Genomic DNA, 903793 nt, shown 5'->3' with positions numbered 1-903793 from the left:
GATCTATCTCATCCCGGGCCGCGGCGACACGCTGCGGATCAACGGCCGCGCGCGGCTCGTGCGGGAGGCGCCGTTCTTCGACGACATGATCGTGAAGGGCAGCAGGCCGAAGCTCGCGCTGGTCGTCGACATCGACGAGATCTTCCACCACTGCCAGAAGGCCTTCATGCGGTCGAAGCTGTGGTCGCCGGAGACCTGGACCCCCGACGCGATGCCGTCGCGGGCGGCGATCGCGAAGACCTTCGAGCGGCCGGAGGAGAGCATGGCCGACCTCGAGGCGTACTACGCCCCTGCCGCGTACTCGGCCGGTCTGTACTGAGGCTGGATGCGCGTGAAGGCCCCCTTCCCGCGGCTCAGCCGAGGGAAGGGGGCCTTCACGCGCGGCGGCTGGTTGCTGGATCGTTGAACGATCTGGCACTATCGGCGGGGTGCCTGCACCCACCGGAGCCCAGCATCTCGCCGACGCGCTGACCGCTCTGGGGACCGAAGTCGTCTTCGGTCTCCCCGGGGTGCACAACCTGCCGTTATGGGAGGCGCTGGCCGATACGGACATCCGGCTCGTCGGGGTTCGGCACGAGCAGACGGCCGGGTACGCGGCCGACGGGTACGCCCGCGCCACGGGGAAGCTCGGGGTCGCGCTGGTGACCACCGGACCGGGCGCGGCGAACACGCTCGCCGCGGTCGGCGAGGCCATGGCGTCGGCGGCGCCGGTGCTGATCATCGCGACCGACATCCCGTCCACGCTGCGGCGGCCCGGCGTGGTCCGCGGCGTCCTGCACGAGACGTCGGATCAGCAGGCGATGTTCGCGCCGGTCACCAAGGCCGGGTTCACCGTCACGAGTGCCGACCAGGTCGCCGCCACCCTCCACCGCGCGGCCCGGCTCGCGCTCCAGCCGCAGAGCGGGCCGGTCTACCTCGGCATCCCCACCGACTTCCTGTCCGAGCGGACGCCCGCGCGCCGTCCGCCGCGTTCGCACGCCCGGCCGTCCGAGATCCCGGATCTCAGCGAGGCCGAAGCCCTGCTCGCCGCCGCCGACCGGCCGCTGATCTGGGCGGGCGGCGGCGCGTTGCGTGCCGAGGCGGGTGAGGCGATCGGGAAACTCGCCGAACGGCTGGCCGCGCCGGTGCTCACCACGTTCGGCGCCCGCGGGCTCCTGTCGGTCGATCATCCTTGTCTCGCCCCGAATCCGGTGCACGCGCCCGAGGTCGGCGCGCTGTGGGACGAGGCCGACGTCGTCCTCGCCATCGGCACCGACTTCGACGGGCTGATGACGCAGAACTGGCTGATGCCGAAGCCGAAGAAGCTCATCGCGATCAACGTCGACCCGGACGACGCGGCCAAGAACTACCAGCCGGACATCACGCTGGTCGGCGACGCCCGGGTGCTCGTCGAGGCGCTGAAGGTCGAGGAACGGTCCGGGATCGCGGCGCTCGTCGGCAGGCTCGCCAAGGTTTCCGCCCGGGTCCGGCAGCGGATCAAGGAGGAGGAGCCGCAGGCCGCGGACCTTCTGTCCACTTTGGACGAGGTGCTGCCGCCCGACGCGGTCGTGGTCGCGGACATGTGCGTCGCGGGGTACTGGATCGGCGGGTTCCACCGGGTCCGCGCGCCGCGCAAGCTCGCGTATCCGATGGGCTGGGGCACGCTCGGCTACGGTTTCCCCGCCGCGCTCGGTGCCGCTGCCGCGAGCGGCGGGCGCGCGATCTGTGTCACCGGTGACGGCGGGTTCCTCTTCGGCTGCGGTGATCTCCACACGCTGGCACAGGAACAGTTGCCGGTCACGACGATCGTCGTCGACGACGGCGGGTACGGGATGCTTCGCTACGACCAGGATCGCGCCGGGCTGCCGCGACGCGGCGTCGACTGGGACAGCCCCGATTTCGTCGGCCTGGCGAGGTCTTTCGGTGTGCACGCGGATCGCGTCTCCGGGTTCGGGCGGGCGTTCCGGCGGCTGCTCGGCGAGTTCGTCGAGTCCGACGAGCCAAACGTGCTGGTCGTGCGCGCGAAGATGGCGCCGCCGCTCAACACCTCGCCTCGCTGGTACCGCAAGGAATCCCCGTGACCGGGCTTCGGGTCGGCGTGGACATCGGGGGTACGTTCACCGATCTCTGCGTACTCGACGAAACCGGGGTCGTCGCCGTCGGCAAGGTGCTGACCACCCACGACGAGCCCGCCCGCGCGGTGGAGGAAGGTCTCAAACGGACACTCGCCGACGCCGGGCTGGACGCGGCCGACGTCGAGCAGTTCGTGCACGGCACCACGCTGGTCACGAACGCGCTGATCGAGCGCAAGGGAGCCCGCACCGCGCTGCTCGCGACCGCCGGTTTCCGTGACGTGCTGGAGATGCGCCGCGAGCACCGGTACGAACTGTACGACCTGCTCATCGAACTTCCCACCCCGTTGATCCCGCGTCATCTGCGGTTCGACGTCCCCGAGCGAATCCTCGCCGACGGTTCTGTCCACACAGGACTTGATGAGGAGTACGTCGCGCGGCTCGGCCGAGAGCTCGACGCTCGGGGGATCGACGCCGTGGCGATCTGTTTCCTGCACGCCTTCACGAATCCCGCACACGAACGACGCGCCGCCGAGGTGCTCTCGGAGGTGGCGCCCCGGTTACGCGTCGCGCTGTCGAGCGAGGTCGTCCCCGAGATCCGCGAGTTCGAACGCGCGTCCACCACGGTCGCGAACGTCTATGTCCAGGACCTCACCGAGCGCTATCTGCGTGACCTGGAACGGCGCCTGCACGAGGCAGGTGTGCGGCCATCGCCGCACATCATGCTGTCCAATGGCGGTATCGCGACCGTCGACACCGCCGCCCGCTATCCGATCCGCATCCTCGAATCCGGCCCGGCCGGTGGCGCGCTGGCCGCGTCCGCGATCGGCGCCGCGGCCGGTGTCGAGGATCTGCTGGCCTTCGACATGGGTGGCACGACGGCGAAACTGTGCATGATCTCCGGTGGCGCGCCGCTGGTGACGCACGAGTTCGAAGTGGACCGGAAGTACCGGCTGCTGCCGGGATCCGGGCTGCCGGTCAAGGTTCCGGTCACCGACATGATCGAGATCGGCGTCGGCGGCGGCTCGATCGCGCGTATCGACGCGCTCGGCCTGCTCACCGTCGGCCCGGATTCGGCGGGGTCCGAGCCCGGCCCGGTCTGCTACGGACGAGGCGGCATCGAGCCGACCGTGACCGACGCCGACCTCGTACTCGGCTATCTGGACCCGGGGTACTTCCTCGGTGGCGGAATGACTTTGGACGCCGAGGGGGCACGCGAGGCGATCCGCTCGAAGATCGCGGGACCGCTCGGCGTCAGCGTCGAAGAGGCCGCTTGGGGCATCCACACCAGCGTCAACGAGGACATGGCCAACGCCGCCCGCGTCCACGCCGTCGAACGCGGCAAGGATCCGGCGAAGCTGCCGATGTTCACCTTCGGCGGCGCCGGGCCGGTGCACGGCGTCGGTGTGGCGCGGGCGCTCGGCGCACCCGAGGTGGTCGCGCCGCCCGCCGCCGGGGTGCTGAGCGCGGCGGGATTCCTCACCGCGCCCCTGGCGTTCGATTTCGTCCGTTCGGCGCGCTCGGCGGTACTCGATCTTTCCTGGGAGCAGGTCGACGCGCTGTTCGCCGAGATGGAGGCCGAGGGTGCGGAACTACTGCGGAAGTCCGGTGTGGACGGTTCCGAGGTGACGCATCGCCGGATCGCCGAGATGCGCTACTCCGGGCAAGGCTACGAGATCCGCGTGCCGGTCGAGCAAGGGAACTGGCCGGAGTCGCTCATCGGCGCGTTCACCGAGACCTATCGGACGTTGTACCGGCGGACCGGGCCGGACGTCGCCATCGAGGTGCTCAACTGGCGGGTCGTCTCCAGCGGGCCGGCGCCCGAGGTCACGCTGAAGCTCGCGGGCGCCGAGGCCGAGGGCGACGCGCGCAAGGGGAGCCGCCCGGCCTACTTTCCCGCCGAAGGTGGATTTGTCGACACGGCGGTGTTCGACCGGTACCGGCTCGAACCGGGCGATCGTGTCGACGGGCCGGCCATCGTGGAGGAACGGGAGTCCACTGTGGTCGTACCGCCCAGGGCTCGCTGTGTCGTCGGCGAAGACGCCAGTCTGGTGGTGACGGTATGAGCGTCGACCCGATCCTGGTGGGATTGCTGGGAAACCGGCTGCACTCCATCCTGGCCGAACAGCAGAACGCGCTCGTCAACACGGCGTTCTCGTCCGTGGTGCGGGAGTCGCTCGACCTCGCCTGTGCGGTGTTCGACTCGCGCGGCGAGATGATCGGCCAGTCCGTCGGCGGGACCCCCGGCCACATCAACGCGATGGCGACCGGGATGCACCATTTCGTCGCCGCGTACCCGCCGGAGACCTTGGTGGCGGGCGACGTCCTGCTCACCAACGACCCGTGGCAGACCGCCGGACAGATCAACGACATCACCGTCGCGACGCCGGTGTTCCTGCGGGGCAGGCTGGTCGCCTGGTTCGCTTCCTGTTGCCACGCCCCGGACATCGGCGGTCGACTGGTCTCGGCCGAGGCGCACGAGGTCTTCGAAGAGGGGCTGCGCCTGCCGATCATGAAGTTCCTCCGCGGGGGCGAGGTCAACGCGGATCTCGAACTGCTGATCCGCGCGAACGTCCGTACCCCGGAGGAGACCATCGGCGATCTGTACGCCCAGGTCACCGGGAACGAGGTCGGCGCAGCCAGCCTGGTGCGGCTGCTGGAGGAATTCGGTCTCGATTCGCTGGACGAAGTCGCCGCGGAGATCATGAACCGCTCCGAACGGGCGTTGCGCGACGCGCTGGCTGAGCTGCCGGACGGCACGTATACGAGTGAATTGGCGACAGACGGCTTCGACGACGAAGAGATCGTCCTGAAGGTCGCGGTGACCATCGACGGCGAAGACATCCACCTCGACTTCGCGGGATCGTCGCCGCAGAGCCGTCGCGGGATCAACGTCGTCCTGAACTACACCAGGGCGTATGCGTCGTTCGCGGTCAAGGCGGCCATTTCGCCGGAGGTGCCGCACAACGCGGGTTCGTTCCGGCCGGTGCACGTCACCGCGCCGGAGGGATCGGTGCTCAACTGCACGCCGCCCGCGCCGGTCGCGTCGCGGCATCTGATCGGGCATTTCCTGCCGTCGCTGCTGATGACCGCCTTGCCCGGTAACGCCTTGGCGCACAGCGCGGACGCATTGTGGATGACGATCTGGCGCGGGACCGACACCGAGGGCCGCGAGTTCATGCTCAACGTCTTCCAGACCGGCGGGATCGGTGCTCGGTCCACAAAGGATGGACTGAACACCACGGGATTCCCGAGCGGCCTGCGCTCGACGCCGACGGAGGTCATCGAGACGATGGCTCCGCTGATCCAGCGGGAACGGGTGCTGCGCACGGACTCGGGCGGCGCCGGGAAGTGGCGCGGCGGCCTCGGTCAATGCACGACCATGACCGCCCGTGGCGAGATCTCGTGGAGTGTCAACGGGAACGTCGACCGGGTGCGTCGTCCGGCGTCCGGTGTGGACTCCGGGCACGACGGGGCGGCCGGCCGGTTCGAGCTGGCCCGCGGCGCCCTGCCGTCGAAAAGCCGGGTGAACCTGCGGCCGGACGACGTGGTGAACGTGGACCTGCCGGGCGGTGGCGGTTTCGGTGACCCGGGGGAGCGGGCCGTCGACGCCGTGCTCGCCGACGTCGTCGACGGCTACGTCTCGGTGGAAGCGGCGCGCGAACTGTACGGCGTCGAGGTCACCTATCACGGAGATCCTGAGGCGCTGGTGCGTCTTCCGGAGGACTACACAGCGGTTTCGCTACGAGGGAGGAAATGAGCATGGGTCGGCTGGCAGGCAAGGTCGCGGTCGTCTTCGGGGGAGCGAGGGGTATCGGGCTCGCCACCGTGAAGGAGTTCGTCGCCGAGGGCGCGACCGTGTTCTCCAGTGACATCCGCGAGCCCGGGGAATCCGTCGAAGGGGCGCGGCACTCCCTTGTGGACGCGACCGACGAAGGACAGGTCGACGAGTTCGTGCGCGGCGTGGTCGCCGAAACCGGCCGGGTCGACGTGCTGTTCAACAACGTCGGCATCCACCTCGGGAAACCCTTGGCCGACACCACGTTGGCGGAATTCGACAACATCTTCGCGCTGAACGTGCGGGCCGCCTTCCTCGGCACGCGGGCGGTACTGCCGCACATGATCGCGAACAAGGCGGGCAGCATCGTCACGACGTCGTCCAACGGCGGCGTGATGGGCCGCCCCGGCGACCCGGTGTACAACGCCACCAAACACGCGCTGGTCGGCATGATGAAGTCGATCGCGGTCGCGCACGCGCACCAGGGGATCCGGGCGAACACGATCAACCCGGGCGCGATCGACACGGACATGCTGCGCGGCACGCTCGCGTCGCCGGAGGACTTCGAGGCCAAACAACACCAGCTGGTCGCGAGCACACCCGCCGGACGGGTCGGCGAGGCGTGGGAGGTCGCGAAGGCCGTGGTCTTCCTGGCGAGCGACGAATCCCGGTTCGTCAACGGCGTCGCGCTCCCGATCGACGGCGCGAAGGCCGCCGGTGCCATGCCGGGCAACCGGTACAGTCTCGACTTCGAACTCGGCGTCAGGTAACGCCGTGTCCACCTCTGCCGCCGAGGAGACGCTGGCCCGCGACAGACCCTTGCTCGAACGAAGCGGGACCGCGGAACGGGTCGCCGAGATCCTGCGTCAGCGCATCACCGAAGGCGTCTTCCCGCCGGGGTCGAGGCTTTCCGAACCGTCGATCAGTGCTGCGCTGGGCGTCTCGCGCAACACCCTGCGCGAGTCCTTCCAGCTGCTGGCGCACGAACGGCTCGCGGTGCACGAGCTCAACCGCGGTGTGTTCGTCCGCGAGCTGACCGCGCAGGACATCTCGGATCTGTACGTCATGCGACGGGTCACCGAATGCGGTGCGCTGCGGCGCGCGTCGGAACTGTCCACTGTGGATCTTTCGGCCGTCGCGGCCGCCGTGCGGGATGGCCGTGCCGCGGCCGACGAAGGCGACTGGCAGGCCGTCGGGACCGCGAGTATCGCGTTCCATCAGGCGGTGGGCGATCTGGCGGGCAGCGAGCGGGTCAGCACGACGATGCGCCAGGTATTGGCGGAGACGCGGCTCTTCTTCGTGCTGGCCGAGAACACGCGCGCGTTCTTCGAGCCGTTCCTGGAGCGGCACGAGCGGATCCTGCGGGATCTGGAGCGGGGACGTTTCGGGCCCGCCGAGACCGCGCTGGAGAAGTACTTGCGGGAGGCGGAGAAGCAGCTTCTGGCCGCTTATGAGCGCCGGGACGCGTGAGCGGCAGGAACGCTAGGAAAGGACCGTTCCTTGCAAAATTTGCAAGGAACGGTCCTTTCCTAGCACGCGTAGGGGCCAAGGGCTGCCATAAGTACCTACTGAACGCGGTGGCGGTTGGCCGAAGGTCCGTGAAGGCCTCCTTGCCTACCCTGAAGGTAGGGAAGGAGGCCTTCCCGGACTGCAAGGGCGAGCCTTAGCAGCGCAGCGTGGCGCCCGCCCAGTCCGCGTGGTCGGAGTCGACCCCGTCACCGCCGTCCGTCACGACCAGATCGAGCACCTGAACCCCGCTCAACGGCACGGAAAGCTTCTCCGCCGCCTGACCGCGCTTGAGCACACCGGTGTTCGCCAGCCGCTTGCCGTCGCCGACGACCTCGAAAGCCACACTGCCGCCGGCCTTCTCGTCGTCGACCCCGACAAACGACGTGAACGACGCGCATCCGCCGCCGAGGTAGACCCGGACCTTCGACGGCGCGTGGACGCCCAGCCCGTCGTCGTAGGTCACCCCGCCGATGCTCATGCGATGGCCGTCGCCCGCTTTCGATTCACCGTTGCTGGTCCCGCGTTCCACCGGGCCGTAGCCGTTGTCCGCCGTCATGAACACCGCCTTCGACAGGGCGTTCGTCCCGGCGGCGGGCGGTTTCACGACGGGGGCGCTTCCGTCCACGGACAACGACCGCGTGCCCCAGGACGTCCGGTAGCCGAACCGGCCGGAGACCTCGACCCGGTCGCCGCCGGGGGACGACGGCCGCACCGTCCACGTTCGTTCCCATGACTTCCCCGGCGCGACGGCGGGAATCCGCGCTTCGGTGGCACCGTCGGGTTTCCATCCCGCGCCGACCGCCAGCCTCACCACACCCGACCGGACCGGTGTCCGGCCGTCGTTGAACACCCGCAGTGTCGTGGTGAACGGCTTGTCGACGGCCGCGTATTCGGGTGAGGTCAAGGAAAGCGTCGTATGCGGCGCGGCGTTCGGCTGGTTCGACGGCCAGACGCGGAACACCGCGGAGCCGTGGCTCGGCAGCCCGGCACGCAAGGTACCGGCGGATTCGGTCTCCGCGCCGGTCCACAGATCCCGGACCCGGTAGCCCGACGCCGCCGGGGCGCCGATCTCGGCGGCGGTGGCGGACAGGGTCGCCGGTGCGCCGCCGCGATTGAACAGCACGACGACGTTCGAGCCGTCGGACATCGGTTTGGCCCAGACCTCGGTGTCACCGTCGTCGCGGATCTTGCGGCCCTGCTTGCCGCCCCAGTCCTGATCGACGGCGAGAAGATCCTTGTTCGTCAAGATCTTCTTGGTCGCCTCCGACATCGAGCGCAGGTCGTTGCCCGCCAGCAGTGGCGCGTTGAGCAGTGACCAGAGCGCGAAGTGGGAGCGGTATTCCGTGTCGGTCATGCCGCCGTTGCCCACTTCGAGCATGTCCGGATCGTTCCAGCCACCCGGCCCGGCATAGCCTTCCAGGCCGACCTGCTGGTCGAGGAGGTTGGTCATACTCGACCAGGAGTCGCTGATGTCGCCGGTGGTGCGCCACAACTGCGCCCCCGCGCTCTTGCCCCACTCCCACGGCTTGTTCTCACCCCATTCGCACAGGGCGTAGACGATCGGGCGGCCGGTCTTCTTCAGTGCCTCGCCCATTTTCGTGTACCGCTCCAGCGCGGGGCGGCCTTGGTTGTGGCAGTTGTCGTACTTGAGGTAGTCGACTCCCCAGTCCGCGAACGTCTGCGCATCGACCTCTTCGTGGTCGAGCGAACCGGGCATGGTCCGCGCGCAGGTTTCCGTGCCGGCGCTGGTGTAGATGCCGAGTTTCAGGCCCTTCCCGTGCACGTAGTCGGCCAATGCCTTGATACCGCTGGGAAAGCGCGTCCGGTGTGGTGCGTACTTCCCGTCGGGGGTGCGGTTCTTCTCGGCCCAGCAGTCGTCGATGTTGACGTACTGGTAGCCCGCCGCCTTCATCCCGGACGAGACCATCGCGTCCGCGGTCTCCCGGATCAGCTCTTCGGTGATGTCGCACCCGAACTTGTTCCAGCTGTTCCATCCCATCGGCGGGGTCGCGACCGGTGGTGGGCTCTCGGCGGCGGCCGCCGCCGGAACGACGCAGAGGGCGGTGAGCGTGCAGGCGGCGACGAACGTGCCGGCGAGACGACGCATAAGTTCCTCCCAGAATGCTCAACTTTGAACAAATTCACTCATCAAACAACAGGATCGCTCGACGCCGGTCAAGAGCCGAAGGGATGGTGTTGGAGATTCACCGGCGGCCGCCGCGACAAGCCGGACAGATCCGGAGCGCGAACTGTGCACGATGGAGTGTTCGCGTCCCGGCCGGATCCGGGTGAGGATGGGGGCACGAGCACGAGGAGGAAGATCATGGTTTCGTCGGCGTCCGCGCGCAATCCGCTGTGGCACCCCTTCGCGGACATGGGAGCGGTCGACGGCGACCGGCTCGTCATCACCCGCGGTGAGGGTTCCTACGTCTGGGACGACGAGGGCAAGCGGTATTTCGACGCGACCGCGTCACTCTGGTACGCGAACTTCGGGCACGGCCGCGAGGAGATCGCGCAGGCCGTCGCGGACCAGTTGCGGACGCTCGATTCGTACAACCTGTTCGGCTACAACGCCAACGAGCCCGCGCTGAAGCTCGCCGAGCGTGTTTCCGCGCTGGCACCCGAACCGGGCTCGAAGGTCTTCTTCGGATCGGGCGGCGGTGACGTCATCGACACCGCGGTCAAGATCGCCCGTTCGTATTTCGCGCACACCGGGCGGCCGGAGAAGGTGCACGTCATCGGCCGGGTGCAGGGCTACCACGGCACCCACGGTTTCGGCACGGCCGTCGGCGGCATCGCGGCCAACGCGGCGGGCTTCGGGCCACTGCCCGGCGACATCTCGCACGTGCCCTACGACAGCGCCGAAGCGCTCGAAGCGGAGATCCTGCGGGTCGGCGCGGAGCGGGTCGCGGCCTTCTTCTGCGAACCGGTGATCGGCGCGGGCGGCGTCCTCCTTCCGCCGGACGGGTACATCGAGACGGTCGCCGAGATCTGCCGCAAACACGACGTGCTGTTCGTCGCGGACTGCGTGATCGCCGCGTTCGGGCGGCTCGGCACCTGGTTCGGGATCGACCGGTGGGCGGTGAAACCGGACATGATCACGACCGCGAAGGGCATCACCGGCGGGACGATCCCGCTGGGCGCGCTGGTCGTCGCGCCCCGGGTGGCCGAGCCGTTCTTCACCGGCGCGCCGGGTGCGCCGGTGCTGCGGCACGGCGCGACCTACGCCGGGCATCCGGTGGCCTGCGCCGCGGGGAACGCGACGCTGGACATCTACGAGCGCGACGGGCTCATCCCGCGCGGGCGGGAACTGGAGAAGCCGTTGGCGGACGCGCTTTCCGGGCTGGCCTCGCATCCGCTGGTCGAAGAAGTACGGGCCGGGCTGGGCTTCCTCGGCGCGGTCGAACTGAAGGCGGACGTCGTCGCGGCGAACCCCGGTGCGGCGAACCGGCTGCAGCGGCTGGCGCGGGACGAAGGCGTCCTCGTGCGGAACCTGGCCAAGGGGATCGCGGTGTCGCCGCCGCTGATCGCCGGGGAGACCGAGCTCGACCTGCTCGCGACGGCCTTGCCTCGCGCACTGGACAAGCTCGCCTAACCGGCTTCGGCCGCGGAACCGTTCTCGTCCGTACGGAGGAAGCCGGCGACCTGTTCGAGGGCGTCGGCCGCCTCCGGCAGGAACGACCAGAACAGATGGAACACGTGCGTGCTGACCGGGTACAGGTCGAAGCGCACGTCGAGCCCCTGCCCGCGGGCGTGGTCGACGAACCGGCGCGTCTCGGGCAGGGTCACGTCTTCGGTACCGCACTGGACGAGCAACGGCGGCAGCACGGACAGATCGGCCTCGAAGATGTTCAGCAGAGGATCCGTCGCCGGATGGTCGCGGACGTAGAGCGAGAACCACCGGGCGACCGGGCCGTCGCCGCCGGGCGGATTCACCACGTCCAGCGCCGGGCACAGCAGTACCGCCCTGCCCGGCTGGGGAAGTCTTTCCTTCGCCAGCCTGAGCATGAGGGAAACGGCCAGACCGCCGCCGGCCGAATCGCCGGTGATGGTCAGCTGTTCCGGGTCCGTGCCCTGGCCGAGCAGCCAGCGGTACGCGCGGAGCGCGTCGTCCACCGCGGCGGGGAAGGGATGCTCCGGCGCGAGCCGGTAGTCCGGCACCAGGACGGCGGCGCCGGTCGCCGCCGCCAGCGCACCGGCCAGCGGGCGGTAACCGAACGCCGAGCCCGCGATGTACCCGCCGCCGTGCAGATGCAGCACGGTCGGCCGGGGACCCTGCCCGGGCGCGACCACCAGTGAGGACACCCCGTCCGCCTGGACCGGCCTCACCACGGTGCCCTCCGGGATGGGCAGCTGCGCGTTGAACGCTTCGAAGGCTTCGCGCATCGCCGCGAGACCGTTCGCGCCGTCCTCCACGACCGAATTCCACAGCAGCGTGACCCGCGCGTTCACCTCGCCACCGACCGAGCGGGTGAGGGCGATGGCGTCGTCCATGTCGGACAGCAGCGGGAGGGTGGCACCGAGCAGCGCCTCACCGGCGAGGGTGAGTTCGACGCGATGGGTCGAACGGCGCAGCAGCTGACAACCGATCAGGCTTTCCAGCGCTTTGATCTGGCGGCTGAGGGCGGGCTGGGAGACGAACAGCCGGTTCGCGGCGCGGCTGAAGTTGAGCTCGTCGGCGACCGCGACGAACGCCCGGAGGTGCTTGAGCTCGATCGCGTCGGCGGCCGAAGGCATACCCAGCAGCCGCGGCCCGGCGGGACGTTCGGACATGGCGTCGAGTATCCCCGCCGGTACGCGCGGGGGTGATGCGTTCCGCGCAAGACGGCGATGCGGGATCGGTCTTTCCCTTCCCCGCCTCACCCGTGACAGGGTTGTTCATGGCCGAAAGAGCAGGTCAGCGCGTTGCGGGACTGCGCATGCGGAGCGGTGTGGCGCGGGTGCACTGGCCTTCCGTGCGGCGTGCCGCCCCGCCGTTAGTGCTCTGGTTCGCCCCTGGCGGAGCCGGGGCCGAACGGGTCGCGGCCTGCGGGGCGGTGGTCATCGCCGCCGGAGTGCCCGCGTTCCCGGCGGCGCGGGCGGTGCTGGAGTGGGCCGCGGCCCATCCCCGGAGCCTGGGGGCCGATCCGGGTCCGGTGGTGATCGCGGGGGACGGACCGGGGGCCGAACTGGCCGCACGGGTCGCGAAATACGCACGGGAGCAGGGCTGGCCGCCGGTCCGCGAAGTCGGCGGCGGCCCGGGCGGCATCGCCGCTCACCTCGAAGAAGTGAAACGAAGCGTGGAGGAATGACATGAGCAAGGTCTTCACCGGCCTCGCCGTCTCGGTGGACGGCTACATCAGCGGGAAGCGCCCCGAGGGCGCCGACGAGTTCGGAAGCGGTCTCGGCGACGCGCCGACACTGTTCGACTGGTACTTCGACGGCGACACCCCGAGCCAGGTGTTCGACGGGTTCAAGCTGAGCGAACCGAGCGCGCGGTTCTTCGACTCCATCGCGAGCCGGGTCGGTGCGATCGTCGTCGGGCACACCACCTACGAGCACTCCAGCCGGTTCGGCGGCGGAAGCCCGCATCCGACCGCGCCGATGGTCCTGCTCAGCAACCGGCCCGTGCCCGAAGCGGGTGACGGACAGACCGTGATCACCACCGGTGTCGAGGACGCCATCGCCGCGGCGCGGGAGATCGCCGGCAGCAAGGACGTCGGCCTGATGGGCGGCGGACTGGTCAGCTCCGCGCTGGCGGCCGGGCTGGTCGACGAGGTGATCCTCCACCAGGTGCCCATCCTGCTCGGGGGCGGCAGGAGGTTCTTCCACGAACTCCCGGAACACGTGGAACTCCGTCTGCTGCAAGCGGTTCCGGCTCCCGGCGTGACCCACCTGCACTACGGCGTCGGCCGATGATCCTCGTCACCGGAGGGCTGGGCATGATCGGCGCCCACACCGCCCGCGCGCTCACCGACCTCGGTCACGACGTCGTGGTCACCGCCCATCGCCGCACCGGCGTCCCCTCGTTCCTCGAAGGCCGGGTCATCGTCGAATCCCTCGACGTCACCGACCGGGACGCGTTCCTGGCACTGGCCGATCGCCACGACATCGGCGACATCGTCCATCTCGCCGGAAGCATCCCCGGCGACGACCCGTCCGGCTTCTTCCGCGCAGACACCACGGCCCTGCTCAACGCCCTGGACGCCGCCCGCGCGTGGGGCGTCCGCAGGTTCGCCGTCGCCGGTAGTCTCGGCGTCTACATCGGACAGACCGTTTCGCCGTGGCACGAGGAACTCGCCCTGCCCACCGTGGAGCTGCCGCATCCGATCGTCGCCTTCAAGAAGGCCGTGGAGCCGATCACCACCCACGCTCTGGCCGGCAGCGGCGTGCAGCCGGTGGTGCTCCGGATCGGGAGTATCTGGGGTCCGCTGATGGATCCGGAATCGCCGTTCAACCCCCTCCCGCCGTACATCAGCGCTGTGCTGCGCGGCGAGCGGCCGTCGCCACTGAACGCGGACGACGGGGGCGACAGCTGCTACGCGCCCGACGCGGGGCGCGCGATCGCTTCGCTGATGGACGCGGAAACCTTGCGGTACACCACGTACAACGTGTCCCGCGGACGGCCGTTCGTGCATCGCGAGCTCGTGGACGCGCTGGAGGCGATCACGCCGGGACTCCGGCTCGATCTCCGGCCGGGTGGGCTGACGGGGCCTCATCTCGACATCTCGCGGCTGGTCGAGGACACCGGCTTCGAACCGGGCTTCGACGTCGCGGCCGCTGTCGCCGACTATGTCGCTTGGCGGGGGGAGTAACCCGCGGTGACCATCGGGCCTCGTGAGTGGCAAGGACGGTTCCTTGCCACTCACGAGGGCCTTGACGCGCACGAGGGCCGCGCGCTCGGTCATGAAGGGCACAGCCGACGGGACCAGGTCCCTTCATGACACCCCCAGTGGCGGGCCCTCGTGGGCCCGCCTCAGGAGAGGCAGAGTTCGTTGCCTTCCGGGTCCGCGATCGTGATCCACTCGGCGGGACCCTGCTTGCCGCGGTGCAGGAACGTCGCACCGCGTGCGGTCAGCCGCTCGAGCTCGGCCTCGATCTTGTCCGCCCCCATCCGGATGTCGAGGTGCAGGCGGTTCTTGACCGTCTTCCCCTCCGGCACCAGCTGGAAGAGGAACCGCTGCTTCGTCTCGGGATGGACGATCGCCGCGCCGTCCTTCCAGACCAGGACACCGTTGTGCGTGGTGGTCGCCTCTGCCGGGGCATACCCCTTGGCGACCATCTCGCGGATGAACTCCTCGTTGCTCGCCTCGACCTGCCAGCCGAGCATCTCGGCCCACCAGTCGGCGAGGTCGTGCGGTCGAGCGGAGTCCACGGTCACCTGGAAGTCATACGCCATACCGGCACATTAACGACCCGCCCCGACAATTCCGGGCGCTCATGCCCGCTGACCACGGTGAACCGCCATTTGTCGACCCCGCCGCCGATGATCTCGGCGTAGCGGCGTGCGCCGTCCGCGTTCGCGAAGCGCACCTGCTGCCCGTTGGTGAGATGGGTGATCTTGACCGCCATCCGTGCCTCCCTGAAGTCCGGTGCCGGCCCGCGGAGCTTCCCCCTCCGGGGCCGGCGCGGACAGTAGAACACATGTTCGACGACCGTCGCCAACCCAACCCCCCGCGCGGGTCATCGCCGGCGCCGGGTGGTCGTGAGTGGCGTTTCAATGAGTGGTCAAACCGGCGATCAGGTCGTGAACCAGTTCCGCGGCCTGTGCTCGCGCCTGGTCGGGCTCGTCGGTCTCGGCGACGACCAGTGCCAGCTCGGTCAGTGCTCCGTAGAAGGCGGCCGCGACCAGCTTGGCTGGATGTGGCCGGATCCGGGAGGTGGCGAGCATCGCCTGGACCGTGTCGTCGACCAAGCCGCCCAGATGCTTCTGATCGAGTTCGCGCCACCGGCGCCAGCCGAGCGCGATCGGCCCCTGCAAGAGCACGACGTGGCGGTACCGGGGCTCGGCGCAGACGGCCAGGAATTCCGTGACTCCGCGTTCAGTGCGCTCGACCGGGTCCTCGGACGAGGCGATCGCGGTCCGGATGCGGCCCGCCGCCCGGTGTTCCAGCTCGTCCACGACCGCCTCGAACAGTCCGCGTTTGCCGTCGAAGTGGTGGTACAGCGCCCCGCGCGTCAGGCCCGCGGCGCGGACGAGCTCCTCCGCGGAGAGGCTCGCGTACTCGTGTTCGGCGAACAGGCGCAGGCCGGTGTCGAACAAGGTCTGGCGGGTGTGTTCCGCGTACTTCACGCGCACCGATTCCATTCGCCATGACTATCACATACACTCCGAATGTCAGATACACGTTGTATGAAGGTGGTGGCGATGGAGCGGTCGGTGGATGTCGTGGTGGTCGGAGCGGGGATCGCGGGCCTGGTCGCCGCACGTGATCTCGCCCGGACCGGGGCCGAGGTGCTGGTGCTGGAGGCGCGTGACCGAGTGGGCGGCAGGCTGCTGAACGACGAGCTCCCCGGCGGCGGCCCCATCGAGGTGGGCGGCCAGTGGGTGGGGCCGGGGCAGCACGAGGTGCTCGCGCTGATCGGCGAGCTGGGACTGAGCACCTATCCCACGTATGACACGGGCAGGCGCATCGCCGAGTTCGCCGGGCGCCGGGCCGAGTACACGGGGCGGATCCCGCGCCTGGGACCCGTGGCACTGGCCGACATCGGCCAGACTCAGCTACGGCTGGACCGTCTGGCGCGACAGGTGCCGACGGCGGAGCCGTGGCTGGCGAAGCGGGCAGCGGAACTGGACGGCCAGACCTTGGCGACCTGGCTGCGGCGGACCGCCCGCACCTCGGCGGGACGGTCGTTCTTCCGGGTGATCACCGAGGCGTTGTTCTCCGCCGAGCCCGAGGATCTTTCCGCGTTGTGGGTGGCCTGCTATCTCGGCGCCGGAGGCGGGCTGGACTCGATGATCGACACGGCGGGCGGCGCGCAGCAGGACCGGGTCGTCGGCGGTACGCAGCGCATCGCGCTCGCGCTCGCCGACGAACTCGGTGACCGCGTCGTCCTCGGCGCGGCGGTGACCGACATCGACTGGGAGAGTTCGGGAGTCCGGGTACGGGCGGGCGCCACGACCGTCCGCGCCCGCCACGCCGTGGTCGCGGTGCCACCGACGCTCGCGGCGCGCCTGCGGTTCACCCCCGGCCTGCCCGGCGATCGCGACCAACTAGTCCAGCGTATGCCGATGGGACGGGTGATCAAGGTCAACGTCGTCTACGACGAGCCTTTCTGGCGCGAAAAAGGGTTGAGCGGTCAGGCGAACAGCGACCGTCGCTCGCTGGGCACGGTGTTCGACAACACTCCGCACGGCGGATCGCCCGCGGTGCTCGTCGGCTTCCTCGAAGGGCGGCACGCCGACGCCGGCGCGCGGCTGGACCCCGCGGACCGCCGTGCCCTGGTCCTCGACGACCTCGCCGGGTATTTCGGGCCACGGGCCAGGAGGCCGATCGCGTACCTGGAACGTGACTGGGCGGAGGAGGAGTTCAGCCGCGGCTGCTACGGCGCGTTCACCACACCCGGCACCCTCACCCGTTTCGGTCCGGCCTTGCGCGCGCCGGTCGGGCCGTTGCACTGGGCGGGCACCGAAACCGCCACGCGCTGGGCGGGTTACATCGACGGCGCCGCCGAATCCGGGCATCGCGTCGCCCGCGAAATCGCCTCCGCGCCCGGATGAGCCGCGGTGGTCACCGCCGCATGGTCACCCGAGGCCACGCGTCCAGGCCGCGGGCGATTTCGTGGGCGCGGATGGCCCGAAGGCCCTCCGTGAGGCTCCTTTCGTCGAGTGTCGTGAAGCCGAGCCGGGCGTAGTACGGCGCGTTCCACGGCACCTCGGCGTACGTCGTCAGCGTCAGTCCGGCGAGGCCTTCTCGCGAGGCCCACTCCGCGGCGTGTTCGATCAGCCGCCGCCCGAGACCCCGGCGCGCGTGATCGGGATGGACGGACACCTGCTCGATATGCCCGTGACCGTCGACGACCTCGGCGAGCAGGTACGCCACCGGGCCGTCGCCGGCGTCCCAGACCCAGGCCCGGCCGTCACGCTGGAAGGCCGTGAGGTCCGCGATCGAGGGCGGATCGTCGTCGGCGATCGCGGCCATGCCGAGCGCGCGGAACGGTTCGCCCGCGGCGCGTTCGATGTCCTGGAGCGCGGGCAGGTCTTCGGGAATGGCGAGTCGGATCACGGATCGAGTTGTACCCGCCGGGCTGAGCGGCCGCGCGCGAATTACCGCGAGGGGGACTCGCGTGATCAGGAGGCGAACACGCGTGATTGAACGGCGAACTCGCGTGATTGGAGGGCGAACTCGCGTGATCAGAGGGCGAACGACGAAACGGCGCGATGGATCCGGCTCGCGTACGACTGGAGCGCGACGATGGCGGCCCGTTTCGCGTCGTCGCCGATCCGGGTCGCGGGGGCGGCCAAGGTGAGCACCGCGGGCCGGTGCCCGGTGCTCGGGATCGGCACCGAACACGACCAGACGCCGTCGTCCAGTTCGCCCCAGCTCACCGAATACCGGTTCGCCCCGGCGCGTTTGACCTCTTCCCGGACGCTCGGGCCGCGGCGCTGGACGATCGACGAAAGCCGTCTTTCGCGTTCGCCCTCCGGCAGCATGGCGAGCAGCATCTTGCCCGAGGCGCCGGTGCCGAGCGGGACGGAATGCCCCGGCTGGAAGGTGAACCGCATCGCGCGTTCGCATTCGACCTGGTCCGCGCAGACCGCGGAGTCGCCGAAATGCTGGAACAGCAGCACCGTCTCGCCGAGGTCGCGGGCCGCCTCCTCCATCGACGGCCGGGCGAGGCGGGCGAGATCGTTGGCCAGTTGCGCTGCCCGCGCGAGCGGCATCACCTGGCTCGTCACGTGATAGCGCCCCGTCTTGCCCTCCTCCAGGAGTTGGAGTTCCTTCAGCAGTGCCACATAGCGGTACGTCGTGGCGACCGGGGTGCCGATCCTCGCGGCCAGTTCGGCGACGCTCGCGTCCCAGCGGCGTTCGGAAAAGGAGAGCAGCAGCTGCAGTACCTTGCGTGAACTGCTGGCGCCGGGGGTGCGTTTCGGCGGGGCGGTGGTGTCCAGGGATCGTGCGGCAGGCGTCATCTCGACCTCTCGCCGGAGAATCACGAAGAGTCAAGAAAGTAGCACATTGTGTGAATTGCCGACCAGGGACTTTGGTCCACGAACAAGCGGACTTCTTGCTAGGTTCGGACCATGGAAAAGCCATTGACGGGCAAGATCGCGTTGGTCGCCGGGGCGACTCGCGGGGCCGGTCGGGGAATAGCGGTCCAGCTCGGTGCCGCGGGCGCGACCGTTTACGTGACCGGCCGCAGTACCGGTTCCCGGCGCTCGGAAATGAATCGCCCGGAGACGATCGAGGAGACGGCGGCGCTCGTCGACGAGGCCGGCGGGCACGGGATCGCGATCGGTGTGGACCATTTGGAGGCGGACCAGGTCCGCGAACTGGTGGAACGGATCGACGCCGAACAGGGCGCACTGCACGTGCTGGTCAACGACATCTACGGCGCGCCCATCGAATGGGACAAGACGGTCTGGGAGTCCACTTTGGACGTCGGGCTGCGGACGCTGCGACTCGCGATCGACACGCATGCGATCACCAGCCATTTCGCGCTTCCGCTCATGATCAGGAATCCGGGCGCGCTGGTCGTCGAGGTCAACGACGGCACCACCGAGTACAACTCGGAGAACTACCGCGTTTCGTTCTTCTACGATCTCGCCAAGACCGCGGTGAACCGGATGGCGTTCGCGCTCGGGCATGAATTGGCACCGCATGGCGGTACCGCGGTGGCCGTCACGCCGGGCTGGTTGCGTTCCGAAGCGATGCTCGACGCTTATCGGGTGACGGAAGAGAATTGGCGCGACGCGACGAAGGTGCAACCGCACTTCGCCATTTCTGAAAGCCCCGCGTTCGTTGGCAGGGCGGTCGCGGCGCTGGCCGGTGACGCGGAAGTCGCCCGGTGGAACGGGAAATCGATGTCCAGTGGCGAATTGGCGAAGGAATACGGATTCACCGACCTCGACGGCAGCAGGCCCGACTGCTGGCGTTATCTCGTCGAAGTCCAGGATCCCGGTCTGCCCGCGGACGTCACCGGCTATCGCTGAGCATCACGGCGAAGGAAGGGCGTGAGCAGGCCGGGCGCGGCGCGCTCCGCCATCGCCAGTCCGGCCGATTCGCCGACGTCGACCACCTGGTAGCCGCCCTTGCCCGCCGCGATCGGGGCCGTCACGGTGATCAATCCGGCGCGGCGCTGGAAGAACGAGCGGCTGACGACGATGCCGGTGACGCCCTCACGCCGGATCGCCACCGTCGCCCGCGCGAGCGAACCGGACCGGCTGACCAGGTACCGCCCGACGATGGCGTGGCCGAGGTTGCGGTAGCGGTCCCAGCCCACCAGCGCGGCGAACGGCACCAGGCCGAGCGCGACCTGCCACATCCACGACGGCAGGAAATCGATCCACGCCAGCCCGAACAGCACCGCCGCGAGCAGCAGCACGCCGCCGATCGCGCGGGTGAGCCGCCTCGTCAGCGCCCGTCGCGGATGCCGGTTCAGCGGCACGGTGGCCGGGTCGAAGTTCTCGCGCAGCACCTCGGCGGCGACCTCGTGGACCCGGCCGACGGGCGCGGGCGGCAGCAGGAGCCCGCCGCCCTTGTCCCCGCCCTTGCCCTCGCGCAGCCCGCCCGCGATCGCGGTGAGCCGCGCCCCGCCCGCGATCCGCAACGGCAGCGGCTCCTTCACCTCGACGCCGCGAAGCCGTTCTTCTTCGATGGACACCGAACGCGTGGTGATCAGCCCGCGCCGGACGTGCAGGGTGCCCTCGGATTCCCTGGTGAGCTTGAAGTTCCAGAACGAGAGCACGTAGCCGCCGACGGACAGCAGCGAGACGACCACGAGCAGGCCGACCGCCGCGACGACCACGATCAGCCACACCGCCGTGTTCGCCAGATCGTCCAGGAGGTCCCGCAGCGGTCCGACGTTCTCCGGGGCGATGTCCAGCTGGTGCGCGAAATGCCAGACCGCGGCGAACACCGCGCCCACCACGGCGAGGCCGGACAGCGTGAACGGCGCGTACCGCACCCACTTCCGGTCGACCTCCGCCACGACCTGTTCCGGGGGTGCCGCCTCGGCTTCCGGAGAGATCTCCTTGCGGTGCAACAGCACCGTGCGCAGGCGGTGCGCCTCGGCCTGGCTGACCGCGTCGAGCACCAGCTGGTCGTTGCCCGAGCCCTGCGCCACCGAATGCCGTCCGGTGCCGATGCGCGCGGCGCTGAGGGAGAACAAACGGTGCTTCGGTTCCGACGTGACGTCGACCGTGCGGATCCGGTCCAGCGGGATCGCGCGATGTTTGCGCAGCAGCAGCCCCGTGGTCCATTCCACCTGGCCGTCCGCGACGCGGTACCGCGACGTGAGGACATGCGAGACGCCGACGAACACGGTCAGGGCGGTGACGCCCAGCCCGAACCATTCCCAGCCGTTGCCCCGGCCGAGGATCACCGTCCCGATCAGCACCGGCAGCGATTTGACGACGTCGAGGACGGGGCGGATCAGCAGCATCCGCCGGTCGAGCCGGTGCCACTGGCCGACCTCGGCGTCCGGCGGTGCCTCCGTGCTCATGTCGCGTCACCCGGAGTGGCCTGCGTGGTCCTGGTGAGTTCCGCGGCCAGCGCGAGCGCCTGGGTGTGGTCGAGACCGGAGATCTTGACCGGGCCCGCGGCCGACGCCGTCGTCACGGTGATCTTCGCCAGCCGGAACAGCTGCTCGACCGGGTCGCGTTCGATGTCGACGGTCTGGATCCGCGAGATCGGCGCGATCCGCCAGTCCTGTTTGAGCCAGCCTTCCTGCGTGTACACGGCCTCGCCGGTGACCTCCCAGCGGTGGATCCGGTACCGCCACTGCGGCATGACCAGCAGATGCAGGGGTGCGAGCACGCAGGAGATCGTCAGTGTCACCGTGAGCCACGTCGGCGCGTCGTCGCTCGTGAGCACGAACACGGCTTGCGCCGCGACGAGGATCACCCAGCCGACCGCGGCCCACACCGTCCAGTAGCCGATGGCGCGCCTGCTCACCCGATTGGCGGGTGGGCGCAGGCCGAGGGTCTCTTCCGTCACCCCTCCACCCTGCACCACCTCGGTGTGGACCGCCCACGACACCTGTCACGGACCGATAGGATTTCGGCCACGGCCGGCGGAATGGATACCCCCTATCGGGGCGTTGCCACCCGTAGACGGTTGCACGCACGAAACCTGGAGGATCTGGTGGCGCTGGACCCGGAAGACCTGTACGAGGTGGACTCGGACGTCCCTGACCTCGGCGGGGCCGTGCTCCTGCACTACTTCGACGGCTTCATGGACGCGGGCTCGGCGGGCAAACTCGTCGCCGAGCAGCTCCTGAACTCCTCCGAGCACCGCGTGATCGCGCGGTTCGACGTCGACCGGCTCATCGACTACCGCTCGCGGCGCCCGGCGATGACCTACTCCATCGACCACTGGGAGGCCTACGACGCCCCCGAACTGGTCGTCCACCTGCTGCACGACGCCGACGGCGTGCCGTTCCTGCTGCTCACCGGGCCGGAACCGGACCACGACTGGGAGCGGTTCTGCGCGGCCGTCCGCGGCCTGGTCGAGCGCTGGAACGTCCGGCTCACCACCGGTTTCCACGGCATCCCGATGGGCGCGCCGCACACCCGCCCGCTCGGCGTGACCGCGCACGCGACGCGGAACGAACTGGTCGGCGAACACCGCCCGCTGCCCAACCGGATGCAGGTGCCGGGGAGCATCGCCGGGCTGCTGGAGTTCCGCTTCGGCGAGTGGGGGCACGACGCTTCCGGGTTCGCGGCGCACGTGCCGCACTACCTGGCGGACTCGACGTACCCGAGCGCCGCGCTGAACCTGCTGGGCGCCGTGGCCGCGGCGACCGGGCTGAACCTGCCGGACGGGGAGCTGCGGGAGGCATCGCACGAGGCGGAGGCCGAGATCGCCCGCCAGGTCGCCGGCTCGGAGAAGGTCGCCGACGTGGTGCGGGCGCTGGAACAGCAGTACGACACGTTCATGGAGGCGTCGGGCAAGGAAAGCCTGCTCGCGGAGTCGGTCGAGCACATGCCGACCGCCGAGGAGCTGGGCAACCAGTTCGAGCGGTTCCTGGCCGAGCAGAACGGCGGGGACTCGCCGGAGCGCTGAGTCACGCTCGTGAAGTACCGGCGACCGCGCGTGAAGGCCGAGTCCGTGAAGGCCTCCTTGCCTACCTTCAGGGTAGGGAAGGAGGCCTTCACGGACCTGCGGCCGACTGCCACCACATTCAGTAGTCGACGGCGACCATCACCCTCGAATGCGCCGGCCGCTCGATCTCGTCGACCAGCGCGACCGCGAGATCCGCGTACGAGAACGGCTTCGCGTCCTCCGCGCGCGGCAGCACCCGGTGGTCCCCGCTGCGGTACACGCCCGTGCGCTCGGCGTGTTCGTCGAGGAACACCGGCGGTGGCGCGACGATCACCCAGTCGAGCTCATCACCGGACGTACGGAAGACCTCCAGCTCCGCCGTGTGCCCGAGCGAGAACTCGCGGTGCTCGGGCGGCACACCCGGCTGATCGTGCAGGGCGACGCCCGGTTCGATCTCCAGCGCCGTTCCGATACCGACGACGACCAGTCTCGCGACCCCGGCGCGCCCGAGGCCGTCGATCAGCGCGTGCGCGGCGGCCGGGTAGTACTCGCGTGACGGGAGGTCCGCGCGGTAGACGGAACTGATCGCGGCGTCGTGTCCGGCGGCGGCCTTCGCGACGTCGTCCGCGACGGTGACGTCGGCGGCGATCAGGGTGACGTTGTCCCCGGCGAGATCCGCGTGGCGGCCGGGATCCCGGACGGCGGCGGTGACCTGGTGCCCGCGGCTCACGGCTTCGGCGACGGCACGGCGCCCTCCGCGCCCGCCCGCCCCGAAGATGACGATGCTGCTCATCGCGCTCCTTTTCTCGTGCCGGTACCCGGGTACCGGCGGCGAACGCGATGCTAGGAGCGGACCCCTCGGTTACCGCAACGAAACCGGGGCGCGGGATGTTCTGGTCCCGTTCACTCGAACGGTGCTGGTGTATCGTCCCGGAATGCGTCACCTGGTACCCCATTCAGCCCTGAAGACCTTGGGCCGTTCGGCCCGCGGAACGTTCGGCCGGGGCCTGCACCGGCTCGCCCGGCGATTCCATGATCCCTATACGGCGGAACTGGAACGGATCGCCGCGGAATTGCGGGCGGAGATCGTCCGGCAGGGGGACCGCTGTTTCGACCGGATCGTCGAGTTCGAAATCCGGAGCCGTCGCGACATCATCTACGCGGGCGATCAGGACGCGGCCCGCGACAGCAACCGGTTCGCCCGCGAGCACCTGACCGGGACCAAACACTTCGCCCGTCCACAGGAGACTCTCGCGTACGCGCTTTCCCTTGCCCCGTCAGGGGGAATGGCCCTCGAATTCGGCGTCGCGAGCGGGAACACGCTGCGCGTGATCGCCAAGGCCCGTGGCGGCGTCGAGACCTACGGGTTCGACTGGTTCCAGGGCCTGCCGGAGAACTGGCTCAATGGCATGCCCGCCGGTTCGTTCGCGCGCGACGACCTGCCGGACGTCCCCGGCGCCGAACTCGTCGTCGGCCTTTTCGCCGACACGCTTCCCGGCTTTCTCGAGCGGCATGAGGGCGTCGTCGATTTCCTGCATGTGGACGGTGATCTGTACAGCTCGGCGAAAACGGTGCTCGACCTGGTGGGGCCACGTCTGCGGGCCGGCAGTATCGTGCACTTCGACGAGTTCTTCAATTACCCCGGCTGGCAGCGGCACGAGCACCGGGCGTGGCTGGAATACGTCGAGCGCACCGGTGTCGAATTCGAATACGTGGCCTACACCTATGCCGACAATCAGGTCACCGTGCGGATCGCCTAAAGCAGTTCGCGCACTTCGATAGTTCCGATCGCGGCCCACGGGTGGGTCTTCGCCGCTTCGAGGGCTTGTCCGCGGCTCTCGCATTCGAGGATGGCGATGCCGCCGATCTGCTCCTTCGTCTCGGCGAAGGGACCGTCGGTGAGCAGTGCCTCGCCTCCCCGGACGCGGACGGTCGTCGCCGACTCGGGCGGGTGCAGGCCCATCCCTTCGACGCGCAGGCCGCGCCGCGTCAATTCCCCGGACCAGGCGCGGCAGGGTTCGGTGATGTCGGTGTCGAGCCCTTCGTCGCCGACGGTTCCGCCGAGCATGAGCAGGTAGCGCATCGGTCCTCCTAGTCGGTCAGTCCGTCTTCGTACGCGCGCAACGTGTCGATGAACGTCCGGCGCTCGGCCGGGCTCAGCGGCGCGAGCGCCTTCTGCCAGGCGCGGGCACCCTGCGCGAGCCAGCCGTCGATCGCGGGCCGCATCCGTTCGGTGATGGCGACGATCCGGCGACGCCGGTCTGCTTCGTCCTCACGCCGGTCGAGCACGTGCTTCTTGCTCAGTTCGCCGACCATCAGGCTCACCGTGGTCGGGGCGACCTCGAGCCGTTCGGCCAGTTCGTTCACCGTCATCGGTCCGTCGAAGAGCAGGTACGACAACAGCGACAGGTGCCGCGGCGCCAGTGACAGCGACTGGAGTTCTTCGGGGATCTTGATCCGCTTCGCCCGCCCGACCATCCGCGGCATGAGCAGCAGCAAGGCCCGCACGGCGTCGTCGACTTCCATGTCCTCGGTTGACACCGGCCACCCTCCTGGATACCTTTGCGAACAAAGAGGCTTTGTTTGCAAAGCAAAATAGCTTTCGTCCTGATGCTACCTGGGGAGTTCCGTTGCTGATGACCACCGCGGACGCCGAATCGGGGCGTCCTCGCACCACTCGCGTCGCTTGCCGTCCATCCGGAAGCCGGTATCTGGTGTACGCGCCCGACGACGCTTCGCCTTGGTATCGCGACCTTCTCGCCAGTCCACAAGCGACACTCGAGATCGACGGGATGCCCCATGCCGCGCGTGCCGTGCCCCTCGAAGGCGGGGAACGCGGGTTCGCGTTGCACCTGCTGGAAGTCGATGCCGCCCGTGGCCGTGCGATCGCCGATCAGCTGCTCGTTCATCACGGCGAACTCAGGAAGACCTTGGCGGCCGCGCGGGCCGAACTCGACGGCGGGCCGGTCGCGGACCGGTCGGGCCTGCGGCGCGAACTGCTCGGCCATTGCGTGACCTTCTGCAACGACCTGCGCATGCACCATCTCCGCGAGGACGGCGCTTTCACCGCGATCGAGAAGGCCCATCCCGGGCTCGCGCCGGCGCTGAAGCGGTTGCGTCAGGAACACGAAACCGTGTCCCGCGCGCTGCTCGATCTCGACGCGTTGCTTCAGGGCGAGGGAGATCCCGGCAGTGTGCGCGAGAAGTTCGACCGGGTCGTGAGTGGACTTGAGGAGCACTTCGCCTACGAGGAGGCGAACCTGCTCCCCGCGCTCCGCGGTGAGGCTACTCCGTGCGGGTGAGCGCGTCAGGCCACCTGGCGGGAAACACCGGTAACGAATGTCCGTTCCTGGGCGACTGATCGTTGTCCGCTCCGATCGGCGCGACGCTCCTGACCCCGGGAATGTGAGATCCGATGAAGCTTCGAAGAACCACACTTCTGTCTCTTGCAGCCGCCGCGGCCACGATCGCGCTCGCCGTGCCGGCTCCCGCCTACGCGGAGACGCCCACCAGTTCGGTGGTGGTCTCCCCGACTACCGTCCAACGTGGACAGACGTTCACCGTCGAGCATTCGCTGTACAACGCGCTGACGGACGCGGCGATCGAAGGCGGCGCGGCGACGCTGTACGCCGCCGAAATCCCGCTCACCGAGATCGCCGAGGTCGTCTCGTGTCCCGGCGCGCTCAGCTGCAGTTCGCATGTCGTCAGCATTCGCGGCGGCGTCGGGGACGTGGCTCCCGGCGACAGCCGCAAGGTGACGTTCACCCTGCGCATCAAGGACACCGCCCCGCTCGGCCCGGTGACCCTGCGGCACCAGTTCCTCGGCGAGAACTACAGTTTCGAGACCTTCGACGGTCCCGTCCTGACCATCACCGGCGGCACCACCGCGGCCGATCTCGGGGTCACGCTGACCGCGTCCCCGCGCGGGATCCTGACCTCGTCGATCGACTACACGGTCAAGGTCACGAACGCGGGCCCGGGCGCGGCGTCCGGGATCCGGGTGGTGTCGACCCTCGGCAACGGGCTGCGTTTCACCGGCTCGCCGGCCTGCTCGAACCCGAGCGGCACCAAGGTCGTCAATTGTGACTTCTCGTCGCTCGCGTCCGGAGCCAGTGCGACGGCGAAGTTCTCGGTGGCCGCGGGGCTGTTGAGCATCGGACCGGTCAAGACGACCGCGAAGATCACGCAGAGTTCCGTCGCCGATCCGAACGCGGCCAACGACACCGCGTCGGCGACCTGCACGGCGATCACCGGACTTCTGCTCACCTGCTGAATCACTCCGTTCGGCACCCGCTCGTGAGCGGGTGCCGAACGGCGTCAGCGCAGGCGTTCGGCGCGAGCGTGGAGATAACGCTGGTGTGGCAGGCCGGTCGCCAGCCGCGCGGCGTCCACATAGGACTCGATGGCTTCGGCGGTGTCCCCGGTCATCTCGAGCAGATGCGCGCGGGCGGCGTGGAACCGATGGTCGCCGGAGATCCGGTCGCCGAGTTCTTCCAACGCCGCCAACCCTTCTCGTGGCCCGCGGGCCATCCCGACGGCCACGGCGTGATTGAGCGCCACCACGGGATTGTCGGAGAGCCGCAGCAGGACTTCGTACAGCGCCTCGATCTGCGGCCAGTCGGTCTCCTCGGCGCTCGGCGCCTCGTCGTGCAGCGCGGCGATCGCCGCTTGGATCTGGAACTGCCCGGTCGGCCCGTTCGGCAGCGCTTCGGACAGCAGCGCGATGCCCTCGGCGACGTACCCGGCGTTCCACCGGCCCCGGTCCTGTTCGGACATCGGGATCGGCGCGCCGTCCGGCCCCGTCCTCGCCGGACGGCGCGCGTCGGTGAGCAGCATCAGCGCGAGCAGGCCGGTGGCCTCGCCGTCGTCCGGCACCAGCCGGTGGACGATCCTCGCCAGCCGGATGGCTTCGGCGGAAAGATCGCTCCGCACCAGATCGGGGCCGGACGTGCTGGCGTAACCCTCGTTGAAGATCAGGTACAGCACATGGAGCACCGCGTCGAGCCGTCCCGGTCCCGTCGGCAGCGCGAACGGGACGCCGCTCGCCTTGATACCCGCCTTCGCGCGGCTGATCCGCCGGGTCATCGTCGCCTCGGGGACCAGGAACGCGCGCGCGATCTCCGCCGTCGTGAGACCGCCGACCGCCCGCAGCGTCAGCGCGATCTGCGACGCGGGCGAGAGAGACGGGTGGCAGCACAGGAAGAGCAGGACGAGCGTGTCGTCCGCGGACGTGACGTGCTCTTCCGGCAACCTCCACTGGAAGACGGTGTCCTCGCGACGACGCCGCGCCTGTTCGGCGCGGAGCAGATCGGTCAGCCGCCGTGAGGCGACGGTGATGAGCCACGCGCGCGGATCGTCGGGCCGCCCTTCGGCCGGCCATCGCGTCGCGGCGGCGAGAAGCGCCTCCTGGGTCGCGTCCTCCGCCAGGTCGAAGTGACCGTAGCGGCGGACGACGGCGCCGAGGACCTGCGGCGAAAGCTCGCGCAGCAGGTCTTCGACGCCGCTGTCCGGCACCTAGAGCTCCAGCTCTTCGAAGCTGTCGGCGCACGGCCGGATGTCGACGTACCAGTCGCGGCCGAGGTCGCTGCCCTCCGGATGCGGGGTGTTCGCCAGCTGGGCCGCGATCTCGGTCGCGCGGTCGTAGCTCGCGCAGTCGACGGTCGTGTACCCGACCAGGACCTCCTGCGTCTCGGCATACGGCCCGTCCGTGACCACGGGGGCGCCGTCGCGCAGGGAGACGCGGCGGGCGTGCGCAGGCTGGGAGAGGCCCTGCGCGTCGACGAACTCACCGGATTCGACCAGGTCGTTGTTCCACTTGCCCATGAACTCGTGCAGGGCCTTGACCTCGTCGGCGCTCCAGGTGCCCCCGATGTCGGCGAGGTCCTTCTGCGACCCGAACATCATGATCATGTACTTCACGGTTGTCTCCTCTCGGCCGGCACCCTTCCGGTGCCTTCTGCCGGGGACGTCGAAGCCGCCGGACAGGACCGGACACCGTTCGCCACGAATTCTCCCTCAACCGCGGTCGGCCGCCGTGTTCATCGCGTCGGCCGGTTCCAGGGTTCGCCCGCCGGTGATCTTGGCGTAGAGGTGCGCGCCGCCGAGGACCGGCGGATACTTCGGCGGGTTCCCGGGGGACTGGCAGGTCGGGAGGCATTCGAACCGGGCGTCGTGATCGCCGTCGAAGAAGAAGGCCACGCTGCGCCGTCGTGACGGTCCCGGCCCGGACGGCGGCACGACCCGGTGCAGCGTCGAACGCCAGCGGTCGTTCGTCCACTGCGCGGTGAGGTCCCCGAGGTTCACGACGAGCGCGTCTTCGGCGGGGATCACGTCGTGCCAGGCGCCGTCGGGGCCGTGGATCTGCAGGCCGGGGACAGGATCGGCGTAGAGCACGGTGACGATGCCGTAGTCGGTGTGCGCGCCGAGCCGCATCTGCCCGGGCAAGGGTTCGGGTGCTCCGGCGCGGCGCTCGAAGTGATTCACCCGCAAGGTGCGTGTCGGATGCCGGGTGTACGCGCCGAGGTAGCCGTCGGGAAGGCCGAGCGCCGTCTCGAAGATGTCCAGCAGCACGCGCGCGACGCGGTGGGCTTCGTCGGCGTACTCGGTGAGCGCGGGACGCAGGGTCTCGGGCAGCTCAGGCCAGATGTTGGGGACGAAGAAGCCGTACGGGTCTTCGCCGTCGATGTGCTCCGCGCCGATGACGAACGATTCCGACAGGTCGGGCGGCGTCGTCTCGCCGAGGCTGTACGCCAGCCCTTCGGTGCCTTCGGCCGCGTACCCGCGATCCGAGGCGCGGTCGGCGGGCGCGGAACGGAGCTTCTCCTCGACAGGGAGCGCGAAGAAGGCCGCCGTCGCTTCGCACATGGCGTCGATCGTCGTCCGCGGGATGCCGTGCCCGACGACCTGCAGGAACCCCACCCGCGTCAACGCCTCGTCGACGGTGTGCGCGAGCTTCGCGCGGTCGCCGTCGTGCCAGCTGCTCAGATCGACCGTCGGTACGAGAGTCATACCGCGACGGTAACCAGTGATCACTCCACGAGAAAGGCGGCGACGCCGGGAACCGAAGACGACCTTTCGACGACTTGTGGGGCTGAATCGTGCGGCCCGGCGAGCGGAGAGAGATGCACTGGTACGAGGACGACGACCTGTGGGTCGGCTTCGCGGACGTGATGTTCCCGCCCAGCCGGGCCGAAGAGGCCGAACGCCTGACGGCCACGTCACCGCTGCTCGAAGTCGCAGACGGCGCGAAGGTGCTCGACCTGGCCTGCGGCCCGGCGATCCACGTCGTCCCGCTCGCCAGGAGGGGTGCCGACGTGACCGGCGTCGACCTCAGCCCGGCGATGCTCGAACGCGCGCGCGAGGCCTGCGAAAACGCGGGAGTCGCCGCGAAGCTGATCCAGGCCGACATGCTCGAGTACACCGAGCCCGGCGCGTACGACCTGATCATCAACATGTACACGTCGTTCGGCTACTTCACCGAGCCCGGTGACAACCTCACTGTGCTGCGAAACGCCTACGCCAGCCTCGCGCCCGGCGGCAGGCTGCTGGTCGACGTGCTCGGCAAGGAGGTGCTGGCCGGCTGGGTCGGGCGGCCGAAGGCGGTCGACGTCGACGGCGGGACGGTGTTCATGCGCGACACCATCCTCGACGACTGGACCCGCCTCGAAACCGAATGGACCCTGGTGCGCGGCGGCGAGGCGAAGCGGGCGTCGATCCGCTCCTTCTTGTACAGCGCCGCGGAACTGAAGGCGCTGTTCGAGACCGCGGGCTTCACCGGCGTCGAATGCTTCGGCGACTTCGACGGCTCGCCGTACGACAACCACGCGCGCCGCCTGATCGTGCGTGGTGAACGTGCCTGAACCGCTCCGCCTCTTCGCGGAACCGGAAGACGAGACCTCACGCCCGCTCCGGCTCACCGGCCCGGTGCTCCTGCTCTCGGCAGCCCTCGTGCTCTCGCTGATCGCGGGCATCGCACTCGGCCCGACCACCGTCGCGCTCGCGGATGTCCTGCGCTACCTGGGAAAGGCGATCACCGGCGGCACCATCACCGGCGACGAGGTCACCGGGTACTCGATCGTCTGGCAGGTCCGCACGCCGCGGGTGCTGCTGGCGGCCGTGGTCGGCGCCGGGCTCGCGGTGGTCGGGGTGGCCGTGCAGGCGCTGGTCCGCAACGCCCTCGCCGATCCGTTCGTGCTGGGGATCTCCTCGGGTGCCTCGGTCGGCGCCGCCGCCGTGGTCGTGTTCGGCCTGTTCGCCGGGCTCGGCGTGCTGGCGCTGTCGACGGCCGCGTTCCTCGGCGCGCTCGGCGCGACCGCGCTGGTGTATCTGGCCGCCCGGAGCAAATTCGGGCTGACGCCGTTGCGGCTCGTGCTCACCGGGGTCGCGCTCACGTATGCCTTCCAGGCTGTGATGAGCGTGCTCGTCTACCTCTCGCCGAACGGCCAGGCCGCCCAGACCGTGCTGTTCTGGCTGCTCGGCAGCCTCGGCTCGGCGACGTGGGCGTCCCTGCCGCTGGCCGCGCTCGGCGTGGCCGTCGCGGTCGTGGTCCTGCTGCGCTACGGCACCGCGCTCGACGTCCTGTCCATGGGCGACGAGACCGCGATGAGCCTCGGTACCGACGCGGCCGCCTTGCGCCGCTGGCTCTTCCTGCTCACCGCGGTGGTCACCGGGTTGCTCGTGGCGGTCAGCGGTTCGATCGGCTTCGTCGGGCTGGTCCTGCCGCATGTGGTGCGGATGATCGCCGGTTCGGGGCACCGCCGGGTGCTGGCGCTCGCGCCGCTGGTGGGCGCCGTCTTCCTGGTGTGGGTCGATCTGCTGGCCCGCACGCTCGTCGCCCCCGAGGAACTGCCGCTCGGCGTGATCACCGCGTTGATCGGCGTGCCGGTGTTCCTCGTCGTGATGCGGCGCCGCGGCTACACGTTCGGAGGTCGCTGATGCTGTCGTTGCGCGAACTTTCCGTCGAGGTGGCCGGGACGACGTTGATCCGCGAACTGCGTTTGGACGTCGGCGCGGGCGAGGTCGTCGGCCTGCTCGGCCCCAACGGCAGCGGCAAGTCGACGGCGTTGCGCTGTGTCTATCGCGCGCTGGCCCCGTCCGGCGGCGCGGTCCTGCTCGACGGGACCGACATCGCGGAGCAGGGTCTGCGCGACACCGCCCGCCGGATCGCCGCGCTCACCCAGGACAGCCGGGCGGATCTCGACTTCACCGTCGAAGAGGTCGTCGCGCTCGGCCGTTCGCCGCATCAGCGCGGCAACCTCCGGCTTTCGGCCCGTGAACGCGCGCTGTGCCGGGAAGCGTTGCGGCGCATGGACATCACCCATCTCGCGCAGCGCGGTGTGCTGACGCTTTCGGGCGGCGAACGGCAGCGGGTCCTGGTGGCGAGGGCGCTCGTCCAGGAACCGGAGGTGCTGGTCCTCGACGAGCCGACCAATCATCTCGACGTCCGTCACCAGGTGGAGCTGCTGAAGTTCCTGCGTGGCTGCGGGCTCACCGTGCTCGTCGCGCTGCACGATCTCAACCTCGCCTCCGCCGTCTGTCACCGGATCGCGTTGCTGCGCGCCGGATCGCTCGCCGCCTGCGGCACGCCGTCCGAAGTGCTCACGCCGGAAACGGTCCACGCCGTCTTCGGCGTCGAGGTCACCCAGGTGACCCATCCCGTGACCGGCGCCCTCCAACTGCTCTACGACCTTCCCGCCGACGAAACCGAGGGGATCTCACGATGAAGCCGTCCAGGGTGACCGCGCTCTTCGCCGCGGCACTGCTCCTGAGCGCCTGCGGTGCCCAGGTCGAGGCAGGGCCGACCGCGCAGGCACAGGCCACGGTGACCAACTGCGGTGCGCAGGTCACCTTCCCGGCGCCGCAACGTCCGGTGGCCTACGACGTTTCCGGTGCCGAGAAGCTGTTCGCGCTCGGGCTCGCCGGCCGGATGCGCGGCTACGTGATGAATTCGCTCGGCGACCCGTCGATCGCCGGTTCGCCGTGGAAGGACGACTACGCCAAGGTCGAACGGCTCGGCACCTCGCGGGTCACCCGCGAGATCCTGGTGAACGCCAAGGCGGACTGGGTGATCGCGGGCTGGAACTCCGGGTTCAGCGAGGAACGCGGCATCACGCCGAAACTGCTGGAGCAGGTCGGCATCCGCAGCTACCTGCACACCGAGACCTGCTGGGAGTACCCCACCGCGAAGTCGGAGGTGACGCCGCTCGAAGCGCTCTACACCGACCTGCGCAACCTCGGTGACATCTTCGGCGTCCGTCAGCGGGCCGACGACCTGGTCGCCGAACTCAAGGGGCGCTTCGACAAGGTCCGCGCCGGAGCGCCGAAATCGCCGCCCGCCAAGGTGTTCGTCTACGACTCCGGCACCGATCAGCCCTTCACCGCCGGGAAACACGCCGCTCCCAACGACATCATCGAGGCCGCGGGCGGGACGAACGTCTTCCGCGAGCTGCAGGACGGCTGGGGAAGTGTGGGCTGGGAAGCGGTGGTGAAGGCCGAACCCGAGGTGATCGTCGTCGTGGATTACGCCGACCGGCCCGCGCAGGACAAGATCGCGTTCGTGAAATCCTCGCCACAGCTGAAGAACACCCCCGCCGTGCGCGACAACCGGTTCCACGTGATCTCCTACGGCGATCTCGTGAGCGGCCCGCGTAACGCCGCGGGCGCCGAGTCGCTGGCCGCGTACCTGCGCTCGATCGGCCGGTGACCGCGATGACCGCGCTGGTCCACGAACACGTCACCGACGCGATCAAGACGCCGTCGCTGATCCGGCTCGAACCGAACGTCGTGCTGATCCGCTTCGAAACACTGAAGGTCTACGCCGCACTCGGCGCGGTCCGGTCGCTGCTCGCCGACGGAACCGTCCGAAAGGGACAGACGCTGATCGACAGCTCCAGCGGGATCTACGCGCTCGCGCTGGCGATGGCCTGTCACCGCTACGGCCTGCGCTGCCATATCGTCGCGTCCACCACCGTCGACCTCACGATGCGTTCGCAGCTGGAGATCCTCGGTGCGACGGTGGATCAGATGCCGCCGTCGGACGACCTCCGCCTCGACCAGCGGCGCCGGGTCGCGCGCGTGCGCGAACTGCTGGACCGGCATCCGGACATGCACTGGATGCGCCAGTACCACGATCCCGTGCACTACCTGGGGTATGCCGAGGTCGCCGACCTCGTCGCCCGCGTCCTGCCGTCCGGGCCGCTCACCGTCGTCGGCAGCGTGGGCACCGGCGCGTCGACCGGAGGGATCGCGCGCTCGTTGCGCGAACGCGATCCGGACGTCCGGCTGACCGGCGTCCAGCCTTTCGGCAGTGTCACCTTCGGCAGCGAACGGTTCACCGATCCGGACGCGATCATCGCGGGGATCGGCTCGGCCATCCCGTTCGACAACGTCGACCACGAGCTGTACGACCGGATCCACTGGCTGGACTTCGTGCACGCCATGGCCGCGACCGTCGGCCTGATGCGCGAGCACGCCGTGTTCGCCGGGCTGTCCACCGGGGCCGCGTACCTCGTCGCGGGCTGGGAGGCGGCGCGGAACCCCGACCGGACGCATGTCGTGATCGGTGCCGACACCGGACATCGGTATACGGCAAGGGTTTTCTCCCGGCATCGGGAGGCCGTCGACCCGGCTACGCTCGCGCCGCGTGAGATCGCGTCGCTGGACGACCTCGCCCTGCCGTGGGCGGCCATGGACTGGCGGCGGCGCCGCTTCGGGAAACCCTCACTGCCGTTGTACCGGAAGGAGCGGGCGTCGTGACCGTCGTCCTGTTGGAAGCACTCACCTTCGGCCTGGGCAGGCTGGCCGACGCGGCGGCGGAGTCCGGGCGGAAGCTGGTGCTGTTCACCGGAAACCGCGACATCTACCGCTACGAACTCGGCACGCTGGGGCCGGACAGGGTCGAGGTCGTCGACATCGACACCACCGACATCGAGGCCTGCGAAACCGCGTTGCGCGCCATCCCGGACCTCGCCGGGATCATCAACTCGACGGACACCTGGGCGCTGCCGGGCGCGGAACTCACCGCCCGGCTCGGCCTGCCCGGTCCGGACGCGGCCGCCGTCCGGGTGCTGCGGGACAAGGGTGCGGTGCGTGATCTGCTGTACGAACACGGGCTCTCCCGCGGCAGGCCGGTACCCGTCATGGTCGCCGAAGAGCTCGGATTTCCGTTGGTGGTCAAGGACTCTTCGGGAACGTCGTCCCGTGGGGTGTGGCTCGTCCGCGATCAGGCCGAACTCGACCGGGCGAGGCTGGAGGCGAAGGAAACGCCGCTCAAGGGGCATCCGATCGCCGAACCGTATTTCGCCGGACCGCTCTACAGCGCGGAAACCGTCACCTGGCAGGGAAGGACCCGGCTGCTCGGGATCCTCTCCCGCCAGCTTTCGCCGGAACCCGTCCGGCGGGAGGAAGCGGCGGCGTTCCCGGTGGCCTTCCCCGAGGCCGAGTACGCCGAGTTGGCCGACTGGATCGGCCGGGTGCTCAAGGCGGCCGGACACGAGCAGGGATTCGCGCACACCGAGTTCGTGCTCACCGCAGACGGCCCGGAGGTCGTCGAGATCAACATCCGGATCGGCGGGGCGATGCTCGGCGAGGCGTTGTGCCGGTCGCTGGGCACCAACGTCTACTCCGCGATGATCGCCATGGCGCTGGGCGAGGAACCCGCCCTGCTCACCCGCAAGATCGGGGGAGGCCCGGGGATCGGGTTCGTCCTGGCGTATCCGGCCGTGGAGGGCGTGCTGAAGGGCTGGTCGGGGCTCGGCAGGTTGCCCGCGCTGCCCGGTGCGCCGGAGTGGTATCCGACGGCGAGCCCTGGCGACGAGATCCGGCATCTCGCGGATCAGCGGTCGTGCACCGGGATCGTCCTCGCCGAAGGGCCGACGGCGGAACTCGCGCTGCATCGCGCGCTGGCCGCGGCGGGCGGGATCACGCCGGAGATCGATTCTTGAGAGTTCTCTCAGATGGATAGTTCTACTTTCTGTTTTGGAAAGTGAGACTATCCATCTGGAGGAAACTGTGGGCGAAGCAGTGGGCAGGCGTGCGGTGCTCGGGGGTGCGGCGGCGGCCGGTGTCGCGATGCTGGCCGCGAACACCGCCACCGCGGGGGAAGACCGGCGGCGGTTCGCGGGCAAGGTCGTGATCGTCACCGGGGCGACGTCGGGGATCGGCCGTGCGGCGGCCGTCGCCTTCGCCGCGGCCGGAGCCAGGGTCGGCTTCTGCGGCAGGCGGGAAGAACTCGGCCGTGAGGTCGAGCGGGAGATCCGCCGCGCGGGAGGGGAGGCGACCTACTTCCGGGCGGACGTCCGGGTTCCCGAACAGGTTCAGGCCTTTGTGGACGGTGCCGTCCGCCGGTACGGCAGGCTCGACATCGCGTTCAACAACGCCGGGATCCACCTCGGCAAACCGCTGCACGAGATCTCCGTCGACGAATGGGAGGACGTGCAGCGCACCAACGCGCGGGGCGTGTTCCTCTCGATCAAACACGAGGTGCCGCATCTGCTGAAGGCGGGCGGTGGGGTGATCGTCTGCACCGCTTCGGCGCAGGCCGACCAGACCAGGCCAGGGCACGCCGCCTACACGTCGAGCAAACGCGCCGTGCAGGGGCTCGTGCGTGCGGCCGCGCTGGATTACGGGGCGAAGGGGATCCGGGTGCTGTCGATCGAGCCGGGGACGATCGACACGCGGCTGGTGCGGCCGCCGGGCATTCCGGACGATGCGTGGGCACGGTTCAAGAAGGCTTGGGGACCGTTGAACGTCCATGGCCTGCCGAGGATGGGCGAGGCGGCGGACATCGCTTCGGCCGTTCTCGCTTTGGCGTCACCGGATTTCGGCTACCTGACCGGGACTTCCGTCCTCGTCGACGGGGGTTTGAACACCGGGCGGCCGATGGTGATGCCGCCCGGCTTCACGACGCCTTAGTGCGGAGCCGCGCACTTCTTGGCCTCCGCGGCGGCGGCCATCAGGTCCTGCGTGTCGATTTTGAGCGCGGGCATGAGGTCGGGGGTTTCCGTGATCGGCTTCTGCGTGGCGTCCATCGCCTGGATGGCCGCGTCCATGGCCGCGCTGTTCCCGGACTTCTCCAACCGCTGCTTGCCCGTGTTCGCCGCGTCCCTCGCGGCGGTGTACTGGTCCACAAGGGACTTCCGCACCGTGTCGCCGCCGGGAATCGGCGACGGGGGCAGCGCGGTCAGTTCGTCGACGGCCTTGCCCGCGAAGCCCGCGCGGATCCCGAGTTCTTCCTTCAGCGCGTTGCGGGTCACTTCGGTCCCCGATCGCTGCTTGCTCGCGTAATCGTTGGAAGCCTTCATGTAGCCGTATATCGCGCCGCACATCCCGTCGAGCCAGGCGACGGTCTTGGCGTCCGGCCCGGCGGGCGCTTTCGACGCCGAGGACGGCGGGGTGACGGTGACCGTCGCGGGTGGCTCCCCGGAGCAGGCCGTCGTCACGAACAGTGCCAGGACGATGAGCAGAAGTTTCGTCTTCATGGAATCCCCTCCGGGGTGAACACGCGCCGGAGGGGCGGAGGGTTGCCTCAGCCGCAGCCGCCCATGATTCTGGCCAGTTCGGCGGGCTCCAGCGGGGGCTCCGGCAACGGGTTCGCGGCGGGTGCCCGCATCCCGTCGAACAGCAGCGCGAGATGACGTCGCCAGACCTCCGGCCGGACCGTCGCGGTCGCTTCCACGGTGCGCGCGATCCCCCAGGTCACGAAGGCCATGTCCTCGAGGGTGAAGTCTTCGCGCAGGGCGCCGCTCTCCTTGGCGCGTTCGACGATCCGGGTCATGAGTTCGTAGCCGCGTTCGAGGTCTTCGGCCTGCGGTGGCCGCGTCGAGGCCAGTTCGTTGTAGCCGCGGTCGGCGGCCTGCAGTTCGCAGACCCGTTCGACGAACGACGTCAAGCCGGTCCAGGCGTCGTCGAGGGAGAGCGCGTGTTCGGCCAGCTTCGCGACGGTCTCGGTCCGGTCGGCGAACACGGCGTTCACCAGATCCGCGCGCTGCGGGAAGTGGTTGTACAGCGTGCCGATGCTGACACCGGCGGTCTTGGCGATCTCTTCGAGCGCGACGTCGAGGCCGCGTGCCGCGTAGAGCCCCCTGGCCGCCTCGATCAGCAGGTCGCGGTTGCGCCGGGCGTCCTTCCGCAGGGGTTTGGTCATGACCGCATCGTAGTCAAGTTGAAGGTGGCCTCAAGTTGTGTGTACCTTCGAAGAAGTTGAGGGCATCCTCAACTTAACCTGGGAGGACAGATGACCAAGACGCTCGCGATCTTCGGCGCCGGGCCGGTGCTGGGACTTTCGCTCGCCCGCCGGTTCGGCCGTGAGGGCTTCCGGATCGCCCTCGTCGCGCGTACCACCGAGAACCTCGACGCGCTCGTCGCCGAACTCGCCCGCGACGGCGTCGAGGCGAGCGGGTTCGTCGCCGATGTCTACGAGCCGGCTCAGATCGCCGCCGCCGTCACCGCCATCGGCCGGATCGACGCGGTCGCGTTCAATCCCGGCGGCGGGACCACGGGGGAGGGCATCGTGCCGGTGCTCGACGTGGATCCGGAGAACCTGCGGCTCATCCTCGACCGGTTCCTGGTGTCCGCGGTGGCGCTGGTGCGGGCCGTGCTGCCCGCCATGACCGAGCGCGGCGACGGCGCGATCCTGTTCACCGCCGGGCAATCCGGCCGGTACCCGGCGCCCTTCCTCGGCAACGTGGGGATGGCGCAGGCCGGGCTGCGGAACTACTTCCTCAATCTGAACGCGGTGCTCGCGGAGAAGGGGATCTACGCCGGGGCCGTCAACGTCGGCGCGCTGATCGAGGGCAGCGTGCCGCATCGGACGATCACCGCGAGCCCGTTGGACTTCGAGCCCGAGGTGATCCATCCGGACGTCTTCGCCGACGCCTTCTGGAAGCTTTACGAGACGCGCGAAGCTCCTGAAGCACTCGTCGGGTCTTTCGGGAGGTGACTTACTTCTCGACGGCGTAAGCCTCGATCTCGACCTTCATCTTCGGGTCGAGCAACGCCGACACCTCGACCATGGTGGCCGCGGGCAGCACGTCGGCGAAGGCTTCGCGGTGCGCCCGCGCGACCAGGTCGGCGTCCTTGATGTCGGTGACGTAGGTGACCGTGCGCACCACCGCGGCGAGACTCGAACCGGCCTCTTTCAACGCCGTCTCGATGAGCGACAGCACGGCCGAAGCCTGCTCGTACGCGTCGCCCGAGCGTTCCGGCTCGCGCGCCGTCGTCCCGGAAACGTGGATGTGCTCGCCGACGCGCACCGCCCGGCTGTAGCCGAAGACCGGCTCGTAGTCCCCGCCGGAGGAGATGTTCACCCGTTCAGTCATGACCGAACGAAAGCACAGGCGGTCCCGCGCCGGAACACCGGGACGGGACCGCCTGCTTTCACTGCTCTTCCTTGTCCTCCGGCGGCTTCTCGTTCGCGGCCGGCGGGATGGCCTTCGTCAGCTCGACGACGGTCTTCCCAGCCATGCCCGACGCGCCGTAGGTCGGGTCGCTGAGGATCTTGAGGCCCTTTTCGAGCTTGTCGAGCGCGTCCGCGGCCTTGGGGAACCTCGTTTTCAGGTCGCCGACCGGGAAGCTGTTCCAGTAGTCGAACCGCTTCAGGATGTCCGCCGCCCCGTCCACCCCTTCCAGTTCCTTCGCCAGCTTCTCGCGCACGATCCGGAGGGGTATGTCGCCGAGCTTCTCCGGCTTGGGCTTCGGAGCGTCGGGCTTCGGGGCGTCCGGGGTGGTGTCGCCCGGCTTCGGGGGCGGGCCTTCGATCGGCTTCTTGCCGCCGGGCATCGGCGTACCACCGGCGGGTTTCGGCTTGGGCAGCTTGATCTTGCCGCCGCCGAGCGTCAACTTGACGACGTCGTCGGCCGCGCCGCGGGTCTTCGCCAGGATCTTGAGCATCTCGGCGAGCTTCTTGGCGACGTCGGCGATCTGCTTGGCGATCTTGGCGATCGCCACCCCGACCGTGGTCATGATGGAGGTGATCGCCGCGATGATCGAACCGCCGAAGGTGACCGGCGCCAGTGCCACCGCCACGATCGCCGCCTTGAGGATGCCCGCCAGCGTCATGGCGATGATGTCGCGGACGATGCCGCGGACCGCGCCGATGACGGCACCGGCGATCCCCATCTGCTTGCCCGCGAATTCGATGTATCCGGCGAGCGCGTCGATCTGGGCGGCGACGCCCTCCATGTCGGCGCGAAAAGTGTCGGCGGCCTCGCCGTCCCACTTCTCCATGAACTTGGTGGTGGCGGCCCCGTGCTCCTTCGACCACTCCCGCACTTCGGCGGCCTCTTTGTAGATCGCCGTCTTGGCCGCCTCGATGCCCTTCGGGTCTCCCAGCAGGAAGTCCAACGGCCAGCGGAAGATGACGATGTGCTCGATCAGCCAGCCGATCCCGGCGGTGAGCAGCGAGCCGATCGGATCGGCGACCATGCCGAGGATCTCGATCGCCATCCCCGCCGAGGCCAGTCCGATGCTGAGGCTGTCCCCTTCGTCGACGGCCTTCTTCAGCGAGAACGCGGAATCGAAGAAGCCCGCGCCCGTGGTGTCGCCGCTGCCCGCGAGGAAGTTGTTCTTCTCGTCCTTGAAGTCGCTGGCCTTGGTGCCGGTGTTGTTCCCGAAATCGCCGCGGTGGTACTCGTCGCTCACTTGACCTTCACCTCGTCGATCCCCTTGCCGGCTTCGGTGATCAGCCTCTCGGTCTCCTGCTCGTTGGCGTTGTACTGCTTCGCCGCCTCACGCAACCTGTCCGAGAACTCCTGCACGTTCTCCGAGTACTTGTTCAGGTGGTCCCGCGCCTTCCCGCAGTGCATGCTCGCGCCGGCGCCGTAGATCTGGCCGCCGAAGATGCCGAAGATGCCGGGGTCCGCCACGCAACTGCCCACCATGTCGGCGCTCGCGCGCAGCGCGTCCTCGAGCCTGTCGAGGTGACCGGCGAACTCGGTCATGGTCTCCGTCTTGACACCGAATCCGGTCACCACGGGCTCATTTCGTCGTCGTCGGGGGAAGCCGGTCGCCGGGTTCGCGGCGCCGGGGGGTTCGGGGGCCGCACGGGACGGCCGGGCTGCGGCGGCATCGGGGGACCCGCCTGCGGAGGTGGCGGCGGCCGGTACCCCGCCTGAGGACGCGGCGGCTCGTCGTGCGCCTCGGGGGCCCACTTGTCCTGCTCCGGGTTCTCCGGGGCGCCTTCCTCGTCCTCCACCTTCGGCAGGAACGTGCGGACCAACTGGGCGGCTTCGTCTTCGCCGTTGATCTCGGTGTAGGACTCCGTGACCTTCTCGACGGTCTTGCGCTGGGCCTGGCGCACCGTCTGCATGACCAGCGAGGAGAGCCGCGCCGGTCCCAGGGAGGTGGCCCGGTTGCCGAACTCGATGGCGCTCAGCGAGCCGTTGGCCTCGACCGTCACCGTCACCGAGCCGTCGGGAGAGGTCACCGTGGACGCCGAGGCGGTGAACGCGGCCGTCAGGGCTTGGGCCTTCTCCTCGAGTTTCTTGGCCTCTCGCTCCAGAAGGAGTGCGAAGTCCTCACCTGCGTCGAAATTGGGTTGCATGCGTCGCCTTGGCTCGAGAGGGATGGGGCACGAAAATGCGAGAGGTCGCGAGGTGGATCGCCCGTATCGTTACCACCGGGCGGACGGCCGGACAAGCCCGATGATCAGAGAGTGCCCGAAAGTGCCGCAGGGGTGGCGGATCGGGGCAGGCCATGGAAAGCGGACCGATCGTGCGGGACGCGGATCGCGACGACGTCATGGCCGTCTGCCGCTTCGGTGAGGAGCACGTCCGGGCCCACGCGCCGTTGATCGGCGACGAAGAGGCCGCCCGGCAGGTGCGGATGTGGTGGAACACGACGAACATCGCCGGCGCCGTCGCCCTCGGCGCGGTTGTGATCGCCGAGGACGACGGGCGGCTGGCCGGCGTCGGGCAGCGCGACCTCGAAGGTGGTGAGCCCGTGATCCGCAAGCTGTACACGCTTCCTCGGTATCGCGGATTGGACTCGCGGTTGCTCGAAGTCCTCATCGGACGGTCGGCCGCGGACACCGGCCGGGTGTACGCCGAGCATCCGGTGGCTGACGAACGCGCGGGCGCCTTCTTCGAGCGCGAGGGTTTCACGGTGGAGCGGATCGAGCCGGGCGGCGTCGTCCGGCGGGTCCGGGCCCGCCCCGCTACCGGTTTTCGGCCGCCTTCTTGAGGTCCTTCAGCCAGATTTCGAGGCCCTGCCCGAGCATCGCGGTGGAGCCGGGCACGTCCTTGTCGACCTGCGGGCCGGTGTGGCTCTCCTCGGTGCGGACGATGACGCCGCCGGGCACCTTGACGAAGTTCCAGACGTGGACGCCGTCGATGTGCATACCGCCGGGGCCGTCGAGCGGGCCGGTCCAGCGGAGGCATTTGCCGGGCTGGAGTTGCCGGACGGTGGAAACGATGGTCACGTCGCCGGGCGGGTACGGCATGCCGGGCGGGACGGGGATGGTCCACTGGAAGCGGGAATGCTTGCGCAGCGGGCCGTCGTCCAGTCGCTTCATGGTGACGGGGATGGCCGGGTTCTGCCAGGACGGCCAGGCCTCCACGTCGGTCTGCAGGTTCCAGATGGTGCGCAGTGGCGCCTTGACGAAGGTCTCGGTCCGGTAGTGCACCTTGGCCGACCGGTCGATGCCTTTTCCTTGGCAGGTAAGCGAAGCCGGTCTGGTGTGGTGGGCGGGGGCGGCCTGGGCCGGTGCCGTGACGCCGAGGACGCCGGCGATGACCAGTGGGGCCGTGAGCAGGGCCGCGCGCTTGCCGAACATGGCTTCTCCTTCGCTTCTGTTGTTATCGCTTGTTGCGATAGTTAGAGGCTATAGCGAAGTCGCCGTGAACGTCAAGCACGAAAGTGAGAGGGTCTAACCGAAGGCGGGGTCGTTAGCCGGACCGAAGGCGGAACTCGCGTGTTCCGCGCCCAATCACGCGAGTTCCGTCTCCGATCACGCGAGATCGCCCGGGGATCACAGCCATTCCGCGTCGGTGGCGATGCGGATCGCGTGCACCCGGTTGCGCGCGTTGAGCTTCGTGACGATCGCGGCCAGATAGTTCCGGACCGTGCCGGGGGACAGGAACAGTTCGGCCGCGATGTCGGCGACGGTGCGCCCGCGCGCGGTCACCCGCAGGATCTCGATCTCGCGGGTGGTGAGCGGGCAGTCCTCGGTTTCCCAAGCGGCGAGCGCCAATTCGCCGTCGATCACCCGCCGGCCGATCGCGACCGACCGCACCGCGTTGGCGAGCTTGTCCGACGGCGCGTCCTTGAGCATGAAGCCGTTGACCTTCGCGTCCAGCGCGCGCCGGACCGTGCCGGGACGGCCGAGGCTGGTGAGGATCAGCGTATGGCAGCCGGGCAGGCTTTCGCGGATCTCCATGGCCGCGGTCAAACCGTCCTTGCCCGGTAGATCGATGTCGATGACCGCGACATCGGGCTGGACGGATTTCGCCGTCGGAAGGATCTGGTCACCCGCGGCGACTTGGGCGACCACTTCGATATCGGATTCCATGTTCAGCAGGGCGACGAGCGCCCCGCGAACCATGTGCATATCTTCGGCAAGCAGCACTTTGATCACCACGAAGCACCTCGCACCCCAGTTCAGTGGCTCCGTCGTCATCCTACGGGATTCGCACCCCCTGCGGTGCTGCCGAAAAGCTTCAGAGCACGTCCAGCTCGCGCGGCCACTCGACGGGTTCCCTGCTGAGCCCGAGCAACTCGAACTCCGAACGCGCCCAATCGATCCGCACCCGGATCGCCAGCGCGGGCGCCACGGTCAACAGGAAACGGCCCGGACCGCCGCCGACTTTGAAAACGCCGTAGGTCAGGAACGCGGATCCGTCGCAGACGGCGAACAACGCGGTGAAAATCTTCGCGCGTTCGCTTTCCGGAATCGAATCCAGCCATTCCAGCCCGCCGGTCAGCACCAGCCGCACCGCCATCCGACCCTCCTCGCCGCACCGGCTTCCAGCATGGTCGCCGCCGCGGGTATCGGGCGTCTCGTATCCTGCGCCGAACGCGAAGAAGGGGACGCCCCGCACGGGACGTCCCCTTCGACGAAGAGCCGGAGCTCAGCCGGCCTGCTGGTAACGCTTGAGGTACTCGCCGGTCAGTGAGCTCTCCGCGGTCAGGAGTTTCTCGGGCGGGCCGGTGAAGACGATCTCGCCGCCGTTCTTGCCGCCGCCGGGTCCGAGGTCGATCACCCAGTCCGCCTGTTCGATCACCGCCAGGTTGTGCTCGATCACCACCACCGTGTTGCCCGCGTCGACCATGCCGTTGAGCAGGCCCAGCAGCATGTCGATGTCGGTCATGTGCAGACCGGTGGTCGGCTCGTCGAGGATGTAGACGTTGCCACCGCCGGAAAGCCGGTCCGCCAGCTTGATCCGCTGACGTTCACCGCCGGACAGCGTGCTGAGCGCCTGACCCAGCCCGAGATACCCGAGCCCGGTCTCGATCAGCGCGTTCACCTTCGCCAGCACCGGGGCCTCGGTGAAGTACTCCGCCGCCTGCTCCGCGGACAGCTCCAGCACGTCGGCGATCGACTTGCCCCGCAGCTTGTGCGCGAGCACCTCGTCCTTGAACCGGCGCCCGTCGCAGCTTTCGCAATGCGTCGTGATCGGGTCCATATAGGACACTTCGGTGATCAGCACGCCGCGGCCCTGGCATTCCTCGCAGGCGCCCTGGGAGTTGAAGCTGAACAACGCCGCGTTCGCGCCGCTCGCCTTCGCGAAGAGTTTGCGCACCGGGTCCATCAGGCCGAGGTACGTCGCCGGAGTCGAGCGGGACGACGCCGCGATCGGTGTCTGGTCCACGAAGATCGCGTCCGGATGCGCCTCGCGGAAGACACCGGAGATCAACGAGCTCTTGCCCGAACCCGCGACACCGGTGACGGCGGTGAGCACGCCGGTCGGGATGTCGACCGACACGTTCTTCAGGTTGTGCAGTGAAGCCCGCTTGATCGGCAGCTTCCCCTTGGGACGGCGCGGATCCTCCTTGACGACACCCGATCGGGCCAGCCCGGCCCCGGTCAGCGTCTTGCCTGCCCGCAGCTGCCGGTAAGTTCCCTGGAAGACGACCTCGCCGCCGTGCACACCGGCGCGCGGCCCGATCTCGACGATGTGATCGGCGATCTCGATGACGTCCGGGTCGTGCTCGACCACGAGGATCGTGTTCCCCTTGTCCCGCAACGCCCGCAGCAGATCGTTGAGCCGTCCGACATCGCGGGGGTGAAGGCCGACGCTGGGCTCGTCGAAGATGTAGGTCAGCCCGGTCAGGTCGCTGCCCAGGTGCTTGACCAGCTTGAGCCGCTGCCCCTCACCGCCGGACAGCGAGGTCGTCGCCCGGTCCAGCGAAAGGTAGCCGAGGCCGATCGCCTCGATACGTTCGAGCGCGGCCAGCACGCCCTGCGCCATCGCGGCGGTCTGCTTGTCCTTGATGGACTTGATCAGCTCGATCAGATCGGTGATCTGCAGCTCGCACCACTGCGCGATGTTCTTGCCCGCCAGCTTGGTCGCCAGCGCAGCCTCGCTCAGCCGTCCGCCGCGGCAGGCCGGGCAAGGCCCCTCGGTGATGAACTTCTCCGCCTGGGCACGGGTCTTCTCGCTCATCGACCCGGTGTCACGCTTGAGATGGCGGCGGGTGAAGTTCGCGACCAGGCCCTCGAACGTCAGCGTCTGCGTCTTGCCGTTCTTGAAGGTGAGCTGGACCTTGCCCTCCTTGCCGTGCAGGAGGGTGTCCATCTCCTTGGCGGTGTACTTGTTGAGCTTCTTGGCCGGGTTGATGGCGTCGTGGTTGGCGTAGAACTGCCAGCCGGGGCTGCCGACCGGATAGCCCGGCACCAGGATCGCGCCCTCGTCGAGCGACTTCGTCATGTCGAGCATCAGCTCGGGGTCCGGGCGCAGCGCGCGGCCGATGCCCTCGCAGTCGGGGCACATCCCGTTGGGGTCGTTGAACGAATACAGCGAGGGATTGCCCGCGCTCGGCTTTCCCTGCCTGGAGAACAACACCCGCAGCAGCGGGTGGATGTCGGCGACCGTGCCGACCGTCGAGCGCGCGTTCCCGCCGAGCGGGCGCTGGTCGACGATCACCGGGGTGGTCAGGTTCTCGATGCCGTCCACGTGCGGTCGTTCGTGTTTGGGCAGCTGGTTGCGGATGAACCAGGGGAAGGTGGCGTTCAGTTGACGCTGCGCCTCGACGGCGATCGTGTCGAACACGACGGAGGACTTCCCGGAACCCGAAACCCCGACGAAAACCGTGATCTGGTTCTTCGGGAGCTCGAGTGAGACGTCCTTCAGGTTGTTCTCGTGAGCGCCGGTGACGCGGATTCCCTCACCCGCCGGTTGCTTGGTCTTGCGGGCTGCGGCAGTCACAGAATTTCCTTTCCTCGCCGGTGCGCGAATGATCGCGCCTGCTCACCAGTATCGCAGCGCCACCGAATACCCGGTAGTCGATTCGTGTGTGATCGGGCCATGTTCTCGTCACGACGAAAACATGAAATTTTCACGGTCCCGGTGAATTCGTCAGGCGCGGGTGTAGACGGCGCCGATGACGCCGGTTTTCAGCGCGTTCGAGCGCGTCAGCTTCAGCGGGATCTCCTTGTCCGTTCCTTCGAACAGTTTCGCGCCCTCGCCTGCCACCAGCGGCATGATGTTGAGTGCCAGTTCGTCCAGGAGTCCTTCGGCGAGCAGCCATTGGACGAGTCTCGGGCTTCCGGGCACCCGGATCGTCTTACCGGGCGCTTCCTTCAGCCGGGTGATCTCGCCGGCGATGTCACCGGTGATCAGACTCGTGTCCGGCCAGGTCAACGTCGCTTCGTCCAGCGTCGAAGAAACGACGTATTTGTGCGTGCCGTTGAGGAACGCCGCCATCGGGTTGCTGTCACCCTGCGGCTTCCACATCTGTTCGAAAGCGACGTACGTGTCCTTGCCCATCAGAATGGCGTCCGAGGCGGCGAGGCTCTCGGCGATTCCTTCGCTCATCTCGTCGGACCAGTATTGGCCCATCCAGCGGTCCGGCCGTTCGGCCACCCCGTCCAGGGACATGAACAATCCGGCGGCGATTTCGCGCATGACGAACTCCTTCGTTGTCCGGGGCCCGTGGTCAGGCCGCGGGCCGATCTTCCCACCGTCGCGCGCGACGCTCCAAGGGATCGAGCACACCGGAAGAAGTCCAGCGGACCGGCAGCGCGGACAATGCGCGCATCGTCGGAGAGACGGTCCATTCCAGGGAATCCTCGGGTACGGCGAGGCGGAGTTCCGGCGCGCGACGGGAAAGCGCGCGCAGTGCCGACTGGATCTCGACCCGCGCGAGGTGGGCGCCGATGCAATGGTGCGTCCCGTGCCCGAACGACAGATGCCTGCCGTTCCGGTCCATCGCGAACCGGTCCGGATCGGCGAAGACGTCCTCGTCGCGGTTGACCACCGGCAGCAGCGCGGTCATCAGGTCGCCGGGCTCGATCCGCGTGCCGGCGATGGTGACTTCCTCCGTCGCGACGCGTGTCATGCTGAAGTTCACCGCGGGGCTGTACCGGAGCGTTTCCTCGACGGCCGCGTCCAGCAGCGCCGGGTCCGCGTCCAGCGAAGCCAGCAGGCCCGGCCGGGAGATCAGGCAGAGCACCGCGTTGGCGATCTGCGCGGCCGCCAGCGCGTGCCCGTCGAAGAACAGTGACGCCGCCAGCCCCGTCAGTTCCGTTTCGTCCAGGGCGCCGTTGCGGTGTGCCTCGATGAGCTCGGCCATCAGCCCGGACGGCGGGTCCTCGGTGTCGGCGAGCATCATCGCGACCTCGTCGTGCAACAGCAGTTCGCCTTGGTAGACGGCGGATCGCGGGGAACCCGGCTTGCCGAGTCGCGCGTTCGCGCGTTTGCGGACGGCTTCGCGCCGCGACGGCGGAACGCCCAGCAGTTCTGCCTGTGCGGTGAAGGTCAGCGGGGCGCAGAAGTCGGCGATCAGATCCGCGGTGGGATCCGTGTCGATCAGCCTGTCGAGCAGCCCGGCGGCGGTGGTTTCGACGTACTCGCGCAGCTGTTCCGCACGGCGGGCGGAGAACGCGCCGCCGATCAGCTTCCGGATCCGGGTGTGCCTCGGCGGGTCCAGGTCGGTCACCGACATCCGGGTGGCCGGTCCGCGCGGATGGGTCGTCTCGGCCAGCACGGCGCGGCTGAACCGCTTGTCGCGCAGGAAATCGCGCGTTTCGGAGTAGCCGCTCACCAGCCATTCACGGCGTCCGTCGCGCTGTCGTGAACCGAACGGGCAGCCGTCGGGGATGTCGTCCCCGACGAGCTGCCGTCGCTGCCGTCCTTCGGCGAAGTCCGAGCCTCCGCGACCCCCTGTTACGTCGCCCATCGGGTCCATCCTCCGATCATTGATTCCGTGCGGGCACGCGCAGCGCGAGCAGGCAGACCGCGACCGAGGCCATGGACAACGCCGCGATGGCGACCCGCAGGTCGGTGCGCCCGGCGATCTGGCCGACCACCGCCGGGCCGAGCAAGAGGCCGACACTGGCCAGTGACGCCGCCGAGCCGATCACCGCGCCGCGGTCCTCCGCGGACGCGCCGCGTCCGATCAGCCCGTAGACGGTGGGTGTCGACACCGAGATCGCGCCACCCACCACGGCGGTGCCGAGCAGGCCGTGCACCGGCGCGTCGGCCATCGAAAGCATCAGCACGCCCACCCCGGAAAGCGCGCCGGAGGTGAGCAGTACCAGGCGATCCGACGCGCGGCCGGACAGCCAGTGCCCACCGAACCGGCCCAGCGCCATCCCGGCGGCGAAGATGCCGGGAGCGGCCGCCGAGATCCCGACCGGCGCGCGGGTGATGTCGGCCAGGAACACCGCGCTCCATTGCTGGACGCCGCTTTCCACGACCATCGCCAGCGCCGCCAGCAGGCACAGCAGCAGGACCGCCGGGCCGAGCCGCAGGCGCCGTCCCGGTTCGCGGCTCTGGCGGACCAGCCGTCCCGGCACGGAATTCCTCGCCGCGATCGCGCCGAGGACGACCAGCGCCGAAAGCGTCAGCGCGATCGCTTCGGCGGGTACTCCCGCCGTCCTGGCCGCCCCGGTGCCGAGACTGCACGTCAACAGGCCGATGCTGAACAACGCGTGCGCGCGGTTCATCACGCGGGGCCCGTCGCCCGCTTCGGCGGACGCCGCCAGTGCGACCACGACGACATTGCAGGCACCCGAACCGAATCCGAACAATCCCAGGGTCAGGAACAAGGCCGGAACGGATCCGGCCAATGCCGGTGTCGGCGCGATGAGCGCGAATCCGGCGAAGGTCGAGACCGCGACCGGGCCGCCGAACCGGTCGAGCAACCGGCCGATCGCGAACATCGCGGGCATCGCCGCGAGTGCGCCGATCAGCAACGCGGCGCCCAATTGCGCCTCACCGGCGCCGGTGGCGTTGCGAACGTCCGGCAACATCGAAAGGTACGGGCCCCACAATGCGCCGTACGCGGCGAATCCCGCGAAGACCGTGCCGGTCCGCGGAGCTGCGGTGATGACGGCGACCATGAGACGTGACGGTCCTTTCCGTGCTGATCAGCGGAATTTCGCCGAGAGGCGGACATTCGCAGGTTAGCAGCGGTATTCGGGAACGGGCCACGATTATTTACCGCATTTATGGAGAAGGACGCCGGAGCGTGTCGTCGGTATTCTCGGCGAAGGTGCGGTTTTTTCAGGCTGGGACAATCATCCCAAAAATGAAGAATTCATACCCGGAAGGTTAACCATTCACTGCTCCCACGCCGCACTTCCTCGCATGATGTAACCGCACGAGAGTGTCTCCGTTGTGAGGAACAGGAAGGTAGTGCGTCATGTTGCAGAACGTCGAACCCGCGACCGCGTCGAGGGCCGGCCCGGGGCCGCGGGGGACCGAGACTGAATTCGCGATCCACGCCGAAGGGCTGGTGAAACGGTTCGGCGAGACGACCGCGCTCGACGGGGTCGATTTGACCGTCCGTTCGGGCACCGTGCTCGGCGTCCTCGGGCCGAACGGCGCCGGGAAGACCACCACGGTCCGGATCCTGTCCACGCTGGTGACGCCGGACGAGGGCCACGCCACCGTGGCCGGGTACGACATCGAAAAAGACGCCCACCAGGTGCGGCAGCTGATCGGCTTGACCGGGCAGTACGCGTCGGTCGACGAAAGCCTGACCGGCGTGGAGAACCTGCTGCTGATCGGGCGGCTGCTCGGCTTTTCGCGGCGGGCGGCCAAGGCCCGCGCGCACGAGCTCCTGGAGCGGTTCTCCCTCACCGAGGCGGGCGGCCGCGCCGCGAAGGGCTACTCGGGCGGTATGCGCCGTCGTCTCGACCTGGCCGCCAGCCTGGTCGGGGACGCGCGTCTGCTGTTCCTGGACGAGCCCACCACCGGTCTCGACCCGCGCAGCAGGCTCGAGCTGTGGGACGTCGTGCGCGGACTGGTCGCCGACGGCGTCACGGTGCTGCTGACCACGCAGTACCTGGAGGAGGCCGACGCGCTCGCCGACGAGATCGTGGTCGTCGACCACGGCAAGGTGATCGCCAAGGGCACTCCGGACGAGCTCAAGGCCAGCACGGGCGCCCAGCGCTTGACGGTGCGCGGTGCCCAGACGGGCGACCTCGAGAAGGTCGTGCGGCTGGTCGGCGAGATCGCCGGCGCGACGCCGGACGTCTCGGGCCAGGTCGTCAGCGTCCCGGTCACCGACCCGGCGGCGCTGCCCGGCGCGGTCCGGCGGCTGGAGGAGGCGGGCATCGTCATCGGCGAGCTGTCCCTGCGCAGCTCCAGCCTGGACGAGGTGTTCCTGAGCCTGACCGGACGTCCGGCCGAGGAGCCCGCCGAAGAGACCGAGGAGGAGATCCGATGACCGCCGCGACGACGACGCTGCCCCCGCGGCAGTTGTCGACCAGGGTCGGGTTCTTCCAGGGCATCTCGCAGATGTTCACGCTGGCTTGGCGCAGCACGGTTTCGGTCAAGCACGAGCCGAAGCAGCTGGCCGACATCAGTTTCCAGCCGATCATCTTCACGCTGCTGTTCACCTTCGTGTTCGGTGGCGCGATCTCCGGCGACCGGAACGCGTATCTGCAGTTCATGATCCCGGGCATGCTGGTGATGAGCATGCTGTTCGCGACCATCAACGTCGGCATCGGCCTCAACACCGACCTGTCCCAGGGCGTGTTCGACCGGTTCCGGTCGTTGCCGATCGCGCGCTGGGCACCGCTGGCCGGCCGGATCATCGGCGACCAGTTCAAGCAGGTCTGGTCCGTGCTGCTGGTGGTCGGGGTCGGGCTGCTGCTCGGCTTCCGGCCGGAGAAGGGCTTCCTCGGCGTGCTCGCGGCCGGGTTGCTGCTGCTGGTGTTCGCGATCGCGTTCTCCTGGGTGCCCACGCTGGTGGGGGTCGCCGCCGACCAGGCGGAGAAGGTCCAGGTGTTCGCGTTCGCGGTGATCCTGCCGCTGAACTTCGTCAGCGGCGTGTTCGCGCCGGTCGAGACGATGCCGTCCTGGCTGCAGGCGTTCGCCGAGGTCAGCCCGGTGGCGATCCTGCTCAAGGCGTGCCGCGGACTGATGAACGGCGGCGCCGGGGTCACCTCGGCGGTGATCTGGTCCCTGGTCTGGGCGGCCGTGATCGCGATCGTGTTCGGGGCGCTTTCGGTCCGTGCCCTGAAGAAGCGGATCTGAGCAATCGCCGCTCGATCACCGGAGCCGTGACGCGTGCGCGCGCCACGGCTTCGGTGTTTCGGGGGCCCGACCCGGGGAGCGCCGATGGACGAACTGGACTACAACACCTGTAACGCCACCTTCCGCAGCCTGACCGACCAGCAACGGCTGATGGTCGAGGAGACGTCGAGACTGATCGGTGCGGACGCCGATCTCGAACTGACGTCGTACGGCTGCGGGTTCGGCATGTTCGAACTGGAGCTCATCGCGCGGGTGCCGCGGAGAACGGTGTGGTTCCAAGGCATCGACACCAATCGCGAAGCGGTCGAACGACTGTGCGCGCGGCTGTCGGGGCTGCCGAAGGTCCGGGGCCATCGTGTCTTGACGGCGAGCATGGCCGACGTCGCCGACCTCCGGATCACGCCGACCGAGTACGGCCTGTTCGTCCAGTCGTTGTGCTACCTCGGCGCGGACGAGGGCATGGCGGTGCTGAAGGAAGCGCGGAACCGGCACCGGCGGCTGATCGTCGCGGTGCCCCCGCTGAACCGGCTGAACGGCCCCTTCGCGGAATCCCTCGCGCGGCAGGGCATCGCGCGTCCGCTGTTCGCGCAGACGCTGGCGGAGGAACTGACGCGGTTCGGCGTCGAGTTCCGGTCCGTCACGGTGGACGCGGAGATCACGGTGCCGGTTTCCGAGCCGGCGCACCGTCTTCTGGAGTTCCTGACCTTCGCGCGGCATTCGCCTTGGCGCGGCGGGACCGGGCGGGCGGAACTGCTCGACGCGGTCGCCGGGATGGGCACGGTTTCCGCGGGGCGGGTGCGGATCCCGCATCCGGTCGAGGTTTTCAGCATCGGTTAGGTGCGCGGTGTCGCTACTCGCGACCTGCCGGACGGTGCGGAGGTGTTGCGAAAGCCACTTTCGCAACGTCTCGCCAAGCAGCCGACGGGGGCGGTGAAGGCCTCCTTCCCTACTTTCAGGGTAGGGAAGGAGGCCTTCACGGACTCACTATGCGCCACCCCACCCACCGCGCCCAATGTGGCATCGGGGACACCAGACGTCCCCAATGCCACATTGGGCGCACAGCCGAAACCACCCGAAACGCCACTCACGACCCACCGGACAGGGCGGAACCCGGGCCCTGAGGAGGGGAGGCCCGGGTTCCGAATGGGGGAGGGATCAGACAGTGCCCGGCTTCGGCAGCTGCTGCTTCGCCGGAGTGTTCTGATAGGACGCCAGCTGCCACGCGCCGTCCCGCTTGACGACCGTCCACGAGGCACGGATCGACTGGGAGTCGGCGACCTCGGTCTCGCCGGGGCCGAGCACGCCGCCCTGCGTGATCAGGACACCGGAGTCCGGGGTGAAGAAGCGGATCTCCAGCGGACGCCCGGTGACCTGGGTGCCCTTGTAGTTGCCCGCGAAGGATTCCACCAGGAACGTCCGGATGTCGTCGCGGCCCTTCTTGAAGACACCGGGGAGGATCATCGTGCCGTCCTCGGTGAAGACGCCGGCGAAGGCGTCGGCGTCGTGGTACGCCCACGCGGCGATCACCTTCTGGGTCAGCGCCGCGATCGCCGCCTGGTCCGCGGCCGTGCCGGTTTCGGTCGTGGTCATCGGAGGATCCTCCTAGATGTAGAGGGTGTTGGGCTCGAGCCCGCAGAGCACGCGGCCGTACAGCTCGGTGTTGGTGTTGGGGTGCATCAGCGCGTGGAGGTTGACCGCGGCGACGTCGCGGGCGATGCGCTGGATCGGGATGCCGTGGTAGATCGACGAACCACCGGAGGCGGCCGCGAGGATGTCGATGCCTTCCTTGGCGCGGCGGACCACGGCGCCGAGGTCGGCCCGCGCGATCGCGCGTTCCTCGAGTTTCCACGGGGTTCCGTCCTCGGTCTTCGTGTCGACCAAAGTGGACAGACGGTGCGCGTGGAACTCGGCCTCGTCGATCTTCAGTGCCGATTCGGCCACCTGGTGGTGCGTGATCGGCGCCTCGCGCTGGGAATCGTAGGCGGTGTAAGTGATCTTGCGGTCCGGCAGGCGCTTGAGGAAGGTGTCCTGCGCGCTCCGCGCCATCCCGACCAGCGTGCCCACCGAAGACGCCGAGGCGACCGGGAGCAGCGGCGCCCGGTAGATCGAGGCCGAAGCCCCGCCCTGACCTTCCAGCACCGCCGGCAGCGGGAGCACCCGCTCCGCGGGGATGAAGACGTCCTGCGCCACCGTCGACACGGAGCCGGTGCCGCGCAGGCCCGAGGTGTCCCAGTCGTCCACGATCAGCAGATCCGAGATCGGCACCAGCGCCATGATCGGGTACGGCTCGCCCTCCGGCGGCACGAGGATCGCGATGATCTCCTGCCACTGCGCGTGCAGGGCCCCGCTGATGAAGCCCCACTTGCCGTTCACCACGACCCCGCCGTCGACCGGCGCGGCCATCGCGGATGGGCTCAGCGTCCCGCAGACGCGCACGTCCGGGGTGGCGAACACCTCGTCCTGCACCGCCTCCGGGAATTGGCAGGCCATCCAGGTCGGGATCCAGTACACCGAGGCCACCCAGGAGGTCGAGCCGTCGGCCCGGCCGATCTCGGTGGCGACGTCGACCAGGGTGCGGGTGTCGGCCTCGTAGCCGCCGTAACGCTTGGGGCGGCGCAACTTGAAGACGCCGGCCTCGGCCAGTGCTTCGATGGATTCCTCGTGCACCCGACGGTTCTGTTCCTGCCAGGCCGAGTGCTTCTTCAGTGCGGGTGCCAGTTCGGCCACGCGGCGAACCAGTTCCTCCCGCGTCGGAACATCGGTGCTCGACACCTTGACCTCCTAGATCGTCGACTGGTCCAGCTTCGCAGCGGGCGGACGGCGAGGCGTCTTCCCGTTTGCCGGTGCGTCAGGCTGCCGCACGTTCGGAGGTGCGGCCGGGGAAATCCACCACGTTCCGGCCGTCGCGGCGGGCGAACCAGGTCGCCAGCGGCGCCGCCATCGCGGTCGAGACCAGCGCCATGATCACCAGCATGGTGAACAGCGTCGGGGACAGCACGCCGAGGTCGAGCCCGATGTTGAGCACCACCAGTTCGGTCAGGCCGCGGCAGTTCATGAGCGCGCCCACCTGCAGCGACCGGTTCCAGTTCTCGCCGACCGCCCGCGCGGCCAGCGCCGAGCCGCCGAATTTGCCCGCGACGGCCACGAGCAGGATCGCGCCGCACCAGAGCCACGCGCCGCCACCGGAAAGCAGGCCGAGGTCGGTGCGCAATCCGCTGTAGGCGAAGAACAACGGCAGCATCAACGCCGTCGTCAGCCCGCCGGCCTTGTCGTGCAGCCAGGTCGCCATCGGGTTGTCCCGTGGGAACACCACGCCGAACACGAACGCGCCGAACATCGCGTGCACGCCGATCCACTCGGTCGCCATGGCGCACACCAGCACCCCGACCACCGAAAGCGGCGCGACCCGGTGCAGCCGTGCCGCCGAAGCCCCGGCCACGAACTTCCGCAGCAGGGGCCGGATCACCAGGCCGAGCAGCGCGACGAACGCCGCGGTGAGCACGACCGTCAGCACCACGCCGACCAGCGAGGACGCCGTGGTCAGCGCGATCACCAGTGCCAGCAGGCTCCACGCGGTCACGTCGTCGACCACCGCGCACGTCAGCGTCACCACGCCGATCTCGCTGCGGAAGAGCCCGATCTCGTGCAGGATCCGCACCAGCACCGGCAACGCCGTGATGCTCATCGACACCCCGAAGAACAACGCGAACGGCAGGAATCCGCCGCCTGTCCCGAACCGGGTGTAGGCGAACAGCGCGAGCCCGACGCCGAGCAGGAACGGCAGCGCGATGCTGACGTGACTGACGACCAGCGCGAGCCGTCCGCGGCCGCGCAACAGCCTGGTGTTCAGTTCCAGCCCGGCGAGGAACACGAAGAAGATCACGCCGAGCTGCGCCACGACGTTCAGTTGCGGCACCGCCGCCTTCGGGATCAGCACGGCCGCGCCAGATGGCCACAACGCGCCGAGCACCGACGGGCCGAGCAGGATGCCCGCGGTGATCTCGCCGATCACCGCGGGCTGCCCGATCCGCTGGGCGAGCCAGCCCACCACCTTGCAGGCGACGACCACCACGGCGATCGCCAGCAGGAGCTGGGCCAGCGAAGGCCCGGTCGCCGCCTTCGCGGCGGCCGCCCCCGCCCCGCCTTCGCCCTGCCCCAGCAGGATGATCGCGATCACGACCGGGACCACGACCAGTCCTATGTAGACCATCAGCGCCCGGCGGCCGGGACGGCGTTCGATCTCCACCATGCCCCTTCCGTTCAGGGTTCGGTGACGTTCGCGACCAGGTCGTCGAGATTGATCTTCAACAGCGGGTGCTTGCCCGACAGTCCGGAGATCAGCGTGACGAAGTCGGTGCTCGGCGCGTGGAGCTGCTCCGGGTCGACGATTTCCTGCGCGAGGTCGTAGTAGTACTCCTTGTACTTCGTCCGGTCGTAGAACCGCTCGACGAAATTGCGGATCTCGTCGAAGAACGCGCGGTAGTTCCCGGCGTACCGGTCGAGCGCCTTCTCCTCGATGGCCGGGTGCTCCAGGATCCGATTGACTACTTTGGACAGTGAGCTGCCGGCCAGCGTGGCCAGCGCGACCCCGGTGGAGAACAGCGGGTCGACGAACGCGGCCGCGTCGCCGACGAGCACCCAGCCGTCGCCGTAGAAGGTTTCGTTGGTGTAGGACCAGTCCCGCGCCGTGCGGTACCCGGCGTGCTGGCGGGCGTTGGCCAGCAGCCCCTTGAGCCGGGTGGTCTTGTCCCGCTCGCGTAGGAACAGCTGCTCCAGCGACTGGTCGTCGGCGTTCGCGAGATCCGATTTGGTCACGTAGCCGACGCTCATCGTGCCCTTGTCGATCGGGATGCCCCAGAACCAGCCGTCGGCGGTGCCTTCGATGAGGATGTTGGTCCACTCGTCACCGGGCAGCCGGTCGCAGTTGTCGTAGTAGGTCCAGACCGCGACGTTGCGGAGCTCGTTGTGCCAGGTGATGTCGCTGAACTTCCGGCCGATCACCCGTGACTGGCCGGACGCGTCGACGACCAGCGAGGCGCTGGCCTCGTAGTCGCCCGCCGAACCGCGCAGGGTGAACCGGACGCCCGTGACGCGGCCGGTGTCGGACTGGATCACGTCCTTGACCGTCGTCTCCTCCACGACGTACGCGCCGAGCTCACGGGCGCGGTCGAGGATCAGCGTGTCCAGGTCGGCGCGGCGCGTGTGGTAGGCGTAGGTGCCTTCCGCGGCCTTCATGAACGAGAAGTTCCAAGGCACGTCCCGGTTTCCCCACACCAGGCTGCCGCCGTACTTGCGCTCGAAGCCGCGCGCCTCCATGCGGTCGAGCAGGTCCAGCTCCTGCAACGGGCGCATGCCGACCGGGATCAGGGATTCGCCGATGTGGTAGCGGGGAAAGCGTTCGCGTTCGAGGACCAGGACCGTACGCCCCTCCTTCGCGAGGAGACCGGCGCAGGTCGCGCCCGCCGGGCCGCCGCCGATGACGATGACGTCGAACCGCTCGGGCATACCGTGGAGCGTGGCTGACATGAGAAACCCTTCCTGGGCCGATGGAGGAGTGGAGGCGCTCACGCGCGCCGGATGCCGATGTGCGGCTCGTAGCTCAGGTACAGCCCGTTGATCGCCTTTTCGGGCTTCTCCGGAGCCTGCTTGTGCTCGTGGACGCGGTTGAGGTTGTCCAACGGGTTGTGCTTGCCGCTCTCCTCGCCGAGCAGGTGACCCTGGATCCGGCGGTAGACCTCTTCGGTGTCCTCGAGGTCGGCGATACCGGTGACGAACCGGTCGAACGCCGCCTGCACGTCCATCCCTTCCCAGTCCTTTTCGGACAGTTGCTGGGCGCGGAAGAAGTGGTGCTCCTTGCCGCGGTAGCTCTCGTAGAAGGTGGACACCAGCACCAGCAGCCGCTCATAGGCACGGCGGTAGACGACTTCGTAGAAGTCCCAGGCCTCGCGCTCGTCGATCTCGCCGCGGATCACGCTGCTGATCGCGGCGGTGCCGATCAGGGCGCTGTAGGTGCCCAGATGCACACCGGTCGACAGCAGGGGGTCGAGGAAGCAGGCGGCGTCGCCGGCGAGCAGGAAACCGGGGCCCTGGAACCGCTCGGCCGCGTACGAATAGTCCTGCTCGACCTTGACCTCGGTGACCTGCTCGGCCTCGATGAGCAGCTGCTGTATCGCCGGGCAGTCGCCGATCGCCTTGTGGTACACCGGGTCCACGCCGCCGAGTTCGTTGCGCGCGGCGTTGAAGGAGTCCCTCCCGGTGACCAGCCCGACGCTCATCGTGCCGTCGGGCAACGGGATCCCCCAGAACCACCCGTCGCCGACCGAGGCGACCGTGATCGCGCCGCTCGGCCCGCGGTCGAGCTGCTTCGCGTCCTTCCAGTACGACCAGGCGGCCACGTTGCGGAAGACGTTGTGGAACTTGCGGTTCTTCAGGTACTTGGTGGCCATCACGCCGCCGCGGCCGGACGCGTCGACGAGGTAGTCGAACTCGATCCGTCCGCTGTTGGCCGGGTTCTTCGCTTCGGCCCAGTGCGCCGCGACCGGGCGGTCGCCGTCGAAGTCGAGCTTCTTCACCGCGATGCCCTCGGTGACGTCGACGCCGACCTCGCGCGCGTGGTCGAGGAGGATCTTGTCGAAGTCGGCGCGGATGACCTGCCACGCGCTGGTGCTGCCGTCGCGGCCGTGCGGCCGGAAGCGCACCTCCCATTCCTCGGGACCCCAGAAGTAGTAGGCGCCGCCCTTGGGCTGGAACCCGGCCGCGGCGATCTTGTCCCAGACCCCGAGCCGCTCCAGGATCGGACGGCACGAAGGCAGCAGCGATTCGCCGATGTGATAGCGCGGGAAGTGCTCCCGCTCGAGCAGAGTGACCTCGAAGCCCTCTTTGGCCAGAAGCCCGGCAGCGGTGGATCCCGCCGGTCCACCGCCGATCACGAGGATCTGGGTCGATGCGCGCATGACACCTCTCCAACTACGCCGACAGCCGGAATTACCTGCCCGAAGCTAACAACCGCGAATGGAGATCCACTCAAGAACCGGTTGCCCTGTAACGCTTTCCCGAAAAAGCAGTCGAAGAGACGCTGCCGGCCGGAAGGCGGACGACGATTCTTCCCGTGTCGGACTCCGACGGCCCGGCCGAAGACCTATTGGAGGAATCCCGCGATGGGCGAATACCTTGGCGAACGCGCCGTCGTGCTCGGCGGCGGCATGGCCGGCCTGCTGACCGCCCGCGTACTTTCGGAACGCTACCGCTCCGTCGTGATCGTCGAGCGTGACACGATCGTCGGCGTCACCGGCACCCGCCGCGGCGTGCCGCAGGCGCATCACGCGCACGCGCTGCTCGCACGCGGCCAGCAGATCCTCGAAGACCTGTTCCCCGGCCTGCAGGCCGAGCTGACCGCCGACGGCATCCCGAGCGGTGACCTGTCCGGCAGCCTGCGCTGGTACTTCAACGGGAAACGCCTGCAGCAGAAGGAATCCGGCCTGCTCAGTGTGTCCGCGACCCGCCCGGAGCTCGAAGAGCACGTCCGCGGTCGGGTCGTCGCATTGCCGAACGTCGAGGTCCGGGAGCGCACGGTGATCCAGTCGCTGGTCGCGACCGGCGACCACTCGCGCGTCACCGGTGTCCGTGTGACCGGTGAAGACGCCGAGCCCGAGACGCTGCTCGCCGACCTCATCGTCGACGCCACCGGCCGCGGCAGCCGCTCGTCGGTGTGGCTGGAGGAACTCGGCTACGAGCGCCCGGCCGAGGAGAAGATCAAGATCGACCTCGCCTACACCTCGCGGCTGTTCGAGCTGGACACCGATCCGTTCGGCGACGACCTGGCGATCAACCCGGTCGCCTCGCCCGCCAACCCGCGCGGCGCGTTCTTCGTGAACCTGCCGGGGAATGTGGCCCTGCTGTCGCAGACGGGCCTGCTCGGGGATCACCCGCCGCGTGACGCCAAGGGTTTCCTCGAGTTCGCCAAAACGCTGGACGCGCCCGAGATCTATCGGGCCGTGCGCAACGCGAAGCCGATCAGCGAGATCGCCAGTTTCAAGGTGCCCGCCAGTGTCCGCCGCCGGTTCGACAAGCTGCGTCGCTTCCCCGAGGGCCTGCTCGTGATCGGGGACGGAGTCTGCGCGTTCAACCCGGTGTACGGCCAGGGCATGACCGTCGCGGCCATGGAGGCCGCGCAGCTGGGCACGCATCTCGACGCGGGCGGCGTGCGCCCGCTGCGGTTCTTCAAGGAGATCAGCCCGATCATCGACGTGCCGTGGGACATCTCGGCGGGCGGTGACCTCGCCTTCCCCGGTGTCGAGGGCCCGCGTCCGCTGAAGGTCAAGATGGGCAACGCCTACATGGCGAAGCTGCACTCCGCGGCGACCGTCGACGGCCGGTTCACCGAGGCGTTCTTCCGGGCCGCCGGCCTGGTCGACCCGCCGACCGCGCTGATGCGGCCGAGCCTGGTGGTCGGTGTGCTGCGCACCGCGCGCCGGGTCAAGGCGGCCGCACCTCTCGCCCCCACGGCCACGATCGGTCAGGCACCGCCCGCGTCCGACGACCTCGCGGCCTGAGCACCAAGGAGCCATGGTCATGAACGAACCCGTCGGCAAACGCGCGGTGGTGATCGGCGGCAGCGTCGCCGGCACCCTGGCGGCGAGAGTGCTTTCCGAGTTCTATCGCGAGGTCGTGGTCGTCGACCGCGACGAGGTGCTGGGCGTGGACAAACCGCGGCGCGGCACCCCGCACACCTGGCACGCGCACGGACTGCACGCGCGCGGCTACTTCATCCTCGAAGAGCTGTTCCCGAACCTGCTCGGCGAACTGCGGGACTCCGGGATCCCGGTCGGCGATCTCGCGCGGATGAAGTGGTACTTCAACGGGAAGCAGGTCGAACCGGCCGACAGCGGGCTGCCGTCGATCACCGCGCTGCGCCCGGTGCTGGAGCATCATCTGCGCATGCGCACCGCGGCGCTGCCGAACGTCACCTACCGCGAACGCACCGACGTCCACGGCCTGCTCGCCACGCGTGCGGGCAACCGGATCGTCGGGGTCCGCGTGCAGGCGCGCGACGGCTCGGCGGAGGAACGGCTCGGCGCGGACCTGGTCGTCGACGCCTCCGGCCGCGGTTCGCGGACACCGGTGTGGCTGGAGGAGCTGGGCTTCGAGCGACCGTCCGAGGAACGCGTGAAGATCGGGCTGGCCTACACCACGCGGATGTTCCGCAAACGGCCGGAGATGTTCGACGGCTGGCAGTCGATCAACCCGGTCGCCTCACCCGAGCATCCGCGGGGCGCGTTCTTCGGGCAGGTGAACGAGAACGAGTGCATCCTTTCGCTCACCGGGATCCTCGGCGACCACCCGCCGACCGACGCGCGCGGCTACCTCGACTACGTGAAGTCGTTGCCCGCCCCGGAAATCTACGAAGCGGTGAAGGACGCGCAGCCGTTGATCGAGCCGGTGACGTTCAAGTTCCCGGCGAGCTCGCGGCGGCGCTACGAACGGCTCAAGCGGTTCCCGGAGCGGCTGTTCGTGCTCGGTGACGCGTTCTGCAGTTTCAACCCGGTGTACGGCCAGGGAATGACCGTCGCGTCGATGGAGGCGATGGCGCTGCGAGCACATCTTTCGCGACGGTCCGAACCGGACTCGCGGCGGTTCCTGCGGGAGATCGGCAAGGTCGTCGACAACCCGTGGGAGATCTCGACCAGCGGCGACCTCGACTTCCCCGGCGCGGAAGGGAAACGGACGCTCAAGGTCAAGATGGGCAACGCGTACATGGCGAAACTCCAGTACGCGGCGACGATCGATCCGGACATCACGGCGGCGTTCATGCGCGTGGCCGGGCTGATCGATCCGCCGACCGCGCTGATGAAACCGGGCCTGATGCTGAAGGTGCTGCGGGCCAACCGGCGACGTCCCGCTCCTCGGGCGACGGTGACCGAGTTGCCGCGTGCCGACCGGGAATCACGCGCTGCCTGAATAACCTCGTGAGTGGCAAGGACGGTTAGAACCGTCCTTGCCACTCACGAGGTTTCTTTCTTTTCCTCCGCAACAAGCGAGATGCGTCTGTCGGCCCTTCCGGCTGATCATTGAGGTGTCAATGACCATTTCCCTGGCGGTGGGAGAGAAATTCATGCGCAAGTTCAAGAAGGTCATGACCGCGCTGGCCGCGGTCGCGGCGGTGGTACTGCTGGGGGGAACGGCGACGGGGGCGGCGGCGAACACGGGGTGGAGACAATCGGACGCCGCGCTCGCCCGCTCCCTGCCGGGTGGGTTCCAAAGCTCCTACGCCGACGTCAACGGTGTCCGCCTGCATTACGTCGCCGGGGGTTCCGGCAGCCCGGTGGTGCTGCTTCCCGGCTGGCCGCAGACCTGGTGGGCGTTCCACAAGGTGATGCCGGCGCTGGCCGAGCGCCATCGCGTGATCGCCGTCGACCTGCGGGGGATGGGCGGCTCGTCGAAGCCGCAGTCGGGCTACGACAAGGAGACGCTGGCCGCCGACATCCACGCGCTGCTCGCCAAGCTCGGGTACGCGAAGGCGGATCTGGTCGGCCACGACATCGGCGCGATGGTCGCGCACAGCTACGGGATCAAGTACCCGCAGGCGGTCGGGAAACTGGCGCTGATGGACGTGGTCGCGCCCGACAAGAGCCTCTACCAGCTGCCTTTGCTGCCCAGCGCGCCCGGTCAGTTCTCGCCGTGGTGGTGGACGTTCAACCAGCTGCAAGGCTTGCCGGAGCAGCTCGTCTCCGGCCGCTCGCGGTACGTCGTGGACACGATGATCGATCAGCTCTCGGTGGTGCCGTCGGCGGTCGACGACTTCGACCGGAACGTCTACGCGCGGGCCTACTACACGCGTGAGGCCGTCCGGGCCGGGAACGGCTGGTACCGGACGCTGAACCAGGACATCGCGGCCGGCTCGGCGTACGGGAAGCTGACCATGCCGGTGCTGGGCCTCGCCGGTGAGTTCAATCACCAGTACTTCGTCCAGGTGATGCCGTCGAAGGCGGTGGATCCGCAGGTGGTCAAGATCGCCGGGGCCGGGCATTACCTTTCCGAGGAACAGCCCGCCCAGGTCATCGGCGCGCTGACGAAGTTCCTGGGCTGAAACCGAAGGCCACGTGGCTTGCGTCGACCTCGGACGGGTCTTGAGCCCGGCCATGCCCCAGTGTCCACTGTGGTCACCTCTCGGCGGCTGAATGTCCGATTAATGACGCCATGGGCGATTCTTTCGAGGGGTCGTGAGTGGTAAAGGTCGTTCTAGCCCTCTTTGCCACTCACGACCCCCACCTACAACTGGGCACAGTGCCCAAATCAGGCAACGCGATCCGGACTGACGTCCCTTGTGGACAGTCGTGCCCCGGTCCGCTACCGGTGACCTTGTCCGGCTTGACTGATCAGACCGGCATCCGCTAAAGATCACCTTGAGTCACATGGTAGTGGGTTCTATTGAGCGGCAAGGCAAAGTGGCGTGGTCGCGGACGGGTCGCTGGTGGGGTGAAGGCTCCCTTCGCCGCGTCTGATGCAGTGAAGGGAGCCTTCATCCCGGTCACTCACCCGCGCCGTCCACCTCGCCTCCGGCGTCCGTGTCGCGAAAGCTGGGCATCGGTGGCAAGCGGCGCGCCGAAGACTCCATCACGCCACCTTTGACGTTTCCCTCAATATCAACTCAAGCGATGTGGCATCGGGCTGAAACCGCCTCCCGATACTGCCTTTCGGGGCAGTATTGGAGGCGTCCGGGAAGAGCCGCCGATGGGATTCTGCGAAAAGGAAAGTCCTGGAATTCCCAGCCTATCGGGAAAAGGTGGCTAAAATGAAGGTTGGTGTTACCGGTGGCACCGGGTTCATCGGGCGCTACGTCTGCGAGGAGCTCGCCGCACGAGGGCATACGCCGGTCGTGTTCGACCATCGTGGCGAGGGGGACGGCGGGCCGTGGGAGGTCATGCTGGGCGACATCCGCGACGCGACGGCGCTGACCGAGCTCGCCGCGCACTGCGACGGGATCATCCACCTGGCGGCCGTGCTGGGCACCCAGGAGACGATCACCAATCCGCGGCCCGCGGTGGAGACCAACGTCATGGGCGGCCTGAACTTCCTCGAGGCCGTCGCCCAGTACGACCTGCCCGGCGTGTACATCTGCGTCGGCAACCACTGGATGAACAACAGCTATTCGATTTCCAAGACGACGGTCGAGCGATTCGTCCGCATGTTCAACGCCGACCGCGGCACCCGCGTGAACTGCGTCCGCGCGGTGAACGCCTACGGCCCGCGCCAGAAGGCCGCGCCGCCGTTCGCCGCGGGGAAGGTCCGCAAGATCACCCCGGCGCTGATCTGCCGGGCGCTGTCCGGGATGCCGGTGGAGCTCTACGGCGGCGGACGGCAGATCTCGGACATGGTGTGGGTCGGCGACGTCGCCCGCACGCTGGTGGCGTCCCTGGAGGCCGCCGCCGAGGGCCGGGTGCTGGAGAACACGGTCGAGATCGGGCCGGCCGAGTCGGTCACCATCCGCGAGGTGGCGGAGCTGGTGATCGACCTGTGCGAGCAGCGCGGGCACTCGCGGGTGGGCATCACCGATCTGCCCATGCGGCCGGGTGAGACGCCGAACACGCCGGTCACGGCCGACGTCTCGACCCTGCTTTCCGTCGGCATCGAGCCGGAATCCCTTGTGACGCTGGAAGAAGGCATGGCGAAGACGGTGGACTGGTACCTCGAGCACCGCGGTACCGCCTGGGACGTCCCGGGGCCCGGTCTTCGCGCCGCCTGAGCGCTAGTGCCCTTCGCAACGTCCAGGCCCTGAAGCGCGTGAAGGCCTCCTTCCCTCGGCTCAGCCGAGGGAAGGAGGCCTTCACGCGCTCCAAGGCGAGTGGTGGGCGGGCTGAAGGCTCCCTTCGCCGCATCAGATGCGGCGAAGGAAGCCTTCAGCCCACTCGACATGTCGCGAAAGCCACTTTCGGGACATCACACGTCGCGAAAGTGGCTTTCGCGACACACGCCCGGCCATGAGCCTCACCGGAAGCGCGTGAAGGCCCCCTTCCCCCGGCTCAGCCGAGGAAAGGGGGCCTTCACGCGCGAAAGCGAACCGTCAGGGCTTATGCGCCTTCAGGATCAGCGAAACACCGCGCCGCGAGCGGGTCGGCAGGTAGCGCTCGGCCGTGACGATCGCGGTCAGGGCCCGGTTGACCAGCCAGGGCGTGTGCTCGTTGAGTTCGTTGCCGCGCGCCGTGCGCCGCCGCAGCGCCACCACCGGCCGCAGCAGGACGTTCCAGCTCCACAGCTCCTCGACGACGAAGCCGGCGTCCTCCATGACCTTCCTCAGCGAAGCCCGGTCGTACCGCCGCACGTGGTGCACCGCGACGTCGTGCGCCGACCACAGGTCCATTCCGGACGGGACGCTGATCAGCGCGGAGCCGCCGGGCCGCAGCACCCGGAACAGCTCCGCCGCGGCCTGGTCGTCCTCCTGGATGTGTTCGAGGATTTCGAAAGCCACCACCAGATCGAACGACGAGGACGGCAGCGGCAGGTCACGGGCGTCGGCGTGGATCGCGTCGAGACCGCGTGAGCGCGCGATCTCGACGGCGTTCTCGTCGTAGTCCGTGGCGACGACGTCCCAGCCGCGCGAGCGCAGCACCCGCGTGTTGCCGCCGCCCGCCGCGCCGATGTCGAGCGCGCGGCCGGGCGGCCCGAGCCGCTTCAGTTCGTCGGCGAGCAGATGCCGCTTTTCCCGGAACCACCAGTGGCGGTCCTCCATCTCGGTGATCCGGGCGACGTCCTCCGTCTTCACCGGCTCTCCTTCCGATGCCGGGCGAACACCCAGCGGTCGAGGGCCACGAACCGCAGCAGCGTCATCAGCCCGTAGGCGACGATGAGCACGAGCAGTTCGACGACCGGCCCCGAGCCGGGGGCCATGAGATGCAGCCCGGTCACGGCCAGCGTGGTCAGCAGATACGTGGTGGCGAACAGGATCGCGGCCCGCGTGTGCAGGCCGAGCCGGTGCCCGCCGCCGCGGTTGAACGTCCAGCGCCGGTTCGCCTCGGTGTTGGCCACCCCGACGAGCACCAGCGCGACCAGGTTCGCCCCCGCCGGCGTCAGCGGGACACGCAACGGGAGATACAGAAGCGTGTACAGCACTGTCGAAATGACACCGATCACCGCGAACCCGAGGAATTTCGCGAGGGTCGCGGCCCGCGGCTCGGCGAGCACGGCGTCCGGATGGGTGGCGCGCAACTGCGGGATCTCCGGCACGTCCACCCGTCCTTTCCCGGCGGCGATCGCCCGGCCCACGCGGACCAGGCCCTTCAGGTTCCCCATCGCGGTCTGGGTGACCTTGACCCGCGAATCGACGTCCTCGACCCAGTCCAGCGGCACCTCGTGCACCCGCAGCCCGTTGTGCTCGGCCAGCATCAGCATCTCGGTGTCGAAGAACCAGTGGTCGTCCTCGACCGCCTCCAGCAGCCCGGTCACCGCGTCGCGACGGGCCGCCTTGAAACCGGCCGAGGTGTCCGTGCTGCGCAGCCCGAACACGTGCCGCGTGATCGCGTTGTAGGTACGGGACACGATCTCGCGTTTGAGGCTGCGGCGGATCCGCGAGCCGCGGCCGAGCCTGGTCCCGATGGTGATCTCGCAGTGCCCGCTGACCAGCGGTGCGATCAGGGGGAGCAGGCTTTCCAGTCCGGTCGAGAGATCGACGTCCATGTAGGCGACGATGTCGGCGGTACTCGACCCCCACGTCGCCTTGATCGCCGCGCCCCGGCCGCGGACCGGGATCCGCCGCGCGGAGATGCGCGGATTCCCCTCGGCCAGCCCGGTGGCGATCTCCCAGGTCCGGTCGGTGCTGCCGTTGTCGGCGATGGTGATCGACCAGGGGAACGGGAAGTCGTCGCCGAGGAACGCGCTCAGCGTGGTGATGCAGCCCAGCAGGGCGCGTTCCTCGTTGAGCACCGGGATCACGATCTCGACGGTCGCCGTCGTGCGGCTTCCCGGTGCGACGCGGGGTGCCGCGGTGAGTTCAGCCGTCATGGCGCATCACGCTCCCGGCTTGCAGTCGAACAGGGCGGAGGTGAAGCCCATCCACGGGTTGGCGGTGTAGGCGGGCGGCGGGATCCGCACGCAGTTGCGCACCACCCAGTCCTTGCGGGCCAGCGCCGTCGGGCTGTCGTAGGCGAACCCGCCGAACAGGACGTACCTCAGCTGTCCACTGTGGACAGCGTCGGCGAGCCCGTCGGCGGTCGGCATCGGCATGGTGCCGACGAAACCGCCCATCGGCATCACGGACAGGCCCGCCCGGATGTAGGGCGAGGCACCGGTGCCGCCGACCGTCGCCACATCGAAGCGTTCGCCGCGTTTGTTGGCCTTGAGGAAGGCGAGAAGCTTCGGGTCGGCGTCGGACGGCATCATCTGGAACATGATCGGCGGGGGCAGCGGCATGGCCTGCCCGCCGGACGCGCCGGGTTTCGGGCCGCCCGCCATCAGCTTGGTCAGGTCGATGCCGGTCGAGAGCGCGTTCGGGTTCGGCCCGGCGAGGGGGTTGAAGTTCTGGAACATCGCCGTGCGGGGATCCGTCGGCGGGTGGAAGGCCGGCGCCGCCCACGCGACCGGCCCGGCCAGCAGCGCGACCCCGGCCACGGCGCCGGTCACGACGGCGAACTTCCCGGTGCGGCGCACGAGCACCAGCACCGCGGCGGCGACGGCGGCGATCGCGACGACGGGCCGCAGCCACGGCACGTAATCGCTGGAACGGTTCATCAGCACGAACGCCCAGGCGCCGGTGGCGAGCAGACCGACCGGCAGCGCCCACGTGAAGCGGCGATCCGTCCAGGCGAGGTGCAGGCCGGCGCCGGCGATCGCGGCGATGGCGGGTGCCAGGATGCTCGTGTAGTACGGGTGGATGCTCTGCGAGAAGCTGAGTGCCCCGGCGAAGAGGACGAGCCAGCCGCCCCACAGCAGCCACCCCGCGCGTGCCTTGTCGGTGCGCGGCGCGCGGCCCGCGGCGACCAGGCCGACGACGAGCAGCAGCACGGCCAGCGGCAGCAGCCACGAGATCTGGCCGCCGATCAGGTCGTTGAACAACCGGAAGACGCCGGTGTCGCCGCCCTGGTCGACCGGCGTGACCTTGCCGTCGGGCAGGACGGGCAGCTCGGCGGAATTCCCGGCCTTCGCGGCGTCCGTGCGGTCGAAGAGGTTGTAGGACCAGACCATCTGCCACACCGAGTTCGACGTGCTGCCGTCCATGTACGGGCGGGAGCCCGCGGGGGTCAGCCCGACGATCAGCATCCAGATCGACGAAACCGCGGCGGTGACCGCTCCGGCGCCGAGCAGATGCAGCACCCGGCGTCCCGGCGAGGCCGGCGCGGCGACGAGGTAGACGATCCCGAGCACCGGGAGGATGGCCAGTGCCATGGCGAGCTTGATGTGGAAGCCGAGTCCGACGAGCGCGGCGGTGAGCAGCAGCCAGCGCGGGGACGCCTTCTCCAGCGCGCGCCAGAAGGCGTAGGTCGCCACGAGCAGCGTCAGGATCAGCGTCGAGTCGGGCAGGTTGACCCGGGTGCCCGCGATCGTGATCGGGGTCGCGGCGAGCAGCACCGCGGCCAGCGCCGCGGGCGCGTGCCCGGCCCACCGGCGTACGAGCACGAACAGCACGTACACCGAGACGGCTCCGGCGATGACGCCGGGCAGCAGCAGCGCCCAGGTCTCGTAACCGAAGACACGGACGGAAAGCGCCTGCAGCCAGAGCGCACCGGGTGCCTTGTCGACGCTCATGAACCCGGCGGGATCGTAGGCGCCGTAAAGGAAGTTGTGCCAGTTCGCGGCCATGCTGCGCACCGCGGCGGCATACGCGTAGTGCGCGGCGTTCCCGCCGATACCCCACCCGTAGGCGACGCCGGCGACGAGCGCGCTCAGGACGGCGATGCGCTTGGCGGCCAGTGCCGACAACCCCGTCTTGGTCTTCTTCTTCGGCGTCCGCGCGGTCGGGGCGGCGGCCCGTGGCGGGGCGCTCGTGACCGGGGTGCCTAGGTCTTGGGACACGTTCTACTCCCTTCCCAGGAATAGGAGATGACGCGGCTCACGGACGTGAGATACGCACCGCGAATTCGTGATCGTCTCAAAAAGTGTCGCACCACGGTTTCGCGCACGTCTTATCCCAGCCTGCTGGTTTGGGGGATCGGTCCTTTGAGGACAGTCTTCAGCGAAGGCGGACGGGAAGGGATTCGAGGCCGTGCATCACCATGCTGACGCGCCAGCGGAGACTTTCCGCGGGGACGGCCGCGCGCAGTTCCGGGAACCGGGTGAGCAGCGCGGACAGCGCGATCCCGCCTTCGAGCCGGGCCATCGGCGCGCCGAGACAATGGTGGATTCCGTGTCCGAAGGCGAGCTGGGGGTTGTCCGCGCGGTCGAGCGCCAAGGCGTCCGCGCCGGGGAATCGAGCGGGGTCGCGATTGGCGGCCAGCAACGACACGATGACCAGCGAACCGGCCGGGATCGTCACGCCGCCGAGCTCGATTTCCTCGTTGGCGTAACGCATCGCCGCGTGCACCGGGCTCTCGTAGCGCAGGAATTCCTCGACCGCGGCGGGCATCCCGTCCGGGTTCGCGCGCAACACGGCGAGCTGTGCCGGGTTCTCGAGCAGGGCGAGGGTGGCGTTGCCGATGAGGTGGACGGTGGTCTCGTGCCCCGCGATGAGCAGGAGGAAGACCATCGACGTCAGCTCGTGTTCGGTGAGCCGGTCGTCGCCGTCGTGCACCGTGACGAGCGCGGAAAGCAGGTCCGTGCCGGGATTCGCGCGCTTCTCGGCGAGGAGTTTCCTGACATAGCGCAGCATTTCGGCGGCGGCCGCGTCGAGTTCGTCGACGGGCAGCGCGCTGGCGGTGAGGATCTCGGTCCAGCCGTGGAAGGCGCCCGCCTCGTCCTCCGGCACGCCGAGCATCTCCGTGAGGATGCGGATCGGCAGCGGGAGGGCGAGCGCCTTGATCAGGTCGACCTCGTCGAAATCGGCCACGGCGTCGAGGAGTTCGGCCGTGATGGCCTCGATTCTGGGGCGCAGCTGGGCGATCCGGCGCACGGTGAACGCGGCGGACACCAGCTTCCTGAGCCTGGTGTGATCCGGTGGATCGAGGTTCAGCATATGTGTGTTCATGCCGAGCCGGACGTCCTCGGACAGCCCGCGCCGATCGCCGACGGCGCCGGTGCGGCCGCTCAGCCCGGGATGCGCGAGCGCCTGGCGGACCTCGGCGTAGCCGCTCACCAGCCAGCCGGCGGTACCGGAGGAGAGGGTGATCCTGCGGACCGGGCCGCTTTCGCGCAGTGCGGCGTAGGCGGCGTGCCTTTCTGGCGCGCCCCCGAACAGGAAATCGGAGCTGGAAGAGGTCACCGAATCAGGTTCCCGTGCGCGCCCTCGCGCCTTCTTCTCCTGACTTGCCCGCCGCCTATGAATTACGCACGAAGCGCGCGAGTTTATTGCACGTTTTTTCTTGCGGCCTACTCGAAAACTGCTCGAAGAAATGGTTGACGATCTACGTTCGATGATCGTAACGTTGTTACCAGGACGCCGGGGGGCAACGGAACCCGCGCCTGGTGAAGTCGGAAAATTCCCAGCAATGAATCGGAGTTGATTACTGTGTCCGCAAAGCTTGCCGCCAAGTTCGCCGGTTCCGCCATCGCCGCCCTCGGCCTGATGGCCGTCGTCGCGCCGGGTGCCTCGGCCGCCGCGGCCGTGACGGTCACGCCGTCGTCGGGGCTCTCGGACGGTGCGGTGGTCCAGGTGACCGGAACCGGGCTGACGCCGGGCGCGACCTATCGCGTCGGCGAATGCGCCCAGGACGCGGCGGGGCAGTTCCCTTGCAGCCCTTCGCAGCAGTCGCTGGTCGCTGACGCGGCCGGCAAGATCTCGGCCTCGGTCACGGTGCGGAAGAACTTCACCGGCGTGCTGCCCGACGGCAGCAGCTACGGCGCGGTGGACTGCACGGCCATCACCTGCGTCGTCGGCCTCGGTGACGCCGCCGGCAACGGCGGCGGCGTGATCATCAGCTTCAGCTGACGCTGACGCGAAAGCGGCGATGAAGGAATTGGGACGTCGCGTGTCCCAATTCCTTCATCGCCGGGTAAGCCTACTTCAGATGTCGCAAACGCGGAACTCGCGTGATTGGAGGCGCATCTCGCGTGATTGGAGACGGAACACACGAGTTACGCCGCCAATCACGCGAGTTCCGGCTTCAATCACGTGAGTCACGCCGACGAGCACGGAACTTCAGAGTGTTTCCGCGAGAAGCCCCCGCTTACGCAGCAGTGGCATGACGCCTTCCCCGAAGGTGTAGGCCTCTTCGAGATGCGGCTGCGCGGAAAGGATCAGGTGGTCCAGGCCGAGGGCGTGGTACTCCTCGATCCGTTCGGCCACTTCCTCGTGGCTGCCCACCAGCGCCGTGCCGACGCCGGGGCGCACCAGGCCGTAGCCCGCCCAGACGTTGGGGTGGATCTCCAGCGAGTCGGTGCGGCCGGCGTGCAGGGCCGCCATCCGCCGCTGGCCCTCGGATTCGGTGGCGGCGAAACGTTCCTGTGCCTGCCGGATCCGGGCCGGGTCCATCCCGGCGAGCAGCTGGTCGGCCACCTTCCACGCTTCGGCCGAGGTGTCGCGGCTGATCACGTGGAAGCGCGTGCCGAAGCGCAGCGAACGTCCCAGTGCTTCCGCGCGTTCCCGCGACCGGGCGAGGTGCGACGCCATCGCCGACGGCGTTTCGCCCCACATCAGCAGCACGTCCGCCTGCGCGGCCGCGACCTCCAGCGCGGCCGACGAAGAACCGCCGAGGAACAGGGTCGGCCGCACCGGATGCGGCCGCGCGACCATCCCGGCCTGCAACGTGTAATGCGTGCCGGAGAAGTCGAAGCGCGAACCCGGCCAAGCCTGCCGGAAGACGTCCATGAACTCTCCGGTGCGCGCGTACCGCTGGTCGTGGTCGAGCCAGTCGCCGTAGCGGCGCTGCTCGTCGGGGTCCCCGCCGGTCACGATGTTCAGCAGCAGCCGCGAACCGGAGACGCGCTGGAAGGTCGCCGCGGTCTGCGCGGCCAGCAGCGGCGAGATGAACCCCGGCCGCAGCGCGATCATGAATTTCACCGAACGCGTCGCACCCACGAGCGCCGAGGCGACGACCCACGGGTCCTCGCAGAACAACCCGAACGGCGTGAGCATCCCGGTGAACCCGAAGCGGTCCGCGGCGAGCGCGACCTGGGTCAGGTATTCGAGGTCCGGTTCGCGGCGGGCGCCGGGGGCCGCGACGCCGTCGGCGGTCTTGGCGATCTCCCGTCCGTCGCCGTGTGACGGCAGGAACCAGTGCAGTTGCAGGCTCATGAGTGCTCCCCGAACAGTGAGTGCGCGATCGCTTCCAACGGTCCCGGGGCGAGTTCCGCCTCCAGCCACAGCGCGCGCCGGAACCAGCGGTGCAGCGGGAATTCCCAGGTGACGCCCATTCCGCCGCAGACCTGGATCGCCGTCTCGCAGACGGTGATCGCCGCGCGGCCCGCGGCGTGGGCGGCGCACGCGACGGCTTCCGCGGTGGGGGCGGCAGCGGCGCGGTAGGCCAGCGAACGCGCGAGCTCGACCTCGGCGTACCCGTCGGCGAGCTGCTGGCTCACCGCCTGGAACGAACCGATGGGGCGCTCGAACTGCGACCGCGTCTTCGCGTGGTCGACGGCGATCGCCAGCGCCCGGTCGGCGACGCCGATGGCCTCGCCCGCGAGCAGCGTGGTCGCCCGGCTCCGGATCGCGGTGAGCAGCGGTGCGGCGGAAGGCGGCCCGACCAGCAGCCTGCCCTCGGCGCCGGCCAGCGCGACGTCCGACGTCGCCCGGAGCGGATCTACGCCGTCGCGCGCGGAAACCGAAGCGGCAGCGGGACTGACGCCGAACAGCGCCACCCCGGCCGGGGTGCGAGCAGCGACCACGAGCTCCGCGGCGACGTCGGCGTGCAGGACGGCCTGCACCGCGCCGTCTAGCCGCCAGCCGTCGTCGCGGCGGGTCGCGCGGCAGGTGCCGGAGCCGTCGGCGAGCGTCGCCGGGCCCGGCCGTTCGACGCCGGCCGTCTGGTACACCGGCAGGGTGAGCCCGGCGGTGGCGAACCAGGGGACCGGATGCAGGGCGCGCCCGCCTTCTTCGGCCAGCAGGACGAGTTCGGCCAGGCCGAGGTCCGGATCCAGCCAGCCTTGCCGGACCAGCTCCGGCCAGGCGGCGAGGTCCTGCCCGCCGTCGTCGGCCAGCGACGCGATCCTCTCGAAGCCGTACGTGTCCTCGAGGTAGGTGCGGGCGGCGGCCTTGAGCCCGGCTTGATCCTCCGTCAACGCGAAGTCCATCGATGGCCCCTATCGTGTTTTCGGCAGGCCCAGGACCCGCTCCGCGACGATCCCGCGAAGGATCTCCGACGTCCCGCCCTCGATGCTGTTGGCCCGGCTGCGCAACCGCTGGTGCTGCCAGTAGCCGCCCCAGAAGGCGTCGGTCCCGTCGGCCGCCGCGCCCGTGCCCAGCAGCCGCAGGGCGAGCGCGCTCACCCGCTGGTTCGCCTGCGACCAGCGCAGTTTCAGGATCGAGCTCTCCGGTCCCGGCTCGCCGGTCCGCTCCATCGCGGCCAGCGCGCGGTAGCCGGTGAACCGCAGGCCCTGCAGGTCGACGTACAGCTCGGCGATTTCGGCACGGACCCGGGGGTCGGTGTCGCCGCCGCACGCCTTGGCGGTCTTGATCAGCCTGTCGAGCTGCACGGCCAGCCGCGCGGTGAGGGTGATGCCGAACGTCCCGCGTTCGTGCGCGAGGGTGGTCAGCGCGACCCGCCAGCCCTGTCCCGGCTCGCCGAGTACGCGGTGGTCGGGGATTTCGACACCGCCCAGCAGGATCTGGTTGAAGTCGGTGTCGCCGGAAAGCTGACGCAGCGGCCGCACCTCGACACCGGGTGCGCGCATGTCGAGCAGGAAACAGGTCAGGCCGCGGTGTTTGGCCGCGTCCGGATCGGTGCGGGCGAGCAGCAGGCAATGGTCGGCCAAATGGGCGTAGGAGGACCAGACCTTTTCGCCGTCGACGACGTAGCCGCCCTCGACGCGGCGGGCCCGGGTGCGCACCGAGGCGAGATCCGAACCGGCGTCCGGCTCGGAGAAGCCCTGGCAGAAGATCGTTTCCCCGGAAAGGATCCGGGGGAGGTGCTCGGCCTTCTGCGCGTCCGTTCCATAGTGGACGATCGCGGGGCCGACCATGCCGAGGCCGATCACCCCGGCGTGGTCCGGCGCCTCGGCCAGCGCGCTCTCCTCGGCGTAGATCGCTTGGTACGACGGGGAAAGGCCGCGTCCGCCGTGTTCGGCGGGCCAGGTCAGACCGGCGTATCCGGCCGCGTGCAACGCCTTGCTCCAGGCGCGCAGTTCGTCGGCGGACCACGTACGAGGCGCGCTCGGCGTGGCTTCGGGTAACTGTTCGGCGAGCCAGGCTTTCAGGCCCGCCCGGAACGCCGCTTGATCTTCGCTGTCGTCCAGCCGCATGTACGCACCATAGCCAGCGCCGATGATCGTGAGGGGGTACGCGAACCATTCCCGCAACTACGGAGAACCCCCGGTCGGCACCGCAATCCGAGAGACGTTCCCCCGTCGTGGGCAGCACCACGATGGTGGAGCCGGGCACCGCGTCCGGTGGAGAGGCAGGTACCCGCGTGGCCGCGCTGAACGACCGGACCCCGGTCATCGTCTCCGCCGTCCGCACCCCGCTCGGCAAACGCGGCGGGGTGCTCGCCGGGCTCAAGGCCGTCGAGCTGATGCGGCACGTCCAGCTGGAGGTCATCGCCCGCGCCGGCATCGAACCCGGCGACGTCGAGCAGATCATCGGCGGCTGCGTGACCCAGTCCGGAGAGCAGAGCCTCAACGTCACCCGCAACGCCTGGCTCAACTCCGGCCACGACCCGGCCGTCGGCTGCTCCACAGTGGACGTTTCCTGTGGCTCGGCCCAGCAGGCCAACCACCTGATCTCCGCGCTGATCGCCGCGGACGCCATCGACACCGGGATCGCCTGCGGTGTCGAGTCGATGAGCCGGGTGCCGATCGGGACGAACCTCTACCAGGGGCCAGGGCACTACAAGACTTCCGACTACCCGTGGGAAGACCCGCCGAAGGCACAGTTCGGCGGCGCCGAGCGGATCGCCGCGCGGGAGGGCATCGGCCGCGCGGACGCCGACGACTACGGCCTCCTTTCCCAGCAGCGGGCGGCGCGAGCGTGGGCGGACGGCCGGTTCGATCGCGAGGTCTCCCCGGTCGGTTCGGTCACTCGCGACGAAGGCGTCCGCGACACCACGCTCGAAGGGCTCGCCGCGTTGCGCCCCAACGTCGAGGGGGCCGTGCACACCGCCGGATCGACTTCGCAGATCTCCGACGGGGCGGCCGCCATCCTCTGGATGTCGTACGGGAAGGCCCGCGCGCTGGGCTTGACCCCGCGGGCGCGGCTGGTCGGCCAGGTCGTCACCGGCGCGGATCCGTACTACCTGCTCGACGGGCCCGTGGTCGCCACCGAACGGGTGCTGCGCAAGACCGGTCGCCGACTGTCCGATGTGGACATCTGCGAGGTGAACGAGGCGTTCGCCGGGGTGGTGCTGAACTGGGCCAAGGCACACGGAGCGGATATCGATCGCGTCAACGTCAACGGCGGCGCCATCGCGCTCGGCCACCCCCTCGGCGCGACCGGGACCCGGCTGCTGGTGACGGCGCTGCACGAACTCGAACGCACCGACACCTCGACCGCGCTGATCACCATGTGCTGCGGCGGTTCGCTCGGCACCGCCTCACTGCTGGAAAGGCTTTGACCATGCGCGAAGAAGACTTCTTCCGCCGGGCGCGCGCCGGTTCGGTCGGCCCGCTGGAAGGCGTGCGCGTCCTGGACGTGACCAAGGTCTGGTCCGGCCCGCTCGCCACCTGTGTCATGGCGGACATGGGTGCGGACGTCGTCCGCGTCGAGCTCGCCGACGGCCACGACGGCGAGGTGCCGCCGAACATCCCCGGCACCGGCCTGTCGTGGTTCCGGGAAACCGTGCACCGCAACAAACGCAGCGCGGGGCTGGATCTGCGTGACGACGCCGACCGCGCCCGGTTCCTGGAACTGGTGGCGCACGCGGACATCGTGGTCGAGAACTACAAGCCCGGCACGCTGGACGGCTGGGGTGCCGGCTACGAGGCCTGCCGCGCGGCGCGCGAGGACATCGTGTTCGTGTCGGTGTCCGGTTTCGGGCAGTACGGCCCGAAATCGCATCTGCCCGCCTACGATCCCGCGATCCAGGCCGCGGCGGGCTGGATGTCGCTCAACGGTATTCCCGAAGGCCCACCGGTGCGTGCGCCGACGTTCCTCGCCGACGAACTGGCGGGCCTGCACGCGGCGATCGGCGGCCTCGCCGCGCTGACACACCGGAACCGGACCGGCGAGGGACAGCACGTCGACGTGTCCATGGTGGACTGTCTGCTCGCCAGCAGCAGCGGATTGCCGACGCTGGCGGCGACGGGCGCTCCGCCGCAGCGGGTCGGCAACGAGACGGATTTCGTCGTCCCGGCCAACGTCTACGCGTGCGCCGACGGCCATCTGTACCTCGCCGTCGCCATCAACCGGCATTGGCGCGCGCTCGCCGAGATCATCGGCAGGCCGGAGCTCGGCCGCGCCGAGGGATTCGGCACGGCGCCCGAACGGCTGGCCAACCGGGACGCGGTCAACGCGATCGTCGCGGGCTGGTGCGCGGGACGTCCGCTGGCCGAGGCGCTCGAAGTGCTGAACGGTCGCGGTCTCGTCGCCGCACCGGTGCGCACGCTCACCGAAGCCGTCGCCGACGAACACGTCAAGGCGCGGGCGATGCTGCAGGAAACGGTGCTGAGCAACGGATCCGTCGCACCGATCGTCGGGCCCGCGGTGAAGTTCTCCCGTACTCCGACGAAGGTCCGTCGTGGTGCGCCGCGACCGGGCGCGGATACCGAAGAAGTGCTTTCGGAGCTCGCGGCAAACGATGAGAAGAACAGTTTGCGCCGCGCTTCATAAAATGAAAACAAAGTGTGCTGGAAAACGAGGAGGCGTCGTGGCGGAGCACCACCGGGCCCTGATCACCGGGGCTTCACGAGGGATCGGCCGGGCCGTGGCGCTGCGGCTGGCCCAGGAGGGCTACGCCGTCGCCGGCTGTTTTTCGAAAGCGAGCGCGGCGTCGGCGGAAACCGAAGAGGACATCGCCGCGATCGGCGTTCCCTCCTATTTCGCGGAATGCGATGTCACCGATTCCGAAGCCGTCGAGCGATTCGTGAAGGACGCCGAAGAGAAGCTCGGCACGATCGATCTGCTGGTCAACAACGCCGGTATCACCAAGGACAGCCCGCTGGTGCTCGCCAACGCCGAGGACTGGCACGCGGTGCTCGACACGAATCTCACCGGCACCTGGAACTTCTGTCGCGCCATGGCCTTCCGGTTCATGAAGAACCGCGGCGGCGTCGTGGTCAACATGTCCTCGGTCGCCGGCGTCTACGGCCACGCGGGCCAGACCGCCTACTCCGCCAGCAAGGCCGGGATCATCGGCTTCAGCAAGTCGCTGGCCAAGGAGGTCGCCGGGCACGGCGTGCGGGTCAACGTCGTCGCGCCCGGTTTCATCGAGACCGACATGACCGGCGCCCTCGGCGACAAGCAGCGCGCCAAGGCGCTGACCCAGATCCCGGTCAAGCGGTTCGGCACCGGGGAGGACGTCGCCGAACTGGTCGCGTTCCTGGTCTCCGACCGCGCCTCCTACATCACCGGACAGGTGCTGCAGGTCGACGGGGGGATCACGCTGTGACCGGGCTTCCCGACTACGCCGCGCCGTTGCGGGCGGTCGACCTGCTGGACGTCCGTGCGTGCGGGGACGACCTCGAACTTCTCGCCCAGATCACCGTGGACGGCAAGGAACCCAACCTGCGCGGGCATTTCCCCGGCCAGGCCGTGTACCCCGGCATCTTCGTCATCGAAACGCTGGAACAGGCGATGCGCGAGGCCGCGAACGCCCGCCTGCGCACCGTCCGGTCCGTCCGCTTCCTCGCCCCGGTGCTCGACGGCGACCGCATGGTCCTCACGGCCACCGCGAAGCGCACCGAGGACGGCTGGGACGTCACCGGGAAGGCCGCCCTCGGCGAGACGACGACGGCGAAGATCCGGGCCACCTTCGAAGAGGAGGCGGAATGACCGAGCACCACGACATCCGGGTCCTGCTCCCGCAGCGGTATCCGCTGCTGCTGGTCGACCGAGTGCTGGAGCTGGTCCCCGGCGAGTCGATCGTGACGATCAAGGCGGTCACCGGCACCGAGCCGTGCTACGCGGGGATTCCCGACGGCGCGCCGCCGAGCCGGTACGACTACCCGAAGTCGCTGATGATCGAGTCGTTCGGGCAGAGCGCCGCGCTGCTCTGGCTCGACGGCCGCGCGCCGGTCGAAGACGACGACACGACGTTGATGTTCATCGGTGCCCGTGACTATCGGTTCACGGGTGCCGCCCGCCCTGGTGACGTGCTCCGCCACGAGGTCCGCCTGGAGTCGGTGCTGGCCGACACGGCCTTCGCCACCGGCCGGACCTGGGCCGGGGATCGCCTGATCGCCACCGTCACCACCCTGACCGCGACGCGGCGCCCTGTGCGGCCCGCGGCGTGAGAACCGCACGGGACAACGAAACCGGAGGATCGTCATGACGCAGACCGACACCCAGCTCGAGGAGCTCCGCGAGCTGGTCGCCGAGGTGCTCGAGCTCGAGCCCGAGGAACTCGAGGACAACGGGGACTTCATCGACGACTACGAGGCCGACTCCCTGCGCGCCATCGAGATCCTCGCCCGGATCGACAAGCAGTACAAGATCGAGATCCCGCAGGCCGAACTGCCCGAGCTGCGCACGCTCAAGGCGGTCAACGACGCCCTGATCCGGCACTCCGTCAAGAAGGGATGAACCGTGGCCCGCGTTGTCGTTACCGGGGTCGGCCCGGTGTCGAGCATCGGGATCGGGATCGCCGCGTTCGCCGAGGCGCTCCGCACCGGCCGATCCGGGATCTCGCCCATCACCAGCTTCGACCCGGCCGGGTTCCCGCACCGGAACGCGGGTGAGGTCCAGACCTTCGATCCGGGTGCCCAGCTCCGCCGGGTCGACCCGGCGAGCTGGGGCCGGTCCAGCCAGTTCGCGGCGAGCGCCGCGCGGCTGGCGGTGGCCGACGCCCGGCTCGACCTGACGTCGGTGTCGCCGGGGCGTGCCCACGCGATCATGGGCACCACCAGCGGTGAGTCCGCGGTCGCGGAGGCGCTCACCGAACAGATCATCGACGGCGGATTCGCCGCGCAGGACCCCGCCCTGCTGACCCAGCTGCCCGCCAACCGGCTGGCGAACGCGGTCAGCGAGGAACTGGAGCTCTCCGGGGAGTCGCTGACCATCGCGACCGCCTGCTCGGCGAGCAACTACGCGATCGGCTACGCCTACGACCTGCTGGCCGGTGGCGAGGCCGACGTCGTCTTCGCCGGCGGCGCCGATTCGGTGTGCCGCTGGGCGCACGCCGGTTTCTACCGGCTCGGCGCGCTGGCGAAGGACGCCTGCACCCCGTTCGACAAGGACCGCGCCGGCATCCTGACTGGCGAGGGCGGTGCCGTGCTCGCACTGGAGACCTTGGAGCACGCCACGAAACGGGGCGCCACGATCTACGCGGAACTGCTCGGGTACGGCGTCAACTGCGACGCCATCCACCCGGTCACGCCGGACGCGCCGACGGTCGCGGAATGCATGCGCATCGCGCACCGCAATTCCGGGATCTCACCGTCCGATGTGGACTACATCTGCGCGCACGGTACCGGCACGCAGGTGAACGACCTGGTCGAGAGCAAGGCCGTGCTCGAGGTCTTCGGCGAGCGGCCGCCGCCGATCAGCTCCATCAAGTCGATGCTCGGCCACACCATGGGCGCGGCCTGCGGGTTCGGGGCGATCGCCTCGACCATCGCGATCGACCGCGGATTCCTGCCGCCCACGGTCAACTGGACCACCGAAGACCCGGAACTGGGCGTCGACCCGGTGCCGAACGCGGCCCGGCAGGCGAACGTTCGGGTGGTCCAGAACGACGGTTTCGCCTTCGGTGGCAACAACGCCATCGTGATGTTGGGAGCGCCAGAATGAGCGGTGTGGTGGTGACCGGCTGGAGCGCGCTGACCTCCGCAGGCGTCGGCGTGGACGCGCTGGCGAAGCGGCTCGAACTGGCCGAGGCCGGTCAAGTCCATAAGGGCCAGGAGATCGGCGATCTCTACGAAGAGCCGTTACCGGCGGCGAATGGGCACTTCCTGCCGAGTTTCAGCCCGCGGGAACATCTGGGACGCAAGGGAACCAGCACCTTCGACCGGGCCACCGGGCTCGCCGTGGTGTGCTGCCAGGAGGCGCTGCGCGAGGCCGGGGTCACCCTCGACGACGAGGTCCGGCCGCGGATCGGTGTGGTGCTCGGGACTTCGCTGGGCAGCTTCAAGTCCACCAGCGACTACACACGCGAGACCCTCGTGCAGGAGAAGCCGTACCTGGTCAACCCGATGCTGTTCCCGAACACGGTGATGAACTGCGCCGCCGGGCAGGTCGCCATCCGGTTCGGCCTGCGCGGGGTGAACACCACCATCGCGGGCGGCACGCTCGGTTTCCTGAACGCCCTGCGCTACGCCGGCAACGCCATCGACCGCGGCCATGTCGACGTCGTGGTCGCCGGCGCGGTGGAGGAGTTCACGCCGCACCGCGCGTGGTCGACACAGCTGACCGGGGCGACCGAGGTCGTCGCCGCCGGTGAGGCTGCCGGGATGTTCGTGCTCGCCAAGGAAGACACGCCGGAATGGGCGGGTACGCGGCAGCGCGCCGGTGTCCTCGCGGTCGCCACGGCGTACGGGCCGGGCGGTGGGGATGCCGCCGAGACCGCGCTCGCGGGATGTGTGCACCGGGTGCTGGCGAAGGCGGGCGCGGATCCGTCCGAAGTGTCCACTGTGTACACAGGCGAGGCCGACGACGATGACCGGCGTGAGTACGGCCCGATCGTCCGGGCACTAGGCCACCGTCCGGAGCGGGTCATGGTCAAACGGCTGTTCGGCGAATGCGACGCGGCTTCGGGTGCGGTGGCGCTCGGTGTCCTGCTCGCCGAAGAGCGCGATGCCCGGCCCGGCGGGCTTTGCCTGCTCACCGCGCGGGGCGCGGACGGCGCTGTCGGCGCCGCCATCGTGAGGAGGTACGCCGATGGCGGTCCTGATCGTGGGTAGCGCGGTGCGCACCTGCCTCGGTTCGGGAGCGGAGACGTTCGAGGGCCTGCTTCGCGGCGCCTGCGGCGTCTCACCGCTCCGGTACGGCGATCCGGAAAAGCTGAATGTCGCCTACGGCTACCACGCCGACCTGGCCGACGAGCCGTTCCGCGCGGGACGGCTTCTCGGCGAGTGCCTGGAGGAAGCCGTCGCACAGTCCGGTGTGGACACCGCCACCCAGCGGGTCGCCGTCCTCGTCGGCACGGGACTGCGTGAGCTGTCCGCGGTGGAACGGCTGGCGCTCACCGGGGAGACCGTGCCCGCCGATCGGCTGGACTTCGCCGACGTCGTGGCCGCGGCACTGCCCGGCGTCACGGACGTGACCACCGTCGTCAACGCGTGCAGCGCGGGCGGCCACGTGCTCGCGCTCGCGCAGGATCTGCTGGAACTGGGCGAATGCGACGCCGTCGTGGTCGCCGCCGCCGACGCGATGACGCGGTCGATGCTCGCCATGATCGGCCGGGTGGCCGAGGAACCGACCGAGCGGGTGCGCCCGTTCGACCGCGACCGCACCGGCGTGCTCCTCGGCGAGGGCGCGGCGGTGCTCGTCGTCGTGCCCGAGACCTGGGCGGGCCAGGCGCTCGGCAAGGTCACCGCGACCGGCCTCTCCTGCGACGCCTACCACGCCACGGCGCCGGACATCGAGGGCATCGCCCGCGCGATGTCCGACGCCTACACGCGGGCCGGTCGCATACCGTCCGATGTGGACGTGGTGGTGGCACACGCGACCGGCACGGCGCTCAACGACCCGGTCGAATGCGACGCGCTGCGCAAGGTCGTCCTCGGCGGCGGTGGGAACCCGTTCGTCACCGCGGTCAAGGGCGCCACGGGGCACACCTCCGGCAGCGCCGCGTTGGTCAATGTGGACGTCGCGCTGCGGATCTTCGCCTCCGGCGAGATACCCGCGGTCACCGGCCTTTCCGAGCCGCTCGACGAGGCGACCGGCCTGCGCCTGGTCATCGGCGAAGCGGTCGCCACCAGGCCGGAACTGGTACAGGTCAACGCGTTCGGCTTCGGCGGGGTCAACGCCGTCACACTGCTGGAGCGGGCATGACCGGCCGCGAGAGGGAGACCCGCCTGCTCCTCACGGGCTGGAGCCTGCACCTGCCGGGGATCGCGGAGTTCGACGGCGCGCCGCCGGAGAAGGCCGCCACCGTACTCGGACGGAAAGGCCTGCTGTACAAGGAACCCTCGACCCGTTTGGCGTTGTGCGCGGTCCATCGCGCCCTTGGCTGGGAGCCGGGGCAGCGGGCCACCGGACCGATCGAAACCGGCACCGCGGTGGTCGCGTGCAGCAACCTCGGCAACGTCGAGACGGTCGCGAAGGTCACGCGCGCGGTCGAGGCGGAAGGCGGCCGGGCGGTGAGCGTGCTCGACGCGCCCAACGTCTCGCCGAACGTCGTGGCCAGCACGGTCGCGCTGTGGTTCGGCTTCGGCGGGCCGAACCTGATGCTGTGTTCCGGCAGTACGGCCGGGTACGCCGGCCTGCGGATGGCGAGCCTGCTGCTGCGCTCCGGCCGGGCCACGCGGGTGGTGCTCGTCGGGGCCGAGCCCGACGACGAGATCGCCTCGATCCTGCACGACGGGCCGCTGCGCGCGGGGAGCGCGTGCGCGATCCTCGAGCCCTGGCGCGAAAACTCCGGGCACGTCGTGGTCGACGTCGCCCCAAGCGAGGCCGTGCGGCGCACGGTCGGCCCCGGTGGCTTCGACGTCAAGGAACGGTGGGGCGACTTCTACGGCGCGCACGGGGTCGTGGAGCTCGCGCTCGCCGCCCACCTCGCCGTCACGGAAGGCGAAGGCCGCGTGGGCATCGGCCCGCGGCGTCCGGACGGCGGGCCGTCGGTCACCGTCACCGAGCAGAGCGATGAGATGGGGTTCCGGTGAACGGTTCGGCGGTGAAGGCGCACACGATCGCGCCCGGCAGGCCCGGTGCGCCGCTGGTGCTGTTCGCGCACGGGATGGAAGGCCACTGGAAGAGCTGGACGCCACTGGCCGCGCATCTCGATCAGGGCTACCGGATCGTTTCGCTGGAGCTGCCGTGGAAGGCGGGCAACGACTTCCGCTGGCGCAACCGCTCCTTCGGCAAATGGCTCGGCGACGGACTGGACATGGTCGGCGCCACCCCGGACGTCCTCGTGGCGCATTCGTTCGGCGCCAACGCCGCGCTGGAGCTGATGTGCGCGCTCGACCCGCGCGTCGGTTCGTCGGTGGCGTTGTTCTGCCCCTTCTACCGCCTGCCCCGCTACGAGGTGACCTGGCGGATGTTCGAACGCTCACGCGAGACGTTCACCGCCCACGTCGGCGAGGGTGTCCGCGCCCGGCTCGGCAAACGAGCGGCCTCGCTGGACCCCGAGGTCGTCGACGGCATGGTCAAGATCGCGCTGAACCGGGCCGGCCCGCTCGGCTTCGCGGCGGTGTTCGACCGCTACGCCGCGAGCGCCGACCTCCAGCTCGGCAACGTCGAGATCCCGACGAAGGTGCTGGTCGGCGGCCTGGACCCGACGCTGCCCGCCGAATCCGCGCGCGCCCTCGCCGACGGTATGCCGGGCGCGACGCTGCACACGCTCGACCGCGGTGACCACTTCTTCCACGTCCGCTACGCCCGGTACGCCGCGGCCGAGGTGACCGGCCTCGTCGAAGACGTCCGGACCCTTCCGAAGGTAGGTGAACTCCGATGACCGCAGTCCTGCGGCCAAGCCGGACCGTCACGCACGGCCGCCCCGCGTTCGAGGGCGCCAACATCCGCACCTGGATCGGTTTCAAGCACTTCATGTACCTGGTCGAGCAGGGTGTCCTGCAGTGGCTGCGCGACCAGGGCACGAGCGCGCGCGACCTCTTCCTGGAGCACGGTCTCGGCGCGGAGATCGTGGACTGCTCGGTGCAACTGCCCGCGGTGCTGGAACTCGACGACGAGGTCGAGGTCGAGGTCACGCCCGGCCGCGGCGACAAGCTGAACGTGCAGCTCTCGGTGGTCCGCGGCGGCGAGAAGGTCACCGTGCTGCGCGGCAAGGTCACCGTCGCACTCGTCCGCGAGCGGGCCGCCGACACCCGGGCCGCCGCCCCGGAGGCCTTGGCACACCTGGAGGTCCCGGCGCTGGAGTCCACTGTGGAGCGGCTTGCGATTCCCGGCGGGGAGACCGCCGAATCAGTGCTGACCGCGTCGCCGGGCGCGTTCCTGTGGTCGTGGCGAGCCCCGTACTTCTACTGCCACTACTCCGACCGCGTCCAGCACTCCGGGTTCGTCCGGACGCTGGAGGAGGTCGTCGACCGGTACCTGGCCGACCGCGGCATCTCCGTCGGCCGCATGCTGTCCGAACGCGCCTGGATCCCGGTCGTCTCCCGCGCCCGCGTGCGGCTGCTGGAGGACGCGCGGATGGAGGAGACGGTGCACACCGTCTTCACCGTCACCGACATCCTGCGCGGCGTCATGTTCGACGGCCGCATGGACTGCTATGTCCAACGTGGACAGGAGCTCGTCCCGGTCGCCACCGCCCAGATCCTGCACGGCTACGCCATCGCGGCCGGGCCGGGCGCGGGCGGCATGGCCGAACTGGACGAGGGTGTCGTGCACGCGCTGATCGGGGACCGGACGTGAGCCGGCCCGCCAAGCTGTACTTCTCGCTGCGCAGCCCGTACAGCTGGCTCGCGATCAACAAGCTGCGCGACGAGGTACCCGGCGCCCTCGAACAGCTGGAGTGCTACCCGTACTGGGATCCGGACACGGTGACCGGCGCCGGTCTCGACGAGCGTGGCGGCGAGTTCCACTACGTGCAGATGAGCCGTGCGAAGCATCTGTACATGCTGATGGACACCAAACGGATCGCCGAGGCGCAGGGCCGCAAGATGGCCTGGCCGATCGACATCGAGCCGTGGTGGGAGCTGCCGCATCTGGCGTGGCTGCGGGCACGCCGCGAGGGTGTCGAGTGGCCGTTCTACGACGCGCTGAACGAGGCGCGCTGGGGCCGCGGCGACAACATCTGCGAGCCGGACATCGTGCGCGCGGCGGCCGAGCAGGCTGGGCTCGATCCGGAGCTGGCCGTCGGCGCGGTCGACGACCCGGAGATCCGCGCCGAGGGCGTCGACTGTCTCTACCAGGCCTATCTCGACGACATCTTCGGTATCCCCTACTTCAAATGGGGCCGCCACCGCTACTGGGGATTCGACCGGCTGGACGGTTTCCTCGGGGTCTGGCGGCCGACGGTGCGAGAGGAGCGTGCGGCGTGAGCGAGGACCAGGAGGCCACGGTCACGGAGCTGCTCACCGATCAGTGGTACGGCGTGCCCGCCGAACTGCTCGACGAGGGCGCCGCCTACGACTGGGACAGTCCGGGCGGCTGCGGATGAGGACCGTCGAAGAGGAACGGCTCTACCGCAAACAACGACTGGCGGCGACCATGCGGCTGTTCGCGGTACGCGGTTTCGACGAGGGCGCGGGCGGGCACGTGACCGCCCGCGACCCCGGCGACCCGGACCGGTTCTGGATCAATCCGTTCGGTGTCCACTTCGGACACGTGCGGGTCAGCGATCTGCTGCTGGTCGACAGCCGGGGCGAGATCGTCGAGGGCGACGGGCGGATCAACCCGGCCGGGTTCGTCATCCATTCGCACGTCCACGCCGCGCGGCCCGACGTCGTCGCGGTCGCGCACGCGCATTCCACCTACGGGCGCGCGTGGGCGGCGCTCGGCCGCAAACTCGACCCGATCACCCAGGACGCGTGCGCGTTCTACGAGGACCACGAGGTCTTCGACGAATTCGGCGGCGTGGTGCTGGATTCCGACGAGGGCAAACGGATCGCGGTCCGGCTCGGCACCGGCAAGGCGGTGATCCTGCGCAATCACGGGCTGCTCACGGTCGGCGGCACGGTGCAGGAGGCCGCCTGGTGGTTCACCACCATGGACAGCTCGTGTCACGTGCAGTTGCTCGCGGAGGCGGCCGGGAATCCGGTGAAGATCGAGCCCGAGGTCGCGCGGCACACCGCGTCGACCATCGGGACGCCGGGGATGGGGCGGCTCAATTTCCGGCCGTTGTACGCCGATCTCGTGCGGCGCCAACCGGATTTGCTCGACTGAGGGGAAGGTCATGCCGGCTCTACTGAACGACTACATCGCCGAGGGCGGTGCCGGGACCGCGATCGTCGACGAGGCGGGCGCGGTCGGCTGGCGCCTGCTGGGGGAGCGGGTGAACCGCTGGATCGCCCTGCTGCGGGACCGCGGGCTCGGCGAGGGAGACCGGCTGGCCTGTGTACTCGGCAACCGCCGGGAGACCTTCGAGGTCCTCTTGGCGTGCCTGCATTCCGGGATCACCGTGGTGCCGATCAACTGGCACCTCACCGATCCCGAGATCGCCTACATCGTCTCGGATTCCGGCAGCAAGGCCCTGGTCGTCGAGCCGTCGTACGCCGAAACGTCGGGCCGCGCGGTGGCCCGGTTCACCGGGGAATGCACGACGCTGCTGGTCACCGGCTCCGCGGCCGAGTCCGGGTTCGAAGCGGTGGAACCGTTGCTGGCCCTGATGTCCGCGGCCGAGCCGGAAGGACAGACCTGCGGCGCCACGATGTTGTACACGTCGGGGACCACCGGGGCGCCGAAAGGCGTGGTGAACGGACTGTTCGTGGTCGGCGCGCCGTTCTCCAGGGTGGCGAAGCTGACGCGGTACGCGCACGTCGTCCTCGACGTCCCGTCGCGCGAACGGTGCCTGCTCGACGGGCCCTGGTACCACTCGTCCCAGTTGTTCTTCTCGCTGCTCGGGCTCCTGCTGGGCTCGACACTGGTGATCCGCCGGTCCTTCGATCCCGAGTCCACTTTGGACATCATCGACCGGGAGCGGATCACCGCCGCGCATCTGGTGCCGACCCAGTTCATCCGCCTGCTGCGGCTGCCGGACGAGGTCCGCGCGCGGTTCTCGGGGGAGAGCCTCGGTCGCGTGTGGCACGGCGGCGGACCGTGCTCGCCGGACGTCAAACGCCGGATGATCGACTGGTGGGGCCCCGTCCTGACGGAGTACTACGGCGCCACCGAGGGCGGCGCCGTCACGCTCACCGGCTCTCGCGACTGGCTCGCGCATCCCGGCAGCGTCGGCAAAGCCGTACCCCCGAACGAGATCGTGATCTTCGGCGAGGACGGCACTCCCCAACCGCCAGGCGCCACCGGGCAGGTGTTCGTTCGCCGGGTCAAAGGGCAGAGCTTCTCGTATCACAACGCCCCGGAGAAGACGCGGTCCGCGCATCTGGAGCCGGGCACCTTCACCTTCGGCGACGTCGGCCATCTCGACGAGGACGGTTTCCTCTATCTCACCGGGCGCGCGCAGGACATGATCGTCTCCGGCGGGGTGAACGTCTATCCGGCCGAGATCGAAGCCGTGCTGATCAACCATCCCGCGGTCCAGGACGTCGCGGTCATCGGCGTCCCCGACGACGAGTTCGGCGAGCGTGTCGCAGCCGTCGTCGAGGTCACCGCCGACGCGCCCGAAGACCTGTTCGCCGTGCTGGACCCGTTCTGCCGCAAGTCTTTGGCGGGGTTCAAGACACCGAGGTCGTACCACGTCATCCCGCGGCTGCCCCGTGAAGCGACCGGCAAACTTCGCAAGGACGTGCTGCGCAAGAGTTTCGCGGCGATCGGGATCGAGCGGCCCGACATCGCGCATCCCGCGACGTTCGCCGAAGGCGTGCCGCACGCGGAGTTCGCCCGCCGCCGGGAGACCGAACCGGTGGCGTGGACCCCGGAACCGTTGCTGACCAGGCATTCCAGTGCCGGCAGCACCACTCAGCGCGGCTCCGGGTATTGGGCGGTGACCCGGTACGACGACGTCTACTCGGTGTCGCGGCGCCCGGAGGAGTTCTCTTCCGCGGCCAAGGGCGCCTTCCTGCCCGACCCACGCACCCCTGGCGATCTCAAGCAGACCCGACAGCTGCTGGTCAGCATGGACGGCCCCGAGCACGTCCGGATCCGCCGTCTGGTCGCGACGGTGTTCACCCCCAAATCCGTCCGCGGGCTGAGCGACAGCATCGCCGGGCACGCCCGGCGGCTGGTGGAGAAGGTCACTGACGGCCAGGAGTTCGACGCCGTCGCCGACTTCGCCGCCGAGCTGCCGCTCCTGGTCCTCTGCGACCTGCTCGGGTTCCCGCCGGAGGACCGGCACCTGCTCTACCGCTGGAGCAACGCGCTGGTCGGCTTCGACGACCCGGAGTTCGGTGGCGGCGACGTCGAGGCCTACCGCCGGACGTTCGCGGAGGCGTTCGCCTACGCGATGAAGCTCGGCCTGAACCGGCGCGAAACCCCGGCCGACGACCTGATCAGCCGCCTGGTCAACGCCGAAGTCGACGGCAAACGCCTGTCGGACCGGGAGTTCTGCAGCTTCTGGCTGCTGCTGGTGGTCGCGGGCAACGAGACCACCCGGCACCTGATCTCCGGTTCGCTGGAGGCACTGGTGAACAACCCGGCCGAGCGCGACCGGCTGGTGTCCGGTGAGGTGCCGGTGGCCACCGCGGTCGACGAGCTGATCCGCTGGGTCACGCCGATCATGCAGTTCCGCCGCACCGCCGTGCGGGACACCGAGATCGCCGGGCAGCCGGTCGCCGAGGGCGACAAGGTCGTCGTCTACTACACCTCGGCCAACCGCGACCCGGCCGTGTTCACCGACCCGGACCGCCTCGACCTCGGCCGCGACCCCAATCCGCACCTGTCCTTCGGTATCGGCCCGCATTTCTGCCTAGGCGCGCATCTGGCCCGGCTGGAGATGTCGACGCTGCTGACCGAACTGCTGCCACACCTGTCCAGCTTGCGCCTGACCGGGCCGGTGACCCGGCTCGAGTCGAACTTCGTCAACGGCGCCAAGTCCATGCCCGCCCGCTTCGTGTCCGTGGGTGAACCCGCGTCCGCGATCGACGTCGGCAGGGCGCGACCTGGTCTTTCAGGTCGCGCAGGTGGTGAAGGCGCCCTGCCACCGCGATAGCGGGGCCTTCGGCCGGGCGGGTTCACGTACATGGTCACTTTCCGGACAGAACCTCAGCTCCGCCAACGAGTTCTTCGGATGAGTCCACGAGAAAGGGAGGCCGTCGTGCCCTCGAAACCTGTCCAGCCGAGCCGCGCGGGAACGGTGCCCTGGCCCGCCGACCTCGTCGAGCGTTACGTCGCCGAAGGCCACTGGAAGGGCCAGGCGCTCGCGTCGCGTTTCGTGGCCGCCGCCGACGCGACCCCGGACGTCGAGGCACTGACCGACGGCGACTTCCGGCTGACCTACGCCGAACTCCTGTCCCGTGTGGACGGTGCCGCGCAGCGGCTGCGGGCGCTGGGACTCCGGCCCGACGACCGGCTCCTGGTCCAGCTGCCCAACGGCTGGGAGTTCGTCGTGCTGACGCTGGCGTGCTTCCGGCTCGGCGTGATCCCGGTGATGGCGCTGATCCAGCACCGCAGGCACGAACTGTCCTACCTTGCCGAGCTGTCCGAGGCGCGCGCGATCGCCGTGCCGGACCGGGTGAAGGACTTCGACCACCAGGAGCTGGCGGCCGGGATCGCCGCCGGTGCCGAGACCATCGAGCACGTCATCGTCGCCGGTGACGTCCGCGACGGGCACGTGGACCTGCGTGCGCTGTGCGCCCCGGCTTCGGATCCGGCCGCCGCGCGCGCCGAACTGGACGCGCTGACGCCCGACCCGCGATCGGTCGCGCTGCTGATCCTTTCCGGTGGCACCACGGGTCTGCCGAAGCTCATCGCACGCACTCACGACGACTACGCCTGCTATGTCGACGGATCCGCCGACGCGTTCGGCTTCGACGCGTCGTCGGTGTATCTCGCCGTACTGCCGTTCGGGCACAACTACCCGCTGAGCGCGATCCTCGGCGTGCTGTGGGCGGGCGGCCGGGTGGTCGTCTCGCCGTCGCCGTCCCCTCGGGACTCGCTGGGCGCGATCGAAGCCGAACGCGCGACGGTGACGTCGGTGGTGCCGGCGATCGTGGTGCGCTGGCTCGAATACCGCGAAGCCGACAAGCACCACGACCTGTCCTCGTTCAAGGTGCTGACGCTGGGCGCCGCGCGGCTGCAGGATCAGCTGGTCCGCCAGATCAGCTCGGTGTTCGGTTGCACCCTGCAGCAGGGGTACGGGATGGCGGAGGGGCTCACCAACCTCACCCGGCTGGACGACCCGTTCGACATCACCTGCGACACCCAGGGGCGTCCGATCAACCCCGCCGACGAGCTGCGCGTCGTCGACCCCGACGGGAACTCGGTCCCGCCGGACGAGCAGGGCGAGCTGATCACCCGCGGCCCGTACACGATCCGCGGCTACTACCGCGCGCCCGAACACAACGAGCGCGCCTTCACCCCGGACGGCTGGTACCGCACGGGTGACGTCGTGCGGCTGCGCCCGGACGGCTACGTCGTCGTCGAAGGGCGTACCAAGGACGTGATCAACCGAGGCGGCGAGAAGATCGCGGCCGAGGAGGTCGAATCCTTCGCCTATCAGCTGGATTCGGTGGAGATGGCGGCCTCGGTCGCGATGCCGGACCCGGTGCTCGGAGAGCGCGGCTGCCTCTACGTCGTGCCGACGCCCGGCACCTCCGTCGCGCTGCAGGACGTCATCGACGTCATGGAGACGGCGGGGGTCGCCCGGTTCAAACTCCCCGAACGGCTGGTGATCGTCGACGCGATGCCGCGCACCCCGATCGGCAAGATCGACAAGAAGGTGCTGCGGGCCGACATCGCGCGACGGCTCGAAGAAGAAGCCGCCTGACACCTGCTCGTGAGTGGTAAGGACGGTTCTAACCCTCCTTGCCACTCACGAGCTTTTTTCACGCCGCGCATTCTCGCAGAATGGAATAAGACGAGCCCGTCCCCACAATGCGAACCTTGCAGTGCAGCCGGTTTCCGGCCCGGGTTCCGCCGCGTGACGTGGAAATGCTCGAACGCGGTTCACCCCCATCGCTTTGGGAGAAAGGACGCACAATGAGCGTTACCGCAACGCGGCAAGGCGGGCCGCCCGCAGCCGCGGAAAAGCCGGCCAAACAACGCTATCTGGCCGTCGACGGCCTGCGCGGAGTCTGCGCGCTGGCCCTGCTCTTCACACATGTCGCGATGATCGCGGGGGTGCTGGGCACCAAGGAACTCGGCGGCACGATCGCGTCGACCAGCGCCGTCGGCGGGTTCTTCACCGGTGGCCTGCAGATCTTCGCGGGCGTCTTCTTCGTGCTCACGGGCATGTTCGTCTACCAGGGGTTCGCGAAGTCGGTCATCAACGGAACCCCGCGCAAACGCGAAGGCACCGTCATCCGCCGTGTGCTGCGCCTGCTCCCCGCGTACTACGTGATGTACTTCGTGGTCCTCATCGCGCTGAACCTCCAGCAGATCGACAGTGTGTGGGACGTCTTCCGGCCGTTGGCGTTGCTGCACATCTACGACTGGGACGGCTGGAGCAACGGCATGGAGATCACCTGGACCGTGCCGGACATGGCGCAGTTCTACCTCCTGCTGCCGCTGCTGGCCTGGGCGACTTTCAAGTTCGCCTCCCGCGGCAAGACCGCGCGGGCGCGGGCGTACCGGATGATGCTCCCCGTGCCGCTGCTGTTCGCCGCCGGTGTCGCCTGGCTGCTGTACTCGCAGATGAACGGCCTCGGTACCCGTGCGCTGTTCTGGTACCCGATGGGCCTGATGCCGGAGGTCGCGATCGGCATGGTCATCGCGATCTGGCTGGAGTTGCAGAAGGCCTCGCCGAACGAGGCGCCCAAGCTGCTCACCTTCGCCGGCCGCCACCGCGTCCTGTTCCTGGGCATCGCGCTGACCTGCCTGCTGATCAACTGTGCCCGTCCCGGCAGCGAGATCGGCATGGACGACTACTACAGTCTCACCGCGCTAGGGATCTTCTACGGCCTGTTGGCCATTCTCTCGGCGAGCTTGTTGCTTTCGATGGTCGCGCCCGGACCCGAGTCGCGCCTGATCCGCGCCGTGTTCACCAACCGGGTGATCCTGTTCATCGGCAAGATCTCCTACGGCGTCTACCTGTGGCAGTTCGCGGTGATGCATTTCTACCTGCAGAAGCCGAACGCGTACTTCAACGGCGAGCCGATGCCGCTGATGCTGATCCGCGCCGGTACCGGCTTCTGGGAACTGCAGCTGGTCACCCTGGTCGGCACGATCATCCTGTCGACGATCTCGTACTACGTGCTGGAACGTCCGTTGATGAACTGGGGTGAGCGGGTGATCAAGCGCCGTGCCGCCCGCAAGGCCGCGGCCGCGCTGCCGCGGCCGCGTGAGGAATCGGTTCCGGTCTAGTCCCTTGCTCCTCGATCCGCCGGCCTGGTGTCCGCCACAAGCGGACGCCAGGCCGTTCCAGCATGGAGGTTCGCCGTGTCGTTTTCCGCGCCCTTGAAGGGTTTCCAAGCCCGGCTCCCCGGATCCGGCCCGGTCGTCGAGACGGTTCTCGACCGGCTGCGGATGCTGGAAGCCGACGTCGGTGGCGGGCCGCCGGGTCCGTTCGGCCTGAGCGGGCCGGGTATCTCGGTCGAGGCCGGCCTGCGCGGGCCGTTCTCGGAGAATCTCGTGCAGGCGGGCTGCGGGATCATGGCGGTGCACGGACGGTCGGAGGCGCGGCCGCGGCCGCTGGGTGTCGACTACGTTTCGATCCTCACCGGGATCGCCACCGTCCAGGGCATGCTGGCCGCGACTTTGGCCCAACTGCGCGGAAACCCCGTGTCCCGCATCGAGCTCGACGCGGACGGCGTCGCGTTGCTCGCCGCCGGGCAGTACATCGCCGCGGCCACCGCGGACGAGGACCCCGAAGGCTACGAGGACCTGCCGTCGACGGCGCGGCCACCGTTCGTCTCCGCCGACGGGATCGCGTTCGAGGTCGAGTCCTTCAGCGGCGAGGCCTGGCAAGCATTCTGGGCCTCTTTGGGGACACCGCAGCGGGCGGTCGCCCGTGGCTGGCGGCCGTTCCTCCTCCGTTACGAGCGCGCGTCGGCGGTGCTCCCGCGTGAGCTGCACGAGGCGGCCGAGTCCACCTCGTTCGAGGAGATCCGCGCGATCGCGGCCGCGACCGGAATGCACGTCTGTCCTGTTCGGACGGTCGCCGAGCGACGCGCGGATCCGGATGCGGGCTTGCCCCCGTGGACACTCCGCGCCGGGCGGGCGGCGCCGCCGGGATCCGCCGCCGACGCCGGTCTGCCGCTCGCCGGCGTCCACGTCGTCGAATCGACCCGCCGGGTGCAGGGCCCGCTGGCGACCCGGCTGCTGTCGATGCTCGGCGCGACCGTCACCCGGATCGAACCGCCGGGCGGCGATCCGTTGCGGGGGATGCCGCCGATGGCGGGGGACTGCTCGGCGAAGTTCCGTGTGCTCAACGACGGCAAGCGGATCGCCGAGATCGACTTCAAAGCGGCCGCGGGCCGCGACGAGGTCATGGATCTGATCCGCGACGCCGACGTGTTCCTGCACAACTGGGCACCGGGCAAGGACGTCGAACTCGGCCTGGACGCGACCGCCATGCACGCGGTGAACCCCGGACTGGTCTACGCGGCCGCCTGCGGCTGGGGCGACGCGCTGGGGAAACGGCCGCCCGCCGGTACGGATTACATGGTCCAGGCCTACTCCGGGGTGGCCGACGCGCTGACGCCCGCCGGCGAACCGCCGCGCCCGACTTTGATGATCATGGTGGACATCGCGGGCGGATTCGTTTCGGCGGAGGGGATCCTGGCCGCGCTGGTGGCCCGTCAGCGCACCGGCCGGGGCGGCTCGGTCACGACGTCACTGCTCGCCGCGGCCGACGCCCTCCTGCGTGAGCTGTCACCCGCCGCCGTCGATGGCGTCTTCGCCGCGGCCGACGGGCTGCTGGCGATCGTGACCGAAGACGTCGAGGCGCTGTGCGCGAAGCTGGACATTCCCGTGCCCCCGAGGGAAGAACTGCCGGACGCGATCACCAAGGCGCTGGGCACCCGGCCGGTGGCGGACTGGGAAAGCGGGCTGGGCTCGATCGCGGTGCCCGTCCGGCGCGATCTGGGCGGCCTCGTCTCGCGCCATCCCGGGCGGTTCGAACGGAACGGCTGCGCGATCGCCCTTTCGCCGTGGAACTTCGAAGGAGCTTCGTGATGAGTGGGAACACGCTGGGAGTGCTGGGCTCCGACGTCAAAGTGGGGCTGGCCGACGGCACGAAGATCGCCTACGCCAACCTGGACTACGCGGCCAGCGCGCCCTGCCTGCGCGAAGTGGCCGACGTCGTGGGAGAACTGCTCCCGCTCTACGCCAGCGTGCACCGGGGCGCGGGCGCGCTTTCGCGGCTGTGCACGGAAAAGTACGAACTCGCCCGCGTTTCCGTCGCCGCGTTCCTCGGCTGCCGCGCCGACGACGTGGTCGTGTTCACCCGCAACACCACCGACGCGCTGAACCTCCTGGCCCACGCCGTGCCGTCGGACACCCTGGTCGTCACGTTCGAAGGCGAACACCACGCGAACCTCTTGCCGTGGAACGACGTCGTCCGGCTCCCGGCGCCTTCGTCCCCGGCGGGAGCGGTTTCCGCCGTCGAGGCGGCGCTCACCGCGCGGGCCGCCGGACGCCCGGTCCTGCTGGCCGTCACCGGCGCGTCCAACGTGACCGGCGAGGTCTGGCCGCTCGCCGAACTGGCCGCCACCGCCCACCGTTTCGGTGCCCGCATCGCGGTCGACGCCGCCCAGCTCGCGCCGCACCGGCGGATCGACGTCGCCGCGCTCGGCCTCGACTACGTGGCTTTCTCCGGCCACAAGCTGTACGCCCCGTTCGGCGTCGGCGTACTCGCGGGCCGGGCCGACTGGCTGGACCGCGCGCGGCCGTACCTCGCGGGTGGCGGGGCCACCGCCCACGTCGGCGACGGACCCGGCGACGTCGACTGGGCGGCAGGCGCCGCACGACACGAGGCGGGCTCCCCGAACGTCATCGGCGCCGTGGCGCTGGCGACGGCGTGCGATGCGCTCGCGGCGGCGGACCTGGACACACTCCGAGCCGAAGAGGACGCGCTGACGACCCGGCTGCACGACGGCCTGGCGAAGATCCCCGCGGTCCGGATCCTGGGCGGCGGCTGGCCGGACAGGCTGGGCATCGTGTCGTTCACCGTCGACGGCGTCGAGACGCGCGCCGTGTCCACCCGGCTGGCCGAGGAGTTCGGCATCGGTGTGCGCGACGGCCTGTTCTGCGCCCACCCGTTCACCCGGCGGCTGCTGGACCAGGCGGGCGCGACCGCGCGGACGGCGGTGCGCGCGAGCATCGGTATCGGCACGACTCCCGAGCACATCGACCGCCTGATCGCCGGTGTCCGGGTCATCGCCGGATCCTGAGCGCCGGACTCGATAGGGTACGCGTCATGATCGAGGCGAGAGACGTGGCCGATGCTCTCTCTGTTCACGGGGTCATCGGCTGGTATCGCATCGCCGTGGGTCGAAGTGTCCTGAGCGGTCTCGTCAGCCCGCCGATGATCGTGTGGCGCTATCTTGAGCCGTCCGCGGCCGTTCGGAGAGGTATTTCCGAATGTGTGGAAGGGTTTTCCGGTGCGGTGGAGTGGGTGTTCAATTGCGAGTCCCGAAACTGGACACTGATGCCGGCCAAGGTTCGTGACGCCTACGCGAAGGCTGATCCGACCTACGTCAACGTCTTGGCGGATCTGGCTGCGTCCGACCAGGATTTCTGCTTGGCGGCCAATGCCGAGCTTGTCTCTCTGCTGAACTCGATAAAAAGTATCGAGTCCGATTCAGGGCGCTGGGTGTGAACGATCTGAGCACCGCTCACCGGGCTGTTGAGATGTGCGACCTTCCGTTGCTTCGTGAACTCCTCGACGGCGGCGCCGACATCCACGAAGAGCACGGCGGCCTCACGCTGCTGCACCATGCCATCGACGTCGAGATCGACAGTCACGCGCAGACGGGCGAGCCGCTGCACGTGGACGTGACGGCTTACTTGCTGGCGCGAGGAGCGGACCCGAAGCGCCGTTCTGATGGCGGTCGTGGCGTCAGCGCCGAGCACATGGCCTTCGTAGACGGTCATTGGCTGGCATCGGCCCTCTTCGAGGCGTGGGCGGCCAGGCCCTGATGAGAAGTCGTGAAGATCGCCATGACGGGTGCTGAATACGCCGTCACTCTCGGCGATTTTCGACAAGGTTGCTTACCGGTAGGCGGGGCGCGGGTCTGCCGAGTCATATTTCCTGCGGCGCCCGATCAGGCATGTCGTGGGCCCGCCGCCATTCTCGGGTGGCTCGCGCTTCGGATCACCTTGAGGCGACGGCGCCTGCCGCAGCTGAGGTAACCGTCGGCACATGTCGACGAGAGTCGGTGCTCGAACAACCTCAAGAGGCAATGTTCGACCGATGTGAGCGAACAGCTGAAAACGCTGTTCAGAAGTGTGCCCTCGGCAGGATTCGAACCTGCGACACCTGCCTCCGGAGGGCAGTGCTCTATCCCCTGAGCTACGAGGGCGTTGCCGCCTGAGCGACGTTGGAAGCTTAGCGCATGTCCCCGCGGGCTCTCGCGAGTGGTGGTCGTTAACCGGCGTGATGCCCGACGAGGCGGCCAGGGGCCCCTCTGACCAGGTCTTTCGCAAGAGCGAGCCGGCAGGCATCGGAAATGCGTAGCGTTGGTGGCATCGACGAACTGGGAGGACCTGGTGATCGAACCGTTCGAGGTGAGGATCCCCGAATCCGACATCGAAGACCTGCGCACCCGGCTGCGCGCGACGCGCTGGCCCGAGCCTGCCACTGTCGACGACTGGGAACAGGGTGTCCCGCTGGAGTTCGCGCGGGAGTTGTGCCGGTATTGGGCGGAGGACTACGACTTCGGATTGGCCGCCCGGGTCAACGCTTTCCCGGGCTTCAAGACCACTGTGGACGGTCTCGGGATCCACTTCCTGCACGTTCGCTCGCCGGAGCCGGACGCGACACCGCTCGTGCTCACGCACGGCTGGCCGGGTTCGGTCGTGGAGTTCCTCGACGTGCTCGGGCCGCTGACCGATCCCGCCGCGCACGGAGGCGATCCCGCGGACGCGTTCCACGTCGTGGCGCCGTCGCTGCCGGGGTTCGGCTGGAGTGACAAACCGTCGTCGACGGGGTGGAACGTCGAGCGCATCGCCCTGGCCTGGGACGAGCTGATGGGGCGGCTCGGGTACGAGCGGTACGCCGCGCAGGGCGGCGACTGGGGTGCCGGGGTGACGAACATGCTCGCCAAGGTGGCCCCGGAGCGGCTGATCGGCGTCCACGTGAACATGGCGGGCGTCCCGTACGACGGGTCCGTTCTCGGCGATCCGACGGCGGAGGAGAGGGCGGCGATCGGCGATCTGGCGCGGTTCCGCGCCGTCGGATCGGCGTACGCGCAACAGCAGGCGACGCGTCCGCAGACGGTGGGCTACGGGCTCACCGACTCGCCGGTCGCGCAGGCCGCGTGGATCGCCGAGAAGTTCTGGGAGTGGACCGACAACGACGGCTCGCCGGAGAGCGCGCTGTCGTGGCGGCAGATGCTCGACGCGATCTCCGTCTACTGGTTCACCGCGACGGCGGCCTCATCGGCGCGGATCTACTGGGAGAACAAGGAGCGGGACGTCAGCCCCGTTGAAGTTCCTTCGGGTATCTCCATCTTCCCCCGCGAGATCATCCGGCCGTCCCGGCGCTGGGCGGAGCTGCGCTACACCGATCTTCGCTGGTACGAGGTGCTGGCCGAGGGCGGCCACTTCGCCGCGTTCGAGCAGCCCGAGGCCTTCGTCGGGCAGTTGCGGGGGTTCTTCCGGTCGCTTCGGTAGCGGTGCGTGGCGGTTTCAGGTTTCGGGAAGGCCCTCCTGGGGGATGGCTTCCTTGTGTGGCTTAAGACAGGGTGAACTTAGGCTCACCTGTATTGCACATATGCGCATGTGACAATATATTCGGCCTGTCGACTTCACGAGAGGCGGAGCAATGGGTCACGGGCACGGGCATGGGACGGCCGCGCCGTCGAGCGCGTCAGGCCGCTACCTCAAGAGCCTGACGATCGCGCTGGTCATCGGCGCCGGCTTCATGGTCATGGAGTTCATCGTCGGGTTCGCCACCGGCTCGCTCGCGCTCATCTCCGACGCCGCCCACATGTTCACCGACGTCCTCGGCGTCGGCATGGCACTGGCGGCCATCCTGCTCGCCCGCCGCAGCGGCCCGACGCTCACCAGGACGTTCGGCTTCTACCGCGCCGAAGTGCTCGCGGCGCTGGGCAACGCCATCCTGCTGTTCGGCGTTGCGGGGTACGTCCTGGTCGAGGCCATCGGCCGGATCAGCGACCCGCCCGCCGTGCCCGGCCTGCCTGTCCTGCTGGCCGCGGCCGCGGGCCTCGTCGCCAACATCGTCTCCTTCATGATCCTGCGCAAGGGCGCGGAAGAGAGCATCAACGTCCGGGGCGCGTACCTCGAAGTCCTCGCCGACCTGATCGGCTCGGTCGGCGTGCTGCTGAGCGGCGCGATCACGCTGCTGACCGGCTGGCGCTACGCCGACCCGATCATCGGTGTCGCGATCGGCCTGTTCGTCCTGCCCCGCACCTACGCCCTCGCCCGGCGCGCGCTGCGGATCCTGTTCCAGCACGCGCCCAAGGGCGTCGACGTCGCCGGGATCCAGGCCGAACTCGGCGGGCTGAAGGGTGTCGAGGACGTCCACGACCTGCACGTCTGGACGCTGACTTCGGGGATGGAGGTCGCTTCGGCGCACCTCACCATCGCACCGACCGTCGAGCAGGCCGAGGTGCTCACCGAGGCCCAGAACCTCCTGGCGAACCGCTACTCGATCGAGCACGCGACCCTGCAGATAGAAGTGCCCCAGTGCGCTAAACGCTGCCAGGAGCTGTCCTGGTAACCACGCATTTCGTCCTCTGAATGCGGTAGTCGGCAAAGCGAACTACCGCATTCAGAGGACGAAATGCGTCAGGCGGGGAGGGGAGCGGCGCCGCGCTCCTGGAGCAGGCCCTTCATGAGGGTCATTTCCGCGCCCTGCGAAACGAGCATGCTCTGCGTCAGCGACTTCACGTCGGCGATCGACGTGTGGTCGTAGCCGTACTGAGCCATCTCCGTTCCGCCCATGTGGTGCCGGAGCATCAGCTGCAGGAAGAAGACGTCCATCTCCTTGCCGGTCAGCGACCGCAGTTTGGCGAGTTCGGCCGACGTCGCCATCCCCGGCATCGGGGCGCCGTTCGACGGCTTCATGTCGGCGCCACCGTGCCCGCCGTGACCGGCCATCGGCTCGGTCATCCAGGTCATGTAGGCGCCGGTCGTCTGCTCGGGCTGGCCCCACAGACCGAGCCAGCCCTTCATCCGGCCGACCTGGCCGGTCTGCGTGCGCTCGATGTCGAACGCGAGGGTCTTGATCGCCGGATCGGTCGTGTGGTCCCGCGCCCAGCCCGCCATGGTGACGGCCTGGAGGTGGTGCACCGACATGTCCTGCGCGAAGCCGACCTCGACCGATCCCGTGCCCGGGGTCTTCTGCTCCGGCTCGGAGTCGATCAGCCTGGTCGTCAGCGCGCCGAGGCCGAAGCCGAGGATCAGCATGACGACCAGGGCGGCCCCGATCACCAGCCATCGGCTCTTGGCCGACCGTGAGACTTCTTCCTGGAGATCGGGGTCCACTTGGCTCACTACTTGCTCGCGGGCGCCGAGGGCTGGGTGGCGGGCGCGGACGGCACGCCGCTCTGACCGGCGCCGGGCTGGTCCTGCTGCGTGCCCGCGGTGCCCTTGTAGTCCATCGGCTTCGCGCCCGGCCCCGGCGGGGTCGGGTCGAAGTCGCCCGGCTCGATCTGCGCGTCACAGGTGGCGTCACGCTCGGGGTACGCGCCGTACGGGTTGGTGCGCAGGGCGGCGATGAACTGGTCGATCCGCTCGTCGGAGGCGGAGTCCAGCTTCAGCTGGTGGCCCCAGGACTGCAGCGAGATCGGCTTGTCCAGGTTCGGGTACGGCGACATCACCGTGTACGGCTTGCCCTCGACGCGCACCTTCAGCAGGTCGAGCGCCTCACCGGAGATCTGCGCCGGGTTGTAGGCGATCCAGACCGCGCCGTGTTCGAGACCGTGGACCATGTTCTCGTTGCGGACGGCCTTCTCGTAGACGACGCCGTTGCACGCGGCCCAGGCCTGGTCGTGCGGGCCACCGAAGGGCGGGGTCTTGTCGTAGGCGACGCGCTCGGCGGCCGTGACGTGCACGGAACCCTCGTAGGTGGCCGTGGTCACGCCCGGGATCCGCTTCGACGGGTCCGGGTCCTGCTGAGAGGGGGCGAAGGCGGCCGCGGCCTCTTCGCGGGTCTTCTGCTCACGCTTGGGCGCCGAAGCGACCATGTAATAGGTGACCACCGAGGCAGCCAGGACGACGATCGCGACGACGGCGATGATCGTGCCCCAGGGCGTGCCCTTCTTGGACACGACGGAACTACGGGCGGCCTTCATCGCGTTCTTCGACGACGCGCCCTTTTTTCTGGTTGTCCCGTTAGCCATGGCTCCTGCGTTCTCCGAAGGGGGTGGTCCCTGCGCGGGCCAGTGTAGAGACCGCGCGTCTGATCACCGTGAACAGTTCGAAGATCACCGGCTTGGCTCACACCTTCCGGCGGTCGCTGCGAAGCCCGGACCAGGTCACACCTAGAATTCCGCGAGTGACTCCCGCAGCTCTCGCCGACCTGGTCCGTAACTCCGCCGTGCAGGTTCTCACCGCGCGCGGCCTCGACGATTCCGTGCTGCCGGAGAAGGTGACGATCGAGCGTCCCCGCAATCCCGAGCACGGCGATTACGCGACCAACCTGGCGTTGCAGGTGGCCAAGAAGGCGGGCATGAAGCCCCGCGACTTCGCCGACGCGCTGGCCGAGGCGCTCTCGGCCACCGACGGCATCGACTCGGCCGAGGTCGCCGGGCCGGGCTTCCTCAACCTGCGGCTCGCCGCCGACGCGCAGGGTCAGATCGTCCAGCAGGTGCTCGACGCCGGCGAGAAGTACGGCCTCGGCGACGCGCTGGCGGGCGTCAAGATCAACCTCGAGTTCGTTTCGGCGAACCCGACCGGCCCGATCCACCTCGGCGGCACCCGCTGGGCCGCGGTCGGCGACGCGCTGGGCCGCGTGCTGTCCGCGCAGGGCGGCCTGGTCACCCGGGAGTACTACTTCAACGACCACGGCGCGCAGATCGACCGCTTCGTCCGCTCGCTGATCGCCGCCGCCAAGGGCGAGCCCGCCCCCGAGGACGGCTACGCGGGCGGCTACATCAACGACATCGCCGCCGAGGTCATCCGGCAGGAGCCGAGCGCGCTGTCGCTGCCCGACGACGAGCGGGCCGAGACCTTCCGCCGGGTCGGCATCGAGCTCATGTTCTCCGAGATCAAGCAGAGCCTGCACGATTTCGGCACCGATTTCGACGTCTACTTCCACGAGAACTCGCTGCACGAGTCCGGCGCCGTGGCGGCCTCGGTCCAGCAGCTGAAGGACTCCGGGAACCTGTACTTCGAGGACGGCGCCTGGTGGCTCAAGTCCAAGGAGCACGGCGACGACAAGGACCGCGTCGTCATCAAGAAGGACGGCAACCCGGCCTACATCGCCGGTGACCTCGCCTACTTCCAGGACAAGCGCAAACGCGGTTTCGACCTGTGCATCTACATGCTCGGCGCGGACCACCACGGCTACATCGCCCGGCTCAAGGCCGCCGCGGCCGCCTTCGGTGACGACCCCGCCGTCGTCGAGGTGCTGATCGGCCAGATGGTCAACCTGGTCTCCGAGGGCAAACCGGTCCGGATGAGCAAGCGCGCCGGCACCGTGATCACCATGGAGGACCTCGTCGGCACCGTCGGGGTGGACGCGGCGCGCTACGAGCTGATCCGCTACTCCGTCGATTCCACTTTGGACATCGACCTGGACCTGCTGCGCAAGCATTCCAACGACAACCCGGTCTACTACGTCCAGTACGCCCACGCGCGGCTGGCCTCGTTGCAGCGCAACGCCGCCGATCTCGGGCTGAAATCCGATGGCGCCGTCGACTTCGGACTGCTTACGCTGCCCGCCGAGGGCGATCTGATCCGCACGATCGGCGAATTCCCGACCGTCCTCCGCCGGGCCGCACAGCTGCGCGAACCGCACCGCGTCGCCCGGTACCTCGAAGAGCTCGCCGGCGCGTACCACAAGTTCTACACGGTCGGCCGTGTTCTTCCCCAGGGCGACGAGGAGGCCACCCCCCTCACGTTCGCCCGGCTCGCGCTGTGCCAGGCCGCCCGCCAGGTGCTGGCGAACGGCCTCAACGTGCTCGGTGTCTCTGCTCCGGAACGGATGTAACCCAGAATGGCTCACCCCGCGGGCCCCCGCCACGCCGACGTCTACCCCCACGCCGACGCCTCCGGTTTCCCGCCGTCGAGTCCGGAAGAACTCGACAGGCTGTACCCGAAAGTCTGGCCCCGCAACACTTTCCGCGGCGGTGACGGCGTCGTCCGCATCGCGGGTGTCGACGTCCGCGAACTCGCCGAGAAGTACGGCACGCCGCTGTTCGTCGTCGACGAGGCCGACTTCAAGTCCCGGTGCGCCGACTACGCCGAGGCGTTCGACGACCCGGCGCTCGTGCACTACGCGTCCAAGGCGTTCCTGTCCATCGAGATCGCCCGCTGGGTGGCCGAACAGGGGCTGAGCCTGGACGTCTGCAGCGGCGGCGAACTCGCCGTGGCGCAGCGCGCGAACTTCCCGGCCGAGCGGATCACCTTCCACGGCAACAACAAGGCGCTGTGGGAACTGGAAGCCGCCGTCGAAGCCGGCGTCGGCACGGTCGTGGTCGACTCCTACTACGAGATCGCGCGGCTGGCCGACGTCGCCGCCCGGCACGACATCGTGCAGAACGTCCTCATCCGGGTCACCGTCGGCGTCGAGGCGCACACCCACGAATTCATCGCGACCGCGCACGAGGACCAGAAGTTCGGTTTCTCGCTGGCCTCCGGTGACGCGGCCGAGGCCGTGCGCCGGGTGCTCAACGCGCCTTCGCTCAAGCTGATCGGCCTGCACAGCCACATCGGTTCGCAGATCTTCGACGCCGACGGTTTCGAGGTCGCGGCCCGCCGCGTGGTCGGCCTGCTGGCCGAACTCGGCAAGGAGCACGGCCCCGAACTGCTCGACCAGCTGTCGATCGTCGACCTCGGCGGTGGTTTCGGTATCGCCTACACCGACAAGGACAACCCGCCGCCGCCCGCGCAGATGATCACGCAGATCCGCGAGATCGTCCGCAAGGAATGCGAGTACGCGGGCCTTCCGGTGCCGAAGATCGCCGGTGAGCCCGGCCGCGCCATCGCCGGTCCCGGCACGATCACGCTGTACGAGGTCGGCACCATCAAGGACGTCTCGCTCGGCGACAAGGCCGCCCGGCGTTACGTCAGCGTCGACGGCGGGATGAGCGACAACATCCGCACCGCCCTCTACGACGCGGTGTACGACTGCCGTCTCGTATCCCGGTCGGCCGACGACGACGGGGACGGCCAGGTGGGTGCCGCGCTGTCCCGGGTCGTGGGAAAACACTGTGAGTCCGGCGACATCGTCGTCCGTGACTGCTGGCTCCCCGACACCCTTGCTCCCGGCGACCTGCTCGCCGTGGCGGCCACCGGGGCGTACTGCTACTCGATGGCCAGCGGGTACAACCGGCAGCCGCGGCCCGCGGTGGTGGCCGTGCGCAACGGCAGCGCCCGCGTGCTGCTGCGGCGGGAGACGACGGACGACATGCTGCGCCTGGAGGTCTAGCAAGTGTCTACTGTAGACGGACGCGTGATCAGGGTCGCCCTGCTCGGCTGCGGGACGGTCGGTGGCGAGGTCGTCCGGCTGCTCACCGAGCAGGCCGGGGAGCTCGCCGCCAGGGCGGGCGCCAGGGTGGAGCTGGCCGGGATCGCGGTGCGGCGCCCCGACAAGCACCCCGAGCTGCCGCCGGAGCTGGTGACGTCCGACGTGACGAAGCTCGTGACCTCCCCGGACGTCGACGTCGTCGTCGAACTGGTCGGCGGCATCGAGCCGGTGCGGCAGTGGCTGCTCGACGCGCTCAAGGCCGGGAAGTCCGTTGTCACGGCGAACAAAGCGCTGCTGGCCGAGCATTCCGCGGAACTGTTCGAGGCCGCCGACGCGGCAGGCGTCGACCTCTATTTCGAGGCCGCCGTGGCCGGGGCGATCCCGCTGCTGCGCCCGCTGCGCGAATCGCTGGCCGGTGACCGCATCACCCGCGTGATGGGCATCGTCAACGGCACCACCAACTACATCCTTTCCGCGATGGACTCCACCGGCGCCGGCTACGCGGAAACGCTGGAAGAGGCCAGCAGGCTCGGATACGCCGAGGCGGACCCGACGGCCGACGTCGACGGCTACGACGCCGCGTCCAAGGCCGCGATCCTCGCCTCGCTCGCGTTCCACACCCGCGTGACCGCGTCCGACGTGCACCGCGAGGGCATCGCCGACGTCACCGCGTCGGATCTTGCCGCGGCGAAGGTGCTGGGCCGCACGGTGAAACTGCTCGCCATCTGCGAGCGCGTCACCGCCGACGACGGCACCGAATCCGTTTCGGCGCGCGTGCATCCGGTGATGATCCCGCGCGGTCACCAGCTCGCCGGGGTCGGCGGCGCGTACAACGCCGTCTACGTCGAGGCCGACGCCGCCGGTGAGCTCATGTTCTACGGTCAGGGCGCCGGTGGCGCGCCGACCGCGAGTGCCGTGCTCGGCGACCTCGTCGCGGTGGCTCGAAACCGGGTCGTCGGCGGCCGTGGCCCGCGCGAATCCGCGCATGCCGCGCTCCCGGTCAGGCCGATGGGCCAGACGCCGACGCGGTACCACGTCAGTCTCGACGTGGCCGATCGAGCGGGCGTCCTCGCCCAGGTGGCCCAGGCGTTCGCCGGGCACGGTGTCAGCATCGCCGCCGTGCGCCAGCGCGACGCGAACGACACGGCCAGCCTGGTCGTGGTCACCCACCTGGCGCCGGACGCGGCATTGCGGTCCACTGTGGACGACATTGCCGAACTCGATGTGGTGAACCAGGTCGTCAGTGTGATGCGTGTGGAAGGCGAAGACCAGTGATTCCCCAACCATGGCCAGGAATCATCCAGGCTTACCCCGACCGGATCCCGGTCCCGTCCGGCGCGAAGGTGATCACGCTCGGCGAAGGCAACACCCCGCTGCTGCCCGCGCCGCATCTCTCGGAACTCACCGGCTGCGAGGTCCACCTCAAGGTCGAAGGCGCGAACCCCACCGGGTCGTTCAAGGACCGCGGGATGACCGTGGCCATCACGCACGCGCTCGCCAGCGGGCTCAAGGCGGTCATCTGCGCCTCCACCGGCAACACCTCCGCCTCGGCCGCGGCGTACGCGGCCCGCGCCGGGCTCACCTGCGCGGTGCTCGTCCCGCAGGGCAAGATCGCGATGGGCAAACTCGCCCAGGCCGTGCTGCACGGCGCGCGGATCCTGCAGGTGGACGGCAACTTCGACGACTGCCTCGAACTGGCGCAGAAAACCGCGATCGACTACCCGGTGACCTTGGTCAACTCGGTCAACCCGGTGCGTATCGCCGGCCAGAAGTCGGCCGCGTTCGAGATCTGCGACGTGCTCGGCCGGGCACCGGACATCCACTGCCTGCCGGTCGGCAACGCGGGCAACATCACCGCCTACTGGGCCGGATATTCCGAGTACGCGGGCGACGGTGTGGTGAAGAACACCCCTCGCATGTTCGGTTTCCAGGCGGCGGGTGCCGCGCCGCTGGTGCACGGCGAGCCGGTGGCCGATCCGGACACGATCGCGACCGCCATCCGCATCGGCAGCCCCGCTTCCTGGGACGGCGCGATGAAGGCGAAGAACGCGTCCGCCGGGCTGTTCGAGGCGATCACCGACGAGAAGATCCTCGAGGCGTACCGGCTGCTGGCCCGCAAGGAAGGCGTGTTCGTGGAGCCAGCCTCGGCGACCAGCGTCGCGGGCCTGCTCGCGACGTCCGCGGACGGCCGCCTGCCGAAGGGCTCGACCGTTGTGTGCACCGTCACGGGGCACGGTCTGAAGGATCCGGCCACGGCGCTGGAGGGCAATGTCGAGGTCGAGCCGCTCGCCGTCGACCCGACCGCCGTCGCCGCCGCGCTGGACCTGCGATGACCCTGCTCAAGATCAAGGTCCCGGCGTCTTCGGCGAACCTCGGCCCGGGGTTCGACGCGCTCGGCCTGGCGCTCGCGCTGTACGACCGCGTCGAACTCCAGATCACCGACGCCGGGCTCAAGATCGAGGTGACCGACGTCGGCGCGGGCGGCGTGGACGACGTCCCGACCGACGAATCGCATCTGGTCGTGCGGGCCTTCCGGCGCGGTTGCGAGCACCTCGGTCTCCGGCCGCCCGGCGTGCACCTGCGCTGTTTCAACGCCATCCCGCACGCCCGCGGCCTCGGCTCGTCCGCGTCCGCCGTGGTGACCGGGGTCGCGGCGGCGTACGCGCTGGCTGAGAAGCCCCTGGACGACGACGCCCTCCAGCTGGCGGCCGAGTTCGAGGGACACGCCGACAACGCCGCGGCGAGCCTGCTGGGCGGCTTCGTGGTGGCGTGGAACGAGGGCGAGCGGTTCCGCGCCGAACGGCTCCAGCCGCATCACGACATCCGGCCCGTGGTCGCCGTCCCGGCGCTGCGGTCCTCGACCGACGCCACCCGCGGGCTCCTGCCCGAGCGGGTCCCGCACGCCGACGCGGCGTTCACGGCCGGTCGCGCGGCGCTCGCGGTGCACGCGCTGACCGCGCGCCCCGACCTGTTGCTCTCCGCGACCGAAGATCGGCTCCATCAGCATTACCGCGCGTCCGCGTACCCGGCGAGCAGCGAATTGGTGCGCGCGCTGCGGGCCGAAGGGGTGGCCGCGGCCATCTCCGGGGCCGGTCCGACGGTGCTCGCCTTGACGACCGAGGGAATACTCCCAGCGGGCGTCGACGTTACGTCTTTCGACGTCACCGAGCTGCCGATCGATCCGGGCGGCGTTCAGGTTGCGGCTCAGTAAAGCCTCGGTCACATGCCGGAGCCCCGCCCCGCCACGCGGGGGGTGGTTGTTGCACCGGACCGTGGCGCGGTCTACCCTCGGGGGCGTTCGATCACCGTGCGTTTCCGCACCCGGTGCCGGTCCAGGTGACCAGTGTCATCCTTGGCCCGCATCCTTCGTTGATCCGCCAGTTCCGTACACCGCCTGGCAAGCGGGGAGTAGCGGATGGACGCAGGCGGGTTCCCGGTTCCGGCGGTGCCGAATTCCGCTTCCTCCGTTTGGAGGACGCAAATCCCTGTGCTGGAGGCCTTCTAGCTGTGTTCAACACGGCCGAGGAGCTGATCGCCCGTATCGGGGGCCAATTACGCCGTTTCGCAATCGGACGCGAGCGGCGGTCCGCTGATCCACCTGGAGGCGTGGATCGGTCAGGAAGGACATTTGTGAGCAACACCGATCTTTTGAGCGACGTCGAAGGTGGCGCCGCCGAGTCGAACGGCGTCGTCGCTCCCAAGCGCACGGTCGGCGGATTGACCGGCAAGACCGTCGCCGAACTGCGCTCGATCGCTGGGGACCTTGGCATCGGCGAGACGACGGGCATGCGCAAGGGCGATCTGATCGCGGCCATCCGCGAGCGCCAGGGCAAGACCAAGCGCAAGACCCCCGCCGCGGCGAGCGAAACGCTTCCGCTCGAGGGGATCGACGCACCGCGCAAGGCCCCAAAGGCCGAAGCGCCCAAGACCGAGGCCCCGAAGCAGGAGGCCCCGAAGGCGGAAGCCGCTCCGGCCGAGGCTCCTCGTGCGGAGAAGGCCGAGAAGGTTTCGGAGAACGGCTCCGCGCCCGCCGCCGAGCGGCCCGCGCAGCAGGACAACGGAGCGCCGCAGGACGGCCAGCCGCAGCAGGAAGAGGGCGGCCGCAGCCGTCGTCGCCGCGGCTCCAACCGCGCCGCGGGTTCGCCCGAGCAGGGCGGCCAGCAGCGTGAGCGCGGCGACCGTGGCGACCGCGGCGAGCGGGGCGACCGCGGTGACCAGGGCGGCAACCGTCAGGGCAACCGCGACGGCCGTGGCCAGGACAACCGCCAGCGCAACCAGCAGGGCGGCGGCCAGGACAACAGCCAGCGCCAGGGCCAGGGCCCGCAGGGTGACGACGACGAGGAAGGCGGCCGTCGCGGCCGTCGCTTCCGCGACCGTCGCCGCCGGGGTTCCGGCGGTGGCCGCGAACAGGGCGGTTCGCCCGACACCGAGATCCGCGAGGACGACGTCCTGCTGCCCGTCGCGGGCATCCTGGACGTGCTCGACAACTACGCGTTCGTGCGTACCTCGGGCTACCTCGCCGGGCCGAACGACGTGTACGTCTCGCTTTCGCTGGTCCGCAAGTACGGCCTGCGCCGCGGTGACGCCATCACCGGTGTCGTGCGCCAGCCGCGTGACGGCGAGCAGCAGCGGCAGAAGTTCAACCCGCTGGTGCGCGTCGACTCGATCAACGGCCTGGAGCCGGACGAGTCCAAGCGCCGTCCGGAGTTCACCAAACTGACCCCGCTGTACCCGAACGAGCGGCTGCGCCTCGAGACCGAGCCGCACAAGCTCACCACCCGCGTCATCGACCTGGTGATGCCGGTCGGCAAGGGGCAGCGTGCGCTGATCGTTTCGCCGCCGAAGGCCGGCAAGACGACGATCATGCAGGACATCGCGAACGCGATCTCGACGAACAACCCCGAGTGCCACCTGATGGTCGTGCTCGTGGACGAGCGTCCCGAAGAGGTCACCGACATGCAGCGGTCGGTGAAGGGTGAGGTCATCGCCTCGACCTTCGACCGCCCGCCGTCCGACCACACCTCGGTCGCGGAGCTGGCCATCGAGCGGGCGAAGCGCCTGGTCGAGATGGGCCACGACGTCGTCGTGCTGCTCGACTCGATCACCCGTCTGGGCCGTGCGTACAACCTGGCGGCCCCGGCGTCCGGCCGGATCCTCTCCGGTGGTGTCGACTCGACGGCGCTGTTCCCGCCGAAGCGGTTCCTCGGCGCGGCGCGCAACATCGAGAACGGCGGCTCGCTGACGATCTTCGCCACGACGATGGTCGAGACCGGTTCCACCGGTGACACGGTCATCTTCGAAGAGTTCAAGGGCACCGCGAACGCGGACCTCAAGCTCGACCGGAAGATCGCCGAGCGGCGCGTCTTCCCCGCGGTGGACATCAACCCGTCCGGTACCCGCAAGGAAGACCTGCTGCTCTCGCCGGACGAGCTCGCGGTCACCCACAAGCTGCACCGGGTGCTGCACGCGCTGGACTCGCAGCAGGCCATCGACCTGCTGATCTCGCGCCTGCGCAAGACGAAGACCAACATCGAGTTCCTCATGCAGGTCTCGAAGACGGCCCTCGGCTCGAACGACGACGACTGAGCTTCGTAGCTGAACCGAAGGGGCCCTTCACGCATCCGATGCGTGAAGGGCCTCTTCGCTGCGTCTGATGGGGGAAGCATGGCTTCGATGCCGGGGCGGATCGTCGTGTATGGGGTCACCGGTTCGGGCAAGACGACGTTGGCGCGAAAGCTGGCCGGGCGGACCGGGCTACCTTGGCATTCGGTCGACGACGATCTCGCCTGGCAGCCGGGTTGGGTGCCCGTGCCCGACGACGAGCAACGACGCCGGATCACCGCGCTGGTCGCGGGGGAGCGCTGGATCATCGACGGCATGTTCGCCAAATGGCGAGACATCGCGTTGCCCCGCGCCGAATTGATCGTGGCTCTGGACTATCCGCGCCGGGTTTCGCTGAGCCGTCTGGTGCGCCGGACCGTGGTGCGTTGCGTCACCCGTCGCCGGATCTGCAACGGCAACGTCGAAACGCTGCGGGGCATGCTCTCCGGCGACTCGATCATCTTGTGGCACTTCCGCTCGTTCGCGCGCAAACGGCGCACGATCCGCGGCTGGACCGCTGATCCCGGGGTGCCGGTGGTGCGGCTGACTTCGCCGCGCGCAACCGAACGCTGGCTGGCCCTCGTGAGTGGTAATCGACGTGAGATGGGCGATCATGCGTGATCAGGCGGCGATCACGCGTGATCAGAGACGGATCTCGCGTGATCAGGCGGCGTTCACGGTGTTCGCCGCCTGATCACGCGAGTTACGTCTTCGCTCACCGTCCCGCTCGGGCACGATCCCGCCCCCAGATGCGCGTGAAGGCCCCCTTTCCTCGGCTCAGCCGAGGAAAGGGGGCCTTCACGCGCTGTCGGGGCGCCTCAGCTCACGAGATCAGCGGTGCGGAACGGCCGCGGGGGTCCAGCCGCGGTAGTTGTTGAAGTAGTGCACGCTCGACGCGTGGCCGATCTTGCCGCCGATGCTGGAGGCGTAGATCCCGCCGGAGCCGTCGGCGATGCCGACGTGACCCCACTGGCTGATGTTCCAGTACACGAAGGAGCCCTTCGGCGGCGTCCCGGTCGTGTGCTTCGGGCTCGCGCCGTTCCAGTGCGCGTTGGCCGAGGCCCAGACACCGGTCGTCCCGTACGCGTTCTCGACGGCCTTCTCGCAGAGGCCCTGGTACGCGGTCGAGCCGGCGTGGTTCTTGAACCACTGGACGGCGCCGGCGGGCGTGCCGTCACCGGCACCCTGGATGGCCAGGTCGCCCTCGGGCACGGTGGTGAACGTTCCCGCCGCCGGGTTGATGTCGGCGGCGGTGATGGTGGCGCCCGCTTCGGGGGCGGCCGGAGCGGCCCCGGCGACCGGAGCCACGGCGAGGGCCGCGATGGCCAGCGCGGCGACGGACGCCGGCTTCGCCACCTTGGCGAGGATGGTGCGCATGATCAGTACCTCCTGTTGAGGAATTACCAACAGTGAGGACGGTCCCGTGATCAAGTACAAATTTCGTACAACTCAACGTCGATAGTTGATAACTCAACGTGTTGGAATATGCGGGGGCAGGGGTGCGTTGACGCCACTGCCAGCACATCTGGCAAAATCACCCGCTGAAGTCCGGCACCGGTTCACCCCGCTCGGGGACCCGGGGCCAACGAGAGAGGACACCATGAAAAGCGGTATTCACCCCGAGTACGTCGTCACGCACGTGAACTGTGACTGTGGCAACGAATTCACCACGCGCAGCACCAAGACCTCCGGCAACCTCCACGTCGAGATCTGCTCGAACTGCCACCCGTTCTACACCGGCAAGCAGAAGCTCATGGACACCGGCGGCCGCGTCGCGCGCTTCGAGGCTCGCTACGGCAAGCGCAAGAAGGCCGAAGACGCCAAGTAGCTTGAACGACGGCGCCTACCCGCATGTCCGGGTAGGCGCCGTTTTCTTTGGTGTTACAGCCTTGGTTCTTTTGTCCGGGTCCGTTGAGAGGTGGAGTGGTGGATTCGAGTTCGCTGAAGGGTCTGCTCGAAGAGCACGCCCAGCTGGAAGAGCAGCTGGCCGACCCGTCCGTGCACGCCGACCAGGCGCGCGCCCGCAAGCTCGGCCGCCGGTACGCGGAGCTGAGCCCGGTCGTCAAGACGGTCCGTGAGCTCGACACCGCCCGCGACGACCTCGAGACGGCGAAGGAACTGGCTGCGGAAGACGCCGCTTTCGCGGCCGAGGCCGAGGAGATCTCCGCCAAGATCCCCGTGCTCGAAGCCAAGCTCACCGAACTGCTCCTGCCGCGCGACCCGTACGACGGCTCCGACGTGGTCATGGAGATCAAATCGGGTGAAGGCGGCGAGGAGTCGGCGCTGTTCGCCGGCGACCTGCTGCGCATGTACCTGCGCTACGCCGAGCGTCACGGCTGGAAGGCCGAGGTGCTCGACTCGGTCGACTCGGACCTCGGCGGCTTCAAGGACGTCACCGTGTCCATCAAGAGCCGGTCGGCCGAGGCCGACGGCGTCTGGGCGCGGCTGAAGTTCGAGGGCGGGGTGCACCGCGTGCAGCGCGTGCCCGCCACCGAATCGCAGGGCCGGATCCACACCTCCGCCTCGGGCGTGCTCATCTACCCCGAACCCGAGGACGTCGAGGTCGAGATCGACCCCAACGACCTGCGGATCGACGTCTACCGTTCGTCCGGCCCCGGCGGCCAGAGCGTGAACACGACCGACTCGGCCGTGCGGATCACGCATATCCCCACCGGCGTGGTCGTCTCGTGTCAGAACGAGAAGTCGCAGATCCAGAACCGCGCCCGCGCCCTGCAGGTGCTCCAGGCCCGCCTCCAGGCGATCGCCGAGGAGGAGGCCGCCGCGAAGGCGTCGGACGCGCGCCGTTCGCAGGTCCGCACCGTCGACCGCTCCGAGCGGGTCCGCACGTACAACTTCGCCGAGAACCGCATCGCCGACCACCGGGTGAACTACAAGGCGTACAACCTGGACCAGGTCCTCGACGGCGACCTCGACGGCGTGCTGGACGCGCTCATCACCGCGGACCGCGAGGAGCGGCTCGCCGCCCACGCGGGCTGATCTGCGCCGTCCTAAGGAATCTCGAAGTTCTTGGAAACCGACAGCAAATAGTCGCCTGGCCGTACTCCCAGGTCCTTTTCGTCGAATCTGCTGAACATCGCCGTCACCGCTGTGCCGGCGACACGAATCACGGACTGGCGATCGATGAGGTACGGCTCCTCGATCGAGTACCCGACATGGGCATCGTCGAGGGCGGCCCGGAACTCGTGTTTGGTCACGGTCGACTCGTGCGGCCCGCCCTTGGGTGTCAACGGTGACGGCACGGAAAAGGTGTGCCCTGGCCATGTTTCGAGTTTGATGGACGAAACCCGGTCGCGGGTGACGTCCAAAGACAGGCTGTCCCAGCGGTAGGGATATCCATCGGCTTTGCCGCCGAGCAGACGGATCGCCGGATGGGGATGACCCGGACCCAGCACGGCGGAGGCCGCTGCCAACGTCATACCGCCGTGGATCGGCCCGACGCGGCCGGTGCCGGCGAACTCGATCAGCAGGTCCATCATGCCGCGATATTAGCCAGCCGGGGCGGGTATCAGCCCGGCTCGGTGTAGAACGGATCGTCCTCCAGCGCGGTGTGGATCGCCCGGACCGACATGCTCACGTGCGAAAGCCTGTCGGTCACCTCGTGCGTCACCCGGCTGAGCGCTTCTTCGCCGCTTTCCCCGGCGAGAGCGGGAAAAGCCGACAGCAGCACCGCTTCGCACGGCCCCGCGTCCGTGCTGATCCGGACCAGCGACGCCGAAAGGTCGGTCGCGGGGCGGCCGCACAGGTCCACGGCCAGCCGCAGGTCGCCGGTGGGGACGTAGAGATGCACCCGTGAAATGACATCGGTTTCCGCCCGCGGGGTGAAATCGTGCCTGGTGACGTACGCGGGTTCGCGGGGATCAGTGCCGCCGACGGACGCCATCAGCGAATAGAGCGTGAATCCGTCCGCCGGGATGTCGTAGGCATCGTAGCTACCGTATTGCCCGGTCTTCGGTGTGCCGTGTATTTCGAAGAATTCCGCATTCAGGCCGAAGTGGAAAAGCGCGGGTACCGCGGCGCGATGCAGTGTTTCGGCGGGATCTTCGCCGTCGGCCGGCGGCGTGCGATAGCCGACGGAGACCAGGTATCCCGTCCAGCCGCCTTCCGGGTCCGCCCGGCAGATCTCCAGCTCGGTGGCCTCGAACTCGCCGATGAGACGTTCGCCCAGCGCGGCGGCCGCGGCGAAATCCTCGGTTTCGATATTCGCCGATATCCGCGTGACGACTGTCGTTTCCCGGAGATCCATGACTGTTTCTTGAGCCCTTCGGCGCGTACGGGTTCGTTCAGCCTACGGGTGGCGGGGAGCGGCGTCCGATCGGGCCTGTCGTCGATTCCCGGCTTCCGCTACGGTCCCTGGTCGATAAGGGGAACCCGTCCCGGGAGAACACGAATGGAAAGATCGTTTCCGGCGACCCGGAAACGTGTTCCGCGAGCTCTCGTTCTCGTCGCCGGAACGGGACTGCTGAGCGCGGCCGTCGTCGCGAGGATCGGCCGGTTCGGGTTCAACCCGACCGACCAGGGCTTCGTGCTCGCCCAGGTGTGGCGGGTCCTGCACGGCGAGATCCCGCAGGTTGATTTCCTCGGGCCGAGACCGTTCGGTTCGGCCTATCTGCATCTGATCGATCATCTCGTGCCCGCGCCGCTGATGATCGGCTCGGGTTTCGTGATGATGGTGCAGCTGACCGTCGCCACGGTCGCCCTGGCCGCGTTCCTGACCGGGACATCGCCGCTGGACTGGGGCCCGACGCGGCTCGGACTGGTCTTCACCGCCGTCCTGGTCGGCCTGAACACGTATCCGGTGATGGCCTGGCACACCGTCGACGGTGTCTTCCTGGTCGCGGTCGGCTGGTGGCTGCTCGACGGCGGGCTGCGCTCGGGCTCGCGATGGCGGCGTCTGTCCGGCCTGTTCTGCCTCGGGTTCGCGGTGATCGTCAAGCAGAGTTTCCTGTTCGCGGTCCCGATCGGGGTGCTGATCCTGCTGTTCCACCCCGCCGCAGCGCCGAGAAAGGTGCCACGTCTGCTGGGTGACCTCTTGATGCTCGGCGCGGCGCCGTTGCTGTACTTCGGCATGGTCACCGCCGCCGGAGGCCTGCGGTCGGCGATCACGCAACTCTCCAGCGGCACTCAGACCTGGGGTGAAGGCCTTTTCCGGTTCTGGACGGCGGAATTCGCGGGCCGGGCGGACCCGCGGACGTATTTCGTCCCGGTGCTGCTCGGGATATGCGTGCTGGCCGTGGCGTGGTCGGCCCGCGACCAGTTCGGCGAGCCGGGCCGGTGGCTCCGTGGCGCGACGGGCTTGTGCGTCGTGGCGGTCGTGGTGTTCGTCGTGGCCGACGGCGGCTTCGAGCACGCGGGTGGCTGGCCGGTCACCCTGCTGTGGCTCTTCCTGGCCGCCGCCGTGCTCGACGCCGTCGTCCGAAGACGGTTGCCCTGGCGGTATCTGGCGGTCGCCGCGCTCGGCTGGATGGCCAGCCTGTCCTGGGGTTACCCGCTTCCCGGCCTGCTGGCCGGGATCTTCGCGCTGGGAGTGCTGGACGCGGTGCCGCCGCCGCGTCCGTCCGAGTCCGCGGGCGGGGTCTTCGCCGCGGCCGCGTTCGTGCTCGCCGGGTTGCTGCTGATGTCCGCGCACGACAAGGCGCCGTACGCGGACCGGCCGCAGGGCGAACTGACGAAGGATCTCGGGGACATCGCCCCGGCGCTGCGCGGCGTCCGCACGAATCCCAGCGTGTACACCTACGTCGCCCAGATCCGGGGCTGCCTCGACCGTTATCCGGCGTCGAAGGTCGCGGTCCTGCCGGACAATCCGTTCGTCGCCCCGATCTTCGAGGTCCGCAACCCGTTCCCGCTGGACTGGCCGTTGCCGATGGAACTCACCGGCGACAGTCCGGAAAGGATGGTGGAGGCGGCGGAAAACCTTGCCCGCGAAGGGGATTACCTTGTGCTCTTCCAGACAGTGAAAGCCGTTTCGCTGACCGCGGGCGCGCCGGTCCCCGAAGCAGTCGGCCCGGACGCGCGGACGGTCGCCTACACCGGCGTGGAAAAGCGGATCCAGGACGAGCTCACGGGCGCGAGGGTCGCGTGCGGCAGCTTCGCCGGATTCTGGGAACCGGCGCGTTGATGCTTCAGGCGGAGATGGACGCCGTCTCCGGCTCGCGTTCCTCGGCCGCCGGCGGTTCTTCCTTGCGCTTCGGCAGGAACGAGAGCGCGGCGAAGGCGGCGGCGAGCAGGGTCGGGTAGATCGTCAGCTGCTGGTGCTTGACGTTCTCGATGCCTTCCGCGAGGCCGGACACCAGGATCTGGCCCATCGCGAAGAGCAGGTACATGAGCACCACGATGCCGACGTCGCGGCGTCCGGTGCGGTTCCGGAAGGCGCGGAGCCCCGCCCATCCGATGAGCAGCCAGATCGGCAGCAGGGCGAACAACCCCAGCGGCGCGAGCCAGCCGGTGATCCCGGACAGGACCGGGATCCGGTACTCCTTGGCGAGCGGCGGCTGCCCGGCGTGCTCACCGAAGCTGCCGAGGTTCGGCACCCGCGCGGTCAACGTCTCCTGCGCGGACCGGTGCAGCATCTCGACGACGCGCACCGGGTGGTCGAGGTAGTACTGGGCGACGTTGCGGCGGCTGATCTTGTCGCGGTACTTCGCGTACTCGGGGTCGCGCCAGGCCGCGTTCGCGCTCCACCAGCCCGTGCCGACGTACTTCGCGAACTCGGGCGGGAGGCCCAGTGCGGCGAGGTCACCGGTGGTGTCGTGTTTCCCGTCCACGATCCCGTTGAACACGACGTGGTACATGTTGGCCTCGCGGTACTCCGCGTTGGCCGAGTCGCCTGCCCCCTGCACCAGCGCGGTACCGGTGCCGACGACGGCGAGCACGGCCAGCGGCAGCGCCCACCTGGCCAGGCCGCGGCTGCCTTCCGGCCGGACGAACAGCAGCGCGAGCGCGAACAGCGGGATCAGCAGCAGCGTCTGCGACTTCGCGTTGATCCCGATCATCGCGCCGAGCACGGTGACCGCGGCACCGGTGTAGCGCCAGGGCCCGGTGCGGTGCATGAGCAGGAGCCCGCCGGCGAGCAGGAGCATCCCGACGAAGGCGGCGCCCTCGCTCAGCACGGAGGCGAAGTACCCGAAGAAGGCCGAGTCCGCCGCGACCAGCAGCAGCGCGGCCGTGGCGATGACACTGTTCCGGACCGAAAGGCGCAGGCCGGCGACGATCGCGGCGATCCCGCCCGCGACCAGCAGACAGCCCAGCACACCCAGTACCAGCAGGTTCAGGATCGCGGACGAGCCGAGTAACTGCCCGATCCCACTGGCGATCTTGTCGATCCAGCTCTGACTGGAGATGTACTCGCTGTTGCAGGCCGGGGCGGGGCCGTAGGAGAAACGGACGAAGTATTCCGAAGGCCGGTCGAGCTCGCGAGCGCCGAGCTGGCACAGAATGCGCCAGCCGTCGCCGTTGTCCGCCATGCCGATCGGACGTGGCACCAGGAAACGGACGAGGAGCACCCCGAGCGCGGCGAAAAACACGCCCAGGGTCAGTCGGATTTCCCGGATCTTCACCCGCGTCACCTTAGAAGATTCCGCAGGGTGATCAGTTCGTACCCTCTCTAACACTTGCGGAGAGGAACTTCTGGATCACGCCGAGCCATTCGTCGCGGGCCTCGACGCCGATGCCGTGCCCGGACTCGATCTCGACCAGTTCGGCGCCGGGGATCCCGGCCGCGAGTTCACGGGAATGGGCGGGCGGGGCGAGCCCGTCGAGTGTCGTGGCGATGACGAGCGTGGGGACCGAGATCCCGGCCAGCTCGGCACGGGTGTCGACGCTCGCGACGAGGCCGACGTGTTCGGGACTCCCTTCCGGGATGAATTCGGCGAGACCTTCGATGGCGGCTTCGAGTTCCGAAGGCGACAGCGCGTTCAGGTGCTTTTCGCCGGTGGCGGCGAAGGTGAGGAACTTCGCCAGCAGCTTCCGGTCACCGCCCAGCAGCTCGCGCCAGATGTCGACGGCCAGCAGGAGCCGGTTGTCCGGTTTCGTGAACCCGGCGGTCAGGATGAGCCCGGTGACCCGATCGGGGTGCCGGGTGGCCGCGCGGACGGCGACTCCGGTGCCGAGCGAGTAGCCGAGGATCGCGAAGCGTTCGAGGCCGGCGTCGACGGCGATGGAGACCAGCTCGTCCGCGACGGAGTCGAGGTCCAGCGGCTCGCTGCTGCGCGGTGTGGCTCCGGAACCGGGGTAGTCGGGGCCGACGACGGTGTGGGTGCGGGCGAGGTCGTCGAGGATGCTCCCGAAGTTGCCCTCGACGCCGCCGCCACCGCCGTGGGCGAGCAGCAGGCCGGGACCGGAACCGCGAACGATGTGCGCGAAATGATTCGTCATGCCGGCGACGTTAGGTACTGACATCGATGTGAAGGTCAAACTCGGATGACGGGGGTCACATGCTGATCGGCGAGCTGTCCCGGCGGACCGGCGTGAGCCAGCGGCTGCTGCGCTACTACGAGGAGCAGGGGCTGCTGGTTTCGCGGCGCGATTCCAACTGCTACCGCACCTTCGACGATGACGCGGTCACCACGGTGCGGCAGATCCGCGCGCTCCTCGCGGCCGGGCTGAGCACGCACGTCATCGCCAAGATGCTCCCGTGCGCCACGGGTGAACCGCTCGAGCTGGACATGTGCCCGACCGTGGTGGCGGAGATCCGCCGCGAACTGGCCGAAATGGACGACCGCATCGACACGCTCCGGCAGCGGCGCGGGACACTGGCCGGATATCTCACCGTCGACGCGTAGGAGAACAGTTGGACGCCCTGGCCAGATTCGGCTTCGAACTGGGTGTGCTCAAGCGGATCCGGCGGGCCGGATGGTGGCAGGCCGGCGTCCGCGATCCCGAATCGGTGGCCGAGCACACCACGCGGGTCGCGCAGCTGGCCGGCCTCCTGGCGGCCGAGGGCGGCGCGGATCCGGCGAGAGCGGCGTATCTCGCGCTGTGGCACGACACGCAGGAGACGCGGACGGGCGACCTCCCGCACACGATCAAGGGTTTCGTCGAGAAGCCGGATCCGCGGGCGATCACCGCCGCGCAGACGTCGGCACTGCCCGGTGCCGCGCGTGACTCGGTGCGTGACGCCGTCGACGAGTACGAGTCCGCCGAAAGCCCCGAAGCGCTCTACGCGCGCGACGCGGACAAGCTCGAAATGCTGCTTCAGGCCGTCGAGTACCGCGACATCGGTGTACGGAACGTGGACGAATGGATCGCTTCGGCGACGAAGAGCCTTCAGACCGACCTAGCGCGGCGGGTGGCCGAAGCGGCGCTGACGTTGTCCTCGCTCTCGTGGCGGGTGCGCTGAAAGGAATCGATACCCTGAGCCCGCGTGTATCGACCCCGGCACGCGTGCCTCGTGTGTCAGGCTTGACTCTGTGAAGGAACACCAGTGAACCGGCAGCCGTTGCGCCTCGCCATCATGGAAGCGACCCGCATCCTCACCGAGGCCGGAGTGGCGTCACCGCGTTCGGACGCGGAACTGATCGCCTCCCACGTCCTCGGTGTCGATCGCGGCCGCCTGCCGATGGTGCCGCTGGTGGACCCGCCGGTCATCGACGCGATCGGCCAGCTCGTGAACCAGCGGGCCAAACGGATCCCGCTGCAGTACCTCACCGGCTGGGCCGCGCTCGGTGACATCACGGTCAACGTCGGCGCCGGGGTGTTCGTCCCGCGCCCGGAGACCGAGCTGCTCCTGGAATGGGGCCTCAAACTGCTGCACGGGCGCGAGTACCCGGTGGTGGTCGATCTGTGCACCGGCTCGGGCGCGCTGGCGCTGGCCGTGCAGCACGCGCGGCCGGACGCGGTCGTCTACGCCGTGGACATCGACGCGCAGGCCCTCGCGTGGGCCCGGCACAACGCCGACGTCCACGCCGACGCGGGGGACACGCCCATCCGGCTGTACTCCGGCGACGTGGCGGACAGCACGATGTTCGCCGAACTCGACGGGCTCGTCGACCTGGTCCTGTGCAACCCGCCGTACGTCCCGGAAGGCACGCCGGTGCCGGCGGAGGTCGCCGAGCACGACCCGCCGCGGGCGGTGTTCGCCGAGGAGAGCGGGCTGGCGGTGATCCGGCACGCGATCGCGGCCGCCGCACGTCTGCTGCGGCCCACCGGCGGGATGGCGATCGAGCACGACGACACGCACGGTTCCGCCGTCCCGGCGCTCGTGCGGGCGCGGCGGGTGCTCACGGACGTGCAGGGTCACCTCGACCTCGCCGGACGCCCGCGTTTCGTGACCGCCCTGCGCGTCTCCTAACCCCCGCGTTTCGTCCTCTGAATGCGGTGGTTCGTGGTGCGAACCACCGCATTCAGAGGACGAAACGCGGGATGGAGCAGCCGGATAGTTAGCGAGACTCACGACTTCCGGCGGTGCCCAGGACAAAGCCCACCTCCTAACGTCGATCACGGCCGCCTCATCGGCGGTCCGACTGGGAGGTGTACCCCGATGCGATCGTCTCTCCGACGAGCCCCACTCAGAACACTCGCCGTCCTCGCCACCGTCGCGCTACTGCCGGGTCTGGTCGCCCAGCCCGCGTCCGCCGCGGCGCCGGTCCGAGGCTGGCCCGCCGCGATCGACGGGTCGACCTGGGAGAACCAGGACCACATGACGTGGGACGACTACCGCAAACCGCCCGGCACCAACTGGGCCGATCCGGCGCTGAAGCCGACCAAGCGGATGTTCAAGGGTGCCGTGGTGCTCGCGGACTACCCGGATCAGGAATTCGCCGTCACGCAGCCCCCGCGTTCGACGGTGTTCGGCAACCCCGGCCCCGCCGCGAGCAACATCCCGCGCGCCGAAGTCGCGAAGTTCTACCAGGACTTCCTCAACAAGCCGCAGGCGCTCAACCAGGGCCACACGATCAACGAGTACTGGATGGAGGACTCCGGCGGCAGGCTGGGCGTCGAACTGACCGCGTTCGGCCCGTACCGCCTGCCCGGCAAGTCCTTCGAATACGGCATGGAATTCCAGCCCGACGCGTGTCCGCCGGGCGCGAACTGCAAACGTGACCTGCGCGCCGACGCGGGCGCCGCCTGGCGGGCGGACGTGGGCGACGTGTCCAAGCAGTTCGACTTCGTCTTCTATCTTTCCGCCGGCCAGGACGAGAGCTCGACCTGGCAGGAATTCGGCGTGATGAAGTTCGGCGAGAAGGAGAACGTCCCCGACGCGTTCGGCCCCGGCGTCGCCGGGATGCCGAACGCCGCGTCCACCCGCTACGTCCCGTGGACGTCGTGGAAATCCGCGGCGAGCATCTGGCCGAACGCGGTCACCGGCTCCTCGACCCAGGCGGAAAGCTCGGGCCAGGGCGTCTACGCGCACGAGTTCAGCCACATCCTCGGCATCGGCGACAACTACAACAACCCCTTCGGAAACCCGCCGTCCCGTACCTACACCGGACCGTGGGAAATGATGTCGCGCGGCAGCTTCAACGGCCCCGGCGGACCGCACACCCGCTGGCAGATCCCGGCGACGCAGGGCGGCTCGATGGGCTCGCACCACATGCTGCGCACCAAGATAAAGCTCGACATCATCGACCCCGAAGACGTCCTGAAACTCGACCGGAACTCCCTCGCCAAGACCGGCCCGGTTTCGGCCAGGATCACGGCGCGTTCGGTCCTGCCGGGACAGGGCGCCTACAGCGGTATCAACATCGCGCTCACCGGCGGGGACCTTTCGCCGAAATGCGATCGCTCGAAGGATCCGTTCTGCGACGGCGGCGGCTACAACAACTACACCGTCGAGGTCGTCGACCGGATGGGCAGCGATTCCTTCGCTCCCGATTCCGGTGTCCTCATCGCGAAGACGAAGAACCAGGACAACGCGCCGTTCGAATGGATCGTGGACGCGAACCCGGCCGACATCGGCATGACCGACTACAAGAAGCCGGACGGCACCCCGGTGCCGATCCCGATCGGCGACTACCGCCAGCTCAACGACGCCGCGTTCAAGGCGGGCACCGGCTCCGCGAGCAAGTACGAGTACACCGACGAGGCGAACAGGCTGAAGTTCCTCGTCTCCGACGTCGAGCGCGACCGCAAGGGCGTGCTGTCCTACGTCATCACGGTGGCTTCGCTCGACGGCTCCGGCTCGCAGGCCAGGGGCGTTTCGCTGTGGCCGTCGGCCCCGGCGTTCGCCAAGCAGGGGCTCGCGACCTGCTCGTTCCCGGTGTTCAACACGGGCGACGCGAAGGGCGCGGCGGCGCCGTTCAACACCGACACCTACCGCCTGAGCGCGTCCACCAGTGCGAAGGGCTGGGAGGTGCGGCTGCCGAACGAGCTGTCCACCGTCCCGTTCGGTGGCCGGTCTTCGGCGACCGCGCACGCCAAGCGGGCCGCGGGCGGTGACCACGTCGCGCACATCAAGCTGACGGCGACGTCGATCGCGGACCCGGCGAAGACGGCGACGTCGGTCTGTACCGCTTTCGCGTTCTGACGGGAGCTCCGGATGTCATGAAAGGGCCGTTCAGGACGGAAAACGTCCTGAACGGCCCTTTCATGACACTGGGCCTGGCTGGGTACCACGGGTTGCGCACCTGAAGCCGAGTACATGAAGGCCTCCTTCCTTGCGCCAGGCGCAAGGAAGGAGGCCTTCATGTACTCGGGAAGGTGTGAAGGGCGAGTTTCCTCGGCTGAGCCGAGGGAAGGGGGCCTTCGCGCGCAGTCACTGTGACTGCTGGGGCTGCTGTCGCAGGTGCACCGCATGTGGCGATCCTGAAGGTAGTGAAGGCCTCCTTCACTACCTTCAGGGTAGGCAAGGAGGCCTTCACGACCGCCCCGGCCGAGAACACCCGGCCGAGACGGGCACCTTTGGCGAGCCCCGCCACACCGCAGCGCTACGCTCACTGGCCATGAGCGCGGTGTACGACTGCAGCAAGCACGAATCCCGGGCCGACGGGCTCGCCGCGGCGGCGAGCGCGGTGCGCTCCAGCCGTCTGGTCGTCCTCCCGACCGACACGGTCTACGGCATCGGCGCGGACGCCTTCGACGGCGGCGCCGTCCAGTCCCTCCTGCGGGCCAAGCACCGCGGCCCCGACATGCCGGTCGGTGTCCTGGTCGGCTCCTGGTCCACTGTGGACGGACTCGTGCTCGGCACACCCCCGCAGGCCCGCGCGCTCATCGAGGCCTTCTGGCCCGGCGACCTCTCGATCATCCTCCCGCACGCCCCGAGCCTGCAGTGGGATCTCGGCCAGTCACGCGGAACGGTGATGCTCCGGATGCCGCTGCACCCGGTCGCGCTGGAACTGCTGCGCGACGTCGGCCCGATGGCGGTTTCGAGCGCGAACGTGTCCGGCCGTCCGCCCGCGACCACCGCGCAGGAAGCGGTCGATCAGCTCGGTGACAGCGTCGCGGTGTACCTCGACGGCGGCTCGTCCGGCGAGCCCGTTCCGTCCACGATGGTCGATCTCACCGGCGACGACCCGGTCATCCTGCGGGAGGGCGCGGTCAGCCGCGCCGCCGTCGCGGAAGTACTGGGTGTGCCCGCGGAGTCACTGGCCTAGGACCGTCGGCCGCCGTATCCCCCGCACGCGGTAGCGTGTTCGAGTGACTTGGACCTCGGCGGCGTAACGCACCATGCCTCCTACGCAAGGCCTCCCGATCCGGGAGTACATCCTCGTCGCCCTCACCGCGGCGGCCGTGACCTTCCTGCTCACCGGTGTCGTGCGCCGGGTCGCCATCCGGATCGGCGCGATCGCCAACCCGCGGGCCCGCGACGTCCACGTCACCCCGATCCCGCGGATGGGCGGTATCGGCATCTTCCTCGGTGTCGCCGCCGCGATGGGGCTCGCGCACCAGCTGCCCGCGCTGAGCCGCGGCTTCGACTTCTCCTTCGACTCGCTGGGCGTCCTGCTCGCCGCGGGCGTGATCTCCCTGATCGGCGCGCTCGACGACCGGTTCGAACTCGACGCCTGGACGAAACTGGCGGGCCAGGTCATGTGCGCCGGGATCCTGGTGATCTTCGGTGTGCAGTGGGTGTCGTTCTGGGTGCCGTGGGGCGGCGGTGGCGATTCCTTCGGCCAGGTGCTGGTGCTGGACAAGAACCAGGGCGCGCTGCTGACCGTCGTCCTGGTGGTCGTCATGGTCAACGCGATGAACTTCGTCGACGGTCTCGACGGTCTCGCCGGCGGCCTCGGCTTCATCGCCGCCGCGGCGACCTGTTCCTTCTCGCTCGGCCTGCTCGATTCCTCGGGCGGCGATGTCGGCGCGTATCCGCCCGCCCTCATCGCCGCCACGCTCGCGGGGGCCTGTCTCGGCTTCCTGCCGTACAACTTCCAGCCCGCGAAGATCTTCATGGGCGATTCGGGCTCGATGATGATCGGTCTGATGCTGGCCGGCGCGACGACGTCCGCGTCGGGCCGCGTGCCGTACCCGCAGTTCAGCGGAAAGGACGCGCTCGCGCTGCTCTCGCCGCTCGTGGTGGTCGCCGCGGTGCTGTTCGTGCCGCTGCTCGACCTGATCATGGCGGTCATCCGCCGCACCCGCCGCGGCGAGAGCCCGTTCGCGGCGGACAAGATGCACCTGCACCACCGCCTGCTGGAGATCGGCCACTCCCAGCGCCGTGCGGTGCTGCTCATCTACTTGTGGGCGGGACTGCTCGCGTTCGGCGCCGTTTCGGTGACGCTCTTCGACAGTGTCGCGGTTTTCTGGATTGTCGGATTCGGCTTCCTGCTGGCGACCCTGGTGTCGATCGTGCCGAGACTGCGGTCGCGGAACCGGACTGCCTGAAGGCCCGCATCGGCGCGGGCCTACACTGGCGGGCTGAGACGACCAGGGAGTTTTCTGTGAGCGAGACCGAGAAGACCGTCGAGGCGGAGGAGAACCCCCACGCCAAGGTGGTTCTGCAGGCGGCCAACGCGATGACGAAGGCCTCCTTGATCGCGACACCGCCCGTCGTCCTGGTCTGTGTGGTGCTCTTCACCGTCCTCAATGGACTCCCAGGCCTCGTCGGGGCGGCCATCGGCGGCGTGCTCGCCATCCTGTCCTCCCTCGCGACCATGGGCCTGATGCGCTTCAGCGCGGGCATGGACCCGATGTTCGTGATGGTGATCGCCCTCGGTGGCTACGTGCTCAAGATCCTCGTGCTGTTCGGGGCGCTGACCCTGCTGCGCGGGTGGTCCGACCTGCACCCGATGTCGCTGGGCATCACGATGATCGCGGCCATCCTCGTGTCCGCCGCCGCGGAGTTCATGGCCTTCCGCAAGACCAAGATCCCGACGATCATCCCGGCTTCCCGCTGATTTCGGGACCCAGGTCCTGACCTGGGACGGGACCTAGGTCCTCGGCCGATCAGGGGCAATGTAGTACGCCTGTACGGCCCGTCGGAACCTGCTGATATGGTCCGCGTATGGGCGGCGGCCTCGGCTGCCGGCTCCTGATGACGAACCCCGAACAGCAGTGTGGCGACGGTGTTGAATCGTCCCTCGTTACCCGCTGGTAGGCGTCTGTCTCCCGGGAGCACTGCATCGAGAATCCTCGTGTGCGGAACGTGAAACCATGTTCAGCACATCGTGGGGTGGCCGCCTCCGACGGCCCGATACGTGTCGGGTACGTTAAGTCCAGATCGTGACGATTCCCCCGGCGGAGTGAACGCCGGCCGGGAGAACCGGAAGGAGCCCAGTGGGCGCGCTGGTACTAGCCGAGGGTGCGGAGTTCACGCCGCCTGGCGTCAAAGACTTCAACCTGCCGCCGTTGTTCGGCTCCGGCTATTGGTTGAGCTTCACCAAGCCGATGTTGCTGGTGGTCATCTCCCTGATCATCATCGTCACCTACTTCATGGTGTCGTCGCGCCGGCTCAAGGTTGTCCCCACCAAGGGGCAGTTCATCGCCGAAAGCATTTACAACTTCGGCCGCAACAACATCGCGCGCGAGCAGATCGGCTCGGCCGACTTCAAGCCGTTCATTCCGCTGGTACTGGGACTGTTCAGCTTCGTGCTGGTGAACAACCTGTTCGGGATCATCCCGTTCTTCCAGTTCCCGACGATGGCCCGAGTCGGTTTCCCCGTCGCTCTCGCGTTCCTCGTTGTTTACCCGGTGTACCACTACGTCGGGTTCAAGCGCCACGGCTTCAAGGGTTACCTGAAGAAGGAACTGGCGCCGGCCGGAATTCCCGGATTCGTTCTGCCGCTGTACTCCACCATCGAGTTCGCGCAGAAGTTCTTCATCGCGCCGGCCACGCTGGCGATCCGGGTCTTCGCCGCGATGTTCGCCGGGCACCTCATCATCATGGTCTTCACGCTCGGCGGGAGCTTCCTGCTGACCGAAGGCGAAGGCGCCGTGAAGATCGTGTCGCCGATCGCGTTCCTTTTCGCGATCGCGATGACCTTCCTGGAGGCTTTCATCCAGGTCCTGCAGGCATACATTTTCGCACTGCTGTCCGCAGGGTACATCGGCGCCGCGCTGGCGTCGGAGCACTGAGAAACACCAAAAGCCCCCGATCCGCGTGAGTCGCGCGGACCGAGTTTGAAGGGAAACGCACGTGAGCAACATCGTTCTGGCGCAGGCTGCCGAGGCCGCTGTCGACATCAACCCGGGTCTCGCCGCCATCGGTTACGGTCTCGGTGCCATCGGCCCCGGTATCGGTGTGGGTCTGATCTTCGCCGCCGTCATCAACGGCACCGCCCGCCAGCCGGAGGCGCAGGGCAAGCTGCAGGGCATCGCCTTCTCGACCTTCGTGCTGACCGAGGTGCTGGCGCTGATCGGTATCGTCATCTACTTCCTCGCCTCCTGAGTTAGTTCCGCTCATCGCTTAAGGAGACGTTGTGCTGAAGACCGAATTGGTGTTGGCCGCGGGAGACGCGCCCAACCCGATCGTGCCGCACGTTCCCGAGCTCATCCTCGGGTTCATCGCCTTCCTTCTGCTGCTGTTCGTTCTGAAGAAGTACGTCGTCCCGCGTTTCGAGGCGACTTACGAAGAGCGGACCAAGCTGATCGAGGGTGGCATCGAGCGGGCCGAAAAGGCTCAGGCCGAAGCCGAAGAAAACCTTGCGCAGTACAAGGCGCAGCTGGCGGAAGCCCGTTCCGAGGCCGCGAAGATCCGCGACGACGCCCGGCTCGAAGCCGAGCAGATCAAGGCGGAGCTGCGGGCCGAGGCCGAAGCCGAGTCCCAGCGCATCGTCGCCCAGGGTCAGGCTCAGCTGCAGGCCCAGAAGGCGCAGATCATCGCCGAACTGCGCGCCGAACTCGGCCGTAACTCCGTCGAGCTGGCCAGCCGCATCGTCGGCGAGTCGCTCGCGGACGACGCGCGCCGCCACGGCACCGTGGACCGGTTCCTTGCCGAGCTGGAGACCGCTGGTGCCTCCAACGGAGCGGGGAAGTAGACCAGAATGACGCTGCATGCTGCGAGCCGTGAAGCGCTCGACCTCGCCGAGAAGCGTCTCGGCGAGGTTCTGGCCGAAGCGGGTACGGACCCGGCGACGGTCGGCGACGAGCTGCTTTCGGTCGTCGCCCTGCTGGACCGGGAGATCGGCCTGCGCCGGGCCGTCGCCGACGGTTCGGCCTCGTCCGAAGCCCGGATCGGCCTCGCCCGCGGGATCCTCGCGGGCAAGGTTTCCGAACCGGCCCTGCAGGTGCTCGACTCCGTGGCGGGCAGCCGCTGGTCGAGCCCGCGCGAACTGACCGACGGGCTCGAGGCCCTCGGCCGCTCGGCGCTGCTCACCAGTGCGGAGAAGTCCGGGAACATCGACGCTGTCGAAGACCAGCTGTTCCGGGTCAGCCGTATCGTCGCGGGTGAGCCGGAGCTCGAACGGGCACTGTCCGACCTGACCGCTCCCGCCGAGGCGAAGCGGACCCTGGTCCGCACGCTGTTCGCCGACAAGGTGGACGTGGTCACCGAGACCCTCGTCGAGCAGGTCGTCCTGCGCGCCAAGGGCCGCGGGGTCGGCAACGCCCTCGAGGAGCTGGTCCAGCTGGCCGCGGAACGCCGTGAGCGCTCGGTCGCCCGGGTGACCAGCGCGAGCGCGCTTTCCGACGAACAGCAGGCTCGGCTGAGCGAGAAGCTCAACGCCCTTTACGGGCGGCAGCTCGCGCTGCACGTCGAGGTCGACCCGTCACTCGGCGGCGGACTCGTCGTCCGCGTCGGCGACGAGGTCATCGACGGCAGCACCGCGGGGCGGATCGACGCCCTGCGTCGCCGGCTGGCCGGCTGAACCCACAACAACGACTTTGCACACTGGCACGAACGAAGCGAGAGCGGGAACGAAATGGCGGAGCTGACGATCTCCTCGGATGAGATCCGTAGCGCGATCGAGAACTACGTCTCGAGTTACGCCCCGGACGTGAGCCGGGAAGAGGTTGGCGTCGTCGTCGACGCCGGTGACGGTATCGCCCACATCGAGGGTCTTCCCTCGGCGATGGCCAACGAGCTGCTCGAGTTCCCCGGCGGGGTCCTCGGCGTGGCGCTGAACCTGGACGCGCGCTCCATCGGTGCCGCGATCCTCGGTGACTTCGAGACCGTCGTCGAAGGTCAGGAAGTCAAGCGGACCGGTCAGGTCCTCTCGGTTCCGGTCGGCGAGGGCTACCTCGGCCGCGTCGTGAACCCCCTGGGCGCCCCGATCGACGGCCTCGGCGAGATCGAGACCACCGAGCGTCGCCCGCTGGAGGTCAAGGCCGCTTCGGTGGTCGAGCGCCAGCCGGTGGCCGAGCCGCTGCAGACCGGTATCACCGCGATCGACGCGATGACCCCGATCGGCCGTGGCCAGCGCCAGCTGATCATCGGTGACCGCAAGACCGGCAAGACGGCCGTCGCGGTGGACACGATCATCAACCAGAAGGCCAACTGGGAGACCGGCGACCCGAAGAAGCAGGTTCGCTGCATCTACGTCGCGGTCGGCCAGAAGGGCTCCACGATCGCCGCGGTCAAGAAGTCCCTCGAGGACGCCGGCGCGATGGAGTACACCACCATCGTCGCGGCCCCCGCGTCGGACTCCGCCGGCTTCAAGTGGATCGCGCCGTACACCGGCTCGGCCATCGGCCAGCACTGGATGTACGAGGGCAAGCACGTCCTCATCGTGTTCGACGACCTGACCAAGCAGGCCGACGCCTACCGCGCGATCTCGCTGCTGCTGCGTCGCCCGCCGGGCCGTGAAGCCTTCCCCGGCGACGTCTTCTACTTGCACTCCCGCCTCCTCGAGCGTTGCGCGAAGCTCTCGGACGAGCTGGGCGCGGGCTCGCTGACCGGTCTCCCGATCATCGAGACCAAGGCGAACGACGTGTCGGCCTACATCCCGACCAACGTCATCTCGATCACCGACGGTCAGTGCTTCTTCCAGTCGGACCTGTTCAACGCCGGTCAGCGCCCGGCCATCGACGTGGGTATCTCGGTTTCCCGCGTGGGTGGTGCCGCGCAGGTCAAGGCGATGAAGGACGTTTCGGGTTCGCTCCGTATCGACCTGTCGCAGTACCGCGAGCTGGAGGCCTTCGCGGCCTTCGCTTCGGACCTCGACGACGCGTCGAAGGCGCAGCTCGAGCGTGGTGCCCGCCTGTACGAGGTGCTCAAGCAGCCGCAGTACTCGCCGATGCCGGTCGAGGAGCAGGTCGTCACCGTGTACCTCGGTACCAACGGCCACTTCGACACGGTCCCGACCGAGGACGTGCGTCGCTTCCGTGACGAGTTCGTCGACTCCGCGCGCCGCAAGCACGGCGAGCTCCTCAAGGACATCCGCGAGTCGGGCAAGTTCTCCAAGGAGACCGCCGAAGGGCTGGTCGACGCGGTGAACGAGTTCAAGAAGGAGTTCACCACCGCCGAGGGCAAGAGCCTCGTCGAGGTCTCCGACGCGATGGACGCCGAGAAGGTCGGGCAGGAGACCGTCAAGGTCAACAAGCCCGCCCCGAAGAAGTGAGCTGATAGCTCATGGCCGCACAACTCCGAGAACTCCGGTCGCGTATCAAGGCGACCAAGTCCATCGGCAAGATCACCAAGGCGATGGAGCTCATCGCCACCGCGCGCATCACCAAGGCGCGGGCGAAGGTCGCGGCGTCCCGGCCCTATTCGGACGAGATCACGAACGTGCTCTCGGCCCTGGCCGGCGCCTCGGCCAACCTCGACCACCCGCTGCTGGTCGAGCGTCCGAACCCGAAGCGCGCGGCGGTCCTCGTGATCACCAGCGACAAGGGTCAGTGCGGTGGATACAACTCCAACGTGCTGAAGGCGACCGAGGAGCTCCTCACGCTGCTGCGTGAGCAGGGCAAGGAGCCGGTGCTGTACGTGACCGGCAACAAGGGCCTGAGCTACTACCGGTTCCGTGGCCGCGACGTGGCCGAAAGCTGGACGGGCTTCTCCGACCAGCCCGGTTACGTCAACGCCGCCGAAGCCGGTGAGCTCATCGTCGAGTCGTTCCTGAACGGCGCCGACGACGAGGCCGGCAACGCCGACGGCATCCTGGGTGTCGACGAGATCCACGTCGTCTACACCGAGTTCGTCTCGATGCTCACCCAGCGTCCGGTCGCCAAGCGCGTCGCGCCGCTCGAGGTCGAGTACACCGAGGGCGAAGAGGAGAAGCCCGAGAGCTTGCTCCCGAGCTACGAGTTCGAGCCCAGCGCCGAGAAGCTGCTCGCCGCGTTGCTGCCGAAGTACATCAACACGCGGCTCTTCGCGGCGATGCTCGAGTCGGCGGCGTCCGAACTCGCGGCCCGCCGCACCGCGATGAAGGCGGCGTCGGACAACGCGAACGAACTGGTGAACACGCTGACGCGGGAGGCGAACCAGGCCCGCCAGGCGCAGATCACCCAGGAGATCTCCGAAATCGTCGGTGGGGCGAACGCTCTCACCGCAGCAGGAAGTGATGACTGATGACCAGTACTGAAGCCCGTGCCAAGGGGCGCATCGTCTCGGTGACCGGCCCGGTCGTCGACGTCGAATTCCCGCGCGGTTCCGTTCCCGACCAGTTCAACGCGCTCAAGGTCGAAATCGAGTTCGAGCAGCTGCGCAAGACGGTGACGCTCGAGGTCGCCAGCCACCTCGGTGACAACCTCGTCCGCACCATTTCGCTCCAGCCGCAGGACGGTCTCGTCCGTGGCGCCGAGGTCACCGACACCGGCGGCCCCATCACCGTCCCGGTCGGCGACAAGGTGAAGGGTCACGTCTACAACGCGCTCGGCGAGTGCCTGGACGAGCCCGGCTACGGCGACGACCTCGAGCGTTGGGGCATCCACCGCAACCCGCCGTCCTTCGACCAGCTCGAAGGCAAGACGGAGATGCTGGAGACCGGCCTCAAGGTCGTCGACCTGCTGACCCCGTACGTGCAGGGTGGCAAGATCGGCCTGTTCGGCGGTGCCGGCGTCGGCAAGACGGTGCTCATCAAGGAGATGATCACCCGTGTCGCCCGGAACTTCGGTGGTACCTCGGTGTTCGCCGGTGTCGGCGAGCGCACCCGTGAGGGCAACGACCTCTTCCTGGAGATGTCCGAGGACGGCGTCATCAACGACACCGCCCTCGTCTTCGGTCAGATGGACGAGCCGCCGGGCACCCGTATGCGGGTCGCGCTGTCCGCGCTGACCATGGCGGAGTACTTCCGCGATGTGCAGAACCAGGACGTGCTGCTCTTCATCGACAACATCTTCCGGTTCACCCAGGCCGGTTCCGAGGTGTCGACCCTGCTGGGCCGCATGCCTTCGGCCGTGGGTTACCAGCCGACGCTGGCCGACGAGATGGGTCAGCTCCAGGAGCGGATCACCTCGACCCGTGGTCGTTCGATCACCTCGATGCAGGCGATCTACGTCCCCGCGGACGACTACACCGACCCGGCACCGGCGACGACGTTCGCCCACCTGGACGCCACCACCGAGCTTTCGCGGTCGGTGTTCCAGAAGGGCATCTTCCCGGCGGTGGACCCGCTGGCGTCGACGTCGACCATTCTCGACCCGGCCATCGTCGGTGAGGACCACTACCGCGTGGCCTCCGAGGTCATCCGGATCCTGCAGAAGTACAAGGAGCTGCAGGACATCATCGCGATCCTCGGTATGGACGAGCTCTCGGAAGAGGACAAGCTGACCGTTCAGCGCGCGCGCCGCATCGAGCGGTTCCTGTCGCAGAACATGCTGGTCGCCGAGGCGTTCACGCAGATCCCGGGCTCGACCGTGCCGCTGTCGGAGACCATCGAGTCGTTCGACCGCATCACCAAGGGCGACTTCGACCACTACCCGGAGCAGGCGTTCCTGGGTATCGGTGGCCTCGAAGACCTCGAGAAGAAGTACAAGGAAATCACCAAGAAGTGATGTTCCGATGAGCGGCGGGATCAGTGTCTACTGTGGACGCTGGTCCCGTCGTTCGCATACCGGAACCTTTGACTATTACACTCGGTGCCAGCACCTGAGGTGAAGGGAAGCTACGTGGCTGAGATTTCTGTCGAGCTGGTAGCCGTCGAGCGCCGTCTCTGGTCCGGTACCGCCACGTTCGTGGTGGCGCAGACCACCGAGGGCGAGATCGGCATCATGGCCGGTCACGAGCCGGTTCTGGGCCAGCTCGTCGAGGGTGGTGTCGTGAAGGTGACGACCACGGACGGCGAGACCGTGACCGCCGCGGTGCACGGCGGGTTCCTGTCGGTCACCGCGACCGGCGTGAGCATCCTCGCCGAGAGCGCGGAGCTTTCGGACGAGATCGACGTCGACGCGGCCAAGAAGGCGCTGACCGGCGAAGACGAGCAAGAGCGGGCTAGGGCGACCGCCCAGCTTCGCGCGGCCGGTCAGTCAGTCTGACCGGGCGAAGGACAGGGGCCGGGCCGTGGAAATCGCCGTGGGTGTTCTCGGGGCCCTGACCGTCCTGGCCGTTCTCGCGGCCTGGTATTCGTTGCGGTGGGTCCGGATGCGCCGCGGTGGCGGCGTGAGCGTCGCGCTGCGGTGGCGTCCGGACGAGGCGCGGTCCAGCTGGCATCTGGGGCTGGGCCGCTACGAGGGCGAGAAGTTCGTCTGGTTCCGCGTCTGGAGCCTGCGGACGGGCCCGGATCGCGTGTTCGAGCGCGAAAGCATGGAGATCGCGGACCGGCGTGACCCCTCCGGCACGGAGGCGTACGCCGTCCCCGAAGGTTCGATCGTCCTGCGGTGCGAGTCCGCCAAACAGGAGGCGATCGAGATCGCGATGGGTCCCGGTGCCCTCACCGGCTTCCTGTCCTGGCTGGAGTCGGCCCCGCCGGGCCGTCGCCTCCCGCGCGCTTCCTGATCACCCGTGTCGTCCGTCTGATCACGCGAGTCCCGCGTCTGATCACGCGAGTTCGCCGTTCGGGCACGCCGTATGCTCACGCCGTGACCATCGTCGACATCCCCGGTTCGAAGTCGATCACCGCCCGAGGCCTGTTCCTCGCGGCCGCCGCCCACGGGACGACCGTGCTGAGCAGGCCGCTGCGTTCGGACGACTCCGAGGGCTTCGCCGAGGGCCTCCTCAAGCTCGGCTATCAGGTCTCCCGCGCTCCCGGCGAGTGGACGATCGAGGGCAGGCCCGAGGGCCCCGCCGTCGACAGCGCCGACGTCTTCTGCCGTGACGGCGCCACCACCGCGCGGTTCCTGCCGGCACTGGCCGCCGCCGGCCACGGCACCTTCCGGTTCGACGCCTCCGAGCAGATGCGCGCCCGGCCGCTGGGGCCGCTCACCGACGCGTTGCTGGAGCTGGGCGTCGACCTGACCTTCGAAGGCTCGCCGGGACACCATCCGCTGGTCGTGCGGGCCGCCGGGATCAAGGGCGGCGAGCTGACGCTGGACGCGGGGCTGTCGTCGCAGTTCCTGACCGCCTTGCTGCTGGTGGGTCCCTTGACCGCCGAGGGCCTCCGGATCACCGTCACGGACCTCGTTTCGGTGCCCTACGTCGAGATCACCATCGCGATGATGCGGCGCTTCGGCGTCGAGGTCGTCCGCGACGGTGACACGTTCGTCGTGCCGCCCACGCCGTATCAGGGCTGTCGCTACGAAGTCGAGCCCGACGCTTCGACGTCCAGCTACTTCTTCGCGGCGGCGGCTTTGACCGGTCGCTCGGTGACCGTGCCGGGGCTCGGCGAAGGCGCTCTGCAAGGGGATCTGGCCTTCGTCGAGGTCCTGCGACAGATGGGCGCGGACGTCGAAGTCGGCCCGGACGCCGTGACCGTGACCGGAACGGGTGGCCTGCGCGGGGTCACGGTGAACATGCGCGACATCTCCGACACCGTGCCGACGCTCGCGGCCATCGCTCCGTTCGCGGACGGGCCGGTGCGGATCGAGGACGTCTACAACACGCGCATCAAGGAATGCGACCGGCTGGCGGCGTGCGAGGAGAACCTGCGCGCGATGGGCATCTCGGTGGAGACGGGGCGGGATTGGATCGAGATCCAGCCCGGCGTGCCGGCGGGGGCCTTGGTGAAATGCCGCCGGGACCACCGGATCGCGATGGCGTTCAGTGTCACGGGGCTGCGGACGCCGGGGATCACGCTGGACGACCCCGGTTGCGTGAAGAAGACCTTTCCCGGTTTCCACGAAGCCCTCGCTTCGCTCCGAACCTCCTGGGGCATTTAGTCCTCTGAATGCGGCATTTCTACCGGGCCTCGGACGTGATCCACGTCTATTCTCGGTCCATGACTCAGAGCGAGGACACGAACCGCTGGAGCCACCTTCCCGAGTCCGTGTCCCTGGAGGACACGATCACGATGAAGGCGATCGACCCGGGCAAGGACGGCACGCCCGACGTCGACCTCGAGCGCTATTGGGCGGCACAGGAACAGGGCTGAACGTGAGCTGAAGGGCGCGACGAAAGCGTCCTTCAGCTCGCCCCGCCCGGCTGCCACAGGATGTCGCCGTCCGGATTCGCCAGCCGCGACAGGATGAACAGCAGGTCCGAAAGCCGGTTCAGGTACTTGATCGCCAGCTGGTTCGTCGTGGCCTGCTCCGCCTCGAACAGCGCCCAGCCGGACCGCTCGGCCCGCCGCGCGACCGTGCGGGCCTGATGCAGAAACGCCGCCCCCGGGGTACCGCCCGGCAGGATGAACGACGTCAGCTTCGGCACGCGCTCGTTGAACTCGTCGCACCAGCCTTCCAGCCGTTCGATGTACCGCTCGGTGATGCGCAGCGGCTCGTACGGCGGGTTCTCCACGATCGGCGCGCACAGATCCGCGCCGACGTCGAAGAGATCGTTCTGCACCGCACGCAGCACCCGCGTGATCTCCTCGGGAAGCGCGCCCATCGCGAGCGCGAGCCCGATGACGGAGTTGGCTTCGTCGACGTCGGCGTACGCGCCAAGGCGGGGCGAGGTCTTCGGCACGCGGGAGCCGTCGCCGAGCGCCGTGGTGCCGTTGTCGCCGACCTTCGTGTACACGCGGTTGATGCGAACGACCATGAAGCCGACTCTACCGGCCCGGCGTAAGGCAAATCCGGGCGAGAGGGCATGATTGGCGCCCATGAGCGAGCACTTCGACGTGCACGGCGGAGCACGGCTGGTCGGCGAGGTCGACGTGGTCGGGGCCAAGAACAGCGTCCTGAAACTGATGGCCGCGGCCCTGCTGGCCGAGGGTACGACGACCATCACGAACTGCCCCCAGATCCTGGACGTCCCCCTGATGGGCGACGTCCTGCGCAGTGTCGGCTGCGAGGTCGTCATCGACGGCGACACCGCCAAGATCACCACCCCGGCCGAGCTGTCGCACCGGGCCGATTCGGCCGCGATGGGCAAGCTGCGCGCGTCGGTGTGCGTGCTGGGTCCGCTGGTCGGACGGCTCAAGCAGGCCGTCGTGGCGCTGCCGGGCGGCGACGCCATCGGTTCGCGGCCGCTGGACATGCACCAGAACGGACTGCGCAAGCTGGGCGCCACCAGCACCATCGAGCACGGCTGCGTCGTGGCGAAGGCCGACGGGCTGCGCGGCGCGCAGATCTGGCTGGACTTCCCGAGCGTCGGCGCCACCGAGAACATCCTGATGGCCGCCGTGCTCGCCGAGGGCACCACGGTCATCGACAACGCCGCGCGCGAACCCGAGATCGTCGACATCTGCACGATGCTGACCGAGATGGGCGCGAAGGTCGAAGGCGCGGGCACCTCGACCCTCACCGTCGAGGGCGTCGAGAAGCTGCACCCCACCGAGCACCGCGTGATCGGTGACCGGATCGTCGGCGCGACCTGGGCGTTCGCCGCCGCGATGACCCGGGGCGACCTGACCGTCCGCGGCGTCAACCCGCACTACCTCGACCTGGTCCTCGACAAGCTCCGCCTGGCGGGTGCCGAGGTCGAGACGTTCGACGACAAGGGCTTCCGCATCGTCCAGAACGAGCGCCCGAAGGCCGTCGACTGGGTGACGCTGCCGTACCCCGGTTTCGCGACCGACCTGCAGCCGTTCGCGGTGGCGCTGTCCGCGGTCTCCGAGGGCACCTCGATGATCACGGAGAACATCTACGAAGCCCGATTCCGGTTCATCGAAGAGATGATGCGGCTTTCCGGCGACGCGCGCACCGACGGGCACCACGCCGTCGTCCGCGGCGTGGAGAAGCTTTCGAGCGCTCCGGTGTGGGCCGCGGACATCCGCGCCGGCGCCGGGCTGGTGCTGGCCGGGCTGTGCGCGGACGGCGTCACCGAGGTCTGGGACGTCTTCCACATCGACCGCGGTTACCCGCATTTCGTGGAGAACCTGAACCGGCTCGGTGCCCGCATCGAGCGCGTCGCGGGCGAACCCGAGCGGGCTTGACGGATTTGCGCGTGAAGGCCTCCTTCCCTCGGCTGAGCCGAGGGAAGGAGGCCTTCACGCGCGATCAGGGCAGGGCGACGAACGGCGCGAGGAAGTCACGCGACGTCGGCGAGTCCAGCCGGTAGGTGACATTGGTGGCGTAGCAGGGCCCGTCACCGGTGATGGTCGTCGACACGAGGACACGCTTGCCGTCGATCGTGGCGAAGTTCGGCCCGCCGGAGTCGCCGTAGCAGGCGCCGCCGTTGCCCTGCGGCGCCGTCATCGCCAGCCGCACCCACGTGTTGTTCAGCGCGTTGAAGGTGACCGGCGCCTTCATCCGGACGCCGCCGCCGGGATGCGTGTGCCCGCCCGGCCCGTTCACGGCTTCCTGCGTGCCGTAGCCGGCGACCACGAACGGCGTCGAGTTCAGCCCCTGCGGGCCGAGCTTGTCGAGCTGACCGGCGCTGGGCAGCTTCGCGGGAGTGAAGCTCCAGCGTGCGGCGACCTGCTTCGCGGGCAGCTGGACGACGGCGATGTCGTGCGAGTCGGCGGAGTTGCCGGGGTAGCCGGGCTCGCTGTGCGCGACACCCTCGACGGCGACGGCCTTGGCGACCGCCGCCGGGTCGCCGGGGTACTTCTTCGCGGCCGCGTCGAGACCCGCTTGCACGTCCTGGTCGAGCGAGACGAAGAACCGCACGTTGGCGGGCCAGTCGGTGGTGCAGTGCGCGGCGGTGAGGAAGGTGTCGGCGTCCACCATGGTGCCGGAGCACACCCAGTCGACCCGGTCCGGTGTGGCGGGGTCGCCGTCGTTGTCCCAGGTGGCGACGAGGGCGCCGACCTCGGTGCGCTCGGGCGCGGGGGTCGCGTTGTAGGAGTTGATCGCGGTCGCGGCGGTGGCGCCGCCCAGCAGCAGGGCGGCGGCCATCGCCGTGACGGTGGCGGCGGGGGTGAACCTCACGAACGGCCTCCTCGGCTAGGTGCTTCTGGAGACGGGATTCAACGTGGTGGACGCCGGAAAGTCACCCGCCGAAAGTAGTCATGCGTCCCGGCGCCGCCGCGTTCCCGCGTAGACCGCGGCACCGCCCGCGGCCAGCGAACCCAGCCCGGTCAGCAGTACGGGTTCGAGATCGAAACCGGTCTTGGCCAGTGCGGGCGAGCTTGCCACCGCGACGTCGGCGCGGGGCGCGGCGGCCGGGGCGACGGCCGCCACCGGCACGACCGCGGGAGGGACGGCTTCCGCGCGTGGTCCCCCGGGCGGGGGAGTCTCGACCGGCGGCTTCGTGGCGGGCGGCGTCCGGTCCGGCACGCAGGCGGTGTGCGCGGGATTGCCGCGTCCGACACCGTGGTTGCGGTCGCATTCGTAGCCCGCGTTCGCGTCGGAGCCTCCGGGTAGCTGCCCGCGAGGGTTCTTGTTGTCGGCCTTGCCGACGCAACCGGCGCACGGTTTGCCGACAGCTTCGCCACCGCCGTTGCCGTTGGCCGACGGCGAACCGTCCCGGGTGGAGTCGTACGGCCCGTGCTTGTTCGCGCCGTGCCCGGAGAAGTCCGCTTTGGACGGTGGCTGCGGTTTGGTGGTGTCCTGCGCGTGTCCGGGCGGGGCGCCGGAGTTGCGGCGCTCGCCGGCGTTCGCGGGGCCCGCGCCGAGGAGAATGAGGGAGAAGGCGGCTCCGGCGAGAACGCCGTAGGTCTTCTTGTTCATCGAAGCCTCCTTGAAGTCGCGCCATTGCGACATCCGGAGTATCGCGTGAACGACCGAAGGGGTTACTCCAATACGAGCGCGGCGCCGAAGCCGACCAGCGCGGTGCCGGTGACGCCGTCGAGTGCGCGGCGCACCTTGCGGCGTTCCAGCCAGGTCCGCACGCGGTGCACGAAGAACAGCAGCAGGAGTTGGGCGACCGTGCCCGCGGCCGCGATCGTGTACGCCAGGAGCAGCGCGTCCCCGGTGCCGGTGACGCCCGGGGTGAGGAACTGCGGCAGCACCGACAGGTACAGCACGAGGACCTTCGGGTTGGTGACGTTGGAGAGGAAGCCCTCCCGCCAGCGGCGGAATCCGCTCCGCCGGGCGGCGGCGGTCTCGGCGAGCTTGTCGTAATCGCCGCAGAAGGCGCCGACGAGGGCCCGGACGCCGAGGTAGCAGAGGTACGCCGCGCCGGCCCATTTCACGGCTTCGAACACCGGCCGCGAGTTCATGATGACCGCGCCGAGACCGAGCGCGGCCGCGGTCGCCTGCGCGAGATTCGCCGCGCCGACGCCGAAACAGGCCCAACCTCCGCCGCGGACACCGCCGGACAGCGCGTTCTTCAGCACCACCATGTTGTCCGGGCCGGGGACGAGCGCGAGCGCCAGCATCATCAGCGCGAACCCGCTGTAGACACCCCAGGTCATGACTCGAACACCAAAGCCGCGCCGAAGCCGACCAGCGCCGTCCCGGTGACGCCGTCGAGCGCCCGCCGGACCTTGCGGCGTTCCAGCCAGGTCCGCACGCGGTGCACGAAGAACAACAGCGTCAGCAGCCAGATCGCGCCCAGCACGGCGACGGTGTACGCGAGCAGCAGCGCGTGCCACGCCGACGTCGTCACCGGGTCGAGGAACTGCGGCAGCACTGACAGGTACAGCACGAGCACCTTCGGGTTGGTGATGTTGGACAGGAAGCCTTCGCGGAAGCGGCGGAACCCGCTCGACCGTTGCTGCTTCACCGCCGTGACACCGGAGTAGTCACCCCGCCACGCGCCGCGCAACGCCTGGAAACCGAGGAAGACCAGGTACGCGGCGCCGACCCATTTGAGCGTCACGAACACCGGCTGCGACTGCGCGATCACGACACCGAGGCCGAGCGCGGCGGCGGTGCCCTGGACGGCGTTGGCCACGAAGATCCCGGCCGTGGTGAGGAAACCGCCGCGGGTGCCGCCGGACAGCGAGTTCTTGAGCATCACCATCGTGTCCGGCCCCGGCGCGAGGACGATCAGGACGACGATGACCAGATAGCTGCTGTACGAACTCCACGTCACGGTCACCCACGCTAGACGCCCGGGGCGGGGCGAGTCTCGCGGATTTCGGTCACAGTCCACGGCGCCGCTGGGCCGGGTGGGTCGTGAGTGGCGTTTCGGGTTCTAACCCGAAACGCCACTCACGACCACCTGTACCGAAGACGCGCCAGGTTCGTTCGGCCCGCTGGGCGACCGACGAACGGACACTGCTCGCCCGTCCCCCGGACGGGTAGTGTGCCGTGGCATGCATGAGGGGCAGATCGACCTCCTTCCAGGCGAACGGGTCATCTGGGCCGGGCAGCCGGTGCGCAGGCCCCTCTTCAATCCCGGCGACTACTTCAACGTCCCTGTCGGCCTCCTCTGGCTCGGCGCCGTCACGGTGTTCTTCGCGGCCAACCACGACACGGCGTTCCACACGGCCGCGTGGGTCGTGCTCACCGTCGCGGGCGTCCTGCATCTCGCCGGCAGGCCGCTGATCCGCTACCTCCGGCTCGCCTCGACCACGTACGCCGTGACGGACGGCCGGGTCATCGCGACCAGTTCGCTCGTCCGCCGCAAGGAGGAGTCCGCGGCGCTGGCCGGCCTCGCGGATCCCGTCGTCACCCCCGGGCCGGGCAAGACCGGGACGATCACCTTCGGCAGGCTCGGCGTGCTCGCGTGGGCGTCGGCGAACTTCGGCGCCGGCACCGGGAAGGACCGGAAGCCGCCGGTCATCCTGGTGGGCGTCAGCGACGTGGCGAAGGTCCGGGAGAAGCTGGCGAAAGCCGTCGAAGAGGCACGGACCCGAAACCCTTAGCGGCCACAACACCTTCACAACATTTCCGGGTGGTCCCGGATGTGAATCTCTCCGCGTTGGCACGGATTCCCGACAGGAGAGAGAGAAATGCGCAAGCTTTGGAGCAGCACCCTCGCCCTGCTCGCCGCGGGTGGGCTGTCCGTCACCGTCTCCCCGGCGATCGCGGAGGCGGCGCCGCCCAACTTCAGGATCGGCATCCAGCTGGCCGACAACGGCGGCCGGGGCGGATTCGGGGTCGAGCAGTTCACCGGATTCGCCAACTTCGGCACCAGCGTGTCCCAGTGGGCCGGGGACAGCAACAACTTCGACCCGGACGGCGCCAGGATCGATCTCAATCCCGCGTTCGGCGGTGGTCAGCTGAACCAGATCGACTTCCGGATCGGCGGGCAGGCCCGCGACGGCGGCCGGGAGCTCGGTCCGGTCACCTACACCCCGTGGGCGAGCCAGGGCGGTGGCACGACCGACCTGATCACCGACAGCAACTCCTTCGACCCGGACCAGTACCGGCTGTTCCTGGAGACGCGTCCGCTGCCGCCCGGCGTCCAGATCACCGACCTGCGCCTGTCCATCCTGGCCGTCGACCGCGGCGAGCCGGAGGGCGTGCCCACCTTCACCCGGTGGGCGAGCCAGGGCGGGGGCCAGAGCGACTTCGCCCTGGACGCCAACGCCTTCGACCCGGACGGGTTCCGCATCGGGCTCGAAGTCGTCTGATCCCGGTGCTCGGGTCCCGTGTCGTCCACCGGGGCCCGGGCACCTTCCAGCCGGAAGAATGACCCGACTGTGTTCGATTCAACTGCGCATCGCATGTTACCGGCCGGTACACTCAGGCGGTCGTCCAGCGCCGGAGGTATGCCGTGCCCTATCCCACGGACCGTGAACGGGACCGCCCCTGGGTGATGCGGACCTACGCGGGCCACTCGTCCGCGGCCGCGTCCAACGAGCTGTACCGCCGTAACCTCGCGAAGGGGCAGACCGGCCTCTCGGTCGCCTTCGACTTGCCGACGCAGACCGGTTACGACCCGGATCACCAGCTGTCCAAGGGCGAGGTCGGCAAGGTCGGCGTCCCGGTCTCGCATATCGGCGACATGCGGCGCCTCTTCGACGGCATCCCGCTCGCCGAGGCCAACACGTCGATGACGATCAACGCGCCCGCCATGTGGCTGCTGGCGCTCTACGTCTCCGTGGCGCGCGAGCAGGCCGAAGCCGAGGGCCGTGACGTGGACGAGGTGCTGGCGAAGCTCACCGGCACCACGCAGAACGACATCATCAAGGAATACCTCTCCCGCGGCACCTACATCTTCCCGCCGGGCCCGAGTCTCCGCCTGATCACCGACATGATCGCGTGGACCGTGCACCACGTGCCGAAGTGGAACCCGATCAACATCTGCAGCTACCACCTGCAGGAAGCCGGTGCGACGCCGACGCAAGAGGTCGCGTACGCGTTGTGCACCGCCATCGCCGTCCTCGACGCGGTCCGCGATTCGGGCCAGGTCGAGCAGGCCGACATGGCCAAGGTCGTCGCGCGGATCTCGTTCTTCGTCAACGCCGGGGTGCGGTTCGTCGAAGAGATGTCGAAGATGCGCGCGTTCACCGCGCTCTGGGACGAGATCACGCGGGATCGTTACGGCGTCACGGATCCCAAGGCGCGGCGGCTGCGCTACGGCGTGCAGGTCAACTCGCTGGGCCTGACCGAGGCGCAGCCGGAGAACAATGTCCAGCGCATCGTGCTGGAGATGCTCGCGGTCTCCCTTTCCCGCGGTGCCAGGGCCCGCGCGATCCAGCTGCCCGCGTGGAACGAGGCGCTCGGCCTGCCCCGGCCGTGGGATCAGCAGTGGGCGCTGCGGATGCAGCAGGTGCTGGCGTTCGAGACCGATCTGCTGGAGTACGAGGACATCTTCGACGGCTCGCACGTCATCCAGGCCAAGGTCGACGAGATCATGACGGGCGCGCGCGAGGAGATCGCGCGGGTGCAGGATCTGGGCGGCGCGGTGGCGGCCGTCGAGAGCGGCTACATGAAGTCGCAGCTCGTCGCTTCGCTCGCGGAGTACCGGCGTGGCATGGAGAACGGCGAGCGGATCCTGGTCGGGGTCAACAAGTTCGAGACCACCGAGCCGTCCCCCTTGCAGGCCGAAGGCGCGAAGGCGATCGAAACGATCGACCCCGCCGTCGAGAAGCAAGCGGTCACCGCGATCGAGGAATGGCGGACGCACCGCGACAACGCGGCCGTCGAGTCGGCGCTGGAGAAGCTGAAGTCCGTCGCGAAGACGTCGCAGAACCTGTTCGAGGCCACCATCGAGTGCGCTCGCGCCGGGGTCACCACTGGTGAATGGTCGGGTGCGCTGCGCGAGGTGTTCGGCGAATACCGTGCTCCCACCGGGGTTTCCGCGTCGGCGGCCGCGGGCGAGGGCAACGAGGAGATCCGCCGCGTCCGTGACCGGATCAAGGCGACGAACACCGAAATCGGTGAACGGCTGCGGATCCTGGTCGGCAAACCCGGTCTCGACGGGCATTCCAACGGCGCCGAGCAGGTGGCCGTCCGGGCGCGTGACGTCGGTTTCGAGGTGGTGTACCAGGGCATCCGGCTCACGCCGGAACAGATCGTCGCGGCCGCCGTCCAGGAGGGCGTGCACGTGGTCGGGCTTTCGGTGCTCTCGGGTTCGCATCTCGAGGTCGTGCCGCAGGTCGTGGACGGTTTGCGGGCCGCGGGCGCGGGCGACATCCCGGTCATCGTCGGCGGCATCATCCCGCCCGACGACGAGAAGCTCCTGCTGGAGCGCGGAATCGCGCGGGTGTTCACGCCGAAGGACTACGAACTCACCGACATCATGGACGGAATTGTCGGATTGGTACGGGAGCGCCACGGTCTGAGCACCTAAAGTCACCGTAAATCTCGGTACCGTAACAGCGGATGGTTCGTCACCCGCTCACACTGCTCGCGTCTGGGTACCCACCTACGTTTCGATTAAACCGATTAATCGAAAAGAGGTGCCGCGATGGTGCACGGCGAATGGTCGAGGCGAGAGTTCTTCCGGCGGTCGGCGGTACTGGGAGCGGTGACGATCGGCGGCCCGGTGCTGTTGTCCGCGTGCACGTCGACGTCTTCCGGTGACGCCCTGCAGGCCGCCAAGGACGCGAAGAAGATCAAGATCGGGATCGCGAACGAAGCGCCGTACGGTTTCACCGACCAATCCGGCAAGGTCACCGGTGAGGCGCCGGAGGTCGCACGCGCGGTCTTCAAGGCCATGGGCATCGACAACGTGGAAGCCGAAGCGGTCTCCTTCGACCAGCTGATCCCCGCGCTCAACGCCAGGAAGTACGACATCGTCGCGGCCGGGATGAACATCAAGAAGGAACGGTGCGACGCGGCGGCCTTCTCGATCCCCGACTACTCGGCACTGACCGCTTTGCTGGTACCCAAGGGAAATCCGCAGCAGGTGCTGAAGTTCGAGGACATCGCGGCGAAGAAGGTCAAGGTAGCCGTGCTCTCCGCGGCCGTGGAAAAGGGATACGCCACCGACTCCGGCGTCGCCGAGGACCAGATCGTCACCCTCGACTCGCAGGACAACATGCTCCGCGCGGTCACCGACGGCCGGGTCTACTGCGCCGCGCTGACCGACATCTCCCTCAAGGACGTCTTGGCGAAGAGCCCGGGCGCAGCGGCCGAGGTGACGCCGGGCTTCGATCCGATCAAGGACGGCAAACCGGTCGTCTCCGCCGGCGCGTTCGTCTTCCGCAAGGACGACAACCCGTTGCGCGAGGCCTTCAACGCCGAGCTCAAGAAGCTGCACGACAGCGGCGAATGGACCAAGATCGTGACGCCGTTCGGGTTCTCGGCGGACAACCTGCCGAAGGCCGACGTCACCACCGAGAAACTCTGCGCGGTGTAGGTGGGGCTGACGTCATGTCGTCGTCGGTATCGCATATCATCACGACCGTCCTCAGTGGACTGACCGCGACCGTCACCGCCGCCGTCGGCGGGATCGCGCTCACCGTGGTGCTCTCCCTGATCGCCGGGCTCGCGCTGGGCTCGCCGTCCCGGACGGTGCGGGGGATTGCCCGTGTCTACGTCGAGATCTTCCGCGGCACCTCGGAAGTCGTCCAGCTGTTCTGGCTGTACTTCGTGCTGCCGGTGCTGGTCGGCTTCCAGCTGGTGCCGATGTTCGCCGGGATCCTGGTGCTGGGCCTCAACCACGGGGCGTACGGCGCGGAAATCGTCCGTGGCGCGGTGAATTCGGTGCCTCGCGCGCAGTTCGAGGGCGCCGTCGCGCTCAACCTGACGCCCGCCCAGCGGATGCGGCGGGTGATCCTGCCGCAGGCGTTCGCGGAAATGCTGCCACCGTTCAACAATCTCTTCATCCAGTTGCTGAAGAGCACCGCGCTGCTTTCGTTCATCGCCGTCCCGGAGATGGCGCGGCAAGGTGAACTGCTGCGGCCGGTGTTCGGCGCCGAGCTCGGCTGGATCTACGGCACCGAACTCGTGCTCTATCTCCTGCTCGCGTTGCTGATCACCAGCGGGATGCGGCTGCTGGAACGGATCGCCGCGCGACGCCTCGGCCGGGCCCCGGCCGAGATGACGGCCACCGCGGGAGGTGTGTGATGGACTGGAGCTGGGAATCCGCCGCGAATTCGGTTCCCCTTCTGCTGGAAGGGCTTCTCGTCACCGTCGAGATCACTCTGCTGGCCTCGGTGGTCGCGTACGTGCTCGGCCTGGTGTTCGCGCTGATCCGCCGGACGGGGATTCCCGTGCTGTCCCAGGCGATTCTGCTGTTCATCGAGTTCGTCCGCAGTACGCCCTTGCTGATCCAGGTGTTCGTGCTCTACTACGTGATCCAGCCGGTGGGCGGGATGACGTTGTCCCCGTTCGCCACCGGGGTCATCGCGCTCGGCGTGCATTACGCGACGTACGCGGCCGAGGTCTACCGCGCCGGGATCGAGGCCGTCCCGAAAGGACAGTGGGAGGCCACGACCGCGCTGAACCTGCCGAAGTCGCGGGTGTGGACCGCGGTGGTGCTGCCGCAGGCCGTGCCCAGGGTGCTGCCCGCGCTCGGCAATTACACGATCTCGATGTTCAAGGAAACCCCGTTGTTGCTGGCGATCGGCGTCGTCGACGTCCTGGCGAGGGCGAAGGAGGTCGGTGCCGACACGTTCCGCGTCACCGAGCCGTACACCCTGGCCGGGGTGCTGTTCCTGCTGGTGAGTCTGCCGGCTTCGATTCTGGTGAGAAGGTTGGAGCGACGTGCCGCCCACAGTTGATTCCCCGATGATCCGGTTCTCGCAGGTGGTCAAGTCCTATGGCGACCACGTGGTGTTGAGGGACCTCGATTTCACCGTCGCGCCGGGGGAGTTCGTCTCGCTGATCGGGCCGAGCGGATCCGGCAAGACGACGATCCTGCGGCTGTTGATGACGCTGGAGAAGGTCGACGGCGGCACCATCGAGGTCTGCGGTGACTACCTGAGTCACATGAAGCGCGGTGAAAAGCTGGTGCCCGCGGACGAGAAGCACCTGCGGGAAGCGCGCAAGCGGATCGGCATGGTGTTCCAGCAGTTCAACCTGTTCCCGAACATGAACGTGCTGCGCAACATCACCGAAGCGCCGATCCACTCGCTCGGCGTCTCGCGGGACGAGGCCGAGGCGCGGGCCGTCGAACTGCTGGAGATGGTGGGGCTCGCCGACAAGAAGGACGCGCACCCCACCCGGCTTTCCGGTGGCCAGCAACAGCGCGTCGCGATCGCCCGCGCGCTCGCGATGCGGCCGGACGTGCTGCTGCTGGACGAGGTGACTTCGGCGCTCGACCCGGAACTGGTGGCCGACGTCCTGCGCGTGCTGCGCGAGATCGCGGCGTCCACCGACATCACGATCCTTTGTGTCACGCACGAAATGCAGTTCGCGCGGGACGTTTCGGACCGGGTGATGATGTTCGACGAGGGGCAGGTGCTGGAGGACGCCGCGCCGGACAAGCTGTTCAACGATCCGGAGCACGACCGGACGCGGCGGTTCCTCAAAGCGGTGATCGACCGGGCGTGAGGCTCGCGCTCACTGGAGCGCGCTCAAGATCTCCTTCGTCGAGGTGACCGTGGCGAATCCGCCTCCGTGCAGGTTCGTCGCGGTCGCCCGGTACAGCTCGTCCGCGGTCAGGACGCCGCCGTCCGGCCCGGCGAGGTCGAAGGTGAACGTGGCGTCGAGCGCGAAAGTCACGTCGTAGCCGAGGTTCCCGCCGACCCGCGCGGTGGTCTCGCAGCAGAAGTTCGTCTGGATCCCGGCGAGCACGAACGAGCTGATGCCGCGCGTCTTCAGCCAGCCGTCGAGATCGATGTCGCCGTGGAAGGCCGAGTTGACCTTCTTGCCGAACACCAGATCCGCGCGCACGCCGTCGAGTTCCGGTTTGAAGTGGTTGCCCTCCTGGCCGGGCCGCAGCGACGAGCCGGGTTTCACGGAGTCGTGGTGCACCAGCACGATCGGCAGCCCGCGCTCCTGCCAGGCGTCGACGAGCGCCTTGATGTTGGCCTCCGCGCCGGGGTTGTTGCGCGGGCCCCAGACGGGCCGGTCGAAGCCGCGCTGGACGTCGATCACGATCAAGGCCTTGGTTTCAGTGGTCATGGCCTCGAGTCTCGTGCTCGGAGCGACCGCCGAGGGAGTGGCAGAAGACGCGCGATGCGGTACTTTCCTGCCATGCGAACCGTGGGTGTGCTCCTCCTGCCGGGCAGCCGGTCCTTCGATCTGGGCGTGATCGGCGAGGTCTGGGGCGTGGACCGGACCGACAGCGGCATCGGCCCCTTCGAGGTCCGGCTCTGCGCGTCCGGCCGCGGAAGGGTCGCCATCCACCCGTTCGGCCAGGTCGAGGCGACGCATGGGCTGAGCGGGCTGGCGGGCTGCGATCTCGTCCTCGTGCCCGGCCGGGTCGATCCGCACGCCGGGGTGCCCGCGGCCGCCGTCGCCGTGCTACGCAAGGCGCACCGGGCCGGGATCACCGTGGCGTCGCTGTGCTCCGGTGCCTTCACCCTCGCGGCGGCCGGGCTGCTCGGCGGCCGGTCCGTCACCACGCACTGGCGGCTGTTGGACGACCTCGAAACCGCCGCTCGCGACGCGGTCGTCCAGCGGGACGTCCTGTTCACCGACGAGGGTGACGTCCTGACCTCCGCCGGGGTGGTCGGCGGGCTGGATCTCTGCCTGCACCTGGTGCGCCGCGACCACGGCGCCGACGTCGCGGCCGCCCTCGCCCGGCGGCTCGTGATGCCGCCGGCGCGGGAAGGCGGCCAGCGGCAGTACGTCGACAACCCGTTGCCGCCCAAGCCGTCGCGGCCCAGCGTTTCGTCCACAATGGACTGGGCGCTGGAGCGTATAGCCGACGACATCGGCGTCGACGACCTAGTCGGGCACGCCGGGCTGAGTGAGCGGACCTTCCATCGCGAGTTCGCCGCGGCCACCGGTGTCACTCCGGGACGCTGGCTGCGCGCGCAGCGGGTGCGGCTCGCGCGGCGGCTGCTGGAGACCACCGAGCTGCCGGTCGAGCGGGTCGCGCAGCGGTCCGGCCTCGGCACCGCCGCCAACCTGCGGCGACGGCTCCGTGCCGACGTCGGCGTCGGGCCCGATTCGTATCGCCGGACGTTCCGGTCGGTTACCGTCGAAGCATGGCCGAGTACGAGCACATCCTCGTGAAGCGGGACGGCGACACCGTCACGATCACCATGAACCGCGCCGCCCGGCGGAACTCGCTGTCCGCCGACCACCTCGCCGAGCTGCTCGCGGCGTTCCGCGAGGCGGGGGACACCGACGCCACCGGCATCGTCCTGGCCGGCGCCGGGCCGGTGTTCTCGGCGGGGCACGACTTCGGCGACGTCGCCGCCCGCGACCTGATGGGCGTGCGCGAGCTGCTGCGGCTGTGCACGGACCTGATGGGCACGATGCAGTCCGTGCCGCAGGTGGTCGTCGCGCGGGTGCACGGGCTCGCGACCGCGGCGGGCTGCCAGCTGGTGGCGTCGTGCGACCTCGCCGTCGCCGCGGAATCCGCCGGGTTCGCCCTGCCCGGCGGCAAGGGCGGCTGGTTCTGCCACACGCCAGCCGTGCCGGTCGCCCGCGCGATCGGGCGGAAACGGCTGATGGAGCTGGCGCTCACCGGCGACGTCGTCGACGCCGCGACCGCGCTGGACTGGGGGCTGGTGAACCGCGTGGTCCCGGACGACTCGCTCGACGAGGCCGTCGCTTCGCTGCTGGGACGTGCGACGCGGGGCAGCCGGGCGAGCAAGGCGATGGGCAAGCAGACCCTCTACGCGCAGCTGGACCAGCCCGAGGCCGACGCCTACGCGCTCGCGCTGGAGGTGATGGCTTCGGCCTCGCAGCTGCCCGGCGCCCGCGAGGGGATGGCGGCGTTCCTGGAGAAGCGCTCCCCGGTGTGGCCGGACTGAGCGGCCGTCACAGCACGCGTTCGCGCACGAGCAACAGCGCGTAGGCCGCCAGCGTCTGCGCGTCGGTGATGTCGCCCGCGGCGATCATCTTCTCGAACTCGTCGAGGTCGAACCACGCCGTCCGCATGTCCTGCTCCTCGACCTCGCGCTGGGCTTCACTCTGCGTGAGGTCGGTGGCCAGGAAGACGCGCCCGCGCTGGCTCGACATCCCGGCGGCGACGTCCGTCACGCCGAGTTCGGCCATCGAGCCCGCGATCAGGCCGGTCTCCTCGCGCAGCTCGCGCGCGGCCAGTTCGAGCGGCGGGACGTCGGCCAGTTCGGGTGCGGTGCCCATCGGAAACTCCCAGCGCCGCAGCCCGAGCGGGTAGCGGAACTGCTCGACCAGGTGAAACCTCGCCCCGTCGAAGGGGATCACGACGGCGCAGGTGGGTTTGTCGACGACCGCGTAGATCCCCTCGGAACCATCGAGCCGCCGGACGTCGTCCTCGCGCAGGGTCATCCAGTTGTTCCGGTACACCTCACGCGAGCTGACACGCTGAACGGGGTCCATGCGCACAGTATCGCCGTGCTTGTCCTACCCTCGCGGGGTGCGCCTTGTGATCGCTCGCTGCCAGGTCGACTACGCCGGCCGTCTGACCGCCCATCTGCCGATGGCCACCCGGCTGCTGCTCGTGAAGGCCGACGGCTCGGTGTCCGTGCACTCGGACGACCGCGCCTACAAGCCGCTGAACTGGATGAGCCCGCCGTGCTGGCTGATCGAGGACGGCAAGCTGTGGATCGTCGAGAACAAGCAGGGGGAGAAGCTCGTCATCACGATCGACGAGATCTTCCACGACCACGCCCAGGAACTCGGCGCGGAGCCGGGCCTGCAGAAGGACGGCGTCGAGGCGCACCTGCAGGAACTGCTCGCCGAGCACATCAAGACCCTCGGTGACGGCTACACCCTGGTGCGGCGGGAGTTCCCGACCGCGATCGGCCCGGTCGACATCATGGCCCGCGACGCCGACGGGGCGAGTGTCGCCGTCGAGATCAAACGGCGCGGCGAGATCGACGGTGTCGAGCAGCTGACGCGGTACCTCGAACTGCTCAACCGCGACCCGCTGCTGGCGCCGGTGCAGGGCGTGTTCGCGGCGCAGGTCATCAAACCGCAGGCGCGGGTGCTGGCCGAGGACCGGGGGATCCGGTGCCTCACGCTGGACTACGACGCGCTGCGCGGCATCGAGTCGGACGAGTTCCGCCTGTTCTGAGCGTTCCCCCCCTCGCGTTTAGTCCTCTGGATGCGGTAGTTGCGCGCGCAACTACCGCATCCAGAGGACTAAACGCGGCAGGTTCGGGCACTGAACAGCCGATACCGAATCGAGTCCATGATTCGGGTATCTGCATTCTTTCTCGCGCCACAGAATGCCCTAAAGGGCGGCGGGAAATTAACGAACTCGCGTTCTCCCGCAAAAGAACCAGCTACTTCCGGGCCATTCGGGTGAACGCCGGATTCCTCGGTCTCGCGCTGTGTCACACTCGATTTCCGCGAGGGGTACCACCGACATCCGGTGGTCGCGGGGTCCAGAGGTGAAGTGCCATGGCTGATTCTCCGAAGTGTGTCGATCTGGTGCTGGAAGGCGGCGGCGTCAAAGGCATCGGGTTGCTGGGCGCGGTGCTGGAGTTGCACGAAGCCGGTTATTCGTTTCCCCGGATCGCCGGGACGAGCGCCGGTGCGATCGTGGCGGCACTGGTCGCCGCTTATCAGAAGGCCGGGAAGGATCTCGGCGGTCTGGAAGCGGTGATGAATGACATGGACTGCCGCCGTTTCCAGGATCAGTCCCTCTTCGACAAGGTCACCGGTCCGATCGGTGACGGCGTGGATCTGCTCCTGCACGACGGGATGCACTCCGGCGACTATCTCGCGGAATGGCTCACCCCGTTGCTGGAAGACGTCGGCGTGCGTACTTTCGCCGATCTCGCCATCGACGATCCGGAAAGTACTTTGCTTCCGTACCAACGGTATTCCCTCGTCGTCCACGTCAGTGACCTGACGCGCCGCGTGCTCGTCCGGCTGCCTTGGGATTATTCCCAGTACGGCCGAGACCCCGGTGCGGAGAAGATCGTCGACGCGGTCCGCGCGTCCATGTCCATCCCGCTGTACTTCCGGCCGGTGCAGTTCGCCGTCCGTCCCGAGGGCACCGTCACCTGGGTCGACGGCGGGCTGCTGTCGAACTTCCCGATCACCGTCTTCGACCGGACAGACACGAAGAAGCCGCGCTGGCCGACCTGGGGTGTGAAGCTTTCCGGGGAACCGGTGGGCGGCAGGGACAAACCGGTGAAGAGCGCGTTGCGGATCGCCATCGGTTCGCTCGAAACCCTGCTCTCGGACTGGAATCGTTACCGGTTGCACGAGGAGGGTGTGAACCGGCGGACGGTGTACGTCGACACGACCGGGGTTTCCGCCGTCGACTTCGGGCTCGGCGAAGAGGAGAAGAAGCGCCTCTTCGAAAGCGGGCGGGAGGCCGCGCGGCGGTTCCTGGAAAAGATCGTGCCGCAATGAACTCGCCGGCGGTATTCCGGTGGGATGAGGGATAGGAGGATCCCATGCGTTATCGCCCGATCGGTAGTGACCCGGCGGACGGCCGACTCGGCCGGTTCGTCCCGGACGACTGGCGCCACGTCGAGCGCTATCCGCTGACCGCGCTGGCCACCGAGGACCGGCCCACCCGGTCGCCGGTCGTCATCGGTGTCAACTGGTACAAGGAATTCGACGTACCGGAGAAGGACGAGAAGTCCGGCGAATTCTTCGTCGCGAAGGGTGGCGCGAAATCGCTCACCAGGATTCGCGGCGGGCATTGCGTCTGCCTCGAACCCGGTGAGTCGACCGACGGCGAAAAGCAATACGCCTTCTACGACCAGGGCCGGGAAGGCGCGTGCGTCGGCTTCGGCTGGTCGCGCTGCATGTCGATGTTCAACGGCGACCTCTACGCCGCGCGGTGGCTGTGGGACCAGGCGAAGATGCGCGACGAATGGGACGAGACCAACCCCGGCGACAACAACGGCACCTCGTGCCGTGCCGCCGCCGAGGTCCTGCTCGAACTGGGGCACGTCCCGTGGTCGGAGACCTACGCCGACGACGATCACGTCAAGCGGGCCGCCTACACACCCGACGTGAAGAACGGCATCCAGGCGTATCGCTGGGCGAAGTCGGTCGACGAGGTGCACGAGGTCCTCGGCAACCCGCGTGCCGACGAACTCGGCGCCGTGCCGTTCCTCAACTCGTGGGGTCCGGGCTACCCGCACCGCACGTACATGCCGGACGACGTCCTCGCCCGGTTGATCAAGGAGGACGGCGAAGTGGGCCTGCCCACGGACCGGTAAACCCCCGCCGGTCACGGGAGAGGGCCGTTCTCGGCGGAAACGCCGGGAGCGGCCCTTTTTCGCGCCCTTTTCCCGGCGCCGCAACACTTCCACAACATCCCCACTGACGACGGCGGGCACCATCGGCCTCGGTGAAAGGGGAATGAAATGGCCACATCCCATCTCGCTCGCCGCCGGCGGGCGACTGTCTCGGTCTTCTTGGCCGGGGCGACGGTGCTCGCGAGCGCCCTCGCCGCCCCGGCGTCGGCCTCCAGTCACCGGGAAGCCCCGCTGATCTCGGGCGACCCGGCGGTGGACAACACCGACGTGTACGCGTTCGTCAGCCCTGACAAGCCGGACACCGTGACCCTGATCGCGAACTGGTATCCGTTCGAAGAACCCAATGGGGGACCGAACTTCTACCCGTGGGCCACGGACGCGAACCACGACATCAACATCGACAACAACGGTGACGCGAAAGCGGACCTGACCTACCGGTGGACCTTCCGCACCGAAGACCGGCGCGGGAACGACACCTTCCTCTACAACGACGACCCGGTCACTTCGCTCGACGACGAGGACCTGTTGTTCCGCCAGTTCTACACGCTCTCGGTGATCGACCGGGGGACCGGGCGGACGACGAACCTGGTCACCAACGGCAGGGTCGCGCCGTCGAACGTCGGCCCGGCGTCGATGCCGAACTACGGCGTGCTCCGGAACCAGGCGATCACCCCGGTCCCCGGTGGCGGGCAGACGTTCGCCGGGCAGGCCGACGACCCGTTCTTCCTGGATCTGCGGATCTTCGACCTGCTCTACGGGAAGAACCTGTCCGAGGTCGGGCAGGACACGCTGGCCGGCTTCAACGTGAACACCGTGGCGTTGCAGCTGCCCAAGAGCGCGCTGACCCTCGGGGGCAATCCGGCCAGGAACCCGGTGATCGGGGTCTGGAGCGACACCGAACGCAAGACGATCACGCTGCGCACCCCCGGTGCGGAGCGGGCGCTCGGCGCCGACGTCCAGGTTTCGCGCCTGGGCAACCCGCTGGTGAACGAGGTCGTCGTGCCCGCCGGGCTGAAGGACCGGTTCAACTCGCTCCTGCCGGAGCAGGACCGGACGGTGCCCGCGCTGGTGAACAGGGTGACCAACCCGGAGGTGCCGGACCTCGTCCAGCGGATCTACGGCATCCCCGCGCCGGCCAAACCCCGCGACGATCTGACGGAGATCTTCCTGACCGGGATCACCACGAAATCCGGTGACAAGATCAACCTGGATCTCAACTCGCAGCTGAACAACGCCGACGTCAACCCGGCGCGGTTCGCGCCGTCGGAGCAGCTGCGGCTGAACACGTCGATCCCGGTCACCGCGCAGCCCAACCGGCTCGGTGTCCTCGGCGGCGACCTCCAAGGGTTCCCGAACGGCCGGCGGCTGGCCGACGACGCCCTCGACATCAGCGTCCAGGCGCTGGAAGGCGCGGCGGTCAGCGGCATCGTCAAAGCACTCGCGGCCGGCGACCGGGTGGACCGGAACGACGTCCCGTTCGGCGCGGTGTTCCCGTACGTCGCCCTGCCGAACAACAAGGCGGTCAACTCGACCGTCCGGTGATCCCCCTCCCCTCGGTGGCCGCCGCCGACCCCCGGCGGCGGCCACCACCCCCGACTCCGCGGAAGGCGGACCCGATGTCCCACGACGTCCCCGAAAACACGACAGGTATCCGATTCGGGAAGCGCACTCGCCGGTTCGCGCTCCTGGCGCTCTTCGGCGCGAGCCTGCTCGCCGTGGGTGTCGCCGCGTTGATCCCGCCCGAACCCGTCCTCAGCGAAGCGCCGCAGGGCAGTCTGAGCACTCTCGACCGGGAGGTCCGGACGGCGGAAGCCAAGCTCGCGAAACATGAGCAGGATCCGCGGACCTGGGCCGAACTCGGTGCCGCCTATGTCGAAGTAGCCCGGGTCAAGGCCGACCCGGCCTACTTTCCGAAGGCCGAGGAGGCGTTGCGGAAGTCGTTGCGACAGCAGCCCGACGGCAACGGGATCGCCTTGGCGGGCATGGGCGCGCTCGCCAACGCGCGGCACGACTTCGCCGGCGCTCGCGACTGGGGCGAGAAGGCGAAGGCCGTGCTGCCGGACAACGCCGAGATCCACGGCGTGCTCAACGACGCCTACACCCAGCTCGGGGACACGGCCGCGGCCACCGCCGCGTTGCAGAGGATGCTCGACCTGAAGCCTGGCGTCGCCTCGTTCACCCGCGCCGCCTACGAATTCGAAATACACGGTCGCGTCGACGACGCCCGGCACGCGCTCGATCGCGCGCTGGCGGACGCCGTCGATCCCCACGACGTCGCGTTCGTCCGCAACCTGCTCGGCGAACTCGCCTTCGACAACGGGGATCTCGACACCGCGCAGCTGCATTTCGACGCGGGCCAGCGCGCGGTGCCACAGGAAACCTCGCTCCAGCAAGGAAAGGCCAAGGTCGCGGCGGCACGCGGGCAGACCGCCAAGGCGCTCGCCGGCTATCAGGATCTCGTGGCCCGTCAGCCGAACGTGGGGAATCTGCGTGAGTACGCCCTGCTGCTGTCGACGTCGGGGGCACCGGAATCCGCCGCACGTCAGTACGAGCTCTTCGAGGAGCAGCGACGTCTCGAAGTCGCCTCCGGTGCGAACGTCGATCTCGAAGCGTCCTTGGTGGCCGCGGACCGCGGCGATGCCGTGCAGGCACTCCGGTTCGCGCAGGCGGAATGGGAACGCAGGCAACCCGTGTTCGTCGCCGACGCCATGGCGTGGGCACTGCACCTCAACGGCCGGAACGCCGAAGCCCTCACCTTCGCCGACCGTGCGGCGGGCACCGGCTGGCGCAGCGCCTCGTTCGCCTACCACCGCGGCATGATCCTCGCCGCGCTCGGACGGCCGGGCGAAGCCGTCAACGCACTCGCCGAAGCGCTGCGCATCAACCCGAACTTCTCCTTGACCGACGCGCGGACGGCACGCACCACGCTGGCGAACCTCGGCGGTGCCGGATGAGTCCGCGACGGCGGGAACACGACCGGAAAGGTGGCAGGCCCATGCGCAATCTGCCCACTGAAAGGGTTCCGCGCCGGTTGCGCGGAGCCGCACTGAGCACGCTGGTCTTCCTCGCCGTCGTCGTGGCGTGCTCCGAGACGGGGTCCGACACCGGGCCACGGTTCGACGACGAGACCACCGACGGCGTCGTGACCGAATTGACCTGTATGAAGCATCAGCCGCGGGCGCCGGGCCCCCGCTACACCGACGACTCGATCCGGCGCACCGACGAGACCCTCGCCCTGCTTCGCTACTACACCGCGAACGGGGCCAAACCGTACTGCGACGGCAACGACGTCACCGACATCGATCGCCAATGGATCGACGTGTACCTCGCACTGGGCGCGGACGAGGAAAAGGTGAAACGTCCCTGACCGCGCCTCGACCGGACAGGAATTGTCAAGAATCGCCCCGAAACAGACACTTCAGGGCGGTCGGCGCCCACCCGTACTGCCGTTCCTGAATCCATGCAGTATGGTCCGCGATTGACGCGATACCGGCGTTTCTCGTGGACATTTTCAACATGGAGGTGGGTCGGTTGCACGTGCTGGCCGATGCGAACCTGCGGCTCGACGCAAGTCCGATCGACTACGTCCTGCTCGCCTTCTATTTCGCGCTGGTGCTCGGCATCGGGTACATGGCGCGGAGGTCGGTCTCGAGCAGCCTCGACTTCTTCCTCTCGGGTCGGTCACTGCCCGCCTGGGTCACCGGTCTCGCCTTCATTTCGGCGAACCTCGGCGCGGTCGAGATCATGGGCATGTCGGCCAACGGCGTGCTCTACGGCCTGCCGACCGTGCACTACTTCTGGATCGGCGCGATCCCGGCGATGCTGTTCCTCGGCATCGTGATGATGCCGTTCTACTACGGCTCGAAGGTCCGCAGTGTCCCGGAGTTCATGCTCCGCCGGTTCGGCAAACCCGCCCACCTGGTCAACGGCATCAGCTTCGCGAGCGCGCAGATCCTCATCGCGGGCGCGAACCTGTTCCTGCTCGCCAGCGTGGTGAACCTCCTGCTCGGCTGGCCGCTGTGGGTGTCGATCATCGTCGCGGCCGCGGTCGTGCTCTCCTACACCGCGCTCGGCGGTCTCTCCGCCGCGATCTACAACGAGGTCCTGCAGTTCTTCGTGATCGTCGCGGCCCTGCTCCCGCTGACCATCGTCGGCCTGGTGAAGGTCGGCGGCTGGCAGGGCCTGGTCGACAAGGTCACCGCGAGCCCCGGCGGCGACGCGCAGCTGCACTCGTGGCCGGGTGACAACCTCACCGGCTTCGGCAACAGCTTCCTGTCGATCCTCGGTCTCGTCTTCGGTCTCGGTTTCGTGCTGTCCTTCGGCTACTGGACCACGAACTTCGTCGAGGTCCAGCGCGCGATGGCGTCGAAGAGCATGTCGGCCGCGCGGCGGACGCCGATCATCGGCGCCTTCCCGAAGATGCTGGTCCCGTTCATCGTGATCATCCCCGGCATGATCGCCGCGGTCACCGTCTCCGAGTACGTCCAGGACAAGCAGGTCCTGCTCGACGGCGGTGACGCGCCCAGCGGCGTGACGGCGAACAACGCGATCCTGCTGCTCATGCGCGACCTGCTGCCCAACGGCATGCTCGGCGTCGCGCTCGCCGGTCTGCTCGCCTCGTTCATGGCCGGGATGGCCGCGAACCTGAGCTCGTTCAACACCGTGTTCACCTACGACATCTGGCAGTCGTACGTGAAGAAGAACGAGTCGGACGGCTACTACCTCCGGCTCGGCCGCCTGGTCACCGCCATCGGCACCGTGCTCGCCATCGGCACCGCGTTCATCGCGTCGAACTCCGGGAACATCCTGACCTACCTGCAGGACCTGTTCTCCTTCTTCAACGCGCCGCTGTTCGCCACCTTCATCCTCGGCATGTTCTGGAAGCGGATGACGCCGACCGCGGGCTGGGTCGGCCTGGTGTCCGGTACCGCCTCGGCGATCACCGTGTGGCTGCTGTCGCAGGCCGGGGTCCTCGGGCTCACCGGGCAGGGCATCAGCTTCGTGGCCGCGGGTACGGCGTTCGTCGTGGACATCGCGGTCAGTGTCGCGGTCTCGCTCGCCACCGCGCCGAAGCCGGAGGCCCAGCTGGTCGGCCTCGTCTACTCCCTCACCCCGAAGGAGTCGCTGAAGCACGACGAGACGGGCGACGACGCGGGCTGGTACCGCAAGCCGGGCCTGCTCGCGGGCATCGTGCTGATTCTGACCATCGCGCTCAACATCATCTTCTAGGAGGCCGGAGATGGCTGCTTCGCAAGCTCCCAAGAAGGCCGGCGTCTTCGACATCCGGCTGATCATCGCCCTGCTCATCGGCGGTTACGGGCTGGTGCTCACGATCATGGGCATCGGCTTCACCACCGAGGAGGAGCTGGCCAAGGCCGCCGACGTCAACATCAACCTGTGGGCGGGTATCGGCATGCTGGTGTTCGCGGCGTTGTTCGTGCTGTGGGCGAAGCTGCGGCCCATCGTGGTGCCGCCGAGCACCGACGGCGAGAGCGGCGAATAGGCGGGTTGTCCGGACAGCGGCGAGGGGCTCCGGCTACCGTGCATCTCGTGCTGCTCAACGCTCGACGTCGCCGGATCGCGTCCGTGCTGGCCCTGGTCATCGCACTGGGCGTGCTCTCGGCCTGCGGTCAGAACCTCGGCAAGTCCAACTTCGCCCGCACCACCGTCGCCGCCGAACCCGGCTCCGGCACCGGCTCGGTGCCCGACGGGGACATCAACGATCCGGCGGTCACCCCCGCGGTGCTGCGCACGGTCGACCCGTGCGGGCTGGTGAGCAAGGAGGTCATGAGCGGCCTCGGCACGCCGGAGGACCCGACGGCGAATCTCAGCTCCTTCGGCACCTGCCGGGCGAAGGCCGTGGACGCCGGAGGCAAGACCCTCACGGTGAGGGTCGAGATCGGCGCGTCGACCTACTCCTCGATCAACGGCGTCACCGTTTCGACGGTCGACGGGCTGCCGCAGATCGAGCGGAAGGACAAGGACGGGAAGAGCTGCGACGTCGGCATCATGACCCTGCGCAAGCCCGAGCGCGGGATCAACTTCTCGGTCACCTACGACGGCGGCGACCCGTGCGCGACAGGCCGTGCGGTGGCCGCGAAGGCAGTGAAGAGCCTGCACGCGTCACCGGCGAAGTACCCGGCGGTGCCAGGCACGCTCACCGCGGTCGACCCGTGCACCGCCGCCGACACCGCCGTCCTCAACGAGGTGGTGCCGCACGGCGCCGCCACGCTGAACTCCTTCCATTTCTGCGATTGGACGCCGGGGTCCAACCCGAGGATCTCGATCGGCTTCCGCCGCTCCCTTCCGCCGGCGGAACGCGACGGGAACAAGAAGATCGACATCGACGGCGTCGCCGTGTACCAGAAGGTCGGCAGCGGCAGCGACGCCGAGTGCAAGCTCGAGTGGCAGCACAGGCCGTGGGCGGACGACGAGGTCGAAATCGTCAGCGTCGACTACAAGAACTACGACGAGAAGAAGGACGAAGCGGCGTCGTGCGGCAAGGCGGCCAAGGTCGCCAAATCGGTGATCTCCAAGCTGCCGAAGCCCTGACGCTGGCGGCATCCGGCCGGGAGAGGTAGGAAGGGGGCACCCCACCCGCCGACGTGCCGGAGGCCACCTTGAAGAAGATCATCAACGACCCGAAGACGGTGGTCGCGGAATCGTTGCGCGGACTCGCCGCGGCGCACGCGGACGTCCTGCGCGTGGAGGACGACCCGGCGATCGTGGTGCGCGTGGACGCGCCACTGACGGGCAAGGTCGCGGTGATCTCCGGCGGCGGTTCCGGGCACGAGCCGCTGCACGGCGGCTTCGTCGGGCAGGGCATGCTCGCCGCCGCCGTCCCGGGCGCCGTGTTCACCTCGCCGACGCCGGACGCCGTGGAAGCCGCGGTCAAGGCGACCACCGGGGACGCGGGCGCGCTGCTGATCGTGAAGAACTACACCGGCGACGTGCTCAACTTCGAGACCGCCGGCGAACTCGCCGCCGCCGAAGGGCTGGACGTGCGCAGCGTGGTCATCGACGACGACGTCGCGGTCAAGGACTCCACCTACACCGCCGGCCGTCGAGGCGTCGGCGGCACGGTGCTGCTGGAGAAGATCACCGGCGCCGCGGCCGAACGGGGCGACACCCTCGACGCGGTGGAGGCCTTGGCGCGCAAGGTGATCGGCCAGGTCCGGTCGATCGGGGTCGCGCTCACCGCGCCGACCGTGCCGCACGCGGGCGAGCCGAGTTTCGACCTCGCCGACGACGAGATCGAGTTCGGCATCGGTATCCACGGCGAGCCCGGTATCGAGCGGACCGCCGTGACGACGGCCGACGAACTCGTCGCGCGCATGGTCGAAGCGGTGGTCACGGACCTGCCCTTCGCCGAGGGCGACAAGGTCCTGCTGTTCACGAACTCGATGGGCGGGACCCCGCTGGTCGAGCTGTACCTCGCCCACGGGATCGCCGAGCGGCTGCTGGCCGAGCGTGGGATCGTGGTCGAACGGCGGCTGGTGGGGCCGTACATCACCAGCCTCGAGATGCAGGGGATGAGCCTGACGTTGCTGAAACTGGACGACGAGCTGACCGAGTTGTGGGACGCGCCGGTGAACACCCCGGCCCTGAGGTGGGGAGTCTGATGGCCTGCACCGCCGAGACGCTCGCCGCCGCCTTGCGGGCGGCGGCCGCGGTGATCGCCGAGCATCGTGCCGAACTGGTCGACCTCGACCGCGCGATCGGCGACGCCGACCACGGCGAGAACATGGACCGGGGCTTCACCGCCATCGTGTCCGCTTTGGACTCCGCCACGCCAGAGACCCCCGCCGCGGTCGCGAAACTCGCCGCCACGACGCTGATCTCGAAGGTCGGCGGCGCGGCGGGCCCGTTGTACGGCACGGCTTTCCTGCGCGCGTCGGTCAAACTGGGCGACGCGGCCGAAGTGGACGGTCCGCTGCTGGTCGAGGCCCTGCGCGCGGCGCTCGAAGGAGTGCAGGCGCGCGGCAAGGCCGTCGGGGGAGACGCGACCATGGTCGACGCCCTGATCCCCGCCGTCTCCGCCGCAGAAGGGGCCTCCCGCGACGGTGTCGCGGCGATCCTGGCCGCGGCCGCCGACGCCGCGGACAAGGGTGCCGAGTCCACTGTGGACCTCGTACCGCGCAAGGGCCGCGCGTCGTACCTCGGCGAGCGGGCGAAGGGGCATATGGATCCCGGTGCCCGCTCGACGGCGCTGCTGCTGCGAGCCTTCGCGGAGGCCGCCAAGTGAGCGTCGGAATCGTGCTCGTCTCCCACAGCGCCAAACTCGCCGAAGGACTCGCGGAACTCGCCGCGCAGATGGCGCCGGACGTCACCATCGCGGCGGCGGGTGGCCTGGCCGACGGCGGGATCGGAACGGACTACGACGAGGTCGTCGCCGCGACGCAGCGCGCCGATTCGGGATCGGGCGTCGTCCTGCTGTACGACCTCGGCAGCGCGCAGATGACCGCGGAACTGGCGGTCGAATCGCTCGCCGACCCGTCGGCCGCGGTCGTCGTGGACGCGCCGCTGGTCGAAGGCGCGATCGCCGCCGCCGTCGCGGCGCAGGGCGGGGCGGACCGCAAGGCCGTCGCCGAAGCGGCCGCCTCGGCGGGAGCACCCCCGGACCTGACGTTCGACGGAGGCGCTCAGGACGGCGAGAGCAGTGTCGAACTCACGCTGCGGAACGACGTCGGGCTGCACGCGCGGCCGGCCGCGGTACTGGTGCGCAGCATCGCGGGGCTGGACGCGCAGGTCACCGTGCGGCTGGGCGACGAGACCGCGGACGCCAACAGCGTGCTCGCGCTGATGGCGCTCGGCGCGCGCCAGGGCGACCGGATCGAGGTCCGCGCGAAGGGGGCGCAGGCCGACGAAGCGCTCGCCAAGGTCAAGGATCTGGTGGAGCAGAACTTCGGCGAGTGAGCTGGGCTCTTAGCGCGTGAAGGCCTCCTTCCCTCGGCTCAGCCGAGGGAAGGAGGCCTTCACGCACATCGGCGCCCGGGTGGTAGCAAAGGTCCCTTGATCCGGCCATCGCCGCCGGAGGAAAAGCGTCCCCCGGTCCTCGTCCGCGAGTGACACTTACTCGATTCGGAGGGTGACAGCCGCTGCTTTCCGCGCCCCGGCATGGCACGATCGGAGAAACTACCAGCGAGTAACCTCCGGAGGCCGGTTGTGGCGCGGGAAATCTCGAGTGTGGGAGTCATCGGTCTCGGCACCATGGGCGCCGGGATCGCCGAGGTGCTCGCGCGGAGCGGCGTATCCGTCGTCGCGGTGGAGATCGACGACGACGGCGTCCACCGCGGCCGGGGTCATCTGGAGCATTCGACCGAACGGGCGGTGTCCGGCGGCAAGCTCGACGCCGACGGCCGGAGCGCGCTCCTGGACCGGATCCGGTACACCACGTCGCTGGCGGAGTTGTCCGATGTGGACCTGGTGATCGAGGCGATCCCGGAGAACCTCGAAGCGAAATCCGACGTGTTCGCGCAGCTGGACAAGATCACCGGCCCGGACACGATCTTCGTCTCGAACACCTCCTCGCTGTCGATCACCGAGATCGGCGTGCACACCGCGCGGCCGGGCAAGGTCGTCGGGATGCACTTCTTCAACCCGGCGCCGATCCTCAAGCTGGTCGAGATCGTCCGCACCGTCGTCACCGAACCCGACGTGGTCACCGACGTCGTCGCGTTCGCCGAACGGCTCGGCAAGACCCCGGTGGTGATCGGAGACCGCGCCGGGTTCATCGCCAACGCCCTGCTTTTCGGCTATCTCAACCACGCCGTGCGGATGTACGAGCAGCGCTACGCCACCCGTGAGGACCTCGACGCGGCGATGCGGTTCGGCTGCGGATATCCCATGGGGCCCTTGGCCTTGCTCGACCTCATCGGGCTGGACACCGCGTACGAGATCCTCGACACGATGTACCACCAGTCGCGTAATCGGCTGCACGCGCCGGCGCCGCTGCTCAAGCAGATGATCACCGCCGGGCTGCTCGGCCGCAAGACCGGCCGGGGTTTCTACACCTACGACGAGCCCGATTCGCCGACGGTGACTGACGCGGTCACGAAGTCCACAGTAGACACTGCGGCGCCCCGTGAGGTGCGCAAGGTCGGCGTCGTCGGGACCGGCACCATGGCGACGGGCATCGTCGAGGTGTTCGCGAAACGCGGCTACGAGGTCATCCTGCGCGCCCGGAGCGCGGAGAAGGCCGCGGCGTCGGTCGCGCGGGTGAAGAAGTCGCTGGACAAGGCCGTCGTCAAGGGCAAGCTGTCCGAAGAGGACGCAGCCGCCGCGCTCGGCCGGATCTCGCCCGCCGTGGAGTTCGAGGAACTGGCCGATGTCGACCTCGTCGTCGAGGCGGTGGCCGAAGACCTGGCTGTCAAGCAGGCCGTCTTCGCCGCGCTCGACGACGTCGTGAAACCGGGCGCGGTCCTGGCGACCACCACGTCCTCGCTGCCGGTCATCGAATGCGCGGCCGCCACGTCGCGCCCTTCCGACGTGGTCGGCGTGCACTTCTTCAACCCGGCGCCGGTGATGAAACTCGTCGAGGTCGTCTCCACCATCGCCACCGCTCCCGACGTGATCGCGACCGTCGACGCCGTCTGCGCGGCCGTCGGCAAGCACCCCGTGCACTGCGGCGACCGGGCCGGGTTCATCGTCAACGCGCTGCTGTTCCCGTACCTGAACGACGCGGTGAAGATGCTCGAAGCGCACTACGCGGAGGCCGACGACATCGACACCGCGATGAAGGTGGGTTGCGGGCTGCCGATGGGTCCCTTCGAGCTGCTCGACGTCGTCGGACTGGACGTTTCGCTGGCGATCCAGCGGACGCTGTACAACGAGTTCCGCGAAGAGGGCTTCGCGCCGGCGCCGCTGCTGGAGCACCTCGTGACCGCCGGTCGGCTCGGCCGCAAGACCGGGAAGGGGTTCAAGGACTACTCGGCGCGGTAACTTGGATGCCATGCCGGTTTCCGCGGGGGTCAGGAAACGGATCAAGGAACTCCTCGATCCGGACGACGAGATCCATTACGTGTTCCCGGCCGACGTCTTCGGCAGCACCAACCCCGGAGTGTTCTTCGCGGTGACCCGCAAGACGATCACGGTCCTGACCACCGGGTACCTGAGCCGGAAGACGCCGAAACGCGTCGTCGCGACGACGTTGCGGAACCATCGGATCGGGCCGGTCGACACCTCGACCGTCCCGTGGTTCAAGTTCAACGGCGTCGACTACGAGATCGACGACGAGTACATCGCCGTCGTGCACGCCGCCGACGCCGAGATCATGCGGGCAAAACCTGAAGATCCGCTGCCGGACCTCTAAGCTCCCGGGAGTGCGTCAGCTCACATACGACGGGGTGCCCATCCCCGGCCTGAACGACCTGGTCCGGACGGCCATCCGGCTGCACCCCGCGCCGGGATTGCCCCGTCCGGACGAAAGCCACTTCGGCGGCCCGCTGCTCTGGCCGTCGGACGAGCCATGGCCGGAGTGCCCGGTGACCTGGCCGCCGGACCCCGACGCGTCCGACGACGCGTGGCCGGCCGGGCATCCGCTCGACGAGCCGGTCCCGGCGATGGTCGGCGCGGCGCAGTTCTTCCGCGACGACTTCCCGGAGCTGCCCTTCCCGGAGGGCACCGACGTACTGCAGATCCTGTTCTGCCCGCTCGAGCATGACAATCCGTACCACCGCGGCCCCGCCGTCCGGCTGGTGTGGCGCGATTCCGCCGAGGTGGGGGACATCGCGGAGCCGCCGCCCGCACCCGAGGACGCCCAGGACGCCTACCTGCCGGAACCCTGCGTCTTCGAACCGTGCTCGATCGACGAGCTGCCGCGTCTCTGCGACTTCCCGCCGGAGACCCGCACCGCGCTCGGCATCCCCGAAGGCGCGAGCGAAGACCCCGACGGCTGGCCCGAGCTGGACCACTACGCGAAGATCGGCGGCTGGACGGCCTGGCACGCGGCCGGTCGTGTCGACCTGGACTGCCGGGAATGCGGTGCCGAGCTGAGACAGACGCTCGCGCTGGCCACGGAGGAACACGAGGTCGGCTGCGGCTGCGGGGTCGACGACGACGAACCGGCGTGCTGGGCGTTCGGCGACCGGGGAGTGCTGAACATCTTCACCTGCCCCACCGATCCGCGGCATCCGTTCAAGGTCCGGATCGCCTGATCAGCCGGGTGGTAGCAAAGGTCCCCCGCTCCAGTGCTGGAAGACGAGGTTCGTGTGCACCCGGGCGACCTCGTCGCGGGCGGTCAGTTCGTCGAGCACCAGCCGTTGCAGCTCGGTCGCCGAAGCGGTGGCGACATGCGCGAGGAAGTCGTCCGGGCCGGTCAGGTGGTAGACGGCGCGGACCTCGGGCAACGCCAGCAGATGCTCGACGAACGAATCGACCAGCGCGCGCCGGTGCGGGCGGACCTGCACGAACAGGAGCGCCTCCAGTGGGCGGCCGAGTTTGGCCGCGTCCACCTCGGCGCGCTGGCCGATGATCACCCCGAGCTCGCGCAACCGGTTGACGCGGTCGAGACAGGTCGAGGGTGCGACGCCGACTTCGGCCGCCAGATCCTTGTTCGAGATCCGGGCGTCGTTCTGCAAGAGCCGCAGAATTCGAAGATCAACCGTACTCAGTTCGACGGAATCCGACATCGGCGAATGATATCCGAGGATATTGCGGCCGTTCCGGAGAAAATCGCACCATCTGGAGTATGACCGCAACGCTGCGCACCCGAGCCGTCCACGCCGGCCGTGACGATCTCACGGACCTCGGCGTCCACGCCGCTCCGCTCGACCTGTCCACGACCTACCCGTCGCGGGACAGCGTCGAGGAGGCGGGCCGCATCGACGAATTCGCCGCCTCGGGCTCGCTGTCCGGGCTCCCGGTCTACGGGCGGCTGAGCAACCCGACCGTCGAGCGTTTCGAGAAGGCGCTGGCCGAACTCGAAGGGTTCGAAGACGCCGTCGCGTTCGCCACCGGCATGGCCGCGGTCTCGGCTTCGCTGCTCGCCGCCGTCGCACAGGGCAAGCGGCACGTCGTCGCCGTCCGGCCGGTCTACGGCTGCACCGACCACATGCTCACGTCCGGGCTGCTCGGGACCGAGGTGACCTGGGCCGATCCGGAGGACGTCGCCTCGGCGCTGCGTCCCGACACCGGGCTGGTGCTGCTCGAGACCCCCGCGAACCCGACCCTGCGCGAGGTCGACATCGCCGAGATCGTCCGCGCCGCAGGCGAGGTCCCGGTGCTGGTCGACAACACCTTCGCGACCCCCGTGCTCCAGCGACCAGGACGGCACGGCGCCCGGTTCGTCCTGCACAGCGCGACCAAGTTCCTCGGCGGGCACGGCGACGTCATGGGCGGCGTGGTGGCTTGCAGCGCCGAAGACGCGGGGATGCTCCGGCAGATCCGCTTCGCCACCGGAGGCGTGCTGCACCCGCTCGCCGGGTACATGCTGCTTCGCGGTCTCTCGACCCTTCCGCTGCGCGTCAACGCGGCGTCCGCGACGGCCGCCGAACTCGTCGAGCGGCTTCGCGGCCACGCGAACGTGAGCGCCGTGCACTACCCGGCCGTCGGTGGTCCGCTGATCGCGTTCGAGGTCGACGGCGATCCGCACGCGCTCATCGGCGCGGTCCGGCTGATCACCCCGGCCGTCAGCCTCGGGAGTGTGGATTCGCTCATCCAGCATCCAGCCTCGATCAGCCACCGGATCGTCGCCGAGGACGACCGGCGCGGCGCGGGGGTCACCGACCGGCTCATCCGCATGTCGGTGGGGCTGGAGGACGTCGAGGACCTGTGGCATGACCTGGATCAAGCACTCAAAGCTTGCTGAGTTCTGCGATCGTCATCACCGGGATGTCGACAAATCGTCCGACCTGGCTAACCTGGTCGGGTGAAAGATCTGGTCTCGTCCTGGGTGGAATCTTCGGCTCGTAGCACGCTTTCCCGGCTGCACCAGCAGATCGGTGTGGCCGGGCTCGCGGCCGCGGCGGCCGTGCCCGGGCTGTCCGCCGTCTTCGATCAGCACTCCGCCGCGGTCCGCGACATCCTCGCGGTCGGGGTCGAAGGCTCGGCGGCGGTGGCCGGGGTCGTCCTGCTCGCCGGCTACACGCGCGGGCTGCTCGACGAGGCGAAGGCCAAGGGCTGGACGTTCCGTGCTCCGGCCGATCTGACCGCGTGGACCACCAGCGACTGGGTGACCGCGCGGCTGGTCGGCGTGTGTTCGCTGGCCGCCTCGATGGACGACCGGCGGACCCAGCCGACCGGGAACGGGTAGGGCGGCCGGACGCCCCACCCGCTCCCGTGGAAGGTCAGCGGTACTCCGGCGGAGGGGGCATGTTTCCACCGGGGGGCCGCTGGCCGGGATCCTGGTGCTGCGGCACCTGACCCTGGCTGGGCGGGAACTGCTGGTGCTGCGTCGGCGCGTTCGGGTTCGCGGCGTGATGCCCGGCGGACACCGGCTGGCTGACCGCCGTCCGCTCCGTCGGCACCTCACCCGAGCGGCCCGCGTCCTCGCGACCACGCTGGTAGGCCTCGGCCTGCGCCTTCGCGGCGGGGATCTCCGCCTCGGCCCGGCCGAGCCACGTCTCCCAGCGCTGCTGCATCGGCTTGATGAGACCACCGCCGACACCGACGACGGCGATACCGCCGACCGTGGCGAGCACGGTGATCAGCACCGGCATCGTGACCGCGGTGGCCACGCCGATCTGGTTCAGCGCGGCGATCGCGCCGAGGCCCCAGATGAACACCGAGGCGATGGTGGCGAGCACCTTGCCGTAGGAGACACCGCCGAGGGCGTTCCCGATCAGATCCTTGACCGCCTTGGCGACCGCGCCGGCGATCACCACGATGACGATCGCGACGATGGCACGCGGCAGCCACGCGACGATGTCGTTGAGCAGCGCGCTCACCGGGTTCGGGCCGAACACGCCGAACGCGAACTGCAGGGCGATCAGCAGGATCGCGTAATAGACGATCTTGCTGATGATGCTCGACGCGTCGAACTGGCTGCGCGCGAGCATCTGCTTGAAGCCCCCGCGTTCGAGAAGCCGGTTGAACCCGACCTTCTCGAGCACCATGCTCACGGCCTTCGAGAGCGCCTTGGCGATCAGCCAGCCGATGAACAGGATGACCAGGAACGCGAGCAGTTTCGGGACGAAGGTGGCGACCGAACTCCAGGCGCTCGACACGCCCTGACCGAAGTCGACGGCCGCCAGTGCTGATGTGGCCACTGGACTTTCTCCCTTCCCACCACTGGAGCTTCCAGACTGGTGGGAAGGGGGTACCCGCCATTCGGGCGATCACACGTTACGCCACCCGAACGGGTGGGTCAGCCGCAGCAGCCTCCGCCGCAGCAACCGCCTCCACCTGCGGGAACAGGGGCCGGACCGGAAGCGGACCCGGTCAGCGCGACGGTCGTCAGCAGCTTGACGGTGTCCTGGTGGCCCTCGGGGCACGGCGCGGGCGCACCGGACTCGCTCATCGGCCGCAGCAGTTCGAAGGTTCCGGCGCATTCGCGGCAGCGGTAGGCGTAGGTCGGCATTCCGGCATTATCCCATCTCCTTCCGGCCGCCGGGATGGCAAGCTGGCCGGGTGGAACTGCCTGTCGCGGCGCATGTGCCGCATCTCGGCCAAGTCGTCCCGTCCGTGCTTTCCGCCCTCGGCGCCGAGGGGTTCGCCAATTCGCTGAGCCTGGCGGAGGCGTCCAGCGCCTGTGTCCTGCTGATCGACGGTCTCGGCTGGGAGCTGCTGGCCGAGCACCCCGCCGACGCGCCGGTGCTCACCCAGCTGGCGAAGTCGCCGCTGCGGGTCGGTTTCCCGGCGACGACGGCGGCCGGGCTCGGCGCGATCGGCACCGGCCTGGCGTCGGGGGAGCACGGCCTGGTCGGGTACAGCTTCGAGGTGCCGGGCACCGGAGTCCTGAACGCGTTGCGCTGGAGCAGCCACGTGGACGGCGGCGATCTCCGCGGGGCTCTGCCGCCGCGCGAGGTGCAGCCGCTGCCGACGACGTTCGAACGCGCGGCGGCCGCCGGGATCACGACCAGCGTGGTGTCTTCGGCGAAGTTCGCCGACACCGCGCTCACCCGGGCGACGCAGTCCGGCGCGCGCTATGTGGGCGTCCACGCGCTCGGCGACCTCGCCGCCTGCGTCCTGCACTGTCTCGAAGCGCGGCCGGCGTTCTGCTGGGGCTATCACAGCGAACTCGACATGATGGGCCATATCTACGGGCCCGGTTCGGCGCCGTGGCGGATGCAGCTGCGGCAGGTCGACCGGCTCGTGGAGTCCCTTGTGGACGGTCTACCGCCGGGCGCGCTCCTCACCGTCGTGGCCGACCACGGCATGGTGACCGTCGAGGGCGCGCTCGACATCGACGAGACACCCGCGCTGCTCGGCGGCGTCCGGGCCATCGGGGGCGAGGTCCGGGCGCGGCACGTCTACAGCGAAGCGGGCGCGGAGGCCGACGTCCTGGCGGCGTGGCGCGAGGTGATCGGAGACCGGGCTTGGATCCTCCCGCGCGACGAGGCCGTCGAGGCGGGCTGGTTCGGGCCGGTCTCCGATCGGGTCCGTCCGCGTATCGGCGACGTGGTCGTGGCGGCGAAGGGACGCTTCGGGCTCGTGCGGGAACTGGCGGAGGCCGTCGAGTCCTCTTTGGTAGGGCAGCACGGCTCGCTGACCCCCGCCGAGCAACTCGTCCCGTTGGTCCTCGCGCGCGGCTAGCCGCAGAATTCGGCGAACATCGCGCGCAACACGGCCGAGCGCGCGGTTTCGGAGGTCAGGTTCGTGGTGACGCCGACCGTGATCTGCCTGGTGCCGTCGGAAGTCCGCATGCTCCAGGTGTTGTAGCCGGGCACCGAACCGTTGAAGCCCCAAGCCTCCGGCGCGGCGCAGCCCTGCGGGAGCCGGAGCCGCATGACGCCGAGGCCCGAGTCGACCGCGGGAACGCCGCTGGGCACGGTTTTGCGCATCTCGGCCAGCTGCGCCGCGGGGAAGAGCCGTCCGGTGAACAGGGCGCCATAGAACCGGTTCAGATCGTCGGCGGTGGAGATCAGATTCCCGGAACCCCAGAACCGCGACATCTCGTAGTCGGTGACATCGGTCAGCGGCGCGTCGGGACCGTACAGCCGTTCGTAACCACGGGCGGCCGCGCGGTGGACGTAGGGATAGCGGTACGGGAGGGAGCTGTCCCGCATTCCCGCCTTGTCGAGAACCCGGCGCTGCAGCACGGAATTCAGCTCGTCGCCGGTGAGCTTTTCGACGAGTTTCCCGAGTACGGCGTAATTGGTGTTGGAGTACACCATGCCTTGACCGGGCGGGAAGGCCAGCGGTTTGCCCTCGGTCCCCAGCCGGATGGTCTCGTCCGGCGACTGGTGCCGCCAGCGGGTCGTGTCGATCTCCGGCAGGCTGTTCCACCGGTCGGTCGCGGGGATCCCGCTGGTGTGCTGCAGCAACTGGCGGACGGTGATCGGCTCGGTGTAGGGCAGCAGCCCGGGAAGGCGATCCTGGACGCGGTCGTCGAGGCCGACTTTGCCCTCGCCGGCCAGCTGCAGCACGGCGGTGGCGACCACGCTCTTGGTGATGCTGCCCGCCCGGAACCGGCCGCGGGGGTCCGGCGCGCCGCCCGTCGTGACGTCGCCGACGCCGCTCCGGCCGTACCAGCCGCCGTCCTGGTCGAGCACCGCGGCGTACGCGCCGGGCGCACCGGCGGCGACGGCGTCGTCCAGCGCCTTTTGCAGACCTTCCCTGGCGGGGGCGGCGACGGCCTGACCGGCCGCGAGTGTTCCGGAGAACAAGGCGGTGCCGGCGACGATCGCCGCCAAACCGCGAAACAGACGATTCATGCACCTGACGCTAGGAGGCGCCCAGCACCGGGACAGCCCCTAAAACCCCTGCTGTGCCCGGACTTCTCGCGAGCGACCCCCTAGGTGGGCTTCCTCGCCGAGAACTTCACGGAGCGCTTGGGTACGTGGTCGACCTCGATGTCGGTGAATCCGGCGTCGGTGAGCCGGGGCCAGATCGAGACCGGGTCGAGCGCGTTCATCGTGTCGCCGAGGTGGAGGAGCCGGAACGGCGCGTTCGCCAGGCTGTCGATCGCGCGCAGGACACCGCCGGGGCGGAGCACGCGGAACGCCTCGGCGAAGATCGAGTCCTGCAACGCCGTCGTCGGCACGTGGTGCAGCATCGTGAAGCAGACGACCGCGGAGAATTCGCCGTCCTCGAAGGGCATCGCCGCCCCGTCGCCCTGGACGATCCGCACCCGCCCGTCGAATTCCCGTTTGAGGAGGTCCGCGGACGCCTCGTCGATCTCGACGGCGGTGAGCCGGGGGACGAGCCCGGCGAGCGCGCGCGTGGTCGCGCCGAAGCCGGGCCCGATCTCCAGGACGGAGTCACCCAGGTCGAAACCGGCGACGTTGCCCGGCATCTCGGCGGCGACGGCCTTCGCCCACAGCGCGGAACTGCAGAGTTTGCGGTGCACCAGGTTCATCGGCATGCATCCGAAGCTAACGGTGACCGATAGGCGATAGGCTGCCAACCGATGTCGAATATCGGACTCCTGCCGCCGATGTCCACGGCGATGGTGCTCGGTGAGATGGACCTGCCCGCGGGCACCTGGCTCCCTTGGCACGAACACGACGGCCACCAGCTCGCCTGGGCGGCGCGGGGGATCCTGAGCGTGAACGTCGGCGAGCGGTACTGGGTGCTGCCGCCGACCCGGGCGCTCTGGATCCCGGCCGGGGTCGTCCACCGGACCGGCGCCACCGCGCAGACCGTGTTGCGGGGGATCTACGCCGCCCGGGACCGATGCCCGGTGCGCTGGCCCGAACCGACGCTCGTCGCCGTCCGTCCACTGCTGCGCGAACTGCTGGAGCACCTCGGGGCGGCCGACCTCGGCGACGACGCGCGCCGCCGGGCCGAGGCGGTCGCGTTCGACCTGCTCGAACCGGTGGACGTCGTGCCGATCACCGTGCCGATGCCGTCCGACGAACGTGCGCTGGCCGTCGCGCGGGCGGTGATCGCCGATCCTGCGGACCGCCGCGCCCTCGCCGATTTCGTCCGGCACGCGGGCGCGAGCGAACGCACGCTCGCGCGGCTGTTCCTCACCGAGTGCCGCACGACGTTCGGCGCGTGGCGGGTCCAGGCGCGCCTGCGCGCGTCACTGCCGCTGCTGGCCGAGGGCATGCCGCTGACCGCGGTCTCCCGCCGGATCGGCTATTCCTCGCCGAGCGCTTTCGTCGCCGCGTTCCGCCGCGCGGTCGGCGTGACGCCGGGCGCCTACTTCGGCGGCTGACTCCCCGAGTCACGCCTTCGATCACGCGTGTTCCGGCTTCGATCACGCGTGTTCCGGCTTCGATCACGCGTGATCGGCCGGACGTCACGCGTGATCCGGCGGACGACACGCCTGATGGAAGGCGGGACCGGGTGTGACCCTGCGCGCGTACGTCGGCGGCCGGCCGGGCCCGCCGTATACCGTTTCGGGCGTGCCACGACGTAACCGGCCCGAACGCGGTGGGCGCCCCGACCTCGGCGCGTCGACCGGCTGGGCGCGCTCCGAATCCGCCTCCGACGGCGAATGGCTGGTGCGCACCGTGCCCGGCGCGCAGGCCACCAAGGACTACCGCTGTCCCGGTTGCGACCACGAGATCCGGCAGGGGACCCCGCATGTGGTCGCCTGGCCCGCCGACGACACCGGCGGCGTCGCCGACCGCCGCCATTGGCACAAGGCGTGCTGGGGCGCGCGGTCCCGGCGAAGGCCAGGTCGTTGGTGACTCGGCCGCTGGTGAGCTTCAGCGCCGCAGGTGCAAGGAAGGTTCTCCCGCGAATTCCTCCTCCGTGTGGACCTTGAAACCGAGCCGCTCGGCGACCCGGATGGACGGTTTGTTGGACGCCATGATGTTGGCGATCACCGGGACGTCGGGGATCTCCCGCTCCGCCCACTCGACGACGGCGGCCGCCATCTCCGTCGCGTACCCCTTGCCCCAGGTGAACGGCCAGAAGCGGTACGCGAGGTTCAGCACGCGCTCGCCGTTCCATTCGTGATAGCGGACGCCGCCGAAACCGAGGATCGTCTCCGGATCGTCCGAAGCGGACACCGTGAGATAGCCGAACCCGTGCTCGGCCCACTGCTTCAGCCAAGCGTCGTACAGCTCGTTCGCACCCTCGACGGTGTGCGGCTCCGGGTTGAACCTGTTCGTCTCCGGATCGGCCTGCAGCGCGACGATGTTCTCGCGATCCGCCTCGCGCAGCCTCCGCAGCAGCAGCCTCTCCGTCTTGATCTCTGTCAGCACGGATCTGACGGTAGCGCCAGGGTGCGACAGAATTATCGCCATGAACGATCTCCCGCTGGTCCTGCTGCACGCCTTCCCCGTCGACGCCCGCATGTGGGACGCGGTCCGCGCGCCGCTCTCGGAACGTCTGCGGCTGATCACACCCGACCAGCGCGGCCTCGGCCGCAGCCCGCTGCCGGAAACGGACCGGGAGCCGGATCTGGACGACGCCGCCCGCGACGTGGTCGCGTTGCTCGACCGGCTGGAACTCGACAAGGTCGTCCTCGGCGGCTGCTCGATGGGCGGCTATTTGACGATGGCGGTGCTGCGCCTCGCGCCGGAACGGGTGGGCGGGCTCGTGTTCATCGACACGAAGGCGACCGCTGACACCCCCGAAGCCGCGCAGGCCCGGCACGACGTCGCGGCCCGGGTCGAAGCGGAGGGCACCGGCTGGATGCCCGAAGCCGTCACGCCCGGACTGCTCGCGGAGAAGGCGCGCCCGGAAGTGGTCGAACGGCTTCGGGAGCTGATCACGACACAGCCGCCGTCCGGGATCGCGTGGGCGGCGCGCGCGATGGCGGCCCGGCCCGATTCGCTCGAAACGCTGCGTTCGGCGGACGTGCCGGCGCTGGTCGTGGTCGGCGAAGAGGACGGCCTGACCCCGTTGGAAGCGGCGAACACGCTGGTGGAAACGCTGCCGGACGCGACGTTGGTGGTGCTGCCGGAGGCGGGACATCTGACGCCGCTGGAGGATCCGGCCGGAGTCGTCGAAGCGATCTTGGGCTGGTACCCCGCGTAAGAAAAGGTTCCCCTCGCCCCTTCAAAGGTATAGCGGACCCCTGGGCTTGCGGCAAGCCCCCATTCCCGGTCCACAATTCGTGCCTTCACGTTTTTGCCGAAGGGGGATTCCCATGCGTGTACTCCTGTCCACTATCGGGACGAGGGGTGAGGTGCAGCCGCTGGTGGCACTGGCGGTGCGATTGCGGGAACTGGGCCAGGAAGTCCGGCTTTGCGCGCCGCCTGATTTCCGTGAGTGGGCCGAAGGTCTCGGGATCTCCTTCGCGCCGTTGGGGCCGGAACTGCGGTCGACGGCGAAGCCGGATTCCGCGATGACCAAGGCGATGGCCACGCCGGAAGGGCGGCGCGCGATGGCCGAGGCCATGGTGGTGAACCAGTTCGAGACGATGCCGGACGTGGCCGAGGGATGCGACGCCGTCGTCGCGGGAATGGCCTTGAACATCGCCGCCCATTCGGTGGCCGAGCGAAAAGGGATTCCGTATTTCTTCACCGCTTACTGCCCGATAACGCTGCCTTCACTGCACCATCGTCCGCCCGTTTTCCCGGGATGGGCGCCGAAGAATCCCGACGCCGACATCCCGGCCTTATGGGCCGACGACGCGGAGCGGTGGAACGCGCAATGGGGCGACGTGCTCGACGCTCAGCGGAAACTGCTGGGCCTGCCGCCGGTCGACGACGTGCGCGGGCACATCTTCACCGAGCGTCCGTGGCTGGCCGCCGATCCGGTGCTGGCGCCGTGGCGGGGCCCGTCGGCGCTGGACGTCCACCAGACCGGTGCCTGGCTCCTACCGGATCACAGTCCGTTGTCGCCGGAGCTGGAGGCGTTCCTCGACGACGGGGAACCGCCGGTCTACTTCGGATTTGGGAGCATCCGCGCGCCGGAGGAGATCGCGAAGGCGATGATCGAGGCGGCGAGGGCGCACGGACGGCGGGCGATCGTGTTCCAGGGCTGGACCGGACTGGCGCTGATCGACGACGAACCCGACTGCATCGCAATCGGGGATGTCAATCAGCAGGCGCTCTTCCCGCGGGTCGCGGCCGTCGTGCATCACGGCGGTGCCGGCACGACCACGGCGGCGACCCGGGCCGGGGTGCCGCAGGTGCTGGTGCCGCAGATGTTCGACCAGCCGTACTTCGCCCAGCGGGTGCGGGATCTCGGGGTGGGGACGTCGATCACGGGGGAGCCCTCGGTCGAAGCGCTGACGCTCGCTTTGGGCGAGGTGCTTCGTCCCGAAGTCGCCTCCCGGGCCCGGCAGGTGGGCGGCGAGGTGCGGACGGACGGCGTCGATGTGGCGGCTGAGCTCCTGATGTCCGGCGTTTAGTCCTCTCGATGCGGTACTTGCGCGTGCAACGACCGCATTCAGAGGACTAAACGCGGGAGGAGAAGTAGCGCTCCAGGGCGGCTTCCGCCTCGCCGAGTCGTTCGGGGAACCGCTGCGCGATCACGAATCGCCACGGCACCTCGAACAACCGCCGCAACGCGATGAACGGCTCCAGCGACGAAGGCGCCACGTCCGCCGGGTACGCGTCCAAGGTCTCGCGCCCGGCCTCCGCGCAGAGCACGCCGAGGTCCCAGCCGAGCGGTCCGCGCCAGGTGTCCTCGAAGTCGAGCCAGCACGGCCCGGCCGCGGTCGCGACGACGTTCCCCCGATGGGCGTCTCCGTGCAGCGGCCGGGCCTCACCCTCCGGAAGCGCCGCCGCGACCCGTTCGAGTTCGTCGTACAGCCGGGGCGCCGCACCGCCCATGACCGCGCCATGCCGGTCGAGCAGCGTCCGGAGTTCGCGGACGGGCCCGAGGTCGGGCAGTTCACCGGGGTAGTCCGCGAGCGCCTCGTGCACCCGGGCGAGGGAAAGCGCCACCTCGCGCGGCGACAGCGTGTGGCCCGGCTCGTGCGGCGTGTAGTGCCAGAGAGTGACCGGCAGCCCGTTGGCGAAATGCGGTCCTGCCGGGGGATCCGTGGTCGGTGAGACGACGAGCACATCACGTTCCGTGAGGTGCCTCGACAGCTCGACGTCGCGCGCGAGCCAGTCCTCGGGCGACGATCGGGCGAGCCGGGTGGTGCCGGGCACCCGTGCCACCACCGGACCCAGTCTCACCAGCACGTTCGACTTGAAATGCAGGACATCGGGACTGCCGGTCGGCAGCCCGTACCGGTCACCGACGGCGAGCGCCGCGGCCACTCCCGCACGCGTGTGTTCGTCGGTCACGGCCCGATCTTGCCAGCCGGTGCGCGCGACTGTCGGTAGTGAGGGCTACGATCCCCACTAGCCGCCGGATTGGGTCCCGAACCCGCCCGGCGACCGCAAATTGACCACCACAAGGTTTGAGTGTTGGAGGCAGGAGTGACGGCCGTAGCCCCCAAGCCGATCGCCACGCGCCCGTATCCCGCGCGCGAGTCGGTTAAGGGTTCGTACCTGCTGCGGTTGTTCCGCACGACGGACCACAAGCAAATCGGCATCATGTACCTGGTCACGTCGTTCGCCTTCTTCATGGTGGGCGGCGCGATGGCGATGCTGATCCGCTCCGAGCTGGCGCGTCCCGGGCAGCAGTTCCTTTCGCAGGAGCAGTACAACCAGCTGTTCACCATGCACGGCACGATCATGCTGCTGCTGTACGCGACGCCGATCCTCTTCGGTTTCGCGAACTTCATCCTGCCGCTGCAGATCGGTTCGCCCGACGTCGCGTTCCCGCGGCTGAACGCGTTCTCGTACTGGCTGTACCTGTTCGGCGGCCTGATCGTGATGTCCGGCTTCCTGACCCCGGGTGGCGCCGCCGACTTCGGCTGGTTCGCCTACACCCCGCTGTCGGACGCCATCCACTCGCCCGGCGTCGGCGCCGACCTGTGGATCTCCGGTCTGGTCGTGTCCGGTCTCGGCACCATCCTCGGTGGCGTCAACATGATCACCACGGTGATCTGCCTGCGCGCCCCCGGTATGACGATGTACCGGATGCCGATCTTCACCTGGAACATCCTGGTCACCAGCATCCTGATCCTGCTGGCGTTCCCGATCCTGACCGCGGCCCTGATGGGCCTGCTGGCGGACCGGCATCTCGGGGCGCACGTGTTCGACCCCGCGAACGGCGGCGTGATCCTCTGGCAACACCTGTTCTGGTTCTTCGGCCATCCAGAGGTCTATATCGTCGCGCTACCGTTCTTCGGGATCGTGTCGGAGATCTTCCCGGTCTTCAGCCGCAAGCCGATCTTCGGTTACAAGGGCCTGGTCTGGGCGACGCTGGCGATCGCCGCGCTGTCGGTGGCCGTGTGGGCGCACCACATGTACGCGACCGGCGCCGTGCTGCTGCCGTTCTTCTCCTTCATGACCTTCCTGATCGCGGTCCCGACCGGCGTGAAGTTCTTCAACTGGATCGGCACGATGTGGAAGGGCCAGCTGTCCTTCGAGACGCCGATGATCTTCTCGATGGGCTTCATCGTCACGTTCCTCTTCGGCGGTTTGACCGGCATCATGCTGGCCGCGCCGGCGATCGACTTCCACGTGTCCGACAGCTACTTCGTCGTCGCGCACTTCCACTACGTGCTCTACGGCACGATCGTGTTCGCCACGTTCGCCGGGATCTACTTCTGGTTCCCGAAGATCACCGGCCGCATGATGGACGAGAAGCTCGGCAAGTGGCACTTCTGGACCACGTTCATCGGCTTCCACGCCACGTTCCTGGTGCAGCACTGGCTCGGCGCCGAAGGCATGCCGCGCCGGTACGCGGACTACCTGCAGTCCGACGGGTTCACGACGCTGAACACGATCTCCACGATCGGCGCGTACATCCTCGGTGCCTCGACGCTGCCGTTCATCTGGAACGTCTTCAAGAGCTACCGGTACGGCGAGATCGTCACGGTGGACGACCCGTGGGGCTACGGCAACTCGCTCGAATGGGCGACGTCCTGCCCGCCGCCGCGGCACAACTTCACCGAGCTGCCGCGGATCCGGTCCGAGCGTCCGGCGTTCGAACTGCACTACCCGCACATGATGGAGCGCATCCACAAGGAGGGTGAGATCGGCTTCTTCGGGAAGCAGAAGGTCAACACCCACCGGGCGCCGTCCCAGCTGCTCACCGAGGCGGCCATGCCGGGTGACCACTCCGAGGACAACTCCAGCGAGAAGTGACCCGATAAGCGGAAACGGCGCGTGCCTTGCCTCACACAGGGGTAAGGCACGCGCCTTTTTCATGGCCGGTTGAGGGAGACTGACCTTCGTGACGCAGACACCAGTTCTCATCACCACCACCGGACCCGACAAGCCGGGTGTGTCCTCGGTGCTGTTCGCCGTGCTGTCACGCCATGACGTGGACGTCCTCGACGTCGAGCAGGTCGTGATCCGCGGCCAGCTGGTGCTCGGCGTGCTCGCCGGCGTCTACCGCGACCCCGAAGGCCTGCAGGAGTACGTCGAGCAGGCGATGGCGTCGGTCGGGATGCAGGTCGAGGTGAAGATCGGCTCGGCCATCGGCGCCGACCCGTTCGCCATCGGCCAGAAGGACTCCACGCATGTCCTGCTGATGCTCGGCCGCCCGGTGACGGCGCGTGCGTTCTCCGACGTCGCGCGCCGGCTCGCCGCGCTGGACGTCAACATCGACTCGATCCGCAGTGTCGCCGACTACCCGGTGACCGGGCTGGAGCTGTACGCCTCGCTCGCCCAGGACACCCCGGAGGCCGACGCCGCGCTGCGCACCGCGCTCGCGGACGCCGCCGTCGAGGCCGGGATCGACATCTCGGTCGAGCGGGCCGGGCTCGCCCGCCGCGCCAAGCGCCTGGTGGTCTTCGACGTCGATTCCACCCTCATCCAGGGCGAGGTCATCGAGATGCTCGGCGCGCACGCCGGGGTCGAACCGCAGGTCCGCGAGATCACCGAGGCCGCGATGCGCGGCGAACTGAACTTCGGCGAGTCGCTGGAGCGCCGCGTCGCGCTGCTGGAAGGGCTGCCCGAAACGGTGCTGGACGAGGTCGCCGCGTCCATCGAACTCACCCCTGGCGCGCGCACGACCATCCGCACGCTGAAGCGGATGGGCTTCCGCTGCGGCGTCGTCTCGGGCGGGTTCACCAAGATCATCCAGTCCCTCGTGGACGACCTCGGCCTCGATTTCGCCGCCGCGAACGAACTCGAAGTGGTCGACGGCAAGCTCACCGGCCGGGTGGTCGGGGAGGTCGTCGACCGCGCGGGCAAGGCGAAGGCGCTTCGCCGCTTCGCCGACGAGTACGAGATCTCGCTGCAGCAGTGCGTCGCGGTCGGTGACGGGGCGAACGACATCGACATGCTGTCGGTCGCCGGGATGGGTGTCGCCTTCAACGCCAAGCCCGCGCTGCGCGAGGTCGCCGACACCGCGCTTTCCCACCCGTACCTCGACGCCGTGCTGTTCCTGCTCGGCGTCACCAGGGCCGAGATCGAGGCGGCCGACGCGGCCGACGGTCTCGAGCTTTCCCGGCCATGAGCGTGCTGGAGCCGCTGGCCGCGCGCTACGCCCATTGGCTCGGCCTCCCCGCGGAAAGCACGGTGGACACCTCGGACGAGGATCCCGCCGAGGTCCGCGCCATGCCGGTGATCCTGCGGATGGAACGGGCCGAACCGCCGTCGCGGACCGCGTTGCTGGAGGCCGCCGCGGCGGCCGCGGTCGCGGTCTGCCTCGACGAACGCGCGCTGCCGGGAGGCGACTGGCACGACCCGCTCAAGGCGTGGGTCGACGGCCGGATCCGCAAGGTCGCCCGGCGGGCGCGCGGTGCGCACTGGCAGGCGGTCCAGGAACTGCCGGGTATCACGGTCGAGGTCGACGGCGCCGAGGCGCGGGCGTTGCTGCCCGGCCGGGTCGTGGAGTCCCCGAAAGAGGTCTCGCGGCTGCAGATCTCCGGCAGCGAACTCCCCGCCGACGAGCCGGGGCCCGCGCCGGAGGGCCTCCCGCGGCTGCTGCTGAACCCCGAGGTCTCGATGACCGTCGGCAAGGGCGCCGCCCAGGTCGGGCACGCGACGATGATCCTGGCGTCGGTGCTGGACGAAGCCGAACTGGCCGCGTGGGCCGCGACCGGGTTCCGGTGTTCGGTGCGGACTCCGCCGGTGGCGACCTGGAAGGCACTCTGCCCGGTCGAGGATCCCGAAGGTTCGTGGCGTCGTGACGGGGTCGTCGCGGTCCGGGACGCCGGGTTCACCGAAGTAGATCCCGGAACCGTCACGGTCATAGCCCAAAGGGCTTAGCCTCCTATACTCCCCGCATGGGTGACCGGCTGATCGCCGGGCGCTATCGCTTGGAGGAGCGGATCGGCGCCGGGGGTATGGGCGTGGTCTGGCGTGCCACCGATCTGGACCTCGGGCGGGTCGTCGCCCTCAAGCGTTCGCAGGCGGGCGACAGCGGTCAGATCCGGCGCGAGGCGCGGATCGGCGCCGGCCTGCATCACCCGAACGTGGTCACCGTCTTCGACGCCGTGATCGACGGTGACGACCGCTGGCTGGTGATGGAGTACCTGCCCTCGCGCAGCCTAGCCGACGTCATCGACTCCGACGGGCCGCTGCCGCCCGGCAAGGTGGCCAAGATCGGTGTCCAGCTCGCCGCGGCGCTCGCGGCGATGCACGAAAAGGGCATGGTCCACCGCGACCTCAAACCGGGCAACGTCCTGGTGGCCGAAGACGGCACCGCGAAACTCACCGATCTGGGCATCGCGCAATGGGCGGAGGTGACCCGCACCGGCGGCGGTCTCGACGTCGGCACTCCGGGCTACGTCGCGCCCGAGATGGCCGAAGGGCGGCAGGCGGGCGCGGCGGCGGACGTGTTCTCGCTCGGCGCGACCCTGTTCGCCGCCGTCGAAGGCACCTCGGTGTGGGGCGACGCGAACGTGGGCCCGTTCGTGCAGCTCCGGCGGGCGACGGCGTACACCCTGGAGCCGATCCGGCGGGCGGGACCGCTGGCGCCCGCGCTGACCGAACTGCTGCGGCGCAGGCCGGCGGGCAGGCCGAACGCCGTCCGCGCCGCCGAACTGCTGTCCGAGGTCGCGGACGTCGACGGTCCCGTCCGGACGCGACGGTTCCGCGTGCCGAAACGCGCGCTCGCGATCGGTGCCGTCGTGGCGGTGCTGGTGCTGACCGGGGCGCTGTTCTTCGCCACCAGGGAGCCCGCGTCGATCGCGGCGGACCCGCCGTCCGAGCTGATCGGGGACCGGCGGACGGCGGATCCGTGCGCGCTGGTGGACCCGTCCGTGCTGAACCATCTCGGGACACCGGAACTGGACAGCGCCGGCGGCAACTTCAACGCGTGCGGTGTCCGGTTGCGCCTGAGTCCCGACGCCGAGGACGTCGTCGAAATCCGGCTCGAACTGACGACGCCGACATCACCTTTGCTGGACAAGCCGATGCCGGGCCAGCTGATCGTGCGCGAGGTGCCGAGCGACTCGGAGGACAAGTGCGCGCGGGGGATCCCGCTGCCGGACGGCAACCAGGTGTGGGTGCACGCCCGGCACATCAAGAACTGGCACGCGCATCTGTGCGACTACGTCGATCCGGTGGCCACGCACGCGGTGAGCGTGCTGAACCGGGAGCCGGTCGAGCGGCGTCCCGCGCCTTTCCCCGCCGGCTCGCTCGGAAGTCTCGACGCCTGCGCGCTGGGCGGGAACCTGCCGCAGGCGGTCGTCGGCGGCCCGGCGACGCCGGATCCGGTCTTCGGCAACTGGGAGTGTTACTGGAACCATCGGGAGACCGAGGTGACGGTCCGGTTCGAACGGGAGCGGGCGCCGTTCGAGGACGACGGCAGACGCGTCGCTCTCGGATCGCGGGAAGCCTTCGTCGAGATCTCCACCGAATGGAAGGCTTGCCAGGCGGAGATCCCGCACCGGGGTTTCACCGGCGACGGTCGTGCCATGATCGAAACGGTGGAGATCTACGTCGCGGACAAGGTCAAGCCGCCGCAGGAGATGTGCCCGGCCGCGGAACGGCTCGCCGGCGAGATCGCCCCGAGGCTGCCGCCCCTCTGAAAGGAAACACCGTGTCTTTGGAAGTCCAGCGCGACGGTGAGCACCGCTTCATCGGCCGCAACGAACGCGGTGCCGAGGTCGTGATCGGCCGCAAAGGTGCCGAGGGCGCCTTCTCTCCGGCCGAACTGCTGCAGATCGCGGCGGCGGGCTGCTCGGCCGTCACCGCCGAGAACCTCATCACGCGCCGGATCGGGGAGGACTCGAAGTTTCGCGTCGGCGTGACCGCGGACAGGCGCGAAGGTGCTTCGGAGCTCGATGCCGTCCACGTGGCTTTCGACGTCGACGTGTCCTCGCTGCCCGCCGCGGATCGAGAGGCGCTCGCGGCGGCGGTGGATCGCGCCATCGAGCGGCTGTGCACGGTGAGCCGGACGCTGAAGAAGGGCATCCCGGTCACGGAAAGCTTCCCCGTCGAGTAGCCGCCTCCGGATGCTATGAAAGGTCCTTTCCTTGCAAAATTTGCAAGGAAAGGACCTTTCATGGCACTCGGGCTCAGTGTTTGGCGGCGTGGCCTTCGGAGCTCCACACCACGTACGCCTCGTCGGCGTCGGTGGTCATGGCCTCGATGAACTTCTCGTTGTCGAAGCCGGGCAGCGTCTGCAGCCGCTCGATCAGCGCGTCGGCGGCCGGGTCGCCGCTGGGGATCGCGGTGCCCTTCCCGTCGGCGCCCGCGAGCATGAAGAAGACGTCTTCCTTCCACGGGCCTTCAGGGATCACTCTGACCACCACCGCGGACAGCTCGGACCACGTGACGGCTTCTTCGCTGCCATCCGCGAGCTGGCGCCGCACTCCGGTGTCATCGACGCTGACGGTCCGGGATTGTGCGTTGGGCGACTCCTGGGACAACCGGTTCTCCCTGTCTTCGGCGTTCCGTTAACGGTACTCGGCCGTGTTCCAGGCCACTCAGGCCGGGGCGGCCGCGTCGAGGCGGCGCAGCGCGTCGCGGGCGACCTTCGGGTCCATGGTCGGCCAGAACGGCGGCAGCGAGGCACGCAGGAATCCGCTGTAGCGGGCGGTGGCCAGCCGCGAATCCAGGATCGCCACCACCCCGCGATCGGTCACCGAACGGTGCAGCCGTCCGGTGCCCTGCGCGAGCAGCAGCGCGGCATGCGTGGCCGCGACGGTGAGGAATCCGTTGCCGCCCCTGGCTTCCACGGCCCGCTGCCGTGCCGACGAGACCGGATCGTCCGGGCGGGGGAACGGGATCCTGTCGACCACGACGAGCTGGAGCGACGGGCCGGGCACGTCGACGCCCTGCCACAGCGACAGCGTGCCGAACAGGCAGGTGCGTGCGTCCTCGGAGAACTTCTGCACCAGCAGGCCGGTGGCGTCGTCGCCCTGGCAGAGGATCGGCAGGTCGAGCCGCTCCCGCATCTCCTCGGTGGCCTGCTTCGCCGCGCGCATCGAGGAGAACAGGCCGAGCGTGCGCCCGCCCGCGGCCTCGATCAGCTCGGCCAGCTCGTCCATGGTCGAGGGCTGCAACCCGTCCCTGCCCGGCGGTGGCAGGTGTTTGGCCAGGTAGAGGATGCCGTTGCGTTTGTGGTCGAACGGCGAACCGACGTCGAGGCCGGTCCACTTCGGGCCGTCGGCGTCATCGCTGTCGGCGGGCGCGGCCTTGTCCGTCGCCGCGCCGGGTGCCTTCTCGACCCTGGCCCCGCCGGGCGGGAGACCCCACTGCCGGGCCATCGTGTCGAACGTGCCGCCCAACGTCAGTGTCGCCGAGGTGAGGATGGTGGTGTGCTGGTTGAAGACGCGCTCCCGCAGCAGGCCGGCGACACCGAGCGGAGCGACCTTCAGCGCGGGCGGACGCGGGTTCGTGGAGAAGCGGTCCCCGGTCAGCCAGACGACGTCACGCTGATGCGCCTTGTCGTCGTCGAAGGCTTCGAGCAGCCGGACGGCGGTGTCGTGGACCTCTTCGAGCAGTGAACGCGCCAGTTTGCGGGCCGTGGCCTCGTCGACGTCCTCCTTGCGGTCCTTGCCGAGCGAGGTGAGGCAACGGTGCGCGGCGTCGCGGACCGCGGGGATCGCGCCGGTGAGGGCCTGGGGCAGCGAGTCCATGCGGCCCGGGGGCAGGTCGTCGAGGATGAGGGCCAGCCCGTCGCTCGCCTCCAGCAGCTGATCGGCCACCTCGTCGTCGACCAGTTTCCCGCAGCGCCGGGCGGCGGCGGAGACCATGCCGCTGGTCAGCTCGCCGGTCGCCACGGAGGTCACGCGGTCCACCAGGTCGTGCGCCTCGTCGATGATCACCAGATCGTGCTCGGGCAGCACCTGATAACCCTGCAGCGCGTCGATCGCCAGCAGGGCGTGGTTGGTGATCACGACGTCGGCTTTGCCCGCCTCGGCGCGGGACCGCTCGGCGAAGCAGTCCGTGCCGATGGGACAGCGTGAAGCGCCCAGGCATTCCTTGGCGGTGACGGACACCTGGCGCCACGCCTGGTCCGAAACGCCGGGGACCAGCTCGTCGCGATCACCGGTTTCGGTGTCGGACGACCACTCCCGCAGCCGGGTGACCTCCTTGCCGAGCCGGGAGACGGCGAACGGGTCGAACAGTTGCTGGTCTTCCGGCTCGTCCGGGGCGCCGGAATCGAGCCGGTGGAGACAGAGGTAGTTACGGCGGCCCTTGAGGATCGCGAAGGTGGGCTCGCGGCCGAGGGGCTTCTTGAGCGCCTTCGCCAACCGGGGGAGATCCCTGTCGACGAGCTGGCGCTGCAGCGCGATGGTGGCCGTGGAGACCACGACCGTGGCCTCCTTCTCGACCGCGTGCCGGATCGCGGGGACGAGATAGGCCAACGACTTCCCGGTGCCTGTGCCCGCCTGGACGGCCAGATGCTCGCCGGTGCGGATGGCGCGGCCGACGGCGTCCGCCATCTTGACCTGGCCCTCGCGCTCGGCACCGCCCACGGACTCGACCGCGTGGGTCAGGAGTTCGAGGACACCGGGGAAATCAGCACGGGAGGGCACGGGACAAGACGATAGCCGGGGGCACCGTCAAGATCGTCCGCCCCGTGCGATGAAAGGTCCCTTCCTTGCGAAATTTGCGAGGAAGGGACCTTTCATTGCAGCTCGTGGAGCGGTGAAAGGACCGGTCACGACTCCTTGCTGAAGCGCGAGACCAGCGCCCAGGTGCCCGGAAGCAGCGCCGCCGCGACGGCGATCTTCAGCGCGTCTCCGATCAGGAACGGCACGACACCCTTGTCGAGCGCGGTCGACAGACCCATGCCGGTCGACGCCATCAGCCACGGCACACCGACCGAGTAGATGGCGAGGTTGCCGAGCACCATCGTCCCCGCCGTGCGCAGCGGCGTGCGGTCACCGCCGCGGCCGGCGAGCGCGCCCACCAGGGCGCCCGCGAGCACGAAGCCGACGATGTAGCCGGCGCTGGCGCCGAACAGACCCGAAGAACCGTTCTGGAACCAGCCGAACCCGGCCGCGCCGACGGCGAGGTACAGCGCCATCGACAGCGCGCCGCGCTTCCAGCCGAGCGCGGCGCCGACCAGCAGGGCGGCGAACGTCTGGCCGGTCATCGGCACCGGCGAGCCGGGGACCGGGATCAGGATCTGCGCGGCCACACCGGTCAGGGCGGCACCACCGGCGACCAGGACCGCGTCACGGACCAGTGCGCCGGGAACGAGGTCGGCGAGAACCGGGCGGGTGCCGGTCACGGACAGCGAAGACACTCAGACCTCCTATGAGTACACGAATGTGAACCGAGGTTAACGTCAGATGGCGGGGCGCGGACCGAATGTCGGGCACCTCACGATCCACTCGACCGGGTGGCATGACCCTGCACGGGACAGGCGGTTGGTGAAGGCTGCCGGATATGAGGAAACCCGTTTCGAGGCTGTTGTCGGTGACGATGCTGACCGGGGCGCTGGTGACGGGGGGACCGGCGATCGCGTCGGCCGGACCCGCGCCCGCGACGGCGGCCGCGTCGGTCGGTTCGCTCGACGTGGAGATCGGCGACCAGCACGTGGTCACCGGCGAGCTGGCGCCGTGCGACGTCGACGGCCCCTTGAACGCGAAGACCCAGGGCGGATCCACCGGCGACTTCGCCCGGTTCGGCGGCGGTGAGTCGCGCTGTGGCCGCAACGGCGCCGCGGCGATCGGCGAGGCGGCCGGGCGGCGCTTCGAGACCACCCTGCTCAAGCGGTTCGGCGGCCCGGTGATCAAGGTCCGCACGTTCCTGGCGAAATGCAGTACCACCGAGGACGGCAGCCTCGGCTACATCGAGTTCGGCGACGTCAGCGGGTTCACGCTGCCGGAGAACATCCCGCAGAACTACCGGCTGACCATCTCCGGCGGCAAGGGCGGGACGGCGCTGGCGTCGCTCACGGTCAACGAGACCGTCACGCCGACGCCGCCCGACGGCAGCCTCGTGACGCACATGCTGCACATCAAGCTGTTCCCGCAGGGCGGCGGACCGGCGAAGGGCGACATCTACCTCGGGACCGCGCGCTGCGACCCGTACGGCAAGAAGAAGCCCTGACACCCCGCATTTCGTCCTCTGGATGCGATCCTTGCACACGCAACTACCGCATCCAGAGGACGAAATGCGTCAGGTGCGCGAGACGTACTTCGCGGCCGCGGCGACGAACTCACTCGCCCGGGTGGCGAGATCGGTCAGCGAGCCACTCGAGGTGAGCGCGTCGCCGATCAGCGGCGTGGCGGCCGCGACGGCGATCGAACCCGACTCGAGGTACTTCGCGACTTCGGCCAGGTGGACGCCGCCCGTCGGGACGAGCGGGATGTCCGGCATCGGCGCCCGGATCGCCCGCAGGTAGGCGATCCCGCCGACGGCCGCGATCGGGAACACCTTCACCGCCGCCGCGCCGAGACGCCACGCCTGGTCGATCTCGGTCGGGGTCAGCGCTCCGCAGATCACCGGCAGCCCGCGTTCGTGTGCGCGCTCCATGACCAGCGGGTTCACCGTGGGCGTGACCAGGAACATCGCGCCCGCGTCCGCCGCTTTGTCCACATCGGACACTTCGCGCACGCTCCCGGCGCCGACGTACGCGTCGTCGCCGAGCTTCTTCCGGATGGTCGCGATGGCGTCCGTGGCGCCCGGCGTGGTCAACGCCGCTTCGAGTACCCGCACGCCCGCCGCGTGCAGCACCGTCGCGGCGTCGGCGAACCGGCTCGCGTCCGCGGCCCGCAGGATCGCGACGAGCCGGTTTTCGATCAAGGTGTCCTGAAGGTCGTGCTGGATCATGCGGCGGGGACCGGCGCCTTCCCGGTGTAGGTCACGCCCGCCTCGTCGAAGTCCTTGAGCGCGGCGTCGACCGTCGGCTGCGAACCGCCGACCGTGAGGTCGAGCAGCACCCGCACGGTGAAGCCCGCCTTCGCCGCGTCGAGCGCCGTCGCGCGGACGCAGAAGTCGGTTGCGATGCCGACGACGTCGACCTCGGTGACGTCGTGCTCCTTCAGCCACGCGTCGAGCGTCTTGCCGTCGCGCGCGTTGCCTTCGAAACCGGAGTACGCGGCGGTGTACTCGCCCTTGGAGAAGACCTCGCTGATCGGGACCACGTCGAGCGCGGGGTGGAACGACGCGCCGGAGGTGCCCGCGACGCAGTGCCGCGGCCAGCTGTCCTTGAAGTCCGGCGTCTCGCTGAAGTGGTCGCCCGGGTCGATGTGGTAGTCGCGAGTGGCGACGACGTGCGCGTAGCCACCCTCCGCGGCCTGCTTGGAGATCGCTTCGGCGGCGGCGGCGCCACCGGGCAGGCCGAGCGACCCGCCCTCGCAGAAGTCGTTCTGCACATCGACCACGATCAAGGCGGTCCCCATGTGTTGCTCCTGAGTCTCTTTAGACGAATACGGTCGGGATGGCGGGCTCCCCGTGCGAGAGCTTGAGGCCTTCCCACGGAAGGCTCACCAGCGCCCGCCGAAGCCGCTGGCGCGCGTCGTCCAGCGTGGGCAAATCATCCACCGTCCGGCCGCCCCGGACCAGCGGAATCTGCAATTCGTGGTCGTTCGGTCCCCGTTCCGGGACCGGCGAGGCGGCCGTCCAGATCACCTCTTCGACGGCGGTGCCGGTCTCTCGGTGCCGTCGCAGCGCGGATTTCCGCCCACCGCGGGATTCCTTGTGCGCGCTGCGCTTCGCGACCGGTTTGCCGTCGACCTCGACGAGCTTGTAGACCATCCCCGCGGTCGGCGCGCCGGAGCCGGTGACGACCGAGGTCCCGACGCCGTACGCGTCCACGGGTTCCGCCCGCAGTGCCGCGATCGCGTGTTCGTCGAGGTCGCCCGACACCACGATGCGGGTGTCCTTGGCGCCGAGGGCGTCCAGCTGCTCGCGGGCCTTGCGCGCCAGCGGGCCCACGTCGCCGGAGTCGATGCGGATAGCGCCGAGCTCGGTGCCCGCCACCCGGACGGCCGTTTCGATGCCCTTGGTGATGTCGTAGGTGTCCACCAGAAGGGTGGTGTCGGCGCCCATCTTGTCCACCTGCGCGCGGAACGCCTGCTCCTCGCTGTCGTGCAGCAACATGAACGCGTGCGCGACGGTGCCCCGCGTCGGGATGCCGTAGCGGCGCCCGGCTTCGAGGTTGGAGGTCGTGGCGAACCCGGCGAGATACGCGGCCCGCGCGGCGGCGACGGCGGCGTACTCGTGCGTGCGGCGGCCGCCCATCTCGATGATCGGCCTGCCGTGCGCGGCGCCAGACATCCGCGCCGCCGCGGACGCGATCGCGCTGTCGTGGTTGAGGATCGAGAGGATCAGCGTCTCCAGCACGACGGCCTCGCCGAAGGAACCGGTGACGGTCATGATCGGGGAGCCGGGAAAGTACAGCTCGCCCTCGGGGTAACCGTGGACGTCCCCCGAAAAGGAGTAGTCCGCGAGCCACGAAAGTGTGGCGTCGTCCACCACGGCCGTCGCTTCCAGCTGGCTCAGCTCGGCGTCGGTGAACCGGAAGTCCGCGATCGCGTCGAGGACCCGGCCGGTGCCCGCGACGACGCCGTAGCGGCGGCCGTCGGGCAGACGACGTGCGAAGACCTCGAAGACGCAAGGCCGGTCCGCCGTCCCGTCGGACAGGGCGCTGGCCAGCATGGTCAGCTCGTAGTGGTCGGTGAGCAGCGCGGTGCTGGCGCCAGTGGCCGCCTCGGGGAAACCCATGGCACCAGCCTATTCACCCACATGGCCGGACCTGCCAGCCCGTACCGGATCGGGCCCGTGACACCATGGAGTGCATGTCCACGCCTGTCGCATCCGAGCAGACGCAGGTTGATCCACAGGGAGTAGAAGTCGTCTCTGAGGACAAACCCTGGCGGACGGTCGTCTGGAACGATCCGGTGAACCTCATGTCGTACGTGACGTACGTGTTCCAGAAGCTGTTCGGTTACAGCCGGGACCACGCGACGAAGCTGATGCTCGACGTGCACCAGAAGGGCAAGGCGATCGTGTCCTCCGGTTCCAAGGAGAAGGTGGAGACCGACGTCGCGAAACTCCACGCGGCCGGCCTCTGGGCGACCATGGAGCAGCCTTCATGAACGGATGGCGCCGCAAGGGCGAGACCATCGTCGCCGGGTTCGAGCAGCAGGAGGCCGCGGTGCTGCGCGGTCTGGTCAGCCAGCTGGAGGACATGCTCACCGCGCGCGCCGAGGAGGCGCCGCAGGACGAGCTCGCCGAGCTGACCGGGATCCGCACCGGCCCCACCGAATCGCCGGACGACCCGGTGCTTTCGCGGCTGCTGCCGGACTTTCACAAGCTCGACCCGGACAACCCGACCCGCGAGGACATCGACTCGGCCGCCGCGATGCGGTCGATCCACGAGCCCGAGCTGCTGGACAAGAAGGTCGGCGTCGCGAAGATCGTGCTGGACACCCTGCCGCGTGACGGCGGGAACGTGCGGCTGACCTTCGAGCAGGCCGACGCGTGGCTGGGTGCGCTCAACGACGTCCGGCTGGCGCTGGGCACCGCGCTCGACGTCACCGAGGACATGCCCGACGAACTGCCCGAGGACGATCCGCGCGCGCCGCATCTCGGCGTCTACCACTGGCTGACCTGGGTGCAGGAGACCCTCATCCAGTCGCTGACGTCATGATCACCGACGTCCCCGGCGTGCTGGTCGGGCACCACGAGCGGGTCGGCGACGGCTGGGCGACCGGGACGACGGTCGTGCTGGTGCCCGGTGGCGCCGTCGGGGCCGTCGACCAGCGCGGCGGCGCGCCCGGCACGCGCGAGACCAACCTGCTGGAGCCGGAGAACCTGGTCCAGCACGTGAACGCGATCTGCCTGTCCGGCGGGAGCGCGTACGGACTGGCCGCCGCGGACGGCGTCATGCGGTGGCTCGCCGAGCGGAACCAGGGCATCCCGGTGGGGACCCAGCCGCACGAAGTGGTGCCCATCGTTCCCGCCGCGGTGTTGTTCGACCTGCCGCGCGGCGACTGGGGCAACCGTCCGGACGCTTCCTTCGGCTACGCGGCGTGCCAAGCGGCCAAGGACGGCCCGGTGCCGTCGGGGACCGTCGGTGCGGGCGCCGGGGCGAAGGCGGGATCACTCAAAGGTGGGATCGGGACGGCCTCGGAGAAGGTCGGCGAGTTCACCGTCGGCGTCGTCGCCGCCGTGAACGCCGCCGGCGAGGCCGTCGATCTCTCGACCGGCCGCGCCTACGCGGCGGATCACGAGGTCGACGGCGAGTTCGGCGTCCGCTGGCCCGACCGGCCCGGCGACGTCGAGGCGAAGGCCGCGGGGCTCAACACGACCATCGGCGTGGTCGCCGTCGACGCGGCACTGTCCAAGGCGGAGGCGCGACGGCTCGCGGTGGCCGCTCAGGACGGCCTCGCCAGGGCGGTGCGGCCCGCGCACACGATGTTCGACGGCGACACGGTGTTCGCGCTGGCGACCGGCGACCGGGAGCTTCCCGGGGGCGCGGGCCCCGTCGCGGCGGCGCGGCGCGCGCTGGTGCTGGACAAGCTGTGCTCGGCGGCCGCGCGGGTGTTCGGGCGGGCGATGGTGCACGGTGTGCTGTCCGCCACTTCGGCGGGGGACATGCGGGCGTACCGGGACGTCTGGCCCGAAGCGCTCACCTGACCCCGCGTTTCGTCCTCTGAATGCGGTCCTTGCGTGGGCGACTACCGCATTCAGAGGACGAAACGCGGGGGTGAGTGGCGGCAATCTCAGAGTATGGACCGGCTCTGTCCAGCACCTAAGATGGGCGACGTGCTCCGGATCCGCCGTGAACTCGTCGACGAGATCGTCGCCCATGCCCGTCGTGACCATCCCGATGAGGCGTGCGGGGTGATCGCCGGTCCCGAGGGATCGGACAGCCCCGAGCGGTACATCCCGATGCTGAACGCGGCGCGCTCGCCCACGTTCTACGAATTCGACTCGGGTGATCTGCTGAAGCTCTACCGCGAGATGGACGCCAACGACGAGGTGCCGGTGGTCATCTACCACTCGCACACCGCGACCGACGCCTATCCGTCCCGCACCGATGTCTCGTACGCCTCGGAACCCGACGCGCACTACGTGCTCGTTTCCACCAAGGACCCCGATTCGCATCAGTTCCGGTCGTACCGGATCGTGGACGGGGAGATCACCGAGGAGCCCGTCGAGATCATCGGCTGAACCCGCCCCGTCCGGGAATAACCCGGACCGGCCCGAACGTCTGCGTTGCAGAGAACCCACCGGAGGTAGAAAACCATGGCCGTGACCGTGTCCATCCCGACCATCCTGCGTACGCACACCGGCGGCGAGAAGTCCGTCGAGGCGACCGGCAAGACCGTGCTCGAGGTGATCGACGACATCGAGTCCCGCCACGGCGGCCTCAAGGCCCGCCTGGTCAAGGAAGAGAAGCTGCACCGCTTCGTCAACGTCTACGTCAACGACGAGGACGTCCGCTTCTCCGGTGGTCTCGAGGCCGAGGTCAAGGACGGCGACACCCTGACCATCCTGCCCGCCGTGGCCGGTGGCTGATCGATGGCTCGCTTCGAGTCGCTGCTCGACGCGCTCGGCGGCACCCCGCTGGTCGGCCTTCCCCGGCTTTCGCCCACCCACGACGTGCGGTTGTGGGCGAAGCTGGAGGATCGCAACCCGACCGGTTCGATCAAGGATCGCCCCGCGCTGGCGATGATCGAGGCCGCCGAGCGTGAAGGCACGCTCCGGCGCGGCTCCACGATCCTGGAGCCGACGTCGGGCAACACCGGGATCGCGCTCGCCATGGCCGCGAAGCTCAAGGGCTACGGCCTGGTGTGCGTGATGCCGGAGAACACCTCGACCGAGCGCAAGCAGCTGCTGCAGGCGTACGGCGCGCGGATCGTCTTCTCCCCGGCCGCCGGCGGGTCCAACGAGGCCGTGCGCCGGGCGAAGGAGCTCGCCGAGGCCAACCCGGACTGGGTCATGCTCTACCAGTACGGCAACCCGGCCAACGCCGACGCGCACTATCGCGGCACCGGGCCCGAACTGCTCAAGGACCTGCCGACGCTGACGCATTTCGTCGGCGGCCTCGGCACCACCGGCACGCTGGTCGGCGTCGGGCGCTACCTGCACGAGGCGAAGCCGGACGTGCAGATCATCGCGGCCGAGCCGCGCTACGGCGAGCTGGTCTACGGCCTGCGGAACCTCGACGAGGGTTTCGTGCCGGAGCTCTACGACGCCAGCGTGCTCAACGGCCGGTACTCCGTCGGCGCGTACGACGCGCTTCGCCGGACGCGTGAGCTGCTGGAGCACGAAGGCATCTTCGCGGGGATCTCGACCGGTGCCGTACTGCACGCCGCGCTGGCCGTCGCCGAGAAGGCCGCCGCCGCGGGGAAGCCCGCCGACGTGGCCTTCGTGGTCGCCGACGCGGGGTGGAAGTACCTCTCGACGGGCGCGTACTCCGGCTCGCTCGACGAAGCGGCCCAAAGGCTCGACGGGCAGCTCTGGGCCTGACCCCCTCTGCGCGCGCTATGAAAGGTCCTTTCCTTGCAAAATTTGCAAGGAAAGGACCTTTCATAGCGTTCGGGGGCAGGGCCAGCCGGGTGTCATGAAAGGGTCGTTCAGGACGGAAAACGTCCTGAACGACCCTTTCATGACATTTGGGGAGTGCCTCCAAACCGAGGCGGTCCGGCGCTGGCACGATGGCGGGCATGAAGGTCATCGGGTTGCTGGGCGGGATGAGCTGGGAATCGTCGGCCGAGTACTACCGGCTGGTGAACGAGCGCGTCCGTGAGCTGCGCGGCGGGTACCACTCCGCGCGCACCGTGCTGTACTCCGTGGACTTCGCCGAGATCGAAGCGATGCAGGCCGAGGGCCGCTGGGACGACGCCGGACGGGAACTGAACCGCGCCGCACGCGCTCTCGAAGCCGCCGGAGCGGATTTCGTCGTCCTCTGCACCAACACCATGCACAAGGTCGCCGACCGGCTCACCGACGGTCTGGACGCCCCGCTCCTGCATCTCGCCGACACGACGGCCGTCGCCATCAAGGCCGCGGGCATCAAACGCGTCGGGCTCCTGGGCACCGGTTTCACCATGGCCCAGCCGTTCTACCGCGAACGCCTCGCCGCGCACGGCCTCGACGTGCTCGTGCCGGACGAGGACGACCGCGAGACGGTGCACCGGGTCATCTACGACGATCTCGTCCACGGCGTGGTCACCGAGGAGTCCCGCGAGCGGTACCGGGAGGTCATCGCGAGACTCGTCGAGGCAGGCGCGGAAGGCGTTATCTACGGCTGCACCGAGATCGAACTGCTCGTCGGCCCGGAAGACAGCACGGTGCCCACCTTCCCCACGACGAGGCTGCACGCCGAAGCGGCCGTGGACTACGCGCTGGGCAAGGCCTCACTCCCTCCCGCGGTGTGACGTTCGTGCTGGGCGACGGCCTGCCGCCACAGCCTGTCCTGTTCTTCACCGGTGAATCCGCCGCGAGGTACGCCGAAGACGTCCTCGATGGCCGTCCACCACTCGGCCGGTGAGTCCAGCACGGTCTTGCCGCCCGGCAGACCGGTCAAGGTCAGCGCGCGCAGCGAGTCCACGCCGTCGGCGTCGCGCCGCTGCAGCACCAGCGTGCGGACGAATCCGGAATCCTCCGCCGTCGACAGCTCGACGTGCTTCTCGGCGAAGTCGGCCATCACGGCCGTCTCCGGGGCGAAATCCATCCCGACGAAACTGCCCTGCGGGTCGTGGTCGAGCCGCCAGCCGCCCGGCGTGACCTCCGAGGGCCGGATCCGGAACACCAGCGGGCCTTGTTTGTACTCGCCCTCACGCAGCGGGAGCGGCTCGTGGATGCCGTCTCCGAGCCCGACGTCGACCAGCCAGCCGACTTCGGGCGTCTCCGGCAGCCCGGTCACCTTCAGGGCCAGGTGGTTGAGGTGGATGCCTGCCTCCCCACCAGGCATCTGCGCTCCGCTCGGATGCCGGGTGACCTGGTAACCGAGCGCCCCCAGCAGGGCCGAGAACGCGCCGTTGAGGTGATAGCAGTAGCCGCCGCGGCCGGCGGCGATCCGGCCGAACGACACCGCCGGGTCCAGCGAGGTCACCCGGCCGAGCTGGACTTCCAGATCTTCGTACGGCACGCGCTCCACATGGGCCGCGTGCAGGCGGAAAAGGGCGTCGAGACTCGGCGGCTCGTGCTCGAGGCCGAGTCGCGCGAGGTAGGCGGGCACGTCGACGTGCTCGGAAGAAGGGAACCCCATGTGATCGACCGTAGCGGGCACCACCGACAAATCAGGGTTCTCACGGAGGCGACCCCGCCGATCCGCGTCGTAGCCTGGGGTGGTGACCACATTGCCTCCCCAGCCGGTCCCGGCGAGCGAGTCGTCCGGTACGGATCCGGCCAAACGCGTCCTGCCGCCGAACCCGAGGGCCGCCGCGATCGTGGCGCTCGCCTTCACCGCGCTGCTCTACCTGGTGGAGTTGGTCGACGTCGTGCTGCCGGCCGACCTCGATCAGAGCGGGGGCATCGTCGCCCGTGAGGTCTCCGATCTCGACGGCGTGCTCTGGGCGCCGCTGCTGCACGCGGGCTGGGGGCATCTGTTCTCCAACACCGTCCCGGTGCTGGTGTTCGCCTTTCTCGCGATGTCCGCGGGGATCGGCCGGTGGGTGCTGGTCACCGCGATCATCTGGGTGCTCTCCGGCCTCGGCGTCTGGCTGATCGCGCCGAGCGGCACGGTGACCGTCGGAGCGTCCGGCGTCGCGTTCGGCTGGCTCGCGTTCCTGCTGGTCAGGGGCATCTTCAACCGCGCCGTGGGGCAGATCCTGGTGGCCGTGGTGCTGCTGGGCATCTGGAGCGGGATGCTCTGGGGACTGCTTCCTGGTGACACGGGCATCTCCTGGCAGGGGCACCTGTTCGGCGCGCTTTCCGGGGTGTTCGCGGCCTGGTTGATGGCGCGGGCCGACAGGTCCCAGGCCAGGAAAGCGGCGGGCCCCGGTAGCCTCGCCGTGTGACCAAGCCGAGCGCCGACGCCCCGATCGGCGTCTTCGATTCCGGAGTGGGCGGGCTCACCGTCGCCAGGGCGATCCTGGAGCAGCTGCCCGGTGAGCAGCTGCGCTACGTCGGCGACACCGCCCGCAACCCGTACGGTCCGCTTCCCATCGCGACGGCACGCCAGTACGCGCTGGAAGCGCTGGACGACATCGTCGAAGGCGGGGTGAAGGCACTGGTCATCGCCTGCAACACCGCCTCGGCCGCCTGCCTTCGCGACGCGAGGGAGCGCTACGACGTCCCCGTGATCGAAGTCGTCCTCCCGGCCGCGCGCCGGGCCGTGTCCGCCACGCGTTCCGGGCGGATCGGCGTGATCGGCACCGAGGGCACCGTCCGGTCCCGCGCCTACGACGACGCCTTCAACGCCGCGCAGGACGTCGAGATCACCAGCGTCGCGTGCCCGCGGTTCGTGGACTTCGTCGAACGCGGGATCACCACCGGGCGCCAGGTGCTCGGGCTCGCGCAGGGCTATCTGGAACCACTGCTGGACGCGCAGGTCGACACGCTGGTCATGGGCTGCACGCACTACCCGTTGCTCTCCGGGGTGCTGCAGATCGTCATGGGCCAGGACGTCACGCTGGTGTCCAGCGCCGAGGAGACCGCGCGTGACCTCGTGCGCGTCCTCACCGAGGCCGATCTCCTCGCCGAGCGCGACACCCCGCCGCGGCACGAGTTCGTCGCCACCGGATCCGCCGAGCCGTTCACCAGACTCGCTCAGCGGTTCATGGGCTTCGCTCCGGGTGTGCTGGCTCCCACCAGCGCCTAAAACGCCGATTCCGTGCTTAAGGTGTCACAGTGCGTCTCACGATCCTCGGCTGCTCAGGCAGCATCCCCGGGCCCGACGCCGCCGCGTCCGGCTATCTGCTCGAGGCGGACGGGTTCGTCCTGGGGCTCGAACTCGGCAACGGGACGCTCGCCAGGCTGCAGGCCCTGCGCGACCCGTTCGACCTGGACGCGCTGATCCTTTCGCATCTCCACCCCGATCATTGCGCCGACGTCAGCGCGCTCACCGTGCTGCGCCGCTACCACCCGGCGCTGCCGTATCCGGCGAGGCCGCGACGGCTCCCGGTGTACGGGCCGTCGGACGTGCACGAGCGGCTCGCCCACGCGTACGCCGCGAACGAGGACGAGCGGGCGACCACCGATCTTTCCGACGTCTTCGCCTTCGACGCGCTGCGGTCGGAGCCGATGGAGATCGGGCCGTTCACGGTCACCGCGGTCCCCGTCGACCACCCGACCCCGGCGTTCGGCCTGCGGTTCGCGTACGGCGGCAAGACCCTCGCGTACACCGGTGACACGGGTGTCTGCGACAACCTGACCGATCTCGCCTGCGGCGTCGACGTCCTGCTGTCCGAAGCGTCGTGGACCGACTCGCCCGACCGGCCCGCCGGCGTCCATCTGTCCGGTAAGGAAGCGGGCGAGCTGGGACGCAAGGCCGGGGTGGGGCGGTTGCTGCTCACCCACGTCGCGCCCTGGACCGACCGGGACGCCGTCCTCGCCGAGGCGGCCGTCGCGTTCCCCGCGGCCGAGCTGGTCGAGCAGGGCGCCGTCTACGACCTCTGACGCGGGGTTCTAGAGTGGCGGCCGTGGCGAGAAAAGACGGCAGGAACGACGACCAGCTTCGCGACATCAAGATCACCCGCGGCTTTCAGCGGTGGCCGGCGGGATCGGTGTTGATCGAATTCGGCGACACCCGGGTGCTGTGCGCGGCGAGCGTCACCGAAGGCGTCCCCCGCTGGCGGGCGGGTTCCGGCCTCGGCTGGGTCACCGCCGAGTACGCGATGCTGCCGTCGGCGACCAACACCCGCAGCGACCGCGAATCCATCAAGGGCCGCGTCGGCGGCCGGACGCACGAGATCTCCCGGCTGATCGGCCGGTCCCTGCGCGCCTGCATCGACCTGGCGGCGTTGGGGGAGAACACGATCGTCATCGACTGCGACGTCATCCAGGCCGACGGCGGCACCCGCACGGCGGCGGTGACCGGCGGCTACGTCGCGCTCGCCGACGCCGTCACCTGGCTCGGCGCGGCGGGCCGCCTCGCCGACCCGCAGCCGCTTTCGTCTTCGGTGGCCGCGGTGAGCGTGGGCGTCGTCGACGGCCGGGTGCGCCTCGACCTGCCCTACGAAGAGGACTCGCGCGCGGAGGTCGACATGAACGTCGTCGCCACCGACGCGGGCACCCTCATCGAGGTGCAGGGCACCGGCGAGGGCGCGACCTTCGCGCGGTCCACTTTGGACACCATGCTGGACGTGGCGCTGGCGGGCTGCGAGGAACTGACCCGTCTGCAGACCGAAGCGCTCGCGTTGCCGTACCCCGGCGAACTCCCCGAGCCGCGCCCCGACAAGAAGAAGGGCGCCAAGTGACCAAGCTGCTCCTCGCCACCCGCAACGCGAAGAAGCTCGGCGAGCTCCGGCGCATCCTGGTGGCGGAGGGGATCGAGGGCGTCGAGGTCATCGGCCTCGCCGACGTCCCCGAGTTCCCCGAAGCACCCGAAACCGCTCCAGACTTCGAAGGCAACGCGCTCGCGAAGGCCCAGGACGCGGCCGCCGCGACCGGTCTCCCGGCCATCGCCGACGATTCGGGTATCACCGTCGACGCGCTCAACGGTATGCCGGGCGTGCTCTCGGCGCGCTGGTCGGGCAAGCACGGCGACGACGAGGCGAACCTGGACCTCGTGCTGGCACAGCTGTCCGACACCCCCGACGAGCGGATGGGCGCGGCTTTCGTCTGCGCGGCCGCGCTGGTCGTCCCCGGCGGCGACGAAACCGTGGTGCGCGGGGAATGGCGAGGCTCGCTGATCAGGGAACGCCGCGGTGCCAACGGATTCGGCTATGACCCGATCTTCGTGCCCGAAGGGGAGACGCGGACCTCGGCGGAGCTGGAACCGTCCGAAAAGGACGAAGCTTCGCACCGGGGGAAGGCGTTGCGGGCGTTGGTGGGGGAGCTGCGGAAGCTGGCCGGTTGAGTTGGTCGTGAGTGGCGTTTCGGGTTAGAACCCGAAACGCCACTCACGACGCTCACGCGAGCGAGAGGTCCCGCAGCAGCTTCGCGACGTGCCCGGTGGCCCGCACGTTGTACTGCGCCACCGCGATCTTGCCCTCGGGGTCGACGACGAACGTCGAGCGGATGACGCCCTCGTAGACCCTGCCGTAGTTCTTCTTCTCGCCGAAGGCGCTGTACGCCTTCAAGACCGTCTTCTCCTCGTCGGACAGCAGCGGGAACGTCAGCCCTTCCGCCTCGACGAACTTCGCCAGCTTCGCGGGCTTGTCGGGCGAGATGCCGAGCACCTGGTAGCCGGCGTCGTTGAGCTGCGCGAGGCTGTCCCGGAAGTCGCAGGCTTGCTTCGTGCAGCCCGGCGTGCCGGCGTTCGGGTAGAAGTACACGACGACCGACTTGCCGCGGAAGTCGCTGAGCTTGACGTCGTTGCCCTCGCTGTCGGGGAGGGTGAAGTCGGGCGCTTTGTCGCCGGGGGAAAGTCGCTGCTCGGTCATGACGCACACGGTAGCGAAACCGGCGGCGTCAGACCTTTCCGCAGTACTTCGCGGCGACGGGCTCCGCCGGGCTCGGCCGCACCTGCAGGCGCAGCTTCACCGGCCTGTCCGGAACGGCGAACGCCAGGTTCAGGTGGACCGACCGGCCGGGCGCCACGTCCTTGCCGGCGTCCGCGACGCCGTTGTAGCCCTGCACCGGGTCGACGACCTGTTTGACCGTCGCGGTCTCCCCGTCGACCTCGCCGGTCACGGACAGCCCGGAGAGCCGGTACGTGCCGTCGCCCGCGTTCGTCACCTCGATGCCGAAGGCCACCGCGCGCGGGCTCTGCGGATACGCCGACGCGCTGGGGCGGAACGACTTCGGCGCGGAAACGGAGATCGTGACGCCGGTCGCGAACCGGTGCGGGGCGCCGAACGCCAGGTCGCCTTCCGCGTGCGTCGCGGCCAAACCCTGCGCGGGGGCGTCCGCGCCGAGCACGGCGGCACCTTTTTCCGGTGCCGGGACCCCGCACGCGGCCGCCAGCATCAGCGAGCAGGCGGCGATGAAGAGCTTCGGGGTGCGCGGGGGCGCCATGTGCGGTTACTCCAGTCGGAGGTGCGGGTGGGCCGTTCGAGGTAGGTATTAGTGCCGAAGAGTCCAGAGTGACGGTCTTCCGCAGCCGAGAGGAGCGGCACGGCCGGGTTGAGGCGCACCTGGTGTACAGCCGTGGCCGATCCGTGATCGGAAGGGTACGGCTAGTGACAGCCGTCACCTCGATGGCACATCCGCGACGGGTCAGACGGCGAAGGCGAAGAACAGGATGAAGATCGCCAGACCGGACACCCAGGCCACGATCAGCCAGCCGAAATCGCGCATCGGATCGACCGCCCGGCTCTCCTCGCCCGGGACGTAGACGCCGCGCTCTTCGAACCAGTCCGCCCACCGGGTCAGCCAGCGAAAGGGGCTTCGAGACGCCATGGTGGTCACAGTACGGGCATGGGTGAGCCGCGTCAGCCACGGAGGGGCCGCCCGAAAGGGCGAATCGGACGAACCAGTTATCGCCCACTAGGCCCTTTTGTCCAACTGGTTCACCCGTCAGGCTGTAACGATGGCGCTGGGAATAGATATCTACAGTCGCTTTCAATCCGTTACCAATTGGCAGGCCGTCAAGGATCACGGCGTGACGTTCGTGTTCGTCAAGCTCAGTGACGGCGGAGGCCTCCCGAACGGCGGCCGCAACACCGGCGACGCGTTGGTGGCAGGGGCGAGGTCCGTGGGAATCCCGGTGGGGGGATATCACTACGCCCAGGCGAGTCCTTCGCCGGAGGCGCAGGCGGACGTGCTGATCGGGGAGGTCCGGCGACTCGGGGCGACCGGATGTGTCCCGATGCTCGACCTCGAGGACAACCCGCCGGGTTCGGGGACGCCGAACATCCCCGACTCGCGCAAGCGGGATTTCTCGATCAGATTCTGCAATCGCGTGGCCGGGCACGGCTTCCGGCCGGGCATCTACATGAACAACTCGCTCGCCAAGATGCTGCGTCCCGACCAGTTCGGCGTACGGGATCTCGTCATCTGGATCGCGCGCTACGGCGCGAAACCCGATCCGGCCGCCGGCCGCTACGACGTCCACCAGTATTCGGACGCCGGCCAGATCCCCGGTATCCGCGCGAGCGGTGTCGATCTCAACGAGTCCTACACGAACGCCCACTTGACCGGCGGCGGCGCCGCCCCGAAACGGAAGGCGACGACAGAACTCATGGAACGCAGGACCATTCCGGCAAGTCCCTCGACCACCTCCGTGCGGCTGTTCCTCTCCGGCAGCGAGACGGCCGCGATCATCGTCCGCCCGCGTGTCGACGGGGACGGTGTCACCGACGCGCCCGTGTGGCAGGGCAACATCTACGCCTGGGGCAGCGACAAGGTCGGCGTCGGCGGCAATCCCTTGCAGACGCCCGGATTCAACCCGAAGACGGTTTCGCACCGGCGGTACCACCTGCCGGGCGCGGTGTGGGCCGACTTCGAATACAGCTCGAACATGGAGTTCGAGATCGACATCGTCGGCTGAGGTCGGAGTACGAGACTGTGCGCCCGATGTGGCATTGGGGACGTCGGGCGTCCCCAATGCCACATCGGGCGCGCGGTGTAGTGGTGATCCCTCACCGGGCCGCGTCCCGGATGGCGTCCACGATGAACTGATATCCCGTGCACCGGCACAGATTCCCCGAGATCGCCTGCCGGATCTCGGCGTCCGTCGGGTCCGGGTTCTCCTTCAGCAACTCGGTCGCCGTCGCCAGCATCCCCGGCGTGCAGAAGCCGCACTGCAGCCCGTGGTGCTTCCGGAACGACTCCTGCAGCGGGTGCAGTTCGCCGTCCGACGCCAGCCCCTCGACCGTGACGATCTCCGATCCGTCCACCTGCACCGCCAGCAGGCAGCACGCACGCGCGCTCGCTCCGTCGAGGGTGATCGTGCACGAGCCGCAGACGCCGTGTTCGCAGCCGACGTGCACCCCGGTGAAACCCAGGTCGTGGCGCAGGAAATCGGCCAGCGTCCGCCGTGGTTCGCAGTCCGCGCGGTAGGTCCTGCCGTTCACCGTCAGGGTGACCGTGATCATGCGCCCTCCTTGGCTCGCGCCAGCGCCCGACGGGTGAGCACCGCGGCCATCTCGCGCCGGTAATCGGCCGGTGCGTGGAGGTCGCCGGGCGGATCGGTCGCCGCGGCGGTGAGATCCGCGGCGCGGGCGATCGCGTCGTCGGTCACCGGCCCGCCGATGAGCGTCTCTTCGGCGGCGGTGGCCCGGACCGGCGTCGGACCCGCGCCCGCGACGGCGATCCGCGCGGATTCGCAGATTTCGCCTGTCATCGTCACGATCGCGAAGACGGCGACCAGCGCGAGATCGCGACTTCGCCTGCTCAGTTCTTCGACGGCCCAGCCGCCTCGATGCGACGGCACCGAAATCCGCGTCAGCAACTCGCCCCGGCCCAACGCCGTCCGATGCGGGCCGAGGAAGAAATCCCGTGCCGCGACGGTCCGTTCCCCGGAGGAGCCGCGGACGGTGAGATCGGCGTCGAGCGCGACCATCACCGCGGGCAGTTCCGCGGCCGGATCGGCGTGCGCGAGACTGCCGCCGATCGTGCCCCGGTTCCGGATGGCCACGTGCCCCACGTGGCCGAGCGCGTCGGCGAGCAGGGGGACTTCGGACCGGACGACGGCCGACGTCTCGACCGCACGGTGCCGCGTGAGCGCGCCGATCTCCAGCCGCCCGTTCTCCCCGCGCAGAAAGGAAAGTTCCTCGAGCCGGTTGATGTCGACCACCAGCGACGGGCGCGCTTGACGCAGGTTCAGCAACGGCACGAGGCTCTGCCCGCCCGCCAGCACCCGCGCGTCCGGGGTGCCCAGCGCTTCGATGGCCTCGTCGAGCGACGAAGCCCGCAAGTACTCGAACGGCGCGGCCTTCACCGGGCCGCTCCCCGCTTCAGCGCGGCCAGCAGCCGTGGTGGCGTGATCGGCAGCGAGGTGATGTCCACGTCGTGTCCGCGCAGCGCGTCCTCGACGGCGTGCGCGATCGCCGCGCCGCCGCCGATCACGCCCGCTTCCCCCATTCCCTTGAACCCACCGGGAACGTGCTCGGCGGGAGTCGACATATGCGACACGGAGAACGGCGGGATCTCGGTCGCGGTCGGCAACAGATACCCGGTGAACGAAGTGGTCTCCATCCGCCCGTCGGCGCCGTAGACCAGTTCCTCGTACAGCGCCCCGCCGATCGCCTGCGCCGCGCCGCCGTGCAGTTGCCCGTCCACGATCGTCGGGTTGATGACGGTGCCGCAGTCGTGCGCGATCAGGTAGTCCAGCAGCGTCACGACGCCGGTCTCCTTGTCGACTTCGGCGAGGACGGCGGTGCAGCCGAACGAGGTCGCGACGTTGACCGGGTCGTAGACCTCGCGTTCCTCCAGCGTCGGCGCCTCGTCCTCGGGCCAGACGCCGTTCAGCCGCCGGTACGCCGCGTCACCGATCGCGGCGAGGGTGACCTGCCTGCCGGGTACGCCGTTCACCGCGACGACACCGTCCTGAATGGACAGATCGTCGGGGGATGCCTCCAGGATGTGCCCGGCCACCCGCAGGATCTTCGCCCGCAGCCGGGTCGACGCGTTCAGCACGGCCGCGCCGCCGACGGCCGCCCCTCGGCTCGCCGCCGTGCCGTAGCCGGTGTACGGACAGCTTTGGGTGTCCCCGGAGAGCACGGTGACGTGGTCGAGCGGGACGCCGAGGGTGTGCGCGGCCACCTGCGCCAGCGTCGTGTGGATGCCCTGCCCGATCGCGGACAGTCCGGTGTGGACGGTCACATGACCGGTCGAGTCGACCCGCACGACCTCCTCGTCGAAACCGGAATGTCCCAATCCGGCGAGGTTGATGATCCGGCTCGGCCCGAACCCGGTCAGTTCGTTGTGGAACGCGTACCCGATGCCGACGCCGTCTCCGCGACGTTCCGCCCACCCCGCGTCCTCGACGGCCTTCAGGCAAAGATCCAGGCAGTCCTCGTAGCGGCCGCTGTCGTAGACGAACACCGGGCCCTGATACGGAAACGCCTCCGGTGGGATGAAGTTCTTGCGCCGCACCGCGTGCGCGTCCATGCCGAGCCGTTTCGCCAGCTGCTCCACCAGATGTTCGTGCACGAAGTTCGCCTTCGGCAGCCCGTAACCGCGGAACGATCCGTACGGGGACCGGTTCGTCATCACGGCGACGAGGGTGAGTTCCGCGTTCGGGATGGCGTACGGCCCGGTCAGCAGGGCGGTCGTCGTCCAGCACGGGCTGGCGCCGACGGTCCCGAGCACGCCGCCGAGGACCCCGTACACGGTGGCGCGCAGGCCGGTGATCGTGCCGTCGTCCTTGGCCGCGAGTTCGACGTCGATCTTCTGCTCGCGCGAGTGCGCGTTCGCGACGAAGCTCTCCGCGCGGTCCTCGATGAGCTTGACCGGTTTCCCGGTGCGCCGCGAGAGGATCGCCGCGACAACCTCCTCGGCGTAGAAGTCGAACTTGTTCCCGAAGCCGCCGCCGACGTCGGGCGTGCGCACGCGGATCCGGTCCATCGAGAGCCCGAAGACCTCGCCGAACAGTTCACGCGCGAGGTTGGGCGCCTGCGTGGCGAGCCAGACGTCGAGCCGGTCGGTGAACGGGTCCCAGGTCGCCACCACGCCGCGCGTTTCGATCGGCGTGCCCATCTGGCGGGCGAAGCGGAACGACTCGGTGAGCACGACGTCCGCCTCGGCGAACGCGGTGGCCACGTCACCCATCGGGATGGTTCCGGTGCCGACGATGTTGTCGGGCCAGTCCTCGTAGAGCTTCGGCGCGTCGTCCGCCAACGCCTCTTCGAGCGTGCCGGCGGCCGGGAGTTCCTCGTACTCGACTTCGATCAGTTCCAGCGCGTCTTCGGCGGTCGCCCGGTCCTTCGCCGCGACGGCCGCGACGCCTTGGCCGTGGTAGCGCACCTTGCCGATGGCCAGGGCGTGGGTCTCCGGCGTCCGCATGTCCGGCAGATTCGACCAGATCACCGGTTGGGGTGTCTTCGTGATCGCCCGGACGTCCTCGCCGGTGATGACGGCGTACACGCCGGGATGGGCTTCCGCCGCCGTGGTGTCGATGCGCAGGATCCGCGCGTGCGGCAGGGGACTGCGGAGGACGGCGGCCTCCAGCATCCCCGGCAGCCGTACGTCGTCGATGTACTGCGCCCGTCCGGTCAGCAGGCGGACGTCCTCCTGCCGGGTCACGCTCGCGCCGATCAGCCCCATGGGCTCACTTTTCCGTACCGAGGGACCCTCGCGCATCGTGCACACGGGTCATGGCCTCCCGATCGGACACCGGGAGCCACTGCCGCTCCGGATCGAAGGGCCGGTACGCGGCGCGGACGTGCTCGATCAGCAGCGGCAGCGTGGGGTGCCGGTTGTCGTGCCGCCACAGCAGCGAGAACGGGTACACCGGCGTCGGGTCGACGAGCGGGATCTGGACGACGTCCGGATGCCAGGGCACGTGCATCTTCGCGCCGACGAAACCCAGCCGATCCTTCGACCCGCCGAGTACCTCGATGTGGTGTTCCAGCCCGAAGTTCGGGCCGTCGGTGTCGACCAGGATGCCGAACGCCGGGCACAGTTCCGCCCAGAACTCCGCCCACTCGCTGGCCCGTGCGTTGTAGGGCATCCAGGCGGTCAGTCCTTCGAGCTCCGCCATCGCCACCTTTCGCCGCCGCGCGAGCGGATGCCGCCGCCCGACCAGCAGGTTCGCCGGTTCCAGATAGGCGGGCGTGCGGCCGATCCCCGGGGACGGCGCCGTGCTGACGCGGGCGAACGCGGCGTCGACGGACTCGGGCGGCATCGACCGGCGCACCGCGCCCAGCCCTGGCGTGACGAGTTCCAGTTCGTCGTCGTGGTCGGCATGGAAGGCGCGGATGACCTCCATGGTCGCCAGCCGGGTGCCGAGGACGTCGACGCGCAGGGGACGTCGCCTGCCCTGAAGACGCTCGACGGCTTGATCGGCGAGGCTGATCAGCGCCCGGGCGTGCTTGAGGAACTCCTCGCCGTCTTCGGTCGGCTCGGCGCCACCGCGCGTTCGCGACAGCAGCCGCACGCCGAGATCGCTCTCGAGCTTCGCGACGCGTTTGGAGACCGCCTGCTGGCTCATGTCCAGCCGGATCGCGGCCTCGCTGAAGTACCGTTCCTCGGCCACCGCGACGAACGCGCGCACGGCGCCCAGATCCAGTTCCCTTCCCGGCATCACGCCGCGCTGCGCCGCTGCATCCTGAGCTGCCCGATCTCCGACACGTTCTTCATCAGTTCGGCGTTCACCCAGGCGACGGTGTGGGCGAAGGTCAGCCCGGCTTCCTCGCCGAACGGATAGGCGGAGGGCGCGTCGAGGTCCGCGTCGGTCAAGCGGTCCAGCCATTCCTCGCGAAGGCCGCGAAGCCAGGCGACGGCGGTTTCCGCGCCTGGCCAGACGATTTCCGTGCGCTCGCGCGGAGTCCGCCCGTTCGCGTGGTCCAGCGCGACGCTCCACCACCAGCCGATATGCCAGGTGAGCCAGGCGATCGTGGGGACCGGCACGGGATCGGGTTCGGCGTCCGCCCAGTCGGGTGTGCCGTCCGGCCGGATCGTCCAGCAGAGGGACGTGGGCTCCCAGAGGAAGTCGCCCGGCTCCAGGTCGGCGAGGTGGTACTCGAACAAGGACCAGGTCAGATCGAACTGCCAGCGGGACAGCTCCGAACGCGATGCGGGCACCCGCCGGATCCTCCCTTCAGGACACAATGGCCGCAACCGGTTTACCGTGCGGGCATGAGTCCCTATGTCGCGCAGCGGAACGGCCGGACGGCGACCGCCGAAGACCTGGCGCCGCTCGCCTTCGCCGGTTTCGCTCACTTCACGGCCATGCAGGTGCGTGACGGCCGGGTCCGCGGCTTCGACCTGCATCTGGATCGGCTCCGTACCGCTTCGCTGGAGCTGTTCGGCGACGCCCTGCCCGACGACCGGATCCGCTCTTACGTACGGATGGCGCTGAAGTCCGGACCCGCCGACGTCTCCCTCACCGTGACGATCCACCTGCCGGGTGATCTCGAAGTCCTGGTGCGCACCCGGCCCCCGGCTTCGGGTCCGGTGGGCCCGCTGGCGCTGACTGCCGTCGACCACGAGCGCGTCCTGCCCGCCCTCAAACACACCGGTGAGATGGCGAAGACCTACTTCCGGCGGCGGGCCGTCGCCGAAGGATGCGACGATGCGGCGTTCGTCGATCGACGGGGCAGGCTGAGCGAGGCGACGATCTGGAACCTCGCCTTCTTCGACGGCGATACGGTGGTGTGGCCCGACGCCGATCTGCTGGAGGGGACCACGATGGGCATCGTCCGGCGTCGGCTGGCGGTGCTCGGTGTGCCGCAACGGGTCCAGGAGGTCACGCTCGCCGGCCTGCCGGGGCTCGCGGGCGCGGTGGTCATGAACTCGTGGACGCCGGGGATCGCTGTGCACCGGATCGGCCCGGTGCCGCTGCCGGACGCGCCGTCGTTCGTGGAGGTGCTGCACCGGGCCTACGAAACAGAACCTCTTGTGCGACCTTGAAAGGAATGACGCCGATGAAGATCCTTGTGGTCGGTGCCACCGGGACGATCGGGGCCGCGGTCTCGTCGGCCCTCACCGCGCGCGGGCACACGGTGCTCGCCGCTTCCCGCTCGGGCGAAGTCAAAGTGGACGTCGAAGAGCCCACTACTGTCGACGCCCTCTTCGCCGCCGAGCCGGGTATCGAGCACGTCGTGTGCTGCGCGGGGAGCGGCTCGCTTGTCCCGGTCGACGGCGGCGCTGACGAAGAGTTCACCCAAGGCCTGCAAGGGAAACTGCTCGGGCAGGTGTTCCTGCTCCGGCACGCGATCCCGCATCTGCCGGACGGCGGATCGGTCACGCTGACCGCGGGCCGGATCCCGGAAACGTTGCGCGGCAGCGCTTTCGGCGTCCTGACCAACGCCGGTCTCGAAGCCTTCGTCGCCGCGGCGGCCCGCGAACTGCCGCGCGGACTCCGCGTCAATGCCGTCAGTCCCGGCTGGGTGCGCGAAACGCTCGCGGCGCTCGGTGAACCGGAAGGCGGCACCCCGGCGGCCGACGTCGCGAGAAGTTACGTCGAGGCCGTGGAGAACGCTGACCTCACCGGGAGGACGTTGGTGCCGTAAGTCGGTTGACCGCGCTGCCACAGTGGTCAGTCGTGACCACTCATGACAAGGACAGACAGGAATTCCTCCGGCTGGCCGGGCTGGCGACGCCGATGGCGCTGCGCGTCGCCGTGACGCTGGGACTGCCGGACCGGTTGTCCGGCGACGGCGCGACCGCCGTCGATCTGGCGGCGGAACTCGGCCAATCCCCGCTCGCGCTCGATCTGCTGCTGGGGCATCTGACGACGCTCGGCGTCCTCGAACGGACGTCGACCGGCTACCGCACCACCGAGTACGGGGCGAAACTCCGCGCCGACGCGGGCAACGGTCTCGCCGGACTGCTGGACATCAACGCCGCCGGCGGGCGGGGCGAACTGGCGTTCGTCGAACTCGCGCACAGCATCGCCACCGGCGAGGCGGGCTATGTCCGCCGCTACGGCCAGGATTTCTGGACTGATCTCGCCGAGAATCCGCATCTCCGGGAGACTTTCGACCGGCAGATGACCCAGCGGTACCTGACGCAGGTGCCGCGGTTCGTCACCGGTTTCGACTGGTCGCGCTTCGGCACGCTCGTCGACGTCGGCGGGGGCCACGGCAGCCTGCTCGCCGCGATCCTGAAGGCCAACCCCTCGATGCGCGGCCACCTGGTCGACCTCGCGCCCACCGCGGCCGCCGCCGAAGCGGAACTGCGCGAGCAAGGGCTCGGAGACCGGGTCGAGGTGAGCGCGGGCAGCTTCTTCGACCCGCTTCCGGCCGGGGCGGACGCCTATCTGTTGTCCGACATCCTCCACGACTGGGACGACGAGCACGCCCATCGCATCCTGGCCCGCTGTGCAGAGGCGGCCGGTGCCGGAAGCCGGGTCCTCGTCATCGAGGCGGTCGGCGGGCTCGGGGCCCAGACCGAGTGGGACCTGGTCATGCTCGTGCTTTACGGCGGCCGCGAGCGACGTCTCGACGAGCTTCGCGAGCTCGCCGCCGCGCACGGTCTGGTCTTCGACTCCGTCACCACCCTGACCGAGCAGCGCAGCCTGCTCGAGTTCCATCGCGAAGATATTCCTTGACAAGAATATTCTGCTGAGTGAATACTTCTCGGCATGGAGCAGATCGCAGCAGCATTGGGAGACGGAGCGAGGTGGCGCCTCGTCGAGCTTCTCGCCGAGCGGCCCCGGTCCGTCGGTGAGCTCGCCGAGCTGACCGGCCTGCGGCAACCGCAGACCACCAAGCACCTGCAGACCCTCGCGCGCGTCGGGCTCGTGACGGTGTTCCCGCTCGGGCAACGTCGCGTCTACGCGGTCGAAGCCGGCCCGCTGAAGGACCTCGAAGAGCGGCTGCGGACGCTGAGCACGACCATCGAGGCGAACGCGGGCGAGCGCGACGTCCTCACTCGCTATCAGGCCGCGATCAGCGCGGACACCGAGGCCGCGAAACAGGACCGGTGGGCGGACGGGCGGGCGTTCTCGTTCGACCGTCTGCTCGCCGCGTCGCGGAACGACGTCTGGCGGCATTGGACCGAGCCCGCGCTGCTCGCGTCCTGGTGGGCGCCGCCCTCGATGACCGTGACCGACTGCGTCATCGAGCCGTGGAGCGGTGGCAGGGCCGTGCTCGACTACCGCGACGCCGAAGGGCGCTACCGGTCCGCGGGGGAGGTCCGCGCCGCGACCGAACCCGAACATCTCGAGTTCGACCTCTCGGTGCTGGACGCCAAGGGGGACACCTTCTTCACCGGTCACTACGACCTGCATTTCACCGAGGCGCCGGGCGGGACCCGGCTCCGGCTCGACCTGCGCATCACCGAAACCACCGTCGAGGCCGTCCCCTTCATCGCCGGTATCGAAACCGGCTGGGGCCAGGTGCTCGACAACCTCGCGACAACGCTGACCCAGGAAAAGGACTGAACGACATGACGAACCACACCGGCCGCCGCGTCACCGCCAACATCAGCCTCACCCTCGACGGCCACTACAGCGGCCCCGGCGGTCCCGGCGACATGGGCGCGATCGTCTCGTACGCCACCACCGACGTCGCCCGCGCCCACCTCGGCCGCATCCACGAGACGGCGACCACCGCGGTGCTCGGCAGGCTGAACGCCGAAGGCTTCCTGGGCTTCTGGCCGACCATCGCCGCCGACGAGAACGCCGACCCCCGCGACCGCGCCTACGCGAAATGGCTCACGGACGCCGAAAAGGTGGTCTTCTCGACCACGCTGACCGAAGCGCCCTGGGACCGCGCCCGCGTCGTGAACGCCCCCGTCGCCGAGGTCATCGCCGACCTGAAGGCGAACGGGGAAGGCGACATCCTGGTCAACAGCAGCGCCAGCGTCATCAAGGCACTGCTCGCGGAGGACCTGCTTGACCGGCTGTACCTGATGATCTGCCCGGAGATCACCGGCGGCGGGCAGCGGCTGTTCGTCGACGGCCTGCCGGCTTCGAAGTGGGCGCTGGCTTATCAGGAGGTCGGGGAGCTGGGGGAGATGGCGCTGGTCTACGACCGGGTGCGCTGATCTCCGGGTCTCGTGAGTGGTTCTGCCCCGGGTTGCCGAGAAACGGCGACGCGTCCTGAGGGAGGCCAAGGGCAGCCGCCCCGTGTCCTGAAGGCCCCCTTTGAGACCTTCAACGTCTCAAAGGGGGCCTTCAGGACACGGGCGCGCCACTCGGTCGGTCGTCGTGGTTGGGTGGGCCCGGAGAGACTCGAACTCTCACTGGCACGGACCTAAACCGTGTGCCTCTGCCAATTGGGCTACGGGCCCCCAGTGCTGCCCCGAAATCGTAGCGTGCGACACGATCCGCGTTTCACGGCGTGGCCGGTGCCACGGTGAGGGGTGGCGTCCTCTAACGTGGGCTTCCAGCAAGTCCGTCGCGGCGAGGAGGACACGTGGCTCGCGATCCCGAGACCATCGAGCGTGAGATCGAGCAGGCCAGGAACGCGCTGGTGGCCACGCTCGACCAGCTGGGCACGAAGGCGAACCCCGCGAAGCTCGTGGATTCCGCGAAGACCGGTCTGCGCGCGAAGCTGGACGAGCCCAAGGTGAAGTACCCGCTCATCGGCGGGGCTGTGCTGATCGGCGTCCTGCTGATCCGCAAACTCCTGAAGTAGGTCTCAGGAGGTCTGGGCCGCCTTGGCGGGTGTCTTGGCCGGCTCGGACTTCTCCTTGGACTTCGCCTCGTCGACGGCCTTCGGGAGTTCCTTGCCCTGGGGCACCGGAGGCTTGCCCCCGGTCTTCTCCTTGGCCTTGCCGTTCGACGGCGGGGGAACCTCGAGCGGTTCGATCTCCGGGAGCGTCAGCCTCGCCGTCATGTAGGCGGCGGTGAACTCGAGTGCACTGCCGTTCAGCAGGTGCACCACGGTCGAATGTTCCGGCGGGGACAGTTTCTCGACCAGCTGGTCGGCCCGGTCCCGTGCCGCGATGATGCCCGGCGCGCGACCGGTCAGTTCCTTACCGGAGCCGCTGACCGTGACCTTCCAGTCGTCGTCCTCTTGGACGTACGACGCGGTGATCGGTTCGGTCATCCGCCTCACCCCTCTCCTCGCGAGCATGCGTCACTCAATGGACTTCGTCACGCCGCCGTCATGACGCCACTTTCGGGTGGTGGCGCCCCCTCCTGACGGAGGCCGCGACTGTCCATCAGACTTTCTACAGTGTCATCGATACAGTAGGACAACTCTGTGTCACAAGACACTGGCGGCAATGTGCTCTGAGTGACGACCGAATGGCCTAATGCACGAGCATCTTCACAGTCGTTTCAGCGGGCCCTCGACGACAGGCCTGACCAGAGGATGTCCATCGCGTATCCGGTCGCCGTTTCGGGGCTGACGTCCTCGTGCCGCTCGCACCAGATCGCGAGCCGTTCGCAAGCCCCGACGACGAACTCCGCGGACGCCTCGGCGCGGAGGTCGTCGGCCTGGTCGAGGTGGTCGCTCATCAGCGCGGCGATCAGGTCGGTCTGCTGGCGGCGGGTCTGCTCGATCTCGTCGGCGGCGCCGGTCCCGATCAGTGCCATCTCGTGGCGGAGCAGTGACCAGGCCTGCCGCCGTTCCCGGATGAAGACGAAGAACGCGAGCAGTCCGCGCCGCAGCGCGTCCTCGGCCGACGTCGCGCCGACGGTCGCCCGTTCGGTGACTTCGCGCAGGGCCGCCCGCGACTGCTGGATGCAGGCGAGCAGGAGCCCCTCTTTCGAGTTGAAGTACTCGTAGAGCATCGGCTTGGACACCCCGACGCGTTCCGCGATGTCGTCCATCGACGCCGCGCTGTAGCCGCGATCGGCGAAGACTTCTTCAGCGATTTCGATCATTTGCCGCATCCGCTCTGCTCGTGGCATGCGTTTGCGCTTCGCCGTCGTCACCACAACACTCTACCGAAGGTAACCTACTTCGAGTAAGGTGAACTCCCGGTAACAGGTAATACGAACGAGAGGTCGGGGTCATGGGCAACCGCACCGAGACCGGTGTCGTCATCGTCGGAACCGGCTTCTCCGGGTTGGGCATGGCCATCCAGCTGCGGAAAGAGGGCCGCGAGGACTTCGTCATCCTGGAGAAGGCCGACGACGTGGGCGGCACGTGGCGCGACAACACCTACCCCGGCTGCGCCTGCGACATCCCTTCGCATATGTACTCGTTCTCGTTCGAGCAGAACCCCGGCTGGTCCCGCGCGTACTCGCCGCAGCCCGAGATCTGGCAGTACATGCGCGACGTCGCCGCGAAGTACGACCTGCACCGCTTCATCCGCTTCGGCCAGGAGATGACCGGCGCCCGCTGGGACGCCGACGAGAACCGCTGGCACGTCGCCTCGAAGTCGGGCGACGAGTTCGTCGCGCCCGCGCTGGTCGCCGGCGTCGGCGCGCTGCATCTGCCGCAGATCCCGAAACTGCCCGGCATCGAGCGCTTCAAGGGCCGTGCGTTCCACTCGGCGCAGTGGGAGCACGACTACGACCTCACCGGCAAGCGGGTCGCCGTGGTCGGCACCGGCGCGAGCGCGATCCAGTTCGTGCCTCGGATCGCGAAGGACGTCGCCGAACTGACCCTCTTCCAGCGGACGCCACCGTGGATCATGCCGAAGCCGGACCGCGAGATACCTGAAGCGCTCCGGAAGACGTTCAGCTCGGTGCCGCTGCTGCAGCGTGCCTTCCGCGACGTTCTCTACTGGGGCCTCGAAGCCCGCGCGATCGGCTTCAACGGGCAGCCGTGGGTGATGAAGATCGGCCAGCGCATCGCGAAGCGCAACATCTTCAAGAGCGTCAAGGATCCCGAGCTGCGCCGGAAGCTGACGCCGGACTACACCATGGGCTGCAAGCGGGTCCTGATCTCCAACGACTACTACCCGGCGCTCGCCCGGGACAACGTCGACGTCGTCACCGACGGCGTGAAAGAGGTCCGCGAGCACAGCGTCGTCGACGGCGCCGGCGTCGAGCACGAGGTCGACGCGATCATCTACGGCACCGGATTCCACGTCACCGACGCCTTCGACGACCTGGAGATCATCGGCCGCGACGGGCGCAACCTCGGCAAGGAGTGGGCGACCGAGGGGATGCGGACCTATCAGGGCATCACCGTGTCCGGGTTTCCGAACCTGTTCTTCCTGCTCGGCCCGAACACCGGGCTGGGGCACAACTCCGTGGTGTTCATGATCGAGGCACAGATCTCGTACGTCGCGCAGGCGCTGCGGCTCGCGCGCGGCAAGGCGCTCGACCCGCGGCCGGAGGCGCAGGAGCGCTTCAACGACGAAATCCAGCGCAAACTCGCCAAGGGCATCTGGACCCAGGGCGGCTGCAAGAGCTGGTATCTCGACGCGAAGGGCGTCAACCGCACGATCTGGCCGGGCTTCACCTGGCGGTACTGGCTCGACACCCGCAAGGTGCGCCGCGAGGACTACGAACTCCTCGGCTGAGGAAAGGGGGAGGGTCCGTGAAAGCCAAGATGGGGGGCATGGCCTTCACGGACCGGGGAATGCCGCGCTCATGAGGGGTTGAGCCGGCGAAGCCTTCCGATGAGATCGACGGTGGGGATGCCGCACAGCTCGGCCATCCGTTCCAGCGCCGCGAAATCGAGGTGGACCTCGGCCGAGCCGTTGTCACCCGATCTCTTGAGCCGGTCGTCGGCCCACCGTCGCAGCGGGAGCAGTTCCTGCTGCTCGTCCTTGATCACCAGGCGCAGGTCGATCCGCACCCGGCCCGGTTCGTCCACGAACACGCGCCGATGCACCTTGGCCAGCAGATCCTGTGGCAGCTCGTCCATCGCGACGCACAGTTCGACCAGCCGCACCACGGAACAGTGCCGGGTGCCCAGCTCGTAGGTGGCCAGCGTCTGGAGCGAGATCTCGCTCTGCAGATGCTGGTTCAGTTCCTTGCGTGTCCAGCCACGTTTACGGCGGAGCTTGCGGAGCTCGTCTCCGAGTATCCGCTGATAGCTCTCAGCGTCGATCAGCACTCCCCATCCCCTGCCTTGCCAACCTTCTCCACCGCCCGTCCCGTGTGACAAAACCCGGGACGAGCGCGCTCACGTGTATGAAAGTCGGCAGGGCCGCCGCTCTTACGCGGTTTCGGGGGTGGTTTTCCCATCTATTTTGGCTTGTTGGGCCGAATGGGTGAACAAACCTGGCTCGAAGAGCGCGTCAGTTGACGCAGGGCACACCTTCGGCGGTGATCGGCTTCTCGTCGGACTGCTCGGGCGGCGGAGCCGCGGCCGACGAACCGGCGGCGTTCTGCGAGGAACCGGAGCCTTCGGCGCCGCTCGGCGCCTTGAAGTCCGAGCCGAGGAAGACCATCACGTGCCCGGCCTCGACGCTCTTGTCCTCTTGGACGGTCGGGTTGCCGCCGAGTGCGTCGGCGACCGCCTGGCCCGCCGCCTTCTCACCCTTGGCGACCCAGACCACCGTCTTCTTGCGCGCGCTGGCGGTGGCCGTGTCGCCCGCGGTGAAGCCCTTGTCGACGAGCTGCTTCAGCACCGACGAGGCCAGCCCGTCCCGGTTCGTGGAGTTGCGGACGTCGACCGTGGTCGCCTTGTTGGCCGACTCGGCGGGCGGCGCCTGCTGCTGTTCGCCGGGTTGCGGGCCCGCGAGCCCCTGGACGAAGCTCTTGACCTGTTTCGGGTCGACCTGGATGGCGACGCCGTCGTTCGGGGTCTTGTACTCGATGTTGACGATCGGGATCGTCCGGAACTCGAGCTGACCGCCGGTCAGGCTCTTCATCTGCTGCGCGAACCCGAAGACGTCCCAGTTCTGGTTGAGCACGACCGACTTCTTGATGGCCGTGATCAGGTCGTTGAGCTTGCCCGGGTTCGCGAGCGTGCCCGCCGAGAGCACCTTCCTCGCCATCCCGGCCATGAACACCTGCTGCCGGACGACCCGGTCGAGGTCGCCGCGCGGCAGGCCGTGCCGTTGCCGGACGAAGCCGAGCGCCTCGACGCCGGAGATGGTGTGCGGGCCCTTGGTGAACTTCGCGCCGGAGAACTGGTCGTTGACGTCGTCGTTGAGGCAGACGTCGACCCCGCCGATGGCCTGCGTGATCTCGCTGAAGCCCAGCAGGTTGATGGCGGCGTAGTTGTCGATGGTCGAGCCGGTCAGCTGCTCGACCGTCTTGATCAGCGTCTTCGCGCCGGCCTCGTTGGCCTTCTGGTCGAGTTCCTTCGGGTCGGAGACGCCGTCTTCCTGCAGCTTCTTGCGCTCGTCGAGCATCGCGCGGGCGTAGGCGGAGTTGATCTTGTGCTTGCCGAAGCCGCCGGGGATGTCGACGTAGGAGTCACGGGGGAGCGAGATCGCGACGGCCTTGGAGCCGTCGTTCGGGATGTGCACGAAGATCAGCGAGTCGGTGTTCAGCTCGCCGTCGGCCTGCCCGGCGCGCAGCTGGGCCAGCACTTCCTTCGACAGCGGGTTGCCCTGCGCGTCCGTGCGGCTGTCGAGGCCGACGAGCAGGATGTCGCGGGCGCCGTCCGCGGGTTTGTCGCCTTCGTCCGCGCCGATGCCGACGTTCGCGAAGGTCAGACCGTCCATCGCGGCCCACGCGTACCCGGTCAGGCCCATCACCAGCAACGACACGAGGCCGAGGGCGATCTTGGGGCCGCGGAACGACTTGCGCCGCGGGGCCGGGCGCCGGGGCGGCTGGCCCGCGGACTGCCGGGCAGGCACCGGGCGGGCTCCACGGGGCGGGGCCGGGCGGGAAGGAACGCGTCCGGGCGCGTCCTGCCTAGGCCGGGCGGGACGTCGATCCCCATGCCCATTCCGAGGCGGGTACTCCACGCGGTCTGCTCCTTCTGGTCGTTACCGGTTCGACGGTCTCTTCAAGGGACGCATGGTGCCTGTTGCGGGTTGTCGCAGGATTACACATCCCCCCGAAGATGTGGCACGCACCACCGGTTTCCTCTCAAGGGTACGGAAATCCCCTGGTCAGCGCCGTGTGGTTCAGGGAAGGACACGCCGGGCCGCGCGGGCGGGGACCAGCGTGGCGGCCGCCGCGAGCATCGCGACGACGATCGTCGCGACCGGCAGCGCGACGGAGGCGGCGCTCACCCGCTCGCCTTCGAGGGCGGTCATCAGGGGTGGCGCGCACGCGACCGCGCAGACCAGCCAGGTCCCGGTCATCCGGCTCGTGCCGTTGCGCACGGTGTGCAGCAGGTACACCCCGAGCAGCAGGTTGACCAGGCTCTGGACCGGTCCGAACCGGATCCCGAGGAGGTCGGCGTCGGCCGAGGCACCACCGAACCGGGTCAGCGCGAACCCGAACACGCCGAGCATCGAGTACGCCATGCCGACCGTCGCCGCCGCGCGGCAGAACACCATGGCCCGCAGACCCGGCTCGTCGACCGCCCGTTGCTGAGGCCCCGAATGCCGTTCGAACCACCAGAAGACGAGCACGGCGGGTACGGCGAGCAGGGCCATCGCGAGCAGGACCTTCGGGCGGGCCAGCCAGCTGAGCCCGTCCACGAACGGCCCCGGCAGGTAGACGACCGCCACGAGCAGCAGCATCGCGGAGAGGAAGCCGAGGTACAGGCTCATCGGGGCGCGCAGGACGAGACGCGCGGCCGCGGCGATCGCCGGACGTCCGCCGAGCCGGGCCAGCGGCCGGGCGAGCAGGCCGAGGAGCGCGAGCTGCACCAGGCCGAGCAGGAGCACGCCCCACGGCGGACCCGACAGCGCGGCCGGGGCGCCGGGACCGCCGAGCAGCATCGGTCCTTCGCCGCGGACGGCGACCGTGAGGCCCAGTCCGGCGGCGCCGGTGAACGCCGTCGCCACGAGGACGCCGCGTGACGGGCGGGCACCGGCGGCGTGGGCGAACGCCAGTTGCTGGACGAACAGCGCGAGGAACAACGTCTCCGCGTAGCGGGGGACGGCCGAGCCGGACCAGTGCGCGGCAGCCTCGCTCGCCAGGGTCAGCGCCAGCAGCCCGGCGACGGAGGCGGCCCGCGTCCGGTGATACAGCGCCAGCAGCGCCGGCGCGAGGACGACGGTGAGAAGGAAGACGCCGAGCAGCCAGAGCGGATGCAGCGCGATCCGCATGACCGTGGCGTTCGTGCCCGTCGGGATCCCCAGCACCTCCAGCGCGAGCGGGACGACCAGCGCGACCACGGCGAAGATCAGCGCCGGGCGCAGCAGCGGGCTCGCCCGGTCGGCGAGGTACTGCGGATAGCGGCCGCCGCTCGCGCGGATCGACCGCCAGCCCGCCTCGTTGATCCGGCCGACCGCGAAGAAGATGAGCGGACAGAGCTGGGCCAGCCAGGTGAACGGCCACAACGACCGCTCCGGCGCCCCCGCCCAGTGCGCGAGCGCGACGGCGGATTCGCCGAGCACCATGAGCGCGACCCCGGCGACGCCGAGCAACGCCCATCGGCCGACCGGGACGACCGGCCGCGGTTCGCGGGGGAGCGTGACGGCCGTCCGGCGGGTGCGGACCCAGCCGCGGAGGCGGAACACCAGCAGCGCGCCGATCACCAGCACGCCGACGATCATCGGGCCGAGCGGGTCGCCGACCGGCGGACCCCAGCGCTGATGCCAGGAGTTGAGCACCAGACCGGCGGTGTAGAGGGAGGCGACGACGTCGCACGTGCCGCGTGAGTCCATCGGGTTGAGGACGCAGGCGTTGTGCATGTCGGCTGAGAGCCGGTCGTCGAGCGACGCCCTCGCCTCCTGGCCGAGCGGGTGCCCCTTGCGTTCGGCGTAGCGGAGGATGTCGTAGCCCAGGTCATGGGCTTTGCAGGGAACCGCGTAGTCCCACTTGGTGTTGTCGTCACCCCAGGGCGCCGAGCAGCCGCCGTCGGTGTGGACGGCGCGCACGGTGCCGTCCCGCGCCGTCATCACCCCCGGGGTGATGCCGCTGACCGCGGTGAAATCGGCGGGGAGTTCGGCGATCACGTTCTCGACCGGGCCCGGCCGCACCAGCGCGTCGACCGCGTTCTGCGCGGCGAGGAGATCACCCGTCGGTGGGCCCTGGTCCGGCGGCGAAGCGGGCCGTGACGCGATCAGACCGAAACCGAACACCAGCACCGTGACCAGCAGTAACCAGCCCGACGTCGACCATGGCCGCCGGATCCGGGCAGGTCGAGCGGCGGCGTCGGCTGTCGCTGGCATGGGATCAAGGGTGCCATCCGCCGATCGGGGCCGACATCCGGATAACCCCCGGGTTCACCCACCGGGTGTCCCTGAGTCAGGTGGCGGGCCGGTCGACGTCCTGGGCGAAGCGCACCTGGTTCCGGCCGTTCTCCTTGGCCACGTAGACGGCGGCGTCGGAGGCGTGCAGGAGTTCTTCGAGGGATTCACCGTGACGAGGGAACAGTGCCGCCCCGATCGAGGTCGTGCGGCCCGAGATGGTCACTCGGCTGCCCCTTTTGTCGGTAGTCACTATATGCAGTTCGGCGATAGCGCTGCGCACTCGCTCGGCCGCGAGTTTGGCCGCCGTTTCGTCGATATCCGGCAGGAGTACGAGGAATTCCTCGCCACCGAACCGGCCGATGACGTCGGCGGGCCGGGTGACCTCGTCCAATTTCCGCGCCACATCGCGGAGGACGTCGTCGCCCGCCGGGTGTCCATATGTGTCGTTAATCCACTTGAAGTGGTCGAGATCAATCATCAGAAGTGCCAGGTTGTCGTCCGATCGGGCGGTCCTTCCGAGCGCCCGATCGGCCGACTCCGACCATCCGCGCATGTTGAGAACACCGGTTTTCGGGTCCGTCCGCGCGTCGTTTTGCAGTTGGTCGATCTCGGCGAGGCGATTGAACACCACCGTCACCACGGCCATCACGATCACCATCGGTGGCATGATCAACAGCAGTACCGCGGTGACCGCGCCGAGGCCGATCGTGATGGCTTCCAGCAGGTTGTCCGCCGCGTTGCCGAGCACGGTGGACAGTGACGGCCGCTTCGGCGAGCCGATCGCGAGGATGCCGCCGATGTAGGCGATCTGCACCGCTTCGAAGACCATCCCGGTGACGATCAGGACACCGAACTCGCCGAGGGTGTCCCAGCCGGAAATCCTTCCCCATTCATGCGGTCCGAACGCGGCGAAGGTGAGCGAGGCCAGTGTCACCGAAACGCCGTGCGTGACCGACGAGAACACGAAGTTGTGCGCTGGCCGCCGGGCGATGAACCAATGCTGGATCCGGACGATCGCGATGATGGAAAGCGTCAGCGAAAGCGGCAGGATGACCGCGGCCGGAAATGTCCAAACCGCGGTGAGGTCGATGAGGACGGTACGACTTCGATCGCGTCGTCTTTCTTCTTGACGCTGAGTGAGCTGAATATGTGCCGTGGCGCCGACGGCGAGAATGGCGAAACGAACCCAGTCGATTCTTCCCGGATTCGTGGAATTCATCGTCGCGACGACCATGATCGCGATTCCGATGGCCTCCATCGCGAAAAGGAACGCGATGAACCGCTTCGGCCGCTGCCACAGCGCCCACGCCCTGGGATCGTAGGGATGGCGCTCCGGCGGTCCGGCCTGGTCACCTTCCGGGCTTGCCTGCCCGCGTTCGGTCACCGGTACACCGCTGTCCGCGGCGGCCGCGGCCGTTGCGCCGTCAAGGTCGCCGGTGCCGTCACCGTGCTGGCGACGGTCGCCGGTCTCGGCTGGCAATTGCTACCTCTTTTCCGCCCGGACGGCACGGCTGAGTAATCTCACCGGTACCGACTGATACACCGTTCGTATTCCACGGCCGGTATCATCCCATCGCAACAGTTGTCCGACACCGGCAAGGGTGCCCGCGAACACGGACCGGAGGTGGCAATCGTGTCCCGTGATTTCTGATCTTGGCAGCTGAATGTTTTTCGAGACGCGTCGCGGAAGGGGTGACGGATAGTGTCCAGTCGTGACTTCTGAGCCCGGACAAGGTATTAGTTCGCAGCAACGAGGAGGCCGGGAGGTGTCGGACAGTGTCGAGCCGTGACTTCTGATCGAGTGTCGTTTCTTTTCGCCCACGTGGTGAAGGGCCGAGTGTGGAAGCAGTGTCGAGTGTGGATTCCTCATGACAGCAACGGTTCCGGGCTGGATCCGTTGATGTGGCCCCAGCTGAGCGCGACCAGTACGGCCAGCAGCAGGCCGACCACGCCTGCCAGCGCGATGGCCGAGGTCGCCGCCCCGAGCCGATCGGCGGCGAGCCCGCCGAGTCCCGCCCCTATTCCTTGAGCCACCCGCAATCCCGTGCGGTACACCCCACCCGCACCGCCCCGGAGTTCGTTCGGGACCCACGTGATGAACGTGGCGCTCACCGTGATCAGGTACGCCCCCGCGGCACCCGCCGCCGCCAGCAGGAGCAACGCCGGAATCAGCCCCGGCTTGAGCGCGAAGGCGATCAGGGCGACCATCGGTAGTGCCGCCAGCACGCCGAGCAGCTTCCTTCGTTGTTCCGCCGAGACGAATCGGGACAGCAGGAACGCCCCGATCACGAATCCCAGCGGATCGGCGGCCAGCAGCCAGCCGACGGCCTGTTTCCCCACACCCATCTCCGCGGCGAGCGGCGCGGCCAGCCCCTCGGGGATGACGGCCAGGCCGACCAGCCACGAGAACCAGATCAGCACCCGCAGATGGCGGTTGCCGAAGACCTGCTTCACCGCGCCGAACCAGCTGCCGTTGCCGTCGGACGCCGCCGCCCGCCGGGAAACCGAGAAGCGGACCACGGCCGCGCTCAGCAGGAACGTCGCGGCGTCCAGTGCCAGCGCCCAGCTCGCCCCGACGTGCGACACCAGCAGACCGCCGCCCGCCAGCCCGAGCAGCATCGCGGTGTTGGTCGAGATCCCCCGGATGTCCTGGCTCTTCAGATAGAGGTCGTCGTCGGTGAACACCTCGCGGGTCAGCGCGTTCTGCGCCGCGTTGCCGGGCGCGTTCGCGAGCCGGGCCAGCACCACTAGTCCGCACAACAGGGCGAGCGGGGTGCCGGGGATCGCCATGATCGCGATCAGCACGCCCTGGATCAGGGACGAGACGACGAGGACGGTGCGCCTCGGGTAGCGGTCGGCCAGCTGGGAGAGGCCGAGACCACCGGCGAGCGCGGGCAGGAAGGTCAGGGAGTAGACCACCGCGGACAGCAACGCGGAGCCGGTCCGGTCGTAGACGAGGATCGCCAGCGCCACGATGGTGAGCTGGTCGCCGATGAGGGACTGCACCTCGGCGAGCCAGAGTGCGCGGAACTCGCGGTTCGCCAGGGCGGCGGTCATCCGCGGCGCCGCGTTCATCTTCACTGCGTGACCACCTCCCCCCGATCGGGTGAACTTGCTTTCCTCGCATTCTTGCCTGCCGTGTTACGTGGTCAGCGAGGGAGTCACAGTTGCCGTCCCGCCGGACAACGTTCAGTATGCCTCCGGCTACAGCGAGACGAATAGAAGACCGGCCGATCCTTCCCCTGTTGGGCCGATCGGGCTACGCCGTCTGACCGGTGGGTGATGTCGGCCTGACTCGTCCGCGGGTATCTCCGCGCCGATCGCCCCGCCCTCGCTCGGCGCAGCCGGGCCGCCGTTCGCCGCCGCCGGAGGTCCGGCTGGGCCGAATGGTCCAACACTGAGTAGAGACCGGTCTGGAGGTGGAGGCCGGCTGGGTCAAAGGGGTGAAGGCGATGAACGGTTTGCTCGACGACAAGGCCGTCGTCGTGACCGGGGCGGGTCGGGGCCTCGGCGAGGCGTTCGCGGTGCACGTGGCGAGGGCGGGCGGGGCCGTCGTGGTGAACGACATCGACGCCGAACTCGCCGAACGGACGACGGAGAACATCCGCCGGTTCGGGGGCAGGGCGGTCGCCAGCGGTCACAGCGTCGCCGATCCGAAGCAGGCGCAGGAGATCGTGGACCTCTGTCTCGCGGAGTTCGGCGCTATCGACGGGCTGGTCAACAACGCGGGCCTGAACTACGAGGCGCTGCCGTGGGAGGACGACGTCGAGCAGGCCCGCGAACTGGTCGAAGTGAACGTCCTCGGCGTCATGTACACCGGGCTCGCCGCGATCAAGGCGATGGTTTCGCGGGGCACGCCCGGCTCGATCGTCAACATCTCGTCCGGGGCGTCGCTCGGGCAGCGCAAGCTCGGCGTGTACGCCGCCAGCAAGGGCGCCGTCGCTTCGCTGACCTACTCCTGGGCACTCGACCTGGAGGAGAGCGGCATCCGGGTGAACGCGGTCTGCCCGCTCGCGCACACCCGGATGGTGTGGAAATCCGAACGGTCGCTGCGGGCCTGCCCGCCGGACCGGACGCCGTCGCGGATCGCGCCGGTCGTGCTCTTCCTGCTCGGCTCCGGATCCGACGGGATCACCGGGCAGATGATCCGCTGCAACGGGCCGCAGCTGCACGTCATGGGCCAGCCGTATCTGAAGCAGCCCATCCTCGAGCGGCCGGTGTGGGACACCGAGACCGTGCAGCGCGCCTTCGACGAGGTCTTCAGCGCGCACCTGGAGAACTACGGCCTCGAAAAGCGTGTCCCGCCCCGGCTCCGCAAGTGGACGGAGTCGACCCGAACCGCGTGACACGCGTGATCAGACGGACGACACGCGTGATCAGAGACGGAACTCGCGTGATCAGGCGGCGAACTCACGTGATCGGAGACGGAACGCCTCCAATCACGCGAGTCTCGTCCCCGATCACGCGAGTTCGCCATCCAGTCACGCGTGTCGTCCGGTTTAGCCGATGACGAAGGGCAGCTTCGCGGCCAAGTCGCCGAGGGTGGCCTTCTCGGCGTCGGTCGCTTCGCGGCGTCCGGTGCCGACCAGGAGCGCATCGGTGTCGGAGAACGACTCGGGGAACTTCTCGCCGGTCCGCTCCTCCAGGATCCGCCGCGTCTCGGCGAGGCCGTCGGCGGCGGGGCCGTCGAGGTGCGGGAGATGCGCGACCAGGTCGAGGTGGTGCAGCGTCCACTCCAGGACGTACGCGGAAAGGAAGTCGCCCGCGGTCAGGACGATGTCGCGAGTGGCGACCCGGGCCGCCGGATCGGCGAGGGTGGCGGCCCGGCCGGCGGCGGAACCGACGTCGTCGAGGTGGAACTTGAGCAGCCGGGGCTCCTGATACGCGGCGGCGAGCCGCACGATCAGCGCGTCGAGGTCGTCCTCACCGGTGGGAGGTTCGTCGGAGACCTCCCAGTAGGTGACCGCGTCGCGCGTCGGTTCCGTGTCGGCGGGGGTGGCGAGGGTGATCAGCACGTCCTGGGCGTCGATCACGAGGTGACACGCCAGGTCCCGCACCAGCCAGCCGGCGCAACCGGACGGTTTGTCGAAGTCTTCGTCGGGGGTTTCGGCGACGGCGGCGAGCAGCGCCGCCCAAGATCGGGAAAAGAGATCCACGGCGGCAAGTTAGCAGCGGTCGCCGATCGGTCGCGACTCCTTTCGGCCCGGTGCGCGTGCAATGAACGGTCCTTTCCTTGCGAATTTCGCAAGGAAAGGACCGTTCCTGGCACGCGCGAGAGGTCAGGAGCCGGCGGCAGGGGCGGGTTCAGGGGTGGCGGCCGCGTACAGATCCGCGATGGTCGGCGCGTACCGGTCGTTGATGATCCGCCGCTTCAGTTTCAAAGTCGGCGTCACTTCGCCGGTTTCCGGCGTCCACGCCTTGGGGATCACGTGATACCGCTTGATCTGCTCGATCCTGGCCAGCCGCGCGTTCGCCGCCTCGACGGCCTTCTCGATCTCCGCGCGGACTTCGGCGTTGTCGGCGAGCGATTCGCCATCGGCGAGCTGGATGCCGTTCGCGGTCGCCCAGCCCGGCGCGATCTCGTCGTCGACGACGATCAGCGCCGTGACGTACGGCCGTTTCTCGCCGATCGCGACGGCCTGCCCGATCAGCGGGTGTTCCTTGAGCAGCCCTTCGATCTTCGTCGGGGCGATGTTCTTGCCGCTCGAGGTGATGATCAGTTCCTTCTTGCGGTCGGTGATCGTGACGAAACCGCGTTCGTCGATCGTCCCGATGTCGCCGGTGGCGAGCCAGCCGTCGGCGTCGACGTCCGGTTTGATCGTGCCGTCCGCCTGCAGGTAGCCGAGGAACACGATCGGGCCGCGGACGAGGAGTTCGCCGTCTTCGGCGACCTTCACCTCGATACCTTCCAGCGGGCGGCCGACCGAACCGGCCTTGAACGCCGTCGGCGTGTTCGACGTGACCGCGCCGGTGGTCTCGGAAAGTCCCCAGACCTCCTGGATCTCGACGCCGAGCCCGGCGATGAAGTACAGGATCTCCACCGGCAGCGCGGCGGCGCCGCTGGAGGCGACCTCGATCTGGTCGAGACCCAGCATCGCCCGCACCGGCGCGAGCGCGGCCGCGTCGGTCTGCGCGATCTTCTCCGCGAGTTCCGGCGGCACCTCCTTGCCGTCACTGCGCAGTTTGTAGCCCTGCTGCAGCAGTTCGTTCGCGCCGATCAGGCCGTTCCGCTTCTCCTCCGGCAGCGAGCCGAGCAGGTTTTTCAGGCCCGCCACCATCTTTTCCCACACGCGCGGGACACCGAAGAAGCTCTTCGGGTGCACCTGGCCCAGCGCGCCGACGACGCCCGTCGGATCGCCGACGGTGTGCACGTGCCCGGCCCACACGATCGGCATGTAGATCGACAGTTCCCGTTCGGCGATATGCGCGAGCGGCAGATACGCGATGTTCGTGGCGTGCATCGGGGAGTCGTGCAGCTTCTGGACGGCGACGGCCTGGTAGATCGCGTTGCGGTGCGACAGCACGACACCCTTGGGGTCGCCGGTGGTACCCGAGGTGTAGATCATCGACAGCGGGTCGTCCGGCGTGATCGCGGACCACGCCGTCTCGAACGCCTCCGGGTCGGCCGCGTGCGCTTCGGCGCCCGCCGCGCGAAGGTCGGCGAAGGACAGGAAACGCTTGTCGTCCTGGGGAATCACGGACGCGTCGAGCAGCACGACGTGCCGAAGCGCGGGCAGGTCGTCGAGGACCTGGGACCAGCGTTCGAGTTCGTCGGCACCGGCGAGGACGACGACGCCGGCGGCGCTGTGCCGGGCGACGAACCCGATCTGCTCCGGGCTCAGCGTCGCGTACGCGGTGCAGGGGATCGCGCCGAGATGGGCGGCGGCGAGGTCGGCGATCAGGTGCTCCGGGCTGCTCGGCGCCATGATCAGCATCCGGTCGCGGACGCCGAGCCCGAGACCGGCGAGCCCGCGGGACACCTCCGCGATGGCGGTGCGGAATTCGGCCCAGGTGAGGGTCGGCTTACCCTCGACGTCGAGTGACGTCACCGCCGGCAGGTCACCGAACTCCTGGGCGTTGCGGTGAAGCAGGGCGGGGATGGTCTGGCCTTCGATCTGCTCGGCGACGGTCGGCTGGGTGGTCAACGCTGGCCTCCTCGATGCTGCCTGATCAGGCACACTGTAAGGGCTGTCGGCAGTGCTGGATAGAGAATCGCGGCCACGGTTGCGCTACGCGAAATGTCCACCTTTTCCGTTTTCACCGCGTCAGCCCCGAACAAGGAGGAGCCTCGACGATGACCGGTTCGGCACGCGAGTTGATCGACGCGGTCCAGGCGGAACTCGCCCCCCGCGACGGCGAGAACAGGCTGGTCCCGGCGGTCGAAGCGGGCGAGGCGCCGCGGGCGGTCTTCGCCGCGATCGCCGAGGAGGAGTACCGGATCGTCCGCAGCGACTGGCGGAGTTTCCTGCACCTCGCCTCGCGTGCGGGGGAGCGGAACGCGAGGGAGTTCTTCGCGGCCTTGGCTTCGGGCGAGGGGCTGGCGCTCGGCAAGCTGGCGGCACTCGCGGAGGAATCGCCCGCTTTCGAGCCACGCGCGGGATGTCAGGCGTATCCGGCGTTCGTCGCCTGGCTGGCGCTCAACGGCGAACCGGCGGACGTCATCGTGGCGATCGTCGCGAACTTCGCCGCCTTCGGCCGGTACTGCGCCGCGATCGCCGCCGCGATGCGCGAGCGGTACGGCTTCGACGACGAGGCATGCGCCTTCTTCGATTTCTTCGGCGCGCCGTCGCCCGAGCTCGAAGACCTGGCCGTCCGTGCCGTGCAGGCCGCGCTCGACGTCGGTGAACTGTCCGAAAAGGACGCTCGGACGCACGCGCGGCTCTTCCAGTCGTACGAACTGGACTTCTGGAACACTCTCGCCGACGATGGTGGCCGTGACTGACCTCGTAGCCGAGGCCGCGGCGCTGGACGCGGCCGACCCCTTGGCGCACAAGCGAAACGACTTCGATCTCGACGCGGATGTCGCCTATTTCGACGGCAACTCGCTGGGCGCCCCGCCGAAGCACGTGGCCGGTCGGCTCGCCGCGGTCGTCCGCGAGCAATGGGGCGGACGGCTCATCCGGTCCTGGTCGGAGGGCTGGTGGGAGGCTCCGGTACGGGTCGGCGGGCGGATCGCGCCGCTGGTGGGCGCGGCGCCGGGTCAGGTCGTCGTGGCGGACTCGACGAGTGTGAACCTGTTCAAGGCGCTGGTCGCCGCCACCCGGCTCCAGCCAGGCCGCGACGAGATCCTCGTCGACGCCGACACCTTCCCGACCGACGGTTACATCGCCGACGAGGCCGCCCGGCTGACCGGGCGCACGGTGCGCCGGGTGGTCGCGGAGGACATGCCCGACCAGGTGAGCGAGCGGACGGCCGTCGCGCTGATCAACCACGTCGACTACGTCACCGGACGCGCGCACGACATGGCCGGGCTGACCGCGGCACTGCACCGCGCCGGGGCGCTGGCGCTCTGGGACCTCTGCCACAGTGTCGGCGCGCTGCCCGTCGAGCTGGACGCCACAGGCGTGGACCTCGCCGTCGGCTGCACCTACAAATTCCTGAACGGCGGCCCCGGCGCGCCCGCTTTCCTTTACGTGGCGGCGAAATGGTTGGACCGGTTCGACCAGCCGCTGGCGGGCTGGGCCGGCGACCGGGACCCGTTCGCGATGCGGGGCGCGTACGAGGCGCACGCCGGTATCGAGCGTGGCCGCGCGGGCACGCCCGACATGCTTTCGCTGCTCGCGCTCGACGCCGCCCTCGACGTCTGGGACGGCGTGGACCGCGGCGTGCTGCGGGAGAAGGGCCTCGCGCTCGGTGACTTCTTCTTCCGGTGCGCGGACGAGCTCCTCGACGGCGCGAAGATCCCGACCCCGCGCGGCCGGGACCGCGGGCACCAGATCTCGGTGATCGACGACGACGCGGCCGAGACGATGGCGGCCTTGATCGACCGCGGGGTGATCGGCGACTTCCGCCCGCCGAACGTGCTGAGGTTCGGGCTCGCGCCGCTCTACACCACGTACGGCGAGGTGCTCCGCGCCGTCACGACGCTGCGGGAGCTCCGCGGCTGAGCGCGGAGTGACACCCGGTGTGGTGAAAATGGTGAACCGCATTCGGAAATGGGTGGCAAATAGGTGATCGCCTCGCCCCGGTGGGGGAGAACGGGCGATCTTTCGCGAATCCGCTGTTAATCTCGACATTCGCTCTCGCCGCGAGTGTGACGTAGATCCTTCCCCTGTGGCGTAAGGAAAACCCGCGCCGCCCGTCTCACCCGTGAGGCGCGGGCCACGGCGCCTGGAGAAGGAGGGGATCGTGTCGTTCGCCTATGTCGTCGTCGCCGTGTTCGGTGTCGCCTCCGGTTTTCTGCTCAACGAATTCGGCTCCCGGTACCCGGTGGAGACGGTTCTCGTCGCGATCCTGATCTGCGGGGTGGCGACCCTGTGCTGGGCGGGCGTCCGGATGCTGCGGGAGGCGTCCGGACGGGTCGAGGCGCTCATCGACGACGAGCTCGGCCGCACCGAGGAAGATCATTTCGCCGAATCCCCGGTGATAAGCGTCGGCAATTCTGGATTCCGTGGCGCGAAGGGTGTTACGGCGGCGTTCCTCCGCGGTGATGTCGTTCGCAAACCGAACGGTATGTGGAGCCCTGGTCCGAAAGCGTGAGCGACGTCACGGCGAGTAGTTTTCGTCGACTTTTTCGCCGGGACGCGGACGCCGTGAGGTGTGACTTGATCGTGTCCGAAGAGTGCCGATCAAGCCCCTGCCTGCGCTAAACCGCCAGGTGATCTACTGGTGGGTCACTTAGCCGGGTGCCCCGTCCCACGTGGTGGACTTTCCTGGTCCGTCCGCCTCTTGTCAGCAGGTCACGGCCATATGCGACTACCCTTCGCGTCCGGACTTGACTCACCCGTTTGGGTCTCCTAGCGTCTTCGCGGGCGGAGCGGACCACGCTGTGTTGATCCGGCTATCGGATCCCGCGGGTATGAGATCCCCGGCGACCCGACACCAATAACTGCCGGAAGGAAAACGGACCACGGTGAAGCAGATTTCCCTTGGACGAGGCCGCGGCTCTTCGATTCGTTCGCGCGTTCTGACGATCGCGCTCATTCCGAGCATCGCGCTGATGCTGGTCGGTCTGGCGATCGGCGGGTACCTGATCTTCGACGCGGTCAATGGCCGTGACTACGCGCAGCGGATCCGTGACTCGGAAGCCCCTTCTCTCCCCTTCTTCGTCCAAGTACAGGAAGAGCGGCGCCTGGCGCTGCGCGAGCTCGCCGGCGACCGGTCGCAGCACGCCACGCTCACCGAGCAGCGCGCCAAGACCGACGCCGCCGCCCAGGGTGTCGCCGCGCATCTGCAGAAGTTCATCGGGGACTCGCCCGACAGCGTGCAGCGCAACATCGCCACGCTGAACGGGCTCCTCCAGAAGATGCCGCAGATCCGGCAGTCGGCCGATTCCGGCCAGCTTCCGCTGCTGGACGCCTTCACCTTCTACAACCAGATCCTCGACCAGTTCGTCGACGGTCTGACCGGGCTGGCCCAGGACGCGCCGAACGCCGAGAACGCGTATCAGCGGATCACGGCGGTCCCGCTGTTCACCGCGATCGACCAGATGCAGCGCGCGAACGCCCTCGCCGCCGCGGCCGTCGCGGGCGGCGGCTTCACCGACGAGACCTACCGCGCGTACGTCACGGAGGTCGGTTCCTACCGCTCGCAGCTGGAGTCGTCGGTCTCGCGGATGCTCCCGGACGTCAAGGCGAAGTTCGACCAGCTCGTCGCGAGTGATCCGTGGAAGGCCGTCAACACGGTCGAGAACACCTTCCTGCAGAACAGCAAGGCCACGCTCCCCATCCCCGAGCAGACGTGGCTGCAGGCCGCGCGCGGTGTCAGCGACGCGATGATGCGCGGCTTCGTCGAGCAGAGTGGTACGGCCACGACGCAGGCGGTCGACGACGCCGACCGGACGCTGATCACGTCGGCCATCGCCGCGGCCATCGCGCTGCTGGTGGCGATCGGCGTGTTCGTCATCGCCCTGCGGCTGTCGAACCGGCTCATCGGACGGCTGGCCCGGCTGCGCGAGGACACCCTCGACGTCGCCGAGATCCGGCTGCCGGAACTGGTGGACCGGGTGCGCGCGGGCGAACCCGTCGACCTCGACGACAAGGGTCACTTCCTCGACCACGGCGACGACGAGATCGGCCAGGTCGCCGAGGCCTTCAACAAGGCGCAGCAGACCGCCATCGCGGCCGCCGTCGAAGAGGCGAGGACCCGTGAAGGCACCAAGACGGTGTTCCTCAACATCGCGCACCGCAGCCAGGTCATCGTGCACCGCCAGCTCAAGGTGCTCGACCAGGCCGAGCGCAAGCAGGAGGACCCGGAGCAGCTGGACACGCTCTTCCAGCTGGACCACCTCTCCACCCGCGCCCGCCGCAACGCCGAGAACCTGATCATCCTCGGTGGCGGCCAGCCCGGCCGTCAGTGGCGCAAGCCGGTGACGCTCGCCGAGCTGACCCGCGGCGCCTCGGCCGAGACCGAGGACTTCGCCAGGGTGAAGACGGCGAAGATGCCCGCGATGGCGGTGCAGGGCCCGGTCGTCGGCGACCTCGTGCACCTGCTCGCGGAGCTGATCGACAACGCGACCTCGTTCTCGCCGCCGCAGTCGCGCGTCGAGCTGCGGGGCAACGTGGTCGGCAAGGGTGTCGTGATCGAGGTCGAGGACCAGGGCCTGGGTATCGAGCCCGAGCAGGCCGCCGAGCTGAACGCGATGTTGGCCGATCCGCCGGACTTCGGCATCATGGCGTTGTCAGCCGAGCCACGGCTGGGCCTGTTCGTGGTCGCGCGCCTCGCCGCACGGCACGGGATCTCCGTGCACCTGCGCGAATCCGCGTACGGCGGCACCAGGGCCATCGTGCTCGTCCGCACCGACCTGCTCGCGCCGGTCCCGTCTGATGAGCCGGAGGACGAGGTGGACCCCGAGAGCACCGAGGTGCCGGAGGCCGCGCCGCTGCTTCCGGGCCGTCGTGCCCGCCACCGCACCGAGTTCCCCGCGGAGCGGCCAGAGCTGCCCGTGCCGATGCCGGTCGCGCCGCAGCCCCAGGCTCAGCCGGGGCCGGAGCAGTCCGGAGGCGTTTTGCCGCCGCTGCCCCCGCGCCCGCCGCGCGTGCCCCGGCCGGAGACGCCGCGGCCCGAGCCGATCCGCCCGGAACCCGCGCGTGCCGAGGCCCGGCCGCAGCCGGTGCAGCCGCCGGCGTGGCCGCCCGCCGACACCCGGCCCCAGGACGGCCGTCCGCCGCAGACCCGGCGGCCCGGCCCCGAGGCGCCCGGCAGGCCACCGCTGCCGCAGCGCCGTCGTCAGGCGAACCTGGTCCCCCAGCTGATGGAGGACCGGCCAGCCGCCCAGCGCGAGGACGTCCGCGAGGACACCCCCGAGCTGGCCAGGAACCGGCTCGCCGCGTTCCAGCAGGGCACGCGCCGCGCCCGGGACACCGAACCCACCGACGACTACACCGACCTCGACATGTACGGAGATCGTGACTAGATGGCCAACGCGGGAGTCAGTGAACTCGACTGGTTGCTGGATGACCTGGTCAAGCGTGTCAGCGGGGCCGACAGGGCGGTAGTCCTGTCCTCCGACGGCCTGCTCATCGGACGGTCCGGGAACCTGTCGGAGCAGGACGGCGAGCACCTGTCCGCGGTCGCGTCGGCGTTCCAGAGCCTCGCTCGGGGCACGGGACGGCACTTCGGCGGCGGCAACGTCCGTCAGACCATGGTCGAGATGGACCACGCCTTCCTGTTCGTCACCGCGGCCGGCCGCGGCGCGTGCCTCGCGCTGCTGGCCAAGGAGGACGCGGACATGGGCCTCGTGGCCTACGAGATGAACCTGATGGTCAAGCGGGTCGGCGCGGTGCTCACCTCGGCGCCCCGCGCCGCGACTCCCACTTCGCCATGAGCGGGCGGCACGAGTCGTGGTTCGAGGAGGAGGCCGGGCCGCTGGTCCGGTCGTACGCCGTCACGGGCGGGCGCACCCGCTCGGACACGCTCGGCCTCGACCTGATCACCCTGGTGGTCGCCATGCGCTCCTCGCACGAGGTCGCGGGCTTCGAGCCGGAGTACGGGCGGATCCTCAACCTGTGCCAGAGACCGACGTCCGTCGCGGAGGTCGCCGCGCGTATCGATCTGCCGTTGCCGGTGGTGAAGGTGCTGCTGAGCGACCTCATCGAACAGAACCTCGTGCTGTTCCGCACCGCGACCCCGGTCACCGACACCCCCAACAAACACGTACTCCAGGCGGTTCTTGATGGCATCCGGAAACTCTGAGCCCCGGCGATCCTTGACCGCGAACGCGGTCAAGGTCCTCATCGCCGGCGGGTTCGGGGTCGGTAAGACCACGATGGTCGGTTCGGTCAGCGAGGTTCCCCCGCTGCGCACCGAGGAGGTCATCACCGCGGCGTCCGAGGGCGTCGACGACCTCACCGGTGTCGAGAAGAAGACGACCACCACGGTGGCGCTGGACTTCGGCCGCATCACCATCAACCCCGAGCTGATCCTGTACCTGTTCGGCACGCCCGGTCAGGACCGGTTCTGGTTCATGTGGGACGAGCTGGCCGAAGGCGCGCTCGGCGCCGTCGTGCTCGCCGACACCCGGCGGCTCGACAGCTGCTTCGCGGCCGTCGACTTCTTCGAGCGCCGCGGGCTGCCGTTCGTCGTCGCCGTCAACTGCTTCGACAACGCGTACCGCTACGGCACCGAGGAGGTCCGGCAGGCGCTCGACGTCGGCATGGACGTCCCGCTGCTGCTGTGCGACGCGCGGGAACGCGAATCGACGAAGCAAGTGCTGACCGTGCTGATGGAGCACGTGCTGGCGCTTTCGGACCTGGCCGCCGGGTTGCCGCAGGGCCGCTGACGCCCCTCCGGAGTGCTAGGAACGGTCCTTTCCTTGCAAATTTCGCAAGGAAAGGACCGTTCCTGGCATCGGCGGGTGTTCAGGACTTGCGGCGGCGGCGCAAGGTGTCGAGCGCGTAGGTGCCCGGCCCCACCACCGCGAACAGCAGGAAGATCCAGGAGTACAGCGCGGCCGTTTCGCCCTTGTTCTGCAACGGAAGCAGCGCGTCGGGCTGGTGGACGACGAAGTACGCGTACGCCATCGTGCCCGAGAGCAGGATCGCGACCGGGCGGGTGAACAGACCCGCCAGGACGAGCAGCGAACCGACCGTTTCGATCACCCCGGCGTACCAGCCCGGCCAGGTGCCGACCGGTACGGCGGCCTTGTCGAACAGGCCCATCTTCTGCAGACCGTGGCAGAGGAAGAGGAACGAGACCACGACGCGGACCACGGAGAGGGCCAGTCCCTGCCACTTCGGAGCGATCGGGCCAACCTCGGTGGTCGTGGCGGCGGCTGTCTGGGTCATGACGCATCCTTCCGGCTCAAGGTGGTCTAAACCATTGATGCGATTGAGGATGCCGGATACCCCCGTCGGTAGGGAACTTTCTTTCGGGGGGTAATTCCATGTTATGCCCTCATTTATTGACAGCGAATCGACAGGTACGCGATAAAAAGGCCCCTTTCCTGGAATCAATCCAGGAAAGGGGCCTCGCGATTCCCGTTCAGCGGCGGCGGCGCAGGGTGTCGAGGGCGTAGGTGCCCGGGCCGATCGCGGCGATCAGCAGGAAGATCCAGCAGTAGAGGGTCGACAGCTCGCCCATGTTCTGCAGCGGCAGCAGCCCTTCCGGCGCGTGCACGGTGAAGTAGGCGTAGGCCATGACGCCGGAGAGGAGCACCGCGACCGGCCGGGTGAACAGACCCACCAGCACCAGCGCGGCGCCGACGACCTCGATCACGCTGCCGTACCAGCCGGGCCAGGAACCGAGCTCGACCGAGCCGCCCGCGCCGTCGACGCCACCGAAGAAGCCGAATCCCTGCAAACCGTGGCAGAGGAAGAGGAACGAGACGACGATCCGGACGGCCGACTGGATCGCGCCCTGGGCCTTGGCGGCGCGCGAGGTGGTGGCGGTGGTGGTCTCGGCGGGGGTGATTGTCTGCGTCATGGTTCCGGTCCTTCCGGGAGTGTCTGTCGGGCGGCTTCTGACAACGCGTCGGACGGGATCGACGCGAATCGACATCCACGACGAAACTTTTTTCGCGGGCCGGTCACATCACCCGGTCGGAGCAAGGCCAGACTGGACGGCATGGCGGGTAAGACGAGTGCCGGGATCCTGCTCTTCCGCAGGTCGGGCGAGGTGACCGAGGTACTTCTCGGGCATATGGGCGGGCCGTTCTGGGCGAAGAAGGACGCGGGCGGCTGGTCGGTGCCCAAGGGCGAGTACGAGCCGGACGAGACGCCGGAGGCCGCCGCGCGGCGCGAGTTCCAGGAGGAGCTGGGGCTGCCGGCGCCGGAGGGGGAGTACCTCCCGCTCGGCGAGGTGAAGCAGTCCGGCGGCAAGGTCGTGACCGTCTGGGCGGTGGAGGGCGACCTCGACCCGGCTCAGGTCGTGCCGGGTGTCTTCGAGATGGAGTGGCCGCCGCGGTCGGGCCGGACGCAGGAGTTCCCGGAGGTCGACAGGGTCGCCTGGTTCGGGCTGGCCGACGCCGAGGAGAAGCTGCTCAAGGGGCAGCGCCCGTTCCTCGTCCGGCTGGGCGAGCTGCTCGACGGTTGAGCAGTCCGGCGCCGGTGACGCTTGGGCTGGGTGGGTCGTGAGTGGCGTTTCGGGTTAGAACCCGAAACGCCACTCACGACCACCTGTACCGACGACGGGCAGGGGCCTTCGTCCCTCAACGGCTGAGTAGCTCGCCCAGCGGTTTGTCGGCCAGCGAGCCCAGCACGAGGTCGGCGTGGTCGAAGTTCAGCACCGCGGTGATCGCGTTCGGCACGGCGACGCATTCGAGTCCGGCGGCCTTCGCCGCGGTGACGCCGTGCGGTGAGTCCTCGAACGCGATCGCCTCGGAAGCGGGCAGGTCCAGTGCGGCGAGGGCGGCCAGGTAGAGGTCCGGGCTCGGCTTCGCCTGGTGGAGGTCGCCGGTGAGCACGGCCTCGAACGCGTCCGCGAGGCCGAGCCGGTTCAGGTGGGTGGTGACCCAGTCGCCGGTTGAGCTGGACGCGATGGCCAGCCGCAGGCCCTGCTCCTTCGCGTCCGCGAGGTACTCCTCGACGCCGGGGCGCGGCCCCACGGTTTCCAGCAGTTCGGTGACCCTGGCGCGGACGCCGGTGCGGACCGCGACCCGGTCGAGGTTCTCGTCGTTCTTCTCCAGCAGTTCGAACATCGCGACGGCGGTGTTCTGCGTGCCGATCACGGTGTGCCAGACGTCGAGGGGGAGTTCGTCGCCGCGGGCGCGGAAGGTCTCCTGCCAGGCCACGAGGACGGCCGCCTCGGTGTCGACCAGCGTCCCGTCGAAGTCGAAGATCAATGCGCCGGTCATGGGACGAGTCTACGTCTTGACTCACTGAGTGGTACGGATTACCGTACGCATTCGTTAGGAAACTTACCAAACGAACAAGTGTACTCGAAGTGAACGCCGCGCACCCGTCCCTCTCAACCCGCCGCCAAGGATTCCCGGGGAGATCGATGTGAAGGCCCGAACCCGACTACTGCCACTAGGCGCGGCCGCCATCCTGTTGCCGACGCTGCTCAGCGGCAACGCGCAAGCCGCTGATGTCCTTTTGTCCCAAGGAAAACCTGTCCTCGTCTCCTCGGTGGAGTCGTCGTCCTACGGCGGCCCGCTCGCGGTCGACGGCAAGACGAGCACCCGCTGGGCGAGCGCCGAAGGCGTGGACCCGCAGTTCATCCGCATCGACCTCGGCGGCCCCTCGGCCATCAACCGGGTCAAGCTGAACTGGGAGGCCGCGTACGCCAGCGCGTATCGCCTGGAAGTCTCCAACGACGGCTCGGCGTGGACCACGATCAAGTCCGTCACCGGCGGCAACGGCGGGACCGACGATCTCACCGGGCTGTCCGGCCGCGGCCGGTATCTGCGCCTCGTCGGCACCAAACGCGCCACCAGTTACGGCTACTCCCTTTGGGAGATGCAGGTTTACGGAACGTCGGACTCGTCCGGCGACACGCAGGCGCCCACCGCGCCGACGAACCTCAAGGCCGGTTCGGTCACCGCGTCCACTGTGGACTTGACGTGGACCGGTTCGACGGACAACGTCGGCGTCAGCGGCTACGAGGTGCTGCGGAACGGTCAGGTCGTCGGCACAACTGAAAGCGCTTCCTACACCGACAGCGGGCTGAGCGCGTCGACCGCGTACACCTACACGGTCCGTGCGAAGGACGCCGCCGGCAACACCTCGGCGGCCAGCAACCAGGTGCAGGCGACCACGCAGGCGGGCGGCTCGTCGTTCGTGCTCGCCGCTTCCGGTGACATCGCCGAACAGTGCACCGCGTCCTCGTCCTCGTGCATCCACCCGAAGACCGCCGCGCTGGTCGGCCAGATGAACCCGGCCGCGGTGATCACCATGGGCGACAACCAGTACGACGACGCCCACATCGAGGATTTCACGAGCTACTTCGACAAGACCTGGGGCAAGTACAAGAGCATCATGCACCCGGTCCCCGGCAACCACGAGACCTACGACCACACCCCGCTGGGCGCCTACAAGCAGTACTTCGGCAAGATCGCGACGCCGAACGGGAAGACCTACTACAGCTGGGAAATGGGCAACTGGCACTTCGTCGCCATCGACAGCACGGAGTTCTCGCCCGGTCTGGCCGCGAACGCGATCAGCGACGAGCAGCTGAACTGGATCAAGCAGGACCTGAAGAGCAACACCAAGCCCTGCGTCGCCGCGTACTACCACCACCCGCGCTACACGTCGGGTGACCACGGCGACAACGACAAGATGGCGACGCTCTGGGAGACCATGGTCCAGAACAAGGTCGACCTGGTCCTCAACGGGCACGACCACCACTACGAGCGCTTCTACCCGCAGAACGCCGACGGCGACAAGGACGCGGCCGGTCCGGTGCAGATCATCGGCGGTGGCGGCGGGGCGACTCTCTACCCGGTCAAGACCGAACACCCGGCCACCGCGAAGGCGATCTCGACCTACGGCGTGCTCAAGCTGAACATGTCGGACAACGCCTTCTCGACCCAGCTGATCGGTCTCGACGGCAAGACGATCGACTCCTCTCCCACCTACACCTGCCACTGATTCCCGTGAGGAGGTGCCGCGTCGCGGCGCGGCACCTCCTTCCGGCGCTGGAGGTCTCCCATGTACATCGCCACCAGTAGGGGATCGGACGCCGCGGCGGATGTCCCGAAGAGCGGCGTCAAACGGGCCGTCACCGGGAACGTCGTCGCGCTCGGCCTGGTCAGCCTCGTCACCGACATCTCGTCGGAGATGGTGACCGCGGTCCTCCCGCTCTACCTCGTCCTCGGTCTCGGCCTGAGCCCGCTGCAGTTCGGTGTGCTCGACGGCCTCTATTCCGGTGTCACCGCCGTCGTCCGGCTCGTCGGCGGCCATCTCGCGGACCGCTGGCAGAAGCTCAAGGCGGTCGCCTGCTTCGGTTACGGGCTCTCGGCGCTGGGCAAGATCGGCCTGATGCTGGCGGGTTCGTCCACCGTCGCGATCGGCGCCGTGCTCGCGGCCGACCGCACCGGCAAAGGTGTCCGGACCGCCCCGCGCGACGCGCTGATCACCTTGAGCAGCGATCCCGAACACCTCGGCCGCGCGTTCGGCGTGCACCGCGCGATGGACACCTTCGGCGCGTTCCTCGGCCCGCTGGTCGCGATGGCCGTGCTCTGGCTCAGCCTGGGCAGCTACGACTCGGTGTTCTTCACGAGCTTCTGCATCGCCGCGATCGGCGTGATCATCCTGGTGGTGCTGGTCAAGGACCACCAGCCGAAGCCACGAGCCGAGCGGACCAAGGTCTCCTTGCGGGAGACGGCGGGCCTGATCCGGCAGGCGTCGTTCCGGCGGATCTGTGTCTGGGCGGCGCTGCTGGGCCTGGTCACCCTCAGCGACTCGTTCCTCTACCTCGTGCTGCAGCGCCGCTGGGAACTCGGCGCGGTCTTCTTTCCCTTGCTGCCCTTGGGAACCGCGGGGGTGTACCTGTTGCTCGCCGTTCCGTTCGGCAGGCTTTCGGACCGGATCGGCCGCTGGAAGGTGTTCCTCGGCGGGCACGTCGCACTGGTCGTCGCGCTGCTGGCGCTGCTCGGCCCGGTGGACGGCGGCATCCTCGCGGTGCTGGCGCTCGTGCTGCACGGTGTCTTCTACGCGGCCACCGACGGTGTCCTGATGGCCGCCGCCGGGCCGCTGCTGCCCGAACACCAGCGCGCGAGCGGGCTGGCGCTGGTGCAGACCGGGCAGGCGACGACGCGGATGCTCGCGTCCGTCCTTTTCGGACTCGCCTGGACCACCTGGGATCTGCACGCCGCGGTCCTGGTCGCCGCGGGCGCGCTGGCCGTGGTGGTCGTGGCGGCCGCCGTCCTCCGTCCGTTGCGGACCTACGCATGAGGGCGCGGATCCTGGGAGTGGCGGCGGCGGTCGTCGTCCTGATCGCGGCGGCCGTCGGCTACGGCGTCCTCTCCCGGGACCGCGGGCCGGCCGTCAACTCGGTCGCCGTCGTGACCGGGCAGCCGGTTTCGGTGCAGGCCAAGGGACAACTGCTGTTCCGCAACACCGCCGAAGGCCCCGACTTCGGCCATCTCGCCACCGTCCCGGCCGACCGTCCCGGCGAACCCCGGAAGGTGTCCGGCCTCAGCTGCGACCGGTTCGCCGCTTCGGCGGGGACGGTGCTCTGCCTGGCCGCGCAGCCGGGGGTGCTGCCGCCGATGACCGACGTCATCGTGCTGGACAAAGACCTCAAGGAGATCCGCCGGATCGAACTGCCCGGCACCCCCAGCCGCGGCCGGGTCTCGCCGGACGGGAAGCTCGCCTACTGGACGCTGTTCGTCAACGGGGATTCCTATGCGGAGACCGGGTTTTCGACCAGGGCGGGGATCTTCAACCTGACCACCGGGAAACTGACGAAGAGCATCGAGGAGATGGGGCTCCTGCTCGACGGCAAGCCGTACTACTCGTCCGACGTGAACTACTGGGGGATCACCTTCGCGCCCGACGGCAAGAAGTTCTACGCGACCGTGGGGACGAAGGGGAAGACGTACCTGGTCGAGGCGGACTACGAGAAGCTCGTCGCGAGGATGATCCGGGAGAACGTCGAATGCCCGTCGCTCTCGCCGGACGCGAAGCGGATCGCGTTCAAGAAGAAGGTCTCCGCCGATCTCGCGGCGCCGTGGCGGCTGGCCGTCCTCGATCTGGCCTCCGGCAAGGAGACCATGCTGGCCGAGACGCGGAGCGTGGACGACCAGGCGGCCTGGCTGGACGACCGGACCGTGGCGTACGGCGTGGACTCGGCGGTCTGGTCGGTGCCCGCGGACGGGAGCGGGGCGCCGCGGGAGCTGGTCGCGCAGGCCGCCTCACCTGCCGGTGTGTAGTGGGTCAAGTGGGTCGTGAGTGGCGTTTCGGGTTCTAACCCGAAACGCCACTCACGACCACCGGGTCGGGCACTTGGGGAAGGCCTTCACGCGCCGCCGTGGTGGTTGCTGGTGCAGGTGAGCTGCAGGTGTCGATCTCTGAAGGTAGTGAAGGCCTCCTTCACTACCTTCAGGGTAGGCAAGGAGGCCTTCACGGACCCGACCCGCGATCAGCCACAGCCAAAGTCCAGCAGGTACTCAAGGCCCCGGCCCGAAACGCCACTCACGACCCACCCAGGCCCATCGCGTCCGCCTGCTCCCGGAACACGTCGTAGGCGGCCGTCCCGAAGAGCACGAACCGCACCAGTTCCACCGAGCACGACCCGGCGGCGAGCGTGTTCGTCACGGTCTCGAGGGCGATTTCCGCCGCGGACTCGACGGGCCACCGGTAGATCCCGGTCGAGATCGCGGGGAACGCCACGGTGTGCGCGCCGAGGTCGGCGGCGACGTGCAGCGAGTTGCGGTGGCACGCCGCCAGCAATGCCGAACGGTCTTCGGAATCGGACCACACCGGCCCGACGGTGTGCACCACCCAGCGCGCCGGGAGGCGGCCCGCCGTGGTGGCGACCGCCTCTCCGGTCTTCAGCCCCTTGCCGTAGTGGCCCGCGCGCAGAGCCCGGCATTCGGTGAGGATCTCCGGCCCGCCGCGGCGGTGGATCGCGCCGTCCACCCCGCCGCCGCCGAGCAGTGACGAGTTCGCGGCGTTGACCACGACGTCGACCTGTTGTTCGGTGATGTCGCCTTCGACCAGTTCGATCATCGTGATCGCTCCGTCAGTCGGTGAAGTACTCGATCAGGATTGGGGCAACGGCCTTCGGCTTGAGCATATGCGTCTGGCCCTCAATCGTGCGGTGCTCGGCGCCGGGGACCGCCTTCGCCAGCGCGGCGACACCGTTGCGGACCCACGCAGGGCTCTTGCTGCCGTCCATGACCAGCGTCGGCACGGAAACGCTCGCCCAACGGCCTTCGGGCAGCGGGGTGCCGTCGTGCAGACCGTCGAACAGCGCGGCGTCGTAGCGCAGGGTCGGCGCGACCTTCTTCAGCTTCGGCCACGCGGGCATGAACTGCATCATGAAGACGACCGGCGCCGGGACGCGGACGCCTTCCCGCATGAAGGTCTTGATCGCGGCGCCAGGCTTTCCGGCGGCGATGGCCTTCTCCAGCCGCTCGTCGTAGTCGGCCGGGACCGGCGGGCGCGTGTCGTCGACGACCAGCGGGAATTCGTAGACCGCCAGTTTCGTGATCGGCAGCCCGGCCTTCGCGGCTTCGAGGGCGAGCGCGGCGCCGGACGAGATCCCGTAGACGTGGGCCGTCCCGCCCGCTTCCTTGATCAGTGCCGCGATGTCCTCGACTTCGCGGGCGACGGAAAACGGCGCGGTGTCGCCGCTCTCGCCGCGGCCGCGGCGGTCGTAGGTGTAGACGGTGAAGTGCGCGGCCAGTTCGGCGGCCAGCGGCTTGGCCGGGCCGAACTCGCGATGGCACATCGCGCCGTCGACCAGGATGACGGCGGGGCCGGAGCCGGTGCGGGTGTAGGCGATGGTGGTGCCGTCTTGCGAGGTCACGGTGCTCATGGCGGGAATTCTCCTGTAGTCGTTCAGCGGGTGGTGCGGAGGATGACGGCGGTGACCCAGCCCCAGGCCAGCATCACGGCGGCCCAGAAGGCGAGCATCACGACGGCGTTCGCGTTGCCGGAGCTCATCGTGGCGAAGGCGGCGAAGAACGCGATGCCGGTGGCGCGGGAGTAGACGGCCCAGCCGCGGTGGCCCTCACGGGAGAAGCGGCTCGCGAACACGAAGGTCGCGACGATCAGCGAGAGGAAACCGATCGAGCCGGCGGCCATGTGCAGGATGCCCGCGGTGCTGATGGTGGCGGGACCGGAACCGGCCGGGAAGCCGTTGCCCGGGTCGGCCTTGAAGACCGCGGCGAAGAGCAGGCTCACACCGAAGACGCCCAGCAGCCGTGGCCCCCACGTGCTGCCTCTGCCCGGTTCGAGCGTCCGGCTCAGGCCGACCGCCCCCGCGATCATCAGGACCCCGGTGACCAGGAAGTTCGTCACCTGGATCCAGCCGGCGTCGCCGTTGCTCAGCATGCTCGCCGGGTGCTTCGTCAGGTCGAAGCCGTCGCGCACGGCGGCCTGGGTGAGCGAGGTCAGGAAGTACAGCGGACCCGAGACGGCGCCGCAGGCGAGCAGGGCGCGGGCGGGAAGCGCGACGTGGGTCCGGGTGGCGGTGATGGTCATCGGGGTCTGCCTTTCGGGGCGGGGTGCGTTGGCACAACTCTCGCCCCGAAAGCCTCAGTTGTCAAGACAAAAAAATTTGTCGGTAGTGCCGATGGGACGCCGAGAGGTGTCGCAACGGGGTGGCTACTTGCCGTTTCGCAAGGTCAGGAGGGTGATCTCGCTCGGCGCGAAGACGCGCAGCGGCGGTCCCCAGAAGCCGGTGCCGCGGCTAGTGTAGAGCTGCGTGCGCTCGCCGTGGCGCGAAAGACCGGCCAGTACGGGCTGGTCGAGCCGGACCAGAAGGTGGAACGGCCAGATCTGGCCGCCGTGGGTGTGCCCGGAGATCTGGAGGTCGATACCGGCTTCCGCGGCCTGCTTGACCTGCTTCGGCTGGTGGGCGAGCAGGACGACCGGGGTGCTCGCGGCGACGCCGTCGAGCGCGGCGGGGAGGTCGGGGCCGTGGCCGGGCAGGCCGGAGGCGGCGCCGGTCGGGTCGTCGATCCCGGCGAAGACCAGTGTGTCGCCGCCCTGGTGGACGGGCAGATGCCGGTTGTGCAGCGGCTCCCAGCCGAGGTCGCGCATATGGTCGAGCCAGGCCTGCGCCTCGCCGAAGTACTCGTGGTTGCCGGTGATGTAGAACTTGCCGAGTTTCGCCCGCACCTTTCCGAGCGGCGCGACCTGCTCCCGCCGCTGGGCGACGGAACCGTCCGCGAGGTCACCCGCGTGGGCGACGACGTCGGCGTCGAGTTCGTTCACCACTTCGACGACCTTCTCCGACCACTTCGTCCGGTTCAGCGGGCCGAAATGGGTGTCGGTGATGATCGCGAAGCGGAGGCCGTCGAGCCCCGCGCCGAGGCGGGGGAGCACGACGTCGAGTTCCTTGAGCCTCGGTACGCGCCGGGCCTCGACCATCCCGTACGCCGCCAGCGCCGCGAAGACCACCAGCACGACGCCGGACACGATGCCCGCCGCACCGTCCACTCCGGACACGACGAGGATCAGCCGCAGCACGTTCCCGAGTACGGACAACGAGAACAGCAACCAGATCAGCCCGAGGGAGAGGTCGCCGATCTTCGCGGCGAGGTCGCGCTGCCAAGGGCCGTGGCCGAGGACCATGCACGCGGGCACGGCGACGGCCGCGACCGCGAACACGATCGTTCCGAGGACTTCGAGCGCGGCCGGGAGTTCGGGGGAGCCGATGATCGTCCACCACGGCACACCGAACAGGAGGGCGAGGACGGCGATCAACGCGGCGACGCGGACAAGGATGCGGGGCATGATGACGGCCAGACTAACAGCCCATTGGTCTCTACCGCCGTTTTCGCTGAGGGGCGTCTCAGGTACGTAGACGGACGTACGCGCGGTGTCGCTTCACGGCCGACGCTTTCCGCGTCGCCGCGGAAGACACTCGACGGCATGACTCGGACGATCGAACGCGTCGCCTATACGACCGGGGCGCTCCTGTTCCTCAGCGGTCTCGTGCACGCGGTCGTGCTGATCGCGTCCGGCGGTTCGTGGACCGGGCCGCTGTCGATGCGGAAGGCGGTCACGTTCGGCCTGTCCTTCGGGCTGACGTTGGTCACCGTCGCCTGGGCGACGTCGTACGTCGCGGTGCGGCCACGCGTGCGGAACACGCTGCTCGGCGTGTTCACGGGGGCGAGTGTCGTGGAGACGGTGCTGGTGAGCATGCAGGCCTGGCGCGGGGTCCCGTCGCACTTCAACTTCGAGACCGGCTTCGACAATGCCGTGTCGACGACGCTCGCGGCGGGCGGCGGCGTCATCATCCTGACGGCGGTGACCTTCACGGCCGCGGCGATGCGCGGAGAGGGCGAGACGACCGCGAGCATGCGGCTCGCGGTGCGGTTCGGGCTCGTCGCGCTGCTGGTGGCGCTGGGCGCGGGCGCGGCGATGATCGCGAGCGGCGTCGTCGAGGCGCGGGGCGGGAATCCGCAGCTCGCGTACACCACCGCCGGCGCGCTGAAGCCGCTGCACGCGGTGGCGATGCACGCGATCCTCATCGTGCCGGGGCTCGCCTGGCTGCTGCGGTTCGCGGACTGGACGGAACGGCGGCGCGTGCGGCTGGTGTGGGCGGCGATCGGTGCCTACTCGGTGCTGACCGCGGTGGTGGGACTGGAGTCGGTGACCGGGGTTTCGCCGCTGGCGGCTTCGCCGGTGGAGATGGTGACTTCGGGACTGGCTTTGGTGGTGCTGGGGCTTATCGGTGCAGCCGCTTTCCGTGAAGCGGTTCGGCGTTGGTCCCGGCTGCAATGAAAGGTCCTTTCCTTGCAAAATTTGCAAGGAAAGGACCTTTCATTGCACGCGCTATCGGCCCACGTAGGTGCGAAGGTGCCGCGCCGTGAGCGTGTCACCCGAAGCGACCAGATCGGCCGGAGTCCCGGTGAACACCACCTGGCCCCCGTCCGAACCTGCGCCCGGCCCGAGGTCGACGATCCAGTCCGCGTGCGCCATCACGGCCTGGTGGTGCTCGATGACCACCACCGTGTTCCCGTCGTCGACGAGCCGGTCGAGCAGCCCCAGCAACTGGTCGACGTCGGCGAGGTGCAGGCCGGTGGTCGGCTCGTCGAGGACGTAGGTCGCCGACTTCTCCGCCATCCGGATGGCGAGTTTGATCCGCTGCCGCTCCCCGCCGGACAGCGTCGTGAGCGGCTGCCCGAGCCCGAGGTAGCCGAGGCCGACGTCGGAAAGCCGGTCCAGGATCGTCCGCGCCTGCCCCGACGGGAAGAACTCGCGCGCCTCGGCGACGGGCATGGCGAGCACCTCGCTGATGTCCTTGCCCCGCAGTTTGTAGGTCAGGACTTCGGCGGTGAACCGCTTGCCCTCGCATTCCTCGCAGACCGTCGCCACCCCGGCCATCATCGCCAGGTCGGTGTAGATCAGCCCGATGCCCTTGCATTTCGGGCACGCGCCTTCGGAGTTCGCGCTGAACAGGGCCGCCTTGACGCCGTTGGCCTTGGCGAAGGCGGTGCGGATCGGGTCGAGCAGTCCGGTGTAGGTCGCCGGGTTGCTGCGCCGCGAGCCGCGGATGGCCGACTGGTCGAGCACCACCACGTCGTCCCTTGTGGACAGTGAACCGTGGATGAGCGAGCTCTTGCCCGAACCGGCGACCCCGGTGACCACGGTCAGCACGCCCAGCGGGATGTCGACGTCGACACCGCGCAGGTTGTGCCGGGTGGCGTTGCGGATCTCGATCTGCCCGCGAGCCGCGCGGACGTCCGTGCGCAGCCGGGCACGGTGGTCGAGGTGCCGTCCGGTCAGCGTGCCGGACGCCCGCAGGCCGGCGACGTCGCCGGTGTAGCAGATCTGCCCGCCGTTCGGGCCCGCGCCGGGGCCGAGGTCGACGACGTGGTCGGCGATCTCGATGGTCTCCGGTTTGTGCTCGACGACGAGCACCGTGTTCCCCTTGTCCTTCAACAGGAGCAGGAGACCGTTCATCCGCTGGATGTCGTGCGGGTGCAGCCCGACGGTCGGCTCGTCGAACACGTAGGTGACGTCGGTGAGGCTGGAACCCAGGTGCCGCACCATCTTCACGCGCTGCGCCTCACCGCCCGAAAGCGTCCCGGATTCGCGATCGAGGCTCAGGTAGCCGAGGCCGATCTCGACGAGCGAGTCGAGGGTGCCGCGCAGGGTCTGCATCAGCGGGCCCACCGACGGATCGTCGATCTTGCGGAGGAAATCGGCGAGATCGTTGATCTGCATCGACGAGCAGTCGGCGATGTTCAGCCCCTCGATCTTCGAGGACAGCGCCGCTTGGTTGAGCCGCGCGCCGTCGCACGCCGGGCATCGCCGGAACGTGATCGCCCTGTCCACGAAGGCCCGGATGTGCGGTTGCGTCGCTTCCTTGTCCTTCGACAGGAACAGCCGCTGCACCTTCACCAGCAGGCCCTCGTAGGTGGTGTTCAACCCGCCGAGCTTCATCTTGGTGGCGGGTTTGTGCATGAAGTCTTCCCACTGCTGCGGGGTGTAGTCCTTCAGCTTGACCGCCGGATCCACGAAACCGGACTCCGCCAGTCCCTTCCAGTACCAGCTGCCGGGCGCGAAGTTCGGGACGGTGATCGCCCCTTCGTCGAGCGAAAGCTCTTTGTCGACGAGCTGGTCGATGTCGATGCTGGAGACCTTCCCCAGCCCCTCGCAGTCGGGGCACATCCCCTCGGGGAGGTTGAAGCTGAACGCTCCCGACGTCCCGATATGCGGCTGTCCCAGCCTGCTGAAGACGATCCGCAGCATCGTGTGCGCGTCGGTCGCGGTGCCGACCGTGGAGCGGGAGTTGGCCCCCATCCGCTCCTGGTCGACGACGATCGCGGCGCTCAGGTTCCGCAGCGCGTCCACGTCCGGCCGTCCGACCGGGGCCATGAAGGACTGGATGAACGCGGTGTAGGTCTCGTTGATCAGCCGCTGCGACTCGGCGGCGATGGTGCCGAACACCAAGGACGACTTCCCCGACCCCGAGACACCGGTGAAGACGGTGAGGCGGCGTTTGGGGATGTCGACCGAGACGTCGGCGAGGTTGTTCTCTCTGGCTCCGCGCACCTGGATCATGTCGTGGCTGTCGGCGGCCGAAGGCATGGCTCTCCCCTGGTTGGAACTCTTTAGCCTGTAAAGTGAGGGTAGCAGAGGTTAGTTTATGCTGTAAGGAGTTGGCAAGTGGTCGTCTACGCGGCGCAGGGGGACCCTCGGCGGTCGATGGCACTGCTGTGGCGGACCGAGCCGCCGGACGCCGAGCGGCCCGGGCCCAAACCGGGGCTTTCGGTGGAGCTGATCGTCGACACCGCCATCGCCATCGCGGACGCGGAAGGCATGGCGGGCCTCTCGATGCGCGCGGTCGGGGACAGGCTCGGCCGGACGGCCATGGCGCTCTACACCTATGTCCCGAGCAAGAGCGAACTGGTCGATCTCATGTACGACAAGGCGCTCGCCGAGGTCTCGGTCGCTTACGACGGAGACGGCTGGCGTGCGGACGCCGCGCGCTGGGCCGAGGGTCTCTGGGACTTCTACCTGCGGCACCCCTGGGTCCTGCAGGTCTCGCAGGCGCGGCCGGTGCTCGGGCCGAACGAGTACGTCGTGCTGGAGGCGCTGGTGAAGATCCTGCGCCGGACCGGGTTGCGCCCGGCGGCGCTGCGACGGCTGGTCAGCGCGCTGTACTCGTGCGTGCGCGAGCCCGCCAGGACGGCTTCGGAGGCCAGGCTCGCCGAAAAGGTGACAGGGCAGTCCGACGACGATTGGTGGCATGCGAGGTCCGCGCATCTGAAGGAGGTCTCGCCGGACTTCGCCGAGCGATTCCCGACGCTGACCTGGATGGAGGCCGAGCAGGCGTTCCGCATGGAGGACGAAACGGTGTCCTACCTGGAGCAGGAGGCGAGGGAGGCCTTCGAGTTCTCGCTGTCCGTCCTGCTGGACGGAATCGAAGTCGCGACCAAAGCGGAGTAGCCTTCTCCGCATGCCCTCCGATTTCGCCTTGAAGACCATGAACGCCGTCCACCGCGTCATCCAGAAGGTCAGCGGCGGCCGCGCCGGCTGGCAGGTCGCCGGGATGACCGTGCTGGAACTGACCACCATCGGCCGCAAATCCGGCCAGCCGCGCACCGTCCTGCTGACCTCGCCGCTGCGCGAGGGCGACGCGTACGTCATCGTCGCCTCCCGCGGTGGCGACGACCAGCACCCGGCGTGGTTCCTCAACCTCCGCGACAACCCCGACGTCCAGGTCACGCTGAAGGGTGAGGCCCCGAAGCCGATGGTCGCGAGCGTCGCCGACGCCGATCTGCGCGCCCGCCTGTGGCCGAAGATCACCGCGGACTTCAAGAACTACGCGCAGTACCAGACCAAGACCGACCGGGAGATCCCCGTCGTCCTGCTCTCGCCCAAGGCGTAGCCCGGCATCCCCCGCACGGGCCGGGTCCATCGGCCCTACCGGCGAGTCGGTAAGCCGGGGACCGTGGACCTCGACGCAGAGGAACTACGAGAACGCGGGGATGCCGATGTCCGACTCCTTGGGTCTCGAAACGCTCGATCGCGAGCAGTGCCTGGCGCTGCTCGCGCGGGCCGGGCTCGGCCGGGTGGTGTTCACCTCCCGGGCCATGCCCGCCATCCAGCCGGCGCGGTTCGCGCTGCACCACGGCGCGATCGTGGTGCGGACGCCGTCACAGAGCGCGCTGTTCGCCGGGATACTCGACAGTGTGGTGGCGTTCGCCGTCGACGAGTTCGCCAAGGACCTGGGGACGGGCTGGTTCGTCACCGTCGTCGGCCGCGCCTCCGAGGTGCGCGACCCCCTGGTGATCGCCGAACTCGAGACCTTGCCGCTGGGCTGCTGGACCGGCCGGACGGACTCCCGGTATCTCCGGATCCCCATCGAGTCGGTAACCGGTCGAAGGATCCTCGGCGCTTGCAGTAACGAAGCACTGTCCGTGATCGACGCACCAGATGAGCGATCCGGGCGCGTTTGTCATTCCTGACCCCACTGCCCGGGGAGTTACTCCGGGACGGTGACGGCGGTGCGGCGGGTGAGTGCGGCGAGTGACGCCAAGGCGCCGAGGATTCTGGACGCGGTGGCGGGGATCGCCCACGATCTCAGCCTGTCCGACGTCCTGCGGCGGATGGTCGAATCCGCCTGCGAGCTGACGGGGGCGCCGTTCGGCGCGCTCAGCGTGCTCGATTCGGACGAGTTCATCCGCTTCGGGGAGGCCTGGGAGCGGCCGCCGTCCGACGACGACGCCCGCGTGGTGCCCATCCGGATGCGCGGCCGCATCTTCGGGATGCTGTACCTGGCCCGCAAACCGGACGGTGAGGAGTTCACCGAATCCGAGGACGACCTGCTCGTCGCGCTCACCGCGGCGGCCGGTGTGGTGATCGAGAACGCCGCGCTGTTCGACCAGGTGCAGCGGCGCGAGCGCTGGCTCGAAGCCTCGTACCACGTCACCGGCGCGCTCCTGACCGACCAGGATCTGACCGCGACCCTCCGCCTGATCGCCGAACGCGCCCGCGTCGTCGCGGGCGGGACCGCGGGCGCGGTGGCCCGGCCACGCGGCGACGGGCAACTGGTCTTCGAGATCGTCGAGCCGCCTGGTCCGGACTCGGACAAGCTCGCCGGTATCGCCGTGCCGACCGAGGGCACCGCGACCGGGATGGCGTTCACCACCGGAAAACCCGTCGTGGTCCGGGATTACGGCGAGAAGGTGGTCGAGTACCAGGGCGATCGCGGCGCCGTGATGCCCGCGGCGATCAAGGATCTCGACTCCACGGTCGCCGTCCCGCTGATCGTCGGCGAGGAGAAGCTCGGTGTCCTGCTGGTCGCGAAGTTCCGCGACCGGACCCCGTTCTCCGCCTACGACGTCCAGCTGGCCGAGACCTTCGCCGCGCACGCCGCGCTCGCGGTCGAGTTCGCCCGCGCGCAACAGGACAGGCAGCGGCTCGCCGTCTTCGAAGACCGCGACCGGATCGCCCGCGATCTGCACGACCTGGTGATCCAGCGGCTGTTCGCGATCGGGCTCGGGCTGGAGGGGCTCAGCAGGCTCGCGAGCGAACCCGCCGTCGCCGACCGGGTGACCGGCTTCGCGCACGAGATCGACCGCACCATCCGCGAGATCCGCAACAGCATCTTCTCCCTGCAGGAACCGGCCGAGGCGCAGGGCAGCCTCCGGTCGGAGCTGCTGCGGGTCGCGCTGGACGCGGGGTGCGCGTCGGAGCCCCGGGTCGGGTTCGACGGGCCGCTCGATTCCACCGTGCCGGACACGGTCCGCTCGGACCTCATCGCGACGCTGCGCGAAGCACTGTCCAATGTGGTCAGACATGCCGCGGCGACGACGGTCTCGGTCGACGTCGCGGTCGATCGCGACGGGCGGTGGCTCAAACTCTCGGTGGTGGACGACGGCGTCGGCATGCCCGCCGAACCCGGCCATCGCAGCGGGGTGGTGAACCTCGCCGAACGCGCGGCCCGGTGGAACGGGACGTTCCGCGTCGAGGCGCGGCCCGAAGGCGGCACGAGGCTCGACTGGTCGGTGGAACTGCCGGCCCGACAGGGGAGTGTGGGATGACGATTTCGGTGTTCCTGCTGGACGATCACGAACTCGTGCGCACCGGGCTCAAAACCGTTTTCGAGGCCGAGGACGATTTCACCGTGGTCGGCGAAGCGTCCACCGCCGCCGAGGCGTACGTGCGGATCCCCGCGGTCAAACCGCAGGTCGCGGTGCTCGACGTCCGGCTGCCGGACGGTGAGGGAGTGAGTGTCTGCCGGGAGATCCGGGCGTCCATCGACCCACCGCCCGCCTGCTTGATGCTGACGTCCTATTCGGACGACGACGCGTTGTTCGGCGCGATCATGGCGGGCGCGGCGGGTTACATGCTCAAGCAGGTCTCCGGGGGCGCGCTGGTCAAGGCCGTCCGCACGGTCGCCGCGGGCGGATCGCTCCTGGACAGCACGCTGACGGCGTCGGTGATGAACCGGCTGCGCGGCGAGACCGATGTCCCGGACCCGCGGTACGAACAGCTGAGCCCGCAGGAGCGGCGGGTGCTCGACCACATCGCCGACGGGCTGACCAACCGCCAGATCGCGGAAAAGCTGTACCTGGCGGAGAAGACGGTCAAGAACTACGTGTCGTCCCTGCTGCACAAGCTCGGCTTCGAACGGCGCACCGCCGCCGCCGTCTACGCGACCCAGCGCCGTAAGTCCTCTTCCTAGAAGAAGGTGAATCCACCGGCGAAATCGGGATCCTCGCGCAGCACACGGCGCAGTTCGTTGAGGGCGCGGTGCTGGGTGACGCGGACCGCGCCCGCGCTCGCCATGCCCAGCGCGCCCGCGGTCTCCTCGGCGCTGTATCCGTGGATCACGCGCAGCACCAGCACGTCGCGCTGCTTCGCCGAAAGAACCTCGAACAGCCGGGACAGCCGGCGGCCGCGATCCGCCCTCTCGACCTCTTCGAACGTCGGGTTCCACGGTCCGTCCTGTTCGGGCTCCGGATCGGGCACCGGCGCGGACGGGTCGCGCGCGAGGTTGCGGCGGATGTCGGCGACCTTGTGCGAGGCGATCCCGAAGACGTACGGCAGGAAGCTGTTGTCCTGGTAGCTGTAGCGCGGCAACGCGACGAGGACGGCCATCAGGACCTCCTGCGCGCAGTCCTCGGCGCCGGCGACGCCGCGTGTCGTCGCGCCCAGCCTCCCCGCGCAGTACCGGAACACGATCGGCCGCAGCAGGGCCAGCAGGCTCTCGACGGCCCGCCGGTCACCGCTGATCGCCGCACGGATCAGCTCGCCGTCCGGTTCCCCCGGCCGGGGTACGTAGGTGGGGCGCACTGCTTCGGACACCGTCATCACGCCGGATCGCCCGTTCTCGGCACGCTCCTGTGCGTTCCCATCATCCCCACCTCCCGAAAGCCCCCAGCCCTCTTTGGCCCTTCCGACGTTACGGAGCGCGCCCGCGCGTCACACCGGTATAGGAGCCCGGAGTAGTCGGGTCTTTGGACCCTGGTGGGCGCGGGGTATGGACTTTCGCCAGATTGGTCTAGACAATTAGCCCAGCGCGGCGGCAGGCCGCCCTTTCACGGAGGAATCGCGATGAGGCGTTCCAGATCGATGGCATTTCTGGCCGTTTTGGTGCTCACCTTCACCGGCCTGATCACCGGCGGTGGCACCGCGAACGCGGCCAACCTGCTCCTCAATCCCGGTTTCGAGGCGGGTTCGACCTCCGGCTGGTCCTGCGCGGCGGGCGCGGCCGTGAGCACACCGGTCCGTTCGGGCGGTTACGCCGTTTCGGTCACGCCCGGCTCGACGATCGGGAAATGCGCACAGACGGTATCCGTCCGGCCGAACACGACCTACGCGGTTTCGGCCTGGGTGAACGGGAACCCGGTGTACCTCGGCGTCACGGGCGGGCCGTCGACCTGGACCGCGGCGACCTCGTACACGCAGCTCTCGCTCTCGTTCACGACGTCGGCCACGCAGACGACGGCCGAGGTGTACGTCCACGGCTGGTACGGATCGGGCACCTTCTACGCGGACGACATCAGCCTCGACGGGCCCGGCGGTGGCACCCCCGGCGCGCCGCCGGCCCCGGGAAACCCGGCCGTCGGCACGGTGACGAACTCGTCGATCGCGCTCTCGTGGGGCGCCTCGGTGGGGACGGTGACCGGCTATCGCGTGTACGAGGGCGGGACCGTGGTCGCGACGGTGACCGGGACTTCGGCGACGATCTCGGGGCTGACGGCCTGTTCGTCGCACAACTACTCGGTGGCCGCGTACAACAGCGCGGGTGAATCGCCGAAGACCACCGAAGCGGGCGCCACGACCTCCGGGTGCGTCGACACCGGCCTGCCGAAACACGCGCTGATCGGCTACCTTCACGCGAGTTTCGCCAACGGGTCCGGCTACACGCGGATGGCCGACGTCCCGGCGGCGTGGGACATCATCAACCTGGCCTTCGGTGAGCCGACTTCGGTGACCTCCGGCGACATCCGCTTCACGCGGTGCCCGGTCGCGGAATGCCCGACCGTGGAAAGCGACGCGGACTTCATCGCCGCGATCCGCGCGAAGCAGGCGCAGGGCAAGAAGGTGCTGATCTCCATCGGCGGCCAGAACGGTCAGGTCCAGCTGACCACGACCGCGGCGCGCGACGCCTTCGTCAATTCGGTGTCCGCGATCATCGACCGGTACGGGCTGAACGGGCTCGACATCGACTTCGAGGGCCACTCGCTGTACCTCAACTCCGGCGACAACGATTTCCGCAATCCGACCACGCCGGTGATCGTCAATCTCATTTCGGCGTTGAAGACCCTGAAAGCCCGCTACGGTGCGGGATTCGTGCTGACGATGGCGCCGGAGACGTTCTTCGTGCAGACCGGATACCAGTACTACGGCGGCCTCGGCGGCGCCGACAACCGGACGGGTTCGTACCTGCCGGTGATCCACGCGATGCGGGACGCGCTGACCGTGCTGCACGTCCAGGACTACAACTCCGGACCGGTGATGGGCCTGGACAACCAGTACCACTTCATGGGCGGCGCGGATTTCCACATCGCGATGACCGACATGATCAAGGCGGGTTTCACGGTGTCGTCGACCGGATTCCGGTTCCCGGGGCTGCGGGAGGACCAGATCGCGTTCGGCCTGCCCGCCGCGGTGAGCGCGGGCAACGGGCACACCGCGCCGGCGGCGGTGCATTCGGCGCTGAACTGCCTGGTGAAGAACTCCGGATGCGGGTCGTATTCCTTGCGTGGCGGTGCTTCGCCGGCGCTGCGGGGGCTGATGACGTGGTCGATCAACTGGGACCGGTACTACGGATGGGAGTTCCAGAACGCCCATGAGCCGTTCCTGAACGCCTTGCCCTGATCCGCATTCAGAGGACTAAACGCGCCGCTTGTGGTCCCGCAAGTACGTGAAGGCCCCCTTCACTGCGCTAGACGCAGTGAAGGGGGCCTTCACGTACTCAGGCCTTGCGGGCGCCGCACCCGGAGCCCAGCGAAGGACGCCCGCATTTCGTCCTCTGAATGCGATCCTTGCGCGTGCAACGATCGCATTCAGAGGACGAAATGCGGGCACAAGGGAGCGGGCCCGCACCGTGCAGCATCGGTGCGGGCCCGCAGTTCGGGGAGCAAAGGGACGTCAGAAGCCCGCGGTGATCCGCGTGAAGTCCCAGTCGTTCTGTGCGATACCACTGCAGTTCTCGGCGACCCCGCCGTTCGGGCAGCCCCGGTCACGGTTGGTCGACCAGAACGCCAGCCTGGCGATCTTGTTGGTCTTCGACCAGTTCGTGATCCGGGTCCAGGTGTCGAGACTCGTGAGTTCCCGCTGGTCCGAAAGACCGTTCATCCCGCTGATGCCCAGGTGGGCGTACGCCGTGGCGTCGTTCCACCCGAAGGTCGACTGCAGCTTGTCCCGCAGACCGTTCGCGGCGTTGATCGTGTTGCCGTACATGTCCGCGCCGCCACCGAAGTCGAACGGCATGATCGTGTAGACGTCGATCCCGGCGTTCAGCGCCTTCGACTGGTCGATGAGCCGCTGACCCCAGGAGTTCGGGCCGGTGGTCGTCGTGCCGAAGGTGAGAATGGTCTGGATACCGGGGTTGTTCGCCTTCACGATCTTCAGCGCGTTCAGCACGCGGTCCTGCACGGTCGCGTTCTCGAATTCGTCGGTGTTCTCGATGTCGATGTCGATCGCCTTGAGACCGTAGGCGTCGATCACCTTCTGGTAAGCGCCGGCGAGCGCTTCCGGTGTCGAGCAGTTCGGGCCGAGCTTGTTGCCGCTCCACCCGCCGAAGGACGGCACGATCTGCCCGCCCGCGGCCTTGATCTGCGCGATCGCGTTCGCGTCGACACCGCCCTGCAGTGGACGGCTGCCGTCCCAAGCCGGGTTGCAGCCACCGGACGACAGGATGAACGCCATCGTGAACCATTTGATCCCGGTCGCGTTCATCACCGTCTGCGGGTTCGGCGGGCTTCCCCAGCCCATGTACAGATACGGCGCGCCACGGCCGCCGGGCAGCGGCGGGTTGCTCGTGGTGGTCGTCGGGGAGGTCGACGTCGATGTCGTGGTCGTGCTGGTGGGCGTGGTCTGCGTCGTGGTCGGGCCGCCACCGCCCGGATCGCACGAACCACCGTTGATCTTGCAGTTCGCCGGGGCGACGTAGCCGCCGGAGTACTTGACGTTGAACCCGAAACTGGTGCTGCCACCGTTGGAAAGGTTGCCGTTCCAGGTGTTCTTCACCGTCACGTGCTGTCCGGAGACCGAGTAGCTGCCGTCCCACAGCGAAGCGATCGAGTGCCCGGCCGGGAGGTCGAATTCGACCGTCCAGGCGGGAAGGCTCGATCCCGAGTTGTTGCTGATCGTGTACTTGCCCTCCCAGCCGGAGCCCCAATCGGAGCCCTTGCTGAAGGCGGCACCGACGCCGCCGGCCGCGGAGGCCGGCGCGATCACGAGGACCGCGCCGGCCGTTGCGGCAGCGGCGGACAGGCCGATGGCCTGGATCCAAGTCCGCTTAGCCACAGTCAACCTCTCAGTTCAGGCCATTGCGCATGGCCGTGACCAGTTCACCGTTCGAGGTGTCGCCACTGAGCTCCCAGAAGAACGCGCCGCCGAGACCCTGGTTCTTGGTCCAGCCCATCTTTCCGTTGATGGTGGCGGGAGTGTCGTAGCTCCACCAGTTGTTGCCGCACTTCGCGTACGCGGTACCCGCGATCGTGCCGGTCGACGGGCAGCTGTTCTTGAGGATCTTGTAGTCCTCGATACCCGCCTCGTACGTGCCCGGCGCCGCACCGGTCGCGGTGCCGCCCGGGGCGTCCTGGGTGACGCCGGTCCAGCCTCGGCCGTAGAAACCGATACCCAGCAACAGTTTGCTCGCCGGGACCCCCTTGGCCTTGAGCTTCTGGATGGCGTCGTCGGAGTTGAAGCCCTGCTGCGGGATGCCGGGGTAGGACGTCAGCGGCGAGTGCGGGGCCGTCGGGCCCTGCGCCGCCCAAGCGCCGAAGAAGTCGTACGTCATGACGTTGTACCAGTCGAAGTACGCCGAGGCGGGGCCGTAGTCGGCGGCGTCGATCTTGCCGCCGCTGCTGGCGTCCGCGGTGATCGCGGCGGTGACCAGGAACGAGGAGCCGAACTTGGTGCGCAGCGCCTGTGCCACGTTCTTGATCGCGGCGGGACCGCTGGTGTCACAGGTGAGACCGCAGGCGTTCGGGTACTCCCAGTCGATGTCGATGCCGTCGAAGACGTCGGCCCAGCGCGGGTCCTTGATCAGCTTGTAGCAGGATTCCGCGAAGGCGGTCGGGTTCTTCGACGCCTGGCCGAAGCCGCCGGACCAGGTCCAGCCACCGAACGACCACAGCACCTTCAGACCCGGGTACATCTTCTTCAGCTTGCGCAGCTGGTTGAAGTTACCGCGCAGCGCGCCCGCGTCCCACGTGTCCGCGACACCGTCCACACTGGACCCGGCGTCGTAGAACTTGTCGTAGTCGGCGTAGGTGTCGTCGTTCGCCGTGCAGGAACCGTTGGTGACGTTGCCGAACGCGTAGTTGATATGCGTCAGCTTGGCCGCGGAACCGGAAGTGTGAATGTTCTTCACGTGGTAGTTACGGCCGTAGACGCCCCACTGCACGAAGTAGCCGAGGTTCTTCTTCGCGCCCGGGTTCGGGTTCGAAGGCGTGGTGGTGGTCGGCGGGTTGCTCGTGCTGGTCGACGTCGGGGGATTGGACGTCGTGGTGGTCGGTGTGGTCGGCGTCGTGGTCGGGTTGCCGCCACCCGGGTCGCAGGAGCCGCCGTTGATCTTGCAGTTGGCGGGCGCGGTGTAGGTGCCGGAGTACTTGACGTTGAAGCCGAAGCTGGTCGAGCCACCGTTGGAAAGGTTGCCGTTCCAGGTGTTCTTGACGGTCACGTGCTGGCCGGAGACGGTGTAGCTGCCGTCCCACAGCGAAGCGATCGAGTGTCCCGCCGCGAGGTCGAACTCGAGGGTCCAGGAACTGAGGCTGGATCCCGAGTTGTTGGTGATCGTGTACTTGCCTTCCCAGCCGGACCCCCAGTCCGAGCCCTTGGTCAGGGTGGCTCCGACCCCGCCCGCCGCGTTCGCCGGGACGGTCACGAGACCGACCGCGAGCGCCGCGACGGCCGTGAACAGGCCGACCAGATGCCATCTTTTTCTCGACATTTCACTCCTTACAACCCGGTGCCGGGAAATGATCTTGGAGATGATTTCGTCAAAGGGAAATCGGCGACATCGCGTTGCCTCGGCCGAAACCGGGCAGGCGGGGATGAGTCTTCATCGACCACCTCCATGCGGAACGCTTTGTTGCGGGAGACGGTACGTGGTCTGGACCAATATGGGAAGCATCACTACGTAGAGTGGTGATTTTCCTGCTAACGGCCTAATACGTTCGACAGCGTTAATCGTTCACTGGTCCGCTGCCGTTCAGCGGCGGAACTCGTCCATTTCGCCGAGCCGGGCGATATTCGCGGATTCGTCGGGGTCGGGCAGGACGCCGGAAAGGAACACGTCGGTGATTTCGACGGCCACGTCGGGTGCGAGCCGCTTGAGGCTCAGGGCCAGCACGTTCGCGTCGTTCCACTTGCGCGCGCCCGCGGCGATCCAGGTGTCCCAGGCCAGCGCCGCGCGGACCCCGGGCACCTTGTTGGCCGCGATCGCCGTACCCGTCCCGGTCCAGCACATCACCACGCCGAAATCGGCCTCACCGTCCGCGACCGCCCGGCCCACCGCCGCACCGAGTTCCGGCCAGACGTCCGACGCCGCCGGGCGCAGCACCTCGTGGCCCGCCTCGGCGAGATACGCCTGGACGGCGTCCGTGGTGGCGTTCCGGTCGTCGGCGGCGAAGGCGATCCTCATGTCCGGATCGTAACGCCGCGTCGACAGGTGACGAACCCGAAGTCATGGGAGGATCTCGGCGTGGACTCGTCTGCGGAGGAGCACCAGGTCCAGCGTGACCAGGAGATCGCACGGACACGGATTCTCGAAACCGCCGCCCGCCTGATCGGCGAGGCAGGTTTCGCCCGGCTCAAGATCGGCATGATCTGCGCCAGGACCGGCTATCCCAGCGGCGTCGTCTACCAGTTGTTCGGCTCGAAGGAGACGCTGGTGCAGCGGCTCGTCGAGTTCGCGGCGGAGAAGTTCGCCGACGCCTTCAGTGCCGCCGTCGCCACACGGACCGGCGGGCTGACACCCAGCCCGATGGACATGCTGCGCGCCCTGCTGGACATCTTCTTCGAGCTGCTCACCGACATGCCGCCGCTGAACCGCGCGTTCGTGGTGCTCTGGACGGACGCGACCGTCGGCGATCCGGCGGTGCGGTCGGCGATGACCGAGGCCGATCGGCGCTACCGGTTCGCCATCGCGCAGACCGTCGCCGCCGGACTTGCGGACAGGTCCATCACCGGCGTCCGCGACCCGGACGCGTACGCGGCGGCGCTGGTGGGGCAGCTGCGGGGGATCGCCGTGGCCTCGATCATCGACCCCGGCGGAATCGATCTGCGGGCGGTCCGCGCGGAGATGGAGTACGCCGTGGACCGGCTCGCCTAAACGGTTTTGGCCAGCTCGGCCGCGCCGAAGGACACGTTGAACCGGTCGCACCAGATCGTCACGCTCGAATAGCGCGCCAGATCGGTGCCCGCCGGCAGCGTGTAGTTCTGGCTTCCCTTGTTGCCCTTGAGTTTCCCGGCGCTCACGTACGCGCCGTCGTCGAACACGGACCAGCCGTCCTTGCCGGGGAGCACCGGCGCGTCGGTGAGCCAGACCCGCAGATCCGGGCCGTTGCTCGTGTCGAGGTTTTCCAAGCGCAGCACCAGCGTTCCGTCGGCCGCGCGCAGGACCCGGACGTCACCGGTGGTCGCGTGCTCGTGGCTGATCAGCGTGCCGGTCGCCACGACCGTGGGCTCTTTCGGGGCGGGCGTGGCATTTCCGGTGGCTTGGGTGGTGGGCTGGGCCGTGGTCTCGGCGACGGGCAGCGCCTCCTGGACCGTCTCGTTCACCCAGAGCTTCCACGGCTGGAACCAGTAGAGGCCCGCGGCCACCGCCACCACCAGTCCGGCCGCCACGACGGCGAGTACCCGCTTGCGTTTCATGCGTTCATTCAACCTCGCGCGGGGCGAAGAGTGCGGTTACCGAACTCTTACGGGTCACGTCTGGGTTTCGGTGGCTTGACCGAGTTCTCGCCGCTTGACACGATTGCCGATCTGAAAAGGGCATATCGGACGGAGGCCCCTCGATGGGTTCGGCGATGTTTTCGATCCTCCTGCCGATAGCGCTGGCGCTCGTCATGTTCGGGCTGGGGCTGACCCTGACCGTCGGCGACTTCACGCGGGTGCTGAAGTACCCGAAGGCCGCCGTCATCGCGCTGGTGTGCCAGATGATCGTGCTGCCCGTGATCTGCGTCGGCCTCATCGTGCTGTTCGGGCTGGAAGGCGTGCTCGCGGTCGGCATGATGCTGCTCGTCGCGTCGCCCGGTGGCACGTCGGCGAATCTGTTCAGTCACCTCGCGGGCGGCGACGTCGCCCTCAACGTCACGCTCACGGCGATCAACTCCGTACTGGCCGTGTTCACCCTGCCGCTGGTGGTCGGCCTGTCGATGGCCGAATTCCTCGACGGCGGCGCCTCGGTCGGGCTCCAGCCCGCGAAGTTCGTGCAGGTCTTCGCGATCGTGCTGATCCCGGTCGTGCTCGGGATGGCGGTGCGGCACCGGTTCACCGCCTGGGCCGAGCGGATGCGCAAACCGGTCAAGATCGGCTCCGCCGTGGTGCTCGTGCTGGTGATCGCGGCCGCGATCGCGCAGGAGTTCCGGACGCTGGTGGACAACATCGGCACGCTCGGGCCGGTGGCGCTGGCGCTTTCCGTGCTCAGCCTCGCGATCGGGTACTACGTGCCGCGGCTGTTCCGGGTGGACCGCGGGCAGGCGATCGCGTCCGCCATGGAGATCGGCGTGCACAACGCCACCCTCGCGATCGCCGTGGCGTTCTCCGTGCTCGGCGACAAGGCGATGGCCGTGCCCGCCGGGGTCTACGGCGTGCTCATGTTCCTGCCCGCCGGGATCGCGGCCTTCCTGTTGTCCCGCAGCAGGGAGAGCGCGCCGGTCTGAGCTAGTTTGGGGCCGTGGCTCGTTCCCCCATCGGTGACATCCTCGACGTGAACGGCGTCGCCGTCCATGTGCGCCAGGACGGCGCCGGGCCGCCGGTGGTGTTGCTGCACGGGTATTGCGGGTCGGTGCACTGGTTCGACCGGCTCACCCTCGGCCTGTCCGCGACGCGGCACGTGATCCGGGTGGATCTGCTGGGGCACGGATGCACCGGTGGTTCCTCCGGGCTCGACGCGGTGTCGCAGGCGCGCATGGTCGCCGGTGTCCTCGATGCGCTGGGCGTCGAGGACGTTCTGGTCGCCGGTCACTCCTTCGGTGCGGATGTCGCCTTGGCGCTGGCCGAAATCTCGCCGCGGGTGGGTTCCGTGGTGTTGATCGGGCAGGCACCGGATTACAGCTACGCGTCGTTTCCGCCAGGGAGTTCGGTTCTGCTGCCGATGGTCAGCGCGCTCGTACGGCTCGTGGCTCACCGTCCGTGGGTGCGGTTCGCTTCGCGGTTCCGCCGAGCGGGCTCGTTCGACGATCCTTTGCAGGACTTGGCCGATCACGCGGTCACCTCGCCCGCGATGGCCCGGGTGGTACTCGTGGAACGCGCGCGACTGCTCGCATTTCGTCCTCTGGATGCGCAAGTGGCCGCCTTGGGGCTGCCGTGCCTAGTGATTCTCGGGCGCAGGGACCGCTTTTACGACTGTGACGAGACTTTCGCGCGGTATTCGGCGGTCGGGGCGCGGGTGGAGGTCGTCGAAGGCGCCGGGCATTCGCCGTTCTTGGAGCGGCCTGGCGAGGTCGCCCGGTTGCTTCGGGAGTTCAGCGGGTCGTGAGTGGCGTTTCGGGTTCTAACCCGAAACGCCACTCACGACCAACGCGCCCCAAGACCGGCTTGCCTCTTACGCGCTTGCGTCCCCGATCGCCTGATCCAGCACCGCCAGCCCCTCCGCCAGCTCGTCTTCGGTGGCCGTCAGCGGCGGAGCGATCCGGAAGACCCCGCCCATCCCCGGCAACTGCACGATGTTCATGTGCAGCCCCAATTCGAGGCAGCGCCGCGTGACCAGCGCGCCCAGTTCGTCGGAGCTCCGTTTCGTGGTGCGGTCCACGACGAGTTCCACGCCGACCAGCAGGCCCCGCCCCCGGATGTCGCCGACGACGGGATGACGGGCGGCGAGGTCGTCGAGGCCGCGGCGGAGGAAGGCGCCCAGTTCGGTGGCGCGTTCGTCGAGGCGGTCGCGGGTGAGGACGTCGAGCACGGTGTTCCCGACGGCCGCCACCAGCGGGTCCGCGACATGCGTGGTGAAGAACAGATAGCCGCGGTCGTGCGCCTCCTGCTCGATCTCCGCGCTGGTGATCACGGCGGCCAGCGGGAGTCCGGCGCCCAGCGTCTTGGACAGCGTGAGGATGTCGGGGACGACGCCGTCGCGTTCGAAGGCGTACCAGTTTCCCGTGCGGCACAAGCCGGTCTGCGCCTCGTCGAGGATCAGCAGCATCCCGCGTTCCCGGCATTTCTCTTGCAGGGCGGCGAAATAGCCCACCGGCGGTTCGATGATCCCGCCGGAGCTCAGGATCGGTTCGACGATGCACGCCGCCAGGCTGCCGACGGACTGGGCGTCGATCATCTCGAAAGCGAAGTCCAGCTGGCGTTTCCAGTCCAGTTCCCCGTCCGGGCCGAGGAAGTCGGGCCGGTAGGAGTTCGGCGCGGGAATGGCGAAGTTGCCGGGCGCGGTCGGGCCGTAACCCTTGCGGCCCGCGCTGTAGGTCGCGTTCGCCGCCGCTTGCGTCATCCCGTGCCACGACCGGGCGAACGACACGATCTCGTGCTTCCCGGTCACCAGTTTCGCCATCCGGATCGCGGCCTCGTTGGACTCCGCGCCGGTGGTCAGCAGCAGCGCCTTTTCCAGCGGCGACGGCAAGGTCTCGGCCAGCCGTCGCGCGAGGTCGACGACGGGGCGGCTCAGCATCCCGCTGAACAGGTGGTCCAGCGAGCCGATCTGCCGCCGCACGGTCTCGACGATCTCCGGATGCGAATGCCCGAGGATCGCGCTCATCTGCCCGGACGTGAAGTCGAGGATCCGCCGCCCGGACTCGGTGAACAGGTAGCTCCCGGCGGCGTGGTCGATGATCTCGCGGGTGAAGTCACCGGCCCCGGCGTAGCGCACGAGATGCCGGTCGGCGTCGGCCCAGAAACGGTCGGTGGTGGACAAGTCGGTGAGGGGAGCAGCCATGTTCCGACGGTAAGTCGGAGCCGAGCGACACGTCCAGCTCACGATTCCGGCTGTGCTGTTCGGCTGATCCGTACAACAATGGGTGCCATGCTCAACCCGTGGAGGCTCAGCCTGCTGAGCAGGCTCGACACGCTCGGCACCGTCCGCGCGGTCGCCAAGGCGGCCAACCTGAGCGCGTCGAGCGTTTCCCAGCAGCTCGCGGTGCTGGAGGCCGAAACCCGCACGCAACTGCTGGAACGCACCGGCCGCCGCGTCCGGCTGACCCCGGCCGGGCGCATGCTGGCCCGCCGAGCGCGAGCGATCCTCGACCACATGGACACCGTCGAAGCCGAGTTGCGCGGCCTCGGCGAGGGGCCCGCGGGGCACGTCCGCCTCGGTGCCTTCCAGAGCGCGATCCACACCATCGCCGTCCCCGCGGTGAACCGGCTGGCCCGTTCGCATCCGAGCCTCCAGATCGAACTGCTCGAACTCGAACCGCACGTCAGCATGCCCGCGCTCCGGGTCGGCGACGCCGACGTCATCGTCACGACCACGGATTTCGTCGAGCAACCGCTGGGGCCCGACATCGACCTGGTGCCGCTCGCGACCGACCCGATCGTGCTCGTCGTCCCGCCCGGCCATCCGGCCGCGGGCCGGGGTCCCGCCGACCTCGCCGCCTACGCGAGCGAGCCCTGGGCGTTCGACATCCCCCAGTCGTACATGGCGAACCTCGCGACCCGGCTCTGCCGCGAAGCCGGTTTCGAGCCCCGTGTGATCGCCCGGTTCAGCAACTACATGATGACCTTGCAGCACGTCGAGGCCGGGCTTTCGATCGCGCTCCTGCCCGGCCTCGCCGTCGACAAGCGGTACCGCGTCGCCACCCGCGAGCTCGCCACGCCGGTCGACCGTTCCATCACCGCGGCGATCAGGCGCGGGTCCGCGCCTCGCGCCGCGGTCGACCTGGTTCTCGAGGCGATCCGGAGTCATCCGGAACTGCCGCTGTGAACCCGTGCCGTCGCGCCACCAGCACCACGGCCAGCGTCGGCACGAGCAGCACCAGGACACTCCACGGGAACGACCCGGCGCCGAAACCGTCAAGGAGGACGCCGCCGGCGATCCCGCCGCCCGCCATCGCCGCGTTCCACAGGGTGACCAGCATGGCCTGCGCGATGTCCGCCGCGCCGCCCTTGTCACCCGCCCGCGCGGCGGCGGTCTGCAGCAGCGTCGGCACGCCACCCCAGCCGAGCCCCCACAGCGTCGCCGCGACGTAGACCAAGACCGGATTCCCGCCCAGCAGAGCCAAAAGCGTCGCACCGAGCGCCACGAGCACGGTGCCCGCGACGGTCAGCGCCCGCAGCCGCCGGTCGATGTGGACGCCGACGAGCCAGATGCTGACCATCGAAGCCACCCCGAACACCAGCAGGATCCGGTCGACCGCGCCGCCCATCGACACGTGTTCGAGGAAGGTGGCGATGTAGGTGTAGAGGATGTTGTGCGCCAGCACGAACGTCAGCGTCACGAACAGCACCGCGGCGACCCCGGGCACGGCGAGGGTCTTGCGCACCGGGAGCCTGCCGCTCTTGTCCTGTCCGGGGAAGTCGGGGACGCCCACCGCGATCCAGCCCAGCAGGCCGAGCGCGAGCACCGACATCAGCGAGAACGTCACCTGCCAGCCGAAGACACCGCCCAGGAACGTGCCGGCGGGGATGCCGAGCGAAAGCGCGAGCGGGATACCGGTCATCACGACGGCGATCGCCTTGCCCTGCACCGCTTCCGGCGCCAGCCGCCGGGCATAACCGGCCAGCAGCGCCCAGACCACGCCCGCCGCGATCCCGGCGACGAACCGCGCGCCGAGGGTCAGGGGATAGTTCGTGGACAGCGCCGTGACCGTGTTGGCGACGGCGAACCCGGCCACTCCGGCCAGGAGCAAACGTTTGCGGCGCCAGCCCGCGGTCGCGGCGGACAAGGGGATCGCGGTCAGTGCGGTGCCGATCGCGTACACCGTCACCAGCTGCCCGGTCGCCGCTTCGCCGACGCCGAGCCCGGCGCTCATCGCGGGCAGCACGCCGGCGGGCAGCGCCTCGGTCAGGACGGTGACGAACGCCGCCGTGGTCAACGCGAGCAGTGCGCCGAGCGGGAGTTTCGAAGTCATGCTCCGTATGCTCGAACCATCACATAGATGTGAAGGTCAAGTCGGCCGGAGTGAGGTGGCGCACATGCGGATCGGGGAGCTGGCGGAGCGGACGGGGACGTCGCGCCGTCTGCTGCGGTACTACGAGGAGCAGGGTCTCATCATCTCGGAACGGCTGGCGAACGGCTACCGCGACTACGCCGAGCCGTCGGTCGACCGGGTCATCCAGGTGCGCGGCCTGCTCGACGCCGGGCTGCCCACCAGGATCATCAAGCAGATCCTGCCGTGCCTGGACAAACCCCGGCAGATCTACTTCCCGGACGCGACCGCGGAGATGCTCCAGACCCTGGAGGCCGAGCGGGACCGGATGACCCGGCGGGCCGAATGCCTGCTCCGCAACCGGGACGCCATCACCGAGTACCTCGACGCCGTGCGCGCCTACGATCCCGCTTCCTGAGCCGGAGGGACTTTCCTCGCATCGGTCTTGACAGGGTGAGAAAGCGCTTTCAGGATGTGGTCAGGAAAGCGCTTTCAAAGGAGAACGGATGACCACGCGGAAACTCGGCGTCGTGATGAACGGCGTCACCGGGCGGATGGGCTATCGGCAGCACCTGGTGCGCTCGGTCCTGGCGATCAGGGAGGCCGGCGGGGTCGAGCTGGCCGACGGTTCGCGGGTCCAGCTGGAGCCGGTCCTGGTGGGGCGCAACGCGGACAAGCTCGAAGAGATCGCCACGCGGCACGGGCTGACCCGCTGGACCACCGACCTCGACGCCGCGCTCGGCGACGACGACCTCCCGCTCTACTTCGACGCGCAGCTGACCGCGGTCCGCGAGAAGTCGATCGTCCGCGCCATCGACGCGGGCAAGCACATCTACACCGAGAAGCCGGTGGCCGAATCGGTCGAAGGCGCCCTCGCGCTGGCGCGGCACGCCGAGGCGGCCGGGGTCAAGAACGGCGTCGTCCACGACAAGCTGTACCTGCCCGGTCTGCTCAAGCTGAAGCGCCTGATCGACAGCGGTTTCTTCGGCCGGATCCTCTCCGTGCGCGGCGAGTTCGGCTACTGGGTCTTCGAGGGCGACTGGCAGGCCGCGCAGCGCCCCAGCTGGAACTACCGCGCCGAAGACGGCGGCGGCATCGTCGTCGACATGTTCTGCCACTGGAACTACGTGCTGGAGAACCTCTTCGGCGCCGTCAGCGCCGTGACCGCGAAGGCCGTCACGCACATCCCGGAGCGCGTCGACGAGAAGGGCGACCGATACGCGGCCACGGCCGACGACTCCGCGTACGCGATCTTCGAGCTCGAAGGCGGGGTCATCGCCCAGCTCAACTCGTCCTGGTGCGTGCGGGTCCACCGCGACGAACTGGTGGAGTTCCAGGTCGACGGCACCAAGGGCAGCGCGGTCGCCGGTCTGCACAAATGCGTCATCCAGCCGAGGGAGGCCACGCCGAAGCCGGTGTGGAACCCGGACCTGGCGGAAACGCGGTCCTATCGGTCGCAGTGGCAGGAAGTGCCGGACAACGAGGACTTCGGCAACGGTTTCCGCGCGCAGTGGGAGCAGTTCATCCGCCACGTCGTGGACGACGCCCCGCACCCCTACGACTTCATGGCGGGGGTGCGCGGCATCAGGCTCGCGGAAGCGGGCCTCGAGTCCTCCCGCGAGGGCCGCCGGATCTCGCTGGGCTAACGCCCGAAGACCGCGCTCGGATCCTCGGCGATCAGCACCGAGATCTCCCGGATCTTGCGGTTCGTGTGCTGCGACGCCTCGGTGAGCCAGCGAAAGGCCTCATCGGCGTTCAGCTCCAGACGTGCCATCACGATTCCCTTCGCGGTGGCGATGGCGTCCCTGGTCTCCAACGCGGCGACCAGGGTCTCCGCCTGCCGTTCGGCGGCGGCCCAGCGGGACGCGGTCAGGATGATCGCCGAGATCGCCGAGGTGAACATCGCGACCAGGGCCGCCTCCACCGGATCGAAGGCGTTCTCCTGAAAACTCCAGACGTTGAGCGCGCCGGACAGCGGCTCGGACGCCCGCCGCCTGAAGTGCGACTCGTCCGGGACGAACAACGGGCAGGCCAGCGCGGTCCGCACGCCGAGCAGTTCGGCGGTGGCGGCGAAATCCGGCCAGCGTTCGGCCGCGTCGGCGTCCAGCAGGGTCCGCACGATCGTGCCGCTCTCGGCGGCCTTCAGGCACGGGCCTTCGTCCGCGCTGTACTGCGCCTTGTCCAGGGGGAGCAGGGACTCGTCGGTGGCGGCGACGGTGCTCGGCTCGCCGTCGGAGTACAGCGTCACCGTGGCCGCGTCCGCTCCGGGCAGCAGGCCGACCACCTTCTTCGCCACCCGTTCCAGCAACTCGTCACGGGGCTCGTCGAGCCGCATCGACTCCGTGAGCTCCCGCAACGCCGAAGCGGTGTCGCGAAACTGATCCATCGTGGCCCTTTCCCTCGGACGGCGGATTTCGCCGTCCACCAAGAACGTACTCGTTCCGGCTAGCCGGGCATTGGCCGATTCGGGCTAACCCGGGGCCGGTGGCCCGCCGGTTCGGTGGTCATCAGGCCTTCGCCGTGGGTGAGACCGGGCAGCTGCTGCTCGAACCGGGCGACCTCGCCCAGCGGCAGCACGCCCGTCAGTTCGGCCCGGTCACCGCGCACCACCGAACCGGTGACGAGCCCGCCGCACTCGACCAGCCTGGAGAGCGTCGCGGTCACCGAGTCCGCGGGCAGTTCCACCTCGACGCGGCTGACCGGTTCGAGCACCTCGGTCCCCGCCTCCCGCAGCGCTTCTTCCAGCACGAACGGGGTGACCTTGCGGAAGTCGCCCGCCGCGCTGACCGGGCTGAAGTACCCGGTGTGGGTGACGGTCACCACGCAGTCGATCACCTCCCGGCCGGACGGGCCCCGCCGCAGTGTCGCGTCGACGGTCTCTTCGATGGCCTTGTGGAACGCGAGCGGGAGGGAGCCGAGTTCGACGTCGAGGCCGAAGGTCAGGCCGGATCCGGGGGCGCCCGGGCCGACCCGTAGGCCGACCGTCGCGAAAAAGGGATTCCGCTTCTCCGTGATGAGCCACACCGCGTGCCCCGTGCCGATCGGCCGTTCGACGCACACCGGCCGGGTGAGGCTGAAGCCGACGTCGAGGCCGTGTTCAGTGGCGAGTGTGTCCGCGATGATCTCCTTCTGCACTTCGCCGTAGAGCCGCACCGAGATCTTGCGGGTCTCGTCGTCCTGCCGGACGGTGATCAGCGGATCCTGTTCCGCCAGCTCCTGCAGTGCGGTGAACACCGACGCCGTCTCGGCGGGGTCGGCCGGGACGACCTCGGTTTCCAAGGCGGGCGGGGGAAACTGTGGGGACACACCGTCGTCTTCGGGGACGCCGAGGAGGTCGCCGATCCGGATCTCCTTGAGCCCGGTGATCTTGGCGATCTGCCCGGCCCGCGCGCGGGCCTCGACGGTCTCGTCGCCGAGTTCGAAGACGCGCACCGCGCTCACCTTCGCCTCCGCCGTGACCGCCCCGCCAGGGCGATGGAACCGGACGTGGTCCCGGGCGCCGATCTCCCCGGAGAACACGCGGACATAGGCGATCTTCTCGTGTGCGCGGCCGCGTTCGATCTTGAACACGGCGGCGCGCAATCGGTCGTCCGGTGCGGATTTTCCAGCGCCACCAAGGAATTCACGGATACCCGAAGTCAGTTCGGCGATCCCTTCGCCGCTGCGTGCGGAGCCGAAGTAGACGGGGGAGACCGCACCGAGCCGGGTCTGGCGGACGACCTCGGCCCGGTAATCGTCGGCCGTCACGGCGTCTTCGAGATACGCGGCGAGGAAGGCGTCGCTGTGCTCGGCGAGCTGCTCGGCCTGCTCCGCCGACGGCGAGAGCGGCCGGACCTTCGCGGTCGCCGTGCCGAGGCCGTCGACCTCCGACATCGGCACGCAGGCGACGTCGAGGCGTTCGGCGAGGTCGGCCAGGAGGCCGTCGTCGCGGGCGCCCGCCCGATCGATCTTGTTGACGAAGATCAGCACGGGGATCCGCAGCCGCTTGAGGGCGCGCATGAGCACCCGGGTCTGCGCCTGCACGCCCTCGACGGCGGACACGACGAGGACGACGCCGTCGAGCACCCGCAGCGCGCGTTCGACCTCGGCGATGAAGTCCGGGTGGCCCGGGGTGTCGATCAGGTTGACGCGCAGGTCGCCGACGCGGAAGGACACGACGGCCGAGCGAATGGTGATGCCGCGACGGCGTTCCAGCTCCATCGTGTCGGTGCGGGTGTCCCCGGCGTCGACGCGGCCGAGGGTGCCGATGGCGCCGGTGTGATGGAGCAGGCGCTCCGTCAGGCTCGTCTTACCGGCGTCGACATGGGCGAGGATTCCGAGGTTCAGGTACTTCATGGATGAACGGCTCCAGGGCTGTCGAAAGGTCCATACGGCTCGGGGACTCGACAGCTCGGCGCACGCCGTTCTCCTTCTTTCCGGGAAAGCACCTGGTCGGGCCGGACGTTAGCAGCGTGTTTCCGGCCGGTCACGCGATTTAGCCCCGGCCGTTGACTTGCGGCGCCGCATGGGCTGTAATTCTTGAACATTTCAGCGCAAGAACATGACAAGAGTCAGGAAGATTCCGCTCAGTCCCCTCCCGGAACAGAGGAATGTCATGCGAACGAGGCGCCTTCTGACGTACGCCGCCCTGTCCCTTCTCCTGGCCCCACCCGCCGTGGCCGCGAGCGAAGCCCCGACGGCTTTCGCGGCCGCCGAAGCGGCCGACGCGACCTACACCGCCAGCAGTCAGCTGCCCGGTTACGCCGTCTCGAACGTCGGCGACGGGAACCAGGCCACCTACTGGGAAAGCACGAACAACCAGTTCCCGCAATGGATCCAGGCCGATCTCGGCGCGGCCACGAACATCGCCCGGCTCGTGCTCAAACTGCCTTCCGGCTGGGAAGCCCGCACTCAGACGTTCTCGGTGCAGGGCAGTGGGAACGGCGCGAGCTTCAGCGATCTCGTCCCGTCGGCGGGCCACCGGTTCGACCCGGCGACGGGCAACACCGTCACCCTCGACATCACTGGGAACACCCGCTTCGTGCGGCTGAACATCACCGCCAACACCGGCTGGCCGGCAGCCCAGCTCTCGGAGTTCGAAGTACACGGCCCGGCTGGCGGGGACACGCAGCCGCCGTCCGCGCCAGGGAACCTCGCCTATACCGAGCCGTCGAGCGGCAAGATCCGGCTCACGTGGTCGGCCTCGACGGACAACACGGGTGTCGCGGGCTACGACGTGTACGCCAACGGGCAGCTGCGAGGCAGTGTCGGCGGTGACGTCCTGAGCTACACCGACGACCAGCCGGACAGCGCGACCGTCGCGTATTCCGTGCGGGCCCGCGACGCGGCGGGGAACCAGTCGCCGAGCAGCGGCACGGTGACCAGGACGGGTACGCGCGCCGGAACGAATCTCGCGCTGGGGAAGCCGATCACGGCGTCTTCGGTGCAGCATTCCTACGTCGCGGCCAACGCCAACGACGACTCCGTGACCACCTATTTGGGAGGGGGCGGCGTATCCGAACCTGCTGACCGTGGCGCTGGGATCCAACGCCGACCTCGACCATGTCGTGGTCAAGCTCAACCCGGATCCGGCGTGGGCCCAGCGCACGCAGACGATCGCGGTCGAAGGGCGTGACCAGGGGGCGACCGCGTTCACCACGCTGGTGCCCGCGCAGACGTACACCTTCACCCCGTCGAGCGGCAACACCGTGACGATCCCGGTGAGTGGCCGCGCCGCCGACGTCCGGCTGCGGATCACCGCCAACTCCGGCGCACCCGGCGGTCAGGCCGCGGAATTCCAGGTCTTCGGTGTCCTAGCCCCGAATCCCGACCTCACGGTGTCGGGTGTCTCGTGGTCGCCGGCGAATCCGGTGGAGACCGACGCGATCACGGTGTCGGCGACCGTCCGCAACGCCGGGACCGCGGCGTCGGGCACTACGAACGTGAACCTCTACCTGGGCACGGCGAAGGTCGGCACGGCACCGGTCGGCGCGCTCGCCGCGGGAGCGTCGGCGACGGTCTCGGCGGATATCGGCACCCGGGAATCGGGCAGTCACCAGGTCACCGCGAAGGTCGACGAGACCAACGCCGTCGTCGAGCAGGACGAGGCCAACAACTCCTACACCGGCTCGACGGCGCTCGTCGTCAGCCCTGTCCAGAGTTCCGACCTCGTCGCGGCCACCGCCTGGTCGCCGAACAACCCGACGGCGGGCGGCAGCGTGACCTTTTCCACCACGGTGCGCAACCAGGGCACGGCCGCTTCGGCGGGTGGCGCCCACGGCGTCACGGTGACGATCACCGAACAGAGCGGCGCCGTCGTCAAGACGCTCAGCGGCTCGTACTCCGGCGCGATCGCCGCCGGGGCCACCGCGCCGCCGGTGAACGTTGGCACCTGGACGGCCGGGAACGGCCGGTACACGGTCAAGACCGTCGTCGCGAACGACGCCAACGAGGTGCCCGCCAAACAGGGCAACAACACGAGCACACAAGCGTTGTTCGTCGGCCGCGGCGCGAACATGCCCTACGACATGTACGAGGCCGAAGACGGCGTGATCGCGGGCGGCGCGTCCGTGATCGGCCCGAACCGGAAGATCGGCGATCTCGCGGGGGAGGCGTCGGGCCGCAAGGCGGTGACGCTGAACTCGACCGGGGCCTCGGTCGAATTCACCACCCGCGCGGCCACGAACACCCTGGTGACCCGGTTCTCGATGCCGGACGCCGCGGGTGGCGGCGGGCAGAACTCGACGCTGAACGTCTACGTCGACGGCACGTTCCTGAAGGCCATCGACCTGACTTCGCGCCATGCGTGGCTTTACGGCCCTGAGGCTTCTCCGCAGAACTCACCGGGAGCCGGTCCCGCGCGGCACATCTACGACGAGGCCAGCATCCTGCTCGGCACGACCGTTCCCGCCGGGCACAAGATCAAGCTGCAGAAGGACGCCGGCAACGGCTTGAACTACGCGATCGACTTCGTGAACTTCGAGCTGGCCACGGCGGCCGCGAACCCCGACCCGGCGCACTACGCCGTCCCGGCCGGATTCACCCAGCAGGATGTGCAGGCCGCGCTGGACAAGGTGCGTCAGGATCCGAGCCTCACCGGCGTCTTCCTGCCGCCGGGGCAATATCCGGTGACGAACAAGCTCACCGTGTACGGCAAGCCGGTCACGGTGCTCGGCGCCGGTCCGTGGTTCACGAAGTTCACCGCGCCCGCCGGGCAGGAGAACACCGACATCGGGTTCGACGCGCAGGCGAGCGCGAGCGGTTCGACGTTCCGCGGATTCGCCGTGTTCGGGAACTACACGTCCCGGATCGACGGGCCAGGCAAGGTCTTCAACTTCACGAACGTCACGAACATGACCATCGACGACATCTGGGTGGAGCACCAGATGTGTCTGCTGTGGGCGACCAATGTGGACAACACGACGGTGAAGAACTCGCGGATCCGCGACATGTTCGCCGACGGCGTCAACTTCACCAACGGCAGCACGGGAAACCGGGTGACCGACAACGAAGCCCGCTCCACCGGTGACGACAGTTTCGCGCTGTTCGCGGCAACGGACCTCAACGCGGGCAACCAGTACGACAACGTGTTCGAGAATCTGACCGTGCTGCTTCCGTGGCGCGCGGCCGGGCTGGCGGTGTACGGCGGGTACGGCAACACCTTCCGGAACCTGTACATCGCGGACACGTTGACGTACTCGGGGATCACGATCAGCTCTCTCGATTTCGGCTATCCGTTCCTCGGGTTCGGCCCGCAGCCGACGACCATCCAGAACGTCTCACTGGTCCGCACCGGTGGTCATTTCTGGGGGCAGCAGACGTTCCCCGCGATCTGGATGTTCTCCGCCTCCAAAGAGTTCCGGGGTATCCGAGTGTCCGATGTGGACATACAAAGCCCGACGTACAGCGGCATCATGTTCCAGACCAAGTACTCCGGAAGCCGTCCGGAGAACCCGGTCGAGGACACGGTGCTGACGAACGTGTCGATCACCGGAGCGCACCGCAGCGGTGACGAGTTCGACGCGAAGTCAGGGATCGGGATCTGGGCCAACGAGCAGCCGGAACCGGGTCAGGGGCCGGCCGTCGGTTCAGCGACGTTCTCCGGGCTCACCCTGAGCGACAACGCCGAAGACATCCGGAACACGACGAGCACGTTCACCATCAACCGCAGCTGAGTGCCCCAGCGCGTGAAGGCCTCCTTCCCTCGGCTCAGCCGAGGGAAGGAGGCCTTCACGCGCAACCGGCGGAACCGTCCGTTGCTGAAGTGCGGAATCCGTGCTTCACTCCTTGCCATGCCGTACCGACGGACTCCGAAGACGCAGGCCAGACTGGACTCGCAGCGAGGCGAGATCCTGGCCGCGGCCATCGCGCTCCTGGCCGAGACCGGCTACGCGGGCTGCTCGATGGCCGCGGTCGCCACTCAGGCGGGGGTGGGCACCGGCAGCGTGTACCGGCAGTTCCCGTCCAAGGCCGACCTCGTCGTCGAGGTCTTCCGCGAGGTCGTCTCGCGGGAGGTCGACGCCGTCGAGGCCGCCGCTTCCCAAGGCGACGTCCGCGAGCGGGTGGTCGCCGTGATCGAGACCTTCGCCGGGCGGGCGTTGAAGGCGCCGAGGCTGGCGTACGCGTTGCTCGCCGAGCCGGTCGACGCCGTGGTGGAGGCCGAGCGCCTGGTCTTCCGCCGCGCGTTCCGCGAGGTCATCGCCAGGAACATCGCCGACGGCGTGAAGCGGGGGCTGCTGCCGGCGCAGGACGCGGAGGCGACCGCCGCGGCACTGGTCGGCGCGGGCGCGGAGATGCTGGTCGGCCCGCTGGCCGGCGAGAGCGGCCCGGACACCATCCCGCACCTGGTCACCTTCACCCTTCGCGCGCTGGGAGGCTCCGATGGCGTTTGAGACGCTCACGTACCGCGTCCAAGACCGGAAGGCCTACCTGACCCTGAACCGCCCCGAGCGGCTCAACGCGATCAACGACGTCATGCCCGGCGAGATCCGGCAGGCCGTGGAACTGGCGAACGAGGACGACGCCGTCCGGGTGATCGTGGTGCGCGGCGAAGGCCGGTCGTTCTGCGCCGGCTACGACCTCAAACAGTTCGCCGAGGGCGACGCCGAAGGCCGCTGGAACCAGGGCCCGGTCTGGGATCCGATCAAGGACTACCGGGTGATGAAACGCAACACCGACGACTTCTTCAGCCTGTGGCGGTCGCTGAAACCCACCATCTGCCAGGTGCAAGGGCACGCGATCGCCGGCGGCAGCGACATCGCGCTCTCGTGCGACGTGCTGATCATGGCGACCGACGCCCGCCTCGGCTATCCGCCCGCCCGCGTCTGGGGCTGCCCGACGACCGCGATGTGGGTCTACCGCGCCGGGGCGCAGCGCGCGAAGCGGATGCTGCTCACCGGCGACACCATCGACGGCGCCACCGCGGCGGAATGGGGACTCGCGCTCGAGGCGGTGGAACCCGAAAGGCTCGAAACCGCCGTCGAGGAACTGGCCGACCGGATGGCCGGTGTGCCGACGAACCAGCTGGTGATGCAGAAGCTGATGATCAACCAGGCCTACGACAACATGGGCCTTTCCGGCACCCAGACACTCGCGACGCTGTTCGACGGCATCACCCGGCACAGCCCGGAAGGCCGTTGGTTCCGCGAGTTCGCCGAACGCGATGGTTTCCACGAGGCGGTGGCCTACCGGGATTCCGGACAGGTCATCCCGGACGGCGGCGGACCGCTGCCGGAGCACACGGATCCAAGGAGGTCGTCATGACCGCGAACACCGAAAGCGAACGGGTCGCCGAGCGTCTGCAGCGCTCCTCCGCGCGGCTCTCTTACGACCCGGACGTCGACGTCGACTGGCTGGCACCCTTGGTCGACGGCGCGTACGGCAAGACGCCGGAACGCTGTTCCTTGTACGGCACCGCGTTGTGGGACCGGCTCGACGACGGGCAGCGCGCCGAACTGAGCCGTCAGGAGGCCGCGGCCGCCGCCGCGTCGGGCATCTGGTTCGAGCTGATCCTCATGCAGGGCCTCGTCCGGCACGTCTACAACAGCGACCCGACGACCCACAACGCGCAGTACGCGCTCACCGAGATCGCCGACGAATGCCGCCACAGCACCATGTTCGCCCGCTCGATCGAGAAGAGCGGCGGTGTCGTCCGGCGTCCGAGCCGCACGGCGCACCGTGCGGGCAAGGTGTTCGGCGCGATCTGCGGTCCGGCGCTGCTGTTCGCCGGCGCCATCTACGTCGAAGAACTCGCCGACGGCATGCAACGCGAGATGATGCGTGACGACAGCCTGCAGCCGATGATCCGGATGATCTCCCGCATCCACGTGATCGAAGAGGCACGCCACATCAGCTTCGCCAAGGACGAACTGGGCCGGGCCTGGGCCCGTCACGGTCGCGTCGGCCGCGAACTGATCCGCTGGGCGATCGCCGGGATGGCCTACGTCGCGACGTCGGAGCTGTTGCACCCCAAGGCATACACCTCCGTCGGCCTCGACCCGCGCGAAGCCCGCCAGGTCGCCACCGCGAACCCGCACTGGCGCCGGACCAAGGCGGCGTGGGCGGCCAAGGCCGTCGACTACTTCACCGAGATCGGCCTCATCGGCGGCCCGAGCCGACGGCTCTGGCGTCGCGCCGGCGTCCTCGACTGAACGAACAGGAAGGCAACTCCATGTCCGCACGCACCGGCAAGCTCCTCGGCCTCGGCATCGCCGCGACCGGGCTCGCCCACTTCGCCGCTCCGGCCGCTTTCGAACCCGTGACGAAGATGGCCTTCGCCGACGACGTCCGCAACTGGACCTACCGCAACGGCGCCACCGAACTCGCCATCGGCCTGGCGATCGCGGCCCGCCCCACGCGGAAGGCAGGTGTCGCCGGGCTGGCCGTCTACGCCGGATGGCTGGGCAAGCGGGTGCTCACCCGGCGCTGACCTGAACCGGCACGCCTCGAGAACGAGGCGTGCCGGTGCCCGGTGATCAGGAGCCGGTCTGCTGCCTGATCCAGCTCAGGTGCTGGGCGATGCCGGTGTAGAGGGTGCTGGTGGCGCATTCGCCGCCGTTGTCGCCGGGGCCGTGGGTCTCGCCGACCAGCGTCCAGCGCCCGGTGGTGCCGACGACCGCCGGTCCGCCGGAATCACCGTGGCAGGCGGAATGCCCGCGGTCACCGGAGATGCAGACATCACCGGAACCGCCACCGCCGGCGTAGCAGGAGCTGCTGGGAAGCACCCGGAGGTCGATCTGGCGCAGCGTGGTCGGAGTGCTGCAGCTCGGCCAGCTGGTGCATCCCCAGCCGAGGAGCCGCGCGGTGGTGTTCGGCGCCGGGTTGCTCGTGGCCATCGCGACCGGGGTGGCGCGGACGGCCGTGGACAGGTGCATGAGGGTGAGGTCGGTGCCCGGCTTGTTGACCCGGCGGTCGATCCTGCCGACTTCGCCGCCGGAGTACTTGTTCGTCGAGCCGATCCGGCCCTGCGACGCGCCGCCGCAGTGGGTGGCCGTCACGATCCATTGGGGCGCGACGAGGCTGCCGCCGCAACCGTTGTTGAGCGAGACCATGAAACTGTAGGTCTCCGTGGCGGTGCCCCCGCCGATGATCGAGGGCTGGACGCCCGAATCCGTTTGGGCCTGTGCGATCCCGGGCGTGGACACCGCGAGTGCCGCCGCCAGGAACCCGAGAGCGATTGAAGCGATTTTCCGCATGGTTGCTCACCTTCGGGCGGCCGAGCCGCCTGGTGGTCGTGGGAGGAACGAGGGCGATGCCGGCCGCCCAAATGTTTCTCGCGACGGGAGAGCCGGAATACCTTCCTAGGTAGTAAGACGAAAGTCGCGGATCGTTCCGGCTGCACCCAGGCGCGCGGAACCCCGTTCTGCCTCAGCGTTTCCGTCACTGGCGGGCTTTCGCGATGGAAAGCCCGGAATGTTCACGGCCCGGACAGGGATCCGTCGAATAATGCTTTGGAATGGTTTCTCCGAATTGTCCGAAAGATCAGGGACATTCTCGAAAGGTGCGCACTCGAAGATTATGTGCGAAGTGCTTTATCGAGGTCGTCCGGCTCGACGCCGAGTTCGGCGCGGGCGATGTCCGGGTCGAGGACCATGGCGGTGGCGTGCAGTTCACTCCATTGCGCTGGGTCGAAACCGAGTGTGAATCCTTGGCGGCGTTGGCGGATCCCTGCCCAGCGGAGCAGCAGTTCGACGGCGCGGGGATGCAGTTTCCAGATGCGTTTCGGAGGGCGGCCGTTCGCGGTCGCGAGACGCGTGAAGAGATCTGCCCACGGGAGATTCGCCGTGACGAGCGGGTAGTTCCCGTTCGCGCGACGTTCCAAAGCGGCGACTGCCGCTCGCGCGGTCTGGGTGACGGTGACGACCGCGGTGGTGCCGGGGTAGGCGAGGATGTCCGCGTTGCCGACGGTCATGCTGCGCAGCATGGGTTCGAGAGGTGATTGCCTGCCCGGAGTCGTGCCCGCCACGTACGGAAGTTCGAGAATCGCCACCGAGGTTTCCGCGGTGACGGCAGCGCGGGCGCGCTCGGCTTGGTCGATTCTGCTCGAGATATACGCACTGCGTTCGGCCAACCGGAGTTTCGGCTGTTCGCGCTGGAGGGTGGCGTAGAAACTGCCGAGGATGACGGCGCGGTCGGTCTGCGCCCGGCAGCCGGCGGCGAGCAACCTGGCGACCGGTGCGACATTGGCATCGTGGAAGAACGCGGCGATGTCGGTGCCGTGCGGTGCGGCGACGGCGGCGGCCGATGCGACGACGATGCCCTGATGACCGGCGACGATCGCATCGAGTCGTTCCTCGGACAGGTCGGTGAGGTCCCCGAGTCGAACTGTCACCGCGTCGGGAAGGTTCGTAGGTGGCTGGCGGACCAGCACGGTGACGGTGTGCCCGCGCGCCAGTAGTTCGCGCACGACGTGCTGTCCGATGAAGCCGCTTCCGCCTGTTACCAGGACCTTCATAGGCCTTCCTTTCATCAGGTGAACCCGAGAACGATCTGGGCCAGCAAAGCCGACGTGAAGAAGGAACCAGCGAAAACGAGAAGCGTCACGACGACCGCGCGCCAGCTCAGGGTCCGCAGGATCCTCAACTGCCGGACGGTCACGCACAGACCGACGCAGCTGAGCACGGCGGTCGCCAGCGTCAGCAGGTCGACGGCGGACAGGACGCGCACCATGGTCGCCGACCACGGCAGTCCCGGAACGGTCAGCACGGCACCGACGAGCGCCGCCCACAGCACGGTCGGCACGAACCGGCCGGTCCGGTCGCCGAGCATCCGCACTCCGAAGGCGAGGGCCAACAGCAAGAGCATTCCCGGCGCCGCATGCCATCCCGCGGTGACGAGCAGAAGCACGGTCACGGCCAAGCCGGTCACCAGCCGAGAGGGCACGACCGTCGCCGCCGGCTCGGCGGTGTCCCCGGAGACCAGCCGATTCCGTACGGCGGTGGGGGAACGGTACAGCCGTTCCAGCACCGGAAGGACGATGAAAGCACCCAGCAGCACGGTGGTGATGTAGGTCAGGACGTCACTGGCCGTCGCCAGCGCGACGATGTCGTCCTGGGGCAGGTCGCGGGAGCCGTGCGCGAGCGAACCCGCGCAAGAGATCGTCATGCCCCCGCTGCCGACCCCGCAGGCCATCGCCAGCGCCGTGGAACTGAACAGCGGAATCGCCGAGCCGATGCCCGCGAGTGCCGAGAAGAACAGGGACCCGAAGAGTGTGCCGCTGATGTAAGTGGCGAGAACGCCGGAACCCTCCGGGCCGGAGATGCCGTACCGCTCGGTCACCAGGGCGATGCTGGGTTCGCGGCCGATGGAGAACGTGGCGCCGATACTCGCGCGGCCGAAGCCGAGCAGTAAGGCCGCAGGGAAGGCCAGCAGCGCCGTCCCCGCCTTTCCGAGGCTCTGCACGAGGATCGCCGGTCCGGCCTCGACGATCGTGGGGAGCGCCGTACCCAGGACGACTCCGGCACGCACCACGAAGACCACCGTCAGCAGTTGCAGGAGTTGCCCGGCGCAGGACCAGATCGGTGCGGCCGCCTCCGGACGCCGCCAGGACAGCGACAGGTTGAGGGCGACCGTGATCACGAAGGCGAAGAAAAGCGGAAGCAGGACGAGTGCGAACGAGCCGATCCGTAGTTCCAGCGCGCCCGCGTACTCGGTTCCCACAGTGACCAGCGCGCACAACGCGGTCACCCCGACGGCGACCGCCGTCCCGGCGTTCGATGATCTGGCCATGGCCGTCGTCCCCCTCCCGGAACCACCATGTCCGATGATCATGGCCTCTCGGTGGCTCCTTGGCCAGGACGGCCTGCCCTGTCTGCGGTTTTCCGCCCTGGCGCAAAAGTCTCGACCGGCCGGCTAGGCGGGCGGCAAGCTGTTCCCATGCCCGTGAAGGGCCAAGGGGAGGGGAACGATGATCCGGAAAACGATGCTCGTCGGCGGCGCGATGATCTCGGCGCTGGTACTGGGGACCTCGACCGCGGAGGCGGCGACCGGCTACACCATCTGGCAGGAAAAGGACTACGCGCAGTACGACACCGTCCGCGACGCCGCCGCGGTGTGCGACGAGGAGCAGGACGGCAACGGCGTCTACGCCCAGTACAACCAGAAGAACGGGACGAAGCTGACCATCGGCGACAGCAATGGTTCGAAGGTCGGCTGCGGCAACGCCACGATCCCGGACGTGACGTCCTTCCGGATCTGCGAGGACGACGCGGGGGACGACAGTTGCTCGCTGTGGCGGATCGTGCGCTGAGGGCTCAGCCCAGCAGCGCGGCACCCATCGGCGTGAGGTTGTGCAGCACCACGGCGCCGTGGCGCCGGCTGGCGATGAGCCCGGCGTCGCGGAGCACCGTGGTGTGCCGCGAAACCGCGGCCGCCGAAATGCCGAGCCGGTCGGCGAGTTCGCCGCTGGTGGGGCAGCCCGCGACCGCGTACAGGACGGCGGCGCGGGTCCGGCCGAGCAGGGTGGCCAGATGTTTCGGCAGGGGAGCGGGTTCGTGCTCGTGGGACACCGGGAAGACGAGGACCGGTGGAAGGTCGTCGTCGGCGAGCGCGACGGGGGTGTCCCAGCAGAAGTAGGAGGGGACGAGCCGGATACCGCGACCTTCGAGATGGAGGTCGCGGTCGACGGGGTAGCGCACGGTCAGGACCGGTGCCTCCCAACGGAAAGCGGGCCGGAGCGACTCGAGAAGACCGAGGGTTCCGCTTTCGACGGCGAGACGTGACCGCAAGGCGCGGTCGGTGTCGACCTGGGTCCGCACGTTCGTCCAATGTGGAGCGACCAGGGTGTCGTGGGCGATCCGGAGCGCCCCGGCGACCTGATCGAGCGCCGCGCTCGCACCGGCCGCCAGCCCCTGTGTCCAACCGGGCAGACGGTGGTGTTTCGCCATCAGCGCGACTTCGCGCCCGAGCCGATCCGCCGGCGTCCCACGGAGCGCGGACAGCCCCGCCTTCAGCCCGCACGCGGACTCGGCGGGGGTGAGAAAGTCCGGGAAGTACCGGGCAGGCGGCGCGATCGTCTGCAGGAACCGCACCGCGGCCCTGGCGTCACGCTCCCGCAGGCCTTCCCGCACCCGGCGCCGCCAGCGCGCGAAGGCGGGAATGCCGTCGAGCGTGAGCTTCTGCATGGCCAGCACCGTTTCCCACAGCGGATCCGGTGCGGCCGCGACGCGGACACGGGCCAGGTCACGGTCGGTGAAGTGAATACGAAGCATGACGCCTCCCCCATGGAGTCGTCATTCATTTATCACACTGGAGGGGAACATGAAGAGGATTCTGAGCAGGAACCTGCGGCGGGCGGCCACGGCGATCGCCGTGGCGTCGGCGGCGACACTGGCGTTCACGGGCACCGCCTCGGCCGCGACCGGCGCGGCCACCGCGTCCGGGAGCGAGGTGTACGGCTCGGCCAACTGGACCTGGACGTTCAGCGGCATGACGGGCATCAACATGGCCGTGCGGGACACGAAATGCGACGGCAACCCGGTCTACGTGTTCTTCGAGGCCGACCTCGGCATGGGGACCATCGACCCGACGCCGTACCGCTGGAACGAGAGCGGATGCGGCACCACGAGCTACTGGAGCAACCTGAAGTACAACTCGGGCACCAAGCTCAGCAGGGTCCGCGTCGTGACCTGCGTGGACGACGCGGGTTGGGACACCTGCTACCGGAGCGGATGGCAGTACAACCGCTGAGCCGTAGATCGAACCGGTGATGCCGACGGTGGCTCCTTCTCGTTGAGTCGCAGAAGGAGCCACCGTCGCTCACCGGTCGTTCACTTGAAGCGTCGTCGCCGACGATGAACTTCAACTAATCGGGTTTGACACCACTGATGACGCCATGGCGCTACGGTCGCGGGTCGGTCTACCAGTTACGGATGGATTCGAGGCCTTCGACGAGGTGTTCGCCTGCCCACGTGAGATCGCGTCCGAGTTCCTCCTCGGCGGTCTGCACGATGCCGGCTAGCGCGTCGATGAGTTCTTCGCGTTCCACTGTTTCGATGAAGGGATTCCGGCGATCCATGTGGTTGAAGGCCTCGCCGTACTCGCGCCCGAGCGAGTGCAGCCTCGCCAGCTGATCGGCCATCTCGGGGGCACGTAGTTCGGTCAGCACGGCACGACGGGTGGCCTTGTACTGGGCGACGGCCTTCTTGAAGCGAGCGGTACTGATGTTTTCGCGCCCATCCCAGTCACGCAGCGGATTGTCCCGATTCTCCGCGACCCATTCCGGCTTTCGTGGCGCGCGGATGTCCACGTCGGTGCCGTTGGGGATCTCCGTGCGCCAGGTCGCTCGCATGGCGGTGGCGTATTCGGCAGGCACGCTGGACAGGGACAGCGTCTCGAGGTGCGGAACACGCTCCGGGGTGAGCCGGTCCATGCTGGTCATGCCGAAGAGGTCCGAAATGGAGAGCCGCTGAAGCGCGGCGAGCCGGTTGAGGCTCTCGGCATTGGTCAATGTGCCGAGTTTCCCGTGCAGGGTCAGCCGTTTCAGGCCGGGATAGGCAGCGACCAGACGGGAGCAGTCGAAGGTGTCCGCGACGGCGATCGTCACGTCGTAGACGTCCCCGTCGAGGCCTGGGCGACCGCCGATCTCCTGACGGAAATCCTCGTCGCTGAACGTTCGGACGCCCGGGTCCACCCAGGAGTCGTGATTGCCGCCATCCCAGGAGCGCTGCAAGGCCAGTTGCAACCCGAGCCGCCACGCGGAGCCGTAGCTGTTGGAACCTTCCGTTCGCAGCAGCGGCCGGTTGCCGATCACCTTGTGGCTACGCGGAAGAACCCAGTTGAAATGGCAATGAGACAACTCGTTTTTCCAGCTGTGATGGGCCAGACGCAACGGCCTGAGATCACCCAGGTCCAGCAGCGACGTCGGCTCTCGACCTGACCAATCCAGATCCAGCACATCCACCTTCTTCCAGTCCGCATCGATGCCGGTGATCTGCCCGGCGGTCCATGCTCCAAGCGGGTCGGAGTACGCCGCGACAACGTCACCGACCACGATGGGCCGAGGAGGCGAGGAGAACGATCTGGCAGCCATGCGTAGAACCTACTGTTCCGCAGCTGCCCGCGACCTCTGGCGCAACCCCCCGGCACGGTATGCCCGGAGTGGCTCGGAGCGTCAGAGGCAAATGGCTCGACAGCGGTTCAAGCTGGTGAGCACACTGTCCCGGTGATCCGTTTCCACTTCCGGCTAAGGCCGCTGGCCGACGTGGAGACCTGGGGTGATCGCCACCCGCACTGGTTCGGTTTGACCGATGGCTGGTACTGGATCGACGTGAACGGACACAAACTGTTCCACCACCCGTCGAACACCGTTGCGGGAAAGCCTGCTCCAGTCGACTACTACGTCGCCCGGCTGTGGGAGGACCTTCTGGAAATGCTGCCGTCCGTGCTAGAACCCGTGCCCGCAGACCTCGTCGACCGCATGACCCGCGACCATGACGCCTGGTGCGAGGAAGCTGTCGAGGACGCGGAGGCAGCGCTCGACTGGTACAGCAGCCACTTCATGTACACCGGTTACCTCGCCACATCACCACGCGTCGTGTTGTGGCGGTCGATCGCCGACCAGGACATGATCACCGTCGACTGGCGGCACGCCGCCGAACACGGACTCGACTGCACTGTGCCAAGGCAAGGACAGGCAAGCGTCCCCACCGAGCTGTTCCTGCGCGCCATGGAGGAGTTAAACCGAGAGCTGATCGACGCGATGGGCCGGCGCATCACCGAGATCGAAGCCCGCGGGCCGAATCCAGACACCCACCTCGAACAGCTCCGCCAGGAACACCGGCAACGTTCACGATCCCTGGCCGCCACACTGCAGCATGTACCCGCGACGGACTGGACAGCCGTTCGCGAAGGTGTCGCGCGCATCTTCTCGACGCGAACTCCGAGGCCGTAGCCGCCCCGCCGCAGACTTCGCACACCGATCGTCCACGCTCGGGCTCCGATGCGACCACAATGGACGGTGAGTAAGTGGAAGGATTGCATCCACATAACACAAAGCCCCACGTTCTCGATACCGAAAACGTGGGGCTTGGGTGTGCGCCATCAGGGACTCGAACCCCGAACCCGCTGGTTAAGAGCCAGCTGCTCTGCCAATTGAGCTAATGGCGCCTGCTTGTCCCGCCGCTTTGGTGTTCCCCTCGGCGACGTGGAAAACATTAACACAGGGTGGCTGGGGCCCGTTTCAGGGGGGTCCCCTAACGCCGGGCCGGGACGTATTCGGCCATCCGGCCGCGAGCGTTGCGGCCGGTCAGGCAGACTATAGCCAGACGTAGGGGTTGGTACCACGCGAAACGGGCGGTGTGCATGAGGGTCTGGGGAGCGACGGGGCGGTCGCGGGTGGCTTTGGTGGCTTTGGTGGCCGGGTTCACTCTGGCCGGGTGCACCAGTACACCGTCGGGTGAACAGCCGTCGCCGGGTGGCGCCCCCGGGGGTTCGCAGCAGAGCGGAGCACCCGCGCCGGAGCCGAAGCCCGCCGTGATGACGCTGACCCCCGCGCAGGGAGCGGCGAACGTGGCGCCCGGCGAGCCGGTCACGGTGGCCGTCGCGGACGGCAAGGTGGGCGAGGTCAAACTGACCGGCGCCGACGGCAAGGTCGTCGCGGGCAAGCCGAAGGAAGACGGTTCGGGCTGGGAGTCGGCGGAGCCGCTCGGTTACGGCAAGAGCTACACCGTCACCGCGGCCGCGACCGGTACCGACGGCAAGCCGGTCACCGCGACCTCGACGTTCTCCACGGCCAAGCCCGGCCGCCAGATCGGCGTCTCGATCAACCTCGTCGAAGGGGAGACTGTCGGCGTCGGCCTGCCGTTGATCTTCACCTTCACCGGCAACGTGCCGGACAAGGCCGCGACCGAGAAGGCGCTGAAGATCGTCACCGAGCCGCCGACCGAGGGCGCGTTCCACTGGTTCGGCGAGAAGACCGTGATGTGGCGGCCCAAGGAGTACTTCAAGGCGGGCACCAAGATCTCGGTCAACGCCGCGATCTACGGCAAGAACCTCGGCAACAACACCTTCGGCCGTGAGGACAAGCCCGCCAAGGTGGTCGTGGGCGACAAGCTGGTCGCGACCGCGGACGGCGGCACGCACCAGATGAAGGTCGTGGTGAACGACCAAGAGGTCAAGCAGATGCCGATCTCGATGGGCAAGCCGTCGAGCAGCACCCCGGCCGGGACCTACACGGTGATGAGCGAGCACACCGGGTACACGATGGACTCCAGCACGTACGGCGTCCCGACGGACAGCAAGGCCGGCTACCGGACGTTCGTGAAGTACGCGGTGCGCATGTCGAACAGCGGCATCTTCTACCACTCGGCGCCGTGGTCGGTCGGATCGCAGGGCAAGCGGAACGTGAGCCACGGCTGCATCAACCTGTCGACCGAGAACGCGAAGTGGCTGATGGACACCTCCAAGAAGGGCGACATCATCACGGTCACCAACTCGGGCCCGCAGGTGCTGGAGCCGACCGACGGCTGGTCGGTCTGGCAGATGTCGTGGGACGACTGGAAGACCGGCGGCGACCGGAACTGACCTGTTCTTCATGAGGGTCCTGTCAGGACGGTTTTCGTCCTGACAGGACCCTCATGGCGTTCCGGGTGGCAAAGTGCCGTAGAAGTGCTCCCACTGCACCTCGCCGCTGGTCTTGTAGCGGCACTTCTGGGTGCCGGTGTCCCAGATCTTCTCCGGATCGCGGCGACACTTCTGATACTCGAGGTCGGCGAGGTACTTCTGGGACTGGGCCTTGGTGCAGTTCGGGTAGCCGGGCTCGCAACGCCAAGGTGACTTTGTGACCGAAGAAGTCGTCGGCTTGGGCGGGGTCACCGGCGGCGGCACCGAAGTCGACGGCGTCGCCGTCACGGTTGTGACCGGGGTCGGCGTGATCGCCGGTACGGGTACTTGGTTCGGCGGAGACGTCGTGCAGGCGCCGGCCACCACGAAGACTCCCAAGACCAGCCAGCGTCTCATGGCATCCTCCGCGCGAGTTCCTACCTGAACTCGTGCGAGCGCCACTCCGCGTTACCGATACTCGGATAAAGCGAAACCCCAGCCTGCCGGAAAACCGGCCGAACTGGGGTCGATGGGGTGAGCGACGGGTTTCGAACCCGCGACCTCCTGGACCACAACCAGGTGCTCTACCAGCTGAGCTACGCCCACCATCGCCGGGCTCGGGGAACCCCCCATCACCTCGGCCGCACTATATTAGCGTGCCCGTTTCCGGGGCTCGCAACGGGTTACCGTTCGTGGCGTTCCTGCACTTCAGCGGCCGCGGCCTTGGCCTGTTCGGTGGTCGGGCCGGGCTGCGGGACGAAGGCGACGCGACGGTAGTAGTCGAGCTCGCCGATGGATTCCTTGATGTCGGCGAGCGCGCGGTGCGCGAGGCCCTTCTCGGGCTTGGCGTAGTAGATCCGCGGGTACCAGCGCCGGACGAGTTCCTTCACCGACGAGACGTCGACCATGCGGTAGTGCAGGTGCGCGTCGAGCAGCGGCATGTCGCGGGTGATGAACCCGCGGTCGGTGGCGATGGAGTTGCCGGCGAGCGGGGCGACGTTGGCCTCGGGCACGTGCGCGCGGATGTACTCGAGCACGCGCTGCTCGGCTTCCTCCATGGTGACCGTGGAGCGCCGGACCTCTTCGGTGAGGCCGGAGCGGGCGTGCATTTCGCGGACGACCTCCGGCATTCCGTCGAGGGCTTCCTCGTCGGCGTGGATGACGATGTCGACGCCTTCACCGAGGACGTTGAGTTCGGCGTCGGTCACCAGCGCGGCTATTTCGATCAACGCGTCCTTGCCGAGGTCGAGCCCCGTCATCTCGCAGTCGATCCAGACTAGGCGGTCGTTCACCCCGAAACCCTAACCCGACCCGGGGATTCGTGGCGCGCGACGTGCGGGTTCGGCGCGTTGCTGGCACCGTGTGCATCCTCAGGTGAGTCATGTCACAGATCGGGGAGCGACAGTGGCCGAACAGGGTCCAGCCCAGGAGATCGCGCAGGGATATGTGAGCGACGGGGCGGCGGTGGAGCTCGGCGCCGTCGTGATCGACGGCAAGGCCGACGCCGGCGCGGCGGTCCGCCTGCCGCTGGCGACGCTGAACCGGCACGGGTTGGTCGCGGGCGCGACCGGTACCGGCAAGACGAAGACCTTGCAGCTGATCGCCGAGCAGCTGTCCGCCGCGGGAGTGCCGGTGGTGTTGGCGGACGTGAAGGGCGACCTGTCGGGACTCGCCGCGCAGGGCGAGAGCAACGACAAGATCGCCAAACGCGCGGAGGAACTGGGCGACTCCTGGGAGCCCGCCGCGTTCCCCGTGCAGTTCCTGTCACTCGGCACCGGCGGCAAGGGATCGCCGATCCGGGCGACGATCACGAGTTTCGGCCCGATCCTGCTGTCGAAGGTGCTGGGCCTCAACGAAACGCAGGAGTCGACGCTCGGCTTGATCTTCCACTGGGCCGATCAGCGCGGTTTGGCGCTGCTGGACACGAAGGACCTTCGCTCCGTCATCACGCACCTGACGAGTGACGAGGGCAAGGAAGACCTCAAGGGCATCGGCGGCGTCTCGGCCGCGACGGCCGGGGTGATCCTCCGGGCGCTGTCCAATCTGGAGGCTCAGGGCGGCGAGGACTTCTTCGGCGAACCCGAGCTGGACGTCCACGACCTGATGCGCGAGGCCGACGGCAAGGCGATGGTGACCTTGCTGGAGCTGGACAACCTCCAGTCGAAGCCCGCGCTGTTCTCGACGTTCCTCATGTGGCTGCTGGCCGAGTTGTTCGAGGAACTGCCCGAAGAAGGCGACCTCGACAAACCGAAGCTGGTGTTCTTCTTCGACGAGGCACACCTGCTGTTCAACGACGCGTCGAAGGCGTTCCTGGAGCGTATCGAGCAGACCGTGAAGCTGATCCGGTCGAAGGGCGTCGGCGTGTTCTTCTGCACGCAGCTTCCAACGGACATCCCGAACAACGTCCTGTCCCAGCTCGGCGCGCGGGTGCAGCACGCGTTGCGCGCGTTCACGCCCGAGGACCAGGCGGCGCTGACGAAGACGGTGAAGACGTACCCGAAGACGAAGCACTACGAGCTGGACTCGGCGCTGACGTCGCTCGGTATCGGCGAAGCGATCGTCACCGTCCTTTCCGAACGGGGCGCGCCGACGCCGGTCGCGTGGACCCGCCTGCGCGCGCCGCGTTCCAAGATGGGCTCCATCGGCGCCGAAGCGATCTCCGCGGCGACGACGTCTTCGGACCTGCACGCGAAGTACGCCGAGACGATCGACCGCGAGTCGGCCTACGAGAAGCTCGCCGCGAAGGTGGCCGCACCGCCTGCCGGTGAGGCTCCTCCGCCGCCTGAAGCCCCTGCTCCGAAGCCGGAGAAGCAGGAGCCGGGGATGGTGGAGCAGGCGATGAAGAACCCGGCGGTGAAGTCGTTCCTCCGCTCGGCGGCGAGCGCGCTCGGCCGGGAGATCACGCGCGGTCTGTTCGGGAACCGGCGGCGGTGAGGAATACCTGACGCGATCTGTCAGGTATGCGCGGCAGACTCGGTGCCATGACCAACAGCGCGACTGCGTCGTTCACCGTGGACGGCTGGGATCCCCAAGCCGCCGAGAAGGCCGAAGGCACCGAGTTCTCGAGGGTGCTCCTGACCAAGACGTTCACCGGCGACATCGAAGGCACCAGTGCCGTCGAGATGCTCACGGCGGTGAACGAGACGTCGTCGGCGTACGTCGCCTTCGAGCGGCTGGCCGTCTCCGTCGGCGGGCGCAAGGGTGGCTTCGTCCTGCATCACTCGGCGGGGGAGAACGGGCATCACCTGATCGTCTTGCCGGGCTCCGGCCACGGTGAGCTGACCGGCATCACCGGAACGGCGGAGATCGTCCAGGACGACGAGGGCAACCACACCTTCACCCTCACGTACGAACTCTGAAAGCCCGTGAAGGCCTCCTTGCTAAAGGAGGCCTTCACGGACTGTGCCTGCTGGGCCGCCCCCTGACAGCGGTCCAGACGGCGGGGTCAGCCGACGATCTGCTCGACGATCTTCTTCGCGTCGTTGATGGGGATCGCGAAACCGATGCCGATGCTGCCGGTCGAGGCCGGGTTGTACAGCGCCGAGTTGATGCCGATGACGTTCCCCTGCGCGTCCACCAGCGCGCCGCCCGAGTTGCCCTGGTTGATCGGGGCGTCGGTCTGGATCGCGGTGTAGCTCGGCCCGGCTTCGTTCGTGGTCCTGCTGTAGGGCGAGCGCCGTTCCTGGCCGCTGCTCAACTCGTCGAGCTTGCGGTTCAGCGCGCTCACGATCCCGGTGGTCACGGTGTTCTGGAGCCCACCGGGCGAACCGATCGCGACGACCTGCTGGCCGACGGCGAGCTTGCTGGAATCGCCGAGCGAGGCCGCGGTCAGCCCGCTCGCGTTCTTCGCCTGGAGCACGGCGATGTCGGCCTTCGTGTCGGCGCCGACCACGCTCGCCTTGTACTGCTTGCCGTCGGACAACGTGACGGTCACGTCTCCCTCGGCGTCCGCGACGACGTGGGCGTTGGTGAGGATGCGCCCGTCCGCCGTCAGGATGACGCCGGAGCCGACGGCCTCACCCTGCGCGGTGGTCACGTTCACCTGCACGACGCTCGGCGTCACCTTCGCGGCGACCCCGCTGACGTCACCCGAAGTGTTGTTCCCGACCAGTTGCCCGTTGGCGACCGCGGACGAACCCGTGCCCGACGCCGACGACGTGGAGCCGAGCCCCATGATCGCGGCGCCGCCGACCCCGCCGACGAGTGCGGCGGCGAGTGCCGTCGCGCTGACGAGGACGGCGACCCGGCCGCCCTTCTTGCGCGGTGGCGGGGTGACGAGTGGATTCGGCGCGGCCTGCCAAGGGGTGTAACCGGGGTACTGCTGCTGGTGCGGCGGCTGGTGCCCACCGGTTGAGGCGGGGCCTGGCCGACTCTCGTTCTCGGTCATGGAACAAGATTCGCGCCCGTACTTGTGAACCGCCTGTGGAATCCCCCTGTGCTTTCCTGAGAAGAATTACCTGAGAAAACTCAGTCGAAGAAGGCAGGCACGTCCAACGCTCCGCCTGAAGCCTCGAACTCGTCGTGCACTGCGGCGCGGAGTTTCGCGTCGGCCAGGTAGTCGACGGCCGTCAGCGCCAGCCCCAGCGCCCCGTCGACGACCGCGCGATCGCCGTCCGGGGAACCGGCCGCGGCCGCGAACTCCTTGGTGTGCAAGGCGGTCGTCGGTCCGGCGATGGCGATCATCGGGTGGATCGCGGGCATCCGGTACGAAAGGTTGCCGAGATCCGTCGAACCGGTGAGGAACTCGGGCACGATCCCCGGCGGCAGCGGTTTGCGGCCGGCGTCGACCTGATGCACCGACCAGCGTCCGGCGAGCGTGGTGTTGAACCGGATCGGCAGATACGCGGGCTGGGCGTCCCACCTGAGTTCGACTCCGCAGCCGGTCATCTCCGCCGCGCCGCGCGCGACCGCCGAAACCCGCTCGGCGAGGTCGCGCAGCGTGTCCGGCTGCGCGGACCGGAGATAGAACAGCAGCGCCGCGCGTTCGGGGACGACGTTCGGCCGTGCGCCGCCGTCGGTGAAGACGCCGTGGACACGGTCACTGGAGGGCAGATGCTGCCGAAGCGCCGCGACACCCTGGTACGCGGCGACGGCGGCGTCGAGCGCGTTGCGCCCCATGAACGGCTGAGCCGACGCGTGCGCGCCGACACCGTGGAACACCATTTCCAGCTGCCGCCTGCCGAGGAACGGGTGCATGGCGATGTCGTGGCTGAACGGGTGCAGCATGAGCACGGCGTCGATGTCGTCGAAAACACCGGCGCGGGCCATGGTCTCCTTGCCGCCACCGCCTTCCTCCGCCGGTGTGCCGATCAGTGAGACCCGGCCGCCCAGCCGTGCGGCGACCGCGGCCGCGCCGAGGAAGCCGCCCGCGCCGGCGGTGCAGATGACGTTGTGCCCGCAGCCGTGGCCGAGCCCCGGGAGCGCGTCGTATTCGGACAGGACCGCGATATGCGGGCCGCTGCCGGGGGTGCTCGCGACCAGGGCGGTGTCCAGTCCGCCCGCGCCGATCGTCACCTCGTGGCCGTGCCGCCGGAGCAGCTCGCCGAGCGCGCGGACCGAGCGGTGCTCGGCGAAACCCTCTTCGGGGTTAGCGTGCAGGTCTTGGCTCAACTCCACCAATTCCGCCCCCAGCGCGTCGATCTCGGCGACGACGGCGTCCCGTGTGGCGGCGTCCGCGCCGTCATGGGGCGAGCCGAGTGGTTCGGCCGCGGCGACGGCGTCCGCGGTCGCTTCGACCAGTGAACGGAGGTAGCTGTCGTCGGGCGGGATCGGCGAAGCGTGCTCAGAGCGGATCATTTCCGGATGTTAACTCCTAGCTCGCCCGTGACGATCTGCGTGACGCCGGAGTACCGCTCGTCGACGTGGTCGAAGCCGCGGCGGAACAGTTTCGCCGCGATCTCGCCGCGGTCGAACATCCGCTGTCCGCTCAGCCTGCCGAGGACGGTGTCCGCCAGCCGCATCGGCTGATCGCCGTGCCGGGCGCTCGTCAGCATCACCAGCGAGCCGCCGGGTTTCAGCACGCGAGCGAACGAATCCAAGGCGGCGTCCGGGTCGGCGAACATGTGCAGCGCGGCGAAACAGCAGACCGCGTCCACAGTGGAATCGTCCAGCGGCAGGTCGACGGCGTCGGCGCGCAGATACGTCACCGAAGCGGGATTGGGCGCGGCGAGCGCCTTCTCCAGCATGGTGACCGAACCGTCGAGGCCGATGGAGAGCCCGTCCGGGCCGACGGCCTCACCGAAGGCCCTCGTGAACCGGCCGGTGCCACAGGCGACGTCCAGCGCGACCTGCCCGGGGCGCAGGCCGAGCGCTTCGAGCGCGATGCGGACCTCGTCGGCCATGCTCGGGCCGTTCAGTCCTTTCGCGACCCTGCCCAGCGTCGGGCGCCAGTACCGCTCGTAGATCATCGGCACGGCGGAGGTGCGCATGAGCCGCTGTGCGAGCCCGGTCGGCGGCCCCGCTTGCGGGATTTCTCCCAGCAGATCAAGGAATCCCTCGCCCTCGCCGGTGGTCGTGATACCCGGCCGCAAGAGGCTCTTCAGACGTTCGCGTTGGTCCGGCATGGCTGCTCCCTTCACGGTGTCCACCCGAGAATCTGCCATGACCGGTCCGTTCGCGACATTCCCGCCGCCGCGACCCGAAACTGTCGGTGCCCGTCTCTAACGTCGGAGGGAGTCGCCGTTCCCCAGCCGAAGGAGCCCGAAAATGACCGGCTCGATCCTGCAGCACCCCGCGTCGACCACGCTTCGCATCCCGGTGCGCGGCCCGTTCGACCTCGACAAGTCCATCCGCTTCCTGACCGACTTCCCGCCCGCGTGCCGCGCGGACGCCGCCGCCGAGCCCGGCACCCTGCGCTTCGCCTTTCCCGCCGAAGCGGGTTGGGAGCATGTCGGTGCGGCCGTCAGACAGAGATCGCCCGGCACGATCGAGGTGGAGGTCTTCGCCGAAGAAGGGCTCGCCGTCGAGGTCGGCGCCCAGGTCCGGCGGATCCTCTCGGTGGACGTCGACGGCGTCGGCTTCGCCAAGATCGGCACGGCGGATCCGGTGGTGCGCCGCCTGCAGCGGGAGCATCCCGGGTTGCGCCCCGTGCTGTTCCATTCGCCCTATGAAGCGGCCTGCTGGGCGATCCTGAGCCATCGGACGCGGATGTCGCAGGCCGCCACCGTGAAAAGGCGGCTGGCCGAGGAGTTCGGCAGGCCGGTGGACGTCGGCGGGCAGGTTCTCAGGTCGTTCCCGGCGCCGGACGTGCTGGCCGGGCCCGAAGCCGGGCGCGGGCTCCCGGAGGTGAAGGCCGGGCGGTTGCGCGCGGTGGCCAACGCCGCCAAGGACGGTCTGCTCGACGCCGCGTACCTGCGTGCGATGCCGGTGCCGGACGCGTTGCGCTGGCTGCAGCTCTTGCCGGGGATCGGCCCGTTCTCGGCACAGCTGATCCTGATCCGGGGCGCCGGGCATCCCGACGTCTTCCCCACCGGCGAGCCGCGGTTGCAGGAGGCCATGCGGGCCGCGTACGACCTGCCGGAGGCTCCGCCCGAGGAGCTGGAGGAGCTTTCCGCGGTCTGGCGGCCGTTCCGCAGCTGGGTGGCCTTCGCCCTGCGCAACGCCCCGGAGTTTCGCACGCGGGGGATCGGAGGTTCCATGACCGCCTGACACGGGACATATCCGGCCTGTGGTGAGCTGGTGAGGTGAGCTCGTCTCCCGCCGAAACGGTTTCCGACATCGCCCAGTCCACTCCGCCCGGCACGATCACCCTGGTCACCGGTGGTCTCGCACTGCTCGTGGTGCTCTCGGGCAGGCCTTGGCGGCTCGCCCGCAACCTGATCACGCTCGTCCACGAGGCGGGCCACGCGCTGGCGGCGGTGCTGGTCGGACGACGGCTGCAGGGCATCAAGCTGCACTCGGACACCTCCGGCGTCACCGTCTCCCGCGGCAAACCGGAGGGGCCGGGGATGGCGTTCACCGCGCTGGCCGGGTATCCGGCGGCCGCGGTGCTCGGGCTGGTGTTCGCGGGGCTGCTCTCGTCGGACCTGATCACCGTCGTGCTGGTCGTGATGGCGCTGATGCTGCTGGGTGTGCTGGTGATGGTGCGCAACACCTACGGGGTGTTCACCGTGATCGCCAGCTCGGTGGTGCTCGGGCTGGTCGCGCTGGTGGCGCCGTCGTGGTTCCAGGCGATCTTCGTCTACCTGCTGACCTGGTTCCTGCTGTTCGGTGGTGTCCGGCCGGTGGTCGAGCTGCAGATCAAGCGGCGCCGGGGAGCGGCGAGGGATTCCGACGCCGACCAGCTCGGCAGGCTCACCGGGATGCCCGCGGTGCTGTGGGTGCTGGTGATGGCCGTCCTGACGGTGAGCTGTCTCTTCGCGGGCGGGTTGTGGCTGCTGGAGCCGACCGTCGCCTGACCGGGGCGGTACGGCAGACTGATGGCTCGTTCCGTGCGGAAGGAGTCAGCAGATGGACGAGGTCGCCAAGGCCGTCGAGGAATGCGCTCGATCGGCGAAACGGGCCGCGCCGTCGCTGGCCGCGGCCTCCCCGGAAGCGATCGACGCGGCGCTGAACGCCATGGCGGACAAGCTCGTCGAGCACGCCGACGTCGTGCTCGAGGCGAACCAGGCCGACATCGCCAAGGCGCGCGAAGACGGGATGAGCGCGGGCCTGCTCGACCGGCTCACCATCACCCCCGAGCGGCTGACCGGCATGGCCGAACAGCTCCGTCTCCTGGCGGGAGCGCCGCATCAGGAGCGGTCCGTCGACGTGTCCACTTTGGACGGAGGGCTGCGGCTGGTGGAGCGCCGCCGTCCGGTCGGCGTGATCGGGGCGAACTACGAGGCGCGCCCGAACGTCACGGTCGACGTCGCGTCGCAGCTGGTGAAGTCGCGCAACGGCGGCGTGCTCCGCACGGGCTCCGCCGCGCTCGGCTCGGCCCAGCGCCTGCGCGAGACCGTGATCGCCCCCGCGCTCTCCGAGGCGGGCATCGATCCGGACGTCATCCAGCTGGTGCCGCGCGCCGAACGGGAAGCGGCCTCCGCGCTGGTCCGGTTCCCCGCGCTCGTGCCGCTGGTCATCCTGCGCGGCAGCGGGGACAGCACCAGGGCGCTGGCCACCGAGGCGGCCGTCCACGGCGTCCGCACGCTGGCCCACGCCGACGGCGGCGGCGTGCTGTACATCGACGAAGCGGCCGACACCGACAAGGTGCGCGACCTGGTCTTCAACAGCCTCGACCGGCTCGGTGTCTGCAACCGGCTGAACCTGCTGCTGATCCACGAGGCCGCGCACGACCGCGTGTGGCCCGGCATCTCCGGCGCGCTGGCCGAACGCGGCGTCACGCCGTCGCTCGCCCCGCACGAGCACGCCATCGGCTACGAATGGGCGCTCGACTCCGACCGCGAAGCGACCGTCACCGTCGAGAAGGTCTCCGGCCTGCCCGAGGCGGCGGAGATCGCCAACGAGCGGACCTCGGGCCTGGCCGCCGGCATCGCGACCGAAAGCAGCGAAGCCGCCGACGCGTTCTTCGACGCGTACACCGGCACCGGCGTCTTCTGGAACGCCCCGACCCGGCTGCTCGATGGCTTCAAGCTCCTCGCCGTCCCCGAGACCGGCATCAACCTGGACAAGGTCCCCGGCCCGCGCGGCCCGGTCACCTACACCGACCTCTACGTGCGGCAATACGCCGTGCTGCCCGCCTGACCTCGCGCTGGTCGTGAGTGGCGTTTCGTGTTCTAACCCGAATCGCCACTCACGACCGGCTCGCTCGCGGAAGTGGTAGCAAAGGTCCCTTGCTCCCCTCGGCAGGGGATCAGCGCCGCCGGCGCTTCGACCGAGGCCGCGGCGGCAACGAGTCCGCGGTGGCGTCCTCGACCTCGTCCGAAGCGGGCGCCGGATCCGGAGTGGCGTCGGCCAGCCCCAGCATCTCCGCCGCGAGCTGCTGCGAAGACGCGAACACGCCCGAAGGCCGGTCCCGCGCCCGCCGCAGGGACGAAGGCCGCAGCCGGTTGTACCCGCGCACCGAAACCGGCCGCCGCGTGCGGACCTCGAACTGCGGGAACTCCGAGAGTTCGGTCGCGAGTTCCTTGTCCACCAGGATGGTGCCCGGCCGCGCGGTCGAGGTGAGGCGGGCGGCGAGGTTCACGACCGAGCCGTAGACGTCGCCGAAGCGGCTGAGGATCCGTCCCGACGCCAGGCCGGCGCGCACGGCGGGCAGGGTCTCGTCCGCGTCGGCGCGTTCGGACAGGGCGAGGGCGATCTCGGCGCCGTCGACGGCGGAATCGGCGACGAACAGCACCTCGTCGCCGATCATCTTCACGATCCGTCCGTGATGGTCGGCGATCACCTCGGTGGCGACGGATTCGAACCGGTCGAGGATGTCGGTGAGCTCGTCCTCGTCGACCTGCCTGGTCAGCCGGGTGTAGCCGACCATGTCGACGAAACCGACCACCTCGGTCCTGGCCTCGAGGTCCTCGTCCGGCATGGCCATCGCCCGGCCCGCGTAGGCCGCGAGGTGGCGGCGCCAGACGAACTCCTGCACCTTCTCGAGCTCGGGCAGCAGCCGTTCGACGAGCCGCCCGATCTGGCGTTCGCTGCTGCCGATCTCCTTGTTCTCGGTGATCATCGTCCACAGCATGTGGACCTGCCATTCCGCGAGCCGCGAAAGGTGCTGGCCCAGCGCGCGCGTCACGGCGAGCTCGATGCCCGGGTCGATCAGGCCCGAGTTCATCAGCTGGTCCGCCGTGCGGATCGCCTCGATGTCGGCGTCGGTGAAGACGACCTCGTCGTCATCGACGGTCGCGAAGCCCAGCGCACGCCAAAGCCGCCGAGAGCGTTCCTCGGGAACGCCTGCCTTCTCGGCGACTTCGAGCCGGGTGTATTTGCGTTTCCCGCCGAGCAGGATCCGTTCGAGACGCTGTTGCAGCGCGTCGGGCGAGATCTCGCCGGGTTCGGGCATCAGGTGGTGTGGACGATGAGCACGTCCACCCCGGACTTCCGCGCGACTTCGGACGGCACGGAGCCGAGGATGCGGCCCGCGAGCGTGTTCAGCCCGCGGTTGCCGACCACCAGCAGATCCGCGGAGCGCTCGGCGACGACCTTGCGCAGCGAGTCGACCGGGTCGCCGACCACCGCGGCGGTGTCGATGTTCTTGGCGCCGGCCTTCGCCGCCCGGTCGCGGGCGGACAGGAGGGTGTCCTCGGCCGGGGCCGAGCCCACCACCTGGTACGCCTCGTCACCGAGGACGTCCTGCGCCTTCTCCACGTCGCCCTTGTTGGCGGGGTAGTAGGCGCACACGATGACCAGGGTCGCTCCGGAGTCCCCGGCGACGCCCGCCGCCCGGTCGACCGCGGCGAACGAAGAATCCGAGCCGTCCGTGCCCACGACCACGGTCCGATATGCAGCCATCCGCAACCTCCACCGATCTGACAGCCCGCACCTGCGTGCGAGCAGCGACGATAACCGCTCGTCGGCGGCCCCGCAGGCCGTCGTGAGCACGGTCGGGTGAAAAGGTTACTCGCCAGTCGGTTTCTGCGCTGCCGCAGGTCGCGGTGAAGCCTTCGCGCCTGATGTGGCCTTCGGCACATCGGCCGTCCGGAGCTGCACGGTGGCTTCCGCGTCGGGCGACGGCTTCGCCTTCAGGTCCGCCGGGACATGCGGCTCGTCGCCGAGCACGTGCGTCGCCTCGGCGAGCGCGGTCCGCGCGGCGCGGACCTGCTCGGCCAGGCTGGAGCGCACCTTGCGGAGCGCTTCGACCCGTTCGGTGGCCTGCGTGATCCGCCGGTTGGACTCTTCGGTGGCCTGCCGGACGCGGCGGCGTGCCTCGTCGGCCGCCTCGGCGAGCCGGGCGTTGGCCTCGGTGATCGAGTCCTGCTTGCGCTTGTTGGCGTCGGCGACGGACTCGCGCTGACGGCGTTCGATGTCGGCCTTGGCCGCCGTCTCCTCTTCGAGTACCTTCGCGCGGATGGCGGCGGCGTCCTCGGTGGCCTCGCGGACACGGCGGGCGGCCTCGGCCTTGCTCGCGGCCTCCTGCTCGGCCAGCGCGTGCATGGCCTCGGTGCGCCGCGACGCCATCGCGATCTCGAAGTCCTCTTCGACCTGGGTGCGACGCTGCTGCGCCTCGGCGTCGAGCTTGTCGCGCTCGGCCTTCGCCTTGTCGGTGATGTCCTTCGCCTCGGCGCGGGCCTTCTCCAGCACGCCGCGGTGCTCGGCCTCCATCTCCTTGCGACGGAGGTCGAGCTCGTTGAGCAGCTGCTCGTAGCGGGCCCGCATGGCGCTCGCGTCGGTCTCGGCCTTGGCGCGGATGTGCCCGGCTTCGGCTTCCGCGCGCGCCTTGGTGTCGGCGGCCTCGTCCTGCGCGAGCCGCAACATCCGCTGCAGCCGCTCGGAAAGGCCTTCGACGCTCGTCGGCGGCTGGGCGAGCCTGTCGACCTGCCCGCGCAGATCCGCGATCTCGCCGCGCGCGATCTCCAGCTGCCGTGCCAGGTCGCCCGCCTGTGCGATGGCGGCATCGCGATCGGCGGTGAGCATCTTCAGATCGGCGTCAAGCCGTTCGAGATGTTCATCGACCTGTGCACGGCTGTAACCGCGCTTCGCCACGTCGAAGCCGGCTCCCAGCGGCACTAGCTCCCGTTCCTCGCCAAGGCTCATCCTTCTACCGTAGTCGAGCTGGAGTCACGGAAGGGTGAGCACCCACGCAACGCGCGGCGAAAGCGCGTTCTGGCGCGTTAAACGTTCCGGAAAGCGTTGATGCCGTCGATGTGCTTTTCGCGCAGCTCGTGGTTCCGGACACCCAGACCTTCTTCCGGCGCAAGGGCGAGCACGCCGACCTTGCCCTGATGCGCGTTGCGGTGGACGTCCAGCGCGGCCTGTCCGGTGTCCTCGAGCGCGTAGGTCTTCGACAGCGTCGGGTGGATCAGACCTTTCGCGATCAGCCGGTTCGCCTCCCACGACTCGCGGTAGTTCGCGAAGTGGCTGCCGACGATCCGCTTCAGGTTCATCCACAGGTAGCGGTTGTCGTACTGGTGCAGGTAGCCCGAAGTCGACGCGCACGTGACGATCGTGCCGCCCTTGCGCGCGGCGTAGACGGAAGCGCCGAAGGTTTCGCGGCCCGGGTGTTCGAAGACGATGTCCGGGTCCTCGCCGCCGGTCAGCTCGCGGATCTTCTTGCCGAACCGCTGCCACTCCTTCGGGTCCTGGTTGTGCTCGTCCTTCCAGAACTTGTAGCCCTCGGCGTTGCGATCGATGATCAGCTCCGCGCCGAGCTTCCGGCAGATCTCCGCCTTTTCCGGGCTGGAGACCACGCACACCGGGATGGCGCCGCCGTTGAGCGCGTACTGCGTCGCGTAGGAGCCGAGGCCACCCGAAGCACCCCAGATCAGGACGATGTCGCCCTGCTTCATGTCGGCGCCGTTGCGTGAGACGAGCTGGCGGTAGGCCGTGGAGTTCACCAGACCGGGGGAGGCGGCCTCTTCCCAGGTGAGGTGATCCGGCTTCGGCATCAGCTGGTTCGACTTCACGAGCGCGATCTCGGCGAGTCCGCCGAAGTTCGTCTCGAAACCCCAGATCCGCTGCTCGGAGTCGAGCATCGTGTCGTTGTGCCCGTCCGGGCCTTCGAGTTCCACGTTGAGGCAGTGCGCGACGACCTCGTCGCCCGGCTTCCAGTTGTGCACGCCGGGCCCGGTGCGCAGCACGACGCCGGACAGATCCGAGCCGACGACGTGATAGGGCAGGTCGTGGCGCTTCGACAGCGGCGAGAGCCGCCCGTAGCGCTCCAGGAACTTGAACGTCGAGACCGGTTCGAAGATCGACGTCCAGACGGTGTTGTAGTTGATCGCGCTCGCCATGACCGCGACCAGCGCCTCGCCCGGGCCGAGCTCCGGCACCGGGACCTCGTCCACGTGCAGCGATTTGCGCGGGTCCTTGTCCCGGCTTTCGAGGCCTTCGAACATGTCGGCCTCGTCCTTGTGCACGGTCACCCCGCGATAGGTCTCCGGCACGTCGAGCGACGCCACGGCGCCGAGGTCATCGTTCAGAATGGCCTGCTGGATCTCGCCGAGCTGCGACATCGAAACCTCCGCGATTGGGGTCATGGCGTTGGGGCCACAAATTACTCACGGGTAACCAAGTCCACAACTGTACGAGACGTGGAGCACGTCCACATCCCGAAGTGTTATCGACCGGTCTTGACCGGCCGGCCAACCAAGCGGACCATCGGACGTGGAGATCTCTCCGACCTGCAGGTTCAGCCGATATTCGGAGGTGAGCACGCATGAACGAACCCACGACGCGCCCTTGGACCCGTCCCCATGACTGGGCGGAGGTGGTCATCGGTGTCGTCGTCGCGCTTTCACCCCTCTGGATGACCACGGACAACACCGCCATGTGGACGCTCGTCGTCCTCGGCGCCCTGGTCGCCCTCGACGGTCTCGCGTCGCTTGCGATGCCTGGCATGGTCTACGGCGAAGGCATCCAGATCGTTCTGGGCGCGCTGCTGTTCATTTCGCCCTGGGTGATGGGATACGCCGACTTCATGGGCGCGTCCTGGACCGCTTGGATCGGTGGCGTCCTGACCGTGGTGGCCGGGGCGGCGGCGATGCCGATCGCCCAGGCGACGCACAGGACGGCGGGACAGCACTGACCCGGGAGGGAACGGCGTGAAAGAGGATTCGGCGAAACAGCGCATCCTGCGAGCCGCGGAGGCGCTCTTCGCCGAATCCGGTTTCGACGCCACGCCCACTTCGCGGATCGCGGAGCGGGCGGGCGTGCCGAAAGGCCTCGTGCACTACTACTTCCGGCGCAAGTCGGATCTGCTGGCCGCGCTGGTCGCCGAACTGCCCGACGCCCGGATCGAACCGGCCGTCGTGGTGGTCCCCGGCGACCTCGCGGGCAGCCTGCGCGGCCTCGTCGTGGAACTCGACAGGCGGTTCAACCGGTCGCTGGCGCTCTCACACCTGCTGTGGCGGGAAGCCGATACGCATCGCGCGGTCCGCGACGCGCTGGCCGAACGGTTCCAGCAGCTCGTCCGGCAGGTGAAGGCGGTGATCGTCGCCGCGACCGGCGGCAAACTCGCGATCGCCGACGTCGATTCCGCCTCGGGACTGCTGGCGCGGGCGGTCAGCCACCGTCACGCGACGGCGCGGCACACCGAGGACGGGGACCCCGCCGAGATCGACCGCGAGGTCCTCTTCATCGCCTCCGCGTTGACGCGGGGTCAGTGACCGTCCTTCGCGGGCTCGACCAGTTCCACCAGCACACCGCCGGCGTCCTTGGGGTGGACGAAGTTCACCCGGCTGTTGGACGTGCCGCGTTTCGCCTCGGCGTAGAGCAGCCGAAGCCCCTGTGCGCGCAGAGCTTCGGCCGCGGCGTCCACATCGGACACTCGGTACGCCAGCTGCTGCAGCCCGGGCCCGCTCTTCGCGAGGAACTTGCCGATCGCGGAATCCTCGCGCAACGGCGCGAGGAGCTGGATCGCGGTCTCGGTCCCGGCGGTGCCCGGCGCGCGCAGCATCGCCTCGCGGACACCCTGCTCCTCGTTGATCTCCTCGTGCGCGACCTCCAGGCCGAAATGCTCGGCGTGGAAGGCGATCGCGGCGTCGAGATCGGGTACCGCGATGCCGACGTGGTCGATGGCCGTCACGAACGGTTTCAGCGCCTGGTTCATGCAGAGCAGGATAGGTCCGCGGGCGGGCGGACCGGCGTGCGCCGCCTCACACTGGCTCCATCAAGAGGCCCGCGACCCGGGTATGGTCGCGAAGACCCCCTTTGCCCTTGCGCCGATGCTTGGAGGACGCCGTGTCCGGTTCCGTGATCCTGGGTGCCGCCCGTACACCGATCGGGCGATTGCTCGGTTCCCTGAAGGACTTCTCGGGCGCACAACTCGGCGGATTCGCCATCAAGGCGGCGCTGGAGCAGGCCGGTGTCTCCCCGGACGCGGTCCAGTACACGATCATGGGCCAGGTGCTCACCGCCGGCGCGGGCCAGATCCCGGCCCGTCAGGCCGCGGTCGCCGCCGGTATCCCGATGAGCGTCCCGGCGCTGACCATCAACAAGGTCTGCCTCTCCGGTCTCGACGCCATCGCGCTGGCCGACCAGCTCATCCGCGCGGGCGAGTTCGACCTGATCGTGGCCGGTGGCCAGGAGTCGATGACCCAGTCGCCGCATCTGCTGCCGAAGTCCCGCTCCGGGTTCAAGTACGGCGACACCACCCTCGTCGACCACATGGCCTACGACGGTCTGTTCTGCGCCTTCGACCAGGTCGCGATGGGCTCTTCGACGGAGAAGTACAACAGCCGCTACGGGCTCACCCGTGAGCAGCAGGACGAGTTCTCCGCGCGTTCGCACCAGCGTGCCGCCGCCGCGATCGCCGAGGGTCGCTTCGACGCCGAGATCGCGCCGGTGTCGATCCCGCAGCGCAAGGGCGACCCGGTCGTCTTCTCCCAGGACGAGGGCGTCCGTGCCGACACCACCGCCGAAGGCCTCGCGAAGCTGCGTCCCGCCTTCGCCTCCGACGGCACCATCACCGCGGGCTCGGCTTCTCAGATCTCCGACGGCGCGGCCGCGGTCATCGTCGCGAGCAAGGCCAAGGCCGAGGAGCTGGGCCTGACCCCGCTCGCCGAGATCGGCGCGCACGGTGTGGTCGCCGGTCCGGACGCCAGCCTGCACGAGCAGCCGTCGAACGCGATCCTGGCCGCGCTGGCCAAGGAGAAGCTGACCGCGGACGCGCTCGACCTCGTCGAGATCAACGAGGCGTTCGCCGCCGTCGGCCTGGTTTCGGCCGACAAGCTCGGGCTCGACCCGGAGAAGGTGAACGTCGACGGCGGTGCCATCGCCCTCGGTCACCCGATCGGCGCGTCCGGCGCGCGGCTCGCCGTGCACCTGGTGCACGAACTCCGCCGTCGCGGTGGCGGCCTCGGCGCGGCCGCCCTCTGTGGTGGTGGCGGCCAGGGCGACGCGCTGCTCATCCGCGTTCCGTAAAGCCGTTGCCGGTACAGCTGGACATCGACGAACTGGTCGGTCGCGCGCGGGACGGCGTCCCCCGCGCGATCGCCCGGTTGCTGTCGCTGGTCGAGGACGCCCATCCGCGGTTGCCCGAGGTCGCGGCGAAGCTGACGCCGCACACCGGGAACGCGCGGATCGTCGGCCTGACCGGGCCACCCGGTGTCGGCAAGTCGACATCGACTTCCGCGCTGCTCACGGCTTTGCGGGCGAAAGGCCTGCGCGTCGGCGTGCTGGCGATCGACCCGTCGTCGCCGTTCTCCGGCGGAGCGCTGCTCGGTGACCGGATCCGGATGACCGAGCACGCCACCGATCCCGGCGTTTTCATCCGGTCGATGGCGACGCGCGGTCATCTCGGCGGGTTGTCGTGGGCGACGCCGCAGGCCGTCCGGGTACTCGACGCGGCCGGGTTCGACGTCGTGCTGATCGAGACCGTGGGCGTCGGTCAGTCCGAAGTGGACGTCGTGAAACTGGCCTACACCACGGTGGTCCTGCTCGCGCCCGGGATGGGCGACGGGATCCAGGCGGCCAAGGCGGGCGTGCTGGAGATCGCGGACGTGTTCGTGGTCAACAAGGCCGACCGCGAGGGCGCGGACGCGACCGTGCACGACCTCAAGCAGATGATCTCCTTGGTACGCCGGGAGATCCGCGGTCCGAGCTGGCGTCAGCCGATCGTGCGAACGGTGGCCTCGCGCGGCGAAGGCGTCGAGGACGTCGTCCGCGCGCTCGACGAACACCACGATTGGCTGGTCCGGCGCGACGAACTGCCCCGCCGTCGTGCGGCGCGGGCCCGGGACGAGGTCGAGGCGATCGCCGTGCAGCGGCTGCGCGCGGAAATCGTCGACCTGCGTTCCGGGGACCGGCTCACCGAGTTGGCCGAACGCGTCGTCGCGCGGAAACTCGACCCGTTCGCGGCGGCCGAAGAACTCATCGGAGATCTTCGCGGCTCGTGAGGATCAGAGGATTTCGATGACGCGGACCTTCGGCGGCCGGTTCGGGAAACTGATGTCGGTCCACCGGTTGATGCGCACGTCGGCGCCATTGCTGTCGTAGTACATCAGGTCGTTGTTGCCGGTGTAGATCCGGTCGATCCACCAGCCGCCGAAACCGATCCGCCCGCGGTTGGCGTAGCAGTCGACGCTGCTGCTCCCGCCGAGATGCGACCAGATCTTCAGGAAGTTCTCCCCGTCGCGGCAAGGGATGTGGTCGATGGCGAACGAGGTGCCGGTCGGGACGAGCAGGCTGAACGTGGCGGCAGCGGCGGCCGCCACGGTCAGGACGCGCTTCTTGATCGAGAACACGGAATTCTCCTTTGGCCGTGGAAAAGGAGCCTGTGCTTCGAGCATCTCGATCACCGGTGGCGCATGTCAATTTCCCGGTACGCCGGGACAGGCAACTCTGGTCTTACGGGCAGCGGTCAGAATTCGACGTACATCTTGATGTCGCCGAAGTCGCTGTCGAGATTGTCCAGATGGGCGATCGCGTCCTCTTTCCAGACTTCGAGCTGATTCGTCTCGCCGTACGTGAGCTCTTCGCCGTCGGCCACCTTATGGGCGTACTTGGTGATCGTGACGGTCTGCCCACGGCAGAACTCGACCCGCTCCAGGAACCGGTCCGCCATGTCGGGATCGAAGACGCGGCCCATCCGGACGTAGCCGTTGTTGATGTGCTCCTCGCAGTAGAAGTGCGCAGCTGCCGAGGCGATCCACTCGGTCAGCGTCGGTTCGCGGGGCGGCCACTTCTCCCGGACGTGCGATTTGATCTCCCTGGCGAGGCGGATGACGCGGCGCCGTTCGAGGTCGCTCAGCCCGTCCTCCTTGCGGAAGTCGAGGATCATGTCGTCGACGACCTTGGCGAGCCTGAGCATGCGCGGTTTGTCGAGTTCGGCCGGTTTCTCCGGCGGCAGCCCCGCCATGACCCGCTCGTGCACGAGGACGTACTGCGTGTACGCGTACAGGAAGGTCAGGGCGTTCAGCTGCCATTGGTGTCGTTCGGCGATCTCCACGGCTTCGACCCTAACCGCGGACCTACTTCCGGACCTGTGTGAGCGCCGGGGATTCACCCTATGCTCTCTTCTTCGTCCACGGCTGGGAGGCAGGAACCGTGCAGAGGATCGCGAAGGTCTTTGTGGCAGTGCTGGGAGCCGGGCTGATGCTCGCGGCCGGCACCGGAACGGCGTCGGCGGAAGGCGCGCCGCCGAAGGTCACGAAGGGGCCGTGCCAGTACACGCAGACGCCGGAAGACCCGGCCGCGCGCCCGGTCCCGTTGCCGCCGGACCCCCGTCGTACGCCGGACCGGGGCAAGGTCCCGGTGCAGCTGAAGACTAACCAGGGCATCATCGATCTGACCCTCGATCGGGCGAAGGCGCCGTGCACGGTGCAGAGCTTCCTGCACCTGGCGAAGCACCGGTTCTACGACCGCACGACGTGTCACCGGCTGACCGCGTACCCGACGTTGAAGGTGCTGCAGTGCGGTGACCCGAGCGGCACCGGCGAGGGCGGCCCCGGCTACAAGTACAAGGACGAACTGCCCGTCGGCCTGCCGCCCGCGCCGACGGACCCGACCGGCGCGCGCAAGGTGTATTCGCGCGGCGTCCTCGCGATGGCCAACGCGGGCCCGGCGACGAACGGAAGCCAGTTCTTCGTGGTGTACGGCGACTCCGCGCTGCGGCCGAACTACACGATCTTCGGCACCGTCGGACACGAAGGCCTCGAAACCCTCGACGACGTCGCCGCCGGCGGCATCCAGCCGACTCCGGAGAACCCCGCCCCGGTCGACGGTGCCCCGGTGCTGAAGACCGACATCCTCCGCGCCCGCGCCTGGTTCTGCTGACCCCCACGCATTTAGTCCTCTGGATGCGGTGGTTGGCAGCGCGAACTACCGCATTCAGAGGACGAAACGCGGGGGTGGGGGCTAGGTGACCTCGAAGATGGCCTCGCGCAGGGCCTCGGTGGCGCCGCCGAAAGCGTGCTTCGCGGCGGCGCCGTACCCGATGATGAGCCCTTCGCGTTGCGGCTCGCCGATCCAGTAGCCGCTGAGCCCTTCGAGCCCGATCGCGCGACGGCGGCAGGCGGCCAGCACTTCCATCTCCCCCGGGACCTCGCCGGGGAACTGGAGCACCAGATGCAGTCCGGCGGAGATCCCTTGCGGCAGCACGGAATCCGGCAAAGCGGCGAGCAGCTTGTCCCGCCTGGAGCGGTACTCGATCCGGCAGCGGCGGATGTGCTGGTCGTACGCGCCCGATTCGATCAGTTCGGCCATCGCCAACTGGTCCACCAGCGCGGGCCGGGCCCCGCTCTCGGCCATCGCCGCGCGCACCGGTTCGACCAGGAACCGCGGCAGCACCATCCATCCCAGCCGTAGCGACGGCGCGAGCGTCTTACTCGTCGTGCCCACGTACACGACCCGTTCCGGCGCCAGCGCCTGCAACGCGCCGACCTGCTGGTGGTCGAACCGGAACTCGCCGTCGTAGTCGTCCTCGATGACGACGGCACCGGTTTCCTCCGCCCAGCGGGTGAGTTCCGCCCGTCGCTGAGGGGCGAGTGTGACGCCCAGCGGGTACTGGTGCGCCGGGGTGACCACCACCGCCGGACTGTCCAAAGAGGACACGGTGATCCCGTGATCGTCGACGGGGACGCCGACCACGCGGGGACCGTTGGCGGCGGCGATGTTCCGGTAGATGTGCAGTGACGGGTTCTCGAACGCGATCTCGCCCGCGCCGCGCGCGTGCAGGACCCGCGCCAGGATCGCGATCGCGTGCGAGAACCCGCAACACACCAGGATCCGCGCTGGGTCGGCGATCACGCCGCGGCTGCGGGCGAGATACGCGGCGAGCGTCTCCCGCAGTTCCGCCGCGCCGGATTCGGCCGTGTAGTCGAACGCGGTCATCGGCGCCTTGTGCAGCGCCCGCCGGGTCGCCGCGAGCCAGGCGGACCGGGGGAACGCCGACAGATTCGGCCTGCCGGGCCGCAGATCCCAGCGTGGTGCCGGGTCGCGGGGGACGGGCCTCGGCGCCGACGCGGGCAGCGCGCCCGCCGTCGCGACCCGGGTCGGCGCGCCCTGCGCCGTCCGCAGATAGCCCTCGGCGGCGAGATCGGCGTAGACGCGGGTGACCGTTCCCCTGGCGACGCCGAGGTCCTGCGCCAACGCCCTGGTCGAGGGCACCGCGGCGCCCGCCTGCCAGCGTCCTTCCCGGATGGCCGCGCGGATCGCCGTCGCGAGCCCGGTCCGGCCGCTTTCGGGGCGCCAGTCCAGGTGGACGTCTATTCCCGAACTGGACCATGATTCCGCCATGACACTGGACCATACTCGTGGGCCAGTCGCCGCTAGATTCGCAGTCATGACCGAGCGAATCCACGTGGGCAAACGAGTGCCCGAGATCTACCAGGCCATGGCGAAGCTCCAGGCCGAAGTCGAGAAGGCCGCCGCCAACGCCGGCGTCGACCAGAAGATCCTCGAACTGGTGAAGATGCGGTCGTCGCAGATCAACCACTGCGCGTTCTGCCTCGACATGCACTCCCACGACGCGTTGCAGATGGGCGAGTCGCCGCGGCGGCTGTTCGTGCTGCAGGGCTGGCGGGAGACCGAACTGTTCACCGAGCAGGAGCGTGCCGCGCTCGCGCTCACCGAGGCGATCACGAACGTCGCGACCCTGCACGACGTCCCGGACGACGTCTACGAAGAGGCCACGCGCGTCTTCACCGAGGAGCAGTACCGCGCCATCGTCTGGGAGGCGATCGCGATCAACAGCTGGAACCGGATGTGCGTGACCAGCCACGCGCCGCTGCCCGAGCGCGCCGAATGACCGCGGCGAGACTGCGGGAGCTGCACGTCGCGGGCGAGCCGCTCCTTCTGCCGAACGCGTGGGACGCGGACAGCGCACGTCTCGTGGAGGCCGCCGGGTTCCCGGTCGTGGCGACGAGTTCCTTCGCCGTGGCCAAGGTCCTCGGATACGAGGACGGGGAGGACGCGCCCGCCGACGAGATGTTCGCGGCGGCCGCGAGGATCGCGAGGGCGGTCTCGGTGCCGGTGACCGTCGACGCGGAAGGCGGGTACGGGCTCGAAGCGGGAGAACTCGCGGCGAGGCTGGCCGAGGTGGGCGCCGTCGGCTGCAATTACGAGGACACCGACCATGCCTCGGGCGGCGTCCTCCCGGTGGAGGCGCAGGCGGAACGGGTCGCGAAGTTGCGCGAGGCAGCCGGGGACGCGCTGGTGATCAACGCCCGCGTCGACGTCTTCCTCGGCGCGTCCGACGAGCGGGCCGTCCTGGGCGACGCGATCCTGCGGGCCAAGGCGTATCTGGAGGCCGGGGCGGACTGCGTCTACCCGATCATGGTGAAATCGCCCGAAGTACTGGGCGAGTTCGTGAAGGCGGTGGCACCGGGGGCGGTCAACGCCACTCCGATGCCTTCGGGCCCCGATCTCTCCGCGCTCGCCACACTGGGGGTGGCGCGGATCTCGTTGGGCACCGGGCTGTGGAAGTCGGCCAGGGCCGATCTCCGCGCGAAACTGGCCGAGCTGACAGCGGGGAAACTGCCGTACTGAGGGGAATGGGAACCGGGGCGGTGCGGCCGGGGGCGTTGGATGCCGGCCGCACCGCCCCGGCGACTAGTGGGCGACGGCTTTTTCGGCGCCCGCTCCGGTCAGGGACCGGACCTCCATCTCCGCGTACTTCTTCTGGTTGTGCTCCTTGGACAGCACGGTCCCGAGCCAGCCGAGGAAGAACGCCACGGGGATCGAGACGATGCCCGGGTTGTCCAGCGGGAACCAGTGGAAGTCGACGCCCTGGATCATCGAGGCGCTCTTCCCGGTCTTCGGATCGACCGGCTTGCCCGACACCGCCGGCGAGAACACGATCAGCACGATGCAGACCGCGAGACCGCCGTAGATGCTCCACAGCGCGCCTTGGGTGTTGAACCGCTTCCAGAACAGCGAGTACAGGATCGTTGGCAGGTTCGCCGACGCCGCCACCGCGAACGCGAGCGCCACCAGGAACGCGATGTTCTGCCCGTTGGCGAGGATGCCGCCGAGGATCGCGACCGCGCCGATCACCAGCGCGGTGAGCCGGGCGACCTTCACCTCCGAAGCCGGGGTCGCCTTGCCCTTCTTGATCACGTTGGCGTAGACGTCGTGCGCGAACGACGCCGACGCGGTGATCGTCAGCCCCGCGACCACGGCGAGGATCGTCGCGAACGCGATCGCCGCGATCAGGCCGAGCAGGATCGGTCCGCCGAGTTCGAGTGCCAGCAGCGGGGCAGCCGAGTTCACGCCACCGGGAGCGGCCTTGATCTTGTCCGCGCCGACCAGCGCGCCGGCACCGTAGCCGAGCACCAGGGTGAACAGGTAGAAGACGCCGATCAGACCGATCGCCCACACCACGGAACGACGGGCCTCCTTCGCCGTCGGCACCGTGTAGAAGCGCATCAGGACGTGCGGCAGACCCGCGGTACCGAGGACCAGCGCGATGCCGAGAGACAGGAAGTCGAGCTTCGTCGTGCCGGTCTTGCCGTACTGGTTGCCCGGCCCGAGCAGCGCCTCACCGGCCTTGCCCGCCTTGTCCACCGCGCCCTGCAGCAGCGAGGAGAGGTTGAAGCCGTACATGCCCAGCACCCACAGCGTCATCGCCAGCGCGCCGACGATGAGCAGCGCCGCCTTGATGATCTGGACCCAGGTGGTGCCCTTCATCCCGCCGATGAGCACGTAGGCGATCATGATGATGCCGACGATCACGATGATCGCGGCCTGCCCGGCCTTGCTCTCGATCCCGAGCAGCAGCGCGACGAGGCCACCGGCGCCCGCCATCTGCGCGAGCAGGTAGAAGAACGACACGGCGAGGGTGGACGTCGCCGCCGCGGCCCGCACCGGGCGCTGCTTCATCCGGAACGCCAGCACGTCGCCCATGGTGAACTTGCCGGTGTTGCGCAGCAGTTCCGCGACCAGCAGCAACGCCACCAGCCACGCCACCAGGAAGCCGATGGAGTACAGGAAGCCGTCGTAGCCGTAGACGGCGATCGCGCCCGCGATCCCGAGGAACGAAGCGGCGGACAGGTAGTCGCCCGCGATGGCGACGCCGTTCTGCGGACCGGTGAACGCGCGGCCCGCGGCGTAGTAGTCCGACGCGGTCTTCGTGTTGCGGCTCGCCCGGAACACGACGAACAGCGTGACCACCACGAACAGGCCGAAGATGGTGATGTTGAGTACGGGGCTGCTGCCCTCGACTCCGGCGGCGAGGGTCATTTGGCCTCACTCTCGATGTCCGTGCGGATCTTCTCCGCGATGGGGTCGAGTTTCTTGTTCGCGTAGCGGACGTAGAGCCCCGTGATCACGAAGGTCGAAACGAACTGCAGCAGACCGAAGACCAGGCCGACGGTGATGTTGCCGACCAGCTTCGTGCTCATGAAGCCGTGCGCGTAGTCGGCGAGCAGCACGTAGAGCAGGTACCAGAGGAGGAACAACGCCGAGACGGGGAAGACGAACCGGCGCAACCGAGCCCGCAGTTCCTTGAACTCCGCGCTGTCATGGGCTTTGTCCCAGTCCGTTTCCGGCGGACTGGGAGCGTTCGTTTCGGTACTCATCGTGCTCTCCTCGCACCGCGAATGTGTTCCGCGACACGTTAAGGAGAGGTCAAGGAGACCGGAACCTTCAGCGGTTCAAACGTCTGCCGAGACGACGAACGGTCGACGAACGGTGGTCGGACCACGACGAAGGGGCCTCGGCCGTGCGATCGTCCAGATGCAGCCGCAGCATGGCGGCCGTGGACCAGGCGGGAGGCCTGCCCCGCCAGGAAACCACGATCATTACGCCGAATGCCAGCGGAACCGACCAAGGCGCGGGCTGCGACACCAGGATCGCGGGCAGACCGCTCAGGCTGGGGACGAACAGGGCCACGAGGATCGAGCCCGAAGACGCGACGAGCCCGGCGAGGACACCGCTGATCGCGCCCGCGGCGGTGAGCCGGTTCCACCAGATGCCGAGCACCAGCAACGGGCAGAACGTCGACGCGGCCACGGTGAAACCCCAGGTGACGAGGACACCCGCGTCCAACCTGGCCGACGGCAACGCGAGCAGGACCATCACCGCCGCCGCTCCGAGCACCGACCAGCGCAGTCTCCGCAGGCCGCCGGGCGCGAGGTCGTGCGCGACCGCGCCGGAGATCACCAGCAGCAGCCCGAGCGACGTCGCCAGGAACGCGGCGAACGCGCCCGCGGTCAGCAGCCCGGTGAACAGCGATCCCGCCCAGCCGTCGTCGATCTGCGCCGGCAACGCGACGACGACCGTGTCCGTCGCGCCGGAGACGTACAGTTCGGGCACCAGCACCCGGCCGAAGACGCCGTAAACCCCTGGGAACAGGTAGAAGACGCCGAGCAGGGCGACGGTGATCGCCGCGGTCCGGCGGGCGGCGCGGCCGTCCGGGCTGGTGTGGAAGCGCATCAGGACATGGGGCAGACCCATCGTGCCGAGCATGGTGGCGATCAGGATCGCCCACGTGCCGAGCAGCGGATAGCCCTGGTCGCCGAGGTCGAGCAGCGGCCGTTGCCAGTCCGGCCCGCCCAGCGGGGCACCGCCCCGGACGGCGGGAACCGGGGTCCCCTCGGCGAATTCCAGGGTCTCGCCGCTCCTGGCCACCAGCTCGCCCGGCGGCACGACATGCTTTTCCGGTGTGAGCAGGGTGGTCGGCTCGCGCAGGGTCAGCGTCACGTCGATCTCGAAGGACAGCCGGGTGTCGCGGGCGAAGTGGCTGAATTCCACCGGATGCACCGAAGCCGACCGTTGCTCCGGGGACACCTGGGAGACCAGCCAGATCGCGGGAACGATGAACAGCAGCAGTTTCAGCACGAACTGGAAGGCCTGGACGTAGGTCGCCGCGCGCATCCCGCCGAGCGCCAACGTCGCGCTGACGGCGGTGCCCGCGATGACGACGCCGACCCAGTACGGCGTCCCGCCGACCGCGGTCAGCACCAGCCCCGCGGTGCGGAATTGCGGTACCAGGTAAAGGGTTCCGATCACGAGGACGACCACGGCGGCGAGGCGGCGCAAGGCGGGGGAGGCGAGCCGCGCTTCGGCGAAGTCCGGCACGGTGAGCGCGCCGGAGCGCCGCATCGGCGCCGCGACGAGCACCAGCATCGCGATGTAGCCGGCGGTGAACCCGACCGGATACCAGAGCGCGCCGATACCGTCCTTCACCACCAGCCCCGCGACGCCGAGGAACGACGCCGCGGACAGGTATTCGCCGGAGACCGCGGCGGAGTTGACCAAGGGCGAGATCCGGCGCGAGGCGACGAGGAAATCCGACGTCGTGCGCATGGCCGCGACCCCGCGCAACCCGATCAGCAGGGTGACCAGCACGACCGGGGCCACCGAGAGCGCCGCGACCACTACTCGTCCTCGATCTTTTCCGCCCGGCGCAACTGCCACCACGACAGCAGGGCCATGGCCGGATACGGGAGGATCGCGATCATCAGCCAGGACAGCGGGATACCCAGCAGCCGCACCGAATCCAGCCCGGGGAAGATCCCGAACACCAGCGGGAGCCCGAAGACCAGCCCGAACATCCCGGCCAGCGCGGGGAGTCCACGGCGACGCTGGGCCCGGTAGAGCGCGTCCGCGCGTTCGGCGTCGCTAGCCGCCAGCCGGGGGACCCGCCAGCGGCCGCGTTCCCGGGGCCGCGACCGCGCGAGCCGGGTCTGCGGGCTGGTGACCGCGACCCGTTTGACGCGGCTCACGGGCGGCCTCCCCGGCCCAGTTCACCGCGTTGCGCGGCGGCGAGCAGCCGGTCCCGCAGGTCGCGCGCGTGGCGGCGGCTCACCGGCACGTCGCCCGCCTCCGTATGCGCCAGCAGCCCGCCGGTGGTGTCGCTGCGCAGTTCGAGCACCGCGTCGACGGCGAGCAGGAAACCACGGTGGACACGGGTGAATCCCGTTCCCTCCCAATACTCTTCGAGCCGGGAGATCGGCATCCGCGTGACGTGGACGCCGGATTTCGTGTGCAGCCGGACGTAATCGCCGTGCGCCTCGACGAACTGGACGTCGTCGCGCCGGACGTACCGCGTGCGCCCGCCGGATTCCACCGGCAGTGCCGCCATCGCGTCCGGCGCGGGTTTCGGCTCGTCGGCCTGGTTGCCCGCCATCCGGACCACTTTGGACAGTGCGGCGGACAGCCGTTCCGCGCGGACCGGTTTGAGCAGGTAGTCGACCGCGCCGATACCGTACGCGGCCACGGCGTGCCCGTCGTGCGCGGTGACGAACACGATCACCGGCGGTTCGTTGAGCCGTGCCAGCAGGGAGGCGAGTTCGAGCCCGTCGAGCCCCGGCATGGAGATGTCGAGGAACACGGCGTCGAAATGACTGCCCTGCAACAGTTTGAGCGCGTTGACCGCGTCACCGGCGGCGACCACTTCGGCGACTTCCGGAGCCTCGCGCAGCAGGCTGCACAGCTCGTCGAGGGCGGGCGGGACGTCGTCGACCGCCAGCACCCGCAACCCGTTCGTCACGGCAGCACCCCCGGCTGGAATCGGGGCACCCGCACCACGACCCTGGTGCCCGCGCCGGTCTCGGTCTCCACCGTCAGGCCGTACCAGGGGCCGTAGACGCTGCGCAGCCTTCTGTCCACATTGGCCAGTCCGACGCCGCCGTCGTCGCCACGTCCGGCCAGGATCGCCGCCGCGCGTGCGGGGTCCATGCCGACACCGTCGTCCTCGACGCTGATCACGCAGTCGTTCCCTTCCGCCATTCCCTGAACCTGGATGAACCCCGCTTCGGCGCGTGGCTCGATCCCGTGCCGGATCGCGTTCTCCACCAGCGGTTCCAGCACGAGGTACGGCACCGCGACGGCCAGTACCTCCGGCGCGACGCGCACCTGCACGCGAAGTCGTTCGCCGAGTACGGCGCGCTGCAACGCCAAGTACGTCTCGATGGCGCGGAACTCCTCGGCGACCATCGTGTACTCGCCGTGCCGCGCGAGGCTGTAGCGCGTGTACTCGGCGAAATCGAGCATCAGATCGCGTGCGCGGTCCGGATCGGAGCGGACCAGCGAGGAGATCACGGTGAGCGCGTTGTAGACGAAATGCGGTGAGATCTCGGCCCGCAACGCCCGCAGTTCCGCCTCCGCGGCCTGCTCGGCGGAGGCCTCCAGCCTGCCGCGTTCGAGCGCGTGGACGACGAGTTCGACGGCTTGGCGGGCGACGGCGTTCGTGGTTTCGGTGACGAGGAGGACGCCGGCCAGTTCGTCGTGGACGTGCAGGGGCAGCGCCAGCAGTCCGGGTTCGGACACCGGCGTCTCAGAATGGAGCACCTCGTCGAGCGCCGCGACCACGACGTCGTCGGCGGCCGGTCGGCCCGACCAGATCAGCGAGCCGGAGAGGTCCGTCAGCCCGAGACCGGGGACGTCGAACAGCCGTCGGAGGCCGTGCGCCGCGTGGCGGGCGCGGGGCCCGGCGAGGCCGTCCATGAGGTCGTCGGAAACGCGCTGGGCGGCGGCGAGCACCGGCACCGGATCCGCGCTCGCGGCCGGACGCCAGGGCAGACGGGTGGTCATCCGGCCTCCTCCACGACGTCGGGGCCTAGATCCTAACGTCGGTGCGTGGTTTCGCCGGTTACGCTCCGGGCATGGTCCCCGGTGATGCGGTGATGGTGCGCCTGGACGTCGTGATGCGGCGGTTCGCGATGGCCGGTTTCGTGGTGTTCGGCGCCGGCGGCGTGGTGGCCGTCGTGCTGGCGTTGTTCTCCGGCTCGGTTTCCGGGGTGGTGTTCAGCCTGCTCAGCGTGGCCTTCGCGGGGCTGATCCTGCTCGCTCTCCGGAAGTCGGCGAACTCGTTGGTGATTTCCGCTGTGGGGTTCTCGGTCCCGGGCGTTTTCGAGGTCCGGTGGACCGAGGTGACCCGGCTGCGGGTGTACCGGGAGAAGCGGCGGGTGGGGCGGTGGATGCACTGGTGGCACTACCGGCTCGAGTGGACCGGGTCGGGGCCCGAAGTGTTGCTTGAGGACGGCGAGTACGCGTACGCGCTGGGGCACCTGGGTGTGGGCGCTGCGCTGTACGCGGCTCTGACGCGCTTCGCACCCGCTGGGGTGGTCGAGTTCGCCGAGTGAGCGCGCCCCGGATGTCATGAAAGGGCCGTTCAGGACGAAATGTGTCCTGAACGGCCCTTTCATGACATCCGGCTTAAGCGCGTCAGCAGCTCTGCTTGTAGAAGTACTGGGCGTTCGCGTCCATGTTCGCCTTGGTGATCGAGTGCAGCGAAGCGGTCAGGTTCCGCGTCACAGGCTTGCCCTCCAGCGCCGCGATGGCCTGCTGCACCCCCTGCTGCCCGATGGCGGCCGGGTCCTGCGCGATGAGGCCCTGATACTCGCCCTTCTTCAGGCCCTCGATCTCCGACGGCGAGGCGTCGAAACCGATCAGGTTGATCGCGCCGACCTTGCCCGCGTTCCGCAGACCGGTCGCGGCGCCCTCGCCGGTGTTGAGGTTGGTCGCGAAGATGCCGATCAGGTCCGGGGTGGACGCCAGCGCGGCGGTCACCTTGGACGCGGCCTGGTCGGGCTCGTTCTGGGTGAACTGCACGCCCGCCGACTTCAAGTTCGGGTAGTTCTTCAGCTCGTCCTCGAACCCCTTCGCGCGGGTGTTCGTGGTCGACGTGCCGGCGATGGTGTCGAGCACCAGCACCGAGCCGGTCTTGCCCGCGGCCAGTTCCGCCATCGTCTTCGCGGCGAGCTTGCCGCCCTCGGCGTTGTCCGACGAGATCGAGGACTCGGCCACGCTGGTGTCCTTCAGCGCGGTGTCGACCTCGATGATCTTCGAGCCGCGGTTCTTGACCTGCTGGATCGGCGCGAGCATCGCCTGCGCGTCGGTCGGCGCGATGAGCAGCGCGGCGGGCGGGTTGGAGCCCAGCGCGTTGACGAGCTGGGTCTGCATGGCCGCGTCGAACTTCTGCGGGGCCTGCGTGGTGAGCTCGTAGCCCGCCTTCTTGGCCTCGGCCTCGGCGCCGCACTGCATCGAGATGTAGAACGGCTCGGCCTGCACGCCCGGGATGAGCGACAGCTTCTTGTTGTTGGTCTTGGCGCCGGAGTCACCCGACGGCGCCTGGCCGACGGTGCCTCCGCCGCACGCGGTGAGCAGGAGGGCCGCGGAAACGGCGGCACCGGCGGCGAGCAGGGTCTTCTTCATGGGGATTGCACCTCTTTGTGCGTAGGGATCAGCGAGAATTGCGGCGACGACGGCGCCGCTGGTCGAACCAGACCGCGGCGATCAGCACCGCGCCGACCGCGATCATCTGCCAGAAGTCCTGGACCTGCGTGATGTTGAAGCCCTTCTTCAGCACGGCCGGGATGAACACGCCGATCACCGTGCCCAGCACCGAACCGACGCCGCCGAAGAGACTCGTCCCGCCCATCACCGTGGCGGCGATGGCGTTGAGGTTGTCGGTGGTGTGCGCCGAAATCGTCGTCGACGCGTAGTACGCCAGCGAGAGGAAGCCGGCGACACCGGCGAGGAAACCGGTGAGCGTGTACACCTTCAGCAGATGCGCGGTCACCCCGATGCCCGCCCGCCGCGCGCCCTCGGCGTTCGAGCCGACGGCGTAGGTGTAGCGACCGAATTTGGTGGTGTGCAACAACCAGGCGCCGATCAGCGTGATCACCACGGCCACCAGCACCAGGTTCGGCACGCCGCCGAACGACGTCCCGTAGCCGAGCGTCTTGTTGAGCTCGGTCGGCACGCTGCGCACGTCGGACCCGTTGTTCAGCAGGTACGCGGCGCCGAGCGCGGCACCCATCGTGCCGAGCGTGACGATCAGCGGCGGGATGTTCGCCACCGCGATCAGGAAACCGTTGATCAGGCCCCAGATCGTGCCCGCGACGACGGCCGCCACGAGTCCGGCGGTGATGACTCCCCACCCGGCCTTGGTCGCGTCGCCGTCCGGGCTCAGCGCCTCCATCGTCTTGCCCGCCACCATGCCCGCGAAGATCAGCACCGAACCGACCGAGAGGTCGATCCCGGAGGTGATGATCACGAACGTCATGCCGACCGAGAGCACCAGCAGCACCGACGTTTCGATGAGCAGGGTCTGGAAGGTGAACAGCGTCGCGAACTCGGCGGGCGCGATCGCGGTGAACACGATGATCAGCGCCAGCAGCACCAGCGCGATCCAGAACGTGTTGGCTCCGATCAGCCGTTGCCCGATCGAACGTTTGCCGAAGCCACCGTCCACAGAGGTCTGGATCTCGGGGCCTTTCTTCGTCGGAGTGGACACGGTCACGCCGCCTCCTCTTGTACGAGGGCGCCCGTCATCGCGGCGACCAGGTCTTCCAGTTTCGTGCCGTCGCCGGTGAACCGGGCGACGCGTTTGCCGAGCCGCAGCACCTCGATCCGGTCGGCCACCGACAGCACCTCGGGCATGTTGTGGCTGATCAGCACGACGGCGATGCCCTTGTCCCGCACCTTCTTGATCACGTCGAGCACGCGTTCGCGCTGCACGACGCCGAGCGCGGCCGTCGGTTCGTCCATGAACACGACCTTCGACGCCCAGACGACCGAGCGCGCGACGGCGACACTTTGCCGCTGGCCACCCGAAAGCGAGCCGATGGGGACATCGGTGCTCTGCAGGGTCACACCGAGCCGCTGGAACTCCTCCACGGCCTGGCGTTTCATCTCCTTCTTGTCCAGCATCCCGAGTTTGCCGAGGATCCCTTTGCGGTGGATCTCCCTGCCGAGGAACAGGTTCGCGGCGGGGTCGAGTTCCGGCGCGACCGCGAGATCCTGGTACACGGTCTCGATACCCATCCGCCGTGCCGTGGTGGGGGAGTCGAGCACCACCGCCGAGCCGTCGAGCAGGATGCTGCCCGACGTCGGCTGTTCCGCGCCGGACAGGCATTTGACCAAAGTGGACTTCCCGGCGCCGTTGTCGCCGATCAGCGCGGTGACCTCGCCGGCGCGGGCCTGGAAGGACGCGCCACGCAGCGCTTCCACCGAGCCGTAGCGTTTGACCAGGTTCTGTGCGTCGAGCAGGAGTTCGCTCACGATCGCTCCCTCTTCTCGGGTGCGGGCGGCCGGCAGCGGATGACCGTGAGCTCACCCTCCACAGTGGATTGACCGGCGTCGTGCGGTACCACGTACGTCTCGCCCTTGCGCAGCGCGTACTCGCCGCCGTGTTCGGTGCGGAGCGTGCCCGAACCGTCCATGATCACCAGTACCGCGAACGACGGGTCGAGTGACAACGTTGTCGACGTACCGGAAACGGCGGGGCGGAGCTGATCGGCACGGAAGAACGCGTCACTGCCGTCGGCGAGCAAGTCCACAGTGGACGCTTCGTCGCCCGCGGTGCGCTTGACGATCGAGCCGAGCCGTTCTTCGTCCCAGCCTGTGGTGTCCAGGGTTTCGATGGCGGTCTCGAAGCCGATCCCGAGGTGCGCCTTCTCCGGGTTCGCCAGGAAGTCCCGCCATTCCAGGGTGAGCGAGAAGTCGGTCGGCTGCTGGAGTTCGACGACGAACACGCCTTCGCCGATCGCGTGCGGCAGGCCCGCCGGGATGTAGACCGTGTCGCCGGGGGTGACCGCGACGCTGTTCAGCGCCTCGAGCATGGCGGGCGCGTCCTGAGTGCGGGCCCATTCGTTGACCGTCGCTTTGTCGACGGTCTCCTTGAAGCCGGGGTAGACGCGCGGGTCGTCGCCGTAGGTGCCGACCACGATCCACGCCTCGGTCTTGCCGAAGTGCGAGTCGAAATGCCGCTTCGCGAACGAGTCCGACGGGTGGAAGTGCACGGGCAGGCGCTGGCCCGCGTCGAGCAGTTTCACCAGCAGGCCGGTCGAATCGCCGAGCGCTTCGACGTGCTTGGCGCCGAGCCAGGCGGCCGGGTTCTCGCGGACGGCGTCGCGCAGCCAGACCCCGCTGGGCAGCTTGGTCAGGCCGTTGGTCTCCTGGCCGAACATCGTGGTGGCCGAGCCGACCCAGTCTTCGGGCCCGAATTTGGACTCCGACGGGGCGCCCCGCAACGCGGCGATGGCGTCGCCGCCGCGGTAGAACTGCGGCGGCTGGTTCGCCGGCAGGCGGATCGGTTCGAGGTGGCCGCTCATGAAGGCGCGACCTCCCCGGAACCGCGGGCTACGAGATGCACGGGCAGAACTACCTTTCTCGGTGCGGATTGATCTCCCTGTACCCGGGCGAACAGCAGTTCCGCGGCCGCCCGGCCCAGCGCGCTCACGTCGTGCGCGATCACGGAGACCGGCGGATCCAGCAGATCCGCCAGTTCGAAGTCGTCGAAGCTGATCATCGCGGGCCGCCGCTCGGCGTGGGCCAGCGCGCGCAGCAGGTGCACGGCGACCCGGTTGTTGCCCGCGACCACGGCGGTGGCCGGATTCGCGCCGGTGAGCAGCCGTTTCACGGCGTCGCCGACGCTCTCGGCGGTCGGCGTCCGCATCACGACGAGGCTGTCGTCGAAAGGGATCCCATTGCGCAGACAGCCTTCGCGGAACCCGCGCAGGCGTTCGCCCGCGGTGAAGATGTCGGGGCTGTCGGCGAGGAACGCGATCCGGCGGTGGCCGTGTTTCGCCAGGTGGGCGACCGCTTCGACGGTGCCGCCGATGTTGTCGACCAGCACCGTGTCGGCCATGATGTCGCCGGCGGGCCGGTCGAGGAACACCACTGGGGTGCCGGCGCGCATCTCGGGGACCAGATAGCCGTGCTGCATCCCGGCGGGGACGACGAGGATGCCGTCCACCCGGCGGGAGCAGAACTCCAGGACGAGTTCGCGTTCGCGGTCGGAGTTCTCCTCCGACGAACCGGTCAGCACCTGGCGCCCGAACGAGGTCGCGATCCGTTCCACGGCCCGGTTGAGCTCGGAGTAGAAGGGGTTGCCGACGTCTTCGACGATCAGGCCGATCGTCCCGGTCGTCGAGCCGCGCCGCAGGTTCCGCGCGCCGAGGTTGCGCCGGAACCCGAGCTGCTCGATCGCCGCCATGACGCGCTCCGCGGTGTCCGGATGGACGGCGGGCTCGTCGTTCACCACCCGCGAGACGGTCTTGATGCTCACGCCCGCGAGCCGGGCCACGTCACTCATCGTGGCCCGTCGGCCGGTTGTGCGGTGGCCGTTGTCCGGTCCGCTGGAAGACAACGTTGTCATAGTGGCCGGAATTGAACGCCAGCGACGCCGCCGTGTCAATGCCCGGTTCGTCCTGGGTCCGTTTTCCGAGTTCGAACCGTTACGGCCCGCCGGGTCGCTGTCCTGAATCGGACAGGGTTTGGCGGACCTCTTGACCAGGTGGTCCGTTCTTGTCGAAGGTGAGCAGGCAGCGACAACGTTGTCAGGAGGCGGCCTTTCCCATGCCTGCACGCACTTCGACCCGCGTCGCCGGGTTGCTCACCGCGCTGGTCGTTCCCGCCGGGCTGCTCACGCCCGTCGCGGCGGCGGCGCCCGGTGGCGACCCCGTGGACGCGGTCAACACCTTCATCGGCACCAAGGACGACGGCAACACCTTCCCCGGCGCTTCGGCCCCGTTCGGGATGACGCAGGTCAGTCCCATTTCCTCGCATTACGCCGGTTACCGCTACGACGACACCGCGATCCGCGGCTTCGGGCATTTCTTCCTGTCCGGGGCGGGCTGCTGGGAGCAGGGCGGCCTCGTGTCGACCCTGCCCACCACCGGCGCGGTCGGGCCCGGCGCGGCGTTCGACACCGCGAAACCCGAGACGTTCGACCACAAGAAGTACGCCTCGCCGTACACGCACGAGGGCGAGGTCGGGAAACCCGGCTACTACAAGGTGCGGCTCACCGGTTACGGCGGTGTCGACGCGGAGACCACCGCGACCACGCGGACCGGTGTCGAGCGGTACACCTTCGCGAAATCAGGCGACGCGAACGTTTTCGTCAACGTCGGGCAGGCCAACGACAAGGAACCCGTGACGGCGAGCCAGATCCGCGTCGTGGGCGACCGGACGGTCGAAGGAATGGTCGAGTCGCAGGCGTTCTGCGGCGGGAAGCCGTACAAGACCTGGTTCACCACGACGTTCGACAAGCCGTTCAAATCCTTCGGCACCTGGTCGCCGACGGGCGGCACGCCGGGCTCGAAGGAGTCCGCCGGTGGTGAAGGGCTGCGCGGCGCGTGGCTGACCTTCGGTGGCGGGCAGGTCACCGCGACGACGGCGATCTCCCATGTGGACGCTTCCGGCGCCAAGCTCAATTCGGCCTCGGAGAAGGCTCGTTCGTTCGACGCGGTCCGCGACGGTGCCCAGCGCGCCTGGCGCAAGGAACTGTCCTCAGTGGACATCAAGGGCGGTACGAAGGACGACCGCACGGTGTTCTACACCTCGCTGTACCACGCGCTGCTGCAACCGTTGACCGGCAACGACGCCGACGGCCGTTACCGCGGGTTCGACGACAAGATCCACCGCGCGCTGGGCTGGACGTATTACGAGTTCTTCTCGCTGTGGGACACCTATCGCACGCAGAACCAGCTGCTCGCGCTGCTGCGCCCGTCGCGGGCGAAGGACGTCGCGAAGTCGGTGCTCGCCATCCACGACCAGGGCGGCTGGCTGCCGCGCTGGGCGTACGCGAACCAGGAGACGAACACGATGACCGGCGATCCGGTCACCCCGTTCCTGGTCGACCTGTGGCGTTTCGGCGCGCTGTCCGGGCAGGAGCTCCGGGCGTACCAGGCACTTCTGCAGAACTCGCGGGAGATCCCGCCCGCGTCCTCGCCGTTCCAGGGCCGCTCGGGCAACGCGAGCTACCAGAAGGACGGATTCGTCCAGTACGACAAGGACTTCCCGAAGAAGGGGCAGGACACCGACCCGAACCACGGCGCTTCGGCCACGCTGGAATACGCGCTCGCGGACTGCTCGCTGTCCATCATGGCCGCCGGCCTCGGCAAGAAGGACGACGCGAAGGCCTTGGCGGACAAGGGTCGCAGTTATCGCACCCTGTGGGATTCTTCGATCAGCGATCGCGGCTTCACCGGTTTCTACCGCCCCAAGGTCGCCGGCGGGGACTGGTTCAGCCCGGCGGACAAGCCGTACACCCCACAGAGCCCGGACGGGTTCCACGAAGGCACGTCGTGGCAGTACCAGTGGCTGACGCAGCAGGACGTGCCCGGCCTCGTCGAGCGGATGGGCGGCAAGGAGAACGTCGGCAAGCGGCTCGACGACTTCTTCGCCTACGGGGATCTGGTCAAGGATCCGGCGAAGACCGTGCGCGAGGAATGGGTCGTCGGCCCGTACAACTACTACAACCAGTTCCGCTACAACCCGAACAACGAGCCGGATCTGCACTCGCCGTGGATGTACACGCTGACCGGGCAGCCGTGGAAGACCTCGGCCGTCGTCCGCGCTGCGCATACGTTGTTCACCAACGCGCCCAACGGTGTCACCGGCAACGACGACCTCGGGACCATGTCCGCGTGGTACGTCTTCAGCGCGCTGGGGCTCTATCCGGCGGTGCCGGGCACCGGTCAGTTCCTGCTGAACGCGCCGCGGTTCGAGAAGTCGGTGGTGCACTTGGAGAACGGCCGCGACATCACAATCAAGGCCGACGGCGCCGACGGGGCGAAGCTCCAGTACGTCCAGGGACTGGGATCCGGTTCGCAGCGGGCGTATGTCGGATTGGAACAGTTGACGCGCGGGACCACTGTGGACTTCAAGCTCACCGGCGATGTGGCCAAGGCCACCTGGGCGACCGGCCCGGAAGGGGCACCGAAATCGCCCTGCGCGGGGTGATCCGAGTGGTTTAGACCGGTTCGTACCGGGGGTCGTGAGCAGCATCACGACCCCCGGTGTTCCGGTGAGGGCCGTCACGCCTCACACTGGTATTACCACGTCCGACAGTGCTGTTGACGTTCTTGGCGAGTCCGCCTTGGACAGTGCTCGTCGGACGTAGTCATGTGTGCACACATAGTGGTGAGACCCCACAGGAGGAGAAAGTGTCCAGCAAGGCCGCTCTAGTATTCCGCGTGGCCGCGGTAGCCGAAGCCCTCTCCTGGGCCGGGCTGCTGGTCGGGATGTTCCTCAAGTACGCCGTCAAGCTCGGCGAGGGCGGCGTCCCCGTCCTCGGCATGGTGCACGGCGTCGTGTTCGTCCTCTACGTGCTGGTCTCCCTGTCCGTGGCGAAGCCGCTCGGCTGGCGCCCGAAGACCCTGATCCTCGCGCTGCTGTCCAGCATCCCGCCGCTGTTCACCTGGCTGTTCGAGTCCTGGGCGCTGCGCAACGGCAAGCTCGACGGCCCGCAGCGGCTGTCGCACGGTGGTGTCGGCCTGTTCGCGGCCAAGTCCGCGGAGCCCGCCGCCGTCTGATCCTTTAGCGCGTGAAGGCCCCCTTCCCTCGGCTCAGTCGAGGGAAGGGGGCCTTCACGTGCTTCCGGGGTTATTCGGTGAAGTCGCCGGTGGCCTTGCGGACCTTCGTGAGCAGGTCGGTCAGCTGCTCGGTCTGCTTGCCGGTGAGCCCGGTCAGCCCGAAGTCGATCTCGGTGACCGCCTTCGTGGCCTCTTCGCGGCGTGCGCGGCCTTCGTCGGTGATCTCGACCAGCGTGGTCCGGCGGTCCGTCGGATGCGGCACACGTTTGACCAAGCCGTCCTTCTCCAGCCGGTCGACGATGTTGGTGACGCTCGTCGGGTGCAGTTGCAGCCGCTCGCCCATCACGCGCATCGGCAGATGGGACGCGCGGGCGAAGGTCAGCAGGACCAGTGCCTCGTACCGGGCGAAGGTCAGCCCGTGCGGTTTGAGCGCGCCGTCCACCGCGGACTGGATGATCTGTTGCACGCGCATGATCCCGGTCACCGCGGCCATGGTTTCGGACGGCCCGATCCGGGCCTCCCACAGCTGCGCCGCGCGGGCGATCGGGTCGAACGGCAACGGACGGCTCATGGCGCTCGAAGTTACCAGCGGGTACCCGTGCCATGCCGCACCACCGGGTGTTATGCGTGGGAAAAGCGTCTGATTGAGGAGCAGAAGATGATCGTGGCCTTCAGTGTCAGCCCGTCCGCGGCCGAGGAGGACGGCGGGGTCAGCGAGGCGGTCGCCCGCGCGGTGAAAGTGGTCCGCGAGTCCGGACTGCCCAACTCCACCAACGCGATGTTCACGAACATCGAGGGCTCGTGGGACGAGGTGATGGACGTCGTCAAGCGGGCCGTCGAGGCCGCTGGCGAGGGATCGTCACGGGTCGGGCTGGTGCTCAAGGCCGACATCCGGCCGGGCTACGAAGGTCAGCTGACCGCGAAGGTGGAGCGCGTCGAGAAGCACCTGAGCGACTGAGTCAGGGGAGTGGCGGGGTGAACGAGACCAGCCACAGCTTGTCCTTGACCGCGACGGCCACCGGATAGCCGAACGAACGGCCGTCGCCGAGCTTCCCGCTCACGGTGGCCGAGGTCGGCGCGAGATCGTCCGGCGCGAATTTCACCGTGACGTCGTGGGCGCCGCGGCCCGCCAGCGTGTCGATATAGGACTTCGCGAAGTCGCCCGCCGACGCGGGCGGGTAGTCGATGAGTTCGGAGAGGGCCTCGACGTCGTGCTCGTTGAGTGCGGCGGTGAGGCCGTCCCGGAGCTGCCCGGGGCTGGCGACGCCGGGGTCGGGCTGGTGGGCGATGAGGACCGTGATGACGCTCACCCAGACGATGGCGATGCTGATCGCGACGGCCACGGTGGCCGTCCTGCGGGTCGGAATGTCGATCACCCCCTCGTGCGAGCCTGCCGGAACACCGGCGTCCTGCCAAGCGGGCAGCCGGGGGCATGCGGTGAAACGCTCGGGGATGCGTGCCAGGATGGAACCCGTGACACACCCACGCGGATCAGCATCGAAGACGGCGGCCCTCTCCGCCGCGCTTTCCGGCGCGGTCGACCTTTCCGCGCTCAAGGCGCGTGCCGAGGCGCCCCAGAAACAGCCTCCTGCCCCACCTCGTCCGGCGGACGGTGCCGCCCCCGCCGCGGGTGGTGCCGTGATCGACGTCACCGAGGCGACCTTCCAGACGGAGGTCGTCGAGCGCTCCTTGCAGCAGCTGGTGGTCGTCGATTTGTGGGCCGAATGGTGCGGCCCCTGCAAGCAGCTCAGCCCGGTGCTGGAGCGCCTCGCCGCCGAGTCCGGTGGCGCCTGGGTGCTCGCGAAGGTGGACGTCGACGCCAACCCGCGTATCGCGCAGCTCTTCGGCGCGCAGTCGATCCCGACGGTCATCGCCATCGGCGGCGGCCAGCCGGTCGACGCGTTCTCGGGTGCCCTGCCCGAACCCGAGATCCGCAAGTGGCTCGGTTCGCTGCTCGACGCGCTGCGCGACCGGCTTCCCGGCATCAAGGCGGCCGAGCAGAACGGCGGCGGTGTCGAGGTGCCGGAGGACCCGCGCTTCACCGAGGCGGAGGAGGCCTTCGAACGCGGTGACTTCGCCGCGGCGCAGGCGGCCTACGAGCGCATCCTGGACGTCGAACCGGCGAACGAGGAGGCCAAGACCGCACTCGCGCAGGTCAAGTTCACCGCCCGCGCCGAGGCCGCCGGCCCGGACGCGATCGCGAAGGCCGACGCCGACCCGGCCGACCTCGACGCCCAGCTCGCCGCCGCCGACCTCGAAGTCGCGGGGCAGCAGCCCGAAGCGGGCTTCGCGCGGTTGATCGCCGTCGTGCGGCGTACCGCGGGCGACGACCGCAACAAGGTGCGGGAGCACCTGGTGGCGCTGTTCGAACTGTTCGACTCGGCGGACGAGCGCGTCATGAAGGCGCGCCGGGATCTGGCGAGCGCGCTCTACTGAGCGTCGGCAACTCCCGAACGCCATGAAAGGTCCTTTCCTTGCAAATTTTGCAAGGAAAGGACCTTTCATGGCACTTCAGGGAGCGATGACCGGACCGTTCAGCCCGATCAGCCGTACTGCGTCGAGCACACCGACGAGCTCTCCAGGTAACCCTTCCGCAGCGCCTCGAGCCGCTCGAAACCGTTGTCCACCCGCTTGCCGTTGACGTCGGCCGAGACCAGGCTCTCCGGGCTCAGCAGGTCCGAGATGGCCTCGTCGAGGTCACCGGCCGAAAGCCGCAGTGTCGCGCCGGGCACGGTGCTGGCCTTCGCCCACGCGCCGACCAGGCAGGCGGTGCGCAGTCCCGCGTTCGCGTTGTCGATCGACGCGCCGACACCCTTCTGGATGCCCATCGCGTACCGGGACGCGATCTCCGAGAACGCGGCGAAGTCGCCCTTGCCCTCGCTGTGCCCGCTTTCCCATTCCGCCTGCTGGTCGACCGGCTGGGCGAGCTCGCGCAGCTTGGCCATGTCGATGCTGACGGTGTTGTTCGACGGGCAGTACGACGCGGGCGGGGTGCTGGGGCCGCCGGGGCAGCTGCCGTTGCCGTCCTCGGTGATCTCCGGGCCCGGCACGCCCGCGCCCTTGAAGGCCTCGTCGAGGCTCTTCTTCAGGATCCCGATGATCTCGGCGTCGAGTTTCTCGTCGCCCTTGCCCTTGTCACCCTTGTCGAACGGGCGCTCGGTGATCCGCGCCTTGATGTTCTCCTCGTTCATCGCGGCGCATTCCTTCGGACCCTTCTCGAACCCGACCTGGAACGCGTACGTGCGGTCGAACGCCGTGCCGTGCGCGCCCTGTTTGGTCGCGCTGGTGCCCGCCTGGTCGCGGATCAGGAACAGCGACGCCATGACCTGGTTGAGGCCTTCGGACGTGGAGACCCGGTAGTACTTGCTCTTGTCCTCGGCGACCCAGCGGAAGTAGCCGCCGGCGAAGCAGTCGGCCTGCTGTTCCTTGACGATCGACGGGGTGTTCTTCTTGATGCCCGCCTTCTCGGCGAGCCGGTACTGCACGGCGTGCCCGAGTTCGTGCGACAGCACGACGGCGCCCGCCATCTTCCCGAACCGCTCGCGCAGCATCGGCAGCAGCACGCCGCGGTCCCACGCCACCAGGTCACCCGGCGGGCAGTAGAACGCGTTGACGAGCTTCTTGACGCTCCCGCATTCGGTCTCTTCGTCGTCGGTCTTCGCGCTGTAGGACAGCAGCGACTTCAGCGGCTCGTACGGCTGCCCGAAATCGCGCGGCATGACCTCGGTCCAGTAGGCCTGCGAGTCGGCGATCGCGGCGATGGCCAGCTGGTCGTCTTCGGAGCCGTCCTCGTTGCGGACCTGCAGGTCCGGCTTCGGCGCGTTCGGCTTGAGCCCGCTCTCGAAATGCGTGATCGGCAGGCCGGCGACGTCACCGGCGCCCGGCTGGCTGCCTTGCTGACCGGTCGAGCTTCCCTTGTCGCTGCAAGCGCTCAGCCCGAGGGCCAGCACCGTCACGACCGCGATCAGAGCCGGGCGTTTGAAGCCCCGCGCTCCCCCTTGGATCATGTTCACTCGCTTGTCGTCAGGGCCCCGACCGGGCCGCGTACTCCGGCAAGCACGGACCCTACCCAGCGCTTATGGCCCGCGTGCAGGTAATCCCCGAAGTGGGTCTTGAGCGGGGCGGGGGCCCTGCCGATATGGTCGCTCCTCATGAGAGCAGTCCGCCGGTTCACCGTCCGCGCGAGCCTGCCGGAGTCGCTTTCCGGCCTCGGTGACCTCGCCACGAATCTGCGCTGGACCTGGCATCCACCCACCCGCGACCTGTTCGCGTCGATGGACGCGGAGCTGTTCAACCGCGTTCGCGATCCGCTGCGGATGCTCACCGCCCTGCCGCCCGCCCGGCTCGACGAACTCGCCGTGGACGACGCGTTCCTCGCCCACGCGCGCGAGGCGGTCGCGGATCTGGACCGGTATCTCGCCGAGCCGCGCTGGTATCAGAAGCAGGACGATCCCGATCTCCCGCCGGCCGTCGCGTACTTCTCGATGGAGTTCGGCGTCACCGAGGCGCTGCCGAACTACTCCGGCGGCCTCGGCGTGCTCGCCGGGGACCACCTCAAGGCGGCGTCGGACCTCGGCGTGCCGATGGTCGGCGTCGGGCTGCTCTACCGCGCCGGGTACTTCCGGCAGGCGCTGTCCCTCGACGGCTGGCAGGTCGAGCACTACCCGGTGATCGACCCCAACGCCTTCCCGCTGGAACTGCTGACCGACGGCGGCGAACCGGTGCTGGTCGACGTCGCGATGCCCGCCGGGCGCACGCTGCACGCGCAGATCTGGAAGGCCCGCGTCGGCCGGATCCCGCTGCTGCTGCTCGACACCGACACCGAGGCGAACGACGAAGACCTGCGCGCGGTCACCGACCGGCTGTACGGCGGCGACGCCGACCACCGCATCCGGCAGGAGATCCTGTCCGGGATCGGCGGCTTCCGCGCGGTGCGGCGCTACTGCGAGCTGACCGGGCATCCGCAGCCGAAGGTGTTCCACACCAACGAAGGCCACGCCGGATTCCTCGGGCTGGAGCGGGCCCGCGAGATCATCCAGGCCGACGGCCTCGCGTTCGACGAGGCGCTGCCCGCCGTCCGTGCCGGCACCGTGTTCACCACGCATACGCCGGTCAGCGCCGGGATCGACCGGTTCCCCGTCGACCTGGTCCAGCGGTACTTCACCGACGGCAGGCTGGTCCCGGACGTCGACCCGCGCCGCGTGCTCGCCCTCGGCGCGGAGGACAACCCCGGCCTGTTCAACATGGCGCATATGGGCTTGCGGCTGGCCCAGCGCGCGAACGGCGTCTCGGCCCTGCACGGCCGCGTCTCGCGGCGGATGTTCTCCCGGCTGTGGCCCGGGTTCGACTTCGACGAGGTGCCCGTCTCGTCGGTCACCAACGGCGTCCACGGGCCGACCTGGGTGGCCCGCGAGCTGAGCGCGCTGCTCGGGCGCGACCACGAGGAGCTGGGCCTCGACGGGGCACCGGGCAAGCCGTTGCGGGACGGCGTCACCGACGAGCAGCTGTGGGCGCTCCGGCGGGAGCTGCGCGAGAAGCTGGTCGCGGAGGTGCGTCGCCGGGTGCGGGCCGCGTGGATGCAGCGTGGGGCGTCCGCGCTCGAACTCGGGTGGACCGACACGGTCTTCGACCCGGACGTGCTGACCGTCGGTTTCGCGCGGCGCGTGCCGACGTACAAACGGCTCACGCTGATGCTGCGCGACCCGGATCGCCTGCGCGCGCTGCTGCTGGACAAGCGGCGCCCGATCCAGCTCGTCGTCGCGGGCAAATCGCATCCGGCCGACGAGGGCGGCAAGCAGCTGATCCAGCAGATCGTCCGGTTCGTCGACGATCCCGAGGTCCGGCGCCGCATCGTCTTCCTGCCGGACTACGACATGTCCATGGCGCGTTACCTCTACCGCGGCTGCGACGTCTGGCTGAACACGCCGGTGCGGCAGCTGGAGGCGTGCGGCACGTCGGGGATGAAATCCGCGCTCAACGGCGGTCTCAACCTGTCCATCCGCGACGGCTGGTGGGACGAGTGCTACGACGGCAGCAATGGCTGGGCGATCCCGACCGCGGACGGCGTCACCGACCCGCTGCGCCGCGACGAACTGGAGGCCGCGGCGCTCTACGACCTGCTGGGCCACCAGATCGCGCCGCTGTTCTACGACCGCGGTGCCGACGGCGTGCCCGGCGGCTGGCTGTCGATGGTGTGGCACACGCTGGAGACCCTCGGACCGCGTGTGCAGGCTTCGCGGATGGTGCGGGAGTACGTCGAATCGGGTTACCTGCCCGCCTCTCGGATGGTCGCCGAAGCCACGGGTGACGGCTACCGCGGCGCGTTGTCGCTGGCCGACTACCGGACGAAACTGGACGTTTCCTGGCCACGGGTGCGGATCTTCGACACCGAACTGCTCGTCGAGGATTCCGCGCCGATGGTCACCGGCACCGAGGTGACCATCCGGGCGCGGATCGACCTCGCCGGCCTGGAACCGTCCGAAGTGGACGTCCAGGCCGTCGTCGGGAAGGTGGGCGACGGGGACGAATTGAGCGACCCCGTCGCGGTCCCGATGTCGGGCGACGGTATCGGCGCGTTCTCGGCGCGGCTGAAACTGCCGCATCCGGGGTCGATCGGTTACACCGTCCGCGTGCTGCCGAAACACCGTCTGCTGGCCACGCCCGCGGAACTGGCCCGAGTCGTCCACGCTTAGGCCGGTACCGAACAAAAGAAACCTCCGATTCTCGATTTCCGCCGAACAATGCGGAACGGCCCGGTGAAATAGACTTTGCCGGGCCGATCGCGAATCGCGGAGGAATGGTGGCTTCGGCGAAGGAAACGAAAACATCGCGCAGGGCCAAGGACCGGCTGCACCATGTCCACGCCCGCGCCGGTATCCGGCAGGACGGCCTGCGCCGTGCGCTGGGGCCGGAACTGCGGGAAATCTGGGGGATCGCCGAGGACGCCGAGCCGGGCCGGGTGCGCGAAATCGTCCTGCTGCGGCTGAACCGCGTTCTCGAGCGGTTCGCCGACCCGCTCATGCCCGAGATCGTCTGGACCGCGTACAACCTCGGCGTGGACCCGGTGAACGGCGGGGCGGGCATGGTCGGCCGGATCCGGACGATGGTCGGCCGCGGCCGGGTCGCCGTCTCCGAGCGGACCTGCACCAGGCGGTTCTACGACTTCCTGGGGAGCGTCAAGAACAGCCTGGACGGCTTCCAGGAGGACCTCACCGGTGAGGATTTCAGGCTCGCTTCGCGATGGATAGCCGAGAACGTCCGTCCCGAGCGGGAGCGAAATCCCAGCGAGCCCGTGCCGTCGGTGATGCGGATGTTCCTCGACGGCACGGTATGCGGCCCGGCGGACGAGGCTGGCGCGCCGATCCCGGCCCGCCTCGGCGCGCACGGCGAGTGGCTCTGCGTCTTCACCGACGAACGGCTGCTGGCCGAGTACCGCGCGGTCACCGGAGCGGGCTGGGCCCGGATCCGGCACCGGACCGGCCGCGAGGTCGTGCTCGCCGCCGCCGGTCGCGACGCGGCGACGGGAGTGCTGGTCAACCCCAGGCCGACGCGCGGCGCCGGGATCCACGCCGCGCTCCCGCTCTCCCCGGACTCGATCGCGCGGCTCGCGGTCCGCCGCTAGGGAACGGCGGGCGTACCGCCTTCCCGGATCGGCAGGCCGGCCGAACGCCAGGCGCGGAACCCGCCTTCGAGATCGGTCGCGCCCGGCAGGCCGAGCCGCTGCAGATCCGCGGCGGCGAGACTCGACGAGTACCCCTCGTTGCACACGACGATCACCGTCGAATCCGGGTTCACCTGCGGCAGCCGCCATTCGCTGTCCGGCGCGAGCCGCCATTCGAGGTGGATCCGCTCGACGACCACCGAGTCCGGGATCTCACCCTCTTCGAGCCGGTTGACGTGCGGGCGGATGTCCACGATCAGGGCACCGTCGCGCTGCAGCCGCAGCGCCTGCTCGGGCGCCGCCCGGTCCAGTCCGGCCCGGGCGGTGGCCAGCAGTGTGTCGATGGCGCTCATCGGCCCAGTATCGGGGCCAGCGAGGGGATCTCGGCGGGGACGTCGGCGAGCGTGGCGTATTCGCGGGTCGCGACCAGCGGCGGCGAGTAGGCGTGGACGCTGGCGGCGGGCTCGGTGCCGATACCGGTCACCTGGTGCGCGCGGCCCGCGCCGAAGCCGATGCCCTCGCCCGCGACGTGCGTGCGGCGCCGGACCGGGCCGCCGGGGTAGCGGTACTCCTCGCCGAGTTCGCCCTGCAGCACGGTGAACGAGCCGGACGCGCCGCCGTGGTCGTGCGGTTTGGTCTGCTGGCCGGGCAGCCAGGACAGCAACCACAGTTCGACGCCGTCGGTCAGCGCGAGACGCGCCCACCAGCGGTGGTCGGCGTCGAAGCGCAGCAGGCCGCGCAGGCCCGAGGTCAGTTCGGTGGCGACGGTGGAGGTCAGGTCGGCCAGTTCCCGCGGTGTCCACAGCAGACGGTCGGGGTGCAGCAGTTCCGGCAGCAGCGGGTCGACCAGCTGCGGATGGATCTCGAAGTCCTGGCGCGGGGTGATGGACGTGGTCACGGTGACGCTCCTCGTGAGGGTTCGCGGGCTCGGAAAGCGGGGCCGAACGCGGCGCGACACGGGGTGCCGTCGGAAGAGCGGGGACTCAGCCGTGTCGCGCGGTGGTACACCCGCACGAGGCGACGAGGAGCAGGTCGATGGCCCGGCGGCGCCAGAACGAGCCCCCGATGACGGGGAAGGCGGCGGACACGGACCTGATCACGCGCTCGATGCTGCCACAGCGGCCGCGTCCGGGGCGCGTCGTCCCACTCCCTGGACCAGCCGCTTTCCCCCGACCGGCGGCCCGGTGCACACACGCGCGCGAGTGCGGACACAATGGGCGCGTGAGCGAGCCGATCCAGCCCAGCGAACTTGACGACCTCGTGGTGAGGATGACCGGTGTCGGGGTCCGCCGAACAGGCAACGACCTCCTCGCCGACCTCGATTGGACCGTGGAACTGGACGAGCGCTGGGTGGTGCTCGGCCCGAACGGCGCGGGCAAGACCACCCTGCTCCGGCTGGCCGCGGCCGAACTCCACCCGACCTCGGGAACGGTCGACCTGCTCGGCGACCGGATCGGCAAGGTCAACATCTTCGAGCTGCGCCCGCGGATCGGGTTCACCTCGGCCGCGATCGCCCAGCGTGTGCCGGGTGAGGAGCGCGTCGTCGACGTCGTGGTGAGCGCCGGGTACGCCGTCGTCGGCCGCTGGCGTGAGGAATACGACAGCCTCGACACCGACCGCGCACTCGAGCTCCTGGGCGCGCTCGGCATCGCGCACCTGGCCGAGCGCACCTTCGGCACGCTGTCGGAGGGCGAGCGCAAGCGGACCCTGATCGCGCGTTCGCTGATGACCGATCCGGAGATGCTGCTGCTCGACGAGCCCGCCGCGGGGCTCGACCTCGGCGGCCGCGAGGACCTCGTCGCCCGGCTTTCGGAGCTGGCCCTCGACCCGGAGGCGCCCGCCATGGTGCTCGTCACCCATCACGTGGAAGAAATCCCGCCGGGGTTCACCCACGCGTTGCTGCTGCGCGACGGCCGCGCGGTCGCGTCCGGACTCGTGGACGACGTCGTGACCAGCGACAACCTGTCCAAGACGTTCGATCAGGACCTGCTGCTCGAACGGTCCGGTGATCGCTTCTTCGCCCGTCGCCGCTGACGGGTCGTACTGACCGGTAGCCTGCAATCTGTCTTGGACGGTTAAGGAGGACGGCGTGGGAGAGTTCGTAAGTCTCGAGGTCGAAGGCGGGGTCGGCACGATCCGGCTGGACCGCCCGCCGGTCAACGCGCTGAACAACCAGGTGCAGGCCGAGCTGGCCGAGGCGGCCCGTGAGGCTTCCGAGCGCGACGACGTGCGCGCCGTGATCCTCTACGGCGGTGAGAAGACCTTCGCGGGTGGCGCGGACATCAAGGAGATGGCCGAGCGCACGTACCCCGAGATCGCGAAGTTCGGCGCCGCGCTGACGGCGTCGCTGGCCACCATCGCGAACATCCCGAAGCCGGTCGTCGCGGCCATCACCGGCTACGCGCTGGGCGGCGGCCTCGAACTCGCGCTGACCGCCGACCGCCGGATCGCCGGCGACAACGTCAAGGTCGGGCAGCCCGAGATCCAGCTCGGCGTCATCCCCGGCGCCGGCGGCACACAGCGCCTCGCGCGGCTCATCGGCCCGAGCAAGACCAAGGACCTCGTGTTCACCGGCCGGTTCGTGAAGGCCGAAGAGGCCCTCGCGCTGGGCATCCTCGACGAGGTCGTGGCGCCGGACGACGTCTACGCCGCCGCGCACAAGTGGGCCTCGCAGTTCGCGAACGGCCCGGCTGTCGCGCTTCGCGCCGCGAAGGCCGCCATCGACGGCGGTCTCGACACCGACCTCGCGAGCGGCCTCAAGCTCGAATCCCACCTCTTCGCCGCGCTCTGGGCGACCGAGGACCAGCGCAACGGCATGAAGTCGTTCATCGAAAACGGCCCCGGCAAGGCCACCTTCGAGGGGAAGTGACGCGATGACCCAGGTGAACGACCCGGCGCCGAATCCGCACGCCACCGCCGAAGAGGTCAAGGCCGCCTTCGACGACCCCAAGCTCGCCAACGTGCTCTACCACGACTGGGAAGCCGGGACCTACGACGAGAAGTGGTCCATCTCCTACGACGAGCGCTGCATCTCCTACGCGACGGACGTGTTCAACGCCGTCGCCGGTGAAGACGGCCAGCCGTACCCGACCGCGATGGAACTGGGCAGCGGCACCGGTTTCTTCCTGCTGAATCTGATGCAGGGCGGGGTGATCAAGAAGGGTTCGGTCACCGACCTCTCGCCGGGCATGGTGCAGGTCGCGCTGCGCAACGCCGAGAACCTCGGCCTCGACGTCGACGGCCGGGTCGCCGACGCGGAGCGGATCCCGTACGAGGACAACAGTTTCGACCTGGTCGTCGGGCACGCGGTGCTGCACCACATCCCGGACGTCCGCGCGGCGTTCGCCGAGGTGCTGCGGGTGCTGAAGCCGGGCGGCCGGTTCGTCTTCGCGGGCGAGCCGACGAAGGTCGGCGACTTCTACGCGCGCAAACTCGGCCAGATCACGTGGTACCTCACCACCAACCTGACCAAGATCCCGGTGCTGAACGGCTGGCGCCGTCCGCAGGAGGAACTCGACGAGTCCTCCCGCGCGGCCGCGCTGGAGGCCGTGGTCGACATCCACACCTTCGACCCGTCCGAACTCGAGTCGATGGCCCGCGGCGCGGGCGCGCAGGACGTCCGTGCGGTCACCGAGGAGTTCGCCGCGGCGCTGGCGGGCTGGCCGATCCGGACCTTCGAGGCCGCCGTGCCGCAGGAGAAGCTCACTCTGCGCTGGCGCCTGTTCGCGTACCGGCTGTGGCTGCGGCTGTCCGCATTGGACAAGAAGCTGCTCGCCAAGGTGCTGCCGCGCGAGCTGTTCTACAACGTGATGATCACCGGTACCAAGCGCTCGTAGGTTGCCGTACCACTTCACCCTCGATGACGTCGCCTTCCTGCGCTCCGGCGCGGGAAGCGCGGCGCTCGCCGAATGCTCGTCCTTGCCGCTGACCGACAAGACCCGCATCGCCGACGTCGCCGCCGTGCGCCGGATCGCCCCGGACCACGCGGCCGCGGTGCTGGAAACGGTGGTGCTGCGGCGGAAGTCGTCGGCCAAACTGGACTCCGCGGGTTCGTGGCTGTTCACCGGCGACGCCCTTCAGCAGGCCAGCGCCACACTGGTGGCCCGACACCGGGCTTCGCGGCTCGCCGGCCGCGACGTCCACGACGTGACGTGTTCGGTCGGCGCGGACCTGGTCGAGATCGCCCGTGTCGCTTCGAAGGCGCTGGGTTCGGATCTGGACGAGGTCCGGCTGGCGATGGCGCGGCACAATGCCGTCGAGGCCGGGGTTTCGCCCGCGTTGCTCCGGGCCGACGCGCTGCGGCCGGTCAGCCGGTCTTCGGTCGTCGTCGCCGACCCGGCTCGTCGTGACTCCGCCGGACGCCGGGCGTGGAAGCCCGCCGATTTCCTGCCACCGCTGGACGGTCTGGTCGAGGCGTATCCAGGCCGCGAACTCTCGGTGAAATGCGCGCCGGGTCTCGATTTCTCCATCGCGCCCTGGGCGGACGAGGTCGAATTGGTCTCTCTGGACGGTCAGGTCCGCGAGGCGTGCCTGTGGCGCGGCGTGGGTTCGACGGTGTCGCGCCGCGCGACGGTGTTGCGTTCGGACGGTGCACAGTGGACGGTCACCGACGCCGATCCCGACGAGATCCCCGTGCGCGAGCCGGGCGAATGGATCGTCGATCCCGACGGTGCCGTCGTCCGTGCCGGACTCGTGCGGCATTACGCCGCACGGCACGGTTTGTGGCAGCTCGACGAACGCATCGCGTACCTGACCGGCGACACTCCGCCGCCGGGAATCCGGGCGTTCCGGGTGTTCGAGCACGGACCGTACAGCGAGAAGAATCTTCGTGTACTGCTGAAAAAACATGATATCGGTCGATTGGAAATCCTCGTCCGAGGTCTCGACATAGACCCGGATGCCTTGCGGCGCAAGCTGAAACCTCGCGGAGGTGAAGAAGCTACTTTGGTTCTGACCAGAATCGGTCGTTCTGGAGTAGCGTTCCTTTGCCGCGCACAGCTGACGTGAGGAGCACTTCCATGAGCCGGTTCACCGGTCTGCTGAAACTGGCCGCCGCCGCGGCCGCCGGAGCCGTCCTCGCGGGCGGCGCCACCGCCGTCGCGAACACCGACGACGCCACCTGGCGGCGCGGTCACGAACCCGCGAACATCGGCCAGGTCAAACTCGACGTGAAGGCCTACTACGGCGATGTCGTCGGCAGCGACGGCAAGCACGGGTACTCCGAGGGCAGCCGGTTCGTCTCCGACACCAAGCGGCAGGTCGAGGACGCCAAGCGCTATCTCACGCGGCGGCTGGACCGCGGCGTGAAGAACCCCGCCGTCGTGTTCGACGTCGACGACACCGCCGAGGTCACCTACGGCTGGGAAGCGGACAACGACTTCGGCTTCGACCCGAAGAAGCAGCAGGAAGCGATCGACAAGGGCACGTTCGTCGCGAACAAGCCGGTGCTGGAGCTGGCGAACTGGGCCGCGCAGCGCGGCGTGAAGATCTACTTCCTGACCGGGCGCAACGAGTTCCAGGGCCCGCAGTCGCTCAAGAACCTCGCGAACGAGGGCTACCCGGCACCGGCGGGGGCGTTCTTCAAGCCGAAGACCACCGCGCCGGACTACCTGCCGTGCGGGCTGACCTGCACCACCGTCCAGTACAAGGCGGGCACGCGGAAGCACATCGCGTCGACCGGGGCGACCATCCTGGCCAACTTCGGCGACCAGTTCAGCGACCTCGAAGGCGGCTACGCCGAATTCCCGGTCAAGCTGCCGAATCCGATGTACTACCTGCCCTGACGGGAATATCCGCGCGTTCGGCGTCGCTGTGCCCCGTATGTCTGACAAAAAGGTGTTGAAGCCCAGCGCGGACCACCCGATCACGGTGGCGCCGAACGAGGCGCGAGTGGTCGTCACGATCGGCGGCAAGGTCGTGGCGGACAGCGCGAACGCGCTCACCCTGCGGGAGGCGAACTACCCGCCCGCGCAGTACATCCCGCGTGCCGACGTCGACTTCGACCTGCTGGAGCGGACGGACCACTCGACGTACTGCCCGTTCAAGGGCGACGCGTCGTACTACAGCATCCGCACCGGCGACGGCCTCGCCGAGAACGCCGTCTGGACCTACGAAGCGCCGCACGACGCGGTCGCCGAGATCAAGGACCACGTGGCGTTCTACCCGACGAAGGTCGACTCGATCGAAGAGCGCTGACCTTCACGGCAGCTGGTTGATCCGGTCCGCGTCGGCCGCGAGCGAGGTGTCGGACTCGATCCGCCAGGCCTCCAGGCCCGGCGCGTCCAGCAGCGCGTCGATCAGGGCCTCGTCACCCGCGACGAGGGTCGAATCGAAGTCGACCTCGGTGGCGACGCACCACGCGCGGTCGTCCGGCCAGAACAGGTTGGGCGACTGCGCCTCGAACCAGTTCGGCCGGGGCCGCCAGCCGAGTTCGGTCGCGGCCGTCAGCGGTCCGTGGAACAGCAGGTAATCCCGGCCGGGATGGCGCAGGCGAGGCGCGGCGAGGTGTTCGCGCGACAGCGTCGCCTCGTCGGCCCAGCCGTAGCCCTCCCAAAGGCAGAACCAGCCGTTCAGTGTGCTCGTGTGCCGGCCGAGCACGGCCAGCAGCGCGGTGAGGCTGTGTGACGGCAGCGAGCCGCGGTCCGGCGGGGAGCCCCGCCAGAGCGAGCCGGTGAGATTCACCGGATCCGGGGAGCCGACGAGCGCGTGCCACTGCATGGCGGCATGGGCCCGGCGTCCCGTCTCGGCCGCTGCCTCACGCCAGCTCGCCCAGCCGCCGCGATCACGCTCGGCGGGATGGCAGACACGCGCGTACGCGGCGTAGCCACGCGGAACCGTGCGGCCCGCCGCGCCGAACGCCCCACCGAGCCTGGGGGAGATCCACTCGGCGGGAGACGGGTCGAGCACCGGCAGCAGCACGACGGCAAGTCTTCAGCAAGATCAAGTGAAGCGCATCTTGTCGGTGGCCGGGGGCATACTGCCGGACGTGGGTGTTCCGCTGCGTCGACGGTCGGGTCGTTCGGTGTACCGCGAAAGCAGGCCGGTCGCGGCGGTGGCCGGCGTCGTCGAGAGCGTCTGGACGGGGTTGGTGGGCTGCCGTCGTCCGCTGAGGGTGTTCCCGGACGGCTGTGTCGATCTCGTGTGGGACGGGACGGTGCTGGCCGCGGTCACCACGGTGCGCGGGGTGCTGCGGCACGAGCTGCCTTCGGCGGTGTGGACCGCCGGGCTCCGCCTGCGGTGCGGCGTCGGTGGTGCGGTGCTGGGCCTGCCGATGACGGAGCTGCCCGCGGACGCCACCCCGTTGCGTGACCTGTGGGCCGCCCGGGCTCGTCGTGCGGAGTCCGAGTTGGCCGGATGCGGGACGCCCGGCGGGGCGCGGGCGGTGTTGGAGGCGTTGGTCGCCGAGAGGCTCCGGGACGTCGAGGTGGACGGGTTGTCGATCGCGGCCGCTCGCGCGTTGAGCGTGCCCGGCGCCCGCACCGATCGAGTGGCGGCTCGGCTGGGTGTGAGCGAGCGCGGTCTCCGGCGGCATGTCCGGCACGACGTCGGCGTCGGCCCCAAGGAGTTGCAGCGGGTGCTGCGCTTCCACGGGTTCCTGAAGCGGGTCGAGGCCGTGGCGCGCGACCACGCGTCGCTCGCCGACGTCGCCGCCGATGTGGGCTACGCGGATCAGTCCCATCTCGGGCGGGAATGCCGCCGTCTGTCGGGCGCTTCGCCCGGCGCGCTCGTGCGGTCCTGGACTGGCCGAAACGTTCCAGACCGAGGCGGCCCGTAGAGGCGAGGATCGGGAAGTGCTCGAACCTTTCCGCGTCACCATCGACATCCGTACGGACGATCTCGACCTCAACGGCCACGTCCGCGGCCCCGCCTACCTCGCGTACGCCGATCACGCCCGCTGGGAATGCGTGTGGGCGGCCGGGGTGGACCCGTTGGCTTTGAAGGCAGGGAACCTCGGCCCGGTCAACCTCGAAACGACGATCCGGTTCCGCCGCGAGCTTCGCGCCCGCGCGCGGATCGACGTGCTGACCCGGTTCGTCTGGGAGCCGGGCAAGGTGTCCCGGGTCGTCCAGGAGTTCGTGGCGCCGGACGGTGCCGTCGTGGCCGAGGTGGAAAGTGTCTCCGGACTGCTGGATCTCGAATCGCGGCGCTTGGTTCCGGATCCGGGACAGCATTGGCGGAAATACGCTTCACGGCCGGAGGTTCTCGGCTTGCGGTGACTGGGTCACCCGCTTTTCGTAGAGGCTGGTGGGCCATTTCGCTTCAGGTGGGTCCGCGACGTGCTCGAATCCCGCGCGCTCGTAGTACCCGCGCAAGGCGGGGTTGTCCCTCGTGGTCGCCACCCGGACGAAGGTCTTGTGGTGATCCGCGGCCTTCTCGCCGACCCAATCGACGATGCGGATCCCGAGCCCGGCCGCTTTCCGCGCCACCGCGAGGCGGCCCAGATAGTAGGCCGGTTCCGTGGTTTCGCCCCAGAGTTCGGGATCCGCCTCGGACACCGCACAGGTCGCGATCGGCCCGCCGGGTCCGACGATCAGCAGTGCCTCACTCGCCCGGATCTGATGCCGCACCGAATCCACGGGAAAGCGTTGCGGCCATTGGTGAAGCCCGCGCGCGGCCAGCCAGGCCGCGGCTTCGGTGAGGAGATCGAGGACGACGTCCTCCTCGCCCGTGCGGGCCGGGCGGATGGTGGCCTCCGGAGTGAGCGGCTCGGGACCGGCGAGGATCGGCATGTCTCGATGATGCCCCGGCGGTGGTTGGATGGCGGTCGTGGTCGACGAGAACCTCGTACGAAAGCTGATCGCGGCACAGTTCCCCGGGTGGGCCGGGCGGGCGATCGAACGCTGGCCCTCCGGTGGCACGGTCAACGCCATGTTCCGGCTGGGCGACGACCTGGTCGTGCGGTTGCCCCTGACCAAGAGCGGCGCGAAGGACGTCGCACTGGAACAGAAGTGGTTGCCCCGGATCGCACCGCGGCTGCCCACGCCGATCCCGGAGGTGCTCGGGGCAGGAGCGCCCGCCGACGGATACCCGTGGCCGTGGTCGGTTTACCGCTGGCTGCCGGGCGAAAACCCGCGCCCGGAAGTACTCCGCTCGCCCGTGCCGCTGGCCGAAGACCTGGCGGAATTCGTGCTGGCGATGCGCCGTGTCCCGCCGGTACCCACGCCTTCCCTCGCGCACCGCGGCGGACCGCTCGCGACGTTGGACGCGGAGACCCGGTCGGCGATCGAAAGCCTCCGCACGATTCCGGAAGAGAACGTCGACTGCGACGCCCTCCTTGCGCTTTGGGAGGAGGCTTTGCTGATCCCCGCGTGGGAGGAACCACCGGTGTGGCTGCACGCCGATCTGATGCCGGGCAATCTGCTGGTGGATGGTGGCCGCCTTTCCGCGGTGATCGACTTCGGCTGTATGGGTGTGGGCGATCCGGCCTGCGACCTGTTCCCGGCGTGGAACCTGTTGCCCGCCGACGCGAGAGACGTGTTCCGGGAGGCACTGGACGTGGACGACGCGACCTGGAGCCGCGGCCGCGCCCGGACGCTTTCGCAGGCGCTGATCGCACTGCCGTACTACCGCACGACCAACGAGGCCATGGCGGGGAACGCGCGGCACGTGATCCGGGCTGTGCTGGACGAGGTGGGGTGAACCACCGGCTTGCGGTGCGGTCACCCCGGCTCGCGGAGCTCGCTGCCGCCAGCGCGCCGGTCTGAGGTGGCTCAACATCGCGGCGGACCAGCAAGGCTTGGTATACGGGCGTTTACGGCCGAGGCCGTGGTTGCCCGGCTTCAGGTCGAGGGGTTGGCGTTGGATTAGGAGGGCCTGGACCCATCGGTGGGCAGGGGCGATCGCGGCCGGTTGTTCGGTCTCGGAAGCTTCACGGGGCGGCCTATGTCCTGAGGTGCATGGTGTTTCTCCTTGGTGTTCCGGTCGGGTCGAGGTAGGCGGGTGGGGTGAATTCGGGTAGTCCGTCTTGGGCGATCTGCACTTTCCATTCGCTGCGGTGGATCAGCCGGTGGTGTTTGGTGCAGAGCAGGACGAGGTTGTCGATTTTCGTTTCGCCGTGATGCCGCCAGAAAACAATGTGGTGGGCGGTGCAGCGCGGGACGGGCATGTCGCAGCCGGGGAAGGCGCAGCCTCCGTCGCGGAGGGTGAGTGCGTATTTCTGCGCCAACGACACAGTTCGTTTGGAGCGGCCGATGTCGAGGGGTTCGCCTGCGGTGCCGAGGACTCCGGGTCGGACGCGGGCGTCGCAGGCGAGGATGCGGGCGTCGGTGGCGCTGATCGGTCCGACGAGGTCGAGGTGGGCCTCGCCGACGTCCCGGATCAGGTCGTCATAGGACATGGTGATGAGGATGTGGGTGGCTTCCCCGGCCTGGCCGGGAAGATTCCGGCTGGTGGTTTTCAGTCTCACGTAGTCGGTGAAGGCGTCCCCGTAGCGTTCGTCCTGGCTGCGGGAGTCTCGGACTCCGTCGATGGCTTTGTGGGGTTTGGCCATCGGATCCAGGTCGGACTTCAGGCGGGCGTAGGTTTCCAGGTCCAGTCTCGCCTTGAGGCCGAGGGTGCCGTCGCGGTGCTTGACGAACCGTAGCTCCGGGCGGGTGTCTTTCGGGTCCTCGTTGCGGGGTTCTTTGCCGTCGGGGTCGAGTTCGTCCAGCAGGCGGCGTCCGGCGCGGGCGATTTGCCGTGGCCCCGCATGTCTGGCCAGTTCGACGAGGATCTTCTCCCCGGCCCGCACATCGTCCTCAGGAACACTGGACGGGATCCGGGCGAGAGTCTTGATGATCGCGTCGATCTGGCCACCACCGATCGCGCCCTCCGCAGCAGCCTCAGCCGTCAACGGCGCCAACGGTGGTTCGGGATCCCCGCCGATAGCGGGGCCGGGATGCAGGGCCAGGACCCGGTCGGCGCGGGCGGCGGCTTCCTTGTCCGACACCAAGAAGTCTTCGAGTATCAGCCCAGCCAGCGTCGAATGACCGCTGCAGCCCCGAATCCCGCGCGAGTTGATCTCGGCGAGGATCGCGTTCTGCTCGGCGTCCAGTTGGCGCTTAAGAACTTCGAGTTCCTGTTTACGTGCATGCAGCGTCGCCGTATCGACGCGCCACCACTCGGTGGACGTCTTCGGGGATGCATCGTCGCTGGACACAAGATCAATGCTACGCCGATTCGAACACCTGTGCTATCGCATGTTCAGACTATATCGAAAGATGTAGGGCGCCTAAAGGTAATGCGGAGGGCGTGGGTGGTTGCAATTAGTCGACTAAATGCGGCGGGGAGAGGGGCAAGGTAGGTGCGCGGCGTCTGGGACCCGTGCTAACGTCGTCGCTGAGCCCCGTATGGGCCTACGCATGGAGGTAGCGGCTACTCGGCCACTGGAGATCGGCACATGCCGTCTCGCACAATCACTCATCCCCACGTCGTGGGATGACGCCTCCATGCGGTGCGCCCGAATATCGGGCCCATGTGTGCTCCTCCGGTGACGGTTCCGCGCCCTCCTGTCGACACGGCGATGGGAAAGGAACACAGTGAGCTTCAACGACCAGGTGATCGAAGAATTCAGGCAGGGCAAGGGCGGCACGCTCGAGGGCTGGAAGCTGATCCTGCTCACCACCACCGGCGCCAAGACCGGTGAGCGGCGGACGAATCCGTTGGCGTATCTCGAAATCGACGACAAGACCGTCGTCGTCGCTTCGAACATGGGCGCGCCGGCGCATCCGGGCTGGTACCACAACATCCGGCGTGACCATCGGGTCACGATCGAGACGGAGACCGAGACTTACGAGGCCATCGCGTCCATCCCGCCCGCCGCGGAACGTGACGCGCTGTTCGCGAAGGTCGTCGCCGAAGAGCCGGGATTCGCCGAGTACCAAGCGAAAACGACGCGCGAGCTGCCTGTCGTGATTCTGCACCGGATCGACGACCGGGTGCGGGGGATGGGCGATTTCCTGGTGGAGGTCCACAAGTGGTTGCGGGAGGAGCTCAAGTCTCTGCGCGCCGGGGTGGAGGACATCGTGGCGGGCCGCGCCGACGCGCTCGTCATGGAGAAATCCTTGAAGGCGCACTGTGTTTCGTTCTGCGAGGCGCTGACCAAACATCACACCGGCGAGGACATGGGCGCGTTTCCCATTCTGGCACAACGGTTTCCCGCGCTCGCGCCGGCGTTGACGAAGCTCGGGGAAGATCACGTCGTCGTCGCGGCGACGCAGGAGCGGATCCGTGACCTCGTGGAGGGTTACGTGCACGGCGAGAGTGATCCGGCACGTTTGCGTGACGAGTTCGACGCCCTCGCGAGCAAGCTCGAAGCGCATTTCGCCTACGAAGAGCGAAGCGTCGTGGCCGCCCTCAATGTGACGATGACCGGCTGATCGGGGCGGACGCCCTGGGGTTTCGGCCCCGGGGCGTGTACCGTAAGTGGTGGCGACGCCATCGGCGTGACGCCGCGAGGCGGGCGGAAATCGTCCCCGGCCTCGCCGAAGACCGCGAAGTAGCGGTCCCCCTCGAAAGGTTTCACCGTCAAAACTCACAGCACGGACAGTGCGCTGTTCAGTCACCCGCTCGCAGCTCAGGACGAGCCCCACGAGCCGGCCATCCCCCAGGGCGAGCGATACATGGATCTTTTTCGCGAACCTTCTTACCCCGCACCGGAACCATCGGCCGACGTCGTTCGTTGAGCTGACAAGTCCAACGTTTTGGGTGTCGTGTCGTCCAGCACGCTCGCGCAGAATTCGTCGCGGGCATGCCTTCGTGCGCCGCGTCGTGCCTCAGGCTCCAGCAGCCGGCACATGCCTCGGCCATCGACAAGAAACGGCGACATGACCTCAGTTCTCAGACCCCCGGACAGTGAAGAGCGGCAGGCGCCGCAACCCCTCCTGTCGGGAGAGCAGTCCCGCACCGAAAACCTTCTCGTCAAGCTGTTCGCGGTGGTGCCCCTGGTGGCACTGGCCGCCTCCGTCCCCTTCGCGTGGGGCTGGGGCCTCGGCTGGGTGGACCTCGGCCTCGCCGCCGGGTTCTACTTCCTCACCGGCCTCGGCGTGACCATCGGATTCCACCGCTATTTCACACATGGCGCCTTCAAGGCCAATCGCGGCCTGCGGATCGCCCTCGCGGTCGCGGGCAGCATGGCCATGCAGGGCCCGGTCATCGGCTGGGTGGCCGACCACCGGCGGCATCACGCCTTCGCCGACCGCGAGGGTGACCCGCATTCCCCCTGGCGCTTCGGCACCACCCCGGCCGCGCTGGCTCGCGGCTTCTGGCACGCCCATATGGGCTGGCTGTTCGAACGTGAGAAGACCAACGCTCAACGGTTCGCCCCGGATCTGCTCACCGACCGTGACATCGCCCGGATCGATCGCCTGTTCCCGCTGCTGACCGTCGCGACCTTGCTCGCGCCGGCCGTCCTCGGCGGTGTGATCACCTTGTCCTGGTGGGGCGCGGTCACCGCCTTCTTCTGGGCGAGTCTCGTCCGGGTGGCGCTGCTGCACCACGTCACCTGGTCGGTGAACTCGCTGTGCCATCTGATCGGCGACCGCCCGTTCGCCGCCCGCGACAAGTCCGCCAACTTCTGGCCGCTCGCCATCGCCTCGATGGGCGAGTCCTGGCACAACTCGCACCACGCCGACCCGACCGGCGCCCGGCACGGCGTCCGCCGCGGCCAGCTCGACATCTCCGCACGGCTGATCTGGCTGTTCGAGAAAGCGGGCTGGGCGACGGACGTCCGGTGGCCGAAGGCCGACCGCCTCGGTCGCAAACTCAATCCCGGCCACTCGTTGTCGCTGCGCCGTCGTACGCAGCGAGCCTGAGCTGTCAGCGGATCGCGCCCGCGATGGCGTCGATCAGCTCCGGCCCGTCGGAGAACACCGGGTCGTTGTGATCCGCGCCGGGGACTTCGATCGTCCTGGCACCGGCGGCCTGGGCCACCTCCCGGCTCTGCTCGGCGGGGACGATCGAATCCTCGGCGCCGAACACGACGGTCACCGGCGCCTTCACACGGGCGACGGCGTCCGTCGTCGGGAACTCGTCCCGCAGCAGCCAGCGGACCGGCAGGAACGGGTAATGCCGTTGTCCGACCGACGCGAGGTCGACGAACGGCGAACGCAACACGAGCGCGGACGGCGGACGTTCGGTGGCCAATTCGGTGACGACCGCCGAGCCGAGGCTCTCGCCGAAGTAGATCAGCGGCGTTCCGGCCTCGCGTGTCAGGAAGTCCTGTGCGGCGCGGACGTCCAGCGCGAGCCCGTCCTCGGACGGCTCGCCGGGATTGCCCCCGTATCCGCGATAGTCCAGGAGCAGCACCGAGAGCCCGCGCGCGGTCAGCGCGCGGGCCAGCGGCGCGCGAAACGACCGGTTCCCGGCGTTGCCCGGCGCGACCAGTACGGCCGCTTTCGCGTCGGCGACCGGGAAGTACCAGCTTGCCAGGCTCAGCCCGTCCGCGGTGGTGAGCGTGATGTCCCCGCAACACCTTCTTGCGCACGCTCAAGCCTTCGTCGGGGGAAGGCCGAACCGTGCGAACAGGTCCGCGTCGAGGAACGAGGTGATGTCGCGGATCCGATCGTCACGAAGGGACAGCACGGTGATCGACCACGGGGTGTGCACGGCGTCCGCCGATTCGCCGAGGTAGCAGGCGACGGCGGGCTGCCCGTTGGCGGTGACGATCTCGGTGTGCCAGCTCGGGCACCGGCCGAGCGGGACCTCGGTGGCGAAGCCGGCGACCGCCTCGATACCGCTGTACCACTGCGCGAGCGGCGGCATGGACCAGGTGACGTCCTCCGTCAGCAGCGCCACGAGCGCGTCGGCGTCACCACGCTCCAGCGCGGAGGCGAAACCCGCGGCGATCTCGCGCGTCCGGGTGTCGTCGGGCCGACCGCCGGGCGGCGGGACCCTTTCCGCCACGATCGCCCGCGCGCGTTGCAGAGCGCTGTTCACCGCTGCCACCGAAGTGTCCATTATGGACGCGATTTCGGCGGCCGAGAAACCGAGGACGTCGAAGAGCACCAGAGCGGCGCGCTGGTTGCCCGGCAGGTGCTGCAGCGCGGCGACGAACGCGAGCTCGATGGCCTCACGCCGCTCGTACCGGGTCTCCGGGCCGTCGGGGTACGGGCCGAGCCACGCCACCTCGGTCAGCGGGGCGTGTTCGAGCACGACTCGCTCGCTCGACGGGCCGAGGTCCATCGGCAGCGCCCGTTTCCCGCGTGCCGCCGCGATGTCGAGGCAGGTGCGGGTGGCGATCGTGTAGAGCCAGGTGCGCATCGAGCTCCGGCCCTCGAACCGCTCCATCCCCCGCCAGGCCCGCAGAAGCGCGTCCTGCAGGGCGTCGTCGGCGTCGTGGGCCGAGCCCAGCAGGCGATAGCAGTGGGCGTGCAGCTCGCGCCGCAGCGGCTCGACGAGCCGATCGAACTCCGCGTCGTCGGTGCGCACGACGGCTACTTGGCGCGAAGCGCGGTGACGGCGGGGGAGAACATCGTCGTCTTGATCGCGGACAGCGTGCCGCGGTCCTTCCCGGCCAGCGGGCGGACGAGATCGGCCGCGTACTCCAGCAGCGCGGGTTTCTCGGCGACGGCGTCCACGAGCCCGAGGTCGCGCGCGTCGGTGCCGCCGAACCGTCGTCCGGTGGTCATCGACGCGATCGCGGCGGCGGGGGTGAGCTTGCCCTGGATCAACGCCGCCATCCCCGGCGTGAACGGGATGTTGATGTCCGCTTCGGGGAAGCAGAAGAACCCGCGATCCGCCCGCATCACCCGGAAGTCGTGCGCCATCGCCAGCATCGCCCCGGCGCCGAAGGCGTGTCCGTTGATCGCGGCGACCGTGTGCACGCCGAGGGTGAGTACGCGAGCCAACAGTTCGTGGACGTCGGCGACGTACTGCGCGGCCGTGGCGGGGTTGCTGGTGAGCCAGTCGAGGTCGAGGCCGTTGGAGTAGAACTTCCCGGAACCGACGGTCACCAGCACCGCCGGATCCGGATAGGCGACGACGGTGTCCAGTTGGGAATGCACGGTTTCCAGCCAGGACGGCGAGAACCGGTTCTCGTCGTCCCCGAGGTCCAGCAGGAACACCGGGGCGTCGTGGCGCAGAGTGGGCATGTCAGTCCTTCCGTGGGGGTGGGAGCAGGAGTATGGCGTGGACCGCGGCGGACAGCCGGGCCCGGGAGTCTTCGGAGATCGGCTCGCCCGCGGTGAACGCGCGGCGGAACAGGGCCGTCGGCAGGTCGACGACGCAGGTCGTCAGCACTTCGACCGCCTGAGCGTCCCGCCTGCTCCATAGCCGTTCGGCGAGCGTGACGAGAAGCCTGACCAGGCGTTTGTCGAGTGCGAGGAGCTCGCCGGCGAGATCTTCGGGGACCTGCGGGCCGAGCAGATGCTCCTTCTTGACGGTGATGAGCAGGCGGGCCGCTTCCGGACGGCGGTGGGCGAATTCCGCCGGTGCGTCCGCCGCGGCCGCGATCGCCGCGGCCGGGTCTTCCGCCTGATCGGCCAGCTCGGTCTGGAGGTCGAGAAAGGCGCTCGCCGCGCGGAGCCAGACGCGGGCCAGCAGCGCGCCGAGCGAGCCGAAAGCGTGGTAGATCGTCCCGTTGGACACGCCCGCGGCGGCCGCGAGGGAGCGCACGGTGACGCCCCGGGCGCCGACTTCGACGACGAGGCGCTCGGCCGCGTCGAGCAGCCGATCCAGGTCGTGCACGCGGGGCCGGGGCATGCGGCGAGGATAACAGAGCGCTTGCTCTAAAACGACGCGACCCTGTGACGTGCTTCACCTGGCGGGCTGTCACATCGGGCAGTTGGCCGGGGTCAACCCCGCGAACCACCGAGAAGCCAAGGAGAAACCGAAATGACCACCGCTTATGTCATCGTCACCGTCGTCGGAGCGTTCATGGCCGCGTTCTCGGCCGCCTCGATCTTCTTCCGCGCCAAGTGGGTCGTGCAGCCGCTGGCCGACTACGGCGTTCCGCGCGCCTGGTGGACCCCGCTCGGGGTCGCCAAAGCCGCGGGCGCGCTCGGCCTGATCGCCGGCCTGTGGGTGCCCGCGCTCGGCGTCGCGGCCGGGATCGGCCTGGTGCTCTACTTCACCGGCGCCGTGATCACCGTGCTCCGCGCGCACTGGCCGTCGCACGTCGCGTTCCCGCTGATGTACATGGCGCCTGTCGCCGCTTCGCTCGTGCTGGGTTTCGCGGCCTGATGTCAGGAGTCCGGGGACCACACCGCGAGTTCGGCGCCGCCGGGCTCGCGGAAGTGGAACCGGCGCCCGCCGGGGAACGAGAACGGCTCGACCGTGACGATGCCGCCCGCGGCCTCGACGGAAGCCCTCGCCTGTGCGAGGTCGTCGGTGCGGATCGTCACCAGCGGCGCGGCCGTCTGCTGCGCGGTGTCCTGCTGGAAGCCGAGCGAGACCACGCCGCCGCTCTGGACGTCGGTGTACGTCGGGCCGTACGCCGTCGCCGTCCAGCCGAAGGCCTTTTCGAAGAACCCGCTCGAGCCCGCCGCCGAACTCGACGGGAACTCGACGAAGTCGATTTCGTACATGGGCGCCGAAGCTACTCCGGCCCACCGACAAAAACCGCGTCAGACGCTGCGCAGCACCGAGACCACGACGCCGAGCACGCTCGCACGGTCCCCGTCGATGACCTCGTAGGCGGGGTTGCGCGGTTCGAGGTACACGTGGCCGTCGCGGCGGCGGTACACCTTGACCGTGGCCTCCTCGTCGATCATCGCGGCGACGATCTGGCCGGAGTGCGCCTCCTGCTGCTGCTTCACCACGACGATGTCGCCGTCGCAGATGGCCGCGTCGATCATCGAGTCACCGCGCACCCGCAGGCCGAAGACGTTGCCCCGCCCGGTGAGTTCACGCGGAAGGGTCATCACGTCGTCGACGTGCTCGACGGCGGAGATCGGCGTGCCCGCGGCGATGTCACCGACGACGGGGACCGGCACGGAGTCCTCTGTGGACTCCTTCGACGCGGTGCCGTGCAGGAAGGCGCGCACGTCGATGGGGCGCGAGATGGAGCTGCTGCGGCGGAGAAAACCCTTCTCCTCCAACGCCGCCAGATGCTTCGACACCGAGGACGTCGAGCGCAGCCCGACCGCTTCGCCGATCTCGCGCGTGCTCGGCGAGTAGCCGTACTCCACCACCCATTCGCGGATGGTCAGCAGGATCTTCTGCTGCCGCTCCGGCAGGGAAGCGGCTTCCTCGAACAGCTCAAGATCGTGGTAGGCGGTCATCAGCGGAATGGTAGTTCGTGCGGGCCGCCGCGATCGCCGCGGTGTCCCAGTGGAACGGCCGCCGCGCGACGTGGCCGATCGACGGCGGTCATCCGTCGTCGAGATCGGCCGGATGGCGGCACGGCCGGGCCGAAAGTCCGATCCCGCGAACATCTCCGCGAGGTTGACTCGATCGTATGAACACGAAGATCACCGCGGCGGTGCTCGCCGCCGCGACGGCCACCATCGCCCTGTCCGGCTGCGGGCTCAAGGAAGGTCTGACCGAAAAGGCGAACGGACACGTCAAGACGGTCAGTTACGCGACCGGCGCGGAGGGCAAGCGGGACAAGGACGCCCGGCTGCCGGACTGGGTGCCGGACGGGGCGGCGTCGGTCACCGAGGTCATCCGGACGACGGGTTCGGAGCGGCTCCTGAAGTTCACCGGCGGCACGCTGCCGGCGCTCTGCGTGCCGGGGGCGGCCGCGACACAGGCGGCCACGCTCGCCGCGCAGTGGTGGCCGCAGGGTCAGGAGGGCAGGACTGACAAGGTCTGCGGCGAATGGCACGTGCTGGTCCAGGGCTCCGACGTGTACGCGTTCAAGCCGGAGACACTGGTGAGCACGAGGTCTTGAGTCATTCCCCGGGCGTGAGCGCGTCGGCGCAGACGGCGAGGTCGTGCACCAGCCGTTCCCGGCCCGCTTCCGAAAACGGGGCGAGCATACGGTCCTGGACCTCGCGCACAAGACCGCTCGCGGCGCGGAGCTGCGCGCGTCCGGCGGGGGTGAGCGTGCTGGGCAGGGCGCGGCCTTGCGGCGCGGTCGACGGCCGGGTGACCAGTCCGCGGTCCTGCAGACCGCGCAGGACCAGGTTCATCGACTGCCGGGTGACGAACACGGCCCTGGCCAGTTCCGCGTTGGACAGCCCCGGTCGCTGCGAGAGCACTTCGAGGCAGGAGTACTGCGGCACGGTCAGATCGAGGGGGCGCAACGCGGTGTCCATCGCCGTCCGGAGCGCCGTCGCCGCCCGCTTCAGCAGGTATCCCGCCGATTGGTCCAGTGGTCCGACCGTCATGTCAGCATCATGACATAACAGCGCCTGTCAGACCGTGCCAGTGTCGTGTGCGGCGTCTGACAGGGGCCCCCGACACGCTCTGGAATGTCATTCCAGAAGCGACCGAGGGGTCACCATGAACACACCTGTCACGATCATCGGCGCCGGTCTCGGCGGGCTCACCCTGGCCAGGGTCCTGCACGTCCACGGCATCCCTTCCGACGTCTACGAAGCCGAAGCGTCGCCGACCTCACGCCTGCAGGGCGGGATGCTCGACATCCACGACTACAACGGCCAGCTCGCGCTCGAAGCCGCCGGGCTGATGGACGAGTTCCGCGGCATCGTCCTGGAGGGCCGTCAGGCGCTGCGGGTACTGGACCGGGACGGGACCGTCCTGTTCGAGCGGGGCGACGACGGCACGGGCGGCCGGCCCGAGGCGCAGCGCGGTGACCTGCGGCGGATGCTGCTCGATTCGCTCCCCGGAGGCACCGTCCACTGGGGACACAAGGTGGTCGGCGTCCGGACGCTCGGCGACGGCCGCCGCGAGGTGACCTTCGACGACGGCTCCACTGTCGTCACAGGTCTCCTGGTCGGCGCCGACGGGGCCTGGTCGCGGGTCCGGCCGCTGCTCACCGACGCCGTTCCCGAGTACTCCGGCACGTCGATCGTCGAGACCTACCTGTACGACGCGGACACCCGGCACGCCGCCGTGGCGAAGACGGTCGGCGGCGGATCGATGTTCGGGGCCGGGACCACGGAGGGCATCGGCATCAACGCCCACCGCGAAAGCGGCGACACCCTGCACGCCTACGTGGAACTCGGCAAGCCGTTGGCGTGGTTCGACGCCATCGACTTCTCCGACGCCGAAGCGGCCAAGGCGGCGATCGTGGCGGAGTTCGGCGACTGGTCGCCGGAGCTGACCGCGCTCATCACCGAAAGCGACATCGCGCCGATCCACCGCCCCGCCTTCACCCTGCCGTTCGGGCTGCGCTGGGAGCGCGTGCCCGGCGTGACCTTGCTCGGCGACGCCGCGCATCTCGCGCTGGCGAACGGCGAAGGAGCCAACCTGGCGATGCTCGACGGCGCCGAACTCGGCAAGGCGCTCGCCGCGCGTCCCGACGACGTCGAGGCCGCGCTCGCCGAGTACGAACAGGCCATGTTCGTGCGCTGCGAAACGCCGATCGAGGAGGACTTCCTGATCGAAAGCATCTTCGGCGAGGACGTTCCCGAGGTGCTGCTGAACATGTTCGAGGAGCGGAAGGGCTGAGTCAGGCCTTGCCGCCGGCGAGGGCCTCCAGGCCGCGGACGATCGTTTCCGCGCTGGGGGCCCGGTCCGGGGCGACGAGGTGCTGCAGCATCACGCCCGTGATGAGGGCGAACTGGACGGCGCCCGCCGCGTCGGCGTCGGTCGCGGACAGCCGCTCGCCGAGGACCTTGCGGGCCTCGTCCTGGGCGTCGGCGAGCCGTTCGCGCAGTTCCGGGAAGCGGATGGCCTGGGTGACGCTCTCCAGGACGGCGGTCCACAGGTCGCGCTGCTCGCCGAAGGAGTCGACGAGGCCCTGCCAAGTGGTGGTGAGCGAAGCGTCCTCCGGCTCGCGCAGGCGCTCGACCACTTCGGTGGACAGCTCGATCATGGCCTCGTTCATGAGGGCCTCTTTGGAACCGAAGTGGTACCCGATGGAGCCGAGGTTCGCTCCCGAGGCCGCGGTGATGTCCCGTGCGGTGGTGTGCGCGTAGCCGCGTTCGATCAGGCAGCGCTTGGCCCCGTCGAGGAGGTCCTCTCGTTGTCCCATACGGCGATCCTAGCGCCCCGCTGTGACAAGCGTCTTATACAAATGTATTATACAAATGTTCAAGACGCCTAGCAGCAAGGAAACCCGACGATGAATCGCTACGTCCTGGGCAACTTCGCCCCGGTCGCCGAAGAGATCACCGCCTTCGACCTGCCCGTCACCGGGAAGATCCCGGACGACCTCGACGGCCGCTACCTGCGGATCGGCCCGAACCCGCTCGGTCTCGAAGACGCGTCGGCGCACATCTGGACCCTCGGGGAGGGCATGGTCCACGGCGTGCGCCTGCGCGACGGCCGCGCCGAGTGGTACCGCAACCGCTGGGTCCGGTCGGCCTCCGTTGCCGACCGGCTCGGGGAACCGCGGCGCGGTCAGGTCGCCGACGAGCGCCTGGACTTCGCGCCGAACGTGCAGGTCGCGGGCCACGGCGGCCGCCTCTACGCGCTCATCGAAGGAGGTCTGGCCCCGTACGAGCTGACCGACGAACTCGACACCGTCGGTCCCGCCTCCCTCGGTGCGACCGAACAGGGTTTCTCCGCCAACGCGCACAGCAAGTACGACCACGCGACCGGCGAACTGCACTCGCTTGCCTTCCGGTACGGCGCGGATTTCGTGCAGCACATCGTGATCGGCCCCGACGGGCGCAACCGGAGCGTCACCGACATCAAGGCGCCCACGTTGCCGTACATGCACGACTTCGCGCTCACGGAGCACTACGTGGTGTTCTACGAGTCCCCGATGGTCTTCATGCCCGAGCGCCTGGCGACGGGCGTGCCGTTCGGCTGGAACCGGGAACTGCCGTCACGGCTGGGATTGCTGCCGAGGGCGGGCGGCACGGTGCGGTGGTTCGAGACCGCGCCCGTCATGGTCGGTCACACCCTGAACGCCTTCAAGGACAACGGAACCGTGGTGGTGGACGTGGTCGTGCATCCCCGGCCGATCGACTTCGCCGACGTCGGTGCCTCGAAGCCCGTGCTCGAACGCTGGACCGTGGATCTCGCGGCCGACCGGGCCACCCGCACACTGCTGCACGACCGTCCGCAGGACTTCCCTCGCCTCAACGGCCGGTTCGGCGGAAAGCCTTACCGCTACGGCTATTCGGCGGCGGCCGAGCTGTACGCCACCCCGAGCGCCGCGGAACCGGACCGCCCCGACGAGGGATTCAGCAGCGCCTTGCTGAAGCACGACCTCCTGGCCGGCGTCACCGAAGCCCACGAATTCGGCCGCGACGCGAGCGCGGGGGAGACCGTGTTCGTCCCGTCGGCCCGCGCGGCCGCGGAGGACGACGGCTACAACCTGGTCTACGTCCACGACCGCGAACGCGGTGCGGCGGACCTGGTGATCCTGGCGTCGCAGGATTTCACCGGCGAGCCTCTGGCGAGGGTTCACCTGCCCGCCCGTGTCCCCTTGGGACTGCACGGCAGCTGGATCCCCGCGGCCTGACGCCGATGGCTAATCTGGGGTGATGCTGACCGGTGCGCGCGAGGTCGAGGTGTTCGAGGCGGCCCGTGGCCGGTTGGAGGCGATCGCGTATCGCCTGCTGGGGTCGGCGAGCGACGCCGAGGACGCGGTGCAGGACACGTTCCTGCGCTGGCAGTCCGCCGACCGCGGGTACGTCGAGACGCCGGAGGCGTGGCTGACGAAGGTGCTCACCAACCTCTGCCTCAACCGGCTCACCTCGGCCCGGGCCCGGCGGGAAACCTATGTGGGCCAATGGCTTCCCGAGCCGGTCTTCGCGGGGGACCGGATGCTCGGTCCGTCCGACACCGTCGAGCAGCGCGAATCGGTCTCCATCGCGATGCTCACGCTGATGGAACGGCTCTCGGCCAAGGAACGCGTCGTGTACGTGCTGCGCGAGGCGTTCGGGTACTCCCACGCCGAGATCGCCGAGGTCCTCGACGTCACCGAGTCGAACTGCCAGCAGATCCACCGGCGGGCCAAGCAGCATCTGGCCGCCGACCGGCGCCGGGTGGAGGTCGACACGGCCGCGGCCCGCAAGATCGTCGAGGAGTTCCTCGCCGCGGCGCTCAGCGGCCGGACCGACGCGCTGGTGCGGCTGCTGGCCGACGACGCGATCAGCGTGGGCGACGGCGGCGGCGTGCTCTTCTCGCTGCCGCGGCCGATCACCGGCGCGGTCCGGGTGGCGAGGTTCCTGCGCGGCCTCTTCAAGCCGAGCGCCGCCAAATGGTCGTTGATCGGCGGCAAGCCCGAGCTGTTCTCCACCGTCGCCAACGGCGTTCCCGCGCTGGTGCTGATGGTGGAGGACAAGCTCGTCGGCGTCGTCTCCTTGGAGGTCACCGCCGACGGGATCGCCGCGGTCCACGCCCAGGTGAACCCCGCCAAGCTCGACCGCGCGGCGGGTCAGTGGGGCGTTTCCGAGCACGGGGAGCCACTCACCGTCCCCTGGTGACCCGGATCACAGTCCGCCGCTGTCAGGTTTCGTGTCGCTGCCCGGTTCAGGCAGCGAACACCGACCGGACAGGAGTGAGACCATGAAGCACCGAATCGTCGTTCTCGGAGCCGGATACGCCGGAGCCAACGCCGCCGGGCGGCTGGCCAAGCGGCTGCACCCCGCCGACACCGAGATCACCCTCGTCAACGCCGACCCCGAGTTCGTCGAGCGGGTCCGCATGCACCAGCTCGCGACCGGCCAGGACCTGAAGCCCCGTCTGCTGACCGACGTGTTCGCGGGTACGGGTGTCCGGGTGCGGACGGCGTGGGTCAGCGCGGTCGACACCGAACGCAAGACCGTCGCCCTCGACGACGGGGACATCGCCTACGACACGCTCGTCTACGCCCTCGGCAGCGCCGCCGCGGACAGCGGTGTCCCCGGCGTCGCCGAGCACGCCCACCACATCGACGGCAAGGGCTCAGCGCTGCGGCTGCGGGAACGTCTCGCCGACCTCGCCGCGGGCGGGACCGTGCTCGTCGTCGGCGGTGGTCTCACCGGCATCGAGGCCGTCACGGAAATCGCCGAAGCCAGGCCGGATCTCCAGGTCGCTCTCGCGGCCCGCAGCGGTCTCGGTGACTGGATGAGCGAGAAGGCCCGGCGTCACCTTCGCGGGACCTTCGAGAGGCTCGGCATCACCTTGTACGAGGACACCGACATCACGCGTGTGGGGCCGGACGGTGCGACGACCGCGGCCGGCCGCGGGATTCCCGCCCAGGTGACCGTCTGGACGGCCGGTTTCGCCGTCCATCCCATCGCCGCCGCCACGACACTGGACGTCTCCGCGACGGGACGGATCGTCGTCGACGACACGATGCGGTCGGTCTCGCATCCGGACGTCTACGCCGTCGGTGACGCCGCGCTCGCGACGGGTGTGAACGGGACGCCGCTGCGGATGTCCTGCGCCTCGGGCGTTCCCACGGCCTACCGCGCGGCCGACGCCATCGTCGCCGCCCTGACCGGAGGCTCGCTCCCCGAGAACAAGATCGGGTACACCGGCCAGTGCGTCAGCCTCGGCCGCCGCGACGCCGTCGTGCAGTGGGTGACCCCGGACGACCGGCCGAAGGACTCGGCGCTCACCGGTAAAACGGCCGCCCGGCTCAAGGAGATCATCTGCAAGGCCGCCGCCTGGAGCATCTCGCACCCGACGTCGATGCTTCCCGTGCGGCGCCGCCGCGTCGTCCGGGCCGAAGAACTCGCCGGCGTCTGACCATCCGCCCGCCGAACAAAAGGAACGATCATGATCCTGATCACCGGAGCGAACGGCGTCGTGGGACGTCAGGTGAAGAATGTCCTGCTGCGCCAAGGTATCGACGTCACCGCGATCACACGCGCCGATGGGGACCTGTTCAGTCCCGCCTGGATCGAACCGGCGCTGGAAGGTGTCGAAGCGATCCAGATCAGCCCGCGGGCGACCGGCCCCGGTCTCGAAGAGCTGCTGAAGCTGGCCGCCGGACGAGGGATGCGGCGGGTGGTGCTGCTGTCGGCCACCACCGTCGAGTACCCGGCCGGGGAGGCGCGGTTCGCCGCCCAGTTCAAGAAAGCCGAAGACCTCGTCACGCGCTCCGGTCTGGAGTGGACGGTCCTGCGCCTGGCGGATTTCGCCGCCAACGCGCTGGCCTGGGTACCCCAGCTCCAGGCGGGTGACGTGGTGCGCGGCGCGTACGGCCGCGCCGCCACCTCACCGATCCACGAAACCGACATCGCCGAGGTCGCCGCGCGAGCCCTTCTCGGCGACCTCCCGGCGGGGTCGGTGTCCACGCTGACCGGTCCGGGATCGGTCGACCAGCACGAGAAGGTGCGGCTCATCGGCGCGGCCGCCGGCCGGGCACTGTCCTTTCAGGAGCTTCCGCCCGAGCGGGTACGGCAGGGAATGCTCGCGCAGGGACTACCCGAGGAGGTCCCCGACCGCCTGCTCGGTTCCCTGGCCGACTACAGCGAACGCCCCGGGCCCACGACCACCACGGTGGAAGAACTCCTCGGACGGCCCGCGCTCACTTTCGCCGACTGGGCGCGCGACAACGCGCCGGCCTTTCAGGCCCAGCCGATCCGCTCGTAGAACGGCGTGATCCACGCCCGGAACCGATCACCGTGGGCTTCACGGGCGGCGGCCACGACGGCGTCCGGATCCTCGGACGGCGTCAGGCCCCGCCCCCGGAGCCACTCGACGAACAGCTCGTGCGAGCCGCTGTGGTCGTCGTCTTCCGCCCGGTAGTAGTAGGCCGAATCGTGGTCGACCATGATCTCGGCGTCGAAACCCAGCAGCCGCAGGAAATCCGTGAAGTCGCGGGCGACGACGTGCTCGCCGCCCTCGTCGCCGAAGACGACGACGGGTGCGAGGGCGAGGTCCGTTTCGTCGTCGGCTCGCCAGATGGCGTAAGTCGAGCCGCTCCCGTTCGCCTGGGCGAAGGGGATCAAGCGCGAGAGGAACGCGGGGTCGTCCAGCTCCTGGGGGAAGCTGCTCTTGTCGTCGTAGTCGTACAGCTCGAAACCGTCGGCGAGGTAGTCGCGGGTCGAGTCGTAGAGGTCCTTCAGCTCGTTCAGGACCGGAATCGGTGAGTACACGCGGTCACCTTATGTCGCGACGGGCCCCGGCGGCGTCGAATGCGGGCGCGAGGGGCGCGAGTGCGCCGCGGAGCAGGTCGGGCAGTGAGCCGGACGGCACGACGAGCCCGCCGGCCGAACTCGGCTGGAGCCACCGCTGGAGCGCGATCCGCACCGCCGCGGTCACGCTCGCCGCGAGCACATGGGCGACGTGCGGCGGGATGTCGTCCTGGCGTCGGGCGATCGCGTCGGCGAGGGGCAGTTCGAGCGCGCTGGTGGTGTCGGCGAAAGCCTCGCGCAGCGCCGGACGGGTGGTGATCAGCAACAGGGCGTCGCGTTGGTGCTCGCCCGGGTCGGTGTACTGCTCGACGATCGCCTCGATCACGGCGTCGGCGAGGCCTACTTCAGCGGGCTGGGCCGCGACCGCGGCCGCGATCCGCGCTTCCCGTTCGGCGGTGACGGCGGCGACGATGGCCTGTTCGCGGCTGGAGAAGTAGTTGTTGTAGGTCCGGGGCGAGACTCCGGCGGCTTCGGCGATGTCGTCGACGCGCACGTTTTCCGGGCCACGCTCCAGTGCCAGCCGCAGCGCCGCCTCGCGCAAGGTCTTCCGGGTGGCCTGCTTCTTCTGGTCGCGCAATCCGGTCACCGGCCGAGTATCCCAGCAAACTTGCGCGAACGCAAACTTGCGTGCACGCAAGTTTCTGCCTACTGTCGGGCACCACATTCCCCACACGAAAGGACCCAACCCATGCGTGCCAAAGGAATCGCCTACGACACCGGCTTCGTCCGGGGCGGCCGGATCTCCCGCGAGAACTTCGATCTCGACCTGGTGAAGCGCGAACTGGCCGTCATCCGTGACGATCTGCACTGCAACGCCGTGCATCTCGTCGGCGGCGATCCGGAGCGGCTGGAGCAGGCCGCTCACCTCGCCGCCGAACTAGGGCTGGAGGTCTGGTTCTCGCCCTACCCGCTGGAGCTGACGCCCGAGGAGATGTTGGCGTTGTTCACCGACTGCGCTCAGCGGGCGGAACGGGTCCGGCAGGCGGGAGCGGAGGTCGTGTTCGTCACCGGCGTCGAGCTGAGCCTCATGGACCACGGATTCCTGCCCGGTGCCGACATCACCGAGCGGCTCGAACGACTTTTCAGCAGGCCGGAGAGCCTGGGCGAGCGAACCGCGGAGGCGAGCGCCCGCCTCAACGACTTCCTCGGCGACGCCGTGGCGGCGGTCCGCCGGCACTTTCACGGGAAGGTCACCTACGCCTGCATCCCGTTCGAGCGGGTCGACTGGACCCTCTTCGACATCATGTCGGTCGAACTCATCCGGTCCGCGGAGGTGGCCGACCGATTCCAGGAAGGGGTGCGAGCCCTTGTGGCGCAAGGAAAACCGGTCGCGATCACCGGCTTCGGCACGGCCACCTGGCGCGGCGCCGGCGATCAGGCGCCGCGCAGCATGGAGATCGTCGAGCACGACGAGAACGGCGACCCGGTCCGGCTGAACGGGGACTACGACCGCGACGAGGCCGGTCAGGCCGCCTACTTGCGTGAGCTGTTGGAGATCTTCGACGCCGAAGGTGTCGACGGCGCCTTCGTCTACCTTTTCGCGCTCTCCAACTACCCGCACCGTCCCGACGACCCTCGCCGTGACTTGGACTTGGCCAGTCTCGGGATCGTCAAAGTCTTCGAAGACCGCGACGGTGACACTTATCCGGGCATGCCGTGGGAACCCAAGGCCGCGTTCAGCGCTCTCGCCGACTATTACCGTTCCTAGGCCGTCGGGCGGCCCGCTCCGGCGTAGTCGTCGCCCTGTTTCCGGTAGGTGTGCACCTGCACCGCCTGCCCGGTCTGCGGGGCGTCGATCATCTGCTGGTTCCCGATGTACAGCCCGACGTGGTGGATCTTCGTGTTCGGCTCGCCGTAGAAGATCAGGTCGCCCAGCTGGGGATCGGTCACCTTGTTCACGCTGTGGTACTGCGTGTGGGCGGTGCGCATGAGCTTGACGCCGGCGCTGGCGTACGCGGCCGTCGTCAGGCCGGAGCAGTCGAAACCGGGGTCGCCGCCGCCGGTGCCGTTGCCGCCCCAGACATACGGCAGCCCGATCTTGTCGATGGCGAAGTTGACCGCGCTCAAGGCGGCCGCGTTCGGCGGCTGCGGGTTCTGGCCGACCGTGCCGTAGACGTTCACCGTCGCGAGCGTGCGATGCATCAGCAGCGGCGCGGGTTGCAGCGTGCTCACGGCGTTCCACCACGTCTGGCCCTGGCCGAGGTCGCGGCCGCCCGCGCACAGGGCACGCCCGGCGGTGAGCGTGGCGTCGTCGATGTTCTGCGGGTCCGGTTTCCCGCCGCTGGCCGACGCCTTGAACCGGTCCCACACCGACGGCGTCAGCTGCAGCGGGCCGCTCGCGTTCGCCGACGAGACGACCTTGTTGTAGAAGTCGCGGACCTCGACCGCGCCGAGCGGTTTGGTCAGCACGCCGTCGGCGTTCAGTCCCGAGCCGGCGGCGCGGCCGTGATCGGAGGCGATCTTCCCGAGCGCGGCCAGCGTCACCCAGGAAAGGCGGCAGCCCGGGGTTTCCTTGCTCAGCGCTACGGTCGTCTTCGCGTACCCGGTCATCGCGCGCAGCGGGATGTCGAGCCAGCCGCTGGTCTTCGACACCCAGGCGTCGAACTCCTGCCCCATCTGCTGCGGGACCTTCGGCTGTTCCTTCGGCATCTCCGCCGGGGCGGACGACGACGGCGGCGGCGTGGGCGGGGCCGAGGACTCGACTGCGGCGGCCTCCGTCTTCGGCTCCTCCTTCGGCGCGAAGGTGATGGCGGCGACCAGTGCGGCACCCGCGACGACGACCGCGGCGATGATCACCGGGAGTCTGCGACGGCGCGAGGTTTCCTGCTCCATCACCGGCCTCCGGTGATCCGGCCGAGGACGAACTCGCGGAAGGCGTCGACATCGGTGGTCAGCGCGACGTCGATGGTGCGGCCGGGCACGGCCTGCGGATCGGTGCTTCGCAGCCTTCGCCGGTCTACCAGTGTCGCGCCTCGGGCGGGGCCGAAGCCGCACTCGACGTCCACGGGGTACGACTCGACGTCGAGGATGCCCGGCCTGATCGCCTCGGCCACCGCGACCGCGTCGTGCATGACCATCCCGGGGAGACCGAGGATCGGGGTGTAGTGCTCGACGTAGGTGGGCGTCAGCGCTTCGAGCGCCGCGCCGAGCGGCCCGGACGCGGCGAGTTTGCCGAGCCAGCCGGTGTCGACCGAGCATTGATGCGTGATGTCCAGCGGGACCAGCACCGTCGGGATGTCCTCGTCGACCAGCACCCGGCGCGCGGCCTCGGGATCGCTCCAGATGTTGAACTCGGCCGCGGTGGTGGAGTTCCCCTTGGTCACCCCGCCGCCCATGATGACGATCCGGCCGATCTTCTCGCGGATGTCCGGATGGGCGGCCAGCAGCAGCGCGATATTCGTCAGCGGGCCGATCGGGGCGATGGTCACCGGTTCGTCGGCGGCTTCCAGCAGATCCACCAGCAGGCGGACGGCGCCGCGTTCGTCGAGCGGGCGCTTCGCCTCCGGCAGGATCCCGGAGTGGCCGGACAGACCGTCCTCGCCGTGGACGAACCCGGCGGACTTGGCGTTGTCGTAGACCATCGGCCGCGCGGCACCGGCGGCGACGGGGACGTCGTCGCGGCCGAAGAGCTGGAGCAGGCGGCGGGCGTTGGCGGTGGTGTGGCTCAGCGGGACGTTGCCGAACACCGTGGTCACACCGAGCAGGTCGACGTCCTCGGATTGCGCGGCCAGCGCCAGCGCGAACGCGTCGTCGACCCCCGGGTCGGTGTCGATGATCAGCTTGGTGCCCATGCGCGTGCTCCCCTTTGCGGTCGGCGGCCTGTTCACAGGTTACGGTCACCGGTATGACGTCCATGTGGGGTGCGCCCGCGTTGTCGCGGCTCCGCGCCTGGGGCCAGGCCCGTCGTGATCCGCGTCAGGCGAAGTTCCTGACCAAGGACTCGCTGCGCTGGGTGCTGCGAAACCGCGCGTACACGCCTTGGTACCTCGTGCGCTACTGGCGGCTGCTGAAGTTCCGGATCGCGAACCCGCACATCATCCTGCGGGGGATGGTGTTCCTCGGCAAGGACGTCGAGATCCACTGCCGTCCCGGCTACGGGCGGCTGGAGATCGGCCGCTGGGTGCACATCGGCGACGGCAACGCGATCCGCTGCCACGAGGGCTCGCTGCGCATCGGCGACAAGGCCGTCTTCGGGCGGCAGAACGTGCTCAACGGCTACCTCGACATCGAACTCGGCGCGGCCACGCTCGTCGCCGACTGGGTGTACATCTGCGACTTCGACCACGTCACCACCGACATCACCGTCCCGATCAAGGATCAGGGCATCGTGAAGTCGCCGGTGCGGATCGGCCCGGACACCTGGATCGGCACCAAGGTCTCCGTGCTCAAGGGCACCCGCGTCGGCCGCGGCTGCGTCCTCGGCGCCCACGCCGTGGTGCGGGGCGAGATCCCGGACTACTCGATCGCCGTCGGCTCGCCGGCGCGCGTCGTCCGGAATCGCCAGGACGACTACGCCGCCGACGCCGCCCGCCGCGAAGCCGTCGCGGACATGGCGCGCAAGGCGAACAAGGCACTGCAGAAGACCCTGGGCGTCGACTCGTAACTCGCGTGATCGAGGACGTGACTCGCGTGATCAGAGACGTAACTCGCGTGATCGGAAGCGGCAGACACGAGTTACGCCTCTGATCACGCGAGTCACGCCTTCAAGCACGCGAGTTCGGCCTCTGATCACGCGAGAACTAGCCGCGCAGCTGTTCGCGGACCTCCATGAGCGCGAAGCCCAGGAGGTTCTGCCCGCGCCAGTAGTCGGGGCGGGTGGCGTTCTTGTCCTCGCGGGCGAGGCCGCTGCCCCAGACCAGGTCCATCCTGGACGCCTCGACGATCACCTTGTCGCCCGTGCCCAGCAGGAACTCGCGCTCCTCGGCGTGCTGACGGAACTTCTCGAGGTTCCCGTCGATGACGATGTCGAAGCGGTGCCGTTCCCACACCTCGGCGTCGAAACCGGAGACCTCGCGCCCGAGGATCTTGGCGGTCTTGGGATCCGGCGCCTGACGGATGTTCGCCGCCGCCTCGTGATCACCGAACAATTCCGCCTTGCTCGCCATCATGAAATGCTCGGCCGTCGGGTACCGCTCGCCGTCCACCACGAACGGCGCCAGCCACCACTGGCTCAGGCACGCCGCGTTGACCCGGCCGCTTTTGAGCGGGGTGTGGCCGTAGAAGAGCTGGTACTCGGGCTCCGCGCCACTGTGGACCAGCTCGCGCAACGCATCGAGACTCCGGACTCCGTCGACCTTGCTCACCATGGCGACCAGTGGACCACAGGCCACCGACAACCCTGTGACGCACCCACTGGACCACTCTCCGTCGTGGCCGGGGCCGGTCAGTACATTCAGCATTCGTGCAAGGGATCGAAACGGTGAGCGCCCGAACGGTCGAAGAGGCCGCCAAGCGATTGGCCGGGGTGGTGACCCGCACGCCGCTCGAACCGAACGAGCGGCTTTCGGCGCGGGTGGACGCCCGGGTCTGGCTCAAACGCGAAGACCTGCAGACCGTGCGCTCGTACAAGATCCGCGGCGCCTACAACTTCATCGTCCAGCTCGACGCGGAGCACCGCGAGCGCGGCGTCGTCTGCGCGAGCGCGGGCAACCACGCGCAGGGCGTCGCGTACGCGTGCCGCCGCCTCGGCGCGAACGGCCGCGTCTACGTCCCCGGCACGACTCCCCGGCAGAAGCGCGAGCGCATCGCGACGCTGGGTGGTTCGCATATCGAGGTCATCGTCGTCGGCGAGACCTACGAAGACGCCTTCAGTGCCGCGAAGCAGGACGCGGAGAGCACCGGCGCGACGCTGGTCCCCGCGTTCGACGCGCCGGAGACGGTCGCCGGTCAGGGCACGGTCGCGATGGAGGTCGTCGCGCAGCTCGGGTTCGTCCCGGACGTCATGGTGGTGCCGGTCGGCGGGGGCGGCCTGCTCGCGGGGATCGCCGCGTGGGCCGCGGAACGCGCGCCGGAGATGCGGATCGTCGGGGTCGAGCCGGCGGGCGCGACCTGTATGGCCGCCGCGCTGGCGGCGGGAGAGCCGGTGCGGCTCGAGAGCGTCGACACCTTCGTGGACGGTGCGGCGGTCGCGCTGGCCGGATCGGTGACGTATCCGCTGGTCCGCGACGGCGGTGTCGAGCTCACCGACGTCGCCGAGGGCGCGATCTGCACCGAGATGCTCGCGATGTACCAGTCGGACGGCGTGATCGCCGAACCCGCGGGTGCGCTCGCGACCGCCGCGCTCGGCACGACGGTGAAGATCGACCCCGGGCAGATCGTGGTGTGCGTCGTTTCCGGCGGCAACAACGACGTCAGCCGCTACGGCGAGGTGCTCGAACGGTCGTTGATCCACGAAGGACTGAAGCACTACTTCCTGGTGGGATTCCCGCAGGAGCCCGGCGCGCTGCGGCGGTTCCTCGACGAGGTCCTCGGGCCGGACGACGACATCACGCGGTTCGAGTACGTGAAGCGCAACAGCCGGGAGACCGGCCCGGCGCTGATCGGCGTCGAACTCGCGCGGCCCGGCGACCTTGAAGGCCTGCTGCACCGCTTGGAGGTCAGCCCGCTCCAAGTCGAGCGGGTGGAACCCGGCAGCCCGCTCTTCCACTTCCTGGTGTGACCCCCTCCCGCGTTTCGTCCTCTGAATGCGGTCCTTGCGCGTGCAACGAACGCATCCAGAGGACGAAACGCGGCTAGCGGAAGGCGGCCAGATGCGTCCGGGCCCAGGTCGCGAACGGTCGCGGCTCCCGTCCGGTGAGGTCCTGGACGGCACCCGTGACCTCGGAGTCGTCGAACTCGCCCTCGGCGAAGAAGCGGAAGAAGGCGTCGACGTACTTCGCCGGCATCTCCGCGCTCATCGTCACCCGCGCCTCGGCGTCCGAAAGCGGATCCAGGCGCAGCTCCCGCCCGAGCAGTTCGCTCAGGACGCGGAGCCGGTCGGCCGGCCGGAGCGAACCCGGACCGGTGATGGCGTACGCCCGGCCTTCGTGTCCCGGCGTGGTCAGCGATTCCGCGGCGACGGCGGCGATGTCGTACGGATCGATCGTCGCCACCGGCACGTTCGCGAACGGCTCGCGCACGACGTCCCCCGCGCGAAGCTGCGCGACCCAGTGGAGCGAATTCGACATGAACCCGCTCGGCCGCAGGAAGGTCCACGGCAGCTTCGAAGCACGCACCGCCGCCTCGGCCGCCATGTGCATCCCGGCGACGGCGTTGTCCGCGTGCCCGCCGACGACCGAACGGGACGACAACAGTGTCACCTGCTCGACACCCGCCTCCCGCATCACCGCGAGCGCGCCGGGCATGTCCTCGTAGCCGCCGAGCAGGAAGACCGCCCGGACACCGTCCAGCGCGGGTTTCAGGCTCCTGGCCTCGTTGAGATCGCCCACTACCGCTTCGACGCCGTCCGGCAACGGCCGCGGTGTGCGGACCAGCGCCCGGACGGGATGCCCGCCGCGCGCCAGGATTCCGGTCAGTTCCGAGCCGACGTTGCCGCCTGCCCCGGTCACCAAGATCATCCAGTTCTCCCCAGTGCGGTGGCCGCCGTCACACCGGCGGCCGTCGACGGCAACCCTGCCAGGGAGATCAGGACGGCTCAAGGCGCCTTCGGCACCGCCGGGTACGGGACGAAGGTGCTCGTGTTCTCGTCGACGGTGAGCTGCTTGCCGATCGTCGGGAACGCGCGCTGCGAACAGGCCGGACGTTCGCAGACTTTGCAACCCATGCCGATCGGCGTCGCCGCCGCGCGGTCGTCGAGGTCGAGCCCGGTCGAGTAGATCAGCCGTTTCGCGTGCCGCAGTTCGCAGCCGAGGCCGACGGTGAACGTCTTGCCGGGGCTGCCGTAGCCGCCGATGTTGCGCGACACCGTCCGCGCGACCCAGAAGTAGCTCTTGCCGTCGGGCAGGGTCGCGATCTGGGTGAGGATCTTGCCCGGCTGGGTGAACGCCTCGTAGATGTTCCACAGTGGACACGCGCCGCCGACGCGGGAGAAGTGGAAACCGGCCGCGGACTGGCGTTTCGACATGTTCCCCGCCCGGTCGACGCGCACGAACGAGAACGGCACGCCGCGGTTCTTCGGCCGCTGCAACGTCGAGAGCCGGTGGCAGACCGTCTCGAAGCCGACGCCGAAGTGGTCGCACAGCCGCTCGATGTCGTAGCGGAAGCGTTCCGCGGTCGACAGGAACGGTCCATAGGGGAGGATCAGCGCGCCCGCGAAGTAGTTCGCGAGCCCGACGCGGGCCAGCGAACGCGCGGCGGGCCCGGAGAACGCCCACGAATCGGCGAGTTCGGTGATCAGGTCGTCGTATTCGAGCAGGGCGATCTGCGAAGCCATCCGGAACGCCTGCTGCCCGACGCGCAGGCTCGGCGCCAGCCGCAGCACCCGCGGCCCGGGTTCGTACCGGTGCTGTTCGCCGTTGGCCTCGTCGATGCCTTCGCTCGTGACGTCGACGCCGTAGCGCTGGATCAGCGTTTCCTTCAGCGCCGCGAGCACCTGACCACGCTGGAGCGGGATGTCGTGCGCCATGCGTTCGGCGCGTTCGTCCAGCTCGGCGACGTAGTTCTCCCGCTCGTAGAAGAAGTCGCGGACCTCCTCGTGCGGCAAGGCGGTGGCGGCGCTTCCGTGCAGGCCCAGGCCGTTTTCGGTGGTCAGCGCGGCGGTGTTCTCGACGGCGTTGCGGTAGCTGCGGTGCAGTTTGACCAGTGCCTGGGCGATCGTCGGCAGGTTCGTGGCCAGGTCGTTGAGCTCGCTGTTCGTGACGTCCACGCCGAGGACCTCGTCGAGCAGCGCTTCCTTCACGTCCGCGACCAGCCGGGCGGTGTCGTTGTTCGCGAAGAACTCGGTGTCCACTCCGAACGCTTGCGTGATGCGAAGGAGCACCGGGACGGTCAGCGGCCGCGAATTGTGCTCGATCTGATTGAGGTAACTGGGTGAGATCTCCAGCACACGAGCCAGATCCGCCTGGCTCATCGACCGGCTTTCGCGCAGATGCCGCAGCTTCGCTCCGGCGAAGGTTTTGTCCACTGAGGCCTCTCTGTCCGCAAGGTTTCCGGGCCTGAACGATTCAGTGAACGGTCAAGCACGTGGATTTTCGCTCCGCTTGCGAACCTGCGATTCGCAACCTTTGCAAGATGCTACGGAAGCTTCGCAGAAATTGGCAAATTGGAGGCCTGGATCGGATTTCCCCAGTCATGTCAGGGTCGGATCAGGAAAGGCGATCACTCGCAAACTTCGCAACACCGGGAGAATCCGATGACTCAGCACGCGCAGCAGCTGGAGCAGGCGGCCGCCGAACTGGCCAAGCAGTGGGAGACCGACCCCCGCTGGGCGGGCGTGAAGCGGTCGTACTCCGCGGCTGACGTGGTCAAGCTGCGCGGCAGCGTGGTCGAGGAGCACACGCTCGCTCGCCGCGGCGCCGAGAAGCTGTGGGACCTCCTGCACACCGAGGACTACGTCCACTCGCTGGGCGCCCTGACCGGTAACCAGGCCGTGCAGCAGGTGCGCGCCGGCCTCAAGGCCATCTACCTGTCGGGCTGGCAGGTCGCCGCCGACGCCAACCTCTCCGGCCAGACCTACCCGGACCAGAGCCTCTACCCGGCCAACTCGGTGCCCGCCGTCGTCCGCCGCATCAACAACGCGCTGGGCCGCGCCGACCAGATCAACTGGGCCGAGGGCAACACCGACATCGACTGGTACGCCCCGATCGTCGCCGACGCCGAGGCCGGCTTCGGTGGCCCGCTCAACGCCTTCGAGCTCATGAAGGGCATGATCGCCGCCGGTGCCGCGGGTGTGCACTGGGAGGACCAGCTCGCTTCCGAGAAGAAGTGTGGTCACCTCGGTGGCAAGGTGCTCATCCCGACCAAGCAGCACGAGCGCACGCTGAACGCCGCCCGCCTCGCCGCGGACGTGCTGAACGTGCCGTCGCTGATCGTCGCCCGCACCGACGCCCAGGCCGCCACGCTGATCACCAGCGACGTCGACGAGCGTGACCGCAAGTACGTCACCGGCGAGCGCACCGCCGAGGGCTTCTACAACGTCACCAACGGCATCGACCCCTGCATCGACCGCGGTCTCGCCTACGCCGAGTACGCCGACCTGCTGTGGATGGAGACCTCCAAGCCGGACCTCGAGGTCGCCCGCCAGTTCGCCGAGGCGATCAAGGCGAAGTACCCGGACCAGATGCTGGCCTACAACTGCTCGCCGTCGTTCAACTGGAAGAAGCACCTGGACGACGCGACGATCGCGAAGTTCCAGCGCGAGCTCGGCCACATGGGCTACAAGTTCCAGTTCATCACCCTGGCCGGCTTCCACGCCCTGAACTACTCGATGTTCGACCTGGCGCACGGTTACGCCCGCGAAGGCATGACCGCCTACGTCGACCTGCAGGAGCGCGAGTTCGCTTCGGAGGAGCGCGGTTACACCGCCACGAAGCACCAGCGCGAGGTCGGCACCGGCTGGTTCGACAACGTCGCGACCGCGCTGAACCCGGAGAGCTCGACCACCGCGCTCGCCGGTTCCACCGAGGCCGAGCAGTTCTGATCCCTCGCAAGTAGGTGCCAGGTGGCGGTCTCCGGACTCCCAGCGGAGACCGCCACCTCCCATCCCCCTCTATCTCTCGCGAAGCCCAGCGGAGGCACACCATGGTTGAGAAGCTGAACTACCGGATCGACGTCTGCGGACCCGCCGGTGACCGGTTCGCCGAGATCCTCACCCCGGCCGCGCTGGACTTCGTGGCCAAACTGGACAACGCGTTCGCCGGCCGCCGCCGCGAACTGCTCGACGCGCGCCGCCTGCGCCGCGAGAAGCTGCAGTCCGGTGAGGAGCCGCTGGGCTTCCTGCCCGACACGCACGCGATCCGCGACGACAGCAGCTGGTCGGTCGCGCCGTCCGCGCCCGGTCTCGAAGACCGCCGCGTCGAGATCACCGGCCCGACCGACCGCAAGATGACGGTCAACGCGCTCAACTCCGGCGCGAAGGTCTGGCTCGCCGACTTCGAGGACGCGACCTCGCCGACCTGGCACAACGTGATCGACGGACAGCTCAACCTGTTCGACGCGATCCGCCGCAACATCGACTTCACCACCGAGGCCGGCAAGCGCTACACGATCGGCGACGACCCCGCGACGATCGTCGCCCGCCCCCGCGGCTGGCACCTGGTGGAGAAGCACATCCGCATCGACGGCCGCCCGGTTTCGGCGAGCCTGGTCGACTTCGGTCTCTACTTCTTCCACAACGCGCGCCAGCTGCTGGCCCGCGGCAGCGGCCCGTACTTCTACCTGCCGAAGCTCGAGAACCACCTCGAAGCGCGGCTGTGGAACGACGTCTTCCTGCTGGCGCAACGGGAACTCGGCATCCCGCGCGGCACGATCCGGGCCACCGTGCTGATCGAGACGATCACCGCCGCGTTCGAGATGGAGGAGATCCTCTACGAACTGCGCGAGCACGTCGCCGGGCTGAACGCCGGTCGCTGGGACTACATCTTCAGCGTCATCAAGAACTTCTCGTCGCACGGCGCGGACTTCGTGCTCCCGGACCGCGCGCAGGTGACGATGACCGTCCCGTTCATGCGGGCCTACACCGAACTGCTGGTGCGCACCTGCCACAAGCGCGGGGCGCACGCCATCGGCGGGATGGCCGCGTTCATCCCGAGCAAGGACCCGGAGATCAACGCGACCGCGCTGGAGAAGGTCCGCCAGGACAAGGAACGCGAGGCGAACGACGGTTTCGACGGCTCGTGGGTCGCGCACCCCGGCCTCGTCCCGGTCTGCCGCGAGGTGTTCGACAACGTCCTCGGCGGCTGGCCGAACCAGCTCGGCAAGCTCCGTGAAGACGTCGTCGTGACGGCCGAGGACCTGCTCGACGTCGCCAGCGCGGGCGGCGAGGTCACCGAAGCCGGTGTCCGCGCCAACATCAACGTCGCGCTGCGCTACATCGACGCTTGGCTGCGCGGCACCGGCGCGGCGGCGATCCACAACCTGATGGAGGACGCCGCCACCGCCGAGATCGCGCGCTGCCAGGTGTGGCAGTGGATCCGCAACGGCACGAAGCTCGAAGACGGCACCGCGCTCACCCGCGAACTCGCCGTGTCCTATTTGGACGAAGAGCTGGCGTCGGTGCGGGCCGAACTGGGCGAGGACACCCGGCTCGGCGACGCCTACGAGATCTTCACCGAGACCGCGCTGGGCGAGAAGCTGCCGAGCTTCCTCACCACCGGTGCGTACGCGCGATACCTGACCACGCACTGATCGAGGCTCCGGCCGCCCCTACCTGACGCGGGGCGGCCGGGTTCCACACCGGTTTGGGACGGTGTGGCCCAACGGGTCCGGTGGCGGAGGCTCCCCGCCACCGGACCCGCTTCACGCGCGCGCTCTTCCGGTAGCGCTGTCGGGCGTGCGCCTCGCCGCGGGGACCCCGCTCACCCCCACACCGCAGTGGGCGGGGTCTCCGCGGCTTCACTCACGCGAGTTCCGGCCCCGGGCACTCACAGGACCGGACGAATCGGTCACGGACCGCGATTAGGTAGGGGTACCTAGTGATACCCCCGTTGTTTCGGCGGCGGGTCGCGCGGATGCTCGGCGCCGGGCGGGAAATCCGCCCGTTTCCCCGAGGAGCCACCATGAAGAAGCAGTTGAGAACGCTCTTGGCCGCGACCTTCGCCGTCCTCGCCGTCGCCCTCGCCGCGCCCGCGGTGTCCGCTTCGGCCGGGGTCTCGGTGCAGCCGGACTGCGTCCGGCCCTGCCACTTCTGATCTTCGCCACCTAGAGCAGCCCCGGGGGTCGTGCCCCTCGCGACCCGCGACGCTCGTGAAGGGGGATCCGGGTCCCCCGACGCCCCGGATTCCCCTTCGCCCCCCCCGCATTCAGAGGACTAAATGCGACCCGCCGCGTTTAGTCCTCTGGATGCGATCAGGGCTCGAAGGCGTTGCCCGTCGCGATCTTCGGCCGCCCCAGTTCCACCGGCTCGGCGACGCGAGCCTTCCGGTAGACGGCCACGGTCGCCTCGGCGATCCGGCCCCAGTCGAAGTCCGCCGCCAGCCGCGACTGCGCGGTCAGCGCCCGCCGGGCGGCGGCGACCTCGTCGTCCAGCACCGCCTCGACCGCGTCCCCGAGGGCGTCGACGTCGCCGGGGCTGAACGCCAGGCCGGTCTCGCCGTCGACGACGACCTCGCCGAGCCCGCCCGCGGTCGAAGCCACCAGCGGCGCCTTCGCGGCGGCGGCCTCCAGCGCGACGATCCCGAACGGTTCGTAGCGGCTGGGCAGCACGACGGCGTCGGCCGCGGCCAGCACGGCGCGCAGTTCGCGGTCCGACAGGTGCCCGACGAAGTCGACCGCGCGCCGGATGCGCAGTTTCCGTGCCTGGTCGACCAGTTCCTCCAGATGCCGTCCCTTGCCGGCGACGACCAGCCGCGTCCCCGGTTTGGCGCGGCGGATCCGGGGGAGCGCGGCGAGCAGATCCTGCACGCCCTTCTCCCATTCCAGCCGTCCGAAGTAGAGCAGCAGCGGCGCGCCGGAGGGGCTGTAGACCTCGCGCGCGTGCGCGACCTCCTCCGCGGGCACCTGCCAGGTGCGTTCCTCGATGCCGTTGTGGATCACGGTGACCGCGTCAGCGTCGACCTCGAACAGATGCGCCACCTCGCGGCGCATGGCCTGCGAGCAGGTGATCAGCGCGTCCGAGCGGTTCGCGAGCCACCACTCGACGGAGTGCACCTGCTGGTTCAGCGGATGCGAGAGCCAGCCGGAGTGCCGTCCGGCCTCGGTGGCGTGGATCGTGCCGACCAGCGGCACCCGCGCGGCCTCCGCGATCGCGATCGCGGGATGGGTGACCAGCCAGTCGTGCGCGTGCACGACGTCCGGCTGCCAGCCGCGCAGCAGGTCGGTGGCGGCGCGGACCATCGCGTGCCCCATGGCCAGCGTCCACGCGACGAGGTCCCGTTCGAAGGTCACGTGCATCGGGTCTTCGGCGACCCGGATGATCCGGACGCCCTCGACCACGCGATCGGTCCTCGGATGGGTCTCGGCGTCGGTGCCCGCCGTGTGACGGCACAGGACGACCACGTCGTGCCCCTGCCGGGCGAGATGCCGGGCCAGGGCGTGGACGTGCCGTGCGAGTCCGCCGACGACCACGGGTGGGTACTCCCACGACAACATCAGCACGCGCATGGGTGGAGGTTACTCGTGAGTCGGTCGGCGCCGGGACGGGGCGATCACCCCCGCAGGTGACGCCGACCGAGGGCGACAGCGGCGGCGATCTTTGCCACCATCGGGTCGATGACGTCTTCGGTGAACGCGGCCGGACCGGCCTTCAAGACCGTCGAACCGGTGCTCTCGACGCCGTGGTCCGCGCAGGTCGGACCCGGCAACGCGCTGCCCGAGTACCCGCGTCCGAGGCTGGTCCGCGAACGCTGGCTGAACCTCAACGGCGTCTGGGAGTACGCGGGCAGCGGCGCGCCCCGCCGCGACGGGTACGGCGAGCGGATCCTGGTGCCGTTCCCACCGGAGTCGGCGCTCTCCGGCATCGGACGACGGGACGAAACCCTCTGGTATCGCAAGGTTTTCCACGTCCCGTCCGGCTGGGACGGTCAGCGGGTGCTGCTCCATTTCGGGGCCGTCGACCAGTCCGCGACGGTCTGGGTGAACAACCAGGAGGTGGCCGTCCACGAAGGCGGGTACACGGCCTTCAGCGCGGACATCACCGACGTCCTGCGCCCGTCGGGATCGCAGGAACTCACCGTCCGCGTGACGGATCGGACCGACGCCGCGACGCATCCCGTCGGCAAGCAGCGGAACGACCCGAAAGGGATCTTCTACACCGCCGCCTCGGGTATCTGGCAGACCGTCTGGCTGGAGCCGGTGCCGTCCGCGCATATCCGGGATCTGGCGCTGACCCCGGACCTCGATGGAGTGACGGTTGTGCCCAAGGTCACAGGCGGCGCCCGCGTGGAGATGATCGTCAGCGAACCCGGCGACGCGGAGGTGACACGCGTCGAAGGAGCCGTTGGGCGGCAGTTGCGCGCGGACGTGCCTTCGCCGCGCCTGTGGGCACCGGACGACCCTTATCTCTACGACCTCCGGGTCCGTTTGCTCGACGAGAGCGGCAACGTGCTCGACGTCGTCGAGTCCTACACCGGGCTCCGGACGATCGGGACGGTCGCCGACGCCCAGGGCAGGCCGCGGATCGCGCTCAACGGCCGGATCACCTTCCTCCACGGCCCGCTCGACCAGGGGTATTGGCCCGACGGGATCTACACCGCCCCCACCGACGAGGCGCTGCGCTTCGATCTGGAGAAGACCAAGGAACTCGGCTTCAACTTCGTCCGCAAGCACGTCAAGGTCGAGCCGGAACGCTGGTACCACTGGGCGGACAGGCTGGGTCTGCTCGTCTGGCAGGACATGCCGTCGCTGACCGTCTCCTTCGACGGTCCACCCGGGACGGCGCCGGACCCGGTCCCGGAGGCGCGGGCGCGGTTCGAAGCCGAGCTGACCGAGATGATCGAGCAGCTGCGCGGAGTGACGTCGATCGTCGGCTGGGTGCCGTTCAACGAGGGCTGGGGAGAGTTCGACACCGCGCGTATCGCGAAGCTGGTGAAGGACCTCGATCCGACCAGGCACGTCGTCGCGAACAGCGGGGTGAACTGCTGCTTCTCCCGGCCGGACACCGGCGCGGGTGACGTCCACGACGACCACACCTACGTCGGGCCGGGGAGCCCCGCGGTGAAGGACCACAGGGTGATCGTCGACGGCGAGTACGGCGGGCTCGGCCTCGTCGTCGACGGACATCGCTGGCCGGGAGAGCCGCAGGCCTACGAGATGACGCCGACCCCGGCAGAGCTGACCAAGCGCTATGCCGAGGTCAGCGGGCACCTCGAACGGATCGTCGCCGGAACCGGCCTTTCCGGCGCGATCTACACGCAGACCACCGACGTCGAGAACGAGGTCAACGGCCTGCTCACCTACGACCGGCGGGTGGTGAAGGCGGACGCGGAATCCGTCGCCACCCGCAATCGGGCGGTCATCGAGACGGGTCAGTCCGGCTGAGCCTCCACCGGGCCGCCGGAGTCACGGACCCGGACGGGCACTCCGAGCAGCTGAGAAGGCAGCTGCCCGGAGTCGTGACCGGGGGTCATCCACACGTCGATCGTGGGTGACCCCTCGGCCTCGCCCTGTCCGACCCCGACCACTCCGGGGACGTCGTCGAGCCACCGGGACGCCGTCACGAGGGCGGCATCGACATCGGATACGTCTTCGGCCACTACGGATGCACCTTGATCCCGAGCGAGGCCTCGACCAGCGTGATCCGGTTGACCACGGTGACCGACGGCGAACCGGCGAACAGCAGGCCGACCGCGTTCTCGCTGAGGTCCGCGACGAGGCTGCCGGAGTCGCCGCCCGCGGAGAAGGCCGTGGTCAGCAACTGCTGCGCGAACCTGGCCACCTTGCCGCCGCCGTAGTTGACGTCCACCGTCGCGTTGATGTTGGTGATCCGCCCGGTCGTCCAGTTCGTGGTCCGGCCGGTCTTCTGCACGAGGGTGCCGACCGCGGGGGCGACGTTCGTGCCCTTGAGGTCGCCGACCCAGTAGATCCGCCGGTCGAGGTCGTGGAACTGGCCTTCGGCGATGGCGGCGTCGACGAAGTTCAACGGGACCGGTTGCCCTGGCTGGATGAACTTGATCGGCACGAACCGGCTGAGCCTGGCGATGACGTCCGCGGGCGCGGTGCCGCCGTCGAACGGTCCCGGCTGCAGGATCGGGTCGCCGATGGCGGCGGCGTTCGAGTTCGCCAGGACGTGGTTGTTGGACAGGATGTAGTACCTGGGCGGAATCCCGGGCAACGCGGTGGCGTCGTACACCGCGGTTCCGTAGGTGCCCGCGGTGATCTTGAAGTGACCGACGCTCACGCCGCCGAAGGCCGGGCGGAACCGTTTGGCCAGGGTGAACGGGCCGACCTGTTGCTGTGCGAGCTCTTCGGGACGGCTGAGCGACGGCGTCGACGGCTCGTCGAGCAGACCGGGCAGCCCGTTGCCCTTCGTCGCGGTGAGGCTGCGGCCCGCCTGGAGTACGCCGACCTCCTGCACGTCGGTGGGAACACCGGAGACGGTCTGCGGGATGACGTCCTGCTTGCGGAGCAGGTCGCGGGGCAGCTTGGTCTCGACGAGAACCGTCAGAGCCTTCTCTTCGGTGTCCGTGCCTCCCGTCCACTTCGTACCGAGGGCGACCCCCACGACGTTCTGGCGGGCGAAGAGACTTTCTTCCTCGGATGCCTGTACTTCGGCCAGTGACTGGAATTCCTTCGGGATCATGTTGCTTTCGATCATGTCGGCCACACTTTTCTGGTTGTCGGCGTTGACGAAGTGCGGGACTCCCGACGAAAGAGTCTTCCCCTTCTGCGACTGGTGGCGCCATAGTGCAATCGGGTACGGCACTTCACGCTGAGCCGTCAGTATTTCCCTTGTGTGGCAAGGGTTTGTGATCGCTCCACCGGACATCGTCCCGGCGTCGCGGCCGTTGAGGGACTTTGGTCACCGATTCGCCGGAAAAGGAAACGGGCGGGCTCGCCGGATCACTCCGGCGGGCCCGCCCGTTCGCGAAAAGCGGTGATCAGCCGATCGCGGCGTCGATCGCCTTGGTGATCGTCTCGTCTTCGGGTTCGGTGCGCGGGCGGAATCGGCCCACCACTTCACCGGACGGGGCGACGAGGAACTTCTCGAAGTTCCACTGGACGTCGCCGGCGGCACCCTCCGCGTCGGCCGCCTTGGTCAGTTCGGCGTAGAGCGGGTGACGGCTTTCCCCGTTGACATCCAGCTTTTCGAACAGCGGGAACGAAACGCCGTACGTGGTCGAGCAGAAGGTCTGGATCTCCTCCGCGGTGCCCGGCTCCTGGCCCGCGAACTGGTTGCAGGGGAACCCGACGACGGAGAAACCCTTGTCCGCGTAGCGTTCCTGGAGCTTTTCGAGCCCGGTGTACTGCGGCGTCAGCCCGCATTTCGACGCCACGTTCACCACCAGCAGCGTCTTGCCTTCGAGCGCGCCGAGCGTCGTGTCCTCGCCCGCGAGCGTCTTCAGCGGGATGTCGTGGATCCCCATGATGCCCCTTTCGTCATTTCCTCAGCAGATCGCGCGCGTCGACGTGACCGAACGGCCCGTCGTCGCGCCGGAACGCGGCCGCGGTCTCCCGCGCGCGGTCGAGTGCCCCTTCCCGGAGCAGCCCGGCGAGCGTGTCGAACCGTTCCGTGTGCACTTTCGCCCGCCGCCGCGCGTAGTCGGCGGCGGAGTCCTTGGTGACCATGAACGCCCAGTCGCTCGAAAGCGCCAGCATCGCTTCGGCGACAGCCTGATCGCGGACGGAGTCGCGGGTCGTCGTGTCCATTCCGGCGACGAGGTCGAGCATCCGGTCCTGCAACGCGGTGTTGTCCCGCACCATGTCGGCGACCTGCTCGCCGTCCCAGACCCGCCAGTCCTTGCCCGAACCCCACGACGACGCCGGGAGATCGACCTTCCCGCCGAGGTGACCGGCTTCGAGCGCGCCCTTGAGCGTCGTGACGCGGACGCCCGCCTCGGGCAGCGCGCGCAGGACGCCTTCGAGCCACGCCGGGCCCTCGTGCCACCAGTGTCCGAACAGTTCCGTGTCGTACGCGGCGACGACGAGCGACTCGCGGCCGTGCTCGGCCTTGAGCGCACGCAGGCGGGCGACGACCGTGTCGACGAAGTCCTGGACGTGACCGCCGAGGGTGGCCGTCGCCATCGCCGGGTCGTACGGCGCCTTGTCCGGCGGCTCGACGGTCTTGCCGGTCACCCGCGAGGGTTTGAGGCCGACTTCGTGCGCCCAGGTGTGGAAGTCGCGATAGGCGGCGTGGCCGGGATAGCCGGCCTTCGGTGACCAGACGCGGTACGTGACTTCGAGATCGCGGCCGAAGCACACGACGTCGGAATCGCCGACGGTCCGCGCCGCCGAGGTGTCACCGTGCAGGGAAGGCCCGTCGACCATGAACCGCTGGACACCCGCGGCGGCGTATCCGGCCTCCATACCGGGCGCGTAGCCGCATTCGGGTGCCCAAATGCCTTCCGGACGTCGTCCGATCCGCAGCGCGGTGTCGGCCAGGCCTCCCCGCAGCATGAAGTCGCGGACCGCCGGGTCGAGCAGCGGCTGGAACGGATGCGCCAGCGGCCCGCCGAGCAGTTCGATCGTCCCGTTGTCCACAAAGGATCGGAGGATCGGGGAGAAACCGTGACGCCAGCGGGTTTCGAGCTCTTCGGATGCCTTGAGTGCCGTCCGGTACTCGCTCGCCGCGAGGTCGCGCAGCAGGGGATCGCCGCGCCACAGCGTGGACGCGTGCCAGGAGCGCAGCTGCCAGTGGCCGAGCCAGTCGTGGAAGGCGTCGATGCAGTACGGGTCGTCGAGCTGGGCGGCGAGGATCGGCGTCATCCCGAGGGTGAGGACGTCTTCGCGGCCCTCGTCGGCGAAGCGGCGCAGGAGATCGACCATCGGCAGATAGGAATGCGCCCACGCCTGGTAGAGCCATTCCTCGCCGACCGGCCAGGATCCGTGATGCGGCAGCCACGGCAGGTGGCTGTGCACGACGAGGCAGAACGTGCCCTCGTGGTCGCTCATCGGCGCACCGCCACGGCGACCAGGTCGAGGCTGGCGTCGAGGTCTTCGCCGTGGATCGCGAAGTCCGCGGCCTTGATGCCTTCGACGTCGGCGAGCAGTTCCGCCGGCCAGGTCGCCTGCCCGGGCAGCTGCCCCATGACGACGTCGAGCTGGGCGTCGATGATCGAGCCGCCGTACTTGGCGTCGAGCTTCGCCACGCCCTCGCCGTGGTGGAGCCCGTGCAGCGTCTCGACCTCGAAACCGGCGTCACGCAGCAGTCCGTCCAATTCGGACGGTGCGAGCTCCCTGGTGTGGAACGGGTTGAGCGGGGTGTCGCTGTCCGGGGTGAAGGTCAGCCGGTTGGGCGTGGTGACGATCAGCCGTCCGCCGGGGGAGAGCACGCGGCGGCATTCGGCGAGGAAGGCGCCCTGATCCCAGAGATGCTCGATCACCTGGAAGTTGGCGACGACGTCGACCGAGGCGTCCCGCAGCGGCAGGAACACCAGGTTCGCCCTCGCCACGCCGATGCCGGGGTAGCGGCGGGCGACGTGCTTGGTGGTGGGGACGTCGTAGTCGAGGGCGAGCACCCGCTCGGCGACGGTGGCGATGAGCCCGGCGCCGTAGCCCTCGCCGCAGCCGGCCTCCAAGACGGTCTTGCCTTCGCACAGCGGCAAGAGCTTGTGATACGCGGCCTCGTGGCGCCGGAACCAGTAATTCTCCTCGGCGATGCCCGGCACGGTGCGTTCACCGGTGAGGTGCAGCGCTTCGGCCCTGGTGGCTGGGGTGGTCACGCCGCGACCCTACCGGCCGGTCACTTCGGCCCGCGTGTCACGTTTCGCGGCGCCACGCAGTCCAGGAGGTATGCAACGGACAATCACCCGCGTACTGCTCGTCGTCTTCGGTCTCATCGAACTGCCCGTCGGGCTGTGGCCGCTGTTCAGCCCGGAGGGCTTCTACCGGGACTTCCCGGGATTCCGCACCGGCTGGGTGGCGATGGACGGCCCCTTCAACGAACACCTGATCCAGGACTTCGGCGGCCTCAACCTGGCGCTTTCCGCGATCCTGATCGGCGCCGCCGTGATCGGGACGACGGCCGTGGCCAGGTTGGCGGCGCTCGCCACCTTCTGCTTCGGGTTGCCGCATTTCCTCTACCACCTGGGCCACGTCTCGCATTTCGAGCCGGTGGACCAGGTGCTGATCATCGTGACGACGGCGCTGGGCGCGGTGCTCCCGGTGGTGCTGGCGCTGATCCCCTCGAAGCGGGCTACACCGGCGACACCGTGATGCCGATGGCACCGGGCCCGAGGTGGGCGCCGAGGATCATGCTGGCGTCCACCAGGGTGCTGTCGACCATATGCGGCAGCCGCGCCCGCAGCCGCCCGCCGATCTCGAGGTCGCGTTCGTCCGGGCCGAACCGGGTGATGGCGACCTCGACATCCTGGTCGCCCGCGCATTCCACCGCGAGGTCGACGAGTTTGTTGAGCGCCCGCCGCTGGCCCGGCACCCGGGTCAGCGGGGCGACCTCGCCGTTCTTCAGCGTCAGCAGGGGTTTGATCGAGAACGCGGAGCCGAGGAACGCCTGCGCCGCGCCGATCCGGCCGCCGCGGCGCAGGAACTCCAGCGTGTCGACGTAGAGGATCTCCCGGCTGCCGCGGAAACGGCGTTCGGCCGCGTCGATGACGCGGGTGGCCTGCCCGCCGGCGGCGGCGACCTTGGCCGCCGAGGTCGCCGCGAAACCCAGGCTCATCCCGGTGGTCCCGCTGTCGAGGACGTGCACCGGGATGTTCACCTGCTGGGCGGCCTCGCGGGCGGCGTTCACCGTCTCCGACATCCGTCCCGAGATGTGGACGCTGACGATCGCGGACGCGCCCTTGCTCGCGGCGTCCTGGAACGCCCAGAAGAACGCGGCGACCTCGGGCGGCGCCGTCTTCACCGGCGTCCCCGCCCGCAGATGGCCGATGATCTCCTCGCGGTCGTAGCGGTTCTCCTCGTCGAACTGCTCTCCGACCTGCAGTTGGACCTGAACGACGCCGATTCCCCAGCGTTCGGCGACCGGGGCGGGAAGGCAGGCGGTCGAGTCCGTGATCACGGCGACAGGGCCGGGCATGGAACGCATGGTGGGGCAGGTTATCCCTTCACCATCTCCGGGAGTACCCCGGAATACGGCCGTTCGGGTTAGTCGGCCGGTTACACTCACTTCCGGGTGAATTACCTGGACGATGGTCCCACTAAAACGTGCATCCAGGTGAATGAGGTCACCTCGGCGGGCCGCGGCGCTGAAATGGCCCTAATCTACCGGCCAGTAGAGCTGTTGCCCCGTGGCCGACGCCGGCCACTAACGGGAGGTCGAAGTAGACCCATGACGAACATCGTTGTCCTGGTCAAGCAGGTACCGGACACCTACTCGGAGCGGAAGCTCTCCGGTGCCGACAACACTCTTGACCGCGAATCCGCCGACGCCGTGCTCGACGAGATCAACGAGAAGGCCGTCGAAGAAGCACTGAAGATCAAGGAAGCCGGCGAGGGCGAGGTCACCGTCGTCTCGGTGGGTCCCGACCGCGCGACCGACGCGATCCGCAAGGCGCTGTCCATGGGCGCCGACAAGGCCATCCACGTCTCCGACGAGGCCCTGCACGGTTCCGACGCGATCGCCACCGCCAAGGTGCTGGCCGCCGCGATCTCGAAGGTCGAAGGCTTCGACCTGGTCATCACCGGTAACGAGGCCTCCGACGGCCGCGGTGGCGCCGTGCCGGCGATCATCGCCGAGCTGCTCGGCCTGCCGCAGCTGACCCACGTGAACGAGCTGACCGTCGAGGGCACCTCGATCAAGGCCGACCGCTACACCGAGGACGGCGTCACGCACCTCGAGGCGAACCTGCCCGCGGTGGTGAGCGTCGGCGAAAAGATCAACGAGCCGCGCTACCCCTCCTTCAAGGGCATCATGGCCGCCAAGAAGAAGCCGGTCGAGACGCTGACCGTCGCGGACCTGGGCGTCGACGCGGCCGAGGTCGGCCTCGGCAACGCGTGGTCGTCCGTGCTCGAAGCCTCCCCGAAGCCGCCGCGCACCGCCGGTGAGCGCGTCGAGGACGAGGGTGACGGCGGCAGCAAGGTGGCCGCCTACCTGGTCGCGCAGAAGCTCATCTGAGACAGGTTTCGAGGAGGAATAGGGAAATGGCTGAAGTACTCGTCCTCGTCGACCACGTCGACGGTGAAGTCAAGAAGGTCACGCTCGAGCTGCTGACCGCCGCTCGTGAACTGGGTGAGCCGTCCGCGGTCGTCGTCGGCCCGACCGGCACCGCCGCCAAGGCGAAGGAAGCCCTCGCCGCGCACGGCGCCGCCAAGGTGTACGTCGCCGAGGGCGACAACGCCACCGGCTTCCTGGTCACCCCGAAGGTGGACGTCCTCGCCGCGCTCGCGGAGCGGACCTCCCCGGCCGCCGTGCTCGTCGCGGCCAGCGCCGAGGGCAAGGAGGTGTCCGCTCGTGTCGCGGTCCGCCTCGGCTCCGGTCTGCTGTACGACGCCGTCGGCGTGAACGGCGACGGCAGCGTCGACCAGTCCATCTTCGGTGGCGCGTTCTCCGTGAAGTCCAAGTCCACCAAGGGTGTCCCGGTCATCTCGGTCCGCCCGGGCGCGGTCGAGGCCGCCCCGGCCGAGGGTGCGGCCGCCGAGGAGACCGTCGAGGTCCCCGCGGGCGACCCGGCGAAGTCCGCCAAGATCACCGGCGTCGAGCCGATCGTCGGCGGCGACCGGCCGGAGCTGACCGAGGCCTCGGTCGTCGTCTCCGGTGGCCGCGGTGTCGGCTCGGCCGACAAGTTCGACGTCGTCGAGGCGCTCGCCGACTCGCTCGGCGCCGCCGTCGGTGCTTCCCGCGCCGCCGTCGACTCGGGCTACTACCCGGCGCAGTTCCAGGTCGGCCAGACCGGTAAGACGGTCTCGCCGCAGCTGTACATCGCGCTGGGCATCTCGGGTGCGATCCAGCACCGCGCCGGTATGCAGACCTCGAAGACCATCATCGCGGTCAACAAGGACGCCGAGGCGCCGATCTTCGAGATCGCCGACTTCGGTGTGGTGGGCGACCTGTTCAACGTCGCGCCGCAGCTGACCGAAGAGGTCCAGAAGCGCAAGGGCTGAGTCCTTCGTTCGAAGCGGGGCCGTCCGGGATTTATTTCCCGGGCGGCCCCTTTCCCGTGACCGGGAAGTGACTTCCCAGCCTGAGAGAAGCCTGAGAACCCGCAATTAACGGAACGTGCACTAATCGGCCATCGGGCGCATTGTCGTTGGTACCCCTCCAGGGGTAGACCTGGGTCATGACGACGTCACAGCTCCTCGTCAGCACTGACCAGGCAGGTGTCGAACTCCCGGCCGACGCGCCGCGTTACTCCCTTCTCGTGGCGAACGGAAACGAAGAAGTCGTCGCCGCGCAACGCCTCCGCCACCGGGTGTTCGCCGAGGAAATGGGAGCGACGCTCAATTCCCCCGAACCCGGCCTCGACGTCGACTACTTCGACGAGTTCTGCGATCACCTCGTGGTGCGCGACGACAACACCGGCGAGATCGTGGGCACGTACCGGATGTTGCCGCCCGATCGGGCCGCGCGGGCGGGGAAACTGTATTCCGACAGCGAATTCGATCTCACCGCCCTGGATTCCCTGCGTCCTTCGCTGGTCGAGACGGGCCGCTCGTGCGTGCACCCCGACCACCGCAGCGGCGCCGTGGTGAGCCTCGTGTGGGCGGGGATCGGGCGCTACATGCTGCTGGCCGGGCACCGGTATCTCGCGGGCTGCGCGTCCGTGCCGCTGACGGACGGCGGGGTCTACGCGGCGGGCGTCTGGGATGTCCTGCGTGCCAAGCACTACGCGGATGAATCCCTTCGGGTGACGCCGCTGAACCCGTGGCTGAACGAGAAGATCGAGCGGCCCTCGCGTGCGATCCTTCCGCCGCTCATCAAGGGCTACACCCGCCTGGGCGCGAAGATCTACGGGCCGCCCGCGCTGGACGCGGATTTCGGCGTCGCGGACTTCTTCGTCCTGCTGGATCTGCACAACGTCGACGAGCGATACCTCAAGTTCTTCCTGGGAGAGCAGGGATGAGCCACGCCTGGATGCCGAAGTCGCCGTGCGGCGACGGCTGCCTGACCGAAGGGGCGCCGAAGGTGGCGTTCGGCCGGCGGGTCCTGCGGTTCACCGCCGCGATCGGCGTCATCTTCGGTGCCTTCCTGAGCGCGCCGCTGGTGCTCGTGTTGCGCGGCAAGCCCCGGGAACGGTTGGTGCGCCTGCTTTTCGCGGGGATCCTCCGCTCGTTCGGGGTGAAGCTGCGCGTGCTCGGCGACGAGCGGTTCCGCGCCGTGCCCGGCCGTGGCGCGCTCGTGGTGAACAACCACATCTCGTGGCTGGACATCATCGCGGTCAACGCCGTCCAGCCGATGCGTGCGCTCGCGAAGAAGGAGGTCGGCGCCTGGCCGGTGCTCGGCCTGCTGGTGCGCCGCGGCGGCAGCATCTTCCTCGACCGGGAGAATCTGCGGAGCCTCCCCGCGACGATGGACGAACTCGCCTCCGCGATGCGCGGTGGATCACTCGTCAGCGTGACCCCGGAAGGCACCACCTGGTGCGGTCTCGGCTCGGGCCGGTTCCGCCCGGCGACCTTCCAGGCCGCGATCGACGGCGGTGTCCCGGTGCGGCCGCTCGCGTTGCGGTTCCGGCTCGCCGACGGGCGGGAGACGACGCAGCCGGCGTTCATCGGGCCGGAGTCGCTCATCGCTTCACTGCGGCGGGTCGCGGCCCTGCGTGGTCTGGTGCTGGAGGTGCACGTGTGCCCGGAGATCGCGCCGGGCCGCGCTTCGGACCGGCGGGAACTGGCCGCGCTGGCGGAATCCGCGGTGCAGGCGGCTCTCGGGCGGGTGCAGATCCCGGCTCAGCGGCGCCGCCGCGCTCCGGTCGTCGCTCCCGCTCCCAAGGCGGTCTCGCAGTAACTCCCGGATGTCATGAAAGGGCCGTTCAGGACGTTTTCTGTCCTGAACGGCCCTTTCATGACATTCGCCGGTAGCCCGGCATCACTCCAGCGTCAGCGTGATCTTCCCGCCCGCGTGCCCGGTCGCGCTTTCCCGGTGCGCCGCGGCGGCATCGGCGAGCGCGTAACTCGAACCCAGCTTCAGCTTCAGCCCCCGCGCGACGAGATCCTCCAGCACCGCGGCGGTTTCCGAGCCGCCCGCCGAAAACTTCAGTCCCTGCGCGTAAGCCGCCGGGTCCGCGATGGTGATCAGCCGGTCGGGTGAGCCGAGCAGCTCGACGGAGTCACCCAGGACACCGAAACCGGCGGCGTCGAAGACCGCGTCGACGCCGTCCGGCGCGGCCGAGCGGACCCGCGCGAGCCAGCCGTCGCCGTACTGGACCGGCACCGCGCCGAGCGCCTTCACCTCGTCCAGCGACGAGGCCCCGGCGAGCCCGATGACCGTGGCGCCCAGCGCGACGGCGGCCTGCGTCGCGATCCGGCCGACCTGGCCGCTCGCACCGTGGATCACCACGGTTTCGCCCGGCTTGACCTCGAGTTCGCCCAGCACCCGCAACGCGGTTTCCCCGGCGATGGGCAGCGCGGCGGCTTCGGCCCACGAAAGCCCGGCGGGTTTGCGTATGACCGTGCTAGCCAGCGCGTACTCCGCGTACGTACCGGTCTCCGACCAGCCGAAGACCTCGTCCCCGACGGAGAAACCGGCACCTTCGCCCACCGCGTCCACCACGCCCGCCAGTTCCAGGCCGGGGATGTGCGGGAAGTCGACGGGCCGGACCTCGGCCATCGCGCCGGACCGGATCTTCCAGTCGATCGGGTTGACGCCGGCGGCCTTGACCGCCACCCGAACCTGGCCAGGGCCGGGCTCCGGCAGCGGGGCCTCGTCGAGCCGCAGGACGTCCGGTTCGCCGTACTGGGTGATGGTGATCGCTCGCATGTTCACTCCTGTTCGGATTTCTTCGCTGCGATCAGTCAACCGGCGCCCGTACCCCGCCCGAACCAGTCGGACGAGCAGTGTTCACTAGCCGGGAGAGCAGCGTCCCCGAGCCGGGACGCGCCTACTGTGGACTCATGGATCCGCTGCAAGTGCTGAGCCAGGTCGAGTACATGCTCGCCGCTCCGCGCCCCGAACTCCTGCCGCGTTTCTCGGCGACGGCCGCGACCGTCCTGCCGCATCGCGCCGCCGCGATGGAGACCGGTGACTGCTCGCGTCTGCCCGTCAAGGTCGACGGCGACCCGGAGATCACCGGCGCGGTCACGAGCGCGGAGCTTCAGCGGCTCGCCGCGCTCGGCGTGCCGGGCCAGGCCGTGGTGGCCGAGGACACGCTCGGCGGGAAGCACCGGAAACTCGTCGTCCTGACCTCGGCGCCGGTGATCGGCAAGGGCGCGATGATCGCGCTCGTCCCGACCGAGGACGAACCCGCCGAAAGCGCGCTCGCGTTCGTCGCCAAGCTGTGGGACATCGTCAGCGTGAACGCCGCCCAGCGCGCCACCGACCCCGAACCCGCCGTCCTGGAGAGCAACATCGCGGCGGCGACCGCCCGGGCGCGGGCGATCACCGATCTGGGGCAGACCCACGCCACCACCCTGACGTCGCTGCTTTCGGTGCTGCGGTCCCGCCGGCTCGGCGACGCCGCCGCCCGGCAGACCGCGACCGACCTCGCCGCGGCCGCGCTGGTCGAACTGCGCTCGATCGCCGACCGCGACCAGGAACTCTCGGCGGAACCGGCCACGGAGGCGTTCGGCATCCTCGTCACGCAGCTGGATCCCTTGGTGCGCCACAACGACGTGACCGTCGACCTCGCCGGGCCGGACGACGAACGGCCGCTCCCGCAGGACATCGCGCACACCGCCCGCACGGTCTCGCGAGGTCTGGTGCTCGCCGCGCTGGAGCGGGGCAGCACCCGCGTCCGGGCGTCCTGGCGGATCGACGGGCAGGACCTCCGCGTCACCGTGCGCGACGACGGCCCGGACGTCGCCCGCGCCGTCCCCGCCGCCGGTCTCACCGAGCGGATCACCCCGCTCGGCGGCCGCTGGGAGGTCGACGCCGTCCCGGACTGGGGCGCCACGATCACCGCCGTCCTGCCGCTGGGTGTGCGGGAGACGCCGGAACTGCGGCCGCTGGACCGGCTGAACCCGCGCGAACTGGAAGTCCTCGCCGGGATCGCGCGCGGGAAGCGGAACCGGCAGATCGCCGACGAGCTGGCCCTGACCGAGCACACGGTGAAGTTCCACGTGCGGAAGATCCTCGGGAAGCTGGAAGTCAGCTCGCGCGGCGAGGCCGCCGTGCTGGCGCGTGAGCTGCGCCTGGAGTCCGTCGGCGCTTGACCTCCACCGAACTGGAGGTTGCAGGCTCGTCGTATGACGATCACTGGGGGCAAGGCCGAGCCGAAGGGTGTGCTCTGGACACCGGAGCATCGCGTGACCACCATCGGGCTGCTGCTCATGGTCACGCTCATCGCGTTCGAAAGCATGGGCGTCGCCACCGCGATGCCGACGATGGTGGCCGACCTCGACGGTCTCGCGCTGTACGCCTGGCCGTTCACCACCTTCCTGGTGGCCAGCGTGGTCGCGACCGTCCTTTCCGGACGCCTCGGCGACCGCAAGGGCCCGGCGCCCGCGCTGCTCGCCGGAACCGCGCTGTTCGCCGCCGGACTGCTGGTCGCGGGGTTCGCGCACGACATGCCGCTGCTCCTGCTCGGCAGGGCGTTGCAGGGCTTCGGTTCCGGGCTCCTGCTGGTCTCGGTGTCCCTGCTGATCGCGCTCACCTTCACCGACCGGGAACGTCCGGTGATCTACGCGGCCAACGCCGCCGCGTGGGTGCTGCCCGCGGTGATCGGGCCGTCGGTCGCGGGCGTGGTGACCGTGAGCGTCGGCTGGCGCTGGGTGTTCCTGGGGCTGATCCCGCTGACCGGGATCGGGCTCGCCCTGCTGGTCGTCGTCACGCGCAAGCTGCCCCGGCACGTGCCCGCCGAGTCCGCGCGCCGCGCCGGGGTCGTGCCCGCGGTGGTCGCCGCCCTCGGCGTCGCCGCGCTCACCTGGGCGGCGCAGCATCCGTCCCTCGTGGCGCTGGCCTACGGCGGGGCCGGCCTGATCGCCCTCGCGTACGCGCTTAGCAAACTCCTGCCCGCCGGGACGCTGTCGTCGCGGCCGGGGTTGCCCACAGTGATCGCTTCACGCGCGTTGATCGCGGGCGCGTACGCCGGGATGGAGGCGTACCTGCCGCTCACGATGACCGAGGTCCACGGGTACAGCCCCGCGCTGGCCGGGCTGCCGCTGACGGTGACCGCGCTGGGCTGGTCGGCCGGGTCGATGCTGCAGGGCCGCATGCTCGACTGGTCGCGCGAGGCGTCCCTGAGGACCGGGTTCGCGCTGGTCGCGGCCGGTCTGGCGATCTTCGTCTTCGTCCCGCTGCCCTCGTTCCCCGGCTGGATGGCGTTCGTGGCGTCGGCGGTCGGCGGCTCCGGGATGGGCATCGCGATGCCCGCGATCTCGGTGCTGCTGCTCCGGTACTCGCCGGAGGCGGAACGCGGGTTCAACACCTCGGCGCTGCAGCTCGGCGACTGGGTCGGATCGGCCCTGACCATCGGTTTGGGTGGCGTTCTGCTCGCTTCGCTGGCTTCGGCGAAGGAGCCTTCGGTGGCGATCGTGGTGCTTTCGGTCGTGCTGACCGGCATCGCGTTGCTCGGGGTGCGGGTGACCGGCCGGTGGCCGTCGGATATGAGCGCCGCCACCCGCTGATGAGGGTGGGCTTGGTCACGCCCCGGAACGGGCTACCCTGAAGGATGCGATGACCTATCTCGACCACGCGGCGACCACCCCGATGTTGCCCGAAGCCGTAGCGGCGATGTCCGAGGCGCTGTCCACAGTGGGCAACGCCTCCGCGCTGCATTCCTCGGGACGCCGCGCCCGCCGCCGGGTCGAAGAAGCCCGCGAAGTGATCGCGGAGGCGCTGGGCGCCCGGCCGTCCGAGGTGATCTTCACCGCCGGTGGCACGGAGAGCGACAATCTCGCGGTCAAGGGCATCTTCTGGGCTCGCAACGGCGAGGACGCGCAGCGCCGCCGGGTGCTGTGCAGCACCGTCGAGCATCACGCCGTCCTCGAGTCCGTCGAGTGGCTGGAGCAGCACGCGGGCGCCGAGATCGGCTGGGTCGAGGTCGACGAGACGGGCCGGGTCACCCCGGAGTCGCTGCGCACCGCCATCGGCGACAGCCCGGAGACGGTCGCGCTGGTCACCGTGATGTGGGCGAACAACGAGGTCGGCACGGTCAACCCGATCGCCGGACTCGCCGCCGTCTGCGCCGAGCACGAGATCCCGCTGCACACCGACGCCGTCCAGGCCGTCGGCGCGGTGCCGGTCGACTTCGCCGAAAGCGGCGCCGCGGCGCTGACCCTCACCGCGCACAAGCTCGGCGGCCCGTACGGCGTCGGCGCGCTGCTGCTCGGGCGCGACACGGCGTGCGTGCCGGTGCTGCACGGTGGCGGCCAGGAGCGCAGCGTGCGCTCGGGCACGCTGGACGTCCCCGCGGTGATCGCGTTCGCGACGGCGGTGAAGGCCACGGTCGAGGGACGCGAGGAGTACGCGAAACGCGTCGCCGAACTGCGCGACGACCTGATCGAGGCGGTCCGGCGCGAGGTGCCGGACGTGGTGCTCAACGGTGGCGAGGGCGAGCGCCTGCCCACGCACGCCCACTTCACCTTCCCCGGGTGCGCGGGGGACAGCCTGTTGATGCTCTTGGACGCCAAGGGCATCGAATGCTCCACCGGATCGGCGTGCACGGCGGGTGTCGCGCAGCCGAGCCACGTGCTGCTGGCCATGGGTGCCGAACCCGCGGCCGCGCGCGGGTCGCTGCGGTTCTCGTTCGGGCATACCTCGGCACCGGAAGACGTTGAAGCGGTTTCGAGGGAGATCGCGGGCGTCGTCGACAGGGCGAGGCAGGCGGGACTCGCCGGAATGCGCAAGCAGACGCAGAAGCAAGAGGTGTGAGGAAGATGCGCGTACTGGCCGCGATGAGCGGGGGAGTGGACTCGGCGGTGGCCGCCGCGCGCGCCGTGGACGCCGGGCACGAGGTCGTCGGCGTGCACCTGGCGCTGTCGGCGAAGCCCGGCACGCTGCGCACCGGATCCCGTGGCTGCTGCACGATCGAGGACTCCGGCGACGCCCGGCGAGCCGCCGACATCCTCGGCATCCCGTTCTACATCTGGGATTTCGCCGAGCGCTTCACCGAAGAGGTCATCGAGACCTTCGTCGGCGAGTACGCCGCCGGCCGGACGCCGAACCCGTGCGTCACCTGCAACGAGAAGATCAAGTTCGAGGCGTTGCTGGACAAGGCGATGGCGCTCGGCTTCGACGCCGTCGCCACCGGGCACTACGCCCGTCTGTCCCTTGTGGACGGTGTACCGGAGCTGCGGCGCAGCGTCGACTCCGGCAAGGACCAGTCCTACGTGCTGGCGTCGCTCACCCCGGAGCAGCTGCGGCATTCGCTGTTCCCGCTGGGTGATTCGTGGAAGACCGACGTCCGCGCCGAGGCCGCGAGCCGTGGCCTGTCGGTGGCGAAGAAGCCGGACAGCCACGACATCTGCTTCATTCCCGACGGCGACACGAAGAGCTTCCTGGAGAAGCGGCTCGGGCAGCGTCCGGGGCAGCTCGTCGACGCGGAGACCGGCGCCGTGCTCGGTGAGCACACCGGTGTGCACGGTTTCACCGTCGGCCAGCGCAAGGGCCTCGGCATCGAGGCGCCGGCGCCGGACGGGCGACCGCGCTACGTGCTTTCGCTGGAGCCGGTTTCGGGCACCGTGAAGGTCGGTTCCGCGCGGGATCTCGGCGTGGACGTGATCGAGGCGGACCGCCCGATCTGGCCGAGCGAGCGGCCGCTGGACGGGCCCACGGAATGCGTCGTCCAGGTGCGCGCGCACGGCGGGATCGTCGAGGCCGTCGCGGAGGTTTCCGGCGACTCGGTCACCATTCAGCTGCGCGAGCCGCTGCGCGGCGTCGCTCCGGGGCAGGTCGTCGTGCTGTACCGCCCCGATGCCGCCGAAGGCGACCTCGTGCTCGGCAGCGCGAAGATCTCCGGAACCCGCTGACCGCCCGCATTTAGTCCTCTGGATGCGGTCCTTGCGCGTGCAACTACCGCATCCAGAGGACTAAATGCGGGGCGGGGGCTAGAACTTCAGCTTGAAGCCGGTGTGCGTCGCCTCGAAACCGAGGCGTTCGTAGAACCGGTGCGCGTCCTCGCGTTTCACGTCCGACGTCAGTTGCACGAGGGCGCAGCCCCGCCGCCGCGATTCGTCGATGGCCCACCTCAGCAGCTCGCCGCCGAGGCCGGAGCCGCGATGGCTCGACCGCACCCGGACGGCCTCGATCTGCCCGCGCAGCGCGCCTTTCCTGGCCAGGCCGGGAATGATCGACAGCTGGAGCGTGCCGACGGCCTCCCCGCCGTCGTCGGCGACGATCAGCAGTTGCGCCGGATCGGCGTCGATCTGCTCGAAAGCCTTCAGGTACGGCGTGAGGTCGTCGGCCGAATCACGGGTGCTGCCGATCTGGTCGTCGGCGAGCATCCCGACGATCGCCGCGACGTCTTCCCGGCGCGCTTGACGGATGATCATGACGCGTAGTGTCGCACCCCGTCGGTTTCGGTCGAGGTGAGTTTCCCTTGGGCCACCAGCAGATCCAGATGCGAACCGGTCTCGAGCACGGCGAGCATCTGGTTGAACGGGTCCATGTCGGGCAGCTTGCGCCGCTTGCGCGTCCAGCCCAGCCGCAGCGCGACCTCGTACGCCGTCGTGACGTCCGCGGTGATCTCGGCGCCCATGACTTCGAGCCGGTCGCGGTGGTGCTCCAGCAGTTCGTCCACGCGGGCGTGGACGCTGTCGGTGACGGGGCCGTGCGCCGGGAGCATGCGCCGGTCCGGCATCTCGCGCACCAGGCGCAGAGAGTCGAGGTAGTCGCTCAGCGGCAGTTCGGTGGGCACCGGCTGGAAGCCGATGGACGGCGTGATGTGCGGCAACACGTGGTCGCCGGAGAACACCAGCCCCGCCTCGTCGTCGACGAAGACGACGTGCCCATCCGTGTGGCCCGGCGTGTGCACGACGTCGAACTCGCGGCCGGGCACGATCGCGCGTTTCCCGGGGACGAGCCACTCGTCGGGCTGCTCCCACAGATGCGCCTCGGTGTGCCGGACGCCGCCGAAGGCCTTGGCGAGTTCCTCGACGACGGGGTCCGCGCCACACCGCTGGAGCAGGCCGACCTGCGCCTCCATCGGGAAGCGGTCCGGATCGCCGGAGCGCACCAGCGACGGCTCTTCCCGTTTCCCGAGCCCGAGTCTTCCGCCGAATTCGCGGCGCAGTTCCACGGCCAGCGTGTAGTGATCGCGATGCACGTGGGTGATCAGGAACTCGTCGATGTCGCCGAGATCCGCGCCGAGCGCCTTCAACCCGCGCGAAAGCCGTTCGCGCGCCGACTCCAGCGCCCAGCCCGAGTCCACGAGGACCAGGCGGGTGCCATCGGTGACGACGTAGACGTTGACCGCGCGCAGCGCGTCCTGCGGCAGGGGCAGCGGGATCCGGTGGACCCCCGGCGAAACCGTGTAGACGCCTGGCTCCGCCCAGTCCCGTTCGCCGTCTTCCGGCAACGGCTCCATGGTGACCTCCGTCCCGGACGCACTCCGGTGTGCCGCCCAGTCCCACCACTTTGTGCCGCCGGAAGCCGAGTGTCCACTTGAGCGGGGTGAGACCCCGGTCACTACGGATTCAGCGATCGTCCTGCTTCAGCGCGGTGTCGATCGTCAGCGCCGAAGCGACCACCATCGACGCCAGCGGATCCCGCAGCGGCCGGTGGATCTCGACGACGTAGTTGTCGGCGGTGGTGAACGCGGCCTTCACGAAACCGCCCCAGGTCTTGGTGATCCGCGCGATCTCGACGTCGGCGTGGTCCTTGATCACGAAGTTCCACGCCCGCCAGTTCTCCGCGAAGATCCCGCCCACCTTCTGGCCGTTCACCACGAAACCCAGCCGGATCTTGCCGAAGACGTTCTCCTGCACGATCTCCCCGATGGGGGAGTCGTCGGCCTTCGTCACCAGGAACCGGGATTTGAACACCTTCGCGGGCCGCGTCACCTTCAGCACGGTGCTGTGGTTCGCGTCGCGGATTTCGAAGCGGTGGGTCAGGAACTGGTCGTAGTTCGTGAGCAGCCGGATGGCCTTCTTCAACGTGCTCTGCCCGACCTGGACGACGCCGCCGAGGCGGTTGCCGTTCTGGTCGAACACGCCGAACTCGTTCGACATCTCGATGAGTTTCGCGCGCTGGTTGACCACCAGCACGGGTTCGGAGAACAGCGTTCCGCCGCCGACCACGCCGGTGGCCCGGCCTTGGGTCCCCCGTGCCGCCTGCGCCCGGATCTTGTTCGGGTCGTGCGCGCCTTCGATATCCAGCTCGATCATCTCGGCGTCGTGCGACGGCCGCGTGTTCGCGGTCCAGGCCTGCCCGTCCCACCACCGGTACACGCGGGGGTTCTGCTGGTCGGGATACCAGCCGGCGGGCTGTGGAGAGCTCGTCATGGCAGGTCAGCGTAATGCGCGCGGCGCCGTCTGGGGCTCGACGACGGCAATTGCGTCGAATGTCCGTGTCCTCCCGTGCCCCGCCGCCCCGCACACTCGGACCAAGGGGAGAATCCGGGTGTGAACGAACGACCCTGGCCCCCTGGCGCGGCCACCGCGATCGGTTCCCTGCCCGGTACCGATCCGGTCGAGGCCGCTTCGATCGTGTTCGGTGAACTGCCCGAATTCCCCTGTATGCCCGAACTTCCCGCTCGCGGCGTCGGCGCCGACATGATCGGCCGGACGGCGGCGTTGCTGGTCGACCTCGCCGTCGAGGTGGTGCCGAGCGGCTACCGCGTCACCGCCCGTCCCGGGCACGATCACCGCCGGGCCCTCGATCTGATGAACTGGGACCTCGACGCCGTCCAGGAGGCGCGGGAGAAGGCGGGTGCCGCGCCGCCAGCCTTCAAGATCCAGGTCGCCGGCCCGTGGACGCTGGCCGCGAACGTCGAACTCCCGCGCGGACACCGGGTCCTCACCGACAGGGGCGCGCTGCGTGACTTCGCCGCTTCGCTGCTCGATGGCTTGGCCGGGCACGTCGAGGAATTGAAATCGCGTATCGGCGCGCCCGTCGTGATCCAGTTCGACGAGCCGTCGCTGCCCGCGGTCCTCGCCGGTGATCTCCCGACGGCGTCCGGCTACGGCACCGTTCCCGCCGTGCCCGCGCCGGAAGCCCGCGAGCTGCTTTCGACGGTGATTTCGGGCGCGGAGCGCATCACCGGTCAGCCGGTCGCGGTGCACTGCTGCGCCGAAAAACCGCCGATCTCGTTGCTGCGCGCGGCGGGGGCGAAGGCGATCGCGTTCGACTTCGCCTTGCTGAAGGGCGCTTCGCCCGCGCTGCTCGACGAAATCGGCGAGACGCTGGACTCCGGCACGACGCTGATGCTCGGCCTCGTCCCCACCACCGACCCCGGCGTGCCGGTGGAACTGCGTGACGTGGTCTCGCCCGTCCTCAAGCTCGTCGACCGGCTCGGCTTCCGCCGCGAAATCCTCGCGGACCAGGTCGTGCCGACGTCGGCGTGCGGGCTCGCGGGTGCCACTCCCGAGTGGATGCGCCGCGCGCTCACGCTCAGCCGTGAGTCCGGCAAGGCTTTCACCGAACCGCCTGAGGGCTGGTGAGCGGCGCGGTAGCGTGCCCGTCATGCGTTTGTTCCGCCGTTCCCGTAAATCCGAGGACGTTCCCGACCCCCGTACCGCCTGGCCGGAGCAGCCGGTCCCCGAGGACGCGGCCGCCGCGGCGGCGAAGTTCTGGGAGGCGTGGTTCGCGCTCCTGCCGGAGGTCAGCGCCGCCCTCGGCGACCGTGAACCGCATCGGGTGGAACACGACCTCTGCACCATCGTCGAGGCACTGCATCCCCGGCTGCACTTCTCCCTCGATCGTGGGCACCGGGCGATCTACTCGCTGGTGCTGACCGGCCAGGAGGATCCGGAACTGCGCCCGTACACCGACGCGTGGAAGGCCGCGGCGCCGCCGGAGGACGCGATCTGGGAGTACCACGACTCCGTGCCGCCCGTCCCCGATCCGAGTGAAGTCACCGTCAACCTCGGCGAGACCCGCATCGCGCTCGCCGACGTCCGGGTGACCGCGAAGGTGGACGAATCAGCCGGACGGGTGGACGTGACCGTGTTCCATCCGCTGATCGAAGAGCTGGCGCCGGAGACCCGGACGACCATGACCTTCCTGCCGCTGGACGCCACGCTGGGTGAGCGTGTCGCGGCCGAACGCCTCGGCAAGGTCGAGCTGGTGACCGAGGCCCAGGACGGACAGCTGACCCTGCTCGAACTACGCGAAGTGGTCGGCGGACTCGGTTCACCGGAGCCCGGAAATGTCGGTACCCCCGACTAGGGTTACCCCCGTGAGCAGCGAACTTCCCGAAAACATCGAGCCGGCGCAGGACGTCACCGACGTGCCTGCCGACGTCCGTGAACGGCATGCCGAGCTGGCGGAGGAGATCCGCGGCCACCAGTTCCGGTACTACGTGCTGGATTCACCGATCGTGTCCGACGGTCAGTTCGACGAGCTGCTCAACGAACTCCAGGCCATCGAGGACGAGTATCCGGGGCTGGTGACGCCGGAGTCGCCGACGCAGAACGTCGGCGGCACGTTCTCCACCGAGTTCGTCGCGCACGACCACCTCGAGCGCATGCTCAGCCTCGACAACGTCTTCGACACCGAGGAGTTCGAGGCCTGGGTCGAGCGGGTCCAGAAGGAGATCGGCGCGACGAAGTACCTCGCCGAACTGAAGATCGACGGGCTCGCGATCAACCTGCTGTACGAGAACGGCCGCCTGACCCGCGCGCTGACCAGGGGTGACGGCCGCACCGGCGAGGACGTCACGCTCAACGTCCGCACGCTGGAACAGGTGCCGGAGCGGCTGACGGCGACGGACGAGTTCCCCGTGCCCGCCCTGGTCGAGGTCCGCGGCGAGGTGTTCTTCCGCGTCGAGGATTTCCTGGCGCTGAACGCGAAAATGGTCGAGGCGGGCAAGGATCCGTACGCGAACCCGCGCAACACGGCCGCCGGATCGTTGCGGCAGAAGGATCCCAAGATCACGAAGTCGCGCAACCTGCGGCTGATCTGCCACGGCCTCGGCAAACGCGAGGGTTTCGAGCCGAAACGCCAGTCCGAGGCGTACGACGCGCTCGCCGCGTGGGGCCTGCCGGTCTCGCCGCACAGCAAGGTGCTGACCTCCGGCAAGGAGCTGCTGGAGCACATCCAGTACTGGGGAGAGCACAGGCACGACGCCGAACACGAGATCGACGGCGTCGTCATCAAGGTCGACGAGGTCGCGCTGCAGCGCCGTCTCGGCACGACGTCGCGCGCGCCGCGCTGGGCGATCGCCTACAAGTACCCGCCGGAAGAGGCGATCACCACGCTCCTGGACATCCAGGTCAACGTCGGCCGCACCGGGCGGGTCACCCCGTTCGCGGTGATGGAGCCGGTGAAGGTGGCCGGATCCACGGTCGCGATGGCGACCCTGCACAACCAGGAGGAGGTCAAGCGCAAGGGCGTGCTGATCGGGGACAAGGTCGTCATCCGCAAGGCGGGCGACGTCATCCCCGAGGTGCTCGGCCCGGTCGCCGACGCGCGCACCGGTGAAGAGCGCGAGTTCGTCATGCCGTTGCGCTGCCCCAACTGCGACACCGAACTGGCGTACCAGAAGGAGGGCGACATCGACATCCGTTGCCCCAACGCGCAGTTCTGCCCGGCGCAGCGGAGGGAGCGGCTGTTCCACCTGGCGAGCCGGAACGTCTTCGACATCGAGGTGGTCGGGTACGAGGCCGCGGTGGCGCTGCTGGACGCCGGTGTCGTGCACGACGAGGGCGACATCTTCGACCTGGACGAGGAGAAGCTGCTCCAGGTCGAGCTGTTCCGCACCAAGGCGGGGGAGCTCTCGGCCAACGGGCGCAAACTGCTGGAGAACCTGGAAACCGTCAAGGATCGTCCACTGTGGAGGGTGATCGTCGGGCTGTCGATCCGGCATGTCGGCCCGACGGCCGCGCAGGCGCTGGCGCGGGAATTCGGTTCACTGGAACGGATCGAGAACGCCTCCGAAGAGGAGCTCGCCGCCGTCGACGGTGTCGGCCCGACCATCGTGCGGGCCGCGAAGGAATGGTTCGAGGTCGATTGGCACCGCGAGATCGTCGAGAAATGGCGTGCGGCGGGCGTGCGGATGGAGGAGGAGCGCGACGAGTCCGTCCCGCGCAACCTCGAAGGCCTGTCCATCGTCGTCACCGGCTCGCTGAACGACTACTCCCGCGACGAGGCCAAGGAGTTCATCATGGCCCGCGGCGGGAAGGCGGCCGGTTCAGTGTCGAAGAAGACGGCGTTCGTCGTCGTCGGCGACGCGCCGGGCTCGAAGTACGACAAGGCCGTCCAGCTGAAGGTGCCGGTGCTCGACGAGAACGGCTTCCGTGTGCTGCTGGAAGACGGGCCCGAGGCCGCCGCCGAGCTCGCGCTGCCGACCGGCGAGGAGGAGAGCGGTGAGTGACCTGGAGATCCGGCCCGCGCGGCCGGAGGAGCTGACGGCCGTCGGGGAGCTCACGCTGGCCGCGTACTCGGCGGAGCGGAACCTAGTCGACGGCGTGGGCTACGCGACCGAGTTGCTCGACGCCGCCCGGCGGGCGGAGCTGGCGGAACTGCTGGTCGCGGTGGAGGGGGACGGCACGCTCGTCGGCACCGTCACCATCGCGCACCCGGGGACGCCCTTCGCCGAGCTGTCCCGCGAGGGTGAACTGGAGTTCCGCATGCTCGGGGTGCTGCCCTCGGCGACCGGGCGCGGTATCGGCGAGGCGCTGACCAGGGCGGTCATCGCGCGGGCGCGGGAACTCGGCGCGGCCCGGGTGGTCCTGTGCAGCCTGGAGACGATGACGCGGGCCCACCGGCTCTACGAGCGGCTCGGCTTCGTGCGGCTGCCCGAGCGGGACTGGGAGCCGCATCCCGGGGTGACCCTGATCGCGTACCGCCTGGAGCTCGCCTAACCCCGCATTTAGTCCTCTGAATGCGGTACTTGCGCGTGCAACCACCGCATTCAGAGGACGAAATGCATGAGGTCAGCTGTCCAGAACGACGGCGACGATCCCGGCGAAATGCGCCAACCGCGCCACCTCGGCGGCCCGGAAGTTCGGCCCGCCCGGCCGCGCGACCAGCAGCGCCTTGCCCGGCTTCCCCAGCGGCGTCGCCGCGAGCTCGGTCCCCAGTTCCTTCCACGTCTCCGGCACCCACGCCTCTTCGGCGTCGAGGATGGTGGCGCGTTCCAGCGGCAGCCACGGCAGATCGGTGATCGGCGTTTCGGGAGCGGCATTGGACGACGCCAGCCGGATCGCGCCGGCCTCGGCGTGCTCGACGACGACGGCCCAGCCCGCCCGGATGATCCTCGGCACACCTTCGGCGAGGATCTCCAGCCCCGAAGCGGGCTTCGCAGCGATCTCCTCGACCAGTTCGAGCTCACGATGGGTGTCCAGCACCCCGGCGTACGGCCGGACGGCGTCGACCTCGACCCCGTCGACGCTTTCGGCGGCGGTGATCAGCGCGTCCGGCAGCCTGCCGGAGGGGATTTCGACGACGAGGTCGTCGATGGCGACACCGCCGCCCCGTTCGACGACGTCCACGCTCAGGATGTCGGCGCCGACGGTGCCGAGCGCGGTGGCGACCGCGCCGAGGGTCCCCGGGGTGTCCGGTAATTGGACCCGGATCAGGAACGACACACGCGCCCCTCTCGCCTCAGGCGTCCCAGCCTCGCCGTGGAACGCGCTACGCCGGGCGCCGATTGTGACAGACCGGACGAGGTAATGGGACCCGACGTCCGGGGCGCGGGATAACGAACCAGGCACTCCTTACCCGACATGGGAGCGCAGGCCGCGGCATAACCCAGTCGAGTCCGCCGACGCCGCCACCATAGACTTGCAGCTTCCGACAGAACCCGCACAGCACACCCCGGGAGTCACCCGCGTGCCCAACATTTCCCGCGACGAGGTCGCACACCTCGCCAAGCTGGCCAGGCTTGCCGTCACCGAAGAGGAGCTGGACGTCTTCGCAGGCCAGCTCGACCAGATCCTGGACTCGGTGGCCAAGGTGAGCGAGGTCGCAGGCGAGGACGTCCCGCCCACGTCGCACGCCGTGCCGCTGACCAACGTGTTCCGTGAGGACACGGTCCGACCGGGGCTGACCCAGCAGCAGGCGCTGGCCGGTGCGCCGGCCAGCGAAGAGGGTCGTTTCCGGGTGCCGCGGATTCTGGGAGAAGAACAGTGACCGAACTCATCAAGCTCACCGCCGCCGAGCTGGCGGAGAAGATCCAGTCCCGTGAGGTCTCGGCCGTCGAGGTCACCCAGGCCCACCTGGACCGGATCGCCGAGGTCGACGACCACATCCACGCGTTCCTGCACGTCGACACCGAGGGCGCGCTCGAAGCCGCCCGCGCGGTGGACGCCGACGTCGCCGAGGGCAAGGCGCCGAAGTCGGCCCTCGCCGGTGTCCCGCTGGCGCTCAAGGACGTGCTGACCACCAAGGGCATCCCGACCACGGTCGGTTCGAAGACCCTGGAGAACTGGCTCCCGCCGTACGACGCCACCGTGACGCGCAAGCTGCGCGAGGCCGGTGTCGTGGTGCTCGGCAAGACCAACATGGACGAGTTCGCGATGGGCTCCTCCACGGAGAACTCCGCGTTCGGCCCGACCCACAACCCGTGGGACCACGCCCGCATCCCGGGCGGTTCCGGCGGTGGCTCCTCGGCGTCGATCGCGGCGTTCGAGGCCGCGATCGCGATCGGCACCGACACCGGCGGCTCGATCCGCCAGCCCGGCGCGGTCACCGGCACCGTCGGCGTGAAGCCGACGTACGGCGGCGTCTCCCGCTACGGTCTCGTCGCCTTCTCCTCCTCACTCGACCAGGCCGGTCCCTGCGCGCGGACGGTGCTCGACGCCGCCTTGCTGCACGAGGTCATCGCCGGGTACGACCCGATGGACTCGACCTCGATCGACGCGCCGGTCCCGCCGGTGGTCGCCGCGGCCCGCCAGGGCCTGACCGGTGACCTCAAGGGCGTCCGCGTCGGCGTGGTGAAGGAATTCGCCGGCGACGGCTACCAGCCGGGCGTGTTGCGGTCGTTCGAGGCCGCCGTCGAGCAGCTGCGCGCGCTCGGCGCCGAGGTCGTCGAGGTCTCGTGCCCGAACTTCACCTACGCGCTGCCCGCGTACTACCTGATCGCGCCGAGCGAGTGCTCGTCGAACCTCGCCCGGTTCGACGCCATGCGCTACGGCCTGCGCGTGTCCGACGACGGCGCGCACAGCGCCGAAGAGGTCATGTCGCTGACCCGCGAGAAGGGGTTCGGTCCGGAGGTCAAGCGCCGCATCATGCTCGGCACCTACGCGCTTTCCTCGGGTTACTACGACGCGTACTACGGCTCGGCGCAGAAGGTCCGCACGCTCATCACGCGCGATTTCGAAGCCGCGTACGAAAAGGTGGACGTGCTGGTCTCGCCGACCACGCCGACCACGGCGTTCAAGATCGGCGAGCGCGTCGACGACCCGATGGCGATGTACCTGGCGGACCTCTGCACCATCCCGTCGAACCTCGCCGGCAACGCCGCGATGAGTGTCCCGAGTGGACTGTCGCATGAGGACGGCCTGCCGGTCGGCCTGCAGATCATGGCCCCGGCGATGGCCGACGACCGGCTGTACCGCGTCGGCGCCGCCTACGAGGTCGCGCGCGACGCCGCCAACGGTGGCTCGCTGGTGCACGAGGTTCCGGAGCTGGGAGGAAAGAAGTGACCGCCGTGGTTGAGTTGATGGACTACGCCGACGTCATCGAGCGGTTCGACCCGGTGCTGGGCCTCGAGGTGCACGTCGAGCTGAACACCAACACCAAGATGTTCTGCGGCTGCGCCAACGAGTTCGGCGGCGAGCCGAACACCAAGGTGTGCCCGACCTGTCTCGGCCTGCCCGGTTCGCTGCCGGTCGTGAACGGCAAGGCGGTCGAGGGCGCGATCCGCATCGGCCTCGCGCTCAACTGCGAGATCGCCGAATGGTGCCGCTTCGCCCGGAAGAACTACTTCTACCCGGACATGCCGAAGAACTTCCAGACGTCGCAGTACGACGAGCCGATCGCCTTCAACGGCTACCTCGACGTGACGCTGGACGACGGCGAGGTCGTGCGGGTCGAGATCGAGCGCGCGCACATGGAGGAGGACACCGGCAAGTCGCTGCACGTCGGCGGTGCCACCGGGCGGATCCACGGCGCCGAGCACTCGCTGCTCGACTACAACCGGGCCGGCGTGCCGCTGATCGAGATCGTCACCAAGCCGATCGAGCACACCGGCGGCCGTGCCCCCGAGGTCGCCCGCGCGTACGTGAGCGCCCTGCGGGATCTGCTGCGCGCGCTGGACGTTTCCGACGTCCGCATGGACCAGGGTTCCCTGCGCTGCGACGCGAACGTTTCGCTGATGGCCAAGGACGCGACCGAGTTCGGCACGCGCACCGAGACCAAGAACGTCAACTCGCTGCGCAGCGTCGAGCGCGCCGTGCGCTACGAGATGACCCGCCAGGCGGCGATCCTCGCCGAGGGCGGTTCCATCAAGCAGGAGACGCGGCACTTCCAGGAGGCCGACGGCACCACGTCGTCGGGCCGCACCAAGGAGACCGCCGAGGACTACCGGTACTTCCCGGAGCCCGACCTGGTCCCGATCGCGCCGTCGCGCGAATGGGTCGAGGAGCTGCGCAAGACGCTGCCCGAGATGCCGTCGGAGCGCCGCAAGCGCATCCAGCGGGAGTGGAACCTGACCGACGAGGCGCTGCGCGACCTGCTCAACGTCGGCGCGGTCGACCTGGTCGCCGCGACCGTCGAGGCGGGGGCGACGCCGGACGAGGCCCGCAGCTGGTGGGTCAACACGCTGGCGCAGGAGGCCAACTCCCGCGAGATCGAGCTGGCCGAGCTGGCGATCACCCCGGCGCAGCTGGCCGAGGTCATCGCGCTGGTCAACGCCGGTGAGCTGACCAACAAGCTGGCCAAGGAGGTCGTGCAGGGCGTGCTCGCCGGCGAGGGTTCGCCGTCCGAGGTCGTCGAGAAGCGCGGTCTGAAGGTCGTCTCCGACGACTCCGCGCTCATCGTGGCGGTCGACGAGGCGCTGGCCGCGCAGCCCGACGTCGCCGAGAAGATCCGCGGCGGCAAGGTGGCCGCGGCCGGGGCGATCGTCGGCGCGGTCATGAAGGCCACCAAGGGCCAGGCCGACGCCAAGCGCGTGCGCGAACTGATCGTCGAGCGAGTCGGTGCCTGATCTCGCTCTGAAGAAGGTCACCTGGCGTGAGTGGCTCGGCCTCGCGGCCGGGCTGCTCGCGCTGGTGGCCTTGTTCCTTCCGTGGACGACGTTGACCGCCTCGCGCCCGGAAATCGAAGACGTGCTGAGCACGTTGCCCGCCACCGACGTCACGCGCGACGCGTGGCGTTCGGGTTTCCTCGCTTGGGCGCCGGTGTTCCTCCTGTTCCTTCCCGGTCTCGCGGTCGTGCTGTTCGGCCGTGTCGACGCCGTCCGCCGGGCGGGCCTGCCGCATCTGTGGCTGATGGCGGCCATCGGCGCGCTGCTGCTGATGGTGCTCGGCTGGACCACCCTCGACTGGCAGTTCGACGCCGACCAGCGCGGGATCCTTTCCGCCGCCGGAATCGAGATCGGGACCGGCCTCGGCCGCTATCTCGGCCTGGTGGCCGCCGTGGTCTCCGTCGTCGTGGCGTTCTTCGACGTCCGGCGCCTGCGTGCCGAGACCCGCACCCGCCGTCCCTGAGTCCCCACCTCTCTCGCGTTTAGTCCTCTGAATGCGAAAGGGAGGGCGCTTGCGAACGCCTTGACATGTGACCATTTGGTCACCTATTTTGTCCCGCATGACCACTTCACGCAGGACGCTCGTCACCGTGCTCGTCGCAGTTCTCCTCGGCGCGCTGTTCACCGCCACGCCCGCGGCCGCCGGAGAGCGCCACCGGATCCACGAGGGCACCATCGACGGCGCCGACTATCTGGTCAAAGTGCCGAAACGCTGGAACGGCACGCTGGTGCTCTACAGCCACGGGCTCTACGTGGACCCGTGGGCGCCGAAGCAGATCATGCTGGCCACCAGACCCGAGACCGAGTCTTGGCTGCTGGACCAGGGTTACGCGCTGGCCGCGTCGAACTACAAGGGCACCTTCGGGCACGCGATCGAGGAGGCCCTGACCGATCAGATCGCGCTGCTCGATTGGTTCGAGGCCAACGTGGGCAAGCCGCGGCGGACCATCACGAGCGGAATGTCCATGGGCGCCGTGATCTCCCTGAAGCTGGCCGAGAACAACCCGGGCCGGTTCGACGGTGTCCTGGCGCAGTGCGGCGAGTACGACGCGCACGGCACGTGGAACAGCGCGCTGGACATGCTCTTCGCACTCAAGACGCTGCTGGCGCCGGACGCGGACATCGACCTGGTCCGGCCGCGTGATCCGCAGGGCGCGCAACCGGCACTCGAAGCCGTCGTGGCCGAAGCGCAGAAGACCGACGCGGGCCGGGCGCGGATCGCACTGGCCGGTGCGCTGGGCACCGTCCCGGGCTGGGCGCTCGCGCACGAGCCGGAGCCGACGGCGTCCGCCGACCGTCTCGCCCAGCAGGCGATGTGGGTCACCGGCGCCTATCTGTACGGCTACGGACCGGGCGCGCGTCCCGAAATCGAGCGCCGGGCAGGCGGGAACCCGTCGTCGAACACCGGGATCGACTACCGGCGTCAGCTCGTCCGGTCCGCCGGTCTCGACCTGGTGCGGCAGGCATACCGGACGGGCGGAGTGGATCTGGACGCCGACCTCGACCGGCTCGCCGCGGCTCCGCGGATTTCGGCGGATCCGAAGGCCCAGGCCTACATGCAGCGCTTCACCGTGGCGCGCGGCACCACGCCTTCACCCGTGCTGACCACGCACACCACCGGTGACGGCGGCGCCGTGGCGGGCCAGGCCCGGTGGTACGGCGACCAGGTCCGGCGCGACGGCGATCCCGCTCTGCTGCGGCAGACCTACGTCGGCCGGGGCGGTCACTGCTCGTTCAACGCGGCCGAGGAGATCGTCCTGCTGCGCACCCTGCTGTCCCGGGTGGACACCGGCCGCTGGCCGTCCACCGAACCGCACCGGCTCACCGCCGCGGCGAACGCGCTGGGCTCGGGCTACCGGCTCGTGCCGGAGCTCTTCGACCCGCAGGGCAAGGAAAAGGCGATGCCGCCGTCGTTCACCCGGTTCTTCCCGGCGCCTCACCCGCGGCCGTCCCGTTAAGGACCGCTCAGTCCTTGCCGCCCCCGCCGGAACTGGCCGACGGCGTGATGATGACGACGCGGTCGTCGCTCGAAACCGGGGAACCGCCGTCCTTGTTGACCGTTCCGGCGAGCGCGATCTGCGGGTTGACCATGCTCATCGCGGACAGCCTGCCGAAGGTCTTCGGCGGCTTGCCGACCTTGCCGTCCATGACGATGTTGGGCTTGCCGGTCACCGCCCCGTCCGGGGTGACCGGCAGGTTCTGCAGGTTGCCGGCGATGGACGTGGTGATCGAGAGATACCCGGTGGAGCCGACGAAATCCGCGCACCCCGCGACACCGGGTTTGTCGGTCCAGCTCCAGGCCGGGGTGGTCAGCGGCTGGCCGCCGCGAAGCCGGTACAGGACGTCCTTGTCGGCCAGCCGGTCGGTGAGCCACACGCGGGAACCGGCCTGGTCACGGCAGATCCCGCCGGGGGAGTGCACGCCGGTGGAGAAGACCGCGGAACCCGCCGTGGGGTTGCCCGGCGCCGGTTTGCCGGAGGTGTCGATGCGCAGCACCTTCCCGGCCAGCGACGCCGGATCGGCCGCGAGCCCGGGGTTCCCCGCGTCGCCGGTGGCGACCAGGAGCGCGCCCTTCGCGTCGGTGCCGATCGCGCCGCGGTTGCCGGTGGCCCCCTTGGGGATCCCGGTCAGCACCGGTTTCGGCGCCTGGCCCTTCGCCAGGCGGACGACCCGGTTGTCGGTCGGGGTGGTGATGTAGGCGAAGACGAGCTGGTCTTCGGCGAACCCGGGGGAGAGGGCGAGCGAGGTGAGGCCGCCGTCGCCGGAACCGTCCACGGGGACGGTCGCCCAGTCGGCCGGGTCCTTCTCCGCGGCGGCGAGCAGGATCCGGCCGCTCTTGCGTTCTCCGGCGAGCGCGCTCGGCGCGGTGCCGTCGCCGGGGATCGCGGCCACGGCGGCGACGGTGTCCAGGCAGGTGGCGATGACGGCCTTGTCGAAGTCCTTGCAGCCCTGCGGCGGCGGGACCGGCGTCGGCGCCTGGTTCGGCCCGTTTCCCCGGCCGGGACCGGCGTCGCCCGCTTCACCGCCCGGCCCGACCTGCGGCGGGACCTCGGGGGACGGCGGGTTGACCGGGGTGAACTTCTGCCCGGCGGCGGTGTTGTCGAATTCGGCGCAACCGGAGAGCATCAGGGCGCCGCAGGCCAGTATGGCCAGCGGCGCGGTCCATTTCCGCCGGTACCGGGTACGCACGGGCCCAGCCTAGGTGGGCGTACGTGAGCCACGGGTAAGAGCTCCTCGATACCGTGGTGATCATGACTGTGACCGTTCTCGTGCCCGACGAAGAGGGAGTGGCCGCGCTTTCGGAGATCGAGGGCGTGCGTCCGGTGGTGTACCGCCGCGGCGAGCCGGTGCCCGCCGAAGCCGCCGAGGCCGAGGTCCTCGTGACCGGCGAGGGGCCCAGCGAGGAACTCTGGCGCGAACTGCCGAACGTCAAACTCGTGCAGCTGCTGGCGGCGGGCGCCGAGGACTGGGTCGGCAAGGTGCCGGACGGTGTGCTGCTCTCGACCTGCCGCGGCGCGCACGGCGGGAGCTCGGCCGAGTGGGTCGTCGCGGTCCTCTTGACCATCTACCGGGACCTCGGCGGTTTCGCCGACGGCCACCGGCGGAAGCACTGGGAACGCCGGATCACCGACACCCTGCAGGGCAAGCGGGCACTCATCGTCGGCGCGGGCGACCTCGGCAGGCATTTGCGCCGACGGCTGGAGACGTTCGACGTGCGCTGCACGATGGTGGGCGCGACGGCCCGCGAGGGTGTCCACGGCAACGACGAACTCCCCGGGCTGCTGCCCGACCACGACATCACCGTTCTGATGGTGCCGCTCACGCCGCATACGCGGGGCATGGTCGACGCGGAGTTCCTGGCCGCGATGCCGGACGACGCGATCCTCGTCAACGTGTCGAGGGGGCCGGTCGTGGACACCGGCGCGCTCGTCGCGGAACTCGCGTCGGGACGGCTGCGCGCCGCCCTCGACGTCACCGACCCGGAGCCCCTGCCCGAGGGGCATCCGCTGTGGGACGTGCCGGGACTGCTGCTGACACCGCACGTCGCGGGCGCCGTGAGCGGGCGGCGGCAGCGTGCCTACGCGGTGGTGGTGCGGGAACTGAGCCACTATCTGGGCGGGGAGTTGCCGAAGAACCTGGTCCACGGCGAATACTGATCGGCGTGGCGAATCTTCATGTCGGCTGCGCGATGTGGACGCACAAGGCGTGGGCTGGCCGGTTCGTGCCGCGGTCGTCGCCCGCCGGGGAGCGCCTGCGGGCCTACGCCGGCTGGTGCAACGCGGTCGAGGGAAACACGACCTTCTACGCGACGCCCGCGAGGGAAACCGTCGAGACGTGGGCGCGGCAGACCGGTCCCGGTTTCCGGTTCGTGGTCAAGCTGCCCAAGGTCGTCACGCACGAGAAACGGCTCGCCGGGGTCGAGACCGAGATGCGGGCGTTCCTCGACGCGATCGAGCCCCTCGGCGAGCGGGCGGTCCTGTGGACCCAGCTGCCCGGCTCGTTCGGCCCGTCGGACGTCGACGCCCTCGGCCGCTTCCTGCGCCGTCTCCCCGCCGGTCTCCGGCGAGCCGTGGAGGTGCGTCACCCGGAGTTCTCCAGCGACACCCGCGCGACGGCGTTGCTGGAGACGGCGCTGGCCGGCGCTGGTGCCGAGTGGGTGCCGTTCGACACCACGGTCTTCTTCGCGAGTCCGCCGGTCAGCGAAGCCGAACAGGACGCCTGGGCGAAGAAACCCCGGCTACCGCGGCGGACGCGGGCGCTGACGGATCGGCCGATCGTCCGCTACCTGGGCCGCGACGCGACCGAAGTGACCGTCGAGGGATGGCAGCCGTGGACCGAGGTGGTCGCCGGATGGCTGCGGGAGGGCCGGTCGCCGACGGTCTTCGTGCACACCCCCGACAACGACGACGCGCCGGCGCTCGCCCGCCGCTTCCACGACGACGTGCGCGCCCTGGTACCCGGGCTCGACCCGCTGCCGGAGCCCGAACCGGTCGAGCCCGCGACCTTGTTCTGAGCCGCTCCGGCGGTTCGGTCGCCTGACGGGCCGGTTTCCCCTACCCTTCGCGCGTGAGCGATGACTATCAGACCAGCATGATCTCGGACGTGGCCGACGCCGACAGCGGCCCCGGCCCGGCGGAGACCAGGGGCGGGATCGATCTCGGTCTGCTCGTCCTGCGAGTGGTGCTCGGCGTGACGATGGGCGCGCACGGGCTCCAGCACCTCTTCGGCGCCTTCGGCGGCCCTGGGGTCGGTGGCTTCGCCAGGGCACTCGGCGAGCTCGGCTACACCAGCCAGACCACGTTGCTTTCGTGGATCACCGGGATCAGCGAGGTGGTCGGCGGCGCGCTCGTGCTGGTGGGCCTGTTCACCCCGATCGGCGCCGCCGCGCTGCTCGGGGTCTGCGCGAACATCGTCTACGTGAAGTTCGGCGGCGGGTTCTTCCAGAAGCAGGGGCAGGGCTTCGAGTTCGAACTCCTGCTGGCCGCGGCTTCGCTGACCGTCCTGCTCGCGGGCTCCGGGCGGATCGCGCTGGACGTCAACACCCCGTGGCGGAAGCGGCCGCTTTCGTTCGGGTTGATCGGGTTGCTCCTGTCGGCGGCCGCCTCGGTCGTGGTGATCGTCCTCTGCCGCTGACCGCTCGCATTTAGAGGACTAAATGCGCTCGTTGCGCATTTAGTCCTCTAAATGCATGCTTGTGGCCTACTTGTTCGGGTCCCGGACGGCGCCGGTGTCGGCCGAAGTCGCCATCCGCGCGTAGGCCCGCAGCGCGGCGGTGATCTTCCGGTCCCGCGAGACCGGCTGCCACGGCCGCTCGCTCGCCTCCATCTTCGCGCGCCGCTCGGCGAGCACGTCCTCGTCGACGAGCAGTTCGAGCCGCCGCTCGTGGACGTCGAGCAGGATCCGGTCGCCGTTCTGGACCAGGCCGATCGCCCCGCCCGCGGCGGCCTCGGGCGAGATGTGCCCGACCGAGATGCCCGACGAGCCGCCGGAGAACCGGCCGTCGGTGATCAGCGCGCATTTCTTGCCCAGCCCCGAGCCCTTGAGGAACGCCGTCGGGTGCAGCATCTCCTGCATCCCCGGGCCGCCCGCCGGGCCTTCGTAGCGGATCACCAGCACCTCGCCGGGCTGGATCTCCTTCTTGAGGATGGCCGAGACCGCCTCCTCCTGGCTCTCCAGCACCCGGGCCGGGCCCTCGAAATGCCACAGTTCCTCGTCGATACCCGCCGACTTGATCACGGCGCCGTTCTCGGCGAGGTTGCCGCGCAGGATCGCGAGCCCGCCGTCCTTGGTGTAGGCGTGCTCGACGTCGTGGATGCAGCCGCCGACGGCGTCGGTGTCCAAAGAGGACCAACGGTTCTCGGTGGAGAACGCCTCGGTGGTGCGGACCCCGCCCGGAGCGGCGTGGAACAGTTCGATCGCCCGCTCCGACGGCTCCTCCGCGCGGATGTCCCAAGTGGACAGCCACGACTCCAGATCCGGCGAGTGCACGGAGTGGACGTCGGTGTTCAGCAGCTCGCCGCGGTGCAGTTCGCCGAGGATGGCCGGGATTCCGCCTGCCCGGTGGACGTCCTCCATGTGGTAGTCCGAGTTCGGCGCGACCTTCGACAGGCACGGCACGCGGCGGCCGATGGCGTCGATGTCGTCGATGGTGAAGTCGACCTCGCCCTCCTGCGCGGCGGCGAGGATGTGCAGCACCGTGTTGGTCGAACCGCCCATCGCCATGTCGAGGGCCATCGCGTTCTCGAACGCCTTCTTCGACGCGATCGAGCGCGGGAGCACGGACTCGTCGTCCTGCTCGTACCAGCGCTTGCACAGCTCGACGACCGTGCGCCCGGCGTCCTCGAAGAGCGCCCGGCGGGCGGCGTGCGTGGCGAGGGTGGAGCCGTTGCCCGGCAGGGAGAGCCCGAGCGCCTCGGTGAGGCAGTTCATCGAGTTCGCGGTGAACATGCCCGAGCACGAACCACAGGTCGGGCAGGCCGAGCGCTCCACAATGGACAGTCCGTCTTCGTCGACCTCGCTGCTGGCCGACGCGGCGATCGCGGTGATGAGGTCGGTCGGCGCCTGCGCGACCCCGCCGACGACCACGGCCTTCCCGGCCTCCATCGGTCCACCCGAGACGAACACCACCGGGATGTTCAGCCGCATGGCGGCGTTCAGCATGCCCGGGGTGATCTTGTCGCAGTTGGAGATGCAGACCAGCGCGTCGGCCTGGTGCGCGTTCACCATGTACTCGACGGAGTCGGCGATGATCTCGCGCGAGGGCAGCGAGTAGAGCATTCCGCTGTGCCCCATGGCGATCCCGTCGTCGACGGCGATCGTGTGGAACTCGCGGGCGACACCGCCCGCCTCCTTCACCGCGCCGGCCACGATCTCGCCGAGGTCCTTGAGGTGCACGTGCCCCGGCACGAACTGGGTGTAGGAGTTCGCGATGGCGACGATCGGCTTGCCGAAGTCGCTGTCGGTCATTCCGGTGGCGCGCCAGAGCGAGCGCGCGCCCGCCGCGTTGCGGCCGTGGGTGGTGGTCCGGGAACGGAGTTGAGGCACGGCTGACTCCAAGGTTCGGGATGGGGACCAGGGCGAACGAGCGCCAAACTGGTCCTACCAATCCTACTCCCCGGAATCGTCGCGCTTTTCCGGAGCCTCGGCCAGGTCGTCGGTCAGCCCGGAGGGATCGGCCATCCGCCCCGCGCTGACCAGCGAGATCACCGGAAGATGGCGGGTGCGCACGGCGGGCAGGGCGACCTTGGTCTCGTCCTTCAGTACCGCCTGCACCTTCGCCTTGTCAGTGATGGCGAGGCCCTTGAGGGAGGTCCACGGCAGATCCTTCCGCCCGAACATCGTCCGCACCTCCAGTCCCTCGGCCGTCGCCGTCGTGCGGGTCCGGATGACGAACACCGCCAGCGCGATCGGGAAGAGGTAGAGCCACTGGAGATACGGCACGTCGCCGAACGCGACAGGCGTCACACAAACGACGAGGAAAGCGATCGCCAGCAATGCCGTGTTCGGGATTTTGAAGACGGCCTTGCGGTCCTCGTTCGCCTGTTCCCGCTGCTTTTCTTCTGCCACGTCAAAGATGGTGCACCGCCGCCTCCGCGGCCCCGAACGCGGGTCGCACCACGCGCCGAAGGTGTCCAGCATGCGGAATCGCCGTCCCGCAGAGTTGACACTCTTGACGGCGACCGGCTAGCTTCACTCTCGTGACAACGCAGACCGGCCTCGTACTTCCCAAGCGCGTCGACGCTTAGGGAAGTCTCCGCTGCGTCGACGCGCGACCCTCGTGCGACCACTCCGGTCGGCGGGGGTTTTTTGTTGCCTGGAACAATTTCACTGCCGAACCAGCCAATGAATACCCGAACGAGTGACTAGACAAGACGAGGCAAACAGCGATGACTAGTGCCACCTCGCGAGCTGATGCGAACTCCGGTACCACCGGTGCCCGACCCAAGCCGGCGCCGCCCGCCGGGACCCCGGTGCGGGTCACGGGCGCGCAGTCGCTCGTCCGCTCGCTCGAGGCGGTGGGCGCGGAGGTCGTGTTCGGTATTCCCGGCGGCACCATTCTCCCGGCGTACGACCCGCTGCTCGACTCGACGAAGGTCCGCCACGTCCTGGTCCGTCACGAACAGGGCGCCGGGCACGCCGCCACCGGGTACGCGCAGGCGACCGGCAAGGTCGGCGTGTGCATGGCCACCTCCGGTCCCGGCGCCACCAACCTGGTCACCCCGCTGGCCGACGCGAACATGGACTCGGTGCCCGTCGTCGCCATCACCGGCCAGCAGTCCCGCGCGCTGATCGGCACGGACGCCTTCCAGGAAGCCGACATCTGCGGCATCACGATGCCGATCACCAAGCACAACTTCCTGGTCACCGACCCGGCGGACATCCCGCGCACCATCGCGGAGGCGTTCCACCTCGCCTCGACCGGCCGTCCCGGCCCGGTCCTGGTGGACATCCCCAAGGACGTCCTGCAGGAGATGACCTCCTTCTCGTGGCCGACGGAGATGCGCCTGCCGGGCTACCGGCCCACGCTGCGCCCGCACGGCAAGCAGGTCCGCGAGGCCGCGCGGCTGATCAGCAAGTCGCGGCGCCCGGTCCTCTACGTCGGTGGCGGCGTGGTCAAGGCCGACGCCTCGCGCCAGCTGATGGAACTGGCCGAGCTGACCGGCATCCCCGTCGTCACCACGCTGATGGCGCGCGGCGCGTTCCCCGATTCGCACCCGCAGCACCTCGGCATGCCGGGGATGCACGGTTCGGTCGCCGCGGTCGCCGCGATGCAGCGGGCGGATCTGCTGATCGCCCTCGGCGCCCGCTTCGACGACCGCGTCACCGGGCAGCTGTCCTCGTTCGCGCCGGACGCCGCCGTCGTCCACGCCGACATCGACCCCGCCGAGATCTCCAAGAACCGCAAGGCGGACGTGCCGATCGTCGGCGACTGCGCGGAGATCATCACCGAGCTGATCGAGGCCGTCCGCGCCGAGACCGACAAGTCCGCGAAGCCGGACCTGAAGGACTGGTGGACGCAGGCGAGCGCCTGGCGCGACGACTACCCGGCCGGTTACGAGTGGCCCGAGGACGGGACGCTCTCGCCGCAGTACGTCATCGAGCGCATCGGTTCGCTCGTCGGCCCGGACGCGGTCTACACCGCGGGCGTCGGCCAGCACCAGATGTGGGCCGCGCAGTTCGTGAAGTACGAGAACCCGCGCACCTGGATCAACTCGGGCGGCCTCGGCACGATGGGCTTCGCCGTCCCCGCCGCGATGGGCGCCAAGTTCGGCGTGCCGGACAAGCAGGTCTGGGCAATCGACGGCGACGGCTGTTTCCAGATGACGAACCAGGAACTGGCCACCTGCGCCATCGAAGGCGCGCCGATCAAGGTCGCCGTCATCAACAACGGCAACCTGGGCATGGTCCGCCAGTGGCAGAACCTCTTCTACTCCGAGCGGTACTCCAACACCGATCTCGGTACCCACAAGCACCGCATCCCCGACTTCACCCTCCTCGCGGAGGCGCTCGGCTGCGCCGGGCTCCGCTGCGAGACCAAGGAGGACGTCGACGCCACCATCCGGCGCGCCATGGAGATCAACGACCGCCCCGTCGTGATCGATTTCGTGGTGGGGAAGGATGCCCAGGTGTGGCCCATGGTGGCCGCGGGCACCGGTAACGACGAAATCATGGCCGTGCGCGGGATCCGCCCGCTCTTCGACGACGACGAGGTCGCCGCGGAGGCGGAGCTGAACGCCGCGACAGAAGGAGACGCCCGATGAGCGTGCACACCCTGAGCGTTCTGGTCGAGAACAAGCCCGGTGTCCTCGCGCGGGTTTCCGGACTGTTCTCCCGGCGGGGTTTCAACATCGAATCCCTCGCCGTCGGGCCCACGGAGAATCCCGAGGTGTCCCGGATGACGATCGTGGTCGCCGTTGAGGAGCTACCGCTCGAACAGGTGACCAAGCAGCTCAACAAGCTGGTCAACGTCATCAAGATCGTGGAATTGGAAAAGTCCACAGCCGTGCAGCGTGAACTGCTGCTCGTGAAGGTCCGGGCCGACAACACCGTGCGCAGCCAGGTCCTCGAAACAGTGCAGTTGTTCCGCGCGAAGGTGGTGGACGTGTCTCCCGAGGCGCTCACCGTCGAAGCCACCGGGACCTCGGACAAGATCGGTGCCCTGCTCCGGATGCTGGAGCCCTATGGCATCCGTGAACTGGTCCAGTCCGGCATGGTCGCGGTCGGCCGGGGCTCCCGCTCGATCACCGCCACCTCCGCCCGCTAGAAATACTTTTGTAAGTCAGGAAAGGAAGTAGTACCCCTCATGGCAGTGGAAATCTTTTACGACGACGACGCGGACCTTTCGATCATCCAGGGTCGCAAGGTCGCCGTGATCGGCTACGGCAGCCAGGGCCACGCGCACTCGCTGAGCCTGCGCGACTCCGGCGTCGACGTCCGCATCGGCCTGCCCGAGGGCTCGAAGTCGCGGGCCAAGGCCGAGGAGCAGGGTCTCCGCGTGCTCACCCCGGCCGAGGCCAGCGCCGAAGCCGACCTGATCATGATCCTCGCGCCGGACACGAAGCAGCGCTTCATCTACGAGCAGGACATCGCGCCGAACCTCAAGGACGGCGACGCGCTCTTCTTCGGGCACGGCTTCAACATCCGCTACGACCTGATCAAGCCGCCGGCAGGCGTCGACGTCGCCATGGTCGCCCCGAAGGGCCCGGGCCACCTGGTCCGCCGCCAGTTCGTCGACGGCAAGGGCGTCCCGGCGCTCATCGCGGTCGAGCAGGACGCCTCCGGCAACGCGCAGGCGCTCGCGCTCTCGTACGCGGCCGCCATCGGTGGCGCCCGCGCCGGTGTCATCAAGACGACCTTCACCGAGGAGACCGAGACCGACCTCTTCGGCGAGCAGGCCGTGCTCTGCGGTGGCGCCTCCGCGCTGGTGCAGACCGGTTTCGAGGTGCTCACCGAGGCCGGCTACGCCCCGGAGATCGCCTACTTCGAGGTGCTGCACGAGCTGAAGCTGATCGTCGACCTCATGTACGAGGGCGGCATCGCGCGTCAGCGCTACTCGATCTCCGACACCGCCGAGTACGGCGACCTGACCCGCGGCCCGCGCGTCATCTCGCCGGCGGTCAAGGAAGAGATGAAGAAGATCCTCGGCGAGATCCAGGACGGCACGTTCGCCCGCGAATGGGTCGCCGAGGACGAGGCCGGGCGGCCGAACTTCACCAAGCTCGAGGAGCAGGGCAACCAGCACCCGATCGAGGAGACCGGCAAGAAGCTGCGCGACCTGATGTCGTGGGTGGACCGGCCGATCACCGAAACCGCCTAGTCGTGGGCTGAAGGGGCCCTTCACCGCATGCGATGTGGTGAAGGGCCCCTTCGTTTTGCGTACCGGAAAGCGATAGCGTGGGCACCATGAGTGAGCAGCCGGTGGACGACAAGGCGCATATCCGGCCCGATCTGGACTTGAGCGACGCGGTGTGGATCCGGGGTGAACCGGAAGGCGCGAACCTCAAGGACGCCGTCGAGTACGCGCTGGTGCCGCACGTCGACGGGGTCACCTACACCGCGATGCGCCGGGTCGTCGAACCCGACGGTCACCTGCTCGTGTTCACACCTACTGAATGGGACGCGTTCTTGAAAGGCGTGCGGGACGGCGAATTCGACCTGCCTGCCTAGACCGGATGCCCGGGGCCGCTTTCCCGTGGTCTGATCAGTCCGGGTAGTCCACGCTCATTCCCCGCAGGTTCGTGGTGTCCGCGGGACAGTTCACCTTCGATTCCTCGTTCCTGTTCGCCCACGGGCCGAAGTACCACTGGTAGGTGGGCCGGGTGTAAGTGCGGCACTCCGCCGCGGCTCGATGTGCGCGTTGAGTGCATTTCGACGAAACCGCCCAGGAACCTGTGCTCCGCCATACCTTGCAGTCGGGTGGGATGGCCTGGGTCGACGCGGATACGGCCGGTGCCGCCGTCACCAGAAGGCCGGCCGCGATCGCCATCGCCGCCGCGACCGGCCTTCCCGCGCGTGCCTTCGATCGGATTCTCTTCATCGAGTCCTCCCTCAAGGTGGTGAGTCCGGAGGATCCCGACTCACCACCGCGTTCACGCGCTTGCCGACGAGGTCGTTGCCGCCCGGCGGGCATGGTCACCCGGATGGAGCCGCCCCGTCCGGCTAGACCCGGGAAATCAGCTCGTCGAGCCGGCCGGTCGCGGCCGCGATGGCGAGATGGTCGGCGTAGTCGCGCGATTCGACGATCAGTCCGTCGCGTACGCGCAGCACGAAGATGTTGGAAACGCGGAATTCCGCGCTGCCGCCCGCAGTCCCCTGGTAGTCGAACTCGCCGATCACGACCTCGGGGTCGAGAGTCTCGTGGATCACCAGATCCCGGACCTGGAACCGGACCTTGCCCCGCTCTCCGAACTTGAAATGCTCACGCAGGTCTTCCCTCGATTTCAGGGTCTCCGCGCCGGGCAGAAACGGGTGCGTGACGTGGGTTTCCTCGGCGTAGAGCTCCGGCAAACCGGCCCAGTCGCCGTCCGCGACACCGTAGGCGAGCCGTTCGAAAACGCCGCGCGGGCTCTTCGGATCCGCCGTCGACGCCGGGCGCGGCGGCACCGGCGTGAGCTCGCGCTCCGCGGTTTCGAAGCCCTTCTTCAGCTTCTCCAGGCCATTCTGTGCCGCGATGAGCGGCAGGTAGTCGTGGTAGTCGCGTGAATGGACGATGAGCCCGTCGCGCACGCGGAGCAGCTGGATGCTGGCGATGTCGAAGGATTTCCCGGTGTCCAGCGCCTCGCCGACATTGCGGTATTCGGCGACGATCACCTCTGGGTCGGTTGTCCCGTGAATCAGGACATCCGCCCTGTCCATGCGCACGTTCAGGCCGCCGCCGAAGTTCTTCCGCAGGGTCTCGCGGCCCTCGTACCTGGACGGCACCGGTGGTCGCTGCGGATTTTCGACGATGGCGTCTTCGGCGTAGAGCGCGAAAATCTCGTCCCAGCGCCGGGCGGTGATGCGTTCGGAAAGCGCGTCGAAGACGTCGCGGGGTGTGGTCATGAGGGTCTCCCAGGAGGACATAAACGGAGTCTGTAGTCCGCCTTTGACGATACGGACTACAGACTCCACTTGTCCACCGGGTCATGCCACGACGGAGAGCACGACCTTCCCCGTGGTCTTGCCCGTCGCCACGAGTTCTTGGGCCTTCGCGGCTTCTTCCAGCGGGAACACCGTGTCGATGGTCGGCTTGAGCCGGCCGCTGTCGACGAGTTCGGCCAGCGCGAGCAGGCCGGTGCGGTCCGGTTCGGCGAGGGTGAACCCGGCGATGACTCCGGCGGCCTCGGCCAGTTCCGGCAGCCGCTCGTCGTTCGTGCGGGTGAGCTGGACGAGCCTTCCGCCGCGGCGCAACGTCTTGAGCGATCGGGGCCCGTACTCCAGGCCGATCGTGTCGAGCACGACGTCGACGTCGCGGACCTCGTCGGCGAAATCCGTCGTGCGGTAGTCGATGAGTTCGTCCGCGCCGAGACCGCGGAGGAACTCGTGTTTGGCCGCGCTGGCCGTCCCGATCACGTACGCGCCGCGCGCCTTGGCGATCTGGACCGCGAGATGTCCGACCCCGCCCGCCGCCGCGTGGATCAGGACCCGTTGCCCCGGCTGGAGATCCGCCGTGTCGACGAGGCTCTGCCAGACGGTCAGTCCCGCGAGCGGGACCGCGGCCGCGTGCACGTGGTCCAAAGTGGACGGTTTACGCGCGAAGTGACGGCTCGGCGCGGCGACGTATTCGGAGTACGCGCCCGCCTGGAACGGGAACGACGGCATGCCGAAGACCTCGTCGCCGGGGGAGAACAGGGAAGCGCCCGCGCCGACCTCCTCGACCACGCCGGACACGTCCCAGCCGAGGATGAACGGCGGATCACCCATCGGGCCGATGCCGCCGGTCTCGCGGGTCTTCCAGTCGACCGGGTTGACGCCGGCGGCGTGCACCCGGACCAGGATCTGGGTCGGGCCCGGGGTGGGTCTTTCGACGTCGACGAGTTCGAGGACTTCGGGGCCGCCCAGGCGGTTTTGGCTGATCGCTCGCATGGGTCCATTGTTCGGCGAGCGTCGTACTTTCGGCGAGGGTCCGGCGGGCCAGGGGGCGTCAGGATCGGGACACGCCTCTCGCGAGTGTCATGAAAGGGCCGTTCCTGACGTTTTTCGTCCTGAACGGCCCTTTCATGACACTCGGGTGACCGGCGGCCGTGCCATGAAAGGTCCTTTCCTTGCGAAATTTGCAAGGAAAGGACCTTTCATGGCGTACGAGGGGCCCCAAGGCTCAGGCGCCCCGCAGCACCGCAAGGATCTCGGTCTGCCCGAAGTGCTCGGCCCACCCCAAGGCCGACGACGAGTACAGCGAATCCTCCAGCGAAGGATCCGCCCCGACCTCCAGCAACGCCCGCACGGCGTCCACATGTCCGCCCTGCACGGCCAGGTGCAGCGCCGTGACGCCCTCCCCGTGCGACAGTCCGCCGAACGTCCCCCGGTGGTCGACCGAAGCACCCAGCTCCGCCAAGGTCTTGATCGCCGAAGCCTTCCCCTGGGCGGCGGCCCACGTCAGCGCCGTGCCCCGGTAGACGTCGGCGTCCACGCGGGCACCCCGCTCCACCAAGGTGCGCACGGCGGAAGACCGGTCGTTCCGCGCCGCCCACGAAAGCGCCTCGTCGACGATCTCGGCCGGATCGTCGCTCGGCCGCCATTCCGGGAAACCGCTGTGCGGCCGGTGGAATTCGCGATGCGTGCCCGCCGCGGGGGCGAGCGTGCCGTCCGGCGCGAGCAGTTCGTCGAGCAGGTCGGCGTGACCGAGCCCCGCCGCCACCCGGAGATTGCCGGGCGAGAGGCTGCGCGAAGCCAGCAGCTCCGCGGCCTCCCGATGGCCCCAGAACAGCGCGACCACCAGCGGTGTCCCGCCGTCGCCCCGGGCCGGGACGTCGATGGGGGCGCCCGCGTCGAGCAGCATCGTGACCAGCAGCGGCGATCCGACGTACCCGGCCTGGTGCAACGCCGTCCAGCCGTGCACGTTGGCGGACGCCGGATCGGCGCCGTGGTCGAGCAGGATCCGGCACAGCCGCTCGTCGCAGGTCGCGGCGGCCATGCCGAGCAGATCGTTCCCGTTCTTCCCGTGCGCGTGGACAAGCGTGGGCAGGTCGCCGATCAGGCGCGCGAGCCCCGCCAGGTCTCGCGCGTCGATCAGTTCCCGTGCGTTCTCGAAGGCGAGCTCAGCCGGTGACGTCACGCTCCCGCACGCTACCCCCGACCCCCGACAGAACCCGCCATTCGGCCAGCGGGATCCGTTCGTCCCCGGTCAGGACCTGCAGGCACACGTGGTCGGCCCCGGCGTCCAGATGTGCCTGGACCCGCGCGGAGATCTCGTCCTCCCCGACGGCGGCCAGCGCGTCCACCAGCTTGTCGGAGCCGTAGTCCGCCTCGGTGAATCCGAACCGCCGCAGATTCGCCTGATGGTGGGCCGCCAGCTCCAGGTACATCGACACGTGCCGCCGCGCGATCTCCCGGTCCGATCCCAGCACGACGGCCTGTTCGACGGCGAGGAACGCCGAAGGTCCGATGGCCTCCCGCGCCAGCGCGGTGTGCTCGACGGGGACGAAGTACGTATGCGCCCCATCGGTGCGTTCCGCGGCCAGGGCGAGCATCTTCGGTCCCAACGCGGCGAGCACACGCCGGCGTGGGGAGTCCGGTGTGGACAGTTCGGTCCCGTCCATCTCGTCGAGGTAGCCGCGCATCCCTTCCAGCGGTTTCGCGCCCGGGAGGTGTCCGCCGAGGCCGAGGACGAACCGGCCGGGATACGCCTCGGCGAGGGTCCGCTCGGCGGCGGCCGCCGCGACGGGTGCCCGATGCGAGAACCGCGCGATGCCGGTGGCGACGGTCAGCCGCGAGGTCGCCGCGAGCAGCAGACCCGCCTGGGTGAACGCCTCCCGGCCCAGGTACTCCCCGAACCACAACGTGTCGAAGCCGAGTTCCTCGACTTCCGCGGCCGCCTCGCGCACTTCGCCGATTTCCTTGCCGTCGAAAGAAAACGTCCAGATGCCGACGCTCACCGGATCACCGCCGTCAGTGCCGGGGCGAGCCGTTCCAGCTGGTCCACGATGGACTTGAGATCGTCCCCGACCGGATTGACGAGCACGGTGTCCGCGCCGGCATCGACGAGTTCCTTGAGCCGCCCGGCGATCCGCTCTTCGTCGCCCCACGCGGTCAGTCCGTCCACGAGCCGGTCGCTGACGTCGTCGATGTCCGCGTCGGTGTAGCCGAGCCGCTTCCAGCCCTTGAAATAGTGCGGGATGCCGTACTGCTTCATCAGCCCGATATCCCTCGCCACGCTCTTCCGCGCCTGCTCACGGTCGCCGAGCAGAACCGAATGGGTGGGGATGAGCAGCTTGTCCGGGCCGAGGATCTCGCGGGAATACGGCGTGTGCTCGAAGGGCTGGGCGAACGGATGCGCCCCGTCCGTGAGTTCCCGCGCGAGTTCGAGCATCTTCGGTCCGACGGCGGCCAGGACCCGCGGGAACGGGACCGGCGAAGGGAATTCTTCCGCCGCCGCGGACATGGCCGTGAGGTAGTCACGGGTCTGTTCGAGCGGCCGGTAGTCCGAGCCCGCCTTCTCCGCCTGGTACGAGTGCCCGATCCCGACGCCGAGCACGAACCGGCCGGGGAACGCCTGCGCGAGCGTCCGCCCGCCGCTGTGGGCGGTGTAGGCGGGCCGCGACCAGATGTTCGCGATCCCGGTGCCGACCACCACTCGCTCGGTGGCCGCGAGGGTGATGGCGCTGTAGGCGAACAATTCCCGGTTGCCGGGCCCCTCGCCACCCCAAACGGTGCGGTAACCCAGCTCTTCCAGGCGCCGGATCGCCCGCCGTTCTTCGTCGGGTGTCGGCGTGAACATGCCGACCGGCAGCCAGACACCCACCGGGCCCAGCCGCTCCCGGGTTTCTTCGATCAGGTCCATCACAGTCTCCCCAGCTAACATGAGGCAGCCTCCGCTTACGTGGTCCGACTATACGGAGGCTGCCTCCGATTTGTCGAGACTAGGCTCGGGAGCGCGATGGACACCGAGAAGAAGCCGCTGCGGGCGGACGCCCGGCGCAACTACGAGCGCCTCCTCGAAGAGGCGAGGCACGCCTTCGCCGCGAACGGCGTCGAGGCGTCGCTGGAGGAGATCGCGCGCCGGGCCGGAGTCGGGATCGGAACGCTCTACCGGCACTTCCCGACGCGGGAAGCGCTGGTCGAGACGGTGCTCCGCGAAGGCTTCGACGCGCAGGCCGAAGCGGCTCGCGAGCTGCTGGGCTCCTCGGAGCCGGTGGAGGCGTTGAAGGCCTGGTTCGCCGGGATGGGTGAACAGTCGGCGCGTTACCGGGGGCTGCCCGAGCTGATGGTCGACGTGCTCAACGACGAGACCTCGCCGCTGTACGCCTCCTGCCACGCGATGCGTGACCAGGTGTCCCAACTGGTGGAAAGGGCGAAGGCCTCGGGGGAGCTCCGGGCCGACGTCACAGTGCACGAATTACTGGTGCTGCTGCACGCGCTTTCCTGGGCCAGCGAACACCTTTCGGGTGACAAGGGCCTCGAACGGCTCCTCGATCTCGTTTTCGCGGGATTACGGGCGAGTTAACAATCCCCTGTCACCAGGTCTAAACTGCGGCGCAACCGGGCACAACGGCGTGACCGTCAACAGTGAGTCGCAGGCACAGACCAGATAGTGGGAGCCGTATCGTGACCAAGCCGAACAAGCCCGTCGTCCTCATCGCCGAGAAGCTCGCGCCCTCCGTGTTGAGCGTCTTCTCCGACGAGGTCGAGGTCCAGCATGTGGACGGCACGGACCGCCCCGCGCTGCTCGAAGCCGTGAAGACGGCGGACGCGCTGCTCGTGCGGTCCGCGACGAAGGTCGACGCCGAGGTCCTCGGCGCCACCACCTCGCTCAAGGTCGTCGCCCGCGCCGGCGTCGGGCTGGACAACGTCGAGGTCCCCGCCGCCACCGAACGCGGTGTGCTGGTGGTCAACGCGCCGACCTCGAACATCGTCTCCGCCGCCGAGCACGCCGTCGCGCTGCTGCTCGCCGTCGCCCGCCGGGTCCCGGCCGCGGACCAGAGCCTCCAGGGCGGTGCGTGGAAGCGCAGCGCCTACTCCGGCGTCGAGATCCAGGGCAAGACCATCGGTGTGGTCGGCCTCGGCAAGATCGGCCAGCTGTTCGCGCAGCGGCTCGCCGCGTTCGACACCAAGATCATCGCGTACGACCCCTACGTCTCGGCCGCCCGCGCCGCGCAGCTCGGCATCGAGCTGGTCACGCTGGACGAGCTGCTGGAGCGCGCCGACGCGATCTCCATCCACCTGCCGAAGACGCCGGAGACCAAGGGCCTCATCGGCGCCGAGGCGCTGAAGAAGACCAAGCAGGGCGTCATCATCGTCAACGCCGCGCGCGGTGGCCTCATCGACGAGCAGGCGCTGGCGGACGCCGTCAGCTCCGGCCACGTCGGTGGTGCCGGTATCGACGTGTTCGTCACCGAGCCCACCACCGAGAGCCCGCTGTTCGGCCTGCCGAACGTCGTCGTCACCCCGCACCTGGGCGCCTCGACCGCCGAGGCGCAGGACCGCGCGGGCACCGACGTCGCGAAGTCCGTGCTGCTCGCGCTGCGCGGCGACTTCGTGCCGGACGCGGTGAACGTCGCGGGCGGCGGCACGGTCGGCGAGCACGTCCGGCCGTACCTCTCGCTCACCCAGAAGCTCGGCACCGTGCTGACCGCGCTGAACCCGAAGGCCCCGGCCTCGGTCACCGTCGTGGTCAAGGGCGAGCTGGCCGCCGAGGACGTCAGCGTGCTGCCGCTCGCGGCCGAGCGCGGCGTGTTCTCCGGCGTCGTCGAGGACCAGGTCACCTTCGTGAACGCGCCGCGCGTCGCCGAAGAACTGGGCGTCCAGGTCGAACTGGTCACCGAGACCGAAAGCCCCAAATTCCGCAGCCTGGTCACCGTCCGCGCGGTCCACGCAGACGGCTCGACTCTTTCGGTGTCCGGTTCGGTCACCGGCAAGGACGAGGTCGAGAAGCTGGTCGAGGTCAACGGCCGTCACTTCGACCTGCGCGCCGAGGGCAACGTGCTGCTGCTCGAGTACCCGGACCGCCCGGGCATCATGGGCCGCGTCGGCACGCTGCTCGGCGAGGCGGGCCTCAACATCGAGGCCGCGCAGATCAGCCAGACCACCGACGGCGCGGACGCGGTCATGCTGCTGCGAGTCGACCGTTCCGTCGACTCGCACCTGCTGGAGCCGATCGGCGCCACCGTCGGCGCGCACACGATCCGCGCGGTCAACTTCGGCTGACCTGCGGGAATTGCACTGACGAAAGCCGCGTCCACGGACGCGGCTTTCGTTATGTGCCAACAAGTTGTTTGCGCTCTTCGCAAGTAGTCGACCACTCGCGAAGAGCAAGATTCAATAACGGTGAAAAATGCCTACTGAAGTCGGGCTGGTCCCCGGATAGGTTCTTCCGGCGAGGCCGAACCATCGCGCCGTCAAGGGCACGGCGCGGCGCCGGGGCTCACCGTCGGGGGTGTGTTCGAGCGGCAGGCAGGTTCCGAGTCGAGGCCTCGAGTGAGGGCACTTACTCATGAACAGATCCCGCGTACCCCGGTGGGCCATCCGCTCATCGGCCGCGGTCTTCGCCGCGTTGCTCGCGACGTCCGTGACCGGGGCGACCGCAGCCGCGCAGGATGTCCCCCTCGCGGACGGTGTCACACCGGCGAAGATCGACCGTAACGGATTCCAGGGGAAGGTCGAGCCGAAGCTCAAGGCCGCCCAAGGGCAGATCACCGCCTTCGTCGAGCTGGCCAAGCAGCCCGCCGTCGACGCCTTCAACGCCGAGCAGAACAAGGGCGCGGGCAAGGAAAAGGCGAAGAAGGCCGCGAAGGACGCCAAGGCCGCCGCGGCCGCGACGGTGAACTCCGTCGTCGGTCAGCTCAAGGCCGCCGACGCCGGCACCCAGCTGGTCACCCAGACCGCCAACGCGGTCGCCGGCGCGGTCGTCACGGCCGACGCGGCGAAGATCCGCGAGCTGGCGAAGCGGCCGGACGTCGTCTCGGTCAAGAAGGTGGTCCCCAAGACCCGCACCAACTCCAGCGCGGTCCAGCTGACCAACACGCTCGCGTCGTGGCAGCAGACCGGCCGCTACGGCGACGGTATCCGCGTCGGCGTGATCGACGACGGCATCGACTACACCCACGCCGACTTCGGCGGCCCGGGCACGGCCGAGGCCTACAACGCGATCAACCGCGACCAGGCCACCCCCGCCTTCCCGACCGACAAGGTCGTCGGCGGTATCGACCTGGTCGGCGACGCCTACGACTCGGGCAGCGACGACCCGGCCCTCAAGACCCCGAAGCCGGACCCCAACCCGCTCGCCTGCGGCCACCACGGCACGCACGTCGCGGGCACGGTCGCCGGTTTCGGTGTCGACGAAGCGGGCAAGACCTTCACGGGCGACTACAAGAAGCTCAACAAGAAGAAGATCGAAGCGATGCAGATCGGCCCGGGCACCGCGCCCAAGGCCCTCCTGTACGCCATCAAGGTCTTCGGCTGCGACGGCTCGACCAACGTCACCTCGCAGGCGCTCGACTGGTCGCTCGACCCGGACGGCGACGGCGACTTCACCGACCACCTCGACGTGGTGAACCTGTCGCTGGGCGGCGACTTCGCCACCCCGGATGACCCGGACTCGCTGTTCGTGCGCAAGATCGCCGCGAACAACGTCGTCCCGGTGTTCTCCGCGGGCAACGGCGGCGACCTCAACGACGTCGGCGGCGCGCCGGGCAACACACCCGAGGCGCTGACCGTCGCCAGCAGCCGTGACGCGTCCGTCCTCCGCGACGCCGTCGAAGCCGTCGCTCCCGACGGTGTCAAGGGTGCGAAGACCGGCCAGTTCAGCCAGAACTACGCGACCTACGACACGCTCGACGTCACCGCGCCGGTGGTCACGCTGTCGGCCGACAACGCCGCCGGCTGCAAGCCGTACTCCGAGGCCGACAAGGCCAAGGCCGCGGGCAAGATCGTGTTCCTCGAATGGGACGACAACGACGCGACCCGCGCCTGCGGTTCCGGCGCCCGGTCCAACAACGCGCAGGCGGCCGGTGCCAAGGGCGCGCTGTTCTCCTCGACGCTGGAGCACTTCTCGGCGGGTATCGCGGGCAACGCGGCCCTGCCGACGTTCCAGCTGACCGGCAGCGCGACCGCTTCGGTCCGCCCGGCGGTGGCCGCGGGCACGCTGCAGGTCCGGATGACCGGCAAGGGCCGCGTGTCCGTGCCGACCTTCGATCAGTCCATTGTGGACACCCCGAGTTCGTTCACCTCGCGTGGCGGGCGCGGCCCGGCCGTCAAGCCGGACGTCGCGGCGCCCGGTGACTCGATCTCGTCGGCGCTGGCGGGCAGTGGAGCGGGCCGCCTGGTCATCTCCGGGACGTCGATGGCGGCTCCGCACACCTCGGGTATCACCGCCCTGATCCGTCAGGCGCACCCGGACTGGTCGGTCGAGGAGGTCAAGGCCTCGGTCATCAACACCGCCGGCCACGACATCCACGACGCTTCGGGCCGCGTCTACGGTCCGCAGCGCGTCGGCAGCGGCCGGATCGACGCGAAGGCCGCGCTGGACAACCAGGTCCTGGCCTACGTCGTCGACAACCCCGGCTTCGTCTCGGTCAACTTCGGCGTCGTCGAAGCGGGCGGCCCGGTCACCCTGACCAAGACGGTCAAGGTGGTCAACAAGGGCATCAAGCCGGTCGAGTACTCGGTGGGCTACGAAGCCGTGAACGCGCTCCCCGGTGTCGAGTACACAGTGGACAAGCCGACGGTGAAGCTGAGCCCGCGCGGTATCGCGCTGGTGAAGGTGACCCTGAAGATCGCCGACCCCAAGGCGCTCCGCAAGGTCATGGACCCGACCATGGCGGCCACGCAGGTCGGCCTCGCCCGCCAGTTCGTGGCGGACGCCTCCGGCCGGATCGCGTTCACCCCGAAGAGCGGCACGACCGTTCCGCTGCGGCTCTCGGTGTACTCCGCGCCGAAGCCCGTCTCGTCCATCAACACCCCGGGCAACGTCAACTTCGGCGCCGGCCAGAACCAGGCCGTGCTGAACCTGACCGGCAAGGGCGTGGACCAGGGTTCCGGTGCGCAGCGGTACCGCTCGCTGATCAGCGTGCTCGAACTGCAGGCGGAATCCCCGCAGCTGCCCGAGTGCGACGGCGACGTCACCACCGACTGCACGCTGAACCAGACCGCCAAGGGCGCCGACCTGCGCTACATCGGCGCGGCGTCGACCGCTCCGCTGGCCAAGGCGCAGGGTGAGCCGGAGAACGCGTTGCTGGCCTTCGGTCTCACCACCTGGAGCGACCTGGCCAACCTGGGCAGCAACACCTCGCCGTTCGTGGACATCGACACCACGGGCGACGGGCAGCCGGACTTCGAGACCTATGTGACCAAGGTGACGTCGACCGACGTCCTCGTGGCGGTCACCGTGGCCCTGAAGCCGGGCTTCCCGCAGGTGGACATCCAGCCGATCAACGGCCAGCTCGGCGACGTCGACACGAACGTGTACGACACCAACGTCGTCGTGCTGCCGGTGAGCATCGCCGCGCTGGGGATCGACCCCAACGCCGCGTCGCACAAGATCAGCTACACCGTCGGGACCTCCGGTTTCTACGCGGCGCCGGGTGCGGACTCGTCGACGATCGACTACGTCGGCACGCCGCTTTCGTTCGACGCCTTGGCTCCCGCGTACACGGTCCAGGGCGGCGGCGACTCCGCGCTGGGCTACGTCGCGAAGCCGGGCACGGCGCTGGTGGTCAACCGCAACGCGGCCGCGCAGGACACCGTGCTGGGCCTGCTGGCGATCGAGCACCACAACGCCTCGGGCAACCGGGCGAACGTGGTGAAGATCCAGACGAACGCGGGTGGTGGCAACGCGGGTGTCGACCGGCCGGGCAACGGCGGGCGGCACACCGGACGTCAGCCGATCGGTGTGGGCTGACGCGATAGTGCGATAACCGGCGTTCGATGAGGTGAGGGACGCCCTGGCGGCATGCTTTGCGCCAGGGCGTCCCTTCTTGTTTTCACTCTTTCGGCTGTCTCGCTCTGTGGGAGGTTCCGGCATAAGGGTGGTGCGGCTACGGCTACCGGGCTACGGCCGGTAACCTTCCGCTGCTGGCGTTTTCTTGCGGATGGGCCATCCGGACTGCCGGTGGCCTGGTCTACGGAGGTGTGTGGATGCGGCTCGCGGTGATCCCAGGAGACGGGATCGGGCCCGAAGTGGTCTCCGAGGCGCTCAAGGTGCTCGGTGAGGTCGTACCGACGGCGGAGATCACGAACTACGACCTCGGCGCCGCCCGGTGGCACTCCACCGGCGAGCTGCTCCCGGAGTCGGTACTCGGTGAACTCCGTCAGCACGACGCGATCCTGCTGGGCGCGGTGGGCGACCCGACGGTGCCGAGCGGCATCCTGGAGCGTGGCCTGTTGCTGCGGCTCAGGTTCGAACTCGACCACCACGTGAACCTGCGCCCCGCCCGGTTGTACCCGGGGGTGCGTGGACCGCTCGCCGAGGCGGGCGAGATCGACATGGTTGTCGTGCGTGAAGGCACCGAAGGCCCGTACGCGGGCAATGGTGGCCTGCTGCGCAAGGACACCGAGAACGAGATCGCGACGGAGGTCAGCGTCAACACGGCGTTCGGCGTCCGGCGCGTGGTGACCGACGCGTTCAACCGGGCCGAGGCGCGGCCCCGCAAGCACCTGACGCTCCTGCACAAGACGAACGTGCTGGAGTACGCGGGCTCGCTGTGGTCGCGGATCGTCGAAGAGGTCTCGCTGGAGCACCCGGAGGTGACGGTCGCCTATTCCCATGTGGACGCCGCGACCATCCACCTGGTGACCGACCCGTCCCGGTTCGACGTCGTGGTGACGGACAACCTGTTCGGCGACATCATCACCGACCTGGCGGCCGCCGTGACCGGCGGCATCGGGCTGGCGGCGAGCGGGAACCTCGACATCACCCGGCGGAACCCGAGCATGTTCGAGCCGGTGCACGGCAGCGCGCCGGACATCGCCGGCCAGGGTCTCGCCGACCCGACCGCCGCGGTGCTCTCGGTCTCGCTGCTGCTGGACCACTTGGGACAGAAGGAAGCGGCGCGGCGGATCGAGGCCTCGGTGGCCTTCGACCTCGCGACCCGCGACCAGGCGTCGCCCGGTGCGACGCACGCGATCGGTGACCGGCTGGCGGCCCTGGTGTCGTCGAACGTGCGCCCGGTCACTCAGTAGTTCTTCTTGGGCTGAAGGGGCCCTTCGCCGCGTTTCACGCGGTGAAGGGCCCCTTCGCTGCGTTCGGTCTACCTGGACCGAACGGCGGCTGCGCGTGATCCGATGGACGACACGTGTGATCCGATGGACGACACGTGTGACCAGAGGGGCGACGCGTCCGCTGCGACGCCCCGCCGCGAGTCGTCCGTCCAGTCACGCGTGTCGTCCCTTGGCTCACGTGTGTCGTCCGTCCAGTCACGCGAGACCGCCAGTCGGTGTCCATGACGCCGCTGGCTCGCGCCATGAACGGTCCGTTCCTGGCAAATTTCGCCAGGAACGGACCGTTCATGGCATTCGGGGTCGCCGCGGGCTCCCAGAAAGTGGGAAGTCTCGCCCGGCTTGTGGACGCCTGGCGAAGCGTGTGCCATGATGCGTCCGTGACCTCCTGCACCATCATTATCGCCGAGCGCGCCGGGTAACAGCTCCACAAGAGCCCCCGGCGCGCAACCTCTCGCACCCATGCGGGAGGTTTTTTTGTTGCCTGAACACGCTTTGCCACCACCACGAGGAGATTCCCGTGACCCGCAAGGAGCCCGCCGATACACCGCTCGGCGACGCTTTCCACCTGTACGACACGACGTTGCGCGACGGCGCGCAGCGTGAGGGGATCTCCTACTCCGTCACGGACAAACTGGCGGTGGCGAGGCTGCTCGACGATCTCGGGGTCGGGTTCATCGAAGGCGGATGGCCGGGCGCGCTGCCCAAGGACACGGAATTCTTCGCCCGCGCCGCTTCGGGCGAGCTGAAACTCCGCCACGCCGCGCTCGTCGCGTTCGGCGCGACGCGGAAGGCGGGCACCAAGGCCGAGCAGGACCAGCAGGTGCGGGCCCTGCTCGACTCGCAGGCACCGGTGGTCACGCTCGTGGCCAAATCGGATCTGCGCCACATCGAACGCGCGTTGCGGGTCGACGTCGACGAGGCGTGCGAGATGGTGCGCGACACCGTCGCGTTCCTCGTCGGTGAAGGACGTCGCGTCTTCCTTGACGCGGAACACTTTTTCGACGGCTACGCGTTCTCCCCGGACACCGCGCTGAAGGTGCTCGACGCGGGAGTGAACGCGGGCGCCGACGTCGCCGTGCTGTGCGACACCAATGGCGGCCAACTGCCGCTCGGCCTCGCGGAAACCGTCCGTGAGGTCAAGGAAAGGACCGGATTCCGGCTCGGAATCCATTGTCAGGACGACACTTCCTGCGCGGTGGCGAATTCCGTCGCCGCCGTGCAGGCCGGCGTGACGCACGTCCAGTGCACCGCCAATGGTTACGGCGAGCGGGCGGGTAACGCCGATCTTTTCGCCGTGACAGGGAATTTGGTGACCAAGCTCGGAATGGAGGTCCTCCCGACCGGAGGCGCCGCCGAGCTCACCCGGGTCTCCCATGCCCTTGCCGAAATCGCGAACATCGCCCCCTACACCCACCAGGCTTACGTAGGGGCGTCGGCCTTCGCCCACAAGGCGGGACTGCACGCGAGCGCGATCAAGGTGGATCCGTTGCTGTACAACCACATCGATCCAGCTTCCGTCGGCAACGACATGCGGGTACTGGTCACCGAGATGGCCGGCAGGGCCAGCCTGGAGCTCAAGGGACGTGAGCTCGGGGTCGACCTTGCCGGCCAGCCCGAGGCGCTGACGAGCGCCGTGAAGAAGGTGAAACGCCTCGAATCCGAAGGCTGGTCCTTCGAAGCCGCGGACGCTTCACTGGAACTGCTGCTGCGGCGGGAGGTCGACGGCCCGCAGAGCGACGTCCTCGACGAACCGCCGTTCGAACTCGAGTCGTACCGGGTCGTCCTCGACCACCGGTCCGACGGTGAGGTCGTCTCCGAGGCGACGGTGAAGGTGCACGTCGCCGGGCAGCGCGTGATCGCGACCGCCGAGGGCAACGGCCCCGTGCACGCGCTCGACGCCGCCCTGCGCGAGGCGCTCAGCCCGCATCTGTCCTGGTTGGACAGTGTCGAGCTGGCCGACTACAAGGTGCGGATCCTGCCCGGCCATCCGGGCACCGACGCCGTCACCCGCGTGCTCGTCGAGACCAGCGACGGCGAGCGCGAGTGGACCACCGTCGGCGTGCACGGCAACATCGTCGAGGCGAGCTGGCTGGCGCTGTGCGACGCGCTCGTGCACAAGTCCCTCAGCGAGGGCCCGGCGTGAGGAGTCGTACAGTGGGGGAGTGCGTCTAGCCCGAATTGCTCATCCCGGCGGTGTCGCGTTCGCTTCGATCGAAGGGGACGGCGACGACGCCCAGGTACTGGAAATCGCCGAGCACCCCTTCGGCAACCCCAACTTCACCGGCAAACGCTGGCCGCTCGCCGACGTCCGGCTGCTCGCGCCGATCCTGCCGTCGAAGGTGATCGCGGTCGGCCGGAACTACGCCAAGCATGCGGCCGAGTTCGGCAACGAGGTCCCGCAGGACCCGATGCTGTTCATCAAGCCGTCGACCACGGTGATCGGGCCGAACGTGCCGATCCGCCGTCCGCGTGGTGTCGGCCGCGTCGACTTCGAGGGCGAACTGGCGATCGTCATCGGCCAGCCGGTCAAGAACGTGCCCGCCGCCCGTGCGGCGAGCGCGATCCTCGGCTACACCGTGGCGAACGACGTCAGCGCGCGTGACCTGCAGAAGTCCGACGGCCAGTGGGGCAGGGCGAAGGGCTTCGACACCTTCTGCCCGCTCGGCCCGTGGATCGAGACCTCGCTCGACGCGGCCGATCTCGCGCTCAAGTCCGAGGTGGACGGTGTGCTGAAGCAGGACGGCCGGACGTCGGACCTGGTGCACAAGATCCCCGAGCTGGTCGAATTCGTGTCCGGGGTGATGACCCTGCTGCCCGGTGACGTCATCCTGACCGGCACGCCCGAGGGCGTCGGCCCGATCGAGGACGGCCAGTCCGTGTCGATCACCATCGAGGGCATCGGCACCCTGACGAACCCGGTCCAGGACATCTGACCTCAAGTGTCATGAAAGGGTCGTTCAGGACGTTTTTCGTCCTGAACGACCCTTTCATGACATCTGGAATCTAGCTACCGGCCGGTTCCATCGCCCGCCGCGCGAAGGCCGGGGCGTGCCCGGGCCGCAGCCCCAGGCCCAGCAGCCGCGCGGGGATGTAGGACAGTGCGGGGAACCTGCTGAACAGCTTCACCATCGGCGCGGGCGGGCCGTTGCGCTTGCCCGCCATCACCGGCCCCATCACGTTCTTGTGCAGCATCCGCTGCAGCCCCTGCACCAGCATCGTGGGCGCGAGACGGCGCTTGCGGACCTTCGCCAGATCCGCCACCGACGGCCTCCCGCGGCGCAGCGGTTCGGCGAGCAGGGTGGCGGCCGCGACCGCGTCCTGCACCGCGAGGTTGATGCCCACCCCGCCGACCGGCGACATCGCGTGCGCCGCGTCACCGATGCACAGCAGCCCGTCGAGATGCCACTTCCGCAGCAGGTTCATCTTGACGTCGAGGAATTTGACGTCGTCCGTCGTCTTCAGCTCGTCCACGCGGTCGGCCAGTTCGGGCAGGATCGCGGCCACGTTCTCCCGGAACGCCTCGATGCCCTGGTCGCGCAGGTCCTGGCCCTTGGGGCTGAGGTAGGCGATCTGGAAGTAGCCCTTGCGGGGCAGCGGCACGGCGAAGCGGCGATCGCGCATCTTCGGGGTCAGCATGCCTTCGCGTTCGCCGTCCCGCCGCGAGATCCGGAACCACCACGCGTCGAACGGGATGGGGTAGTCCTTCGTCGTCAGCCCGGCCTCGCGGCGGGCCAGCGACCAGCGGCCGTCGGCGGCGATCACCAGGTCGGCGCGCAGTTCGCCGGTCTTCCCGTCGGCGTCGCGGTAGCAGACCCCGCTCACCCGGCCGTGTTCGAAGATCAGCCCGGTCATCTCGGTGCTCTGGCGCAGCGTGAACGTGGGTTCCTTCGTGCCGGCGTCGGCGAGCAGGTCCAGGAAGTCCCACTGCGGGACCATGGCGATGTACGGGTGCGCCACCTTCAGCCTGGTCAGGTCGGCGAGGCGCATCATCGTGCCGTCCTCGGCGGGGAAGCCGGCGTAGGCGATCTCGCTGTGCGGCAGGCTGAGGAATTTCTCGCTGAGGCCCAGCTCGTCCAGCAACGTCAACGTCGACGGGTGCACGGTGTCGCCGCGGAAGTCCCGCAGGAAGTCCTGGTGCTTCTCCAGCACGGTGACCTCGACCCCGGCCCTGGCCAGCAGCAATCCGGCGACCATCCCCGCGGGGCCACCGCCGACGACCACGCAGTTCGTACGTTCGTTCATCCGTCCCACCCCTTCGAACCCTTATTCATCACTTGTTGAATAAGCTCAGGATGCACCCCTCCGGCAGGCGCGTCAAGCGCCATCCGGGCGGATACGCTGTTCGGGGTATGGCCCAGGTCTCACCGGACCGTGTGAGCCGGCGGGCCCCGCGACGAGTGTCCAAAAAGGACTTGAGCGGTGCGCGACCGTCCCGGAAGGACGGCGATCACGGAAATGCCCTTGTGGACGGTCTCGTGACGTAAGCGGGACAAGGATTTCGTTGTCATCACAGGGTGTGCGCGCCGCGAATCGGATGGCGTGCCGCGTATCGACATTTCACCCGGCCGCCCGCGTTAGCCGTTGGCCGGTAACTAAAACACGTCATCTCACCAACTGGGAGTAGAGTGCCCGCGCCGGAACAGAGCAGCCTTAATCACCTCATCGGCAGAGTCGCGATCGCGCTGAGTGCCCTAGCCTCACTTGGTGGATTTCGCTCTCGTGCCCCGGACCTCGTCACGAACCACGCCGGACGCTCCGGACGGAGCCCCGTGGGAGCCGCCGGAGTTGCGATTGGTGTGCCTCGACATCGATGACACGTTGATCGACTGCACGGCGGCGATCCGCCTCAGCCTGAGCGCCCTCACCGGCCAGAACGACCTTTGGCCGCTGTGGGATCTCATCACCGAAGAGCATGTCGCGCTGGTGGTCGCGGGCGAAATCGATTACGCGACCATGCATTACAAGCGTACGGAATGTTTCCTCGCCGAGATCGGCATTTTGGCCGACGAAGAGCAGGTCAGCGGCTTCGAAAGACGCCGCCGTGAAATTCTCACTCGTTCGTGGCAATTGTTCGAAGATGTCCTCCCGTGCCTGGAATGGCTGCGGGCCGCCGGTGTTCTCGTCGCCGCGGTCACGAACGCCTCGGGCGCGCATCAGCGCAAGAAGATCGCCGACCTCGGCCTCGCCCGGTTCTTCGATCACGTGGCCATCGCCGGTGAACTCGGAGTAGCCAAACCCGACCCGGCGATGTTCCACTCGGTCTGCCTCGGCCTCGGCTGCGACCCGGCGCAGGCCGTCCACGTCGGCGACAAACTCGACACCGACGCCATCGGCGCACGCGACGCCGGCCTGGGGGCCGTCTGGCTCGACCGGGACGGCATCGCCGAGCGCGCCCCGGCGGGCGTGCACACCATCTCGGGCCTCGACGAGCTGCCTGAGCTGCTCGTTTCCGAGTTCGCGAAGCTCGGCGTGCCCGCTCAGCGCGCTAGTGAGACCCCCGCTTTCACGGTGCGGAACAGCGTGCTCTAGTATTCTTTCTCGTGCGGCACCGAGCCGGTCAAGATCGGAACGGTACCTCACTGGGGTATGGTGTAATTGGCAGCACGACTGGTTCTGGTCCAGTTAGTCTAGGTTCGAGTCCTGGTACCCCAGCTGGAGAACTCTCCGGAGTGAAACACAGAGTGACCCCCCTGCGAAGGCGGGAAACCCGGTCTGGTAAGTTTCTCCACAGCAACACAGCAGGTGAACAACTGAAAATCTCCTCCTGAAGGAGAAAATCCTAGCCCCCGTCGTCTAGCGGCCTAGGACGCCGGCCTCTCACGCCGGTAGCGTGGGTTCGAATCCCATCGGGGGTACCAGCAGCATCCATCCGAAAAGTCCCGATCGTAGCGGTCGGGACTTTTTGCATTTTCGGTGGGGCGCATCGGGTCGTTGTGCAGCGGCGTCGAAGCCGTCGAGATCCATTTTGGACACAACCAACCGGCGACGCGCCGGCCTTCCGCCTGAACGGCGCGCCGCATTCTCTACGTACCCTCACTTATCGCGTGCGGGCTGGTCACGGCCACCGTCCACGGAGATGCTGGAGAGGCTCAGGTACGGCGTCGAAGGGAAGAATGTGCCGGCCGTCGTCTCGCCCGCGTCCGTGGTTCGCGACAGCATCGTGGCCGCCGTCCTGGTCCGGATGAGCGCGGCCGCCGACATCGCGCCTTACCTGCGCGGGCCGGCGCTCGCGGTGGTGGTCCGGCTGACCCGGGAGGTGGTGTCGCGATGCGTCGACGCGCTGGATCCCGGTGCGGATCTCAGCGGGGGAGCGGACGCGCTGCACCCGGTGCCCGGGGAACCGGCGGCGGTCAGGGCGGTGCTGGCCCGTGTGCTGGGCACGTTCGCCTGGGAGCGGCTCGCCGAGGTCATCGGCCCGCACGACACGCCTCCGCACGCGGTGTGCCGCGCGGTCGAGTCGTTATTCGACTCGCTCGTCGAGCTGGGCCGGTCACACTGACGTAAGGGGCACCCGCGGTGGAGAAAGCGCTGGAGCAGGAGATCGCCAAGCCGTCGGCCTTCATCGTGGTCGAAGGTGAGCCCGGCTCCGGGCGGTCGAGCCTCCTCGATCGGGTCGCACGATCCGAAGGCCGGAACCGGACGGTGATCGAGGTCCGCTGCGCGCGAGAGCGCGATCCCGTGCCGCTGGCGCCGGTACTCGACGCGCTGGGAACCGCGGCGGGCGAATGGAGGGGGATGGCCGACCGTCTGTCGCCCCTCGCCGGGGTTCTTCACCCGCTGCTTCCGGAGCTGAGACCCGTACTGCCGGATCCGCTCGGGTCCGATCGTCACCTGGTGCACCGCGCGCTTCGTGAGCTGCTGACCTTGCCCGAACGCACGCTTCTGATCGTCGACGACGCGGACGAGGCGGACGAGGAAACCCAGGAGTTCCTCCGCTATCTGGCGTCCAGGCCGTCCGAACGGCTGGTCGTCCTGACGAGCTCTGCGATCCGGTTGCGGCAAGGCGAAGCCCGCGACTCGTGGTGGCCTCCCCGCGCCGGAGTGACGGCTCGGTTCACCCTGAAGCCGCTTCAGGTCGAGGACATCGCGGCGATGGCCGGTTCGCTGGAACTCGCCGAGCGGGTCCATCGCCGGACCGACGGCGTGGCCGCCGCGGTCACGGCGGTCCTGGAATCGGTCGCCGGACTTGACGCGCGGGCCGCGGTGAAACTTTCGGAGAAGGTCGTCCCCGGTGCTTGGGCGGCGGAACTCGCCGCGAGGTACGCCGTGCTGGACGAAGGCGCCGCGGCGATCGTGTCCGCCGCGGTGATCCTCGGGCGACCGGCGTGCGCCAAGACCCTCGCGGCCGTGGCCGGCTCGGACTGGGCCGGAATCGTCGACGACCTGCTTCAGGCGATGGCCGGGGGATTCCTGCGAGACCAGGGCAACGATCGTTATGCGGTGCGCAGTCCCTTGGTCGCCGACGCGGTCCATGCCGCCGTCCCGGGCCCTCGGCGGTACCGGCTGCACTCCAACGCCGCGCGGTTCCTCGCCGGCTCGGACGAACCGCGACCGGAAAGGATCGCGTACCACCACCGGGAGGCGGGTGAGCTCGACGAGTGGGCCCGGCGGGTCGCGGAATCCGTGGACCTGGCGACCGCCGAAGGCCGGCCGGAGGACGCCGTGCGTCTGCTCGAGGCCGCGCTCGGGGACGCGGCTCTTTCCCGTGCGAACAGGGAGGACTTCGCCGTCCGCCTCAGCAGGGAGACGGCGTACGGGCTGATCGGCGAAACCACTCTGCGGCTGCTGCGCACGGCGGCGCGCGAGTGGCCGATGAGCAAGGCCGCCCGCGGCGAGATCCGGATCAACCTCGGTCGTGTCCTCATCAATCAGGCCGGGCAGGTCGACGCAGGCCGTTCGGAGATCGAGCTGGCCATCACGGATCTCGCCGACCGGCGCCCGCTTCTCGCTCGCGGCTTGATCACCTTGGCGCTTCCGCACGTCGGGGCGGTTCCGGTCGAGGAGAACATGCGCCGGCTGGACGAGGCGGTGCAGGCCAGCAAGGGCACCCGTGACGTCGAACTGATCGCCGCGGTGACCGCGAACAGGGTTTCCGGTCGGATGCAGATCGCCGATCCCGGAGCTTGGCAGGACGTCGGTACGCTGCCGGCCTCGCCGCGGTCGGCCGAGGTGCGCAGGCAGGTCAGCCGGACCTACATCAACCTCGCCGACGCGGCCGCGTGGAACGGGTACTACCCCGTGGCGAGAACTTATCTGGCCACGGCCCGGAGGCTGATCCAGGACGAGGAACAGCCCTACTTGGAGGCGCTCGCCGCCGGGACGGACCTTCGGCTCGATGTCGCGATGGGGATCTGGCCGGAAGTGGAGACCGGCGTCCGCGAGTTGCTGGAGCGTGTCGGTGAGGGCAGTTCGCTCGCGGCGGAACCCTTGCTCGCGCTGGGCTGGCACCGGCTGGGCAACGGACGTCGCAAGGAGGCCTCACGGAACTTCGACGCCGCCTTCACACTCGCGGCGGGGAACGTGCCGCAGCAGGCTTCGGCGTTCGCCGGGCGGGTGACCGTCCTCCTCGCGGCCAAAGAACTTCCCACCGCCGCGCGGCTCGCGGAGAGCGGGCTCGAGACCATTCGCCGGAAGAACAACTGGGTCTGGGCGGCCGAACTCCTGCCGTCCGCCGTACGGGTTCTCGTCGCCCTGGCACAACACGAAGCGGCGACGCGGCTGGTGGACGAGTATCAGGAAGGGATCGCCGAGCGCGACGCGCCGCTCGCCCACGCCGCCGCCCTCTTCTGCCGAGGTCTGCTCGCCCGAAAACGACCGGGCGACGCGGCCGAATCGTTCGGCCGGGCGTCCCTGGCCTATCAGGCGTTGCCAAGGCCCTATGCCGCCGCTGTCGCGAGCGAACTCGCGGGTGAGTGTCACGCCGAACTCGGTGACCACCGGAAACTGCTGGGAGCGCTGACCTCCGCCGAAACCATTTACCGTTCTCTGAAATCCGCCGCGGATGCCCAGCGGTGCCGGCGGCTTCTGGCGCGCCACGACCCGACCACTCCGTCGAGGGGGCGTCGTGGATACGGGCAGTCCTTGTCGCCGCGCGAACTCGAGGTCGCGCGGCTTGCCGCGCAAAGCCTCAGTAACCGTGAGATCGCGGAACGGCTCTTCCTTTCCGCGAGGACGGTCGAAGTCCACATCGGCCGGGCGCTGACCAAGCTGGATCTGCCGTCGCGTGCGGTGCTCACCGAGGATCTGCTGCGCGAGCAGCGGGCCTGACCGTCACGAAAGAATGCCGATATCGCATCGTCGGGTATTCGGAATTTCATGAGGTCCCTTATTCAATGACACCACGGCACTGATCATAAAAATGTGCGCTTTTAATTGAGTATCCGGCCGGGTGTGGTACCTATTGTTCTTCGCCGATTGAGAACTCACTGTTGTCACAACGTGGTTGTGGCCACGTTCGCACTGTCTCCCCGGTGTCGATTCCCCTGCTTTCAGGAGTATTCAATGCGCGAAAATCTCCGACCCCGATGGGTGTCGGCCATCGCGGGCCTGTCGCTCGCCGTCTGCGCTTCGATGTCGGCGCTGCCCGCGGTCGCCTCGCCGGTAGGGCCCGCCGTCCAGGCCTGGGTGCCGGACGCCATTCCGGGCTCCTACCTCGTCACTTTCAAGGCATCGACGGTGACCACCGCCGATGCTCGCTCACTGGCGGCGGAGTACGGCGGACAGGTCACGCGCACCTATGACGCCGCGCTGCGCGGTTTCGCGGGCCGGATGACCGAGGCGCAGGCCCGGCGGCTCGCGACGGATCCTGCCGTCGCCTCGGTCGAGCCGGATTCCCTCGCGCGTGCCACGGACACCCAGAACGACCCCACCTGGGGCCTGGACCGGGTCGACCAGAAGGACCTGCCGCTCGACAAGAAGTACGACTACGCCAACAAAGGCGACGGTGCCACGGTCTACGTGCTCGACACCGGCACCGACTATCGCCAGTCGGAGTTCGGCGGCCGCGCGAGCAGTGGCTACGACTTCGTGGACAACGACAGCGACGCCTCGGACTGCCAAGGCCACGGCACACACGTCTCGGGAACCGTCGGCAGCACGACCTACGGGATCGCGAAAGGTGTGAAGATCGTCGCCGTCCGCGTGCTCGGCTGCAACGGCAGCGCGCCGTGGTCGACGATCGTGTCCGGTATCGACTGGGTCACCAAGAACGCCCGGAAACCCGCGGTGCTCACGATGAGCATCGGCGGCGGGGCGACCTCCACAGTGGACCAGGCGGTTCAAGGAGCGGTCCGGGCGGGTATCACCGTCACGGTCGCCGCGGGCAACGAGGGCCAGGACGCCTGCAACGTCTCGCCTGCCCGCACGCCCGAGGCGATCACGGTCGCCGCGAGCGACATCCAGGACAAGCGATCGATCTTCAACTCCTCGCAGTCCTCGAACTACGGGTCCTGCACCGACCTGTTCGGCCCGGGCAGCAACATCACGTCGACCCGCAACGGCGGCGGGACACAGCAGATGAGCGGCACCTCCATGGCCACCCCGCATGTCGCGGGCGCGGCCGCGCTCTACCTCACCGCGAACCCGTCCGCCACCCCGGCGCAGGTCACCAAGGCGCTGCTCGACAACGCCACGCCCGGCAAGATCTCCGACGCCAAGGGCTCGCCGAACAAGCTGCTGTACACCGGTTTCCTCGGCGGAACCCCGAATCCGCCGTCCTGCGCGGGTGGCACGAGCGCGGACGACGTCGCGATCCCTGACGCAGGCGACGCCGTGACCAGCACGGTGACCATCGGCTCCTGCGACGCCAAGGGAACTTCCGGCACATCGGTGGCAGTGGCGATCAAACACCCGTACTCGGCCGATCTGAAGATCGACCTCCTGACGCCCAGCGGCAAGGTCGTCAACCTCAAGCAGGCAGGCGGCGTGAGCACGATCGACCTCTCCAAGACCTACACCGTCGACACCTCGGGGGAAAGCCGCACCGGCGACTGGAAGTTGCGTGTCCAGGACGTCTACCGGTTCGACACCGGCGTGATCGACAACTTCGCCCTGACCTTCTGATTTCTCCCCTGTGAAAGGAACCACCGTGAAGAAGAAGAGAATCGTAGGCCTGCTGGCACTGGGTGTGGCGGCCCTGTCGATCCCCGTCCTGGGCGGCACCGCCGGCGCCGCTCCCCAGCCGACCGCGTCGGCGATCGCGCCCACCGGTGACGTCCGGATCCTCGACGGCGCCCACGCCCAGGGCATCGGCGGCGTACCCGCCTCGGTGAAGGACTACCCGTTCGCCATCGCGGCGTTGCGCGAAGGTGGCTCCCGGCCCAAGGGGCAGAGCTGCAGCGGTTCGGTCGTGGCACCGCGCAAGGTGATGGTCGCGGCACACTGCAAGGAACTGGCAGGCGAAAAGACGGTCCTTTATGGACTGGACGACCTGGTGAGCACGGGCGGCACCCAGCTCAAGGTCGTCGACTACCAACTCCACCCGAAGTTCACCCAGCCCTGGAACGGATACGACGTCGCGATCATCACCACCGACGCGGACATCCCGGTCCCCGCGGGCGGTTACGCGAAGGTCGCCACCTCGGCCGACACCGGCCTCGAAACGCCGGGCAAGGACGGTTTCAGCCTCGGATACGGCAAGAAGACCCAGAACGACAGCCCGCCCGACGTCACGCTGCAGAAGCTGACCCTGCCGATCGTCGACCCGAACCAGTGCACCGGGGTCGAGAACGGCGTCGACCCGAAGACGATGATCTGCGCCGGGTATTCCGACGGCCGCAAGACCGTGCTCCCCGGTGACAGCGGTGGTCCGTTCATCGTCAACGGCGTGGTCGTCGGCATCACGTCGTGGAGCCGCAGCGACTTCCGGTGGTACAGCGTCTACAGCCGCCTGAACAACGAGATGGGGGACTGGGTCAAGCAGCAGATCGGTGACGTGCCCAGCGGTGACAAGTTCACCCTCGCGGCGTCCCCCGGCGCGGTGAAGACCGACCCCGGCAAGTACGTTTCGACGTCGATCACGAGCAAGGAAGGCAAGAACGGCAGCGAGAACGTCGCGCTGAGCGCGTCCGGACTGCCCGACGGTGCCAAGGCGACCTTCCAGCCTTCGTCCATCATGTCCGGCGACACCGCGAAGCTCACGATCGAGACCGCGGCGGGAACGCCGGAGCGGGACTACACGATCACCGTGTCCGGCAAGGGGACGACCGACACCGCGACCACCACGCTGACGCTGACCGTCGGCAAGGGCGGCAGTGAGCCGGGCGACCTCAAGGTCACGGTCAACCCCGGCTCGGGGACCGCACGGGCGGGTCAGTTCGTGAACGCGACGGTCTCCGCGACCGGCGGCAGTGGCTCCATCACGCTGTCGGCGTCCGGCTCGGGGCTGCCGATCGCGCCGTTCTTCAACCCGCAAAGCATCTCCAGCGGCGGCAGCTCGACGATGCAGATCTTCGCGCCGTTCCAACCCGGTACCTACCCGATCACGGTGACGGCGAAGGACGGCGCCGGCAAGACGTCGACCGCCACCTACACGCTCACCGTCCAGTGATCGTTCTACCCACGGAGGTGATGTTCCATGCGTAACCACCGGAAATTGCTGCTGACCTTGGGCGCGTTGACCCCCTTGCTGGCACTGGGCATCGGAAACGCCGTCGCGGCCGAGGCCGAAGGCGTTGTGGTGCAGGCGAAACAGCATTACGCCGACCAGTACATCGTCGTGCTGAAGGACGGCGTCGCGACCGCGCAAGCGTCGGCGACCTCGTTGACCGGGCGTTTCGGCGGCGAGGTGCGGTCGACGTGGTCCGCGGCCCTGAACGGCTTCTCGGTGAAGAAGATGACCGAGCGGCAGGCGAGGCGGCTCGCGGCGGATCCGTCGGTCAAGGCCGTCTACCAGGACGGCACCGCCCGCGGCACCGACACGCAGACCAACCCCACGTGGGGCCTGGACCGCGTCGACCAGAAGTCCCTGCCGCTGGACAAGAAGTACACCTACAACAACAGCGGTGAGGGCGTCACCGCGTACGACCTCGACTCGGGCATCAACCCCGACAACCCCGAGTACGAAGGCCGGGCCAGTATCGGCAAGGACTTCATGGGAGGTGACGGCAAGGACTGCAACGGGCACGGCAGTCACACCGCGGGCACCATCGCGAGCAAGACCTACGGCGTCGCCAAGAAGGTCAAGATCGTCGGCCTCCGGGTGCTCGGATGCAACAACACCGGTCCGGATTCGGGCATCATCGACGCCGTCGACTGGGTGACCGCGAACGCGCGGAAACCGGCCGTGGCGAACATGAGCCTCACGATGGACGCGCCCGGCGTGGGTGACGACGCGCTCAAGAAGTCGATCGCGTCCGGTGTCGTCTACGGCGTCGCGTCCGGCAACGCGTCGACCGACGCCTGCAACACCAGCCCCGCCCGGGTTCCCGAAGCCATCACGGTGAACGCCACGGACTCCGGCGACAATCGTTCGTCGTTCTCGAACTACGGTTCGTGCACGGACATCTTCGCGCCGGGCAGCAACATCACGTCGCTGAGCCCGAACAGCGGGAGTTCGGCGGTGATGAGCGGGACGTCCATGGCGACGCCGCACGTCGTCGGCGCGGCCGCGCTCTACCTGGCGGCCAACCCGTCCGCGACGCCGAAACAGGTCCGGGACGCGCTGGTGAACAACGCGTCCGACGGGGTGGTCAAGAACCCCGGCAGCGGCTCGCTGAACAAGCTGCTGAACGTGTCGTTCATCGGTGGCGGAGGCCCGGAGCCGAAGTGCGGCGCCAAGTCGAACACCACCCCGGTGGCGATCCCGGACGCCGGTGCCGCGGTGACGAGCTCGGTGACCCAGGAAGGATGTGATGGCAAGGCGTCCTCGTCACTGCCGGTCAAGGTGGACATCAGCCACACCTACTCGGCCGACCTGACGGTGAGTCTCATCGGGCCCAGCGGCGCCACCTACCGGTTGAAGAAGGCAGGAGGGGTGGGCAGCCCCGCCGGTGTGCACGAGACCTACACGGTCGACGCCGCCACCGAGAACGCCAACGGCACCTGGAAGCTGAGCGTCCAGGACGTCTTCAAGTTCGACACCGGTTCGATCGACGGATTCACCATCACTTTCTGACCAGGTGGGGTGAGAGAGGTGGGGCCGGTCGCGAAGACCGGCCCCACCTCGAGGGTTGGAACGACCATTGCCACTCACGACCTTCGGGCAGGCCAGGCCTCGGTGACAAGTCAGGTCTCGTAGTACGTCTGCACTGGAACCAAGGCCCACACCACTTTCCCCGCTTGTTCGGGTCGAACACCCCATTCGAGCGAAAGGTGACCGACAAGGCGGAGACCATGGGTGTCCCGGCAGCTTTCCGGCCCCAGATCCCCGGCATCGGCCTGGTCATCGGTGACTTCGACCAGGATTCCCCGGGACTGTCTGGTGACTCGCAGTTCGCCGGGGTTGGTGGCGTGCACATAGGCGTTGGCCACCAGCTCGTCCACGACGAGCAGGAGCCCGCCCATCGGTTCTTGCTCGCTGCGACCGAAATTCAGGCGATCGGCCACCGTTGAGCGCACGCGGCGGAGCTCGGGACGTTGCGACAGGTCCAGCCTGAATTCCGCGGTCCAGGCGATCCGCTGGGTCAGCCGCTCGAGCTCGACGTCGATGTTCACCGAGAACAGCCGGTCGGGATCCTCGTCGTCGGCAAATCCTCGCGCCCCGTCCATCCCGCTCCTCAGTCGACTTCGTCGATCGAATTTCGAGGCTGCGGACGGCGTGGATGGGTCAGGGCGGCGAAATCACTCGATCGGTCGATCCCTGCGCCTCGCCGGCACGCCGCGCTTCCCGGTAGTCCGGATCACTCATCGTCCCCGGATCGCCGCGGATTCCGAGGTGGACGCCGCCGGGGCCTAGGTGCGCGCGAGTACCCGGTAGGGGCGCACGACCGCTTCGACGAACGCCGTGACCTGTTCGTCGACGTGCGCCTTTTCCTCGGCGTCGTTCTCGACGAGGAACAGGCGGTTGGCGATGTTCTTCTGTGCCTTCAGCAGTGCGAAGTCGTCCCTGCTGTACAGGGTGTCCGCGGCGTTGCTGGGCAGCCGATGCTCGTCGGACACTTCGAGACTGATCGACTGGCCCGTCACCGAGATCTTCGGTGGCTCGCCCCGTCTGGCCAGCCGGGCGGAGCGCTTGGTGTCGGAGGCGCGGACGTGGATGATCTGCGACGCCGCCAGGACCTTGTCGCCGAACACCTGGAGCGCTCCGATCGTGTCGGCCCTGGCGAACTCGACGATCGTGATCGGGTTGCTCCGGCGGTTTTCCCAGACCCGGTGGCCGAGCGTGTGCAGGGCGGGCCGGAGATCGTCCTCGCGCTCCACTTGGAACGCACCACCCTGCTGGGCGCTGAAGCCCGCACCGCGACCGTCGCCGAGGAGCATCAAGGCGTGGAGGAATTCTTCGAACGCGTAGACGTAGTCGTTCAGCTCGTCGACCTGCATCCGCCACCGCCGAAGCTCTTCGGCGAGCGCACGCCGGACCAGTGACTTGCCGGCACCCGGCAGGCCGGTGACGAAGACGACCGGCGCGCGGTGGCGGAACGCCAGATGCCGCAGGATCGCGTCCTCCGCCTTGGCGGGCAGCTGGTACGCCGCGCGCTGCTCCCGGATCCGGTCCGCGAGGCCGGAGTCGGGTCCGGCCAGGAGTTGCCCGGCCAGGAACGATTCGATGGGTTCGGATTCGCTCCACGTCTCGTCGAAGTGGCTGCGGAACACCTTGGCGGCGGAGATCTCGTCCAGCCGTTCGGGCCGGTCCTTCCCGCCGTTGCGGCGGTTGAGCACCGTGTGGTGTTCCGAACCGGAGAACAGGTGGTACGACAGGTGATCCGCGGTCAGCGCGCGGGACACGCGAACCTCGATGCCCGCTGCGAGCAGCTCGGCCCCGGCGGTCAGGGAGGCGGGCTCGGTCCGGGTGATCACGCGGACGCCGCGCCGGCCGTTGATCTGCGTCCACGATTCCTGGATCTCGACGAGCACCGGCGAGCCTTGCGCCGGCAGCAGATTCGGGACCAGTGCGTCGAGCCGGTCGACGTTGTCGTTCTTGGAGATGACGAGCATCTCCGCCAGGTAGTTCCGCCGGGTCATCCGCTGGGAGAGCCCGGTCGGCAGGCGGGTACGCCGCCACAGGAACCTGACGGTCGCCACGATGAGGGCGACGGACACACCGCTGGTCACGGGAACGAGGAGCTGACTCCAGTTCATCGGGTCACCTGTCCGCGGTGTTGTCGGAACGCCTAAGCCAAAGTTTAGGCGTACCGAACTTTCTTTTCAAGTACGACGGATTCTCCGAGGTGGCACAATATATCGGCTAGCGATATATTGTGCTCATGGCTGGTCGAACGATGACGGAGCAGGCGTTCTTCGTGCTCACCGCGCTGGTGGACACCCCGCGGCATGGGTACGGGATCGTCGGCGAGGTGAGCGGTCTTTCGGACGGCCGGGTGAAGCTGAAGGTCGGCACGCTGTACGGCGTGCTGGATCGGCTGGTCGCGGACGGTTTGGTCGAGCCGGATCGGGAGGAGGTCGCCAACGGGCGGCTCCGCCGGTACTACCGGCTGACCGAGGACGGCCGCACGGCGCTCGCGGCCGAGGTCCAACGGCAGGCTTCGAACGCCCGCGCCGCCTCGGAACGGCTGCGCGCGTGGCGGCCGGCGGACACCGGGGGCCTGGCGTGAACCGCCTGGAGGAGCGGTACCGGCGGGTGCTCCGGCTGCTCCCCGCCGCCTATCGTCAGGCGTGGGAGGAGGACATGGTCGCCACCTTCCTGCTCAGCGAGCTGCCGGAAGACGACGAGGAAGCGGAGTTTGCCGTCGACCACGGCAGGCCGAGCTGGCCGGAGGTGGCGAGCGTCGTGGCGCTGGCGGTCCGGCTGCGGCTGGGCGGTGACGGCGCGCCGCCCCGCTACCTCGTCTGGGGCGAGACGGTCCGGCGGCTGGCGCTGGTGGGGTTGCTCGTGCAGGCGGTGGCCGCGCTCGCCGGTATCGGGGCGTGGCTGTGGTCTCCCGGGATGACGAACGTGGTCGCCCCCGGCCAGGCGGCCGAGGTGCAGGCTCTTCTCGGCTTGCTGTGGGTGGCGGCCTATCTGTGCCTGGTGACCGGCCGGTGGCGCGTGGCACGGCTGTTCGCGGCGCTGGCGCTGGTCCGAGCCGTGGTCTTCTTCGGCGTGGATCTCGCGGCCGTCGAGGGCGCGTTCGGGCTGTCCTGGACCATCGGGCTCCTGCTGGACGCGCTGCCGGTGCTGGCTCTGGTCGCGTTCCATCGGCAGGCCCCGCCGGTGAAAACGCGGCCGTGGCTCGTCGCGCTGCCGGTCGGCGTCGCCCTCCTGACGGTCGCGCTGCTGCTCACCTACGTCACTGTTCCGGTGCTCGTGGACTGGCCGAGCGTGGTCTGCGCGGCCGTCTTCGCCGCCGCCGTCGTCTACTTGAGCGTGCCTCGCCTGGGGTGGCGACGTGCCACGGTGTCCTGGTCGACGGCGTTGGCCTTGCTCGCGCTCGCCGCCCTCGTGCAGCGTGTCGTGACGTTGCTGGACTACCTCCGGTTCGCCGCTCGCACCGAGGAACTGGACGTCATGATCACGATGGGCGCCGGGCAGGCCGTGGCGGTTCTGGCGATATCGGTGCCGCTCGCGGTGCTCGCCGCCAAGTCCGTGCGCGCGCTGCCGCCGGTCGCGGCCCGGTGATGCGGACGAAAGCCGCCGCCCTCGCCTACTTCCGTCGGCGTGGCCGTAAGAAGGTCTTCGGCGTGGTCCTCGGGAAACAGGTATACGTGCCACCGTGCGCCAGGTAGTGGTCGACGATCAGTCCGCCCGGTTCGGCCGGTGCGATGACGTTGTCGGGCACGTACCGACCGCCGAGATCGGCGCCGGACCGGTACCGGCCGTGCGTCAAGAGCCGGAGCAGGATCGCCGGTGGCTCTTGGCAAAGGGCGTAGGGGGCCGCGTTGACGGACAACGGTTTCCGTCCGCGTTCGTAACCCTGGAGCAGATGAGTGAGGCGACGGGACAGCCCTTCGACCTCGGCTCTCAGCCAGACTCGCGCCTCGGCGCTGTCATCTCCTTGCAGAGTCCGCGTCAGCAGCTCCGCGGCGACTTCGAGCCCGCGGCCCTGGCTGAACGCGATCAGGACGTGCTCGAGCCGAGCGGCCGCGTGGATGGGCAGTGAGGCATCGACGGCGAGCTTGCGCGCGAGCACCACACCCAGTACGACGCTCAGGCCGCCGCGGCCGGACGCCGTCTCGACCTGCTCGACGGGAATCGCCACCAGGCACGTCTCGACCTGGTTCCGGCGTTCGGCGAGCCCGGTGACGACGCAGGTGTGCTGCACGTCGGCGGCGAGGGACCCGGCCAAGCCGGTCACCCGGCGGAGGGTTTCGGGATTCCATTGACCGTGGTCGCCGGCGACCAGTTCGAACTGGGTGCCGCCGGCGAAGCCGAACACGACCGGATTCACGAACACCGGCATCACTCGCCTTCGCCGGTGACGAGGGATCTGGCGACACGGTCACGGAGATCTTGGATACCCCAACCACGTTTCGAGCTGCCGATGATGAACTGGAACGGGACTCCCGCGGTCTGGCAGTCCTTGCGCATGGCGCGGATGACCTCGCCGAAGGTCTGTTCCGCGTCCACCCTGACGGTTTCGCTGTTCGAGTCCCACGGGTCATGGCTGGAGAGAAGATCGAATTTCGTCAGGAACAGAACGACCAGGCGTGGTCTCAGGCGCTTGTCCCGCGCGCCCAGGATGGCTCGGGGGAAGTTGGCGTACCCTCGTTGCTCGACGACGAATTCATGATCGTAAGCGACATCGGTCGCCGTATTCTGGCGACGTGCCGAAATCACGAACACGATCACTCGTCGATTCCGGCGGCGTGATCTCCTGATGGAGTTGAGCATGCTCGCCGGATCCGATCCGGCGCCGTCGATGACGCACGGATCCATCGTGAACTCCCCGTACCGCACAGGCCGCAGGCTGGTGGACGTCGTGATGGCGGTGGTCGGCTTCGCGTCCGCCTTCGGGGCCATGTTGTCCCGCCATGCGGTCCAGAGGTCGGTCTTGCCGGCGCCGGGAAGGCCGGTCAGGAGCACATCGACCCGCCAGCGGTGCCGCCATCGATCGATTCCCTTGGCGAGCCAAGGAACGCTTACGATCGCGAGCAGGAGACCGAGGAGCGCGAGCCAGTTCTGACCGAGCCAGGAGACGAATCGGCTCCAGTCACTGACGCCGGCCGGGTTCGGGGCCGGGGGTGGTGCCGCGGCCGTGCTCCAGATGCCCGCCTTGTCCTTCTTGCCTTTGGCTTCAGCGGCTTTCTCCGCTTCCACCGGGGTGGCCGAAGTCAATTTGGCGCAGCCGAGCTCCAGGAGGTCGACACGAATGCTCGCGGTATCGGGGGTGCCCCCGAACTGCCATTTCCGGGCGCAGGCGATATCCACGTCCAGCCCGCCGACATCGATGATCTCGTCCTTGCTCGACTCGACGCGTACCACCCGGAGCTTGGTCGGGTCGTCGAGAGCATCGAATTGCACGTACGGCGGACGTGAAAGTTTCGACGGCGTCGGAGGCGCGGACGTCTCGGATGCGACGGCCGTCGACCGGTCAAGGGAACCCGTGAGGGAAAACAACAGCATGAGCAATACGGCGCATGCCGTACTCCTGTGCCCGGTGGCTTTCATCAACCGATGAGTCGAACGGCTCGGAGAGGTCGTTACGGATTTCGAAATCCCGCTTTCGCGTGCGGGCGGGGATGGTCTTCGTCGTTTCGTGGCCACGCGCGGACGGCCGTGACGAAGCCGATGACGCCGAGTGCGCCGAGGACGAGCCAGGTGACGGTGAATCCGGCGTCGGTGGCGAGCCGTCCGGCGATCGGGTAGGCGAGGAGCCAGCAGGCGTGGGAAAGGGAGAACCGGGCGGCGAAGATCGCGGGCCGGTCGGCGGGACGGCTGGATTTGCGCAGGACCCGGCCGACGGGGGTGAGGACGAGTCCGGTGCCGAGTCCGATGACGGCCCATACGACCGGCGCCGCGGCTCCATACTCCACTGTGGACAGTGCGATGGCGCCGGTCAGGCCGGCGAGCAGGGTTCCGCCGCCGGTGAGCATGACGGTGCGGTCGGGGATTCCGTCGAGTACGCGGGGGAGCAGGAGCGCGGCCAGGATGGTGCCGGCGCCGTTGGCCGCCAGGAGCAGGGCGACGTCGGACTGCGTGCCGCCGAGGGTGTCTCGGACGTAGTTCACGGTATTGACCATGATCACGGAGCCGGCCGCCGCGACCACCAGGTCGAGGCCGAGGGTGCCCCGCAGGCGCGGGGTCGCGACGTACATCTTGATCCCGGACATGGTGCGCTCCCAGGCCCCGCCGCGGTCGCCGCGCGCCGCGTCCGGGATCCGGGTGCTCAGCACCAGTGCGGCGGAGGCCGCGAAACCGAGCGAAGTACCGGTGAACAGCCAGTGGAAGGACACGAGACTGAGCACGGCGGCCGCCAGGAGCGGGCTGAGGAGGCTCTCCATCGTCGAGGCCAGCTGGGACAGCGACAGTGCCTTCGTGTAGTCGCGTTCGTCGGGAAGGAGATCGGGGAGTACGGCCTGGAACGCCGGGGTGAACGAGGCCGACGCCGACTGGAGGACCACGATCAGGACGTAGATCTGCCAGACCTGGTCGACGAAGGGCAGGGCGAGCACCACCAGCGCGCGGATCATGTCCAGGGTGACGAGGAGGAACCGGCGCGGCACCCGGTCGGCGTAGGCGACGGAGAGCGGAGCCACCGTGACGTAGGTGATCATCTTGATGGCCAGCGCGGTACCCAGGACGGCGCCCGCGTCGGACCCCGCCAAGTCGTAGGCCAGCAGCCCGAGCGCTACGGTCGTCAATCCAGTGCCGAACAGCGCGACCAGTTGCGCCCCGAACAGATGCCGATAGTCACGATGACCGAACAGCGACACGTTTCGCGGCTCCTCTCGTGTGGCCTCCTTTCCATGATAGGTGCTCATGTACGCACATGACGAATCAGGCGACCAGTGGTCCCAGCTGCCGCCGGACGACCAGGTCGAAGCCGCGTCCACGGCGTTGCGGATGCTCGCGGATCCCACCCGGATGCGGATGCTGTGGCTGATCAGCGGCGAGGAGTACGACGTCGCGTCACTGGCGGCCGCGGTGGACATCGCGCGTCCGGCGGTGTCCCAGCATCTGGCCAAGCTCAAACTGGCCGGATTGGTCACCCAGCGCAGGGACGGCCGCCGGATCCTCTACCGGGCGCGCGGCGGGCACGTCCGGCGTTTGCTGGCCGAGGTCATGAACGCGGCCGATCACCATCTCCACGGGATCCCCGACCACGACTGACCACAGTGGACGGTCCGGACGCGACGCGGTCCTTTTGCCCGCCGGATTCCGGCGGTATGGTCGGACGAAGGCGACCGCGGCTGTGGCGGGAGACGATTTGCTGGACATCATCGGTCTGAACGAAACCGACGTCGAGGTCTACGATGCCTTCGCCGGCACCGGTTCGCTGACCGTCGCCGAAATCCGGCAACGCACCGGGCTGCCGCGGCAACGGCTGCTCCGCGTGCTGGGCGCGCTGACGGAAAAAGGTTTACTCGTCAGGCTTCCCGGCCGCGCGGAGGCGTATTCGGCGGTGCGGCCGGAGATCGCGCTGGAGGCGATGCTCCGGCTGAAGGAACAGGAACTCGCGAGCGCGCGGCTTGTCGCCGACCGGTTGCGCGAGCGGTACCGTGCGACGTCCGGCGAACGGCCGGTCGATCTCATCGAGGTGATCCACGGCGACGCGCTGATCGCCGAGAGGGCCGATCAGCTGCTGCGGTCGGCCGAGCGGGAGGTCGCCTTCGTCGACAAACCGCCTTACGCGCAAACGCCGAGCGTCCTGCATCCCGCGGAACGCGATCTCCTCGGCCGGGGAGTGCGCTTTCGCGGGGTTTACGAGCGCAGCGCGCTGGAAATGCACGACCTGTCCTCCGATCTGGAGGCGGGCCTCGCGCTCGGTGAGGAGGCCCGCGTGGTCACCAGCGCCCCGCTCAAGATGATCGTGGTCGACCAGCGCGTCGGACTGGTGCCACTGCGGTCCGATCTCCCCGAGGTCGGCGCGGCCTTGGTGATCCACCCGTGCGCGTTGCTCGACGCGCTCGGCGCGGTCTTCGCTTTCCTTTGGCAGAGCGGGCTTCCGCTACGCCTGCCCGGTTCGGCCGAACTGGCGGACGTCGCACCTTCAGACGACGCCCGCCTGCTCGCCTTGCTGACCACCGGCCTGCCGGACCGGAGCATCGCCAAACAACTCGGCATGAGCTACCGGACCTTCCAGCGACGGCTTCGCGACCTCATGACCGCGCTCGGCGCGACCACCCGGTTCCAGGCCGGGCTTCAGGTCGCCACGCGGGGTTGGGTCACCTTGCCGTCGACCCAACCCCCGATCGACGACGACGTCAGCGAGCGCGCGGGTTCGCCTTCGCCACGTCCGTGAGCGCGTAGGCCCGCTGGACCGTCTGCGTCACGGTGTTGCCCGAGCTGTCCCGTGCTTCCGAGCGCAGCCAGACGAACCCGTCCGTCGCCGCGACTGGCGGGTGGGCCACCGTCACCGACCACAGCCCGTTCGCGCTCGGCCGGACGGTCGCCGCCGCCCACGTGCGCCCGCCGTCCGTCGACGCCGACACCTGCAGCCGCGTCACCGGTCCGCCGCCCCGCGCGCCGCTGTGCGAGCCGGCGGACACGTCGAAGGTGAACGGGCGCCCGGCCGGGGCGCGGCCGCCGAGATCCAGCGGCAACCGGTGGTCCAGCTGGATGAGCGGCTGGAAGGAACACGACTTGCCCGCGTTGTGGCAGGAGAAGCCGAGCGGTGCCGGAGCGTCCGACCGCGCCGAGGCGAACGTCCACGACGTGTCCGTCCTCGGGGCGTGCTGGAACAGCGCCCCGCTCGGGATGCCGACCTGCGCCGGACCGGGCATCACGTCGGTCACGTCCAGCCGGTAGGTGGCGGGAGCCGGTGCGAGCCGGAACTCCGGGATGAGCGCGAGCGGATCGTCCGCATTGGACCGCGGGATCTCGGTCCCGTCCCGGTACAACCGCGCCGTGGTCGCCGCGAAGTACCGCGCGTTCTCGTAGGGATTCGCGTAATGCCCGCCCGCCCCGGTCGTGCCGTCCAGCCACTGCAGGCCGGGGACGAACAGATCGGGATCCGTGCCGCCACGGCACATCGAGCACAGCACCGCCCAGCCGGAGGCCGTCGCCGGGTACCGGGCCGGGTGATCGGCGGGCAGTTCCACCGTGCCGCTGTGCAGTGGTGCGCGGAACCAGAACTCGTCAGGTCTCGACCGCTCGCCCGCGCGGTAGACGTTCTGCGCGTTCATGCTCAGCGCGGTGCGACGCCCCGCGGTGTCGTTGCCGGACAGGGTGACGACCCGTTTCCAGACCAGCCGATCGTCCGCCGGGCCGGTGTATTCGGTCCAGGAGCCGGGAACCGGGATCTTCGTGCCCTGCACCGCCTGTGTCTTCCACAGGCCGGTCGGGAAGGCGTACCAGTTCTTCTGGCCGGTCAGTCCCGGTTTTTCGGCCTGGTAACCGGTTTTCGTGGCGACCAAGGTCTTCCGGTCGACCCGCCGGACGAGCTCCTTCGGCACGCCGTTGGCGTCGAGATAGCTGAGGTTGTACATCGCGTCCGGAGCCGCGCGCACCAGCAAGCGCACCGAAACGGCACCGGCGGTCCGCAGCTTTTCGCCTTCGTCCCAGCCGAGGGACAAGGTCGGCACCACCGAGCTGCTGAGGCCCGGAACGCTCAGCGAGCCTGGCGAACCGGCGTAGGGGATCAACGCCGCCCCGCCCGCGGCGGACACCGCGCGTGCCGCGTTCGCGATGCCCGCGGAGACCGCGCTCACCGGATCCGGTGCCCCGGGCGGGACCGGAATCCTCACCAGGACGGCCTTTCCTCGGACGTCGAGACCGGTGAGATCACCCGCGCCGCCGAACACCACCGGCAGCGTTCGTTCACCGGGTGACTTCGCCGTCAACGTCGGCACGTCGTACGCCGGGTTCAGCAAGGCCGAGCCGCCACCGGCGATCCGCATCTCGACCGCGGTCTGGGACAGTGTCGCGCTGTCCTGCAACGAAATCGCACCCGCCGAGGTGGCGGCCGCAGGTGTCACGCGTACCTCCCAGCCCGCGCCCGAGGCAAGCCCGGCTTCGCCGACGTAACCGTTCACACCCGCTCCGCCGGGGATCACGCGCCGCAGCATCACCGTGCGGTCGCGAAGATCGGTGGGAGTGGGTGTGATCAGCCCCGCCGGGACGGCGCTCGCCGCGTTCAGCGCGATCTCCGCCGGGCCCGTGACGGCGACCTGCGTCGCGCTCATCGCCGACCAGCGGCGCACCGTCAGCCCGCGCTCCATCGCCCAGCCGAGCGCCGAATAGCGTCCGGCGGGCACGAGCACCCGGCCGACCCCGTCGACCAGGCCGATCTGCTGGCTGACCTGGTCGAGGAACGGGTCGTTGCGGTTACCCGCACCGGCCGCGTCGTCGATCAGCTGAGCCGACGCGGACTGGGCGGGCCCGCCCGCCGAGTCCCGGACCCGGATCGTCACCGGGAACAGTTCGGCCGCGTTGTAGGTGCTCACGGGCGTCCGCACCGCGTTGGTCCCGTCCGCGGTCGTGGCGACCACGGCGCCGCCGTAGACGCCCGCCGTTCCTTCGTTCGGGTTCACGGCGAGGTCGACGGTGGCACTCGACTTCGGTGGGATCGACAGATCCGTCTTCGCCAGGCGCATCCCGGTACCCGGCGCGGCGCCGCCGTCCCAAGGTCGCACGGTCAGCTTCAGGTTCAGGTTCAGCGGCTGGTCCCCGGTGTTGGTGTAGGACAGCTGCCGGACGACCTGTGCCGAGGCGTTGGTCGTCCGCTCGTTACGGCCGAAGCTCGCGACCGCGGTGCCGGTCGCCTTCTGCGACACGGCCCGCGCGACGTCGAGGAGTCCGGCGCCCTGCTCGAACCAGCGAAGGCCGACGTCCTTGGCCGTGGTGACGAGGGTGTTCTTCAGTGCCTGTCCGGTCAGTTCCGGGCGCTGCTGCAGCAGGATCGCCGCGGCGCCCGCCACGTGCGGAGTCGCCATCGAGGTGCCCGACGCGGCGGTGTAGGAGGCGTCCACCGGCTCGCCCAGCGTCGTGTCCGCGGCCCTGGCGGCGACGATCCCGACACCCGGCGCGGTGATCTCCGGCTTGACCGAGGCGTCCCGCAACCGCGGGCCGCGGCTGCTGAACCACGCGATCTTGTCCTCCCGGTCGACCGCCCCGACGGTGAGCGCGGACGTCGCCGCCCCCGGCGTCGTGACGGTTCGGTCGCCCGGTCCGGAATTCCCGGCCGCGACCACGAACAGCGTGCCGGACTTCGCCGAAAGCGAGTCGATCTGCTCGCTCATCGGGTCGGCCCCGTCGCTGACGCCGGCGCCGAGGCTGAGGTTCACGATCTTCGCGCCCTGCGCGACGGCCCAGTCGACCCCGGCCATCACCTGTGCGGTGTCACCCTCGCCGGAGGCGTCGAAAACCTTGGCCACCACCAGATTCGCGTCCGGCGCCACGCCTTTGTACCGGCCGCCCGAGGCCGCGCCGGTACCGGCGACGATCGACGCGACGTGCGTGCCGTGGCCGTGGCGGTCCACGACGTCGCCTTCCCCGCTGAAGTCCGCGGAGGCGACCGTCTTGCCCGCCAGGTCGGGATGGTTCTCGTCGATCCCGGTGTCCACCACCGCGACCGTGGTCCCCTTCCCGGTCCACCCGCCGCTCCACGCCGACGGCGCCCCGACCCGCGCGGTGCTCTTGTCCAGCGTCACCCGGACCTTCCTGTCCAGCCGGACTTGCGCGATCCCTTGGTTCAACACGGGTTTCCCACCCGCGTCGAACGCGACGAGCGAACGCCAGAATTCGCCCGTCCCCGCCTTCTTGACCTGAACTCCCACTCCGTTGGCCGTGACCAGCGGGGTGAGCCGCTGGGTCTGCGGAAGCGCCTTCGCCTTCGCGTCCAGAGTCCGGGCGGACAGCCCCGGCCGGTCGCCGTAACGCACGATGACGGGGATCGTGGTGCTCGTCGCGTCGTCACGCCGGTCGCCGACGAGCGTGGTGACGTTGAACAGCTCCGGGCTCAGCAATCCCTTGCCGACGAACGGAAGCGCGTCCGACGGATACACCATCAGCCCTTCGGCCGTGGTGGTGATCTGGAACGCCGGGCTCGGCCGGTCCGGCCGCACCGCCGGTTCGACCTGTGCGGTGCCGTGCCCGGCTCCGTCTCGTTCGTAGGTCACCACGTCGCCGGTGAGCAACGTGACGCGATGGACGTCCGGCCGCCCGGCGACGGGAGCGGGGCCGGATACGGCGGCGGTCGCGGCGGTCGCGATCACCGGCAGGGGGATGAGGGCGACCAGTGCGGAGGCCGCCAGGATCGCCACCGGGTGCCAGGGGTGTCTCGTCAGGTGAGGGGAACGGGGGAACATCGAGCCTCACTCTCCTCGGATAGTGAGAAGCGGCCGTGGGCACGGCCGCCGCGAAGATGGAGTTTCCCGAGGATGAGGCAGGAGTTCCCGGATGAACACAATTATCGTTGGCGGTATGTCGCCGTTGGCGAGATACCGCCAGGGAAGGGCCCGGACCGCCGACGGCGGCCCGGGCCCGGTCGAGAGACGGGTCGGTGCTGGGGGACTTACAGACCCGGGGTGCGCAGCTGCAGCGAGAAGTCCTGCCGGTTGTTGTCGGTGTCGGTGCTCAGGATGTTGCGGGTGTTCGCCGCGTTGAGCTGATCGGTGACGGCGTTCTCCGGGATCGCGGCCTGGCCTTCACGCGGGGTCACGACCGCGTTGCTGAAGGCCACACCGTCGATCTTCGCGCTCGCCATGTTCTGCAGCGAGAGGCCACCGGCGGTCGGGATGCCCTCGGCGCCGGTCAGCGTGAAGGGGATGACGTAGGTCTGGTCGACGATGGTGCCGGAGAAGTTCTGCCCGACCAGCACCGCGTACTGGCCCGCGTTGCCCTTCGGCTGCAGGATCGTGCCCGCCGGCAGGACGATCGTGTCGGTCACGACGTTCGACGGCGAGTAGATCCGGATCACGTAGCCGCTCACGTCCTGCGGCTGGTTCGAGACGTTGCGCAGCTCGATGAACTCGTCGAGCAGACCGTTCACGCCGCGGGTCGAAACCTCGTTGATGACCACGGTGGACGAGACGAGCGGGGCGGCCTCGGTGCCCTCGCTCTCGCCCGCCGCGTTCGCGACACCACCGGCCATACCCATCGCCAGCATCGCGAATACCGCCGAAGCGCCCAGAATTCGTCGCACGGGAAATTCCTTTCAGCTTGGTTTTCCGGGGGATTTTCCGTCGGACCGGAATCCTTTCCCGCCGGTGCCGACACCGACAATCATCCGAGAATCGGGGTGCCGCCGGGAAGGGGCCAGTTTTCCGGTACTTTCGCGTCACGCGATAATGCTCCGGCGCCGCCTTCTCGCGACCGCGGCGGCGAGTTCGAGCTCGCGGCTGGAGGTGTCCAGCACAGCGCTGAGCCACTGCCGCCAATAGGGACCGGGAATGCGTTTTCCCCGCTCCCAGCGGGAAATCTCTTCCCTGGTCACACTGTCGTTGCCGGAGCGGATGTGCAACCTCACGACCAGATCGCCTTGTGACCATCCTTTCGCGATTCGTTGTTCGGCGAGCAGTTCGCACAGCGGGGTCGCGTCCCCGCGTTCGCTGTTCGCGGTCACGACCGCACCTTTCTCGTGCTGGTGGAGTGCTTTCAGTCGGCCGGCCGTACGCAACCGAAGTCGGCCTTGTTGTTGTCGGTGTCGCGGCTGACGGCGTCCCTCGACTGGGCGAGCCCGGGGCAGGGGACGGCGGCCTGGTTCTCGCGGCAGGGCGACGACGGCGCCCATCCGACGCTGTCGGCCTTGGCCCCGCGCCGGTCCAGCAGCATCTCGCCGTCCCCGACGATCGCCTCGACGACCAGTTGCTGCGCCGTCCCGCCGAAACCCTGTGCGGTGATGAGGAAATGGTCACCGGCGGGGATCTCGCTCCCGGCGGGCATGGCGGCCAGTTCGACGGGCGTCGCCTCGCCCGTGCACGCCTGAACGGACCAGCCGCCGATGTCGAGGGTGGTGGCGCCGGTGTTGTGCAGGTCGATGTAGCCTGCCGGGCCGCCGAGCACCTCGTGGATCTTGGCCGACGAAGCCCGCACGGTGTCCGGGGCGGGGGTTCCGGCGAGCACGAGGAGCAGGAACAGGGAACCTGGCTTCGTCATGACAGCAACGCTAGAAAAACGATCTCGGTGCCACAGGATACGGCGGGTACCGAACCTCGTCCGGTCTCGGTACTCCCGGTACGCCGCTCGCCCGGCCGGGCTAGCCCCGGTACCCGTCCGCGGTGTGCAACTCGCCTTCGCGCTCGGTCGTCTCCAGGCGTGGCAACGGGTTTCCTCCTGGCCGGAAACGCAGCGCCCGGAACAGGTCGCGCCTGCTGCCGAAGCCCAGCTTCTGCAGGATCCGGCTGACGTAGTTCTTCACGGTCTGCGTCGCTAGGTGCAGTTCTTCGGCGATCTCGTCGTTCGACCACCGGTAGAGGATCAGCGCGAGGATCTCCTCCTCCCGTCTGGTCATCGCGCTCGCGTAGCGCACGGCCTCGGTGACCGCCGGCGGGGTTCCGCCCGCCTGTACGCAGACTCGCTGCCCGGCGAGCGTCGAGCGCACCGCCGACATCACCTGGCCGCCGCTGGCCGACTTGTGCACGAAGCTGTCCGCGCCCGCGTTCAGCGCCATGGCGATGGCCGATGGCGACGAATCACCGGCGAAGACCAGGACGGCCGCGCGTTCGAACTGTTCCTTCACGAACCGGCAGATCGCGGTCCCGGCGGGCTCACCCCAGATCGACAGCTCGGTGATGACCATGTCGGGATGGCTCTTTTCGCATTGCCACAACGCTTCCGGCTCGCTCGCGGCTTCGGCCACCGCCCCCACCCCCGCCGAATCCCGCAACAGCCTGCTGAGCGCGTATCTGATGAGGGGTTGATCGTCTACTACGAGCGTGGTGACGCGGTTCATGGTTCCCCTTGGGGTATCGACGGGCGCCCGGTGTGGCCCGGGCCGTGCGGTCGGCCCGGGCCGGGCGGCGCTCGCATTCGCCGAGAACAGGTTCGCTCGCTCGGGCGATCCGTCGAACCGACCGTCGCGGCGACGTCGGTACTCATTTTTCGCCGAATCCTCTTTCGTCGCGGTCCGGCAGTGATCTTCCCGCTTATCCGCGCGGGTGAGGACCAGCAATCGGGTGACAAGGGCGAAAAGCCGCCACGCGGGGCGCCGGATTTGGGCCGGACGGCGGAACGGGGATACAGATTCCGAACGCGCCGCACCGGACGCGTGGAAAGCCAGGATCCGGCGCCCGGCGTAACGGACTGGTTGATTTCGTTGGAAAACCCGATGGCGTCCGATATCGACTTCGTGAAGTCGTTTTCCGGGCTCGCTCCGGTGATTCACCGTGGGGCCATTGTGGATGGACCGGCCCCGGGTGCGACGCTGTAGGCCGTTGGTATGACAGAAAGGCAAGCCCGTCATGGACGACTCTTACCGCCTGGAAGCAGGCTCCCCGTCGGTCGACGACTACCTGCGGCTGCGCCGCGAGGCCGGTCTCAGCGAACCGCCGAGGGAACAGGCGGAGCGCGGGGTCGGCGGCGCCTGGACGTCGGTCCTGGTGATCCACCGGCCCACCGGTGAGACCGTCGGGATGGGCCGGGTGATCAGCGACGGCGGATGGTACTTCCACATCGTCGACATGGCCGTTCTGCCTACCCACCAGCGCCGCGGCATCGGGGACGCCGTCCTCGAGGCCCTTCTCGCGGCGATCGACGCCGCGGCGCCGGGTGCGTACGTCAATCTGCTCGGCGATCCACCCGGATGGCGGCTCTACGAACGCCACGGTTTCGTGGAGACCGCTCCCGGGACCATCGGCATGCGGCGCCGAAACGCCGGATAGCGCGTCCGGGAATCGTGCGCCGATATCGGTCGGGCGCGCTGGGCGAAATGGCCCTGCCGATTGCGCCTTTCACCGCGCGGTGGCGCGCATCCGGTAATTGCGGCGCACGCTGGTCCCCTTGCTCAGATCGGCGCCGTACACGTGCAAGGTGATGGCGACGGTGTCGCCCGCGTTGTGCACCTGGTGGATGTCGTCGGGCGGCGCGACGCCGCTCACCGACCCCGCCGGGCGTTGCCGCTGGGCCTTCCGGACCAGCCGATCGTCGTCGATGTCGAAGATGGTCTCGGTTTCGGTTCCTTGCAGGACAAGGAATGTGCACCACACCAGGTGATCGTGGATCTCGGTGAGCTGACCGGGCCGCCAGACCAGGGCGACGATCGAAAAGGCGGACTCGGCGTGCAGGGTGGTGCGGGTGTAGCCGTCGGGGGAGCCGGCGCGTTCCGCCGCGGTGAGCAGCTGCGGGGTCGGGCGGAGTTCGGTGAGAACATTCGCGACGGCTTGTGCGGTGACAAGGGGTTCGGATGGTCTCCCGGTACATTGGCTCAGACGTTTAATCAGCTCTGGGAGGCCGGGTCTGAGGGTGGTGACGGTCATTTTTCGTTCTCCCTTCTCGTCGCTTCTCATCGTGGTCCGCCGTCCGGGCGGCGTCCAATGACGACGTTCTTTCCTTGATATAGATATTCTTTATCCATGCTGAATTTGGTGCAGCTCACGGTGCTGGCGGCGGTCGCGCGGCACGGTTCGATGACCGCGGCGGCGAAGGAACTGCACTACACACAGCCCGCGGTGAGCCACCATCTCGCGAGGTTGGAGGCGGCGACGGGCGCCAAGCTGGTCCAGCGGATCGGCCGCGGCATCCGGCTCACTCCCGAAGGGGAACTGCTCGCCACCCGCGCCGCCGAGATCGTCGGCCGGGTCGAAGGCGCCGAAGCCGAGTTGGCGGCGCAGGTGGGCTTGCGCGCCGGGCGGGTCCGGATGGCGGGGTTCCAGTCGATTCTGAGCACGATCGTCCCCGACGCGGCCGCGACGCTGGCCCGCGCGCATCCCGGACTCGAACTGGGGCTGGTGGACGAACATCCGGGCGAGGCGCTGCGCATGCTGCGGGAGGGGAGGATCGACGTCGCCCTGATCTTCCGGTACGCGGACACGCCCCGTGAGGAGCAGGGGCTCCGGCTCGTGCACCTGCTGGAGGACCCGATCTATCTGCTCACCAGCGAACCGGGGCAGACCATCGCCGATCATCGTGACTCGACCTGGATCGGCGGCTGCACCCGCTGCCAGGACGAACTCGTCACGATCTGCGGGCGGGCCGGGTTCGCCCCGCGTATTTCGATGGTCAGCGACGACATCGTGGTCATGCAGGCGCTGGTCGCGGCCCGGATGGGCGTCACCACGCTGCCCCGGCTGGCGCTGCGCGCGCATCGGATGCCCGGGGTGCACGCCACCGAACTGGCCGAAGACCCTCGCCAGATCTACGCCGTCACCTACGGCGATCCGCCCGACCCTCCGGCTGCGGCGGCGCTGATCGACGCGCTTCAGGCCAGCATTCGGGCTTAGGGCGGGGTTTGACGCGCGTGAAGGCCTCCTTCGCTACCTTCAGGATCAGGTTTGTCGCTGGTCAAGTGGGCAACGGCGGCACTCGCCACGGTGGCCTGACTCCTTCTCGACTGTCCACAAGGGACTCTTCCGGGGTGAGAGTGCCCGATTTGGGCGTTTCGCAAAGGGGTCGTGAGTGGCAATGAGGGTTAGAACGACATTTACCACTCACGACCCCTCGGCATAATCACCCATTTCGCCATGAATGGGACATTCGGTCGCGGAGAAGTGACCACAGTGGACGGTTGGAGCCCGTTCGACTCCCGTCGACCAGGGCAATCAAGCGCTTGACCTGCGCTTACAGAACCCGCTCGACGAAAGCCCCCACGCCCAGCAACTTCCGGTCGTCCCCGACCAGCCCGTCGAGTGCCAGCCCGGCGGGAAGGCCGTCACGTGCGCGCCCCATCGGGACGGTCAGGCCGGGGAATCCCGCGATACTGCCGGGCTGGCAGTTGCGGATGAAGGTGGGGAACGTCGGCACCTCGCGCCCGCGGTGCACGAAGCTCCCGACGGCCGAGAAGTCCCGGGCCGTCGCCGGTGTGGTGGGGAAGGCCAGCGCGTCGATGCCGTTCTCGTCGAAGATCTTCGCGTAGGCGCGGCGCAAGGCGGGGCGGGTGGCGAGGGCCGCCTCGTAGACCGCGGGCTCGACGCCCGGCACGACCGCCTCGGCGAAGATCGCCCGGACGTCGGGTGCGGCGATCTCGCGGACGAGCCGCTCGAAGGAGACCTCGGGTACGTGCTCGGCGAGGTAAGACCGGAGTCCGACGCCTGCTTCGTGGATCACCAGCGGCATTCCCTGATCGACGACGAGTTCGGCGAGGGGCGTGTCGTCGAGCGGCACCAGGGTGACGCCTGCCGCGCCCAAGCGGGCGAGCGCGGCCTCCCAGAGTTCTTCGACGTCTTCGGACAGGTCGCCGGTCAGGAAACCGTGCGGCACACCCAGCCGGATCGACGTGCGCTCGCTCAGCGGTGCCGGCTCTTCCGCCGCGAGGACCGCGTCGAGGAGCGCGAGATCGGCGACCGTGCGGGCGATCGGTCCGGCCGTGTCCCGCGTGCTGCTCAGCGGTGTCATGCCGTCGGACGGGTACCGGCCCGTGGTCGGCCGGAAACCGCAAACCCCGTTGAGCGCGGCGGGAACCCGGGCCGAACCGCCGGTGTCGGTGCCCAGGCCGGCCGGCACGATGCCCGCCGCGACGGCGACCGCGGTCCCGCCGCTGCTGCCCCCGGCGAACCGCGACGGGTCGCACGCGTTGCGCAGCGGGCCGAGCGGCGTCGTGTCGCAGGTGATGCCGAGGGCGAGTTCGTGCATGGTCGCCTTGCCGACGACGACGGCGCCCGCGTCGGTCAGCCGCCGGACCACGGTCGCGTGCTCACGCGGAACGTGGTCCGCCAGCGCCGGGGTCCCTGCGGTGTTCGGCATCCCGGCGACGTGGATGTTGTCCTTGATCACCAACGGGATCCCGCTGAGCGGGCCCGCCTGCGCGGTCGCGTGATCGTGCGGCGCCAGATGACCGATCGCGTTGAGATGCCGCACTTCTTCCGCTCGCGCGCGGCTTTCCGAAGCGCTCCAGGGTCCACTCACGGCCGCCAGCCTAGCGTGACAAGGACCACAGTCATCGATAAAGACAATCATTTTCATTAAGCTGCGGCGCGCCACCTTCCCACGAGAAAGGTCGATCGTTCATGAGCTCCGGTCCCTCGCTGCACATACTCACGCGCTCGGATCTGCACAGCCTCGAACTCACCCCTGGCGAGGCGATCACGATGGTCGAAGACGGCTATCTGGCCTACGCGGCCGGGGCGTCGCGGAACCCGGCGAAGCTGATGGTGCCGATGCCGGACCCCGCGCGGGACGCCGTCGCGTACTCGATGCTCGGCTACGACGGTTCCCTCGAACAGGCCGCGTTCAAGACGAGCTACCGCCAGGGCAGCACGTCGGCCGAGAAGTACTACACGACCATCACCCTGTACGACGACACCACGGGCCTGCCGTTCGCGCTCATGGACTGCCACCGCGTCGGCGCCACCCGCACGCCCGCGAGCACCGCGTTGATCGCGCGGTCCTGCGCTCGGCCGGGCGCGCGATCCGCGCTCATGGTCGGCACCGGCGCGCAGGGGATCCGGACGCTGCCGTACCTGCTCACCGCCCTGCCGGAGCTGGAGCGGCTGCGGCTGTTCGGCACGCATCCCGACGGTCTTCGCGACAGCGTCGCCGCGCTGAAGGAGCGCTTCCCCGACCGCGAGGTCGAACTCGTCGACGACGTGGAGGCCGCGGCGCGCGAGTCCGACATCGTGGTCGCCGCGTCGGGCCGGGCGGCCCATCCGAAGATCCGCCTCGGCTGGCTGCCGCCGGGCGGGCTGCTGATCTCGGTCGCCAGCAAGGGAGTCCAGGAAGGCACGCTCGCCGAGGCCGACTACACGGTGGCCACCAGCGGCGCGCAGGTCGAGGTGACCGGGCAGCGGATGGCGGGTCCGGACGGCGTGTTCCGCATCGACGCCGAACTCCCGGAGATCCTCGCGGGCAAGGCCCCCGGCCGCCGCGGCGACGAAGACCGGGTGTTCGCCTTCAGCAGCGGCATGATCATCACCGACATCCCGGTGGCGCACGCGCTGGCCGCGCGAGCCATCGCCGCCGGCCGCGGCCGCGAGGTGGCCCTGTGGACCTGATCGACACCCTGTCCCCGCCCCTGCCCGCGCTCGAACGTCCCTGGGCGCACCGGTTGCGTGCCTCCGAGACGCTGTGGGAGATCGCCCGCGGTGTCGGCGGCGGCCCGTTCCACGTGATCCATCCGGCCACCTTCGCCGAGAACCTCGCGGGAATGGTCGGCGCGCTCGCCGCCGAACGTGTCGAAGGCACCGTCTACTACGGGAAGAAGGCGAACAAGGCGGCGGCGTGGCTGCGGGAGTGCACGCGTCCCGGTACGGGGGTCGATGTCGCGAGTGTGCCCGAACTGGTGCACGCGCTCGGAAACGGCCTGCGCGGCGACTCGATCGGGGTCACCGGCGCCGCCAAACCCGACGGACTCCTTTGGCTCGCCCTGCGGCATCGCTGTCTCATCGCGGTGGACGCGGCCGACGAGCTGGAACGCGTCGCCCGGCTCGCCACCGAACTGGGGGAGACCGCCGAAGTGCTGCTGCGGGTGCGGCCGCCGTCCGCGCCGGAGAGCCGGTTCGGTTTCGCGCCCGACGCGGTGAAAGCGGCGGTGCGACAGTGCGGCGGCCCGGTCGTCCTGCGGGGTTTCTCGTTCCACCTCGACGGCTACGACCCCGTGCCACGGGCGGAACTCGCCGCGTACCTGATCGATCTGTGCCGAGATGCCCGCGCGCTCGGGCATCCCGCGTCGAAGATCAGCGCGGGCGGCGGGATCGCCGTGTCCTATGTGGACGCCGGTGACTGGGCGCGGTTCGAATCCGGCAGGCACGACGGCTGGTTCCACGCCGGCCGCAATCCGGCCAGGACGTACCCGTACCACCAGGCGCCGACCGGGGCGGCGATGGTGACCGCGATCCTCCGGCACGGGATCGCCGGGAAGACACTGGCGGAGCGCCTGCGCGCGGCCGGGATCGAGCTGCTGCTCGAACCCGGCCGGGCCCTCGTCGACGGCGCCGGGTTCTCGGTGTTCCCGGTGCTGGGCTGCAAACCGGGCGGAGACCACCTGATCACCACGGTCGCGGGCCTGTCCATGAGCCTGTCCGAACAGTGGAAGGGCAGCGAGTTCCTGCCCGACCCGCTGCTCGTGCGCCGGGACGGGCCGGGCGGCACGCCGGTGCGGACCATCGTCGCCGGGTCGAGCTGCATGGAGTACGACGTGCTGACCTGGCGCGCGGTGGAGCTGCCCGCGCGGCCGAGGACCGGCGACCTGCTCGTGTACCCCAACACGGCCGGCTACCAGATGGACAAGAACGAGAGCGGTTTCCACCAGCTTCCGTTGCCGCCGAAAGTGGTGGTCGACGGCGATCGCTGGCATCTCGACACCGACCACCCGATCCAGGAGATCCGATGACGATCGTCCGGCGCGCGTCCGACCTGATCGGGAACACACCGCTGCTGGAGCTCGCGCGCACCGGCACCGGCACGCGCCTGCTGCTCAAACTCGACCACCTCAACCCCACCGGCTCGTGCAAGGTGCGCATGGCCAGGCAGATGATCGACGAGGCGGAGCTCGACGGACTCCTGCGGCCGGGCGGGCATATCGTCGAACCCACCTCCGGCAACACCGGGAACGGGCTCGCGCTGGTCGCGCTGGAACGCGGCTACCGGTTCACCGCCGTGGTCGATCACCACGCCGCCCGCGAGAAACTCGGCATGCTGCGCGCGCTCGGCGCGGAACTGGTGTTCGTCGACTGCCCGCCGGACGGCGGGGTCAGTTCGGTCCAGCGGCGGCGGGTGGCGGCCCGCATCGCCGCGGAAACCGGTGCCTACCATCCCGATCAGCACAACCATCCCGGCAACGGCAACGGCTACACCGGGCTGGCGCGGGAACTCCTCGAGCAACTCGGCGACGTCGACGTGCTCGTCGCGGCGATCGGCACGGGCGGCTCCCTGTGCGGTACGGCCCGCGCCCTGCGCGCGGCGGGTGCGGGCACCCACGCCGTGGCGGTCGAACCCATCGGCTCGATCATCTTCGGTGGCGCGCCGGGGATCTACCACCAGACCGGGGCGGGCAGCCCGGCCGGTTTCCCGATCGGGGACAACGTCGACCGGTCGGTGATCGGCGAAGCCCACCGCGTTTCCGACAGCGACGCGTTCGCCGGGGCCCGCGTCGTCGCCCGGCGCACCGGGGTGCTGGTCGGCGGGACCACCGGCGGCGCGATCCACGTCGCGCTGCGGCGGCTTTACGCGTATCCGGCCGGAAGTGTCGTCGTGGTGCTGTGCAACGACGCGGGGGAGAAGTACCTCGATTCGGTGTACGACGACGAGTGGCTGCGTGCCAGGGGTGTACTCGACGAACTGGCCCATCGCCGGATGGACCGCTGGTTCGCCACCTACGCCGAATCCGTGAAGGTCGCCACGCGCGACCGGGCGGGGCGCCGGACCCCGGTGGCGGTGGGCGGATGAGCACGGCGGTGACGACCCGCGGCTACCGGGCCCTCGTCGGGCTGGCCGCGCCGATCGCGGGGATCCAGCTGGCCCAGGTCGCGCTCACCAGCGTCGACCTGGCCATGCTCGGACTGCTCGGGGTGACCGCGGTGGCGGCGGGCGGGCTGGCGATCCTGCTCTACAACCAGATCCGCACCATGTGCGTCGGCATGGTCACCGGCGTCGGGAACCTCGTGGCGACGGCGGCCGGGGCCGGGGAACTCCGCACCGGCACCGGCGAACTCGACGAGCGGGCACGGGACGAGATCCGGTCGCTCCTGCGGTCGGCGCTGCTCGTCGCGACCCTGACCGCGGCGGTCGGCGCGGCCGTCCTTTGTGGACTCGCCGTCGCGCTGCCCTCGCTCGGCCAGAGACCGGAGATCGTGTCGCTCGCCGGTCCGATGATGTTCGCGCTGGCCGGCGGGCTGTTCCCGATGGTGTGGCTCAACGTGGTGCGCCAGTTCGCCGTCGGGTTGCGGCGTCCGGGTTCGCTCCTCGCCGTGACGCTGATGTCGATCGCGGTCAACGCCGGCCTCAACGCCGCCTTCATCTACGGGTGGGCGGGCCTGCCCGAGCTGGGCGTCGCCGGTATCGGCCTGGCGACGACGTTGGTCCAGTTCTTCACGCTCGCCGTGTTCGCCTCGGCCCTCCGGCGGGATCCGCAGTTGCGCCCCATGGTGTCGCTCGCGCTGTGGCGCGCGGATCGGGCGGTGGTCCGGCGCATCGTCCGGCACGGGACGCCGATCTGCTTCACCTACGGTTCGGAAGCGGCGATCACCTCGATCGCGACGATGCTGATGGGTGCCTTCGGCCCCGCGATGCTCGCCGCGTCGAACGTCGCGAACCAGCTCGCCTACATCGTCTACCAGGCCAACATCGGGCTGTCGCAGGGATCGTCCATTTTGGTCAGTCGCGCGGTCGCCCACGGGGACCGGGATCGCGCACCGGTGATCGCCCGCCAGGCGCTCACCCTCTCCTGGTCCTTGATGGCGGTGGTGGGCCTGGCATACCTGCTGGTGCCGCAGGTGCTGCTGTGGCCGTTCCTGCGCGACGAGACCGACGCGGTGGTGCTCGGCACGGCGTCGACCCTGCTGGTGTTCGCCATCGCGCAGCAGTACAGCAAGGGAACGCAGAACATCCTCGTCGGCCTGCTGCGCGGGCTCGGTGACACCGTTTCCGGCCTCCGTTGCACTCTCGTGGGGTACTGGGCGGTGGGCGTGCCCGCGATGTTCTTGTGCGCCTACGTGTTCGCCTGGGGCGGCTGGGGGGTCTGGGCCGGGCTGTGTCTCGGCTTCGCGGCGACCGCGATCCTGCTCGGACGGCGTTTCGCCGGTCAAGGAGCCGGTTCGGCGCGATAGCGGTCGATCCGGGCGAGCAGGTCGCGGGAGGCGGGATCGGCGTCTCCGCGCAGAAGTGCCGCCAGCGGCGCGAGCCGGTCCTTGGTGCGGGTGGAACCGAGGCCCCGCGCGAGGTCCAGCGCCTCGTCGCCGATGCGGACGGCTTCGTCGAAATCGCCTTGGAGCGCGTGGTTCTGCGCGAGCATGATCAGGGTGAGCGCGAGGCTGCGGGACATGTCGACGCCGTAGCCGTCGACGGCGTCGCGTAGCCGCGCGATCGCTTCTTCGCTGTGCCGCGCGGCGACCGTCCTGGCCAATTCGGTCAGGACGGTCCCGCGCATCGCGGCCATGTCCGTGGTGCCGAAGAAGGCTTCCCACGGTCGTGGCGCCGCCCAGGTGCCCGCGTTCTCGAACTCGCACTCCGCCCGCGCCAGGCTCGTGAGGGCGGCGCGCTCGTCGCCCGCCTTGGCCAGTGCCCACGCCTCGTTGACCGTCAGGATCGCTTGTGCCCGCAGGGAACCGCAGCGGTGGGCGGCGGCTTGGCCCTGACGGAGATGGTCCAGCCCGCCTTCGACGTCGTCGTGGTGCAGCGCCAGCCTGCCGAGGCGGTAACAGATGTTGGCCATGAGATCGTCGTTGCCCGCCGCGGCGGCGAGGCCGAGCGCGCGGTCGAACCGGAGCCGTGCCGGGACGGGGCGGCCGATGTCGAATTCCGTCCAGCCCAGCAGATTGTGCAGATCCGCGAGCACGGTCAGCAGCCGGGACCGGAGCCCGCCGGGGACGGCACCCCAATTGAGCAGCAGGCTGACCGACTTCACGACGTGCACCGCGTCGCGGGAAAAGGCGCCGCCCTGCCGGTAGTCCAACGCGCGCAGCGTATCGACCGCGTTTTCGAGACATTCGACGTCGGCGACACCGATCCGGCCGGTCGTTGTCATGAACTCACCTCACGCAAGTCATGGCTCGGTCCACGGCTACCCGGTGTCAGGGCGTTCGAAACCGGCCTTCACTCCCCGGGGTTCTTGATTTGACCCGTTCCAAAGACGCTCTTATCGTCCTTGGTGATGTCCGACTTCGAGGCACAGCTGCGAGCGGTTTCGTTGCGCGTGACGCGGCCTCGGCTGGCCGTGCTCGCGGCGCTGCGCGATCATCCGCATGTCGACACCGAAACGGTGATCACGCTGGTGCGGGCCGATCTGCCGACGGTCTCGCACCAGGCGGTGTACGACGTCCTGCGAGCGCTCACCGAAACCGGTCTGATCCGGCGGATCCAGCCCGCCGGCGCGCTCGCCCGTTACGAGACCCGGGTGGGGGACAACCATCACCATGTCGTGTGCCGTTCCTGCGGGGCGATCGCGGATGTCGATTGCGCCGTCGGCCATGCCCCCTGTCTCACCGCTTCGGGCGATCACGGATTCGTGATCGACGAGGCGGAGGTCGTCTACTGGGGCCTGTGCCCCGGCTGCGCGGCCGAACCTGTCCAGTGATGAATTCGCCTGCTCGGAAGGAAAGAAATGAGTGACAACCCGGAGAAGGGCTGCCCGGTGGCCCACGACTCCGTGACCGCGCACGGTAGCGAGAGCGAGAACCCGGCGATCGACTCGCCGACGCCCAAATCGGGCGGCCGCCCGCGCACCAACAAGGACTGGTGGCCCAACCAGCTCGACCTCTCGGTGCTGCACGCCCACTCGTCGAAGTCGAACCCGCTCGGCGCGGACTTCAGCTACGCCAAGGAATTCGCCAAACTCGACGTCGAGGCCCTCAAACGCGACATCACCGAGGTGCTCACCACTTCGCAGGACTGGTGGCCCGCCGACTTCGGCCACTACGGCGGCCTGATGATCCGGATGAGCTGGCACGCCGCGGGTACCTACCGCATCCACGACGGCCGAGGCGGCGCCGGTGACGGCGCGCAGCGGTTCGCCCCGCTCAACAGCTGGCCCGACAACGCCAACCTGGACAAGGCACGGCGGCTGCTGTGGCCGGTCAAGGAGAAGTACGGCCAGCAGATCTCGTGGGCCGACCTGCTCGTGCTCGCCGGGAACGTCGCGCTGGAGTCGATGGGGTTCAAGACGTTCGGCTTCGGTTTCGGCCGCGTGGACACCTGGGAGCCCGAGGAGATCTTCTGGGGTCCGGAAGACACCTGGCTGGGTGACGAGCGTTACGCGAGCGACACCGAGATGGTCCCCGACGTCGGCGCGACCGAGATGGGCCTCATCTACGTCAACCCCGAGGGTCCCCGCGGCAACGCGGACCCGGCCGCCGCGGCGCATTTCATCCGGGAGACCTTCGCCCGGATGGCGATGAACGACGAGGAGACCGTCGCGCTCATCGCCGGAGGCCACACCTTCGGCAAGACCCACGGCGCCGGTATCGCCGACGACCACGTCGGCCCGGAGCCCGAAGCCGCCCCGCTCGAGACGCAGGGCCTCGGCTGGCTGAGCACCCACGGCAGCGGCAAGGGCGCGGACACGATCACCAGTGGCCTCGAGGTGACGTGGACCGACAAGCCGACGCAGTGGAGCAACCGGTTCTTCGAGATCCTCTTCGGCTACGAATGGGAGCTCACCACCAGCCCCGGCGGCGCCAAGCAGTACGTCGCCAAGGACGCCGAGGCGATCATCCCGGACGCCCACGACCCGGCCAAGAAGCACAAGCCGACCATGCTCACCACGGATCTGGCGCTGCGCGTCGACCCGGAGTACGAGAAGATCTCGCGCCGCTTCCTGGAGAACCCGGACGACTTCGCGCTCGCGTTCGCCAAGGCCTGGTACAAACTGCTGCACCGCGACATGGGCCCGGTCAGCCGTTTCCTGGGGCCGTGGGTGCCCGAACCGCAGCTGTGGCAGGACCCGGTGCCGGACGTCGACCACGAACTCGTGGGGGACGCCGACATCGCCGCGCTCAAGACGAAGGTGCTCGAGTCCGGGCTCACGGTCGAGCAGCTGGTCCGCACGGCGTGGGCGTCCGCTGCGAGCTTCCGGTCCACCGACAAACGTGGCGGCGCCAACGGGGCCAGGATCCGCCTGGCGCCCCAGCGTGACTGGGAGGTCAACCGGCCGGAGGAGCTCGCGAGCGTGCTGGAGACCCTGGAGGGCATCCAGCGCGAATTCAACGACGCCGGTGGCGCCAAGATCTCGCTGGCCGACCTGATCGTGCTGGCGGGCACGGCCGCCGTCGAGAAGGCGGCGCGCGACGCGGGCGCCGACGTGACCGTGGCGTTCCACCCCGGCCGCACCGACGCCACCCAGGAGGACACCGACGTCGAGTCGTTCGCGCTGCTCGAACCGCGTGCCGACGGGTTCCGCAACCACCTGCGTCCCGAGGAGAAACTGCAGCCGGAGGTCCTGCTGGTCGAGCGCGCCTACATGCTCGACCTGACCGCGCCCGAGATGACCGTCCTCGTCGGCGGCCTGCGTGCGCTCGGGATCACCGCCGGCGACACCCGGCACGGCGTCTTCACCGACCGGCCCGGCGTGCTCACCAACGACTTCTTCACCAACCTCCTCTCGCCGGGCACCCGGTGGCAGGTGTCGGAGTCCGAGGAGAACGTGTACGAGATCCGCGACGCCGCCACGGACGCGGTGAAGTGGACGGCGACCGCGGTCGACCTCGTGTTTGGCTCCAACTCGCAGCTGAGGGCGCTTTCCGAGGTCTATGCGGGTCAGGCCGGGCGGGAGCGGTTCGTCGCGGACTTCGCCAAGGCGTGGACCAAGGTCATGGAACTGGACCGGTTCGACCTCGACTGACGCCGGTACAGCTGGACGTGACTCGCGTGAAGGCCTCCTTCCCTCGGCTCAGCCGAGGGAAGGAGGCCTTCACGCGCATCAAGGGGTGTCGAGTTCCGAATGCCGGCTGGCCAGGGTCTGGGCGACTTCGGCGAGTTTGACGTTGAGGTCCTGGGAGGTCCGGCGCAGCAGATCGAAGGCCTCGTCGGCGGTCAGGCCGCGACGTTGCATGAGGATCCCTTTCGCCTGCCCGATGACGTCGCGCGATTCGACGGCCCGCCGGAGATGGCTCGACTCCAGCTCCGCCCGGCTCACGGCGTTGGTGCTCGCCAGCGCGAGCGAGCCGTGCGTGGCCAGCAGGAGCGCGGAGTCCTGGGCTTGCGAGTCGAGGGCGCCGGGGCGGCGGCTGTAGATGTTCAGCGCGCCGGGCACCTTGGGCGGGGTCGCGTCGGGCATCAGCACGGTGGACAGGATCGCGGTGTAGCCGTGCCGCACGGCCGCCGCGGAGAAATCCGGCCACCGCTTCTCCGCCTTCAGATCCTCACTGCGGATGTAGCCGGGGCTTCCGCTGTCGGCCGCATCGACGCAGGGTCCCGTTCCGGCGCGATACTGCACCTCATCGAGCTCCAGCGCCACCTCGCCGGTGGAAACCGGGGTGTGGAAGGTCCCGTCCGGGGCACGCAGGGTGATCGACACCAGATCCGCGCCCGGGACCACCCGGTACGCGGCGGCGACGACCTGTTCGAGGACCTGGGCCGGTGTCGAGGCGGCCAGGAGCAGGCGCGTGAGTTCGACGAACTGGCCTGCCAGCGGGCCCGCCGAGGTGTACTCGCCGGAGCCGAATTCGTCCTTGTCGCGTTGCCACAGTCTTTCGTCCGCCATCAGCTGACCATCCCAGTCGGGTTCGATGTCCTTCGCCGGTTACCCGGTGGGGCCGCGGGCCAACCAGTGGATCGTCCTAAGTGGACGGTTCCACGCGCTTGCGAAGCAGGCAGAACACGTTTCCTTCGGGGTCGGCGAGCACGTGCCACGACTCCTCCCCGGTCTGTCCGACGTCGGCGGGCCGGGCCCCGGCGGCGAGCAGCCGCTCCAGCTCCGCGTCCTGGTCGCGGTCGGTGGGGTTCACGTCGATGTGCAGAGGGAGTTTGCCCGGTTTCGGATCGTCGCTGCGGCTCAGGATCAACGTCGGCTGCGGGCCGCCGAAACCGACGCCGGGCGGACCGATCTCGATGTCTTCGCCGTCCTTGCCGATCTCGACGTATCCGAGCACTTCGCACCAGAACGCCGCCATCCGGACCGGATCGGCGCAGTCGAGGATGAGTTCGGTGATACGGCAGGCCATACGGCCGAGGATAGCCCGGTTGAATCCGCGCGGAACGGGTATCCGGGTGCGTCGAGTTGACCCAGAACCGAGGAGGCGGCCGTGGCGGGCGACGTCGTGGACTTGATCATGCAGGACCACCGCGAGGTGGAGCGGCTGTTCGGCGAACTCGAGCGGCATCCCGAGAAACGGCCACTGCTCGTCCCGGTGCTCTCGTCGCTGCTCACCGCGCACAGCCGCGCCGAGGAGGCCGAGGTGTACCCGGCCGCCAAGGGCGAGGCGGACGAGGCCGAAGACGTCGCGCACGGCCAGAAGGAACACGCCGAAGCGGAGCAGTTGCTCGCGAAGCTGAACGAAACCGAGCCCGAATCGAAGCAGTTCGAGAAGGTGCTCTCCGACCTCGTCGAGGCCGTCACGCATCACGTGAAGGAAGAGGAATCCACCGTCCTGCCGAAGATGCGGCGCGAGCTGAACGAAGCCCGGCGACGCGAGCTGGGGGAGGCTTTCGTGAGCAGCCGGACCGCGCATCTCGGCGACCGTCCCGGTGAGGCCACCAAACGGGAGTTGCTGACCCAGGCGCGCAACGCGGGTGTGACGGGTGCTTCGAAGATGGACAAGGACCAGATCGCGCGCGAGGTGGCCAAGTCTTCCTGATCGCGACGGTTGCGGACCGGACCGTCCCCTTCTACCGTCGATGAATGGCGATCGACTCCGAAGCAGGGCAGGCCGCTCCTCTCGTCGTGGTCGAGGCGGCCCGCTCCGAAGACGCGATCACCGTCGAGGTGGCGGGTGACATCGACATTTCGACCAGCCCCCGGCTCCGGGCCGAGCTGTTCGAGTTGGTGGCGCACGGCCCCGGCACCGTGGTGGTCGACATGACCGGTGTCGGTTTCTGCGATTCGTCGGGGCTTTCCGTGCTGGTGCAACTGAACCGGCAGTGCCAGGAGTCCGGGGTGGACCTGCGTTTCGCGCCGTCCAAGGTCGTGCGCCGGGCCATCGAGCTCACCGGGCTCTCGCCGACGCTGAAGATGGCGGGCGACTAGCCGACGACGCGGACGGTGCCCAGCTCGGGATCCGCGGCGTCGTAGATGAACATGCCCGCCCGCACGCCGGTGTGGAGATAGTCGATGATCGCCTCGGTGAACACCTCGCCGGGAGCGATCGCCGGAACCCCTGGGGGATAAGGGCTGATCATCTCCGCGCTGACGCGTCCCTCGGCCTTGTCCAGTGGTACGTGTTCGGCCTCGGCGAAGAACGCGTCGCGCGGCAGCATCCGCATTTCCAGCGTCAAGTCCGCCCCGGAGGGCAGGTCGACCGGCGGGCGCCGCTCGAAGTCGTGGTCCGTCAGCCCGCGCAAACCGTGCAGCAGGGCGGAAACGGTGTCCTCGTCGTCGGCGTGGGTGATCTGCGTCGCGATCCGCCGGTGATCGGACAACCCCACGTGCAGGTGGCGTTCGGCGAGATGGTCCGCCGCCTGATAGCCGGTGATACCGAGCTCGGCGACGTCGATCACGATCTTGAGGGGATCGTGTTCGAAGGCGAGCGGGTGGAACTCCTCCGCCAGCGCGTGGAGACCGGAGATGCCTTCGATCTCTTCGCGTGCCCGCGTCGCCAGCGTCAGCGCCTTGCCCAACAGTTGTTCGCCGTGCTCGACCATCTGCCTGCGCCAGCCGTCGAGGGAGGCGAACAGCAGGGCGGAAGTGCTGGTGGTGCCCAGCAGGTCCTCCCTGGCTTTGAGCAGATCGGGTGACACGCGGTCACCCCGCAGGTGGAACACCGAGGCCTGCTCCAGCCCGCCGCCCATCTTGTGCGTGCTGGTGACGCACAGATCGGCTTCCCCGTCCATCGCCCAGGTCGGCAGGTCGTCGTGGAACGGGTAGTGCGCGCCCCACGCCTCGTCGACGATCAGCGGCTTGTCCGCGTCGTGCAGGGCACGGGCGACGCCCCGGATGTCGGCGCAGGTGCCGTAGTCGGTCGGCGTGATCAGCAGCATGCCTTTGACGTCGGGGGCCTCCGCCAGCGCCGCCTTGGTCTCTTCCGGGCCGGGCGGATGCGCCAGATGGTGCTCCTCGTCGTACCGGGGGCGCACCCAGACCGGATGCACCCCGCTGATCACCAGGCCGGCGACGACGGATTTGTGTGCGTTGCGCGACACCAGGAGCCGTTCGCCCGGGCCGGCGACGGCGAGCATGGCGCTTTTGACCGAAAGCGAACTCCCGCAGGTGGAGAAGAAGGTGTGCTCCGCGTCCACCGCGTCGGCCATCAGCTCCTGCGCCTGGCTGAGGATGCCGCGTGACATCCTGCGGTCGTCCAAACCGTTGAGGGTCAGCAGGTCCGACGCGAACGCGTCGCGGCCGAGCAGGTCCAGCACACGGGGATCGGCGCCCCGGCCCTGTTTGTGACCGGGCGGGGTGAAGGCCAGCCCGCCCGCGCGGCGGTAGGCCTCGATGGCTTCCAGTACCGGTGCGCGCGAGTGGTCCATCCTGCCTCCGATCAGCGGCCGAGGGCGTTCTGCAGTTCCTTCTTGGTCATACTGGAACGGCCTTTGATGTTGCGCTTCTTGGCCTCGTTGTAGAGCTGGTCCTTGGTCGGCCCGCCGGGACCCTTCCGGTTGCCGGACCGTTGCCCGCCGCGCTTCTGCGGGGAGGTGTCCTTGGTCGAGCTCTTGCTCGCCGTTTTCGATTCACCTGATTGCGCGCGGTTCTTGTTGACCGTTCGCGCCGCGATCTCCTCCGCGCGGCCGGTGCTCGCGCCGCGTTTCTTCTGCGACGACTTGATGTGCTCGTACTGACGTTCGCGTTTGTCGCTCCAGCTCTGTTCAGGCACGGCTCCTCCTTCGTCGTGACCTGCGGATACCCCTTTCGCGCGCCGGTGAATCGGAAGATCACCCGTCCAGGTCAGCGCGGCCCGGCCCGGCGGCGGATGTTTGCCCTGCCCACATCCCGGGTATCAGCTCGACAACGCACGTACGGACGTATGTCAGTCCACAAGGGACGGAGGTTAACTTCGATGAGCGCCCCGCTCCTCATGGAAGACGTCGACCGGACCGTCTCACAGGAGCCCATGCCGCCCGCTCCTCGGGACCGCCGAACGCGGCGGAAGGACGACTACTCGCATTGCCGCCCCTGGTTCGACGAATTGGCCGCGCTGCCCGACGGCCACCCGGACCGGCGGCGCCTGCGGGAGCGGCTGATCCTCGAACTGCTGCCGATCGCCGAGCACATCGCCGTCCGGTTCAGCGGACGCGGCCAGCCGCGGGAAGACCTGATCCAGGTGGCGCGGATCGGCCTGATGAAGGCCGTCGACCGGTTCGACCCCGCACAGGGCGGGGAGTTCCTGGCGTACGCGGTGCCCACGGTGATGGGCGAGGTACGGCGGTTCTTCCGCGACACCGGCTGGGCGGTGCACGTCCCGCGCGGGATGCAGGAACTGCGCACCCGGCTCACGCGGGCGACCACGGAACTGACCCAGACCCTCGGCCGCGCGCCGACCCCGTCCGAGCTCGCGGGGCATCTCGACGTGGACGTCGACACCGTCCGTGACGGCCTGCTCGCCGCGAACAGCTACCAGACCTCTTCTCTCGATCGGTCGGTCAACGACGGCGAGGGCTCCCTTCCCCTGTCCGACGTGATGGGGGAACTGGATTCCCGGTTCGAGCACATCGAGGACCGGCACACCGTGGTCCCGCTGCTCCAGCGGCTGCCGGAGCGGGAGCGGGCGATCGTCACGATGCGGTTCTTCGACGGGATGACCCAATCCCAGATCGCCGAACGTATCGGGATCTCGCAGATGCACGTTTCCCGCCTGCTCGCGAAGATCCTGCAGGATCTGCGCGGCAGTCTCAGCGGCTGAACAACGTTCCGAGACCCCGCCGGACCGGCGGGGTGCCCAGTGCGTGCAGTGCGTCCCAAAGGGTGACCGCGGTGGCCGTCAGCACGGGTTTGCCGAGGGCGGTTTCGAGGTCTTCGAGCAGGGGTGTCGTGTGCAACGCGGTTTCGGGGATCAGGACGGCTTCGGCGGCTTCATGGTCGGCTGCGGTCGCCAGGTCGGTGATCCGACGGCGATCCCAGGTGGCGAGGGCGCGGTCCGAAGGCGCGTCGGCGGACACCGAATGAACGGTCTCGATTCCGGCCTCGGCAAGGAAATCGACGAAAGACGCCGTCGTGTAGCGGTGATAGACCGACGCGATCGCCACCTGCTTGGTCCCGAGGTGGGCCAGCGCGGTGAGGTAGGCCAAGGAAGTGCTGCGCGCGGGCACGCTGAGTCGCTCGCTCAGCACGCTCGCCTGTTTACGCGCGCCGGCGAGGCCGCGCGTGAAACTGCAGCTGGAGCAGGCCCAGCTGACGACGTCCGGCGCCGTCCCGAACCGCGCGGCGGCCGCGAGCCTCTCCGGCGCACCGAGTTCGCGGACGGCTTCGTGCTTTTCGGCCGGATCGAGGTCGTCGACCCGGCCGATGTCCTCGCCCCACGGGACGTAGGCGAAGTCCACGGTGAGGTCCGGATCCAGTTTTCGGGCGCACGCGAGAAAATCGTCCTCGCCGCAGTCCCGCGTCGGGTACAGCAGGCCGATCACGGCTCACTCCTTCCGGGTCGACGCCCTTCGGAGGTACCCGACGCGAGCCGCCCTCACGCGGCGGGCACGGCGCGGAAATCCGGCGGGGTGAGCTGACCGACGCGATGGTCGTCCTCGCGGACGGCCTTGACGAAGCGCGCGACCTCGGCGGGCCGCGGCGTGGCGGACTTCCCGCCCAGGTAGCGGAGGACGATGAGGTCCTCGCCGGAATGGGTCTCGATCGCCACGGCCCAGCCGTGGACCTCGTCCCACAGCAGGGCGACATCGCGCTCCGGATGGGTGGCGAGCCGCTCGTCGAGCGCGACATACGCCGAGACCGGGTCGTCGATGTCCACGGTGCAGGACTCGAGGCCGATGCCGAGCACGTCGGTGACCTCGCCGAGATAGCCCCACACGGCGTCCCGGGTGTGCGGGTGGCGGACAGGCATGGTGAGCAACGAGGATTTTCCTTTCTTCCCCGGTCTCGTCCGGTGCGGGACCCGGCGGTCCCGCACCGGAGGCGGACACTCAGGCCTGGATCTCCTTGCGGTCGGACGTGGCGCCGGAGATTTCGATGCGCCGCGGCTTGGCCTTCTCGGCGATGGGGATGCGCAGGGTCAGCACGCCTGCTTCGTAACCGGCCGCGATGTGGTCGGTGTCGAGGGCGTCGCCGAGGAACAGCTGGCGCGAGAAGACGCCGAGCGGGCGCTCGGAAACCTGCATCTGCACGTCCTTGCCGGGCGTGGGCCGGCGCTCCGCCTTGACCGTCAGGACGTTGCGTTCGACGTCCAGTTCGATGGCGTCCGCGGCCACGCCGGGCAGGTCGAAGCAGACGACGAACTCGTCGCCGTCGCGGTAGGCGTCCATCGGCATGGTGGCCGGCTTGGACCAGGTCCCCGGGGTCGCGGCGCCGAACATCTGCTGGGTCAGCCGGTCGAACTCGCGGAACGGGTCGGTGCGCATCAACATCGGGTTCCACCTCCTGGGTTCGTTGTCTCTGGTGTCAACACGCACCACTGTTCTAACATGTCATCGAAACGATGACAACCACTGAGTCGTCGATGGGATGACAAAGATGAACGAAGACCCCGCCCGGACCGTGCGTGCGGTGCGCGATGTCGTGGTAGAGGCCCGCTCCGGCGTCTCGGACCCGGAGCGGCTGTTGGCGGCTTTGACGGCGCTGAGGGACGTACGCGAACAACTGGCCGCGTGGGAACCGGAGTTGATCGCGGCGGCACGCGCGGGCGGGACCAGCTGGACCGCGCTCGCCCCGGCCTTGGGGGTCGCGAGCCGTCAGGCCGCGGAACGGCGGTTCCTGCGGTTGCGGCCGTCCGTCAGTGGCGAGAGGACGGGCGAGGCGCGGGTCGACGCGGAACGGGACCGGCGCGCCGGCGACCGCGCGGTCGCGGAGTGGGCTCGCCGCAATTCGGCGATCCTGCGGCAACTCGCCGGACAGGCCGGCGCGCTGCCCGGGCTGGACGCCGAGGCGAGGGAAAGCGCGGACAGGCTGAGCGCCGTGCTCGGCGAGGACGACGTCACCGGCCTCCTCGCGCCGATGGCCGACCTGCGCGCCCGCTTGCCGCGCGAGCACAACGGATTCGCCGAACGGCTCGGGGAGATCGGCATGCACACCGAGCAGGTCCGGCGGGAGGCCGTCGACGACCGGCGGGATCGCCAATCTTCACGGTGACGTGGGTGTGAAACCGGTGCGGAGCGGGTATCCGCGGCCGTCCCTCGAGCGAGCCGGAGGTCTTCCGATGCTGGTCCGATCCGATTCCCCGCCGACGGCCGATGTCATCGGTCTGGCGCTGGAAGTGCTTGCCGCGCAAGGACTGCGTGGGGAGGCCGCCCGTGCGGCGCTCGACGCGATGGCGCGGGAACGGGGGCTGCCGGTCAAGCGGTGCGCGGCGCTCATCGTGGCGGCCGTCGACGGCCGGACGGGGTAGCCCGCCGACGCGTCCGAGGTGCGTGGGCTGAAGGCTCCCTTCGCCGCGTGTGATGCGACAAAAGGAGCCTTCGCCCCCGCCGTCCGGGTGGTCGTGAGTGGCGTTTCTGGTTAGGGCGAGTGCCTTAAGTGGCTACTGGATTTGGCCGTAGCTGATCGCGGGTCGGGTCCGTGAAGGAGGCCTTCACGCCTTTCCCAAGTACATGAAGGCCCCCTTCCTTGCGCCAGGCGCAAGGAAGGGGGCCTTCATGTACTTCAGGGACCAAGCCGGGCGGTCACGGCCAGTCCGCTACTGGCAGGCTTCGCAGTCCGGGTCGTCGATGCGGCAGGCGGCGCCGTCGGTGAGCGGGAAGTCGAAATCATCGAGTGCCGGGACGGCCAGAGCGGTCTCTTCCGGCGTGGCGGTGGCGGACATGTTTCTCCCTCGGTACGGAACTGGTCTCATCTCTCTGTAGCGCTGAAGATCGCCGGTCATTCCGTGACCCGCGCCACAACGCTCAGGCCGTCCGGAACAACGCCTCCGCGTCGTCCACCGCCTTCGCGAGGACATCCGCGCGCAACCCGGCGAGGATCGTGTCCATCTCACGCAGGCCCGCGCGCCGCAGCAGCCGTTTCTCGTTGGTGACCCACTCGCCGCGAGCCGCGAGGACGGCGTGCGCCGTCTCCATGGCGGCGGTGGCCAGCGCGCCTGCGACCTCCGTGGCCTGCCCGCGCGGGACGAAGGCGCCGCGGGTGTAGCGCAGCGTCAGTTCGGCGCGGCCCCGCCACATCTTCGGAGCCGTCTCCCGCAACGCTTCCGGGTAGTCCGGTCGCGGCAGGTCGCCGCGCAGCACGCGGTTGACCGCGAGTTCCGCGACGGGCAGGTAGCTCGGGACACCCGCGAGGTGGAACATCAGCGGCTCCCAGTGGAACCGGCCTTGCCGTGCTTCGGCGAGATGGTGCTCGACGGCATCCAGGTCGCGGTAGTGGACGTCGACCTGCCTGCCGTCGATCGTGAGCCAGGCGCCGCCGTTGAACACGCCGCCACCCCAAGCGCCGATTTCGGAGACTTCGCCGTCCCAGCCGACGGCGCGCAGATCGGCCGGGTCGAAGCCGCCGCGGTAGTAGACGGCGAAATCCCAGTCGCTGCCGGGGCCGTGGGTGTCCTGGGCGCGGGATCCGCCGAGCGTGACGGCTTGCACGGCGGGTAGCGCGGCGAGGCTGTCGGCCACGTGGGCAAGGAATGTGTCGTCGTTCATCGCGTGAAGATCGTAGGGCCGTGCCCCGCGGGGAAGCGACGGGTTTTGAGCGCGCGGGCCCGTGTCCGCCCCCGTACGCTCGAACGATGACGACGATCCCGGGAAGATTCCGCGCGCCGCTGGCGTTCCTCCCGTTCCTGGCGGCGGTCGCGGTGGTGGCGGTCGTCGGCGGGCTCGCCGCGTCCGGCGCCCGCTCTGTCTACAGTGGACTCGAATTGCCGTCGTTCGCGCCGCCCGCCTGGCTGTTCGGTCCGGTGTGGACGGTCCTGTACCTCGCGATCGCGGTGTCGGGCTGGCTGTACTGGAAATCCGGCGGCGACCGCCGGGCCTTGCTCTGGTACGCGGCACAACTGGTCCTGAACGCCGCTTGGACGCCGCTGTTCTTCGCGGCAGGCGCGTACGGTTTGGCACTGGTGGACATCGTCCTGCTCGACGTCGCGATCGTCGTCACCGCGCTGTACTTCCGCCGGTCTTCCTGGGTTTCGGCCGTATTACTGGTGCCGTATCTCGCCTGGACGCTGTACGCGACCGCGCTCACCGCCGCGATCGTCGTGCTCAACTGACTCCGATCGGCAAGGTGGCGGCCACTCCCTTGGCGTGCCTGCCGTCGAGCCGCTCCAGCGTGATCCCGCCCCGGCGCGCGGCGAGTTCCAGGTCCCGCACCGCGTGGTCCACCGCCTGAACCCCCGCGGCCGCGACCCGGATCGCGGCGCTGACGCGGGGTTCGGTCTCGGCGGCGCTTCGGCGGGCGGTCACGGCCAGGGTCACCGCGGACCCGGGGGCGGCGGCGAGCAGACGGCGTGACAGATCCGCCGCGAGCACCGGGGGAAGCGCGTCCCAGCCGTCGAGGCGGAAGGTCGCCTGGCTGATCGGCCCGCTGTGCCAGAACCGCCAGTCTTCGCGGATCCGCGCCCGGCCCGCCGTGACGTGCGCCAGCGACGCGAGCGTGCCGAGTACCTCGTTTTCGCTGAGCGCCCGCACCGGCAGGCCGTCGCGGCGAAGCTGCCGACGCACGCGCCTGACCGTGTTCCCGAGCGCCTGCCGCACGTCGGTGTCGCGGTGGACGTCGGCGGTGCGCAGTGCCTGCAGCGCGACCCAGCCTCGCGGAGGACGGGAGCGGTCCGCGCCGACGTGGTGGATGACCTGCGCGGCGACGTCCAGGGCCTGCTCGCGGGACGGCGGCGGCAGCAACATCGGCGGCGACGGCATCGGCTGCTCGCGGGCGGCGGATTTCGGTTGCAGCACGGCGGTGATCCCGTCGGCGCGGCTGACCATGAACACCGTCTCGTCGCCGATCTCGCCGGTGATCCCCGTCGCTTCCGGCGAAAGCAGGCCCAGCAGCGCCCGGCCCGCCTCGCCCGCTTGCCGGAGATCCCGGTCGCGGTCGCGGGCCAGGTAGCCCGACGCCGAACCGAGCCAGGCGTAGAGCCAGCGTCCGCGAATCCGCACGGCGGTCAGCGCGAGCACCACCACGGCGGCGGTGACCACCGCGGCCGCCAGCGGCCAGGGCCGTCCCGCCACCAGGACCAGCGCGACGAGGACGAGCTGCCAGCAGACGATCTGGGCCACGCCGATCCCGACCGGCCGTCCTTGCCGGCGTCCTCGGCCAGGCGACGGCGGCCGCGGCGGACCGGGCGCGGGGACGGGAACGGGCGCCGTCGCGGACCAGCGCGGTCGCTGCTCCGCCTGGCGAGCCGCCGTGAGCGCGGCCAGCGCGGCTTCACGGGCGGCTGCCCGCGCGGCGGGCGCGGCGTAGGCGAGCGGATCGGCCATGGCCCGGGCCGGCGGTGCGGCCGGGGCGATCCGGGGAAGCGGCGGGGGTGCCGCGGGGTACCGCCCGTCCGTCCTCGCCGCGCCGAGATCGGTCATCGTCCTGCCTCCTCCAACCGGGTCCGCTCAGCGTCCCCGGCGAACATGAGGTTTCGATGACACGGCGTCCGGGAGCGGCGAGACAGGCTGTTTCATCGAAATTTCATGGTCGCTCTCTAGCTTGATCGCGTGAACACCGACGAGCGGGGCACGAAGCGGTTCAGCGTGGTCGCCAGGACGAGAATGGCCGTGGCGCTGGTGGTCGCGGGCTGCCTGGCGCTGATCGGGCTGGCCGTGACCGGGCAGGCGGCGACGCCGGAACGGCTGGAGTTCGTCCAGGTCGGTCACTGGGTCTACAACGACGCCGCCCAGTCCGCGTTCCACGTCGACGGCTCGACGAACCGCGTCGACGCGCGCGCGGACGTGCCCGGCGCGAACGGCAGCCAGGTCGCGCAGGGGGACGGCTCCGGTTACGTGGTCGAGCGGAACCGCATCACGGAGTTCGACAAGGCGACGTTGAGCGTGGAGGAGTCCACGCCGCCGCCCGCGCCGGAAACGCCGTTCGTGATGGAGATCGCGGGTGGCCCGTACCTGGTCTACCGTAACGCCGGGCAGATCGTGCGACTCGGGGACCCGGCCGCGACAGTGCCCGCAGGGGGGCCACTGTCCCGGCCGGTCGCGACCACCGACGGGACGGTGTGGGCGCACCGCGTCGACAGCGGCGCGATCTGCGATCTGCCCAAGGGCGCCGCCGTCATGACCTGTCCCGCGCAGCTTCCGCCAGGGCACGGCGGCGGGCTCACCCTCGTCGGCGACCGGCCGGTCGTGCTCGACACCACCGGCGACAGCCTCCACCGCGTCGGCCCGGACGGGCTCGGCGACGGACTTCCGCTCGGTATCAAGCTTTCGCCGTCGGCACAGGTCGCCAACAGCGCCGTCGGCGACCGGCTGGCCATCGCCGACCCCGAGCGCAACCAGCTCCACCTCATCGACATCAGCGGCCTCGACCAGGACCGCCCCTCCGCGAAGCCGATTTCGGTCGAGCTCACCAAGGGAAGCCGGTTCAACGGCCCGCTCTCGTCCTCGAACGTCGTCGCCATGGTCGACGAGACCCGCGGCGAGGTGCTGACCTACGACGCCGCGGGCAAGCTCAAGTCCACCGCGAAGGTACCTGGCCAGGGCACGCCGCCGAGGCTCGCCAAGGGCGAGGACAACCGCATCTACGTCGACAGTTCCGACGGCTCGCACGTGCTGGTCGTCAACGGTGACGACGGCACGGTGGTCGACGTCGACGTCGACAAGGCGGCCAACACCCAGACCGCCGGCGCGCCGTCGGCCGATCCGGAACCGTCCGGCGACCAGCCCCCGCCCCAGCAGGACCAGCGACAGCAGGCGCCGCCGAACACCCAGCAGGCGCCCCCGCCGGTGGCGAAGGCGACGCCGCCCGGCGCGCCGAGGAAGCTGAGCGCGAGTTCGGGCGACGGCTCGATCAAGGTCTCGTGGAGCCCGGCGGCGGACAACGGCGCGCGGATCACCGCCTACCGCGTGTCCTGGACGGGCGGTTCGACCCGGGTGAGCGGATCGTCACGGGGAACCACGATTTCGGGGCTGACCAACGGAACCCCGTACGTGGTCACCGTGGTCGCGGAGAACTCGGCGGGCCTCGGGGTCGGTGCCAGCGCCAAGGCGGTCATCCCGGGACCCGTGAACAGGCCTGCCACGGCACCGGTCGTCACCGCGAACGCCACCGCCGCCGGCAAGGTTTCGGTGAGCTGGACCCAGCCCGACCTCCGGGGCGGCACGCTGGTGCACTACCTGGTGAGCGTGACGGGCAAGGGACAGCGCACGGTTTCGGCCACGTCCGCGGAGTTCACCGGGGTCACCGGCACCGCGACCGTCACGGTCCGCGCGGTGACGAAGTTCGGCTCGGGAGCGGCGATCAACGGCGCCGCCGGGAGCCGGAAGGTCACCGTGCCGGTGCCGTCGGACCCGCCGACCATCACCATCACCGGTGTCCGCGTCGGGACCACGGGACTGATCGTTTCGGTGAACGCCAACGGGAAGGGCGCGCCCGCGACCTGCCAGGCGGAGTTCAACGGCGCGATGTCGGCCTCGAAGTCCTGCTCGGGCGCCACCAGCTTGAACATCAATAATGTGGCCTATTTCGGCGCCATCACGGTGAACGCCACCATCAAGACCTCCGGGGGGACCGGCAAGGACAGCTGGACCGGCGTGCCCAGTGCGGGCGGTGGCGCCCCCGGTGGCTCGCTGATCTGGCTCGGCCCGATCGCGATGGTCGGCCTGCGCCGACGAAAGGAAAAGGAACTTCTGTGACGCTCACACCCAGGGTCGCCTTCGAGCAGATCGCCGAGAACGTGCAATCGGTGGTGCGCGGGAAACCGGAGGTCGTCCGGCTCACCGTGGCGGCGCTGTTCGCCGAAGGGCATCTGCTGATGGAGGACGTGCCCGGCGTCGGCAAGACGACGATCGCGCGCTGCGTCGCCGCCAGCATCGGCGGCCGGTGGAGCCGGATCCAGTTCACCCCCGACCTGCTGCCCGGCGACATCACCGGCGTGATGGTCTACCACCAGAACAACGAACGTTTCCAGTTCCACCCCGGCGGCATCTTCGCCAACGTGGTGCTCGCGGACGAGATCAACCGGGGCACGCCCAAGACGCAGGCCGCGCTGCTGGAGGTGATGGCCGAACGCCGGGTCACCGTGGATTCGGTCGGCCAGGCGGTGCCGAGGCCGTTCCTCGTGGTGGCCACGCAGAACCCGATCGAGCTGGAGGGCACCTACCGGCTGCCCGAAGCGCAGCTCGACCGGTTCCTCATGCGTATTTCGGTCGGCTACCCGGATCTGGAATCCGAGATGCGGGTGGTGATGGGGGATTGCGCCGGGGTCACGCCGGATGAGCTTAAGCCGGTGCTGGGCATCGCCGACGTCCAGTCGGTCATCGACGAGGTCCGCAAATCCCATCTGGCACCGGAGATCGTCAACTACGCGGTCCGGCTGGCCGCGGCCAGCCGATCGCATCCCGACGTCCGCTACGGCGCGAGCCCGCGCGGCAGTATCGCGCTGATCCGGGCGGCACAGGGACTCGCCGCCACCTTCGGCCGCGATTTCGTCACCCCGGACGACGTCAAGGACGTCGCGCATCCGGTGCTCGACCACCGGCTCGTGCTGACCCCCGACGCCGAACTCAACCAGCGGCGGACCGCGGACATCGTCGACGAACTCCTGGGCGCGACGGCCGCTCCCATGGCCGCGATGGGGAGGTAGGCGTGCGGCTCACCCGCCGCGGCGTCATCGTGCTGGCCTTCGCCGCCGGGTTCTACGCCCTCGGCGAGCTGGCCGGGTACACGTTTTTCCGTGCCTTCGCGGGGATCGCGGCCGGCGCGGTGCTGATCGCGCTGGCCACCACCAGGTTCCGGCCGAAGGTGGAGATCGGCCGGACCGTCCAGCCGGACCGGGTCGAACGCGGGAAACCCGCGCTGGCCTCGCTCGTCGTGCGCAACACCGATTCACGGCGGCACGGCGGTTTCGCCGCGGCGGACGGCATCGGCGGCGAGACGCACAGCCTGCGGGTCCGCCCGCTCGCGCCCGGCGCGGAGGCGACGTACCACTACGAGCTTCCGACGACGAAACGCGGGAAGCTCCGGGTCGGCCCGCTCGTCGTGCACCGGCCCGACCTGTTCGACCTCGCGCGCGGCGACCAGACCGTCGGGGATTCCGCGTGGTTGTGGGTGCATCCGCGACGGCACGCGGTACGCGCGGCGCAGGCCGGACATCCGCGCCACCACCACGAAGGCCCGATCACCGACCCGCCGCTGCGTGGTTCGGCGGATCTGCGCGCGGTGCGGGAGTACGTGGTCGGCGACGAGGTCCGGCATCTGCACTGGAAGGCGACCGCCAGGACCGGGCGGCTCATGGTGCGCGAATACGCCGACCCCGCCCAGCCCCGGTTCACCGCCGTGCTCGACACGCGGCCCGCGTCGATGAGCCCTGCCGTTTTCGAAGAAGCCGTCGAGGTGGCGGCCTCCCTGTTCTACGCGTCGGCGTCGGCGGGCCAGCACTGCCGTTTCATCACCTCCGCGGGCGCGGACACGCCGACCGACAGCGGGGTGCGCGCGGCGAGGACCCTGCTGGACGAACTCGCGCTCGTCACCCAGGACGCCGCGGACGACGCGCCGCTGCTGCCCTCGGCATTGGCCGCCGCCGAACGCCCTGGCGGGGTGCTGGTGCTGATCACCGGTCCCGACGCCGATCTCGGTCACGCCGCCCGCTGGCGGCCCGACACCGTGGTCCGGATCGGCGATCTCCGGCCGTCGGCGGGCTCCCGCGGCCTGATCGTCGCGGTCGACGCCGCCGGTGCCGCGGCACAGTGGAATTCCTTGGTGGGTAAGTCATGAGCGACCGGATCGCGGTCGCCGCGCTGCTCGCCGCGACCGGGATCGCCGGGCTGCTCTTCGCGCCCGTGTTCGGCTGGGCGGCGCTGCTCGTCCCGGTGCTCGTGGTCGTTCTCCTCGCGTACGGCTGCGCCGAGCTGACCGCGAAATTCCCCAAGCTGACCCCGTACCGGCCGCTGCTCGTCGCGCTGCTCGGCCTGCTCGGGCTGATCGAGACGGTGCTGACCTCGACCACGCTCGCCTTCCTGCCGACCGGCGATTCGCTGCGGGGGCTGGCGCGCGGCCTCACCGAAGGCTGGCGGCTCACGCTGCAGTCCACCTGGCCCGCGCGGCCGATCCCCGAACAGCTGTTGTTCGTGCCGCTTTCGGTGCTGATCGCCGTCGTGCTCGGGCTGGAACTGTTGCTGCGTCTCAAGAAGCCGCTCGTGGCGCTCGTGCCCAGCCTGGCCGTCGCCTGCCTCGCCCAGGCGTATCAGGCGTTGACGGGGGTTTTCGCGGTGGTCGCGGCACTGGGCTACGCGCTGCCCGCCGGGCTCCTGCTGTGGTCGGGTCGTCGGGTCCGGTCGGCGAGCCGGGCACCCGGTGGACCTCGGTTCTCCTGGCGGCTTACCGGCTCGGCGGTCTGGCCCGCACTGTCCACTGTGGTCGCCCTCGTCGCCGGTGCGGTCGCGCTCGCCGGGCTCGATCCGGCAGGCCGGGATCCGTTGACGCTCAAGGACACCCAGGCCGCGCCGCCGCCGAGGAGCCGGGTCGGCAACCCGCTGGACGAGATCGCCCAGCGGCTCATCCGGCCGGGCGAGGAGGTGTTCCGTTACCGCGGGGACACCCCGGTCGATCAGTGGCGCCTGATCGTGCTGAACGGTTTCGACGGGGCGAACTGGCTGTCCGACTCCCGGCTCCGGCGGCTCGGCGCGGGCCTCGAAGGCGCGCCCGGCGTGCGTGGCAGCGCGGAACTGAAGGTACGCGGGCTCTCCGGACCGTGGCTGCCGAGCCACCAGGATCTGACCGGTGTGGACGGTCTGACACCGTTGGTGGACGAGTCGGCGGGCACCTTGATGACGGAATCGCCGTCGACCGGTCAGGAACGCAACTACCGGCTCAGCTGGTCGTCACCCGAGGTCGATCTCGGTGCCGGGGAGATCGACCCGCGGGCGCCGCTCGGCGGGCTCGGCGCGGTGCCGCCCGACGTGGAGAACGTGGCGAAGGACGCCGTGCGCGGTCTGCGCCCGACGTTCCAGTCCGCCTTGCAGCTGGAACGCTTTCTCAGCACGAACTATCAGGTCGCGACGGGCACGGAGGAGCTGCCGACCGGACACGGCTGGCCGCAGCTGAGGCATTTCCTGCTGGAGAGCAAGCGGGGGACGAGCGAGCAGTTCGCCGCCGCGTACGTCGTCTTGGCGCGGATGAGCGGTATCCCGGCCCGGCTCGTCGTCGGGTTCCGGGGATCGGCCGAGACCGACGGCGGGATGCACGTCGTCCGCAACCGCGATGTCCTGGCGTGGCCCGAAGTCGCGGTCGCCGGAGCGGGCTGGGTGGCACTCGACCCGACCGCCGCGGCGGGCAAGGCGGAGCGGAGTCAGGCAGGCCCCGGCAAGGCGGTCGCCCGTGCGAGGGCGCAGCTGCCCGCCGAACAGCAACTGCGGCCGCCCCAGCTCCCACCGGGCACCCCCGCGGAATCCGGCGAGGATCAGAGCACCGAAGCGGGGATGAGCTGGTGGTGGCCGTCGCTCGTCGCCGCGATCGTCCTTTTCGGACTCCTGTGGCTCGTGGGGGTTCCGGCGGCGAAGGTCGTCCGGGCCCGGCGGCGGCGTCGCCGGTCCGGTGCCGAAGGCGTGCTCGGCGCGTGGGACGAGATCCGCGACCGGCTGCGCGCGCACGGCGTTCCGTTCCGGATCGGGATGACCCCGCGCGATCTCGCCGAATCGGCCGGATCGCTTGCCGGGGACGGGATCCGCGAGCCGGTCGCGCGGCTGGCCAAGGTACTGGACGTGACGCTGTGGTCCGGGGTCCCGGTGGGGGACGGTTCGGTCCGGCGGGCGTGGCAGGAGGTCGGCGAGGTACGGCGCGGGCTGGCCACCAGACCGTTCGCGGCTCGGGTGCTGGCGGCACTCGAGCCGCGGACCCTGGTGCCGATCCGCGGCCGGGGCCCTCGCGAGGGGTGAAGGCCTTCACGGACTACGGGTTGCAGCGGGCGCCGCGGATCGCGACCGGCTCGGTGGTGTAGATGTGCCGTCCGTCGGTCGCCCTCAGCTGGAAGCAGTACCGGCGCGCCGGGTCGACGGGGACGTCGAGACTGCGCTGACGGTGGGCGACGAGCTGTTTCGTCTCGAGCCGCTCGCCCGCCATGATCACGACGAAGTCCAGTTCGCCTTCCGCGGTCCAGGTCAGCTGCACGTGATCGCTCTGGTCCTGCGGCGGCGCGAGCGCCAGTTTGACGTCCGGCGCCGGCGCGGAAGCCGCCGCGGGAGAAGGGATCGCGGCCGCCACCGGAACGGCCTGCCCGCCGATCTCCGCCGGGCCGAGGACCAGCGGCAGCACGGCGAGCCCGGCGGCGAGCACGCCGCCGCCCGCCAGCGCGACGGGCTTCCAGGGAAACCCGCGTTCGGTTTTGAGCGGACCGCTGAACTCGCGGATCAGGGTGCGGCCACCCCGTGGCGGCGCCTGCACCACCTGGACGGGCGCCGGGGCCGCGTGGACCGGGGCGGCAGGTCGGTGGACCTGGGCGAAGTCGTCGAATTCGACCTCGACGTCTTCTTCTTCGCTTGGCAGGTCTGAGGAATCACCGGTGACGACCTCGCCACCGGGTCGGCTCAGTTTCGTGAACAGCCGTGCCAGCGACGCGACGTCCTGCGGCCGGTCGGCCGGTTCCTTGGCCAGCAACCGCAGGATCGTGGCGGCGAGTTCGCCGGGGACGGCCGGATCCTGGATCGGCGCGACCGGTTCCCGCAGCACCTGGAGGATGCGTTCGCCGGGCTGCTGCCCGGTGTGGCGGGGAAACGGAGGCGTCCCGGTCAGCGCGACGTAGAGCACCGCGCCGAGTCCATAAAGGTCGGACGCGGGGGAAAGCGTGTCGTCGCGCAGGGTTTCCGGCGCGGTGTACTCGACCGCGTACATCGGGTCGCGCGGGAATCGCCGCCGCAGGGCCACCCCGAAGTCGGCGAGCACGAACTCGCCGGACGCCCGGTACAACACGTTGTGCGGGTTCACGCCGCCGTGCAGGACGTCCGCGCCGTGCGCCGCGGCGAGCGCCGACGCGATCGCGGCGCCGAGGGCGAGCACGTCGGGAATTCCCAGCCGGGCACCGGAATCCAGCACACCGGCGAGTGAACCCGGGCACAGTTCGCGGCGGACACCGGACCGGCCGTCGGGATGGGTCAGGACGTCGTCGATCTGCAGGATCGAGCGCGTCGAGCGCACCGCCGCCAGCGCCTTCCGCTCGCGTTCGAGCCAAGCGGAGGTCTCGCGGTCGAAGGTGCCGGGGAACATCTTGATCGCGAAGTCGTTGCCCGTGGCGGGATCCTTGCCCGCGTACACGGTCGCGATGGGGCCCTGGGCGAGCAGCCCTGTCTCGATGCTCATGACCCCATTGTCGCGCAAGAAGTCCGGATCCGGAGTACTTTCACCGCGGCAGGTTCCTGCCGCCGGTGCCCGGCGGACCCGTCGCTGGCCGACCCTTTTCCCATGCAGACTGCCGGCCTGGTCAGGGTCACCATCACCACTCCGCACCGGCGCATCGACATGGCGCTGCCGGAACACGCGTCCGTCGCCGAAATCCTCCCCGGCCTGCTCGCGCGGGCGGGGGAGGGAATGGCCGACGACGGGGTCGCCGGCGGCGGCTGGCAGTTGCGCCGCGCCGACGGGACGGCCTTCGATCTGGACCGGACGCTGGGCGCGCACCGGGTCCGGGACGGGGAGATCCTCCATCTGACGCCGCGCCGCGCCGAATGGCCGGAGCCCGAGTACGACGACCTCGTGGACGCCATCGCCACCGGCTCCGGCCGCACCGGAAAGGCATGGGGGCCGCGGCACACGCGGCAGGCCGGGCTGGCCGTGGGCGCGGTGGCGATGTCGTTCGGTCTGCTCGCGGTCCTGCGCGCCGGTCCGCCGTGGACGTCACCGGCGGCCTGGGCGCTGGCGGTTTCCGCGCTGTTGCTGGCGTCGGGTGTGCTGCTCGCGCGGGCGCTGCGCGACGCCGGTGCCGGGGCGGTACTCGCCGCCGTCGCGCTCCCGTTCGCCTTCGCCGGCGGCGGTCTGCTGCTGGCGGGCGACGACCCGATCGGCGAGCTGTCCGCCGGTCACCTGTTGCTCGCGAGCGCGGCCTTGCTGCTCGCGGCCGTCGTCGGCCACCTGGGGGTGACCGCCGCGCCCGCCCTGTTCGCCGGAGCCGCCACCGTCGGCCTGCTCGGGGTGATCGGCGGCTGGCTGGCCACCTTCGACGACCTGGTGGGTTACCGGTCGGCGGCGGTGATCGGCGGTGGGGTGCTCGTGCTCTCGACCACGTTCGCGCCGCTGTCGCTGCGGCTCGGCCGGGTGCCGATGCCGGTGCTGCCGCGGTCGACCGCGGATCTGGTCCGCGACGATCCTCAGCCGCCGCTCGACCTCGTGCACGCCGCCGTCGCCAGAGCGGACGCGCTGCTCACCGGGATGCTGGGCGGGGCGGCGATCGTCGCCATGTACTGCCAGCTGCAGCTGATCCGCAGCGACAGCGAGGCCGCGGTCGTCCTCGTCGCCCTGCTCGCGGCCGGATTCCTGGTGCGGGCACGGTTGTATCCGATCCTGCGGCAACGGACGCCGATCCTGGTGGCCGGGATCTTCGGCGCCGGCTGCCTGCTGGCGGGCCCGCTCATGGCGGACCGCTCGCTGCTGCTCGTCCTGGCCGGGCCGCTTTCGTTGGCGGTGGCGGCGGGCGTGATCGCCTCCGGTGTCGTGCTGAGCACCCGCGCCGCCAACCCGTATCTCGGCCGGATCGCCGAGTACTTCGAGATCCTGGTGACGATCGCCGTCGTCCCGGTGGCGTGTTCGGTGCTCGGCCTGTACGGCTACGTGCGCGGACTGGGGGGCTGAACCCATGGCGTCCAAACGGGATCAGCTGCAGGCTTACCAATTCCTGGTGCAGCGCGCGATCTCCGCGCTCGTGACGAGAGAGACCGACCCGGAGCAGCCGCCGTTCCGCCGCCCGTCCGGCGCCGCTTTCGCCGGTGTCGCACTGGCGATCGTGGCGCTGGCGTGCGTCGGGGTCTACGGGATGATCGTGCCCGGCGGGAACAACGCGTGGCGCAAGAACGCCGCCGTCATCGTGGAGAAGGAGAGCGGGACGCGGTACGTCTACCTGGACGAACGGCTGCATCCCGTCGCGAACTACGCGTCCGCCCTGTTGTTGCTCGGCGAACACGGCACCACGGAACGGGTTTCGCGCGAGTCGCTCGCCGGAGTCCCGCGAGGGCCCCGGATCGGCATCGCCGACGCGCCGGACGGCTTGCCCGGCCCCGAAAAACTGCTCACCGGATCATGGTCGCTGTGTTCCGCGCCCGCGAGCGACCTGGCGGGCAGCCGGATCGAGGAATCGGTGCTGCTGGCCGGCGCCTCGCCGTCCGGCGGCGCGGAACTGGGCGACCAGGCGCTGCTGGTGGAATCGACGTCGACCGGCGACCGGTTCGTCGTGTGGCGCGGGCACCGGCACCGGATCACCGACTACGGCGCCGTCGGCACCGGCCTCGCGCTGACCGCCGAGCCGTGGGCGCGGGTCGGCCGGGCGTGGCTCGACGTGCTCCCGGAAGGCACGCCGATCGGCCCGCTGCCGGTGGCGGCGGCGGGCGAGGTGTCCACCGCGGTGCCGGGCCGGACCGACATCCGGAACGGCATGCTGCTGATGGTGCAGACCTCCGGTGGCGGGCAACAGCACTATCTGGCGGAACGGGACGCCCTGCGGCCGATCAGCGAACTGCAGTACGACGTCCAGCGCGCGAGCGCCCAGATGCTCGCCGCCTATCCCGGCGGTGAACCGAAAACCGTGCCGCTGCCGCCTTCGCTGGCGACCATGTCCCGGCAACTGGACCCCGTCCAGGCCGACGCGGGTGCCGCACCCGCCGCACGTCCGGCCATCGCGCGCCTGCGTGACCAGGACACCACCGTGTGCGCGACCTTCGGCGACGGTTCCGCGGCCCCTTCGCTGACCGTCGACCCCTCGATGCCGCCCGCGGATCCGATGTCCACCACCGCCCGCCGGACCGCCTCCGGAACCCCGCTCGCGGACCGCGTCCACGTGCCGCCCGGCAGCGCGATCGTCGTCGAAGCGATGCCCTCCCCTTCCGCGGCTGCCGGAACGCTCACCGTGGTGACCGACATGGGGCGCCGCTATCCGCTGGCTTCGCCCGATGTGCTGAAGATGCTGGGGTACCCGTCGGCGCGTCCGGTGCGGCTGCCCGCCGGTCTGGTGGCGCGGCTGCCCGACGGACCGAGTCTGGACCCGGCCGCCGCGCGGCGCCAGACCCTGGGCGGCTGACCGGATCCCCGTGTCCCGGCGCGTGACTCGCGTGCTTGAAGGCGGATCATGCGTGATTGCAGGCGGAACACACGATGCGGATCCAGTCTCAGCGTGTTCCGCCTCCAATCACGCGAGTTCGCTCCTCAATCACGCGAGTTCGCTCCTCAATCACGCCATGTGCCGGGAATTGAAACGACGTGAAGGCCCCCTTCGCTGCGTCTAGCGCAGTGAAGGGGGCCTTCACGTACAGCGGCTCAGCGGGGGTTCGTCCGCCACAGGTCTTCGTCCAGCATCTGTACGGAGCCGGACTCGGACTCACCCGGCCGCCGGCCGCGCGTCAGCGTGAACCCGGCGTCCGGGTTGCCGTTGGCCGCACGGCCGCGCAGCTTCGCCGGAACACCGTCGCTGCCGCCCGAGGACGCCCGGCGGCCGGACCCGTTCCGCCCGACCGGCTGGTCGCTCGACGACGGCCTGAGCGTGCTCGCCGTGTTCTGGCCACCGGCGTGCGGCGGCGCCATCGGTGACATCGGGCCTGTCGTCGCCTTCGTGGAGGACGAGCCCGCCGCTCCCGGCTGGATCTCGGAAGCCAGGCTGGGCGCCTTCTTGGTCCCGATCGGCTTTGCCGCCACCGGAAGACCCGTCCCGCCCGCCACGCCGATTCCGCCGAGCAGCCCCGTGGGAACCGGCGGCGCTCCCGAGCCCCCTGGCAATCCGCCGAGAGCGGGGACCGCTTCGGCCGCGGTCGGCAGCGGGGCGAGGCCGGCGAGCGAAACACCTGACGCGCCGTCGTAGCCGGGGATCTCCGGCACCGAGACGTCCGAGCCCGTCCCGCCGCTCCCGCCGCCGACACCGAGGGACTCGGCCAGCCCCTGTACTTCGGACAGCGCGTTCATGCCCGCTTCCGCGGCCTTGATGAAGTCGGCGGGTGAGTTTCCCTCGGTGGAGGCCTGCGGGGTCTCGGGCATCATGTGATCCGGTTGCTGGATCCCGGAAGCCGAAACGACCTTGAGCATGGACATGTCGAACTGTGCGCCGAGCGCGGTCATCCGTGCGCCCGAGGCCTGCTGGATGAGCGGAGCCGCCCAGGCGGTCAGCGGATTGGCGATCGCCGCCATGTACTGGCTGTGCAGCAACGACACTTCCTGCATCGTCTCCTGGATACCGCTCGCCAGCGTCGTCAGTGTCTCGGCCGGCTGAGCGAGATCGATCCGCTCGCCCCAGAACTGGAGTTCGGCGAGTGAGCGTTGCGCCTTTTCCTCGTGGGCGCGGCCCGCGTCGTCCTGCCAAGTCGGCGAAAGCTCGCCTACCCTGGTGTGCAATTCGGTCGACGCGCTTTCGATCCAGGCACGGGATTCGGTCCACATGCGAGCCGCGTCGGTGAGGACGGCGACATTGGCCTGCTCGGCGGTGATCATCGCCAGATGTGCCTCGATCGGCAGCAGGTTGTAGGGAACAGCCATGATCAGCTCCTCAAACCAGGTCCTGCGGGGCGCCGCCCGTGGACTGGTCGGCCGGTTTTTCGGTGGCGGTGGACGGTTGCTGTGCGGAGCCCGCGGTCTGCTTCACCAGATCGATGCCCTGCTTGAGCACCTTCGTGGCGGATGTGGCCAGTTCGAGCGCACTGGTGACGTCGGCCGCGCTGTAGGTGATCGCGGCGGTCTTGACCTTCGTCGAGTCGGTGACCATTTCCTCGGTCATCTTCGCCATGAACGCGGCCATGCTCGCGGTCGCGGCCTTGTCCAGCACTGACATCGCGATGCCTTCGAAGAGGCCGGTCAGATTCGGCGGTGTTCCCAGCCGGGCCAGGGACGGCGGCATCTCCGGTGCGGTGAGCTGACTCGAATAAGCGCTCATCGACTCGGTGTCCGCGTTGATTTGATCGGGCATCTACCCCTCCTCACTGTCCGGCGCGATAGCGCGGACCTGTGTCTTCCTGTTCGACCTGCCACAACTCTTCGTCGAGCAGCTGGACCGTGTCGTTTTCCCGGTCCCACCGGCGGGGTGCCGGAGCCGGTTCGGTGTGCCGTCCGGCCGGACGGCCACGTCCGGACCGGCCCAGCAGGGAAACCCCGGGGGGCGTACCGGTCTTGCGATCCCGGGACCGTCCGGTGGCGGCGTGCTCGGCGGCTCCGGGTTTGATCCCGTCGCCCGTCCTCGCCCCGCCGCGTTGTGGTTGCTGCTGTGCCGGCGGCATCGCGCCGGGAGCACCGGTCGCTCCGGTGCCGCCGGAACCCGCGGCGGATGAGGAAGCCACCGCCGGGAAGGCGGTGATGCCGAGGCCGCCGGGTGATGTCTGACCGAGCGACGTCGCCGGGGAAGGCACACCACCGGCTCCGCCCGCGGAAGCACCGACCGGGCCCACCCCGCCGCCGGCGAGGCTCGGCAGCCCCGCGCCGTCACCATCGAGCCGCGCGAGCCGGTCCGCGACTTCCGCAGGCGTCAGGGAATTCCCTGTGCCCAGCGGATCGAGCGGGCTGAGCGGCGTGGGGCTGGGGGAGTCCGTGCCGCCGCCCATCAGCTGTTGCGCCGACTGCATGACCTGACTCAGGGCGTCCAGCGCGCCGGGAGCCGCTTCGAGTGCGTCCTTGAGCGGATCCGTCGCCTCCGGGGCTTCTTCCTCAGTGGGACTGGGCTCCTGCGGCTGCGGGGAAGAAGGCGAGGGCGAGGCACTGGGAGAAGCGGCGCCGGAGACGGGGACGCCGTTCGTGGCCGGTCCGGGGTTTTCCTGCCCGGACGTCGCGGCGAGCGGGCCTTTCCAGGGATCACCCACGGCTTTCTTCATGGCGAGCGCCGTGTCCTCGTACAACGGGGCGAGCTTGGTGATCTCGTCGGCGATCTTCGTTTCGATCTCCTGCCGCTGTTTGCCCCGGTCCTCTTCGGACAGTCTGTTGTAGTGGTCGACCTGATCCTTCGCGAAGTTCTGGGCCGAGCAGAGCGCCAGATTCAGGGTGTTGATCTTGTCGAGCACCTCCGACGCGGAGGTCTGTTTCTGCGGTATCGGAAGCCCGATGGTCATCATCGAATTGACCATCCCGCTCGGGTCGGTCCATGTCCGCATGACGGCGATGTCCGTCGATACCCGGGCCATGAACTGGCGTCCGGCGGCGTCCGGCCACCGATCCTGGGTGACCAGCTGATTCGCCTGCTGGTGAAGAAGAGACGCCTGCCCGTCGATCCAGGCCCTCGCTTCACGCCACAGGTAGCCGGCGGCCACCAGCTTGGGGACGTGGGTATGCATCTCGGCCGTGAGTTGCCCGTACATTTCCTCGATGGAGGCCATCGGATCCCCTCAGCGTCCGGAGTGTGGCGTGACGAGGCGGGGATCGACCTTCGGGAGGTCTTCCGGGCGCTGCGAGACGAAGGTGTTCAAGATCTCCTGGCGGGCCGTCTCGTCGGCGCGAAGGTAGTTCGCCGCTGTTTGCTGGACAAAGGCGCTGTATGCCGCGAATCCTTGCTCAGCCTGCGTGATGAAGGTCTGGAGTTGCCGGATGGTCTCGCTTTCCGCGATGGTGAGATGCATGCAGAGGCTGTCCAGCCCGCCCGGGCACGGTGTCGACTCGCCGTCGCTCCGGGAAATGTTGCTGACCGGCGGCTTGTCGAGGCTCCCCATGATCCGGGACGCGAACTCCCGCATGGCGTCGGTGTCGCCGTTGATCTCGTCACCGCTCATCGTCACTCCTCACGTCGTTTTGAGGACAGGCAACCACTTCCGGGCGCCGGGCAGGGCGCGGCGACAGGAAGAGGTCACTCCCGCTGCGGGAGCCAGGCGAGTTGCACCAGCCCCTTCTGGCCGCGGCGGTCCACCAGCCAGCCCCGGCCCGGGGGCAGGACCTGCGCTCGCATGCCGCCCAGCAGCGGGCCTTCGTCACGGTCGCCGGACATCATCAGGCCGGGCGTGCCCACTTCCCGCAGCCTGCCGAGGAAAGGTTCGAACAGGCCGCGGCCCGCGCCACCGGTACGGCGGGCCAGCACCACGTGCAGTCCGATGTCCGAACCCTGCGCGGCCAGCGGCAGCAACGCCATGAGCGGATGCTCCTTGTGCGTGGCCACCATGTCGTAGTCGTCGACGAGCACGAAGATCTCCGGCCCCTCCCACCAGTTCCTCTTCCGCAACTGCTCGGGAGTGACGTCTTGCCCCGGCAGCCGTTTCGACAGTGCCTTCGCCGTCTCCATGAGCATTCGGCCGCTCTGCTCGTCGTTGGTGCCGTAGCCGAGGAGGTGATCCGCGCCCACTTCGCCGAGCAGGCTCCGGCGGTGGTCGACCAGGATGATGCGGGCTTGGTCCGGGGTGTAGGCCTTCTGGATCCGTTTGGCGAGCACCCGGAGGAACGACGTCTTGCCGCTCTGGGTGTCCGCCAGCACGAAGAAGTGCGGATCGTTGGCGAAGTCGAGTCGCATCGGTGACAGGTCGCTTTCGTGGATACCGACCGCGAGCCCCGCTTCTTCGCCGTCCACATCGTCGGTGGGCGGGAGTTCCTCGTACGGCAGGATTCCCGGCAGGAGCCGGACCGACGGCGCGGGTTCGCCCGGCCACGCCGTCCGCACCGCCTCGACGAGCGCGCCGATGCCGTCGGCGAGGTCGTCCGTCTCCGTGACACCGTCGATGCGAGGCAGCGCGATCAGCATCTGGTGCCCGCTCATGGCGATCCCGTGGCCCGGCGCGTCGGCGGGCACGCTCATCGCGGCACGACGGTCGATGACGGAGTCGATCGGGTCGCCGATCTTCAGCTCCAGCCTGCTGGCGAACAGGTCACGGACGTTCATCCGCAGGTCGAACGAACGAGAACACCCGGCCACGACGTGGACGCCATAGGAAAGGCCGCGTGCAGCGATGTCGCCGACCGTCTCTTCGAGTTCCGGGAAATCGCCGCGCAGTGTCTGCCAGCCGTCGATGACGAGGAAGACGTCGCCGTGTTTTTCCGCGGGGAACCGGTTCTCGGCGCGCAACCTGCGATAGGTGGCGATGCCATCGATCTGCTGTTCGGCGAACAGCCGTTCCCGCTGAGCAAGGATCGTCGACACCTCGGCCACCGTCCGCCGGACGGCGCCGGTGTCGAGCCTGCCCGAAACGCCGGCGACATGGGGCAGGCCCGCGATCGACGCGAGCGTTCCCCCGCCGAAATCGAGGCAGTAGAACTGGACTTCGCGAGGCGTGTGCGTGAGCGCGAGGCTGGCGATCAGCGTCCGCAACACGGTGCTCTTCCCGGTCTGTGGAGCGCCGATGACCAGCACGTGCCCGGCGGCACCGGTCAGGTCCAGCACCAGTGGGTCGCGTCGCTGCTCGAACGGCCGGTCCACGGTGCCCAGCACCGGCCGCAGCGAACCGCTCGCGCCGGCGGAGAGCCCGCGCCGGGCATCGGTGACCAGCGGGGGCAGCAGCGCGTCCAGCGTCGGCGACTCCGCCAGCGGCGGCAGCCAGACCTGGTGGGCCGGGGTCCCCTGTCCTTCGAGCCGGTCGACCAGGATGTCCAGCAGGGTTTCGCCGACGGCCGTGTCGTCGTCCGGCTCGGTGGATTCTTCCGGCTCGACGTCGAGTTCCTCGGCGACGTAGGCGGTGGTGTACTCCTGCAGCACCAGGCGTTCCCCCAACGTCGCGGGCACGCCTCCGCCCGTGGAGCGCTGGTACACCCCGGAGACGTAGGCGGAGCGGAACCGGTCCATCGGCTCGGTGCCGACCTTGAGGAAGCCGTGCCCGGGCGCGCGCGGGAGTTTGAAGGCGTCGGTGACCCCGAGCACCGCCCGGCTCTCCATCTCGGAGAACGTACGGAGCCCGACCCGGTAGGACAGATGGGTTTCCAGGCCGCGCAGCCTGCCCTCCTCGAGACGCTGCGAAGCGAGCAGGAGGTGCACACCGAGCGAGCGCCCGACACGTCCGATTTGGACGAACATGTCGATGAAATCGGGCTTGGCGGAAAGTAGTTCGGAGAACTCGTCACAGATCACCAGCAGTGTGGGTACTTCGGGCAGCGGGGCGCCCGCGGCCCGTGCCTTCTCGTAGTCGCGCAAGGAGGAGAAGTTCCCCGCCGCCCGCAGCAGTTCCTGACGCCGGATCAGCTCGCCGTTGATCGCGTCGGTCATCCGGTCGACCAGATGCAGTTCGTCGGCGAGGTTGGTGATCACCGCGCTGGTGTGCGGCAACGCGTCCAACCTGGCGAAGGTGGCACCGCCCTTGAAGTCGACCAGCGCGAAGTTCAGCGAGCTCGGCGGATGCGTGACCGCCAGTGCGAGGACCAGCGTGCGCAGCAGTTCCGACTTCCCGGAGCCGGTGGCCCCGATCAGCAGACCGTGCGGCCCCATGCCGTCCTGCGCCGACTCCTTGAGGTCGAGTTCGATCGGGGCGCCGTCGGCCTGGATGCCGAACTGGACCCGGAGCCGGTCCCGGTTCGGCCTCGGCTGCCAGGTGTCGGCCGGATCGAATTCGTACGGGTCGCCCAGTTCCAGCAATTCGGCCAGTCCGAGTTCGGTGCTCATCGGTGCCTCGCCGCGCAAGCCCGCGGTCAGTCGCAGCGGCGCCAGCTGGCGGGCGAGCCCTTCGGCCGCCACCGGTCCGAGAAGATCGGCCTTCCCCAGCGGGGCTTCGCCGTCGATCGTCTCGCTGAGCATCCCGCCGTCCGCGTCGACGGCGAGCACGACGGTGGTCCGGTCGAGTGCCCGCGGCGGCATCGTGGTCAGGTCGATGACCGTCACGCCTTCGACCCCGCCCCCGGTCATGAGGTGGGAGGAGCCGGCGACGGCGCCGCCGTCGAGCACCACCACCAGATGCGGCCCGGGCAGCCGGACATCCGATTCGGGATCGAATCTCGGCCGTTTGGCCAGTTCCTCTTCGAGCATCGACTCCAGCGCCGGAACGCTCGGTGCCACCAGACGAAGCGGGCCGAGGGCGTCCGAACGCTCGGGGTGCAGGGCGTGCGGCAGCCACTTGGTCCACTCCCAGACGGCCCGGTGTTCCTCGTCCGTGCAGACCGCGACGCGCAGGTCGTCGGGGGAATGCAGGGTCGCCAGCTGCGCCAGGGTCGCGCGCAGCATGCCGAGGGTGGCCTCCCGGTCTCCCCGCAGGTAGATCCGGCTGAATCCGTTGATCGCGATGGCGATCGGCAACCGGTCCACAGTGGAATGGGTGGTGATGAACCGGCGTAGCGCCAGCGCGGACAGCGGCTCCAGTTCTTCGAGCGGTTTGGTGTCGGGGGCGACCAGGGTGGTCGCCGGGCTCTGCGGGCTCAGCCCGATGCGGGCGACACCGAAGTCCGGATCCTCCTTGCGCCGCTCCCACAGGCGGTAGCTTCCGGCGAGCGACCACAACGAGGCCGGATCCGGGTGGAGGTACTCCATCGCTTCGCGCTGTTTGCGGATCGAACGCCGCAGGCGCAGCCGATGCTGGGCCAGATGCCGCAGGTACTTCCGGCGGGCGTGTCCCATTTCCCGTTTGCTCGGGCCACCACCCTGCAGGAAGCCCATGACGACCATGCCGAGCATGCCGACACCCATGATCCCGTAGATCGCGAAGCGCATCGATCCACCCATGTTGCCGGAGTACATCAGCAGCATCCCGGCCGTCATCGCCACCATCGGCAGCACCATCAGCACCTGGGCCCACTGCCGCGCGGGCGGGGGCGGGATCTCCGGCGGTGGCTGAAGGATCAGCTCACCGGACGGCATCTCCGGGCCCGGCCTGCGGGTGGGGCGCTTCACCACGACTGTCGACACGAGATCGATCGTCGGCCACCGCGGCGGCTCCGGGGCCGCGCTGGCAGGAAGCTGCCGACCACCGGAAAGTGCCCTGTTCGCTCACTAATTTGGCCAGGGCAAGGAGCACTTATGTCGTGGAATGGAGGACGAAGTGACCTATTTCTCCGGCGATACCGCGGCGATGGCCGCGTATGCGGCGAAGACGCGGGCGATCGGTGAGGACATCAACGCACAGGTGCAGTCGAGCCTCAGCGCCGTCCAGGGGTACAGCACGAGCTGGAAGGGGAAGGCGAGCCGGATGTCGGAGGCCGGCGAGATCACCAGGCAGGGGAACTGGGGCCGGAACACCGAGAACGTGGACGTCATGTCCGACAAGATCACTCAGGTGCACGTCAACTACGACGACGTGGACAACGAGTGGAGCAACGCCATCGGCTCGGTCATCAACTGATCGTACCGCTCGAAAGGGAGATCAAATGTTCGACTCGGTCATTTCCGCGAACTTCGGGGACCTGCACGCGATCGCGGGCAATCTGAAGGCCACGATGGACGCACACGGGCAGTCGTTGGACGAGCAGCGTCAAGAAGCGCTGCGTGCGGAGGAGTTCTGGGAGGGCCAGAACAACGTCGACGGCTACGCGGCGCTGATGCGGGACCAGAAGATCGCCGGTGAGGACATCGAGTGTGGCCAGCAGAAGGGCGTGGTCACCAGTGGCGCGGCCGATGGTTACCAGCACACTGTCACGAAATGCAGTGCCTTGTTCGGCTGATCGTGATTCCCGTTCATGAAGAATCCCCGGAGCGCAGCGCTCCGGGGATTCTTCATGAACGGGAATCACGGCTCGGAGATCAGGAACACCTGTTCCGGCGGTTCGACGACGGCGGGCCGATCGGGCACCGGCTCCGCACGGGCGGGCCGCCAGCGGCGGCGACATCCACGAGGCACGGCGACCGCGATCAGCGCCGCCAGCGCGATTCCGGTCACCGCGGCGATGGTGAGCCACTTCGCGATCTTCGCCGCGCGCTCGTCGGAGGCTTCCCTGTCGAGCCGCGCCTGGTCGGGAGGTGACGGGACGAAAGCGGGCAGAGCCGCCGGTTTCTGCGGATCGAGCCCGTCTGTCACCGCCCGGTACGGATCGACCAGACCGGCCCCGTAGGCGGGACTGCCCTGCCCGCCACGGGCCGGACTCGCCGTGGCCACCAGCCGTTGCGTGACTTCGGCGGCACTGAGACGAGGCCAGGCGGAGCGGACCAGCGCGGCGGTGCCTGCCACGAACGGGGCGGCGAAACTCGTGCCGTCGACATAGGCGTGGCCTGCCGCTCTCGTCGCGGTCAGCACCTTGGCGCCCGGGGCGACGAGATCGACGTAACGACCGACCTGAGAACCCTGGATCCGCGCACCGTCGATGTCCACCGCGCCCACCGCGAGCACGCCGGGGTAGGAGGCGGGATACGAAGGCAGTTCGGTGTTCACGTCGCGTTGTCCGTTGCCCGCCGCGGCCACCACCAGGACGTCTCTCGCGACCGCGTAGGCGACGGCTTCGCGGATGACGGCGAAGTCCTCGTGCCCCGACAGCGAAAGATTCATCACCCTCGCGCCCTGATCCGCGGCGTACCGGATGCCGTTGGCCACGACCTGGGGGTCGATCCGCAACGACTCGCCCTGGTCGCCGACGTCGCGATCGTTGATCCGCACCGGCAGGATCCGCGCGTCCGGCGCGACACCGTGGAAACCGATACCGGAGCCGGGATCCGCGGCGGCGATGGCGGCCACCCCCGTTCCGTGGGAGACACAGTCGAACGAACCCGGAAAGGTGCCGGCGAGATAGAAGTCCCGGCCGGGAAGGACCTTCCCCGGCCGCTGGAGCTGCGGGTGGTCGGCGTCGACCCCGGAGTCGACCACGGCGATCAGTACCCCGCCGCCCCGGCTGTGCGGCCATGCCCGGCGCGGATCGAGCACTTGCTGCGCCCAAGGTTGCGCCGGTACGGCGGACCGTGCCGGTTCCGGGTTCTGACAGGCACCCGGCGGGGGTGCCGCCTCGGCGATGGGCGCGGTTCCGAAGACTTGGGCGGTCAGGACGAGTGCGGTGGCCGCCAGTGTGCGTTTCACGGTTTCAGCTCCCGGCGGGTGTCGCATAGTGATGGAGGATGTCGGTGAGTTGCTCGAACGGCGCCGATGTACCGCCGTCGAACCGGCACCAGACGGCTTTACGGTCGCCGGCGCCCAGAAGCCGCACCCGTGCGGCCGGGGTCCGGTGCGCGTGTGCGATTCCGACGGCGGAGACCAGTTCGTGTCCGAAGAGGACTCCGTAGGGCAGCGCGGGCGGCGCCGGGATCGCGGAACGCACTCCCTGGGTCCGGCCAGGGGCCGCGCCGACGACCAACCGCCTCACGGTGCCCGCGCATTCGGCGGCCAGGTCTTCGATGCGGCGGGTGTCGACGGATCCGGCGGCAGGCCCGCTCAGCCGGACATCCTCGACGACGACGTCGTCCACTTGCGACACCTGCAGTCTGCCGGTCACTCCATCCCCGACGACTATCGCCGAAGCCGGCGCCCGGCGGGTGCAATGGGCGGAGATCCCGGTCACCGACCAGGGTTCGGTGACCGGTTCCGCGACACCCCAGCCGGTCGGGCCGGTACCGGTGAGCGCGCGCATCGCGATGTCGGTACTCCTGCCGAGCTTGAGCGGTTCTCCCGCCGGGAACGGCGTGGTGATCCGGACTTCGAGGTCTCCGCTTCCCGGTGAGTACTTCCTCGGCGGAGGGATCGTCGCACTCTTCTCGGGAACGAATCGGGAGCCGTTCCAGTCCAGGGGAAGCCCCAGGAAGCCGTCGCGATACCCGCCGCTTTCGTCGCGGACGACCCAACCGGCGCGCGCGTCGCCCAACAGGGACTCCAGCGGGAAGGTGAGCCCGCTTCGTGCACCGGTGACGAGTTGTAGCGCTCGCCCGCTTTCGACGGCCGTCCTGGCCGCGTCGATGAGCCAGGTGGAAGCCGGCACCACGTCACGGAACTGTTCGACGACGATCGCTTCGGGCGTGACACGGGCCCAAGCGCCCAGATACCCGTTCACCGGCTCGACCACGACGATCCACCGGTAGCGGCGACCAGGGCGGAGGTGAACCCCCGTGCGATCGCCTCCGCCTCGGCGTCGTCTTCCGGAGCCCGGCTCTCGACCCACCACACCGGTGGCGGCACGTCGATTCCGAGTAGCCGCCGCACTTCTCCGGGCACCCGGACCGACCTGGCGTTCTCGATGGTCAGCACCACCCGTCCGCCGGGATGCCGCAGGAGGAACAGCATGCGGTCTTCGTCGACTTCCACTTCGGACAGTGGGCTCGCGGCCCGGATCGCCGAGATCAGCGCGTCGGCATCGGGTTCCCGGCGGCACAGGCCGACGACGTCGAAGGTCATCCGGTCGGCTCCTTTCCTCGTCTCACATGGTCGTGTGCGCAACGAGGCGATGAACCCGCGTGACAGCAACAGGTCACGCCGCCCCGCGAAGCGCCGGACGCGGACAAGCTGACCGGGACGCGAACAGGGGAGGTGCCATGGATTCGCCGTTCCCGCTGGACATGCGGGCCGAGTACGGGCGACTGGCCCAGGACATCCGGTCCACTCAACGGAGGATGGCCGAGATCCGGGCCACCGCCGAATCGGACGACGGACTGATCGGCGTGACCGTCGGCGGGGCCGGTGAGCTCATCGAACTGTGGCTGGACCCGCGGATCTACCGGGCGCCCGATTCGGCCGCGCTGGCACGGGACATCACCGAGACCTTCCACCGGGCCGTCGAACGCTCCCAGGAAGAGGTCATGGAGATCGTCGCGGGCTTCCTGCCCGCCGACGCCACTCCCGAGACGACGGATCTGCGCTTCGACCCGCTGCTGCACGAACTGGACCGGAGGCTTCGATGACCGGAATCGACCGCAACGGCGACGGCAAGATCGACATGCTCCCCGAAGAGACGTCGGGGCAGTTGAACAGGCTGCGCGCCGCGGGTGACGAGCTCGACCCGGCCTGGGCGCTCCAACGTGGCAAGATCGACGCGCCCGGCCAGATCGGCACTGGCCCCTTGGGGCGCGCGTTCACCGCGCTTTACACCACACCGAGGACCGCGGTGGCCGGTGCCATGGACCAGATCCCCGGTATCTACCGGCAGCTGGCGGACAACGGCGGCCAGGCGGTGCAGGCCTATCAAGCCGTCGACAGCACCATCGCCGGCCGATTCGAGCGGTGAAACCGCCGCCGTCATGACCGATATCGTCGAGCCGGACGGGGACCTCTGGAACTGGGTGGTCCAGAACGGCGGCCAGACCAAGGAAGCGATCTGGCCCTCGGACAGCGAGACCGCCGCCTGGGATCTGGCGACGGCGTGGACCGCGTCCGCGAACGCGCTGCGTGCCGCGCTCCAACTCTCCGACAGTGCCGCGGCGGAGCTGCGCAAGGTCTGGTCGGACGCCGCCGGTTTCGAGCTGTTCTACGCCATTCATTCCTTGAACAACGGTTCGCCCGGCGAACCGGGCGTCAAGGAGATGCTGGGCGCGATGGACAGCCTGTCCGCGGCGTGCCGGGACTACGGAAACCTCATCGTCTCCGCGAAGCACGCGATCAGGAAGCACATCTCCGACAACAACGAACTTTTCGACCGATGCACCAGCTGGGCCTCGCGGACGGTTTTCGCCATCCAGGTCGCCCATCAGCTCAGCACCCTGCTGACCGAGTACGCGAGCAAGGTCGGCAAACCGGCGGGCGAGGAGACCAAATCGCCGAAGAAGCCACGAGAGGGATTCCTCGGCGGGCTCGTCGACGGCTTGGAAGAAGTCGGCTCGTTCTTCGTCGGTGTATGGGAAGGCGCGGTCGAGATGTTCGTGGGCTTCGCCGCGCTGGCGGGCTACGGCGACGGCCACTTCTCCTGGTCCACGTTCGGTGAGGCGTGGAAGGGAATGGGGAAATTCGGCCTGGCGGTCGCGACCTATTCCGTTCCCGGTATGTCGACCCTCGACCAGACCGTCGGCCTGCCGGGCTTCGAACGCGGTGAAATGGGCTCTACACTGGTCGAAGCGGGCAAGACGATGGTCGCCTGGGACACCTGGAGCGAGGACCCGTCCAGGGCGGCCGGTAAAGCCACCTTCAACATCGCCAGCGCGGTGCTCGGCACCAAGGGCGCGGGCGCGGCGATCCGCGGGGCGGGTGCCGCCGCGTCCGGGAGCAAGATCAGTGCCGTCGCGGCCGCGGGCCGCGTCGCCGAAAAGGCGGGGACGGCGATCACGAAGATCCCCACCGGGACCGAACTGGCCGCCAAGGCCGTCCGCAAGATTCCCGGCGTCGATTCGCTGCTTTCGAAGGTGGGGCTCGGGCATTCTCCCGCCGGGGTTCCGGCGCACGCCGGGGACACTCCGCCACCACCGCACAACCCGCGTACACCCGACGAAACACCACCGGCGAACCCGCCGGGTGACCGGACACCGGACGGGCCACCGCCCGATGGGCCGCCGAACCGTCCGCCCGGTGACCGGACACCGGACCACGTTCCCGACGAACGGCGGCCGAGCAGGGCGCCCGAGGAACGAAACCCGGCACGGGAACCTGAACCCTCCGCTCGACCTGAACCTTCGCCCCGGCCCGAACCTTCATCCCGACCGGACCCGCCCACGCGGCCCGAGCCCGTCACCCGGCCAGAGCCTCCGACACGACCCGGTTCGGTCGGCGAAGCCATGGACCCTGGCTCACACCGCACTCCCGGAGGCGAGCAGAGTTTCCCCGCGCCCAAAGCGAACGAGACTCCCGCGCCGGCGGCCCGCGGCGAGAACCCCGCGGCTTCCGAAGCGCCGTCCCATCACTCCCGGGCGGACAACTCGCCGGGGAGTCCCGAAGCGACAGGACATCGCGCGCGGGACGCCGACGAGCCGACGGCCACCATCAATCCCGAGACCGGCGAAGTCAGGATGTCCGACCGGGTCGACCCGGCCGATACACGCGAACATGTGGGGCTCCCGGAGAAGGAAACCGTCCGGAAGGCGCAGGAGGATTGGGCGGGGAGCACGCCGGTCAACCCGCAGACACCGAGGCAGAAGGCGCTCTACACGGCCGCCAGGGTGCTCGGGCTCGTGCACACGGTCGAGGATGCCGCCACAGGTCACACCGCGCTGCCCACCAGCAAGGTGACGGATACACCTCCGCCCAAGGAATCCACCCCGAAGGACCCTGCCCCCAAGGACAAGGAGAAGGCGCCAGAGGAGGCGGCCACTCCCAAAACCCTGCCGGACGGTGATCCCGGACTACCGCCACGGCATGACCCCACCCTCGTCGACGTCGACCTGGACGCCGGAAGACCTCGCCCGGCCGAGCATCCGGACACGCCACCCCCGAAAGGCGAGCCCGAACTGGCCGGGCAAACGCCTTCGGCCGGCGCGGCGGCACGCGCGGAAGGCCCCGTGCCGGAGACACCGCGGCCGCCCACCCGCTCGCCCGTGGGCTCGGGTGGCCTGTGGCCGGAACCCGGACCGCGCCGTCCGGGCTCGAGGATGCCGATGGGAGACCCTTTCCTGGACCTGAATTCCGGGCGGCCGGGGCATCCCATACGAGGCGGAGACCACCCCCGGCATCCGCAGCCCGCGCGTGCGCCGGATGGGGAGGTTCCTCCGCCACGCGTGCCGGAGGAACACGTTCCTCCGGCACGGGACATCGATTCCGCCATCAACCCCGAGCCGGCGCGGGCGCATCCCGACGGCGAACGGCCACCGGAAGGCGGCCACCGGGACCGTGACGGAGACGACAACGCGGATCAGCACGCTCCCCACGATGACGCGCACGTCCCTGAGGACACCAGGAACCCGCCGTACGACGAGGTGCCGAAGCCCCGGACGATCGACCGGGATTCCCCCGAGTACTCCGAGAGGTTCGCGGACTGGAACCGCCCGGACGACTCGGCGTTCGACGGACCGAGGGAAAGACCCGGTGGACACGGTCCGATCGACTCGCCCAAGGTCATCGAGGATGTCGAGCCGCGCACCCGGAACCGTAAGCCACACGCCGACGGGATCCCGCAGGCCCTGCGTGGTGAGAAGCCACTGGCGGCGAACGCCGAGTACGACGTCAGGTACAAGAACGGTGCGAGCAGCCGGTTCTTCACTGACGCCGACGGCAAGGTCACTCACGTCGAGACGACACTTGCGAACAAGAAGCCCTTCCACAACCCGGATCTGCGCCATCCCCTGCAGCCCAACACGCAGTATCGCGTGCCCAACTTCCACGATCCGAGCAAGCATTGGACCTTCGAGGTGGATGCGAACCGGAAGCCGGTCGCGATGACCGGCGAACCCGTCTTCAAGGGAAAGCACGACGACTACCGGGACAACGCGTCGCAGAACAGGTCGGGCAAGGAAGGGGAGAAGTCGTACAAGAACCATCCCGTGTACAAGAAGTTGTTCGGCCATGTCAAATGGGCGGGTGGTCACCTGGCGGCGCACGAGATGGGCGGCCCCGGCGAGTACGTCAACATGCATCCTCAGATGGCCGCGTCCAACAGTGGGCACTACAAGGACGGTTGGATCCACGAGGCGTCTTGGCGCGCTCAGGAGGCGGAGCTGGGCAAGTTCGCCGATGGGCCCGGGCAGAAGATCGAGAACTATCAGGTGCGGATGGAAGGCGACAGCAACGGCGTTCCGGAGAACGTGACCATGCGCTGGCAAGAGGTGGTGCACAAGGTCGACGATCAGGGCAATCTCGTCCTCGGACCAGACGGGAAACCGGTCGAGCTTTCCAGGGTGACCAGACAGCGCGACTTCCCGAATGATCCTTCCAACGTCAACTACGGTCCACGCACGCGTTACGGAGAGAACGAATGACGGACGAGCTGACCGGCGGAATCGTGTCCGCGCTGGCGAAGGCCGCGCCGGACGGCTGGGCGTGGATCAGCCTCACCGTGTCCGCGACGGTGCTGGCCTACGATTACGCCACCGAGATCCGATTGGCCGACGGCAAGAGCGGGGACATCGATCTGCCCGCCGAGGTCCGAGGCGGCTTCCGGGAGTTGCGGACGCGGATGTACGAACCGGAGCGCGGCACCTGGTTCTCGGCGACGTTGGTCCTGGAGAACGAGGAACCCCCGAAGTTCTCGTTCAACTTCGACGAGGACCCGGAATGGTGGCCCCCGTTGCATCCGACCGTCTTCACCCGAGATCTGGAAGCCTTTCCTCGCGACGAGGCTCACACCCCTCCGTGGTTGCAAGCTCTGCTCGCCCAAGGCGCCCAACTCGAGCGGGAACGAGAAACCCGGGGCTGAACCGACCCATGTCATGATCGATCGCCGTGCCTGATCGGTAGCGGTGACCACGAGGAGGATGTACCGGATGGCTGCTCAATGGCCTCAGCTCGACCCCGTCGCCCAGAACGAGCTTCTGGGCGAGATCACTCTGTCGGTGGTCGGCGCACTGCCGCCGGGCTGGCGCGAGGTGGTGCTGGACTACCGGGTGGTCGGCAAGAACATCGACGTCGCGGTCGGCGTGCTCGACCCCAATGGCACTTACCAGGTGTGGGAACCGTCCGTGGAGACGTGGCATATGTTCCAGCGCCTGCGGGGCGGGATGTACCAAGAAGGCGAGGGAACCTGGTTCTCGGCCAGGCTCGTCATCGAACCTCCGTCCCGGTTCCGGGTGCAGTACAACTGGCAGAACGAGCCCGACTTCCAGCCATATCCCTCCCCGGACGAGTTCGCGCTGGAGCAGGAACGGTTCCCCCGTGACGAGGCGTTCATGCCGGAATGGTTCAAACGCGGTCTCGCCGCCTCGGGTGCGAAGAACCAGTGAAGCCGGCGCGGTCCCCGGTCAGTTCGGGCTGACCGGGAACCGCAGTTCGAAGATCGCGCCGCCCTCGTCGGCGTTGTACACCGCGAGCGTGCCGCCGTGCGCCTGCGCGACCCACCGCACGATCGACAGCCCGAGCCCGGAAGACCCGCCGGTGCTGGCGAACCGGTCGAAGGCGTCGCCCGCCAAGGTCGTGTCGATCCCCGGGCCGTGGTCGGCGACGGTCACGGTGCCGCCGGCGACGGTCAGGTGCACGAACGCCTTCGCGCCCGGGTGGCGGCCGTAGCGCATGGCGTTGTCGAGAAGGTTGCCGATCGCCCGTTGCAGCAGCGCGGGATCGGCGTTGACCTTCGTGGGCGCGGCGGTGACGGTGACTTCGGCGCCGTCGGTCGCGGTGTCCTCGACGATGCCCACCACCAGCTGATCGAGCCAGATCGGCTGGATGCTCAGCTGTTCCACGCCCGCGGCCAGCCGGGCGCGGACGAGCAGGTCGTCGATGATCCCGCCCATGCGCGCGGCGAGCCGGACGGTGCGCGGCAGGAGTTCCGCGGACTGCGCGGGGTTGGCCATCGCGGTTTCGGCGAGCGCGCGCAAGGCGGCGACCGGGGTGCGGAGGTCGTGCGCGGTTTCGGCGAGCAGGACCTCCTGCTGCTGCAAGGCCGCCGCCGCGGGGCGGATCGAGCGGCCGGACAGCAGGTGGCCCGCGAAGCCGAGGATCGCGACCAGCAGCACGGTGCCGCCGATCACCAGCAGCGTGAACCGAGTGTGCGCGGAGTCCTCGGCCTCGGTGGACTGCACCGCGACGACGGCCGCGAACGTCTTGCCGTCGCCGTCGCGCAGCGGTTCGGCGCGGACCTTGACCATGGCGCCGTCGGACGCCTTTTGGTGCCCCTGCACCAGCTTGCCGGTCTTCACCGCCTCGGTCGCCAGGGCGTTCAGCAGCTGTGTGCCCATCGGGACGCAGTTCGCCCGGGAGAAATGCGGCTGGAACGCGGGCGCCCCGCCGGACAGGATCGCGAACTGGGGGCAGCGGTCGTTCAGCACGTCGGTGTTGACCAGACCGAAGCCGACGGTGCCGTCGAATTCGACCAGCCTGCTGACCGAAGACGTGACCTGGGTCAGCGCGGCGTCGATCCGTTCGTCGCCCTGGTCACCGTCCTCGTTGATGAGCAGCCACGCGAAGACGACCAGCCCCAGCGTGTTCATCACGGTGAACAACGCGGTCAGCGTCCAGCGCAGCCTGCGCAGCCGGTCGGCCGAGGAGTGGGTGTTCACCGGGCGCCCAGCCGGTAGCCGAGGCCGCGGACGGCGTGGATCAGCTCGGGTTCCTTCAGCTTGCGGCGCAACCGCTTCACCACCACATCGACCACATTGGACATCGGATCGGCCTGCGCGTCCCAGCAGTGCTCGATCAGATCGGCCCGCTGCACGGGCAGGCCCGCCCTGGTCAGCAGGTATTCGAGCACCGCGTACTCCTTGTTGGTCAAGGTGAGCAGCACGCCCGCGCGCCGCACCTCACGCCGCGCGCAGTCCATCACCAGATCTTCGTGCTGCAGCACCGAGGGCCGGTCGAACGCGGATCGGTGGCACAGGTTCGCCACCCGCTCGGTCAGCTCGGCCATCACGAACGGCTTCACGAGGTAGTCGTCGCCGCCGTGCTCGAAACCCGCCACCCGGTCGGCGAGTGCGTCGCGCGCGGTGAGGAACAGCACCGGTGCCCGCCAGCCCAGCTGCCGCCGCATGTGCACGTAGTCGATGGCGTCGCCGTCCGGCAGCATCCGGTCCAGTACCACGCAGTCGTGGTGCGTTCCGCGCAGCAGCCGGTCCGCGGTCGCGATGTCGCCCGCCTCGTCGACGACGAAGCCGGCCGCGCGCAGCTGCGTGACCAGTGCGAGCCGCAGATTCCCGTCGTCTTCGACGACCATCACCCGTGTCATCAAAACCTCATGTTCGGACAGCGAAAGTAGACGCGTGCAGTTCCCGGTGCCCCTGAACGCTAACGCGTCGGGTGCCCGTGACCGCCCCGGTGGCGGGGAACTGGCATGAACAGGACGTCGTCGGCGGCACCGCGCCGGGGGAAGAGGGAGGTACCTGCGATGACCGTGCAGACCGGCCAGCTCAGTCTGGTCACGGGAGCGGGCCCGGGCGGCGACCGGGCGGGGCTCGGCGAACTGCTCGCGGAAGCGACCGGCGAGGTGCTCGTCATGAGCACGGGAACGGACACCGCGTTCCAGCGGATCGCGCTCGGAGGCGTGCGCCCCGGCGTACGCCACAAGGTGCTCTTCCCCGACTCCGCGCGGATGTCCGGCGCGCTGAACCGGATGTCGCGGGCGGGCGCCGAGGTGCGGACCGACGCCGAGGTCCCGATGGACGCGCTGGTGATCGACCGGACCTCGGTCGTCCTCCCGGCGGAAGGCAGGCAGGCCGGTTCCGCGGTGTTCCGGCTGCCCGGTGTGGTCACCGCGACGGTCGGGCTGTTCGAGCGGATCTGGCAGGCCGCCGCCCCGCTCGTCCCGCTGGATCTCCCCGAGTCCGGGAACGCTTCGATCCTGACCTGCCGCGAACAGGAACTGCTGACGTTGCTCTTCTCCGGCACGACCGACGAATCCGCCGCCGCGCGGCTCGGCGTCTCGGTGCGGACGGTGCGCCGGATGGTCGCCGACATCATGAACCGGCTCGGTGCCCGCAGCCGTTTCCAGGCCGGCGCCAAGGCCGTCGACCGCGGCTGGCTGATGGCGAAGGCGGGCTGATGACCACCTCGACCTCCGGCCGCGTCCTGCTGGTGGCCCAGCGGCCCGGCGCGTACCCGACCATCGGCGACGCGTTGGTGGACGCGTCCGACGGGGCCGTCATCACCATCGCGGCCGGCGAATACGCCGAGACCGTCGAACTCGCCGGTCTCCGGGTGACCCTGGCCGCGGCGGACGGCGCCACCGTCGTCGTCGACGGCCGAGGGGCCGACCGGCCGGTTTTCCGCACCACAGGAGGAGCTCTCGCGCTCGAAGGGATCGAAGTCCTGGCGGGCGGCGCGTCCGCGATCCAGGCCGACGACACGGAACTGGCCGTCCGGAACTGCACCGTCTCCGGCGGCCGCGGTCCGGCGATCGCGATCCGCGGAACGACGGCGTTCGCCGTGAGCGGTTGCGTGATTTCGGCGGCGGAGCAGGGGATTCTCGTCGACGGTTCGCCGGGGAGGATCGAGGACACCACCGTCGAAGACGTGCTGGGGGACGGGATCACCGTCGGACAGGGCGCGGATCCGGTCATCACCGGATGCACGGTGACCGGCTGCGGGCTGAGGGGCGTCTACGTCTACCAATACGCCCGGCCGGTCGTCGAAGGCTGCACCGTTTCGCACACCGGTCACGAAGGCATCGCCGTGGCGCACCACGGGGTGCCGGTGATCAAACGGTGCACGGTCACCGACACCCGGGGCCCGGGGATCTCGTTCGCGTCCGGTTGCGGTGGCGAGATCTCCGCTTGCCGGGTCTCGAACACGGCGGAACCGGGGATCGCCATCGCCGAAGGGGCGACGCCGACGGTCGGGGAGACCGTGGAACCCGGCGCGGTGGGGGACGACGCACTGGAGGAGATGCTCGCCGAACTCGACTCGATGATCGGCCTTCCCGGGGTCAAGGAAGAAGTCCGTTCGCTGGTCGACGAGTTGCAGGTCAACGAATGGCGCCGCCGGGCCGGGCTGCCGGTCGGGGCGGCCGGGCACCATCTGATCTTCGCGGGCGCGCCCGGCACGGGGAAGACGACGGTCGCCCGGATCTACGGCAAACTGCTGAAGGCGCTGGGAGTTCTGCCGGTCGGCCAGTTCCGCGAGGTGTCGCGCCGGGATCTCGTCGGGCAGTACATCGGGCACACCGCGGAAAAGACCGCGACGGTCTTCGAGGAGGCCAAAGGCGGGGTCCTGTTCATCGACGAGGCGTACACGCTCACCCGGCTCGCCGGCTCCGGCGGCGATTTCGGCCAGGAGGCGATCGACACCCTGGTGCCGTTGATGGAGGAACATCGCGACGAGGTGGCGGTGATCGTGGCCGGGTACACCGGCGAGATGGTCGATTTCCTCGCCGCCAACCCCGGTCTCGCGTCGCGCTTCGGCAAGACGATCGAGTTCGAGAACTACAGCCCCGAGGAACTGCTCGCCATCTTCGGGCGGATGGCGTCCGCCGGGGACTACGAACTCGATCCCGCCGCCGGCCCGGTGCTGACCGGCCATTTCCGGCGCGTTTCCGGCGACGTCAACTTCGGCAACGCGCGGGACGCGCGCCTGCTGTTCGAGAAGGCGCGTACGGCTCAGTCGCAACGTTTGCGGCTGCTGGGCCGGATGCCCGCTATCGAGGAACTGCGCGGATTGCACGTGGCCGACGTGGAGGCCGCGATCACGCGCTAACGTTTCCGGTGTGCGGGTGCTGGTGACCGAGGACGACGAGAACTTGCGGGTGGCGCTGGAATTCGCGCTGCGCGGCGACGGCTTCGCGGTGGACACCGCCGCCGATCTGCCGGGCGCGGACGAGGCGCTGATGGTGAACGCCTACGACTGCGCGGTGTTCGACCGGATGCTGCCTTCGGGGGATTCGCTGACCTACGTCCGCAACCGGCGCAGCGCCGGATGGCCGATGCCGGTGCTGTTCCTGACCGCCCGCGACAGCGTCGCCGACCGGATCGACGGTTTACGCGTCGGCGGCGGCGACTACCTGGTCAAGCCGTTCGCGATGCCGGAGCTGATCGCTCGGGTGCGCAGCCTGTGCCGCCGCGACATGGCCGGGCAGGCGGTGATCCTGCGTTGCGCCGACGTCGAACTCGACACCGGCAGGCACCAGATCTCGCGGGCGGGCGTGCTGCTCACCGTGACCCGCAAGGAGTATCTCGTCATGGAGCGGCTGATGGCCGCGACCGGGCGGCCGGTCTCGCGGCGGGAACTGATCCGGTACGCGTGGGACGAGATGGCCGATCCGGCGTCCAACGTGCTGGACGTCGTCATCGCGCGCCTGCGGCGGAAGCTCAAGGACCCGCCGCTGATCCACACGGTGCGAGGGTCCGGTTACCGCATGGCGCCGCTTCAGTAGGCCGCAGGCGCTGGAACCCCGCCCGAATGAGACCGTCGACACCCCACGCGTCCCGGATGTGCCATGCTCGACAGCGCACGAGGCGGCGAAACCGAGAGGTGACGAGGGTGTCCATCTGGGCAGGCGTGATCAATTTCGTCCGGGCGCGGTACGAGGTGCTCGAAGAGCGGGACGGCTGGCTCCGGTTCCGCGTCGACACCGGCGACGGCCGCGGCCAGCAGGTGTCCTTGCACCACTTGCCCGACCACGACGGCGCGGAGTGGGTGGAGATCTCGTCTCCGGTCGGCTGGGCCGACAAGATCGACCTGCGGCGCCTGCTCGAACTGGCGGGCGGTGATTCGGTCGGCGGCGCGGCGGTGGTCGACGGTGTCGCGCTGCTCAAGCACACGATCCCGCTGGTCGACCTGAATCTGGTCAACGAATTCGAACATCCGCTGAACTCCCTCGTCACGCGTGCCGACACCCTCGAACACGAGCTGACCAAGGCCGACGAGTTCTGATAGGACCCTTCGGAAGTACGTGAAGGCCCCCTGCGCCGCAGGGGGCCTTCACTCGTTTCGAGGGGTCAGAGGCGCTCCTGCAGCGCGTCCGCGGCGGCGAGGAGGTCCGCGGCCCAGCGTGCCCCCGGCTTACGCCCTATCCGTTCGATGGGCCCGGAAACCGACACCGCGGCGACGACGGTGCCCGTCGAATCCCGTACCGGCGCCGAGACACTCGCCACACCCGGTTCCCGTTCGGCCACGCTCTGGGCCCAGCCGCGACGGCGGACTTCGAGCAGGGTGCGCTCCCCGTACACCGCCTCGGTGAGGATCGTGCGCTGGGTGTGCGGATCCGACCACGCGGCGAGCACCTTCGCGCCGGAGCCCGCGGTCATCGGCAGCCGTGAACCGATCGGCACCGTGTCACGCAGCCCGCTCGGCGGTTCCGCCGTCGAAACGCAGACGCGCTGGACGCCGTCGCGGCGGTACAGCTGAACGCTTTCGCCGGTGATGTCGCGCAGTTTCGGCAACACCGAACTCGCCGCGTCGAGCAGCGGGTCGGTCGAACCGCCCGCCAGTTCCGCGAGTGCGGTACCCGGGCGCCAGCGGCCGTCGGGGCCGCGCCGCAACAGGCGATGCACTTCGAGGCCGACCGCGAGCCGATGCGCCGTCGCGCGCGGCAAACCGGTCCGCGTGCACAGTTCCGCCAGGCCACAAGGATCTTCGGCCACGGCCTGAAGCACGGCCACGGCCTTGTCGAGTACTCCGATACCGCTATGCTGTCCCACAAGCCGATACTATCTTCCCGAAGTTTGAGATGTCCAGATGGTGGGAAGCACCTATTCCATCGCATGTGAGGAGCCGGAAATGCCCCGGACACTGGCCGAGAAAGTGTGGGAGTCGCACCTGGTGCGGCGCGGCGAGGGGGCCGAGCCCGACCTGCTCTACATCGATCTCCACCTGCTGCACGAGGTCACCAGCCCCCAGGCGTTCGACGGACTCCGCCTGGCCGGACGGAAACTGCGCCGCCCCGACCTCACCATCGCCACCGAGGACCACAACGTCCCGACGATCGACATCGAGCTGCCGATCGCGGATCCCGTTTCCCGCACCCAGGTCGACACCCTTCGCGCCAACTGCAAGGAGTTCGGCGTCCGGCTGCACCCGATGGGCGACGCCGAGCAGGGCATCGTGCACGTCATCGGCCCGCAGCTGGGCCTGACCCAGCCCGGGATGACCGTGGTGTGCGGCGACAGTCACACTTCGACGCACGGTGCCTTCGGCGCCATGGCGTTCGGCATCGGCACCTCCGAGGTCGAACACGTGATGGCCACGCAGACCCTGCCGCTCCGTCCATTCAAGACGATGGCGATCACGGTCGACGGGCAACTGCGGCCCGGTGTCACGGCGAAGGACATCATCCTCGCGGTGATCGCGAAGATCGGCACCGGCGGCGGGCAGGGCTACGTCCTCGAGTACCGCGGCGAGGCCATCGAAAAGCTGTCGATGGAAGCCCGGATGACGGTGTGCAACATGTCCATCGAAGCCGGCGCGCGCGCCGGGCTCATCGCGCCGGACGAGACGACGTTCGCGTATCTGAAGGGCCGTCCGCACGCGCCGCAGGGCGCCGATTGGGACGCCGCCGTCGAGAACTGGCGCGAACTCCGCACGGACGACGACGCCGTCTTCGACGCCGAGGTGCGCCTGAACGCCGACGAACTCACGCCTTTCGTGACCTGGGGCACGAACCCGGGCCAGGGGCTCCCGCTGGGCGCCGAGGTGCCCGACCCGGAGCGCATCGGCGACGAGAACGAGCGCATCGCCGCTGAAAAGGCCCTGTCCTATATGGACCTGAAGCCGGGCACGCCGCTGCGCGAGATCGCGGTGGACACCGTCTTCCTCGGCTCGTGCACGAACGGCCGGATCGAGGATCTGCGGGCCGCCGCGGACGTCCTGCGCGGGCACAAGGTCGCCGATTCGGTGCGGATGCTCGTGGTCCCCGGCTCGATGCGCGTCCGCCAGGCGGCGGAAGCCGAAGGGCTGGACCGGGTCTTCACCGAAGCGGGCGCGGAATGGCGTCAGGCGGGCTGCTCGATGTGCCTCGGCATGAACCCGGACCAGCTCAAGCCGGGCGAGCGCAGCGCGTCGACCTCGAACCGCAACTTCGAAGGCAGGCAGGGCAAGGGCGGCCGGACGCATCTGGTGTCGCCGCTCGTGGCGGCCGCCACGGCCGTGCGGGGAACGCTGTCCAGCCCCGAAGACCTGCAGCCCGCCGCCGCCCGCTGACGGCACTGACATCGCTGACATCCGCGAAGGAGTTCCCAACATGGACGCGTTCACCCACCACACCGGCGTCGGGGTCCCGCTGCGCAGGTCCAACGTGGACACTGACCAGATCATCCCGGCGGTCTACCTCAAGCGCGTGAGCCGCACCGGCTTCGAGGACGGGCTCTTCGCCGCCTGGCGGTCCGACGAGTCGTTCATCCTCAACCAAGAGCCCTTCAAGAACGGGTCGGTCCTGGTCGCGGGCCCGGACTTCGGCACCGGTTCTTCCCGCGAGCACGCGGTCTGGGCCTTGATGGACTACGGCTTCCGGGTCGTGATCTCCTCCCGGTTCGCGGACATCTTCCGCGGCAACTCGGGCAAGCAGGGCCTTGTCGCCGCTCAGGTCGAGCAGGCGGACGTCGAACTGCTGTGGAAGCTGCTCGAAAACGAGCCCGGCACGGAGGTCACGGTGGACCTCGAGTCGAAGACGGTACGGGCCAAGGACTTCACCGCGCCCTTCCAGATCGACGACTACACCCGCTGGCGGCTCCTCGAAGGGCTCGACGACATCGCCCTGACACTCCGCCACGCGGATGAGATCGACACTTTCGAGACCGGGCGCCCCTCCTGGAAGCCCGTGACCCTCCCGGCGGCCTCCGCCTAGGGCCGGTCGAAGGGGGCGGATTCCCTTGCTGAGCAGGGAATCCGCACCCCGGCCGGGGGTCTTGGACACAGCCCCGAAACCACACCGAACGGCACCTCCGGAGGCCCTCAAGGGGTCCCTCGGGAGGCGGAACAGCCCCCGAGACAAGGGAAATTTCCGCGCGTCGTTTGGAATTTGTGCTGCATTGGTAATACCGTGTGCGCTAAGTCGGCCGACGGGGCCGTGTACAAGTAGTTCTTCTTGGAGGACTGGAATGGCCAACAAGGCCCAGCTGATCGAGGCGCTGTCGGAGCGCCTGGGCGACAAGAAGGTCGCGTCGGAGGCCGTCGATGGCCTTGTCGACATCATCATCCGGACGGTCAACAAGGGCGAGAAGGTGAACATCACCGGCTTCGGTGTGTTCGAGAAGCGCGCCCGCGCCGCCCGCACCGCGCGGAACCCGCGCACCGGTGAGACCGTTCGCGTCAAGAAGACCAACGTGCCCGCGTTCCGCGCCGGCACGACCTTCAAGGACGTCATCAGTGGTTCGAAGAAGCTGCCGAAGGCCACCGCTGTGAAGCGCGCGACCGCCGGCACCGCGACTCGTTCCACCGCCACCCGCGCGACGACGACCCGGACGGCCGCCAGCCGCCCGGCCGCGACGCGTTCCACGACCACGCGGACCCGCGCCGCCGCGACGACGACGCGCGCCGCCGCGAAGCCGGCCGCCAAGGCGACCGCGACCAAGGCCGCGGCCAAGACGACCGCGACCAAGGCCGCGCCGAAGACCGCCGCCAAGGCCACGACTCGCGCCACCACGGCCAAGAAGGCGACCGCCACCAAGGCCGCCGCGAAGCCGGCCGCCAAGGCGACCGCTGCCAAGGCTCCCGCGAAGAAGGCTCCGGCCAAGCGGACTTCGGCTGCCGCGAAGAAGAAGTAAGCTCCCTCTCCACGAGTGAGCCAACGGCAAGGCCCCGCGCATCGCGCGGGGCCTTGCCGCATTTCCGGGGCCTCTGTTCAGCCCTCACGCGCTCGCGCGCGGTCTGCGGGGATCTTGTCCGCCACGAATCCGCGGCCGCCCTGTGGGCGAATGTGACGCGATTCTCGTGTTTCCGGCCGAAGTCGCGGAAAAGAATCCGCTTCGATCGTCACTCCGATGGACGCATGGTCCCGATGATCGGCTCCACAGTGGAGCGACGTGCGCCGGTTCGCCTCGACACCGCCGGAGTAGGCGCGTCACCCACGTGGGGGAGCCGCGCCGTCGGATTTCCTTGAGGGGCCAAGCCTGACGCGAGGGTTGCGAAAGCCACTTTCGCAACCTTCAACGTTGCGAAAGCCACTTTCGCAACGGGGAGGCGCGGCGGCCTCGGCCGACGTGGAGCGCGCCCCTTCGCATGTCGCGAAAGCCACTTTCGCGACATCAGACGTCCCGAAAGTGGCTTTCGCGACATCCTCGCGGTACACAGATACGCCCAGCCAGACCTCAAATAGCCCTGTAGCGCGTGAAGGCCTCCTTCCCTCGGCTCAGCCGAGGGAAGGAGGCCTTCACGCGCGATGAAGCCTCAGGGATGGGCTGGCGCGGGCGTGGGCAAAGGCGACGCGAAATAGTCCGCGGCCACCAGTACCGGCCCGTCCTCTTCGGTCGGCGCCCGGAACGACAGCACCCAGAACGAGCCCTTCTTCGACGGCACCACACCGCCGCGCGCGGCGGTCAGGTCGACACCGTCGCGGTCGGCCAGCGCGCTGACGACGTCCGGGATCACCCCGCCCTGGCTGGAGATCACCGGTGTCCCACCGTCTCCGGCGATGGCCAGCAGCCGGGCGACACCGAGCACCGGGTCCGGCCAGTAGCCCTCTTCCGACAGCAGCGGCTCGTGCCGGATCTCGACCCCGAGATCCTCGGCGAGCCCGTTCACCGTCTGGACGCAGCGGAGCCGCGGCGCCGAAAGCACCCTGCCGGGCGCGTAGTGCCGCAGCAGCGAACGCAAAGCCTCGGCCTGACGCTGGCCCGCGTCCGACAGGGGCCGCAGATCGTCGTCGCCGTTCCACTCGTCGCGTTTACCCGCTTTGGCGTGCCGCACCAGGATCACCGTGGTGAGTTCGGGCGGCAGCGCGGAGAACTCGCGCAGCACCCGGACGTCGCCCGGCCGCGTCAACAGTTTCTCCGCCGACTCCGGGTCGAGCCAGCGCAGCTCGTCGACCTCCTCGTTCGGCGCGAACGCGCCGGAAACCGCGTGCGCGGAGAAGTAGTCGACGGTCTTCGGCGCTCCCGCGACGGTGTATTCGGTCCGGACCAGATACCGGCCGAGCACCGCTTCGAATCCGGTCTCCTCGGCGATCTCCCGGACCGCCGCGCCCGCGATGGTCTCGCCCGGATCCAGCTTTCCCTTCGGCAGCGACCAATCGTCGTAGCGCGGCCGGTGGACCAGCGCGACCTCGATCCGGTCTCCCTGACGACGCCAGAGAACGGCTCCAGCCGCCCGCACGGTCCCGCTCATCCCGCCGCTCCGTGCCGCTTCGCCAGTTCGACCTGGTGGTCGCGGACGTCGTCCCCGGACGCGGGGAACGGGGTCCATTCGCCGGTCGAGTTCAGTACCCAGCACCGGGTCGAGGGATGCAGCGCGGATTCGAAGATGTAGTCCAGCTGCGCGGTGAGTTTCGGATCCTTGACCCGCACCAGTGCTTCGATCCGGCGGTCCAGGTTGCGGTGCATCATGTCCGCGCTGCCGATCCAGCGCGTGCCGCCGGCGAGGAAGGTGAAGATCCGCGAGTGCTCCAGGAACCGGCCGAGGATGGAGCGCACGTGGATGTTCTCGCTCAGTCCCTCCACACCCGGCTTCAGCGCGCAGATCCCGCGCACCACGATGTCGACCGGGACTCCGGCCTGCGAGGCGTGGTACAGCGCGTCGATCACCTGCTCGTCGACGAGCGAGTTGCACTTGATCCGGATCCCGGCGGTCTGGCCCGCCCTGGCGAGCTCGATCTCCTCGCCGATCGCGCGCACGATGCCGCGCCGGATCCCGTGCGGTGACGTGAGGATGTTGCGGTAGGTGTCCTGGCGGGAGTACCCGGTCAGCACGTTGAACAGATCCGTCAGGTCCGCGCCGATCGTCGGGTCGGCGGTCAGGATGCCGAGATCCTCGTACAGCCGCGCCGTCTTCGGGTTGTAGTTGCCGGTGCCGATATGGCAGTAGCGGCGGATGGTCGAACCCTCCTGGCGCACCACCATCGACACCTTGCAGTGCGTCTTCAGCCCGACGAGCCCGTAGACCACGTGCACGCCCGCGCGTTCCAGCGTGCGGGCCCAGGTGATGTTGGCCTGTTCGTCGAACCGCGCCTTGATCTCGACCAGCGCGACGACCTGTTTGCCCGCCTCGGCGGCGTCGATCAGCGCGTCGACGATCGGGGAGTCGCCGGAGGTGCGGTACAGCGTTTGCTTGATCGCCAGCACCTTCGAGTCCGCGGCGGCCTGTTCGATGAACCGCTGGACGCTCGTGGAGAACGAGTCGTACGGGTGGTGCACGAGGACGTCGCCCTCGCGCAGCGTCGCGAACACCGACTTCGGCGTCTCGCGCTCACCGAACGCCGGATGCGTGGCGGGAACGAAAGGGCGGTCCTTGAGTTCCTTCCGGTCGACGCCGGACAACTGGTGCAGGCAGGTCAGATCCAGCAGACCCGGGACCTCGACGACGTCGCGCGGGTCGACCTCCAGTTCGCGCAGCAGCAGTTCGAGCATGTGCTCGCTCATGTCCTGCGCCACTTCGAGCCGCACCGGCGGGCCGAACCGCCGCTGCGCCAGTTCGCGTTCCAGCGCCTGGAGAAGATCCTCGTCCCGGTCTTCCTCGACCTCGAAGTCCGCGTTGCGGGTCACCCGGAACGCGTGGTGCTCGGTGACCTCCATCCCGGTGAACAGCTCGCCGAGATGCGCGGCGATCAGTTCCTCCAGCGGCAGGAACGTCGCGGTGCGGACCTCACGCGGCTGCTGCTCGATGCGCATCAGGCGCGGCACATTGCTCGGCACCTTGACGCGCGCGAACCGCTCGGTGCCCGCTTCCGGGTCCCGGACGGTGATCGCGAGGTTGAGCGAAAGGCCGGAGATGTAGGGGAACGGGTGCGCGGGATCGACGGCCAGCGGTGTGAGCACCGGGAAGATCTGCTCGCTGAAGTAGTTGGACAGCCGGAGCTGGTCGGCGCCGGTCAGGTCGTTCCAGCCGACGATGTGGATGTCCTCGTCGGCCAGCTGTGGCCGAAGGTGCAGCTCGAAGGCGTTCGTGTGCCGCTCGACCAGGTCCTGGTTGCGTTTGGCGATGTACGCCAGCTGTTCGCGCGGGGTGAGCCCGTCCGCGCTGCGGACCGGGAGGCCGGTCTCGTCGCGGCGTTTCAGCCCGGCGACCCGCACCATGTAGAACTCGTCCAAATTGGACGCGAAGATCGCCAGGAACTTGGCGCGTTCGAGCAGCGGCTGCGACTCGTCCTCGGCCAGCGCGAGCACGCGCGCGTTGAAGTCCTGCCACGACAGCTCACGGTTGAAGTACCGGTCGTCGGGAAGGCTCCCGGCGGCCGTGGGCGCCGCCGTCACCGCGGGCGGGGCGGCGGGCAGCGCGCGGAACTCCTGGGCGGGGCGGCTCGCCGAGCCACCACGCGTCGCGCGGACGGCCGTGCGCGGGGTCGAACTGTTCGTCTTCCGCGCACGGACGGGTTTCGCCGTGCCGTTGTCCGGTTCCGGTTTCGCGGCGGAGGTCTTCCGCTTCCTTGCCGAGTTCGGGGTGCCGCCGTCATTTGTGCTCACGGGCTTCATTGTTCACCACTCGGGGCGATTATGTGCGCCGCGCGCGGGTCGGCAGGGTGAACTCTCGTCACATCGGCACGCAGGGTGTTCCCAACAGCGTTGAAGTGCGCTTTCCGACACCGAGGGTGCGGACGTGAGCGAGATCATCCGCGGTGTCGACGTCGGCGCGAAGCGATTCCGCGGCGATCGTGAGCGGGGTCGCACCGGAGGCGGTGTGCGCCCGCGCGGAACCCGTGCCGAAGCGGGGTGCCAGCGCCTGCCCCGCGCCCGCGAGCAACAGGGTGGTGCCCGTGCCCTGCCGGTCCGCGACGAACGCCCGTTGCCCGGCGGCCCCGGCCAGCGCGGCGGTGAGGTCTTCGGTCCGCAGCGCGGGCAGATCCGCCTGCAGGGCGCCGACGAGACCGGACGGCCTGTCCCGGTGCAGCAGTTCCTCGCCGTGGCGCAGGGCCGCGTTCAATCCGCCGCGCGACGGTTCGGTGACGATTTCGACGCCCAGCTCGGTGAGATCCGCCACCGACGCCGGGTCGGCGGCGACCACCAGCACCCGCCGGACCCCGTCCGCCGAGGTCGCCGCGGACAACGTGTCGTAGGCCAGCGCCAGCACCAGTTCGGCGTGCCGCTCGGGCACCACGGCGCCGCGAAGCCGTGACTTGCCCTCGGCTGGGCGTTTCATCGGCACTATCAGGTCAAAGCCCACACGGTCCACATCTCACTTCTTACCCGACCCTCCCTGGACCGCGCTCGTATGCGCGCGGCAGGATCAATGGCCTGGGACGACACGTGTGACTTCGAGGAGGACGAATTGGCCCGGCGTGAGAAGGGCGGCATCTGGGTGGGCATCGCCGCCGCACTGTTCTACCCGGCGACGGCCATCGGCAAGCGGGTCTACCGCAACGCCGAGCGGATCCCCCGCGAAGGCGGCGCGCTGCTCCTGCTCAACCACGTGTCCCACATGGACCCGGCGGTGGACGCGGTGTTCGTGCACCGGCAGAAGCGGGTGCCGCGGTTCCTCGGCAAGGAGAGCCTGACCAGGACGCCGCTCTTCGGCAAGATCTTCGTCGGCGCCGGGCAGATCCCGGTGTCCCGCGGTTCGGCCGCCGCCGGCGACAGTCTCAAGGCCGCCCACCAGGCGTTGCGTGACGGCAAGGTCGTGGTGATCTATCCGGAGGGGACGATCACCAAGGACCCGGACGGCTGGCCGAAGAAGCCGTTCACCGGGGCCGCGCGGCTCGCGCTGGAGACCGACGTGCCGGTGATCCCGATCGCCCGCTGGGGCACGAACCACATCTTCAACGGCTACACGAAGAAGTTCACGCCGTTCCCGCGCAAGAAGATCACGCACCTGGTCGGCGAGCCGATGGACCTTTCGGCCTACAAGAACGGTTCGACCCGCAGCGCGTCCAAGCTGCGCGAGGTCACCGACCTGATGATGACGGAGATCACCGCGCTGCTCGCGGAGATCCGGCAGGAGGAACCGCCCGCGAAGAAGCCGGAGGACGACGCCTGATGGCCGAGGTCCAGCGGGTGACCGTGCTCGGCGCCGGATCGTGGGGGACGGCGTTCGCCAAGGTGCTCGGCGACGCCGGTCGCGACGTGACCATGTGGGCCCGGCGGCCCGAGGTCGCGGCCGATATCCGGGAGCGGCATCTCAATTCGTCCTATTTACCCGGTATCGAACTGCCGGAGCGGATCACCGCGACGGCCGATCCGGCCGAAGCCCTCGACGGCGCGCAGGCCGTGGTCCTCGCGGTGCCGAGCCAGACGTTGCGGACCAATCTCTCGGAGTGGTCCGGTCTGCTGCCCTCCGACGCGATCCTCGTGAGCCTCGCGAAGGGTGTCGAGCTGGGCACGCTCAAGCGGATGAGCGAGGTCATCGCCGAGATCGCGCGGGTCGACGACGGGCAGATCGTGGTCGTGTCCGGGCCGAACCTGGCGAAGGAGATCGCGCTGGGGCAGCCCGCGGCGGCGGTGCTGGCGTGCACCGACCACGACAACGCCAAGGCGATCCAGCAGGCGAGTTTCAACCAGTACTTCCGGCCGTACACCAACACCGACGTCGTCGGCTGCGAGCTGGGCGGGGCGTGCAAGAACGTCATCGCGCTCAGCTGCGGGATGGCGGCGGGGCTGGGGCTGGGCACCAACACCACCGCGACGCTGATCACCCGCGGGCTGGCCGAGATGGCCAGGCTCGGCGCGAAACTCGGCGCCGACCCGCTGACCTTCGCCGGGCTCGCCGGTGTCGGAGACCTGGTGGCGACCTGTTCGTCGCCGTTGTCGCGGAACCGGACCTTCGGCGAGCGGCTCGGCCGGGGCGAGACGTTGGAGCAGGCGCTGGCGGCCACTGGCGGGCAGGTCGCCGAGGGTGTCAAGTCGTGCACGTCGATCCGGGAACTGGCGATGGGGCTCGGTGTCGACATGCCGATCACCGACGCGATGCACCGCGTGTGCCACGAAGGTGTCGACCCGCGGCGTGCGGGAGCCGAACTGCTCGGACGGTCGCAGAAGCACGAGTGGTCCTGAGACCGCAATATCGCGACAGACCGGGGCGGATCCGTGTTGCGAGCATGGACGTCAGGTGCGGAACTCACGGTCCACGGTATGAGATCTGTTGACCGCCGGGCTCCGCACTGGTTCGCTGGGAGCATGTTCGCACGTGGGATGACTGTGTCGCGGGGCCTCTCGGGTCTTGGTGCGGTCGCGTGTGCGCGTTTTTCGTGTGCGCAGTGCTGTTGTCGGTGAACCCAGCCCCGACCCCCTGCTCGACACCTTCTTTCTTCTGCGAGGACACCTCCATGTTCGCCGTCCCGGACAACACACTCGTCATTCCCGAAAACCCCGCCCTGCGTCACCCGGTGCGCGTCGCGCTCGAATTCGCCGCGGACCGTGACCGCTGGCGGCACCTGCTGCGTTACGACCCCGACGAGCGCTTTTCGGCGCTCGTCGACGCGGACGAACTGCAGGAGATCTGGTTGATGAGCTGGCTGCCCGGCCAGCACACCGACCTGCACGACCACGAGTTCGCCGCGGGCGCGTTCACCGTCGTCAGCGGGAAGCTGAGCGAGACCGTCGCCCGGCGCGCGACCGACGGACGGGCAGTGACCGAGCTGCACTCGCTGTCGGAAGGGCAGTCCCGCGTCTTCGGCCCCGGCTACATCCACGAAGTGCGCAACGACGGCCCGGATCCCGCCGTCAGCGTGCACGTCTACCGGCACCGGCCCCGCGCCATGCGGCCGTACCACCTGGACCCCATCTCAGGCCCCTCTCGCGTTTAGTCCTCTGAATGCGTTCCTTACGCATTCAGAGGACTAAACGCGGGCATCAGGCGAGGTCGCCGCGCAGGCGGAATTCGGCTTCGACGCGCTCCCGGGAGGCGCCGGTGGCGAGCAGGGTGTGCAGCAGGAGCCGGGATTTGCGCGGGTCCAGCCAGCCCGCCATCGTTGCGCCCATCGCGATCAGATCCGACTCCGAACCCCGGAAGCCGTAGGTGCCGCGGAACGTCGGCCCGGCACCGGTGCGGCCGGCGACCACGATCGGCACCTCCGCCAGGGCCCGCTCGATCACGTCGGCGGACCCCGCCGAAACGTGCCCGGCGCCGTTGGCGGCGAGCACCACTCCCTTGACCCCGGCCTTGACCAGCGTTTCCAGGAGTTCGCCGGTGTCCTCGACGCCGCTCTCGACGATCGGCACCAGCCCGGAGAAGTCCGCGTTCTCCAGCGGCAACGCCGCCGGACGGGCGGCCGCCGGATGGAAGTAGTGAACCAAACCTTCGCTGACCAGGGCGAGCGGGCCGGCGGGGGCCGAGGAGAACGCCTCGACGTGGCTCGAATGCGTCTTCCGGACCCAGCGTCCGGCGTGGACGTCGTCGTTGAACGCGACCAGCGAGCCGCGGCCCCGGCTGCGGGGATCGGCGGCGACGGTCAGCGCGGCGAGGATGTTCCCCGCGCCGTCGGCGCTGGGCAGGCTGGGGTTGCGCATCGCACCGGTGATCACGATGGGCGCCTCGGAAGCCCACGTCAGCTCGAAGAAGTACGCGGTCTCTTCGAGCGTGTCCGTGCCCTGGATCACGACGACGCCTTCAGCGCCTTCGTCGACGGCCCGGGCGGCCCAGTCCCGCGTCCTGATCAGGGTCGCGAAGTCCATCGAGGCGCTGGAAATCCCCGCCAGCGTCTCCGCGCGGACGTCCATCTCGAGGTTCTCGCCGAGGTCGCCGAGCAGGTCGGCGGCGGTGAGCCGGGGGACGGCGTGGTCTTCGCCGTCACCGGGGACCATGGAGATGGTGCCGCCCAGGGCGGCGACGGCGACAAGGGGCCGTTTCTCAGGGGAGACGCTCATACGGACATCTTCCCAAAACTTTGTGAAGGGCAAGGCGAATGTGACACGGCCGCTGGGCGCCCAGGCCCGGACAGAAGCGATGCCCTGAAGGCCACCTTTGAGACATCCAGCGTCCCGAAGGGGGCCTTCAGAACGCTATGCCCGACAAGTACGTGAAGGCCCCTTCCCTCGGCTCAGCCGAAGGGCCCGGCAAAGTCGCATAAGCGCTGGTCGGTGCCCCTCTTGATGACTCGGGCTGGATGTCCGTTTGATGCGCATATGCACGGTTTCTGGTCGGGGTCGTGAGTGGCGATGAGGGTTCTAACGCTCATTGCCACTCACGACCCCTGTGTAATACGCCTGAATCGGGCACCGTCACCCCGAAAGTGTCTCTTGTGGACATTCGAGAAGATGGCAGGCCGATGCAGTAAGCCCCCGTCAGTCGCTTGACCAGCGCTTATGTGACTTAAATGCTCACCGTGCCTTGACCGCCTCGATGGTGAAACTCGCCGCCAGCCGCTGCGGATCCTCGGTCAGCCGCCATTCCTCGGTCGCCTCGTTCAAGGTCATGAACCCCGGCAGCGCGTTCCACGGCACGCTGTCGTGCTCCGCCAGCCGCGTCAGTGTCAGCCCAGCGTCGAGCAGCGACATGACGATCTCGCCCAGCCCGTGGTTCCATTCGTGCGTCCGGTTGTGCTGGAACGAAACGTCGGTGTCCACATAGGTCCCCGGCTCGTCGAACACCAGCGGTTCGGCCTGCTCGAAATACGGGTACTTCGGCGTGATCTGGGGCTGCGTCTCGTCGAGAGTGCCCAGCATCGGGTGCATGTCGCGGATGAACAGCCGTCCGCCCGGCTTCAGCAGCTGCCCGACGACCTGTCCCCAGCGGGCGATGTCCGGCAGCCAGCAGATCGCGCCGATCCCCGTGTAGACGAGGTCGAATTCCCCGGCGCCCAGCACGTCGGCGGCACTGTACACATCGGACTCGTGGTAGTCGATCTCCGCGCCGGTCTCGGCGGCCAGCCGTCGCGCGATCTCCAGCGCGGGCGCGGAAAAGTCGAGACCGGTCATCCGGGCGCCGAGGCGGGACAGGGAAAGCGTGTCCGTGCCGATATGGCACTGGAGGTGGACCCCGCGCGCGCCGGAGACGTCGCCGAGCAGTGGCTGGTCGAAGGTGACCACGCCGCTGAGATGCGTCGGATCCGCGACGAACTTCTCGTAGCCGTAGTCGGCCGAAGCGGCGTGCGCGGGAGCGCGTTCGTCCCAGTTCGCCCGGTTGACCGTCACGTAATCCGTCACGACGTCGCGGCCTTCTCGGCGGCGCTGCGCAGCACGCAGAATTCGTTGCCTTCGGGGTCTCCGAGGACGGCCCAGCCGGTGCCGTCGGGATTGCGCCGGTCGTGCAGGAGGGTCGCGCCGAGCTTCAGCAGACGCTCCACCTCTTCGTCGCGCGGGATGTCCGGGGTGAGGCAGAGATGGATCCGGTTCTTCACCGTCTTCGGCTCCGGGACCTGCCCGAAGAACAGCGTGACACCGTTGTCCATCTCGATGATCGCCTCGGGATCGCCGGGCTGATCGTCGTCCGCCATCGGTTTGCCGACGACACCGCTCCAGAACCGGCCCAGTTCGTAGGCGTCGGCGCAGTCGAAGAAGAAGTTCTGTACGACAGAGGTCATGACGCCGCAGTCTGCCCGAGCCCGCGGAACCCGGCCAACGGTTTACGCCAGCCGCAGCCCCGGCGACCGGTGCACCTGCCGTTCCGCGTCGATGACCAGCACCTGGCAGCCCGGCCGCGACGCGACCCACGCGATCCCTTCCGTCCCCATCGCGAAGGCGGCCGTCGCGAGGGAATCCGCGGTGACGAGGTCGTCGGCGGCGACCGTGACGCTCAGCAGCCCGACGGGCGGGCGCCCGGTCCGGCCGTCCAGGATATGCGCGCCGCGTTCGTATTCGGCCGACGTCGCGACCGCGCCGCCGGAGGATTCCACCACGGCGCAGACCGCGTCGGGCCGTTCGGGATGCCGGATGCCGACCCGCCAGGCGCGCCCGGGTTCCGGTTCGCCGGAGGTGACCACGTCGCCGCCGGCGTTGATGCAGAACACGTCCAATCCCTCGGCCAGCAACAGCGACGCCGCCTGCTGCACCGCCCAGCCCTTGACCACCGCGTTCGGATCGAGCCGCCGTCCGGGGAGCCGGGCGGTGAACGCCCCGCCGGACAGCCGTTCGTAGTGGTCGCACAGCGAAAGCACTTCCAGGAGGTCGTCGCTCAGTTCCGAAGGCGAGAGTTCGCCGCGGTCGTAGCGGCAGACCTCGCTGTCGGGCTTGAACGGGCTGAACCGCACGTCGACCTCCCGCAGCCAGCCGAACACGCCGTCGATGGCGTGGTCGACGAGCCCGCCGCCCGCCCGGACGTCGACCGAGACCGGCAACCCCATCACCTGTTCGACGCGGTTCATCTGGCGTCCAGCGCCGCCTGCAGCGATTTGACGTACGACTCGCTCGTCGACGTCGCCCCGGAAACGGTGTCGATGTCGGCGCTCTGCGCGGTCAGCGTCTCCTCCTGCAGGATCGGGATCGCGTCGACCCCTCGGCCGCTCGTCGGCCGCTGCAGCAGACGGACTTCGGCGATTTTGTCCTCGGCCGAGATCACCAGCCGCACCTGCACGGTGCCGTACCGGTTGCTCTCCACCGAGCCGTCGAGGGTGCGCTCGGCGCCCTCGGACGCTCCACCGTCCGCACTCGACGACGGTGCCGGGGCGGGCGCCGCGACCGACACGGTCTCCGAGCCGAGCGGGCCAGGCTCGTACAGCCACACACCGAGGAACCCGGCGGCCGACAGGGCGACCGTGGCCGCGACGATGGTCTTCTTCATGATCGGGTCTCCCTGGTTCAGGCGGCGAGGCTGAAACGTTCGGCGTGGACCTGGCCGCCCGGCACCCGCAGTTCCCGCAGGCTGCGCAGGGTCGCCGAAGTCATCCCGGGCGGGCCGCAGACGAAGACGTCCCGGTCCGCGATATCCGGCACCAGCCGCCGCAGATTGGGGGCACCGAGTACCGGACCGGCCTGATCGGACGGTCCACTGAGGACTCGGACGGCCGCGCCGCGCGCCCGCGCCAAACCGATCAGCTCCGGCAGGAGGACGGCGTCGCGTTCGTCGCGGACGCGGTAGAGCACCACGACGTGCCCGGAGATCTCCTCCAGCAACGCGCGGATCGGGGTGATCCCGACGCCGCCCGCGACCAGCAGCGCGTCCGGCTTCTGTTGGTGCATCGTGGTGAACGCGCCGTACGGGCCTTCGGCGAACACTCGGGTGCCGACCTTGAGCGACCGCAAGGACGCGCTGCCGTCGCCGGCGGCCTTCGCGGTCAGCCGCAGGGTGCGGCCGTCCGGCGCGGCGGAGAGGGAGAACGGATTCGCCTGCCACCAACGATCCCGCGTCATGAAGCGCCACAGGAAGAACTGACCCGCCCTCGCGGGCATCTTGTCGAGGTCCTTGCCGGAGATGTACACCGAGACGACGTCGTGGGATTCGGGGACCACGGCGACGACCTTCAAGCGGTGCCGCAGATTCCGCGCCAGCGGCAGCACCACCCGGCCGGCGACGACGGAGCCGAGCGCGACGCCCCACACCGCCCACCAGTAGACCTGGGCTCCCGGCGAAGAAGCGAACGATCCGCCCAGCGCGATTTGATGCGTGAACGCCAGCACGACCGCGGCGTAGGTGTAGAGGTGGATGAAATGCCAGGTCTCGTACGCCAGCCGTCGCCGGGCGAACCGGGCGGAGACCGCGCCGACGAGCAAGATCAGCGCGAACGCGACGACGGCGCGCAGGATCCCCTCCAGTTTGGTCACCATCGTGACGAACTCGTCGACCACACCGTTGTCCTCGACCTGCGCGTAGCCGAAGACGATGAACACGAAATGGGCGAGCAGCGTCCACAGCAGGCCGAACCCGGTCCAGCGGTGCCAGCCGGTGAGCCGGTCCATCCCCAGGCGGCGGTCGAGCCACGGCAGCCGGGCGACCAGCAGCAACTGGAACGCCATCGTCAGCGCCCCGTACAGCCCGGCGAGCCTGCCGACGCTGATGAGCACGTTGTCCGACGGCCCGGCGGCGAAGAACAGCACGGTCACGGCGGCCACGTTGGCCCCGAGGAAGAGGAAGAGCCCGGCGCGCGCGGCGATCCTGGGCCGGATCGCCGGGCGCGGTCTCACGGCGGTCTGCGTCATGGTGGTCACACGTGGTCCCTTCCGGTCCGGTTCAAGTGCCGAGCCTGCTGTGCCAACCTGTGACCTTTCTTGGCGGAAGCTGTCGGCTTGCTGTCGTATGCGGTCCCGCCTCGCCCTCGCGCGCGCGTTCACGGAGGATGGCCTTTGTGAACACCGAGAACCCCGTGCGCCTGCTGGTGGTGGACGACGAGCCGCATATCGCCGATCTGGTGGCCACCGTCGCCCGCTACGAGGGCTGGCAGGCCGTGACCGCCGGATCGGGCGAGGCCGCGCTGGCCAAGGCGGCCGAATTCGTGCCCGACATCGTCGTGCTCGACCTGATGCTGCCCGGGATCGACGGGTTCACCGTGCTGGACAAGCTCCGCGAAGCCGGGACGGCGGTGCCCGTGGTCTTCCTCACCGCGAAGGACGCGACCGCGGACCGCGTCGCCGGGCTCACCCGGGGCGGTGACGACTACCTCGTGAAACCGTTCTCCGTCGAGGAATTGATGGCGCGGCTGCGCGCGGTCCTGCGACGGAGCACCAACCAGGCCAAGGCCGCGGTGCTGCGGGTCGGCGACCTGACCCTCAACGAGGACACCCGCGAGGTCGCCCGCGACGGCGAACCGGCCGACCTGACCCCGACCGAATACGAACTGCTGCGCTATCTCATGCGGCATTCGCCCACGGTGATGACGAAGGCGCAGATCCTCGACCACGTCTGGGAGTACGACTTCGGCGGCCGGTCCAATGTGGTCGAACTCGTCATCTCGCATCTGCGCCGCAAACTCGACACGGGCGACGAACCGCTGATCCACACCGTGCGCGGCGTGGGCTACGTCGTGCGGCAGGCGGCGAGATGAAGATGGTGCGCCGGTGGTACGACGCCTGGCGCCGGTCGAGGCTCGGAACCCGGCTGGCGCTCGGGCTCGGCGCGCTGGCGCTGGTCGTGTTCGCCGTCGTCGGCACCGTGATGGTCGGCATCATGAAGGGCTATCTGAACGACCGGCTCGACGAACAGCTCGCCAAGACCCAGATCAGCCAGGTGCCGTCGCTGCGCACCACGCACGGCGGGAAACCGCAGCAGGCCTACGGCTGGTTCTCCGCGGTCTTCGCGGTGCAGAACGGCGACGCGCTGCCGCAGACGGGCGGTTCCCTGCCGCCGGACACGAAAGCGCTCGAAAAGGTCGCCGAGGACGCGACGCGGACCGAGGTCCTGCGCACCGTCTACATCGAGGACAAGGGCACGTACCGCGTCCGGGCGTGCCCGATCGAACCGACGCGGAACATCGTGCTGGTCAGCGCCGCGCCGCAGGCGGATCTGGACCGGACGGTCAGCCAGCTGATCATGGTCGAGGTCGTCGCGTTCCTGCTGGCGCTCGCGGTACTGGTGATCGCGGGACGGCTCGTGCTGCGGCGCGGGCTGCGGCCGCTGAGCGACATGGCCGGGACGGCGCACGACATCGCGTCGCACGACCTCACCACGAACGCCGATCTCCCGGTGCGCGCGCGGGCGAACGGCGGCGGCGCCGAGGTCGAGGAACTGCGGACGGCGTTCAACGTCATGTTGGCGCATCTGGATTCCTCGCTGGTCGCACGCCGGGAGGCGAACGAACGATTGCGGCGGTTCATCGCCGACGCCTCCCACGAACTGCGCACGCCGCTGACGTCGATCCGGGGCTACGCCGAGCTTTTCCGCTACGCCGCGGCGAACGAACCCGCCGAACGCGAGGCGCATCTGGCGAAGATCCGGGAAGAGACGCAGCGGATGAGCGTGCTCGTCGACGACCTCCTGCTCCTCGCGCGCCTCGACGCGCCGGAGAGCGAACCACCGTTGCGGCTGGTCGATGTCGACCTCGCCGAGCTGGTCACCGACGCGGGGGAGGCCTTCGCGGCCGGACGCCCGGAGCATCCGCTGAGCGTCGGCGCGTTACCGGAAGGTGTTGTCCTGCAAGCGGATCCGGTGCGCCTGCGGCAGGTGCTGGACAATCTGCTCGCCAACGCCGCGGTGCACACGCCGCCCGGGACCGCGGTGACGTTGTCGGCCGCGGCGTCGGATTCCGAGGTCGTCCTGCGGGTGAGCGACGCCGGGCCCGGGATCCCGCCGGAAGCGCGGGAACGGATCTTCGACCGGTTCTACCGGGTCGACACCGCCCGCACGCGCGGCAACGGCGGGACCGGGCTCGGGCTCTCGGTGGTGCTCTCGCTGGTTTCGGCGCACGGCGGGACGATCGAGGTCGAGAGTGTGCCGGGGGCGACGACGTTCACCGTGCGGCTGCCGCGCCACCGCTCGTAAGCCCCTTCCCGAGTGTCATGAAAGGGCCGTTCAGGACGAAAAATGTCCTGAACGGCCCTTTCATGACATCCGCGAGTGCTACCCGACCCGCCGCTTCACATGGTCCGGCACCGTCCACTCACCGACCAGGTCCACCGACGGCTCCGGCTCCCCGAACACGGTCCGCACCGGCAGCACCCCCGCCCACGCGAGATCGTCCGCGACCTCGTCCTCGGGATCGTCGGGACCTTCGCCGCGCATCTTCACCGACGCCTCGGTGAGGTCCAGCTCCAGTACCGAAACGGACGCGAACTCCTTCGCGTTGATGTCCCGCGCGTGTTCCCACGAACCGGGCGCGAGGTGGTCGGTCAGCACGTGGAGGCCGTGCATCTTCCGGTCGCGATCGGTGACCGCGGCGGCCTTCCCCAGGATCACCGCGCTGCGGTAGTTCATCGAGTGGTTGTTGATCGAGCGCGCGTAGACGATGCCGTCGAGCAGGGTCACCGTGACGCAGACCTCGACGCCGTCGGAGTCGCGCATACTCCTCGCCCCGGTGGATCCGTGCAGGTAGAGCGTGTTCCCGTCGCGGCCGTAGCCGGTCGGGATCACCAGCGGGACGCCGTCGCGCACGACGCCCAGATGGCATATCAGGCCTTCGTCGAGCACCGCGTACAGCGCCGAGCGGTCGGTGAGCGCGCGGTTCTTCTTGCGGCCGAGGGTGGTCCGGTCGGTGGGAGAGAGCGGGGTGGACATGCGACCAGTCTCACCCAGGAGAGTGGCCTGTAATAATGTCCAATTCTCCTATACTTGAGAAGTCCACTTCAGGAGTACGCCATGTCCGACACCGCCCTGCCGGTCAGTCTCGACCGCGATTCGGCCGTCCCGCTCGCGGTCCAGCTGGCCGACGCGTTGCGCGCGGCCGCGGGCGACGGGCATCTGCGCGGCGGGGACAGGCTGCCCTCGACCAGGGCGCTCGCGAGCCGTCTCGGCGTCAGCCGGACGGTGACGTCGGCCGCGTACGAGCAGCTCCACGCGGAGGGCTGGATCGCCGGCCGCCACGGCTCCGGCACGTATGTCACCACCACACCGCCCGCGGACAGGCCGTCGAAAGGGCCCGCGCCCGGAACACCCGCCGCGCCGCCCACGCTGGTCGACCTCACCCCGGGGGTCCCGTGGGCCGACGGCGTCGAGAAGGCCGCTTGGCGCCGCGCGTGGCGGGCCGCCGCCGATCCGCGCCCGACCTATCGCGAGGACCGGGCCGGGCTGCGCGCGTACCGGGACGCCGTGTCCGAACATCTGCTGCGTCACCGCGGTCTCGCGGCCGGAACGGTGCTCGCGACCGGCGGGACCACGGCCGCGGTGATCGAACTCGCGGGCGCGATGCTCTCGCGCGGGGACCGCGTCGCGATCGAGGAGCCGGGTTATCAGCGGGCCGTGCAGGCGTTCCGCCGGGCGGGGATGGAGGTCGTGCCCGTCCCGGTCGACGAAGAGGGCCTGCGCCCGGACGCCGTTCCCGCCGACGTGCGCGCGGTGTACTGCTCGCCCGCGCATCAGTATCCGCTCGGCAGCCGGATGAGCGCGTCGCGCCGCGTCGACCTGGTCGAGCTCGCCCGTGCCCAAGGCATGCTGGTGATCGAGGACGACTACGACGGCGAGCTGCGGTTCGACGTCGCGCCGCTGCCGTTGCTGGCCGCGCTCGCGCCCGACGTCGTCGCGCATCTCGGGACCACCAGCAAGATCCTCACCCCGGCGCTGGGCGCGGGCTGGATGGTCGCGCCCGCCCCGGTCGCGGCCGCGGTGCTGGAGTACCGCGAGGCGACCGGAACGCGGCCGTCGCCCGCGGGGCAGCGGGTACTCGCCGAACTGGCGCGGCACGGCGATCTCGGCAGGCATCTGCGCAAACTCCGGCGGGAACTGTCGGAGCGCCGGTCCCTGGTGTCGGCCGCGCTGACGTCCGCGGGGATCCCGGTGCTCGGCGACGACGCGGGCGCGCATCTGGTCGTCCCTTGTGGATCCGCGGCGGAGGAGACGGCGCGGATGGCGGCGGCGGAACGCGCCGGGATCCGGCTCGACGGGCTGGCCCGGCACTTCGCCGGGACTCCGACGGTGTTCGGGAACCTCATCGGTTACGCGGGCTGCTCGCGCGAGGCGCTCCACACCGCGCTCAAACCGCTGATCGCCGTGCTCGGTTGACCTCGACCAAGCTGGAGGTCATAGCTTGCGTTCATGCGTGAGATCAGAGTGTCCCGGTTCGGCGATCCTGGCGTCCTCGAGCAGGTAGAAGTGCCCACTCCCGAGCCCGGCGCGGGGGAGCTCCGTGTCACGGTGACGGCGGCCGGGGTCGGCTGGCTCGACGCCCTCATCCGGCGAGGTGACGGTCCCGACGTGTTCGCCGTCGAGCCGCCGTACGTCCCGGGCGGGGCGGTGGCGGGCACCGTCGACGCGGTGGGCGACGGCGTCGACGAGGACTGGCTGGGCAAGGCGGTCCTCACCCACGCGCCGGGCGGTTATGGCGGGGGATACGCGGACACGGTCGTCGCGCTGCCGGACGACACCTTCGCGATCCCGGAGAAGCTGGATCCCCGGCACGCGGTGGCCCTGTTCGACGACGGCAGTACCGCGCTGGCGTTGCTGGAGAAGACCCCGGTCGCCGCCGGCGAGCGGGTCCTGGTGATGCCGGGCGTGGGCGGACTCGGCAGTGTCCTGGTGCAGCTCGCCCGCGCCGCGGGCGCGACGGTCGTCGCGGCGGTCCGAGGCGAGGAAAAGGCGGCGATCGCGCGGAAACTGGGCGCCGAGCCGGTCGACTACTCGGCGGCGGACTGGACGGGGGAGGTCCTCGCCCGCACGGGAGGCCACCGGCTGGACGTGGTCTTCGACGGCGTCGGAGGTGAACTCGGCGCCGCATCCTTGACCTTGCTGGGCAACGGCGGACGCTTCTCCGGCTACGGCATGTCCAGCGGGGCGGAGGCCGTGATCGGTGACGCCGACCGCGCCCGGCTGTCCGTTGTGGACATGGCGCAGCTGGTCGGGTTCTGGCCCGACAACGCGCGCCGGGTGCGGGAGATCCTGCGGCGGGCGGCCGAAGGAACGGTGACCCCGGTCATCGGGCGGACGTATCCGCTGGCGGAGGCGTCCGCCGCGCACTCGGACATCGAGGCGCGGCGGTACACCGGGAAGAGCCTGCTCCTGCCCTGAGCGCTCAGAACCGCAGCGGCACCGCGGGGAGGTTGGCGGCGATGACGTCCGAAACGGTCTGGAGCGGCCCCGTCCCCGCGGTGTTCGGCACAGTGAGCGCTGTGTAGACGGGACGATCCACCACGAACCACGTCGCGGTGCCCTCACCCTCGACCTGCAGCCACTGGACGGTGTTGATCGTCCGCAGCTGCGAGGTCCGGGTCAGCTCCGGCGGCTTGCCGAGACCGCACCGCAGGACCACCGGATCGCCGGTGCCCCAGCCGATCGTCGCCTCGGGGGCCGGATCGGCCAGCGTCCGCCGGACCAGCGTGGTGCCGGACGACGTGAGCTCGTGGGGGAGCGCGCCGATGAGTTTCGCGCATTCGGGTGACCCCGACTGCGGCGCCGGGACCGGGACGAGCGGGAGCGGACCATCCGCCGCCGGGGCGTCGGAGTCCGCGCCGCGGGTCAGCCCGAAGACGGCCACGCCCGCGACGAGCAGGATCGCCAGGCAGGCGGCCGCGATCAGCAGGGGTTTCGGGGGAGCGCCGGTGTCCGTGTCAGCCACCGGACCACTACACCACCTCTTACAGATGCACCACCGGGCAGGTCAGCGTACGCGTGATGCCCTCCACGTTCTGCACCTTGGCGACCACGAGCTGGCCGAGCTGGTCGACGGTGTCGGCGGCGGCCTTGACGATGACGTCGTACGGGCCGGTGACATCCTCCGAACTGGTGACACCGGGGATGGTGGAGATCTCCGCGGCGACCGCGGCGGCTTTGCCGACCTCGGTCTGGATGAGGATGTATGCGTGGACCACGGCGCGCCCCTTCGTAAAAGTCGGCTCAAGGTAGGAACGTTGTAGCAACGTATCGCCAGCCCCGGGAAAAACCTAGGGCTTCCGACTATCGGTGATCGATATTTGTCCGGACAAGGGAAAGTGGAGGTGACGGGTGTCACCGAACGACGGCACGGTCGCCGGGACCGGTGAATTCCGGTTGATCGAAGCGGTGACGGCAGGCCGGAAACAGCCGGAGTCGACCCTGCTCGGGCCGGGGGACGACGCGGCCGTCGTGGCCAGCCCGGACGGCCGGACGGTGGCGTCCACCGACGTCCTCGTGCAGGGCGTCCACTTCCGGCTCGACTGGTCCAGTGCCGAACAGGTGGGGCGCAAGGCGGTCGCGGTGAACCTCACCGACATCGCCGCGATGGGCGCCCGCCCGACGTCCGTCCTCATGGGATTCGCCTGCCCGTCGGACACCCCGACGGCACTCGTCACCGAACTCACCCAGGGCATGTGGCTCGAAGCCGATCGCGCCGGCATCGGGATCGTCGGCGGCGACATGGTGCGCGCCGACCAGATCGTGATCAGCGTCACCGCCCTGGGCGACCTCGGCGGCCGGGAGCCGGTGACGCGGTCCGGTGCGCGTCCCGGCGACGTCGTCGCGGTCTGCGGACGGCTCGGCTGGGCGGCCGCCGGTCTCGCCGTGCTCGGCCGGGGTTTCCGGTCACCGGTCAGCGTGGTCAACGCGCAGCGCTGCCCCGAACCGGATTACGAGGCGGGCATCCGCGCGGCCGACGGCGGCGCGACCTCGATGATCGACGTGTCCGACGGGCTCCTGTCCGACCTCGGCCACATCGCCGAGGCGTCCGGCGTGGGGATCGACGTGCGGACGGCGGATCTCGACGTGTCGAGCAGGCTGACCGAGGTCGGCACCGCGCTCGGCGCCGACCCACTGAAATGGGTGCTCACCGGCGGCGAGGACCACGCGTTCGCGGCCACCTTCCCCTCGTTCGCCGAACTGCCGGAGGGCTGGACCGAGATCGGCGTCGTCACCATGCCGGATTCGGGGGTCACGGTGGACGGGAAACGGTACGGCCACGACAGCGGCTGGCAGCACTGGCGTTAGGAGCGTGAAGCCCACCAGGTCGACTCGCCGGCGACGGTGAAGCCGAGGGATTCGTACAGCGGCCTGCCCGCTTTGGACGCGGTGAGGGTCACCGGCCTTTCCGCCAAGGGGACGAGGGAACCGAGCATCACGGCTCGCCCGACGCCGCGGGAGCGGAACGCCGGCGGCGTGGCGACCCAGTAATGGCTGCCGAAGCCGTCCTCGACGACGGTGACGCACGCCCCGGCGACCTCGCCGTCGAGCCGCGCGACGAACACGTCGACCCCCCGCTCGTCGAGCAGGGTCATGGGGAACAGCTCTCCCGCGCGGTAGGGCTCGAACCGGTCGAGTTCGAAACCCGCGATGACCGCGCGTTCGGCGGCTCGCAGGTCTTCCTCCCCGTCGACCCGGGCCACCTCCATCGAGGGTTCGGCGACCGGGGAGGGCGGGCGCAGCATGACGGGCATCCGCCAGCTGCGCATATCCCCGAGGTGGCTCAGATCGGTGACGCTGAAGGGATCCTCGGCGTCCACCGGGCCCTTCGCCCGCCTGGCGAGCTCCGTGATCTCCGCCACCTCGGCGTCGGTGAGGCCGGGTTCCTGGATCAGGACACGCAATCCCGCGCGCTCGTCACCGGCGACGGCGAGAAAACCGTTGCGGCGGATCACTTCGTGACCGCGGGAGCGGCCGGTGGCCGCCCAGAAGGCGGCGGAGTTGCGGGCCTGGCGGAGTTGCGCCTCGGCGAGGCCTGCTTCGATCGACATGAGCAGAACCTAGCGCTCGCTTCCCCGCCGGGAGGGCGGATCGCTAATCTCGCGCTCATGGACCTTCGTGTGCTGGCCTACGACCACCCCGACGCGGTGAAACTGTTGGCCGAAGCCCAGCTCGAGCTGGCCGCCCGGTACGGCAGCGAAGACGAGACGCCCATGGACGCGGCGCAGTTCGCCGCGCCGAAGGGACTGTTCCTGGCCGCCTACCTCGACGACGTCCCGGTCGCGTGCGGTGCCTGGCGGGCGCACGACGGTCCGGACCCGCTGCGGCCCGGCGACGCCGAGATCAAGCGGATGTTCGTGATGGCCTCGGCGCGCGGCCGTGGCCTCGCGCGGGCGCTGCTCGCCGACCTGGAGCGGACGGCCGCCGAGGCCGGGCGGCTGCGCATGGTGCTGGAGACCGGGGACAAGCAGCCGGAAGCCATCGCGCTGTACGAGTCGGCCGGTTACCGGGAGATCCCGGGTTTCGGGTACTACAAGGACGAGCCGGAAAGCATCTGTTACGGCAAGTCGCTGGTATAGGAGGACGGATGCCGATCTACGCACTGGGCGACCTCGAACCCTCGATCCACCCGGACGCCTACGTCCATCCCGACGCGACGGTGATCGGCGACGTCCGGATCGCGGCGTTCGCGTCGGTGTGGCCGCAGACGGTGCTGCGAGGCGACCACGGGTACATCGAGATCGGCGAGCGGTCCAACGTCCAGGACGGCTGCGTCCTGCACTGCACCCGCAAGGAGCCGACGATCATCGGGAAGTCCTCCGCCGTCGGGCATTCCGTGCACATCGAGGGCGCGCGGATCGGCGAAGGCTGCCTGATCGCTTCGGGATCGGTGGTGCTGAACGGAACCGTCGTCGAGGACGGCGGGATGGTCGGCGCGGGCGCAGTTCTCTCCTACGGGTCCTATGTGGACAGTGGGCAGATCGCGCTCGGCGTCCCGGCGAAGACGCGGCCGAACACGTCGTTCGGGCCGGACATGATCAAGCTCGTGGTGGACGGGTATGTCGAGCGGGCTGCCCGGTTCCGGGTCGAACTCCGGCGGCTCGACGGACGTGAGTAAGCTCGCACGCCGTGACCGCACGACCGCTGCAGGACATCGTCGAAGCAGGCTGGGCGCAGGCCCTCGAACCGGTGGCGCCGCAGGTCGCCGCGATGGGGGAATTCCTCCGCGCGGAGATCGCCGCGGGCCGGACCTATCTCCCGGCGGGTGAACACGTGCTGCGGGCGTTCCAGCAGCCGTTCCACGACGTGCGGGTGCTGATCGTCGGGCAGGACCCGTATCCGACGCCCGGGCACGCGGTCGGGCTGAGCTTCTCGGTGGCGCCGGACGTCCGGCCGATCCCGAAGAGCCTGATCAACATCTACAAGGAGTACTGCGAAGACCTCGGGTACCCGCTTCCGTCGAACGGCGACCTGACGCCGTGGGCCGACCAGGGAGTCCTGCTGCTCAACAGGTCGCTGACCGTGCAGCCGGGCAAGTCGAACTCGCACCAGGGCAAGGGCTGGGAAGCGGTCACCGAACAGGCCATCAAGGCCCTCGCGGCGCGGGACGAGCCGATGGTCGCGATCCTGTGGGGCCGCAACGCGCGGAATCTGAAGCCGATGCTGGGGAAGGTGCCGTGCATCGAATCGGCGCACCCGAGCCCGCTCTCGGCGCATGCCGGCTTCTTCGGCTCGCGGCCGTTCAGCCGGGCGAATCAGCTGCTGGCCGATCAGGGCGCCGGCCCGGTGGAGTGGAAGCTCCCCTGAGCTTTTGCGCGTGAAGGCCTCCTTCCCTCGGCTGAGCCGAGGGAAGGAGGCCTTCACGCGCATTGAGGCACTTGTGTGACAGCAGTGACCGCTGTGACTCCTGAGGTTTCGCCGCGGTCCGTGAAGGCCTCCTTCACTACCTTCAGGGTAGGGAAGGAGGCCTTCACGGACGGTGCGGGCTGCGGCTCGGTCACCGTGGTCGTGAGTGGCGATTCGGGTTCTAAGCCGAATCGCCACTCACGACCAACGCCACCCGACCGCCACCAGAGCACAAAAAATGGCGGGTGCTCCGAAGAGCACCCGCCATTCCCCAAAAACCCGGCTCAGCCGCGAACGACCTTGCCCGCCTTGATGCACGAGGTGCAGGCGTTCAGGCGCTTGCGCTGGGACAGACCGATCTTGGCGTGAACGGTCTGGATGTTCGGGTTCCACCGGCGGTTGGTACGCCGGTGGGAGTGCGAGACCGACTTGCCAAAGCCCGGTCCCTTGCCACAGACGTCGCACACGGCAGCCACGTCGAACTCCTCTGGATCTGGGACAAAGAATGATGCGCCCAGCATGCTGGGCAACTCGACCATAGTAACCAGTGGCTCAGAGCCCTCCGGCACCGGGTCGATACCCTCGCTGGAACAGGTAGGAGGTTACGGGGTGCGGGTGCTGGACGTGGCGGCGGTCTCGGCTTGGTCCGCGGCCTGTGTGCACAGCTTGGCCGTGCTGCGGCCGGCGATCGACGGCATCAACGTCTACCCGGTCGCCGACTCCGACACCGGCTCCAACCTGCTGTTCACCATGACCGCGGCCCGCGACGCGCTGGCGGGGGCCGAGCCCGCGACGACCGCCGAGGCGCTGGCGGCGTTCGCCAAGGGCGCGGTCGCGGCGGCCAAGGGCAACTCCGGCGTGATCATGTCGCAGGTCGTGCGCGGGATCGCCGAGTCGGCGGCCGCGAGGGAGCTCGACGGGCCCGGGCTCGCGGAGGCGCTCGGCTGCGCGGACCGGGCCGCCACGGGCGCGGTGAGCCGTCCGGTGGCCGGGACCATCCTGACCGTCCTCCACACCGTCGCCGCGGCCGTCCGCGACGCGACGGGCTCACTCGAAGAGGTGGCCGCGGAGGCCGCGCGCGTCGCCGCCGAAGCGCTCGAAGAGACCCCGAAGCAGCTGCCCGTCCTGGCGGTGGCCGGGGTGGTCGACGCGGGTGCCCGCGGCCTGGTCGCGGTCCTCGACGCCCTCTCCGGCGTGATCTCCGGCGGCGTCACCGAGCCGGAGCACCCGCTCGAAGCGCATCACCATCACACGATCGACGCGCCGACCGCGTGGGAGGTCATGTACCTGCTCGACGGCGTCGACGAAGGCAGCCTTCCCGGGCTTCGCAAGACCCTCAGCGGCCTCGGCGACAGCGTCACGGTCGCCGGGGACGGCGCGGGCGCGTACGCCGTCCATGTCCACTGCGCGGACATCGGCGCGGCGCTGGAGGCCGGGATCGAGCTCGGCCGCCCCCGCCGCGTCCGGGTCGAGCCGCTGATCACGCCCACCCCGGTCGAGGTCGGCGGGGGGATCGACCGGTCCGTGGTCGCCGTGGTCCACGGTGGGCAGCTGGCCGAGCTCCTCCGCGCGGAGGGGGTCGCGGTGCTGGCGGTCCCGCAGGGCAGCGAGCCGACGGTCGAGGAGATGCTGGGCCTGATCAACGAGGCCGCCGGGCACCACGTCACCGTCCTTCCCGGCGGTCAGCGGCTGACCGCGGCGGCCGACGCGGCGGCCGGGCACGCGATGGCGGCGGATCGCGACGTCGTCGTCATCCCATGCGTTTCACCCGTCCAGGTGCTCGCCGCGCTGGCCGTCCACGACAAGGACCGCCGCACCAACGACGACGTGGTCGCGATGGCCGAAGCGGCGGCCGCGACCAGGCGTGGCGAACTGCGGATCGCGCAGGAGGAGTCGCTAACCTGGGTGGGCCGGGCGCAGGCCGGTGACGTCGTCGGCCTCGTCGACGGCGAGGTCGTGCTGATCGAGCCCGCGCCCGCCTCGGAGACGAGCCTGGTCGCGGCGGCGGTCGGCGTGCTGAACCGGATGCTGGCCCTCGGCGGCGAGCTGGTCACCGTGCTGACCGGCGTGGACGCGCCGGTCCGGCTGCCCGGTGAGCTGGCCGACCAGCTTCGCCTGGAGCATCCCGAGGTCGAATTGACGAGTTACGCCGGCGGTCAGTCCGACGCCGTGCTGCTGATGGGGGTGGAGTGACCGCATGACCAACCTGCGCGCGGACCTCAAACTGGTCGTGGGCGCGGCGACGGCGAAGGCGCTGGCCAAGGGCCTCAAGATCGAGACGGTCAGCGACCTCCTGCGCCATTACCCACGCCGCTACGCCGAGCGCGGGCAGCTCACCGACATCGCCGGTCTCGAACTCGGCGAGCACGCCACCGTGATGGCGCGGATCGAGCGGGTCAACAAGCGCCGGATGAAGGCGCGCAGCGGCACCTTGCTCGAAATGGTGATCACCGACGGCAAACGCCGCCTGCAGTGCACCTTCTTCAACCAGGCCTGGCGTGAGAAGGAGCTCGTGCCCGGCAAGAACGGGCTGTTCGCGGGCAAGGTCACCGCCTTCCGCGACGTCCTCCAGCTGGCGAACCCCGAATACGAACTGTTCGACGCCGACCGGCAGGCCGAAGCGATGGACGACTTCCTCGCCGAGATCATCCCGGTGTACCCGGCGGCGCAGGGGATCCCGACCTGGGTGATCGCCAAGGCCGTCCGGCAGGTGCTGGACGTGCTGGAGGTCGACGAGGACCCGATGCCGATCGAGCTGCTCGCCCAGTACGGCCTGCCCAGCCTGGAAAGCGCGCTGCGCGGTATCCACCGTCCGTCTGGCTGGGACGCGCTGAACTCCGCACGCCGGCGGCTCAAATGGGACGAAGCCATGGCGGTGCAGCTGATTTTCGCGCAGCGACGGCATTCCCTGGTCTCGCGGCCCGCGAAAGCCTGCCCGCACACCGAAGGCGGCATCCTCGACGCCTTCGACAAGCGGCTCCCTTTCGCGCTGACGTCGGGCCAGCAGGAGATCGGTGAAGAGATCGCCCGCGATCTGTCCACCGAGCATCCGATGAACCGGCTGCTGCAGGGCGAGGTCGGTTCCGGCAAGACGGTGGTCGCGCTGCGCGCCATGCTGCAGGTCGTCGATTCCGGACGGCAGGCGGCGATGCTCGCGCCGACGGAGGTCCTCGCCGCGCAGCACGCGCGGTCGCTGCGCGAGATGCTGGGCGACCTCGGGCAGGCGGGCGAACTCGGCGGCGCGGAGAACGCGACGCGGGTGACCCTGCTGACCGGTTCGATGGGCGCCAAGGAACGCAAGAAGGCGTTGCTGGAGACGGTCAGCGGCGAGGCCGGGATCGTCGTCGGCACGCACGCGCTCATCCAGGACACCGTGTCCTTCGCGGATCTCGGCCTGGTCGTGGTCGACGAACAGCACCGCTTCGGCGTGGAGCAGCGGGACGCGCTGCGTTCCCGCGGTTCCGACGAGACCAGCCCGCACGTCCTCGTCATGACCGCGACACCCATCCCGCGCACGGTCGCGATGACCGTCTACGGCGACCTGGAGACGTCCGCGCTGCGCGTGATGCCCGCCGGCCGGTCGCCGATCAAGACCTCGGTGGTGCCGGTCGCGGAGCGGCCCGCCTGGCTGGACCGGGCGTGGCAGCGGGTCCGCGAGGAATGCGGCAAGGGGCACCAGGCGTACATCGTCTGCCCGCGTATCGGGGACGAACCGGCTTCGGACAAGGGGGACAAGCGGCCCGCGCTCGCCGTCCTCGACGTGGCGCCCGAGCTGGCCGAAGGACCGTTGAAGGGGCTGAAGATCGGCGCCCTGCACGGCCGGATGCCCGCCGACGACAAGGACGCCGTGATGCAGGCGTTCGCCAAAGGTGACCTGGACGTGCTCGTCGCGACCACCGTGATCGAGGTCGGCGTGAACGTGCCGAACGCGACGGCGATGGTGATCATGGACGCCGACCGCTTCGGCATCAGCCAGCTGCACCAGTTGCGCGGCCGGGTCGGCCGGGGCAGCGTGCCGGGGCTGTGCCTGCTGGTCACCGAAACCCTGGACGGGACGACCACCCGCGAGCGGCTCGCCGCCGTCGAGTCCACGACGGACGGTTTCGAACTGTCCAGAATGGACTTGGAACTGCGCCGCGAGGGCGACATCCTCGGCGCCGCGCAGTCGGGGAAGAAGTCGACGCTGAAGCTGCTGTCGTTGCTGCAGGACGAGGAGGTCATCGCCGAGGCGAGGGCCCGCGCGTCGGAAATCGTCGAAAAGGACCCGGCCTTGGGGAATTACTTGGGGCTGGCGCACATGATCGCGGACGTCGTCGACGAAGATCGCGTGGAGTACCTGGAAAAAAGCTGACGTGAACATCTCTGCCCGATCGGACCTTGCCGCCGGACGGGCAGAGGGGTTTTCCTCGATCCGTACGGGCGAGGGAGGCCGGGATGACAGCAGCGGTGCGGGTCCAGCTCGGTGAGGAGGGGGCCGACGCGGAACGGGTCGAGCGGCTCGCCGGGTACCTCCGAGGCGAACTGATCGATCGCGGCGTCTCCGACGTCAAGGCGTTGCCCGCCGGCGAGGCGCCACCAGGTTCGCGGGGCTTCGACGTGGCGACCGCGGGCGGCCTGCTCGTCACGCTCGGGAAGTCCGCCGACGGCCTGCGCTCGGTGGTGACAGCCGTGCGGGAATGGCTTTCGCGCGGCGGACGGGTGAAACGCACGGTCCGGCTGGAGATCGACGGCGACGTGCTGGAGCTGTCCGAAGCGACGCTCACCGATCAGGACAAACTCGTCGATCTCTTCGTGCGCAGGCATTCGTCGTCATGACCGGCGAACGGCGGGCCCTGATCATCGCCAACGGGGAGTACGACAACCCCGGGCTGAGCGCGCTGCGGTCCCCGGCCGCCGACGCCGAGGCGCTCGCCGAGGTCCTCGCGGACCGTGCCGTCAGCGAGTTCGACGTCCAGGTGGTACGCGACGAGACCGCGCACGTGATCGCGGGCCGGGTCGAGGATCTGTTCGCCGACAGCGCGCCGGACGACGTCCTGCTGGTGCATTTCTCTTGCCACGGCTTGAAAAGCGAATCGGGCGAGCTGTTCTTCGCCGCCCGCAACACCCGGCCGGAGCGGCTCGCGTCGACCGCCGTCCCCGCCGACTTCGTCCAGCGCTGTATGCGGATGAGCCGGTCGCGCAGCATCGTCCTCCTGCTGGACTGCTGTTACGGCGGCGCTTTCAGCCAGGGGGTCGCCGTGCGCGCCACCGGCGAGGCCAACGTGCTCGACGCGTTCCCCGGCGGGGGTTTCGGCGGCCGCGGCCGCGCGGTGATCACGGCGTCGAACTCCATCGAATACGCCTTCGAGGGTGATCAGCTCGCCGACGACCACGCGCGGCCGTCGGTGTTCACCTCGGCACTGGTCGACGGGTTGCGGACGGGCGACGCGGACCGCGACGAGGACGGCTGGATCGCGCTCAGCGAGCTCTACGACTACCTGTTCGACAGCGTCCGGGAACGGAATCCGAATCAGACACCCAGTCGTGACATCGAGATGCAGGGCGAGCTGTACCTGGCCAGGAGCAGGCGCCGCCGGATCAAACCGTCGCCGGTCCCGGCCGATCTGCGCGCGGCGAGCGAGGATCCCAACATGTTCACCCGCCTCGGCGCGGTGACCGAACTCCAGCGACGGCTGACGAGCGAGAACCTGTCGGTCGCCATCGGTGCGCACGAGGTCCTCACGACGATGGCGCAGACCGACATCCGGCATATCGCCGAGGCCGCCGAACTGGCGCGGGCGGAAGCACGGGTGCGGGCAGAGTCCGACGTGGTCCGGTTCGGCGAGGTCGTCCGGGGAACGCGGCCGGTGGCGCGCGTCCGGCTGGCCGGGCCGCCGATCGCGCGGGCGTGCCACTTCGCTTCGTCGCATTCCTGGCTGCGGGTGACCGAGGACGCCGACGGCGCCGAGATCTCCCTGGAGCTTTCGGAACTCGGGGCGTTCGACGGGCGGATCACGGTGACCGGACCGACCGGCGAGGTCGTGGTGCGGGTCGAGGGCCAGGTGGTCGCGGAACCCGCGCCGGTGCCGCCGTCGCGGCCCGAACCGGCTCCGGAGCCCGCCCCGCCCGTGGAGATCCCGGAAGCGGCGGTCGTGGAACCCGTGCGGCCGGTCGAAGCGGCGCCGAAGTCCGAGCCGTTCGCCATCGCCGCCGGTCTGCTCGCGTTCGTCGCCGCGGTGTACCTGGTGCCGATCAGTTTCGCGCTCAGCCACAGCATGGAGGACTTCTTCGAAGACGGCGGCTGGACGGTCTTACCGCTCGTCGCCTTCGCGACCGCGGTGGGGATTCTGATGCTCCTGCCGAACACCCGCCGGATGACGGGGCCGGGCGCACTGTGCGGGCTCGCGCTGCTGTCGGCGATCCCGTCCGGGCCGGTACTGCTGGTCCTCACTGATGGCTGCCTGGTCGCGGGCGCCGTCTGCGCGCTGATCGCGGTGCGGCGTGACCGGAGTTTCCGCCTCGGGCTGGGGAAGCCGAGGGACGGACTCGCCGTCGCGGCCCTCGTGGCGGGGGCCGCCGGTACGGCCGGGCTGGTGGCGGAGGCCGTCGAACTGCTCGACTACTCGTCGAGCCGGGCCGACGAGGCCGCGATCTACCTCGTGGTCTCGGTGGTGCTTCTGATCGGGACGTTGCTCGGTGTGCTGCTGCGGCCGGCGGCCTTCGGGATCGCCTTCCTCGGTGGGGTGGCCGGAGGCGGCATCGTCATGGTGTGCGTGCTTTCCTACGCGATGCCGAGCAGTTCGAGCGTCACCGGCGCGGGCTGGTGGATCGCGCTGGGGGCGGTGCTCGCGCTGGCCGCCGTGACCGGTTTCGCCGCCCGTAAAGCGAACGGCTGACGATGGCCACGATCCGCCTCGCGACCGTCGAGGACGCCTGGCCCATCGCAGAGGTGAACGTGCGGTCGTGGCAGTCGGCGTACCAGGGCCTGCTGCCCGAGCTCTATCTTCGCGATCTGTCCGTGGAGGGACGGGCGGCCCGCTGGCAGCGGACGCTCGCCGATCCCGCCAACTGGGGCGACATCCTGGTCCTGGTCGAAGACGGATCGCTGCTCGGCTTCACCGCCGTCGACCGGATCCGCGGGGAACTGCGCGCGATCTACCTCGAACCGGCGCGCTGGGGCACCGGACTGGGCAGGCTGCTGCTCGACACCGCGGTCGCCGCGCTGCGGGATTCGGGGCACCGCGAGGCGACGCTCTGGGTGCTCGAAACCAACGAACGCGCCCAGCGTTTCTACTCGGCCGGGGGGTGGGCGCCGGACGGGGCGACGAAGACCGACACCATGCCCGGCGAGGATGTCCCGCTTTCCGAAGTGCGCTACCGGATCGATCTCGTCAGCGCTTGAACCAGGCGGTCTCTTCGGGTTTGTTGAGGGTGACGATGATGCCGACGGCGATGCCCATACCGATCAGCTGGGTGATCGCCCCGCCGTTGACCAGGCTGATCAGTCCCATGACGACGGAGAGCCCTTCCACGGCGATGACCGTCGGCCGCACCCAGGGCGAACCGTGGGAAATCCTTATCGCGCAAGCGATCAGCACGACGGCGACGACGAAACCGAGGATCGCCAGCGCCAGGGCGAGGCCGGCTTCCTCGTTGCCGTGGTCGAGTTCGTTGATCGCGAGCGCGGTCACGAGCACGCTGACGAGGACGTTGAGGACCGCTTGCACCCAAAGGAAAACGCGGACGATCTTGAGTTGGCGCGGCATCTCCCGCGTCGGCTTCCGGACTTCCTCGGTCATGACGGTCCCCTCTCGTGGCACGGAGATACCAGTCTGGCCCGGAAGGTTCCCGGCGCTGACGGTAAAACTGACCAACCCTTCCGCATTCAGAGGACTAAACGCGGGTGGTTGGTACCCCGAACTACCGCATTTAGTCCTCTGAATGCGGGAGGGGGACGAAGGCGCCGGAGGCGGCAGCGGCGGCCACGGCCCTTGCGGTGACCCGAGCGTCCGCCAGCGTGACACTTTCCCGCGACAGGAAGAGCCGGTAGAACATCGGCCCGCACACCGCCCGCACCAGTTCGTCGCCATCCGTGCCTGGCGGGATCTCGCCCCGCGCGACGGCCCGTTCCGCGATCGGCGCCATACGCACGTGCCGGTCGGCGTAGAAGTCGTGCAGTGCCTCGGCCGCTTGCGGCGACTGGAACGCCGCCAGCACCGACGCCGTCGGCAGTTCCTTCAGCGCGGGCTCGGTGAAATACCGCACCACCTCGGCCGCGAGTTCGTACAGATCGTTCTCGAGCGACCCCGTGTCGGGGGCTTTCCAGTCGTCCTCCGCACCCATCTGCAGCGCGGCGGCGACGAGACCGTCCGGTGAGGACCAGCGCCGGTACACCGTGGTCTTGTGCACGCCGGACCGCTCGGCGACCGCGTCCACGGTCAGTTCGCCGAACCCGCGTTCGGCCAGCAGATCGAGGGTGGCGTGCAGGACGGCTTGGCGCGTGCGCTCGGTCCGGCCGCCGGGCCGCTGGGTACCGGAGGTTGCCAATTGCTACTCCTGTTGCGTTAGTGTGGCCAGTATGTCAGACCCAGCGAAGATCGCCGAACTCGTCGGGGACGCCAAGATCGTCGCCATCGGTGAGAACAACCACCACGTCCGCGAGTTCGGGGACCTGCGCAATCGTTTGCTCCGCCTCCTCGTCGAGCAGCACGGCTTCCGGGTCTTGGCGTTCGAATCCGGATTCGCCGAAGGACAGCTCGTCGAAGACTGGCTGAAGGGCGCGCCCGGGGACGTCGCCGACATCGGTCGCGACGGCTTCACATTCTCGCTCGGTGAGTCCCCCGAGGCGCACGAAATGCTGACGTGGCTCCGCGAACGGGGCGACGTCCGGTACTACGGCCTCGACGTACCGAGTTCCGCGGGCTCGCCGGTACCGTCGCTCGACGCCGTCCGCGCCTATCTGTCCACTGTGGATGAGAACGCCACGGGCCTCGTCGACGCGGCGATCGAAGCGACCAAGGGGTACGCGTCGGTCAGCAGCGCGGACGCGCCCGCCAAGTACGCCGCCCTGGACGCCGAGGCCAAGGACAAGGCGACCGTGGCGCTCACGCGGCTCAAGACCCACCTCACCTCGCTGCGTCCCGTTTACGGGGACACCGCCGTCGCGGAGCACCACGTCGAAGGCGCGTTGCGCGTCGACGCGTACCTCGCCGAGGTCGCCGCGATGATGTCCGGCGCCGCGCCCGCCTTGCAGAGCGGTTCGCGCGACGCGTACATGGCCGACACCGTCCGGCTGATCCGGCGGCTTCACGGTGACGACACGAAGATCGTCGTGATGCTCCACAACGGACACCTCCAGCGCGTGCCGTTCTCGCCGTTCCCCGGCCTCACCTCGCCGTCGGCGGGGACGCATCTGGCCGCCGAATTCGGCGACGACTACTTCGCGCTCGGGCTCACCGCGGTCGAGGGTGAGACCACCGGGCTCAAGCCCGATCCTGAAGCACGGCTCGGGTTCACCGTGTACCGCCAAAACCTCGAAGCACCGGTGGACGGCAGCGTCGAAGCCGAAGGCCCTGGGTTGATGGATCTCCGCGCACGGCGGGGAACCGCTGGACCCCAGAGCATCCGGCACGCGCACCTGTTCAACCCCGTCGACGTCGTGGAGGCGTTCGACGCGCTGGTCTGCTTCCCGAAATCGACGGTCAGCGCCCATATCGGCCAAGACCAGTCGAACGGGTGACGCTCCGGGGTTGCCGCCCCACAGGTACAGGCGTAGAGCCAAGGCATGATCATTCGACTGGTACGGATCATGGCCGCGCTGGCGCTCCTGGTGCTGGTGGCGCAGCCCGCTTCCGCGACGGAAGTCCAGCAGAACCCGCCGAACTGGGGGCTGGACCGGATCGACCAGCGAACGGGCCTCGATCAGCTCTACCACTACGAGACCGACGCCAAGGACGTCACGGTCTACGTGATCGACAGCGGGGTCGACGCGGCGCATCCGGACTTCGGGGGCCGCGTCAAACCCGGTAAGGACTTCCTGAACGGCGGCACGGACACCTCCGACACCAACGGTCACGGCACGTACCTGGCCGGTGTCGCCGCGTCGAGGACCTTCGGCGTCGCGAAGGCCGCGCAGATCGTCCCGGTCCGGGTGATCGACGCGCAGGGCGGCGGCGCGACGGACAAGATCATCGCGGGTATCGACTGGGTGACACAGAACGCACAGCAGCCCGCCGTCGCCGTCCTCGGTATCGGCGGTGCGGCCAACGACCAGCTCGACGCGGCCGTCCGGGCGCTCGCGGCCGTCGTCCCGGTCGCCCTCCCGGCGGGCGGCGAGGCCACCGACGCGGGGAAGTTCTCACCCGGCCGGGTCACCGAGGCGCTCACCGTCGGATCGACCGACGCCAGTGACCAGGTCGGGTCGACGTCGAACTACGGCGAGGTCGTCGACCTGTTCGCACCCGGCGTCGACGTGCCGGGACCCAACGCGGGTGGAAGCGGTGGCCGGGTGCTCAGCGGCACGTCGTCGGCCGCCGCGCACGTCGCCGGGGTGGCCGCGCTGTACCGGGCCCTGCACCCGGACGCCTCGGCGCCGGACGTCGCGAAAGCCCTCGTCGACCTCGCTTCCGTCGATGTGCTGACCGGCGTCCACGAGGGCACCGCGAACAGGTTGCTGCAGAGTCCCGGAGCGCAACTCAGCCAGGGATGATGTCCATCACCTGGGCAACAACTCCCGCCCTGCGGGAGCAAGCAGGTAACGTGCCTCACCTACCGATCCGATGATGGGAAGGACCGGCATGTTCCGCAAGGTACTGGTCGCCAACCGGGGTGAGATCGCCATCCGCGCGTTCCGCGCCGGATTCGAGCTCGGCGCGGGCACGGTGGCTGTGTTCCCGCACGAAGACCGCAATTCGCTCCACCGGCTGAAGGCCGACGAGGCCTATGAGATCGGCGAACCCGGTCACCCGGTGCGGGCCTATCTGTCGGTCGAGGAAATCGTGGCGGCCGCCAAGAAGGCGGGCGCAGACGCCGTCTACCCCGGCTACGGCTTCCTCTCCGAGAACCCGGACCTCGCGCGCGCGTGCGAGGACGAAGGAATCACCTTCGTCGGACCGAGCGCGGACATCCTCGAGCTGACCGGCAACAAGGCCCGCGCGGTCAAGGCCGCCCGCGACGCCGGTGTGCCGGTGCTGGGTTCTTCCGAACCGTCCTCCGACGTCGACGCGCTGATCGCCGCGGCCGAGGAGATCGGCTTCCCGGTGTTCGTCAAGGCCGTCGCCGGTGGTGGCGGGCGCGGTATGCGCCGCGTCCAGGACCCGGCGCAGCTGCGCGAGTCCATCGAGGCCGCCGCGCGCGAGGCCGAGTCGGCCTTCGGCGACCCGACGGTGTTCATCGAGAAGGCCGTCGTCGAGCCGCGCCACATCGAGGTCCAGATCCTCGCCGACGGCGCGGGCAACGTGATCCACCTCTACGAGCGCGACTGCTCGGTCCAGCGGCGGCACCAGAAGGTCGTCGAGCTGGCCCCGGCGCCGAACCTGCCGTCCGAACTGCGGGACCGGATCTGCGCCGACGCGGTGAAGTTCGCCCGCCAGATCGGCTACCGCAACGCCGGCACCGTCGAGTTCCTGCTCGACCGGGACGGCAACCACGTCTTCATCGAGATGAACCCGCGTATCCAGGTCGAGCACACGGTGACCGAGGAGGTCACCGACGTCGATCTCGTCCAGTCGCAGCTGCGCATCGCCTCCGGTGAGACACTCGAAGACCTCGGCCTGTCGCAGGACAAGGTGTACCTGCGCGGCGCCGCCCTGCAGTGCCGCATCACCACCGAGGATCCCGCCAACGGCTTCCGCCCGGACACCGGGATGATCAGCGCGTACCGCTCGCCCGGTGGTTCCGGCATCCGCCTCGACGGCGGGACGGCGTTCGCCGGCACCGAGATCAGCGCGCACTTCGACTCGCTGCTGGTGAAGCTCAGCTGCCGAGGCCGCGACTTCAAGACCGCCGTCGGCCGCGCCCGCCGCGCCGTCGCCGAGTTCCGGATCCGCGGTGTGGCCACGAACATCCCGTTCCTGCAGGCCGTCCTCGACGACCCGGACTTCCGCGAAGGCCGCGTCACGACGTCGTTCATCGAGGAGCGCCCGCATCTGCTCACCGCGCGCCATTCGGCCGACCGCGGGACCAGGCTGCTGACCTACCTCGCCGACAAGACGGTCAACAAGCCGCACGGCGAACGTCCGCGCACCCTCGACCCGCAGCTCAAACTGCCCAAGCTGCCCAAGGGCCTCGAACCGGCGCCCGGCTCGAAGCAGAAGCTCACCGAACTCGGCCCGGAGGGCTTCGCCCGCTGGCTGCGGGAGTCGCCGACCATCGGCGTCACCGACACCACCTTCCGCGACGCGCACCAGTCGCTGCTCGCCACCCGCGTGCGGACGAAGGATCTGCTCGCCGTCGCGCCGGTCGTAGCGCGGACCACGCCGCAGCTGCTTTCGCTGGAGTGCTGGGGCGGCGCGACCTACGACGTCGCGCTGCGGTTCCTCGCCGAAGACCCGTGGGAGCGGCTGGCGAAGCTGCGGGAAGCGGTGCCGAACATCTGCCTGCAGATGCTGCTGCGCGGCCGCAACACCGTCGGCTACACGCCGTACCCCGCCGAGGTGACCAACGCCTTCGTCGAGGAGGCGACGGCGACCGGCATCGACATCTTCCGGATCTTCGACGCGCTCAACGACGTCGAGCAGATGCGCCCGGCGATCGAAGCCGTCCGCGAGACCGGATCCGCCGTGGCCGAGGTGGCGCTCTGCTACACCTCGGATCTGTCGGACCCGTCGGAGAAGCTGTACACGCTGGACTACTACCTCAAGCTGGCGGAACAGATCGTCGGCGCGGGGGCGCACGTCCTGGCCATCAAGGACATGGCGGGCCTGCTGCGGGCGCCGGCGGCGGTGCGGCTGGTTTCCGCGCTGCGCAAGGAATTCGACCTCCCGGTGCATATCCACACGCACGACACCGCGGGTGGGCAGCTGGCGACGTACCTCGCCGCGATCCAGGCCGGGGCGGACGCCGTCGACGGTGCCGTCGCGTCGATGGCGGGCACGACGTCGCAGCCGTCGCTGTCCGCGCTCGTCGCGGCCACCGACCACTCGGACCGGCCGACCGGGCTGGACCTGCAGGCCATCGGCGACCTGGAGCCGTACTGGGAGAGCGTGCGCAAGATCTACGCGCCGTTCGAGGCGGGGCTCTCGTCGCCGACCGGGCGCGTGTACCACCACGAGATCCCGGGCGGTCAGCTGTCGAACCTGCGCACGCAGGCGATTTCGCTCGGCCTCGGCGAGCGGTTCGAGGACATCGAGGCGATGTACGCGGCCGCGGACAAGATCCTCGGGCACCTGGTCAAGGTCACGCCTTCGTCCAAAGTGGTCGGTGACCTCGCGCTGCACCTCGTCGGCGCGGGCGTCTCGCCCTCGGATTTCGAGACGGAGCCGAACAAGTTCGACATCCCGGACTCGGTGATCGGCTTCCTGCGCGGCGAACTGGGCGACCCGCCCGGCGGCTGGCCGGAGCCGTTCCGCACCAAGGCCCTCGAAGGCCGCGCGCAGCCGAAGCCGGTGCAGGAACTGTCCGAAGAGGACCGCAAGGGGCTCGCCGAAGACCGGCGCGCGACGCTGAACCGGCTGCTGTTCCCCGGGCCCACGAAGGACTTCGAGGCGCACCGCGAGCAGTACGGCGACACTTCGGTGCTGCCGTCCAAGGACTTCTTCTACGGCCTGCGGCCGGGCGAGGAGTACTCGGTCGACCTGGAACAGGGTGTCCGGCTGCTGATCGAGCTGGAGGCCATCGGCGAGGCCGACGAACGCGGCCTGCGCACGGTGATGTCCACGCTCAACGGCCAGCTGCGCCCGATCCAGGTCCGTGACACCTCGATCGCGTCGGACATCCCGGCGACGGAGAAGGCCGCCAAGGGCGACCCGAAGCAGATCGCCGCGCCGTTCGCGGGCGTGGTCACGCTGCAGGTGTCCGAGGGCGACGAGGTCGAGGCCGGTGCCACGGTCGCGACCATCGAGGCGATGAAGATGGAGGCGTCGATCACGGCGTCGACCGGCGGCAAGGTGTCGCGGCGCGCGATCAACGCCGTCCAGCAGGTGGAAGGCGGGGACCTGCTGCTCGTCCTGGAGTGATTTGCCCGTGAAGGCCCCCTTCCCTCGGCTCAGCCGAGGGAAGGGGGCCTTCACACGGAACGGCGGGGCGATGGTGTCGCGAAAGCCACTTTCGGGACATCGGACGTCACGAAAGTGGCTTTCGCGACATAGTCGCCGGGCTCAGGATGACCGTCGATCCCAGCCTTCGCCGACGTTGCGAAAGCCACTTTCGCAACGTTGAAGGTTGCGAAAGTGGCTTTCGCAACGTCGGCATCTCGGCCGGCCTTCACACGCTTGCGGACGTCGCTAACGTGGACCGGTGCTGATCAACGCCGTACCCCAGTTCCAGGGCGCACTGACCGAGCGGGCGCCGGAGCTGCCCGAGGGCTGCGTCGCGCTCGCCGAGCTCGCGGGCCACGTGCTGGGCATGCCGGTGCACCACATCCGGCAGACGCGCGAGACCTCGCCCGCGGTCGACGGCATCGCCAACCGCGCGGTGCTCACCGGCACGAACCGGGCCGCACAGCTCGCCGCACTGGAGGCGCCCGGCGGGCCCGTGCTCACCATCGGCGGTGACTGCGGTGTCGAGCTGATCCCGATCGGCGTCGCGCGCTACCGCTTCGGTCCGGGGCTCGGCGTCGCCTGGTTCGACGCGCATTCCGACCTCAACACCGCGGAGACGTCGCCGTCGGGCGCGTTCCACGGCATGGTGCTGCGGTCGCTGCTCGGCGAGGGCGACCCGGAGTTCGCCGCGAATCCGCCGGTCGAACCCGGACGCGTGGTGCTCGCCGGGACGCGGGCCTTCGACGACGCCGAGCGGGCCGTGGTCGAGCGCGGGCTCGTCGTCGAGACGGCCGACGTCGCCGCCGGGCTGGCCGGCGCGGACAAGGTGTACGTCCATCTCGATCTCGACGTGCTCGATCCGGCGGAGTTCGACGGGCTGAACTATCCGGAGCCCGGTGGCTTGACGATCGAACGTCTGGTGACGATGCTTCGCGGGCTGAGCGATTTCGAGGTCGTCGGTGCGGGGATCACCGAATGCGCCGGCACCGAGGTCCGCGTGCTGGCCCCCGTGCTCGAAGTACTCGGTGAATTGCTCACCGGAAAGCGATGACGCTGCGTCACGGTCGCATCCACTTCGGCCGTTCGTACGTACCGCGCGAGGCGTTTGCCGGGCACTTGTCATCAAAATTCAGGGCTGCCCCGTGATTTTGTCACGATGGTGACAAGAAATCGGTTTCTTCTGCGAAAGGTGACACATTCACGGGCGACTTCGCGATGTGTTCGTTGTCACCCCACGACGATCGTGGGATGTCAGGACGCTGGGCGGAGCAAAGGAGCTGCGATGTCGGTGGAGCGCGGAATCGAACACGCTGCGCAGCCTCCCGCGGTACTTCCCCGCAAACTCGCCGACATTTTGCGACCGGAGCTCGGCAGTCTCGCCAACGAGATCGTCGACGAGATCCGGGCGACCATCCCCGCGTACGCGCGCCCGCTCGACGGGCCCTACGGCAAATCGATCCGTGCGGGCGTCGAGTACGCGATCACGCTCTTCGTCGCCCAGATCGCGGATCCCAGCGTCTCCAAGGAACAGTCGCACGAGGTCCATCACCGGCTCGGGCAGAACGAGATGCGGGAAGGCCGCAGTCTCGACACCCTCCAGTCGGCCTACCGGGTCGGCGCCCGGGTCTCGTGGCGGCGCATCATGCGCGTCGGCCGCCGCAGCGGGCTCTCGTCCGCGGTGATGTCGCAACTGGCCGACGCGATGCTCGCGTTCATGGACGAACTCGCGTCCGTCGCGCTGGACGGGTACCTCGAAGCGAAGGCGCGCACCGCCGGCGCGCTGGACACGTGGCGCCGCAAACTGCTGCACCTGGTGCTGGAGACGCCGCCCGCGCCGTCGAAGGCGATCGCGGAACTCGCGCAGCTGACCGGCTGGACGGTGCCCGAACGCGCCACCCCGGTGGTGCTGCACCCGATCGGCGAGACCGTCAGACCCCGGCGGCACAACGCGGTGGATTCGGACGTCCTCGCCGAACTCGACTGCGCTGAGCCGCGTCTGCTCGTCCCCGGCGAGATCTCGATCGCCCGTCTGGCCACCCTGCAGGCCGCGCTGCCGGAGTACCGGCTGTCGATCGGCCCGTGCCGTCCGCTGGATTCCGTCGCCGATTCCCTCCGCTGGGCGCGCGAAGCCTTGCACCTGTCCGAACGCGGCATCATCCAGGCCCGTCGGGTGATCCGCGCCGAAGACCATCTCGCCACCCTGCTCGTGAACGCCGACGCCGCGCTGACCTGCCAGCTGCGCGAACGGCTGTTCGCCCCGCTCGCCGAAATGACCGGGAAGCAGCGGGAACGGTTGCTCGAAACCCTCCGCGCCTGGCTCGACAGCCAGGGCAACGTCGTCGACATCGCCGAGCGGCTCCAGGTGCATCCGCAGACCGTCCGGTACCGCATGCGGCAGCTGCAGGCGACCTTCGGCGAGCACCTGCGCGATCCGGGGGCGCGGTTCGAGATGGAGCTCGCGCTGCGGGCCGGGGTCGGCCTTTCCGCTTCGCCCGAAGGCTTCACGCTTCCGGAGGTGCTGCCGTCGCCGCGTAAGAGTCCACAGTGGACGCCGAGCGGATCGTAGGTGCCCGCCTGGATGTCATGAAAGGGCCGTTCAGGACGAAAAACGTCCTGAACGGCCCTTTCATGACACTCGTCAGCGGCCCGCCGGCGGCTCGACGTTCGGGCACTTGCGCTCAGGTTCCCAAGGCAACCCGACCTGGTTGACCCCGACGCAGGCCTGGTTCCCCGGCCCCGAAGCCATCCCGGTCAGCAGCGAGTCGAGATCCTCCTTCGCGCCGCAGCCCGAGAACGGGGGGAGCGTGAAGTCCCGATAGGCGGGATCCGTCCACTTCGGATCGGTGCGCACCACGCCGCCGGTGAACATCCCGTACTTCTCCCCGCGAAGATTGATCTTGATCGGCTCGGCGGTGAGGCAGTGGTCGCCGACGTCGAGGGCGACCCCGTTGATGGTGACCCCGCTCAGTTTCCCGTAGACCTTGAGCGGGGTGAGGACGGTCGAGCTGCCCTCCGGTTCCGGGATCGAAACGCCGTCGACGTCGATGATGTGATTGCCGGTCGCGTAGTCCTCCGGCAGCAGCTCCATGGTCGCGGTGATCGGGACGAAACCGAAACCGAGGAAGCTCATCTTGCTCGGCGGCATGATGACGGAGCCGGTGATCTTGCCGGGCCCTTCGGTGTTCTCCAGATCGACGTGCCACACCGCGTTGACCATGAACGCGGGCTTCAGCCGGGCGAAGGCGCCGAGCTTCGTGATGGACGACGTGCCCTGAAGCTCGAACGGCTGCAACGCGATCGGGAAGAGGGCGTCGGCGTGGACGTCGTCCGCGGCCCGCGCGTCGGTACCGGGTTTCTTCTGCTCGCCGGGTTTGCCGGACTGCGGCTTGGGTTTTCCGAGCGGCAGGAGCGCGACACTGCCGAGAAGCGTGTTCTGGTCCGGCTTCTGAGTGCAGGTGATCGGTTTGAGCGGCGTCTCCGCGGCGGTCAGCGCGAGCGACGGCGCGCCCGTGCTCAGCCGCAGTTCGGACGGCACCTTCAGCAGGATGTCGGGGACGGTGCCCGTCGCGACCAGCTTCAGTTCGCCGGTGGCGGGGACCTTCGTCGCCGGGATCGTCACGGACACCGGGATCGGGGTCTTCTTGTCCCCGTTCGCGGCCGTGAGTTCGACGGTCGCGCCACCCGTGACCTCGGCGACGGTTCCGAGCGAGCCCTCACCGATCGTGAAGGTCAGCGAGAAGTCCTTGATCTGAACGGGTTTCCCGGTCGGGACGACTTTCGGCAGCGTCGCCTGGACGTCCATGGTGACCGGCCGTTCCCCGGCGGGATCCGGGAAGACACAGGTGTTCGCGAGGCTCTGGTGCGCGGACGTGGTGCCCTGCGACGGCGCCGGCGGTGGCGTGTCCGGATCGGTCGCGGCCGAAGAGGACAGTGCCCCGCTCACCCCCACGAGCAGGATGACGCCCGCCAGAACGGGAAACCTCCCGAGTGCCCGGCGAACCTGCTGCGTCATGGGTGTTCCTCTCGTGCCTCGCGCGGATGGAGACCGTGCGGGGCGGGCGTCCCCGCCCCGCACGGGTGGTTCATCAGGTGATCGGGATCGCCGGGCTGAACGCGCGGTTCTGCGCCGGGTTGGTGTTCTTCACCGTGCAGTTGAAGTTCCACGCCGTCCAGGTGCCGTCCTTCTTGTGGAAGTCCAGCGGAGCGTTGATCGTGGTCCCGAGGGAGATCACGCCCGAGCCGGGAGCGCCCGCGGTCAGCGTCGGAACACCGGTGCCGGCGTCCTGGACGATGTTGAACGACCGGGGGCCGGGCACGTACGGGTTGATCTGGGTCGGAACGTCCAGGTTGGTCACCGTCGCCGACGTCGGGGTGGCGTTGGTGGCGGTGATCGGCATGTTGGCCTTGCCGCGGACACCGTCGTAGTTGGCGGCGTTGAGCAGCGCGTTGATGGTCGCGTTGATCGTCGCGGTGCCGCCGACACTCGACGGAGTGGCGGTGCCGCCGGAGGCGACCGAGTCCGGCCCGACGAAGTTCGCCTTCACGTCCAGCTGCTGCTGGCCGATGCCGGGGAAGTTGCACATGTAGGCGACGGTGCCGGTGGCGTAGGTGGTCGCGGCGGCGGCCGTGCCGGCGGTGAGCACGGCGACGGCGCCGAGCACGATGCCGGTGGTGGCGACGCCTGCCGACAGCTTGCCAAGTCTACGGGACATACCTGTCATCTCCTTTGATCCAGTTTACGTCTCGGGCGGCTTTCCCCATGCGCCTTTCGGCGGATTTTTCTGATCAAATATGCTCGACTCGAGCGGCTTTCTCGGTGGTGGGGTAAACCGAGGTTACCCGCGAGTTATGTACGTAACAAGGATTCATGTCGACATGTTTCGAAGTGGGTGAGACGCCCGTTCTTTCTTGTCAGCGGGCGCTGAATGCGATTATGAAGTTTGTCCGTGGATGACAAAGAGGCGGCCGATCGGTGCAGCCGGGTTAACATTCGGCGCATGTCTTCCGAGAATCGACGATCGGCATCACGACGGGTAGCGGGCGTCGCGATTACCGTAATGATCGCAACGGTTTCCCTTTGCGGTACGGCGAGCGCCGCGCAGACCGGCGAAGCGCGGCCATGGGGGAGCAACGACTACGGGCAGGGGACCATACCGGCCGCCGCGCTCGGCGCCAGTGCGGTTTCCGCCGGCGCGATCACCCATCTCGCGCTCAAGGACGGCGGGGTGATCGCCTGGGGGAACGACAGTTACGGCCAGTTGTCGGTTCCGGCGGCGGCCACGTCCGGCGTCTCGGCGATCGCCGCCGGCTGGGCGCACGAACTCGCGCTGAAGAACGGCGGGGTCATCGCCTGGGGCAACGGTTTCTACGGCCAGAACGTCGTGCCGTCGTCCGCGACCTCGGGGGTCACGGCGATCTCCACCAGCGCGTACTTCAACCTGGCGCTCAAAACGAACGGCAGCGTGGTGAGCTGGGGCTCGCGGACCACGGTCCCCGCGTCCGTGTCCTCCGGGGTCACCGCGATCTCGGCGGGCGGCGACCACGGGCTCGCGCTGAAGAACGGCGGCGTGATCGGGTGGGGCAGCAACGGAAAGGGCCAGATCACGGTGCCCGCGGCGGCGACCTCCGGGGTCAGCGCGGTCTCGGCGGGGCTCCGGCACAGCATCGCGCTGAAGAACGGCGGCGTGATCGCGTGGGGCGACAACTTCTACGGCCAGGCCACGGTTCCGCCGGAAGCGCAGTCCGGCGTGGTCGCCATCGACGCGGGCTTCAACCACAACGTCGCGCTGAAGGCCGACGGGAGTGTCTTCGCCTGGGGCAGCAACGTGAAGTCCGAAAGCCGTGACACCAGCACGGAACCGCCGACGGACTTCTGGAAGTTCTCCGGCGTGTGCGCTCCGGTCTACGCCGTTTCCGCCGGTGACAGCACCGGCGTCGCGCTGGTCGACCCCACGGCGCCGTACTTCTGCTGACGTTCCGTGAAGGCCTCCTGGAGGGACCCAGGGTCCCTCAAGGAGGCCTTCACGGACTTGAGTGTCAGGACAGGTTCGACTTCATGCTCAGGTTGATCGTGTTGTCGGGACCGGAGATCAACGCCCCCAGCGCGAGGTCGTTGATGAAGCAGTCCTTGAACTCGGGGATGGTGAAGGTGCCCGAGGACGGGATCGTCTCCGCGAACAGGTCGACGTTCTTCGACACCAGGGTCAGGTCGAGCGGCTTGACCGTCTTGCAGGCGTTCGGCACCGTCGGCAGCGGGATGACCGGCCAGAACAGGCCGACCACGATGTTGTCGATCAGCATGTTCGCCTGTGAGTGGGTGGTCAGGTCGCCGTTGGCCAGCGTGCCGGTGACCGGGCCGGTCGGCTCGATCCGCACGCGGGCCTTGATCTTGAAGACCCCCGAGACCAGCGAGATGTTCGCCGTCGACGGCGGCAGGGCCAGATCGCCGCGGATGCCGACGTTGTCACCGTCGATGACCAGTGCGCCGTTGAGCTGACCGGGGCCGAGGTCGAGGGTGCCGCCGGTCTTCTTGACCGTGGTCTTCCCGGTGACGGTGTAGGAGACCGGGATCTCCACCGGGTCGTCCGCCAGCGCGGGGGTCGCGGCGAGGCTGCCCGCCATGGCGAGCGCGGACGTGAGCGCGACGACCGTGCCGAGACGGCGACGGGCTGTTTTAGGGCGCGTTCGACCGAACATGGGATTCTCCTCGTTTTCTCTCCTGGTTTACAAAGCGGATCACCTGGGGATGAGGTCAGTGATGACCCAATTGTCGCCTTCGCGTTCCGCGGTGATCGAAAGCTGTGCCGCGGCCGCCGTCGAAGAATTGTTGTCGGCCCGGACGGCCGCTTGATCGAGGAATACCAGCAGCCTCGCTTTACCGCCGCCGAGTTCCTGGACGGCGGATGAGGAGACCCGCGTGGTGAGGACCAGTTTCTGTGCCGGAGCCTTTTCCCGGACTTGGGCGAACAGCCGGTTATAGGACTCCAGCGCCTTTCCTCTGAGAACCGCGGCAGCCGCCTTTTCGGTGACGTCGGTCCGGTCGTAGGAATAGGAGAAGATCTTGTCGAGCGCCACCGTCACCGCGGAGTTCACCTCGGCCGTCGCGCCGACGTCGGTGAGCGCGGTGTTGGCCGCCGACGGCGTCGCCGAGATCGACCTCGCCTCCAGCGTGAACCACACCCCGGCCGCCACCAGCACGGCCGCCGCGACCAGCAGGATCAGTGGCAGGTCCGGCCGGCGGGACGGCTTCCGGGCGGCCTCTTCGGTGGTCTCTTCGGCCGTGGTCTCGGGCTCGGTCTCCGCAGTGACATCGGTGTCGGTGTCGGCCGTGGCGGTCATCGCGCACCCACCGGCAGCTGGTCGAGCGCGCTGAGCTTCCAGCCCTCGTCCGTCCTGGTCAGCCCGGCGGCGAAGCGGTTGCGTTTCGTCGTCGGCGCCGCGCCTTCCTTCGCCATCGTGATCTCCACCGATGCCAGCATCTTGGCCGTTCCCGCGTGGTCGTCGAGTTCGCTGATCGCCGCGTCGAGCACCTTGCCCGTCGAGACCGTCGCGTCCTTGGTGAGCGCCTGCCTGGTCGCGTCGTCGGTCTTGCCCACCTGATCGCGCAGCGGGCCGGTCGACGCCGCGAGCCAGTCGGCGATGCCCTGGTCGACCCGGTGATGATCGAGGCTCGTCAGCCGGGCGACGAGTTCGCGTCCGGACTTCAGCGCTTCGTCGCGGGAGTTGCCGTAGGACACGGCCTCGGAAGCCGTCGCGGTGAACCAGGTGTACCCGGCCCATCCCGCGAACGCGCAGGCCGCGGCGAACACCGCGATCGCGATCTTCAGTTTCGCAGCCACAACATCTCCTCGAGGCTGGTGGACGTCGGCTGGCCGTCGGCGCCGAAGCCGCCGGGGATCGCGGCGGGCGGGACGCCGCCCTTCGGCGCGTTCTGCGAGCCGCGGACCGAACTCGCGTCGCCCCTGTCGAGCGTGCACGCGGCACTCGTGTTGAACGGCAGGGCCGAGAGCTCCGCGCTGTTCCGGACCTTCGTGCCCTCGTAGCCCTTGGTGCACGGCATCGGGTCGAAGAAGGTCAGGACCAGCCCGATCTTCCCGGACTCCTCGTCGACGGCCGCGTCCACCGCGGACACCGCCTTCGGGGTGTTGATCAGCAGCTGCCGGAGGCCGTCGGTGCGCGCCGAGAACACGTGCGACGTCGTGAGCAGGTTCGCCAGCAGGATCGGCAGCCCCGGCTCGTTGTCCCGCAGCAGACTGGAAAGCTGTGTCGCCGCGTCGGGCGCCGTCGCGATCAGCCGCCGCAGGTCACCGTCCGAACGGGACAGCTGCTCGGCGAACTGCTTGGCGTTGCCGCTGAACTGCCGCCAGGCCTGCGACGAGTCGACCTGGGTCTTCAGCACGGTCGAGCCGTCGGTGATCAGCTTCTCCGTCTGCGGCAGGTGATCCGACGCCTGTTTGGTGAAGTCGGTGGTGGAGTCCAGCAGCACCTGCAGATTCGCGCCGGAACCGCGCAGGGCGTTGTCGAGTTCGTCGACCACGGTCCGCAGGTCCTCGGTCGGCACCGACGCGGTCAGCGAGTCCAGATCGGTCAGCAGATTCTGCACCGGCAGCGGAACGGTCGTCGCCTCACGCGGGATGACCGAACCCTCGGCGAGGAACGGCCCGTCGCCGGTCCGGGGTTGCAGGTCGACGAACTGCTCGCCGACCGCGGACCGGTTCGCCACGACCGCCCGCGAGTTCGCGGGGATCGGCGGCGCGCCGTCGTCGATCAGCAGATCCGCCTCCATCCCGCCGTCGGTGAGCCGCAGTTCGCCGACCCGGCCGACGGCGACACCCCGGTAGGTCACCTCGCCGTTGGTGAACAGGCCCCCGCCGTCGGTCAGCGCGAGCTTCACGGTGTACCCGCTCGCCCCGAAGAGCCTGCCGAGCCCCGCGTAGTTCGCCCCGACGAACGCCGTCGTCGCCAGGGCGAGGATCACGAACGCGATCACCTGGATCCGGACACGGGTGGTGAGCATCAGCTACCTCCGGAGGACGGCAGCGGCAGGGTCGGGAGCCCCGGCGGGACCCCTTCGCCCGGGGGAGGGAGTTCGACGCCCGGCGCGGGGATCATCGTGGCGTAGACGTTCAGGTAGTCGCCCTTGATCCCGTCGCGGACGGCGTCGGTGAACGGGAACGTCGGCAGGATCTCCAGCGACTTGGGCAGGCTCTCGCCGGCGTCGGCCAGCCGTTTCAGGATCGGTGCGAGCGCGGTGAGGTCCGCGACGAGATCGGCACGGCTCTTCTTGATCACGTCGACGCCGACTCCCGAGAGCCGGTCCAGCGACTGCAGCATCGAGACGAGCTGGGTGCGCTGATCGGAGAGGCTCTGGAGGCCGGGCGTGAGATCGGTGAGCGCGCCTTCGACCTGCTTCTTCCGGTTCGCCAGCGTGGCCGAGAGCTGGTTGAGCCCGTCGAGCGCCGAGGTGATCTCGGAGCGGTGGGAGTCCAGGTTGGACACCAGCTTCTCCACAGTGGACAGGAACGAGCGGATCTCCTCCTCGTTGCCGTCCATCACCTTCGACAGCTCGCGGTTGATGGTCTGGAGCTGACCGATCCCGCCGCCGTTGAGCAGCAGGGACAGCGCGCCGAAGATCTCCTCGAACTCCGGGTTGCGGTTCGTGCTCGAGACGGGGATCACCGCGCCGTGGCCCAGCCTGCCCTCGGCCTTCGCCGCGCTCGGGGCGAGTTCGATGAACTTCTCGCCGAGCAGGCTGGACTGCCGCAGCCGCGCGATGGCGTTGGCGGGCAGGTGGACGTCGCCGTTGACCGCCAGGACGGTCTCGGCCGTCCAGCCGTCCTCGCCGAGCCTGATCGTCTCGACCCGGCCGACCGGGACGTCGCCGACCTTCACCGCGGCCTGCGGGACCAGGTCGAGCACGTCGGCGAACTGCACGGTCACCCGGTACGGATGGTCGCCGATGTCCGCGCCGCCGGGCAGCGGCAGGTCGTAGACGCCCTTGAAATCCGACGAGCAGGCGGTGAGCGCGACGCAGCACGCGGCGAGCGCGGCGATCGCCCGTTTCGTGGCCATCATCGCCCCCCGGTGTAGGTGTCGCCGGCGACGGGCAGCGGGAGCGGGGCGTATTCGAGCATGTTGCCGCGGCTCTGCAGTTTGCCGGTCTTCGGGTCGACGGCTTCGAGCACGTTCGTCACCGCCAGCGGGATCGTGTCGAGGGTCTCGGCCAGCGCGGCCCGTTTGTCGACCAGCGTCCCGGTCGTCACCGCGAGCTTGTCCACATTGGACTTGATCAGCGCGCGGTTCTCCTTGATGAACTGCTGAATCTCCGCGAGCGCACTACCGAGGCCGTTGAGCGCGCGAGCGAGTTCGTCCTTGTTCGCGGCCAGTGTCCCGGTCACCGAGGCGAGCTGCTTGTTGACCTCGCTGACGTTGCGGTCGTTGGTCGCCAGCATCGAGGTGAACCGCTGCAGCTCGTCGACGGTGGCGAACAGGTTCTGCGAGTTCCCGGACAGGGTCCTCGCGAGGTCGGCGAAGTTGCGCACCGACTCGTTGAACGGTTTGCCGTTGCCCTGCAGGTTCTTCGCGCCGGTGCGCAGCAGATCCGAAAGCGCGCCGTCGGCGTTCGCCCCCTTGGGGCCGAGCGCCTTGGCGAGCGTGTCGAGGCTGGAGTAGAGCTGGTCGAGTTCCACCGGGGTGCCGGTGCGCTCGACCGGGATCACCGCGCCGTCGTCCAGCCGGTTTCCCGCGCGGGTGAGCTTGGTGAACTGGACGTATCGGTCCGCCACCACGCTCGGCGCCACGACCAGGACGTTCGTGTCGGCGGCGATCGGTGTCGAGCCGTCTACGGTCAGCACGACCTTGACTCGCTCTCCTTCCGGGGCGACCGATTCCACCTGGCCGACCCGGACGCCGAGCACGCGCACGTCCGATCCACTGTAGACACCGACCGCGCGTGAGAAGTACACGGTGACGCGGTCGAGCCCGCTGCCGGAGAAGATCCACCAGAGCCCGCCGACGACGGCCAGCGCGAGCACGAGCGCGAGGGTGACGAATCTGCTGATCACCGGCGGCCTCCCGGGATCTTCGGGGTGCAGGGGTCCCGGTTCTCCGGGACGAGGCCGCACAGGTAGCCGTCCACCCAGCGCCCGTTGCCGAGCGAGTTGTTCACCACGCGGAAGTACGGCGCGGCGAGGTCGAGGCTCTTGGCGAGATTGTCGTTCTGCCGCTGCAGGATGTCGGTCACCTCTCCGAGCTGTCTGAGCGCTCCGCCGAGCTGGTCCTTGTTGTCCTTCACCAGTCCCGAAAGCTGGGCGGCGAGCTGCTGCGAGCCGGTCAGCAGGTCGTGGATCGCCTGACGGCGGCGGTCCAGTTCGGTCAGCAGGAGATTGCCGTTCGAGAGGAGCTTGGCGAAGTCGTCGTTCGAATTCGTGAGCGTGGTGGTGAGGCCGTGCGCGTTGGACAGCAGGCTGGCGAGCTCGCTGTCCCTGGAGGACACGGTCTTCGACAGCGACGTCAGCCCTTCGAGCGCCTTCTTGATGTGCTCGGGCGAGTTCTTGAACGTGTCGGACAGCGTCGTGAAGCTCTCCGCGAGCTGATCGGTGTCGATCGCGCCAGCGGTGTCAGCCAGCCCGTTGAAGGCCTCGGTGACGTCGTAGGGCGTCACGGTCCTGGTGCGCGGGATGATCTGCTTCGGGTTCTGCACCGTCTCGCCGGTCGGGCGCAGCGCGAGGAACTTCCGGCCCAGCAAGGTCTTGATCTTGATCTCGGCGGCGGTCTTGTCGCCGACCCAGGCGTCCTTGACCCGGAAGCTGACCACCACGTGGTCTTCGGCGAGCCGGACGTCGCTCACCTCGCCGACCTTGATCCCGGCGATGCGGACCTCGTCGTCCTGCTGCAGGCCCGCCGCTTCGGAGAATTCGGCCTGGTAGGTGGTTCCGGAGCCGATGATCGGGAGGTTCTCGTAGTTGAGCGTCGCGGTCAGCACCGCCGCCGCCACGGCACTGCCGACGAGACCGACGACGATCGGGTTCCGTTCCTTGAAGGGTTTCACGACGTGCACCTCTCCGCCGTCGCCGGGATCCCGCGGGGAGGCGTGACCTTGAGGACCGCCGAGCACAGGTAGAAGTTCATCCACGATCCGTAGGAGCTGATCCGTCCCAGTTCGTTCAGCTTCCCCGGGAGGACGGTGAGGAAGTTGTCGACCTCGGCCTTGGCCTCGTCGGTCGTCAGCTGACCGGAGAGCAGGCCGAGGCCTTCGATGCTGTCCTTGAGCGGTTTCCTGCCCTGCTCGAGCAAGCCGGCCGTGGCGGTGGTGAGTTCCGCGAGACCGGAGACGGCTTCCCCGATCTCGGTGCGGTCACCGGCGAGCCCCGTAACCAACTCCTTCAGCGTGGAGACCAAAGTGGACAGCGCGTCGCCCTTGCCGTTGATGCTCTTCAGCACCGTGTCCAGGTTCGTGATCACCTCGCCGATCACCTTGTCGCGGCCGGCGAGCGTGGTGGTCAGCGAACCGGTGTGCGCCAGCAGGCTTTCCACCGTGCCGCCTTCACCCTGCAGCACCTGGACGATCTCGCCGGAGAGCTGGTTGACGTCCTTGGGCGAGAGGGCCTGGAACAGCGGTTTGAAGCCGTTGAACAGTTCCGTGAGATCCAGCGCGGGTGTCGTGCGTTCCAGCGGGATCTCCGCGCCGGGCTCCAGGAGTTCGCGCGTGCCCTTGCCGCGTTCGAGCGCGATGTAGCGCTGGCCGACCATGTTGCGGTACTTGATCACCGCGGTGACGTCGGCGGGCAGCCTGCGCTGCGAGTCGAGGGAGAATTCGACGCGGGCCAGGCTGTGGTCGGCGATCTCGAGTGCCTCGATCTGGCCGACCCGCACCCCGGAGATCCGGACGTCGTCGCCGACGTTCAGCGAAGTCGCGTCGAGGAATTTGGCGCTGTAGTTCTTGGTGTCGCCGAGGCCGGTGTTCGTGATGGACACCGCCAGCAGCACCGTCGCCAGCGTCGTGACGACGACGAAAATCAGCCCCTTGATCAGGGGGCTCACGAAGTTCCTCATCGCAGGGTCACCTCCGTGCCGCGGTAGAGCGGGCCGACGAGCACGCTGCCCCAGGCGGGTACCTCGGCCGTCGGGACGCCCATGGACGGCGCGACCAGCGTGGAGATCAGTTCCCGTTCCTGCGGCGAGTTCGGCAGCCCGAGATCGCCCTGCACGCCCGGCAGCGCGGCGGTCTTCTCACCGGTCGCCGCGATCCCTTGGCCGATCAGCCCGTTCGACGGATAGCAGCGTGGTTCACCGGAGGCGTTGTAGACCGGATCGTCCTTGCCCGGGACGTATTTGCCGCGAGGCTGGGTCACGACGATCTCCGCGTGCAGGCCGGGTTCGTCGGTTCCGGCGCCCAGCACCTTGTCCATCTGCGGTTTCAGTTTGGCGAGCGCGTCGAGCGTGCAGGCGAAACTGGGCGAGTACTTCGCGGCGACCTCCAGCGGTGCGCGGCTGTCTGCGGCGAGCGCGATGATGTTGGCGCGGTTGTTGGCGAGGAACGCCGTGACCTGCTGGGACGACGACGTCACCTGCTGGTACACCGACGCCAGCTCGGCCCGCTTCTCCTTGACCGTGTCGAGGGTGACGGCCGAGGCGCTCAGCGCGTCGAGCAGGTCCGGCGCGATGTCCCCGTACAGCTTCGAAACCGTGGCGAGGTCGCGGATGTTGTCGTTCAGCGCCGGGAGGTTCGGGTTGAACTCCTTGAGATACGCGGCCGCGGTGGCGAGCGTGTCGCCGATCTGGTCGCCACGGCCTTCCAGCGCGGTGGCGACCGTGGTCAGCGTCGTCGCGAGCTTCTGCGGCTGCACGGCCTTGAGCAGCGGCAACAGATTGTCGAAGACGCGTTCCAGCTCGATCGCGTTGGCTGACCGGTCCTGGGTGATGACGTCACCCGAACTCAAGGGTTCGGCCTTCGGTCCGTCCGGAATGGACAATTGCACGTAGCGTTCGCCGAACAGCGTCTTCGGCACGAGCAACGCGGACACGTTCTTCGGCAGCTGGGAGACCTTCCCGGGCTCCATGGCCAGGTCGATCTCCGCGCCGCCCGGCGTGGCGCGGACGTCGCGGATCTCACCGACCACCACGCCGCGCGCCTTGACCTGCCCGCCGGTGCGCAGCTGGTTGCCGACCCGGTCCGCCTGCAGTGTCACCGGCACGGAGTCGACGAAATCCTTGCGGTAGATCTTGATCGACAGCAGCACGAGGGCGGACATCACCACGAGGAACAGCACCCCGGCCGTCCTGACCCCGGCTTTGCGCAGCCCGCGCCGGCTCATCCGGCCACCTGCACCGTCGTGGTCGCGCCCCAGATCGCGAGGCTGAGGAAGAAGTCGAGCACGCTGACCGCCACGATCGCGGTCCGCACGCCGCGGCCGACCGCGACGCCGACGCCCGCCGGGCCGCCGCTCGCGCGGAAGCCGTAGTAGCAGTGGGCGAGCACGATCACGACACTGAACACCAGCACCTTGCCGAACGACCAGAGCACGTCGCCGGGCGGCAGGAACAGCAGGAAGTAGTGGTCGTAGGTGCCCGCGGACTGGCCGTAGAACCAGACGGTGATCTGACGTGACGCGAGGTACGAGGTCAGCAGGCCGATCGCGTACAACGGGATGACCGCGAGGAAGCCCGCGATGATCCGGGTGGTCACCAGGTACGGGACGCTGGGGATGCCCATCACTTCGAGCGCGTCGATCTCCTCGGAGATGCGCATCGCGCCCAGCTGCGCGGTGAACCCGCAGCCGACGGTCGCCGACAAGGCGAGCCCGGCCACGAGCGGCGCGATCTCGCGGGTGTTGAAGTACGCGGAGACGAACCCGGCGAACGCCGACGTCCCGACCTGGTTGAGCGCCGAATACCCCTGGAGGCCGACGACCGTGCCGGTGAACACGGTCATCCCGATCATCACGCCGATCGTGCCGCCGATGACCGCGAGCGCGCCGCTGCCGAAACTGACCTCGGCCAGCAGGCGGGTGATCTCCCGGAGATAGCGGCGCACCGCGCGCGGAACCCAGGCGAGTGCCTTGAGGAAGAAGAGGATCTGGTCGCCGAGCGTGTCCAGGAACCCGAACCGGCGGTCGACGGCTTCGCGGACCCGCGCCGTTCGGGTGGGTGTCGTCGTGACCATCAGCTGCCCTTCGCCGGGACGAGCTGCAGGTAAAGCGTCGTCAGCACGAGGTTCAACAGGAACAGGAGGAGGAACGTGATGACCACGGATTGGTTCACCGCGTCACCGACGCCTTTCGGGCCGCCTTTCGGATTGAGCCCGCGATAAGAGGCGACGATCGCCGCGACGAAACCGAAGATGACCGCTTTGATCTCGCTGATCCAGAGGTCCGGAAGCTGCGCGAGAGCGGAGAAACTGGCCAGATACGCACCCGGTGTCCCGTTCTGCATGATGACGTTGAAGAAATAACCGCCGAGGACGCCGACCACGCTGACCATTCCGTTGAGGAATGCGGCGACCCCCATCGCGGCGAGCACACGCGGCACGATCAGGCGCTGGACGGGGGAGACCCCGAGCACCTCCATCGCGTCGATCTCCTCGCGGATCGTGCGGGACCCGAGGTCCGCGCACATCGCCGAACCGCCCGCGCCCGCGATCAGCAACGCCGTCACGATCGGGCTGGCCTGCTGGATGATCGCCAGCACACTGGCGGCGCCGGTGAAGGATTGCGCGCCGATCTGCGCGGTCAGCGACCCGATGTGCAGCGCGATCACCGCGCCGAACGGGATCGCGACCAGCGCCGTCGGCAGGATCGACACACTCGCGATGAACCAGAACTGCTGGATCAGTTCGCGTGCCTGGAAGGGCCGCCGGAAACTCAGGCGGACGACGTCGAGGCCGAGCGAATAGAGCCTTCCGGTCTCCCGGATCGCACCCGCGCCGGGGAATGAGGGTGCGCCAGTCCGGACGCCCACGCCGACCCTCCCGTTTTCCGGGCACGGCGAATACACCCCAGCTTGCGCAATTCCTTTGCTCCGAATGGCGGAACGGAATCGTTGAATGGGATCAACGGGGTGTTACCGTGCTGTTTGCTACTGGTCGGTACGCTAATCACGCGCCTGCCTGGTGACAAGAACTTCGGTGTGATCAAGACGTCACGTCCTGGTAACCGGTGAATTCTTGTCTTTTTCTGACAAAGGCGGGCGGGGATCTTGTCGGTTCTTTCGTGTTCGGTGGGGCGTTGGTCCGTTCGGGGCGCGGGGTGGGTGAGTGCGCTTGTCCGTGAAGGCCTCCTTGAGGGACCCAGGGTCCCTCAAGGAGGCCTTCACGGAACGGCTGACCTCTACAGGCTCTGAAGCCGGTCGGTCACATGTCATGAAAGGGCCGTTCAGGACATCTTTCGTCCTGAACGGCCCTTTCATGACAGCGGCGGCAGCGGGCAGGCGAGACCGCCCGGCGTCAGCGCGCCAGTTCGGCGACCAGCTCGTACGACCGCACCCGGTCCGCCTGGTCGTGCACCATCGTCGTGATCATCAGCTCGTCGGCCCCCGTGTCCGCCAGCAAGGTCTCCAGTCCCTTGTGGACCGTCTCGGGCGAACCGATGACACTGCTCGAAGCCCGGTCCTCGATGAACACGCGCTCGATGTCGGTGTACGGGTACGCCGCGGCCTCCTCCGGCGTCGGCAGCGGGATGGGACGGCCCTTGCGCAGGCTCAGGAACGTCAGGCCGCTGGGAGCGGCGAGGTACTGGGCGCGCTCGTCGGTTTCGGCGGCGACCACGGAGACGCCGAGCATCACGTACGGCTCGTCGAGGACGTCCGACGGTTTGAACGCGTCGCGGTAGAGCGCCACGGCGGGCAGCGTGTTCTCGGCGCTGAAGTGGTGCGCGAACGAGAACGGCAGGCCCAGTTCGCCCGCCATCCGCGCGCTGAATCCGCTCGAACCGAGCAGCCAGACCGGCGGCTTGTTGCCCTCGGCGGTCACGGCGTTGACGGCGCGCTGGTCGGAGTGCTCGAAGTAGGCCAGCAGTTCCGCGAACTGCTGCGGGAAGTTCTCCGCGCTGAGCCCGCCGGGGCCGCGCAGCGCGAGCGCGGTCCGCTGGTCGGTGCCCGGGGCGCGCCCGATGCCGAGGTCGATCCGGCCGGGGTGGAACGCCTCCAGGGTGCCGAACTGCTCGGCCACCACCAGCGGCGCGTGGTTCGGCAGCATGACCCCGCCGGAGCCGACCCGGATACGTTCGGTGGCGGCCGCGACCTGGCCGATCATCACGGCGGTCGCCGAACTTGCGATACCGGGCATGTTGTGGTGCTCGGCGAGCCAGTACCGGTGATAGCCGAGGGCCTCGGTCCGGCGGGCGAGGTCGAGGGTGTTGCGCAGCGAATCGGCCACACCGCCTCCGGCCACGACGGGCGAGAGGTCGAGCACGGACAGCGGGATGTCAGGCAAAGAGGTCACGCCCCGGTACAACGCGGTGGGACCCCGATCCCTTCCCGCGCCTGTCGATCGATCGAAATTAACCACCTCGATGTACCCGGTACTCGGCGGAGTTCCCCCGTTTCCACGGTACGGTTGCCCCCGAATGCGAGGGTGGGAAAACCACTGAAAAGAAAGGATTTAGGGTGCCGCGTCCGGAGCGACCTTTGGACCCCGGGGACGATCCGTTGCTGGAGTTCGCCGCCGATCTCCGGCGTTTGCGGGAGAAGGCCGGAAACCCGACGTACCGCGAGCTGGGCAGGCGTGCCCACTACTCCGCGGGAACCCTCTCCGAAGCCGCCGGCGGGAAGAAGATGCCCAGCTTGGCGGTGACGTTGGCCTATGTCCGGGCGTGCGACGGCCCCGAGGAGGAGTGGGAGGCCCGATGGCACGACGTGACCGAGCGAACGCGCGGCGGAGTCCATGATTCACCGGTTGCCCCGCTGAATGGGGAATCGGCACCTTATATCGGCCTGACCGCATTCGGACCGGACGACGCGAGCCGATTCTTCGGTCGCGAACGACTTGTCGGAAAACTCGTCGCGAGGCTTTCGGATCAACGATTCTTGGCGGTTCTGGGAGCCTCCGGTTCCGGTAAGTCGTCGTTGCTCCGGGCGGGCCTGCTCCCCGCGCTCGCCGAGGTCTCCGTGACCATGCTGATGACCCCGGGGTCGCGGCCGCTGCAGGAGTGCGCCGTCCAGTTCGGCGCCGCGCTCGGGCTCGCGCCGGGCGGGCTGCTCGCCGAACTCACCGAGCATCCGCGCAACCTCGGCCTGGCCGCCCGTCAGCTGGTCGCCGACCGCGAGGGCGACGTCGTGCTGGTCGTCGACCAGTTCGAAGAGGTCTTCACGCTCTGCCAGGACGCCGACGAGCGGGCCGCCTTCCTGTCGGCGCTGGTCACCGCGACGACCGAGCCGGAGAGCCGGACGAGGGTCGTCCTCGGCATCCGCACCGACTTCTACACGCACTGCGCGCGGCATCCCGAGCTGGTCGAAGCCATGCAGGACGCGCAGGTCCTCGTCGGCCCGATGAGCACCGAGGAGCTGCGTCAGGCCATTTCGCGGCCGGCGATCGACGCCGGGTACCGCGTCGAGAACGCGCTGGTCTCGCGGCTCGTCGCCGACGCGACGGGGCAGCCCGGCGTGCTGCCGCTGCTTTCGCACGCCCTGCTGGAGACCTGGCGCCGCCGTCACGGCAACACCCTCACCCTCACCGGCTACGAGTCCACCGGCGGGATCGAACGGTCGGTCGCCCAGACCTCCGAGCACACCTTCACCGCGCTGAGCGAACATCAGCAGCGGCTGGCGAACCAGATCTTCCTGCGGATGACCGCGCTCGGCGAAGGCACCGAAGACACCAAACGCCGCATCACCCGCGACGAGGTGGACGCCGACGACCCGGACGTCGCCGTCGTGCTGGACAGGCTGGCGTCTTCGCGGCTGGTCACCCTCGACGACAACGGCATCGAGATCGCGCACGAGGCGCTGATCCGGGGCTGGCCGCGCCTGCGCGAATGGCTCGCCGAGGATCGTGAGGGCCTGCGTGTGCACCGCCAGCTCACCGAGGCGACCGAGGCGTGGGAATCGGTCGGCCGCGACGAAGGCTGGCTCTACCGCGGCGCGCGGCTGTCCATCGCCAGGGATTGGGCGGGGGAGCACGAGAGCGCGCTTTCCCAGCGTGAACGCCGGTTCCTGGAGGCGAGCGCGGCGATCGAGAACCACGAGCAGGTCGTCGCGCGGCGCCGCACCCGGCGCCTGCGCCAGCTGGTCGCGCTCCTGGCCGTCCTGCTGGTGCTGGCGACGGCCGCGATGGTCTATGCCGTCCGCGCCGAGCAGACCGCGACCGCCCAGCGCAACAGCGCGCTCGCACAGAAGGTCGCCGGGCAGGCCATCGAAATGCGGACGACGAATCCGGCGCTGGCCGCGCAGCTCGCGCTGGCGGCGTACCGCGTCGATCCGAGCGTCGACACCCGCGGCAGCGTGCTCGGGATGTTCGAGTCGCCGTACTCGACCCGCGTCCGCGGACACGGCCACCGCGTCAACGCGACCGCCCTGCGCGGCGACGGCCAGGTGATGGTGACCGGCAGCTGGGACCAGACGGCCAAGCTGTGGGACATCAAGGATCCCCACCGCCCGAGCGAGCTGGCCACGCTGACCGGCCACACCGGCAACGTCAACTCGGTGTCCTTCAGCGCCGACGGCGGCGCGGTCGCGACGGCGGGCTGGGACAAGACCGCGCGGGTGTGGAATGTCGCCGATCCGGCGAAACCCGGGCCGGGCGTGCTGGTCGGGGAGCATCCGGGCCGGGTCAACGCGGTGGCGTTCAGCCCGAAGGCGGCGGTGCTCGCCACCGCGGACGGCGAAGGCACGGTGCGCCTGTTCGACGTCCGCGACCTCGCGAAACCGGTGCTGACGGCCACGCTCACCGGGCACACCGGCAACGTCAACGGGCTCGCCTATGCCCCCGACGGGCGGACGCTCGTCTCGACCGGCGCCGACAAGACCGCGCGGCTGTGGGACGTCGCCGATCCGCTCCAGGCCAAGCCGCTCGGGGTGGTGAACGGGCACACCGCCGGCGTCCACTCCGCGGCGTTCAGCCCGGACGGGCGGACGCTCGCCACCGCGAGCATCGACCAGACCGCGCGCCTGTGGAACATCGCCGATCCCATGGCGCCGTCACCGCTGGGGACGATGACCGCGCACAAGTCCATCGTGCGGTCCGTGGCGTTCAGCCCCGACGGGACGACGCTGGCCACGACGGGTTTCGACCGCGCCGCGCGGCTGTGGGACATCACCGATCCGGCGAAGCCGCGCGAGAAACCGGCGCTCGTCGGGCATACCGCGGCCGTGGTCTGGGCGGTGTTCTCCCCGGACGGCCGCACACTGGTGACCGCGAGCGACGACCAGACGGTGCGGATGTGGGATCTGCCGGGGCCGGCGATCAGTGGCCCGGCGAGGTCGGCCTGCCGGGCGGTGTTCAGCGCCGGCGGGGAGCTGCTGGCCACCGGCAGCCAGGACGGCGTGGTGCGCCTGGTCGACGTGTCCGACACGCGGAACCCGCGTGAGCTGAGCAAGATCACCGGCTTCGGCCAGGGTGTCTGCGGTCTCGCGTTCAGTCCGGACGGCCGGGCGCTCGCCGCCGGCTCCTGGGACCACACGATGCGGCTGATCGACGTCACCGATCCGCGCAAGCCGGTCGACGCGGGCGTCTTCTACCGCCCGGCGGACGAGATCGACCCCGTCGCGTTCAGTCCGGACGGCCGGACGCTCGCGACCGCGGGTTCCGGGCACACGATGAAGCTGTGGGACGTGGCCGACATCCGGCGGCCCGTCGAACTCGCGACCCTCACCGGGCACGAGGACGACGTCCACTCGCTCGCGTTCAGCCCGGACGGCCGCACCCTGCTCAGCGGGGGCTGGGATCACACCGCTCGGCTGTGGGACGTCTCGATGCCGAAGGCGCCGAAGCAGCTTTCGGTACTGAAAGGACACTCCGACACGGTGTTCTCGGTGGCCTACAGCCCGGACGGGAAACTCGCCGCCACCGGAAGCGCCGACCGCACGGCCCGGCTCTGGGACGTGACGGATCCGGCGGCACCCCGGGAGGCCGCGCTGCTGGCGGGGCACACCGACAACGTCATCTCGGTCGCGTTCAGCGGCGACAGGAAGACCTTCTCGACCGGCAGCTACGACCGGTCCGTGCGACTATGGGACGTCTCCGATCCGGGATCCGTCCGTGAATCGGCGAACCTGACCGACGACGTCGACCGGGTCAACGCCGTGGCGTTCGCCCCCGATGGGCACACGCTGGCGGGCGCGGTCGCGGACGGCAGCGTGCGGTTGTGGGAGACCAGCCCCGAGCGGGCGGCCGAACGCATCTGCGCGACGGTGTACCCGCGGATCACGGCGGGCGAGTGGGAACAACACCTGCCGGGGCTCGATTACCAGCCTCCGTGCCCGTGACCACGGCCGATTCGTTGTTCGGCGTTGTTGTTCGGTGAAATCGCCGTGACACCGAACAACGAAGAGGCGCTAGAAATACCCCTGGACGTGCGATGCGTCCCCACATCGTTCACTCACCGGGGGTCTGAAGGGCTCCTTCAGGGCATTCACCAGTGTCCTGAAGGAGCCCTTCAGCTTTTTTCGCCCGCGTTTCGTCCTCTGGATGCGGTAGTTGCACGCGCAAGCACCGCGAGTCGCGCGCTCAATCACGCGAGTTGCGCGCTCAATCACGCGTGTCGTCCATCTGATCACGTGTGTCGTCCGTCCAAACACGCGCGTCGTCCGTCGAAACACGCCGAACTCACGTGACCGAACTCCGCACTCGCGTGATCGGGGGCGTAACTCACGTGATTGGGAGGCGAACTCACGTGATCAGATGGACGACACGCGTGATCAGGCGGCCGGGATCCAGTCGGGGTTGGACGCCAGGACGGTCAGCTGCTGGGTCGCGCGGGTCAGCGCGACGTACAGCACCCGGCGGCCGGTGGTCGACTCGGTGATGAGGTCGTTCGGCTCCACCAGCACGACGGCGTCGTACTCGAGCCCCTTGGAGTCGAGGCTGCCGACGACCTTCAGCCGCTCGTCCGAAAGCCCTTCGAGCCAGCCCTCGACCTCGGGCACCCGGTCCATGGCGGTGATCACGCCGACGGTGCCTTCGACGGCCCCCATCAGTTCCTTCACCGCGGCCTGCGTCGCCGCCTCCAGTCCGGACGCCTCGACGGGCCGGACCTCCGGGGTGATGCCGGTCTGCCGCACCGCGCGCGGAAGCTCGTCGGCCTCCGCGTGCCCCGCGACGACCTTCGCGGCCAGATCGAAGATCTCCGCCGAGTTCCGGTAGTTGGTGCGCAGGGTGAACCGGCGCCGGGTCGTCTTGAGCCCGAACGCCTGGTCCCGCGCCATCGCGGCCTCGGCCGGATCCGGCCACGAACTCTGCACCGGGTCGCCGACCACGGTCCAGCTCGCGTACTTCCCGCGCCGTCCGACCATCCGCCACTGCATCGGCGAGAGGTCCTGCGACTCGTCGACGACCACGTGCGAGTACTCGTCGTAGTGCTCGGGCCGGGTGGGGGCGCCACCGCGCTCCGGGTTGACCTCGATGTTCTGGCGGGCCCGGCGGCTCTTCGGCGGCGTGCCGATGAGGACGCGGAGCTCGTCGAGGAGCGCGACGTCCGCGATGGTCCAGCCGCGCGAGCGGTCGGCGAAGTCGGCCGCGAGCATGCTGATCTCGTTGCGGTTGAGCAGGCCCTTCGCCGCGGAGGCGAGCCGCTTCTCGGTGCCGAGCCAGCGCAGGATCTGCGCCGGGTACAGGATCGGCCACCAGACCACGAGGAACCGGTGGAACTCGATGCGCTCGCCGAGCTCGGTGATCAGCTCGGCCTTGTCGATCTGACGGCCGTCGTCCTTCGCGTGCTGCTCGGCCTTCGCGGCGAGTGCGTCGAGCAGGAGTTCGGCGGCGCGGATCCGCGACCGGTTCGGCGGCCCGCCCGCGGTGTGCACCTTGCGGCGCACCTTGTCGAGCTCGCGCGCGTTAAGCCGCAGCACCTCGCCGCGGTACACGATCTTCATGTCCTCGGGCGCGTCTTCCGGCGTGTCCCGCAGCGCGCGCAGCAGGATCTTCCGCATCCGCAGCGAACCCTTGATCGCCGCCAGTGGAGCCGGGTCCTGCCGGGTCGCTTCGAGGCCGTCGAGGACCTCGCCGAGCGCGCGCAGTTCGACGTTCGTCTCACCCATCGACGGCAGCACCCGCGAGATGTAGCTGGTGAACACGCCGGACGGGCCGATCACCAGCACACCCGCGCCGCCGAGCTGACGGCGGTGGCGGTAGAGCAGGTACGCCGCGCGGTGCAGGGCGACCGCGGTCTTGCCGGTGCCGGGACCGCCGGTGATCTCGGTGACACCGCGCCAGGGCGCGCGGATGACCTCGTCCTGTTCCTTCTGGATGGTGGCGACGATGTCCCGCATCTTCTCGCCGCGCGACCGGCCGAGCGCGGCCATCAGCGCGCCTTCGCCGACGATCCGCATGTTCTCGGGGACCGCGTCGGCGATCAGGACGTCGTCGTCGACGTCGAGCACGGTCTGGCCGGAGCACCGGATCACCCGGCGCCGGACGACGTCCATCGGCTCCTCGGCCGTCGCCTGGTAGAACGCCGCGGCCGCGGGCGCGCGCCAGTCGGTGACGAGGTTGTCGAACTCGGCGTCGCGGATGCCGAGACGGCCGACGTAGATGTGGTCGTTGTCGAGGTGGTCGAGCCTGCCGAAGACCAGGCCCTCGTACTCCGCGTCGAGGGTCTGGAGGGTCTGATTGGCGTGGTACACCATCATGTCCCGCTCGAACAGCATGGACGCCTGCTCGAAAATGGCCTCCCGCCCGGCGCCATGGCCGATCTCGTAGCCCTTGGTACGCATGGCCTCAGCCTGGGCTCGCAGCTCGGCGAGCCGGGTGTAGACGGTGTCCACATGGGCTTGCTCGATGGCGATCTCGGCCCGTCTGACCCGAGGTTCGGACACGCAACGCTCCTAAACGCTTCTATCGCCTCCGAGGGCGAAGGACGACTCTACGCGAGCTGGACGGAGGCTTCACCAAGTCCCGGCCAACGTCACGGCGGAAGGCGTTGAGGCACGATGCTCCCATGACCAGGATCGTGGCGGGGACCGCGGGCGGCAGGCGGCTGAAGGTCCCGCCGAAGGGCACGAGGCCGACCTCGGAACGGGTGCGCGAGGCGCTGTTCAACGCGCTGGAGGTCGCCGGCGAGCTGCAGGGGGCCCAGGTCCTCGACCTTTACGCCGGTTCGGGCGCGCTCGGGCTGGAGGCGTTGTCCCGCGGCGCGTCGGGCGCGCTGTTCGTCGAGTCGGACCGGCGCGCGGTCGAAGTGCTCAAGGGGAACGTCGCCGCGCTGGGGCTCGGCGGCGCGGTCCGGGCGGGCGCCGTCGAGTCCGTCGTGGCCGCTCCGGCGGCGGACACCTTCGACATCGTCCTCGCCGACCCGCCCTACGCTGTGGATTCCACCCGCCTGGGGGAGGTCATGGCCGCGCTCGCGGCGAACCGGTGGATCAAGGACGGGGCGCTGGTGGTCATCGAGCGGGCGGCGCGCGACGGCGAGCCGGACTGGCCGGCGGGCTTCGAGCCGATGCGGACGAAGCGCTACGGCGACACGGCGCTCTACTGGGCCGAATATCAGGTGTGACGCAGCCCTGATGAGCGCGCAAGGGGCCACTCTCCTTGGTAGCGTCCGCGCCATGCGGCGTGCGGTCTGTCCCGGGTCCTACGACCCGGCCACCAATGGACATCTCGACATCATCGAGCGGGCGGCGAAGCTGTTCGACGAGGTCGTCGTCGCGGTGGGGGTGAACAAGAGCAAGAAGGGCCTGTTCACCACCGAGGAGCGGATGGACATGCTGCGCGAGATCACCGCGAAGCTGCCGAACGTGCGCGTCGATTCCTGGCAAGGACTCCTGGTCGACTACTGCCGCGAGAACGACATCATCGCGGTCGCGAAGGGCCTTCGGTCGGTCAGCGACTTCGACTACGAGCTCCAGATGGCCCAGATGAACCGCGAGCTGACCGGGCTCGAAACCCTGCTGATGGCGAACAACCCGGCGTACGGATTCGTGTCGAGCTCGCTGGTCAAGGAGGTCACCGCGCTCGGTGGCGACATCGAGCACCTGGTGCCGCCGATAGTGTTCAAACGTCTCTCGGAGAAGTACTCCGAACGAGGTTGACCCGAACGGCCGAAGCCGTTGGTCGGGCAGTCGCGGGCGGCGATGAAGAGTTCATCTCGACGCCTTCTGGTGAATACACGATCGGGTTACGGTCCGAAAATGACCAACAAACGATCGCGGATCGCCGCCGCGCTGCTCGTTCTGCTTGTCAGCTTCTTCGGCGGGCTCAGTGCCGCGCAGGCCACGGCCGCTCCCGTCTCCGTCCAGCAGAACCCGTGCGGGGATCTCACCGGGTTCAAGCACGTGTCGTTGTCGTCGCTGCCCGCCGAGGCGTCGACGACCTACGACCTCATCAAGAAGGGCGGGCCGTTCCCGTACCCGGACAAGGACGGCACGGTCTTCTCGAACCGGGAGAACATCCTCCCGAAGTGCGCGTCGGCCTACTACCACGAGTACACGGTCCCGACGCCCGGTTCGCCGGACCGCGGCGCGCGGCGCATCGTCACCGGCAACGGCGGGGAGTTCTTCTACACCGCCGACCACTACAAGACCTTCTCCGTGATCGACGTCGACGGCACCCCGGCGCCGTCCTGCGGTGACACCTCGAAGCTGACGAAGATCGGCTACTCGACGCTGTCGTCCGCGGCCAAGTCCGTGGTGGACAAGGCCCGCGGCGGCGCGACCGGCACCGTCTACGAGAACCGCGAAGGTGTGCTGCCGTCGTGCGCCGCCGGCTACTACCAGCTGTTCCCGGTGGGCACGAGCGACCGCGTGATCTCCGGCAAGGGCGGCGAGATCGTCTACACGCCGGACCGCTACGTCACCTTCAAGCTGGTGAACCTCGCCGGCTGACCCGTCCGTGCAACGTTTCGTGCCTCCCCGTCCGTGAGATACACCGGAACACGGACGAGGAGGCACGATGCGGTCTGGGGACGATGCGAGCTTCAGGGAGTTCGCCAGGGACAAGGCGCTACCGCTCAGACGGACGGCGTATCTGCTCTGCGGCGACTGGCATCTCGCGGAGGATCTGGTCCAAACCGCGCTCATACGCCTTTACCGGGTCTGGCCGAAGGTCCGCCGGAAAGGGCCCGTCGACAACTACACGAGGCAGATCCTGATGCGCTGCTGGCTCGACGAGCGGCGACGACTTTGGCGGAGCAAGGAGAACCGCGACGGCGTCGTCCCCGACGAGCCCGCTGCTCCGGCAACGGCCGGCATCTCGGATTCGCTGCTTCGCGCCCTCGCCGAAGTTCCCCCGAAACAGCGCGCCGCCGTCGTGCTGCGCTACTGCGCCGATCTCCCGGTCGCGGAGGTCGCCGTCGCGCTGCGCTGTTCGGAAGGGACGGTCAGGAGCCAGGCCGCGCGGGGACTCGACGTCCTCCGCGCGGCCCTGCAGAGACAGCACGACGAGGCTGTCTCCGGGAGGAGCGCGTGATGGACGAACTCGAAAACAGGCTGCGCGGGATCACACTGGCCGAGCCACCGCTCGGCTTCGACCCGGACGAAGTCGCCGGGAAGGCGGCAAAGAAGGCGCGAAACCGGCGAGGGGTCGTCGCCACGGGGTTCGCGACGCTGGCGGTGATCGCGGCGGCGGTGGTGTTCGTGGCGCCCGGGGGCGGCCCCGCGCCGCTGGCACCGGCGGCGTCGTCGCAGGCCGCGCCGAAGGACCCGCTCCAGCACCTGAAGGATGTGATGCCGAAGGTGCTCACCGGCGCGAAGGACATCCAAGTGCGGGACTTCGTGGGGTTCGGGGACCTGAAGACCTCGGAAGTCAGGTACACCGATGCCGAAGGGCGGCAGCGGGGTGTCAACCTCACGATCGCCGGTCCGGTGAGCACGAAGGACGGATACCCACGCGAAAACCGGTGTGACCCGGCGAAGAGGGCCGACGCGATCGGGTCGGATCGCAAGCCGACGCGGTGCCTGGAACTTCCCCAGCCGGACGGGAACTTCGTGGTGATCTCCGAAACCGCGCCGAAGTCGGCGGAATCGGACGGCGAGGTCATCCTCGGTCAAGGTTTCACGACCGGGAGGGTCGTCACCCGCGGCGCGATCGCCTTCCCGCCCGGTGGCGGTGGCTCGGTCAACATCGCCGATCTCGGCACGCTGGACGACGGCGACCGCGGTGCCCCGTCCTTGACCGACCAGCAACTGCTCGCGTTGGTCCTGGATCCGGCGTTCGCTCCGAGGTGATCATGGCGCGCGGTACCGGCGGGGACACGCCCGGTACCGCGCGCTTTCACCCCTTACGGCGGTGATGAGGGCAAACTGAACTCAGGGAATGTGGGGATCGCTGTAGGTAGGGAGTGGCCGTGTACCGGGTTTTCGAGGCGCTCGACGAGCTCGTCACCATCGTGGAGGAAGCCCGCGGCGTGCCGATGACCTCCAGTTGCGTCGTCCCGCGTGGCGACACCCTGGAGCTGCTCGACGACATCCGTGACGCCCTGCCGGGCGAGGTCGACGACGCGCAGGACGTGCTGGACAAGCGTGATCAGCTGATCCAGACCGCCCGCACCGAGGCGGCGGAGACGATCACCACGGCGAACGCCGAGGCCGACCGCACGGTCGCCGACGCGCAGGCCGAGGCAGAGCGCATCCTCGCCGATGCCCGCGCCCGCGCCGAGCAGATGATGAGCGACGCGCACGCCGAGGCCGAGCGTATGGTCGCCGCCGGGCAGGCCGAGTTCCAGAACCTCACCGACCGCTCGCGTGCCGAGTCGGAGCGGATGATCCAGGCCGGTCGCGACGCCTACGAGCGCGCCATCGAGGACGGCCGCGCCGAACAGGCCCGGCTCGTCGCCCAGACCGAGGTCGTCCAGGCCGCGCACGGCGAGGCGGCGCGCATCGTCGACGAGGCGCACGTCGAGGCCGACAAGCAGCGCGGCGACTGCGACGCCTACGTCGACGGGAAGCTGGCCGAGTTCTCCGAACTGCTGGCGACCACGCTGCGGACGGTCGACTCCGGGCGCAACCACCTGCGGTCGCCGGTCAACCTGCCGGGCAACAGCCGGACCTCGCTGTACGACTACCAGAGCTGATCGCCTGGGCACCTTCTGAAGTACGTGAAGGCCCCCTTCACTGCGCTAGACGCGGTGAAGGGGGCCTTCACGTACTTGGGAAGGTGTGAAGGTCGAGTTTCCTCGGCTGAGCCGAGGGAAGGGGGCCTTCACGCGCGGCCGTTGTGACTGCTGGTGCTTATGGGGCACAGGTGGCGCTCCTGAAGGTAGTGAAGGCCTCCTTCACTACCTTCAGCGTAGGTAAGGAGGCCTTCACGGACGGCCTCTCGCGGCATCTGCCCGCTGGCTGCCGGCTTGGGTGCTCCGCGATGAGTGAGGGGAACTTCGAGGGACCCTGGGTCCCTCAAGGAGGCCTTCACGGACCTCCCGGCCTCCGGCCGCCCGAAAGTGAGTGGCGGTACCTGCGTACCCTGGTGACCGATGTCTGAGAACAAGTCGCCGCAGGCCAGGCCTGCGCAGCTGGACGACCGGAACCCGTGGGTGCTCGACACCCGCGAGCTCGGCCGTCACGCCGGCCTGAGCAAGGCCGTCCAACGCTCGATCCCCGTCGAGTCCGCGCTCGGTGTGCCCGACGTCATCACCATCGACGCCGGCTCCAGCCTGGAGCTCGACCTGATGCTCGAATCCGTCGTCGAGGGTGTGCTCGTCAGCGGTACGGCGTCCGCCGTCGCGACGGGGCACTGTTCGCGGTGCCTCGACCCGATCACCGAGGACGTCGAGGTCGACCTGACCGAGCTCTTCGCCTACCCCGGCTCCGCGACCGAGGAGACCACCGACGAGGACGAGATCCCCCGCCTGGTGGACGACCGGATCGATCTCGAGCCGACCGTCCGCGACGCGGTGGTGCTGGCGCTGCCGCTGGCCCCGCTGTGCACCGAGGACTGCCGGGGACTGTGCACCGAATGCGGTGTCAAGTGGGCCGATCTCGAGCCCGGGCACGGGCATGAGAAGATAGACCCTCGGTGGGCCGCGCTGGTCGATCGTTTCGAGGACGAAACGGGCGATGACCAGGCCGATGGCCCCGGAAAGCAAGCCTGACGAGCACCAGCTCGTTCCGGAGAAGCAAGTTCGCTCGCGACCGCGGGCAGACCGTCTGAAGGAGATCTACTCGTGGCCGTCCCGAAGCGGAAGATGTCGCGATCCAACACCCGCGCGCGCCGCAGCCAGTGGAAGGCGGCTCCGGTTCAGCTGGTGCCCTGCTCCAACCGCGCCTGCAAGCAGCCGAAGCTCCAGCACATCGCGTGCCCGGCCTGCGGCCAGCACAACGGTCGCCAGGTCGTCGAGCCCGCCTGATCGGCAGCTGACGACATGGGGGGCAAGTCGGCCGGTGGACCACCCGCGGACCCCGCACCACTGCTCGAAGCACTCGGGATCACGATCGAGCCCGAGCTGCTGACGTTGTCGTTGACCCACCGTTCTTATGCCTATGAGAACGGTGGGTTGCCGCCGAACGAGCGTCTGGAGTTCCTCGGGGACGCGGTGCTGGGCCTGGTCGTCACCGACCACCTCTACAACACCCATCCCGAACTGGCCGAAGGTCAGCTCGCGAAGCTCCGTGCCAGCGTGGTCAACATGCACGCGCTGGCCAGGGTCGCGCGCGGCCTCGGCGAAGGCGGGCTGGGCAGGCACCTGTTGCTGGGCAAGGGCGAAGAGCTCACCGGCGGCCGGGACAAGGCGAGCATCCTCGCCGACGGGCTCGAAGCCGTCATCGGCGCCGCGTACCAGCAGCACGGCATCGACGTCGCGCGCAAGCTCGTGCACCACCTGTTCGACGACCTGCTCGCCGAGGCGCCGCTGCGTGGCGCCGGCCTGGACTGGAAGACCAGCCTCCAGGAGCTGACGGCGTCGGCCGGGCTCGGCGTGCCCGAGTACAAGGTCGAGGACACCGGGCCCGATCACCGCAAGGAGTTCAGCGCCACCGTCCTCGTCGGCGGGCGCGAACTCGGCTACGGCTCGGGAACGACCAAGAAGGAAGCCGAGCAGAAGGCCGCCGAGACGGCCTGGCGCCAGCTTTCGTCCGAGCTCGACATCGAGCAGCCGCCGAAGACGACCTGAGTCCCCTTCACCGGGACGGTTCGTTGACGCACGAGTCGGTGAATCAGTAACCTCATCGCAGTCCGCCGCCACTGACGCGACCATTCAGGTCGCCTGTCGAGAGGTCGGCGGATGCGTCATTTCTGCCTGGTCACAGCTGCGCTTTTGACGCTGGTGACAGGTCCTGCCACGGCTTCGGCCGCCCAGGTCGTCCGGGTGACGTCGTTGAGCGCGTTGCAGTCCGCGATCGACAAGGCCGGTCCCGGCGACGAGATCCGGCTGGCCGACGGGAGCTACTCGGCGGGCTCGGCGATCGCGATCAAGCGGTCGGGAACGGCGAACGCGCCGATCACCATCACCGCGGAACACGTCGGCAAGGCCGAGATCAAGGGATCCGCGGGGTTCTCGTTCTCTTCGGGCGCTTCGCATGTCGTGTTGCGCGGGTTCAAGCTCCGGCACGGCGGCTCGATGAGCGTGCCGATGGGCAGCACGCACAACCGGCTGACCCGGCTCGATGTCCAGCTCTCCGGCGGCGGCAACTGGGTCACCCTCAACGGTGACGACACCGAGTTCGACCACAACGTCCTGCAGAACCGCACCACCCAAGGTGTCTTCCTGCAGGTGCTCGGCCCGGAGAAGGACATGGCGAAGCGGGTCAAGGTCCACCACAACTACTTCGCCAACCACAAGTTCACCGGTTCGAACGGTGGCGAGTCGATTCGGTTCGGGCTCAGCCATCACCAGAAGTACTCGGCGGGCGGGGTCGTCGAGTACAACCTGTTCGAGAAGGCCGACGGTGATTCCGAGGCGATCTCCGTGAAGTCCTCGGACAACGTCGTCCGGTACAACACGATCCGCGACAGCCGCGGCTTCATCGTGCTGCGCCACGGGGATCGCAGTGTGGTGGAGGGCAACATCCTGCTGGGCCGGTCCGGGATCCGCTTCCACGGCAACGACCACAAGATCGTCAACAACTACGTGCACACCACGGCGGACCGCGGGATCGTGTTCGGCTCGGGCAACGAGGCGGACAGCGGGCCGGACAGCAAACTCCACGACCGGCCCGACCGGGTCGTGGTCGCGTACAACACCGTCGTCGGGACCACCGACGGCATCCACGGCGACGGCGGCGACTTCAAGCCCAAGGACTGCGTGCTCGCGAACAACATCCTGCAGGGGACCGGAAAGCTCGTGAGCATGCCGGGCGGTTCGGACGTGAAGTACGAGGGGAACATCGCCTGGGGCGGGCCCGCCGGGATGCCTTCGGGCGGCTACAAGGCCGTCGACCCCAAGCTGGTGCAGGACGGGTTGTACCGGCTGTCCGCCGGGAGCCCGGCGATCGACGCCGGTGTCGGCTCCTACCCGTACGCGGGGACCGACTTCGATCTGCAGACGCGGTCGGGGAAGTACGACGTCGGCGCCGACGAACTGCTGCCGGGAGGGACGCGGAAAGCGTTGACGCGGGAGGATGTCGGGCCGCTCGCTCCCTGACCGTCCTCACCGCTCACGGGGGCCGGTGGGAGAATCGGCGGTATGCCCGAACTCCCCGAGGTCGAGGTCGTCCGTGCCGGGCTCGAGGCGCATGTCTCCGGCCGGACGATCACCGAGGTCGAAGTCCTCCACGCCCGCGCGATCCGCCGCCACGAACTCGGCGCCGAGGACTTCAGCGGACGGCTTTCCGGCGTGAAGATCGCCGCCGCCCGGCGCCGCGGCAAGTACCTGTGGCTGGAGCTTTCCGACGGTCAGGCCATGCTCGCGCATCTCGGCATGAGCGGCCAGATGCTCGTCCAGCCTGGGGACGCGCCGGACGAGAAGCACCTTCGCGTGCGATTCCGCTTCGCCGACAAAGGGCCGGAGCTGCGCTTCGTCGACCAGCGGACCTTCGGCGGGCTCGCGCTCGCGGAACTCACCGAGGTCGATGGGACGGCGCTGCCGGGCACCATCGCGCATATCGCCCGCGACCCGATGGATCCGCGGTTCGACCTCGACCAGGCGGTCCGCGCGCTGCGGTCGAGGCGGACCGAGCTCAAACGCGCCCTGCTCGACCAGACGCTCGTCTCCGGGATCGGCAACATCTACGCTGACGAGGCGCTCTGGCGGTCCAAGCTCCATTGGGCCCGCCCGACCGACAGACTCACCGCGGCCCACGGCCGCACCGTGCTCACCGCCGCCAGCGAGGTGATGGCCGAGGCGCTGGTCGTCGGCGGGACGTCGTTCGACGCGCTTTACGTCAACATCAACGGCGAGTCCGGATACTTCGACCGCTCGCTCGACGCGTACGGCCAGGAAGGACTGCCCTGCGGACGGTGCGGGACGCCCATCCGGCGCGATCCCTTCATGAACCGTTCGTCGTTCTCCTGCCCCCGTTGCCAGCCGAAGCCGCGCACGAGGTGAAAACTGTCGTGTACGGCGCGGGGCCCGCGTCAACTAGCATGAACGGGCACGACATGTAGGGAGTGGGATGGTGGCCGCGACCGAGCCCGGTAAGACGACGCTCGCCGAGAAGATCGACAAGCTGTTTCAGATCGTGCTCAGACCCGATCGCGAGCCGTACAGCCACGAGGAGGTCGCCAAGGCCTGCCGCGAGGCCACCGGCGAGAGCTTTTCGACGACGTACCTGTGGCAACTGCGCACCGGTCGTCGCGACAACCCGACGAAACGCCATCTCGAGGCGCTCGCCCAGTTCTTCGGCGTCTCGCCCGCGTACTTCTTCGACGACGAGCAGAGCGCCAAGATCGCCGAGGAACTCGCGCTCCTCGGTGCCCTCCGCGACGCCGGCGTCCGCGACGTCGCGCTCCGTGCCGTAACGCTTTCCCCCGACGGACTCGACACCATCAGCGACATGATCGACGCGATCGCCCGCAGGGAATCCGGACGGGGCGGCCAGAAGAAGGAGTCGTGAGTGGATCGCCGCCGTAAGGAGTTGTGGCGCCGCTGCCGGAGTCTCGCCGACGGCGTGGCGCTTCCCGAACCCTTCGACGCGGAGTCCTTCGTCGCCGAACTGGCCGCCGGACGCGGCCGCCCGATCGAATTGATGCAGGTCAGCGTCCCCTCCAGCGGCCCGTGCGGGCTGCTGATGAGCACCGAGCGCGCGGACTACATCCTCTATCCGACCAACACCACCGCCCTGCACCGGCGGCATATCCTGCTGCACGAGGTCGGCCACCTGCTGTGCGGTCACGTCGGGGCGAACGCGGGAGCCGACGGGATCGCGCTCGACGCCGCCGCCAGCAAGGCCCTCATGCCGAATCTGGCGCCCGAGCTCGTCCGCCGTGTCCTCGGCCGCACGAGTTACAGCGCGGTCGAGGAGCAGGAGGCCGAACTGCTCGCCAGCCTCCTCGCGCAACGCGTCGCGCGGACGTCGGTGCGCGGCCCGGCCCGGCCCCACGAGGGCGGAAGTGATCTCGCCGGCGGCTTGGCGAGGGTCGACGACCTCTTCGGCAGCCGGAAACGGCGCCTGCCGTGACCGAGACCATCGCGTACTTCTGTTGCGTGGTGGCTTTCGCGGGTTTCGGCTACAAGCTGATCCAGGCCCGGCACACCCAGCCTCGACGGCGGATGTGGTTCCTCAGCGGCTTCGGGATGTGCATCGCGGGCGGCATCATGCTGCTCACCCCGGCCATGGAGAACGCCGTCGGCGTCGAAGAACCCATCGGCAGTCTCCTGAACCTCGCGGCCGACCTGCTCAAGATCGGCGCGATGGCCTTCGCGGTCGCGTTCGCGCATTCGCTGAAACTGGGGGAGGGCAAGCGAATCGGCTGGCACGCGCTGCTGTCCTGGTCCGTCGTGGCCGCCGAGATCGCGCTTTTCTTCCTCTCCGGCAGCTATCGCGTCGGCGAGCACACCGCCGCCGGACCGGGCGGACTCGGCTGGTTCGTCGCGTACAACGTTCTTTTCCTCGTCTACGGCCTGATCAGCCTGCTGACGTTCTCGATCGTCTTCGCCCGTTTCGCGCGGCATGCCGATCCCGGCCCGCTTCGCACGGGGCTGTGGCTGCTCGTCGGCGGCGGGGTTTCCGCGCTGGGCTGGACTTTCTGGGACGTCGACGACATCTACGTCCTCGCCACCACCGGCGCGGTCGACGCCGGTGAGGACACGCTCTCGGCGATCCTGGCGGCGCTGAGCGTCGGGCTCGCCGGGGCGGGCGCGACGCTCAGCGTGTGGGGGCCCGCGCTGGCCACCCCGTTCCGGCTGCTCGGCACGTACCGGACGTACCGGCGGATCGAACCGTTGTGGGCCGCCTTGCGCGAAGCCGTCCCGGGAATCGCGCTGGACCCGGGCCCCGGTATGCCGGGCGGCGTCGAATTCGCCTTGTACCGCAGGGTCATCGAGATCCGGGACGGCCATCTCGCGCTGCGGCCCTACTTCGACCCGGACCTCCCGCCGGTCGCCGAAGCCGAAGCACGCAAGGCGAAGATCCCCGAGGCCCGCGTGGCCGCGACGGTCGAGGCCGCGACCTTGGCCGCCGCGCTCGTCGCCTCCGAGGCAGGCCGCCGGTACGCCCCCGACGACGTACCGGCGACCTACCTCGACGAGCCGGACATCGCCACCGAAGCGGCGTGGCTGGTGGAGGTCACCCGCGCCTGGCGACGGTCCGCCGTGGTCGGGCGCATTCGGGACCGGGTCCGCGAATCCGAACTCGCGTGATTCAAGCCGGAACTCGCGTGATCGAAGGCGTCATTCACGAGTTCCGCCTCCAATCACGCGAGTTCCGTGCCCGATCACGCGAGTTGCGACTAGACGATCGCGGTGACGGCGGCCGCGGCCGCGACCAGTGCCAGCCAGACCGGCGGGGCGATGTCCTTGACCCCGTCGCCCGCCCGCGCGTGGGAGATGGCCGCCCCGATCAGCAACGCCACCAGTCCGATCGCCGCGGCGATCCCGAGTGGCGGCCAGAAGAATCCGGCCGCCAGGCCCGCCGCCCCGGCGATCTCCAGCGCCCCGATCCCCTGGATCCCCCGGACCGAGAAGCCGAGCCTCCCGGTCCGGGAGACCAACGCCGGCTGACGCAGGACCTTCGCCACCCCCAGTACGGCGAAGATCGCGATCAGCATCACCGACAACACCACATGAGCCACGGCCATAGCGGAACTCCTTGGTGTGTAAGGAATCTCAGACGGTGACGCGGCGCATCGTGGTGAACCCGCCCGCCCCGGCGAGGCAGACCAGCAGGGCGAGCACCCCGGTCATCCCGCCGACGGTCAGCGTGCTGAAGAACTCCCCGAGCTTCGGCCACGAATCGGTCCAGCTGAGCAGCAGCACCCCGCCCAGCAGCACCAGGACCTGCGCCGCGCCGAACAGGACGACACCCACCACCGCGGCGCGCCGGTAGATCAGGCCGTACCACATGCCGTAGACGAACATCAGCAACAGGAACACGAACGAGGTGAGCAGCGTCAGGTACCAGGGACCGTCGAGCAGCCAGGGAACGCGGAAGTAGTTGAGACCGAGCCCCCAGCCCCCGGTCGCGTCCTCGATCACCTGGAACACGGTGACCCCCACCGCGTACACCGCGGAGAGCCCGGCGACCAGCAGGATCGTGCCGAGGTAGTAAGACCGCCTCGACACGCCGAGCGCGAGCCCGAACGGGAGCGATTTCGTCATGCTCAGCGCCCCGCAGACGAGCATGAACACGAACAACGTGAACAGGCCGCCGGAGTAGTTCTCCTCCGGCGTTTCGGGGATCAGCGAGAAGATCGCGAGATTCACTCCGAAGGCGAAGAACGTGACGCCGACCGGGAGGACGACGTACTGGAGCCGGTCCACCAGGTGGTAGCGCGCGACGTTGACCAGGGTGTTCATGCGGACGCCTCCTCTGCGGTCTGTCCGTTGGAGGTGTGCACCATCAACTGCTGCAAGGAAAGCGGCTCCAGCTTCAGATGCAGGGCCTTCGCCTTCGCCTTGTCGGCGGGACCGAGCGCGTCGGCGACGGTGATCGAAGCACGCGACCCGATCTTGCGGCGGTGCAGCACCCGGCGGCCGGCGACGAAGTCGTCCACCGCGAGGGCGGGGCCGGAAACCGTCACGGCCGTGCCGCGCAGTTCGTCGGCGGGCGCGTCGAGGACGACGCGGCCCTTGTCGATCATCACCACGTGCTCCAGCAGATCGGCGACCTCGTCGATCAGGTGCGTGGAAAGCAGGATCGTGCGCGGATGGGCCGAATAGTCGTCGAGCAACCGGTCGTAGAACAGTTGGCGTGCGACGGCGTCGAGTCCCGCGTACGGCTCGTCGAGCAGCGTGAGCTCAGCCCGGGCCGCGAGCCCGATCGTGATCGACAGCGCCGAACGCATCCCTCGCGAGAGCTTCTTGATCGGGCGTTTCGTCGGCAGATCGAAGTCGCGGAGCAGGTCTTCGGCCAGTTCCGCGTCCCAGTTCGGGTAGAACCACGACGCCGCCGAAAGGGCGTGCCGGACCTTGAAGTCCGGGAACTGCTGGTCTTCGCGGACGAGCACCAGGCGCCGCAGCACCCGCTCGTTCTCGACCGGGGTCTCGCCGAACACGCGGACCGAGCCCGCGCTGGCGAACTCCTGCGCGGTGACGATGCGCAGGAAGGTGCTCTTGCCCGCGCCGTTGCGGCCCAGCAGGCCGGTGATCTTTCCTTCTTCGATGTCGACCGAGACATCGCCGAGCGCGGTGTGGTCGCCGTAGCGCCGGGTCAGGCCGGTGGTCGAAATGGTCGGCGTCATGCGGCGGGTCCTCCGTTCCGGTGTCCGTTCCCGCGGATGAGCGAGATCAAGGTTTCGTCGTCGATGCCGAGGCGCTTCGCTTCGATGAGCATCGGGTCGAGGTACTGCTCGGCGAACCGCTGCCGCCGGTCGGTGAGCAGCTTCTGCCGCGCGCCGGCGGCGACGAACATGCCGATACCCCGGCGCTTTTCGAGCAGGCCGTCGTCGGCCAGCACGTTGATCCCCTTGGCCGCCGTCGCCGGATTGATCCGGTAGAAGGCGGCGAGTTCGTTGGTTGACGGCACGCGTTCCCCCTCGGCCAGGCTTCCCTCGGCGATGTCGTCGGCGATCTGTTCGGCGATCTGCACGAACAGGGGTGTTCCTTCGTCGAGCACGACACCTCCGTCCCCAGTCTTCGAGCACCCTCTCGGGGTGCGGTGGTTCATTACTGGACTAAGTAACCCATGAACCACCCCGTCGGCGCAAGTGGCTTCCGCCGTGCGCACTACTGTGCAATGCGTGGTACCTTCTGTTGCGTAAGACTGGGAGGGACGCGACTGTGGAGATCAGTCAGCTACTTAAAGGCGTGCTGGACCTCGCCGTTCTCGCGGTGCTTCGCGGAGAGGACGGCTATGGCTACGACGTGCTCCGAAGACTCCGTATCGCGGGGTTGCAGGAAGTGGGCGACGCTTCGGTGTACGGGACGCTTCGGCGGCTGTACAAGGCAGGCCTGCTGACGTCCTATGTGGTGCCGAGCGAGGAAGGCCCGCACCGCAAGTACTACAGCCTCAATGAGCCGGGTCGTCGGCGCCTCGAAGAGTCGGGGCAGACCTGGCGGACTTTCGCCACGACAATGAACAGCCTGTTGGGAGAGGCAGCATGAGCACGCAGAATCCGACCGCCGTGCGGGTGTATCTGGCGAGGGTCAGGAGCGCGCTCGCCGACCTGCCCGAGAGCGAAGTCGAAGAGATCCTCGAAGACGTCCGGCCGCATCTCGCCGAGATGGAGGCGGAACTGGGGGAGAACCCCAAGGTCGACGCCTTGATCGAGCGTCTGGGGAGCCCGGAAGGCTATGCCGCCGAATTGCGGGCGTCCGGCGGCTATCCGCCGCGTCCGCCCGACTCGGGCGACAAGACCACCGCGCTGAAGGTGAAGACCGGGATCGGTGGAGCGCGGTTCGCGTTCTGGGGCTTGGTGTTCTCGGTCGGCGGCTTCGCGTTGTTCGGCTTCGCGGCCGCGGTGTGGGTGCGGGTGGAACCGTTGCTGGGCCTGCTTTTCGTCGCACCCGTACTCGCGATCAGCGTCGCCTACGTGGTGCGGAAGGGAGTCGCCCCGATCGTCGAGCTGCCCGAGGTGGTCAAGCTCCGCGAGCTCGCGACGTCGTTCCAGAACAACCGGAACAGCAAGGGAATCAACTACTTCCGCACGCTCAAGCCGGCGTGGTGGGTGCTGTGCGCGGCGGTGCTGGTCATCTTCGGCCTGCTGCTCGTGCTGCGCGACACCGAGGCGGTGCTGTTGCTGCCGCTGATGCTGCTGGCCGCCGTCGCGGTGGTCTGGGCGGGCCCGAAGCTGAAGACCGACCGGCGGCTGCTGTGGCTGGCCGTGCCGATCTCGGCGTTCGTCATCGGCAGCATGCTCGGCGGGGCGGGAGCGGCGGTCGACCTGATCGCGAAGCGGTCCTATGGCGGCGGTTCCTACAACAGCTCCTATGGGCCGAGTTACAACGACAGCTACGGGAACCCGCAGCTGACGTACGGCAGCCAGGACGTGGAGAACATCTACGCGTTCGACGCCGAAGGCAAACCGCTGACCGAGATCTACCTCTACGACGAGAACGGCCGCCCGCTCAGCACGACCCGGTACGCCTGCGAGCAGAGCACGGGCGAGAAGCGGAAGATCGGCGACGACAACCGCTATCCGCGGCCGCGGCTCGATCGGGGAGTCCGGGACAACGACGGAAACCTCAACGGCTACAACGGTTACCGCAGCTACTGTCTGGAAAGGACGGACGTGCCGTTCAGCGCGGCGATCCCGAAGATCACCCCGGCGCCGCCTTCCACGACCGCCCAGGCGCCGCCGTCGAACTCCACCCAGCCGACACGCTAGGTGGCCCGGGTGGAGGCGGACGCCGGGGGCCGCCTCCACCCGCGTTTCGTCCTCTGAATGCGGTGGTTCGCGATGCCAACGACCGCATTCAGAGGACGAAATGCGGCACCTCGTGGGGTGAGGCTCAGTGGTTGAACGCGCTCCTGGCGGCCAGGTCGGCCAGCAGGGCGCGGCCCTTCTCGGCGTTGCGCGGCTGGGCCAGGACGTCGTAACGCCGGGCGACCAGCTGGCTCTGCGAGATGAACCCTCGCTTGTTCTTCGACGACGCGTACCCCAGCGCGCCGAACAGCAGGTTGAACCCGATACCGCCGACGAGGCCGACGATGATCGGCACCAGCCCGGCGCCGGGGTTCAGCAGGCTCAGCACGAGCCCGAGGAACACACCGAACATCGCGCCGGACAGCGCCGAGCTGGTCAGCACCTTGCTCCAGCCCATGCGTCCGGCGATGCGCTCCACCAGGATCGGCTCGACACCGACGATCGTGACGTCCGTGATCGGGAAGTCCGTTCCCGCGAGGTGGTCGACGGCACGCTGCGCTTCGGAGTACGACTCGTACGAGCCGATCGGCCACCCACTGGGCATCGTCGGGAGCTGAGCCCGCCCCTGGGGCTCGGTGAACGTGGTCTGCTGCGTGAATGCCTGTGTCATTCCTTCTCACCTCTCTTGATCCGTACAACGTCCCGGATGCGCGGATCTCCTCCCGGTGCGGCGGGATTCACAGCATCTTCTCAGCCGGGCATCACAGACAATCCGCCCAGGGATCAACTACGGTGAGCAATGGGTAACGAACCAGACCATTGACGGAGTTGACCGGGTTCGGCCGACCCGGTAGGAAGAACCCGCAAAGGTACCGCTTCGAACCTTTAGGTGAGGCTGATGGCGAACAGGCGCGGCATGCTCACGCTGGATCGGCTCCGGGAACTGGTCGAGGACGGCACCGTCGACACGGTGCTGGTGGCGATCACCGACATGCAGGGCAGGCTGCAGGGCAAACGCTGCGCCGCCGAGTACTTCCTCAACGAGGTCGTCGAGCACGCCACCGAAGCGTGCAACTACCTCCTCGCCGTCGACGTGGACATGAACACCGTCGACGGCTACGCGATGTCGTCCTGGGAGACCGGCTACGGCGACTTCGTCATGCGCCCGGACTTCGACACGCTGCGCTTGCTCCCGTGGCAGGAGGGCACCGCGCTGGTCCTCGCCGACCTCGAACGGGTGCAGGGCGGCGCGGTGGCCCCCTCGCCCCGCCAGATCCTCCGCGGCCAGCTCGACAGGCTCGCCGAGCGCGGTCTCGCCGCCTACGTCGGCACCGAACTGGAGTTCATCGTCTTCGACGACACCTTCGAATCGGCCTGGGACAAGCGCTATCAGGACCTTCGCCCGGCCAACCAGTACAACGTCGACTACTCGATGCTCGGCACCGCCCGGATCGAACCGCTGCTGCGCCGCATCCGCAACGACATGGGCGGCGCCGGGCTGTACGTCGAGTCGGCCAAGGGCGAATGCAATCCCGGCCAGCACGAGATCGCGTTCCGCTACGCCGACGCGCTGACCACCTGCGACAACCACAGCGTCTACAAGACCGGGTCGAAGGAGATCGCCGCGCAGGAGGGCAAGAGCCTCACGTTCATGGCGAAGTACAACGAACGCGAGGGCAACTCCTGCCACATCCACATCAGCCTGCGCTCGGCCGCGGGCGACCCTGTTCTGGCCGGAGACGGACCCGGTGGATTCTCGCCGTTGATGGAGCACTTCCTCGCCGGTCAGCTGGCCGGACTGCGTGAGCTGACCTACTTCTTCGCGCCGAACATCAACTCCTACAAGCGGTTCGTGCCCGGGAGCTTCGCGCCGACGGCCGTCGCGTGGGGCACGGACAACCGCACCTGCGCGCTCCGCGTCGTCGGGCACGGGGACTCGCTGCGCACGGAGAACCGCGTCCCCGGCGGCGACGTGAACCCGTACCTCGCGGTGGCCGCGCTGATCGCGGCCGGGCTGCACGGTATCGAGAACGAACTGGAGCTGGAGCCGGAGTTCCACGGGAACGCCTACGGTTCCGCCAAGCCGACCGTGCCGACAACCCTGCGGGAGGCCGCGGCGCTGCTGGACGGGAGCGAACTCGCGAGGTCCGCGTTCGGGGACGAGGTCGTCGACCACTACCTGAACGCGGCGAAGGTCGAGCTCACCGCGTACGACGCCGCCGTCACCGACTGGGAGAGGATCCGTGGCTTCGAACGGCTCTGAACCCCTGATCGGGCTCACGTCCTATTTGGAACCCGCGAAGTTCCTGGTGTGGGAGACCGAAGCGGCGCTGCTCCACCGCGTCTACGTCGACGGGATCGTCGCGGCGGGTGGGATCCCGGTCCTGCTGCCACCGGTGAGCGAGGCACACGATCGGCTGATCTCCGCCGTGGACGGTCTCGTGCTCGTCGGCGGCGCGGACGTCGACCCGGCACGTTACGGCCAGGAGCAGCACGCGACGACGTACACCAGGCCGAACCGGGACGCGTTCGAGTTCGGGCTGCTGCGGTCCGCTTTGGACAGTGGGAAACCGGTGCTCGGCGTGTGCCGCGGGCTGCAGGTGCTCAGCGTCGCGCTGGGCGGCACGCTCGTCCAGCACCTGCCCGAGACGGTGGACAGCAAGGATCACCAGCCCGCGCCCGCGACCTTCGGCACCACTACGGTGACGCTTGCCGAGGGCAGTCGCGTCGCGTCGATCCTCGGCACCGAGACCAAGGTGCCGTGTTACCACCATCAGGCGATCGACAAGCTCGGTGACGGGCTGGTCCCGGCCGGCTGGGCCGCCGACGGGACCATCGAGGCGGCCGAACTGCCCGGCGACGGGTTCGTCCTCGGCGTCCAATGGCATCCCGAACAGAACCCCGACGACATCAGGCTTTTCGAAGCGCTGGTGAAAGCTGCGAAGGAGCGCGAATGACCACGTTCGAGGTGATCAACCCCGCCACCGAAGAGGTGGTGAGGTCGGTCGAGCTGACCTCGGCCGAGGAGACCGACGCGGCGATCGCCCGCGCGCACGCGGCGTTCCCCGCCTGGCGCGCGGTGGCCCCCGCCGACCGGGCGCGGCTGCTGCGCCGGTTCGCCGACGCCGTCGACGCCGACATCGAGAACCTCGCCGCGCTGGAGGTCGCCAACGCCGGCCACACGATCGGCAACGCGCGCTGGGAGGCGGGCAACGTCCGCGACGTGCTGACGTACTACTCGGCATCGCCCGAACGGCTGAGCGGCAAGCAGATCCCGGTGCCCGGCGGTGTGAACATGACGTTCCACGAGCCACTGGGCGTGGTCGGGGTGATCGTGCCGTGGAACTTCCCGATGCCCATCGCGGGCTGGGGATTCGCACCGGCGCTCGCCGCCGGGAACACCGTCGTGCTGAAACCCGCCGAGCTCACCCCGCTCACCGCGATCCGCCTCGGCGAACTCGCCCGCGAGGCGGGGATCCCCGAAGACGTCTTCCAGGTGCTCCCCGGCAAGGGATCCGTGGTGGGGCAGCGCTTCGTGGACCATCCGGCGGTGCGGAAGGTGGTGTTCACCGGCTCCACCGAGGTCGGCAAGCAGATCATGGCGGGCTGTGCCGCGCAGGTGAAGCGGGTGACGCTGGAGCTCGGCGGCAAGAACGCGAACATCGTGTTCGCCGACGCCGACCTGGAGAAGGCCGCCGCCACCGCGCCGTACGGCGTCTTCGACAACGCCGGGCAGGACTGCTGCGCGCGGTCGCTGATCCTGGTGCAGTCGAGCGTGTACGAGAAGTTCATGGAGCTGCTGGAACCCGCGGTGAACGGCGTCGTCGTCGGGGATCCGCGGCTGGAGGTCACCGAGATGGGCCCGCTGATCTCGGCGGGGCATCACGCGAAGGTGTCGTCCTATGTGGACGATTCCGCGCCGGTCGCCTTCCGGGGCAACGCGCCCGTCGGTCCCGGGTACTGGTTCGCGCCGACCGTCGTCACCCCGCCGGACCTGCGGCATCCGCTGGCGTCCGAGGAGATCTTCGGCCCGGTCGTCGCCGTGGTCCCGTTCGACGGCGAGGCGGACGCGGTGACCATGGCCAACCGGACCGAGTACGGGCTGTCCGGCTCGATCTGGACGCGCGACGTCGGCCGCGCCTTCCGCGTCGCGCGCGGTGTCGAGGCCGGGAACCTGTCGGTCAACTCGCATTCGTCCGTCCGGTACTGGACGCCGTTCGGCGGGTTCAAGCAGTCCGGGCTGGGCCGTGAGCTGGGGCCGGACGCCGTCGACGCCTTCACCGAGACCAAGAACCTTTTTATCAGCACAGAGTGAGCTGGTCTCTTTTCGTATCAAGACCATCAGCACGGAGGAATAGGAATGGTTCAGCGTTTCGAAGGCCGCGTCGCCGTCATCACCGGCGGCAGCAGCGGGATCGGCCTCGCCACCGCGCGGCGGCTGGCGAGCGAAGGCGCGAAGGTCGTCATCGGCGACATCTCCGCCGAGGCGGGCAAGGCCGCGGCCGACGAGGTCGGTGGCCTGTTCGTGCAGGCCGACGTCACCGACGCCGAGCAGGTCGAGGCCCTGTTCCAGACCACTGTGGACACCTTCGGCTCGGTCGACGTCGCGTTCAACAACGCCGGTATCTCCCCGCCCGAGGACGACTCGATCCTCACCACGGGTATCGACGCGTGGGAGAAGGTGCAGAAGGTCAACCTGACGTCGGTGTACCTGTGCTGCAAGGCGGTCCTGCCGCATATGCAGCGGCAGGGGAAGGGCTCGATCATCAACACGGCGTCGTTCGTCGCGGTGATGGGCGCGGCGACGTCGCAGATCTCGTACACCGCGTCCAAGGGCGGGGTGCTGGCGATGAGCCGGGAACTGGGTGTGCAGTTCGCGCGGGAGAACATCCGGGTGAACGCGCTGTGCCCGGGTCCGGTGAACACGCCGCTGCTCAAGGAACTGTTCGCGAAGGACCCCGAGCGGGCCGCGCGGCGGCTGGTGCACGTGCCGGTCGGGCGGTTCGCGGAGCCGGAGGAGATCGCGGGCGCGGTCGCGTTCCTGGCGAGCGACGACGCCTCGTTCATCACCGCTTCGCAGTTCCTGGTGGACGGGGGCATCTCGGGCGCCTACGTCACCCCGCTCTGAACCCCGCCCGCATTTAGTCCTCTAAATGCGGTGCTCCTCGGCTCCTCTGTCCGTGAAGGCCTCCTTCCCTACTCTCAAGGTAGGGAAGGAGGCCTTCGCGGACTCGGGGCCGGCCGTCGCGCTCGGTCCTGGGGGCCGAAGGACGCTTTCCCCTCGTCTCATGCGGTGAAGGGGTCCTTCACCCCGGGCCCAGCTGTGCCCGGCCCGCATTTAGTCCTCTGAATGTGGGCCGGAACTCGCGTGATCAGAGCCGGAACACGCAAGTGACGTCGTCGGTGGGAAGTAGACGCGCGCTGAACAGGCCAGGTACGGTGTGCGCACAACTGCAGATCGGGCCGTCGAGCTGGAGCGGGAGAGCCCCCACGAACGTGGTGGGGCACCGAAGGAGCAAACTCCCCGGAATCTCTCAGGTACCCACTACCGCTTCACGCGAGGCCACTCTGGAAAGCAGGCGCGCAAGTGCGCCTCACCCAAGGTGAAAGCCACCCTCATCGGTGGTGAAACTCTCAGGTGCCATGACAGAGGGGGAGTTCCCAGCGCACCGGTCTATCCGGCGCCTGACCCAAGGAGCTCCCTTGACCAGTACGTCCTTCGACGACCGGCACATCGGCCCCTCGGAGTCCGAGCAGGCCAAGATGCTCGCCGAGGTCGGCTTCGGCAGTCTCGATGCCCTGGTGCAGGCCGCGGTGCCGTCCGCGATCCGCGTCACCCGCGACCTCGACCTTCCCCCCGCCGCGTCCGAAGAGGACGCCATCGCCGAGCTTCGCGCGCTCGCCGCGCTCAACAAGCCGATGACGCAGATGATCGGCCTCGGCTTCCACGACACGGTCACCCCGGCGGTCATCCGCCGCAACGTGCTGGAGAACCCGGCCTGGTACACGGCGTACACGCCGTATCAGCCGGAGATCTCGCAGGGCCGTCTCGAAGCCCTCCTCAACTTCCAGACCATGGTCTCCGAGCTGGCCGGTCTCGCCACCGCGAACGCCTCCCTGCTCGACGAGTCCACCGCAGTCGCCGAGGCCGTCATGCTGATGCGCCGCGCGTCGAAGGCGAAGTCGAACAAGGTCGTCCTCGACGCCGAATGCCTGCCGCAGACCATCGCCGTCGTCCGCACCCGCGCCGAGGCCATGGGCGTCGAGGTCGAGGTCCGTGACCTGCTCACCGGCCTGCCGGAGGAGTTCTTCGGCGTCGTCGTCCAGTACCCGGGCGCTTCCGGCGTGCTGCGCGGCGCGGGCTTCTACTCCGCCATCTCCGAGACCGCGAAGGCCGCCGGCGCGCTGTACACCGTCGCCGCCGACCTGCTCGCCCTCACCCTGATCACCGCGCCGGGTGAGTTCGGCGCCGACATCGCCGCCGGTTCCACCCAGCGCTTCGGTGTCCCGCTCGGCTACGGCGGCCCGCACGCCGGGTACATGGCCGTCCGCGCCGGGCTCGAGCGCTCGCTGCCGGGTCGCCTGGTCGGCGTCTCGGTCGACGCCGACGGCAACCCCGCGTACCGCCTCGCCCTGCAGACCCGCGAGCAGCACATCCGCCGCGAGAAGGCCACCTCCAACATCTGTACCGCGCAGGTCCTGCCCGCCGTGCTCGCCGCGATGTACGCGGTCTACCACGGTCCGGACGGCCTCAAGCGCATCGCGACCCGCGTCCACGAACTCGCCGCCGGACTGGCGGGAGCCCTCCGCGAGGGCGGCGTCGAGGTCGTCCACGAGGGCTTCTTCGACACCGTCCTCGCCCGCATGCCCGGCCAGGCCGAAGCGGTCGTCGCGGTCGCGCGCGAGCACGGGATCAACCTCGGCCCGGTCGACGCCGACCACGTCCGCATCGCGGTCGACGAGGTCACCACGCCCGCGATCATCGCCAAGGTGCTCAACGCGTTCGGGATCGAAAACCCGGCCGGAAGCGCCCAGGCCCTGCCCGCGGGCCTCGGCCGCCAGAGCGAGTACCTCACCCACGAGGTCTTCCACTCGCACCGCTCCGAGACCGCGATGCTGCGTTACCTGCGGAGCCTTTCGGACCTCGACTACGCGCTCGACCGCGGCATGATCCCGCTCGGCTCCTGCACGATGAAGCTCAACGCCACCACCGAGATGGAGCCGATCAGCTGGCGCGAGTTCGCGGGGATCCACCCGTTCGCGCCCGCCGACCAGGCCGAGGGCTACCACACCCTGGTCGAGCAGCTGTCCGGCTGGCTCGCCGAGGTCACCGGCTACGACAAGGTGTCGCTGCAGCCGAACGCGGGCAGCCAGGGCGAGCTCGCCGGTCTGCTCGCGATCCGCGCGTACCACCACGCCAACGGCCAGACCGAACGCGAGGTCTGCCTGATCCCGTCGTCCGCGCACGGCACGAACGCCGCCTCCGCGGTGATGGCCGGGATGCGCGTCGTCGTGGTCAAGTGCACCGACGAAGGCAACGTCGACCTCGAAGACCTGCGGGCCAAGGTCGAGGCCAACCGCGACACGCTGTCCGCGATCATGGTCACGTACCCGTCCACGCACGGCGTGTACGAGAACGGCATCGACGAGCTGGCCAAGATCGTCCACGACGCGGGCGGCCAGGTCTACGTAGACGGCGCGAACCTCAACGCGCTGCTCGGGCTCGCCAAGCCGGGTGAGTTCGGCGGCGACGTATCGCACCTGAACCTGCACAAGACCTTCTGCATCCCGCACGGCGGCGGCGGCCCCGGCGTCGGCCCGGTCGCGGTGCGGGCGCACCTCGCGCCGTACCTGCCGAACCACCCGCTGCTGGAGAAGGCGGGCCCCGAGACCGGTGTCGGCCCGATCAGCGCCGCTCCGTACGGCTCGGCGTCGATCCTGCCGATCTCGTGGGCGTACGTCCGCATGATGGGCGCGGGCGGGCTCACCGCCGCGACGCAGGTCGCCGTGCTCGCCGCGAACTACGTGGCCAAACGCCTCAACCAGCACTACCCGGTGCTCTACACCGGCCAGGACGGCCTGGTCGCGCACGAGTGCATCCTCGACCTGCGCGGGCTCACCAAGGAGACCGGCGTCAGCGTCGACGACGTCGCGAAGCGCCTGATCGACTACGGCTTCCACGCCCCGACCATGTCGTTCCCGGTCGCGGGCACGCTGATGGTCGAGCCGACCGAATCCGAGGACCTCGGCGAGATCGACCGCTTCATCGCGGCGATGATCGCCATCCGCGCGGAGATCGACGCCGTCGCGCAGGGCAAATGGGCGGCGGACAACAGCCCGCTGCGCAACGCCCCGCACACCGCCGAGACCCTCGTCGGCGACTGGGACCTGCCCTACGACCGCGAACTGGCGGTGTACCCCGCCGGAGTGAACCGCAAGTCCAAGTACTGGCCTCCGGTGCGCCGCATCGACGGTGCGCGCGGGGACCGTAACCTCGTCTGCTCCTGCCCGCCGCTCAACGCCTACGAGAACTGAGGCACTTGATGTCGAAAGAGACGTCCCTGCACGGAGTCCACAAAGGACTGGGTGCGCTGTTCACCGATTTCGCGGGCTGGTCGATGCCGATCCGCTATTCCAGCGAACTGGCGGAGCACAAGGCGGTCCGCGAGGCCGCCGGTCTGTTCGACCTGTCGCATATGGCCGAGATCGAGGTGACCGGCCCGCAGGCCGCCGACACCCTCGATTACGCGCTGGTCGGCAACCTGTCCGGCGTGAAGCCGGGCCGGGCGCGCTACACGATGATCTGCGACGAGAACGGCGGCGTGCTGGACGACCTGGTCGTCTACCGCCTCGCCGACGAGAAGTTCCTGGTCGTGGCCAACGCGGGCAACGCCGCCGTGGTCGCGGAGGCGCTGGCCGAGCGGGTCTCCGGGTTCGACGCGGTCGTCGAGAACAAGTCCGAGGACGTCGCGCTGATCGCCGTCCAGGGCCCGAAGGCCGTCGAGATCCTCGGTGCCGTCACCGACGCCGACCTGGGCGCGCTCAAGTACTACGCGAGCGTCCCGGCCGTCGTGAAGGGCCACGACGTCCTGCTGGCCCGCACCGGCTACACCGGCGAGGACGGCTTCGAGCTGTACGTCCCGGCCGGTGAGGCTCCCGCCGTCTGGCGCATCCTCACCGAGGCCGGCGAGCCGCACGGCCTGCTCCCGGCGGGTCTCGCCTGCCGCGACACCCTGCGTCTCGAAGCCGGAATGCCGTTGTACGGCAACGAACTCAGCCTCCAGCTGAGCCCGTTCGAGGCAGGCCTCGGCCGGGTGGTCAAGTTCGAGAAGCCGAACGACTTCGTCGGCAAGGCCGCGCTCGAAGAGCTGTCCAAGAAGGACGTTCCCCGCGTCCGCGTCGGGCTCAAGGGCTCCGGCCGCCGCGCGCCGCGTCACGGCTACACCGTCCTGGCGGGCGAGACCGAGATCGGCGAGGTCACCAGCGGTGCCCTCTCGCCGACGCTGGGTTACCCGATCGCCATGGCCTACGTGGACCGGGAGCACTCCGAGCCCGGCACCGAGCTTTCCGTCGACATCCGGGGCCGTATCGAGCCCGTCGAGGTCGTCGCCCTGCCCTTCTACTCCCGCGCCTGAAAGGCCCTTGAACGACCATGAGCATCCCCCAGGACCTGAAGTACACGAAGGAACACGAGTGGCTGAACGTCGCCGACGGCGTCGCCACCGTGGGCATCACCGCCTTCGCCGCCGAGTCGCTCGGTGACATCGTGTTCGTCCAGCTCCCCTCGGTCGGCGACACCGTCACCGCCGGCGAGGTGTTCGGCGAGGTCGAGTCGACCAAATCGGTCAGCGAGCTGTACGCACCCGTGGACGGCGAGGTCGTCGAGGTGAACGAGGCCACAACGGACACCCCCGAGCTCATCAACTCGGACCCGTACGCCGAAGGATGGCTCCTGAAGGTGCGTCTGTCCGGCGACGTGCCCGCCCTGCTCGACGCCCAGGCGTACGCCGTCTTGACCCAGGAGAACTGAGATGTTCAACGCTGCCCTGTCCGATGTGGACCCCGAGGTCGCCACCGCCGTCGCGGCCGAACTCGACCGGCAGCAGTCGACCCTGGAGATGATCGCCTCGGAGAACTTCGCCCCGGTGGGCGTGCTCGAGGCGCAGGGTTCGGTGCTGACGAACAAGTACGCCGAGGGCTACCCCGGCCGCCGCTACTACGGCGGTTGTGAGCACGTCGACGTCATCGAGCAGCTGGCGATCGACCGCGCGAAGGCCCTCTTCGGCGCCGAGCACGCCAACGTCCAGCCCCACTCGGGCGCGCAGGCCAACGCCGCCGCGATGGTCTCGGTGCTCAACCCCGGCGACACCATCCTCGGTCTCGACCTCGCCCACGGCGGTCACCTGACCCACGGGATGAAGATCAACTTCTCGGGCAAGCTCTACAACGTCGTCGCGTACCACGTCGACAAAGAGACCGGGATCGTCGACATCGAGGAGATCGAGCGCCTCGCCAAGGAGCACAAGCCGAAGCTGATCATCGCCGGCTGGTCGGCGTACCCGCGTCAGCTCGACTTCGCCGAGTTCCGCCGTATCGCCGACGAGGTCGGGGCGAAGGTCATGGTCGACATGGCGCACTTCGCCGGTCTGGTCGCGGCCGGGCTCCACCCGAGCCCGGTGCCCTACGCCGACATCGTCACCACGACCACGCACAAGACCCTCGGCGGCCCGCGCGGCGGCATCATCCTGTCCCGCCAGGAACTCGCCAAGAAGATCAACTCGGCGGTGTTCCCCGGTCAGCAGGGCGGCCCGCTGGAGCACGTCATCGCCGCCAAGGCCGTCGCGCTCAAGATCGCCGCGAGCGAGGAGTTCCGCGAGCGCCAGCAGCGTGTGCTCGAAGGCGCGAAGATCCTGGCCGACCGCTTGTCGCGCACGGACTGCAGCGAGGCCGGCGTCCGCGTGCTGACCGGCGGGACCGACGTGCACCTGGTGCTCGTCGATCTGGTCAACTCCACTTTGGACGGTCAGCAGGCCGAGGACCGGCTGCACTCGGTCGGTATCACGGTCAACCGCAACGCCGTCCCGTTCGACCCGCGTCCGCCGATGGTCACCTCCGGCCTGCGGATCGGCACCCCGGCGCTGGCGACCCGCGGCTTCGGCGCCGAGGACTTCGCCGAGGTGGCCGACATCATCGCCGAGGCGCTGCGCCCGGACTTCGACGAGGACCTGCGCCAGTCGCTGGCCTCCCGGGTCGAACTGCTGGCCAAGAAGCACCCGCTGTACGCGGACCTCGGCCGATGAGCGCGCTCCCCGAGGGGCGCAAACTTCTCCGGCTGGAAGTCCGCAACGCGCAGACCCCGATCGAGAAGAAGCCGCCGTGGATCAAGACCCGGGCCCGCATGGGTCCGGAGTTCACGGAGCTCAAGGGCTTGGTCAAGCGTGAAGGCCTCCACACCGTGTGTGAGGAGGCCGGTTGCCCCAACATCTACGAGTGCTGGGAAGACCGTGAGGCGACGTTCCTGATCGGTGGGGACCAGTGCACCCGGCGCTGTGATTTCTGTCAGATCGACACGGGCAAGCCGGAGGCGCTGGACCGGACCGAGCCGCGCAAGGTGGCGGAGTCGGTGCAGGCGATGGGCTTGCGCTACTCGACGGTGACCGGTGTGGCGCGTGACGATCTGGAGGATGGCGGTGCGTGGCTGTACGCGGAGACCGTCCGTCAGATCCATGCGTTGAACCCGGGTACGGGTGTGGAGCTGTTGATTCCGGATTTCAACGCGGATCCGGAGCAGCTGGCGGAGGTGTTCGGTTCGCGGCCGGAGGTTCTGGCGCACAACGTCGAGACGGTGCCGCGGATCTTCAAGCGCATCCGTCCCGGCTTCCGCTACGCGCGATCGTTGGAGGTTATCACGAAGGCTCGTGAGGCCGGTCTGGTGACGAAGTCGAATCTGATCCTCGGTATGGGTGAGACGCCGGAGGAGGTGGCTCCGGCGATGAAGGATCTGGTCGACGCGGGCTGCGAGATCCTCACGATCACCCAGTACCTGCGCCCCTCACCGCGTCACCACCCGGTGGACCGCTGGGTCAAGCCGGAAGAGTTCGTCGAGCACTCGAAGGCAGCCGAAGCGATGGGCTTCGCTGGTGTGATGGCCGGGCCGCTCGTACGCTCGTCTTATCGGGCCGGTCGCCTTTTCGCCCAGACGAAGGCCCACCGCGGCGAAGCGCTGTCGGAGAATTTGGCCCATCTCGCCGCCGAAGGGCCCGCGGCCCAAGAGGCCAGCTCACTGCTGGCCAGATAGGAAGGAGGGCAGATCAATGGCGATCAGCGTCTTCGACCTGTTTTCGATCGGCATCGGCCCCTCCAGCTCCCACACGGTGGGCCCGATGCGCGCCGCACTGACCTTTGTGGACGGTCTGGCGGCCGACGGTGACCTCACCGCGACGGCACGCGTCCAGAGCGAGCTTTTCGGCTCGCTCGGCGCGACCGGGTTCGGGCACGGCAGCGACAAGGCCGTGCTGCTCGGGCTGTCCGGGGAGCGTCCGGAGGAGATCGACACCGACACCGTGCCCGGCAAGATCGCGGCGATCCGCGAATCCTGCCGGCTGAAGGTGCGGGGCGAGCACGAGATCGTGTTCACCGAGGACACCGACCTGACCATGCACCGGCGGAAATCCTTGCCGGCGCACCCGAACGGGATGATCTTCCGCGCGTTCGACGCCGACGGGAAGGTGCTGCGCGAGCGCACCTACTACTCCGTCGGCGGCGGGTTCGTCCGCGACGAGTCCTACGAGACCGACACCGTCGTCGTCGAGGACTCGACGAAGCTGGAGTTCCCGTTCCGCACCGGCGCGGATCTGCTGAAGCACTGCGAGGACACCGGGCTGCCGATCAGCGAGATCATGCTGCGCAACGAACTCGCGTGGCGCACCCGCGAGGAGATCCGCGAAGGGCTGCTGGAGATCTGGCAGGTCATGGCGGAATGCGTGCGCAACGGCTGCGAGCACGAGGGCGTCCTGCCGGGCGGCCTGAAGGTGCCGCGGCGCGCGAAGGCGTTGCACGAGAAGCTGCTCGCGGAGGACGGCGTCGGCGATCCGCTGTACGCGATGGACTGGGTGAGCCTGTACGCGCTGGCGGTCAACGAGGAGAACGCCGCGGGTGGCCGCGTCGTCACCGCGCCGACCAACGGCGCGGCGGGGATCATCCCGGCCGTTCTGCACTACTACCAGCGGTTCATCCGGGGTTCGTCGGACGACGGCATCGTGACGTTCATGCTCACCGCGGGCGCGATCGGCTCGATCCTCAAGCAGACGGGGTCGATCTCGGGCGCCGAGGTCGGTTGCCAGGGTGAGGTCGGTTCGGCCAGCGCCATGGCCGCCGCCGGGCTCACCGAGGTCCTCGGCGGTTCACCCGCGCAGGTGGAGAACGCCGCCGAGATCGGCGTCGAGCACCATCTGGGGCTCACGTGCGACCCTGTCGGAGGGCTGGTGCAGATCCCGTGCATCGAACGCAACGCCGTCGGCGCGTCGAAGGCGATCCACGCGGCGCGGATGGCGATGCGCGGCGACGGTTCGCACGTCGTGACGCTGGACAAGGCGATCAAGACGATGCGCGAGACCGGCGCCGACATGAGCGTGAAGTACAAGGAGACCGCGCGCGGCGGCCTCGCCGTGAACGTCATCGAATGCTGATGCCCCGCGTTTAGTCCTCTGGATGCGGTAGTTGCACACGCAAGTACCGCATCCAGAGGACGAATTGCGGGCCGCCTAAACTCGAGTGGTGGAGTCGAAAGCGGGTGACGCGCTGTTCCGCCCGGTGCGCGCGGGCAACGCCTTCGAGGAGACCGTCGAAAGACTGCTCCAGGCGATCCGGCTGGGCGTGGTGGGCGCGGGGGAGCGGCTGCCCTCGGAACGTGAGCTCGCCGAGCGGCTCGGGGTCAGCCGGGTGACGCTGCGCGAGGCGATCCGCGCGCTGTCCGACGCGGGTTACGTCGAGTCGCGGCGCGGACGGTACGGCGGCACGTTCGTCAACGACGTCCTGCCCGACCCGCCCGCCGCCGACGGCCGGAAGGTCGACAACGCCACGCTGGAGGACGCGCTCGGCCTCCGGCACGTCCTGGAGACCGGCGCCGCCGAGATGGCGGCCTCGCGTTCGCTCAGCCCGGCCGACCGGCAGCATCTGACCAGCACGCTCGCCGAGGCCGCGGCGGCCGACGTCGGCGACTACCGGCGCAGGGATTCGCGGCTGCATCTGGCGATCGCCGAGGTCACCGCGTCCGGCTCGCTGACCACGGCGATGGCCGACGCGCGGATGCGGGTCAACCAGCTGCTCGACATGATCCCGTTGCTGGAACCGAACCTGGAGCATTCCAACGCCCAGCACGAGGCCATCGTCGACGCGATCCTCGCCGGGGACTCCGAGGCGGCCCGCCGGGCGATGACGGAACACGTCGAAGGGACCGCGTCACTGCTTCGCGCGTTCCTCGCTTGAGGTCAGCAGCGCGTGCGCGAAATCGATGGCGTGCGGTGTATCCGGGAAGACCCGGCCCTCCGCGCGGAGCCGGTCCGCGACGCCGAGTTCGTCGAGCACCTTCTCGTGGCCGGGTTTGATCCCCGACACCAGGACCGTGATCCCGCGATGTTCGAGGCGTTCGATGGCGTCGCGCAGGACGAGGGCGCCGGTGGCGTCGATGGCCGACACCCGTGACATCCGGAGGATGACCACCCGGACGTCGGCGACCTCGGAGAGCTCCAGCAGGAACTGGTGCGCCGCTGCGAAGACGAGCGGTCCGTCGAGCCGGAACGCGACGATGTGCTCGTCCAGGAGTGCCCGCTCCTCGGCGACGTGATCGGCGTGGTCGAGCGCCACCTCTTCGATGCGAGCCGCCTTCGAGATCGCCCGCAGGGCCAGCGCGCCCGCCACGACGAGGCCGAGGATGACCGCGGTGACCAGGTCCAGGATCAGCGTCGCGGCGGCGGTGAGCACGAGGACCAGCGCGTCACGCCGGGTGGAGCGCAGGAGCGCGCGGACCGAACCCGCCTCGACCATGCGGACGGCCGTGGCCAGCAGCACCCCGGCGAGCGCCGCGATCGGGATCGTGGCCACGAGCGGCGCCGCCGCGAAGACGATCACCGCCAGCACCATCGCGTGGGTGAACGAGGCCAGCCGCGACTTCGCCCCGGCGCGGACGTTGACCGCGGTGCGCGCGATCGCCGCGGTGGCGGGCACGCCGCCGAACAGCGGGGTGACGAGGTTCGCGAGGCCCTGCCCGAAGAGTTCCCGGTCCGGGTCGTGGCGTTCGTTGACGCTCATCGCGTCGGCGACCGTGGCCGACAGGAGGCTTTCCAGCGCGGCCAGCGCCGCGACCGCGACGGCTGAGGGAGCCAGCGCGCCCAAGGTCGACAGATCCAGGAAGTCCAGCGAGGGCGCGGGAAGACCGTTGGGCAGTGCGCCGATACGAGCGACCGGCAGCTGCGCGAAATGACTCACGAGGGTCGCGATGGCCACCGCGACCAGCGAGAACGGGATCGACGGCCGCCACCTCGCGCCGAGCAGCATCAGGGCGGCGACCCCGGCGGCGATCGCGATCGACGGCCAGGCCGGATGCCCGGCGAAATCGGCCACCGCCTTCGCCGCGACGACGGCCACCTTCTCGCCTTCCGGAGTGGCGACGCCGAGCGCGGCGGGAACCTGCTGCAGCGCGATCACCCCGGCGATGCCCAGCGTGAAGCCCTCGACCACCGGTGTCGGCACGTAGCGCATGTACCGGCCGGCGCGGGCGACCGCGAGCAGGAGCAGCAAGACCCCGGCGAGCAGGCCCACCGTCAGCACGCCGCCCGCACCGTGCGTGGCCATGATCGGCACCAGCACCACGGTCATCGCGCCGGTCGGCCCGGACACCTGGAGATTGGAGCCGCCGAAGATCGCGGCCAGCGCGCCGGCGACGATCGCGGTGACCAGCCCGGCTTCGGCCCCGAGGCCGGACGAGATGCCGAAGCCCAGCGCCAGCGGCAGGGCGACGATCGCGACGGTCAGGCCCGCCGTGAGGTCCCGCCGGGGAGCGCGCTTGAGCGTCCGCAGGTCTTCACGTCCGGGCAGGAGCGAGCGCAGTTCCGAAAGTCTCAGACCCGCCACGCTGTCACTCCGCGTCGCGTAGCTGGGCGAGCAAGGCGTTCTGGTCGGCCAGCAGCTCGGTGAGGATGCGGCGGGCCGCGCGCAGGAGCTCGACGACGTCACCACCGGCGAGCGCGTACACCACCGTCGAGCCCTCACGGGTCGAGGTGACGATCCCCGATCGCCGCAGGACGGCCAGCTGCTGGGAGAGGTTGGAGGCCTCGACCTCGATCTCGGCGAGCAGTTCGCGGACGGCCTTCGGGCCTTCGGCGAGCAGCTCCAGTACGCGGATCCGGACCGGGTGGCCCAGCATGCGGAAGAACTCCGCCTTGGCCTGGTACAGGGGGACGGGCATCTGGCCACATTATCAAATGAAGAATTCTTCAAGTCGTGAACAGGGGGCAGTTTGGTGACTTTCCCACAACCTTTTCACTCGTTCGGGCGTCTAACCTGGCGTGGAAAACCCGGATGAGGCAGACGCACCCGAGTCGGAGACCACGGCCACCCCGGAGCCGAAGCCGAAGAAGCGCAGGTGGCGCAAGATCGTCGCGTGGACGCTCGGCCTGGTGATCGGCATCCCGGTCGTCGCGTTCGGGCTCGCGTACGTCCTGCTCGACGTCCGCAGCCCGCAAGAGGTGCTCGCCGATCTCGACAAGACCGTCGTCCTGCAGAACGCCGACGGTTCCGAACTGCTCAAGGTGGTCCCGCCCGGCGGCGACCGGCTGTTCGTGCCCTACGACGCCGTCCCCGCGAAACTGCGCGACGCGATCGTCGCGACCGAGGACCCGACCTTCTGGGACAACGAGGGTTTCGACCTCACCGGGCTCGGCCGCGCGCTGGTGACCGGGGTCGGCGGCGGCTCGGGGATCACCCAGCAGTACATCAAGAAGTCCACCGGCAACGAGGACGCCACCCTCACGCGGAAGTTCTCCGAACTCGTGCTCGCCACGAAGATCACGCAGCAGCAGACCAAGAAGGAGATCTTCGAAAGCTACGTCAACATCATCTCGTTCGGCCGCGGCACGTACGGCCCGGCGTCGGCGATGAACGCCTACTTCGGCCGCAAACTCGACGACTCGATGACCTGGAGCGAAGCGGCCTTCCTCGCGGGGATGATCCAGTCGCCCTCGGTGCACGACCCGTACGCCTCCAGCCACGAGCACGCCATGAAGCGCTGGTCCTACGTGGTGAACAAACTGGTCGCGCGTGGCTATGTGAGCCAGGCCGAAGCGGTCGCCATGACCTATCCGGAGGACGCGATCCAGGCGCCGTCGGAGACCCGCGCCGGTCGCGTCACCTACGAGCAGTACCACATCAAGCAGCAGGTCCTCGCCGAACTCGAGCAGGTCGGCTATCCACTCGACCGGCTGCGCGGCGGCGCGATGAAGGTCGAGACGACCATCGATCCGCGTGCCCAGGCCGAAGCCGAGAAGGCGGTCAAGGAGCGGTTGAAGGGGCAGCCTGAGCATTTCCGTGCGTCGCTGGTCGCCGTCGAACCCGGGACCGGGGCCATCCGCGCCTACAACGGCGGCGGCTGGAGCGTGCACGACTACGCGGGCACCCCGTACGGCACCGGCTCGGCGTTCCAGCCGTTGATCCTCGCCGCCGGGCTCGAACGGGGCGTGAACGTGGACGAACCGCTGAAGGCGCCCGCGTCGGTCGATTTCCTCGGCGAGACCTTCGAGTTCCAGGACCAATGCGGCGAAGGCGGGAAGTGCACGCTGCGCGAGGCGATGGGGCGGGGCGCTCAGGGTCCGTTCGTCGACCTGGCGAAGAAGCTCGGCGCCGAAGCGGTCCGAGACGGCGCCCGGGCGGCCGGGATCCCCGAGTCCGTCGACGGCGCGGTGACCCTGCGGGAGAAGGACGGGTTCCTGATCGGCCCGGGGATCGCCGTCGGCCGGTATCCCTTACGCCCCAGCGACATGGCCGGTGCTTACGCGACCTTCGCCGCCGACGGCATGCGCGCCACCCCGCATCTGGTGTCGAAGATCCGGGACGAGAACGGCGAAGTCGTGTGGGAACGGCCGTCGGACAAGACGCCCGCGTTCCAGGGCGACGAGGCGCTGAGCCGCCGGATCGCGGGGACGATGAGCCAGGTGCTGGCCACCGGTCTGAAGGATCGTCCGGCGGCGCTGAAGACCGGCGACTTCCGGTTCGACGAGACGGACGACAACGCGGGCGGCTGGGCGGTCGGGTACACGCCGCAGCTCGCGACCGCGGTCTGGGTCGGCTCCGACGAGCCGCGCCGGATGCGGGACGCCGCCGGGGAGAAACTCACGGGCAGGACACTGCCGTCGGACATGTGGCAGCGCTTCATGAACGGTGTCCATCGAGGACAGCCGGCGCGGTGGCCGGACGGCTCCGAACCGCGTCCCGCCACGACGGCGCCGCGGTGATGCTTCGGTCCAGTGGGTCGTGAGTGGCGATTCGTGTTCTAACCCGAAACGCCACTCACGACCCGCTGGACCGAGGCGGTTCCGTCAGGGCTTCACGAGCACGACGGTCAAGCCGTCGTAGCCCTTGCTGCCGACCGTCTGGATCGCCGTCGCGTCGACGCGGGGTTCGGCGGCGATCATCTCGTGCAGCCGCCGGATGCCCTGGATGTTCGGGTCCTCGCTGGCGGCGTCGGTCACCGCGCCACCGCGGACGACGTTGTCGACCACGATCACGCCGCCGGGTCGGACGAGCTTCAGCGACGCCTCGAAGTAGGCCGGGTTGTTGACCTTGTCGGCGTCGATGAACGCCAGGTCGATCGGGCCGTCGACCGACGGCAGCAGGTCCAGCGCCTTGCCGACGCGGACGTCGACCAGCCCGCCGAGCCCGGCCGCGTCGATGTTGCGGCGCGCGACTTCGGCGTGCTTCGGGTCGTATTCGAGGGTGACGAGCCTGCCCTGCGGCGGCAGGGCGCGGGCGAGCCAGATCGTGCTGTACCCGCCGAGCGTGCCGATCTCCAGGATGGACCGGGCGCCGATCATCCGCGCCATCAGGTTGAGCAGTTTGCCCTGGTTCGGCGCGACGGCGATCGGCGGCAGCCCGGCCTCGTCCGACGCCTTCCGCGCGCCTTCGAGGGCGGGATCGGACGGGACGAGCACCCCGGACAGATAGTCGTCCACTTCGGACCACAGTTGCTGTGACATGGCACCTCCGCCGCCAACCTACTCCGAGTGCATCAGGCGGCGCGGCGTCCGGCTTTCGGGATCACCAGCGGGGTACCGGTTTCCGGGCACGGCATGACCCGGCAGGGCAGCTCGAAGATCTTTTCGACGTTGGCGGCGGTCACGACCTCTTCGGGCGCGCCGGTCGCGAGGACCTCTCCGCCGCGCATCGCGATCATGTGCGTCGCGTAGCGGGCGGCGTGGTTGAGGTCGTGCAGCACCGCGACCAGCGTCCGGCCCTGCTTCTGGTGCAGTTCCGCGCACAGGTCGAGGATGTCCATCTGGTGCGCGATGTCCAGATAGGTCGTCGGCTCGTCGAGCAGCAGGAGATCGGTCTCCTGCGCCAGCGCCATCGCCATCCACACGCGCTGCCGCTGACCACCCGACAGTTCGTCGACCAGCCGCTCGGCGAGATCGTCGACGCCGGTGGCGTGCATGGACTCCGCGACCACGGTGGCGTCCTCACGGGACCACTGGCGCAGCAGGCGCTGGTGCGGGTACCGGCCGCGCGCTACGAGGTCCGCGACGGTGATGCCGTCGGGCGCGATCGAACTCTGCGGCAGCAGGCCGAGCCGCCGGGCGACCTCCTTGGCGGGGAAGGAGCTGATCACCTGGCCGTCGAGGAACACCGAACCCTGGCGCGGTTTGAGCATCCGCGCGAGCGCGCGCAGCAGGGTGGTCTTGCCGCAGGCGTTCGGCCCGACGATGACGGTGAACGACCGGTCGGGGATGACCACCCCGAGGTCTTCGGCCACGGTCCGGCCGTCGTAGGCGAGCGTCAGCGCGTCCGCGTGCAGACGGGACGTCGTGCTCTGCTCGGTGAGGGTTTCCACGGTCTCCACGCAGGTTAGGCTAACCTAGGACGTCGCCGTTGTGGTGTTCCGTAGGTCGCAGTCGGCTCACAACGTGCTTCGATGGCATCATCCCCAGTGCAATCGCGTGAATGCACTCGGTGCGATCGAAGGACGGCATGGAGGACTACCGGATAGTCGCGGACGAGATCTCCGCCGACGTCGAGGCTGGCAGGCTCCGGCCGGGCGACAGGCTGCCGCCGCAGCGGCGGTTCGCGAAGGAACGCGGGATCGCGAACTCGACGGCCGCGCGGGTCTACGGCGAACTCGTCCGGAGGGGTGTCGTGGTCGGCGAGGTCGGCCGGGGCACGTTCGTCCGCGCCGGCCGGCCGCCGCTGGAGACCGCGCTCGCCGAGCCCGGCGGTGCGACGGTCGACCTCGAACTCAACTTCGCCGTCCTTCCGGAACAGTCGGCGCTGGTCGGAAAGGCGCTGGAGCCGCTTCTGCGCGAAGACGTCCTGACAGCGGCGCTGCGGCCGGGAAACGTCTCGGGCTCGAAGCAGGCGCGTGACGCCGTCGCCGGCCTGATCGCGAAGGACGGCTGGACGCCCGAAGTCCTCTTCGCCGGGAGCGGGCGCCAGGCCATCGCGGCAGCCATCGCCGCCTTCGTGCCGATGGGGGAACGGCTCGCCGTCGAAGCCATCACCTACCCCGTGGTCAAGGCGCTCGCCGGGCGGCTCGGCGTGCAGCTGGTGCCCATCGAGACCGACGACCGGGGCCTCATTCCCGAAGCGCTCGAAGCCGCGTCCGTCCGCGCGCTGTACGTCCAGCCGACGCTGCACAACCCGCTCGGGTCCACAATGGACGAAGCACGCCGGGTCGAACTGGCCGAAACCGTGCGCCGGATGGACATCCCGGTGATCGAGGACGGGATCTACACCTTCCTGCGGCCCGAGGTCCGCCCTTTCGCGGCGTACGCGCCGGAACGCACGGTGTTCGCCGACAGCATGTCCAAACGGCTCGCGCCGGGGCTGACCACCGGATTCCTCGCCGTCCCGGCGGCATGGACGGAACGGCTCGCCGCGGCCGTGCGCTCGGGCGGCTGGGTCGCGCCCCGGCTCGCCGTCGAAGCGGCCACCCGGTGGATCACCGGCGGCACGCTGGAAACCGTCGAACGGGCGAAACGGCTGGACGCCGCGGAACGCCAGCGGCTGACGGCGGAACGCCTGGCCGGGTTCACCCTGCGCGCCGATCCGCGGGCGTACCACTGCTGGTGGGAGCTCCCGGAACACTGGCGTGCCGAGACCTTCGTCGCCGCGGCCGCGCGCCGCGGGATCGCGGTCACCCCGGCGGCCGCGTTCGCCGTCGTCCCCGGTCACGCCCCGAACGCGGTGCGGCTCGCCGTCTCGTCGCCGCCGCTCGAAACGCTCGCGGCCGCTTTGGACGTCCTCGCCGGACTCGCCTCCGGTCGCCCCGAGGACGCCGGCGTCGACTGACTCCCCGCGTTTCGTCCTCTGAATGCGGTAGTTGGCAGCGCGAACTACCGCATTCAGAGGACGAAACGCGTCAGGGACGGGGTGCCCACTTGCCGATGAAGCTGCCGCAGGTGACGGTCTGCCCGGTCAGGCGCGACCGCAGCGCGTTCTCCAGCCCGAGGTAGTCGAAGATCGGGGCGTCCCCGGCGACCTGGGCGGGGACCGGCCCGCCCTTGGCCAGCACCGGCATGCTCACGGTCTGGAACAGCACGAGGTAGTCGCCGTCGCGGTTGAGCCCGTCGGCCGCCGCGAGCATGCGTTCCGGGGCGTCGGCGACGATCTCCAGCGGCAGCGGCCATTCCAGCGGGAACGGGTTGCGCAGGCCGAAGGCGGGATAGGCGAACGGGTTGTCGGGCAGGACGGCCGTGCGCCCGGCGGGGAACCGCGTGACGCAGTCCTGGATCTGGGAGATGTAGGTGTAGGTGCCCGGATTCGTCCGGATGCCGCGCATCGACGGCGTCACCGTGCCGAGGTCGCCCGTCAGCTTCTCGTGCGCCATGTCGAGGTACGCGGCTTCGTCGTGATGCGCGACCACGGCCCAGCCCGACGCCAGCACCGCGACCAGGCCCATCGCCGTCGCGCCCACGAGACGCACTCGGCGAGGCGGTTCCGGCAGCGGCGGCAGCGCGTCCGCGAGCAGCAGGATCGCCGTCAGCGCCAGTGTTCCGGTGAACAACGTCGGGGTGTCGTTGCCCCACGACAGGCTGGTCATGAAGCCGGTCGCGAAGACCAGCGCGCCCATTCTCGGGAATCGCCGCGTCGCGACCCAGTTCACCAGCAGCGCGACACCGAGGATCCACCAGAGGACGTCCGCCCAGCGCGACGCGCCGGTGAAATGCCCGTCGACGACGGTGCCGACCACCACCGCCACCCCCGCCAGGAGCAGCAGCCGGGCGAGGAGCGCCCCGGCGAAACCGGCGCGGTCGCGGAAGGTCCCGAGCAGGGCAAGGAACACCCCGGCGATCAGGAAGAACGTCAAGCCCCGCACCGGTGGCCGCAGCAGGGACGCGGGATTTTCCACCCACAGACCGAGAAGCCGCTCGCCGTACGCGGGCAGCCCGCCGGTGAGCTGCTCGGCCATCGCGCCGAGCCCGCCGTCGAGGGTGACGATTCCGACGTAGAAGACCAGGAAAGCGCCCAGCGCCAGCAGATCCCAGGCCAGCCGTCCCCACCAGCGGCCGGTGCGGAACGCGCCCTCGCGCAGCGACGGGTGCAGCAGCAGCCAGCACAGCGCGATCAGCGGCACCGGCGCGAAACTCTGTTTGACGAACACCGAGGTGCCCAGCAGCACCAGGCCGAGCCGTCGAGGCCACGCCTTACCGTTGCGCAGCCCCGAATCCAGCGCCCAGGCGCCGCACGCGGTCAGGAAGATCCCGTCGATCGTGTGCCACGCCATGAGCGGGAACGCGTTGAGGTTCAGCAGCGACGCGGCCGCCGTCAGCCCGGTGAGCCCCGGCCCCCAGTCCCGCACGCGGCGGCGGGTGACCAGGACGGCGAACGCGATGGTCGCCAGGATGATCTCCAGCATGCTGAGCACGCTGGAGACGAAGAACAGCGGCCCCGGCAGCAGGAAGTCGACGATGTGCAGGTACGCCGAACCCAGCGGCCGCGCGGAGATGATGTCCGAATGCGGCACCTCCCCGTGCCGCACCCGCCAGGCCTGGGCCAGGATGAAACCCTGGTCCGACGGGTGGAAACCGAAGCGCCCCACCCGGAGTTCGGTGGCGACGGCGAGCGCGAGCACCCAGGCCGCGTGCAGGGAAAGCCGCAGCACTGTCCTGGACGGACGTACCACCTGCGCGCCCGGTCCGGTCGACAGCGGGGGACTGGCGACGTCCACACTGCCCCTTCCCGGTCGTCCCTACCTCGGCCCGTGCCCGCCGACCCCCCGGCGTATCGGAAACCGATGGTAGCGGCCGGGGGCGTCCCCCGATCGAGCCCCGGCGGCGGGACGTCAGGGACGACGGCGCCAGACCAGCCTCGTGACCGCGCCCGCCACTGAGGCGAGCGGGGCCATTCGGGGCAGGCCACGGGATTCCGGCGCGGATTCGGGCATCGCGCGGTAGACGAGGTGGGCGAAGAACCGGGCCGTCTTCGGTGCGACGAGCGTCACCAGTTCGGCGGCCGTGCCCTCGGGCAGGTTCAGGATCTCCGGTCGTTTCTCCAGCGCCTTCACCACGAGCGCGGCGGCGCGTTCGGGGGAGCTCGACGGCATGCCGCGATAGGAACCGGTCGGGGCGATCATGTCGGTGCGCACCAGCGGCATCCGGACCGAGGTGAAGGTGACGCCGTCGGAAAGCGTTTCCCGCCCGGCGGTCAGCCCGAACTCCTCCAACGCGGCCTTCGAAGCCAGGTAAGCGGAAAACCGCGGCGTGTCGGTCTGGAGTCCTTGGGTGGTCACGTTGACGACGTGGCCGAAACCGCGCGCGGTCATCGACGGCAGCAGGCCCAGCGTCAGCCGCACGGGTCCGAAGTAGTTGATGGCCATCGTGCGCTCGAAATCGTGGAACCGTTCGGTGGACAGCGAAAGCGACCGCCGGATCGAGCGGCCCGCGTTGTTGACCAGCATGTCGACGGCGCCGTGCGCGGCGAGCACGTCCTTGACCAGAGCGTCGACGGCGCCGCCGTCGGTGAGGTCGCACGGATACGCGGACGCCTTGCCGCCTGCCGCGACGATCTGCTCGCGGACCTCTTCGAGTTCGTCGGCGCGCCTGGCCACGAGGATCACTTCGCCACCCTTCGCGGCGACGGCGAGCGCCGACGCGCGCCCGATACCCGAGGACGCGCCGGTGATGAGGACCTTGCGGCCGTCGAGCGGTTCCGGCCCGGGACGGCGGCGGCCGCGATCGGGATCCAGGTGCGCGAGCCAGTACCGGTAGAGCGGGCCGGCGTACTCCTTCAACGGGGGCAAGGTGATCCCGCTGCCTTCGAGCGCGGCCGTGGTCGCGCTCGTGTCGAAGTCGACCTCCATGCTCAGATGCGGCAGGACTTCGAGCGGGATGCCGAGTTCCGCGAGCACCGCCGCGCGGGCCGACCGTCCGCCGGGGACCCGGTCGAAGCCGGCGGCCGCGGATTTCGCCAGCCGGGTTCCCGCGCGCTTGAGCGCTCCGGAAGGCCGGGCGGGAAGGACGGCGGAGATCTTCGGCCCGCCCGCGGCCCGCGCGAACGCGTTGTAGACCTCGTGAAGCGGCTGCGGTCGCGGCGACGCGAGGTGGTACGTGCTGCCACTGGGCGCGTCGATGTGCATGAGGTGTTCCATCGCTTCGACGACGTAGTCGACCGGAACGAGGTTCGTGGCGCCGAGATCCGGGGCGGCCAGCGGAAGACGGCGGGGCAGCGCGGCGAGCCGCGAGATCGCGGGGAGGAAGTAGTACGGGCCGTCGATCTTGTCCATCTCACCGGTGCGCGAATCACCGGCCACGGCGGACGGCCGGTACACGCGGAACGGCGTTTTCCCGTGCCGTCGCACGAGTTTCTCCGCCTCGAACTTCGTCGCGTGGTACGGCGACGCGAAACCCTGGCCGTGGTCGAAGTCGGCCTCGGTGAACCGTCCGGCGTACTGCCCGGCGACCGCGATCGACGAGACGTGGTGGAAGAGCCCGGCCTTCGCGGCGGCGGCGAACTCCAGGACGTTGCGCGTGCCGTCGACGTTGGCCGCGCGGTTCGCCGCTTCGTCCGCGGTGAGGTCGTAGATCGCGCCGAGATGCACGACGTGGTCGAGGGGTCCCACGCGGGCGGGGTCGATGCCCAGCGAGGGTTCGGTCAGATCGCCGGTGACGGGAACGAGCTTCTCGTGGCTCGGGAGCTTCCCGCGTGAGGTCTCCCTCACGAGAACATGGACGGCTACGGTCTCAGGTCGCCGTAGTAGGCGCGCGACCAGGCGTTTTCCCAGAAAACCCGTCGCGCCCGTCACGAAGTAGGTGGTCATGGCCGGCTCCTTCCGAACGGGGCCGACTCTACCTACTCAGAAGTAGGAACGGTAGTTGTCATTCACTGTGGTCCGGATGTTCGGCCACCGCGACCACGGCGTCGCGGAGCGCGGCGCGCAGGCGCCCCACGTCCAGCGGCCCGAGTACGGCGGCCTCTCCGGGCGGCGCCACGAGCACGATCTTGTCGCTGCTCACGAACACCGTCACGTCCCTGCGCCTGCCCGCGAGATCCCGGCAGCCGACCGACCATTCGTCCCGGGGTGCCAACGTCCTCATCCTCCCGTATCCCATGATCTCCCTTTCTCGTCCGAGGCTGGGACGGGGCGCTTTCGGGGGCGTGACGCCGATTACCCCATGTTCCTACTGATGGGTTAACCGATCCTGCATATCGTGATCGACTTCCGCTCTCGCTAGGCCGGAAGGGGAGGAACGGGAGTAGCGTCCGGGGGAGGGACTGCTTGGGAGGTCATGGATGTCCGAACCCAGGAAGATCGTCATCGTCGGCGCCGGTCTCGCCGGGGCGACGGCCGCCGGGACGCTGCGGGAACGCGGTTTCGAGGGCGAAATCGTGCTTCTCGGCACCGATACGCATCGCCCGTACGAATTACCGCCCTTGTCCAAGGGACTTCTCATGGGCAAGACCGATGAACCCGACTGGGTGCACGGCGAAGGTTTCTACGGCGAAAAGGACATCGCCTTCCGGAGCGGGGTGTCCGCGACCAGGATCGAACTCGGCGCGCGGCTCGTGCACGACGACGCGGGCGGCGAGCACCGGTTCGACCGGCTCGTGCTCGCGACCGGCTCCCGGCCGCGTTCGTTGCCGGTGCCCGGCGGGGATCTGCCGGGGCTGCGGACCCTGCGCACCCTCGACGACGCGCTGGCGCTCCGCTCGGCGTTCAAGGACGCGCGGCGGGTGGTGATCGTCGGCGCGGGCTGGATCGGGACCGAGGCCGCGGCGGCCGCCAGGGAACACGGCGCGGAGGTGACCGTGGTCGACCAGGTCGGCTCGCCGTTACTCGCGGTGCTGGGCGAACAGGTGTCCGGCGTCTTCAAGGACCTTCATACCCAGCATGGGGTGAACTGGCGGCTGGGTGAAGGCGTCGCCGGCTTCACCGGCGGTCCGGACGGGGTGACCGGCGTCCGCCTTCGGAGTGGTGACGAGCTTCCCGCCGACGTCGTACTGGTGGCCGTCGGCGCCACGCCGCGGGTCGACCTCGCGCACGCCGCCGGGCTGGAACTGTCCGACGACGGCGGTGTCTGCGCCGACGCGGGCCTGCGGACGGCCGCGCCCGACGTCTACGCGATCGGCGACATCGCCGCACATTTCCACCCGCGCTACGGAAAACGCGTCCGCGTCGAGCACTGGTCGAACGCGAAGTGGCAGGGCGAGCACGTGGCCGGGAACCTGCTGGGCGAGAACGAGCCGTACCTGCGGAGTCCGTATTTCTTCTCGGACCAGTACGACCTCGGATGCGAGTACCGCGGTCTCGCCGACCCCGAAACCGACGAACTCGTGGTGCGGGGCGATCTCGCGGCACGGGACTTCACCGCGTTCTGGCTGCGGGACGGACAGGTGGCCGCCGCGATGAACGTCAACCAGTGGGACGACGGGGACGCCTTGAAGGCCCTGGTCGAGGGACGCGCGGCGGTGACCGCGGAGCAGTTGAGGACCGCCGATCTTGCGTCGCTCGTTTGACCCCTCCGGATGCTAGGAAAGGACCGTTCCTTGCAAATTTTGCAAGGAACGGTCCTTTCCTAGCGTTTGAAGGCGAGTCAGGCCACCTGGGCGACCAAGGCGCGCGAAGGCCGCGTCATGGTCCCGAAGGCCAGCAGCGCCAGCACGCCGAAGCCCGCCATCACGATCCCCATCGGGACCGCGGTCCCCGGACCGCCCAGCCCGACCAGCGGCGTCGCCAGCCCGCCGACGACGAACTGCAGCACACCCAGCAGCGCCGACGCCGAACCGGCGGACCGCGCCTGTTCGGCGAGCGCCAGCGAACTCGCGTTCGGCGCCACCATGCCGATACTCGACACCAGGATGAACAGCGGGATAAGCAGCCCGATCAGCCCGAGGTCCAGCACCGTCGCGGCCAGCACGCCGAAACCGGCCACCGCCGCGATCACCAGGCCGACGGTCAGCAGTGTCCGCTCCGGGAAACGTCCGACGATGCGCCCGTTCAGCTGCCCGACGGCCACGATGCCGATGCCGTTGAGCCCGAACACCAGGCTGTACGCCTGCGGGCTGAGCCCGTAGACACCCTGCAGCGCGAAGGAGGAGCCGGAGATGTAGGCGAACAGGCTGCCGAACATCAGCCCGGAGGCCAGCGCGTAGCCGAGGAAGCCGCGATCGCCGAACAGGCTCGCGTACTTCCGCAGCACCGAGCCGAACCGCGCGGGGGTGCGGCGTTCCTCGGGCAAGGGTTCCGGCAGCAGGAAGAAGACAACGGCGAGCAGGATCGCGCCGAACACGGTCAGGCAGACGAACACGCCGCGCCACGACGTCCAGTTGAGGATCTGGCCGCCGATGATCGGCGCCAGGATCGGGGCGAGCCCGTTGACCAGCATGAGCAGCGAGAAGAACTTCGTCATCGCGGTGCCGGAGTAGAGGTCGCGCACGGTCGCCCTGGCGATCACGATGCCCGCCGCGGCGCCGAAGGCCTGCACCCCGCGGGCGGCGATGAGGAGTTCGGCGGTCGGGGCGACGGCGCACAGGATCGAGCCGACCATGTAGAGCGCGAGCCCGGCCACGAGCGGTTTGCGCCGGCCGATCGCGTCGGACAGCGGTCCGAGGATCAGCTGGCCGAGGGCGAGCCCGATGATGAACGCGCTGAGCGTGAGCTGCACGGTCGCGTCCGCCGCGCGCAGTTCGCCCGCCATCTGCGGCAGCGCGGGCAGGTACATGTCGATGGACAGGGGCCCGAAGGCGGACAGGCCGCCAAGGATCAGGACGAACCGGGCGCGTCCGGTCGTGAGAGGGCGCGCGACGGTTTCTTCCACTCGCTCGGGCGCGATGGTCATGCTCTTCCTTTCCCCAGCCAAGGTTCCGCGAGGAACAACTTGCTTAGAGTAGGTAACTATTCCCGCTGTGAGTCTCGCCACCCAGAATTCGCCAGACTGATCCGATCAATTTTCGAGACAAATCCGGACGGCCCCTAGATCTTGGCGAAGGTCGTCGGGTATACATCGGATGTCTGTTCGTTGCTGTGGGAGCCGTTGATTGTTGACGGTTCGGCTGGAAGGGAAAATCCGTGCAGCTGTTGCGACTCGGGGAGCCGGGAAGTGAGCGTCCGTTCGTACGTGCCGGGGACGGCACGCTGCGCGACCTCTCGGCGCTGACCGCCGACATCGATGGCAGCTTCTTCGCGGGCGACGGCGTCGCCAGGGTCGCGGCCGCGCTGGCCGCCGGTGAACTGCCCGAAGCGGGCCCCGAATTCACATCGGCCAGGGTCGCCTCGCCGATCGCACGGCCGGGCAAGGTCGTCTGCATCGGCCTCAACTACCGGCAGCACGCCGAGGAATCCGGCGCCGAGGTCCCGACCGAACCCGTCGTGTTCATGAAGGCTCCCGACGTCGTCGTCGGACCGGAGGACGACGTGCTCGTGCCGCGCGGCTCGACCAAGACCGACTGGGAGGTCGAGCTCGGGGTCGTCATCGGCAAGACCGCGCGCTACCTCGAAAGCGCCGAAGAGGCCCTGGAATACGTCGCCGGCTACACCGTCTCGAACGACGTGTCCGAGCGCGAATTCCAGCTCGAACGCGGCGGCACCTGGGACAAGGGCAAGTCGTGCGAGAACTTCAACCCGCTCGGCCCGTGGCTGGTCACCGCCGACGAGGTGGCCGACCCGCAGGACCTCGGTCTGCGGTTGTGGGTCAACGGCGAGAAGAAGCAGGACTCGTCGACCAAGGACATGATCTTCTCGGTCGCCCAGATCGTGCACTACGTGAGCCAGTACATGGTGCTGCGCCCCGGTGACCTCATCAACACCGGCACCCCGCAGGGCGTCGCGCTCGGCCAGCCCGAGCCGAAGCCGTACCTGACCGAGGGTGACGTCATCGAGCTCGAAATCGACGGCCTCGGCCGTCAGCGTCAGAACGTCAGGCAGGCGTGATGGCGAAGATCGTGGGCATGGAGGTGCTCGACGTCCGCTTCCCCACTTCGCGGGAGCTTGACGGTTCGGACGCCATGAACCCGGACCCGGACTACTCGGCCGCGTACGTCGTGCTGCACACCGACGGCGGCCCGGACGGCTACGGGCTCGCCTTCACCATCGGACGCGGCAACGACGTCCAGGCCGCGGCGATTCGCGCGCTGGAACCGCACGTCATCGGCAGGGACGTGCCCACCGACGCGGCCGGGCTCGGCGACCTGTCGCGGGCACTGGTCGGCGACTCGCAACTGCGCTGGCTCGGCCCGGAAAAGGGTGTCGCGCACATGGCGATCGGTGCGGTGGTCAACGCCGCCTGGGATCTCGCCGCGCGGATCGCCGGGCTCCCCGTCTGGCGGTTCGCCGCCGAGATGTCGCCGGAGGACCTGGTCTCCCTCGTCGATTTCCGGTATCTCTCCGACGCGCTGACCGAACAAGAGGCGCTCGACATCCTCCGCGCCGCCGAACCCGGCCGCGCCGAACGGATCGCGAAGATCGAACGCGACGGCTACCGCGCGTACAGCACTTCCCCCGGCTGGCTCGGCTACTCGGACGCGAAACTGGTCCGGCTCGCCGAACAGGCGGTCGCGGACGGCTTCGAGATGATCAAACTGAAGGTCGGCGGGAATCTCGAGGACGACGTCCGCCGGATGAAGCTCGCCCGCGAGACCGTCGGCCCGGACATCCGGGTCGCCGTCGACGCGAACCAGCGCTGGGACGTCTCGACCGCGATCACCTGGATGACCGCGCTGGCGCCGTACGACCCGTACTGGATCGAGGAGCCCACCTCGCCGGACGACGTGCTCGGGCACGCCGCGATCGCCAAGGCGCTCGCCCCGATCCGGGTGGCCACCGGTGAGCACGTCCAGAACCGCGTGGTGTTCAAGCAGTTGCTGCAGGCGGGCGCGATCTCGGTGCTGCAACTGGACGCGGCCAGGGTCGGCGGGTTCAACGAGAACCTGGCGATCCTGTTGCTGGCGGCCAAATTCGGGGTGCCGGTCTGCCCGCACGCCGGCGGGGTCGGGCTGTGCGAACTCGTCCGGCACCTGTCGATGTTCGATTTCGCGGCGGTGTCCGGGAGCGACACCGACCGGTCCATCGAATGGGTCGACCACCTCCACGAGCACTTCACCGATCCGGCCGCCGTCGTCGACGGCCGCTACGTCGCCCCGTCCGCGCCGGGTTTCTCGGCCCGGATGCACGACGCGACCCTGCGCCGGTTCACCTTCCCCGACGGTCCAGAGTGGACGGAGACAAACCAGTGAGTGAGTTCGAAGGCCTCGTCGCCGCCGTCACCGGCGGTGCCTCGGGAATCGGCAGGGCCACCGCGGACCTGCTCGCCGCGCGCGGGGCGAAGGTCGCGGTGCTCGACCTGAATCCCGGCGACCTGCCCGAAGGCCTCACCGGATTCCGCTGCGACGTCGGCTCCGACAAGGAGGTCCGCTCGGCGATCGACGCGGTCGCCGAGCGATTCGGCAGGCTCGACATCCTGGTCAACAACGCGGGTATCGGCGCGCAGGGCGACGTCACCGCCAACAACGACGACGAATGGCACCGCGTGCTCGACATCAACGTCGTCGGCATGGTGCGGCTCGCGCGGGCGGCGTTGCCGCATCTGAAGAACTCGCCGTCGGCCGCGATCGTCAACACCTGTTCGATCGCCGCGTGGGCGGGCCTGCCCAACCGCGCGCTGTACTCGGCCAGCAAGGGCGCGGTGCTCTCGTTGACCCTGGCGATGGCGACCGATCACCTCGCCGATCGGATCCGCGTCAACTGCGTCTGCCCCGGCACCGCGGACACCCCGTGGGTCGGCAGGCTGCTCGACGCCGCGGGCGATCCGGAGGCCGAACGCGCCGCGCTGGCCGCCCGTCAGCCGATGGGCAGGCTGGTCACCGCGGACGAGGTCGCGAACGCGGTCGTGTATCTCGCCAGTCCGCTGTCGGCTTCGACCACCGGCACGGCGCTCGCGGTCGACGGAGGGATGTACGGGTTGCGTCCGCGCGGCCCGGTCCACCACCAGTAGTTTCGCTGCCATCAAGGAGGATGCGGTGCGTACGAGGGTGATCAAGGTGGCCGCCGCGGCCACCGCGCTCGGGCTGGCGCTGTCGGCCTGCGGGTCCACTAAGAACAACGCAGCCAATGCTCCCCAGGGCGGAGGCGGCAAGGTCGGCGCGACGATCCCGTTGCTGACCTCGCCGTTCTGGCAGGCCTACAACAACTACGTACCGCAGAAGGCGAAGGAGCAGGGCGTCGAGGCGCTGCCCACGGTCAACGCGGACAGCGACCCGGCGAAGCAGATCACCGACATCAACACCTTGCTCAACCAGGGCGTCAAGGGCCTGGTCGTGACGCCGCTGGACTCCGCCGCCGTCGTGGCGGGCCTCAAGGCGGCGGAAAACAAGGGCGTCCCGGTGGTGGCCGTCGACGTCGCGCCGGAGGGCGGCAAGGTCGCGATGGTGGTGCGCGCGGACAACAAGGCGTACGGCACCAAAGCCTGCGAGGCGATCGGCGCGAAGGTCACCTCGGGCAAGGTCGTGCAGGTCATGGGCGACCTGGCCTCGGTCAACGGCCGCGACCGCTCCGAAGCGTTCCGTCAGTGCATGAAGACGAAGTTCCCGGGCGTCCAGGTGCTGGAGGTCGCCGCCGAATGGAAGGCGGACAAGGCTTCTTCCGGCCTGGACAGCCTGCTGACCGCGAACCCGGACATCAAGGCCGTGTACATGCAGGCGGGCGGCGTGTACCTGGCGCCGACGCAGCAGGCGCTCAAACGCAAGAACCTCTCCTTCCCAATCGGTGACCCGAAGCACGTGGTGCTGGTCAGCAACGACGGCATTCCCCAGGAGCTGGCCGCGATCCGCGCGGGCGAACTCGACGCGACCGTCTCACAGCCCGCCGACGACTACGCCAAGTACGGCATGTACTGGATCAAGAAGGCGATGGCGGGGGAGACCTTCAAGGCGGGGCCGACCGATCACGGCAGCACCGTCGTCGAGGTCCGGCCGGGGATCCTCGAAGACCAGCTCCCCGCGCCCGTCGTCACCAAGGACAACGTGGACGACAAGGCACTCTGGGGGAACAACCTGTGAGCGCGCTGCCCGCCGGGTCCGCCGCCGTGCCGGTGGTCAGCGCACAGGGTGTCGGCAAACGCTACGGACCGACCGTGGCGCTGTCCGACGTCAGCCTCACCGTGCACCCCGGCGAGTCGCACGCACTCGTCGGCCGCAACGGTGCGGGGAAATCGACGCTCGTCTCCATCCTCACCGGACTGTCCAAAACGGACACCGGTCACGTCGAGTTCGGCGGTGTCCCCGCGCCGCCCTTGTCCAGACAGGACGACTGGAAACGCGCGGTCGCCTGCGTCTACCAGCATGCGATGGTCGTCCCGCAGCTGACCGTCGCGGAGAACCTGTTCCTCAACCGTCAGTCCGGCGAGGGGTTCGCGATCGGCTGGCAGCGATTGCGCCGTCAGGCACGGGAACTGCTCGACTCCTGGGACGTGGGGGTCGACGTCGACACCCCGGCGGGCGAGCTCTCGGTCGAGGACCGGCAGTTCGTCGAGATCGCCAGGGCGCTCTCGTACGGTGCCCGGTTCATCGTGCTCGACGAGCCGACGGCGCAGCTGGACAGCCAGGCGATCGACCGGCTTTTCGCGCGGATGCGCCAGATGCAGGCGAACGGCGTGACGTTCCTGTTCATCTCGCACCACCTCCACGAGGTGTACGAGGTGTGCCAGGCGGTCACCGTGCTGCGCGACGCCAAACACATCCTGACCGCGCCGGTCTCCGAGGTCGGCCGCGCCGAACTGATCGACGCGATGACCGGTGAACAGGGCGGCCTTTCCGTCCGCGACGCCTCCACGCGCGAGGCGCTGGACGAGGACGCCGCCGAGGTCCTGGCCGTCGACGGGCTTTCCGGTGACGGCTTCGAGGACGTGACGTTCCGGATCCACCGCGGCGAGGTGATCGGGCTCGCGGGCAGCAACGCCAGCGGCAAGCATCAGGTCGCCGAAACCGTGTACGGACTGCGTCCGCCGTCCTCCGGCACGGTCCGGATGGACGGGAATCCGTTGAAACCGGGCGACATCCCGGCCGCGATCCGTGCCGGGATCGGCTGTGTGCCGAGGGATCGTCATCACGAGGGACTGGTGCTGGAGCACTCCATCGCCGACAACGCCACACTGTCCATTTTGGACCGCATGGGCAAGGGTGGTCTCGCGGCACCGGGCGCGCGGTACGGCCGGGCCGCGCGGGCGTTGCGGGACTACGACATCGTCGCGGCCGACGCGGACCAGCCGGTGTCCGACCTTTCCGGCGGCAACCAGCAGAAGGTCGTCCTGGCCCGTGCGCTGGCCGGTGATCCGCGCCTGGTGGTGCTGATCAACCCGACCGCGGGTGTGGACGTCAAATCGAAGGAGGCGCTGCTCGCGGTCGTCGACCGGGTGCGGGCCGAGGGCAAGGCGGTGCTGATCGTCAGCGACGAGCTGGACGATCTCCGCCTGAGCGACCGGGTGCTGGTGCTGCGTGCCGGCGCCGTGGTCGCCGAACACCGGGCGGGCTGGTCCGACGGCGACCTGGTGGCCGACATCGAAGGAGTCGAGCGGTGACCGAACTGATGACCGATCCGAAGACTTCGACGCTCACGGCCCCGCCGAAGCGCCGGAAGTTCCGCTGGCTGCGCGAACTCGCGCTCGTGCCGGCGCTCGTCGTGGTGCTGATCATCGGAGGACTGATCAGCGACACGTTCCTGACCTTCGGCAGCATCGTCGGGATCCTGTCCGCGTCCGCCGCGCTGTCGATGGTGGTGCTGGGCGAATCGCTCGTACTGCTGACCGGGAAGTTCGACCTGTCACTGGAATCCACCATGGGCATGGCGCCCGCGCTGGGCGCGATGCTGGTCATCCCGGTGGCTTCTTCGGGGTTCGGCACCGAGATCCCCGGTTTCGCGGGCATCCTCGCCGTGCTGGTGGCCGGTGCCGCGGTCGGCTTCGTGAACGGTTTCCTGATCGTCAAACTGAAGCTGAACGCCTTCATCGTCACGCTGGCGATGCTGACGGTGCTGCGCGGTACGCAGATCGGGTCCACGCAGGGGAAGACGCTCTTCGACCAGCTGGACGTGTTCACCGCGCTCGCCACCACGACGTTCATCGGGCTGCCGATGTCGGTGTGGCTGGCCGCGGCGCTGTTCACCGTGTTCGGGCTGGGGTTGCGGTATCACCGGATCGGCCGGTCGCTGTACGCCATCGGCGGCAACCGGGAAGCCGCGCGGGCCGCCGGTATCCGCGTCGACCGGATCTCTTGGGGTGTCTTCGTCGTGGCCGGTGTGCTGGCCGCGTTGGGCGGGCTCGCGTACACCGGCTACGTCGGCGCGCTCGGTGCGGACCAGGGCGACGGATTGATCCTTCAGGTGTTCGCCGCTGCGGTGATCGGCGGTGTCTCACTGGACGGTGGGAAGGGCACCCTGGTCGGGGCGCTCACCGGTGTGCTGCTGCTGCAGACCGTCACCAACCTGCTGCAGGTGGCGCAGGTGCCGCCGGAATGGCTGAAGGCGATCTACGGCGTGATCATCCTGGTCGCGTTGATCATTTCCCGCTACGCCGGTGGGAAGGCCCAGACCTAGCCCTCTCGCCGCTGCAATGAACGGTCCTTTCCTTGCAAATTTTGCGAGGAAAGGACCGTTCCTAGCGCGCGAAGGGCCGGTTAGAGGGCGTGAGAGAGGAGAGAGCGGTGTCAGGAAGCTTCGGCGGCCGTGGTGGGGTCGTCGGCGGTGCCGAGCGCGTTGCGGAGCCATTGCTCCACCCCGGCCACGTGCACGGTGGCCCACGAACGCGCGAGTTCGGGTTCACGGGCCGCGATGGCCTCGTAGATCGCCGTGTGCTGCTCGCGGGTCTTCGCGACCGCGCCCTCCTGGGTGAGCCCGCGCCAGATGCGGGCGCGCGCGGTGGGGCCGGACAGGCTGTCCAGCAGCGAGCACAGCACCGGATTGCCGGAGCCGTCGGCGATCTTGCGGTGGAACTGCAGGTCGTTCGCGACCAGCGCCTCCACCGTCGGCGAGTCGGCCAGTTCGTCGAGCAGGCGGCCTAGTTCCGCGATGTCCTCGTCGCTCATGTGCAGTGCGGCCAGCGCCGTCGCCGCCGGTTCGAGGATCCGGCGGACGGCGAGGAAGTCCAGCACGGTGTCGTCGCGGTGGAAGTCCACCACGAACGTCATCGCGTCGAGGAGGAGATTCGGTTCGAGGCTGGTGACGTACGTCCCGTCGCCCTGGCGGACGTCGAGCACGCGGATCAGGCACAGCGCCTTCACCGCTTCGCGCAGCGAACTGCGGGACAGGCCGAGCCGCTGGGCCAGTTCGGCCTCCTTCGGCAGCCTGTCGCCCGGAGCAAGCTCGCCGGAGATGATCATGTCCTTGATCTTGTCGATCGCGACATCGGTGACCGGCATGTTCCACCGCCCTCCCCGAAGACCTCGGATGTTTGAGTGTTAGTTGACAGAGTGCCATGTTTCGAATGAAGGAGGCGCGGTGACCCACGGTGTCGCACTACAAAGAGTGGCACTCCACACCCGGCTGAAGCCGGGCAAGGAGGCCGAATACGAGTCGGTCCACGCCGTCATCCCGCCCGACCTGGACGAAGCCCTGCGCGGTGCGGGTGTGCGTTCGTGGCGGATCTGGCGGGACGGCCTCGACCTGTTCCACGTGGTCGAGGTCGAGGATTACGCGAAGATGCGCGCGGTCCTGCGCGATCACCCGGCCAATATTCCCTGGCAAGCTCGGATGTCCGAACTGCTCGACGTCGAGGACGACTACTCGGGCAACGATTCGGGTATCGGCCTCGTCTGGGAGCTTCCGTGAAGCTTCCCCTGTCCCCACTGGGGCTCGGCTGCGCGCAGCTGGGCAACCTGTACCACGCCATCACCGACGAGACGGCCGAAGCGACCGTGCGCCAGGCGTGGGACGAAGGCATCCGCTATTTCGACACCGCCCCGCACTACGGGCTCGGGCTGTCGGAACGACGGCTGGGCGCGGCGCTTTCGGCGTATCCCCGCGCGGACTTCGTGGTGTCGACCAAGGTCGGCCGGGTACTGGAGCCCGATCCCGACGGCGCTTCGCGGACCGACTCGCAGGGGTTCGTCGTTCCCGCCGCCTACAAACGACGGTGGGACTTCAGCCGCGACGGGATCCTCCGGTCGCTTGAGGACAGTCTGGAGCGGCTTGGACTCGACCGCGTCGACGTCGTCTACGTGCACGACCCCGACGAGCACTTCGAGGACACTGTCAACGGAGCGTTCCCCGCGTTGCTCGAATTGCGGGAGCAGGGTGTCGTCGACGCCATCGGCGCCGGGATGAACCAGGCGCCGATGCTCGCGGAGTTCGTCCGCCGGTTCGATCTCGACGTGATCCTGCTGGCGGGCCGGTACACCCTGCTCGACCAGCCCGCCCTCGACGATCTCCTCCCGCTGTGCGCGGAACGCGGGGTGGACGTGGTGGCGGGCGGCGCGTTCAACGCCGGGATCCTCGCCACCACGGCGCCGGGCACGATGTACGACTACGCCGAGGCCCCGGCCGAACTGGTCGAACGCGCCCAGCGGATCGCCGACGTCTGCGCGCGGCACGGTGTCGAACTCCCGCAAGCCGCGCTGGCGCTGCCCGCCGCACATCCCTCGGTGGTGTCCGTCGTCGTCGGCGCGCACGATCCAGACCAGGTCCGGATCAACGCCGAACGCTTCCGCCGCCCGGTGCCGCGCGAGTTGTGGACGGACCTGATCCGTGCGGGACTGTTGCGTGAGGACACCGTGCTGCGGGAGGAAGGACAGTCGTGATCGACGCGCACCACCACCTTTGGGACCCGTCGCGGCGGGACTACCCGTGGATGACCGGCACGGCGCTGGAACCGATCCGGCGTCCGTACACAGTGGACGATCTCCGCGCGGTGACGAAGGCGGCGGGGGTGAAGGGGACCGTGCTGGTGCAGACGGTCTCGTCGGAGGAGGAGACGCGCGAGTTCCTTTCCGCGGCGCGGGACGAACCGCTGATCGCCGGCGTCGTCGGCTGGACCGATCTCACCGCTCCCGACGTCGCCGAGCGCTTGGCCGCGTTTTCCGGGCCGCTGGTGGGAATCCGGCACCAGGTCGAAGACGAGCCGGACCCGTCGTGGCTGACGCGGCCAGAGGTCCTGCGCGGTCTCGCCGCTCTCGGCGAGGCCGGACTGGCGTACGACCTGCTGGTCAAGCCGCCGCAGCTTCCCGCCGCCCTCGCCGCCGCGAAAGCGTTGCCGGATCAGGTTTTCGTCCTCGACCACGCCGCGAAGCCGCCGATCGCCTCGGGCGAATGGCAGCCGTGGGCGCACGGTGTCGCGGCCTTGGGGGAGCTGGACAACGTGTACTGCAAGCTTTCGGGGCTGGTGACCGAGGCGGACTGGGCACGGTGGAAGGTCGGGCAGCTGGCGCGCTGGTCCGAGCACGTGCTGGAGTCGTTCGGTGCTTCGCGGCTGATGTTCGGCTCCGACTGGCCGGTCTGCGAACTGGCGGCCGCGTACGAGGTCGTCGTGGACACGGCGTTTTCGCTGACGGGTTCGCTGAGCGACGCCGAGCGGCTGGAGTTCTTCGACGGGACGGCGCGGCGGGCCTATCGCCTTACGTGAGGGAGTCGGCGGTGCGAGCGGGCTCGCCACCGAGGCATAGCACCCCTCGGACTGTCCAAAAAGGACGCTCTTTGCGAGTAATGCGTCCGTTTTGGGCATTTTGTGCAGTATTGCTCGAAGGTCGTGAGTGGCGATGCGCGTTCTAACCCTCTTTGCCACTCACGACTCCCCGGAAAACCTTCACGCGAGTCACGAGATACGACGAAACCCCGGCGGGAGGCCGGGGGAAGGAGGAAAGTGGGCGGCGCGGGGTCCGGGCGCCTGAGAACCGCCGATCGACGACCTGCGGCAGGGGGAGAAAAGATCAGAACTCGTCCTGTTTGACCATCGTCCGCAGGCGGGCCAGTGCGCGGTGTTGTGTCACGCGTACGTTGCCGGCGGAGATCCCGAGTGCCTCGGCGGTTTCGGCGGCGGACAGGCCGACGGCGATGCGGAGGGCGAGGATCTCCTGCTGCACCCGCGGGAGGGTGGAGAGCAGGCGGTTGAGGCGGGCACCGAGGTCCAGGTGCAGGGCGTGGGTTTCGGGTTCGTTGTCGCCGATGGGCCGTTCCGGCAGTTCAGGTACCGGTTCCGACCGGTCGCGGGAGACGGCGCGGTAGGCGTCGGCGACCTTGTTGGCGGCGATGGCGTGCACGAGGTAGAGGAACGAGCCGCCGCGATCCTGGTAGCCGGGCAGTGCTTTCAGCACCGCCATGCACACTTCCTGCGCGACGTCGTCCGCCGACAGGTAGGACAGGTCGCGGCCGCCCATTCTGGCGCGGCAGTACCGGACCACGACGGGGCCGATCATCCGCAGCAGGGACTGGATCGCGGCGGGATTCCCGTCGCCCGCGTCCTTGACGAGGGGATCGAGGTCCTCCTTCGTCAGCCGTCCGCCCGGTCGAGGCAGGTGCTCCGGAGTCGTGTATCCGGGGACCGCATCGGGGGTGACGGTTCTGGACGCGCTTGAAGTTGCTTGCATGGTCGTCCTCCCCGGCCGACCCTGCGACCGTCGCTGTCGAGGGGTCAACACTCCGTAACGATTGAGGGCGGCAGATGCTCCGTAAGATCAGATTCATCTGCCGCCGTTGCGACGCAGCGTAATCGTAAGCGTGGATCGGACGGCAGTAAAGATTTCAACTAGAGATAGCCCGTTCGCCGGAGTCGGCTTAATACAACCGAGACTCTGCGTCGCGAAAAGAGGCTTCGGCGTCGCTGGATGTGCGCGGGACTTAGCGCACCGCAATCAGAGCGGCCGCCGTCGCTACGACAAGTGCCGACGTTGTGACAGCAAGGATCGGGTTAAGAGGTTTCGGGGTTTCCGGACGGCGCAGTGCTCGTTCACGGATCGCGCCGACGGCGGTCAAGGTGATCACCATGGCCCCCGCGAAGGCGACCGGAATGACCGCCGTACCCCATCCTCGCCGGGCCGCGGTGTGCAAGAGAAGGAGTGTGCAGCCAGTAGCCGCGAGCGCGGTCCGGCGCCAGGCGAGCCCCGTCCGTTCCGCTTGCGCTCCGTGATCGGCCGGGTTCACGAGAAGACGACCAGTGCCGCGGCGGTCAGGGTGATCACGAGGATTCCGGCGGTCAGCAGGAGCAGCATCCCGCTCTTCGGCAGCGGCCGCCCCGTGCGCATCGCGGTCTGCACCCGCCGCCAGCGCGGATAGGCGCTCGCCGCGAGTACGGCGGCCAGTACGACGCACAGTCCGGCCAGGACGGTGCTCAGCGCGCTCGGATCGGGGACCAGTTGATGGACGGCGACGCCGCCGGCCAGCAGGCCCAGTGCCGTCCGGAGCCAGGCGAGGAACGTCCGTTCGTTGGCGAGCGTGAAGCGGTAGTCGGGTTCCGAGCCGCCGTCGTGCGGGCCGTTGATCTCTGCCACGCGATGAAGACTAAGCGTTCCGGCGCGCGAAGACCCACCAGCGAAGAACCGCGAAGCGCGCGATGCCGCCCACGACGCTGGCCGCGAGCAGCGCGCCGGTCTGTTCCAGCGCGGTCGGCTCGGTGATCACCGCGTCGAGGGACGCGAGCACGATCGAGCCGTACACGGCGTAGAAGGCGAAGGTCACCAGATCCTGGAAATGCCGCTTGCCCGCGTGACTCTTGCGGGTGGCGAAGGTGACCCGGCGGTGGAACTCGGTGTTCCCGACGGTGGTGACCGCGAGCGCGACCAGATTGGCCAACTGCGGGCCGAGGATCGGTTGCAGCAGAAGGAACAGCACCGCCTGCAGGCCGGTGGCGGCGACGCCGGCGACGACGTACCAAGCGGCGTGGTTGCCGAGTTCGTGGTGCCGCTCCGGCGCGCGCCGGATGATCCGGTGCCCTGGCGCCCACCTGGTGGTGGTCATACCGACGACGCTACTCCTTGTTTCACAAACTTGTGAAGCTAATGAACCACCTGAGAAACTGTGATCCCCGCGACAGCGCCGCCGTTTGGCCTGCGGAGACGCCGGGTACGCCACCGGGACGGGGTCGAGTACAGCACGCCCCGGGCAACGTCCGACCAGGAGGGAGCGGCCGATGAGCGATCGTGAGAGCGCGGAGCCGGAAACGCTGGATCCCAGTGAGGCGCTCGACGAGGACGAACTCCGCGTCGACCCGCTCGAAGAAGGGGTCGAACCGCCCGAACACTGGAGTGGCGCCGACCGGTTCGGGACCACACCCGCGGAGATCCGCGAAGGGGAGTCGCACGCCATGCGGCTGGCGGAGGAGGAGCCGGACGTCGGCGAGAAATGATCTTCACTCAGACGGCGGGCCATGCCGACACCCCCTAGCGTGGTCGGTCAAGTGCAAGACCGCGACGAAGGAAGGGCAGAGATGCTGACAGTCACCGAAGCCGCCGCCGAGGCGATCACCGCACTGACCGGGCAGGAGAACGGCCAGGACGGAGGCGGGCTGCGGTTCGCCATGCATTCCCAGCAGGGGGACAACCCCCAGCTCGCGGTTTCCGTCGCTCCGGAGCCGGAAAGCGGCGACAAGGTCCTCGGCGCCGACGGCGGCCCGAAGGTGTTCTTGGAGCCGGAAGCGGCCGCGTTGCTCGACGACAAGGTCCTCGACGTCCAGCAGGACGAAACCGGCGAAGTCGCCTTCGCCGTACTTCCGCAGGCCCAGCCCCAGCCCGGTAGCTGAGCCCGGCGGTCCCAGCTTTACGTCCCGTCGCGTGCCGGTCCAGGTGGTCGTGAGTGGCGTTTCGGGTTAGAACCCGAAGCGCCACTCACGACCCACAGCGGAGGCGCCGCCGCCCAGGCTCAAGTACGGGCCCAGGCGCGGACCAGCTCGCCGGCTCGCTCGCGCAGGAGTTCCGCCGCGTGCGAACGCGCGTGGTCGAGTGAAGGCGCGTGGTCGATCAGGGCGGCGCTGCCCACGACCCCGAGGCCGGTGAGCTGGCTCTCGTCCAGCTGGATCCGCCCGGCCAGCACCATCAGCGGTACCGCGTGTTCCCGTGCGCGGGCCGCGATGCCCGCCGGTGCCTTGCCGTCGAGGCTCTGCTCGTCCAGCGAGCCTTCGCCGGTGATCACGAGGTCGGCGTGTTCGATGGCGCCGGCGACCCCGGTGAGCCCGGCGATGAGCTGGAAACCGGATTCGACGCTCGCACCGAGTCCCGCGATCGCGCCCGCCGCGACTCCGCCGCCCGCGCCCGCTCCGGGGACATTGGAGACATCGGGCGCACCGGCGGTCCGCAACGCCTGCGCCCAGCGGGACAGGGACTCGTCCAGTTGCTCGACTTCGCGCGGGCCCGCGCCCTTCTGCGGGCCGAAGATCGCGGCCGCGCCTCGAGGGCCGAGCAGCGGGTTCGTGACGTCGGTGGCGACGGCGACCTCGACGGAACCGAGCCGTTCACGCACCGGGCCGAGTTCGGCCAGCGCGACCCGGCCCAGCGTGCCGCCGCCGAGCCCGACCGGCGCGCCGAACGCGTCGAAGACCCCGGCACCCAGCGCCGCCAGCATCCCGGCGCCGCCGTCGGTACTCGCCGTCCCGCCGACGGTCAGCACCAGCCGCCGCGCGCCGTTGTCGAGCGCGTGCGCGAGCAGTTCCCCGACGCCCCAGGTGTGCGCGGCGAGCGCCACTTCCGGGCTCGGCTCGACGAATTCGATCCCGCAGGCGCGGGCCGATTCGATGTAGGCCGTGCCGTCGAGGGTCACGTAGCGGGCGTCGACGGTGTCGTCGAGCGGCCCGCGGACGGGGAGTTCCACGAGACGGCCACCCGCCGCGACGAGGACGTCGAGCGTTCCTTCGCCGCCGTCGGCGACCGGGCAGGACGAGACCTCGGCTTCGGGCAGCGCGTCGCGGACGCCGTGGGCGATCGCCTCCGCGGCCTCGACCGCGGTCAAGCTTCCCTTGAACTTGTCGGGCGCGATGACCACACGAGTCATGGACGAACCTCCGTCAGCGGGTTTCCGCCGGTGAGCACCGACGCGACGTTCTCGGCCGCGAGCACGGCCATGGCAGTACGGGTCTCGACCGTCGCCGATCCGAGATGCGGCGTCAAGACGACGTTTTCGCGATCCAGCAGGCGTGGTTCGACCTCGGGTTCGGCTTCGAACACGTCGAGGCCGGCCCCGGCGATTTCCCCGGCTTCGAGCGCGTCGGCCAGCGCGGCCTCGTGGACGACGGGACCGCGTGTGGTGTTGATCAGATACGCGCCCGGTTTCATCGCCCTCAGCGCGTCCGCATCGACGAGATGCCGGGTCTCCGGCGTCAGCGGGCAGTGCAGGGACACGACGTCGGAGCTTCGCAGCAGTTCGTCGAAGGGCATGTACTTCGCGCCCAAGGTCTTCTCGACGTCTTCGGCGGCCCTCGATCGTCCTGAGTAGACGATCCGCATGCCGAAACCGAGCGCCCGGCGGGCGACCGCCTGCCCGATCTGTCCGAGCCCGACGATCCCGAGTGTCTTGTCCTGCAACGAAGAGCCGAGCAGGAAACCCAGATGGAACGACCAGGGCGTGCGCGAGCGGATCAGCCGTTCGCCCTCGCCGAGCCGTCGCGTGACCGCGAGGATCAGCCCGAACGCCAGATCCGCGGTGGCGTCGGTGAGCACGCCGGGGGTGTTGGTGACGGTGACGCCGCGGCCGGCCAGCGCCGGGACGTCGATGTTGTCGTAGCCGACGGCCACGTTCGCCACGACCTTCAGGTCCGGGCCCGCCGCGTCGGCGACCTCCCCGTCGATCCGGTCGTGCAGCATGCCGACGATCGCGGACGAGCCGCGGACGAACTCACGCAGTTCGTCCGGCGTCAGCGGCCGGTCGGCGCGCGACAGTTTCACCTCCCCGGTCTCGGTGAGCACTTTCAGCGCTTCGTCGGGAATCCACCGGGTCACCGCGATCGTCGAGGTCACGCGCTCAGCCTAGTGTGCGGCGGTTGGTATCCCAAATACGGGAAATCCCCGTTATGAGGGAGGCGCTTCCCCTGCGCGGGGGAGTCGTCACCGTCCGGCACCCCGCGGCCCGGTCGCAGTCGTCACCGGCATCGTCGAGGACACGGACGTTCCCGGCCTCAAGGACCGCCGTGTCGGGATGACGGTGTACGACAACGGCAAGCGCGACCGGCTCGGCTACAGCTGGGGGCCGGACCCGGAGCACAAGCAGATCGTGCCGCCGTGTCTGAGCAGCGCGACCTTCGAACGGGTCGAGAGCGGGGATTTCAAGGCCGTCGAATGGTTCCCGCCCGGCAGTGGGCTCGGCTGATCACGGCAGCTCCGCCATCTTCTTCGCGGATCCCGGATTCTGGCCGCGTTCGCGCTCGGTTGCACGGTCGCGTCGGCTGAGCTATGTTCATATATAGAACATGTGTGCGCGATCCGAACAGTGTCATGAACAGCCTGGAGGGTGGGGATGGCGGAGCTGCTGTCGTTGAAGGAGGGCGTGGCACGGCTGGTGCACGACGGCGACACCGTCGCGCTCGAGGGCTTCACGCACCTCATTCCCGTGGCCGCCGGGCACGAGATCATCCGCCAGGGCCGTACCGGCCTGACGTTGGTCCGCATGACGCCGGACATCGTCTACGACCAGCTGATCGGCGCGGGCTGCGCGAGCAAGCTGATCTTCTCGTGGGGCGGCAACCCCGGGGTCGGCTCGCTGCACCGGTTCCGTGACGCGGTCCAGCACTCCTGGCCGGTGCCACTGGAGATAGAGGAACACAGCCACGCGGGTATGGCGAATCGGTACGTCGCCGGTGCTTCGGGCCTGCCGTTCGCCGTCCTGCGCGGCTACACCGGAACCGATCTCCCGGCCCGGACCGACACGATCAAACCCATCACCTGTCCGTTCACCGGTGAGCGGCTGGCCGCGGTTCCCGCGCTCAACCCCGACGTCACGATCGTGCACGCCCAGCGCGCCGACCGGGCGGGCAACGTCCAGATCTGGGGGATCACCGGCGTCCAGAAGGAGGCGGTGCTCGCGGCGAAACGGTCGCTGGTCACCGTCGAGGAGGTCGTCGACGAGCTGGAGCCCCGGCCGGGCGCGATCGTGCTGCCGTCGTGGGCCGTCACCGCCGTGGCCGAGGTGCCCGGCGGCGCGAGGCCGTCGTACGCGGCGGGCTACTACGAGCGGGACAACGACGCCTACCAGGGATGGGACGCGATCGGCCGGGACAGGGAGAGCTTCACCCGCTGGCTCGACGAGCTGACGGGAGTGAAGGCATGACCGAGTACACCTCCGACGAGATGATGAGCGTCGCTGCGGCCCGAGCGCTCGGCGACGGGATGTCCTGTTTCGTGGGCATCGGCTTGCCCAGCACGGCCGCCAACCTGGCTCGCCGCGGGCACGCGCCGAACCTGACGCTGATCTACGAATCCGGCTGCCTCGGCGCCAAACCGACCAGGCTCCCGCTGTCCATCGGCGACGGCGAACTCGCCGACACCGCGGACGCCGTGGTCAGCGTCCCCGAGGTCTTCAACTACTGGCTCCAGCCGGGGCGGATCGACGTCGGCTTCCTCGGCGCCGCCCAGCTGGACAAGTTCGGCAACATCAACACCACCGTCATCGGCCCGGACTACGCCAACCCCAAGGTGCGTCTGCCCGGTGCGGGCGGGGCGCCGGAGATCGCCGCCTCCTGCCGCGAGGTGTTCGTGGTGCTCCGGCAGAGCCCCCGCACGTTCGTCGAGAAGGTCGACTTCGTGACGTCGTTCGGCCACGGCACCGGCAAGGGCGATCGCGAACGCCTCGGCCTCCCCGGCGCCGGGCCGACGCTGGTGGTCACCGACCTCGGCCTGATGCGGCCCGACCCGGAGACCGCCGAGCTCACGCTCACCGAACTGCACCCCGGGGTAGAGGTCGATCAGGTCGTCGAAGCGACCGGGTGGAAACTGAAGGTGTCCGGCGACCTGGGCACCACCCCGGCGCCGACCGAGGCAGAACTCCGCATCCTCCGAGACCTCAAAAGGGCGAGCGCATGACCGACGTCTTCCTGTTCGACGCCATCCGTACCCCGTTCGGCAAGTACGGCGGCGCCCTGTCCGGGGTGCGCCCGGACGATCTCGCCGCCACCGTGCTGCGGGCGCTGGCCGAGCGCAACGACCTCGACCCGGCCACCGTCGACGAGGTCGTACTCGGCGACGCCAACGGCGCGGGCGAGGACAACCGCAACGTCGCGCGGATGGCGGCGCTGCTGGCGGGCTGGCCGACCACCGTGCCCGGCGCCACGGTGAACCGGCTGTGCGGCTCGGGCCTCGACGCCGTCATGCAGGCCAGCCGGACGATCCAGGTCGGCGACGCCTCGCTCGCCGTCGCCGGCGGGGTCGAGTCGATGAGCCGCTCGCCGCTGGTCATGCAAAAGCCGGAGAAGGCCTTCCCGGCAGGCAATCAGACGCTGTACTCCACCGCGCTGGGCTGGCGCATGGTCAACCCGAAAATGCCCGAGCAGTGGACGGTCTCGCTCGGCGAGTCCACCGAGCAGCTCGCGGAGCGTTACGGCATCGGCCGCGACGAGCAGGACGCGTTCGCCGTCCGCAGCCACGTCAACGCCGCCCGCGCCTGGGACGAGGGCTTCTACGACGACCACGTCGTCCCGGTCGCGGGGGTCGAACTCACCCGCGACGAAGGTATCCGCCCGGACTCCAGCCCGGAGAAGCTCACGAAGCTGAAGCCCGTCTTCCGTCCACAAGGGACGGTCACGGCCGCGAACGCGTCGCCGCTGAACGACGGCGCCTCCGCGCTGCTGCTCGGCGACGAGGCGGCGGGCAAGCGGCTCGGCAAGGCGCCGCTGGCCAGGATCGCCGGCCGGGGCGCGGCGGGTGTCGATCCGGACGTCTTCGGCATCGGCCCGGTGCGCGCGGCCGAGATCGCCTTGGAGCGGGCCGGGATCGGCTGGGAGGACCTGGCCGCGGTGGAGCTGAACGAGGCCTTCGCCGCGCAGTCGCTGGCCTGTCTGCGGGACTGGTCGAAGCTCGACCCGGAGATCGTCAACGTGAACGGCGGAGCGATCGCGATCGGGCATCCGCTGGGCGCTTCCGGCGGCCGGATCGTCGGCACCCTGGCCCACCACCTGCGCCGCACCGGCGGCCGATGGGGGCTGGCCGCCATCTGCATCGGCGTCGGCCAGGGGCTGGCCATCGTCGTCGAAGCCCAGTGACCCACTGACCCGCGCTGGAGGGAACAGCATGTCGGCACCCGCAGAACTGAGGCTCCCGCGCTACCGGCGCGATCCGGAAGGCACGCATCCGCCGCTCGATTCCGCCGGTTACCGGTCGACGGCGCTGCGGCACCCCAAGGAGCCGTTGATCGTGCTCCCGCATCTGCTGACCGAGGTCACCGGGCCCGCGCTGGGCCCCGGCCGGATCGGTGAGTTCGACAACGACCTCACCAAGGGGCACGCGGGGGAGCCGCAGGGCCAGCGGATCATCGTCACCGGGCGGCTGCTCGACGGCGACGGGCGGCCGATCCGCGATTCGCTCGTCGAGATCTGGCAGGCGAACGCGGGCGGCCGGTACCGGCACACCGGCGACCGCTGGCCGTCGCCGCTCGACCCGAACTTCGACGGCGCGGGCCGGACGCTCACCGACTCCGAAGGGCGCTACACCTTCACCACCGTCAAACCGGGCGCGTACCCGTGGAAGAACCACGACAACGCCTGGCGGCCGGCGCATATCCACTTCTCCGTCTTCGGCAGCGCGTTCACCCAGCGGCTGGTCACCCAGATGTACTTCCCGGAAGACCCGCTGTTCTCGCAGGACCCGATCTTCAACTCCATCCCGGACGAGAAGGCGCGGCAGCGGATGATCGCGCGCTTCGACCTCGACCGCACGGAAGCCGAGTGGGCGCTGGCCTTCCAGTTCGACATCGTCGTGCGCGGCCGGGAGGCTTCGGTCTTCGAAGACGAGGAGGACGAGCACTGATGCCGGAGACGACGCCTTCCCAGACCGTCGGCCCGTACCTGTCCATCGGCCTGCCCTGGCCGGACGGCCCGGACGTCGTCCCCGCGGGCGAGCCGGCCGCGATCCGTATCCACGGCCGCGTCCTCGACGGCGCGGGCGAACCGGTGCCGGACGCGATGATCGAGACCTGGCAGGCCGACGCCGACGGCCGGTTCGACCACCCCGACGACCCGCGCGGAGCGGTCGCGAGCGGGTTCCGGGGCTTCGGCCGCTGTCCCACCGACCCGAACGGCCATTACGAGATCCGGACGATCATGCCCGGCCCACTGCCCGGACCGGCGGGCGGCGAGCAGGCGCCGCATATCGACGTCTCGGTGTTCGCGCGCGGGCTCCTCCACCGGGTGGTCACGCGGATCTACTTCGAGGACAACGACAACTCCGGGGATCCGGTGCTGGCGTCGGTTCCGGAGAAGCGCCAAAGCACCTTGATCGCCACCAAGACCGGCGACGGCTACCGGTTCGACATCCGGTTGCAGGGCGAAGGGGAGACGGTGTTCTTCGATGTCTAGGTCTTCGATATCCGAGCCGGTGAAGGTGCACAGCGTCGCGGAGGGGCCCGCCGACGGCCCGGTCGTGGTGTTCAGCGGATCGCTCGGCAGCGATCACCGCATGTGGGAACCACAGGTGAAACCCTTGGTGGAGCGGGGTTTCCGGGTGATCCGGTACGACACCCGCGGGCACGGCGCGTCCCCGGTGCCCGCCGGGCCGTACACGCTCGCGGATCTCGGCGGTGACCTGCTCGCGCTGCTCGACGAGCACGGTGCCGAACGAGCCCACGTCGTCGGGCTGTCGCTCGGCGGGATGACCGGGATGTGGCTCGGCGTCAACGCCCCGGACCGGATCGCGAGTCTCGTGCTGTGCTGCACGTCCGCGAAACTCGGCCCGCCGAGCATGTGGGCGGACCGGGCGAAGACGGTCCGGGAGCACGGCACCGCGGCGGTCGCCGAGGCCGGGGTCGGCCGCTGGCTGACCACCGGGTACGCCGCCGCGTATCCGGAACAGGCCGAGTACCTGCGCGAGATGATCGCGGGCGTCCCCGCCGAGGGCTATGCCGCGTCCTGCCAGGCCATCGAACGGATGGACCTCGTCGACGATCTGCCCAAGATCGCGGCGCGGACCCTGGTCATCGCCGGGGCCCAGGATCCGGCCACCCCGGTCGGGCACGCCGAGGTGATCGCCGGCGGCATCCCGGACGCGCGGCTCGAGGTCGTCGAAGACGCCGCCCATCTCGGGAGTTTCGAGCAGCCGGAGCGGTTCAACGCCCTGATCCTCGAACATCTGGAGGCCGCCCGATGAGCGAAGATCCCTACGAGACCGGCATGAGGGTGCGCCGCGAGGTCCTCGGGGACGAGCACGTCGACCGGGCCGTCGCGCGCACCACGGAGTTCAGCCGCCCGTTCCAGGACTACATCACCCGGGGCGCCTGGGGATCGGTCTGGTCGCGGGACGGGCTCGACCGCAAAACCCGCAGCTGCGTCACCCTGGCCGCGCTCACCGCGCTGCACGCCCACGACGAACTCGCGATGCACGTCCGCGCCGCCGTCCACAATGGACTCACCGCGCAGGAGATCTCCGAGGTGCTGCTGCACACCGCCGTCTACGCGGGTGCCCCGGCCGCCAACGCGGCGTTCGCGGTGGCCCAGCGGGTACTGGCCGAACTCGGTGAGCCTGCGGCCCGGAAAGAAGGTGGCGGTTAGGGTTCTCCCATGGACGAAGGCGAGGTGACCGAGCGCGGGGCGCATCATGTCCAGTCGCTGGAGCGCGGGCTGGCCGTGATCAAGGCGTTCAACGAGGACGCGGCCGAACTCACGCTGAGCGACGTCGCCCGGGCGACCGGGCTGACCAGGGCGGCCGCCCGCCGGTTCCTGCTCACCCTCGTCGACCTGGGCTACGTGCGCACGGACGGCAAGTACTTCTCGCTCACCGCGCGGGTCCTCGAACTCGGCTACTCGTACCTGTCGAGCCTGTCGCTGCCGGAGGTCGCCCAGCCTCATCTCGAACGGCTCTCCGCCGAGGTGCACGAGTCGAGTTCGATCTCCGTGCTCGAAGGCCCGGACATCGTCTACGTCGCCCGGGTGGCCGTCTCGCGGATCATGACCGTCAGCATCAACGTCGGGACCCGTTTCCCGGCCCACGCGACGTCGATGGGGCATGTCCTGCTGGCGGGCCTGGAGGACGACGACCTGCACGGCTACTTCGACGCGGCCAAACTCGAAAAACTGACCGCGCATACGCTGACCAGGCAAAAGGACCTGCTCGCCGAACTGGAGAAGGTGTACCGGCAGGGCTACGCGATGGTCGACCAGGAGCTCGAAGAGGGCCTCCGCTCGATCGCCGCGCCGATCCGGGACCGGCGGGGGAAGGTCGTGGCCGCGGTCAACCTGTCCACCCACGCCAGCCGCACCACGCCCGAGTCGGTCGAAAAGGAACTGCTGCCGTCGCTGCTCGCGGCGGCGCGGGCCATCGAGGCCGATCTGGCCTCGGCGCCGCCGACCAGGGCGAGGCATGGCTGAGGTCGCGGGGCTGCTCCTCGCGGCCGGGGCCGGACGCCGGTTCGGCGGACCGAAAGCACTGGCGGTCCTCGACGGCGAACCGTTCGTCGTCCGGTCGCTGCGGGTGCTTGCCGAAGCGGGCTGCGTCCCGGTCCGGGTGGTACTGGGCGCCTCGGCCGCGCAAGCCCGCGCGCTCCTGCCCGATCCCGAGGCCGCCGTCGTGGCCGAAGACTGGGAGTCCGGTATGGGTGCGTCATTGCGCGCGGGTCTGCGTGCGCTCGCCGAAACCGATGCCGAAGCCGCCGTCGTCCATCTCGTGGATCTGCCCGGGGTCGGTGCCGAGGTGGTCCGCCGGGTCGCCGCCGGGGCCGATGAGAACACCGTCGCGCGTGCCGCTTACGACGGAGTTCCCGGTCATCCCGTGGTTCTCGGCCGTCGCTGGTGGCCGGAGATCGTCGCGGGCGCGTCCGGGGACAAGGGCGCCCGCGACTGGCTCCGCGCGCGCCAGGACCTGAGGCTCGTCGAATGCGGTGACCTCGGCACCGGGCACGACGTGGACCGCCGCGAGGATCTTCCAGGCTGATCTCCGGCTCACCGGGGCTTACGATCGAGACCGTGACCGTCGAATCGCCCGAGAAACTGGCCGAAGCCCTCGAAGCGGTCGGCTATCTCGCCGACGACGGCATCGCCACGGCCGGGTTCCTCGCCGTGGCGCTCGGCCGCCCGTTGTTCTGCGAGGGCGAACCGGGTACCGGCAAGACCTCGCTCGCGCTGGGACTGGCCGAAGCGCTCGGCATGCCGCTCATCCGTCTCCAATGTCACGAGGGGATCGACGCGGCGCAGGCACTGTACGAATGGGACTTCCCCCGCCAGCTGCTGCACCTGCGGGCGCTCGAAGCCGCAGGTGACGGCGGCCTTGACGTCGAGACCGCCGAACAGTCCCTCTACACCGAACGGTTCCTGCTCTCCCGGCCGCTGCTGAAAGCGTTGCAGACCGCGCCGTGTGTCCTCCTGGTCGACGAGATCGACCGGGCCGACGACGAGTTCGAAGCCTTCCTGCTGCAACTCCTCGACGAGAACGCGGTGACGATCCCCGAGTTCGGCGAGGTGCGTGCCGAGCACCCGCCTCTCGTGGTGCTCACCTCCAACCGGACGCGGGAGGTGCACGACGCGCTGAAACGCCGCTGTCTCTATCACTGGCTGGAACATCCGGACCTCGGCCGCGAGGTCGAGATCCTGCGCCGCAAGATCCCGCGTCTCGGCGAGACGCTCGCGGCCCAGGTCGCGACGGCGGTGCACCGGCTCCGCGCGTTGGAGTTGCTGAAACCGCCCGGGGTGGCGGAATCCTTGGACTGGGCTCAGGCGCTCCTCGCGCTCGGGATGTCCGAATTGGACGCCGCGGCCGCCGCCAGGACGCTCGGCTCGGTGCTCAAGTACAGCGAAGACCTGGACAGGGTCCGGGCCAAACTGGACAAGCTGCTCGCCTGAGGTTCAGCGGCGCCGCAGCGACGCGTCGAGCAGCGCGGGCGGGGTGTCGTGTTTCTCCTCGGGGGCGAGGTCGGTGCCCGGGGCGACGATCTCGTCGATCGCGTCGAGGACGTCGGACGGCAGCACCGTGTCCGCGGCGGCGAGTTGCGACTCGAGGTGTTCCAGCGTGCGGGGCCCGATGATCGCGCTCGTCACTCCCGGATGCGCGACGACGAAGCCGAGCGCGAGCTGGATCAGGCTCAGCCCCGCCTGGTCGGCGACCTTGGCCAGCCGTTCGACGGCCTCCAGCCGGGTCCGGTTGACCTGGCTGGTCAGGTCGAAACGCTGCGGCAGGACGGCCGAACGGTTCGTGCTGATCTCGCGGCCTTCCCGGACCGCGCCGGAGAGCCAGCCGGACGCCAGCGGGCTCCACGCCAGCACGCCCATCCCGTACTCCTCGGTCACCGGCAGCACATGCGTTTCGATGCCGCGCTGCAGGATCGAGTAGCCGGGCTGCTCCGTGACGTACCGGCTCAGCCGGTGCTCGCGAGCGGCCCACTGGGCCTGCACGATGCGATACGCGGGGAACGTCGACGAACCGAAGTAACGGATCTTCCCCGCGCGCTGAAGATCCGTGAGCGCGGAAAGGGTTTCCTCATCGCTGGTCTTCGGGTCCCAGCGATGGATCTGGTAGAGGTCGACGTGGTTGACCCCGAGGCGGCGCAGGCTGTTGTCCAGTTCGGTGACCAGCCAGCGGCGAGAAGCGCCTTGGTGATTGCGCTCTTCGCCCATCGGCATGCTCGCCTTCGTGGCCAGCACGATGTCTTCGCGGCGGCCGGCGATGGCCTTCCCGACCATCGTCTCCGACTCGCCGGCGCTGTACATGTCGGCGGTGTCGATGAGATTGACGCCGCCCGCCAGCGCGGCGTCGACGATGGCCGTGGCCTCGTCCTGGGTGGTGCGCCCGATCGCGCCGAAGTTCATCGCGCCCAGCGCGAGCGTGCTGACCTGCACACCGGTCCTGCCCAAGGTGCGGTACTGCATGACGAGGTCCTCCATGGCAAGATGAGCAAGCGGAACGTTGCTCCGCTAACGATACGGAGCAGTGTTCCGTTTGGCAAGCTCGTGGAGGAGTGCGTGATGAGTGACGAGGGCACCAAGGCCAAACGCGCCGACGCCCGGCGCAACGAGAAGACCCTGCTCGACGCCGCCGCGGCCGTCTTCGTCACGTCAGGCGTCGAGGCACCCGTTCGCGACATCGCGGCGAAGGCGGGCGTCGGGATGGGCACGATCTACCGCCACTTCCCGACCAGGGCCGACCTCATCATCGCCGTCTACCGGCATCAGGTCGACGCGTGCGCCGAAGCCGGACCGGAACTGCTGGCGTCGAGCGATTCCCCGTACGAGGCGTTGCGGCGCTGGATCGACCTCTTCGTCGATTTCCTGGTCACCAAACACGGTCTGGCGGCGGTCCTGCAGTCGGACAACGCCGGGTTCGAGACGCTGCACACCTACTTCCTCGACACCCTCCTGCCGGTGTGCGCCCGCTTGCTCGACGCGGCGGCGGAGGCGGGCCAGATCCGCTCCGATCTGCAGGCGCTCGAAGTCATGCGCGGTGTCGGGAACCTCTGTATCGGCGCCGAAAACGATCCGCGCTACAACGCGCGCAAGATGGTCGAGGTCCTCATCGCGGGCCTCAGGACCTAGGTCCCCTTCTCACCCGAATGCATGGCGACGGCCCATTCCGCGCGCTACAACTCGGTTATGGGACGTACACGGTGTTGTGTGGTGGGGGGCGGTCCGGCGGGGATGGTGCTCGGACTCCTGTTGGCGCGGGCCGGAGTCGAGGTCACCGTTCTCGAAAAGCACAAGGACTTCTTCCGTGATTTCCGCGGTGACACGGTGCATCCGCCGACGTTGATGTTGCTCGACGAACTCGGGCTCGGCGATCGCTTCGCGGAATTGCCTTCGCGGCGGCTGGAGAAGATGCGGATGCTGATCGGTGACGCGACCATCGTCGCCGCCGATTTCAGCCGGATCCCCGGGCCGCACAAGTACATCTCGATGGTCCCGCAATGGGATTTCCTGAATCTGCTCGCCGAAGCCGCGGCCGAGGAGCCCACGTTCACCCTGGAGATGGGCGCCGAGGTGCTCGGTCTGCGTGAGGGCGGCGGCGTGCGCTATCGCGATGCCGACGGTGAGGAGCGGGAATTGGCGGCGTCGCTCGTGGTCGGCTGCGACGGCCGGGATTCGCTGATCCGCGCGGAGGCTGGGCTCGTGCCGAAGGAGTACGAGGTGCCGATGGATGTGTGGTGGGTCCGGGTGCCGAAACTCGAGGACACCGGTAAGGAGGCGCAGGTGTTCGGCCGCTTCGAAGGCGGCCTCGCCGGCGTGACCATGGATCGCGGCGACTACTTCCAGACCTCGTACCTGATCCGGAAGGGTCAGGACGCCGCGCAGCGGGCCGAAGGCATCGAGAAGTTCAGGGAGCGGATCGGCGGCCTATTCGGCTGGAACGACGAGCAGCTGAGCGAGATCCGCGGCTGGGACGACGTCAAACTGCTGAACGTGCGGATGTCCAAGCTGCCGCACTGGTACTCGGACCGCGTGCTCTGCATCGGCGACGCCGCGCACGCGATGTCACCGGTCGGCGGGATGGGCGTCAACATCGCGGTGCAGGACGCCGTGGCGGCCGCGCGGATCCTCGCCGCCCCGCTGCTGCGGGGGACGCTGACCGCCCGTGACCTCGCCCGCGTGCAGCGCCGGCGGGCCGTGGCCGTCGCGCTCGCCCAGAAGCAGCAGTTGGAGGAGCACAAGATGCTCATCGAACCCGCTCTGGACAGGACTTTGACCGAGCGGACGGTGCCGCTTCCGCTCCGCATTGCGGACCGGTTCCCGCAGCTCACCGCCCTCGCGGCGGTCATGGGCGGCATCGGCCCCTTGCGTGAGAAGACCCCGGCCTTCGCCCGCCGAGGCTCATAATGGAGGGGTGAGCGATCCACTGGCCGGCTTCGTCGGCTTCGCGGAGACATTGCGCGAAGCCGGTTTGCCGTGTGACGCACACCGAACCCAGGCGTATCTCGAAGCCGTCAGCGCGATCGACCTCGCCGATCCCGAACAGCTGTACTGGGCCGGACGGCTGACACTGTGCGCGGATCCCGACGACATCCCGCGCTACGACGCCGCGTTCGACGGCTGGTTCACCGAAAAGGAAGCCGCACCACGACGCCGAAGCCGGGAAGCGGCGCCGAAGCGCGCCAGGATCGCCACGCTCGCGCACGCGGGCCAGGGCGAATCCGGCGCGGAACCCGACGAACTCCGCGTGGCGGCGAGCGACGAAGAACTCCTGCGCCACCGCGACCTCGCCGAGCTGAGTGTCGCCGAACGCGCTCACCTGCGGGAGCTGCTCGCGAAACTGCGTCCGGCGCTCCCGCCGCGATCCTCACCGCGCCGTCGCGCCGCCCGGCGGGGTGCTCTCGACCCGTCACGCACGCTCCGGGCGATGCTGGCCGGCGGCGGCGAGCCCGTCCGCCTGGCGTATCGGCGACGGAGCACCAAACCGCGCCGCCTCGTCCTCCTGATCGACGTTTCCGGCTCGATGGGGCCGTACGCCGACGCGCTGTTGCGGTTCGCGCACGTCGTCGCCCGGCGCGCTCCCGGCCGGGTCGAGGTGTTCACGCTGGGTACCCGGCTCACCAGGGTCTCCCGCCAGCTCCGGCTGCGCGATCCCGAGCACGCGATGCTCGCCGCGGCCGCCGCGGTCCCCGATTTCGCGGGCGGGACCCGGCTCGGCGAGACCCTGCGGGCGTTCCTCGACCGGTGGGGACAACGCGGCGTGGCCAGGCGATCCGTGGTCACTGTGTTCTCCGACGGCTGGGAACGAGGCGACACCGCCCTGCTCGGCGAGCAGCTCGCCAGGCTGCGGCGGCTCGCGCACGTCGTATTCTGGGTGAATCCGCACGCGGGGCGGGCGGGTTACGCTCCCGTGCAATCCGGCATCGTGGCCGCGCTCCCGTATCTCGATCGGCTGCTCGCCGGGCACAGCATGGCCACCTTGGAACGACTTCTCGTGGAGATCGCCGATGCGTGACGTACTGGACGAACTGCACCGCCGCTGGGCGGCAGGCGAGACGGTGGGGGTCGGGACGGTGGTGGCGACGTTCTCGTCGGCGCCACGGAGCCCCGGCGCGGCGATGCTCGTCGCCCCGGACGACACGGTCACCGGCAGCGTCTCCGGCGGCTGCGTCGAGGGCGCCGTCTACGAACTCGCGCGGCAGGTGGTCGCCGAACGAGCGCCCGTGCTGCAGCGCTACGGCGTTTCCGACGACGACGCGTTCGCCGTCGGGCTGACCTGCGGCGGGATCATCGACATCTACGTCCAGCACATCGACCGCGATTCGATGCCCGAGCTCGGCGACGTCGTCGAATCGGTCCACAGTGGACAGCCGGTCGCCGTGGTCACGGTGATCGAGCACGAACGCGAGGGCATGGTCGGGGAGCACCTGATCGTCTGGCCGGATCGCGTCGCCGGTTCGCTCGGTTCGTCGCGGATGGACGACGCGGTCGTCGACGACGCGCGCGGCATGCTCGCCGGCGGCCGCACCGGCACCCTGCACTACGGGCCGGACGGGCAGCGGCGCGGCGAGGGCATGACGGTTTTCGTCAACTCCTTCGAGCCGCCCGCGCGCCTGCTGGTCTTCGGCGCGATCGACTTCGCGGCCGCGATGGCGAAAATGGGCGCGTACCTCGGCTACCAGGTCACGGTCTGCGACGCGCGTCCCGTCTTCGCGACGAAGAGCCGCTTCCCGGACGCGCACGAGGTCGTCGTCGACTGGCCGCATCGCTATCTCAAGGCGGAAGCCGAAGCGGGCCGGGTCGACGGCCGCACCGCGATCGCCGTGCTCACCCACGACCCGAAGTTCGACGTGCCGCTGCTGGAGGTCGCGTTGCGGCTCGACGTCGGCTACGTCGGCGCGATGGGTTCACGCAAGACCCACGACGACCGGTTCGCGCGGCTGCGCGAAGCCGGAGTCACCGAAGCGGAACTCGAACGGCTGTCTTCGCCGATCGGGCTCGATCTCGGCGCGCGCACGCCGGAGGAGACCGCGGTGTCGATCGCGGCGGAGATCATCGCGCTGCGCTGGAGCGGTTCGGGGTCGCGGCTCGCCGAACTCAGCGGCCGGATCCACGGCTGACGCCGGGCACCGGGACCGCCTGGCTCGACTTGACCACCTCGAAGGCGGGCAGGGTTTCGAACCGTTTGACGCGCTCGTCGAACAGTTTCCTCGACAGGTACCGGCTCGCCTTGAGATCCGGCGTGAGCAGCACGACGACGTAGTCCCACTGCCCGACGATGCTGTAGCAGTGCTGCACGCGGGGCTCGGCCAGCATGCGCTCGCGGAAGGCCGCGTGGCTTTCCGCGTCGTCGTCGGTCAGCGCGACCAAGATGACCGACGTCATCCCCGCGCCGAGCGCCTCCGGATCGAGTACGGCGACCTCGGCGCGGATCACGCCGTCGGCGCGCAGCCGGGTCAGCCTTCGCTGGACCGCGCTGGGGGAGAGGCCGACGGCGTCGCCCAAGTCGTGCAGGGGACGGGCCGCGTCAGCCTGGACGAGGTCGAGCAGCAGGTGGTCGAGTTCGTCGAGGGACACGCAAGAATCTTGCATGCGGGCGGGAAAATTTACAATCGGCGTGCTCGTCCTCCGGCCTAGCTTGAGTGACATGGACCTGAAGCTGGACAACGTCGCCGAGGCGGCGAAGGTGATCGACCCCGTCTTCCTCGACTCCCCGCAGTACAGCGACGAACAGCTGAACGGACGGCTCGGCCGGCCCGTGCTGGTGAAGATCGAAACGCTGAACCCGTTGCGCAGCTTCAAAGGCCGCGGCGCGGACTACTTCGCCGCCGGGCTGGAACCGGGGACCACGATGGTGTGCGGGACCAGCGGCAACTTCGGGCAGGCCGTCGCGTTCGCCGCCAGGAAGCACGGCCTGCGGGCCGAGGTGTTCGTTCCCGCCGACATCTCCCCGGTCAAACTGCGGCGGATGAAGACGCTGGGTGCGCGGGTGCGCCGGGTCGAGGGCGAGGCGAAGGTCGCCGCGGCCGCCTTCGCCGCCGAAGCCCCCGATCGTGTCTTCGTGGTCGACGGCCGAGAGCCCGCGATCTCCGAAGGCGCGGGCACGATCGGGCTGGAACTCGCGCGGGAGGACGGGATCGACACGGTCGTGCTCCCGGTCGGCGACGGCGCGCTGATCGCCGGGGTCGCGCTGTGGCTCAAGGCGCATACGCCGGACATCCGGATCGTCGGCGTCGGGACCACGTCGGCGCCCGCGATGGCGAAGAGCTGGCTGGCGGGCGAGCCGATCACCGTCGACCGGGCCGACTCGTTCGCCGGCGGTATCTCGATCCGTACGCCGGAACCCGAATCCATCCGGCGGCTGCGGTCGCTCGTGGACGATTTCGTGCTGGTCGGGAACGACGATCTGCGGGCGGCCATGCGGCTGGGCGCGGAAACCCTCGGCGTCCTCCCGGAACCCGCCGGCGCCGCGGGCCTGGCCGCGCTGACCGTGCACGACATCCCGGGGGACCGGGTCGCCACCGTGATCACCGGTGCGAACGCCCCCTTGCCGACGGCGTGGTCGTGAGTGGCGTTTCGGGCTAGCCGCCAACCGTGTCCTGGAGACCTGCTGGCGGTCTTGCGTGACTGGATGGACGACACACGTGATCCGACGGACGACACGTGTGTCTGGACGGACGACTCGCGGTGGAGGCTTCGTTGCGGGCGTGCCGTCCATCTGATCACGCGTGTCGCCCGTCGGATCACGCGTGTCGTCCGGTCAGGCGCGCTGAGCCGTCGTTGGGTACAGGTGGTCGTGAGTGGCGTTTCGGGTTAGAACCCGAAACGCCACTCACGACCACCTGTACCGAATGGACACTCGCGCTTCCTCCGCATCTGCGCCGGTTTTCCTCTGGTGTCAACGCACCTGCGGAACCACGGTCGAGTCACCCCCTGGTGGGGGTTGCCCTGGCAGGAGCGACGTAGCACGCTCGACTGTGAGTCCGATCACGGTCGTTCCGGGGTCGGTCCGTGACAACCGAATGACCGGCCGCTCCCGAACGACCCCGGACCAGCGCGGGGTTTCTCTTGCTTTTGGAGGCCTGATGCGCATCACCGTCACCGTCGACGGCACCAGCTATACAGACGACGTCGAGCCCCGCACCCTCCTCGTGCATCATCTGCGCGAACGGCTCGGGAAGGTAGGCACCGTGGTCGGTTGCGACACCAGCAACTGCGGCGCCTGCACCGTCCACCTCGACGGGCACAGCGTGAAATCCTGTTCGGTGCTCGCGGTCCAGGCCGACGGCTGCGAGGTCACCACGATCGAGGGACTCGCCCGCGACGGCGAACTCCACCCGGTGCAGAAGGCCTTCCACGAGAACCACGCGCTCCAGTGCGGTTTCTGCACGCCCGGCATGATCATGCAGTCGATCGACCTGCTCGCCGACAATCCCGACCCGGACGAGCAGGCCGTCCGCGAAGGACTGGAAGGCAACCTGTGCCGGTGCACGGGCTACCAGAACATCGTCCGCGCGGTCCGCGACGCCGCCCACGAGATGCGGCCCGGCGCCGGTCCCGAAGCCGAGCGGCTCGCCTCGGACACCGCCTCCCGAGTCGGCGCGGGTGGTGAGTGATGACCTCCACGATCGAACCGGAGGTCGGCAAGTCCCGCCGCCGCAAGGAGGACGAGCGTCTCATCACCGGCCGGACCCGCTGGACCGACAACCTGACCCTGCCCGGAATGCTGCACCTCGCCGTGCTCCGCAGTCCGTTCGCGCACGCCAAGATCGTCTCGATCGACGTGACCGAGGCGAAATCCGCGCCGGGGGTGGTCGCGGTCTTCACCGGGAAGGACCTCGACCCCGAGGGCGCCATCGGCATGCCGTGCGCGTGGCCGATCACGCCGGACATGAAATCGCCGAGGCGGCCCATCCTCGCCTCGGACACGGTGAACTTCGCCGGTGAGGGTGTCGCGGTGGTCGTCGCCCGCACGTCGGCCGAAGCGCACGACGCGCTCGAAGCCATCGACGTCGACTACGACGAGCTGCCGGTCGTTCTCGGCCTGGAGAACGCGCTCGCCGAGGGCGCGCCGCTGGTGCACGAGGAGCTCGGCACCAACCAGAACGCGGTGTGGGTCTTCGATTCCGCCGACGCGGGAACGGGGTCCAGTGTCGAAGACGCGATCTCGAACTCCGAGGTCGTCCTCAAACGGCGGTTCCGTCAGCAGCGTCTGGTGCCGGCGTTCATGGAACCGCGGGCGTGCGTCGTGGACCCGACGGGCAACCAGCTGGTCATGTGGTCGGCCACGCAGGTCCCGCACATCCTCAAGACGATGACCGCGGCCACGCTCGGCCTGCCCGAGCACAAGGTGCGGGTGATCGCGCCGGACGTCGGCGGCGGGTTCGGCGGCAAGATCGCCGTGCTGCCCGAAGAGATGATGGCGACGCTCATCGCGCAGCGGCTCGGCAAACCGGTGAAGTGGAACGAGTCCCGTTCGGAGACGATGGTCGCCGCGCACCACGGCCGCGACCAGATCCAGGACCTCACCATCACCGCGAACCGCGACGGCACGGTGACCGGCCTCAAGGTCGAACTGCTCGCCGACATGGGCGCGTATCTCGGGCTCGTCGGCCCCGGCGTGCCGATCCTCGGCGCGTTCATGTTCAACGCGATCTACAAGTTCCCGGCGTATCACTTCGCCTGCACCAACGTGTTCACCAACACCACGCTCACCGACGCCTATCGCGGCGCCGGGCGGCCGGAGGCCACGTTCGGGATCGAGCGGATGATGGACGAACTCGCCGTCGAGCTGGGCATGGACCCGATGGAGATCCGCGAGAAGAACTGGATCAAGCACGAGGAGTTCCCGTTCACCACGGTGGCCGGGCTGACCTACGACTCGGGCAACTACGAGGCCGCCACCGAGAAGGCCAAGCAGCTCTTCGACTACGACGGCCTCCGCCGCGAGCAGAAGGAACGGCGGGAATCGGGCGACCCGGTCCAGCTCGGCATCGGCATCTCGACGTTCACCGAGATGTGCGGTCTCGCGCCGTCGCGGGTGCTCGGCTCGCTGGACTACGCGGCGGGCGGCTGGGAGCACGCGGAGATCCGGGTGCTGCCCACCGGCAAGATCGAGGTCATCACCGGCGCCTCCGCGCACGGACAGGGCCACGAGACGGCGTGGAGCCAGATCGTCGCCGACAAACTCGGCGTCCCCTTCGAGGACATCGAGGTCATCCACGGCGATACCCAGTCCTCGCACAAGGGCATGGACACCTACGGCTCCCGGTCGCTGGTGGTCGGCGGGATCGCAGTGGTCAAGGCGGCGGACAAGGTGCTCGCCAAGGCCAAGCCGATCGCGGCGCATCTGATGGAATGCGCAGAGGACGACCTCGAATTCTCAGCGGGCAAGTTCTCGGTCAAGGGCACGGATTCCTCGACGTCCATCCAGGACATCGCGTGGGCCGTGTTCTCGGCGCACAACCTGCCGGACGGCGTCGAGCCCTCGCTGGACTCGTCGGACACGTTCGATCCGGAGAACTTCTCCTTCCCTCACGGCACACATCTCTGCGCGGCCGAGGTCGACACGGAGACCGGGCGTGTGCGGTTGCGCTCCTACGTCTGCGTCGACGACGTCGGTGTCGCGGTCAATCCGCTGATCGTCGAAGGCCAGGTGCACGGCGGGCTCGCGCAGGGCATCGCGCAGGCGCTGTTCGAGGAGGCCGTCCACGACGAAGGCGGCACGCTGACCACGGGGACGTTCGCCGACTACCTGCTCCCGTCGGCGGCGGATCTGCCCAGCTTCACCACCGACCGCACCGAAACCCCGTCGACGACGAACCCGTTGGGCGCCAAGGGAGTCGGGGAGGCGGGCACGATCGCCTCGACCCCGGCGGTGGTCAACGCCGTGGTCGACGCCGTCCGGCACTTCGGGGTGAACGACATCGAAATGCCGTTGACCCCGATGCGGGTCTGGCACGCCATCCAGCACGGGTCGGCCGCCGCGGGCGGGCTGGGCTCGGAAGCCGGTGGCGGTCTCGGTTCGATCGACGCCACCGGAGGTGCCCAGTGATCCCGGCCCCGTTCGACTACGTCGCTCCGTCCACAGTGGACGAGGCGATCGCCGCGCTCGCCGAAGCCGGTGAGGACGCCAAGGTGCTGGCGGGCGGGCAGAGCCTGCTGCCGGTGTTGCGGATGCGGCTCGCCACGCCGACCACGCTGGTCGACCTCGGAAAGGTCGCCGAGCTGCGCGGTGTCCGTGAGGACGGCGACGCGCTGGTGATCGGCTCGATGACCACGCATTACGACGTCCAGCGGGACGCGTTGGTCGCCGAGCACGCCGCGCTGCTCAAGGCCGCCACCGACACGGTGGCCGATCCGCAGATCCGCCATCGCGGCACGTTCGGCGGCGCCATCGCGCACGCCGATCCCGCCGGTGACCTGCTGGCGCCGGTGCTCGCGCTCGGCTGCGAACTCGTCGTCGCCGGGCCGGGCGGGCGGCGGACGGTGGCCGCGGCGGACTTCTTCCAGGACATGTTCACCACCGCGCTCGCCGCGGACGAACTGCTGGTCGAGGTCCGGGTGCCGAAGCACACCGGCTGGCACGCCCACTACGAGAAGTTCAACCGGGTCGCGCAGGCGTGGTCGATGGTCGCGGTCGCGGCCTGCGTCCGCACCGAGGCGGGCACCATCGAGGAGGCGCGGGTCGCGCTCACCAACATGGGCTCGACGCCGGTACGGGCGGCCGGGGTCGAGGAGGCGCTGGTCGGCTGCGCGGCCACCGCCGAGGCGATCCGCGGCGCGGCCGAACGCGCGGCCGAGGGCACGAACCCCACGGCCGACGGCAACTCCGACGTCGAGTACCGGCAGCACCTCGCGCGGGTGCTGACCGGCCGGGCGGTCCTCGCGGCCGCGGGTAGCTAAGACACAGAAGGGAGGTCGGCCCGTGCGGCTCGACCACGAATTCACCGTTCCCGCCCCGGTCGGCGAGGTCTGGAAGGCCGTCGTCGACCCGGAACGGGTGGCGCCGTGCATGCCGGGCGCCACCGTCACCGAGGTCGACGGGGACGCCTTCAAAGGCACGGTGAAGGTCAAGCTCGGGCCGATCTCCCTGCTCTACAAGGGAACCGGCCATTTCGTCGAGAAGGACGCCGACGCGAAGAAGGTGGTGATCAAGGCCGCGGGCAAAGACGCCCGAGGGGCGGGCACGGCGTCGGCGACCGTGACGCTCACCCTGACCGAGAAGGACGGCGTCACACACGGCGCCGTCGCCACGGAGCTGGCCGTCACCGGGAAGCCGGCGCAGTTCGGGCGAGGGATGATCTCCGAGGTCGGCGGGAAGATCCTCGACTCGTTCGCGGAGTGCCTTTCCGGCAAGCTCGGTACCCCTGAACCTGAGAAACCGAAGGAACACCCGCCGTTGAAGGCGGTGAAGCCGGTGTCGGAGGGCGAAGCCATCGATCTGATGGAGTACGCGGGCGAATCCGTGGTCAAACGGGTGGCTCCGGTGCTGGTGGCCGTCGCCGGGGTGCTGCTGATCGTCGCCATCGTCAGAGCTGTGACGCAGCGGACGAAATAGTCGGGGGCCGCCACCGTTGAACCGGGTATGAAGGCGGATCACGAAGTCGACGTGGCGGTGATCGGGGCGGGCCAGGCCGGTCTGTCGGCGGCGTATCACCTGCGCCGCGCGGGATTCGCCAACGAGGCGGGTTTCGTCGTGCTCGACCACGGCAAACGGCCTGGCGGCGCGTGGCAGTACCGGTGGCCTTCGCTGATCGTCGAGAAGGTCCACGGCATCTACGACCTTCCCGGGATGGCCCTCGGCACCCCGGATCCGAAGCTGCCCGCCGCCGACGTCGTCTCCGAGTACTTCGGCCGCTTCGAGCGCACGTACGACCTCCCGGTCCATCGTCCGGTCGATGTCCTGTCGGTGAGCGCAGGGGAAGATCGGCTGATGGTGGCGAGCGCGGCGGAAACGTGGGCCGCGCGGGCGGTGATCAGCGCGACCGGCACCTGGGACCGGCCGTTCTGGCCGCACTATCCGGGGCAGGAGACCTTCCGGGGCCGCCAGCTGCACACCGCCGACTACACCGGCGTCGAGGCCTTCCGCGGGAAGCGGGTCGTCGTGGTCGGCGGTGGTTCGTCGGCCGTCCAGCTGCTGCTGGAGATCGCGCCGTTCGCGCGGTCGACGCGCTGGGTGACCCGGCGCCCGCCGGTGTGGCGCGAAGAGCCGTTCAGCGAGGACTGGGGCCGCGAGGCGGTCGCGAAGGTCGACCGGCGCGTCCGCGAGGGCCTCCCGCCGGAAAGCGTCGTCAGCGTGACCGATCTGGCCGTGACCCCCGAAGTACGCGCGGGGCTGGACGCGGGCGTCCTCGACCGTCGCCCGATGTTCCACCGGATCACGCCGGACGGTGTGGAGTGGTCGGACGGCACCTTCGAGCCCGCCGACGTCATCCTGTGGGCCACCGGGTTCCGTGCCGCGATCGACCATCTGGCGCCGCTGCACCTGCGCGCCGCCGGGGGCGGGATCCGGATGGACGGCACCCGCGTCGTCGCCGAACCGCGGCTGCACCTGGTCGGCTACGGCCCGTCCGCCAGCACCGTCGGCGCGAACCGGGCGGGCCGCGCGGCCGTCACCGAGATCCGGCGCCTGCTCGGACGCTGAGCCGGTCGAGGATCGCGGCCAGATCGGTGGGCCGCCGGAAGAAACCGGCGTGGCTGCTCGCGAGGTCGTGGACGTCGAACGGGTTGTCCGGAGTGAGCGCGTCGCCCTCGGCGATGTAGCGGTCCTGCACGGCGAGCGGCATGGACCGGTCGCCGGTCAGTCGCACGAACGTATGCGGGATCCGGCCCCAGGAATCCTTGTCGGCGCGGTGGTCCCACTCCTGACCGGTCAGCCAGGACACCTCGTCCGGCTGGCTCGTGACGACGACATGGAGGAACTGCTCCTCGGTGAGTTCGGCGGCGATGGCCTTCCGCAGCGCCTCGCGTTGTGCGCGGTCGGCGCCACGCCAGTTGATCCGGACGAATCCCTGGCGCGCCGGATCACCGACGAAAAGGGGCGCCATCGCGGAGAAGAAGTCGCCGGAAGCCCATTCGGGCGACATCGCGTACTCGCCGGGGTGGCGGTCCACCGGGCACTGCGCGGCGACGTAGACGACCCGGTCTATCAGCTCGGGGATCGCGTTGGCGGCGGCGGTCACCGGGAGCCCGCCGAAACTGTGCGCGACGAGGACGACGGGGCCGTGGTGGCGCACCCGCTGGACCGCCTCGACGACCGGCCGGACGAAGTCGGCCGCGGTCACGTCGCTCATCACCGACGGCTCGGCCGCGAAGGTTTCGAGGTCCTGTTCGTGATAGGCCCTGGTGAATCCCGCGCCCCTGCCGGGGAGATCGATCGCGAGCGTCCGATGTCCGCGCAGCGCCATTTCCCGCTGAGTGGCCGTCCAGGCGTGTGCCGAACTTCCCGAACCGTGCACGAAGACGAAAGTGGGAATCATGCGTTCGATTGTGGCGGAATCGAACGCTCGAAACCGGCGGTCGCCCCAAAGGGTGGCAAAGAAGGGACGGCCGGGCGTTCTCGTTTATCGGCCGGTATCTCGGGAAGACCGCATCACTCCTTTGGCAGTGGAAACGAAAACCACGGAATTCGCACTGGGGGATGACCATGCCACCGATCGACCACCTCGCACCGCCGCATCGCGTCCGTTCCGGAACCTGCCTCACGGATCTGCTCGGGCAGTGGTCCCAGACGCGGCCGGAGGCGGTGGCCGTCGTCGACGGCGACCGGGAACTGACCTTCCGCGGACTCGAAGAAGCGAGCGCGGGACTCGCCGCGTATCTCGCCGAGCTGGGAATCGGAGTGGACGACACCGTCGGCCTGCACGTCGAGCCCTCCGCGGACCTGATGATCGGCGCGTGGGGAATTCTCGCCTCCGGCGCGGCTTATCTGCCGTTGTCCCCGGAATATCCGGAAGACCGGCTGCGGTACATGCTCGAAGACAGCGGGACCGGCGTCGTCGTCACACAGCCGCATCTCGCCGGGCGCCTGGCCGGGCTGGTGCCAGCCGGGACACGGATCGTCTCGGTGACGGACTCCGGAGCGACCGGCGTACCGCGCGGTCCCCGGCCGGAGTCGCTCGCGTACGTCATCTACACCTCCGGCAGCACCGGGAAACCGAAGGGCGTGATGATCGAGCACCACAGTGTCGTGTCGCAGCTGCGCTGGCTGCGGGACTGCGGTCACCTGGACACGGACGTCACGGTGCTGCAGAAGACGCCGATGAGCTTCGACGCCGCGCAATGGGAGATCCTCGCGCCCGCCGCCGGCGCCCGCGTGGTGATGAGCGCGCCGGGGAGTTTCCGGGATCCCGAAGCCCTGATCGACACGGTGGTGAAGCACGGCGTCACGACCTTGCAGTGTGTTCCGACGCTGCTGCAGGCGTTGCTCGACACCGAACGTCTCGCGACCTGCACCACGCTGCGAAAACTGTTCTCCGGAGGCGAGGCGCTTTCGCGGCGGCTCGCCAAGGATCTCGCCGGTGAGCTGCCGTCGGCACGGCTGATCAACCTCTACGGGCCGACCGAATGCACGATCAACGCGACCGCCCACGTCGTCGACCCGGACACGATCGACGAGAGCGCCGGAACGGTCCCGATCGGCGTGCCGGTCGACGACACCGAGTGCTTCGTGCTCGACGACGCCCTCTCCCCGGTCGACATCGGGGAGACGGGCGAGCTGTACATCGGCGGCGTGCAGCTCGCGCGGGGCTACCTGAACCGGCCGGAGCAGACGGCCGAGAAGTTCGTGCCGAATCCGTTCGTGCCGACCGGACGGCTGTACCGCACCGGCGACCTCGTCCAGTGGAACCCCGACGGCACCCTCCAGTTCGTCGGCCGTGCCGACAACCAGGTGAAGCTGCGCGGCTACCGCGTCGAGCTGGACGAGATCGCGGTGGCGATCGAGGAGCACACCTGGGTGCGCCGGGCCGCGGCGGTGGTGACCGACGACGCGCGGACCGGCTCGAAGGCGCTCGTCGCCTGTGTGGAGCTGAATCCGCGCGAAGCCGCGGTGATGGATCAGGGCAACCACGGCGGGCACCACCAGTCGAAGGCCAGCAAGCTGCAGGTCAAGGCGCAGCTGTCGAATCCCGGTGTCCGCGACGTCGCGGGCTTCCCCACCGTCGCGTTGCCGGGCAAGCGGGAGACCGGTCTTCAGCGGCGGGAAGTCTTCGCCCGCAAGACGTATCGCTATTACGAGGGCGGCGCGGTCACCCGCGACGACCTCGCCGCGCTCCTGGCACCGGAGCCGGTTCGCACATATTCACGCGAACCCGGCGAGCTCGCGTTCGCCGAACTGGGTGAGCTGCTCCGGTGGTTCGGCCGGTTCCACAGCGACGAGCGGTTGCTGCCGAAGTACGCGTACGCCTCACCGGGCGCGCTGTACGCGACGCAGCTCTACCTGGAGACCAGCGGTCTCGACGGTCTCGGCGCCGGGCTGTACTACCACCACCCCATCGACCACACGCTGGTCCGGATCGGCGAGAGCACGGGCACCGGGCACTCGGTGCACTTCATCGGGCGTAACGGCGCCATCGAACCGGTCTACAAGAACAACATCCGCGAGGTCCTCGAGTTCGAGACCGGACACATGGTCGGGGTGTTCGAGGAGATCCTGCCCGGATACGGCCTCGCGATCAGTCCGGCGGCGTCCGATCCCACGGTCGCCGCGCGGGCCGGTGCCGCCGCCGAAGACCACTACCTCGGCACGTTCTCCTTGCACGCCAACGATGGCGAGCGTCGGCGGGACGACGTCGAGCTGTTCGTCCAAGCGCATCCGGACCGCGTCGAGGGCCTGCCCGCCGGGACCTACCGCTGGCGCGGCGGTGACTTCGAACGGATCTCCGGCAAGCTCATCGAGGCCAAGCACGTGATCGCGATCAACCAGCAGGTGTACGGACGCGCGGCCTTCGGTATCACCGCGGTGAGCCGCACCGCCGACGGGCGGCTGGGGTACATCGGTCTCGGCGCGAAGCTGCATCACTTGCAGCGCAACGGTTCGGGGTTCGGGTTCATGTCGTCGGGTTACAGCTCGAAGAGCGGCAACCCGTTGCCGGCCGCCCGGCGGATCGACGACATCCTCGCCGGACAGGGGATCGCTCCGGGGCCGTCGTACTTCTTCGTCGGCGGCAAGGTGAGCCCGGAGCAGGTACTCAGCGAGGGCATGCGCGAAGACGCCGTGCACATGAAGGGCCCGGCGGAGATCATCCGCGACGAACTCGCGACCACCCTGCCCGACTACATGATCCCGAACCGGGTGCTGGTGCTGGACGCGTTGCCGTTGACCGCCAACGGAAAGGTCGACGCGCACGCGCTGGCGGAGACCGACGCCGTCCGTTCCGCGAGCACGGGCGCGCCCTATGTCGCTCCCTCGACGAGCCGCGAACGGTGGCTGGCCGGAGTGTGGGGCAAGGCGCTGAACTACGACGACGTCTCGGCGCGCGACGACTTCTTCGCCGCGGGAGGCAACTCGCTGACCGCGGTCTCCCTGGTGAACCGGATCAATCGCGAGTACGGCACCCGGCTGCCGTTGCAGGTCGTCTTCGAATGCCCGAAGCTGGCCGATCTGGCCGCCTGTATCGGCGAGGACTCCGCCGGGCCGTCGTCACGGTTGGTCCCGCTGGCGACCGGCGAAGGTCGTCCGGTGTTCTGCTGGCCAGGTCTGGGTGGCTATCCGATGAACCTGCGGTCGCTGGCTTCGGAAAGCGGCCTCGGGCGGCCGTTCTACGGCGTGCAGGCCCACGGGATCAACGCGGGCGAGACGCCTTACGCCACAGTCGAAGAGATGGCGAAGGCCGACGTCGCCGAGATCCGGCGCGTCCAGCCGGAGGGGCCGTACACGCTGTGGGGCTACTCGTTCGGCGCGCGGGTGGCCTTCGAAACGGCCTGGCAGCTGGAACAGCAGGGGCAGCGGGTGGCGGATCTGCTGCTGATCTGCCCGGGCAATCCCGAGGTCGGCGGCGAGCGGGTGGCGAGCTACTCGAACCCGGCGTACCTGACGATCCTGCTGTCGGTCTTCCTCGGCTCGATCTCCGGGCCCGAAACGGTGGCCTGCCGGGAAACGGTCCGCGACGAAGACGGCTTCGTGGCCTTCGTGGCGAAGCTGCTTCCCGCGCTTGGCGAGCAGCTGATCCGGCGGATCGTCCGGATCGTCGAGGAGACCTACGAGTTCGACTACACCTTCCGTGAACTCGCGCGGCGGCGGATCGCGGCCCGGGTGACGCTGTTCAAGGCCGACGGCGACGACTACTCGTTCGTCGAGAACAGCTCCGGGTACTCGGCCACGCCACCGGAGGTCGTGACGCTCGAAGGCGATCACTACAGCGTCCTCAAGGAGAACGGGGTCGCCGAACTGGTTTCGGCGATCCGTGCCCGGCTGAGCTAAGGAGAAGCGCTAGTGCCCGACTCCCTCGGTCCCCGCCTCAAGGTCGGCGTCGTCGTCCCGTCCACCAACACCTCGGCGCAGCCGGAACTGGACGCGCTGCGCCCCGACGGCGTCACCAACCACACCGGCCGGATGGTGATCGCCGACGACCCGATGGTCGACGAACCCGGATTCGACCACGTCATGCACGGGATCCGGCGGTCGACGGGGCAGGCGATCCGCGGTGTCGTCGGCTGCGACCCCGACTGCGTGATCATCGGGGTCTCCCCGGAGAGCCATTGGGAGGGAACGGAGGCGCACGGCCGCGTCCTCGGCGTGATGCGGGAGACCGCGGGCGGGCGTCCGGTGACGATGAGCCCGGACGCGATCGACGCCGCGCTCGCCGCGTACGGCGCCCGCCGGATCGCGGTCATCACGCCCTACCTGCCGGTCGGCGATGGTCCGGTGCGCCGTTTCTTCGGCGACAGCGGCTACGACCTGCTGCGCGTCCACGGTCTCGGCATGCCCAGCCCGGCCAAGATCTCGCACATCTCCGAGACCGCGCTCCGCGACGCGGTCAAGGAGATCGACCACGCCGACGTCGAGGCCATCGTCCAGGTCGGCACCAATGTCGCCATGGCGCGGCTCGCGGCGACCGCCGAGTTCTGGCTCGGCAAACCGGTGCTCTCGAACAACGTCGTCCTGTACTGGCACGCCCTGCGGCAGAACGGCGTCGCCGATCGCGTGCGCGGCTTCGGCTCCCTACTGGCGGAGCATTGACCGGTATTTGACTGATCGTTACAGAACGTGGGATGCTGGGCGGTATGCCCCGCCCCAAGGGTTTCGATCCCACCGAGGTGCTCGACGCCGCGGTCGGCACGTTCTGGCGCAAGGGGTACGCCGCCACGTCGGCCCAGGACCTGGTCGACGGCACCGGGCTCGGACGGGGCAGCCTGTACAACACGTTTTCGGGCAAGCAGCAGCTGTTCAGCCAGGCGCTTCGGCGCTACGAGGAGACGTCCGCGACCAGGGTCGAGGAGATGCTGGCCGCGCCGGGCACCATCCGGGCGCGGATCAGACGTGTCCTGATGGACGTCGTCGCCGACGAGCTGGACCCGTCCGACGCGCATCGCGGCTGCCTGGCGGTCAACGCCGCCCTCGAACTCGGCGGCATCGACGACGAGGTCACCGCCCGCGTCCGCCACAACTTCGAGCGGGTGGAGAACGCGTTCCACGCCGAGTTCGCCGCCGCCCGGGAGCAGGGCGAGATCGGCGGCGATCCGCGGGCGTTGGCGCGGTTCACCCTCGCCGCGATGTACGGACTGCGGGTTCTCGGCAAGACCGCGGACCGGCAGGCACTCACCCAGGTAGTCGAAACCACCATCCAGGCGTTGTGATGTTCCAGGTTTCGTGACAGAACCCCAGCCCTCACACGGATTTCTTGTGTCCGAGTTCTTTAACGACCATTCCACTATCGGCAAGGAGTAGTACAGACTCATGACGGAGACCGTCGCGGTGCTCGGCACCGGAATCATCGGCGCCCCGGTCGCGCGCAATCTGAGCAAGGCCGGGTTCGCGGTCCGGGCCTGGAACCGCACCGCGGCCAAGGCCGAAGCCCTCGCCGAGCATGGTGTCGAGGTCGCGGGGAGCGCCGCGGAAGCCGTCGAAGGCGCGCGTGTCGTGATCACGGTCCTCACGGACGGCCAGGCGGTGCTGGAGGCCATCCGCGCGGCCGCCCCCGCCGCGGGCACGATCTGGGTGCAGCTCAGCACCGTCGGCGACGCCGTCGAGGAGCTGGCCAAGTACGCCGACGAGCAGGGTCTCGTCTTCGTCGACGCACCGGTGCAGGGCACCCGCCAGCCCGCCGAACAGGGCCAGTTGATCGTGCTGGCGGCGGGCGCGGCCGAGGTTCGCGAGACCGTCCAGCCGCTGTTCGACGCGATCGGCAAGCGCACGCTGTGGGTCGGCGAAGACGGCCGCACCGGCGCCGCGAGCAGGCTCAAGCTCGTGCTGAACACCTGGGTGATCGCGCTGACCCACGGCGTCGGCGAGGCGCTCGCGCTGGCCGAAGGGCTCGGTGTCGACCCGCGGCACTTCGTCGACGTCGTCACCGGCGGCCCGATGGACAACGGCTACTTCCAGGCCAAATCCGCCGCGATCCTCAACGACGACTACACCACCGCCTTCTCGGTCGACAACGCCGAGAAGGACGCCCGGCTCGTCCTGGCCGCCGCGGCCCGCGCCGGCGTCCGGATGGACGCCGTCGAAGCCGGGCGAGCCCGTTTCGCCCGCGCGTCCGAGGCCGGGCACGGCGACGAGGACATGGCGGCCGGCTACTTCGCCAGCTTCACCGACCGCGTTTAGTCCTCTAAATGCGGTCGGACAGGTACCGGACCTGGGCGGCCTTCCCGCGCTCGATCCCCTCCCTTCCCGAGAGGTGCTCCGGAACGCCGACTTCCCACCACGCGCCGGCCTCGGTCCACGAGTCCGGCCGGGTCCGCACCACGACCACCGCCGGTCGCTTTCCGGCCACCGCGGCTTCCCGCGCCTTCGCGTAGGCCGCACGCACGTCGTCCACAGTGGACGCCGGGAACACCGCGCACCCCAGCGACTCCGCGTGCCGCGCGAAGTCGACCCGAGGGGGAGTGGTGTGCGCGCTCCGGCAGTCGCCGAGGAGGTTGTTGAACGGTTTGCCGCCCTGCCCCTCCTGCAGCCGCGCGATGACCGCGTAACCGTCGTTGTCGCAGACCACCGCCACGAAAGGATGCCCGGCGAAGGCGGCCGAGAACAGTTCCGAGTTCAGCATCAGGTACGAACCATCGCCGAGCATCGTGGTGACGAGGCCCTCGGTATGCGCCATCGCCGCACCCCACGCGCCCGCGAGCTCGTAACCCATGCAGGAGAACCCGTACTCGACGTCCATGCTGATCGAGCCCGATCCGCGCCAGCCGCCGATGAGCTCGCCCGGCATCCCGCCGGAAGCGGTCATCACGTAGTCGTGCGGCTCGGAGAGATCGTTGACCGCGCCGACGACCTGGGCATACGTCGGCACTTCGCCGGAAACGGCGCGCAGGGTGTCGATATGCGTGTCCCAGCGGCCCCGCTCCGCCGCGGCCCGCTCTGTCCACAGTGGATCAACCCGCCAGTTTTCGAGCTGGGCCGACAAATCCACGAGACCCGCGTCGGCGTCGCCCACGACGGCCAGCGCGCCGTGCTTGACGGCGTCGAACCGGGCGGCGTTCAAGGTGATCAGCCGGACATCGGGGGAGAACACCGTCCAGGACGCCGTGGTGAAGTCCTGCAACCGCGTGCCGACGGCCAGCACGACGTCGGCCTCGGCGGCGAGCATGTTCGCCGAGGTCGAGCCCGTGACGCCGAGCGGACCGGCGTGCAGGGGATGGCCGTGCGGCACGAGCGTGCGTCCCGCCGTGGTTTCGGTGACCGGGATACCGTGCCGCCCGGCGAAGGCCAGCGCACGCTCACCCGCGCCGGAATACCGGACGCCACCGCCGAGTACCAGCAACGGTTTCCGCGCGGCCCGCAGCACGCCCGCCGCTTCGGTGAGCGCCCGGCGATCGGGCCGCGGCCGCTGCGGGCGATGGGTCACCGGCGCGAACAACGCTTCCGGGAAGTCGTAGGTCTCGGCCTGGACGTCCTGGGGGAGTGCCAGCGTCACCGGCCCCGCGTCCGCCGGATCGGTCAGCACCCTGGCGACCTGTGGCAACGTCGAGAGCAGCTGCTCCGGCCGGGTGATCCGGTCGAAGTACCGGCTCACCGCGCGGAAGGCGTCGTTGACCGTGGCCGTCGGATCGCCGAAATGCTCCACCTGCTGGAGCACCGGATCCGGGGCGCGGCTGGTGAAGGTGTCGCCGGGGAGCAGCAGGACCGGCAGCCGGTTCGCGTGCGCGACCCCGGCCGCGGTGACCATGTTCAGCGCGCCGGGCCCGATCGACGACGTCACCACGCCCACCTGGCGCCGATGTGTCGCCTTGGCGTAGCCGACCGCCGCGAGCGCCATGCCCTGCTCGGTCTGCCCGCGCCACACGGGAAGCTCGTCGCGATACTCCTCCAACGCGGTGCCGAGACCGAGGACGTTGCCGTGCCCGAAGATCGCGAAGACCCCGGGGAACAACGGGACTTCCCGCCCGGCGAGAGTTTCCGACCGCTGAGCGAGCAGCCAGCGCACCAGGGCCTGTGCCGTGGTCAGCTTCATGAGACCCGCCCTTCATGGCTCGTGACCGGGCAGCGCGGGTCGAGCTCCTGGTCGTTCCAGGTGTCGCGGACCCAGCCGTGCGCGGGGTCGTCGCAAAACGCCATCGACCGCTCGTCGGCGGGTCCGGCCAGGACGTTCAGGTAGTACATCGGGTAGCCCGGCGCGGCGACGCAAGGACCGTGATAGCCGCGCGGGATCAGGAAGACGTCCCCGTCCCGGACCGCGACGTCTTCGTCCAGCTCACCGTCGGCGGTGTACGTCCGGTGCAGGCCGAACCCTTCGCGGGAAGGGGTCACACCGTCGCGGCCGGCGATGCGGAAGTAGTAGATCTCCTCGTTGACGACCTCGCATTCGGACACCTCGTCGTGTTTGTGCGGCGGGTACGACGACCAGTTGCCGCCCGGCGTGATCAGCTCGCACGCGTTCAGCTTGTCCGCGTGGTCCCAGACGCCCGGTACACCGAAGTTGGTGACCTGCCTGGTCGCCTGCCCCGCCCCGCGTACCTCCACCGGCACGTTCTCGGCCGGCCCGTAGCGTGGTTCGAGACGGCGGCCGCAGCGGGCCATCGGCAGCGCGACCTCGATCCCCGCCGCTGTCGACAACTCGACTTCGGCGTCGCGCGGAACATAGGCGAAATCCGTGACGCGGGTGAACACCGAATCCCGCCCCATCAGCTCGAAAACCTGCCCGTCGACCCGGACCGTGCACGATCCCGCCAGCGGCAGGACGAACGCTTCGTATTCGCCGGTGCGCACCAACCGGGTTTCGCCGGCGGCCAGCGAGAGCACCCGAAGCCCGCTGTAGGTCCAGCCCGCCGAGTCCGGGGTGAGCCGGACCGGATCCCGCTCGTCCGAAAGCGTCCCGAGTGGACGGTGCAGCTTGCTCACAGCAACTCCTCGATCTCGTCGGCGGTGGGCATGGCGTCGGCGCAGGCGAGCCGCGAGGCGACGAGCGCACCCGCCGCGTTGGCGTAGGTGGCGATGCGCACCGGATCCCAGCCGGAGAGCAGACCGTGGATCAGCGCGCCGCCGAAACCGTCCCCGGCGCCGAGCCCGCAGACGACCTCCACCCGCTGGGGCGGCACGGTCCAGCGGCCTTCGGCGGTCGCCACCAGCACGCCCTCCGCGCCCTTCTTGATCACCGCCAGTTCGACACCCCTGGCCAGCATCCGGGACGCGGCCTCGTCGGGATCCGCCGTGCCGACGGCGACCTCGGCCTCGGCGCGGTTGCCGACCGCGACCGTGACGTGGTCGAGCATCCAGCCGATCTCCGCGCGTGCCGTCCCGGTGTCCGGCCAGAACATCGGCCGGAAGTCGAGGTCCAGCACGGTATGCGACCGGCGGCCGCGCCGTTCGAGCATCCGGCGCTGGGTGGAACGCGCCGGTTCGACCGAGACACCGGTCCCGGTGACCCACAGCAGGGGAACGGATTCCACGACGTCCCAGGGCACATCGTGTTCGTCGATGGTCAGATCCGGGGCGATCGGCGACCGGTAGAACAGCAACGGCGGATCCGCGGGCGGGTCCAGCGAGCAGAACACCACCGGCGTCTGCAACCCGTCCGACGTCCCGACGTGCTCGGGGGACACGCCGAACTCCCGCAGCGCTTGCCGCACGTAGTCGCCGAAGCCGTCCGGGCCGACCTTCGTCAGCACCGACGTCGAGCGGCCGAGCCGCGCGGCGGCGACCGCGACGTTGGTCGCGGTGCCGCCGAGCGATTTGGCGAAGGTGCTGACCCCGGCCAGCGGCACGCCGCTCTGTTCGGGGTAGAGGTCCACCCCGACCCGGCCGACGGTCAGTGCTTCGAGAACGGTCATGAAGGGGACTCCGCGGCTCGCAATTCGTGTTCGAGGGCTTCCAGTTCCGCGCCGCCCGCCATCTGCCTGGTCAGCTCGGCCAGGTCGATCTCGGACTTCTCGTAGGCGCCGAGTGACGCGCCTCGTTTGAGCAGCAGGAAACGATCGGCCACCGGATACGCGTGATGCGGGTTGTGCGTGATCAGGACGACGCCGAGCCCGCGGTCACGGGCCTGCGCGACGTACTTGAGCACGACCCCCGCCTGTTTGACGCCCAGCGCGGCCGTCGGCTCGTCGAGGATCAGCACCTTCGCGCCGAAGTACACCGCCCGCGCGATGGCGACGCACTGCCGCTCGCCACCGGAGAGCGTGCCGACCGGCTGCTCGACGTCGCGCAGGTCGATGCCCATGTCGGACAACGCCTTCTTGGTCGTCTCGCGGCCCTTCTTCCGGTCCAGCGCGCGGAACGGGCCGAAACCCACCGTCGGCTCGGAGCCGAGGAAGAAGTTCCGCCACACGCTCATCAACGGGACGACCGCGAGATCCTGGTACACCGTCGCGATCCCGCGATCGAGCGCTTCACGCGGCGAGGCGAACTTGACCGGCTCGCCCTCGACCAGGAACTCGCCCCGGTCGTGCTGATGGACTCCGGCCAGGATCTTGATCAACGTGGACTTCCCGGCGCCGTTGTCGCCGAGCACGCAGGTGACCTCGCCCGCGTTGACCACGGTGGAGACGTCGCGCAGCGCGATCACGCTGCCGTAGGTCTTGCCGACGTCCTTCACCTCGAGGAGACGACTCATCGCCGGACCCTTTCCGCTCGCCGCCGGAAGGCGTTGTTGACCAGGACCGCGGACAGCAGCATCACCCCGAGGAACAGCATGAACCAGTCGCTGTCCCAGCGGGCGAACACGATTCCCTGCCGCGCCATACCGAAGATCAGCGCGCCGATCGCGGCGCCGATCGCCGAACCGAACCCGCCGGTCAGCAGGCAGCCGCCGATCACGGCCGCGATGATGTACTGGAACTCCAGTCCGATGCCCTGGTTCGCCTGGACACTCGCGAACCGCAGGATGTTGATCGAGCCGACCAGCCACGCGGCGAGCGCGGTGGTCATGAACAGCAGGATCTTGGTGCGCACCACCGGCACCCCGACCGCGCGCGAACTCTGCGCGGAGCCGCCGACGGCGAAGATCCAGTTGCCGAAGCGGGTCCTCACCAGCAGCCAGGCCGCCAGCACGGCGAACCCGATCCACCAGAGGATCGAGATCTGGAACGCCGTCCCACCGATGTCCACAGTGGACGCGAAGACGAAGCCGGCGGACTCGTAGCCGTCGGTCGAGCGCATCCCGGAAACCTGGACGGTGCCGGTGACCAGGCGGGTGACGCCGAGGTTGAGCCCTTGCAGGGCCAGGAAGGTGCCCAGGGTGACGATGAAGCTGGGCAACCCGGTGCGCATCACCAGCCAGCCGTTGAACGCGCCGACCGCGAGGGCGAAGACCAGTGAAGCGAACAGCGCGAGCCAGACGTTCCAGCCCGCCTGCGTCGCCAGCGTCGCGGTGACGAGCGCCGTGGACGCCGTCATGACCCCGGCGGAGAGGTCGAACTCGCCGCCGATCATCAGCAGGGACACCGCGACCGCCATGATGCCGAGCGTCGAGGCGTCGTCCAGCCAGGTCGCCACGCCGCTGCCGCTGAAGAACTGGTCGGTGACGACGGTGAAGAACAGGAAGACGACGACGGCGCCGAGCAGCGCGCCGATCTCGGGCCGGACGACCAGCCGGTCCATCAGCCGCGGTTTCGCGATCCGTTCGTCGAGGGTGGTGGTTGTCATCGCGTGCCCCTTTGCACGTACTGGCCGACGGTGTCCACAGTGGATTTGTCGACCAGGTCGGGCCCGGTGAGCACCGGCTTCCCGCCGCCGACGACGTTCGCGTTGTCCCGGTAGAGCTTGAGGAACTGCACCGGCAGATAGCCCTGCTCGTACTGCTGCTGATCGACCGCGAAGACCACGTCGCCCGCCTTGATCGCGCCGACCACGTCGGTGTTGAGGTCGAACGTGCCGACCTGGGCCTTCGAGCCGACCGCCTTGATCGCGCTCACCGCACGGGCGGCGACCTGCGAGTTCAGCGTCAGGACGGCGTCGAGGGAGGAGTCGGTCTGCACCGCGCCCCTGATCCGGGATTCGGCGTCGGTGGGGTTGCTGATGTCGACCTGCAGGGTCTGCACGTCGCCCGCGAAGCCGGTCTTGGCGCCGTCGCAGCGTTGCGCCTGGCCGACGTTGCCCGCTTCGTGGACCACGCAGAGCAGCTTCTTCTTGCCGAGCTCGCGGAACTTCTTCCCGGCCTCCTCGCCCGCGATGGTCTCGTTCTGCCCGACATGGGTGAGCGCGCCGTATGCCGCGCTCTTGTCCTCACCGGAGTTGATGGTGATGACCGGGATCCCGGCGCGGACCGCGTTCTCGATCGAGGTTTTGAGCGCCTCCGGGTTCGCCATCGACACCACGAGCCCGCCGACCCGCTGGGCGACCGCGTTGTCGATCAGCTTGGCCTGGTTGCCGGGGTCTCCGTCCGAGTTGTACTCGACCTGGACGTCGAGCTGCCTGCCCGCCTCTTCGGCGCCGTTCTTGACCACGTTCCAGAACGCGTCACCGGCCGTGCCGTGCGAGATGACCGCCACTCGCAGCGGCCCGCTGGGCTGGGTCGTCGCCGGGCCCGCGCCGGCGGCGGGTTTCTCCTCGGCCTTCGGCCCGGTGCACGCGGACAGGAGCAGCAGCCCCGCCACGACCACCAAAACCTTCTTCAAGCGATGGGACATCGTCGTCTCTCCTCGCTTCTTCCGTTACCTGGCAGCCGTGAGCCGGCTGACGATTCCGTCGAGATGCGCCAGGCTCCTGGCGACGTCCCGCTTCGGCAGATCCTCCGGGCTCCCCTCGCGCAGCGCGGTGTCCTGTTCGAGTACGTACCAGCCGTCGTAACCCGCCTCGTGGACGGACCTGACCATCGTTTCGATGTCGACGTCCCCGTCGCCCAAGGGGACATACAGACCTTTGCCCACCGCTTCGGCGTAGGGAAGCCTCCCGGCGCGGACCTCCTCGGCGAGTTCGCCGCGTACGTCCTTGAGATGCAGGTGCCCGACCCGGCCGGGATGGCGTTTCGCCAGCGCGACCGGATCGGTCCCGCCGATCAGGAGGTGCCCGGTGTCCAGGCACAGCGGGAGATCGGAATCGGCGAGGAAACGCTCGACCTCCCGTTCGGTCTCCACATGCGTCCCCACATGCGGGTGCAGCACGGTGCGGAGGCCGTGTCGCGCGGCGATTTCCTTGATCTCGCCGGAGGTTTTCACGAGGGTCGCCCATTCGGTGTCGCTCAGCTCCGGCCGATCGTCGTAACCGTCGAGCCCGGTCGCGGCGGCGAGGACGAGCATGCCGCCACCGCAGGCGGCGAACAACGCGGCGGATTCTTCGGCCTCCGCCAGCGCGGCTTCGGGATCCTCGTGCAGGACGACGGCGAGGAAGCCGCCGACCAGTTCGAGCCGGTGGCCGTTCAGCCGTTCGCGCAGCTCGGCCGGGTCTCGCGGCAGGTATCCGGGCGGGCCGAGTTCGGTGGCGCGCACTCCCAGCTCCGCCATTTCGCCCAGTACGGTCCCCGCGTCGAGCACACGGCCCCAGCCGGGGACTTCGCAGACGCCCCAAGAGATCGGGGCGGCGGCGACGCGGATCCGGGGTGTCGTGACGGTCATCGGCGGCCTCCGGGGGGATCGGGGTTAGAGCGCTCTATTGATTAGAGCGCTCTAATCATGTAGCGTCCGTCACAGTAAAGTCAAGGGCACGGAGAGGGTGGAAATGGCGCGACCGACGATGGAGGACGTCGCCGCGAAAGCGGGGGTGTCCCGTGCGCTCGTGTCGCTGGTGATGCGGAACGCGCCGAACGTCTCGGACGAGCGGCGCACGCGCGTGCTGTGCGCGGCGCACGAACTGGGGTACGAGCCGCACGCGATGGCCAGGTCGCTGGCGAGCCGGACGTCGACCGTCCTCGGCGTGATGGTCTCCGATCTCCGCAACGCGTTCTTCGCCGACGTCGTCGAGGGGCTCGACGCGGCGGCCGAAGCGGCCGGGTTCCATTTGATCCTCAACACCGGCGGCCGGAGTCCCGCGCGGGAGCGTGCCGCGCTGAAGAGCCTGCTGTCATTCCGGCCCGCCGGGGTGATCCTGCTGTCGCCGGTGGTCCCCGCGTCGGCGATCGAGGAGGCGGCCGCGCAAAGTCCGGTCGTCCTGGTGTCGCGGACATCGCGCGCGGCGGGTGTGGACACGGTGAACGACGACGGAGAGGCCGGCTCCGCCCTCGCCGTCGATCACCTGGTTTCCTTGGGGCATAAAAGGATCGCCCATCTGGACGGGGGGCTCGCCGCCGGTGCGGCTGCCCGGCGCCGAGGATATCTGCAGGCCATGCGGCGGCATCGGCTGCATCCGGTCATCGTGCGCAGCGAGCACACCGACACCGCGGGCGAGAAGGCCGTGCACGAACTGCTCGGCGATCCACCGGAAGGCGGAATGCCGACCGCGCTGGTGGCGGGCAACGACTTCAACGCCGTGGGTGCGATCTCCGCGTTGGAAGAGGCGGGCCTGCGCGTGCCGGAAGACGTTTCCGTGGTGGGTTACGACAACACCTCGCTCGCCGCGTTGCGCCATCTGTCACTGACCACTGTGGACCAGCCGCGTACCGAGATGGGCAGGCTGGCCGTCGAAGCACTGCTCGAACGGATCCGGGGTGAACGCGCCGAACCGGTCCGCCATCTGCTGCACCCGTCGCTGGTGGTCCGATCGACCACCGCCGCTCCAGAAAGGTAACCACATGAGGTTGGGACTCGCCGGCACCGGCCGGATCGGCACTTCACACGCCGAGACCTTGAAGAACTTCGACGAGGTTTCGTCCGTGGTCGTCGCCGACGTCGACGCCGCCCGCGCCCAGGCCGCCGCGGCGAAACTCGGCGTCGAAGCGGCGGCGGACATCCCTTCGCTGTTCGCGTCCTCTTTGGACGGTCTGGTGATCGCCGCGGCGACGGACGCGCATCCGGAGCTGATCCTCAAGGCCGTGGACGCGGGGATCCCCGTTTTCTGCGAGAAACCGGTCGCCGCCGACATCCCGGGAACACTCGCGGTGATCGACAAGATCTCCGGTGCCGACGTCCCGGTGCAGATCGGTTTCCAGCGCCGGTTCGACGCGGGCTACGCGGCCGCACGCGCGGCGGTCGCTTCGGGCGACCTCGGCTGGCTGCACACCTTGCGCGCGACCACGCTCGACCCGGCACCCCCGCCCGCCGAGTACGTCGCGCACTCCGGTGGCCTGTTCCGCGACTGCGGCGTGCACGACTTCGACGTCGTCCGGTTCGTGAGCGGCCGCGAGGTCGTCGAGGTCTACGCCGTGGGAACGAACAAGGGCGAGCGCTTCTTCGTCGACGCCGGCGACGTCGACACCGCGGCCGCGACCCTGACGCTGGACGACGGAACGCTCGCGGTGGTCTCGCTGACGCGCTACAACGGCGCGGGCTACGACGTGCGGCTGGAAGTGCTCGGCTCGGCGGGCAACGTCGTCGTGGGCCTGGACGACCGAGCGCCGCTGACCTCGGTGGAACCCGGTGTCCAGCCGTTGCCCGGCCCGGCGTATCCCGGGTTCATGGAACGCTTCCGCCCCGCGTACGTCAGCGAGTTGAAGACGTTCCTCGACGTCGCCGCCGGTCGCGCGCCGAGCCCGTGCGGTGCGGCTGATGCGCTGGAGGCGTTCTACATCGCCGAAGCGTGCGAGGTCTCGCGCCGCGAACGCCGCCCGGTGCGGGTGGAGGAGGTCCGCGTCTGAGGCACGGTCGCCGCCGCGAGTCGTCCGCCCGGACACGCGTGTCGTCCCTCCCGTCACGCGTGTCGTCCATCCAGTCACGCGAAACCGCCGGCTGCGCAGGTCCCTCCAACGGCCCGGAAGGCCCCCTTTGTTGCGCCTAGCGCCAGGGTCCCGGCAAAGTCGCATAAGCGCTGGTCAAGCGGCGACCAGGGGGGCTCGTCACGCTGATCCCCCACATCGCTCGACCGTCCACAGGGGACGCTGCCAAGGTAGTCTTGCCTGGTTTGGGCGTTTTTCGGGGTGGTCGTGAGTGTTTTTGGTCGTTCTAACGACAATCGCCACTCACGACCCCAGTCGGAAACCGTACAAATAGGAATCAAACGGTGAACCTCCTGTCATCCGCACCCGCGACAGCTTCCTGCCATCGACCACCACCAAGCGTCCCGGTCGCTAGGGTGGTCGCGAACGTCAGCGACGAACGCGCGGAGAGCGAGAGCGGATGCAGCCGAATCCACCGGGGCCCGGCTTTCCTCAGTACGGTCAGCCGCCGATGCCCAAGCCGCGGGCCAACGCCCCGGCGGCGGTGATCGCCGGGGTCCTGGCGCTGCTCGCCGCCGCCATGCTCGTCTGGTTCGCGCTCTACAACGTCTTCGTCGCCACGGAGGCGAACGGCGGCTTGTCGGGCATCACGGTGCAGAACATGGCCAGCGGCGTCATCTCCGCGGTCTTCCTGGTGATCGCGGCGGTGTTCACGTTCGCCCGGCGGATTCCCGGCGCGTGGACCCTGTTCGGGCTCTGCGTGTTCTACGTGGTGGCCGTGTTCGTGGGGATGCCGCTCGTCTGGGGCACGCCCTTGAGCAGCCAGGTCAAGTGGCTCTTCAGCTTCGACGACGGCGACAGCACCGCGATGGCGCTGATGATCGTCTTCAGTGTCCTCGCGGCGGTCGCGGCGGCGATCGCCGGCAGCGTGAAGTCGTCCGGGGCGAAAAGCTAAAGCTCGTCCAGGATCAGCTTCGCGCGTTCTTCGACGAGCCGGTAGCCGGAGCGCGCGGCGAGTTCGAGGGCCAGCTCACCGTGTGTCCGGGCTTCCGTGACCTTTCCCAGTTCCAGCAGGGTTTCCGCGAGCCCGGTCCGTGCGGCGGCCTCACACCAGAAGAAACTGGTCGTCCGCGCGATGGACAGCGCGAGCCGGTAGTGCTCGGCCGCTTCCTCGGGCAGGCCGAGCCGTAGGCAGACCTCACCGAGCCCGACGAGCGTCCAGGCCTCGGTGCCCCGGTCGCCGATCTTGCGGGTGAGTTCGACGGCTTCGAGCGCGTCCGTGCGGTTCTGCTCGCTCGGGTCGCGTCTGCTTTCGAGGACGGCCCTGCCGGACAGCGCGGTCGCCTCGCCGTAGGTGTAGCCCAGTTCGCGGTTGGCCGCGAGCGCGCGGGTGTAGAAGTCGTAGGCGTCGTCGGGAAGGCCGAGGTCACGGTGCACGTTGCCGAGGTCGACCAGCAGCACCGCGACGCTGAACCGCGCGCCGTCCCGTTCGGAGACCGCGAGCGCGCGGGTGAAGTTGGCGAGCGCCTCGTCGAGCTGACCCGTCTGCCAGTACGGGAAACCGAGGTTCGCCAGCGCCATCGAGACGGCGGGCATGTTCAGTTCTTCGCACAGCCGCAGGGATTCCAGCCCGCAGCGGATGGCCTCCTGCGGGTCGCCGAGCCGCTGGTGCACCGCGCTCAGGTTGTTGAGCACGGCCGCGCGGCCGGCGTCCCAGCCGTCGAGGAGGTCGCCGCGCAGAGCGCTGGTGAGGTGTTCGCGCGCTTCGTCGTAGCGGCCGCTGTTGACGCAGGCGAGCGCGATGCTCAGGTGCATCGCTGCTTGTGCCTGCCCGGCTTCGCTGCGCCGGGCGGCCTTGAGCGCCGTCGAGGCCGTGTCGATCCATTCCGCGTGATGCCCGCGCTGGTGGAAGAAGGCGCGGAGCGCGTCGGCGAGATGCCACGAGAACTCGGGCGGGCCGTGTTCGGCGCTGTGCTCGACGGCGGCGGCGAGGTTCGGCCACTCGGCGTCGAGCCACGCCAGCGCCTCGTCGGTGTCGGCGAACGGTGTGTCCGCCGGTTCTTCGCGCGGCAGGCGCAGGAAATGCGGGATGAGGGCGCGTCCCGCGGCGTCGGCCGTGGTCAGGTAGCTCTCGAAGAGTCGCCTTTCCGCGGCCTCCCGTTCGGCCTTCGTGTCCTCCGACAGCGTGCGGCCCGCCGCGAAACTGCGGAGAAGGTCGTGGAACCGGTAGCGCCCCGGCGTGTAGCGCTCGACCAGATGCGCCGCCGCGAGCGCCTTGAGCTGCTGGTTCGCCTTCGAATGCGGAACGCCGGTCAGCGCCTGGGCGGCGGGGGCGGTGAACGTCTGTCCGGGGACGAGCGCGAGACGGCGGAACAGCTCGCGGTGCTCTTCGGGAAGCGCGCGGTAGGAAACGCTGAACGCCGTGGTCACGGCACTTTCCTCGGCGCCGTCGACGGTCAGTTCCGCCAGCGGGTCGCCACCGGCCAGTTCGCGGGCGAGTTCGGCGATCTCGGGTTCGCCGCTCGCGCCGAGGTTGGCCGCCGCGATCCGGAGGGCGAGCGGGAGATGCCCGCACAATCGGGCCAGTTCCGCGGCCGCGCCTTCCTCGGCGGCGACGGTCTCGCTGCCGAGCACGGCCTCCAGCAGGTGCCGCGCGTCCTCGGCGGGCAGCACGGACAGCGGGAGCGCGCGGGCGCCGGTACGGGCGATGAGGTCGCCGAGCCGTTGGCGGCTGGTGACCAGGACGGTGCCCGACGGTGGCAGCAGCGGCAGCACCTGTCCGCTGTCGCGCACGTTGTCCAGCACCAGGAGCACCCGCCGGTCGGCGAGAAGGGAACGGAGCAACGCGGCCCGCGTGTCGATGTCCGGCGGGATCGCCTTGGGCGCGGTGCCGAGTGCCTGCAGGAGCTGGGTGAGCGCGACGGCCGGGGTGAGCGGTTCGTGGTCGGGATCGAAACCGCGCAGGTCGAGATAGAGCTGGCCGTCGGGGAAAGCGTCGCGGACGTGGTGGGCCCACCGGACCGCGAGCGCGGTCTTGCCGACCCCGGCGGTACCGCTGATGACCCAGATGTCGGTGCCCTCGCCCGCGTGCCGGGTCGCCTCGTCGAGCCGCTCCAGTTCGGCCGCGCGCCCGGCGAACCCGCGGACGTCGTGCGGCAGCTGGGCGGGGCGGACCGGCTCGGGCCTGGTCGCCGGTTCCAGCGCGGGATCGGCGCCGAGGATGGCGGTTTCCAGTCGCCGCAGCTCCGGGGACGGGTCGAGACCCAGCTCGGAGCCGAGCCGGTCCCGCAACGCGCGGAAGGCTTCGAGGGCGTCGTCGGTGCGGCCTTCGCGGTGCAGCGCGAGCATGAGCTGCCCGACGAACCGCTGCCGCAGGGGATGCGCGGCGACCAGTTCGGTCAGCTCGGCGAGGACCTGCCTGCCGCGCCCGAGTCGCAGCTGCGCTTCGGCCCGGTCCTCCAGCGCCGTCCAGCGTGCCTCGTGCACGCCGCCGCGGAGCCGTTGCGCGACCTCGCCGCTCACCACGTCGGACAACGCGTCGCCGCGCCACAGGCCGAGGGCCTCGTCCAGAAGTTCCACGGCCGTCTCGTCGTCGGCGTCGCGGGCTTGCGCCGTCAGCTCGGTGAAGCGGTGCAGGTCGACCTGGCGCGCGTCGACCTTGAGCAGGTACCGGGTCCCCTCGGAGACGATCTCCGGCCCGCCCGCGCCACGGAACACCGCACGCAGCCTGGACACCAGCGCTTGCACGGTGTTCCGCGCGCTGGCGGGCGGTTCTTCGGGCCAGAGCAGGTCGATGATCCGGTCGCGCGGCACCGGCTTGCCCGCTTCCAGCAGCAGGACCGCCAGCACGAGCCGTTGTTTGGGCGAGCCGAGATCGACCGGAACGCCACCGGCCCACGCCTCGACGGCGCCGAGGACGCGGAACTCCACCCGGCCACCTCCGCTCACCCTCGTCAGAGCCTGCAAGCGTAGTGCAAGCGCCCTGCATCCGGACGGCGTGATCCTTGCCAGGTGTCCACCGAGGACCCGTCGCCGGAACCGTGCCCAACCAACCAGACGGGCAGGACCCCCCATTCGGTTCCGGTACGACGGTGGGCACCTTCAACTTGCACAGGCACCGCCATCTGACGGCGGTGGGGGTTGGGGGTAGTGCCAGCTCGACGTCTTCCCCCGTGTCGTCGAACTGGCGCTTCTTCTTGACTGGGGCTGGGGTTTTCCGTGAAGGCCCCCTTGAGGGATCCAGAGTCCCTCAAGGGGGCCTTCACGTCTTTTCCGCGTGATCACTTGACAGGCGCCGACGTCTGCCTGCACCATTTCACTACTTAATTAGTGAAAGGGTGTTGCCAGTGGTCACCTTCCACCTGGACAAGGGCTCGGGCGTCGCGACGTATGTCCAGCTCGTCCAGCAGGTCAAGAACGCCCTGCGGCTGGGGTTGCTGGAGCCGGGGGACCGGCTGCCGACGGCGAAGGAGGTGGTCGCCGAGCTGGCGATCAACCCCAACACCGTCCTCAAGGCCTATCGCGAACTGGAGCGCGAAGGGCTTGTCGAAGGGAAGCCGGGCCTCGGCACCTTCGTTCAGAAGACGCTCGGAGGCGCTTCGTTCGCGGAGCGCACGCGGTTGCGGAAAAGCCTGGGGGCTTGGGTCCGCGACGCGCGTGAATCGGGGCTGGATCAGGAAGACGTCGAGGCACTGTTCACCTCCGTGGTGGTCGACGGCTTTCGAGGGGAGCGGACCGCGTGACTGAGAAACCCGTCCTCGAGGCGACCGGCCTCGCCAAGCGCTATCGCCGCAAGTGGGCTTTGCGCGACTGCTCCCTCTCCGTCCCGAAAGGACGGGTCGTCGCACTGGTCGGGCCCAACGGCGCCGGCAAGACGACCTTCCTCCACCTGGCCGTCGGACTGCTCGACGCGACCCTCGGCTCGGTCTCGATCCAGGGAACCGCCGCCTTCCTCGCGCAGGACAAGCCGTTGTACCCGGGCTTCAGCATCGCCGAGATGCTCAAGTTCGGCAGGCGCCTCAACCCGGGTTGGGACGACGAGTTCGCACTCAAGCGCATCGATTCGCTCGGACTCGCCTTGAACCACAAGGTCGGCAAGCTGTCCGGCGGGCAGCGCGCGCAGGTCGCACTCACCCTCGCGCTCGCGAAACGCCCGGACCTGCTGGTACTCGACGAGCCGCTCGCGAACCTCGATCCGCTGGCCCGGCACGAGGTCATGCGCGGGCTGATGGAGGCGGTCGCCGAAACCGGCATGACCGTGCTGCTGTCGTCCCACGTCGTCTCCGATCTGGAGAACACGTGCGACTGGCTGATCGTCCTCAACGGTGGCCGCGTCCAGGTCAGCGGCGACATCGACGAACTCGTCGCCGGGCATCGCACGCTCACCGGACCGGTGGAGGAGGCCGACGCGCTGGCCAAGCGGGTCACGGTGGTCGACGAAGCCCGCGCGGGGAGGCAGGCGACCGTCTTCGCCCGCACCGAGCCGGTTCCGCTCGGTCCACAGTGGAGCGAGCGGCCGGCGAACCTCGAAGAACTGGTGCTCGCGTACCTGCGGCGACCCGAATCCGCGAGCCTGCCTCGCCCGACACTGGCTTCGGCGTAAGGGGGAACGATGTTCTGGCTCACCTACCGCCAGCACCGGATGCAGCTGCTGATCACGGCGGGGCTACTCGTCGGCGTCGGGATCCTGTTGCTGGTCAACGGGAACGCCGCCGCGGACAGCCCGGATCCGGCGAAGCTCTTCAAGGATCTGTACACCTATCTCTCCTGGCTCCAGGTCGTCCCGGTGGCGATCGGTGTCTTCTGGGGCGCCCCTCTGGTCGCGGCCGAATACGAACGCGGCACGACGAAACTCGCCTGGACCCAGTCGATCTCGCGGTTCCGCTGGCTCGGCGTGAAGCTGGGGTTCCTCGCCGTCCTCGCCACCCTCGGCGGGCTCGCGTTCGGCGCGATGATGCAGCGCTGGGTGGAGGCCTTCCCCACCGATCGCGGCGACATCGCCTTCACCAGCCGCTTCGACAACCCGGTCCTGTTCACGATGACCGGCGTCGCACCCGGTGCGTGGTGGCTCTTCGGGTTCGTGCTCGGCACCGCCGCGGGTGCGCTCATCCGCAGGACCCTGCCCGCCATCGCCGTCACCATCGCGGTGGCCGTCGGCCTGATGATCGGGCTGAGCAACGTCCGTGACGGCTACGCGGAACCCGAACTCGTCCCGCTCGGCAAGGAGCCCGTCGGCCGGGTCGTGGAGATGATCAGGGACGCCGCCGGGGAGATCACCGCGCTCAAGGTCCTGCCGCAGGACTGGTACTGGCGTTTCCAGTGGACCGAAGCCGCGATCCTGACGGGATTCTCGCTGCTGCTCGCCGTCGCCGCGACCTTCGCCGTCCGTCGCCGCTCTTAGAAAGGCACCTCTCGTTGCTTTGGCTCACCTGGCGGCAGCACCGCACCCAGCTGCTCGTCACCCTCGGGTTCCTCGCCGTGATCGGCGGGATCCTGCTCCTGTCCGGACAAGCCGCGCTCGGCTCCGCGAGCGGCAAGATCGCCTCGTACTGCTACGGCGGCGGCGTGCCCTGCCGCGAGTACGACGCGGGGCTGGAAGACCTCTACCAGAAGATCTACCCGCTGATCGTGATCCTGCCGTTCGTCCCGTTGCTGGCGGGTGTCTTCTGGGGCGCGCCATTGCTCGCCAGGGAATACGAACGCGGCACGTATCAACTCGTCTGGACGCAGTCGGTGAGCCGCGGGCGCTGGCTGGCCGCCAAGTTCGGCGTCCTCGCGGTGGCCGCGGCGCTCGCCGGGCTGGCTTCGGGACAGATGTTCGGCCGGTGGCTGGAGATCTTCCCCGGCAAGGCGGAGACGCTGAACGAGACGTCGTACTTCGGTGCCGTCGGCGTCGCGCCCGCCGCGTGGTGGTTGTTCGCGTTCGTCCTCGGTGCCGCCGCCGGGGTGCTGGTGCGCAAGACCATGCCCGCCATCGCGATCACGGCGGCGGTGTTCGTCGCGGCCTCTATCACCCTGATGCTCCTGCGGCCGCACTACGCCGAGCCGGTCCGGACGGTCGGCGTCGATCCCTCCACAAAGGACGGATTGATCGTGCGGGCAGGCCGGGTCGCGCCGGACGGCCGGGAGCTGCGTCTGCTCGACGAAGTTCCCGAATGTCCTCGCGGCAAGGGGATGACCGCCTGTGTCGAGGCGGCGGGCTACCGGGACTTCACCGTCTACCAGCCCGCCGGCCGGTTCTGGCGGTTCCAGTGGACCGAGGCGGGCATCCTGCTCGCCGCGACCGCGGTGCTCGGGGGTGTCGCGGCAGGGGGCACGGTCCGCCGCCGTCGCTGAGACGGCGGCGGACCGAGACCTCAGTCCAGCTGCAGTTCGGGCCGGTACAGGTCGAACCAGTGGTAGAGGTCCAGCGCCCGGTCGATCCCGGAGCGCTGGGCCGAGGACATCGTCGCCGGGTCCACTTCGGACACCCGGTGCAGCCAGTCGCGGTCGACCAGCTCGAACACCGGGTTGTCCCGTTCGGTCAGGGCCTCCTTGGCCTGCTGCTGCAACGCCGCCGCGTAACCGGGGTCCTGAGTGGACGGATACGGGCTCTTGACCCGGTCCCGCACCGAGGCGGGGAGCACGTGTTCGGTCGCGTGCCGCAGCAGGCTCTTCTCCCTGCCGTCGAACGTCTTCAGCGACCAAGGCGTGTTGTAGACGTACTCGACGAGGCGGTGGTCGCAGAACGGCACACGCACTTCGAGCCCGACCGCCATCGACGCCCGGTCCTTGCGGTCCAGCAGCATCCGCACGAACCGGCTCAGGTGCAGGTTGCAGACCGTGCGCATCTTGCGGTCCTGCTCGCTTTCGCCGTCGAGGTGCTCGACCTGGGCGACGGCGGTGGCGTACTGGTCGGCGATGTAGCCGGGCAGATCCAGCTTCTCCTGGACCTCGCCGCGCAGGAGGGCGCCCCGCTCACTGGTGAGCCCCATCCGGAAGGCGAGCCAGGGGAACGTCCCCGAGTTCACCGCGGCCTCGTCGTGGAACCAGCGGTACCCGCCGAAGACCTCGTCGGCGGATTCGCCGGACAGCGCCACCGTCGACTCCGCGCGGATCGCCTTGAACAGCAGGTACAGCGACGTGTCCATGTCGCCGAGCCCGGCCGGGATGTCCCGCGCGGTCAGCACCTTGCGACGCACCTCCGGGTCGCTGAGCTCGGCCGGGTTCAGCACGACGTCCTTGTGGTCGGAGCCGACCAGCTGCGCGACGTCACGGATGAAGGGCGAGTCCGGGGTGTCGCGCACCTCGTCCGGTTTGAAGTTCTCCTCCTGGCCCTGGAAATCGACGGAGAACGTGCGCAGCCGCTCGCCTTGTTCGGCCAGCCGCGCCGCGGCGAGACCGGTGACGGCGCTGGAGTCGAGCCCGCCCGAGAGCAGGACGCAGCGGGGCACGTCGGCGATCAGCTGACGGTGCACGATGTCCGTCATCAGCTCGCGGACCCGCTCGACCGTGGTCTCCTGGTCGTCCGTGTGCTGCTTCGCGTCGAGCTTCCAGTACGTCCGCGTGCGGATCCCGGAGCGGTCGACGGTGACGATCGTTCCCGGGCCGACCTCGTGCATGCCCTTCCACAGCGACCAGCCCGGGGTTTTGGTCATGGCCATCAGTTCGCGCAGACCGTCGGTGTCGACCACCTTGCGCGCCAAGGGATTCGCGAGGATCGCCTTCGGCTCGGAACCGAAGAGGACGCCGTCCGGGGTCGGGTAGTAGTAGAACGGCTTGATGCCCATGCGGTCGCGGATCATCACGAGTTTTTCGTCGCGCTCGTCCCAGATCGCGAAGGCGTACATGCCGTTGAGGTGGTCGACGACCTCGTCGCCCCACTCCAGATAGCCGTGGAGCACGACCTCGGTGTCGCTGTCGGTTTCGAACTTGTGGCCCCGCTTGAGAAGTTCCTCGCGCAGCTCGGTGAAGTTGTACGCCTCACCGCTGTAGACCATCGCGGCCAGCCCGGCCTCGGCCATCGGCTGCCTGCCGCCCGGCAGGTCGATGATCGCCAGCCGCCGGTGGCCCAGCGCGACGTTCGGCCGGACCCAGGTGCCCGAGTCGTCCGGTCCGCGGCACGCCATCGTCTCGGTCATCGCGTCGACGACCTCGCGACGTCGTGTCAGATCCGTGTCATAGGAGACCCACCCTGCGATTCCGCACATCGCTACCTCCTGGTGATTAGTTAGCGCATACAACTATCCGTAACACTGGTGTAACACGGTTCGCGCGGCTTGTCTGCCCGAATTGCACGCTCCGTCCGCAGTGCGTCACGGTCTGTGGGGCACGTCACCGGGCATCAAGAAGTCGTAAAGGCACCCGATCGGGGCATCAAGAGGCCGTCAGTCCGTCGCCGGAAGCGCCCTGACCTGGCGCAGTGTTGCGAGGTCCTGGTCGCCGATGGGGTGACCTGTCCTGAGAGGTGCCTAGTGGCCGACTTGCTCTACGCCGTGCTCCTGATCGGCGTATTCGTGGTTCTCGCCCTGACCCTTCGCGGTCTGGAAAAGCTGTGACCGGCACGGGAGCCGTGGCCAACGTCGTCGGCGGACTGCTGGCGCTGGGGCTGATCGTCTATTTGTTCATCGCACTGGTCAGGCCGGAGAAATTCTGATGTCAGACACGATGGCCGGCCTCTTGCAGGCCGGCCTCCTCCTCGTCGCGCTCGCCGTGGTCTACCGGCCATTGGGCGATTACATGGCGCGCGTCTTCACTGTGTCTTCTGTCGAGAAGCACACCAAGGCCGAACGCGGCCTGTACCGCCTGTTCCGGGTGAACCCCGGATCGGAACAGCACTGGAAGACCTACGCGTCCGCCGTGATCGGCTTCTCGTTCGTCTCCGTCGTCTTCCTGTACCTGCTTCAACGGCTCCAAGCGATCCTGCCGTGGAGCCTCGGCAAGGAACCGGTCTCGCCGGCGGTCGCCTTCAACACCGCCGTCAGCTTCGTGACGAACACGAACTGGCAGTCCTACAGCCCCGAAGCGACCATGGGTCACTTCGTGCAGATGGCCGGCCTGACCGTGCAGAACTTCCTGTCCGCCGCCGTCGGCCTTTCGGTCGCCATCGCGGTCGTCCGCGGCTTCGTCCGCTCGAAGACCGACCGCCTCGGCAACTTCTGGGTGGACCTGACGCGCGGCACGATCCGGATCCTGCTCCCGATCGCGTTCGTGGCGGCGATCGCGCTGATCGCGCTCGGCGTCGTGCAGAGCCTCAAGAGCGGCGTCGACGTCCTGAACCCGGACGGCAGCACGAGCAAGATCGCGCTCGCGCCCGCCGCGAGCCAGGAGGCCATCAAGGAACTCGGCACCAACGGCGGCGGTATCTTCAACGCCAACTCCGCGCACCCGTTCGAGAACCCGAACGCCTGGACCAACCTGATCGAGATCTTCCTGATCCTGGTCATCCCGGTCTCGCTGACCCGTACGTTCGGCAAACTCGTCGGCAACACCCGGCAGGGTTACGTCCTGCTTTCGGTGATGGCCGGACTGTTCACCGCGATGCTCGCGGTCACCTGGCTGTCCGAAGCCAACGCGAGCGGGCCGGCGTCGCTGGCCGCCGGGGCGAACCTGGAGGGCAAGGAACAGCGGTTCGGCATCGGCCTGAGTTCGCTGTTCGCCAACGCCACCACCGGCACGTCGACCGGCGCGGTCAACGGCGCGCACGACAGTTACAGCGGGCTCGGCGGCGGAGGCGCGCTGCTCAACATGCTGCTGGGCGAGATCTCGCCGGGCGGGGTGGGCACCGGTCTGTACGGCATCCTCGTGATGGCCGTGATCGCGATGTTCCTCGCCGGGCTGATGGTCGGCCGGACGCCGGAATACCTGGGGAAGAAACTCGGCAAACGCGAGGTTACCTGCGCGGCCGTCTCCATGCTGGCGATGCCGACCGTGGTCCTGCTCGGCTCCGGTGTCGCGCTGATGCTGGCCGACACCCCGGCCGCCATGACGAACTCGGGCGCGCACGGCCTTTCCGAAGTCCTTTACGCCTACGCCTCGGCGGGCAACAACAACGGCAGCGCGTTCGGCGGGCTCACCGTGACGAACGACTGGTTCCAGTCCTCGCTGTCGGTGGCGATGCTCCTCGGCCGGTTCATCCCGATCCTCGCCGTGCTGTCCCTCGCCGGATCCCTCGCCTCCCAGCGGAAGGTTCCGGAGACCGCCGGCACGCTGCCCACCACCGGGCCGCTGTTCGGCACGATGCTCGCGGGCACGATCGTGCTCGTCGCGGCCCTCACCTTCATCCCGGCGCTCGCGCTCGGGCCCATCGCAGAGGCACTCGCATGACCATGACTCAAGAACGCACCCCGGAGGAGATCTCCCAGCACCACGTGGAGAACACCGGCCGGGTCGGCGCGGGGATCTTCAGCCCGCGCCAGCTGCTGACCTCGCTCCCGGAGGCGCTGCGCAAGCTCAACCCCAAACACCAGCTCGGCAACCCGGTCATGTTAGTGGTGTGGATCGGCTCGGCGCTGACCACGGTCTTCGCGATCACCGACCCGAGCGTGTTCACCATCCTCATCACGATCTGGCTGTGGTTCACCGTCCTGTTCGCGAACCTCGCCGAGGCCGTCGCGGAGGGCCGGGGCAAGGCGCAGGCGGAAACCCTGCGGCGCAGCAAGAAGGAGACCGTCGCGCGCCGTCTCACCGAGGACGGCGACGAGGAGACCGTGCCGGGCGCCGACCTGCGCGTCGGCGACCTGGTGGTCGTCGAGGCCGGACAGGTCATCCCTGGTGACGGCGACGTCGTCGAGGGCATCGCGACCGTCGACGAATCGGCCATCACCGGCGAGTCGGCCCCGGTCATCCGCGAATCGGGCGGCGACCGGTGCGCGGTCACCGGCGGCACCACGGTGCTTTCCGACCGCGTCGTCGTGAAGATCACCACCAAACCCGGCGAGTCCTTTGTGGACCGCATGATCGCCTTGGTGGAGGGCGCTTCCCGGCAGAAGACGCCGAACGAGATCGCGCTGACGATCCTGCTCTCGACGCTCACGATCATCTTCCTGCTCGCCGTCGTGGCGCTGCAGCCGATGGCGGGCTACTCGGGCAGTCAGCAGTCGGTGATCGTGCTGACCGCGTTGCTGGTCTGCCTGATCCCGACGACGATCGGCGCGCTGCTGTCCGCGATCGGCATCGCGGGCATGGACCGGCTGGTGCAGCGCAACGTCCTCGCCACCAGTGGTCGCGCGGTGGAGGCCGCGGGCGACGTCTCGACGCTGCTGCTGGACAAGACCGGCACGATCACCTTCGGCAACCGGAAGGCCACCGAGCTGATCCCGGTCGGCGAGTCCACTGTGGACGAAATCGCCAAGGCGGCGCGGCTCTCCAGTCTCGCCGACGGCACGCCGGAGGGCCGCAGCATCGTCGAACTCGTCGCGAGGGAGCACGGGCTCGCGGAGACCGCGTCCGCCGACGAGAAGCTCGCGGACTTCGTCGAGTTCACCGCGCAGACCCGGATGAGCGGTATCGACATCGGCGGACGGCAGGTCCGCAAGGGTGCCACCGCCGCCGTGCGCGAGTGGGTCCGCGAGCGCGGCGGCGACATGCCGGACGAGACCGAAAGCGTCGTCGACGAGATCAGCCAGCAGGGCGGGACCCCGCTGGTGGTGGCGGAGTACGACGGCGCGAAAGCGTTCGTACGCGGCGTGATCCGGCTGTCCGATGTGGTCAAACCCGGGATGAAGGAGCGGTTCGTCCAGCTCCGTTCGATGGGGATCAAGACCGTCATGATCACCGGGGACAACCCGCTCACCGCCAAGGCCATCGCGCAGGACGCGGGGGTCGACGACTATCTCGCCGAGGCCAAACCCGAAGACAAGATGGCGCTGATCAAGAAGGAGCAGGAGGGCGGGCGGCTGGTCGCGATGACCGGCGACGGCACCAACGACGCCCCCGCGCTCGCGCAGTCCGACGTCGGCGTCGCGATGAACACCGGGACCTCCGCCGCCAAGGAGGCGGGGAACATGGTGGACCTCGACTCCGATCCGACGAAACTGATCGAGATCGTGGAGATCGGCAAGCAGCTGCTGATCACCCGCGGCGCGCTCACCACGTTCAGCGTCGCCAACGACCTCGCGAAGTACTTCGCGATCCTGCCCGCGATGTTCACCGGTATCTTCGCCCAGCTCGGCGCGCTCAACATCATGCAGCTCGCGACGCCGAAGTCGGCGATCCTGTCGGCCGTCATCTTCAACGCCCTGATCATCGTCGGGCTGATCCCGCTCGCCCTGCGCGGCGTCCGGTACAAGCCGTCGTCGGCCTCGGCGCTGCTGCGCCGGAACCTGCTGGTCTACGGCCTCGGCGGCATCGTCAGCCCGTTCCTCGGGATCTGGCTGATCGACCTGCTCGTCCGTCTCATCCCTGGAATCGGGTAACGCCATGAACGCATTGCTGAAGCAGACCCTCGCCGGGCTGCGTGTCCTGCTCGTCTTCACCGTCCTGCTGGGTGTCGTCTACCCGCTCGGCGTGTGGGCGGTCTCCCGCATCCCCGGTCTCGAAGGCAACGCCGAGGGCTCGATCATCAGCCAGGACGGGCAAGCCGTCGGCTCGGCCCTGATCGGCGTCGACCCGGTCGCGGCGGACCCCGCCAAGGACCCGTGGTTCCACAACCGCCCGTCCGCGGGCTCGAAGGACGCCCTCGGCCCCGGCGACCCGTCGTCGTCCGGTCCGTCGAACAAGGGCCCGTACAACGAGGACCTGGTCGCCGCGATCGGCGAACGCAAGAAGCTCATCGCCGCCCGCGAAGGTGTCCAGGAGTCGCAGGTGCCGCCCGACGCGGTGACGGCGTCGGGCTCGGGGATGGATCCGGCGATCAGCGTCGCCTACGCCGACCTCCAGATCCCGCGAGTGGCCAGGAACACGGGCCTGTCCGAGGAGAAGGTCCGGCGGCTCGTCGCGGAGAACACGAGCGGCGCCGGGATCGGTGTGCCGGGCGTCAATGTGCTGAAGGTCAACTTGGCCGTGCGCGACGCGGCCGGAGGAGCACACTGACAGACGTGGACGAGAACACGACCAAGCCGCGCCGGGGTGAGCTGAGGATCTACCTCGGCGCGGCCCCGGGCGTCGGCAAGACCTACGCGATGCTCGGCGAGGCGCGACGCCGCCTCGACCGGGGCACCGACGTGGTCATCGGCCTGGTCGAGACGCACGGCCGGAAGAAGACCGCGGAGCTCGTCGAAGGACTGGAGATCGTGCCACGGCGCCGGTCCGCGCACCGGGACCGCGAGTTCGAGGAGATGGATCTCGACGCGCTGCTCGCCCGTGCCCCCGAGGTCGCGGTGGTCGACGAACTCGCGCACACCAACGTGCCCGGTTCGCGCAACGAGAAGCGCTGGCAGGACATCGACGAACTGCTCGCCGCCGGCATCGACGTCCTCTCCACGGTCAACGTGCAGCATCTGCAGAGCCTCAACGACGTCGTCGAGCGGATCACCGGCGTCACCCAGCAGGAGACGGTGCCCGACGAGGTCGTGCGGCGGGCCGAGCAGCTGGAGCTGGTCGACATCACGCCCGAGGCATTGCGGCGGCGCCTGGCGCACGGCAACGTGTACCCGGCCGAGCGGATCGACGCGGCGCTGGGCAACTACTTCCGGCCCGGCAACCTCACCGCGCTGCGGGAGCTCGCGCTGCTGTGGGTCGCCGACCAGGTCGACGTCGCGCTGCAGCGGTACCGGGCCGAGCAGAAGATCACCGACACGTGGGAAGCCCGCGAACGGGTGGTCGTGTCCATCACCGGCGGCCCGGAGAGCGAGACGCTGATCCGCCGCGCGAGCCGTATCGCGAACCGCGCGGGCGCCGAACTGCAGGTGCTGCACATCCTGCGCGGCGACGGGCTCGCCGGGATGGGGCCGACGGCGGTCGGCAAGTACCGGAAACTCGCCGAAGAGGTCGGCGCGACCTTCCACACCGTCGTCGGCGACGACGTGCCGACCGCGCTGCTCGACTTCGCGCAGGGCGTGAACGCGACCCAGCTGGTCGTCGGGACCTCACGCCGGTCACGCGTGGCGCGGCTGTTCGACGAAGGCATCGGCGCGGCCGTGGTCCAGCGGTCCGGCCCGATCGACGTCCACATGGTCACGCACGCCCAAGCGGGCGGACGGCTGCGCGCCCGGTTCAACCGCAGCCCGCTCACCCCTTCGCGGCGGCTGACCGGCTGGGTGCTCTCGCTGGTGTTGCCCGCGTTGGCGACACTGGTCGGTGTCCTGCTGCGGGATCACCTCGACTTCTCCACCGACGTGGTCGACTACGTCCTCGCGACGGTGCTGGTCGCGCTCGCGGGCGGGCTCGGGCCCGCGCTGCTCGCGGCGGTGGTCTCGGCCGGGCTGCTGAACTTCTTCTTCACCCCGCCGCTGTACACCCTGACCGTCCACGAACCGCGCAACGTGATCACGCTGGTCGCGATGGTGCTCGTGGCGATCCTCGTCGCGGCGGTCGTCGACACCGCCGCCCGGCGCGCGACGCAGGCCGCGCGGGCGCGGACCGAGGCGGCATTGCTGGCGTCGTACGCGCGGACCGTGCTCACCCACACCAACCCGATCGAGCGGCTGCTGGAGAAGGTCCGCGAGAACTTCGGGATGACTTCGGTGACCCTGCTGGAGAAACGGGACGGGAAGTGGAAGCGCGTGGCGAACGCCGGCACGGATCCGTGCGCGGACCCGGATCAGGCCGACGCCGACATCGCCGTCACCGCCGACGTCCACCTGACCCTGCGGGGCCGCGCGCTGCCCGCGTCGGACCGGGGAGTGCTGGAAGCCGTGGCAGGGCAGGCGTTGCTGGCCCTGCGGCAGCAGCGGACGGCGAAGGCGGCCATCCGGGCCGAACGCAAGGCCGAGGCGACCGAACTGCGCACGGCGTTGCTGTCGGCCGTGGGACACGATCTCCGCACCCCGCTGACCTCCATCAAAGCGTCCATCGGCAGCCTGCGCGCGACCGACATCTCACTGTCCGAAGAGGACACCGACGAGCTGCTCGAAGCGATCGAGGAATCGGCGGACCGGCTCGCCGGGCTGATCGACAACCTGCTCGACTCCTCGCGGCTGGCCACCGGTGCCGTACGCCCGCACCTGCGCCCGGTGGGCTACGACGAGGTCGTCTCGCACGCCTTGTCCAATGTGGACAACTCGGATTCGGTCGTGGTCGCGATCGACTCGCGGCTGCCGTCGGTGTGCGCCGACCCCGGCCTGCTGGAACGGGTGGTGGCGAACGTGATCGACAACGCGCTGCGTCACGGCGCGTCCGGCGAACCGGTCTCGGCACGCGCCAGCACGCATTCCGAACACGTCGAACTGCGTATCGTCGACCACGGGCGCGGGCTCAAGAAGGGCACCGCGGATTCGGCTTTCGCGCCGTTCCAACGGCTCGGGGGAGACCGGGACAGCGTGCCCGGCGTGGGACTGGGGCTGTCGGTCGCCAAGGGGTTCACCGAGGCGATGGGCGGGCGGATCCGGGCGGAGGACACGCCGGGCGGCGGGCTCACCGTCGTCATCTCGCTGCCCGCATATGTTGGTCAGGATCCGGAAAAGAGCCTCCTCGCTTTCGACGACGAGGGCCTCGAGAACGAAGAGGAGGAGCGAGTGCGATGAGCGCAGACAACGCGTCGGCGACCGTGCTGGTCGTCGACGACGAACCGCAGATCGTGCGAGCCCTGCGGATCAACCTGTCCGCCCGCGGCTACAAGGTGATCACCGCGCACGACGGGACGGCCGCGCTGAAGGCCGTCGCCGAGACCAAACCCGACGTCGTCGTGCTCGACCTCGGCCTGCCCGATCTCGACGGCACCGAGGTCATCGCCGGGCTCCGCGGCTGGACGACGGTGCCGATCATCGTGCTTTCCGCACGCGGCGACTCGGCCGACAAGGTGCAGGCCCTCGACGCCGGCGCCGACGACTACGTCACCAAACCCTTCGGCATGGACGAACTGCTCGCACGGCTCCGCGCCGCCGTCCGCCGGTCGGCCACGTCCAGTGTGGACGGTGCGGACGCGGTGGTGGACACGGGATCCTTCCGGATCGACCTCGCGGCGAAGAAGGTGCGCCGGGACGGCAAGGAAGTCCATCTCACCAAGACCGAATGGGGTGTGCTGGAGCTGCTGGTGCGCAACCGCGGCCGTCTGGTGGCGCAGAAGCAGCTGCTGCACGAGGTGTGGGGGCCGACGTACGAGACGGAGTCGCACTACCTGCGGGTGTATCTGGCGCAGTTGCGGCGGAAGCTGGAACCGGAACCCTCGCGGCCGCGGCACCTGCTGACGGAACCGGGGATGGGGTACCGCTTCGAAATGTGATCCCTCGGGTCCCGGATGTCATGAAAGGGCCGTTCAGGACGTTTTTCGTCCTGAACGGCCCTTTCATGACACGCGGACGGCACCCCCGAACGCTATGAACGGGACGTTCCTTGCAAATTTGGCAAGGAACGTCCCGTTCATAGCGCGCGGATGTCAACCCGCCCCCGAACGCCATGAAAGGACCTTTCCTTGCAAAATTTGCAAGGAAAGGTCCTTTCATGGCGTTCGGTGAGGCTTACTGGGCGCTGCTCGTCGAGGTGTCGGTGCCGGAGGTGCTGGACCGGCCCGGAGTCGACTCGCTGGGGGCGCCGCTGGAGCTGGAGCCCCCACCTGTGGTGGTAGTGGTCGTCGGGCTCCCTGTCGAGGTCTCCGGCGGAGTGCTCGGCGGAGTCGTCGCCGGCTTCGACGAGCTCGGCTTGGTCGGCGTCGTCGGCGGCAGCACCGTACGCGTCGGCTCACCCCCGCCCGGGGTCGTCGCGGGCGGCGGGGGCGGGGCGACGACGCTCGTCGTCTCCTTGCCGTCCGGGCCGACCGACGTCACCGTGGTCGGCGGCGCCGTCGAGCTGGACGGCGCGCCGGGGGTCGGCGAGCCGCTGACGGTCATCGGGCCGCCGGGGACGGCGTTGCCCGGCACCAGCTGGACGCCGGCGGGGGCGACGCCCTGCCCGCCGCCGGGGATTCCGGTGCCGCCCGCGGTGGCGGACACGCCGGGACCCGCGAGTTCGGCGATCGCGGCGAAGGCCGTCGCCACCACGAGGCCGCTGACGCCGAGTACGGCATAGCCTGCGCGGTTGAGCTTGCCGGTGGCGCCGCGCGGGGGTGCCACGGACACGCGTGCGCTCGAATCAGACCCGTCGGGACGGGGCATGTGCTGGCTCCTCGGATGGGGGGCTTCGGGGAGTTCGGCTACCCGGGCGAGGTAGCCCGAAGTGGGGACCCGGCGCGGAGATTATCACCGCCGCTTCACCGTCTGCGAACTACAGCGAGCGTCGTGTTCACCCTCCGCGTTCATCCACATGGTGCACGATAGGGGTCGTGAGTGAAGAAGTAACACACATCAGGTTGACCGCGTGGGTGCACGGACGGGTGCAGGGTGTCGGTTTCCGCTGGTGGACCCGCAGCAGGGCGCTTGAGCTGGGGTTGGTCGGCAGCGCGGGCAATCTGGCCGACGGACGTGTCGAGGTGGTGGCGGAGGGTGATCGTGAACACTGTGAGCGGCTTTTGGCGGCTTTGCGCTCCGGGGAATCACCCGGAAGTGTGGACCACGTCGTCGAACGCTGGTCGCCCGCGAAGGGCGGGCTCCGCGGGTTCGTGGAGCGCTGAGGCCCCGCGTCCCACGATCACCGTGAGCACACAGGTAGCCTGGGCCGATTGAACGACCGGTTCCCGCAGCCAGAGGGGTCAGCACGACGTGCACCTGAAGAGCCTGACGCTCAAGGGCTTCAAGTCCTTCGCCTCGGCGACGACGTTGCGTTTCGAGCCGGGCATCACCTGCGTGGTCGGACCGAACGGGTCCGGCAAGTCGAACGTCCTCGACGCGCTTCGCTGGGTCATGGGCACCCAGGGCGCGAAGGACCTTCGCGGCGGCAAGATGGAAGACGTCATCTTCGCCGGGACCGCCGGCCGTGCCCCGCTCGGGCGCGCCGAGGTCACCCTGACGATCGACAACGCCGACGGCGCGCTGCCGATCGAGTACTCCGAGGTCTCCATCACCCGCCGGATGTTCCGTGACGGCGCGAGCGAATACGAGATCAACGGCGACCGCTGCCGTCTGATGGACGTGCAGGAACTGCTGTCGGACTCCGGTATCGGCCGCGAGATGCACGTCATCGTCGGGCAGGGGCAGCTTTCGGCGATCCTCGAATCGAAGCCCGAGGAGCGCCGCGCCTTCATCGAAGAGGCCGCCGGTGTCCTCAAGCACCGCAAGCGCAAGGAACAGACCCTGCGCAAGCTCGCGAACATGCAGGGCAACCTCGACCGCCTCGGCGACCTCACCACCGAGCTGCGCCGCCAGCTCAAACCGCTGGGCAAGCAGGCCGAGATCGCCCGCAAGGCGCAGTGGGTGCAGTCCGAACTGCGTGACGCCCGGCTGCGGCTGTTCGCCCACGACCTGGTCACCCAGCGTGCGGGCATCGCCAAGGAAGAGGCCGACGAACGCGTCGCCCGTCAGCGCCGCGCCGAGGTCGAGCAGGCGCTGGAGATCGTCGCCGCCGAAGAGGCCGAGCTCGAAGCGTCGCTCGCCGAGGACGCGCCGAAGCTGGCCGCGGCCCAGGAGACTTGGTACAAGCTGTCCGCGCTGACGGAGCGGCTGCGTGGCACGGTTCGCCTTGCGCTGGAGCGCCAGCGACACCTGTCGTCCGACGTGCAGCAGGCGAGCACCGGCCGCGACCCCGACGAGCTGCTGGCCGAGGCCGAGCAGGTCGCCGAGCGGGAGCAGGAGCTCAACGAAGCCGTCGCCGAGGCACGCCTGGTGCTTTCGGAGACCGTCCAGCGGCGTGAGCAGCTCGAACATCTCGTCCAGGCCGCCGAGCGCGCGCATATGGCCGCCGTCCGCGCGATCGCCGACCGCCGGGAAGGGCTCGCGAAGCTCACCGGGCAGGTCGAGGCGCTGCGCAGCAAGAACGGCGCGACCTCCGACGAGATCGACCGGCTCACCGTGTCGCTCGAAGAGGCCGCCGAGCGCGCGGAGATCGCCGTCGAGGAACTCGAAGAGGCCAAGGCTGAAGGCGGTGTCGAGGAGTCCGACGACCTCGACCTGCAGGCCCACCACGATCGCGCCGTGGAGGCCAACAACGCCGCCAAGGCCCGCGTCGAAGAGCTGGTCAAGGCCGAGCGGGCCGCCGAACGCGAGATCGCGTCGGAGAGGGCGCGCGTCGAGGCGCTGTCGATGGGCTTGCGGCGCAAGGACGGCGCCGGCGCACTGCTCGGCGCGCAGCACGAACTGCCGGGCCTGCTCGGCTCGGTCGCGGCGCTGCTCACCGTCGAAGCCGGACACGAGGTCGCGCTGGCCGCCGCGCTCGGCCCGGTCGCCGACGCGGTCGCGGTCAACGGCGGCGCCGACGCGCTCGCGGCGCTGAAGTTCTTGAAGGACAACGATTCCGGTCGCGCGGGCATTCTGCTCGGCGGCCCGGAATCCACTGTGGACACCAGTACCTGGCCGCCGCTGCCCGAGGGCGCGCGCTGGGCGCGTGAAGTGGTCACGGCGCCGCCCGCGTTGCGTTCCGCCGTCGAGCACGCGCTCGACCGGGTGGCCATTGTGGACGGTCTGGAATCCGCGCGCCGTCTCGTCGAGGTGTACCCCGAGGTCAGCACGGTCACGCCCGAGGGCGATGTCTTCGGTGCGCGCTGGGCGGTCGGTGGTTCGGCTCGCAGCGAGAGTGTCATCGAGGTGCAGGCCGCGGTCGACGAGGCGGGCGACCGGCTAAACGCCGCCGAGCGCGCGCTGGAACGCACCGCCGCGGAGCTCGAAGGCGCCCGCGCCGGGCAGGCCGCCCGGCGCGAAGAGGTCGGCAGGGCCAAGGAAGCGCTCGGCGACGCGAAGGTCCGCAAGGCCCGCTCTTCCGAGCGGCTGAACCGGCTGCAGCAGGCCGCGCGTGCCGCACAGGCCGAAATGGACCGGCTGAGCAACCAGCGTGCCAAGGTCGAGCAGAGCCGCGAGCAGGCGCTGCGGCAGCTCGCCGAACTCGAAGAGCGGCTGGCCGCCGTCGCCGAACAGGAAGTCGACGAGGATCCGGACACCGCCGAGCGCGACCAGGCCGCCGAAGACCTCGGCACGGTCCGCCAGGAGGAGATGGAGTCCCGGCTCGCGCTGCGCACCGCCGAGGAGCGCGCGCGGAGCATCCAGGGCAAGGCCGAATCGCTCCGCCGGGCCGCGCACGCCGAGCGGCAGGCCCGCGAACGGGCCGAAAAGTCCAGGGCCGCGCGGAAACGCGGCGCCGAGATCGCCAACGCCGTGGTCAACGGCGGCGAGATCGCGTTGGAGCGCATCGAGGTCTCCGTGCAGCGCGCCGCCCACGAACGGGACGAGGCGCAGGCGCAGCGCCAGTCGCGGGAGACCGCGCTGACCCAGGTCCGCAGCAAGGTCCGCGAGCTGACCGGCGAACTGGAGAAGCTCACCGACGCCGTACACCGCGACGAGGTGCTGCGCGCCGAGCAGCGGCTGCGGCTCGAACAGCTCGAAACCAAGATCGCCGAAGATTTCGGCATCGGTCTCGAGGACCTCGTCTCCGAGTACGGTCCGGACGTTCCCGTGCCGCCGAGCGCGGGGGAGATGGCCGAGTACGAGGCCGCCAAGGAACGCGGCGAGGACGTCACCCCGCCGCCGCCCATGCCGTTCGACCGCGACACCCAGGCCCGCCGGGCGAAGCGCGCGGAGAAGGACCTGAGCCTCCTGGGCAAGGTCAACCCGCTGGCGCTGGAGGAGTTCGCGGCGCTGGAGGAGCGCTACAAGTTCCTCTCGACCCAGCTCGAAGACCTCAAGGACACCCGCAAGGATCTCGAAGCCGTCATCAAGCAGGTCGACGAAAAGATCCTCGAGGTGTTCGCGTCGGCGTACGAGGACGTCGCGCGCGAGTTCGAGACCGTGTTCGGCGTGCTGTTCCCGGGTGGCGAGGGGCGCATGGTGCTCACGCAGCCCAACGACCTGCTCTCCACCGGTGTCGACGTCGAAGCGCGCCCGCCGGGCAAGAAGGTCAAGCGGCTCTCGCTCCTTTCCGGTGGCGAGAAGTCGCTCGTCGCCGTCGGCATGCTGGTGGCGATCTTCCGCGCCCGGCCTTCGCCCTTCTACGTCATGGACGAGGTCGAGGCCGCGCTCGACGACACCAACATGCGACGGCTGATCGGGCTGCTGGAACAGCTGCGGGACTCTTCGCAGCTGATCATCATCACCCACCAGAAGCCGACCATGGAGATCGCCGACGCCCTGTACGGCGTTTCGATGCAGGGCGACGGCATCACCAAGGTGATCTCGCAGCGGCTGCGAACGTCCGAAGAGGACCCGGTTCCCGCCTAGCGTTTATTCGTGGGGCACGGCGAAGGTGCCATGCTCACTCGCTCGGAGGTCGGCCTCGGGGTTGCGAAAGTGGCTTTCGCAACGCCGCCTTCCGCCAGGCCGCACCGGGTCGAGGGGTCGTGAGTGGTAAGTGGGGTTAGAACGACACTTGCCACTCACGACCACCGCGCTCATCACTACTTCGCGACCCAGAAGGCGTAGTCGGCCGAGTACCGGACGGCCGTCTGTGCGCCACTCGCGCACGTGCCCGCCGGAGCCAGTCCGCCGTGGGTGCGGAGCCGCTGGACGTAGGTGACCTTGCCGAAGATCCCGTCACCGCTGTTCAGGTTGGCCTTGAGCAGCAGTTCCGGCACCGCGTTCGGTCTCGGGTTGGACGCGCCGGGAACGGCCGCGGCCCCGACCGTGCTGCCGTCCACAGTGGACGTCCACACCGGACCCTTGCTGTGCAGCGCGATCGTCCGGCCGCGGTGGCTCAGCGTCGCGGCGGGCTGGATCAGCGCCCACGTCCCGTTGGTGCAGCCGTAGATCTGGACGCCCTCGCCCCGGTAGGTGGCGATGCGCTTGTTCCCCTCCGGCACTTTGATCGCGTCCGGCACGCCGGTGCTCGTCGCGGCGTACGCGGTCGTGCCACCGCCGATCAGCAATGCGCCGACGGCGATGGCCACGGTTGCTCGTTTCATCGTCTCTCCCTCTCCTCGCCCGCCGTCTTCGGGCGGGTCCCGAAGCCGACACGGAGGAAAGGGAGAGACGGTTCAGAAGTATGACTCAGGTCACACTTGCGAGGGCTCCTTCACGTCCGGTTCGGCCAGCGGGTCCACGCTCCCGTGCCGCAGCGAAAGCAGCCCGCCCACGACGAGCGTGATCACCACACCGCACAGCGTGTACCAGGGCCACGCCAGCGCCACCGTGTTCCCCGACGCCTTGCCGAAGTCGACGCCGATCAGGCTGCCGTCCGGTTTGTTGAACTTGACGCCCAGGATGATGAACGCCATCACGATCACCGTCGCCACGAACGCGACGATCGCGTCCGCCTGCCTCGCCCGCTTGAACAGCAGGCCCAGCAGGAACGCGCCGAGCAGCGCGCCGTAGGTGTATCCGGTGATGCCGAGCGCCTGTACCACGATCGGATCGGCCGAGGTCTTGTTGGAGGAGGCGAAGAAACCCGCGCACAGGATCAGCGCGCCCGCCCAGACGATCGTCCAGATCCGGCCGTGCTTCAGCCGTTCGGCTTCCGGGAGTTCCCGGCCGATCACCCGTTCGTAGACGTCGGTCACCGTCGACGACGCCAGCGCGCCGAGCGACGAACTCAGTGCGGCGGCGAGGATCCCGGCGATCACGAACCCGGACAGGCCGCTCGGCAGATCGTTCACGATGAAGTTCGCGAACAGCTCGTCCTTGTTGGCCAGCCCGAGGCCTTCCGGCTTCGGCTTGGTCGGGGCGAGCCCGTTGTAGAGCGCCCACAGCAGCACGCCGATGAACAGGAACAGCGCGAACTGCAGGAACACCACGAAACCGCTGGCCACCAACGCCTTCCGGGCGGCACGCAGATCGTTGGTGGACTGCAGGCGTTGCACGATCAGCTGGTCGGAGCCGTGCGAGGCCATCGAAAGCACCGCGCCGCCGATCAGCGCGGTGAAGAACGCGTACTGCCCGGTGAGCATGTTCGAGGAGAAGTCGAAGATCTGGAACTTGTTCGCGTCGACGGCCTTGCCGAACCAGCCGTCCGGCAGCCTGCCGGAGATCGCCCAGATCACCACGACCGCGCCGAGGATGTACCAGAGCATCTGGATCGCGTCGACCCAGACGACCGCGCGGACCCCGCCGAAGAAGCTGTAGAGCACCATCGCGATGCCGAGCCCGACCACGATGGTCCAGTACGAGACGTTCAGGCCGTAGGCCGCCATCACCACCTTGATCGGGATCGCGGTGGCGAACAGCCGGATGCCGTCGGCCAGCGTGCGGGTGAGCAGGAAGGTCACCGACGCGGTGCCCTGCAGCCCGCTGCCGAAACGCTTGCCGAGGAAGGCGTACGCGGTGACCAGGTTGCCCGCCACGTAACGCGGCAACAGCACCATCGACACCACGATCCGGCCCGCGATGTAGCCGATGGCCAGTGCGAGGTAGGTCATCCCGCCGTCGCCGGGGGTGGCGATGTAGGCCACCGTCGGCACGGAAAGCACGGTGAGGGTGGACGTCTCCGCGGAGACCACCGAAAGGCAGGCCACCCACCAGGAGATCTTGCCTTCACCGACGAAGTAGTCGGAGCCGGATTTCTGTTTGCCGCCGATCCAGACGCCCAGCAGGGGCATGCCGACCAGGAAAAGCCCGATGATCGCGAGGTCAAGTGCGCGCATCCATATCTCCTATCGCTCGCCGGTCTTCGCCGCTACCCGTAGCCGGGTCACGGTTGAGGTGTGCGGGGCGGGGAGCCGCAGGGGGCCCGCGCCCGGGGTGATGCTGCCGAGCAACCGGTGGCCGCGGGCGCCGGTCGCCGACGGGAGGTTCCCGGGGACGCCCGACCACGTCAGCCAGCCGAGCAGAATGGTCAGGTATGCCTCTTTGCCCGCGCGCGGCAGTCCGTGGTCGTCGCTGGTCTTCAGCGCCGTACCCGGCAGGTTCCTGGTGAGCGCGGCCATCAGCGCCGGGTTGTCGGCGCCGCCGCCGGAGACGATCAGCGTGGCGATGTCGTGGCGACGGCATTCCGCGGCGATCGTCACCGCGGTCAGTTCGGTCAGCGTCGCCAGGAGGTCTTCCGCGCCGACCGGCGGGAGTCCGTCCAGCGCCGCGTCGAGGTACGCGCCGTGGAACAGTTCCTTGCCGGTGGATTTCGGTGGCGCCGCCGCGTAATACGGGTCGAGCAGGAGCTTCGCCAGCAGGTCGGGCCGGACGGTGCCGCGCAGGGCGAGCGCGCCGTCGATGTCGGCACGACGGCCGGTGGCGCGGTGCGCGGCGATGTCCATGAGGGCGTTGCCGGGGCCGGTGTCGTAGGCCAGAACGGCACCGTCGGCGGGGACCACGGTGATGTTCGCGATCCCGCCGATGTTCAGCGCCGCGACTGGGCCGAGCGCGGCCATTTCCCTGAGCCACAACGCGTCCATCGTGCTGGCGAGCGGTGCGCCGTGCCCGCCGGCGGCGACGTCACGCACGCGGAGGTCGGCCACCACCGGCAGTCCGGTGCGCTCGGCGATCCACGCCGGATTCCCCAGTTGCAGGGTGCCGCGCGCGGCGCCGTCCTCGACCCAGTGGAACACCGTCTGGCCCAGCGAGGCGACGACGTCCGCTTCGCCGCCGGCCAGTTCCTCGACGCCGCGCGCGGCCGCCTCCGCGAAGGCCTGGCCCACCAGGGTGTCGAGTTTCGTGAGCTGCTCGGCGTCGCAGGGATTCGGCGGGAGCGCGGTGAGCAGGGCATCGCGGAGCGTTTCGGGATAAGGGACTTCGAGCTGGCCGAGCGGCGAGAGCACCACCGTGTCCCCGTCGGCGCGCAGTTCGGCGGCCGCCACGTCGATCCCGTCGATCGAGGTGCCGGAGATGAGCCCGATGACCCGGACCCCAGTGCCGGAGTGAACCGTCATTCGGAGTGGTTTATCCGTCGTAGCGGAGAGCGCGCAAGCGGGGTCGTTTCTTCTTGTCCGAAATGAGTCCTATCCAGTGGGTGCTTGACAAGATCGGCTTCCTTCCCGTGGGGCGTCTGAGCGCGACGCGGTGCGGATGCGAGGATGGCGCCGTGTCGAGTACCCCCTGGTTCTGGATCGTTGTCGTTGCCGTCGTGGTCCTGGTCGCCGTCCTGGTGGCCGGGCTGCTCATCGCGCGCCGCCGCCGGATCAGCCTGGACGAGTCCAAGGCTGCCGACGTCGTCGAGAAGCCGAAGGGCGGCGGCTATACCGCCACGGGCGGGATCGCGCTCGCCCCTGGTGGAGAGGCGACCGACGAACCCGAACACCCGGTCGAGGACCGTCCCGAGACCGAGGGCCAGCCCGCCGTCGGAGACGACGCGTCGGTGCCGAGGGATTCCGCGCAGCGCACGGTGCGCGACGTCGAACTCCCCGAACCGGCCGAGGAAGTGGCCCCCGAGCCCGCTCCCGTCGAAGAGATCGCTCCGGCCACCGGACGCCTGGAGCGGCTGCGCGGCAGGCTGGGCAAATCCCGTTCGGTGTTCGGGCAGAGCCTGCTCGGCCTGCTGGGCGCCGGCGACCTGGACGAGGACTCGTGGCAGGACGTCGAGGACACGCTGCTCATGGCGGACCTGGGCGCCGCGACGACCACCGAGATCGTCGAGCGGCTTCGTGACGAGCTGAAGCGCCGCGCCGTGCGGACGTCGGAGGAGGCGCGCGCGGTCTTGCAGGAGGTGCTGACCGCCGCCCTGTCGACCGACGCGGTGCGGGCCGTCCGCGCGCTGCCGCACACCGTCGACGGGAAGAAGCAGCCCGCCGTCGTGCTGGTCGCCGGGGTCAACGGCACCGGCAAGACCACCACCACCGGCAAACTCGCCCGCGTGCTCGTCGCGCAGGGGAGCACCGTGGTGCTCGGCGCGGCCGACACCTTCCGCGCCGCCGCGGCGGACCAGCTCCAGACGTGGGCCGAACGCGTGGGCGCCGAGGTCGTGCGCGGCAAGGAGGGCGCGGACCCGGCGGCGGTCGCCTTCGACGCCGTCAAACGCGGCACCGAGGCGGGCGTGGACGCGGTCCTGGTCGACACCGCCGGCCGCCTGCACACCAAGACCGGCCTGATGGACGAGCTGGGCAAGGTCAAGCGAGTCGTCGAGAAGCAGGCGAAGGTCGACGAGGTGCTGCTGGTGCTCGACGCCACCACCGGGCAGAACGGGCTGATGCAGGCCCGCGTGTTCTCGGAGGTCATCGACGTCACCGGCATCGTGCTGACCAAACTGGACGGCACCGCGAAGGGCGGCATCGTCTTCCAGGTGCAGCGCGAACTCGGGGTGCCGGTGAAGCTGGTCGGCCTCGGTGAGGGGCCGGACGATCTGGCGCCGTTCGAGCCGGGCGCGTTCGTGGAGGCCCTGCTCAGCAGCTAGCGGATGCTATGAAAGGTCCTTTCCTTGCAAAATTTGCAAGGAAAGGACCTTTCATAGCGCGCGTCAGGCCGTGACAGGGACGTTCTCGTCCGGCGAAACCGGCGCGGTCTTCTTGTCCCGCATCACCAGGAACGCGACCACCGCCGCCGCCAGCACACCGACCGCGCTCGCCAGGAACGTCGTCGACATCGCCGAGGTGAACGACTCGCGGGCCGCGGCGATGAGTCCGTCGTTACCGGTCGCGAAGGCGTCCCCGATCGAAAGCCGCGCCTGCGCCGGGGCGTTGGCGGGCATATGCGACGTGAACAGACTCGACACGATGCTGCCCAGGATCGCGATACCGAGCGCGGCGCCCAGCTGCTGGATGGTGTCGTTGAGCGCGGAACCGACGCCTGCCTGCTCCTCCGGGACCTCGCCCATCAGCGCCGCGATCGCCGACGGCATCGCCACCCCGCCACCCGCGCCGAGCAGGAACAGCGCGGCCGCGGGCAACAGGAAGCCCTCGTTCGCCGACATCGTGGCGAGCAGGCCGAAGCCGCCCGCCATCACGATCATCCCGGCCGTGGTCAGTGCCCGGTTGCCGATCTTCTGGCCCAGCGTGGCGCCGAGGGTGTTGAACAGCAGCGACGCGACGGCCATCGGGATGAACGCGAGACCCGCCTCGGTCGGGGTGTAGCCGAGCACGAACTGCAGGTACTGGGTCAGGAGCAGCAGCAGACCGCCGTTGCCGATCTGTACCAGCGTGAGCGACAGGCTGCCACCGCTGAAGTTGCGCTTGCGGAACAGCTTCAGCGGGACCATCGGCGACGGCGTGTGCCGCTCCCAGAACACGAAGCCGGTCACGCACACGATCGCGACCGCCAGCGGGATCAGGGTTCCGGCTTCGGCGAGGCCGTGCTTGGGCAGTTCGATGATCGTCCAGACCAGCGAGACCATGCCCGCCGCGGAAAGGACGGCGCCGAGCGGGTCCGGCTTCTGCCACGGGCCCTTGGATTCGGGCATCAGCGTGAGCGCGGCGATCACCGCGATGACGACGATCGGCACGTTGATCAGGAACACCGCGCCCCACCAGAACCACGCGATCAGCACGCCACCCAGCACCGGGCCGCCGATCAGGCCGATCATCGCGACCGCGCTCCACGCCGCCATCGCCTTGCGGCGCTCCTCGTCGTCGAAGACGGTGATCAGGATCGACAGGGTGCTCGGCATGATCAGCGCGCCGCCGACCCCCATCACCGCGCGGGACGCGATCAGTTCGAGCGGGTTCGTGGCGAACGCCGCGACGAGTGAGGCCGCCCCGAACAGGAGGAGGCCGACGATCATCACCTTCCGGCGCCCGAACCGGTCGCCGAGGCTTCCCGACGTGAGCAGCAGACCGGCGAACACCAGGATGTAGGAGTCCAGGATCCACTGCGTGTCCTGGGCGCTCGCGCCGAGATCTTCGGCCAGCGGCGGCACGGCGACGGTCAGCACCATGTTGTCGACGACCAGCACGAGCGTGCTCAGGCAAAGGACGATCAGGATCCACCAGCGGCGTGGATCGCGGATGGGCACGTTCATCGGGAAACCCCCAGAGAAGTGTTTGCGTACGTTGTTCGACTGATGCGCACACTGTACGCAGAACGAAACGGCGTACGCAAGGGGGTACTACGTGCGCTAAAGTGGGCGGTATGTCAGTCGATGAACAGCCGATCCAGTCGGTGTGGACCCGCCCTCGCCGGAAGCGGGATCAGCCCGCGTTGAGTCAGGCGCAGATCGTGGCCGAGGCCGTCCGGCTCCTGGACGTCGAAGGTGTCGACGCGCTGAGCATGCGCAGGCTGGGCACCGCGCTGAACGCGGGCGCGACCTCGCTGTACCGGCACGTGGCCAACCGCGACGAGCTGATCGAACTGGTCGTCGACGAGGTCTACGGCGAGATCACCGTGCCGGACGGCGACGATCCGGCGCGGTGGCGTGAAGCGGCCGTCGTGGGGGCGGAAAGCGTCCGCGCGATGATCCTGCGGCACCCGTGGGTGGCTTCACTGCTCGGTTCGGTCGGCCTGTCGTACCTCGGGCCGAACGTCATGCGGCTCAACGAGCGGCTGCTGGGTGTCTTCGTGAGCGCGGGTTTCCCCGGCGACGAGGCGAATCAGGCGATCAGCGCGGTCATCTCCTACGTCATCGGCATGGGGACGACGGAGGCGGCGTGGCTCACCACCGTCGCCAAGAGTGGTCAGAGCGAGCGCGAGTGGGCGGAACGTCTGCGCCCCGCCGTCGAGGAGGCCGCGCGCGAACACCCGCGCCAGCGGGAAATGCTGGCGAGGGGAGAGGACGAAGCCGATCCTGTCCGGCTTCGCGACGAGAAGTTCCGCTACGGGCTGGACAGGATGCTCGACGGTTTGGAGACCAGGCTCAAACGGTGACGCCGTCCTTCGAAAGGGTCGAGCCGAGCGAGGTCGCGATCCGCTGGACGACGGGCGCGATCCGCTCGACGGCCTCCATCGTGAGGCGCCCCGAAGGCCCGGACACCGAGACCGCCGCCGGCACCGGCGCGCCCGGGACCGCGACGGCCACGCAACGGACGCCCAGTTCCTGCTCCGCTTCGTCGAGCGCGTAACCCTGTTGGGCGATCTTCGCCAGTTCCAGCAGGAGCGCGTCCTGGTCGGTGAAGGTGTGCTCGGTGTAGGAGGGCATCCCCGTCCGGGCGAGCAGCGCCGTGACGTCTTCGGACGGCAGATGCGCGAGCATCGCCTTGCCCACGCCGGTGCCGTGCGGCAGGAGCCGCCGCCCGACCTCGGTGAACATCCGCATCGAGTGCTTCGACGGCACCTGGGCGACGTACACGACCTCGTCGCGCTCCAGGACGGCGAGGTTCGCGGTCTCGCCCACCTCGTCGACCAGCTCCGCGAGCAGCGGGCGCGCCCACGAGCCGAACTGCATGCTGGCGTTCTCGCCCAGCCGGATGAGCCGGGCGCCCAGCGCGTACCGGCGGTTGGTGTTCTGCCGGACGTAGCCCAGATCCACCAAGGTCCTGATTAGCCGGTGGATGGTCGGCATCGGCAGCCCGGACAGGGTCGCCAGCTCCGAAAGGCTGGCCTCCCCGCCCGTGTCCGCGAGATGCTCGAGGAGCTCGAAGGCCCGCTGAAGTGACTGGACGCCGCCATCGCGCCCGTTCTTCTCCGCTGCCACCGTGGTACTCCTTACGTCGGCGTTGATGTTCCGCTATGCAGAAACTATAGTCCGTCATGTAAAACCGTAGGGACGTTATTTATCCGAACTCGGGGTGTTACTCATGTCTGAAGCTCAGGTGCTCGGCGATCCGGTCGAGCGCGGGGACGAAATCCTCACGCCGGAGGCGCTCGCCTTCCTCGCCGGTCTGCACGAGGCCTTCGCCGCCCGCCGCGACGAGCTGCTGCAGGCCAGGAGCAAGCGCCGCGAGGAGGCCAGGACCACCGGCAAGCTGGACTTCCTGCCCGAGACCAAAGAGATCCGCGAGGGCGACTGGAAGGTGGCCGAAGCCCCGCCCGCCCTGCGCGACCGCCGCGTCGAGATCACCGGTCCGACCGACCGCAAGATGACCATCAACGCGCTGAACTCCGGCGCCAAGGTCTGGCTCGCCGACCTCGAAGACGCCAACACGCCGCACTGGGCGAACGTCGTCTCCGGCCAGGTCAACCTGTACGACGCGGTCCGCGAGACCATCACGCTGGAGAGCGGTGGCAAGAGCTACGCGCTGAAGGACGACGTCGAGCACGCGACCATCGTCGTCCGTCCGCGCGGCTGGCACCTCGACGAGCGCGGCCTTTCCTTCGGCGGACGCCAGGCGGTCGGCGCGCTGGTCGACTTCGGCCTGCACTTCTTCCACAACGCGCAGGAGCTGCTCAACCGCGGCAAGGGCCCGTACTTCTACCTGCCGAAGATGGAGAGCCACCTCGAAGCCCGGCTCTGGAACGACGTCTTCACCCACTCGGAGAAGACGCTCGGCATCGAGCACGGCACCGTCCGCGCGACCGTGCTGATCGAGACCATCCCGGCCGCTTTCGAGATGGAGGAGATCCTCTACGAACTGCGCGAGCACGCCTCCGGCCTCAACGCCGGCCGCTGGGACTACCTGTTCAGCGTGATCAAGTACTTCCGTGACGCGGGCGAGAAGTTCGTGCTGCCGGACCGCAACTCGGTCACCATGACCGCGCCGTTCATGCGCGCTTACACCGAACTGCTGGTGCGCACCTGCCACAAGCGCGGCGCGTTCGCGATCGGCGGTATGGCCGCGTTCATCCCGAACCGCAAGGACCCGGAGGTCACCGCCGCGGCGCTCGACAAGGTCCGCGCCGACAAGAGCCGTGAGGCGGGCGACGGCTTCGACGGTTCCTGGGTCGCGCACCCCGGCATGGTGGACATCTGCCGCGAGGAGTTCGACAAGGTCCTCGGCGACAAGCCGAACCAGCTCGACCGCACCCGCGACGAGGTGTCCGTCACCGCCGACCAGCTGCTCGACGCGGCTTCGACGCCGGGTGGCGCCACCGCGGCCGGTCTGCGTGCCGCCGTCGACGTCGGCATCCGCTACATCGCCTCCTGGCTGAGCGGGAACGGCGCGGCGGCCATCCACAACCTCATGGAGGACGCGGCGACCGCGGAGATCTCGCGTTCGCAGGTGTGGCAGTGGGTGCGCAACGGCACGCAGCTCGACACCGGCGACAAGGTCACCGCCGAACTGGTGCGCGGCGTACTGGCCGAGGTCCGCGGCGAACTCGCCGCCGAGATCAAGCCGGAACTGCTGGAGCCCGCCGTCGAGCTGTTCGAGCAGGTCGCGCTCGCCGACGAGTTCCCGGACTTCCTGACCCTGCCCGCCTACGAACGGATCAAGTAGACAAATGGGGAACGGGCGGCTCACCGAGGACGTCTACACCGCCGCTGACGCGCGCCTCGCCGAGGCCGACGCGCGCGTCGCGGCCAAGTACCCCGGCGAGCCGCCCGGCCGCCAGCCCGTGCACACCGTGTACGTGCCCGCGTCGCAGTACAAGACGCGGCTCGTGGCGGATTGGGGCAAGCAGGCCCTGCGAGTCTTCGGCGAACACGCGGACCAGCTGGGCCTGGACGCCGACATCGCCGACCGGGTCCGGACCAAACTGCTGACGGAGCCGATCGAAGACCTGCGGATCGACTTCGAGGATGGCCTCGGCAGGCCCGGCGACGAGGAAGAGGACGCCATCGCGCTCGCCGCGGGGCGGACCCTCGCCGTCACGGGCGGCACGCCGTTCGTCGGCATCCGGTTCAAGAGCTTCGAAGCCGCGACCCGCCGTCGCGGCATCCGCACGCTCGATCTCTTCCTGGCCGGATTGCTGGAAAGCGGACCGCTGCCGGACGGTTTCGTCGTCACGCTGCCGAAGGTGACCGCCGTCGAACAGGTCGAGGTGGCGGCGGACGTCATGGAGCGTCTCGAATCCGCGTACGGCCTGGCAGAGGGCGCCTTGCGGTTCGAAGTCCAGATCGAGACCGCGCAATCCATTGTGGACATCGATGGGACAGTGGCGGTCCCGCGGATCATCGAAGCCGCGCGCGGTCGCTGTTCCGGCCTGCACTACGGCACCTACGACTACAGCGCCGGGCTCGGGATCAGCGCCGAGTACCAGAGCATGGAACACCCGGCCGCCGATTTCGCCAAGCAGCTCATGCAGGTTTCCGCCGCGGGTACCGGCGTCCGGCTTTCGGACGGCTCGACGAACAAACTGCCCGTCGGCGACGCGATCCTCCCGGCCTGGCGCGAACATCTGCGTTTGGTGCGGCGCTCGCTGGAGCGGGGTTTCTATCAGGGCTGGGATCTGCATCCGCATCAGCTGCCGACCCGGTTCGCCGCCACGTACGCGTTCTTCCGCGAGGGTTTCCCGGCTGCACTGGGCCGGCTGCGGGATTATGCGGACCAGACCGGGCGTGGAGTGTTGGACGAACCGGCGACGGCGCAGGCTTTGGCGAGCTTCTTGTTGCGGGGGTTGGATTGCGGTGCCGTGGATACGGGGGAGCTTTCGTTTTCGCGGGCGGAGTTGGACGCTTACGCGCGAAGGACCGCGTGATATCGGGCGAGAATCTCGTCCAGTGAGCCGCGGGCGCGGATCCGGCCTTCGTCCATCCAGAGGGCGGTGGTGCACAGTTCGCGCAGCAGCTCGTCGGAGTGCGAGGCGAACACCAGCACGCCCGAGCGGCGGGCGAGGTCGACCAGCCGTTCGCGTGCCTTGGTGAGGAATGCCGCGTCGATCGCGCCGAGACCCTCGTCGAGAATGAGGATCTCGGGATCGATGGTGGTGACCACGCCGAGTGCGAGCCGCACCCGCATGCCGGCGGAGTAGGTGCGCAAGGGCAGGTGCAAGTAGTCGCCCAACTCGGTGAACTCGGCGATGTCGTCGACCCGTTTCTCCATCTTCTTGCGGCTCATGCCGAGGAACAGACCGCGGATCAGGATGTTCTCGTGGCCCGAGACCTCGGGATCCAGCCCCACTCCGAGGTCGAACACCGGCGCGATCCGCCCGACGACCCGCGCGCTGCCCCTCGTCGGTTCGTAGATGCCGGACAACAGGCGCAGGAGCGTGGACTTCCCGGCGCCGTTGTGCCCGACCAAACCGACGCGATCGCCCTCGCCCAGTGACAGGGAGATGTCCTGCAAGGCCTCGATGATCGGGACTTTCGCGCCGGTGCCGATCTTGCCGCCGACCTTGCCGAGCACCCGTTTCTTGAGCGACCGGGTCTTGGCGTCGAAGATCGGGAAATCGACGTAGGCGTCCTGTACCTCGATGCTCACCACGGGCAGTCCTCCTCGCGCTAGACAGATGCGAACGGAAGTTATCATTCGCGTTTGTGGTAACGTCCGGCCGGTGAGTGAGTCATCCGCCGATCAGGGCTTCCGGCCGCCGCAGCAAGCCCGCAGCCGGGAGTCCCTGCAGAAGGTGCTGGCCGCCGCCGAGCACGTTCTGGCGAGCCAGGGCTTCGAGGAGCTCACCGTCGCGGCGGTCGCCGAGCAGGCGGGAATGTCGGTGGGGGCGATCTATCGCCGGTTTTCCGGCAAGAACCAACTGCTGTACGCCGTGAAAGACCAGCTGCTCGGACAGCTGGAATCCGGTGTCGGCGAAGCGCTCGGCTCCGCTGAGCCCGGGCTGCGCGGGGTCGTCGGCGCGTTCACCCGGGCGCTGGCAGGGACATTCGCCCGCCACGACCGGATCTTCTCCGAGTTGCTCGACAGCCAGCGAGCCGAGGGGCGGGATCGTGGCCTTCAAGCGCTCGCTGCGATCCAACGCGATTTCGTGGAGGCGGCTCAGCCTTGCCTCGAGGAGATCCGCCGGGCGGATCGGGACGAGGCGATCCGGATGACGAGCCGGACCATCATCGGATCCTGTGTGCACCGGGCCGCCAGTGGCCGGTTCTGGTCCGACGGGCTGAGCTGGGACGTTTGGGCGCGTGAGACGACCGAGATGGCTCTGGCTTATCTGGCTTGAGTCTTGTGCTTGCGGTTCATTGCCGATGACGAGTCCTGAGGATTTCGATTTGGTCGTGATCGGCCCGGTCACGATGGGCTGTGTGGATTTTGGGGCGTTGGATGACCCGAAATCCACAAAGTCACCGACTGCGGGCATGCCGAAGGGCCCGTCGCCGGCGTGGCCGACGGGCTCTTCGGGGTTCAGACGTGGTGCAGGGTGTTGCGCCTAGGTTGTCGGAGCGGATCTCGATACTGGGGTGGGATGAACTCCGGTAACCCGTCGGGGGCCATGCGGACTTCCCAGTCACCGTGGTGAATCAGCCGATGATGGAACCCGCAGAGCAGGACCAGGTTCCGGAGGTCGGTTGGTCCTCCGTCTGCCCAGTGGTGAATGTGGTGGGCGTGGCAGTTCTTGGGTTTGCGGTGGCAGCCGGGGAAGGCGCAGCCGCCGTCGCGGATGTTGAGTGCGCGTCGTTGGCCTGGGGTGACGAATCTTCGGAGGCGTCCCATATCCAGCGGCTCACCCGAGGCACCCATCACGACCGGCACCATCAGGCAATCGCAGGACGCGAGCCGGGCTTCCCGCGCGGTCATCGTCCCCACGAAATCGAGACAGGCGGTCCCGAGACCGGATTTGAGCTCCTCGAGTCCGACGGTGACGTGCACCAAGGTCCGATAGCCGCTGGTTCCGGGCTGGTCCGGGCAGGCGATCGCCAGGTCGAGCAGTTCGGCCCAGGCGTCTCCCATGCGCTCGCACTTCATCCGCAGATCCGCCTGGCCGAACTCATCCACCGGCCGCGGCCGCGCATACGCCTCCAACGCCGCCGCCGTGCGGGCGCCGGTCTCGTCGTCGAGGAGGCCGGTGAGTTTCCAGAAGCCGTCTTTGCGGCGTTCCAGGGTGATTTCGCGGCGTGGTTCTTTAGGCTCGGGGTCTTTGGGTTCGTTGCCGTCGGGGTTGAGCCAGCCCTGCAGTTTCGCTTCGGCGCCGGCGAGTTGGCGGGGTCCGGCGTTCGGGGCAAGCTCGGCGAGGATCTTCTCCGCGCTCTCCCGATCCTCGGCAGAGGTGTCGGCGGGGAGCCGTTTCAAGATCTCCAGGATCTGATCGATCCGTTCGTCCCCGACCAACCCCTGAGCGGCGACCGCGGCGGTCGCGGGAGCGACCGGCGGAACCTCCGTGCCATCCAAAGCCCGAGTGGGGTTCAACGCGATGGCCCGCTTCACGATCGGACCCGCCTCACCCCGCGATAGTCCCGCGATTTCGGCGAGCCAGCTGGCCGTGCTGCCGTGCCCGTACAAGTCTTTGGCGCCCCGAGACTCGATCTCCGCCAGGAACTGCCCCAGACAGGCGGTCGCGATCCGGATCACCTGCAAAGCGTGCTGCACGCCATGTGCAAGCTCCAGCTTGCCAGCGCGCCACAGCTCCTGCGGCAACTCGGGGAGGAAGGTCTCGGACACCCCTCCATAATACCCGAAGAATTCGAACACGTGTTCGTAATTTTAAGCAACAAGCCAACTTGCATCGACAACACTGAAGGGTGAAACAGTCGCCAACGCCGCATCACCCTGAGCGACTCGCATTCAGTCGACTAAATGGCGAAGTCGTGCAGGTGACAGGAGTACTGACGCTGCATCGCCCGGCCAGCGGAGGAAGGCGCCCCTCGCATTTAGTCGACTAAATGCGAAGAACCCCACGCAGTTAGTCGACTAAATGCGGAACTCAAGCGACAGGCTTCACATAGCGCAGGCAGGGAACCGAAACCGGTCCGTCGGGGCCGAAGACCCGATTGTCGAATTCGCCCTCGTCGACCCATCCGCACCGTTCGTAAAACCGCCGGGCCCGCGCATTCCCCGGCACCACCGCGAGCCAGGCACGGGAATGCCCACCCGCGCGCACCAGCCGTTCGGCTTCGGCGAGCAGAGCCCCGGCCACCCCGCTCCCGCGATGGTCCGACGAAACATAAACCTGTTCGACTTCATCCCCGACGACCATCACGAAACCCGCCACCTCGCCGTCCAGCACGGCGACGGTCGTATCGCCAACCCGCTCCGCGGCCCGAGTCCAGAACGAATCACGGGTGCGGAGCCGGACGAGCGCGTCCGGCACGTTGCCGAGATGGCCGTCCTGCCAGCCGTGGTACCAGATCTTCGCGACGGCGTCGGCGTCCGCGGAGGTGGCCGGTCGAATCGTCAAAGGCATGCCCGGAGTTTAGGAAACCAGCGCGCCGATCCGCCGTTCCACTTCGTCTGCGCTCGCGTTCCCGGCGACCAGCGTCACCACTCCTTCCCCGGGCAAGTCGGCCAGCAGGGTCGGATAGCCCGTGACGCCCAGTTCCCGCGCCCGCCGGAAGTCGTCCGCGGCGGAAACCCGGTCCAGTGCGGCCTCGACGGCGGCCCCGTCCAGGCCCCCTCGCTGCGCGACCACGCGATAGGTCGAGACCTCGGAAAGGCTCAGACCGTCGAGGTAGAACGCCTCCTGCAGCAGGGCCGCGAGCCGCACCGCGCGGTCCGGCGCGACCTCGCGCAACGCCGCCATCCCGCAGGCGGCGGCCTCGGAGTCCATGACGAACTCGCCGTCCGCGATCAGCCGTTCGTAGCTTTCCCCGAACGGCGCGCCGGTGCGGCGGGTGATCTCGGCGTTGGCTCCCTGGACGTAGCCGAACTGCCGGATCGGCACCCGGCGCCCGCCGAGGAACAGGCCGCCGGAAACCACTTCGACCGGCAGATCCGGATGCCGGTGCGCGACGTCGGCCATGGTGCGGGCGAACCCGTAAGACCAGCCGCAGTACGCGTCGAAGACATAGATGAGCTTCATGTCGAGACTCAACGATGTCTGACTCGTCAGGTATTCCTAACGGAGCTTGGGGAGTGCGTCACGTGCCGAGTGGCTCAGCGTCCGCAGGTCCTGGGCGAACCGGTCGCGGTGGTCGGCGGGCAGCGGGTCGAGGAAGAGCCGTTGGATGTTCTCGACATGCACCCGCGCGGCCCGCACCGTCGTCTCCTCGCCTTGCGCGGTCAGCCGGACGAGTTGCACGCGGCGGTCCTGGGGATCCGAGGAACGCACGACCAGGCCGAGCGTGGTCATCCGGTCGACCAGCCGCGTCGCGCCGCCGGTGGTCAGCACCTGCTCCTGCGCGATCGCGCGCATGCTCATCCCCGCCGCGCCCGACCTGCCGACGATCAGGAGGACTTCGAACATCAGGTGCGAGATCCCGCATTCGGCCTCCAGTGCGCGGCCGAGCAGGTATTCGAGCCGGTTCGCCGCGCCCATCATCCGGCCGAAGGCGAGCACGCGCGGGTCGTAGGCGGCTTCTTTCGCCGTGGTGATGCCCATTTCAGCTCCCTGCCGACAAGGCCAAATAGACGTCGAGCTGTTCGGTGAACTCGGTCAGGTCCGTGCCGAGCAGTTCGCTCGCGCGCCCGATCCGGTACCGCAACGTGTTGACGTGGACGTGCAATGCCCGCGCGGCCCGCGTCGGCGAGCCGGAGCATTCGAGGAAGACGCGCAGGGTGTGCACCAGATCGGTGCCCTGCTCGGCGTCGTAGCTCAGCAACGGGCCCAGCACCCGGCGCCGCAACGCCGCCCGCAGGTCGTCGGGGGTCCCGGCCAGCAGCAGCCGGTGCATGCCGATCTCGCCGCCGGGGACGACCTCGATCGTGCCGGGCCGTTCCGCCGCCACGGCCAGCGCGTAGCGCGCGACCTCCTTAGCGCCCCGCAGCACGGAGACCGGGGAACGGTCGCTGATCCCGATCAGCACCCGGCGACAGGGCAGCAACGACTCCACTGTGGACAGTGTGGCGGTCACCGCGGCGGGCCATTCTTCCGGCCACTCGCCGTCATCCTCGGCCACCGCCCACGTGGTTTCGCCGGCGGGGCCGACCAGTGCGCCAGATGGCAGGAGTTCCGTCAGGATGCCGCGTGCCGCTTCGGATCCTTCGGTGCGCGCGACGACGAACCGCAGATCGCCGCGCAGCCCGGTCGCGGTCAGCGCCGCGTGCGGATCACTTCCTTCGTCGAGCGCGGCGAGCAACGGTTCGAGCACCCTGTCGGTGACGGCGCGCACCTCGTCCGCCCGCGTGCGCGCGAGCCCGATCAGCCCGGCGAGCTCTTCGGCGATCTCCGCCTGGGCGGCGGTCAGCGCGCCGCCGATCGCGAGCAGCCACGGCAGCGCGTGTCTGCCTCCGACGGGGCGGACCGAGACATCGTCCGCCTCCAGGGAACGGCCGCCCGCGGCGACGAACCGCCGCACCAGATCCGATCCCGTGCCGGCGGGTTCCACCCAGCAGGGGAGACCGATCTCGGCGCGCGCCCGCTCCAGCAGCGTCTCCACCGACGCGTCTTCCGTCGCCGCTGAAAGCAAACGTTTGCGCGCGCCTTCCGCGGCCGCGGCGAGCGCCAGGACGACCCGTTCGGTGACGACCGAGAACGACAGATCCGCCGGCACTTCCAGCAACGGGATCCCGTGTCGCGTACAGGCTTCGACGAGATCCTCGGGAATGCCGTCGGAATCCGCACCGGACGCCGCCAGCGCCGCCGCCCCGGCCTTCGCCAGCGCGGCGACGAAGGCTTCGGAATCACCCGGCCCGCGCCACCACAGCAACCCGCTCAGGACGAGTTCGCCCGCCGACACGTACCGCCCGGGATCGGACAGTTCCGTGACGTAGATCCGGGACACCGGACGGTCGAGCAAAGCCGCCCCGGCGCGTACGCGCAAGCGCAGGCCGGGCAGCGCCAGCAGAGTTTTCACGGTCGTCATCAGGTTTGTAGGAAAGCACAAAACGACCGGCGTGTGCAGGGGAGATTTCATGCTTCGGCACCGTTGCCGCCATACGGGCGCAGGGCGTCTACTGAGTCAGCCGTCACAGATCGCCGCCGAACCGAGGAGCCCGAGAGTGGATTTCCTGCGCCCCAGCTCGCTGACCGAGGCGCTCGCCGTCAAGGCCGAGCGACCCGACGCGGTGCCCATCGCGGGCGGTACGGACGTCATGGTGGAGCTCAATTTTGACCACCGCCGCCCCGGCGCGCTGCTCGACCTCAACCGCGTCACCGAACTCGCCGAGTGGAGCGAGACCGACGGCAAGATCCGCCTCGGCGCCTCGGTGCCCTACGTCCGGGTGATCGCTGAGCTGGGTGAAGTTCTGCCCGCGCTCGCGATGGCTTCCCGCACCGTCGGCTCGCCCCAGATCCGCAACCGCGGCACCGTCGGAGGCAACCTCGGCGCCGCTTCGCCCGCCGGAGACACGCATCCCGTACTGCTCGTGCTCGGCGCCGAGGTCGAGGCCGCGTCGGTGCGCGGCACCCGGCTGATCCCGGCCGAGGAGTTCTACCTCGGCGTCAAGCGCAACGCCCTCGAACCCGACGAGCTGATCACCGCGGTGCACCTGCCCGCGGAGGTCGGGCCGCAGCAGTTCGCGAAGGTCGGCACGCGTAACGCGATGGTCATCGCGGTCTGCTCGTTCGCGCTGGCGCTGCATCTCGACACCCGTGAGATCCGCGCGGCGGTCGGCTCGGCGGCGCCGACCCCACGTCGCGCGACCGCGGCGGAGGATTACCTCGGCGCCGAACTTCCCTGGTCCACCAAGGCGTCGCTCACCGATTCGGTCAAACGCCGGTTCGGCGAGCTGGTGGCGGAGGCGGCGTCACCGATCGACGACGTCCGCGGCAGCGCCGACTACCGCAAACACGCGTTGTCCGTCCTGGCGCGGCGGACGCTGACCTGGGCGTGGAACGACTTCCAGAAGGGTGAACGCGAGTGCGCGTGAACGTGACGATCAACGGCGAGTCCCGCCAGGCCGACGACGTCTGGGAGGGCGAAAGCCTGCTGTACGTGCTCCGCGAGCGGCTCGGCCTCCCGGGCTCCAAGAACGCCTGTGAACAGGGCGAATGCGGCTCCTGCACGGTGTACCTCGACGACGTCCCGGTGTGTTCGTGCCTGGTCGCGGCCGGTCAGGTCGAGGGCCGCGAGGTCCGCACGGTCGAAGGGCTCGCCGAGGGTGACAAGCTGGACCGGGTGCAGCAGTCCTTTGTGGACGCGGGTGCCGTCCAATGTGGCTTCTGCACCCCAGGCCTCGTGGTGGCCGCGCACGATCTGCTCAACCGGGTCGAAAACCCCGCCGACGAGGAGATTCGCGAGGCGCTGGCGGGGAACCTCTGCCGGTGTACCGGATACGAGAAGATCCTCGACGCCGTCCGGTTGGCCGCGACCAGGGGAGACACCGCGTGAAGACCGTCATCGAAAACGCCGCGATCGCCACCGTCGACGGCGCGGGTACCGAGCACGCCTCGGGCCACGTCGTCATCGAGAACGACCGCATCGCGGCGGTCGGTGCGGGGAAGGCGCCCGACGGCGAGTACGACGAACGCGTCGACGGCTCCGGCTGCCTGGTCACGCCCGGTCTGATCAACACCCACCACCATCTCTACCAGTGGGCCACGCGTGGTCTCGCCGCCGACCACACGCTCTTCGAATGGCTGGTCGCGCTCTACCCGATCTGGGGCAGGCTCGACGCCGAGATCACGCACGCGGCGGCCACGGCCGGGCTCACCCGGCTCGCGACCACCGGCTGCACCACGGTCGCCGACCACCACTACGTCTTCCCGCGTGACGGCGGCGACCAGGTCGAAGCCCTCGCCGCAGCCAGGATCCGCGTCGGTGTGCGGCTGCACGTCGTGCGTGGCTCGATGGACCGTGGCGAGTCCCAGGGCGGGCTCCCGCCGGACAACCTCGTCGAAGAGACCGAGGCCGCGCTGCTCGGCACCGAAGCCGCGATCGACCGCTTCCACGACGACTCCGCCGGCGCGCATCTGCAGATCGCGGCCGGTCCCTGTTCACCGTTCTCGGTGAGCGAGCGGCTGATGACCGGCGCGGCGGAATTGGCGCGCCGCAAGGGGGTCCGGCTCCACACGCACCTCGCCGAGACGGTCGACGAGGAGAAGCAGTGCCTCGCCGAAGTCGGCTGCACCCCGGCCGAATACGCCGACAAACTCGGCTGGCTCGCGGACGACGTCTGGCTCGCGCACTCGATCCACCTCGCCCCGGAGGCGATCCGCCGGATGGGCGCCACCGGCACCGGTGCGGCGCATTGCCCGACGTCCAACGGGCGGATCGGTGCCGGGATCGCGCCGGTGCGGCAGCTGCTCGACGCCGGGGTGCCGGTCGGGCTCGGCGCCGACGGCGCGGCGTCCAACGAATCCGGTGGCCTCGGCGAGGAACTGCACCAGGCGCTTCTGCAGGCTCGGCAGCGCGGCGGACCGCGCGGGCTGACCACGCGCGAGGCGCTGTGGATGGGCACGATGGGCGGCGCGCGCTGCCTCGGCAGGCAGAAGGACCTGGGCTCGATCGAGGTCGGCAAGCTCGCCGACCTCGCGGTCTGGAACCTGAACGGCCTGAACTACGCCGGGATCACCGACCCGGTCGCCGCCTTGGTGCTCGGCACCACCCCGCCGGTCGAGCGGCTGTACGTCGGCGGCGCCACCGTCGTCGACGGCGGAACCCTGCGCGAGGAATCCGAAGACGAGATCGCCCGTGAGCTGGCCGTGGCCAGTGCCCGGCTGAGGGAGACGGTATGACCACCACTGAAGTCTCCAAGCAGACTGAGAACGGCGTCGGGTCGAGCCCGCGGCGGCCCGACGGCACGGTCAAGGTCCGCGGCGAGTTCGCCTACTCCTCGGATCTGTGGCACGAGGACATGCTGTGGGGCGCGACGCTGCGCAGCCCGCATCCGTACGCGCGGATCACCGGTATCGACATCACCGAAGCCCTTGCCGTGCAAGGGGTGTACGCGGTGTTGACGCACGAAGACGTGCCCGGTGTGAACAAGTATGGCCTGGAGCACGCGGATCAGCCGGTGCTCGCCGTCGACGTCGTGCGCTACCAGGGCGAGCCCGTCGCGCTCGTCGCCGCGGACCACCCCGAGACCGCGCGCCGCGCGATGAAACGGATCAAGGTCTCCTACGAGGTCCTCGAACCGGTGACGGATTCCGAGAAGGCCGCCGCCGGTGAGGGCGCCGAGCTGCACCCCGGCGGAAACGTCGTGCGGTACGCCAAGATCCGCCACGGCGACCAGTCGGTGAAGGCCGACGTCGTGGTGTCCGGCGTCTACGAGGTCGGCATGCAGGACCAGGCCTTCCTCGGGCCGGAGTCGGGTATGGCGATCCCGGACACCGAAGGCGGAGTCGACCTGTACGTCGCCACGCAATGGCTCCACGTCGACCAGCAGCAGATCGTCGCCGCGCTGGGCCTGCCGAAGGACAAGGTCCGGCTGACACTCGGCGGGGTCGGTGGCGCGTTCGGCGGCCGTGAGGATCTGTCGATCCAGGTCCACGCGTGTTTGCTGGCGCTGCACACCGGCAAGCCGGTCAAGATGGTCTACAACCGCGAGGAATCGTTCTACGGTCACGTGCACCGCCACCCGGCGAAGATGTACTACGAGCACGGCGCGGACAAGGACGGCCGGCTCGTCTACGTGAAGGCGAAGCTGTACCTGGACGGTGGCGCGTACGCGTCGTCGACCGGCGCGGTGGTGGCGAACGCGGCCACGCTCGGGGTGGGTCCGTACAATGTGGACAGTGCTTCGGTCGATTGCTGGGGCGTGTACACCAACAATCCGCCCTGCGGTGCGATGCGCGGTTTCGGCGCGGTGCAGGCGGGTTTCGCGTACGAGTCCCAAATGGACAAGCTCGCCGAGGCGTGCGGCCTTGACCCGGTCGACATCCGGATCCGCAACGCGATGGCCGAAGGCAGTGTCATGCCCACCGGCCAGATCGTCGACTCGGCCGCCCCGGTCGCCGAACTGCTGGAACGCCTGCGCGCCAAGCCGTTGCCGGTCGCGCACGAGGAATTGGACCTGCGCCGGATGCCCGGCGGCGTCTCCAACACCACGCACGGCGAAGGTGTCGTCCGCGGTGTCGGCTACGCGGTCGGCATCAAGAACATCTGCTTCTCCGAGGGTTTCGACGACTACTCGACGGCCCGCGTGCGGCTGCAACTCGTCGGCGGCGAACCCGCGGCGACCGTGCACACCGCGGCCTGCGAGGTCGGCCAGGGCCTGGTGACGATCATGCAGCAGATCGTGCGGACCGAACTCGGCATCGAGCAGGTGACGATCCTGCCGATGGACACCAACATCGGCAACGGCGGTTCGACGTCGGCCTCCCGGCAGAGCTACGTCACCGGCGGTGCCGTGCAGGCCGCGTGCGTCGCGGTGCGATCCGGGCTGCACAAGCATCTGGCGGGCAAGCTCGCCGCGGACGGGAAGCTGGACGTCGTCGCGAACAAGGTCGTCTCGGCCGACGGCAGTGTGCTCGCGGACCTCGCCGACGTGCTCGGCGACGAGGTGTTCGACGAGACCGTCGAATGGCGGCACCGTCCGACGGTGCCCATCGACCCCGAGACAGGGCAAGGGAACGCGCACGTCCAGTACGGTTTCGCGGCACACCGCGCGGTCGTGGACGTCGACACCGAACTCGGCCTGATCAAGGTCGTCGCGCTCGACTGCGCGCAGGACGTCGGCAAGGCGCTGAACCCGCAGGCGGTGCTCGGCCAGATCCAGGGCGGTTCCGCGCAGGGGCTCGGGCTCGCGGTGATGGAGGAGATCCAGACCGACGGCGGGAAGATCCGCAACCCGTCGTTCACCGACTACCTGATCCCGACCGTGCTGGACATGCCGCCGATGGACATCGACGTCCTCGAACGGCCCGACCCCAACGCCCCGTATGGTCTGCGCGGGGTCGGCGAACCGCCGACGATCTCGTCCACCCCGGCGATCGTCGCGGCCATCCGCGCGGCCACCGGGCTCGCGCTGCCCCGTGTCCCGGTGCGCCCCGAACACCTCACCGGCACCTGAGAATCCGTACTTTTTCGAGCTAGGAGCACATCCGTGGGTACCCGTCTGTCCATTTCGGAGTCCGACGAGCAGAAATGGCTCGCCGAAGCCGTCCAGCTGGCCACCGCGAACGTCGAAAACGGTGGCGGCCCGTTCGGCGCGATGATCGTCCGCGACGGTTCGGTGCTGGCCACCGGGACCAACCAGGTGACCCCGACGCTGGACCCGACGGCGCACGCCGAGGTGGTCGCGATCCGCGCGGCCTGCCAGGCGATCGGCGACTACAAACTCGACGGCTGCGTCCTCGTGACCTCCTGCGAGCCCTGCCCGCTCTGCCTTTCCGCCGCGCTCTGGGCGCGCGTCGGCAAGGTCGTCTACGCCGCGGACCGCCACGACGCGGCCGAGGCGGGCTTCGACGACCGCGAGTTCTACGACCTCTTTTCCCGCCCGCGCGAGACCTGGTCACTACCCGTCGGCCAACTGTCCCTTCCGGACTCTTTCGCGCCTTTCCAGGCCTGGTTGTCGAAACCCGACAAGAAGGCTTACTAGTCTCTTCCCGCCCCACAACGTTGTGGAGTAGGCATGACCCAATTAGGTACTGAGCGTCCCCACCTGCCCTCGTCCGAGCCGAGGCGGCTGTCCGGGCTCGACCGCTGGTTCAAGATCTCCCATCGCGGCAGCACGATCGGCCGCGAGGTGCGCGGCGGGATCACCACGTTCGTCGCGATGTGTTACATCGTGTTGCTCAACCCGCTCATCCTCGGCGCGTCGGCCGACATCACCGGCGCGAAGCTGACCAACGAGGCGATCACCACCGCGACCGCGCTGGCGGCCGGCGTCACCACGATCCTGATGGGACTGGTCGGCAACGCGCCGCTGGCGCTCGCGGCGGGCCTCGGCGTGAACGGTGTCGTCGCCTTCCAGATGGCTCCGGCCATGACGTGGGCGCAGGCCTTCGGGCTCGTCGTCCTCGAAGGCTTCTGCATCGTGCTGATGGCGGTTTCCGGTGTCCGGGAACGGATCATCAACGCGATCCCGATGGCGCTCAAGGTCGCGATCACCGTCGGGATCGGGCTCTACATCGCGCTGGTCGGCCTGGTCAGCGCCGGATTCGTGACCAGGACACCGGATTCCGCGCAGTCGACGGTGCCGGTGCGGATGGGGATCGCCGGCCACCTCGAAGGCTGGCCGATCGCGATCTTCTGTCTCGGGCTGCTGCTGATGATCGTGCTGGTGAGCCGCGGGGTGCCGGGCGCGGTGCTGATCAGCATCGCGGTCGCGACCGGGCTCGCCGTGCTGGTCAACAGCGTCTTCCACGTCGAAGGCTGGGGCTTGGTCGAGCCCAAGGTGCCCGACCAGGTCGTAGCGCATCCCGATTTCAGCCTGCTGGGCGACATCGATCTCTTCGGCGGATTCGGCTCGGCGGGCGCGGTGACCGCGGCGGTCTTCCTGTTCACGCTGGTGCTTTCCGGATTCTTCGACGCGATGGGCACGATCACGTCGGTCTCGGAGGAGGCGGGCCTGGTCAAGAACGGCAAGGTCGAGGGGATGGGCCGCATCCTGCTGGTCGACGGCGCGGGCGCGCTGGCGGGCGGCGTCACCGGATCGGCGCCGAACACCGTGTTCCTCGAATCGGCGGCAGGCGTCGGCGAAGGCGCGCGGACCGGGCTGGCGAGCATCGTCACCGGCGGGTTGTTCACCGCGACCCTGTTCCTGACGCCGATCGCGGCCATCGTCCCGGCGCAGGCCGCGGCGCCCGCGCTGGTGGTCATCGGCGGGATGATGATGGCGCAATGCGCACGGATCCCTTGGCGGGACCTGGATTTCGCGATCCCGGTGTTCCTGACCATCGCGCTGATCCCGTTCACCTACTCGATCACCAACGGGATCGGCGCCGGGCTGGTCGCCTACGTGCTGATCAAGATCTGCAAGGGCAAGATCCGCGAGATCGGCTGGATCCTCGGGATCCTGGCCGCGGTGTTCGGGGTGTACTTCGGGATCGAAGGGATCATGTCGTGGTTCTGATGTTCCTCAACGGCGGCGGGATGCGTGGCGGACCGCTGCACGAACAGTTACAGGGCGCGCCGTTGTGCTGCGTGGCCCGCTCGGCGCCCAAGTATCACTATTTCTCCGTGGGCGACCGGTTCCCGGCGATGCACGAGGGCGGTTCCGCGTCGGTCGTGGGCGAGGTCTACGACCTGCCGCTCACGGTGCTGCGGGATCATCTCGTCCCCGCCGAACCACCGGAACTGGAACTGGGCGTCGTCGAACTGGAGGACGGCGCGGCCTGCCTCGCCACCGTCCTGCGTTCGTCCTATGTGGACTCACCGGACCTGACGGACATCTCCGCGGTGGGGGACTGGCGGGCGTATCTCGCGTCCCGCTAGTGGTCCGTGAAGGCCTCCTTGAGGGACCCAGGGTCCCTCAAGGAGGCCTTCACGGAACGTCAGAGCACGAAGACGAGATCGCTAGCCGCCGCGTGGAACATCTCGGGCGAGCCCGCGTAGAAGGCCCGCCAGACGCCGGGCTTGCGGTGCTCGGCCGAAGCCGCGAAGGCCCAGGTCGTGCCGTTCCAGGTGGCGTCGACCGTCGCCGCCGTGGTCCAGCGGTAGGTGCTGAACGAGAAGTACTGGAGCTCGACCGGGATCGGGTTCGCGGTGTACCGGCCGGGGAACTCGATCGTGCCGGACCCGGTCACTGCCTTGGCCGCGTCCCGGCCCGCCGCGAACGACGTGATCTTCGCCGGGTGGAGCACGACGATCTTTTCGGTGTCGGCGCCCGAGTTCGCGACCGACGGATCGGTGGAGAAGAAGTCGGCGCGGTAGTTGCCGGTGCGGATCGGGGTCAGCGTCGCGCTGTAGGCACCGGCGGCGTCGGTGACCGGCTTGGCCTGCACCTCACCGCAGAAGCCGTTGAAACAGAACGAGATACCCACCTCGGCGCCCGCGATCGGGGTGGCGTCGGCCTTGGTGAGCTTTCCCGAGATCGTGACGGTCTTCCCGGCGTCGATCTTGGTGGCGCTGGTGGTCGCGGTCAGGGGCGACGGCTGCGCCTCGGCGGCGGTCGCGGGCATCGCGCCCGCGGTGAGCAGTGCGGCCACGGCGATGGTGCCGAGTACGAGCTTCCTGATGATCATGGGCTCCCCAAACGGATTCCGGTGTTGGCGACGGCTAGGTCGGCCGGAAGCCGTTGTCCGTTGCGGGGAAATCCCTGTGTTCAGAAGCCCGCCGTCGGTGCTTCACGCATCGGGGAGCAGCGTGCGTGCGAAGGCCACGGACGACGCCCCCGCCACCTCTAGCGCTTCGGTGTTACGCAGCGATCGGCTCAGTACGAACGCCCCTTCGAGGCTGTTCACCAAGGCGATCGTGAGCCGCCGAGCGGACTCGGGTTCGAGGCCGTACTTGCCCAGCTTCTCGGCCCCGGTCTCGATCCACGCGGTGAACACGTCGGCCGTCGCGATCCGGAGTTTCTCGTTGGTGCTCGCGACCTCGAGCGCGACGGTGGCGATGGGGCACGCGTCGGCGTAGTCGGTCGCCTTCAGCGTCTCGGCGGCGCTGGCGAAGCAGGCCTCGATACCGTGGATCAGGTCCGGCTCGTCGGCGAAGAAGATCTCGAACAGCGCGAGGTACATCATCCCCGAGGTGCGGATGACCTCCTCGCCGAGCTGTTCCTTGCCGCCGGGGAAGAAGTGGTACAGCGAGCCGAAGGGCGCGTTCGCCGCTTCGACGATCTGCTTCACCCCGGTGCCGGTGTACCCGTTGCGCCGGAGCAGCTCGGCGCCGGCGTTCACGATGCGTTCCCGCGTTCCAGTCACGCCCTCCATGATAGAGCGTTCTATCAAGTTCCGGTGGTCCCTTCGACCTTGGTTCACCTTCCGGCGCTACCTGCGGTCGATGTTCGCGTGGTGTGCCCGGCCCTAGCGTCTGGAGCCGTTGGGAATCCAAGGAAGAAGGGGGAAGAACATGAAACGGCTCTTGGCCGTGGGGTTGCTCCCGGTGATCGTGAGCGGGTTGCTCGCCGGGGCCGGCACGGCTTCGGCGGGCGTCCCGGCGCACTACACCGGCCAGAAACTGGATTGGCATCCCTGCGCGGCGGAGGAACTGGTCACGTTGCCGCCGGGCACCGATATCGGCGGGCTCGAATGCGCGACGTTCCGCACGCCTCGCGACTGGGATCGCGCGGACGAGCGGCAGGACCTGACCATCGCGGTCAGCAGGCTGAAGTCCACCGGGACTTCGACCGCCTCGCTGCTCACCAACCCGGGCGGGCCGGGCGGTCCCGGGCGCTGGTTCCCGGTGACCTTCCGCGGGCAGGAGAACCTGCGCGAACACCAGGACATCATCGGCATCGACGTGCGCGGGACCGGCAAGAGCACCAACGTCACCTGCCGGGGTGCGGCCGACCTCATCCGGCAGCTGGATCCGCGCGACCGTGACCCGCGCAACCTGAACCAGATCCTGGCCAACGCCGAACACGTGGCCCGGTCCTGCCAGAGCGCCGGCGGTGAACTCGGCCCGTTGATCACCACCCATCAGACGATCAGGGACTTCGATCTGCTCCGGACGCTGCTCGGCCGCGAGAAGATCAACTGGGTCGGCTACTCGGGCGGCACCTGGCTGGGCGCGCATTACGCGCAGCAATTCCCGCAGCGGACCGGGCGGTTCGTGCTGGACTCTTCGACGGAGTTCACCACGGACTGGCAGAAGACGTTCGACCGGCAGCCGGTCGGTTTCGAACGGCGCTGGCGGCAGGACTTCCTGCCGTGGATGGCGCGATACGACGCGAAGTATCACTTCGGCACCAACGGCGAAGAGGTCCGGCAGGCCTACGAGCGGGTCCGCTACGCCTTGTCCCGCAACCCGCTGAACGGGAGCGGGCCGATGGAACTCGATACCGCCATCAGCTACATGCTGTACAAGAAGGCGACCTTCCCGGCGCTGGCCGAACTGCTGGTCAAGGTCCGGGACGCGATGGAGAACCCGGGGGCGAAGGCTGAGGCCAAGGCCGCCGTCGAGGCCGCGGGTGACCATCCCGACGCGCAGGACGCCACCTTCTGGAACACCCTTTGTGGTGAGGGACGGTTCATCGGCACCCGCGAGTCGCTGATCCGCGCTTCGCAGCGGAACCTGGATCGTGGTCTGCTCCTGGCGGGCGGTGGCCCGCTGAGCGCGTCGGTCTGCCTGTTCTGGGACAAGGAACCGCATCCGCTGCCGAAGCTGGACGGCAAAGGCGTCCCGCCGGTGCTGATCGTGCACTCCGAGCACGACCCGGCCACGGCGATCGAGGGCGCCCGGAAGGCGCACGCTGGGTTCGCGAACTCGCGCATGCTGACCGTGACCGGTGAGGGCGACCACGGGCTCTACGCGGACGGGAATCCCAAGGTGGACGAGATCGTGGACGCCTATCTGGTCGACGGGGTCGTCCCCGCCGACCAGAGCGTCCCCGGTATGCCGCTGCCGGTGCCCTAGAAGGCGGCGAGGGTGTGCCAGGCCAGGCCGGCGTCCTCGGCGTCGTCACGGAGGACGACACCCTCGATCAGGCCGTACGGGCGGTCGGCGGCGTAGAAGACCTCGTTGTCGTTCTTCAACCCGAAGGGTGACAGGTCCACCAGGAAGTGGTGCTTGTTCGGCAGCGAGAGCCGGACTTCGGCGACCTCTTCGCGTTCCTTGAGCACAGCCTCTCCCATGGCGTACAGCGTCTGCTGCAGGGAGAGGCTGTGCTTGTCCGCGAAGGTCTCCAGCAGGATCCGCCGGACCTCCGCGTGGCTCGTGGCCCAGTCGATCCCGTCGCCCTGGTAGCGCCAGCGCGCGGTTACGGCGGTGGCGAGGATGCGGTCGTTCGTCTCGGCCAGCGTCGTGTACTCGTCGCGCGGGAAGCCGTGGAACTCCGAACCGGTCGACTTGAGCACCACGAGATCGTCCAAACCGGACACCACCCAGGCCTGGTCGCCCTGGACGGTCACGGCGGTCGTCCGCTTTTCGCTGCCCGCCTGGGAGAACGTGTGATCGTGGCCGGAGATGCGGTTCCAGCCGTGTTCGTCGATCAGGATCCGGGCGCCGGTGATGTGCTCGAACGAGCCGACGAAATGGCGTCCGAGCCGCAGCGCGAAGTCCTCGATCTCGCCGACCGGGGCTTCCTTGGCGAAGGCGTAGACGGTGTTCTTCTGGGTGTCGGTCGCGACGACGTCGGCGTTGTCACCGGTGAGGTGCGTCGCCGCGAGGTCGCCGCGAAGCGACGTCGAAACGGTGAGGTCCTTGAGGTGGTGGACGGTGCCTTCGCGCTGAACGGTGACGAGCCGGACTTCGGCCTTGCCGTACTGGTTGGGGCCCAGGGTGATGGCCACGGGCGATCAGCTCCCTCGATAGGTGGAATAGGCGAACGGGCTCAGCAGCAACGGCACGTGGTGGTGCTCGGTCCCGTCGGCGATGCGGAAGGTCAAGGTGACTTCGGGGAAGAAGGAGTCCGGGCCGAGGTAGGCGCCGGTGTCGAAGACCAGCCGGAACACCCCGGGTTCGAGGGTGTCCGGGCCGAGGTCGCGGATCCGGCCGTCGGCGTCGGTCCGGCCTTCGGCGACGGGATCGCCCGCGCCGGTTTCGAGCCGCACGCCGACGTCCGCGGCGGGCCGTCCCGCGGCGGTGTCGAGGATGTGCGTGGTCACGAGGCTCATGCCGTCACCGCCTTCTCCAGCCGCAGCGCGGCGATCTTGGCCAGCTCTTGACCGGCCACTTCGAGTTCCTTCTCCGGGTCGTTCGAAAGCCTCGAACGCAGGTTTTCCAGCAGTTCGGCGCCACTCTGTCCGCTCGCGCAGACCAGGAAGACGTGTCCGAAGGTCGCTTCGTATTCGGCGTTGGCCGCGGCGAACTCGCGCGCCGCGTCACCGTCCACACCGGACTGTTCGGAGCGCGACCAGCCCGCTTCGGTGCTCTGGCCGCCGGCTTTCTCCCCGATCCGGGGATGGGCCGACATGGCGCGCCGGACCTCTTCGGGGCGCAACGGGGTGAGCGCCTCGGACGCGGCGAGCAGCGCGGCGAGGTCGGCGTACGGGCGCCTGGCCAGCAGGGTTTCCACCCAGCGCGGGACGTCGAGGCAGGCGGTCAGCGCCGGCCGGACGTCCTGTGCGGGAGCCTCGTTGAACTCTCGAATGGTGAGCGGCACGGGAACTGACGGTACGGCGACGATTCGGCCGTCGTCAACATTTTGTTGAATCAGCTCTTCAGTCTTGGTCCCGGTTGAGGTAGTTGTAGACCGTGAACCTCGTGACCCCCAGTGCCTCCGCGACGGTCGACACCGACTTGCGGAGGCCGAACGCGCCGCGTTCCTTGAGCAGCCGCACCGCGCGCTGCTTGGCGGCGCGGTCGAGGGTGTCGAGTTTCCCGCCGAGCTCGCGTTCGACGTCGCCGATGAGGCGGGCGAGGGCGCTGTGCAGTTCGACCGCGGGCTCGGTCGTGTCGTCGCCGACCTGCCGGAGCTGGAGGGTCACGCGCGTGGCGCCGCCGTCCAGTGCCGCCCTGGCGATGGCGGGAAGCGCGTCGAGGAGGGCGTCGGCGTCGCCGCGGACGAGGGTGCCGAGCGGGCCGAAGTCGGCGGACAGGCCCGCGTCTTCCGCTGTGTCGCGGGCTTTGACGGCGTGTTCGGGTGGCGGACCCTCGCCGTGGAACGGTTCGCTGGTGAACTCGGCTTCTAACTGCACGAAGCGAAGGTAGCGCCGCTTGGGCTCGTTGACGAGCAGGGTGGCCGGAGTTAATGTCGGAGTGCGAAACCTCGATTCCACCCAGTGGAAGTTGGAGGCTTTTAGATGGACCTGGTGATCAAAGCCGCCCGAGCCGTGACGGCCGCCGGAGAGGTGCCCGCGACCATCGGTGTCGACGGCGGCCGCATCGTCGCGGTGGAGCCCGCCGGAGCCGATCTGGACGGCGATCGGGTGCTCGAACTCGATGATGACGTCGTGCTGCTCCCGGGTCTGGTCGATACCCACGTGCACGTCAACGACCCGGGCCGCACCGAATGGGAGGGGTTCGCTTCGGCGACCCGCGCGGCCGCGGCGGGCGGGGTCACCACGATCGTGGACATGCCGTTGAACAGCCTGCCGCCGACGGTCGACGTCGCGTCGCTGGAGGTGAAGCGCAAGACCGCCGAGGGCAAGGTGCACGTCGACGTCGGGTTCTGGGGCGGCGCGATCCCCGGCAATCTCGCGGAGCTGCGCGGCCTGCACGAGGCGGGCGTCTTCGGGTTCAAGTCCTTCCTGCTGCATTCCGGCGTCGACGAGTTCCCGCCGCTGGACGCGCGCGGGCTCGAAGAGGCGATGACCGAACTGCGGACCTTCGACGGCATGATCATCGTGCACGCGGAGGACTCCGACGCGATCGATCACGCGCCCGACCCACACGGCGAGAAATACGAAGACTTCCTGCACTCGCGGCCGCGTGGCGCGGAGAACGTGGCGATCGCGCAGGTGATCGAGCTGGCGAGGAAGACCGGCGTCCGCGCGCACATCCTGCACCTGTCGTCCTCGGACGCGCTGCCGATGGTCGAGAGCGCGCGGCGCGACGGCGTCCGGCTGACCGCCGAGACCTGTCCGCACTACCTGAGTTTCACCGCGGAGGAGATCGGCGACGGTGCCACGCAGTTCAAATGCTGCCCGCCGATCCGCGAGGCCGGGAACCGCGAACTGCTGTGGAAGGGGCTCGCGGACGGCGTCATCGACTGCGTGGTGACCGACCATTCGCCGTGCACGCCGGAGCTGAAACGCTTCGACAGCGGCGATTTCGGGCTCGCCTGGGGCGGGATCGCCGGCTTGCAGCTCGGCCTGCCCGCCGTCTGGACCCAGGCGCGGCAACGCGGGTTCGCCCTCACCGACGTCGTCCGCTGGATGGCCGAACATCCGGCCGCGCAGGCGGGGATGTGCCGCAAGGGGCATCTCGCGCCGGGCTACGACGCCGACTTCAGTGTGTTCGCACCCGACGAGGCTTTCGTCGTCGACGTCGCGAAATTGAAGCACCGCAACCCGGTCAGCGCCTACCACGGACGGCCGCTGGCCGGGGTCGTCCGGAGCACGTGGTTGCGGGGCGAGGAGATCACCGGTGAAGACCCGGCAGGCGTTCTGCTGACCCGGGGTGATTGCTGAGATGGAGGATGCCGTGAACGACCGTCCTGAGTGGACAGCCCTGCCCGACCTGGCCTCACGCAAGTTCGGCGGGACCGTGATGTGGGCGACGGACGAGTTGTTCGCCGAGAAGGAGAACCTGGTCAATCCCTGGGTGCCCGCGCATCAGACGGAGACCTTCGGCCCCAAGGGCCAGGTCTACGACGGCTGGGAGACCCGGCGGCACCGCGAGCCCGGCGACGACCAGGCGGTGATCCGGCTGGGCCTGGCGGGCGCGATCACCGGTGTCATCGTGGACACCGCGTTCTTCAAGGGCAACTACCCGCCGTTCGTCTCGGTCGAGGCGTGCGCCGTCGACGGCTATCCCAGCGCGGCCGAAGTGGCCGAAGCGGACTGGGACGTACTGGTGAAACGCGGCGCGGCGGCGGGGCACACCGAGAATTTCTTCGAGATCGGCGGGAGCAAGCGCTACACGCACGTCCGGCTGACCATGCATCCGGACGGCGGCGTGGCCCGGCTGCGGGTGCACGGCACGCCGATCCCGGATCCGCGGCTGCTCGACCTCGGCGCGCTCGACCTCGCCGCGCTGGAGAACGGCGCGGTGGTCACCGGGTGCAGCAACATGTTCTATTCCTCGCCCAACAACCTCTTCTCGCCGGGACTCGCCGCGCATCAGGCCGAGGGCTGGGAGACCGCGCGGCGCCGGGACGACGGGAACGACTGGGTCACGGTGCGCCTCGCCGGCGCGGGCGTCATCCGGTTCGCCGAGCTCGACAACAGCAATCTGAAGGGCAACGCGCCGGGTTGGGCCGCGTTGAGCGGCCGGGACGGCGACGGCGAATGGGTCGAACTGCTGCCCAAGACGCGGTTGCAGCCGGACACACGGCACCGGTTCGCGCTCGCCGCCGGACCCGAGGTGACCGAAGTCCGGCTCGACATCTATCCCGACGGCGGGATGGCGCGCCTACGTCTCTTCGGCGCGCTTTCGGAGTGTGGCCGCGCTGACGTCACTTCGCGTTTCGAGACCGCCCGCTCCTGACGCATTTCGTCCTCTGAATGCGGTAGTTGGCATCGAGAACTACCGCGTTTAGAGGACGAAATGCGGGTCAGGGACGGGCGCCGGGCCGGTTCAGGTACGCGGAGAACAGCGAAAGGACGATGCCGACCGAGAAGATCGCGGTGAGCCACCAAGCGCCGCCGATGGACAGGTTCCACACCAGGGCACCCGCCATGAGCAGTGCCATGACGATGTTCCTGAGCTGCAGCGGCGTCGGTTTGGCCATGCCGCCACCCTCTCACGGGCCGGGCAGGCCCTGGTCAGGGGGCGGACTGGCGACGTGAGCTGATCACGCCGGTGTTGAACCCGGCGAGGTGGAGCCCGCCGGCGAACCGGGCGTGCTCGATCTTCACGCAGCGGTTCATCACCACGTCCAGCCCCGCCTCCTTGGCGAGGTCGGCGACGGGCTCGTGCCACAGGCCCAGCTGAAGCCAGAGCGTGCGCGCTCCGGCCTCGACGACCTCCTCGGCCACGCCGGGGAGGTCGTCGTGCTTGCGGAACACGCTGACCAGGTCGGTCTCGCCGGGCACGTCGGCCAGTGACGGGTACACCGGCCGCCCGAGGAGTTCGTCCAGCCGCGGGTTCACGAAGTTGACCTCGTACTTGCTGGAGGAGAGCAGGTACGTCGCGACGAAGTAGCTCGGCCGCGCGGGATTGTTCGAGGCACCGACGATGGTCACCGACCTCGTCCGGGAGAGGATGCGGCGCCGCTCGACCGCGCCGACGTCGTAGGTCATCCCGCCACCGCCTTGCCGAGCGCCTGATCGAGATCCCACAGGATGTCCTCGACGTCCTCCAGCCCGACCGACAGGCGGATCAGGTCCGCGCCCACCCCCGCCGAACGCAGCTGATCCTCGGAGAGCTGCTGATGGGTGGTGGACGCCGGATGGATGACCAGTGTCCGCGCGTCCCCGACGTTCGCCAGATGCGACAGCAGCTCGACCGAGTTCACGAACGTCTCTCCGGCCGCGCGGCCGCCGTCGACGCCGAAGGAGAACACGGCACCCGGCCCGGCGGGCAGGTACTTCTTCGCTCGGTCGTGGTGCGGGTGACCCGGCAGGCCCGCGTAGTTCACCCAAGCCACCCGGCTGTCGTTCGCGAGGTACTCCGCGACGGCTCGCGCGTTGGCGACGTGGGCGTCCATCCGCTGCGGCAGCGTCTCGACCCCTTGTAGCAGGAGGAAGGCCGAGTGCGGGGAGAGGACTGCACCGATGTCGCGTAACTGCTCGGCGCGGAGCCGGGTGCAGAAGGCGTACTCGCCGAAGTTCTCCCAGTACTTCAGGCCGCCGTAGCTCTCGACGGTCTCGGTCATCCGCGGGAACTTCCCGTTGCCCCAGTCGAACTTCCCGGACTCGACGACCACCCCGCCCAGGGTGGTCCCGTGCCCGCCGAGGAACTTCGTCGCCGAATGCAGCACGATGTCCGCGCCGTGCTCGATCGGGCGGCACAGGTACGGCGTCGCCAAGGTGGCGTCGACGACCAGCGGGATGTCGTGCGCGTGCGCGAGCTCCGCCAGCCCGGCGATGTCGGCGATCCCGCCGCCCGGATTGCCGATGACCTCGGTGAAGATCAGCTTCGTCCGGTCGGTGATCGCGGCCGCGTAGTCCTCGATGCGGTCTCCGCTGACGAAGGTGGTCTCGATCCCGAAGCGGCGCAGCGTCCCGGTGAGTTGCGTGACCGTGCCGCCGTAGAGCCCGCCCGCCGAGACGATGTGGTCGCCTGCCTCGGCGAGGGCGGAGAAGGTCAGGAACTCCGCCGCCTGACCACTGCCGGTCGCGACTCCGCCGATCGCGCCTTCGAGACTGGCCAAGCGTTCCTCGAAGGCCGCGACCGTCGGGTTGCCGATGCGGCTGTAGATGTTGCCGTACTTCTGCAGCGCGAACAGGTTCGCCGCGTCGGCCGCGTCCTCGAAGACGAAGCTCGTGGTCTGGTAGATGGGCACGGCGCGGGCGCCGGTCGCCGGGTCGGGCGTCCCGCCCGCGTGCAGGGCGCGGGTGCGGAAGCCCCAGGTGCGTTCACTCATCGCGCCCGACGCTACCCCGCGTCCCACTCCGTGACCATCGATCCCAGCACGTGGCTACTTGCGGTCCAGGGTGATCACGGTGCCGGGACGGTGACCGTTCCGGCGCGGGGTGACCGGACGCGGTTCACGGGAGACCGCGACCCCGGCCGGCCGGTGCCGGTCCACCGGTAGTACCTCTCGCGAGTTCGTCCGGTCGGCCAGCCGCAGGGACTGGGCCGAGGTCAGCCACTCCTCGGCAGGCTCCGCGATCTCGAGCAGCAGCGCCTCGAATTCCGACCGGGTGGTCTCGAGGATGTGCGGAGCCGCGAGCCAGCGCAGCACCTGACGTCCGGTGACCGCCATCCGCTGGCGCGGCGAGGACACCAGCCGCTGGTCGAAGTAGCGGATCAGCACCTCGTCCACGGTGTCCCACGCGTTGGCCGCGCCGAACAGGTCCAGCACGTCCTCCGAACCGAGGATCTTGAACGCCTCGGTCAGCAGTTGCATGACCTCGACCCGCAGGACGTTCAGGTGACCGTACGAGGTGAACTTCAGGTTGTTCCGCAGGTCGAGACCGCTGCGCCGGACGACCGCCACACTGCCGAAACTCGGGTCGTACGCGCGTTCGCGGACGACGTCGGAGATCCGCTTGTCCCGCCAGAACAAGGCGACCTGGTTGCTGAACTGGGTGAACAGCTGGTGGAAATCGGTGTTCGGCCGCGAGTTCGCAGAGCCGAGCCCTTTGCCGTAGCCGAGGACGCGCCGGTACGCGCTGACGCGATCCCGCCTGGTGTAGCGCAGGACGTCCCGCCGGTCGAACCGGTACAGCCCGAATGCGCCGGGGCCGTCCGAAAGCCGGATGGCGCCGCCCTGGAACAGCTCCTGCAGCTTCTGCACGACGCGGAACACGCCGATCCGTTCGTGCTGGTACAGGTAGTACAGATCGCCGACCGCGATGACCCGTTCCGAGGCGACGGTCTCGTCGTAGGCGTCGACTCCCGGTGGCATCGCCGTCGCGCCGAGGTCCGCGGCCGAACCGTCGCCGAGCCCGACGAGCTGCGCGATCCCGCCGTCCGCCGGCCCCGGTTTGCCCCGCTGTTCCGCCTCGACGGCGGTGAGCATGTCGTCCAGTTGTTTGAGGACCGCGTCGCCGAGTTTCGGATCGCTGCCCAGTTCGTTCGCGAGCTTCCCGGCGACCTGGCCGCGCAAGGCCGCGACCCGGTCGAAGAGTTCCCGGTATTCCTTTTCCGTGCCCATCGTCTTCCTCCCGTACGGGTCCGGCTACTGCCCGGGCCGCTTGCGCGTGGTCCGGGGTTTCGGCGGTTCCTCCGCCTCGGGTGGTGTCTGGCCTTCTCCGGCGCCGTGCCCCTCACGGAGCTCGGCGACCGAAGGCACCGTCGGCGTCCGGCCGGGCGGCGGCGTGAGCTGCGGGGTGGGCGGTGCGGGCGGATTCGGATCGGACGACGACGGCGAGCCGTCCCGCCCGATCGGCTCGGCGATCCGGACGACCTCCTGGAGATGGTCGTCGAGTTCGTCGATGGCCCGCTGCACACGGGAGCTGAAGAATCCCGGGGGAAGCGAGGCGCGGAAGTTGCCCGGCACGTCGCCGTTGGGACCGCCGGTGCTCTGCCGGGGAAGGTTCGCCACGATCCGCTGCAGGCGTTTCGCGATCTGCAGGAACGACGTGCCGACACCTTCCTTGCCCGCCGACTCGATCAGCTTGCCACCCTCGAAGGTGGCGAACTCGCGGATCCAGCGCAGCAGCCCGCCGAGCGACATCGTCCCGCCCTGCGGATCGGGGACGCGGAGCACTTCGAGGTCCTCCTGCTGGACGAACACCGACCGCAGCATCGCGACCACCTCGTCGACCTGCGACGCGGTCGCGGACAGCAGCCGGGAGAGCGCGACCACGGCCGGACCGAAGAACGGCTGGCCACCGGCCGGCTGCGAGAACGGGTCGATCTTGTCGCGTGCGTCCTGCCAGCCCCTGAACAACGAGACCACCCAATCCGTCAGCGTGATGAAGGAGGTCTGGATCCGTTCCTCTTCGATCGTGTTGACCTTGCCCGAGACCAGGCCGAGCTCGTCCCGCAGCTGGCCGAGATGTCCTTGCGTACGGTCTCCGGCCCCGACCGCGAGCCCGCCGTTGCCGAGCAGCAGCAGGAAGAGCTGATCGACCCGCGCCACGCGGATCAGCGGGCTCTCCAGCTCCTGCCGGATCTGTTCGAGGTCGTGCCGGACGAGCGCGCGGAAACCCTCCGCGTTCTCGGGATCCGAGTCCGTCCTCAGTGGACGGAGCGAATCGAGCAGCGCCAGCGAGTCCTTGACCGCGCTCCTGGCCCTCGCCGCGAGCGAGGCCTGACCGCCGGTGACGGCGCCGAGATCGGCCTGGATCGCGTATCCGCGCGGAGTCCATTTCGCCTCGGTGCGCCCTTGGACCTCGTTGAGTTCGAAACTGCCGGTCAGCGCGGCCACGAACCCTTTGGTGTCGCCTTCGCGCCACTTCCAGCCGAGCATGTCGCTGATCGTCTGTTCGGCGAGTTTGCCGGGGGCCGCCGCCTGCGGTGGGTACTGCCCGGTCGACAGCGGATACGCGCTGTCGATGTCCTGTGCGCGCGGCAACGTCGCGCCGCGGTCGTCGTTGATCGTCATCGGGTCGCCCCACATCCCTTGAATTCGGCCAGTTCCACTGCTTCACGCCAGCACCGCACCATCACGTCCTCCGCCGAGGACAAGGCGGTGGCGCATTGGTCCACCCCGGCGTGGAAGCTCTTCGCCCAGCCCCGCCATTCCTGTTCCCGTCCGTGCACCGCGCGCAGCAGCCCGGAGACCGCGTGGTGCGAACGGCAGTGCCCGTCCACCCGCCGCCGCAGGTTCAGCAGCGACGACGCCGTGGTGTGCAACGACTCCGCGCTCACCGGGCCCTGTGTCGCGCGTGTGGCCGCCTCGATCTCTCCGGTGCCGTCGAGGACGACCTCGGCGAGATGATCCGCCGCGGCCAGCCCGACGCCGGCGGGCCGGTCTTCGGCGACGCTGATCTCCAAGGCCCGCCAGCACGCGGCCACCTGGTTCACTTCCTTGCCCAGCCGGGAGAATTCGGTGTCGAGCGTCATCTCGCCCTCCTGCCGAGCTCTTCCATGAAGAAGCCGAAAAGCCGTTTCGGCGGGGCCATCCGTTCGTCGAGCGCGAACCGGACCGCGCCGATCAGGAACCGTTCCGGCACGACGCCGGGGGAGACCCCGTCGGCCAGCCTGCCGGCGGCTTCTTCGATCATCGCCTGTTCCTTGGCTTCGAACCGCAGCACCTTCGCCAGGGGACGGTGCCCCAGCGAGGGGAACGACGTGAAGCACATCGCGTCCACCACCACGGGGATCGCCTTGTCCGCCGTCCTCAGCAGCGCCGGTGGCGCGTTCACCAGCTTCGCCCGCGGGTACAACTTGTGCCACATCTCCGCATACGCCTCCGCGTGCCGGGCGAAACCCATGCGGCGCAACAGCTCCACCGAGATCTTCGCGCGGAGGTACGGCACCGGGTGCACCGCGCGCGGGGTGAATCCCGTCGTTTCGAGTTCGGTGCGCCCGATGACGTCGAACAGCGAACCGACGACCGCCGGGCCACCGAGCAGCAGCGCGGACAGATCGGCGAACGTCTCCCGGTTCCACCTGACCCAGACGCCGGTCACCTCCCGTGGGACCCCCGCTTCGACGAGCCTCGCCGCCACCTGCAGCGGGATCGCCCTGGCGATGCCGAGATCGTTCTGCAGGTTGTGACTCACCTCGTGCAGGACCGCGCCGAGCGTCCACGGGTTCACCAGCCGGTGATACGGAAGCTGGATCAGCGGAAAGGGATTGAGCCGGTTCCCCAGCCGCCGCAAGGGAATCCCGCGGCGCGAGGTGGCCGGGCCGGATCCGGTGCGCAGGTAGCAGAACGGTGGCGGGGTCGGGATCGACCGCCAGCGCCCGATCCCGAGGTAGGCGTACTGGTAGCAGTCGAGCGCCACCCGGTCGCACGCCACGAGCCACGGGGCGAACGCGCCTTGCCGCTGGTTGAACAGATCGAGGTAGAAGTCCCAGACCCCTTCGGTGGTCTTGACCCAGCGCTGTGCCCGGGATTTCGCCCGCAGCAGCCGGGCGAGTTCGGCGCGTTCCGGCCGTTCCACCGCCTCGTCCGCGGCACGGCGAACCGCGCGGGTCGCGGAGTACAACGGCTTCCGCAAGGTCGCCATCGTCCGGTTGACCGCCGCGAGATGCGCCCGGCTCGGGCCGGTGGCCGGGTCACCGAACTCCGACCAGCGGAACGGCCGCAGCGCCTCCAGATGCCGTTCCACGTTGGTGGCCTGGGACAGCACCCAAGCCGTCAGCTCGTCGTCCCCGGACGGCCTCGCCCGCCGGAACCCGGTGGACGAGGCCGATTCACCGGATGCCGCGGGCAGCGCCTCAGCGGCGGCGCGCACGGCCGCGCGCCTTGCCACGACGGGCGGCGCCCGCCCGGCCCCGGGACTGTGTCCGGCGCCCGCCGCGGGCGGCGGGACGGCGACGGCGCTGCTGGGGACGGCCGCGGCGCCGCTGCTGGCTCCGGCGGTTCGCGGGCGCGTTCTGCGCGCTGTTCACGGTGTGGCCGACCAGCCTGCGCGTGATGTACCGGGCGTTGATCGGGCGGCCGTCGGCGTACCGGCGCCCGACGTCGCGCGCGGTGCGGCCGATGATCTTCGGGATGTGCCGGACGGCGCGGCGGGTCGCCGGGTTCCGCCACAGCTTGCGCCCGAGGTTGACCGCGCCGCGGATCAGCTGCGGACCGTGTTTGATGATCTTCGGTGCCGCCCATTTCGCCGCCTGGAACGCCAGCGGCGCGAGCGCGCCGAGGAAGGCCTCCGCCTCGTCCTCGGTCTCGGCGTTTTCGGCCTGGAAGGCCAGTTGCGCCATCATCTCGGCGTCGGGATAGACCCGCCGTGCCGGATGCGTGAAGTCCTCGTCCTCGGATTCCAGTTCGAACTCGTCCTCGAGTTCGCGGACGACGGCCTCGAACTCGGACTCGAATTCGTCTTCGTCCTCGTACTCGCCGTAGACCTCGTCCTCCAGCTCGTCTTCGAGCTCCCGGGCCAGGCCGCCGAGCTCGTCTTCGAACTCGTCCTCGTCCTCGAATTCGCCTTCCAGTTCGTCCTCGAGTTCGTTTTCGAACTCGGCCTCGAGTTCACGGCTCAGCTCGTCTTCCAGCTCGCCGTCCACTGCCGCATAGCCACGGCTCATAACCGTTCTCCTCTGCTCCGGTGAAAATCCGCGATCGCCGGCGCGGTGCGTCGGTGAGCACTCACCCGACACTGCCCGCGCACCCGGGGGCACCGGTAGTCACACGTTCTTGCGTGACATGAATCGACTAGTTCGTACTTGTCACACAAACCGACGATGCGCTTTTCCTGTCGGAGGGGTTTGCTGGAGAAGGAGGGAGACCTAGAGGGGGGAGGCCGGTCTATGTCCACGAGCCCGGTGATGGGATTTCCTGCGTCGTCGCTACACGATCTCGCGCGGCAGCGGGCGACGGTCGTCACGGAGGACGAAACCGTACGAAAGCTGGCGAGATCACTCGTCAGACGTGTCATGGAACTGAACGATGGGGGCGCCGTGCAGCGGAAACCGCTGCTCGACGTCACCGAGCACGGCGTCAGATGCCTGCTCGTGCCGGTGACGCCGGAACCGCACGACTTGCTCAGCCCGCGCGAGCACGAGGTGGCGCGCATGGTCGGCCGCGGCTATACGAACAAGCAGATCGCCGGCGTGCTGGAAATCAGCCTGAACACGGTTTCCGCGCATATGCGCCGGATCTTCACCAAACTGGGGGTCGGCAGCCGGGCGGCGATGGTGGCCGCGTTGACCGGTGAGAATCTCGCCGCCGGATGAGACGGGATTCCCACGCGTCCCATTGGCCACAGAACCGCGTCGGCGGGCCTGAGCGCGCAGGCCGGGTTGGTCGTGAGTGGCGTTTCGGGTTCTAACCCGAAACGCCACTCACGACCACCTGTACCGATCGGCCCCTGCCGACGTTGCGAAACCCTGCCAATTCACCTTGTCCCGTAAAGAAACCGCGCACTAACCGAGTGCGGCGCGAAGCCGCCGGTCCCGTTCTGCCGGGGTCTGCCGGGGGCAACTGGTGCACTTCGGATTGCCGGCTTCGTAGATCAGGCAACAGGAAGCACGGCGCACCACGGTGTTCCGCCCGACCCGGGAGAACCGAGGCTCCGGCATCCCGAGCCCGATCGCGGCCACGAGCGCGGCCGCCAGCGCGATCGCCCGTTCGGTGTCGCCGGTCCACAGCAGGCGGTTGCCGATGGAATCCGTGGCGATCGCGCCCAGCGCGCGCGGATTCGCTTTGGTGACAGCCGAGATCGTGCCGATCGCGGTGCCCAGCGTTCCGGCGAACGCGGCACCGAGTTCGGCAAGCCCGCCGTTGAGGGCCCGGGAAGACCGGGCGCCGGTGAAACGGCCGTCCGGCACGAGGGCGATCGTGACGGCGTCGAGTGACGGGTCCAAGGGTTCGCCGCGCACGAGGGATTCCACCGAAGGAGCGACGAGGACGGAGGAGAGCGAGTACCACCAGATCGTGCCGAGGACTTCGGGCCGTGAGCAGCCGTAGAGCTTCGCGGCGCCGCCGATACGGGCGCTGACCCAGGCGGCGTCGGCGAGCAGTGTCGCGGGTGCCTCCATCAGGACACCGGCCGGTACAGCGTGACACTGAACGAAGTGGTGACGTCCACCGATCCGGTGATCGCGTCGAGGCGTTCACGTCTGCCGTCGCGGTGGAGGTGATGCGCGCTCGGGCCCATCTCCACCACCTGACGGATCTGGCCGGGCGTCAACGTCACCTGCTGGGTGACCTCGTGCCGGTCCACCCGGGTGAAGCGTTCGCCGAGGGTGTCCTCCAGCCGCGCGTCCTTGCTGCCGTCGACGGAGATCACCAGGTCGCCCAGCTCCCGGAGGTGCCCGGGGTTCGGCGTCGCGACGACCAGCAGCCCGTCCTTCGTCAGGACGCGGTGGAACTGCGGGGCGTTGCGCGGCGCGAAGACGTTGAGGATCAGCGACGCGCTCGAATCAGCCACCGGCCAGGGCTCCCAGAGATTCCACACGGCCGCGCCCGCGCGCGTGTGCGCGCGAGCGGCCCGGCGCAGGGCGACGGCGGAGACGTCGAGTGCCAGTCCGTACGCGGCGGGAACGGCGTCGAGCACGTGCGCGAGGTAGTAGCCCGTGCCCGCGCCGGCGTCGATGACCATCCCGTCCTCGATGCGCTCCGAAGCCACCTTCGCGAGAGCGTCGGCGAGGGGCAGGTAAACGCCCGACGAGAGGAGGTCGACACGGGCCGCGACCATCGGCGCCGTGTCCGCGGTGCCCGCCGGGATGCGGGCATGCAGAAGGTTGACGTAACCCTGCTTCGCCACGTCGAACGAGTGGCCCCGATCGCAACGCACCGTGCGCTCGGTTACCCCGACCGGGTCACCGCAGACCGAACACCGCAACGACCGGACGATCGCCGGTGGCAGAGGGTCATGGCCGGATACACGCGCGTTCATGTCCCTATTCGACCACGAGGTTTCGCAACCGGACAGAACGCACCAGGTCAGCGGAAACCTGGCCGTAACAACGCCGCACCGACAGTTCACGCGGGTGAAACCTGAATCGCCGCCCGAGGAAACACCCCGGTCCAAAGATTCCTGCGCAGTACACCCCAGGCACGGGAGGAAGATTGTGCTGAACGCAGGAGACACCGCATGGGTGTTGATCAGCGCCGCGCTGGTCATGCTCATGACACCGGGATTGGCGTTCTTCTACGGCGGCATGGTCCGCGCGAAGAGCGTTCTGAACATGTTGATGATGAACTTCATCGCGCTCGCCGTAGTCGGTGTCCTCTGGACGCTGTACGGCTTCACGATGGCGTTCGGCAACGACGTGGGCGGCGGGTTGCTCGGGAACTTCGACTTCGCGGGTCTCTCGACCATCTCCGGCAAGCTCGCCGGATTCGCGACCGCCGCGACCAGCACCACGCCCGAGGTCGCCTGGCCCGGCGCGGACGCGCTGCCGCTGTTCGCCTTCGTGATGTTCCAGCTGATGTTCGCGATCATCACGCCCGCGCTGATCTCCGGTGCCATCGCCGACCGCGCCAAGTTCTGGGGCTGGACGCTGTTCGTCGCGGTGTGGGTGACCATCGTGTACTTCCCGGTCGCGCACTGGGTGTTCTCGTTCAACGGCTTCATCAGCGCCGATTCCGTCGGCGGCTGGATCGCCAACCAGCTCAAGGCGCTCGACTTCGCCGGCGGTACCGCGGTCCACATCAACGCCGGTGCGGCGGGTCTCGCGCTCGCGATCGTGCTCGGCAAGCGCAAGGGCTGGCCGAAGGGCACCGGACGCCCGCACAACGTGCCGTTCGTGCTCCTGGGCGCCGCGCTGCTGTGGTTCGGCTGGTACGGCTTCAACGCCGGTTCGTCGCTGGCCGCCAACGACCTCGCCGCCGTCGCCTTCACCAACACCACCGTGGCGACCGCGGCCGCCGTGCTCGGCTGGCTGATCATCGAGCAGATCAAGGTCGGCAAGCCGACCACCCTCGGCGCCGCTTCCGGTGCCGTCGCGGGGCTCGTCGCGATCACCCCGGCGGCGGGTTTCGTCAGCCCGCTGGGTGCCATCGCCATCGGTCTCATCGCCGGTGCCCTGTGCGCCCTGGCGATCAGCCTCAAGTTCCGCTTCGGTTTCGACGACTCCCTCGACGTCGTCGGCGTCCACCTCGTGGGTGGTCTCGTCGGCACGCTGCTCATCGGCTTCTTCGGCACCACCAGCGTCAACTCGCTCGGCGTCGACGGCCTCTTCTACGGCGGCGGCCTCGGCCAGCTGGGCAAGCAGGCGCTCGCGGCGGCCGTGGTCCTCGGCTACTCGTTCGTGCTGACCTTCGTCATCGGCTGGGTGATCAAGAAGCTCGGCGGATTCCGCGTCAGCGCGGAGGACGAGGTCAGTGGTATCGATGAGGCCCAGCACGCGGAGAGCGCGTACGACTTCACCGGTTCGGGCGGCGGCCTCGGCCAGCCGAGCTCCATCCCGGTCAAGACGTCCACCGGAACCGCGGCCACGAAACTCGAGGAGAGCAAGGCATGAAGCTGATCACCGCGATCGTCAAGCCGTTCACGCTCGACGACGTCCGCTCCGCGCTGGAGCAGCTGGGCGTGCTCGGCATGACGGTCAGTGAAGTACAGGGCTACGGCAGGCAGAAGGGCCACACCGAGGTCTACCGGGGTGCCGAGTACTCCGTGGACTTCGTCGCGAAGCTGCGGGTCGAGGTCGTCACCGACGATTCCAACGTCGAGAAGGTCCTCGACGCGATCACCACGGCCGCCCACACCGGCAAGATCGGTGACGGGAAGATCTGGGTGACGCCGGTGGAGACGGTCATCCGGGTACGCACCGGCGAGCGCGGCTCGGACGCCCTATAGGCGCCCACGATGGCCGACGGGGGTGAACTGGTCAAGGCCACCGAGCGTTTGCTCGAGGGCAGGCACGGGAGGTTGGGCGCGGCCGCGTTGCGCGCGGCATGCGTCGACCTCTACGAATTCTGGTTGGGCAAGGGCGCTTCGGCGGCCGGCGTCGACACCGCTGAACCCGGTGTCGCGCTGGCCGCCGTCGGCGGCCTGGGGCGCAGCGAACTGGTGCCCTTCTCCGACCTCGATCTGTTGTTGCTGCACAACGGGAACTCGCGGGTCGGCGAGATCGCGGACGCGATCTGGTACCCGTTGTGGGATGCCAAGATCGGCCTCGATCACTCGGTCCGCACGCCGGGTGAGGCGCTGAAGGTGGCGTCGGAGGATCTGCGGACCGCGATGGGGCTGCTCGACATCCGCCACATCTCCGGGGACGCGGAAATCACCGCCAGGCTGGCCGCCGCGGCACGGGACCAGTGGCGGCGGACCGCCCGGAAGCGGATGGACGAACTGTCGGACGCGGTCCGGCAGCGCTGGGCCCGAAGCGGTGAGATCGCACAGTCCGCCGAGCCGGATCTCAAGCACGGTCGAGGCGGCCTTCGCGACTTCGCCGTCCTCGAGGCGCTGGCGGCGGCACAGCTGACGGCGAGGCCCGGCGAGGAACTGCGGGCGGCCAAGAGCCTGCTGCTCGACGTCCGGACGGAACTGCGTCGCGAACTGCGCCGGGAGCGGGACATCCTCAGCGCGCCGGAAGCCGAGACGGTCGCGGGCGAACTCGGCTTCGGCGATCGGTTCACGTTGGCGCGCAAGCTTTCCGGCGCCGGGCGGACGATCGCGTACGCGGTCGACGTCGCGCTTCGGTCCACTGTGGAGCCACCGAAGGCGCGGTTCGGCCGCCGTCCGGTGCGGACTCCGCTCGACGAGGGTGTCGTCCTGCACGGCAACGAGGTCGCGCTGGCGCGGGACGCCTTGCCCGCCAAGGATCCGGCCCTGCTGCTGCGGGTCGCCGCGGCGTCGGCCCGGATCCGCAAGCCCATCGCGCACGGGACCCTGCGGGCACTCGCCGACACCGCGCCCGAACTGCGTGCGCCGTGGCCCGCCGACGCCCTCAAGGCGCTGGTGGAACTGCTCGGCGCCGGCGAGGGACTCGTCGACGCCGTGGAGGCGCTGGACCGCACGGGCCTTTGGGCGCGCCTGTTCCCCGAATGGGGTGCGGTGCGGGATCTCCCGCCGAGATCGCCGGTGCATTCGTGGACCGTCGACCGGCATCTCGTGCGGGCCGCGGTCGAGGCGTCGAAACTGACGACCACCGTCTCGCGGCCGGACCTGCTGCTGATCGGCGCGTTGCTGCACGACATCGGCAAGGGCCGCGACGCGGACCATTCCGAACTCGGCGCGAAGATCAGCGCGCAGGTGGCGGCCCGGCTCGGGTTGTCGACGGCCGATTCGGCGCTGGTGTCGGCGATGGTGCGGCATCACCTGTTGCTGCCGCATACCGCGACGCGGCGCGACATCAGCGATCCCGCCACGATCCAGCGGGTCACGAAGACCCTCGACGAGAACCTCGTCCTGCTGGAACTGCTGCACGCCCTGACGACGGCCGATTCGCTGGCCACCGGGCCGGGCGTGTGGACGGACTGGAAGGCGCGCCTGCTCGCCGAACTGGTGTCCGGTTGCGAAGAAGCGTTGCACGGCAAGGGGTTCGTACCGCCGGAGCCGATGGGCGCCGAACAACGGGAGCTCGTCGCCGAAGCCGTCGCGTCCGGCCGCGGCGAGGTGCGCATCACCGCCGCCGGCAAGGTGGTGACGGTGGTGCTGGCGGTCCCCGCTCGCGCGGAACTGCTGGCTCCCGCGGCCGGGGTGCTCGCGCTGAACTCGCTCGAAGTCCACGCGGCGGTGCTGCGCGGGCACGACGGAGGACGGGCGGGAGTCTTCACGGCGTCACCGAAATTCGGCTCGCTGCCCGACGTCACACTGCTGCGGGAGCAGTTCGCGCGGGCGGTGGCGGGGACGCTGCCGCTCACCCAGCGGCTCGCGGCGAAGGAACGGGACTACGGCGGAGGGGAGACGCCGCCGGCCGGGGCGAAGGTGATCTGGTTCGACGACGAGACCAGCGGGCGCGACACGGTCGTCGTCGAACTGCGGGCCGCGAACCGGATCGGCCTGCTGTACCGGGTCGCGGGCGCGTTGCGCCGCTGCGAGGCCGAGGTGCGGTGGGCGAAGGTGGCCACACTCGGCGGTGCCGTCGTCGACTCGTTCGCCGTCGCGCCGCGTAGTGGCCGGGTCGACCAGGCGTGGCGGTCGAAGGTCGAAGCGGCGCTGCTGGCGGCAGCTTCCTGACGTTCGGGGTGTCGTGCGGGTCACGGAAGGTGGCGGTGGCAGGATGTGCGCGGTCGAGACCTGAAGGAGCCGGAGGGGGTGAGCGCGTGCCCGGTCCGCAACGTGTCACGCTGCCGCCGACCGTCGTCGCCTCCCATCTCCGCGCGTGCGCGGACGACCTCGCCGTCTCCCTCACCGCGTCCGGTCCCGCCGCGACCGTGCCCGAGCTTCTCAGTGTGGTTCGGCACCTCGTCGCGGGCCAGCAGGCGCTGGCCATCGCGCTCGAAGGTATGGCGGGCCGGGTCGAAGGGGGCGGCGAAGGCGCGCTGGCCACCGCCCCGACGGTCGACGTCGAGGTGGTCGCCGAAGTGCTCCGTGCGGCGGCCACCGCTGTCGACTGTTCGGCCGAGGCACTCGCCGAATCGCGTCCGTCATTCGAATGTGTGAGCGATTCGGTAGCCCCTGACACCCGTTTGTAGCTGTCCCGCCGCTTCGGCGCGTGGATACGCTGACCAGGCGGAGGTGGGCCATGCGCGCGGTGTGGAAAGGCACGATCGGATTCGGGACCTACGCCATTCCGGTTAAGGCGTACAGCGCGACCGAGGAGCACAACATCCCCCTCCACCAGGTGCACGAGCCGGACGGCGGCCGGGTGCGGGTGAAGTGGGTCTGCGAGGTCGACGGCGCCGAGGTGCCCGCGGCCGAGATCGCGAAGGGGTACCCCGTCCCCAACGGCGACGTCGTCCTGCTGACCGCCGGCGATTTCGCGTCGCTGCTCGCGCCGACCACCCAGTCGATGGACGTCGTCGGCTTCACCCCGGCCGACCAGGTCGACCCGATGTACTTCGCCCGCAGCTACTACCTGGAACCGGAGCCGGCGGGCACCAAGCCGTACGTGCTGTTGAGCGAGGCGCTGCAGCAGTCCGGGCGGATCGCGATCGTCAAGGTGACCTTGCGGCAACGCGAGACACTGGGCGCGCTGCGCGTGCGGGACCAGGTGATCCTGCTCGAGACGATGCTGTGGCCCGACGAGATCCGGCGACCCGACTTCCCGTTCCTGCACGAGGACGTCGATCTGCGGCGCGGGGAACTGCGAAACGCGGTCTCGCTGATCGAAGACCTCACGCGGGATTTCGAGCCCGGCCGGTACACCGATCGCTACCGTGAGGCGCTCGAAGCGCTCATCCAAGCCAAACTGGACGGCGACGACGTCCTCCAGCCGACCGCGGCCGAACAGGCCGAAGGTGTGACGCGGCTGCTGGCCGCCTTGCAGCAGGGCCCGGTCGAGAAGGCCAACGAAGCGGCGGAGAAGGCACGCCAGGCGCGGACGCGGGCGAAGCGGGCTTCGTCGTCGGCCAAGACCAGTTGAGTAGATCTACTCAGGGGGAGTTGGGGGTCTTCACGCTGCCGTGACCCCAGGGTGACCGGGCAAGGTTATGCCATCGCGCGGAGAGAGCGCGGGCAGCGAATCGCCTGGTACTGGGGGTCCGGCGATACCGAGTCCCGCGAAGCTCGCCAAGTGTGCTTACGGTCGGCTCGCGGGGAGGCGAGCCTTCCGTAGGGGCTCCGGTACCGGTCTGCGAGGGGCGATCGGTCCCGGAGCCCTGTTTGCGTGCTAGAGCCGCTTCGCCGCACGGAACGCCTTCGCGTAGGTGCCTTCGCCGTCGATCAGCGAGGTGCCACCGGCGTCGCCGAAGGTCGGGCCGTTCGCGACCTTCCGGCTCGACAGGACCCGCCGCCTGCCGTCACTGTCGAGACCGAGATAGATGCCCGTATGCGACACCCGGGCCCCGAGCGCCGGCTCCAGGTTGAAGAACAGCAGATCGCCGGGCTGGAGGGCCGAATAGTCCACGGCCTGCGTCTTGGCGTCCTCGATCAACTGGGTGCCCGGCCCCAGCTCCGACATCGCCCAGGCACGCCGCGGCAACCCCGGCCCTTTCGTGTTGCCGCCGAGCAACGGGTAACCCGCGCGGTAGCCGTAAACCATGCGCACGAAGCCGGAGCAGTCGAGCGAGCCGAACCGAGCCCGCTCCGCCTTCTCGTGCTTGTCGGGGAAATCCCAGTCGATGCCGAGGTAGTCGTAGAAGTCCGATTTTTCGAGGCGGCCTTCGGCGCTGTCGGGACCGAAGGCCGCGTCGCCCGCGACACGGAGCTTCTTGGATGTCTGGGGAGCGAAACCGTCGGTGTATTGCAGGGCTATCGCCAGCAGGTCCGGCGACGTGTCGCCGAGGGCCTTGGGCAGCCAGTCGCGGAACCACGCTTCGTTCTCCGCGCCCGCTTTCCACGGTTCGGGAGCGAATCGGATCCAGGCGGACGAGGTGACGGTGGCCGCGGTGAACTTCGGTTCGGCGAACGTCCGGCTCTTACCGGTCAGCATGGCCGAGCGGGATCCGTCGGTGAGGGCCGCCAGTTGAGTGCCGAGGGAATCCCGGACGACGGTCCTGGCGGGGTTTTCGAGCCGTTCGTAGGTGTATCCACCGATCGCCGCGTCGCGATCCGCGACCGCCGACGCCGACACCGCGGTGATGTCCTGCTTCTCCTGCTTGGCGACGTAGACCGCCGCGGTGCCCGACACCCCGATCACCGCGGCCAGCACACCGATCCGGATCGCTTTGCGCATCGACGTCCTCACAACGTGGGAACCAGCCCGACCAGCACGCCGCTGATCAGGATCGCGTAACTGGCGAGGCTCACGCCCCCGGTGGCGAGGACGGTCGCGGCCGGCGGTTGCCGGACCAGCTGGTAGGCCACCAGCCCGGGGACCACGAAGCCCAGCGTCTGGTGCACGAACAGCAGTGGGAAGTCGGCCTGCAGGACCAGCAGCAGGGTGGTCTGCAGGACGACCCCCAGCAGGACCACCGCGGCGAACAGGCGTTTGCCGTAGAGGATCACCACCCGCTGCAGGATCTTGGTGCCCGCATAGGTCAGTGCGGTCATGAGCACGATGATCGCCGCGCGCCGGAAGTCCTCGACGATGGTCAGCGCGATCCAGCCGGGCGTGATCATGCCGCCGGGGGACAGATTCGTGGTCAGGTAGCAGACCAGGGAAAGCAGCAGTCCGATGGCGAGCCCGATGGTGGCGACCTCGGGGGAGAGCGAAGTGGTGAGCATCAGGAGGCGGCCGTTTCCAGTTTCGCGAGTTCGTCGATGAGCAGTTCGCCCTGACCGTGGATGTTGCCGATGGCGATCAGCGAGGCGTGGCGGTCGATACCTCCGATGATCTTGCGCAGGAGCTCTTCGGAAGGCCGTGAGCCGCCGAGGTCGACGACGCGGTCCTGCCACTCGTCGGGGATCGCGATCCGGGCGCTGCGCGTCGGCTCACCGATCAGCACCACCCGTTCCGGTGCGACCCGCGGGATCAGCGCACCCATCTGGCCGTTGCGCTCGACCCGGTCGGGGCGGCAGTTGATGATCACGTGCAGCGGATCGGCGATCGCCCCCTGCGCACGGAGCTGGTCGATGTTCATCAGGGTCGATTCGGGATCGTTGGCGGCGAAGACGTTCGCGAAGCGCACGAGCCGCCGTCCCGCGCGGTAGCGGTGGACCTGGAGCACCCCGGGGTCGGGCGGCGCGTCCCACATCCCTTCCAGCGCCAGGCGCCGGTTGACCTTGAGCAGGTCGGCGACGGCCAGCGCGATCGCCACGTTCTCCTTGAACGTGATCCAGCCGAATCCGCGCATCTCCTCGTCGGTGACGCTCTCCGGATCGACGGCGATCAGGCGGCAGTTCCGTTTGTCCGCCTCCTCCTGGAGGATCGCGAGCCGGTCCTTCTCCGCGGTGAGACAGATCCCGCCGACCGGCATCGAACGGCTCAGCGAGCGTGCCACGTCGTCCAGCGTCGGGCCCATCTCCGCGAGATGGTCCTCCCGGACGTTGCACAGCACGCCGATGGTGGAGCGGATCAGCTTGCTCTGGTTGATCTCCTGGAGGTCCGGCATCACCGCCATGCACTCGATCACCAGCGCGTCGGGCCGGTACGCGGCGGCACGGCGGACGATGCCGATCTGCTCGACGACGTTGGCGATGCCGAACTTGCGGTAGACCGGCTCCTCACTGCCGTCGGGGTGGATGAACCGGGCCGCCGTGCCGGTCGTCTTCGCGGTCGTCACGAGGCCGCCGCCCCGCAGCGCGCCCGCGCAGAGGCGCGTGATCGACGATTTCCCGCGGATGCCGTTGACCAGTACCCGGGTCGGGATGCTGTGCAGGTTGCGGTAGTGGCGGCGCTGTTCGGCGACGCCCGCCGCGAGCATCGCGACCGAGGCCGTGAGGAGCACGAAATAGAGGAACGTCATCGCCGGCTCCGGCCTCGTTCCGCCAATTCGGGCTCACGGTGCCGCCGTGCCTGCGGCTCGGCCGACCGCGGCGCGCGGGGTTTCCCCGGCTGTGGTTCGCGCCTCCGGGCCTGCCGTGGCCGGTCACGATCGGGCTCGATCCGCTGGAGCAGTTTGGTCTCGTCGGTCGCCGCGCCGACCGGACGGCGGACCTCGCCGAGGCGGGCCTTGCCGTCGGTCAGCGCTTGACGGCAGATCTCGACACAGGAGGCGATGGTGCCGATCTCGTCCTGGCGCTGGGGGTAGACCACCGCGCCCATGCCGACGCCCTTGGCGATCGGCACGGCGCTTTCGGCCACCCGCCGCAACGGCAGGACGACGACCAGCAGGTGCCAGGCGAACGACATCAGGGCGACGACGGCCGTGAGGAGCGCGGCGACCCTGGCACCCGAGCGCACGGTGTTGTCGGCGACGCCCAGGGCGCCGATCGGCTGGTCGGCGACCACGACCCAGTTCAGCTCGGCGACACTGCCCTCGTCGGCGAGGCGGCTCGCGACGACCAAGGACGAATCGGTGCTCTCACGGGCGTCCTTGCCGGATTGTGCGGCGACGACGTTCTTGACCAGCACGGAGTCGGTGAGTTCGGAGAAGGCGAGGTAGCCCTGGGTGTCGGCGATGGTCCGCCTGCCCTCGTCGACCACCCGGACGCGGCCACCGGCCGAGCCGAGCACCGAAGCCATCCTCGGTATGTCGTACTCGGCGACCAAGACGTTCTTCGAGTCCGGCAACTGCGCGAAGGCGTACACCACGGGCACCCGGCCGCTGGTGTTGTGCTGGCGGATACCCGAACCCTCGGGCAGCTTCCCCGTATCGCGAAGCGACTCGCGCCCCTCGCTGTGCAGCACCTTGCCTTCCGCGTCGGCGACGTAGACGCTGCGGAACCGGCTTTCGTTCTCGGCGAGCTCCCCGAGCATGCCGTCGAGCCGGTCAGGCCGCACCGTGGACCCGAGCCGGGCGACGGAGCGCAGATCGCCGAGACCCTGGGCGAGGCTGCGGCGCAGGGTTTCCGCCGAATGCGTGACGCGGCCGCCGTACTCGCTGAGCACGGCGGGGGAGACCGCGGCGTGCTGACGGCCGAGGGTCGCGGCGACGGCGACCGACCAGCCGAGCAGCGCGAGGGTGACCATCGCGACGGCGAGCTGCGCGGAGAGGATCGGCTTCACCTTGGCGCCGGGCCGTCGCCTGGCGAGTTTCGACCGGTAGCGCTCCACCGCGCGGGTCAGCCGGTTCACCTCACGGATCCTGGACTGCCACACCGGCTTGCCGAGCTCGCCCGCCGCGACCGCGAGCGCGTCGGCACGAAGGCGGAGGACCGGTTGCACGACGGTGCGCCGCAGCAGCACGAACCCGGCGATGGCGAGTACCAGCAGCACGGCGGCCGGAATCAGGCCCGGCCAGCGGACCGGCACCGGCTCGACCGGGAACCGGCTGAGGGTGACGGCCGACATTCCGAGACTTCCCGTGGTGCCGTCCGACACGATCGGGGCATAGGACACGACCGGTGCGATCCGCTCGCCCGGTTTGGCCGGATCCGTCGCGGCGTCGCCGGTGAGGACACCCGATTCCCCCGTCGCGGCGGCCGCCGCCGCGCGGGTGAGCAGGCTCTGGGCGACGCTGTCGGTTTCGGGTACGTCGGCGCCGGACGACGAGAGCAGCACACCGTCCGGGGTGACCAGCCGGATCTGCCGCACGGTGCCGTTGTCGAGCTCCGCCGAGACACCACGCAGCGGGGTCGACACGACGAGGAGCCTGCCGGCGCGGGCGCCGGTGAGCGGCAGCGCGGTGAGGACGAGCGGACTGTCGCCGGGCCGGGCGATCGGGCGGACGACGAGGTTCGTGACGTCGACGTCGCGGAGGTTCTCGACCGCCACCGGCTCACCATGGGTGGCCACGACCCTCTTCGCGGCGGGGTCGAAGACGGCGATTCCGCGCCAGTCGGGGTATGTCTCGCCGAGGCGGGCGAGAACCGCGTTGTCGGAGGTCTCGTCGAACACGCCGGAGTCGAGGGCGACGCGCAGATCGCCCGCCGCCGAGGTGGCCGAGGTGGCCAGCGTCTGGGCGAGCGCGGTGGTCGCCCGCTGCCTGCCCGCGGTGACCTCGTCCGGGACCTGCCCGTCCGTGTCCGCGCGGAGCAGCGAGAGCGGCCCGGCCGTCGACAGGTAGAGGGCGGTGAAGGCGGTGATCACCAGGAGCAGGACGAAGGTCGTCACGGAGGCGACCCCGACACCGCGGGGGAAGCCCGCTTCCGGGATCTGGTCGCGCAGGCGCGCCGCGGGGTCGGGCTGGTCCTTCTGCCGCTTCACTGGCCTTTGGCCCTTCGATTCAATCGGCTGATTCGCGGCTCACGTCGGCCTATAGCGGAACGTGTTCCCGATCGGGTTACAGCGAGGTATCAAAAGTGTCGGCGAGGACGTTACAGTCCGCTGCAATGTCGGCAAAGCGCGGATCAGGCTACCCGTTCGGCTTAATCAGTAGAGTCAGGTGGTGATCAGCCGAACTCGAATGTTGCTCAGCGTGACCGGCGTAGCCGCCGCGCTGGCCTTGGTGCTGACCCTCGTGCTGGTCCTCGGTGACGACGAGTCACCGCGACCCCCTCTCGACCTGGAGGCCGACCTGAGTTCGCTGGTCGCGGGATTCACGTCGTCGCTTTCCGCTGAGCAGGACTACCGGTCGCCCGAGGCGGGAGAACGTCGCACGGCAGCCGCCGGATTCGCCGCGGTGCTGGACGCCGCGCCCGCCGGTGCGGTGGACCTCGGAAAGCTCGGGTTCGCGGCGCGCGACGGGGTGGACCGCAAGACCGGGCGGCCCTACACGCTGGTGATGAACGAATCCGGTACCGAGCGCTCCTGGGGGATGTACTTGATCGACAGGTCGGCTCCGCCGTCGCTGGTGGTCGAGGTCCCGCACCCCGCGTCCGATCTCCGCACGGAGTCGTTCGGCCTCGACTACTTCCGCCGGGTGCCGGGCGCGGTGCTGCTGATCGCGGGCGCGCACCGGAAGGCCGACGATGGCCGTGCCGACGTCGCGCACGAAGTGGACTCCGTCTTCCACGTGGTGGCCACCACCCTGGCCGGACGAGGTCTGCCGCAGGTCCAGCTGCACGGCTTCGACGACCAGAACATGCCCGACGACGACATCGTGCTCTCGTCCGGCGCGACGGTGGCCGGCCCGCCCGCCCGGCGTGCCGCCGATCGGCTCGCCGCCGCCGGGCTCGCCGTCTGCCGGGCGTGGGCATCGTCTTGCGGAGCGCTGGAGGGGATGAAGAACGTTCAAGGCAAGGCCGCGGCGAAGGGCGGGACGGTCTTCCTGCACGTCGAGATGAGCCGTACGGTCCGCGAATCCAGTGCCGCCCCCGCGAACGTGATCCAGGCTCTGGCCGAAGCCGACCTCCGCGAACCCTGAGCCCACGCGATCGGGTCTTCTCGACCGTGTCAACGCCCGCCCCGAACACCGACTACCCTGGGAAGCCGCCGGTTCGTACCGGCGAGCCACAACGACCCCGCTGGAGCGTGCACACCCGTGTTCGACACCCTCTCCGATCGGCTCACGTCCGCCCTGCAGACCCTGTCTCGCAAGGGCAGGCTCTCCGACGCCGACATCGACGCCACCGCGCGCGAGATCCGGATCGCGCTGCTCGAGGCGGATGTCGCGCTGTCTGTGGTCAAGGACTTCATCGCCCGGATCAAGGAGCGCGCCAAGGGCGCCGAGGTGCACGGCGCGCTGAACCCGGCGCAGCAGGTCATCAAGATCGTCAACGAGGAACTCGTCACCATCCTCGGCGGCGAGACCAGGCGGCTCACGTTCGCGAAGAACCCGCCGACGGTCATCATGCTCGCGGGTCTGCAGGGTGCCGGTAAGACGACGCTCGCGGGCAAGCTCGCGATGTGGCTGAAGAAGCAGGGCCACGCGCCGATGCTGGTCGCGTGTGACCTCCAGCGCCCCAACGCGGTCACGCAGCTGCAGGTCGTCGGCGAGCGGGCCGGGGTCGCGGTCTTCGCGCCCGAGCCCGGCAACGGCGTCGGCGACCCGGTCGACGTCGCCCGCCGCGCCATCGACGAGGCCAAGCGCGCCCAGCACGACATCGTCCTCGTCGACACCGCCGGCCGTCTCGGTGTCGACGAAGAGCTGATGAAGCAGGCCGCGGACATCCGCGACGCCGTTTCGCCGGACGAGACGCTGTTCGTCGTCGACGCGATGATCGGTCAGGACGCGGTCACCACGGCCGAGGCGTTCCGCGACGGCGTCGGCTTCACCGGTGTCGTGCTCACCAAGCTCGACGGTGACGCCCGCGGTGGTGCCGCGCTGTCGGTCCGCCAGGTCACCGGCCAGCCGATCCTGTTCGCCTCCAACGGCGAGAAGCTCGAAGACTTCGACCTCTTCCACCCGGACCGGATGGCCAGCCGGATCCTCGGCATGGGTGACGTGCTCAGCCTCATCGAGCAGGCCGAGCAGCATTTCGACCAGGAGAAGGCCGAGCAGACCGCGGCCAAACTCGGCAGCGGCCAGCTCACCCTCGAAGACTTCCTCGAGCAGATGCTCGCGGTCCGCAAGATGGGCCCGATCGGCAACCTGCTCGGCATGCTGCCCGGCGCCGGGCAGATGAAGGACCAGCTCGCGCAGGTCGACGACAAGCAGCTCGACAAGCTGCAGGCGATCATCCGCGGGATGACCCCCGCCGAGCGGGCCGACCCGAAGATCATCAACGCCTCGCGCCGCGTGCGGATCTCGAAGGGGTCCGGTGTCGCCGTCCGCGACGTCAACGACCTGGTCAACCGGTTCTTCGAAGCGCGCAAGATGATGGCGCAGATGGCGGGCCGTTTCGGCTTCGGCGGCGGGGGCGGCGGCAGCAAGAACCGCAAGGGCAAGAAGGGGAAGAAGGGCAAGGGGCGCGGCCCGACGCAGCCCAAGGTCCGCGGCGGCTTCCCCGGCGGTATGCCGATGCTGCCCCCCGGCGGCGGGATGCCCGGCGGGATGCCCGACCTTTCGCAGCTCGGCGGCATGAACGACGTACCCGGGTTCGACCCGAAGAAGTTCAAGCTGCCGAAGGACAAGTAGCCCGTGGAGGCGCTGCACCTGGCGGGTGTCGTCCTGCCGGACGGCGAGCACCGTGAGCTGTGGGTCACCGGCGGCCGGATCACGACCGAACCGGTGGCCGGGGCCGAAACCGTTGTCCGGGAAGGCTTTCTCGTTCCCGGACTGGTCGACGCGCATTGCCATCCCGGTATCGGGGTCGGTGGCGCGACCACCCTCGAAGAGGCCGCCGAGCAGGCGATCACCGATCGTGACGCCGGGACGCTGCTGATCCGCGACTGCGGGCTGCCGATCGACGTCCGGCCGCTGCAGGAGCGGGCCGACTTGCCGCGGATCATCCGCGCCGGACGGCATCTCGCCCTGCGCAAGCGCTACATCCCGGGCCTGGGTATCGAACTCGAGGACCCTTCGGAGCTGCCGAAGGCGGTCGCCGAACAGGCCCGTGACGGCGACGGCTGGGTCAAACTCGTCGGCGACTGGATCGACCGGGGCATCGGCGATCTCGCGCCGCTCTGGCCCGACGACGTCCTCGCCGAGGCCATCGCCGCCGCGCACGCCGAGGGCGCCAAGGTGACGGCGCACGTGTTCGGCCAAGCCGCGTTGCCCGGCCTGATCGACGCGGGCATCGACTGCCTCGAACACGGCACGGAGCTCTCGCCCGACCAGCTGGGCGTCCTCGCCGAACGCGGGATCGCGCTCGTGCCGACCCTGATCAACATCGAGAACTTCCCCGGTATCGCGGACAAGGCGGGCAAGTACCCGGTGTACGCGGACCACATGCGGGCGCTGCACGCCGGCGTGGGGGAGATGGTCTCGACGGCGATCGAGGCGGGTGTCCGGGTGTATGCGGGAAGCGACGCGGGCGGCATGGTCGAGCACGGCAGGCTCGTCGACGAGATCGAGGCACTGCACAAGGCGGGCATGTCCGCGGAGCAGGCGCTGGCTTCGGCTTCGTGGGCGGCTCGCGACTGGCTCGGCGTGCCGGGAATCGTCGACGGCGCCTCGGCCGACCTGCTCGTTTACCCGTCCGATCCGCGTGAGGATCTCGCGGTGCTCCGCCATCCGAGCCACATCGTGCTGCGTGGCAAGATCTACGCCTGACCCGACTCCACGTGTGACCGGAGCGGTACCTAGCGTGGAGGCGTGGTGGACGACGGGCAGGCTCGCGAGCGTCTGGTGCTCGGAGCGCACTGGGGTTTCGTAGCGTTCTTCGCGGGCATCGCCGGATACCACCTCGTCACGCTCGTCATGAGCTTCCTGATGTCGGGCCGCTTCGGCGGCTACGACCCGCTCGAACTCCGTGACGTCGGCCCGCTGCTGATCCTCGCGTTCCTGCCGACCCTCGTGCTCGGACTCGGCCCTGTGGTCGGTTCACACGTTTGGGGACAGGGGCTTCGCACGGACTTCGGGCTCAAACCCACGTGGCGCGACGTCCGGATCGGGCTCGCCTGCGGAGCCGCCGCGCTCGCCGCCGGCTACCTCCTCAACCTGCTCCTGCTGGCCGTCTACGGGACCGACAGCGACGACAGGACCTTCTCCGACGTCTCGCCCGGACCGATCACCGAACTGTCGGAAACCACCGAAGGCGACACGATCTGGCTGGTGCTGGCCGCGGTCATCGTCGTCCTCGCCGCTCCCGTCACCGAAGAACTGCTCTTCCGCGGCACGCTGTGGAACGCCATGGGCTTCCATCGCCTGCCTTCCTGGGTGATCCTGCTGGTCACCGCGCTGGTGTTCGCCCAGTTGCATGGAGAGGCCGCGCGCACGATCGCGTTGTTCGGCCAGGGCATCGCCATCGGTCTGGCCCGTTATCTGTCGGGCCGGGTGAGCGCGTCCGTGATCGCGCACGCGGCCAACAACCTCCCACCGGCTGTATTGCTCTTCGCGGCGAGGTGATCGCCGGTCCAGGCGGTTAGAGTCTTTGAGTAACCGAACGATCACCGGAGGATCGGCGTGACCGTATCTCAGCCCAGGGAGCCGATCCCCGAGGCGGCGCCGCCGGACGAACTCCCAGAAGAAGTCATTGCCGGAGGTGAGGTGGCCGCGCCCGACACGCCACCGCCGCATCGCTGGGGATTCGGGGCCTTCCTCCTGGTGGAGGCCGTCCTGCTGGCGTCGGCGGCGTTCATCAGCGTCCTGCTCGGCGACGTCCAGCCCGGTCAGCCCCTGCCGATGCGCATGGTGCTGCTGGGCACCATGCTGCCGACGATGATCGCGGCGGGCGTGGCGCTGCTGATCACCCGGCTGCGGGGCAACGGGCCGTTCATCGACCTGCGGATCGGCTGGAGCTGGGCCGACGTTAAGGTCGGCCTCAAACTCGGGGTGCTCGGGCTCGGGTTCACTTCCCTCGCCGCTTGGGCCTGGACGCAGGTCGTGGGCAACGAGAACGCGACCTCGGCGATCAGCGCGCTCGTCGAGGACCGGCGGATGTCGGTCTCGGCCGCCGTCGTCATGTTCATCTACCTGTGGCTGGTCGGGCCGATCTGCGAGGAGATCATCTACCGCGGCCTGCTCTGGGGCGCGGTGGAACGGCTGACCTGGCGCACCGAACGCTGGGGGAGGATCGCGGCGTTCCTGGTCTCCACGGCGGTTTTCGCGGCGAGCCACCTCGAACCGCTGCGCACCACGTTGCTGCTGGTGATCGCGATCCCGATCGGGCTGGCCAGGGTGTTCACCGGGCGGCTGCTCGGCAGCGTGGTCGCCCATCAGGTGAACAATTTCCTCCCGGCCGTGACGATCCTGCTCGCCTCGCTCGGGATAGCCGCGTTCTGACGGCAGCGTGCATGCACGCAAGCAACCCACGTGCACGCATGCACACAGCTCTCTGGCAGAATGTTCGCTTGCCTGCTTTGGCCGGACCCTCTCACCGCGCCCGAGCTCACCCTTCGGGTGTGCGCAGCCGTGTCCCCACTCGGCTGGCGTGCGCCTTCCACATGCATCAGAGAGAACTGAGGAGTACCCACACCCGTGGCCGTCAAGATCAAGCTGCAGCGTCTCGGCAAGATCCGTGCGCCGTACTACCGCATCATCGTCGCCGACGCGCGCACCCGCCGTGATGGCAAGGCCATCGAGACGATCGGCAAGTACCACCCCAAGGAAGAGCCGAGCTTCATCGAGGTCGACACCGAGCGGGCCCAGCACTGGCTGTCCGTCGGCGCCCAGCCGACCGAGCCGGTCCAGCGCATCCTCGAGATCACCGGTGACTGGCAGAAGTTCAAGGGTCTCCCGGGCGCCGAGGGCACCCTGAAGGTCGCCGAGCCGAAGCCGTCGAAGCAGGACCTGTTCAACGCCGCGCTCGCGGCCGCCGGTGACTCGGCCTCCGCCGAAGCCACCACGCCGAAGAAGAAGTCCGCCCCGAAGAAGGCCGAGGCCGAGAAGGCCGAAGCCGCCGAGGGTGACAAGGCCGAGGCGTGAGCTTCCTCGCTGACTCCCTCGAGCACCTGGTGCGCGGGATCGTCGACAACCCGGACGAGGTCCGGGTCGAGCTGCTGACCACTCGCCGTGGCCGCACGCTCGAGGTGCACGTGCACCCCGACGATCTCGGCAAGGTGATCGGCCGGGGCGGTCGTACCGCGACCGCCCTGCGCACCGTCATGGGCGGTATCGGTGGCCGCGGCGTCCGCGTGGACGTCGTCGACACCGATCGCTGACCAAGGACTGAACGGGATGGACGTCGTAGTCGGCCGGATCGCCAAGGCGCACGGAATCCGCGGGGAACTCGCGGTGGACGTGCGCACGGACTCGCCGGAACAGCGGTTCGCGGTCGGTTCGGCCGTCACGACGAAGCTGCGTGACGGCAGCAGCAGAGACCTCACCATCGCAGCCGCCCGCGAACACAGCGGGCGGCTGCTGGTGCGTTTCGAAGAGGTGCTGACCAGGGACGTCGCGGAGACCCTCCGCGGCGCGCTGCTGATCGCCGACACCTCGACGCTGCCGCCGACCGAAGACCCCGACGAGTTCTACGACCACGAACTCGAAGGCCTGCGGGCCGAACTGGCCGACGGCACCGTCGTCGGCAAGGTGCTCGAAATCGTGCATTCGCCCGCCGGCGAACTGCTGTCGATCGAGCACGACGGACGCGAGGTGCTGGTGCCGTTCGTGAAGGCGATCGTCCCGGCCGTCGACGTCGCGGGCGGCCGCGTGGTCCTCGACCCGCCGGAAGGCCTGCTGGACGCCTGATGCGCCTCGACGTCGTCACGATCTTCCCCGAATACCTCGACCCGCTCCGCGCCGCGTTGCTCGGGCGCGCGATCGACCGCGGCCTCATCGAGGTCGGCGTCCACGACCTGCGGAACTGGACGCACGACGTCCACCGCGCCGTCGACGACGCCCCGTACGGCGGCGGGCCCGGCATGGTGATGAAACCGCAGGTCTGGGGCCCCGCCCTGGACGAGGTCTGCGGCGAGAACACCCGCCTCGTGGTCCCGACCCCCGCCGGACGGCCCTTCACCCAGGCCATGGCCCACCAGTACGCCGCCGAGGAACACCTGGTGTTCGCCTGCGGCCGCTACGAGGGCATCGACCAGCGGGTGATCGACGACGCCGCGCGGCGGATGCCCGTCGACGAGGTCTCTATCGGCGACTACGTGCTGGTCGGCGGCGAGGCGGCGGTGCTGGTGATGGTCGAGGCCGTCGTCCGGCTGCTGCCCGGGGTGCTCGGCAACTCCCGCTCCGCCGAGGAGGATTCGTTCTCCGACGGGCTGCTCGAAGGCCCCAGTTACACCCGGCCGGAGGTCTGGCGCGACCTGGCCGTACCCGACGTACTGCGTTCGGGAAACCACGCGCTGATCGACCGCTGGCGCCGCGACCAGGCGCTGGAACGCACCGTCCGGCGCAGGCCCGAACTGATCGGCCTGCTGCCGGAAGGTAGTCTCGACAAGCACGATCTCAAGGTCCTCGACCGATTGGACGAGGGCAGCGACCAGGCCGGGTCAACCGCCTGAGTCCTGGTCTGCAATACTTGACAGGTTGGCGTGAGTGGACGCGCGGCTTCGCAGCCGGCGCCGTACACCGGAACGCCATCAGCCCCCGGGTAGGTCGCAGTGCCCGACACTGCGCGCCCAAGCTGCACGTAAGCCATACGAAGACGAGGACGGACCACCGATGAACACCCTGGACGCGCTGGACGCGCAGTCACTGCGTTCCGACATCCCGGACTTCCGACCGGGCGACACGCTCAAGGTTCACGTCCGCGTCATCGAGGGCAACCGCGAGCGCAACCAGATCTTCCAGGGCGTCGTGCTGCGTCGCCAGGGCGGCGGCATCCGCGAGACCTTCACGGTCCGCAAGGTGTCGTTCGGCATCGGCGTGGAGCGCACCTTCCCGGTGCACTCGCCGAACATCGCCGAGGTCGAGGTCTTCAAGCGCGGTGACGTCCGCCGGGCGAAGCTGTACTACCTCCGCGAGCTGCGCGGCAAGGCCGCCAAGATCAAGGAACGCCGCGAAAACCGCGAGACGACCTCCGCCAAGTAGGTAGCCACTCGGTTACAGGTAACCTGGCGTCGTGGTCGAACCCGTGTCCCAGAACACCTCCGAAGACGAGCCCGATCGCCCCGAAGAGGAGCGCCCCACGCGGGCCTCCCGCCGGGGCCGATCCGGTTCCAAGAAATTCGGCAAGGTCAACAAGAAGCGGTCGTTCTGGAAGGAACTGCCGATCCTGATCGTCGTCGCGCTCGTGCTGACGATCTTGATCCAGCAGTTCCTCGCCAAGGTCTACATGATCCCCTCGGGGTCGATGGAGACCACTTTGCACGGCTGCTCGGGATGCACGGGCGACCGGATCCTGGTCGACCGGATCACGTACGACTTCACCGATCCCGCCCCCGGCGACGTGGTGGTCTTCAAGGGCCCGCCCGCCTGGGTCGGCGAGATCGACACGCCGGAGTCCAGCAACATCTTCGTCACCGGATTCCGCACGCTGGGTTCCCTGATCGGGTTCGCGCCGCCGGACGAGCGTGACTTCGTCAAGCGGATCATCGCGGTCGGCGGCCAGACGGTCCAGTGCTGCGACAACAACCGCGTCGTCGTCGACGGCAAGGCACTCGACGAGCCGTACGTCCACTGGGAAGAGGGCATGGCCCCCACCGAGCGGACGTTCGAGCCGGTCAAGGTGCCCGCCGGCTACGTCTGGGTGATGGGCGACAACCGCAACAACTCCAGCGACTCCCGTATCCAGGGTGGCGGTGGGGTCAACGGTGCCGTCCCGGTGGACAACATCATCGGCAAGGCACGGGTCATCGTGCTCCCGCCCGGCCGCTGGGGTGGCGTTTCGGACCACAACCCGCAGGCGAACGCTCAGCCGCTGGCGCTCGGCGCCCCGGCTTGGCAGCAGGGGCTCCCCTTGGGAGTCGGTATCGCCGCGGCGTGGCCCGTGCTCTTCCTCGGCAGGCGGATGTCGGCCGGAGTGCGCAAGGCGGTCGACCGGAGGCGGTAAGGCCTTGAGAGTTCCTGTACCGCTCACACCGGCCGAGCCGCTTCGGCCGCCGCGGGCAGTGGTGCGTGGCGACCTCTTCTGGGGTTTGCAGGGTGCGCTGGACCGGCGGGGCCTCGGGCCCGTCGCCGGAGTCGACGAGGCAGGGCGCGGTGCTTGCGCCGGCCCGCTCGTCGTGGCCGCCTGCGTCCTGCGTCCCGGAGACGCCGCCCGCCTGCCCGAGCTCACCGACTCGAAGGTGCTCACGGCGAAGGCGCGCGACCGGGTGTACGACCGGGTCGTCCAGCGTGCCGTCGACTACTCGGTCATCGTCATCCCGGCGGCCGAGGTCGACCTGTTCGGCATCCACGTCATGAACCTCGAAGGCATGCGGCGAGCCGTTTCGGCGCTTCGGAACACGCCCGGCTACGTCCTGACCGACGGATTCCGCGTCTCCGGGCTGCCCGCCCCGAGCGTCCCGGTGATCAAAGGGGACAAGGCCGTCGCGTGCGTGGCCGCGGCTTCCGTGCTGGCGAAGGTCACCAGGGACCGGATCATGGGCGACCTGCACGACGTCCATCCGCACTACGGTTTCGACGTGCACAAGGGGTACAGCACCACCGACCACAGCGCCGCGCTGAACACTCACGGTCCGAGTCCGGTCCATCGCTGGTCGTACGCCAACGTGGCCACCGCGGCCGCCGCGCACCGGGTGCGGCCGCCTCACCCGGTCGTGCTGACCGTCGCGGCACTGGAAAACCCGAGCGTGCCGATACGTGCCCTCGGCCCGTACGTGGGTAACAATGAACGCTCCGCCGCTGGAACAGCAGCAAAATCGCGAGGAGGGGCGCGGATTTCATGAGCGCAGAGGATCTCGAGAAGTACGAGACCGAGATGGAGCTCTCGCTTTACCGCGAGTATCGCGACATAGTCGGCCAGTTCTCGTACGTGGTGGAGACCGAGCGGCGGTTCTATCTGGCCAACGCCGTCGACGTGCAGGTGCGCGACGGCGGTGGCGAGGTGTACTTCGAGGTCCGCATGTCGGACGCCTGGGTCTGGGACATGTACCGGCCCGCCCGGTTCGTCAAGCACGTCCGGGTCATCACGTTCAAGGACGTCAACGTCGAGGAGCTCGACAAACCGGATCTCCGGCTGCCGGAAGACGGACCGTTCTCCGGCTGATCCCCTAAGTACGTGAAGGCCCCCTTCACGGCGCTGGCCGCCGTGAAGGGGGCCTTCACGTATCCATCCCGGGGCGCATAGCACAGCCCACCGACGATTCCGCCCGCCAAGCCCCCATGACGGCCGAACCATCCACAACACCCCGGTTGTCCACAGGTGCCGAAATCGGGTCTGTCCCCAACCCCCTCACCCTGGCAGCGTCGATCGCACACGCACTGTGACGATCGCTGAGGGGGATCGAGATGACGAGCATCGCCGAACAGCCGCCCGCCGGGGCGCCACGGATCGAACTGGGCCGCTGGGGTGAGGACCTCGCGGTCCGGCATCTGGAGAAGAGGGGCTATGTCGTCCTGAGCCGCAACTGGCGTTGTCGTGACGGCGAACTGGATCTCATCGCGACCGACAGGAAGCGCCTCGTCTTCTGTGAGGTGAAGACGAGGACGGGGCTGGGTTTCGGCACCCCGGCCGAGGCGGTGACCCCGGACAAGGCGGATCGCATCCGCCGTCTCGCGTACCAGTGGCAGCGCAAGTTCATGCTCCGCTGGGCTCCGGTCCGCTACGACATCATCGCGATCGTCGCCTCGCCCGACGCCCCGCCCAGGGTGCGGCATATCAAGGCGGCGTTCTGAATGGCGCTGGCGAAGGCCTGGTCGGTCGCGCTTCTCGGTGTCGAGGGCCGGATGATCGAGATCGAGGCCGATATCGGCGGCGGATCGCCGAAGGTGACGATGGTCGGCCTGCCCGATACGGGGCTGAAAGAGGCCAAGGACAGGGTCCGTTCCGCCGTGCGCAATTCCGGGCGGACCTGGCCGGACGAGAGGGTGATCCTCGGCTTGTCGCCGGCGAATCTCCCGAAGGTGGGGTCCGGCTACGACCTGGGGATCGCGGCGGCGGTCATGGCCGCCACCGGCGCGGTCCCCGCCACGAAGCTGCTGAACACCGTGCTGCTCGGTGAGCTCGCTCTCGACGGCCGGGTACGGGCGGTCCGCGGGGTCCTGCCGGGGCTGTTGGCGGCGCGCGATGCCGGGTACAGCCGGGCCGTCGTCCCCGCCGAGTCGCTGTTCGAAGCCGCTCTCGTGGACGGCGTGGAGGTCGGCGGGGTAGCGCGGCTGAGCGACTTCGTGGACTGGCTCAAGGGCGAAGGGGAGCTCACCCTCCCCGAACCGTCCGTCGTCCAGGCGCCACCACAGGTACCCGACCTCGCCGACGTCGTGGGGCAACCGGAAGCGCGATGGGCGCTGGAGGTGGCCGCGGCCGGTGGGCATCACCTGCTCATGACCGGCCCGCCCGGGGTGGGCAAGACGATGCTCGCGAAACGCCTGCCCGGTCTGCTTCCCCGATTGACCGCCGAAGAGTCGCTGCAGGTGACAGCGGTGCATTCGATCGACGGTTCGCTCTCCCGCGCCGAACCGCTGGTCACCGTGCCGCCGTTCGTCGCGCCGCATCATTCGATCAGCGTGCCCGCGCTGATCGGCGGCGGAAGCGGCCTGGCCGTGCCCGGCGCGATCAGCCGCGCGCACCGGGGGATCCTGTTCCTCGACGAGGTGTGTGAATTCGGCCCGGAGCGGCTGGAGTCGCTGCGCACGGTGCTCGAAGAGGGTGAAGTGCGGATCGCGAGAGTCAAGGGTGCCGTGCGGTACCCGGCGCGTTTCCAGCTGGTGCTGGCGACCAACCCCTGCCCTTGCGCCCCGGCGAAGGACGCCGACTGCACGTGCTCGGCGACCGTGCGAAGGCGCTACTTGGGCCGCCTGTCCGGGCCATTACTCGATCGGGTGGATCTGCGGGTTCGGCTGCGCCCGCTGTCCGCGCTCAGCGCGCATCTGAGCGAGCCGCCCGAGGCGTCGGCGGCCGTCCGCGAGCGGGTGCTGGAGGCACGCGAGCGCGCCGCGAAACGGTGGGCGGAGCAAGGCTGGCTCACGAACGCGGAAGTGCCCGGTCCCGCGCTGCGCCGAGAGTTCGCCCTGCCGTCGCAGGTCACGGCGCTGCTGGACCGCGCCTTGGAGCGGGGCGCGATCACCGCGCGCGGCGCCGACCGCTGCCTTCGCATCGCTTGGACGCTCGCCGATTTGAAGGGAGCCGACAAACCGGAGCCGGACGAGGTCGCGGCGGCGCTGAACTTCCGGGAGAGGTCATCCGGATGAGTGAACTCGAAGCCGAACGCCTCGCCCGGTCGTACCTCCTGCGCGTGGCCGAGCCCCCGGCACCCGCGTTGGCCGGTTTCGTGGGCGAATTCGGCCCTGTCGTCGCCGCGGAACGGGTGCTTCGCGCCGACTGCCCGCCGAAGGTGCGTGACGAAACGGCCGCCCGGCGAGCGCACGACTACGCCGAGCGGGATCTGGAGCGCGCCGCGGCCGACGACACCAGGCTCGTCATCCCCGAAGACGACGAATGGCCTGCCTGGCCGTTGCTTTCGCTGGCGGTGGCGCAGGGCAGGGGCGTTTCCGGCATGGCGCCTCCGCTGGCGTTATGGGTCCGCGGCCCGGTCAAGCTCGGCGAAGCGGTCGACCAGGCGATCGCGATCGTCGGCGCCCGCGCGGCGACCGGATACGGCGAGCACAACGCGGCCGAAGTGGGCTATCACCTCGCGAGCCGGGGGATCCCGGTGTTTTCGGGCGCGGCGTACGGCATCGACGGCGCGGCCCACCGGGGCGCGTTGAGCGCGGACGGGACGACGGTCGCCGTGCTCGGCTGTGGAGCCGACGTCGGGTACCCGGCGCAGCACGCGACCTTGTTGCGCAACATCGGAAAGGTCGGCGCGGTGGTCAGCGAGTACCCGCCGGGTACGACGCCCGCGAGGCATCGGTTCCTCGTCCGGAACAGGCTCATCGCGGCGCTCACCGAAGGGACCGTCGTGGTCGAGGCGGGCAGGCGCAGCGGCGCGCGGAACACCGCGACCACGGCCGGGGCCCTGGGCAAGGTCGTGATGGCCATGCCGGGGCCGGTCTCGTCCGGGATGTCCGCCGGCTGCCACGCGCTGATCCGCGAAGGCGAGGCAACGCTGGTGACCTCGGTCGACGAGATCCTCGAGACCGCCGGACGGTTCGGGGCGGAAGGGGCGGATCCGGCGAAACCTCGCCGCCGCACCGATCGGCTCGGTCCGGAGGCGCTGCGCGTGCACGACGCGCTGTCCACCCGGTCGGCTAGACCCGAGGAAAGGCTCGCGGCCGAGTCGGGCATCCCGGTCGAGCGCGTCCGCTCGCTGCTTCCCGAACTGGAACTCGACGGCTTCGCGGAAAGGAGTGACACAGGGTGGCGAAAACGGACCGCCAAGACCTGACTGGCCTACACCTGAGACGCCATCCCGGCACGATCCGACCACGGACACCGCAACAGGGTGCGGCGATACTTGACCATCCGCCGTACATCGCGCAGCGTGATCGGCATGCCGTCGACCGAAGGTCCCCACGGCACGGGGAAACGCGCCCGCAGACCCGATCTGCGCGCCGCCCGTGCCGCGCTGCCGGAGCCTGTCCGGAAGCTGATCGACGACTACGAGCGGCACCTCTCCCTGGAACGCGGACTGTCCGCGCACACCGTGCGTGCCTACCTCGGCGACATCGTGTCGCTGATGGGCTTCGTGGATGGCAACGGCGGCCGGTTCGAGGATCTCGACATCGGGACACTGCGCGGCTGGCTCGCCCGGCAACGCGAGGAAGGGGCCAGCCGGACGACGCTGGCGAGGCGTGCGGCGGCGGCCCGCACCTTCACCGCCTGGGCCCACCGAGGCGGAGCGCTCGCGTCGGATCCGGGTGGCCGCCTGGTGGCGCCACGCGCGCACCGCAAGCTTCCCGGCGTCCTCCGCGCGGAGCAGGCGAGTGACGTCATGCGCTTCTCAGCCGCCGGTGCCGAACAGCGCGACCCGGTGGCTTTGAGGGACAGTGCCATCGTGGAACTGCTCTACGCGACCGGCGTACGGGTCTCGGAACTGTGCGGGCTGGATGTGGGCGACGTCGACTTCTCCCGCCGGGTCGTGCTCGTGCTGGGCAAGGGTGGCAAGGAACGTGTCGTGCCGTTCGGCGTCCCCGCCGAAACGGCCTTGCGGGCATGGCTGGACGAGGGCAGGGGAAAGCTCGCCGTCGAAACGAAGGAGCCGGGGAAAGCGGCGCTCTTCCTGGGGGCGCGGGGCGGCAGGCTCGACCCGCGGACGGCCCGGCGGATCGTCCACGACGCCGTCGGTTCGGTGCCGGGCGCGAACGACATGGGGCCGCACGGCCTGAGGCATTCCGCGGCCACCCATCTGCTCGAAGGCGGCGCTGATCTTCGAAGCGTTCAGGAACTGCTTGGTCACGCTACGCTGGCTACAACGCAGCTCTACACTCATGTGACCGTCGATCGGCTGAAGGCGATCCACGACCGCGCGCACCCCCGGGCCCGATGATGCCGGGGAGAACTCGGCAGGTGACCCGGCGGCCCGGACCGGCGGCGCACGCGCATCCGCACGAGCACGGAGACCACGCTGAGTCGCATGCTGAGAACGGCGATCCGATGACCGCCGACCCACATGTCACCGAAGCCGCCGGGAAACATCGTCCCGGCGGGGACGGTCCTGCCGTCGCACCCGAAGCACGGTCCGGCTACGAAGTGGACGCCGGGATCCAGGCGCTGTGGCGGCAGTTCACCGAGTCGCCGGACCAGGTCGTGCGCGACCGGCTCGTGCTGCACTACGCCCCGCTCGTCAAGTACGTCGCCGGCCGGGTGGGCACCGGGCTGCCGACCCACGTCGACGTCGGTGACCTGATCCAGTCCGGGATCTTCGGCCTGGTCGACGCGATCGAGAAGTTCGAACCCGCCAGGGGCCTGCGGTTCGAGACCTACGCCATGCAGCGCATCCGCGGCGCGATCCTCGACGATCTCCGTTCCCAGGACTGGGTCCCCAGGGCGGTCCGCAGCAAGGCCCGCGAGGCCGAGCGCGCCCTGGAACGCCTCGGCGCCCGGCTGAACCGCACACCGACCGACGCCGAACTCGCGGCCGAGCTCGAGATCAGCGTCGACGATCTGCGCGAGTTCTACGGGCAGATGCAGCTGACCAGCGTCATCGCCCTGGAAGACCTCGTCGCCGCGGGCAAGGACAGCGGCTCGCTGGTCGACACCCTGCCCGACGACGGCGCCGTCGACCCGGTGGCCGTCCTGGTCGACCAGGACAACCGCCGCCAGCTGGCGCAGGCGATCGCGCAGCTCACCGAACGCGACCGGATCGTGGTCGGGCTCTACTACTTCGAGAGCCTGACGCTCGCCGAGATCGGCAAGGTCCTCGGCGTCACCGAGTCACGGGTCAGCCAGCTGCACACCCGCGCCGTCATGCGACTGCGCGCCAAACTGGTCGAGCAGGCCTAGCCCCGCTCGCCGCGGCGAGTTCCGCCTCCGATCACGGCACCTTGCGTTGTGCAGAAGGAGCACGTGGAGACACCGAGGCTCGGCTGCCGAGCCGTTCCGCAACGGTCACTCAATCTCCTTCCCACGGTTTGAGCCGGATCTCGGACGGCTCGCCGATCAACGCGAGCGGATCGACGTACTCCTCACCCCGCCGGACGCCGAAATGCAGGCACGCCGGCTCCGGGCAGCCGGGATGGCCCGCCGTGAGCGTCCCGAGCACCTGCCCCCGGTAGACCTGATCACCCGCGGTGACCGTCGGGGCGAGCGGTTGGTAGGTGGTGCGAAGCCCTCCGTCGTGGTCGATCGACACCACGCCGCGGCCCGCCACCTGCCCGGCGAACATCACCACTCCTTCGGCGGCCGCGAGCACGTTCGTGCCCGGTGCCGCGGCGAGGTCGACGCCTCGATGGCGCCGGGCCCGTACGGCGTCGAGGGCGGCTCGAAGTACCTGGTGACGCTCGGTACCGGCGAGACGGGCCAGGAGAGGCGCCCTTGCGGGGAGGGCGCGCCTCTGGCCGTTCCCGGCATCGCCGCCGACGCGAAGATCGCGAGCACTGTCGCGAGGATCGCGAGGCGCGGAAGCCGCCGAGGGCGCCCAGGGCGGCGGTGCCTCCCGCCGGTGCGGTCGAGAGCGAAGGAGTGCCTGGTGACAGGGCGGGAACAGGTCGTCATGGTCATGTGTTCCAGGCTGGGGGACCGGCGTGGCGGGCGGGGCGCGCCGGGGGAATCTGTGGATAACCGAGGCGGTTGTGGACAACCCCTTTCATCAGGGGCTGCCGGTGCGGTACCCGGTGGCGACAGGGAGTAGACTCTTTTGCGCGGTCCGCGGCAGCGGACTGACTTCGCGTGCACGTGCGCGCTCCCGATGGCCGATCTCCTCACGGAGGGTCAGGACAGACGGGGGCACACGGCCCGGCGGTCCTTGAGGTCACTTCGCCACAGGGTCCGGGCCCGAGCATCGGCACCAGGGCGATCGGCCACCCGGCCGAGAGCGACGAACCGAGCAAGCGCGTTCCGGCGGAGCCGGGCGCGCACGACACAGAAGAGGTTGATTCCGGCAATGGCCGTCGTCACCATGAAGCAGCTGCTCGACAGCGGCGTGCACTTCGGGCACCAGACCCGTCGGTGGAACCCGAAGATGAAGCGCTACATCTTCACCGAGCGCAACGGCATCTACATCATCGACCTGCAGCAGACGCTGACGTACATCGACCGTGCGTACGAGTTCATCAAGGAAACCGTCGCGCACGGCGGCACCATCATGTTCGTCGGCACGAAGAAGCAGGCTCAGGAAGCCATCGCCTCCGAGGCCTCGCGCGTGGGCATGCCCTACGTGAACCAGCGCTGGCTCGGCGGCATGCTGACCAACTTCCAGACGGTGCACAAGCGTCTCCTCCGCCTGAAGGAGCTCGAGTCGCAGGAGCAGACCGGTGGTTTCGCCGGCCTGACCAAGCGCGAAATCCTCACGCTCACCCGTGAGAAGGACAAGCTCGAGAAGACCCTCGGCGGTATCCGCGACATGGCCAAGGTGCCGAGCATCGTGTGGATCGTCGACACGAAGAAGGAGCACATCGCCGTCGGCGAGGCTCGCAAGCTGAACATCCCGGTCGTCGCGATCCTGGACACCAACTGCGACCCGGACGAGGTCGACTACCCGATCCCGGGTAACGACGACGCGATCCGTTCGGCCGCGCTGCTGACCAAGGTCGTGGCCGAGGCCGCCGCCGCCGGTCTGATGGCCCGCTCCAGCCGCAACGGTTCCTCCGCCGACGCCAAGCCCGAGGCGGGCGTCGCCACGGACGAGCCGCTGGCCGAGTGGGAGAAGGAGCTGCTCGCCGGCTCCGAGACCGCCGCCGCGGACGCCAAGGAAGCCGCCGCCGCGACCGACGCGCCGACCGAGGCCCCGGCCGAGCAGGCCACCGCCTCCTCCTGATCCACCAGCTCGTGGGGCCGCCTCCGGGCGGCCCCACGAGTGAATTCCCCAAAAGACTTTCTCGTACCTGAAAAAGGACGGACACACCCACGATGGCGAACTACACCGCCGCAGACGTGAAGCGTCTCCGGGAGCTGACCGGCTCCGGCATGATGAACTGCAAGAAGGCGCTGGAGGAGAACGACGGCGACTTCGACAAGGCCGTCGAGTTCCTGCGCATCAAGGGCGCCAAGGACGTCGGCAAGCGCGCCGAGCGCGCCACCGCCGAGGGCCTCGTCGCCGGTGACGGCGGCGTGCTGATCGAGCTCGACTCCGAGACCGACTTCGTCGCGAAGAACGAGGACTTCCAGGCCCTCGCCGCGAAGATCGTCGAGGTCGCGAAGGCCGAGAAGACCAGCGACGTCGAGAAGCTGAAGGCCGCCTCGCTCGACGGCAAGACCGTCGAGGAGCAGGTCCAGGAGCTGGCCGCCCGCATCGGTGAGAAGCTCGAGCTGCGCCGTGTCGCCGCTTACGAGGGCACCACCACCACGTACCTGCACCGTCGCGGTGCCGACCTCCCGCCCGCCGTCGGCGTGCTCATCGAGTACACCGGTGAGGGCGAGGAGGCCGCCGAGGCCGCTCGTGGCGCCGCCATGCAGGTCGCCGCGCTCAAGGCGAAGTACCTCACCCGTGACGAGGTCCCGGCCGAGGTCGTCGAGAACGAGCGTCGCGTCGCCGAGGCGACCGCCCGCGAAGAGGGCAAGCCGGAGCAGGCCATGCCCAAGATCATCGAGGGCAAGGTCAACGCCTACTACAAGGACAACGTCCTGCTCGAGCAGCCGTCGGTCAAGGACAACAAGAAGACCGTCAAGGCCCTTCTCGACGAGGCCGGCGTGACCGTGAGCCGGTTCGCCCGGTTCGAGGTCGGCCAGGCCTGATCCAGGCGCGGAACACAAGAACCACCACTGTGCCCCGTCTCCGTCCATCGGGGACGGGGCACAGTCGGGTTTCAGAGCATTAGGGAGGGCGACATGGGTGTCCGGGTCGAAGGCGGATACCGGCGGGTGCTGCTGAAACTGGGCGGCGAGATGTTCGGCGGCGGTTCCATCGGGGTTGATCCGGATGTGGTGCACTCGGTCGCCCAGCAGATCGCCGACGTCGCGCGGACGGGCGTGCAGATCGCCGTCGTGATCGGCGGTGGCAACTACTTCCGCGGCGCGGAACTGTCGCAGCGCGGCATGGACCGCGACCGCGCGGACTACATGGCGATGCTCGGCACCGTCATGAACTGCCTGGCATTGCAGGACTTCCTGGAGAAGGAGGGCCTGCCCACCCGGGTGCAGACCGCCATCACCATGGGGCAGGTCGCCGAGCCGTACATCCCGCGCCGCGCCGAGCGTCACCTGGAGAAGGGCCGCGTCGTCATCTTCGGCGCCGGAGTCGGCATGCCGTACTTCTCGACGGACACCGCCGCCGCGCAGCGCGCGCTCGAACTCGGCTGCGAAGCCGTCTTGATGGCGAAGGCCGTCGACGGCGTCTACACCGCGGACCCGAAGAGCGACCCGACCGCCGAGATGTTCCACGAGATCAGCCACCGCGAGGTGCTGGAACGGGACCTCAAGGTCGCCGACGCCACCGCGTTCAGCCTGTGCATGGACAACAACATGCCGATCATCGTGTTCAATCTCCTCACCGAGGGGAACATCGCCCGCGCGGTGAGCGGTGAAAGGATCGGCACCCTGGTCGACACCCCCGCCGACGGGGTGCCCGCGTAGTCCTGCTCTGATCTCCGTAATCGGTACGCATACACAACAACGGGAGTTGCCGTGATCGACGAGACCCTCCTCGACGCCGAGGAGAAGATGGAAAAAGCGGTGTCCGTCGCCAAGGAGGACCTGTCGTCGGTACGCACCGGCCGGGCCCATCCGGGGATGTTCTCGCGCGTTGTCGTCGACTACTACGGCGCGCCGACCCCGCTGAACCAGCTGGCGGGCGTCAACATCCCCGAAGCCCGGATGGCGTTGATCAAGCCTTACGACCAGAGCTCGCTCAACGCCATCGAGAAGGCGATCCGCGAGTCGGACCTCGGCGTCAACCCGAGCAACGACGGCAACGTGATCCGCATCGTCATCCCGCAGCTCACCGAAGAGCGCCGCAAGGAGATGGTGAAGGTCGCCAAGTCCAAGGGCGAGGACGCCCGCGTCTCGATCCGCAGCGTCCGCCGCAAGGCCAAGGAAGAACTCGACCGGATCAAGAAGGACGGCGAGGCGGGCGAGGACGAGGTCGTCCACGCCGAGAAGGAACTCCAGAACCTCACCGACACCTACACCCACAAGGTGGACGAGCTGGTGAAACACAAGGAAGCCGAGCTACTCGAGGTCTGATGAGCCAGGTGAGCGAGGAACGCGAGGATCGGGTGGAGAACCCGGAACCGGTTCCGGCGGAGAAGCCGGAACCGGCGCAAAAGGTTTCCCGCGCCGGCCGTAACCTGCCCGCCGCGATCGGGGTGGGGCTGCTGCTGGGCGCGGCGATCGTCACGTCCCTGCTCACCGTGCGCTTTCTGTTCATCGGCATCATCGCGATCGCCATCGCGGTCGGCACGATCGAGCTGGCCGGGGCACTGAAGCGCGCGGCGGGTATCCGGATCGCACTGGTCCCGGTGCTCGTCGGCGGTCAGGCGATGATCTGGCTGGCCTGGCCGTATGGCCGCGAAGGCGCGTTGACGGCGTTCGTGCTGACGGTGCTCGTCTGCCTGCTGTGGCGGTTGCCCGGCGGCGCGGACGGGTATCTGCGCGACATCAGCGCGTCGGTTTTCGCCGCCGCGTACATCCCGCTTTTCGGTGCCTTCGCCGCCATGCTCGTCCCGCCGGAGGACGGCGTCGGCCGGGTGCTGGCGTTCATGATCGGCGTGGTCGCCTCGGACACCGGTGGCTATATCGCCGGTGTGCTGGGCGGTAAACACCCGATGGCGCCCACGATCAGCCCGAAGAAGACCTGGGAAGGTTTCGCCGGTTCCCTCGTGGCCGGTGTCGTCGCCGGGGCGCTGACCCTGAGCCTCCTGCTCGATGGCCACGCCTGGCAGGGTGTGCTGTTCGGCGCGGCGATCGTCTGCACGGCGACACTGGGCGATCTCGTCGAGTCGCTGATCAAACGCGATCTCGGCGTCAAGGACATGGGGAACATGCTGCCGGGACACGGCGGCTTGATGGACCGGCTCGACTCCTTGCTTCCTTCGGCCGTCGTCTCCTGGCTGCTGCTTTCGGCGTTCGTCCCCGTTTAGCCTCGGCCCGCTCAGTCGTCGTAGGGATCGTCGACTTCGGCGGTGCCCCAGCCTTCGACGGCCCGGGAGTGGTCGATCACGGCGAAGACCGAACCGTCCGGGTCGGCGAGGATCGCCATCCGGCCGTACGGGGTGTCGTAGGGCTGGACCACGACGGCACCGCCGAGCATCAACGCCTGTCCGGCCGCGGCGTCCGCGCCCCGAGCCGGATCGAGGGCGAGGTAGACCATCCAGTGCGGGGGAGTGTCCGGCCGGTATTCCGAGCCCATGACGTACCGGTACAGCACCGGTTCGTGCTCGATGAGCCATTCGGCGTAGTCGAGCGAAGCGCCGTCGCCGATCTGGTGGCTGGTGTAGTTGAAGAGGCGGCAGTAGAAGTGGTCCGCCGCCGCGCCGTCGTGGGTGTTAAGATCCGCGCCGCTGAAGGTGTTCGGCACCCCGGTCGCGAACTCCCAGGTGGCGGGCGGCTCCCAGAAGACAACGTGCGCGCCGCACGCGTCGATGGCGTGGACGATGCTGCCGCGATGGGGGATCGCCATCGGTCCGAGCGTGACCCGGCCACCGAGACTGTCCACCCATTCGGCGGCGGCGGCCGCCTGGGGCACCGAGATGTGGACGCTCCAGCCGGACGGCCCCTCCGCGCCCGCGCGGTACAGACCACCGGCCGGGACACCGTTCAGCGTCGCGATCGAGTACCGGCCGGTCGGCGTCGCCGGATCACGCTGAACGATGAACTCCCAGTCGAAAAGCCCGCTGTAGAAGGCTTGTGCGGCCGCTTCGTCTCTGCACGCGAGCTCGATCCAGCAGGGGATTCCCGAAGGTATGACGGAAGTGTGGGCGGCCGAGCCAAGCGACATGCGGTTCTCCCTTACCGGTGGGAGTAAAGTCTAGTCGCTGACCGCATTGTTTCCCTCAAAGATTTCGGCCCGGATACCCCGGAACCCGGCCCGGTGTCCCTTCGTTGGAGCTTCCGTGCGCTGGTTTCCCCGAGCTCTCTCCTCCTCCCGCCGCGGCGGCGAGGAGGTGCTGCCGAGTCCGAACATCTGGTACTACCAAAAGGCCTACGAGGTCGAAAACCGCGCGCAGGACGTCGACGACGAGATCTGGCGTGTGCTCGCCGGGGCCCGCGACTGGTCCGGGGCGGACGTTCTGGACATCGGCTGTGGCGATGGTTTCCACCTGCCGCGCTTCGCCGCGACGGCGCGTTCGGTGGTCGGCGTCGAACCCCATGAGCCGCTCGTGCGTGACGCGCGGAACCGGGTGGAGCGGCTGGCGAACGTCGAGGTGCGGCAAGGGCGTGCGCAGCGGCTTCCCTTACCGGACGCGGCTTTCGACGTCGTCCACGCCCGCACCGCGTACTTCTTCGGCCCCGGTTGCGAACCCGGTCTTCGCGAAGCGGAGCGGGTGCTGCGCCCGGGTGGGCTGATGATGATCGTGGATCTCGATGTGACGAGTGAGCCCTACGGCCGCTGGATGCGGCTGGATCTGCCGCACTACGACCCGCCCGGGGTCGAGAAGTTCTTCGCCCGTCAGGGATTCGACTGCCGCAAGGTGATGACGCGGTGGCTGTTCGAAGACGCCGCCGCGATGGAAGCGGTGCTGAAGATCGAGTTCAGCGCACCGGTCGCGGCGAAGGCGATCGCGGAGGTCCGGCGGCTCAACGAGGTTTCGTCAGGTGCCGGGGAGAAGCAGGTGACGCTGCCGGTGGGCTATCGCGTGCATACGCGCACCAAGCCCACCGGCCTCGTCGTGCCGGATCACTCCGTGCCCTCGTCCGGGGTGGTGTCCTCGGCCTCGCCGAGAATTCCGTAGATCGTCCGGCGTGCCTCGTTGAGGACGTCGACGGTGCGGGCCTGCTGGCTTTCGCTGCCGGCGTGCATGACCTGCGCGACCGCCGCGGCCAGGGTCGCGCCCGCCTTGCGCAGGTTCACCTCGACCGGGTCGACGTCGTGGGCGATCTGCTCCCACGGCGGGACGGCGTCCTGCTGCTCGGCCGCGGTACGGCCGGATTCGGTGAGTTCGAACAGCTTCTTGCCGTTCTCGTCCTTGCTGATCACCAGGCCTTCGTCGGCCAGCATCTGCAGGGTCGGGTAGACCGAGCCGGGGCTCGGCTTCCAGAAGCCGCCGCTGCGTTCGCCGATCTCGCGGATGATCTCGTAGCCGTGCCTCGGCTGCTCGGAAAGCAGCGCGAGGATCGCGGCGCGGACGTCACCGCGTTTGCCGCGCCGCCCACCGGGGCCGCCGCGACGGCCGTGCCGATGCCGGTGGCCCGGTCCGCCGGGGCCCGGCGGGAAGTCGCCGAAGCCGCCGCGAGCCCAGGGCCCGAAGGCGGGTCGGCCGTGTTCTGGAGGGAAAGGTCGTCGTCGCATGATGTGAATCCTCTCTTCGTAATGTTCCGACTCGTTCACGATATATCGGAAACAGTCGTACGACAACCCTGATCGTGTGAGTTGGGTCTCAGAGGCTTGTGGCGCCGTGATCTGGGAAACAGTGATCCAGGGCGGCCCGGGTGTGCGAAAGGTGGACATGGGACACTGGGTGAGCTATGACTGCCCTCCCTCTCGTCTTCGACGCGCCCAAGCGCGGCCTCCCGCCGCGCCACCTCGCCGATCTCACCGCCGCCGAGCGGGCCGCGGCCGTCGCCGAGCTGGGTGAGAAGCCGTTCCGCGCGAAACAGCTTTCGAACCACTACTTCTCGCGGCTCACGGTGAACCCGGAGGAGATGACCGACATCCCGGCGGCGTCGCGGGAGAAGCTCGTCGGCGATCTGATGCCGACGCTGCTCACCGAGATCAAGGCGCTCGCCTGTGACGACGGGACCACCCGTAAGACCTTGTGGCGCGCGCACGACGGGACGCTGCTGGAGAGCGTGCTGATGCGCTACCCGGACCGCGCGACCCTGTGCATTTCGAGCCAGGCGGGCTGCGGCATGGCGTGCCCCTTCTGCGCGACCGGCCAGGGCGGTCTCGACCGGAACCTGTCGACCGCGGAGATCGTCGACCAGGTCCGCTCCGCCGCCGCCGTGATGCGGGACGGGCTGATGCCCGGCGGTCCCGGCCGTTTGTCGAACATCGTCTTCATGGGGATGGGCGAGCCGCTCGCGAACTACAAGCGGGTGGTGGCGGCGGTCCGGCGGATCACCGATCCTTCGCCGGAGGGTCTCGGGATCGGTCAGCGTTCGGTGACCGTGTCGACGGTGGGTCTCGCGCCGGCGATCCGGAAGCTGGCGGACGAGAAGATGCAGGTGCGCCTGGCGGTTTCGCTGCACACGCCGGACGACGAACTGCGGGACACGCTGGTGCCGGTGAACGAGCGCTGGTCGGTGGACGAGGTCCTGTCCGCGGCCCGGTACTACGCGGACACTTCCGGCCGCCGCGTGTCGATCGAGTACGCGCTGATCCGGGACGTCAACGACCAGCCTTGGCGTGCCGAACTGCTGGCGAAGCGGCTTCGCCAGCACCTGGGCCAGTTGGTGCACGTGAACGTGATCCCGCTGAACCCGACGCCGGGAAGCAAGTGGGACGCCTCGCCGAAGCCGGTGGAGCGGGAGTTCGTCCGGCTGGTGAACGCGGGCGGTGTGGCGTGCACGGTACGTGACACGCGTGGTCAGGAGATCGCGGCGGCGTGCGGTCAGCTCGCCGCCGAGAACTGAGTTCTTCCTTTCAGTGATGGAGATTTTGTCGTGATGTATGCCCCCAGCCTGTTGGATCCGGCTGCGGAGGAGCTGAAGCTCGCGGACGTGCTCGGCCATGGCGCGACCGGTGTCGCGCGCGAGGCCAGGACGTTGCTCGGTGAGCGATTCAGCTCGGTGACCTTCATGTACGTCCTGATGCGGGCGTTCGAGGTGGAGTACACGGCGGCGCGGGACGCTTCGCGCTGGCACGAGTTCCACGGCGGACCGTACGCGCTGTCGGACGCCGACCTCGAAGCCCTGCTGGCGCCCTGGCTCGGGGCACCGGCCGCGTCGATCACCGCGTAGGCGGGAATCGACGCGACCGTCCTTTGTGGATGGTCAGTGTGGAGTCGGCCGGTAGACGAGCTCCTGGATACGGCCGTCGAACGTCCGGCTCTCGAGCAGTTCCAGGTCGAAGTCGGCCGCACCGCGGAAGATCGAGTCCGCCCCGGTTTTCCCGGTGATCACCGGGAAAACCGTCACCTGCACGCGATCGACCAGACCGGCGGCCATCAGCGCCCGGTTCATCGACAGGCTGCCGTGCGAGCGCAGCGGCACTTCGGACTCCTCCTTGAGCCGGGCGACGACGTCGACCGCGTCCCCGCTCACGACGGTCGCGTCCGGCCAGTCGAGCGGCTCCCGCAGCGTGGTCGAGACGACCGTCGCCGGCAGGTGCTTGAGCCGGGAGACCCAGGGATCCAGCGCCTCGAAGTCCGGGACCTCCGCGTTGAGCATCTCCATGTTCGCCCGGAACGTGGTGGCGCCGAAGACCATCCGCTGCTCCTCGGAGTACAGGGCGAGGCGGTGTTCGAGGAATTCGGGGCCCTGCTTGCCCCAGTAACCGCCCCAATCGCCGGTGTGGGCGCCGTAGCCGTCGAGGCTGGAAAAGACGTCGAACGTGTAGGTCGCGGTCATGATGCTCCTTCGGTGAGTTCGTCTCTCACCCTGGCTACGAACGCGGGCGGCGCGGATAGACATCGTCGGCGGAGAAATCTTCGCGAGAGGGTGGCGAGACCATCCTCGGCTCGCTGTACGTCGACGAAGGCGACCCCGACCCGGCCGACGGCTGTCCGCTTAGTCTCCTTCGCGCTGGGCCAGACGGACCAGTCGCACGGCGGTCTTCACCCTCGGCGGCGACACTCGGTGGAGACTCTGAGGAGGTGGGCCGGATGTCCACGACCAAGGCGAGACAGGTGCGCCACAACAAGGCCGTCCAGGTGCTCGGACGGATCGGCATGGGCTGCTACGGACTGGTGTATCTGCTCATCGGGTACCTGGCGGTGCGTGTCGCCGTCGGCGGTGGCGGCCAGGAGGCCGACGGACGCGGCGCGATCACCGAAGTCGGCTCGACCCCGGCGGGCGGGGTGCTGTTGTGGGTACTGGCGGTGGGACTGGTGGCCTACGGCCTGTGGCAGGGGTTGCTGGCCGCGGTCGGCTACACGTGGATCGACAAGCAGCGCACTCGCACCGTCAAGCGGGTGACGTCCGGAGTGCGCTGCCTGGTGGGGATTTCGCTGGGCGTGTACGCGGCCAAGGTCGCCTTGGGGGCGGGGGAACAGGGCAGTGGCGACCAGAAGCAGCAGGAGTTCACCGCGTGGCTGCTCGGATTGCCCGCCGGTCCGTTCCTGGTGACCGTGGTGGCCGTCATCGTGTTCGGCGTCGCGGTGGGTTCGGTGGTGAAGGGGATACGCCGGACCTTCGAACAGGACCTCGACCTCGCGAAGCTCCCGTCGGGGACCCGGCGATGGGTGGAGCGGCTGGGCAGGATCGGTTACGTGGCAAGGGGTGTCGTGTTCGGTGTGGTCGCCGTACTGATCGGATACGCGGCGCTGACGCATGATCCGTCCCGTTCCGGCGGGCTCGACGCCGCCCTGCGGACCTTGGCCGCCCAGCCGTTCGGCACCGTGCTGCTCATCGTGGTGGCGGTCGGGGTCGCGGCCTTCGGTGTGTACTGCGTCGGGGCGGCGCGGGCGCAGCGTGGATGAGCCGTCAGGCGAACTGGATTCCGCCGTCGATCATCACCGACTGACCGGTTGAGACACCGCGTTCAAAGCGCGGACGCGGCGCGGTAATCCCTCGGCGAGGTGCCGAGAAGCCGGGTGAACATCGTCGAGAACGCGGCGGGGCTCTCGTAGCCGAGCGAAGCGGCGATCGCGGCGATGGGCAGGCCGTCCGACAGCAGTGACAGGGAATGCAGGACGCAGGCACGCTGCCGCCAGCGGGCGAAACCCATCCCGGTCTCCGCGGTGAAGAGCCGGTTCAGCGTCCGTTCGCTCACGTGCAGCCGGTTCGCCCATTCGCTCGCGGGATCGTGGATGTCCGGAGCGTCCAAAAAGGACTCACACTGGGCTCGCAGCCGTTCGTGTCTCGGCAGCGGGAGGTCGAGCCGGACCGGGGCGGACCGGCGGATCTCGTGCAGGGTCAGGCCGATGACCGCGGCGTCCCGGCCGCGGGCGGTGTACAGCTCCGGCACGCCGACGGCCTCGTTCAGGAGTTCCCTGAGCAGCGCGGACACCTCGACGACCTGGCAGCGACGCGGGAACCACGGCACCGCCTTCGGCTCGATGTACAGGCTCCGGGTGCTCACGGTCGTCGTGAACACCTGATGGACGGTCTCCGGCGGGACGAGCACCGCGCGCCGGGTCGGGATAGTCCACGTGCCGTCGGCCGTCTCGACCCGCATCGACCCGGTCGCGCTGTAGAGGAACTGCGCCCGCCGGTGCCGATGCGGGAGGATCCGGTGCCCTGGTGGGTAATCGGTGCGGATCGCCACCACCGGGCGGTCGAGATGGTCGACCTCGTCGATGGGGACGTCACGCACCTCACCAAGGCTACGCTGGGTGTCCGATCCGCGAAAGAAACTGTCGCCCTTTCGAATGCCCGCCGTGCTGGGGCGGCCTACCGTCGAGGGAGTGCTGATCAAGATTTCGGTGCTCCTCGGGTTCGGTTGCCTGAGCGGCGTCACCACCGTCCTTTTCGGATTCGGCGGCGGGTTCATCACCGTGCCCGTCGTCTACGCCTTCGCACTCGCGGATCCGGAGCACGCACAGGACGCGATGCACGTGGCGGTGGCCACGTCGACCGCGGTGATGGTGGTCAACGCCGGGAGCGCGACCCTCGCCCAGCTGGGGACGGGCCGGCTTCGCCGCGACTACCTGTGGCCGCTCGTCGCCTTCATCGGTTTGGGTGCCGTCCTCGGCTCCTTCGCCGCCACCGTGGCCGACGAAAGTGTCCTGCGTTGGCTCTTCGTCGCCTACCTCGCGCTGACCATCGCCGACAGCGTCGCCCGGAAGGGTTTCGTGAGCAGGAGTGAGGACGACGGGCCACGTGCGCTCGGCGGCGTCACCACCATCGCGGGCGGGACCGGGATCGGTGCCGTGGCGAGCTTTCTCGGCGTCGGGGGCAGTGTCCTCACCGTGCCGCTCATGCGGCGCAAGGGCCTGCCGATGGCCGACGCGACCGCGCTCGCGAACCCGCTGAGCCTGCCCGTGGCGGTGATCGGCACGGCCGTTTACGCCTTCGCGGCGACGGGCACGTCCTCTGGCGGTGCTCACGTCGGCTACGTCGACCTGGTGGCCGCGGGCGCGCTGCTGTGCGGATCGCTCCCGACCATCGCCGTGACGCGCCGGGTGGTCGGCCGGATCCCGGACCGCGCGCACGCGATCGCGTACCTCGCCCTGCTCGGCGCCGCGCTGATCGCGGTAGTGATCGGATGAGTCCATGCCTTGTCAAGTCCTTGACAAGGCATGAGAGGCATGGCAAGGGGTTATCGCCAGGCAAAGATCCGACGAATCCTCTATCTCTTTTTCGGATCTTGCGCCAAGATCTCCCGCATGAAACTGAGATCGATCACCAAACGCATGTTCGTTCTCGGGCTGCTGACGGTTCTCGGCACCACCGGGGCGACGTCGGTGGCCACCGCCGAACCCCAGGCCCCGCCCTCGGACGTCAACGCGACCGGGAAGCCGCGCGGCGGCTGGGAACCGGTCGGCCCGAACAGCGTCGGCGGGATGCTCGCCGTTTCGCCCGCCGGCCTCGCGATGATGCAGCCGAGCCCGCCCGCGCTGTGGCTCTCCGGCGATCGCGGCGCTTCCTGGAGTGTGCGCCGCGGTCTGCCGCAGGACACCGCCATCCAGGGCTTCTTCGTCGATCCGGCGAACCCGGACCGGATGCTCGCGGTGGGCAACAAACCGGCGGGTTTCCTCGGCGAATGGCGCGGCATGCTGGTGCGGACCACCGACCGCGGCCAGACCTGGGAAACCCTGCGCGAGTGGTACCCCGACGGCGCGTTCGGGATGGCCACGGACCCGACCGGCCGGGTCGTCGTGGTGCAGAACATGGATTCGCTGAGCGTCAGCACCGATGGTGGCGAGCACTGGAACGACGTGCCGAGGACCTGGCCGCGTGAGGGCAACGCCTCGCCGGTCGGTGCGCTCAAGCTCACGTTGGTCGGCGACGACGCCTACCTCACGACGGTCTACCCCGAGTACGCCCTTTGGGTGGTCCGCGGGGTCAGCGGCAAGGAGCCGCAGGCCGAACTCGTCTACCGCACCAACGGCGAGATCAACCAGGTCGCCTCGGACGGCAAGCGATTCGTGGTCACGGTCGGCCCCGAACTCCACGGCTCGACCGACGGCGGCAAGACCTGGACGGTGCTGCGCCGCGATCCCGGCGAGCAGACCCTGCGCGAACCGCGTTTCCTCGGCGGACGGCTGTACGTGTCGACGTATAACGACATAGACGTCAGCGCGGACTTCGGCCGCACCTGGTCCCGCAAACCGGTGCCCGCGCTGGGCGAAGGCGTCAGCGACATGATCGATCTCCCCGCCGGACCGGGTAAACCCGCCACCACGCTGATCTCCTCGCTCTATCGAGGCGTGTACGCGGACGAGGGCAGGCGGGGCTACCAGCAGATCGGCGTCCCCGGTGAATCCATCCGCGACCTCGTGACCACCGGGAACCTGGTGCGCGAGAGCGTCGTCGCGGCGGGCGTGCAGGAGATCTACAACACGCCGCTCCCGCGCGGCAAGGTGGCCGCGGCGGATCGGGTCTGGCAGTCGCACCCGGCCGACCGGCTGCACGAGGACGCGCGGCTGTCCGTCTCGCCGGGCCGTCCGGACGTCGTCTGGCAGGTCACCCGGAACGGGTTCTCGCTCGACGTGCTCCGCAGCGGCGACGGCGGACGCACCTGGGAATTCGCGGCGAAGGCGAAGGAAGGCCTCCCCAGGACGATCTTCGCCCACCCGGCCGACCCGAACCGGGTGCTCGTCTCGGCCTTCGCTCCCAGCGGCTACGTGCTCTACCGCAGCAACGATGCGGGGAAGACCTGGGAGAAGCTCGCGACCGACAACGGCTTCATCGCGTTCGCCGGTGACCCGTGGAACCCGGACCGGGTCTGGGGCGGCGACTCCGACGGCCTGTCCCGCTCGGACGACGGCGGCAAGACCTGGACCCACGTGACCAGCCAGCCGGTCAGTTCGATCTCGGTCAGCCGATGGGGTGGCGGCCGCGTGCTCATCGGCGGCGCGGGCATCCACCTGAGTGAGGACGGCGGCAAGACGTTCCGCCGGGTCTTCGACGGCGAGGACCCCCGTGAGATCAGCCGGATCCTGCCGCATCCGTTCGACTTCCGGGTGTGGTTCGCGAGCAACACGGCCGGCGGCGGCGTGCTGCGCAGCACGGACTTCGGCCGCACCTGGTCGCCCGTGCCCGGAGCGCTGCCCGATTCCAGGGTGCTTTCCCTGGCGGTCAGCGCGGACGGCCGGTATCTGTTCGCCGGCACCGCGCAGTCCGGCGCGTACCGGTTGACGTTGTACTGAGTCCGAGACGCTTCGTGGCCGGAGGAAGTTCCGGCCACGAAGCGTTTACGCGTGCCTCATCGGATGTCAGAGTCGGGGACATGGCCATCGATGTCGCCGCCCTCCGGCTCCACTTCCCTTCCCTCGCCGACGGAACCGCCTTCTTCGACGGACCTGCGGGTACTCAGACACCCCAGCCCGTCGCCGACGCCATCGCCGGGACGCTGACCGGTCCGTTGTCGAACCGGGGCAAGGTCAGCCCGTCCGAACTCAACGCGGAGAACGCCGTCTCGGACTTCCGCGACGCCTACGCGGACTTCCTCGGCGTGCCAGCCGAAGGCGTCGTCCACGGCCGCAGCGCCACCCAGCTGACGTACGACTTTTCCCGGCACCTGGCCAAAAGCTGGCGCGAGGGCGACGAGATCGTCGTCAGCCGTCTCGATCACGACGCCAACGTCCGGCCGTGGGTCCAGGCCGCCGAACGCGCCGGGATGACCGTCCGCCGGCTCGACATCGACCCCGAAACCACGGAACTCGACCTCGATTCCCTCGTGCTCACCGAACGGACGAGGCTGGTCGCGGTCACGGCGGCCTCGAACGTCCTCGGCACCAAGCCGCCGATCCGCCGGATCGTCGATCTCGCCCACGACGCCGGGGCGCTGGTGTTCGTGGACGGAGTGCACTACGCCGCCCACGAACTGGTGGACGTGCCGGCGCTCGGAGCGGATTTCTTCGTCTGCTCGCCGTACAAGTTCCTCGGCCCGCACTGCGGCGTGCTCGGCGCGTCGCCCGCCCTGCTCGAAACCGTCGAGCCGGACAAGCTCCTGCCGTCGCCCGACACCGTGCCCGAACGGTTCGAATTCGGCACGCTGCCCTACGAGATGCTCGCGGGCGCCACGGCGGCGGTGGACTTCCTCGCCGCGCTGGACCCCGGAGCGGGCGGATCACGGCGAGAACGGCTCACGAACTCGATGAACTCGTTGCACGAGCACGAAAGCACGTTGCGCGCCAGGCTGGAGGAAGGACTGGGCGACGCCGTCACCGTCCACTGCAAGGCGGCGGACCGGACCCCGACCGTGCTGATGAGCCTCGGTGGCCGCGAGCGCGAGGCGCAACTGCATCTCGCCGAAAGGAACGTCGTCGCGCCGGCGGGATCCTTCTACGCCTACGAAGTCTTCGCGGCCTTGAAGCTGGAGGATCCGGCGCTCCGGGTCGGGCTGGCGCCGTATACGAGCATCGACGACGTCGACAGGTTGCTGGACGGGCTTTCGACGTTCGGGTGAAGACGGGTCGTGAGTGTTTTGAGTGGTTGGCAGCTCGTCGGCTGACCCTGGAGTTGGGGCCGATCACAAGCCTCGTCCGCCCGACCTTGTGATCGGCCCCATGGACGTACGGTGACCGGACCGACACCCTGGGAAGGAACGCCGTGGGCATCGGGGCCCTGGCGAAACGGGACGGGTGGCCACCATGGGCAGACTTCGCGCACGGACATTGATCGCCGGGATGGTCGCGCTCGCCACCGTCGGTCTCGCACCCGCAGCGACGGCCGCGACCGGCATCGACACCCGATGGAGCGAACCAGGCCCCTACGCGGTGACCGTCGAAGCCCTCGACAGTGCGCACACCGTGTACCGGCCTTCGCGGCTGGAGAGGCATCCGGTCATCCTGTGGGGCAACGGGACCGGTGCGAACCCGAAGACCTATGACGGCCTGTTGCGGCATCTGGCCTCCCACGGTTTCGTCGTCGCGGCGGCCGACACCCCGAACGCGGGTTCGGGACAGGAGATGCTGGCCGGTGCCACGACCTTGATCGCCGAGAATTCCCGTCCCGGCAGCCGCTACGAGGGGAAGATCGACACCGCGCACATCGGCGCCACCGGCCATTCGCAAGGCGGCGGGGGAGCGATCGCCGCCGGCGCCGACGCGCGCGTCACCACGACGATCCCGATCGAGCCTGGACCGCAGGGTTCCGCCACGGCACTTAAAGGCCCTTCGTTCTTCCTCGGCGGCCAGTTCGACACCATCGTCATCCCCGGGCTGCTGGTCATCCCGCGCTACCGCCTCGCGGATCAGGTCCCCGCGATCTACGGCGAACTCCGCGGCGCGACCCATTTCACGCCCGTCGGCGACGGAGGCGGGTTCCGCGGCGCCATCACGGCGTGGTTCCGGTTCTGGCTTTCCGGCGACGAGCGGGCCCGCGCGGAGTTCTTCGGCCCGTCCTGCGGGTTGTGCCGGGACGGCGCGTGGTCCGATGTCCGGCGCAACACGAAGGCGCTGGCCGTTCCGGGAGCTTGATCGCCGTTCCTGTCGGTGGTCCGGGCTAGGGTCTGCCCCAGCAGCCTGACCTGGAGGGATACCTGACATGACCACTCTCGACAACCGGCCGAACACCGCGCTCCTCGTCGTCGACGTCCAGAACGCCGTCGTCGACGAGGGTTACGAGCGCGACGCCGTGGTCGCGAAGATCGGCGGTCTCGTCGGCAGGGCACGGCGGGAAGGCGTCCCGGTCGTGTGGGTGCAGCACTCCGACGACGGGCTCGTGCGGGGCAGCGAGGAATGGCGCATCGTCGGCGAACTGGACCAGGAGGAAACCGAGCCGGTCGTCGAGAAGTCCTATGGGGACTCGTTCGAGGACACCGACCTGGAGAAGGTGCTGGCCGAACGCGGGGTCGGACGGCTGGTGGTGGTCGGGGCCGAGACCGACGCCTGCATCCGTTCGACGCTGCACGGCGCCATCGTCCGCGGGTACGACGCGACGCTGGTCGGCGACGCGCACACGACCGTGGACAAGACCGAGTGGGGCGGCATCGCGCCGGAACTGGTCATCGCGCACACGAACCTGTACTGGCGGTATCAGGCCGCGCCGGGCCGAAAGGGAGGGACGGTGATGAGCGAAGACGTCGATTTCAACGGCTGAGCCGGCTTCACGGCGTTTTCGGCCAGTGAGCGAGTAGCAGGCCGGCGTCAGCGGCGAAAGCGTTGTGGCAGTGGGACTTCGCCGCCTGCAGCACACGGCGGGCGATCTCGGGCGGTACGTATCCGGCATTGGTTTCCAGGCTTCCGGCGAGTGAGAACCGTGCGCCGTCGGCGGAACGCGCCTCCGAGAGGCCTTCGGTGTGCAGGACGAGGAGATCTCCAGGCTGGAGACGGGCGGTCGAGATCCGGCCCGGCGTCCCGGCGCCGAACGGCGATCGCGGCGCACTGTCCACTGTGGCCGGTCCGGGTCCGCTGCCGAGCACGAGCGGTGCTTCCCCACCCGCTTCGAGGTGGCGCAGATCCCCGTGGGCGAGGTCCACTTCGGCCAGGGTCCCGCGAACCGACGCTCCGGTGCCGAACTGCGCCGAAAGCGCTTTGTCGACAGCGCTCTCCTGGCCGTGCAGTCCTTGACCCTCGCGGCGGGCGGACCGGTAGGCCGCGAGTGCCGCCGACACCGCCAGGCCCGAGGACTCGGACTCGCGGCCCGCGTCGAAGATGGCCAGCCATGCCGTCGTTTCGGAGAGGGCGTAGTCGAAAGTGACGCCGCGAACGTCGTAGGCGGGCTCGACTCCGCCTGCCACCACGACGTCGCGCGTCGCCGCCGTCAACGGGGGCAGGTGCTGCCAGAGCAGTTCGGCCATGGGGTCGCGGCGTCGTCGGCGGCGTGTCATGTCGAGGCCGTCGCCGTAGCGCATCGCCGCGGCGATGAGGTGGCCGGACAGTGAGGCGAGCCAATGGCACTGGGTGCGCAGTGAGGGGTCGTTGAGGTCGGTGTTCGGGCCGGCTTCGACCTCGAGCACGCCTACGCGCTCGTCGCCGTCCAGCAGCGTGGTCCACAAGCGCGGTCCGGCGGAGTCTTCGGCCAGCATGGTGCCCGCCTGCCGATACGCCTGACCGGCGGGGCTGGTGTCGATCGCCAGCGGTACCCGGCCGGGCGACCGCTCGGGAAACGGGATGAGCCGGTGCTGGTCGTAGTCGGCGAGGTAGACGGCTATCCGGAGGTCCAGCGCGCGCCCCGCCGCCGCGATGACGTCGGGCAGGCGCTCCGGGGCGACCCGGTGGGCGCCGTCGAGAAGTCCCACCAGCGCGGCCAGGGGGCCGCGGGGGCGGGTGTCCTCACTGGGTTCGCGGCTGTACGGCGCCCGTCTCGCGCCGGAGATCTCGTCGAGGCGCTCGTTGACCGCGTGGGCCACCATGTCCCGTTGGATCCGGGGCAAGGGGAGCAGTCCCTGCAGGAACGCCTCCAGTTCGACTTCGCTGACGTCACCGCCGAGCGCGAAGTACCTCAGCCACAGCTGCTCCATCGTGAGCCCGGTGCGCGCGAAGCAGGCAGCGACGATCCGTCGCTGCTCCTCGGCCTGGAGCGAGGACAGAGTGACCACCCCCGGGGATCTCGGCGATACGGCGCCTGGGTACCAACCACGGCGCCGGCTGAAACATGGCGGAGAGGAGGTCGCGTTACGCCAGGTGGCCGAGCGGTTCGTCGACCGCGTGCCGGGCAGAGACGATCCGGGACGGGCCGAACGTGGGTCGCGGTAGGCGGGGTGATCGCATTCGGCTAAGGTCGGCTTCCGAAAGCGGTTCTGAGCGTTGAGAAGTTAGCGCCGATCCGCCGGTAACCGGGTTGGTTGCGGCGGTTGATGGTGCGCGCTCGGCGCCGGTTCCCGCCGGTGGCTCCCGTGGTGCATCACGCCGATGTGCAGAAGTGGGAGAGGCGGGCTTTGGACGATGAAATCGACTGGCAGCGGGACAAGAACCGATTCGTCGAGGATGTCGGCGACGGCGAACTGCCGGTGACCTCTGAAAACGGCGCCCGGCTCCTCGCCGGGCCACTGGTCAACCAGTTCGTCTCCCTGACCAGGGCGTTGCTGGATTCCGGTTCGATCGCGGCGGTACTCGAACGGGTGGTCTTCGCGACACGTGATCTGGTCCCGGGTGCGGATCTGGTCAGCGTCACCCTCCTCGATCCCGACGGCGGGTTCCACACGCCGATGGGGACCGACGAGATCGCCGGCGAACTGGACCAGTTGCAGTATCAGTACGGCGAGGGTGCCTGTGTCGAAGCGGCGCGGGTTTCGGGACCGGCGGCCGCCTTCAGCGACAACCTCGCGGAAGACGCCCGATGGCCGCGTTTCGGCCCGGCCGCCGCGGCGCTCGGGTTCCACTCGCTGGTGTCGACGGCCTTGTTGCCGGAAGCGTCGAGTTCGCAGGTGTCGGGTGCGTTGAACGTCTACTCGCGCCGTCCGCACGGCATCGCCAGGGCCGACCGCGACGTGCTGCTGCTTCTGGCGACGCACGCGTCGCTGGCTTTGGCGACGACGCACGCCGTCACGCGCGGGCAGCTCCAGGAGGAGCAGCTCCAGCAGGCGCTGGACAGCAGGGACGCGATCGGGCAGGCCAAGGGCATCCTCATGGCACGGCGCGGGATCGACGCCGCGGAGGCGTTCGAGGTGCTGCGGCATACGTCGCAGAACATGAACGTCAAACTCCGGGAACTGGCGGAGATGCTGTCCAAACGGCATACGGAACTGCAATTGCCCGACTGAGCGGACGGCCGCCACTACGATCGCGATCATGGGTTTCGGCGAGCTGGAGTTGTCGCGGACGTTCGAGTGGCGGGGCCGTTCGGTGGCGTGGGAGCGTCTCGGCGAAGGCGCCCCGGTGGTGCTGTGCCACGGAACACCGTGGTCGGCGCAACTGTGGGCGCCTTTCGCGCGAGCGCTCAGCGAGGAGTTCGCCGTCCACGTCTGGGACATGCCCGGATACGGTCGTTCGTCGAAGGAGTCCGGCCACGCCGTCGATCTCGGCACGCAGGGCGAGCTTTTCGCCGACCTGCTGACATATTGGGGGCTGACCGCCCCGCATGTGATCGCCCACGACTACGGCGGAGCCGTTTCGCTGCGTGCGAAGCTGCTGCACGGCGCGGAGTACGCCTCGCTCGCACTGGTGGACGTCGTCGCGCTGCGGCCATGGGGTTCGGAGTTCTTCCGGCTCGTCGCCGAGAACGCCGAGGTCTTCCAGGCGCAGCCCCCGACGGTGCACAGGGGTGCGCTCGAGTCCTACATCGGGACTGCCTCCCATCGTGGTCTCACCGGCGCGCAACTGGCCACGCTGACCGGACCTTGGCTGGACGAGGAAGGGCAACGCGCCTTCTACCGGCAGATCGCCGAGGCGGACGTCCGGTTCACCGACGAGATCCAGCACCGCTACCCGGAACTCGAGTTGCCGGTGAAGGTGATCTGGGGCGCGGACGACACGTGGATCCCGGTCGACCGCGCGGAACAGCTCGCCGACGCGATTCCCGGTGCCCTCCTGGACGTCATCCCCGATGCCGGGCATCTGATCCAGTACGACGCGCCGGTCGAACTGGCCTTTTCCCTGCATCGGTGGCTCACCGCGGAGGTGGGCCGGTGGGGACCAGCCGGGAGCGGACGCTGAAAGGCGCCGCCAAGATCAACATCGTCGCATTCGGATATCAGAAGTCGTCTACGTGATATCCGGCGACGTAGGCGCTCGAAAGCAGGGCGCCGTGACATTCCGCGGTCGACGGGCCGAAACCGATCGGCACCCAATGGCCGACGGTGTACCAAAAGGAGGATCCGGACGCGCAGTGGGCGACCACCCGGTACGTTTCCGAGTGTCTCGGCAGCGAGAAGCAGGTCATCGAAATACCTTCGCCGAAGAGGATTCCGTAGCGATTGCTGTCGCATCCGTAGGGCGGGAACTGGCCTTCGGTCGCCGCGGCGGCCGGCGAGGCGGCCAGGAATCCGGCCACCGAAAAGGCGGCCATGACTAAAGCGGCGATTTTCTTCTTCATTGTTTCTCCCGCGTCTTGTTCCCAGTGGAAAGGCCAGATTAGCCGCACGGAAGAATTGTCGTGAATTCATCGGGCAGGTGAAACGAGAACGCGTGCGGTGAACCGCGCTGCTCCGAAAGGGCGTCGCCACCCCTCTTCTGAGTTCCCGGCTCCCCTTTTGGCCTAGCGCCGCCGGTACTGTGCCGGAGACGTGCTGGTGGACCGGTCCTCATAGGACCCGGCCTTGCCGCGGTCGACGTGGAACGTCGTCAGCGTGCTCACCGGGGAACGCGGATCGCGCCGGTCGCCGATCACCCGCATGTGCGTGCTCCAGCGGCGCGGGGTGACCTCGTAGACGTCGTAGCCGTACCGGTCGCCTTCGAAGTACTTGAGGTGCGGGTTCGCCGCGCCCATCTTCGGTCCGTTCGTGGCGTTCCACTCGGGGGAGTAGGCGCCGGAGGTGACCGAATGCGCGGTGAACTCCGTGCCGATGACCGGCGTGGCAGGGTCCGCGAAGTCCGGGCGGATGTCGTCGACGAACGCGGAATGCCAGTCGCCGGTGATCACCACGAGGTCTTCGAGGCCGCTCTGTGCCACGTGGGTCAGCACCTCCTTGCGTTCGGCGAGGAAGCCGTCCCACTGGTCCGTGAACATGTAGCCGCCGCCGGGTTTCGCCAGCTGGCTCAGCATGATCGAGTTCACCCAGCAGTGCCAGGCCTCGCCCGCCCCGGTCACCTGGTCCTTGAGCCACGCCTTCTGGTCCGCGCCGAGGATCGTGCCGTCGGGCAGGTTCTGCGCCGAGCGGTACTGCCGCAGGTCCAAAATGGACAGGTCGAGGAGGTCGCCCCAGCGGCGCTGCCGGTGGATCCTCGGCGTCGAGGGGTGGTCCGGGCGCACCGGCATATGCTCGAACCAGGCCTGATACGCCGCCGAGCGTCGCGCTCGCAACGACGGGGTGGTGCCGCTGTAGTCGTTGACGACCTCGTGATCGTCCCAGGTGATGAACCAGGGGTGGGCCGCGTGGGCGTCCCGCAACGAGGGGTCGGATTTGTAGAGCGCGTGCCGCCGCCGGTACGCCGGTAGGGTCAGCACCTCGGGACCCTCGTGGTCGCGCAGCGGGTTGCCGCCGACCTGACCGTGCTCGTAGACGTAGTCGCCGAGGTGGACGACGAAGTCCAGCTCCTCCCGCGCGATCCCGGCGTGCGCCGCGTAGAACCCGTCGTGGAACGCCTGGCAGTTCGCCGAGGCGAACCGCACCCGCCGGACCGGCCCGACCGGTGCGGTGCGGGTGCGGCCGATCCGGCTGACCTTGCCGAGTGCGGTGAAGCGGTAGTAGTACTGCGAGCCCGGCTCCAGCCCGGACACCGGCACGTGCACGCTGTGCCCGAGCCCGGCGGTGGCGGCCGCCGTCCCGCGCGCCACGCGGCGGCGGAACCCGCGGTCGGTGGCCACCTCCCAGCCGACCTCGACGGTGTCGTCGAGCGGCTGCTCGAACTCCATCGGTTTCGGCGCGAGCCTGGTCCAGAGCGCGACGCCGTACGGGACCGGGTCGCCGGACGCGACGCCGAGCGTGAACGGCGCCTCGTCCCAGGTCGCGCCCAGCGCGACGGCGGCCTCCTCGGCCTGCGCGACCGTCATCCGCGAACTCAACGGCCAGGCCAGCCCCAGCGCACCGGCGGTGGCGGCGCCTCGCAACAGGTCCCGGCGGTTGACGGACATCGGTGGTCTCCTCGGCGCTCGGCGGATCGCTCTCCGACACCGAACACCGTCGAGATGACCGGAGACCGACGCGGGGGAGAACATCAGATGGTGATGACGACCTTGCCGCTCGTATGCCCTTCGCGCACGTAGCGGACGGCTTCCGGCGCCTCGGCCAGCGAATAGGCGCGGTCGATCACCGGCGTCACCTTCCCCGCCTCGATGAGCGCGCGCAGCGTCTGCAGATCGTCCTGGTTCTCCGTGGAAATCAGGCCGCGGAGCTTCTGCTTCACGAACGGCCCGAGCATCAGCGCCCGCAGAGTGCGGCCCACCGCGCCGATCCATTTCCCTTCGGTCTCGCCGCCGACGAGGACGAGAGTGCCTCGCGGAGTCAAGGATTTCCTCAGTGAGGTCAGCGACCGGTTGCCGGCGGTGTCGACGATGAGGTCGTAGCCGCCGCCGAAGTCCTCGCGGGTGTAGTCGAAGACCCGGGCCGCGCCGAGCGAGCGCACCAGATCGATCTTGCCCGTGCCGCATACGCCGTCCACCTCGGCGCCGAACGCCTTGGCGATCTGCACCGCGAAGGTGCCCACGCCGCCGCCCGCGCCGATGATCAGGACCTTCTGCCGGGGCGCGACCCGGCCCCTGTCCCGGAGCGCTTGGAGCGCGGTGAAGGCCGAGATGGGGACGGCGGCCGCTTCGTCGAAGCCGAGCCGCTTCGGTTTCCGGGCGATACTGTCCACTGTGGTTAGTGCGTACTCGGCGAAGGAACCCTGACAGGTACCGAAAACCTCGTCGCCGGGCTGGAATCTTGTCACTTCGCCGCCGACGGCGTGCACGACACCGGCGAAGTCCATCCCGCGAACGCGGGCCTTCGGTCTCCGTACCCCGAAACCCATCAGCCGCACCAGATACGGCGAGCCTTCCATGAGGTGCCAGACGCCAGGATCGACGCCCGCCGCCCGGATTCGCACGACCACACCGTCCGATCCTGTTTCGGGTTCGGGCAGGTCGGCGGGCTGCAGGACGTCGGTGGTTCCGTACTCGTTCTGGACGATCGCCTTCACGGCGGCCTCATTTCCTAGTCTGGGTACTGGAAAACATCGTCGAGCCCGACGCCGAACGCCCGGGCTATCTGGAACGCCATCTCGAGCGACGGCGAGTAGCGGCCTTGCTCGATCGCGATGACCGTCTGGCGCGTCACGCCGATCCGGTTCGCGAGTTCGGCCTGGGTCATCTCGCCCTTGGCGAACCGCAGGGCGCGGATGGAGTTCGTGACCTTGGTCGGTTTCACCACGTCTGGAATCCCTCGCGGTACGCGGCGATCTTCGCGAGCGAGCCGAGCAGGGACGAGCACACGAAGGCGAGGTAGACGGTGTTGGCGATCCAGAAGTGGTCCAGTTCCGCCATCGCCATGACGAGCGCCGCGACGCCGCCGATCACGACGAACGACTGTCCGATGTGGTCACTGAACCGGCCGATCTCACGGTCTCGCTGGTCTTTGCGGTCGTCGTCACGCGGCGCGGCGATCGTCACGGCGATGTTCAGCACGATCGTGGCCGCGATGGCCGCCCCGATCGTCCACAGCAGCGTCGCCACGTAGGGGACGTCGACGAGCGGGCCGGAGCCCGCTCGGCTGAGGACGACGATCAGATACGCCACGTAAGCGCACATCGTGACCACCGCGGTGATCCACGCGCGTTTCTCTTCCAGTGCCACGAAAACCAAGGTAAAGAGTTCTAGACATCATGTCAAACATTCTTGACTTCGACGCCGAGAACTAGTTCGTGATACAAATAGTGCGTACTACGAACTTAAGGAGTGGTGATGGCACTGTTCGGATTCGGCCTCGAGACCGGCGTCGGCGAGGTGGACGACCTTCTGCGGCACGCCGAACAGGCCGACCGCGCGGGACTCGACCTGGTCAGCTTGTCCGATCACCCGTATTTCGCCGACCGGCTGGACGCCTACGCGGCGCTGGGCGTGATCCTCGGCAGGACTTCGCGTGTGACGGCCGCCGTCAACGTCACCAACCTGCCGAGTCGTCCCGCGCCGATGCTGGCGAGGACGATCACGTCGCTTTCGGCGCTCTCGGGCGGTCGCGTCGCGCTCGGGATCGGCGCGGGTGGGCTCTGGCGGGAAATCGCCAAGCTCGGGGTGGAGCACCGGACGCCCGCCGAGGCGGTCCGGGCGATGGGTGAGGCGATCACCCTGGTCAAGGCGCTTTCCGGAGGCGGGGCGCCGGTGACGTTCGAGGGGGAGTTCTACTCCGTCGACGGCTTGGTGCCTGCCGCCGCGGCCGCGCCGCCGGTCTGGACGGGCGCGGTCGGGCCCAAATCCCTGGCGGTCACCGGAAAACTGGCCGACGGCTGGATCCCGGGACATGCCGCGGACTGGCTCAGCCCTCGGTTCGCCGAATCCCGTCCGGTGATCGACCAGGCGGCCGTCGACGCGGGCCGGGACCCCGGTGAGATCGCGACCATCTACAACTTCCCCGGCCGCATAACGGAAAACCCGGTGGCATCCCCGCGTGACGACGACGGGCGATGGATCGGTGGGTCGCCGGAGCAGTGGGTCGAGGAATTGGTCTCGGCGGTGCGTGACCACGGCGCGGCGGGGTTCATCTACTTCCCGGTCGAGGACGGAACGTCCACCGACAGCGCGCTCGGCCGCTGGGGGAACGAAGTCGTCCCCGCGGTTCGCGAGGAGCTGGCGCGGGGTTGACCACGATCGCCTCGTGAGTGGCAAGGATGTTCTAACCGTCCTCGTCACTTACGAGGCGTCAGGCGTTGATGGTGAGGGTCTCTTCGAGGGTCGCCCGGTGCGTCGGCTTCGCCTCTTCGTAGCGGCGACGGCCCTCGTCGGTCACGACGACGAAGATCCCGCGCCGGTCCGACTCGCAAAGCGCGCGCTGGACGAGGCCCTCGCGCTCGAGACGGGCGACGAGCCGTGAGGTGGCGCTCTGGCTCAGGTGCACGACCTCGGTCAGGTCGGCCGCGCGACACTTGCCGACCACGCAGGTGACCAGCCGTTCGAGGGCTTCGAACTCGGTGACCCCGAGCCCGTGGCGCTCCTGCAGCCGGCACTCGAGCCGACCGAAGACCGCCGCATGGCGGGCGGACAGGTCGTGCCACTCCCGCAGCAGGTCTTCTTCGGCGACGTCGCTCACGCGGCCCAAGATAGCATGCACGTGAATTTTATGCAAAGTCATTAAATGCACTTGCATTAGATGCGTGTGCATGTACTGTACGGATCATGAGTTCTTCCGTGCAGCTGTCCACCAGCTCGACAAGGTGGGACGCGCGCCTCTGGGGTGTCCTGCTCACTGTGTCCGTTGTCGTCGGCCTCGACGCGCTCGACGTGTCGATGGTCGCCGTCGCCCTCCCGTCCATCCAGGCCGACATCGGCCTCTCCACCGGCGCCTTGCAGTGGATCATCAGCGCCTACGTGCTCGGCTACGGTGGCCTGCTGCTCCTCGGCGGCCGCACCGCCGACCTGCTCGGCAGGCGCCGGGTCTTCCTCGTCGCCGTCGCGGTCTTCGCGCTCGCTTCCCTGCTCGGCGGTCTCGTCGACGACGGCGCGCTGCTGATCGCCACCCGCTTCATCAAGGGTCTGGCCGCCGCGTTCACCGCACCGGCCGCGTTGTCCATCATCACCACGACCTTCCACGAAGGCCCCGCCCGCAACCGGGCGATCAGCATCTTCGCCGTCTTCGGTGCCAGCGGTTACTCCGCGGGCCTCGTCTTCTCCGGTCTGCTCACCGAGGTGGGCTGGCGCTGGACGTTCCTGCTGCCGGTGCCGATCGCGATCGCCGCGCTGGTCGCCGCGATCAAGCTGATCCCGTCCTACGAGCCGCAGACGGGCGGCGGCTACGACTTCCCGGGCGCGATCACCGGTGCCGCCGGTTCGCTCCTGCTGGTCTTCGCCGTGGTCGAAGCGCCGGAGATCGGCTGGGCCGCGCCGCGGACGCTGATCTCGTTCGCCCTCGCGCTCGCCCTGCTCGCCACCTTCGTGTTCATCGAGAAGCGCAGCAAGCACCCGCTGCTCCGGCTCGGCATCCTGCGTTCGGGCCCGCTGGCCCGCGCCAACCTCGGTGGCGCGACGTTCTTCGGCGCCTACATCGGTTTCCAGTTCGTGGTGATGCTGTACCTGCAGAACGTGCTGCACTGGTCCGCGCTGCAGACCGCGCTCGGATTCCTGCCCGCCGCGCTGATCGTGGCCTTCGGTTCGCCTCGGATCGAGCCGCTGATCGACCGGCTCGGCACCCCGCGCACGATCCTCGCCGGTGTCGTCGCCCACGTCATCGGGTACGCGCTGTTCCTGCGGATCGACGAAAGCTCCGGCTACGCCGGCTCGGTGCTGCCGAGCATGATCCTGCTGGGCATCGGCTTCATGCTGGCCTTCTCGTCGCTGAACATCCAGGCGACCAACGGCATCTCCGACGACGAGCAGGGGCTCGCCGGTGGACTGCTGAACACGTCGATCCAGGTCGGCGGCGCGATCGGGCTCGCCGTGGTGACCGCGGTCCTGACCGGCAACTCCGGCGGGGCCACCGGCCCGGCGGCGCTGCTGAACGGTCTGGCGCCCGCGCTGACCGTCGTCACCGGCATCGCGGTGATCAGTGTCCTGGTGGCGCTGTCCGGAGTCGTCGGCCTGCGCAAGGCCGAAGCCCGCTCCGCCATCGCCGAGCCGGAGTACGCCGCGGCCGAATGATCAGGGGGTGAGGTGCCCCTTCCCGCGCTCGGGGGCGGGAAGGGGCCCTTCGCTACCAGCGGATCGGCAGGGATTTCAGCCCGTTCTGGAAATTCGACCGCAACCGCACCGGTTCACCGGCGAGTTCGGCCTCGCCGAGCAGATCGAGGACCGCTTCGAACATCGCGCGCAGCTGCACCCGCGCCAGCTGGGCGCCGAGGCAGAAATGCGGACCGTGCCCGAAGGTCAGGTGATCGTTGGGCGTGCGGCCGATGTCGAAGCGGTCAGGGTCTTCGAAGACGGTCTCGTCGCGATTCGCGGCGGAGAACCAGACGACCACCTTCTCGCCCGCGCGGATGTCCACATCGGACAGAACGACGTCCTCGGTCGCGGTCCGGCGGAAGTGCATGACCGGCGTCCAGAAGCGCAACATCTCTTCCACCGCACCGGGAAGCAGTGAACGGTCGGCCAGCAGCCGCCGGTACTGATCCGGATGCGACAGCAACGACAGCATCCCGCCGGGGATGCCGTTGCGCAGTGTTTCGTTGCCCGCCACGGAAAACAGCCAGAACAGGTTCTCGAACTCCGCGATGGACACCCGGCCGCCGTCTTCCACGTGCCCCATCAGATTGCTCATCACGTCTTCGCCGGGATGCCGGCGTTTGTACTCGCCGAGTGCGGTGGCGTACGCGTAGAGATCCGGCATCCCGGCCCGCGTGCGCGGATCGGGCATCGCGCCGTCCGGCCCCGGAACCGGCCGCACCGCCAGCGCCGCCCGTGCGAGATCGGTGACGTCGTCCGCGTCGACCGTCGCGCTCACCGCGTAATCGGCGTCCTGGTAGCCGATCACGCGATTGCTCCAGTCGTACATCAGCCGCCGGTCCTGTTCGGGGATTCCGAAGACCTCGGCGAGCGTCAGCAACGGGAGATCGGCGGCGAGGGCGGCGAAGTCGCACTCGCCGTCGTCCCGGACCCCGGCGATCAGCTCCCTGGCCCAGCCCTGGATCCGCTCGGTCAGCCTGCCGACCGCGCGCGGCGTGAACGCCTTCGTGAGCAGGCCACGCAGCCGGGCGTGCTCAGGCGGGTCCATGTTGAGCATCATCCGCCGGACATAACCGAGATCCTGCTCGGTCGCCGGATCCCGGATCTGTGTCCCGCCGAGATGCGACGAGAACTGCTTCGGGTTCTTCAGCACGTGCTTGACGTCCGAATGCCGCAGCACGGCCCAGAAATCGTCCACGCGTACGACCGGCGACTCCCGGCGCAGCGCCGCGAGATGCTCGTACGGCACGCCCCGCGTGTAGACGTCCGGATCGGTGATCACGGCCCCGAGACTAGCCCGCGCACCGGGGACTGAGGAAAGATCCGTCCGGTGGACAAGCTGAAGATGCGCACCGCCGGAACCGAAGGCCCCGCCGTGCTCCTGCTGCACGGCCTCGGCGCGACGGGCGCGGTCTGGGACGGCCTGATGCTGCAACCCGGCTACCGCTGGTTGGCGCCCGACCTCCCGGGGCACGGGGCTTCACCGCACTCGACGCATTACTCCTTCGGCGGTCTGGCGGGGGCGGTCGCCGACGCGCTCCCGGAACGCGGTCCGCTGCTGGTGATCGGCCACTCCCTGGGCGGCGTGGTCGGGCTCGCGCTGGCCAGCGGGTGGTTCGGGCTCCGGATCGACGGATTGCTCGCGGTGGGTGTCAAGGTCGACTGGAGTGAGTCCGACCTCGCGAAGGCCGCCGACATGGCGGCGAAACCGCCCAGGGTGTTCCCTGCCCGCGAGGACGCCGAACGAGCGTTCCTCAAGATCGCCGGCTTGACCGGTCTCACCGAAGCGGACCCCGACGGCATCGTCGAAACCGAAGGCGGGTGGCGGCTGGCCCTGGATCCCCGAGCGTTCGCCGTCGGCGCTCCCGACATGCCCGGACTGCTCGGCGCGGCGCGCTGCCCGGTCGCTCTCGCCGCCGGCGAGCACGATCCCATGAGCCGCCCCGAACAGCTTCGGGCGCTCAACGAGGCTTCCGTCGAACTTCCCGGGCTGGGCCACAACGCCCACGTCGAAGACCCGGCCGTGCTCCTGGCCTTCCTCGGGCAATTCGTCCTCTGAATGCGGTAGTTCGCCGTCGAATCACCGCATCCAGAGGACGAAACGCGGGGGGTGGCTAGCGCCCGATCTTGCCCAGGACGGCGATGCCCTCGGCGATGTCGCTCGCCGGGCTCGCCCCGTAACCGAGGACGAGGCCGGGTTTCATCGGCCGCTGACAGTGCCACGAGAGCGGCTGCACCTTCACCCCTTGCTCCAGCGCGGCGGCGGCGAAGTCGAGATCGGAGAACTCGCCGTCGAAGGTGATCGTCAGATGCAGCCCGGCGGCGGCGCCGTGCACCACGGCGTCCGGGAGATGCGTCCGGAGCGCGTCGATCATCGCGTCCCGGCGCCGTCGATGCCGCTTGCGCACGAACCGCAGCTGCCGTTCCATCTCGCCGGATTCCATGAGATGCGCCAGCACCAGCTGCGGGAGGACGGCGTTGCCGAGGTCGGCGAACCGTTTGGCCGCGACCACCTCGTCCCGGTATCGCGGCGGCACCAGCATCCAGCCGACCCGGAGTGCGGGCGCGAGCCACTTCGACACACTGCCGGCGTAACAGACCTGCTCGGCGAGCATCGAGCGCAGCGCGGGGACCGGCGGGCGGTCGTAGCGGTGCTCGGCGTCGTAGTCGTCCTCGATGATCAGCCCGCCGTCCGCGGCCCAGCGCATGAGTTCGCGACGGCGTTCCCCGCCGAGTACGACACCGGTCGGGAACTGGTGCGCGGGCGTGAGCAGTACGGCGGGCGCGCCGCTGCGCACGAGTTCGTCGACGTCGATCCCGTCTTCGTCGACCCGGATCGGCGGTGTCGCCAGCCGCCGGTCGTGCAGATGCTGCCGCGCGCCCAGTGAACTCGGATCCTCGATGGCGATCTCGGACATCCCGTTGTCGCGCAGCACCTGCGCCAGCAAACCGAGCCCCTGCGCGACACCGGCGACGATCAGCACGTCGTCGGCGTCGGCGGTGATGCCCCGGGTGCGGGCGATCCAGTGCGCGATGGCCAGCCGCAACGCGGGCGCGCCCCGCGGGTCGCCGTAGCCGAAGGCCGCCGCCGAGAGGTCGTTGAGCACGGTGCGTTCCGCGCGTAACCAGGCGGTCCGCGGGAACGCCGTCAGATCCGGCACGCCGGGGGACAGGTCGATCCGCGCGGGGGTCGACCGCAGCGAGTCGAAAACGCCGATCCCGGGAGCGGGCTGGAAGATCGTGCCCGCCGCCGGGGGACCGGGTGCCGCGTGCTCCTTCGTCCGAGCGGGCGCCGCGACGACCACCGTGCCCGCGCGGCCGCGACCGGCGACGTGACCGTCTTCGACCAGCCGTTGGTAGGCCTCGGTGACCACACCGCGCGAGACCCGCAGGTCCGCGGCCAGCGCCCTGGTCGCGGGCAGCCTGCTGCCGACCGGCAGGCGGCCGTCGGAGATGGCGTGCCGCAACCGCGACGCCAGCCAGTCCGACCGGCGCCCCGGCGGTGCGTCCCCGATGTCCAGCTGCAGGAAGTCCGAGCCCTCGGCAGTCACGCGGTCATTGTGTCATTCGGGATCGTAGGCGAGGTTCGGGCGGAGCCACTGTTCCACAGTGGACAGTTCGAGACCGCGACGGACCGCGTAGTCCTCGATCTGGTCCTTGCCCAGCCGTCCGACGGTGAAGTACCGCGAAGCGGGGTGGGCGAAGATCAGCCCGCTGACGCTCGCCGCCGGCGTCATCGCGAACGACTCCGTCAAGGCCATGCCGAAACTGCCCGCGTCGAGCAGGTCGAACAGCTCCTGCTTCTCGCTGTGATCCGGGCTCGCCGGGTAACCCAGCGCCGGGCGGATGCCGCGGAACTTCTCGGCGTGCAGGTCTTCCAGCTTCGGATCGGCGTCCGGTTCGAACCAGTCCCGCCGCGCCTGGAGGTGCAGGTGCTCGGCGAACGCCTCGGCGAGCCGGTCCGCGAGCGCCTTCACCATGATGGCGCGATAGTCGTCCTGCTTCGCCTCGAACTCGGCCGCGAACTCCTCGGCACCGAGGATGGTGACCGCGAAGCCGCCGAGGTGATCGCCCGCGCCCGCCGGGGCGATGTAGTCGGACAGGCAGCGATTCGGCCGCTCCAGCGGCTTCTTGGTCTGCTGGCGCAGCATCGGGAACTTGACGCCCGACTCGAGGATGATGTCGTCACCCTCGGAGTGCGCGGGCCAGAACGCGTACGCGCCCTTCGCCTGGAACCGCTCCTCGGCGATGATCTGGTCCAGCAGGGTGTTCGCGTCGTCGAACAGCTCGCGCGCCACCGGGTTGTCCAGGATCGCCGGGTACTTGCCCTTCAGCTCCCAGGCCAGGAACAGGAAGGCCCAGTCGATCATCTCGCGCAGCTCGGTGAGCGACGGTGAGACGTACCGGACACCGGTGAAGGCAGGCGTCGGGATGTCGTCGAAGGAGACCTTCTCCGGGTTGGCCCTCGCCTGCTCGACCGTCAGCAACGGCGTGCGCTGCTTGTTCGCGTGCTGCACGCGCAGCTCTTCCTGGTCCTCGCGGTTCTTCTTGTCGAGGATTTCGGCGCGGTCCGCGTCGAGCAGGTCGCCGACGACGCCGACGACGCGGGAAGCGTCCAGGACGTGCACGGTCGTGTGTTCGTACGCCGGCGCGATACGGACCGCGGTGTGCTGGCGCGAGGTGGTCGCGCCGCCGATCAGCAACGGCAGTTTCAGGCCGCGCCGCTCCATTTCGGTGGCGACGTTGACCATTTCGTCCAGCGACGGCGTGATCAGGCCGGAAAGCCCGATGGCGTCGGCGCCCTCGGAGATGGCCGTGTCGAGGATGACCGAAGCGGGGACCATCACACCGAGGTCGATCACCTCGTAGTTGTTGCAGCCGAGGACGACGCCGACGATGTTCTTGCCGATGTCGTGCACGTCGCCCTTGACCGTCGCCAGGACGACCTTTCCGTTGCCCTGGCGGGTTTCGACCCGGCCTTCGAGGCGAGCCTTCTCTTTCTCGGCCTCCATGAACGGTTCGAGGTAGGCCACCGACCGCTTCATCACGCGCGCGCTCTTGACCACCTGCGGCAGGAACATCTTCCCGGAGCCGAACAGGTCGCCGACGATCTTCATGCCGTCCATCAGGGGGCCTTCGATGACCTCGAGCGGCCTCGGCAGCTTCTGACGCGCTTCCTCGGTGTCCTCTTCGATGTAGTCGACGATGCCGTGCACCAGCGCGTGGCTGAGGCGTGCCTCGACCGGGTTCTCGCGCCAGGAGAGGTCGACCGTGCGCTTGGTTCCCTTGCCGCTGACCGTTTCCGCGAACGTGACCAGCCTGTCGGTGGCGTCCTCGCGTCGGTCGAAGAGCACGTCCTCGACCAGTTCCAGCAGATCCTTGGGGATGTCCTCGTAGACCGCGAGCTGCCCGGCGTTGACGATGCCCATGTCCAGCCCCGCGCGCACGGCGTGCAACAGGAAGGCCGAGTGCATCGCCTCGCGCACGACGTTGTTGCCGCGGAAGGAGAACGAGAGGTTCGAGATACCGCCGCTGATGTGCACGCCGGGGCAGCGTTCCTTGATCCGCGGCAGTGCGTCGATGAACGCCTTGGCGTACCCGTTGTGCTCGGAGATACCGGTGGCGACGGCGAGCACGTTCGGGTCGAAGATGATGTCCTCGGCGGCGAAACCGGCTTGCTGGGTGAGCAGGTCGTAGGCGCGGGCGCAGATCTCGACCTTGCGGTCGGCGGTGTCGGCCTGGCCTTCCTCGTCGAAGGCCATCACGACCACGCCGGCGCCGTAATCGCGGATGCGGCGGGCCTGCTGGAGGAACTGCTCCTCGCCTTCCTTGAGGCTGATGGAGTTGACGACTCCCTTGCCCTGCACGCATTTCAGCCCGGCTTCGAGGACCGTCCAGCGCGAGCTGTCGATCATGATCGGCAGCCGCGCGACCTCGGGTTCGGTGGCGATGAGGTTCAGGAACGTGGTCATCGCCTTTTCGCTGTCGAGCAGGTCGGCGTCCATGTTGACGTCCAGCAGGTTCGCCCCGCCGCGGACCTGCTCCAGCGCGACGTCGACGGCGGCCTGGTGGTCGTCGGCCTCGATCAGCTTGCGGAACTTGGCGGAACCGGTGACGTTGGTCCGCTCGCCGATCATGACGAACCCGGTGTCCTTGCCGATCTCGAACGGCTCGAGCCCGCTGAACCGGGTGTGCGCCTTCGGATCCGGGACGGTCCGCGGCGCCATCCCCCGGACGGCGTCGGCGATCTCCTTGATATGCGCGGGGGTCGTGCCGCAGCAGCCGCCGACGACGTTGACCATCCCGGCCGTGGCGAAGTCGCCGAGCAGCCCGCCGGTCTCCTCGGGCGTCTGGTCGTACCCGCCGAACGCGTTCGGCAGGCCTGCGTTGGGGTGACAGGCCGTGTACGTGCCCGCGAGGCGGGACAGTTCGGCGATGTGCGGGCGCATCTCCTCGGCGCCCAGCGAACAGTTGACCCCGACGAGCAGCGGATCCGCGTGCTCGATGGAGCTCCAGAAGGCCTCGACGGTCTGCCCGGACAGCGTCCGGCCGCTCAGGTCGACGATCGTCACCGAGATCCACAGCGGCAGATGCGGTGCGACGTCACGGGCCGCGGCGATGGCGGCCTTGCAGTTGAGGGTGTCGAAGATCGTCTCGATGAGCAGCAGGTCGACGCCGCCCTCGGCGAGCGCCTTGATCTGGTCGGCGTACGCGGCGTACACCTCGTCGAAGGTCACCGCGCGGAACGCGGGGTCCTCGACCTTGGGGGACAGCGACAACGTGACGTTCAGCGGCCCGACCGACCCGGCGACGAACTTCCCGCCCGCCGCGTCCGCCGCCTCGCGCGCGATCTGGGCGCCGCGGAGGTTCATCTCGTACGCGAGATGCTCGAGCCCGTAATCCGCCTGGCCGATGGTGGTGGCGGTGAACGTGTTCGTCGTCGTGATGTCCGCGCCGGCGTCCAGATACTGGCGATGGATGTCGAGGACGACGTCCGGCCGGGTGATGTTCAGCAGGTCGGGGTCGCCGGTGATGTCACGAGGATGATCCTGGAACCGCTCGGTGCGGTAGTCCTCTGGCTTGAGGCCGGCGTTCTGGAGCATCGACCCCCACGCGCCGTCGAGCACCACGATGCGCTCATCCAGCAGCTTTCGCAGGGCGGTCGTTTCCATCCAGCGCTCCTCCCATGTCGTGGGAGGCGCCCTTGCGGTGAGGTCCGGGGCCGAGCGTGGCGGACCCCGCGGTCCGTTGCAGCGCCTCTCGACCTTGGCGACCAGAGTACCGGACCCGCACAAGGGTGATCCGCCCGAATCGCTCAGCCGCTGGCCAGGGCGGGTTCTGCTTCCCGGATCGTGGGACGGGGTGGTACGGGCCTGCGCCGGGCGACCAGTTTGCGGCCGACCTCGATCATCGGCACCTCGATCCAGCGGTAGAGGACGTCGGAGATGACGAGGGCGACGACGGTCACGGCGATCGCGGTCAGGGTCCGGTGGGCGCCCAGCTGGGGAATCGACAGCGCGACCACCGTCGCCGCCACCCCCTGCAGGAGGTACACGGAGTACGACCGCTCGCCGATGAACCGCATCGGTGGGGTGGAGAAGAGCCAGGCGATCGGGCCGCGCGGGATCAGCGACGTGATGAACAGCGCGACCAGTACCGCGTACGTGGTGCCGCCGATCGTGCCGCCGTCTTGGAAGAAGGCCTCGATGTCGGTGATGTGGATCTGGAGGACGACGAGTGTCGCGAGCAGGACGAAGCAGGCGATGGGGTGCGTGAAGACGCGAAGGACCGCGAAGCCCTTGCGGTAGTGAAGGCCGATGGCGAGCGCGCAACCGATGATGATCGGCGAGTAGGCGCCGGCGTACGGCATCACCGGGATCAGGGCGATCATGAGCGCGATCAGGCCGATCGCCAGGCCCAGCCGCTTCGGGAAGCTCAGCGCCGCGATGCCGAAGGCCAGGAACGGCCAGACGAGGTAGAACTTCTGCTCGACTCCCAGCGTCCACGACTGACCGAAGGGTGCGTTGTGGGCGAATTCGTTGGTGAACGTCAGGAAGTACGGCATCGCTCCGGCGAGCCCGCTGGACGTGTACTGCCCACGTAGATAGGTGAACACCACGATGATGCCCAGGACCGCGAAATACACGGGAAGAATGCGGAACGCACGACGGATATAGAAGTTCGCGAGCGAGATCCTGCCGTTTCGGTCTTCTTCACGCAGTGCCAGCGTGGTGATCAGGAAGCCGGAAAGAACGAAGAAGAGGTGGACGCCGATCCACCCGTTGGCCATGGCCCACGACGGTCCTCCGTAGTGGAACACCACCACGAGGAGCGCGGCGATCGCGCGCAGCCCGTCGAGGGCCGGGAATCTCTTCGTGGACAGGTACTGCTCGTGCGTCATCATGGTTGAACCCCCAGGAACGTCACCGGTAGTCGGGCCGATGCGGATGCGTCACTCTAAAGGGTGAAATACTGGTTCCTGTGAGGGGGCTGCGTCTTCCATATAAGCAGCCATCGCGCCGTGTCCTCGATCTCATGTTGGTTACTTGTTGACAATCTATTGCCATTTATGGTGGTTCAGCAATTAGCTTGACAATCCGCGGGGCCGTGTCCAGGTCGGAGGCGGGGGCAAGATTCGGCAAAGGGGGCAACTCGTCGCAGGGGCTCGGGGGGTCTCGAGCGTCCTCCCATGTGACGGTAGCCACTCTCGTCCAAGTCGCCGTGCCCGCCAGCAGGGACGAAGGTTGTCGGCTGTAGGCCGAATAGCCCAAATGTGAAAGATTTAGTAACGGCCGCCGGAGTGTGCCGATGTGATCATCGGACGGCTCGCGGGAGGGCGAGCCCGGCCGAAGTCGGAGGTTGGCGCTCAGGGAGGGAACGTCACCCGGTTGTTCGATACCGGGGACATCACCTTTGCTCAGGTGGCGTTTGCTGACGCCCTAATCTTCACGATTCACCCGAGGTTCGCGTGGCTCCAGCATGTTTTCGTGGTGGAGCGTTTCAATGCTGCCCGAATTATCTTCTTCATCACGAAAAGGGATTCCATGCGTCAGAGACGGTCTGTTCGGAGACCTGCGATTCTTTGCTCCGCGTTCACCATCGCGCTCAGTGGCGTGGCTGCGACGGCGGGTACGCAGATCGCGGCTGCCGAGACCATCACCTGCCGGGCGAACGCGAGTGTCTTCTACACGAAACCGGACACGGTTCTGGAGATGGACCGGCACAACGAACCCGAGACCGGTGTCAACTCGTGGGTGGGCAGGGCGGCGATCGGCAATACCTGGGCCGGTAGGACCTTGGCCGGTCCTGATGGTCGCCTGTACCTGATCGACGCCAACGGCAACGTTCTGCGCCAGCGCCGACTTGCCACGGGATGGGAGAACGGTGGTGCCGGGCAGATCATCACCGGTGGCTGGTACGGCATGACACAACCTGCGAATCGCAACAGGATCACGGTCGATTCGCTCGGTGACTTCTATTGGGCGCACGACAACATCCTGGCGTGGGTGCATTACGACGAGGCGACCAAAGTCTGGACTGACCGCCTGATCGACACCGGCTGGACGACGGCCCGGTACGATCTGATCGTCGGAGCCGGTGCCGGCGTCTTCTATGCGCGCACTCCCGGCGGAGATCTGCACCGGTTCCACTACGACACGGCCAGTCAGCGCTGGATCGAGTACGCGAAGGTCGTCGGTTTCGGCGGCTGGCAGAATTTCGCCCAGGTCGCGTCGGCCGGTGGCGATGTCCTCTATACCCTCGACAAGAACAATGGCCAGCTCAAGTGGTACCGCTACCTCGGTGGCGGTACGTGGGCACCAGGGCCTACCGTTCTCGGGTCGGTCGGAACGGACTGGCAGGTTGCCGTCACGACGGACGACTGCAAACTCGTCAACACAGGACAGCCCACCCGTCCGTCGGTTCCGGTGCGCACGAACGCGCCCAGCGTCGTTATCGAAGGAGCGGGTGGCCGACTCCAACACTTCTATGTGGATGCGTTCGGTCGTCTGATTCACGGTCGTCAGCGCTCCGACGACGTCAGTGTCGTCGAGTTCACCGTCGTGCCAGGACACCAGGCCTACACAGGGACCCCGGCAGCGCTTCGGCTCGCCGATGACAGCTTGCGGGTCGTCGCGCTCGGGCAGGACAGCGAAAGCCGGACGAGCACCCAAGCCGCTGGCTCCACGTCCTGGGCGGCCGCGAGCGGGTTTGGCGGCTGGACGCCGGATTCTGCCGTGCTCGTCCAGCGATCGGGTGTCGGAACCACGTTCGCGGTCGACGACCTTGGCAAGCTCTGGGTGCGGCCACAGGACGCTGCCAGCAAGCAGTATCTGCCGTGGCGCGTACTGCCGTCTTCAGGGCTGACCGGCGATCTGACCGCTGTGGTGCAGGGTGACGGCATCGATCTCGTCGCTCGGACGACGGCGGGGGCCTATACCAAGACCACCTACGTGAACGGGGCGCTCGGCGCTTGGACGGCCGTATCCGCCAGCGGCTTGACCGGCAAACTCGCTGCCGCGCCGAACCCGGACAACACGCTCGAGGCCTTCGCTACCCGAACCGACGGGGCTGTGGTCAATCAACGCGAGACGGCCGCCGGTTTCACCGGCGAATGGGTCGCGCTGGCCGGTATCACCGCCGCGGGCGCACCGGCGGCATCGGTTGATTCAGGTGGTCTGGTACACGTCGCGGTCCGGGCGAACGACGGCTACGTCTACACAGCCGAGCAAAAGGCGCCCGGTAGTACGAATTACACCGCTTGGCGGCGGCTGGTCGACTCGCGGACGGGGGCCGCCTTCCAGTCGGTCACCGACCCGGCGAGCACGGCTGTGTCCGGGGGCGGCGTCGTCGTGACATTCCGGGACGTCGACGGCATCACCTATGCCTATTCGCCCACGCCGGCTCCGGCAATGCGATCGGCAGCCGCTGGGGGCACGACATTCATCGGCGGGCCGTTGCCCAAGCCGCCCCTCTGACGGGCATGACGATTGCCGCCTGGGTGCGTCCGGAAGAGACTCCGGACGCACCCAGGTGCGAACGCCGTATCTCCGATCCATTCAGTGACTTCACCTCATGAGGACGGGCCTTCGTATGTCTTCTTCGCACCGGGACAGAGCACGGGGAACCGGTCTGCTGGGCAAGGTGAGCCTGCTCGGCTTGACCGTTGCGCTCGTGGCCGGATTGGTAGGGCCCGCCACGCGCTACGGCGCGTCCGGGCCCTCCGACGCCGAGCTGCTCCAGCAGGCAATGGCGTTGTCGCCGCGTCAAGAGCAGGGGAATGCGGCGTCGCAGGAACCCGAGACCGGCGGTCCGGCCAACGTCGCGGGAGCGAAGTCCTTGCAGGCGAAGTACCCGCCGATTCCCGGAGGTACGGAGAACGCCCGAAAGAACGCAGTCAAGGTCGAATCGGTCGCAGCGCAGGTCCGGGGTTTCGACGAGAAGACCAGTAGGGAGCTGCCTGACCGCCGGACGGCGACGGATCGGACGTTCGCCAACGCCGACGGCACGCTGACCACGGAGTTCGGTGACGAGCCGATCAACTATCGCGCACCGGACGGCACCTACCGCCCGATCGACACGGCGCTCGTCCCGCGCGAGCGGAACGAAGGCTGGCGCAACGGCGGGGACAGCGTAGCGCTGAACTTCGCTTCGGCGGCTTCGGCGGACGGCATGGTCGATGTCCGTATCGACGATGAACACCACTTCGGCTTCGGCCTCTCCGACGCCGCGCGCCAGGGTGGTGCGGTGTCCGGCAGCCAGGTCACCTACTCATCGGTGCGGCCCGAATCGGACGTCAGATTCGACGTCGTTCCGGGCGGTGTAAAGGAAACTCTCGTTCTCAAATCGGCGAACGCGCCGACGAGCTGGGAATTCCCCTTGCGTCTCAAGGGGCTACGCGCGTCGATGGTGGGTCGGGACGTCGCGTTGCTCGACGCGGAGGGCCGGGAACGGGCACGGATTCCGGCCGGCTTCATGGTCGATGCCCGGACCGACCCTGAGACCGGCGAACGGACACGATCGGAGGGAGTCGCCTACCGGCTGCTGGAACGCGATGGCGCGGCGGTGCTACGAGTGGATCTCGACGCGACCTGGCTCCGGGATCCGGCCCGCAAGTTCCCGGTCGAGGTCGATCCCAGCGTCGACACGACGGTGTCCGACGGTGGCGCGGTCTTCCAGAGCGGTTCGAGGATCGACGGCGGGACCGAGCTCAAGGTCGGCACCAACGGCTCATCCAAGGCCGCCAGCTATCTGTCGTTCGGTGGAGTGGAGAGCCGTCTCCGCAATCACAAGATCCTCGGCGCGCAGCTGACGCTCAAGAGCAGCTGGTCGTGGTCCTGCCAGCCCCGGCCTGTCACCGTGCACGACGTCACCGCGCCCTGGAACACGTCGAGTGCGTTCCCCGGCCCCGCCTACGGCGCCGCTCTCGCGCAAGAGTCTTTCGCTCACGGCTATATCGGTCTCTATCAGCACGCTTCGAGTTGTCCTTCCGCGACCGAGTTGATTCCCCTCGGCGTGGCGGGACGCGATCTCGTGCAGCGGTGGGTCACGGGCGCCCAGCCCAACTACGGCCTGACAGTGCGCGCGTCGGAGACGGATCGCTTCGGTTGGAAGAAGTTCACCGGTAATCGCACCGCCAATCCGCCCCGCCTGTTCGTCACCCACTCAGCCTACGACGCCGAGTACCGGGTCGATCGCGGTGTGCCTGAGCCGCCGGTGACGCGCCTGCAGAGCGGTAAGGTCAAGATCACCGTCACCAACCGCGGCGCGGACACCTGGACCGCCGCGAACTTCGCGCTCGGTTATCGCGTTTTCACCAAGGCGGGCGCGCCGGTCGGTGCCGTCGAAGCGGCTTCGCTGCCCCGTGACGTCCCCCGTGGCGACTCGGTCACCCTCGACGCGACCATCAAGGCGATCGAAGTGGGTGACTACTTCTTCGACTTCAGCATGTTGCGCCGCGGCGGTGCTTGGTTCACGGACGAACAGATCCCGCCGACTCGATTGGCGATGACCGTTTTCGACGTCCCGCCGATCGTGAAGGCGCAATACCCGCCCAACGGTTTCTCTGCGCAGACCCTGACCCCGCAGTTGTGGGTCGACGCCGTCGATGTCGATGCTCCGGTCTCCTCGACGCTGAAGTACCGGTTCGAGGTTTGCGAAAAGTACGTGTCGAAACCCGACGGCACGCTCACGGGTGTGTCCTGTGTGGACTCGGGCTATGTGACCAAGCGGACCTGGACCGTCCCGGTCGGCGGGCTGCGGTGGAGCAAGGACTATCAGTGGCGGGCGTTCGCCTTCGACGGGAACTCCGAGAGTCAGAAGCTCCCACCGAGCCACTTGCTGACGGCTGTCCCGCAGCCGGAGATCACCTCGCATCTGTCCAACGCGCCCTACAGTGGCGCCCAGCGGGACTTCGATCCGCAGACCGGGAACTACTTCACCAGCGCTATCGATGCGTCTCTGCAGGTGAAGGGGCCGGAGCTGACCGTCGGGCGGACCTATAACAGCCTCGATCCCCGCAAGGATCTGCTCTTCGGCGCGGGCTGGTCGACGCGGTACGACATGAAGGTGGTCCCGGACGGCGACGGCTCCGGAAACGTGGTCGTCACTTATCCGGATGGCCAGCAGGTCAGATTCGGACGAAACCATGACGGTACGTTCGCGCCGCCGCCCGGGCGGCAGGCGAACTTCCGGATCGAGGTCGAAGCCGCTGGTGGCGGCTGGGTGCTGACCGACAAGTCGGCGACGTTGTACCGGTTCAGGCCGGACGGCAGGCTCATCGAGATCTACGACCACGCCGGTAACCACATCGAGCTCGATTACGGGACACCGGAACAACTTCGGCGGGCGATCAGCCGCACGAGCGACCGGATCCTGTACTTCAAGTGGACGGGGAACCACGTCACGTCGGTCAGCACCGATCCGGTCGACGGTAAGCAGCTCACCTGGAACTACACCTACGACGGCGACCGGCTCACCAAGGTTTGCGACCCCGAAGGGGGCTGTACCGGTTACGACTACACGGCGGGTTCCCACTACCGGAGTTCGGTCGTGGACTCGCGGCCGTCCTCGTACTGGCGGCTTGGAGAGGCCGCGGGTACCACCGCGGCCAGTGAGAACGGGCTCAAGCTCGGCAAGGACAACGGGACCTACAAGGACGTCGTCCTCGGCCAGCCGGGCCCGCTGACCGACGGGGCGAACACGGCGGCTTCGTTCAACGGAACGTCCTCCGTAGTCACGTTGCCGGACGGCATGGTCCGCAAGAATCGTGATCTCGCGGTCGAAATGTGGTTCAAGACCACGACAGGCGGCCCGCTTTTCGGGTACCAGAAGGCGCCGATCAGCGGCACGCCCTCCGGTGCGGTGCCGGTGCTGTACGTCGGCACCGACGGGAAGCTTCGTGGCCAGTTCTGGAACGGCGCCGCCGCGCCGATCACCTCGGCGGCGGTGGTGAACGACGACCGCTGGCACCACGTCGTGCTTTCGGGCTCGCTCGCCACGCAGACCCTGTACCTGGACGGGCAGAAAGCCGGATCGGTCCAGGGTGAGATCGCGCATGACGACGTCGTCTACAACCAGATCGGTGCGGCGTACACGGTTCCGCCGTCCTCCTGGCCGGCTTGGGGCACCGACGCGCGCCGTTTCTTCTCCGGGCAGATCGACGAAGTCGCCTTCTACGAGTACCCGGTCGGGCCGACGACGGCCGCGGCCCACTACCAGGCGCGCACCGGTGCAAGCTACCTGTCCAAGATCACTTTGCCGACGGGCAGGGTGGCTGCGCAGCTGAGCTACGACGTCGCGGCGGACCGACTCTCCGAGGTCGTGGACCGGGACGGTGGACGCTGGCGTCTTGGCCGCCCCACAGTCACCGGGACGGAGACCAACCTGATCCGCACCACTCAGGTGGCGGATCCGGCGAACCGGCTGCATTTCTACGACTATGACCCGGTTCGTGGGCGCATTCTGCGGTACGTCGCTCCATTGGGACAGGGACTCCGGCAGGAGGACAAACGGGATTCCGGCGGAAAACCGTTGCCTCCGGACCCGGTTCCCTGCGATCCGAGCGCGCCGCCGACACCGGGCGACCCCTCGTATTGCGGTGGACCCGTGGGTGGCGACGGAACGTGGGTCGGTGGCCCCGTCAACGGGCAAGGGGTTCGCACTTACGACTACGACGACAAGGGCTTCCAGACCACCATCGGTGACGAACTCGGAAACCTCCTGGTGCTCACCAACGACGAGCGCGGCAATGTCGTCGCAAGGAAGACCTGCCGGGTGGCGCCGGGGGATTGCCAGACCGCCTACTACAGCTACTACCTGAATTCGGCGGACGTCACCGACCCGCGCAACGACAAGCTCCTGACCTCGAGGGACGCGCGTTCCGCGAATGGCTCGGATGCGACCTTCGCGAGGAACTACACGTACACGGATCTGGGCGTGCGTGGCTTGCTGACGACCGAAACCAACGCCGCCGGGGAGGTCACGCGGCACGAATACGCGAACGGCTCCGAAGCGGCAGTGGGCGGCGGCAACGTTCCCGCGGGTTCGCTGCTCAAAACCACGGATCCGCGTGGCGGAGTGACGGCTTACTCGTACTTCCGCAACGGTGATCTCGCGAAGATCGTCGACCCCGCCGGGCTGAGCACGTCCTACACCTACGACGTCCTCGGGCGCAAGAAAACAGAAACCGTGGTCAGCGATGCGGATCCGGGTGGATCGACGACCACTTACGTCTACGACGCACGTTCGAAGCCGATCTCCGAGACCGGCCCAGGGGTGACGAACCCGATCACCGGCGTGACGCACACGGCGCAGACGCTGACCGCCTACGACGCCGACGGCAGTGTCATCCGCACGGAGACCAAGGACCTGACCGGCGGGGATCCAAGCCGGGTCACGACCTTCGTCTACGACGCCTTCGGTCGGCAGAACCAGGTGACTGACGCAGAGGGTGGAACGACCCACTTCGGTTACGACCACTTCGGCAACAAGATGTGGATGGTGGACCCCGCAGGCAACAAGTACGAATACGGGTACACAGCACGCAACGCCCTCGCCGAGGTTCGGTTGCGGTCCTGGCACGGCCAGGCGACCGACCCCGGCGGCGAGGGCGGCGACACCGACGGGGAAGGGGACACGTCCTCGTCGCCCACCCTGGTGCTCGCCTCCTACGGCTACGACCTGGCCGGGCGGAGAGTCCGCGAGACCGACTCGATGGGTCGCACGACCCGGTACCAGTACTTCGGTGACGGGAAGCCCTGGAAGGTGATCGCGCACAACGTGAGCGATCCGTTCAACCCCAGCGCGCCCAAGCGCGACATCACCCTTCGGGAGTTCACTTACGACGCCGCGGGGCAGAAGACCAAGCTCGTGGAGCCCGGAGGACGGGTCACGACGTACGAATACGACGCCGCGGGAAGAGGCGTCGCCAAGACGGTCGACCCGAACGGCCTCGCCAACCGGACCGCCTGGACCTACGGATCGGGCGGCGACGTCGAAAAGGTCGTCCACACCGGACAGAGCTCGAACAGCACGAGACTGGACCTGGGGAACCAGGAGACGGCCGAGTTCCGCTACGACGTAGCGGGCCGCCAGACCAGTACATCGGTGACGAAGAGCCTGACGGAGAAGCTCACCACCACTGTCGCCTACGACCAGCGTGGATCTGTCACGTCGGTCACGGCGCCGCGAGGGAACGTCTCCGGCGCGAACGCGGCGGGGTTCACCACCAACCTCGCCTACGACAAGCTGGGCCGGTTGTCCGTCACCACACTCGCACCGGTTTCCGCGGAAACCGCGGGTTCCGCTGCCGCGACAACGCGTCCGCAGAGCACCACGGGCTACAACACTTTCGGCGAGGTGACCGAGACCCGGGATCCGAACGGCAGGGTCGAAACGAAGTCGTATGACCGGCTCGGCAGGTTGATCCAGGCGGCGTCGGCGGAGTACCTCAAGCCGGGAGAGTCCGTCGCGGCGAAGGCGGTCTCAAAACTGCAGTACGACGCCGTGGGCAATCTGCTGGCTCAGACAGATCCTCTCGGTGCCGTCACTCGATACCGCTATGACCAGCTGAACCGGCCGGTGGAGCGGATCGACCCGGACCCCGAGGCGGGTGATCGCCCCGGTGGTGTCTGGAAGTACGGCTACACGACCGAAGGGGAGATGCTCTCGACGACCGACCCCACACTGTCGCGCGTCGAGGCGACCTACGACGATCTGGGCCGTCAGGTCACGGCGACGCGTTTGGAACGTCGTCCCGACCCTGCCGCTTTCGTTACGAAGCTGCGTTATGACGACTCTGGCAACCTTCGGTCGAAAACCGATCCGACTGGAGAACTCACGGCGTACGAGTACGACGTGCTCGGTCAGCGGATCAAGGCGACAGACCCGGCCGGGGTGGTCTCGCAATACGGCTACGACTTCGCGGGGCGACAGGTCCGGGAGTCCGACGGGCACGGCCGTACCGAGTACCTCAGCTACGACCAGGCAGGCCGTGCGACGGGTGTCTACAGCCTTTCGCCGGAAGAGCGGATCCTGCGCAAGACCGCGGCGGCTTACGACGCCGACGGCAACAAGGTGTCCGTGTCCGACGCTCTCGGCCGCACGAGCCGTTTCGAATATGACAGCCGGGGCTTGCTCGTCAAGCAGCAGGAACCAGTCTCCGAATCGGCGACCATCACGACGAGCTTCGGGTACGACCCCGCCGGGAACCGGACTCGGGTCACAGACGGCCGGGGCAACGCGACCTATAAGACGTACAACTCGCTGGGGTTGCCGGAATCGGTCATCGAGCCCGCGACGCAGGCTCATCCCGCGGCGGCGGATCGCACGTGGACGACGGCGTACGACCTCGGCGGCAGGCCCGTCTCGGTCCGGGCGCCGGGTGACGTCGTCCGACGGCCCGTGTTCGACACCCTCGGCCGCTTGAAGTCCGAGACCGCGACAGGTGCCGAGCAAGCGACGACGGAACGCAAGCAGCGGTTCGACCTGGCTGGAAGATTGCTGGGCGTCGACACACCCGGCGGGGAAAAGACGTTCACGTACAACGATCGTGGTGGCCTGCTCACCAGCACCGGTCCCACGACCGGCACCTCGACGTACGGCTACGACGGCAACGGACGGCTGACCAAGCGAGTCGACGGCGCGGGCACCGCGGCCTTCACCTATGCGAAGGGGCGGCTTGACACCCAGCAGGACGGACTGACCGGTCTCAAGCAGACGATCGGCTACGACGACGCGGGGAAGGTGGCGAGCCTCGACTACGGCTCGGGACGCGTGCGGACCTACGGCTATGACGATTTCGGCCGTCAGTCCAAGGACGAACTGAAGGGCGCGGACGGCAAATCCGTAGCGTCGTTGACCTACGGCTATGACCTCAACGACCGGCTGACCGCCAAGAAGACGGTCGGCTTCGCGGGTGCCGCGGACAACACCTACGCCTACGACCACGCCGGCCGATTGAAGTCGTGGACCGCCGGAGGGCAGACCGTCGGCTACGCCTGGGACGACTCGGGCAACAGGATCAAGGTCGGAGAACAGACCTCGACCTTCGACGAGCGGAACCGGCAACTGACCCAGGGCGCCGAAGGCTTCTCGTGGAGTCCTCGGGGGACTCTGGTCTCACGAACCGGCTCAGCCGGAACCGTTCAATCCGGATTCGACGGTTTCGATCGTGCGGTGAAGCAGGGCGGTGTCAGTTACGAATACGACGGCCTCGACCGCACGTCGTCGCGAAACGGTGCGCCGTTCACCTACGACGGGTTGAGCCTCGACCTGGTCTCGGACGGCTCGTCGGCCTTCGCACGCGGGACCGGTGACGGGGTGTTGGCCCAGCGCTCGCCGGACGGCGCTGCTCAGCTCACACTGACCGACCAGCACTCGGACGTCGTCGGAACCCTCGACTCGGCGGCGAGCGCACTGGCCGGTTCGGCGAGCTTCGACCCGTTCGGCGGGAAGACAGCGTCCAACGGTGTATCAAGTCCGCTCGGGTTCCAGTCGGACTACACGGATCCGAGTACGGGTTCGGTCGACATGGGGGCTCGGTGGTACTCGCCGGGCTCGGGGACCTTCAACGCGCGGGACAGTATTTCCCTGCCGGTCAGTCCGTCGGTGGGCGCGAACCGCTACACCTATGGGAACGCCGATTCGCTCAATGGAATCGACCCGGATGGTCACCTCCGCGCACCACGTCCCGGCCCGACACCGATCTTGAAGCCGATCACCAGGGTCGGCGGTCGGTTCACTGGACCGATCGGCAACGCCTACAACTTTTTCTGGGACGTGCCGGCGGCTGGACGGTCTTGTGAGCTGAGGGATGCGGCAGGCAATCGTTGTGCCAATGTCAGTCGCGAGGAGTGGAGCGCATACTGCGGCTTTGGCTTCCGCGATTGCTATGGCAGTTCGGGTCGCAGCGGCTACTGGGTGGATACCAGGAGCGACCGCTCGTGGAATCCTTCCTGGAAGGGTGGGAACCCTCCCGCTCCTAGTCCGCTCGTTGGTCCTGGTCCTCGCCCCGGCCCTCGTCCTGGTCCTTGGCCGCCGAAGCGGATAGCTCCTCCGCCCCCGCCGCCGCCAGGCATCCAGGCGCGGATCGACCAAAAGAAGAAGGCGGAGAACGTCGCCGACCCGATCCCGGACGCGGCGAAGAACCCTCTGGTGAGTGGCCCTCAGATCTCGTCCTCGCCGAACCTGCCGGCCAACGTGGTAGCCGAGGTTCTCGACAACGTCCAGGACCTGGTGTCGATCTACGACATCTTCCTCAAGCAGGTCCTGGACCCCAAGAACCCGGTGGTCCAGAACGTCGATGCGCCGATACCGTCGCCGCTTCTGCCTTCGCAGGTGTCGGCTTGGGACAACTGCGGTGGTGGCGTCGTCCGGGACGACTTCAACGGTGGTGCTTCACGGACGGCGTTCGCCTGTGAGTTGCAGGACTTCGCAGACGACAAGTCCCTGAAGACCGTCAATGCGGTTGGGGGCGAATTCAACTGTGTGGCATGTGCGATCTCGGGAGACCTGACCCTGGCCGGTAAACCGGCTTCGGCCACGAATCTTTACCCTGATGATCCGGTCCCCGACGGCCTTGAGTTGATCGCGCACTACGCTGACGCGCCATGGCGCCCGGTGGATGGGCGGACAATGATCGAGAAGGAGTTGCTGGCGGCTGGTAACGGAGCTCGTGGGATTATTTACGGTACAGACAACGTCACCGCGCACGTTTGGAATGCCATCGTTCGTCAAGGCAAGGTCGATTTCGTGGACTTCCAGGGGCTGGGACCCAACGGTCCAGAGTCATTCGACTACTGGAAAACCTTCTACTTCATTAGGACGAAGTAACGTGGTACTGCAAGATGCGTTCGAGGCTGCTCAACGTTTTCTCGATGCGAAGATTCGGCCTAAGCACGCCACGGAAATCGTCATCGCCAGGTGTGTTGAGAATGATGAGGGCTGGGCGTTCGGCTATAATAGCCGGGCGTTCTTGGAGGACGGTGATGTGATGTCGTCGCTGGTCGGCAACGGCCCGATCATTGTTCCCAGATCTGGCGCAGACCCGTATGTCGGCGGGATCTTCCCTCGTCCTAAGCCGTGAACCTGCTCATTGGTGGGGTGTGGATATCTCCATCTTCGCCCCATCGATGAGCGGTGAAAGGGATACGCTTATGCAGCTCGGACACTCGGGTCTTGTCCGAGCTGCAAGGCGGCTTGCTTGCCTCAGAAACCGACGGTCGCCTTCTGGATCTTCACCGGCTTCGCCGGCAGCCCGTCGGCAGGACCGTTCGGATCCGTCGGGATGATCCCGTTCGCCACGATCCGGTCCAGCACCTCCATGCCCCGCACGACCTTGCCCATCACCGAGTAGTTCTTCGGGATGTTCGCGAACGAGTGCACGATGAAGAACTCGCTGCCGTTGGTGCCGGGGCCCTGGTTGCCCATGGCGATGGTGCCGCGTTCGTAGGTCTCGGTGCCGTCGACCTCGTCCGGGAACTTGTAGCCCGGCCCGCCCTTCTCGGCTTCGTAGATGTCGCCGCACTGCAGGACGCCGAGGCGCGAGGAGTTCGTCAGGCGCCAGCACTGGCTGTGGTCGTAGAAGCGCTGCAGGGCCAGGCTCGCCAGGTTGTGGACGGCGCACGGGGCGGCGCCGGCGCGGTTCAGGCGCACGGTCACCGGGCCGTAGTTGAAACGGAAGGTGACGTCGACGGTGCCGCGGGTGAACGCGAAGGGGAGAGGCCGCAGGACCGGGCGGGCCGCGGGGTTTTCCGGCGTCGGCGTGAATTCGCAGCGCACGATCGGCAGGGACGCCGTGGCGGGCGCGGCGGTGGCGACGCCGGGCAGGAACACGGCGGCGAGAGCGGAAACGACAGCGGTGACACCCCAGCGCAGCTTCATGAGGGGGAACCTAACCCAAAAGGATGGTCGTCGGGTAGCCGTTCACGCGGGGGTGCCGTCCGGGTGGTCGTGAGTGGCGATTCGGGTTAGAACACGAATCGCCACTCACGACCACCTGCACCGAACGGTCACCGCACATGCTGAGCTCAACTCACCGCCGCGTACCTCGCCCTCGCCGCCATCGTGCTCCCGCCCACCGAGATCCGGCCCGACCAGGTCGAACACGTAGCCCTGCCGTGCGTCCAGGCGGGCGTGTCCGCCGACGACACCGACTCCGCCCAAAGCCTCAACCAGCAGCTCGCCACCAAGATGCGCGGCTACATGAACCCGTACAACACCTCGTGCGCCAGAGTGATCGTCGAGACGGTGCAGAGATCGGGGCTCAACGATCGCGCCGCGGCCATCGCGATCGCCACGGTGATCGTCGAGTCGAGTATCGCCAACCTCGACGGCGGCCTCGGTGACTCGGTCGGGCTCTTCCAGCAGCGCGCGAGCTGGGGATCCTTCGAACAGCGGACCGACCCGGTGTGGGCGACCGGACGGTTCCTCGCCGTGATGCGGCAGTTCTTCCCGAACGACTCGTGGAACAACGTCGCCATCGGGGACGTCGCCGCGGCGATCCAGCGGCCGGCGGCGAAGTACCGGCATCGCTACGGGGTCGAGGCCGGCGACGCGGTCAAGATCGTCAACGAGCTGTGGGCCCAGAACGGCGAATGGCCCCTGCCCACGAAGGTGGACAGGGGCCATTGAGCCGTGAAGGAGCTACTTGCGCCAGGCCGTGCGCTGCTTGCGGATGTCGAGCACCAGCCCGAACATCATCAGCAGCGACAGGCCGATCAGCCACAGGTTCTCGGTCCAGCCGTGGTGGTTGCCGTACAGCATCACCAGCAGGATGATCGCGCTCAGCCAGCCCGCGATCCGCGTCGCCTTCGGGAAGGAACCGTGCCAGCCCCACTCGGCCGACGGCTCGTCGCGCGGGTCGACGGTGTCGACGCCCACCCGGCCGCGCTTTTCGACCGCTTTGCTCGCCACGATCAACTCCTCAAAACCCGATGGTTCGCTTGCCCGCGAATGATCCCACACCTGGCTGCACGCGCCCGACGGGCCCCAAGCGACAATGAGCCCCGATGACTACCTCGCGAAGTGTGCTCGTGCTCGGTTCGACCGGATCGGTCGGCGCCCAGGCCCTCGACGTCGCGGCCCGCAACCCGGAGCTGTTCCGGGTCGCCGGGATCGCCGCGGGCGGCTCCGACCCCGCCGCGCTGGCCGCGCAGGCCCTGGCGCACCAGGTCGACGCCGTCGCCATCAGCAGGCCGACGGCCGTGGAAGACCTGCAGCTCGCGCTGTACGCCGAGGCGCAGAAGCGCGGTTACTCCCGCGGCGACTTCAAGCTCCCGCGCATCTTCGCCGGGGCCGACGCGGTCGTCGAGATGATCGACGCCACCCCTGTCGACGTCGTGCTCAACGCGCTTCCCGGGTCACAGGGCCTCCCGCCGACCCTGCGCGCGCTCGCCACCGGCGCCACGCTCGCGCTGGCCAACAAGGAGTCGCTGATCGCGGGCGGGCCGCTCGTGCTGGCTGCGGCCAAGCCCGGCCAGCTCGTCCCGGTGGATTCCGAGCACTCCGCGATCGCGCAGGCCCTGCGCGCCGGCCGCGAGTCCGAGGTCGCCCGGCTGGTGCTCACCGCCTCGGGCGGCCCCTTCCGCGGGCGCAAACGTGCGGAACTGGCCGACGTCACGGTCGAGCAGGCGATGGCGCATCCGACCTGGTCGATGGGCCCGCTCATCACGATCAACTCGTCCACCTTGGTCAACAAGGGCCTGGAGCTGATCGAGGCGAAGCTCCTGTTCGACATCGAGACCGACCGCATCGACGTGGTCGTCCACCCGCAGTCGATCATCCACTCGATGGTGACCTTCGTGGACGGTTCGACGATCGCCCAGGCCAGCCCGCCCGACATGCGGCTGCCGATCGCGCTGGCCCTGCACTGGCCGGACCGCGTGCCCGGCGCCGCGGCCGCGTGCGTCTGGGACAAGCCCGCGAGCTGGACTTTCGAGCCGCTGGACAACGAGGCGTTCCCGGCCGTCGAGCTCGCGAGGCACGCCGGGACCGTGGGCGGCTGCGTCCCGGCGGTCTACAACGCGGCGAACGAGGAGCTGGTCGCGGCCTTCCTGGCACAGAACACCGGCTTCACCTCGATTGTGGACACTATTGCCCAGGTGGTGGAAGCCGCCGACGAATGGCGTCGTGAACCTCGCGACGTGGATGACGTACTAGCTGCCGAGCGCTGGGCTCGCGCGCGTGCCGGTGCGCTGATCGGTAAGGGGAAGTAGCGCGTGCTCTGGTTCATTCTCGGGATCGTGCTGTTCGCGCTGGGTATCTGCCTGTCCGTCGCCCTGCACGAAGCCGGTCACATGTGGGCGGCCAAGGCCTTCGGCATGAAGGTCCGGCGCTACTTCATCGGCTTCGGGCCGACGATCTTCTCCTTCCGCCGCGGTGAGACCGAGTACGGCGTGAAGTGGATCCCGCTCGGCGGGTTCTGCGACATCGCGGGCATGACCGCGCTCGACGAGGTCACCCCGGAAGAGTCGAAGCGCGCGATGTGGCGCTTCAAGACCTGGAAGCGCACCGTCGTCATGTCGGCGGGCTCGGCGATGCACTTCATCCTCGGTTTCGTCATCCTCTATCTGATGGCCGTCACCATGGGCCTGCCGAACCCGGCCGCGCAGGCCGCTCCCACCGAAGCCGTGATCAGCGCCACGTCCTGCGCCCGCGCGGCCACCACGGTGGAGCAGCTGAACGACACCACCTGCCCGCCTAACGCCCCGACCCCCGCGAAGACCGCCGGTCTCCAGGCAGGCGACAAGGTCGTCTCCGTGGCGGGCAAACCGATCAAGACCTGGCGCGAGATGCTCGCGGCCGTCCAGGTCGCCAACGGCCCGACGCCGTTCGTGGTCGAGCGGAACGGACAGCGGCTGAACCTGACCGTCGACGTGCCGCGCGTGCAGCGGCTGGTCGCCGACGGTTCCAACAACACCACGGTCAAGGACGTCGGCATGATCGGCGCTTCGCCGATCCAGAACACCGCGCCGCCGCTGCTCACCTACGGCCCGGTCGACGCCATCGGCGGGACGCTCAGCTTCACCGGCACGATGTTCTCCGAGACCGCCAAGCGGCTGATCGAGTTCCCGTCGCGGATCCCCGCGGTGGTGGATTCCATCTTCGGCGGCGAGCGCGACCCGAACACCCCGGTCAGCGTCGTCGGCGCCAGCCGGATCGGTGGCGAGGCGGCCGAGCGCGGCCTGTGGGAGATCTTCGTGCTCCTGCTGGCGAGCCTGAACTTCTTCATCGGCGTGTTCAACCTGCTGCCGTTGCTCCCGCTCGACGGCGGGCATATCGCGGTCGTCTGGTACGAGCGGGTCCGCGACTGGATCCGGAAGCTGCGCGGCAAGGCGGCGGGCGGACCGGTCGACTACACGAAGCTGTCCGCGGTCACGATGGTGCTCGTCTTCATCGGCGGCGCCGTGACCCTGCTCACCGTCACCGCCGACATCGTGAACCCGGTCAAGCTGTTCCAGTGACGCGGGAGGGTGGCGACGGAGCGCGCTGTCAGCATCATTGGGCTGCCCAGGTAATGCTGCTCACCGTGACGGCTGACGTCGTGGATGTCCGCCGATCGGGGTAGGTACGCTTGACGGCGTGACTGTCGCTCTTGGTATGCCAGCGCTTCCTCCTCCCGTCCTCTCCGAGCGTCGCAAGACCCGACAGCTGCAGGTCGGGCCGGTGGGCGTCGGCAGCGAGCACCCGATTTCGGTGCAGTCGATGACCACCACGCTCACTTCCGACGTCAACGCGACGCTGCAGCAGATCGCCGAGCTCACCGCTGCGGGCTGTGACATCGTGCGCGTCGCGTGCCCGTCCGCGGACGACGCCGAAGCGCTGCCCGCGATCGCGAAGAAGTCGCAGATCCCGGTGATCGCCGACATCCACTTCCAGCCGAAGTACGTCTTCGCCGCGATCGAGGCGGGCTGCGCGGCGGTCCGGGTGAACCCGGGCAACATCCGCAAGTTCGACGACCAGGTCAAGGAGATCGCGAAGGCCGCGAAGGATCACGGCACCCCGATCCGGATCGGCGTCAACGCGGGTTCGCTGGACAAGCGGATCATGGACAAGTACGGCAAGGCGACCCCGGAGGCGCTGGCCGAGTCGGCGCTGTGGGAGGCGTCGCTGTTCGCCGAGCACGACTTCTACGACGTGAAGATCTCCGTGAAGCACAACGACCCGGTGGTCATGGTGCGCGCGTACGAGATCCTCGCCGAGCAGTGCGACTACCCGCTGCACCTCGGGGTCACCGAGGCGGGCCCGGCGTTCCAGGGCACCATCAAATCGGCCGTCGCGTTCGGCGCGCTGCTGCGCCAAGGCATCGGCGACACGATCCGCGTGTCGCTGTCGGCGCCGCCGGTGGAAGAGGTCAAGGTCGGGATCCAGATCCTGCAGTCGCTGAACCTCAAGGAGCGCAAGCTCGAGATCGTCTCGTGCCCCTCGTGCGGCCGTGCGCAGGTGGACGTCTACACGCTCGCCGAGCAGGTCACCGCCGGTCTGGAGGGCATGGAGGTCCCGCTGCGCGTCGCGGTCATGGGCTGCGTCGTCAACGGTCCCGGTGAGGCGCGCGAGGCCGACCTCGGTGTCGCGTCGGGTAACGGCAAGGGCCAGATCTTCGTCAAGGGCGAGGTCATCAAGACCGTGCCCGAGCACGCGATCGTCGAGACGCTGATCGAAGAGGCCATGCGGATCGCCGAGGAGTCGGGCCAGACGATCGGTGAGGGAGAGCCCACCGTCACCGTCGGCTGACTGGTCGAGACCACGCCAGGAACGGTCCTTTCCTCGCAAATTTTGCGAGGAAAGGACCGTTCCTTGCACTTGGCGGCCCCGACCTGCCGAAGTTCTCTCAGCGTGTCGTGAAGCTCGCGTTCCGTTTACGCCGCTCATCTGGCACCCTGGAGTGGTGTTGCGGCTTGCAGGAGCACGGCTGCTCGATGATCGGGACTATCCCGCGGTCCGTGCCGCGCTCGCCACAGACCCGGTCGGCAGCTGCATGGTGAGTGCCAGGGTGGAGACGGCGGGTCTCGACCCCTGGCGGCTCGGTGGTGAGCTCTGGGCCGCCGATTCCCGTCCGGTCCGGGCGGGCAGGCTTCAAGGGCTGTGCTTCTCCGGGCCGAATCTGATCCCGTTGCGCGGCAACGCCTCCGCTCTGCGTTCCTTCGCCGATCGCGCCCTGCGCCGTCAGCGGAGCTGCTCGTCGCTCGTCGGCCCGGCCGAGCAGGTACTGGGGCTGTGGGACGAACTCGAGCCGGAATGGGGTCCCGCCAGGGAAGTCCGGCACGATCAGCCGTTGATGGCGCTCGACGGGATTCCGTCCGTCGCCGCCGATCCGCTGGTCCGCGCGGTGCGCCCGGAGGAACTCGACCGCTACCTCCCGGCCGCGATCGCCATGTTCGTCGAGGAGGTCGGCGTCGACCCCCGCACCGGTGACGGTGGCGCCGGGTATCGCGCCCGCGTCGCGGAGCTGATCGCCGGCGGCCGCGCGTTCGCCCGCTTCGAAGACGGCGAGGTCGTCTTCAAGGCGGAGATCGGCGCGATGTCCTCCACGGTCGGCCAGATCCAGGGGGTCTGGGTGCATCCGGAACGCCGCGGCGGCGGTCTCGGCACCGCCGGGACGGCGTCCGTGGTGACCAGGCTCGTCCGCGGGATGGGCCGCACGGCCAGCCTGTACGTCAACGCCTACAACAGCCCCGCGCTCGCCGCCTACCGCAAGATCGGCTTCCAGCAGGTCGGGCAGTACGCGACGGTTCTGTTCTAGATCGGCGTTGCGCCAGGGTGGACAGTGCCCGGACTGGCAGGATCCGGGGCATGCAAGCAGGTCGTCGTGTCGCCGTCGTCGTGCTCGCGGGGGTGGTGGGCCTCTCGGTCGCCGGGTGCGGGCTCTTCGCCGATTCCGGGCCGGAGGACGCGATCACGGGTTTCCTCGACGGGCTCGCCTCCGGTGACGTCGCCGCCGCGGCCTTCTTCACCGATTCGCCGGACGCCGCGCGGTCTTCGGTGGAGATGACGCGGAAGGCGCTTTCCCCCGAGTCGATCAAGGTCGCGGCCGACGAGGTCCGGCACTCGTCCGGCGCGGACAACGCGACGGCGACCTACCGGCTCACCTGGAACCTCCCGCGCGGCCGGGTCTGGACATACAAGGCCGACGCGCAGCTCCATTCCACCCAGGACGGCTGGAAGGTGCGCTGGCTGCCGACAGTCCTTCATCCGCAGCTGGCCGCACAGCAGAGCATCGCGCTGAAGGCGGATCCGCCGGCTCTCGCGCCGGTGCTGGACCGCGACGGGACACCGCTGCTGCGCCCGCAGACCGTCGTCAGCGTCGTGCTCGACCCGGCGAAGGCGGGCGACCTGGTGGCCGTCACCGACAAACTCGGCGCGGCGCTCAACCGGTTCGAGCCGTCGGTGACCGGTCAGTCGATCCGCGACGGTGTGAAGACGCTCAAACCCGGCTCCGGCTATCCGGTGGTGAGCCTGCGGGCGAACAGCTACCAAGAGGTGAAACCCGAGATCTACGACCTGCCAGGGGTCCGGTTCAGCCAGCAGGAAAGGCTGCTGCCCGACGACAAGAACTTCGGCAAGCAGGTGCTGCCCGCGGTCCGGACGCTCGTCGAGGATCAGGTGGAGGGCTCGGCGGGCTGGCGCGTCGTCACCCTCGACACGGGCGGCGGCGAGATCGTCGACCTGCACTCCGAACACCCCAAACCGGCCCCCGCGGTCGTCAGCACGCTCAGCGTGAAGGCGCAGGGTTCGGCGGAACGGGCGCTCGCCCCGGTCCCGACGGCGGCCGCGCTGGTGGCGATCCAGCCGTCGACCGGCGAACTGCTGGCGGTGGCGCAGAACGCCCCGGCCGATCCGCAGGGCGCGATCGCGCTCACCGGCCGCTTCCCGCCGGGCTCCACGTTCAAGATGGCCACCGCCGTCGCGGCGCTGTCCGCGGGCTCGGTGCGGGCGGACAGCCCGGTGGACTGCCCCGGCACGGCCACCTTCGAGAACCGGACGGTGCCGAACGAGGGCAAGTTCGCCCTCGGCGTCGTCCCGCTCTCCACGGCGTTCGCCAAGTCCTGCAACACGACGTTCGCGAAGCTCTCGACCGATCTGCCTCCCGCCGCGCTGACCGACGCCGCGCGCGACCTCGGCGTCGGCGCCGACTTCGTGATCCCGGGCCTGACGACGATCACCGGTTCGTCGCCGCCGGCGAACACCGTCGCGCAGCGGGCGGAGAACGGGTTCGGCCAGGGGACCGTCGTGGCGAGCCCGTTCGGGCTGGCGGTCGCCACCGCGACGGTCCAGTCGGGGAAGGTCCCGGTGCCGACGCTGGTGCGGGGGATGGCCACCACGTCGTCCGGGCTCGGCAAACCGATCAAGCCGGAGGTGCTCGACGCGCTGCGCGGGATGATGCGCGAGGTAGTCACCGACGGCACGGCGACGCTGCTCAAGCCCCTGCCGGACGTCCGGGGCAAGACCGGGACGGCGCAGTTCGGCGACGGCACGCACGCGCACGGCTGGTTCGTCGGCTACACCGGGGACCTGGCCTTCGCGGTGCTGACGACCGACGCGGGGACGTCCAGGCCCGCGGTCGAGGCCGCCCAGCGCTTCCTGACGGGGCTCGGTTAGCCGCCAGGTCGTAGGCTGGGCCCATGTCCGTTCGCTCCCCCTTGAAGCCCGGCGTCCAGACGCCGAGGCGAGTCGTCCCCGCCAGCATCGCCCGTCCCGAGTACGTCGACCGGCCGGCGCCGAAACGCGACACGGGCAACGGGGTCCGCACGCCCGAGGTGATCGAGGCGATGCGGGTCGCGGGCCGGATCGCGGCGCAGGCGCTGGAGGAGGGCGGCAAGGCCGTCAAGCCCGGTGCGACCACCGACGACATCGACAAGGTGATCCACGAGTTCCTGCTGGACAACCACGCGTACCCGTCGACGCTCGGCTACCGCGCGTTCCCGAAGTCGTGCTGCACCTCGCTCAACGAGGTGATCTGCCACGGCATCCCGGATTCGACGGTGATCGAGGACGGCGACATCTGCAACATCGACGTCACCGCGTTCATCGGCGGCGTCCACGGCGACACCAACGCGACGTTCCTGGCGGGCGACGTCTCGGAGGAGGCGCGGCTGCTGGTCGAGCGCACACGCGAGGCGACCATGCGCGCCATCAAGGCCGTCCGCCCCGGCAGGCAGCTCAACGTCATCGGCCGGGTCATCGAGTCGTACGCGAAGCGGTTCGGCTACGGGGTCGTGCGGGACTTCACCGGCCACGGGGTCGGGCCGGCGTTCCACACCGCGCCGACCGTCCTGCACTACGAGGAGCCGTCCGTCGAGACGGTGATCGAGCAGGGCATGACCTTCACGATCGAGCCGATGATCACCCTCGGCACCATCGACTACGACATCTGGGCCGACGACTGGACCGTCACCACCAAGGACAAGAAGTGGACGGCCCAGTTCGAGCACACCCTCGTGGTGACCGAGGACGGCGCCGAGATCCTCACGCTGCCGTAAGTACCTGAAAGCCCCCTTCCTTGCGCCAGGAGCAAGGAAGGGGGCCTTCAGGTACTTCAGGGTCAGGCGTCCTGCTCCACCCTGGCCAGGAGTTCGTCCAGGAAACCGCACGCCTCGGTGGCGGCACGGTCGGCGTCGCGGTCGGCGATGGCCTCGGCGAGGCCTTCATGCCCTATCTCCGGCAGATACTCGCGCCCCGGCGTCACGTTCGACGTGGCGGCCACGCTGGCCGTGATCACCTCGGTGAGTCCGCGGTACATCTCGGTCAACAGGGTGTTATGTCCACTTTGGACGACGGCGAAGTGGAATTCCGCGTCGAGGCGGGCGAAGTCCTCCCAATGGCCGTCGCGCAGCTCGGCGTTGCGGCGTTCGAGCAGGGACCGCAGCTCGACGACCTCCTCCTCGGTGCGCGACACGGCCGCGAGCCGGGCGCCCTCGACCTCGAGGATGCGCCGCACCTGCAGCACCTCGCGCAGTTCGGAACCGCAGAGCCGCCGGATGGCGCCCGAGACCTCGCTCGTCGCCCGCACGTAGGTTCCGTCGCCCTGGCGGACCTCGAGCAGCCCCGTGTGCGCGAGCGCGCGAACGGCCTCGCGGACGGTGTTGCGCCCGACGCCGAGTTGCCCGGCCAGTTCGGGTTCCGTCGGAATCCGCTGACCGATGGGCCATTCTCCCTGCGTGACGGCGTCACGCAGCTGCTCGATGACCTGATCGACCAGGCCGGCACGGCGCGTGGTGGCCAATGGCACAGCGTTGTCCCTTCATCCAATCATCCTATGTATGTGATACTAGCCGACGTGCGTGTCGACTCTCGAGAATCCGTGGCCCCGTTCGACGAAAGCCTTGAACTCGAAGGCTCGATCGAAACGGAGTGGCGGCCGGGAGTGATCACCGGCGGTGTTCTGCTCGGTGTCGCGGTGATCCTGGTGGCCCTCAATCTGCGGCCCGCGATCACCAGTGTCGGCCCCATGCTCGGCGAAATGCGCGACGACCTCGGCGCCACGGCGACCTGGGCCGGCGTGCTCACCACGCTCCCGGGCCTCTGCTTCGCCGCCGCCGGACTCGCCGCGCCGCTGCTGGCCCGCCGGTTCGGCATCGGCGCGGCCATCGCGTCCGCGCTTTCGGTGCTGGCCGTCGGCCTGGTGCTGCGCGTGATCGACGGACCGTACGTCGTGCTCGGGGGAACCCTGGTCGCCACGGCGGGAATCGCCTTGGCGAACGTACTGATCCCGGTCGTCATCAAGGACTCCTTCCCGGCACGTGTCGGCATGATGACCGGCGTGTACACCGCCGCTCTGCAGGGCGGGGGCGCCCTGGGGTCCGCGCTCACCCCTCCCTTGGAGAACGCGTTCGGCGGCTGGCGCCAAGGTCTCGGCGCCTGGTCGGTACTGGCGGTGCTCGCACTCCTCGTCTGGATTCTCGCAGCCCGCGGTGCGGGACGTGCGCCCGTTGCCGAGGCAGGCAAGCAGGGTAGCGGGCGATCGCTCCTGCGTAGCCCCCTTGCGTGGATGGTCACGCTTTTCTTCGGCACTCAGGCCTTTTTGGCCTACGTCGTGATGGGCTGGCTGCCGGAAGTGATGATCGACGCGGGGGTGAGCAAGGGGGATTCCGGGCTGTTGCTCGGGTTGATCTCGCTCATCGCCGTGCCGATCAGTCTCGTGGTGGCGCCGATGGCCGCCCGGCACAAGAGCCAGAGCCCGTGGATCGTCGGACTGGGTGTTCCCGGCTTCGTCGGCATGGTCGGCATGATGGTCGCGCCCGCCGCCTCGCCGCTGCTCTGGTGCCTCCTCATCGGGCTCGGGATGAGCGTCTTCTCGCTCGCGCTGACGGTGATCGCGCTGCGGGCCCGCACTGGCGAGGACACCGCGCGGCTGTCGGGGATGGCGCAGGGCATCGGCTACCTGATGGCGGCCGTCGGGCCGTTCCTCTTCGGGCTGCTTCACGACCTCACCCACGGCTGGACCGTCCCCTGGATCATGATGCTCGCGGTCTTCGCCGCCCAGATGACCTTCGGTGCCTTCGCCGGTCGTCGCCGGTTCGTCTGAACGCGTTCAAAAAACTTCTTGACCCGTCCCGGGGCGGAGCCATAGCCTGAGCGAGTTGAACCTGTTCAAAAAACTCGGTCCTGGGGGTCGGCGTGGTGGAGGGACTGGCGTACGGCTCGGCTCTGGCGTGTTTCGCCGCGGTGTGCGTCGCCGTGGTGCCGGAGCGGGCGCCCGCGGTGCTCTCGCCGCACGAGTTCTACCGCGCCGTCGACCGGGTGTGCGTACAGGTGTGGAAGGACAGTGGCGCCGATATCCAGCGCTACTGGCCGGATCCGGAGGGGGAGGCCGCGACGGAGCTGCGCAAGTGGCAGCACTACGTCGCGGTGAAGGTGGACGACGCCAAGGACGTCCTCAAGGGGGCGACGAGGGTCCGCACGGTGCCAGGAGGGGCGGCATCGGCGCGGGAGGAGTTCTTGGCGGCGATCCGCCGGTACGTCGAGGCGGGTGAGCGGTTCTCGGGGGAGGGGGCCCGCTCGCCCGCCCTGATGGCCGTCTCGGACACCACGGGCAACGCCGTCGGCGACCTGGCGGCGCGGAACGGGGCCCGCGCCTGCGACCGCGTCGTCTGACCGGCGCATTTAGTCCTCTGAACGCGCCCGGGGTAAGGCGCATTCAGAGGACTAAATGCGGTGGGGGTCAGTCCAGGGGCAGGTTCAGCAGCGCGTTCTCGACCAGTTCCGGCATCGCCGGGTGGATCCAGTACTGCCCGCGCGCCATGCTCTTCGCGTCCAGCCCGAAGCTCATCGCCTGGATCAGCGGCTGGATCACCGAAGACGCCTGCGGACCGATGATGTGCGCGCCCAGCAGCTGCCCGGTGGCCGGGTCGGCGAGCAGCTTCGCGAAGCCGGTCGTGTCCTCCATCGCCCAGCCGTACGCGATGCCGGCGTAGTCCTGATGCGACGTCACGTACGACACGCCACGCTCGCGCGCCTCGCGTTCGGTCAGCCCGACGGAGGCGACCTGCGGCGAGGTGAACACCGCGTGCGGGACGAACCGGTGGTCGGCTTCGATCCGCTCGTCCGGGTGCAGCAGGTTGTGCTGCACCACGCGCTGCTCGTGGTTCGCGACGTGCTTCAGCTCGAAGACCGACGAGATGTCGCCGAGCGCGTAGATCCCGTCGACCACGGTCTGCTGGTACTCGTCGACCACGACGTGCCCGCGCTCGCCCGTGGTCACGCCGGTGGCGGCGACGTCCAGGAGGTCGGAGTTCGGCGTGCGGCCGGTCGCGACCAGCAGCACGTCGGCCTCGACGGTTTCGGCGCCCTCCGGGCCTTCGAGGTCCAGGGCGACACCCGACGCGGTCTTGCGCGCGCGGACGGTCTTGCGGTCGAGCCGGACGTCGAACCGCTGCGCGGCCAGCTCGGTGAACCGGGCGCTGACGTCGTCGTCCTCGGACCGCAGCAGCGCGCCGGAGCGGTTGACCACGGTCACGTCCACCCCGAACGAGGCGAAGACGTGCGCGAACTCGGCCGCGATGTACCCGCCGCCGAGGATCACGATGCTCGACGGCAGCTCGTCGAGCCGCATCACCGTGTCGGAGGTGTGGTAGCCGGTCTCGGCGAGGCCGGGGATGTCCGGGATCACCGGCCGCCCGCCGGCGGCGAGCACGAACTTGTCGGCGGTGATCGTCTCGGCCGGGCGGCCGTCGGAGTAGCTGACCCGAAGTTCCTTGTGCCCGGTGAAGCCGCCTTCGCCCTCGTACACGGTGACGTTCTTGTTGTCCTCGTGCTGGACGCGGTACTCCCGGCCGCCCTCGGCGATCGGGTCGATCCGGCCGAAGATCCGGTCGCGCACGTCGCGCCAGCGGACGCCGGTCAGCTCCTCGTCGACGCCGAACTTCGACGACGTGGCGGGGGTGGCCGCGACGTTGGCGGCGTGGACGAACATCTTCGTCGGGATGCAGCCCACGTTCAGGCAGGTGCCGCCGAACGTGCCCTTCTCCACGATCGCCGTGTTCCAGTCCGCGAAACGCGGGTCGAGGATCGAGTTGCCCGATCCGGTACCGACGATCACCAGGTCGTAGTGGGGCACGCTGTCTTCCTTTGCGGCGGGAGCGGGGGTGGTTCCGACTCTAGCCAACTTGTCACGGCGGCCGGTTGTTCCCGGTTCAGCGGCCGGTGGAGCTGAAGTGCATCCGGTCCGTCGGCGTCGTCCAGGAGCCGCCCCACGTCCAGCCGATCGCGGCGAAGGCGGCCACCGTCGGATCGCCGGCGGTGATCATCCCCGGCCGCCGGTTTCCCCGGTCGAGGTACGCCGACGCGAGTTCGGGCAGGACGAGGTCGCCCTTGGTGTACGGATTGCAGAACGGGTCGACGTCGATCGCGAGCCCGTAGGCGTGCGCCGACCAGTTCGTCAGGCCGCGGGCCGGACGGCAGACGAAGGCGGTGGTGTTGTTCCCGTCACCCGTCGGGGGAGCGGTGAGTTCGGTGGGAGCGGTCACGCGCATTTCCTCGATCGGGAATTTCGCGGCGAACAACCGCCCGAACACGGTGACCACGGCGTTCGCCACCGACGCGTTCACGAGCATTTCCCCGGTGTGCGCGCGGCCGTCGAAACCCCAGAACGACAACGTGAGATAGCGAAGTTCGCCTGCCTTGACCGGGCAGGCGGGCTGCCAGGTGCTGCGCGCGAGAACCCCTGCGGGAACGGGATTCACCGTGCCCGCGAACCGCTTCCCGGCTGGCGGGGGCAGCAGATCGGCGGTCGGCAGGGAACGGTTCGCCAGTACCGGAGGAGTCGGGAGGATCTGCCCGAAACCGTCACGGCGCAAGGGAAGCGGCTTCGCGCCGACCTGCCAGACCGGCGCGGGAGGCGGGGCCGATGTGGCCGGAGTCGTTGCCGCTGAAGAGGTTTCCGCGGGAGGGCCGGGAACTGGGCTGGGCGGCGCGGGGTTCGCACACGAAGAAAGCAGAAGGGCCGTAGCCGCCAGAACCGTCGCCGTAGCCCGCACGACGTCCAGGGTGACAGATGCGTTCGGTGAGCACAGTTCCACCCGTTTCAGTGACACCGCATCGGGCTTTCTCCGATTAGGGTATTCGCGATCGCTCGTGTACGCGCTGGAGTCGAATGACTTCCCAGGGTTTGACCGTACGTACGCCCCGGTGAAGGGACAGAACATGCCCAAGAAGTCACGCCGCACGCTGCTGCTCGCGGTCGGAGCGGTCCTCGCGACGGCGGTGATGGTGCCGGTCGCGGTCAACAGCGCGTCCGCGGACGACAGCGCGGTGAGCGGCCCGGATCAGGCCGCCCAGCCGCGGATCGTGGGTGGTGGCAAGGCTTCGGTCTCGCAATACCCGTACGCGGTCTACTTGGCCGATCGCGGCGGCAACCAGTACTGCGGCGCGGTGATCGTCAGCTCCACGACGGTCGCGACGGCGGCGCACTGCGCGGTCGCGGTCAAACGCGCCGACGTCCGCGTGGTCGCGGGGCGCGAGGACAAGCGTTCGCGCGACGGCATCGAGCTGCGGGTCTCGCGGATCTGGGTCAGCCCCGACTACAGCGGCGATCCCGGCAAGGGCGACGACATCGCGGTGATGACGGTCAGCGGTCAGCTGCCGTACCGGCCCGCGAAGGTCGCGGACAACGGCAACGCCGACCTGTACCAGGAAGGCACGAAGGCGACGGTCCTCGGCTGGGGCCGGGTCGCCGACGGCGGCGCGCGGTCGGACTACCTGCGCAGCGCGGTCGTCCCCGTGGTCAGCGACAAGACCTGCCGCACCGCGTACTCGGGCTACGACCCGAGCGACATGGTGTGCGCCGGCTACGACGAGGGTGGCGTCGACGCCTGCCAGGGCGATTCGGGCGGACCGCTCATGGTGGGCGACACGCTGATCGGGATCGTGTCCTTCGGCGAAGGCTGCGCGAAGGCGGGCAAACCCGGCGTGTACACCCGCGTCTCCCACTTCGCGAACGAGATCTCCCAGCAGAAGAACCGGGGCCTGATCGGCTGATCGGTGCCTTCTTCACGTCCGATGTGCTAACAAGTGGGCGTGAGCACCGACACCCCGATCATCGAGACCTCGTCGTTCCCGCTGTCCGTTGCCGGTGACGAGATCACCGCCGCGCAGCTGCACGGCATCCTCCGCCTGCGCGTGGACGTGTTCGTCGTCGAGCAGGACTGCGCCTATCACGAGATCGATGGACGCGACCTCCTGCCCGGCACGCGGCACCTCTGGATCGGCGGTTCCGTCGCCGTCGACTCGTACCTGCGGGTGCTGCAGGACGCCGGCGGCACCTTCCGCATCGGCCGGGTGTGCACGGCCGTCCGCTCACGCGGCAAGGGGCTCGCGGGACGGCTGATGGAGACCGCCCTCGCGGGGATCGGGGACGCGCCGTGCGTCCTCGACGCGCAGACGTACGCGACGAAGTTCTACGCCAAGTACGGCTTCGTGGTGGAGGGCGAGGAGTTCATGGAGGACGGGATCCCGCACCTCACGATGTGGCGCCGGGAGGCGCCGCGGCCGTGATCACCCCGACCGCGCGGTCCACGTCGGCCTCGGTGAGGTCGGCCCGCGCGGTCAGGCGCAGGCGGGAGATGCCGTCGGGCACGGACGGCGGCCGGAAGCAGCCGACGCGCACGCCCTGATCCGCGCAGGCGGTCGCCCACGCGACGGCGGCCTCCGGCGACGGCGCCTGCACCGAGATCACCGCGGCGTCCGGGAGACCGACCCGGAAACCCGCCGATTTCAGTTGCATCGCAAGGTTTCCCGCGGCTTCGGTCACCTTGGTGGCCAGCTCCGGCTCGGCCTTCAGCGCGGTGAGGGCGGCCAGCGCGGCGGCGGCACTGGCGGGCGCGAGCCCGGTGTCGAAGATGAAACTGCGCGCGGTGTCCACGAGATGTTTGATCACGCGACGCGGTCCGAGCACCGCTCCGCCTTGCGCCCCAAGGGATTTCGACAGCGTGATCGTGGTGACGACGTCCGGCGCGCCGGAGAGCCCGGCCGCGTGGACGGCGCCGCGGCCGCCCTCGCCGAGGACGCCGAAGCCGTGCGCGTCGTCGACGAGCAGCGACGCGCCGTGCTCCCGGCAGACACCGGCGAGCTGCTCCAAGGGGGCGATGTCGCCGTCGACGGAGAACACGGAATCGGTGACGACGAGGGCGCGCGGTTTGCGGCGGGTCGCCAGCGCGTGCTTGAAGGCGTTCGGGTCGCTGTGCGCGACGGCGGCGATGTCCGACCGGGACAGGCGGCAGCCCTCGATCAGCGAGGCGTGGATGTACTTGTCCGTGACGATCGCGGAATCCGCGCCGGACAGGGCCGTGACGGCGCCGAGGTTCGCGGTGAACCCGGACGAGAAGACCAGCGCGGCCTGCGTGCCGCAGAAGCGGGCGAGTTCGTGCTCGAGTTCGGCGTGGACCTCGGTGGTGCCGGAGACGAGCCGGGAGCCAGTGGCCCCGGCGCCCCACCGCAACGCGGCCGCGGCCGCCGCGCCGGCGACACGTTTGTCCCTGGCGAGCCCGAGGTAGTCGTTTCCGGCGAGGTCCAGCTCCGGCTCCTGCGCCTGCCGGATGCGCAGCTTGCGCACCAGCCCGGCCTCGGCCCGCTTCTCAGCCTCTACGTCGAGCCAGTCGAAGACCTGGTCGGGCGGGAGGTTCTGGGAGGCGGGGCCGGGAGAAGTCACGTCCCGCAGTCTCCCATCCGCCGTTTCCCGATGGACGTGGTGGTCCCCACTCCGAACGCGATGAAAGGTCCTTTCCTTGCAAATTTTGCAAGGAAAGGACCTTTCATGGCACTAGCCGCCGGAGGAACCGGCTTCAGTCACTTCAGCTGTCGTAGCTGCGACGCGGGCGTCCGCCCGGACGCTGCGGACGGCCGTTGCCGCCACCGCCCTCGCCACGACGCGGGCGGCCGCGGAAGCCACCGGGACGGCCGCCTTCGCGGTGACCGTGACCCTCGCGCGAACCCTGGTAACCGCGGTCGCCGCCACCGTAGCCGCGGCCACCGCCGCGACGCGGGGACTCACGACGGCGCTCGACGACCGGCTCGCCGCTGGGCTGCCGCGCACCGGTGATACGGGCGAGCTCGGCGTCACCCGGGCGGATCGTGGTCTGCTCGGCGCGGACGCCGGCGCGGTCGGTCATCCGGCGCACCATGCGGCGCTGGTCGTGGGTGACCAGCGTGACCACGACACCGGACGCCCCGGCGCGCGCGGTGCGGCCGGCGCGGTGCAGGTAGTCCTTGTGGTCGGCGGCCGGGTCGACGTGCAGCACCAGCGAGATGTCGTCGACGTGGATACCGCGCGCGGCGACGTCTGTGGCGACGAGGACGGGCGCGTAGCCCTCCTTGAAGTCCGCGAGGACGCGGTTGCGCTGGCCCTGGGTCTTGCCGCCGTGCAGGGCGGCCGCGTGGACGCCCTTCTCGCGCAGGCGCTCGGTCAGGCGGTCCACGTGGTGCTTGGTGCGGACGAACATGATCGTGCGGCCCTCACGGGCGCCGATCTCGGTGATGATGTCCTGCTTGTCCTGGTGCGACACCTGGAACACGTGGTGGTCCATGGTGGTGACGCTCGCGGTCGACGGGGCGACCGAGTGCGTGACCGGGTCGGTCAGGTACGCGCGGACCAGCCGGTCGACGTCACCGTCGAGGGTGGCCGAGAACAGCAGGCGCTGGCCGCGGGCCGGGGTCAGGTCGAGGATCTCGCGGACCTGCGGCATGAAGCCCATGTCGGCCATCTGGTCGGCCTCGTCGAGCGCGACGAAGTTGACGTCGGACAGCGACGCGGTGCCCTGGCGGACGTGGTCCGACAGCCGGCCGGGGGTGGCGATCAGCAGATCGACGCCGCGGGAGAGCGCGTCGGCCTGGCGGGTGAAGGCCATGCCGCCGACGGCGGTGCGGCACCACAGGCCGAGGGCCTTGGCCAGCGGGGTCAGCGAGTCGGCGACCTGCATGGCCAGCTCGCGGGTCGGGACCAGGATCAGCGCGCGGGGGTGCTTCGGCCGGGCGCGGCCGCCGTTGAGCCGGGTCAGCATCGCGAGGCCGAAGGCCAGGGTCTTGCCGGAACCGGTCTGGGCGCGGCCGAGCACGTCGCGACCGGCGAGCGCGTCGGGGATGGTGGCCGACTGGATCGGGAACGGGGTGGTGATACCGGCGTCGGCCAGCGCCCGCAGCAGCGGGTCGGGAAGGCCGAGTTCCGCCCAGGTCTTCGCCTTGACCGTCTCGACGGCGTCTTCGCGCAGCATCGCGTCACCCGCGGGGCGGGTGCGCGGCTTGCGGTGCTGACGCGCCGACGGTGAGACGTGGCCGGAGTTGAACGTGACTGTCACAAATGCCTCTCGGACGTGGCACGTCGCAAGGAGGCCCGGGCTGCCCGCACGCAGGCAGGGCAAGATGGTGTGCACAGATGGGCGTTCACAGGGACGAACCCGGCACACCGCGTCTGCGTGACACCGCGCGCCAATGGATTGATACGGATACCGCGAGCCATTCGGTTGGCTTTGGAGGCGACGGACACCAACTCATCCACGCCGCCGGTTGCGGTCTGTCACTACTGTACCGGACCGTTATCCGGCCTCCCAACTGGAGGGAGCGATTGTGGGCAGGGTCTCCACGGCGGGGTCTTCCCCGGCGTGATCGTGCCGGGAAAGACCCCTTCGAGACACTGTGGACGGTCAGCGGAGGCCCGCGATCTCCTGCAGCTCCTCGATCAGCTCCGGCACCGCCGTGAGCCGCTCCGGCAATCCCCGCGAGTGGAACCACGTCGCGATGTTCCGCACGTCCCGCGCGAGGAACTCCAGCCCGCCGGGATTGGCCACGATGTCGACCACCTGGGGGAGGTCGATCACCATGATCCGTTCGCGGTGCACGAGCAGGTTGTACGCCGAGAGGTCACCGTGCGCGAGCCCCTGCGACGCCAGCAGTTCCAGCATCGCCGAGGTCTGGAACCACAGTTCCCGCAACTGGTCGGGCTCCGGCCGGACCTGCGCCAGCCGCGGCGCGGCCGTCTCGCCCTCGCCGAGGAATTCCAGCAGCAGTTCGGTGCCGTCGCGCTGCACCGGGTACGGCACGGGCGCGCCGACCGACCAGAGCCTGCTCAGCGCGCCGAACTCGGCGACGGCCCACTGTTCGGCGATGAGGTTGCGGCCGAAACTGCTGCGCGACTCCATCGCCCGCATCTCCCGCGAACGCCGCATCCGCCTGCCTTCGAGATAGCCGGCGTCACGATGGAACAGCCGGTGCTCGCCGCTGCGGTACCGCTTGGCGGCGAGCACGGTGCCGTCGGTGCCGGGCAGGTTGCGCCGGACGAGGTGGACGTCCGCCTCCTTGCCGGTTTTGAGGATGCCGAGCTCGGTGTCGACCGCCGCCAGTTCGGTGATCACCCAGTCCGGGCGCGGCAACGGTCCTTGCTCCGCTTCTCCCCAGGTGCTCCAGCGGTCGGCGCCGTCGGGGATGGCGGTCTCGGTGTAGGCGTCCTCCCGCAACCGGGCGAGGCGGACGCGTTCGGCTTCGGTGAGCCGTCCGCCTCGGGTGGGTTCGGGTTCGTCGTCGAAACGGGCACGACGGGTACGGCGAGGACGTTGTTCGTAGGACTCTTCGAGATCGTGCTTGCGCACTGGTGGGTTCTCCTAGATCAGGGATGCCCCACCGGGCGAGCGTCGTGGCTCCGCGCTCAGCCGCGAGGGGCGAGTGGATGGGGGCGGCCAAGGCCCCGGACAGTCATCAGCACGAGGCACCTCCCTGTCGCATCCACCGGCTCCCTGCCGGATCGCGGACGATCATCCCCGACTCCCGCGGCCGTGCGCAACCGATTTAATTCCCAGTGCGGTGATGCGCGTGAAGGCCTCCTTCCCTCGGCTCAGCCGAGGGAAGGAGGCCTTCACGCGCATCCGAGCGGTCAGGCCGACCGCAGCCCCGCCAGCTCACTCCGCGACCGCACCTTCAGCTTCCGCAGCACGCTCGCGACGTGCTGTTCCACCGTGCGCCGGGACAGGAACAGCACCTCGGCGATCTCCCGGTTGGTGTGCCCCGCGGCCAGCAGGCGGGCGACGTCGCGCTCCCGTGGCGACAGCTCGTCGCCGTAACCCCGGCGGCCACGCCGCGAGGGGGCGACGGCGCCGGTGGACCGGAAGGCATGGCGGCAACGCGCGGCGTCACGCGTCGCGCCGAGGTGGTCGAAGGTCTCCGCGAGCGACGCGAACGTCTCTGCGACGTCCTCGTTGCGGGCCAGACGGCAGCGCGCGGCCCGTTCGGCGACCAGCGCGGCATGATAGGGCGCGGGGAGCGCCTCGAAGCGGGTCCGCGCCTGCTCGAAAGCGTCGATCGCCTCCGCGTGGTCGCCCCGGGAAGCCGCGACGAGCCCGCGGTTCGCGGCGAGCGCGGCCCGGGTCGACGGTGCGTCGAGGTCGCCGACCTCGCGTTCGAACTCGTCGGTCAGCGCTTGCGCCTCGGCGTCCCGCCCCGTGGCGCAATACGCGTCGACGGCGGCCATGGCCAGATCGGCGCCCCAGGCCCAGACACCCTTGGCGCGCAAGAGTTCCAGTCCCTTCTCGGCCTGCGTCACGGCGGCCTCGCCGAGATCCTGCGCGAGCAGCATGCCCGACATCCCGGCGTGCGCGGCGATCGCGACCGGGGTGAACGCGTTCTCGGGCTGATCCGCCGCGGTACCGGCGAACCGGGCGGCGGCCTCGTCCCATTCGCCGCGGGCGGCGGCGAGCAGGCCCAGCACCAGGCACAGTTCGCTGGTCACCGGCAGGAGGTCGCGGTACTCGTCGATCAGCGCGCCCGCGCGTTCGGCGAGGCCGTCCCAGTTGCCGGTGAGCCAGTCGGTGTGGACGGCCGTCGCGCGGGCGGTGCTGACGACGTACGGCGCACCGCAGTCGGCGGCGAGCTGCATCCCGCTGCGCAGCAGGCTCCTGGCCCGCCGGTGGTGGCCGGTCCAGGCGCAGGCGTCGGCGCTGTTGCAGTGCAGCCGCGCCAGATGCCGCTGTTCGTCGGCGGAACCGACGGTGGTGGGCGCCCGGTCCAGCATGTCCCAGCCGCGTGTGTCCCCGATGTGCAGCCGTGACGCCGCGTTGTTGGCCAGCAGGATGATCTTCAGCCGCCGGTCGGTGGCCCGGTCGATGAGCTCGTCCACCCGGTCCATCCAGCGCCGGTGCTCCCGCAGCGGCGTCGCGCCGACCCAGGGCTGGGCGAGCACACCCATCCCGCGGCCCGCCAGATCGGGCCGGTCGGAGAGGTCGTTGACGGCGATCTCGATCTCGGTCCGCGCCGCCTCCAGGCCGCCCGCCTGGCGCACCAGCAGGAGCCCGAGCCCCAGCCGGACCTCGCCGCTCAGCCGTCCGGACAGCCTGCCGTCGGTGAGCAGCCGCTCCAGCGCCGGGACGACTTCGGTCTGCGCGAGTCCGTTGCACGCCACCGAGCTGAACTTGACCGCGAGCCTGTCCACATCGGACGGTTGGAGGCCCGGTTCGTCGAGCAGGGTGCGGAGCAGATCGGTCGCGGTGGCGAGGTCGCCGACCGTCGACGCCTGATCCGCGGCGGCTTCGCCGTACTTCAGGGCACCGGCCCGGTCGCCCGCCTTCCGGCAGTGTTCGGCCAGCCGCACCAAGGACTGCGGGAGGCGGTCGCGCAGCAGGCGCGCGGCCCGCCGGTGCAGTTCCTGGCGATCGGGACCGGGGATGGTGAGATACGCGGCTTGCCGCGCGAACGCGTGCCGGAAGCCGTACCTGCCTTCGCCGGACTCGACGAGGACGTTGCGTTCGAGCGCGAGGACGAGCGCGCGGCGGGCCCGTTCGGGGGTGAGCGCGGCCGCGGCGGCCAGCAGGTCCGAAGTGGACGGTGTGCCGAGGACGGCGGCGGCCTCGGTGATCCGCCGGGCGGCCGGTGGCAGCGCCATGAGGCGTTCGACCGTCGCTTCCCGCAGCAGCGCCGGGACTTCGACGGTGTCGAGCAGACGTCGCGCGGTCGCGCCGTCGGCGTGCACCGCGCCTTCGACGCCGCCGATCGCGTGCACGATCTCCTCGACCACGAACGGGATCCCCGCGGTCCGCTCGTGCAGCCGTGCGGCGAACTCGGCGGAGACGTTCGCTTCGCCAAGCAGGGCCGAAACGAGGGACTGGACGCCATCGCGGTCCAACGGCCGGAGGGTGACGAGCGCGTGCGCGGTGCCGGGGGCGGGCCGGTAGGCGCTGCCGAGCGGGATGCCGCCGGGAGTCTCCTCGCGCCGGTACGTGAGCAGGAGCGTCAGGCCCGCGGGCGGTTCGGTCATCAGGAACCGCAGCAGGCGGCGGGAACCGTCGTCCGCCCAGTGGAGGTCTTCGACGAGCAGGATGTGCGGGCCCAGCGAGCCGAGCAGTTCCCGGACGGCGCGGAAGAGCTGGTGACGTTCGGTCCTCGGGTCGGACGGCCGCGTCGGCGGCTGAGGCAGGAATGCCGCGAGCTCGGGCAGGTACGGCGCGAGGACACCGGTCACCGGGCTGAGCTCACGCGCCGGCCGGACGTCCTTCAGCGCGTCGAAGACCACGCCGTACGGGAAAGGCTCCCGCAGCGGCTGGCAGGTCGCGGTGAGGACCGGCCGTCCGGCCAGTTCGGCGCAGGCCAGCAGTTCGGTGGCGAGCCGGGTCTTGCCCACCCCCGCTTCGCCTTCGAGCATGATCACCGACGGCGAGCGCAACGCGCCGTCGAGGAGCTCGCGTAATTCCGCCTCACGGCCGACGAGCACCGGCGAACTCGTCCTGCGTCGGCAGCCACCGATCACCATGCCGGGTCACCCCCGCTTCACGAACCACACCGTTCGAGTGAACGCAGCTTAAGCGCGGTTTCGATGATCACGGAACCCGCACGGGCGGTCACCCGACTTTCGTAGGGACGGGGGATTTCGCCATTAGATACGTAGTCCTACGGACCGTTGCCTCGCTTGTTCGCGCAGGTCCCGCCACCCGAAAGTGATTCCAGCGTGACTGCACGTCACGGCGCCGGTCTGGACCTCCGCCGGCGCGAACCACCTGTTCGAGTGAACGGAGCTCAGGAAATGCGTGGAGAACTTCGACGTCACCGGATCGCGGGTGCGGTGCTGGCCGGGGCCTGTGCGGCGGCCACGGTGGCCTTCGCCGGACCGGCCACGGCCGCCGAGGGACAGATCCGCGGTGCCGGTGTGCCGGGGGCCGTCACGGACGGGTACATCGTCTCGCTCAAGAGCGGCGACGCCGGCCTCGCGGCCAAGTACGGCGGCCAGGTGAAGGCGACCTACACCGCCGCGCTGAACGGCTTCTCGGCGAAGATGACCGAGGCGCAGGCCAAACGCCTCGCCGCCGACCCGAACGTCGACTTCGTCCAGCAGGACGCGGTCGCGCACCTGCTCGGCACCCAGACCAACCCGACCTGGGGCCTGGACCGGATCGACCAGAAGAACCTGCCGCTGGACAAGAAGTACACCTACCCGAACACCGGTTCCGGGGCGACGGTCTACGTCCTCGACACCGGGGTCGACTACCGCCAGACCGAATTCGGCGGCCGCGCGACCAGCGGGTACGACTTCATCGACAACGACAGCGACGCCCGCGACTGCCAGGGACACGGCACGCACGTCGCCGGCACGGTCGGCAGCGCCACCTACGGCGTGGCCAAGGGCGCCAAGATCGTCTCGGTCCGCGTGCTGAACTGCCAGGGCAGCGGCCAGTACTCGCAGATCATCTCCGGGATCGACTGGGTGGTGAAGAACGCGAAGGGCCCGTCGGTGCTCACGATGAGCCTCGGTGGCCCGGCCGACTCCGGGGTTGACTCCGCGGTGCGCCGCGCGGTCGCGGCGGGCATCACGAACACCGTGGCCTCCGGCAATTCCAACACCGACGCCTGCTCCACCAGCCCGGCCCGGGTGCGTGAGGCCATCACCGTCAACGCCACCCAGAGCGACGACCGCCGGTCCTCGTTCTCGAACTACGGCAGCTGCACCGACATCTTCGCGCCGGGCACCAGCATCACCTCCCTGCGCAACGGTGGCGGCACGCAGCAGATGAGCGGTACCTCGATGGCGACGCCGCACGTCGCCGGCGCGGCCGCGATCTACCTGACGTCGAACCCGTCGGCGACCCCCGCCGCCGTGGCCTCCGGTCTCGCGAACGCCGCCACCAACGGCGTCGTGACGAGCCCGGGCTCCGGTTCGACCAACAAGCTGCTGAACGTGGCGGGTCTCTGATGCGCCGCGGCGTGCGCGCCGGTGTGGTGGCCTTCGCGGCCACCGCGCTGGCCGCGCTCGCCGCGGGCAACGCCCTCGCCGCTCCGGCGGAAGGCGTTGTCGTGCAGGCGAAACAGCACTACGGCGATCAGTACATCGTCGTGCTCCACGATGTCGGCACCCTGGCGGTCGAGCAGTCCTCGGCCGCGCTGACCGGCCGCTACGGCGGCGAGGTCCGGTCGGCGTACAAGAACGTGCTCCGCGGGTTCTCCGTCAAGGGCATGTCCGAACAACAGGCCCGGCGGCTCGCGGCCGATCCGGCGGTCAAGGCGGTCTACCAGGACGGCACCGCGCGTGCCGTCGGCACGCAGGCCAACCCGACCTGGGGCCTCGACCGCGTCGATCAGAAGAACTTGCCGCTGGACAAGAGTTTCACCTACCCGAACACGGGCGAGGGCGTCACCGCGTACGACCTCGACACCGGGATCAACCCGGAGAACCCGGAGTACGAGGGGCGCGCGTCCATCGGCAAGGATTTCGTGGGCGGCAACGGGAAGGACTGCAACGGGCACGGCAGTCACACCGCGGGCACCATAGGCAGCAAGACCTACGGCGTGGCCAAGAAGGTCAAGCTGGTCGGGCTGAAGGTGCTGGGCAACGACTGCTCGGGCAACGGCCCGGACTCCGCCATCGTCGACGCGGCCGAATGGCTGACCTCGAACGGCACCAAACCGGCGGTGGCGAACCTGAGCCTGCGGATGGACCAGGTCGGGCTCGGCGACGACGTCATCAAGAAGTCCATCGCGGCGGGCTTCGTCTACGTGGTGGCGGCGGGCAACGAGAACCAGAACGCCTGCAACGTCAGCCCCGCCCGCATCCCCGAGGCGATCACGGTCGGCGCCTCGGACAGCGGCGACAACAAGTCCTCGTTCTCCAACCACAGTTCGTGCGTGGACATCTTCGCCCCTGGCAGCAACATCACGTCGCTGTCCACGTCCAACGGTGGTTCGGCGAACATGAGCGGGACGTCGATGGCCACGCCGCACGTGGCCGGGGCGGCGGCGCTGTACCTCGCCGCGAATTCCGGTGCCACCGCGCAGCAGACGCGGGACGCGCTGGTGAACAACGCCTCCGACGGCGTGCTCAAGGGACTGCCGTCCGGCACGGTCAACAAGCTGCTGAACGTGTCGTTCATCGGCGGCGGTGGCCCCACCCCGGCGTGCGGGGCCAAATCCAACACGACACCGGTGTCCATTCCGGACGCGGGTGACGCGGTGACCAGTTCGGTGACGCAGGAAGGCTGCGACGGCAAGGCGTCGGCGACGCTGCCGGTCAAGGTCGACATCGCGCACACCTACACCGGTGACCTGGCGATCGACCTGATCGGGCCGAGCGGTGCGGTGTTCGGCCTCAAGCAGGCGGGAGGGATCGGCGAGGCGGGCGGCGTGCACACGTCGTACACGGTGAACGCCTCGTCCGAACCGGCGAACGGGACCTGGAAACTGCGGGTCCGTGACGTCTACCGGTTCGACAGCGGGACGATCGAAGGCTTCTCCATCACCTTCTGAGTCCTTGCGTACGGCGGTGCGCCGCGGTCACGATGACCGCGGCGCACTGTCGTTTCGCTCGGAGGTCTTGGATGGAGTCCTACGATGCCGTGATCGTCGGCGGCGGGCACAACGGCCTGGTGGCGGCGGCCTATCTGGCCAGGGCCGGCCGCTCGGTGCTGGTGCTGGAACGGCGCGACGAGGTCGGTGGGGCGGCGGTCTCCTTCCGGGCGTTCCCCGGCGTCGACGTCCGGTTGTCGCGGTACTCGTATCTGGTGAGCCTGCTGCCCCGCAAGATCATCGCGGAGCTCGGGCTCGGACTCGATCTCCGCAGGCGGCGGATGTCGTCGTACACACCGGTCGGCGACGGCGGTCTCCTTGTCGACACAGGCGACGACGGCCGGACCGCGGCGTCGTTCTCCGCGCTCACCGGGTCCACAAAGGACTTCGAGGCGTGGCAACGGTTCTACGCGATGACGTCCCAGGTCGCGAAGCGGACTTTCCCCACCCTGACCGAACCTCTGGTCTCCAGGGAGGAGCTGCGCTCGAGGATTGAGCCGGAAGCATGGGACGCGTTGTTCGAACGGCCGATCTCGGAAACGCTCACCGGGATGTTCGGCGACGACACCGTCCGCGGCGTCGTCCTGACCGACGCGCTGATCGGCACTTTCGCCAGGGCCGGTGATTTCCGGCAGAACCTCTGCCTGCTCTACCACGTGATCGGCAACGAGACCGGCGACTGGGATGTGCCGGTGGGCGGGATGGGCGCGGTGACCGGGGCGCTCGCGTCGGCCGCGTCTTCCGCCGGGGCTCGGCTGGTGACCGGCGCCGGGGTGTTGTCGATCGACCCGGGCGGCTCAGTGCGCTATCGGCTCGGTGACGACGAGTTCGTGGTGCGTGGCGGCCACGTGCTGGCGAATGTCGCGCCGCGGACGCTCGCACGGCTGCTGGGGGAGGAGCCGCCGGAGGCGCCGGAAGGCGCGCAGCTCAAGGTGAACATGGTGCTCTCACGGCTGCCGCGGCTCCGTGATTCGAGTGTCGATCCGCGAGAGGCGTTCGGCGGGACGTTCCATGTCAACGAAGGCTACGAGCAGTTGGCGGCGGCCTACGCCGAGGCCGCCGCGGGCCGGATCCCGTCTTTGCCGCCGTGCGAGATCTACTGCCACTCGCTGACCGACCCGTCGATCCTCGGCCCGGCCGAACAGGCCGCCGGGGTGCAGACGCTGACGTTGTTCGGGCTGCACATGCCCGCCCGGCTCTTCGAGGGCCGCAATGACGCGGCGCGTGACGAGGCGTTGCGTGCGACTTTGTCCTCTTTGGACAGTGTGCTGGCCGAGCCGATCGAGGACTGTGTGCTGCGGGCGCCGGACGGCCGGTTGTGCGTCGAGGCGAAGACGCCGCTGGATCTCGAAGCAGAGCTGGGGTTGCCCGCGGGACACATCTTCCATCGTGATCTTTCGTGGCCTTATGCCGCGGATGCCGATCAGGTGGGGCTTTGGGGCCGTCGAGACGGCGCACGAGCGGGTGCTGCTCTGCGGAGCCGGTGCCGTGCGGGGCGGTGGCGTCTCCGGTATCCCCGGGCACAACGCGGCCGTGGCGGTGCTTGCCCGATCCTGAAATGTCATGAAAGGGCCGTTCAGGACGAAATATGTCCTGAACGGCCCTTTCATGACACTCGCTACTGGACGGTGAGGGTGTAGGTGGCGGTGGCGGTCTTGCCGGCCGAATCTTTCGCGGTGACGGTCACCGGATACGTGCCCCGTTGGAAGGGCGCGACCACCTGCATGGTCGAACTGCCGCCGCTCGAGATCGTCTGCGGGTTGAAGAACGGGGCGAACGGCAGCCCTTGCCCGGACGCCGACAGCGTGATCGTGCCCGTGCCTCCGGTGGCGGAAACCGTGACGTTGCTGAAGAAACCGGGTTGCGCTGTCCCGCTGGCCGGGCTCAGGCCCACCTTGAGGTCGCCGGGCTGCGGTCCGCCCGCGCCGACGGTCAGTGTCAGGTTCGTGGTCGCGGTGTCGGTGGTGCCCTTGCCCGAGATCGTGACCGCGTAATCCTTTTCGGCCGTCCCGGCGGGAACCTCGATGCTCACCTTCGCCGATTCACCCGAGGTGATGGACGAGGGCTGGAACGTCGCCGTCGCGCCTTGCGGCAGCCCCGAAGCGCTGAGATCGACCTTCTCCGCGCCGTTCTTGCCCGGCTTGCTGGTGACCGTGGCCGAAACGTACTTGCCCGGCTCGACCTTGAGCGAGGACGGCGTCACCGCGAGCGAGAACGTCTCCGGGTTCTGCGGCTCGCCGATCTGCTGTTTGACCCAGTCGCCCATGTCGTTGTTGAGCCTGCCGTAGACGCTGTACCACTTGAAGTCGCTGCGGCTCCACGACGCGACGCCGACGATCTTGCCGTCCACCACGAGCGGCCCGCCGCTGTCGCCGGGCAGGATGGTGACGTGGCCGTCGCTGTAGCCGCTGCAGATCATCGTGGCTTCCTTGAAGCCGGCACCGACACCGTTGCAGTTGCTGCCCTGCACGATCGGCAGGGTGAACTTGTGCAGTTCGACGTTGCGGGTGTCGTCGTTGAAGTCCTTCTTGCCGTAGCCGAGCCCCAGCCCGGACTTGCCCGGCTTGTTCAAGTCCGTGTCGGCCGACGTCGCGACCTTCGCGTACTGGCCGCCGGGCACCGGGATGTCGGCGTCCGTGGTGACCACCGCGACGTCGTAGCCCTGGTCGAAGTTGACGTACTTCGGGTGCTTTTCATAGCTGACGACGCCGATCCGCGTTCCGCCACCGGCGTTCAGATCGTCGAGCCCGTAGAGGAAGGACTTCTCACCGGCCGCGTCCTTGCAGTGCGCGGCGATCAGGATCTTGCGCGGCGCGACGACCGACCCGGTGCAGGTCTGCCCCTGCGGTCGCGTCCCGCCTTCGCGCAGGCCCGCGATGATGAACGGATAGTCCGTGACCGAGGCGGGCGTGCCGCCGATGGAGTTCGTATGCGGTCCGGAGGGGACGACCGCTTGGTCCGTCGGGGTGACCGCGGTCAGGTCCGCGGCGGCCGCCGGCGCGGGCAGGAGGACCGAGAGGCAGCCGAGGGTGGCGGTGGCGATCCCCAGTAGCCGTTTTCTTCTGTTCACGGTGGTTCCTTTCCAGGTGGCTGGAAATCACTTTCCGCATCCGCGCCTGGTGGAACAACCGAGGAAGAAGCCCGTAGGGGTACGGAACTAATGCGCTCCGTCGCCGGTCAAGAGCTCGATACTGTGGTCACCGGTCCGTTCGACGTCGAGGCCCGCCTTGGACAGCACGCGCATCAGCTGCTCCACAGTGGACGGTTCGCTGCGGGACTTGACCAGCTCCGCGGCCAGCCGACCCTTGTACGCCTTGTTGAAGTGACTCACCGTGGTCCGGTTGCCCTTCGCGTCCTCGGTCACGACGCGGACGGTCACCGCGTCGGGGCGCGGCTTCGCCAGCGCCGAATAGGTTCCGGAACGCAGGTCGACGACGAGACCGTCGATGCCCTGGAGCACCGGTTCGAGGACCGGCTTCCACACGCTGCGGACGGTCCCCAGCGACGGGAGCGCGTTGCCGCCGGACAGCCGATACGCGGGGATCGGGTCGGTCGCCGCGACCACCCCGAACAGCGCCGAAGCCACGGCGAGGCGCTTCTCGGCCTTCGCGAGCGTCGCCTTGGTGAAGGACTTCACGTCGAGCGCGTCGTAGAGGACCCCGGTGTAGCGGCGCAGCGCGGGCATCGTGGGCGAGGTCCACAGTTCGGCGTTGCGGGCGACCTCGTCGGCCTGCCGTGGCGTGATGCCGAGCGCGGCGACACTGGCCGGGACGTCACCCGCGAGTTCGACCAGCGCGTCGGCCAGCTTCGCGCGGGCCGGGTTCAGTTCCGGGAACGACAGCGCGCCGAGGTCCAGTGGCGCGCCGGTGCCGCCGGCGGCCTTGGTTTCGGAAGGGGGGAGCAGCACGAGCACCACGGAAGCGTAACTAAATGGAGTGCGTCACCCCGAGGCGCGGGCTTAGCCTCGTCCGCATGAGCCTGACCTGGCGCCCGCTGACCATGGACGACATGCCGCGACTGGCCGAGACCTTCGCCGAGGCGGAGCGTGCCGAGCCGATCGAGGAGCACTACAGCGCGGAGGATCTCGCCGAAGAGATCGGTACGCCGACCGTCGACCTGCCGACCGCGTCGACCAGCGCTTGGGACGGCGACACGCTGGTCGCCTACGGTCTGCTCCGCAAACGCGACGCGGCGGATCCGGTGCACATGATGCGGGTCGAGACGCTCGTCCATCCCGCTTATCGCGACGAAGCAATCGCCGCGCACCTCACCGGCTGGTTCGAGGAGGCGGGCAAGAAGCTCCACGCGAAGTCCCATCCGGGCGTACCGCTGGAGCTGCACGCGGCGGCCAACACCAAGCAGCGCTGGCTCTCCGAGGTACTCGTGGCCGCCGGGTACGAGCACGCCCGCTGGTTCGTCGACATGCGAGCCGACCTCGGCTCGATCCCGCCGGCGAAACCGCTGCCGGAAGAGTTCCCGCTCGTCGCGTACGAGGAGAAGTACGAGGCACTCACGCTGCGGTCCCGCAACGAGACCTTCGCGGATCACTGGGGGAGCACCGAGCAGTCGCCGGAAGCGTGGCGGCATCTGGTGGTCGGCGGGAAGGACTTCCGGCCGGACCTGTCGTTCCTGCTGCTGAGCCCGGAGCGGGACAGGGTGGTCGCGATGGTGCTGAGCGCGTTCTTCGCCTCCGACGAGGCGGCCACGGGCGTGAAGGAGCTGTACGTCAGCCACGTCGCGACCGACGCGAGCCTTCGCGGACGCGGGATCGCGGGCGCGCTGCTCGGGCACACGCTCGTCCAGGCCAAGGCCAAGGGTTTCCAGCGGGCATCGCTCAACGTCGACCAGGACAACAGCCACCGTGCTCTCGGGGTTTACGAGCGGGTCGGGTTCAGCGAGTTCCAGCGCTGGGCCGGGTACGTGAAACCTGTTCCGACCTGACCGGTTGTCACCTGAAAGGGTGGATTTCGGTACAGTCGATCTTCTCGGAGAGATCGCTGGGGGTGGTAGGGCGTTGCCGGTTTCCGCACGCCTCGGCTGGCGCGACCTCCCTTCGGCGACGCGTGACGCCGTCGAGCGTGAGCTCGGGTCGATGGTCCGTCGTTCGTTGTGGCAGACCCCGGAATTCGACGGCGGTGTCTCGGCGCGGCTCGAACTCGAACGTGGTCATCGCTGGGTCTTCCTGAAGGCGATCCCGGCGGGCAGCCCGCGCGCGGGCGGCTACCGGACGGAGGCCGACATCGCGCGACGGCTTCCCCCGGAGGCACCCACGCCGAAGCTGTTGTCCTTTGTGGATGGTGAATGGCTGGTGCTCGTGTTCGCCGACTTCGACGGCACCAGGCCGAATCTGCGCCCGGGATCGCCGGATCTCTCGGCGGTGCTGGCCACCTTCGGCGCGCTCGGGCGCACGCTCACGCCATGCCCGCTGCCCGACGTGCCGGACGCGCTCGACGATCTCGGCCCGCTCCTGCGGGGCTGGCACGAACTCGCGAAGGAACGCCCCGACGACCTCGACGCGTGGGCCGTCCGCAATCTCGACCGGCTCGTCCAGCTGGAGACGTCGTGGCATCCCTGGTCGGCCGGGGACACGTTGCTGCACAACGACATCCAACCCGAATACCTGGTGCGGACCGGGCCGGGCCGGGTGCTCGTCACCAACTGGCGCTACCCGGCGAGGGGTGCGGGCTGGCTCGATCTGGTCGCGCTCGTGCCGTACTTGCTCGACGCGGGGCACGAGCCCGCCGACGTCGACCGGCTGCTCCGGCGCCGCCCCGTGCTGGCCGGCGTCCCGGTCTGGGCGGTCACCGCGTTCGGCGTCGCACTGGCCGGGCACGCCGAACGCGCTTGCCGGTTGCCGGAACCGCCCGCGACGACGGGGGTGCGCGCGGCGCAACGTCGTCTTGCCGGGGCGATGCGGGAGTGGCTCGCGTACCGGACCCACTGGCAGTAGCCGCCCGGCTCGTGAGTGGCTGGAACGGTTCTAACCGTCCTTACCGCTCACGAGGTTCAGTGGCTCGTCCCCGGCGACGTACCGCCGCAGCTGCTCGGCGACCAGCCGTTTCGCGCGCGGGTAGAACGACGCCGACCCGCCCGCGATATGCGGCGTGATGATCACGCCCGGCGAACTCCACAGCGGATGCCCGGCGGGCAGCGGTTCCGGATCGACGACGTCCAGCGCGGCGCGCAACCGCCCGGAGACGGTCTCGGCCGTGAGCGCGCCGGTGTCGATCGCCGAGCCGCGCCCGACGTTCACCACCAGGGCGCCGTCCGGCAGCGCGGCGAGCTCCGCGGCGCCGAACAGGCCCATGGTCGCGGGCGTTTCGGGCAGGATCAGCACCACGATGTCGGCGGACGGCAGCAGCTCGGCCAGTTCGCCGACGCCGTGCACCCGCTCCGCGGGCCGGGCCGTGCTCGCCACCCTGGTCACGATCGCCTCGGCCGCGACCAGCTGCCGCTCGAGGGCCTGGCCGATCGAGCCGTGGCCGACCAGCAGCACCCGGCTGTCGGCCAGCGAACGCGTGTGCTCGCGCTCCCACGACGCCGTCGCCTGCTGCGCGAACCAGCGCGGCAGATCCCGCTGCGAAGCGTGGATCAGTGCCAGCGCGTGCTCGGCCACGCTCAGATCGTGCAGGCCGCGGCCGTTGGCCAGCTTCACTCCCGCGGGCACCAGCGGGATCAGCTTCTCCACTCCGGCGGACAACGACTGCACGAGCTTCAGGGAAGGAAGCCGGTCGATCAGCTTCATCGGCTCGGTGCCGGTGTCGTACGGCAGCACGTAGACCTCGACGTCATCGAGGCCGGTGTCGGGCAGCGGGCCCAAGCCGTCGTAGAGCCGCGCGCTCAGCCCTTCGGGCAGCTCGATGTCGGACCAGGGCAGGATGGCTCGCTCCGTCATACCGCCATTTTGACCATCGCGACCGGTGTCAGCCCTCGTGGGTCGCGACGCAGAATTCGTTGCCGACGGGATCGGCCAGCACCGTCCAGGCGAAACCCGGCATCTTGTGCTCGTCCAGCTTCTTCGCGCCCAGTCCGATCAAACGCTCCACCTCCTTCTCCATGTCTTCGGTCCCGAAGTCCACGTGGACCCGGTTCTTGCCCACCCGCTCCTCCGGCACGCGCTGGAAGGCGAACACCGGCCCGTTCTCCTTCTTGGCGTGCAGGATCAGGAACTCGCCGCCGTGGTCCTGATCCACCTCGACCTCGAGCGCCTTCGTCCAGAACGCCGCGAGCGCGCGCGGATCCGCGCAGTCGATCGTGATCATGCCCAGTTCGATACCCATGGCGGCACGCTAGCGGCGCCCACCGACAAAACCGGGCGCCCGCGATAACCGGTTGAACCGGCCCGGGGCGGGGTGACTACGCTGCGCAGAACGTCTAAGCACGTAATTCCAGCGAGGAGCCCAGAAGTGATCACCAGGATGTCGTCGTTGTTCCTTCGCACCCTGCGTGAGGATCCGGCGGACGCCGAGGTACCGAGCCACCGGCTCCTGGTACGCGCCGGCTACGTCCGCCGGGTGGCCCCGGGTGGCTATTCCTGGCTGCCGCTGGGCCTGCGGGTGCTGCGCCGGATCGAGAACGTCGTCCGCGAAGAGATGAACGCGATCGGCGCGCAGGAGATCCAGTTCCCCGCGCTGCTGCCGAAGGAGCCTTACGAGGCCACCGGCCGTTGGACCGAGTACGGCGACGCGCTGTTCCGCCTCAAGGACCGCAAGGGCGCCGATTACCTCCTCGGCCCGACGCACGAAGAGCTCTTCGCGCTCACCGTGAAGGGTGAATACAGCTCGTACAAGGACTACCCGGTCGTCCTGTACCAAATCCAGACGAAGTACCGCGACGAGGCGCGTCCCCGCGCCGGAATCCTGCGCGGCCGCGAGTTCGTCATGAAGGACTCCTACTCCTTCGACCTCGACGACGAGGGCCTGAGCAAGTCGTACGAGCTGCACCGCCAGGCCTACACCAAGCTGTTCGACCGCCTCGGCATCGAGTACGTCGTCGTGAAGGCGACCTCCGGCGCGATGGGCGGTTCGGCCTCCGAGGAGTTCCTCGCCGTCGCCGAGACGGGTGAGGACACCTACGTCCGCAGCACCGAATCGGGTTACGCGGCCAACGTCGAAGCGGTCACCACGCCCGCTCCCGAGGCGAAGCCGATCGAGGGCCTGCCCGAGGCGAAGGTCCACCACACGCCGGACACCCCGACCATCGAGTCGCTGGTGAACTTCCTGAACAACGCCGATCTCGGCCGCACCTTCACCGCCGCGGACACGCTCAAGAACGTCCTGGTGAAGACCCGCCAGCCGGGCGCGAAGGAGTGGGAGCTGCTGGCCATCGGCCTCCCCGGCGACCGCGAGGTCGACCCGAAGCGCCTCGAAGCGTCGCTCGAGCCCGCCGAGTTCGAGCTGCTCGAAGAGGCCGACTTCGCGAAGAACCCCTTCCTCGTCAAGGGTTACATCGGCCCGAAGGCGCTGAAGGACAACGGCGTCCGCTACCTGCTCGACCCGCGCGTCGTCGACGGCACCGCCTGGGTCACCGGGGCCGACGAGCGCGACCACCACGTGGTCGACCTGGTCGCGGGCCGCGACTTCACCGGTGACGGCACGATCGAGGCCGCCGAGGTCCGCGAGGGTGACGCGTCGCCCGACGGCAAGGGCACCCTGGTCGCCGCGCGCGGTATCGAGATCGGGCACATCTTCCAGCTGGGCCGCAAGTACGCGGACGCGTTCGAACTCGACGCGCTGGGCCCGGACTCCAAGCCCATCCGCATCACCATGGGTTCGTACGGTGTCGGCGTCTCGCGGCTGGTCGGCGTGCTCGCCGAGCAGAACCACGACGACCTCGGCATCGTCTGGCCGCGCGAGGTCTCGCCGTTCGACGTGCACGTCGTCATCGCGGGCAAGGACGAGACGGTCGCCGCGGGCGCGGAGAAGCTCGCCGCCGAACTGGACGCCGCCGGGATCGAGGTCGTCCTCGACGACCGCAAGGCCACCCCTGGCGTGAAGTTCGCGGACGCCGAACTCGTCGGTGTGCCGACGATCCTCGTCGTCGGGCGCGGCCTGGCGAACGGTGTCGTCGAGGTCAAGGACCGCCGCACCGGCGACCGCGAGGAGATCGCCGTCGACGCGGTCGTGGAACACCTGGTCAAGCTCGTCCGTTCGTAATGTTCGGCAAGAAGCGCGGGGATTCCCCGGGCTACGAGGACAACGCGGCGCTGGACGGGTTCGGGGGCTATCAGCCCTCGGACTCGTCCGGCTACACGCCTGCCTCCGAGACCCCGGCCCCTGAGCCAGAGCCGGAGAAACCCGCGAAGCAGCCGATGTCGCGGAGCGGACGAAGGGCCATGTACGGCTTCTTCGCGACGCTCGGCGTCATCGCGGTCGCCGCGCTCGCGAACAACGGCGACAGGTCGTCGGAGAGCAGCGCGCCCACGCCCAGGGCTCCGATCGTCTACACGCCTTCGCCTCAGGTCATCGCGCCGCCGGTGACCGAAGGCTGGCAGTCGGTGGCCGGGAAGGACGGCGTCTACGCCTACGACGTCCCGCCGAACTGGACGCCGAAACCCGGCACGATCCACGGCTGGGAAAAGGGCACCCAGGTCCCGGGCATCACCATGGTCGCCAGCGCCTTCGTCGGGGAAGGCTACTGCCCGCAGGAGAAGCGAAGCAGGCTCGGCGGAAGCGGGGTGGCGAACATCAAGCTCGCCGACCCCGCCGCCGCGGCGAAGAAGGCGGTCGACGACCTTGCCGTCAGCGCCTACAACCCCGAAGACGGTCCGCTGACGGCCAAGATCACCGCGGAACCGCCCCAGACCACCGAGTTCACGCTCGGTACCGGCAAGAAGGTCCCCGCGAGCATCGTCCTCGCGGAGGTCGTCACCCCGCCGGGAGCGTGCGGCGCCCACCGCGCCTTGGTCGGCGTGATCGCGCCCCAGCTGGGCGAAGCCTCGGCGGCCCTGGCCGTCTATTCGGGCCAGGACGCGCCGGGCGGAGCGGATCGCGAGCTGATCCTGAAGATCCTCAAGACCTACCGCGGTGTCCCGGAGGCCGACCGCAAGACCATCACGCCGCCGCCTTCGACCCTGCGCTGAGGCTTCTTGCCCGACCGCGCGAGTTTCGCCAGCCGCAGCAGCCCGGTGTTCGGCAGGTAGGCCCGGCCGAGCGCGATCCCGATCCGTGGCAGATCCGCCTCGTCGCGGAACGCGAGGTACAGCGGCACGTGACGCGGCTGGAACTTCGCCTTGAACGCGTGCAGCGAACGGAAACCGTAGAACGGCTCCATCATCGTGCCGAGCGCGTCGAGTACCCGCTCGACGGCGTGCGCGGGTTCGCCGGAGCTCGCCAGGGGAGCGCCGGACAGCGAAACGAACTTCGCGCCTTCTTCGCGGAAGGCCAGGCAAGACGACGCGATCAAGAACTCCATCGACGGACGGAACCCGTCGGCGCGTTTGCGCATGACGTCGAGCGTCCAGCCGCCGATCGCGCCCGCGCCGGTGTACACCGGCAGCCACGACGTCACGCCGTGCACCACACCGTCGGCGTCGACCGCGAGCCCCACGCGGGTCTCGGGATCCATCGCCTCGTCGACCCCGCCGAGGGTGAAGCCCATTTCCGGCATGCCCTTGTCGCCGATCCACTCCTCGGAGATCGCGCGGACCTGCGAGATCACCGCGCGCGGCTGGTCGGCGAGCCGGACGAGCCGGAACTCGATGCCGTCCTTCTTGGCGCGGTTGAGCGCGGTCCGCACGTCCTGCCAGCGCTTGCCGCGGAATTCCAGCGTGTCCAGTTCGATCAGGGTGTCCTCGGCGACCTGGACCTGCTTCCAGCCGAGCTCCCCGGTTTTGGCGATGGTGTCGCCGGTGGCGGAGAACAGGCACGGGACGAGGCCGGTGTTCTCGCACATCGTGATGAACTCGGCGATCGTCCGGTCGGCGGCACCGTCCGGGGCGATCGGGTCGCCGAGGGCGATGGCCACCCCGGCGTGGCGCCGGTAGGCGAGGTAGGACTTGCCGTCCGCGGCGACGAAATACGAGTTCTGCGGCCAGGTCGTCATCCACGAAAGCGTGCTTCCGCCGTGACGGCTGAGCAGGGTGCGCGCCAGCGCGGGGTTGCCCATCCGGCCGAGACGGCGGCGCTTGCGCCGCGACGGCACGCGGAAAGCGCCGCGCGAGGAGACCAGCAGCGCGAATTCGACCGTCCACAGCAGGTTGTCCACGAAGAACAGCGGCGGATCCATCAGGTCGGCGTCCTCGCCGAAGATCTCCGCGAGCGTGAGCACCCCGCCGTAGACCATCACCTGCAGGATGACGAACGAGGTCAGGATCATCGCGCACCACCAGGCGACCTGGCTGCCCTTGCGGAGGCCGTTCATGATCGGCACCACGATCAGGCACAGGACGACGACTTCCCAGGTGGACAGCGAAAGCTCTTCGGAGGAGCCGAAGGGACCGTTGCCCGGCACGAAGGACATCACCAGTTCGGCGACCGTCAGCACCAGCAGGCCGGCCATCACGTAGAACCGCCACTCGCGCAGGCTCGGTCGCCGTTCGCGCGAGGATTCCTTGGCACCGACGAACTTCCGCCCGAACGGCAGCGCGAGGACGAGGGCGAAGAAGTGCACGAGATCGGCGAGTGTGCCGACGAAGATGATGGCGACCCCGGCGTAGACACAGAGCCCGGCGCGCAGGCGCAAACGCCACGGCGGGCGCAGGGTGGCGCTGGCGACCGCGACCGCGGCGAGCGCGCCGCCGGAGAATCCGACGTCGAGGCTGCCCGCGACGCGTTCCGCCCATTCCCAGCCGGAATTGCGGCTCAGCGCCAGGAACTGGACCGCGACCAGCACGCTGACGAACTGGCCGCCGATGGCGACGGCCATCGCCCGGCGCGTGCCGAGCCGCCATTCCGCGAATCCGGCGAACAACGCGAAGCTGAGCACCATCGGCAGGTAGTACAGCGGGACGACCGCGAACAGCGGTCCGGTGAACAAGGTCCACCACCGGCCTGCTTCGAGCGACGGCAGCCCATACGCGATGTACGGGTACACCGCGCGGTCCTCGGCGGCCGACCAGAGCGCGCCCGTGGCCAAGGCGAGCGCGAGCATGGTCAGCGTGACGAGGCTGGTGAAAGGCAGCCGTTGCCTCAGCACCGTGGCGATCTTGTGCGTCCGGCCCGGCGCGGCCGTCCCGCTTCCCCCTTTTGGCATGGAACTCAAATTAGGGGCGGGAGGTGCCCGGACACATCCGGCACGGGACCCATATTTCCCTTAGGGGAGTGCTACTCGCGACGGATGCTCTCACCCATCTTGAGGACGACGCCGCCGGCTATCGCACCGGGGATCCCCTGGTCCGCCAGTACCAGGAGGACGTGGTAGCGGCCGGATCCGGGCAGCGCGCGCAGCGGGAGGGCGATCGCGGTGATCGAGACGGAAGGCGCCGGGCACGGTCCGTCCGGGGCGGGGACGACGGTGGTGGTCACGGCGGTCGCGGTCGTCCCGCCGTCCAGGACGGGCACCGATCCGGCCTTGCCGATCTCCGTCTTCGGGCCGTGTCCGTATGCCGCTTCGGCCCAGCGGATCGTCGTTTCCTCGGCCGCCTGGGCGAGTCCGCCGACCTCGCCCTCGTCGATGGTGGTGAACCCCGCCATCGCGCGGGCCGAGAGATCGGAGCCGGGGCAGAAAGCACGCCGGTACCGCGCGACACCCTGCAGGGTGACGAGGTCACCGGACGGGGTCTCGTAGCCGATGGCGACGTCGGGCTCTTCGAGTTTCCAGTCCGGCGGGACGTCGTAGACGAGCGGGTGATCGTCGGACAGCACCGGCTGCCAGCCCGCGATCACGGGCTCGACGCGGGTGGCGGGCACCGGATCGGGCAGGACGAGATCGTGGGCGGACGGCGGCGGGGGCGCGGTCTTGGCCTGATAGGTGGCCGTCGTGCCGACGGCGAGGACGAGGATCAGCCCGAGGATCCCCAGTGTCGGCCTGAGGCGCAGGCGACGGCGGGAAGAAACGTTGTCCCGGATGACCGGGAGCGGACTCGTCCGTTCGGCCTCGGTTTCGAGCGGTTGCCCGGTGAGCGGATCGACGAACCACTGCCGAGGTTCGTCGATGCGCCCACCGGGGCCGGTCATTGCTGAGGCCTCAGACTCGCGAGGATCTTCTGGGCGTCCGCCTCGGTCAGCGCGTCCGGGGTGCCCTGGTCCATGGCCATGACGAAGCAGATGGTCTGGTCGCCGGATTTGAACGCGGCGGAGGTGACCTTCACGCTCGGGGCGCGGCATTCCTCGGTTTCGGCCGGAGTGAACGTCCCGGTCGAGCTGACCGCCTGGATCGAGCCGCCCGCGATCGCCACCTGCGTGATGTCGGGCAAGGGGACGTCGGGCTTGCCGGTGGCGGCCTGGGTCCAGAGCCGGACGGCGCCACGGGCGGCGTTCTCGACCGGGATCTGGTCCGCGGTGGCGAAGCCGACGACACCGCGGTTCGAACCGCGGACCTCCGGGCAGGCGCCGAGTTTGTACGTCGACGCCTCGTGGATGACCATCTTGAATTCGCCCTCGTTGTAGCCGACGATCTGGCCCGGCTCGGTCTCCCAGCCCGACGCGGGCAGGTCGTAGGCGGTTTTGTCCTTGACCGACAGGATCCCCTGCCAGCCGGGCGTCGTCGAGGGCACTTTGTTGTCCTTCGGTGCGCCGCTGCTCGAAGACGGCGGTTTCGTCGCCGAGGACGACGGCGGCGCGGGCGCGGAGGAGGACGGCGGTGCCGCCTGGGGCTGCGGCTCGTCGCCGTCGCGCAGGACGAAGAAGAGCGTGGCACCGACGGCGACGACCAGGACGAGCGCGCCGAGGCCGATCCACAAGGCCTTCTTGCCGCCCTTCGGCGGCTCGGGCGCGAAACCCTGGTACGACTGCTGCGGGAACTGCGGGAAGCCCTGTTGCTGGTAACCCTGGTACTGCTGCTGGGGATCCTGCGGATATCCCTGCTGCGAGGGGTACTGCGGATAGGGCTGCTGCGGTTGCTGCTCCGGCCAGCCGTTGCCGCCGCCTGGGTATGCCATGGACCGAGCTTAGTTGGCGCCCCCGAGCACGGCCGCACGTACCGCTACCAGGTCGGACAGGTCGCCGAGCACGGTGTGCGCGCCCGCGTCGGCCAGTTCCTCCGCGCTGAACTGCCCGGTCGCCACGGCCACCGCGACGGCGCCGTTGTCGAGCGCGGCACGGACGTCGTCCGGGGTGTCGCCGATGACGACGACCGACTCGGGCGCGAACTCGGTGTCGTGTTTCGCCGAAGCTTGGCCGACGGCGGCGGGCACCAGATCGGGCCGGTGTGCCGAGAGCGAGCCGTAGCCGCCGATCTCGAAGTCGACGTGCTCGTGCAGATCGAACGCGGTCAGCTTGTGCACCGAGATCTCCGGCAGATTCCCGGTGACCAGTGTCTGGACGATGCCGCCGTGCGTGGCGAAGGCGTTCAGCGCGTCTTTGGCACCGGGGAGCGCCCTGCCGCTCGAAGACAGGGTCGGGGCGTGGCTTTCGGAGACCGCGATCAGCGCGAGCCACAGCTTGCGCACGTTCTCCTCGGTGGGCTCGACGCCGTGCGAGGTCAGGATGTCCGCGCTGATGGCGCGTTCGGTGCGGCCGCCGAAATTCGGCAAGGCCCGCAGTTCGACGCCGGCGACCTCGGCGAGCGCGGTCGTGTACCAGGCGGCGCCCACGCCGCGCAGGTCCACGAGGGTCTGGTCGATGTCCCACAGCACGAGCCGATGCGGAGTAGTCACGCGATCGACGGTACCGGTGAGCTTATTCAACGTCTGTTGACTTCTTTGCGGCCGAGGCCTACCTTGGCAGCTAATTCAACAAGTGACGAATAAATGGAGGACGGTCATGTCGAACCGTCGCCCCGCCGGGGCCTTCGCCTTGCTAGCCGCTGTGGCCGGTGCGCTGGTCGCCGCCGTACTCGGCTTTCTCACCTTCGGCGCGCAGGCCACCGTCGCGCCCGACGGTCTCCCTCTCGCCGTGGCAGCGCCTCCGGGGCCGCTTCAAGTGGCCGCGAACGGGATCGCCTCACATGGCGGAGGTCAGGTCTCGTGGCGGGTGACCACCCCCGGGGAAGGCCGGAAACTGCTGGAGGACAAGGAGGTCTACGGCGTTCTCGAACTTCCGTCGACGGTCGTGCTCTCCGGGGCGGTGAACCCGTCCGGGACGCAGATCGCGCAGCAGGCGCTGACCGGCGCCGCGCAGGCGCTCGGCGGGACGCCGAAGATCGAAACACTGCATCCGGCGAGCGCGGCGGGCCGGGTCGCCCCGCTCGCGCTGAGCGCGCTGGCGTGGGTCGGCTGCCTGATCGCGGGCGCCGTGCTGGTCCTGGCCGGACGGCGGATCGGCCGGGACGCGGGAGCCGTCGCGCGCCTCACCCAGATCGTTTCGGCGGGTGTGCTGGTCACCGCCGTGCTGGCCGGGTTCCTGAAACTGTGGGACTCCGCGCTCCCGCTCGGCTGGGACGTCCTCGGCTTCCTTTTCCTGGCCGCCACCGGATTCGCCGCCCTGCAGACCGGGCTGCTGAGGCTGCTGGGCGTGCGGGCGATGGCGATCCTCGGCCCGCTGTACCTGGTCGCGCCCGCCGTCGCGGGTCAGGTGCCGGAGCTGCTGAACCCCGCGTACCGCGCCGTGCTGTGGTCCTGGACGCCGTTCCGGTTCTCGGCGGAAGGGCTCCGGAGCCTGTTGCAGGGCGTTCCCGGCGCGCCGGACGTCGCGACCGGGGTGTGGGTGCTCTCCGGACTGCTCGCGGTGGGACTGGTGCTCGCGCTGTGGCCGGGCCGGTCAGCCCTCCAGCAGGCTGAAGCGGACGCGCCGGACCGGGTTGTCGAGGTTGGTGTCCACTAGGCAGACCGACTGCCAGGTGCCCAGCGTCATCACCCCGCCGATCACGGGGATCGTCGCGAACGGCGGCAGCAGCGCGGGCAGGACGTGGTCACGGCCGTGACCGGGACTGCCGTGCTGGTGCCGCCAGCGGCCGTCGCGGGGGAGCAGCTCGTCGAGCGCCGTGAGCAGGTCTTCGTCGCTGCCGGCGCCGGTCTCGAGGATCGCCAGCCCGGACGTCGCGTGCGGGACGAAGACGTGCAGGATCCCGTCCTCGGCGTCCGCGTCGCGCAGGAAGGCCTCGGCGTCCTTGGTCAGGTCGTGCACCACGGCCACGCTGCCGGTGCGTACCTCGATCTCCGTGGAGTACATGCTCTTCACGGTAGTGCCCCGAAGCGCGCGACGTAGTGCCAGACGCGTTTGAGGGCTTGCGGGTCGAGGTGCCGGGCTTCGCCGAGGACGCGCGGGTCGAGGTGACCGTCTTCGGCCAGCGCCAGGCCGAGCTCGACGAATTCGGCGCCGCGGTAAGCCGGGTGCCGTTGGAGTTCTTCGGTGGACAGGCGGAAACCCGGATGCCATTCGACCGGACAGCCGAGGCGTGAAGCGGCCTTCTCGACGTCTGTGCCGCGGTGGCTCGGGTCGAGAACCAGGGCCTCGACGTCCTTCGCGAGGTCGACGGGACCGTGGACGTGCGCCTCGATGTAGTCGTCGAGAAGGTCGGCGTCGTCACGGGCCGCCAGCTCTATCAGTGCGGAAACCCTGGTGCCGCAGCCGAAATCCGCCGGATTCAGCACGCTGTCGGGATAGCAGAACGTCGTCCTGCGGAGGGTGTGCGCGGCCATGCGGAAATGGGCGGAGCCGAATCTCGGCGCGCCACCGGCCGGGCGGCGGCGGAAGTTCAACGCGCCGTACTTCGGCCGTTCGGCCGCGGGCGCGTCGTCGTAGGCGCCGCCGAACATCCGGCTTTCCCAGTGCCAGCGGTCTCCGCCGGGACGCGCGGTGAGCCCGCCGTTGCTGGTCCCCGTTTCGAACTGGTTGCGGTAGAACCCGTCTTCGGCCATCGCTTCGAGCAGCGGGCGTCCGTCCACTGTGGATCTGTCGGGGTGGAAGTGCAGTGTCACCGGCAAGCCGGCCTCGTGCCCGCCGCGTGCTTTCGCCGCGACGTATGCGAGGGCCCGGGACTGCATTGTCCGAGTATCAGGCGTGCCGCCGGGCGAGCGCGACCAGATATCGGACCGGTTCCCCGGTCGGGTTGACGTAGGCGCAGGGCTGCGGAGTGCCGAGCTGCAGGCAATCGCCCGCGTCGAGTTCGTGCTCGACGTCGCCCTCACGGAACCGCAGATGCCCGTCGAGCACCCAGATCTGGTGATGGGTCAGTACGTAGGTGTGAGCGGGGAAGGCGACCTCGGCGCCCGCGGGCAGCACGACCTCCACCAGTTCCAGCGGCCCGCCGAGTGAAGGCGAGATCGCGCGGCGCACGTATCCGGTGTCGGGGTCGGTCCAGGTCGGCTGATCGGCGGCGCGCACCAGCCGCCGGTCGCCGTGTTCGGCGCGCGCGATCAGCTCGGACAACGTCATGCCGAGCGCGGCGGAAAGCTTGCCGAGCAGGACCGCCGTCGGCTGCGCCTCGCCCCGCTCGATCTTGCCGATCATCGCCCTGGACACGCCCGAGGATTCGGCGAGGGCGTTGGCCGAAAGGTTCTGAGCGAGCCTCGCGGCCTGGAGCGTCGCGGCGAGCGACGCGGACAAGGGATCCGACATGCTGCTCACTATAGTGGCAGCCTCGGTTACTATGGTCGCCATGATCAGGGAAGCGACGGAAGCCGACGCGACGGCGTGCGCGGAGATCTACGCGCCGTATGTCACCGACACGGTGATCTCGTTCGAAACCGAGCCGCCCAAGCCGGACGAGATGGCCGAACGTATCGCCAAGGCGCAGCGATCACACGCCTGGCTGGTGCTCGAAGACGACGAAGGCCGCGTCGTCGGCTACGCCTACGGAGGCCCCTTCAGCGGCCGGCCGTCGTATCGCTGGTCTTGCGAGGTCAGTATCTATCTGGAGCTCGGCCGCCGGAGGACCGGCGGCGGGCGCGCGCTCTATCAGGCGCTGCTGGACGAACTGACGTCGCGCGGTTTCCGGAACTTCTGCGCGGGGATGGTGCTGCCCAACGACGCGAGCGCCGGACTGCACCGCGCGCTGGGCTTCGAGCCGGTGGGGACATACCGGCGGATCGGGTACAAACACGGGGCTTGGCGGGATGTCGCCTGGGTGCAGCTGTGCCTGCCTGAGCTGGACGGGGTTCCGGTGGAGCCGTCCTAGGACTCCAGGTACCGCAGCACGGCGAGGACCCGCCGGTTGTCCCCTTCGGACTGAGGCAGCGCCAGCTTCCCGAAGATGCTCGACACGTACTTCTCCACCGAGCCCGCCGAAAGGAACAACGCCGCCGCGATGGCCGAATTCGACCGGCCCTCGGCCATCAAACCGAGCACCTCACGCTCCCGCGGCGTCAGCCCCGCGAGCGCGTCCGTCTTCCGGGTGGCGGAGAACAGCTGGCTGACCACTTCCGGGTCGAGCACCGTCTCGCCCTCGGCCACCCGGCGAAGCGCGTCCAGGAAGTCCGACACCTCCGCGACGCGGTCCTTCAGCAGATAGCCGACGCCGCCCGCGCGGTCGGCGAGGAGTTCCGTCGCGTACTGCGTCTCGACGTACTGCGAGAACAGCAGGATCGCGCACCCCGGCAGTTCCGCGCGCAACGCGATGGACGCGCGCAGTCCCTCGTCCGTGTGCGTCGGCGGCATCCGGATATCCACAATGGACACGTCCGGCCGATGTTCGCGTACCGCCGCGCACAGGCTGTCGCCGTCGGCGACGGCCGCGACGACCTCGTGCCCCCGAAGGTTCAGCAGTTCGACGAGCCCCGCCCGGAGGATGGCCGAATCCTCCGCGATCACGACGCGCACGCCGCCCCCTATTTCCGTAATGGTATTTCCGCGCTGATCACCGTAGGCCCTCCAGGAGGGCTGTCGATGTCGAGCCCGCCGTCCACCGTCGCGAGCCGCTCGGCGATTCCGGCGAGCCCTCCGCCGCGTACCGGCCGGGCCCCGCCTTCGCCGCCGTCGCGCACCACGAGCCGCAGGTCTTCGCCGACGATACCCACGTCGACCTCGATCGCGGAGGAAGTGTGTTTGGCGGCATTCGTCAGCAGTTCCGCGACGGTGAAGTAGGCGATCGTCTCGATCGACGGGGACGGCCTGCTCGGCAGGTCCACGGTGATCCGCGCGTCGATGCCCGAGCCCGCGGCCAAAGTGGACAGCGCGACGTCGAGGCCGGCGTCGAGCGCGGCGGGATGGATGCCGCGGGCGAGGTCGCGAAGTTCGACGAGTGCCTGTTTCGCGTTGGCGTGCGCGGCGGTGACCAGGGCGGTGACCTGCTCGATGTCGCCGTCGCCCGCGAGCTCGTCCTTCGCGATGCCGAGCTTCATCGCCAGCGCGACCAGTTGCGCTTGCGCGCCGTCGTGCAGGTCGCGTTCGATCCGGCGCAGCCGCCGCGTCGCGTCGTCGACCGCGGTCGCGCGGCTGCGTTCGAGGTCGCGCACCCGCTTCGAAAGGTCTTCGGCGCCGAGGACGCCGCGCACCAGCAGCCGGTCGAATTCGGTGAGACCGCGGACCACCCACGGCATCGCCAGCAGGACGGCCAGCCCGGTGGCGGCGAGTGGCAGGGTGAGGGGCCACGTGTCGACGCGCAGGTCGAACGTCGGCATCGCGTCACCGTGCAGGGTGAACCAGAACAGCGGATAGCTCAGCGTGCTCACGGCGTACACGAACAGGGTCGCGACCAGGAAGAACTCGATCAACGACAGCGGCAGCCGGATCACCAGATAGGCGATCGACCGCCAGCCGAGCGGATCCCCGAGCCTGCCTTTGACGGCGTTCCAGAGGCCCGGCCTCAGTTCGGGCCGGGTGGGCGGAGTGACCGTCGTCCCGAGCAGGGCGCGCGCCAGGCCGATGTGGGCGATGCCGATCAGCCTCGCGCCCGCCAGGACGCCGATGAGCACCGGAACCCCGATGGTCAGCAGGCTCAGACCCGCCCCGAGGATCAGCCCGAGGACCACGAGCACCACGAACGCCAGGGTCAGCGGCGCGCCGATGATCACCCAGGCCAGCTCGCCCCAGTACGCGCGGCTCAGCTGTGCGCCGAGGACGCGTCCAAGCGGGGCGGGGCGGGTGATCACGGCTTCAGCTTGCCGTGGTCATCTGCCACGTGGCCATCCAGGTTTCCCTAGTCTTCGGTACAGCTGGTCGTGAGTGGCGTTTCGTGTTCTAACCCGAAACGCCACTCACGACCAACCGGACCCGCCCTGCTCCGGCACCCTGGTCGCTTCACGTACAGGGCACCCTTGGTGCTAACCCGAATCGCGGCTCTCGTCCGCCTGCGCCCGCTGGGACGCCTCACGCATCTCGATGACGTCCGTCAGCCAGTCGCCGGTCTCGCGGGCGATGTCTCGGATCGCGCCGGTGATGATCGTCGCGATGTTGCCGATGTGGGTGGCCGCGGACTCGGTGACCTCTTGGACCACGTCCTTGGTGCTTTCGAACTGACCGACCATGTCAGACACCTTAAGCCGCTCGGAGGGTCTTGTCGCTCTCCACGGTAGCCGGGGTGCGGGGTTCACCGTTCCACGGAAGGGCCAATTTCACGATCTTCTTGGCCACCGAGAACAGCTGCTTGTGCAGGGGGCCGGTGTTGTACGGCAGGCCGTACTTCTCGCAGATCGCCCGTACCTCGCCCGCGATCTCGGGGTAGCGGCGCGCCGGGATGTCCGGGAACAGGTGGTGCTCGATCTGGTGCGAGAGGTTCCCGGTCATGACGTGGAACAGCTTGCCGCCGGTGATGTTCGCCGAGCCGAGGATCTGCCGCAGGTACCACTGGCCGCGCGACTCGTTCTCGGTCTCCTCCTCGGTGAAACTCTCGACGTCGGCGGGGAAGTGCCCGCAGAAGATGATCGAGAACGCCCACAGGTTGCGTGTCAGGTTCGCGGTGGCGTTGCCGAGGAAGGTCAGCGGCGCGAGCGGACCGGTCAGCAGCGGGAAGAGCACGTAGTCCTTGCCGACCTGACGTCCCGCCTTGCGCACGATCTTCCGCAGCACCGGCTTGTTCTCGGCCCAGGTGCGTTCGCCCTTGGCGACCCGGTCGACCTCGAGGTCGTGCAGCATGACGCCCCACTGGAAGAACAGCGCGAGCAGCGTCGCGTACACCGGGTTGCCCAGGTAGTACGGGTTCCACTTCTGCGCCGGGTCCATCCGCAGGATGCCGTAACCGATGTCGCGGTCCTTGTCGAGGATGTTGGTGTAGGTGTGGTGGATGTAGTTGTGGGAATGGCGCCAGTTCTCCGAAGGCGCGACGGTGTCCCACTCGAACTTCTGGGAGCTCAGCGCCGGGTCGCGCGTCCAGTCGTACTGGCCGTGCATGACGTTGTGGCCGATCTCCATGTTGTCGAGGATCTTCGCCACCGAAAGCGCGGCGACGCCGGCGACCCAGGCGGGCGGGAAGAAGCCGGCGAACAGCAGCCCGCGGCCGGCGACCTCGAGCGCGCGCTGGGTCTTGATGACGTTGTGGATGTAGTCGACGTCCACCTGGCCGAGGTCGGCGACGATCCGCTGCCGGATCTCGTCCAGTTCGCGGCCGAAGTCCTCGACCTGCTGAGGGGTCAGTTTGTCCTGCAAGCCGGTCATGGCCCGCTCCTTTCTAAGCGTTGATCTCGACGTCCCCGACCGGGACGGAGATGCAGAGTTGGATCTCTTCGTTCTCTTCGCTGGAGGTCTCGCCGGTCTTGGCGTTGCGCACGCAACCGGAGGTCTTGATCTGCGTGCACGAGAAGCAGATGCCCATGCGGCAGCCGTGTTCCGGGCTCAGTCCGGCTTCTTCCGCCTGCTCCAGCAACGGTTTCCCGGAGTTGGCGAACTCGCGACCGCTGCGCGCGAAGCGCACCTGACCTTCGGCGTTCTCGGTGTCGAAGGTGAGCGCGGGCGGGGTGAACTCCTCGGTGTGCAGATGTGCACCCAGGCCGTCGGCCTCGAAGACCTCGCGCACCGAGTCCATCAGCGGCTTCGGGCCGCACAGGAAGGTTTCGGCGTCGGGGTACCACGGGGCGGCCTCCGCGAGGTGCTCCTTCGAGAAGAAGCCGCGCAGGTCGCCGCCGGTCTTGGCGTGAGTGAACGCGTGTACCACCCGCAGGCCGGGAAGGCGACGGGCGAGGTCGGCGAGTTCGGTGCGGTAGAGGGCGTCTTCGGCGCCGTTGGAGTAGTGCAGGAAGACGAGATCGCCCTCGTACTTCTCGTCGGCCAGTGTGCGCAGCATCGACAGGACGGGCGTGATCCCGCTTCCGCCGCTCAGCAGCAGGATCCGCCGCGGCCTCGGCGAAGGCAGGGTGAATTCACCGTCCGCAGTGGACAGTCCGAGCACCGAACCGACGGTGACCGTGCGGTTCAGGTGCCGCGAGACCAGGCCCTGGGGGTCGGCCTTGATGGTCAGTTCCAGTGTGCCGTCGTGCTCCGAACCGGCGGGTGAGTAGCAGCGGGTGCGGCGGACGCCGTCGATCTCGACGGTCACCCGCACGTACTGGCCCGCGAGGTGGCCGCGCCAGGCCCGGCTCGGCCGGATGGTCAGCGTGACCGTGTCGGGTGTCTGCCGCCGGACACCGGTGACCTGGCCGCGGATCTCGCGGCGGACCAGCATCGGGTCGACGAGTTCGAGGTAGCGGTCCATGCCGTGGGGCGTGAGCAGGGCCTCGGCCAGCGAGGCCAGCTGCCTGGCCCTGCGCGGTACCAGTGCCGTCATCACTTCTCCCAAATTCAGTGAACGCTTGTACACTGAATAGTGAAGTGGTGAAGATCCCGCTTGTCAACGCGAGAGGACGGCGATGTGACGTGGGTGATAGCGCGGAGGCGATTAGGCTGTCCGTCGTGACAACCGAGCCCGTTTCCCGCCAGGAGCGCAAGCAGCGCACACGGCAGGCGCTACTGGACGCCGCCCTGGACCTGGTGGCGGAACGCGGGTTTTCCGGGCTCAGCCTGCGGGAGGTCGCGAAACAGGCCGGCATCGTGCCGACGGCGTTCTACCGCCATTTCGCGTCGATGGACGAACTCGGCGTGGCGCTGGTCGAGGAGTCGATGCGCACCTTGCGCACGATGATCCGCTCCGCGCGCACGAGGCCGTCGGCGTACAACGACATGATCCGCTCGTCGGTGCGCATCCTGCGTGAGCACGTACGGGCGCACGAGGACCATTTCCACTTCCTGACCAGGGAGCGCTACGGCGGCACCGGCCCGGTCCGGCAGGCGATCGGCTTCGAACTCAAGCTCTTCGTCAGCGAACTCGCCGTCGACCTCGCGCGTTTCGATTTCCTCCGCGACTGGAGCACCGAAGATCTGCACCTGCTCGCCGACCTGATCGTGACGACCATGCTCACGACGGTGCTGGAGCTGCTCGAAACACCTTCGCGTGACGACGAGATCGTCCGCACGGCCGAACGGCGGCTGCGGCTGATCTTCCTGGGCGTGCCGAACTGGCGCAGCGTTCCGTGATGCGGAAATCGTTGCCATAGCGCGCATATGACGTCGCGCACCTGGATCGATGGCTGGATCGATCGTGATGAGCGATGTCACGGAAAGATGCCGTCCGGATACGTTCAGCCAGGAAAGTTGTCGGCCGGGCGTGGTAAGAAGTGCGGGTTCGTGTGGTCCTCTCCAGCGAGGAGGTCGCCTGTGGCGGCAGAGAACGAGCAGCTCACGGTCGGCGTGGTCCGGGAAACCGGACAAGGTGAACGCCGCATCGCGCTGGTACCGAAACTCATCGAGCGCGTTTCAGGACGCGGACTGCGGGTGGTGGTCGAGCCCGGCGCGGGCGCCGGCGCGCTGCTCGCCGACGAGACCTTCGAGCAGGCGGGCGCGGTGATCGGCGATCCGTGGGATGCCGACATCGTGGTGAAGGTGGCGCCTCCGAGCGCGGCCGAAGTCGCGAAGCTCAAACAGGGCACCATCCTCATCGGCTTCCTGAATCCGAGGGGTGATCCCGAGGGGATTGCCGCGCTCGAAGCGGCGGGCGTCCGCGCCTTCGCCGTCGAGGCGATCCCGCGGATCTCCCGCGCGCAGGCGATGGACGCGTTGTCGTCGCAGAGCAGTGTCGCGGGCTATCGCGCCGTCCTCCTCGCCGCGGAGAAGCTCACCCGCTTCTTCCCGATGCTCACCACCGCCGCCGGAACGGTGCCCCCGGCCAAGGTGCTCGTTCTCGGCGCCGGTGTCGCGGGGTTGCAGGCCTTGGCGACGGCGAAACGGCTCGGCGCGCAGACCACCGGGTACGACGTCCGGCCCGAGGTCGGCGAGCAGGTGAAGTCGCTCGGCGCGAAATTCCTCGACCTCGGCATCGAGGCGGTCGGCGAAGGCGGGTACGCCCGCGAGCTGACCGACGAGGAGAAGGCCGAGCAGCAACGCAGGCTCACCGAGGCGATCACGAAATTCGACGTCGTGATCACCACCGCGCTCGTCCCCGGCCGCAAGGCGCCGGTCCTCGTCACCGCCGACGCGGTGAAGGGGATGCCCGCCGGTGGAGTCGTGGTCGACCTCGCGGGCGAATCCGGCGGCAACTGCGAGCTGACGAAACCGGGTGAGGAGGTCGTCGAGCACGACGTCACCATCTGCTCGCCGCTCAACCTCGCCGCGGAGATGCCCGCGCATTCCAGCGAGCTCTACGCGCGCAACGTCACCGAGTTGCTGGAACTGCTCGTCGACAAAGAAGGCAAGCTCGCGCTCGACTTCTCCGACGAGATCGTCGCCGGGGCCTGTGTCGCCGGAAAAGAAGAAGGAGGCGAGTGATGCTCGTCGGCAGTTTGGCGATCCTCGTACTCGCCGGATTCGTGGGCTTCACGGTCATTTCCAAGGTGCCCAACACGCTGCACACCCCACTCATGTCGGGGACCAACGCCATCCACGGCATCGTCCTGCTCGGCGGGCTGATCGTGCTCGGCCTCGGGGTGGACGGCGTGCTGAACAAGGTCCTGCTGGTGATCGCGATCGCCTTCGGCACGATCAACGTGGTCGGCGGCTTCCTCGTCACCGACCGGATGCTTTCGATGTTCAAAGCGAAGAAGCCGGAAGACGGTGGTGACAAGTGACGACCTTCATCGCCGTCCTCTACATCATTTCCTTCGCACTGTTCATCTACGGCCTCATGGGCCTGACCGGTCCGCGCACCGCGGTACGCGGCAACTGGATCGCCGCCGTCGGCATGGGCATCGCGGTGATCGCGACGCTGCTGACCCCGGGCATGAGCAACTGGCTGCTCATCGCGCTCGGCGTGGCGATCGGTGTCGTCGTCGGCGTCCCGTCCGCGCGCAAGGTGAAGATGACCGCGATGCCGCAGATGGTGGCGCTGTTCAACGGCGTCGGCGGCGGGGCGGTCGCGCTCATCGCGTGGGTCGAGTTCCGCACCACCGAGGGCTACGCGCACGAGCCGGCGTACGTCGCGATCGCGTCGTTGTTCGCCGCGATCGTCGGGTCGGTGTCCTTCTGGGGTTCGAACATCGCGTTCGGGAAACTGCAGGAGCTCATCTCCGGCCGCCCGATCACCCTGGGCAAACTGCAGCAGCCGGTGAACGCGCTGGTGCTGATCGCCGCGATCGTGCTCGCGGTCGTCATCGCGAGCGGCGGCGACGCCGAACTGCTGATGATCGGCCTGCTGGTCGCGGCGGGCGTCCTCGGTGTGGTGGTCGTGCTGCCGATCGGCGGCGCGGACATGCCGGTCGTCATCTCGTTGCTCAACGCGCTCACCGGTTTGTCGGCGGCGGCCATGGGGCTCGCGCTCGACAACACCGCGCTGATCGTGGCGGGCATGATCGTCGGCGCCTCGGGTTCCATCCTGACGAACCTGATGGCGAAGGCGATGAACCGGTCGATCCCGGCCATCGTCGCCGGCGGGTTCGGCGGCGGCACGGCGGTCGCGAGCGGTGGCTCCGGCGAGGTCCGGCCGGTCCGCAGCACCAGCGCGTCCGACACCGCGATCCAGATGGCGTACGCCAACAAGGTCGTGGTCGTGCCCGGATACGGCATGGCCGTCGCGCAGGCTCAGCACGTCGTCCGCGAGATGGCGAAGTTGCTGGAGGCCAAGGGGATCACGGTCGCGTACGCCATCCATCCGGTGGCGGGCCGGATGCCGGGGCACATGAACGTGCTCCTCGCCGAGGCCGACGTCCCGTACGAGCAGCTCAAGGAAATGGACGAGATCAACTCCGAGTTCGCCCAGACCGACGTCGCGCTGGTGATCGGCGCGAACGACGTCACGAACCCGGCCGCGGAGACCGATCCGGGCTCGCCCATCTACGGGATGCCGATCCTCAAGGTGAACCACAGCCGGTCGGTGATCGTGCTCAAACGCGGGATGAGCTCGGGCTTCGCCGGCATCGACAACGAGCTCTTCTACGATGCGAAGACCAGCATGCTCTTCGGCGACGCCAAATCGTCGGTGGGCGAGATCGTGGAGGAACTCAAAGCACTGTGATCGGTCCTTCGGAAGTCGTCGCCTCGTTCGACGACCCGGCCGACAACCTCGCGTTCGACGAAGCCCTCCTGCGCGCCGCACCGGAGGCGCCGGTCCTGTGGATCTGGCGCAACACCGACTGTGTGGTCGTGGGGCGGGGGCAGAAGATCGAACGCGAGGTCAAGGCCGACGTCTGCGCGAGCGACGGCGTCCCGGTGCTGCGCCGGGCCAGCGGTGGCGGCACCGTGTTCCACGATCCCGGCAACCTCAACGTCACGTTGGTCCTGCCGGGGCCGTCGCACAGACCGCTCGAAGCACTCGGGGAACTGATGACCGCGACGGTGGCCGAACTCGGGCTGCCGTCGCGGCTCGGTGATCGAGGTCTGTTCGTCGGTGACGCGAAGCTGTGCGGTTTCGCCGTCTTCCGGACGAGAACGGGCTTGCTCGCGCACTCCACCCTGCTCGTTTCGACCGCCGCCGAACGGGTCGGCCGGTACCTCACTTCGGCACCCGCGGATCCCCGTCCGCTCGACTCCCACCGGAGCCGGGTCGCGTCGCTCGCCGAACATGGCCTGCGTAAAGGTGTTGCCGACGTCACGGCCGCCGTCCGCGTGGCGGCGGCCGCGCAACTGGGTGAACTCGCCACCCGGAAGCCCTCGGACGAGGAGCTGGAGTGGCACCGCTCGCTCCAGCACACGCGGTACCACTACCCGGAATGGCATGCCGAGGGCGCTCAGCGTAAATGAACTGAAAACGAAAAAGGCCCTTTCGCGAATATCGCGAAAGGGCCTTTTCGATGAATTACTTTTCGGTGGCCGAGAAAGTGACGGCGGGCACCTTGCGGGCGGCGCGCGTGGTCTTCTTCGGCTCGGCGGCCTTCTTCGCCGGAGCCTTGGCCGCGGCCTTCGGTGCCGCCTTGGCGGCGGCCGTCTTCGCGGCGGCGGCCTTCGGAGCGGCCTTCGTGGCCGTCGTCTTGGCGGTTGTCTTCGCTGCCGTCTTGGCCGGAGTCTTCGCCGCGGCGGCTGCCTTCGCGCGGCCGGCCGGAGCCTTGGCCGCCGTGGTCTTCGCCGCCGCGCCGCGAGTCGTCTTCGCCTTGGCCGCGGTGGCTTTCGCCGTGGTCTTGGCGGGAGTCTTCGCCTCCGGCTTGGGGGCGGCGGCCTTCTTGGCGGCGGTGGGCTTGCGGCCGGCGACACCCTTGGCGGCGGGCTTGCGGCCCGGCTTCGCGGCCGTCTTCGCCTCGGCCTTCGCCGCGGTGGCCGCGGTCTTCGGGGTCGACTTCGACACCCGCGCGCCCTTGGGGCGCTGCACGACCCGCGGCCGCAGTTTGCGTCCGCCGATCCGGCGGCCGTTCTCCACATAGGCACGCAGGATTTCCCGGAGTGCGGTGGCGTTGTCGGCCGAAAGGTCGATGTCGTAAGCGATTCCGTCCAAACCGAAAGCGACCGTTTCCTCGGCCGCCTCGCCGGTCAGATCATCCAGCAAATGCACAGCAGTGTTCCTGGCCATGAAAAACCTCCCGCGCTCGATCGTTCTACTGCGTAACCGGCACGGTGAAACCTGAACCCGCGGCTGATGACTCACGCAGCGACACGAGGATAGCGGCAGGTTGCGCGAAGCTGCGCGGTGGTGTGCGCTGAATGCATGTCAGCACAGACTTTTGACGTGATCGTGATCGGAGGCGGCCCGGTCGGCGAGGTCGCCGCCGAACGGGCGGCACGAGGCGGCCTTCAGGTCGCGCTCGTCGAACACGAACGCTTCGGCGGCGAATGTTCTTACTGGGCCTGCATTCCGAGCAAGGCGCTGCTGCGGCCGGGGAACCTCCTCGCCGCCGCCAAACGCGTCCCCGGTGTCCCGGTTGGCGACGCGGTCGACCCGGCGGCGGTGTTCGCGCGACGGGACTGGTTCACCGGCAAGGGAGACGACACCGGACAGGTCAAGTGGGCCGAAGGCGTCGGGATCGTCCCGATCCGCGGGCACGGCCGGATCACCGGTGAGCGGAAGGTCACGGTCGACGGGGGTGACGAGCTGACCGCGCGGCACGCCGTGATCGTCGCCACGGGCAGCGTCCCGCGGACGCCGTCGATCCCCGGGCTGGACACGATTTCGCCGTGGGGTTCGCGTGAGGCGACTTCGGCCGAAGCGGTCCCGCGCCGCCTCGGCGTACTGGGCGGCGGTGTCGTCGGAGTCGAAATGGCGCAGGCCTTCGCCACACTCGGCGCCGAAGTCCACTTGATCATCTCGGGGGCGCGTCCCTTGCCGCGGCTGCCGGAATTCGCGGGCGACGCCGTGATCGCGGGGCTCCGCGAAGCCGGCGTCACCGTGCACACCGGCTCCGGTCTCGACTCCGTGTCCGCTGTGGACGGTGGTAAGGAACTGGCGTTGAAGGGCGGCGATCGGTTGGTCGTCGACGAGCTGCTCGTCGCCACCGGCCGCCGCCCGGCGACCGACGGGCTCGGCGTGGAGACGCTCGGGCTCGAAGCGGGCGCGCCGCTCACGACCGACGACAACGGCCGTGTGTCCGCTGTGGACGGTGACTGGCTGTTCGCCGTCGGGGACGTCACCGGCCGGGCGCCGCTGACCCATCAGGGCAAGTACGCGGCCAGGGCCGCGGGCGACTCGGTGGCCGCGCAGGCGGCGGGCAAACCGGTCGACTCCGCCGCGTGGAGCGCGCACAGCGCCACGGCCGATCACCACGCCATCCCGCAGGTCGTCTTCACCGACCCGGAGGTCGCTTCGGTCGGGCTCGCCGGACCCGAGGAGGGCAAACCGCATCGCGTCGTCGACATCGACATCGCGGTGGCGGGTTCGTCACTGCACGCGGACGGTTACGCGGGCAAGGCGCGCCTCGTCGTCGACACCGAACGCGACGTCCTGGTCGGCGCGACCTTCGTCGGGCAGGACGTCGCCGAACTCCTGCATTCGGCGACGATCGCGATCGTCGGGGAGGTCCCGCTGCCGAGGCTGTGGCACGCGGTCCCGTCGTTCCCCACGATCAGTGAAGTGTGGTTGCGCCTGCTGGAGGCGTACGGCCTCTAGCCGTTGACAGGCAGTTCGAGCGCGGCCTTCGCGCCGCGCACGAGGCCGGGATCGTCCGGAGTGGACGGTCCCGGCAGCCACACCACCTGGATCAACCGGACCGATTTCCCGTCCAGGCTGCTCTGGTAGGCGGCGCCTTCGAACACCGGCACTTCGCCCTGCCACTGGTTGGTCTCGGTGGCGAGATCGAGGATGCCGCCGCCGCCCGGGTTGTCGGCGATGGCCTTGAACGCGTTCGCCTGCTCCGTGTTCGGGAATTCCACGACGGCGATCGTCACCGCCGCGGCCCGGCCGTCGATGGAACTGGCGAAGCTGGCCCTTTTCACCGTCGAGCAACTCGTCTGCTGAAGACTCGACTGGACGTCGCCGTACGCGTGGGACGCGCATTTCTGGTCCGCGGCCGACGCCCGCGAGGTGAACTGGATGTTCTCCACCGCGCTGCTGCTCGGCGGCGGGGGACTGGTCGCCGGGGTCGGCGGGGGAGTCTGGGTGGACGCGGTGTCGTCGCCACCGGAAGCCACGCTGATGGCCGCCACCAGCAACACGATGAGCAGACCGATCGCGGCGACCGGGAGCCATTTCACGGTCTTGGACTGCCGCGGAGACTTCGGGGCGGACTCGGCGGGTGCGGGAGCGGCGGCCGCCGGCGGCGGGGTCTGCCGAATTGGGGGAACGGGCTTCGCGGGTGTGGCCTGCTGAACGGGAGGAGCGGCCTTGACCGGCGGTACGGGTTTGGCGGGAGGAACGGGCGGCACGGCCGGTTTCGCAGGTCTCTTCCCCTTCCCCGGATGCTGGACCGGAACCGTCGGCGCGATCGCCACGAGCGGGTTCTCGCGGATCACCGTGGGCTCGTCGTCGGAGTAGGCGCTGAACCCCTCCCCGAGCAGCATCTCCTCGGGCATCGGCGGCGCGTCCGGGGCGAGCGCGGCGATCAGGTCCCGTGCCTGCTGCACCGAGCGGGGACGGGGCGCGGTGGCCAGCGAGACCGTCGCGGCGAGCATCGTCGTCGCCGTCGGATAGAGGACACGGACCGAACCGGCGAGATCCGCGGCAGGCTGGTCGACCGTCTCCACGTAGGGGCCGACGGCGATGATCGTGCCGATCGGCCCGGCGGCGGGGGCGACGTCCGCGATCTTGTGCGTGCACGCGGCGGACAGCGAGAGCGCGTCGGTGGCCGGGTTGATCGAGGTGTCGCCGTGGACCAGCGGCCAGCCGTCGGCCTTCCACGGTCCGCCGAGCGGGGCTTCGAGTTTCAGTGCCGGGTCCGGCAGGTCGACACCGATGACGATGAGGACACCCTTCGGCATGACCACGACGGCTTCGACGGGCCGTCCCTCGACCGGGCTGGCGCCGATCAGGGCGACCCCGCCGACGACGTTGCTGCCCCGGCCGAGTGAAGCCAGCGCGGCGCGGACGTCCTCGGCCACCCGGGACGGCTGCTGAGCGAGGCGAACGAGTCGCACCGAACCCCTCCCCATCTCGTCGGTCTCGCTGCACAAACTAGCGCCTCCATCCGGACTAATGCGGAGACACGTCCCAGGTAGGCGCCGTGATGTTGCTCCGAAAAGTTGTAATGCACGTGAGCACCGTCACCCGTCCGGGTGGTACTCGTTGGTAGGTGACAGTTCCTTGCCCCCCTGTCACCAGGAGAAACGCAATGGCCGTATCCCGACCCTGGCGTCGACGCGCCGCGCTCGTCGTCGCCCTGCTCGCCGTCCCGGCCGCGGGGATGGTCCCCGCGCAGGCCGCCGGACCGTCGGCACCCGTCGCCCCCGGACTAGCCCGCCTGCTCTCGGCCGTCACCGGTACCGCGGGGGTGACCGCGCTCGTGCACGCCGACGACGTCACCACCGCCGAACGCGCCGCCCGCTCGGCCGGGCTCACGAAGATCACCTCGTTTTCGAAGATCGGCGTCGTCGCCGTCCGGGGCACCGCCGACCAGGTGCGCGCGGTGCGCAAGGCCGCCGGGGTCACCTACGTCGAAGGCAACGAGAAGCTCAAGGCGCACGGCAGCGCCGGGACCACGGCGACGCGGAGCCTGCAGACGCAGACACAGCTCAAGGACGCCGGTGGCGCTCCCGTGGACGGCAAGGGCGTCTCCGTCGCGATCATCGACACCGGGGTCGACCCGACGCATCCGGCGTTCAAGGGCGCCGACGGCAAGACGCGGGTGGTGCGCAGCCTCAAGAGTCTCTGCCTCGACGGCACGGCGACGAACTGCATCGTCGACGTCCCGACCTCCGTCGACACCGACACCCTTTCCCTGGGCGGCCACGGCACGCACGTCACCGGCATCGCCGCGGGCAACCGGCTGACGCTGACCGACGGCACCAAGGTCGGCGGCTCGGCGCCGGGCTCGAAGATCGTCTCGGTCTCGACGGGGGCCGCGCTGCTCGTCCTGGGCACGGACGCCGCGCTGAACTGGGTGCTGGAGAACCACAAGGCTCCGTGCGGGGCGGGCGTCGCGGCGTCGGTGTGCCCGCCGATCAAGGTGACCAACAACTCCTACGGTCCCAGCGGCGGCGGCGCCTTCGATCCGAACTCGGCGACGGTGAAGCTGCAGCGCGCGCTCGCCGCGGAAGGCGTCGTCACGGTGTGGGCGAACGGGAACGACGGTGGCGACGGTTCGGCGAACCTCTCCAACCCGCCGGGGCAGGACCAGACGCCGGGTGTGCTTTCGGTGGCGTCGTTCAACGACCAGGGGACCGAAACCCGTGACGGCACGGTCTCCGACTTCTCCTCGCGTGGTCTCAAGAGCAGCCAGGCGAGCTGGCCCGATGTTTCCGCGCCGGGGGAGAACATCCTCTCGTCGTGCCGGCCGACGCAGCCGATCTGCACGCAGGGCCTGCAGCCCAAGAACGGCCCGGGGCTCCTGGATCTCGCCACCTACAACGTGATCAGCGGGACCTCGATGGCGGCGCCGCAGATCACCGGGATCGTCGCGCAGCTGTTCCAGGTCGCGCCGAACGCGAGCCCCGGTGAAATCGAGGCCGCGATCAAGGGCACCGCGTACAAGTTCGCCGATGGTTCGCCGTACGTCGCGGCCGGGCCGTACACGTCGAGCTTCGACAAGGGCACGGGTCTCGTGGACACCTTCGCCGCGGCGAAGTCCCTCGGCGCCCAGGGCTGAGCCAAGTCCGTGAAGGCCTCCTTCCCTACCTTCAAAGTAGGGAAGGAGGCCTTCACGGCATGGGGGCACAATTGCCGTCCCCGGGTTAACCCGCGTGAAGGGATCTTTTCTTCGGCTCAGCCGAAAGAAGGGGGCCTTCGCAGGAGTCCCGCGTCCCAATCAGGTGCGACTTGTGGTGTTCATGTGGCCAAACAGCACAGTTGGGGTGCACAATGTGCTCACGCGTACCGGGAGGCGGCACGAGCCACCTGACCAGCGCAGCTCGCGAGGTCGTAGGGGAAGACGCCCCTCGTCGAGTAGCGGAGGTCAGCAGTGAGCACCCGTGGCAACACCCGTGGCGTGGTGTACGTCCACTCGTCGCCGTCTGCGGTGTGTCCGCACGTCGAGTGGGCCATTTCGGGCACCCTGGGTGCCCGAGTCGAGTTGAAGTGGACGGCGCAGCCCGCCAGTCCAGGACAGCTCCGCGCCGAATGTGGTTGGCGTGCGCCTTCGGGCACCGGCGGAAAGCTGGCGTCCGCGCTCAAGGCGTGGCCGATGATCCGGTTCGAAGTCACCGAAGAGCCCAGTGCGGGGGTCGACGGGGAGAGGTTCTGTTTCGCACCGGGCCTCGGCCTGTGGCACGGCAGGACCAGTGCCAACGGCGACATCGTCGTGGGCGAGGACCAGTTGCGCGCCTTGGTGAGCAAGGTCCGCTCCGGCGAATCGCTGGCGCACAAACTGGACGAGCTCCTCGCCGCCAATTGGGACGAAGCGCTCGAACCGTACCGGCACGCCGGTGACGGTGCGCCGGTCACCTGGCTGCATCAAGTCGGGTAGACGCCGGTGAAGACGGAAGAGGCGGGCGGCTAACCTTTCAGGGTGACCGCCCAGCCTCGCCCCCTCTCTCGCCAGCGGTGGCTGATCCCCGTCCTCGTGGTCGTGATCTCCTTGACCGTCGGCGTCGGGTTGCTGGCACGCGATCTCTACAAACGCCCGGAGGCCGAGCCCACCCAGCCGGTCGTCAGCGAGTCGCCGACGTCGGTCGCCCCGGAGCAACAGCCGGGTTCGCCCGTCGTCGAAGTGACCCCCGACGTCTTCGCGCATCCGCAGTACCAGAGCGTCCGCCAGGTGCTGCAGGGGTATTTCGATTCCATCAACGAGCGTGACTATCCGAAGTGGACTTCGGTGGTCAGCCGTGACCGGGCCAAGAGCAAGACCCCGGCGGAGTGGAAGAAGGACTTCCAGTCCACTAAGGATGGCAGCATCCTCGTCTATCGCATCGAGCCGGGCGCGCCGACCACGCTCCGGGTGCTCGTCGCCTTCACCAGTACGCAGGACGTCGAAGACGCGCCGGTGTACCTGCCCGAGGGATGCATCCGGTGGCGGCTGGTCCTGCCGCTGCGGCTGGAGAGCGGGTCGTGGCGCGTCGACACGACCGACGGCGGTACCAACCCCGAACACGAAAGATGCTGAAGTAAGGGACGACATGGTCCCCGAGGCTGACGCGGGAGTGGGCCGGGCGGAATAGAGTCGCGGGCATGGCAATAGATCAGCCGGCCCTGCTGACCGACGCCTCGAGGGGGCTCACCAGCGAAGAGGTCGCCCAGCGGGTGGCCGCGGGCCAGACCAACACGGTCTCGACGAAGACCAGCCGGACCACCGGCGAGATCATCCGTGCGAACGTCTTCACCCGGATCAACGCGATCTACGGTGTGCTCTTCGTGCTCATCCTGTCGACGGGGTATTTCATCGACGGGCTGTTCGGCGGACTGATCATCGTCAACAGCGCGGTCGGCATCATCCAGGAGCTCCGGGCGAAACGGACCCTGGAACGGCTCGCGATCGTCGGACAGGCGAAGCCGACCGTCCGCCGTGACGGCCAGAGCGCCGAGATCGCCCCGGAAGACGTCGTACTCGGGGACCTGGTCGAACTGGGGCCCGGCGACAAGATCGTCGTCGACGGCCCGGCGCTGACGGCCGACGCGCTGGAGGTCGACGAGTCGCTGCTGACCGGTGAATCCGATCCGGTGGTCAAGCAGCCCGGTGACAAGGTGCTCTCCGGCAGCTTCGTCGTCGCGGGCACCGGCACCTACCGCGCGGACATAATCGGCGACGAGTCCTACGCGGCGAAACTGGCCGCGGAGGCCAGCAAGTTCACCCTGGTGAAGTCGGAGCTGCGCCAAGGCATCGACAAGATCCTCAAGTTCATCACGTACCTGCTGATCCCGGCGGGCGCGCTGACCATCTACAACCAGCTCGCGGGCGACCAGGCGTGGCCGGACGCGCTGCGCGGCATGGTCGCGGCGCTCGTGCCGATGGTGCCCGAGGGCCTGGTGCTGATGACCAGTGTCGCGCTGGCGGTCGGCGTCATCCGGCTGGGCAAGCGCCAGTGCCTGGTGCAGGAACTCCCGGCCATCGAAGGTCTCGCCCGGGTCGACGTGGTGTGCGCGGACAAGACCGGCACGCTGACCGAGAACGCGATGCGGCTTTCCGAGGTCCGCGAGATCACCCCGGGCCATCCGGTGGACGACGCGCTGGCCGCGCTCGCCGCCGCGGATCCTCGCCCGAACGCGAGCCTGCAGGCGATCGCCGAGGCGTACCGGACCGATCCGGGCTGGCGCGTTTCCACGACGATGCCGTTCTCCTCGGCGCGCAAGTGGAGCGGTGCGTCGTTCGGCGGTGACGGCGACTGGGTGCTCGGCGCGGCCGACGTCCTGCTGCCCGAGGGCGAGCACCGGGCGGAAGCCGAGAAGATCGGCTCGCGCGGCCTGCGTGTCCTGCTGCTGGGCCGTGCCGAACGGGCCGTCGACGCGGCCGAGGGCCTCGGCGACATCGAACCGGTCGCGCTCGTGGTGCTGGAACAGAAGGTCCGCCCCGACGCGAAGGACACTTTGGACTTCTTCGCGCACCAGAACGTCGCGGTCAAGGTCATCTCCGGCGACAACGCCATCTCGGTGGGCGCCGTCGCGGGCACCCTGGGCCTGCCGGGTGCGGACAAGCCCGTCGACGCGCGAAAGCTGCCGGATGACGCCGAAAAGCTGGCCGACACCGTGGAGGATCGCGCCGTCTTCGGCCGCGTGACGCCGCTGCAGAAACGTGCGATGGTCGGCGCGCTGCAGTCGAAGGGGCACACCGTCGCGATGACCGGTGACGGCGTGAACGACGTCCTCGCGCTGAAGGACGCGGACATCGGCGTCGCGATGGGCGCCGGCAGCCCGGCCACCCGCGCGGTCGCGCAGATCGTGCTGCTGGACGACAAGTTCGCCACCCTGCCGCATGTCGTCGCCGAGGGGCGGCGGGTGATCGGCAACATCGAGCGCGTCTCGAACCTGTTCCTCACCAAGACGGTCTACTCGGTACTGCTGGCGCTGATGGTCGGCATCGCGCAGGTGCCGTTCCCGTTCCTGCCGAGGCACATCACGATCACGGCGTGGTTCACGATCGGCCTGCCCGCCTTCGTGCTCTCGCTGGCGCCGAACAACGAACGCGCCCGCACCGGTTTCGTCGGCCGGGTGATGCGGATGGCCGTGCCGGCCGGGCTGGTCATCGCCACCGCGACCTTCGTGAGCTATCTGCTGGTGTACAAGGGATCCGGTCAGTCCGAACTGGACAAGATCCAGGCGGGGACGACGGCGCTGATCACGCTGATCACGATCGCGCTGTGGGTGCTCGGGATCGTCGCGCGGCCGTACCGGTGGTGGAAGATCCTGCTGATCGGCGGGATGGTCGTGCTGACCCTCGCGCTGTTCCTGATCCCGTTCACGCAGAAGTTCTTCGCGCTGGACCCGAGCGTGAGCGCGTACACGCTGTCGGCCTTCGCCTGTGCCGGGGTGGGGATCGTGCTGGTGGAGATCGCCTGGTGGGCCGGGCGGTATCTGGTCAAGCGCCAGGACGCCTGACCGCCGCTCCCGCAAGTGTCATGAAAGGGCCGTTCAGGACATCTTTCGTCCTGAACGGCCCTTTCATGACATCCGGCACCGCAGCGCCACGTACTGAAATCAGGCCGCCGGGGTGAACAACAGCGCCGTGTTGTGCCCGCCGAAGCCGAACGAGTTGCTGATCGCCGCGCTCAGCTCCACCTTGCGAGCCTCACCGGAGACGACGTCGAGCTGCACCTTCGGGTCCAGGTTCTCCAGGTTCAGCGTCGCCGGGATGAGCCCGTGGTAGATCGCCAGGATCGTGGCGATGCCCTCGACCGCGCCCGCGCCGCCGACCAGGTGGCCGAGCGCGCCCTTGGGAGCGGTCACCACGACGTGCTCGCCGATGGCGTTGCGGATCGCCGCGGCCTCGCCGACATCGCCGACGACCGTCGAGGTCGCGTGCGCGTTGACGTGGCCGACGTCGGTCGGGGAGACCCCGGCCATCGTCATCGCCTGCCGCATGGCGGCGATCTGGCCGACGCCCTCCGGGTGGTTGCCCGTGATGTGGTAGGCGTCCGAGGTGATCCCGTACCCGCTCAGCTGCGCGTAGATCCGCGCGTTACGGGCCTTGGCCCGGTCCGCCCGCTCCAGGATCACGACACCGGAGCCCTCACCGAGGACGAAACCGTCACGGTTCACGTCGAACGGCCTGGACGCCTTCGCCGGGTCGTCGTTGCGGGTGGACACCGTCCGCGCCTGGGCGAAACCGGCGAGGGTGATCGGGTGGATGCACGATTCGGCACCACCGGCGATCACGACGTCGGCACGACCCGAACGGATCATCTCGTAGCCGGCGGCGATGCCTTCCGCGCCCGACGCGCAGGCCGAAGCGGGCGAGTGCACACCGGCACGTGCCTTCAGGTCGATCCCGACGTGAGCGGCGGGGCCGTTCGGCATCAGCATCGGCACGGTCAGCGGGGAGACCTTGCGGAGCCCCTGCTTGTGCAGAAGGTCGTTCTGGGAGATCAGGGTGACCGGACCGCCGACACCGGTACCGATGGTCACCCCGAGGCGCTCGGGTTCCACATCCTGATGCTCGTCGGTCGGCTGCTCGAAACCCGCGTCCGCCCAAGCCTGGCGGGCGGCGATGAGCGCCACCTGCTCACAGCGGTCCAGCCGCCGGGCCTGAACCCGCGGCAGGACTTCGGACGGGTCGACGGCGAGCATGGCGCCGATCTTCACCGGCAGTTCGAGTTCGTCGACCCAGTCGGCTTCGATGCGGCGGATCCCGCTCGCCCCGGCGAGCAGGCCGTCCCACGTGGACGCGACGTCCCCGCCGAGCGGCGTGGTCGCGCCCATCCCGGTGATCACGACGTCGTTGTTGCTCATTGGAGTCTCCCCAAGGTCGGCGCCAATCAAGAAGTCGGACTTACTTGGAGTTGGCCGACACGTAGTTCACCGCGTCGCCAACGGTCTTCAGGTTCGCCAGCTCGTCGTCCGGGATCTTGACGCCGAACTTGTCCTCGGCCTGGACAGCGATCTCCACCATGGACAGCGAGTCGATGTCGAGGTCGTCCACGAAGGACTTCTCGGCGGTCACGTCGTCCTGCGCCACACCGGCGACCTCTTCGACGATCTCGGCGAGGCCGGCGAGGATCTCTGCGTTGTCTGCCACTGGTTGTTCCCTTCTCGGTGATGCTTTCGGCTGCCCCGCGGACACGGTGCCCGCGGGGGAAGTATTCATCACGGGCAGACGAAGGCCTGGCCCGCGTAGGAGAGTCCGGCCCCGAAGCCCACGGCGAGCACGACGTCGCCCTGTTTCACGGTGCCGGCCTTGCGCATGTGGTCCAGCGCGAGCGGAATCGACGCGGACGAGGTGTTGCCCGAGTACTTGATGTCGTCGGCGACGACCATGTCCTCGCGGGCGCCCTTGGCGCGCAGCTTCTTGGCGATGGCCTCGACGATGCGCAGGTTGGCCTGGTGCGGGATCAGGACGTCCACATCGGACGGTTCGAGCCCGGCCAGTTCCAGCGCCTGCAAGGCGATCGGCGCGATCTGGGTGGTCGCCCAGCGGAAGACCGACTGGCCCTCCTGGTAGATCCACTTGTCGTCGCGCATGTAGATCAGGTCGACGTGCTCGCCCGCGCTGCCCCAGGCGACCGGGCCGATCTGCGGGGTGTCGGCCGCGCCGACCACCGCCGCGCCGGCGCCGTCGGCGAAGATGATCGCGTTCGCGCGGTCGACCGGGTCGACGTGGTCGGTGAGCTTCTCGGCACCGATGACGAGCGCCTTCTTCGCGCTGCCCGCCCGGATGAGATCCGAAGCGACGCCGATGCCGTAACAGAATCCGGCGCAGGCGGCGTTGAGGTCGAACGCGGCCGGATGCGTGATGCCGATCCGGTCGGCCACCTGCGCGGCGGCGTTCGGGATCTGGGTGGGCATCGTGCAGTTGGGCAGGATGACCGTGTCCACTTCGGACGGGTCCACACCGGCGTCGGCCAGCGCGGCGGTGCCCGCCTTGACCGCCATGTCGACCAGCGACTCGTCCTTCTCGGCGAACCGGCGCTCGACGATGCCGACCCGCTCGCGGATCCACTGGTCGTTGGTGTCCATGATCTTCGAGAGATCGTCGTTGGTCACGATCTTCTCGGGCTGGAAGCTCCCGACACCGAGGATGCGGGTCCCGGCGGCGCCCGGCGCCTGCCGCAAAGTGGATCGGTCGGTCACGAAGCGTCCTCCTGCCCCTGAAGCTTCGCCAGCTCGGCAGGCGTCTTCAGAGCGATCGTGGTGGTCACGGTTCCCTTGAGCTGCCGCTTGACCAGCCCGGTCAGCGTGCCCGCCGGCGGAAGTTCGAGCGTCGAGGTGACACCCGCGGTGACCAGACCGTCCATGGTCAGATCCCAGCGAACCGGGCTCGTGACCTGCTTGACCAGCCGGTCGAGGTACTCGGCCCCGCTGGTGACGACCTGGCCGTCGGCGTTCGACAGCAGCGGACGCGTCGGGTCCGCCGGGGTGATCTTCGCAGCGTGGGCGGCCAGCGCTTCACGCGCGGGTGCCATGTAGGAGGTGTGGAACGCGCCCGCGACCTTGAGCGCGCGGACCTTGGTGCCCTCCAGCGGCTCGGCCACGATCTTCTCGATGGCGTCGGCGGCGCCGGAGGCGACGATCTGGCCGGCGCCGTTGCGGTTCGCCGCGGCGAGACCGTGGCCCTCGAGCCACGCGACGACCTGCTCCGGGTCGCCGAGCATGACCGCGGCCATGCTCGTGGGCTCCAGCGCGCACGCCTTCGCCATCTCGGCGCCGCGGACGGCGGCCAGCGCGACGGCGTCTTCGGGGCTGAGCACGTCGGCGATGGCGGCGGCCGCCAGTTCGCCGACGGAATGACCGGCGACCGGCGCGTCCGCGGCGACCGGGGCCTCACGCTGAAGGTGCTCGAAGGCCAGCAGTGACAGCGCCACGATCAGCGGCTGCGTGATCGCGGTGTCCTGGATCTCTTCGGCGTCCGCTTCGGTGCCGAGGCGGACGAGGTCGAGACCGGCTCGCTCGGACCAGGCTTCGACGCGCGCGCGGGCGCCGTCGAGCTCGAGCCAAGGGGTGAGCATGCCTGGGGCTTGGGAACCCTGACCGGGGGCGAGGACTGCAACTGTCACCCCATTAGAGAACACTCTCGGCCACCATGGTCGTGATGCCGACGCTCACCAAGTCCGGCCGACGTAATTGTCGGAACCCTCCAAAAGCGTCTTCCTGATCTCCGCGCTTAACCCAAAAGCCTTGTCGGGTTCAACCAGCTTTCCCTATGAAGTCCGTCACTGCGCAGAGTTACCAACCGGTTCGGGTCACCGTGGTCGTGAGTGGCGATTCGGGTTCTAACCCGAATCGCCACTCACGACCAACCGGACACAGTCACCAGAGGCCGCGGGCACGGGCCAGCCGTCCGACCGTCAGCGCCACCTTCAGCACCCAGGCGTCCCGCGATTCGGCGGCGTGGCGGCCGGTCAGTTCCGCCGCCTTCCGCAGCCGGTACCGGACGGTGTTCGGATGCACGAACAGCGTCCGCGCGCAGGTCTCCAGGACGCCGCCGCTGTCGAGGTAGGTCTCCACCGTCCGCAGCAAGGCGGGGCCCGCTTCTTCGAGCGGTCGCGCGATCTGCTCCACGAGCAGGCGTTCGGCCTCGGGGTCGCCGGACAACGCGCGTTCGGGCAACAGGTCGATCGATCTCGCGGGCCGGGGCGCGCCGGGCCAGCCGACGACGGCGCGCAGGCCGGAGAGCGCTTCGGTCGCGCTGTGGTGCGCTTCGGCGAGGGTGGGCACCGTCGGGCCGGCGACGACCGGTCCGTCGGCGAAGGCGACCGACAGCTTGGCGAGGATCTCGCGGTCCTTGACGCTGCCGTCGGTGGGACCGGCGACCACCACGACCAGCCGGGATCCCTGCACCGAAAGCAGCACGGGGCGCCCGACCCTGGCGGCGCGGCTGCGGACCTCGAACACGACGGCGGGCGGGTCGTCCGACGTCGGGGTGCCGACCACCGCGGTGGCGGGCGCGGCCGGATCCCAGCCGAGCGCGGCGGCCCGGGAGAGCACCGCCTCCTCGGCGTCGCCGCGGACGATGCCGTCGACGACCAGCGCCTCCAGTCGCGCGTCCCACGCGCCGCGCGCCTCGGCGGCGGCCGCGTAGGAGTTGGCGGCGGCGAACGCGATCTCCCTGCCGTAGCGCAGGATCCCTTCGATCAGCGCGGCGCGTTCGGCCTCGTTCGCGGCGAATTCCGGCAGTTGCTCCTCGAACACCTCGATCGCCAGCCGCACCATGCCGACCGCCTGCCGCAGGCTCACCCAGCGGGACAGTTCGGCGGGCGCTTCGCGGAAGGCCTCGGTGGTGAGGGAGAGCGCCTCCTTGGCGTCGCGGAGCCAGTCGACGAAACCGGCGGCACCCGCCTGGGTGATCAGCAGGACGCTCGCGCGCTGGTCGGCGGGGAGGCGGGCGAACCAGCTCAGCCGCTCTTCCATCACCGCCACGCTCGCGCTCGCGAGCCGGCCGGAGGCGTGCTCGAGCCGCCGGAGGGTCTTGGCGGACAGCCCGTGGTGCTTGGGGACACGCCGTCCGGAAGTCGCATCAGCCATGGTCAGCCGATCCTAGTCCGGTGGGCAAAGGGGGCGTGGTCCTGCGGTCTCCCGGCTCTTCTGTCCGAAGTGGATGGTCAAGACCGAGAAATTGCGAAATGTGTTCGCATAAAACTCGAGGCCGCCCGGCGCTCGCGTTTTTCGCTGCGCCGGACGGCCTCGTCTCCCCGGTCCCCACCGGTAGGACAAGTATGGGACTTGTCGATCTTTTCCCGCTAGCTCACTCACTCGATCGTGGGTCGCCGAGTTGCCGGTGCGGTGCTCGTGATCAACGATCCCTCGCAAGCCGCACCGGTGTTGGGCGCGGATGCGCAGAGGAGGGAGTTCGCCGTGGGCGAGCAGCTGAAAGACGGTCTGGGACAAGCATGGAACCTTGTCGCCACCTTCGTGCCGAAATTGATCGGTTTCCTGATCATCCTGCTGATCGGCTGGTTGATCGCGAAAGCCGTGTCGAAGGCATTGGGACTGGTTCTGTCGAAGATCGGTTTCGGCAAGCTCATCGAGAAGACCGGGCTCACCGGAACGCTCAAACAGGCGAATGTCGACGCGGGCGGGATCCTCGTCAAACTCGTGTACTACTTCATTCTCCTGATCGCGCTGCAGCTCGCGTTCGGCGTATTCGGTGAGAGCAATCCGGTCAGCGCGCTGCTCAACGACATCATCGCGTTCCTGCCGCGGATCCTGGTGGCGCTGGTGCTGGTGATCGTCGCGGCGGCTGTGGCGAAGGTCGTCCGCGACCTGGTGACCGGGGCCCTGTCGACCCGGCCCGCGGGACGGCTGCTCGGCACCATCGCCTACTGGATGATCATGGCGTTCGGCATCATCGCCGCGCTCGGCCAGGTGAACATCGCGACCGCGATCACCGGACCGGTCCTGATCACCGTGCTCGCCACCATCGGCGGCGTGATCGTCGTCGGCTTCGGCGGCGGCCTGATCAAGCCGGCGCAGGACCGCTGGCAGGGCTGGCTGGCCAATCTGCAGGGGCAGCTGGAGGCGGGTGACGCCAAGCGGGAGGTCCGTTCGGAGCCGCCGACTTCGCCCGTGGGCATCGGTCGCGTAGATTCCTGAGCATCCCGCGGGCCCGGTGATCGAGGAAGGCACCGGGCCCGCGCGGAGTCGAAGGGGCCCATCGTCGCGGAACACGCGGTGAAGGGCCCTTTCGCGTCTCCTCAGCGCCCCTCGAGCCGGCCGCCTGTTCCGCACCTCACACTCCCTAGGGAATGGGGCCGAAACGGAGCATGTTGGAGCGGTAGACGGAGAGGGGTGCGGACGTGGACTTCCTGCTGCACAACGGTGTCACGGTGCTCGGACAATGGATCTCCTTCGCCGAGCTGGCGGGGCAGATCTTCGCGCTCGCCGTGGTCTTCCTGGCGCAACGCCGCACGTTGTGGACGTGGCCGGTCCAGGTCGGGGCCACCGTGCTGTTGTTCTCGGTCTACGTCTCCGCGCATCTCGGCGGGCTCGCGACCAGGCAGATCGCGATCCTCGCCATCTCGATCTACGGCTGGTGGGCCTGGTCCCGCCGCAGCGACCCGGTCTACGGCGTCGTCGTCCGCAAGGGCCGTCTCGGCGAGCGTCTGGCGATGGCCGGCGCGTTCGCGATCGGCACCACCGCGATGGCGCTGGTCCTCGACGCGCTGGACGCCTCGTGGGCGCCTTGGCCGGACGCCGCGATCTTCGTCGGCACGCTGGTGGCCTTCGCCGCGCAGGGCGCGGGTCTCGTCGAGTTCTGGCTGGTGTGGCTGGTCGTCGACGCGATCGGCGTACCGCTGCAGCTCTCGTCGGGCCTGTACTTCTCGGCGGCGGTGTACATCGTGTTCGCCGGGCTGGTCGTGCACGGCTGGTGGAGCTGGAACCGGACGGCGAAGCAGGTCCGCACCGCTCCTTCCGGAGTCACGACGGCCTCCGCCTGACCGCGTTTCGTCCTCTGAACGCGGTAGTCGGCGATACGAACCACCGCATTCAGAGGACGAAACGCGCGGGGGTCAGCGCATGGTGGCGTGTGACGGGTTGAGGTCGGCCAGGGTGCGGACACCCAACAGCTGCATCGTCCGGACCATCTCGGCGCGCAGGATGTCCACGCACCGCTGAACCCCGCGCTCGCCGCCGGCCATCAGGCCGTAGAGGAACGCGCGCCCGATGAGCACCGCGTCCGCGCCGCGCGCGATGGCGGCCACGATGTCGCCGCCGGACAGGATGCCGGTGTCGACCCACACCTCGGCGTCGCCCTGGATCTCGTCGAGCACCGCGGGCAGCAGCTCGATCGGCGTCGGCGCGCGGTCGAGCTGGCGGCCGCCGTGGTTGGACAGCAGGACCGCGTCGGCGCCGTGCTTGACCACGTCACGCGCGTCGTCGACGTTCTGGATCCCCTTGACCACGAGCTTGCCCGGCCAGGTCTGGCGGACCCAGTCGAGGTCGTCGAAGTTCAGGGTCGGGTCGAAGAGCTGGTTGAGCAGCTCGGCGACCGTGCCGTCGAACTGGCTCAGCGACGCGAAGGTCAGCGGCTCGGTGGTCAGCAGGTTGAACCACCACGCCGGATGCATCGCGCCGTCGAGGAAGGTCTTGAGGGTGAGCGCGGGCGGGATGGTCAGCCCGTTGCGGACGTCGCGCAGCCGCGCGCCCGCGACCGGGGTGTCCACCGTCAGCATGAGCGTGTCGAAGCCGGCGGCCCAGGCGCGATTCATCAGATCTTCACCCGCCTTGTGGTCGCGCCAGACGTAGAGCTGGAACCACTTGCGGGCCTCCGGGGCGGCCGCGGCGAGGTCTTCGATGGACGTCGTCGCCATCGTCGACAGCCCCATCGGGATGCCGTTGCGCTGCGCGACGCGGGCCACCGCGGACTCGCCCTCGTGGTTCATCATCCGCGTGAACCCGGTCGGCGCGAACGCGAACGGCAGCTCCGAACGCTTGCCGAGGATCTCCTTGCCCGTGTCCACATCGGACACGCCGCGCAGGACGTTCGGGTGGAATTCCACGCTGCGGAAGGCCTGCCGGGCGCGGCGGAGACTGTCTTCCAGCTCCGCGGCGCCGTCGGTGTAGTCGAACGCCGCGCGCGGCGTCCGCTTGCGGGCGAGCATCCGCAGGTCGGCGATCGTGTGCGCGCCCGCCAGCCGCCGTTCGGTCGGGTTGAGCACGATCGGCTTCGGCCGCAGGATCTGCTTCAGCTCACTCGGCTTCGGCAGTCGACGCTTGGTCACACTCGCTCACCCTTTCCGCAAACATCCGATGTCTCACCCTAGCTCGTCCGGTCCCGGACGCAATGAACGGTCCGTTCCTTGCAGATTTCGCAAGGAACGGACCGTTCATGGCAGTGCTAGGCGCTGCCGGAGTCCGACAACTGCGGACCCGCGGCGGCGACGTCGTCGAGACGGTACTTGCGCGCCGCCTCCGCCGCCTTCGACCGGTCGATCTCGCCGCGCTTGGCCAGCGCGCTCAGCGTGCCGACCACGATCGACTGGGCGTCGACCAGGAACTTCCGCCGGGCGGCGGGACGGGTGTCGGAGAACCCGAACCCGTCGGTGCCCAGCGTCAGCATGTCGGTCGGCACCCAGGGGCGGATGAGGTCCGGCACGGCCCGCATCCAGTCCGACACCGCGACGACCGGCCCGTTCGCGCCGGACAGCTTCTGCGTGATGTACGGCACACGCGGGGAATCGCCCGGGTGGAGCAGGTTGTCGTGGTCGACCTCGACGGCCTCGCGCCGCAGCTCGGTCCACGACGTCGCCGACCACACGGCCGCGCGTACGCCCCACTCCTCGGCCAGCATCTGCTGGGCCCGCAGCGCGTCCGGCATGGTGACACCGGAGACCAGGATCTGCGCCTCCGGTCCGTCGCCCGACGGGGCGTCCGCGTACTTGTAGAGACCCTTGAGCAGGCCGTCGACGTCGAGGTTCTCGGGCTCGGCGGGCTGCTGGTAGGGCTCGTTGTAGATCGTCATGTAGTAGAAGATGTTCTCGCCGTTGCCGTCCGGCCCGGTCTCGCCGTACATCCGGCGAAGACCGTCCCGCACGATGTGGGCGATCTCGAACGACCACGCCGCGTCGTAAGCCACGACGGCCGGGTTGGTCGCCGCCAGCAGCAGCGAGTGCCCGTCGGCGTGCTGGAGGCCCTCACCGGTCAGCGTGGTGCGGCCGGCGGTGGCGCCGAGCACGAAACCGCGGGCCATCTGGTCCGCCGCCGCGTAGAGGCCGTCACCGGTCCGCTGGAACCCGAACATCGAGTAGAAGATGTAGATCGGGATCATCGGCTCGCCGTGCGTGGCGTACGAGGTGCCGACGGCGGTGAACGACGCGGTCGAGCCCGCCTCGTTGATGCCCTCGTGCAGGATGACGCCCTTTTCGGACTCCTTGTAGGCCAGCATCAGGCTCGCGTCGACCGACGTGTACGTCTGGCCGTGCGGGTTGTAGATCTTGGCCGTCGGGAACATCGAGTCGAGACCGAAGGTGCGCGCCTCGTCCGGAATGATCGGGACGATCCGCTTGCCGATCTCGGAGTCCTTCGCCAGCTCGCGGACGAGCCGGACGAACGCCATCGTGGTGGCGACCTCCTGCTTGCCCGAGCCCTTGCGGATGCCTTCGTAGACCTTGTCGCCGGGCAGCACGAGGGCCTTCGAGGCCTTCGGGCGGCGCTCCGGCAGGAACCCGCCGAGCGCGCGGCGGCGGCCGATCATGTACTCGATCTCCGGCGATTCCTTGCCGGGGTGGTAGTACGGCGGCAGCTTCGGGTCGCGCTCGAGCTCCTCGTCGCTGATCGGGATGCGCTGGGCGTCCCGGAACAGCTTGAGGTCGTCGAGGGTGAGCTTCTTCATCTGGTGCGTGGCGTTGCGGCCCTCGAAGGACGGCCCGAGGCCGTAACCCTTGATGGTGTGGGCCAGGATCACCGTCGGCTGGCCGTGGTGCTCCAGCGACGACTTGTAGGCCGCGTAGACCTTGCGGTAGTCGTGCCCGCCGCGCTTGAGGTTCCAGACGTCGGCGTCGGTGAGGTCCTTGACCAGTTCCTTGGTCCGCGGGTCGCGGCCGAAGAAGTGCTCGCGGACGAAGGCGCCGTCGTTGGCCTTGTAGGTCTGGAAGTCGCCGTCCGGCGTGGTGTTCATCAGGTTGACCAGGGCGCCGTCACGGTCCGCGTGCAGCAGCGAGTCCCACTCGCGGCCCCAGATGACCTTGATGACGTTCCAGCCGGCGCCGCGGAAGTACGACTCCAGCTCCTGGATGATCTTGCCGTTGCCGCGCACCGGGCCGTCGAGCCGCTGCAGGTTGCAGTTGATCACGAAGGTCAGGTTGTCGAGGCCCTCGCTCGCGGCCACGTGGATGAGGCCGCGCGATTCCGGCTCGTCCATCTCGCCGTCGCCGAGGAACGCCCAGACGTGCTGGTCGCTGGTGTCCTTGATGCCGCGGTCACGCAGGTAGCGGTTGAATCGCGCCTGGTAGATCGCGTTCATCGGGCCGAGGCCCATGGACACGGTCGGGTTCTCCCAGAACTCCGGCATCAGCCGCGGGTGCGGGTACGACGGCAGGCCGCCGCCCTCGCCGGCGTGAGAGAACTCCTGCCGGAAGCCGTCCAGCTGGTTCTCGGTCAGCCTGCCCTCGAGGAACGCGCGGGCGTAGATGCCGGGGGAGGCGTGGCCCTGGATGAAGATCTGGTCGCCGCCGCCCGAGTGGTCCTTGCCGCGGAAGAAGTGGTTGAAGCCCACTTCGTACAGCGCCGCGGACGAGCCGTAAGTCGAGATGTGCCCGCCGACGCCGACGCCGGGACGCTGCGCGCGGTGCACCATGATCGCGGCGTTCCACCGGATGTAGGCGCGGTACCGGCGCTCGATCTCCTCGTCACCGGGGAACCAGGGTTCGTTCTCGGTGGGGATGGTGTTGACGTAGTCCGTCGACGTCAGCGCCGGGACGCCGACGTGGCGTTCCCTGGCCCGCTCGAGGATGCGCAGCATCAGGTACCGGGCGCGCTGCTGACCACCCCTGGCCAGCGCCTCGTCGAAGGAGTCCAGCCATTCGGCGGTCTCCTCCGGGTCGATGTCGGGCAGGTGCGCCGCCAATCCGTCACGGATGACGCGGACGCGTGCCGGGGTCTCCTTGCCGGAGGCGCCGTCGTTCTGCGGGGCCAAGGGGTCTCCTTGCGAAAGGTGGTAGCTGGTTGTGCTCGTACGCGGGCGTGTTCGCCGTCCATCGTCGTCCTCCGGTTCCGTTCGCGTCACCGCTACTGATCGGTAACGTTCGCGGACCCGATTGCGACACGCCTCGCACGCGCCTGTACTCGCGCGCGCGTTTTCTCTCCCACCCTAAAGCAGGCCGTTCGGAGGTGCCCAGGCGCGCCCGAATTGACCCCGTGAGAGTGGGCTGAATGTCCGTACGCCGCGACACGAGTTGTTCAAGATCCGGTGTGGACGGTTGCGCGGAACGCTTCACCAGTGTTCGCTAACGGGCATCGTGTACCCGAGTGTGGTGCCCGCCCGGTCGATGAGGCCGGCGCGACACCACGCTCCGTCGTAGTTGGAGGAGTGACAGCAGTGGTCGCCGCGGGAGACGCTGATCAGAGCAGCGTCGCCGAAAGGCTCGGGATCAAGCCGGACATGGTGGTCCAGGAGATCGGCTGGGACGAGGACGTCGACGACGACCTTCGTGCGGCGATCGAGGAACAGATCGGCGGCGACATCCTCGACGAGGACGCCGACGAGGTCATCGACGTGGTGCTGCTGTGGTGGCGCGAAGACGACGGTGATCTCGGTGACACGCTGATCGAGGTCCGGACTCCCCTGAACGAGAACGGCGTGATCTGGGTGCTGACCCCGAAGACGGGCCAGCCAGGGCATGTCGAGCCGAGTGACATCGCCGAGGCGGTGCCGCAGGTCGGACTGGCCCAGACGGCCAACATCAGCGCCGGCCCCAAGTGGGCGGGCACCCGGCTGGTTTCGCCGAAGTCGTCCAAGACCAAGCGGTGACTTCTCCAGGCGCGCGATCGACACGATAGGGTTGTCGTCGCAGGCCCTGTTCGCTCTTGAGAGGAAACCGCCGGTATGGCCGTCGAGGTCGGATCGCAAGCCCCGGACTTCACGCTCAACGACTACAACAAGCAGTCCGTGACGCTGTCGTCCTTCAAGGGCGAGAAGCCGGTCCTGCTCGTGTTCTACCCGTTCGCGTTCAGTGGCATCTGCACCGGTGAGCTGTGCCAGCTCCGCGACGAGTTCGCGGACTACGACGGCCAGGGCGTCCAGGTGATCGGCGTGTCCGTGGACACCCCGTTCTCGCTCAAGGCGTGGGCCGAGCAGGAGGGCTACCAGTTCCCGCTGCTTTCGGACTTCTGGCCGCACGGTGAGGTCGCGAAGGCCTACGGTGTCTTCAACGAGGCGGCCGGCCTGGCCACCCGCGGCACCTTCCTGATCGACAAGGACGGCGTCGTGCGGTTCGCCGAGGTCAACCAGCCCGGCGAGGCGCGCGACCAGCAGGCGTGGAAGAAGGCCGTGGCCTCGCTGGCCTGAGTCTTCACGGTGGCACCCGTGCGCGGGTGCCACCTCCCGGGCGCATAGCTCAGCGGGAGAGCACTCGGTTTACACCCGAGCGGTCGTAGGTTCGATCCCTACTGCGCCCACCGAAAACCCGGCGACACCCCGCGCGAGCGGGACTACCTTGAGCCGGATGCACGACCTCACGTGGCGGCCTCTTGCCCCGCAGGACGCCCAGGCGTCGGCCGACCTCCTCAACGCGATGGAGACCGTCGACGGGATCGGCGAGAACTACACGGCGGAGGACACCCTCCAGGAGCTGGTCGACCCGTACGCGGACCTGGAACGGGCGAGTCTCGCCGCTTTCGACGGCGACGTGATGGCCGGCTACATGAAGATCCGCTTCAAGCCGTCCGCGGAGGAGATCCATCGGGTCTTCCTCGACGGGGGAGTCCATCCCGCGTATCGACGGCGGGGGATCGGCGGCGCGCTCGTCGACGCGGGAGTGGCGGCGGCGAAGGTGGTACACGCGCTGCACCACCCGGACGCGAAACTCGTGGTCGACGTCAATCGGCCGGAGCGCGTCGCCGGGCTGGCCGAGCTCGTCCGGTCGCGGGGGTTCGTGCCGGTGCGCTACTTCCAGCGGATGGAGCACTCGCTCTCGGACTTGGATGCTTCGGCGATCCCCGACGGGTTCACGGTCGAGCCGTGGTCGGAGCGGAACGACGAGGACTTCCGGGCGGTCCGGAACGCGGCGTACCGGGATTACTGGGGCGCGGTGCCGATGCCCGCCGATCTCTGGCGGAACAAGATCACCAACCAGACCTTCCAGTCTGAGGCCAGCTTCCTGCTTCGGGAGGAGGGCGTCGCGGTCGGGATGCTGGTGACCATGTGGTGGGAAGCCGACACGGAGGCCACCGGCGTGCGCGACGCGCATTTCATGGCGATCGGGACGCTTCGGGAGTATCGGCGGCGGGGTGTCGCGAGCGCGCTGATGGGGCACGCGCTGAGGGCCGTCGCCGAGCAGGGCTACGACCGCGCGAGTTTGAACGTGGACTCGGCGGATCCGGAGGGGGCGTTCGGGGTGTTCGAGAAGGCGGGTTTCGTGCCGACGATGCGGTACGTGCGCTGGGCGCTCGAAGCCTGACGCAGTTAGTCGACTAAATGCGCGCAAGACACGTGAAGGCCTCCTTCACTCGGCTCAGCCGAGGGAAGGAGGCCTTCACGCACCCCCAACACCTGTGGAACGTCTTCGGTTTTCGGCGGTCTGGTCTGCCCCCTCGGCAGGCCAGACCGCCGGTGCGCCGCGCCGCGGGTGGCGAACTTTCGGCTGCACAAGACAGGAGACGGTCGGGACTGCCCAGATACATCAAGATCGGCGGCCATTGGAGTGATCCGGGCCGCGAGGGGCGATCACGGTGAGCGACTAGGCGCGGATGAGCCTGTTTGCCAGCGTCGACATCGTGTAGGCGCCGATGCCCATGACGACTTCGAGGGCGTTCCGTTCGGTGTATCCGTACCCGAAGAAGGTCCGCAGGGTCTCGTCGTCGACGGCGCCCGCGGTTTCGAGCACCGCCACCGTGAACTGCCGGATGGCTTCCAGCCGCTCGTCGGGGACGGGCTGCTGCGAGCGAAGCGCCGCGATGACGTCGTCGTCCGCGTGATGTCCCTTCAGCTTGCCGGTGTGGATCTCGACGCAGACCTCGCAGCCGTTGCGGGTCGCCACGGTCATTACGACCGTTTCGCGCGCGAGCGGGTCGAGTGTGGTCCGTTCGAAGCTCGCGCTGAGTTTCAGGAATCCGTCGAGCAGTTCGGGAGACGACGCCTGCCGGGCGACGGCGGTGGGGAGGTGCCCGAACTTCCGGATGGTCGCTTCCATGGCGCGACGCGAGCCTTCGGGGGCGGTTTCGACGGTGTGATCGGTGAACAAGGTTTCCCCTTAAGATGGTCAACGTGGTTGACGAAAAGGTAAACCAGGTTGTCGAATCTGGCAAGCAGGTTCGCGAAACTCCCGGCTTCGAGCTGCCGCTGCTGCTGTTCGCGGGCTTCCGCTCGATGATCGACCGGCTGCACGCCGAACTCGCCGAGCAAGGACATCCGGACGTCCGCCCGGTCTACGGCTTCGCCATGCAGGCGATCGGCCGCGAAGGCGCGACGGCGAGCGAGATCGGGCGGCGGCTCGGGGTCAGCAAGCAGGCGGCGGGCAAGACCGTCGACAAACTGGAGCAGCTCGGCTACGTCGCGCGCGTTGACGACCCGGCCGACGCGCGGCGCAAGGTGGTGCGGCTCACCGGCCGCGGGTTCGACTCACTCGGCCGGTCGGCGGCGATCTTCGAGGAGTTGCGCAAGGAGTGGGCAGGCACGTTGGGTATCGACAGGGTCCGCGAGCTCGAAGCCGACCTTCGCACGATGGTGCCCTCAGGCGGCTTCCGCCTCGATGTCGCCAGCTGGTTCGGCGCCTAGAACGGGCAGCCGGGATTCGGCGCGTCCTGCGAGAGCGGGCTCCCGTGTGGCAGCACGTAGAGCACCTCCAGCACCACCGGTGTCTTCCCGAGGTTTCGTCCGATGTGGACGGTGTCGCTCGGCTCGGTGAAGACGGCGCCCTTCCGGTACAGGCCGTCGAGCCCGCAGTCGGCCGAGTTGTGCGTCAGCGTGCCCGCTTTCACGTACGCGTACAGCTTTCCGTCGTGATAGTGCCAGCCGGTGTAGCCGCCGGGCTGGATGACGACCTCGCGCAGCACGTAGTCGGTGTTCCCGACCGTCCGCTGCTCGAAGATCGTCCCGGTCACCCCGGATCCGGGAGTCGCCCCGGCCGTCGCGGGGGCGGCGAGCGCGAGGACGAGGGTGGCGAGCAGCGTGGTCACGGACCGCAGGCGCATGAACGAACGGTACCGCGATCGGCACTGCCCGAAAGGGTCGTTCATTCCGCCCGAAGAGTCCGCCGCAGCATCTTGCCGCTCTCCGTCCGCGGCAGCCGGTCCCGGAAGTCGAACCGGCGCGGAGTCTTGAACCCGGCGAGCGCGGCCCGGCAGTGCGCTTCGAGTCGTTTCGCCAGCGCGGGATCCCCGGTGACGCCCTCGACCGGCTGCACGACGGCGACGACGCGTTGGCCCCACTCGGGATCCGGCTCGCCGATCACCGCGACGTCGGCGACGTCGGGATGGCTCAGCAGCCGCGCTTCGATCTCGGCCGGATAGATGTTCACGCCACCGGAAAGGATGAGATCCGTCCGCCGGTCGCACAGGAACACCCGCCCCTCGGCGTCGAGATAGCCGACGTCCCCGACGGTCACGAACTCCCCGGATCGCGCGGCGGCCGTCTTGCCCGGATCGCCGTGGTAGTCGAATTTCGTGTGCGCGGAACTGAAATAGAGCATCCCGGCCTCGCCCGTGGGGAGTTCGCGGCCGTCGTCGTCGAGAACCTCGACCCGCACTCCGTCCAGCGGCTTGCCGACGGTGCCCGGTGCGGCGAGCCATTCGCGCGCGTGCACCGCCGTGATCAGGCCCTCGGACGCGCCGTAGTACTCGTGGACCACCGGTCCGAGCCAGGCGAGCATCCGCTCCTTGACCTCACGGGGGCACGGCGCGGCGCCGTGGATCACCGACGTCAGGCTCGACAGGTCGTGGCGCGCACGCGCGTCCTCGGGCAGTCGCAGCAGGCGGTGGAACATCGTGGGCACGAGATGCGTACTCGTCACGCGGTGCTTTTCGGTGAGCCGCAGCGTTTCCGCGGCGTCGAACCGGTCCATCAGGACGAGCGTGTGCCCGAGGTGCAGGGTCGCGGTCGAGAACATCCCGGGCGCCGCGTGGTAGAGCGGGCAGGCGACGAGGTGCACGCCGTGCCCCGGCCGGACGTCCAGGCGTTCGAGGGTGTGCGCGTGGATCGGGTGCAGTGCGGGCGGTTGCCCGGAAAGGGCGCGCCGGACGCCTTTGGGGCGCCCTGTAGTCCCGGAGGTGTAGAGCATCGTCTGGCCGGCGGTCCGCCGCTCCGGCGTGGTCGTGGGCAGGTCCGTTCCCCAAGCCGCGTAGTCGGCCCAGCCGGGTGTCCCGCCGCGCGAAAACCGGTGCAGGCCGGACAGTTCCGCGGTGCACGTCGCCGCGATGTCCGCGTCCGCGACGGCGACCTTGGCGCCGCTGTCGGCCGCGATGTGGGCGATCTCGGCGGGTGAGGACCGGTGGTTGACCGGCGTGAAGTACATCCCCGCCTGCAGGGTCGCCAGCAGGAGCTCGTAGTAGGTGAGTCCATTGTGGATGATCGCTACGGCACCGTCGCCCTCGCCGAGACCGAGTGCCCGCAAGGCGTGGGTCAGCTGATTCGCCCGCGCCGAAAGCTCGCCGAAGGTGGTCTCGCGGCCGTCGACGTCGATCACCGCGACGCGGCCAGGGTCCTGGGCGGCGACTTCGTAGAAGGTGCTCATCCCGGGCTCCTCAGGGATTCGAGATGCCGCCGGAGCACCGCGCGCATCAGCTCCGGCGAAGTCCGGCCCGCCGACACCGCGAGCCCGTCCAGCAGCGCGGCGAGCCGCTCGGTCTCGACGTTCAAGTCGACGTCGCCGAGCAGGCCGCCCGCTTCGTTCGCGCCCTCGAGCACCCGGCGGACGAGGAACCGGACTCCCTCATACATGCGGGTGGCCTCCTCCGCGAGGTCGGGCCGGTTCTTCGCGGCGGCCGAGAACGCCAGCCAGACGTCGGCTTCGGCGCGGGTCTGTTCGGTGAGCGGAAGAAGTTCGCCGAGGAACGCCTCGGTGGCTTCCTGTCGCCGTGAGCGTGGTGTCGCGGGGTCCAGCAGAACGGGGATGTGCCCCGCCAGCCGTGCCTCCAGCCGGTCGCCGAGCGCGCGCATGGCGAACACGATCAGTTCGTCGTGGCCGCCGAAGTAGTGCCGCACCGAACCGATCGCGAGACCGGCCTCCTCGGCCACGCTCCTGAGTGACGCCTGCGCGAGGCCGTCCCGCTGGATCACCCGGAAGACGGCTTCGGCTATCTCCAGGCGGCGGGCTTCCGGGTCGACGATCTTGGGCACGTTGTCTTTATAGCACGACCTTGCTATTTTATTTGGCACAGTCATGCTACAAAGGGGGAGTTCATGCGGACCTGGTTGCTGATCGCGCTGGTGGTCGCCGCGGTGATCGTGCTCATCGTGCGCAGGCTGCGCGGCGAGCCGCTGGTGGCCCGGGAGGTGTTCGGGGCGCCGGTGATCTTGCTCGGGATCGGTGTCTACGGCTTGCTCAAACTCGAGATCTTCACTTTGACCGACGGTCTCTGGCTCGCGCTGGGGTCCGCGGTCGGATGCGGTCTCGGCGCGGTGCGTGCCACCACCACGAAACTGTTCGAGCGCGACGGCGTGCTGTGGCTGCGCTACACCGGCTGGACGTTCGGCGTCTGGATGCTGTCGCTGCTGGTGAACTTCGGGATCGGGTTCCTGGCCACCACGGCGGGGGCGCATCCCGACGCGCGGCCGGTGACGCTGTCGATCGGCGTCAGCCTGCTGGGGGAGGCGCTGGTGATCGCCAAGCGCGCGAAGACGACGGGGCTGCCGTACGCCCCGCCGTCCGATTCGCTGCTTTCCCGCCGCTAGGCCAGTTTCCCGACTTCGCCGACGAGGAGTGCGATGTCGTCTTCGGTGTTGAAGTAGTGCACCGAAGACCGGACCATCGGCGGCAGTCCGCGCTCGGCGAAGTCGAACTGGGCGGACGTCGCCTCGGTGACGCTGACGTTGATCTTCGCCGCGGCCAGACGCTGTTTCACTTCCTGCGACGGCGTTTTCGCCACGCTGAACGTGACGATTCCGCACTGCCGCACACCCTGGTCGTGGACACGGACGCCGGGGATCTCGCGGAGCGCGTCACGCAGCTTGGCCGCGAGCGCGGCGACACGGGCTTCGATGGCGGGCATGCCCCATTCGAGGGCGTAGTCGATGGCCGCGCCGAGACCGTGCAGGGCGGCGTGATCGCGTTCCCAGACCTCGAACATCTTCGCCGTCGGATCGACTTCGTAGCTTTCGGGCGTCGTCCACGCCGCCGAGTGAAGATCGAGCATCGCGGGCTCGACGCGTTCACGCAGCCGCGGGTGCGCGTAGAGGAATCCGGTGCCCCGCGGTCCGCGCAGGTACTTGCGGCCGGTCACGCTGAGCGCGTCGCAGTTCAGGCGCGCGACGTCGAGGTCGATCTGGCCGGCGCTCTGGCACGCGTCCAGCAGGAACGGGATCCCGGCCGCCCTGGCCACCGCGCCGATCTCCTCGGCAGGGTTCACCAGCCCGCCCTGGGTCGGCACGTGCGAGACGGCGATCAGCTTGACGTCGCCGTCGATGCGGCGCTTGAGGTCCTCGACGTCCAGTTGGCCGGACTCGTCGTTGTCGACCACCTCGACGACGGCGCCGGTGCGCTTCGCGATCTGCAGGAAGGAGATGACGTTGCTCGCGTACTCGGATTTCGCCGTCAGGATCCGGTCTCCGGCGGCGAACGGCAGCGCGTAGAAGATCGCCTGCCAGGAGCGGGTCGCGTTGTCGGTCAGGGCGATGTCGGTGGGGTCGGCACCGACGAGCCGGGCGGCCGACGCGTAGACGCCGTTCATTCGCTCCACGGTCGCCGCGGCCTGCTCGTATCCGCCGATCAGGGCCTCTTCGCGCAGATAGTCGACGACGGTGTCGGTCACCCGCGCGGGCGGCAGCGACGATCCGGCGTTGTTGAGATGGACCACCTCCGCACAGCCCGGGGTTTCGGTGCGAGCGCGGTGCACATCGAAGTCCGTCATGCCTAACTGAATACAGTACGGCCGAAGTGCATGCAATACTGCACCGATGACGAGGAACCTGCTCCGCCGCGACCTCGCGGAGGAGATCACCGCTCGCGTGCTCGACGGCCGGATCGCCGCGGACAGCCGCATCAACGAGGTGCACCTCGCCCGCGAGCTGGGCGTCAGCCGCACCCCGTTGCGCGAGGCGCTGATCGGGCTGGCCGATCGCGGCCTGCTCGTCTCGGCGCCGAACCGGGGTTTCCTCGTGCCACCGTTCGATCCGGAGGAGGCCCGGCAGCTGTACCCGCTCGTCGCGGAGCTGGAATCGCTCGCGTTGCGCTGGAGTTCGCCGCAGGACCTCGCCGGGCTCACCGGCGGCCTGGACCGGATCGCCGACGAGATGGCCGAGGAGCTCGGGCGGCAGGGTGATCTGTCCACTTTGGATGATCGATGGCACGCGCTGCTCGTCTCGCGGTGCACGAATCCGCATCTGCTGCGGTTGCTGGAACAGACGAAGCCGCTGCTGAAACGCTACGACGCGCGCTATTTCGGTGGCGTCGAGCGTTCGAGGGAGAGTATCGACGAGCACCGCCGGATCGCCGAGGCGATCCGGGCCGCGGACCTCGACGCGGCTGTCGGGCTGCTCGGGCGGAACTGGGTGAAAACGTTGGCATATCTGGAAGACATGGGGTGACACGATGTTCGTGACGGCACATCTGAGCGACAACCATCTCGACGGCGGGGAGCGCGCCGACGAACGGACGGCGCGGGTCATGCGGTACCTGGAGGGCCTGGCGACACCGGTCGACGCGATCCTCGTGACCGGTGACATCTCCGACCACGGCACCGTCGAGGAGTACCGGCGCGCGGCCGAGCTGTTCAAGACCGACACACCGCTCTTCACCTGCCCCGGCAATCACGACAAGCGTGGCCCGTTCCGGGAAGGGCTGCTCGGGCAGGCGCCGGACGAATCCCCGGTCAACGTGGCGCACACGGTCGGAGACGTCACGTTCGTCATGGCCGATTCGAGTATCCCGGGCAAACCGGACGGGCAGTTCGACGACGAGACCATGGCGTGGCTGGACAGCGTCCTCGCCGACGGGGACGGCCCCGCCTTCATCGCCTTCCACCATCCGCCGGTCCCGCTCGGCCTGCCGCTGGTGGACGCGATGCGCCAGTACGGCGAGGACAAGCTGGCCGAAGTGCTTTCCCGCCACCCGCGCGTGGTCGCCCTGCTCTGCGGGCACGTCCACACCGCGGCGTCGACGACGTTCGCCGGCGTGCCGCTGCGCTCGGCGCCCTCGGTCGGGTCGAGCATCCTGTTCCCGTGGGAGGAGAACGGTCTCCGGCACTGGAGCGAAGGCGGCCCGATCGACTACGACCTGCCGCCGTCGCTGCTGTTCCACGTGCTGCACGACGACGGCAGGCTGACCACGCACCAGCGGGTCGTGCCTGCCTGAACACACGCTCGCGGCCGAGGTAGGGCGAAGGTGACGTGTTGCGAAAGCCACTTTCGCAACCTTCAACGTTGCGAAAGTGGCTTTCGCAACGTCCGTGGCGGCGGGAAGCGGGCCTTCACGCGCCTGGCCCGTGAGCAGCCGCAGCCAGAATCCGGTAGGTACCTGAGGCACCCTTGGCTTAACCCGAACCGCCACTCACGACCCGGCGAACACCGGCAGCGTGATCCGGGACGGGTGCGCGGGGTCGTGGAAGATCTCGAACCGCGCGGGTTTCCCATCCACCGCGCTGAACACCGGCTCGTCGGTGCCGTGGTTGCGGGCGAAGCGGGGGAACGCTCCGCCCGCGACCTGCACCCGCAGCCGGTGGCCGCGCCGGAACCGGTAGGCCGTCGGGTCGAGCTGGATCTCGGCCGCGACCACACCGTCCATATCGGACTCAGGATGGCCGGGGCGCAGCCGGAGGACGCCGTCGGTGACATTGCGGGAGACGCCGCGACGGTCCACATCGCACAGCCGGACGAACACGTCGCCGTGCCCGAGGTCGGTCCGGACGTGCACCAGTGCGGAGATCTCGCCGATGACGTCGAGGTCGCGCTCGAGCACGTCACCGGTGAAGAGGAGCACGTCCCGCCGCGCTTCGACTTCCTTGTTGTCCTGTTGTTTCTGCACGCCCGACAGCAACGGGCCGCCGACGGTCGGCGTGGGATCGGCAGGATCGAAGGTGAACGTGCCCGGTTTCGACTCGACGGGGTCGGCGACGGAAAGTCCGCCGGGGCGCAGGAAGTACGGGGTGGCGTCGGACTCAGGCGGCCAGCTTTCGAAGTCCAGCCAGCGTCCGGAGCCCTGGAGGTACAGGCGCACGGGCGACTGCCTCAGCGGCGCGCGATCGCCGAGGAGATGCGCGGAGAGGAAGCCGATCTGGTCGGTGATCAGGGTTTTCAGGCTGGCGGGCTCACCGTGCGCCCACGGTCCGATGGTGATCCTCGGTTCGCGACCGGCCGCGGCGAGCTCCTTGAAATCGCGCAGCTGGGCGGAGATGAACAGGTCGTACCAGCCGGTCACCATGCTCACCGGTGTCCGCAGGGCGGCGACCTCGGCGCTGTGGTCCGATGGCGCCCAGAAATCGTCGCCGGGTTCGGCGTGCCGGGAGACGTCCTGCAGGAACCGCACCTGCTTGCCGATGGCCGCGACGTCCGCACCGGAAACCGGCAGATGCGCCATGGCCCGGCGGGTCTTCTGCGTCTGCCAGGGATTCGGCAGACCGGCGAACCGCCCTTCCTGCCGTCCGATCAGCGCCGACCACGACACCATGTTGTCGACCGCGAGGATCCCGCCGGGATAGAAGGTCGAGACGAATTCCGACGCGGTGACACCGAGGCAAAGGGCTTCGAGCGGCTCGTCGAGGTACGGCGCGACGGCCCATTGCGTGTGACCGAGGTAACTCGCACCTGCCATCGCGACCCGGCCGTCGCACCACGGCTGTGCACGCAACCAGGCGACGGTGGCGAGGCCGTCCTCCTTCTCCAGGTGGAACGGCCGGAATTCGCCGCTCGAGCCGAAGGTCCCGCGAGTGCTCTGGAGGACCACCTGCAGTCCGTGCCGGGCGAACGTCTCGCCGAAGATCTTGCCCATCACGCCTTTGCGGCCGTACGGCGTGCGGATCAGTACGACCGGCCGGGGTTCGTCGCCCGGAACGGCGTAGCGATCCGCCAGCAGACGGACGCCGTCGGGCATCGGGACGGGGATCGCCTTGGTCACCGAGGGGGCGGGGCCCTCGGCGGGCGGGAGGCCGAGGTACCGGTCGAGAAGTCGGTCGAGCACGCTTGCCGCCTTTCGTGCGGAGGATCACCTTCCGCTTACGACCGTACCCGCATGTCAGGAAAGTGGCTTTCAGGACGAAAAATGTCCTGAAAGCCACTTTCATGACACTGGCGCGGGGCGGACCGCCCGGTACCGCCCCGCTGGTCTCAGGAAAGCCGGGCGAGCGTCTCCGGCTTCAGCAGCTTCGCCAGCTCTTCGGCGGGCAGAAGGCCCTTCTCGACGACGAGTTCCGCCACGCCGCGCCCGGTTTCGAGCGCCTCCTTGGCGATCTCGGTCGCGGCCGCGTACCCGATGCTCGGGTTCAACGCGGTCACCAGTCCGATGGAGTTCTCGACGTAGCCCCGCATCACGCCGGCGTTCGCGGTGATCCCGGAGACGCAGCGCTCCGCCAGCACCAGGCAGGCCGACCGCAGATGCGTGATGCTCTCCGAAAGCGAGTGCAGGATCAGCGGCTCGAACGCGTTGAGCTGCAGCTGCCCGGCCTCGGCCGCCATCGTGACCGCGATGTCGTTGCCGATGACCTCGAACGCGACCTGGTTGACCACCTCGGGGATGACCGGGTTGATCTTGCCGGGCATGATCGACGACCCCGCCTGCACCGGCGGCAGGTTGATCTCGTTGAGCCCAGCCCGCGGTCCGGAGGAGAGCAACCGCAGATCGTTGCAGCTCTTCGAAAGTTTCACCGCGATCCGCTTGAGCACGCCCGAAAGGTGCACGAACGCGCCGCAGTCCTGCGTCGCCTCGATCAGGTCCGCGGCCGACACGACGGGCAGGCCGGTGATCTCGCGAAGGTGCGCGACGGCGGCTTCGGCGTACCCGGGTGCGGCGTTGAGCCCGGTGCCGATCGCGGTCGCGCCCAGGTTGATCTCGTGCAGCAGCGTCACCGCCTCCGTGAGCCGCAGCCGGTCTTCGCCGAGCATGACCGCGTAGGTGCCGAATTCCTGCCCCAGTGTCATCGGGACGGCGTCCTGCAACTGCGTGCGGCCCATCTTCAGCAGATCGTGGAACTCGACGGCCTTGGCCGCGAAAGCCTGCTCCAGCACGATCATCGCCTCGGCCAGCTCGCGCACGGCGATGATCGTCGCGACGTTGACCGCGGTCGGGTACGCGTCGTTGGTCGACTGCCCGAGGTTCACGTGCTCGTTCGGGTGCACGCGGGCGTAATCGCCCTTCTCGTGCCCGAGTAGTTCGAGCGCGCGGTTCGCGATCACCTCGTTGGCGTTCATGTTCGTCGAGGTGCCCGCGCCGCCCTGGATGACGTCGACGACGAACTGGTCGTGCAGCGCGCCTTCGCGGATCTCACGGCACGCCCGGCGGATCGCGTCGGCGACGTCCGGCTCCAGAAGCCCCAGGTCGGCGTTGGCGTGGGCGGCGGCCTCCTTGACCGAGGCGAGCGCCTCGATCAGATGCGGGTACGCGGAGATCGCGGTGCCGGTGATGGGGAAGTTCTCCCTGGCCCGTGCGGTGTGCACGCCCCAGTAGGCGTCGGCGGGGACTTCCTTGTCTCCCAGCAGATCGTGTTCCACGCGATGCATCGAAGGCTCCTCAGGCGGCCAGGTCGAGTTCGGCCAGCGCGCCGGTCACGCGCAGTCCGGGGGTGGGCTCCAGCACGTTCGGATCGACGCCGCACAACGCGAGCGCGGCGGCGAGCACCGGACGGCGGGCGCGGTCTCCGCCGTCGGCGATCTTGATCGCGATCGCCGTCCCGTCCGGGAGCGCGGCGACCTGGACGGCTTCGAAACCGTCCTTGGCGATCAGGCCGGGCACCGCGCGCATGAGCGCGGTGACGTCGCGACGCGTGCCGGCGACCAGTTCCGGATGCTTCCGGATCCCTTCGGCGACAAGGCCTTCCGGTGTCCCCGGCGTCGCCGCGGCGATCTTGCCCACCGCGCGGGCGAGGCCGCGCAGCGAGACCGCGAAGAGGGGAGCGCCACAGCCGTCGACGGCGACCTTCGGGATCCGCTGTCCGGTCAGCTCCTCGACACATTCCGCGATCGCGCGCTGCAGCGGATGCGCGGCGTCCAGATAGTCCTTTGTGGACCAGCCGTGTCGTCGGCAGGTGGCGAGCATCGCCGCGTGCTTGCCGGAACAGTTGTGCGCCAGCCGCGACGCGCTCCGTCCCGACGCGACCCAAACGTCGCGTTCGACCGGGTCGAACGGCAGGTCTTCCGGCGTCCGAAGGTCTTCCGCGGTGAGCCCGGCGCCGTCGAGCGTCCTGAGCACCTCCGCGAGATGGATCTCTTCGCCGGAGTGGCTGGCCGCGCCGACGGCGAACCCGGCGGGGCTCAGCTCGACGCCGAGCCGCGCCATCGCCGTGGCCTGCAAGGGTTTCGCCGCCGAACGCGGATAGAACGCCGCCTCGATGTCGCCCGCGGAGAACAGCACGCGGCCGTCGGGTGCGAGCACCACGGCCGAACCGTGGTGCACCCCCTCGACCATGCCGTCGCGGAGGAGGTGCACCAGCGGTTCGTGCGCGGGCACGCGGATCTCGGGGGTCACAGCTTCGTCTTTTCGAAGACGTCCATGTTGATCCGCTTGCGGACCCCGAACCAGCCCGCCACCAGCGCGAGCCCGATGACCGGCAGGCAGTACAGGGTGATGCGGCCGACCTCGTCGAAGCCCATCAGCACGATGACCGCGGCGAGGAAGATCAGCGTCGCGATCTCGGTGTAGGGCGAGAGCGGCAGCCGGTACGACGGCCGCTCGACCTCGCCGAGCTTGGCCTTGCGGACGAACAGCAGATGCGAGAGCACGATGATCGCCCAGGTGCCGAGAATGCCGATGGCGGCGAAGTTCAGCACGATCTCGAAGGCCTGGCTCGGCACGACGGCGTTCAGGCCGACGCCGACCACGCAGACCGCCGAGGTGAGCAGGATCCCGCCGTAGGGCACGTGGTTCTTGTTCATCACGCCGGTGAACTTCGGCGCGGAGCCCGCCAGCGACATCGACCGGAGGATGCGGCCGGTGGAGTAGAGGCCCGAGTTCAGGCTGGACAGCGCCGCGGTCAGCACCACCAGGTTCATCACGTTGCCCGCTTGCGGCACACCGATGTGCGAGAGCACGGTGACGAACGGGCTTTCCTGCTTCGAGTAGGCGTCCCACGGCATCAGCATCGCCAGCAGGATCACCGAGCCGACGTAGAAGATCCCGATCCGCCACATGATCGAGTTGATCGCCTTCGGCATGATCTTGCGCGGGTTCTCCGTCTCGCCGGCGGCGACGCCGACCAGCTCGACCGAGGCGTAGGCGAACACGACACCCTGGACGATCAGCACCATCGGCAGCACCCCGGCCGGGAAGATCCCGCCGTGGTCGGAGATCAGCGAGAAGCCCGGCGTGTTGCCGTCGATCGGCTGCTGCGTGACCAGGAGGAAGATCCCGATCCCCATGAACGTCACCAGCGCGGCGACCTTGATGATGGCGAACCAGAACTCCATCTCGCCGAACAGTTTCACCGAAACCATGTTCAGCGCCAGCACCACCGCGAGCGCGATCAGTGCCAGCACCCATTGCGGGATCGGGGTGAAGAACGACCAGAAATGCGCGTACAGCGCGATCGCGGTGATGTCCGCGATCCCGGTCGTCGACCAGTTCAGGAAGTGCATCCAGCCCGCGACGAAAGCGCCCTTCTCGCCCATGAATTCCCGGGCGTAGGAGACGAAGGCGCCGGAGGAGGGGCGGTACAGGATGAGTTCGCCGAGCGAGCGCACCACGAAGAACGCGAAAAGGCCGCAGACCGCGTACACGATCGCGAGGGCCGGGCCCGCTTGCGCGAGCCGTCCGCCCGCGCCGAGGAACAGGCCGGTGCCGATGGCGCCGCCGATCGCGATCATGTTGACGTGGCGGGGTTTCAGCGCCTTGTCGTAGCCGGCGTCACCGGCGTCGGCCGGCACCGGCGCGGCTTTGCCGTCCGCGCTGAGGGTCTGTTCGGTCACGGTGTCAGTCGTCCTTGTTCTGGTGCTTCGTGGGGCTCGGCCGCACGATGGTGGTCAGCGCGTCCTCGACGTGCTCGAGATGGGAGGTCATCGCCGCGATGGCGTCCGCTTCGGAACCGGAGGCGATGGCGGTGACGATCTCACGGTGCTCGATGTTCGAGCGGGTCCGACGGTCCCCCAATTGGTTGAGAAATGACGACTGGCGGGCCAGCGCGTCCCGGATCTCTTCGATGACCTTGCCGAACACCGGATTGCCGGAGGCCTGCGCGATGGTGATGTGGAACAGCGAGTCGAGCGCCACCCACGCGGTGTTGTCGGTTTCGAGATCCATGCGCTCGACGAGGTGGCCGAGCAGGTCCAGGTCGTCGGTGCTGCGGCGCACGGCCGCGTATCCGGCGACGGGGATCTCCACGTGCCGCCGGACCTCGAACAGGTCGCGGGCCGAGTAGGTCCCGAAGGTGGGGTTCTCGACCGGCCCGGTGGCGGTCACGAAGGTCCCTTTGCCCGTTTTGGACACGGTGAGGCCGAGGGCCTGCAGTCCCCGCAAGGCTTCGCGGACGACCGAGCGGCTGACTTCGAACTCCTTGCCGAGCGCGGATTCCGACGGCAGTTTCTGGCCGACGGGGTACTCGCCACGCTCGATGGCGCCGCGGAGATGGGCCAGAACGGCCTCCATCGCGCTGACGCGTCGTGGACCACCATGTCCGGCTGTCTGGCTGTCAGACAGGTTCATGAGACGAGATCGTGCGGTCGGTCCAACGCTTTGTCAAGCGATCAGCCGAGTGCCTCGATCCAGCCTGCGAGGTCCTTGTCGACGGTGTATCCGCCCGAGAATGGGAACCCGTGCTGGGCACCTTCGTAGACGCGCAGTTCCGTGGTGACACCGGATCCCCACGCCGAGGTGGCCAGCGTCACAGAGGTCACGTTGGTCATGAGTGGCGTTTCGGGTTAGAACCCGAAACGCCACTCACGACCCACTGCACGTCATACGCGGCTGAGCGCGATCACCGGGAACGGCCGCGTGGTCTTCGACTGGTGTTCGGCCAGCCTCGGGAACGCCTTCGCCTGCTTCGCGAACAGACGGTCCCGAGCCGCTCCGGTCACTTCAGTCGCGTGAGCGGCGAAGGCCTCTCCCTCCGCCTCGACGTCGACGGACGGCTCCGCGACCAGGTTGCGATACCAGTCCGGATGCCCGGGTGCGCCACCGTTCGCGGCGAAGACGATGTAGCGGTCGTCGTCGGCCAGGAACAGCATCGGCGTCACGTGCCGTCGCCCGGTGCGGGCACCGGTGGTGGTGAGCAGCAAGGTCGGGAGACCGTCGCCGTGGCGGCCGTTCGCGCGGAACTCCGCGATCACGCGCTCGTTCATGGCCTGCAGGTCGATCATCAACTCTCCGGGCGTTCGGTTGATCTTGGCGGCTGGTCAGTCTGCACATCCACGCCCAGGTCGGCAAGCATTTTCCGATCAGCGCAGCTCATGACCCCGAAACTGTCGGTGCCGATGGCGATACTGCTCCCGTGTCCCCCGTCAGCCGCGGTCGCAAGCCCGCCAAACGACCGAAGCACCAGCGCTCCCATCCGACGCGTGCGCCCCTGGACGTGTCCAGGGTGGAGCGCTGGCCGAAGCTGCTCCACGGGCCGGTCGAGCTGTCCGGCTGTGTCGTTCAGGGCCAGGCGGATCAGGATCTGGTGGTCCTCGCCGCCACGCTGACCGCGGGCAAACGCACGGTGGGCGTCGAAGTGGTGGTGAACGGTCGCGAGGTCGACGTGATCGAGCTTCATCCCGTCCCCGAGGACGCCCTGGCGGTGCTCCGCAACGGCTTCGAGGTGGTCGAGGCGCCGCTGACCCCCGAGGAGTTCCGGAGCCAGGTCGAAGCGGCCTTGATCGCCAAGGCGGATCGCGACGCCTGGATTCGGGAGCGGGTCCCTCGGCTCTTGGAACTGGGGAGGGATCCGAGACCCGATCTGTCCGCGCGAGCGGCTCAGTTGTGCCGGTGGCTCGGCCTTCCCGCCTACGAACCGTTGCCTCGTATACCGTCGGCCGAGCCGCTGCCGCTCGTCCTGCCCCGGTCCGCGTCGGTCACCGGGCTCCGCTTGGCGGTCGCCCTGTCCTCACCGGACGACGCGATCTGGCGGCGGCTCGAAGTCCGCTCGGACGTCACCCTCGCCGGACTGCACAGGATCCTCGCGGCCGCATTCGACCGGGACGAGCGGCGGCATCACCGGTTCGAGACCGAGTACGGAAGCTTCAGCGCCGACGCGCAGAGCGGTGAGGGCGAACGGCTGGACGACGAAGTGGAACTCGGCCAGATAGCCACGTCACCCGGCCACCGGCTCCTCTACGAGGTGGAGTACTGGAAGCACTGGATCCGCGTCGAGCAGCTGGTCGCCCTCCCCGAAGCACCGAGCTGCCTCGACGGCGAACGCGCCGCACCTCCGGCGGAATGCGAAGACGAGCAGAGCTACGAGATGTTGCTGGAGGCACGGCGTGATCCGTACGACGAAGAGAACGAGGATCTGCTCGAAGAGCTCGGCGGCGTCGGGTTCGATCCGGAGTGGTTCGACAGGGAGGTGGTCAATGAACGCCTGGCCCGGCTGAGCTGACCCCGCGCCCCGATCGGGCGAACCGAGGTCGCCGCGAACCCGCGCCGCGTCGGTGCTTGGCGGTGGCCGGTCGGAGGGGGAGACTGGCCCTCGCCGGGGTGCCAGCCCGCCCGGGCGCCGAGATCCTTCGGCGCATAAGGTGGGAGGACCGGCCCGCGTCAAGCAGCCAGGGATCCGTCTGCCTAGGGGAGGTTTTCGCTGGTGTCGAACGATTCCTTCGTCCACCTGCATGTGCACACCGAGTACTCGATGCTCGACGGTGCGGCGAAGATCGCCCCCTTGTTCAAGGAGGCGGCGCGCCTGGGCATGCCCGCGGTCGGCATGACCGACCACGGCAACATGTACGGCGCGGACGAGTTCTACCAGCAGGCGGTCAAACACGACCTCAAGCCGATCATCGGCATCGAGGCCTACATCGCGCCGGAGAGCCGCTTCCACAAGAAGCCGGTCTTCTGGGGTCAGTCGAACCAGCGTGGCGCCGACGAGTTCGGTGAGGGCGGTGACGTCTCGGGTGGTGGTGCCTACACCCACATGACGATGCTCGCCGAGAACTCCACCGGCCTGCGCAACCTGTTCAAGCTCTCCTCCCTGGCGAGCATGCAGGGCTACTACCGCAAGCCCCGGATGGACCGCGAGCTGATCGCGGAGAACCACCACGGCATCATCGCGACCACCGGCTGCCCCTCGGGCGAGGTGCAGACACGGCTCCGGCTGGGGCAGCGCACCGAGGCGATCCAGGCGGCGTCGGACTACAAGGACATCTTCGGCGCCGACAACTTCTTCCTCGAGCTGATGGACCACGGGCTGCCGATCGAGCGGTCGGTCCGTGAGGGCCTGCTCGAGGTCGGGAAGCTGCTCGACCTCAAGCCGCTGGCCACGAACGACTCGCACTACGTCACCAAGGACCAGGCCGACACCCACTCCGCGCTGCTGTGCGTGCAGGCGGGCAAGACCCTGAACGACCCGAACCGCTTCAAGTTCGACGGTGACGGCTACTACCTGAAGTCGGCCGCCGACATGCGGGAGTATTGGGACAAGGAGGTCCCCGGCGCCGCCGACTCGACGCTGCTGATCGCCGAGCGCGTCGAGTCCTACAAGGACGTGTACACGCACAAGGACCGGCTGCCGTTCTTCGAGGTCCCCGAGGGCTACGACCAGGGCACCTGGCTGCGGGAAGAGGTCGCGCGCGGCCTCAAGTGGCGGTACCCGGACGGCGTGCCGGACCCGTACTACAACGAGCGCATCGAGATCGAGCTCGACGTCATCATCGGGAAGGGCTTCCCCGCCTACTTCCTCATCGTCGCCGACCTCATCAACTACGCCCGCAAGGTCGGCATCCGCGTCGGCCCCGGCCGTGGTTCCGCCGCCGGCTCGCTGGTCGCGTACGTCCTCGGTATCACCAACCTGGACCCGATCCCGCAGAAGCTGCTGTTCGAGCGGTTCCTGAACCCCGAGCGCGTCTCGATGCCCGATATCGACATCGACTTCGACGACCGCCGTCGCGGCGAAATGATCCGCTACGCCACCGAGAAGTACGGCGTCGACAAGGTCGCGCAGGTCATCACCTTCGGCACCATTAAGACCAAGGCGGCCATCAAGGACTCCGCCCGCGTCCACTTCGGCCAGCCGGGGTACGCGATCGCGGACCGGATCTCGAAGGCGCTCCCGCCGCCGATCATGGCGAAGGACATCCCGCTTTCGGGCATCGTCGACTCGAAGCACGAGCGCTACGGCGAAGCGGCCGAGGTCCGCGCCCTCGTCGAGACCGACGAAGAGTGCAAGACGATCTTCGAGACCGCCCGCGGCCTCGAAGGCCTGATCCGCAACGCCGGCGTCCACGCCTGCGCGGTCATCATGTCCTGCGATCCGCTGACCGACGCCATCCCGCTGTGGCAGCGTGACGACGGTTCGATCATCACCGGCTGGGACTATCCGTCGTGCGAGGCCATCGGCCTGCTGAAGATGGACTTCCTCGGCCTGCGGAACCTCACCGTCATCGGTGACGCGATCGACAACATCAAGACCAACCGCGGGATCGACATCGACCTCGACACCCTCGGCGTCGACGACCCGGAGACGTACAAGCTGCTCTCCCGCGGTGACACGCTCGGTGTGTTCCAGCTGGACGGCGGGCCGATGCGTGACCTGCTCCGCCGGATGCAGCCGACGGTGTTCGACGACATCGTGGCGGTGGGCGCGCTGTACCGCCCCGGCCCGATGGGCATGAACGCGCACAACGACTACGCCGACCGCAAGAACGGGCGGCAAAAGGTCAAACCGATCCACCCCGAGCTTGAAGAGCCCCTGAAGGAGATCCTGGCCGACACCTACGGCCTGATCGTCTATCAGGAGCAGATCATGCACATCGGCCAGAAGGTGGCCGGGTACTCCATGGGCCGCGCGGATGTGCTCCGCCGCGCCATGGGTAAGAAGAAGGCGGAGGTCCTCGAAAAGGAGTTCGTCGGCTTCGAAGAGGGCATGAAGTCGAGCGACCTGGTTCCCGGCGGCTTCTCCTCCGAGGCGATCAAGGCGCTCTGGGACACGATCCTCCCGTTCGCCGGCTACGCGTTCAACAAGAGCCACGCGGCCGCGTACGGCCTGATCTCGTACTGGACCGCGTACCTCAAGGCGAACTTCACGCCGGAGTACATGGCCGCGCTGCTCACCTCGGTGGGTGACAACAAGGACAAGTCCGCGGTCTACCTCTCGGAGTGCCGCCGCCTCGGGATCAAGGTGCTCCCGCCGGACGTCAACGAGTCGGCGCTGAGGTTCGCGGCCGTCGGGGAGGACATCCGCTTCGGTATGGGTGCCGTCCGCAACGTCGGCGCGAACGTCGTCGAGTCGATCATCAAGACCCGCGAGGAGAAGGGGAAGTACTCCTCCTTCACCGATTTCCTCGACAAGTCGGAGCTGGTGGCCTGCAACAAGCGGGTCATCGAATCGCTGATCAAGGCGGGTGGGTTCGACTCGCTCGGCAACACCCGGCTTTCGATGATCCAGGTGCACGAAGACGCGGTCGAAGCCGTGGTCCCGCTCAAACGCCAGGAGGCGATGGGCCAGTTCGACCTCTTCGGGTTCGGCGGGGACGACGACGCGGAAGCCGCGGCGTCCTCTTCACCGCTCGCGCATCTGAAGTTCGGCGAAGAGGAGTACCCGCGCAAGCAGCTCCTGGCCTACGAACGGGAGATGCTCGGCCTCTACGTCTCGGCGCATCCGCTGGACGGCGCCGAACGCATCCTGCGCAAACACGCGCCCAGGCCGATCGCCGCGATCCTCGCCGACCCGCCGAAGGAAGGCGAGCTGGTCGTCTCCGGGCTGATCACCTCGCTGGAACGCCGGGTCAACAAGAAGGGCGAGCCCTGGGCGATCTGCACCATCGAGGACATGGACGCCTCGCTCGAGGTGCTGTACTTCCCGAAGTCGTACGCGATGTTCTCCGCCGACCTCATCGAGGACAACGCGGTCCTGGTCAAGGGCCGGGTGAACTGGCGCGAGGACAAGATGTCCATCTTCGGCGGCGGTCTCGTCCCGCTCGACCTGTCCGAGGTCGGCAACGGCGACGACGATCTGCCGCTGGTTCTGCTGGCCGCGGCGGAGAAGATCGACCAGTCGGTGGTCAGCGAGCTGAAGCAGACCTTGCTGGCGCACAAGGGCGAGACCCCGGTGCACCTCAAGCTGGTCGGCAAGAACCAGACGGTCTTCGCGCTGTACGACTATCCGGTCAAGGTGACGTCGATGCTGATCGGTGAGCTCAAGGGCATCCCCGGGATCGCCGCCAGCACCTGATGACCACCTACGTTCCCGATCCCCGGCGCTGGAAGGCGCTCGCCGTCTCCCTCGCCGCCGGGTTCATGGGGTTGCTCGACGTCAGCATCGTCAACACGGCACTGCCGTCGATCCAGAAGGACCTCGGCGCGTCGAGCGGCGGGATCCAGTGGGTGGTTTCGGGCTACGCGCTGGCTTTCGGGCTGGTGCTGGTGTCCGGCGGCAGGCTCGGCGACGCGCTCGGCCGCCGCCGCATGTTCCTGTTCGCGCTCGCCGCGTTCGTGCTGACCAGCACGTTCGCCGGCGCGGCGCCGAACGAGACGACGCTGATCATCGCGCGGCTCCTGCAGGGTTTCGCCTCGGGCATGATGACGCCGCAGAACAGCGGGATGATCCAGGACCTGTTCCGCGGCGCCGAACGCGGTCGCGCGTTCGGCATGTTCGGTGCCACCGTCGGGATCTCGACCGCGATCGGGCCGGTGCTCGGCGGCGTGATCCTCGCCGTCTTCGGTGATCCGGAAGGCTGGCGCTGGGTCTTCTACGTGAACGTGCCGATCGGGATCCTGGCGTTCGCGCTGGCCTTGAGATGGCTGCCGAAGGCCGAGTCCCCGGCGAAAAGCCTGCGGGGCGAGATCGATTTCGTCGGCATCATGCTGCTGGGTGTCGCCGTGCTCGGTGTCCTGCTCCCGTTGATCGAATCCGAACAGGGCGGGCTCAGCGGCCTGTGGTGGCTGTTCGTCGTCGCGGTGGTCTTCGGTTTCGCGTTCGTGCGCTGGGAACGCTCGATGGTGCGGCGCGGTCGTCCGCCGCTGCTCGACACCCGGCTGTTCACCGGCACCCCGGGCTACGCCTCGGGTGCCGCCGTCGGCGCGCTGTACTTCAGCGGATTCACGGGAATGTGGCTGGTCTTCGCCATCTTCTTCCAGCAAGGACTCGGCTACACGCCCCTGCAATCCGGGCTCGCCGTCACCTCCTTCGCCCTCGGCTCGGCCGTATCGGCGGCGATCGCTGGCCGGCTGGTGTCGAAGTGGGGCCGCAAGCTGACCGTCGCGGGGCTCGTCATGGTGATCGCCGGGATGGTCACGGTCGCCGTCCTCTCCGGTCAGGATCCCGGAGCCGCGGCGGGCTGGTGGTTCGCGTTGCCGTTGCTCGTCGCCGGTGTCGGCGGCGGCATGGTCATCTCGCCCAACACCACGCTCACCCTGGAATGCGTCCCGACGTCGATGGCCGGAGTGGCCGGGGGAGCGTTGCAGACCGGGCAACGGATCGGCACCGCGATCGGCACCGTCGTGCTGGCCTCGGTCTTCCACGCGGTACTCGGCGCGAACGGCGGCTATCCGTCGGCGCTGACCGCGGCGATGCTGTGCGCCGCCGCGTTGACGAGTTCGGCGCTCTTACTCGCCGTGATCGAACTCCGTGCGCGCCGGAAACGGCGCTCGCTCACTGAGCGGGAGGAAACCGAGCGGGCTGCCGCCGACAGTCAACGCGGCTGAGTCTTTCGCACCGGCCGATGACTACGTTCGGCAAGATCGGATGCTCCATCCGAGTGACGGAGGCAGTCATCCCCTGGTGCTACTCAGAGCAACCGGGTACACCTAACGGAGCCTTCACCGCTGTGACTCGGCTACCGACAGTGGTATTTCTGTCGATCGATCGGGGATGGATCGATCGGCCGGAGCGATCGTGGTGAGTCCGGAGTTCTCAGGAATGGACACCTACGGTCACGAGCCGGTGGACAGCCGTCGGCGTCCGCGGGGGACCGTTCGGCGGCGGCCGGCTCAGCACCACTGGCGAGCCGGGTCGCGGTGAGGCATTCGCGCGGGTGGGTCCGCGCCGGGTCGCCTGGGGAGGTGCACCCGGCCCGGGCCCACCCGCCGCGCGTCTCTCCGCGTGTGTCATCCGCATCCGGCTGCGAAGATCTCCGCAGATCGAGATTGCGAGGAACACGATGGCGGAGAGTTCTGTTCGGCGGAATCGGCTGCGGGTCTGGTACCGGCCGATGACCATGCGCGATTCCGGTGAAGGGCACCGGGTCGCGACCCCGCTGGAGCTGTTGTTCGACCTGTGTTTCGTGGTCGCCGTCGCGCAGGCCGCCGCCGGTCTGCACCACGCGATCGCCGAGAACCACATCGGGCACGGCGTGCTCAGCTTCGGGATGGTGTTCTTCGCGATCTGGTGGGGCTGGCTGAACTTCAGCTGGTTCGCTTCGTCGTTCGACACCGACGACGTCCCGTACCGGCTGGTGACGCTGGTGCAGATCGCGGGCGGGCTGACCGTCGCCGCCGGTGTCTCGTCCGCCTTCGAGGGTGACTTCAAGATCGTCGTCGCCGGCTACGTCTTGATGCGGCTCGCGATGGTCGTGCAGTGGCTGCGCGCCGCGCGGACCGATCCGGAATGCCGCCCGGCCGCGCTGCGGTACGCCATCGGTATCACGATCGTCCAGATCCTGTGGGTCGTCCGCCTCGGCCTCCCGCAGTCGCTGGCGCTGCCGTCGTTCTTCCTGCTCCTGCTGGCGGAACTCGCGGTCCCGGTGATCGCCGAACGCAAGCGCTGGACGGGCTGGCACCCACACCACATCGCCGAGCGCTACGGCCTGTTCACGATCATCGTGCTGGGTGAATCCATCCTCGGCGCGACCACCGCGGTCAAGGAAGGGCTGGACGAGGGCGAGCACACCGGCAGCCTGATCTCGCTCGCCGCCGCCGGGCTCGTGCTGGTCTTTTCGTTGTGGTGGCTGTACTTCGACCAGCCGGGTCACGCCAGGCTGGAGAAGGCGAAGAGCCTGTTCACCGTCGCGAGCTGGGGATACGGGCACTACCTGATCTTCGCCTCGGCGGCCGCGCTCGGCGCCGGCCTCGAAGTGGCGGTCGACTACGACACCCACACCGGGCACGTCGCCTCCCTGCCCGCCGCCATGGCGACGACCGTGCCCGTCGCGATCTACCTGGTGAGTGTCTGGCTCATGCACATCGGACCCACCAACGAATGCCGCCCGATCGCGATCGGCTTCCCGGTGACCGCGGTGCTCGTCCTCGCCGCGTCCTTCACGCCGGCGCCCATCCACATCACCGCGGGGCTCGCCGCCGCCCTCGTCGTGCTGACCGTCGTCGCGACCCACGGCGAGCCGGTACCGGGGGAGAGCTAGATCGACGCAGGTCAGAGCGCCGGCGCGAAAAAAGGGACCCCCCTGTAAACGCCGGTTTCGGGCCGTGTAATGTTCTCTTCGTCGCCAGGGAAACCGAGCGGCCGCCGGGAACACGAACCAAGCTCCCACCGGATGGTGGTAGAGTGGGTGGTCCCGAACCGGAGAGGTAACTCTACCCCCGCTGAAACGGCAGTTTCGAGCAGGTGCTAGGGTGTGCTCCGGACAAAAGCCAAGAAATAACTGCTTCGGATAAGGCCGCTGTGATGGTGGTGCGATTCGGGGTGTGTTGCTTGAGAACTCAACAGTGTGCTAGTGAACTAAGCCAGTAGAGCTTATGTATTGAAACCTCGTGAGAGGTTCCTTTGAGAGCAAGTATTTATTTGCCTCGATCAAATTTGACATTGTTGGAGAGTTTGATCCTGGCTCAGGACGAACGCTGGCGGCGTGCTTAACACATGCAAGTCGAACGATGAAGCCTTTCGGGGTGGATTAGTGGCGAACGGGTGAGTAACACGTGGGCAATCTGCCCTGTACTTTGGGATAAGCCTGGGAAACTGGGTCTAATACCGGATATGACTTCTCATCGCATGGTGAGG

Annotated in this window: 870 protein-coding genes, 7 tRNA genes, 1 rRNA gene, 3 pseudogenes and 1 riboswitch (1 of these 882 cut by a window edge); of the genes and pseudogenes, 510 read left to right on the top strand and 371 right to left on the bottom strand. The window is 69.1% G+C overall.

The window, feature by feature from the left end:
- From AB8M46_RS04405 to AB8M46_RS04380, 6 genes are all read left to right on the top strand, one after another.
- Nucleotides 1–319, top strand: the 3' portion of a protein-coding gene (locus tag AB8M46_RS04405; protein ID WP_037341226.1) for an MSMEG_1061 family FMN-dependent PPOX-type flavoprotein. Its footprint begins 305 nt before the window's first position; only the last 319 of its 624 coding nucleotides appear in the window; the start codon falls outside the window, past its left edge; its stop codon occupies nt 317–319.
- Nucleotides 320–428: 109 nt separating this feature from the next.
- Nucleotides 429–2060 (top strand): thiamine pyrophosphate-binding protein, encoded by a 1632-nt coding sequence (locus AB8M46_RS04400; RefSeq protein WP_350595896.1) that lies wholly within the window; start codon nt 429–431, stop codon nt 2058–2060.
- A complete protein-coding gene (locus tag AB8M46_RS04395) occupies nt 2057–4117 on the top strand; it encodes a hydantoinase/oxoprolinase family protein (RefSeq protein WP_394359614.1) in 2061 nt (686 codons plus the stop codon). Before AB8M46_RS04400 ends, AB8M46_RS04395 begins: the two co-directional genes overlap by 4 nt.
- Nucleotides 4114–5811, top strand: a complete 1698-nt coding sequence (locus AB8M46_RS04390) for a hydantoinase B/oxoprolinase family protein (RefSeq protein WP_394359613.1) — start codon at nt 4114–4116, stop codon at nt 5809–5811. The genes AB8M46_RS04395 and AB8M46_RS04390 overlap by 4 nt, the downstream gene beginning before the upstream one ends.
- Before the next feature lie 2 nt (nt 5812–5813).
- On the top strand, nt 5814–6599 hold the full coding sequence (locus tag AB8M46_RS04385) for an SDR family NAD(P)-dependent oxidoreductase (RefSeq protein ID WP_394359612.1): 786 nt from the start codon (nt 5814–5816) through the stop codon (nt 6597–6599).
- 4 nt (nt 6600–6603) lie between these two features.
- Complete coding sequence (locus AB8M46_RS04380; RefSeq protein ID WP_350595887.1) at nt 6604–7299, top strand: GntR family transcriptional regulator; 696 nt, start codon at nt 6604–6606, stop codon at nt 7297–7299.
- Between the two features lie 193 nt (nt 7300–7492).
- On the opposite strand, the gene AB8M46_RS04375 is transcribed toward AB8M46_RS04380, so the two are convergent.
- A complete protein-coding gene (locus AB8M46_RS04375) occupies nt 7493–9445 on the bottom strand; it encodes an NPCBM/NEW2 domain-containing protein (RefSeq protein ID WP_394359611.1) in 1953 nt (650 codons plus the stop codon).
- 216 nt (nt 9446–9661) lie between these two features.
- Between AB8M46_RS04375 and AB8M46_RS04370 the strand changes: the two genes are divergently transcribed.
- Nucleotides 9662–10933 (top strand): aspartate aminotransferase family protein, encoded by a 1272-nt coding sequence (locus AB8M46_RS04370; RefSeq protein ID WP_037341242.1) that lies wholly within the window; start codon nt 9662–9664, stop codon nt 10931–10933.
- Here the strand turns inward: AB8M46_RS04370 and AB8M46_RS04365 are convergent.
- Nucleotides 10930–12111 (bottom strand): alpha/beta hydrolase fold domain-containing protein, encoded by a 1182-nt coding sequence (locus AB8M46_RS04365; protein WP_394359610.1) that lies wholly within the window; start codon nt 12109–12111, stop codon nt 10930–10932. The genes AB8M46_RS04370 and AB8M46_RS04365 overlap by 4 nt on opposite strands.
- Before the next feature lie 146 nt (nt 12112–12257).
- Between AB8M46_RS04365 and AB8M46_RS04360 the strand changes: the two genes are divergently transcribed.
- From AB8M46_RS04360 to AB8M46_RS04350, 3 genes are read left to right on the top strand one after another with little or no spacing between them, the layout of a single operon-like run.
- A complete protein-coding gene (locus AB8M46_RS04360) occupies nt 12258–12629 on the top strand; it encodes an alpha/beta hydrolase fold domain-containing protein (RefSeq protein ID WP_394359609.1) in 372 nt (123 codons plus the stop codon).
- 1 nt (nt 12630) lies between these two features.
- Nucleotides 12631–13236: a dihydrofolate reductase family protein gene (locus tag AB8M46_RS04355; protein ID WP_350595876.1), complete on the top strand. Its 606-nt coding sequence runs from the start codon at nt 12631–12633 to the stop codon at nt 13234–13236.
- Nucleotides 13233–14132, top strand: a complete 900-nt coding sequence (locus tag AB8M46_RS04350) for an NAD-dependent epimerase/dehydratase family protein (protein WP_394359608.1) — start codon at nt 13233–13235, stop codon at nt 14130–14132. Before AB8M46_RS04355 ends, AB8M46_RS04350 begins: the two co-directional genes overlap by 4 nt.
- Nucleotides 14133–14293: 161 nt before the next feature.
- On the opposite strand, the gene AB8M46_RS04345 is transcribed toward AB8M46_RS04350, so the two are convergent.
- The 3 genes from AB8M46_RS04345 to AB8M46_RS04335 form a co-directional block, all read right to left on the bottom strand.
- The gene (locus AB8M46_RS04345; protein ID WP_394359607.1) at nt 14294–14716 is read right to left on the bottom strand and encodes a VOC family protein; all 423 of its coding nucleotides are present in this window, start codon (nt 14714–14716) and stop codon (nt 14294–14296) included.
- The gene (locus tag AB8M46_RS04340; protein ID WP_007028443.1) at nt 14695–14889 is read right to left on the bottom strand and encodes a hypothetical protein; all 195 of its coding nucleotides are present in this window, start codon (nt 14887–14889) and stop codon (nt 14695–14697) included. Before AB8M46_RS04340 ends, AB8M46_RS04345 begins: the two co-directional genes overlap by 22 nt.
- Before the next feature lie 145 nt (nt 14890–15034).
- Nucleotides 15035–15625 (bottom strand): TetR/AcrR family transcriptional regulator, encoded by a 591-nt coding sequence (locus AB8M46_RS04335; RefSeq protein WP_394359606.1) that lies wholly within the window; start codon nt 15623–15625, stop codon nt 15035–15037.
- Nucleotides 15626–15685: 60 nt separating this feature from the next.
- Between AB8M46_RS04335 and AB8M46_RS04330 the strand changes: the two genes are divergently transcribed.
- Nucleotides 15686–17038, top strand: a complete 1353-nt coding sequence (locus AB8M46_RS04330; RefSeq protein ID WP_394359605.1) for a flavin monoamine oxidase family protein — start codon at nt 15686–15688, stop codon at nt 17036–17038.
- Between the two features lie 10 nt (nt 17039–17048).
- On the opposite strand, the gene AB8M46_RS04325 is transcribed toward AB8M46_RS04330, so the two are convergent.
- Both AB8M46_RS04325 and AB8M46_RS04320 read right to left on the bottom strand, forming a co-directional pair.
- Nucleotides 17049–17543: a GNAT family N-acetyltransferase gene (locus tag AB8M46_RS04325; RefSeq protein WP_394359604.1), complete on the bottom strand. Its 495-nt coding sequence runs from the start codon at nt 17541–17543 to the stop codon at nt 17049–17051.
- 128 nt (nt 17544–17671) lie between these two features.
- Complete coding sequence (locus AB8M46_RS04320) at nt 17672–18451, bottom strand: IclR family transcriptional regulator (RefSeq protein WP_394359603.1); 780 nt, start codon at nt 18449–18451, stop codon at nt 17672–17674.
- A 111-nt stretch (nt 18452–18562) separates the two neighbouring features.
- Here AB8M46_RS04320 and AB8M46_RS04315 point away from each other — a divergent pair, with 111 nt between their 5' ends.
- Entirely contained in the window at nt 18563–19471 is a 909-nt protein-coding gene (locus tag AB8M46_RS04315; RefSeq protein ID WP_037341256.1) for an SDR family oxidoreductase, read from the top strand.
- On the opposite strand, the gene AB8M46_RS04310 is transcribed toward AB8M46_RS04315, so the two are convergent.
- Both AB8M46_RS04310 and AB8M46_RS04305 read right to left on the bottom strand, forming a co-directional pair.
- A complete protein-coding gene (locus AB8M46_RS04310; protein ID WP_394359602.1) occupies nt 19462–20982 on the bottom strand; it encodes a PH domain-containing protein in 1521 nt (506 codons plus the stop codon). The two genes, AB8M46_RS04315 and AB8M46_RS04310, sit on opposite strands and share 10 nt — an antisense overlap.
- Complete coding sequence (locus AB8M46_RS04305; RefSeq protein WP_394359601.1) at nt 20979–21518, bottom strand: PH domain-containing protein; 540 nt, start codon at nt 21516–21518, stop codon at nt 20979–20981. The genes AB8M46_RS04310 and AB8M46_RS04305 overlap by 4 nt, the downstream gene beginning before the upstream one ends.
- Before the next feature lie 105 nt (nt 21519–21623).
- Here AB8M46_RS04305 and AB8M46_RS04300 point away from each other — a divergent pair, with 105 nt between their 5' ends.
- On the top strand, nt 21624–22544 hold the full coding sequence (locus AB8M46_RS04300) for a proteasome assembly chaperone family protein (protein ID WP_394360840.1): 921 nt from the start codon (nt 21624–21626) through the stop codon (nt 22542–22544).
- Between the two features lie 118 nt (nt 22545–22662).
- On the opposite strand, the gene AB8M46_RS04295 is transcribed toward AB8M46_RS04300, so the two are convergent.
- A complete protein-coding gene (locus tag AB8M46_RS04295) occupies nt 22663–23316 on the bottom strand; it encodes an NAD(P)-dependent oxidoreductase (protein ID WP_394359600.1) in 654 nt (217 codons plus the stop codon).
- A gap of 142 nt (nt 23317–23458) precedes the next feature.
- On the opposite strand from AB8M46_RS04295, the gene AB8M46_RS04290 reads away from it, so the two are divergent.
- Nucleotides 23459–24283, top strand: a complete 825-nt coding sequence (locus tag AB8M46_RS04290; protein ID WP_378425319.1) for a class I SAM-dependent methyltransferase — start codon at nt 23459–23461, stop codon at nt 24281–24283.
- On the opposite strand, the gene AB8M46_RS04285 is transcribed toward AB8M46_RS04290, so the two are convergent.
- Together AB8M46_RS04285 and AB8M46_RS04280 are read right to left on the bottom strand one after the other, a co-directional pair.
- Complete coding sequence (locus AB8M46_RS04285; RefSeq protein WP_394359599.1) at nt 24280–24606, bottom strand: YciI family protein; 327 nt, start codon at nt 24604–24606, stop codon at nt 24280–24282. The genes AB8M46_RS04290 and AB8M46_RS04285 overlap by 4 nt on opposite strands.
- 8 nt (nt 24607–24614) lie before the next feature.
- On the bottom strand, nt 24615–25049 hold the full coding sequence (locus AB8M46_RS04280; protein WP_378425344.1) for a MarR family winged helix-turn-helix transcriptional regulator: 435 nt from the start codon (nt 25047–25049) through the stop codon (nt 24615–24617).
- Between the two features lie 110 nt (nt 25050–25159).
- Here AB8M46_RS04280 and AB8M46_RS04275 point away from each other — a divergent pair, with 110 nt between their 5' ends.
- Together AB8M46_RS04275 and AB8M46_RS04270 are read left to right on the top strand one after the other, a co-directional pair.
- A complete protein-coding gene (locus AB8M46_RS04275) occupies nt 25160–25825 on the top strand; it encodes a nitroreductase/quinone reductase family protein (protein ID WP_394359598.1) in 666 nt (221 codons plus the stop codon).
- Nucleotides 25826–25938: 113 nt separating this feature from the next.
- Nucleotides 25939–26796: a DUF11 domain-containing protein gene (locus AB8M46_RS04270; RefSeq protein WP_394359597.1), complete on the top strand. Its 858-nt coding sequence runs from the start codon at nt 25939–25941 to the stop codon at nt 26794–26796.
- Between the two features lie 44 nt (nt 26797–26840).
- On the opposite strand, the gene AB8M46_RS04265 is transcribed toward AB8M46_RS04270, so the two are convergent.
- The 3 genes from AB8M46_RS04265 to AB8M46_RS04255 all read right to left on the bottom strand — a co-directional run bounded on the left by AB8M46_RS04265 (nt 26841) and on the right by AB8M46_RS04255 (nt 29531).
- Nucleotides 26841–28037, bottom strand: coding sequence for an RNA polymerase sigma factor (locus AB8M46_RS04265; protein WP_394359596.1), 1197 nt, complete (start codon nt 28035–28037; stop codon nt 26841–26843).
- The gene (locus AB8M46_RS04260; protein ID WP_235213365.1) at nt 28038–28433 is read right to left on the bottom strand and encodes a YciI family protein; all 396 of its coding nucleotides are present in this window, start codon (nt 28431–28433) and stop codon (nt 28038–28040) included.
- Between the two features lie 105 nt (nt 28434–28538).
- The gene (locus AB8M46_RS04255; RefSeq protein WP_394359595.1) at nt 28539–29531 is read right to left on the bottom strand and encodes an isopenicillin N synthase family dioxygenase; all 993 of its coding nucleotides are present in this window, start codon (nt 29529–29531) and stop codon (nt 28539–28541) included.
- A gap of 113 nt (nt 29532–29644) precedes the next feature.
- Here AB8M46_RS04255 and AB8M46_RS04250 point away from each other — a divergent pair, with 113 nt between their 5' ends.
- The 7 genes from AB8M46_RS04250 (at nt 29645) to AB8M46_RS04220 (ending at nt 36434) form a co-directional block, all read left to right on the top strand.
- On the top strand, nt 29645–30382 hold the full coding sequence (locus AB8M46_RS04250) for a class I SAM-dependent methyltransferase (protein ID WP_394359594.1): 738 nt from the start codon (nt 29645–29647) through the stop codon (nt 30380–30382).
- Entirely contained in the window at nt 30366–31457 is a 1092-nt protein-coding gene (locus AB8M46_RS04245; RefSeq protein ID WP_037341276.1) for an iron ABC transporter permease, read from the top strand. The genes AB8M46_RS04250 and AB8M46_RS04245 overlap by 17 nt, the downstream gene beginning before the upstream one ends.
- Nucleotides 31457–32245 (top strand): ABC transporter ATP-binding protein, encoded by a 789-nt coding sequence (locus tag AB8M46_RS04240; RefSeq protein ID WP_081975875.1) that lies wholly within the window; start codon nt 31457–31459, stop codon nt 32243–32245. Before AB8M46_RS04245 ends, AB8M46_RS04240 begins: the two co-directional genes overlap by 1 nt.
- Nucleotides 32242–33225 carry an ABC transporter substrate-binding protein gene (locus AB8M46_RS04235; protein WP_394359593.1) on the top strand — a complete coding sequence of 328 codons (984 nt, stop codon included), beginning with the start codon at nt 32242–32244 and terminating at the stop codon, nt 33223–33225. Before AB8M46_RS04240 ends, AB8M46_RS04235 begins: the two co-directional genes overlap by 4 nt.
- On the top strand, nt 33222–34277 hold the full coding sequence (locus tag AB8M46_RS04230) for a cysteine synthase family protein (protein WP_394359592.1): 1056 nt from the start codon (nt 33222–33224) through the stop codon (nt 34275–34277). The genes AB8M46_RS04235 and AB8M46_RS04230 overlap by 4 nt, the downstream gene beginning before the upstream one ends.
- Entirely contained in the window at nt 34274–35464 is a 1191-nt protein-coding gene (locus tag AB8M46_RS04225) for an ATP-grasp domain-containing protein (RefSeq protein WP_394359591.1), read from the top strand. The genes AB8M46_RS04230 and AB8M46_RS04225 overlap by 4 nt, the downstream gene beginning before the upstream one ends.
- A 67-nt stretch (nt 35465–35531) precedes the next feature.
- Entirely contained in the window at nt 35532–36434 is a 903-nt protein-coding gene (locus AB8M46_RS04220) for an SDR family NAD(P)-dependent oxidoreductase (RefSeq protein ID WP_394359590.1), read from the top strand.
- Here AB8M46_RS04220 and AB8M46_RS04215 read toward each other — a convergent pair.
- Nucleotides 36431–37000: a hypothetical protein gene (locus AB8M46_RS04215; RefSeq protein WP_394359589.1), complete on the bottom strand. Its 570-nt coding sequence runs from the start codon at nt 36998–37000 to the stop codon at nt 36431–36433. The genes AB8M46_RS04220 and AB8M46_RS04215 overlap by 4 nt on opposite strands.
- A 47-nt stretch (nt 37001–37047) precedes the next feature.
- Complete coding sequence (locus tag AB8M46_RS04210) at nt 37048–37665, bottom strand: TetR/AcrR family transcriptional regulator (protein ID WP_125734373.1); 618 nt, start codon at nt 37663–37665, stop codon at nt 37048–37050.
- Between the two features lie 90 nt (nt 37666–37755).
- Here AB8M46_RS04210 and AB8M46_RS04205 point away from each other — a divergent pair, with 90 nt between their 5' ends.
- Nucleotides 37756–38460 carry an SDR family NAD(P)-dependent oxidoreductase gene (locus tag AB8M46_RS04205; RefSeq protein ID WP_394359588.1) on the top strand — a complete coding sequence of 235 codons (705 nt, stop codon included), beginning with the start codon at nt 37756–37758 and terminating at the stop codon, nt 38458–38460.
- A 1-nt stretch (nt 38461) separates the two neighbouring features.
- Here the strand turns inward: AB8M46_RS04205 and AB8M46_RS04200 are convergent, their stop codons facing one another.
- From AB8M46_RS04200 to AB8M46_RS04185, 4 genes are read right to left on the bottom strand one after another with little or no spacing between them, the layout of a single operon-like run.
- The gene (locus AB8M46_RS04200; protein WP_037341290.1) at nt 38462–38839 is read right to left on the bottom strand and encodes a RidA family protein; all 378 of its coding nucleotides are present in this window, start codon (nt 38837–38839) and stop codon (nt 38462–38464) included.
- A 58-nt stretch (nt 38840–38897) separates the two neighbouring features.
- The gene (locus AB8M46_RS04195; protein WP_394359587.1) at nt 38898–40160 is read right to left on the bottom strand and encodes a hypothetical protein; all 1263 of its coding nucleotides are present in this window, start codon (nt 40158–40160) and stop codon (nt 38898–38900) included.
- Nucleotides 40157–40489 (bottom strand): type VII secretion target, encoded by a 333-nt coding sequence (locus AB8M46_RS04190; RefSeq protein WP_394359586.1) that lies wholly within the window; start codon nt 40487–40489, stop codon nt 40157–40159. The genes AB8M46_RS04195 and AB8M46_RS04190 overlap by 4 nt, the downstream gene beginning before the upstream one ends.
- Nucleotides 40486–41061 carry a YbaB/EbfC family nucleoid-associated protein gene (locus tag AB8M46_RS04185; protein WP_125734377.1) on the bottom strand — a complete coding sequence of 192 codons (576 nt, stop codon included), beginning with the start codon at nt 41059–41061 and terminating at the stop codon, nt 40486–40488. The genes AB8M46_RS04190 and AB8M46_RS04185 overlap by 4 nt, the downstream gene beginning before the upstream one ends.
- A gap of 152 nt (nt 41062–41213) precedes the next feature.
- Here AB8M46_RS04185 and AB8M46_RS04180 point away from each other — a divergent pair, with 152 nt between their 5' ends.
- Nucleotides 41214–41699, top strand: coding sequence for a GNAT family N-acetyltransferase (locus AB8M46_RS04180; protein WP_394359585.1), 486 nt, complete (start codon nt 41214–41216; stop codon nt 41697–41699).
- Here AB8M46_RS04180 and AB8M46_RS04175 read toward each other — a convergent pair.
- From AB8M46_RS04175 to AB8M46_RS04145, 7 genes are all read right to left on the bottom strand, one after another.
- Nucleotides 41674–42291 carry an SRPBCC family protein gene (locus tag AB8M46_RS04175; RefSeq protein ID WP_394359584.1) on the bottom strand — a complete coding sequence of 206 codons (618 nt, stop codon included), beginning with the start codon at nt 42289–42291 and terminating at the stop codon, nt 41674–41676. The genes AB8M46_RS04180 and AB8M46_RS04175 overlap by 26 nt on opposite strands.
- A gap of 195 nt (nt 42292–42486) precedes the next feature.
- A complete protein-coding gene (locus AB8M46_RS04170; protein ID WP_255355366.1) occupies nt 42487–43095 on the bottom strand; it encodes a DNA-binding response regulator in 609 nt (202 codons plus the stop codon).
- Nucleotides 43096–43174: 79 nt separating this feature from the next.
- The gene (locus AB8M46_RS04165; protein WP_394359583.1) at nt 43175–43456 is read right to left on the bottom strand and encodes a DUF6235 family protein; all 282 of its coding nucleotides are present in this window, start codon (nt 43454–43456) and stop codon (nt 43175–43177) included.
- Between the two features lie 129 nt (nt 43457–43585).
- Complete coding sequence (locus tag AB8M46_RS04160; RefSeq protein ID WP_037341300.1) at nt 43586–45883, bottom strand: excinuclease ABC subunit UvrA; 2298 nt, start codon at nt 45881–45883, stop codon at nt 43586–43588.
- Nucleotides 45884–46033: 150 nt separating this feature from the next.
- Nucleotides 46034–46582: a dihydrofolate reductase family protein gene (locus AB8M46_RS04155; protein WP_394359582.1), complete on the bottom strand. Its 549-nt coding sequence runs from the start codon at nt 46580–46582 to the stop codon at nt 46034–46036.
- 31 nt (nt 46583–46613) lie between these two features.
- On the bottom strand, nt 46614–47855 hold the full coding sequence (locus AB8M46_RS04150; protein WP_394359581.1) for a cytochrome P450: 1242 nt from the start codon (nt 47853–47855) through the stop codon (nt 46614–46616).
- Between the two features lie 16 nt (nt 47856–47871).
- Nucleotides 47872–49020 (bottom strand): MFS transporter, encoded by a 1149-nt coding sequence (locus AB8M46_RS04145; protein WP_394359580.1) that lies wholly within the window; start codon nt 49018–49020, stop codon nt 47872–47874.
- 302 nt (nt 49021–49322) lie between these two features.
- Between AB8M46_RS04145 and AB8M46_RS04140 the strand changes: the two genes are divergently transcribed.
- The 3 genes from AB8M46_RS04140 to AB8M46_RS04130 all read left to right on the top strand — a co-directional run bounded on the left by AB8M46_RS04140 (nt 49323) and on the right by AB8M46_RS04130 (nt 52000).
- Nucleotides 49323–50351 carry an ATP-binding cassette domain-containing protein gene (locus AB8M46_RS04140; protein WP_394359579.1) on the top strand — a complete coding sequence of 343 codons (1029 nt, stop codon included), beginning with the start codon at nt 49323–49325 and terminating at the stop codon, nt 50349–50351.
- Entirely contained in the window at nt 50348–51163 is an 816-nt protein-coding gene (locus AB8M46_RS04135) for an ABC transporter permease (protein WP_052120777.1), read from the top strand. Before AB8M46_RS04140 ends, AB8M46_RS04135 begins: the two co-directional genes overlap by 4 nt.
- 84 nt (nt 51164–51247) lie before the next feature.
- Complete coding sequence (locus AB8M46_RS04130; RefSeq protein WP_394359578.1) at nt 51248–52000, top strand: hypothetical protein; 753 nt, start codon at nt 51248–51250, stop codon at nt 51998–52000.
- Nucleotides 52001–52318: 318 nt separating this feature from the next.
- Here AB8M46_RS04130 and AB8M46_RS04125 read toward each other — a convergent pair whose 3' ends face one another.
- The 5 genes from AB8M46_RS04125 to AB8M46_RS04105 all read right to left on the bottom strand — a co-directional run bounded on the left by AB8M46_RS04125 (nt 52319) and on the right by AB8M46_RS04105 (nt 58116).
- Nucleotides 52319–52753: an SgcJ/EcaC family oxidoreductase gene (locus AB8M46_RS04125; protein ID WP_350573879.1), complete on the bottom strand. Its 435-nt coding sequence runs from the start codon at nt 52751–52753 to the stop codon at nt 52319–52321.
- 12 nt (nt 52754–52765) lie between these two features.
- The gene (locus tag AB8M46_RS04120) at nt 52766–53935 is read right to left on the bottom strand and encodes an acyl-CoA dehydrogenase family protein (RefSeq protein WP_394359577.1); all 1170 of its coding nucleotides are present in this window, start codon (nt 53933–53935) and stop codon (nt 52766–52768) included.
- A gap of 76 nt (nt 53936–54011) precedes the next feature.
- Nucleotides 54012–55412 carry a cation:proton antiporter gene (locus AB8M46_RS04115; RefSeq protein ID WP_394359576.1) on the bottom strand — a complete coding sequence of 467 codons (1401 nt, stop codon included), beginning with the start codon at nt 55410–55412 and terminating at the stop codon, nt 54012–54014.
- An 11-nt stretch (nt 55413–55423) separates the two neighbouring features.
- The gene (locus AB8M46_RS04110; protein ID WP_016336915.1) at nt 55424–56689 is read right to left on the bottom strand and encodes an NAD(P)/FAD-dependent oxidoreductase; all 1266 of its coding nucleotides are present in this window, start codon (nt 56687–56689) and stop codon (nt 55424–55426) included.
- A 38-nt stretch (nt 56690–56727) separates the two neighbouring features.
- Nucleotides 56728–58116, bottom strand: coding sequence for an NAD(P)/FAD-dependent oxidoreductase (locus AB8M46_RS04105; RefSeq protein ID WP_394359575.1), 1389 nt, complete (start codon nt 58114–58116; stop codon nt 56728–56730).
- A 204-nt stretch (nt 58117–58320) separates the two neighbouring features.
- On the opposite strand from AB8M46_RS04105, the gene AB8M46_RS04100 reads away from it, so the two are divergent.
- The 4 genes from AB8M46_RS04100 to AB8M46_RS04085 all read left to right on the top strand — a co-directional run bounded on the left by AB8M46_RS04100 (nt 58321) and on the right by AB8M46_RS04085 (nt 63905).
- On the top strand, nt 58321–59715 hold the full coding sequence (locus tag AB8M46_RS04100) for an NAD(P)/FAD-dependent oxidoreductase (RefSeq protein WP_378429053.1): 1395 nt from the start codon (nt 58321–58323) through the stop codon (nt 59713–59715).
- A 19-nt stretch (nt 59716–59734) separates the two neighbouring features.
- A complete protein-coding gene (locus AB8M46_RS04095) occupies nt 59735–61120 on the top strand; it encodes an FAD-dependent oxidoreductase (RefSeq protein ID WP_394359574.1) in 1386 nt (461 codons plus the stop codon).
- A 154-nt stretch (nt 61121–61274) separates the two neighbouring features.
- Nucleotides 61275–62249 (top strand): alpha/beta fold hydrolase, encoded by a 975-nt coding sequence (locus tag AB8M46_RS04090; RefSeq protein WP_378429055.1) that lies wholly within the window; start codon nt 61275–61277, stop codon nt 62247–62249.
- Nucleotides 62250–62954: 705 nt separating this feature from the next.
- The gene (locus AB8M46_RS04085) at nt 62955–63905 is read left to right on the top strand and encodes an NAD(P)-dependent oxidoreductase (protein ID WP_125734395.1); all 951 of its coding nucleotides are present in this window, start codon (nt 62955–62957) and stop codon (nt 63903–63905) included.
- Nucleotides 63906–64223: 318 nt separating this feature from the next.
- Here AB8M46_RS04085 and AB8M46_RS04080 read toward each other — a convergent pair whose 3' ends face one another.
- From AB8M46_RS04080 to AB8M46_RS04065, 4 genes are all read right to left on the bottom strand, one after another.
- Complete coding sequence (locus AB8M46_RS04080; RefSeq protein ID WP_037341322.1) at nt 64224–64922, bottom strand: bifunctional 2-polyprenyl-6-hydroxyphenol methylase/3-demethylubiquinol 3-O-methyltransferase UbiG; 699 nt, start codon at nt 64920–64922, stop codon at nt 64224–64226.
- Nucleotides 64919–66157: a glycosyltransferase gene (locus tag AB8M46_RS04075; RefSeq protein WP_037341325.1), complete on the bottom strand. Its 1239-nt coding sequence runs from the start codon at nt 66155–66157 to the stop codon at nt 64919–64921. The genes AB8M46_RS04080 and AB8M46_RS04075 overlap by 4 nt, the downstream gene beginning before the upstream one ends.
- A gap of 6 nt (nt 66158–66163) precedes the next feature.
- The gene (locus AB8M46_RS04070; protein ID WP_350599405.1) at nt 66164–68164 is read right to left on the bottom strand and encodes a glycosyltransferase family 39 protein; all 2001 of its coding nucleotides are present in this window, start codon (nt 68162–68164) and stop codon (nt 66164–66166) included.
- A gap of 157 nt (nt 68165–68321) precedes the next feature.
- Entirely contained in the window at nt 68322–69506 is a 1185-nt protein-coding gene (locus AB8M46_RS04065; protein WP_394359573.1) for a cytochrome P450, read from the bottom strand.
- 246 nt (nt 69507–69752) lie between these two features.
- Here AB8M46_RS04065 and AB8M46_RS04060 point away from each other — a divergent pair, with 246 nt between their 5' ends.
- Nucleotides 69753–70172: an enediyne antibiotic chromoprotein gene (locus AB8M46_RS04060; RefSeq protein WP_037341331.1), complete on the top strand. Its 420-nt coding sequence runs from the start codon at nt 69753–69755 to the stop codon at nt 70170–70172.
- 210 nt (nt 70173–70382) lie between these two features.
- On the opposite strand, the gene AB8M46_RS04055 is transcribed toward AB8M46_RS04060, so the two are convergent.
- The 3 genes from AB8M46_RS04055 to AB8M46_RS04045 are packed head-to-tail and all read right to left on the bottom strand — an operon-like array spanning nt 70383 to nt 73639.
- On the bottom strand, nt 70383–71477 hold the full coding sequence (locus AB8M46_RS04055; protein WP_394359572.1) for an LLM class flavin-dependent oxidoreductase: 1095 nt from the start codon (nt 71475–71477) through the stop codon (nt 70383–70385).
- A complete protein-coding gene (locus AB8M46_RS04050; RefSeq protein WP_394359571.1) occupies nt 71474–72472 on the bottom strand; it encodes an acyl-CoA dehydrogenase family protein in 999 nt (332 codons plus the stop codon). The genes AB8M46_RS04055 and AB8M46_RS04050 overlap by 4 nt, the downstream gene beginning before the upstream one ends.
- Before the next feature lie 9 nt (nt 72473–72481).
- On the bottom strand, nt 72482–73639 hold the full coding sequence (locus tag AB8M46_RS04045; protein ID WP_394359570.1) for an acyl-CoA dehydrogenase family protein: 1158 nt from the start codon (nt 73637–73639) through the stop codon (nt 72482–72484).
- A gap of 167 nt (nt 73640–73806) precedes the next feature.
- On the opposite strand from AB8M46_RS04045, the gene AB8M46_RS04040 reads away from it, so the two are divergent.
- From AB8M46_RS04040 to AB8M46_RS03935, 22 genes are all read left to right on the top strand, one after another.
- Nucleotides 73807–74946, top strand: a complete 1140-nt coding sequence (locus AB8M46_RS04040; protein WP_394360839.1) for a steroid 3-ketoacyl-CoA thiolase — start codon at nt 73807–73809, stop codon at nt 74944–74946.
- A 2-nt stretch (nt 74947–74948) separates the two neighbouring features.
- The gene (locus tag AB8M46_RS04035; protein ID WP_037341339.1) at nt 74949–76160 is read left to right on the top strand and encodes a CaiB/BaiF CoA-transferase family protein; all 1212 of its coding nucleotides are present in this window, start codon (nt 74949–74951) and stop codon (nt 76158–76160) included.
- A gap of 37 nt (nt 76161–76197) precedes the next feature.
- Nucleotides 76198–76938, top strand: coding sequence for a 3-oxoacyl-[acyl-carrier-protein] reductase (gene fabG / locus AB8M46_RS04030; protein WP_016336899.1), 741 nt, complete (start codon nt 76198–76200; stop codon nt 76936–76938).
- Complete coding sequence (locus AB8M46_RS04025) at nt 76935–77321, top strand: 3-hydroxyacyl-ACP dehydratase (protein WP_394359569.1); 387 nt, start codon at nt 76935–76937, stop codon at nt 77319–77321. The genes fabG and AB8M46_RS04025 overlap by 4 nt, the downstream gene beginning before the upstream one ends.
- Complete coding sequence (locus AB8M46_RS04020) at nt 77318–77782, top strand: 3-hydroxyacyl-ACP dehydratase FabZ family protein (RefSeq protein ID WP_394359568.1); 465 nt, start codon at nt 77318–77320, stop codon at nt 77780–77782. The genes AB8M46_RS04025 and AB8M46_RS04020 overlap by 4 nt, the downstream gene beginning before the upstream one ends.
- A 34-nt stretch (nt 77783–77816) precedes the next feature.
- Nucleotides 77817–78071 (top strand): acyl carrier protein, encoded by a 255-nt coding sequence (locus AB8M46_RS04015; RefSeq protein WP_005155526.1) that lies wholly within the window; start codon nt 77817–77819, stop codon nt 78069–78071.
- 3 nt (nt 78072–78074) lie between these two features.
- Nucleotides 78075–79277, top strand: a complete 1203-nt coding sequence (locus AB8M46_RS04010) for a beta-ketoacyl synthase (RefSeq protein ID WP_037341345.1) — start codon at nt 78075–78077, stop codon at nt 79275–79277.
- Nucleotides 79274–80386, top strand: coding sequence for a beta-ketoacyl synthase N-terminal-like domain-containing protein (locus tag AB8M46_RS04005; protein WP_378425204.1), 1113 nt, complete (start codon nt 79274–79276; stop codon nt 80384–80386). The genes AB8M46_RS04010 and AB8M46_RS04005 overlap by 4 nt, the downstream gene beginning before the upstream one ends.
- Nucleotides 80364–81479, top strand: a complete 1116-nt coding sequence (locus AB8M46_RS04000) for a beta-ketoacyl synthase N-terminal-like domain-containing protein (protein ID WP_394359567.1) — start codon at nt 80364–80366, stop codon at nt 81477–81479. Before AB8M46_RS04005 ends, AB8M46_RS04000 begins: the two co-directional genes overlap by 23 nt.
- Complete coding sequence (locus tag AB8M46_RS03995) at nt 81476–82309, top strand: beta-ketoacyl synthase N-terminal-like domain-containing protein (RefSeq protein ID WP_394359566.1); 834 nt, start codon at nt 81476–81478, stop codon at nt 82307–82309. Before AB8M46_RS04000 ends, AB8M46_RS03995 begins: the two co-directional genes overlap by 4 nt.
- Nucleotides 82306–83103, top strand: a complete 798-nt coding sequence (locus AB8M46_RS03990) for an alpha/beta fold hydrolase (RefSeq protein WP_037341351.1) — start codon at nt 82306–82308, stop codon at nt 83101–83103. Before AB8M46_RS03995 ends, AB8M46_RS03990 begins: the two co-directional genes overlap by 4 nt.
- A complete protein-coding gene (locus tag AB8M46_RS03985; protein WP_394359565.1) occupies nt 83100–84020 on the top strand; it encodes a thioesterase in 921 nt (306 codons plus the stop codon). The genes AB8M46_RS03990 and AB8M46_RS03985 overlap by 4 nt, the downstream gene beginning before the upstream one ends.
- Nucleotides 84017–84649, top strand: coding sequence for a 2-hydroxychromene-2-carboxylate isomerase (locus AB8M46_RS03980; protein WP_072030195.1), 633 nt, complete (start codon nt 84017–84019; stop codon nt 84647–84649). Before AB8M46_RS03985 ends, AB8M46_RS03980 begins: the two co-directional genes overlap by 4 nt.
- Nucleotides 84646–84768, top strand: a complete 123-nt coding sequence (locus AB8M46_RS03975; RefSeq protein WP_394359564.1) for a hypothetical protein — start codon at nt 84646–84648, stop codon at nt 84766–84768. Before AB8M46_RS03980 ends, AB8M46_RS03975 begins: the two co-directional genes overlap by 4 nt.
- On the top strand, nt 84765–85493 hold the full coding sequence (locus AB8M46_RS03970) for a class II aldolase/adducin family protein (protein ID WP_037341357.1): 729 nt from the start codon (nt 84765–84767) through the stop codon (nt 85491–85493). The genes AB8M46_RS03975 and AB8M46_RS03970 overlap by 4 nt, the downstream gene beginning before the upstream one ends.
- A gap of 10 nt (nt 85494–85503) precedes the next feature.
- Nucleotides 85504–88374, top strand: coding sequence for a cytochrome P450 (locus tag AB8M46_RS03965; protein WP_394359563.1), 2871 nt, complete (start codon nt 85504–85506; stop codon nt 88372–88374).
- 105 nt (nt 88375–88479) lie between these two features.
- Nucleotides 88480–90150, top strand: a complete 1671-nt coding sequence (locus AB8M46_RS03960; protein ID WP_394359562.1) for a (2,3-dihydroxybenzoyl)adenylate synthase — start codon at nt 88480–88482, stop codon at nt 90148–90150.
- Between the two features lie 212 nt (nt 90151–90362).
- Complete coding sequence (locus tag AB8M46_RS03955) at nt 90363–91685, top strand: acyltransferase (protein ID WP_037341361.1); 1323 nt, start codon at nt 90363–90365, stop codon at nt 91683–91685.
- A 75-nt stretch (nt 91686–91760) separates the two neighbouring features.
- The gene (locus tag AB8M46_RS03950; protein WP_394359561.1) at nt 91761–93497 is read left to right on the top strand and encodes a CoA transferase; all 1737 of its coding nucleotides are present in this window, start codon (nt 91761–91763) and stop codon (nt 93495–93497) included.
- Nucleotides 93497–94714, top strand: coding sequence for an aminotransferase class V-fold PLP-dependent enzyme (locus tag AB8M46_RS03945; RefSeq protein WP_394359560.1), 1218 nt, complete (start codon nt 93497–93499; stop codon nt 94712–94714). Before AB8M46_RS03950 ends, AB8M46_RS03945 begins: the two co-directional genes overlap by 1 nt.
- 26 nt (nt 94715–94740) lie before the next feature.
- The gene (locus AB8M46_RS03940) at nt 94741–95142 is read left to right on the top strand and encodes a hypothetical protein (protein WP_394359559.1); all 402 of its coding nucleotides are present in this window, start codon (nt 94741–94743) and stop codon (nt 95140–95142) included.
- Nucleotides 95139–95462: an ankyrin repeat domain-containing protein gene (locus AB8M46_RS03935; protein ID WP_394359558.1), complete on the top strand. Its 324-nt coding sequence runs from the start codon at nt 95139–95141 to the stop codon at nt 95460–95462. Before AB8M46_RS03940 ends, AB8M46_RS03935 begins: the two co-directional genes overlap by 4 nt.
- 310 nt (nt 95463–95772) lie before the next feature.
- On the opposite strand, the gene AB8M46_RS03930 is transcribed toward AB8M46_RS03935, so the two are convergent.
- A tRNA-Arg gene (locus AB8M46_RS03930) sits at nt 95773–95845 on the bottom strand.
- Between the two features lie 184 nt (nt 95846–96029).
- Between AB8M46_RS03930 and AB8M46_RS03925 the strand changes: the two genes are divergently transcribed.
- Both AB8M46_RS03925 and AB8M46_RS03920 read left to right on the top strand, forming a co-directional pair.
- Nucleotides 96030–97157, top strand: a complete 1128-nt coding sequence (locus tag AB8M46_RS03925; protein WP_394360838.1) for an epoxide hydrolase family protein — start codon at nt 96030–96032, stop codon at nt 97155–97157.
- Nucleotides 97158–97308: 151 nt separating this feature from the next.
- Nucleotides 97309–98226 (top strand): cation diffusion facilitator family transporter, encoded by a 918-nt coding sequence (locus AB8M46_RS03920; RefSeq protein ID WP_037341365.1) that lies wholly within the window; start codon nt 97309–97311, stop codon nt 98224–98226.
- Nucleotides 98227–98294: 68 nt separating this feature from the next.
- Here AB8M46_RS03920 and AB8M46_RS03915 read toward each other — a convergent pair whose 3' ends face one another.
- Both AB8M46_RS03915 and AB8M46_RS03910 read right to left on the bottom strand, forming a co-directional pair.
- On the bottom strand, nt 98295–98993 hold the full coding sequence (locus AB8M46_RS03915) for a DUF305 domain-containing protein (RefSeq protein WP_394359557.1): 699 nt from the start codon (nt 98991–98993) through the stop codon (nt 98295–98297).
- Nucleotides 98994–99001: 8 nt separating this feature from the next.
- The gene (locus tag AB8M46_RS03910; RefSeq protein WP_037341367.1) at nt 99002–99802 is read right to left on the bottom strand and encodes a DUF3105 domain-containing protein; all 801 of its coding nucleotides are present in this window, start codon (nt 99800–99802) and stop codon (nt 99002–99004) included.
- 203 nt (nt 99803–100005) lie between these two features.
- Between AB8M46_RS03910 and argS the strand changes: the two genes are divergently transcribed.
- From argS to AB8M46_RS03875, 7 genes are all read left to right on the top strand, one after another.
- Complete coding sequence (gene argS, locus AB8M46_RS03905; protein WP_394359556.1) at nt 100006–101661, top strand: arginine--tRNA ligase; 1656 nt, start codon at nt 100006–100008, stop codon at nt 101659–101661.
- Between the two features lie 6 nt (nt 101662–101667).
- Nucleotides 101668–103101 carry a diaminopimelate decarboxylase gene (gene lysA, locus AB8M46_RS03900; protein ID WP_037341371.1) on the top strand — a complete coding sequence of 478 codons (1434 nt, stop codon included), beginning with the start codon at nt 101668–101670 and terminating at the stop codon, nt 103099–103101.
- Nucleotides 103102–103104: 3 nt separating this feature from the next.
- On the top strand, nt 103105–104415 hold the full coding sequence (locus tag AB8M46_RS03895; RefSeq protein ID WP_394359555.1) for a homoserine dehydrogenase: 1311 nt from the start codon (nt 103105–103107) through the stop codon (nt 104413–104415).
- Complete coding sequence (gene thrC, locus AB8M46_RS03890; RefSeq protein ID WP_037341375.1) at nt 104412–105473, top strand: threonine synthase; 1062 nt, start codon at nt 104412–104414, stop codon at nt 105471–105473. The genes AB8M46_RS03895 and thrC overlap by 4 nt, the downstream gene beginning before the upstream one ends.
- Nucleotides 105470–106351, top strand: coding sequence for a homoserine kinase (gene thrB, locus AB8M46_RS03885; RefSeq protein ID WP_037341376.1), 882 nt, complete (start codon nt 105470–105472; stop codon nt 106349–106351). Before thrC ends, thrB begins: the two co-directional genes overlap by 4 nt.
- 419 nt (nt 106352–106770) lie before the next feature.
- Complete coding sequence (gene rho / locus AB8M46_RS03880) at nt 106771–108726, top strand: transcription termination factor Rho (protein WP_394359554.1); 1956 nt, start codon at nt 106771–106773, stop codon at nt 108724–108726.
- Nucleotides 108727–108804: 78 nt separating this feature from the next.
- Nucleotides 108805–109362 (top strand): AAA family ATPase, encoded by a 558-nt coding sequence (locus AB8M46_RS03875; protein WP_394359553.1) that lies wholly within the window; start codon nt 108805–108807, stop codon nt 109360–109362.
- A gap of 210 nt (nt 109363–109572) precedes the next feature.
- On the opposite strand, the gene AB8M46_RS03870 is transcribed toward AB8M46_RS03875, so the two are convergent.
- Nucleotides 109573–110118, bottom strand: coding sequence for a hypothetical protein (locus AB8M46_RS03870; protein ID WP_038508908.1), 546 nt, complete (start codon nt 110116–110118; stop codon nt 109573–109575).
- A gap of 223 nt (nt 110119–110341) precedes the next feature.
- Here AB8M46_RS03870 and rpmE point away from each other — a divergent pair, with 223 nt between their 5' ends.
- Nucleotides 110342–110569, top strand: coding sequence for a 50S ribosomal protein L31 (rpmE, locus tag AB8M46_RS03865; protein ID WP_007028345.1), 228 nt, complete (start codon nt 110342–110344; stop codon nt 110567–110569).
- A gap of 98 nt (nt 110570–110667) precedes the next feature.
- Nucleotides 110668–111738 (top strand): peptide chain release factor 1, encoded by a 1071-nt coding sequence (prfA, locus tag AB8M46_RS03860; RefSeq protein ID WP_037341383.1) that lies wholly within the window; start codon nt 110668–110670, stop codon nt 111736–111738.
- Nucleotides 111739–111749: 11 nt separating this feature from the next.
- On the opposite strand, the gene AB8M46_RS03855 is transcribed toward prfA, so the two are convergent.
- Nucleotides 111750–112238 carry a hypothetical protein gene (locus AB8M46_RS03855; protein WP_394359552.1) on the bottom strand — a complete coding sequence of 163 codons (489 nt, stop codon included), beginning with the start codon at nt 112236–112238 and terminating at the stop codon, nt 111750–111752.
- Between the two features lie 29 nt (nt 112239–112267).
- Complete coding sequence (locus AB8M46_RS03850; RefSeq protein ID WP_394359551.1) at nt 112268–113005, bottom strand: hypothetical protein; 738 nt, start codon at nt 113003–113005, stop codon at nt 112268–112270.
- A gap of 144 nt (nt 113006–113149) precedes the next feature.
- Between AB8M46_RS03850 and AB8M46_RS03845 the strand changes: the two genes are divergently transcribed.
- Nucleotides 113150–114877 (top strand): hypothetical protein, encoded by a 1728-nt coding sequence (locus AB8M46_RS03845; protein WP_394359550.1) that lies wholly within the window; start codon nt 113150–113152, stop codon nt 114875–114877.
- A 4-nt stretch (nt 114878–114881) separates the two neighbouring features.
- On the opposite strand, the gene AB8M46_RS03840 is transcribed toward AB8M46_RS03845, so the two are convergent.
- Both AB8M46_RS03840 and AB8M46_RS03835 read right to left on the bottom strand, forming a co-directional pair.
- Nucleotides 114882–116315 (bottom strand): hypothetical protein, encoded by a 1434-nt coding sequence (locus AB8M46_RS03840; protein WP_394359549.1) that lies wholly within the window; start codon nt 116313–116315, stop codon nt 114882–114884.
- A gap of 31 nt (nt 116316–116346) precedes the next feature.
- Nucleotides 116347–117132: an alpha/beta fold hydrolase gene (locus tag AB8M46_RS03835; RefSeq protein ID WP_125734423.1), complete on the bottom strand. Its 786-nt coding sequence runs from the start codon at nt 117130–117132 to the stop codon at nt 116347–116349.
- A gap of 59 nt (nt 117133–117191) precedes the next feature.
- Here AB8M46_RS03835 and AB8M46_RS03830 point away from each other — a divergent pair, with 59 nt between their 5' ends.
- The 18 genes from AB8M46_RS03830 to AB8M46_RS03745 all read left to right on the top strand — a co-directional run bounded on the left by AB8M46_RS03830 (nt 117192) and on the right by AB8M46_RS03745 (nt 133469).
- A complete protein-coding gene (locus AB8M46_RS03830; protein WP_037341390.1) occupies nt 117192–117539 on the top strand; it encodes a MerR family transcriptional regulator in 348 nt (115 codons plus the stop codon).
- 8 nt (nt 117540–117547) lie between these two features.
- Nucleotides 117548–118096, top strand: a complete 549-nt coding sequence (locus AB8M46_RS03825; protein ID WP_037341392.1) for an HD family hydrolase — start codon at nt 117548–117550, stop codon at nt 118094–118096.
- Nucleotides 118097–118180: 84 nt separating this feature from the next.
- Entirely contained in the window at nt 118181–119047 is an 867-nt protein-coding gene (gene prmC / locus AB8M46_RS03820) for a peptide chain release factor N(5)-glutamine methyltransferase (protein WP_037341394.1), read from the top strand.
- A gap of 189 nt (nt 119048–119236) precedes the next feature.
- The gene (locus AB8M46_RS03815; protein ID WP_394359548.1) at nt 119237–121222 is read left to right on the top strand and encodes a M6 family metalloprotease domain-containing protein; all 1986 of its coding nucleotides are present in this window, start codon (nt 119237–119239) and stop codon (nt 121220–121222) included.
- 415 nt (nt 121223–121637) lie between these two features.
- Nucleotides 121638–122288 (top strand): L-threonylcarbamoyladenylate synthase, encoded by a 651-nt coding sequence (locus tag AB8M46_RS03810; RefSeq protein WP_037341398.1) that lies wholly within the window; start codon nt 121638–121640, stop codon nt 122286–122288.
- A 73-nt stretch (nt 122289–122361) separates the two neighbouring features.
- Nucleotides 122362–123513, top strand: coding sequence for a glycosyltransferase family 4 protein (locus AB8M46_RS03805; protein WP_037341400.1), 1152 nt, complete (start codon nt 122362–122364; stop codon nt 123511–123513).
- 56 nt (nt 123514–123569) lie between these two features.
- Complete coding sequence (locus tag AB8M46_RS03800) at nt 123570–124025, top strand: hypothetical protein (RefSeq protein ID WP_037341402.1); 456 nt, start codon at nt 123570–123572, stop codon at nt 124023–124025.
- A gap of 379 nt (nt 124026–124404) precedes the next feature.
- Nucleotides 124405–125202 carry a F0F1 ATP synthase subunit A gene (gene atpB / locus AB8M46_RS03795; protein WP_037341405.1) on the top strand — a complete coding sequence of 266 codons (798 nt, stop codon included), beginning with the start codon at nt 124405–124407 and terminating at the stop codon, nt 125200–125202.
- Between the two features lie 61 nt (nt 125203–125263).
- On the top strand, nt 125264–125515 hold the full coding sequence (locus AB8M46_RS03790; RefSeq protein ID WP_037341406.1) for an ATP F0F1 synthase subunit C: 252 nt from the start codon (nt 125264–125266) through the stop codon (nt 125513–125515).
- 31 nt (nt 125516–125546) lie between these two features.
- Nucleotides 125547–126104: a F0F1 ATP synthase subunit B gene (locus AB8M46_RS03785; RefSeq protein ID WP_016336855.1), complete on the top strand. Its 558-nt coding sequence runs from the start codon at nt 125547–125549 to the stop codon at nt 126102–126104.
- Between the two features lie 6 nt (nt 126105–126110).
- Nucleotides 126111–126932: a F0F1 ATP synthase subunit delta gene (locus AB8M46_RS03780; RefSeq protein ID WP_125734425.1), complete on the top strand. Its 822-nt coding sequence runs from the start codon at nt 126111–126113 to the stop codon at nt 126930–126932.
- Between the two features lie 54 nt (nt 126933–126986).
- The gene (gene atpA, locus AB8M46_RS03775) at nt 126987–128624 is read left to right on the top strand and encodes a F0F1 ATP synthase subunit alpha (RefSeq protein ID WP_394359547.1); all 1638 of its coding nucleotides are present in this window, start codon (nt 126987–126989) and stop codon (nt 128622–128624) included.
- Nucleotides 128625–128635: 11 nt separating this feature from the next.
- Entirely contained in the window at nt 128636–129574 is a 939-nt protein-coding gene (locus AB8M46_RS03770) for a F0F1 ATP synthase subunit gamma (RefSeq protein WP_037341412.1), read from the top strand.
- Nucleotides 129574–130998, top strand: a complete 1425-nt coding sequence (atpD, locus tag AB8M46_RS03765; protein WP_007028325.1) for a F0F1 ATP synthase subunit beta — start codon at nt 129574–129576, stop codon at nt 130996–130998. Before AB8M46_RS03770 ends, atpD begins: the two co-directional genes overlap by 1 nt.
- Nucleotides 130999–131112: 114 nt before the next feature.
- On the top strand, nt 131113–131478 hold the full coding sequence (locus AB8M46_RS03760) for a F0F1 ATP synthase subunit epsilon (protein ID WP_016336851.1): 366 nt from the start codon (nt 131113–131115) through the stop codon (nt 131476–131478).
- Between the two features lie 25 nt (nt 131479–131503).
- Nucleotides 131504–131938 carry a DUF2550 domain-containing protein gene (locus tag AB8M46_RS03755; RefSeq protein WP_016336850.1) on the top strand — a complete coding sequence of 145 codons (435 nt, stop codon included), beginning with the start codon at nt 131504–131506 and terminating at the stop codon, nt 131936–131938.
- An 83-nt stretch (nt 131939–132021) separates the two neighbouring features.
- Nucleotides 132022–133257: a 3-phosphoshikimate 1-carboxyvinyltransferase gene (gene aroA / locus AB8M46_RS03750; protein ID WP_394359546.1), complete on the top strand. Its 1236-nt coding sequence runs from the start codon at nt 132022–132024 to the stop codon at nt 133255–133257.
- A 59-nt stretch (nt 133258–133316) separates the two neighbouring features.
- The gene (locus AB8M46_RS03745) at nt 133317–133469 is read left to right on the top strand and encodes a hypothetical protein (protein ID WP_005150324.1); all 153 of its coding nucleotides are present in this window, start codon (nt 133317–133319) and stop codon (nt 133467–133469) included.
- Nucleotides 133470–133501: 32 nt separating this feature from the next.
- Here the strand turns inward: AB8M46_RS03745 and AB8M46_RS03740 are convergent, their stop codons facing one another.
- On the bottom strand, nt 133502–134074 hold the full coding sequence (locus tag AB8M46_RS03740; RefSeq protein ID WP_394359545.1) for a cob(I)yrinic acid a,c-diamide adenosyltransferase: 573 nt from the start codon (nt 134072–134074) through the stop codon (nt 133502–133504).
- Nucleotides 134075–134135: 61 nt separating this feature from the next.
- Here AB8M46_RS03740 and murA point away from each other — a divergent pair, with 61 nt between their 5' ends.
- Nucleotides 134136–135410 (top strand): UDP-N-acetylglucosamine 1-carboxyvinyltransferase, encoded by a 1275-nt coding sequence (gene murA / locus AB8M46_RS03735; protein WP_037341419.1) that lies wholly within the window; start codon nt 134136–134138, stop codon nt 135408–135410.
- Between the two features lie 64 nt (nt 135411–135474).
- Here murA and AB8M46_RS03730 read toward each other — a convergent pair whose 3' ends face one another.
- The 4 genes from AB8M46_RS03730 to AB8M46_RS03715 all read right to left on the bottom strand — a co-directional run bounded on the left by AB8M46_RS03730 (nt 135475) and on the right by AB8M46_RS03715 (nt 138397).
- Nucleotides 135475–136347, bottom strand: a complete 873-nt coding sequence (locus AB8M46_RS03730; RefSeq protein ID WP_394359544.1) for a trypsin-like serine protease — start codon at nt 136345–136347, stop codon at nt 135475–135477.
- A 78-nt stretch (nt 136348–136425) separates the two neighbouring features.
- Nucleotides 136426–137088, bottom strand: a complete 663-nt coding sequence (locus AB8M46_RS03725; RefSeq protein WP_394359543.1) for a hypothetical protein — start codon at nt 137086–137088, stop codon at nt 136426–136428.
- A 62-nt stretch (nt 137089–137150) separates the two neighbouring features.
- Nucleotides 137151–137774, bottom strand: a complete 624-nt coding sequence (locus AB8M46_RS03720) for a LysE family translocator (RefSeq protein ID WP_394359542.1) — start codon at nt 137772–137774, stop codon at nt 137151–137153.
- The gene (locus AB8M46_RS03715) at nt 137771–138397 is read right to left on the bottom strand and encodes a LysE family translocator (protein ID WP_037341425.1); all 627 of its coding nucleotides are present in this window, start codon (nt 138395–138397) and stop codon (nt 137771–137773) included. Before AB8M46_RS03715 ends, AB8M46_RS03720 begins: the two co-directional genes overlap by 4 nt.
- A gap of 223 nt (nt 138398–138620) precedes the next feature.
- Between AB8M46_RS03715 and AB8M46_RS03710 the strand changes: the two genes are divergently transcribed.
- The 7 genes from AB8M46_RS03710 (at nt 138621) to ehuA (ending at nt 145197) form a co-directional block, all read left to right on the top strand.
- On the top strand, nt 138621–139172 hold the full coding sequence (locus AB8M46_RS03710) for a hypothetical protein (protein WP_037341427.1): 552 nt from the start codon (nt 138621–138623) through the stop codon (nt 139170–139172).
- Between the two features lie 87 nt (nt 139173–139259).
- The gene (locus tag AB8M46_RS03705; RefSeq protein ID WP_350596695.1) at nt 139260–139883 is read left to right on the top strand and encodes a hypothetical protein; all 624 of its coding nucleotides are present in this window, start codon (nt 139260–139262) and stop codon (nt 139881–139883) included.
- Between the two features lie 143 nt (nt 139884–140026).
- Nucleotides 140027–142048, top strand: coding sequence for a protein meaA (locus tag AB8M46_RS03700; protein ID WP_125689668.1), 2022 nt, complete (start codon nt 140027–140029; stop codon nt 142046–142048).
- Nucleotides 142049–142165: 117 nt separating this feature from the next.
- The gene (gene ehuB / locus AB8M46_RS03695) at nt 142166–143059 is read left to right on the top strand and encodes an ectoine/hydroxyectoine ABC transporter substrate-binding protein EhuB (RefSeq protein ID WP_350596697.1); all 894 of its coding nucleotides are present in this window, start codon (nt 142166–142168) and stop codon (nt 143057–143059) included.
- A 14-nt stretch (nt 143060–143073) separates the two neighbouring features.
- The gene (ehuC, locus tag AB8M46_RS03690; RefSeq protein WP_394359541.1) at nt 143074–143769 is read left to right on the top strand and encodes an ectoine/hydroxyectoine ABC transporter permease subunit EhuC; all 696 of its coding nucleotides are present in this window, start codon (nt 143074–143076) and stop codon (nt 143767–143769) included.
- Nucleotides 143769–144425 carry an ectoine/hydroxyectoine ABC transporter permease subunit EhuD gene (gene ehuD / locus AB8M46_RS03685; protein WP_394359540.1) on the top strand — a complete coding sequence of 219 codons (657 nt, stop codon included), beginning with the start codon at nt 143769–143771 and terminating at the stop codon, nt 144423–144425. Before ehuC ends, ehuD begins: the two co-directional genes overlap by 1 nt.
- A 7-nt stretch (nt 144426–144432) precedes the next feature.
- On the top strand, nt 144433–145197 hold the full coding sequence (ehuA, locus tag AB8M46_RS03680) for an ectoine/hydroxyectoine ABC transporter ATP-binding protein EhuA (protein ID WP_394360837.1): 765 nt from the start codon (nt 144433–144435) through the stop codon (nt 145195–145197).
- 9 nt (nt 145198–145206) lie between these two features.
- On the opposite strand, the gene AB8M46_RS03675 is transcribed toward ehuA, so the two are convergent.
- Nucleotides 145207–145770, bottom strand: coding sequence for a cysteine hydrolase family protein (locus tag AB8M46_RS03675; RefSeq protein WP_360133704.1), 564 nt, complete (start codon nt 145768–145770; stop codon nt 145207–145209).
- 72 nt (nt 145771–145842) lie between these two features.
- Between AB8M46_RS03675 and AB8M46_RS03670 the strand changes: the two genes are divergently transcribed.
- Nucleotides 145843–146829 (top strand): GlxA family transcriptional regulator, encoded by a 987-nt coding sequence (locus AB8M46_RS03670; protein ID WP_394359539.1) that lies wholly within the window; start codon nt 145843–145845, stop codon nt 146827–146829.
- The gene (locus tag AB8M46_RS03665) at nt 146802–147575 is read left to right on the top strand and encodes an enoyl-CoA hydratase-related protein (protein ID WP_394359538.1); all 774 of its coding nucleotides are present in this window, start codon (nt 146802–146804) and stop codon (nt 147573–147575) included. The genes AB8M46_RS03670 and AB8M46_RS03665 overlap by 28 nt, the downstream gene beginning before the upstream one ends.
- A gap of 7 nt (nt 147576–147582) precedes the next feature.
- Here the strand turns inward: AB8M46_RS03665 and AB8M46_RS03660 are convergent, their stop codons facing one another.
- On the bottom strand, nt 147583–148125 hold the full coding sequence (locus tag AB8M46_RS03660) for an NUDIX hydrolase (protein ID WP_037341445.1): 543 nt from the start codon (nt 148123–148125) through the stop codon (nt 147583–147585).
- A gap of 37 nt (nt 148126–148162) precedes the next feature.
- Here AB8M46_RS03660 and nucS point away from each other — a divergent pair, with 37 nt between their 5' ends.
- The 15 genes from nucS to AB8M46_RS03585 all read left to right on the top strand — a co-directional run bounded on the left by nucS (nt 148163) and on the right by AB8M46_RS03585 (nt 163129).
- Nucleotides 148163–148822 (top strand): endonuclease NucS, encoded by a 660-nt coding sequence (gene nucS / locus AB8M46_RS03655; RefSeq protein ID WP_037341446.1) that lies wholly within the window; start codon nt 148163–148165, stop codon nt 148820–148822.
- A gap of 329 nt (nt 148823–149151) precedes the next feature.
- On the top strand, nt 149152–150114 hold the full coding sequence (locus AB8M46_RS03650; RefSeq protein ID WP_125734438.1) for a patatin-like phospholipase family protein: 963 nt from the start codon (nt 149152–149154) through the stop codon (nt 150112–150114).
- 44 nt (nt 150115–150158) lie between these two features.
- Nucleotides 150159–150935 (top strand): hypothetical protein, encoded by a 777-nt coding sequence (locus tag AB8M46_RS03645; RefSeq protein ID WP_037341451.1) that lies wholly within the window; start codon nt 150159–150161, stop codon nt 150933–150935.
- 147 nt (nt 150936–151082) lie between these two features.
- Complete coding sequence (locus AB8M46_RS03640; RefSeq protein WP_037341453.1) at nt 151083–152516, top strand: DUF4331 domain-containing protein; 1434 nt, start codon at nt 151083–151085, stop codon at nt 152514–152516.
- A 74-nt stretch (nt 152517–152590) separates the two neighbouring features.
- Nucleotides 152591–153928 carry a tetratricopeptide repeat protein gene (locus AB8M46_RS03635; protein WP_394359537.1) on the top strand — a complete coding sequence of 446 codons (1338 nt, stop codon included), beginning with the start codon at nt 152591–152593 and terminating at the stop codon, nt 153926–153928.
- Between the two features lie 41 nt (nt 153929–153969).
- Nucleotides 153970–154341, top strand: a complete 372-nt coding sequence (locus AB8M46_RS03630) for a hypothetical protein (protein WP_394359536.1) — start codon at nt 153970–153972, stop codon at nt 154339–154341.
- Nucleotides 154342–154505: 164 nt separating this feature from the next.
- On the top strand, nt 154506–156203 hold the full coding sequence (locus AB8M46_RS03625; protein ID WP_037342516.1) for a sodium:solute symporter family protein: 1698 nt from the start codon (nt 154506–154508) through the stop codon (nt 156201–156203).
- Between the two features lie 10 nt (nt 156204–156213).
- Nucleotides 156214–156477, top strand: a complete 264-nt coding sequence (locus AB8M46_RS03620) for a hypothetical protein (RefSeq protein WP_037341458.1) — start codon at nt 156214–156216, stop codon at nt 156475–156477.
- A 47-nt stretch (nt 156478–156524) separates the two neighbouring features.
- A complete protein-coding gene (locus AB8M46_RS03615; protein WP_378429313.1) occupies nt 156525–157526 on the top strand; it encodes a DUF3558 domain-containing protein in 1002 nt (333 codons plus the stop codon).
- Between the two features lie 68 nt (nt 157527–157594).
- A complete protein-coding gene (dhaK, locus tag AB8M46_RS03610; protein ID WP_037342517.1) occupies nt 157595–158596 on the top strand; it encodes a dihydroxyacetone kinase subunit DhaK in 1002 nt (333 codons plus the stop codon).
- Nucleotides 158596–159219: a dihydroxyacetone kinase subunit DhaL gene (gene dhaL, locus AB8M46_RS03605; protein ID WP_394359535.1), complete on the top strand. Its 624-nt coding sequence runs from the start codon at nt 158596–158598 to the stop codon at nt 159217–159219. Before dhaK ends, dhaL begins: the two co-directional genes overlap by 1 nt.
- The gene (gene dhaM / locus AB8M46_RS03600; protein WP_394359534.1) at nt 159216–159890 is read left to right on the top strand and encodes a dihydroxyacetone kinase phosphoryl donor subunit DhaM; all 675 of its coding nucleotides are present in this window, start codon (nt 159216–159218) and stop codon (nt 159888–159890) included. Before dhaL ends, dhaM begins: the two co-directional genes overlap by 4 nt.
- A gap of 249 nt (nt 159891–160139) precedes the next feature.
- The gene (locus AB8M46_RS03595; RefSeq protein WP_125734445.1) at nt 160140–161915 is read left to right on the top strand and encodes a 3-hydroxyacyl-CoA dehydrogenase family protein; all 1776 of its coding nucleotides are present in this window, start codon (nt 160140–160142) and stop codon (nt 161913–161915) included.
- Nucleotides 161916–161925: 10 nt separating this feature from the next.
- A complete protein-coding gene (locus AB8M46_RS03590; protein ID WP_394359533.1) occupies nt 161926–162285 on the top strand; it encodes a hypothetical protein in 360 nt (119 codons plus the stop codon).
- 10 nt (nt 162286–162295) lie between these two features.
- Nucleotides 162296–163129: a hypothetical protein gene (locus AB8M46_RS03585; RefSeq protein ID WP_394359532.1), complete on the top strand. Its 834-nt coding sequence runs from the start codon at nt 162296–162298 to the stop codon at nt 163127–163129.
- Here the strand turns inward: AB8M46_RS03585 and AB8M46_RS03580 are convergent, their stop codons facing one another.
- Nucleotides 163130–163603 carry an Lrp/AsnC family transcriptional regulator gene (locus AB8M46_RS03580; RefSeq protein WP_016336815.1) on the bottom strand — a complete coding sequence of 158 codons (474 nt, stop codon included), beginning with the start codon at nt 163601–163603 and terminating at the stop codon, nt 163130–163132. It abuts the gene before it with no gap.
- A 59-nt stretch (nt 163604–163662) separates the two neighbouring features.
- On the opposite strand from AB8M46_RS03580, the gene AB8M46_RS03575 reads away from it, so the two are divergent.
- Nucleotides 163663–164781 carry a PLP-dependent aspartate aminotransferase family protein gene (locus AB8M46_RS03575; protein WP_037341473.1) on the top strand — a complete coding sequence of 373 codons (1119 nt, stop codon included), beginning with the start codon at nt 163663–163665 and terminating at the stop codon, nt 164779–164781.
- Between the two features lie 60 nt (nt 164782–164841).
- A complete protein-coding gene (locus AB8M46_RS03570) occupies nt 164842–165225 on the top strand; it encodes a DUF6401 family natural product biosynthesis protein (RefSeq protein WP_125734449.1) in 384 nt (127 codons plus the stop codon).
- Nucleotides 165226–165259: 34 nt separating this feature from the next.
- Here the strand turns inward: AB8M46_RS03570 and AB8M46_RS03565 are convergent, their stop codons facing one another.
- The gene (locus AB8M46_RS03565; protein ID WP_037341476.1) at nt 165260–166180 is read right to left on the bottom strand and encodes a hypothetical protein; all 921 of its coding nucleotides are present in this window, start codon (nt 166178–166180) and stop codon (nt 165260–165262) included.
- A gap of 98 nt (nt 166181–166278) precedes the next feature.
- Nucleotides 166279–166491: an FmdB family zinc ribbon protein gene (locus tag AB8M46_RS03560; protein ID WP_016336811.1), complete on the bottom strand. Its 213-nt coding sequence runs from the start codon at nt 166489–166491 to the stop codon at nt 166279–166281.
- A 50-nt stretch (nt 166492–166541) separates the two neighbouring features.
- Between AB8M46_RS03560 and AB8M46_RS03555 the strand changes: the two genes are divergently transcribed.
- On the top strand, nt 166542–167666 hold the full coding sequence (locus tag AB8M46_RS03555) for an alkaline phosphatase family protein (RefSeq protein ID WP_394359531.1): 1125 nt from the start codon (nt 166542–166544) through the stop codon (nt 167664–167666).
- Here the strand turns inward: AB8M46_RS03555 and AB8M46_RS03550 are convergent.
- Together AB8M46_RS03550 and AB8M46_RS03545 are read right to left on the bottom strand one after the other, a co-directional pair.
- Nucleotides 167663–168787 carry a serine hydrolase gene (locus AB8M46_RS03550; protein WP_037341478.1) on the bottom strand — a complete coding sequence of 375 codons (1125 nt, stop codon included), beginning with the start codon at nt 168785–168787 and terminating at the stop codon, nt 167663–167665. The genes AB8M46_RS03555 and AB8M46_RS03550 overlap by 4 nt on opposite strands.
- Before the next feature lie 80 nt (nt 168788–168867).
- On the bottom strand, nt 168868–169431 hold the full coding sequence (locus AB8M46_RS03545) for a class I SAM-dependent methyltransferase (protein WP_394360836.1): 564 nt from the start codon (nt 169429–169431) through the stop codon (nt 168868–168870).
- Between the two features lie 51 nt (nt 169432–169482).
- On the opposite strand from AB8M46_RS03545, the gene AB8M46_RS03540 reads away from it, so the two are divergent.
- Both AB8M46_RS03540 and AB8M46_RS03535 read left to right on the top strand, forming a co-directional pair.
- Nucleotides 169483–170235, top strand: a complete 753-nt coding sequence (locus tag AB8M46_RS03540) for a helix-turn-helix transcriptional regulator (RefSeq protein WP_152610983.1) — start codon at nt 169483–169485, stop codon at nt 170233–170235.
- A 190-nt stretch (nt 170236–170425) separates the two neighbouring features.
- Complete coding sequence (locus AB8M46_RS03535; protein WP_037342519.1) at nt 170426–170713, top strand: hypothetical protein; 288 nt, start codon at nt 170426–170428, stop codon at nt 170711–170713.
- Nucleotides 170714–170731: 18 nt separating this feature from the next.
- Here the strand turns inward: AB8M46_RS03535 and AB8M46_RS03530 are convergent, their stop codons facing one another.
- The gene (locus tag AB8M46_RS03530) at nt 170732–171274 is read right to left on the bottom strand and encodes a GNAT family N-acetyltransferase (protein WP_394359530.1); all 543 of its coding nucleotides are present in this window, start codon (nt 171272–171274) and stop codon (nt 170732–170734) included.
- Here AB8M46_RS03530 and AB8M46_RS03525 point away from each other — a divergent pair.
- Both AB8M46_RS03525 and AB8M46_RS03520 read left to right on the top strand, forming a co-directional pair.
- On the top strand, nt 171273–172010 hold the full coding sequence (locus AB8M46_RS03525) for an alpha/beta fold hydrolase (protein ID WP_394359529.1): 738 nt from the start codon (nt 171273–171275) through the stop codon (nt 172008–172010). The two genes, AB8M46_RS03530 and AB8M46_RS03525, sit on opposite strands and share 2 nt — an antisense overlap.
- A 112-nt stretch (nt 172011–172122) precedes the next feature.
- The gene (locus AB8M46_RS03520) at nt 172123–173331 is read left to right on the top strand and encodes a glycosyltransferase (RefSeq protein ID WP_394359528.1); all 1209 of its coding nucleotides are present in this window, start codon (nt 172123–172125) and stop codon (nt 173329–173331) included.
- 46 nt (nt 173332–173377) lie between these two features.
- Here the strand turns inward: AB8M46_RS03520 and AB8M46_RS03515 are convergent, their stop codons facing one another.
- Nucleotides 173378–174217 carry a phosphotransferase gene (locus tag AB8M46_RS03515; protein ID WP_394359527.1) on the bottom strand — a complete coding sequence of 280 codons (840 nt, stop codon included), beginning with the start codon at nt 174215–174217 and terminating at the stop codon, nt 173378–173380.
- 135 nt (nt 174218–174352) lie between these two features.
- Here AB8M46_RS03515 and ctaD point away from each other — a divergent pair, with 135 nt between their 5' ends.
- From ctaD to AB8M46_RS03490, 5 genes are all read left to right on the top strand, one after another.
- A complete protein-coding gene (gene ctaD / locus AB8M46_RS03510; protein WP_037341494.1) occupies nt 174353–176131 on the top strand; it encodes a cytochrome c oxidase subunit I in 1779 nt (592 codons plus the stop codon).
- A gap of 88 nt (nt 176132–176219) precedes the next feature.
- Complete coding sequence (gene serB, locus AB8M46_RS03505) at nt 176220–177449, top strand: phosphoserine phosphatase SerB (RefSeq protein WP_005165636.1); 1230 nt, start codon at nt 176220–176222, stop codon at nt 177447–177449.
- A complete protein-coding gene (locus AB8M46_RS03500) occupies nt 177446–178204 on the top strand; it encodes a peptidyl-tRNA hydrolase (RefSeq protein WP_037341496.1) in 759 nt (252 codons plus the stop codon). The genes serB and AB8M46_RS03500 overlap by 4 nt, the downstream gene beginning before the upstream one ends.
- Before the next feature lie 17 nt (nt 178205–178221).
- Nucleotides 178222–179970: a serine/threonine-protein kinase gene (locus AB8M46_RS03495; protein WP_394359526.1), complete on the top strand. Its 1749-nt coding sequence runs from the start codon at nt 178222–178224 to the stop codon at nt 179968–179970.
- 11 nt (nt 179971–179981) lie between these two features.
- Nucleotides 179982–180386, top strand: coding sequence for an OsmC family protein (locus tag AB8M46_RS03490; RefSeq protein WP_037341498.1), 405 nt, complete (start codon nt 179982–179984; stop codon nt 180384–180386).
- 73 nt (nt 180387–180459) lie between these two features.
- On the opposite strand, the gene AB8M46_RS03485 is transcribed toward AB8M46_RS03490, so the two are convergent.
- From AB8M46_RS03485 to AB8M46_RS03475, 3 genes are all read right to left on the bottom strand, one after another.
- The gene (locus AB8M46_RS03485; RefSeq protein ID WP_037341500.1) at nt 180460–180813 is read right to left on the bottom strand and encodes a hypothetical protein; all 354 of its coding nucleotides are present in this window, start codon (nt 180811–180813) and stop codon (nt 180460–180462) included.
- Between the two features lie 57 nt (nt 180814–180870).
- The gene (locus AB8M46_RS03480) at nt 180871–182928 is read right to left on the bottom strand and encodes an ATP-dependent DNA helicase (protein ID WP_394359525.1); all 2058 of its coding nucleotides are present in this window, start codon (nt 182926–182928) and stop codon (nt 180871–180873) included.
- Between the two features lie 125 nt (nt 182929–183053).
- Nucleotides 183054–183644, bottom strand: a complete 591-nt coding sequence (locus tag AB8M46_RS03475) for a biotin transporter BioY (protein WP_125734461.1) — start codon at nt 183642–183644, stop codon at nt 183054–183056.
- 143 nt (nt 183645–183787) lie between these two features.
- Between AB8M46_RS03475 and AB8M46_RS03470 the strand changes: the two genes are divergently transcribed.
- On the top strand, nt 183788–184453 hold the full coding sequence (locus AB8M46_RS03470) for a hypothetical protein (protein ID WP_037341511.1): 666 nt from the start codon (nt 183788–183790) through the stop codon (nt 184451–184453).
- A 69-nt stretch (nt 184454–184522) separates the two neighbouring features.
- Here the strand turns inward: AB8M46_RS03470 and AB8M46_RS03465 are convergent, their stop codons facing one another.
- Genes AB8M46_RS03465 through AB8M46_RS03455 form a run of 3 tightly spaced genes read right to left on the bottom strand, consistent with a single transcriptional unit; the run spans nt 184523 to nt 187072 of the window.
- Nucleotides 184523–185176, bottom strand: coding sequence for a bifunctional 4-hydroxy-2-oxoglutarate aldolase/2-dehydro-3-deoxy-phosphogluconate aldolase (locus tag AB8M46_RS03465; RefSeq protein ID WP_125734462.1), 654 nt, complete (start codon nt 185174–185176; stop codon nt 184523–184525).
- A complete protein-coding gene (locus AB8M46_RS03460; protein WP_016336791.1) occupies nt 185173–185748 on the bottom strand; it encodes an isochorismatase family protein in 576 nt (191 codons plus the stop codon). Before AB8M46_RS03460 ends, AB8M46_RS03465 begins: the two co-directional genes overlap by 4 nt.
- Nucleotides 185749–185767: 19 nt before the next feature.
- On the bottom strand, nt 185768–187072 hold the full coding sequence (locus tag AB8M46_RS03455; protein ID WP_037341518.1) for a nicotinate phosphoribosyltransferase: 1305 nt from the start codon (nt 187070–187072) through the stop codon (nt 185768–185770).
- A gap of 74 nt (nt 187073–187146) precedes the next feature.
- Between AB8M46_RS03455 and clpS the strand changes: the two genes are divergently transcribed.
- From clpS to AB8M46_RS03420, 7 genes are all read left to right on the top strand, one after another.
- Complete coding sequence (gene clpS, locus AB8M46_RS03450) at nt 187147–187446, top strand: ATP-dependent Clp protease adapter ClpS (RefSeq protein WP_005165655.1); 300 nt, start codon at nt 187147–187149, stop codon at nt 187444–187446.
- On the top strand, nt 187443–188000 hold the full coding sequence (locus AB8M46_RS03445; RefSeq protein WP_007028265.1) for a DUF2017 domain-containing protein: 558 nt from the start codon (nt 187443–187445) through the stop codon (nt 187998–188000). Before clpS ends, AB8M46_RS03445 begins: the two co-directional genes overlap by 4 nt.
- Nucleotides 187997–188989: a P1 family peptidase gene (locus tag AB8M46_RS03440; protein ID WP_037341520.1), complete on the top strand. Its 993-nt coding sequence runs from the start codon at nt 187997–187999 to the stop codon at nt 188987–188989. The genes AB8M46_RS03445 and AB8M46_RS03440 overlap by 4 nt, the downstream gene beginning before the upstream one ends.
- A gap of 120 nt (nt 188990–189109) precedes the next feature.
- Complete coding sequence (locus tag AB8M46_RS03435) at nt 189110–189526, top strand: Mov34/MPN/PAD-1 family protein (protein WP_016336788.1); 417 nt, start codon at nt 189110–189112, stop codon at nt 189524–189526.
- A gap of 75 nt (nt 189527–189601) precedes the next feature.
- A complete protein-coding gene (locus tag AB8M46_RS03430; protein ID WP_005165659.1) occupies nt 189602–189874 on the top strand; it encodes a MoaD/ThiS family protein in 273 nt (90 codons plus the stop codon).
- Between the two features lie 3 nt (nt 189875–189877).
- A complete protein-coding gene (locus AB8M46_RS03425; protein ID WP_037341526.1) occupies nt 189878–190828 on the top strand; it encodes a PLP-dependent cysteine synthase family protein in 951 nt (316 codons plus the stop codon).
- Nucleotides 190829–191025: 197 nt separating this feature from the next.
- Nucleotides 191026–191739, top strand: a complete 714-nt coding sequence (locus AB8M46_RS03420) for an aspartate/glutamate racemase family protein (protein ID WP_394359524.1) — start codon at nt 191026–191028, stop codon at nt 191737–191739.
- Here the strand turns inward: AB8M46_RS03420 and AB8M46_RS03415 are convergent.
- The gene (locus AB8M46_RS03415) at nt 191700–192572 is read right to left on the bottom strand and encodes an arylamine N-acetyltransferase (protein WP_125734465.1); all 873 of its coding nucleotides are present in this window, start codon (nt 192570–192572) and stop codon (nt 191700–191702) included. The genes AB8M46_RS03420 and AB8M46_RS03415 overlap by 40 nt on opposite strands.
- A gap of 82 nt (nt 192573–192654) precedes the next feature.
- Here AB8M46_RS03415 and AB8M46_RS03410 point away from each other — a divergent pair, with 82 nt between their 5' ends.
- Genes AB8M46_RS03410 through rdgB form a run of 5 tightly spaced genes read left to right on the top strand, consistent with a single transcriptional unit; the run spans nt 192655 to nt 196325 of the window.
- Nucleotides 192655–193323, top strand: a complete 669-nt coding sequence (locus AB8M46_RS03410) for a rhomboid family intramembrane serine protease (protein ID WP_037342520.1) — start codon at nt 192655–192657, stop codon at nt 193321–193323.
- A complete protein-coding gene (murI, locus tag AB8M46_RS03405; protein WP_007028257.1) occupies nt 193320–194126 on the top strand; it encodes a glutamate racemase in 807 nt (268 codons plus the stop codon). The genes AB8M46_RS03410 and murI overlap by 4 nt, the downstream gene beginning before the upstream one ends.
- 29 nt (nt 194127–194155) lie before the next feature.
- Nucleotides 194156–194923, top strand: coding sequence for an MBL fold metallo-hydrolase (locus AB8M46_RS03400; protein WP_394359523.1), 768 nt, complete (start codon nt 194156–194158; stop codon nt 194921–194923).
- A 23-nt stretch (nt 194924–194946) separates the two neighbouring features.
- On the top strand, nt 194947–195723 hold the full coding sequence (gene rph, locus AB8M46_RS03395) for a ribonuclease PH (protein WP_037342521.1): 777 nt from the start codon (nt 194947–194949) through the stop codon (nt 195721–195723).
- Nucleotides 195720–196325 (top strand): RdgB/HAM1 family non-canonical purine NTP pyrophosphatase, encoded by a 606-nt coding sequence (gene rdgB / locus AB8M46_RS03390; protein WP_125734467.1) that lies wholly within the window; start codon nt 195720–195722, stop codon nt 196323–196325. Before rph ends, rdgB begins: the two co-directional genes overlap by 4 nt.
- 52 nt (nt 196326–196377) lie before the next feature.
- Here rdgB and bcp read toward each other — a convergent pair whose 3' ends face one another.
- The 3 genes from bcp to AB8M46_RS03375 all read right to left on the bottom strand — a co-directional run bounded on the left by bcp (nt 196378) and on the right by AB8M46_RS03375 (nt 197809).
- Nucleotides 196378–196851 (bottom strand): thioredoxin-dependent thiol peroxidase, encoded by a 474-nt coding sequence (gene bcp / locus AB8M46_RS03385; RefSeq protein WP_016336780.1) that lies wholly within the window; start codon nt 196849–196851, stop codon nt 196378–196380.
- Nucleotides 196852–196879: 28 nt separating this feature from the next.
- Entirely contained in the window at nt 196880–197425 is a 546-nt protein-coding gene (locus tag AB8M46_RS03380; protein ID WP_037341534.1) for a hypothetical protein, read from the bottom strand.
- Nucleotides 197426–197626: 201 nt separating this feature from the next.
- Nucleotides 197627–197809 carry a hypothetical protein gene (locus tag AB8M46_RS03375; RefSeq protein WP_007028251.1) on the bottom strand — a complete coding sequence of 61 codons (183 nt, stop codon included), beginning with the start codon at nt 197807–197809 and terminating at the stop codon, nt 197627–197629.
- 130 nt (nt 197810–197939) lie between these two features.
- Here AB8M46_RS03375 and AB8M46_RS03370 point away from each other — a divergent pair, with 130 nt between their 5' ends.
- Nucleotides 197940–198899: a glycoside hydrolase family 25 protein gene (locus tag AB8M46_RS03370; RefSeq protein WP_378429500.1), complete on the top strand. Its 960-nt coding sequence runs from the start codon at nt 197940–197942 to the stop codon at nt 198897–198899.
- 91 nt (nt 198900–198990) lie between these two features.
- Here AB8M46_RS03370 and AB8M46_RS03365 read toward each other — a convergent pair whose 3' ends face one another.
- From AB8M46_RS03365 to AB8M46_RS03345, 5 genes are read right to left on the bottom strand one after another with little or no spacing between them, the layout of a single operon-like run.
- Entirely contained in the window at nt 198991–199446 is a 456-nt protein-coding gene (locus AB8M46_RS03365) for a (2Fe-2S)-binding protein (RefSeq protein WP_394359522.1), read from the bottom strand.
- Nucleotides 199443–200291 (bottom strand): FAD binding domain-containing protein, encoded by an 849-nt coding sequence (locus tag AB8M46_RS03360; protein WP_394359521.1) that lies wholly within the window; start codon nt 200289–200291, stop codon nt 199443–199445. The genes AB8M46_RS03365 and AB8M46_RS03360 overlap by 4 nt, the downstream gene beginning before the upstream one ends.
- A complete protein-coding gene (locus tag AB8M46_RS03355) occupies nt 200288–202618 on the bottom strand; it encodes a xanthine dehydrogenase family protein molybdopterin-binding subunit (protein ID WP_394359520.1) in 2331 nt (776 codons plus the stop codon). The genes AB8M46_RS03360 and AB8M46_RS03355 overlap by 4 nt, the downstream gene beginning before the upstream one ends.
- Nucleotides 202619–202622: 4 nt before the next feature.
- Nucleotides 202623–203597 carry a LysR family transcriptional regulator gene (locus AB8M46_RS03350; RefSeq protein WP_394359519.1) on the bottom strand — a complete coding sequence of 325 codons (975 nt, stop codon included), beginning with the start codon at nt 203595–203597 and terminating at the stop codon, nt 202623–202625.
- Nucleotides 203597–204097 carry a DinB family protein gene (locus AB8M46_RS03345; RefSeq protein WP_394359518.1) on the bottom strand — a complete coding sequence of 167 codons (501 nt, stop codon included), beginning with the start codon at nt 204095–204097 and terminating at the stop codon, nt 203597–203599. The genes AB8M46_RS03350 and AB8M46_RS03345 overlap by 1 nt, the downstream gene beginning before the upstream one ends.
- A 54-nt stretch (nt 204098–204151) precedes the next feature.
- Here AB8M46_RS03345 and AB8M46_RS03340 point away from each other — a divergent pair, with 54 nt between their 5' ends.
- The 5 genes from AB8M46_RS03340 to AB8M46_RS03320 are packed head-to-tail and all read left to right on the top strand — an operon-like array spanning nt 204152 to nt 208006.
- On the top strand, nt 204152–204925 hold the full coding sequence (locus AB8M46_RS03340) for an aminotransferase class IV family protein (protein ID WP_394359517.1): 774 nt from the start codon (nt 204152–204154) through the stop codon (nt 204923–204925).
- 14 nt (nt 204926–204939) lie between these two features.
- Entirely contained in the window at nt 204940–205527 is a 588-nt protein-coding gene (locus tag AB8M46_RS03335) for a short chain dehydrogenase (protein ID WP_394359516.1), read from the top strand.
- A 32-nt stretch (nt 205528–205559) separates the two neighbouring features.
- Nucleotides 205560–206567, top strand: coding sequence for a methyltransferase (locus AB8M46_RS03330; protein WP_394359515.1), 1008 nt, complete (start codon nt 205560–205562; stop codon nt 206565–206567).
- Between the two features lie 33 nt (nt 206568–206600).
- On the top strand, nt 206601–207401 hold the full coding sequence (locus AB8M46_RS03325) for a metalloregulator ArsR/SmtB family transcription factor (RefSeq protein ID WP_394359514.1): 801 nt from the start codon (nt 206601–206603) through the stop codon (nt 207399–207401).
- Between the two features lie 5 nt (nt 207402–207406).
- Nucleotides 207407–208006: a dihydrofolate reductase family protein gene (locus AB8M46_RS03320; RefSeq protein WP_394359513.1), complete on the top strand. Its 600-nt coding sequence runs from the start codon at nt 207407–207409 to the stop codon at nt 208004–208006.
- 172 nt (nt 208007–208178) lie between these two features.
- On the opposite strand, the gene AB8M46_RS03315 is transcribed toward AB8M46_RS03320, so the two are convergent.
- A tRNA-Leu gene (locus AB8M46_RS03315) sits at nt 208179–208252 on the bottom strand.
- Nucleotides 208253–208377: 125 nt separating this feature from the next.
- Between AB8M46_RS03315 and AB8M46_RS03310 the strand changes: the two genes are divergently transcribed.
- Nucleotides 208378–208599, top strand: a complete 222-nt coding sequence (locus AB8M46_RS03310; protein WP_005165704.1) for a DUF3618 domain-containing protein — start codon at nt 208378–208380, stop codon at nt 208597–208599.
- A 3-nt stretch (nt 208600–208602) separates the two neighbouring features.
- Here AB8M46_RS03310 and AB8M46_RS03305 read toward each other — a convergent pair whose 3' ends face one another.
- Both AB8M46_RS03305 and AB8M46_RS03300 read right to left on the bottom strand, forming a co-directional pair.
- Nucleotides 208603–209013 (bottom strand): hypothetical protein, encoded by a 411-nt coding sequence (locus tag AB8M46_RS03305; RefSeq protein WP_199749982.1) that lies wholly within the window; start codon nt 209011–209013, stop codon nt 208603–208605.
- 233 nt (nt 209014–209246) lie between these two features.
- Nucleotides 209247–209804, bottom strand: a complete 558-nt coding sequence (locus AB8M46_RS03300) for a TetR/AcrR family transcriptional regulator (protein ID WP_199755033.1) — start codon at nt 209802–209804, stop codon at nt 209247–209249.
- 122 nt (nt 209805–209926) lie between these two features.
- Here AB8M46_RS03300 and AB8M46_RS03295 point away from each other — a divergent pair, with 122 nt between their 5' ends.
- The gene (locus AB8M46_RS03295) at nt 209927–211387 is read left to right on the top strand and encodes an NAD(P)/FAD-dependent oxidoreductase (RefSeq protein WP_350598463.1); all 1461 of its coding nucleotides are present in this window, start codon (nt 209927–209929) and stop codon (nt 211385–211387) included.
- Nucleotides 211388–211455: 68 nt separating this feature from the next.
- Here AB8M46_RS03295 and AB8M46_RS03290 read toward each other — a convergent pair whose 3' ends face one another.
- The 5 genes from AB8M46_RS03290 to AB8M46_RS03270 all read right to left on the bottom strand — a co-directional run bounded on the left by AB8M46_RS03290 (nt 211456) and on the right by AB8M46_RS03270 (nt 219160).
- Entirely contained in the window at nt 211456–211926 is a 471-nt protein-coding gene (locus AB8M46_RS03290) for a helix-turn-helix domain-containing protein (protein WP_037341560.1), read from the bottom strand.
- Between the two features lie 184 nt (nt 211927–212110).
- Complete coding sequence (locus AB8M46_RS03285; RefSeq protein WP_051972773.1) at nt 212111–213517, bottom strand: LCP family protein; 1407 nt, start codon at nt 213515–213517, stop codon at nt 212111–212113.
- 378 nt (nt 213518–213895) lie between these two features.
- A complete protein-coding gene (locus AB8M46_RS03280; RefSeq protein ID WP_394359512.1) occupies nt 213896–216058 on the bottom strand; it encodes a phospholipase A2 in 2163 nt (720 codons plus the stop codon).
- Nucleotides 216059–216134: 76 nt separating this feature from the next.
- Complete coding sequence (locus tag AB8M46_RS03275; protein ID WP_037341564.1) at nt 216135–217559, bottom strand: GGDEF domain-containing protein; 1425 nt, start codon at nt 217557–217559, stop codon at nt 216135–216137.
- Nucleotides 217560–217945: 386 nt separating this feature from the next.
- Nucleotides 217946–219160 carry an MFS transporter gene (locus AB8M46_RS03270; RefSeq protein WP_125734486.1) on the bottom strand — a complete coding sequence of 405 codons (1215 nt, stop codon included), beginning with the start codon at nt 219158–219160 and terminating at the stop codon, nt 217946–217948.
- Nucleotides 219161–219531: 371 nt separating this feature from the next.
- On the opposite strand from AB8M46_RS03270, the gene AB8M46_RS03265 reads away from it, so the two are divergent.
- Nucleotides 219532–220425 (top strand): SDR family NAD(P)-dependent oxidoreductase, encoded by an 894-nt coding sequence (locus AB8M46_RS03265; protein WP_037342529.1) that lies wholly within the window; start codon nt 219532–219534, stop codon nt 220423–220425.
- 153 nt (nt 220426–220578) lie between these two features.
- Here the strand turns inward: AB8M46_RS03265 and AB8M46_RS03260 are convergent, their stop codons facing one another.
- Together AB8M46_RS03260 and AB8M46_RS03255 are read right to left on the bottom strand one after the other, a co-directional pair.
- Complete coding sequence (locus tag AB8M46_RS03260; protein ID WP_394359511.1) at nt 220579–221235, bottom strand: maleylpyruvate isomerase N-terminal domain-containing protein; 657 nt, start codon at nt 221233–221235, stop codon at nt 220579–220581.
- Between the two features lie 123 nt (nt 221236–221358).
- Nucleotides 221359–223224 carry an AMP-dependent synthetase/ligase gene (locus tag AB8M46_RS03255; protein WP_394359510.1) on the bottom strand — a complete coding sequence of 622 codons (1866 nt, stop codon included), beginning with the start codon at nt 223222–223224 and terminating at the stop codon, nt 221359–221361.
- Between the two features lie 149 nt (nt 223225–223373).
- Between AB8M46_RS03255 and AB8M46_RS03250 the strand changes: the two genes are divergently transcribed.
- The 7 genes from AB8M46_RS03250 (at nt 223374) to AB8M46_RS03220 (ending at nt 230018) form a co-directional block, all read left to right on the top strand.
- The gene (locus AB8M46_RS03250; protein WP_394359509.1) at nt 223374–224021 is read left to right on the top strand and encodes a transcriptional regulator; all 648 of its coding nucleotides are present in this window, start codon (nt 223374–223376) and stop codon (nt 224019–224021) included.
- Nucleotides 224005–225186, top strand: coding sequence for a kynureninase (locus AB8M46_RS03245; protein WP_394359508.1), 1182 nt, complete (start codon nt 224005–224007; stop codon nt 225184–225186). The genes AB8M46_RS03250 and AB8M46_RS03245 overlap by 17 nt, the downstream gene beginning before the upstream one ends.
- 241 nt (nt 225187–225427) lie before the next feature.
- Nucleotides 225428–225778, top strand: a complete 351-nt coding sequence (locus AB8M46_RS03240; protein ID WP_394359507.1) for a hypothetical protein — start codon at nt 225428–225430, stop codon at nt 225776–225778.
- Between the two features lie 373 nt (nt 225779–226151).
- Complete coding sequence (locus AB8M46_RS03235; RefSeq protein WP_394359506.1) at nt 226152–228653, top strand: nitrate- and nitrite sensing domain-containing protein; 2502 nt, start codon at nt 226152–226154, stop codon at nt 228651–228653.
- The gene (locus AB8M46_RS03230) at nt 228654–229064 is read left to right on the top strand and encodes a roadblock/LC7 domain-containing protein (RefSeq protein ID WP_037341577.1); all 411 of its coding nucleotides are present in this window, start codon (nt 228654–228656) and stop codon (nt 229062–229064) included.
- Complete coding sequence (locus tag AB8M46_RS03225; protein ID WP_016336739.1) at nt 229061–229432, top strand: DUF742 domain-containing protein; 372 nt, start codon at nt 229061–229063, stop codon at nt 229430–229432. The genes AB8M46_RS03230 and AB8M46_RS03225 overlap by 4 nt, the downstream gene beginning before the upstream one ends.
- Nucleotides 229413–230018, top strand: coding sequence for an ATP/GTP-binding protein (locus tag AB8M46_RS03220; protein ID WP_026466899.1), 606 nt, complete (start codon nt 229413–229415; stop codon nt 230016–230018). The genes AB8M46_RS03225 and AB8M46_RS03220 overlap by 20 nt, the downstream gene beginning before the upstream one ends.
- Before the next feature lie 79 nt (nt 230019–230097).
- Here the strand turns inward: AB8M46_RS03220 and AB8M46_RS03215 are convergent, their stop codons facing one another.
- Together AB8M46_RS03215 and AB8M46_RS03210 are read right to left on the bottom strand one after the other, a co-directional pair.
- Nucleotides 230098–230523 carry a DoxX family protein gene (locus AB8M46_RS03215; RefSeq protein ID WP_378428381.1) on the bottom strand — a complete coding sequence of 142 codons (426 nt, stop codon included), beginning with the start codon at nt 230521–230523 and terminating at the stop codon, nt 230098–230100.
- Nucleotides 230524–230719: 196 nt separating this feature from the next.
- Nucleotides 230720–231160 (bottom strand): DoxX family protein, encoded by a 441-nt coding sequence (locus AB8M46_RS03210; RefSeq protein WP_038509043.1) that lies wholly within the window; start codon nt 231158–231160, stop codon nt 230720–230722.
- Between the two features lie 141 nt (nt 231161–231301).
- On the opposite strand from AB8M46_RS03210, the gene AB8M46_RS03205 reads away from it, so the two are divergent.
- Nucleotides 231302–231769: an NUDIX domain-containing protein gene (locus tag AB8M46_RS03205; RefSeq protein WP_394359505.1), complete on the top strand. Its 468-nt coding sequence runs from the start codon at nt 231302–231304 to the stop codon at nt 231767–231769.
- Between the two features lie 115 nt (nt 231770–231884).
- Here AB8M46_RS03205 and AB8M46_RS03200 read toward each other — a convergent pair whose 3' ends face one another.
- On the bottom strand, nt 231885–232529 hold the full coding sequence (locus AB8M46_RS03200) for an HAD-IA family hydrolase (RefSeq protein WP_125734496.1): 645 nt from the start codon (nt 232527–232529) through the stop codon (nt 231885–231887).
- Nucleotides 232530–232677: 148 nt separating this feature from the next.
- Between AB8M46_RS03200 and AB8M46_RS03195 the strand changes: the two genes are divergently transcribed.
- From AB8M46_RS03195 to AB8M46_RS03185, 3 genes are read left to right on the top strand one after another with little or no spacing between them, the layout of a single operon-like run.
- Nucleotides 232678–234264 (top strand): discoidin domain-containing protein, encoded by a 1587-nt coding sequence (locus tag AB8M46_RS03195; protein ID WP_378428385.1) that lies wholly within the window; start codon nt 232678–232680, stop codon nt 234262–234264.
- A gap of 60 nt (nt 234265–234324) precedes the next feature.
- Nucleotides 234325–235569 carry an MFS transporter gene (locus tag AB8M46_RS03190; RefSeq protein WP_037341585.1) on the top strand — a complete coding sequence of 415 codons (1245 nt, stop codon included), beginning with the start codon at nt 234325–234327 and terminating at the stop codon, nt 235567–235569.
- Nucleotides 235566–236549: a hypothetical protein gene (locus AB8M46_RS03185; RefSeq protein WP_394359504.1), complete on the top strand. Its 984-nt coding sequence runs from the start codon at nt 235566–235568 to the stop codon at nt 236547–236549. Before AB8M46_RS03190 ends, AB8M46_RS03185 begins: the two co-directional genes overlap by 4 nt.
- 262 nt (nt 236550–236811) lie before the next feature.
- Here the strand turns inward: AB8M46_RS03185 and AB8M46_RS03180 are convergent, their stop codons facing one another.
- The 4 genes from AB8M46_RS03180 to AB8M46_RS03165 all read right to left on the bottom strand — a co-directional run bounded on the left by AB8M46_RS03180 (nt 236812) and on the right by AB8M46_RS03165 (nt 240084).
- A complete protein-coding gene (locus AB8M46_RS03180) occupies nt 236812–237348 on the bottom strand; it encodes an O-acetyl-ADP-ribose deacetylase (protein WP_037341587.1) in 537 nt (178 codons plus the stop codon).
- A 13-nt stretch (nt 237349–237361) separates the two neighbouring features.
- Entirely contained in the window at nt 237362–238159 is a 798-nt protein-coding gene (locus AB8M46_RS03175) for an alpha/beta fold hydrolase (protein WP_394359503.1), read from the bottom strand.
- A gap of 23 nt (nt 238160–238182) precedes the next feature.
- Nucleotides 238183–238827, bottom strand: coding sequence for a DUF998 domain-containing protein (locus AB8M46_RS03170; RefSeq protein WP_394359502.1), 645 nt, complete (start codon nt 238825–238827; stop codon nt 238183–238185).
- A 123-nt stretch (nt 238828–238950) separates the two neighbouring features.
- The gene (locus tag AB8M46_RS03165) at nt 238951–240084 is read right to left on the bottom strand and encodes a metallophosphoesterase (protein ID WP_378428961.1); all 1134 of its coding nucleotides are present in this window, start codon (nt 240082–240084) and stop codon (nt 238951–238953) included.
- 138 nt (nt 240085–240222) lie between these two features.
- On the opposite strand from AB8M46_RS03165, the gene AB8M46_RS03160 reads away from it, so the two are divergent.
- Nucleotides 240223–241077: a hypothetical protein gene (locus AB8M46_RS03160; protein ID WP_394359501.1), complete on the top strand. Its 855-nt coding sequence runs from the start codon at nt 240223–240225 to the stop codon at nt 241075–241077.
- 51 nt (nt 241078–241128) lie between these two features.
- Here AB8M46_RS03160 and AB8M46_RS03155 read toward each other — a convergent pair whose 3' ends face one another.
- Nucleotides 241129–243390: an ATP-binding cassette domain-containing protein gene (locus AB8M46_RS03155; RefSeq protein WP_394359500.1), complete on the bottom strand. Its 2262-nt coding sequence runs from the start codon at nt 243388–243390 to the stop codon at nt 241129–241131.
- 78 nt (nt 243391–243468) lie between these two features.
- Here AB8M46_RS03155 and AB8M46_RS03150 point away from each other — a divergent pair, with 78 nt between their 5' ends.
- The 5 genes from AB8M46_RS03150 to AB8M46_RS03130 all read left to right on the top strand — a co-directional run bounded on the left by AB8M46_RS03150 (nt 243469) and on the right by AB8M46_RS03130 (nt 247495).
- Complete coding sequence (locus AB8M46_RS03150; protein ID WP_394359499.1) at nt 243469–244251, top strand: TetR/AcrR family transcriptional regulator; 783 nt, start codon at nt 243469–243471, stop codon at nt 244249–244251.
- Between the two features lie 10 nt (nt 244252–244261).
- Nucleotides 244262–244693, top strand: coding sequence for a nitroreductase family deazaflavin-dependent oxidoreductase (locus tag AB8M46_RS03145; protein WP_037341601.1), 432 nt, complete (start codon nt 244262–244264; stop codon nt 244691–244693).
- A gap of 100 nt (nt 244694–244793) precedes the next feature.
- Entirely contained in the window at nt 244794–245273 is a 480-nt protein-coding gene (locus AB8M46_RS03140) for a pyridoxamine 5'-phosphate oxidase family protein (protein ID WP_037341604.1), read from the top strand.
- Between the two features lie 30 nt (nt 245274–245303).
- Complete coding sequence (locus AB8M46_RS03135) at nt 245304–246851, top strand: GAF domain-containing protein (RefSeq protein ID WP_125734505.1); 1548 nt, start codon at nt 245304–245306, stop codon at nt 246849–246851.
- Nucleotides 246848–247495, top strand: a complete 648-nt coding sequence (locus AB8M46_RS03130; protein ID WP_037341610.1) for a response regulator transcription factor — start codon at nt 246848–246850, stop codon at nt 247493–247495. Before AB8M46_RS03135 ends, AB8M46_RS03130 begins: the two co-directional genes overlap by 4 nt.
- On the opposite strand, the gene AB8M46_RS03125 is transcribed toward AB8M46_RS03130, so the two are convergent.
- On the bottom strand, nt 247492–248124 hold the full coding sequence (locus AB8M46_RS03125) for a sigma-70 family RNA polymerase sigma factor (protein ID WP_394359498.1): 633 nt from the start codon (nt 248122–248124) through the stop codon (nt 247492–247494). The two genes, AB8M46_RS03130 and AB8M46_RS03125, sit on opposite strands and share 4 nt — an antisense overlap.
- Before the next feature lie 243 nt (nt 248125–248367).
- Here AB8M46_RS03125 and AB8M46_RS03120 point away from each other — a divergent pair, with 243 nt between their 5' ends.
- A complete protein-coding gene (locus tag AB8M46_RS03120) occupies nt 248368–250137 on the top strand; it encodes a chitinase (protein WP_394359497.1) in 1770 nt (589 codons plus the stop codon).
- A 273-nt stretch (nt 250138–250410) separates the two neighbouring features.
- Here the strand turns inward: AB8M46_RS03120 and AB8M46_RS03115 are convergent, their stop codons facing one another.
- The 3 genes from AB8M46_RS03115 to AB8M46_RS03105 form a co-directional block, all read right to left on the bottom strand.
- On the bottom strand, nt 250411–251763 hold the full coding sequence (locus AB8M46_RS03115) for a cellulose binding domain-containing protein (RefSeq protein WP_394360835.1): 1353 nt from the start codon (nt 251761–251763) through the stop codon (nt 250411–250413).
- Nucleotides 251764–251800: 37 nt separating this feature from the next.
- Entirely contained in the window at nt 251801–253441 is a 1641-nt protein-coding gene (locus tag AB8M46_RS03110) for a glycosyl hydrolase family 18 protein (RefSeq protein WP_394359496.1), read from the bottom strand.
- A gap of 261 nt (nt 253442–253702) precedes the next feature.
- Nucleotides 253703–254134: an RpiB/LacA/LacB family sugar-phosphate isomerase gene (locus AB8M46_RS03105; protein ID WP_037341626.1), complete on the bottom strand. Its 432-nt coding sequence runs from the start codon at nt 254132–254134 to the stop codon at nt 253703–253705.
- Nucleotides 254135–254194: 60 nt separating this feature from the next.
- Here AB8M46_RS03105 and AB8M46_RS03100 point away from each other — a divergent pair, with 60 nt between their 5' ends.
- Nucleotides 254195–254824: a TetR/AcrR family transcriptional regulator gene (locus AB8M46_RS03100; protein ID WP_037341637.1), complete on the top strand. Its 630-nt coding sequence runs from the start codon at nt 254195–254197 to the stop codon at nt 254822–254824.
- On the opposite strand, the gene AB8M46_RS03095 is transcribed toward AB8M46_RS03100, so the two are convergent.
- Nucleotides 254821–255366 (bottom strand): DM13 domain-containing protein, encoded by a 546-nt coding sequence (locus tag AB8M46_RS03095; protein ID WP_394359495.1) that lies wholly within the window; start codon nt 255364–255366, stop codon nt 254821–254823. The genes AB8M46_RS03100 and AB8M46_RS03095 overlap by 4 nt on opposite strands.
- A gap of 143 nt (nt 255367–255509) precedes the next feature.
- Between AB8M46_RS03095 and AB8M46_RS03090 the strand changes: the two genes are divergently transcribed.
- Nucleotides 255510–256376, top strand: a complete 867-nt coding sequence (locus tag AB8M46_RS03090; RefSeq protein WP_350596258.1) for a bile acid:sodium symporter family protein — start codon at nt 255510–255512, stop codon at nt 256374–256376.
- 14 nt (nt 256377–256390) lie between these two features.
- Complete coding sequence (locus AB8M46_RS03085) at nt 256391–257194, top strand: alpha/beta fold hydrolase (RefSeq protein WP_394359494.1); 804 nt, start codon at nt 256391–256393, stop codon at nt 257192–257194.
- Nucleotides 257195–257260: 66 nt separating this feature from the next.
- Here the strand turns inward: AB8M46_RS03085 and AB8M46_RS03080 are convergent, their stop codons facing one another.
- Entirely contained in the window at nt 257261–258589 is a 1329-nt protein-coding gene (locus tag AB8M46_RS03080; protein ID WP_394359493.1) for an aspartate aminotransferase family protein, read from the bottom strand.
- 87 nt (nt 258590–258676) lie between these two features.
- On the opposite strand from AB8M46_RS03080, the gene AB8M46_RS03075 reads away from it, so the two are divergent.
- On the top strand, nt 258677–259573 hold the full coding sequence (locus tag AB8M46_RS03075) for a LysR family transcriptional regulator (protein ID WP_394359492.1): 897 nt from the start codon (nt 258677–258679) through the stop codon (nt 259571–259573).
- Here the strand turns inward: AB8M46_RS03075 and AB8M46_RS03070 are convergent.
- Nucleotides 259494–260720: an MFS transporter gene (locus tag AB8M46_RS03070; RefSeq protein WP_394359491.1), complete on the bottom strand. Its 1227-nt coding sequence runs from the start codon at nt 260718–260720 to the stop codon at nt 259494–259496. The genes AB8M46_RS03075 and AB8M46_RS03070 overlap by 80 nt on opposite strands.
- 64 nt (nt 260721–260784) lie before the next feature.
- Between AB8M46_RS03070 and AB8M46_RS03065 the strand changes: the two genes are divergently transcribed.
- A complete protein-coding gene (locus tag AB8M46_RS03065) occupies nt 260785–261156 on the top strand; it encodes a MerR family transcriptional regulator (protein ID WP_037342533.1) in 372 nt (123 codons plus the stop codon).
- Nucleotides 261157–261244: 88 nt separating this feature from the next.
- A complete protein-coding gene (locus AB8M46_RS03060) occupies nt 261245–262384 on the top strand; it encodes a Gfo/Idh/MocA family protein (RefSeq protein WP_394359490.1) in 1140 nt (379 codons plus the stop codon).
- On the opposite strand, the gene AB8M46_RS03055 is transcribed toward AB8M46_RS03060, so the two are convergent.
- Both AB8M46_RS03055 and AB8M46_RS03050 read right to left on the bottom strand, forming a co-directional pair.
- Entirely contained in the window at nt 262381–263124 is a 744-nt protein-coding gene (locus AB8M46_RS03055) for a GAF and ANTAR domain-containing protein (protein ID WP_394359489.1), read from the bottom strand. The genes AB8M46_RS03060 and AB8M46_RS03055 overlap by 4 nt on opposite strands.
- Before the next feature lie 59 nt (nt 263125–263183).
- Nucleotides 263184–265073, bottom strand: a complete 1890-nt coding sequence (locus AB8M46_RS03050; RefSeq protein ID WP_394359488.1) for a GTP-binding protein — start codon at nt 265071–265073, stop codon at nt 263184–263186.
- Nucleotides 265074–265332: 259 nt separating this feature from the next.
- Between AB8M46_RS03050 and AB8M46_RS03045 the strand changes: the two genes are divergently transcribed.
- The 6 genes from AB8M46_RS03045 (at nt 265333) to AB8M46_RS03020 (ending at nt 271644) form a co-directional block, all read left to right on the top strand.
- Entirely contained in the window at nt 265333–266352 is a 1020-nt protein-coding gene (locus AB8M46_RS03045; protein ID WP_394359487.1) for a discoidin domain-containing protein, read from the top strand.
- Nucleotides 266249–268891, top strand: coding sequence for a CARDB domain-containing protein (locus AB8M46_RS03040; protein WP_394359486.1), 2643 nt, complete (start codon nt 266249–266251; stop codon nt 268889–268891). The genes AB8M46_RS03045 and AB8M46_RS03040 overlap by 104 nt, the downstream gene beginning before the upstream one ends.
- 117 nt (nt 268892–269008) lie before the next feature.
- The gene (locus AB8M46_RS03035; protein ID WP_073848194.1) at nt 269009–269608 is read left to right on the top strand and encodes a TetR/AcrR family transcriptional regulator; all 600 of its coding nucleotides are present in this window, start codon (nt 269009–269011) and stop codon (nt 269606–269608) included.
- The gene (locus AB8M46_RS03030) at nt 269598–270479 is read left to right on the top strand and encodes a crotonase/enoyl-CoA hydratase family protein (protein ID WP_125734520.1); all 882 of its coding nucleotides are present in this window, start codon (nt 269598–269600) and stop codon (nt 270477–270479) included. The genes AB8M46_RS03035 and AB8M46_RS03030 overlap by 11 nt, the downstream gene beginning before the upstream one ends.
- Nucleotides 270476–271366, top strand: coding sequence for a diiron oxygenase (locus AB8M46_RS03025; protein WP_378424745.1), 891 nt, complete (start codon nt 270476–270478; stop codon nt 271364–271366). The genes AB8M46_RS03030 and AB8M46_RS03025 overlap by 4 nt, the downstream gene beginning before the upstream one ends.
- 20 nt (nt 271367–271386) lie before the next feature.
- A complete protein-coding gene (locus tag AB8M46_RS03020; RefSeq protein ID WP_037341666.1) occupies nt 271387–271644 on the top strand; it encodes a hypothetical protein in 258 nt (85 codons plus the stop codon).
- A gap of 46 nt (nt 271645–271690) precedes the next feature.
- Here the strand turns inward: AB8M46_RS03020 and AB8M46_RS03015 are convergent, their stop codons facing one another.
- The 3 genes from AB8M46_RS03015 to AB8M46_RS03005 all read right to left on the bottom strand — a co-directional run bounded on the left by AB8M46_RS03015 (nt 271691) and on the right by AB8M46_RS03005 (nt 274943).
- Complete coding sequence (locus AB8M46_RS03015) at nt 271691–272410, bottom strand: trypsin-like serine protease (RefSeq protein ID WP_073848191.1); 720 nt, start codon at nt 272408–272410, stop codon at nt 271691–271693.
- A gap of 320 nt (nt 272411–272730) precedes the next feature.
- Nucleotides 272731–273669, bottom strand: a complete 939-nt coding sequence (locus AB8M46_RS03010) for an NAD-dependent epimerase/dehydratase family protein (RefSeq protein WP_394359485.1) — start codon at nt 273667–273669, stop codon at nt 272731–272733.
- Nucleotides 273670–273683: 14 nt separating this feature from the next.
- Nucleotides 273684–274943, bottom strand: coding sequence for a DUF3100 domain-containing protein (locus AB8M46_RS03005; protein ID WP_394359484.1), 1260 nt, complete (start codon nt 274941–274943; stop codon nt 273684–273686).
- Nucleotides 274944–275121: 178 nt separating this feature from the next.
- Between AB8M46_RS03005 and AB8M46_RS03000 the strand changes: the two genes are divergently transcribed.
- Nucleotides 275122–275463, top strand: a complete 342-nt coding sequence (locus AB8M46_RS03000; protein ID WP_394359483.1) for a hypothetical protein — start codon at nt 275122–275124, stop codon at nt 275461–275463.
- 4 nt (nt 275464–275467) lie between these two features.
- Here AB8M46_RS03000 and AB8M46_RS02995 read toward each other — a convergent pair whose 3' ends face one another.
- Nucleotides 275468–276424: an ArsR/SmtB family transcription factor gene (locus tag AB8M46_RS02995; protein WP_394359482.1), complete on the bottom strand. Its 957-nt coding sequence runs from the start codon at nt 276422–276424 to the stop codon at nt 275468–275470.
- Nucleotides 276425–276473: 49 nt separating this feature from the next.
- On the opposite strand from AB8M46_RS02995, the gene AB8M46_RS02990 reads away from it, so the two are divergent.
- Entirely contained in the window at nt 276474–276902 is a 429-nt protein-coding gene (locus tag AB8M46_RS02990; RefSeq protein ID WP_394359481.1) for a hypothetical protein, read from the top strand.
- Nucleotides 276903–277071: 169 nt separating this feature from the next.
- Here AB8M46_RS02990 and AB8M46_RS02985 read toward each other — a convergent pair whose 3' ends face one another.
- A complete protein-coding gene (locus tag AB8M46_RS02985; protein ID WP_394359480.1) occupies nt 277072–278244 on the bottom strand; it encodes a hypothetical protein in 1173 nt (390 codons plus the stop codon).
- A 132-nt stretch (nt 278245–278376) separates the two neighbouring features.
- Here AB8M46_RS02985 and AB8M46_RS02980 point away from each other — a divergent pair, with 132 nt between their 5' ends.
- Entirely contained in the window at nt 278377–279105 is a 729-nt protein-coding gene (locus AB8M46_RS02980; protein WP_394359479.1) for a DUF5984 family protein, read from the top strand.
- Nucleotides 279106–279247: 142 nt separating this feature from the next.
- Here AB8M46_RS02980 and AB8M46_RS02975 read toward each other — a convergent pair.
- Nucleotides 279248–279320 (bottom strand) — tRNA-Lys (locus AB8M46_RS02975).
- Nucleotides 279321–279557: 237 nt separating this feature from the next.
- Between AB8M46_RS02975 and AB8M46_RS02970 the strand changes: the two genes are divergently transcribed.
- Nucleotides 279558–280736: an Ig-like domain-containing protein gene (locus tag AB8M46_RS02970; protein ID WP_394359478.1), complete on the top strand. Its 1179-nt coding sequence runs from the start codon at nt 279558–279560 to the stop codon at nt 280734–280736.
- Between the two features lie 51 nt (nt 280737–280787).
- Here AB8M46_RS02970 and AB8M46_RS02965 read toward each other — a convergent pair whose 3' ends face one another.
- From AB8M46_RS02965 to orn, 3 genes are all read right to left on the bottom strand, one after another.
- Nucleotides 280788–281171: a hypothetical protein gene (locus tag AB8M46_RS02965; protein WP_394359477.1), complete on the bottom strand. Its 384-nt coding sequence runs from the start codon at nt 281169–281171 to the stop codon at nt 280788–280790.
- A 113-nt stretch (nt 281172–281284) separates the two neighbouring features.
- Nucleotides 281285–281360 (bottom strand) — tRNA-His (locus tag AB8M46_RS02960).
- 77 nt (nt 281361–281437) lie between these two features.
- Complete coding sequence (gene orn / locus AB8M46_RS02955) at nt 281438–282046, bottom strand: oligoribonuclease (RefSeq protein ID WP_081975886.1); 609 nt, start codon at nt 282044–282046, stop codon at nt 281438–281440.
- 112 nt (nt 282047–282158) lie between these two features.
- Between orn and AB8M46_RS02950 the strand changes: the two genes are divergently transcribed.
- Together AB8M46_RS02950 and AB8M46_RS02945 are read left to right on the top strand one after the other, a co-directional pair.
- Nucleotides 282159–283688: a helicase HerA-like domain-containing protein gene (locus AB8M46_RS02950; RefSeq protein ID WP_394359476.1), complete on the top strand. Its 1530-nt coding sequence runs from the start codon at nt 282159–282161 to the stop codon at nt 283686–283688.
- A gap of 47 nt (nt 283689–283735) precedes the next feature.
- Nucleotides 283736–284113 (top strand): DUF3224 domain-containing protein, encoded by a 378-nt coding sequence (locus tag AB8M46_RS02945; RefSeq protein ID WP_394359475.1) that lies wholly within the window; start codon nt 283736–283738, stop codon nt 284111–284113.
- 86 nt (nt 284114–284199) lie between these two features.
- On the opposite strand, the gene AB8M46_RS02940 is transcribed toward AB8M46_RS02945, so the two are convergent.
- From AB8M46_RS02940 to AB8M46_RS02930, 3 genes are all read right to left on the bottom strand, one after another.
- Nucleotides 284200–285141, bottom strand: a complete 942-nt coding sequence (locus AB8M46_RS02940) for a S1C family serine protease (RefSeq protein WP_037341693.1) — start codon at nt 285139–285141, stop codon at nt 284200–284202.
- An 80-nt stretch (nt 285142–285221) separates the two neighbouring features.
- The gene (locus AB8M46_RS02935) at nt 285222–286550 is read right to left on the bottom strand and encodes a M20 family metallopeptidase (RefSeq protein ID WP_394359474.1); all 1329 of its coding nucleotides are present in this window, start codon (nt 286548–286550) and stop codon (nt 285222–285224) included.
- A complete protein-coding gene (locus AB8M46_RS02930; protein ID WP_378424715.1) occupies nt 286547–287317 on the bottom strand; it encodes a class I SAM-dependent methyltransferase in 771 nt (256 codons plus the stop codon). Before AB8M46_RS02930 ends, AB8M46_RS02935 begins: the two co-directional genes overlap by 4 nt.
- Before the next feature lie 142 nt (nt 287318–287459).
- Here AB8M46_RS02930 and AB8M46_RS02925 point away from each other — a divergent pair, with 142 nt between their 5' ends.
- The 3 genes from AB8M46_RS02925 to AB8M46_RS02915 are packed head-to-tail and all read left to right on the top strand — an operon-like array spanning nt 287460 to nt 290435.
- Nucleotides 287460–288401, top strand: a complete 942-nt coding sequence (locus AB8M46_RS02925) for a DNA-3-methyladenine glycosylase (protein WP_052120804.1) — start codon at nt 287460–287462, stop codon at nt 288399–288401.
- Nucleotides 288402–288436: 35 nt separating this feature from the next.
- Entirely contained in the window at nt 288437–289150 is a 714-nt protein-coding gene (locus AB8M46_RS02920; protein ID WP_037341700.1) for a M50 family metallopeptidase, read from the top strand.
- Between the two features lie 52 nt (nt 289151–289202).
- A complete protein-coding gene (locus AB8M46_RS02915) occupies nt 289203–290435 on the top strand; it encodes an aldehyde dehydrogenase family protein (RefSeq protein ID WP_125734628.1) in 1233 nt (410 codons plus the stop codon).
- Nucleotides 290436–290544: 109 nt separating this feature from the next.
- Here the strand turns inward: AB8M46_RS02915 and AB8M46_RS02910 are convergent, their stop codons facing one another.
- The 4 genes from AB8M46_RS02910 to ccrA all read right to left on the bottom strand — a co-directional run bounded on the left by AB8M46_RS02910 (nt 290545) and on the right by ccrA (nt 294799).
- Entirely contained in the window at nt 290545–291690 is a 1146-nt protein-coding gene (locus AB8M46_RS02910; protein ID WP_394359473.1) for an adenylate/guanylate cyclase domain-containing protein, read from the bottom strand.
- Nucleotides 291690–292139, bottom strand: a complete 450-nt coding sequence (locus AB8M46_RS02905; RefSeq protein WP_037341714.1) for a universal stress protein — start codon at nt 292137–292139, stop codon at nt 291690–291692. The genes AB8M46_RS02910 and AB8M46_RS02905 overlap by 1 nt, the downstream gene beginning before the upstream one ends.
- A gap of 105 nt (nt 292140–292244) precedes the next feature.
- Entirely contained in the window at nt 292245–293354 is a 1110-nt protein-coding gene (locus AB8M46_RS02900) for a chromosome segregation protein (protein WP_037341716.1), read from the bottom strand.
- A gap of 104 nt (nt 293355–293458) precedes the next feature.
- Nucleotides 293459–294799 (bottom strand): crotonyl-CoA carboxylase/reductase, encoded by a 1341-nt coding sequence (ccrA, locus tag AB8M46_RS02895; RefSeq protein WP_037341718.1) that lies wholly within the window; start codon nt 294797–294799, stop codon nt 293459–293461.
- A 203-nt stretch (nt 294800–295002) separates the two neighbouring features.
- Between ccrA and AB8M46_RS02890 the strand changes: the two genes are divergently transcribed.
- Nucleotides 295003–295371: an SPW repeat protein gene (locus AB8M46_RS02890; RefSeq protein ID WP_037341721.1), complete on the top strand. Its 369-nt coding sequence runs from the start codon at nt 295003–295005 to the stop codon at nt 295369–295371.
- A gap of 16 nt (nt 295372–295387) precedes the next feature.
- Entirely contained in the window at nt 295388–295951 is a 564-nt protein-coding gene (locus AB8M46_RS02885) for a TetR/AcrR family transcriptional regulator (protein WP_037341723.1), read from the top strand.
- Here the strand turns inward: AB8M46_RS02885 and mce are convergent.
- Nucleotides 295945–296394 carry a methylmalonyl-CoA epimerase gene (gene mce, locus AB8M46_RS02880; RefSeq protein WP_016336653.1) on the bottom strand — a complete coding sequence of 150 codons (450 nt, stop codon included), beginning with the start codon at nt 296392–296394 and terminating at the stop codon, nt 295945–295947. The genes AB8M46_RS02885 and mce overlap by 7 nt on opposite strands.
- A gap of 131 nt (nt 296395–296525) precedes the next feature.
- Here mce and AB8M46_RS02875 point away from each other — a divergent pair, with 131 nt between their 5' ends.
- Both AB8M46_RS02875 and meaB read left to right on the top strand, forming a co-directional pair.
- A complete protein-coding gene (locus AB8M46_RS02875; protein WP_037341726.1) occupies nt 296526–297707 on the top strand; it encodes an acetyl-CoA C-acetyltransferase in 1182 nt (393 codons plus the stop codon).
- A gap of 5 nt (nt 297708–297712) precedes the next feature.
- Nucleotides 297713–298681: a methylmalonyl Co-A mutase-associated GTPase MeaB gene (meaB, locus tag AB8M46_RS02870; RefSeq protein ID WP_394359472.1), complete on the top strand. Its 969-nt coding sequence runs from the start codon at nt 297713–297715 to the stop codon at nt 298679–298681.
- Between the two features lie 3 nt (nt 298682–298684).
- On the opposite strand, the gene AB8M46_RS02865 is transcribed toward meaB, so the two are convergent.
- Together AB8M46_RS02865 and AB8M46_RS02860 are read right to left on the bottom strand one after the other, a co-directional pair.
- A complete protein-coding gene (locus AB8M46_RS02865) occupies nt 298685–299029 on the bottom strand; it encodes a beta/gamma crystallin domain-containing protein (RefSeq protein ID WP_394359471.1) in 345 nt (114 codons plus the stop codon).
- A gap of 116 nt (nt 299030–299145) precedes the next feature.
- On the bottom strand, nt 299146–299733 hold the full coding sequence (locus AB8M46_RS02860; protein ID WP_016336650.1) for a hypothetical protein: 588 nt from the start codon (nt 299731–299733) through the stop codon (nt 299146–299148).
- Nucleotides 299734–299879: 146 nt separating this feature from the next.
- On the opposite strand from AB8M46_RS02860, the gene AB8M46_RS02855 reads away from it, so the two are divergent.
- Nucleotides 299880–300560, top strand: coding sequence for a peptidylprolyl isomerase (locus tag AB8M46_RS02855; RefSeq protein ID WP_394360834.1), 681 nt, complete (start codon nt 299880–299882; stop codon nt 300558–300560).
- Nucleotides 300561–300641: 81 nt separating this feature from the next.
- Here the strand turns inward: AB8M46_RS02855 and AB8M46_RS02850 are convergent, their stop codons facing one another.
- Nucleotides 300642–302021 carry a PLP-dependent aminotransferase family protein gene (locus AB8M46_RS02850; RefSeq protein ID WP_394359470.1) on the bottom strand — a complete coding sequence of 460 codons (1380 nt, stop codon included), beginning with the start codon at nt 302019–302021 and terminating at the stop codon, nt 300642–300644.
- Nucleotides 302022–302067: 46 nt separating this feature from the next.
- Between AB8M46_RS02850 and AB8M46_RS02845 the strand changes: the two genes are divergently transcribed.
- Together AB8M46_RS02845 and AB8M46_RS02840 are read left to right on the top strand one after the other, a co-directional pair.
- Nucleotides 302068–302532 (top strand): carboxymuconolactone decarboxylase family protein, encoded by a 465-nt coding sequence (locus AB8M46_RS02845; protein ID WP_016336647.1) that lies wholly within the window; start codon nt 302068–302070, stop codon nt 302530–302532.
- Nucleotides 302529–303272: an isocitrate lyase/phosphoenolpyruvate mutase family protein gene (locus AB8M46_RS02840; protein ID WP_394359469.1), complete on the top strand. Its 744-nt coding sequence runs from the start codon at nt 302529–302531 to the stop codon at nt 303270–303272. The genes AB8M46_RS02845 and AB8M46_RS02840 overlap by 4 nt, the downstream gene beginning before the upstream one ends.
- Nucleotides 303273–303335: 63 nt before the next feature.
- Here the strand turns inward: AB8M46_RS02840 and AB8M46_RS02835 are convergent, their stop codons facing one another.
- The 6 genes from AB8M46_RS02835 to AB8M46_RS02810 all read right to left on the bottom strand — a co-directional run bounded on the left by AB8M46_RS02835 (nt 303336) and on the right by AB8M46_RS02810 (nt 309260).
- Nucleotides 303336–304964, bottom strand: a complete 1629-nt coding sequence (locus AB8M46_RS02835; protein ID WP_394359468.1) for a cation acetate symporter — start codon at nt 304962–304964, stop codon at nt 303336–303338.
- The gene (locus AB8M46_RS02830; RefSeq protein WP_037341746.1) at nt 304961–305302 is read right to left on the bottom strand and encodes a DUF485 domain-containing protein; all 342 of its coding nucleotides are present in this window, start codon (nt 305300–305302) and stop codon (nt 304961–304963) included. Before AB8M46_RS02830 ends, AB8M46_RS02835 begins: the two co-directional genes overlap by 4 nt.
- Nucleotides 305303–305369: 67 nt before the next feature.
- A complete protein-coding gene (locus AB8M46_RS02825) occupies nt 305370–307103 on the bottom strand; it encodes a cation acetate symporter (protein ID WP_378428800.1) in 1734 nt (577 codons plus the stop codon).
- Complete coding sequence (locus AB8M46_RS02820) at nt 307103–307450, bottom strand: hypothetical protein (RefSeq protein WP_394359467.1); 348 nt, start codon at nt 307448–307450, stop codon at nt 307103–307105. The genes AB8M46_RS02825 and AB8M46_RS02820 overlap by 1 nt, the downstream gene beginning before the upstream one ends.
- Nucleotides 307447–308217 carry a LytTR family DNA-binding domain-containing protein gene (locus AB8M46_RS02815; protein ID WP_037341755.1) on the bottom strand — a complete coding sequence of 257 codons (771 nt, stop codon included), beginning with the start codon at nt 308215–308217 and terminating at the stop codon, nt 307447–307449. Before AB8M46_RS02815 ends, AB8M46_RS02820 begins: the two co-directional genes overlap by 4 nt.
- Nucleotides 308214–309260: a sensor histidine kinase gene (locus AB8M46_RS02810; RefSeq protein ID WP_037341758.1), complete on the bottom strand. Its 1047-nt coding sequence runs from the start codon at nt 309258–309260 to the stop codon at nt 308214–308216. Before AB8M46_RS02810 ends, AB8M46_RS02815 begins: the two co-directional genes overlap by 4 nt.
- Before the next feature lie 71 nt (nt 309261–309331).
- Here AB8M46_RS02810 and AB8M46_RS02805 point away from each other — a divergent pair, with 71 nt between their 5' ends.
- Nucleotides 309332–309811: a hypothetical protein gene (locus tag AB8M46_RS02805; RefSeq protein ID WP_394359466.1), complete on the top strand. Its 480-nt coding sequence runs from the start codon at nt 309332–309334 to the stop codon at nt 309809–309811.
- Between the two features lie 82 nt (nt 309812–309893).
- Here the strand turns inward: AB8M46_RS02805 and AB8M46_RS02800 are convergent, their stop codons facing one another.
- Genes AB8M46_RS02800 through AB8M46_RS02780 form a run of 5 tightly spaced genes read right to left on the bottom strand, consistent with a single transcriptional unit; the run spans nt 309894 to nt 314769 of the window.
- Nucleotides 309894–310883: an ABC transporter substrate-binding protein gene (locus AB8M46_RS02800; RefSeq protein ID WP_394359465.1), complete on the bottom strand. Its 990-nt coding sequence runs from the start codon at nt 310881–310883 to the stop codon at nt 309894–309896.
- 28 nt (nt 310884–310911) lie between these two features.
- A complete protein-coding gene (locus AB8M46_RS02795) occupies nt 310912–311973 on the bottom strand; it encodes an ABC transporter permease (protein ID WP_394359464.1) in 1062 nt (353 codons plus the stop codon).
- Nucleotides 311970–312734 carry an ATP-binding cassette domain-containing protein gene (locus tag AB8M46_RS02790; protein WP_038509236.1) on the bottom strand — a complete coding sequence of 255 codons (765 nt, stop codon included), beginning with the start codon at nt 312732–312734 and terminating at the stop codon, nt 311970–311972. Before AB8M46_RS02790 ends, AB8M46_RS02795 begins: the two co-directional genes overlap by 4 nt.
- Nucleotides 312731–313786 (bottom strand): class I mannose-6-phosphate isomerase, encoded by a 1056-nt coding sequence (locus tag AB8M46_RS02785; protein ID WP_394359463.1) that lies wholly within the window; start codon nt 313784–313786, stop codon nt 312731–312733. Before AB8M46_RS02785 ends, AB8M46_RS02790 begins: the two co-directional genes overlap by 4 nt.
- Nucleotides 313783–314769, bottom strand: a complete 987-nt coding sequence (locus tag AB8M46_RS02780; protein WP_037341767.1) for a LacI family DNA-binding transcriptional regulator — start codon at nt 314767–314769, stop codon at nt 313783–313785. The genes AB8M46_RS02785 and AB8M46_RS02780 overlap by 4 nt, the downstream gene beginning before the upstream one ends.
- Before the next feature lie 263 nt (nt 314770–315032).
- On the opposite strand from AB8M46_RS02780, the gene AB8M46_RS02775 reads away from it, so the two are divergent.
- Together AB8M46_RS02775 and AB8M46_RS02770 are read left to right on the top strand one after the other, a co-directional pair.
- A complete protein-coding gene (locus AB8M46_RS02775; protein WP_394359462.1) occupies nt 315033–317420 on the top strand; it encodes a GH92 family glycosyl hydrolase in 2388 nt (795 codons plus the stop codon).
- Nucleotides 317421–317623: 203 nt separating this feature from the next.
- Complete coding sequence (locus AB8M46_RS02770) at nt 317624–317992, top strand: DUF3817 domain-containing protein (protein ID WP_037341771.1); 369 nt, start codon at nt 317624–317626, stop codon at nt 317990–317992.
- A 70-nt stretch (nt 317993–318062) separates the two neighbouring features.
- Here AB8M46_RS02770 and AB8M46_RS02765 read toward each other — a convergent pair whose 3' ends face one another.
- Nucleotides 318063–318563: a MarR family winged helix-turn-helix transcriptional regulator gene (locus AB8M46_RS02765; protein ID WP_037341773.1), complete on the bottom strand. Its 501-nt coding sequence runs from the start codon at nt 318561–318563 to the stop codon at nt 318063–318065.
- A gap of 87 nt (nt 318564–318650) precedes the next feature.
- On the opposite strand from AB8M46_RS02765, the gene AB8M46_RS02760 reads away from it, so the two are divergent.
- The gene (locus tag AB8M46_RS02760) at nt 318651–318950 is read left to right on the top strand and encodes a thiamine-binding protein (RefSeq protein ID WP_016336630.1); all 300 of its coding nucleotides are present in this window, start codon (nt 318651–318653) and stop codon (nt 318948–318950) included.
- A gap of 1 nt (nt 318951) precedes the next feature.
- Here AB8M46_RS02760 and AB8M46_RS02755 read toward each other — a convergent pair whose 3' ends face one another.
- Nucleotides 318952–319335 (bottom strand): hypothetical protein, encoded by a 384-nt coding sequence (locus AB8M46_RS02755; RefSeq protein ID WP_369797424.1) that lies wholly within the window; start codon nt 319333–319335, stop codon nt 318952–318954.
- A 130-nt stretch (nt 319336–319465) separates the two neighbouring features.
- Between AB8M46_RS02755 and AB8M46_RS02750 the strand changes: the two genes are divergently transcribed.
- Nucleotides 319466–320428, top strand: a complete 963-nt coding sequence (locus AB8M46_RS02750; protein ID WP_037342549.1) for a tetratricopeptide repeat protein — start codon at nt 319466–319468, stop codon at nt 320426–320428.
- A gap of 107 nt (nt 320429–320535) precedes the next feature.
- On the opposite strand, the gene AB8M46_RS02745 is transcribed toward AB8M46_RS02750, so the two are convergent.
- The gene (locus AB8M46_RS02745) at nt 320536–321999 is read right to left on the bottom strand and encodes a neutral zinc metallopeptidase (protein WP_037342550.1); all 1464 of its coding nucleotides are present in this window, start codon (nt 321997–321999) and stop codon (nt 320536–320538) included.
- A 144-nt stretch (nt 322000–322143) separates the two neighbouring features.
- On the opposite strand from AB8M46_RS02745, the gene glgP reads away from it, so the two are divergent.
- Together glgP and AB8M46_RS02735 are read left to right on the top strand one after the other, a co-directional pair.
- Nucleotides 322144–324684 carry an alpha-glucan family phosphorylase gene (gene glgP, locus AB8M46_RS02740; protein ID WP_394359461.1) on the top strand — a complete coding sequence of 847 codons (2541 nt, stop codon included), beginning with the start codon at nt 322144–322146 and terminating at the stop codon, nt 324682–324684.
- A 104-nt stretch (nt 324685–324788) separates the two neighbouring features.
- Nucleotides 324789–325613, top strand: coding sequence for a hypothetical protein (locus tag AB8M46_RS02735; RefSeq protein ID WP_037341782.1), 825 nt, complete (start codon nt 324789–324791; stop codon nt 325611–325613).
- Here the strand turns inward: AB8M46_RS02735 and AB8M46_RS02730 are convergent.
- Both AB8M46_RS02730 and AB8M46_RS02725 read right to left on the bottom strand, forming a co-directional pair.
- Nucleotides 325610–326005, bottom strand: a complete 396-nt coding sequence (locus AB8M46_RS02730; RefSeq protein WP_350594070.1) for a rhodanese-like domain-containing protein — start codon at nt 326003–326005, stop codon at nt 325610–325612. The two genes, AB8M46_RS02735 and AB8M46_RS02730, sit on opposite strands and share 4 nt — an antisense overlap.
- The gene (locus AB8M46_RS02725) at nt 326002–326550 is read right to left on the bottom strand and encodes a cysteine dioxygenase family protein (RefSeq protein ID WP_037341786.1); all 549 of its coding nucleotides are present in this window, start codon (nt 326548–326550) and stop codon (nt 326002–326004) included. Before AB8M46_RS02725 ends, AB8M46_RS02730 begins: the two co-directional genes overlap by 4 nt.
- A gap of 323 nt (nt 326551–326873) precedes the next feature.
- On the opposite strand from AB8M46_RS02725, the gene AB8M46_RS02720 reads away from it, so the two are divergent.
- Genes AB8M46_RS02720 through AB8M46_RS02695 form a run of 6 tightly spaced genes read left to right on the top strand, consistent with a single transcriptional unit; the run spans nt 326874 to nt 331847 of the window.
- Complete coding sequence (locus tag AB8M46_RS02720; protein ID WP_037341789.1) at nt 326874–327686, top strand: ABC transporter ATP-binding protein; 813 nt, start codon at nt 326874–326876, stop codon at nt 327684–327686.
- Between the two features lie 55 nt (nt 327687–327741).
- Entirely contained in the window at nt 327742–328521 is a 780-nt protein-coding gene (locus tag AB8M46_RS02715; RefSeq protein ID WP_005167845.1) for an enoyl-CoA hydratase/isomerase family protein, read from the top strand.
- A gap of 4 nt (nt 328522–328525) precedes the next feature.
- Nucleotides 328526–329488 (top strand): class I SAM-dependent methyltransferase, encoded by a 963-nt coding sequence (locus AB8M46_RS02710; protein ID WP_037341794.1) that lies wholly within the window; start codon nt 328526–328528, stop codon nt 329486–329488.
- 1 nt (nt 329489) lies between these two features.
- Entirely contained in the window at nt 329490–330659 is a 1170-nt protein-coding gene (locus AB8M46_RS02705; RefSeq protein ID WP_394359460.1) for a class I SAM-dependent methyltransferase, read from the top strand.
- Between the two features lie 11 nt (nt 330660–330670).
- Entirely contained in the window at nt 330671–331435 is a 765-nt protein-coding gene (locus AB8M46_RS02700) for an HAD family acid phosphatase (RefSeq protein ID WP_038509251.1), read from the top strand.
- 37 nt (nt 331436–331472) lie between these two features.
- Nucleotides 331473–331847, top strand: coding sequence for a DUF427 domain-containing protein (locus tag AB8M46_RS02695; RefSeq protein ID WP_038509252.1), 375 nt, complete (start codon nt 331473–331475; stop codon nt 331845–331847).
- 3 nt (nt 331848–331850) lie between these two features.
- On the opposite strand, the gene AB8M46_RS02690 is transcribed toward AB8M46_RS02695, so the two are convergent.
- Nucleotides 331851–332570, bottom strand: a complete 720-nt coding sequence (locus tag AB8M46_RS02690) for a hypothetical protein (RefSeq protein WP_394359459.1) — start codon at nt 332568–332570, stop codon at nt 331851–331853.
- Nucleotides 332571–332637: 67 nt separating this feature from the next.
- Here AB8M46_RS02690 and AB8M46_RS02685 point away from each other — a divergent pair, with 67 nt between their 5' ends.
- Nucleotides 332638–333426, top strand: a complete 789-nt coding sequence (locus AB8M46_RS02685) for a helix-turn-helix domain-containing protein (protein ID WP_394359458.1) — start codon at nt 332638–332640, stop codon at nt 333424–333426.
- A gap of 16 nt (nt 333427–333442) precedes the next feature.
- Nucleotides 333443–333868, top strand: coding sequence for an acyl-CoA thioesterase (locus AB8M46_RS02680; protein WP_394359457.1), 426 nt, complete (start codon nt 333443–333445; stop codon nt 333866–333868).
- Here the strand turns inward: AB8M46_RS02680 and AB8M46_RS02675 are convergent.
- Entirely contained in the window at nt 333839–334381 is a 543-nt protein-coding gene (locus AB8M46_RS02675; protein ID WP_394359456.1) for a GNAT family N-acetyltransferase, read from the bottom strand. The two genes, AB8M46_RS02680 and AB8M46_RS02675, sit on opposite strands and share 30 nt — an antisense overlap.
- A gap of 28 nt (nt 334382–334409) precedes the next feature.
- Between AB8M46_RS02675 and AB8M46_RS02670 the strand changes: the two genes are divergently transcribed.
- On the top strand, nt 334410–335291 hold the full coding sequence (locus AB8M46_RS02670; protein WP_394359455.1) for an aminoglycoside phosphotransferase family protein: 882 nt from the start codon (nt 334410–334412) through the stop codon (nt 335289–335291).
- A 241-nt stretch (nt 335292–335532) separates the two neighbouring features.
- On the opposite strand, the gene AB8M46_RS02665 is transcribed toward AB8M46_RS02670, so the two are convergent.
- A complete protein-coding gene (locus tag AB8M46_RS02665; RefSeq protein ID WP_394359454.1) occupies nt 335533–336789 on the bottom strand; it encodes a DUF222 domain-containing protein in 1257 nt (418 codons plus the stop codon).
- 379 nt (nt 336790–337168) lie between these two features.
- Between AB8M46_RS02665 and AB8M46_RS02660 the strand changes: the two genes are divergently transcribed.
- The gene (locus AB8M46_RS02660) at nt 337169–338008 is read left to right on the top strand and encodes a nitroreductase/quinone reductase family protein (RefSeq protein ID WP_394359453.1); all 840 of its coding nucleotides are present in this window, start codon (nt 337169–337171) and stop codon (nt 338006–338008) included.
- A 447-nt stretch (nt 338009–338455) separates the two neighbouring features.
- Complete coding sequence (locus tag AB8M46_RS02655; RefSeq protein WP_394359452.1) at nt 338456–339442, top strand: acyl-CoA desaturase; 987 nt, start codon at nt 338456–338458, stop codon at nt 339440–339442.
- A gap of 4 nt (nt 339443–339446) precedes the next feature.
- Here AB8M46_RS02655 and AB8M46_RS02650 read toward each other — a convergent pair whose 3' ends face one another.
- The 4 genes from AB8M46_RS02650 to AB8M46_RS02635 are packed head-to-tail and all read right to left on the bottom strand — an operon-like array spanning nt 339447 to nt 342329.
- Complete coding sequence (locus tag AB8M46_RS02650; RefSeq protein ID WP_394360833.1) at nt 339447–340058, bottom strand: alpha/beta hydrolase; 612 nt, start codon at nt 340056–340058, stop codon at nt 339447–339449.
- 57 nt (nt 340059–340115) lie between these two features.
- Nucleotides 340116–341057: a sigma-70 family RNA polymerase sigma factor gene (locus AB8M46_RS02645; protein WP_394359451.1), complete on the bottom strand. Its 942-nt coding sequence runs from the start codon at nt 341055–341057 to the stop codon at nt 340116–340118.
- Between the two features lie 5 nt (nt 341058–341062).
- Nucleotides 341063–341719 carry an enoyl-CoA hydratase-related protein gene (locus tag AB8M46_RS02640; RefSeq protein WP_037341817.1) on the bottom strand — a complete coding sequence of 219 codons (657 nt, stop codon included), beginning with the start codon at nt 341717–341719 and terminating at the stop codon, nt 341063–341065.
- Between the two features lies 1 nt (nt 341720).
- Nucleotides 341721–342329, bottom strand: coding sequence for a TetR/AcrR family transcriptional regulator (locus tag AB8M46_RS02635; RefSeq protein WP_037341820.1), 609 nt, complete (start codon nt 342327–342329; stop codon nt 341721–341723).
- Nucleotides 342330–342461: 132 nt separating this feature from the next.
- On the opposite strand from AB8M46_RS02635, the gene AB8M46_RS02630 reads away from it, so the two are divergent.
- A complete protein-coding gene (locus tag AB8M46_RS02630) occupies nt 342462–342809 on the top strand; it encodes a DoxX family protein (RefSeq protein WP_037341825.1) in 348 nt (115 codons plus the stop codon).
- A 2-nt stretch (nt 342810–342811) separates the two neighbouring features.
- Here AB8M46_RS02630 and AB8M46_RS02625 read toward each other — a convergent pair whose 3' ends face one another.
- Together AB8M46_RS02625 and lexA are read right to left on the bottom strand one after the other, a co-directional pair.
- The gene (locus AB8M46_RS02625) at nt 342812–343153 is read right to left on the bottom strand and encodes a VOC family protein (RefSeq protein ID WP_037341826.1); all 342 of its coding nucleotides are present in this window, start codon (nt 343151–343153) and stop codon (nt 342812–342814) included.
- Between the two features lie 39 nt (nt 343154–343192).
- The gene (lexA, locus tag AB8M46_RS02620) at nt 343193–343849 is read right to left on the bottom strand and encodes a transcriptional repressor LexA (protein ID WP_016336599.1); all 657 of its coding nucleotides are present in this window, start codon (nt 343847–343849) and stop codon (nt 343193–343195) included.
- Nucleotides 343850–344025: 176 nt separating this feature from the next.
- On the opposite strand from lexA, the gene AB8M46_RS02615 reads away from it, so the two are divergent.
- Nucleotides 344026–344460: a hypothetical protein gene (locus tag AB8M46_RS02615; RefSeq protein ID WP_350594096.1), complete on the top strand. Its 435-nt coding sequence runs from the start codon at nt 344026–344028 to the stop codon at nt 344458–344460.
- Nucleotide 344461: 1 nt separating this feature from the next.
- Here AB8M46_RS02615 and AB8M46_RS02610 read toward each other — a convergent pair whose 3' ends face one another.
- Nucleotides 344462–344899: a MarR family winged helix-turn-helix transcriptional regulator gene (locus tag AB8M46_RS02610; RefSeq protein WP_037341831.1), complete on the bottom strand. Its 438-nt coding sequence runs from the start codon at nt 344897–344899 to the stop codon at nt 344462–344464.
- A gap of 115 nt (nt 344900–345014) precedes the next feature.
- Here AB8M46_RS02610 and AB8M46_RS02605 point away from each other — a divergent pair, with 115 nt between their 5' ends.
- On the top strand, nt 345015–346145 hold the full coding sequence (locus tag AB8M46_RS02605; RefSeq protein ID WP_394359450.1) for an FAD-dependent oxidoreductase: 1131 nt from the start codon (nt 345015–345017) through the stop codon (nt 346143–346145).
- A gap of 1 nt (nt 346146) precedes the next feature.
- Here AB8M46_RS02605 and AB8M46_RS02600 read toward each other — a convergent pair whose 3' ends face one another.
- Nucleotides 346147–346671 carry a TetR/AcrR family transcriptional regulator gene (locus AB8M46_RS02600; RefSeq protein ID WP_125734653.1) on the bottom strand — a complete coding sequence of 175 codons (525 nt, stop codon included), beginning with the start codon at nt 346669–346671 and terminating at the stop codon, nt 346147–346149.
- A 90-nt stretch (nt 346672–346761) separates the two neighbouring features.
- On the opposite strand from AB8M46_RS02600, the gene AB8M46_RS02595 reads away from it, so the two are divergent.
- From AB8M46_RS02595 to AB8M46_RS02580, 4 genes are all read left to right on the top strand, one after another.
- On the top strand, nt 346762–348111 hold the full coding sequence (locus tag AB8M46_RS02595) for a carotenoid oxygenase family protein (protein ID WP_394359449.1): 1350 nt from the start codon (nt 346762–346764) through the stop codon (nt 348109–348111).
- Nucleotides 348112–348133: 22 nt separating this feature from the next.
- Nucleotides 348134–349078 carry an RNA polymerase sigma-70 factor gene (locus tag AB8M46_RS02590; RefSeq protein ID WP_037342553.1) on the top strand — a complete coding sequence of 315 codons (945 nt, stop codon included), beginning with the start codon at nt 348134–348136 and terminating at the stop codon, nt 349076–349078.
- A gap of 82 nt (nt 349079–349160) precedes the next feature.
- The gene (locus tag AB8M46_RS02585; RefSeq protein ID WP_394359448.1) at nt 349161–350327 is read left to right on the top strand and encodes an NAD(P)/FAD-dependent oxidoreductase; all 1167 of its coding nucleotides are present in this window, start codon (nt 349161–349163) and stop codon (nt 350325–350327) included.
- A gap of 30 nt (nt 350328–350357) precedes the next feature.
- Complete coding sequence (locus AB8M46_RS02580) at nt 350358–351176, top strand: NAD(P)H-binding protein (RefSeq protein ID WP_394359447.1); 819 nt, start codon at nt 350358–350360, stop codon at nt 351174–351176.
- Here AB8M46_RS02580 and AB8M46_RS02575 read toward each other — a convergent pair.
- Together AB8M46_RS02575 and AB8M46_RS02570 are read right to left on the bottom strand one after the other, a co-directional pair.
- Nucleotides 351152–351682: an SMI1/KNR4 family protein gene (locus AB8M46_RS02575; protein WP_037341840.1), complete on the bottom strand. Its 531-nt coding sequence runs from the start codon at nt 351680–351682 to the stop codon at nt 351152–351154. The two genes, AB8M46_RS02580 and AB8M46_RS02575, sit on opposite strands and share 25 nt — an antisense overlap.
- 4 nt (nt 351683–351686) lie before the next feature.
- Nucleotides 351687–352307 carry a TetR/AcrR family transcriptional regulator gene (locus tag AB8M46_RS02570; protein WP_394359446.1) on the bottom strand — a complete coding sequence of 207 codons (621 nt, stop codon included), beginning with the start codon at nt 352305–352307 and terminating at the stop codon, nt 351687–351689.
- Between the two features lie 102 nt (nt 352308–352409).
- Between AB8M46_RS02570 and AB8M46_RS02565 the strand changes: the two genes are divergently transcribed.
- On the top strand, nt 352410–353429 hold the full coding sequence (locus tag AB8M46_RS02565; protein ID WP_394359445.1) for a hypothetical protein: 1020 nt from the start codon (nt 352410–352412) through the stop codon (nt 353427–353429).
- On the opposite strand, the gene AB8M46_RS02560 is transcribed toward AB8M46_RS02565, so the two are convergent.
- A complete protein-coding gene (locus AB8M46_RS02560; RefSeq protein WP_037341847.1) occupies nt 353426–354553 on the bottom strand; it encodes a bifunctional lysozyme/C40 family peptidase in 1128 nt (375 codons plus the stop codon). The two genes, AB8M46_RS02565 and AB8M46_RS02560, sit on opposite strands and share 4 nt — an antisense overlap.
- The gene (locus AB8M46_RS02555; RefSeq protein ID WP_394359444.1) at nt 354553–355512 is read right to left on the bottom strand and encodes a nucleoside hydrolase; all 960 of its coding nucleotides are present in this window, start codon (nt 355510–355512) and stop codon (nt 354553–354555) included. The genes AB8M46_RS02560 and AB8M46_RS02555 overlap by 1 nt, the downstream gene beginning before the upstream one ends.
- A 53-nt stretch (nt 355513–355565) precedes the next feature.
- Here AB8M46_RS02555 and AB8M46_RS02550 point away from each other — a divergent pair, with 53 nt between their 5' ends.
- Nucleotides 355566–356324, top strand: a complete 759-nt coding sequence (locus AB8M46_RS02550) for an acyltransferase (RefSeq protein WP_007031648.1) — start codon at nt 355566–355568, stop codon at nt 356322–356324.
- A gap of 136 nt (nt 356325–356460) precedes the next feature.
- Here the strand turns inward: AB8M46_RS02550 and AB8M46_RS02545 are convergent, their stop codons facing one another.
- Nucleotides 356461–357027 carry an NADAR family protein gene (locus AB8M46_RS02545; protein ID WP_200882738.1) on the bottom strand — a complete coding sequence of 189 codons (567 nt, stop codon included), beginning with the start codon at nt 357025–357027 and terminating at the stop codon, nt 356461–356463.
- Between the two features lie 95 nt (nt 357028–357122).
- Here AB8M46_RS02545 and ilvA point away from each other — a divergent pair, with 95 nt between their 5' ends.
- A complete protein-coding gene (ilvA, locus tag AB8M46_RS02540) occupies nt 357123–358379 on the top strand; it encodes a threonine ammonia-lyase IlvA (protein WP_394359443.1) in 1257 nt (418 codons plus the stop codon).
- A 73-nt stretch (nt 358380–358452) separates the two neighbouring features.
- Here the strand turns inward: ilvA and AB8M46_RS02535 are convergent, their stop codons facing one another.
- Both AB8M46_RS02535 and AB8M46_RS02530 read right to left on the bottom strand, forming a co-directional pair.
- Nucleotides 358453–359277: an NAD(P)H-binding protein gene (locus AB8M46_RS02535; protein ID WP_394359442.1), complete on the bottom strand. Its 825-nt coding sequence runs from the start codon at nt 359275–359277 to the stop codon at nt 358453–358455.
- 77 nt (nt 359278–359354) lie between these two features.
- Nucleotides 359355–360782, bottom strand: coding sequence for a short-chain fatty acyl-CoA regulator family protein (locus AB8M46_RS02530; RefSeq protein WP_037341856.1), 1428 nt, complete (start codon nt 360780–360782; stop codon nt 359355–359357).
- 228 nt (nt 360783–361010) lie between these two features.
- On the opposite strand from AB8M46_RS02530, the gene aceA reads away from it, so the two are divergent.
- The 3 genes from aceA to AB8M46_RS02515 all read left to right on the top strand — a co-directional run bounded on the left by aceA (nt 361011) and on the right by AB8M46_RS02515 (nt 364506).
- On the top strand, nt 361011–362297 hold the full coding sequence (gene aceA / locus AB8M46_RS02525) for an isocitrate lyase (protein WP_037341857.1): 1287 nt from the start codon (nt 361011–361013) through the stop codon (nt 362295–362297).
- A 101-nt stretch (nt 362298–362398) separates the two neighbouring features.
- Complete coding sequence (aceB, locus tag AB8M46_RS02520; protein ID WP_394359441.1) at nt 362399–364003, top strand: malate synthase A; 1605 nt, start codon at nt 362399–362401, stop codon at nt 364001–364003.
- Nucleotides 364004–364374: 371 nt separating this feature from the next.
- Entirely contained in the window at nt 364375–364506 is a 132-nt protein-coding gene (locus AB8M46_RS02515) for a hypothetical protein (protein ID WP_255431241.1), read from the top strand.
- 157 nt (nt 364507–364663) lie between these two features.
- Here AB8M46_RS02515 and AB8M46_RS02510 read toward each other — a convergent pair whose 3' ends face one another.
- Nucleotides 364664–365917, bottom strand: a complete 1254-nt coding sequence (locus tag AB8M46_RS02510) for a glycosyltransferase family 4 protein (RefSeq protein WP_394359440.1) — start codon at nt 365915–365917, stop codon at nt 364664–364666.
- 108 nt (nt 365918–366025) lie between these two features.
- Between AB8M46_RS02510 and AB8M46_RS02505 the strand changes: the two genes are divergently transcribed.
- Nucleotides 366026–367792: a glycoside hydrolase family 2 protein gene (locus AB8M46_RS02505; protein ID WP_394359439.1), complete on the top strand. Its 1767-nt coding sequence runs from the start codon at nt 366026–366028 to the stop codon at nt 367790–367792.
- Here AB8M46_RS02505 and AB8M46_RS02500 read toward each other — a convergent pair.
- The 5 genes from AB8M46_RS02500 to AB8M46_RS02480 all read right to left on the bottom strand — a co-directional run bounded on the left by AB8M46_RS02500 (nt 367780) and on the right by AB8M46_RS02480 (nt 372132).
- A complete protein-coding gene (locus AB8M46_RS02500) occupies nt 367780–368007 on the bottom strand; it encodes a hypothetical protein (RefSeq protein ID WP_037341868.1) in 228 nt (75 codons plus the stop codon). The genes AB8M46_RS02505 and AB8M46_RS02500 overlap by 13 nt on opposite strands.
- The gene (locus AB8M46_RS02495; RefSeq protein ID WP_394359438.1) at nt 368007–369068 is read right to left on the bottom strand and encodes a serine protease; all 1062 of its coding nucleotides are present in this window, start codon (nt 369066–369068) and stop codon (nt 368007–368009) included. The genes AB8M46_RS02500 and AB8M46_RS02495 overlap by 1 nt, the downstream gene beginning before the upstream one ends.
- 283 nt (nt 369069–369351) lie before the next feature.
- Entirely contained in the window at nt 369352–369837 is a 486-nt protein-coding gene (locus tag AB8M46_RS02490) for a glutathione peroxidase (protein WP_016336571.1), read from the bottom strand.
- A gap of 13 nt (nt 369838–369850) precedes the next feature.
- On the bottom strand, nt 369851–371362 hold the full coding sequence (locus tag AB8M46_RS02485) for a 1,4-alpha-glucan branching protein domain-containing protein (protein ID WP_394359437.1): 1512 nt from the start codon (nt 371360–371362) through the stop codon (nt 369851–369853).
- Complete coding sequence (locus AB8M46_RS02480; RefSeq protein WP_394359436.1) at nt 371359–372132, bottom strand: methyltransferase domain-containing protein; 774 nt, start codon at nt 372130–372132, stop codon at nt 371359–371361. The genes AB8M46_RS02485 and AB8M46_RS02480 overlap by 4 nt, the downstream gene beginning before the upstream one ends.
- A gap of 70 nt (nt 372133–372202) precedes the next feature.
- Between AB8M46_RS02480 and AB8M46_RS02475 the strand changes: the two genes are divergently transcribed.
- Complete coding sequence (locus AB8M46_RS02475; protein WP_394359435.1) at nt 372203–372625, top strand: hypothetical protein; 423 nt, start codon at nt 372203–372205, stop codon at nt 372623–372625.
- Here AB8M46_RS02475 and AB8M46_RS02470 read toward each other — a convergent pair.
- Complete coding sequence (locus AB8M46_RS02470) at nt 372606–373457, bottom strand: DegV family protein (RefSeq protein WP_081975891.1); 852 nt, start codon at nt 373455–373457, stop codon at nt 372606–372608. The two genes, AB8M46_RS02475 and AB8M46_RS02470, sit on opposite strands and share 20 nt — an antisense overlap.
- A 243-nt stretch (nt 373458–373700) precedes the next feature.
- Here AB8M46_RS02470 and AB8M46_RS02465 point away from each other — a divergent pair, with 243 nt between their 5' ends.
- The 4 genes from AB8M46_RS02465 (at nt 373701) to AB8M46_RS02450 (ending at nt 377309) form a co-directional block, all read left to right on the top strand.
- Nucleotides 373701–374486 (top strand): electron transfer flavoprotein subunit beta/FixA family protein, encoded by a 786-nt coding sequence (locus AB8M46_RS02465; RefSeq protein ID WP_037341879.1) that lies wholly within the window; start codon nt 373701–373703, stop codon nt 374484–374486.
- A gap of 26 nt (nt 374487–374512) precedes the next feature.
- Nucleotides 374513–375472, top strand: a complete 960-nt coding sequence (locus AB8M46_RS02460; protein ID WP_037341881.1) for an electron transfer flavoprotein subunit alpha/FixB family protein — start codon at nt 374513–374515, stop codon at nt 375470–375472.
- Between the two features lie 176 nt (nt 375473–375648).
- Nucleotides 375649–376431, top strand: coding sequence for a GNAT family N-acetyltransferase (locus AB8M46_RS02455; RefSeq protein WP_394359434.1), 783 nt, complete (start codon nt 375649–375651; stop codon nt 376429–376431).
- Entirely contained in the window at nt 376428–377309 is an 882-nt protein-coding gene (locus tag AB8M46_RS02450) for a lysophospholipid acyltransferase family protein (protein ID WP_394359433.1), read from the top strand. Before AB8M46_RS02455 ends, AB8M46_RS02450 begins: the two co-directional genes overlap by 4 nt.
- Before the next feature lie 81 nt (nt 377310–377390).
- Here the strand turns inward: AB8M46_RS02450 and AB8M46_RS02445 are convergent, their stop codons facing one another.
- The gene (locus AB8M46_RS02445) at nt 377391–378281 is read right to left on the bottom strand and encodes an NADP-dependent oxidoreductase (RefSeq protein WP_394359432.1); all 891 of its coding nucleotides are present in this window, start codon (nt 378279–378281) and stop codon (nt 377391–377393) included.
- 134 nt (nt 378282–378415) lie between these two features.
- Between AB8M46_RS02445 and AB8M46_RS02440 the strand changes: the two genes are divergently transcribed.
- From AB8M46_RS02440 to mnmA, 4 genes are read left to right on the top strand one after another with little or no spacing between them, the layout of a single operon-like run.
- Nucleotides 378416–379672: a LuxR C-terminal-related transcriptional regulator gene (locus AB8M46_RS02440; protein WP_394359431.1), complete on the top strand. Its 1257-nt coding sequence runs from the start codon at nt 378416–378418 to the stop codon at nt 379670–379672.
- A gap of 33 nt (nt 379673–379705) precedes the next feature.
- Nucleotides 379706–381085 (top strand): MFS transporter, encoded by a 1380-nt coding sequence (locus tag AB8M46_RS02435; RefSeq protein WP_394359430.1) that lies wholly within the window; start codon nt 379706–379708, stop codon nt 381083–381085.
- A 49-nt stretch (nt 381086–381134) separates the two neighbouring features.
- Entirely contained in the window at nt 381135–382331 is a 1197-nt protein-coding gene (locus AB8M46_RS02430; protein WP_394359429.1) for a cysteine desulfurase family protein, read from the top strand.
- Nucleotides 382332–382336: 5 nt separating this feature from the next.
- Nucleotides 382337–383428, top strand: a complete 1092-nt coding sequence (mnmA, locus tag AB8M46_RS02425; RefSeq protein WP_037341899.1) for a tRNA 2-thiouridine(34) synthase MnmA — start codon at nt 382337–382339, stop codon at nt 383426–383428.
- Nucleotides 383429–383506: 78 nt separating this feature from the next.
- On the opposite strand, the gene AB8M46_RS02420 is transcribed toward mnmA, so the two are convergent.
- The 3 genes from AB8M46_RS02420 to AB8M46_RS02410 all read right to left on the bottom strand — a co-directional run bounded on the left by AB8M46_RS02420 (nt 383507) and on the right by AB8M46_RS02410 (nt 385900).
- Nucleotides 383507–383950: a GNAT family N-acetyltransferase gene (locus AB8M46_RS02420; protein WP_394359428.1), complete on the bottom strand. Its 444-nt coding sequence runs from the start codon at nt 383948–383950 to the stop codon at nt 383507–383509.
- A complete protein-coding gene (locus AB8M46_RS02415) occupies nt 383947–384984 on the bottom strand; it encodes an MBL fold metallo-hydrolase (protein ID WP_394359427.1) in 1038 nt (345 codons plus the stop codon). The genes AB8M46_RS02420 and AB8M46_RS02415 overlap by 4 nt, the downstream gene beginning before the upstream one ends.
- Nucleotides 384985–385093: 109 nt before the next feature.
- Nucleotides 385094–385900: a phospholipid scramblase-related protein gene (locus AB8M46_RS02410; RefSeq protein ID WP_037341907.1), complete on the bottom strand. Its 807-nt coding sequence runs from the start codon at nt 385898–385900 to the stop codon at nt 385094–385096.
- A gap of 120 nt (nt 385901–386020) precedes the next feature.
- Between AB8M46_RS02410 and AB8M46_RS02405 the strand changes: the two genes are divergently transcribed.
- From AB8M46_RS02405 to AB8M46_RS02390, 4 genes are read left to right on the top strand one after another with little or no spacing between them, the layout of a single operon-like run.
- The gene (locus AB8M46_RS02405; RefSeq protein WP_394359426.1) at nt 386021–387058 is read left to right on the top strand and encodes a methionine synthase; all 1038 of its coding nucleotides are present in this window, start codon (nt 386021–386023) and stop codon (nt 387056–387058) included.
- 22 nt (nt 387059–387080) lie between these two features.
- On the top strand, nt 387081–387785 hold the full coding sequence (locus AB8M46_RS02400) for a hypothetical protein (RefSeq protein WP_394359425.1): 705 nt from the start codon (nt 387081–387083) through the stop codon (nt 387783–387785).
- A gap of 10 nt (nt 387786–387795) precedes the next feature.
- Nucleotides 387796–389931: an NAD-dependent DNA ligase LigA gene (gene ligA, locus AB8M46_RS02395; RefSeq protein ID WP_037341913.1), complete on the top strand. Its 2136-nt coding sequence runs from the start codon at nt 387796–387798 to the stop codon at nt 389929–389931.
- Nucleotides 389924–390421 (top strand): GNAT family N-acetyltransferase, encoded by a 498-nt coding sequence (locus AB8M46_RS02390; RefSeq protein WP_394359424.1) that lies wholly within the window; start codon nt 389924–389926, stop codon nt 390419–390421. The genes ligA and AB8M46_RS02390 overlap by 8 nt, the downstream gene beginning before the upstream one ends.
- A gap of 72 nt (nt 390422–390493) precedes the next feature.
- On the opposite strand, the gene AB8M46_RS02385 is transcribed toward AB8M46_RS02390, so the two are convergent.
- The gene (locus tag AB8M46_RS02385) at nt 390494–391147 is read right to left on the bottom strand and encodes an amino acid-binding protein (RefSeq protein WP_037341914.1); all 654 of its coding nucleotides are present in this window, start codon (nt 391145–391147) and stop codon (nt 390494–390496) included.
- Between the two features lie 244 nt (nt 391148–391391).
- Here AB8M46_RS02385 and gatC point away from each other — a divergent pair, with 244 nt between their 5' ends.
- From gatC to AB8M46_RS02360, 5 genes are all read left to right on the top strand, one after another.
- Entirely contained in the window at nt 391392–391691 is a 300-nt protein-coding gene (gene gatC / locus AB8M46_RS02380; protein WP_005162012.1) for an Asp-tRNA(Asn)/Glu-tRNA(Gln) amidotransferase subunit GatC, read from the top strand.
- On the top strand, nt 391688–393205 hold the full coding sequence (gene gatA / locus AB8M46_RS02375) for an Asp-tRNA(Asn)/Glu-tRNA(Gln) amidotransferase subunit GatA (RefSeq protein ID WP_037341916.1): 1518 nt from the start codon (nt 391688–391690) through the stop codon (nt 393203–393205). Before gatC ends, gatA begins: the two co-directional genes overlap by 4 nt.
- Nucleotides 393202–394707, top strand: a complete 1506-nt coding sequence (gatB, locus tag AB8M46_RS02370; RefSeq protein WP_394359423.1) for an Asp-tRNA(Asn)/Glu-tRNA(Gln) amidotransferase subunit GatB — start codon at nt 393202–393204, stop codon at nt 394705–394707. Before gatA ends, gatB begins: the two co-directional genes overlap by 4 nt.
- Nucleotides 394700–395209: a hypothetical protein gene (locus AB8M46_RS02365; protein WP_394359422.1), complete on the top strand. Its 510-nt coding sequence runs from the start codon at nt 394700–394702 to the stop codon at nt 395207–395209. The genes gatB and AB8M46_RS02365 overlap by 8 nt, the downstream gene beginning before the upstream one ends.
- A gap of 97 nt (nt 395210–395306) precedes the next feature.
- A complete protein-coding gene (locus tag AB8M46_RS02360) occupies nt 395307–396704 on the top strand; it encodes a DUF6351 family protein (protein ID WP_394359421.1) in 1398 nt (465 codons plus the stop codon).
- A 7-nt stretch (nt 396705–396711) separates the two neighbouring features.
- Here AB8M46_RS02360 and AB8M46_RS02355 read toward each other — a convergent pair whose 3' ends face one another.
- Complete coding sequence (locus tag AB8M46_RS02355; RefSeq protein WP_394359420.1) at nt 396712–397935, bottom strand: PQQ-dependent sugar dehydrogenase; 1224 nt, start codon at nt 397933–397935, stop codon at nt 396712–396714.
- 62 nt (nt 397936–397997) lie between these two features.
- On the opposite strand from AB8M46_RS02355, the gene AB8M46_RS02350 reads away from it, so the two are divergent.
- The 3 genes from AB8M46_RS02350 (at nt 397998) to AB8M46_RS02340 (ending at nt 400380) form a co-directional block, all read left to right on the top strand.
- On the top strand, nt 397998–398903 hold the full coding sequence (locus AB8M46_RS02350; protein WP_037342561.1) for a 2-hydroxyacid dehydrogenase: 906 nt from the start codon (nt 397998–398000) through the stop codon (nt 398901–398903).
- Between the two features lie 32 nt (nt 398904–398935).
- Nucleotides 398936–399760, top strand: a complete 825-nt coding sequence (locus AB8M46_RS02345) for a DUF72 domain-containing protein (RefSeq protein WP_394360832.1) — start codon at nt 398936–398938, stop codon at nt 399758–399760.
- A 77-nt stretch (nt 399761–399837) separates the two neighbouring features.
- A complete protein-coding gene (locus tag AB8M46_RS02340) occupies nt 399838–400380 on the top strand; it encodes a DoxX family protein (RefSeq protein ID WP_037341928.1) in 543 nt (180 codons plus the stop codon).
- A 66-nt stretch (nt 400381–400446) separates the two neighbouring features.
- Here the strand turns inward: AB8M46_RS02340 and ilvD are convergent, their stop codons facing one another.
- Both ilvD and AB8M46_RS02330 read right to left on the bottom strand, forming a co-directional pair.
- The gene (gene ilvD, locus AB8M46_RS02335) at nt 400447–402291 is read right to left on the bottom strand and encodes a dihydroxy-acid dehydratase (RefSeq protein ID WP_394359419.1); all 1845 of its coding nucleotides are present in this window, start codon (nt 402289–402291) and stop codon (nt 400447–400449) included.
- A gap of 63 nt (nt 402292–402354) precedes the next feature.
- On the bottom strand, nt 402355–402813 hold the full coding sequence (locus AB8M46_RS02330) for a PH domain-containing protein (RefSeq protein WP_037341932.1): 459 nt from the start codon (nt 402811–402813) through the stop codon (nt 402355–402357).
- A gap of 320 nt (nt 402814–403133) precedes the next feature.
- Here AB8M46_RS02330 and AB8M46_RS02325 point away from each other — a divergent pair, with 320 nt between their 5' ends.
- The 4 genes from AB8M46_RS02325 (at nt 403134) to AB8M46_RS02310 (ending at nt 406914) form a co-directional block, all read left to right on the top strand.
- A complete protein-coding gene (locus tag AB8M46_RS02325) occupies nt 403134–405008 on the top strand; it encodes an acetolactate synthase large subunit (protein WP_037341934.1) in 1875 nt (624 codons plus the stop codon).
- Nucleotides 405005–405511: an acetolactate synthase small subunit gene (ilvN, locus tag AB8M46_RS02320; RefSeq protein ID WP_005162051.1), complete on the top strand. Its 507-nt coding sequence runs from the start codon at nt 405005–405007 to the stop codon at nt 405509–405511. Before AB8M46_RS02325 ends, ilvN begins: the two co-directional genes overlap by 4 nt.
- 39 nt (nt 405512–405550) lie before the next feature.
- The gene (gene ilvC / locus AB8M46_RS02315; protein ID WP_037341937.1) at nt 405551–406564 is read left to right on the top strand and encodes a ketol-acid reductoisomerase; all 1014 of its coding nucleotides are present in this window, start codon (nt 405551–405553) and stop codon (nt 406562–406564) included.
- An 86-nt stretch (nt 406565–406650) separates the two neighbouring features.
- On the top strand, nt 406651–406914 hold the full coding sequence (locus AB8M46_RS02310; protein ID WP_037342562.1) for a DUF397 domain-containing protein: 264 nt from the start codon (nt 406651–406653) through the stop codon (nt 406912–406914).
- A 34-nt stretch (nt 406915–406948) separates the two neighbouring features.
- Here AB8M46_RS02310 and AB8M46_RS02305 read toward each other — a convergent pair whose 3' ends face one another.
- The 6 genes from AB8M46_RS02305 to AB8M46_RS02280 all read right to left on the bottom strand — a co-directional run bounded on the left by AB8M46_RS02305 (nt 406949) and on the right by AB8M46_RS02280 (nt 412225).
- Nucleotides 406949–407284, bottom strand: coding sequence for a hypothetical protein (locus AB8M46_RS02305; protein WP_037341939.1), 336 nt, complete (start codon nt 407282–407284; stop codon nt 406949–406951).
- Nucleotides 407285–407406: 122 nt separating this feature from the next.
- Complete coding sequence (locus AB8M46_RS02300) at nt 407407–408288, bottom strand: nuclear transport factor 2 family protein (RefSeq protein WP_394359418.1); 882 nt, start codon at nt 408286–408288, stop codon at nt 407407–407409.
- Between the two features lie 81 nt (nt 408289–408369).
- Nucleotides 408370–409311 carry an NADP-dependent oxidoreductase gene (locus AB8M46_RS02295; RefSeq protein WP_394359417.1) on the bottom strand — a complete coding sequence of 314 codons (942 nt, stop codon included), beginning with the start codon at nt 409309–409311 and terminating at the stop codon, nt 408370–408372.
- Nucleotides 409312–409543: 232 nt separating this feature from the next.
- A complete protein-coding gene (locus tag AB8M46_RS02290; protein ID WP_394359416.1) occupies nt 409544–410500 on the bottom strand; it encodes an ankyrin repeat domain-containing protein in 957 nt (318 codons plus the stop codon).
- On the bottom strand, nt 410484–411320 hold the full coding sequence (locus tag AB8M46_RS02285) for a TIGR03620 family F420-dependent LLM class oxidoreductase (RefSeq protein WP_394359415.1): 837 nt from the start codon (nt 411318–411320) through the stop codon (nt 410484–410486). Before AB8M46_RS02285 ends, AB8M46_RS02290 begins: the two co-directional genes overlap by 17 nt.
- Nucleotides 411317–412225, bottom strand: a complete 909-nt coding sequence (locus AB8M46_RS02280) for a TIGR03620 family F420-dependent LLM class oxidoreductase (RefSeq protein ID WP_394359414.1) — start codon at nt 412223–412225, stop codon at nt 411317–411319. The genes AB8M46_RS02285 and AB8M46_RS02280 overlap by 4 nt, the downstream gene beginning before the upstream one ends.
- A 96-nt stretch (nt 412226–412321) precedes the next feature.
- Between AB8M46_RS02280 and AB8M46_RS02275 the strand changes: the two genes are divergently transcribed.
- The 6 genes from AB8M46_RS02275 (at nt 412322) to AB8M46_RS02250 (ending at nt 422531) form a co-directional block, all read left to right on the top strand.
- Nucleotides 412322–412888 carry a TetR/AcrR family transcriptional regulator gene (locus tag AB8M46_RS02275; RefSeq protein WP_037341944.1) on the top strand — a complete coding sequence of 189 codons (567 nt, stop codon included), beginning with the start codon at nt 412322–412324 and terminating at the stop codon, nt 412886–412888.
- Nucleotides 412889–412989: 101 nt separating this feature from the next.
- On the top strand, nt 412990–414588 hold the full coding sequence (gene serA / locus AB8M46_RS02270; protein ID WP_037341946.1) for a phosphoglycerate dehydrogenase: 1599 nt from the start codon (nt 412990–412992) through the stop codon (nt 414586–414588).
- A gap of 286 nt (nt 414589–414874) precedes the next feature.
- Complete coding sequence (locus tag AB8M46_RS02265) at nt 414875–418279, top strand: S8 family serine peptidase (protein ID WP_037341948.1); 3405 nt, start codon at nt 414875–414877, stop codon at nt 418277–418279.
- Nucleotides 418280–418515: 236 nt separating this feature from the next.
- Nucleotides 418516–419559, top strand: a complete 1044-nt coding sequence (locus tag AB8M46_RS02260) for a 3-isopropylmalate dehydrogenase (RefSeq protein WP_007031599.1) — start codon at nt 418516–418518, stop codon at nt 419557–419559.
- A 556-nt stretch (nt 419560–420115) separates the two neighbouring features.
- A complete protein-coding gene (gene cimA / locus AB8M46_RS02255; protein ID WP_037341950.1) occupies nt 420116–421741 on the top strand; it encodes a citramalate synthase in 1626 nt (541 codons plus the stop codon).
- A gap of 19 nt (nt 421742–421760) precedes the next feature.
- On the top strand, nt 421761–422531 hold the full coding sequence (locus AB8M46_RS02250; protein WP_037341952.1) for a fumarylacetoacetate hydrolase family protein: 771 nt from the start codon (nt 421761–421763) through the stop codon (nt 422529–422531).
- 70 nt (nt 422532–422601) lie between these two features.
- Here AB8M46_RS02250 and AB8M46_RS02245 read toward each other — a convergent pair whose 3' ends face one another.
- Entirely contained in the window at nt 422602–423840 is a 1239-nt protein-coding gene (locus AB8M46_RS02245) for an FAD-dependent oxidoreductase (RefSeq protein ID WP_394359413.1), read from the bottom strand.
- A 552-nt stretch (nt 423841–424392) separates the two neighbouring features.
- On the opposite strand from AB8M46_RS02245, the gene AB8M46_RS02240 reads away from it, so the two are divergent.
- The 8 genes from AB8M46_RS02240 (at nt 424393) to AB8M46_RS02205 (ending at nt 433711) form a co-directional block, all read left to right on the top strand.
- Nucleotides 424393–425127, top strand: a complete 735-nt coding sequence (locus tag AB8M46_RS02240) for an HAD family hydrolase (protein ID WP_037342565.1) — start codon at nt 424393–424395, stop codon at nt 425125–425127.
- A gap of 51 nt (nt 425128–425178) precedes the next feature.
- Nucleotides 425179–425250, top strand: a tRNA-Gln gene (locus AB8M46_RS02235).
- A gap of 130 nt (nt 425251–425380) precedes the next feature.
- Nucleotides 425381–425456 (top strand) — tRNA-Glu (locus AB8M46_RS02230).
- A gap of 218 nt (nt 425457–425674) precedes the next feature.
- Nucleotides 425675–426097 carry a hypothetical protein gene (locus AB8M46_RS02225; protein WP_037341956.1) on the top strand — a complete coding sequence of 141 codons (423 nt, stop codon included), beginning with the start codon at nt 425675–425677 and terminating at the stop codon, nt 426095–426097.
- Nucleotides 426098–426114: 17 nt separating this feature from the next.
- On the top strand, nt 426115–428865 hold the full coding sequence (locus tag AB8M46_RS02220) for a LuxR C-terminal-related transcriptional regulator (protein ID WP_394359412.1): 2751 nt from the start codon (nt 426115–426117) through the stop codon (nt 428863–428865).
- A 234-nt stretch (nt 428866–429099) separates the two neighbouring features.
- Complete coding sequence (locus tag AB8M46_RS02215; RefSeq protein WP_394359411.1) at nt 429100–430659, top strand: S8 family peptidase; 1560 nt, start codon at nt 429100–429102, stop codon at nt 430657–430659.
- Between the two features lie 25 nt (nt 430660–430684).
- A complete protein-coding gene (locus tag AB8M46_RS02210) occupies nt 430685–432145 on the top strand; it encodes a trypsin-like serine protease (RefSeq protein ID WP_394359410.1) in 1461 nt (486 codons plus the stop codon).
- Nucleotides 432146–432172: 27 nt separating this feature from the next.
- Nucleotides 432173–433711, top strand: coding sequence for a S8 family peptidase (locus AB8M46_RS02205; RefSeq protein ID WP_037341962.1), 1539 nt, complete (start codon nt 432173–432175; stop codon nt 433709–433711).
- Between the two features lie 110 nt (nt 433712–433821).
- Here AB8M46_RS02205 and AB8M46_RS02200 read toward each other — a convergent pair whose 3' ends face one another.
- On the bottom strand, nt 433822–434304 hold the full coding sequence (locus AB8M46_RS02200; protein ID WP_052120816.1) for an ATP-binding protein: 483 nt from the start codon (nt 434302–434304) through the stop codon (nt 433822–433824).
- A 183-nt stretch (nt 434305–434487) separates the two neighbouring features.
- Nucleotides 434488–435834 carry a hypothetical protein gene (locus AB8M46_RS02195; RefSeq protein WP_394359409.1) on the bottom strand — a complete coding sequence of 449 codons (1347 nt, stop codon included), beginning with the start codon at nt 435832–435834 and terminating at the stop codon, nt 434488–434490.
- Between the two features lie 125 nt (nt 435835–435959).
- On the opposite strand from AB8M46_RS02195, the gene AB8M46_RS02190 reads away from it, so the two are divergent.
- The gene (locus AB8M46_RS02190) at nt 435960–436307 is read left to right on the top strand and encodes a PadR family transcriptional regulator (RefSeq protein WP_321167114.1); all 348 of its coding nucleotides are present in this window, start codon (nt 435960–435962) and stop codon (nt 436305–436307) included.
- Nucleotides 436304–437311, top strand: coding sequence for a hypothetical protein (locus AB8M46_RS02185; protein WP_394359408.1), 1008 nt, complete (start codon nt 436304–436306; stop codon nt 437309–437311). The genes AB8M46_RS02190 and AB8M46_RS02185 overlap by 4 nt, the downstream gene beginning before the upstream one ends.
- Before the next feature lie 25 nt (nt 437312–437336).
- On the opposite strand, the gene AB8M46_RS02180 is transcribed toward AB8M46_RS02185, so the two are convergent.
- The 3 genes from AB8M46_RS02180 to AB8M46_RS02170 form a co-directional block, all read right to left on the bottom strand.
- The gene (locus AB8M46_RS02180) at nt 437337–438092 is read right to left on the bottom strand and encodes a hypothetical protein (protein ID WP_394359407.1); all 756 of its coding nucleotides are present in this window, start codon (nt 438090–438092) and stop codon (nt 437337–437339) included.
- Nucleotides 438092–439255: a hypothetical protein gene (locus AB8M46_RS02175; protein ID WP_394359406.1), complete on the bottom strand. Its 1164-nt coding sequence runs from the start codon at nt 439253–439255 to the stop codon at nt 438092–438094. The genes AB8M46_RS02180 and AB8M46_RS02175 overlap by 1 nt, the downstream gene beginning before the upstream one ends.
- Before the next feature lie 77 nt (nt 439256–439332).
- Nucleotides 439333–440613, bottom strand: a complete 1281-nt coding sequence (locus AB8M46_RS02170) for an MFS transporter (protein WP_394359405.1) — start codon at nt 440611–440613, stop codon at nt 439333–439335.
- Between AB8M46_RS02170 and AB8M46_RS02165 the strand changes: the two genes are divergently transcribed.
- A complete protein-coding gene (locus AB8M46_RS02165) occupies nt 440612–440962 on the top strand; it encodes a metalloregulator ArsR/SmtB family transcription factor (RefSeq protein WP_037341973.1) in 351 nt (116 codons plus the stop codon). The genes AB8M46_RS02170 and AB8M46_RS02165 overlap by 2 nt on opposite strands.
- Nucleotides 440963–441059: 97 nt before the next feature.
- The gene (locus tag AB8M46_RS02160; RefSeq protein WP_125736848.1) at nt 441060–442094 is read left to right on the top strand and encodes a helix-turn-helix domain-containing protein; all 1035 of its coding nucleotides are present in this window, start codon (nt 441060–441062) and stop codon (nt 442092–442094) included.
- On the opposite strand, the gene AB8M46_RS02155 is transcribed toward AB8M46_RS02160, so the two are convergent.
- The 5 genes from AB8M46_RS02155 to AB8M46_RS02135 all read right to left on the bottom strand — a co-directional run bounded on the left by AB8M46_RS02155 (nt 442057) and on the right by AB8M46_RS02135 (nt 448685).
- Nucleotides 442057–446055, bottom strand: a complete 3999-nt coding sequence (locus AB8M46_RS02155; protein WP_394359404.1) for a S8 family serine peptidase — start codon at nt 446053–446055, stop codon at nt 442057–442059. The genes AB8M46_RS02160 and AB8M46_RS02155 overlap by 38 nt on opposite strands.
- Nucleotides 446056–446306: 251 nt before the next feature.
- Nucleotides 446307–446936 carry a lamin tail domain-containing protein gene (locus AB8M46_RS02150; protein ID WP_043848321.1) on the bottom strand — a complete coding sequence of 210 codons (630 nt, stop codon included), beginning with the start codon at nt 446934–446936 and terminating at the stop codon, nt 446307–446309.
- 135 nt (nt 446937–447071) lie between these two features.
- A complete protein-coding gene (locus AB8M46_RS02145; RefSeq protein ID WP_037341979.1) occupies nt 447072–447356 on the bottom strand; it encodes a helix-turn-helix transcriptional regulator in 285 nt (94 codons plus the stop codon).
- A gap of 32 nt (nt 447357–447388) precedes the next feature.
- Nucleotides 447389–447889: a lamin tail domain-containing protein gene (locus tag AB8M46_RS02140; RefSeq protein WP_394359403.1), complete on the bottom strand. Its 501-nt coding sequence runs from the start codon at nt 447887–447889 to the stop codon at nt 447389–447391.
- A 100-nt stretch (nt 447890–447989) separates the two neighbouring features.
- Nucleotides 447990–448685, bottom strand: coding sequence for a response regulator transcription factor (locus AB8M46_RS02135; RefSeq protein ID WP_081975893.1), 696 nt, complete (start codon nt 448683–448685; stop codon nt 447990–447992).
- A gap of 508 nt (nt 448686–449193) precedes the next feature.
- On the opposite strand from AB8M46_RS02135, the gene AB8M46_RS02130 reads away from it, so the two are divergent.
- Nucleotides 449194–449613: a GNAT family N-acetyltransferase gene (locus AB8M46_RS02130; RefSeq protein ID WP_394359402.1), complete on the top strand. Its 420-nt coding sequence runs from the start codon at nt 449194–449196 to the stop codon at nt 449611–449613.
- Between the two features lie 69 nt (nt 449614–449682).
- On the opposite strand, the gene AB8M46_RS02125 is transcribed toward AB8M46_RS02130, so the two are convergent.
- Complete coding sequence (locus AB8M46_RS02125; RefSeq protein WP_394359401.1) at nt 449683–450207, bottom strand: cysteine dioxygenase; 525 nt, start codon at nt 450205–450207, stop codon at nt 449683–449685.
- Nucleotides 450208–450303: 96 nt separating this feature from the next.
- Here AB8M46_RS02125 and AB8M46_RS02120 point away from each other — a divergent pair, with 96 nt between their 5' ends.
- Nucleotides 450304–451170: a LysR family transcriptional regulator gene (locus tag AB8M46_RS02120; protein WP_394359400.1), complete on the top strand. Its 867-nt coding sequence runs from the start codon at nt 450304–450306 to the stop codon at nt 451168–451170.
- Nucleotides 451171–451507: 337 nt separating this feature from the next.
- Here the strand turns inward: AB8M46_RS02120 and AB8M46_RS02115 are convergent, their stop codons facing one another.
- On the bottom strand, nt 451508–452791 hold the full coding sequence (locus AB8M46_RS02115) for an amidase family protein (RefSeq protein WP_394359399.1): 1284 nt from the start codon (nt 452789–452791) through the stop codon (nt 451508–451510).
- 101 nt (nt 452792–452892) lie between these two features.
- On the opposite strand from AB8M46_RS02115, the gene AB8M46_RS02110 reads away from it, so the two are divergent.
- Genes AB8M46_RS02110 through AB8M46_RS02095 form a run of 4 tightly spaced genes read left to right on the top strand, consistent with a single transcriptional unit; the run spans nt 452893 to nt 457647 of the window.
- Nucleotides 452893–453876, top strand: a complete 984-nt coding sequence (locus AB8M46_RS02110) for an ornithine cyclodeaminase (RefSeq protein ID WP_125736843.1) — start codon at nt 452893–452895, stop codon at nt 453874–453876.
- A complete protein-coding gene (locus AB8M46_RS02105; protein ID WP_394359398.1) occupies nt 453867–455213 on the top strand; it encodes a Y4yA family PLP-dependent enzyme in 1347 nt (448 codons plus the stop codon). The genes AB8M46_RS02110 and AB8M46_RS02105 overlap by 10 nt, the downstream gene beginning before the upstream one ends.
- Complete coding sequence (locus tag AB8M46_RS02100) at nt 455210–456268, top strand: PLP-dependent cysteine synthase family protein (protein ID WP_394359397.1); 1059 nt, start codon at nt 455210–455212, stop codon at nt 456266–456268. The genes AB8M46_RS02105 and AB8M46_RS02100 overlap by 4 nt, the downstream gene beginning before the upstream one ends.
- Nucleotides 456265–457647, top strand: coding sequence for an MATE family efflux transporter (locus tag AB8M46_RS02095; protein ID WP_394359396.1), 1383 nt, complete (start codon nt 456265–456267; stop codon nt 457645–457647). The genes AB8M46_RS02100 and AB8M46_RS02095 overlap by 4 nt, the downstream gene beginning before the upstream one ends.
- Here the strand turns inward: AB8M46_RS02095 and AB8M46_RS02090 are convergent.
- Nucleotides 457623–458564, bottom strand: coding sequence for a hypothetical protein (locus tag AB8M46_RS02090; protein ID WP_394359395.1), 942 nt, complete (start codon nt 458562–458564; stop codon nt 457623–457625). The two genes, AB8M46_RS02095 and AB8M46_RS02090, sit on opposite strands and share 25 nt — an antisense overlap.
- 126 nt (nt 458565–458690) lie before the next feature.
- Here AB8M46_RS02090 and AB8M46_RS02085 point away from each other — a divergent pair, with 126 nt between their 5' ends.
- Nucleotides 458691–459113, top strand: a complete 423-nt coding sequence (locus AB8M46_RS02085; RefSeq protein ID WP_037341998.1) for a Fur family transcriptional regulator — start codon at nt 458691–458693, stop codon at nt 459111–459113.
- Between the two features lie 27 nt (nt 459114–459140).
- Nucleotides 459141–461375 carry a catalase/peroxidase HPI gene (gene katG, locus AB8M46_RS02080; protein WP_394359394.1) on the top strand — a complete coding sequence of 745 codons (2235 nt, stop codon included), beginning with the start codon at nt 459141–459143 and terminating at the stop codon, nt 461373–461375.
- 78 nt (nt 461376–461453) lie between these two features.
- Here katG and AB8M46_RS02075 read toward each other — a convergent pair whose 3' ends face one another.
- The gene (locus AB8M46_RS02075; protein ID WP_394359393.1) at nt 461454–462236 is read right to left on the bottom strand and encodes an ANTAR domain-containing protein; all 783 of its coding nucleotides are present in this window, start codon (nt 462234–462236) and stop codon (nt 461454–461456) included.
- 76 nt (nt 462237–462312) lie between these two features.
- Nucleotides 462313–462696, bottom strand: a complete 384-nt coding sequence (locus AB8M46_RS02070; protein WP_037342001.1) for a VOC family protein — start codon at nt 462694–462696, stop codon at nt 462313–462315.
- A gap of 81 nt (nt 462697–462777) precedes the next feature.
- Here AB8M46_RS02070 and AB8M46_RS02065 point away from each other — a divergent pair, with 81 nt between their 5' ends.
- Nucleotides 462778–463329 carry a hemerythrin domain-containing protein gene (locus AB8M46_RS02065; RefSeq protein ID WP_394359392.1) on the top strand — a complete coding sequence of 184 codons (552 nt, stop codon included), beginning with the start codon at nt 462778–462780 and terminating at the stop codon, nt 463327–463329.
- 44 nt (nt 463330–463373) lie between these two features.
- Nucleotides 463374–463718 carry an STAS domain-containing protein gene (locus AB8M46_RS02060; RefSeq protein ID WP_378423757.1) on the top strand — a complete coding sequence of 115 codons (345 nt, stop codon included), beginning with the start codon at nt 463374–463376 and terminating at the stop codon, nt 463716–463718.
- Here the strand turns inward: AB8M46_RS02060 and AB8M46_RS02055 are convergent.
- Complete coding sequence (locus AB8M46_RS02055; RefSeq protein WP_394359391.1) at nt 463715–465157, bottom strand: aminotransferase class I/II-fold pyridoxal phosphate-dependent enzyme; 1443 nt, start codon at nt 465155–465157, stop codon at nt 463715–463717. The genes AB8M46_RS02060 and AB8M46_RS02055 overlap by 4 nt on opposite strands.
- Nucleotides 465158–465168: 11 nt before the next feature.
- A complete protein-coding gene (locus AB8M46_RS02050; RefSeq protein ID WP_037342007.1) occupies nt 465169–465501 on the bottom strand; it encodes a hypothetical protein in 333 nt (110 codons plus the stop codon).
- Nucleotides 465502–465738: 237 nt separating this feature from the next.
- Between AB8M46_RS02050 and AB8M46_RS02045 the strand changes: the two genes are divergently transcribed.
- The gene (locus tag AB8M46_RS02045) at nt 465739–466527 is read left to right on the top strand and encodes a SigB/SigF/SigG family RNA polymerase sigma factor (protein WP_394360831.1); all 789 of its coding nucleotides are present in this window, start codon (nt 465739–465741) and stop codon (nt 466525–466527) included.
- Here AB8M46_RS02045 and AB8M46_RS02040 read toward each other — a convergent pair.
- The 3 genes from AB8M46_RS02040 to AB8M46_RS02030 all read right to left on the bottom strand — a co-directional run bounded on the left by AB8M46_RS02040 (nt 466517) and on the right by AB8M46_RS02030 (nt 468196).
- Nucleotides 466517–467248 (bottom strand): decarboxylase, encoded by a 732-nt coding sequence (locus AB8M46_RS02040; protein WP_394359390.1) that lies wholly within the window; start codon nt 467246–467248, stop codon nt 466517–466519. The two genes, AB8M46_RS02045 and AB8M46_RS02040, sit on opposite strands and share 11 nt — an antisense overlap.
- Nucleotides 467249–467301: 53 nt before the next feature.
- Nucleotides 467302–467676, bottom strand: coding sequence for a DUF6292 family protein (locus tag AB8M46_RS02035; RefSeq protein WP_037342012.1), 375 nt, complete (start codon nt 467674–467676; stop codon nt 467302–467304).
- A gap of 79 nt (nt 467677–467755) precedes the next feature.
- Complete coding sequence (locus AB8M46_RS02030) at nt 467756–468196, bottom strand: Hsp20/alpha crystallin family protein (protein WP_037342015.1); 441 nt, start codon at nt 468194–468196, stop codon at nt 467756–467758.
- 106 nt (nt 468197–468302) lie between these two features.
- On the opposite strand from AB8M46_RS02030, the gene AB8M46_RS02025 reads away from it, so the two are divergent.
- Both AB8M46_RS02025 and AB8M46_RS02020 read left to right on the top strand, forming a co-directional pair.
- Nucleotides 468303–468917 (top strand): hypothetical protein, encoded by a 615-nt coding sequence (locus AB8M46_RS02025; RefSeq protein ID WP_037342017.1) that lies wholly within the window; start codon nt 468303–468305, stop codon nt 468915–468917.
- Between the two features lie 67 nt (nt 468918–468984).
- On the top strand, nt 468985–469173 hold the full coding sequence (locus AB8M46_RS02020) for a hypothetical protein (RefSeq protein ID WP_037342583.1): 189 nt from the start codon (nt 468985–468987) through the stop codon (nt 469171–469173).
- A 288-nt stretch (nt 469174–469461) separates the two neighbouring features.
- Here AB8M46_RS02020 and AB8M46_RS02015 read toward each other — a convergent pair whose 3' ends face one another.
- Together AB8M46_RS02015 and AB8M46_RS02010 are read right to left on the bottom strand one after the other, a co-directional pair.
- A complete protein-coding gene (locus AB8M46_RS02015; RefSeq protein WP_007031507.1) occupies nt 469462–469587 on the bottom strand; it encodes a hypothetical protein in 126 nt (41 codons plus the stop codon).
- An 82-nt stretch (nt 469588–469669) separates the two neighbouring features.
- Nucleotides 469670–470410 carry a nucleotidyltransferase domain-containing protein gene (locus AB8M46_RS02010; protein ID WP_394359389.1) on the bottom strand — a complete coding sequence of 247 codons (741 nt, stop codon included), beginning with the start codon at nt 470408–470410 and terminating at the stop codon, nt 469670–469672.
- Nucleotides 470411–470496: 86 nt separating this feature from the next.
- On the opposite strand from AB8M46_RS02010, the gene AB8M46_RS02005 reads away from it, so the two are divergent.
- The gene (locus AB8M46_RS02005; protein ID WP_394359388.1) at nt 470497–470973 is read left to right on the top strand and encodes a TspO/MBR family protein; all 477 of its coding nucleotides are present in this window, start codon (nt 470497–470499) and stop codon (nt 470971–470973) included.
- Here AB8M46_RS02005 and AB8M46_RS02000 read toward each other — a convergent pair.
- Nucleotides 470966–472279, bottom strand: a complete 1314-nt coding sequence (locus tag AB8M46_RS02000; RefSeq protein ID WP_394359387.1) for a type VII secretion protein EccE — start codon at nt 472277–472279, stop codon at nt 470966–470968. The two genes, AB8M46_RS02005 and AB8M46_RS02000, sit on opposite strands and share 8 nt — an antisense overlap.
- Before the next feature lie 129 nt (nt 472280–472408).
- Between AB8M46_RS02000 and AB8M46_RS01995 the strand changes: the two genes are divergently transcribed.
- From AB8M46_RS01995 to AB8M46_RS01980, 4 genes are read left to right on the top strand one after another with little or no spacing between them, the layout of a single operon-like run.
- Nucleotides 472409–474553, top strand: coding sequence for a fibronectin type III domain-containing protein (locus AB8M46_RS01995; RefSeq protein ID WP_037342024.1), 2145 nt, complete (start codon nt 472409–472411; stop codon nt 474551–474553).
- Nucleotides 474550–475503: a MoxR family ATPase gene (locus AB8M46_RS01990; protein WP_016336476.1), complete on the top strand. Its 954-nt coding sequence runs from the start codon at nt 474550–474552 to the stop codon at nt 475501–475503. Before AB8M46_RS01995 ends, AB8M46_RS01990 begins: the two co-directional genes overlap by 4 nt.
- A 2-nt stretch (nt 475504–475505) precedes the next feature.
- Nucleotides 475506–476633 carry a DUF58 domain-containing protein gene (locus AB8M46_RS01985; RefSeq protein ID WP_037342028.1) on the top strand — a complete coding sequence of 376 codons (1128 nt, stop codon included), beginning with the start codon at nt 475506–475508 and terminating at the stop codon, nt 476631–476633.
- Nucleotides 476630–478792 (top strand): DUF3488 and DUF4129 domain-containing transglutaminase family protein, encoded by a 2163-nt coding sequence (locus AB8M46_RS01980; RefSeq protein WP_394359386.1) that lies wholly within the window; start codon nt 476630–476632, stop codon nt 478790–478792. The genes AB8M46_RS01985 and AB8M46_RS01980 overlap by 4 nt, the downstream gene beginning before the upstream one ends.
- Before the next feature lie 13 nt (nt 478793–478805).
- On the opposite strand, the gene AB8M46_RS01975 is transcribed toward AB8M46_RS01980, so the two are convergent.
- On the bottom strand, nt 478806–480209 hold the full coding sequence (locus AB8M46_RS01975; protein ID WP_394359385.1) for a serine/threonine protein kinase: 1404 nt from the start codon (nt 480207–480209) through the stop codon (nt 478806–478808).
- 102 nt (nt 480210–480311) lie between these two features.
- Here AB8M46_RS01975 and eccD point away from each other — a divergent pair, with 102 nt between their 5' ends.
- Nucleotides 480312–481694 carry a type VII secretion integral membrane protein EccD gene (gene eccD / locus AB8M46_RS01970; protein WP_394359384.1) on the top strand — a complete coding sequence of 461 codons (1383 nt, stop codon included), beginning with the start codon at nt 480312–480314 and terminating at the stop codon, nt 481692–481694.
- A gap of 4 nt (nt 481695–481698) precedes the next feature.
- Complete coding sequence (gene eccB / locus AB8M46_RS01965) at nt 481699–483132, top strand: type VII secretion protein EccB (protein WP_394359383.1); 1434 nt, start codon at nt 481699–481701, stop codon at nt 483130–483132.
- Between the two features lie 236 nt (nt 483133–483368).
- Here eccB and AB8M46_RS01960 read toward each other — a convergent pair whose 3' ends face one another.
- From AB8M46_RS01960 to eccCa, 5 genes are all read right to left on the bottom strand, one after another.
- On the bottom strand, nt 483369–484574 hold the full coding sequence (locus AB8M46_RS01960) for a hypothetical protein (protein ID WP_394359382.1): 1206 nt from the start codon (nt 484572–484574) through the stop codon (nt 483369–483371).
- Nucleotides 484575–484584: 10 nt separating this feature from the next.
- Nucleotides 484585–485001 (bottom strand): hypothetical protein, encoded by a 417-nt coding sequence (locus tag AB8M46_RS01955; RefSeq protein ID WP_394359381.1) that lies wholly within the window; start codon nt 484999–485001, stop codon nt 484585–484587.
- Nucleotides 485002–485011: 10 nt separating this feature from the next.
- Entirely contained in the window at nt 485012–486394 is a 1383-nt protein-coding gene (locus AB8M46_RS01950; protein ID WP_394359380.1) for a hypothetical protein, read from the bottom strand.
- 9 nt (nt 486395–486403) lie between these two features.
- A complete protein-coding gene (locus AB8M46_RS01945; protein WP_394359379.1) occupies nt 486404–486784 on the bottom strand; it encodes a hypothetical protein in 381 nt (126 codons plus the stop codon).
- A 74-nt stretch (nt 486785–486858) separates the two neighbouring features.
- On the bottom strand, nt 486859–490818 hold the full coding sequence (gene eccCa, locus AB8M46_RS01940; protein WP_394359378.1) for a type VII secretion protein EccCa: 3960 nt from the start codon (nt 490816–490818) through the stop codon (nt 486859–486861).
- Nucleotides 490819–490951: 133 nt separating this feature from the next.
- Between eccCa and AB8M46_RS01935 the strand changes: the two genes are divergently transcribed.
- Together AB8M46_RS01935 and AB8M46_RS01930 are read left to right on the top strand one after the other, a co-directional pair.
- Nucleotides 490952–491251 carry a hypothetical protein gene (locus AB8M46_RS01935; protein ID WP_350595379.1) on the top strand — a complete coding sequence of 100 codons (300 nt, stop codon included), beginning with the start codon at nt 490952–490954 and terminating at the stop codon, nt 491249–491251.
- A gap of 25 nt (nt 491252–491276) precedes the next feature.
- The gene (locus AB8M46_RS01930; protein WP_350595377.1) at nt 491277–491570 is read left to right on the top strand and encodes a hypothetical protein; all 294 of its coding nucleotides are present in this window, start codon (nt 491277–491279) and stop codon (nt 491568–491570) included.
- Between the two features lie 65 nt (nt 491571–491635).
- On the opposite strand, the gene mycP is transcribed toward AB8M46_RS01930, so the two are convergent.
- From mycP to AB8M46_RS01915, 3 genes are read right to left on the bottom strand one after another with little or no spacing between them, the layout of a single operon-like run.
- A complete protein-coding gene (gene mycP, locus AB8M46_RS01925; protein ID WP_394359377.1) occupies nt 491636–492910 on the bottom strand; it encodes a type VII secretion-associated serine protease mycosin in 1275 nt (424 codons plus the stop codon).
- A gap of 4 nt (nt 492911–492914) precedes the next feature.
- Nucleotides 492915–493886 carry a DUF6177 family protein gene (locus AB8M46_RS01920; RefSeq protein ID WP_394359376.1) on the bottom strand — a complete coding sequence of 324 codons (972 nt, stop codon included), beginning with the start codon at nt 493884–493886 and terminating at the stop codon, nt 492915–492917.
- On the bottom strand, nt 493871–494215 hold the full coding sequence (locus AB8M46_RS01915; RefSeq protein WP_394359375.1) for a hypothetical protein: 345 nt from the start codon (nt 494213–494215) through the stop codon (nt 493871–493873). Before AB8M46_RS01915 ends, AB8M46_RS01920 begins: the two co-directional genes overlap by 16 nt.
- Before the next feature lie 137 nt (nt 494216–494352).
- Between AB8M46_RS01915 and AB8M46_RS01910 the strand changes: the two genes are divergently transcribed.
- The 5 genes from AB8M46_RS01910 to AB8M46_RS01890 all read left to right on the top strand — a co-directional run bounded on the left by AB8M46_RS01910 (nt 494353) and on the right by AB8M46_RS01890 (nt 499611).
- A complete protein-coding gene (locus tag AB8M46_RS01910; RefSeq protein WP_394359374.1) occupies nt 494353–494718 on the top strand; it encodes a YbaB/EbfC family nucleoid-associated protein in 366 nt (121 codons plus the stop codon).
- On the top strand, nt 494715–495041 hold the full coding sequence (locus AB8M46_RS01905) for a hypothetical protein (RefSeq protein ID WP_240594435.1): 327 nt from the start codon (nt 494715–494717) through the stop codon (nt 495039–495041). The genes AB8M46_RS01910 and AB8M46_RS01905 overlap by 4 nt, the downstream gene beginning before the upstream one ends.
- Nucleotides 495042–495054: 13 nt before the next feature.
- The gene (locus AB8M46_RS01900) at nt 495055–498651 is read left to right on the top strand and encodes a hypothetical protein (protein ID WP_394359373.1); all 3597 of its coding nucleotides are present in this window, start codon (nt 495055–495057) and stop codon (nt 498649–498651) included.
- On the top strand, nt 498648–499088 hold the full coding sequence (locus AB8M46_RS01895) for a hypothetical protein (RefSeq protein WP_394359372.1): 441 nt from the start codon (nt 498648–498650) through the stop codon (nt 499086–499088). The genes AB8M46_RS01900 and AB8M46_RS01895 overlap by 4 nt, the downstream gene beginning before the upstream one ends.
- 67 nt (nt 499089–499155) lie before the next feature.
- Complete coding sequence (locus AB8M46_RS01890) at nt 499156–499611, top strand: hypothetical protein (RefSeq protein ID WP_394359371.1); 456 nt, start codon at nt 499156–499158, stop codon at nt 499609–499611.
- A gap of 18 nt (nt 499612–499629) precedes the next feature.
- Here the strand turns inward: AB8M46_RS01890 and AB8M46_RS01885 are convergent, their stop codons facing one another.
- Together AB8M46_RS01885 and AB8M46_RS01880 are read right to left on the bottom strand one after the other, a co-directional pair.
- Entirely contained in the window at nt 499630–500883 is a 1254-nt protein-coding gene (locus AB8M46_RS01885; protein ID WP_394359370.1) for a sensor histidine kinase, read from the bottom strand.
- Nucleotides 500880–501545 carry a response regulator transcription factor gene (locus AB8M46_RS01880; protein WP_199755184.1) on the bottom strand — a complete coding sequence of 222 codons (666 nt, stop codon included), beginning with the start codon at nt 501543–501545 and terminating at the stop codon, nt 500880–500882. The genes AB8M46_RS01885 and AB8M46_RS01880 overlap by 4 nt, the downstream gene beginning before the upstream one ends.
- A gap of 159 nt (nt 501546–501704) precedes the next feature.
- Between AB8M46_RS01880 and AB8M46_RS01875 the strand changes: the two genes are divergently transcribed.
- The 4 genes from AB8M46_RS01875 to AB8M46_RS01860 all read left to right on the top strand — a co-directional run bounded on the left by AB8M46_RS01875 (nt 501705) and on the right by AB8M46_RS01860 (nt 505183).
- The gene (locus AB8M46_RS01875) at nt 501705–502358 is read left to right on the top strand and encodes a LuxR C-terminal-related transcriptional regulator (protein ID WP_394359369.1); all 654 of its coding nucleotides are present in this window, start codon (nt 501705–501707) and stop codon (nt 502356–502358) included.
- Nucleotides 502358–504007, top strand: a complete 1650-nt coding sequence (locus tag AB8M46_RS01870) for a right-handed parallel beta-helix repeat-containing protein (RefSeq protein WP_394359368.1) — start codon at nt 502358–502360, stop codon at nt 504005–504007. Before AB8M46_RS01875 ends, AB8M46_RS01870 begins: the two co-directional genes overlap by 1 nt.
- Nucleotides 504008–504017: 10 nt before the next feature.
- Nucleotides 504018–504683 carry a winged helix-turn-helix domain-containing protein gene (locus tag AB8M46_RS01865; RefSeq protein ID WP_394359367.1) on the top strand — a complete coding sequence of 222 codons (666 nt, stop codon included), beginning with the start codon at nt 504018–504020 and terminating at the stop codon, nt 504681–504683.
- A 107-nt stretch (nt 504684–504790) separates the two neighbouring features.
- Nucleotides 504791–505183: a hypothetical protein gene (locus tag AB8M46_RS01860; protein WP_037342590.1), complete on the top strand. Its 393-nt coding sequence runs from the start codon at nt 504791–504793 to the stop codon at nt 505181–505183.
- A gap of 65 nt (nt 505184–505248) precedes the next feature.
- Here the strand turns inward: AB8M46_RS01860 and AB8M46_RS01855 are convergent, their stop codons facing one another.
- The gene (locus AB8M46_RS01855) at nt 505249–505950 is read right to left on the bottom strand and encodes an IclR family transcriptional regulator (RefSeq protein WP_007031477.1); all 702 of its coding nucleotides are present in this window, start codon (nt 505948–505950) and stop codon (nt 505249–505251) included.
- Between the two features lie 79 nt (nt 505951–506029).
- On the opposite strand from AB8M46_RS01855, the gene leuC reads away from it, so the two are divergent.
- The 3 genes from leuC (at nt 506030) to AB8M46_RS01840 (ending at nt 509010) form a co-directional block, all read left to right on the top strand.
- Nucleotides 506030–507448, top strand: coding sequence for a 3-isopropylmalate dehydratase large subunit (gene leuC / locus AB8M46_RS01850; protein WP_037342059.1), 1419 nt, complete (start codon nt 506030–506032; stop codon nt 507446–507448).
- Nucleotides 507449–507488: 40 nt separating this feature from the next.
- The gene (gene leuD, locus AB8M46_RS01845) at nt 507489–508091 is read left to right on the top strand and encodes a 3-isopropylmalate dehydratase small subunit (protein WP_378427278.1); all 603 of its coding nucleotides are present in this window, start codon (nt 507489–507491) and stop codon (nt 508089–508091) included.
- A gap of 253 nt (nt 508092–508344) precedes the next feature.
- Nucleotides 508345–509010 (top strand): HU family DNA-binding protein, encoded by a 666-nt coding sequence (locus AB8M46_RS01840; RefSeq protein WP_037342062.1) that lies wholly within the window; start codon nt 508345–508347, stop codon nt 509008–509010.
- 622 nt (nt 509011–509632) lie between these two features.
- Here the strand turns inward: AB8M46_RS01840 and AB8M46_RS01835 are convergent.
- From AB8M46_RS01835 to cofC, 3 genes are read right to left on the bottom strand one after another with little or no spacing between them, the layout of a single operon-like run.
- Nucleotides 509633–510568: an NUDIX hydrolase gene (locus tag AB8M46_RS01835; RefSeq protein WP_125736805.1), complete on the bottom strand. Its 936-nt coding sequence runs from the start codon at nt 510566–510568 to the stop codon at nt 509633–509635.
- Complete coding sequence (locus AB8M46_RS01830) at nt 510565–512868, bottom strand: RNA degradosome polyphosphate kinase (RefSeq protein WP_199755183.1); 2304 nt, start codon at nt 512866–512868, stop codon at nt 510565–510567. Before AB8M46_RS01830 ends, AB8M46_RS01835 begins: the two co-directional genes overlap by 4 nt.
- A gap of 58 nt (nt 512869–512926) precedes the next feature.
- Nucleotides 512927–513532 (bottom strand): 2-phospho-L-lactate guanylyltransferase, encoded by a 606-nt coding sequence (gene cofC / locus AB8M46_RS01825; RefSeq protein ID WP_394359366.1) that lies wholly within the window; start codon nt 513530–513532, stop codon nt 512927–512929.
- A gap of 90 nt (nt 513533–513622) precedes the next feature.
- Between cofC and AB8M46_RS01820 the strand changes: the two genes are divergently transcribed.
- The 3 genes from AB8M46_RS01820 to AB8M46_RS01810 all read left to right on the top strand — a co-directional run bounded on the left by AB8M46_RS01820 (nt 513623) and on the right by AB8M46_RS01810 (nt 516131).
- The gene (locus AB8M46_RS01820; protein ID WP_037342066.1) at nt 513623–514366 is read left to right on the top strand and encodes a 1-acyl-sn-glycerol-3-phosphate acyltransferase; all 744 of its coding nucleotides are present in this window, start codon (nt 513623–513625) and stop codon (nt 514364–514366) included.
- On the top strand, nt 514366–515379 hold the full coding sequence (locus AB8M46_RS01815; protein WP_199755182.1) for an NAD(P)H-dependent glycerol-3-phosphate dehydrogenase: 1014 nt from the start codon (nt 514366–514368) through the stop codon (nt 515377–515379). Before AB8M46_RS01820 ends, AB8M46_RS01815 begins: the two co-directional genes overlap by 1 nt.
- A 272-nt stretch (nt 515380–515651) precedes the next feature.
- Entirely contained in the window at nt 515652–516131 is a 480-nt protein-coding gene (locus AB8M46_RS01810; RefSeq protein ID WP_394359365.1) for a cysteine dioxygenase, read from the top strand.
- 46 nt (nt 516132–516177) lie between these two features.
- Here AB8M46_RS01810 and AB8M46_RS01805 read toward each other — a convergent pair whose 3' ends face one another.
- The 6 genes from AB8M46_RS01805 to AB8M46_RS01780 form a co-directional block, all read right to left on the bottom strand.
- The gene (locus AB8M46_RS01805) at nt 516178–517191 is read right to left on the bottom strand and encodes an asparaginase (RefSeq protein ID WP_394359364.1); all 1014 of its coding nucleotides are present in this window, start codon (nt 517189–517191) and stop codon (nt 516178–516180) included.
- Nucleotides 517192–517644: 453 nt separating this feature from the next.
- A complete protein-coding gene (locus AB8M46_RS01800) occupies nt 517645–518469 on the bottom strand; it encodes a class I SAM-dependent methyltransferase (RefSeq protein ID WP_394359363.1) in 825 nt (274 codons plus the stop codon).
- Complete coding sequence (locus AB8M46_RS01795) at nt 518466–518846, bottom strand: VOC family protein (protein ID WP_125736798.1); 381 nt, start codon at nt 518844–518846, stop codon at nt 518466–518468. The genes AB8M46_RS01800 and AB8M46_RS01795 overlap by 4 nt, the downstream gene beginning before the upstream one ends.
- A 42-nt stretch (nt 518847–518888) precedes the next feature.
- A complete protein-coding gene (locus AB8M46_RS01790) occupies nt 518889–519626 on the bottom strand; it encodes an FAD:protein FMN transferase (RefSeq protein ID WP_394359362.1) in 738 nt (245 codons plus the stop codon).
- A complete protein-coding gene (locus AB8M46_RS01785) occupies nt 519623–520042 on the bottom strand; it encodes an FMN-binding protein (protein WP_394359361.1) in 420 nt (139 codons plus the stop codon). Before AB8M46_RS01785 ends, AB8M46_RS01790 begins: the two co-directional genes overlap by 4 nt.
- Before the next feature lie 17 nt (nt 520043–520059).
- The gene (locus tag AB8M46_RS01780) at nt 520060–521406 is read right to left on the bottom strand and encodes a ferric reductase-like transmembrane domain-containing protein (protein WP_394359360.1); all 1347 of its coding nucleotides are present in this window, start codon (nt 521404–521406) and stop codon (nt 520060–520062) included.
- A gap of 137 nt (nt 521407–521543) precedes the next feature.
- Between AB8M46_RS01780 and AB8M46_RS01775 the strand changes: the two genes are divergently transcribed.
- Both AB8M46_RS01775 and AB8M46_RS01770 read left to right on the top strand, forming a co-directional pair.
- Nucleotides 521544–522239: a response regulator transcription factor gene (locus AB8M46_RS01775; protein ID WP_037342077.1), complete on the top strand. Its 696-nt coding sequence runs from the start codon at nt 521544–521546 to the stop codon at nt 522237–522239.
- Nucleotides 522236–523672, top strand: coding sequence for a sensor histidine kinase (locus AB8M46_RS01770; protein ID WP_394359359.1), 1437 nt, complete (start codon nt 522236–522238; stop codon nt 523670–523672). The genes AB8M46_RS01775 and AB8M46_RS01770 overlap by 4 nt, the downstream gene beginning before the upstream one ends.
- Nucleotides 523673–523750: 78 nt before the next feature.
- Here AB8M46_RS01770 and AB8M46_RS01765 read toward each other — a convergent pair whose 3' ends face one another.
- Nucleotides 523751–524404 carry a pyridoxamine 5'-phosphate oxidase family protein gene (locus AB8M46_RS01765; protein WP_037342079.1) on the bottom strand — a complete coding sequence of 218 codons (654 nt, stop codon included), beginning with the start codon at nt 524402–524404 and terminating at the stop codon, nt 523751–523753.
- Between the two features lie 81 nt (nt 524405–524485).
- Between AB8M46_RS01765 and AB8M46_RS01760 the strand changes: the two genes are divergently transcribed.
- Together AB8M46_RS01760 and AB8M46_RS01755 are read left to right on the top strand one after the other, a co-directional pair.
- Nucleotides 524486–525844, top strand: a complete 1359-nt coding sequence (locus AB8M46_RS01760; RefSeq protein ID WP_394359358.1) for a PLP-dependent aminotransferase family protein — start codon at nt 524486–524488, stop codon at nt 525842–525844.
- A 33-nt stretch (nt 525845–525877) separates the two neighbouring features.
- Nucleotides 525878–526846 (top strand): zinc-binding dehydrogenase, encoded by a 969-nt coding sequence (locus AB8M46_RS01755; RefSeq protein ID WP_394359357.1) that lies wholly within the window; start codon nt 525878–525880, stop codon nt 526844–526846.
- Between the two features lie 4 nt (nt 526847–526850).
- Here the strand turns inward: AB8M46_RS01755 and AB8M46_RS01750 are convergent, their stop codons facing one another.
- A complete protein-coding gene (locus tag AB8M46_RS01750; protein ID WP_394359356.1) occupies nt 526851–527393 on the bottom strand; it encodes a DUF3515 domain-containing protein in 543 nt (180 codons plus the stop codon).
- A 19-nt stretch (nt 527394–527412) separates the two neighbouring features.
- Nucleotides 527413–527646, bottom strand: coding sequence for an Lrp/AsnC family transcriptional regulator (locus tag AB8M46_RS01745; RefSeq protein ID WP_007031456.1), 234 nt, complete (start codon nt 527644–527646; stop codon nt 527413–527415).
- Nucleotides 527647–527779: 133 nt separating this feature from the next.
- On the opposite strand from AB8M46_RS01745, the gene AB8M46_RS01740 reads away from it, so the two are divergent.
- Nucleotides 527780–528736 (top strand): thiamine-phosphate kinase, encoded by a 957-nt coding sequence (locus AB8M46_RS01740; protein WP_037342083.1) that lies wholly within the window; start codon nt 527780–527782, stop codon nt 528734–528736.
- Here the strand turns inward: AB8M46_RS01740 and AB8M46_RS01735 are convergent.
- Nucleotides 528733–529479 (bottom strand): GNAT family N-acetyltransferase, encoded by a 747-nt coding sequence (locus tag AB8M46_RS01735; protein ID WP_394359355.1) that lies wholly within the window; start codon nt 529477–529479, stop codon nt 528733–528735. The two genes, AB8M46_RS01740 and AB8M46_RS01735, sit on opposite strands and share 4 nt — an antisense overlap.
- Before the next feature lie 57 nt (nt 529480–529536).
- Between AB8M46_RS01735 and AB8M46_RS01730 the strand changes: the two genes are divergently transcribed.
- The 3 genes from AB8M46_RS01730 to AB8M46_RS01720 are packed head-to-tail and all read left to right on the top strand — an operon-like array spanning nt 529537 to nt 531235.
- Entirely contained in the window at nt 529537–530007 is a 471-nt protein-coding gene (locus tag AB8M46_RS01730; RefSeq protein WP_394359354.1) for a GNAT family N-acetyltransferase, read from the top strand.
- Between the two features lie 8 nt (nt 530008–530015).
- Nucleotides 530016–530546 (top strand): gamma carbonic anhydrase family protein, encoded by a 531-nt coding sequence (locus tag AB8M46_RS01725; RefSeq protein ID WP_360097701.1) that lies wholly within the window; start codon nt 530016–530018, stop codon nt 530544–530546.
- Nucleotides 530547–530557: 11 nt separating this feature from the next.
- Entirely contained in the window at nt 530558–531235 is a 678-nt protein-coding gene (locus tag AB8M46_RS01720; RefSeq protein WP_037342088.1) for a uracil-DNA glycosylase, read from the top strand.
- Between the two features lie 323 nt (nt 531236–531558).
- Here AB8M46_RS01720 and rpmB read toward each other — a convergent pair whose 3' ends face one another.
- Nucleotides 531559–531750: a 50S ribosomal protein L28 gene (gene rpmB / locus AB8M46_RS01715; protein WP_007031450.1), complete on the bottom strand. Its 192-nt coding sequence runs from the start codon at nt 531748–531750 to the stop codon at nt 531559–531561.
- Between the two features lie 133 nt (nt 531751–531883).
- Here rpmB and AB8M46_RS01710 point away from each other — a divergent pair, with 133 nt between their 5' ends.
- From AB8M46_RS01710 to AB8M46_RS01690, 5 genes are all read left to right on the top strand, one after another.
- Nucleotides 531884–533467, top strand: coding sequence for a DAK2 domain-containing protein (locus AB8M46_RS01710; protein ID WP_394359353.1), 1584 nt, complete (start codon nt 531884–531886; stop codon nt 533465–533467).
- A gap of 4 nt (nt 533468–533471) precedes the next feature.
- Nucleotides 533472–535625: an ATP-dependent DNA helicase RecG gene (recG, locus tag AB8M46_RS01705; RefSeq protein WP_037342091.1), complete on the top strand. Its 2154-nt coding sequence runs from the start codon at nt 533472–533474 to the stop codon at nt 535623–535625.
- Between the two features lie 83 nt (nt 535626–535708).
- Nucleotides 535709–536089: a hypothetical protein gene (locus AB8M46_RS01700; protein ID WP_052120821.1), complete on the top strand. Its 381-nt coding sequence runs from the start codon at nt 535709–535711 to the stop codon at nt 536087–536089.
- Nucleotides 536086–538149 carry a caspase domain-containing protein gene (locus tag AB8M46_RS01695; protein WP_394359352.1) on the top strand — a complete coding sequence of 688 codons (2064 nt, stop codon included), beginning with the start codon at nt 536086–536088 and terminating at the stop codon, nt 538147–538149. Before AB8M46_RS01700 ends, AB8M46_RS01695 begins: the two co-directional genes overlap by 4 nt.
- A 2-nt stretch (nt 538150–538151) precedes the next feature.
- Complete coding sequence (locus tag AB8M46_RS01690; RefSeq protein WP_394359351.1) at nt 538152–538655, top strand: GNAT family N-acetyltransferase; 504 nt, start codon at nt 538152–538154, stop codon at nt 538653–538655.
- On the opposite strand, the gene AB8M46_RS01685 is transcribed toward AB8M46_RS01690, so the two are convergent.
- Together AB8M46_RS01685 and AB8M46_RS01680 are read right to left on the bottom strand one after the other, a co-directional pair.
- A complete protein-coding gene (locus AB8M46_RS01685; protein ID WP_037342095.1) occupies nt 538645–539052 on the bottom strand; it encodes a hypothetical protein in 408 nt (135 codons plus the stop codon). The genes AB8M46_RS01690 and AB8M46_RS01685 overlap by 11 nt on opposite strands.
- A 130-nt stretch (nt 539053–539182) precedes the next feature.
- Nucleotides 539183–539800, bottom strand: a complete 618-nt coding sequence (locus AB8M46_RS01680) for a TetR/AcrR family transcriptional regulator (protein WP_394359350.1) — start codon at nt 539798–539800, stop codon at nt 539183–539185.
- Between the two features lie 31 nt (nt 539801–539831).
- Here AB8M46_RS01680 and AB8M46_RS01675 point away from each other — a divergent pair, with 31 nt between their 5' ends.
- From AB8M46_RS01675 to AB8M46_RS01655, 5 genes are all read left to right on the top strand, one after another.
- Nucleotides 539832–540992: an erythromycin esterase family protein gene (locus AB8M46_RS01675; RefSeq protein WP_394359349.1), complete on the top strand. Its 1161-nt coding sequence runs from the start codon at nt 539832–539834 to the stop codon at nt 540990–540992.
- Between the two features lie 69 nt (nt 540993–541061).
- Nucleotides 541062–541961 carry a S8 family peptidase gene (locus AB8M46_RS01670; protein ID WP_125736895.1) on the top strand — a complete coding sequence of 300 codons (900 nt, stop codon included), beginning with the start codon at nt 541062–541064 and terminating at the stop codon, nt 541959–541961.
- 88 nt (nt 541962–542049) lie between these two features.
- The gene (locus AB8M46_RS01665; protein WP_394359348.1) at nt 542050–545427 is read left to right on the top strand and encodes a pyruvate carboxylase; all 3378 of its coding nucleotides are present in this window, start codon (nt 542050–542052) and stop codon (nt 545425–545427) included.
- A gap of 280 nt (nt 545428–545707) precedes the next feature.
- Complete coding sequence (locus AB8M46_RS01660; RefSeq protein ID WP_394359347.1) at nt 545708–546502, top strand: arginase family protein; 795 nt, start codon at nt 545708–545710, stop codon at nt 546500–546502.
- A 231-nt stretch (nt 546503–546733) separates the two neighbouring features.
- Entirely contained in the window at nt 546734–548017 is a 1284-nt protein-coding gene (locus AB8M46_RS01655) for a CdaR family transcriptional regulator (RefSeq protein ID WP_125736782.1), read from the top strand.
- 72 nt (nt 548018–548089) lie between these two features.
- Here AB8M46_RS01655 and AB8M46_RS01650 read toward each other — a convergent pair whose 3' ends face one another.
- Both AB8M46_RS01650 and AB8M46_RS01645 read right to left on the bottom strand, forming a co-directional pair.
- Nucleotides 548090–549463, bottom strand: coding sequence for a DUF6801 domain-containing protein (locus AB8M46_RS01650; RefSeq protein ID WP_394359346.1), 1374 nt, complete (start codon nt 549461–549463; stop codon nt 548090–548092).
- Nucleotides 549464–549536: 73 nt separating this feature from the next.
- Complete coding sequence (locus AB8M46_RS01645; RefSeq protein ID WP_037342104.1) at nt 549537–550163, bottom strand: DUF6801 domain-containing protein; 627 nt, start codon at nt 550161–550163, stop codon at nt 549537–549539.
- Between the two features lie 345 nt (nt 550164–550508).
- Here AB8M46_RS01645 and AB8M46_RS01640 point away from each other — a divergent pair, with 345 nt between their 5' ends.
- Nucleotides 550509–551423 (top strand): hypothetical protein, encoded by a 915-nt coding sequence (locus AB8M46_RS01640; protein WP_125736780.1) that lies wholly within the window; start codon nt 550509–550511, stop codon nt 551421–551423.
- A 64-nt stretch (nt 551424–551487) separates the two neighbouring features.
- On the opposite strand, the gene AB8M46_RS01635 is transcribed toward AB8M46_RS01640, so the two are convergent.
- From AB8M46_RS01635 to AB8M46_RS01580, 12 genes are all read right to left on the bottom strand, one after another.
- Nucleotides 551488–552147, bottom strand: a complete 660-nt coding sequence (locus tag AB8M46_RS01635) for a hypothetical protein (RefSeq protein ID WP_394359345.1) — start codon at nt 552145–552147, stop codon at nt 551488–551490.
- A gap of 39 nt (nt 552148–552186) precedes the next feature.
- Entirely contained in the window at nt 552187–552789 is a 603-nt protein-coding gene (locus AB8M46_RS01630; RefSeq protein WP_394359344.1) for a hypothetical protein, read from the bottom strand.
- Nucleotides 552786–553289: a hypothetical protein gene (locus tag AB8M46_RS01625; RefSeq protein WP_394359343.1), complete on the bottom strand. Its 504-nt coding sequence runs from the start codon at nt 553287–553289 to the stop codon at nt 552786–552788. The genes AB8M46_RS01630 and AB8M46_RS01625 overlap by 4 nt, the downstream gene beginning before the upstream one ends.
- Nucleotides 553274–554467, bottom strand: a complete 1194-nt coding sequence (locus tag AB8M46_RS01620) for an MCE family protein (RefSeq protein ID WP_394359342.1) — start codon at nt 554465–554467, stop codon at nt 553274–553276. The genes AB8M46_RS01625 and AB8M46_RS01620 overlap by 16 nt, the downstream gene beginning before the upstream one ends.
- Entirely contained in the window at nt 554467–555522 is a 1056-nt protein-coding gene (locus AB8M46_RS01615) for an MCE family protein (protein WP_073849163.1), read from the bottom strand. Before AB8M46_RS01615 ends, AB8M46_RS01620 begins: the two co-directional genes overlap by 1 nt.
- Nucleotides 555522–556514 carry an MCE family protein gene (locus tag AB8M46_RS01610; protein ID WP_037342113.1) on the bottom strand — a complete coding sequence of 331 codons (993 nt, stop codon included), beginning with the start codon at nt 556512–556514 and terminating at the stop codon, nt 555522–555524. Before AB8M46_RS01610 ends, AB8M46_RS01615 begins: the two co-directional genes overlap by 1 nt.
- On the bottom strand, nt 556511–557500 hold the full coding sequence (locus AB8M46_RS01605; protein ID WP_394359341.1) for an MCE family protein: 990 nt from the start codon (nt 557498–557500) through the stop codon (nt 556511–556513). Before AB8M46_RS01605 ends, AB8M46_RS01610 begins: the two co-directional genes overlap by 4 nt.
- Nucleotides 557497–558504, bottom strand: coding sequence for an MCE family protein (locus AB8M46_RS01600; RefSeq protein ID WP_037342114.1), 1008 nt, complete (start codon nt 558502–558504; stop codon nt 557497–557499). The genes AB8M46_RS01605 and AB8M46_RS01600 overlap by 4 nt, the downstream gene beginning before the upstream one ends.
- Nucleotides 558501–559766: an MCE family protein gene (locus tag AB8M46_RS01595; RefSeq protein WP_394359340.1), complete on the bottom strand. Its 1266-nt coding sequence runs from the start codon at nt 559764–559766 to the stop codon at nt 558501–558503. Before AB8M46_RS01595 ends, AB8M46_RS01600 begins: the two co-directional genes overlap by 4 nt.
- Complete coding sequence (locus AB8M46_RS01590) at nt 559763–560614, bottom strand: ABC transporter permease (protein ID WP_037342116.1); 852 nt, start codon at nt 560612–560614, stop codon at nt 559763–559765. The genes AB8M46_RS01595 and AB8M46_RS01590 overlap by 4 nt, the downstream gene beginning before the upstream one ends.
- Nucleotides 560614–561408: an ABC transporter permease gene (locus tag AB8M46_RS01585; RefSeq protein WP_037342604.1), complete on the bottom strand. Its 795-nt coding sequence runs from the start codon at nt 561406–561408 to the stop codon at nt 560614–560616. Before AB8M46_RS01585 ends, AB8M46_RS01590 begins: the two co-directional genes overlap by 1 nt.
- 484 nt (nt 561409–561892) lie before the next feature.
- Nucleotides 561893–562888: an LLM class flavin-dependent oxidoreductase gene (locus AB8M46_RS01580; protein WP_172843578.1), complete on the bottom strand. Its 996-nt coding sequence runs from the start codon at nt 562886–562888 to the stop codon at nt 561893–561895.
- Nucleotides 562889–563073: 185 nt separating this feature from the next.
- Between AB8M46_RS01580 and AB8M46_RS01575 the strand changes: the two genes are divergently transcribed.
- Complete coding sequence (locus AB8M46_RS01575; RefSeq protein ID WP_394360830.1) at nt 563074–566868, top strand: helix-turn-helix domain-containing protein; 3795 nt, start codon at nt 563074–563076, stop codon at nt 566866–566868.
- Nucleotides 566869–567300: 432 nt separating this feature from the next.
- Here AB8M46_RS01575 and AB8M46_RS01570 read toward each other — a convergent pair whose 3' ends face one another.
- Nucleotides 567301–569415, bottom strand: a complete 2115-nt coding sequence (locus AB8M46_RS01570) for a HelD family protein (protein ID WP_394359339.1) — start codon at nt 569413–569415, stop codon at nt 567301–567303.
- Nucleotides 569416–569537: 122 nt separating this feature from the next.
- Between AB8M46_RS01570 and rsmD the strand changes: the two genes are divergently transcribed.
- The 14 genes from rsmD (at nt 569538) to AB8M46_RS01500 (ending at nt 580265) form a co-directional block, all read left to right on the top strand.
- The gene (gene rsmD, locus AB8M46_RS01565; RefSeq protein ID WP_037342121.1) at nt 569538–570092 is read left to right on the top strand and encodes a 16S rRNA (guanine(966)-N(2))-methyltransferase RsmD; all 555 of its coding nucleotides are present in this window, start codon (nt 569538–569540) and stop codon (nt 570090–570092) included.
- Nucleotides 570093–570144: 52 nt separating this feature from the next.
- A complete protein-coding gene (coaD, locus tag AB8M46_RS01560) occupies nt 570145–570627 on the top strand; it encodes a pantetheine-phosphate adenylyltransferase (RefSeq protein WP_016336395.1) in 483 nt (160 codons plus the stop codon).
- A gap of 99 nt (nt 570628–570726) precedes the next feature.
- Nucleotides 570727–571419 (top strand): ribonuclease domain-containing protein, encoded by a 693-nt coding sequence (locus AB8M46_RS01555; RefSeq protein WP_125736772.1) that lies wholly within the window; start codon nt 570727–570729, stop codon nt 571417–571419.
- A 67-nt stretch (nt 571420–571486) separates the two neighbouring features.
- Complete coding sequence (locus AB8M46_RS01550) at nt 571487–572002, top strand: SigE family RNA polymerase sigma factor (protein WP_394359338.1); 516 nt, start codon at nt 571487–571489, stop codon at nt 572000–572002.
- Nucleotides 572002–572760 (top strand): hypothetical protein, encoded by a 759-nt coding sequence (locus AB8M46_RS01545; RefSeq protein ID WP_394359337.1) that lies wholly within the window; start codon nt 572002–572004, stop codon nt 572758–572760. The genes AB8M46_RS01550 and AB8M46_RS01545 overlap by 1 nt, the downstream gene beginning before the upstream one ends.
- A 119-nt stretch (nt 572761–572879) precedes the next feature.
- Nucleotides 572880–573605 carry a DivIVA domain-containing protein gene (locus AB8M46_RS01540; protein WP_125736770.1) on the top strand — a complete coding sequence of 242 codons (726 nt, stop codon included), beginning with the start codon at nt 572880–572882 and terminating at the stop codon, nt 573603–573605.
- A gap of 399 nt (nt 573606–574004) precedes the next feature.
- Complete coding sequence (locus AB8M46_RS01535; protein ID WP_037342128.1) at nt 574005–574622, top strand: DUF177 domain-containing protein; 618 nt, start codon at nt 574005–574007, stop codon at nt 574620–574622.
- A gap of 72 nt (nt 574623–574694) precedes the next feature.
- Nucleotides 574695–574877, top strand: coding sequence for a 50S ribosomal protein L32 (gene rpmF / locus AB8M46_RS01530; RefSeq protein ID WP_005160412.1), 183 nt, complete (start codon nt 574695–574697; stop codon nt 574875–574877).
- Nucleotides 574878–574892: 15 nt separating this feature from the next.
- Nucleotides 574893–575639 carry a ribonuclease III gene (rnc, locus tag AB8M46_RS01525; RefSeq protein WP_081975895.1) on the top strand — a complete coding sequence of 249 codons (747 nt, stop codon included), beginning with the start codon at nt 574893–574895 and terminating at the stop codon, nt 575637–575639.
- 111 nt (nt 575640–575750) lie between these two features.
- Nucleotides 575751–577109 (top strand): polysaccharide lyase 6 family protein, encoded by a 1359-nt coding sequence (locus tag AB8M46_RS01520; protein WP_394359336.1) that lies wholly within the window; start codon nt 575751–575753, stop codon nt 577107–577109.
- 42 nt (nt 577110–577151) lie between these two features.
- On the top strand, nt 577152–578012 hold the full coding sequence (gene mutM, locus AB8M46_RS01515) for a bifunctional DNA-formamidopyrimidine glycosylase/DNA-(apurinic or apyrimidinic site) lyase (RefSeq protein ID WP_037342130.1): 861 nt from the start codon (nt 577152–577154) through the stop codon (nt 578010–578012).
- 67 nt (nt 578013–578079) lie between these two features.
- A complete protein-coding gene (locus tag AB8M46_RS01510; protein WP_016336386.1) occupies nt 578080–578520 on the top strand; it encodes a helix-turn-helix domain-containing protein in 441 nt (146 codons plus the stop codon).
- Nucleotides 578521–579084, top strand: a complete 564-nt coding sequence (locus AB8M46_RS01505; RefSeq protein WP_125736767.1) for a hypothetical protein — start codon at nt 578521–578523, stop codon at nt 579082–579084.
- Nucleotides 579081–580265 (top strand): MAB_1171c family putative transporter, encoded by a 1185-nt coding sequence (locus tag AB8M46_RS01500; protein WP_394359335.1) that lies wholly within the window; start codon nt 579081–579083, stop codon nt 580263–580265. The genes AB8M46_RS01505 and AB8M46_RS01500 overlap by 4 nt, the downstream gene beginning before the upstream one ends.
- An 89-nt stretch (nt 580266–580354) precedes the next feature.
- Here AB8M46_RS01500 and AB8M46_RS01495 read toward each other — a convergent pair whose 3' ends face one another.
- The 4 genes from AB8M46_RS01495 to AB8M46_RS01480 are packed head-to-tail and all read right to left on the bottom strand — an operon-like array spanning nt 580355 to nt 582678.
- Nucleotides 580355–580702 (bottom strand): DoxX family protein, encoded by a 348-nt coding sequence (locus AB8M46_RS01495; protein WP_394359334.1) that lies wholly within the window; start codon nt 580700–580702, stop codon nt 580355–580357.
- 28 nt (nt 580703–580730) lie between these two features.
- The gene (locus AB8M46_RS01490) at nt 580731–581420 is read right to left on the bottom strand and encodes an ABC transporter permease (protein WP_394359333.1); all 690 of its coding nucleotides are present in this window, start codon (nt 581418–581420) and stop codon (nt 580731–580733) included.
- A complete protein-coding gene (locus AB8M46_RS01485) occupies nt 581417–582304 on the bottom strand; it encodes an ABC transporter ATP-binding protein (protein WP_037342136.1) in 888 nt (295 codons plus the stop codon). The genes AB8M46_RS01490 and AB8M46_RS01485 overlap by 4 nt, the downstream gene beginning before the upstream one ends.
- Nucleotides 582301–582678, bottom strand: a complete 378-nt coding sequence (locus AB8M46_RS01480) for a GntR family transcriptional regulator (protein WP_016336380.1) — start codon at nt 582676–582678, stop codon at nt 582301–582303. Before AB8M46_RS01480 ends, AB8M46_RS01485 begins: the two co-directional genes overlap by 4 nt.
- A gap of 164 nt (nt 582679–582842) precedes the next feature.
- Between AB8M46_RS01480 and AB8M46_RS01475 the strand changes: the two genes are divergently transcribed.
- Both AB8M46_RS01475 and AB8M46_RS01470 read left to right on the top strand, forming a co-directional pair.
- Nucleotides 582843–583166: a PadR family transcriptional regulator gene (locus tag AB8M46_RS01475; protein WP_394359332.1), complete on the top strand. Its 324-nt coding sequence runs from the start codon at nt 582843–582845 to the stop codon at nt 583164–583166.
- Nucleotides 583163–584389, top strand: coding sequence for a DUF1700 domain-containing protein (locus tag AB8M46_RS01470; RefSeq protein ID WP_394359331.1), 1227 nt, complete (start codon nt 583163–583165; stop codon nt 584387–584389). Before AB8M46_RS01475 ends, AB8M46_RS01470 begins: the two co-directional genes overlap by 4 nt.
- Before the next feature lie 124 nt (nt 584390–584513).
- Here AB8M46_RS01470 and AB8M46_RS01465 read toward each other — a convergent pair whose 3' ends face one another.
- On the bottom strand, nt 584514–585038 hold the full coding sequence (locus AB8M46_RS01465; RefSeq protein ID WP_016336377.1) for a general stress protein: 525 nt from the start codon (nt 585036–585038) through the stop codon (nt 584514–584516).
- Nucleotides 585039–585266: 228 nt separating this feature from the next.
- On the opposite strand from AB8M46_RS01465, the gene AB8M46_RS01460 reads away from it, so the two are divergent.
- The 11 genes from AB8M46_RS01460 to AB8M46_RS01410 all read left to right on the top strand — a co-directional run bounded on the left by AB8M46_RS01460 (nt 585267) and on the right by AB8M46_RS01410 (nt 598855).
- On the top strand, nt 585267–586631 hold the full coding sequence (locus AB8M46_RS01460; protein WP_394359330.1) for a glutamine synthetase family protein: 1365 nt from the start codon (nt 585267–585269) through the stop codon (nt 586629–586631).
- A complete protein-coding gene (locus AB8M46_RS01455) occupies nt 586612–587325 on the top strand; it encodes a gamma-glutamyl-gamma-aminobutyrate hydrolase family protein (RefSeq protein ID WP_125736762.1) in 714 nt (237 codons plus the stop codon). The genes AB8M46_RS01460 and AB8M46_RS01455 overlap by 20 nt, the downstream gene beginning before the upstream one ends.
- On the top strand, nt 587322–588683 hold the full coding sequence (locus tag AB8M46_RS01450) for an aldehyde dehydrogenase family protein (protein ID WP_394359329.1): 1362 nt from the start codon (nt 587322–587324) through the stop codon (nt 588681–588683). The genes AB8M46_RS01455 and AB8M46_RS01450 overlap by 4 nt, the downstream gene beginning before the upstream one ends.
- Nucleotides 588684–588728: 45 nt before the next feature.
- Complete coding sequence (locus AB8M46_RS01445; RefSeq protein WP_037342142.1) at nt 588729–589496, top strand: 3-oxoacyl-ACP reductase; 768 nt, start codon at nt 588729–588731, stop codon at nt 589494–589496.
- A 430-nt stretch (nt 589497–589926) separates the two neighbouring features.
- A riboswitch (glycine riboswitch) is annotated at nt 589927–590028 on the top strand.
- Between the two features lie 43 nt (nt 590029–590071).
- The gene (gcvP, locus tag AB8M46_RS01440) at nt 590072–592903 is read left to right on the top strand and encodes an aminomethyl-transferring glycine dehydrogenase (RefSeq protein ID WP_394359328.1); all 2832 of its coding nucleotides are present in this window, start codon (nt 590072–590074) and stop codon (nt 592901–592903) included.
- Nucleotides 592904–592911: 8 nt separating this feature from the next.
- On the top strand, nt 592912–594003 hold the full coding sequence (gene gcvT / locus AB8M46_RS01435; RefSeq protein ID WP_350595634.1) for a glycine cleavage system aminomethyltransferase GcvT: 1092 nt from the start codon (nt 592912–592914) through the stop codon (nt 594001–594003).
- Nucleotides 594004–594020: 17 nt separating this feature from the next.
- Complete coding sequence (gene gcvH, locus AB8M46_RS01430) at nt 594021–594398, top strand: glycine cleavage system protein GcvH (RefSeq protein ID WP_016336369.1); 378 nt, start codon at nt 594021–594023, stop codon at nt 594396–594398.
- Nucleotide 594399: 1 nt separating this feature from the next.
- Complete coding sequence (gene glyA, locus AB8M46_RS01425) at nt 594400–595668, top strand: serine hydroxymethyltransferase (RefSeq protein ID WP_394359327.1); 1269 nt, start codon at nt 594400–594402, stop codon at nt 595666–595668.
- Entirely contained in the window at nt 595665–596666 is a 1002-nt protein-coding gene (gene lipA, locus AB8M46_RS01420) for a lipoyl synthase (RefSeq protein ID WP_360124342.1), read from the top strand. The genes glyA and lipA overlap by 4 nt, the downstream gene beginning before the upstream one ends.
- A gap of 16 nt (nt 596667–596682) precedes the next feature.
- Entirely contained in the window at nt 596683–598056 is a 1374-nt protein-coding gene (locus tag AB8M46_RS01415; protein WP_037342148.1) for an L-serine ammonia-lyase, read from the top strand.
- Between the two features lie 88 nt (nt 598057–598144).
- Complete coding sequence (locus AB8M46_RS01410) at nt 598145–598855, top strand: FadR/GntR family transcriptional regulator (RefSeq protein WP_378428613.1); 711 nt, start codon at nt 598145–598147, stop codon at nt 598853–598855.
- On the opposite strand, the gene AB8M46_RS01405 is transcribed toward AB8M46_RS01410, so the two are convergent.
- Both AB8M46_RS01405 and AB8M46_RS01400 read right to left on the bottom strand, forming a co-directional pair.
- On the bottom strand, nt 598829–600499 hold the full coding sequence (locus AB8M46_RS01405; protein ID WP_394359326.1) for a SulP family inorganic anion transporter: 1671 nt from the start codon (nt 600497–600499) through the stop codon (nt 598829–598831). The genes AB8M46_RS01410 and AB8M46_RS01405 overlap by 27 nt on opposite strands.
- 4 nt (nt 600500–600503) lie before the next feature.
- Complete coding sequence (locus AB8M46_RS01400; protein ID WP_007031391.1) at nt 600504–600833, bottom strand: helix-turn-helix transcriptional regulator; 330 nt, start codon at nt 600831–600833, stop codon at nt 600504–600506.
- A gap of 100 nt (nt 600834–600933) precedes the next feature.
- On the opposite strand from AB8M46_RS01400, the gene AB8M46_RS01395 reads away from it, so the two are divergent.
- Nucleotides 600934–602874: a transglycosylase domain-containing protein gene (locus AB8M46_RS01395; protein WP_394359325.1), complete on the top strand. Its 1941-nt coding sequence runs from the start codon at nt 600934–600936 to the stop codon at nt 602872–602874.
- 84 nt (nt 602875–602958) lie between these two features.
- Here AB8M46_RS01395 and AB8M46_RS01390 read toward each other — a convergent pair whose 3' ends face one another.
- Both AB8M46_RS01390 and AB8M46_RS01385 read right to left on the bottom strand, forming a co-directional pair.
- A complete protein-coding gene (locus AB8M46_RS01390; protein ID WP_394359324.1) occupies nt 602959–603615 on the bottom strand; it encodes an O-methyltransferase in 657 nt (218 codons plus the stop codon).
- A 32-nt stretch (nt 603616–603647) separates the two neighbouring features.
- On the bottom strand, nt 603648–604475 hold the full coding sequence (locus tag AB8M46_RS01385; protein WP_394359323.1) for an ABC transporter ATP-binding protein: 828 nt from the start codon (nt 604473–604475) through the stop codon (nt 603648–603650).
- Nucleotides 604476–604603: 128 nt separating this feature from the next.
- Here AB8M46_RS01385 and AB8M46_RS01380 point away from each other — a divergent pair, with 128 nt between their 5' ends.
- Entirely contained in the window at nt 604604–605920 is a 1317-nt protein-coding gene (locus AB8M46_RS01380) for a PLP-dependent aminotransferase family protein (RefSeq protein ID WP_394360829.1), read from the top strand.
- Nucleotides 605921–605990: 70 nt separating this feature from the next.
- On the opposite strand, the gene AB8M46_RS01375 is transcribed toward AB8M46_RS01380, so the two are convergent.
- From AB8M46_RS01375 to AB8M46_RS01365, 3 genes are all read right to left on the bottom strand, one after another.
- Complete coding sequence (locus tag AB8M46_RS01375) at nt 605991–607799, bottom strand: hypothetical protein (protein ID WP_394359322.1); 1809 nt, start codon at nt 607797–607799, stop codon at nt 605991–605993.
- A gap of 114 nt (nt 607800–607913) precedes the next feature.
- Nucleotides 607914–609887 (bottom strand): SDR family oxidoreductase, encoded by a 1974-nt coding sequence (locus tag AB8M46_RS01370; RefSeq protein ID WP_394359321.1) that lies wholly within the window; start codon nt 609885–609887, stop codon nt 607914–607916.
- Nucleotides 609888–609945: 58 nt separating this feature from the next.
- A complete protein-coding gene (locus AB8M46_RS01365; protein WP_039922712.1) occupies nt 609946–610164 on the bottom strand; it encodes a hypothetical protein in 219 nt (72 codons plus the stop codon).
- Between the two features lie 196 nt (nt 610165–610360).
- Here AB8M46_RS01365 and AB8M46_RS01360 point away from each other — a divergent pair, with 196 nt between their 5' ends.
- Nucleotides 610361–611584, top strand: coding sequence for an NAD(P)/FAD-dependent oxidoreductase (locus tag AB8M46_RS01360; protein ID WP_394359320.1), 1224 nt, complete (start codon nt 610361–610363; stop codon nt 611582–611584).
- 77 nt (nt 611585–611661) lie between these two features.
- Here the strand turns inward: AB8M46_RS01360 and AB8M46_RS01355 are convergent, their stop codons facing one another.
- Nucleotides 611662–612906: a Bcr/CflA family multidrug efflux MFS transporter gene (locus tag AB8M46_RS01355; RefSeq protein ID WP_394359319.1), complete on the bottom strand. Its 1245-nt coding sequence runs from the start codon at nt 612904–612906 to the stop codon at nt 611662–611664.
- Nucleotides 612907–613136: 230 nt separating this feature from the next.
- Here AB8M46_RS01355 and AB8M46_RS01350 point away from each other — a divergent pair, with 230 nt between their 5' ends.
- From AB8M46_RS01350 to AB8M46_RS01325, 6 genes are read left to right on the top strand one after another with little or no spacing between them, the layout of a single operon-like run.
- A complete protein-coding gene (locus tag AB8M46_RS01350; RefSeq protein ID WP_350595654.1) occupies nt 613137–613997 on the top strand; it encodes a fumarylacetoacetate hydrolase family protein in 861 nt (286 codons plus the stop codon).
- Nucleotides 613997–615298, top strand: a complete 1302-nt coding sequence (locus AB8M46_RS01345; protein ID WP_394359318.1) for an enolase C-terminal domain-like protein — start codon at nt 613997–613999, stop codon at nt 615296–615298. The genes AB8M46_RS01350 and AB8M46_RS01345 overlap by 1 nt, the downstream gene beginning before the upstream one ends.
- Entirely contained in the window at nt 615295–616056 is a 762-nt protein-coding gene (locus AB8M46_RS01340; protein WP_394359317.1) for an SDR family NAD(P)-dependent oxidoreductase, read from the top strand. Before AB8M46_RS01345 ends, AB8M46_RS01340 begins: the two co-directional genes overlap by 4 nt.
- A 25-nt stretch (nt 616057–616081) precedes the next feature.
- Complete coding sequence (locus AB8M46_RS01335) at nt 616082–617119, top strand: sugar ABC transporter substrate-binding protein (RefSeq protein ID WP_394359316.1); 1038 nt, start codon at nt 616082–616084, stop codon at nt 617117–617119.
- Entirely contained in the window at nt 617116–618636 is a 1521-nt protein-coding gene (locus tag AB8M46_RS01330) for a sugar ABC transporter ATP-binding protein (protein ID WP_394359315.1), read from the top strand. The genes AB8M46_RS01335 and AB8M46_RS01330 overlap by 4 nt, the downstream gene beginning before the upstream one ends.
- Nucleotides 618633–619649 carry an ABC transporter permease gene (locus AB8M46_RS01325; protein ID WP_037342171.1) on the top strand — a complete coding sequence of 339 codons (1017 nt, stop codon included), beginning with the start codon at nt 618633–618635 and terminating at the stop codon, nt 619647–619649. Before AB8M46_RS01330 ends, AB8M46_RS01325 begins: the two co-directional genes overlap by 4 nt.
- A gap of 110 nt (nt 619650–619759) precedes the next feature.
- Here AB8M46_RS01325 and AB8M46_RS01320 read toward each other — a convergent pair whose 3' ends face one another.
- A complete protein-coding gene (locus tag AB8M46_RS01320; protein ID WP_016336349.1) occupies nt 619760–620470 on the bottom strand; it encodes a FadR/GntR family transcriptional regulator in 711 nt (236 codons plus the stop codon).
- 106 nt (nt 620471–620576) lie between these two features.
- Between AB8M46_RS01320 and AB8M46_RS01315 the strand changes: the two genes are divergently transcribed.
- From AB8M46_RS01315 to AB8M46_RS01305, 3 genes are read left to right on the top strand one after another with little or no spacing between them, the layout of a single operon-like run.
- The gene (locus tag AB8M46_RS01315) at nt 620577–620879 is read left to right on the top strand and encodes an L-rhamnose mutarotase (protein WP_016336348.1); all 303 of its coding nucleotides are present in this window, start codon (nt 620577–620579) and stop codon (nt 620877–620879) included.
- On the top strand, nt 620876–621847 hold the full coding sequence (locus AB8M46_RS01310) for an aldo/keto reductase (RefSeq protein WP_394359314.1): 972 nt from the start codon (nt 620876–620878) through the stop codon (nt 621845–621847). Before AB8M46_RS01315 ends, AB8M46_RS01310 begins: the two co-directional genes overlap by 4 nt.
- Nucleotides 621844–622668: an amidohydrolase family protein gene (locus AB8M46_RS01305; protein WP_394359313.1), complete on the top strand. Its 825-nt coding sequence runs from the start codon at nt 621844–621846 to the stop codon at nt 622666–622668. Before AB8M46_RS01310 ends, AB8M46_RS01305 begins: the two co-directional genes overlap by 4 nt.
- A gap of 304 nt (nt 622669–622972) precedes the next feature.
- Here AB8M46_RS01305 and shbA read toward each other — a convergent pair whose 3' ends face one another.
- From shbA to AB8M46_RS01285, 4 genes are all read right to left on the bottom strand, one after another.
- Entirely contained in the window at nt 622973–623629 is a 657-nt protein-coding gene (gene shbA / locus AB8M46_RS01300) for an RNA polymerase sigma factor ShbA (protein ID WP_016336345.1), read from the bottom strand.
- 250 nt (nt 623630–623879) lie between these two features.
- Entirely contained in the window at nt 623880–624182 is a 303-nt protein-coding gene (locus tag AB8M46_RS01295) for a DUF202 domain-containing protein (RefSeq protein ID WP_125736745.1), read from the bottom strand.
- Nucleotides 624179–624529: a YidH family protein gene (locus tag AB8M46_RS01290; protein WP_125736744.1), complete on the bottom strand. Its 351-nt coding sequence runs from the start codon at nt 624527–624529 to the stop codon at nt 624179–624181. The genes AB8M46_RS01295 and AB8M46_RS01290 overlap by 4 nt, the downstream gene beginning before the upstream one ends.
- Nucleotides 624530–624539: 10 nt before the next feature.
- Complete coding sequence (locus AB8M46_RS01285; RefSeq protein WP_016336342.1) at nt 624540–624995, bottom strand: GtrA family protein; 456 nt, start codon at nt 624993–624995, stop codon at nt 624540–624542.
- 172 nt (nt 624996–625167) lie between these two features.
- Here AB8M46_RS01285 and AB8M46_RS01280 point away from each other — a divergent pair.
- Nucleotides 625168–625368: pseudogene (locus AB8M46_RS01280) on the top strand (hypothetical protein); the annotation flags it as partial.
- Between the two features lie 96 nt (nt 625369–625464).
- Nucleotides 625465–625776 carry a hypothetical protein gene (locus AB8M46_RS01275; RefSeq protein WP_037342176.1) on the top strand — a complete coding sequence of 104 codons (312 nt, stop codon included), beginning with the start codon at nt 625465–625467 and terminating at the stop codon, nt 625774–625776.
- Nucleotides 625777–625895: 119 nt separating this feature from the next.
- Here the strand turns inward: AB8M46_RS01275 and AB8M46_RS01270 are convergent, their stop codons facing one another.
- Entirely contained in the window at nt 625896–627020 is a 1125-nt protein-coding gene (locus AB8M46_RS01270) for a glycerate kinase (RefSeq protein ID WP_394359312.1), read from the bottom strand.
- Entirely contained in the window at nt 627017–627982 is a 966-nt protein-coding gene (locus AB8M46_RS01265; RefSeq protein ID WP_394359311.1) for a 2-hydroxyacid dehydrogenase, read from the bottom strand. Before AB8M46_RS01265 ends, AB8M46_RS01270 begins: the two co-directional genes overlap by 4 nt.
- Nucleotides 627983–628160: 178 nt before the next feature.
- Between AB8M46_RS01265 and AB8M46_RS01260 the strand changes: the two genes are divergently transcribed.
- From AB8M46_RS01260 to AB8M46_RS01210, 11 genes are all read left to right on the top strand, one after another.
- Entirely contained in the window at nt 628161–628331 is a 171-nt protein-coding gene (locus AB8M46_RS01260; protein ID WP_350595681.1) for a hypothetical protein, read from the top strand.
- A 147-nt stretch (nt 628332–628478) separates the two neighbouring features.
- Nucleotides 628479–629288, top strand: a complete 810-nt coding sequence (locus AB8M46_RS01255) for a CoA transferase subunit A (RefSeq protein WP_394359310.1) — start codon at nt 628479–628481, stop codon at nt 629286–629288.
- Nucleotides 629285–630040: a CoA-transferase subunit beta gene (locus AB8M46_RS01250; RefSeq protein WP_037342182.1), complete on the top strand. Its 756-nt coding sequence runs from the start codon at nt 629285–629287 to the stop codon at nt 630038–630040. The genes AB8M46_RS01255 and AB8M46_RS01250 overlap by 4 nt, the downstream gene beginning before the upstream one ends.
- Nucleotides 630037–631215 carry a thiolase family protein gene (locus AB8M46_RS01245; protein WP_394359309.1) on the top strand — a complete coding sequence of 393 codons (1179 nt, stop codon included), beginning with the start codon at nt 630037–630039 and terminating at the stop codon, nt 631213–631215. The genes AB8M46_RS01250 and AB8M46_RS01245 overlap by 4 nt, the downstream gene beginning before the upstream one ends.
- Nucleotides 631216–631243: 28 nt before the next feature.
- Complete coding sequence (gene pcaH / locus AB8M46_RS01240) at nt 631244–631978, top strand: protocatechuate 3,4-dioxygenase subunit beta (protein WP_037342185.1); 735 nt, start codon at nt 631244–631246, stop codon at nt 631976–631978.
- Nucleotides 631978–632526, top strand: a complete 549-nt coding sequence (gene pcaG, locus AB8M46_RS01235; protein WP_394359308.1) for a protocatechuate 3,4-dioxygenase subunit alpha — start codon at nt 631978–631980, stop codon at nt 632524–632526. Before pcaH ends, pcaG begins: the two co-directional genes overlap by 1 nt.
- On the top strand, nt 632519–633313 hold the full coding sequence (gene pcaD / locus AB8M46_RS01230; RefSeq protein ID WP_394359307.1) for a 3-oxoadipate enol-lactonase: 795 nt from the start codon (nt 632519–632521) through the stop codon (nt 633311–633313). The genes pcaG and pcaD overlap by 8 nt, the downstream gene beginning before the upstream one ends.
- Nucleotides 633310–633714 carry a 4-carboxymuconolactone decarboxylase gene (gene pcaC, locus AB8M46_RS01225; protein WP_394359306.1) on the top strand — a complete coding sequence of 135 codons (405 nt, stop codon included), beginning with the start codon at nt 633310–633312 and terminating at the stop codon, nt 633712–633714. The genes pcaD and pcaC overlap by 4 nt, the downstream gene beginning before the upstream one ends.
- 9 nt (nt 633715–633723) lie before the next feature.
- Nucleotides 633724–634530 (top strand): IclR family transcriptional regulator C-terminal domain-containing protein, encoded by an 807-nt coding sequence (locus tag AB8M46_RS01220; protein ID WP_378426692.1) that lies wholly within the window; start codon nt 633724–633726, stop codon nt 634528–634530.
- A complete protein-coding gene (locus tag AB8M46_RS01215) occupies nt 634523–635092 on the top strand; it encodes an NTP transferase domain-containing protein (RefSeq protein ID WP_394359305.1) in 570 nt (189 codons plus the stop codon). Before AB8M46_RS01220 ends, AB8M46_RS01215 begins: the two co-directional genes overlap by 8 nt.
- A 32-nt stretch (nt 635093–635124) precedes the next feature.
- Complete coding sequence (locus AB8M46_RS01210; protein ID WP_037342193.1) at nt 635125–635997, top strand: MoxR family ATPase; 873 nt, start codon at nt 635125–635127, stop codon at nt 635995–635997.
- Nucleotides 635998–636000: 3 nt separating this feature from the next.
- On the opposite strand, the gene AB8M46_RS01205 is transcribed toward AB8M46_RS01210, so the two are convergent.
- Nucleotides 636001–637020 (bottom strand): aldo/keto reductase, encoded by a 1020-nt coding sequence (locus AB8M46_RS01205; RefSeq protein ID WP_394360828.1) that lies wholly within the window; start codon nt 637018–637020, stop codon nt 636001–636003.
- Nucleotides 637021–637116: 96 nt separating this feature from the next.
- On the opposite strand from AB8M46_RS01205, the gene AB8M46_RS01200 reads away from it, so the two are divergent.
- The 4 genes from AB8M46_RS01200 to AB8M46_RS01185 are packed head-to-tail and all read left to right on the top strand — an operon-like array spanning nt 637117 to nt 641171.
- A complete protein-coding gene (locus AB8M46_RS01200) occupies nt 637117–637683 on the top strand; it encodes a TetR/AcrR family transcriptional regulator (protein WP_394359304.1) in 567 nt (188 codons plus the stop codon).
- Between the two features lie 21 nt (nt 637684–637704).
- The gene (locus AB8M46_RS01195; protein ID WP_394359303.1) at nt 637705–638958 is read left to right on the top strand and encodes an FAD-dependent oxidoreductase; all 1254 of its coding nucleotides are present in this window, start codon (nt 637705–637707) and stop codon (nt 638956–638958) included.
- A 7-nt stretch (nt 638959–638965) separates the two neighbouring features.
- Nucleotides 638966–640066, top strand: a complete 1101-nt coding sequence (locus tag AB8M46_RS01190) for a VWA domain-containing protein (protein ID WP_037342197.1) — start codon at nt 638966–638968, stop codon at nt 640064–640066.
- Nucleotides 640059–641171, top strand: coding sequence for an XdhC family protein (locus AB8M46_RS01185; RefSeq protein WP_394359302.1), 1113 nt, complete (start codon nt 640059–640061; stop codon nt 641169–641171). The genes AB8M46_RS01190 and AB8M46_RS01185 overlap by 8 nt, the downstream gene beginning before the upstream one ends.
- On the opposite strand, the gene AB8M46_RS01180 is transcribed toward AB8M46_RS01185, so the two are convergent.
- Nucleotides 641149–641628 (bottom strand): Lrp/AsnC family transcriptional regulator, encoded by a 480-nt coding sequence (locus AB8M46_RS01180; protein WP_394359301.1) that lies wholly within the window; start codon nt 641626–641628, stop codon nt 641149–641151. The genes AB8M46_RS01185 and AB8M46_RS01180 overlap by 23 nt on opposite strands.
- Nucleotides 641629–641698: 70 nt before the next feature.
- Here AB8M46_RS01180 and AB8M46_RS01175 point away from each other — a divergent pair, with 70 nt between their 5' ends.
- The 6 genes from AB8M46_RS01175 to AB8M46_RS01150 all read left to right on the top strand — a co-directional run bounded on the left by AB8M46_RS01175 (nt 641699) and on the right by AB8M46_RS01150 (nt 648697).
- On the top strand, nt 641699–642619 hold the full coding sequence (locus tag AB8M46_RS01175) for a threonine/serine dehydratase (RefSeq protein WP_394359300.1): 921 nt from the start codon (nt 641699–641701) through the stop codon (nt 642617–642619).
- Between the two features lie 517 nt (nt 642620–643136).
- Nucleotides 643137–643667 (top strand): (2Fe-2S)-binding protein, encoded by a 531-nt coding sequence (locus tag AB8M46_RS01170; RefSeq protein ID WP_037342203.1) that lies wholly within the window; start codon nt 643137–643139, stop codon nt 643665–643667.
- Nucleotides 643667–646105 (top strand): xanthine dehydrogenase family protein molybdopterin-binding subunit, encoded by a 2439-nt coding sequence (locus AB8M46_RS01165; RefSeq protein WP_037342205.1) that lies wholly within the window; start codon nt 643667–643669, stop codon nt 646103–646105. Before AB8M46_RS01170 ends, AB8M46_RS01165 begins: the two co-directional genes overlap by 1 nt.
- Nucleotides 646102–646956: a xanthine dehydrogenase family protein subunit M gene (locus AB8M46_RS01160; protein WP_125736726.1), complete on the top strand. Its 855-nt coding sequence runs from the start codon at nt 646102–646104 to the stop codon at nt 646954–646956. The genes AB8M46_RS01165 and AB8M46_RS01160 overlap by 4 nt, the downstream gene beginning before the upstream one ends.
- Nucleotides 646957–646978: 22 nt before the next feature.
- A complete protein-coding gene (locus AB8M46_RS01155) occupies nt 646979–647611 on the top strand; it encodes an SRPBCC domain-containing protein (RefSeq protein WP_037342207.1) in 633 nt (210 codons plus the stop codon).
- Nucleotides 647612–647638: 27 nt separating this feature from the next.
- Nucleotides 647639–648697: an NAD(P)-binding domain-containing protein gene (locus AB8M46_RS01150; RefSeq protein ID WP_394359299.1), complete on the top strand. Its 1059-nt coding sequence runs from the start codon at nt 647639–647641 to the stop codon at nt 648695–648697.
- On the opposite strand, the gene AB8M46_RS01145 is transcribed toward AB8M46_RS01150, so the two are convergent.
- Nucleotides 648666–649532, bottom strand: coding sequence for an alpha/beta hydrolase (locus AB8M46_RS01145; protein ID WP_394359298.1), 867 nt, complete (start codon nt 649530–649532; stop codon nt 648666–648668). The genes AB8M46_RS01150 and AB8M46_RS01145 overlap by 32 nt on opposite strands.
- A 167-nt stretch (nt 649533–649699) precedes the next feature.
- Between AB8M46_RS01145 and AB8M46_RS01140 the strand changes: the two genes are divergently transcribed.
- The 4 genes from AB8M46_RS01140 to AB8M46_RS01125 all read left to right on the top strand — a co-directional run bounded on the left by AB8M46_RS01140 (nt 649700) and on the right by AB8M46_RS01125 (nt 655819).
- A complete protein-coding gene (locus AB8M46_RS01140) occupies nt 649700–653476 on the top strand; it encodes an amino acid adenylation domain-containing protein (protein WP_394359297.1) in 3777 nt (1258 codons plus the stop codon).
- Between the two features lie 12 nt (nt 653477–653488).
- Nucleotides 653489–654235, top strand: coding sequence for an arylmalonate decarboxylase (locus AB8M46_RS01135; RefSeq protein WP_394359296.1), 747 nt, complete (start codon nt 653489–653491; stop codon nt 654233–654235).
- A gap of 44 nt (nt 654236–654279) precedes the next feature.
- Nucleotides 654280–654852 (top strand): TetR/AcrR family transcriptional regulator, encoded by a 573-nt coding sequence (locus AB8M46_RS01130; protein WP_394359295.1) that lies wholly within the window; start codon nt 654280–654282, stop codon nt 654850–654852.
- 100 nt (nt 654853–654952) lie between these two features.
- Complete coding sequence (locus AB8M46_RS01125) at nt 654953–655819, top strand: NAD(P)-dependent oxidoreductase (RefSeq protein WP_394359294.1); 867 nt, start codon at nt 654953–654955, stop codon at nt 655817–655819.
- A gap of 4 nt (nt 655820–655823) precedes the next feature.
- On the opposite strand, the gene iolD is transcribed toward AB8M46_RS01125, so the two are convergent.
- The 7 genes from iolD to AB8M46_RS01090 are packed head-to-tail and all read right to left on the bottom strand — an operon-like array spanning nt 655824 to nt 663204.
- Nucleotides 655824–657668 carry a 3D-(3,5/4)-trihydroxycyclohexane-1,2-dione acylhydrolase (decyclizing) gene (iolD, locus tag AB8M46_RS01120; RefSeq protein ID WP_394359293.1) on the bottom strand — a complete coding sequence of 615 codons (1845 nt, stop codon included), beginning with the start codon at nt 657666–657668 and terminating at the stop codon, nt 655824–655826.
- Nucleotides 657665–658555: a 5-deoxy-glucuronate isomerase gene (iolB, locus tag AB8M46_RS01115; RefSeq protein WP_394359292.1), complete on the bottom strand. Its 891-nt coding sequence runs from the start codon at nt 658553–658555 to the stop codon at nt 657665–657667. Before iolB ends, iolD begins: the two co-directional genes overlap by 4 nt.
- On the bottom strand, nt 658552–659484 hold the full coding sequence (gene iolC / locus AB8M46_RS01110; RefSeq protein WP_394359291.1) for a 5-dehydro-2-deoxygluconokinase: 933 nt from the start codon (nt 659482–659484) through the stop codon (nt 658552–658554). The genes iolB and iolC overlap by 4 nt, the downstream gene beginning before the upstream one ends.
- On the bottom strand, nt 659481–660266 hold the full coding sequence (locus AB8M46_RS01105; protein ID WP_037342220.1) for an ATP-binding cassette domain-containing protein: 786 nt from the start codon (nt 660264–660266) through the stop codon (nt 659481–659483). The genes iolC and AB8M46_RS01105 overlap by 4 nt, the downstream gene beginning before the upstream one ends.
- Nucleotides 660263–661297: an ABC transporter permease gene (locus AB8M46_RS01100; protein WP_037342222.1), complete on the bottom strand. Its 1035-nt coding sequence runs from the start codon at nt 661295–661297 to the stop codon at nt 660263–660265. The genes AB8M46_RS01105 and AB8M46_RS01100 overlap by 4 nt, the downstream gene beginning before the upstream one ends.
- Nucleotides 661294–662280: a sugar ABC transporter substrate-binding protein gene (locus AB8M46_RS01095; protein WP_037342223.1), complete on the bottom strand. Its 987-nt coding sequence runs from the start codon at nt 662278–662280 to the stop codon at nt 661294–661296. Before AB8M46_RS01095 ends, AB8M46_RS01100 begins: the two co-directional genes overlap by 4 nt.
- Nucleotides 662281–662304: 24 nt before the next feature.
- A complete protein-coding gene (locus AB8M46_RS01090) occupies nt 662305–663204 on the bottom strand; it encodes a sugar phosphate isomerase/epimerase family protein (RefSeq protein ID WP_394359290.1) in 900 nt (299 codons plus the stop codon).
- Nucleotides 663205–663307: 103 nt separating this feature from the next.
- Here AB8M46_RS01090 and AB8M46_RS01085 point away from each other — a divergent pair, with 103 nt between their 5' ends.
- From AB8M46_RS01085 to AB8M46_RS01075, 3 genes are all read left to right on the top strand, one after another.
- Entirely contained in the window at nt 663308–664312 is a 1005-nt protein-coding gene (locus AB8M46_RS01085) for a LacI family DNA-binding transcriptional regulator (protein WP_037342226.1), read from the top strand.
- A 4-nt stretch (nt 664313–664316) separates the two neighbouring features.
- A complete protein-coding gene (locus tag AB8M46_RS01080) occupies nt 664317–665318 on the top strand; it encodes a Gfo/Idh/MocA family oxidoreductase (RefSeq protein ID WP_394359289.1) in 1002 nt (333 codons plus the stop codon).
- A gap of 529 nt (nt 665319–665847) precedes the next feature.
- A complete protein-coding gene (locus AB8M46_RS01075; RefSeq protein WP_394359288.1) occupies nt 665848–666291 on the top strand; it encodes a hypothetical protein in 444 nt (147 codons plus the stop codon).
- Here AB8M46_RS01075 and AB8M46_RS01070 read toward each other — a convergent pair.
- Complete coding sequence (locus AB8M46_RS01070) at nt 666288–669266, bottom strand: BTAD domain-containing putative transcriptional regulator (protein ID WP_394359287.1); 2979 nt, start codon at nt 669264–669266, stop codon at nt 666288–666290. The genes AB8M46_RS01075 and AB8M46_RS01070 overlap by 4 nt on opposite strands.
- Nucleotides 669267–669682: 416 nt before the next feature.
- Between AB8M46_RS01070 and AB8M46_RS01065 the strand changes: the two genes are divergently transcribed.
- Genes AB8M46_RS01065 through AB8M46_RS01050 form a run of 4 tightly spaced genes read left to right on the top strand, consistent with a single transcriptional unit; the run spans nt 669683 to nt 672671 of the window.
- Nucleotides 669683–670078, top strand: coding sequence for a GntR family transcriptional regulator (locus AB8M46_RS01065; protein ID WP_016336295.1), 396 nt, complete (start codon nt 669683–669685; stop codon nt 670076–670078).
- Complete coding sequence (locus tag AB8M46_RS01060; RefSeq protein ID WP_037342231.1) at nt 670075–670938, top strand: ABC transporter ATP-binding protein; 864 nt, start codon at nt 670075–670077, stop codon at nt 670936–670938. The genes AB8M46_RS01065 and AB8M46_RS01060 overlap by 4 nt, the downstream gene beginning before the upstream one ends.
- 9 nt (nt 670939–670947) lie before the next feature.
- Nucleotides 670948–671736 carry an ABC transporter permease gene (locus AB8M46_RS01055; RefSeq protein ID WP_394359286.1) on the top strand — a complete coding sequence of 263 codons (789 nt, stop codon included), beginning with the start codon at nt 670948–670950 and terminating at the stop codon, nt 671734–671736.
- 14 nt (nt 671737–671750) lie between these two features.
- Entirely contained in the window at nt 671751–672671 is a 921-nt protein-coding gene (locus AB8M46_RS01050; protein ID WP_394359285.1) for an ABC transporter permease subunit, read from the top strand.
- Nucleotides 672672–672691: 20 nt separating this feature from the next.
- On the opposite strand, the gene asnB is transcribed toward AB8M46_RS01050, so the two are convergent.
- Nucleotides 672692–674524, bottom strand: coding sequence for an asparagine synthase (glutamine-hydrolyzing) (gene asnB, locus AB8M46_RS01045; protein WP_394359284.1), 1833 nt, complete (start codon nt 674522–674524; stop codon nt 672692–672694).
- A gap of 344 nt (nt 674525–674868) precedes the next feature.
- Between asnB and kdpF the strand changes: the two genes are divergently transcribed.
- The 9 genes from kdpF (at nt 674869) to smc (ending at nt 687646) form a co-directional block, all read left to right on the top strand.
- The gene (kdpF, locus tag AB8M46_RS01040) at nt 674869–674970 is read left to right on the top strand and encodes a K(+)-transporting ATPase subunit F (protein ID WP_007031325.1); all 102 of its coding nucleotides are present in this window, start codon (nt 674869–674871) and stop codon (nt 674968–674970) included.
- The gene (kdpA, locus tag AB8M46_RS01035; protein ID WP_394359283.1) at nt 674970–676640 is read left to right on the top strand and encodes a potassium-transporting ATPase subunit KdpA; all 1671 of its coding nucleotides are present in this window, start codon (nt 674970–674972) and stop codon (nt 676638–676640) included. The genes kdpF and kdpA overlap by 1 nt, the downstream gene beginning before the upstream one ends.
- Nucleotides 676637–678730: a potassium-transporting ATPase subunit KdpB gene (gene kdpB / locus AB8M46_RS01030; RefSeq protein ID WP_394359282.1), complete on the top strand. Its 2094-nt coding sequence runs from the start codon at nt 676637–676639 to the stop codon at nt 678728–678730. The genes kdpA and kdpB overlap by 4 nt, the downstream gene beginning before the upstream one ends.
- 4 nt (nt 678731–678734) lie before the next feature.
- The gene (locus tag AB8M46_RS01025) at nt 678735–679346 is read left to right on the top strand and encodes a potassium-transporting ATPase subunit C (RefSeq protein ID WP_394359281.1); all 612 of its coding nucleotides are present in this window, start codon (nt 678735–678737) and stop codon (nt 679344–679346) included.
- Nucleotides 679347–679351: 5 nt separating this feature from the next.
- Nucleotides 679352–681937, top strand: coding sequence for a sensor histidine kinase KdpD (locus AB8M46_RS01020; RefSeq protein WP_052120825.1), 2586 nt, complete (start codon nt 679352–679354; stop codon nt 681935–681937).
- The gene (locus AB8M46_RS01015; RefSeq protein WP_037342241.1) at nt 681934–682635 is read left to right on the top strand and encodes a response regulator; all 702 of its coding nucleotides are present in this window, start codon (nt 681934–681936) and stop codon (nt 682633–682635) included. Before AB8M46_RS01020 ends, AB8M46_RS01015 begins: the two co-directional genes overlap by 4 nt.
- Nucleotides 682636–682853: 218 nt before the next feature.
- Nucleotides 682854–683417, top strand: coding sequence for a hypothetical protein (locus tag AB8M46_RS01010; RefSeq protein WP_394359280.1), 564 nt, complete (start codon nt 682854–682856; stop codon nt 683415–683417).
- A 253-nt stretch (nt 683418–683670) separates the two neighbouring features.
- Nucleotides 683671–683958 (top strand): acylphosphatase, encoded by a 288-nt coding sequence (locus tag AB8M46_RS01005; RefSeq protein WP_043848306.1) that lies wholly within the window; start codon nt 683671–683673, stop codon nt 683956–683958.
- Nucleotides 683959–684046: 88 nt separating this feature from the next.
- Complete coding sequence (gene smc, locus AB8M46_RS01000; RefSeq protein WP_394359279.1) at nt 684047–687646, top strand: chromosome segregation protein SMC; 3600 nt, start codon at nt 684047–684049, stop codon at nt 687644–687646.
- Nucleotides 687647–687822: 176 nt separating this feature from the next.
- On the opposite strand, the gene AB8M46_RS00995 is transcribed toward smc, so the two are convergent.
- From AB8M46_RS00995 to AB8M46_RS00985, 3 genes are all read right to left on the bottom strand, one after another.
- Nucleotides 687823–688326: a DUF3455 domain-containing protein gene (locus AB8M46_RS00995; RefSeq protein WP_394359278.1), complete on the bottom strand. Its 504-nt coding sequence runs from the start codon at nt 688324–688326 to the stop codon at nt 687823–687825.
- A 90-nt stretch (nt 688327–688416) separates the two neighbouring features.
- A complete protein-coding gene (locus AB8M46_RS00990; protein ID WP_394359277.1) occupies nt 688417–690000 on the bottom strand; it encodes a sodium:solute symporter in 1584 nt (527 codons plus the stop codon).
- Nucleotides 690001–690009: 9 nt separating this feature from the next.
- On the bottom strand, nt 690010–691218 hold the full coding sequence (locus tag AB8M46_RS00985) for an anhydro-N-acetylmuramic acid kinase (protein WP_394359276.1): 1209 nt from the start codon (nt 691216–691218) through the stop codon (nt 690010–690012).
- Between the two features lie 152 nt (nt 691219–691370).
- Between AB8M46_RS00985 and ftsY the strand changes: the two genes are divergently transcribed.
- Nucleotides 691371–692675 carry a signal recognition particle-docking protein FtsY gene (gene ftsY / locus AB8M46_RS00980; protein ID WP_037342253.1) on the top strand — a complete coding sequence of 435 codons (1305 nt, stop codon included), beginning with the start codon at nt 691371–691373 and terminating at the stop codon, nt 692673–692675.
- 63 nt (nt 692676–692738) lie between these two features.
- On the opposite strand, the gene AB8M46_RS00975 is transcribed toward ftsY, so the two are convergent.
- Nucleotides 692739–694235, bottom strand: coding sequence for an MFS transporter (locus AB8M46_RS00975; RefSeq protein ID WP_394359275.1), 1497 nt, complete (start codon nt 694233–694235; stop codon nt 692739–692741).
- 110 nt (nt 694236–694345) lie between these two features.
- Between AB8M46_RS00975 and AB8M46_RS00970 the strand changes: the two genes are divergently transcribed.
- Nucleotides 694346–695077 (top strand): TetR/AcrR family transcriptional regulator, encoded by a 732-nt coding sequence (locus tag AB8M46_RS00970; RefSeq protein WP_394359274.1) that lies wholly within the window; start codon nt 694346–694348, stop codon nt 695075–695077.
- Here AB8M46_RS00970 and AB8M46_RS00965 read toward each other — a convergent pair.
- Entirely contained in the window at nt 695067–695843 is a 777-nt protein-coding gene (locus AB8M46_RS00965) for an IclR family transcriptional regulator (protein WP_038509785.1), read from the bottom strand. The two genes, AB8M46_RS00970 and AB8M46_RS00965, sit on opposite strands and share 11 nt — an antisense overlap.
- A 103-nt stretch (nt 695844–695946) precedes the next feature.
- Here AB8M46_RS00965 and aceB (AB8M46_RS00960) point away from each other — a divergent pair, with 103 nt between their 5' ends.
- Together aceB (AB8M46_RS00960) and AB8M46_RS00955 are read left to right on the top strand one after the other, a co-directional pair.
- Nucleotides 695947–697524 carry a malate synthase A gene (gene aceB / locus AB8M46_RS00960; RefSeq protein WP_378427065.1) on the top strand — a complete coding sequence of 526 codons (1578 nt, stop codon included), beginning with the start codon at nt 695947–695949 and terminating at the stop codon, nt 697522–697524.
- Nucleotides 697525–697528: 4 nt separating this feature from the next.
- Nucleotides 697529–698725 (top strand): DUF6986 family protein, encoded by a 1197-nt coding sequence (locus tag AB8M46_RS00955; protein WP_394359273.1) that lies wholly within the window; start codon nt 697529–697531, stop codon nt 698723–698725.
- Here the strand turns inward: AB8M46_RS00955 and AB8M46_RS00950 are convergent.
- Nucleotides 698704–699450 carry an ABC transporter ATP-binding protein gene (locus tag AB8M46_RS00950; protein WP_378416213.1) on the bottom strand — a complete coding sequence of 249 codons (747 nt, stop codon included), beginning with the start codon at nt 699448–699450 and terminating at the stop codon, nt 698704–698706. The two genes, AB8M46_RS00955 and AB8M46_RS00950, sit on opposite strands and share 22 nt — an antisense overlap.
- 70 nt (nt 699451–699520) lie before the next feature.
- On the opposite strand from AB8M46_RS00950, the gene AB8M46_RS00945 reads away from it, so the two are divergent.
- Complete coding sequence (locus AB8M46_RS00945; protein ID WP_394359272.1) at nt 699521–700138, top strand: TetR/AcrR family transcriptional regulator; 618 nt, start codon at nt 699521–699523, stop codon at nt 700136–700138.
- Between the two features lie 182 nt (nt 700139–700320).
- Here AB8M46_RS00945 and AB8M46_RS00940 read toward each other — a convergent pair whose 3' ends face one another.
- The 5 genes from AB8M46_RS00940 to AB8M46_RS00920 all read right to left on the bottom strand — a co-directional run bounded on the left by AB8M46_RS00940 (nt 700321) and on the right by AB8M46_RS00920 (nt 704873).
- Nucleotides 700321–701574, bottom strand: a complete 1254-nt coding sequence (locus AB8M46_RS00940; RefSeq protein WP_394359271.1) for a DUF222 domain-containing protein — start codon at nt 701572–701574, stop codon at nt 700321–700323.
- Nucleotides 701575–701836: 262 nt separating this feature from the next.
- Nucleotides 701837–702316, bottom strand: coding sequence for a GNAT family N-acetyltransferase (locus AB8M46_RS00935; protein ID WP_394359270.1), 480 nt, complete (start codon nt 702314–702316; stop codon nt 701837–701839).
- A 9-nt stretch (nt 702317–702325) separates the two neighbouring features.
- Nucleotides 702326–702931, bottom strand: coding sequence for a DsbA family protein (locus tag AB8M46_RS00930; protein ID WP_394359269.1), 606 nt, complete (start codon nt 702929–702931; stop codon nt 702326–702328).
- A gap of 36 nt (nt 702932–702967) precedes the next feature.
- Nucleotides 702968–703450 (bottom strand): MarR family winged helix-turn-helix transcriptional regulator, encoded by a 483-nt coding sequence (locus tag AB8M46_RS00925; protein ID WP_125736690.1) that lies wholly within the window; start codon nt 703448–703450, stop codon nt 702968–702970.
- Between the two features lies 1 nt (nt 703451).
- Nucleotides 703452–704873, bottom strand: a complete 1422-nt coding sequence (locus AB8M46_RS00920) for a PucR family transcriptional regulator (RefSeq protein WP_394359268.1) — start codon at nt 704871–704873, stop codon at nt 703452–703454.
- A gap of 136 nt (nt 704874–705009) precedes the next feature.
- Between AB8M46_RS00920 and AB8M46_RS00915 the strand changes: the two genes are divergently transcribed.
- The 7 genes from AB8M46_RS00915 to AB8M46_RS00885 are packed head-to-tail and all read left to right on the top strand — an operon-like array spanning nt 705010 to nt 712328.
- A complete protein-coding gene (locus tag AB8M46_RS00915; RefSeq protein WP_394359267.1) occupies nt 705010–705879 on the top strand; it encodes an FAD binding domain-containing protein in 870 nt (289 codons plus the stop codon).
- On the top strand, nt 705870–706340 hold the full coding sequence (locus AB8M46_RS00910; protein ID WP_350583658.1) for a (2Fe-2S)-binding protein: 471 nt from the start codon (nt 705870–705872) through the stop codon (nt 706338–706340). Before AB8M46_RS00915 ends, AB8M46_RS00910 begins: the two co-directional genes overlap by 10 nt.
- On the top strand, nt 706337–707686 hold the full coding sequence (locus AB8M46_RS00905; protein ID WP_394359266.1) for an 8-oxoguanine deaminase: 1350 nt from the start codon (nt 706337–706339) through the stop codon (nt 707684–707686). Before AB8M46_RS00910 ends, AB8M46_RS00905 begins: the two co-directional genes overlap by 4 nt.
- Nucleotides 707683–709962, top strand: a complete 2280-nt coding sequence (gene pucD / locus AB8M46_RS00900; protein WP_350597120.1) for a xanthine dehydrogenase subunit D — start codon at nt 707683–707685, stop codon at nt 709960–709962. Before AB8M46_RS00905 ends, pucD begins: the two co-directional genes overlap by 4 nt.
- Before the next feature lie 33 nt (nt 709963–709995).
- The gene (locus AB8M46_RS00895; protein WP_016336263.1) at nt 709996–710490 is read left to right on the top strand and encodes a nucleoside deaminase; all 495 of its coding nucleotides are present in this window, start codon (nt 709996–709998) and stop codon (nt 710488–710490) included.
- Nucleotides 710491–710523: 33 nt separating this feature from the next.
- Complete coding sequence (locus tag AB8M46_RS00890) at nt 710524–711966, top strand: NCS2 family permease (RefSeq protein ID WP_394359265.1); 1443 nt, start codon at nt 710524–710526, stop codon at nt 711964–711966.
- Nucleotides 711957–712328 (top strand): gamma-glutamylcyclotransferase, encoded by a 372-nt coding sequence (locus AB8M46_RS00885; protein WP_037342285.1) that lies wholly within the window; start codon nt 711957–711959, stop codon nt 712326–712328. The genes AB8M46_RS00890 and AB8M46_RS00885 overlap by 10 nt, the downstream gene beginning before the upstream one ends.
- 59 nt (nt 712329–712387) lie before the next feature.
- Here the strand turns inward: AB8M46_RS00885 and AB8M46_RS00880 are convergent, their stop codons facing one another.
- Nucleotides 712388–713077, bottom strand: a complete 690-nt coding sequence (locus AB8M46_RS00880) for a hypothetical protein (protein ID WP_394359264.1) — start codon at nt 713075–713077, stop codon at nt 712388–712390.
- A gap of 102 nt (nt 713078–713179) precedes the next feature.
- Nucleotides 713180–713764, bottom strand: coding sequence for a TetR/AcrR family transcriptional regulator (locus tag AB8M46_RS00875; RefSeq protein WP_235213356.1), 585 nt, complete (start codon nt 713762–713764; stop codon nt 713180–713182).
- A 139-nt stretch (nt 713765–713903) separates the two neighbouring features.
- On the opposite strand from AB8M46_RS00875, the gene AB8M46_RS00870 reads away from it, so the two are divergent.
- A complete protein-coding gene (locus AB8M46_RS00870; protein WP_394359263.1) occupies nt 713904–715409 on the top strand; it encodes an alpha/beta hydrolase in 1506 nt (501 codons plus the stop codon).
- Here the strand turns inward: AB8M46_RS00870 and pucL are convergent.
- The 4 genes from pucL to AB8M46_RS00850 are packed head-to-tail and all read right to left on the bottom strand — an operon-like array spanning nt 715406 to nt 717631.
- Nucleotides 715406–716284, bottom strand: a complete 879-nt coding sequence (pucL, locus tag AB8M46_RS00865; RefSeq protein WP_394359262.1) for a factor-independent urate hydroxylase — start codon at nt 716282–716284, stop codon at nt 715406–715408. The two genes, AB8M46_RS00870 and pucL, sit on opposite strands and share 4 nt — an antisense overlap.
- A gap of 6 nt (nt 716285–716290) precedes the next feature.
- Entirely contained in the window at nt 716291–716608 is a 318-nt protein-coding gene (gene uraH, locus AB8M46_RS00860) for a hydroxyisourate hydrolase (RefSeq protein ID WP_037342291.1), read from the bottom strand.
- Nucleotides 716605–717096 (bottom strand): 2-oxo-4-hydroxy-4-carboxy-5-ureidoimidazoline decarboxylase, encoded by a 492-nt coding sequence (gene uraD, locus AB8M46_RS00855; RefSeq protein ID WP_394359261.1) that lies wholly within the window; start codon nt 717094–717096, stop codon nt 716605–716607. Before uraD ends, uraH begins: the two co-directional genes overlap by 4 nt.
- A 58-nt stretch (nt 717097–717154) precedes the next feature.
- Complete coding sequence (locus tag AB8M46_RS00850; protein WP_360125443.1) at nt 717155–717631, bottom strand: helix-turn-helix domain-containing protein; 477 nt, start codon at nt 717629–717631, stop codon at nt 717155–717157.
- A gap of 105 nt (nt 717632–717736) precedes the next feature.
- Between AB8M46_RS00850 and allB the strand changes: the two genes are divergently transcribed.
- Nucleotides 717737–719065 (top strand): allantoinase AllB, encoded by a 1329-nt coding sequence (allB, locus tag AB8M46_RS00845; RefSeq protein WP_394359260.1) that lies wholly within the window; start codon nt 717737–717739, stop codon nt 719063–719065.
- 1 nt (nt 719066) lies between these two features.
- The gene (gene alc / locus AB8M46_RS00840) at nt 719067–720083 is read left to right on the top strand and encodes an allantoicase (RefSeq protein WP_394359259.1); all 1017 of its coding nucleotides are present in this window, start codon (nt 719067–719069) and stop codon (nt 720081–720083) included.
- Nucleotides 720084–720150: 67 nt separating this feature from the next.
- Here the strand turns inward: alc and AB8M46_RS00835 are convergent, their stop codons facing one another.
- Genes AB8M46_RS00835 through AB8M46_RS00800 form a run of 8 tightly spaced genes read right to left on the bottom strand, consistent with a single transcriptional unit; the run spans nt 720151 to nt 727349 of the window.
- The gene (locus tag AB8M46_RS00835; RefSeq protein WP_162836896.1) at nt 720151–720327 is read right to left on the bottom strand and encodes a hypothetical protein; all 177 of its coding nucleotides are present in this window, start codon (nt 720325–720327) and stop codon (nt 720151–720153) included.
- A gap of 34 nt (nt 720328–720361) precedes the next feature.
- Nucleotides 720362–720838: a CoA-binding protein gene (locus AB8M46_RS00830; protein ID WP_037342296.1), complete on the bottom strand. Its 477-nt coding sequence runs from the start codon at nt 720836–720838 to the stop codon at nt 720362–720364.
- The gene (locus AB8M46_RS00825; RefSeq protein ID WP_378428826.1) at nt 720835–722124 is read right to left on the bottom strand and encodes an O-acetylhomoserine aminocarboxypropyltransferase/cysteine synthase family protein; all 1290 of its coding nucleotides are present in this window, start codon (nt 722122–722124) and stop codon (nt 720835–720837) included. Before AB8M46_RS00825 ends, AB8M46_RS00830 begins: the two co-directional genes overlap by 4 nt.
- 54 nt (nt 722125–722178) lie before the next feature.
- Nucleotides 722179–723360 carry a hypothetical protein gene (locus AB8M46_RS00820; protein ID WP_037342298.1) on the bottom strand — a complete coding sequence of 394 codons (1182 nt, stop codon included), beginning with the start codon at nt 723358–723360 and terminating at the stop codon, nt 722179–722181.
- A 24-nt stretch (nt 723361–723384) separates the two neighbouring features.
- Nucleotides 723385–724755, bottom strand: coding sequence for a hypothetical protein (locus AB8M46_RS00815; protein ID WP_037342625.1), 1371 nt, complete (start codon nt 724753–724755; stop codon nt 723385–723387).
- A complete protein-coding gene (locus AB8M46_RS00810; protein WP_037342299.1) occupies nt 724752–725216 on the bottom strand; it encodes a hypothetical protein in 465 nt (154 codons plus the stop codon). The genes AB8M46_RS00815 and AB8M46_RS00810 overlap by 4 nt, the downstream gene beginning before the upstream one ends.
- Nucleotides 725213–726556, bottom strand: a complete 1344-nt coding sequence (locus AB8M46_RS00805) for a hypothetical protein (RefSeq protein WP_394359258.1) — start codon at nt 726554–726556, stop codon at nt 725213–725215. Before AB8M46_RS00805 ends, AB8M46_RS00810 begins: the two co-directional genes overlap by 4 nt.
- Nucleotides 726540–727349 carry a hypothetical protein gene (locus tag AB8M46_RS00800; protein ID WP_037342300.1) on the bottom strand — a complete coding sequence of 270 codons (810 nt, stop codon included), beginning with the start codon at nt 727347–727349 and terminating at the stop codon, nt 726540–726542. The genes AB8M46_RS00805 and AB8M46_RS00800 overlap by 17 nt, the downstream gene beginning before the upstream one ends.
- Nucleotides 727350–727697: 348 nt before the next feature.
- Between AB8M46_RS00800 and AB8M46_RS00795 the strand changes: the two genes are divergently transcribed.
- Entirely contained in the window at nt 727698–727997 is a 300-nt protein-coding gene (locus AB8M46_RS00795) for a helix-turn-helix transcriptional regulator (protein ID WP_235213357.1), read from the top strand.
- A 189-nt stretch (nt 727998–728186) separates the two neighbouring features.
- Here AB8M46_RS00795 and AB8M46_RS00790 read toward each other — a convergent pair whose 3' ends face one another.
- Nucleotides 728187–728801, bottom strand: coding sequence for a (2Fe-2S)-binding protein (locus AB8M46_RS00790; protein WP_394359257.1), 615 nt, complete (start codon nt 728799–728801; stop codon nt 728187–728189).
- Complete coding sequence (locus AB8M46_RS00785) at nt 728801–729661, bottom strand: putative RNA methyltransferase (RefSeq protein ID WP_394359256.1); 861 nt, start codon at nt 729659–729661, stop codon at nt 728801–728803. The genes AB8M46_RS00790 and AB8M46_RS00785 overlap by 1 nt, the downstream gene beginning before the upstream one ends.
- A 175-nt stretch (nt 729662–729836) precedes the next feature.
- On the opposite strand from AB8M46_RS00785, the gene AB8M46_RS00780 reads away from it, so the two are divergent.
- From AB8M46_RS00780 to AB8M46_RS00760, 5 genes are all read left to right on the top strand, one after another.
- The gene (locus AB8M46_RS00780) at nt 729837–731231 is read left to right on the top strand and encodes an ammonium transporter (protein ID WP_052120827.1); all 1395 of its coding nucleotides are present in this window, start codon (nt 729837–729839) and stop codon (nt 731229–731231) included.
- On the top strand, nt 731228–731566 hold the full coding sequence (locus tag AB8M46_RS00775) for a P-II family nitrogen regulator (RefSeq protein ID WP_020630602.1): 339 nt from the start codon (nt 731228–731230) through the stop codon (nt 731564–731566). The genes AB8M46_RS00780 and AB8M46_RS00775 overlap by 4 nt, the downstream gene beginning before the upstream one ends.
- A gap of 9 nt (nt 731567–731575) precedes the next feature.
- Nucleotides 731576–733891 (top strand): [protein-PII] uridylyltransferase, encoded by a 2316-nt coding sequence (locus AB8M46_RS00770; RefSeq protein WP_037342304.1) that lies wholly within the window; start codon nt 731576–731578, stop codon nt 733889–733891.
- Between the two features lie 86 nt (nt 733892–733977).
- The gene (locus AB8M46_RS00765; RefSeq protein WP_037342305.1) at nt 733978–734349 is read left to right on the top strand and encodes a hypothetical protein; all 372 of its coding nucleotides are present in this window, start codon (nt 733978–733980) and stop codon (nt 734347–734349) included.
- Between the two features lie 50 nt (nt 734350–734399).
- Nucleotides 734400–735239, top strand: a complete 840-nt coding sequence (locus AB8M46_RS00760; protein ID WP_037342306.1) for a Ku protein — start codon at nt 734400–734402, stop codon at nt 735237–735239.
- A gap of 246 nt (nt 735240–735485) precedes the next feature.
- Here the strand turns inward: AB8M46_RS00760 and AB8M46_RS00755 are convergent, their stop codons facing one another.
- The 4 genes from AB8M46_RS00755 to AB8M46_RS00740 are packed head-to-tail and all read right to left on the bottom strand — an operon-like array spanning nt 735486 to nt 740504.
- The gene (locus AB8M46_RS00755) at nt 735486–736490 is read right to left on the bottom strand and encodes a C40 family peptidase (RefSeq protein WP_394359255.1); all 1005 of its coding nucleotides are present in this window, start codon (nt 736488–736490) and stop codon (nt 735486–735488) included.
- Between the two features lie 8 nt (nt 736491–736498).
- On the bottom strand, nt 736499–736981 hold the full coding sequence (locus tag AB8M46_RS00750) for a poly-gamma-glutamate biosynthesis protein PgsC/CapC (protein ID WP_037342308.1): 483 nt from the start codon (nt 736979–736981) through the stop codon (nt 736499–736501).
- Nucleotides 736981–738162, bottom strand: coding sequence for a poly-gamma-glutamate synthase PgsB (gene pgsB, locus AB8M46_RS00745; RefSeq protein ID WP_037342309.1), 1182 nt, complete (start codon nt 738160–738162; stop codon nt 736981–736983). Before pgsB ends, AB8M46_RS00750 begins: the two co-directional genes overlap by 1 nt.
- On the bottom strand, nt 738159–740504 hold the full coding sequence (locus tag AB8M46_RS00740; protein ID WP_394359254.1) for a hypothetical protein: 2346 nt from the start codon (nt 740502–740504) through the stop codon (nt 738159–738161). The genes pgsB and AB8M46_RS00740 overlap by 4 nt, the downstream gene beginning before the upstream one ends.
- Before the next feature lie 211 nt (nt 740505–740715).
- Between AB8M46_RS00740 and AB8M46_RS00735 the strand changes: the two genes are divergently transcribed.
- The 18 genes from AB8M46_RS00735 to AB8M46_RS00650 all read left to right on the top strand — a co-directional run bounded on the left by AB8M46_RS00735 (nt 740716) and on the right by AB8M46_RS00650 (nt 756157).
- Nucleotides 740716–741603 (top strand): hypothetical protein, encoded by an 888-nt coding sequence (locus AB8M46_RS00735; protein ID WP_394359253.1) that lies wholly within the window; start codon nt 740716–740718, stop codon nt 741601–741603.
- Nucleotides 741604–741720: 117 nt separating this feature from the next.
- A complete protein-coding gene (gene ffh / locus AB8M46_RS00730) occupies nt 741721–743256 on the top strand; it encodes a signal recognition particle protein (protein WP_007032900.1) in 1536 nt (511 codons plus the stop codon).
- 3 nt (nt 743257–743259) lie between these two features.
- A complete protein-coding gene (locus tag AB8M46_RS00725) occupies nt 743260–744333 on the top strand; it encodes an amidohydrolase family protein (RefSeq protein WP_394359252.1) in 1074 nt (357 codons plus the stop codon).
- Between the two features lie 45 nt (nt 744334–744378).
- Nucleotides 744379–745128 carry a CPBP family intramembrane glutamic endopeptidase gene (locus AB8M46_RS00720; RefSeq protein WP_394360827.1) on the top strand — a complete coding sequence of 250 codons (750 nt, stop codon included), beginning with the start codon at nt 744379–744381 and terminating at the stop codon, nt 745126–745128.
- A 57-nt stretch (nt 745129–745185) separates the two neighbouring features.
- Nucleotides 745186–746004: a CPBP family intramembrane glutamic endopeptidase gene (locus tag AB8M46_RS00715; protein WP_038509862.1), complete on the top strand. Its 819-nt coding sequence runs from the start codon at nt 745186–745188 to the stop codon at nt 746002–746004.
- Nucleotides 746005–746199: 195 nt separating this feature from the next.
- Nucleotides 746200–746646 (top strand): 30S ribosomal protein S16, encoded by a 447-nt coding sequence (rpsP, locus tag AB8M46_RS00710; RefSeq protein WP_037342314.1) that lies wholly within the window; start codon nt 746200–746202, stop codon nt 746644–746646.
- A complete protein-coding gene (locus AB8M46_RS00705) occupies nt 746643–746882 on the top strand; it encodes an RNA-binding protein (RefSeq protein ID WP_003103110.1) in 240 nt (79 codons plus the stop codon). The genes rpsP and AB8M46_RS00705 overlap by 4 nt, the downstream gene beginning before the upstream one ends.
- 16 nt (nt 746883–746898) lie before the next feature.
- Nucleotides 746899–747411, top strand: a complete 513-nt coding sequence (rimM, locus tag AB8M46_RS00700; protein ID WP_037342315.1) for a ribosome maturation factor RimM — start codon at nt 746899–746901, stop codon at nt 747409–747411.
- Nucleotides 747411–748175 carry a tRNA (guanosine(37)-N1)-methyltransferase TrmD gene (trmD, locus tag AB8M46_RS00695; protein ID WP_037342316.1) on the top strand — a complete coding sequence of 255 codons (765 nt, stop codon included), beginning with the start codon at nt 747411–747413 and terminating at the stop codon, nt 748173–748175. Before rimM ends, trmD begins: the two co-directional genes overlap by 1 nt.
- A gap of 160 nt (nt 748176–748335) precedes the next feature.
- Entirely contained in the window at nt 748336–748704 is a 369-nt protein-coding gene (gene rplS / locus AB8M46_RS00690; protein ID WP_005154717.1) for a 50S ribosomal protein L19, read from the top strand.
- Between the two features lie 31 nt (nt 748705–748735).
- Nucleotides 748736–749665, top strand: coding sequence for a signal peptidase I (gene lepB / locus AB8M46_RS00685; protein ID WP_016336230.1), 930 nt, complete (start codon nt 748736–748738; stop codon nt 749663–749665).
- Nucleotides 749666–749723: 58 nt separating this feature from the next.
- Nucleotides 749724–750503 carry a ribonuclease HII gene (locus AB8M46_RS00680; protein WP_007032893.1) on the top strand — a complete coding sequence of 260 codons (780 nt, stop codon included), beginning with the start codon at nt 749724–749726 and terminating at the stop codon, nt 750501–750503.
- Nucleotides 750500–750823 (top strand): DUF2469 domain-containing protein, encoded by a 324-nt coding sequence (locus AB8M46_RS00675; protein WP_003096226.1) that lies wholly within the window; start codon nt 750500–750502, stop codon nt 750821–750823. Before AB8M46_RS00680 ends, AB8M46_RS00675 begins: the two co-directional genes overlap by 4 nt.
- Before the next feature lie 242 nt (nt 750824–751065).
- Nucleotides 751066–751452 (top strand): YraN family protein, encoded by a 387-nt coding sequence (locus AB8M46_RS00670; RefSeq protein ID WP_125736664.1) that lies wholly within the window; start codon nt 751066–751068, stop codon nt 751450–751452.
- Nucleotides 751453–752964, top strand: a complete 1512-nt coding sequence (locus AB8M46_RS00665) for a YifB family Mg chelatase-like AAA ATPase (RefSeq protein WP_394359251.1) — start codon at nt 751453–751455, stop codon at nt 752962–752964.
- Nucleotides 752961–754100, top strand: a complete 1140-nt coding sequence (gene dprA / locus AB8M46_RS00660; protein ID WP_394359250.1) for a DNA-processing protein DprA — start codon at nt 752961–752963, stop codon at nt 754098–754100. Before AB8M46_RS00665 ends, dprA begins: the two co-directional genes overlap by 4 nt.
- Before the next feature lie 105 nt (nt 754101–754205).
- The gene (locus tag AB8M46_RS00655) at nt 754206–755201 is read left to right on the top strand and encodes a tyrosine recombinase XerC (protein ID WP_052120857.1); all 996 of its coding nucleotides are present in this window, start codon (nt 754206–754208) and stop codon (nt 755199–755201) included.
- 107 nt (nt 755202–755308) lie between these two features.
- The gene (locus AB8M46_RS00650) at nt 755309–756157 is read left to right on the top strand and encodes a FliA/WhiG family RNA polymerase sigma factor (RefSeq protein WP_152610992.1); all 849 of its coding nucleotides are present in this window, start codon (nt 755309–755311) and stop codon (nt 756155–756157) included.
- 109 nt (nt 756158–756266) lie between these two features.
- Here the strand turns inward: AB8M46_RS00650 and AB8M46_RS00645 are convergent.
- Nucleotides 756267–756874 (bottom strand): annotated as a pseudogene (locus AB8M46_RS00645) (murein hydrolase activator EnvC family protein).
- 382 nt (nt 756875–757256) lie between these two features.
- Between AB8M46_RS00645 and rpsB the strand changes: the two are divergent.
- The 5 genes from rpsB (at nt 757257) to AB8M46_RS00620 (ending at nt 761388) form a co-directional block, all read left to right on the top strand.
- Entirely contained in the window at nt 757257–758129 is an 873-nt protein-coding gene (rpsB, locus tag AB8M46_RS00640; protein WP_007032886.1) for a 30S ribosomal protein S2, read from the top strand.
- Nucleotides 758130–758221: 92 nt separating this feature from the next.
- Nucleotides 758222–759046 carry a translation elongation factor Ts gene (gene tsf / locus AB8M46_RS00635; protein ID WP_016336221.1) on the top strand — a complete coding sequence of 275 codons (825 nt, stop codon included), beginning with the start codon at nt 758222–758224 and terminating at the stop codon, nt 759044–759046.
- Nucleotides 759047–759139: 93 nt separating this feature from the next.
- Nucleotides 759140–759883 carry a UMP kinase gene (gene pyrH, locus AB8M46_RS00630; protein ID WP_005154669.1) on the top strand — a complete coding sequence of 248 codons (744 nt, stop codon included), beginning with the start codon at nt 759140–759142 and terminating at the stop codon, nt 759881–759883.
- A gap of 51 nt (nt 759884–759934) precedes the next feature.
- Nucleotides 759935–760492 (top strand): ribosome recycling factor, encoded by a 558-nt coding sequence (gene frr / locus AB8M46_RS00625; protein ID WP_037342323.1) that lies wholly within the window; start codon nt 759935–759937, stop codon nt 760490–760492.
- Nucleotides 760492–761388 carry a phosphatidate cytidylyltransferase gene (locus AB8M46_RS00620; protein WP_037342324.1) on the top strand — a complete coding sequence of 299 codons (897 nt, stop codon included), beginning with the start codon at nt 760492–760494 and terminating at the stop codon, nt 761386–761388. Before frr ends, AB8M46_RS00620 begins: the two co-directional genes overlap by 1 nt.
- An 11-nt stretch (nt 761389–761399) precedes the next feature.
- Here the strand turns inward: AB8M46_RS00620 and AB8M46_RS00615 are convergent, their stop codons facing one another.
- Complete coding sequence (locus tag AB8M46_RS00615) at nt 761400–762245, bottom strand: VOC family protein (RefSeq protein ID WP_394359249.1); 846 nt, start codon at nt 762243–762245, stop codon at nt 761400–761402.
- A 115-nt stretch (nt 762246–762360) separates the two neighbouring features.
- Here AB8M46_RS00615 and AB8M46_RS00610 point away from each other — a divergent pair, with 115 nt between their 5' ends.
- Complete coding sequence (locus AB8M46_RS00610; RefSeq protein ID WP_037342326.1) at nt 762361–763200, top strand: class I SAM-dependent methyltransferase; 840 nt, start codon at nt 762361–762363, stop codon at nt 763198–763200.
- Here AB8M46_RS00610 and AB8M46_RS00605 read toward each other — a convergent pair.
- The gene (locus tag AB8M46_RS00605; protein WP_037342635.1) at nt 763146–763757 is read right to left on the bottom strand and encodes a PadR family transcriptional regulator; all 612 of its coding nucleotides are present in this window, start codon (nt 763755–763757) and stop codon (nt 763146–763148) included. The genes AB8M46_RS00610 and AB8M46_RS00605 overlap by 55 nt on opposite strands.
- A gap of 176 nt (nt 763758–763933) precedes the next feature.
- On the opposite strand from AB8M46_RS00605, the gene rlmN reads away from it, so the two are divergent.
- Both rlmN and AB8M46_RS00595 read left to right on the top strand, forming a co-directional pair.
- Nucleotides 763934–765040: a 23S rRNA (adenine(2503)-C(2))-methyltransferase RlmN gene (gene rlmN / locus AB8M46_RS00600; RefSeq protein WP_016336213.1), complete on the top strand. Its 1107-nt coding sequence runs from the start codon at nt 763934–763936 to the stop codon at nt 765038–765040.
- Between the two features lie 33 nt (nt 765041–765073).
- Nucleotides 765074–765367, top strand: coding sequence for a hypothetical protein (locus AB8M46_RS00595; protein ID WP_051972394.1), 294 nt, complete (start codon nt 765074–765076; stop codon nt 765365–765367).
- Between the two features lie 33 nt (nt 765368–765400).
- On the opposite strand, the gene AB8M46_RS00590 is transcribed toward AB8M46_RS00595, so the two are convergent.
- Nucleotides 765401–765976, bottom strand: a complete 576-nt coding sequence (locus AB8M46_RS00590; RefSeq protein ID WP_394359248.1) for a dihydrofolate reductase family protein — start codon at nt 765974–765976, stop codon at nt 765401–765403.
- Between the two features lie 254 nt (nt 765977–766230).
- Between AB8M46_RS00590 and AB8M46_RS00585 the strand changes: the two genes are divergently transcribed.
- Nucleotides 766231–767046 (top strand): DUF1206 domain-containing protein, encoded by an 816-nt coding sequence (locus AB8M46_RS00585; protein ID WP_394359247.1) that lies wholly within the window; start codon nt 766231–766233, stop codon nt 767044–767046.
- A 62-nt stretch (nt 767047–767108) separates the two neighbouring features.
- Here the strand turns inward: AB8M46_RS00585 and AB8M46_RS00580 are convergent, their stop codons facing one another.
- On the bottom strand, nt 767109–767882 hold the full coding sequence (locus AB8M46_RS00580) for an AraC family transcriptional regulator (protein ID WP_394359246.1): 774 nt from the start codon (nt 767880–767882) through the stop codon (nt 767109–767111).
- 91 nt (nt 767883–767973) lie between these two features.
- On the opposite strand from AB8M46_RS00580, the gene AB8M46_RS00575 reads away from it, so the two are divergent.
- From AB8M46_RS00575 to AB8M46_RS00555, 5 genes are all read left to right on the top strand, one after another.
- The gene (locus tag AB8M46_RS00575; RefSeq protein WP_394359245.1) at nt 767974–768777 is read left to right on the top strand and encodes a sulfite exporter TauE/SafE family protein; all 804 of its coding nucleotides are present in this window, start codon (nt 767974–767976) and stop codon (nt 768775–768777) included.
- 117 nt (nt 768778–768894) lie between these two features.
- Complete coding sequence (locus AB8M46_RS00570; RefSeq protein WP_394359244.1) at nt 768895–770880, top strand: WD40/YVTN/BNR-like repeat-containing protein; 1986 nt, start codon at nt 768895–768897, stop codon at nt 770878–770880.
- Between the two features lie 80 nt (nt 770881–770960).
- Entirely contained in the window at nt 770961–772142 is a 1182-nt protein-coding gene (locus AB8M46_RS00565; RefSeq protein WP_394359243.1) for a cysteine desulfurase-like protein, read from the top strand.
- Between the two features lie 184 nt (nt 772143–772326).
- A complete protein-coding gene (locus tag AB8M46_RS00560; protein WP_394359242.1) occupies nt 772327–773154 on the top strand; it encodes an acetylxylan esterase in 828 nt (275 codons plus the stop codon).
- Nucleotides 773155–773221: 67 nt separating this feature from the next.
- Nucleotides 773222–773776, top strand: a complete 555-nt coding sequence (locus AB8M46_RS00555; RefSeq protein ID WP_394359241.1) for an isochorismatase family protein — start codon at nt 773222–773224, stop codon at nt 773774–773776.
- Between the two features lie 7 nt (nt 773777–773783).
- Here the strand turns inward: AB8M46_RS00555 and AB8M46_RS00550 are convergent, their stop codons facing one another.
- Nucleotides 773784–775217, bottom strand: coding sequence for a PP2C family protein-serine/threonine phosphatase (locus AB8M46_RS00550; RefSeq protein WP_394359240.1), 1434 nt, complete (start codon nt 775215–775217; stop codon nt 773784–773786).
- A gap of 339 nt (nt 775218–775556) precedes the next feature.
- Between AB8M46_RS00550 and AB8M46_RS00545 the strand changes: the two genes are divergently transcribed.
- Together AB8M46_RS00545 and AB8M46_RS00540 are read left to right on the top strand one after the other, a co-directional pair.
- Entirely contained in the window at nt 775557–776381 is an 825-nt protein-coding gene (locus AB8M46_RS00545; RefSeq protein WP_063777627.1) for a GAF and ANTAR domain-containing protein, read from the top strand.
- A 28-nt stretch (nt 776382–776409) separates the two neighbouring features.
- On the top strand, nt 776410–777273 hold the full coding sequence (locus AB8M46_RS00540) for an alpha/beta fold hydrolase (RefSeq protein WP_394359239.1): 864 nt from the start codon (nt 776410–776412) through the stop codon (nt 777271–777273).
- A gap of 37 nt (nt 777274–777310) precedes the next feature.
- Here the strand turns inward: AB8M46_RS00540 and AB8M46_RS00535 are convergent, their stop codons facing one another.
- The 5 genes from AB8M46_RS00535 to AB8M46_RS00515 all read right to left on the bottom strand — a co-directional run bounded on the left by AB8M46_RS00535 (nt 777311) and on the right by AB8M46_RS00515 (nt 781048).
- Nucleotides 777311–777652, bottom strand: coding sequence for a hypothetical protein (locus AB8M46_RS00535; protein ID WP_037342338.1), 342 nt, complete (start codon nt 777650–777652; stop codon nt 777311–777313).
- A 162-nt stretch (nt 777653–777814) separates the two neighbouring features.
- Entirely contained in the window at nt 777815–779350 is a 1536-nt protein-coding gene (locus tag AB8M46_RS00530) for an alkaline phosphatase (RefSeq protein WP_037342339.1), read from the bottom strand.
- A gap of 83 nt (nt 779351–779433) precedes the next feature.
- Entirely contained in the window at nt 779434–780396 is a 963-nt protein-coding gene (locus AB8M46_RS00525) for an NAD(P)-dependent alcohol dehydrogenase (RefSeq protein WP_394359238.1), read from the bottom strand.
- Between the two features lie 14 nt (nt 780397–780410).
- Entirely contained in the window at nt 780411–780626 is a 216-nt protein-coding gene (locus AB8M46_RS00520) for a helix-turn-helix transcriptional regulator (protein ID WP_037342341.1), read from the bottom strand.
- Nucleotides 780620–781048 carry a hypothetical protein gene (locus AB8M46_RS00515; protein ID WP_199755173.1) on the bottom strand — a complete coding sequence of 143 codons (429 nt, stop codon included), beginning with the start codon at nt 781046–781048 and terminating at the stop codon, nt 780620–780622. Before AB8M46_RS00515 ends, AB8M46_RS00520 begins: the two co-directional genes overlap by 7 nt.
- 108 nt (nt 781049–781156) lie before the next feature.
- Between AB8M46_RS00515 and AB8M46_RS00510 the strand changes: the two genes are divergently transcribed.
- On the top strand, nt 781157–782053 hold the full coding sequence (locus tag AB8M46_RS00510; protein WP_394359237.1) for an LLM class flavin-dependent oxidoreductase: 897 nt from the start codon (nt 781157–781159) through the stop codon (nt 782051–782053).
- A 58-nt stretch (nt 782054–782111) separates the two neighbouring features.
- Here AB8M46_RS00510 and AB8M46_RS00505 read toward each other — a convergent pair whose 3' ends face one another.
- Complete coding sequence (locus tag AB8M46_RS00505) at nt 782112–782498, bottom strand: MarR family winged helix-turn-helix transcriptional regulator (protein ID WP_037342344.1); 387 nt, start codon at nt 782496–782498, stop codon at nt 782112–782114.
- A gap of 86 nt (nt 782499–782584) precedes the next feature.
- Here AB8M46_RS00505 and AB8M46_RS00500 point away from each other — a divergent pair, with 86 nt between their 5' ends.
- Nucleotides 782585–784042: an MFS transporter gene (locus tag AB8M46_RS00500; protein WP_394359236.1), complete on the top strand. Its 1458-nt coding sequence runs from the start codon at nt 782585–782587 to the stop codon at nt 784040–784042.
- A 52-nt stretch (nt 784043–784094) separates the two neighbouring features.
- Here the strand turns inward: AB8M46_RS00500 and AB8M46_RS00495 are convergent, their stop codons facing one another.
- Nucleotides 784095–785345 (bottom strand): cytochrome P450, encoded by a 1251-nt coding sequence (locus tag AB8M46_RS00495; RefSeq protein WP_394359235.1) that lies wholly within the window; start codon nt 785343–785345, stop codon nt 784095–784097.
- Between the two features lie 48 nt (nt 785346–785393).
- On the opposite strand from AB8M46_RS00495, the gene AB8M46_RS00490 reads away from it, so the two are divergent.
- On the top strand, nt 785394–786122 hold the full coding sequence (locus AB8M46_RS00490; RefSeq protein ID WP_125736637.1) for an alpha/beta fold hydrolase: 729 nt from the start codon (nt 785394–785396) through the stop codon (nt 786120–786122).
- A 55-nt stretch (nt 786123–786177) separates the two neighbouring features.
- On the opposite strand, the gene AB8M46_RS00485 is transcribed toward AB8M46_RS00490, so the two are convergent.
- The 3 genes from AB8M46_RS00485 to AB8M46_RS00475 form a co-directional block, all read right to left on the bottom strand.
- Nucleotides 786178–787614 (bottom strand): PLP-dependent aminotransferase family protein, encoded by a 1437-nt coding sequence (locus AB8M46_RS00485; RefSeq protein WP_394359234.1) that lies wholly within the window; start codon nt 787612–787614, stop codon nt 786178–786180.
- 12 nt (nt 787615–787626) lie between these two features.
- On the bottom strand, nt 787627–791235 hold the full coding sequence (gene metH / locus AB8M46_RS00480; protein WP_394359233.1) for a methionine synthase: 3609 nt from the start codon (nt 791233–791235) through the stop codon (nt 787627–787629).
- Between the two features lie 143 nt (nt 791236–791378).
- Nucleotides 791379–792467, bottom strand: coding sequence for an acyltransferase family protein (locus tag AB8M46_RS00475; RefSeq protein WP_394359232.1), 1089 nt, complete (start codon nt 792465–792467; stop codon nt 791379–791381).
- Nucleotides 792468–792951: 484 nt separating this feature from the next.
- Here AB8M46_RS00475 and AB8M46_RS00470 point away from each other — a divergent pair, with 484 nt between their 5' ends.
- The 3 genes from AB8M46_RS00470 to AB8M46_RS00460 all read left to right on the top strand — a co-directional run bounded on the left by AB8M46_RS00470 (nt 792952) and on the right by AB8M46_RS00460 (nt 804647).
- A complete protein-coding gene (locus AB8M46_RS00470) occupies nt 792952–795039 on the top strand; it encodes a tachylectin-related carbohydrate-binding protein (RefSeq protein WP_394359231.1) in 2088 nt (695 codons plus the stop codon).
- Nucleotides 795040–795154: 115 nt separating this feature from the next.
- Nucleotides 795155–804394, top strand: coding sequence for a LamG-like jellyroll fold domain-containing protein (locus tag AB8M46_RS00465; protein WP_394359230.1), 9240 nt, complete (start codon nt 795155–795157; stop codon nt 804392–804394).
- 1 nt (nt 804395) lies between these two features.
- Nucleotides 804396–804647 (top strand): YrhB domain-containing protein, encoded by a 252-nt coding sequence (locus AB8M46_RS00460; protein WP_394359229.1) that lies wholly within the window; start codon nt 804396–804398, stop codon nt 804645–804647.
- Nucleotides 804648–804769: 122 nt separating this feature from the next.
- On the opposite strand, the gene AB8M46_RS00455 is transcribed toward AB8M46_RS00460, so the two are convergent.
- Entirely contained in the window at nt 804770–805444 is a 675-nt protein-coding gene (locus tag AB8M46_RS00455) for a peptidylprolyl isomerase (RefSeq protein ID WP_394359228.1), read from the bottom strand.
- 183 nt (nt 805445–805627) lie between these two features.
- Here AB8M46_RS00455 and AB8M46_RS00450 point away from each other — a divergent pair, with 183 nt between their 5' ends.
- On the top strand, nt 805628–806194 hold the full coding sequence (locus AB8M46_RS00450; protein ID WP_394359227.1) for a hypothetical protein: 567 nt from the start codon (nt 805628–805630) through the stop codon (nt 806192–806194).
- A gap of 12 nt (nt 806195–806206) precedes the next feature.
- Here the strand turns inward: AB8M46_RS00450 and AB8M46_RS00445 are convergent, their stop codons facing one another.
- Nucleotides 806207–806476: a DUF2631 domain-containing protein gene (locus AB8M46_RS00445; protein WP_037342353.1), complete on the bottom strand. Its 270-nt coding sequence runs from the start codon at nt 806474–806476 to the stop codon at nt 806207–806209.
- Between the two features lie 95 nt (nt 806477–806571).
- Here AB8M46_RS00445 and dxr point away from each other — a divergent pair, with 95 nt between their 5' ends.
- From dxr to map, 6 genes are all read left to right on the top strand, one after another.
- Nucleotides 806572–807777 carry a 1-deoxy-D-xylulose-5-phosphate reductoisomerase gene (gene dxr, locus AB8M46_RS00440; RefSeq protein ID WP_394359226.1) on the top strand — a complete coding sequence of 402 codons (1206 nt, stop codon included), beginning with the start codon at nt 806572–806574 and terminating at the stop codon, nt 807775–807777.
- Between the two features lie 3 nt (nt 807778–807780).
- Complete coding sequence (locus AB8M46_RS00435) at nt 807781–809025, top strand: M50 family metallopeptidase (RefSeq protein WP_394359225.1); 1245 nt, start codon at nt 807781–807783, stop codon at nt 809023–809025.
- 118 nt (nt 809026–809143) lie between these two features.
- Nucleotides 809144–810295 (top strand): flavodoxin-dependent (E)-4-hydroxy-3-methylbut-2-enyl-diphosphate synthase, encoded by a 1152-nt coding sequence (gene ispG, locus AB8M46_RS00430; protein WP_073849032.1) that lies wholly within the window; start codon nt 809144–809146, stop codon nt 810293–810295.
- Nucleotides 810296–810449: 154 nt separating this feature from the next.
- Nucleotides 810450–811304, top strand: a complete 855-nt coding sequence (locus tag AB8M46_RS00425) for a GNAT family N-acetyltransferase (protein WP_037342357.1) — start codon at nt 810450–810452, stop codon at nt 811302–811304.
- 50 nt (nt 811305–811354) lie between these two features.
- Nucleotides 811355–813160 carry a penicillin-binding transpeptidase domain-containing protein gene (locus tag AB8M46_RS00420; protein ID WP_394359224.1) on the top strand — a complete coding sequence of 602 codons (1806 nt, stop codon included), beginning with the start codon at nt 811355–811357 and terminating at the stop codon, nt 813158–813160.
- Between the two features lie 23 nt (nt 813161–813183).
- On the top strand, nt 813184–814041 hold the full coding sequence (map, locus tag AB8M46_RS00415) for a type I methionyl aminopeptidase (RefSeq protein ID WP_037342359.1): 858 nt from the start codon (nt 813184–813186) through the stop codon (nt 814039–814041).
- A gap of 62 nt (nt 814042–814103) precedes the next feature.
- On the opposite strand, the gene AB8M46_RS00410 is transcribed toward map, so the two are convergent.
- Nucleotides 814104–814790, bottom strand: a complete 687-nt coding sequence (locus AB8M46_RS00410) for a FadR/GntR family transcriptional regulator (protein WP_394359223.1) — start codon at nt 814788–814790, stop codon at nt 814104–814106.
- Nucleotides 814791–814838: 48 nt separating this feature from the next.
- On the opposite strand from AB8M46_RS00410, the gene AB8M46_RS00405 reads away from it, so the two are divergent.
- Entirely contained in the window at nt 814839–816086 is a 1248-nt protein-coding gene (locus AB8M46_RS00405) for a CynX/NimT family MFS transporter (protein WP_378371907.1), read from the top strand.
- A gap of 92 nt (nt 816087–816178) precedes the next feature.
- The gene (locus tag AB8M46_RS00400) at nt 816179–816655 is read left to right on the top strand and encodes a hypothetical protein (RefSeq protein ID WP_394359222.1); all 477 of its coding nucleotides are present in this window, start codon (nt 816179–816181) and stop codon (nt 816653–816655) included.
- A gap of 67 nt (nt 816656–816722) precedes the next feature.
- Here the strand turns inward: AB8M46_RS00400 and AB8M46_RS00395 are convergent, their stop codons facing one another.
- Nucleotides 816723–818117: a mycothione reductase gene (locus AB8M46_RS00395; protein ID WP_394359221.1), complete on the bottom strand. Its 1395-nt coding sequence runs from the start codon at nt 818115–818117 to the stop codon at nt 816723–816725.
- 76 nt (nt 818118–818193) lie between these two features.
- The gene (locus AB8M46_RS00390; RefSeq protein WP_394359220.1) at nt 818194–818856 is read right to left on the bottom strand and encodes a M15 family metallopeptidase; all 663 of its coding nucleotides are present in this window, start codon (nt 818854–818856) and stop codon (nt 818194–818196) included.
- Nucleotides 818857–819202: 346 nt separating this feature from the next.
- Here AB8M46_RS00390 and AB8M46_RS00385 point away from each other — a divergent pair, with 346 nt between their 5' ends.
- Nucleotides 819203–820036: a trypsin-like serine protease gene (locus tag AB8M46_RS00385; RefSeq protein WP_037342644.1), complete on the top strand. Its 834-nt coding sequence runs from the start codon at nt 819203–819205 to the stop codon at nt 820034–820036.
- Nucleotides 820037–820069: 33 nt separating this feature from the next.
- Complete coding sequence (locus AB8M46_RS00380) at nt 820070–820552, top strand: GNAT family N-acetyltransferase (RefSeq protein WP_037342365.1); 483 nt, start codon at nt 820070–820072, stop codon at nt 820550–820552.
- Here the strand turns inward: AB8M46_RS00380 and AB8M46_RS00375 are convergent.
- The 4 genes from AB8M46_RS00375 to AB8M46_RS00360 form a co-directional block, all read right to left on the bottom strand.
- A complete protein-coding gene (locus AB8M46_RS00375; RefSeq protein ID WP_394359219.1) occupies nt 820518–821705 on the bottom strand; it encodes an 8-amino-7-oxononanoate synthase in 1188 nt (395 codons plus the stop codon). The two genes, AB8M46_RS00380 and AB8M46_RS00375, sit on opposite strands and share 35 nt — an antisense overlap.
- A 142-nt stretch (nt 821706–821847) precedes the next feature.
- Nucleotides 821848–823347, bottom strand: a complete 1500-nt coding sequence (locus AB8M46_RS00370; RefSeq protein ID WP_037342367.1) for a DEAD/DEAH box helicase — start codon at nt 823345–823347, stop codon at nt 821848–821850.
- Nucleotides 823348–823692: 345 nt separating this feature from the next.
- A complete protein-coding gene (locus AB8M46_RS00365; protein WP_125737920.1) occupies nt 823693–824634 on the bottom strand; it encodes a serine protein kinase RIO in 942 nt (313 codons plus the stop codon).
- Between the two features lie 281 nt (nt 824635–824915).
- Nucleotides 824916–827741, bottom strand: a complete 2826-nt coding sequence (locus AB8M46_RS00360) for an ATP-binding protein (protein ID WP_394360826.1) — start codon at nt 827739–827741, stop codon at nt 824916–824918.
- Nucleotides 827742–828050: 309 nt separating this feature from the next.
- Here AB8M46_RS00360 and AB8M46_RS00355 point away from each other — a divergent pair, with 309 nt between their 5' ends.
- The 3 genes and pseudogenes from AB8M46_RS00355 to AB8M46_RS00345 all read left to right on the top strand — a co-directional run bounded on the left by AB8M46_RS00355 (nt 828051) and on the right by AB8M46_RS00345 (nt 832357).
- Nucleotides 828051–829214, top strand: coding sequence for a S8 family peptidase (locus tag AB8M46_RS00355; protein WP_037342369.1), 1164 nt, complete (start codon nt 828051–828053; stop codon nt 829212–829214).
- Nucleotides 829214–830761 carry a S8 family serine peptidase gene (locus AB8M46_RS00350; RefSeq protein WP_037342370.1) on the top strand — a complete coding sequence of 516 codons (1548 nt, stop codon included), beginning with the start codon at nt 829214–829216 and terminating at the stop codon, nt 830759–830761. Before AB8M46_RS00355 ends, AB8M46_RS00350 begins: the two co-directional genes overlap by 1 nt.
- A 71-nt stretch (nt 830762–830832) precedes the next feature.
- A pseudogene (locus AB8M46_RS00345) lies at nt 830833–832357 on the top strand (phytoene desaturase family protein).
- 61 nt (nt 832358–832418) lie between these two features.
- On the opposite strand, the gene AB8M46_RS00340 reads toward AB8M46_RS00345, so the two are convergent.
- Both AB8M46_RS00340 and yaaA read right to left on the bottom strand, forming a co-directional pair.
- Entirely contained in the window at nt 832419–833870 is a 1452-nt protein-coding gene (locus AB8M46_RS00340) for a trypsin-like serine protease (protein WP_394359218.1), read from the bottom strand.
- Nucleotides 833871–833957: 87 nt separating this feature from the next.
- Entirely contained in the window at nt 833958–834713 is a 756-nt protein-coding gene (gene yaaA, locus AB8M46_RS00335; RefSeq protein ID WP_394359217.1) for a peroxide stress protein YaaA, read from the bottom strand.
- Between the two features lie 59 nt (nt 834714–834772).
- Here yaaA and AB8M46_RS00330 point away from each other — a divergent pair, with 59 nt between their 5' ends.
- A complete protein-coding gene (locus tag AB8M46_RS00330; protein ID WP_394359216.1) occupies nt 834773–835741 on the top strand; it encodes a GNAT family N-acetyltransferase in 969 nt (322 codons plus the stop codon).
- Between the two features lie 73 nt (nt 835742–835814).
- Nucleotides 835815–836750, top strand: coding sequence for an aminoglycoside phosphotransferase (locus AB8M46_RS00325; RefSeq protein ID WP_394359215.1), 936 nt, complete (start codon nt 835815–835817; stop codon nt 836748–836750).
- 30 nt (nt 836751–836780) lie between these two features.
- Here AB8M46_RS00325 and AB8M46_RS00320 read toward each other — a convergent pair whose 3' ends face one another.
- Complete coding sequence (locus AB8M46_RS00320; RefSeq protein WP_394359214.1) at nt 836781–837695, bottom strand: 2-hydroxyacid dehydrogenase; 915 nt, start codon at nt 837693–837695, stop codon at nt 836781–836783.
- A gap of 28 nt (nt 837696–837723) precedes the next feature.
- Nucleotides 837724–838080, bottom strand: coding sequence for a VOC family protein (locus tag AB8M46_RS00315; protein ID WP_394359213.1), 357 nt, complete (start codon nt 838078–838080; stop codon nt 837724–837726).
- 126 nt (nt 838081–838206) lie between these two features.
- Between AB8M46_RS00315 and AB8M46_RS00310 the strand changes: the two genes are divergently transcribed.
- Nucleotides 838207–839955 (top strand): proline--tRNA ligase, encoded by a 1749-nt coding sequence (locus AB8M46_RS00310; protein ID WP_037342377.1) that lies wholly within the window; start codon nt 838207–838209, stop codon nt 839953–839955.
- Nucleotides 839955–840881: a hypothetical protein gene (locus AB8M46_RS00305; RefSeq protein WP_394359212.1), complete on the top strand. Its 927-nt coding sequence runs from the start codon at nt 839955–839957 to the stop codon at nt 840879–840881. The genes AB8M46_RS00310 and AB8M46_RS00305 overlap by 1 nt, the downstream gene beginning before the upstream one ends.
- On the opposite strand, the gene AB8M46_RS00300 is transcribed toward AB8M46_RS00305, so the two are convergent.
- The 4 genes from AB8M46_RS00300 to AB8M46_RS00285 form a co-directional block, all read right to left on the bottom strand.
- The gene (locus AB8M46_RS00300) at nt 840818–842992 is read right to left on the bottom strand and encodes a bifunctional lysylphosphatidylglycerol flippase/synthetase MprF (protein WP_394359211.1); all 2175 of its coding nucleotides are present in this window, start codon (nt 842990–842992) and stop codon (nt 840818–840820) included. The genes AB8M46_RS00305 and AB8M46_RS00300 overlap by 64 nt on opposite strands.
- Before the next feature lie 71 nt (nt 842993–843063).
- Complete coding sequence (locus AB8M46_RS00295; RefSeq protein ID WP_394359210.1) at nt 843064–843915, bottom strand: hypothetical protein; 852 nt, start codon at nt 843913–843915, stop codon at nt 843064–843066.
- Nucleotides 843912–844838, bottom strand: coding sequence for a hypothetical protein (locus AB8M46_RS00290; protein WP_394359209.1), 927 nt, complete (start codon nt 844836–844838; stop codon nt 843912–843914). Before AB8M46_RS00290 ends, AB8M46_RS00295 begins: the two co-directional genes overlap by 4 nt.
- Before the next feature lie 9 nt (nt 844839–844847).
- Nucleotides 844848–845534 (bottom strand): HAD hydrolase-like protein, encoded by a 687-nt coding sequence (locus AB8M46_RS00285; protein WP_394360825.1) that lies wholly within the window; start codon nt 845532–845534, stop codon nt 844848–844850.
- Between the two features lie 127 nt (nt 845535–845661).
- Here AB8M46_RS00285 and AB8M46_RS00280 point away from each other — a divergent pair, with 127 nt between their 5' ends.
- The gene (locus AB8M46_RS00280; protein WP_394359208.1) at nt 845662–846660 is read left to right on the top strand and encodes an ABC transporter permease; all 999 of its coding nucleotides are present in this window, start codon (nt 845662–845664) and stop codon (nt 846658–846660) included.
- On the opposite strand, the gene AB8M46_RS00275 is transcribed toward AB8M46_RS00280, so the two are convergent.
- The 3 genes from AB8M46_RS00275 to AB8M46_RS00265 are packed head-to-tail and all read right to left on the bottom strand — an operon-like array spanning nt 846598 to nt 848397.
- Nucleotides 846598–847008, bottom strand: a complete 411-nt coding sequence (locus AB8M46_RS00275; protein ID WP_037342383.1) for a secondary thiamine-phosphate synthase enzyme YjbQ — start codon at nt 847006–847008, stop codon at nt 846598–846600. The genes AB8M46_RS00280 and AB8M46_RS00275 overlap by 63 nt on opposite strands.
- A gap of 5 nt (nt 847009–847013) precedes the next feature.
- A complete protein-coding gene (locus tag AB8M46_RS00270) occupies nt 847014–847823 on the bottom strand; it encodes a DUF3626 domain-containing protein (protein WP_394359207.1) in 810 nt (269 codons plus the stop codon).
- A gap of 10 nt (nt 847824–847833) precedes the next feature.
- Nucleotides 847834–848397 carry a helix-turn-helix domain-containing protein gene (locus AB8M46_RS00265; protein WP_394359206.1) on the bottom strand — a complete coding sequence of 188 codons (564 nt, stop codon included), beginning with the start codon at nt 848395–848397 and terminating at the stop codon, nt 847834–847836.
- Between the two features lie 31 nt (nt 848398–848428).
- Here AB8M46_RS00265 and AB8M46_RS00260 point away from each other — a divergent pair, with 31 nt between their 5' ends.
- Entirely contained in the window at nt 848429–848956 is a 528-nt protein-coding gene (locus tag AB8M46_RS00260; protein ID WP_394359205.1) for a GNAT family N-acetyltransferase, read from the top strand.
- Here AB8M46_RS00260 and AB8M46_RS00255 read toward each other — a convergent pair.
- The 5 genes from AB8M46_RS00255 to AB8M46_RS00235 form a co-directional block, all read right to left on the bottom strand.
- Nucleotides 848953–849597 (bottom strand): response regulator, encoded by a 645-nt coding sequence (locus AB8M46_RS00255; RefSeq protein WP_394359204.1) that lies wholly within the window; start codon nt 849595–849597, stop codon nt 848953–848955. The two genes, AB8M46_RS00260 and AB8M46_RS00255, sit on opposite strands and share 4 nt — an antisense overlap.
- An 8-nt stretch (nt 849598–849605) precedes the next feature.
- Nucleotides 849606–850868 carry a sensor histidine kinase gene (locus AB8M46_RS00250; RefSeq protein ID WP_394359203.1) on the bottom strand — a complete coding sequence of 421 codons (1263 nt, stop codon included), beginning with the start codon at nt 850866–850868 and terminating at the stop codon, nt 849606–849608.
- Nucleotides 850869–851039: 171 nt separating this feature from the next.
- Nucleotides 851040–851243, bottom strand: coding sequence for a hypothetical protein (locus tag AB8M46_RS00245; protein ID WP_378428772.1), 204 nt, complete (start codon nt 851241–851243; stop codon nt 851040–851042).
- 10 nt (nt 851244–851253) lie between these two features.
- A complete protein-coding gene (locus tag AB8M46_RS00240; protein ID WP_037342389.1) occupies nt 851254–852369 on the bottom strand; it encodes an acyl-CoA desaturase in 1116 nt (371 codons plus the stop codon).
- A 13-nt stretch (nt 852370–852382) separates the two neighbouring features.
- Nucleotides 852383–853474 (bottom strand): ferredoxin reductase, encoded by a 1092-nt coding sequence (locus AB8M46_RS00235; protein ID WP_394359202.1) that lies wholly within the window; start codon nt 853472–853474, stop codon nt 852383–852385.
- 125 nt (nt 853475–853599) lie between these two features.
- Between AB8M46_RS00235 and AB8M46_RS00230 the strand changes: the two genes are divergently transcribed.
- The 5 genes from AB8M46_RS00230 (at nt 853600) to AB8M46_RS00210 (ending at nt 857913) form a co-directional block, all read left to right on the top strand.
- Nucleotides 853600–854220, top strand: coding sequence for a TetR family transcriptional regulator (locus AB8M46_RS00230; RefSeq protein ID WP_378371937.1), 621 nt, complete (start codon nt 853600–853602; stop codon nt 854218–854220).
- Between the two features lie 180 nt (nt 854221–854400).
- A complete protein-coding gene (locus AB8M46_RS00225; RefSeq protein WP_394359201.1) occupies nt 854401–855507 on the top strand; it encodes a Re/Si-specific NAD(P)(+) transhydrogenase subunit alpha in 1107 nt (368 codons plus the stop codon).
- Nucleotides 855507–855806: an NAD(P) transhydrogenase subunit alpha gene (locus AB8M46_RS00220; protein ID WP_016336134.1), complete on the top strand. Its 300-nt coding sequence runs from the start codon at nt 855507–855509 to the stop codon at nt 855804–855806. Before AB8M46_RS00225 ends, AB8M46_RS00220 begins: the two co-directional genes overlap by 1 nt.
- A complete protein-coding gene (locus AB8M46_RS00215; protein ID WP_073849013.1) occupies nt 855803–857188 on the top strand; it encodes an NAD(P)(+) transhydrogenase (Re/Si-specific) subunit beta in 1386 nt (461 codons plus the stop codon). The genes AB8M46_RS00220 and AB8M46_RS00215 overlap by 4 nt, the downstream gene beginning before the upstream one ends.
- Nucleotides 857185–857913 (top strand): lipoate--protein ligase family protein, encoded by a 729-nt coding sequence (locus tag AB8M46_RS00210; RefSeq protein WP_037342393.1) that lies wholly within the window; start codon nt 857185–857187, stop codon nt 857911–857913. The genes AB8M46_RS00215 and AB8M46_RS00210 overlap by 4 nt, the downstream gene beginning before the upstream one ends.
- Nucleotides 857914–857968: 55 nt before the next feature.
- On the opposite strand, the gene AB8M46_RS00205 is transcribed toward AB8M46_RS00210, so the two are convergent.
- Nucleotides 857969–858673: a histone-like nucleoid-structuring protein Lsr2 gene (locus AB8M46_RS00205; protein ID WP_394359200.1), complete on the bottom strand. Its 705-nt coding sequence runs from the start codon at nt 858671–858673 to the stop codon at nt 857969–857971.
- Nucleotides 858674–858829: 156 nt separating this feature from the next.
- Here AB8M46_RS00205 and AB8M46_RS00200 point away from each other — a divergent pair, with 156 nt between their 5' ends.
- Nucleotides 858830–860203: an NAD(P)/FAD-dependent oxidoreductase gene (locus AB8M46_RS00200; RefSeq protein WP_360129974.1), complete on the top strand. Its 1374-nt coding sequence runs from the start codon at nt 858830–858832 to the stop codon at nt 860201–860203.
- On the opposite strand, the gene AB8M46_RS00195 is transcribed toward AB8M46_RS00200, so the two are convergent.
- Nucleotides 860200–861681, bottom strand: a complete 1482-nt coding sequence (locus AB8M46_RS00195; protein ID WP_394360824.1) for a hypothetical protein — start codon at nt 861679–861681, stop codon at nt 860200–860202. The two genes, AB8M46_RS00200 and AB8M46_RS00195, sit on opposite strands and share 4 nt — an antisense overlap.
- Nucleotides 861682–861860: 179 nt before the next feature.
- On the opposite strand from AB8M46_RS00195, the gene AB8M46_RS00190 reads away from it, so the two are divergent.
- From AB8M46_RS00190 to AB8M46_RS00175, 4 genes are all read left to right on the top strand, one after another.
- Nucleotides 861861–863333, top strand: coding sequence for a S8 family peptidase (locus tag AB8M46_RS00190; RefSeq protein ID WP_394359199.1), 1473 nt, complete (start codon nt 861861–861863; stop codon nt 863331–863333).
- Nucleotides 863334–863645: 312 nt separating this feature from the next.
- Complete coding sequence (locus AB8M46_RS00185) at nt 863646–864149, top strand: DUF3145 domain-containing protein (protein WP_016336127.1); 504 nt, start codon at nt 863646–863648, stop codon at nt 864147–864149.
- Between the two features lie 42 nt (nt 864150–864191).
- Complete coding sequence (locus AB8M46_RS00180; protein WP_037342397.1) at nt 864192–864785, top strand: hypothetical protein; 594 nt, start codon at nt 864192–864194, stop codon at nt 864783–864785.
- Nucleotides 864786–864850: 65 nt separating this feature from the next.
- Nucleotides 864851–867211 (top strand): cation-translocating P-type ATPase, encoded by a 2361-nt coding sequence (locus AB8M46_RS00175; RefSeq protein ID WP_394359198.1) that lies wholly within the window; start codon nt 864851–864853, stop codon nt 867209–867211.
- A gap of 99 nt (nt 867212–867310) precedes the next feature.
- Here the strand turns inward: AB8M46_RS00175 and AB8M46_RS00170 are convergent, their stop codons facing one another.
- From AB8M46_RS00170 to AB8M46_RS00150, 5 genes are all read right to left on the bottom strand, one after another.
- A complete protein-coding gene (locus AB8M46_RS00170) occupies nt 867311–868561 on the bottom strand; it encodes a beta-ketoacyl synthase (protein ID WP_037342398.1) in 1251 nt (416 codons plus the stop codon).
- Between the two features lie 40 nt (nt 868562–868601).
- A complete protein-coding gene (locus tag AB8M46_RS00165) occupies nt 868602–868847 on the bottom strand; it encodes an acyl carrier protein (RefSeq protein WP_004559006.1) in 246 nt (81 codons plus the stop codon).
- Nucleotides 868848–868915: 68 nt separating this feature from the next.
- The gene (locus tag AB8M46_RS00160) at nt 868916–869899 is read right to left on the bottom strand and encodes a beta-ketoacyl-ACP synthase III (protein WP_125737946.1); all 984 of its coding nucleotides are present in this window, start codon (nt 869897–869899) and stop codon (nt 868916–868918) included.
- Nucleotides 869896–870822, bottom strand: a complete 927-nt coding sequence (locus AB8M46_RS00155) for an ACP S-malonyltransferase (RefSeq protein WP_394359197.1) — start codon at nt 870820–870822, stop codon at nt 869896–869898. The genes AB8M46_RS00160 and AB8M46_RS00155 overlap by 4 nt, the downstream gene beginning before the upstream one ends.
- Nucleotides 870823–871075: 253 nt before the next feature.
- Nucleotides 871076–872290: a CdaR family transcriptional regulator gene (locus AB8M46_RS00150; RefSeq protein WP_037342401.1), complete on the bottom strand. Its 1215-nt coding sequence runs from the start codon at nt 872288–872290 to the stop codon at nt 871076–871078.
- Nucleotides 872291–872620: 330 nt separating this feature from the next.
- On the opposite strand from AB8M46_RS00150, the gene AB8M46_RS00145 reads away from it, so the two are divergent.
- Entirely contained in the window at nt 872621–873358 is a 738-nt protein-coding gene (locus AB8M46_RS00145) for a hypothetical protein (protein WP_037342658.1), read from the top strand.
- 203 nt (nt 873359–873561) lie between these two features.
- Nucleotides 873562–874203 (top strand): nicotinamide mononucleotide transporter family protein, encoded by a 642-nt coding sequence (locus AB8M46_RS00140; protein ID WP_037342402.1) that lies wholly within the window; start codon nt 873562–873564, stop codon nt 874201–874203.
- A 72-nt stretch (nt 874204–874275) separates the two neighbouring features.
- Here AB8M46_RS00140 and AB8M46_RS00135 read toward each other — a convergent pair whose 3' ends face one another.
- Both AB8M46_RS00135 and aceE read right to left on the bottom strand, forming a co-directional pair.
- Nucleotides 874276–875487, bottom strand: a complete 1212-nt coding sequence (locus AB8M46_RS00135) for an alpha-hydroxy-acid oxidizing protein (protein ID WP_394359196.1) — start codon at nt 875485–875487, stop codon at nt 874276–874278.
- 116 nt (nt 875488–875603) lie between these two features.
- Nucleotides 875604–878399, bottom strand: a complete 2796-nt coding sequence (aceE, locus tag AB8M46_RS00130; protein ID WP_037342404.1) for a pyruvate dehydrogenase (acetyl-transferring), homodimeric type — start codon at nt 878397–878399, stop codon at nt 875604–875606.
- Nucleotides 878400–878801: 402 nt separating this feature from the next.
- Between aceE and AB8M46_RS00125 the strand changes: the two genes are divergently transcribed.
- From AB8M46_RS00125 to AB8M46_RS00110, 4 genes are all read left to right on the top strand, one after another.
- Nucleotides 878802–879233 (top strand): DUF3052 domain-containing protein, encoded by a 432-nt coding sequence (locus AB8M46_RS00125; RefSeq protein WP_016336117.1) that lies wholly within the window; start codon nt 878802–878804, stop codon nt 879231–879233.
- Nucleotides 879234–879308: 75 nt separating this feature from the next.
- Entirely contained in the window at nt 879309–879770 is a 462-nt protein-coding gene (locus AB8M46_RS00120; RefSeq protein ID WP_037342406.1) for a peroxiredoxin, read from the top strand.
- A 38-nt stretch (nt 879771–879808) separates the two neighbouring features.
- Nucleotides 879809–879880: transfer RNA gene (locus tag AB8M46_RS00115), tRNA-Val, on the top strand.
- A gap of 47 nt (nt 879881–879927) precedes the next feature.
- Nucleotides 879928–880881, top strand: coding sequence for a GNAT family N-acetyltransferase (locus AB8M46_RS00110; protein ID WP_394359195.1), 954 nt, complete (start codon nt 879928–879930; stop codon nt 880879–880881).
- A gap of 279 nt (nt 880882–881160) precedes the next feature.
- Here the strand turns inward: AB8M46_RS00110 and AB8M46_RS00105 are convergent, their stop codons facing one another.
- Nucleotides 881161–881664: a carboxymuconolactone decarboxylase family protein gene (locus tag AB8M46_RS00105; protein WP_394359194.1), complete on the bottom strand. Its 504-nt coding sequence runs from the start codon at nt 881662–881664 to the stop codon at nt 881161–881163.
- A 14-nt stretch (nt 881665–881678) separates the two neighbouring features.
- On the opposite strand from AB8M46_RS00105, the gene AB8M46_RS00100 reads away from it, so the two are divergent.
- The gene (locus AB8M46_RS00100; RefSeq protein WP_125737951.1) at nt 881679–882197 is read left to right on the top strand and encodes a MarR family winged helix-turn-helix transcriptional regulator; all 519 of its coding nucleotides are present in this window, start codon (nt 881679–881681) and stop codon (nt 882195–882197) included.
- Here the strand turns inward: AB8M46_RS00100 and AB8M46_RS00095 are convergent.
- The 3 genes from AB8M46_RS00095 to AB8M46_RS00085 are packed head-to-tail and all read right to left on the bottom strand — an operon-like array spanning nt 882194 to nt 884756.
- Entirely contained in the window at nt 882194–882613 is a 420-nt protein-coding gene (locus AB8M46_RS00095; protein ID WP_394359193.1) for a cupin domain-containing protein, read from the bottom strand. The two genes, AB8M46_RS00100 and AB8M46_RS00095, sit on opposite strands and share 4 nt — an antisense overlap.
- 41 nt (nt 882614–882654) lie before the next feature.
- On the bottom strand, nt 882655–884151 hold the full coding sequence (locus tag AB8M46_RS00090; protein WP_394359192.1) for an AMP-binding protein: 1497 nt from the start codon (nt 884149–884151) through the stop codon (nt 882655–882657).
- Complete coding sequence (locus AB8M46_RS00085) at nt 884148–884756, bottom strand: TetR/AcrR family transcriptional regulator (RefSeq protein ID WP_394359191.1); 609 nt, start codon at nt 884754–884756, stop codon at nt 884148–884150. The genes AB8M46_RS00090 and AB8M46_RS00085 overlap by 4 nt, the downstream gene beginning before the upstream one ends.
- A 63-nt stretch (nt 884757–884819) precedes the next feature.
- Between AB8M46_RS00085 and AB8M46_RS00080 the strand changes: the two genes are divergently transcribed.
- The gene (locus tag AB8M46_RS00080) at nt 884820–885311 is read left to right on the top strand and encodes a DUF1453 domain-containing protein (protein WP_394359190.1); all 492 of its coding nucleotides are present in this window, start codon (nt 884820–884822) and stop codon (nt 885309–885311) included.
- Here the strand turns inward: AB8M46_RS00080 and AB8M46_RS00075 are convergent.
- Entirely contained in the window at nt 885308–886486 is a 1179-nt protein-coding gene (locus AB8M46_RS00075; RefSeq protein WP_394359189.1) for an aminotransferase class V-fold PLP-dependent enzyme, read from the bottom strand. The genes AB8M46_RS00080 and AB8M46_RS00075 overlap by 4 nt on opposite strands.
- 46 nt (nt 886487–886532) lie before the next feature.
- Here AB8M46_RS00075 and AB8M46_RS00070 point away from each other — a divergent pair, with 46 nt between their 5' ends.
- Both AB8M46_RS00070 and AB8M46_RS00065 read left to right on the top strand, forming a co-directional pair.
- Nucleotides 886533–887162 (top strand): GntR family transcriptional regulator, encoded by a 630-nt coding sequence (locus AB8M46_RS00070; protein WP_037342414.1) that lies wholly within the window; start codon nt 886533–886535, stop codon nt 887160–887162.
- Between the two features lie 4 nt (nt 887163–887166).
- Nucleotides 887167–887928: a metallophosphoesterase gene (locus AB8M46_RS00065; RefSeq protein ID WP_125737959.1), complete on the top strand. Its 762-nt coding sequence runs from the start codon at nt 887167–887169 to the stop codon at nt 887926–887928.
- A gap of 195 nt (nt 887929–888123) precedes the next feature.
- On the opposite strand, the gene AB8M46_RS00060 is transcribed toward AB8M46_RS00065, so the two are convergent.
- The 7 genes from AB8M46_RS00060 to AB8M46_RS00030 all read right to left on the bottom strand — a co-directional run bounded on the left by AB8M46_RS00060 (nt 888124) and on the right by AB8M46_RS00030 (nt 895070).
- Nucleotides 888124–889749, bottom strand: coding sequence for a CocE/NonD family hydrolase (locus AB8M46_RS00060; protein ID WP_394359188.1), 1626 nt, complete (start codon nt 889747–889749; stop codon nt 888124–888126).
- A 146-nt stretch (nt 889750–889895) separates the two neighbouring features.
- Complete coding sequence (aspA, locus tag AB8M46_RS00055; RefSeq protein WP_394359187.1) at nt 889896–891284, bottom strand: aspartate ammonia-lyase; 1389 nt, start codon at nt 891282–891284, stop codon at nt 889896–889898.
- Nucleotides 891285–891294: 10 nt separating this feature from the next.
- Nucleotides 891295–892248, bottom strand: coding sequence for an asparaginase (locus AB8M46_RS00050; RefSeq protein WP_394359186.1), 954 nt, complete (start codon nt 892246–892248; stop codon nt 891295–891297).
- Nucleotides 892245–893684, bottom strand: a complete 1440-nt coding sequence (locus AB8M46_RS00045; protein WP_037342419.1) for an amino acid permease — start codon at nt 893682–893684, stop codon at nt 892245–892247. The genes AB8M46_RS00050 and AB8M46_RS00045 overlap by 4 nt, the downstream gene beginning before the upstream one ends.
- Before the next feature lie 4 nt (nt 893685–893688).
- Complete coding sequence (locus AB8M46_RS00040) at nt 893689–894360, bottom strand: FadR/GntR family transcriptional regulator (protein WP_394360823.1); 672 nt, start codon at nt 894358–894360, stop codon at nt 893689–893691.
- A 98-nt stretch (nt 894361–894458) separates the two neighbouring features.
- Nucleotides 894459–894617, bottom strand: a complete 159-nt coding sequence (locus AB8M46_RS00035) for a hypothetical protein (protein ID WP_394359185.1) — start codon at nt 894615–894617, stop codon at nt 894459–894461.
- 51 nt (nt 894618–894668) lie between these two features.
- On the bottom strand, nt 894669–895070 hold the full coding sequence (locus AB8M46_RS00030; protein WP_125737968.1) for a nitroreductase/quinone reductase family protein: 402 nt from the start codon (nt 895068–895070) through the stop codon (nt 894669–894671).
- A gap of 131 nt (nt 895071–895201) precedes the next feature.
- On the opposite strand from AB8M46_RS00030, the gene AB8M46_RS00025 reads away from it, so the two are divergent.
- The 5 genes from AB8M46_RS00025 to AB8M46_RS00005 all read left to right on the top strand — a co-directional run.
- Nucleotides 895202–896287, top strand: coding sequence for a plasmid pRiA4b ORF-3 family protein (locus AB8M46_RS00025; protein WP_394359184.1), 1086 nt, complete (start codon nt 895202–895204; stop codon nt 896285–896287).
- A 201-nt stretch (nt 896288–896488) separates the two neighbouring features.
- Nucleotides 896489–900073 (top strand): DNA polymerase III subunit alpha, encoded by a 3585-nt coding sequence (gene dnaE, locus AB8M46_RS00020; protein ID WP_037342422.1) that lies wholly within the window; start codon nt 896489–896491, stop codon nt 900071–900073.
- Complete coding sequence (locus tag AB8M46_RS00015) at nt 900073–901545, top strand: MFS transporter (RefSeq protein ID WP_394359183.1); 1473 nt, start codon at nt 900073–900075, stop codon at nt 901543–901545. The genes dnaE and AB8M46_RS00015 overlap by 1 nt, the downstream gene beginning before the upstream one ends.
- A gap of 455 nt (nt 901546–902000) precedes the next feature.
- Nucleotides 902001–903197: a low temperature requirement protein A gene (locus AB8M46_RS00010; RefSeq protein ID WP_394359182.1), complete on the top strand. Its 1197-nt coding sequence runs from the start codon at nt 902001–902003 to the stop codon at nt 903195–903197.
- 401 nt (nt 903198–903598) lie between these two features.
- A 16S ribosomal RNA gene (locus tag AB8M46_RS00005) occupies nt 903599–903793 on the top strand; the annotation flags it as partial.

The organism is Amycolatopsis sp. SB7-3, from assembly GCF_041021335.1.
GTDB classification, from domain to species: domain Bacteria; phylum Actinomycetota; class Actinomycetes; order Mycobacteriales; family Pseudonocardiaceae; genus Amycolatopsis; species Amycolatopsis japonica.
The sequence above is the reverse complement of the archived record's forward strand: the minus strand, read 5'-3'. Positions and strand labels throughout refer to the sequence as shown.

Bases quoted from the DNA above. Each gene is read 5' to 3' on its own strand.
- AB8M46_RS04390 (WP_394359613.1), top strand. From the start codon at position 4,114: ATGAGCGTCGACCCGATCCTGGTGGGATTGCTGGGAAACCGGCTGCAC.
- AB8M46_RS04385 (WP_394359612.1), top strand. From the start codon at position 5,814: ATGGGTCGGCTGGCAGGCAAGGTCGCGGTCGTCTTCGGGGGAGCGAGG.
- AB8M46_RS04375 (WP_394359611.1), bottom strand. From the start codon at position 9,445: ATGCGTCGTCTCGCCGGCACGTTCGTCGCCGCCTGCACGCTCACCGCC.
- AB8M46_RS04370 (WP_037341242.1), top strand. From the start codon at position 9,662: ATGGTTTCGTCGGCGTCCGCGCGCAATCCGCTGTGGCACCCCTTCGCG.
- AB8M46_RS04365 (WP_394359610.1), bottom strand. From the start codon at position 12,111: ATGTCCGAACGTCCCGCCGGGCCGCGGCTGCTGGGTATGCCTTCGGCC.
- AB8M46_RS04360 (WP_394359609.1), top strand. From the start codon at position 12,258: ATGCGGAGCGGTGTGGCGCGGGTGCACTGGCCTTCCGTGCGGCGTGCC.
- AB8M46_RS04355 (WP_350595876.1), top strand. From the start codon at position 12,631: ATGAGCAAGGTCTTCACCGGCCTCGCCGTCTCGGTGGACGGCTACATC.
- AB8M46_RS04350 (WP_394359608.1), top strand. From the start codon at position 13,233: ATGATCCTCGTCACCGGAGGGCTGGGCATGATCGGCGCCCACACCGCC.
- AB8M46_RS04345 (WP_394359607.1), bottom strand. From the start codon at position 14,716: ATGGCGTATGACTTCCAGGTGACCGTGGACTCCGCTCGACCGCACGAC.
- AB8M46_RS04340 (WP_007028443.1), bottom strand. From the start codon at position 14,889: ATGGCGGTCAAGATCACCCATCTCACCAACGGGCAGCAGGTGCGCTTC.
- AB8M46_RS04335 (WP_394359606.1), bottom strand. From the start codon at position 15,625: ATGGAATCGGTGCGCGTGAAGTACGCGGAACACACCCGCCAGACCTTG.
- AB8M46_RS04330 (WP_394359605.1), top strand. From the start codon at position 15,686: ATGGAGCGGTCGGTGGATGTCGTGGTGGTCGGAGCGGGGATCGCGGGC.
- AB8M46_RS04320 (WP_394359603.1), bottom strand. From the start codon at position 18,451: ATGACGCCTGCCGCACGATCCCTGGACACCACCGCCCCGCCGAAACGC.
- AB8M46_RS04315 (WP_037341256.1), top strand. From the start codon at position 18,563: ATGGAAAAGCCATTGACGGGCAAGATCGCGTTGGTCGCCGGGGCGACT.
- AB8M46_RS04310 (WP_394359602.1), bottom strand. From the start codon at position 20,982: ATGAGCACGGAGGCACCGCCGGACGCCGAGGTCGGCCAGTGGCACCGG.
- AB8M46_RS04295 (WP_394359600.1), bottom strand. From the start codon at position 23,316: ATGAGCAGCATCGTCATCTTCGGGGCGGGCGGGCGCGGAGGGCGCCGT.
- AB8M46_RS04290 (WP_378425319.1), top strand. From the start codon at position 23,459: ATGCGTCACCTGGTACCCCATTCAGCCCTGAAGACCTTGGGCCGTTCG.
- AB8M46_RS04285 (WP_394359599.1), bottom strand. From the start codon at position 24,606: ATGCGCTACCTGCTCATGCTCGGCGGAACCGTCGGCGACGAAGGGCTC.
- AB8M46_RS04280 (WP_378425344.1), bottom strand. From the start codon at position 25,049: ATGGAAGTCGACGACGCCGTGCGGGCCTTGCTGCTGCTCATGCCGCGG.
- AB8M46_RS04275 (WP_394359598.1), top strand. From the start codon at position 25,160: ATGACCACCGCGGACGCCGAATCGGGGCGTCCTCGCACCACTCGCGTC.
- AB8M46_RS04270 (WP_394359597.1), top strand. From the start codon at position 25,939: ATGAAGCTTCGAAGAACCACACTTCTGTCTCTTGCAGCCGCCGCGGCC.
- AB8M46_RS04260 (WP_235213365.1), bottom strand. From the start codon at position 28,433: ATGATCATGATGTTCGGGTCGCAGAAGGACCTCGCCGACATCGGGGGC.
- AB8M46_RS04255 (WP_394359595.1), bottom strand. From the start codon at position 29,531: ATGACTCTCGTACCGACGGTCGATCTGAGCAGCTGGCACGACGGCGAC.
- AB8M46_RS04250 (WP_394359594.1), top strand. From the start codon at position 29,645: ATGCACTGGTACGAGGACGACGACCTGTGGGTCGGCTTCGCGGACGTG.
- AB8M46_RS04240 (WP_081975875.1), top strand. From the start codon at position 31,457: ATGCTGTCGTTGCGCGAACTTTCCGTCGAGGTGGCCGGGACGACGTTG.
- AB8M46_RS04235 (WP_394359593.1), top strand. From the start codon at position 32,242: ATGAAGCCGTCCAGGGTGACCGCGCTCTTCGCCGCGGCACTGCTCCTG.
- AB8M46_RS04215 (WP_394359589.1), bottom strand. From the start codon at position 37,000: ATGAAGACGAAACTTCTGCTCATCGTCCTGGCACTGTTCGTGACGACG.
- AB8M46_RS04210 (WP_125734373.1), bottom strand. From the start codon at position 37,665: ATGACCAAACCCCTGCGGAAGGACGCCCGGCGCAACCGCGACCTGCTG.
- AB8M46_RS04205 (WP_394359588.1), top strand. From the start codon at position 37,756: ATGACCAAGACGCTCGCGATCTTCGGCGCCGGGCCGGTGCTGGGACTT.
- AB8M46_RS04200 (WP_037341290.1), bottom strand. From the start codon at position 38,839: ATGACTGAACGGGTGAACATCTCCTCCGGCGGGGACTACGAGCCGGTC.
- AB8M46_RS04185 (WP_125734377.1), bottom strand. From the start codon at position 41,061: ATGCAACCCAATTTCGACGCAGGTGAGGACTTCGCACTCCTTCTGGAG.
- AB8M46_RS04180 (WP_394359585.1), top strand. From the start codon at position 41,214: ATGGAAAGCGGACCGATCGTGCGGGACGCGGATCGCGACGACGTCATG.
- AB8M46_RS04175 (WP_394359584.1), bottom strand. From the start codon at position 42,291: ATGTTCGGCAAGCGCGCGGCCCTGCTCACGGCCCCACTGGTCATCGCC.
- AB8M46_RS04165 (WP_394359583.1), bottom strand. From the start codon at position 43,456: ATGGCGGTGCGGCTGGTGCTGACCGGCGGGCTGGAATGGCTGGATTCG.
- AB8M46_RS04155 (WP_394359582.1), bottom strand. From the start codon at position 46,582: ATGCGCGAAATCGCCGCCGGATTGTTCATGTCCCTGGACGGGGTGGCC.
- AB8M46_RS04150 (WP_394359581.1), bottom strand. From the start codon at position 47,855: ATGGGCGACGTAACAGGGGGTCGCGGAGGCTCGGACTTCGCCGAAGGA.
- AB8M46_RS04145 (WP_394359580.1), bottom strand. From the start codon at position 49,020: ATGGTCGCCGTCATCACCGCAGCTCCGCGGACCGGCACGGTCTTCGCG.
- AB8M46_RS04140 (WP_394359579.1), top strand. From the start codon at position 49,323: ATGTTGCAGAACGTCGAACCCGCGACCGCGTCGAGGGCCGGCCCGGGG.
- AB8M46_RS04135 (WP_052120777.1), top strand. From the start codon at position 50,348: ATGACCGCCGCGACGACGACGCTGCCCCCGCGGCAGTTGTCGACCAGG.
- AB8M46_RS04130 (WP_394359578.1), top strand. From the start codon at position 51,248: ATGGACGAACTGGACTACAACACCTGTAACGCCACCTTCCGCAGCCTG.
- AB8M46_RS04125 (WP_350573879.1), bottom strand. From the start codon at position 52,753: ATGACCACGACCGAAACCGGCACGGCCGCGGACCAGGCGGCGATCGCG.
- AB8M46_RS04115 (WP_394359576.1), bottom strand. From the start codon at position 55,412: ATGGTGGAGATCGAACGCCGTCCCGGCCGCCGGGCGCTGATGGTCTAC.
- AB8M46_RS04110 (WP_016336915.1), bottom strand. From the start codon at position 56,689: ATGTCAGCCACGCTCCACGGTATGCCCGAGCGGTTCGACGTCATCGTC.
- AB8M46_RS04105 (WP_394359575.1), bottom strand. From the start codon at position 58,116: ATGCGCGCATCGACCCAGATCCTCGTGATCGGCGGTGGACCGGCGGGA.
- AB8M46_RS04100 (WP_378429053.1), top strand. From the start codon at position 58,321: ATGGGCGAATACCTTGGCGAACGCGCCGTCGTGCTCGGCGGCGGCATG.
- AB8M46_RS04095 (WP_394359574.1), top strand. From the start codon at position 59,735: ATGAACGAACCCGTCGGCAAACGCGCGGTGGTGATCGGCGGCAGCGTC.
- AB8M46_RS04090 (WP_378429055.1), top strand. From the start codon at position 61,275: ATGCGCAAGTTCAAGAAGGTCATGACCGCGCTGGCCGCGGTCGCGGCG.
- AB8M46_RS04085 (WP_125734395.1), top strand. From the start codon at position 62,955: ATGAAGGTTGGTGTTACCGGTGGCACCGGGTTCATCGGGCGCTACGTC.
- AB8M46_RS04075 (WP_037341325.1), bottom strand. From the start codon at position 66,157: ATGACGGCTGAACTCACCGCGGCACCCCGCGTCGCACCGGGAAGCCGC.
- AB8M46_RS04055 (WP_394359572.1), bottom strand. From the start codon at position 71,477: ATGAGCCTGCAACTGCACTGGTTCCTGCCGTCACACGGCGACGGACGG.
- AB8M46_RS04050 (WP_394359571.1), bottom strand. From the start codon at position 72,472: ATGGACTTCGCGTTGACGGAGGATCAAGCCGGGCTCAAGGCCGCCGCC.
- AB8M46_RS04045 (WP_394359570.1), bottom strand. From the start codon at position 73,639: ATGCGGCTGGACGACAGCGAAGATCAAGCGGCGTTCCGGGCGGGCCTG.
- AB8M46_RS04035 (WP_037341339.1), top strand. From the start codon at position 74,949: ATGCGCGAAGAAGACTTCTTCCGCCGGGCGCGCGCCGGTTCGGTCGGC.
- AB8M46_RS04020 (WP_394359568.1), top strand. From the start codon at position 77,318: ATGACCGAGCACCACGACATCCGGGTCCTGCTCCCGCAGCGGTATCCG.
- AB8M46_RS04015 (WP_005155526.1), top strand. From the start codon at position 77,817: ATGACGCAGACCGACACCCAGCTCGAGGAGCTCCGCGAGCTGGTCGCC.
- AB8M46_RS04005 (WP_378425204.1), top strand. From the start codon at position 79,274: ATGAGCGGTGTGGTGGTGACCGGCTGGAGCGCGCTGACCTCCGCAGGC.
- AB8M46_RS04000 (WP_394359567.1), top strand. From the start codon at position 80,364: ATGGCGGTCCTGATCGTGGGTAGCGCGGTGCGCACCTGCCTCGGTTCG.
- AB8M46_RS03995 (WP_394359566.1), top strand. From the start codon at position 81,476: ATGACCGGCCGCGAGAGGGAGACCCGCCTGCTCCTCACGGGCTGGAGC.
- AB8M46_RS03985 (WP_394359565.1), top strand. From the start codon at position 83,100: ATGACCGCAGTCCTGCGGCCAAGCCGGACCGTCACGCACGGCCGCCCC.
- AB8M46_RS03970 (WP_037341357.1), top strand. From the start codon at position 84,765: ATGAGGACCGTCGAAGAGGAACGGCTCTACCGCAAACAACGACTGGCG.
- AB8M46_RS03965 (WP_394359563.1), top strand. From the start codon at position 85,504: ATGCCGGCTCTACTGAACGACTACATCGCCGAGGGCGGTGCCGGGACC.
- AB8M46_RS03955 (WP_037341361.1), top strand. From the start codon at position 90,363: ATGAGCGTTACCGCAACGCGGCAAGGCGGGCCGCCCGCAGCCGCGGAA.
- AB8M46_RS03945 (WP_394359560.1), top strand. From the start codon at position 93,497: ATGAGTGGGAACACGCTGGGAGTGCTGGGCTCCGACGTCAAAGTGGGG.
- AB8M46_RS03940 (WP_394359559.1), top strand. From the start codon at position 94,741: ATGATCGAGGCGAGAGACGTGGCCGATGCTCTCTCTGTTCACGGGGTC.
- AB8M46_RS03920 (WP_037341365.1), top strand. From the start codon at position 97,309: ATGGGTCACGGGCACGGGCATGGGACGGCCGCGCCGTCGAGCGCGTCA.
- AB8M46_RS03910 (WP_037341367.1), bottom strand. From the start codon at position 99,802: ATGAAGGCCGCCCGTAGTTCCGTCGTGTCCAAGAAGGGCACGCCCTGG.
- lysA (WP_037341371.1), top strand. From the start codon at position 101,668: ATGGCTCACCCCGCGGGCCCCCGCCACGCCGACGTCTACCCCCACGCC.
- thrB (WP_037341376.1), top strand. From the start codon at position 105,470: ATGACCCTGCTCAAGATCAAGGTCCCGGCGTCTTCGGCGAACCTCGGC.
- AB8M46_RS03875 (WP_394359553.1), top strand. From the start codon at position 108,805: ATGGCTTCGATGCCGGGGCGGATCGTCGTGTATGGGGTCACCGGTTCG.
- AB8M46_RS03870 (WP_038508908.1), bottom strand. From the start codon at position 110,118: ATGCGCACCATCCTCGCCAAGGTGGCGAAGCCGGCGTCCGTCGCCGCG.
- rpmE (WP_007028345.1), top strand. From the start codon at position 110,342: ATGAAAAGCGGTATTCACCCCGAGTACGTCGTCACGCACGTGAACTGT.
- AB8M46_RS03855 (WP_394359552.1), bottom strand. From the start codon at position 112,238: ATGATGGACCTGCTGATCGAGTTCGCCGGCACCGGCCGCGTCGGGCCG.
- AB8M46_RS03850 (WP_394359551.1), bottom strand. From the start codon at position 113,005: ATGGATCTCCGGGAAACGACAGTCGTCACGCGGATATCGGCGAATATC.
- AB8M46_RS03845 (WP_394359550.1), top strand. From the start codon at position 113,150: ATGGAAAGATCGTTTCCGGCGACCCGGAAACGTGTTCCGCGAGCTCTC.
- AB8M46_RS03835 (WP_125734423.1), bottom strand. From the start codon at position 117,132: ATGACGAATCATTTCGCGCACATCGTTCGCGGTTCCGGTCCCGGCCTG.
- AB8M46_RS03830 (WP_037341390.1), top strand. From the start codon at position 117,192: ATGCTGATCGGCGAGCTGTCCCGGCGGACCGGCGTGAGCCAGCGGCTG.
- AB8M46_RS03815 (WP_394359548.1), top strand. From the start codon at position 119,237: ATGCGATCGTCTCTCCGACGAGCCCCACTCAGAACACTCGCCGTCCTC.
- AB8M46_RS03810 (WP_037341398.1), top strand. From the start codon at position 121,638: ATGAGCGCGGTGTACGACTGCAGCAAGCACGAATCCCGGGCCGACGGG.
- AB8M46_RS03805 (WP_037341400.1), top strand. From the start codon at position 122,362: ATGCCTCCTACGCAAGGCCTCCCGATCCGGGAGTACATCCTCGTCGCC.
- AB8M46_RS03780 (WP_125734425.1), top strand. From the start codon at position 126,111: ATGACGCTGCATGCTGCGAGCCGTGAAGCGCTCGACCTCGCCGAGAAG.
- atpA (WP_394359547.1), top strand. From the start codon at position 126,987: ATGGCGGAGCTGACGATCTCCTCGGATGAGATCCGTAGCGCGATCGAG.
- AB8M46_RS03770 (WP_037341412.1), top strand. From the start codon at position 128,636: ATGGCCGCACAACTCCGAGAACTCCGGTCGCGTATCAAGGCGACCAAG.
- atpD (WP_007028325.1), top strand. From the start codon at position 129,574: ATGACCAGTACTGAAGCCCGTGCCAAGGGGCGCATCGTCTCGGTGACC.
- AB8M46_RS03745 (WP_005150324.1), top strand. From the start codon at position 133,317: ATGACTCAGAGCGAGGACACGAACCGCTGGAGCCACCTTCCCGAGTCC.
- AB8M46_RS03740 (WP_394359545.1), bottom strand. From the start codon at position 134,074: ATGGTCGTTCGCATCAACCGCGTGTACACGAAGGTCGGCGACAACGGC.
- murA (WP_037341419.1), top strand. From the start codon at position 134,136: ATGAGCGAGCACTTCGACGTGCACGGCGGAGCACGGCTGGTCGGCGAG.
- AB8M46_RS03725 (WP_394359543.1), bottom strand. From the start codon at position 137,088: ATGAACAAGAAGACCTACGGCGTTCTCGCCGGAGCCGCCTTCTCCCTC.
- AB8M46_RS03720 (WP_394359542.1), bottom strand. From the start codon at position 137,774: ATGACCTGGGGTGTCTACAGCGGGTTCGCGCTGATGATGCTGGCGCTC.
- AB8M46_RS03710 (WP_037341427.1), top strand. From the start codon at position 138,621: ATGCATGAGGGGCAGATCGACCTCCTTCCAGGCGAACGGGTCATCTGG.
- AB8M46_RS03705 (WP_350596695.1), top strand. From the start codon at position 139,260: ATGCGCAAGCTTTGGAGCAGCACCCTCGCCCTGCTCGCCGCGGGTGGG.
- ehuB (WP_350596697.1), top strand. From the start codon at position 142,166: ATGGTGCACGGCGAATGGTCGAGGCGAGAGTTCTTCCGGCGGTCGGCG.
- ehuC (WP_394359541.1), top strand. From the start codon at position 143,074: ATGTCGTCGTCGGTATCGCATATCATCACGACCGTCCTCAGTGGACTG.
- ehuD (WP_394359540.1), top strand. From the start codon at position 143,769: ATGGACTGGAGCTGGGAATCCGCCGCGAATTCGGTTCCCCTTCTGCTG.
- ehuA (WP_394360837.1), top strand. From the start codon at position 144,433: ATGATCCGGTTCTCGCAGGTGGTCAAGTCCTATGGCGACCACGTGGTG.
- AB8M46_RS03675 (WP_360133704.1), bottom strand. From the start codon at position 145,770: ATGACCACTGAAACCAAGGCCTTGATCGTGATCGACGTCCAGCGCGGC.
- AB8M46_RS03670 (WP_394359539.1), top strand. From the start codon at position 145,843: ATGCGAACCGTGGGTGTGCTCCTCCTGCCGGGCAGCCGGTCCTTCGAT.
- AB8M46_RS03665 (WP_394359538.1), top strand. From the start codon at position 146,802: ATGGCCGAGTACGAGCACATCCTCGTGAAGCGGGACGGCGACACCGTC.
- AB8M46_RS03660 (WP_037341445.1), bottom strand. From the start codon at position 148,125: ATGGACCCCGTTCAGCGTGTCAGCTCGCGTGAGGTGTACCGGAACAAC.
- AB8M46_RS03650 (WP_125734438.1), top strand. From the start codon at position 149,152: ATGGCTGATTCTCCGAAGTGTGTCGATCTGGTGCTGGAAGGCGGCGGC.
- AB8M46_RS03645 (WP_037341451.1), top strand. From the start codon at position 150,159: ATGCGTTATCGCCCGATCGGTAGTGACCCGGCGGACGGCCGACTCGGC.
- AB8M46_RS03640 (WP_037341453.1), top strand. From the start codon at position 151,083: ATGGCCACATCCCATCTCGCTCGCCGCCGGCGGGCGACTGTCTCGGTC.
- AB8M46_RS03635 (WP_394359537.1), top strand. From the start codon at position 152,591: ATGTCCCACGACGTCCCCGAAAACACGACAGGTATCCGATTCGGGAAG.
- AB8M46_RS03630 (WP_394359536.1), top strand. From the start codon at position 153,970: ATGCGCAATCTGCCCACTGAAAGGGTTCCGCGCCGGTTGCGCGGAGCC.
- AB8M46_RS03620 (WP_037341458.1), top strand. From the start codon at position 156,214: ATGGCTGCTTCGCAAGCTCCCAAGAAGGCCGGCGTCTTCGACATCCGG.
- dhaL (WP_394359535.1), top strand. From the start codon at position 158,596: ATGGCCTGCACCGCCGAGACGCTCGCCGCCGCCTTGCGGGCGGCGGCC.
- AB8M46_RS03590 (WP_394359533.1), top strand. From the start codon at position 161,926: ATGCCGGTTTCCGCGGGGGTCAGGAAACGGATCAAGGAACTCCTCGAT.
- AB8M46_RS03580 (WP_016336815.1), bottom strand. From the start codon at position 163,603: ATGTCGGATTCCGTCGAACTGAGTACGGTTGATCTTCGAATTCTGCGG.
- AB8M46_RS03575 (WP_037341473.1), top strand. From the start codon at position 163,663: ATGACCGCAACGCTGCGCACCCGAGCCGTCCACGCCGGCCGTGACGAT.
- AB8M46_RS03560 (WP_016336811.1), bottom strand. From the start codon at position 166,491: ATGCCGACCTACGCCTACCGCTGCCGCGAATGCGCCGGAACCTTCGAA.
- AB8M46_RS03550 (WP_037341478.1), bottom strand. From the start codon at position 168,787: ATGAATCGTCTGTTTCGCGGTTTGGCGGCGATCGTCGCCGGCACCGCC.
- AB8M46_RS03545 (WP_394360836.1), bottom strand. From the start codon at position 169,431: ATGAACCTGGTGCACCGCAAACTCTGCAGTTCCGCGCTGTGGGCGAAG.
- AB8M46_RS03540 (WP_152610983.1), top strand. From the start codon at position 169,483: ATGTCGAATATCGGACTCCTGCCGCCGATGTCCACGGCGATGGTGCTC.
- AB8M46_RS03525 (WP_394359529.1), top strand. From the start codon at position 171,273: ATGAACGATCTCCCGCTGGTCCTGCTGCACGCCTTCCCCGTCGACGCC.
- AB8M46_RS03530 (WP_394359530.1), bottom strand. From the start codon at position 171,274: ATGGCGATAATTCTGTCGCACCCTGGCGCTACCGTCAGATCCGTGCTG.
- AB8M46_RS03520 (WP_394359528.1), top strand. From the start codon at position 172,123: ATGCGTGTACTCCTGTCCACTATCGGGACGAGGGGTGAGGTGCAGCCG.
- AB8M46_RS03500 (WP_037341496.1), top strand. From the start codon at position 177,446: ATGAGCGTGCTGGAGCCGCTGGCCGCGCGCTACGCCCATTGGCTCGGC.
- AB8M46_RS03495 (WP_394359526.1), top strand. From the start codon at position 178,222: ATGGGTGACCGGCTGATCGCCGGGCGCTATCGCTTGGAGGAGCGGATC.
- AB8M46_RS03470 (WP_037341511.1), top strand. From the start codon at position 183,788: ATGAGGAAACCCGTTTCGAGGCTGTTGTCGGTGACGATGCTGACCGGG.
- AB8M46_RS03465 (WP_125734462.1), bottom strand. From the start codon at position 185,176: ATGATCCAGCACGACCTTCAGGACACCTTGATCGAAAACCGGCTCGTC.
- AB8M46_RS03460 (WP_016336791.1), bottom strand. From the start codon at position 185,748: ATGGGGACCGCCTTGATCGTGGTCGATGTGCAGAACGACTTCTGCGAG.
- AB8M46_RS03455 (WP_037341518.1), bottom strand. From the start codon at position 187,072: ATGGGTTTCCCCGAGGCGGCCACTGGCGCCAGCACCGCGCTGCTCACC.
- clpS (WP_005165655.1), top strand. From the start codon at position 187,147: ATGTCCACGCCTGTCGCATCCGAGCAGACGCAGGTTGATCCACAGGGA.
- AB8M46_RS03445 (WP_007028265.1), top strand. From the start codon at position 187,443: ATGAACGGATGGCGCCGCAAGGGCGAGACCATCGTCGCCGGGTTCGAG.
- AB8M46_RS03440 (WP_037341520.1), top strand. From the start codon at position 187,997: ATGATCACCGACGTCCCCGGCGTGCTGGTCGGGCACCACGAGCGGGTC.
- AB8M46_RS03435 (WP_016336788.1), top strand. From the start codon at position 189,110: ATGGGCGACGTGCTCCGGATCCGCCGTGAACTCGTCGACGAGATCGTC.
- AB8M46_RS03430 (WP_005165659.1), top strand. From the start codon at position 189,602: ATGGCCGTGACCGTGTCCATCCCGACCATCCTGCGTACGCACACCGGC.
- AB8M46_RS03425 (WP_037341526.1), top strand. From the start codon at position 189,878: ATGGCTCGCTTCGAGTCGCTGCTCGACGCGCTCGGCGGCACCCCGCTG.
- AB8M46_RS03420 (WP_394359524.1), top strand. From the start codon at position 191,026: ATGAAGGTCATCGGGTTGCTGGGCGGGATGAGCTGGGAATCGTCGGCC.
- AB8M46_RS03415 (WP_125734465.1), bottom strand. From the start codon at position 192,572: ATGGGGTTCCCTTCTTCCGAGCACGTCGACGTGCCCGCCTACCTCGCG.
- bcp (WP_016336780.1), bottom strand. From the start codon at position 196,851: ATGACCGAGCAGCGACTTTCCCCCGGCGACAAAGCGCCCGACTTCACC.
- AB8M46_RS03380 (WP_037341534.1), bottom strand. From the start codon at position 197,425: ATGGCGCCCCCGCGCACCCCGAAGCTCTTCATCGCCGCCTGCTCGCTG.
- AB8M46_RS03375 (WP_007028251.1), bottom strand. From the start codon at position 197,809: ATGGCGTCTCGAAGCCCCTTTCGCTGGCTGACCCGGTGGGCGGACTGG.
- AB8M46_RS03370 (WP_378429500.1), top strand. From the start codon at position 197,940: ATGGCGCTGGGAATAGATATCTACAGTCGCTTTCAATCCGTTACCAAT.
- AB8M46_RS03365 (WP_394359522.1), bottom strand. From the start codon at position 199,446: ATGATCACGGTCACCCTGACGGTGAACGGCAGGACCTACCGCGCGGAC.
- AB8M46_RS03355 (WP_394359520.1), bottom strand. From the start codon at position 202,618: ATGGGGCTGATCGGCGCGAGCGTGACCCGGCAGGAGGACGTCCGCCTG.
- AB8M46_RS03350 (WP_394359519.1), bottom strand. From the start codon at position 203,597: ATGCCGGGAAGGGAACTGGATCTGGGCGCCGTGCGCGCGTTCGTCGCG.
- AB8M46_RS03340 (WP_394359517.1), top strand. From the start codon at position 204,152: ATGAGTCCCTATGTCGCGCAGCGGAACGGCCGGACGGCGACCGCCGAA.
- AB8M46_RS03335 (WP_394359516.1), top strand. From the start codon at position 204,940: ATGAAGATCCTTGTGGTCGGTGCCACCGGGACGATCGGGGCCGCGGTC.
- AB8M46_RS03325 (WP_394359514.1), top strand. From the start codon at position 206,601: ATGGAGCAGATCGCAGCAGCATTGGGAGACGGAGCGAGGTGGCGCCTC.
- AB8M46_RS03320 (WP_394359513.1), top strand. From the start codon at position 207,407: ATGACGAACCACACCGGCCGCCGCGTCACCGCCAACATCAGCCTCACC.
- AB8M46_RS03305 (WP_199749982.1), bottom strand. From the start codon at position 209,013: ATGACCGAACCGATCACCGCGTCGTACGTCCAAGAGGACGACGACTGG.
- AB8M46_RS03300 (WP_199755033.1), bottom strand. From the start codon at position 209,804: ATGCGGCAAATGATCGAAATCGCTGAAGAAGTCTTCGCCGATCGCGGC.
- AB8M46_RS03295 (WP_350598463.1), top strand. From the start codon at position 209,927: ATGGGCAACCGCACCGAGACCGGTGTCGTCATCGTCGGAACCGGCTTC.
- AB8M46_RS03285 (WP_051972773.1), bottom strand. From the start codon at position 213,517: ATGGGCCTGACCGGGTACGCGTGGGCCGCGATGGACGGTCTGACCTTC.
- AB8M46_RS03280 (WP_394359512.1), bottom strand. From the start codon at position 216,058: ATGCCAGCGACAGCCGACGCCGCCGCTCGACCTGCCCGGATCCGGCGG.
- AB8M46_RS03265 (WP_037342529.1), top strand. From the start codon at position 219,532: ATGAACGGTTTGCTCGACGACAAGGCCGTCGTCGTGACCGGGGCGGGT.
- AB8M46_RS03250 (WP_394359509.1), top strand. From the start codon at position 223,374: ATGACCGGTTCGGCACGCGAGTTGATCGACGCGGTCCAGGCGGAACTC.
- AB8M46_RS03245 (WP_394359508.1), top strand. From the start codon at position 224,005: ATGGTGGCCGTGACTGACCTCGTAGCCGAGGCCGCGGCGCTGGACGCG.
- AB8M46_RS03230 (WP_037341577.1), top strand. From the start codon at position 228,654: ATGGCCAACGCGGGAGTCAGTGAACTCGACTGGTTGCTGGATGACCTG.
- AB8M46_RS03225 (WP_016336739.1), top strand. From the start codon at position 229,061: ATGAGCGGGCGGCACGAGTCGTGGTTCGAGGAGGAGGCCGGGCCGCTG.
- AB8M46_RS03220 (WP_026466899.1), top strand. From the start codon at position 229,413: ATGGCATCCGGAAACTCTGAGCCCCGGCGATCCTTGACCGCGAACGCG.
- AB8M46_RS03215 (WP_378428381.1), bottom strand. From the start codon at position 230,523: ATGACCCAGACAGCCGCCGCCACGACCACCGAGGTTGGCCCGATCGCT.
- AB8M46_RS03210 (WP_038509043.1), bottom strand. From the start codon at position 231,160: ATGACGCAGACAATCACCCCCGCCGAGACCACCACCGCCACCACCTCG.
- AB8M46_RS03205 (WP_394359505.1), top strand. From the start codon at position 231,302: ATGGCGGGTAAGACGAGTGCCGGGATCCTGCTCTTCCGCAGGTCGGGC.
- AB8M46_RS03200 (WP_125734496.1), bottom strand. From the start codon at position 232,529: ATGACCGGCGCATTGATCTTCGACTTCGACGGGACGCTGGTCGACACC.
- AB8M46_RS03190 (WP_037341585.1), top strand. From the start codon at position 234,325: ATGTACATCGCCACCAGTAGGGGATCGGACGCCGCGGCGGATGTCCCG.
- AB8M46_RS03185 (WP_394359504.1), top strand. From the start codon at position 235,566: ATGAGGGCGCGGATCCTGGGAGTGGCGGCGGCGGTCGTCGTCCTGATC.
- AB8M46_RS03180 (WP_037341587.1), bottom strand. From the start codon at position 237,348: ATGATCGAACTGGTCGAAGGCGACATCACCGAACAACAGGTCGACGTC.
- AB8M46_RS03175 (WP_394359503.1), bottom strand. From the start codon at position 238,159: ATGAGCACCGTGACCTCGCAAGACGGCACCACCATCGCCTACACCCGC.
- AB8M46_RS03170 (WP_394359502.1), bottom strand. From the start codon at position 238,827: ATGACCATCACCGCCACCCGGACCCACGTCGCGCTTCCCGCCCGCGCC.
- AB8M46_RS03165 (WP_378428961.1), bottom strand. From the start codon at position 240,084: ATGCCCCGCATCCTTGTCCGCGTCGCCGCGTTGATCGCCGTCCTCGCC.
- AB8M46_RS03160 (WP_394359501.1), top strand. From the start codon at position 240,223: ATGACTCGGACGATCGAACGCGTCGCCTATACGACCGGGGCGCTCCTG.
- AB8M46_RS03155 (WP_394359500.1), bottom strand. From the start codon at position 243,390: ATGCCTTCGGCCGCCGACAGCCACGACATGATCCAGGTGCGCGGAGCC.
- AB8M46_RS03145 (WP_037341601.1), top strand. From the start codon at position 244,262: ATGCCCTCCGATTTCGCCTTGAAGACCATGAACGCCGTCCACCGCGTC.
- AB8M46_RS03140 (WP_037341604.1), top strand. From the start codon at position 244,794: ATGCCGATGTCCGACTCCTTGGGTCTCGAAACGCTCGATCGCGAGCAG.
- AB8M46_RS03130 (WP_037341610.1), top strand. From the start codon at position 246,848: ATGACGATTTCGGTGTTCCTGCTGGACGATCACGAACTCGTGCGCACC.
- AB8M46_RS03125 (WP_394359498.1), bottom strand. From the start codon at position 248,124: ATGACGGTGTCCGAAGCAGTGCGCCCCACCTACGTACCCCGGCCGGGG.
- AB8M46_RS03120 (WP_394359497.1), top strand. From the start codon at position 248,368: ATGAGGCGTTCCAGATCGATGGCATTTCTGGCCGTTTTGGTGCTCACC.
- AB8M46_RS03110 (WP_394359496.1), bottom strand. From the start codon at position 253,441: ATGTCGAGAAAAAGATGGCATCTGGTCGGCCTGTTCACGGCCGTCGCG.
- AB8M46_RS03105 (WP_037341626.1), bottom strand. From the start codon at position 254,134: ATGAGGATCGCCTTCGCCGCCGACGACCGGAACGCCACCACGGACGCC.
- AB8M46_RS03095 (WP_394359495.1), bottom strand. From the start codon at position 255,366: ATGAAACGCAAGCGGGTACTCGCCGTCGTGGCGGCCGGACTGGTGGTG.
- AB8M46_RS03090 (WP_350596258.1), top strand. From the start codon at position 255,510: ATGGGTTCGGCGATGTTTTCGATCCTCCTGCCGATAGCGCTGGCGCTC.
- AB8M46_RS03080 (WP_394359493.1), bottom strand. From the start codon at position 258,589: ATGGCTGCTCCCCTCACCGACTTGTCCACCACCGACCGTTTCTGGGCC.
- AB8M46_RS03075 (WP_394359492.1), top strand. From the start codon at position 258,677: ATGCTCAACCCGTGGAGGCTCAGCCTGCTGAGCAGGCTCGACACGCTC.
- AB8M46_RS03070 (WP_394359491.1), bottom strand. From the start codon at position 260,720: ATGACTTCGAAACTCCCGCTCGGCGCACTGCTCGCGTTGACCACGGCG.
- AB8M46_RS03065 (WP_037342533.1), top strand. From the start codon at position 260,785: ATGCGGATCGGGGAGCTGGCGGAGCGGACGGGGACGTCGCGCCGTCTG.
- AB8M46_RS03060 (WP_394359490.1), top strand. From the start codon at position 261,245: ATGACCACGCGGAAACTCGGCGTCGTGATGAACGGCGTCACCGGGCGG.
- AB8M46_RS03055 (WP_394359489.1), bottom strand. From the start codon at position 263,124: ATGGATCAGTTTCGCGACACCGCTTCGGCGTTGCGGGAGCTCACGGAG.
- AB8M46_RS03050 (WP_394359488.1), bottom strand. From the start codon at position 265,073: ATGAAGTACCTGAACCTCGGAATCCTCGCCCATGTCGACGCCGGTAAG.
- AB8M46_RS03045 (WP_394359487.1), top strand. From the start codon at position 265,333: ATGCGAACGAGGCGCCTTCTGACGTACGCCGCCCTGTCCCTTCTCCTG.
- AB8M46_RS03035 (WP_073848194.1), top strand. From the start codon at position 269,009: ATGCCGTACCGACGGACTCCGAAGACGCAGGCCAGACTGGACTCGCAG.
- AB8M46_RS03030 (WP_125734520.1), top strand. From the start codon at position 269,598: ATGGCGTTTGAGACGCTCACGTACCGCGTCCAAGACCGGAAGGCCTAC.
- AB8M46_RS03025 (WP_378424745.1), top strand. From the start codon at position 270,476: ATGACCGCGAACACCGAAAGCGAACGGGTCGCCGAGCGTCTGCAGCGC.
- AB8M46_RS03020 (WP_037341666.1), top strand. From the start codon at position 271,387: ATGTCCGCACGCACCGGCAAGCTCCTCGGCCTCGGCATCGCCGCGACC.
- AB8M46_RS03015 (WP_073848191.1), bottom strand. From the start codon at position 272,410: ATGCGGAAAATCGCTTCAATCGCTCTCGGGTTCCTGGCGGCGGCACTC.
- AB8M46_RS03010 (WP_394359485.1), bottom strand. From the start codon at position 273,669: ATGAAGGTCCTGGTAACAGGCGGAAGCGGCTTCATCGGACAGCACGTC.
- AB8M46_RS03005 (WP_394359484.1), bottom strand. From the start codon at position 274,943: ATGGCCAGATCATCGAACGCCGGGACGGCGGTCGCCGTCGGGGTGACC.
- AB8M46_RS03000 (WP_394359483.1), top strand. From the start codon at position 275,122: ATGATCCGGAAAACGATGCTCGTCGGCGGCGCGATGATCTCGGCGCTG.
- AB8M46_RS02995 (WP_394359482.1), bottom strand. From the start codon at position 276,424: ATGCTTCGTATTCACTTCACCGACCGTGACCTGGCCCGTGTCCGCGTC.
- AB8M46_RS02990 (WP_394359481.1), top strand. From the start codon at position 276,474: ATGAAGAGGATTCTGAGCAGGAACCTGCGGCGGGCGGCCACGGCGATC.
- AB8M46_RS02985 (WP_394359480.1), bottom strand. From the start codon at position 278,244: ATGGCTGCCAGATCGTTCTCCTCGCCTCCTCGGCCCATCGTGGTCGGT.
- AB8M46_RS02965 (WP_394359477.1), bottom strand. From the start codon at position 281,171: ATGAGACGCTGGCTGGTCTTGGGAGTCTTCGTGGTGGCCGGCGCCTGC.
- AB8M46_RS02945 (WP_394359475.1), top strand. From the start codon at position 283,736: ATGACCAACAGCGCGACTGCGTCGTTCACCGTGGACGGCTGGGATCCC.
- AB8M46_RS02940 (WP_037341693.1), bottom strand. From the start codon at position 285,141: ATGACCGAGAACGAGAGTCGGCCAGGCCCCGCCTCAACCGGTGGGCAC.
- AB8M46_RS02935 (WP_394359474.1), bottom strand. From the start codon at position 286,550: ATGATCCGCTCTGAGCACGCTTCGCCGATCCCGCCCGACGACAGCTAC.
- AB8M46_RS02930 (WP_378424715.1), bottom strand. From the start codon at position 287,317: ATGCCGGACCAACGCGAACGTCTGAAGAGCCTCTTGCGGCCGGGTATC.
- AB8M46_RS02925 (WP_052120804.1), top strand. From the start codon at position 287,460: ATGACCGGCTCGATCCTGCAGCACCCCGCGTCGACCACGCTTCGCATC.
- AB8M46_RS02915 (WP_125734628.1), top strand. From the start codon at position 289,203: ATGGACGAGGTCGCCAAGGCCGTCGAGGAATGCGCTCGATCGGCGAAA.
- AB8M46_RS02910 (WP_394359473.1), bottom strand. From the start codon at position 291,690: ATGCCCGAACCCGGCGAGATCTCGCCCGACGCGCTGCAACAGCGTCTC.
- AB8M46_RS02905 (WP_037341714.1), bottom strand. From the start codon at position 292,139: ATGGCTGCATATCGGACCGTGGTCGTGGGCACGGACGGCTCGGATTCT.
- ccrA (WP_037341718.1), bottom strand. From the start codon at position 294,799: ATGTCGCAGCTCGGCGAGATCCAGCAGGCCATTCTGAACGATGACCTC.
- AB8M46_RS02890 (WP_037341721.1), top strand. From the start codon at position 295,003: ATGAACGAACCCACGACGCGCCCTTGGACCCGTCCCCATGACTGGGCG.
- mce (WP_016336653.1), bottom strand. From the start codon at position 296,394: ATGAACCAGGCGCTGAAACCGTTCGTGACGGCCATCGACCACGTCGGC.
- AB8M46_RS02855 (WP_394360834.1), top strand. From the start codon at position 299,880: ATGCTCGCGGCCGGCACCGGAACGGCGTCGGCGGAAGGCGCGCCGCCG.
- AB8M46_RS02850 (WP_394359470.1), bottom strand. From the start codon at position 302,021: ATGGCGGAATCATGGTCCAGTTCGGGAATAGACGTCCACCTGGACTGG.
- AB8M46_RS02845 (WP_016336647.1), top strand. From the start codon at position 302,068: ATGACCGAGCGAATCCACGTGGGCAAACGAGTGCCCGAGATCTACCAG.
- AB8M46_RS02840 (WP_394359469.1), top strand. From the start codon at position 302,529: ATGACCGCGGCGAGACTGCGGGAGCTGCACGTCGCGGGCGAGCCGCTC.
- AB8M46_RS02835 (WP_394359468.1), bottom strand. From the start codon at position 304,964: ATGACCCTCGCCGCCGGAGTCGAGGGCAGCAGCCCCGTACTCAACATC.
- AB8M46_RS02830 (WP_037341746.1), bottom strand. From the start codon at position 305,302: ATGAGTACCGAAACGAACGCTCCCAGTCCGCCGGAAACGGACTGGGAC.
- AB8M46_RS02810 (WP_037341758.1), bottom strand. From the start codon at position 309,260: ATGACCACCCGTCTGCCCTGGCGTCCGGCCGCGAGCGCGGATCCGGTG.
- AB8M46_RS02805 (WP_394359466.1), top strand. From the start codon at position 309,332: ATGGTCCCCGGTGATGCGGTGATGGTGCGCCTGGACGTCGTGATGCGG.
- AB8M46_RS02800 (WP_394359465.1), bottom strand. From the start codon at position 310,883: ATGAAGAAGACCCTGCTCGCCGCCGGTGCCGCCGTTTCCGCGGCCCTC.
- AB8M46_RS02785 (WP_394359463.1), bottom strand. From the start codon at position 313,786: ATGAGCGGCCACCTCGAACCGATCCGCCTGCCGGCGAACCAGCCGCCG.
- AB8M46_RS02780 (WP_037341767.1), bottom strand. From the start codon at position 314,769: ATGAGTGACGTGGCCCGGCTCGCGGGCGTGAGCATCAAGACCGTCTCG.
- AB8M46_RS02775 (WP_394359462.1), top strand. From the start codon at position 315,033: ATGCCTGCACGCACTTCGACCCGCGTCGCCGGGTTGCTCACCGCGCTG.
- AB8M46_RS02765 (WP_037341773.1), bottom strand. From the start codon at position 318,563: ATGAGCCGTCCGTTGCCGTTCGACCCGATCGCCCGCGCGGCGCAGCTG.
- AB8M46_RS02760 (WP_016336630.1), top strand. From the start codon at position 318,651: ATGATCGTGGCCTTCAGTGTCAGCCCGTCCGCGGCCGAGGAGGACGGC.
- AB8M46_RS02745 (WP_037342550.1), bottom strand. From the start codon at position 321,999: ATGATCCAAGGGGGAGCGCGGGGCTTCAAACGCCCGGCTCTGATCGCG.
- glgP (WP_394359461.1), top strand. From the start codon at position 322,144: ATGAGAGCAGTCCGCCGGTTCACCGTCCGCGCGAGCCTGCCGGAGTCG.
- AB8M46_RS02735 (WP_037341782.1), top strand. From the start codon at position 324,789: ATGGTGGCTTCGGCGAAGGAAACGAAAACATCGCGCAGGGCCAAGGAC.
- AB8M46_RS02730 (WP_350594070.1), bottom strand. From the start codon at position 326,005: ATGAGCGCCATCGACACACTGCTGGCCACCGCCCGGGCCGGACTGGAC.
- AB8M46_RS02710 (WP_037341794.1), top strand. From the start codon at position 328,526: ATGACCCAGGTGAACGACCCGGCGCCGAATCCGCACGCCACCGCCGAA.
- AB8M46_RS02700 (WP_038509251.1), top strand. From the start codon at position 330,671: ATGAGCCGGTTCACCGGTCTGCTGAAACTGGCCGCCGCCGCGGCCGCC.
- AB8M46_RS02695 (WP_038509252.1), top strand. From the start codon at position 331,473: ATGTCTGACAAAAAGGTGTTGAAGCCCAGCGCGGACCACCCGATCACG.
- AB8M46_RS02675 (WP_394359456.1), bottom strand. From the start codon at position 334,381: ATGCCGATCCTCGCCGGTCCCGAGCCGCTCACTCCGGAGGCCACCATC.
- AB8M46_RS02670 (WP_394359455.1), top strand. From the start codon at position 334,410: ATGGCGGTCGTGGTCGACGAGAACCTCGTACGAAAGCTGATCGCGGCA.
- AB8M46_RS02655 (WP_394359452.1), top strand. From the start codon at position 338,456: ATGACCTCAGTTCTCAGACCCCCGGACAGTGAAGAGCGGCAGGCGCCG.
- AB8M46_RS02640 (WP_037341817.1), bottom strand. From the start codon at position 341,719: ATGCCCACTCTGCGCCACGACGCCCCGGTGTTCCTGCTGGACCTCGGG.
- AB8M46_RS02635 (WP_037341820.1), bottom strand. From the start codon at position 342,329: ATGCCCCGGCCCCGCGTGCACGACCTGGATCGGCTGCTCGACGCGGCC.
- AB8M46_RS02630 (WP_037341825.1), top strand. From the start codon at position 342,462: ATGACCACCGCTTATGTCATCGTCACCGTCGTCGGAGCGTTCATGGCC.
- AB8M46_RS02625 (WP_037341826.1), bottom strand. From the start codon at position 343,153: ATGTACGAAATCGACTTCGTCGAGTTCCCGTCGAGTTCGGCGGCGGGC.
- lexA (WP_016336599.1), bottom strand. From the start codon at position 343,849: ATGACCGCCTACCACGATCTTGAGCTGTTCGAGGAAGCCGCTTCCCTG.
- AB8M46_RS02615 (WP_350594096.1), top strand. From the start codon at position 344,026: ATGAACACGAAGATCACCGCGGCGGTGCTCGCCGCCGCGACGGCCACC.
- AB8M46_RS02610 (WP_037341831.1), bottom strand. From the start codon at position 344,899: ATGACGGTCGGACCACTGGACCAATCGGCGGGATACCTGCTGAAGCGG.
- AB8M46_RS02605 (WP_394359450.1), top strand. From the start codon at position 345,015: ATGAACACACCTGTCACGATCATCGGCGCCGGTCTCGGCGGGCTCACC.
- AB8M46_RS02600 (WP_125734653.1), bottom strand. From the start codon at position 346,671: ATGGGACAACGAGAGGACCTCCTCGACGGGGCCAAGCGCTGCCTGATC.
- AB8M46_RS02595 (WP_394359449.1), top strand. From the start codon at position 346,762: ATGAATCGCTACGTCCTGGGCAACTTCGCCCCGGTCGCCGAAGAGATC.
- AB8M46_RS02590 (WP_037342553.1), top strand. From the start codon at position 348,134: ATGCTGACCGGTGCGCGCGAGGTCGAGGTGTTCGAGGCGGCCCGTGGC.
- AB8M46_RS02585 (WP_394359448.1), top strand. From the start codon at position 349,161: ATGAAGCACCGAATCGTCGTTCTCGGAGCCGGATACGCCGGAGCCAAC.
- AB8M46_RS02580 (WP_394359447.1), top strand. From the start codon at position 350,358: ATGATCCTGATCACCGGAGCGAACGGCGTCGTGGGACGTCAGGTGAAG.
- AB8M46_RS02565 (WP_394359445.1), top strand. From the start codon at position 352,410: ATGCGTGCCAAAGGAATCGCCTACGACACCGGCTTCGTCCGGGGCGGC.
- AB8M46_RS02560 (WP_037341847.1), bottom strand. From the start codon at position 354,553: ATGGAGCAGGAAACCTCGCGCCGTCGCAGACTCCCGGTGATCATCGCC.
- AB8M46_RS02555 (WP_394359444.1), bottom strand. From the start codon at position 355,512: ATGGGCACCAAGCTGATCATCGACACCGACCCGGGGGTCGACGACGCG.
- AB8M46_RS02550 (WP_007031648.1), top strand. From the start codon at position 355,566: ATGACGTCCATGTGGGGTGCGCCCGCGTTGTCGCGGCTCCGCGCCTGG.
- AB8M46_RS02545 (WP_200882738.1), bottom strand. From the start codon at position 357,027: ATGGTGAGCAAGGTCGACGGAGTCCGGAGTCTCGATGCGTTGCGCGAG.
- AB8M46_RS02535 (WP_394359442.1), bottom strand. From the start codon at position 359,277: ATGATCTTGGTGACCGGGGCAGGCGGCAACGTCGGCTCGGAACTGACC.
- aceA (WP_037341857.1), top strand. From the start codon at position 361,011: ATGACTCAGCACGCGCAGCAGCTGGAGCAGGCGGCCGCCGAACTGGCC.
- aceB (WP_394359441.1), top strand. From the start codon at position 362,399: ATGGTTGAGAAGCTGAACTACCGGATCGACGTCTGCGGACCCGCCGGT.
- AB8M46_RS02515 (WP_255431241.1), top strand. From the start codon at position 364,375: ATGAAGAAGCAGTTGAGAACGCTCTTGGCCGCGACCTTCGCCGTCCTC.
- AB8M46_RS02510 (WP_394359440.1), bottom strand. From the start codon at position 365,917: ATGCGCGTGCTGATGTTGTCGTGGGAGTACCCACCCGTGGTCGTCGGC.
- AB8M46_RS02505 (WP_394359439.1), top strand. From the start codon at position 366,026: ATGACGTCTTCGGTGAACGCGGCCGGACCGGCCTTCAAGACCGTCGAA.
- AB8M46_RS02495 (WP_394359438.1), bottom strand. From the start codon at position 369,068: ATGATCGAAAGCAACATGATCCCGAAGGAATTCCAGTCACTGGCCGAA.
- AB8M46_RS02490 (WP_016336571.1), bottom strand. From the start codon at position 369,837: ATGGGGATCCACGACATCCCGCTGAAGACGCTCGCGGGCGAGGACACG.
- AB8M46_RS02485 (WP_394359437.1), bottom strand. From the start codon at position 371,362: ATGAGCGACCACGAGGGCACGTTCTGCCTCGTCGTGCACAGCCACCTG.
- AB8M46_RS02475 (WP_394359435.1), top strand. From the start codon at position 372,203: ATGCAACGGACAATCACCCGCGTACTGCTCGTCGTCTTCGGTCTCATC.
- AB8M46_RS02470 (WP_081975891.1), bottom strand. From the start codon at position 373,457: ATGCGTTCCATGCCCGGCCCTGTCGCCGTGATCACGGACTCGACCGCC.
- AB8M46_RS02465 (WP_037341879.1), top strand. From the start codon at position 373,701: ATGACGAACATCGTTGTCCTGGTCAAGCAGGTACCGGACACCTACTCG.
- AB8M46_RS02460 (WP_037341881.1), top strand. From the start codon at position 374,513: ATGGCTGAAGTACTCGTCCTCGTCGACCACGTCGACGGTGAAGTCAAG.
- AB8M46_RS02455 (WP_394359434.1), top strand. From the start codon at position 375,649: ATGACGACGTCACAGCTCCTCGTCAGCACTGACCAGGCAGGTGTCGAA.
- AB8M46_RS02450 (WP_394359433.1), top strand. From the start codon at position 376,428: ATGAGCCACGCCTGGATGCCGAAGTCGCCGTGCGGCGACGGCTGCCTG.
- AB8M46_RS02445 (WP_394359432.1), bottom strand. From the start codon at position 378,281: ATGCGAGCGATCACCATCACCCAGTACGGCGAACCGGACGTCCTGCGG.
- AB8M46_RS02440 (WP_394359431.1), top strand. From the start codon at position 378,416: ATGGATCCGCTGCAAGTGCTGAGCCAGGTCGAGTACATGCTCGCCGCT.
- AB8M46_RS02435 (WP_394359430.1), top strand. From the start codon at position 379,706: ATGACGATCACTGGGGGCAAGGCCGAGCCGAAGGGTGTGCTCTGGACA.
- AB8M46_RS02430 (WP_394359429.1), top strand. From the start codon at position 381,135: ATGACCTATCTCGACCACGCGGCGACCACCCCGATGTTGCCCGAAGCC.
- mnmA (WP_037341899.1), top strand. From the start codon at position 382,337: ATGCGCGTACTGGCCGCGATGAGCGGGGGAGTGGACTCGGCGGTGGCC.
- AB8M46_RS02420 (WP_394359428.1), bottom strand. From the start codon at position 383,950: ATGATCATCCGTCAAGCGCGCCGGGAAGACGTCGCGGCGATCGTCGGG.
- AB8M46_RS02415 (WP_394359427.1), bottom strand. From the start codon at position 384,984: ATGGAGCCGTTGCCGGAAGACGGCGAACGGGACTGGGCGGAGCCAGGC.
- AB8M46_RS02410 (WP_037341907.1), bottom strand. From the start codon at position 385,900: ATGACGAGCTCTCCACAGCCCGCCGGCTGGTATCCCGACCAGCAGAAC.
- AB8M46_RS02400 (WP_394359425.1), top strand. From the start codon at position 387,081: ATGCGTTTGTTCCGCCGTTCCCGTAAATCCGAGGACGTTCCCGACCCC.
- AB8M46_RS02360 (WP_394359421.1), top strand. From the start codon at position 395,307: ATGACCACTTCACGCAGGACGCTCGTCACCGTGCTCGTCGCAGTTCTC.
- AB8M46_RS02350 (WP_037342561.1), top strand. From the start codon at position 397,998: ATGACTGTGACCGTTCTCGTGCCCGACGAAGAGGGAGTGGCCGCGCTT.
- AB8M46_RS02345 (WP_394360832.1), top strand. From the start codon at position 398,936: ATGTGGACGCACAAGGCGTGGGCTGGCCGGTTCGTGCCGCGGTCGTCG.
- AB8M46_RS02340 (WP_037341928.1), top strand. From the start codon at position 399,838: ATGATCTCGGACGTGGCCGACGCCGACAGCGGCCCCGGCCCGGCGGAG.
- AB8M46_RS02325 (WP_037341934.1), top strand. From the start codon at position 403,134: ATGACTAGTGCCACCTCGCGAGCTGATGCGAACTCCGGTACCACCGGT.
- ilvN (WP_005162051.1), top strand. From the start codon at position 405,005: ATGAGCGTGCACACCCTGAGCGTTCTGGTCGAGAACAAGCCCGGTGTC.
- ilvC (WP_037341937.1), top strand. From the start codon at position 405,551: ATGGCAGTGGAAATCTTTTACGACGACGACGCGGACCTTTCGATCATC.
- AB8M46_RS02310 (WP_037342562.1), top strand. From the start codon at position 406,651: ATGAGTGAGCAGCCGGTGGACGACAAGGCGCATATCCGGCCCGATCTG.
- AB8M46_RS02305 (WP_037341939.1), bottom strand. From the start codon at position 407,284: ATGAAGAGAATCCGATCGAAGGCACGCGCGGGAAGGCCGGTCGCGGCG.
- AB8M46_RS02300 (WP_394359418.1), bottom strand. From the start codon at position 408,288: ATGACCACACCCCGCGACGTCTTCGACGCGCTTTCCGAACGCATCACC.
- AB8M46_RS02295 (WP_394359417.1), bottom strand. From the start codon at position 409,311: ATGCGAGCGATCAGCCAAAACCGCCTGGGCGGCCCCGAAGTCCTCGAA.
- AB8M46_RS02280 (WP_394359414.1), bottom strand. From the start codon at position 412,225: ATGGACCTGATCGAAGAAACCCGGGAGCGGCTGGGCCCGGTGGGTGTC.
- AB8M46_RS02275 (WP_037341944.1), top strand. From the start codon at position 412,322: ATGGACACCGAGAAGAAGCCGCTGCGGGCGGACGCCCGGCGCAACTAC.
- AB8M46_RS02265 (WP_037341948.1), top strand. From the start codon at position 414,875: ATGAACAGATCCCGCGTACCCCGGTGGGCCATCCGCTCATCGGCCGCG.
- AB8M46_RS02260 (WP_007031599.1), top strand. From the start codon at position 418,516: ATGCGGCTCGCGGTGATCCCAGGAGACGGGATCGGGCCCGAAGTGGTC.
- AB8M46_RS02245 (WP_394359413.1), bottom strand. From the start codon at position 423,840: ATGAACGAACGTACGAACTGCGTGGTCGTCGGCGGTGGCCCCGCGGGG.
- AB8M46_RS02225 (WP_037341956.1), top strand. From the start codon at position 425,675: ATGCTGGAGAGGCTCAGGTACGGCGTCGAAGGGAAGAATGTGCCGGCC.
- AB8M46_RS02215 (WP_394359411.1), top strand. From the start codon at position 429,100: ATGCGCGAAAATCTCCGACCCCGATGGGTGTCGGCCATCGCGGGCCTG.
- AB8M46_RS02205 (WP_037341962.1), top strand. From the start codon at position 432,173: ATGCGTAACCACCGGAAATTGCTGCTGACCTTGGGCGCGTTGACCCCC.
- AB8M46_RS02200 (WP_052120816.1), bottom strand. From the start codon at position 434,304: ATGGACGGGGCGCGAGGATTTGCCGACGACGAGGATCCCGACCGGCTG.
- AB8M46_RS02195 (WP_394359409.1), bottom strand. From the start codon at position 435,834: ATGAACTGGAGTCAGCTCCTCGTTCCCGTGACCAGCGGTGTGTCCGTC.
- AB8M46_RS02190 (WP_321167114.1), top strand. From the start codon at position 435,960: ATGGCTGGTCGAACGATGACGGAGCAGGCGTTCTTCGTGCTCACCGCG.
- AB8M46_RS02180 (WP_394359407.1), bottom strand. From the start codon at position 438,092: ATGCCGGTGTTCGTGAATCCGGTCGTGTTCGGCTTCGCCGGCGGCACC.
- AB8M46_RS02175 (WP_394359406.1), bottom strand. From the start codon at position 439,255: ATGCTGTTGTTTTCCCTCACGGGTTCCCTTGACCGGTCGACGGCCGTC.
- AB8M46_RS02165 (WP_037341973.1), top strand. From the start codon at position 440,612: ATGTACGCACATGACGAATCAGGCGACCAGTGGTCCCAGCTGCCGCCG.
- AB8M46_RS02170 (WP_394359405.1), bottom strand. From the start codon at position 440,613: ATGAGCACCTATCATGGAAAGGAGGCCACACGAGAGGAGCCGCGAAAC.
- AB8M46_RS02140 (WP_394359403.1), bottom strand. From the start codon at position 447,889: ATGACGAAGCCAGGTTCCCTGTTCCTGCTCCTCGTGCTCGCCGGAACC.
- AB8M46_RS02135 (WP_081975893.1), bottom strand. From the start codon at position 448,685: ATGAACCGCGTCACCACGCTCGTAGTAGACGATCAACCCCTCATCAGA.
- AB8M46_RS02130 (WP_394359402.1), top strand. From the start codon at position 449,194: ATGGACGACTCTTACCGCCTGGAAGCAGGCTCCCCGTCGGTCGACGAC.
- AB8M46_RS02125 (WP_394359401.1), bottom strand. From the start codon at position 450,207: ATGACCGTCACCACCCTCAGACCCGGCCTCCCAGAGCTGATTAAACGT.
- AB8M46_RS02120 (WP_394359400.1), top strand. From the start codon at position 450,304: ATGCTGAATTTGGTGCAGCTCACGGTGCTGGCGGCGGTCGCGCGGCAC.
- AB8M46_RS02110 (WP_125736843.1), top strand. From the start codon at position 452,893: ATGAGCTCCGGTCCCTCGCTGCACATACTCACGCGCTCGGATCTGCAC.
- AB8M46_RS02100 (WP_394359397.1), top strand. From the start codon at position 455,210: ATGACGATCGTCCGGCGCGCGTCCGACCTGATCGGGAACACACCGCTG.
- AB8M46_RS02095 (WP_394359396.1), top strand. From the start codon at position 456,265: ATGAGCACGGCGGTGACGACCCGCGGCTACCGGGCCCTCGTCGGGCTG.
- AB8M46_RS02090 (WP_394359395.1), bottom strand. From the start codon at position 458,564: ATGACAACGACCGGCCGGATCGGTGTCGCCGACGTCGAATGTCTCGAA.
- AB8M46_RS02085 (WP_037341998.1), top strand. From the start codon at position 458,691: ATGTCCGACTTCGAGGCACAGCTGCGAGCGGTTTCGTTGCGCGTGACG.
- katG (WP_394359394.1), top strand. From the start codon at position 459,141: ATGAGTGACAACCCGGAGAAGGGCTGCCCGGTGGCCCACGACTCCGTG.
- AB8M46_RS02075 (WP_394359393.1), bottom strand. From the start codon at position 462,236: ATGGCGGACGAAAGACTGTGGCAACGCGACAAGGACGAATTCGGCTCC.
- AB8M46_RS02070 (WP_037342001.1), bottom strand. From the start codon at position 462,696: ATGGCCTGCCGTATCACCGAACTCATCCTCGACTGCGCCGATCCGGTC.
- AB8M46_RS02060 (WP_378423757.1), top strand. From the start codon at position 463,374: ATGGCGATCGACTCCGAAGCAGGGCAGGCCGCTCCTCTCGTCGTGGTC.
- AB8M46_RS02055 (WP_394359391.1), bottom strand. From the start codon at position 465,157: ATGGACCACTCGCGCGCACCGGTACTGGAAGCCATCGAGGCCTACCGC.
- AB8M46_RS02045 (WP_394360831.1), top strand. From the start codon at position 465,739: ATGCCGCCCGCTCCTCGGGACCGCCGAACGCGGCGGAAGGACGACTAC.
- AB8M46_RS02035 (WP_037342012.1), bottom strand. From the start codon at position 467,676: ATGCCTGTCCGCCACCCGCACACCCGGGACGCCGTGTGGGGCTATCTC.
- AB8M46_RS02030 (WP_037342015.1), bottom strand. From the start codon at position 468,196: ATGTTGATGCGCACCGACCCGTTCCGCGAGTTCGACCGGCTGACCCAG.
- AB8M46_RS02025 (WP_037342017.1), top strand. From the start codon at position 468,303: ATGAACGAAGACCCCGCCCGGACCGTGCGTGCGGTGCGCGATGTCGTG.
- AB8M46_RS02020 (WP_037342583.1), top strand. From the start codon at position 468,985: ATGCTGGTCCGATCCGATTCCCCGCCGACGGCCGATGTCATCGGTCTG.
- AB8M46_RS02015 (WP_007031507.1), bottom strand. From the start codon at position 469,587: ATGTCCGCCACCGCCACGCCGGAAGAGACCGCTCTGGCCGTCCCGGCA.
- AB8M46_RS02010 (WP_394359389.1), bottom strand. From the start codon at position 470,410: ATGAACGACGACACATTCCTTGCCCACGTGGCCGACAGCCTCGCCGCG.
- AB8M46_RS02005 (WP_394359388.1), top strand. From the start codon at position 470,497: ATGACGACGATCCCGGGAAGATTCCGCGCGCCGCTGGCGTTCCTCCCG.
- AB8M46_RS02000 (WP_394359387.1), bottom strand. From the start codon at position 472,279: ATGACCGATCTCGGCGCGGCGAGGACGGACGGGCGGTACCCCGCGGCA.
- AB8M46_RS01980 (WP_394359386.1), top strand. From the start codon at position 476,630: ATGAGCGACCGGATCGCGGTCGCCGCGCTGCTCGCCGCGACCGGGATC.
- AB8M46_RS01975 (WP_394359385.1), bottom strand. From the start codon at position 480,209: ATGAGCATCGAGACAGGGCTGCTCGCCCAGGGCCCCATCGCGACCGTG.
- eccD (WP_394359384.1), top strand. From the start codon at position 480,312: ATGCAGACTGCCGGCCTGGTCAGGGTCACCATCACCACTCCGCACCGG.
- eccB (WP_394359383.1), top strand. From the start codon at position 481,699: ATGGCGTCCAAACGGGATCAGCTGCAGGCTTACCAATTCCTGGTGCAG.
- AB8M46_RS01960 (WP_394359382.1), bottom strand. From the start codon at position 484,574: ATGGCTGTTCCCTACAACCTGCTGCCGATCGAGGCACATCTGGCGATG.
- AB8M46_RS01955 (WP_394359381.1), bottom strand. From the start codon at position 485,001: ATGCCCGATCAAATCAACGCGGACACCGAGTCGATGAGCGCTTATTCG.
- AB8M46_RS01950 (WP_394359380.1), bottom strand. From the start codon at position 486,394: ATGGCCTCCATCGAGGAAATGTACGGGCAACTCACGGCCGAGATGCAT.
- AB8M46_RS01945 (WP_394359379.1), bottom strand. From the start codon at position 486,784: ATGAGCGGTGACGAGATCAACGGCGACACCGACGCCATGCGGGAGTTC.
- AB8M46_RS01930 (WP_350595377.1), top strand. From the start codon at position 491,277: ATGTTCGACTCGGTCATTTCCGCGAACTTCGGGGACCTGCACGCGATC.
- AB8M46_RS01915 (WP_394359375.1), bottom strand. From the start codon at position 494,215: ATGACCTTCGACGTCGTCGGCCTGTGCCGCCGGGAACCCGATGCCGAC.
- AB8M46_RS01910 (WP_394359374.1), top strand. From the start codon at position 494,353: ATGGATTCGCCGTTCCCGCTGGACATGCGGGCCGAGTACGGGCGACTG.
- AB8M46_RS01905 (WP_240594435.1), top strand. From the start codon at position 494,715: ATGACCGGAATCGACCGCAACGGCGACGGCAAGATCGACATGCTCCCC.
- AB8M46_RS01900 (WP_394359373.1), top strand. From the start codon at position 495,055: ATGACCGATATCGTCGAGCCGGACGGGGACCTCTGGAACTGGGTGGTC.
- AB8M46_RS01895 (WP_394359372.1), top strand. From the start codon at position 498,648: ATGACGGACGAGCTGACCGGCGGAATCGTGTCCGCGCTGGCGAAGGCC.
- AB8M46_RS01890 (WP_394359371.1), top strand. From the start codon at position 499,156: ATGGCTGCTCAATGGCCTCAGCTCGACCCCGTCGCCCAGAACGAGCTT.
- AB8M46_RS01880 (WP_199755184.1), bottom strand. From the start codon at position 501,545: ATGACACGGGTGATGGTCGTCGAAGACGACGGGAATCTGCGGCTCGCA.
- AB8M46_RS01875 (WP_394359369.1), top strand. From the start codon at position 501,705: ATGACCGTGCAGACCGGCCAGCTCAGTCTGGTCACGGGAGCGGGCCCG.
- AB8M46_RS01870 (WP_394359368.1), top strand. From the start codon at position 502,358: ATGACCACCTCGACCTCCGGCCGCGTCCTGCTGGTGGCCCAGCGGCCC.
- leuC (WP_037342059.1), top strand. From the start codon at position 506,030: ATGCCCCGGACACTGGCCGAGAAAGTGTGGGAGTCGCACCTGGTGCGG.
- leuD (WP_378427278.1), top strand. From the start codon at position 507,489: ATGGACGCGTTCACCCACCACACCGGCGTCGGGGTCCCGCTGCGCAGG.
- AB8M46_RS01840 (WP_037342062.1), top strand. From the start codon at position 508,345: ATGGCCAACAAGGCCCAGCTGATCGAGGCGCTGTCGGAGCGCCTGGGC.
- AB8M46_RS01835 (WP_125736805.1), bottom strand. From the start codon at position 510,568: ATGAGCGGGACCGTGCGGGCGGCTGGAGCCGTTCTCTGGCGTCGTCAG.
- AB8M46_RS01830 (WP_199755183.1), bottom strand. From the start codon at position 512,868: ATGAAGCCCGTGAGCACAAATGACGGCGGCACCCCGAACTCGGCAAGG.
- cofC (WP_394359366.1), bottom strand. From the start codon at position 513,532: ATGAAACGCCCAGCCGAGGGCAAGTCACGGCTTCGCGGCGCCGTGGTG.
- AB8M46_RS01820 (WP_037342066.1), top strand. From the start codon at position 513,623: ATGGCCTGGGACGACACGTGTGACTTCGAGGAGGACGAATTGGCCCGG.
- AB8M46_RS01815 (WP_199755182.1), top strand. From the start codon at position 514,366: ATGGCCGAGGTCCAGCGGGTGACCGTGCTCGGCGCCGGATCGTGGGGG.
- AB8M46_RS01810 (WP_394359365.1), top strand. From the start codon at position 515,652: ATGTTCGCCGTCCCGGACAACACACTCGTCATTCCCGAAAACCCCGCC.
- AB8M46_RS01805 (WP_394359364.1), bottom strand. From the start codon at position 517,191: ATGAGCGTCTCCCCTGAGAAACGGCCCCTTGTCGCCGTCGCCGCCCTG.
- AB8M46_RS01795 (WP_125736798.1), bottom strand. From the start codon at position 518,846: ATGACCTCTGTCGTACAGAACTTCTTCTTCGACTGCGCCGACGCCTAC.
- AB8M46_RS01790 (WP_394359362.1), bottom strand. From the start codon at position 519,626: ATGAACCGCGTCGAACAGGTGATGGGGTTGCCGGTCTCGGTCGACGTC.
- AB8M46_RS01785 (WP_394359361.1), bottom strand. From the start codon at position 520,042: ATGAAGAAGACCATCGTCGCGGCCACGGTCGCCCTGTCGGCCGCCGGG.
- AB8M46_RS01770 (WP_394359359.1), top strand. From the start codon at position 522,236: ATGAAGATGGTGCGCCGGTGGTACGACGCCTGGCGCCGGTCGAGGCTC.
- AB8M46_RS01765 (WP_037342079.1), bottom strand. From the start codon at position 524,404: ATGTCCACCCCGCTCTCTCCCACCGACCGGACCACCCTCGGCCGCAAG.
- AB8M46_RS01760 (WP_394359358.1), top strand. From the start codon at position 524,486: ATGTCCGACACCGCCCTGCCGGTCAGTCTCGACCGCGATTCGGCCGTC.
- AB8M46_RS01755 (WP_394359357.1), top strand. From the start codon at position 525,878: ATGCGTGAGATCAGAGTGTCCCGGTTCGGCGATCCTGGCGTCCTCGAG.
- AB8M46_RS01735 (WP_394359355.1), bottom strand. From the start codon at position 529,479: ATGTCGATCGAAGCAGGCCTCGCCGAGGCGCAACTCCGCCAGGCCCGC.
- AB8M46_RS01730 (WP_394359354.1), top strand. From the start codon at position 529,537: ATGGACCTTCGTGTGCTGGCCTACGACCACCCCGACGCGGTGAAACTG.
- AB8M46_RS01725 (WP_360097701.1), top strand. From the start codon at position 530,016: ATGCCGATCTACGCACTGGGCGACCTCGAACCCTCGATCCACCCGGAC.
- recG (WP_037342091.1), top strand. From the start codon at position 533,472: ATGACCAACCTGCGCGCGGACCTCAAACTGGTCGTGGGCGCGGCGACG.
- AB8M46_RS01700 (WP_052120821.1), top strand. From the start codon at position 535,709: ATGACAGCAGCGGTGCGGGTCCAGCTCGGTGAGGAGGGGGCCGACGCG.
- AB8M46_RS01695 (WP_394359352.1), top strand. From the start codon at position 536,086: ATGACCGGCGAACGGCGGGCCCTGATCATCGCCAACGGGGAGTACGAC.
- AB8M46_RS01690 (WP_394359351.1), top strand. From the start codon at position 538,152: ATGGCCACGATCCGCCTCGCGACCGTCGAGGACGCCTGGCCCATCGCA.
- AB8M46_RS01685 (WP_037342095.1), bottom strand. From the start codon at position 539,052: ATGACCGAGGAAGTCCGGAAGCCGACGCGGGAGATGCCGCGCCAACTC.
- AB8M46_RS01675 (WP_394359349.1), top strand. From the start codon at position 539,832: ATGTCAGACCCAGCGAAGATCGCCGAACTCGTCGGGGACGCCAAGATC.
- AB8M46_RS01670 (WP_125736895.1), top strand. From the start codon at position 541,062: ATGGCCGCGCTGGCGCTCCTGGTGCTGGTGGCGCAGCCCGCTTCCGCG.
- AB8M46_RS01665 (WP_394359348.1), top strand. From the start codon at position 542,050: ATGTTCCGCAAGGTACTGGTCGCCAACCGGGGTGAGATCGCCATCCGC.
- AB8M46_RS01655 (WP_125736782.1), top strand. From the start codon at position 546,734: ATGTCGGTGGAGCGCGGAATCGAACACGCTGCGCAGCCTCCCGCGGTA.
- AB8M46_RS01650 (WP_394359346.1), bottom strand. From the start codon at position 549,463: ATGACGCAGCAGGTTCGCCGGGCACTCGGGAGGTTTCCCGTTCTGGCG.
- AB8M46_RS01645 (WP_037342104.1), bottom strand. From the start codon at position 550,163: ATGTCCCGTAGACTTGGCAAGCTGTCGGCAGGCGTCGCCACCACCGGC.
- AB8M46_RS01640 (WP_125736780.1), top strand. From the start codon at position 550,509: ATGATCGCAACGGTTTCCCTTTGCGGTACGGCGAGCGCCGCGCAGACC.
- AB8M46_RS01635 (WP_394359345.1), bottom strand. From the start codon at position 552,147: ATGTTCGGTCGAACGCGCCCTAAAACAGCCCGTCGCCGTCTCGGCACG.
- AB8M46_RS01630 (WP_394359344.1), bottom strand. From the start codon at position 552,789: ATGACCGCCACGGCCGACACCGACACCGATGTCACTGCGGAGACCGAG.
- AB8M46_RS01620 (WP_394359342.1), bottom strand. From the start codon at position 554,467: ATGCTCACCACCCGTGTCCGGATCCAGGTGATCGCGTTCGTGATCCTC.
- AB8M46_RS01615 (WP_073849163.1), bottom strand. From the start codon at position 555,522: ATGGCCACGAAACGGGCGATCGCCGCGCTCGCCGCGTGCTGCGTCGCG.
- AB8M46_RS01600 (WP_037342114.1), bottom strand. From the start codon at position 558,504: ATGAGGAACTTCGTGAGCCCCCTGATCAAGGGGCTGATTTTCGTCGTC.
- AB8M46_RS01595 (WP_394359340.1), bottom strand. From the start codon at position 559,766: ATGAGCCGGCGCGGGCTGCGCAAAGCCGGGGTCAGGACGGCCGGGGTG.
- AB8M46_RS01590 (WP_037342116.1), bottom strand. From the start codon at position 560,614: ATGGTCACGACGACACCCACCCGAACGGCGCGGGTCCGCGAAGCCGTC.
- rsmD (WP_037342121.1), top strand. From the start codon at position 569,538: ATGACCAGGATCGTGGCGGGGACCGCGGGCGGCAGGCGGCTGAAGGTC.
- coaD (WP_016336395.1), top strand. From the start codon at position 570,145: ATGCGGCGTGCGGTCTGTCCCGGGTCCTACGACCCGGCCACCAATGGA.
- AB8M46_RS01555 (WP_125736772.1), top strand. From the start codon at position 570,727: ATGACCAACAAACGATCGCGGATCGCCGCCGCGCTGCTCGTTCTGCTT.
- AB8M46_RS01550 (WP_394359338.1), top strand. From the start codon at position 571,487: ATGCGGTCTGGGGACGATGCGAGCTTCAGGGAGTTCGCCAGGGACAAG.
- AB8M46_RS01545 (WP_394359337.1), top strand. From the start codon at position 572,002: ATGGACGAACTCGAAAACAGGCTGCGCGGGATCACACTGGCCGAGCCA.
- AB8M46_RS01535 (WP_037342128.1), top strand. From the start codon at position 574,005: ATGTCTGAGAACAAGTCGCCGCAGGCCAGGCCTGCGCAGCTGGACGAC.
- rnc (WP_081975895.1), top strand. From the start codon at position 574,893: ATGGGGGGCAAGTCGGCCGGTGGACCACCCGCGGACCCCGCACCACTG.
- AB8M46_RS01520 (WP_394359336.1), top strand. From the start codon at position 575,751: ATGCGTCATTTCTGCCTGGTCACAGCTGCGCTTTTGACGCTGGTGACA.
- mutM (WP_037342130.1), top strand. From the start codon at position 577,152: ATGCCCGAACTCCCCGAGGTCGAGGTCGTCCGTGCCGGGCTCGAGGCG.
- AB8M46_RS01510 (WP_016336386.1), top strand. From the start codon at position 578,080: ATGGTGGCCGCGACCGAGCCCGGTAAGACGACGCTCGCCGAGAAGATC.
- AB8M46_RS01495 (WP_394359334.1), bottom strand. From the start codon at position 580,702: ATGGCCGTGGCTCATGTGGTGTTGTCGGTGATGCTGATCGCGATCTTC.
- AB8M46_RS01490 (WP_394359333.1), bottom strand. From the start codon at position 581,420: ATGAACACCCTGGTCAACGTCGCGCGCTACCACCTGGTGGACCGGCTC.
- AB8M46_RS01485 (WP_037342136.1), bottom strand. From the start codon at position 582,304: ATGACGCCGACCATTTCGACCACCGGCCTGACCCGGCGCTACGGCGAC.
- AB8M46_RS01470 (WP_394359331.1), top strand. From the start codon at position 583,163: ATGAGCACGCAGAATCCGACCGCCGTGCGGGTGTATCTGGCGAGGGTC.
- AB8M46_RS01465 (WP_016336377.1), bottom strand. From the start codon at position 585,038: ATGACACAGGCATTCACGCAGCAGACCACGTTCACCGAGCCCCAGGGG.
- AB8M46_RS01460 (WP_394359330.1), top strand. From the start codon at position 585,267: ATGGCGAACAGGCGCGGCATGCTCACGCTGGATCGGCTCCGGGAACTG.
- AB8M46_RS01450 (WP_394359329.1), top strand. From the start codon at position 587,322: ATGACCACGTTCGAGGTGATCAACCCCGCCACCGAAGAGGTGGTGAGG.
- AB8M46_RS01445 (WP_037342142.1), top strand. From the start codon at position 588,729: ATGGTTCAGCGTTTCGAAGGCCGCGTCGCCGTCATCACCGGCGGCAGC.
- gcvT (WP_350595634.1), top strand. From the start codon at position 592,912: ATGTCGAAAGAGACGTCCCTGCACGGAGTCCACAAAGGACTGGGTGCG.
- gcvH (WP_016336369.1), top strand. From the start codon at position 594,021: ATGAGCATCCCCCAGGACCTGAAGTACACGAAGGAACACGAGTGGCTG.
- glyA (WP_394359327.1), top strand. From the start codon at position 594,400: ATGTTCAACGCTGCCCTGTCCGATGTGGACCCCGAGGTCGCCACCGCC.
- lipA (WP_360124342.1), top strand. From the start codon at position 595,665: ATGAGCGCGCTCCCCGAGGGGCGCAAACTTCTCCGGCTGGAAGTCCGC.
- AB8M46_RS01415 (WP_037342148.1), top strand. From the start codon at position 596,683: ATGGCGATCAGCGTCTTCGACCTGTTTTCGATCGGCATCGGCCCCTCC.
- AB8M46_RS01400 (WP_007031391.1), bottom strand. From the start codon at position 600,833: ATGCCCGTCCCCCTGTACCAGGCCAAGGCGGAGTTCTTCCGCATGCTG.
- AB8M46_RS01390 (WP_394359324.1), bottom strand. From the start codon at position 603,615: ATGTCACAGCAACTGTGGTCCGAAGTGGACGACTATCTGTCCGGGGTG.
- AB8M46_RS01380 (WP_394360829.1), top strand. From the start codon at position 604,604: ATGGAGGACTACCGGATAGTCGCGGACGAGATCTCCGCCGACGTCGAG.
- AB8M46_RS01370 (WP_394359321.1), bottom strand. From the start codon at position 609,887: ATGACCACCTACTTCGTGACGGGCGCGACGGGTTTTCTGGGAAAACGC.
- AB8M46_RS01365 (WP_039922712.1), bottom strand. From the start codon at position 610,164: ATGAGGACGTTGGCACCCCGGGACGAATGGTCGGTCGGCTGCCGGGAT.
- AB8M46_RS01360 (WP_394359320.1), top strand. From the start codon at position 610,361: ATGTCCGAACCCAGGAAGATCGTCATCGTCGGCGCCGGTCTCGCCGGG.
- AB8M46_RS01355 (WP_394359319.1), bottom strand. From the start codon at position 612,906: ATGACCATCGCGCCCGAGCGAGTGGAAGAAACCGTCGCGCGCCCTCTC.
- AB8M46_RS01345 (WP_394359318.1), top strand. From the start codon at position 613,997: ATGGCGAAGATCGTGGGCATGGAGGTGCTCGACGTCCGCTTCCCCACT.
- AB8M46_RS01320 (WP_016336349.1), bottom strand. From the start codon at position 620,470: ATGCCGGTCACCGATGTCGCGATCGACAAGATCAAGGACATGATCATC.
- shbA (WP_016336345.1), bottom strand. From the start codon at position 623,629: ATGCAAGCAACTTCAAGCGCGTCCAGAACCGTCACCCCCGATGCGGTC.
- AB8M46_RS01285 (WP_016336342.1), bottom strand. From the start codon at position 624,995: ATGACCACCACCAGGTGGGCGCCAGGGCACCGGATCATCCGGCGCGCG.
- AB8M46_RS01275 (WP_037342176.1), top strand. From the start codon at position 625,465: ATGCTGACAGTCACCGAAGCCGCCGCCGAGGCGATCACCGCACTGACC.
- AB8M46_RS01270 (WP_394359312.1), bottom strand. From the start codon at position 627,020: ATGACTCGTGTGGTCATCGCGCCCGACAAGTTCAAGGGAAGCTTGACC.
- AB8M46_RS01260 (WP_350595681.1), top strand. From the start codon at position 628,161: ATGACGGTGTACGACAACGGCAAGCGCGACCGGCTCGGCTACAGCTGG.
- AB8M46_RS01255 (WP_394359310.1), top strand. From the start codon at position 628,479: ATGGCGGAGCTGCTGTCGTTGAAGGAGGGCGTGGCACGGCTGGTGCAC.
- AB8M46_RS01250 (WP_037342182.1), top strand. From the start codon at position 629,285: ATGACCGAGTACACCTCCGACGAGATGATGAGCGTCGCTGCGGCCCGA.
- AB8M46_RS01245 (WP_394359309.1), top strand. From the start codon at position 630,037: ATGACCGACGTCTTCCTGTTCGACGCCATCCGTACCCCGTTCGGCAAG.
- pcaH (WP_037342185.1), top strand. From the start codon at position 631,244: ATGTCGGCACCCGCAGAACTGAGGCTCCCGCGCTACCGGCGCGATCCG.
- pcaG (WP_394359308.1), top strand. From the start codon at position 631,978: ATGCCGGAGACGACGCCTTCCCAGACCGTCGGCCCGTACCTGTCCATC.
- pcaD (WP_394359307.1), top strand. From the start codon at position 632,519: ATGTCTAGGTCTTCGATATCCGAGCCGGTGAAGGTGCACAGCGTCGCG.
- pcaC (WP_394359306.1), top strand. From the start codon at position 633,310: ATGAGCGAAGATCCCTACGAGACCGGCATGAGGGTGCGCCGCGAGGTC.
- AB8M46_RS01220 (WP_378426692.1), top strand. From the start codon at position 633,724: ATGGACGAAGGCGAGGTGACCGAGCGCGGGGCGCATCATGTCCAGTCG.
- AB8M46_RS01215 (WP_394359305.1), top strand. From the start codon at position 634,523: ATGGCTGAGGTCGCGGGGCTGCTCCTCGCGGCCGGGGCCGGACGCCGG.
- AB8M46_RS01205 (WP_394360828.1), bottom strand. From the start codon at position 637,020: ATGCAGTACCGCACCTTGGGCAGGACCGGTGTGCAGGTCAGCACGCTC.
- AB8M46_RS01200 (WP_394359304.1), top strand. From the start codon at position 637,117: ATGAGTGACGAGGGCACCAAGGCCAAACGCGCCGACGCCCGGCGCAAC.
- AB8M46_RS01195 (WP_394359303.1), top strand. From the start codon at position 637,705: ATGGCGACGGCCCATTCCGCGCGCTACAACTCGGTTATGGGACGTACA.
- AB8M46_RS01185 (WP_394359302.1), top strand. From the start codon at position 640,059: ATGCGTGACGTACTGGACGAACTGCACCGCCGCTGGGCGGCAGGCGAG.
- AB8M46_RS01175 (WP_394359300.1), top strand. From the start codon at position 641,699: ATGGACCTGAAGCTGGACAACGTCGCCGAGGCGGCGAAGGTGATCGAC.
- AB8M46_RS01170 (WP_037342203.1), top strand. From the start codon at position 643,137: ATGCGCATCACCGTCACCGTCGACGGCACCAGCTATACAGACGACGTC.
- AB8M46_RS01165 (WP_037342205.1), top strand. From the start codon at position 643,667: ATGACCTCCACGATCGAACCGGAGGTCGGCAAGTCCCGCCGCCGCAAG.
- AB8M46_RS01150 (WP_394359299.1), top strand. From the start codon at position 647,639: ATGAAGGCGGATCACGAAGTCGACGTGGCGGTGATCGGGGCGGGCCAG.
- AB8M46_RS01145 (WP_394359298.1), bottom strand. From the start codon at position 649,532: ATGATTCCCACTTTCGTCTTCGTGCACGGTTCGGGAAGTTCGGCACAC.
- AB8M46_RS01140 (WP_394359297.1), top strand. From the start codon at position 649,700: ATGCCACCGATCGACCACCTCGCACCGCCGCATCGCGTCCGTTCCGGA.
- AB8M46_RS01130 (WP_394359295.1), top strand. From the start codon at position 654,280: ATGCCCCGCCCCAAGGGTTTCGATCCCACCGAGGTGCTCGACGCCGCG.
- AB8M46_RS01125 (WP_394359294.1), top strand. From the start codon at position 654,953: ATGACGGAGACCGTCGCGGTGCTCGGCACCGGAATCATCGGCGCCCCG.
- iolD (WP_394359293.1), bottom strand. From the start codon at position 657,668: ATGAAGCTGACCACGGCACAGGCCCTGGTGCGCTGGCTGCTCGCTCAG.
- iolC (WP_394359291.1), bottom strand. From the start codon at position 659,484: ATGACCGTTCTCGAAGCACTGACCGTCGGCCGGGTCGGGGTGGACCTC.
- AB8M46_RS01105 (WP_037342220.1), bottom strand. From the start codon at position 660,266: ATGAGTCGTCTCCTCGAGGTGAAGGACGTCGGCAAGACCTACGGCAGC.
- AB8M46_RS01100 (WP_037342222.1), bottom strand. From the start codon at position 661,297: ATGACAACCACCACCCTCGACGAACGGATCGCGAAACCGCGGCTGATG.
- AB8M46_RS01095 (WP_037342223.1), bottom strand. From the start codon at position 662,280: ATGTCCCATCGCTTGAAGAAGGTTTTGGTGGTCGTGGCGGGGCTGCTG.
- AB8M46_RS01090 (WP_394359290.1), bottom strand. From the start codon at position 663,204: ATGACCGTCACGACACCCCGGATCCGCGTCGCCGCCGCCCCGATCTCT.
- AB8M46_RS01085 (WP_037342226.1), top strand. From the start codon at position 663,308: ATGGCGCGACCGACGATGGAGGACGTCGCCGCGAAAGCGGGGGTGTCC.
- AB8M46_RS01080 (WP_394359289.1), top strand. From the start codon at position 664,317: ATGAGGTTGGGACTCGCCGGCACCGGCCGGATCGGCACTTCACACGCC.
- AB8M46_RS01075 (WP_394359288.1), top strand. From the start codon at position 665,848: ATGCCCAAGCCGCGGGCCAACGCCCCGGCGGCGGTGATCGCCGGGGTC.
- AB8M46_RS01055 (WP_394359286.1), top strand. From the start codon at position 670,948: ATGTTCTGGCTCACCTACCGCCAGCACCGGATGCAGCTGCTGATCACG.
- asnB (WP_394359284.1), bottom strand. From the start codon at position 674,524: ATGTGCGGAATCGCAGGGTGGGTCTCCTATGACACGGATCTGACACGA.
- kdpA (WP_394359283.1), top strand. From the start codon at position 674,970: ATGTCAGACACGATGGCCGGCCTCTTGCAGGCCGGCCTCCTCCTCGTC.
- kdpB (WP_394359282.1), top strand. From the start codon at position 676,637: ATGACCATGACTCAAGAACGCACCCCGGAGGAGATCTCCCAGCACCAC.
- AB8M46_RS01025 (WP_394359281.1), top strand. From the start codon at position 678,735: ATGAACGCATTGCTGAAGCAGACCCTCGCCGGGCTGCGTGTCCTGCTC.
- AB8M46_RS01015 (WP_037342241.1), top strand. From the start codon at position 681,934: ATGAGCGCAGACAACGCGTCGGCGACCGTGCTGGTCGTCGACGACGAA.
- AB8M46_RS01010 (WP_394359280.1), top strand. From the start codon at position 682,854: ATGGCGTTCGGTGAGGCTTACTGGGCGCTGCTCGTCGAGGTGTCGGTG.
- AB8M46_RS00995 (WP_394359278.1), bottom strand. From the start codon at position 688,326: ATGAAACGAGCAACCGTGGCCATCGCCGTCGGCGCATTGCTGATCGGC.
- AB8M46_RS00990 (WP_394359277.1), bottom strand. From the start codon at position 690,000: ATGCGCGCACTTGACCTCGCGATCATCGGGCTTTTCCTGGTCGGCATG.
- AB8M46_RS00985 (WP_394359276.1), bottom strand. From the start codon at position 691,218: ATGACGGTTCACTCCGGCACTGGGGTCCGGGTCATCGGGCTCATCTCC.
- AB8M46_RS00975 (WP_394359275.1), bottom strand. From the start codon at position 694,235: ATGAACGTGCCCATCCGCGATCCACGCCGCTGGTGGATCCTGATCGTC.
- AB8M46_RS00970 (WP_394359274.1), top strand. From the start codon at position 694,346: ATGTCAGTCGATGAACAGCCGATCCAGTCGGTGTGGACCCGCCCTCGC.
- aceB (WP_378427065.1), top strand. From the start codon at position 695,947: ATGTCTGAAGCTCAGGTGCTCGGCGATCCGGTCGAGCGCGGGGACGAA.
- AB8M46_RS00955 (WP_394359273.1), top strand. From the start codon at position 697,529: ATGGGGAACGGGCGGCTCACCGAGGACGTCTACACCGCCGCTGACGCG.
- AB8M46_RS00935 (WP_394359270.1), bottom strand. From the start codon at position 702,316: ATGCCTTTGACGATTCGACCGGCCACCTCCGCGGACGCCGACGCCGTC.
- AB8M46_RS00930 (WP_394359269.1), bottom strand. From the start codon at position 702,931: ATGAAGCTCATCTATGTCTTCGACGCGTACTGCGGCTGGTCTTACGGG.
- AB8M46_RS00925 (WP_125736690.1), bottom strand. From the start codon at position 703,450: ATGGGCATCACCACGGCGAAAGAAGCCGCCTACGACCCGCGCGTGCTC.
- AB8M46_RS00920 (WP_394359268.1), bottom strand. From the start codon at position 704,873: ATGACGACCGTGAAAACTCTGCTGGCGCTGCCCGGCCTGCGCTTGCGC.
- pucD (WP_350597120.1), top strand. From the start codon at position 707,683: ATGACCACCACTGAAGTCTCCAAGCAGACTGAGAACGGCGTCGGGTCG.
- AB8M46_RS00890 (WP_394359265.1), top strand. From the start codon at position 710,524: ATGACCCAATTAGGTACTGAGCGTCCCCACCTGCCCTCGTCCGAGCCG.
- AB8M46_RS00880 (WP_394359264.1), bottom strand. From the start codon at position 713,077: ATGATCATCAGGAAGCTCGTACTCGGCACCATCGCCGTGGCCGCACTG.
- AB8M46_RS00875 (WP_235213356.1), bottom strand. From the start codon at position 713,764: ATGGAGGGCGTGACTGGAACGCGGGAACGCATCGTGAACGCCGGCGCC.
- AB8M46_RS00870 (WP_394359263.1), top strand. From the start codon at position 713,904: ATGAAACGGCTCTTGGCCGTGGGGTTGCTCCCGGTGATCGTGAGCGGG.
- uraH (WP_037342291.1), bottom strand. From the start codon at position 716,608: ATGAGCCTCGTGACCACGCACATCCTCGACACCGCCGCGGGACGGCCC.
- allB (WP_394359260.1), top strand. From the start codon at position 717,737: ATGGACCTGGTGATCAAAGCCGCCCGAGCCGTGACGGCCGCCGGAGAG.
- alc (WP_394359259.1), top strand. From the start codon at position 719,067: ATGGAGGATGCCGTGAACGACCGTCCTGAGTGGACAGCCCTGCCCGAC.
- AB8M46_RS00835 (WP_162836896.1), bottom strand. From the start codon at position 720,327: ATGGCCAAACCGACGCCGCTGCAGCTCAGGAACATCGTCATGGCACTG.
- AB8M46_RS00830 (WP_037342296.1), bottom strand. From the start codon at position 720,838: ATGACCTACGACGTCGGCGCGGTCGAGCGGCGCCGCATCCTCTCCCGG.
- AB8M46_RS00825 (WP_378428826.1), bottom strand. From the start codon at position 722,124: ATGAGTGAACGCACCTGGGGCTTCCGCACCCGCGCCCTGCACGCGGGC.
- AB8M46_RS00820 (WP_037342298.1), bottom strand. From the start codon at position 723,360: ATGGGCACGGAAAAGGAATACCGGGAACTCTTCGACCGGGTCGCGGCC.
- AB8M46_RS00815 (WP_037342625.1), bottom strand. From the start codon at position 724,755: ATGACGATCAACGACGACCGCGGCGCGACGTTGCCGCGCGCACAGGAC.
- AB8M46_RS00810 (WP_037342299.1), bottom strand. From the start codon at position 725,216: ATGACGCTCGACACCGAATTCTCCCGGCTGGGCAAGGAAGTGAACCAG.
- AB8M46_RS00800 (WP_037342300.1), bottom strand. From the start codon at position 727,349: ATGAGCCGTGGCTATGCGGCAGTGGACGGCGAGCTGGAAGACGAGCTG.
- AB8M46_RS00795 (WP_235213357.1), top strand. From the start codon at position 727,698: ATGGAACTGAACGATGGGGGCGCCGTGCAGCGGAAACCGCTGCTCGAC.
- AB8M46_RS00790 (WP_394359257.1), bottom strand. From the start codon at position 728,801: ATGGAGGCACCCGCGACACTGCTCGCCGACGCCGCCTGGGTCAGCGCC.
- AB8M46_RS00785 (WP_394359256.1), bottom strand. From the start codon at position 729,661: ATGAACGCGCGTGTATCCGGCCATGACCCTCTGCCACCGGCGATCGTC.
- AB8M46_RS00775 (WP_020630602.1), top strand. From the start codon at position 731,228: ATGAAGCTGATCACCGCGATCGTCAAGCCGTTCACGCTCGACGACGTC.
- AB8M46_RS00770 (WP_037342304.1), top strand. From the start codon at position 731,576: ATGGCCGACGGGGGTGAACTGGTCAAGGCCACCGAGCGTTTGCTCGAG.
- AB8M46_RS00760 (WP_037342306.1), top strand. From the start codon at position 734,400: ATGCGCGCGGTGTGGAAAGGCACGATCGGATTCGGGACCTACGCCATT.
- AB8M46_RS00755 (WP_394359255.1), bottom strand. From the start codon at position 736,490: ATGCGCAAAGCGATCCGGATCGGTGTGCTGGCCGCGGTGATCGGGGTG.
- AB8M46_RS00750 (WP_037342308.1), bottom strand. From the start codon at position 736,981: ATGCTCACCACTTCGCTCTCCCCCGAGGTCGCCACCATCGGGCTCGCC.
- pgsB (WP_037342309.1), bottom strand. From the start codon at position 738,162: ATGACGTTCCTCTATTTCGTGCTCCTCACGGCCTCGGTCGCGATGCTC.
- rimM (WP_037342315.1), top strand. From the start codon at position 746,899: ATGGACGTCGTAGTCGGCCGGATCGCCAAGGCGCACGGAATCCGCGGG.
- trmD (WP_037342316.1), top strand. From the start codon at position 747,411: ATGCGCCTCGACGTCGTCACGATCTTCCCCGAATACCTCGACCCGCTC.
- rplS (WP_005154717.1), top strand. From the start codon at position 748,336: ATGAACACCCTGGACGCGCTGGACGCGCAGTCACTGCGTTCCGACATC.
- AB8M46_RS00675 (WP_003096226.1), top strand. From the start codon at position 750,500: ATGAGCGCAGAGGATCTCGAGAAGTACGAGACCGAGATGGAGCTCTCG.
- AB8M46_RS00670 (WP_125736664.1), top strand. From the start codon at position 751,066: ATGACGAGCATCGCCGAACAGCCGCCCGCCGGGGCGCCACGGATCGAA.
- AB8M46_RS00665 (WP_394359251.1), top strand. From the start codon at position 751,453: ATGGCGCTGGCGAAGGCCTGGTCGGTCGCGCTTCTCGGTGTCGAGGGC.
- dprA (WP_394359250.1), top strand. From the start codon at position 752,961: ATGAGTGAACTCGAAGCCGAACGCCTCGCCCGGTCGTACCTCCTGCGC.
- AB8M46_RS00655 (WP_052120857.1), top strand. From the start codon at position 754,206: ATGCCGTCGACCGAAGGTCCCCACGGCACGGGGAAACGCGCCCGCAGA.
- AB8M46_RS00650 (WP_152610992.1), top strand. From the start codon at position 755,309: ATGACCGCCGACCCACATGTCACCGAAGCCGCCGGGAAACATCGTCCC.
- rpsB (WP_007032886.1), top strand. From the start codon at position 757,257: ATGGCCGTCGTCACCATGAAGCAGCTGCTCGACAGCGGCGTGCACTTC.
- tsf (WP_016336221.1), top strand. From the start codon at position 758,222: ATGGCGAACTACACCGCCGCAGACGTGAAGCGTCTCCGGGAGCTGACC.
- pyrH (WP_005154669.1), top strand. From the start codon at position 759,140: ATGGGTGTCCGGGTCGAAGGCGGATACCGGCGGGTGCTGCTGAAACTG.
- AB8M46_RS00620 (WP_037342324.1), top strand. From the start codon at position 760,492: ATGAGCCAGGTGAGCGAGGAACGCGAGGATCGGGTGGAGAACCCGGAA.
- AB8M46_RS00615 (WP_394359249.1), bottom strand. From the start codon at position 762,245: ATGTCGCTTGGCTCGGCCGCCCACACTTCCGTCATACCTTCGGGAATC.
- AB8M46_RS00605 (WP_037342635.1), bottom strand. From the start codon at position 763,757: ATGCGACGACGACCTTTCCCTCCAGAACACGGCCGACCCGCCTTCGGG.
- rlmN (WP_016336213.1), top strand. From the start codon at position 763,934: ATGACTGCCCTCCCTCTCGTCTTCGACGCGCCCAAGCGCGGCCTCCCG.
- AB8M46_RS00595 (WP_051972394.1), top strand. From the start codon at position 765,074: ATGTATGCCCCCAGCCTGTTGGATCCGGCTGCGGAGGAGCTGAAGCTC.
- AB8M46_RS00590 (WP_394359248.1), bottom strand. From the start codon at position 765,976: ATGACCGCGACCTACACGTTCGACGTCTTTTCCAGCCTCGACGGCTAC.
- AB8M46_RS00585 (WP_394359247.1), top strand. From the start codon at position 766,231: ATGTCCACGACCAAGGCGAGACAGGTGCGCCACAACAAGGCCGTCCAG.
- AB8M46_RS00570 (WP_394359244.1), top strand. From the start codon at position 768,895: ATGAAACTGAGATCGATCACCAAACGCATGTTCGTTCTCGGGCTGCTG.
- AB8M46_RS00565 (WP_394359243.1), top strand. From the start codon at position 770,961: ATGGCCATCGATGTCGCCGCCCTCCGGCTCCACTTCCCTTCCCTCGCC.
- AB8M46_RS00560 (WP_394359242.1), top strand. From the start codon at position 772,327: ATGGGCAGACTTCGCGCACGGACATTGATCGCCGGGATGGTCGCGCTC.
- AB8M46_RS00555 (WP_394359241.1), top strand. From the start codon at position 773,222: ATGACCACTCTCGACAACCGGCCGAACACCGCGCTCCTCGTCGTCGAC.
- AB8M46_RS00540 (WP_394359239.1), top strand. From the start codon at position 776,410: ATGGGTTTCGGCGAGCTGGAGTTGTCGCGGACGTTCGAGTGGCGGGGC.
- AB8M46_RS00535 (WP_037342338.1), bottom strand. From the start codon at position 777,652: ATGAAGAAGAAAATCGCCGCTTTAGTCATGGCCGCCTTTTCGGTGGCC.
- AB8M46_RS00530 (WP_037342339.1), bottom strand. From the start codon at position 779,350: ATGTCCGTCAACCGCCGGGACCTGTTGCGAGGCGCCGCCACCGCCGGT.
- AB8M46_RS00510 (WP_394359237.1), top strand. From the start codon at position 781,157: ATGGCACTGTTCGGATTCGGCCTCGAGACCGGCGTCGGCGAGGTGGAC.
- AB8M46_RS00500 (WP_394359236.1), top strand. From the start codon at position 782,585: ATGAGTTCTTCCGTGCAGCTGTCCACCAGCTCGACAAGGTGGGACGCG.
- metH (WP_394359233.1), bottom strand. From the start codon at position 791,235: ATGGAAACGACCGCCCTGCGAAAGCTGCTGGATGAGCGCATCGTGGTG.
- AB8M46_RS00475 (WP_394359232.1), bottom strand. From the start codon at position 792,467: ATGATGACGCACGAGCAGTACCTGTCCACGAAGAGATTCCCGGCCCTC.
- AB8M46_RS00465 (WP_394359230.1), top strand. From the start codon at position 795,155: ATGTCTTCTTCGCACCGGGACAGAGCACGGGGAACCGGTCTGCTGGGC.
- AB8M46_RS00455 (WP_394359228.1), bottom strand. From the start codon at position 805,444: ATGAAGCTGCGCTGGGGTGTCACCGCTGTCGTTTCCGCTCTCGCCGCC.
- dxr (WP_394359226.1), top strand. From the start codon at position 806,572: ATGACTACCTCGCGAAGTGTGCTCGTGCTCGGTTCGACCGGATCGGTC.
- AB8M46_RS00420 (WP_394359224.1), top strand. From the start codon at position 811,355: ATGCAAGCAGGTCGTCGTGTCGCCGTCGTCGTGCTCGCGGGGGTGGTG.
- map (WP_037342359.1), top strand. From the start codon at position 813,184: ATGTCCGTTCGCTCCCCCTTGAAGCCCGGCGTCCAGACGCCGAGGCGA.
- AB8M46_RS00385 (WP_037342644.1), top strand. From the start codon at position 819,203: ATGCCCAAGAAGTCACGCCGCACGCTGCTGCTCGCGGTCGGAGCGGTC.
- AB8M46_RS00355 (WP_037342369.1), top strand. From the start codon at position 828,051: ATGCGTGGAGAACTTCGACGTCACCGGATCGCGGGTGCGGTGCTGGCC.
- AB8M46_RS00350 (WP_037342370.1), top strand. From the start codon at position 829,214: ATGCGCCGCGGCGTGCGCGCCGGTGTGGTGGCCTTCGCGGCCACCGCG.
- AB8M46_RS00330 (WP_394359216.1), top strand. From the start codon at position 834,773: ATGAGCCTGACCTGGCGCCCGCTGACCATGGACGACATGCCGCGACTG.
- AB8M46_RS00320 (WP_394359214.1), bottom strand. From the start codon at position 837,695: ATGACGGAGCGAGCCATCCTGCCCTGGTCCGACATCGAGCTGCCCGAA.
- AB8M46_RS00315 (WP_394359213.1), bottom strand. From the start codon at position 838,080: ATGGGTATCGAACTGGGCATGATCACGATCGACTGCGCGGATCCGCGC.
- AB8M46_RS00305 (WP_394359212.1), top strand. From the start codon at position 839,955: ATGTTCGGCAAGAAGCGCGGGGATTCCCCGGGCTACGAGGACAACGCG.
- AB8M46_RS00300 (WP_394359211.1), bottom strand. From the start codon at position 842,992: ATGCCAAAAGGGGGAAGCGGGACGGCCGCGCCGGGCCGGACGCACAAG.
- AB8M46_RS00295 (WP_394359210.1), bottom strand. From the start codon at position 843,915: ATGACCGGCCCCGGTGGGCGCATCGACGAACCTCGGCAGTGGTTCGTC.
- AB8M46_RS00290 (WP_394359209.1), bottom strand. From the start codon at position 844,838: ATGGCATACCCAGGCGGCGGCAACGGCTGGCCGGAGCAGCAACCGCAG.
- AB8M46_RS00280 (WP_394359208.1), top strand. From the start codon at position 845,662: ATGTCGAACCGTCGCCCCGCCGGGGCCTTCGCCTTGCTAGCCGCTGTG.
- AB8M46_RS00275 (WP_037342383.1), bottom strand. From the start codon at position 847,008: ATGTACTCCACGGAGATCGAGGTACGCACCGGCAGCGTGGCCGTGGTG.
- AB8M46_RS00270 (WP_394359207.1), bottom strand. From the start codon at position 847,823: ATGCAGTCCCGGGCCCTCGCATACGTCGCGGCGAAAGCACGCGGCGGG.
- AB8M46_RS00265 (WP_394359206.1), bottom strand. From the start codon at position 848,397: ATGTCGGATCCCTTGTCCGCGTCGCTCGCCGCGACGCTCCAGGCCGCG.
- AB8M46_RS00260 (WP_394359205.1), top strand. From the start codon at position 848,429: ATGGTCGCCATGATCAGGGAAGCGACGGAAGCCGACGCGACGGCGTGC.
- AB8M46_RS00245 (WP_378428772.1), bottom strand. From the start codon at position 851,243: ATGGTCGGTCAGTTCGAAAGCACCAAGGACGTGGTCCAAGAGGTCACC.
- AB8M46_RS00240 (WP_037342389.1), bottom strand. From the start codon at position 852,369: ATGACCGGCTTGCAGGACAAACTGACCCCTCAGCAGGTCGAGGACTTC.
- AB8M46_RS00235 (WP_394359202.1), bottom strand. From the start codon at position 853,474: ATGACGGCACTGGTACCGCGCAGGGCCAGGCAGCTGGCCTCGCTGGCC.
- AB8M46_RS00220 (WP_016336134.1), top strand. From the start codon at position 855,507: ATGCTCGTCGGCAGTTTGGCGATCCTCGTACTCGCCGGATTCGTGGGC.
- AB8M46_RS00205 (WP_394359200.1), bottom strand. From the start codon at position 858,673: ATGGCCAGGAACACTGCTGTGCATTTGCTGGATGATCTGACCGGCGAG.
- AB8M46_RS00195 (WP_394360824.1), bottom strand. From the start codon at position 861,681: ATGGGGAGGGGTTCGGTGCGACTCGTTCGCCTCGCTCAGCAGCCGTCC.
- AB8M46_RS00190 (WP_394359199.1), top strand. From the start codon at position 861,861: ATGGCCGTATCCCGACCCTGGCGTCGACGCGCCGCGCTCGTCGTCGCC.
- AB8M46_RS00175 (WP_394359198.1), top strand. From the start codon at position 864,851: ATGGCAATAGATCAGCCGGCCCTGCTGACCGACGCCTCGAGGGGGCTC.
- AB8M46_RS00170 (WP_037342398.1), bottom strand. From the start codon at position 868,561: ATGAGCAACAACGACGTCGTGATCACCGGGATGGGCGCGACCACGCCG.
- AB8M46_RS00150 (WP_037342401.1), bottom strand. From the start codon at position 872,290: ATGGCTGATGCGACTTCCGGACGGCGTGTCCCCAAGCACCACGGGCTG.
- AB8M46_RS00120 (WP_037342406.1), top strand. From the start codon at position 879,309: ATGGCCGTCGAGGTCGGATCGCAAGCCCCGGACTTCACGCTCAACGAC.
- AB8M46_RS00110 (WP_394359195.1), top strand. From the start codon at position 879,928: ATGCACGACCTCACGTGGCGGCCTCTTGCCCCGCAGGACGCCCAGGCG.
- AB8M46_RS00100 (WP_125737951.1), top strand. From the start codon at position 881,679: ATGGTCAACGTGGTTGACGAAAAGGTAAACCAGGTTGTCGAATCTGGC.
- AB8M46_RS00095 (WP_394359193.1), bottom strand. From the start codon at position 882,613: ATGCGCCTGCGGTCCGTGACCACGCTGCTCGCCACCCTCGTCCTCGCG.
- AB8M46_RS00090 (WP_394359192.1), bottom strand. From the start codon at position 884,151: ATGAGCACCTTCTACGAAGTCGCCGCCCAGGACCCTGGCCGCGTCGCG.
- AB8M46_RS00080 (WP_394359190.1), top strand. From the start codon at position 884,820: ATGCGGACCTGGTTGCTGATCGCGCTGGTGGTCGCCGCGGTGATCGTG.
- AB8M46_RS00075 (WP_394359189.1), bottom strand. From the start codon at position 886,486: ATGACGGACTTCGATGTGCACCGCGCTCGCACCGAAACCCCGGGCTGT.
- AB8M46_RS00070 (WP_037342414.1), top strand. From the start codon at position 886,533: ATGACGAGGAACCTGCTCCGCCGCGACCTCGCGGAGGAGATCACCGCT.
- AB8M46_RS00065 (WP_125737959.1), top strand. From the start codon at position 887,167: ATGTTCGTGACGGCACATCTGAGCGACAACCATCTCGACGGCGGGGAG.
- aspA (WP_394359187.1), bottom strand. From the start codon at position 891,284: ATGCATCGCGTGGAACACGATCTGCTGGGAGACAAGGAAGTCCCCGCC.
- AB8M46_RS00040 (WP_394360823.1), bottom strand. From the start codon at position 894,360: ATGGAGGCCGTTCTGGCCCATCTCCGCGGCGCCATCGAGCGTGGCGAG.
- AB8M46_RS00035 (WP_394359185.1), bottom strand. From the start codon at position 894,617: ATGACCAACGTGACCTCTGTGACGCTGGCCACCTCGGCGTGGGGATCC.
- AB8M46_RS00030 (WP_125737968.1), bottom strand. From the start codon at position 895,070: ATGATCGACCTGCAGGCCATGAACGAGCGCGTGATCGCGGAGTTCCGC.
- AB8M46_RS00015 (WP_394359183.1), top strand. From the start codon at position 900,073: ATGACCACCTACGTTCCCGATCCCCGGCGCTGGAAGGCGCTCGCCGTC.
- AB8M46_RS00010 (WP_394359182.1), top strand. From the start codon at position 902,001: ATGGCGGAGAGTTCTGTTCGGCGGAATCGGCTGCGGGTCTGGTACCGG.